We start from the raw sequence: 919,395 nt of genomic DNA on the forward strand, positions 1-919,395 counted from the left end.
TTCCGGTTTGTCGTGGTTGCGAGTATTTCAAAAAATCGGGGGATGCGGCATGTTTCCCGCAGAGCCCCCAAAGACGCAAGGAAAAACGGTTGATCCGTCACGCCCGCTGGGGTGGGAGTGACGGAGTGCTATTACTTGCCCGTGACCTGGCGATACCAGCCACGGTGGTGTTGCTTGGCCCAGCCCCGGGTCACCGTGCCGTACCACATGGCGCGGATGGTGCCCTTGACCCAGATGGCAGCATAGACGTGGACCATGATCAGGCCGATCATCACGGCGCCGGCTGCGGCATGGACGACGGCACCGAGGCGGACGACGGTGATGTCGAGGCCGAACCAGGCGCGCCAGATGGCGAGGCCGGACAGCGTCATCAACAGCATGCACACGGCCAATGCCCAGAACATGACTTTCTGGCCGCCGTTGTACTTGCCCTGTTCCGGCATGTTGTGGTCGTCGCCGTCCACCATGTTCTTGGCCTTGGCCAGCCATTCCTTGTCCGCTGGCGTCATCTTGTTCAGATGCTTGAAGCGGATGAAGATGGCCAGGAAGGACACCGCCATCAGCACCCCGATATAGGGGTGGATGATGCGGGCCCAGGTCGGGCCACCGAACAGCTGGGTGAGCGGGAAGAAAGCCGGATGGAAGAAGGCCAGGCCGGAGAGGGCGAGCAGGATGAAGCTGATGCCCACCACCCAGTGATTGGCCCGTTCCTGCGGCTCGTAACGCTTGAGGTCTTTCGGATCGCGGATCATTTTGCCTCCTCCTTATCTTCCCGTTCGATCTCGTCCTCGATCTCTTTCGAGACCTCGTTCGGACCCTTGGTCACGTAATGGAACAGGCTGCCGAGAGCGACGCCGGCCAGGGCCAGCGTGGCGAGCGGCTTGGCGAAGCCCTTCCACAGCGAGACCAGCGGGCTGATCGATGGGTTGGCCGGTAGGCCGTTGTATAGCCCCGGCTGGTCGGCGTGATGCAGCACATACATGACGTGCGTGCCGCCGACGCCTTCCGGATCGTAAAGGCCAGCCTTGTCGTAACCGCGTTCCTTGAGGTCGGCGATCCGTTTCTCGGCGTAGTCCTTCATGTCCTCCTTGGCGCCGAACTGGATGGCGCCGGTCGGGCAGGCCTTGGCGCAGGCGGGAGCCTGGTTGACGGCCACCCGGTCGGAGCACAGCGTGCACTTGTAGGCCTTGCTGTCCTTCTGCGAAATGCGCGGTACGTTGAACGGGCAGCCCGTCACGCAGTAGCCACAACCGATGCAGTTTTCCTGGTTGAAATCCACAATGCCGTTGCTGTACTGGATGATGGCACCTGGCGAGGGGCAGGCCTTCAGGCAGCCGGGGTCCGAGCAGTGCATGCAGCCGTCCTTGCGGATCAGCCACTCCAGCTTGTTGTTCTGCTCGGTCTCCGTGAAGCGCATGACCGTCCATGCATCGGCCGACAGGTCGACCGGATTGTCGTAGATGCCGACGCAGTTGCCGACGTCGCCGCGGATGTCGTTCCACTCGATGCACGCCGCCGTACAGGCCTTGCAGCCGATACAGGTGGACACGTCGATGAGCTTGGCGATTTCGACGGTCTGCCGCACTTGCGTGGACGGGGTCGTGGTCGCGGAGCGCTGTTTGATGTCTAGCGATTGCAGTGCCATATCAGCTCTCCTTTAAGCTTTCTCGATGTTGACCAGGAACGCCTTGTACTCCGGCGTGTGGGTATTGGCGTCGCCCACGGCCGGGGTCAGGGTGTTGGTCAGGAAACCCGGTTTCGTCCTCCCGGTGAAGCCGGAGTTGAGCGGAATGCCGATGGTGTGCACCTTCTGGCCATCGACGTCGAGTGCCTTGATCCGCTTGGTGACCACCGCCACGGCTTTGATGTAGCCCCGGTTGGAGCGCACCTTGACCTTGTCGCCGGCCACGATGCCCTTTTCCTTGGCCAGTTCCTCACCAATTTCCACGAAATGCTCCGGTTGCAGGATCGCGTTGATCTTGCTGTGCTGCGTCCAGAAGTGGAAATGCTCGGTCAGGCGGTAAGTCGTCGCCACGTACGGGAAGTCCTTGGCCGTGCCGAATACCTCCAGATCGCCCTTGAAGATGCGCGAGACCGGGTTGCTCTTGGCCTTGGCGTTCTTCGGGTGCATCGGGTTGGTTTCGAGCGGCGACTCGAAGGGCTCGTAGTGTTCCGGCAGCGGACCATCGACCACCAGATCGCGGGCGAACAGGCGGGCAACGCCTTCCGGATTCATGATGAAGGGCATGACGCCTTCTTCCGGCTTGGCATCCGGGCGCATGTCGGGCACGTCGTTGCCGCCCCACTTGTCGCCCAGCCACTTGATCACCGTTCGCGACGAATCCCACGGCTTGCCCGAGAGGTCGCACGAGGCGCGGTTGTAGATGATGCGGCGGTTCACCGGCCAGGCGAAGCCCCAGTTCAGCGTCTGGCCGAGGCCGGACGGGTCGCTGCTGTCGCGTCGGGCGGTGAGATTGCCCGCCTGCGACCAGGAGCCGCTGTAGATCCAGTTGCCGCAGGCCGTGCTGCCGTCGTCGCGCAGGAAACCGAAGCTGGCCAGCTGGTCGCCGCCCTTGACCTGGAGCTTGGTGGCATCCTTGGGGTCGTAGAGGTCGCCCAGGGCCTTGCCGGAGATTTCCATCAGCAACTCTTCCGGCGACGGGTCGTCGGCAATGCGGTACGGCCAGGACAACTTGAGCACCGGGTCGGGGAAAGCACCGCCATCCTTGGCGTACATCGCCTTCAGCGTCTGGTAGAGATGCGCCATGATTTCGGCGTCGCTCTTCGAGTCGCCCGGCCCTTCCACGGCCTTCCAGTGCCAGCGCACGACGCGGCCGGAGTTGGTGCAGGTGCCTGCCTCTTCGGCAAAGAAGGCAACCGGCAGGCGGAACACTTCGGTCTGGATGCTTGCCGGGTCGGCCGGGTTAACCTCACCGTGGTTCTTCCAGAATTCGGAGGTTTCCGTGATCAGCGGGTCCATGATGACCAGGTATTTCAGCTTGGCCAGCGCGTCGCCCACCTTCTTCTTGTTGGCGACGGAAGCCAGCGGATTGAAGCCCTGACAGACGAAGCCGGTCATCTTGCCCTGGTACATCCGGTCGAACATGGCGAGCACGTCGTAGGAGACATCCTTCTTCGGCAGCCAGTCGTAGCAGAAGTCGTTTTCCGGCGTCGCTTCCTTGCCGTACCAGGACTTCATCAGGCTGGTCCACCACTTCGGATAATTCTGCCCAAAGTTCATCTGATTCGGCCGCATCGCCTTCGGTGTACGCTTTTCCAGGTAGCTCTTGCGGTCCAGGTCGGAATCCAGCGGCGCACCGAGATAGCCCGGCAAGGCGTCGGAATACAGGCACATGTCGGTAATGCCCTGGACGTTGGAGTGTCCGCGCAATGCGTTGATGCCGCCACCGGCCATGCCCATGTTGCCGAGCAGTTGCTGGATGATTGCCATGCTGCGGATGTTCTGGGTGCCGATCGAATGCTCGGTCCAGCCCAGCGCATACAGGTTGGTCATCGTCTTGTTCGGCGCCGCCGTTTCCGCGATGTACTCGCAGACCTTTAAGAAGGCCTCCTTGGGCGTCCCGGTGATGCGGGCCACCACGTCCGGCGTATAGCGGGCGTAGTGCTTCTTCATGACCTGGAAGACGCAGTTCGGATCTTCCAGGGTCTCATCGACCTTGGCGTAGCCGTCCTTGTCGAACTGGTATTTCCAGGATTCCTTGTCGTAGGTCCGTTTCTCGGCGTTGTAGCCGGAGAACAGGCCATCTTCCAGCGCAAAACGCTCGTCGATCAGGAAACTGGCGTTGGTGTAATGCTTGACGTAGTCGTGATGAATTTTGTCGTTCGACAACAGGTAATTGATGACGCCGCTCAGGAAAGCGATGTCGGAACCCGGACGAATCGGTGCGTAATAGTCAGCGACGGATGCAGTGCGGTTGAAGCGCGGATCGACCACGACCAGCTTGGCCTTGCGCTGCTTCTTCGCCTCGATGACCCACTTGAAGCCGCACGGGTGCGCTTCGGCGGGGTTGCCGCCCATCACGAAAACAAGGTCGGTGTTCTTGATGTCAACCCAATGGTTGGTCATCGCGCCACGCCCAAAACTCGGAGCCAGACTGGCCACCGTGGGAGCGTGTCAAATACGGGCCTGGGTGTCGAAAGCGACGGAGCCGAGGCTGCGCAGAACCTTGTGGGTTATGTAACCGGATTCGTTGCTGGCCGACGAGCTGGCCAGGAAACCAAAGGTGTTCCAGCGATTGACGGTGACGCCGGCCGCATTCTTGGCGATGAAGTTCGCATCGCGGTCGGCCTTCATCAGCTTGGCAATGCGCTCGAAAGCCTCATGCCAGGAAATGCGCTTCCATTCGTTGGTGCCCGGTTCGCGGACCTCGGGGAATTTGACGCGGGTCGGGCTGTTGACCATGTCCATCAGGCCGGCGCCCTTGGGGCACAGGCTGCCGCGGTTGACCGGATCGTCCGGGTCGCCCTCGATATGGATGATCTTGCCCGGCGCGTTCTTGGATTTGTCGCCGGTCGAATAGATGAGCACACCGCAGGACACCGAGCAGTACGGACAGTTATTCCGTGTCTCGGTGGCGCGGGCGAGTTTATAGGCACGTACTTCCGCCTGGGCTGCGGTCGGCGAGAAGCCCATCAATGCGATGGACGATCCACTGAGCCCGGCGGAGCAGACCTTGAAGAACTGCCGCCTGTTCATGTTCATTTAGATTTTTCCTCCTTATGCGACTCCTTGTCGCAACTACAGACAGCAGCAAGGAGCAGGCCAGTTGGCGCAAGTCATTGAACAATGGGGAATCGGTGGCTGGCGATGCTTGAAAAGATGGGACATTTTGTCCGGAAAGCCTGCGGGCGGGACATTTTGTCCCAGCCGAAAAGGGCGGACCCGCGGGCTTTTCGTAGCCTTGGCGGCCGCCTGGGGAAGGGCAGGCCGGCGATACCGGCACAATACCGATGCGGTCGGCGCCAGCCCCAGATACCGGCTTCGCTGCCAACCAACGGACTGAGCCGGTGGTATGCTGGCAGCGCCCGGCCGCCCGCGCCGGGCATTCTGACGTTTGCGCCCATGATCGCCACTCTGCTTGACGCTCTCGCACTCCTCGCCAGCTTCGATCACCGACTGCTCACTATCGTCGGACTTTCGCTATTTGTCAGCCTGAATGCGCTGCTGATCGGTACCTTGCTCGGCCTGCCGCTCGGTGCCTGGCTCGCCATCGCGCGCTTTCCGGGCCGAGGCGGGCTGGTCGTCGCCTTGAATGCCCTGATGGGGCTGCCGTCGGTCGTGGTCGGTGTCATCGTCTATCTATTCCTGTCGCGCAGCGGGCTGCTGGGCGGTTACGGCCTGCTTTTCTCGCCGGCCGCGATGATCGTCGCGCAGAGCGTGCTGGTAACGCCGCTGATCGCCGCCGTCAGCCGCCAGATCATCGAGGACGCCTGGAAGGAGTACGCCCCCGAATTTTCCGTCATCGGCATCAGCCGGCCGCAGGCGGTCACGCTGCTGCTCGCCGACTGCCGTTTCTCGCTGACCGTCGCGACGCTGGCCGGCCTGGGCCGCGCCATGTCGGAGGTGGGGGCGGTGATGATCGTCGGCGGCAACATCGACGGCTACACCCGGGTCATGACCACGGCCATCGCGCTGGAGACGAGCAAGGGCGACCTGGCCCTGTCCATCGCGCTGGGTATCGTGCTGATGAGCATCATCCTCAGCCTCAACGTGATCGGTTACGCGCTGCGCTGCTGGGCCGCCCGGAGGTATAACTGATGTTCCCGCTGCGCATCTCCGGCCTGCGTTTCCAGCCGAACGGCCGGGCCGTGCTCGACGGCCTCGACCTGGAACTGTCGGGCGAGGGCATCAGCGTCATTCTCGGGCCAAACGGTACCGGCAAGACTCTGCTGCTGCGCCTGCTCGCCGGGCTGCTGCCGGCTGATGGCGGGACGGTGACCTGGGGTGATGCCGCGCAGCCGGCCGGGCGGCTGGCGATGGTGTTCCAGCAGCCGATGCTGCTCCGCCTGTCGGTGTTCACCAATGTCGAATTCGCCCTGCGGCCGCAGGCCCTGAATGCTGCCGAGCGGCGGGCGCGTACCGACGAAGTGCTGGCCCGGGTCGGCCTGGCGCATCGGGCCGCGGATTGCGCCCGGCTGCTGTCCGGCGGCGAACGCCAGCGCCTGGCCCTGGCCAGGGCCTGGGCGATGCGGCCGCGCCTGCTGCTGCTCGACGAGCCGACGGCCAGCCTCGATCCTTCTGCGACCGAAGCGGTCGAGCGCATCATCCGCGAAATCCGCACCGATGGGGCCAAGGTGCTGATGACCACCCATAATCTGGGCCAGGCGACCCGCCTGGCCGACGATGTCGTTTTTCTGGCTGATGGCCGCGTCCAGGAGCATGTCGCGGCCCAACGTTTCTTTGCCCGTCCGCAATCCCCCGCGGCCCGGGCCTTCATGCAAGGAGAACTGCCATGGCGTATCGCTTTCGATCGTTGATGCTGGGATCGTTTCTGCTCCTGTTGGGGCCGCTGCTCGGTTCGGCGCAGGCCGAGGAAACGCTGCTCGTCGCGTCGACCACCTCCACCGAACAGTCCGGCCTGTTCGGCTGGATACTGCCCCGATTCGAGCAGGCGACCGGCATCAAGGTCCGCGTCGTGGCGGTCGGCACCGGGCAGGCCTTGGATATCGGCCGGCGCGGCGATGCCGATGCGCTGCTCGTCCATGATCGGCCGGCCGAAGACAAGTTCGTCGCCGAGGGCTACGGCAGTTATCGCAAGGATGTGATGTACAACGATTTCGTCTTCGTCGGGCCGAAGGACGATCCGGCTGGCGTGCGCGGCACCGCCAATGCCGGGGCCGCGCTCAAGGCCATCGCCGGTTCCGGCCAGCCCTTCGTGTCGCGCGGCGACAAGAGCGGCACCCACGCCGCCGAACTGCGCCTGTGGAAGGATGCCGGCATCGACCCGAAGACGCTGGCCGGCTACAAGGAGACCGGCAGCGGCATGGGGCCGACCCTGAACATGGCGGCGGCGACCGGCGGCTATGCCCTGTCCGACCGTGCCACCTGGTATGCCTTCAAGAACCGCAGCGGGCTGGATATCGTCCTGGCCGGCGATCCGGTCCTGTTCAATCCGTATGGCGTCATTCCGGTCAATCCGGCCCGCCATTCCCATGTCAAAAAGGAAGCCGCCGAGCGTTTCGCCCAGTGGCTAACCTCGCCGGCGGGCCAGGAAGCGATTGCCGCTTTCCGCGCCGACGGCCAGCAGGTCTTTTTCCCCAGCGCCAAGAAGTGATGCCATGAGCGATACCACCTCCTGCCAGTCTCCCGCCCTCGACGATCCCAGCCTGTCGGCCGACGAAGCGCGCCAGCGCATGCTGGAAGGCATCACGCCCATTACCCAGGCCGAGAAGGTGCCGGTGCGCAGTGCGCTGGGCCGCATCCTGGCCGCCGACGTCATCGCCCCATACGATGTCCCGGCCCACGACAACTCGGCCATGGACGGCTACGCCATTCGTTACGACAGCCTGGCCGGTGACGCGGAAACCGCGCTGACCGTGGTCGGTTCGGCTTTCGCCGGCAGCGCCTTTTCCGGCCAGGTCGGTGCCGGGCAGGCGGTGCGCATCATGACCGGTGCAGTGCTGCCGGCCGGTGCCGACACGGTCATCGTGCAGGAAGCGACGCGGGTCGAGGGCAACACCGTATTTGTTCCGTCCGGCCAGAAACTGCGGCAGAACACCCGGCGCGCCGGCGAGGACCTGGCGCGCAATTCGGTGGCCCTGGCGGCGGGCAAGCGGATCGGGCCGGCCGAACTGGGGCTGATCGCCTCGCTCGGCATCGCCGAACTGTCGGTGCGCCGCCGGCTGCGCGTCGCCTTCTTCTCGACCGGCGACGAACTGGCTTCCATCGGCTCGCCGCTGGCGCCGGGCCAGGTTTACGACAGCAACCGCTATACGCTGTACGGCCTACTCACCCGGCTGGGCGCCGACATCATCGATCTCGGCGTCGTCCCGGACCGTCCGGAGGCGCTGGAGGCCGCGCTGCGCGAAGCGGCCGGCATGGCCGACGCGATCATCACCACCGGCGGCGTGTCGGTCGGCGAGGCCGATTTCGTCCGCGACATCCTTGCCCGTCTCGGCGAAATCCGTTTCTGGAAGCTGAAGATCAAGCCCGGCCGACCGATGGCCTTCGGCAAGATCGGCAATGCCTGGCTGTTCGGCCTGCCCGGCAACCCGGTCGCGGTGATGGTCAATTACGCCCAGTTCGCGCTCGACGCGCTGCTCCGCCTGTCCGGGGTCGATCCGCTGCCGGAACGGCCGCTGCTGTCGGTGGAGGCGGCCAACGTCATCAAGAAGCAGCCGGGGCGGCGCGAATACCTGCGCGGTGCCGTGGCGCTAGTCGATGGTCGCTGGCAGGTGCGTACCATGTCGCACCAGGGATCGGGCATCCTGCGTTCGATGTCGGAAGCCAACTGCCTGGTCGTGCTGCCCGAAGCCTGCGCCGGCGTTCAGCCGGGCGACAGCGTGCAGGTACAACTGTTCGACGGGCTGTACTGATCCCGGGCTGGTGGCTTAAAACAGGCGACGGTGCCGAACGCGGCCCGGCGCGTGCGCGAGCAGGGTGGAGAAGACGACCAGGGTCCAGAAGGCCGGCAAGGCCATCTGCGGCAAGGCGCTGGCCAATGCGATCAGGCCCAGCTTGACGAGGACGCCGAAGCCGGCGATTTCGCGCAGATGTGCCGGTTTTGACCAGGTGTCGAGGGCCAGCATGGACAAGCCGGAGGCCACGATGACCGTGGCGCCCAGCGGCAGGCTGCCGGCGCCGAGCAGGGCCGCGCCGAAAAGCACGATGCCGACGAGGTGCACGGTGCGCAGGACCACGTTGAGCCAGCGTTTTCCGGGAAAGTCGCGGATAGGGTCGCGAGGGCGGGGCATGAGGGGTTTTCGAGTGGGCGGCGGGCCAATTCTAACCGCGCCGCCGGGCAAACGCTAAGGCCGCCCGCTGCTTCCCGTCGGGATTCCAGCCGAAGACAGGGGCACTGCTGTCGCGTCTGGCGCAGCGTGTTGGAGGGCAGTTCGCCGAACAGAGCGCGGTACTCGTAACCGGAAAGCTTTACCGCCCGGCTTGTAATCTTTGCCAGGCAGTTCGGGTTCGGGCGAGCAGGTTCAGCGCAGGGTGGCCGCCAGGCGGCGTGCTTCGGCGAGATGCTGCTGCAAGGTGGGCAGGGTCTTTTCGGCCCAGGCCCGCACCTCCGGGTCTTTCGCCTCCTTGCTGGCCTTGGTGAAGAGCTTGATGTCCTTTTCGTGGTCCTTGATCCCGACTTCCTTGATGAATTCGCGATCGAAGTCCTTGCCCGACTTCTTGCCCAGCTTGTCGAGGTCACGCTGCATGCCCATCGGCAGTTGTTCGCTGACTTCGATCTGCTTCGAACTGGCCAGCTGCTTCAGTTCGTCGTTGGCCTTGCCGTGTTCCGCCGCCAGCCTTTCGGCAAAGGATTTGACGCCGGGGTCGCTGGCCATCCGGCTCCCGGTTTGTCCCGCCTCGACTTCGAAGACGCCGCCGGCGGCTGCGTTTTTCAGGAAACTGGCATCGCTGTGGCTGAGCTTCTTGTTGGCGGAATCGGTGGCGACCTGAATAAAGTGCTGGCGAGGCGCACCGGTGCCCGTTTCCGCTCCCGGCGTCGGTGCCGGCGGGTTGGCCAGTAGTGCGCCGCCTTCGCTGCTGCCTTTGGGGGGCGGCGGTGGGGTGGCATTGCGGCGGTCGCAGCCGGAAAGGGCTGTCGCGGCGACGGTAACGGCCAAAACGCTGCCCAGAAGAATGGACTGTTGGTTCATGAAAGACTCCTTGTTCCGTGGTTGAAATGGCAGTGCGCAAAGAGCGCAAAACGCCTTTTCGAACCGGGAGCAATCGTCGTTCCGTGCGCCGAACGGCCTGGCGAAGCGTTGGCGGCAGCGCGGCCCTGCGCGCCGACCATGCCGATCAATGCAGCGACTGCCCGGCGTGCTGGCGATACCAGTGGGCGAACGCGTCGGCCGGGAGCGGCTTGCTGAACAGGAAGCCCTGGGCCTGGTCGCAGGCCTGGTCGTCGAGATAGCGCAGCGTTTCGTTGGATTCGATGCCTTCGCCAACGACTTCCAGGTGCAGCGTGCGGGCCAGCGAAATGATGGCGTTGGTGATCACGCGGCTGGTCTGGTCCCGCTCGATGCGGCGGACGAAGGATTGGTCGATCTTCAGCTTGTCGAGGGGCAGGGTGCTGAGGTTGCTCAGGCTGGAATGGCCGGTGCCGAAGTCGTCGAGCGCGATCCTTACGCCAAGGCACTTGATGTCCTCGAGGATTTCGATGGCCTCGTCGACGCTCTCCATCAGCGCGCTTTCGGTGACCTCGATCTCGAAGCAGGCGGGGTCTATCCCCGCCTCGCCGATGATGTGGCCGAGTCGTTCGGCGAAGGCGCGTTGACGGAGCTGCAGCGGCGACACGTTGATGGCGATCTTGACCGGCGGCAAGCCTTGGCTGCGCCAGAGCTTGTGCTGGCGGCATGCCTCGATGGCGACCCATTCGCCCAGTTCGACTATCAGCCCGGACGATTCGGCAATCGGAATGAAGGTGGCCGGGCTGATGTCTTCGGCGTCGTCGCCGGCCATGCGGACCAGTGCCTCGACGCCGATCAGCCGCCCGCTCTTGATGTCGATCACCGGCTGGTAGTGCAGCGCCAAGCCCTGGTTTTTCAGTGCGTGGCGAAGTTTCGCCTCGAGCGAGCGGGCTTCCTCGGCACGCTGGCACAGATCGCTGGTATAGAGTTGATAATTGGCCCGGCCGAATTGCTTGGCCTGATACATGGCGAGATCGGCAGCGTGGATCAGCGCGTCGATTTCGGTGCCGTGCTCCGGGTAATAGGTGATGCCGATCGACGGCGATACCGACAGTTCCAGCGCATCGATCCGGAACGGCTGACCGATGCTGTCGAGTACGTGCTGGGCGACGACGGTGGCGCGATCGGTGCGGTGGTCGAGGTGGGGCAGGATGATGACGAATTCGTCGCCGCCCAGGCGCCCGACCAGGTCCTCCTGCCGCGTGCAGGCGATCAGGCGCATGGCCACCTCCTGCAACAGACGGTCGCCGACTTCGTGTCCGTACAGGTCGTTGACCTGCTTGAAGCGATCCAGGTCGATGAACAGCAAGGCGCCGCGGCCATGGCTACGGCGCGCTGCCGCCAACAGGTGCTGGCCGTACTCGAAGATGAGCGCCCGGTTCGGCAAGCCGGTCAGTGGATCGTGCAGGGCCGCTTCGCGGATGCGCTGCTCGGCCTCCTTGAGGTGGGTGATGTCGAGTTGGGTGCCGATCAGTTTCACCACCTGGCCGGTATCGTCGGTGACCGGCGTGGCGCGGGCGGTGAACCAGCGATAGTGGCCGTCGCGATGGCGCAGCCGATAGTCGATGCTGAATTCCGAACCCGGTTGCCCGATATAGCGGGCTACATAGTCCTTCACACGGTCGATGTCTTCCGGGAACAGCCGCGACGTCGCTTCGTCCGAGCGGTTGTCCAGCTCATCCTCCTGGTACCCCAGCTGCTGCTTCCACATCGGTGATAGATAGACCTGGTCATTGGCCACGTCCCATTCCCAGAATCCCAGCTTGGCGATGTCGACCGCCAATTCGAGGCGGTGCTCGGCATCCCGGTGCGCCTGCGCGACCAGCGTCGCCTCGGTGATGTCCTCGACGACACTGATCGCGAAGGGGCCGGCCTCCGCGTCCTGGACCAGCGATACGGAGGCGCGTGCCCAGATGATTTGCCCGTCCTTTCTGACGTAGCGCTTGTCTACGCTGAAGGTCGATATCTCGCCGGATGCCAGCCTGGCGAACTCGTCGTTGCCGATCAAGCGGTCGTCGGGATGGGTGATCTCGGGACTGCTGCGGGCCAACAACTCGTCGCACCCGTAGCCCATGATCCGGCAAAACGCCGCATTGACCCGCAGAAAGCGGCGTTCCGGCAAGGTGAAATGGGCGATGCCGGCCGCCGCCTGCTCGAACGTGGCGCGCAATTGCGCTTCCGATTCGCGCAGCGCCATCTGCGACTGGTCGCGTTCGGCCAGGGCGCCGAGCAAGAGCAGCCAGCTTCCTCCAAACCCGAGCAGCAGCATCTGTAGCCAGAGCAGCGAACCGAGGGCCTCGTCAGCGGTAATGCCTTTGGTGTAGGCAACCGCCAGACCGCTGACGCCGGCCAATACCAGCAAGGTTTGGCGCGGCGGCAAGCGAAGCATCGCCCACAGTACCGGCGGGAACAGGAAGGTGGTCAGCGGCAGGGCTCGTACGTTCAGCGTGGCCAAGCCATGCGCCGCGATGTTCCAGACATTGACCAGGATCACGGCCAGGACCAGCGCGCCGGCCAACTCGAACGGGCGGTGCGGATACTTCACCGGCGAACGCTCACCGCCCCAGGCGAGGAGCAGCGGCAGCACGATCAATGCCCCCATGAAGTCACCCAGCCACCAGACCAGCCACACCCAGGGGTAACGGTCCCAGGGCAAATAGCCGCCCAAGGTCACGCTGAAAACTCCCACCGTCGCTGCCGGCAAGGGCGCCAGAGCCGCCACCGCCAGAATGGCGGCGGCATCCCGAACCCGCTTTACCTCGCCCTTGACGCCCAGGCGATACAGGACCATGGCGCCCACTATCGCTTCCAGCGTGTTGCCGACGGCGATTCCGGCTGCGACGGGCAGCGGGTTCCCGGCAATGAAATAGTTTGCCGCGCAGGCGCCGACGGCGATGGCGGGCCATAAACGAAGGCCGCCCAGCGTCAACGCGGCGATGGCCAGGCCGGTGGCCGGCCAGACGGGGGAAACGGTGCTGTGTATGAAGGCGACACTGAGCGACATCCCGGCGAGCGCGACATACGCCGCGATCAATCCGGCGAAGCGGAACACGTCCCTGCTCGCCATGTCGAACAATCTGCTGGTGTCCATCAAAAATAATTTGGTGATGCCGGCGCCGAAAAACCCGCCTTGGCAATCAGGGGTTGGAATGGCGGCACTCGGTATAGTTCCGGTCGCGGCAGAGGAAAAGCGGAATGCCGATTGCTGGGCAAGCCGGGCAGAACTTACGGCGGTAAGCCGGACGCTTCATCGATCGGAGAACGAAAATGGTCAGCAAGAACACGGTTTGCCTGTGGTTCGATGGCGGCGCGGTGGACGCCGCGCAGTTCTATGCCGAGACCTTTCCCGACAGCTCGGTGGGAAAGATTTATCGCGCCCCCGGCGACTATCCGGCCGGCCGGCAGGGCGACGTGCTGACGGTCGAGTTTACGGTGATGGGCATCCCGTGCATCGGCCTTAACGGCGGCCCGGCTTTCGCGCAGAGCGAAGCCTTTTCCTTCCAGGTGGCGACCGACGATCAGGCTGAAACCGACCGCTTGTGGAATGCGATTGTCGGCAACGGCGGCCAGGAAAGCGCCTGCGGCTGGTGCAAGGACAGATGGGGCCTATCGTGGCAGATCACGCCGCGCGCCCTCATCGATGCGATTGCCGACCCCGACCCCGCGGCGGCCAAGCGCGCTTTCGACGCCATGATGGAAATGGGCAAGATCGACATCGCGGCGATCGAAGCGGCCCGCCGGGGCCGTGCGCCAAATCAGTGACTCTGGTAAGTCAGATCCTCGAGATACGCTTCAACTGTTTCCATTTCCAGCGGTTTGTGCAGAACCACGATACCGCGGTCGGCCATGCTGCGTATGAGTTGGGGATCGGTGTCGCCGGTGACCAGGAGGGCCGGCAGGTCCGGTTTGACCAGTTTGCGCACGCGGTCGATGACGTCGTAGCCGGTTTCGCCGTCGGCTAGGCGATAGTCGGAGATCACGATATCCGGAACCTGCGCCCCCAACGCCGCACCGAGGACCGGACCGGAGGTTGCGGCGATCACGCGATGCCCGGCGGCTTGCAATCCCAGGGTCAGGGCCTCGCGGACCAGGCCGTTATCCTCGACCAGGGCAATGCACAGGCGCCGTTTTTCCGACGCGGCGGCGGGGTGGCTTGGCGGCGTCAGGGCGGGGCCGGGAGGGAACTCGATGGCGAAGACGGAGCCTAGTCCCGGCGACGAGCGGACGCTGATCTCGAGACCGAGCAGCTGGGCGGTCTTGGCCACGATGGCCAGGCCGAGTCCGCTGCCGCGGTTGCGGGCGCCGCCGTCGAGCTGCCGGAACTCCTCGAAGATTTCGATAATATGCTCCGGGTGGATGCCGACGCCAGAGTCCCTGACTTCCACCCAATGTTTGCCGCCACGGCGGCGGCAGGCGACCAGCACGCCGCCGCTCTGGGTGTAGCGGATGGCGTTGCTGATCAGGTTATCGACGATGCGCTTGAAGAGAACGGGATCGGTGTGCGCGGTCAGCGTGCTGGCGCGGCACTTGTAGCGGAGATTCTTGAGCTGCGCTTCCGGTTCGTGAATGGAGGCAAGGTTGGCAAACAATTCCGACACCGAAAAGGTCGATACATTGGGAACCACCACGCCGGCGTCGAGTTTGCTCAGATCGAGCAGGTCGTTGAGCAGCTCGCTCAAGCTGCCCAGGCAATCGCTCATGTTGGCCAGTATTTTCTGACCCGACGGCAAAACCTCGCCCTTTAGCAGATTGACGTAGATGCCCAGGGCGGAAAGCGGTTGTCGCAAATCATGGCTGGCGGCGGCCAGGAAGCGCGATTTGGCGATGTTCGAGTGTTCGGCTTGCTGGCGGGCTTCCTGGGCCAGATTTTCCGCATCCTTGCGCGCCGTGATGTCGATGAAGGCAGTGACCGCGCCGTCGATGCGCTGATCCGTACCGCGCAAGGGGACTGCGTTGCCCAGGACGTGGCGTGTCCGACCATCCGGATAGACGATATCGAACTCGTAGTCGGCGATTTCCTCGCCCGCAGCGGCCCTTTGCAGCGGCATTTGGTGCGGCGCCAGCTCGACGCCGTCTTTCAGGATCTTGCACCCCCAAACGCGCGCATGGTCGATCGCCGCCGGCGAGACGTTGATGCCGTCTTCCACCCCCAGCCATTGGGCGGCCAGCTTGTTGCCGGTAATCAGCTTGCACTGTGGATCGTGGGCGATCCACACGGCCGTCGGCGCGACGTCGAGCAGGGTGGCCAGTTCGTCGGAGCGCGAGCGTTCGCGATCCCGGCTCTGACGTAGCGCGTCTTCCGTATGCTTGCTGGCGGTGATGTCCCGGGAAAGGACGATGAAGCGCGGCCCCTGGCCGGGCTGCGGCGTTTTTCTGGCGACCGACAACTCGAACCAGGACAGGCCGTGGGGCAGCAGCAGTGTGAGCTGCTTGCCGGTAGAGCGGCCGTATTGGTGCGCTTCGTGCAGCGCCGCCATGACCACGGCCGCCGCCTCGGCCGACATCACGTCCGTAACCCGTCGCCCCAGGAGCCGCTCGGGTGGGGCCGTCAGCAGGTCTTCACGGGGCGCCTGATAGGAATAATAACGGCCGTCCAGGCCCAGTTCGAAGAGGAGGTCCGGTATCGCTTCCAGTATTGCCCCGAGGTTCTGCGGTTCGGTGATCAGATCGTAAGACGAGAAGGGCATATGGCGTGGCAGATGGGCGAGGTCGCCGGTGCGGGGCGGCGGCATCTCATGTCGGGGCAGCGGGCGCACGGGTACGCTTGACCCCGGAGCAGGGCTTCCGCTGATGGTTTTATGTGTTTTTTTGGGAGGTCGACACTACGGAATACGGGCATGGAGCGAAATACCCGAAATACGGTAGTGGAGGCGAAGCAGATTTCCGACGGGAAACCGATTCAGCCCATTGCGCAGGGCAGCCCAGAATCAGCGGGCGGGTGGCGATGCATCATCCGGCCAGCCGAAGCTCCCAGCTTTTGCCGGCTATCGTCCGCGCGGCTTGGCCGGTGCCTTGCGCGGCCCACCGGCGGGGCGGGAACCAGGGCGCGGACCCGGGCGGCGGGCCGGTTTGTCCGGGAAGTCGTCGAAGCCGACCCAGTTGCCGGGGGCGCCCTTGCCGCCAGCGCGGTTCTTCGGCTTTTTGGGCTTGGCCGGAGCAGCGGCCGGGCCGGTCGCCGGCACGCGGTGGGTTGGCTCGAAGCCGGGCTCCTCATCACGGCTCAGGCTGCTCTTGAGCAGGGTTTCGATGGCGCCGAGCAGCGGGGCTTCGTCGGCGCAGACCAGGGAAATCGCTTCGCCGCTGGCACCGGCGCGGCCGGTGCGGCCGATACGGTGGATGTAGTCCTCGGCGACCAGCGGTAGGTCGAAATTGACCACCTGCGGCAGGTCGTCGATATCGAGGCCACGTGCGGCGACGTCGGTGGCGACGAGGATTTCCACTTCCCCGGCCTTGAAGGCTTCGAGCGCCTTCAGGCGGGAGGCCTGCGGACGGTCGCCGTGGATGGTGTCGGCGGAAATCTTCTTGGCTTGCAGGCGGCCGACCAGTTCATCGCAGCCCCTCTTGGTCTTCACGAAAACCAGTACCTGGCCCCAGCCCCGGTCCTTGCGCATGAACAGGAAGAGGTCGGTCTTGCGCTTCTTGTCGCAGGGCACGACCCATTGGGTGACGGTCTTGGCCGCCGTGTTGCGCGGGCTGACCTCGATGGACAGCGGGGCGCGCAGGCGGGTCGTGGCCATGCTGCGGATTTCGTCGGAAAAGGTGGCCGAGAAGAGCAGGGTCTGGCGCTTTTTGGGCAGGGCCTGGAACACGATGTCGAGGTCGTCGGCAAAGCCGAGGTCGAGCATGCGGTCGGCTTCGTCGAGGACCAGGGTCTGCACCTGGCGCAACTTGACGGCATTCTTGGTGAACAGGTCGATCAGCCGGCCCGGCGTGGCGACCAGAATATCGACGCCGCGGCGCAGGCGCATCATCTGCGGATTGATGCTGACCCCGCCATAGGCCGCGTAACAACTGACGGCCAGGTGTTCGCCGTACTGGCGGAAACTGCTCATGACCTGCTCGGCCAGTTCGCGCGTCGGCACCAGCACCAGGGCGCGGATGCTGTTGCTGGCGACGGCTTCCTCGCTTTCGCTCAGGCGTTGGAGCAGGGGCAGGGCGAAGCCAGCCGTTTTGCCGGTGCCGGTTTGCGCCGCCGCCATCAGGTCGCGCCCGGCCAGCACGGCGGGAATGGCCTGCGCCTGGACCGGCGTCGGGTCCTGGTAGCCAAGCGATGCTAGGGCCTGGAGTAGCGGCGCGGAAAGGCCGAGCTGGGAGAAGGTCATGGCGGGCGGGGCGAGGTGCGAAAGGGCGGATTCTAACCCGCCGACCGCCAACTCAATGCTCGAAACGGTAATCGGCAGCGGCCAGCGTCCGCCAGGCGCTGCAGCCGTCGAGTTCGAGCACCTGCGTGTGGAACTTGAGGATGGTCGTGCGGTGGCCGACGCTGATCACGGTGGTCTGCGTGTCGAGCAACTGCTTGTAGAGATTCGTTTCGTTGGTGATGTCCAGCGCGCTGGTTGCTTCGTCGAGGATGGCGAAGCGGGGCTTGGTCAGCAGCAGGCGCGCGAAGGCCAGGCGCTGCTGCTCGCCGACCGACAGCAGTTTCGGCCAGTCCAGTTCGACATCGAGGCCGCCGACGCGGTGGGCGAGGTTGGGCAGGCTGACCCGCTCCAGTGCGGCGAGCAGTTCGTCATCGGATGCCGGCAGGGCGGCATTGGGATAGAGCAGCTGGCTGCGCAGGCTGCCGAGCACCATGTACGGCTGCTGCGGCAGGAACAGCATGTCCTGCGGCGCCGGCCGCCGGATGGTGCCGGTGCCGGCGTACCACAACCCGGCCACGGCGCGCAGCAGCGAGCTTTTGCCGCTGCCGCTCTCGCCGACGATGAGCAGGCTTTCGCCGGGTCTGACGGTTAGCGACAGGTTCTGGATCAGGACGCGCTCGGCGTCGGGGGTGAGCAGGGTCAGGTCGTCGATTTCCAGATGCGGCGCCTCATCCGTATTGATAGTGTCGCCACGGCGCAGGTCTTCACCCGTATCGGCCGGCAGGCATTTGGCCAGCATGTCGAGGCGATCGATGCCGGCGGCGAAGCGGCTCAGGCCTTCGAAATTCTCGATGATCAGCGAAATGGCGCCGAGGACCGCGGCGAAGGCGCCCGCCGCCTGCACGGCGCGGCCGACCTCCATTTCGCCGGACAGCACGTTGTCGGCGATGATGGCGCTGGGAATGACCAGGGTGAGCAGGAAATAGCCCTGCTGGAACAGGTTGAGCCAGAACTGGGCGGTGACCAGCCGTTTGAAATTGCTGAAGGCCGCTCCGAAACGTCGTTTGACCTGGCCGAGTTCCAGTTCCTCGCCACGATAGAAGGCGATCGACTCGGCATTCTCGCGGACGCGGACCAGGCTGAAGCGGAAATCCGCCTCGCGCCGCAACTGGTTGAAATTGAGGTTCATCAGCCGCTGCCCGAAGACGAAAACGACCACGCAGGTGCCCATCGAGGCGTAAAAAACGAGGAAATAGACCAGTTCGTGCGAAATCGACCACAGCACGGTGCTGAAAGCAATCAGCTGCAGGGTCGAACTGACGATGATGAGCAGGAAATACAACGAACGCTGGGTGAAGGTCGAAATGTCCTCGGTCATCCGCTGGTCCGGATTGTCGATGGCGAGGTTGGCGTTGAGTTCGTAGAAACGCCGATTGCCGAAGTAGCGGTCGAGAAAGCGCCCGGTCAGCCAGCGTCGCCAGTAGATGCCCAGCGTGTCGCGGACGAAGAAGTAGAAGGCATAGACTGGAATGGCAAAGGCAAGCAGGCCGAGGCACAGCTTGATCGAATTCCAGAAGCGTTCTTCGTCCTGGGCGGCCAGCGCCGAGGTGAATTCCCCGGTCTGTTCGTTGAAGAGGACGGCGAAATGCGTTTGGCCGAACAACAGGATGACGAGCAGGGCGATCAGGCCCCACGCCCGCCACTTTTCCTCATGCCGCCAGTACGGCGTGGCGAGTGCCCAGAAGCGCTTCCACAGCTGGAGATTGGACGGGGTCATGGGGTGCCGGCGGGTTCGTTGATTCGTCTGGTTCTCGGGAAGGCGCTGGACATGGCGGAACGAACGGCCTCAGCGTACCGCAAGGCAGCCGGAAGCCGGATCATTCATACGGGATGTTTTACACCTCGCCCTGCGGCGGCGCAAGCCGGGGCGGATCACGTCAGCGAGCGATCAGGCGGTCAGGCGAATTTTTTCTGGTGCGCTTCCACGGCCCGCAGGCGGGCCGCCTGTAAGCGGTCCATGACCGCTCCGGACAGTGCTTCACCATCGTCGTGGACCTGGGCCAAGGCATGCGCTTCGAGTGCCTTCAGGCGGGCCATCAGCAGGCGGACGCGGGCCGTTTCGGACGGCGCGATGGCGCTGCTGTCACCGTCATCTTGGTGGTCGGTATCCTTGACCAGCCGGGGACGGCTGTAGAACTGGTGCAGCGCCAGGTCGTCGTAGTCGGAATGGCCTTCGTCATTCTGCTCGGCATTGCGCTCGGTGCCGCGTGCCGGGTTGCCGTCGGCGATCCGCGCCTTCTTGACCAACGCCAGCTGCTGACGTTCGGTGCGCGACAGCAGGGTGGCCGGAATCGCGGCTTTCTTCGCCTGCTTGATCTTCTTGGCGGCGCTGAGCTTGGCCGCCGGATTGAGCGGCGCCAGCAGTTCGGTGACCTGCGCCGGCATCGGGATCGGCGTGATCGTCACATCGGCGTGCGCAGCCGTGGCATCGACGAACGAAACCGTATCCTCGGAGACTGGCTCCGCTGCCTGAACGGTCAACGAGAAGAGCGTAGCGACGGCTACGGCGAACAAACGGCGCACAACGTGAATCCTCAATGAAACTACCCGTATTTTAGCATCTGTCGGTCATTTTCGCCGGCTCCACTTGGGCTGCGGGGTCAGCGACGCTGGAGCACCACACCGCACTCCAGATGGTGGGTATAGGGAAACTGGTCGAATACGGCGGAAGCGGTGATCCGGTGGGTGTCGTTCAGCGCCGCGACGTTGTTGCGCAAGGTTTCCTGGTTGCACGAGATGTACAGGATGCGGTCGAAATTGCGGGCCAGTTCGACCGTGGCGTCGTCGAGGCCGGCGCGCGGCGGGTCGACGAACAGCGTGGCGTGGCGGAAAGCGTCGAGGTCGATGTCCTTTAGGCGCTGGAACTGCTCGCGACCGGTCAGGGCGGCGCTGAATTCCTCGGCCGACATGCGGGCCAGAGCGATATTGTCGATGCCGTTGGCGGCCATGTTGTACTGCGCGGCATGCACCGAGGTCTTGCTGACTTCGGTGGCCAGCACCCGCTCGAACAAGGGGGCCAGGGCCATGGTGAAATTGCCGTTGCCGCAATACAGCTCGACCAGATTGCCGCCGAAACCCGCGGCCTGCTGGCAGGCCCAGGCCAGCATCTGGCGATTCACGCCAGCATTGGGCTGAGTGAAGCTGCCTTCGACCTGCTGATATTTCAGGTGGCGGCCGTTCAATTCGAATTCCTCGAGCAGCCAGTCGCGGTCGATGACGATCTTCTGGCCACGGCTGCGGCCGATCAGCTGTATGCCGAGTTCGGCGGCGAGTGCGCGGGCGGCGCTTTCCCAAGCATCGTCGAGCGGGCGGTGGTAGATCAGCGTGACCATCAACTCACCGCTCAGGGTGGCGAGGAAATTGACCTGGAACAGCCGGCGGCGCAGGGCGTCGCTGGGGATCAGCTGCTCCCGCAGGCGGGGCATCAGGGCGCAGATGGCTTCGGCGGCCGGCGGAAAGGTGGCGAGCCGGATTTTCTGCTTGGGGTCATCCGGGTCCGACATGGTGTAGTCGAGGCTGTCGCCGTCGTGCCAGATGCCGAATTCGGCGCGCATGCGGTAATGGTGCGGCTCTGAAGCGTGCACCGCCGTGCCGCTGACTCCGAATTCGGCAAAGTTCTGTTCGAATCCGGCCAGCTTGGCGGCCAGTTGGGCGGGGTAGTCGGCAATATCGAAGGTGGGCAGCGGCATTTTTCTACGGGCAATGAAGCGGTCGGGCGGCGGATTTTCGGTATCGCCGCACAAAGGAGGGCGAAATATACGCCGGTCTGCCCCCAAACGGGAGATGCCGCTTCAGCGCATGCGTTGCCGCAGCCAAGCGCTGCTCTGGTCGACGGCGATGGACAGGGCGAGCATGGCGATGATGACGGTCGATGCCTGCGCGTAATGGAACAGCGACAGCTCGAAATACAACAGTTGCCCCAGGCCGCCGGCCCCGACGAAACCGAGGATGGCCGCCATGCGGATATTCATCTCCCAGCGGTACAGCGTGTAGGCAATCAGTTGCGGCGCGGCGCCGGGCAGCGTGCCGTAGAGAAAGGCCAGGCCGTTGCCGGCCCCGCTCAGGCGCAGTGCCTGGCCGGGTTGTTGTGGAGCATTGCTCAGTGCTTCGGCGTAGAGCCGGCCGAGGACGCCGGACGTATGCAGGGCCAGCGCCAGCGCCCCGGCAAAGGGGCCGAGACCAACGGCCAGCGCGGTGATTGTCGCCCACACCAGTTCCGGCACCGAGCGCAGGGTGTTGAGCAGGAAGCTGAACGGGGCGCGCGGCTTGGGCAGGGAGAGGAGCAGCCCGGTGCCGGCGGCGAGCAGGGTGCCGACGACGGAAATGGCCAGGGTCTCCCAGACGCCCTTGCCGACGCGGGTCAGCCATTCGGCGGAAAGGTCGGGCGGGAAGAAGCTGGCGGCGAATTCGCCTATGCTGCGCGCCGCATCGGCCGTGAACAGTTCGCCGAAGCCAAGTTCGAGCAGGCCGAAGCTGGCCGTGATGCCGCCGACCAGCGCCAAAGCAACGAGCAGGCTGCGCCAGCCGAAGGGCGAGGGCCGACCGGCCGGCGGGGTGTCGAGGGCGCGGCGTAGCCACCCGGACAGCCCGTCGGCGGAAAAAACCAGTACCATGAAGGCGAGCAGGATGCTGGCCGCTTCGCCGCCGTTGAGCATCTTCATCGCCTGGTCCATCAGCTGGCCGAGGCCGCCGGCCCCGACGAAGCCCATGACCACCGAGGCACGGATGGCGCATTCCCAGCGGTAGACGGTGTACGAGGCCAGTTCCTTGGAGGCTTGCGGCAGCAGGCCGTAGAGGATGGCCAGCGGCCGGCCGGCGCCGGTCTGGCGCAGGGCGCGGGCCGGCGTGGCATCGACCGATTCGAGAATTTCAGCATAGACCTTGGCCAGCATGCCTCCGTAGGTCAGGCCGAGCGCCAGCACGCCGGCCGCCGGGCCGAGGCCGAAGACGCGCACGAAGACGAGGGCCCAGACCAATTCGGGAATGCCGCGCAGGATGGTGAGCAGGCTACGGGTGAGCGGATTGAGCGCCGGCCGGTCGCGGCCGGCGGCGGTCGCCAGATAGGCCAGTGGCACGGCGAGCAGAAAGGCCAGCGCCATGCCCGCCGTCGCGATGGCCAGGGTTTCCAGCGTCGCCTTGCCGAGATAGCCGAGGAATTCGTGGCCGGTTTCGGGCGGCAGGAAGGCGGCCAGGAAATGGCCGATAACCTTCAGGTTGCCCGGATCGAACAAGGCGCCGGGCTTGACTTCGGCGGCCTGGAACAGGGGCCAGAGGATTATCAGCGCGGTCAGAACGCCGAGCAGGCGGCCACGGGCGGCCGGGTCGCTTGTGGCGTGGTTGTCGGCGGTACTCAGCAACATGCGGCGCGCGTCGCCGCGTCGTTGGCGGCCGGTTGCGACAGAAAGTGCGGCTCATGGGCCTGCACCGGCAATTCACCCCCTTCGCTGGCGTAGAGGTCATGCAGCAGGGGCATGCCGACCTGGTCGGCGGGCAGGTCGAAGGCGATGCGCCCGGCCTTGACGCCGACAATGCGCGAGAAATTGCCAAGGGCCAGGTCGACGGCGTGCAAGCTGGCGACCAGCGTGGCGTTGCGTGCTTCGGCGTCGGCGATGAGCAGGCGAATGGTGGCCAGGGCCAGGGCCGGGTCGAGGGCGGAAACCGGCTCGTCGGCAAGGATCAGTTGCGGCTGCTGGTAGAGCACGCGAGCGATGCCGACGCGCTGCAACTGGCCGCCGGACAACTGGTCGCAGCGCACGAACAGCTTGTCGGCCAGGTCGAGGCGGGCCAGCGCAGCACGGGCGCCGGCGATATCGAGCGGATAGAGCAGCGAGGCCAGCGACTTCCAGGCCGGCCACTGGCCCAGCTTGCCGGCCAAGACGGCGGTGACCACGCGCTGCCGGCCGGGCAGCGGCGGCGCTTGATGGATGGTGCCGATGCGTGGGCGTACCCATTTGGCGGCATGGCCGCCTGGTGTCGTACCGCCCAGCGGGCAATCCAGCACTTTGCCCTGGCCTGCAGTTGGCGTCAGCGCCGTGCCGAGCACCGACAGCAGGCTGGTCTTGCCGGCGCCGGACGGGCCGACCAGGGCGATGCGTTCGCCCTGGCTGGCCTGCAGCGAAATGTCGGCCAGCGCCGTAAAACCGTTGGCGTGGGTCAGCCCCACGCCGTCCAGCGTAAAACTCACTTGAGCAGACCGGCCGAATGCGCTGCCTTCTCGATGCCTTCATAGTTCTCCTTCTTGGTCGGGATGAACTTGGAGGCACGTTGCAACTGCATGATCTCGGCGTGTTCCGGGTTCTTCGGGTCGAGCTTGAGGAAGGCGTCGGTCAGCTTCTTGACGACGACCGGGTCGAGGTCGCCGCGCACCGTCCAGTTGTAGTCGAAGTAGGGCGGGGTGGTGGCGAAGACGTGGACCTTGTCGGTATCGACCTTCTTGGCCTCGACCAGCTTGTCCCACACCGAGGCGTTCAGCACGCCGGCATCAGCCTTGCCAGCGGCGACGAAGGCGACGGTGGCGTCATGGGCGCCGGAGAAGGCGACGTTCTTGAAGTCCTTTTCCGGATTGAGGCCGGCCTGCTGCAGGAAAAAGCGCGGCATCAGGCTGCCCGACGTGGACGACGGCGCGCCGAAGGCGAAGGTCTTGCCCTTGAGATCGGCCAGCGACTTGATCGCCGGGTCGGCGGTGACGAATTTGGAGGTGAACTTGGCGTCCTCTTCGCGCTGGACGATGGGGATGGCTGTGCCGTTGGTGCGGATCTTGGCCTGCACGAAGGTGAAGCCGCCCAGCCAGGCGAGGTCGATCTTGCGGGTGGCCAGCGATTCGACGACCGCGGCGTAGTCGGAAACTGGCGTGAAAACGATCTTCATGCCGGTCTGGGCTTCGAGGTACTTGCCGAGCGGGGCAAACTTGCGTTGCAACTCGGTGGGCGCTTCGTCGGGGATGGCCGAGACGCGCAGGACGGCGTCGGAAGCGATGGCGGGGAAGGCGAGGGCCGAGGCGAAGGCGCAGGCCAGCGCCCCCTTCAGCGCCCGGCGGCGCATGCTGGATGGGGTCATGTAAAGCTCCGATTTTTACGACAACCGCCGCCGTGCGGATATCACGGCAGCTTACAAGGCGCCGGGGCGCCACCTGTTACGTGCGGTACGCAGACCGCAAGCCGGCATTTTAGCCGTATTACGGGACAGCAAGATCGAGGCCATCGCTGCCGGGCGGTGCAGCGGCGCTGGATGGCCGTGCGCCGGTCCGGTCGGGGCGGCACGGGTGGGACATTTTGTCCCGGCGCCGACGGACAAAGTGACGCACCTGCCAGACGGCAAGGCATGCGAAAATCGCGGTAAATCAAACGATAAAGAAGCTTGGGGACATGGAAGAAAGCCTGGTCGGCGCCAACGAAGCGCCCTGGTCGCAATATTCGGTACTGGTGGTCGATGACGAGCCGGGCATGCTCAGTTTCCTGCAGCGCGCCTTGAGTACGCGCTGCGGTCTGGTCGATTGCGCCGACAGCGTCGAGGCGGCACGGCCGATGCTGCAGCGCAACCGCTACGACCTGATCGTGCTCGACATCGCGCTGCCCGGTTGCTCGGGCATCGACTGGCTGCACGAGCTGCGCCAGGACGGCTATGCCGGCGACGTGGTGCTGATGACCGCCTACGCCGATCTGGATACCGCCATCGACGCGCTGCGCGCCGGGGCGGCCGATTTTCTGCTCAAGCCCTTTTCGCTGGCCTTGGCCCTGAACGCCATCCAGCGCTGTTTCGAGCGCTCGCAACTGGCCCGTGAAAATTTCGTGCTGCGCCGCGAGGTCAGCACCCATGCCGCCGATATCGATGGCGTGGTCGGCCAGTCCGAGCTGATGCTCAAGGTCTGCGACCGCCTCAAGCGCATCGCGCCGACGCCGGCCACGGTGCTGCTCAGCGGCGAATCGGGCACCGGCAAGGAGGTCGCCGCCCGCGCCCTGCATCGCATGAGCAAGCGTGCCGACGGGCCGTTCGTGCCGGTCAACTGCGCCGCCATATCGGCCGAGCTGATCGAATCCGAACTGTTCGGCCACATCAAGGGCGCCTACACCGGCGCCCAGCAGAGCCGCGAAGGCCTGTTCTACTACGCCCGCGGCGGCACGCTGTTCCTCGACGAGATTTCCGAACTACCGCCTGCCGCCCAAGCCAAGCTGCTGCGCGTGCTGGAAGAACGGCGTATCCGGCCGGTCGGTTCGGAGCAGGAGGTGGCCGTGGACGTGCGCGTCATCGCCGCGACCAACCGCGACCTGAAAACTGAAGTCGCCGCCCAGCGCTTTCGCCAGGATCTCTACTACCGTCTGCAGGTGCTCGAAGTGACCCTGCCGCCATTGCGTGAGCGGCCGGAGGATATCGCGCTGCTGGTCCGCCATTTCATCGGGCTGCTCGCGCCCAGCCTGGGTGTGCCGCCGTTGGCGCTCGATCCCCGTACACTGGCCCGCATGGCCGATTACGACTGGCCGGGCAATGTGCGCGAATTGCGCAACCTGGTCGAACGCTCGCTGATCCTCGGCTGGTTCGATATCGGGCCGGAGCCGGAGGTCGGCAATATCGTCCCGGCGCCGGCCGGCACCGACGAAACGCTGGTCGCCGTCGAGAAGCGGCACATCCTGGCCGTCCTCGCCGCCTGCGACGGCAACAAGTCGGAAGCCAGTCGCCGCCTGGGAATTTCCCGCAAGACCATGGACCGCAAGTGCCAGGCCTGGGGCATGTGATCCTTCCCGCCCGGCGCTCGATCCGCACGCGCCTGCTGTTGCTGGCGCTGATCCCGCTCGGCGTCGTGCTGCCCTTGATCATGGCCGCGCTGGCCTATTGGGGCGGTAATTACTTCGACCGCCTGCTGGTGACCAAGGTGCGCAGCGATCTGGCCGTTGCCCATGGCTATTTCGAGCGGGTGACCGAGGGGGTGGGGCGCTCGGTGGCCAGCCTGGCTGTTTCCGACAAGGTGCTGCGCGCCGTCGGTCGCCATGGCGGGCCGCCGTCGCCCGATGTCGCCAACCTGCTCGGCGCCATGCTGGCCGAGCGCAAGCTCGATTTCCTGCGCTTCCTGGACGTCAATGCCGCCCGCCGGGCTGGCGGACAGTGGCCGGTTGTCGCCTCGGCCCTGGCCGGCAGCGAGCGGACGGAAACCGAGGCTTTTTCCGCCGCGCAACTGGCCGCCATCCGCCCGGAGCTGGCCGCGCAGGCGCGGACGCCTCTCGTCGCCACGCCCAATGCCAAGTCGGACGGGCGCGAGGTCGAGGATGGCGGCATCGTCATCCATACGGCGGCGCCGGTCTTCGATGCCGCCGGCCGCCTGATCGGCGTGCTCGAGGGCGGGGTCCTGCTCAACAAGAACCTCGACTTCATCGACAACATGAATGCCATCGTCTATCCGGACGGCGCCTTGCCCTTCGGCAGCGCCGGGACGGCGACGCTGTTCCTCGGCGACGTGCGGGTGGCGACCAATGTCCGGCTGTTCGGCGAGACGCGGGCCATCGGCACCCGGGTGTCGGCGGCCGTGCATCAAACGGTGCTCGACCAAGGCAAGACCTGGCTCGACCGCGCCTTCGTCGTGCGCGACTGGTACGTTTCGGCCTACGAGCCGCTGCTCGACGGCCGCCAGCAGCGTATCGGCATGCTCTACGTCGGTTTTCTTGAAGAACCTTTCGTCCGTGCCCGCTGGCAGGCCTTTGCCGCGGTGGCCGGTGTCTTCGTGCTGGCCATGCTGCTGGCCGGCGCCTTCGCGGTGCTTTCGGCGCGCCGCGTCTTCAAGCCCATCGAGCGCATGCACGCGACGATGACGGCCATCGAGCAGGGCGATCTCGATGCCCGGGTCGGCAATGTCGAGAGCGAGGACGAGCTGGGGGCCATGGCCGCCCACTTCGACCGCCTGCTCGACCAGTTGCAGGCCCAGGCCGAGTCGCTGAAGCGCTGGGGGGCTTCGCTCGACGCCAAGGTGGCCGAGCGGACGGCCGAACTGGAGCGGGCCGTGGCCGACCTTAAGGCGGCGCAGTCGCAACTGGTGATGAACGAGAAGCTGGCCGCCATCGGCCAGCTAACGGCCGGCGTGGCGCACGAGATCAACAATCCGATCGCCGTCGTCCAGGGCAATCTGGACGTGCTGCGCGACGTGCTCGGCCCGCGCGCCGAACCGGTGGCCAATGAAATCAAGCTGATCCACGAACAGGTCCAGCGCGTCCGGCTGATCGTCGCCAAGCTGCTGCAATTCGCCCGGCCGCAGGATTACGTCGGTTACCTCGAACCGGTCGACACCTCGGTGCTGCTCCTGGACTGCCTTCTGCTGGTGCGCCACCTGCTCACCAAGGGCGATATCGCCATCGAGCAGCATGTCGATTCGACGCGGCGCATCGTCTGCAACAAGAACGAGCTGCAGCAGGTCATCATCAACCTGTTCGTCAATGCCATCCAGGCCATGCCCAAGGGCGGGGTGCTTAAAATTTGCGTCGAGGACTGGGACGAGACCGACATGCCGCTCGGCATTCGCCTGATCGTGACCGATTCCGGGCCGGGCATCAGCGAGGCCGATCTGGCGCAACTCTTCAAACCCTTCTTCACGGCCAAGAAACCGGGGGGCAACGGGCTTGGGCTGTGGGTCAGCCAGGCGCTGGTCGAGCGCTACGGTGGCCGGATCACCGCCCACAGCACGCTCGGCAAGGGCGCCAGCTTCACCGTCTGGCTGAAGCTCGAGCCGCAGGGGCTGTGAGCGCATGCCGGTAGCAATTTTCATGTTGAGGCGGTATAAACCACGCTTCAGCCCATGTTTTTGATGTTCGATTGAAGTTTTCCATGTCCCTTACCTATCGCGTTTGCAAAACCCTCCTGGCGGTCGGCGTCATCCTGCTGACCAGCCTGTTTCCCTTAGCCGCTTCGGCCAACGACCATGGCGGTGGCGGGGCGCCGGAGCCGATGGTGTTCACCTTCAATCTGGGCGACAGGGCCTATGTGCAATTCGGACTGATTTTCGAGACCGGATCGCCTGAAGCGGCGCACGAGCTGGTTGTTTATCGGCCGAAGATCCAGCACGAGATCATCCTGCTGATGTCCGGCAAGGAGGAAGCACATCTGCGGACGCTGGCCGGCAAAAAGGAATTGATCGAGGAGGTCATAGAACTGGCCAACCACATCATCCATGAGGACAGGAAAGATGGCGTCAAGGAAGTGCTGTTCACCAAATTCCTGATTCAATGACGGGATTGTCGCTGCCATGAGCCACGACCAGGGCACCGAAGCAGCCATCGCCGCCGTCGCCCGCCATCTCGCCCGGGCGAAACGGGTGCTATTCATTACCGGGGCCGGCATTTCGGCTGATTCCGGCCTGCCGACTTACCGCGGGGTGGGCGGCCTGTACGACAGCGAGATTACGGCCGAAGGGCTGCGCATCGAGGAGGCGTTGTCCGGCGAGGTATTCGCTGCGCGGCCCGACATAACCTGGAAGTACCTGATCCAGATCGAAGAGGGCTGCCGGGGCGCCCAGCCCAACGCCGCGCACCGGGCCATCGCCGTGCTGCAGGAGCACCTCGAGCGGGTGATGGTGTTTACGCAGAACGTCGATGGCCTGCACCGGGCGGCGGGCAGCCGGGACATCGTCGAGATTCATGGCAATCTGCAGGAACTGGCCTGCACGGTCTGCGCCCATGAAGAGGCGGCCGGCGACATGAGCGGGCGCGAGGTTCCGCCGCGCTGCCCGACCTGCGGCGGGGTCTTGCGGCCGAAAGTGGTGCTCTTTGGCGAAGCACTGCCCGAAGATGAGCTGGATCGCTTCATCGACGCTTTCCAGGGAGGCTTCGACATGGTGTTCAGCATCGGCACCTCGAGCATCTTCCCCTATATCACTCAGCCGGTGGTCTTCGCCGCGAGCAGCGGCATTCCCACCGTCGAAATCAATCCGGCCCGCACCCAGTTGAGCGATATGGTCGATTTTTATCTGCCGCTCGGGGCGGCCGATGCGATGACCCGCATCCTTGGCGAACTGGGGCTGGAAGTGCCTGCCAGCGGCGCGCCGTAAAGGCGGTTGCATAAACGCCACACACTGATTTTGTGCGCTGCACAAAAGGTGTTGACATCCGGATTCGGGTGAATAGAATAAAGTCATGCTGCAGCGCAACATGAAGTGGGCGGCAAATAAATCACCCCAACCCCAGGAGAAATACCATGTTCACCAAACCCGAAGATTTCGCCAAGTCCGGCCTCAATTTCGCCCTGTTCTTCGCCAACACCACCTTTGACGGTGTCGAGCGTCTGGCCCTGCTGAACCTGGCTGCTACCCGTTCGGCTTTCGAAGCCTCGATGTCCAACCTGAACACCCTGCTGGGTGCCAAGGACGTCCCGTCCTTCGTCGCCATCCAGAAGGAACTGGCTGCCCCGTCGCTGGAAAAAGGCATGGAATACTCGCGCAACGTGATCGCCATCGCGTCCGAAACCAAGGACAAGATCGCCAAAGAAGTTGAAAGCAAGGTTGCCGAAACCAACGCCAAGGTCTCCGGCCTGGTCGAAAAGGCCCTGGAATCCGCTCCGGCTGGCTCCGAAGTTGCTGTCGCCGCCGTCAAGTCGGCCATCAAGACCGCCAACGAAGCCTACGAAGGCCTGAACAAGGCTGCCAAGCAGGCTGCCGAAGTGGCTGAAGCCAGCGTTGCCGCTGCCACCAGTGCCACCCTGAAGGCCGCCAACGTCGCCGCTCCGAAGGCTGCCAAGAAGGCTGCCTAAGTCGCGGAGCAGGACGAACAGTCGCAGTTGGTCTGCGGCTAGCAAAAAAAGCCCTTGGCAACGCCAAGGGCTTTTTCTTTGCCCATATTTCGCTAAACCGGGCGCTTGCCCCGGTTTTTACTTGCGCGGCAGCCTGACCGGTTTGCCCTTGCCGCCGCGGTTGCCGCGGCAGACTTCCAGGCGTTCGCCCTTTAGCTTGCCGGCAACGCCGTCGACCACCGGAATGATTTCCTCCAGCGCCGTCTTGCCCGGATTGGCATCGATCAGCTTGAGGCCGCGCCCCTTGGCCAACTGGCGGATTTCCTCGACGGCAAAGACCAGCGCGCGGCCATCCCGGGTGATGCAGGCGATATCGCCTGCAGCGGGAGCGGGCTGGAAAATGGCCGGGGCTTCGCCGTCGCCGAGGGTCAGGAAGCCCTTGCCGGCCTTGCCGCGCGACAGGAAATCCTCGCCCTTGGCGCGGAAACCGTAACCGCCATCGCCGGCGACCAGGTAGAACTTGTCGCTGGAAACCGCCAGGGCCAGGCACAGCTTGCCGCCGTCCTGGAAATCGACCAGCGAGGTGGCCGGTACGCCGTCGCCCTTGCCGCCGGGGATGTCGGCGGCGGGGATGGAGTAGGCGCGGCCGAGATGGTCGAGGATGATCAGCGCATCGACGGTGCGACACGGAATGCAGGCGAGCAGGCTGTCGCCGGAGCGGAAGGTGAGCTGGGTAGGGTCGATGTTGTGGCCCGAGCGTGAGCGCAGCCAGCCGTGTTTCGAGACGATCAGCGTGGTCGGTTCGTCGGGAATCGACAGGCTCTTGGTGTCGGACAGGGTGACCTTGGCATCGGCTTCGATCAGTGTTCGACGGTCGTCGCCGTATTTCTTCGCATCGGCCTCGATTTCGGTGGCGACGCAGGCGCGCAGGGCGTCTTCGGAATCGAGCAGCTTGTTCAGGCCGGCCGCTTCGTCGCGCAGTTTGGCCAATTCCTCGCCGATCTTGATGCCTTCGAGGCGGGCCAACTGGCGCAGGCGGATTTCCAGGATGTCTTCGGCCTGGATGTCGGACAGCTTGAAGTGGGCGATCAGGTCGGCCTTGGGGTCGTCCGATTCACGGATGACCTTGATGACGCGGTCGATGTCGAGCAGGATGGCCTGCCGGCCTTCGAGGATGTGGATGCGCTTTTCGGCGGCGGACAGGCGATGCCGGGTGCGGCGCTCGACGGTGGTCAGCCGGAAGCGGCACCACTCGGCGATGATCGAATACAGCGAGGCCTGGCGCGGCGCACCGGCGACGCCGAGCACGGTGAGGTTGATCGAGGCGTTGGTTTCCAGGCTGGTGTGGGCGAGCAGCAGGCGGACGAGGTCGTCCTGGCCCTGGCGCGACGAGGCCGGTTCGATGACCAGGCGGACATCGTGTTCCTTGCCCGATTCGTCGCGCACGCCGGATTCCGAAATGGCCGACAGGAAGGCGGCCTTGAGGTTGAGCTGTTCCGGCGTGAATACCTTCTTGCCGGCTTTTTCCTTGGCCACTGGATTGGAACAGGCTTCGATTTCCGACATCACCGTGGCGGTGGACACGCCCGGCGGCAGTTCGGTGATGACCAGGCGCCACTGGCCGCGGGCCAACGGTTCGATCTTCCACTTGGCGCGCACGCGCAGGCTACCGCGGCCGCTGCGGTAGGTGGCGGCGATTTCCTCGGCCGACGAAATGATCTGCGCGCCGCCCGGGTAGTCAGGGCCGGGGATCATGGCCAGCACGTCGTCCTCGCTGGTTTCCGGATTGCGGATCAGGTTGACGGCAGCGTTGGCTACTTCGCGCAGGTTGTGGGCCGGGATTTCGGTAGCCATGCCGACCGCGATACCGGACGCGCCATTGAGCAGGCAGAAGGGCAGGCGGGCGGGGAGCAGGCAGGGTTCGTCGTTGACGCCGTCGTAGTTCGGCTTCCAGTCCACCGTGCCTTCATCGAGTTCGGACAGCAGCAGTTCGGCTATGGGCGTCAGGCGGGCTTCGGTGTAACGCATGGCGGCGGCGTTGTCGCCGTCGCGCGAGCCGAAGTTGCCCTGGCCATCGACGATGGGATAGCGCAGGCTCCAGTCCTGCGCCATGCGCACCATGGCGTCGTACACCGACGAGTCGCCGTGCGGGTGGTACTTGCCGATGACGTCGCCGACGACGCGCGCCGATTTGACGTGCTTCGGGCTGCGGTACAGGCCCATGCGGTGCATGGCGTACAGAATGCGGCGCTGCACCGGCTTCTGGCCGTCGGCCACCGAGGGCAGGGCGCGGCCGGTGACGACGCTCATGGCGTATTCGAGGTAACGGCGGGCAGCGTAATCGGCCGGCGGCGGAATGTCGTCGGCCGGGCCGCTGGCGGCCGGCGGCAGTTCGGGCGGCTCGTTGCCGCACAGCACGTCGTCTTCGCCGGCTGGTTCGAGCGGGGCGGCAAGCGGCTCAGCGGGAGAATCGGCAGAGGCGGCAATGGCCGGCGGCGCAGTCTCCGGAGCGGCTGCTGGCTGCTCTTCGGCGTCCGGATTAAAAAGGTCGAATTGGTCGTTCATTACAAGCTTCGGGGTCAATTTTCGGTCGGGTGCGAATTTATCACGACAGCCGCCGGCCGGCGGGATTGCTGCCGTGCTCAGTCGTTACATTTCGGCTGATCGCCGAAGTAGGTGCAGTTGAAGAACTGGCGTTCAGGTTCCAGCCGGATGAGCTTTGCTGCGATGTTCTGCTGGTAGCGCCTGACCATCGCCTCGCCCTGGTCGCCGGCCTGAATGGCAGCGAACAGCAGGTTGATCAGTTCCCCCTCCTTGGCGTTGTAGTCCGTTTCAGAAACCAGGCCCTTCGCGTAGATCATCCAGACCTTCTGCAATTCGATGAAGACCGGCTTGAAATAGGGTCTGCCGCAAGCGCCCCAATCGAGGAAACCGAGCACGCGGTAATAGAACTCGCGGGAAATCTCCCCGGCAATCGCCCGCTTGCCGTTCTTGCGGTTCCATTCCGTGATCTGCTCGGAACAATCGGGATTGCTTTCGATGTACGAGGAGATGATCCGCAACGGGGCTTCGTTGAGCGCTAGGGCCGGCGCGGAAAATGCGTAGAGCCAGACGAGAATCAATGCAAAACTGATAAGGCGGAAGCGGGACAAAGTGGATCGAATATCAGGCAGGATCTCAGTCAAGATTTTGAGCCTAATTTATTGAGATCGAATGACGAGCAAGGAAGGCTCTCATCGTGTCGTCAAGGAGTCCTTTGCGATACAGCAATTGCGTCAGGTCACATCCGCCCGTTCCAAAGAGATTAACTTCCAGTGCCAATGGACCGTCATTGGATAGCGCAATGTCCCACTGCTGAAATCTGAGTTTGGGTAGTGTCAACGCTGCATCGAAAGTGAATTGACAAACTTTTTGCCAGTTCGGTACTGCCAGTGTTGCGAAGTTTACGCCGGTATCGGGGTGTCGCTCGATTTCGACAAGATCCAGACCGGTCCCGTTGATTACACGAGTAACCCGACCTGTGTCATGATCGATGGCAGCAGCCAAATTTCCGGTTTTCCCGCCGTTGTAGTTGTCGTGCGAGTTGTTGCCGGTCGGCAGTTTCCAGAAACAGCGATGCAGTACAGGTCCTTCGTGCTCATCGCATAGTACGATCATGCGCAAGCTTGAGACTGTTTTTCCAATACTGTCGACGAGTCGGGAATCAGCCTGTATGGGCGTTTGAAAGAGATATCCCAGGCGCTCTATGTCATGAAATTGTTTTTCGAACTCGATGACTTGGATTCGTGTGCCTTCGCGCAACAAAATACAGTCATTCATCGCATCGTAGGCATCGGCTAGAAAAGCGCCACGACCGAATCCGCTGGCAGAGGGTTTTGAGAAAAAGGGGTAGTTGTCAGGATTTCTCAGCCAGGCATGAAGTGCAGCAGGACTATTCAAGGCTATTGAACCTGCAAGCGGTCGAGTGCGGCCCGACAAATAAATAGCTTGGGTTTGCGGAACGCGGATACCGGCGTGTTGAAAAAGCGTATACATCAGGACTTTGTCCAGCCCAAGGCAATGCCACGAACGGTCATTGAGCGCGTCGAGCCGGGGTTCAACCTTCCAGCCGACGAACTGCTCCTTATCAATATGGCTCAACATGGGGTCGAAAAGGCGATAGGAATAGTAATCGCCGGGTCCAATTTGTCCCGGGGAACGAGTAAGCCGCACGATCTCGAAAAGCTGGCGAATGGGGGACAGTCCGTGCTTTGTATTTACCCGACGGGCCTGCTGTAGATATTCGGCAAGTCTGTTTAGCAATGGCATTAGTCTTCTCGACAGGCGCGAGTGTCTCTTTCTGTTGGCGCAATGCTGCGATATACCGCGGAACTGGCCAAGGTGGCAATGTTTTCAAGCTGGAGGGTAGAGAGGTGCCGGCAACATTGTCACGCTTTGGTGTCTGACTGGCGTCAGAGCATAGCTCAATGTTCTAGGTGCTGCGGCCCAGAGCCCGATTAATTTGGCTGAAGATCGCCAATCGGATTTTTTCCTGAGGGGCGCGTGAGTGCTGCCTAAGTCCACCCGTTATATGCAGATTGACCGCCAGCGTCGTGCCGAGCAGCAGTGCGGCGCCGACGGTGTGGGCGATGGCGATGGGCAGCGGGAGGGCGGCGAGCACATTGAGGATGCCGAGCCCCAGTTGCAGGATGAGAACGCCCAGCAATGCCTGCCCCCAGCGGCGCAGGCCGGGATGGCGCAACAGTTGCCAGGCCAGGCCGGCGACCAGGCCGGCGACGAGCAGGGCGCCGAGGCGGTGCAGCCAGTGGATGGCGATCAGGGCCTCGCCGGGTAGCGGCTGGCCGGCTGCGGTTTCGCCCAGTTCGCGGAAAAGCGTGAAGGCGTGATGGAAATCCATGGCCGGGGTGCCGCCGTCGAGGCAGTGAGGGAAGGCGGTGCAGGCCAGGGCAGCGTAATTGCTGCTGACCCAGCCGCCGATGGCGATCTGGCCGAAGACGGTGGCCAGCACGAGGCCGGCCAGCCAGCGCAGCCTGATGGGCACGGCGGTAACCGGCAACGGGGAAGGCGCGGCTTGGCGCATGAGCAGCGCCAGCAGCAGAGCCAAGGTGCTCATGCCGCCCAGCAGATGCAGGGTGACGATGACCGGCTTGAGCAGCAGCGTGACGGTCCACATGCCGAGTGCAGCTTGGGCGCAGACCAAGCCGAGCAGCAGCGTCGGCAGTATGGGCGAAGCGGTCTGGCGGGCGGCGCGGCGCCAGGATTGCAGGCACAGTGTCAGAATCAGCAGGCCGAGGCTGCCGGCGGCGTAGCGATGCACCATTTCCTTCCAGGCCTTGCCGGCATGCACTTCACGTACCGGGTAGCTGGCCTGCGCCGCGGCCTGTTCGTCCGGCGTACTCGGCACGCCAAGGTAGTGGCCGTAGCAGCCGGGCCAGTCCGGGCATCCGAGGCCGGCATCGGACAGCCGCACATAGGCGCCGAGGCCGATGACGAACAGGGCGAGCAGGGCGGTGACGGCGAGCAGCTTGCGGTTCATCGTTCAGTTCATCAGCCGGTCGGCGAACAGGGCGGCGAAGAGCAGGGTCAGATAGAGGATGGAATAGCGGAAGCAGGCGCGGGCCTTGGCATCGCTGTAGTTGCGGCAGAGCCCGATGGCGTTGCCGATGAAGACGAGGTCGAGCACGGCGATGGCCGCCAGGTAGAAGCCGCCGCTCATGCCGAGCGACACCGGGATCAGGCTGGCCGCCGAGAGCATCACCGTATAGCCGAGGATCTGCTGGCAGGTGCAGGCCAGGCCGTGGGTCACCGGCAGCATGGGCAGGCCGGAGCGGGCGTAGTCCTCGCGCCGGTAACAGGCCAGCGCCCAGAAGTGCGGCGGCGTCCACAGGAAGATGATCAGGAACAGCACCAGCGGTTCGACCGATACCGACCCGGTCATCGCGGCCCACCCGAGCAACGGCGGCATGGCGCCGGAAGCGCCGCCGATGACGATGTTCATCGGCGTCGCCGGCTTGAGGATCAGCGTGTAGATCACCGTGTAGCCGACGAAGGTGGCCAGGGTCAGCCACAGGGTCAGGTCGTTGATGTAGTGGTGCAGCAGCCACAGGCCGGCGGCGCCGAGCAGGGTGGCCAGCGTGACGGTTTCGCCGGCCGAAATGTCGCCGCGGGCGGTGGCCCGCCAGCGGGTGCGCGCCATGCGCGCATCGACGGTGCGTTCGACCAGGCAATTGAGTGCCGCCGCGGCAAAGGAGACCAGCGCGATGCCGAGCGAGGCGACGAGAAAGCGGAGCAGCGGCGGAAATTCGCGGCTGGCCAGGCACATGCCGATCATGGCGGTGAATACGATCAGGCTGTTCACCCGCGGCTTGCACAGGTGAGAAAAGGCGATCAGGCGCTGGCCGAGGGGCAGACGGGGGGCGGCGATGGCTTGCATGGTGTGTCTCCTAACCGTTCCGGCCTGCCTTGAGCAGGCGTTCGAGATCGCTGCGGATGTCGCGGGGCGGGGCTTCCACGGTGTAATCGAGAACCAGCCGCCCCTGCGGGTCGAGCACATGGATGGCATCAATCCTCGCCCAACTCGCCGGCTTGCGGGCGATCAGCAAGTCGAGTTGCTGCCGGGCCAGCGCGGTCAGCTCAGCCGATGGCTCGTTGTCGACCAGCACCAGCCGGCGGACGCGGTTCATTTCCTTGTACAGCGAAACTTGGACGCGGCGCAGTTCGTCGACGTGGCGCAGGCAATCGGCCGCACAGTCGCGGCCGCCTGCGAGCACCAGCAGCCAGCGCCCTTGCGGATCGACGACCGGTTGCAGCTCGGCCAGCGGCAGGGCCACCGGTGGTACGACCAGGAAGCCGCGGTTGGCGGTGCGCTCCGGCTGCCAGCCGCCGTAGAACAGCCCGCCGGCAACGCTGAAGGGCAGGGCGAACAGGGCGACGACCAGCACCAGCAGGCGCAGCTGACCGGTGGGCGGGGCAGGCGGGACGGGATGGGCGGCCGTATTCATGGCCGGCGGACGAGCAGGAAAAGCCAGATGCCGACACTGGCGATGGCGAAACCGAACCATTGCAAGGCATAGCTGCGATGGCGTTCGATGCGCTCGTCCGGGCGCGGCCAGTCGCGGCCGAAGCCGGCTGGCGCCTGCGGGTCGAGTTGGATGACGATGCCGAGCACCGGGCCAGGCAGTATCCCGCGGAAGCGTTCCAGGTCGAGGTTCTGCCAGACCGCTTCCCAGCCGCTGACCGGCTGCGCGGCGAGGTTGAAGAAGCGCTCCGGCGGCAGGATGGCGATGCCGGTCAGTTCGATTTCGCCGGCCGGTACGGGAGCCGCCGGGCGTTCATGGTGATCGGGCGGCGCCGGCAGCCAGCCGCGGTTGATCAGCACATAGCGGTCGCTGTCGGCGAGGCGCAGCGGGGTCAGCACATGGTAGCCGGCGACCTCCCGGTACAGGCGATTGTCGATCAGGACTTGATGGTCGGCATCGTAGGTGCCGCGCACGATCAAATGCCGGTAGCGCAGGCTGTCGGCGGCGGGCAGGCCGGCCGGCAACGGCGTGGGTGGTGCCAGGCCGCGCTGGTCAAGCTCAACCTGCAGCGCCTGCTTGGCCTCGGCCTTGTTCCATTGCCATAGGCCGAGCGAGACGAAGGCCGGCACTAGCACGGCCAGCAGCAATCCGCCGAACAGCGCAACGCGGCGCCGTGAGCTGACCGGCCGGCTTGTCGCCGCCCCCGGCGCCGGCGCATACTGCCCCTGCGCATTGCCGGAGACGTTCATGGTCAAGCTGCTGGTCGTCGTGTTGTTGTTCGGGATCATCTTCAGCCTGTTTTCCGGGCTTTACTGGCTCTACCGCGAGCGGGGCGCCGGAGAGCGGACGGTACGCATGCTCACCTGGCGCATTGGCTTGTCCATTTGTCTTTTCCTCCTTTTGTTGCTGGCTTTTCGCAGCGGTGTGATTACCGGCTACAGCCAGTAAACGAACACGAAGAGCAGCAGCCACACCACATCGACGAAGTGCCAGTACCAAGCCACGCCCTCGAAGGCGAAATGGCGTTCCGGCGTGAAATCGCCCTTCAGGCAGCGGACCAAAATGACCGTCAGCATCACCGTGCCGAGCGTGACGTGAAAGCCGTGGAAGCCGGTCAGCATGAAGAAGGTCGCGCCATAGGCGCCGGCGCCCATGGTCAGCCCGAGTTCGGTGTAGGCGTGGTGGTATTCGTAGGCCTGCAGGATCAGGAAGCAGCTGCCGAGCAGCACGGTGGCGGCGAGGCCGAGATTGAGCTGGGCGCGCCGGCGTTTGAGCAGCCCCCAGTGCGCCCATGTGACGGTGGCGCCGGAACTTAGCAGTAGCGCAGTATTGATCGCCGGAATGCCCCACGCCCCCATTGGCGTGAAATTCGGTCCCTTCGGCCCGCTGGTCGGCCAGCTGCCGGTGAATTCCGGCCACAGCGAGTAGCCGTGCGCCGCCTCCATGCCGCCCAGCGCCGGCACCGACAGCACGCGGATGTAGAACAGCGCGCCGAAGAAGGCGGCGAAGAACATCACCTCGGTGGCGATGAACCACACCATGCCGTAGCGGAAGGAGCGATCCTCCCAGTCGGTGTAGGCGCCGCTGCGCGATTCGCCGATGACGCGGCCGAACCATCCGAAGAGGACGCTGGTGATAATGCCGAAGCCGGCCAGCATCACCCATTTGCCGAGCGGCGAGGCGTTCAGGTTGAGCAGGAAGCCGAGGGCCAGCGTCAGCATGCCGCAGGACAGGATGAAGGGGTAGAGGCTGGGCGACGGTACGAAATAGTGGCCGTGCGCGGCCGGATGGGCAGACGGTGTGCTCATTTTTCCTCCCGGGGGCGGGTCAGCGTCTGGCGCTGGCCGTCGATGCTGAAGAAAGCGTAGGACAACGTGATCTGCGCGATGTCGGCGTTGATTTCCGGCTTGACGATGAAGGCGAGCGGCATTTCACGCGCTTCGCCGGGGGCCAGCGTCTGTTGCTCGAAACAGAAGCATTCGATCTTTTCGAAATACTGCCCCGCCTGACCGGGCGACACGCTGGGCACGGCCTGGCCGGTGACCGGCTTGTCCGACAGGTTGCGTACCAGGTAGCTGACCTGCTGCATTTCGCCAGGGTGCAGTTCGACGCTGGTCTGCAGCGGGCGCATGTCCCAGGGCAGGCCGGGCATCACCGTGCCGGTGAATTCGACGCGGATCAGCCGGGTGACATCAACGGCGGGGCGGGGCTGGGCGGACGAGGCGACCGGTGCCGACAGGCCGCCGGTGGTGAATCCGCCGGCCGTCCGGCCGTTCAGGCCGGTGGCCCGGCACAGCACGTCGTAGAGCGGGACCAGCGCGAACGCGAAGGCGAAGCCGCAGGCCACCAGCAGGAGCAGCCGGCGGATCAGGCGGCTGCTGTCCGGTGAGGGGTGGCTGACTTGTTCCATGCCTTCAGCGCTTCAGGAAAAAGCCGGCGATGTAGAGGAGCAGCACGGCGCCGCCGATCAGCCAGGCCAGCCGCTTCGACCGGCTGCGCCGACGGGCCAGGTCTTCCGGGGAAAAGGCGTTGTCCATGGCGGCTTCTCAATGGATGACGGGCGGCGTTTCCCAGCTGTGGTGGGGCGGCGGCGAGGGCAACTCCCACTCCAGTCCCTCGGCGCCTTCCCAGGCTCGGGCTTCGGCTTTGGCACCGCCGCGCACGCAAGTCCAGACGTTGTAGGCGAAGATCAGCTGCGACAGGCCGAGGATGAAGGCGCCGACCGTCGAGATGGCGTTGAATTCGGCAAATTGCAGCGCGTAGTCGGGAATGCGCCGCGGCATGCCGGCCAGGCCGAGGAAGAACTGCGGGATGAAAGTCAGGTTGAAGGAAATGACGGTCAGCCAGAAATGCAGCTTGCCCAGCTTTTCGCTGTACATGTGGCCGGTCCACTTGGGCAGCCAGTAATAGACACCGGTGATGACGCCCATGATGCCGCCGGCGAACAGGGCGTAGTGGAAGTGGGCAACGACGAAATAGCTGTGGTGATACTGGGCGTCGGCGGCGACATCGGCGAGCACCAGCCCGGTGAGCCCGGCGATGCCGAAGAGGACGATGAAGCCGACGGCGAACAGCATCGGCGTCTCGAAGGTCATCGCGCCGCGCCACATGGTGGCGATCCAGCAGAAGAACAGCACGGCGAGCGGGATCGAGATCGACATGGTGCTGAACATGAAATAGATCAGCGCCGGGATCGGCATGCCGGAGGTGAAAATGTGGTGCGCCCAGACCACCACCGACAGAATGCCGATGGCGATGAAGCTGTACACCTGCGCCGTGTAGCCGTAGGTCGGCTTGCGCGAGAAAGTCGAAATGACGTGCGGCACCAGCCCCCACACCGGCAGCAGCAGGATATAGACTTCGGGGTGGCCGAAGAACCAGAACAGGTGCTGGAAGAGGATGGGGTCGCCGCCGCCGGCCGCATCGAAGAAATGGGTGCCGAAATGGCGGTCGGTAAGCAACATGGTCACCGCGCCGGCCAGCACCGGCAACGTGGCGATGAGCAGGAAAGCGGTGATCAGCCAGCCCCACGCGAAGAGCGGCAGCTTCATCATGGTCATGCCCGGCGCCCGCATGTTGAAGATGGTGACGATGATGTTGATCGACCCCATGATCGACGAGATGCCGAGGATGTGCACGGCGAGGATGGCGAAATCGACGCCCATGCCGCCCTGCACCGAGAGCGGCGCGTAGAAGGTCCAGCCGGTAGCGATGGCGCCGTCGCCGATGCCGAACAGGGCCAGCGTGAAAGGCAGGGTGAGCAGGATGGCGGCCGGCGGCAGCAGCCAGAAGCCCCAGTTGTTGAGCCGGGGCAGGGCCATGTCCGGAGCGCCGATCATCAGCGGGATCATCCAGTTGGCGAAACCGGTCGCCGCCGGCATCAGCGCGGCGAAGATCATGACCAGGGCGTGCACGCCGATCAGCTGGTTGAAGAACTCCGGCTTCATCAACTGCAGGCCGGGCTGGAACAGTTCGGCGCGCACGGCGAGGATCATCAGGCCGCCGACGAAGAACATGATCAGCGCGAAGGTCAGGTACATCGTGCCGATGTCCTTGTGATTGGTCGTCGTCAGCCAGCGCAGCAGGCCGCTGGGGTGCGGCGCGTCATGTTGTCCGGTTGGATAGGGGATGGCGGTGCTCATGGCTTGCCTCCTTGCTGGCGCAGGGCCTTGATCTGGGCGGGCTGGATCATGTCGCCGCGGTGGTTACCGAAGCTGTTGCGCTCGAAGGTGATCACCGCGGCCAGGTCGGCGTCGGACAGCGTGTTGCGGAAGGCCTGCATGGCCGTCCCCGCCTTGCCGTTCATCACGCGGTCGACATGGCTGTCGGCGGCAATCTTGTCTTCCGCTGACAGCAGCGGGGTATTGACCACCTTGCTACCGGCCAGTGCCGGGAAGGTGGGCGGCAGACCCTGGCCTTCGGGCTGATGGCACATGGCGCACTGCTTTTCATAGACGGTCTTGCCGGCCGCCATCAGTTCGTCCTTGCTCCACGTCCGGTCGGCGCTGCTCGCCGCGGCGGCCATCTTGGCCTTCTGGGCGTCCTGCCAGGCGATGAACTCGGCTTCAGGCACGGCATGGACGACTACCGGCATGAAACCGTGGTCCTTGCCGCACAGTTCGGCGCACTGGCCGCGATAGATGCCGGGCTTTTCGATCTTGACCCAGGTTTCGCGCAGGAACCCGGGCACCGCATCGCGCTTGACGCCAAATTGCGGCACCCACCAGGTGTGGATCACGTCGGTCGAAGTGAGCAGGACGCGCACCTTCTTGCCGACCGGCAGCACGACCGGGTTATCCACTTCGAGCAGGTAATGCTCGCCCTTGGCCTCGGCGTTGTCGATCTGGCTGCGCGGCGTAGCCAGCGTGCTGGTGAACTTGAGGCCGGATTCCGGGTACTCGTACTGCCACTTCCACTGCATGCCGGTGACCTTGAGCACCATGTCGGCCTTGGTCTTGATGTCCTCCATCTCGACGATGGCATTGACCGCCGGGATGCCCATCAGCACGAAATCGATGAAGAGCAGGATGGCGAAGGGCAGGATGACCCAGAACCACTGCAGGCGGCTCGTCGGCGCGGTGTAGGTTGCCGCTTCGTAGCCGGGCCGTTTCCGATGGTAGATCATCGAATAGACCATGATGGCGAAGACCACCACGAACAGGATCGTGATGATCAGCATGAACTCGTTGTGCACCGCCAGCGTTTCGCGGGCGATGGGGGTTACCGGCTCGGGGAAGTTGAAATTGAAGGCCGCTGTCGCCTGGTGGGCCAACAGGGCGCTGGCGGCAGCCAGCAGACTCCCAAAAAGACGCGCTCGACGTGTCTTTGGCACGCTAGGGTTTGTTGCAGGCACACGGATTGACATCCCGCTCCCTCCCCTTGTGAGAATCTGGACACACGATCAGAATCTGCCGCATTGCATAAGTTCAAAAATAATTCATGCACCGCCGTGAATTTTTCACACTACCGTTGATCGCCGTTCTCCTTGCCGGGTGCGGGAAACCGGCCGCGCCGGCATACCAGGCCACCGATTTGACTGGGGCCAGCTTCGGCCGGGACTTCGCCCTAGCCGACACGACCGGGCGGCGACGTGTGCTGGCCGATTTCCGCGGCAAGGTGGTGATCCTCTTCTTCGGCTACGTCTCCTGCCCCGATGTCTGCCCGACCACCCTGAGCAAGCTGGCCGAGGTGATGAAGCTGCTCGGGCCGCAGGCGGCACGCGTCCAGGTGCTGTTCGTCACGGTTGATCCGGAGCGCGATACGGCGGAACGCCTGCACGAATTCGTGCCCTGGTTCCATCCGGATTTCGTGGCCCTGCGCGGCACGCCGGAGGAAACCCGGCAGGTGCTCGCCGAATTCCGCACCACCGCCATCCGGCGCCCGGTCGAGGGCAGCATGGGCTACGTTATCGACCACAGTGCTGCCTGTTACGTCTTCGATCCGGAAGGGCGACTGCGCCTTTACGTCAAGGATGAGCAGAGCGCGGCCGACATCGCGGCTGACCTGCGGCTGCTGATCGGGGCGGGCTGAAAACGGCCTGCCGGCCGGTGGTTCGGCAACAAGCCGGTGGGATGGTCCGAATGGAGCAGGCTGATTTCACCGATTCCGCGTCGTCGGGAAAAGACCATGGGCAGGGCTTTATCGCCGTGCCACGGCCTTTTTCCACTTCACGAAGGAATCGACATGGGTATTTTCAGCAACATTCTGGCCAAACTGGGTTTTGGCGAAGGCGACAAACAGGCTTCGGCCGAAGCGGCCCCGACGCCGCAGCCTGCTCCCGGGGCGGCGGCACCGGCTGGGCCGACGGCGATCAGCACGGTCGATGTAATGGCCCGCATGGAATCGCTGGCCGCAGCCAATCCGGAAAAATTGAACTGGAAGGTATCGATCGTTGATCTGCTCAAGCTGCTTGGTCTCGACAGCAGCCTGGCGGCGCGCAAGGAACTGGCCGGCGAACTGGGTTGTCCGCCTGAGAAGATGGGCGATTCGGCCCAGATGAACATGTGGCTGCACAAGGCCGTGCTGCAGAAACTGGCGGCGAACGGCGGCAACATCCCGGCCGATCTGCTGTAAGGCGCGTCGCCGTTGCTTGTTTCGGCGCCCCTTTGCGGCCCGCCCTTGGCGGGCCTTGTTTTTGGGGAAGTCAGCTCGCCGGAGCGCCGTCGAGCAGGCGTTCGCACTCGGCCAGCATGATCTCGGCCAGTTCGGAATGGTAGTTGGGGTCGAGGGCTTCGGTCATTTCGTGCGCCGTGTGCAGGCCTGCTTCCCGCGACAGTTGGCCGGCGATACGGCGGGCCAGCTCGTCGCTCAGCGCCGACAGTCGGCGGCGCTCGGCCAGCGGCAGGTTGTTCTTGGAGCGGGCCAGCCAGTCGGCGGCCAGCGTGGCACCCTGCGCTTCAGTCAGCCACTGGCCATGTTCGTAGTAGTCGCTCAGCCGTTGTGCCGCCAGCGCGAAAATCAGCGCCACGCGCTGGCCGCGTGGGCTCGGCGGGGTGTCGTCGCGGACGTGCATGGTCAGCCGTAATGGGCGCCGAGCGCCTTGGCGATGAAGTTGCGGCCGACGCGCGGCTTGGGCACCCGGTCGTCGAACCAGCTGCGCACGTCCTGGTCGAGGCAGATGCCGTGCATGTAGTTGTACAGCGCCTTGTTCAGCGCCTTGCCGATGCGGTCGTGGTCGACGCCGGTGGGGTCGATGAAATGCACGTCGTTCTTGGCGAACTGGCCGGGCGGCAGCGGTTGCAGCTTGATGCCGTATTCCTCGGGATTGAGGCCGACCGGCGAATGCACGGTGCACGCGAAGCGGTGGAAAAAGCCGGACTGGATGCAGTTTTCGGCGAACAGCTGGCGGACATATTCCAACGCATCGACCGTGTCCTGCACGGTCTGCGTCGGGAAGCCGTACATCAGGTAGGCATGGACCAGGATGCCGGCATCGGTGAAGGCGCGGGTGACGCGGGCCACCTGGTCGACCGAGACGCCTTTCTTCATCAGCGTCAGCAGACGGTCGGAAGCGACTTCCAGACCGCCGGAGACGGCGATGCAGCCGCTGTCGGCCAGTTGCAGGCAGAGTTCCGGCGTGAAGGATTTTTCGAAGCGGATATTGCCCCACCACGAAATGGCCAGGTTGCGTCGCTGCAGTTCCTCGGCCATGGCGCGCAGGCCCTTGGGCGGGGCGGCCTCGTCGACGAAGTGGAAGCCGGTGTGACCGGTCTCCTCGACGATGCGCTCGATGCGGTCGACCAGCGTCTTGGCGCTGGCTGCGTCGTAGCGGCCGATGTAGTCGAGGCTGATATCGCAGAAGCTGCATTTCTTCCAGTAACAGCCGTGGGCGACGGTCAGCTTGTTCCAGTGGCCGTCCGACCACAGCCGGTGCATGGGGTTGAGCATGTCGAGCAGCGACAGGTAGCGGTCGAGCGGCAGGCCGTCCCAGGTCGGCGTGCCGACTTCCTCGAAAGGCACGTCGAGTTCGCCGCAGTTGAAATAACGGACATTGCCATCGACCCGGGCGAAGGTGCGCACCAGGTTGAGCCGCGGGCGCTTGCCGGCGAGGTGTTCGATCAGGGCGAGCAGCGGTTTCTCGCCGTCGTCGAGCGTGACGTAATCGACATGGTCGAAAACGCGCGGCTCGGCCAGTTCGCGCAGCTCGGTATTGACGTAGCCGCCGCCGAGCACGGTGACGATATCCGGGTGGTGCGCCTTGATCGTCCGCGCGATGCGGAAGGCGGCATAGACGGTGCCGGGGAAGGGCACGGAGAGCAGCACGATGTCCGGCCGGCTGTGTTCAATGGCCTGCAGCGTCAGCTTGTCCAGCGCGGCATCGACCAGGGTCGGCGGGGCGGTCAGCGCCGCGGCCAGCGGGTTGAAGCTGGCCTGGCTCTGGGCCAGCGATTCGCCGTAGCGGACGAACTCGAAGCGGGTGTCGACCGCGTCGCGCAGCACGTCGGCCAGGTCGTTGAGGAATAGCGTGGCCAGGTGCCGCGCCCGGTCCTGCACGCCGAGGGCGCCGAAGGCCCAGGCCAGCGGATCGCCGCCCTCATCGTCGGCGTAGTTGTCGAGCGCCGCGAAGCGCGGCCCCTCGGGCAGGAAGGCGCGCGAACAGATGCGGTGGGCAATCGAGCCGTCGCGTCCCTGGAGCAGGGCGATGGCCGGGCCGACGGCAGCCAGGTAACGGTCGAACTGGTTGAGGAAGCTCTTCAGTGTCGCCGAGCGTTTTTTGGGTGGGATGGCCTCGGCCGCTTCCCTGATCCGCGGCAGCCCGTCCCGGGACAGCAGGTCGAGGACGAGGGCCAGCGCAAGGTCGATCTGCTCGGCATGAAAGCCGCGCTCGCGCAGGAAGCCGGTCAGGTAGGCGGTAGCCGGGTAGGGCGTGTTCAGCTGCGTCATCGGCGGGATGACGCTGAGGATGCGGGGTGTGGCGAGGGTCATGAGGCGGGAGTTTACCCGTCTCCGGCCCGCCGACGGTCAATAAAAGAGGCTGGCCAGGTCGAGGCTGGGCTTGCGGCCTACTTCCGTTCCGTGGCGTTCCAGCCAGCGCCGGGCGTGGGCGCGGCCGATGGCGAACAGGTCTTCGAAGAAGGCGTGGCTGACCGAGAGCTTGCTGTCCGAGGGCATTTCGCCGAGGACGTGTTCGGCGCTGATGGCGTGGAAGCGCAGGCCGGCCAGTCGGCGCTCGAAGCGGGCGATGGGCAACTTGTCGAGCAGCCAGGCGGGCTGGGTCGGCGTGGCGATGTGCTCGTGCAAGTGGGCGAACATGCGCATTTCCCGCAGGAAGGTCGAGTTGAAGGACAGTTCGCGCAAGCGGGTGCGGATGTCCTCGGCCGTTTCCGGCGTTTCGGCGTAGCGCAGCGGGGTGAGCAGGACGAGCAGGATGTCCGGGGTGCGGCAGTCGTAGAACAGCGGAAAGACGGCCGGGTTGGCGCTGTAGCCGCCGTCCCAGTACGGCTCGCCGTCGATCACGATGGTGCGGTGGATGGTCGGCAGGCAGGCGGAGGCGAGAAAAACCTCGGCCGACAGTTCGTGGTTGCCGAACATGCGCAGCTTGCCGGAATTGGCATGGGTGGTGGCGATGAACAGCTTGACCGGGCAGTCACGGCGCAGGCGTTCGAAGTCGAAGCGGGCTGCGAGCAGGTCGCGCAGCGGATTCAGGTCGAAGGGATTGATCTGCTCCGGGCTCAGGTAATTGGTCCATTGCAACATCATCTTCAGTGCTGGCGAGATGGCGCCGGGGGAGCCGCTTGGGGTGGGCAGCGGCGCGAGGTCGGCGATACCGCTCCAGAAGGCGCGCAGGGTTTCGCGGGCGCCTTCACGGCCGCCGGTCATCAGGCCGTGCGCCAGGCAGAGGGCGTTCATCGCCCCGGCGCTGGTGCCGCTGACCCCTTCGAACGTGAAGCGCGGGTCTTCGAGCAGGGCATCGAGCACGCCCCAGGTGAAGGCGCCATGCGCGCCGCCGCCTTGCAGGGCGAGGCTGATCGGGCGGGATTCGGTCGGGTTCGGCATCGTCTTGGCTCACGTGGGTTGGCGCAGTTCGGACATCATGCCATCAGCGCATGACGGGCCGAGGTCCGTCTCAGGTTTCCGAAAAACTGACCAGATCCAGGTCGGCCGCTTCCATGCGCAGCGGAATCAGCGCCTGGTAGGCCCCCGAGTTGTACCATCCGTCGACCGCCGCCTCGTTCGGAAAGCGGATGACAACGGTATCGCTATGCCGGTGTTCGCCGCCGAGCACGGCGAGCCGTTCGCCGCGAAAGACCAGTTCGGCCTGCCAGGGGGCCAGGGTGGCCGGCACCCGGGCACGATACTCGGCCCATTTGGTGGCGTCCTTGACGGTGATGTGTCCGATGACGTAAGCCATGTTCATTCCCAGGTGCTGGACGAATCAGCCAGCTTTTCGAGTGGTTGCAGATCCTTGATGTGGACGGCGATGCCGGTGCCGTGCGGTGCTACGGCGGCCGGGAAGGCTGGCGCCTGCCAGACGCTAGCCTCGACAACGGCATTGGCGCCCAGACTGCGGGCCTTTTCGCCGAGCATGGCCAGCGCCTTGCGGGTGCTGCCGAACCAGCGCGAATAGACTTCGATGCGGCCGAGAATCTCGAAATCTCCCTGCGCCGGCAGGCTGTTGAAGGTGACCAGCGTCTTGTTGTTGAGCATGTGGGCGCTGGGACCGGTCTTGCTGCCGTGCCACGGATTGCCGTAGGTGGCGGTGCGATGGTCGAGCAGTACGGACTGCGCACTGGCTCCCGTACACGAGAGGCCAGCGGCGGCTATGAGGCAGAGGCGAAGGAAAGTGTTACGGAAGGTCGGGGTCACCGAGTGTTCCTGTTGATGCGGTGGCGGATGAGCGAATGATAGGGGATGCGGGGGGCATGTCAAAGCCGTGAAACATTGGGATGGTCCAATGCGTCCCTTCTATCCTTTATCGCGTTCACGATGTATCGATCCGGTCTTTCCCGTTTTGCCATCTTCATTCTGCTGTCTTCGTCTTTGGCGATGATGGGGCCATCCGTTCACGCGCTTGCCCAGCCTGCTGCCCTCGCCAAGGGTGGCGATGCCGGACAGGTCGCCCAGGACATTGCCAGCGCGGGCCGTCTGCGCATGCAATCGCAGCGCCTGGCCAAGCTCTATGTGCAGGCCGGGATGGGGCTCAAATCTGGCGCCGCCAGACAGCAAATCGATGCAACCATAGTCGAGGTTGACGCCGAATTCGGCCGCTTGGCGCGCTATGCCAAAAAAGCGAACATCCAGCGCAACCAGGCGCGCAGTGAAGCGCTATGGCAGGAAATGCGCGTGGCTCTGAAGAAAACTCCGGATGCCGCGGCCAGCGAGCGGGTCAACCAGATCGCCGACGAACTGATGGTACATGCCGGCAAGCTGGCGATGCAGATCGAAGGCGAGAGCGAAACGCCGGTCGGCCGTCTGCTCGACCTGTCCACGCGCCTCAACATGCTGTCGCAGCGCCTGGCCCGCCTCTACCTGCAGGCTTATGCCGGCAACCGGACGCAGGGTGTGCTGGTCGACATCGAGCAGGCCCGCAAGGAATTTGCCGGCGGCCTGCAGGAACTCGACGCCGCCCGCAAAAACTCGTCGGCCAGCCGCGAGGCCATCGGCCTGGCGCGCAACCAGTGGATATTCTTCGACGGCGCGATCAGCGACCTGGGCAAGGGCGGTCGCCGCGAGGATAAATCCGCGCAGAATGTGGCGACCAGCAGCGAACGCATTGCCCAGGTTCTGGATCAGACCAGCCTGCAATACGTCCGGGATTACGCCGACGGACTGCGCAATAGCCGGTAAGGGATAGCGGAAATGCAAAGGGCGGCCAATCGGCCGCCCTTTTTGCATTCACACCCCGTCGATTCAGACCAGGCCGAGGCTTTCTTCGACACCCAGATGCACGTTCATGGCCTGCACGGCGGCGCCGGAGGCACCCTTGCCGAGGTTGTCCAGGCGGGCGACGACCAGCATGCGCTCGTCGTTGCCGAAGACGGCAATGTCCACGCGGTTGGTGTCATTGTTGGCTTCGACGTTGTAGAAACCGCCTTCGGTGGTAGCGGCCAGATCGACCGGCAGGACGTTGATGAAGCGCTCGCCGGCGTAGTAGTCGGCGATGATCTTCTGCACGTCGGCCGTGCTTGCCTTGCGGGAGAACTGCTGCGGCTGCAAGTAGGCGGTGACGGCCAGACCCTTGTAGAAGGGGCCGACGATGGGCTGGAAGATCGGCGCCACGCTCAGGCCGGTGTAGGCCTGCATTTCCGGCAGGTGCTTGTGGGCCAGGGCCAGCGCGTAGGGACGCGGCGCCTTGAGTTGGGTCGGGCTTTCGCTGGCCTTCTGGTAATCGGCAATCATCGACTTGCCGCCGCCGGAATAGCCGGTGATGGAATTGGCGGCGATCTGCGTGGCGGCCGGCAGCAGCCCGGCTTCGACCAGCGGGCGCAGGGCGAGGATGAAGGCGGTGGCGTGGCAGCCCGGGTTGGCGATGCGCTTCGACGCCTTGATCTTGGCGCGCTGGTCCTTGGCCAGTTCCGGCAGGCCGAAGGTCCATGCCGGATTGACCCGGTGCGCGGTCGAGGCGTCGATGACGCAGGTGTTCGGGTTGTCGACCAGCGAAACCGATTCCTTGGCCGCCTCGTCCGGCAGGCACAGGAAAGTCACGTCGGAAGCATTGATCAGGCGCTTGCGCTCGGCCAGATCCTTGCGCTTGTCGGCATCGATCTTGAGGACTTCGACATCGCTGCGCTGGGCGAGGTATTCGTTGATCTGCAGGCCGGTGGTGCCTTCCTGGCCATCGACAAAGACTTTGTAGGTCATGGTGAATCCGCTGTTGGGTCTAAAGGCTGAATTTTGTCAGAAATTTGTGACGCTTTGGAATTGCCGACGGGTCAGTGCGGCAGTTTCTGCTTGATGGCCGGCAGCGCAGCCTGGGCGGCGCGCTCGCCTTCGAGCATGGCATCGTTGCGGGCGGTGAAGTCCCAGGATTTGACGTAAGGCAGCTTCGGCCGGATCACGACGTCGGCTCCCTTCAGTTCGTTGGCGGCGATGGCGCCGCCCATGATGGTCGTCGTCTGCCACATGATGGCGGTCATGCTGTCGATCGGCTGGCCTTCCGGCTTGGATGAAATATCGACGGCGATGACGATATCGGCACCCATGTCGCGCGCGGCCTGGACCGGCACCGGGCTGCTCAGCCCGCCATCGACATAGCTGTGGCCGCGGAACTGCGCCGGCTGGAAGACGCCGGGGACGGCCGCCGAGGCGCGCACCGCCATGCCAGTGTCGCCGGTGCGGAAAACGATGCGCTCGCCGCTGTTGAGGTCGGTGGCGACCGTGGCGAAGGGGCGGTTCAGGCGTTCGATCGGCCGCTTGTTGAGGTGCTGGTTGATGAATTCCTGCAGTGCCTCGCCCTTGAGCAGGCCGCGTCCGCCCAGCGTCCAGTCGGCGAAGATCTTTTCATCCAGTTGCTGGGCAATTTTTTGCATGGCGTAAGCGTCGTAGCCGGCCGCGTAGAGCGAACCGACAACGGCGCCGGCGCTGGTGCCGACCACGTAATCCGGGTAGATACCGTGCGATTCGAGCATCTTGATCACCCCGATATGAGCGAAACCGCGCGCCGCACCGCCGCCGAGGGCGAGGCCGATCTTCGGCTTCTGGATGGTAACGGCAGGGGTTTCCGGCGGTTTGCTGCCGAAGCTGGCGCAGCCGGGCAGGCTGAGCACGCCGGAAATTAGGATGACAATCGACAGGGGGTTACGGAGGGCGGAAATAAACACGATGCGCCAAGCATGAAATGGAGGTACGCGATTCTAGCGTTGCGTGGTTCCGCGGTCCGTAACGATTCGTAGCAGGAACAGCGTTGGCGCCCATGAAAAAAGGCCGGTGGGAATTCCACCGGCCTTTGGCTTTGGGAGCAGTTTCTTGTCAGTTGGCCGGCGGCGGGTTGCCGGCGCCTTGCGGGCCGGGACCGCGCATGCCGCCACGCTGGCCGCGCTTGCCCATGCCCATCATCGTCTGTTCGTCGTAGACCTTCTTCTGTTCCGGCGTCAGCTGGGCGTAGAAGTCCTTCATCGCCGCCACGTGCTTGTTCATGGCTTCCTGGTGCTGCTTTTGCCGTTCGAGCATCCGGTCGGCGCGCTCCGGTGCCGTCAGCTTGGCCATTTCGGCCGGATCGGGACGGTTGGCATTACCGGCAAAGGCATGGGATTCCTGGAACTTGGTCCACGCGCCTTCCTGCTGCGGCGTGAGCTTCAGTGCGTCGTGCAGGCGCTGCTGGTGCTGCTTCATGCGCTCGCCGAAACGGCCGTCGGCCTGTTTGCCGGCCATCGGGCCGTCGCCCATGCAGTCGCCCCGGTGGGCGAAGCTGGGAGCGGAGAGGGCAGCGGCGCTGACGCCAAGCACCAGAGCGGCAACGATACTCATTTTTTTGTTCTGCGACATGTTCGACTCCTTGATCGTGATGGCGGGATATTCCGCGCTGAGATCATTAAAGCGCAAACATGTAATTCAGCTATTTCCGTATGGGCTGAAAGTGTTGCAAGCTGTTTCTGCTCAGACGTCGGCCTCGACCATGCCGCCGTCCTTTTCCATCCATGCCCTGCGGCCGGAGGCTTCGCCCTTGCCCATGAGCAGCGTGAAGGTCTTGTGCATGCGGGTGATGGTGTCGCGGTCGGCCTGGAAGGGCACAAGGCGGCGGGTGTCAGGACACAGCGTGGTTTCCCACAGCTGGTCAGGATTCATCTCGCCGAGGCCCTTGAAGCGGGAAACGGAAATCTTGTTCTCGTTGACGCCTTCCTCGCGCAGCTTGTGCAGGGTCTGCTCCTTTTCGGCTTCGTCCAGGCAATAGACCTTGCGCGTATGGCCGCGCGCTTCGACATCGACACGGAACAGCGGCGGCTGGGCGACGTGGATGTGGCCGCGCTCGACCAGGGCCGGGAAGTGCTTGAGGAATAGCGTGAACAGCAGCACCTGGATGTGCGAGCCGTCCACGTCGGCGTCGGACATGACGATGACGCGGCCGTAGCGCAGGCCGGAGACGTCCACCGTGTCGATCTGGTCGATGCCGTGCGGATCGACGCCGACGGCGACCGAGATGTCATGGACTTCGTTGTTCTTGAACAGTTGGTCGCGATCGACTTCCCAGGTGTTCAGCACCTTGCCGCGCAAAGGCAGCACGGCCTGGGTTTCCTTGTCGCGGCCCTGCTTGGCCGAACCGCCGGCCGAGTCGCCCTCGACCAGGAACAGTTCGTTGCGGCTGATGTCGTCCGATTCGCAATCGGTCAGCTTGCCGGGCAGGGTGGCGATGCCCGACGACTTCTTCTTCTCGACCTTCTGCGTCGATTTCATGCGGTTCTGCGCCGCCTTGACCGCCAGTTCGGCGATTTTCTTGCCGAAGTCGGCATGGCTGTTCAGCCACAGCTCGAAGGGATCGCGCACCATCTGGGCAACCAACTTGTAGGCGTCGCGGCTGGTCAGTTTTTCCTTGGTCTGGCCCTGGAATTGCGGGTCGAGCACCTTGGCCGACAGCAAGTAGGTCATCTTGCCGCATACGTCTTCCTGCGCCAGTTTGACCTTGGCCGGCAGGATGGCGTGGTGCTCGGCGAAAGCTTTCACCGCCTCGAAGACGCCGGATTTCAGGCCGGCTTCATGGGTGCCACCGTCCAGCGTCGGGATCAGGTTGACGTAGCTTTCCGGCTTGCCGCCGCCTTCCTCGAACCAGGCCAGCGCCCAGGTGGCGCCTTCGCCGACCGAGAACCCGTTTTCGACTTCGACGTATTTCTCGCCGACGAAAATCGGCGCCACTGGCGAGCCGACCATCATTTCACTGAGGTAGTCGGCCATGCCGTTCTGGTAGCACCAGGTCTTCTTTTCCTGCCCGTCGATTTCCAGCTCGACCGTGACATTGGGCATCAGCACGGCTTTGGAGCGCAGCAGGTGCTCGAGCTGGCCGAGGTTGACCTTGGGCGAATCGAAATACTTGGCGTCGGGCGAGATGCGCACCGTCGTGCCGGTGGTGCGCGGGCCGACATCGCCGATGCGGGCCAGCGGCTCGGTGACGAAACCGTCGCCGAAGGCGATCTTGTGCACGCCGCCGCCGCGCTTGATCTCGACTTCCAGCCGGGTGGACAGCGCATTGGTCACCGACACGCCGACGCCGTGCAGGCCGCCCGAGAAGCGGTAGGCGTTGCCCGATTCCTTCTTGTTGAACTTGCCGCCGGCGTGCAGCTTGCAGAAAACCAACTCGACCGCCGGCTTGCCTTCTTCCGGGTGGATTTCGACCGGGATGCCGCGGCCGTTGTCGCTCACCTCGATAGTGCCGTCGGCGCGGATGGCAACGGAAATCTTCTTGGCGAAGCCGGCCAGCGCCTCGTCGGCCGCGTTGTCGATGACTTCCTGCACGATGTGGGTCGGGCAGGTCGTCCGGGTGTACATCCCGGGGCGTTCCTTGACGGGTTCGAGATCCTTGAGGACGCGGATGGAAGAGGCGGAGTAGTCGGACATGCTGTTCGGAATCTTGGGTGATAATTGCGGTCAAGCGCAGGCGCGGCGCAGACCGCGATTCTACCTGCCAGCGGCCCCCGCCGTAATCCTCTATCGCCCATTCAGCCAAGGAAACACCCGATGAACGTTGCCCAGATCGCCACCACCCGCCGCACCTGCAAGGCCTTCGACCCCGCCCGCAAGATACCCGACGCCGTGATGGCCGACCTGCGCACCGTGCTGCGTTTCGCTCCGGCCTCGGTCAATTCGCAGCCCTGGCACTTCGTCGTGGCTGGCAGCGACGAAGGCAAGGCAAAGATCGCCGCCACGCTGGCCGGCAACTACGCCTACAACGCCGCCAAGGTCGCCAAGTGCTCGCACGCCGTCATCCTGTGCGCCCGGACCGACCTCGACGACGCCCATTTGGCCGCCGTTCTCGCCCAGGAGGAGCAGGACGGTCGCTTCCCGACGGCGGAGGGCAAGACCATGCAGAGCAATTCGCGCTCCTTCTACGTCAAGAGTCACCACGACAAGCACGATCTGGACGAGTGGGTCGATCGCCAGATCTACATCGCCCTCGGTAACCTGCTGCTGGCCGCCGGCGCGCTGGGGGTCGATGCCTGCCCGATGGAAGGCATTGACGTGCAGGCCGTTGACACCGCGCTAGGCCTGCGCGAGCAGGGGTTGCGCAGCGTCGTGATGGTCGCCCTCGGCTACGGCAGTGACGAGGACTTCAACGCCAAGCTGCCCAAGTCGCGCCTGCCCGAAGCCAGCCTCTTTACCGACATCTGAGCAGCGGCATACGGCCATGGTCCAGCACCATGGCATAATTCCCATTCAGGCAAAGGAGTCCGCCATGAATGAAGAAACCAAACACCAGCCTGCTCCCTATCGCGAACGCGGCAGGGACCGGCGTTCCCGCACCGGCATCGAGCCGCCGCCGTTCATGACCCGCGAGGGTCTGGTCGAGGTAGAGCGGCGCTCGCCCTTCGACCGCCGCGCCACATGGTTGCGCGAGTTTTCCATCGATATCCCGGCTGTTTCCCACTGAACTTGCGCGCGCCGCGGTGGCGCCGCCCTGATTGAGAACGGAGTTCCCAATGGCCGGCGCCAGCCTGCTTGTCCTGATTGACGATATAGCGACGATCCTCGATGACGTCGCGGTGCTGACCAAGGTGGCGGCACAAAAGACGGCCGGCGTGCTCGGCGACGACCTTGCCCTCAATGCCCAGCAGGTGGCCGGCGTGGCAGCCGAACGCGAGCTGCCGGTGGTGTGGGCGGTGGCGGTCGGCTCGCTGAAGAACAAGCTGATCCTGGTTCCCACTGCGCTGGCCATCAGCGCCTTCATCCCGTGGGCGGTAATGCCCCTGCTCATGCTCGGCGGCCTCTACCTATGCCTGGAGGGCGTCGAAAAGCTGGCGCACAAATGGCTGCACAGCGCCGAGGAAGATGCGGCGCACCACGCCGAGGAACTGGCGGCGGTGGCCGATGAAAGCGTCGATCTGGCCGCCTTCGAGGCGGACAAGATCAAGGGGGCCATCCGTACGGACTTCGTGCTGTCGGCCGAAATCATCGTCATTGCGCTGGGCACCGTGGCCGGGCAGCCCTTTGCGTCGCAGGTCGCTGTTCTGGCCGGCATCGGCGTGATCATGACGGTCGGCGTCTATGGCATCGTCGCCGGCATCGTGAAGATGGACGACGTGGGCGCCTGGCTGCTGCAGAAAGGCTCAGGGGCGGCCAAGGTTGTCGGCAAGGGCCTGCTGCTCGCCGCCCCGAAACTGATGCGCCTGCTCACCGTGCTCGGTACGGCGGCAATGTTTCTGGTCGGCGGCAGCATCCTGGTGCACGGTATTCCGCCGCTGCATCACGCCATCGAGCACGGCGCCGCCATGGCCGGGGCATTGAGTGGCGTGGCCGGGATGGTGCTCGATGCCGTAGCCGGCATCGTTGGCGGCGTGCTGGCACTGCTCGGCATGCAGGCATTTGGCGCGGCGCGCAAACTGGTTTCGGGAGGAGCGAAGGCATGAGCAAGGCACTGCGTTTGTCGGAGAAGTGGTTCCGTTTCGGGCTGTGGCTGGTCGCTTTTGTCTTTGCCAGCTTCCTGATCGGGCTGGGCGGAACGGTCGTCGCCAACCTGCCCAAGGTCGAACACCGCTACGAACTGGACGATTTCATCGACAAGCCGGCCGCCGAAAAGCTGCGCACCGAACTGCGCGCGCTGCAGGAGAAACGGCAGGTGGCGCAGGACGCCCACGACCAGGCCCAGCTGAAGGTCAATGCTGCCCGCGCCAATTCAGGGGCGGCGCGCGACACCTTCAACAGCTGGCTGTCCACCCGCCATGCTACCCAGCGTCCGGAACAGGACCGCGAACTGATTGAACGGACTCAGGCGCTGGAGGAATTGAAGATACTCGAGCGCAAGGCGCTGGCCGATGTCGAGCGCCAGCAGCAACACCTCCTCGACGCCCGCCAAGCCGAGGCGAGGGCGCAGCGGGACCTGCACGAACTGGAAAAGGACGCCTCGGAAAAATTGAATGTCGAACTGCGCCACCAGGAACTGCGCGTATTCGGCTACCGCCTGCTGCTCACCCTGCCGCTGCTCGGCGCAGCCGGCTGGCTGTTCGCCAAGAAGCGCCACAGCACCTGGTGGCCCTTCGTCTGGGGTTTCATCTACTTCGCGCTGTTCGCCTTCTTCGTTGAGCTGGTGCCCTACCTGCCGAGCTACGGCGGCTATGTGCGCTACGTGGTCGGCATCGTCATCACGGTGCTGGTCGGCCGCTACGCCATCATCGCCCTGAACCGCTACCTGGAAAAGCAGAAACAGGCCGAGGCCATGCCCGACGTCGAGCGGCGCAAGGAACTCAGCTACGACACCGCGCTGGCCCGCCTGGCCAAGAAGGTCTGCCCCGGTTGCGAACGGCCGGTCGATCTGGCCAATGCGGCCATCGACTACTGTCCGCATTGCGGCATCTGTCTGTTTGATCGCTGCGGCAAGTGCAATGAGCGCAAGAGCGCTTTTGCGCGCTTCTGCCACGCTTGCGGGGCGGCCGGGCAGGGCGAGGGGTGAAGGCGAAGTGCCAGAAGGGGCAGCCTTGCCAAATGTCGGGCATCGAACGATTAACAAAAAACCGTGTTTCGGCGGTTTTTTTCACCAGCTTTCGGCTGAACCGGATAGTCCCCAGACGACTATAGGTACTCAAAAATGGCCCGCACCGCAAGCGGGGTGAAGATAACGCTAGCCTTGTTTAGGACGATTGTTCAATTCAATGGGCCTGCACCGCCAATGAACCGTCCTCGAATCGACGTATTTCGGCCAGCGCCTCAGCCAGGCCCATCTCGCTGTCTTCCAGCAATCTATCAACGAGGTATGCGCTGAGGGCTTTTTGGCCGCTAAGGATATTCATGGTTTCAGCATACAGACGCTCACTTTGCGTCTCCATGATCGTCCGGGTTTCCTCATCCAGATCGCGATTGTCTCCACGGCCGTCTCGCGAAAGCGACCCGAAGTTCAGGCGCGTGTTGCGATACATGCCGACTTCCGCCACGGCGTGGTGAAGAAGCTTGGTAACTCGCGAAATGTCGTTGTGCGCACCATTGGTCACCCCTTCCTCACCGAAGAACAACTCTTCATTGGCCATCCCGCCCAACAGCACGCGGATGTCGTGCTCGATGTCGCCTTTGCTCTTCAGTAGGTTATTGCCTTGCTTGTGGAAGACAAACCCCAAAGCGTTGTTGCGCGGATTGGCCTTCAGGGAAATCTTGATCGTCTTCATATCGGCAAGGATCTGTTCCCAGTCGTCGTTTGTTCGTTTTCGCTCATAAGCCAGATCAACAAGAAAATGCCCCCATTCGTGCACCGCAATGATGCGGCGATCGCGTTCCCTTTCCATGGTCGTATCGGCGTTCACGTTCCCCACCAGAACACGTTCCGCCGCTTGCATCAAGGTGTTTTCATCGATCATGCCGCCGGCCTTCACCGCGAGTATGCCGGCCTGGTTGATGATCGTCTCTAGATCGGCCGGGCTTCTCCCTTCGGTCACTGCCACCAGGTGACGTAGATCCAGGTCTGGCAGCACCTTGTCGGCACGCCCATCCAGATAATGCGTAATGATCGCCAGGCGTTCCTCCCTGTTGGGGTGACGGAAATCCACCTTCATCTGGAAGCGACGCAACATCGCTTCGTCCATCTGCATCGTTTCGCTATTGAAATTGCTCGCCACGATCCAGATGATTTCCGTGTCGTTCAGACTGCGCACGCCGTCCAGGACGGACAACAGCGTGTTGGCGGTGTCGTCGTCGAACTTGCGTCGGCCGCCACGCTTCATGAACAGATCCTGCGCCTCATCCAGAAAAATGATGCATTTTTTACGTCGGCGAGCCATCGCCACGATACGGCCGAGTGTGTTGGCCCCACCGGCAACGAAGCCGGTTTCCAGATTGGCGGCGGAGTGGAACAGGATGGGAAGCTTCAACTCCTTGGCCAGGTAGCTGGCCAGCTTGGTTTTCCCAGTTCCGGCCGGGCCGCTGAACATGACGTTGAAGGGCTTGTCGATCCCATAGTCGGCATATTCGGTGCGACGCTCGTACTGGTCCATGATCTGAAAGACCTCGGCCTTGATGTCGTCCATGCCCACAAGATCATCGATCGAGCCTTGTATCTGCGAAGCCTCGATGAATTTCAATGACTTGAATTGTTCCTTGAATTGGAAGTAAAGAAAGGTCAGCAGTCCTATGGTCAGCGTGCCGGACAAAATCCCGCTGATACTGGCTTTCCAGCCGTCCTTTTCCATTTGCGGACGCGCGTTGGCAAAGTGGAGGTCGAGGCGTTCGAATAACTCCAGATTCGTCGGACTCAAATCGCCCCGCGGAATAAACAGCAGCTTGCTGCCCCAAGGAGCGGAGGCCGCTTTATCGGTGAAAATCCGCGTCTCCAGATCACTGGGGTAAAAGGCATATTGCTTGCCCGCAGACTCCACCAGCGCAATTCGCTCCGATACGTTCCACATCACCGGTTCGTAGACAATGGTGATGCGGTCGATCGTGTGGGTTTCAAGAAATGGCAGGATGGAGCCAACCCCAAACACGACGGGGAGCTTGTCGTTTAGCGGACCAACCACATCGCCGGCTTTCCCCGCCGCCGCCATTGCCGAGATTTCAAGACGGATCGCGGCCTGCTTGCGAACCAGGTAAATGGAATAGATACCACTCGCGACGATGGCGAGGCATATTGCAACTACTGCTAGGCGAGTGAGCCGGGATTGGGCTGCGAACCAGTCGAAAAGGCGGCTCCAAAGTTTCTTCGCTGCGTTATTGAACCTGCCCCACCAATCGAGCGTGGCTCCTGATTTCGCTCTGTCCGACATGCCGATCCTTGGTTATGGCGCATCTGATCCGAAAAGCGTTTGCCAATCCCCGTTTGGATCGGCAAGGGCCACATAGTGGTCCTGGACGGCGCCAAAGCTATATCAAGTGGCTTTGATCGGATTTTGGGCGTTGCGGTTCAGTCCGGGCGCAATCGGAGCGAACTATCGATTGCTATGTGCGCTGCCACACAGAGGCGCCGATTGGGGAAGAGTAAAACAAAGACGCGTGGGGAATTCCCTGTACCGCATATGGAATCTCAACTCTTGGAAAGGGATTTTCGATGAACAATATCGTTTACATCGTCGGCTTGGTGGTGATCGTTATTGCGGTCCTGTCGTATTTTGGCATGCGCTAAATACTAGGGGCGGCCTAGCACTTTGCTTCGGGCTTCTTTGCGGTGGCGGTCGACAGGATGATTGCATCACCCCAGTACGGGTTGTCGATTTGTCTCTTTAGAGAATGACAGAAAAGGGCGAAAGGAAGCTTGCTACATGCGACCAAATCCGCCGCCCATACCGCCACTTGGGCCTTTCATGCCGCCACCCCCCGGCCCTTCGCGACAGGGGTTGCTGCGTTCGCCACCACCCGCACCGCCTAGAGCGGAATAAAGTGCCGGCACGGTGCCGGGCAGCGTCTGATCGGCGGTTTTCTGCTGGCTTTCGTCGAGTGCGCCGTAGAGCTTGCTCGCTGTTTCCTGGATTTCCTCCATTGCGGTCAGGCGGTTGCGGACTGTGTCGACCGTCTCGGCGATCTGCTGCATGGCAGTCTGCTTGCGGTGATAGGCCTGCAGTTTCATCTGGTCGGCCATGAGGGCACTGATTTTTTCGACGTAGGCATCCCACAGGACGGTCTGCCCGGGCGTGAGTTTCAGGGCTTCGGCGGTAAGTTGCAGATGGTTATGGGTTTGCGCCACGACGGTATCGGCGCCACGTCCGCCCATGCCGGCCGCTGGGCCGTCCATGTCGCCGCCACGCCCGCCGCCCGGGCCGCCCCGGGCATCGGGACCGGAGGCGCAGGCGGCGAGAAGCAGGGGGACAAAAACGAGCGAGAGGATTCCGTGTTTCATGGTGGCGGCGGGTAGTGGAGACCGGGTGATTCTGGCGGCCGCCGGCGTTAATCCGGGTTAAGGCCCGGTAAGTGTTTGTATTGCCCGGGGAGCGGATTTGCTAACCTGTGCGCCTGTTCGTCTGTTGCCTGCATCGTGCCCGTTTCCCAAACCCTGAAAACCTCCGGTGTTCCGGTCAAAATCTGGACCGCGGACGTCGACGAGGCGTCGCGCCAGCAGTTGGCCAATATCGCCAGCCTGCCGTTCATCCATCATCACGTGGCGGCGATGCCGGATGTCCATCTCGGCATCGGGGCGACTATTGGTTCGGTGATCGCCACGCACCAGGCCATCGTGCCGGCGGCGGTCGGCGTCGATATCGGCTGCGGCATGGTGGCTTGCCGGCTGTCGATCGGGGCCGGGCAACTGGACGAAAAATCGCTGAAGAAAGTGTTCGAACAGATCAGCCGCGACGTGCCGGTGGGCAAGGCGCAGCATGAAGACGACCGGGCACTGACGATGGCGGCAAGGCCATTCGAGGCGCGCCTGAAGGCAATGACGCACAGCCATCCACAATTGCTGAAGCGGTTCGGCAAGTTCTCGAAATGGGTCAATCAGCTCGGCACCCTGGGCGGCGGCAACCATTTCATCGAGGTCTGTCTCGACGAGGCGAACCAGGTGTGGGTCATGCTGCATTCCGGCAGTCGCGGTATCGGCAATGCGCTGGCCAGCTATTTCATCGAATTGGCCCGTACCGACATGGAGCGCCTGCAGGTGCAGTTGCCGGACCGCGACCTGGCCTATTTTCGGGAAGGCAGCGCGCATTTCGACGATTACGTCGCAGCTGTGCATTGGGCGCAGGAGTATGCCTACGCCAACCGGGAATGCATGATGGACCTCGTGCTGGCCGGCCTCAAACGCCATCTGCCCGATTTCACGGTGACCAGCGAGGTGGTCAATTGCCACCACAACTACGTGGCGCGGGAGCATCACTACGGCGCCGACGTGTGGGTCACCCGCAAGGGGGCGATCCGGGCGCGGGCCGGCGATCTGGGCATCATTCCGGGCAGCATGGGTGCGCGCAGCTACGTGGTGCGCGGCAAGGGCAATGTCGAAAGCTTCGATTCGAGCGCCCACGGTGCCGGCCGCCGGATGAGCCGCAATGCGGCGGCACGCTCCTTCACCGAAGCCGACCTGCGCCGGCAGACCGCCGGCGTCGTCTGCCGCAAGGACAAGGGCGTCATCGACGAGATACCCGGCGCCTACAAGGATATCGACGCGGTGATGGACAACCAGCGCGACCTGACGGAAGTCCTGCACACCCTGAAACAGGTGGTGTGCGTCAAAGGCTGAGCATCGGCGTTCTTAGTGGCGCCGAAACATTTCCTTGGTCAGTGCGTTGAACTGCTCGGCCAGTTCGTGCTGCATAAAATTGGTGCCCAGCGAGCTGGGAATCCAGCTTTCCGGTTCGATTTCGATGTGATATTCGATGCGGGTGCCGTGCTCCAGCGGCTGGATGCGCATTTCGCTCTGCATGCGGCGGGCCGATCCGGCCAGGGAACGCGACAGGATGCGCTGGCCGTCTACTACCTCGATTTGCCGCATGCTTTCGTAGGACATCGAAAACGGCCCGAACTTGACCTTGCCGCGCTGGGCGACCTGATAGCTGTTGCCCTGGTTGGCGACGATGCGGCTCGATTCCAGCCCCGGCATGAATTCCGCCATGTGGTCGAAGTCGGTGAGGACGGCGAGGACGATGGCCGGCGGGGCTGGGGTGCGGACGCGCAGGCTGGCGGTATAGCTGCCGTCCTTGTAGGCAACCGTGACGTCGTCGTCGGTCAGCGCCAGCCCGGGGCGGGCCAGGCCGGCCAGCAGGAGCATCGACAGGACACGCAGGCTGGCCGGCATGGCGGTGGTCAGTGCAGGGCGCGGGCCAGCCGCGGATGGGTGGCGACGTAGTAGTAGAGGGCGGGCAGCACGAACAGCGTCAGCACCGTGGCCGAGATCAGGCCGCCGATGACGACCAGCGCCAGCGGACGCTGGGTTTCCGAGCCGATACCGTGCGACAGCGCCATCGGCAGCAGGCCGAGCATGGCGAGCAGGGCGGTCATCAGCACCGTGCGCAGGCGCGACAGGGCGCCCTGGAAGACCGCCTGGTAGTCGTCGAGCTTCTGCTGCTTCAACTGGTTGATGTAGCTGACCATCACCACGCCGTTGAGCACCGCCTGCCCGAACAGCGCGATGAAGCCAATGGCGGCCGACACCGACAGCGGTATGCCCGAAATGAGCAGGGCGAAAATGCCGCCGATCAGCGCGAAGGGGATGTTGCAGATGATGATCAGCGCGTCCTTGAACGACTCGAAGGCATCGAACAGCAGCAGGAAGATCATCAGGATGGACAGCGGCACGACCAGCATCAGGCGCTTCATGGCGCGTTCCTGGTTCTCGAACTCGCCGGACCAGGTGATCGAGTAGCCTTCCGGCAGCTTGATGTCCTTTGCGTGGTTCTGCATGTCGGCGACGACGCTGCCCATGTCGCGGTCGCGTATGAAGACGCCGATGGCGACGACGCGCTGGCCGGATTCCCGGGCGATGTTCATGGCGCCGCTCGCCATCTTGAAATCGACCAGGGCGGACAGCGGCACCTGCGCGCCGTTCGGCGTCGGTACCAGCACTTCCTTCAGCTTGTCGAGCTGGCGCGACGGCTCGGCCAGGCGGACGACGACGCTGAAATGACGGTCGCCTTCCCACAGTTCGGTCGCCGCCTTGCCGGCCAGCGCCGTTTCGACCACATCCTGCACGTCCATGACGTTCAGGCCGTAGCGGGCGGCGGCGGCGCGGTCGATCTCCAGCCGGTATTGCGGCAGGTCGCCGTCGCGGTCGATGAAGGCGCGGACGACGCCCGGCACGTTGCCGATCTTGTCGAGCAGCTGGTTGGCGTGCAGCTTCAAGGTGGCGGTATCGTCGCCGAACAGCTTGATGACGATCTGGCCGTCGATCTGCGAAATCGATTCGAGAATCTGGTCGCGCACCGGCTGGCTGAAGGTCGGCTCGATGCCCGGCATGTCGTTCAGCTTGTCCTCCATCTCGCGCACCAGTTGATCCTTGGTCATGCCCTTGCGCCATTGGCTGTCGGGTTTCAAGTCGACCAGCATCTCAGTCATGTTGATGTTTTTCGGGTCGGTGCCATCCTCCGGACGGCCCCCCTTGGAAATCACTGCGTTGACCTCGGGGAAGTCGGCGATGATGCGGCGCAGCTTGCGCAGTTCGCCTTTCGCCTCGTCGATGGACACCGAGGTCGGCAGCGTGATGTTGATCCAGATCGAGCCCTCGTTCAGTTCGGGCAGGAACTCGGTGCCCAGCTGCGGCACCAGCGCGGCGGTGATGGCCAGCGCCGCCACGGCGACGGCGAGCACGCGCTTGGCGTGGGCGAGCACCCATTTGAGCGCTGGTTCGTAGCGGTTCATGAACCAGTGCATCAGCTTGGTTTCTTCGTGCGGCACATGCTTCCTGAAGGCGATCTTGGACAGGAAGGGGACCAGCGTCAACGACAGGATCAGCGAAGTGATCAGCGCGGCGACCACCGAGTAGGCCATGGGCGCGAAGATTTTCCCTTCGTGGCGCTGCATGGTGAAGATGGGCAGGTGGGCGACGATGATGATGATCATCGAGAACACCGTCGGCCGGCCGATTTCGACCACGGCCTCCTGGATTGTCCGCGTATGCGGCCGGTGGTCGTCGTCGCGCTTGGCTTCGCCGAGGCGCCGGAAAATGTTCTCGATGACGATCACCGCGCCATCGACGATGATGCCGAAGTCCATCGCCCCCAGCGACAGCAGGTTGGCCGGGATGCCGACCAGCGACAGCCCGGTGAAGGTGCCGAGCAGGGCCAGCGGGATGATCGAGGCGACGATGCCGGCGGCGCGCAGATCGGCGAGGAACATGTAGAGCACCAGCGTGACCAGCACGGCCCCTTCGAGCAGGTTCATGAAGACGGTTTTCAGCGTCTTGCTGATCAGCCACGAGCGGTCGTAGAAGGGCACGATCTGCACGCCATGCGGCAGGCCGCCGTTGTTCAGTGCATCGACCTTGGCCTTCAGCGCGTCGAGGACCATGGACGGGTTTTCATCCTTGCGCAGCAGCACGATGCCGGACACCACGTCGTCCTGGTCGCCGTTGGCATCGCTGATGCCGACGATGCCCTGTTCCGGTACGCGCGATTCGACCACCTCGGCGATGTCGCGGACCAGGATGGGCGTGCCGTTGTTCTCGGCGACGACCACCTGGCCGATATCGGCCGACGACCGGAGGAGGCCGAGCGAGCGGATCAGGAACTGCTGGCGGCCCTGGGCGACGGAGCCCCCGCCGGCGTTGGCGTTGGCCCGCTGCAGGGCGTTGAACAGCTGGCCGAGGGTGATCTTGTAATCGCGCAGCTTGGGCAGGTTGGGGCGCACCTCGTACTGGCGGATCGGCCCGCCGAGCGACACCACGTCGGCGATGCCGGAAACCTGCTTGATCTGGCGGACCACCGTCCAGTCCTGGATGGCGCGGATCTCGCTGGGCTTCAGGCCGGGAGCGTCCAGGCGGTAACGGAAGATTTCGCCGGTGGCGGTGGCCGGCGGTGCCAGTTCCGGTTCGACGCCGGGCGGCAGGTCGAGACCGCGCAGGCGTTCCTGGACCAGTTGCCGGGCCATGAACAGGCTGGGCTTTTCGTCGAAGGTGACGACGATGAAGGACAGGCCGAACTGCGTGTGCGAGAACATGCGGATGGAGTTCGGCACGCCGGAAAGGGCGATTTCGAGCGGAATGGTGACCTGCTTCTCGACTTCTTCCGGGGCGCGGCCGGGGTAGAGCGAGATGACGGTGACCTGGGTGTCGGTCACATCCGGGAAGGCCTCGATCGGCAGGGAACGGAAGGAGGCGGTGCCAATGCCGATGAACAGCACCAGCCCGAGAATGATGAACAGCGGCTGATTGAGCGCGAAATGAACGATGCGCTTGATCATTTGGCCGCCTGTTTTTCAGCGGTATCCGGTTTGGCTTCGGGCTTGAAATACTTGAGCAGGTGCAGGCTGCCTTCGACGACCACCTTGTCGCCTTCCTTGACGCCGGCAGTGAGGTCGATCAGGCCGTCGCGCTCGGCGCCGGCCTCGACCGCCTGGCGGCGATAACGGCCCTGTGCCTCCTCGACAAAGACGTAGCGCTGCTTGCCGTACAGGAAGACGGCGGCGGCCGGGACGCGCAATGCCGCGGTCGGCTCCAGTTCGACCAGGGCATTGACGAACATTTCGCCCTTCAGGCGGCGGTCAGTATTCGGCACTTCGCCGCGAACCTTGATGGTCCGCGTGCTGGGATCGACGAAATCGGCGACGTTGCGAATGACACCCTTGAAGCGTTCGCCCGGGTACTGCTTCGATTCGATCAGCAGCGGCTCGCCTTTCTTCAGCTTGGCCAGGTCGGCTTCGCCGGCATCGACCTGGATCCACAGGCTGGCCGGATCGGTGACGACGAAGAGTGGTGAGCCGGACTGATCGGGGCGGAATTCCTGGCCCGGATTGAGATTGCGCTCGACCACGACGCCGGCTAGCGGGCTGCGCAGGGCATAGGTGCCGTCGCCTTCGCCACCCAGGCCGGCAACGCGGCGGCTGGCCCGTTCGGCTTCGGCCTTTGCGGCGATAGCGGCGGCTTCGGCCTGTTGCCAGTCCTTTTCGGCAACCACGCCGGCTTCGCGCAGCACGCGGTGGCGCTCCAGAGCCTGTGTAGCGACCTGTGCATCGGCGCGCGCCTTGCGGGCATCGGCCAAAGCCTGGCCGTAGTCGGGGGAGCTCAGCACGGCCAGGGACTGGCCGATTTTGACCGGGGCGCCGACATCGACGGCGATGCTTTGCACGCGGCCGCCGACCTGCGGGAAGACGCGCACCGTCTTTTCCTCGTTCCACACCAGGCGGCCGGGCAGGCGCAGCGTGCCGCCCTTGTCCTTTTCGACGGTGGCGAGCTTCAGGAAGGTCGCCTTGTCCGGCTCGGCGAGGACGGCGACGTTGCCGTCAACCTTGATGGCGGCGGCCTTGGGCGGCTCGGGTTCGGCGGAACAGCCAGCCAGCGCCAGCAACAGGGTGAGCAGAAGAGGGTTCAGCTTCATGGGTTTTTCCGGAATTCCGCCTGGACCTGCCAGTCGGACAATGCTTTGGCGTAATCGGCTCGCGCGCTGGCGGCTTCGATCTGGATCTGGCGCAGGGTGCGGCGGGCGTCGAGCAAGTCCATCAGGCCCATGGCGCCCTTGCCGTAGGCGAGTTCGGCCGCCTTGGCGACACGCTCGGCGTCGGCCAGCAGGCCACCTTCGAGGCGCTGCATGCGATCGCGCGAGGCGAGCAGGGCGTTGCGCGCCTGGGCGACCTGGCCGATGGCCAACGCCTGCTGTTGGTCGTATTGCAGGCGGGACGCGTTGTAGTCGGCTTCGGCGCGGCCGATTTCGCCTTCGTATTCGTGCCAGACGAAGAGCGGCACACTGACGCCGATGCCGTAGCTGTTGGTCGGCGCATTCTGCAGGTTGCGTTCGTATTGCACGCCGACCGTGACATCGCGGTTGCGCTTGGCGCGGGCCAGGTCGCGGTCGGCTTCGGCGGCGGCCATGCGTTTCTGGGCGGCGGCGAGGTCGGGGCGCTGGTCGAGCGGGGCGGCGTTGAGGGCAATCGCTTCCAGTTGCGGCCAGTTGTCGGCGGCGACGAGCTGCTCGGCTTCGTTATCGCGGCCGATCAGGTAGGCCAGCATCTGCTGCGCCACCGCGAGATCGGCCTGGGCCTGGCGGGCATCGGCTTCGGCGCGCGCCTGGTCGATCTGCAGGCGGGACACGTCGACCGGCGCCAGATCGCCGGCTTTCAGGCGCAGGCGGCCGGCGGTGGTGCTCTTTTCGTAGAGCGCCGCCGATTCGCGGGCCAGCGCCAGCTTTTCCTGGGCCAGGCGGAGGTTGTAATAGGCTTGGCGCAGGTCGCCCAGTTGCTGGCGGGCCGTGTCGTCGCGGTCGAATTTGGCTGCATCGACGCGGGCTTCGGCGCCCTTGATGCGCAGGTCGCGCTTGCCGCCGCGTTCGACCAGCTGGTCGAGGCGGAACTGGGTGTCCATCTTCTTTTCTTTGAGCGATCCGCCGCCAAAGCCGGATTGCGGGCTGATCGACAGGGCATTGATGGTCAGGTCGGGATTCGGCCGCTGGCCGGCGGTGCGGACGTCGGCACTGGCTCCGGCAACAGCGGTTTCGGCCAGTTTGAGTTCACGGCTGTGCTCGCGCCACAGCGCTTCGGCTTCGTGCAGCGTCAATGAGGCGCCTGTTCCTGCGAAAGCCAGGCCAGGCAGGGATAACAGGAGAATCAGGTGGCGTCGCATCGAGTCAAACCAAAAGTCGGCGTGCTATCGTATGGAGCTTGCCTGACCGATTTCTGACCGACCGATGCGTATCCTGCTCATAGAAGATGATGCCCTGCTGGCCGATGGCCTGGCGCGTACCCTGCGCCATGCCGGCTATATCGTGGACCTGGCTGCCGACGGGCGGACGGCCGACGGCTTGCTGGCCGACGAAAGCTACGACCTGGCCATACTCGACCTCGGCCTGCCCGGGCTGGACGGCAGCGAAGTGCTGCAACGCTTGCGGGCTCGTCGCCAGCAGACGCCGGTGCTCGTGCTGTCGGCCCGCCTGGCGGTCGAGGAGCGGGTGCGCCTGCTCGATCTCGGCGCCGACGACTACGTCGTCAAGCCGGTCAGCCTCGACGAGCTGGAAGCGCGGGTTCGCGCCCTGATCCGGCGCGGCCAGGGCGGCGGGGCGGTGCCCGATGTCATGCTCGGTCGCCTGCGTCTCGATACGGTGGGCAAGCGGGCCTGGCTGGACGACACGGCGCTCGATTTGAATGCCCGGGAATGGGCGGCGATGGAATTCCTCGCTACGCGGGTCAATCGCATCGTCAGCAAGGAGCAGCTGATGCAGGCGCTGTACAGCTGGCAGGACGATATTTCGCCCAATGCCATCGAAAAGCTGATGTCGCGCTTGCGCAGCAAGATCGAGGTGGCTGGGATCACTATCCGCACTGTGCGCGGCCTGGGCTACTACCTCGAAAAGCCGGACGATGCCGGCGCCTAATACCACCAGCCTGCGCTTGATGCTGATAAACCGGCTGTTGCCGGCGATGTTGGCATTGCTGCTGCTGGGTGCGCTGGCCGCTTACGTGGTAGCCCTGCGCGCGGCGACCAAGGCTTACGACCGCGGTCTGCTCGATACCGCCTTCACCATCGCCGAGCAGTTGCGGGTGGTCGACGGCAAGCTGCAGCTGCCGCTGTCGCAGCAGGCGAGGGCCGTTTTGCTGACCGACAAGTTCGACCGCATCTTTTACGCCGTGCACAGTACCGGCGGCGAATTGCTCGACGGCAATCCCGAATTGCCGACCCCGCAATACGAGACCTGGCTTCAGCTCGGGGACGAAGGGCGCTGGTATTACGACGGGGTGCTCGACAACGTGCCGGTTCGCCTCGCTGCCTATCAACGTCGCCTGGGCGAGCAGAGCGTGACGGTCATAGCCGGCGAGACGCTGGTCAAGCGGCAGGAACTGGTGCGCGACATCCTGCTCGGCATGATGCTCCCGGAGATTCTACTGGTCGTCGTGGCGGGAAGCGTAATCTGGTTCGGCGTCCGTTCCGGCTTGCGGCCGCTCGACTACCTGCGGGGTGAACTGGCCGACCGTTCACAGGCCGACCTGCGGCCGGTTACCGCCGACGTGCCGGAGGAAATGCAGCCGGTGGTCACCGAAATCAACGGCCTGTTGCGCCGTCTGGAGCAGGCTTTGTCCAGCCAGCGTAATTTCGTTTCCGACGCGGCGCACCAACTGCGCACGCCGATTGCCGCGCTGCTTGCCCAAGTCGAGGCGGCCCAGCACGAGGCCGGGCGCTCCGAAAATGGCGCCTTGCGCGGCATCCATGCCGCTGCCGGGCGGCTCGGGCACCTGGTAGAACAGTTGCTCGCCTTGGCCCGCGCCGAGCCCAGCCTGGCGCAGACTTCCACGGTGGTGTCGCTGGTCGATCTGGTCCGCAACGTGGCCGAAAGCTGGCTGCCGAAAGCGATCGGCAAGGATATCGACCTCGGTTTCGAGCTGAGCCCGGCGCTGGTCGTCGGCAACGAAGTCCTGCTCCAGGAACTGCTGGCCAATCTGCTCGACAACGCGCTGCGCCATACGCCGGTTGGCGGCATCGTCACCGTGCATTGCCGGTCGGCGGACGGCAAGGCCTGGCTGGGGGTTGAGGACAGCGGGCCGGGTATCCCGGAAAACGAACGGCAGCGCGTTGGCGAGCGCTTCTATCGGCCGGCCGGCCAGATCGGCGATGGTTGTGGCCTCGGCCTGGCTATCGTGCGCGAAATCGCCCGCCAGCATCATGGCGAACTGCATATCGGCACCTCGGAAAAGCTGGGCGGGGCGCTGCTGCAAGTCGAACTACCGGCCCGAACCGTTGGGGCGGCAGGGTAGTAGCTGACCGTTAGCCGAGCAGGGTCACCACGATCTCGCGCTGCTGCCCTTGCGTGCGGTGCTCGAACAGGTAGATGCCCTGCCAGGTGCCGAGCAGCAGCCGGCCCTCGGCGAACGGTACGCTGATCGACACGCCGGTGAGCAGGGAGCGTGCATGGGCGGCCATGTCGTCGTCGCCTTCCATATCGTGGCGATAGGCCGGGTCGCCGTCCGGCGCCCAGCGCTGCATCAGGGTTTCCAGATCGCGGCGTACGTCGGCATCGGCATTCTCGGTAATTGCCAGGCCGCAGCTGGTGTGGCGCACGAAGACGTGGGCGATGCCGCTGCCGGCGGGCGCATTGCGGACCAGGCGTGCGACCTCGTCGGTGATGTCGATGGAACCGCGGCCCTTGGTGACGACGGTCAGGCGGTGCTGGTCGGCCATGGCGTGCTTATTTTTTGTCCTTGAGCAGCGATTGCAGCGTGGCAAACGGGTTGTGCGTTGCGCCACCGCCCCGGCCGGTGCGGGCATCGGTATGGCCGCGGTCGGCCTCGATCTGCTTCTGGTGCTCGTTGTCGTGGCAGTAGAGGCACAACAGTTCCCAGTTGCTGCCGTCGGACGGATTGTTGTCGTGGTTGTGGTCGCGGTGATGGACAGTCAGTTCGCGCAGGTTGGCGTGGGTGAATTCCCGGGCGCAACGACCGCAGATCCACGGGTAGAGCTTGAGCGCCTTTTCCCGGTAGCCCTCGGCGCGCGCGTCGGCAGCCTTGCGGGCATCGAGGACAACCTGGTCGAGGCGGGCGTGGTCTATCTGTTTCATGGCGTTCTCCGTTGATTTCCCGATTCTACGCCGCACGCCATAGAATCCTGCCTTTCTCTACTCCTGCGTTTGAACCATGCCTCGCATCAAGATCGACCTGCCCGAATCCTTCACCTTCTCGACCGAAATCCCCATCTATATCGGCCACATCAACTACGGCCATCATCTCGACAATGCCCAGCTCATTTCGCTGATCTCCGAGGCGCGCGTCCGTTATTTTCGTTCCCTGGGCTATTCGGAACTGGATGTCGAAGGCGTCGGCATCGTCGTCGCCGACGTGGCGGCGCAATACCGCTCGGAAGCCTTCCACGGCGAAACGCTGATCGCCGACATGACCGCCGACGATTTCAACAAGTACGGCTGCGATCTGGTCTGGCGCCTGAGCGACAAGGCCAGCGGCCGCGAAGTGGCGCGCGGCAAGCACGGCATCATCTTCTTCGACTACACGGCCCGCAAGGCTGCCGCCGTGCCGCCGGCCTTCGTCGCCAAGGCCCAGCGCGCGTGATTCCCATCCGCTACGTCGAGCCGGTCTTCCGCCCGCCCAGCGAGGCGGAATCGCTGATCCTGCCGGTCACCGACGGTTGTTCGTGGAACCAGTGCACCTTCTGCGAGATGTACACCGCGCCGCAGAAGAAATTCAAGGCGCGCGACGAGGATGAAGTTCTGGAAAGCATCCGCCTCACCGGGCAACGCTACGGCGACCAGATTCGCCGAGTGTTTCTCGCCGACGGCGATGCGCTGGTTCTGCCCACCCGGCGCCTGCTGACCATCCTCGAAGCGATCCGTACCCACATGCCGGCCGTGCGGCGGATTTCCTCGTACTGCCTGCCGCGCAACCTGCGCAAGAAAAGCCAGCAGGAAATCGACGAACTGGCCGCCGCCGGGCTCAAAATGGTCTATGTCGGCGCCGAATCGGGCGACGATCAGGTGCTCGCCGCGGTTCACAAGGGCGAAACCTTCGATACCACCTGCGAAGCGCTGGACAAGCTGGGCAACGCCGGCATCACCCGCTCGGTGATGATCCTCAACGGCCTGGGCGGCAAGGTGCTGTCGGCCCAGCACGCCGAAAATTCGGCACGTTTGGCCAATGCGACCCAGCCGGAATACCTGGCGACGCTGGTGGTCAGCTTTCCGCAGGGCGAACAACGCCTGCGCGCTGGCTTTCCGGACTGGGAACCGCTCGACCAGCATGAACTGTTCGTCGAGATGGAACGCTTTCTGTCTGGCCTGGACTTGAAGCGCACGGTCTTTCGCAGCGATCACGCCTCGAACTGGCTGGTCCTCAAGGGCACGCTCGGCGCAGACAAGGAACGCCTGCTGCAACAGGTGCGCCAGGCCATCGCCGCCCCCGAAGCGGCCCACCTGCGGCCGGCCTGGGCGCGGGGCCTGTAACGCAATAATGAGGCTGCCGAGCAGGAGTTGCCGTCCCTGGCTGGCCATCGCTTTGTTCAACAGCCGGCGGTTCTGCGCCGGCACGACTTTGGCGACATGAACCGGGGACTGTGCGAATTCCTGGACAGGCTGGTGCAGGAATACGGAAAGTTAATAGCAGCCAGCTGTCGTTGGGTTGGCGTGCCCGGCAGCTAACTGCATCCCGGTTTCGCCATTCCGCCGATTTCCGGCCCGATGTGCACGGGCGGGGTACGCCATTTGCTCCTCTGCCAGGAAATTCCTCTGTGGAGATGGCGATGAAAGCTCTGACTTACCACGGCAGCCGGGACGTACGGGTCGATAATGTGCCCGATCCCGTTTTGCAGGCCGACGACGATATTGTTCTGCGCGTGACTTCCACCGCGATTTGCGGTTCCGACCTGCACTTGTACCGCGGCAAGATCCCGCAGGTGAAAAGCGGCGACATCCTGGGCCACGAATTCATGGGCATCGTCGAAGAGACCGGTACGGCCGTCACGCGGGTGGCGCGCGGCGACCGGGTGGTCGTGCCCTTCGTCATTGCCTGCGGCGATTGCTTCTTCTGCCGCGAGCAGCTCCATGCGGCGTGCGAAACGACCAATCCGGACCGCGGAGCCCTGCTCAACAAGAAGGACCTGCGGCCCGGTGCGGCGATGTTCGGCTACAGCCATCTCTATGGCGGCGTACCCGGCGGACAGGCGGAATACGTCCGTGTGCCCAAGGCCAATGTCGGGCCGCTACGCGTGCCGGACGGCATCGCCGACGAACGGGCCCTGTTCCTGACCGATATCCTGCCGACCGGTTTTCAGGCTGCACGCAACGCCGGCATTCGTCCGGGTTCCAGCGTCGCCATCTTCGGTGCCGGGCCGGTCGGCATGATGTCCGCCGCATGCGCGCGCCTGCTCGGTGCCGAGACAATTTTCATGGTCGATCACCACGATTACCGGCTGGCCTTCGCCGAGGAACGCTACGGCGCGGTGCCCATCAACTTCGACAGGGTCGACGACCCCGCCGCCTACATCGTCTCCAACACCGACAACCGCGGCGTCGATGCCGCGATCGACGCCATCGGCTTCGAGGCCAAGGGCAGCCCGACGGAAACCGTCCTCGCCACCCTCAAACTGGAGGGCAGCAGCGGCTATGCGCTGCGGCAAGCTATCGCCGCCGTCCGTCGCGGCGGCTCTCTCAGCGTGCCCGGGGTCTATGCGGGCTTCATCCATGGCTTTCTGTTCGGCGACATCTTCGAGAAGGGCATCACCATCAAGGCGGGCCAGACGCATGTGCAGGCGCTGCTGCCTGAACTGCTCGAACACGTCGCGGCCGGGCGCCTGCAACCCGAGGAAATCATCACGCACCGTCTGCCGCTCGCCGAGGCGGCCGAAGGCTATCGGCTTTTTGCCGAGAAGCGGGACAACTGTCGCAAGGTCGTCTTGCATACCTGAACCGGCTCGGCGGATGGGAAGCGGTGCTTCAACTCTTTCTCTGGGGCTGATCGCGTTCGTCCCGGATTTCCCGGGTCAGGAAGAAGTTCAGCGCCGTGCGGATCACCGCCACCACGGCCAGTTTCCCGAGTTGGTCCCAGGAAGGCGAAACCGCCGTGGACAGGATGTCGGCGGCTAGTTGGAATTCGAGGGCCATGGCCAGATAACGGGCGAAGGCCAAGCGCACCGGGTTGAAGTCGTCCCGCCGTTTTTCCAGCCAGTGGGCGGCCAGCCCGCGTAGCGCCACGAGCAGGCCGATGAAAATGACCGTCGCGCCCAGTCCCTCGACCAACAGGCGAAGCCATTCGACCCCATGGCGGGCCCATTCTTCGGCGAGGTCAAACATGATTTCTGGGCATATCGGTCGCCAAGCTCACCTCACCGTGGATAGCGCTTGATCAGCCACAGCCCCGCCCGCTGCTGCACAGCGAGGATGGCGATGATGGCAATGGCCAGCCCGAAAAGGACCAGGTTCTTGCCCGAGCCCTGGGCGAGGCAGGCGAAGAGCAAGCGCTGGCGGCTCAATATTTCGACCAGGGCCAAGCCCGCCGGCACGGTCAGGGTGGGCAGCAGCGCCATCAGAGATTCCGCACCCTTGCTGCCGCTACGCCGATTGCCCAGCTCTTGTTTCATCCCGAAAACTCCGCATCGTGCCATGCGGCTAGCGGCAAACGGCATGCCCATGATACAGCGAGGACGGATTGGCCCCCGCCGCGCTCGGCGGCGACAAAGCTACACGACCCGGTAAGTTTTTCCGGGCGGGCGCGATACCTTCCCGCGATTGCCCGTCGGCGCGCCGTACCGACGCCCGGTCTGCCTGGGAATGCGGCTTGCTGAATGATGCCCAGGCGTCGCCCCGGCCTGTCGCGTGGCGAGTGCAGTCAATGCAGAGAGGTTGGACATGGCAAGAAATCTCGCCCGGAAACTGATCGAAAGCCATCTGGTAAGCGGCCGGATGGTGGCCGGCGAGCCGATCGAACTGGCCATCGACCAGACCCTGGCGCAGGACGCCACGGGCACGGTAGTCATGCTGGAATGCGAGGCGCTGGGCATCACCCGCGTCAAAACCCAGTTGTCGGCGCAATACGTGGACCACAACCTGATCGAGGCCGATTTTCGCAATCCCGACGATCACCTGTTCCTGCAAAGCGCCTGCCGCCGCTTCGGCGTCTGGTACAGCCCGGCCGGCAACGGCGTCAGCCATCCGGTGCACATGGAAGCCTTCGGCATCCCGGGCAAAACCCTGCTCGGGGCGGACAGCCATACCTGCGCCGCCGGTTCGCTCGGCATGCTCGCCATCGGCGCCGGCGGTCTGCAGGTGGCCCTGGCCATGGCCGGCGAACCCTTCGCCTTGACCATGCCGGCGATCATGGGTGTCCGTCTGAGCGGTGTCCTGCCGCCCTGGGTCAGCGCCAAGGACGTCATTCTCGAAATGCTGCGCCGCCATTCGGTCAAGGGCGGTGTCGGCCGCATCATCGAATACCACGGCCCCGGCCTGGCCGGCTTGTCGGCCATGGACCGCCACGTCATCGCCAACATGGGCCAGGAACTCGGGGCGACCGCCTCGGTCTTCCCGGCCGATGCGGCGGTCCAGCATTTCCTCGCCCAGCAGGGGCGGGCAGCCGACTTCGTTCCGCTCACCGCCGAGCCCGACGCCGGCTACGACGAAGTCGACGCCATTGACCTGTCGACCCTGGAACCCCTCATCGCCTTGCCGAGCAGCCCGGACAAGGTCGTCCCGGTACGCCAGGTGGCCGGCCGGCCGCTCTATCAGGCCTACATCGGCTCGTCGGCCAACCCGGGGCTGCGCGATTTCGAAGTGCCGGCCCGCATGCTAGCCGGGCGCCGCATCGCGCCGGGCGTCTCCTTCGAGGTCAATCCCACGTCGCGGCAGACGCTGGAAAACCTGATCGCCTCCGGTGCGCTGATGCGGCTCGTCGAGGCAGGCGCCCGTCTGCACCAGACCGGCTGCAACGGCTGCATTGGCATGGGACAGGCGCCGGCCACCGGGCGCATCAGCCTGCGTACCGTTCCCCGCAACTTTCCCGGGCGTTCGGGCACCGAGCCGGATCAGGTCTACCTGTGCAGTCCGGAAACCGCCACCGCCAGCGCCCTGACCGGCGAAATCACCGATCCGCGCGACCTCGACATCCCCGTGCCGCGTTACGAGGAGCCGGTGCGGATCATCATCAACCGCAACCTGCTGCAAGCTCCGACGCAGGGCGGCGAGGCGGTCGAACTGGTGCGCGGCCCCAACATCAAGCCGCTACCCGAGTTCCCGATACCCGGCGAGCACCTGGAAGGGCCGGTGCTGCTCAAGATGGGGGATAACGTCTCTACCGACGAAATCCTGCCGGCCGGTGTCGCCGTGCTGCCGCTGCGCAGCAATATCCCGGAAATCAGCAAGCATGCCTTCCAGCGCATCGATCCTGACTTCTACGAGCGCGCCATCGCCAACCGGCCAGGCGTCGGCTTCGTCATCGGCGGCAGCAATTACGGCCAGGGATCGAGCCGCGAGCATGCCGCCATGGCGCCCGCCTTCCTCGGCGTGCGCTGCGTCATCGCCAAGAGCTTCGCCCGCATCCATCGCCGGAATCTGATCAATTTCGGCATCATCCCGCTGCTTTTCGCCCGGGATGAGGACGCTGCCGCCATCGCGCCCGGCGATGTTCTTCACATCGACGCGCCGCTGAAGCAGTTGGCTTCCGGCCAGGCGGTCTGCCTCGACGATCTGAGCACGCAGGGCCGCTTCCTGCTCCGCCAGGACATCACTGCCGAGGAACTGACCAGCCTGCAGGCCGGCGGGCTGATCAACCGGGTGCGGCAGAAGTTGCTGACCGGCGCCCGGCCTTAGCTGGCTCCTGGCCGCCGGCGATTCTGGGGAAGCGCCGGCGCTCTGCTAGACTCGCTCCCTCCATCAATCTGGATGACAAGCAACGTGATTCCACCCGACCTGGAACGGCAACTGGCTTTCCTCAGGGAAATCGATCGGCTCAAGAGCGTCGTGCGTCTGTCGCCCTTGATCGACCGCTCGCGCCGTGAAAACAGCGCCGAGCATTCGTGGCATCTGGCGATGTACGCGCTGGTGCTCGCCGAGCACGCCGCCGGGTCGGTCGACGTGTTGCGCGTCGTCAAAATGCTGTTGATCCACGACATCGTTGAAATTGATGCGGGCGATGTGCCTTTCCACGTGCCGGCGACGCATGCCGGGCAGGCCGAGCGCGAACGGCTGGCCGCCGAGCGCCTGTTCGGCCTGTTGCCGGAGGCGCAGGCCGCCGAATTCCGCGAACTGTGGTTCGAGTTCGAGGCCGCCGAAAGCGACGACGCGAAATTCGCCAAGGCCCTCGACCGCTTCCAGCCGATGCTGCACAACGCGGCGACCGAAGGCGGCACCTGGGTCGAGTGCGCGGTGACGCTCGAGCAGGTCAAGGCCCGCTGCCGGCCGCCGATCGAAGGTGGCGCCCCGGCCCTGTGGGAGGTCGCCGCCGGGATGGCCGAAGACCATTTTCGCCAGCGCCCGGCGCACGATTGATCCGGCGCCGGCTTGGCCGCACCATCTAGACGGTCTTGCCGACGCGCAGTGCGCTGAAGATGGCCAGGGTCTGCAGGATGGCGATGCCGACCAGCACTTCGCCAAAGCGCCGGCTGTCCATCAGGCCGCCAAAAATCAGCGGGGCGACGGCCAGCCCGAGGTCGAGCCCCGAATAGACGAATCCATAAACCCGCCCGTAAGCGGCCTTGCCGAAGCGGGCGGTGGCCGCCTTGCGTACCAGCAGGTCGCGCGACGGGCCGGCGATGCCGGTGCAGAAGCCGATGCCGGCCATCAGCGGCAGGATCAGCGCGGCCGGCAGCACGGCGCTGGCCAGCAGCACGGCGAGCAGGGCGGCCAGGCCGAGAGCGCCGGCGATCAGCATGTCGTGCTCGCCTTTCTGGGCAAGGAAGCCGCCGAGCACGATGCCGCAGGCACTGCCGACCAGATAGGTGGATAGCGCGAAGGCGGCGGTGGTCAGCGACAGGCCGTACATGGCCTGCAGGATGGGGCTGGCGAAATTCTGGATGGTGCCGAAGGCGGCGGTGATCAGCAGGAAGAACAGGAAGCACAGCCACACTGCCCGCGAAGTCAGGAAGGCGAAGGTCGGGCCGGCGTCTTCACTGGCCTTGTCGGCGTGGTGTTCCGCCGTGTCGGTGATCGCCTCGCGGCGCCAGAAGAGCAGGGCAATGGAAAGCAGGGCGACGAGACTGGCAGCAAGGGCCGCCGTTCGCCAACCGGCCGTGCTGGCGATGCCGGTCATGAAAATCGGCGCCGCCGCCCAGCCCAGATTGCCGGACAGTCCATGCACCGAAAAGGCATGGCCGAGCCGGGGTTGCGAGACATGGCGGTTGAGGACGGTGAAGTCGGCCGGATGGAAGACGCTGTTGCCCAGGCCGGCCAGCGCCGCGGCGATGACCAGCATGGGGAAGCCGTTAGCGAAATGGAGAACGAGGCCGGCCAGCGCGAAACAGCTGATGCCGCCGCCGAGCACGCGGGCCGCGCCGAAGCGGTCGACGAGGAAGCCGGCCATGGCCTGCCCGATGCCCGAGACAATGAAAAAGACGGTCATCGTCACGCCGATGCCGGTGAAGCTCAGCCCAAATTCCGGCATCAGCCACGGAAAGAGCGGCGGCAGCAGCAGGTGGAAGAAGTGCGAAACGCCATGCACGAAGCCGATCAGGCTGATGGTTTCGATATCGTTCCGGGTGACGGGGGGCAGGGTCGCGGTGGTCATGGCGGGTGGCGCTCGATGGGGAAAGCGCAGTGTAGGAAAAACCGCCTTGACCGTATTGCAATAAACGGACAAAAATTATCGCGATGCCGACATCCCTGCCTTACGACCCGGTCCCGCGCCGGGCGCCGACCCTCGCCGAGCCGCTGACGGTCAATCTGCGCCAGCCGCCGCCCGACGTGCATGTGCCCCTCCACAGCCATGACTGGGCGCAACTAGCCTATCCGCTGCGTGGCGCCATCCGCGTCTCGGCCGCCGGCATGAGTTGGCTGACGCCGGCCTTCCGGGCGGTATGGATTCCGCCGGGTATCGAGCACGAGGTTCTGATGCTCGGCCAGGTCGAGTTGCGCACTGTCTATGTGGCACGGGAAGTCGCTCCCTTGCCGCTGGCGGCATGCACGGTAATCGAAGTTTCCGACCTGATGCGCAGCCTGATCGAGGCGCTCAGCCGGGTCGGGCGCGAAGTGCCTCTCGACGCCGAACGACGCGACCTGATGATCCGCCTGCTGCTGGCCGAAATGCGACGCGCGCCGACCCTGTCGCTCGGCCTGCCGCTGCCGCGGGATCGCCGCTTGCAGGCGCTGTGCCATGCCCTGATGGAGAACCCGGCGTCGCCGCTGGCGTTGGGCGAATGGGCGGTCCGTGTCGGCGCCAGCGAGCGCACGCTGGCCCGCCTGTTCCGCGATGAGTTGCAAATGAGTTTCGGCGCCTGGCGCCAGCAACTGCGGCTGGCCGGCGCGCTGGACATGATCGGTCGCGGCCGCCCGCTCGGCGAAGTGGCGGCCGAACTCGGCTATGCCAGCCAGGCGGCCTTCTCGGCCATGTTCAAGCGGGCCTTCGGCGTGCCGCCGGGCCGTTTCATGCAGTCGCGCCGGGGCGGTGGCGATCAGCCTGCGTCCGGCTCCAGGTCGAGCGAAGCCGAGTTGATGCAGTAGCGCAGGCCGGTCGGCGCCGGGCCGTCGGGGAAAACGTGACCGAGATGGGCACCGCAGTCGTGGCAGGTCACTTCGGTACGGATCATGCCGAAGCTGCGATCGGCGTGTTCGTCGATCAACTGCTCATCATTTGGGGTATGGAAACTCGGCCAGCCGCAGCCCGAATCGAATTTTGTTTCGGAACGAAATAGCGGCGCACCGCAACAAACGCAGTGATAGGTGCCGCTCTCGTGGCAATCCCAATACTTGCCGGTGAAGGCGCGTTCCGTGCCTTTCTGGCGGGTGACGTGGAATTGCGTTTCGTCCAGTTGCTGGCGCCATTCGGCGTCGGTTTTTTCGATTTTCGGCATGCTGTTTTCCCGATAGGGTGGCAAGTGAGACTTCCAAACTGGGCTAAAATTCACTGATTGACGAGGATAAATGCAAATGAACACCAACCCTTTGACCGATGCCGATCTCGACCGGCTCGAAGAATTGCTCGAACACGAAGTTTTCAAGGGCGATGCCATGCGCCTGGACGAAGCGCAGGCGGTTATCTGTGCTGTGGTCAGCGCCCCGGAGCCGATTCAGCCCAACGTCTGGCTACCCGAAGTGCTGGGCGAGGGCATGGAGGCGGACGATCCGGCGGTCGGCGAAACCGTCGAACTGCTGATGCGCCTGAATAACGACATCGCCGCTGCGCTGCTCGCCGATGAAACGATCTCGCCCATTCTCTACCCGATCGATGAAAGCTGCGAGGAATACGATTTCGAAGCCTGGGCCGATTCCTACGTGTTCGGCGCCGGCCTGGCCGGCGATTGGTACGAGTTGGCCGGCAAGCACGCCGACGACCTGTCGGAACTGCTCGAACCGATGTTCCTGCTCAACGGCATGCTCAAGGAAGACGCCGAAAAGACCGGCGAACGCTGGTTTACGCCGGCTGAAGAAGCGCGTCTGGTGGCCGATATCCAGGAAAACCTGCCGGTCATCGTGCAGACCCTGTACAACTTCTGGCGCAACAAGCGCGCCGGCGGCAGCACCGTGCAGCGCAACGAGGACAAGGTCGGCCGCAACGACCCGTGCCCTTGCGGCAGCGGCAAGAAATTCAAACAGTGCTGCGGCAGCCCTGAAAAGTTGAATTGATCGCCCGGCAAGCACCACGAAAAAGGCCGTTCGCTCGAACGGCCTTTTTGTTGCCCGACGTCCGTTAGTGGGCGAGCCAGGTCAGGTTTTGGCCACCTTCCAGCCCGGATGCTGGAAATATTGTCCATAAGCCTTCAGGGATTTGAACACCTTATCAGCGCCCTCATGACGCGCCCCCTGGGTTTTGCCGGCCATCATCTCGGCGCCGGCCTGCAGATCGGCAATGACGAGATGCAGCATGGCATCCGCCTTGGGCTCCAACTTGCAGTTTTCCACGATGTCGCCGACGTTCTTGCCGATCGTGGCAGCCAACTCGCGATATTGATCATCGCTGAAGCTGTTTTGGCGGATTTGCGGTTGCGCCTTGGCCATCGCCTGGTTGATGCTGTTCATTCCCTGGCGTAGGGCCTCGTCGGTTGCCCATTTCTTGCCGGCGTTGAGTTGCAGAGGGCTCGACTCCTGGGCGGCGTGGCCGTGGTGATGATGGTCGGCAGCGAGGAGGGGGGAGGCGGCCGCTAGGGCAACAGTGAGCAGCAGAGCAAGAGATCCGGGTTTCATCGCGCGTCCTTTGGTGACATGGAATATTTCCCGACCATGTTAGTCGGGAAATATTAAGCGAAGCTTATGGCCAAAGGTTTGTATCGGGACGGTAGTTCGACGTCTCGTTCTGCCGGCGGCAGGCAGGGCTAGAGCAATTCGGTGTCGGCGTGGCTGTAGGCCGGCGCGCAGCAACACAGGATATGCAGCGGGGCAGTGCCGGTATTTTCTACCCGATGCGGCACCGTGGGCCGAATCAGGATGCTGTCGCCGGCGGCGATCGGGAAGACTTGATCGCCCAGCGTCATCAGGCCGCTGCCTTGCGTGACGTGGTAGATCTCCTCGGTTACGACATGGCGGTGCAGCAGGGTGGCCGTGCCGGGCGGCACCCGGGCCTCGGCCAGGCTCTGGTTGCGCACGGCATGGTGTTGCGGGTGCAGCAGTTCGCGGATTTCCGAACCATCCTTGGTGACATAGGGCGCGACCTCGGCAATCGTACTGCGTTCGCTCACTGCTTGCCCCACGGCTGGATGGGTACCGTCGAAATGGCATTGGCCGGGGCGCCCTCGATGACCCGGCGGCTGATCGCCAGATAGATCAGGACGTTGCGTTTCTGGTCGAGGAAGCGGTGGATCTTGGTTTCCTTGAAGAACAGCGAGGTGTCTTCGCTGAACACCACTTCGTCATCCGGCATTTTGGCCGGCAATACGATGGGGCCGACCTGGCGGCAGGCGATGGAAAACTGCGACGGGTCTTCGGCCAGCCCGAGACTGCCCTTCACGCCCCCGGTCCGCGCTTGGCTGACATGGCAGGTCACGCCGGGAATCTTGGGATCGTCGTAGGCATAGACGCAGATGCGGTGATTGGCGCCAAGCAGCTTCCAGGTCGTGGTGACGCAGTCGATTTCTTCGGCGACGGCCGGCAGGGCAGCCGACAACGCGGCTGTGGCGGCAATGGTGGCCAGGGTTTTGCGGCGGAGGAAAAACATCATGCGGTCTCCCTGCTCAGTTGATCGAGAAAATCTTTGCCCTTACGGCGGCCGTCCGCCAATAGCTTCTGGATGAAGGCCGGGCTACGGTCGAGTTTCGAAGCGTAGTCGAGTTCGAGTTCCAAAGGAATGAAACGGACATCGACATGCTTGAGGTGGGCCGCGCTCAGCCATTTCTTGTGGAGCCAGTCGTTGATCTGGGTGACGAAGAACAATTCCTGTTTCATGGACAGGTTGCCCGCCAATTCGTTGCGGCGGTCGTCGATGTCATCCGAAGTCTTCGGTTCGCTGGCGCGACGATCCGGATTGATCTGAATGACCCAGATTTCGTCCGGCTTGGCATCCCGGCTTTCCTTGCCGGACAGGAAGCCGCGGATGGGCGGGTTCTGTGAAAACAGGCCGTCCCAATAGACGCCCTCGCCGATGTGCACGGCGCGGAACATCTCCGGTATGGCGGCAGAGGCCAGCAGTGCCCCGACTGAAATCGGCGGTTCGCCTTTCCGCGGGTGAGAGTGGAAGACAGTGAAATCCCCTGAGAGCACTTCTACGGCACCGATCATCAGCACCGGTGACTGGGCGGTAATCAGCGACTGTAGCCGGGCAAAGGGGATGTGTTCCTTCAACATGCCGGCCAGGAAATCCTGGCCGGTATTGGGCAATAGGTAGGGGCTGACTTCCGGCAGGCCGAAAAAAGATCGGCTGCGTTGCTGGAAGAGTAGCCACTGATCGCTCCAGAAATCGGCAAACTGCGTCGTGCTCATACGCCCCCAGAACGATTCGAGCAAGGCCTCACCCAACTCGGGGTTGCCTTCGAGCAGCCCGGTCCATGCCAGTGCCGCACACAAGGCGCCGCCCGAAGTGCCGGATAGTCCGTGGATGCGGTAGCGATCCGGCGCCATGCCGCGCAGCAGGGATTGCAGAACACCGGCCGTGAAGGCCGTGTGGCTGCCGCCCCCCTGACAGGCGATGGCAATGCGTTTGGCGGAAGGGTTGATACGGGGTCGGCTGGCGGCGGGCATGGGCAAACGTCGTGGTCGCGGGCCCATTAGTGTGCCACAGCCATGACGTTGGGAATTTTTACAATGCTGTGGAGGACGCTGGCAGCGGCACCGGAATCGCTATGCAAATGCGCCGCTGATCGCGGCCAGCGGTTTCATCCTGGCCACATACTTGGCGAGGATCTTGTAAGTGTCGCGATCGAAGGGCGGCCGGCGGGAATCCAGCAGTTGGTGGACGTCCTGGTCGGATTTCGCCGTCCCCAGGTAGCGCCAGCCGTCGATGACGTGGGCTTCGTCGTCTTCGCGCAGGATGGCCGGGCCGGGGAAGGGCCAGGACACCAGTTTGAGGCCGGTGAGCGCCGCCATCAGACGCATGGTGTGCTTGGCCAGCGGTTCCTTGCCGACGCAGGCGCCCTTGCAGCGCCGGATCTGGTGGCCGAAGCAGGGCTTGCCCGGCTTGATCGGCTGCTGGCCGGTCAGCATGTCGCACAGGTTGTGGCTTTCGACCAACTGGCGCAGCACGGTGTTGGCTTCCTTGCTGTTCTTGAACAGGCCGTAACACGAGGTGGCGAGGCCGAAGTCTAGGTCGTTGGCGAGGACCAGCTGCGGGCGCAGCCAGCCTTCGCCTTCGTCGACCAGCGTCCAGGTGCACACTTCGTCGTTCTTGCGCAGCAGGCGGTTCTGCGTCGGCAGCAGTTCCTTGACCAAAGCCGATTCCGTGAGCAGGGCGCCGATTTCACCGGCGGTGACGATCCAGTCGATGCGCCGCACCTGCTGGACCAGCGCCATTTCCTTCGCCGAACGGAGGTCGCCGGAGAAATGCGCCAGTACGCGCTTGCGGATTTCCTTGGCCTTGCCGACATAGATCGGCAGGTTGTTTTCGCCGTAGAACAGATAAACGCCCGGTCCGTCGGGCAGATCGTCGATGAAGCCGGCATCGAGCTGCGGCGGCAGGCTAGGGCGGGCGTTCTGTTTGCGCAGGGCGGCTTCGATCGCTTCGCTGCTGCGGTCGACGTGGATTTTCTGCCAGAACTGGTGGATCAGTTGCGCGTCGGCCAGCGCGCGGTGGCGGGCTTCGGCGTGCAGGCCGTGGCGCTCGATCAGGCTGTCGAGATTGTGGCGGTGGTGCTCCGGGTAGAGCGCCCGCGACAGCTTGACCGTGCATGTCACGTTGCTCCGGAAATCGATGCCCAGGCGCTTGAATTCGCTTTTCAGGAAGCTGTAGTCGAAGCGCGCGTTGTGCGCGATGAACAGCCGGCCTTCGAGGCGGCGCAAGGTTTCGGCGGCAACGGCTTCGAACGGTGGCGCATCGGCCACCATCTCGTTGGTGATGCCGGTCAGCTGTTCGATGAACGGGGGAATCTGGGTGCCGGGATTGACCAGTTGCTGCCATTCGCGGATGGCACCGTGTTCATCGACTTCGACGATGCCGATTTCGGTGATGCGGTCGTGGCTGGCGGTGGCGCCGGTGGTTTCGAGGTCGACGAAGGCGAGGGCTGGCATCCCGCAATTTTCGCAGATCGGCCGAGCATGGCAACCATTTGATGCGCCGGCTGGAGATTGCGCTGCCCGAGCCGGTTGCGGCGCATGGGCATGCTATAAAGATGGAGTTCCTAACGTCCGGCTGGCCTGGCCAACCGATTCGAGACCCTCCATGATTGAAACCGCTTGCTGGATACTGCGTTGCGACCACCGTCTGCTGATCCTGGCCGGAACGGATGCGCCATCGCCGTTCGTGACCGGCGCGCATCTGGGTTCAGGCCAACCCAGCGATGCCATCGCGGTCGGCGAATGGCAAGGCCGGCCCTGCTACGCCGCCGATGTCGACTGCTTTCCCGAGGTAGGCGGCGCCGAGCCGATGCCCTTGCGCGCCCTGTTCGCCGCGGCCGGTGGCGAAGCCTTCGCGCTGGCCGGGCGCGCCGTACAACTGCTCGACTGGCAGGCGCAGCATCGGTTTTGCGGTCGCTGCGGCACGCCGACTGAAAAAAAGGCGAGCGAGCACGCCATGCAGTGCCCGGCTTGCGGCTTGCTGGTCTATCCGCGCATTTCGCCGGCCATCATGGTGCTGGTGCGCGATGGCGACAAATTGCTGCTGGCGCGCAGCCCGCGTTTCAAGCCGGGGGTGTTCAGCGCGCTGGCCGGCTTTGTCGAGCCGGGCGAGACGCTGGAGCAGTGTGCGGTTCGCGAAGTGCGCGAGGAGGTCGGCATCGAGATCGCCAACCTGCGCTATTTCGCCAGCCAGCCGTGGCCGTTTCCCAATTCGCTGATGGTGGCGTTCTTTGCCGACTACGCCGGCGGGGTCATTACGCCGGACCCCACGGAAATCGAGGCGGCCGACTGGTTCGCACTCGACGCCTTACCGCTGCTGCCGGAGCCGATCAGCATTTCACGGCAGTTGATCGACGCGGCCAGACGGGGCTGATTGCCCCGCCGGCCGGATAGTTGCGACCGCCCCGACGGCGGCCGCAGGGCATTGCTCAGAAAGCGTGGCTGAGCGTCAGGCGGGCATTGCGCGGGGCACCCGGGCTGATGTTGTTGTTGCCGTCGGCCGTCGGGAAATATTCCCGGTTGGTCAGGTTTTCCAGATTGAGGGCCAGTTTCGTCTTGCCACCGGCAAAGGCGTAGTAGAGCGCACCGTCCAGGCGGGTGAAGGCCGGCAGGCTGACGACATTGTCGACGTTGGTGTAGGAAACGCCCTGATGGACGACGCCCAGACCGCCCGCCCAGCCGTTCCCGATGTCATACCGGTTCCACAGCGAGAAGCTGTTCTGCGGCTCGAGCTGCGGGCGATGATTCAGGGTGTTGGCCGCCTGGGTGGCCTTGGTGACGCGCCCATCGAGGTAGGTGAAGCCGCCATAGACCTTCCACTGGGACGTGACGTCGCCTTGCAGGCCGATTTCGACGCCGTCGGTCTGCTGCTGGCCGACCTGGACGAAGCCGCCTTGGCCGTCAGAATTACGCACGTTGTTGCGGTTTAGGCGGAAGAGGGCGGATGACAGGCTGAGGCCGGGCATCAGATCCCAGCGGCCGCCGACTTCGTAATTGATCGCCTTTTCCGGCGCAAAGTCGGCGCTGCTGGCACCGGTTGCAGCGTTGAGAACGGTCAGGCCCAGGGTTTCCGCCGATGGCAGGAAGGAGTAGCTGTAGCTGGCGTAATAGGTCTGGCTCTGGGTCGGCGACCAGATCAGCCCGAGACGCGGGCTCCAGGCATTGTCGGTGCGCGACAGGTCGGTAGCCGGAATGGTCTGGCCAGGGACGCCGGCGGCACGGCGGTCGTCGAAATTGGTCTTGAAATGATCGAAACGCAAGCCGGCCAGCAGCTTCAGGGACTGGGTCAGGGCGATCTGGTCCTGCAGGTAGGCGGCGGCGATATTGGCCGTCACCCGGTTGTTGGCGTCGTTGGCGTTCTGGCGGAACAGCGTGGCCGTGGCGAAGGGATTGGCCGCCGGCACGGTGACGGTCGTCGCCCCGCCGAAGAAGCCGGTGTTGCGCTGGTTGCTGCTGTCCTGGTAGCCCAGTTCGAGGCCGGCCAGCAGGGTGTGCTCGAAGCCGCCGGTGGTGAAGCGGGTGGTCAGGTCGGACTGGTTGAAGACATTGGTGCGCTGGTTGGCGTTGTTGTAGGCAGCCAGGCGCATGTTGCCGACGGCATTGACCGACGACGCATTGGCGTTGTCCGGATAGACGTTCTGGTAGAACTTGTCGTAGTGGGTGACGCGGAAGCTGTTGCGGAACTGGGTGCCGTTGCCGAAATCGTGGTCGACGATGGCGTAGGCGCCGTCGACCGTCGACTTGGCCACGCTCTGATCGGCGTTGCCGTAGAAGCGGTCGACGTTGCCGGGAATGGGGCGGCCATTGCGGGCCGGAACGCCGCGATCGGCCGTCCGGTTGTCCTTGAGGTGTTCGAAGCCCAGCGTCACGGCGGTCTGCGGCGTCAACAGGAAGGTGGCCGTCGGGTTGATGGCGTAGCGGTCCATCTCGACATCGTCGCGGAAGCTGCCGGCGTGTTCGCCCATGACGCTCATGCGCCAAGCCCCGCTGTCGCCGATTTTCTCGCCGATATCGAGGGTGCCGCGCAACTGGTTCTGAGTGCCCAGCGTGACCGCGACTTCGCCGACATGGCCGAATACCGGCTTCTTGGTCACCCGATTGACCACGCCGCCGGCGCCGCCGCGGCCGAAGATCATGCCGCCGGGCCCCTTCAGCACTTCGACCCGCTCCAGGTTGTAGAGATCGCGGAAAACCTGCGCATCGTCGCGCATGCCGTCGACGTAGAAGTCGGCGCTGGTGCTGATGCCGCGCAGCACGACCTGGTCGCGGTTGCCTTCACCCTGGTGGTTGGTGGCGCCGGGAATGTAACGGAAAACATCGGCCAGGCTCTGCATGGCCTGGTCTTTCATCAATTCGGCCGGGACGACGGAAACCGATGCGGGGACTTCCTTGAGCGGGGTGTCGGTCTTCGTGAAGGTGGCCGAACGGGTGGCGCGATAACCGTCGACGGGGCCGTCGGCGCGCTCGGCCTGGGCGGTGACGCGCACGGCCTGGAGGGTTTGCTCCTCGGCGGTGGCCAGCGTCGCGAAAGCAGCCAGCATGACGATGACGGAATACTTGGGAAGGACAGGGCAATGCATTGATGAGGCTCCAGATGAACTTTGGCTGGCTGGGAAAGATCAACCTGGCTTGCCGTAGGAAAATGTCTGGTGCCGTATCTGAACGTTACCAGCTGTTAATAATTGTAAATGCGAATTGTTCGTGTTTGCAACTAAATTTGTTTTGCCTTGTCGAATGGCCGGCTTTGTGCCCTCTTGAAGTCGTGCCTGCGCCATGGCGCGGGCGGGCACCTCGGGTCGCCTTCAAGCGTTTACCGAACTGTTCGGTCTGGCCCGAGCAAGTTTTCTGGGGGGCGCTGTGGTGCCGGCGGGCGCCTAGGCGCAGCGGCTGCCCTGCATGCGGCTAAAGCCCGGTTCGTTGTTGTAGCCGGGGCGGATGCAGATGGTCACGCCCAGCGAGCGGGCGGCCTTGTCGATATCGGGCGGGAAGGGGGAAAACGGCACCGAGCGCGTGACGACTTCCTTGATGAAGGCGACTTCATCGGCCTGGTCGGCGGCATTGAGCACGACGAAGGATTTCAGCGAGCCGTCGGGGTTGAGGCGGAATTGCACGGCGGCGGTCTGCACGCCCCGATGCTTGCGTTCGCTGTTCACGAAACCGGCGCTGCGGTTCAGGCGCCGGACCAGGCCATCGAGGTAGATTTCCAGGCTGAAGGGGTTGGCCGGCGGGCCGTTCGGGCGCAGTTCGAGCAGGGCGTCGCCGGCTGCATCCTGCTGCGCCAGCTGGCGGCCGGCTTCGCGTGCCATGGCCAGCGAGCGTTGCGCCAGAGTGGGTTTCGGCGTTGCCTTGGCCTGATCGGCCAGTTCGTTCAGAAAGCCGTCCATTTCCGCCTTTTGTGCGACGGTCCATTGCGGAGTGCTGCTCGGCGATTTCGGCGCGGTCATCACTCGCGACCGGGGAGCGGTCTTGCTGGGTTTGGTGGTGGCTGGTTTGGGCGCCGCCTCGGCAACGGGTTCGACAGCTTTCTTGCTGGGCGCCAGCCGGGCCTCCAGGCGTGACGGCCCCCCCGAACTATCGCTCGGTTCGTGGTGGGGCGCGAACAGCACCAGCAGGTGGATCGCCAGGGAAACGACGACGGCGAAATTCAGTCCGCGTTGCTCCCGGGATCTCTCGAAATCTTTCATCGCCGGCATTTTATTCGGCCGATAGCATCAGACGGCTGAAAAATTGTCGTTCCGGCTCGTAACAATTTGCAAATCCCGCCGGGTACTGCCGGTCGAGGGCTTTCGATTTGGCACTAGGGGTTATCCGGCAGAAGCAGCTGAAAGCGCCGGGCGCTGTGTCGGGCCTGGTCGCCCATCGCCTGCACGCGTTCCGGCGAAAGGCTCAATTCCTCGGCGAGGATTTCGCCGACCCGTTCGATGCAGGATTCAGCGGCCTTGGCATCGAGAAACAGCGCCCGGGTGCGGCGGGCGAGGATGTCTTCGATGCTGCGTGCCGCCTCGTGACGGATGGCGAAACGGACGCGCGCCTCGCTGTAGGGAAAGGCCGGATGGAGCTGGCGATCGTGGCCCGGCAGTTCGGCCAGCCGCGGCGCGTCGGTGCCGAGCGGATCGTCGCACGGTGTGGACGGGCAACCGTGCAGCTTCAGCGTGCGGGTCATGCTCGGTGCGCGGGGCAGGCCGGCGACCTGCGCGGCGCGGTCGATCACCTGCTCGCCCATCCGCCGGTAGGTCGTCCATTTGCCGCCGGCGACGGTGATCAGGCCGTTTGGGCTGACCATCACGGCATGCTCGCGCGATAGCGCCGAGGTAGTCTGCCGGTCGCTGGCATGCTGGGGATGGATGAGCGGACGCAGGCCGGCAAAGGCGCTGCGGATGTCGGCCCGGCTCGGCTGCTGCGTCAATACGCCGGCCACGGTGCGCAGCAGGAAGTCGACCTCCTCGCCCAGCGGCTGCGGGTCATCGAGCTGGCGCAGGTCGGGGCGCGGCGTGTCGGTGGTGCCGAGCAGCACCTTGCCCTGCCATGGAATGGCGAACATGACGCGGCCGTCTTCGGTCTCCGGAATCATCAGCGCCTGCTGACCGGGCAGAAAACCGGCATCGACAACGAGGTGGATGCCCTGGCTCGGCGTCAGCAGCGGCGCCACGCTCGGCTCGTCCAGTTGGCGTACGTGGTCGGCATGGACGCCGGTGGCGTTGATGACGACGCGAGCCTGGACTTCGAATTCATCGCCGCTTTCGGCATCGCGCAGCACGGCGCCGGCAATCCGGCCATCGCGCTTGAGCAGCCGGGTGACCGCCAGGTAGTTCAGGCAGGTGGCGCCAAGGTCTTTGGCGGTGCGCATCAGCGTGACAGCCAGCCGGGCGTCGTCGAACTGGCCGTCCCAGTAGCGGATGCCGCCGCGCAGGCCGGCCGAACGGAGGCCGGGCAGGGCGGCGATGACTTCCTGCCGGTTCAGGCTGGCCGAGGCGGCCAGTCCATGCCGGCCGGCCAGCAGATCGTAGAGCTTGAGGCCGGTGCCGTAGAGCAGGCGTTCGCCATGCCCCCAGGCAGGGATGACGAAAGCCAGCGGATGCACCAGGTGAGAGGCATTGGCCAGCAGGTAGCTGCGTTCGTGCAGGGCATGGCTGACCAGCGCGAAGTCGCCCTGGCGCAGGTAGCGCACGCCGCCGTGGATCAGCTTGGTGCTGCACGACGAGGTGCCGGACGCGAAATCCCGCGCCTCGACGAGCAGCGTGCGATAGCCCCGGGCGGCGGCATCGACCGCCGCGCCCAGGCCGCTGGCGCCGCCGCCGATGACCAGCACATCCCACGGTTTGCCGTCGCACAGGGCGGCCAGTCGGTCGGCAGATGGTGACGGCATGCCCGTCACTCGGCTCTGGCCCAATGCCGGCTGCGCTCGACGGCGCGTCGCCAGTCGGCAAACGAGGCCGCACGCCGGGCCTCCGGCATGGCCGGTTCGAAGCGCCGCTCGGCCTGCCACAGCGCGCCCAGCTCGGCCTCATCCTGCCAGAAACCGACGGCCAGCCCGGCCAGGTAGGCGGCGCCGAGTGCCGTGGTTTCGGTGACCTGCGGGCGGACCACCGGTACACCGAGCAGGTCGGCCTGGAACTGCATCAGCAAGTCGTTTTTCGCGGCGCCGCCATCGACCCGCAACTGGCTGATCGGCTGCCCGGCATCGCCGGCCATCGCCTGCAAGACCTCGGCGCTCTGGAAGGCGATCGCTTCCAGCGCGGCGCGGGCGAGGTGGGCGCGCGTTGTGCCGCGGCTCATGCCGAAAATGGCGCCGCGGGCGTAGGGGTCCCAGTAGGGGGCGCCGAGACCGGTGTGGGCCGGTACCAGATAGACGCCACCGTTGTCGGGCACGCTGGCGGCCAGTCCTTCTATTTCATTGGCGCTGGCGATCAACCCGAGGCCGTCGCGCAGCCACTGCACGGTGGCGCCGCCCATGAAGACGCTGCCTTCGAGCAGGTAGGTGGTACGGCCACCCCGCTGCCAGCCGACCGTGGTCAGCAACTGGTGGTGCGACGCCATCGGCTGTTCGCCGGTATTCATCAGCAGGAAGCAGCCGGTGCCGTAGGTGTTCTTGGCCATGCCGTGCTCCAGGCAGGCATTGCCGAAGGTGGCGGCCTGCTGGTCGCCGGCTATTCCGGTCAGCGGAATTTCGGCACCCAACCATTCGGCGGCCAGCACGGAAATCGGGCCGCTGCTGTCGACGATGCGCGGCAACAGCGCGGCCGGGATGTCGAGCACGGCGAGCAGTTCGTCGTCCCAGCATCGGCGATGGATGTCGAAGAGCAGGGTGCGCGAGGCGTTGGAAGGGTCGGTGACATGATCGCGGCCACCGGACAACTGCCAGGCCAGCCAGGTGTCGATGGTGCCGAAGGCCAGTTCGCCGCGTTCGGCCCGGGCGCGGACGCCGGGGATATGGTCGAGCAGCCACTTGAGCTTGGTGCCGGAAAAGTAGGCATCGAGGACGAGGCCGGTGCGCTGGCGGAAGCGTTCGGCCTGCCCGGCGGCGCGCAGATCGTCGCACAGGCCGGCGGTGCGCCTGTCCTGCCAGACGATGGCGCGATGCACCGGTTGGCCGCTGGCGCGATCCCACAAGACGGTCGTTTCCCGCTGGTTGGTAATACCGACCGCCGCGATCTGCGCCGCCGCAACCCCCTTGTCGCGCAGCGCGGCGCGGGCGACAGCCAACTGGGCCTGCCAGATTTCCAGGGCATCGTGCTCGACCCAGCCCGGCTGGGGATAGTGCTGGGTGATTTCCTGCTGGGCGATGCCGCGGATATTGCCCTGCCGGTCGAACAGAATGGCGCGGGCGCTGGTCGTGCCCTGGTCGAGGGCGAGGACGAACTGCTCTGGGCTGGCGGTCATGGCGAACTCCGGCAGGCGGTGTGGCTGCAGTATAGCCGGCTGCTCGTAGCAATGCTGTTTGGGCGGCGACGAAAATGCCAGTACCGCCGCGTTCGGTCTCTGCTTGATGCGCTTTTTTGGAATAAATGGCCGGAATCGCGAGCGTCAGCGTCTTTTTGCGGGCGGAAAGGAATTAATCGACATTTCGTTTGCGTTAGTGCGAGCTCCGGGCAATCTATTACCTTAGTATTAGGTCGCGATGAAAAATATATCAGTCCCCGTTCCGGCCCATCTCAACCCCTTCTTCCTGTCGACATTGACCGCCAGCCGGGGAGAGCGGCGCCTGGCCTTTGGCGCAATGCTGCTGTCGCTGCTTGCCTTCGTCGTCATGGCGCCGTTTGCCAAGGAGCAGCTGCCAGCGATATCGGCCTTCATTCCGATCTATCAATCGGCCTTGGTGGTCATCGATCTGATCACGGTCATCCTGTTGCTCAACCAGTACATTTCGTTCAATTCGCGCGCGCTGTTCGTGCTCGGCTGCGGCTACCTGTTCAGCGCGTCGATGACGGTGGTCCATACCCTGACCTTCCCCGGGCTCTTTGCGCCGGGCGGCCTGCTCGGCGCCGGGCCGCAGAGCACGGCCTGGTTGTACATGCTGTGGCATGGCGGATTTCCGCTTTTCATCATCGGCTATGCGCTGATCAAGCGGCTGGACGGCGACATGTCCTCGCTCCAGACTAACGGCCGGCAGGGTAGAGCCCTGGTCCTTGCCTGTTTCTGCGTGTTGAGCGTTGTTACCGGCCTGGCGTTGCTTGCCACAGCCGGACAGGATCTGTTGCCGACCATCATGCAGGGGAACCGCTACACGCCGTCGATGATTTTCGTCATTTCCACCGTCTGGCTGTTCGGGCTTGGGGCGCTGCTCGCGTTGTGGCTGAGCAGGCCGCATTCGGTGCTCGACCTGTGGCTGATGGTGGTGATGACCGCCTGGCTGATCGACGTGGCGCTTTCCGCCATGCTCAATCAGGGGCGTTTCGATCTGGGTTTCTACGCCGGCCGGATCTACGGGCTGCTGGCCGCCAGTTTCGTGCTCCTGGTGCTGCTCGCCGAAAGCGGCATGCTGTACAAGCAACTGGTGCAGCTGACCGCGACGCTGCAACGGCTGACCACGCAGGATGCGCTGACCGGCATTGCCAACCGGCGCGCCTTCGATGGCGGCCTCGATGCCGAATGGCGGCGCGCCCAGCGTAGCGGCCTGCCCTTGTCGTTGATGATGATCGACGTCGATTTCTTCAAGGGTTACAACGACCGCTACGGCCATATTGCGGGCGACAAGTGCCTGCAGGCGGTGGCCGGTGCGCTGCGCCTGGGAATGCCGAGGGCCACCGATCTGGTCGCCCGGTATGGCGGCGAGGAGTTCGTGGTGCTGCTGGCACAGACCGAAGCGACAATGGCGGCCGGACTCGCCGAGCGCCTGCGGCAGGCGATCGAGGCGTTGGCCTTGCCGTCCGCCGCATCGCCATTCGGCTTCGTATCGGTCAGTATCGGCGTGGCCGGGGTCCATTTGAAGCACGCCGGCGAAGCGCGCGATTCCGGCGCCGAGGAGGGCGGCCCGGCACGGTTGGTCGAAGCGGCGGACCGCCAGCTCTACGCCGCCAAGGAAGCCGGACGCAACCGGGTCGAATACACCCGGCCCTGACCGGGTAGACATAAGCCGGGGGGAGAGTTGCCTGGAAGCGCGGGCACGTCCGGACGGCAGGCATCCCCCAGGGGCGCTTCAGCTCTGCAGAACTTTGCAGATCTGCCCGAGGCGCTTCAGGGCGGCGTCGATTTCCGCGGAATACGGCGCACCGCAGTTGAGCCGGATGAAGCCTTCGAAACGATTGGAGTTCGAGAACATCAGCCCGGGCGCGATGAAAATCCCTTCGGCCAGTGCCGCATCGAACAGCGTTCGCGATGACAGGCCATGCGGCAACTCGATCCACAGCGCCAGGCCGCCGTCGGGTTCGGTCAGCCGGGTGCCGTCGGGGAAATAGGTGGCAATGGCTTCGGCGGTCTGGGCGCGCTGGGTTTTCAGGCAGGCGCGCAGCCGCCGCAGATGGCGGTCGTAGGCGCTGGAGGCCATGAAGTCGGCGGCGGCAAGTTGGGCGAGTTCTTCGTTGTTGCGGCTATGGACATACTTCAGCATCTCGATGCGCGATTGCCAGCGGCCGCCGGTCAGCCAGCCCAGCCGCAAGCCGGGGGCCAGCGTTTTGTGCAGCGAGGCGCAATGGATGACATTGCCGCCGCGATCCCAGGCTTTCAGCGCCTTGAGCGGGGTGCCGTCGTTGCTCAAGGCGCTGTACGAGTCGTCCTCGATCAGGGCGATGTCATGCAGTGCGCAGAGTGCCACCAGGCGGGCCTTGTGGCTGTCGGGCATGATGCTGCCGAGCGGATTTTGCAGGTGCGGGACGACGACCAGGGCCTTGATCTTGTCCGTGGTCTGGATTGCCAGTTCCAGCGCTTCGATCGAAATGCCGGTTTGCGGGCTGGTCGGAATTTCCAGGGCACGCAGGCCGAGGGTTTCGAGGACCTGCAACAGCCCGAAAAAGGTCGGCGATTCGACGGCGACGATTTCCCCCGGCTGGGTGGTAGCGCGCAGGGCCAGATTCAGGGCTTCGATGCAACCGTGGGTGACGAGGATGTCCTCCGGGGTGAGCAGCATGCCATTGGCCATGGCGCGTTTGGCGAGCACGCTGCGGAAAGCCGGGTCGCCGTTGTTGTGGGGCGGGCTGACCAGCAGTTCCGGATGGCGGCGCAGCATGCGCGCGGCGGAATTTTTCAACGCTTCGCCAGGATAAAGGGCAGGGGCGCTGCGGGCGCTGGAGAAATTGACCTTGACCGGGCTTTGCCGGCCGCGGGCGATGAATTCGGAAACCCGCGCGTTGATGCCGACGTACCGGGCCGGGTCCGGCGCCTGGCCGGGAACCGGTTCGGCCAGCGGGCGGACGGTTTGCCGGCGCGGCTGGCGGACGAAATTGCCCGAACGTGGCCGGGCTTCCAGCCAGCCGTCGCTTTCGAGATGGTGGCAAAGCTGGAGCGCCGTGGACAGGCTGACCTGGTGCCGGGCCATCAGGCTGCGCATGGACGGAAAGCGGTCTCCGTAGGCCATGGCGCCGGTTTCGATGGCCTCCCGGTAATGGGCGGCCAGACGACGGTAAAGAGGAATCTGGTCCATGGCTCATGTTCTCCCGTTCGTCGTATTTCGCACAGATATAGATTCCCGAAAAACGAACCATAACAGATATCAAAATGGCCAACTGCTGCGGTGCAGATCGATCGTTTCTGTGGCTGTTTCGTGGGGTTGCCGCTCGATACGATTTCCCTGCCTCCCGACGCTCGGGAATGATTGAGGAGAAAGCGACATGGAAGATCGGCGGACGATGAGCCTTGCCTTGGGTGCCGGGCAAAGCCAGCAAATATTGATCGAGGCGGGAAGCACTGTGCTGGTTGTTGCCGGACGGGTGGTACTGCGCAGCACGCTGGGTTGGCTGGCGGAAAACGTGGTGGCTGGTGAGCAGGTGTGCGAAACGGAACAGGCCTGGGTCGCGGAAACGACGGGGTGGATTGAGATTGCGGCCCAGTGCTCGACCAGGCTCGTAGTCATTCCCTCCGACGCCGTCTCCTTGTGGTCGCGGGTCGGGCGCTGCCTGGAGGCGATCTTCGGCGCCGGCGGCGGGCCTTCGCTGCGCAAGGAGCCGTGAGTAGCCGGCTGCTGCCGACCGACGGCCTGACCCCAGCTCAGGTATAATGCCGGCCTCTCCGCCTAACCCCGAAATCACACCCCATGGCCGACATTCTTTGCCTCAAGGGCGACGCCGCCTTTTCCGCCTTCCGCCTGCAACGCCTGCTCGCCCGCCTGACCGCGGCAGTCTCCGACATCGAATCGGTGACCGCTGATTACTGGCATGTCGTTGCGCAGAAGCGCGCGCTGACCGCCGACGAGCGCGCCAAGCTGGCCAAGCTGCTGGAGGAAGTGCCGGCCGGCGCCGACCTGGGCGAACTGTTCCTTGTCGCACCGCGCATCGGCACCATTTCGCCGTGGTCGTCGAAGGCCACCGACATCGCTTTCAACTGCGACCTGGAACCGGCCATCGAGCGCATCGAGCGCGTCGTTGCCTTCCATGTCGTGCTGAAGGGCGGCCGGGTGCTGAGCGCCGACGAGAAGAAGACTGTCGCCGGCCTGCTGCATGACCGCATGACGGAATCCGTGCTGCCTGGCTTCGAAGCAGCCGGCGAACTGTTCCGCCATTTCGCGCCGAAGCCGCTGTCCACCGTCGATGTGCTGGCCGGCGGCCGTGCCGCACTGGCCGAGGCCAATGGTGCGCTGGGCTTGGCGCTGTCGGAAGACGAAATCGACTACCTGCTCGACATCTTCACCAAGGCCGGCCGCAACCCGACCGACGTCGAACTGATGATGTTCGCGCAGGCCAATTCCGAACACTGCCGCCACAAGATCTTCAACGCTTCATGGGTGATCGACGGCCAAGCCAAGGACAAGACGTTGTTCGGCATGATCCGCGAAACCCATGCCGCGAACCCGCAAGGCACGGTGATGGCCTACGCCGACAACGCGTCGATCATCGAAGGCGCCACCATCCAGCGTTTCTACCCGGATGCCGACCGCGGCTACAGCTACAAGGAAGAGCTGACCCACATCCTGACCAAGGTCGAGACGCACAACCACCCGACCGCGATTTCCCCGTTCCCCGGAGCCTCCACCGGCTCGGGCGGCGAAATCCGCGACGAAGGCGCTACCGGCAAGGGCTCCAAGCCGAAGGCCGGCCTGTGCGGCTTCTCGGTCTCCAACCTGAATCTGCCGGATGCTCCGCAGCCGTGGGAAAAGGCCTATGGCCGCCCGTCACGCATCGCTTCGGCGCTCGACATCATGCTTGAAGGCCCGATCGGCGCCGCCGCCTTCAACAACGAATTTGGCCGTCCCAACCTGACCGGCTATTTCCGCACCTACGAGCAGGATGTGGCTGGCACCGTGCGCGGCTACCACAAGCCGATCATGATCGCCGGCGGCCTGGGCAGCATCCAGGCGCAGCAGTCGTTCAAGGAAGAAACCTTCCCGGTCGGCACGAAGTTCGTCCAGTTGGGCGGCCCGGGCATGCTGATCGGCCTCGGCGGTGGTGCTGCCTCGTCGATGACGGCTGGTGTCAATGCCGAAGACCTCGATTTCGCTTCCGTGCAGCGCGGCAATCCGGAAATCCAGCGCCGTGCGCAGGAGGTCATCGACCGCTGCTGGCAGATGGGCGCCGACAACCCGATTCTTTCCGTGCATGACGTCGGCGCCGGCGGCGTCTCCAACGCCCTGCCGGAACTGGCCCACTCGGGCGGCGTCGGCGCTGTGTTCGACCTACGCAAGGTGCCGACCGAGGAGCCGGGCATGTCGCCGGCCGAAATCTGGTCTAACGAATCGCAGGAACGCTACGTGCTGGCCATTCCGGCCGACCGCATCGCCGAATTTCAGGCCATGTGCGAGCGTGAGCGCTGCCCCTTCGCCGTGGTCGGCGAAGCGACTGGCGACGGCCACCTGACCGTCACCGACGCCCATTTCGGCGTCAATCCGGTCGACATGGAAATGGAAGCGCTGCTCGGCAAGCCGCCGCGCATGACCCGCGACGTGACGCACCAGCCGGAAACCTTCGTTTCCTTCGACGCCACGGCCATCGAACTGAAGGATGCCGCCTACCGCCTGATGCGTCTGCCGACCATCGCCGACAAGACCTTCCTGATTTCCATCGGCGACCGTTCGGTCGGCGGCATGACTGCCCGCGACCAGATGGTCGGCCCGTGGCAGGTGCCAGTGGCCGACGTCGCGGTGACCACCATGGGCTACCAGGGCTACCTCGGCGAAGCCTTCGCCATGGGCGAGCGCACCCCGCTTGCCGTGTTCGACGCGCCGGCCTCCGGCCGCATGGCCATCGGCGAAGCGCTGACCAATCTGGCCGCCGCCGATGTCGGTGAGCTGGGTAAGGTCAAGCTGTCGGCCAACTGGATGGCCCCGTGTGGCGTACCGGGCGAGGATGCCCGCCTGTTCGACACCGTCGAAGCGGTTTCCGACCTGTGCAAGGCGATTGGCGTGTCGATCCCGGTCGGCAAGGATTCGCTGTCGATGCGTACCGCCTGGGAAGAGCAGGGCGAGAAGAAGCAGGTGGTGTCGCCGCTGTCGCTGATCGTCACTTCCTTTGCCGCCGTCGACGACGTGCGCAAGACCAAGACCCCGCAATTGGCCATCGACCAGGGCGAAACCGAGCTGCTGCTGCTCGACCTCGGCCAGAACCGCCTGGGCGGCTCGGCGTTGGCCCAGGTCTATAACGCCACCGGCAGCGATGCGCCGGACGTCGACGATCCGGCCAAGCTGAAGGGCCTGTTCGATGCCGTGCAGAAGCTCAACCGCGAAGGCATGCTGCTCGCTTACCACGACCGCTCGGACGGCGGCCTGTTCGTCGCCGCATGCGAAATGGCCTTCGCCAGCCGTCGCGGCGTGTCGCTCGACCTCGACGGCCTGTGCTTCGATGGCGCCGCGCTCGATGTCGACGGTGCCGAGAAGCGCCCGGACCTGCTGGCCGGCCGCGATTTCGAGCACATCGTTCGCGCCCTGTTCAATGAGGAACTCGGCGCACTGATCCAGATCCGCCGTGCCGACCGCGAAAAGGTCACGCCCATTCTGCGTGCCTGCGGCGTGCCTTACCACTTCGTCGGTACGCTCAACGAGTGGGACGAAATCCGCGTCACCCGCAACGCCAAGCGCGTCCTACGCGAAAAGCGTGTCGATCTGCAGCGCGCCTGGTCGGAAACCAGCTACCAGATGCAAGCCATGCGCGACAACCCGAGCTGCGCGCAGCAGGAATTCGATCGCATCCTCGACGTCGCCGATCCGGGCCTGACGCCGAAGCTGACTTTCGATCCGCAGGAAGATTTCACCAAGGTCTATGCCCAGGTCAGTGGCCGTCCGCGCGTCGCCATCCTGCGCGAGCAGGGCGTCAACAGCCATTACGAAATGGCCGCCGCTTTCGACAAGGCCGGCTTTGCGTCGGTCGACGTCCATATGAGCGATATCCTGGCCGGCCGCGTCAGCCTCAAGGATTTCAAGGGCCTGGTTGCCTGCGGCGGCTTCTCCTACGGCGACGTGCTTGGCGCCGGCCTCGGCTGGGCGCGGACCATCCTGATGCACGAAGTCTGCCGCGACGAGTTCGCTGCCTTCTTCAACCGCCCCGACACCTTCGCGTTGGGCGTCTGCAACGGCTGCCAGATGATGAGCGCGCTGAAGTCCATCATCCCGGGCGCCGAGCATTGGCCGGCATTCCGTCGCAACAAGGTCGAGCAGTTCGAGGCCCGTTTCGTGATGACCGAAATCCTGGATTCGCCGTCGATCTTCTTCCGCGGCATGGAGGGTTCGCAAGTGCCCATCGTCGTCTCGCACGGCGAAGGCCGGGCGGTGTTCGACAATGCTGACGATCAGGCCAAGGTGCTGTCGGCCGTGCGCTACGTCGACAACAAGGGCGAGCCGACCGAAGTCTATCCGTACAACCCGAACGGTTCGCCGGGCGGTCTGACGGCGGTGACCACGGCCGACGGCCGCTTCACGATCATGATGCCGCACCCGGAGCGTGTCTTCCGTACCGTGCAGATGTCCTGGCACCCGGAAAACTGGGGCGAGGATTCGCCGTGGATGCGGATGTTCCGCAACGCCCGGCGCTGGGTGGGCTAAGGCCCTCAGTAAGCCCCAACAAAAAAGCAGCCGAGGCTGCTTTTTTGTTGGATATCCGCCACAAAGCGGCGGCAATGGTCGGGTTACTTACTATCGCAGACGGCGCGGGCGTCGTCGAGGTGGGCAATCAGGCGATGCGCGGCTTCGTTGAGGTCGGGCAGGAGCAGGTCGGCCGAATCGCCCAGGCCGTTGTTGCTCAGGTCGATGATTTCGTTGGCCAGGGCATGAAAATGCCGGTCGGCAGCGAGTAGGGCGGCGAGGACGCTTTTGTTGCCTTCGGCGACTTCCCGGCTCAGCGCGAGTTCCAGCGTGCAGCAGCGATGTTCGGACAAGGGCATGTCGGCATAGTCGCCTCCGGCGAAGGCATTCAGGAACTGGCGTCGCCACTGGTTGTGCTGACGGATGGCGTAGTCGATGTCGAGACGCTTCATGCGTCATTTCTCCGGGTAAGTGGGTGGCCAAAAGCGGCAAATGCTTTCGACTGAAGCATGGATTATGCCGCAGCAGCCCGCTTGGGCAAAAGGGGCGGCGTCAAGATTACGCGGCGAACTGCTGGTTCCCGACGAAAACATCGCATTGCTGGCGGTTGAAAAAGACCAGCCGGACCTCCGCGATGCCGGGGTGGAGCGGAATTGCCTCGCTCAAGGTGCGGGAGACGATGGTCGCCGCCTCTTCCGCCGGGTAGCCGTATACCCCGGTCGATATCCCCGGGAGTGCCAGGGTGCGCAGGCCATTCCGGGCGGCCAGTTCGAGCGCGTTGCGATAGCAGGCGGCGAGCAGGGCGGCTTCCTTGCCTGCATGCCGGCCGTAGATCGGTCCCACGGTATGGATGACGTAGCGGGCCGGTAGCAGCCCGCCAGTCGTCATCACGACCTCGCCGGTCGGCAGGCCGTCGGGCCACTCGTGCTGGCGGATTTTCCGGCAAGCGTCCAGTATCGCCGCCCCGCCGCGGCGATGGATCGCCCCATCCACGCCACCGCCGCCGAGTAGGCTGCTGTTGGCGGCATTGACGATGGCGTCGACGGCATGTTCGGTGAGGTCGCCGACGTAGAGGCGGACTCGGCCATCCAGATACTGCGTGACTTCAGGGGGCATCGGGCAGTCCTTGCTTGGGAGTGGTAATCAAGCATGCAAAAAAATCGAACAAATGGCGAGTCCACAAAGAACTAGAAAGCTGTTTCCCTGTCGCCAAAAGTGATTAATCAAATTAATATATAAACATACGCTTATGTCGGCGTGGGATATCAATAATGAGAGGAGAAACCATATGTTGAAGAAGCTGCTGCTGGCCGCCGGAATGGCAAGTCTGGCTGTCGGGGCTGTTGCCGAGGAAAAGGAACTGTTGCGTATCATCGGCGAAGACAAGCAGTTCGTCGTCCAGACCAAGAACGGCCCCTTCGTGATCACCCGCACGATGACGCCCTGCGCCAAGAACAAGGGCTGGTTGCAGCCCTTGATTCCCGTGCCCGGCGTTCATCCGGTGACCGAGATCGAAATGCTGCACGCGATGAACGACAAGGACTCGATGATCGTCGACATGCGTGAGCCGGATGACCGCATCAAGGGGACCATTCCGAACTCCTACCATATCCCCTACACGCTGGTTGCCGGCCGTCTGGATGAACTGGGCTGCGCCAAGAATGCCGGTAAGTGGGATTGCAGCAAGGCGAAGAAAGTCTACGCCTTCTGCAACGGCCCCGTCTGTCCGCAAAGCCCGACGGCCATCACTGCGATGGTTCGCGACGGCTTTCCGGCCGACCGTATCTACTATTACCGCGGCGGCATGCTCGACTGGGATGCGCTCGGCTTCCCTATCGTCAAGGACGAGTTCTAGACTCTACGATGACCGAGAGCAAGGCGGCTGCGGCCGCCTTCTTCATTACATGCTGACTCGTTGCTTGCGGCGCCAGCAGGCGGGAATGCTCAGTGCCGAGACATCCACGTGATTGTCGGCAAAGATAGCCTTGGCGCGTGCCAGGCGAGCGTCTTCTTCGGCGGAGATGCCGGCCAGCAGTTCAAACAGTTTCTGAATGCGTTCCATGATGAGACCTCCGAATATGTCAGGGTTACTGTATGAATAGCCAGTTGTCTGGCGGTGGGTGCATAGTAACTGATAACTGTATGGATGTACAGTATTGCGTTCGATGTATTCGAAGGTAGGCTTCCAGGGTCCAGACCGACAGAACAAAACACCATGCACCGAGACAAGTCACCCTGGTTGCCCGACGCCGGCGCCTTCGTCGCCTATCGCGGGCGGAGCAGCAAATCGGAACGCAATGTGCGGGTCATCGCCGAGGCTTCCGGCGGCCGCATGGTGGTCGAGGCCATCGGCCGGCAGGGCGTCCCGGTCCGGCTGACGGTCAAGCAGGAAAATCTCGTTCCGATGCAGCCCTGCCTGTTTGACTAGGGCGCGTTTGCAGCCAGCAGATCGCCAGCCGGCCGGCGCGTGGCGCAAAGTCCGTTGGCCAGACGACCCGACCAGCCTTTCATGATTCGTCCCGATTCGGGATATTCAAGCCGAATCCGCGCCTGACCGACGCTCTCGATTAGCGTCAGTCGTCCGCTGCCGATCCGGTGGCTTTGCCCGGCGCCCAGGAAAATATCCGCCGGCTCGTTGGCCGTCGTGATCCAGATAGTTCCGCTGGTGCAATGGACGTGCAATCCAGCTGCACCGGTCACTCTCAGAGGCCTGCTTTCAGACAGGCACAGCTCGCCACCCGTCAGATCGATTTTCATCACGCTCTCCATGATTGTTGGATGAACAGTGTAGGCGTGCCGCATTGAGTGATACAGTCACAACAAAGTTAAATTGTGACCAATACAGTTTCGATTTCGTGAAACTGTATTGTCGGTAAAAACACTCTACTGTATTGGTGTGGCATGGCAGATGAACTGTTGCGTTACGAAAAACTGGCCGACGAGCTGGCCGGCATGATCGCCGGCGGCGTGCTGAATTACGGCGATCGCCTGCCGTCGGTGCGCCGGCTCGCCCAGGAGCGGCGCCTGTCGGTGAGTACCGTGGTCCAGGCTATGCGCCAGCTCGAGAATCGTGGGGTGATCGAGGCGCGTCCGCAATCCGGTTTCTATGTGCGGCGAGCTCGCTCGGTGCATGCTGAGCCGCAGTTGCGGTCGACACCCGAAACCCCGATGGCGGTCGATATTTCGCAGCGCCTGGTTCGCGTATTGCAGGCCGGTGCCCGGCCGGGCGTTGCACCGCTGGCTGCCGCGCTGCCGGCTTCCGAACTGTTACCGGTGGCGGCCTTGCACCGGCTCTACGCCGGCGTGGCGCGCCGCCATCCCGGTTTGCTGCGCAGCGGCAGCCACATCAACATGGACGACCCGGCGCTGGTGCGCCAGCTGGTGCGGCGTTCCCTGTCCTGGGGCGGGCCGCTGGCGGCCGACGAGTTCGTCATCACCAATTCGTGCACCGAGGCGCTCGGGCTCTGCCTGCGCGCCGTGACCCGGCCGGGGGATACGGTCGCCGTCGAGTCGCCGGCCTATTACCTGATGCTGCAGTTGCTGGAAACGCTGGGGCTGCGGGCCCTGGAGATCCCCACCGATCCGCGCACCGGCATGTCGGTCGAGGCGCTCGATCTGGCTACACGCAACGGTGGCGTTGCCGCCTGCCTGCTGGTCTCGAACGGTAGCAATCCTTTGGGCTGCGTCATGCCGGACGAGCGCAAGCGGCAGCTAGCCAAGCTGACGGCGGCGCGCGGCGTGGCCGTCATCGAAGACGACATCTATGGCGACCTGCATCTCGGCGACGAGCGGCCCTGGCCGATCAAGGCTTTCGATACGCAGGGCAACGTGATGCTGTGCTCGTCGTTTTCCAAGAGCCTGTCGCCCGCCTTGCGCATCGGGCTCGTCGCCGCAGGCCATCGGCGGCCGGCAATCGCCTTGCAGAAAACCATCACCAGCGGCGCCACGAATCCGATTACCCAGCGCGTGCTGGCCGAATACCTGGAGTCCGGCGCCTACGAGCGCCACCTGCGTACGCTGCGCCGGTGTTACGAAAACCAGGTCGAAGCGATGCGCATGGCGGTCTGCCAACATTTCCCGGCCGGGACGCGCATCGCCCAGCCGCAGGGCGGTTATGTGTTGTGGGTCGAGTTGCCCGAAGGGATCGATACGACAGCGCTCTACGAGCAGGCAATCGCCGAAAACCTGACTTACGTGCCGGGCGACCTGTTTTCTGCCAGTGGCATGTACCGCAATTGCCTGCGCTTGAACTGCGGCAACCCGCACAGCGCGGAAATCGAGGATGCGGTGAGGCGCCTGGGCATCCTGTTTTCCGCCGCCCAAATCAAATAGGGCAGGGCAAACTACGGTATCATTGCCCCTTTTGGGCAAGCCGCTTTTTGCCTTTCTGAACGCATCCGAAGGATTTTTCTGCTCATGTTCGACGCAGTCCGCAACAACAAAAGAATCGTCCAGGCTTTCCTTGCGCTGATCACTCTGCCGTTCGCCTTTTTCGGCGTGGATTCCTACATGCGCAATTCCGGAGCCGGCAATGACGTGGCCGTCATCGGCGACCTGAAAATCACCCAGCAGCAGTTCCAGCAAACCCTGCGTGAGCAGACGGAAAGGCTGCGCACCCAGATGGGCGCCCAGTTCGACCCCAAGATGCTGGACAACCCGGAAGCCCGCAAGGCGATTCTCGATGACCTGATCAATCAGCGCCTGTTGCTGGTCGAGGCCGGCAAGAGCCGCATGTTCGCCGGTGACGAAGCGGTGCGCCAGATGATAGCTTCGGTCGAGGCCTTCAAGGTCGATGGCAAGTTCTCGAATGAACGCTACGAAATGGCGCTGCGCGGCCAGGGCATGACGCCGCAGGGCTTCGAGGCACAGCTGCGCCAGGATCTGACCATGCAGCAACTGGCCGGCGCCCTCGGCCAATCCGGCTTCGTTCCGCGCACGGTCAGCGACCGCCTGCTGGCCCTGCAGACCGAAAAGCGCGAAATCGTCGAGTATCGCCTGAACCTCGACAGCTACCTCGACAAGGTCAAGCTGGCCGACGATGCCGCCAAGAAGTTCTACGACGAAAATAGCCAGCAATTCCAGACGCCGGAAATGCTGAAGGCCGAGTATGTCGTCCTCTCCATGGAAACCATCGGTGCCCAGCTCACCGTCAGCGACGCCGAGGTCAAGGCCGCCTACGACAGCCGTAAGGATCGTTTCCAGCAGCCGGAAGAGCGCCGCGCCAGCCATATCCTGATTGCCTCCGAAAAGCTGGGCAAAGACAAGGCGAAAGCCAAGGCCGAGGAACTGCTCGCCCAGATCCACAAGACGCCGGCCGCTTTCGCCGAACTGGCCAAGAAGAATTCGGACGATCCGGGTTCCGCCTCCAAGGGCGGCGATCTCGGCTTCTTCGGCCGCGGCATGATGGTCAAGCCCTTCGAGGACAGCGCCTTTGCACTCAAGGAGGGTGACATCTCCGGTGTCGTCGAATCCGACTTCGGCTTCCACATCATCAAGCTGACCGGCATCCACGCCGCCAAGGAAAAGCCGCTGGCCGAAGTTCGCGGCGAGATCGAGGCCGAGCTGAAGAAGACCGCCGCTTCGCGCAAGTTTGCCGAAGCCGCTGAAGCCTTCAGCAATACGGTTTACGAGCAGTCCGACAGCCTGGCGCCGGTCGCCGAGAAGTTCAAGCTGACCGTCAAGCAGACCGACTGGCTGGGCCGCCAGGCTAACCCGGCCAATGGTGTGATGGGGAACGAAAAGGTCATCGCCGCCCTGTTCTCCGGTGACTCGATCAAGAACAAGCGCAACACCGAAGCGGTCGAGGTGGCTGCCAATACCCTGGTTGCGGCCCGCATTGCTGATTACAAGCCGACTGCCTTGCAGCCCTTCGATGGCGTCAAGGTTGGTATCGAAACCATGCTGAAGCGCAAGGAAGCCCAGGTGCTGGCGGCCAAGGATGGCGCTGAAAAGCTCGAAGCTCTCAAGAAGGGCGACGACAAGTTGACCTGGGGCGCTGCCAAGACGGTTTCCCGCATCGATTACAAAGCCGTTTCGCCCGTCGAAGCGCAGGCCGTTTTCCGCATCGAAACCGGCAAGCTGCCGGCCTATACCGGCGTCGAACTGCCGGGCAGCGGTTACGCTCTGGTCAAGCTGAACAAGGTCGTGGCCGGCGACAAGATGGACGAGGCGACCCGCAAGGGCATGCTGCAGCAGCTCAATACCATGCTGGCCAAGGAAGAGGTTCAGTCCTACCTGGCGGCCCTGCGTTCGCGCTACAAGGTCGAGATCAACCAGGCCGCGCTGGAAGCCAAGGAAAAGTAAGCGGCTTCGCTGCCAAGGCAAAAAGCGGGCTGCGGCCCGCTTTTTTGTTGTGCAGAATTCCTGTGCCGGGAAAGAAAAACGCCGATCGGTTTCGATCGGCGTTTTGCTGTACAGCGGGCTGTGTGGCTGTGGCTCAGGCCGGCAGCGGGTCCGCGTTGCCCAGGGCGGTGGTGTTCATGCCGCCATCGACGTACATGATTTCGCCGGTGATGCCGCTGGCCAGGTCGGACAGCATGAAGGCGGCGGCATTGCCGACTTCATCGATGGTCACGTTGCGACGCAGCGGGGCATTGTGCGAGTTGTAGGCGAGCAGCTTGCCGAAGTTGCCGATGCCGGAAGCGGCAAGGGTCTTGATCGGACCGGCCGAAATGGCGTTGGCGCGGATACCTTCAGGGCCGAGGCAGAAGGCCAGGTAACGGGTCGCCGCTTCCAGGCTGGCCTTGGCCAGGCCCATGGTGTTGTAGTTCGGCATGGTGCGCTCGGCGCCCAGGTAGGACAGGGCGAGCAGCGAAGCCTTGCGGCCCTGCATCAGCGGGCGGGCACCCTTGGCCAGCGCGGCATAGCTGTAGGACGAAACGTCGTGTGCGATGCGGAAGGCGTCGCGGGAGATGCCGTTCAGGAAATCGCCTTCGATGGCTTCGGTCGGGGCGTAGGCGATGGAGTGGACCAGGCCGTCAAGACCGTCCCAGCGCTTGCCGAGTTCGACGAAGAGGTTGTCGATCTGCTCGTCGCTGCTGACGTCGACCGGAATGGTGATGTCGCTGCCGAATTCGGAGGCAAACTTCTTGATGCGGTCTTCGAAGCGCTCGTTCTGGTAGGTGAAGGCGAGTTGGGCGCCTTCGCGGTGGCAGGCCTTGGCGATGCCGTAGGCGATGGAATGCTTGGACAGCAGTCCGGTAATCAGAATCTTCTTGTCGGCGAGAAAGCCCATGTGTTGTTCTCCCTAGGGGGGTTAAGCCCGAGGATTATAAACCGATAAGCCACAATTCCACGTCATCTTGGACGAGAACTGTGGCGTCTCGGAAGTTGACGATTACATGTTGGGGTAGGTCGGCCCTTCGCCGCCCTGCGGCACGACCCAGTTGATGTTCTGGGTCGGGTCCTTGATGTCGCAGGTCTTGCAGTGGACGCAGTTTTGCGCGTTGATCTGCAGGCGGGGCTGGCCTTCCTCCTGGCCGAGGATTTCATAGACGCCGGCCGGGCAGTAACGCTGTTCCGGTGCATCGTACTTGGCCAGGTTGATCGCGACCGGCACGCTGGCATCCTTCAGTTGCAGATGGCATGGCTGCTCTTCCTCGTGGTTAGTGCTCGACAGGAAGACCGAAGACAGGCGATCGAAGGTGAGCGTGCCATCCGGCTTCGGGTAGTCGATCTTCGGGCATTCGCTGGCCAGCTTCAGCTTGGCGTGATCCGGCGTCTTGTGGTGCAGGGTCCACGGCGCCTTGCCGCCGAAGACGATCTGGTCGATGCCGAACATCAGCGAGCCGAATTTCAGGCCCTTGGACATCCACGGCTTGAAGTTACGTGCTTTGTGAAGTTCATCGTATAACCAGCTGTTTTTAAACAATTCGTGATAGCCGGTCAGTTCGTCGTTCTGGCGTTCTGCGGCCAGCGCTGCGAAGCAGGCCTCGGCGGCCAGCGAACCGGTCTTGATGGCGCAGTGCGAGCCCTTGATGCGCGCCGCGTTGAGGAAGCCGGCGTCGTCGCCGACCAGCACGCCGCCCGGGAAGGTCAGCCTGGGCAACGATTGCAGGCCGCCGGCGGTCAGGGCGCGAGCGCCGTAGGCGATGCGCTTGCCGCCTTCGAGGAACTTGCGGATTTCCGGATGCGTCTTGTAGCGCTGGAATTCCTCGTAGGGCGACAGGTGCGGATTCTCGTAGCCGAGGCCGACGACGAAACCGACGGCGACCTGGTTGTTTTCCAGGTGGTAGAGGAAGCCGCCGCCATAGGTGTCCGGCTGCATCGGCCAGCCGCCGCTATGCACGACCAGGCCGAGCTGGTGCTTGTCGGGCTGGATTTCCCACAGTTCCTTGAGGCCGATGCCATAGGTTTGCGGATCGGAATCCTTGTCGAGCTGGAATTTTGCGATCAGCTGCTTGCCGAGGTGGCCGCGGCAGCCTTCGGCGAAGAAGGTGTATTTGCCGAGCAGTTCCATGCCCGGCTGGAAGTTCGGGCCTTCCGAGCCGTCTTGCAGGCGGCCCATGTCGCCGGTGGCGACGCCCTTGACCGCGCCATTGTCGTCGTACAGCACTTCGGCGCCGGCAAAGCCGGGGTAGATTTCGACCCCCAGCGCCTCGGCCTGTTCGCCCAGCCAGCGGCAGACGTTGCCGAGCGAAATGACGTAGTTGCCCTCGTTGTGGAAGCAGCTGGGCAGGATGCTGTTCGGCACCTGGGTGGCACCGGCTTCGGACAGGATGAAGAAGCGGTCTTCGGAAACCGGGGCGTTGAGCGGGGCACCGTCTTCCTTCCAGTTGGGAAGCAGTTCGCTCAGGGCGCGCGGGTCCATGACGGCGCCGGACAAAATGTGGGCACCAATCTCAGCGCCTTTCTCGATCAGGCAGACGTTCACGTCTGTGCCTTTTTCCGCTGCCAGTTGCTTGAGTCGTATCGCCGAGGCCAGACCGGCCGGGCCGCCGCCCACGATGACGACGTCGAATTCCATGGATTCCCGTTCCATGATGTCTCCTTGAATTATTGTGAGCTTATTTTCAATACGGTACAGTATGGAAAAGTAAAGATCAACAAAAGAGGACGAAGGATACATGGAACATCGCAGGAAGCTCATTCACGTCACCAATATGCCCATTCGCTGGGGCGATATGGACGCCTACGGCCACGTCAATAACACGATCTATTTCCGTTACATGGAACAGGCCCGCGTCGAGTGGATCGAGGACATGCAGGTGGTCGTCCGGCCGGGCGGCGATGGGCCGGTGATCATCAATGCCAGCTGCACCTTCCTAATTCCGATGACCTATCCGGGCACGGTCGAGGTGCGCACCTATGTCGGTTCCATCGGTCGCTCCAGCTTCCAGACCTATGTCGAGATGCGTATCGAAGGCGACGACAAGCTCTATGCCGAAGGCGCCGCCAAGGTGGTGTGGATGAATACCTTGACCGGAAAATCGGTTCCGGTGCCCGATCATATTCGGGCCGCCCTCGAAGCAGAGTAAACTCGCAGCCCATCGCATCCACGAATTCAAAGCGCATGGGCAAACGCAAAATCTGGGAAAAACTGCTGTCGAGCGAACGCCTCGGGGCCGGCAAGGCGCCGGGCACGGCTGAGCGGACGGCGTTCCAGCAGGACTACGACCGCATCGTCTTCACTTCGGCCTTTCGCCGCCTGAAGGACAAGACGCAGGTTTTCCCCCTTTCCAAGAGCGACTACGTCCGCACCCGCCTGACGCACAGCCTGGAAGCAAGCTGCGTCGGCCGTTCGCTGGGCGCCGTGGTCGGCCGCGAGATCATTGCCCGCCACGGTCTGTCCCATGTCGAATCCGGCGATTTCGGCGCCATCGTCGCCGCCGCTTGCCTGGCGCACGACATCGGCAACCCGCCCTTCGGCCATGCTGGCGAGGATGCCATCCGCGAGTGGTTCCGCACTTCCGGCCTGCTCGAACGCCACGATTTCACGCCCGCCCAGAAGGCCGACTTCGAACGCTACGAGGGCAATGCCCAGGGCTTCCGTATTGTCAGCCGCCTGCAGAGCCCGGCCAATCCCGGCGGCCTGCAGCTGACCACCGCCGTGCTGGCGACCTTTACCAAATATCCACGGCCGTCGCATCTCGACTTCCAACTGGACGGCAAGAGCAGCAAGAAGTTCGGTTTCTTCCAGCAGGATGCCGACAACTTCGCCCAGGTGGCGCGCTCGACCGGCCTGGTCGAACGCATTCCGGGCACAGCCTGGCGCCGCCATCCGCTGGCATCGCTGGTCGAAGTGGCGGATGACACCTGTTACCTCATCGTCGATCTCGAAGACGCGGCGCGCCTGGGTTTCGTGCCGTACAAGGATGCCGAATGCCTGCTCGGCGATCTGGCCGGCAATGCCACCAGCAGCGGCCGGCTGTCGCGACTGCACGATCCGAAGGAACGGCTCGAATACCTGCGGGCCAAGGCCATCGGCCGCCTGCTGGAAAGCGCGGCCGCAGTCTTCCTGGAAAACGAGGATGCCATCCTGAGCGGCGAGTTCGACGACGAACTGCTCGCCCGGTCGCCGGTGGGGATTCCCTTGCAGGCGGTGCTCAAGCTGGCCAAGGAAACTATCTACACGGCCCGTCCGGCATTGGAGATCGAGACGGCCGGTTTCGAGGTTCTCGGCGCCTTGCTCGGCCTGTTCACCAATGCCGTCGAGGCGAGGGCGGGAGTGCCGGGAACGCGTTACACGACGCGCGAACGAATGCTCTTGGAGCTGTTGCCCAAGCAGTTCCTCGGTCATGGCGGCGAGCCGGATTCGGACCCCTATGTCCGTCTGCTGCAGGTAGCCGATTTCGTCGCCGGGATGACCGATTCCTACGCCGTCGACATGTTCCGCAAGCTCAAGGGTTTCGATCTGCCGACCTGAAATTTTCCCAGGGGGGCTGCGGCATGAACTGGCGCTCCAGGGCTTCCAGGAAAACGCGGACCTTGGGCAGGCGTACCCGGCTCGGCGTGTAGCAGGCGTAGAGCTGGCGGCCGAAGCCGGTCAGCGGTTCGTAGTCGTCGAGCACGGACTGCAGGCGGCCGCGCCGGATTTCCGGACCGGCCATGTAGGTGGGCAGGATGGCCAGGCCGTGACCGGCGAGAACGGCATCGAAAATGCAATCCAGATTGTTGAAACGAAAGCGGCTGGCGATCGGAATGCTGACCTGGTCGCCATTGGCGCCGAGCAGGTCGACGGTGTTGCTGCTTTCGGCCTGCAGATAGCCGAAGCAGTTGTGCCAGGCCAGTTCGCTCGGGTGCTCCGGCGTGCCGTGCGCGGCGAGGTAGTTCGGGGTGGCGCAGATGACGCGATTCAGCGTGACCAGGCGCCGGGCGACGGCGTCGTCCGGCGGCGCCTTGGTGTGGCGCAGGGCGAGATCGATGTTGTCGTCGAACAGGTCGACCAGCTGGTCGGTCAGGATCAACTCGCATTCCAGTTCGGGGTATTGCGCGGTGATCTGCGGCAGTAGCGGCGCGATGTACCTGCGGCCGAAGGCGACCGAGGCGCTGACCCGGAGCAGGCCGTGCGGCGTGTCGCCGAGGTTGCGCACGGCGATTTCGGTGCTGGCGATGGCCTCCAGAGCGCGCAGGGCGTGCTGATAGAACACTTCGCCGGACGGCGTCAGCGCCAGCTTGCGGGTCGAGCGTTCGAACAGGCGGACGCCGAAATTGCGTTCCAATTCGCCGATCTGCTTGCTGACCTGGGCGCGCGTACAATCCAGCCGGCGCGCCGCACCGGCCATGCTGCTGGTTTCGACCACCCGGACGAAGCTTTCCCAACTGCTCAGCCACTGCATTTGTCAATGATCCGTTGACGAGATGGTGCGCATTATGGGCTATTTTGTGTGCAATCTGGCGACTATAGTTCAGGCTAACAAACTAACAGGTATAACAACATGTTTCGTGCATTGAATCGCCCCGACATTCTCGTCACCGCGCTGGCCGCGGCCGGCATCATGATGATCTCGATGGGCATCCGCCAGTCGCAGGGATTGTTCATCGCGCCGCTCAACGATACGACCGGGCTGGGCATTGCTACCATCAGCTTCGCGTTGGCCATCGGCCAATTCACCTGGGGCGCCATCCAGCCGCTGGCCGGCGCCATCGCCGACCGCCACGGGCCGCGCATCGTGCTGATCATCGGCATCCTGATGCTTTCGCTCGGCTGCGCGCTGACGCCTTACATGGGTTCCGGTTTCGGCCTGGCCGTGTCGCTCGGCCTGTTCTGCGCCATGGGTTCTGGCGCCAGTAGCTTCTCCGTGCTGATCGGTGCGGCGGCGCAGCGCATGCCGCCCGAAGCGCGCGGCGCGGCATCCGGCCTGATCAACGCCGGCGGTTCATTCGGCCAGTTCGTCTTCGCCCCTATCCTACAAAAGCTGATCCAAAGCCTGGGCTGGATCGGTTCGATGTGGGCGATGGCCGCCACCGCGCTGCTCGCCTTGCCGCTGGTCGGCAAGCTGACGAAATCGACGCATGCCATGCATATCCAGGACGACGATGGCGGGGTGCTGAAGGCGCTCGGTACGGCCATGCAGGACCGCAGCTACTTGTTGCTGCACGCCGGCTTCTTCACTTGCGGCTTCCATATTGCCTTCCTCGTCACCCATCTCCCGGGCGAGGTGAATTTGTGCGGCCTGCCGCCGTCCGTCGCCAGCTGGTCGCTGGCCATCATCGGTTTGGCCAACATCTTCGGCAGCCTGTATGCCGGGGCCTGTGTCGCCAAGTACCGCAGCAAGTACGTGCTGGCCGTGATGTACGGTTCGCGGGCGCTGCTCATCGCCTGGTACCTGATGATGCCGCGCACCGAATGGACCTTCTACCTGTTTGCCGCCGGTCTGGGCTTTACCTGGCTGGCTACCGTGCCGCCGACCGCCGCTATCGTCGGCAAGCTGTTCGGCATCCGTTATCTCGCTACGCTGTTCGGCATGACGCTGCTGTCGCACCAGATCGGCGGTTTCCTCGGCGCCTGGCTGGGCGGGCTGGCCATCACGCAATTCGGCGACTTCGGCTGGATGTGGTACGCCGACATGGCGCTGGCCGCTGCGGCCGCCGTGCTCAATCTGCCGATCCGCGAAGCGCCGGTGGCACGGCCGGCCGTGGCCGCCGCCTGATTACTTGAGACGGCCGAGGAAACGTTCGCGCGCCTCGGCCAGCGCGGGCAGGGCGGAGGCGTCGAGCAGTTCGCTGCAGGTCCGGTAAAAGTCGTCGAAGGCGGCGAGTACCTTTTTCTCTTCCACCTTGCGGCGCAGGCCAGGCTTGTCGTCGTCGCGGGTCGGCACGTCGATTGGCTTGAGGACGGCATAGCGGGGAATCATCTGCTGCCCCCCTTCTTCGGAGGAGGCCGTGACCGGGCCGGTCTTCACAAAAATCTTGCCGTGGAATTCGAAACGGTCGCCGATGGCAAGGTGTTGCAGCTTCATGTTGGGGTTTCCAAGATAGAGTGTGTTTTTTTCCTGATAGATGCTTTGACTGAAACCGTGCGATCAGACCATGACGCATCTATCGGGTGATGTGTAGAAAAGCTCATTACAGAATACCCGGGAATTTCCCATGCGGTTTACGAAATAATGCTTCGACCCTCACGGCACGGGCGTTAACCCAGCCATCCAGGCGCACGGAACCACACCTCACGCTTCACTAAGCATGAACAAACCCAAACTAGTTGAGCTGCTCGCCTGCCGCGAATTTCTATATTTTTGGTCTGCCCGGTTATTGGCTACGCTTGCCCAGCAAATGTTGATGGTGGCCGTTGGCTGGCAGATGTATGACATCACCGGTAGTGCCTGGGATCTCGGCTTGGTTGGCTTGTTCCAGTTTCTGCCAGCACTGCTGCTCACGCTTCCGGCCGGCCATCTGATCGACAAGCTAAGACGGGGGCGGATCTTCTCGTTGTGTGTCGTGGTTCAGGGCGCAGTGGCCCTGTTGTTGGGTACGGGAACTGTCTATGGCTTTGTTTCCCGCGAACTGATTCTCGGACTATCCGTTGCCCTGGGGGCATGCCGTGCTTTCCAGATGCCCACGCAGCAGGCATTGGTCCCCATGCTGGTCCCCATCGGCCTGCTTGAGCGTGCAGTGACACTGTCCACCACAGGCCTCCAGGTTGCAATCATCTGTGGGCCCGCGCTCGGCGGTTTTCTCTATGTTGCCGGAGCTCAAATCGTCTACGTCACCTGCGCCGGATTGATGCTCGGTGCTCTTACGCTCATGTTGGGGGTGCATGACAAGTATCAACCCTCAGCCGAGCAAACAACGCTGAAAAGTGTGTTGGCCGGCGCTCATTTTATCTGGACGAAAAAACTGCTCCTGGGAGCGCTATCGCTCGATTTGTTTGCTGTCTTGCTGGGTGGCGCCAGCGCGCTACTCCCGATTTTTGCGCGCGATATCTTGCATACCGGCCCTGAGGGCTTGGGTTTATTGCGTGCGGCTCCCGCAGTTGGCGCTTTGACGATGTCTTTGCTTCTGCTGCGCTGGCCCATACAGCGCCAGGTGGGGCCTTGGATGATGAGTTCGGTGGCGGTTTTCGGTTTGGCCACGGTGGTTTTCGGTTTGTCCGGCTATTTCGGAGTCTCGTTGATTGCGCTCGCGATCACCGGCGCCTTTGACAACGTCAGCGTGGTCATGCGCCAGACTCTGGTGCAACTCGAAACGCCAAACGAGATCCGGGGCCGGGTGTCCGCAGTGAACTCCATCTTCATTGGTGCCTCGAATCAGCTTGGGGAATTCGAATCCGGGGCCACCGCGGCGCTTTTCGGGCCGGTGGCGTCGGTCGTCTTGGGCGGTGTCGGAACTGTGGTCATTGCGATTGCCTGGATGCGCCTGTTTCCCGAGCTGGCAAAACGGGATCGGATGGTAGAGCGGGTTCCGCAGTAAATTTCTCAGTGCTGGAATACAAGGCTGCAAAGCTGAGCCTATTCTCCGCTTGCCAAAAAACGATTACTGTACAAAAATACAGCTAACGAATTTTGCAGGAGCAGACCATGAAGCTCACGCCACGCCAGCAGGAAATTCTCGACTTCATCAAGAACACCGTCGAGGTGCTCGGCGCGCCGCCGACGCGGGCCGAAATCGCCTCCGCCTTCGGTTTTGCCTCGCCCAATGCGGCGGAAGACCACCTCAAGGCGCTCGCCAAGAAGGGCGCCATCAATCTCGAACCGGGCTCGGCCCGCGGCATCCGCCTCGTCGAGCAACTGGGCTTGCCGCTGATCGGCAGCGTGGCGGCGGGTTCGCCCATCCTCGCCGTCGAAAATGTGCAGGGGCGCTACGCCTTCGATGCCGGCATGTTCAACCCGCGTGCCGATTTCCTGCTCAAGGTGCGCGGCCTGTCGATGATCGATGTCGGCATTTACGACGGCGACCTGCTGGCCGTGCACAAGACCAACCAGGCCCGTGACGGCGAAATCGTCGTTGCCCGGATCGACGAGGAAGTAACCGTTAAGCGCCTGCAGCGCAAGAGCGGGTATATCGAACTGATCGCCGAAAACCCGGATTTCGAGCCGATTATCGTCCGTCCCGGCGAAGTCGAATTCGCCATCGAGGGCGTTGCCGTCGGCCTGATTCGCGGGGCGGGTTCCAAACTGTCATGAACGCTGTGCCGTTGCCGGTCGCCTTGGCGGATGTGCTGGCCAGAGGCGATGTCTGGCGCGGCGACACCCTGGCTTCCCTGCCGGAGGCCACCATCCCTAGCGGTCATTCCGAACTCGATGCCGAATTGCCCGGCGGCGGCTGGCCGCGCGGTACGCTGACCGAATTCCTCGTCGAACGGAGTAGCATCGGCGAAATGAGCCTGCTGCTGCCGGCCCTGGCCCGTCTGTCGGGCGCCGGGGACTGGCTGGCCCTGGTGGCGCCGCCGTGGCTGCCGCATGCCCCGGCCTGGGCGGCGGCCGGCGTAGTGCTGGAACGGCTAGTCATCGTACGGGCCGGCCAGGATACGGCCTGGAGTACCGAACAACTGCTCGCCTGCGGCGGTTTCGCCGGTGTGCTGGCCTGGCTGGGCGAAGGGATCGATGCCAAGGCGCTGCGCCGCCTGCAGGTGGCGGCCGAAGGACGTTCGGTGTTTGCCGGTCTGTGGCGTTCGCTGGCTGTGGCCGACACCCCGTCACCGGCTTCCTTGCGGGTGGCGTTGTCTGCCGGTGACGACGCGCTGAGCATCCGCATTCTGAAACGGCGCGGCAGGCCGGCATCGCGGCAGCTTGATCTGCCATTTTCTTCGTCCATTCCCCGTCCCGCGAGGCATTCACGTGCTGTGGCTGGCCCTGCACTTTCCCTGGTTGCCGATCGAGGCATTGCCGCTGCGCCAGCCGCCTAGCGCAGTCGTTGCGCGGGGCAGGGTATTGATCGGCGATGCGGAGGCTGCTGCGGCCGGCATTCGTCCTGGCCAGAAGCTATCGACGGCGCTCGGCCTGCACCCCGGCTTGGCCGTTTTCGAGCGCCATGAGGCACGCGAACGGCAGGCCCTGGAAAGCCTGGCCTGCTGGGCCGGCCGTTTTACGCCGACGGTCAGCCTGGCGCCGCCGAACGAGCTCCTGCTCGAAATCGGCGGTTGCCTGCGCCTGTTCGGCGGCATCGAGCCCATCGTCGCTGCCGTGACGGCAGGTTGTGTCGAGCAAGGCTATGCCCCGGGCTGGGCTGCGGCACCGACCCCGCTGGGCGCGCGCTGGCTGGCGCGGTCGGGTGCGGGAGCGATCCTGGGCGAGTCGGCCGGCCTGCAGGCGGCGCTCGCCGCTTTGCCCTGCCATATTCCCGGTTGGCCGGCCGAGGCCGTGGCGCGACTCGATTCCTTCGGCTTGCGGCGGCTCGGCGATTTGCGCGCCATGCCGGGTGCCGGTTTGCGCCGGCGCATCGGCAATCGGCCGGTGGACGACCTGGCGCGGGCCTGGGGCGATCTGCCCGATCCGCAGCAAGCCTTCATTTTTCCGGAATGCTTTGCCTGCGAACTAGAACTGCCATCCCGCGTCGAGCACGCCGAGGCGTTGCTTTTTTCCGGCCAGCGTTTGTTCTCCGCACTGGCCGGCTGGCTGCATGTGCGGCAACGGCTGGTCAGGCGCTGCACACTGCGCCTGAAGCACGACGACGGTGCGCCCAGCGAGCTGGCCCTCAATTTCGCCGAGCCGGCGGCCGACGAGGGGCGTTTCCTGCGCCTGTTGCGCGAGCGTCTCGGCCGCTTGCAGCTGGCATCGCCGGTCGAGGCGGTGTGCTTGCAGGCCGACGAGGTGGTCGATAAACAAGGGAGCAGTGTCCATCTGTTCGATCGGGCGGCAGACGGTGAAGGCGCCCTGGCTTGCCTCGAACGTCTGCGCGCCCGTCTGGGCGAGCGCGCCGTGCTGGCGCTGGAAGCCGTTGCCGACCACCGGCCGGAATGCGCCAGTTGCGAACGGGATGTCGTGACCGGATCGGACGTTCAGTCACGATCGGCCGTGCCTGCCGGAGTGGCGACCACTCAGGGCAAGCCTGGCACCCCGCATCGCCCTCTATGGCTGTTGCCGACGCCGCTGGCTCTGGTCGAACGGGCCGGCAGCCCGCATTGGCACGGTCCGCTCAAACTGCTCTCGAAGCCCGAGCGACTGGAAAGCGGCTGGTGGGACGAAGGCGAGCAGGGCGCCGCCGGCGATCTGCGGCGCGACTATTTCGTGGCGCGCAATCCGCAGGGCCAGTGGGCGTGGATCTTCCGCGATGCCGAGGGCTGGTGCCTGCACGGCCTCTTCGCCTAATCCGGTGATGCCATGTCCTTGCCTGACTATGCAGAACTGCATTGCCTGTCGAATTTCACCTTCCTGCGCGGCGCATCGCATCCGGATGAACTGATCGAGCAGGCTGCAAGTCTGGGCTATACTGCCCTGGCGCTGACCGACGAATGCTCGCTGGCCGGCGTCGTGCGGGCGCACCAGGCAGCCAAGGCGGCCGGGTTGAAGCTGCTGATCGGCAGCGAGATGACGACCAGCGACGGTTTGAAGCTGGTTTTCCTGGCCAAGAACCGCGAAGGTTACGGCAACCTGTCGGCCCTGATCACGCTGGCCCGACGGCGGGCGGATAAGGGGGGCTACACCCTGCAGCGCCATGATCTCAACGCCGTGTCGCCCAACGGGGCGCTACCCGATTGCCTGGTGCTGTGGGTTCCCGGAGAGAGGGCTTCAGCCGCCGATGGGCAATGGCTGGCCGAGCGTTTTCCCGGCCGGGCCTGGATCGCCGTTGAACTGCATGCCGGCCCGGACGATGCGGCCAAACTGGCCGACCTGCAGGCCCTCAGTGGGGCGTGCCGCCTGCCGCTGGTGGCGGCGGGCGACGTGCACATGCACATCCGCGCCCGGCGGCCGGTGCAGGACGTGCTGACGGCGCTACGCCTGAAAACGACGGTCTTCGCAGCCGGCCATGCGCTGCTTCCCAATGCCGAGCGGCATCTGCGGACGCGGCTGCGCCTATCGCGTCTCTATCCGGCAGAGTTGCTGGCCGAAACCGTGAACATCGCCGATCAGTGCGCGTTTTCGCTGGATGAGCTGCGCTACGAATATCCGGAGGAAATCGTACCGGCCGGCCATACGCCGACTTCTTGGTTGCGCCACGAGACCGAAGCCGGCCTTTTGGGGCGCTATCCGCAGGGCGTTCCCGCCGATGTCCGGCAACGGGTCGAGCACGAACTGGAGCTGATTGCCGAACTCAGGTACGAAGCGTATTTCCTGACGGTGTACGACATCGTCTGCTACGCCCGCAGCGTCGATATCCTGTGCCAGGGGCGTGGCTCGGCGGCCAACTCGACGGTCTGTTACGCCCTCGGCATCACCGAGGTCGATCCGGCCCGGGCGGCCATGCTGTTCGAGCGTTTCATCTCGAAGGAGCGGGGTGAGCCGCCCGACATCGATGTCGATTTCGAACACGAACGCCGCCCCGAGGTCATCGCCTACATCTACGAGAAGTATGGCCGCGAACGGACGGCACTGGCCGCCGCGCTGATCACTTACCGGACCAAGGGGGCCTTGCGTGATGCGGGCAGGGCGCTCGGCTTCGAGGCGGCGCGTATCGATGCGCTGACCGCCTCGTTGGCCTGGTGGGATCGGCGCGAGCAACTGCCTGAACGCTTTGCCGAACAGGGACTTGACCCGGATTCGCCGCGCGTCGGCAAATGGCTGTGGATTGCCGAGCAGTTGCACGGCTTTCCGCGCCATCTGACCCAGCATGTCGGCGGCTTCGTCATGTCGCGCGGCCCGCTGGCCCGGCTAGTGCCGGTCGAGAACACGGCCATGCCGGAGCGCACGGTGATCCAGTGGGACAAGGACGACCTCGACGCGGTCGGTCTGATGAAGGTCGATGTGCTGGCCCTGGGCATGCTGTCGGCGCTGCGGCGCATGCTCGATATGTTAAGTCGTAGCACCGGCCGAACGTGGCGCTTATGGGACATCCCGGCCGAAGACCCGGCAGTCTATGAGATGCTCTGCCACGCCGACAGCATGGGCGTCTTCCAGGTCGAGTCGCGAGCCCAGATGTCCATGCTGCCTCGCCTCAAGCCGCGCCGTTACTATGATCTCGTTGTTGAGGTGGCGCTCGTCCGGCCTGGGCCGATCCAGGGTGATATGGTGCATCCTTACCTGAAGCGGCGGCAGGGCAAGGAGCGCATCGAGAAAATTTCGAATCCCGTCGACGAGGTTCTCAAACGCACCTATGGCGTGCCCATCTTCCAGGAGCAGGTCATGCAGCTGGCCATCGTCGCTGCCGGTTTTACCCCCGGCGAAGCGGATGAGTTGCGCCGGGCCATGGCCGCCTGGCGGCGCAAGGGCAACCTGCAGCGCTACCAGGACAAGCTGCGCGCCGGCATGGCTGCCAACGGCCTGCCGGCTGCATTCGCCGAACGCATCGTGTTGCAGATCCAGGGTTTCGGCGAATATGGCTTTCCCGAATCGCACGCCGCCAGTTTTGCCTTGCTCGTCTATGCCTCGGCCTGGCTCAAGCGCCACCACCCTGCCATCTTCCTGTGCGGTCTACTCAACAGCCAGCCGATGGGTTTCTATGCGCCGTCCCTGCTGATCCAGGATACCCGGCGCCATGGCGTCACCATGCTGCCCCCGGACGTGGCGGCTAGCGACTGGGACTGCACCCTTGAGCAAAATGGTGCGGTGCGCCTTGGCCTGCGCCAGATCAAGGGCTTCGCGCAGGCCGCTGCCGATGGCATTGCGGCAGCCAGGGGCAGCCGGCCGTTTCGCGATGTCGAAGACCTAGCGGTCCGTGCCGGCTTGCAACGCCGCGACCTCGACCTGCTGGCAGCTGCCGATGCCCTGCGCCAGCTTGCCGGCCATCGGCGGCAGGCGGCATGGGCGGCGAGCGTGGAAAAAGCTACGGTGGTGGTGCAGGGCGACCTGTTCGACAGCACTCCCCTGGCCGAGCCGGATATCGCCTTGCCGGCTCCCGGTGCAGGCGAGAATCTCGTCGCCGATTACCGTCATCTCGGCCTGACGCTGCGTCCCCACCCGCTGACCCTGTTGCGCCGCCACTTGACCGAGCGTCGCTTCATTCCGGCGGCCGACCTCAGGCGCTCCGGCCACCGTGCCCTGGTCCGCGCCGCCGGCATCGTCGTCGGCCGCCAGCGGCCGGGCACGGCGACCGGTATCGTTTTCGTGACGCTGGAGGACGAAACCGGCTTGATCAACGTCGTCGTCCATCCGCAACTGGTGGACAAGCAGCGTCGGGAATTGCTGGGCGCCGGCCTGCTCGGAATCTACGGGCAATTGCAGGTGGAGGGCGAGGTCGTACACCTCGTCGCCAAGCGGCTGGTCGATCTTTCCGCCTGGCTCGGCAAGCTGGAAACATCGAGCCGGGACTTCCATTAAGCCGCAGCCTCTTGCAAAATTGCCGGTTTGGCCATTCTTATCCGGATGGTATTTATAAATGCTTGTGATCGTGACAAACCGCACGGTCGAAGAACAGCGGTCGCCCTTACCATGATGCGAAACCCTGCTCCCTCATTCATGCGTATTCGCTGCCCACGATGAATCTCTCCAGATTGTTCCGTACCGTGCCCCCAGGGAATTCAATGGCACAAGACTTGGGCCTGCTTGCCCGCGCTTCGCTGGCCGCCGCCATAGCTGGATGTTTCATGACGCCGGCACTGGCGACCCCGGAAAAAGCCGCCAGTTACTACGAAGACGCGCTGCGCCGCTTCGAAAAGGACGACATGCCGGCCGCGGTCATCCAGTTGAAAAACGCCATCCAGCAGGATCAGAAAATGCTGGCCGCCCACCTGCTGCTCGGCAAGGCCTTGCTCAAGGATGGTGACCTCAAGGGGGCTGAAGCCGCTTTCGAAGAGGCGCTCAAGCAAGGGGTAAATCGGGGCGAAGTCGCCATTCCACTCGGTCAGGTCTTCATGGCCCTCGGGCGTCCCGATGCTGTCATCGACCGCATCCAGCCTTCCGGCCTGTCGCCGGCTCTGCAGGTCGACATCCTGACCCTACGCGGCAATGCCTACCTGGAATCCGGGAAAAACAGCCTGGCTACCCAGAATTTCGATCAGGCGCGCTCCATCGACCCGCGATCCGCAACGCCGCTGATCGCCGAAGTTTCCATGCTACTGGGCATGGGCCGCATCGACCAGGCACGCGAAAAAGCCAACAGGGCGGTCGAACTGGCGCCGAACAATGCTTTCGCCTGGAATGCCAAGGCCTCGGTCCTCCATGCCTCGCTCGATGCGGCGGGCGCCATGGCGGCTTACGACAAGGCGCTGGCACTGACGCCCAAGCATGTCGATGCCCGCATCGCCAGGGCGGCCCTGCTCATCGACCTGAAGCGTGAGGCCGAAGCCCGCAAGGATCTCGATTACCTGCTCGAACAGGCCCCGGACGAACCGCGTGCGGCCTATCTGCGCGCCGTCCTGGCCGGACAAAAAGGCGATACGGTCGCTGTGAACGACGCGCTGAAGGAAGTGACGCGCACCATCGACGCCGTGCCGCCGGCATGGCTGGCACGCCGCGAGCAGTTGCTGATGGCCGGTGCCCTGGCGCATTACGGTCTGGCCAATCATCAAAAAGCTCGCGAATATCTGGATGCGGTCATTGCGCGCAACCCCGGCAACAACGGCGCCAAAAAGCTGCTCGCTTCGATCTATGTCGATGCCAAGGACTATGCGCGAGCGCAGACCTTGCTCGAGTCGCTGCAGAGAGCGTTGCCGGACGACCCTCAGGTGATGTATCTGCTGGGTTCCGTGAACCTGGCACAACGCCGCTATTCCCAGGCCAGCGAGCTGCTCGAAAAGGCGGCGGCCCGCACCGGATCCCCCGAGATCAACCGATCGCTCGGCTTCAGCCAGCTCAGCATGGGCAAGGCCGAACAGGGCCAGGCCAGCCTGGAACGGGCCTTTGCCGCCAACCCGGCCGATGCGCAAGCCGGCATGGCCCTGGCGACGCTCTACATACGCTTAGGCAAGCCGGACAAGGCGCTCAAGACGGCCGAGGGGATGGTCAAGCGCGATCCGGCCAATCTGACCGCGCTCAATTTCCTCGGTGCGCTCAAAGGCGCCAGCGGTGACAAGAACGGGGCAAGGGCGGTCTATGGTGAGGTGCTGGCCAAGGATCCGGATTTCACCCCGTCCGTCCTGAATCTGGCACGCCTGGACATGGCGGACAAGCGCTTCGACGAGGCACGCCGCCGGCTCGATGCAGTTCTGCGCAAACGTAGCGACGATGCCCAGGTTCTGTTCGAATACGGTCAACTCGAGCAGCGCGCCGGCCGACCGGAAGAGGCGATCCGTTATCTGGCCAAGGCCGGCAATGTGCAGCGAACCGACCCTGCGCCCAGCCTGGCGCTGATCGATCTGCACCTGAACTTGCGGCAGAGCGACCAGGCTTTGGCGGTGGCCAAGCAGTTGTCAGGCAAATTCCCGACCAGCCTGCCGGCGCAACTTGCTTTGGCGCGTTCGTTCCTGGCAAGCGGAGACGCCATCAATGCCCGTTCGACCTTGGGCGGGGCGACCCGCCTGGCCGAGTTCGACGCCAAAGCGCAGGCTGCCATCGCCCGCCTGCAACTCGCGGCAAACAATCCCGACGGGGCCTCCTATAGCGTCTATAAGGCTTTGCAGGGAAATCCGGAGGATGTTTCGGCCCTTGCCCTGGCGGTTCAGGTCGAAGCCCGCCGTGGCGATGCAGCCAAGGCCGACGCAGCGCTCAAGACGTTGCTCGCCAAGCACCCGAATGCCCTCGAAACCTTGCGCGTGACTGCCGATCTGGCCATGTCACGCGGTCAATATGCGGCGGCCATCGCCGGGTATCGCAAACTACTGTCCCGCGAGGAAAACACCGGAAACGCACTGGCCTTGGTGCAGGCTCACATAGCAGCCGGCGAGGCGGCCAAGGCCACCTCCGTCCTGGAGGGCTGGGTCAAGGGCCATCCCAAGGACAAACTGGCATCCAAGGCACTGGCCGAGGCCCAGTTCCGCGCCGGCCAACTGGCGGCGGCTCGCCAGACCTATCAGTCCGTGGTCAAGGAGAGTCCTGACGACGCATTGGCGCTCAACAACTACGCGAATCTATTGCAGCAGATGAATGACCCTGCAGCGCAGGAAATGGCCGAGCGCGCCGTGAAGCTGTCGCCGAACAGCGCTATCTACGCCGATACCCTGGGCTGGATTCTGGTCGGCAAAGGGCAGATCGAGCCCGGCCTGCGCTATTTGCGCGAAGCCCGATTGCGCAGCCCGGAGAGCGCGGAAATCCGTTTCCATCTCGCCTATGCGTTGTCCAAGGTCGGGCGCAAGGAAGAGGCGAAAGAGGAGTTGAGCGCAGCGCTCCGGGATTCCGGGCGTCTGGCAAACAATGTCCCTTTGGCCCAGTTGAGGAAGGAACTAGGCCTGTGAAGTCCTTACGAAATACTGTCGGTATTTTTTACACGGTCATGTCGGATTGTTTGAAGAAAATTGCATCACTATGAAACAAAAGGTATTTTTGTTTTGGCCCAGTTGTTGCTTTGTACTGCACAAAGATTTTTCATGGGGAAAAAAATGAAAAACCAACTGAAAGCACTGTCCGGAATCGTTGCCTTGGCACTGGCTGGTCAGGTTTCCGCTGCGACCAACTGGATTCTTGGTTCGAACTACGGCACGATCAGCGGTGGAGTTAGCGTCTCTGCGCTGTCCAACACCGGTGGCACGGACACCTCTGGATCGTCGGCCAATAATGCCGCGACCCAGACTATCCAGTCCGCAACCTGGACCAATACCTATGGCGGCATCTTCAATGCCGATGCATGTGGTTCGGGATCGTATTGCGACGTGAATGAATCGATCAGTCCCGAGCACGCGATTGACAACAATCAGCGTTACGACATGGCGCTGCTCAGCTTCTCGTCCGTGGTCAAGCTGACTCAGCTGACGCTGGGTTGGTGGCAGAACGACTCCGATGTCACGGTGATGGCCTACACCGGTGCCGGCGCCCCCACTTTGATCGGCAAGACCTACAGCCAGCTGGCAGGTTGGACGGTGGTCGGCAACTACTCCAATATCGGACTGAACACCACCAATATCAATGCTGGCGGCTCGTACTCATCCTACTGGCTGATCGGCGCCTACAACCCACTGGTGAGCGGCTCGACCACTGGTTCCATGCTGACCGATAGTTACGACTACGTGAAGTTGGCGTCGGTTTCGGGTTGCGTCCAAGGAGCGACGGGCTGCACCCCGGGCAAGGTGCCGGAACCGGGTTCGCTGGCCCTCATGGGTATCGGCTTGCTGGGCCTGCTGCGTATGCGCAAGGCCGGAAAAATCTGAAGCGACTGCTTTTCTTCGTAAAAATGGCACCTTTCGGTGCCATTTTTTTGCCCACTCGTTTTGTCGAGTTGCCCGCCGCCACTTGCGCGGCAGCAGGGTGAGTGTAGTTTCTTACCGATTGGCAGAAAGCAGCGCCGCCAGCGAATTGACCGACCGCAGATGCTGGCGCGACGCTTCATCGTTGGCTTCGATGACGATCCCGTACTTCTTTTTCAGGCCGAGCACCAGCTCCAACGCGTCGATTGAATCGAGCCCCAGCCCGTCATCGGCAAACAGCGGCATATCGTCGCCAATGTCCGCTGGGGTGATGTCCTCTAGGTTCATCGTCTCGATAATGAAGGCTTTCAGTTCCTGATGTAGTTGGCTCATGGTCAGTTCAGTTTTTTACGGAGTTGCATGCCGGAGAAGCCCAGCAGGGGTTCGTCTCCAGATTCGATGATGCGCAGCGTGTCGCCGCGGCTGGTGCCGAGACCGGCGGTCACGACTTCATGGTCGGATACCGGCGCAAAGCCGATACGTAGTAAAAGGTGGGGTACCTCGGCAAAATGGGCTTCACCAATCAGCAAGCCATTATCCTCCTTGAGTAGTAGGCTGTCCGGCATGGGGCCGTCCATTTTGCCTACTATTTCGTAATTGCCAAGGCTTTTCATGAAGCTGTCCGGGATGCCGGCCGGTTTCAGCTTTTCACCGAATATCATCGACTCGCTGCCCATGCGACCGACGATGATCTGGCGTCCATCGACATTGACCGTCGACAGGTGGATATCTTCGAAGGCACCGACGCGTACCGGCAGCATGCCGAGCACCTTGTACTTGATGGTCAGCAGCCCGTCTTCATGCGGGACCAAGCGGAATTGATGACCGACCGCCTCGACATCGATCTGCCCCGATGCCGTGCTGATTTTGGCGAGGCCAACCATGGAGTCGAAATAACCGTCAAATAGCCGGAGTTCCTCGGCAGTCGGCTTGCGTTCGGCGGCGTGCACCGGTGGCATCGTTTCCTGGCGGATGCCTGTTTTCGCTTCGAGCATCAGACGCAGGGCTTCGGTGGCGATTTTGCTGACGGCGACATGCGAGGTGGCGGAATTGGTGAGTACCACGACACCCATTTTGTGATCCGGCAGGATCGCCATCATGCTGTGCGAGTCCGGCAGGGATCCGCCATGGCTGGCGACCGGCCCGCCGCCCGGGATGTCGATGCCGCTCATCATCCAGCCAAGTCCGACGTATTGGCCGAAGGTCAGCGGGAAATCCTTGTTCTGAATGCGCAGCATTTCGCGTACGGATCCGGCCTCGAGCACCTGGGCTTGCCCCGCCTTGCCATCGGCAAACTGCATTTTCATGAATTGGGCGAGGTCGAGAACGTTGCTCAACAGATTGGCTGCCGGCATGTCACGCATCGAGAAAACCTCGGTTTCCTTGTTGCGATCATAGGCCTTGGCGATCGGACGCTGGGCAAAGCTGGTGTGCGTCATGCCCAGCGGCTGGAAAAAATGGTTTTCCATATAGGCGTCGAACGACTCGCCGCTGACTTTCTGGACGGCAGCACCGAGCAGCGCCATGCCGAGATTGGAATAGGAGAAGACGTAATTGGCCGGGAATGCCTGGTGCTCGTCGCGGATGCCGTCGACCACCGTATCGAAGCGACCAGGGTCGCGCACGAACAGTCCTTGCAGGAAGTTCGACGGCAGTCCCGAATGGTGGCACATGATGTTGCGCGGCGTGATCGGGGCGGAATTCGGAAAGCGGGTCTTGATCGAAAAACCGGGCAGGGCTACCGACAGCGGGCGGTCGATGTCCAGTTTGCCTTGTTCGGCCAGTTGCATCGTAGCGGCGGCAGTGAATACCTTGGCGATGGAGCCGGCGCGATAGACAGTTACCGGGGTTGCCGGAATCCTGTTTTCCAGATCGGCATAGCCGAAGCCCTGTTGCCAAACGAGTTGCTGGTTATCTACCAGCGCGATGCTGATGCCGGTGATCTCGTTCCTGCTCATTTCCTGTTCGATCATCCAGGAGAGATAGGCGCGGGTATGATCGTAATTGCCCTGGGTGATGCTGCCGGCGACCGGTGGGGCGCTGCCACATCCGCACACGAGAAGCAGGATGCCGACAAGTGGCAGAAAAAGGCGGCTGGGCATGGCGAAGTAGGAGGGAGGGCAAACGAAAATTATAAACGGATAAGTCTTTTGTCCTCCGGTAAAATAGCTGACAAATTCACTCGAGTATTTTAGAATTTCCCTCTTTCAATTAGGGAGATCGGGTTTCATGTTCCGGGAACTGCGTGAGGACATCCGTGCGGTATTCGACCGCGATCCAGCGGCTCGCTCGTTCTGGGAGGTTCTGACCTGCTATCCCGGCATTCACGCCCTGATCATGCATCGCCTGGCGCACTGGCTGTGGGGGCATCGCCTGCGCTGGATGGGGCGCTTCACGGCGCATCTCTCGCGCATGCTGACCGGGATCGAAATCCATCCCGGCGCCACCATCGGCCGCCGCTTTTTCGTAGATCACGGCATGGGGGTCGTGATCGGCGAAACGGCCGTGATCGGCGACGATGTGACGCTCTATCACGGTGTCACGCTGGGCGGCACCTCATGGAACAAGGGCAAACGCCACCCGACGCTGGAAAATGGCGTCGTGATCGGTGCTGGCGCCAAGGTGCTGGGCCCGATCATCATCTCTGCCGGCGCCAAGGTCGGCTCCAATGCTGTCGTTACCAAGGCCATTCCGGCTGGGGCTACGGCGGTCGGTAATCCGGCACGCATCCTCGATAACACCGAGCAGGGGCGCCAGCGTCAGGCGCAAGCCGAGAAAATGGGCTTTTCCGCCTATGCCGTAGGGCGCGACCAGGACGATCCACTGGCCAAGGCCATCCACGGCTTGCTCGATCACGCCGCTGAAACCGATCGCCGCCTGGCGTCTCTGGTCAAGGAACTGGAAGCGCAGGGCGTCAAATGCGATAAGGACGTGCAGCAAGCCGATTCCTTCGATCCGCAATACCTGAGCAAAATAGTTGACTGATTTTGTCTGGTTTGTTTATAGTTGACTCGAATACTAGGTTATTAGGAGTTCGGAATGCGTTTGACCACCAAAGGACGTTTCGCCGTTACGGCCATGATGGATCTTGCCTTGCGTGGCGAGGAAGGGCCTGTCGCGCTGGCCAGCATCAGCGAGCGCCAGAAGATTTCGCTATCTTATCTTGAGCAGTTGTTCGGCAAGTTGCGCCGCCACAAGTTGGTCGATAGCGTACGTGGGCCTGGTGGCGGTTACTGCATCGCGCGTCCGCTCGATCAGGTGCCGGTTTCGGAAATCATCCGCGCCGTCGATGAGCAGCTCGATGCAACGCAATGCGGTGGCCGTGAAAACTGCCACGACGAGCATCGGTGCATGACCCACGACCTGTGGACCACGCTGAATACCAAGATGTATGACTATCTGGCTTCGGTTACGCTGGAGCAACTGGTGCAGCGTGAAAAACAGCGCCGCACGCTCGGCACGATCATCCTCGAGGATCAGCGCCGCCTCGGGCCACAGCCGCGCTCGCGAACCGGGCGCGACAAGGTGACCGCAGTCGCCTGAGGTCAATATGTTTCGCCCAGTCTACCTTGATCACAACGCTACCACGCCGCTCGACCCGATTGTGCTGGAAGCGATGTTGCCGTGGCTGGACAGCCAGCATGGCAATGCATCAAGCCGTCACGAGTATGGCCGGCGAGCTCGGCAGGCCATCGACGAGGCGCGGCAGAAGGTGGCGGCGGCGGTCAATGCGCATCCGACCGAAGTCGTTTTCACCAGTGGCGGCAGTGAAGCCAACAACCTGTTTGTCAAAGGTGCCGCGGCCAGTCTCAAGCCTGGCGTTATTGCGGCAAGTGCCATTGAGCACCCGTGCGTGCTCAAGCCGGCGGCCCAACTCGAAAAGCAGGGCTGGCAGGTTCGGTTGCTCGCGGTGGACACCAACGGCCGGGTCGATGCTGCGGATTTTGCGGAAGCGCTGCGGCTCAAGCCCAGACTCCTTTCCGTCATGCTGGCCAATAACGAAACGGGCATCCTGCAGGATGTGGAAGCGCTGGCGGCTGCAGCCAAGAGCGGCGGCGGCTGGTTCCATACCGATGCGGTCCAGGCGCTTGGCAAGCAGGCGATCAATTTTCGTTCCCTCAATGGGGTAGGGGTGCACGCCATGACGCTGTCGGCGCACAAGGCCTCCGGCCCGAAGGGCGCTGCCGCTCTGGTCCTTGATAAGCGCGTCGACGTGCAGCCGCTGATTGCCGGCGGCGGGCATGAGCGCGGCCTGCGTTCGGGTACGGAAAACGTTCCCGCCATCGTCGGATTTGGCGTTGCTGCGGAACTTGCCGCGTTACGCGTTGCCGAATTGCCGGTTCGTTTGCGGGGAATGCAGGCAAAGCTCGAGGCAGGGCTTGTGGCGCTCGGCGCAAGGGTGTTTGCCAAGGATGCGCGACGTCTGCCGAATACCACCTATTTCGCCTTCGATGACATCGACGGCGAAACGCTGGTCGGCAAGCTTGATCGTGAAGGCTTTGCCGTGGCCAGCGGTGCGGCGTGCTCCAGTGCCAATCCGGAGCCATCGCATGTCCTGCGCGCCATGGGCGTGGCGCCGGAAATCGCCCGCGGTGCGGTGCGCATCAGTCTGGGCGCGGCCAATACCGAAACGGAAATTGAACAATTCATCAACGCCTTGCAGGCTACAGTCGGACGCCTGCAAGGACTGACAGCGATAGCTGTCTGAACAACCCGACTTAGCGAGAATGACGATGAAACTCCCCATCTACCTGGATTACTCGGCAACCACCCCGGTCGACCCGCGCGTCGCGGACAAGATGATTCCCTACCTGTGCGAACACTTCGGCAACCCGGCCTCACGTTCGCACAGCTTCGGCTGGGTAGCCGACACGGCGGTTGAGCAGGCGCGTGAGCAGGTTGCAGCCCTGGTCAAGGCCGATCCTAAGGAAATCGTCTGGACCTCCGGCGCCACCGAATCCAATAATCTCGCCATCAAGGGCGCCGCCAATTTCTATGCCGGCACCAAGGGTAAGCACATCATCACGGTCAAGACCGAACACAAGGCCGTGTTGGACACCGTGCGTGAAATGGAGCGCCAGGGTTTCGAAGCGACCTATCTCGACGTCCAGGACAACGGCCTTCTCGACCTCGAAGTGTTCAAGGCGGCCATCCGCCCGGATACCGTGTTGGCCTCGGTGATGTTCGTCAATAACGAAGTCGGCGTCATCCAGCCTATCGCCGAACTGGGCGAAATCTGCCGCGAGAAGGGCATCATTTTCCACGTCGATGCGGCGCAGGCAACCGGCAAGGTTGACATCGACCTGAGCCAGCTCAAGGTCGACCTGATGAGCTTTTCGGCTCACAAGACCTACGGCCCGAAGGGCATCGGTGCCCTGTACGTGCGCCGCAAGCCGCGCGTTCGTCTGGAGGCCCAGATGCATGGCGGTGGCCACGAACGCGGTTTCCGCTCCGGCACGCTGGCCACGCACCAGATCATCGGCATGGGCGAAGCCTTCCGTCTGGCGCGCGAAGAGATGGCTGAAGAAAATCAGCGTATCGGCAAGCTGCGCGACAAGTTGCTCAAGGGCCTGCAGGATATCGAGGCGACCTACGTCAACGGTGACCTGACACATCGCGTGGCGCACAATCTCAATATCAGCTTCGCTTATGTCGAAGGCGAATCGATGATCATGGCGATCAAGGATCTGGCGGTTTCTTCCGGCTCGGCCTGTACCTCGGCCAGCCTGGAGCCTTCCTATGTGCTGCGTGCCCTGGGGCGCGACGACGAGCTGGCCCACAGTTCCATTCGCTTCAGCATCGGCCGCTTCACGACGGAAGAGGAAATTGACTATGCAATCAATTTGTTGCACGCGAAAGTTGGCAAACTGCGCGAACTTTCGCCGCTATGGGAAATGTACAAGGACGGCATCGATCTGAGCACCGTTCAATGGGCCGCCCACTAACAAAATTTCAGGAGAATTAACATGAGCTATAGCGTAAAAGTCATTGATCACTATGAGAATCCGCGTAACGTCGGCTCCTTCGGCAAGGAAGACGACGGGGTCGGCACCGGCATGGTCGGCGCCCCGGCCTGCGGCGACGTCATGAAGCTGCAGATCAAGGTGAACAAGTCGGGCGTGATCGAGGATGCCAAGTTCAAGACCTACGGTTGCGGTTCGGCAATCGCTTCGTCGTCGTTGGTCACCGAATGGGTCAAGGGCAAGACCGTTGATCAGGCCTTGGCCATCAAAAATACCGAAATTGCTGAAGAACTGGCTTTGCCGCCGGTTAAAATTCACTGTTCGATTCTGGCCGAAGATGCCATCAAGGCAGCTGTGGCGGATTACAAGAAAAAGCACGGAGAATAAGCATGGCAGTCACCTTGAGCGACAAGGCGGCAAAGCACGTCGCCAACTTCCTGACCAAACGGGGCAAGGGCATCGGTCTGCGCCTCGGCGTGCGGACCAGCGGCTGTTCCGGCATGGCGTACAAGCTGGAATTTGTCGACGATGTGAACGAAGACGATCTGGTCTTCGAAACGTCTGGCGTCAAGGTCATCATCGATGCCAAGAGCCTGCCTTATCTTGACGGTATGGAACTGGACTATGCCCGCGAAGGCCTGAACGAAGGCTTCAAGTTCAACAATCCGAACGTCAAGGACCAGTGCGGCTGCGGCGAGTCGTTCAACGTCTGATGGATTTCAAGGCTGATCACTTCGTCCTGTTTGGAATCAAGCCGCTCTTCAGGCTGGACCTCACGGACCTGGATTCGCGTTATCGCGACATCCAGGCGCAGGTCCACCCGGACCGCTTCGCGCATGCTGGAGAAGCCGAGCGACGCCTGTCCATGCAATGGGCGACGCATGCCAACGAGGCTTACCAGACCTTGAAAAAGCCCTTGGAGCGGGCCAAATACATGCTCCATCTGGCGGGGCATGATATCCAGGCAGAAAACAACACCGCCATGCCGACCGATTTCCTGATGGAGCAGATGGAATGGCGTGAAGCGGTCATGGAGGCACGCGATGGCGGTGACCACCATGAGTTGGAGCACCTGCACAACCGCTTGCGCGGCGATATCAAGTCCCGCTACGAGGAACTCGGCCAACTGCTCGATGACGGGGGTGATTTTGCCCTGGCAACGGACCGTGTGCGCCGCCTGATGTTCCTGGAAAAACTTTTGCACGAAATCGACGACGCACTGGCGTCGCTGGAAGAATAAAAAATGGCTTTGTTTCAAATCGCCGAACCGGGCGAATCGGCGGCACCGCACGAGCACAAGCTCGCTATCGGGATTGATCTCGGGACCACCAACTCGCTGGTCGCGACCGTACGCAGCGGCATCGCCGTCTGCCTGAACGACGACCAGGGGCGCCCCTTGCTGCCCTCCGTGGTCCGTTACCACGCCGACGGCACGACCGAAGTCGGCTACGACGCCCAAAAGAACCAGGCAGTGGATCCCAAGAACACCATCGTTTCCGTCAAACGCTTCATGGGGCGGGGAACGAAGGACATCGCGCATATCGAATCCATGCCCTACGACTTTGTCGAAGCGCCCGGCATGGTCAGGCTGAAGACGCACGCCGGAATCAAGAGTCCAGTCGAGACCTCGGCCGAGATTCTCAAGGCGCTGAAGGCCCGGGCGGAAGCAGGGCTCGGCGGCGATCTGGTAGGTGCCGTGATTACCGTGCCCGCCTACTTCGACGATGCCCAGCGCCAGGCCACCAAGGATGCCGCTCGGCTGGCCGGTCTCAATGTCCTGCGCCTGCTCAACGAGCCGACCGCCGCCGCCATTGCCTACGGGCTGGACAATGGCGCTGAAGGCGTCTATGCGGTGTATGACCTTGGTGGCGGCACTTTCGACATTTCGATCCTCAAGCTGACCAAGGGCGTGTTTGAAGTCATGTCCACCGGCGGCGATTCCGCGCTGGGCGGCGACGATTTCGATCATCGCATCTATTGCTGGGTCATCGAGCAATCCAAGCCGCAGCCCTTGTCGCCGGAAGATTCGCGCCGCCTGATGATGCGCTGCCGCGAAGCCAAGGAATTCCTGACCAATAATCCGGAAGCGCCGATTTCGCTGCGTCTGGCCGGTGGTGAAATGATTGACGTCAAGCTCGATGTCGCAACCTTCGCCGACATTACGCAAACCCTGATTTCCAAGACAATGCAGCCGGTCAAGAAAGCCCTGCGCGATGCCGGTTTGCGTGCCGAAGACGTCAAGGGGGTCGTCATGGTCGGCGGCGCCACGCGCATGCCGCAAATCCAGAAGGCTGTGGGCGACTTCTTCCGCCAGGAGCCGCTGACCAACCTCGACCCGGACAAGGTCGTCGCGCTAGGTGCCGCGACCCAAGCCAACCTGTTGGCCGGCAACAAGACCGGCAAGGACGATTGGCTGCTGCTCGACGTCATTCCGCTGTCGCTGGGCCTGGAAACGATGGGCGGCCTGACCGAGAAGGTCATTCCGCGCAATGCGACCATTCCGACGGCGCGGGCCCAGGAGTTCACCACCTTCAAGGACGGCCAGACCGCCATGGCCATCCACGTCGTACAAGGCGAGCGCGAAATGGTGTCCGATTGCCGTTCGCTGGCGCGTTTTGAACTGCGCGGCATTCCGCCCATGGTGGCCGGTGCGGCGCGTATCCGCGTCACCTACCAGGTCGATGCCGATGGCCTGCTGTCGGTAACCGCCCGCGAACAGACCACCGGCGTCGAGTCGAGCATCACCGTCAAACCGTCATACGGCCTGTCCGACGATGAAATCGCCGGTATGCTCAAGGATTCGATGGAGCATGCCAAGGATGACGCCATGGCGCGCGCCCTGAAGGAAGCGCAGGTCGAGGCCCAGCGCATGATCGAGGCCACCGAGGCGGCCCTGGCGGAAGACCCGCATCTGCTGAACGAAGCCGAGTTCGCCAAGATCAAGGCCACCATCGCCAAACTGGCCGAAACCATGGCCGGCGACAATCGCCGCCTGATCAATATCGCCATGGACGACCTCGGCTTCGAAACGCAGGTCTTTGCCCATCGCCGCATGGACCAGAGCATCAAGAAAGTGCTGTCCGGCCGCAAGGTCGACGACATCAAGGTTGGAGAAGAGGGAGAAAAGGCATGACGCAAATCATCGTGCTGCCACACGCCGAGCTATGCCCGGATGGTGCCGTGATTGAAGCCGAGCAAGGCAAATCGATCTGTGAAAACCTGCTGGCCAATGACATTGAGCTCGATCACGCCTGTGAAATGTCCTGCGCCTGCACGACCTGCCACGTCATCGTGCGCGAAGGCTTCGGCTCGCTGGAGCCTGCCGAGGACATCGAAGAGGACCTGCTCGACAAGGCCTGGGGCCTGGAACCGAACTCCCGCCTGGGCTGTCAGGCCATCGTCAGCGCTACGCCGCTGACCGTCGAGATTCCCAAGTACAGCATCAACATGGCGAAGGAAGGGCACCGCAAATGAAATGGACGGATATCAACGACATCGCCATCGAACTGACCGATGCCTATCCTGATAAAGACCCGCTGAAGGTCAATTTCGTCGACCTGCGCGACTGGGTGATGGCTTTGCCGGGGTTCAACGACGATCCCAAGCATTGCGGTGAAAAGATACTTGAGGCAATCCAGCAAGCGTGGATTGACGAGGCTTCCTGAATCTTTTGGTAAGTTCGCCGAATTATTCCGCTGGCAAGATGATGTAAAAATGCCCCAGAGAATTTTCTGGGGCATTTTTCTTGGCCTTCCACGGCAGACCGATCAGGGCAAGGTGATGGTCAGCGTCGGGGCTCGCGGGGCCAATTGGACAATGTTCCTGAAGGGCGACAGCGTCTGCTGGACGGTGCTGCCAGCATGCCAATCTAGGCCGACGTAGGCGAGCAGGCCGAAGAGGGCGAGCACGGAAGCGATGACCCAGAGTGGGATATCGCGCTTGATGGCGTTGGAAATACTGTCCGGCGCCGCCCAGTGAGGCGCGAAGGCGGCAGCCTTGCCCTTGATATGGGCGATTTGTTCGCCCAGTTGCTGCGTCAGGTATTTCAGCTTTTCTGGGCCTTCGAGCAGGTAGCGGCCCTTGAAACCGATCAGCAGGCACATGTGGAAGACTTCTAGGGCGTTGATGCGGCCAGCGCCACCATTGCGCGCCGTTTCGAGTTTGTCGAAGAAGTGCTCGCCGGCCAATTGGTCACCGAACAGCAATAGCTGCAGTGGCCGGCGTTCCCAGCTGGTGCGGATGTTCATTTGCGATGACAGCACCGCTTCGTCGATGGCAGCGCAGAAGGCGTATTTGGCATCGAAAATGTCATCGGCATTGAAATTGTTTTTCTTGGCGGCGCGCTCGAACTGATCGAGAAATTTCTGGATATTGCCGGAGAATTCATCGGGGTCCTTGGGGATGCTGCGCTGGCTCAGCAGGATGAGCATGTAGAAGCCGTCGTAGAGCAGGTCGACCAGGCTTTTGGCGGGGCGGTCGGTGGTCGCCTCTTCCGGACGGGTGTTCGGGGCAATCGAGAACAAGCTGGGAGCAGTGGTCATGGCGTGACGGCGATCAGTTCAATGGCAAGATCCCGGTAGCTTTCCGGGGCGTAGATCATGACGGATTGGGCCTTGAGCATGCGCTCGTAAAGCGGACCGTGGGCGTCGAGAGCGAAGTAGCAGGCACCAGGACGAACCGGAATGGCGCCGGGTACCTGCGAGGCATGGGTCAGGCGAACGCCGGACATGGCTGAGAGCACCAGCTTTTCGACATCGTCCGGGGCGCCGAGCTTGATGCGCAAGGGAATCGACTCGATGATTTCGGATTGCGGATGGGCGGCGGTGACCGACAGGTAGAAGGCTGTTTCGCTGTCGATCTTGTCGGAATCCAGATGGCCGGCATAGAAGGACGGCTTCGGCTGGCTCAGGGATATGGCGAAATATCGTGTCGAGATCACCGTGTCGAGCAGGTCGCGCAGGATTTGATCAAGGCGCCAGAAGCCAGGGCCGGGCTGCAGATGGTCGTAGCCAGGTAGGTCGTTCAGCGTGTAGCCCTTGGAAAAGGTCATCAAGCCGCCGGCGAGGCGCAGCAATTCCTGAAACAGCCGTTCCGGCGAGGTGTCTGGATTGCGGAACAGATGGGTCAGCGTCGCGCAGGCACTGCTGGCGGTGTGTAGCAACCAGAAAGAGGCGATGTCGCCCGAGCGGAATTCGATGACGTTCTTGTTCGGCTCGCGATGAAATCCGTAGAGCGCTTCGACCTTGGCCAGCAGGGCATCGATCTGACGGCGTAGCATCATGAAGACGTTCGGCGCGCTGCGCAGACTCAGCGAAGGGGGCATGAAGGCCGGATCGGCTTCGAAGCTGTTGCTGGAAGTCCGACGAATCCTGACGATGGGCATGGTCAGGAATTGATCCCGATTGTCGTTTTCCGATTTCAGGTACGAAATCTGGCTGAGCGTGGCGATGTCCGCTTCGGCAGCATCGGTGTACAGATCTGTGGTGTCGCGAGGTACGACGAGATAGCGTGCCTGTCCGGATTCGGACTGGGTGTTCGCGCAGTTCCCACCGTGCGCGTTAATGTAGTTTAGCGCCAGATAGAAATCGGTTGTTCCGTCATCGCTGACCGCGCTGCCCAGCGCCAGAGGGGCGGGGAGTTGATCGATATCCGGGGCGATAAAGAAGTCGCCATTCGGAAAGACGGCCGAAATACGGTTGAAGCGCAGTATCCCGTTCTTCAGGGAGTCGATATCCAGATCAATGTCGCGCACGCCCCAGGCATAGGGATTGGCCGTCAGTAAGGCCCGTTTGATTTGGTTCTCGGTGTGTGAATCCTGGTGCTGGAAGTGCTGGGGGCGCAGGAAAAGTCCTTCGCCCCAGAGTATTTTTGCGTTGTTCATTGTGAGTATTGGGTTACGAGTTGCATTGCACGCCAACCAGGGAGCGCACGGTTTCCGGACTGATCTCTGTTACCAGCGATCCCTTGCTTGCATTGAAGGAGCAGGCATGTGCGCCGATCGTAATTCCATTGTCAAAAGACAGCTTGTTGTCGAAGGCAAGTTTCCATCTTCCCTGGTATGGGAGACGGAACATGCCGACTACCCCTATCGTTGTCGCATCTCCCGGAACTTTAAGGTTGATGTCATATGACTTTCCGGGTAGTAGAACGATTTCCCGAACCGAGACCAGTTCTTCGCCTAGCGCTTCTTTTTCGGCTTCTGCCGAGGTGATCTGCGGATAGGTCATGGCCTTGAATTTTTCATTGGCCCGCAAGACGTAAAGCTTGGTCACCAACGACAAGGGCTTTCCGGAACTAGCCAGATTAAGCTGGTCGCCGGCAAATATCCTGATGCTCATATCCCGGCTGATCTTGCTCGGATCGACTTCCTTCTTGGTTACCCCGGTTGCCTCGAGAACTGCGCCGACGGCCGAACCGGCCAGTTGCAGTGCCGACGCCTGGGCGCAACCGCCAACAGTAACGGGGATGGTCATCGCCATTGCCAATTTGCGCAACGCCGCCATGCCGAAGTTGTTTTCAATTGTCATGAAATTGATGCGGACAGCACGATTGATCGAGTAGGACGGCTCAATAAAATATGCATTTTGGTTGAAAATACCAGAGGCATTAATGTACTATTTCGGCTTGATATAGGCAAACCCAATGGCATTATTTATGTCGTTTGGCATAGCAAGGAGAAGGAATGTACCCGCTGAAGCATCTGTCGTCGGTGCTCGTTGTAGGCGCTGTTATCACGCTGTCCGGCTGCGCTTCGAAAAACACGCCGATGTCCCAGGAAGAGTTTTCCACGGCCATGGCGCAGTCGAGCGCCAGCGCCGATTCGCTGCTGGAAAAAGGGAATCGTGAGGAAGCAGTAAAGGTTTTGAACGATTTGGCCAAGAAAAATCCCGGACGCAAGGACCCGTGGGTGCGCATGGCCAGAATTCACTTTGATGGCGAGAACTATGCCCAAGCCATCGTGGCCGCCGAAGAAGCCCTGCAGCGCGATAACACCGATCGCACGGCCAAGAGTATCCGGGCGGTTGGTGGTCTCCGCGTAGCCGCCCAGTCCCTGAACGATCTCAAGGGCGACGTCGAATTGAAGGGCGATGCCCGTTCCGATGCGGTTGGCTTGGCCAAGGTCATGCGCGACACGCTGGGTGAGGATGTGCTGGTTCCGCCGGACGACAAAAAGAAAAAGCCGGCTCCCATCGTTGTTCGCCCTAAACCCGCTGCTACGGCGCCTTCTGCGCAGCCTGTTGGGCAGAAACCGTTGGCCCCGGTATCAGCCTCGGCGGGCAATCCGTTTGGTGCGTTGAAGTAATTCGGTTCATGAAAGACGCATGGCTCGCGGTGCATTGCCAGTACGTCGTCGCTCTCAGTCTTTGTTTCGGAGGTTCTTGTGGCTAAAAAGGAAAGTGTTCAGAAGCGCTTGCAGAAGGTTCGTCCGCCGCGCGTTCAATTGACGTATGACGTCGAGATCGGCGATGCCATCGAGGTGAAGGAGCTGCCGTTTGTGGTTGGCGTGCTCGGTGATTTCGCCGCGCAATCCAAGCAGGAGCAGGGCAAGGTCCGTGATCGCAAGTTCGTCAATATCGACATGGACAACTTCGATGACGTGATGGAAGGCATGGCCCCGCGCGCCACCTATCGCGTCAAAAACCGCCTGACGCCGGAAGGCGGCGAGTTGGGGGTCGATATCGAGTTCAGCAAGTTCGAGGACTTCCGTCCCGAATCGGTGGTTCAGCAAGTCGAGCCACTGCGCAAACTCCAGGAAGCGCGTTCCAAGCTGGCCGATCTCCGCAACAAGCTGGCTGGCAATGAAAAGCTGGAAGATTTGCTCAATGACGTGCTGAACAGTACGGAACAGCTGCAGAGCCTCGGCGGCCAGCGCAACGAGGGAGGCCTGCAATGACGCTCCAGGCCGCGATGGCGACCGGCTCGGCCGGCGTTCAGGAAGCAGGGCTACTCGATCAGATCATCGAGGAAAGCCGCGTTGCCCAGTCCGATCAGGAAAAGAACCGGGCACGCGACATTATCAGCGAACTGGTCAGCCAGGTTCTTGATGGCGAAGTCGTCGTTTCCGAAAACCTCGCCGCCTCGCTGGATGCACGGGTTGCCGAGCTGGACCGTCTGATCTCCGAACAGCTCAGCGAGGTCATGCATGCGCCGGAATTCCAGGCCCTGGAAGGCGCCTGGACCGGCCTGCACTACCTGTGCAAGCAGACGTCGACCGGCCAGCAGCTCAAGATCAAGCTGTTCAACGCGGGGAAGCGCGATTTGGTCAAGGACTTCAAGGCGGCCATCGATTTCGACCAGAGCGCCCTGTTCAAGAAGGTGTACGAAGAGGAATTCGGTACATTCGGCGGCGCTCCGTTCGGTACGCTGATCGGCCAGTACGAAATTTCCCGGCAGCCCGAGGATATGTACTTCATCGACCAGATGTCGCATGTCGCCGCTGCCGCCCACGCTCCGTTCATCGCATCCGCCGCGCCGCAACTGTTCGGGCTGGAAACCTATACCGAACTCGGCAAGCCGCGCGACATGGGCAAGGTTTTCGACACGGTCGAGTACGCCAAGTGGAAATCCTTCCGCGAGTCGGAGGATTCGCGTTACGTTGGCCTGGCCCTGCCGCGCTTCCTCGGGCGTCTGCCTTACAACCCGATCGACGGCGAAGTGACCGAAGGTTTCAACTTCGTCGAAGACGTCGATGGCACCGATCACGACAAGTACCTCTGGTGCAACGCGGCCTTCGCTTTCGCCGCCCGGCTGACCAGCGCTTTCGAAAGCTACGGCTGGTGTGCCGCCATCCGCGGCGTCGAGGGCGGCGGCCTGGTCGAGGACCTGCCGACACATACTTTCCGTACTGACGACGGTGAAGTGGCGCTCAAATGCCCGACCGAAGTCGCCATTACCGACCGGCGCGAGAAGGAATTGAGCGATCTCGGTTTCATCCCGCTGGTGCATTGCAAGAACACCGACTACGCGGCGTTCTTCGGTGCCCAGTCGGCCCAGAAAGCCAAGAAGTACGACACCGATTCGGCCAACGCCAACGCGTCGCTCTCCGCCCAACTGCAATACATGTTCGCGGTATCGCGGATCGCCCACTACATGAAGGCGATGATGCGCGACAAGATCGGTAGCTTTGCTTCCGCCTCCAATGTTCAAAGCTATCTGCAGCGCTGGATCGATCAGTACGTGACAGCCGACGACTCGGCGTCGCAGGAAACCAAGGCGCAATTCCCTTTGCGCGAAGCCTCGGTGGAGGTCAGCGAGGTCCCCGGACGCCCCGGCGTCTACCGCGCCGTGTCGTTCATCCGCCCGCATTTCCAGTTGGACGAACTGTCCGTCTCGCTCCGTCTGGTGGCCGAGCTGCCGCAGTCCAGCAAGGGCTAATCGTTTCCCATAACCATTAAGGAGAATCAGCAAGATGAAAGATATTTACGTCGAGTTCAAAGGCAGCGACATCAAGGGCGATTCCCGCGATGCCAAGCACAAGGACACCGTCGAGGTGTACAGCTGGGCGCACACCATGCGCCAGCCGAAATCCGCTACCGCTTCCGCCGCCGGTGGCCATACCGCCGAGCGTGTTGAGCATGGCGAGATGATTTTCACCAAGGACATCGACGGTTCCAGCCCCAAGCTGTACCAGGCTTGCTCCTCGGGCCTGGTGGTGAGCGATGTCATCATCTATTTCTACCGCGCCTTTGGCGGCCAGAACAATACCGGCAATCCTTCGGCAACGCAGAATCGTCACCAGTATCTGAAGATTGAACTGAAGAACGTCATCATCGCCTCGGTTTCCCCGGCGGTCGATGAAGAGGGCATTCCGAAAGAGAGCTTCTCCCTGAAGTACTCCGCCGTGAAGTGGACCTACGACGAACTGAACATCGACGGCACCAAGACCGGCAAGGTCAATATCCAGGGCGCCTGGAACCTAGCGAAGAACACGCCGAACCTCACCTGATCGACACGATCGTGGAGAACACGGCGGAACCGGCGTTCCGCCGTTTTTCATGAACAAGGGTTTCGAGCCTTCCTTTTTCGACAAGCTATTCGACGACCAGCCCGTGGGGGCTGCGCGGCGCCGCTTGTCGCTTGAACAACTGAAGGATTCGGTGGCCCGCGATCTGGAAGCGCTGCTCAATACCCGGATGGCCATGGACGAGGAACTGGCCGGATCTTTTCCGTTGGTGGCGCGTTCGGTCGCCGGTTTCGGCCTGGCCGATTTTGCCGGACTGAGCCTGGCCAATGTCCATCACCGCCGGCAGATATGTTGCTCCATCGAGGGTGCCATTGCAGCCCATGAGCCGCGCCTGCGCGATGTCCGGGTCGATCTCGAACTGCATCGCAAGACGGTGAACGCCCTGTATTTCTCGATCAACGCCGTCCTGGTCGTCCGGCCGGCACAGGAGCCAGTCAGCTTCGACGCCTTGTTGACACCGACCAGCCTGCAATACTCGGTCAGCCGGCATCGGCGCCTGGGAGCCTGATGGAAGATTTGCTGCCGTACTATGAACGGGAACTGGCCTTCATGCGCCAGCATTCGCGCCAGTTTGCCGAGCGCTATCCCAAGCTGGCCGCCCAGTTGCTGCTTTCCGGCGAGGGGTGCGACGACCCGCACGTCGAGCGGATGATCCAGTCGTTCGCCTTGTTGACTGCCCGCGTTTCCAAGAAACTCGAAGACAGTTATCCGCAATTCACCGAGGCGCTGCTCAACGTCCTGTACCCGCATTACCTGCGGCCATTTCCAAGTTGCTCGATTGCGCATTTCGATCACGGCGGCGGCGAACTGACGTCGGTGGCCAGCATTCCGCGGGGCACCGAACTGCAATCGCGGCCGATCAAAGGGGCGGTGTGCAAGTTCAGGACAGCCTGGGATCTTCAACTGGCGCCGGTCTCGCTCGGTGACCTGACCTTCGATCCGATTGCCAGCGCGCCGAGTGACGTTCGTCTGCCGGTCGGTTGCAATGCCTTGCTGTCATTTTCGCTGTCCCTGCGCGGCATGGCGCAGGAAGGGGGCATCGGCAAGCTGGACAAGTTGCGGATCTATATCGATGCCGAAGCTTCCGTCGCTTCGGCGCTGCGCGATGCGCTTTTCCTGCGCAAGCTGAAGGTCTATGCCGTCGGTGCCGATCAGCGCTGGCGCATCGCCCGCGACAAGCTGATCGGCGAAGTCGGCTTCGCGGTCGATGAGGCGCTGATCGATATGCCGGCGACCGCGCATGGCGCCTACCGCTATCTGACCGAGTATTTCTGCTTCCCGGAGAAATTCAATTTCTTCGATATCAATATCGGCGACATTCCCTCGGGACTGCACTGGGAAAGCAAGATCACGCTGCACGTTGCCCTGGGCGATCTGCGGGCCGACAGCGACGCTTCGCGCCTGCTGCAAACGCTGACCGCGCAGAACCTGCGGCTGGGCTGCGTGCCGGTGGTCAACCTGTTTGCCCAGCGCGGCGATCCGATACGCATCAGCAATCGCCAGGTGAGCTACCCAGTGGTGGCCGACGGCCGGCGAGCCTATGCCTACGATGTCTACTCGATCGATGCGGTGCGCCGGGTCCGGCAGACGGCGCAGGGCGAGTCGATTACCGAATTCCGCCCCTTCTTTTCCCTGCGCCATGGCGAAACGCCGGAACGCAACGGCTATTACTGGTATGCCCAGCGGGATCACCTGGTTGCCGAGACCAGCCCTGGCTACGAGACGTCGCTGTCCATCGTCGATGCCGATTTCGATCCGGTGCAGCCGAAAACCGATGTCCTGAGCCTGCAGTTGAGCTGTACCAACCGCGATCTGCCGACCCTGATGTCGGTCGGTCTGCCGTCCGGCGACCTGTTCCTCGAGGGCGGTTCCAGCGTTCGCGCCATCAAGCTGCTGCGCAAGCCCAGCCAGCCCTACCGTTTCGACCACCGGCGGGATGGACAGTGGCGCATCATTTCTCACTTGTCGCTGAATCACCTGTCGCTGACCGCCAGCGGCCTGGCCGCCTTCCAGGAAATGCTGGCCTTGTACGACCTGCCGAGAAGCGCGGCCAGCCGGCGGCAGATCGAGGGATTGCTCGATATCGAGCAATCGGACAAAACGGTCTGGATGTCCGGCGAACCCTTCGCCTGTTTCGTGCGCGGCGTCGAGGTCCGCCTCACGATCGACGAAACCAGCTTTATCGGCAGCGGCCTCGATGTCTTCGTACGCTGCATAGACCGCTTTCTCGGGCTCTATGTCAGCCTGAACAGCTTTATCCAGCTGGTTGTAGTGTCCAGCCGAACCGGAGAGGAACTGATCCGATGCGCACCCCGCAACGGCGACTCGATCCTGCTCTAGTCGAGCACAGCCTGCAGGAACCTGAGCGCTACGAGTTTTTCCAGCTCGTCCGCCTCTACGAGAATGTCTTTCGCCATACCCTGCGCGGGCAGGGCGGCGATGTGATCAATGACCGTATCCGCTTTCGCAACTCGCTGCGCCTGGGCTTCGCACCCAGCCAGGTCGATGCCATTGAGGCGGGCTATCGCCGGGACGATGACGGGCTGGCTACCGGCGAACTCGAACAGGTCGAGGTGACGCCCAGCTTCATGGGCATGCTCGGGCTCAACGGCACCTTGCCGATTCACTATACCGAGCAGGTCATCAACCACGCCCGTTTCAAGCGCGACGAATCGGGGCGGGCTTTTCTCGATCTATTCACCAGCCGGGCTGTCGGCCATTTTTACCGGGCCTGGAAAAAATACCGCCTGCCTATCCTTTACGAGACTGACCGGCAAAACCGCTTTCTGCCTTTGATCCTGTCTCTCGGTGGTCTGGGTTTCGGCGCCCTGCGCGAACGCTTGGGCAGCGGCGCGGGGGCCATTGATGACGAGTCGATTGCCCATTTCACGGGCTTGCTACGCCAGCGGCCGGTGTCAGCCGAAACCCTGCAACGGGTGATCGGCAGTTATTTCCAGGAAACCGTCAGGATCGAGCAATTCGTAGGGCACTGGTACGCCGTGCCGGCCGCACAGCGATCCAGTCTGGGCGGCAAAAACGTCACGCTGGGCGGCAATGCGCTGGTCGGCGAGCGCGTCTGGCAACGCAATTTGCGTATCCGCATCCATATCGGCCCATTGCGTCATGCGCGCTACATGGGCTTTCTGCCCAAAGGCGAACTGGCGGCGGCATTGGAAAAAATCCTCTCGCTGGCCACCGGTGGCCAGTTCGAATACGAAATCCGTCCCATCCTGCGCGCCGAAGATGTCAAGCCGGCGGCCCTGGGCGGGAAAGTCGGCTGCCGCCTGGGCTACGACAGCTTCATGCTGAGCAATCCGGAAAGCCGGGACCGCGCCGATACCGCCTATCTCACCCAATTCATTCATTAACATGACCATCGCAATGAGCACCTCCCTGAAAACCCTGATTAGCAAACTCAACACCACCTGCCGCCAGGCCGCCGAGCGGGCTGCCAGTCTGTGTGTGGCGCGCGGCAACTACGAGATCGATCTCGAACACCTACTGTTGGCGATACTCGAAAATCAGGGGGCTGACCTGCTGGTCATCGCCAAACGCTGCGGTATCAGTCCGACGGGGCTGGAGCGGGAAATGAATCAGGAAATCGATCGCTTCAAGACCGGCAATACGCGGACCCCGGTTTTCTCCAGTCATATCCTCAAACTGCTCGAACAGGCCTGGCTGATCGCATCCCTGGATGCCCGCCTGCCGCGCATCCGTTCCGGCCACCTGCTTCTGGCCTTGTTGACCGAACCGGAGCTGTCGCAGCTTGCTTTGCGGGGTTCGAAGCTGCTGGCCAAGCTTCGCCTCGACGAACTGAAGCACAATTTCGACAAGATGACCGAAGGCTCGGCCGAGGCCGCCGAAGTGGCCGGTCTGGGCGCGGCCGGGGAGGGCGAAGCGGGTGACGATCCTGTGCTTGCCGCTGGCCAGCAGGGCGGCAGGACACCGGCGCTCGATCAATTCACCACTAACCTGACGCAACGCGCGCGTGACGGCAAGGTCGATCCGGTGATCGGTCGGGATGGCGAGATCCGGCAGGTGATCGACATCCTGATGCGCCGCCGCCAGAACAATCCAATCCTCACCGGCGAGGCCGGGGTCGGCAAGACGGCCGTCGTCGAGGGCCTGGCTCTGCGTATCGCCCTGGATGACGTGCCGCCGCCGCTGATCGGCGTTGAACTGCATACGCTGGACATGGGGCTGCTGCAGGCCGGGGCCAGCGTCAAGGGCGAGTTCGAGAACCGGCTGAAGAATGTCATCGACGAGGTGAAAAAAAGCCCGAAGCCCATCATCCTGTTCATCGACGAAGCCCACACCATGATCGGTGCCGGCGGGCAGTCCGGCCAGAACGACGCGGCCAATCTGCTCAAGCCGGCGCTGGCGCGTGGCGAGCTGCGTACTGTCGCGGCGACGACCTGGGCCGAATACAAGAAATACTTCGAAAAAGATGCCGCGTTGGCCCGCCGTTTCCAGGTCGTCAAGGTCGATGAACCGACCGAGCCGCTGGCGGCTGCCATGTTGCGCGGCATGGTGCCGCTGATGGAGAAGCACTTCGGCATTCGCGTTCTCGATGAAGCCGTCACTGAAGCAGTTCGCCTGTCGCACCGCTATATCAGCGGCCGCCAGTTGCCGGACAAGGCGATCAGCGTGCTGGACACGGCCTGCGCCAAGGTGGCCCTCGGGCAAAGTGCCACGCCGGCGCTGATCGATGAAGCCGACAAGCGCCTGCTGCGCGAAAAGGCTGAACTCGCCGCCCTCCAGCGCGAAGCCGCCAGCGGCGCCTGGCACGATGCGCGGATCAAGGAGTTGATGGGGCAGATTGCTTCCATCGAATCCGATCTCGCCATTTTCAAGGCACGCTTCGAAGAAGAGAAAAATCTGGTCAATCGCATCCTGGAGCTGCGCGGCCAACTGGAAAACGGCGAACCGGCCGAAGCCGCGCCGAAAGCGAAGGCCAAGCCCTCCCGGAAGCCGGCCGGGGACTCCACAGGCAACGGCGAACTCGACAAGGCATTGTCCCGCCTGCGTGAGTTGCAGGGCGAGTCGCCGATGGTGCCATTGCAGGTCGATGGCATTGTCGTCGCCGAGATCATCGCGGCGTGGACCGGTATTCCGCTCGGCAAGATGGTCAAGAATGAGATCAGCACCGTCCTGAACCTCAAGCCCTTGCTGAAGGAGCGCGTCATCGGCCAGGACCATGCGCTGGAAGCTGTGGCCCAACGCGTACGGACGGCGCGTGCCAATCTCGAAGATCCGAACAAGCCGAAGGGCGTGTTCCTGTTCGCCGGGCCGTCCGGTGTCGGCAAGACCGAAACGGCGCTGGCGCTGGCCGACATCCTCTACGGCGGCGAGCGCAAACTGGTCACCATCAACATGAGCGAATATCAGGAAGCGCACAGCGTTTCCGGCCTCAAGGGCTCGCCGCCGGGCTATGTCGGCTACGGCGAGGGCGGCGTGCTGACCGAAGCCGTGCGCCGCAATCCGTACAGCGTCGTGCTGCTCGATGAAGTGGAAAAGGCGCATCCGGACGTTCTCGAGCTTTTCTTCCAAGTCTTCGACAAGGGCGTGCTCGACGATGCTGAAGGTCGCGAGATCGACTTCCGCAACACGCTGATCATCCTGACCAGCAACGTGGGCTCCAGCCAGATCATGCAAGCCTGTCTGAACAAGGCGGCCGAGGAGTTGCCGGTTGCCGACGAATTGGCCGATGCGCTGCGCCCGGTGTTGTTCAAATCCTTCAAGCCCGCCTTCCTCGGGCGCATGAAGGTCGTTCCTTACTACCCCATCTCCGACGAGGTACTGGCCAGCATCATCGACCTCAAGTTGAGACGTATCCGTGACCGGGTTGCCGCCAATCACAAGGCCGATTTCTCGTGGGACGACAAACTGGTCGATTCCGTTCTGGCGCGTTGTACCGAGGTGGATTCCGGTGCCCGCAATGTTGATCACATCCTTAACGGCACCTTGCTGCCTGAAATCGCCGAGGCCGTTCTCGGCCGGATGGCAGATGAGTCCGCGGTCGAGCGTATCAAGCTGACTGCCAGCAAAGCCGGCGAATTCAAATACGCCATCAAGTAACCAGCGCCGCGGAGTGCCAACATGTTCAATTTGAGCTACGCCAACTTTGCCAACGCCTATCGGCGCTACGCCGAAACCGATGGAAATAAGCTGGTGGCCGACCTGGGATGCGATGAACAGTCGGCCCGGATTGGCAACGGAGCCCTGCTGACCAGTCTGGCGCTGCTGTCGCTGGGCATTCCGCTGGCCGGATCGCTGCACATTCCTGCCGGGCCGCTGACCGGAGGACGGGCCTTCACCGGTGCCAACCGGTTGGCCGATTGGCTGGGCGAGCGTTTCGCCTCTCCGGAAGTCATCTCCCTCGAGCAAGGCCTTGGTGAAGTCGCCTACCAACTGTTTGGCCGGCGCGGCGTTGCTGCCTTTATCCAGGAGAGCGGACCGCAGGGGGGGCAGATCGGACTGCTTGACGGGCGCAATGCCAATTCCTTGTGCTGTGCGGCGGAGAACAAGCATCCGCTCGAAGTTCGTTTCTGGGAACTCCATTAAAGCGCTGTCCCGGCCCCATTCGATTTCGGCAAAGACCATGAACGCAATTCTCGACATGATTACCGGTGGTGCCGGATGGCGCCAGACGGATCGTCTATTGAACCTGATCACTCCGGCAGGCTCGGAAGCCTTGTTGGCGGAAACCGCCCGTATCGACGAAGCTCTCGGCCCGGTAAGCGAACATGCCGGTTATCGCATCGAACTGACCGTTCTGTCGGTCGACGCCGAACAGTCGCTGACCGCCTTGCTCGGTCAGCCCGCCCGCCTGGACCTGCAGACAGCTGCATCCAGGAGCGTTCGGCGCCCCTTCCATGGCCACATCACCCAAATTACGCGGGAAGGGGCCAACGGCGGATTTGCCCGCTACCGGCTGATCATCGAGCCATGGCTTGCCTTCCTTGGTCACACCCGGGACAACTACCTCTTCCAGGACAAAAGCGTCATCGAGATCGTCGATGAATTACTGGCTGACTGGAAGGGGCAGGGCAAGCTGGTTCCCGAATGGCAATGGCGACTTTCCGACCCGGCGGCCTACCCCAAGCGCGGCATGACGGTGCAATACCGGGAAAGCGACCTGGCCTTTCTGAAACGACTGCTGGCCGAAGAGGGTCTGTTCTGCTGGTTCGAACACCAGGCTGGCGAAGGAGAAACCTTGGGCCGGCATACCCTCGTCATCGCCGACCACAATGGCGCATTTGCCAGTAACAGCCACCCCAGAATTCGCTTCACGCAGGCCGGTGCGACGCTTGCCGAAGACAGTCTCGACCAGTGGCATGGCCTGCGCCAGCTCGATACGGTTGAAACCAACGCCAGCAGCTGGGACTACCGCAGCCTGTCTACCCGCCCGCAAGGGGCTGTCAGCACCATCGATAATGGCGCCCTCCCCAAAACCGCCGCCTGGCACGACCCCGGTCAATACGCCTGGCAAAACAGCGCCCATGGCGAACGCATGCTTGCCAACCAACGCCAGGCCCTCGATGCCCGCATGAAGCAATACACCGGGCAAGGCACCGTGCGCAGCGCCGCCCCTGGTACCACTTTCATCCTGGCCGATCACCCCGAGCACGACCTGGACTTGCCGGAACATCGCAAATTCCTGATTACCGCCGTTACCCACGAAGCTCGCAATAACCTGGCCGAAGTCGTGAATGGGGAAGCCAGTCCGGAGCAGGGCGGAGAACGGCACATCGATCTCTACCGCAACCGGATCGCTGCCATTCGCGCTGCCATCGCCTGGAAACCGGTGATGACTGATGCCCAGGGACGCAACATCCATCCTCGCCCTACGGCGAGCGGGACACTCACCGCCATCGTCGTCGGCGATGGCAGTCCTACCCACACTGACCGCGATGGTCGCGTCCGCGTCCAGTTCCCCTGGCAGCGCGGCGCCGATGCCGGTGCGCGCCACGAACACCCCACCGGATCGGACAATGCCCCGGCCAACCAGAGTGTCGGCGTCTGGGTGCGCGTCATGACCCCGGTTGCCGGCGCCAACTGGGGCGGTCATCTCGTTCCCCGGCCGGGCCAGGAGGTCCTGGTGGCCTTCCAGAACGGCAACATCGACCGCCCGCTTATCGTCGGCACCGCCTACAACGGGAGCGGCCAAACCGATGCCCAGGGCAACGCCATCGGCGGCGGCACCATGCAAGCCTGCGCCAACGCCCCGGCTTTCTTTGCAGGTAAGGATGCAGAACAACACACCCACCACGCCAGTCTCTCCGGCCTGAAGACCCAACAACTCAATACCAGCCGGAGCGGGCAGGGCGGCTATAACCAACTCGCCTTCGACGATACGCCGGGTGAAAGCCGTATCGAACTGGGTACCACCGAATACCAAAGCGCCCTGCAACTCGGCCACCTCAAACAGCAAACCGACAATGCCCGGGAAGCCGACCGCGGTCACGGCGCCGAACTCAAGACCCAAGCCAGTCTGGCGCTACGTACCGGCAACGGACTGCTGCTGAGCGCCGATGCACGCCCGAACGCCAGCGGCACTCACCTCGACAGCCACGAACCCATCGCCCAGACACAAGACGCCCGGAGCCTCACGCAAAGTCTGGCTGAAGTTGCGGCCAAACAGAATGCCGCACTCAAAGGCGATCCGCAGGCCGATAAACTCCCCGTCGTCGAAGCCTGCCAACAGGCCGAAGCGGTCATGAGCGCCACCGCCCGCCAAAGTGCGGGGCAGGGAAGCGGTGGAGACATCAAGGCTACCCTGGGCGGAACCGGCACCGTGCCCGCCTGGTCCGAGCCGCGAATCCAATTCGCCGCTCCAGCCGGCATCGCGCAGCTTACCCCGCAAAACCACATCCTTGCGTCGGGCAAGAACCTCTCCATTTCCACGGGGCACGACACCAACCTGATCAGCCAAGGCAACCACAGCCTTGTAATCAAGGACGGGCTTGCTCTTTTCACGGTCGGAAAAGCTAAGGACAAGAACACACCCAACACCGATACCGGCATCCACCTGCACGCTGCCAGTGGTACGGTAGGCCTGCAAAGCCAAGGCGGCAAAACGATGGCCGCGGCGGACAAGAAAGTCACTTTTGCCAGTATCTCCGGCAAGCTAACTGTCAGCGCCAAACAGAAGATTCTCGCCACAGCACAAGGGGCTTACATCAGGATCGAAGGCGGGAATATCGAGCTGCATGCGCCGAAGAAGGTGGAATTCAAGGCTAGCAACAAAGACTGGACGGGGCCGAAGAGTGCTGCAGCGGAATTGCCGAGTTCACCGGCTGCAAACAAACTGAATTTGGTTCAGAGCGAGGCGACTGAACGTGCAGCCTACAGTCAGCGCGTCAATGTTGCTGGACTAATTGGCGGCGACCCGGAAAGTGGCTCTCTGTATGCAGCAATGCTTTATGAGGCATACAACGAACAGGGGCAAAAAATTGCAGCCGGACAATTGAGCGCAGAAGGCACGACCGGCACCATTTCAACCTCAAAGCCGGAAAAGGTAAAAGTCGTCATCAGTCAGGGCGACTGGCTCTTCTTCCAGGATGTAAACCACCGCTGAGCGACAACCATCCATGAATGCACAGACTGATACGGCCTTGCTTGAATCCGGCGCAACTCAGGAGGAAGGAAAGAGCAGCACGACCGACGGCAGTGCTGACGAACAAAACGCCACCAAACCCACACTAGATATCAATTTCCTTGCTTTGGACGGTTCGCCCATTGCAAAAATGGGTGTTGCCGTGCGCTGGCAAGGCGGTGAACTGCTGGCGCGCACCGATGCCGATGGCGCCATTCCCGCTGTCGAGGCACCTCCCGGGGAAACGCTGAGCGTTGCCGTCCAGCGCTTTGATGGCACCTACAAGAAAATCGGCGAATGCTGCATGCCATCGAATGATGGCGTTTTGACTGCTGTCAGCCCCAACATTGTTGTCGAGACCGCGACCGAGAAGCATGAAGGGAAACCCGGCAACGCGGAGGAAGGCATCCCGAATCCGGAGCAGGGCGACCTGGGCGATCTGTGCGCAGCATCGAAGGAATCAGGGCCAACCGAGACTGCGCAACCAGTCGGCGAAGCGGAAACCAAACGCACGGAAACAGCCAAACCTGCGCCTGTCGACAAAGACAAACCAACCCAACCGCCTAAACCTGCGCCCAAATCCAAAGCACAATCCAGACTGGCTGAGACCAAGACCAAACAGCAAGCTGACAAACCGCCTCAACGTATTTCCGGCAAAGAAGAAGTCAAACCGAAATTGGAAAAAGGGCGTGACGAAAATGGCAACCCGTTAGCCGTGATTACCCAAAAAGCGGTCGACTGGTGGAACAGCTGGCGTATGCCCACATTTAACTTGTGGGGAATGCCTACCTCCTCTGCAACGGGTGGCACCGTGCCGGCTACGCCAGTCAAGGTCGATGCCGAGATGCTGAAGAAGGTCGAGGCATTGCTGGAGTTTGCAAGGGATCAGACGGAGTATCTCTATACTGAAGGGACTGCCGGGGTGCTGGCTTCGATGGGAAAGGGGACGTTTAAGCATGAAAAGAGGGAGAAGAGAGCGAAAGACTCCCTTGGGCTCTGCTACACCTACGTCAAAGTTGCACTGTCCCGAGCCAAGATCATAGACGGCGTGCTGGCCGCGCAGAAAGCCAGCACCATGCAAACGGATGCCGAGCATTACGCCATGCAGCTATCCGCCAGCAAGGCAGGGCCAGCGCTGATCGCCAAGGGGTTTAAGGATGTCACGACGGAGGTGCCCGATGCGCGTTGGGCAGCAGCCGGCGATGTGATCGTCTATGAGTGGTCGGATACGACTTGGGAAATGCGCAAGAAAAAAGACCCGAAAAGCCCGAACCATGGACATATCGACATTCGGGACTATGATTTTTATATTAGTGATTTTATCCCTCTACTCCCCGATCTTCCTGGGCATCCAAGGTGGTTTCGGAAGTGCCCGAAAATTGTTGGCGATCAGTTTTCTGTGCAGGGTGATTTTTATCCAGAATACGTCAATGTCCGCATCTACCGGAAAGTCTTCGATCCCTTGCCGACGCAACGTATGCATGCATTCCTGCGCTGCATTCGCGAATTTGAATGTCAGGCCGAAAAAGATGATAGCAAGCGTTACCAGATGCTGAATGCGCCGCTGCCATCGGGTGAGCGCCGTATTTCCAACTACAAGACGCACCCGTGGAACGGGCAAGGAAAGCCGCTCAAGGGTTCGACGGCGGCGGGGGCGTATCAGATTCTCTCTGGTACGTGGCAAGAGATTTTTGATAAAGGACTGCTCGAGCCGAAGGGGGATCGTTTCAGTCCTACGGTCCAGGACCGGATCGCTGTAATGAAGCTGGAGGATCGGGGCGTATTGCACTTGATACGCACTGGACGCATCAAGGAAGCCTTGGAGTTCAAAGCGCCAAACGGAAGCCTGTCATTGCCGAGTGAGTGGACAAGCCTTCCTGGCGGCAAGGAAAATGCACATCGGCTGACCGGCGATAAAAAGCCTATGGATATGGCGTACTTCCAAACGCTGTTTGAGCAATACCTGAATGAAGAAAAGGCAAAGAAATGAGTTATTTGAAAACCGTTTGTGGCTTGCTGATGCTACTGATGGCGGGCGTTTCTTGGTCGGCGGATGCGCTGACACCGGAGCAGAAAGAGGTTAAGCAGTTTATTGAGACGATGTATTCATATGATCCCGATACGTTCGAATTGGGGCGGTTTTATGAAAATGATGGAGGGGCTTTTCTCCGGAATAAAGCACCAAATAAACGAGGGAAATATCAGCCACCAAGACAATGTGCGCTGCTTAACGAATTCTTTGAACCCATGCTAGTCAGAAAACGAGACATCAAACCTGGATTAGTTGAGTGCACTGCACCAAACCGTTACCCATATTTGGCCGAGGACATCTCATCGGCAATCAGGGTCGAAGACATCCCCGCTCCCTACATCAAACCCTCCGTCGTATCCGGAAACCACGCCAAGGTAGAAGTCTTCCCGGCCGGCAACAAAAAAATCTCAAATCCTCCGAGTTTCGATCTTGGCCGCAACCTCTATTTCCTGACCAAATCCGATAGTGGCTGGCGCATCACCAACGTGATGATTCATACGAAGTGGCCTGACTTGGACGATGGAACCCATCACTGCTACTTCAGCTTCGCCAAGGCGCCAAACGATGAAGAAGCTAAGGAGATCCCGAAGCATTGCAGGCATTGAGAAAAGCAATCTCACCGTATGCTGCTTCTTGCGACCTCATTCCAGCAGATATCCCCAAAGCGCCGCTTTGGATCCGCCGCTGAATTCGCTTCGACGAACTCCTAGATGATTGGAAAGGTCAGGGCAAGCTCGGTACTAACAGCAACGACGCAAAACGTTGTCGACGTATTGCTATATTGATCGAAATAAAAATGGCGGAACCGAAGTTCCGCCATTTTTTTATCCGGACAGTCCAGTATTTACTGAATTAGGCCTTGATAACAGCAGCAATCGCCTTGGCGACGTAGTCCAGGTTCTTGGTGTTCAGTGCAGCCAGACAGATACGGCCGGTGGAAACGGCGTAGATGCCGAATTCCTCGCGCATGACCTCCACTTGGGCAGCGCTTAGGCCGGTGTAGGAGAACATGCCGCGTTGCTGGGCGACGAAGGAGAAGTCCTGGGCGCAGCCGGTGGCCTTGATGGCGTCGACCAGGCCGGTGCGCATGGCGCGGATGCGATCGCGCATGCCGGCCAGTTCGGCTTCCCACTGGGCGCGCAGTTCGGCCGAGGCAAGAACGCCGGCCACCAGGGCGCCGCCGTGGGTCGGTGGGTTGGAGTAGTTGGTGCGGATGACGCGCTTGACTTGCGACAGCACGCGGGCCGATTCGTCCTTGCCGGCGGTGACGATGGACAGGGCACCGACGCGCTCGCCGTACAGCGAGAAGTTCTTGGAGAACGAGCTGGAGGCAAAGAACTGCAGGCCGGAAGCCGAGAAGGCGCGGACGGCGACGGCATCGGCATCGATGCCATCGGCAAAGCCTTGGTAGGCCATGTCGAGGAACGGCACCAGGCCGCGTTCCTGGCAGATGGCGACGACTTCGCCCCACTGAGCATCGTTCAGATCGGCGCCCGTCGGGTTGTGGCAGCAGGCGTGCAGGACGATGATCGAACCGGCATTCAGGCCCTTCAGACAGGCCTTCATGCCGTCGAAGTTGACGCCACGGGTGGCGGCATCGTAGTACGGATAGTTTTCAACGACGAAACCGGCGGATTCGAACAGCGCACGGTGGTTTTCCCAGGACGGGTCGCTGATATAGACTTTGGCATCCGGGTTAAGGCGCTTCAGATAATCAGCACCGATCTTCAGGGCGCCGGTGCCACCGAGAGCCTGTGCGGTGATGACCTGGCCGTTGGCGATCAGGGCGGAATCCTTGCCGAGCAGCAGTTGCTGAACGGCGCTGTTGTAGGCCGGGTTGCCTTCGATCGGCTGGTAACCACGCGGCAGGCCAGCCTTGACGCGGGTTTCCTCGGCAGCCTTGACGGCGGCCAACAGCGGAATCTTGCCGTTGTCGTCGAAATACACGCCAACGCCCAGGTTAACCTTGGTGGTGCGCGCATCGGCATTGAAGGCTTCGTTCAGACCGAGGATAGGATCGCGCGGGGCCATTTCCACCGCAGCGAAGATCGAAGAGGACATAAGGACTCCGTGGAATAATACGAGTGATGATCACGCAGCGTGCTTGCCGCGCGAGAGAAAACCGAAGAATTTTAGCATGACCGAAACCAACACCTCCACGCCGGTTGTTACCTTCGAAAACAGCCCGTATCGATTGCATCAACCGTTCCCTCCGGCCGGCGATCAGCCCGAGGCTATCCGCCTGCTGGTGGAGGGGATCGATGATGGCCTTTCGTTCCAGACCTTGCTCGGTGTTACCGGCTCGGGAAAGACCTACACCATGGCCAACGTCATCGCCCACACCGGGCGTCCGGCCCTGGTGCTGGCGCCGAACAAGACGCTGGCGGCGCAGCTCTACTCCGAGTTCAAGGAATTCTTTCCCGAGAACGCCGTCGAGTATTTCGTTTCGTATTACGACTATTACCAGCCCGAAGCCTATGTTCCGTCGCGCGATCTGTTCATCGAGAAGGACAGTTCGATCAATGACCACATCGAGCAGATGCGCCTGTCGGCGACCAAGAGCCTGATCGAGCGCCGCGACGTGGTGATCGTGGCCACCGTGTCGTGCATCTACGGCATTGGCGACCGTGACGAATACCACAACATGATCCTGACCATGCGCGTGGGGGACAAGCTCGACCAAAGAGCCATCGTCAAGCGCCTGACCGACATGCAGTACGAGCGCAACGAGATGGACTTCCATCGCGGAACCTTCCGGGTGCGCGGCGACATCATCGACGTCTTTCCGGCCGAGCATGCCGAGCACGCGATCCGAATTTCGCTGTTCGACGACGAGATCGATGGATTGCAGTTCTTCGATCCGCTGACCGGGCATCTCCTGCACAAGGCGCTGCGGTTTACGGTGTTTCCCGCATCGCACTACGTAACGCCGCGGGCGACCGTGCTGCGGGCCGTCGAAGCGATCAAGGACGAACTGCGCGAGCGGATCAGGTGGTTTTCTACGAACAACAGGCTGGTCGAAGCCCAGCGCATCGAGCAGCGCACCAAGTTCGACCTCGAAATGCTGGAGCAGATCGGCTTCTGCAAGGGCATCGAAAACTACTCGCGCCATTTCTCAGGGCGCAAGGCCGGGGAAGCGCCACCGACACTGATCGATTACCTGCCGCCGGATGCCTTGATGTTCATCGACGAGTCCCATGTTTCCATCGGGCAAGTCGGCGGCATGTTCAAGGGGGACCGTTCGCGCAAGGAAAACCTGGTCGATTATGGTTTTCGTCTGCCCTCGGCACTCGACAACCGGCCGTTGCAGTTTAACGAATTCGAAGCCCACATGCGGCAGACAGTTTTCGTTTCCGCGACGCCGGCCGACTACGAGCAGCAGCATGCCGGGCAGGTCGTCGAGCAGGTGGTGCGGCCGACCGGGCTGATCGATCCCGAAGTCATCGTCAGGCCGGCATCGACGCAGGTCGACGATTTGCTCGTCGAAATCGGCAAGCGCATCGCGCTCGGGGAGCGCGTTCTGGTCACCACGCTAACCAAGCGCATGGCCGAGGATTTGACGGACTTCCTCGCCGATAACGGCATCAAGGTGCGTTACCTGCATTCGGATATCGATACCGTGGAGCGGGTCGAAATCATCCGCGATCTGCGGCTCGGCGAATTCGATGTGCTGGTCGGCATCAACCTGCTGCGCGAAGGCCTGGATATTCCGGAGGTTTCGCTGGTCGCCATTCTCGATGCTGATAAGGAGGGCTTCTTGCGCTCCGAACGCTCGCTGATCCAGACCATCGGGCGTGCAGCGCGCCATATCCATGGCACAGCCATCCTATATGCTGATAAAGTAACGCAATCCATGCAGCGTGCCATTGCTGAAACAGGGCGCCGGCGGGAAAAGCAGATCGGCTTCAATCTGGAACACGGCATCACGCCGCGCGGGGTATCGAAGAAGATCAAGGACATCATCGACGGTGTGTACGATACTGCCGCAGTCCAGAGCGAGCGAAAAGCTGCCCAGCAGCAGGCGGCCTATGAGGCGATGGATGAAAAGACAGTGGCCAGGGAGATCAAGCGGCTCGAAAAGCAGATGCTGGAGTGCGCGAAAAACCTGGAATTCGAAAAAGCGGCGGCGGCCCGCGACGAATTGTTCCTGCTCAGGGAGCGTGTATTCGGTGCGGCCCGACACGATCCGGACGGAGATGAGAAAAAATGACTTACCGCGTGCTCCTTGTTTGCATGGGTAATATATGTCGCTCTCCGACCGCGGAGGGTGTGCTCAGGTATTTCATAAAAATCAACAATCTGGGAGAAATAGTTGAAGTTGATTCTGCGGGGACCCACGGCTATCACGTCGGTGAAGTACCGGATTCGCGCACCCAGCGTGCTGCATCGGCACGGGGGTATAACCTGTCCCAATTGCGGGCGCGCAAGGTTGCCCGCCAGGACCTCGACTACTTCGATCTGATCCTGGCCATGGACAAGAGCAACTTGGACAACCTGCGGCGCATGGCAACACCGGAGCAGCAGCAACGCATCAGGTTATTCATGGACTACGCCAAGAATTTCGATGATGACGAGGTACCCGATCCCTATTACGGCTTGGGCCACGGCTTTGATCTGGTGCTGGATATGGTCGAGGATGCCTCACTGGGGCTGATCGACGAAATCAAGAAAGAATTGCGGCGAACCTGAGTACGCTTTGAGTAATCAGCCAAAACAAAAGGGGCACCCATCGGTGCCCCTTTTTGCTGACTTGGTTTGTGGCTTACTTGGCCGTTTCAACCATGACCAGCGGCTCGTCGGCGGCCGGAGCGGCCAGCGGGTTCTGCTTGCGCGGACGCCCCAGCTTGACCGGCGGCTCGACTTGCGGAACGGCGATCGGCGTCGAGGTGGTTTGCACCATCACCAGGCCACTTTCAGCCAGAGCCGTCTCGATGTTGACCGGCTCAGCAACGACGATCGGTGCAACCGGTTCGGCCTTGGCGGGCTCGACCACTTCGACGGGAGCAGCCTCAACCACTTGCGTTTCGACGGCGATCACCGGCTCTATAGGAGCTGCAGGGGCAGCAACTTCAGCCGCCGGCTCGACGACGGTTTCAATGACCGGTTGCTCGACAGCAGCCACGGGTTCGACCGTCGGGATGACCACAACAACCGGTTCCTGGCTCACAGCCACCGTTTCGACGACTTCGGCAGACGGTGCGACTTCGGCAACCACTGCGGTTGCAGCGGCTTCGGTCTCGGTACGGCGCTCGCCGCGACCACGTCCACCACGACGACCACGACGACGGCCGCCTTGTTCTTCGCTGCCGTTGGCTTCCGGAGCCTCGCTGGAATTGGCCGGTGCAGCACCTGCCGGAACGTCGGTCGCCACAGCGGCGAGCTTGGTTTCGACGGCCTCCGGCTGCTGGCGTTCGCGGCGTTCCTTGCGCTCGCCGCGCGGGCGACGTTCCTGACGCTCCCCGGCATTGGCTGCCGGTTCTTCCTGAACCGGCTTTTCCGCATTGCGATCATTGCGGTTGCCACGCTCCTTGCGCTCGCCACGCTCGCCGCTACGTTCTTCATCGCGGCGGTTGCCGCTACGTCCGCCACGACGGCCATCACGGTCGCGACGGTTTTCCGAGCGGCCTTCACGCGGCTTCTTGGACGGTTCCGGTGCGGCGACAGGTTCGGCCGGCTGCGGAGCAGGGCGGAACCAGGAGAATATCTTCGAGAACAGACCGGCTTCCTGCTTTGCGACAACGGGAGCTGCGGCGGGAGCCTCAGTTTTTTCAGGGATCATCGGTGCCGGCTGCTCCGGCGAAACGCCCTTAATGGCGGCTTCCTGGCGCGGCTTGGCAGCTTCCTGCTGGGTGGCCTGCTTGATCGCGTCCTCGATCGGCATATCGACCATCTTGTAGGACGGCTCGCGCGAGTCGTCGTGGTTCAGGTCGTCATGGCGCAGACGGGTAATGGTGTGCGCCGGCGTTTCGAGATGGATGTTCGGGATGAGCAGGATGGTGACCTTGTGGCGCATCTCGATGGCCTGGATATCCGGGCGCTTCTCGTTGAGCAAGAAGGTGGCGACATCGACCGGAACCTGGACATGCACGGCGCCGGTGTTTTCCTTCATCGACTCCTCTTCGAGGATGCGCAGGATGTGCAGGGCAGCGGATTCCGTGGAGCGGATGTGGCCGGTACCGGTACAGCGCGGGCAGGGGATGTAGCTGGTTTCGGCCAGGGCCGGGCGCAGGCGCTGACGCGACAGTTCCATCAGGCCGAAACGGCTGATCTTGCCCATCTGAACGCGGGCGCGGTCGAAACGCAGCGCATCGCGCAGGCGATTTTCGACTTCGCGCTGGTTCTTGGAGTTCTCCATGTCGATGAAGTCGATCACGATCAGGCCGCCCAGGTCGCGCAGGCGCAACTGGCGGGCCAGTTCTTCGGCAGCTTCGAGGTTGGTCTTGAACGCGGTTTCCTCGATGTCGGAACCCTTGGTGGCGCGGCCGGAGTTCACGTCGACGGCAACCAGTGCTTCGGTATGGTCGATGACGATGGCGCCGCCGGACGGCAGATTGACCTGGCGGGCGAAGGCAGTCTCGATCTGGTGCTCGATCTGGAAGCGCGAGAACAGCGGCACGTCGTCGCGGTAGCGCTTGACGCGATTGACGTTGCCCGGCATCACCGTGCCCATGAAGGCGCGGGCTTGCTCGTAGACCTCGTCGGTATCGATCAGGATTTCGCCGATGTCCGGCTGGAAGTAGTCGCGGATGGCGCGGATGACCAGGCTGCCTTCGAGGTAGATCAGGAAGGCGCCAGACTGCTGCTGGGCGGCGCCTTCGATGGCGGTCCACAGTTGCAGCAGGTAGTTCAGGTCCCACTGCAGTTCTTCAGCCTGGCGGCCGATGGCGGCGGTGCGGGCGATCAGGCTCATGCCGTTGGGCACTTCGAGTTGATCCATGACTTCGCGCAGTTCGGCGCGCTCGTCACCGTCGACGCGGCGGGAAACGCCGCCGCCGCGCGGATTGTTCGGCATCAGGACCAGATAGCGGCCAGCCAGCGAGACGTAGGTGGTCAGGGCGGCACCCTTGTTACCCCGTTCGTCCTTGTCGACCTGGACGATCAGCTCCTGGCCTTCCTTCAGCGCCTCGTTGATCTTGGCGCGGCCAACTTCGGTGCCCGGCTGGAAATAGGCGCGGGAAACTTCCTTGAACGGCAGGAAGCCGTGGCGATCGGCGCCGTAATCGACGAAGCAGGCTTCGAGGGACGGTTCGATCCGGGTGATGACACCCTTGTAGATGTTGCTTTTGCGTTGTTCCTTGGCGGCAGATTCAATGTCGAGATCAATCAGTTTCTGACCATCGACAATGGCGACACGGAGTTCTTCCGCCTGTGTCGCATTGAAGAGCATGCGTTTCATTATTTTCGGGCTCCAGCGCACAGTGGCGCGCGGCAACGAAACGCCTTGGCAGGCAGCGACTTTTCTTTATCGGGTTGCGTTCATGTAGGTGATGAGGGCAAAGGCGATTCGAAGGTGCTGATCAACAAATGGCCGCGTGTTTTTTATTGAAATGCGCGACCTGAAAATTCCTGCCACAGGCAATCGTGCGTGCTTACCGTGGGCTTATCCATTAACATCACTACTTTTGGTGAGTGAACTTAACCAGTCGTTTTGCGTTGGTCTGGCCTGAGCAGTTGGCGCAGGAAAGACTTGGAAACCTGCCGTTTGGCGGTCGCGCCAATGGCGCGAGGGCGAACGGTCTGACGGTTCAGTATCTCTTGCAAACCGGGACGCAAAACGTGGGCAGTATATTAGAAAAATGAATGGCGTAGGTAACAATTCAGTCGCATATGTCGTGATCGGCGACGAAGAGCAAGGCCAGCGTCTCGACAACTTTCTGATCCGCTGCTGCAAGGGGGTTCCGAAAAGCCACATCTACCGGATTTTGCGTAGTGGCGAAGTTCGGGTGAACAGCAAGCGGGTCGATGCCACCTATCGCTTGCGCGCTGGCGACAATTTACGCATCCCGCCGATCCGGATCGCTGAAAGACCACAGAACGAGGTGGATGAATTGGCGAAGCAGCGCGTCGATTTGCCCATCATCTTCGAAGACGAGGCCATGCTGGTCATCGACAAGCCGGAAGGGGTGGCGGTGCATGGCGGCAGCGGTGTCAGCTTTGGGGTCATCGAAGCCTTGCGCCGCCAACGGCCACAGGCCAAGTTTCTCGAACTGGCGCACCGCCTGGATCGCGAAACTTCTGGCGTGCTGCTGGTCGGCAAGAAGCGTCTTGCGTTAACCGCCTTGCATGACATGTTCCGCGAGCATGGTGCAGGAGCGGACAAGCGCTATCTGGTGTTGATCAAGGGGCGCTGGATGAACAACACCCAGCACGTGAAGTTGCCCTTGCACAAATACCTGACAGAGGGCGGTGAGCGTCGCGTTTCGGTCGATCCACAAGGTAAGGCGTCGCACACGGTCTTCCGCCTATTGGCGCGTTGGCCCGAAGTCAGTTTGCTCGAAGCGCAGTTGAAGACGGGGCGTACCCATCAGATTCGCGTTCATCTGGCCCATTTGGGCTTCCCGATCCTGGGCGACGAGAAATATGGCGATTTCGCCTTGAACAAGGAATTGAAGCGCGATGGCTTGAAACGCATGGCATTGCATGCCTGGCGGATGGCTTTCCGCCACCCGCTCACCGCGTCTCCACTGGAGTGCGTGGCGCCATTGCCAAACGGGATAGGACGCTATATTGCTACGCTCGACGCCAAGCAAAATCGCGAATTCACCGCCGAAAACTACGAACAGATATTGATCGCACCATGAAATACGAACTGGTTGTCTTCGACTGGGATGGCACGCTGCTGGATTCAGCGGGAGCTATCGTTCGCGCCATTCAGGCTTCCTGCCAGGATCTCGGCTTGCCGGTTCCGGAGGATAGTCGTGCCCGGCACGTTATCGGCCTCGGTCTGGTCGATGCGATGCGCCACGCCGTTCCCGACTTGCCGGTGGATCGCTATCAAGCCATGGTCGAACGCTACCGCTTCCACTACCTTTCCGGCGATCATCAGCTGACGCTGTTCGATGGTGTACCGGAAATGCTGGAGCGTCTCAAGGGCGAAGGCCATATCTTGGCGGTGGCCACCGGCAAAAGTCGGGCAGGCCTGGAGCGGGCCCTCGATCATTCGGGACTTCGCCCCATGTTTCAGGCCTCCCGCTGTGCCGACGAGTGTCATTCAAAACCCCATCCCCAGATGCTGGATGAGTTGATGGCGGAATTCGGCGTGACACAGGCGACGACGGTCATGATTGGCGATACGTCGCATGATCTGTTGATGGCCAGCCATGCCGGCGTCGATAGCCTGGCGGTCACCTATGGCGCCCATCCGCACAACCATCTGCTGGAGCACAATCCGGTGGCTTGTCTGCATAACGTTGGCGAACTGGATCGATGGCTGAAGACTTTCGCCTGATCTGCGCCAGTGACGACCTCGCCGATGCCGGCAAGGGGGTTCGCTTTACGGTGGAACGCTACGGCCGCCAGGTTCCGGCATTCGTCATTCGCTATCGCGGGGCGGTTTATGGCTATTTCAACGAATGTGGCCATGTTCCGGCCGAGTTGGACTGGATGCCAGGCGAATTCTTCGACGATTCCAAGCTATACTTGATCTGCTCGATCCATGGCGCGCTTTATGCTCCGGATTCGGGCCGGTGCCTCGGTGGGCGTTGCCAAGGTAAGGGCCTGAAGCCACTGAAAGTCCGAGAGATCGATGGAAAGATTTTGTTAGAGCAAGAAAGATAAACATGGATACCCCCCCCCCCCCTAACAACGACTCCAACTGGGAACGAAAAACCCTGGAGAAGCTGGTTTTTGCCGCCCTTGATGAACAGCGGGCCAAACGGCGCTGGGGGATTGCCTTCAAGATCCTGGGTTTTGCCTATTTGCTGGCGGTATTGATTGCGGTTGTTGACTGGGGTACCGGCGCCGAGCATCAGGAGCGGCATACGGCGATGGTCAATTTGATCGGGACGATCGAAGCCAAGGGCGATGCCAGCGCCGAAAATCTGGTGGCTGCACTCAACAGCGCTTTTGAGGAAAAGAACGCGGCCGGCGTCATTTTGCGCATCAACAGCCCGGGTGGCAGCCCGGTGCAGGCGGGGATCGTCAATGACGAAATCCGTCGTCTGCGCGCAAAGTTCCCGGACAAGCCGCTTTATGCCGTGGTTGAGGACATGTGTGCATCGGGCGGTTATTACGTTGCTGCCGCAGCCGACAACATTTACGTAAACAAAGCCAGCATCGTCGGGTCGATCGGTGTGTTGATGGATGGTTTCGGTTTTACCGGGACGATGGACAAGTTTGGCGTCGAGCGCCGCTTGCTGACCGCCGGTGAAAACAAGGGCTTCCTTGATCCGTTCTCGCCACAGGCACCGCAACACAAGGCGCATGCCCAACTGCTGCTCAACGACATTCACAAGCAATTCATCGATGTCGTCAAAACTGGACGCGGTCAGCGCCTGAAGGAGACGCCGGACATGTTCTCCGGTTTGATGTGGACCGGAGCTCAAAGCATCCAGTTGGGCCTGGCCGATGGCTATGGCAGTGTCGATTCGGTTGCCCGGGAGATCATCAAAGCCGAGAAGATCTTCGACTATTCAGTCAAGGACAATATCGCCGAACGTTTTGCCAAGCGCTTTGGCGCGGGGACTGCGGCGAGCTTCTGGAGAGGTGTGTCGGAAAGCGCACAGAGCGTGCGCCTTTTCTGACTCAAGCCAGCAGCAGGAAAACCGTCGGACGCCGCTCGATATCGGGCGGCGTTCGTTTTTTCCACTGTTGAATACTGAGGGTGTGCACCATTTCGCCCGGCAGGGTAAGGTCGGTGGCCACGGTCAGCCTCGTTCCGGGTTGGCAGCTGGTGAGAATGGCCTCGAACATTGCCCGGTTGCGATAGGGGGTTTCGATGAAAAGCTGCGTCTGACGACGTTTGCGGGATTCGCTTTCAAGGTCGCGCAGGGTTTTGGTGCGCTCGCCTTCCTTGGCGGGCAGGTAGCCCTGAAACGCAAAACGCTGCCCGTTGAGGCCGGAGGCCATCAGTGCAAGCAATAGCGACGACGGCCCGATCAGCGGAACGACACGGACGTTTTCCTGTTGGGCCAAGGCCACCAGATTGGCGCCTGGGTCGGCGACAGCGGGGCAGCCGGCCTCCGAAAGCAGGCCGACATCGTTGCCGGCGAGCAGCGGGGCAAGCAGTTCGCTGAGTGCGTCAGCCTTGGTGTGCTCGTTCAGCTCCGAGAGTTGCAGCTCCTGCAGGGGTTTGTCGGTGCCGGCGGCCTTCAGGAAGGCGCGGGCTGTTTTGGCCTGCTCAACGATGAAATGACTTAGCGGGCGTATCGTCGCCAACACGGCTGGCGTCAACGAATCCTGTGGCGGGGTGGGTCCAAGCGGGACCGGGATAAGGTATAGGGTTCCAGTCATCAGAGTACGGCTACGCCCTGGTGGCGAAGCATGTCGCAGAGGGCGATCAGCGGCAGGCCGACGAGGGCGTTCGGGTCGTCGCCGCGCATGCTGCTGAGCAATGCGATGCCCAGGCCTTCCGATTTGGCCGAGCCGGCGCAGTTGTAGGCCGGTTCGCGACGGAGGTAGTTCTCGATTTCGCTACGACTCAGTTCGCGAAAGGTGACCAGGGTAGGGATACCGCGTACGTCCGCATGTCCGGTCCGTCCGTTGAACAGGCAGAGCCCGGTAAAGAAATTGACGGTTTTGCCGGACAGTTGGTGCAACTGCTCGACGGCGCGCTCGTGATTGCCCGGTTTGCCGTAGATTTTTCCATCGACGGTGGCAACCTGGTCGCTGCCGATGATCAGCGCATCCGGATAGGTGTCGGCGACAGCTCGGGCTTTGGCTTCGGATAGGCGAAGCGAGAGCGCTTCGGGAGATTCCGCAGGGAGGGGGGTTTCGTCCGTCTGCGGATTGGCGACCTCGAAGGGCAACCCAAGGCGGTTCAATAATTCGCGACGGTAGGGCGACGTCGAGGCCAGAATCAGTTTTTGTGACATGAAAGGCTCAATACAACAAAGTCTTGCATCGAACTCTTGAAGCGACACTTTGTTTTGACTTGGAAAGCCAAAAATAATATCATCCAATGTTTAAGTCGCAACAGCTCAAGATTGAAAAGAATTACGGACGCATTCCGGTTTGCCAAAGATGGGCGTGTTCTCGAAGGAACGCTGCCTGTTTCGGCTCTTGAACGCCTGCATGACCTGCTGGCCGTTGTGGAAGGTGAAGTTGCCTTTCGCATCGAAGGTTTCGTGGGCGGGCGAGGGGAGTGCCTGCTGCAACTGGTGGTGACGGGCATTCTCCCGTTAGCCTGCCAGCGCTGCCTGCAGGCCGTGCCTTACGATCTCGATGTCGACAGCTTGCTGGAACTTGTTCCTGAAGGTGCCGAGCTATCGCAAGATGAGTTGGAAGACGACACCCGGGATTTCCTGCCGGTGGCGAAGGAACTGGATGTGGCCGAATTTGTGGAGGATGAAATTCTCCTGGCCCTGCCGGTGGCGCCGCGGCACGAAAAATGTGGTTTGCCTGGTGCGGCCGATGCGGGCGAGCGGATCAATCCGTTTGCAGCGTTGTCCGGGCTTAAAGGCAAGCCGAACTGATTTTTTTGGAGTAACAACATGGCCGTTCAACAGAACAAAAAGTCCCCGTCCAAGCGTGGCATGCATCGCGCTCACGATTTCCTGACCAACCCGCCGCTGGCCGTCGAATCGACCACGGGCGAGGTTCACCTGCGTCACCACATCTCCCCGACCGGTTTCTACCGCGGCAAGAAAGTCCTGAAGGCCAAGGGCGAGTAATCGTTCAATGAAAGGCAGGCGGTTCGTGAAGAGCCGCCTGCCTTTTCTTTTGCCTATATGACAACCCGCATTGCCATCGATTGCATGGGGGGTGACCACGGTCCGTCAGTGACGGTTCCGGCGGCCATTCAATTTCTTGCGGAGCATACGTCTGCCAATCTCGTCCTGGTCGGTCAGGAGGAGGTTTTGCGCCCGTTGCTCGGCACTCATGCCTCTGATTCCCGCATCCGTATCGTCCACGCCTCCGAAGTCGTCGGCATGGACGAGTCGCCGGCCCTCGCGCTGCGCAACAAGAAGGATTCCTCGATGCGGGTCGCCATCAACCAGGTCAAGGCTGGAGAAGCCGATGCCTGCGTGTCCGCCGGCAATACCGGCGCCCTGATGGCCATCTCCCGCTTCGTGCTGAAGATGTTGCCGGGCATCGACCGGCCGGCGATCTGCGCTCCGCTGCCGACCGTCAAAGGCCACACTCACATGCTGGATCTTGGTGCCAATGTCGATTGCGGCCCGGAGCACCTGCTGCAGTTCGGCATCATGGGGGCCATGCTGGTTGCCGCGATGGAGCACAAGGATCAGCCGACCGTCGGCATCCTGAATATCGGCGAAGAAGAGATCAAGGGCAACGAAGTGGTCAAGGCGGCCGCCGAATTGCTGCGCGCATCCGGCCTCAACTTTGTCGGTAACGTCGAAGGCGACGGCATCTACAAGGGCGACGCCGACGTCATCGTCTGCGACGGCTTTGTCGGCAATGTGGCACTGAAGACTTCCGAAGGACTGGCGCAGATGCTGGCTTCCTCGCTGCGCGAGGAATTCAAGCGCAATTGGCTGACCAAGCTGGCGGCGCTTATCGCCATTTCAGTGCTCAACAACTTCAAGCGCCGCTTTGACCATCGCCGCTACAACGGGGCGATCTTGCTCGGCCTGAAGGGTATCTCGGTCAAGAGCCACGGTTCTGCCGACGTACTGGCCTTTGGTAACGCCATTTCCCGCGCCTACGATGCGGCCGAAAACCGTGTCCTTGAGCGCATTTCCAGCCGGATCGCCGAAATGATGCCGGCCGCTGCTGCAGTGGAGAATGTCTGAAATGTATGCACGCCTGATCGGCACCGGCAGTTATCTTCCGGGCAATCCCGTCAGCAACGACGATTTGGCGGCTCGCGGCATCGATACCAACGACGAGTGGATCGTTACGCGCACCGGAATTCGCAGCCGTTATCTCGCCGAGCCGGGCACGACCTCGAGCGAACTGGGGCTGATCGCGGCAAAGCGGGCGCTCGAAATGGCCGGTGTCGCTGCTGCAGAGATCGACCTGATCATCGTCGCCACTTCGACTCCGGATTTCATCTTCCCGAGCACGGCTTGCCTGATCCAGGGCAAGCTGGGCAACAAGGGCGCCGCCGCTTTCGACGTGCAGGCCGTGTGCAGCGGTTTCACCTACGCCCTGGGCATCGCCGAGAAATTCATCCGCTCCGGCAGCCACAAGAAGGCGCTGGTCATTGGCGCCGAGGTGTTTTCCCGCATTCTCGACTGGAATGACCGTGGCACCTGCGTACTGTTCGGCGACGGTGCTGGCGCCGTAGTGCTGGAAGCTTCCGATAAGCCGGGCATCCTGTCGACCGCCATGCACGCCGACGGCAGCCAGTTCGGTATCCTCAACGTGCCGGGGCAGGTGTGTGGCGGCCAGGTAACGGGCGATCCTTTCCTGCGTATGGATGGCCAGGCCGTTTTCAAGTTTGCCGTTCGCGTGCTAGCCGAGATTGCCGAGGAAGTCTGTGCCAACGCCGGCATTCAGACCAACGATGTCGATTGGCTGATTCCGCACCAAGCGAATATTCGCATCATCGAAGCGACCGGCCGGAAACTAGGCGTTGACCGCGAGAAGGTCATCGCCACCGTCGATCGCCACGGCAACACCTCTGCCGCTTCCGTCCCGCTGGCCCTTGACGAGGCCGTGCGCGACGGACGCATCCAGCGCGGCCAGAAGGTTCTGGTCGAGGGTGTTGGCGGCGGTTTCACCTGGGGCGCAGCCCTGCTCGAATTCTGATATCAGGAGACTGAACGATGTCTTTTGCTTTCGTATTTCCCGGCCAGGGCTCGCAGAGCGTTGGCATGATGGCCGCCTACGGCGATGCCGCGGTGGTTCGCTCCACCTTTGATGAAGCATCCAACGCCTTGGGCGACGATCTGTGGCAGATGGTTGCCGAAGGTCCGGCCGAAGCGCTGACCCAGACCGTGAACACCCAGCCGGTCATGCTAACCGCAGGCATCGCCGCTTGGCGCCTGTGGCAGGAAAAGGGCGGCCGGGCGCCGGCCATGGTCGCCGGGCACAGCCTGGGCGAGTATTCGGCCCTGGTTGCCGCCGGCGTCATCGAATTCAAGGATGCGGTGCCGCTGGTTCGTCTGCGTGCCGCGGCCATGCAGGAAGCCGTACCGCTGGGCACTGGTGCTATGGCCGCCGTCCTCGGTCTGGACAACGCCGGTATCGCGGCTGCCTGTGCCGAAGCCGCGCAGGGTGAGATTGTCGAACCGGTCAATTTCAACGCCAATGGGCAAACCGTGATCGCCGGCCACAAGGGCGCCGTTGAGCGCGCCATGGAAGCCTGCAAAGCGCGGGGCGCCAAGATGGCCAAGGCTTTGCCGGTGTCAGCGCCGTTCCACTCGTCGCTGATCCGTCCGGCTGCTGACAAACTGGCTGCCCGTCTGGCTGAATTGACCCTGAAAGCACCGGCTATCCCGGTCATCAACAACGTCGATGTGGCGATCGAGAATGAGCCGGCGCGCATCAAGGATGCCCTGGTTCGTCAGGCCTACAATCCGGTGCGCTGGGTGGAGACCATCCAGTTCATGGCCTCCCTGGGGATCACCACGGTTGCCGAATGCGGCCCGGGCAAGGTGCTGGCCGGCCTGACCAAGCGGTGCGCTGACGGTATTTCGGGTGTTGCGCTGGCTGATGCGGCTTCCATCGAAGCCAATCTCGGTCTGGAGTAATAAATGCTGAATGACAAGATTGCGCTGGTCACCGGCGCCACCCGCGGCATTGGTCGTGCCATCGCGCTGGAATTGGGCAAGCAGGGCGCCACCGTGATCGGTACGGCGACCAGCGAAGACGGTGCCGGAAAAATTTCTGCCTATTTGGCCGAAGCGGGCATCAAGGGGCAGGGTATCGTTCTGAATGTCACCGACGCGACGCAGACCGATGCTGTGCTAACCGACGTCGTAAAGCAATTTGGGGCCATCACCATCCTCGTCAACAATGCCGGGATCACCCGCGACAATCTGACGATGCGCATGGGCGACGATGAGTGGGATGCCGTCATCGACACCAACCTGAAAGCCGTTTTCCGCCTGTCGCGCGGCGTCATGCGCGGTATGATGAAGGCCCGTTTCGGTCGCATCGTCAATATTTCGTCGGTGGTCGGCTATTCCGGCAATGCCGGCCAGGCCAACTACTGTGCAGCGAAAGCCGGCGTGGCCGGCCTGAGCCGCTCTCTAGCCCGTGAACTGGGCAGCCGCAACATCACCGTCAACTGTGTCGCGCCGGGCTATATCGCCACCGACATGACGCACGCCTTGACCGAAGAGCAGAAGGCCGCCATGCTGGCATCCATTCCGCTGGCTCGCGCCGGTACGCCGGAGGATGTCGCCGGCGCCGTTGGTTTCCTGGTTTCTCCCGCCGCCTCGTATGTCACGGGTACCACCGTGCATGTGAATGGCGGTATGTTTATGGATTGATTTCCCGAAGCTCCGGCTTTTGGTAAAATCCCTGTGTTTTTTTTCGTACCCCTGAGGGGAAGGAGTTTTTCGAATGGATAACATCGTAGAGCGCGTCAAGAAGATCGTCGCCGAACAACTGGGCGTGAACGAAGCGGACATCAAGAACGAGTCCTCCTTTGTGGACGATCTGGGCGCTGACTCCCTGGATACCGTCGAGCTGGTCATGGCTCTGGAAGAGGAATTCGAGTGCGAAATTCCGGACGACCAGGCTGAGAAGATCACCACGGTTCAGCAGGCTGTCGATTACATCCTCGCTAACAAGAAGTAAGCCAATTCCGGTTTGAACCAGGCAAGGCCGGCCTCCAAGGCCGGCCTTGCTACATTTGCTTTCGGAGTGCATATCTTGGCACGTCGCAGAGTCGTTATCACTGGCCTGGGTTTGATTTCCCCGGTCGGCAACAGCGTTGAAGAAGGCTGGCAGAACATCATTGCCGGCGTTTCGGGTATCGCTCCCGTCACCCGTTTCGACACTTCCACCTTTCCGGTCCAGTTCGCCGGCGAGGTCAAGAATTTCGATATTACACAGTACATTTCGGCCAAGGATGCCCGGCGCATGGATAGGTTCATCCATTACGGTCTGGCTGCTGGCATCCAGGCCGTGCGCGATGCCGGTTTGGACAAGGAAGGTGCTGCGGACCCCGAGCGCGTCGGTGTCGCCATCGGTTCCGGTATTGGCGGCCTGCCGCTGATCGAGGAAACCAAGGAAGAGTACAACGCGGCCGGCGTACGCAAGGTGTCGCCGTTCTTCGTTCCCGGTTCGATCATCAACATGATCTCCGGCAACCTGTCGATCGAGTTCGGTTTCAAGGGCCCGAATCTGTCCATCGTCACGGCTTGCACGACCGGTACGCACTCGATCGGCGAAGCTTCTCGCATCATCGAGTACGGCGATGCCGACGTGATGGTGGCCGGTGGTGCCGAATCGACCGTGTCCCCGTTGGGTATGGGCGGCTTCTGCGCGGCTCGCGCGCTATCCACCCGCAACGACGATCCGGCAACAGCCAGTCGCCCGTGGGACAAGGATCGTGACGGTTTCGTGCTGGGTGAGGGCGCTGGCGTCTTGGTCCTCGAAGAGTATGAGCACGCCAAGGCCCGTGGCGCCAAGATCTACGCTGAAGTGTCCGGCTACGGCATGAGCGCCGATGCGTATCACATCACGGCACCGAACATGGACGGCCCGCGTCGCTCGATGGTCAATGCACTGAAGAATGCCGGCGTCTCGCCGTCCGACGTGCAGTATGTCAATGCCCACGGCACGTCGACGCCGCTCGGCGACAAGAACGAATCGGATGCTATCAAGGCAGCCTTTGGCGATGCCGCCTACAAGATCGTCGTCAATTCGACCAAGTCGATGACCGGCCACTTGCTGGGTGGTGCCGGCGGTGTCGAGTCGTTGTTCACTGTGCTGGCCATTCACCACCAGATTTCGCCGCCGACCATCAACATCTTCAATCAGGATCCGGAGTGCGATCTGGACTACTGCGCCAACAAGGCACGGCCGATGAAGATCGATGTGGCGCTGAAGAACAACTTCGGCTTCGGCGGGACCAACGGCTCGCTGGTCTTCAAGCGCATCTAAGCAGCTTTTTCCGCAAGGAATCGAACGGTGCAGTTTCCGATCACCATCGGACTGCACCGTTCTCGCATTCTGGATGGCGTTTTGCTGGCGTCCGCAGCGTTGGCGGTTGGCGCCTTTGCGGCATGGCCACAGGCCTTGTTTGTCCGGCTGGCTGGTGTTGCGGCGACAGGGGTGAGTTGCTATTTGGCCTGGCGGCAATTGAAGCCTGATCCATGCTTCATCAAGCTGGATCGGTCAGGCCGTATTTTTGCTTCGCAGGACCTGAATGCCGAATTCAGGAGCATGGATATTTTGTCGGGAGCCAGTGTTCATCCATGGCTGACGGTGGTCCGTTTTCGCGACGAATCTGGCAAGCGCCGTACCGTGCTGGCGACAGCCGATACGATGAATCAGGAAGATTTCAGACGCCTGCGCATGTTCTTGCGCTGGCGTGCCAAATTCAGCGGCTCGGTAAGCGACCCAGGGAGCGACGCCTGAGAACGGTATTCCTGGTCCTTGCCGCCATCTCCGGATAATCACGGGAAAAGTGCAGGCCGCGGCTTTCCTTGCGCTGCATGGCGCAGCGCACGATCAAGTCGGCCGTGACAACCAGATTGCGCAATTCAATCAAGTCGTGGCTGACCCGGAAATTGGCGTAGAACTCGTCGATTTCCCGCATCAACAGACCGATTCGGTGCTTGGCGCGCTTCAGTCGCTTGGTCGTGCGGACAATGCCGACGTAGTCCCACATGAAGCGGCGCAACTCGTCCCAGTTGTGCGAAATGACCACTTCCTCATCGGCGTCGGTAACTCGACTTTCATCCCACAGGGGAAGGGGTGGCGTGGGTGTGGCTTTACTCCCCAGAATGTCGGCGACAGCCGCTTCGGCAAACACCAGGCATTCGAGCAGCGAATTGGAGGCCAGTCGATTGGCGCCGTGGAGACCGGTGCACGAGGCTTCGCCGGCCACATATAAGCCGGCCACATCGGTGCGTCCGTGCAGGTCGCTGACAATGCCGCCGCAGGTATAGTGGGCTGCAGGCACAACCGGGATGGGGTCACAGGTGATGTCGATACCCAGTTCCAGGCATCGGGCATGGATGTTGGGAAAATGGCCGCGGATGAATTCCTCGCCTTTGTGCGATATGTCCAGGAAAACGCAGTCGAGGCCGCGTTTCTTCATTTCGAAGTCGATGGCACGGGCGACGATGTCACGCGGGGCCAGTTCGGCACGGTCGTCATGTTCGGGCATGAAACGGCTGCCGTCTGGCAGTCGCAGCAGGCCGCCTTCACCGCGCACGGCCTCGGAAATCAGGAAGGACTTGGCTTGCGGGTGGTACAGGCAGGTCGGATGGAACTGAATGAATTCCATGTTGGCGACCCGACAACCGGCGCGATAAGCCATGGCGATGCCGTCGCCCGTCGAAGTGTCTGGGTTGGTCGTGTACAGATAAACCTTGCCGGCGCCCCCGGTCGCAATCAGGGTATTGGGCGCGCCGACCGTAATGACTTCGCCGGTCCGGTTGTTCAATACGTAGGCGCCGTAGCAACGTTTATCGGCCTTGCCCAGCTTGTCGCCGGTAATCAGGTCGATCGCAATGTGATCTTCCAGCACGGTAATGTTGGGATTGGCGCGGACTTTTTTAGTCAAGGTGTCCTGCACGGCCAATCCGGTGGCGTCGGCCACGTGTATGACCCGCCGTGCGCTGTGTCCGCCTTCCCGGGTCAGATGATAGCCGGCCTCATCCTTGGTGAAGGGCACTCCTTGTTCGATAAGCCATTCGATCACACGGCGACCGTTTTCGACCACGAAGCGGGTTGCCTTCTCGTCGTTCAGCCAGGCGCCGGCCACCAGGGTGTCGTGGATGTGCGCCTCGATCGAATCCTTGCTGTCGAGCACGGCGGCGATTCCGCCCTGGGCCCAGCCGGAAGCCGAGTCCTCAAGGCTGCGCTTGCTGATCAGGGCAACCCGGCAATGGGGGGCCAGTCTCAGGGCGGCCGATTGTCCGGCGAGCCCACTACCAACGATCAGGACGTCATATTTCTGCACGGCTGTTCTCTATGTAGGAATAGTTTTGCGCGAAATATAGCACGCACCAAGGCTATGATCCCGTTACACATAGTCACAATTAAGGATAAATACCTCTCCTCAGCCTGAAAATCACTGCGTTATACTGCGCCCAATAACATACAAATCACTACCCTCAGGGAAACGAGAACCATGAGTGAGCGCGAAATCGATCAGTTGCTGGTCGAAAGGGCGCAAGGCGGAGATCAGCACGCCTTCGACCAGTTGGTGAGCAAATACCAGCGCAAGCTGGGGCGTTTGCTGTCTCGCTTCATCCGCGATCAAGCCGAAGTCGAGGATGTCTCGCAGGAGGCATTTATCAAGGCGTATCGCGCCTTGCCGTCATTTCGTGGGGAAAGTGCTTTCTATACTTGGCTCTATCGCATCGGCATCAATACGGCCAAAAATTACCTGGTTTCCCAGGGACGACGCGCGCCGACGACGACGGAGTATGACTCCGAGGAGGCCGAGACCTTCGAGGATGCATCGCAACTTCGGGATATCAACACCCCGGAGAGTCTCCTGCTCTCGAAGCAGATTGGGCAAACGGTGAATTCCGCCATGGATTCGTTGCCTGAGGAACTGAGGACTGCCATTGTCTTGCGGGAACTGGAAGGACTCTCCTACGAGGAAATCGCCGAAATCATGAAGTGCCCGATCGGTACGGTCCGTTCCCGAATTTTCCGTGCCCGCGAGGCGGTCGCTGCCAAGTTGCGGCCACTGCTTGATACGGCCCCAGATAAACGTTGGTAACAATGAATGAAGAACTGATTACCATCCGTGGCGTAGTTCGTGCCCTGGATGGCAGCGATGCCCTGGTCGAGGTCGAGCAGGGCGGCTGTGGCCGTTGCCATGAGGAAGGCGGCTGCGGCGGGCAGCAACTGACGCAGATGTTCTGCGGCGGCCCGAAGTCATATCACGCTGAAAACACCATAGGCGCTGGCGTGGGTGATCGCGTGGTGGTCGCCACCGCTCCCGGCAGTGTCCGACGTACGGCCAATCTGGCCTATGGCATCCCGCTTCTGGGTGCCATTGGCGGTGCCTTTATCGGCATGCCGTTGGCTGGCGATGCTGGAGCAGTGATGGGTGCCGTGGCCGGATTGGTCGCTGCCTTCGCCTATATTGGCCTGCGCATGAGCCGCAAGACTGGAACTACCGAAAATCGTCCCTATATAGTTTCTCGTTCCTAGCTAAATCAGGAGGTCGTGTTGACCATGAAACGTTTAGCCAGTCTGTTCTTTCTTTGGTTCTTGACCAGTTTTGCCTTTGCACAGTCCCGGGGGCTGCCGGATTTTTCTGAACTCGCGGAAAAGCAGGGGCCGGCGGTCGTGAATATCAGCACCACCCAGGTCGTACGGGGCCAGGCCCAAATGATGCCGTTCCCATTTGACGAGAACGATCCGGCCTTCGAGTTCTTCAAGCGCTTTGTCCCACGTTCGCCGGGTGGCGGCATTCCCCGCGATTTCGAAAACAAGTCCCTGGGATCCGGTTTCGTTATCAGCGGCGACGGATATATTCTGACCAATGCACATGTCGTCGATGCGGCCGACGAAGTTACTGTCCGCCTGACCGACAAGCGTGAGTTCAAGGCGCGGATCATTGGTGCCGACAAACGAACCGATATCGCGCTGATCAAGATCGAAGCGTCGGGACTGCCGGTTGTCAGGTTGGGTGATCCGGCACAATTGAAGGTCGGAGAATGGGTGGTCGCCATCGGCTCGCCATTCGGCTTCGACAACTCCGTTACGGCGGGCATCGTCTCGGCCAAGGGGCGTTCTCTGCCCCAGGAGAATTACGTTCCGTTCATTCAGACCGACGTCGCGATCAATCCGGGTAATTCGGGCGGTCCCCTGTTCAATATGCGCGGCGAGGTAGTCGGCATAAATTCCCAGATTTACAGCCGAAGCGGTGGCTATATGGGAGTTTCCTTCGCCATTCCAATCGATGTAGCGATGGACATCCAGAACCAGTTGCGCGCATCCGGTAAGGTAAGCCGCGGCCGCCTCGGCGTGGTGATTCAGGAAGTGAGCAGGGAGTTGGCGGATTCGCTCGGCCTGGCCCGTCCCATGGGTGCCGTGGTGAATTCCGTTGAGAAGGGCGGCCCGGCGGAAAAAGCGGGGCTCGAACCAGGCGATGTGATTCTCAAGTTCGATGGCAAGGCGATCAATTCCTCTTCCGATCTGCCGCGTTTTGTCGGTTCGACCCGCCCGGGAACGCGTTCAACCCTCCAGGTTTGGCGCAAAGGTTCGACCCGCGACATTCCGGTAGTCGTCGGTGAAATGCCGGATGAAAAGCAGGCGAGTGCCAAGGTGCAGAAAGGGGCAAAGCCTGCCGAGCAAGCCCCGAACCGCCTGGGGCTGGTGGTGAGTGAACTGTCTGCCGACCAGAAGCGCGAACTGAAAATGAATTCTGGGCTCCTGATCGAGGACGTGCGCGGTATCGGTAGCCGTTCCGATCTGCGCCCCGGTGATGTCATCATTGCCGTGATCAGCAAGGGCGCGACGACCGAAATCAAGACAGTCGAGCAATTCAACAAGCTGCTGAGCCAGTTCGAAAAAGGCAGCAATGTGACCTTGCTCGTCCGGCGCGGCGAGATGCAGACGTTCATCACCATCAAGGGCCTGAATGGGAACAATTGAGCTGACCCTGATGAGCCGGAACTATTGCCACCTCTGTCATGACATGGAGGTGGCGCTGGCGCCGCTGGCCGAAGAATTCGGAGCCTCGGTCACGGTGCTGGACGTCGACGCCAATCCTGTCCTCGAAGCTAGATACGATGAACTGGTGCCGGTCTTGCTACATGGCGAGACGGAACTCTGCCACTACTTTCTGGACGAAGCCAAAACCCGTGAATATTTGGCCGGAATCCGCTAGAATTCAGGGTCTTCTGAAAAGGGAAGGGCGCCGGACAGCGCCCTTTTTTACTGGCAGCAATGGATCACATTAGAAACTTCTCCATCATCGCGCACATCGACCACGGCAAGTCGACGCTGGCCGACCGTATCATCCATTTGTGCGGCGGCTTGTCCGATCGCGAAATGGAAGCGCAGGTGCTCGATTCGATGGATATCGAACGCGAACGCGGCATCACCATCAAGGCGCAGACCGCTGCCCTCAACTACAAGGCGCGCGATGGCAAGGTTTATAACCTGAACCTGATCGACACCCCGGGACACGTGGACTTCTCCTACGAAGTGTCCCGCTCGCTGTCGGCCTGCGAGGGCGCCTTGCTGGTCGTCGATGCGTCGCAGGGCGTCGAAGCCCAGACCGTGGCCAACTGCTATACCGCCATCGAGCTTGATGTCGAAGTTGTGCCGGTCCTGAACAAGATCGACCTGCCATCGGCAGACCCCGACAATGCCCGCCAGGAAATCGAGGACGTCATTGGCATCGATGCCACCGAGGCGGTCTTGGCGTCAGCCAAGACGGGGCTTGGCGTGGCCGATATCCTGGAGGCCGTGGTGAAATGCGTACCACCGCCCAAGGGCGACCCGGAAGCGCCGCTCAAGGCGCTGATCATCGATTCGTGGTTCGACAACTACGTTGGCGTCGTCATGCTGGTGCGCGTCGTCGATGGCGTGATGCGCCCGAAGGACAAGCTCTTTTTCATGGCCACCGAAGCGCAGCAGCTGTGCGAGCAGGTCGGCGTCTTCTCGCCGAAGTCGGTACAGCGCAGTGAGTTGCGCGCCGGCGAGGTGGGCTTCGTCATCTCCGGCATCAAGGAACTGAAGGCGGCCAAGGTTGGCGACACCATTACCACGGTGGACCGCAAGGCCGCCGAGCCATTGCCCGGCTTCAAGGAAATCAAGCCGCAGGTGTTTGCCGGTCTCTATCCGGTCGAATCGAACCAGTACGACTCGCTGCGCGAATCGCTGGAAAAGCTCAAGCTCAACGACGCCTCGCTGCAATATGAGCCCGAAGTGTCCCAGGCTCTGGGTTTTGGCTTCCGTTGCGGCTTCCTGGGGTTGTTGCACATGGAAATCGTGCAGGAGCGCCTGGAGCGTGAATTCGATCAGGACCTGATCACCACGGCCCCGACCGTGGTCTATGAGGTCGTGCAGCGCGACGGCAGTGTCATTCAGGTCGAAAATCCGGCCAAGCTGCCGGAAGTTTCGAAGGTCGAGGAGGTGCGCGAGCCAATCATTACTGCGACGATTTTCGTGCCGCAGGATTACCTCGGCAATGTCATCACGCTGTGCAACCAGAAGCGCGGCAACCAGGTCGACATGCACTACCACGGTCGCCAGGTGAAGCTGGTCTATGAAATGCCGATGGCCGAAGTGGTGATGGATTTCTTCGACAAACTGAAATCCTGCTCCAAGGGCTACGCTTCGCTCGATTACGATTTCAAGGAATACCGCGCGGCCGATGTCGTCAAGCTCGATATCCTGATCAACAGCGAAAAAGTCGATGCCCTGTCGCTGATCGTACACCGCTCCAATTCGCAATACCGTGGCCGTGAACTCGCCTCCAAGATGCGCGAACTGATCCCGCGTCAAATGTATGACGTGGCCATCCAGGCCGCCATCGGGTCGCACATCATCGCGCGCGAGAACGTCAAAGCTATGCGCAAGGATGTGCTGGCCAAGTGTTACGGCGGCGACATCACCCGCAAGAAGAAACTTCTGGAAAAGCAGAAGGCCGGCAAGAAGCGCATGAAGCAAGTGGGTTCCGTGGAAATTCCGCAGGAAGCCTTCCTTGCCGTGCTGCGTGTCGATAACTGAGGATAAGACTCCCGATGAACTTTGCCCTGATCCTGTTTGTGCTGCTGGTGATTACCGGCGTGCTGTATGCGGTCGATATCCTGAAGTTCAGAAAGCTGCGTGCCAAGGACTCCAAGGAGCCGCTGTGGGTGGAGTGGGGCGCCAGTTTCTTTCCAGTCATCCTGATCGTTTTCGTGCTCCGTTCGTTCCTGTTCGAGCCGTTCAAGATTCCGTCCGGCTCGATGATCCCGACCCTGTTGGTGGGCGATTTCATTCTCGTCAATAAGTTCACCTACGGTATTCGCCTGCCGGTCATCAACAAGAAGATCATCGACATCAACTCTCCGCAGCGGGGCGACGTTATGGTCTTCCGCTATCCCGAAGATCCCTCGCTGGACTACATCAAGCGGGTTGTAGGCCTGCCGGGCGATACCGTGGCCTACCAGAACAAGAAACTGACCATCAATGGCGTGGCGGTTCCAACTCAAAAAGTCAGCGATTATCTGCATCATGAGCGCTTGTATTATTCCGAGCAGTTCCAGGAAAAACTGGGGAATGTCGAGCACCACGCCTTGAATGACGCCGATGCACCGGCGTTCATCCCGGATGCAGCCCGCTTTCCGCACCGCGAAAATTGCACTTACAATGCTGCAGGCGTCATTTGCAAGGTGCCTGAAGGCCACTACTTCATGATGGGCGACAATCGCGACAATAGCCGGGATAGCCGTGCCTGGGGATTTGTGCCCGAGGAGAACATTGTCGGTAAGGCCTTCTTTATCTGGCTGAATTTCAGCGATATCGGCCGGATTGGTTCCTTCAAGTAAGGGGAGAAAGATGAAGAAACAACGTGGTGTTGCCCTCTCAGGCTTGTTGTTCTGGAGCATTGTTCTTGTCTTGGGCGCAGTCCTCGGCATGAAGGTGCTGCCGACCTTCATCGAATACAACAAGATATTGAAGGATGCAAAAGCAACGGTTTCCAAGATGGGCCCCGATTCCACTGTTGCCGATGTGCGCCGCACCTTCGACAGGTTTGCTGAAATCGACATGTTGGACTTCCCATCAACGCAGCTGGATGTCACAAAGGATGGTGGTCGGATTGTCATCGAATTCGCCTATGAGAAGCGTATCCCCCTGTTCTGGAACGTCAGCCTGTTGATCGACTACAAGGGTTCGACCGCTGGGTCATAAGGAATGACTGCGCAGTCTGTTGCCAGAAAACTCGGTCACGTCTTTTCCGATGAAGTGCTGCTGGTCACGGCGCTGACCCATCGCAGCTACGGCATACCCAATAACGAGCGGTTGGAATTCCTGGGCGATGGCATTCTGGATTTTGTGATTGCCGCATCGCTGTATCAGCGCTTTCCGAATCTGCCCGAGGGCGATTTGTCGCGTCTTCGGGCGAACATGGTTCGCCAGGAGTCCCTGCATCGGCTGGCGCAGGAACTGAACATCGGCAATGTGTTGCGCCTCGGCGAAGGGGAGCTCAAGAGTGGCGGGGCGCAAAGGCCTTCGATTCTGGCAGACGCTCTGGAGGCCTTGTTCGGGGCGATCTATCTCGATGCCGGTTTTGCCGTTGCGCAACAGATCATCGAAAAGCTCTACGCTCCCTTGCTCGACGAGCTAAAGCCAGGCCAGTTCCAGAAGGATGCCAAGACCCGGTTGCAGGAGTGGTTGCAGGGGCGGAAGAAACCGCTACCGCGCTACCAGTTGCTGGAAACGACCGGTGCGGCACACTTGCAGCGTTTCGAGGTGGCTTGCGAGATCGACAACCCCGCCTTACGTACCATAGGACATGGCTCCAGCCGGCGTATTGCCGAGCAGGTAGCAGCCGAACAGGCTTTGAAAGAACTCCAGGCATGAAAAAAATTCGCTCCGGCTATATCGCCATCGTCGGCCGTCCCAACGTCGGGAAGTCGACCCTGCTCAATCGCCTGGTCGGCGAGAAGATCAGCATCGTCTCGCGCAAGGCGCAAACAACGCGACACCGTATCACCGGCATCCTCACCAACGACGATGCGCAGTTCGTCTTTGTCGATACGCCAGGATTCCAGACCAAGTTTTCCAATGCCCTGAACCGAGCCATGAATCGGGGCGTGACGCAGACGTTGAACGACGTCGATGTCGTGTTGTTCGTGGTCGAAGCCGGGCGCTACGATGCCAAGGACAAATCCGTCGTCCGCCTCCTGCCCAAGGACAGGCCGGTGGTCCTCGTGGTCAACAAGACCGATCAGTTGAAAGACCGTAACGCCTTGCTGCCCTTCCTGGCCACCGTGTCGGCTGATTTCGACTATGCGGCTGTCGTCCCCGTCAGTGCGGCCAAGGGCAAGCAGACCGACGACTTGCTGGCCGAAGCGAGAAAGCACCTGCCCAACGAAGGCCTGATGTTCCCGGAAGACGATCTGACCGACAAGAGCGAACGTTTCCTGGCATCGGAATACATTCGCGAAAAGGTGTTTCGCCTGCTCGGTGATGAACTGCCGTATGCGACGGCTGTAGAAATCGAGCGCTTCGAGGTCGAAGGTGCCTTGCGCCGCATTTATGCGGCGATTGTCGTCGATCGCGAAGGCCACAAGGCTATCGTCATCGGCAAGGGTGGGGAATCGCTCAAGCGCATCGCCAGCGAGGCGCGGCAGGATATGGAACGGCTTTTCGATGGCAAGGTTTACCTTGAAATCTGGGTCAAGGTGAAATCTGGCTGGAACGACGACGAGCGTCTGTTGAAGAGCCTCGGCTACGAATGAACCTGCGCAGCAAGGTCGACGGCCAGCCGGCCTACGTTCTGCACACCTATCCCTTTCGGGAAACCAGTCTGATTGTCGAAGTTTTTTCCCGAGATTTCGGGAGGATGGCCTTGCTCGCCCGCGGTGCCCGTCGGCCTCGTTCCGCCATCCGCGGCCTGCTCATGGCCTTCCAGCCGCTCGAAATAGGCTGGGCGGGCAAGGGCGAGGTGCTGACCCTGATGAAGGCCGAATGGCAGGGCGGACAACCGCTCCTGGCGGGCGAGGCGCTGTTCTGCGGCTATTACCTGAACGAATTGCTGATGCACCTGCTGCCGCGTGAAGACGCCCACGAGCGGCTTTTCGAGCGCTATACGGAAATGCTGGCGCGTCTGGCAGCCGATCCGCAGGGCAGGGTTCGCGAGGCGGATCTGCGCCGGTTCGAGAAGGCACTCCTGCAGGAACTTGGCTACGGCCTGACCCTGAACCACGATAGTGACGGTGCTCCCATCGTTGCGGATGCCCATTACACTTATCGCATGGAGCAGGGACCGGTTCGACTGGAGCATGATGCGGGGGCCTCGCAGGTGGTCAGTGGCAAAACCTTGCTCGATCTCGAAGCCGAGGATTTTTCCGATCAACGCTCACGTCAGGAAGCGAAAGCATTGATGCGGACCTTGATGGCCTATTACCTGGCCGGCAAGGAACTGGAAACACGCAAGATATTCAAGGAGTTGCAAGAGCTATGATCGAACTGGGCGTCAATATCGACCACATCGCCACCATTCGCCAGGCCCGCCGGACTTATGAGCCGGACCCGGTCTGGGGTGCTGTCGAGGCACACCTCGGCGGCGCTGACGGGATCACCGTGCATTTGCGCGAAGACCGCAGGCACATCCAGGATGCTGATGTCCGCCGGCTGCGCGAAGCGACGCAGATCAAGCTGAATCTGGAAATGGCGGCAACCTATGAAATGGTCGATATCGCCTGCGCCCTCAAACCCGAAATGGCCATGCTCGTTCCCGAAGGGCGCCATGAGGTCACAACCGAAGGCGGTCTCGATATCCTGGCGCAGGAAAGTCGTCTCAAGGACGCCATTTCCCGACTCGCCGACGCCGGCATCACGACCAGCGTATTCATCGACGCCGAGCCGGCGCAGATCGAAGCGGCAGCCCGTATTGGAGCCCGTGTCTGCGAGGTTCATACCGGCCCTTATGCCCACGCCTTCCATGACCGCGGGCGCGATGCGGAAGCGGCGGCCGTGCTCGCCGAATTGGACAAGATTCGCCAGGCCGGCGAGGCGATTCGCCATTTGGGCATGCGCTTCAACGCCGGGCACGCCTTGAATTACTACAACGTCCAGCCGGTGGCCAAGCTGGCCGGCATCCGCGAGCTGCATATCGGCCATGCGATTGTCAGCCGTGCCGTGTTCGTCGGCTTGCGCGAAGCGGTGCGGGAAATGAAAGCCTTGATGCGCGAAGCGGCACAGGACGGCGAATGATCTACGGCATCGGCACCGATATAGTCGCCGTCGCCCGCCTGCGTGGCATGTGGGAACGGCACGGTGACAAGGTGCTGGAAAAACTTCTCGCGCCGCAGGAGATGCCGGAATTTGCCAAAGCGGCGGACAAGGGGCGTTTTCTGGCCAAGCGCTTCGCCGCTAAAGAGGCGTTCAGCAAGGCCCTGGGCACGGGGGTACGCCCGCCGGCAACCCTGCCGGCCATTGGCGTTACCCATGACGACTTGGGGAAACCGGTGCTGGATTTCGCTCCCAAGCTGAGCGCGCTGCTTCAGGAAAAGAATCTGAAAGCCCATCTCTCGATTAGCGACGAAGCCGACTATGCCGTCGCCTATGTCATTCTGGAGCAAGCATGAAGCACCTTTCCCTCGGGCCGCTGATGATCGACATCGCCGGTACTGAACTGACTGATCTTGATTGCGAACGTCTGCGCCATCCGCTGGTGGGCGGGATCATCCTGTTCTCCCGCAACTATGCCGATCCGCAGCAGCTGTCCGCACTGACCGCTGCAATACATGCCTTGCGCTCGCCGTCCTTGTTGATCGCGGTCGATCATGAAGGGGGCAGGGTGCAACGCTTCCGCGACGGCTTTACCCGCCTGCCGCCGATGGCGCAGTTGGGTAAGCTATGGGATCGCGATCCGGCCGGTGCCTGTGCGGCTGCCCGGCAAGTCGGCTACGTGCTGGCAGCGGAACTGCGGGCGCGGGGTGTCGATTACTCATTCACGCCGGTTCTCGACCTCGATTACGGCCCATCGCGCGTCATCGGCGACCGCGCTTTTCACCGCCAGCCCGAAGCCGTGATCCAGTTGGCCGAAGCGCTTGGCCAGGGCTTGCGGCAAGCCGGCATGGGCAGTTGCGGCAAGCATTTTCCCGGGCATGGCTACGTCATTCCGGACTCGCATGTCGAACTGCCGGTCGATGATCGGGCTTTCGACGCCATGCAGGAAGACATCGAGCCCTATCGCCGCTTGCCCCTCGACGGGGTCATGGCGGCACATGTGATTTACAACTGTATGGATTGCAATACGGCTGTATTTTCAAACAAATGGATCGATTATTTGAGAAACGACATCAAGTTTGACGGCGTCGTTTTTACCGATGATCTGTCGATGGCTGGCGCCGGCATCGTCGGCGACATGCTGGCGAGGGTCGAAACGGCTTATGCCGCAGGCTGCGACATGCTGCTCGTCTGCAATGCGCCGGATGTCGTGGGGAATGTGCTAGCCAACTGGAAACGCGAAATCGATCTGCGCCGTGGCCAGCGCGTTGAATCCTTGATACCTGTTGAACCGGCACAATCCTGGGAGCAATTGCAGGGTGATCCGGTTTATCGGGCGGCGCTGCAGACCATTGCCGAATTGATGGCCTGAAATGCAATCGGGCAGCCGAAGCTGCCCGATTAGCGCAAGACGGGAACGGCGTATTACTTGACGCGGTTCTTGTATTCGTCGGTGCGGGTGTCGATTTCGATCTTGTCGCCAATGCTGACGAAGGCCGGAACCGGCAGTTCGAAACCGGTAGCCAGCTTGGCCGGCTTCATGACCTTGCCCGAGGTGTCGCCCTTGACGGCGGGTTCGGTGTAAACGACTTCACGCACGACGCTGTTCGGCAGTTCGACGGAAATGGCCTTGCCGTTGTAGAAAACGACTTCGCAAGCCAGGCCGTCTTCCAGGTACTTCAGTGCGTCGGTCATGTTTTCGGCTTCTACTTCGAACTGCTCGTAGTCGGCGTCCATGAAGACATACATCGGATCGGCGAAGTAGGAGTAGGTTACTTCCTTCTTGTCGAGGATGACCACTTCGAACTTGTCGTCGGCCTTGTAAACCGCTTCGGAAGCGGCACCGGACAACAGGTTCTTGAGCTTCATCTTGACCACGGCGGCATTGCGGCCGGACTTGTTGTACTCGCTCTTCTGGACGACGAGCGGGTCGGCACCAACCATGATGACGTTGCCGGAGCGGAGTTCCATTGCGGTTTTCATACGGGATTCTCTACGATCGGAAAAAGATAAACGTTAAATTATACCTTGGCGGCGCAGAAGTTGACGAGGGCCGTTGCCAGATCGTCTTGTGACCCCAGATCCTCGCACCACGCATGATTGGCCTCGGCGATGGCCTGGCGGTGGTCGACGAAATGCTGGAATGCCTGGGCAAGCTCCGGCTCGCCACCGTTCCAGGCGGTGAACATGTCGTTGACGGCCTGCGCCTGCTCGCCGCCCATCCCTGCACAATAGCGATCGAGAAATGCCGATAACTTGACCAGATGGGCGTCTTCATCCTGCTGATAGATTTGCCAAATGAAAGGCTTGGCCGCCCACTGCGCCCGGACAAAGGAATCCTCACCGCGGATGAAATTGATGTCGGATTGCCAGAGCAGGCGGTCGTAATCGTCCAGAGGCAGGAAGGGAATCGGCTCGATCCGCGCCTTGCCATGCTGCCAGGGTCCAGGGCCCGGCAAGTGCTGCATGACTGCGGCCAAGGGCTTGCCGGGCGGCACATGAACGACGGACGGCTGGGCCATGTTCGCCAATGCCGCAAGGAGATCACCCACCGGCGCCGTGTCGTAGCAGAACAGGCTGATCTCAAGGTGATCACGTGGCGGGGTTTGTTTCTGATAGCGTTCTCTGTCCGATAAGAGACCGGCTTCCCGCAACAATCCACCGGCCTTCGTGGTGAATCCGGGAAAAAAGAAATATTTTGTCAGCGGCAGGGTGGGGTGGGGCGAGGCCATGCCGTGGCAATCCTCGGCCCACGACTCGGCAGTCAGGTACTCGAGATTGATCCAGCAGGGCTTGCGGGTAGCCGCCGCCATCGTTCTTAAATAAGAGTTCGGCAATTCGCAGGCGAATGCCTCGATCACCACGTCAGCTGAACGTTCGGCAGCGATGTCTTGAGCCCAGTGCCTGATCTCGACGCCGTGTGCTGACTGCGCACCGAGTGATGGATCGATCGCCGGGCAGAGCGGACGCAGGCTGGCCAGGTCGTCTACCCATAACCGGACATGGCGTCCGTGTTCGGCCACTAATTGCCGGGCGAGACGCCAGCAAATCCCGATATCGCCGTAGTTGTCGATAACCCGGCAAAAGATGTCCCAATGGAGCTGCATGGCCGCCATGCTAACATCCCTGCCATGTCACGATTTGAAGACCCCATCGCCTGCACGGCCTGTCCGCGCCTGGCTGAACACCTTGCCGGCATTCGCCGGCGCGATCCGGAGTGGCACGCCCTGCCGGTTCCCGCCTTTGGTTCGCTCGATGCGCAATTGCTGGTTGTCGGGCTTGGCCCGGGAGAAAAAGGCGCCAATCGCACCGGACGCCCATTTACCGGCGACGTGGCCGGCGAGTTGCTCTATCCGGCACTCCATCGATTTGGATTCGCCAGCCGCCCGGAACCTCTGGGCGCCGATAGCTGGGCCAATCCAGCTATGTCTCTCAGTAATTGCCGTATCACCAACGCGGTGCGCTGCCTGCCGCCAGCCAACAAGCCGACGACAGCCGAGATTCGCCAATGCAATCACTATCTGGGTAAGGAACTGGCTGCCATGCCCAAATTAAAGGCTATCGTTGTGCTGGGCGCCGTCGCTCACCAAGCGCTATTGTGGTCTTATGGCTTGAAGGCCAAGGACTATCCGTTTGGCCACAATGTTCGCCACCAACTGCCTGACGGTCGCACGCTGGTCGCCAGCTACCATTGCAGCGGCTACAACTGGCGCACGGGCCGCCTGACCCGGGAAAGTTTCGAAGCGGTGTTTGCCGGGGTCAAGTCGCTGCTCGCCTGATCTGCCATGAGCTTCGATGCCAAGGCCTTTCTGGCCTCTCTGACCGAATTGCCGGGCGTGTATCGCATGCTCGGCGACGATGGCGCGGTCCTTTACGTCGGCAAGGCGAAAAACCTGAAAAAGCGGGTGTCGTCGTATTTCCGCGAAAACCTGGCTAGTCCGCGCATCGCGCACATGGTCAGCCAGATCGCACGCATCGAGACGACGCCGACGCGCACCGAAGCCGAAGCGTTGTTGCTCGAGAACAACCTGATCAAATCGCTCTCGCCGCGCTACAACATCCTGTTCCGGGACGACAAATCCTATCCTTACATCGTTCTGAGCAAAGGAAAGTATCCGCGCCTGGGCTTCTTTCGCGGCAATCCGGACCGCAAGGCCGACTACTTCGGCCCCTATCCGTCGTCCTGGGCGGTACGCGACAGCATCCAGTTGCTGCAGAAGATGTTTCGCCTGCGGACCTGTGAGGACAGCGTCTTCGCCAACCGTTCGCGACCCTGTCTGCTTTACCAGATCAAGCGCTGCAGCGCTCCGTGCGTCGGCCATATCGACCAGGAAGACTACGCGGCAGACGTTCAGGTAGCGGCCATGTTCCTGCTCGGCAAGCAGCAAGAGGTCACCCGTCGTCTGACCAAGGCCATGGAGGATGCATCCAGCCGCTTGCATTTCGAGCAGGCGGCAGTTTTCCGCGACCAGATCCAGTCTCTGCATCAAGTCCAGGAAAAGCAGTTCGTCTCCAGCAACAAGGGCGAGGACGTCGATATTCTCGTTGCAGTGAAGGAAGCGGGGCAGTTGTGCGTCAATCTGGCCATGATCCGCGGTGGGCGGCATTTGGGGGATCGCCCCTTCTTTCCCAGCAACGCCGGCGATTCGGATGCGGCGGACGCTTCAGCCGCCTTCATTCGCCAGCACTACGCCGCGCATCCGGTGCCGGCGCGCATTCTGGCTTACCCCTTGCCAGCGGAAGAGGAGCGGGGCGAGGGCGAATCCGTCCTGGCCGAACTGGCCGGCCGCCCGGTGTCTCTCCTCGAGTCGCGCACCCTCGCCCAGAAGGCCTGGGTCGAGATGGCTATCCAGAACGCAAGGCTGGCCATCCTGGCCCGGAACCAGGCCAGCGCGCAGCAGGAGGCGCGTCTCGCGGCGCTGCAGGAGGCGCTGCAACTGCCTGAGCCCATCTCGCGCATCGAGTGCTTCGATATCAGCCATACCATGGGCGAGGCCACCGTCGCGTCCTGTGTGGTTTACGAAGGCAATCGCATGAAGAAAAGCGATTACCGGCGCTTCAATATTCGCGACATCCAGGCCGGTGACGACTATGCTGCCATGCGCCAGGCGGTCAGCCGGCGCTACGACAGCATCGCGTCCGGAGAAGGAACGGCACCCGATCTGATCCTGATCGACGGTGGCAAGGGGCAGGTTGCTTCCGCATTTGCGGCGCTCGCCGACCTCGGCCTGACCCACCTGCCGATGATCGGTGTCGCGAAAGGCGAGGAGCGCAAACCCGGGCTGGAAACGCTGATTTTCCCGGACGATCGCGAGCCGCTACAATTGCCGCCGGCACACCCGGCCTTGCATCTGATCCAGGAGGTCCGTGACGAGGCGCACCGCTTCGCGATCACGGGTCACCGCGCTCAGCGCAGCAAGGCCAGAAAGACCTCCAAACTGGAAAGCCTGCCCGGCGTCGGGCCGGCGCGCCGAAAAGCCCTGGTCGCCCGGTTTGGCGGTTTGCCCGGCGTGCTCGCGGCGAGCATCGAACAACTGGCCGAAGTTCCCGGAATCAGCCGGGAGATGGCCGAGAACATCTATTCCGCATTACACTGAAGCATGCCTTTCAATCTGCCCATTCTGCTGACCTGGCTGCGCATCGTAGCGATTCCACTACTGATCGCGGTCTATTACCTGCCTGCCGCATGGGCGACGCCTTATGAGCGCGATCTGGCAGCGACTATCCTTTTTTGCGCTGCGGCACTGACCGACTGGGCCGATGGCTACCTGGCCCGCAAGCTGGACCAGACTTCCGCATTCGGGGCATTTCTCGACCCGGTGGCCGACAAGCTGATGGTTGCCGCTGCGCTCATCGTTCTGGTGCAGTTGGGGAGAACCGATGCCATCGTCGCCATGATCATCATCGGTCGCGAAATAACCATCTCGGCATTGCGCGAGTGGATGGCCAAGATCGGCGCGTCGAAAAGCGTTGCCGTTTCGATGCTGGGCAAGATCAAGACCACCGCCCAGATGCTGGCGCTTCCCATGCTTCTCTACTACGCACCGCTCGCCGGGTTCGACATGAAGGTGATCGGTAACTGGTTGATCTGGATAGCAGCTTTGCTGACCTTGTGGTCGATGGGCTATTACCTGCGGATGGCCTGGCCGGAAATTGCAAAAAGAAGTGCAGAAAAATAGAGGGGGATGTTGACAAATCCCTTGTGTGGCCTATAATGCGCGCTCTGTTTGACGCGGCAGTAGCTCAGTTGGTAGAGCGCAACCTTGCCAAGGTTGAGGTCGAGAGTTCGAGACTCTTCTGCCGCTCCAAGTTTCTTGGGAAAAGCGAAGCTTTTTCCTGCAGTAAGTAGTAACGCAAAGTTTGTTTGTAGGCGGCGCGGTAGCAAAGCGGTTATGCACCGGATTGCAAATCCGTGTAGGTCGGTTCGACTCCGGCCCGCGCCTCCAGAGAATATGCGGCAGTAGCTCAGTTGGTAGAGCGCAACCTTGCCAAGGTTGAGGTCGAGAGTTCGAGACTCTTCTGCCGCTCCAAATTCGAAAAGGGAAAGCGCCGGTCGCTTTCCCTTTTTCGTATCGGGGCGCCAATATTCTGATCGGCACACCGGCCCGGGTGGTGAAATTGGTAGACACAAGAGACTTAAAATCTCTCGGCCTCTGGCTGTACGGGTTCGACCCCCGTCCCGGGCACCATCCTGACGCTTAACGAGATCCCATCGTATCCAGACAGACCACCCAACGGCGGCTTTCCCTATTGGGTATTGGCGTTTTAAGGTGCCTCCGGCTTAAAACATAGACACCTGGAATCACAATCCAGTGCTCAAGCGAATAGGCGGATGGAAAAGGGGCGACCAAGCGACCCTCGCAAAGCACAACGTTCACCATCAACCTACACTGTTCTGCCTGTCACGCCCTGCGGTCGGTGCCATTTCGCGTGCTCTTTCGGCGGTCAGCTCCGTGGGACTCTCTCAAGCCACGGCCGCGCAGAATCAGAGCTGGGACCATGAACAGGATCAACAGAACGATGGCGGAAAGCAAAAGATAGTTACCGAAAATGGTTTCGAGCACCGTTTTCTCCTTTGCGTGATAGCCCGATATTGGACAGGTAGCGACGGTAACGGTTGCATTGCCTTTGGGGCCAAACTTTCCGGGGAGCGCTCTGTTGACCATGCTCCCGCAGCAATGGCATTTCGTTGCGTACAGAGGGCAGGGTGGTATGATCCGCACCCTGATAAATTTGGCGCCAGAGACGATCGAACTGAGAGGGATTGCAGCCACCGCCTGTTCGCCGGCGATTCATTGTTGTTATTCTCGGCCCGGCATTTTGCCAAAGATCGATTCGGGACCTGGATTTCGAGCGTGGCTCGGCATCGTCAGCTTCAACTGAACACACTAACGGCCCCGTATCCTGAGGATGCGGCCACAAACCAACACCCATATGATCATCTACGACCTTAGCTGCGATAACGATCACAAATTCGAAGGCTGGTTTCGCAGCGCCGACGACTTCGATCGCCAGCTTCAAACACGCCTGATTACTTGTCCTCAGTGCGATAGCCACGCTGTCCGCCGCATACCGTCCGCGGTAGCGATTTCGTCGCATGCCACAGGCCACGGCGCGGCCGCCAGCGCGGAATCAGCGGTGGGAAGCAGCACTGCAGTCATGCCGGTCGGTGCCCAGGCCATGGCGCTTTATCGCCAGCTTGTGCAATCCATCGTCGCCAATAGCGAGGACGTTGGCCAATCCTTTGCCGAAGAAGCCAGGAAGATCCACTACAACGAAGCTCCGGAAAGAGCCATACGAGGTCAGGCGACGGCCGATGAATGCGAGGCGCTCAGAGACGAAGGGATTCAAATCCTGAATCTGCCGGCGGCGAAGGAAGAGGATCTGAATTGATCCTCTTTTTTTATTCGCACCAACAAGTTTACATAATACAAAACGTCACTGGACCCAAATCCTTGCCCTGTGCGGCTTGAGAGGGCGGTGATGTCACTAGCATAGTGACAGTTACGCAAAGCGTAATCAGAAAAGAAGCGGCTAGACCGCCTAATCTTTTCATGTAGTTTTCCCAGACCGCACGGCGCTCGTCATCCTTTTCTGACTCGGCCTTTACTGTCGCAATGACAGTATCAAGCGGAATTCCCGTTATTTCGGAAATCTTCAGGCAAGCCCATTCATTCGGGGCTTCTTTCCCAGAGTAGTACGCACTGACGCGAGCCTTGTGTATGCCTAGGACTTTGGCTAGAGCGTAGTCGCTCTCTACGCCAGCGTCATGCTTTGTGCGGTCCAGCAATTCAACAATTTTCATAGTGGTTTCCTCGGTCGGTGGTTGCAGTCTAGTCCGATTTCCGGACTTGACAAGGTACGAAATTCGAACCTATCGTGCGCCCCGTGGTTCGATATTCGGACCACATAACCCAACCGCATGAGGTGTAACGATGTTGAAAGTCTCCGTAGAAACAGAAGTCATTGACCTGAAAACCGGTATCTCTGCCAAGACCGGCAAGCCCTACAACATCCGCGAGCAGGAAGCATGGATGTACGGCTATGGCCGTGACGGTCAGCCTCAGAAGCATCCCCAGAAGATCAAGCTCACCCTGGACGACGAGCAGGAGAAGGGCTACCCGGTAGGCCAGTACATCCTCGACCCGGCCAGCATCTATGTTGATCGCTTTGGCCAAGTCGCCATCCGTGCCCGCCTTCGTGTCCCGGCCGCTGCTGTTCCGGCCCAACCCAAGGCCGCGTAATGATTCCGTCCTTTCAGGATTTGAACTCAGAAGATCAGCGTCACACGTTGGCGTTTTTCTTCGCGTTCGACTCCATGTTTAAAGCCGAAAACGGTGGTGATACAGACGAGGCACATTTTTGGTGCCAAATCTGCGACACCATCAGCGGCAAGTACCCGAAAGTGCTGGAACACGCGCAAACGGTGTGTTCGGTGTTGCTTTCGCGGCTTGAGTCCAAGGCTGCTTGATCATGGCCCCCGTCCTCCTTTCCGCATCGGTTGTGACCGTGGAAACCGTCGAGGCTCCGGGGGCCGCTTTTCAGTCCGGGTCCGTATGTAACACCCGGACTTTGTGCAACGGGTTGCACTTTTGACCATGGCAATGCCCGTCCAACAAACCCCGTATCTGATCGACTGGCTCACGCTGCGCTGTCCTGTCGCTCATCTCGGCCCCCGTCTGGTCGAACGCATCCGGGAATGCTTCAACACCATCCACTGCGTTGATGGGGCCGGGGAGATTGTTTGGTCGAAGCAATCCCTCGATGTTGATGCTCTGCGTTCTGATACCCCCGGCCTCGTCTGGATGGTCCAAAGCGACGGCAAGCACGAATACCTCGCCATCGGTGGCTCACCGGCCAGCATCGAGCACGGGATCAACGTCTTCGGCACCTGCGACATCCGCCATGCCGCCTCCGTCCTCGTCCAGAAGGCGGCGAGGGCATTGAACGCCATCCTGCCCCGCCCGGACCTCTGGCAATGTCGCCGTATCGACATCACCGGCAATTTCGTCCTTCCGGACTTCGCAAGCTGCAAGCAAGCCCTGCGGCAGCTATGCCTCGCGGACGGTGGCCGTCGCAAGGCAACGAACGACAAACGGGGCGGGGATTCCGTCTATTGGAACCCGACCTCGGACCTTGCCAAAGGCAAGGCGTACCACAAGGGGCCGCATCTCGCCCACCTCGCCCGGAAAGGGCTGATCAACATTGGCGAAGACCTGATCGCCCTGGCTGATCGAATCATTCGCCTCGAACACACCCGCGGTGCTCGTTGGTTCCGTCGTCTCGCTGAAGCGGGGCGGCATTGGTATGACCTGACGCTGGCCGATCTGGAAGGCCTCTTTGTTGAATTTTTTGGACGTGTTGTCGATGGTGTGGAGGTGAAGGAAATGGAAAGACATGAACTCGTAGCGCGGATCGCGCAGTGCAGCGATATCACGCAGGGCAGGGCAGAAGCTGCCTTTGCAACCTACCGGAACATTCGGGCCGATGGTTTCGAGGTGACGCGCGACTACATGCCTAAACGGACGTGGTATCTGCACCTCAAATACCTCCGCGCCGCAGGCATCAGCGATGCTGATCTTCAACAAGGCAACGTCGTCCAGTTCCGCCCGGTTCGTATCGTCCTTGCCCAGCCCGTCATGTGCTGGGATGACGTTCGGAGGGCCGCTTGATGTCTGTTCCGCCGGCCTTTATGGATCAACTTAATTCGTCTCCGGTTTCAGACCAGTGCGTTTCTTTAGCCAATGACATTGCTCAGGCAATGCAACAGATTTTTGACCTGGGCGGCTGGAACGCGGTTTTGTGGCTTCTGGTGGGTTTCACGCTGGGTGGTGGTCCGGTTCGCTTTATCGATTGGTTTGTCGATTGGAATACGCGTCGGAGGGCAGCATGACTTGGCAACTCGTCGGTGGGTACGTCGCCACTTTCATCGCCGGTTCGCTCTGTGCCTACATCGTCTATCGCCTCGCGGTCGATGAGCAAAACCGTCAAAAAACCGAATCTGATCAGGAATGGCTGGAGCGTCAGTGGTGAGATTGCTGATCCTTGCTTTGTTCCTGTTGGCGGGAACTGCAAAAGCAGCCACGGTGACGCTTTCGGCAGGCTATACGGCCACGGTATCCGATTTCGGATGTCAGACCGTTGTAGCGGCATTCCTGAGCACCTACGCGGCGTCGTCTGGTGATTGCAGTTATCAGGCGGCGGGTCCGGGCACTGCAATCGTTTTCCGCAACGCATCCGGGACTGCCTTGGGTACGCCGACTGTGAGCACGGTGAGCGGCTGGGTGGTGCCTCCGACTAATGGTGCGCTGCAAACGCAAGTCAATACTCTATCGACCACGGTCTCGGGCATTAACACCCGCGTCACCTCGCTTGAATCGAACGTCTCCGGCCTCGAAACGAATTTCGGCTGGGACTCGGTGGCTTTTGATACGGCGGCCAATGGCGGCTTTCTGGTCTTCGTGACTGGGCTTGCAATCGGCCTTGTGATTTCAGTCGTCCGCAAGATGCGAATCTAGTTTTTACCCGGTCGGTGATGGGGGGCACCTCACCCGGCTTTAACCACTCTCTCGAAAGGAGAAAACCATGCGCAAGATGTACGAAACCCTGCTGAAAAAGAAGAAGCAAGCCAAGGCCGCTGCCGTTGCCGGTCTGTCCGCTATTGGCGCCCAAGCCCATGCGGCACTTTCCACGACCGAAGTCCAAACCGCTCTGACCGGTGCTCAAACCACGGGTGAATCGGTCGGCGGCATGGTCATTGCTGTCGTGGCCGGTCTGGTCGTTGTCGGTGTGATCATCGCCCTCGTCAAGAAGGTGTAATCGTGTGGGCGCCGGTTATCGCGGCGCTCTCGGCACTCACGACGGCGGCGGAAGCCGTTGCCGCTACGGTCATAGCCGTCGTCGTCGTGGTCGAAGGTCTGGATATGATTTTAGGCACGATCCGGAAAATCGGCGGTGGTTCCAAGCACTGAAAGGGCGGCTTCGGTCGCCTTTTCTCATGGGGGTTTTATGTTGTCGATTCTTGTTGCTGTCGGCGTTGTGGTGATCTTCGTGATCGGCATTCGTATTGGGTCGTTGTGATGGGCCGTATTCAACGAAACTTTATTCTTGCGGCGCTGGGTCTTTTGCTCACTGGCGTGTTCACCTGGGCACATGCGGGCAGCTACTGGAAGTATTGGTCGAACACTGCCGGTCGCTATTACAGCGGTACTGACCAGATGGCGGCTTGTTCGGCGTGGGCAGCATCGGACCCGTACGTCTCCTATGGGACGTCTTACCCCAAGACGGCTCAGGGGGTTTCGGGTGGCTACTGCATTTGGAAATCGTCAAATTTTTCCGCCAATCAGTATTACTCCGGTGAAGTCGTAACCTGTACTGATCCGAATGTGCCGAATGAGAACGGTGTTTGTGGCCCGCCGCCTAGCCGTTGCGCTGGCAAAGACCAGTTGCCGCCTACGTTTGCGTGGGTTTCGTTCAACAAGGGCAATAGCCCGTATGGCAGTCGTTGTAACGCGGGCTGCTTGGTCTATCAGACAGGGCCTGTCAGCCATCCGACGATGAATCCTAACGGCGATGCATACGTGGGTGGCACCCATGACCGGCACGAGTTGATGAAAACCCAATACACCGCTACGGAATGCACCGTAGGGCAAGATGGGGCTGTGGCGCCTGAACCGACGGTCGAGCCGAACAAGGCACCGCCGCCAACGCCGAAGAAGCCTAACTGTGATGCGTCCGAAGGTGTGCTGACGACATCGAAAGGCACGGTGGCCTGTGTGCCTGAAGGCACGGTTGAGGCGCGCAAACCAACTGTGCAGAGGGCCGAGAGTAAAGCCACTGCGCCGAATGGCGATGTCACGGTCACTAACAAGACGACGACGACCGACCCGGCGACGGGGGCCAAGGAAACTGTAACCAGCACGACCACCACCACGTTTGGCGGTGGATCGACAACGAAGACCGAATCGACCACCTCTGGGGGCAATGGTCAAAATGGGCTATCGGATGGCGATAACTCCGGTAGTGAGCCGGGCCAGTGCGCCAAGGAACCGAATAGCCCGATGTGTAAGCAGGGCACGGTCAAGGATAAAGGGAAGTTCGACAACGGGCAGGACACCAAGCTCAACGAGGCCAAACAGGCTTTGACTGACAAGTTCAATCAGATCAAAACCGATTTGACTTCGGCGCTCTCGTCTTCGGCTGGTGTCAGTTCCGGTTCGCTTCCCTGTCCTCCGCCTGTGACCGTTCTGGGCAAGCAGATCAGCATCTGCGTCAATAACTACGCGGACAAGCTGTCGCCTATTGGCGCAATCGTCGTTTTCGCTGCTGCCATCATCGCAATCCTTCTCGTGGTGACCGTCTAATGTTCGAATTTCTTCAGTCGATATCGGACTTCTTCCAGACCGGTATCTATACCTTCTTTCAGGATGCTGCGACCTATCTGATTACGACGCTCCTGATCTGGTGGATCAAGGCGAAGATCATGGGCCTTGAGTTCGCGTGGGGCGTCGCTCAGGGCATCCTGCAGGGCTTCCAAGTCTCGCAGAAGATCAGTGCCGCATTCTCGATGCTGCCGGCCGAAGTGCTGGGCACGGTCAATTTCTTCCGCTTCCCGGAAGCCGTCAATCTGATCCTCGCGGGGGGTGCGACGCGCTGGGTCATCAAATTCATTCCGGGGCTGTAAATGCCGATCAAAATTCATCACGGCCCACCGGGCAGCTTCAAGACCGCTGGGGCTATGGCCGACGATTTCATTCGGGAAGCCAAAGAAGGGCGCATTATTGTTACGAACGTGCGCGGCGTCACACGCGATCGTGTACTCGATGTCTTTCCCGATCTCCCCAAAACCTTTGATGTCATCTTTGTCGACGACAAGACGGAGGAGGGGAGGCGACTTTGGGCAACGTGGTTCCATTGGGTTCCCAAGGGAGCCTTTATTTTTGTGGATGAAGTTCAAGACATCTGGCCCAAGCGCTGGCGTGAGTCTGACATTCGAGCTTTGGATTATCCGGGAGGCTTGGAACAGGCAACGATTGATGATCGTCCTTACTGCTGGGAGCAGGCATGGGACAAGCATCGTCACTGGAATTGGGACATCGTGGCGACCTGTCCGGCCTATTCCAAGGTCCGCGACGATATCAAGAGCGTTGCCGATGCGGCCTACAAGCACAAGGACCTCGCCCTGATCGGCTGGACCGGCCGTTACATCGAAGCCATGCACCTGGCTGACGATACCGGCAAGAATCAGAACGACTTCCTTAACGTCCAGAAAAAGAAAGTACCTTCCCATGTCTTCCAGCTCTACGACAGCACCGCAACCGGCCAGCACCGCGTCAACGCCAACGGCTTTAATCTATTCAAGAACCCGCGGGTACTTATCCTTATGGTGGTGCTCGCTGCTGCTCTATATTTTGGCTTTGGGCGAGGCGGGGTGGTTATGTTTTCGGGTGCTGCTAAAAATACTCCGGCACCCGGTGCTAGCGTGGCCGCGCCGAATAATCAAACGGCTTCTGCTTCTGTTGGCCAGCCTGTATCTGCTGTCGATCTTGCTAAAGACGTTCGGCTAGAACCGTTGGTCACGGATGAATCCTTCATCGTGGCCAGCTACAAGATCGGGCCGAAGTGGAAATACGCCGTTTCCTTCAAGGGCGCGCACTTGACCCATAACGACCTGCTCGACATGGGCTATACCATCCAGCCGCTAGGCTCGTGCGCCTTGGAAATCAGCCGTGAAGGCTTCCGGCGTCGCCTGACCTGCGGCCAAGTTGAGAGGCAGCAGGTAGCGATGGGCGAGCGCGAAGCGAGCCAGAGCGCCCCTGCTGCACCCCGTTCCAATCTCGCAGTGAATGGCGAACCGCCTTTCATCGCTGCGCAGCCGAAGAACCCTGCCTAGCAGGGCATCAAGGCGAAGGCGGCGCCGCCGTAGCCATCCCGTAGGGATGCTGTGCCCGTCGCGGGTACAACCGGGGTGCCTGATCCACCTGGACAGGCTTAAACCCCGACCCCCTTCCTTTAGACCATTGCTGCGGTGAAACGGGCAGGGCGCTAGAATTGCATCCTTCATATGTTGAGGTGATAACGATGCGCTCTTCCGCCTTGCTCCTTCTGCTTTCCATGACTGCGTCGGCTTCCATGGCCGATGCCTATCGGTGTATTGAAGGCGGTAAAGTCACTATCTCGAATGTTCCCTGTGTGGCCTCCAAAGTGGTCCGCTCGGACAATCCGTCTCCAGAAGCCATATCAGACGTGATGCGAGAAAATGCCCGTCAGGAAGCCTATTTGGCGCAGCGAGAAAAACAGCATCGTGACGATCAGGCGGCGATGCAACGCCATGCTGCTGAAGTTGCCCGCATGTATCCGCAAACGCCGGAACCGGTCAAACCGTCGTCACCGGGCATCAGCTTTGGCGGATGTGGTCTTGGTGGCTCGTGCCCGACAACGAGTACTAGATCACGGTAAGGGCGTTTCCGGGGCGATAGAATCCTCGCCCCATGGTCAAGCACCCACCGTATTCTGCCGAACTCCGCAATCTCTACTGGATGCTGCGCTACTATCGAGGCCGATCTAGTGCAGCGAGAAGGCGCTATTACCGCTACATCGAGGCAGAAAAAAACCGGCTTTTTTTAGCCGGTTTCGATAAAAAAGAAATCGTGTTGTTATGCCGCTATTTGGCGAACCCAAGGAACATTCACGCTGAAAGTGCATTTTTGGCGTATGCGTCGCAGTACCGCCTTGAGTTGTGATGCGAGTCCATAACTTAACATAATACAAATTATGCGTGTTACTTGCGTATCTCAAAAAGGCTATTTCCGATTTTTAGTGTGCATTCAGATAGCAACAGACTGAGGCCAGCTATGCTGAATGTTCCAGTTCATTCTGAAAGGCAATTTCGTTGCGCAGCGTGTTGTAGCCGGTATTTCCGTTATAGCTGCACTCTCCGTTGCCATTGTCGATGCCGCCCAGCAAGGGACAGGCACCGAACAGTTCGGCGACCCAATCGACGAAAGCGCGCACCTTGGGCGACAGGTGGCGATTCTGCATGTAGGCCACGGAAATCGGCATTGGTGACGGTGCCAGTTCCGGCAGGACTTCAACGAGCTGTCCTGATTCGAGCAGCGGCAGCACCGTGAAACGGGCCGGCTGGATCATGCCGAACCCCTGCTGGGCACAGGCGATGTAGGCGTCCATGTCGTTGACTGAAACCCGGCCCCGCATCGCGAGCGGAATTGACTGACCATCAACGATGAAATCCCAGTCGAAATTGCGGCCGGTGCGGTGCGAGAAATAATGTACGGCGACATGCTGCTGCAGGTCGTCGATGCTGTGCGGCACGCCGTAGCGTTCAAGATAGTCCGGCGAAGCGCAGGTAATCATCTTGATGGCGCCGATCCGTCGGGCAACCAGCGTCGAGTCCTGCAAATCGCCGACGCGGATGACGCAATCGACGGCTTCGCGCACCAGGTCGACCATGCGGTCGCCCATGCCGATGACCAGCTCGACTTCGGGATAACGCGCATGGAACTCACACAGGCGCGGAATCAGGACCAGGCGCCCGATCGGCGACGGAACGTCGATGCGCAGCCGCCCCTTGGGGCCCTTGGCCACGTCGCGAAACGATGACTCCGTTTCCTCGACTTCCCCGAGAATGCGGGCGCAATGCTCGTAGTACGACGCCCCATCCGGCGTCAGGCTGATGCGCCGCGTCGTCCGGTTGAGCAGGCGTACCTGCAGCAGCGCTTCGAGGTTCTGGATGATGGTCGTCACGGTGGCCCGCGGCAGGCCGAGCATGTCGGCAGCACGGGTAAAGCTGTTGGCATCCACAACCCGGGTGAATACCTGCATTGCCTGAAAACGATCCATCGTGCGATCTCCTGATGCCTAAGATTGTTTGCTTGTGTTGAATAGTATTGTCGAAATTAACGGATTTATCCAGCCACAAACAACACCGAGAATAGCCCTATCCCAATTTCCAGCAGGCTACCTGCCCCGGATGCGATGCAAGTCTCTCCCCTGCCCTGCACGCCGCAAGCGCAAAACCTGAGTATTCCCGGCCCGAACGGCCCGCTTAGGTTGCGCCTGTACCGGCCCGCCATGGCCCCAGCCGTGCTGCCGGTCGTGCTGTACTTCCATGGTGGTGGCTTCGTCGGGGGAAGCCTGGATGATGCCGACGCCCCGGCTGCCTTCATCGCCGAGCAGACGTCAGCCCTGGTCGTCGCCGTCGATTACGCCCTGGCGCCAGCGAGGCCTTTCCCGGCAGCCCCTGAGGATGCCCATACCGCCGCATTATGGATCGCTGAACACGCCACCGAACTGGGCGGCGATCAGGCCCGGCTGGCGGTGGCCGGCGACGATGCCGGCGGCAACCTGGCCGCCGCCCTGACCCTGATCGCCCGCGACCGCAACGGCCCGGCCATTGCGGCCCAGGCGCTGGTCGGGCCGATGCTTGACCCGAGCATGACCCGGCTCGGCGATGGGACACGCCTCAACTCCGACCTCAGTGCCGCGACCTGCGCCGACTGCTATCGCCAGTATCTGCCGCAGCCGCGCCAGCGTCTGCACCCCTACGCCTCGCCGCTGGTTTCGGTCCGCCAGGCCGGCCTGCCGCCGGCGCTGATCGTCACCGCCGAATGCGACGTGTTGCACAACGAGGCCGAGAAATACGCCGCCGCACTGATCGCCGCCGGCGTGCCGACCCAGGTCGTGCGCTTCGCCGGCGTCAACCATGGCGAACTGGCCGGCCACCGCCCGGCGCTGGCCGAAATCGCCCATTTCCTGCGCCGCCGCCTGTGGGATGCCGAGGCCCCGGCGCATCCGCTCAATTTGTAGGAATAGGCAAGCATTGGCGACGAACAGGCTGCCGCCCGGAACGCCGTCCCGCTTACCCTGATTCCCGACAAAACCAGAACTCCATCATTCAAAACCCCGAGAGGAAACATCATGCCCCAACGCCAAAAACGCCTCGTCCTTGCCGCAGCACTGGCCGGCCTGTTCAGCATCGGTGGCGGTCTCGCCATCTACCACGGCCAGGCTGGCGCCGCCCCGGCTGCGGCGGCCCCGGCTGCCGCCACGGTCGATGTCGCCGAAGTCGCCCGCCGTGCCGTCACCGAGTGGCAGCAATACTCCGGCCGCCTCGAAGCGGTCGAGCGGGTGGAAATCCACCCGCAGGTTTCCGGCATCCTGACCACCGTGCATTTCAAGGACGGCAGCCTGGTCAAGAAGGGTGAGCTGTTGTTCACCATCGATCCGCGCCCCTTCGCCGCCGAAGTCGCCCGCGCCGAAGCCCAGTTGGCCGCTATGGACGCCCGCGTCGCCTACACCGCCAGCGACCTGGCGCGCGGCGAACGCCTGCTCGCCGAGAACGCCATCGCGCGCCGCGACTTCGACGAAAAGCAGAACGCCGCCCGCGAAGCCAAGGCCAACCTGCAGGCGGCCAAGGCGGCGCTCAATGTCGCCCAGCTCAACCTCGAATACACGCGGATCACGGCGCCGATCTCGGGCCGCGTGTCGCGCGCCGAAGTCACGGTCGGCAACCTGGTCGCGCCCGGCAGCGGCCCCGCCCTCACCTCGCTGGTCTCGGCCGACCGTATCTACGCCGCCTTCGATGTCGACGAGCAGAGCTACCTGAAGGTGGTCAACGGCAGCCAGGGCAAGGCGCTGCCCATCCATCTCGGCCTGGCCGACGACGACGGCTACTCGCTGGAAGGCCGGCTGAGTTCGGTGGACAACCGACTGGACAGCACCTCTGGCACCATCCGCCTGCGTGCCCTGGTCGACAACCCGGACGGCAAGCTGGTCCCCGGCCTCTACGCCCGCATCCGGCTCGGTGCCGCCAGCCAGCGCGGCGCCCTGCTAGTCGATGAAAAGGCGGTCGGCACCGACCAGGCCAAGCGCTTCGTGCTGGTCGTCGGCGAAGGCAACCAGACCGCCTACCGCGAGGTGCAGTTGGGCAGCGTGCAGGACGGCCTGCGCGTCGTCGAAAGCGGCTTGAAGGCCGGCGAACGCATCGTGGTCAACGGCCTGCAGCGCGTGCGCCCCGGCGACCCGGTCAATCCCAACCTCGTGCCGATGGGCGGTGCCGCGCCGGCCGCGGCCAAGAGCTAAGGACTTCCCGCCATGAACATTTCCAAATTCTTCATCGACCGGCCGATCTTTGCCGGCGTGCTCTCCATCCTGCTGCTGCTCGCCGGCGTGCTGGCGCTGTTCCAGCTGCCGATCTCGGAGTACCCGGAAGTCGTGCCGCCTTCGGTGGTGGTGCGCGCCCAGTATCCCGGCGCCAACCCCAAGGTGATCGCCGAAACGGTGGCCTCGCCGCTCGAAGAGTCGATCAACGGTGTCGAGAACATGCTCTACATGCAGTCGCAGGCCAATAGCGACGGCAACCTGACGGTGACGGTCAATTTTAAGCTCGGCGTCGATCCCGACAAGGCGCAGCAACTGGTCCAGAACCGTGTTGCGCAGGCCCTGCCCCGGCTGCCCGAGGACGTCCAGCGCCTCGGCGTGACGACCATCAAGAGCTCGCCGACGCTGACCATGGTGGTGCACCTGATCTCGCCGGACGACCGCTACGACATGACCTACCTGCGCAATTACGCGGTGCTCAACGTCAAGGACCGCCTGGCCCGCATCCAGGGCGTCGGCGAAGTCGGCCTGTTCGGTTCCGGCAACTACGCCATGCGCGTCTGGCTCGATCCACAGAAAGTCGCCCAGCGCGGCCTGACCGCTGCCGAGGTGGTGCGCGCCATCCGCGAACAGAACGTGCAGGTTGCGGCCGGCGTTATCGGCGCTTCGCCGAGCGGGCCGGACGTGCCGCTGCAACTCAACGTCAATGCCCAGGGCCGCCTGCAAAGCGAAGCCGAGTTCGGCGAAATCGTGCTCAAGACCTCGCCGGACGGTGCCGTCACGCGCCTCGCCGACGTCGCCCGCATCGAGCTGGCCGCCGCCGAATACGGCTTGCGTTCGCTGCTCGACAACAAGCCGGCGGTGGCCATCCCCATTTTCCAGGCGCCGGGCGCCAACGCCCTCAACGTCTCATCGCAGGTCCGCGCCGCGATGGCCGAACTGGCCAAGGAATTCCCGGCCTCGGTCGAATACCGCATCGTCTATGACCCGACCCAGTTCGTCCGGGCCAGCATCAAGGCCGTCGTCGTCACGCTGCTCGAAGCCATCGCCCTGGTCGTGCTGGTCGTCATCGTTTTCCTGCAGACCTGGCGCGCCTCGATCATCCCGCTGCTCGCCGTGCCGGTCTCCATCGTCGGCACCTTCTCGCTGATGCTCGGCTTCGGCTATTCGATCAACGCCCTGTCGCTGTTCGGCATGGTGCTGGCGATCGGCATCGTGGTCGATGACGCGATCGTCGTTGTCGAAAACGTCGAGCGCAACATCGAAGCCGGCCTGACGCCGCGCGAAGCCACCTACCGGGCGATGCGCGAGGTCAGCGGGCCGATCATCGCCATCGCCCTGACCCTGGTCGCCGTCTTCGTACCGCTCGCTTTCATGACCGGCCTGACCGGGCAGTTCTACAAGCAGTTCGCGATGACCATCGCCATCTCGACGGTGATCTCGGCCTTCAACTCGCTGACCCTGTCGCCGGCGCTGGCCGCCATGCTGCTCAAGAGCCACGGCAGCGAGCCGGACTGGCTGACCCGCCAGATGAACCGCACCCTCGGTGGTTTCTTCGCCCTCTTCAACCGCTTCTTCGGCCGTGCCTCCGAAAACTACGGCCGCGGCGTGAGCGGCGTGCTCGGCCGCAAGGCCTCGGCGATGGGCGTCTATGCCGTGCTGCTCGGGCTCACCGTCGGCATCTCCTACCTGGTGCCCGGCGGCTTCGTGCCGGCCCAGGACAAGCAGTACCTGATCAGCTTCACGCAACTGCCGAACGGCGCCTCGCTCGACCGCACCGAGGCGGTGATCCGCAAGATGGGCGAGATCGCCCTCGCCCAGCCCGGCGTCGAAAGCGCCGTCGCCTTCCCCGGCCTGTCGATCAACGGCTTCACCAACAGTTCGAGCGCCGGCATCGTCTTCGCGACGCTCAAGCCCTTCGATGAACGGAAGAGCCCGGAACTCTCGGCCGGCGCCATCGCCGGGGCGCTGAACCAGAAGTATTCGGCCATCCAGGAAGCCTTCATCGCCGTCTTCCCGCCGCCGCCGGTCATGGGCCTTGGCACCGTGGGCGGTTTCAAGATGCAGATCGAAGATCGCGGCGCCGTCGGCTATGCCGAACTCAACGCCGCGGCCAATGCCTTCATGGCGGCGGCCGCCAAGACGCCGGAACTGGGGCCGATGTTCTCCAGCTACCAGATCAACGTGCCGCAGCTCGACGTCGATCTCGACCGCGTCAAGGCCAAGCAGCAGGGGGTTTCGGTGACCGACGTCTTCGACACCATGCAGATCTACCTCGGCTCTCTCTACGTGAACGACTTCAACCGCTTTGGCCGCACCTACCAGGTCCGCGCCCAGGCTGACGCGCCGTTCCGCGCCCATCCAGAGGACATCCTGCAACTGAAGACGCGCAACAACCAGGGCGAGATGGTGCCGCTCTCCTCCTTGGTCAAGGTGCGCTCCACCTTCGGCCCGGAAATGGTCGTCCGTTACAACGGCTACACCGCGGCCGACATCAACGGCGGCCCGGCCCCCGGCTATTCCTCGGCCCAGGCCGAGGCGGCCGCCGAACGCATCGCGGCGGAAACCCTGCCGCGCGGCGTGCGCTTCGAATGGACCGACCTGACCTACCAGAAGATCCTGGCTGGCAACGCCGGCATCTGGGTCTTCCCGATCAGCCTGCTGCTCGTCTTCCTGGTGCTCGCTGCCCAATACGAAAGCCTGACCCTGCCGCTGGCGGTGATCATGATCGTGCCGATGAGCATCCTGGCCGCCTTGACCGGCGTCTGGCTGACCGGCGGCGACAACAACATCTTCACCCAGATCGGGCTCATGGTGCTGGTCGGGCTGGCTTGCAAGAACGCCATCCTGATCGTCGAGTTCGCCCGCGAGCTTGAGTTGCAAGGCGCGACGCCGCTCCAGGCGGCGATCGACGCCAGCCGGCTACGCCTACGCCCGATCCTGATGACTTCCATCGCCTTCATCATGGGCGTCATCCCGCTCGTCACCTCGACCGGCGCCGGTGCCGAAATGCGCCACGCCATGGGCATCGCCGTCTTTTTCGGCATGCTCGGCGTGACCTTCTTCGGGCTGTTCCTGACCCCGGTTTTCTACGTGCTGCTACGCACGCTGGACAAGCGCCACAAGCTGCATTCGGCCAGCCATCACGAAGCGCCAATTGCGCCAGCCCATACCGCCCCCCAGAGCGCGGCCTGAGCCGCAGGAGAAATGAACATGGACTACTTGCTCCCCTACTATCCCGGCGCCACCGTCGCGGCGGAATCTCTCAATGGCCCGGCCCGCCGGACGGGCACCGCCAGACTCATCCCGCTGCTTGCCGCCCTGCTCACCCTGGCCGGCTGCTCGCTGGCCCCGACCTACCAACCGCCGACGGTGGACACCCCGGCCGCCTTCAAGGAGGCGACCGCCACCGGCCCGTGGAAGACGGCCGAGCCGGCCGAGAACATCCCGCGCGGCGAATGGTGGAAGGCCTTCGCCGACCCGACGCTGGATGACCTCGAAACCCGGGCCGCTGCCGCCAACCAGGACCTCAAGGCCGGCGCCGCCCGCCTGGCCCAGGCTAGGGCGCTGCAGCAGAACGCCCGCTCGGCGCTCTTTCCGCAGATCGGCATTGGCGCCGGGCCGACCCGGCAAAGACCGTCGCCGGCCTCGCAAGGCCTGGCCGCCGATGCCGATACCAGCATCTCGACCCTGTGGCGGGCGCAAGGTACCGTCGCCTACGAGGCCGACCTGTTCGGTCGGGTGAGCAGTGGCGTCGATGCCGCCAAGGCCACGACCGAGCAGCGCGAAGCCCTCTTCCGTTCGCTGCAACTGGCCATCCAGGCCGACGTCGCCCAGGCCTATTTCTCGCTGCGCGAACTCGACGCCCTGGCTGCGATGTACGCCGAGACGGTGACCCTGCGCGAGCAAAGCACCAAGCTCTTCCAGCGCCGCTTCGACGAAGGCGACATCAGCGAGCTGGAACTGGCCACCTCGCGCACCGAACTCGCCTCGGCCCGTTCCGAGGCGCTCGGCATCGCCCGCCAGCGCGCCGTCGCCGAACACAGCCTGGCCATCCTGCTCGGCCAGGCACCGGCCTCATTTGCGCTGGCACCGCGCCCGCTCGACCGGGTAACGCTGCGAGTGCCGGCCGGCTTGCCCTCGGCCCTGCTCGAACGCCGCCCCGACATCGCCGCCGCCGAACGCGCCATGGCCGCCGCCAATGCCCGAATCGGTACGGCGCGTGCCGCCTTCTTCCCGCGCCTGAGCCTGACCGGGGCACTGGGTTACGAGTCGGCCGAGCTGGGCGACCTGTTCAAATGGAGCAGCCGCGCCTTCGTCATGGGGCCGCTGGTCGGCACCCTGCTCTCGCTACCGATCTTCGACGGCGGCGCCCGCCAGGCCGGGGTCGATCAGGCCCATGCCGCCTACGCCGAAGAGGCCGCCAACTACCAGCAGACGGTGCTCAAGGCGTTCAAGGAAGTCGAGGACAACCTCGCCCACCTGCGCCTGCTTGGCGACCAGACCCAGGCCCAGGACGACGCCGTGCAGTCGGCCCGGCGCGCCGCCAAACTCTCGCAGATCCAGTACCGAGAGGGTTCGGTCAGCCACCTCAACGTCATCGACGCCGACCGCAGCGTGTTGCAGCAGCAACGGGTGGCCGTCCAGCTCGATGCCGAGCGGGCGCGCGCCACCGTGAACCTGATCCGGGCCATCGGCGGCGGCTGGGAGCCCGCCACTACGCTGTGAATTTGAACGGCTGGCGGGCCGATATGCTCGCCGGCCGTTCAATCTGATGACCGTGGTGCCGATTGCCAGAATGGATCTGTATTCATAACAATTAAGACCCGCTGTATCTGTTACCCGCCGGCAACTCGGAGAACAATGCACCATCAATCAGATGGAGCAGTCATGAGTTCATTAGCACTTCCCTTGCCCGAAGAACGGCCATCCACGGATAGCCGCTTCCGTATTCCCGGCAACAAAGGTATCTGGGTCGGCATCACCTGCGAGTTCGTCGAGTTCCTCGTACTTTTCGCGGTTTATTTCGTGGCCCGCGCCCATTTCCCCGAATCCTTCGAGGCGGGGAGCGAAAGGCTGTCGCGGGTCGCGGGGACGGTGATTACCCTGCTGATGGTAACGAGCAGCTTTTTCATCGCCTGTTCCGTGGTGGCGATCCGCGCCAACAAACGCAAACAGTCCATTTACTGGCTGATTGCCGGCCTGGTCGTGGCGCTCGGCTACCCGGTCGCCAAGTATTTCGAGATCCAATGGAATCTGGGTCACGGCATCAATGGCGAGTCCGGGATTTTCTTCACGGTCTATTACTACCTGACCTTCAACCATCTGGTGCATGCCACCTGGGGCATTCTCGGAATTCTCTGGGTCCTCGCCCGTCACCTGGCCGGCGGCTATTCGCCTGAGGACTATGCCGGTCTGGAGGCGCTCGCCAGCTACTGGCACGCCACCGACATCATCTGGCTCGTCATCTTTCCGTTCTTCTACGTTCTGGTGTAATCATGAATCAGCCCGACACCCTGCCCTCGTCCTCCTATCGGCCACTGCTCAAGACCTGGCTGGCCCTCGTTGGCCTAACCCTGCTTAGCGTCATGCTCAGCCAGCGCTTGCACGGCGCGGCCTGGCTGCAGTTGCTGGTTGCCGCCATCGTCTGGCTCAAGGGCGAGCTGATTGCCCGGCATTTCGTCGAAACCCGCATTGCCCACCCCTTTATCCGCCGCGTGACGCACGCCTTCATCGCCTTTACCCCGGTTGCCCTGGTGCTGACGGCGTTCTTCGGTAGCGAATTCGCCCGCCTGGCGTCGATCTGAGATCGCCTGGCGATTACCGATCAGGGGCAGCCTGGGCTGCCCCGCCCTCACCGGGTCAGGGTATTCGGCTGCCAGGCATAGTCGCGAAAGGCGGCCAAGGCTTCGCGCAGATCTTGGTCTTGGCGCAATTCGAAGGCGTTGAATCCGCAGTGATTCAGGAAGTAGAGCTGATCGCGCAAAATGTCGCCAACTGCGCGTAATTGGCCGGTAAACCCATAGCGGCTGCGCAACAGTCGACCGACGGAATAGCCTCTGCCATCGGCGAAGCTGGGAAAGCGGATGGCGACCAGAGCGAGTTGCTCCAGATAGGGCAACACCGTTTCCGGTGCATCGTCCGGCCCGATCAGAACCCCCAGGCGTGCGCCGGAGGCCAGCAAGCGCTCGGCATGCTCGACATAGGTTGGCAGCGGCAGGATTCGTCCTTTTGCCGTGGCAGGCAGGTCAATGAGCGCGGCATCCGCTTCGTCCCAGGCTAGCCAGGCGTCCTCGACAATCCGCCCGTCTTCAATGATTTGCTTCATGCGTGCTCCCGTAGACGGCGATCTTGAATGGGCCGAGGCCAACGCGTTCGACGGTGTCGATGAACAGCTCGTCCTCGTTGCGCAGCCGGACATAGGTCTCAAGCAGTGTCTCTATCGTTGCCGGGATATCCGCCGCGGCGAATGAAGGGCCGATCACCCGGCCGATGTTCGAACGGTTCCCCTCACGCCCTCCGAGCGTGATCTGGTACCACTCCTCGTTGTTCTTATCGACGCCGAGAATGCCGATGTGGCCGATGTGGTGATGGCCGCAGGCATTCACGCAACCGGAGATATTGAGTTCCAGCGGCCCCAGGTCGAAGAGATAGTCGAGCCGGTCGAAGCGTTCCTGTATGGCCTTGGCGACGGGAATCGATTTGGCGTTGGCCAGCGAGCAGAAATCGCCGCCCGGGCAGCACACAACATCGGTCAGCAAGCCGGCGTTGGCCGTCGCCAAACCATGGGCGCTGGCGATGACCCACAGCTTGAACAGGTCGTTGTGGGCGACATGCGGCAGGATCAGGTTCTGTTCGTGCGTGACCCGGATTTCCCCGGCGCTGAAACGCTCGGCCAGGTCGGCAACGACATCCATTTGGTCGGCTGTGGCATCGCCGGGCGGCACGCCGGTCTTCTTGAGCGTCAGCGTAACGATCCGGTAGCCGGCCTCGCGATGCAAGGCTACGTTGCGCTCCACCCAGCGCAAATAGGCCCGGTTGTGGCGCAGGGCTTCGAGACTGGCCGGGTCGTGCGGCAAGCGGTCTGCGTAGCGAGGACCGGCAAAGAAAGCCTCCATGGTGCCAAAGCCTGCCGGCGAAATAGTATTGGGGCCATTCCGGGAATAGGCCCACTCGCTTTCCACCTCGCGGGAAAAGCCTTCCAGCGTCAGGTCCTTGACCAGTATCTTGATGCGGGCCTTGTATTTGTTGTCGCGCCGACCGTAGCGGTTGTAGACGCGCAGGATGGCCTCGAAATAGTTGAGCAATTCGGCGCGCGGCAAAAAGGCCTTGAGGCATTGCCCGACCATCGGCGTCCGGCCCAGGCCGCCGCCGACATGAATCTCGAATCCCGGCTGGCCATCGGCATCGAGCCGGGCCAGTGCGCCGATGTCGTGAAAGCGGACCGCGGCGCGATCCTCCTCACCGCCGGCAATGGCGATCTTGAACTTGCGGGGCAGGAACAGGAACTCCGGCGCCAGCGTCGACCACTGGCGGACGATTTCGCAATACGGCCGCGGATCGAAAATCTCGTCGTCGGCGACGCCGGCAAACTGGTCGGTGGTGATGTTGCGTATGCAATTGCCGGAGGTCTGGATGGCATGCATCTGCACCTTGGCCAGCTCGGCCAGGATGTCCGGCACCTCGGCCAGGCGTACCCAGTTGAACTGGATGTTGCAACGGGTGGTGAAATGCCCGTAGCCACGGTCCCAGGTGCGGGCGATGCGGGCCAGCGCCCGCAACTGGTGGCTGGCCAGCGTGCCGTAGGGAATGGCAACGCGCAGCATCGGCGACTGGCGCTGGACGTACAGCCCGTTCTGCAGGCGCAGGGGGCGAAAGTCGTCCTCGCTGAGGCTGCCGTTCAGGAAGCGCCGGGTCTGGTCGCGGAAGACGGAAACCCGGTCATCCACCAGGCGTTGATCGATTTCGTTATAGCGATACATGGCGGGAATCAGTTGGGGAGTTGCGGCAAGGCGAAGCTGCTTTTCTCGACGACCTGGACGGCCGGGTCATCGCTGGCTACGATCACGAAATCCATGGGCCGGATACCCGACAGACCGCTGTCGGCAGGCGCCGCCACCGTCAGGGAAATCGGGCGAATGCTGCCCGGATCGGCGGCAAAGCTGTCCTGGCCGACGATCCGGGCGCCGGGAATGCCGCTTACCCGAATGACGAATTGACGTGGCACTTCGGACAGGTTCATCAGCTTGAGGGTGTAGGCGTTTTCGATCAGCCCTTCCGAGCTTTCCCGCAGCAAGGCGCCGCGGTCGCGCAGCACGTCGACCAGCAGCAGCGACCGCTGGCTCAAGGTCCACCCACCCAGGCCGCAGAAAACCAGCAGCAGTGCGGCATAAACCCCGACCCGCGGCCGGGCGAACCATGGCTGCTGCTTCTCCGGCGCCGCCAGTTCGTTCTCGGAGGCAAAGCGGATCAGCCCGCGCGCCACGCCGATCTTGTCCATGACCTGGTCGCAGGCGTCGATGCACAGTCCGCAATTGATGCACTGATACTGCAAGCCATCACGGATGTCGATGCCGGTCGGGCAGACCTGGACGCAAATCCCGCAATCGATGCAATCCCCGGTTTTCCCGGTCTGGCGCCGGTTGCTGCGCGCTTCGCCGCGTGTGCGGTCATAGGCCACGTTGCGCGTCGCCGGGTCGAACATCACTCCCTGGAAGCGGGAATACGGGCACATGTGCTGGCACACCGCCTCGCGCGCCAGGCCGGCCTGGACATAGGTGAAGGCGGCGTAGAAGATGAGCCAGAAGGCCTCCCACGGCCCGGTTCGCAGGCCGGCGATGGTCGGCAGCAATTCACGGATCGGGGTGAAGTATCCGACGAAGCTGATCGCGGTCCAGCCTGCCACCAGCGCCCAGATGCCGTGCTTCGCCGTCTTGATCAGCAACTTCCTGGCGCTGAGCGGACTGCCATCCAGCCGCAGACGGGCCAGATGATCGCCTTCGACGCGTGCCTCGATCCAGGTGAAGATGCTCGTATAGACCGTCTGCGGGCAGGCAAAGCCGCAAAACAGGCGTCCGGCGAGCGCGGTGACCAGGAACAGCGCCGTCGCCGCAATGATCAGCACGAAGGCCAGCAACAGGGCATCCTGCGGCCAGAGTACCAGGCCAAACAGATAGAGCTTTTCGTGCGCAATATCGAACAGGACCGCCTGGCGGACCGTCCCTTCGCTTTCCCAGTTCAACCAGCACAAGCCATAGAAGATGGTCTGGGTGAACCACACCATGCCCCAGCGCAGGCTGTTGAACCGCCCATCTACCGCCTTGGCGTGAATCTTTCCCTTCTTCCGATAGAGTTCCAGCTTCGCTTCGCGTACCTTGCTGACTGCCCCGCCCATGTCGATATCCTTGCTGTCTGAATGGGCATCAGTAAATCACCAAGGGCTGGCCGATAACAGTTGCAGGGCATCACATTTTCAATAGGCACAGATACCACCTTCAGCCTCTCAGCAGAGGCTGGCGACCAGCTGCCCTAGCGTCGCGATGGCCTGCTGCACGGCTTCGGTCTGCGGATGGCCGAAATTGAGCCGGATGCAGTTGCCGAACTCCTTCTTGGCCGAAAAGATCGGCCCCGGCGCCAGGCTGATTCCCTGGTCCAAGGCCATGCGGTGCAGCCTGAGCGCATCGACCGACTCGGGCAACTCCAGCCAGACGAAATAGCCGCCGGCCGGCCGGGCCAGCCGGGTGTCGCGCGGGAAGTGGCGCTCCACCGCCTCGATCAACAGCGACTCCTGGACGGACAATTGCTGCCGCAAGCGCCGCAGGTGGTGATCGTAGCCGCCGTGCTTGAGGTATTCGGCCACCGCGATCTGGACTGGAACCGTCGTCGCCAACGTGGTGGACAGCTTGAGACGAACGATCTTTTCGGCATAGCGCCCGGCGGCCACCCAGCCCAGGCGATACCCCGGCGCCAGGCACTTGGAGAAGGACGAAATGTGCATGACATGATCGGCTCGGGCCGCCGCTTTGCTGCACAGCGGCGGCTGCGGATCGAAATAAAGCTCGTTGTAGACGTCGTCCTCGATCAGCGGAACATCGTGGCGAGCCAGCAAGTCGATCAGGTATTTCTTTCTGTCCTCGCTTACCAGGCTGCCGGTCGGATTACCGAAATTGAGCATGAGCAGGCAGGCCTTGATCGGATGATGGCGCAGGGCATCCTCCAAGGCCTCGATGCTGATCCCCTCGCGCGGATGCGACGGGATTTCGATCACCTTGAGGCCGAGCCGCTCGCTCGCCTGCAGCCCGGCGTAGAAAGTCGGCGACTCGATGGCGATCAGGTCGCCCGGTTGCGTCACCGCCTGCAGGCACAGATTGATCCCCTCCATCGCACCTGAGGTGACGACGATTTCGTCGGTGGCGACCGTTGCGCCCCGCGACAGGTAGCGCAGGGCGATCTGGCGCCGCAATTCCTCGTTGCCCGGCGGCAGGTCGGTCACCGTCGACAGCGGATCGAAGCGCCGCGCCGCCTGGCCGAGAAAGCGCCCGAGCTTGTCGAGCGGGAACAGGAAGGGACTCGGGAAGCTGGAGCCGAGGGGGACGACGGCCGGGTCCTTGACGCTGTTCAGTATCTGGAAAATGAAGTCACTGACCTGCAGCTCAGTGGAATTGCCGACCGGATGGCTCATTTCCGGCTCGTTCAGGCGCTGGCCGAGCCGCGCCCGGACGAAATAGCCGGACTTCGGCCTGGCTTCGATCAGGCCCCGGCTTTCGAGCAGGTAATACGCCTGCGTCACGGTAACCGGACTGATCGAATGGGTCCGGCACACCTGCCGCACCGACGGCAGGCGATCGCCCGGCCGCAAAACCCCGTCACCGATCAGCTTTTCCGTTTCGTAGGCCAGACGCTGATAACGCACCATGCTGCACCGCTCCCCCAATGACCCTTCACAATTTGGCGCCATGATGCATCAAAGAGCGGCGGACGGAATTGATTCATCCTCATTGAAGCGGAGCCAAGCCACTTTTCTGGTTGTCGGTGAAAGCGTGATGGGCCTTCCGGACGCCTCCAACGGCGAGCCCCAGCTCGCCGCGCTCACGGCCACTTGTCGGTTTTTGCTTCCCGCGGCCGGACCACGGCCTCCTGGTACAGGAAGGCATCGCGGATATGCTCGCGCAGATGATCGTCATCCCACGGTTTGTGCAGAAACTTGTAGATGGCACCTTCGTTGACTGCCCGCGTCACCGATTCGAGATCGGTATAGCCGGACAACACGATGCGTACGGTATCCGGATGCAGATCCTTGACCCGGCTGAGGAAATCGGTGCCCGTCATGTTGGGCATGCGCTGGTCGGCCAGAATGACCTGGACCGGATGAGTGGCCAGCAATTCCAGGCCCTCCAGACCACTCCCGGCCGACAGGATTCGATACCCCTCGCGGCGCAACAGTCTGGTCAGCGACGAGATGACGCCCGGGTCGTCGTCGACCAGCAACAGTGTCCGTCCCTCTTTTTCCTCCAGCGTCCTGGCATAGGGCAGACATTTTCCGTCCTGCAACAGGCCCAGAAACTGGTCGGCCGGCAGCGGCTTGGCGAAGAAATATCCCTGCATCTGATCGCAGTCTTTCGACTTCAGGTAGCCCAGTTGCGCTTCGGTTTCCACCCCTTCCGCCACGACGCTCAGGCGCATGCGATGGGCCAGATCGATGATCGACACGGCGATCATCGCCGCTTCCGGCTCGACGACGATATTGCGTACGAAGGACTGATCGATCTTCAGCGTATCGATCGGGAAACGGCTCAGATAGGCAAAGCCGGAATAGCCGGTACCGAAGTCATCGAGCGACAGCTTGACGCCGATCTGCTTCAGCCGGTGCAGGATGGCGATTGTCCGCTCGGGGTCCTCCATCAGCATGCTTTCGGTGACTTCCAGTTCCAGGCATTGGGCCGGTATGCCGTGCCGATGCAAGGCATCGGAGACCACGCCATGAAAATCCCCGGCGAAGAACTGCCGCGCCGACACATTGACTGCCAGACACAGATCGCCCCATCCCGCGTCCCGCCAACTCCGCAGCTGACGACAGGCTTCGTCAATCACCCAGGCGCCCAGGGAAACGATCAGCCCCGACTTTTCGGCCAAGGGAATGAAGTTGGCCGGGCTTTCCAACGTGCCGTTCTCCCGGCGCCAACGGATCAAGGCTTCCGCGCCGCAAACCAGCCCGTTGCGCAGGTCGACTTTGGCTTGATAATGCAACACGAACTCGCCCCGCTCCAGTGCCCGGCGCACCGCCCTTTCCAGATCAAGCAGTGCCAAGGCCCGGGCATTCATGTCGGCCGTATAGAAGCAGAAACAGTTACGCCCCTGCTCCTTGGCTTGGTACATGGCCGTATCGGCATTGCGCAGCAATTCGGTGGCGCTCACGCTGTCTTCCGGATAGACGCTGATGCCGATACTGGCGCTGACATAAGCTTCGTTGTCCCCGTCCAGCGGGAAAGGCGGGGTCAGCACAGCCAGCAAATCCCGTGCGATGCCGGCAGCCTCCTCCGGCAGGCCGATGGGTTCGAGCACTACCAGAAACTCGTCGCCACCGAAACGGCCCAGCGTATCGTCATCCTTGACGCGCGACTGCAAACGATGGGCCACATCGACGAGAAGCTGATCGCCAATCCGGTGGCCCAGGCTGTCATTGACCGTCTTGAAGCGATCCAGGTCGATGAACAGCAAGGCCAGCCGATTGCCGTGCCGCGATGCCCTTTCCAGGGCGTGATCGAGGCGGGATTGCAGCAGCAGGCGGTTGGGCAGCCCGGTCAGCGGATCGTAGTGGGCCAGCCGCGACAATTGCGCTTCGCTGCGCTTGATCTGGCTGATGTCGGAGAAAACGCTGACGTAGTGAGTGGGATCGCCGCGGGCATCGTTGACCGTCGTCAGGGTCATCCAGCATGGGAAAATCTCACCGTTCTTTCGCCGGTTCCAGATTTCGCCCTGCCATTGTCCGGTCTGCAAAAGACTGGCCCACAAGGCCTGGTAGAACTCGGGGCCGTGGCGCCCGGACTGCATCATGCGCGGATTCTCGCCCAGCGCATCCTGTTCGCTGTAACCGGTAATGTCGCTGTAGGCCTTGTTGACCGCCAGGATGTTGGCGTCGAGGTCAGCGATCACCACGCCATCGCGGGTGCTCTCGAAAACGGTAGCCGCCTGGCGCAGTTTTTCCTGATCCCTGCGGCTCTCGGTAATGTCCTCGGCGACGCCGACGTAGCGCTCGGGAAAGCGAGAGGTCGCGGCTACCGGAAAACCGCAGTTGCGGACCCAGCGCACGCTCCCATCGTCCCGCAACAGCCGGTATTCGTGGTCGAACGGCTCGCTGGCCAGTTGTGCGGCTTGAATGGCTTCGCGCACCCTGGGCCGATCTTCCGGATGAATGGCATCGAGGAATGAACGGGGGTTTTGGTAAAGCGACGCGCAGCTGCGCCTCCACAGCGTCTCGTAGGCCGGACTGACGTAGAAGATTTCCGTCCGCGCGAAGTCGACCATCCAGATGACCTCGGTGATGGTCGCAGCGATCAGGCGAAAGCGCTCCTCGCTTTCCTGCAGGGCGCACTCGGCGACACGCCTGGCCTTGCGCTCGGTGCTGTCGCGCAAACTCCTTTCGAGGGCCGGGCACAGCCGGGCCAGGTTGTCTTTGAGGACGAAATCCCAGACCCCGTCCTTGAGCAGTTCGACGGCCGTCTCCTCGCCGATCGATCCGGAAATCAGGATGATCGGGATGTCGGGTAAATGCACCAGACTGCTCAGAATTTCGCGAAATGGAAGCCCGGGCACCTTGTAGTCGGTCAGAACGGCATTCCATTCCTTTTCGCCCAGCGCTTTGGTCAGATCCTCTGCGCTCTCCACTCGGGTAATGTTCGCCGCCACGCCCTGTTGCTGGAGATGGCGCACGACCAGGCGAAAGTCAGCCGGATTGTCCTCGATGTACAGCAGATCAAGCATTTGCCATCTCCGGCGGCGGCTCGTTCATCTGCCACCAGTATCGACCCAGTTGGATCAAGGTATCGGTGTAGCGGTCGAATTCGACCGGCTTGCGCACGAAGCTGTTGGCGCCGTCCCGGTAGCTTCTCAGCCGGTCGCCTTCGTCGTCACTGGAGGTCAGCATGACGATCGGCAACAGGCGGGTGCTGGGGTGGGCGCGCAAGCGCGCCAGCACCTCGAGACCGGATAATTTGGGGAGCCCGATATCCAGCAGCACCGCCACCGGCAGTCCGGTTCCGCGCAGCCGGGCAAAATTGCCTTCCCGGAACAGGTAGTCCAGCGCCTCCTGACCATCGCGGACGACATCGACGGCGATGGCTAGGTCGATCTTGCCTAGGGCCCGCATGGCCAGTTTCTCATCCTGCGCATTGTCTTCAACCAAGAGCAGGGTGTGCGCTGTCATTCCGTGTCGTCCTCGTAGTCTGCTCCCTCGGGTAAGGTAAAGCGAAAACAAGCGCCGCTGCCCGCTGTGGCCGTCGCATCGATCACGCCACCGTGGCGGGAAATGATACGGTGTGCCGTCGCCAGGCCGATGCCGATGCCCGGAAACCGCGTCTGGCTGTGTAGACGCTGAAACGGCTGAAAAAGTTTATCGGCATATTGCATATCGAAGCCGTCGCCATTGTCCGCAACGCAATAACGCGCCTTGCCATCGATGGTTTCGGCAAAAAACCGAATGCGCGGAGCTTGAGCATGGCCGGTGTATTTCCAGGCGTTTCCGAGCAGGTTATGCAATACGACATCGAGCATTCGCGGATCGCCATAGGCCGCCAAGCCGGGGGCCACCTCCCAAACCACCAGGCGGCCGGGTTCGAGATGCGACATCTCCTTGAGTATGCGGGTCGCCATTGCGGATAGATCGACCTTCCTTTTCTGCAGGCCGCCGCGGGTACTGCGTGAAAGTGCCAGTATTCCGTCGATCAGTTCCCCCATGCGGCGCCCGCCCTCGGTGATTTCATGCAGCGAGTCGCGGGCCGCTTCCGGCAGTCCGTCGCCGCAATCTTCTTTCAGGGCTTGCGAAAAACCGAGGATGGCGCGCAGAGGCGCCCGCAAATCGTGCGAAACGGCGTAAGCGAAACTGTCGAGTTCGCGGTTGGCCGCCTGCAGTTCAGCGGTGCGTTCATGCACCCGCTGCTCGAGACCGGCATTCAGCCGGACCACCTCCTCCTCGGCCGCCTTCCTCTGCTCGATGTCTTCCACCACCGAAATGAAATAGTCAGGTAGGCCGCCTTCGTCGCGCACCAGGGAAACACTGAGGTTGATCCAGATGAGCTCCCCGTCCTTGCGCACATAGCGTTTCTCGATCTGGTAACTGTCTATCTCCCCCGCCAGCACCTGCTGAAGCGATGTCAGGTCGGCATCCAGGTCCGGCGGATAGGTGATGTCCTGGAAGGTCGTGGCCAGCAGTTCGTCATGCTCATAGCCGACGATGTCGCACAGTTTCCGGTTGACGCGCAGCCAACGCCCGTCCGGCGCGACATGGGCGATACCGACGGCGGCCTGCTCGAAAGTCGCCCGAAAGCGCTCTTCCAGATGCCGGACGCGGCTGCCGACGCGCGTGCGCTCGCTCAACAGGCCGGCAATACGCGCCTGCAGTTCGTCAACGGAGAATGGCTTGTAGATGTAATCCTGCACACCGTGCCGCAACAGCCGTACGCGCAGGGCATCGTCAGCCTTGGCGGTGAGCATGATGATGGGTGTGTCATCGAGGAAAGGATCCTGGCGAATTGCTGCCACCATCTGATCGCCGCTCATGCCGGGCATCATGACGTCGGACAGGATCAGGTCCGGCCGGATGGCCTTGGCTTGCTCCAGCCCTTCCTGGCCATTGAAGGCGCTGGCTACCCGGTAGCGGGTAGCCAGCGCCGACGCGATGAAGCCATGCATGTCGCGGTTGTCTTCGACCACCAGGATGAGCGGATATTCCTGCCCGAGCGATGGTACCGACGATAGCTTCGGCCTGGCCTCCCCGTCGGCGTATGCTGGAATGGTTTGGTGCTTCCTGCCGACGGCGGGGGCGGCAGCGCTGCCCGACGGCGCCTGCAACGGCAAGCTCACGACAAACTCCGCGCCGCCGCCTTGGGCTTCCACCACCCTGACGCTTCCCCGATGCAGGGACGCGAATTCCCTGACGATGGCCAGCCCGAGGCCGGTTCCCCCATGGCTGCGCGCGGCGCCGCTGTTGACCTGGAGAAAACGCTCGAAAATGGCTTCGCGCATGGCGTCCGGGACGCCGGGACCGTTGTCGCGAACGCGAATGACGGCTTGGTCATCGACGGTTTGCAGCGACAGCGCGACACAGCCGCCGTCGGGAACGAATTTGAAGGCATTCGACAGCAGGTTGAGCACGATACGCTGCAGCTTCTCGTCGTCGGCCTCGATCCGGAGCGACGCCGGAACATCGACGGTAAAACGGATATTGCGGTCAGTGGCGACCGTATCGAAATGGGAACACAGCAAGCGCAACTGGTCGGCGAGGTTCAGTTCGGCATAGTGGACAAGCATTTTTCCCGCTTCGAGCTTGGCGATGTCGAGCAGGTTGTCCACCTGGCGATGGAGGAGCAGCGCATTTCTCCGGATGAGCTGCAGGGCCTGCCTGTCGCCTTCGTCCAGTCCGGGCGATTCAAGGAGCCGGCCGAGCGGCCCCAGAATGAGTGTCAGCGGGGTGCGCAATTCGTGGCTGACATTGGCGAAGAAGCGGGTCTTCAACTCGTCGATTTCCCGCGTTTTGGCGTAGAGCCTGGCCAATTCTTCATTGGCCGTTTTCAATTGGGCACTGGCTTCCGCTACGTCGCGCGAGCGGGCGAACAGCTCGGCCTCCATGCCCACCGCCCGTTCGCGCAGCGATTCGTTCAAGCGGTTTTCTTCGACACCCTGCTGCTTCAGGCGCACGAAGTCGGTCACGTCCTGGACCCGGTGGATGATGTAGGCGAGCTGGCCGTCCGCCCCGATGACCGGGGTATTCAACGGGCTCCAGTAACGCGCCTCGAATCCGCCGCCCTCCTCGTCCGGCTTACGGATGTCGTATTTTTGGAGCGGCATCGCGTCGGGAACGGCCGAGTGCAGCACATGCTGCAGCGAAGCCTGCAGATTGCGCACGCCGGCGGCTTCCGGATCGTCCGGATTATCCGGAAAGACATCGAAAATCCCTCTGCCGAGAATGTCCTCGCGCCGTGTCTTCGTTGCCTGCGCGTAGGCATTGCTGACCGCAACGATGACCAGTTGGCGGTCGAGCACCAGGTACAGCCCCGGCGCCGCTTCGAATAGTGCTTGGTAATCCGGCAACGGAAGTGGTTCTACGGGTGCCACCATGCTGTCATGCTCGCCTCATGCTTGCCCCCAGTGTAGTCCATCCGGAACATGCCGGCCACCTCGAAAAATCCGAACAGCATACTCATGCACCATAACGCCAACCAACTCGGGACAGCTCATTCCTGTGAAGTCACCGTGGCTGTCCGTGGAACAAGATAAATTGAGTGACCGGTAATAGCGAATCGCTTCCCGGCACGTAACTGGAAGCCAGCCGACTATCGCCGCCTGGACGGCCGGCGCTTGCATCCCCTAAAACGCCCAATTATGCCGAAACCAAGCGCAGCACGGTGATCTCGGAGGGCGCCCCGAAGCGTTTAGGCGGTCCCCAGTAACCGGTGCCGCGGCTGGTATAGACCGTCAGCCGCCCCAGCCGGTGCAAGCCGGCGGTAAAGGGCTGCTGCAGGGGCACGAAGAAATTCCACGGCCAGAACTGACCGCCATGGGTGTGGCCGGAAAGCTGGAGGTCGAAGCCGGCCGCCTCGGCGGCGCTCGCCGAACGCGGCTGGTGGGCAAGCAGGATGCGCCGCAGTTCCGGCGGACTGCCGGCCAGCGCGGCGACCGGATCGCTTGCCTGCGCCGTATCGAAGGCGCCGGCCGAGAAATCGGTCACCCCGGCCAGGACAAAGCGGGCACCCCGGTGACTGATCACGACGTGGCTGTTGTGCAAACCGTGCAGGCCGATACGCTCAAACTCGCGCATCCAGGCCGTCGCCCCGGAGTAGTACTCGTGGTTGCCGGTAACGATGTAGCTGCCGTGCCGGCTGCGCAGGCTGCCCAGCGGCGCGGTGTGAGCACGCAACTGCTCGACGCTGCCATCGACCACGTCGCCGGTGATGGCCACCAGATCGGCATCGAGCTGATTGACGCGGTCGACGATCGCTTGGACATAGTCGCCTTTGATGGTCGGCCCGACGTGGATATCGCTGAGCTGGACGATGGTGAATCCCTCCAGATCCTTGGGTAGCCCGGCCAGCGGGACATCGACCCGGACGACGCCGGCAACCCGCCGCGCATTGACGTAGCCGACCAGCGTGAACAGGCTGGCCAGGCCGAGGACGGCGATGGCGGTCGGCCTCGCCAGGGATGGCGCATCGGCGACCAAGCCAGCAATATCGCGCAGCACGGTCAACACCAGCACCGAGGAAAATAGCCCCATTGCCAGACCGCCGAGCCAGCTAAGGCGGTCGGCCAGCGCCTGACGGACGGCAAGGAAGCGCGCCAGCAGGCCAAGTGGCACGAGGACGGTGGACAGGACCAACCCGCCGACGGCCAGAGTCAGGCCGGCCGTACCGAGATCCAGGGCGGGCAGCAGGCGCCAGCCGATGTAGGCATGCAGGCCACCGATCAGCGGCAGGATGCGCCACAGGGCGCGCCGCACGCGGCCCGGCAGGGCGCTGTGGCGGGGGGACGATCGATGCACGGCAGTGCTCATGCGTATGGCTTTCGTTGTGGGCATGGCCCAAGTTCGGGGTCGGCTCGCTAACTATCTGATGCCTTGGCGGCGCGGCGGTTCAATCGGCCGCTTCCGCCCGCAGGCAAACCGGCGGACTGGCGCCATCGCTCAGACGCTGCCGGTAGGTTTGCTTCCGGCGTCGCCGGGATTCTCCTCGGCTTCCGCCTTGGGCGAAGAACAGCACTTGCCCCAGCGGCTGCCGAAGCGCCCCTTGAGCTGCTGGCGCTCCTCCGGCGTCATGCTTTCCCAATGTGCCCGGCGTTCGCGCCAATGGCCGTGGCCGCCACCGCGAAGGCCGCCGAAAAGTATCCGGCTGAGCACCAGTACGCCCAGGGCCTGCCAGTAGCCAATGCGGGAGACGCCGGCAAAAAGGTCAGGCAGCAGGCAGTTCCACAACTGCATGACGACCCAGGTGATGGCGGCGATGCCGGCCACGATGAGCAGGCCGATCTTGATGCAGCGCGCAGTGCAGCCGGATTTGTCGGTAGAGCATTTCAGCATGGTCATTCCTTGTTCAAGATTGTTCGTCGTAAAGAGGGCGGAGGCGGTCGCGCAAATGAAGGATCGCCTGCCGCTTCCAGCCGAGCAGGGTGTTCAACGGGGTGCCGCTTTCGGCGGCCATATCCTTGAAGCTGCGCCCATCGAGTTCATGGGCGATGAATACGTCGCGCGGCCCGGCCGGCAGTTCGTCAAGTGCCGTTGCGATGGCATCCAGCCACAGCCGCCGCAGATGCGCTGCCTCGGGGCCGCCATCGCTGGCCGGCATGGCGTTTTCCAGCCAGTGCACCGCGTCGTCGCCTTCCTCCGGCCCGGCCGGCAAGGGTTCCTCGCGCCGCTTGCGAAAGCGGTCGACGATGCGATTTCGCGCCACCCGAAACAGCCAGGCACCGACCTGCTCGATCGGCTCCGGCAAGCGCCAGGCTTCGACCAGCTCGAAAAAGACATCCTGCAGGATGTCCTCCGCCTCGCCCGGATCGGGCACGCGCTGACGAATGAAGCTGCCCAGCCGCCCGCTTTCACGGGCAACCGTTTCGGTCAGGCGGCGGTTCTGCTCTGCCATCGGGATGGTCCGGTCGTAAGGCGGTGGAAGGGAAAGCGACGTGTCCATGCCTGTGTAGACGAATGGCAGGCGCGGATATTGTGGGGCTGCCAAAAAATAATGGATACCGTTGCGCTCAGCTTTGCAAATTCGGCTTTCACCTGCATTTTCTACCGGCTTCCAGGGCCCAGGCCCAAGGCACCGGGTTTGCTCATCTCCCGGTTGTAACTGTTGATTGGCATGGAGGTTGTATGGGACACAAACCCAGAGTCCGTCCGGGGCTGAGCAGTCCGGACCAGAGCCAGGACGTCGAATTTACCCTCGACCAGCAGGCCGACGAAGGACAGCATGAACGTGAGGAACAGGAGGGTGGCGGTCCGCTAGGTCCGGCCAAGGCCAAACCTGATCGCCAGCAGCGCGATCGCAACGAGGCTCACGAAACACCTGACAGGCGCAAAGGGTAGCGCGGCACGCTCGACCGGCAAACCGGCTGCAGACTATTCAGGACTTCGCCCGGGCCATTGCCAGCCCTGGATTTCCGGCATGTCCTCGCCGTGTTCGAGGATGTGGCGGGTATGCCGCTTGAGCCGGTCATACATCGCCTGCTTGATGCGCGCGGCTTTGGCCTGTAGTTGCGGTACGCGCTTGGCCACGTCGATGACCAGATGGAAGCGGTCCAGGTTGTTGAGCACGACCATGTCGAACGGCGTGGTCGTCGTCCCCTCCTCCGTGTAGCCGCGCACGTGCAGGTTGGGATTGGCCCGGCGGTAGGTCAGCCGATGGATCAGCCACGGGTAGCCGTGGTAGGCGAAGATGATCGGCTTGTCGGCGGTAAACAGCGTGTTAAATTCGGCGTCCGACAGGCCGTGCGGGTGCTCTTCCTGCGGCTGCAGGGTCATCAGGTCGACGACATTGACGTAGCGGATTTTCAGTTCTGGGGCCAGTTGATGCAGGAGGTCGATGGCGGCCAGCATTTCCAGGGTCGGCACATCGCCGGCCGATGCCAGCACGACGTCCGCTTCACCCGGCCGGTCGTTGCAGGCCCACTCCCAGCGGCCGATCCCGACCTCCGCGTGCTTGACCGCGGCATCCATGGCCAGCCATTGCCATTCCGGCTGCTTGCCGGCGACGATGACATTGACCAGGTTGCGACTCTGCAGGCAGCGGTCGGCAACACACAACAGCGTATTGGCATCCGGCGGCAGGTAGACGCGGATGACGTCAGCCTTCTTGTTGACCACGTGGTCGATGAAACCCGGGTCCTGATGCGAAAAGCCGTTGTGGTCCTGCCGCCAGACGTGCGAGGTGAGCAGGATGTTGAGCGAGGCAATTGGCCGCCGCCACGGGATTTCGTCGCACATCTTCAGCCACTTGGCGTGCTGGTTGAACATGGAATCGACGATGTGGATGAAGGCCTCGTAGCAGGAAAACAGGCCATGCCGCCCGCTGAGCAGGTAGCCTTCCAGCCAGCCTTGGCACGCGTGCTCGGAGAGCATTTCCATCACCCGCCCATCCGGCGCCAGATGGTCGTCGTCATCCAGACGCTCGGCCATCCAGCTGCGGTTAGTGGCGTCAAACAAGGCATCCAGCCGGTTGGAGGCGGTTTCGTCCGGCCCGAATACGCGGAAGTTGTCCGGGTTGTGGCGCATCACGTCGCGCAGGAAAGCCCCCAGGGTGCGCGTCGCTTCAGCCGCCGAGCCGCCCGGCGTCGGAACGTCCACGGCATAGTCGCGGAAATCCGGCAGGCGCAGGTCGCGCAGCAAGGCGCCGCCGTTGGCATGCGGATTGGCCCCCATGCGGCGTTCGCCAACGGGTGCCAGCGCTGCGATCCCGGGCCTCAGCCAGCCCGCGTCATCGAACAGTTCGGACGGCCGGTAGGACGCCATCCAGTCGGCCAGAAGTTGCACGTGCTCCGGCCGGTCCATGGCGGCGAGCGGCACCTGGTGCGAGCGCCACGAGCCTTCGCTTTTCTTGCCGTCGACCTTCTGCGGCCCGGTCCACCCCTTGGGTGAACGGAGAATGATCAGCGGCCAGCGCGGGCGTGTCAGCACGTCACCTTCACGCGCCTTGCGCTGGATGGACTGAATATCGGCGACGGCCGTATCGACCGCCGCCGCCATCAGGCAGTGCATGGTTTCCGGGTCTTCGCCCTCGACGAAGATCGGCTGGTAGCCATAGCCAATAAACAGGCTTTCCAGTTCGTCATGGCTGATACGGGCCAGGATGGTCGGATTGGCGATCTTGTAGCCGTTGAGGTGAAGGATGGGCAGTACGGCGCCATCGGTCTGCGGATTCAGGAATTTGTTGGAATGCCAGGCGGTCGCCAGCGGCCCGGTTTCCGCTTCGCCGTCGCCGACGACGCAGCAGGCGATCAGATAGCGGTTGTCGAACACCGCACCATAGGCATGAAACAGCGCATAGCCCAGTTCCCCGCCTTCGTGTATCGACCCCGGCGTATGTGGCGAGGCGTGGCTCGGGACGCCTCCCGGGACGGAAAACTGGCGGAACAGGCGGCGCATGCCCTCTTCGTCCGCCGTAACCTCCGGGTACAACTCGCTGTAGCTGCCTTCGAGCCAGGTATTGGCCACCACGGCCGGACCGCCGTGGCCGGGGCCGGCGATGAAGATCATGTTCAGGTCGTGCTGCCGGATTGCCCGGTTCATATGCACATAGATGAAATTAAGGCCCGGCGTCGTGCCCCAGTGGCCAAGCAGGCGGGGCTTGATGTCCGACCGGCTGAGCGGCGTCTTGAGCAGCGGGTTGTCGCGGAGGTAGATCTGCCCCACCGACAGGTAGTTGGCGGCGCGCCACCAGGCATTCATCCGTTCGAGTTCATCGGCGGTGAGGGGGATACGGCTTACCGGCATTTCCTGATCCTCGCTGTGTCGGCTCAGTCCGGTGTTTTTTCGGTTGCCGGTCGCGGGGCGGTGTCAGGCTCCGCCTGGCCTTCCCGGGCGGCCTCCTTATGCTCCGCTAGCGGCAGGGTGATCGGGGTCCAGTGGCGACAAGCGGTTTCTGTCGCGCCGCGTCGCAGTTTCGGACGATTTTCGATTTCGTCATTCATGTGCGGTCTCCGATGCTGACCAGCCAGATGCTGTCGTACGACTATACACGCTCTTTCAGCGGCGTTCAGTGGGCGGTCCAACATAGATCGCCAGTGTGGTCTGACGAACTGAGAAGTGCGCCCGGAGCGGCCACCATGATGCCATCCACATTGTTCCAAAGGAGAAGTCCCATGTGCCGGCGATCATACCCCTCTTCCCTGCCCAGTCATTTTGTTATAGCACTGGCTGTCGCCACTCCGCCAGGAGACTTGCCATGAAACGCAGCGCATCGGCCGCCTGGACCGGCGGCCTCCGTCAAGGCGCCGGCAATATCTCGACACAAAGCGGCATCCTGAACAGCGCCCAATACGGCTACAAGGAGCGCTTCGAGGAAGGCCCCGGGACCAATCCGGAAGAATTGATCGCCGCCGCCCATGCCGGCTGCTTCTGCATGGCGCTGGCCGCGCAACTGGAAAAGGAAGGCATGGTGCCCGATCGGGTCCAGACCCAGGCCACCGTGACGCTCGACAAAATCGACGGAGCACTCGCCATCACGGCCATCCACCTCGATCTGCTCGCCACCGTTCCCGGCGCCGAGCTGGCCGAAGTGGAAAGAGTTGCCAACGTCGCCAAGCGCGAATGTCCAGTGTCCAAGCTATTCAATGCCCAGATCACGCTGACGGTAAACCTTGAGGCTAACGAAGAGAAGCAACCGGCTCAGTAAATTTTGCAACGACGTTCGCCAACTGACAAATGGAGGAAATCCAATGGCCAACACGAACATCCTGGGGATTGTCGGCAGCCTGCGCCGAAGCTCCTACAACGGCTTCGCCATGAAGGCGGCGCTGGAATTGCTACCCGAAAATGTCGATTTGACCGTTATCGATCTGCACGGCATTCCGGTTTTCAACCAGGACGAGGAAATGTCGCCACCGCCCGCCGTGGTCGAATTCAAGCAAAAGATCCTGGCGGCCGATGCGATTCTTTTCGCCACCCCGGAGTACAACTATTCGGTACCAGGCGGCTTAAAAAACGCCATCGACTGGGCGTCGCGCCCCTATGGCCAAAGTGCCTGGAAGGGCAAGACGGCTGCCATCATGGGTGTTTCCGTCGGCAATTTCGGCACCGCCCGGGCTCAGTACGATCTGCGGAAAATTCTCGTTACACTGGAAATGCCGGCGGTGGTTCAACCAGAAGTCATGATCGGCAATGCCACCGAACGATTCGACGACAACGGCCGTCTTACCGATGAACGAAGCCGGCAAATGATCCAGAAATTACTGAGCACTCTGGTTCAGCTGGAAAAATCGACTCGCCGGGCCAAGGGTGATCCGATCAGTTAGCCGTCAAACTACGCAGCGCGGGGGTGTTGTGGCCGAATATCACTTGCTGACCATCTGGCGCATAAATGCCCCGCTGACCGAGGTTTACAATGCCATCCACGACTCGACGCGCTGGCCGGAGTGGTGGCCGGGGGCGGAAAAAGTGGAACCCATCGCCAGCACCGAGGGCGATGGCGTCAACGGCATCTGCCGCTTTTCGTGGCGAGGCAGACTGCCCTACCTCATCGTCTTCGACATACACGCCACCCGCATCAAGAAACTGGTGGCCATCGAAGGCCGGGCCACCGGCGATCTCGAAGGCGTCGGCCACTGGCGCTTTTCCCGCCGGGGATCGATCAGCATCGTTCGGTTCGAATGGCATGTACGCAGCACCAAGTGGTGGATGAATCTGCTCGCACCGTTGGCCCGTTCGATTTTCATCAGCAACCACGTCCGGCTGATGACCCAGGGCGGCGAAGGATTGGCCGCCCTGCTCCGCTCACCGCTGGTCAGCCAGAAAAGCATAGACCTGATGGCCCAAGACCAACCGCCGGCGCCGGATCACCTGCGCCGGCATCAGGGTGGCCGCATAGATCCGGCTATGGTCCTGATGGCGGGCCTGTTCGCCGGAACGGTGGCCACGCTCGTCCAACTCGCCCTGTGGTGGCTGACCGACGTGCCGTTACTGCCGACGCTGGTGCGCGATGCCCACCTGACCGCCGCCATCGCGATGGGGCCCGGCATTCTGGCATCCCCTTTGGCCACGCAATGGGAAGTCTTGATGGTCGCCACGCTGATCCATTTTGGATTGTCCGTGTTTTACGCCATCGTTCCCGCCCTCATCGCCGGCCGTCTCGGCGCTCTCCCCGCACTTGTGGTCGGAAGCGCGTACGGCCTAGCCATTTATGCCCTCAACCTGCATGGCTTTACGGCTGTCTTTCCGTGGTTCGCCGTGAGCCGCGACTGGCCGACCCTTGCCGCCCATGCCGTATTTGGGCTGGCATTGTTTGGCTGGTGCCTGCTTTCCGGCCGACGGCCTCCGCCGACAGAAATTAGTCGCCGGCAGTAAAGACCTGGCCAGGAAGCCTTATTCGCTGCGTGAGACGAAGCGCAAGTTTGCCGCCGAACCAGAAGCGGCTACCCGAACGTTCCGCGTTTGCCGCGCCCCATCCGTTTCGACGGCAACCTGATAGCTGCCTGCCGGCAGTTTGAGATATAGAAGCGGCCCTTCGGTCACGCCGGAAACCACGGTTTGGCCTCGGCGGCTGATCGTAAAGGGAACCCCGGCCAAATAATTGCCGCGCGGCCCGGTCAGCATCAAACGTACATTGTAGTTCGCCGCCACTTTACGCATTTCCGTCATGGCTTCGTCGCCGATGCCGCCACTAATCCACGGAACCTCGGCCTGTTGACCGCTGACCACATTGCTTTTTGCGGCATCGTCGATTTCGACGGCGGCCGCCGGCCAGCAATGCATGGCGATTAGCAGAGCCATGAGCCAAATTCGGCTAAGGCGCGTTTGTGGCACTGCAAGCATGGACAGTTTCATGTCGAATATCCTTTGCTTATTTTCGCCAGACTCGCACGCCGTCACTGTAGCGGTGATTTCCAACGCATGACGGGATGGACTCGAACGACCTGGCTAACGAACTTGGTGGCACCTCGTACGTCTCTGGGAATACGGGGGAAAACCATCATGGCCACCTTGGCAACTCATGCGCTCAACGCAAGCGCTTATAAATTGACACCGTATTTGGTAACACGTTCCGATTCCGCGGGACAAAGCCAGCCCGCTCGATCGACCAGCGCCAGATCCTTCCGAGGCGTGCGTCCATGGGTAAGCTGGTTATGCCTTCGCGACAAAACCTATTTTGAGCCGCTTGCCGGAACTCTTCGTTAACGCTGACCGACGGCAATCAAGTCCGGCAAGCTGCCGTACACATGAACCGGCACGTTCATCTTCGCCACCGAGGTTTGCAGCGTGACCGCCATGTTGCCGTCCACTTGCCCGTCGCGGCCGGCGACGAACTGGCCGGCGGCGGTGACCATACCGGCGTCCATGCGTACATCCTTCAATGCGATCTGCCGGGGATTGATGCTGATCGTCGAGCGCAGGCGATCGAATTTGGTCACCCCGGCGCGCACCTCGGAAACACCATTGCGCCGGGCCGCTTCGCCCAGATCGACGCCGTATAGCGTACCGCGGGTGATTTCCGTGTTCAGCACGACCTCGGCATTGCGCCACAGCGCTTCCCAATTCGCTGCACTGGAGCGCAGTTTGACGGTACCGCTCATCTCGCCTTCCAGCTTCAGGGATGGGGCAAATGCGGCACCCAGCTTGCGCGTATCTATCCGGCTCAACGTCGCATCACCGGCCATGGCCAAACCGTGCCCCCAGTCGAGCAGCCAGTCGCCGCGCAGAACGCCGCCCAGGAAGGTGGTATCGATGTTCTGAACCAGCAGCTTGTCCTTCTGCAAAATGCCTTTGGCCTGCAAGGAGGCGAATTGCGCCGTCGTGCCGGCTGGCTTCCAGGCCCGCCCCTCGATGTTCAGCGCAATGCCCAGCGGCCCCGGCCTGGCTTCGACCAGCATCGTACGGTCGTCGCTTTCGATCGTTGCCTTGTCCAGTTTTCCATCCGCCTGGAAATCCAGTTGACCGTAGATATCGGGGAATTCGGCCCCTTCGCCGAAAACGAGGCGCGAATGCTCAAAATGCAGCTTGCGGACCAGGGCCACGCCGGACACAGGTCCATCGACCTTGAAAAACGGCATGGCCACCAACTGGCTGGCCATCAACTGCACACCAGTCACGTCGATCCGCGAAATCTGCAGCGGTTTGCCGCCCAGCAAGGCCCACGGCGACGCGATCCTCACTTCCGCGACCCGCCCTTCGCCTGAAGCGCCTATGGACAGGTTACTCAACCTGAAGTGCGGCATTGGCAGCAACGCCATCCCGATAGCGCCGATTTTGACGGGAGCCCCGATGTATTGGCTGGCTGATGTCTCAAAAGCAGGCTTGAAACGGTCATAGGGATACAACAGGGCGATCGCCACGCCCAACAGCATGATCCCGCCCAGACCCAGCGCCAGGTGACGCCGCCGCAAGCGCCAGCGACCGGCATCAGCATTGCCGGCAACATGCTCCGGCACTGTCCGCTGATAAGGCTGCGGCGCCATGGACGGTTTGAAACCGCTTTCACCAGCCCTGCCGCGGGGCGAAAGACTCGGTTTGCCCAAGGACGGAAAACCACTGGCTGCGCCGGCCCTTACCTGGGAATTCGGCGCGCCGGTCTGCGGACCAAAAACCGAAAATTGCGACATCGGCTGCGGCGGCTCGGACTGCTGCCCGGTTTCGGCCCCCTGCCGGCTGTCCTGCCAAACCGGGGTGCCGCCCACTTGCGGGGCAATGTATCCGCCCTCTTCCAGCTCGCGCAGCGCGGCTTCGACCAATCGCGGATTGCCGATCTTGGTAGCCAGTTCGCCGACGCTTACCTTGCCATCGACCTGGACCAGCACCATGCGCAAATTACGCTGCACGACGCGCGTGCTTTGCCGGACCGCTTCATCGCCGGTCGGGGTCTTTGCGTAAACGAGATTGGCATCCATATTTGAATCTTGTTTTTGCTAAAAAAGGCACAAAAGTCTTGACTGACGGGGATTCTACTCCTATAATGCGCACCTCTGTTCCTCGATAGCTCAGTCGGTAGAGCGCCGGACTGTTAATCCGTAGGTCCCTGGTTCGAGCCCAGGTCGAGGAGCCAACCCAATACAGATTTGGGCACTTCGTAAGAGGTGCCCTTTTTTGTTTCTGCGATGGCCGCAGCCAAGGCTGCATTACTGCCAGTCATTACGACCTCCTTGCCGGTCACGCGAATCTCGCTGACAAAGTATCGCAGATACTGTTTGGCAAATCCCGGCTTTCCCTCTTTCAGCTTCATGCGCAAGGCTTGGCAGAACAGATCAATCTGCTTCGGCTTGATCGCCGGCATTTGCTGGCGGCGCTTGTAGCCTGCCATCTGTGTCAGTACTTCCTGCCTTCTCGCCTGAATCCGATGGCTACGCTGTTGCAAGTGAGCATCGAGCGGCAGGATGCCTTTCTCAACCGCTTCGAATAACCGTTCGCTGCGCTGTTCGAGTTCTTTGAGTTCGTCCTGTAGAACGCTGATCCCATCGGCTTCGTTCGCCTTGGCGGTTCTCAGTTGCTTCTGCAGTTGGCTGAGAATTTCTTTCACACGCTCGGGCGTGAACAGCTTGTCGGCCAGCACATCCAGCACCGCGGCATCCATCTTCGGCATCGACACGGCAGGATTGCTACATTGGTTGATGTGCTTGGCGATGCGGGTATTACACTTGTAATAGCGATAGCGCCCACCTTTCCCGGTGGCCGTGGTCATGCCGGAATTGCAGCAGCCGCATTTGATCAGGCCAGTGAGCAAGGTATCGGAACCGATAATGCTTGGTGCCACCTTGTCGAAGCTGCGCGAGGCTTTGCGCTCCTGTACCGCATTGAATTGTTCGGCCTCGATGATCGGCTCTACCTTGAGCAGAATCCACTCCGATTCCGGCTTGGCCCGTTTGGTCTTGTCTTCCATTCGATTGAAATAGAACTCGCCCATATAGGTGCGGTTCGACAGGACTTCATGCACTCGGCTACGCGTCCAGGCTGATGCTCGATGTTTGCGCCCGGATTCGTTCAGATATGTGGCAATCTGTTTGGCCCCCATCGGGCCATCGCCTTTGCCATTCAGATACAACTCGAAGATGCGCTTCACCAAACCCGCCTCGGCCTGATCAATGGCCAATCGCTGTTTGCGCTTACCCTTGTTGCCGAACTTTTCCGCCTCGACTGTCTTGTAGCCGAACGGAGGCCGCGAACCGTTCCAGTAACCTTGCCGAGCGTTCTCCTTCATCGCCCGCAGAGTGTGCTTGCCGTTTTCCTTGCTCTGGTACTCATCGAAGATGGAGAAGATTTTGCGCGCCATTTCGCCGGAAGGGTCATCGCTTGTCTGCTGGGTGATCGAGATCAGCCGCACGCCCACCTTTTTGAGATCGCGCTCATAGAGAGCGAACTCCAAAGCATCACGGAAGAAGCGCGACAGGCTATGCACGATGATGGCTTCGAAAGGTGATGGCTTTTGGGTAGCCTCGGCGATCATCTGCTGGAATACCGGGCGACGGTCATCGGTGGCCGATGCGCCGGGTTCAATGTAGGTTTCAGCCACGGCATAGCCCTGCGCCGCGCACCAGTCCTGCATCTGCCGTATCTGGTCGGGAATGGATAAATCCTTCTCGGCCTGCTTTACCGTGGATACCCGAGCATAAAGGGCGACTGCCATGATCTTCCTCCGTGGATACACCGCCACACCCGGCCTGCAGGGTTATAAGCGAGCAGGATGGCCTGTCAAGGCAGCCTGCGGTGGTGGAACCAGCCTTGACAGGCCATCCCGCCCGCTTTTTTGGTCTGCATGCCGAATGCGGCTCTCTGGTTGCTCAATCGTCCTCGCTATCGTCCAACCGCTGCACCAACAGCAGCAGTTCATCGAATACCGAAGCAATCAAGGCGATTTCCTCATGTGACGGTTTTGGGAGTACAAAGTCGTCGGACAGAATCCGGGGGATCGTGGATTGTTCGCGCACTCATCGTGGCACCTCCTTTCCTGCGGTCTTGGCCTGCCCGTTCCGTTCCTTCATCCTTGCCATTCCTTGAGCTGCTTACGCAACTCGTGTTCCAAATCCTTGCGGTATTTGCTCCCGAATTCGTTCAGAAACTGTTTTCGGAAGCTATTGAATTGCGCCGGTGGTAGTGCTGTTTCTGCGGCGAGCAATAGCTTGTTGATCCGCCGGTTGGTCAGCGTAACGATGATTTGAAGAATCGGCGTTACCACTGTCCTAGCCTCATTTCGTCGTAACGGCGGCGCACATCGTTTTCCCAGGCGAAGTCATCGTGAATCCGGGTGAGCTTCTTCTGCAGGAAGGCGAGGCTTTCCTCGAAGCCGATTTCCGGGGTTTTGCGTTTGATGCCTTGAATCGCGCCGAGCCGCTTGAGATAGCCGTAGATGCTGATTGCCATCCGGGTTTCGCGTTCTTCCAGCAAGGCCAGCGGATCAAGTTCCTTGACGATCCCCAAACCGTCCATCTCGGCGACCCGGCTTTGCAGGTCAGCCCACAGGGGATGAATCGGCCAACGGGAGCGGTTGCTGTCGTCGGTCGGGATGCGTAATGAGGTGTGGTCATTGACCAGCACGCGCAGCAGATCGCCCTGGCGTTCAGTCAGATCGGCGAAGGTCTGGATGCCGAAGGTACGCAGCCACGTTTTACGAATCTGCCACTCGATACGCCAAACATTCTCGGTGCAGCCCCACAGATCGAAGAACCACGTTTTGCTGCTTTTCTCGGTGATCTCATCGACCTTGTTATAGACCCGCAGCACAACATCGCCTTCACCGAAGCCGAAGGTCTGCACTTTTCGGTTTTTGCGGAACTGCTTGTCTTTGGTGGATGAGGTAACGAAGCTGTCCTCATCGAAATCGATGGCGTCGATCTGGTAGTCGAAGGTGAAATCGACTCGTGACAGGCGTTCAGGTTGGAAGGTGGAGAAACCAACCGAAGCGGCCCAAGCCAGAAAGCGCCGATGCAAGGCGAGCGCACCGAATTGCCACAAGGCGAAGCTGCGGAAGGTGACGAAGAAATTGGGTTTGTTGAACTCCCCGAACTGGATGCTGAAACAGTCGTTCTCGATCAGGAAGGGGTAGCCGCTCTTGGTGCCGTTTGCTGCCAGCAGAAATTCCTCGTTGCCGAGCCTGATCGCCAAGGGGCGACGGATTTTGGCTAGGCGGCGGGTTTCTTTCTCGACGGCCAGTTGCTCATAGTTGAGCGAACACTCAGGAAGCGGCGCAAGGTAGTACGCGCACTCGATGGTGTCGTGGCCAGATAGGAGATGACGGCAAGCGGTACTCATGACCGCTTATGCTAAAGAGGGGTAAGGGGTGCGTCAAGCCCCTTCTTTGAAATCGTCCGAGATAATCCTGCGATCTTCAATTTTGATTGCACCGCTAACAGCCTTCCAGAAGTTCCCTAGCTGCTTGGCCCAACCGTAACCAATCGATCTTTCGTGGCTTGGCCCTTCTGCCGGAAAGAATTCACGAAAGTTGATATTGAGGATCTGCTCGTATTTTCGAATGGTTCGCTTATTATGAATCAGTACCAGAACCCGCCATCCGAAGTGATGGCCGATACGCAGTACGCCAAGGGCTGCTTCGAGTTCTGTGAGGTCCCCGGCGTAGCGTGCTATGGCTTCGCGTTCTATTCGAACCAACTCAGCTTCTTGCTCAAGTGTTCGGTTGAATAGACGATCTTTGTTGCGCTGATAGCGCTCGTTATCCACGTTCATGTGATGTCCTGTAGCAAGATCGAGGAATAAATCTTAGCACGCTAAGAGGTACTGATTAACCCCTTTTGTTCTTGCTGATCAAGACACGATGCTTTCGGTGGTGGTGGCTCGCATGCGGCGCCTCGCGTGCGGCGCATGCGGACCACCTCCACCAGCGAAGTCTCGTTGAGGTGGTAATGCAAAGGGGGTATTCTTACGTCCTATCTTTTTCCGTGTATTTTTAGCCCCCCGTGTTACTTGAACGGGGGAAAAGGCCCCCGTTTAATACAAAGCGCCACAACTGAGAACTGATAGTGATCATTCTGCCCGGTCAAGGGAAATCAATCCCTCTTGCTACGTCTAAAGGTAACCCTATTGAGAATGAACAGAATGATGCCGTTACGGCTGAGGACGAGCACTGGGATGGCAAGTTTGCAGCTCGCCATTTATCTGCAAAGCCACGTGGTTCGATGAGCGGGCGCTACAATTGTCACGGACTTGTTTTTGCTTCACGACGAACCCGCATTTTCTCTTACACCGAGCTCACAAAGATACTCTCAGATGACAATTACATTGAAATTGCGATGTCGCAGGTACTTGAAGGGGACATCATTCTGTACTATGAAAATAACGAAGTGGTTCATTCAGGTATAGTGGTAAATCCACCGTGTGCTGCGAACCTCTGGAATCCAATGGTTTTCAGCAAGTGGGGGAGCGGGCGAGAGTTCGTCCATCGAGGAAATGATTGTCCTTACACATTCAACGTGAAATACATTCGTCTAGCATGAACCCGATACAACTAAGTATTCACGAATCTGAACGCATTCTATTTGCAGCTATCACTGCAAATACTCCTTCGTATCTAATGAAGCGGTTGCGTATTGATCCTGCTGTTCAAAAAGCTGCGCAATCGGTGTCCCTTGAAGAACTCACTGCTGCCGCGACGACAATTTTCGGTAATGAAATAAGCTCCAATGACAGCTGCGCTCAGGCATATTTGATTTTTGGCGTTGTTTCATTTCTGCCTCCGAGCAGCAGGCAAAAAGTACTTGAGGTCGTTGATGCACATAAAATAAACTGGGGACCACAACTTCTTGCTGAAATAGCAGCATACGATGTGACTACATCTGTACAGGTGAGGAAAACGGTACAGAAACCCCAACTAATGCCTCAACCAATTCCCTCATCCGGTCGTTTGGCTAACATTAGTCAACATAGTGTTCGCGCGCCAAGCGTCACCAGGGTACTTTTGGCTACTCCAACTATATCTAGTTCAAATAATCAGCTTTCTATTGTGAGCGACTAATGCATCGGACCACTCTTGTTCTTTGTTGTAACAGAATTCTTCATGATGCTCCGACAAATTCAGTGTCGGCAATTGAGATATATGAAGAGTTTTCCGCTCCCGGACTGCCGTTTGTAATTCCAAGCTTTAGTATCCTTTGGGTGGTCGAGCGGGATGCAGCCGATACTCCGACAGTAGATGGACGCGTTCGCATATTACAAGGTGAAGGAAACATACTGGGTGATTTCCCTGCTGACATAGACTTTCAAGGTGCTCTTAGAACACGGAATATGGTTCAAATTGGAGGGCTGATGATCAGCTTGCCAGCTCCACTCACAGTTCAGTTGCTGATGGGTGGCAATGTTGTATCGACAATGACATTCCCTGTCACAGTAAAGGCTAACCTAGTGCCGCAACCGAATTAATTTTGGGGGCGCTGACAAATAGATGATTACTGCCCCCTGTTTCTGGAAGTTCTTGATTGGCGGGGCACTCAGAGTACGAATAAGACTTCCATCCTGTGTCCTCTTTCATCAGCTTGGACGCGCTCTACAGGATGAAGAACTCTACTTGCCAGTTCTCAGATCTATCCGAGTTGGCGAGCCAAAGATTCAAGCAAAAAGCCATCGTTCGCGATGGCTTTTTGCTTTTTAAAGCCGTTCGCAGATCGCAGTCTGCCAGTTATCCATCCGGATTACATCACCTTCGGATAACGGCTTGTATCCAATTGCAATTTTCCGGCCGGAAAAACACCCTTTTCATGAACTGGAAAAACCGGTGGCTTTCGGCATGGCCGCGCCGGTTTTTCCGGCTGACGGCGCGGCGCGCCGCCTCGGCCGAGGGCTTGCCGATAAAAACTGCAAAGTGTGAAGAACTTTTCCTTTTTTGATCTCTCTACTTGCCTAGAGAGATATCGCGAATTGATAATCGGCCTCCAGAGACCATTTGCAACCTGCGGGATAACCGAGCTACGTCCGCCATGCACAACGAAACACTCAGGCCAGAGAATACCCCTGCCGGACTGACCGACTTCAAGCCCACGATCGGTTCGCCCGCGATGGCGCATCGCGATGGCACTCTTCTCGACAAGTATGGGCGGCGTATCACTTACGTGCGCCTGTCCATCACCGACCGCTGCGATTTCCGCTGCACCTACTGCATGGCCGAGGAAATGACCTTCCTGCCGCGCCACGAAGTGATGAGCCTGGAAGAGTGCCTGCGCGTCGCATCCGTTTTTGTCGGCCTGGGCGTCACCAAGTTGCGCATTACCGGCGGCGAGCCGCTGGTGCGCAAGGATGTGATGTGGCTGATCGAGCGCCTGGGCGCCCTGCCCGGCTTGGAAAACCTGGTCCTGACCACCAACGGCTCGCAACTGGATCGCTTCGCCCAGCCCTTGCGGGCAGCCGGCGTAAAGCGCATCAATATCAGTCTGGATACCTTGCGCCCTGATCGTTTCAAGAAGATCACCCGCATCGGCGACCTGAACAAGGTATTGCACGGTATCGAGGCGGCGCGGGTGGCGGGTTTCCAGCGCACCAAACTCAACACCGTCATGATGCGCGACGGGAATGATGACGAATTCGTCGACCTGGTCCGCTTTGCCGTAGCCAATGAACTCGACATTTCCTTCATCGAGGAAATGCCGCTCGGCGACATTCACGGGCGCAACACCACCTTCATCTCGTCCGAAGAAACGCGGACCGTCCTGTCCGAACATTTCGAGCTGATCCCTTCCACGGAAAACTCGGGCGGACCGGCGCGTTACTGGCGGATTCCGGGCAGCGAGTCGCGCATCGGCTTCATCTCCCCGCACAGCCATAATTTCTGCGACACCTGCAACCGGGTGCGGATTACCGCCAAAGGCGAGCTTTACCCCTGCCTTGGTCAGAACGATGCGAGCCAACTGCTCCCCGCCCTCCGTTCCGGCGACGACGATGCGGTGCGCCAGGTCATCGTCGATAGCATGGGCATCAAGCCTTACGGGCATGATTTCACCCATCAGATGAACTCGCCGCAAGTCGTTCGCTTCATGTCGATGACTGGGGGATAGGCCGGCGTGCCGCGTCTTGGTTTTGCCAGGCTCACCCGGTCATCTTCGCTGCAACACCGCCGCTTCGCTTCATCGCCACTGAGTGCAGCACTGACCGCCGGGCTGATCATCGGCCTGTTTGCCGGCTTTGCCGGCTACCTGTACGCGCCGGGAATCATTTCGGCCCTGCTCCTGATTGCCGCCCTGCTCGGTGTTGCCGTTTGTGTGTACCTGGATCGCCGTGCCTTTCAATCCGTGCGCCGCGCCTACGATATGGCGATGCTGGCTGCCCACGATGGATTCTGGGAGTGGAATCCGATTACCAAGGCGTTGCATGTCGGCACCCGCCTACTCGACATCCTGGGCTATCGCGAGGATTTTCTGCCCGATACCGATGCCTGGCTGAAGCTGGTCCACCCCGAAGACGTCGGCGGTTATAACCGTGCCGTCTCTCGCCATCTGAAAGGCGAGACCGAACATTTCTACTGCGAATACCGCGTCCTGGCCAGCGACGGCAATTATCGCTGGATCGCCTCGCGCGGCTTGGCCGTCCGCGACGGTGACGGGCGCGCCTACCAGATGGTCGGCTCGGTCACCGACATCACCGAACGACGCTCGCACCAGGAAGAACTGGAGTTTCTTGCCCAGCATGACAGCCTGACCGGGCTGCCGAATCGCCTGATGTTCGCCGAACATCTGCACGCGGCCATTACCTCGGCGCGCGAGCGGAACACCCGGCTGGCGGTCCTGTTCATCGACCTCGACCGTTTCAAGAACATCAACGACACCCTGGGACATCGCGCCGGCGACCAGTTGCTGCAACTGGTCACCCAGCGCCTGCTCCACGACCTACCGCCCGGTTGTCAGCTGTTCCGCCAGGGCGGGGACGAATTCCTCGTCCTGCTCAACCCGGCCGCGGATGCCGATGCCGCCCTGCGCACCGCAACGCTGCTCAAGGAAGGCCTGACCACGCCGATCAGCGGCGGCGAAAGCGATTTCTTCACCACGGCCAGTATCGGTATCAGCCTGTTTCCCGAAGATGCCAGCGACGGCGAAACCCTCCTCCGCCATGCCGATACGGCAATGTACGAAGCCAAGGCGGCGGGCGGCAATGCCATACGTTCGCATACGCCGGTGATGAACGAGCGCATCACTTTCCGGATGTCGCTGGAAACGAAGCTGCGCCGCGCAGTGGCCAAAAACCAGCTGCAGCTCTATTTCCAGCCCCAGGTCGCGACAGCGAGCGGCAGGCTGACCGGCGCCGAAGCGCTGCTTCGCTGGCACGACGGCGAGAAATTCATTCCGCCCGATCATTTCATTCCCGTCGCCGAGGACAGCGGCCTGATCATCCAGATTGGCGAATGGGTGGTCGAGCGAACCATCGCTCAGATACTCGAATGGCGCGCACTGAATCTGGCCGTTCCGCCCATCGCGATCAACCTGTCGCCCCGCCAGTTCTGGCATTCATCCATTTCGACCTTCATCCTGGAACGGCTGCGGCAAGCCGGCCTGCCTACGTCGGCCATCAAGGCCGAGGTCACCGAATCCGTGCTGCTCGATGCCGAAAATGCCAGCATCGAAGAACTGCGCCGCCTGCATGCCGCCGGCGTCATGATTGCGCTCGACGATTTCGGCACCGGCTATTCGTCGCTTTCCTACCTGCAGCGCCTGCCGATCGGCACGCTGAAGATAGACAAGTCCTTCATCAAGGACTTGGTCCTCGACGAACCCACCTCGAGCAGCGAGCCCATGGTTCGGGCCATCATGGCCATGGCCAAGAGCCTGTCGCTGGAAGTCGTTGCCGAAGGTGTCGAAACGCAGCCTCAGCGCCGCGAACTGGAAGCACTGGGCTGCGACGTGATCCAGGGCTACCTGATCGGCCGGCCGCTACCGGCCGGCGAATTTGCCGAGAAATTCCTGAGCCGCTCGCGGCCCGGCAAGGACCCGGCACCGGCCGATATCGCTTGCCCGATCGCCGATTAACCGGCGCAGCGCAACAAAAAACGAAATCCCCCAACAAAAAAGGCGACCTGATGGATCGCCTTTTTTATTCACCGCCAGGTTCGACGACCTGGCAGCAGCGTCGCACTCGCTTACAGACCACGTACCGCGCGCTTGCGCTCGATTTCGGTCAGGTAACGCTTGCGCAGACGAATCGACTTCGGGGTCAGTTCGACCAGTTCGTCTTCGTCGATGAATTCCACGGCAGATTCCAGGCTGAGCTGGACCGGCGGCACCAGGCGGACGGCTTCGTCGGTACCGGAAGCACGGACGTTGGTCAGCTGCTTGCCCTTGATCGGGTTCACGACGAGGTCGTTTTCGCGGCTGTGGATACCGATGATCATGCCTTCGTACAGCTTCTCGCCCGGGCTGACGAACATGCGACCGCGGTCCTGCAGCTTCCACAGCGCGTAGGCGACGGCTTCGCCGTTGTCCTGGGAGATCAGCACGCCGTTGCGACGCTCGGCGACATTGCCTTCCTTGACCGGGGCGTAGTCGTCGAAAACGTGGCTCATCAGGCCGTTGCCACGCGTTAGGTTCATGAATTCGCCCTGGAAGCCGATCAGGCCACGGGCCGGAATGCGGTACTCGATACGGACGCGACCGCGACCGTCCGGCACCATGTCCTGCAACTCGCCCTTGCGCAGGCCGAGGCTTTCCATGACGCCGCCCTGGGTGTCTTCTTCGACGTCGACGGTCAGCTGCTCGTACGGTTCGCACTCAACGCCGTCGATGATCTTCTTGACGACGCGCGGACGGCCGACGGCCAGCTCGTAGCCCTCGCGGCGCATGTTTTCGAGCAGGATGCCAAGGTGCAGTTCGCCACGGCCGGCCACGTCGAACACGTCGCCGTTCGGGGTGTCATGGACACGCAGCGCCATGTTGGTCAGCAGTTCCTTGTGCAGGCGGTCACGAATCTGGCGGCTGGTGACGAACTTGCCTTCGGTGCCGGCCAGCGGGCTGGTGTTGACCATGAACTGCATGGACAGGGTCGGTTCGTCGATCTTCAGCAGCGGCAGGGCTTCCGGCTGGTCCGGATCGGTCACGGTGCAGCCCAGCACGAGGTCTTCGATACCGGTGATCTGGACGATGTCGCCAGCTTGGCCTTCGGCCATTTCCACCTTGTTCAGGCCCTTGTAGCCGAACACCTGGCCGATCTTGGCCTTGATCGGGGAACGGTCGTGTTCGGCGGCCTCTTCCTCGGTACCGAACATGACCATCACGTTCTGACCGGTCTTGACGCGGCCGCGGATGATCTTGCCGACGCCGATGCGGCCGACGTAGGAGGAATAGTCCAGCGCGGAGATCTGCAGCTGCAGCGGGGCCTCGACGTCGGCATCCGGGGCCGGAACATGGCGCAGGATGGTGTCGAACAGCGGCTTCATGTTTTCGCGCGGATGGTCGAGTTCCATCGCCGACCAACCATTCAGGCCGGAAGCGTAAACGATCGGGAAATCGAGTTGCTCGTCGGTAGCGCCCAGCTTGTCGAAGAGGTCGAAAGTCAGGTTGACGGCGTTGTCCGGATCGGCGCCATCGCGGTCTACCTTGTTGACCAGAACGATCGGGCGCAGGCCCTGGGCCAGTGCCTTCTTGGTCACGAAACGGGTCTGCGGCATCGGGCCTTCGGCGGCATCGACCAGGAGCACCACGCCATCGACCATGCCCAGCACGCGCTCGACTTCACCGCCGAAGTCCGCGTGGCCCGGGGTGTCGACGATGTTGATGTGGATGCCTTCGTACTCGACCGCGGTGTTCTTGGACAGGATCGTGATGCCACGTTCCTTTTCCAGGTCGTTAGAATCCATGACGCACTCGACCAGTTGCTGGTGAGCGGCGAAAGTACCGGACTGGCGGAGAAGTTGGTCAACCAGCGTGGTCTTGCCGTGGTCAACGTGGGCGATGATGGCGATGTTGCGAATCGGACGAGCGGACATGGGTGGGAACAGCCTGAAAAATCAAAGGCGTGATTCTACCACCCCATGCTGCGCCGCAGCACGCTCCGGCAAATTTCTTTACTGTTACAGTGATGGATTGCGGCAGACTGCCGGGCAGCAAAGCACGCTAAACTGTGGCCGCAAGACAGCCGAACCGATGCCCACCCTACCCGCCCTGCTCAAGGAAATCCGCCGTTGCCAGTGCTGCGCCGAGCACCTGCCGCTCGGGCCGCATCCTGTTTTGCAGATGGGCTCTAGCGCCCGGATACTGATCGCCGGCCAGGCACCGGGCCGCAAGGTGCATGCCTCGGGTATCCCGTTCGACGATGCCAGCGGCGACCGCCTGCGCGACTGGCTGGGCGTTTCGCGTGACGCCTTCTACGATCCGGCTTGCTTCGCCATCCTGCCGATGGGGTTCTGCTACCCTGGCACCGGCCGCTCCGGCGACCTGCCGCCACGCTCGGAGTGCGCCGCCACTTGGCGGCAGCCCCTGCTGGCCAAACTGGAACGCATCGAACTGACGCTCGTCATCGGCCAATATGCGATGGCCTATCATCTGCCCGGCAAGGAATCGCTGACTGAGGCAGTACGCAACTGGCGGGACACCTGGCCGACCATCCTGCCGCTGCCCCACCCCAGCCCGCGCAACAACCTCTGGCTGAAGCGCAACCCGTGGTTTGCCCAGGAAGTATTGCCCACCCTGCGCCAGCGCGTCGGCGAACTGCTCGCCTGAAACGGTGGCTTAGCCTTCCTTGTTGCGCATGAAATCGGCCGTATTGAAGAAATTGTGCAGCAAGACCTTGCGGATGTCTTCGCTAAGGCCGACATCCTCCATGGCCAGCGCCATGCAGGCGACCCATTGGTCACGCTCCTGAATGCCGATGGCGAAAGGCATATGGCGGCCACGCAGGCGCGGGTGGCCAAATTTTTCGACAAAAAGGTCGGGGCCGCCCATCCAGCCGGACAGGAACATGAACAGCTTGTCGCGCGAACCTTGCAGGTCTTCCGGATGCATGGCGCGCAATTCGGTGAACTGCGGAACGGTGTTCATCAGTTCGTAGAAGCGGTCGCACAGCTTGCCGACGGTCGCTTCGCCGCCGATCTTCTCGTAGGTCGTGGTCGTAGTGTTTTGTTCCATGTTGCTCTCCCTGATATTCAAGGCGTGCGTTTCTTGCGTGGCGCACTGCCCGGTTTGCCAAAACTATTGCCAGCATTGCGCGCGGCGGACCTGGCGCAGGTTCGTTGCGGCGCGGCGCCCGCGCGTAGCGGGCGGCCAGTTGCCGCTGGGCGGGCATTCTGCCCCTCCTTCGCCTGTCGGGACACCATGGCCGCTGCCTTCAGCCCGGTACCGGCCGGTTGCCAGGCCGGAATGAGCTGCTTCTTGCCATTGCCGATCAGGTCGGCACGCCCCATTTTCTTGAGGGCTTCGCGCAGCAAAGGCCAATTTTCCGGATCATGGTAGCGCAGGAATGCCTTGTGCAACTTGCGCTGCGTGCCGCTGCGCACCGAACCGACGACTTCGCTGCCCTCGCGGTGCAGCTTCTTCAGCGGATTGCGCTCGGTGTGGTACATCGTCGTTGCCAGCGCCATCGGCGTCGGTACAAAGGCCTGCACCTGATCGAGGCGGAAGTTGTTCTTCTTCAGCCACAGCGCCAGGTTCAGCATGTCCTCGTCCTGCGTGCCGGGGTGGGCGGCGATGAAGTACGGAATCAGGTACTGCTCCTTGCCGGCCTCGCGCGAGAAGCGTTCGAACAGCTGCTTGAAGCGGTCGTAGGTGCCGATACCGGGCTTCATCATCTTCGACAGCACGCCCTCCTCGGTGTGCTCCGGCGCGATCTTCAGGTAGCCGCCGACGTGGTGGGTGACCAGTTCCTTGATGTACTCGGGCGAGCGCACGGCCAGGTCATAGCGCAGGCCGGAGCCGATGGTGATGCGCTTCACACCCTTGATCGCCCGCGCGCGCCGGTACAGCGAGATCAGCTGCGAGTGGTCGGTGTTCATGTTCTCGCAGATGTCCGGATAGACGCAGGACAGCCGGCGGCAGGCCGATTCGATCTTCTCGTCCTTGCACTTGAGGTGGTACATGTTGGCGGTCGGGCCACCCAGGTCCGAGACGGTACCGGTGAAACCCGGCGTCTTGTCGCGCATTTCCTCGATTTCGCGAATGATCGAATCTTCTGAGCGGCTCTGGATGATGCGCCCCTCGTGCTCCGTAATCGAACAGAAAGTACAGCCGCCGAAGCAGCCGCGCATGATGTTGACCGAGAAGCGGATCATCTCCCAGGCCGGAATCTTGGCCTCGCCGTAGCTCGGATGCGGCCGCCGGGCGTAGGGCGCCTCATAGACGCCGTCGATTTCCTCGGTGCTCAGCGGGAAAGGCGGCGGATTGAGCCAGACGTCGCGCTCGCCGTGCGCTTGGCGCAGGGCACGGGCATTGCCCGGGTTGGATTCGAGGTGGAAAGTGCGCGAGGCATGGGCGTAGAGCACCGGGTCGCTCACCACCTGTTCGTAGGAAGGCAGGCGGACGACGGTATGGGCGCGCTTGTCGCGGCGCACGGCCAGACGCTGCTCGCGCGACAGCAGGCGGATCGGCTGGGCGCCATCGGCGGCGGCCGCAGGCGTCGCGCAGCCGCTAGCCTGCTTGCTGTCTTCCATGGCATAGGGATCGCCATGCTTGACCAGCGGCCCCGGCGTATCGACTTCGGTCGAGTCCATTTCGCCCCATTCTTCGGACGGCAGCCAGCCGGTCGGCACCATGAAGGCGGTACCGCGCAGGTCGCGGATGTCGGCGATCTTCTCGCCCTTGGCCAGGCGGTGCGCAATCTCGACGATGGCCCGTTCGGCGTTGCCGAACACCAGTAGATCGGCCTTGGAATCAGGCAGCACCGACCGGCGCACTTTGTCCGACCAGTAGTCGAAATGGGCGATGCGGCGCAGGCTGGCTTCGATCGAACCGATCACTACCGGCACGCCGGAGAAGGCTTCGCGGCAGCGCTGGGCATAGACGGTGACGGCGCGGTCCGGACGCCTGTTCGGCTCGGCGTTCGGCGTGTAGGCGTCGTCGGAGCGGATCTTGCGGTCAGCCGTGTAGCGGTTGATCATCGAATCCATGTTGCCGGCGGTAACGCCGAAGAACAGGTTCGGTTTGCCAAGCTTTTGGAAGGCAGCCGCCGAATGCCAGTCTGGCTGGCTGATGATGCCGACGCGAAAACCCTGCGCTTCGAGCAGCCGCCCGATCAACGCCATGCCGAAACTCGGGTGGTCGATATAGGCGTCGCCGGTGATCAGGATGATGTCGCAGGAATCCCAGCCCAGGGCGTCCATTTCGCTGCGTGACATGGGCAGGAAAGGCGCCGGCCCGAAACGGTGCGCCCAGAACTTGCGATAGCCAAAAAGCGGGCGCGCCGATTGGCTGTTGATCAACTGATTTGAACTCATACGCTATTTTACCTGAGTGGAACGACGGGCACGGCATACCCGCCGCAGCCAGGCATTCGGACCTCCAGTGCAAATCGGACCGGCTTTCCGAATGTGGCCGGATGCGGCCGCATAGACCACTTTGTAAGCAAAGAGTTCGCGACGCTTCTCGTTGGCTTCCGACACCGCCGGCGTATCAGGCGCCCTGGCGCAGGGCCAGCAAGGGTGGCGTCGCCAGCAGGCGGCGGATGCCCAGCCAACCGATGGCCACCGACAGCACCGCACCGCCCAGGGTCGAAACCGGCAGCAGCCAGAGGCTGTAGTCGAGATCGAGTTGAAAGACCTGTCGGCTGACAATGGTACCGAGCAGCAAGGCGCCCGCGGCTGCGAACATGCCGGCCAGCGCGCCGACGATGGTTAGTTCGACCTGTAGCGCCACGCCCAACTGCCGGCGTTGAGCGCCGAGCGCCCGCATCACCGCCAGTTCGTAACGCCGCTCGTCAAAGGCCGTCAGCAAGGCCGAATAGAGCACGATGGCGCCGGCCAGCAAGGTAAAGATGAAAACGAACTGGACGGCCCCCGCCACCTGCCCGACAACGGTCTGCAGTTGGCGAACCATGGCTTCGACATCGATCAGCGTCAGGTTGGGAAAGCGCTTGACCAGTTCCGAGGCGGCGGCTGCACTGTCGGCCGGCAGATGGAAACTGGTGATGTAGCTGGCTGGCGCGTCGTCGATGACGCCGGGCGGCGCCAGAACGAAAAAATTGACCCGCATCGAATCCCAGTCCAGCTTGCGCAGGTTGGTGACGCGCAGTCTTTTCTCGATACCGGCGACGACGAAGACCAGTTCGTCTCCCATCTTGATGCCCAGGTTTTTGGCCAGCCCGTCCTCGACCGAGGCCAGCCCCTGCCCGGCCTGCTCCGGCGCGAACCATTGCCCGGCGGCGATGCGGTTGCCTTCCGGCATGGCGGCGCGCCAGGACAGGTTGAACTCCCGCTCGATCAGGCGCTGCGCCCGTTCGTCTTCCGGGTAGCTGGCGGCACTGACGGCACGGCCGTCGATCTGCACCAAGCGGGCGCGGACCATCGGCAACAGTTCCGCCGTGATGCCAAGCTTCTGCAATTCATCGGCCAGGGCCGTCCGCTGGTCGGGCTGGATGTTGATGATGAAGCGGTTCGGCGCATTGCTCGGTATCGAATTCTGCCAGGTGGTCAGCAAGTCGCCGCGCACGACGGTGAGCAGGAGCATGGCCATCAGGCCGATCGACAAGGCGACGATCTGGATGGCGCCCGCCCCGGCATGGCGGCTCAAGCTGGCCAGCCCCTGCCGCCAACTGAAACCGGCACCGCCCCGCCAGCGCGACACGGCGGCGATGAACAGCCGGGCGACCAGCCAGAAGCCCGCCAACGCCCCGCCAAAACCGGCGACGGCGAGCAATCCGAGGCGCAGGTCGCCGGCCACGCCGACTATCAGCCCGCACAGCAGCAGCAAGCCGAACAGGTAGCCGCCGAGCAGGAAGGGCCGCGGCGGGCCAAGCTCGCGGCGCAAGACGCGCAAGGTCGGCACGCGGGCCAACTGGAGCAAGGGTGGAAAGGCGAAGCCGAACAGCAGCACGCCGGCGACACCAAACCCCGCCGCCAGCGGCAACCAGCCGGCCGGCGGCAAGTCGAGGCCCAGCAATTCGACCAGCCAGCGCATGAGAACGAAATGGGCGGCAAAGCCGACGATACTGCCGACGATGCCGGCGAGCAGCGCCAGCCACAGGAAAAGCGCCGCGTGGAAACGCAGCAGCCGGCCATGCGTCATGCCCAGGCAGCGCATGACGGCGCAGGCATCGAGATGGCGCTGCATGTAGCGGCGCGCCGCCATGGCCGCGGCCACCGCCGACAGGATCACGGTCAGCAAGGTGGACAGGCCGAGGAAGCGCTCGGCCCGGTCCAGCACGCTGCGTATCTCGGGGCGGGCGTTGGTCGCATCTTCCAGGCGCTCGCCTCGGGCCAGTTGCTTGTCCAGCCATTTCCGGTAGGCCTTGACGTCGCTGTCGTTGCCGGCCAGCAACAGGTTGTAGCGAATGCGGGCGCCGACCTGAACAAGGCCCGTGGCTTCGATATCGTCGAGATTCATCATCAGGCGCGGCGCCAGGCTGAAGAAATTGATCCCGCGGTCCGGCTCACGAGTCAGGACCGCCTCTGCCCGCAGGTTCAGGTTGCCAACCGCGACGCTGCCGCCGGCCGCCAGGTCGAGGGCCGAAGCCAGGCGCTCGTCGGGCCAAACGCTGCCGGGAGTCGGCCCCTTGTCCGTCGTCCGGTCCGCCTCGCCGGGGCGCGCACTGGACCCCAGCTTGCCGCGCAACGGGTAAGTGCTGCTGACGGCCTTGATGTCGGCCAGTTGCGCCTGCCCGGCAGCTATCACCATGCTGGGAAAAAGCATGGTTTCGGCGGCGATCAGGTTGTGGCGCAGCGCTTCGTCGCGATAGCGATCGGGCAGCGGATGATCGGACGTGACGATCAGATCGCCGCCCATCATTTGCTGGGCTTCGCGCTGCAGCCCCTGGCGTACCCGGTCGCCGAAGAAGCCGACCGCGGTCACCGCGGCGACGGCGACCACCAGTGCCGCGAAAAGCAGGCGCAATTCCCCGGAACGCAACTCCCGGCCCAACAGCCGCCAGGAGAAAGCGGCAATCATTCCGGTATCGACCAGCGGGCGCGGAATTCGGCCGGATCGACCGCCCGCCCGTGCAGGTGACCCTGCAACTGCTGGCAACCGAGGCCGGCGAGAAAGCTCGCCTGTTCGGCGGTTTCCACACCTTCGGCTACCACTTCGAAATCCATGCTGCGTGCCAGTTCCATGATGGTCCGGATAATCGCCTCGTCACCTGTATTGCGACCGATACCCTCGACGAAGGAGCGATCGATCTTCAGTTGCTGGACGGGCAGCATCTTCAGGTAGCTCAGCGACGAATAGCCGGTGCCGAAATCGTCGAGGGCCAGGCTGATGCCCAGGTCGCGCAGCTTTTCGAGCAAGGCGCAGGCATCACCGAAAGCCATGACCACCGATTCGGTCAGCTCCAGCTTCAGACAGGTCGGATCCATGCCGGTTTCGTGCAGGATCTGATTGAGCACGTCGATGAACTCGGGTCGTTCCAGTTGCCTGACCGACAAATTGACCGACACTTGCGGCAAGGCGAAGCCGCTCTTCTGCCACTTCATGAACTGGCGGCAGGTTTCGCGCAACACCCAGTTGCCGAGTCCGACGATCAGGCCCGAATCCTCGGCCACCGGAATGAAACGCGTCGGCATGACCTGGCCCAGTTCCGGACTTTCCCAGCGCACCAGCGCCTCGGCGCCGACCAGTTGCCCGCTCCGGGTATCGACTTGCGGCTGCAGGTGCACGCGGAATTCGTCATTTTCCAGCGCCCGCCGCAGCAGGTTTTCCATCTGGATGCGTTCCTGGGCCTGGACGGTCATTTCCGGGGTATAAAAATGGTAATTGCCCCGCCCGAGCGACTTGGCGCGATACATGGCCGAATCGGCATTGCGCATCAGATCGAGCACGCTGTCGCTGCCGCCATCGCCGGGGAACAGGCTGATGCCGACCGAAGCGGTCAGGAACAGTTCGTGGTCGCCGATCTTGAACGGCTGTTCGAAGGCGGCAATGATCTCCCCGGCCAGCACCTCGACTTCGTCCTCCTCGCGCACCGCTTCCATCAGGCAGATGAATTCGTCGCCGCCCAAGCGGGCTAGCATGTCGATCAGGCGCACATGCTCCGACAGGCGCGACGACACCGCGACCAGCAATTCGTCGCCGACGCCGTGACCGAGCGAATCGTTGACCTGCTTGAACTGGTCGAGATCGATGAACAGCACGGCCAGCCGCTCGTCGCGCTTGGCCGTTTCGCGCAGGCTTTCGTCGAGCCGCTCGATGAAGCAGCGGCGGTTGGCGAGCCCGGTCAAGGGATCGTGATAGGCCAGGTAATTGAGTTTGCTTTGCGCCTGCCGGCGCTCGGAAATTTCTTCTTCGAGTTGCTGATTGGTTCGCTTCAGTTCCTCGGTGCGTGCGCCGACCTGCAGTTCCAGCGTGTCGCGGGCCGCCTTGATACGGCCTTCCTGGTCTTCCAGAATGCCCTGCGCCCGGCGCACGACCAGGAACTGCATGAAATACAGTGCCGCGAAGACCAGAACGACGCCGGCCGTCACCCACCACATGCTGCTATTCAACTGGCCGACGAAAGGAGTGACGTTCTGGTACAGCTCGAATACCCCTTCCACCGACTTGTCCTTGCCGAGTATCGGGACATAGCTGGCCAGGATGTCGGCATTGCCTATCGAACCCTCGAGGCTATCGATCGTATCGCGATGATTCAATTCGCTGAGGACGGAACCGTTGATCGCCGCCTTGAATCCGGGATTGCTAAGGCTGTTTTCGCCGATCTGCCTGGCATCGGTCGAAAAGATGACATTGCCGAGCCGGTTGTACACCTTCACCTGAATAACCGAAGTCCCCTTCATCAAGCCGAAGGCGCTTTTCTGAATACTGATCAGGTCATCGGATTGGTCGACGGCACTGGCATTGCGACCGACCGATTCAACGAGCAGGGTCTCCAGCGGATCATGCAGGGAGTTCTGGAAAACCTGCGCCATCGCCACATTGCGGCTTTCGGCCAGGCCCTTCATCTGATGCATCGACAGGGTCTGATACAGCGGGCCGAGAACCCCGGCGGCGAGCACGATCAGAATGAAGCTGACAGTCGAGAAATAGCGTGAGAGATTGAACATATATGATGAATTTATTATTCCGTCAGCTTATTCCATCTCGCGTATCCGCGCCACCGCCTCCTCGACCCGGCGCACGGCGATCACTTCCATGCCGGGAATCGCCTGCTTCGGCCGATTGGCTTCCGGAATCAGGGCGCGGGTGAACCCCAGCTTGGCTGCCTCCTTGAGTCGCTCCTGTCCGCGCGGCGCCGGGCGAATTTCCCCGGCCAAGCCAACTTCACCAAATACAATAAGTTTCGTTGGCAACGCCTTGTTTTTTAATGACGACGCAATCGACAGAAGCACTGCCAAATCGGCCGCAGGCTCGGTGATCTTGACGCCACCGACAGCATTGACAAAGACATCCTGATCGAAGCAGACGATGCCGGCGTGGCGATGCAGCACGGCCAGCAACATGGCCAGGCGTTGCGCCTCGAGACCGACCGTCAGGCGCCGGGGATTGCCGTGGGCGGTATCGACCAGGGCCTGGATTTCGACCAACAGGGGCCGCGTTCCCTCCTGGGTGACCATGACGCAGGAGCCAGGAACGTCCTGACCGTGCTGCGACAGGAACAGCGCCGACGGATTGCTGACCCCCTTCAGCCCGGTTTCGGTCATCGCGAACACGCCGAGTTCATTGACCGCGCCGAAGCGGTTCTTGAAGGCCCGTACCAGACGGAAGCTGGAATGCGTGTCGCCCTCGAAGTACAGCACGGTGTCGACGATGTGTTCGAGCACGCGCGGCCCGGCCAGGGCGCCCTCCTTCGTCACGTGGCCGACCAGAATGACCGTGATGCCGACCTGCTTGGCCAGCCGCGTCAGCTGCGCCGCGCATTCGCGTACCTGGGCCACCGATCCCGGAGCGCTGGAAAGCTGATCCGACCACAGGGTCTGGATCGAGTCGATCACCGCCACCACCGGCCTTTCCGCCTGCAGGGTGGCCAGGATGCGTTCCAGATTGATTTCGGCCATCAGTTGCAGACGCCGGGTGTCGAGCCCCAACCGACGGGCGCGCAACGCGACCTGCTCGCCCGATTCCTCGCCGCTGACATAGAGCACCTTGTGCCCGGTGGAGAGGTGTGCCAGCGCCTGCAACAGCAAGGTGCTCTTGCCGATGCCCGGATCGCCCCCGATCAGCACGACGCCACCGGTCACCAGACCGCCGCCCAGCGCCCGGTCGAATTCGGCGATTCCGGTCGGAATGCGCTCGGCTTCGCGTGCCTCGATTTCCGACAGGTTCTGCAATTTGGCGGCCGGGGCCAGCGATTCGAAACGGCTATTGGTCGGCGCCTTTTCCGCCACCGTCTCGACCAGGGTATTCCAGTCGTTGCAGCCGGGGCACTGCCCCTGCCATTTTGGACTGGTCGCACCGCATTCGGTGCACGTGTAGATGGTCTTTACCTTGGCCATTCAGCGCCCGCCCTCGACGGCAGTATCGTCGAGCACGACGGGCACCCGCGGCGCCACGGCACAGAACAGTTCGTAGGCAATAGTGCCCGCTGCCGCCGCGACCTCGTCGGCTGGAACCTTGCCGGCTAGGCCGTTCCCCCACAGCGTCACCGGCGCGCCGATACCGGCCTCGGGGATATCGGTCAGATCGCAAGCCAGCATATCCATCGAGACCCGCCCGACGGTGCGCGTGCGGCGTCCCAACACGGCAATCGGCGTACCGGTCGGCGCGTGGCGCGGGTAGCCGTCGGCATAGCCGCAGGCCACGACGCCGATGCGCATAGCCCTCTCGGCGGTAAAGGTGCCGCCATAGCCCACCCGCTCGCCGGCCGCTACTTCCTGCACGCCGATGATGGCACTCTCCAGCGTCATGGCCGACTGCAGCCCGAGTTCCTCTGCACTCTGGTCGACAAACGGACTGGCGCCGTAGAGCATGATGCCGGGCCGCACCCAGTCTCCATGCGCGCCGGAATGGCGCAGGATGGCGGCCGAATTGCCGAGGCTGACCGGCCCCTTCCAGTCGCCGGCCATGGCGCGGAAACGCTCCATTTGCCAGTCCACGCCCCGCTCGCCGTCGGCTTCGGCAAAGTGGGTCATCAAGGTGATATCAACCGGCAACTGGCGCAAGGCATCCAGCGCATTGGGCAGGCTTGCCGCCGTAAAGCCCAGGCGGTTCATGCCGGTATTCAGCTTCAGGCAGACCGAGACTGACGCCGCAAACGGGCCGCTGCGCACCAGCAATTCGAGTTGCTCCGGACAATGGATGACCGTGGTCAAGCGATGTTCGACGACGGCCCGCACATCGCGGGCACTGAAGATTCCTTCGAGCAGCAGGATGGGCTGCATCACCCCCGCTTCGCGCAAGGCGACGGCGTTTTCACACTCGAGTACGGCGAAGCCATCGGCCTCGTCGCGCAAGGCATCGATGGCGCGCCATTGTCCGTGGCCATAGGCATTGGCCTTGATGACAGCCCAGGCGCGGGAATTGGGAGCGTGTTGTTTGGCCAGCCGGTAGTTGTTGCGGATCGCCGCCGGTGCGATGCGCACACGGATGGGGCGTGAAGTCTTCATAAACCCATTTCTTTCAACTTGCTCTTGGCAAACTCGATGAAGGTCGCGCTCAAGCGCGACTGGAAGCGGTCTTGCGGGAAGACCAGATAGAGGCTGCGCGTCAGCGGCGGCTTGAGCGGGATGGAAACCAGCTCACCGAGTTGCAACTCCTTCTCGACCACGGCCCGCGACACGATGGCGAAGCCCAGGCCGGTAGACACCACGCCTTTCAGCGCTTCGGGACTGCCCAGCTCCATTTGCATCTTGAGGCTGTCCGGCGCGACGTTGTGGCTACGAAAATAGGCATCGGTGATCTCGCGGGTTCCCGAACCCGGTTCGCGCGAAATGAATTCGAATTCGGAAAGGGCCTTGGGCGTTACCGATTTCATCTCGGCCAACGGGTAATCCGGCGCGCAGATGACCCGCAGTTCGTCTTCGCAGCAGATCTGGCTGGTCAGCCCACCGAGTTTGGCGGGGGCTTCGATCAAACCGATATCGATGGTGTGCTCGGCGACCCGGGTTTCGATGCTTTCCGAATTGGCGACGATCAGCCGGGCCCGGACCTGCGGGTAAAGCGCGTTGAATTCGCCCAGCACCTTCGGCAGCATGAACTCGGCGATGGTGGTACTGGCCCCGACCAGCAGCGGGCCACGCATTTCACCGGTCATTTCGGAAAGCCGGATATCCATCTCGTCGGTCAGCGCGAGGACTCTTTCGGCGTAGGACAACACCAGCTCGCCAGCCGGGGTCAGCGAAATGCTGCCGTGCCGGCGCTCGAACAGGCGCGTGCTGTACTGTTCCTCCAGCTGTTTGATCTGGAAGGTGACGGCCGGCTGGGTCATGAACAAGGCGTCGGCGGCCCGCGTAAAACTCAGGTGTTTGGCTACGGCATGAAACACCTGCAAACGCCGATCAGCCATGATGATTCTCCCGTATGGTGTGCGGACGATATTTCATCACATTCCAACGTCTTTCCGGGCGCCCGGAGCCCACCTCTGATGAAAAAAATGCCCACAGCAGAGCGGCTTTGCGAGTCATCACGGCGTAACCGAGTCGACACACACTCGTCGTTTTCGACGGGGCTGCCGAGGCATGCACAAGACCACAAACCGCGCAAGCCTTGCGCCGAATCCTGAGCGTGGTATAAACCTCGCCCAAAGTTATATAAGAGACAGATATTTCGTGCCGTTAGGCTTCTACATCATCATGGCTGCGCAGTTTTTTTCCGCGCTCGCCGACAACGCCCTGCTCATCGCTGCCATCGCGGCCCTGCGCGAGATGCACGCACCGGCCGAATACGAACCGCTGCTCAAAACCTTCTTCACCGTTTCCTACGTCGTCCTCGCCGCCTTCGTCGGCGCCTTTGCCGACTCGATGCCCAAGGGCCGGGTCATGCTGATCAGCAACACGATCAAGATCATCGGCTGCGCCATGATGTTCGTCGGCTCGCACCCGCTGGCCGCCTATGCCGTCGTCGGCCTCGGCGCCGCCTGCTACTCGCCGGCCAAGTACGGCATCCTGACCGAATACCTGCCGCATCGCCTGCTCGTCGTCGCCAATGGCTGGATCGAAGGCCTGACCGTCGGCGCCATCATCCTCGGCGTCCTGATCGGCGGCATGCTGATACGTCCGGACATTGCCGAACACCTGCTGTCATTCGATTTTCCGCTGTTCGATACCGGCATCGACACCGTCGGCGAAATGGCCTTGTCGGTGGTGGCCCTGCTCTACATCGTGGCCGCCCTGTTCAATATGTACGTTCCCGACACCGGCGTCGACCACAAGCAGCTGAAGAAGAACCCGTGGTACCTGATCCACGAATTCAACCACTGCCTGGCCCTGCTCTGGCGCGACAAGCTCGGCCAGATTTCGCTGGCCGTCACCACGCTGTTCTGGGGCGCCGGGGCGACCCTGCAGTTCATCGTGATCAAGTGGGCCGAGGTGGCACTCGATCTCGGTCTGTCCAAGGCGTCGATGCTGCAGGGGGTCGTTGCCGTCGGTGTTGCCGTCGGCGCCATCGTCGCTGCCAAATTCATCACCCTGCGCAAGTCGGTCCGCGTCATTCCGCTCGGCATCGCCATGGGCCTGATCGTCCTGATTATGAATTTCGTGAGCAGCCTGTGGCTGGCCGTGCCCCTGCTGATCATCATCGGCGGCCTGTCCGGATTCTTCGTGGTGCCGATGAACGCCCTGCTCCAGCACCGCGGCCACATCCTGATGGGCGCCGGGCACTCCATCGCCGTGCAGAATTTCAACGAGAACATCTCCATCCTGATCATGACCGGTTTGTACTACCTGATGATCAAGATGGATCTGTCCATCTACTGGGTGGTCACCCTGTTCGGGCTCTTCGTCAGCGGCCTGATGTACATGATCCGCCTGCGCCATTTCGCCAACCAGGCGATCCAGGACGACGTCCAGCATCTGGATGATTCGGCCCACCACTAAGCCGGTTCGACCGTAAAGGCAGGCGCCACCTGCCTCGCCAGCAACAGACTTAGAACGGCAACTCGGGGGCCGTCTGGTCGCGCAAGGTGCGCCGGGCGAACAGCAGATCCTCCCAGGCTTTGGCCTTGTCCGGCAAATTGCGCAGCAGGTAGGCCGGGTGATAGGTCACCACCACCGGGATTCCGGCATATTCGAAACGCTGGCCGCGCAAGCTGGCCAGCGACTTGTCGTCGTGCAGCACCGCGTGCACCGCGGCCTTGCCCAGCAAGACAATGATCTTCGGCTTGAGGAGCGCAATCTGACGCTCCAGGTAAGGCCAGCAGGCGGCCATTTCCGCCGCTTCCGGCGTGCGGTTGCCGGGCGGCCGGCATTTGACGGCATTGGCAATATAGACCCGGTTGCCGCGCGCGATATCGAGCGCCGCCAGCATGCTATCCAGCAACTTGCCGGCCTGGCCGACGAAAGGCTCGCCGCGAGCATCTTCCTCGGACCCCGGCCCTTCACCGATGAACAGGTAGTCGGGAGCGGTGTCGCCGACGCCGAGCACGGCCAGCTTGCGCTGCTCGCATAACGTGCACAGCCGACACTCCGCAACCCGCTTGGCGAGGGCTGGCCAGTCGAGACTGCCGACATCCGCAGCAGCCGACGGAGGAACTGGGCTTGCAACCCGCACTGGCGCCTCAACCGGCGTTTCGTTCATTACTGGAGCCGCGGCGGCAGCAGCCACTGGCTCCTCATGCCGCACTGCTGCTTCCGCAGCATTGGCAGGCGCGGGGTCGCGCAGCACCCAGATCGGCGAAATCCCCATCTCGACGAGCATCTGCTCACGGCTCAAGCTCATGCCAGTTCCTTGTCAAAAATCAGCGCATCCTCGCGGCCGACCACGGCCGGATAATAGCCCTTGCGCAGGGCGATCTGGTGAAATCCGAAGTGGCGATAAAGCTCGACTGCCCGCTCGTTGGACGGCCGGACTTCGAGGAACAGTTTCCCGGCGCCGCCCAGACGGGCGCATTCCATGGCGTGGCGCAGCAGGCGGGCGCCGTAGCCCTGCCCCTGGTAGCGTTTGCAGACCCCGATATTGAGCAGATGGGCTTCGTCGAGCACCGACATGACGACCGAAAAGCCGATCAAATCGCCGCCCAGGCGCAAAACCCAGACGCTGTAGCCGCTCTCCAGCGAGTCGGCAAAATTGCCGCGCGACCACGGAAAGACCTGCAAGCTAGCTTCCAGCGCAGCCACCGCATCGAGATCGCGCTCGTTCATCGGAAAGAATTCGGCCGGGATGGCCAGGGCGTTCACGCGCGCCCACCTTCGCTCAAACGTTCGGCCACTGTTTTGGCCACCTTGTCGCGCACGTACAGTGGCGCAGCCAGCGCGGCATCGATGCCTTCGCCGCGCCCGGCCTTGCCGGCGGCGATGGCGGCCACGGTTGCTGCCATCGGCAGAATGGCCGCTTCGCCGGACAGGCCGGCGGCCACGATGCGTTCCTGCAGCATCGGGTAGGCCGACAAGCCATTGCCGCAGGCCTGCCAGCCATTATCGGTCGGCAAGACGACGTCGGCGGGCGGCGAAACGCGAATCTCGCCGCGCAGCACATAGCCTGTGCCTTCCTTTTCGTAGCGTCCGGAATAGACCTCGCCCATGCGGGCATCGAGCAAAGCCAGCACGCGATCCGCCCCCTGTTGCGTCGCCATGGTTTCCAGGCTGGTCACCGGGATCAACGGCACATCCGCCGCCACGGCCAGCGCTTGGGCAGCACCGCAGGCGACCCGCAAACCGGTGAAGGCGCCTGGGCCGACACCGAAGGCAATGGCGTCGAGGTCGGCGATTTTCACCCCGCTCTCGGCCAGCAGTTCGCGAACCAGGGGCAGCAGGGTCCCGGAATGGGGGCGTTTTTCCGGACAGACGCGTTCGACCACGCTTCCGTCACGCCATAGTGCGCAGGAGCCGAGTTCGGTGGATGTTTCGAGGGCAAGAATCAGCATAGGCCGGCATTTTACCGGAGCCTCGCCCGGCTAGCGCTTCAATCTCGCCGCCAGCCACGCCCTCCGCCTCCGCCCCGGAATTCGTGATGGTCCTGCAGACCGCGCTGTTCGCGCATGTCGTCGCGCAATCGGCGCCTATCCTCCGGCGGGATGTCGCGCCAGCGCGGCGCCTCGTCGCGGCGGATTTCGCGCTCCTGCTGCCAATGCTCGCGCATCTGCTGGCGCATCTCGCGCCGCTGGTCGGGCGGAAGATCGCGCCAATAAGCTTGCGCCCAGACGCCACCCGCCGAGCCGAAGAGGCTCAGGAGTAACAGCGAACAGGCGGCAATACGTTTCATGGCGGAGAAAAAGCGGTGTTACGGACAGCATCATTGTCCGTCGGGCAGGCAATGCCAAGGGATTCGAAATGTAAGAATATGTTTCCCGGCCGGCCCGTGCAAAAGCTTGTTACCATTTGCCGCGTTCCAGTCATCATCTGCCCTTATCCTTGCCAGCATGAGCGAACAACACCACCACATTCTTGTCGTCGATGACGACGCCCGTTTGCGTGACCTGCTGACCCGCTATCTCGGCGAGCAGGGTTTCGAGGTCAAGGCAGCGGCTGACGGCCAGCAGATGGACAAGCTGCGCGCCCGCGAACATTACCACCTGATCGTCCTCGACCTGATGATGCCGGGCGAGGACGGCCTGTCGATCTGCCGCCGCCTGCGCGGCCAGGGCGACCAGACCCCGATCATCATGCTGACCGCCAAGGGCGATGAGGTCGATCGCATCGTCGGCCTCGAAATGGGCGCCGACGACTACCTGCCCAAGCCCTTCAACCCGCGCGAACTGCTCGCCCGCATCCACGCCGTGCTGCGCCGCCAGGGCAGCAAGCCGCCCGGTGCGCCGGAGGGCGAGGACGAAACCATCCGCTTCAGCAATATCGAAGTCGATCTCGCCGCCCGCACCCTGAAGCGCGGCGACGAACTGCAGCCGCTGACCACCGGCGAATTCGCCGTGCTCAAGGTCCTGCTCCAGCACCCGCGCCAGCCGCTGTCGCGCGACAAGCTGATGACCCTGGCCCGCGGCCGCGAGCAGGGGCCGTTCGACCGTGCCATCGACGTCCAGGTTTCCCGCCTGCGCAAGCTGATCGAAACCGATCCGGCGCAGCCGCGCTACTTGCAGACGGTATGGGGCTTCGGCTATGTCTTTGTGCCGGACGGCGCAGCCCGGGACTGAACCGATGCCGCGTACGCTGCTGGCGCGTACCTTTCTGCTGCTCGCCGTGCTGGTCCTGCTCACCACGGCGGCTTGGCTCAGCCTGTTCCGCTACATGGATGCGGAGCCGCGCGCCCGCGAAACGGCCCAACTGGCGGCTTCGGCCGTCAACCTGATCCGCGCCTCGCTGTTCGCCGCCGCGCCGGAACGACGCTTCGGCCTGTTCGCCGAGTTTTCCAGCCGGGAAGGCATCCGGCTGCTGCCGGCCGAGCCGGAAGACGTCATCGAAGCCATGCCCGACTCGCGCTTCTTCACCCTGCTTCAGCGCGAACTCCATCAGCGGCTGGGCGAACATACGCGCATCGCGGCCAGCGTCGATAACGTTCCGGGTTTCTGGGTCAGCTTCCGCCTGGACGAGGGCGACGACGAGGAATACTGGCTGGTGCTGCCCCGGGAACGGGCGAAGCGCAGCTTCGCCGGCCATTGGCTGGTCTGGGGACTGCTCGCCGTTGCCCTTGCCCTCGCCGTCGCCTGGTATATCGCCTCGCGCATCAGCCGGCCCCTCAAGGCCATGGCGCAATCGGCCGAAACGGTCGGCCGCGGCCAGATTCCGGCACCGCTGCCCGAGGATGGCGCCGACGAACTGAGCCGCCTGGCCTCGGCCTTCAACACCATGGCCGCCGACCTGCAGCGCAACGAGAAGGAGCGCTCGGAGGTGCTGGCCGGCATTTCGCACGATCTGCGCACCCCGCTGACTCGCCTGCGCCTTGAGGCCGAACTCAGTGTCGCCGATGAAAACGCCCGCCAAGCGGTCGTTTCCGACATCGAACAGATGGAAAGCGTGATATCGCAATTCATGGACTACGCCCGGGCTGAATCGGGCGAAGCGCCGGTACCGACCGATCTGCCAGCCCTGCTCGCCGGCGTCGCCGCTCGCCAGGCCAGCGTCGGCCGGCAGATCGCCACCGAACTGGCCCCGCTCGACGAACTGCTGCTGCGCCCCAAGGCCATGGCTCGGGCGGTCACCAATCTGGTCGACAATGCCGCCAAGTATGCCGGCGGCGAAATCAGCCTGAAACTGTCCGCCGACGCAAACGAAATCAGGATCGAGGTCAGCGACCATGGCCCCGGCATTCCGGACAGCGAAGTCGATCGCCTGAAGCGCCCGTTCACCCGCCTCGAGGCGGCCCGCACCAATGCCACCGGCACCGGCCTGGGGCTGGCTATCGTCGAGCGCATCGCCCGGCTGCACAATGGCCATCTCGATCTCCTGGCCAATCCGGGCGGTGGCTTGCTGGTTCGTCTGAGCCTGCCGATCAGGCGCTAAGCACCCGGCAGGCCCTGTCCCCGGCTACCCCAGCGGGTACGCGCCAAGAACCCGATAGCGGTGCTCGGAAGAACTCGGCTCGGACTGGACCAGAACGAAGCGGTCGCAAGGCCACGCCAGGCGCTCCACCACCGGAAGTTGATCCAGCCCCGCCCGGGCCGTGCCGGCCGCCACCTTGCGCAGCAGCGTGACGTGGGGCGTGAATGACCGGCCGGGTGGATCGCCGGGAAAGCCCGCCCCCGCCAGCGCAGCCTGCAAGCGGCGATGTAGGTCGACCAATGCCTCCGGTGCATTGCTGCACCCCGCCCACAACAGTCGGTTATGTTGCCAGTACCCGATCCGGTCGATGCTCATGGCGAAAGCCTCACCTGGGATTCGCCGAGCCCGCGCATCCAGTTCGGGCAGCCGGGTGACGGCCGTTTCCCCGAGGAAGGCCAGGGTCAGATGGATCGTGTCGGCCCGGGTCGGGCGCCCGCCCAAGCCTGTGGCGGCAACACGCGCCACCTCGGCCAGCTGGGCGGCCAGTTCAGGCGGCGGCCACAGGGCGAAAAACAGTCTGGCCGTCGCCGGCCGCTCGGAAGTAATGGTTGGCGTCTCAGCCGACACGTTCAACCAGAACCACGGCCTGCGCCTCGATCGCCTCTTCGCGCCCGAGGTAGCCCAGCCGTTCGTTGGTCTTGCCCTTGATATTCACCGCGTCGACGGCAATGCCGAGATCGGCCGCCACGTTGGCGACCATGGCGGCGGCGTGCGGGGCGAGCTTGGGCTGCTGGGCGATGAGGGTCGCGTCGACATTGACCGGCCGCCAGCCCCTGTCGGCCAGCAGAGCGACCGCACCGCGCAGCAGCACACGGCTATCGGCGCCCTTGTAGCGCGGATCGGTATCGGGGAAATGGCGGCCGATATCGCCCAGCGCCACGGCGCCGAGCAAGGCGTCGGTAATCGCATGGAGCAGCGCATCGGCGTCGGAATGACCGAGCAAACCGGTGACGTGCGGAATATCGACCCCGCCGAGGATCAGCTTGCGGCCCTCGACCAGTTTATGGACGTCGTAGCCCTGTCCGATGCGGAAATTCATTTGCGTGCCCTCAGTATCATCGCCGCCAGGGCGAGGTCGGCCGGGAAGGTTACTTTCAGATTGGTCGCATCGCTGCGCACCAGCTTCGGCCGCAAGCCGGCCGCCTCGACGGCACCGGCTTCGTCGGTGACGTCCTTGCATTGTTCCAGCGCGTCGCAGAGCAGACCGTAGCGGAACATCTGCGGCGTTTGCGCCTGCCACAAGCCGTCGCGCGGCTCGGTAGCCGCCACGCGCTGTTCGGCGTCAGCCCGTTTGAGGGTATCGGCGACCGGCACGGCCAGGATGCCGCCGACCGGGTCGGTGGCCAGGTCGGCGAACAAGGCATCGAGCATGGCCGCCGAAATGCAGGGTCGGGCCGCATCGTGTACCAGAATCCAGTCGTCCTCCGCGGCGACCATGGCCGCCGCCTGCAAACCGTTGGCCACGCTTGCCGCCCGCGTTGCACCGCCGCAGCGTACCGTCTCCAGCTTGGAACCCAGTTCGCTCCAGTCGTAACGCGGCCACCACGGGTCGTCCGGCGCCAGCACGACCCACACTCGTTCGATGTCCGGGCAGGCGACCAGGGCGGCCAGGGTATGAAAAATGAGCGGGCGGCCCTGGAGATCGAGATACTGCTTTGGCTTCTCGGCACCGAAGCGGGAACCGCTGCCGGCAGCGGGAACGATTGCGTAATGGCGTGGCATGGCTTAATTTTACTGAAGAACTCGCATAAAAGAGGAATGGCATGAGCTTCGTCATCCCCGAACTGGTCGAACCGGTCAAGGCTTTCGCCACGGCGCTCGGGATCGGCCTGCTGATCGGCATGGAACGCGAGCGCCGCCCGGATTCAGCCGCCGGCCTGCGTACCTTCTCGCTGGTCGCCATGCTCGGCTGCCTGTTCGCGCTGCTCGACGAGCGTTCCGGCAGTGCCTGGCTGCTGCCGGTGGGTTTGCTGGTCATCGCTGGTGCGATGATCGCGTCGAATTTCTCGTCGCAGCAGGAAGAGCAGTATCGTGGCTTCACCTCGGAGGCTGCCGTCATCATCACCTACGGCCTCGGCGCGGCCGCTTGGCTGGGCTACGGGACGCTGGCTGTCATGGTGGCCATCACCACCACCATACTGCTCTACTTCAAGGCCGAGCTAAAGCAGTTCAGCCAGCGCACGACGCCCAAGGACATCAACTCCATCCTGCAGTTCGCCGTGCTTTCCTTCGTCATCCTGCCCATCCTGCCCAGCGACGACTTCGGCCCCTACAGCGCCATCAACCTGCGCCAGATCTGGTGGATGGTCGTCCTGATCTCCGGCCTGGCCCTGGCCGGCTATCTCGCCCTGCGCATCATCGGTGCCCGTCATGGCGCAGCAGTGCTCGGCATCTTCGGCGGTCTCGCCTCGTCCACGGCAACGACCATGATGTTTTCCCGTCATGCCAGGGAACATGGCGACCTCGTCCGCATGGCGTCCATCGTCATCCTGATCGCCAACGTGATGGTCATGATCCGCCTGTGGCTGGTCGCCGGCGTCGTGGCGCCGCATCTCGCCCGCCCGATCGCCACCGTCTTCGCTTGCGGCATCGTGCCCGGCGTCGCCATGGCCTTGTACAGCTGGAAGATACTGAGCGCTGCGGAAAACCTGCCGCTGCCGGAAGTGAAGAACCCGACCGAACTGAAAACCGCCGTTTCCTTCGGCCTGCTCTACGCCATCGTCCTCCTTGCTTCCGCCTGGCTGCAGGACGTCGCCGGCAACAGCGGCCTCTATATCGTGGCGCTGGTTTCCGGCCTGACCGATGCCGACGCCAGCGTGCTGTCTACCTTGCGCATGTTCAATCTGGACAAGGTGACGAGCGGCGAAGCGGTGTTCGCCATCACGCTGGCGCTACTCGCCAACCTGGCCTTCAAGATCGGCCTGGTGGTCAGCATCGGCGGCGGCAAACTAGCCCGCCACGCCCTGCCCGGCCTGTTCGCCATCGGTGGCGGCATGGCCGCCGGCTTACTGCTCGTCTGAGGAGAGCATCATGATCAAGACGCGTCCCGCCGCCGTTGCCGGCAGTTTCTACCCCGGCGATGCGAAAACGCTGACCGCCACCGTAGACCAGCTGTTGGCCGGCGCCAAACCGGAAACCTTCGTTCATCCCAAGGCCCTGATCGTTCCCCACGCCGGCTACGTCTATTCCGGCGCGACTGCGGCCCGGGCCTACGCCATGCTGACGCCGCGGGCCAGTGAGATTCGCCGGGTCGTACTGCTCGGCCCGACGCACCGGGTAGCCGTCCATGGCCTGGCACTGCCCGAGGCCGAAGCATTCGCCACGCCCCTGGGCACCATCCGTCTCGATGCCCAGGCCATTGCCGGCATTGCCGGGTTGCCGCAGATCGTGTTCAGCGACCCGGCGCATGCCTTCGAGCACTCGCTGGAAGTGCACCTGCCCTTCCTGCAGCGGGTTCTCGACAAATTCACCCTGGTCCCACTGGCGGTCGGCCATGCCACGCCGGAAGCGGTGGCCGAGGTGCTCGACATGCTGTGGGGCGGGCCGGAAACCCTGATCGTGGTCAGCTCGGACCTGTCGCATTTCCTGCCCTATGCCACGGCGCAACAGGTGGACAGCAATACCTGCCGGCACATCCTGCAACGCGACACCCACATCGCCCTCGAACAGGCCTGCGGTGCCTTTCCGATCAACGGCCTGTTGCTGGCGGCCGGCCGTCGCGGCCTGACACCCACCCTGCTCAGTCTGTGCAATTCCGGCGATACGGCCGGCGACCGTAGCCGGGTGGTCGGCTATGCCGCATTCTCGTTCGAGGAAGCCGCCGCCCATGCCTGATCCCGGCCCCAGCCTGCTGACCCTGGCCCGCAATGCCATCGCCGGCCACTTTGGCCTGCCGCCCCGTCCCCTCGACGACACCCCGGAATTGCACGAGAACGGCGCGAGCTTCGTCACCCTCACCCAGCACGGGCGGCTGCGCGGTTGCATCGGCAGTCTCGAAGCGTGGCGCCCCCTGGCTCAGGACGTCCGGGAAAATGCCCTGGCCGCCGCCTTCCACGACCCGCGTTTCGAGCCCTTGAGTGCCGACGAGTGGCCTGCCACCCGCGTCGAGGTCTCCTTGCTGACTCCGGCCGTCGCGCTGTCCTTTAGCGACGAAGCCGACGCCCTGGCCCAATTGCGCCCGGGAGTGGATGGTGTGATCTTTTCCGTCGGCAATCGCCGGTCGACCTTTCTGCCCCAGGTTTGGGAGCAGTTGCCGGATCCTGCGCTGTTCATGGCCCGCCTAAAACAGAAGGCCGGCTTGCCTGTCGAATACTGGAGTCCCAGCGTTCGGCTGGAACGCTACGCCGTCAGGAAATGGAAGGAGAAACAGCCATGAGCCAAGCCAGCACACTACACCCGGGCCGCTGGTGGCATGCATTGCCGGATGGTCGCGTCCAGTGCGACCTGTGCCCGCGCGACTGCCAGTTGCACGAAGGCCAGCGCGGCGCCTGCTTCGTCCGCCAGATGGTCGATGGCGCCATGCAGCTGACCACCTATGGCCGTTCGTCGGGGTTCTGCATCGATCCGGTCGAAAAGAAACCCCTGAATCATTTCTATCCCGGCACCAGCATCCTGTCTTTCGGCACCGCCGGCTGCAACCTGGCCTGCAAGTTCTGCCAGAACTGGGACATTTCGAAATCGAAGGACATGGATCGCCTGATGAACAACGCCACCCCGCAGATGATCGCCGAGGCGGCGAAGCGCTACGGGGCCGATTCGGTGGCCTACACCTACAACGACCCGGTGATTTTCGCCGAGTACGCCATCGACACGGCGCTCGCCTGCCGCGAACAAGGCGTCCGCAATGTCGCCGTGACTGCCGGCTATGTCCATGCCGAACCGGCGCGCGAGTTCTTTGCCGTCATGGACGCCGCAAACGTCGATCTGAAGGCCTTCACCGAGACCTTCTACCACAAGCTGTGCATCGCCCACCTGCAACCGGTCCTCGACACGCTGGCCTATATCCATCACGAAACCGATTGCTGGCTGGAAGTCACCACCCTGCTGATTCCCGGGCAAAACGACAGCCCGGCGGAAATCCGGGAACTGGCTGCCTGGATGGCGAAGGAGCTGGGACCGGATGTGCCGCTGCACTTCTCGGCCTTCCATCCCGACTGGAAAATGAACGACCTGCCGCCGACGCCGGCATCGACGCTGGCCCAGGCCCGCCGCATCGCGCTTGATGCCGGCCTGCACTACGTGTTCACCGGCAACGTCCATGACAGCGAAGGCGGCACAACCTTCTGCCCGAGTTGCAAGGTCGCGCTGATCGTCCGCGACTGGTACGATATCCGCCGTTATGACCTGACTGCCGATGGCCGCTGTCCCCACTGCCAGACCGCCATCGCCGGACGGTTCGGCAATACCCTGGGGCGTGACGGCCATGCCTTTGGCCCCAACCGCATTCCCGTCCGCCTCTCCTGATGATTCGCCATATCGCGCTGCATACCCCGCACGGCTCCTTGCACGGCCAGCTTGAGCGCCCCGAGCATTCCCGCGGCCTGGTCCTGATCGCCCACGCCCACCGGACACCCGATGACGACGCCCTGCTCGCCAGCCTGACAGCGGAAGGCTATGCCGTACTGGCCATGGACCTGCTCACCGCCGACGAACTCCACTTTGTCGATGCAACGCAGAACGTACCGCGCCTGGCGCAGCGCCTACTCGACACCCTTGACCTGATCCGCCACGACGGCGATACGCAGGATCTGCCGCTCGGCATCTACGCCAACGGCGATAGCACGCCGGCGGCCATCCGCTGCGCCGCCCAGCGCGATGCCCAGGTCAAGGCACTGGCTTGCCATGGCGGATTGATCGATCGCGCCGGACTGCAATCGCTGCAGTTGCTGGTTGCGCCGCTGCTGATGATTTTCGAGCACGACGACGCGCTGTCTCCGGCCGCCTATCAGCGCGCCACGGCGTATCTTGGGGGAGTGCACCAGAAAGTCGTGCTCGGGGTGGGGGAACATCCGGTAACCAGTCTCACCGGCTGGTTCGCCCGGCATCTCGTCGCTTAGACGATCGGCCCAGACCCATGGACATTGGCTTTTGGTCGACTATTCTGAAAGAAACAACCCACTTTCAGGGAGACTTCCATGTCCAGCTTTGACTCGCCTCTCGCTCGTTGCGAAGCTGTTCGCGAATGGGTACTGACCGACGAAACGCAAGTGGAATGTGCGCGCGAACATGATTGCCCGCCGGACTTTAACTGTCCGCTATGCGCTTATTTCACGGAACACAGTGGAATAAGCGAGGAGGCCACGCTGGAAATGCTGGCCTCCGATATGCCGAAACACTGAGGCTGCGCCTCAGCCTGCAACGGAGTCCCCGGCACTGCCGCCGGAAACCGGCGATTTCCCCAGGCCCCAGCCGGAATCCATGCACAGGTTGAACATGCGCCGTTCGATATTGATACGACGTTCCGCCATGCCTTGCGGCGGGCCGGCATCATAGTGACGCCGCTGCCCTTCCCGGCGCCGTTCGTTGCTTGGCTTTGCGTCCATTTTTTACCTCTTATATTTTTGTCTGAGCGGTGTAGCCACTGCTCGACCGCCCATAACGACATTATGGGCATGATATCACTGCCCCGCCATGACAAAAATAAGGAGGAAAGCTCTAAATTCGCTCCCATCCGGCGATAACAAGGGGGATATCCGGCAATTGATGGCGAACATTGCTATCACCTGTGCTATATATGGCATTTATTTCATCATAAACGTTCGAATCGAGAACCATGAACACATCCGACGCCACTGTGTACGGCACTGAAGACATCCTCAGAAGCCTTTGCAACTCGGTCACCAAGGTACTTTCGATCGCCACGCAAAGTCAGATTCATTATTCCGGCATGGTTCAACGCATTACCAAGACCTGCCTGAAACCGGACATCGGCTGCTTCGTGCTGTTCGACGGCGGCTTCTCCGGGCTGGTCGTCATCAATTTCTCGGCATCGGCCGCCATGGAACTGTACGAAAGCTACATGTTGCACATGGGGATGGACAAGCTGGGGCTGGCCACCTCGCACACTTCGGACGAAGTCGGCAATGTCATGGGCGAACTGATGAACCAGATCGTCGGCGATTTCACCGGCAAGGTCGCTCGCGAACTGCAGACCCACATTACGCAAAACCAGCCGAAGATGCTGGCCCTCAACAAGCAGGTCATGCTCAGCGTCGACACCAATCTCGACAAACCGGAATCGCGGCGTGTCACCTTCTACACCAGCCGCAACAACATCTTCTATCTCGAACTGGCCATGGACCGCACCGAGTTCATCAAGCTCAACGACTTCGAGACCGGTGAGGCGCCGGATCCGGACGAACTGCTCGCCCAGGTGAATGGCCAACCGAAGGCGGCAGAAGCGGTATCCGCCTCCAGCGAGCACGATGACCTGCTGAATTCGCTCGGCATGTGAGGCCGGGCATGACCGTCACGATTTATCACAACCCGCGCTGCTCGAAGAGCCGCGAAACGCTCGCCCTGTTGCAGGAGCGCGGCATGACACCCAAAGTCGTCGCCTACCTCGAACAACCGCCGTCGCCCGAAGAAATCCGGAATCTGCTGAAGCTGCTTGGCTTTGACGATGCCCGAGCCTTGATGCGCAAGGGCGAAGCGGAATACGCGGAACTCGGCCTCGACAATCCGGCGCTCGGTCAGGATGCGCTGATCGCCGCCATGGTCAGCCATCCCCGCCTGATCGAACGCCCCATCGTGGTCAATGGCCAAAAGGCTGCCCTCGGCCGCCCGCCGGAAAAGGTATTGGCCATTCTTTAAGCGGTGTTTTGGCGTTCAGTCGCCGCTCCGGTTCGGGAATAGTCGCCTCCGAGTGATGCCGTTGCAATGACTCTTGCCGGACATCATTTCGCTAGCAACGTTAGGCTCTTCTCGCAGCAAGGCTTTTGCTCGTGACCAGAGGTGTGAAATATCACCACAGCATTATTTCGCCCGCCGTATAAAATCGTCAGAATTCAAATAAATCCCGTCCGGGAGGGGAATTCCTTGAACAAGAACAGCCTGATTTCGGCCCTCATCGCACTGGCCGTCGTCCTGCCGGCCGACAGCTATGCCAAGGGCCGCATCCGCTCGTCGCATTCGCACGGGTCGTCCGAGTCGCATTCGTCGCATGCCACCGAAAGCCACGCCAGCGAAAGCGGCTCCGGCTTCGTCCGCAGTGCTGTCGCGCGCTCCAACCGCTCGGATGGTAATTCCTCATCGGATGGCGCCTCGGCCAGCCCCGGCACGCCGCTGACCGCCGAAGAAGATGCCAACCTGCGTCGCATCCGCCAGGAAAAGGAAGCGGCCCGTGCCAAGCGTGATGCCGAAGCGCTGGCTGCCCGCAAGCTGCAACAGGCGGCCGATGAAGAAAAGCGCCGCGAATTGGCCGAGCAGGCCGCCATCGCCCGGGCTGAAGAGCAGAAGCGCAAGGACGCCGCGGCCGTAGCCAAGAATCGCGAACTCGCCCTGCTCGAGCGCCAGCAACGCCAGGCCGCCTGGGAAGCGCGCTGCCAGATCAAAGCGGTGATGAGCGACGAGGAAATCGCCACCTGCAAGGAAGTCTGGACCACACCGGCACGCTGACTTCAGCATGGCCTGATCCACCACGCCCTTGCTCAGGGCGTGGCGATCGCCCGATTGTCGGGCCTGCCCACCGGGCAACATCCAGCGGACCACGCTGTCGAAGCGGCTATAATCCAAGGCCCGCAACGCCATCCGTTTCGTAGTGTCCGCTTCTCGCTCCCTGTTGTCTCTCGCCGCGCTGCCCAAGCCCGGCTCGCGCATCGACCTACCCTTCCTGGCCGGTTCTTCGGATGCCCTCGCCCTGGCCGATATGGCCGCCGGCAATCCGGGCAAGCTGCTTGCCGTCGTCACCGCCAATGCCGCCGACGCGCAGCGCCTGCTCGACGAAATCCCGTGGTTCGGCCCGAATCTGCGCGTGCGCTTGCTGCCTGATTGGGAAACGCTGCCCTACGATACCTTCTCGCCGCACCAGGACCTCGTTTCCGAACGCCTGGCCACGCTGTGGGCGGCAACACAGGGCGAACTGGACATCCTGCTCGTACCGGCTTCCACTGCCGTCTATAGGCTGGCGCCGCCGGCCTTTCTCGCCGCCTACACCTTCGCCTTCAAGAAAGGCGAGCGGATCGACGCCGAGAAATTCCGCGCCCAGGTGACCCTGGCCGGCTACGCCCATGTCACGCAGGTGGTCTCGCCCGGCGAATACTCGATCCGTGGCGGCTTGATCGACCTCTTCCCGATGGGCTCGCAGCTGCCTTACCGGCTCGACCTGTTCGACGACGAAATCGAGAGCATCAAGACCTTCGACGTCGATACCCAGCGCACCGTCTATCCGGTGCCAGAAGTGCGCTTGCTGCCAGCGCGCGAATTCCCGATGGACGACAAGGGACGCACGCATTTCCGCCAGGCCTTCCGCGAGACTTTCGAGGGCGATCCGGCCAAGTCGGGCATCTACAAGGACATTTCCCAGGGTATCGCCAGCGCCGGGATCGAGTACTACCTGCCGCTGTTCTTCGATGAAACGGCGACGTTTTTCGACTACCTGCCGACCGACGCAGTGTTCGTCACACACGGCGACGCAGCGGCCGCCATTGCCGCCTTCTGGACCGAAACCCGCTCGCGCTACAACCTGCTGCAGGGCGACAAGGCGCCGCTGCTGGCGCCGGAGCAGCTGTTCCTGACTGACGAAGCCTTCTTCACGGCGGCCAAGTCCTACGGTCGCCTGGTTTTTTCGGCCAAGAATGAAAACCCGGCCTCGACCGCACTGCCGGACATTGCCATCGACCGCCGCGCCGAAGAGCCGCTGGGCAAACTGAAGGCCTACCTCGCCGGCCAGCCGGGCCGCGTGCTTCTGTTGGCCGAATCGGCCGGCCGCCGCGAAACGCTGGCCAGCATGCTCGCCGAGCACGGCCTGAAGCCTGCCGCCAGTGCCGATTTTTCCGCTTTCGCGGCCGGCGATGCACCACTGGCCTTGGGAGTCGGCCCGCTGCACGGCGGTTTCGCCCTGGCCGCAGGTGGACAAAAACTCGCCCTGATCACCGAAACCGAGCTGTACGCCGGGGCGCCGCGCCGCACCCGCCGCGAAGCCGCGCGCAAGGCCAGCTTCGACAACTGGCTGAAGGATCTCACTGAACTGAAGATCGGCGATCCGGTGGTGCATGAAAGCCACGGCATCGGTCGCTACCGCGGTCTGATCCGCATGGACCTCGGCACCGGCGAGCAGGAATTCCTCGAACTGCATTACGCCAACGAAGCCAAGCTGTTCGTGCCGGTGGCGCAACTGCACGTCATCTCGCGCTATTCCGGCGCCGAGCCGGAAGCGGCACCGCTGCACACGCTCGGCTCCGGCCAGTGGGAAAAGGCCAAGCGCAAGGCGGCCGAACAGGCCCGCGACACCGCCGCTGAACTGCTGACGCTGTACGCCGCCCGCGCCGCCCGCCAGGGCCACGCCTTCGATTTCCAGGAAAACGACTACGAAGCCTTCGCCGACGGCTTCGGCTTCGAGGAAACCAACGATCAGGCCCAGGCCATCGCCGCGGTGATCGAGGACATGAAGTCGGGCAAGCCGATGGACCGCCTGGTGTGCGGCGACGTCGGTTTCGGCAAGACCGAGGTCGCCCTGCGCGCCGCCTTCTGCGCGGTGGCCGGCGGCAAGCAGGTGGCCGTGCTGTGTCCGACCACCCTGCTCTGCGAACAGCACTACCAGACCTTCGTCGACCGCTTCGCCGACTGGCCGGTCAAGGTCGCCGAAATCTCCCGCTTCAAGACCGCCAAGGAATCGGCACAGGCGCTGCAGGAACTGGCCGAAGGCAAGATCGACATCATCATCGGCACGCACAAGCTGATCGGCAAGGACGTCAAGTTCAATCGCCTCGGCCTGGTCGTCATCGACGAGGAACACCGCTTCGGCGTGCGCCAGAAGGAAACGCTGAAGGCCATGCGCGCCGAGGTCGATGTGCTGACCCTGACCGCGACGCCGATCCCGCGCACGCTGGCGATGTCGATGGAAGGCCTGCGCGACTTCTCGGTGATCGCCACCGCGCCGCAAAAGCGCCTGGCCATCAAGACCTTCGTTTCCAAGTTCTCCGACGGCATTATCCGCGAAGCCGTGCTGCGCGAGCTGAAGCGCGGCGGCCAGGTTTATTTCCTGCACAACGAGGTCGACACCATCGAGAACATGCGGGAAAAGCTGGAAAAACTGGTCCCCGAGGCACGCATCGTGATCGGCCACGGCCAGATGAACGAGCGCGAACTGGAACGCGTGATGCGCGACTTCACCGGCCAGCGCGCCAACCTGCTGCTGTGCACGACCATCATCGAGACCGGCATCGACAACCCGCACGCCAACACCATTCTGATCAACCGCTCGGAAAAGTTCGGCCTCGCCCAGCTGCACCAGTTGCGCGGCCGCGTCGGCCGTTCGCACCACCAGGCCTACGCCTATCTGCTGGTCCAGGACGAGAAGGCGATGACCAAGCAGGCGAAGCAACGTTTAGAGGCGATCCAGATGTCCGAGGAGCTGGGCGCCGGTTTCTTCCTGGCCATGCACGACCTGGAAATCCGTGGCGCCGGCGAGGTGCTCGGCGACAACCAGTCGGGCGAAATGCAGGAAGTCGGCTTCAATGTCTTCACCGACATGCTGAACCGCGCCGTCGCCCATTTGAAGCAGGGCAAGGCCATCGATACCGTCGACCTGACCCAGCCGCTCGGTATCAGCACCGAAATCAACCTGCGCACCCCGGCCCTGCTGCCCGATGCCTACTGTCCCGACGTCCATGAGCGCCTGACCCTGTACAAGCGTCTGGCCAACTGCGAAAGCGCCGAGGAAATCGACACCCTGCAGGAAGAACTGATCGACCGCTTCGGCGAACTGCCGCTACAGGGCCAGTCGCTGCTCGCCACGCACCGCCTGCGCCTGGTCGCCAAGCCGCTGTGCATCCACAAGCTCGATGCGGCGACGGACCAGATCACCTTGCAGTTCGGTCCCGAATTCGCGAAAAACCCGCCTATCGAGCCGATCAAGATTATTCATTTGATCCAGAACAACCGGAACTATAAATTAGCCGGACAGGATAAAATTTCCCTTTTACGCCACTGCCCGACCTTGACCGACAAAGTACAGGCGGTGAAAGACATGATTCGCGAGCTGACAAAATGACAAAGAATACCGAGAACCTCAACGTAGCCGCCTTCGACGCCATGCCGACGCCGGAGGAAATCCACGCCAAGCTGCCGATTTCGGAAAAGGCCGCGCATACCGTCACCCACGGTCGCAACCTGCTGCGCAAGATTCTCGACCGCAAGGATCCGCGCATCTTCGTCGTCGTCGGCCCCTGCTCCATCCACGACCCGGTCGCCGGCCTCGATTACGCCCGCCGCCTGAAAGCGCTGTCCGACGAAGTCGGCGACGTGCTGCAGATCATCATGCGCGTCTATTTCGAAAAGCCGCGTACCACCGTCGGCTGGAAGGGCTACATCAACGATCCGTTCATGGATGACAGCTTCCGCGTCGATATCGGCATGCAGAAGGCCCGCGAGTTCCTGCTCCAGATCAACGAACTCGGCCTGCCCACCGGCACCGAGGCGCTCGACCCGATTTCGCCGCAATACTACGGGGACCTGATCACGTGGACAGCCATCGGCGCCCGCACCACCGAATCGCAGACCCACCGCGAAATGTCGTCCGGCCTGTCCACCCCGGTCGGCTTCAAGAACGCCACCAACGGCGACCTCAGCGTGGCCGTCAATGCCATCCTGTCCTCATCGCGGCCGCACTCCTTCCTTGGCATCAACGGGGCCGGCACGGTCGCCGTCGTCCGCACCAAGGGCAACTCCTACGGCCATGTCGTGCTGCGCGGCGGCGACGGCCGTCCGAACTACGACACCGTTTCGGTCTCCATCGCCGAACAGGCCATGGTCAAGGCCAAGCTGCCAGCCAACATAGTGGTGGACTGCTCGCACGCCAACAGTTCCAAGAAACCGGAACTGCAGCCGCTGGTCATGGCCGACGTGGTCAACCAGATCCGCGGCGGCAGCAAGTCGCTGGTCGGCGTGATGATCGAATCGAACATCGAAGCCGGCAACCAGCCGATCCCGGCCGATCTCAGCCAGCTGAAGTACGGCTGTTCGGTCACCGACGGCTGCGTCGACTGGGGCACCACCGAAAAGATGATCCGCGACGCCGCCGTCCTGCTGCGCGACGTACTGCCGGAACGCATCTCCTGAGCTGGCCCGAGCAGCCATGAACCCGGCCAAGGTCGTCCGCGAGCGGGTCAAAACCTTGACCGACTTGCCGAACATCGGCCGGGCCATGGCGCAAGACCTGCATCTGCTGGGCATCGACCAGCCGGAGCAACTGAAGGGGCGCGATCCCTACGTGCTGTACCAGGAACTGTCCATCGCCACCGGCCAACGGCAAGACCCCTGCGTACTCGACACCTTCATCTCGATTACCCGCTTCATGGACGGCGGCGAAGCGCTTCCCTGGTGGTCCTACACTGCCGAGCGCAAGGCCGCCATGCAGCAACAACACTGACACTCGCATGAACCTGATCATCCAGGGCGGCGCCCTGCCCACCTTCCTGCTCGAACGTATCGTCGCCGCCACCGGCGCTGCCGCCGTCGAGCCCCGCCCGCCGCAGGTCGTCTGCCTGAAGGGCGCCAGCCGTACGGCCGAATTCGACGCACTGATTCCCCTGATCGAAGCCGAAAAACTCGACTGGGCCTACGCCCAGCCTGGCAAGAAGCTGGCCGACTTCGGCCTGATCTGCTTCGATATGGATTCGACCCTAATCACCATCGAATGCATCGACGAACTGGCCGATTTCGCCGGCAAGAAGGCCGAGGTTTCCGAAGTGACGGAAGCCGCCATGCGCGGCGAGATCGACTACCGCGAAAGCCTGCGCCGCCGCCTGGCCCTGCTCGCCGGGCTGGATGCCCGCGTCCTAGCCCGCGTATTCGGCGAACGCCTGCTCCTCTCGCCCGGTGCCCGCGAGCTGCTCGAAGCCTGCCAGGCCGCCGGCCTGCGCACCGCCATCCTGTCCGGCGGTTTCACCTACTTTACCGAGCGCCTGCGCATCGAACTAGGTTTCGATTTCGCCACTTCCAACGAACTGGAAATCTCCGGCGGCAAGCTGACCGGCAAGGTCGTCGGCGATATCGTCGACGCGGCCGCCAAGGCCCACCACATCGCCCGCCTGACCGACGAGCTCGGCCTCCGCAAGGAACAGGTCATCGCCTGCGGCGACGGCGCCAACGACCTGCTGATGATGGCCCAGGCCGGCCTGTCGGTCGCCTTCCGCGCCAAACCGGCAACCCGCGCCAAGGCCGATGTCGCGATCAATTACGGCGGGCTGGATTCGCTGCTCAATTTGTTCGAGTAGCCTGAGCACGCGAGCGGCTTGCAAACCTGCATGCCCTCCCGCGTATTGACGCAGAACGATGCCTACGACGGCTTGCCACAGCCCTTAAACATTTCTGAGAGCGCATAGTCGGCCAATTGCTCCAATACGACTGAGCGCATCACAAAATATGCCATTACAATATGCCGTTTTCAAATACGGTATACGACAATGGATATTGCATCCCTGACTGCGCCATTGGGATCGGCGCACGGGCCCTGTGGCGAGGATTTGATATTTTCCTCCGAGTTCGATGCCATTCAGGAAGCGCGACGCTTCGATGACCCGTCGATCTCCCAGGGCGAGTGGGTCACCGAGATCAAGGAGGCCGACTGGCCGGGCCTTGTACGGATCGGCGAAAACATCCTGGCCAACCAGTCGAAGGATTTGCGCGTCGCGTGCTGGATGATCGAGGCCCATTGCAAAATCCGCGGTCTTGCCGGATTGGCTGACGGCTACACCCTGTTGGCGCAGCTTTGTGAAACCTTCTGGAACGATATCCACCCGCAACCGGACAATGGCGACATCGAGCAACGGGTCGGCGTGCTCGACTGGCTGGCCAAGCAAACCCCCCGCCTGCTGCGCGAGGTGCCGCTGACGCGATCCGGCAAGGGAAATTTCTCGCTGATCGATCTCGAATCCGCCCGTGCCACGGCCAAACAGATCGAACGCAACCGCGGGCAGGCCGACGAAATCGCCCGCCACGCCCATGTCTCGCTGGAACGCTTCGAAGACGCAGCGAAGGACACCGCCAAGACCTATTTCGCCGACAGCCTCCACGATGCCGAGCGGGCCAGAAATGCCATCAAGGCCGTGCAGGCATCGCTCGATACGCGCATGGGCGAGCTATCGCCGGCTTTCGGAGCGACTTTCGATACGCTGGAAGACGTTAGCCATTTCTTCCAGCGCCACGCCGGACCGGCTGCCAACCGGGCGCAACAACCGGCGGACGAGCAATCATCAACCTCCCCAGCTCTGTCCATCGGCTCCGCGACGGAACGTATAGAACCGACCTTCGGGGAAGCCATCGACGTCGCCGGCGGCCCGATTCGCTCGCGACAGCAGGCCATCCATCAATTGCAGGAAATCGCCTCGTTTTTCCGGCGGACGGAACCGCACAGCCCAGTCGCCTACCTGGCGGAAAAAGCAGCCAAGTGGGGAACCATGCCCCTGCACGAGTGGCTGCGTACCGTCGTCAAGGATGACAGCGCATTGCTGCGCATGGAAGAGCTGCTCGGCGTCGAAACGGATAGAGCTTAAAGAAAGCCGGACGCATGGCGATGGCGACGTGTATGGCCGCCATCGCCATCCTTTACTGCCCGGCCAGGCGGAACTCAATTCGACGGTTTTTCGCCCGGCCTTCGACGGTATCGTTGGAGGCCACCGGCTGGTCCGGCCCCGAGCCGGCAGCGCTCAGGGACTCGGCGGGAATGCCTTTTTCGATCAGGTAATTGCGCACCGTTCCGGCCCGCGCCAGGCTGAGCGCAACGTTGGCCTGGCGATTCCCCTGGCTGTCGGTGTGGCCGATCAGTTGCACCTTGGGCGTACCGATCTGTTTGATGGCGGCGCCCATTTCATCGAGGATGGCTCGCCCGGTCGGGGTCAGCGTTGCCGCTCCGCTCTCGAACTCCACGACACGATTCGACAAGGTCTTGTCGAGCAGGTTTTGCGCCTCGCCCCCCGCTACGAACAGCCCGTTGTCGATCGAATAGGTCGGATTGAGCGAGGTCGCGATGGTGCTGACCACCTGTTGCCGCAGTGCTTCATTGGTCACATTGCCCTTGATGGCGATCTGCGTGCCGCTAACTTGTAACTGGCCCTTATGGACTTGCTTCAGATTGTGCGTCAGGACCTTGGTCATGTTCTCCGTCCAGTTCGGGGGCGGGACGACGCCGCCGACTTCGAGTCGGTCGACGACATTCTGCGCCCCATACACTTCACGTAACTTGGCGAGGATGGCGGCCCGGGCAGCTTCATCGGGGACGCTGCCGCTGGCGATGACCTTGCCCGGCTCCTCAACCGATTTGGCTGAAGATTGAGCGTTCTGGGCGAATGCGGCCGATTGAAAAATCAGGCAGGCCGTAAGGATAATTGGCAGCTTCATGGTCATTCGCCTAGAAAAACTTCGCGGAAGGTGGTGATGGCCTGTTCGAGGGAGATGTGCGGCTGGGCAAGGTAGGACGACAGCTTAGCCACGCCATAGTCGTCGGTAATGTCACCCTGGTCTTCGATCCATTCTGGATCGATCAGCGGAATGACCCGCTCCGCTGCACTATCGGGCGACAGTGCAGCCACCAGCGTATCCGGCGACGAGCCATTGAAACCGATGATCAGCTTCGGCTGGTCGGCGCGGCGCTCGATGACCACCTGCAATTCGACCATGGTCCGGCGCAAAAAAGCGGTCAGCAGATACACCCACAGCCCGGCCACCAGATTGCGGTTGCGTTCGTCGGCGGGTAGCGGCAGGACGATTTCCTTGTCGATTGAAACGCGGCCCTGCCCGAGCGCGGGCCGCATCAGCAAGCCGATGGCCAGAATGATCCGGCGCACCGCGTCGATGCTGTTGGCACCGATCATGCCGGCTAAGGACTCGAGACTGTTGCGCCGCACGAAATTGCCCAGCGGATCGCTTTGCAACGCCGTTTCGAAATCGTCGGCACAGTTGACCGCATCCAGCTCGGCCAACAGCTCGGTGACTTCCCCGCCCCCGACGCCCGCCTCGGAAATGCGCGCCAAGCTACCGAACGAATGCCCCAGCCCGACCGGCGCGCAACGGAACAGCAAGGCGTCGTCGCGTTCTATCGTCGCAGCGGTGATGAATGGAAAACGGCGTCCAGAGGAATCCAGGCTCGGCCGCAAATGGCCGACCACCGACAACCGGCTGCGCGCGCCGACGAAAGCGAAATCGACCGCACAGGCGTCGTCGTAGGCTGTTTTCCAGCGTGGATCCTCCGACAGGCGCTCCATGCCTTGCGATACCCAGCGGTCGAGCACGGTGATCAGTTGGTGCTGCCCCGCTCCCTTGACGAAATCGCCACGCGACGGAATCTTGCCGAAACAGGTGGCCGGCGAGCTGACAATCGCGGTCATTGCACACCTCCAGCCGGCTTAGCTTGCGCCATATCGCTGGCCTGTGTCGCCACCGGCTCGACGACCGGCTCCTGAGCTTTGCTCGCCTTGCCGAGCGCCACCGTACGCGGCAACACGACGCCAGCCAAGCCGCGCTGACCCGTTGCGCCTTCGCCAGCCTGGACCTGAGCGCTGCTCACCACCTTCAGATCGATACCCACTTCGACCCCGTCGGCCGACCAACTCATGTGGAAGGCTCCATCCGGCAGACGGGTGCGCTTTGCCGAGTTGATCATCTTTTCCAGGCCGAAGCGCCCCGGAATATTGACCACTTCGACGACTTTCCCTTCGAAGGTGGTAGCGACGATCTTGGCGCCAGGCGCGCCCGACGCATTCGGCCAGACAAAGTTGGCCCACTGCGCCACGCCATTGCGGTAGTTCAGCTTCTGCCCGTCGATCTCGATGACGTAACCGGTGGTCCCCGGTGCGGCCTGCGGACGGAGCATGAACGCCGTTTGCGGCTGCCCGCCGCTGCCGCCCACCCCGCCGCCGGCCGAATCGGCCGCCGCCCCGCCTTCGAGGGGCGAGACCCAGCGCGCGAAGTCGCTCATGAATTCCGGTTGCAGGGTAATGCCCAGATCGCCCCAGGTACGCGGCGTGATGGTATTGCCGCGACGGACGACCAAGGCACCCATGGCCGATTCGACGTACTTGGATATCGCGCCTTCCGGGCCGAACATTTGGGCGATCTCGGTAGGCGATGCCTCGATATTCGATTTCGCGACAAATGGGTACTTGATTGCCAGCTTGCGGTTGAACGGCTCATACACCTGGGCATCCCAGGTCTTGTTCAGTTCTTCCGAGGCTGGCTTGATGATGGCCGCGTACGACTGCAACAGGGGCCGAACCAGCAGCGGGCGGAGAACGGCACGCTGGTTGTCCGGCAGGCCGGTCAGCATCTGTTCGTCGACGAAACGCAGGGTCTCGGCCAGTTCCGAGCCGTTGCCGTCGATGGTTTCCCGCATCAACTTGAGCGAACCCGGTCCCGGATCGCCTTGGTTCTTGAGCTGGTTCAGGCGGGTGCGCACTTTGGACAACTGCTTGAGATAGGTGTCAACCAGCGGATCGGCCTTGTCGCGCGGGATGACCAGCCGCCCGAATCCGGCAAACTCCTTGCCGATCGGCCCCATCGGAATTTCGGCCTGTTTGGACGACACGTTGACGTCCAGTTGGACGCGGCTCGGCGCCATCTGCAGCACCGAACGCTTGAACCATTCGATGAATCCCTTTTGTGCGCGCTCCAGGCCGAGATTGGCCAGGGCCGGGTTATCCCAGGCGGTCTGATCGAAAATGACCTTGATCAGTGTGCCGACCGGCGACATCTGGGCGTCGCCCAGGCGGTCCATCGCAGCGATGGCTTCCGGGAAGGTTTCGAACGAAGCCACGCTGACGCCCTGCACGAACTGCTTCCATTCCTCGGCGTAATCGCGCTTGTACATGGCGACCAGGGATTTCTGAATCTGCTCCGGGCTGCCTTCGAGGGTCAGGTCGTCCTTGGTCGAAGTCTGCAGCACCCAGTCGGCGTTGCTCTGCTCGTTGGTGGCGGCGTCCTTGATCGCGTTCTGTACATAGTCGCGCCAGGCCTCGACCGTAAAGGCACCGGAAACGACGTGGCTGCCGGCGACCAGCGCCGCATTGTCCGGACCGACGATGTTGGCCACGGTCAAGGGAGTGAAGCGGGTCGAGGCGCGCGCCTTGATTTCCGCATAGACCCGTTCGGCAGCCGGCATGCCGCGGACCACCTGGCGCAGCTTGTCGCGCACTTCATCGACCAGAACCAGGTTGTTGGCAATGATCGGCCACTCGGGATGGGTGGCATGTTCGAGATGGAAGGTCAGGATACGGCCGGCCGAGCGAATCATCTGCTCGCGCGTCATGGTGCCGCGGTTCGCCTCCAGCCAGCCGCGCCAGAAGCGCGTCACCTGGTCGGACAGGTGCCCGACATCGACATGGTCGCGGCTGGAGAGCATCAGATAGGTCTTCAGGGCGTTGTAGCCGTCCTCGACATCGGCCGGCGAAGCGTCCTTGTACTGCTTGCTGCGCACCGGCTTGGCCGCCGCGGCCCCCTGCGGTTTCAGGCGGTCGCCCTGGGCATTGACCTCGTTGAGGAAGGCTTCGAGGTTTTCCTTGACCGGCAGCAGCATGACGTTATTGACCCCGGCGAAATACTCGTGCCGCAGGCGATCCGCCATCCGCTCGCCCTGATAGAGGCCCAGACCGATGGACAGCGGATGCTCCTCGTTGAACTGCTCGAGCTGCGCCAGGCGGTCCTGGATGATTTCCAGCGCCTCGAGGCGCGACTGCAGGTCGATGCGTCCTTCCTGAATCTTCACCGCCTTGGCAACATCCTGCTCGACATTGGCCAGCAGACTGCGATTGTTGAAGTACGACCAGCTCCAGCCGCCTAAGGCCAGCCCCAGGCAGCACAAGGCACCCAGCACGGCAAACTGGCGCAGGCGGGCCTTCGTCCGGGTCGTATGCTGACGGACGAGGTTGCGGTCCGGGAAGATGACCTTGGAGAACAGTTCCTTGAGGAAATAGCCATGGCTGAGCGCCGTCCGAACCTGGCCGTTGCCGGCGCCTTGCAACGAGAATTTGCGGAGGATGCGGTCGTTGGCGACCGGCTTGATGTCATTCGTCTGGATCGCCGAGGTGATGTAGAAGCCGCGGAAGATGGGCTTGAACTGGAATGGATTGTCTTCGAACAGCGTCGCGATGAAGGCCTTGAGAGCCGGCTTGATCGAGGCGAACTCGGAGGGAAAGGTGAGCAGCCCCGGCGGTGTGTTTTCACCCTGCAGCCGGGACATCTGGGCGACGCTCATGGCGCGCAGCCCGTCGTAGAGTTCGTCGAAATGGCGATCGAAGAGCGCGATCAGCTCGTTGCCGCTGGCCTGCTCATAAGGAATTGTCGCACCCCACACGCGGTCGCGTTCGTTCCAGTCGAGGTCGAGGAAGAATTCATGGAAACCGGGGATCAGGTCGACCTTGGTAAAGAGCACATAAACCGGTGCAAATACCTCGAGTTTCTCGGTCAGCTCCTGCACCCGCTGGCGCAGGCTCTTGGCCAGATTGATCGCAAAAGCGGGCGAGTTGCCCATCAATTCGCCGATGCTGACCGTCACAATGATGCCGTTGATCGGCGCACGCGGCCGGTGCTTTTTCAGCAAGCCGAGGAAGCCGAGCCATTCTTCGCGGTCTTCGTCATGGATCGAATAGCGCCCGGCGGTATCAAGCAGGATACCTTCGCTGGTAAAAAACCAGTCGCAATTACGCGTGCCGCCGATGCCCTTGATGATGGCATCGCCGCCGTCGTCGAACGGGAACTTCAGTCCGGAATTGACGACCGCCGTACTCTTGCCGGCTGCCGGGTTGCCGATGGTCATGTACCACGGCAATTCATACAGTGCTTCCGAACCCGACATCTGTCCGAGCTTGGAGGTCTTGATCGTCTTGACCGCTTCCTGCATGCGCTTCCGGAGCGCCTGGATTTCGGCGCTGGCGCCCGGTCCGCCGCGTTTGGCCGCCGCGTCGGCCTGCTGTTCGAGCATGGAACCGATGGCTTCGCCGGCCTGGCGTGACTTTTGCCGGCGATAGAGCCAGAGACCGCCCCAGATAGCCACGATGACCAGGCTGGCCAGCGCCGCCCAGATCATGGCGACCTTGAGTGTCTTGGCACTCAGGAAAAAGAAGGAAGCAATGGCGGCGATACCAATGAAGGAGAGGAGTCGCGAATCGGTCAGGAAATTGCGGAGTTGATACATCGTGTCTAGACTTCACTCAAGTGCTGCTGGGTTTGATGTCGGGCTGCGCCGGCAGGGGCATGGCGAGAAGCACGGCACGGTCGATGTCGTGCTGGTTGCTGATGCAGAGTACCGGCGCTTCGGTCGCCAGGACCCTGGCCTTGGCGCAAGCCAAGGCGACCAGCCCGCCGATGGGCGACAGATCCCCGGTGGTCGAAGCGACAGCCAGGCAATTCTTGATCGGATCGAGATGGCCAAAGTGCTGACCCAGCCCTTCCAGCGCTTCCGTCAGATGGTTGGCGCGGTGATCGGTATCCAGGACGGCAGTCTTGATCGCGGCATCCTCGATGCCGGTCACATCCAGCAACCCGGTCACCAGCTGCTCGATCAGCTTGCCGCTGATCCGCCCGCCTGCATCGACCGGCTTGTCGCGGGGCGCCGCGCTGATCCGGCCGACCGCTACGGATTCGGCCAGCTCCAGCCGCTCGGCAGTCGCTTGGCTGGCCAGCAGCAAGGCCACCCCGCCCTCCCCAGGAATCCGGCGCTGTTGATGCTGCGCCGAGAATAGCCGGTTGGCCGCGGCCCATTGCTCGACGCTCTGCTCATCGACGACCGACGCCGCCCCCAGCAGCAAGGTCAGTTCACCGCGCGACGGATCGCGGCCCGCGCGAAGGATGATGTCGTCCAGGACCCGCAAGGCATCCACTTCGCCGGCAACCGGAACCGCGGCAATGTCCAGTCTGTTCTTGTCCGGGTCAGGCCAGAAGCTCGCCTGCAGCCAGGCCTTCATGGCTTGCAGATCCATGCCCTGCCATGCCGCCGGTACGATCCAGACAACGCGCAGACCGACCGACTCTCCGGCCTGTTCGAGGATGTTCCGCAGCCGGTCGCCACTCGCCTCGATGACACGTTCGAGTAAGGAAAAGGAACGCATGATCTGCTCGCGGCCCGCCCAGTCACGCAATGGCCCGTTCTCTTCCGAGATCCGCTCGATCATCGCATCGACTTCCAGTTCCGGCACTTCGGCCGCGAAGACCGGGAAACCCGCTTCGTCGGCCAAACGCGCGCTGGGCTCGGGGCGCTTGCCATCTTCGACAGCGGCCAGCGTGCCATCCGCCGAACCACCGCCAGCGGTGAGCACGAACCCGTCGATCAAGGCTATCGTGAAGGCACGTTCAGCGGCGGTCGTCTGGGCTGATGCAATGGCCAGCGGATCGTCATCGCGCAATGCCGCTGCGGCAGGCGGCGCTGCCTCGGCGGGCGCCTTCAGATGATCGATGAATCCTCGCAGCAGCAGAAAGCCCCCCACCAGTGCCAGCGGCAAGGCGGCCAGATATAGCCCGAGGTCGAGCCTGCTCGGCTCATAGTCGTTCGACTGCCACCACCCCAGCACCAGTGCCCAGACCAGCGCGAAAGTCAGCAGGCTGCCCCCGACCACCTTGAATAGCGTAGGCCACATATTTCTGCTGCCGTCGCTCAGTCCGTGGTCAGCGACTGGCTGGCGATCAAGGTCGCGCCACAAGCCGTCTTGTCGCCATGGCGTGCCGCCGGGCGGCCGTCGATCAATGCCGTGGCATCGCCGGTGACGATGGTCGTCACATTGCCGTGGCCTTTTTTGGGACAAGTCACCTTGTCGCCCACCCTGGCTACGCCTTTGCCGTCGCAATCACTAGTCTCGGAAGCCGAAACGACAACGCCGCCATGGTCGGTCTTGTCACCCAGCACAATAAAGGGTCTACTCATCAAACGCTCCTCGAATCACGCCAATGGCTGCACAAAATTGGGTTCATTGGGCGGCAGCCCGTCCCAGCACGCCGGCACGCCGCAACTCAACGTGGCCGTAGTCCTGCATCTTCCAGCCGCCCCCCCAGGTCAGGCCGACCTGCTGGGCTATTTCGCCATAGAGCTGATAGCCCCGCATGGCCCACGGGTCACGCTCGGAAATGACCAGTTTCCCGTCACGGAAAAATGCTGAATCCGCCGCCAGGCCATACTGGTGGTAGCTCATGTTGGCGCCAGCCTGGGTGACGTGCGAGCCTTGTTCGTACAAGCGGGCCTGCCGTTCCGGACTACGATAGCCCTCGATCAGGACCATGTCGTAGCCGTGACGCTCATTCATCAGCTTGAACACGACCAGCAGGCGCTGCTTGAAATCCTGGTCCAGAAAACTCCAGTTCCGGCTGGCATGAACCACGTCCGGCCGCACCTGCTCCACTTCGCTGGTCGTGAATACTTCTGGCGGCAAAGGCGGAGGCGGAATCAGCTGCTCGCCGTCCAGCAGCACGGAGATTTGCCGGTCGACAAGGCGCGTATCGTTAGAAAAATCGAAGATCGCCGGCGTATGAATGCTTAGTGCAATGAGCGTCGGCGCAACCACCAGCAGCAATGCACCACCAGCCAGCAGCGGATTGGCCGAGAGGAAGCGCCCGCCGCCCTCGAGCGATTGCTTGATCGAGCGGATGAAGAGATGAAAGCCGGAGGAAACCCTGACGCCGATACGCAGTAGCGGCAGCACGCCGGTGGTAAACGCCCCTGACAAAGCGGCGGCCACGCGCTCGCGGCAGCCCGGAAAGACGACCAGCAGAACGCCGAACACAACGATCAGGAAGTATGCAAAAACCGCAGCCGCGACCACGCAGAACTCTCATAAACAGCCTAACTCCGCAACGGCGACCGCCCGCAGAACACGGCATTAATCATTTGTACTATTTTAATACGAATGAATTTTTTTATGAACTTATCGCGGTATGTTTATAATTCTTTTATTAATTTGACAATACGTCAACATTAAGCTGTTTTGCATATTTTGAGCACCGATACCCAAGGACTACGATGAGCATCCTGCAAGACCTGGACCCCCAATACGCAAAAATACATGCGCAGCCATCATCAAACAGGAAAACCGCCATTCTGGCCGGTACCGCCCTGTTCGTACTCGGAAGTGGCTACTGGGCCATGACGCAACTCCTACCCCCCTCTTCATCGGTGGACCAAACCCCCACGAGCTACACGAGCCCGGCCGCGCCGATCTCGGATGAAACGCAGAAAAATGCCGCCTCGATGCCACCAACCCTTGTCAAACCGAAAACCCTGTACCCGATGACAAAAGTGGCTTCGGCGAGCCTCAGCGCAACGATTCGCAACGACACGGAGAACATGACCAGCGCAGCGCAGCGCCCCCCAGCGTCACCCCCTACCAACTTAGCGGAAAATACTCCAGGAAGTCTGGCTAATACCGAGTATCGGAGACCTACTCAGCCTGCTGCCAGCCACGCCAAGACGGCATCAGCTCATCGGACGGCGAAGTCCGAGCTCAGGAACACCGCCACACCAAGAGCAGCCAAAAGCGAGAAAAATCAGTCTTCCGGCGGAAAACGGACGAACGAGCGGGATATCGACATCATCACAGCAATCGTCCGCTAGAGGCACCGCTCCCCTGACCAAGCACAGGGTGATACTCAGCGAAAAATGAGATGCCCTGAATGCGGCAAAAGCCATCACCCCTCAAATCACGAGGATGCGCAATGGCGGCAAAGCGCGGAGAGCGCCTTATCGGACCTCGATCGTAACTGAGCGACCGGACATGGCGCCGGCCTTGCGGAGCATGGCGGCGATATCGGTATTATTGGTCTTCATGGCGATATCCAATGCCGTCTCGCCAGTGTCCAGCTTGAGATTGCTATCGGCCTTTCGGTCGATAAGCAATTTGACGACATCGGCATGGCCGCTGCGTGCCGCCGCAATCAAAGGGGTTGTGCCATTCTCGCTCGGCGCATTGATATCAGCGCCGGCTTCGATCAGGCGTTTTGCAATAGCGAGATGCCCACTGAAGGCAGCATAGGCCAACGGGGTCCAGCCGCTCATATTCACCGCGGCGCCTGCCTTGATCAGCGCATCGACCACCGGCAGATACCCCCGGAAAGCAGCTAGGCGCAAGGCAGTATCGCCGGCCGAATTGCGTGCGTTGAGCTTGGCCCGCTGCGCGATCAGGTAAGTAACCAGATCAGCATGACCATCACGGGCAGCCAGCATCAGCAAGGTGTTGCCATCGATATCGGTGGTATCGACCGAAGCCCCTTTGCGTACCAACTCCGAAATGGTACCCGTATCGCCCATTTTTGCCCCGTTGATCAAATCATCATAGGTCGCGGCACCGACCAGGAGCGGAAAGGACAGGACCAGCAAGGCGCTCAGCAGGGTTTTCTTCATTTTGATCAGCGTAGGGCAGGTATTTTGAACAGGCGGCGGAAATTGTCGGTCGTCGCCAGGGCCACGTCTTCGAAAGTCAGCGAACGCAAACGGGCGATTTCTTCGGCGACGTGACGTACGTAGGCCGGTTCGTTCTGTTTCCCGCGGTAGGGCACCGGTGCAAGGTAAGGTGCATCGGTTTCGACCAGCATGCGGTCAAGCGGACATTTTTGCGCCACCTCTTTGACGATCAGCGCGTTCTTGAAGGTGACGATACCGGAAAAAGACAGGTAGAAACCGAGATCGAGAGCCTGGGTGGCAACCTCCCAGTTCTCGGTGAAGCAATGCATGACCCCACCGACCGCATCAGCCCCCTCATCTTTGAGCAGCCGCAAGGTATCGACTGCCGACTCGCGGGTATGCACCACCAGGGGCTTTCCGCAGGCCTTGGCAGCCCGGATATGGGTGCGGAAACGCTCCCGCTGCCACTCCGGCTTGTCCTTCTGCCAGTAGTAATCGAGACCGGTTTCGCCGATGGCGATCACTTTCGGGTGGGTGGCCAGTTCGACGAGGCGCGCCTGAGTCGGCTCATCAACATCGGTGTATTCCGGATGCACGCCCACCGTGGCATACAAATTCGGCTGCGCGTCGGCGAGCGCGAGAACCTTGGGAAAATCCTCAAGATTGACGCCAATGCAGACTGCCAGATCAACCTGGTTTTCCTGCATGCGCTGCAAAACCTCCGGCAGGCGGCCAACCAGGTCGGGAAAATCGAGGTGGCAGTGGGAATCGACCAGCATGGCAGTCGATCAGAGCGTGTGCGTGGGACGCGCCGATTGCATGACACCGCCGAGCAAGCCCTCGATCTTGCGCCGCGCTTCCTGGCCGCTTTCGTCGTTGTTGAAGTGGACGCCGATGCCCTGGGCACGACCGTTCTGTGCACCGGCCGGCGTCACCCAGACGACCGTACCGGCAATCGGCAACTTGGCGGGATCATCCATCAACGACAGCAGCATGAACACCTCGTCGCCGATTTTGTAGCCCCGGGTCGTGGGAATGAAGATACCGCCGGATTTCAAATGCGGCATGAACGCCGCATAAAGAGCAGACTTGGAATTGATGTTCAGCGAGAGAACGCTTGGGCGCTGGGGAGCGGGTTTTGCTTCACTCATCGTTGATTGGCGAACAGGGCTCGATAGTCCATCAGGAGGCTTTCCAGAAAGAGGCGTGCATTCAGCGGCTGCTCTGCTTCCTGGCGGCGGGTAATTGCCGCACGATACGACTGTATCAGGCGCGCAGGCGGAATCATATCAGCCAGCCCTGAAATTGTGGCTTGCTGCGGCAGAAAATAACGCACCGGCAAGCCATTCCGGGCCAAGGTCAGATCGACCAGCCATTTCTGCAAGGCTTCGACCACCTGCTTCAACGACAACTTGCCTTTGCTGTCCTTGACCGCCTTTTCCAGTTCGGTCGCCGTCGCCAACGGATCGACTGAGCGGCCAGCCCCCAGTCGATTGGCCAGCAACTCCAGCCAGGCGCTCTGCCCGGATTGCGCCAAGTCCAGAGCCAAGCCGGGAGAACCACCGGCCAAGGCCAGCCAACGTTCCGGCTGGGTCAAACCCTGGTCGGCCAATACCTGGGCTGCCAGCCCGACCGACGGCACCGGAACCGGCACAATCTGGCAGCGGCTACGGATCGTTGGCAGCAAGCGCATAGGCTCACTTGAAACCATTAAAAACAATGTACCTGGCGACGGTTCTTCAAGTGTTTTAAGAAGCGAGTTCGCCGTGCTGCGGTTCATTGCCTCGGTCGGATTCACCACGACGATGCGTAGCCCGCCGCGGTGCGTACCCACATTGAAAAAGTCGTCCAGCCCGCGCACCTGATCGATCGTGATTTGTTGGCTCGGCTTTTTCTTTCCATCCTCGACTTTAATGTCGCTACTCAAGGCTTCCGGTTGCAACAAGCGGAAATCCGGGTGATTTCCCTGCTCGAACCAATTGCAGGCCAGGCATTTGCCGCATGCCAAGCCATCGGCTTGCGGTGATTCGCACAGCAGGCTCGCGGCAAAATGGCGGGCAAGGTCGAATTTCCCCAAGCCTTTCTGGCCGACCAGCAACAGGGAATGCGGCAAGCGCTCCCGTCGCCCCTGGAGGGCCGTCCAGACCTTTTCGTGAAGATCTATTACATTCATAAACAAATAGTTGAAATTATTTGCTCAAGTTGTTTACGAATATCATCGATGGGCCTATTGGCGTCGATAACCCGGAATCGTGCCGGGCTGGCGTGAGCACGTTCGAGATACGCCTGGCGCACTCGCTCATGGAAATCGGCCCGCTCCTGCTCGAACTTGTCCAGCACGCGATTAGCCAGAACGATGCGCTCCCGCGCGACATCCAGCGGCAGATCGAACAACAGGGTGAGATCCGGCTGCAGATGCCCATGCACCCAGTGTTCGAGTGCCAGGAATTTGGCGCGGTCGAGGCCGCGCCCACCGCCCTGATAGGCGTAGGTCGCATCGCTGAAGCGGTCGCAGACCACCCATTCGCCCCGCGCCAGAGCCGGCTCGATCAGGCGGGCCAAGTGCTCGCGCCGCGCTGCGAACATCAGCAGCGTTTCCGTTTCCAGATGCATCGGTTCGTTGAGCAGCAACTCGCGCAGCTTTTCGCCCAATTCCGTACCGCCCGGCTCACGCGTCACGTGGACCGTCAGACCGCGCTGACGCAAAGCCCCAGCGATCCATTCGACATGGCTGCTCTTTCCCGCCCCGTCGATGCCCTCGAAAGTGATGAATTTACCTTTCACTTCCCACCTCTCTGATATTTGTTGACTGCCCGATTGTGCTCGTCGAGCGTCCTGGAAAATTCGCTGCTGCCGTCGCCGCGAGCGACGAAATAAACTGCGTCGCTGGCTGCCGGATTCAACGCCGCCTTCAGCGATGCCTGGCCCGGCATGGCGATCGGCGTCGGCGGCAGGCCGAGTCGCGTATAAGTATTGTACGGAGTGTCGCTGAGCAGATCCCGCTTGCGCAGATTGCCGTCGAATCTTTCACCCAGCCCGTAGATGACGGTCGGGTCGGTCTGCAGCAGCATGCCCAAACGCAGTCGATTAATGAACACGGCGGCCACCAGCTGGCGATCGGCTTCGCGTCCAGTTTCCTTTTCGATGATCGACGCCATGATCAGCGCTTCTTCCGGCGACTTGTACGGTAAGCCGGCAGTCCGCTGCGACCACTCGACATCCAGCTTGCGCTGCATGGCCCGATAAGCGCGCGCCAGCAGATCCAGATCGCTGGACTGCTTGTCGAACAGGTAGGTATCCGGAAAGAGGTGGCCTTCGAGCGAGGACACGCTGAGACCTAGTTGCTGGATGATCTCGGCCTCGCTCCACCCCAGCGCATCATGCCTAAGGTCAGGGTGGCCGTTGAGGCGCGCCCGCCATTGGCGAAAGGTCCAACCTTCGACCAGCGTCAGTTCCCCTTGCGTGACCTTGCCCTTAAGCAGCTTGTCGAGCAACTGGCGCGGCGTCGCACCTTCATTCAGGGCATAGCTGCCTGCCTTGATCGCCGTATCGGCCCGATTGGCGCGTGCCAGCAAGGAAAGCAAGGTCGGCTCGACATTGACGCCCGCTTCCCGCATCTGGGTGATCGCCGAACGCAGGCTGCTGCCGGCGGCAATGCGAAAATCGAGTGGCGAACTGCGCAGGGCAAGCGGCTGGTTAGCCCACCACCACAGACCGCCAAAAGCGATGACGGCCAGCAACAGGGCGGCGAGAAAAGTCTTGATCAATAAGCGCACGGGAACTCGTTGGCGGCAAGCAGGTCTTGCCCGTGTGGAACGAGCACGTTATAACGAGCGATATAATATCCGAAACCCCCTCTGGAGCCCCCATGAATCCCCAATGGCGCAGCTTTCTCGAATCCGCCCAAGGTCATTTCGACGGCAATTCGACCGAACTTCTCAACTTCGGCGATGCCGCCGGTGAATTGCAGGCCGCCCGGCAACAAACCGTTGTCGTTCCGCTGACTCACCTGGCCCTCATCGAAGCGACCGGCGAAGATGCCAAGGCTTTCCTGCACAGCCAATTCACCAGCGACATCAACCACCTGGGCGCAAACCAGGTTCAGCATGCTGGATGGTGCACTGCCAAGGGGCGCATGCAGGCCAGCTTCCTTGCCTGGCGCCAGAATGAACGCTATCTGCTGGCCCTGTCGGCCGACCTGCAGGAAGCCAGCCAGAAGCGTCTGCAGATGTTCGTATTGCGCTCCAAGGTCAGGCTGGCGACCCTGACCGACAGCACTATCATGCTCGGCTTGGCCGGGCCGCAAGCCGAAGAAGCTCTGGCCGAATCCGGCCTGCCCTGCCCCGCGAGCCCGATGATCACCGACCAGCAGGGCGAGATCACCGTCATGCGCCTGGACGGCACCCGGTTCGCTGTCCTCGCCCCGGCATCGGCCGGGGAAGCGCTATGGCAGAAAGTGGTCGGCAAGGCCCGCCCGGCAGGCACCGCGGCATGGCGTTGGCTCGACATCCAGGCGGCCTACCCACTGGTCACCCTGGCCACCAAGGAAGAATTCGTTCCGCAGATGGCCGATTTCGAAAAGATCGGCGGCGTCAGCTTCCACAAAGGCTGCTACCCGGGCCAGGAAGTGGTCGCCCGGACCCAGTACCTCGGCAAGGTCAAGCGCCACCTGTTCCGGCTGACCAGCCAGCAGGCGCTCAAGGCGGGCGATGTCCTGCATTCGCCGGACAATCCGGACCAGTCGTGCGGCATGGTCATGACCGCCGCCCCGTCTCCCGCCGGTGGCTACGAAGCCCTCGCTGTCGTGCAGTCGAACTTTTCGGCCAATGTCCGCCTGGGTTCGCTCGACGGACCGCCAGTCCAGGCCGCCGCAGTCAATCCGTAAACCGGGCGATGTGCCTGATCGTCGTCGGCTGGCGGGTTCATCCGGACTACCCGCTGGTCGTCGCTGCCAACCGCGACGAGTTCTATGCCCGCCCGAGCACCGCGATAGGCCGCTGGGCGGATGCCCCCCATGTCATTGGCGGGCTGGATCTCGAAGCCGGCGGCACGTGGCTGGGGATCACCGATAGTGGACGCTTTGCCGCAGTGACCAACGTCCGTGAGTCGGGTGCCGCCAAGGGTGCCCTTTCGCGTGGCGCCCTGACCCGCAATTTTCTGACGTCTAGGCTGTCGGCCGGCGAATACGCCGCGCAACTCGACTACGCGCAGTACTCCGGTTTCAATCTGCTGCTGGCCGATGGCGCAGCGCTGACCTACTGCACCAACCGCGACGGTACGCCACGCTCCCTAGCACCCGGCGTCTACGGCTTATCCAACCATCTGCTCGACAGTCCGTGGCCCAAACTGCTGGCCGCACGCCTGCGCTTTTCCGCGGCATTGCCCCGATTGCCCGACACCAGGGCGTTTTTCGACTTGTTGGCCGACCGGGAAATCGTCCCCGACGCAGAGTTGCCGAGCACCGGCGTCAGCCTGGAATGGGAACGGCTGCTATCGGCTATCTTCGTCAAATCCGAGTCCTACGGCACGCGGGCCTCGACCGTTGCCTGGCTGCGGCGCGATGGCGAAGTGACGATGCATGAGAAAAGCTTCGGCCCCGGTGGCCAGGCGCTTCAATCCTCGGCGATCTCGACCGCCGAATAACAGGGAACTAGCTCGAACAATTCGAGGATGTCGGCATTGCGCATGCGGATGCAGCCGTGTGAGCCGGGAAGGCCCATATCGACGGAATCCGGACTGCCGTGAATATAGATGTAGCGGCGCATAGTATCGACACAGCCCAGGCGATTCTGCCCTGGCTCGCAGCCGGACAGCCACAGAATACGGGTCAGTATCCAGTCGCGGCCGGGGAACTGCTCACCCAAGGCCGGCGTCCAGATTTCGCCGGTCGGCCGGCGTCGGACAAATACCGTATTTTCCGGCTGTCCTGCGCCTATCTTGGCCCGGATGATGTGCGCTCCTCGTGGCGTCTGGAAACTGCCGAAAACTTCACCCACACCAGCCAGCGCTGTCGATACCGGATATTCGCGCAGCAACTTGCCGGACTCGTCGAGCACCCGCATCGACTGACGGGCAACGGATACATGGAGTTTCATTGCGTTTTCTTGCGTCGGCTGGCAAAAAACGATGACAACAGCGTGCTGCACTCTGCAGCCAGCACCCCGCCCTCGACTGTAGCGTGATGATTCAGCCGTTCGACCCCGAACAGATCGACGACGCTGCCATGCACCCCGGTTTTCGGGTCGCGGGCACCGTAGATGACCCGGCTGATCCGCGAATGCATGATGGCACCAGCGCACATGGCACACGGTTCCAACGTGACGAACAACTCACAGCCGGGCAGACGATAGTTGCCCAGATTGCGCGCTGCATCGCGCAGGGCGGCAATCTCGGCATGGGCCGTCGGATCGTTCTCGCCAATTGGGGTGTTGAAGCCGCGACCGATAATGATGCCTTCGCGAACCACAACGGCGCCCACCGGAACCTCGCCCAGGCATTCCGCGGCGTGTGCCAGGGAAAGCGCTTCGCGCATGAAAAATTCGTCGTTCATCGTCTCAGCATCGCCGGATCGTATTGGGTGGGCGCCAAAGCGATTGGCACCATGGGTTTATAGAGCACTTTCCTTGCCGTTTCGGCGGTCAGCGACATGCATTCCGAACCGCCGCCACGGTAGGTGCGCCCCGCCGAGGTGATGCCAATCAGCAGTCCTTTTTCATCGAACAGCGGACCGCCGGAAACCCCGGGGCGGCAATAGTTGGAAGTCGTCACGATCTCCATGCCGAGCGGATACTCCCGGCGGATCAGCTTCCCGGACGACCAGGTCAGCCCCTCATTGCCGGGAAAACTCACCGTATAGGTGGCAGCCCCGATATCGAGTGATTCGGAACGCCCCCACTCGGCCAGATAGGCGGGTGCCCCCGGCGCATTGAGCAGGCAGACATCCTCGTCATCTTCAAGTTTCGAATACTTGTCGACCTTGGCCCGCTCGTGGGTAGCGCTGTTGATGACCACCAGTCCGCTCATGGCGTTCCCGGCGACTACGTGGCAGTTGGTCAGTATTTTATCCGGCGCCACCATGACGCCCGACCCTCTGTTTCGCCCGCCGACAACCAAATACGTGGTCCATGACAAGTATTCGGCATCGAATCCGACTTTTTTGGCCGGCCGCGTGAAACGCACCGCGGCAACTGCGGGACCTTGCACCACCACAATCTGTTCTTGCGGTTTGCCTACCTGCACCGCAGCCGGGGCGGGCTGTGCCGGCTCTGTGTCGACGGCCGCGGCGGGGGCGGCCACTTGAGATTCCGCGACTGAAACGGCCGTTGGCACCGTGGCAGGCTTGGGTTTTGGCTGCGTTGAGTAGTAGTAGCCGAGCAATGCGACAGCCAAGCTGACCAAGCCCAGCCACTTGAAGCCACTACCGCCTGCCGCACGATCCTGTTGCGAAGCCGCAGCGTTCGACTGAAACACCAGCAATTGCCGGTCATGCACCGCCCTGCGCTGTGGATCGCTCAAGGCTACGAAGGCCTCGCTAATGGCCTTCTGGTAATCGGCATTGCCGGCGAACTCAGCCAGCAAATGCCGATAAGCCGCCTCGATTTCCTCGCTTGACGCCTGGGCCGATGCAAGCCCCAGGATCTGGTAGTAGCTTTTCATGCCAATTCCGCCGGAAATGCGCTATGGACACAGAAATTTCAGGGCCTGCCGCCGCTTACTCCCACTCGATGGTGGCCGGCGGTTTGCCCGATACATCGTACACGACCCGGTTCAGACCGCGCACTTCGTTGATGATCCGGTTCGACACCCGGCCGAGCAGTTCGTACGGGAGGTGCGCCCAGTGCGCTGTCATGAAGTCGCTGGTAACCACGGCGCGCAGGGCGACGACGTTCTCGTAGGTGCGACCGTCGCCCATCACGCCGACGCTCTTGACCGGCAGGAAGACGGCGAAAGCCTGGCTGGTCAGGTCGTACCAACTCTTGCCGACGTCAGCCGCGGCACAGGCGCCGGATGCCACATCGCGCTCGGTGGCGTGCGTGGCGCGCAGTTCGTCGATGAAAATGGCGTCGGCGCGCTGCAGCAGGGTGGCGGCTTCGCGCTTGACCTCGCCGAGGATGCGCACACCCAGCCCGGGGCCCGGGAACGGGTGGCGATAGACCATTTCGCGCGGCAGGCCCAGCGCGACGCCCAATTCGCGGACTTCATCCTTGAACAGCTCGCGCAAGGGTTCCAGCAGCTTGAGATGCATGTCTTCGGGCAGGCCGCCGACGTTGTGGTGGCTCTTGATGGTGTGGGCGCCCTTCTTGCCCTTGCCGGCCGATTCGATGACGTCCGGATAGATCGTGCCCTGGGCTAGCCACTTGGCAGCGGAGAGCTTCTTCGACTCGGCCTGGAAGACCTCGACGAATTCCTTGCCGATGATCTTGCGCTTCTGCTCCGGGTCGCTGACGCCGGCCAGTTTGCCCATGAAGGCATCGACGGCATCGACGCGAATGACCTTGACGCCGAGGTTGCGGGCGAACATTTCCATGACCATGTCGCCTTCGTTCAGGCGCAGCAGGCCGTGATCGACGAAAACGCAGGTCAGCTGGTCGCCGATCGCCTTGTGGATCAGCGCCGCGGCAACGCTCGAATCGACGCCGCCGGACAGGCCGAGAATGACTTCCTCGTCGCCGACCTGGCGCTGGATCGCATCCACCGCCTCGGCGATGTAATCGCCCATGACCCAGTCGGTACCGCAGCCGCAGATGCCGTGCACGAAGCGCTCAAGGATCGCCCGGCCCTGTTGGGTGTGGGTGACTTCGGGATGGAACTGCACCGCGTAGAACTTGCGGCTCTCGTCAGCCATCGCGGCAATCGGGCAGGAGGCAGTTGACGCCATCTTGACGAAGCCAGCCGGCAGTTCCATGACCGAATCGCCGTGGCTCATCCAGACCTTCAGCATGCCGTGGCCTTCCGGGCTGTAGAAGTCGGCGATGTCGTTCAGCAGCGCTGTATGGCCGTGGGCGCGGACTTCCGAGTAACCGAATTCACGGGCCTTGCCGGCCGCCTCGGCGGTCATCACCTGGCCGCCCAGCTGCTGGGCCATGGTCTGCATGCCGTAGCAGATGCCGAGCACCGGGATGCCCAACTCGAAGACGACGTTCGGGGCGCGCGGCGTGTCACCCTCAGTCACCGAGCTCGGGCCACCGGAGAGGATGATGCCCTTGGCGCCATAGTTGCGGATGAAGTCTTCAGAAACATCGTAGGGATGGATTTCGCAGAAGACCTTGGCTTCACGCACGCGGCGGGCGATCAGCTGGGTGACTTGGGAGCCAAAATCGAGAATGAGGATTTTTTGATGGGACATTTTCAGTGCCTTGAATGAACAAGGGCGGCTCCATGAGCCGCCCTGAGGACCATGAAGACGATCAGTCGAGGTGGTAGTTCGGGGCTTCCTTGGTGATCTGCACGTCATGGACGTGCGATTCGCGGATGCCGGCCGAGGTGATTTCGACGAAACAGGCGTTGTCGTGCATATGGGCGATGGTCGGGCTGCCGAGGTAACCCATCGACGAACGCAGGCCGCCCATCAGTTGGTGGATCACGGCGAGCACGGAACCCTTGTAGGGAACGCGGCCTTCGATGCCTTCCGGCACGAACTTATCGACGTTGGCGGTGGCTTCCTGGAAGTAGCGATCGGAGGAACCGGCCTGCATGGCGCCGAGCGAACCCATGCCGCGGTACGACTTGTAGGAACGGCCCTGGAACAGTTCGACCTCGCCCGGTGCTTCCTCGGTGCCGGCGAACAGGCCGCCGAGCATGACCGTATTGGCGCCGGCGGCGATCGCCTTGGCGATGTCGCCGGAATAGCGGATGCCGCCGTCGGCGATCATCGGCACGCCGGTGCCCTTCAGCGACTCGGAAACATTCTGGATAGCGGTGATCTGCGGCACACCGACGCCGGCAACGATCCGCGTCGTGCAGATGGAACCGGGGCCGATGCCGACCTTGACGCCGTCGGCGCCCATATCGACGAGCGCCCGCGCTGCATCGGCGGTGGCGATGTTGCCGCCGATCACTTCAATGTGCGGGAAATTCTTCTTGACCCAATTCACCCGGTCGAGCACGCCCTGCGAGTGGCCGTGCGCGGTATCGACGACGATCACGTCGACGCCGGCTTCGGCCAGCAACTCGACGCGCTCCTCGGTACCGGCGCCGACACCGACGGCAGCGCCGGCGCGCAGGCGGCCGGTGGCGTCCTTGTTGGCCAGAGGATGTTCGGTGGACTTCAGGATGTCCTTGACGGTGATCAGGCCGCGCAGGTGGAATTCGTCGTCGATGACCAGCACGCGCTCCAGACGGTGGGTGCGGATCAGTTCCTTGGCATCCTCAACGCTGGCGCCTTCCTTGACCGTGACCAGGCGCTTGCGCGGCGTCATGATGGCCTTGACCGGCTGGTCGAGATTGGTTTCGAAACGCAGGTCGCGGTTGGTGACGATACCCACCACCTTGCCAGCCTTATCGATCACCGGCAGACCGGAAATCCGGTACTGACGGGTGATTTCTAGCACATCGCGCACCGTCATCAGCGGCGAAACGGTAATCGGATCCTTCAGGATGCCGGACTCGAAACGCTTGACCTTGGCCACTTCGGCGGCTTGAGCCTTGGCGGTCAGGTTCTTGTGGACGATACCGATCCCGCCTTCCTGGGCCAGCGCGATGGCGAGGCGCCCTTCCGTCACGGTATCCATGGCGGCGGACAACAGCGGCAGGTTCAGGGTAATGTTGCGGGTCAGCTTCGTGGCAAGGCTGACATCGCGCGGGAGGACTTGAGAATGTGCGGGGACGAGCAGGACGTCGTCGAAGGTGAGGGCTTTTTGCAGCAGTCGCATGGCCTTTAATCCAAGGTCACAAAATCGTATTATACAGAAAAGACAAGGAAACCCCGATGACCTCGAAATCAATCCTCGTATTGGTAGCTGCCGCAGCCACCTCCGTCGCAGCAATCAACGCGGCTTATGCTGAAACTTACCAATGGAAAGACAGCACGGGGCAAACCGTGATTTCCGACACCCCCCCCCCGTCCAACGCAAAAAGCCGCCGGGCGATTGGTGCACCTCAGCCCTCCGTAGTCAGCGAAAAGCCGGCTGAGAAACCAGCTGATGACGCCAAGGCGCCGGAGAGTCCGAAAACGACGGCCGAGAAAGACTTGGAATTCAAGAGGCGCCAGCAGGAAGCCAAGGACAAGGCTGATAAGCAGGCAAAGGAAGCTGCAGCCGACGCCGAGAAGAAAGATAATTGCGAACGAGCCAAGCGCAATCTGACAGCCTTGGAAAACAACCAGCCCATGGTCACGCTGGATGACAAGGGTCAGCGCAAATTCATGGATACGACGCAGCGCGAGCAGGAACTCGAGCGCGCCCGACGCTTTATCGCCGAGTCCTGCAAATAGGAAGGAACTTGCTGGCTCTCAGCCCTCGGAGGCGTCGGTTTCCCCGGCACCTTTTTTCATGACCTTGCCTTCCGCTGCGCGTTGCTTGCGGACCTCCTTCGGATCGGCGATCAAGGGTCGATAGATTTCGATTCGATCCTTGTCACGCAGCACGGCGTCGAGCTTGGACAATTTGTTCCAGATTCCGAATTTGTTCTTCTTGATGTCGATTTCCGGATACTTGCCGAGCAAGCCGGAAGCTTCCAGCCCCTGCTGTAAGGTCGCCCCTTCGGGAACGGCGACGCGAACAAGCTCCTGCTTGGTGCCCATGGCATAGCAGACTTCGACATTCAATTTTTCAACCATGAGTGGCTCCATAAACCTGGCCTGCCCGACGCACGAAAGCATCGACAAACGTATTTGCGATATGACTGAACACCGGGCCGATAACCTTTTCGAACAGCTTGCTGGAGAATTCGTAGTGCAGCTTGAATTCGATCTTGCAGGCGTTTTCAGCCAGCGGCTTGAAGTGCCACGCTCCCTCCAGCCGGCGAAACGGGCCGTCAACCAGACGAATGTTCATCAGGCGCGGGAATTCCTTGTCGTTTTCGGTGGTAAACGATGATTTCACGGCGTGGTAATTGATATGCAAGGTGGCCACAGTCCGGGCCGCATCGCGGAATTTGACCTCGGTATGGCTGCACCAGGGGAGAAATGCCGGGTAATCCTCGCAACGATCCACCAGTTCGAACATGCGTTCGGCCGATTGCTCGATCAAGACTGTCTTTTCAACCAGAGCCATGCGGTGGCAGTGTTCCTGAATCCTGTAGAATCGCAATTTTAATGGATCGCCAGGCAGCATGAGCATTACGGTCAATAAAAAAGCCTTCCACGACTACTTCGTCGAAGAAAAATACGAGGCGGGCATCGTCCTGGAGGGCTGGGAAGTCAAGGCCATTCGCGCCGGCCGGATGAACATCAAGGAATCCTACGTCATCATCAAGGGTGCCGAACTGTTCCTGATCGGCATGCACATCACGCCGCTGACCACCGCCTCGACGCACAACAAGCACGACCCGACACGCACGCGCAAACTCCTGTTGCACGGCAACGAAATCAGCAAGCTGATCGGCAAGGTCGAACGTGCCGGTTATGCCTTGGTTCCGCTGGATCTGCATTTCCTGCGCGGACGGATCAAGCTCGAAATAGGTCTGGCCAAGGGCAAAAAGCAGCACGACAAACGTGCCGCTGCGCTGGAAAAGGATTCCAAGCGCGAAGCCCAGCGCGCCATGAAGGAACACCAGCGATAAACCGCAATCAGTAGACTTGCATCAATAACCCGCCGAGCCAGATGAAGCATGATGTTCCTAAACGGCAAAACCAAAGCTCGGCCATGAAAAAAATTCGCATTATCCTCGCCGACGACCAGCTTCTGATTCGTGCAGGCATTCGCGCCCTTGTCGAAACGCTTCCCGACTACGAGCTTGTTGCCGAATGTGCCGATGGGCACGAAGCAATTGCCGCATCGCGGCAATACCAGCCGGACGTCATCCTGCTTGACATCGCAATGCCCGGCCCGTCGGGAATTGAAGTGGCGAATGCGGTTCGCCGACTCGATGGCGACATCCGGATTTTGATGCTGTCCAGCATCGATCGTCGGGAAATTATCGACCAGGCGATCAATGCGGGAGCGAATGGTTATCTGCTGAAGGATTTCGTGCTGAGTGAATTGCATGAAGCACTGCAGGCGATCCTAAGCGGCCAGCGCTACCTTTCGCCACGCATTCGCGATACCGAAATCGCCACCACAAGCAACGGTGGGGGGGACGGCAAAACGCATCTGACCGCGCGCCAACTGGAGGTTCTACGCCTCGTCGCCTCGGGCAAGACGACCAAGGAAATCGCCCGCGATCTCGGTATCAGTCCGAAAACAGTCGAATTCCATCGCAGTTGCCTGATGCAACGGATCGGCGCCCACGACGTAACCGGGCTGACCCGCTTTGCCGTCCAAAACGGCGTGCTGTGCTGAGCTGACTTGACCGGCCTAGCCGTGCCGGCCGGCTAAAAAAACCTTCATTTCCGAAGCCATGCAATGCATGCAGGCGATCAGCGACTCCGCCATCAGCTTCCAGTCGCTGAGAACATCGCTTGATGGCGCCTTGTCCATGTGGTCACGCACCGATTCTTCGAAGGCCTTGGCCAGATCGACGCAGCGATGGCCAGAAAATAACACGCAGCTGCTCCGGATATTGTGCAGCGCATCGAGGAGCGCCACACTGTCACCAGCCTCCAGCGCCAGATTAAGGCGTTCCGACAGCGCCGGATAGTTCTCCAGAAACAAGCCAACCAAGCGCATAGTGGTCGCTTCGTTTCGGCCGAGATTGACCATCAGGTAGTCGAGGTTGCAAAAGCCGCTATCCTGCTGCGTGAAACCAAGATCCGACATGAACAGCCCCTAAGCTTTTTGTATTGTTTGGTCATAGCTTATGAGCAAGGAGGTGCCTTGGTGAACTGGGCGTTACCCTAGTCCCGCGAGGGTTACAGCCTGCCTATCCAGAAAAAGCGCGCAGAAAAACAAAAAGCCCGAAAGCAACACTGCTTTTCGGGCTTGATGATATGACTGGCGGAGTGGACGGGACTCGAACCCGCGACCCCCGGCGTGACAGGCCGGTATTCTAACCGACTGAACTACCACTCCGCGTCGGGCTTCACCGCCGGTCAGCGATGAGCGGGGCGAATAATAGCACGGCCCCATGGTTGCGGGCGAAATACAACGACTACAATTCACATTTTTCGCCACCAGCCCGACGACATGACCGATACCGGCTCGCTCAACCTTCAGTGGTCACAAGCCATGATTGCCGGTTTTGTCGCGGCGGGCATCACCGATGCCGTCATTTCGCCCGGTTCGCGCTCCACCCCGCTGGCCCTGGCGATGCTGCGCCAGCCGCGCTTGCGCTGCCATGTCGCCATTGACGAGCGAAGCGCAGCATTTTTCGGCCTCGGCATCGCCAAGGCACAACGGCGCCCTGCCCTGCTGCTGGCCACCTCGGGAACGGCGCCCGCCAACTGGTTGCCGGCCATCATCGAAGCCAGCCACAGCGGCGTCCCGCTGATCGCCATTTCGGCAGATCGACCGCCGGAACTGCAGGCCTGCGGCGCCAATCAGACGGTCAACCAATCCGCCATGTTCGCGCCACACATGCGCGCCAGTCACGCCTTGGGGGCGCCGCACCCGGGCTTCGACCCCGGCTATCTGCACCGCCTGGCGGCTCAGATTCATGAACAGGCAAGCTGGCCCTACCCCGGCCCGGTCCATATCAACCAGCCCTTCCGCGAACCGTTGTTGCCTGTCGCGCCGGCGGTCGGCGACGACATTCCAGCACGCTTGCAGGCGGCGCACGCCAGACCACAGCCCGATGCCCAGCAGATCGCCGAACTGGCCAAGCACCTTTCAGGCCGTCCCGGCGTCATGGTCTGTGGCGAGATGCCGGCAAATCCCGGCCAGAATGCTGCCCTGGCCGAGTTGGCCAGCCGGCTGGCCTGCCCGATCCTTGCCGAGCCGCTGTCCGGCCTGCGCTTCGGACCGCACGACCGATCGCATGTCTGCGTCGGCTACAACCGCTGGCTGGATGCTGGCGCAGCGCATGCCTTCCTCAAGCCGGAATGGATACTTCGTTTCGGCGCCTTTCCGGCAACCCGAAATCTGCAAAACTACGTGTCAGGCAATGCCGCGATGCACATCGTGGTCGATCCGTGGCCAAGGTGGATCGATCCGTCGCGTCAGATCACCCATCTGCTGCGCGCCGACCCGACGGCATTCTGCCAAGACTTGCTGCGTAAAAAGCTGGAACCGGCAGCCGACGGCTGGCTGGCTGCTTTCTCCGCACAGGAGAAGCGGGCGATGCAAGATCGCGAGCCGGATCACATCGCTGCCGTGCTGGATGCGTTGCCCGCCGAAACCGCCCTGTTCATCGGCAACTCGCTGGCTATCCGACAACTGGATTCCCTCTCCGGTCATGCCGATAAGACGCTCCACCTCTACGCCAACCGCGGCGCCAGCGGAATCGACGGCAACATCTCGACGGCGGCCGGCATCGCCAGTGCGAAAGGCCGCACGGTCGCCCTGATCGGAGACCTGACCTGCCAGCACGACATCGGTGGCCTGGCCCTGACCCGCGGTCTCGATATCGTGATCGTCACCGTCAACAATGGCGGCGGCGGCATATTCGATTATCTGCCGCAGCACAGCCTGCCGGAATTCATCAAGGGCTGGCGCACCCCGCAGGAGGTCGATTTCGAGCATGCCGCCTTAGCTTTCGGATTGAGCTACCAGTGTGCGCAGTCCACCAGCGGACTGCATAGCGCGCTAGGCCATGCCTTGAGCAGCGGCGGAGCGCACCTGATCGAATTGAAGCAGCTGTGACCAGCTTCGCCCGCCAGGCAAGCAGGTAAAATTCGCCCCCATGACCCCGACCACACCTCACGACCCCAGCCACGCCTCGCCGCTGGGCAAGGCCACCGAATACCAGAGCCACTACGCGCCGGAATTGCTCTATCCCATTCCGCGGCAGTTGAAGCGTAGCGAAATCGGTATCGTCGACGCCGCCCTGCCCTTTGTCGGCGAAGACTGGTGGAACGCCTACGAACTGTCGTGGCTGAATCCCAAAGGCAAACCCGTGGTTGCGGTAGGCAGCTTCCGCGTACCGGCGGACAGCCCGAACCTGATCGAATCGAAGTCCTTCAAGCTCTACCTCAACTCGTTCAACCAGACCAGCTTTCCGACCACGGAAGCGGTCTCGGCCACCATGGCGCGCGATCTGTCGGCCGCTACCGGACGGCCGGTCGATGTTTCACTGCAGCCGTTATCGACAAGGCCTGCCGCAACCATCGGCATCCCGGAAGGCATCCTGATCGACGATCTGGACGTCGCCTGCGACCGCTACCAGCCGGCTCCCGAACTGCTGGCCACCATGCCCGACGAAGTGGTAGAGGAAACGCTGTACTCGCACCTACTGAAATCCAATTGCCTGGTCACCGGCCAACCGGACTGGGCGATGGTCGTCATCCGCTATCGGGGCCAGCCGATCGACCGTGCCGGCCTGTTGCGCTACATCGTCTCCTTCCGCAACCACAACGAATTCCACGAACAGTGCGTCGAGCGGATATTTACCGATCTGCAGGCCCGCTGCCAGCCGCAGGCGCTCGCCGTACACGCCCGCTACACCCGGCGTGGCGGACTGGACATCAATCCCTTCCGCAGCACCGGCGACAACCCCGCACCCGACAACACCCGCGAAATCCGGCAGTAACCCATACTCCAAGAACATGGCAAAAGAAGCAAAAACAGAGCAGCCCAAGCACACCCCCATGATGGTTCAATACCTGGCTCTCAAGGCCGGGCATCCGAACACCCTGTTGTTTTACCGGATGGGCGATTTTTACGAGCTGTTCTATGAAGATGCCGAAAAGGCGGCCCGCCTGCTCGACATCACGCTGACCACGCGCGGCCAGTCGGCCGGCGTGCCGATCAAGATGTGCGGCGTGCCCTTCCACTCCCTGGAGCCCTACCTCGCCCGCCTGGTCAAGCTGGGCGAATCGGCGGTCATCTGCGAGCAGATCGGCGACCCGGCCACCAGCAAGGGGCCGGTCGAACGTGCCGTGGCGCGCATCGTGACGCCCGGCACGCTGACCGACGCGGCGCTTATCGACGACAAACAGGACCTCTGGCTGCTCGCCGTCGCCACGCACCGCAATACCGCCGGCATCGCCCGTCTGAACCTGGCGAGCGGTGAATTCATCCTGATCGAAGTCGCTGTCGAGCAGATTCCGGCCACCCTGGAGCGCATCCGGCCGGCCGAGATTCTCTACCCGGAAAGCTGGACCCCGAATTTCGGCATCGACGCGGCGCGTACCCGCCAGCCGGACTGGTATTTCGACTACGACTCGGCCCGCCGCCTGCTCTGCGACCAGTTTGAAGTCGCCTCGCTGGCCGGCTTCGGGGCCGAGGGTCTGAAACCGGCCATCGCCGCCGCCGGCGCCCTGCTGCAATACGCCCAGGCCACGCAATCGGGCAAGCTGCCCCATCTGCGCGGCCTGACAGTGGAACTGGAAGGCGCCTTTCTCGGCCTTGACCTGGCCACCCGGCGCAATCTGGAACTGACCGAAACCCTGCGCGGCCAGCCGTCGCCCACCCTGTTCTCGCTGCTCGACAATTGCGTGACCAGCATGGGCTCCCGCCTGCTGCGCCACATCCTGCATCACCCGCTGCGCGAACGCGGCATTCCCGCCTTGCGCCACGGCGCCGTCGAAGGTCTGCTCGAGGATTACGGCCGTCTGGCCGGCGAAGTGCGCAAAGCCCTGCGCGGCATTGCCGATATCGAGCGCATCGCCGGCCGCATCGCGCTACGCAACGCCCGCCCGCGCGACCTCGCCAGCCTGCGCGAATCGCTGGCCCGCCTGCCGGAATTGCGCGCGCCGCTAATGGAGCAACCGGCGCCGCTGATCGCCCAGCTTTTTTCCGAACTGCAGACGCCGGAAGGCGCCCTCGAACTGCTGGTCCGCGCCATCGCCGCCGAACCCGGCGCCCAGGTGCGGGACGGCGGCGTCATCGCCCCGGGCTACGACCCCGACCTCGACGAACTCCGCTCGCTGAACGACAACTGCGGCGCCTTCCTGGTCGACATGGAAGTCCGCGAGCGCGAACGGACCGGCATTGCCAGCCTCAAGGTCGAGTTCAACAAGGTGCATGGCTTCTACATCGAAGTCACCCATGCCAACGTCGATAAGATTCCCGATGACTACCGCCGCCGGCAGACGTTGAAGAACGCCGAGCGCTACATCACGCCGGAACTGAAAGCCTTCGAGGACAAGGCGCTGTCCGCCCAGGAACGCTCGCTGGCCCGCGAAAAGCTGCTCTACGAGGCCATCCTGGACGCCCTGCTGCCGGTTGTCCCGACCCTGCAAACCATCGCCCGTGCCGTCGCCCAGCTCGACCTACTGGCCGGTTTCGCCGAATCGGCCTTGAAGCGCAACTGGTGCAAGCCGGAATTCGCGGCCGACACCCAGCTTAGCATCGTCAATGGCCGCCACCCGGTCGTCGAGGGCGAACTGGCCAACCAGGCGGAAACCTTCATCGCCAACGACTGCCTGCTCGCCGAAAACCGCCGCCTGCTGCTGATCACCGGCCCCAACATGGGCGGTAAATCGACCTACATGCGCCAGGTGGCGCTGATCGCCCTGCTCGCCCACATCGGCAGCTACGTGCCGGCCGAATCCTGCGTGCTCGGCCCGCTGGACCGCATCTTCACCCGCATCGGCGCTTCCGACGACCTCGCCTCCGGCCGTTCGACCTTCATGGTCGAAATGACCGAAGCGGCAGCCATCCTGCACCATGCGACGAATCAAAGCCTGGTCCTGATGGACGAAATCGGCCGCGGCACCTCGACCTTCGACGGCATGGCGCTGGCCTTCGCCATCCTGCGCCATCTGGTCGAGAAGAACCGTAGCCTGACGCTGTTCGCCACGCACTACTTCGAGCTGACCCGCCTGTCGCACGAATATTCAGAACTGGCCAACGTGCACCTCGGCGCTGTCGAGCACAACGACCGCATCGTCTTCATGCATGCCGTCGAGGAAGGCCCGGCCAACCAGAGCTACGGTATCCAGGTCGCCGCGCTGGCCGGCATTCCGTCCGCCGTCGTGCGCGCCGCCCGCAAGCAGCTGCGGGAGTTCGAGCAGCGTGCCACCGTCGATCCGCTGCAACCGGACCTCTTCGCCCAGGGCGAGCCGGAACCGCTCGAACCCGAACCGCATCCGGTCATCGACCGGCTGGCTGCCATCGATCCGGACAGCCTGACGCCACGCGAGGCACTCGATGCGCTGTATGCGCTGAAAGGCTTGCTGCGGTGAGATTGGCTTGGAGCAAGGCTGCAATCGGTAGCCTCATTGCTCTCCTGCTGTCCTTGGGCACGCCGGCCGTTGCCGAAACCTGGCGTTTCGCCCTGATCGGCGATACGCCCTATTCCGAGCGTGAGCGAGCCGAAGTGCCGAAAATGATGGCCGCCATCGCCGACCATCCGGTGGCCTTCATCGCCCACATCGGCGATTTCAAGAAAGGTTCGGAGCGCTGCGACAATGCCCTGTTCGAAGACCGCCGACAGCTCTTCGCCAGTAGCCGCGTCCCATTCGTTTATATCCCGGGCGACAACGAATGGACCGATTGTGACCGCCTGAGCAATGGCGCCTATGATCCGCAGGAACGTCTAGCCAAACTGCGAGCCCTGTTCTGGCAGAAAGATGAGTCTCTCGGCAAGCACAGCATGCCCGTGGAGCGCCAGCCCGGCTCCTATCCGGAGCATGCCCGCTTCTCGGTCGGCCCCGTGCTGTTCGTCACGCTCAATCTGCCGGGCGGCAACAACAACTGGGGCATGACCAGCGATCCGCGGCCGGAATTCCTGGCCCGCAACCCGGTCGTCCAGGCCTGGCTGAAGGACAGTTTCGCCGTGGCCCGTCGCGACAAAAAATCAGCCATCGTCCTGCTTTTCCAGGCCAACCCGAGTTTCACGCACTATGGCCAGGGCTTTCCGCATCGGGGCTATCGGGAGTTTCTCGATACCCTGCGCGAGGAAACCCTGAATTTTTCCGGGCAGGTCGTTGCCGTGCATGGCGACACCCATATCAGCCGTGTAGACCAGCCGCTGCGTGACTGCAGCGGTCGTCCGATCCAGAACTTCGTCCGGGTCGAGACTTTCGGCTACCCGATCATGGGCTGGACGGAAGGCATTATCGATAGCGACGCGACGAATCCGCTGCGTTTCATAACCCACCCCTGGCCCCCAGCGTCCCAGCCATAAAAAAACCCGCCGCAGCGGGTTTTTTCTCGCCTGTGCAACGAACGGATCAGTGGCAGGTTTCGCCGTCGTCGTCCGGATTGTGCACGTGGCCGTGTTCGACCTCTTCTTCGCTGGCCGGGCGAATCGCCGTCACCGTGCAGGTGAACACCAGGGCCATGCCTGCCAGCGGGTGATTGCCGTCAAGAACGACCTTGTCGTCGGCAATATCGGTCACCCGATAAATCACGAAATCATCTTCGCCACCATCTTCCGGACCGCCTTCGAATTGCATGCCGACCTGGAGTTCCTTCGGGAAATCCTTGCGCGGCTCGATCTGGACCATCTCGGCGTCGTATTCGCCAAAGGCCTCGTCCGGCTGCAGCTTGATCTGCACCGACTCGCCGATCTTCTTGCCCTGCAGCGCTTCCTCGATCTTCGGGAAAATATCGTCGTAGCCGCCATGCAGGTAAACCAGCGGCTCGCGGCCCTCGTCGACCACCTCCCCATCCGGGTCCTTGACGTGGTAGTCGAGCGTGATGACGGTATTCTTGGCAACCTGCATGTTCATACTTTGGAATTCCTAATATTGATGGGCTTTCCCGGCAATTTTTCGGTCAAAGGCAAATTTCTGCCTCATTCCGAATCGGCGCGAGAAGAACAATTCTATCACCCCGCCCCAAGGCTCATGAATTCAGCTCTTTGACCAAGCGCAGAATCTCAAGGGCGTGCCCCTTGTAATTGACGTTGTAGAGCGCATGACGAATGGTCCCCATGCCGTCGATGATAAAGGTCGAACGGCAGACGCCGAATTTCTTGTGACCGTCCACCTCTTTGGACTGCCAGACGCCGTACTGCTTGCAGACGACCCCTTCGGTATCCGACAGCAACTCGATACCGATACCTTCCTTGTCGCGGAATTCCGCATGTTTCAGGCAGTCGTCGCGGCTGATGCCCAAGAGCACGCAGTTATGACGCAGAAACTCGTCTTCGTGATCCGAGAAGTCGGTGACCTCTTTGGTGCAACACGGCGTGCCGTCCTTCGGATAGAAGAAAATCACGATGTGTTTACCCTGGTACCGGGCCAGATCAATCGTCTCCATGTCGGCATCCGGCAATGAAAACACCGGGGCTTTTTCGCCAACCTTTAGCAGCATATTGTTCTCCTTGAACGCTCTGCGCGGGGGACTGCTTGGAGCGATTCTAGCGGAGGGAAATACGGGTGACTACATCGTCCGGCCGAGTTTGGAGATTTATTTTCCGGGAACTTTTTCCGGGATCTGGACGAAGGTTTCGTCCTGTTTGACCATGCCCAATTCGAAGCGGGCACGTTCCTCGATGGCGTCGTAACCTTGTTTCAGGTCGCGAACTTCAGCATCGAGACCCGCATTCCGGATTTCCAGTTTGCGGGTGACTTCCTTTTGCTGCTGCAACTGACGGTCGTATTCCCACACCTTCAGCCAGCCCCCCTTACCCACCCATAGGGGGTACTGGAGCAGGCCGATGGCTGCGAGGAGGCCGACCGTCAGCCAACGCATGCGCGATTAACGCAGGTTGTAGAAGGTTTCGCGGCCCGGGTAGGAAGCGGTATCGCCCAGGTCTTCCTCGATGCGGATCAGCTGGTTGTACTTGGCGATACGGTCTGAACGCGACAGGGAACCGGTCTTGATCTGGCCGGCGTTCAGGCCGACGGCGATGTCGGCGATGGTGCTGTCTTCGGTTTCACCGGAGCGATGCGAGATCACGGCGGTGTATCCGGCGCGCTTGGCCATTTCGACGGCAGCGAAGGTTTCGGACAGGGTGCCGATCTGGTTGATCTTGATCAGGATCGAATTGCCGATGCCCTTCTTGATGCCTTCCTTGAAGATCTTGGTATTGGTAACGAAGACGTCGTCGCCGACGATCTGCACCTTGTCGCCCAGGCGATCGGTCAGCAGCTTCCAGCCGTCCCAGTCGGCTTCGGACATGCCGTCTTCGATGGACACGATCGGGAACTGGTCAGCCAGATTGGCCAGGTAATCGACGAACTGGGCGGAAGTCAGCTCCAGGCCTTCGCCGGAGAGCTTGTACTTGCCGTCCTTGTAGAACTCGGAAGCGGCGCAGTCGAGCGCCAGCAGGACGTCCTGGCCCGGCACGTAACCGGCCATTTCGATGGCTTCCATGATGATCTGCAGGGCTTCGGCGTGGCTGCCCAGGTTCGGGGCAAAACCGCCTTCGTCGCCGACGGCAGTCGAGTGGCCCTTCTTGTTGAGCAGTTTCTTCAGTGCATGGAAGATTTCAGCGCCGCAACGGATGGCTTCGCGAATGTTGGCAGCACCAACCGGCATGACCATGAATTCCTGGATATCCAGGCTGTTGTTGGCGTGCTCGCCACCGTTGATGATGTTCATCATCGGCACCGGCATCTGCATCGGGCTCATACCACCGAAGTAGCGGTAGAGCGGCAGACCGGATTCTTCGGCAGCAGCCTTGGCGACGGCCATCGAGACGGCCAGGATGGCATTGGCGCCGAGACGCGACTTGTTGTCGGTACCGTCGAGGTCGATCATGGTCTGATCAATGAAGGCCTGTTCCTGCGCATCAAGGCCGATGATGGCTTCGGAGATCTCGGTGTTGATGTTCTCGACAGCCTGCATCACGCCCTTGCCGAGGTAACGGCTGGCATCGCCGTCACGCAGTTCGATGGCTTCGCGAGTGCCGGTGGAGGCACCAGACGGCACGGCAGCACGGCCCATGACGCCGGATTCGAGCAGAACGTCGGCTTCGACAGTGGGATTGCCGCGGGAATCCAGAATCTCGCGGGCAACAACATCAACGATAGAACTCATATTTCTTCCTTATTTTCAGAAGGTTGAAAGAACAAATTAAACCTGATTATCAACACCGGAAATGACTAGCATGTTCATTTCGGCAATATGTTCGCGGACCTTGCGGGCCGCCTGATACTCGGCCGAATCGTAGAAGCGCTTGGCCTGCGCAACCGATTCGAACTCGACGACGATCATCCGCTCTGGCGGCGACCATTTGCCTTCGAGAATTTCCGAAGCGCCGCCCCGGACCAGGAAACGACCGCCGTATTGTTCGACGGCGGCGGTAGACAGCTGGCGATATCGGGCAATGGCGTCGGCGTCATGCACCTTGACCTCGGCCACGACATAGCCCTTGGCCGACATTACTTCAGTTCCTCGAAGCCGGCCGACTTGACCGCCTTGTCGAGCGCCACCAGTGTGGCGAGAAGGGCTTCCATACGATCGAGCGGCCAACTGTTCGGACCATCCGACCATGCCTTTTCGGGACAGGGATGGGTTTCCATGAACAGCCCTGAAATGCCGACCGCCACCGCTGCCCGCGCCAGCACCGGCACGAATTCGCGCTGGCCGCCGGAAACGGTCCCCTGCCCGCCCGGCAACTGCACCGAGTGGGTGGCGTCAAAAACTACCGGGCAATCCGTTTCACGCATGATCGCCAGGCTGCGCATGTCGGAAACGAGATTGTTATAGCCGAAGGACGCACCGCGTTCGCAGACCAGGATGTTGTCGGCGCCGTTGTTCACTTCGCGCGCCTTGGCGACAACGTTTTTCATGTCGCCCGGCGCCAGGAACTGGCCCTTCTTGATATTGACCGGCTTGCCGCAGGAGGCCACGGCGTGGATGAAATCGGTCTGCCGGCACAGGAAGGCCGGGGTCTGCAGCACATCGACCACCGCCGCCACGGGAGCGATCTGGTCGATGTCATGGACATCGGTCAGCACGGGCACGCCGATCTGGCGCTGCACTTCCGAGAAGATACGCAGGCCTTCGTCGAGCCCGAGACCTCGGACAGACGTACCGGAACTGCGATTGGCCTTGTCGTAAGACGCCTTGAAGATGTAGTTGATACCCAGTCGGGCACAAACTTCCTTCATATACCCCGCCACATCCAGGCAAAGCTGCTCGGATTCAGCGGTACAGGGCCCGGCAATCAGGAAAAAAGGCTGGTCAAGACCAGCCTCGAAACCGCAAAGTTTCATTATTTCTTGCCCTGTTTATTGGCCAGCGCTGCCTTCACGTAGGACGTAAACAGCGGGTGACCTTGACGCGGGTTGGAGGTGAATTCCGGGTGGAACTGACAGGCGACGAACCAGGGATGGACTTCCGCCGGCAGTTCGACCATTTCGCACAGATCGGTACCCGGTGCACGACCGGAAACCTTCAGGCCCTTCTCTTCGAGCTGGGCGAGCAGCGTGTTGTTGACTTCGTAACGATGGCGATGGCGCTCGGTAATTTCCGGCGCACCGTAAATTTGGCGGGCCAGCGAGCCTTCGGCCAGCTTGCAGACCTGCGCACCGAGGCGCATTGTGCCGCCGATATCGGAATCCTCGCTGCGCTTCTCGACCTTGCCGGAAGCGTCGAGCCACTCGGTGATCAGGCCGATCACCGGATACGGCGTGTCCTGAACGAACTCGGTGGAGTGCGCGGTTTCCATGCCGGCCACATCGCGGGCGAATTCGACCACGGCCAGCTGCATGCCGAGACAAATGCCGAGATAGGGAACCTTGTTCTCACGGGCATAGCGAATCGCGGCAATCTTGCCTTCCGTGCCACGGCGGCCGAAACCGCCCGGAACGAGGATGGCATCCAGGTCTTCGAGGACGCCAGTGCCGTTCTTCTCGATGTCTTCGGAATCGAGATAGACGATATTCACTTCGCTACGGGTATGGATGCCTGCATGCTTGATCGCTTCGATCAGCGACTTGTACGACTCGGTCAGATCGACGTACTTGCCGACGAAGGCGATCTTCACCTGGTGCAGCGGGTGCTCCAGGGCGACGATCAGGTTTTCCCAGACAGTCAGGTCGGCCGCCTTGGCCAGGATATTCAGCTTGTGGCAGACGATCTCGTCGAGCATCTGTTCGTGCAGCATGCCCGGAATCTTGTAGATCGAATCGGCGTCAAGGCACTCGATGACGGCTTCCGGCATGACGTTGCAGAACAGCGCGATCTTGCGGCGTTCCTCTTCCGGCATGGAACGGTCGGCACGGCAGAGCAGGATGTCCGGCTGGATACCGATCTCGCGCAACTCCTTGACGGAGTGCTGGGTCGGCTTGGTTTTCAGTTCGCCGGCGGTAGGGATGTAGGGCAGCAGCGTCAGGTGCATGTAGCAGACGTTGTTGCGGCCTTCCTGGATGCCCATCTGGCGGATGGCTTCAAGGAAGGGCAGCGACTCGATGTCGCCGACCGTGCCGCCGACTTCGACGATGGCCACGTCGGCGCCTTCGGCACCGGCTTTGATCTTGGTCTTGATCTCGTCGGTGATGTGCGGAATGACCTGCACGGTCTTGCCGAGGTACTCGCCGCGACGCTCTTTCTTGAGCACGGTGTCGTAGACCTGGCCGGTCGTGAAGTTGTTGCGCTTGGTCATCTTGGCGCTGGTGAAGCGCTCGTAGTGGCCAAGGTCAAGATCGGTCTCGGCGCCGTCTTCGGTGACGAAAACCTCTCCGTGCTGGAAAGGACTCATCGTGCCGGGGTCGACGTTGATGTACGGGTCGAGCTTGAGGTGGGTAACTTTGATGCCGCGGGATTCCAGAATGGCCCCGAGCGACGCGGCGGCGATGCCTTTGCCCAAAGAGGACACGACACCACCTGTAACGAAAACGTATTTGGTCATGGAAAGACAGGCTGCGGGAAAGCAGAATGATAGCCGATAAGCTCCAAAATCCCCAAGCGCGTCGACTTTGCACGGCATTCATATCGAATAGCAGACAACCGACAATGCGCCCCTCCCCTTTGTTAGAATTCCCGCTGAATCCACCGCCAGAAGCCCACTTGAAGCACGTTCTCGTCGTCAATTATTCGCAAACCGGCCAGCTTTCCGACATCGCTGCCCAACTCATCGGTCCGCTGCGCGATGCCGGCCATCAGGTGCATCTGGAAACACTGGTTCCGGCCAAGCCTTACCCGTTTCCATGGCCGATTGTCGATTTTGTCGACGCCATGCCCGAATGCGTGCAACTCGATGCACCGCCGCTCAAACCGCTGACGATTCCTGCCGAAACCGACTTCGATCTGGTCATCCTGTGCTACCAGGTCTGGTTTCTGTCGCCGGCCCTGCCGATGACCGCCTTCCTGCACAGCGAGACGGGAAAACACCTGATCCGCGACAAGCCGGTCGTAACCCTGGTCTCCTGCCGCAACATGTGGCTGTCGGCCCAGGAAACCATGCAGAAATTGATCGCCCAGGCCGGCGGCAAGCTGTGCGACCACCTGGCCTTTACCGATCGCGGTCATCCGCTGGCCACCTTCATCACGACCCCGCGCTGGGTGCTGACTGGCAAGCGCGACCGCTTTTTCGGCATGCCACCAGCCGGCGTAGCACCGGAGGAAATCCGCGGCGCCAGCCGTTTCGGCCGCGCCCTGGCTGACGCCTTGGACCGGGATGCCGAAAGATCAGGCCAGCCCATGCTCGCCGGCTTGCGCGCCGTTACCGTCAATCCCCGGCTGGCGATCAGCGAACGCGCAGGCCGACGGGCCTTCGGCATCTGGTCGCGCCTGATCCGCTGCTTTGGCAAACGCGGCAGCTGGCAGCGCCGTCCGGCCCTGCTGGTGTTCTCCATTTATCTGATTGTGATGGTTTTGACGGTCGTTCCAACAAGCCTATTGTTACAATGGTTACTTTCCCCGCTGCTGAAATCGCGCCTGGAGGGGCTGCGCGCTCAGCTGGAACTGCCGAGCGGGTCCCAGGAATTCAATCTAGAAAAATATGACCAGTCGCGATAGTGCCTACATCACCGGCACATCTTCCTTTCTGCCCAATGCGCCGGTAGCCAACGACGATATCGAACAGGTGCTCGGCATGATCGGCGGCAAGCCGTCGCGTGCCCGACGCATCGTGCTGCGCAACAACGGCATCCGGACGCGCCACTACGCCATCGACCCGACGAGCGGCGTGGCCACCCACACCAACGCGCAACTCACCGCCGAGGCCGTGCGCGGCCTGGCCGACGAGCATTTCTCGCCGTCGACGATGGATTGCCTGGTCACCGGCACCTCCCGCCCCGACCAGCTGATGCCCAACCACGGCGTCATGGTGCATGGCGAACTGGCCACCCCGCCCTGCGAAGTGGTGTCGACTGCCGGTATCTGTGTGTCCGGCATCACCGCGCTCAAGTACGCCTGGATGGCCGTGCTCTCGGGCCAGGCACGCAATGCCGTAGCTACCGGCTCCGAACTCGCCTCGTTGGGCTTGCACGCGCGCAACTTCGAAGCCGAATCGGCGCACCGCGTCGCCCAGCTGGAAACCAACCCGGAAATCGCCTTCGAAAAGGACTTCCTGCGCTGGATGCTCTCCGATGGCGCCGGTGCCTTCCTGCTCCAGCCGCAGCCGCGTTCCACTGGGCTTTCGCTGCGTATCGACTGGATCGACATCCTGTCGCAGGCCGATTCCATGGAAGCCTGCATGTACGCCGGGGCCGAAAAGCTGGCCGACGGCACGCTGAAAGGCTGGCAACAGTATTCGCCGGAAGACTGGAACAGCCGCTCGATCTTCACGGTCAAGCAGGATGTTCGGCTACTCAACGAAGCGGTCGCCTACCAGACCATCGGCAAGTCGCTCGAACAGGCCAAGACCCAGCGCCACCTCTCGGCCGAGGCCATCGACTGGTTCCTGCCACACATGTCCTCCGAGTATTTCCGCCAGCCGATGGCCGACTGCATGGCCGCGTCTGGTGTCAGCATCCCGCAGGAACGCTGGTTCACCAACCTGCACAGCAAGGGCAATACCGGCTCGGCGTCGATCTACATCATGGTCGATGAACTGCTGAAAAGCGGCCGCCTGGAAAACGGCGACACCCTGCTCTGCTTCGTTCCGGAAAGCGGTCGCTTCACCGGTTCGCTGATGCACCTGACGGCTGTCGACCATGCTGGATAGCGAAGTCCCGCAGGAAGGCAACAGCACGCTGGGCGGCCACCGCAAGGCGATGTACGCGCGCGGCGCCGACGGCAAGCTGCATATCGTCCAGTCGGCAGGCTGGGAGGTTGAGGAAATCGTCACCAAGCAGGCCGTCAACGACCTGCTGCGCCTGACCGAAGACGCCCGCCAGCGCGTGCTGGCCGGTCAGACCTCGCCGCTCGAATACCACATGTATCGGGTGCGTATGGACGTGCCGCTGCTGGCGCAAGCCAGCGGCATCTGGCAATGGCGCATCCGCCGTCATTTCCGGCCGGCTGTCTTCGCCGGCCTGTCTGCTGCGCTACTGGCCACCTACGCCGACGCCATGGGCATCAGCGTCGAACAACTGAAAAAGGCCGACTGATGGACTTCCAGCACAGCCAGGCTTCCCACTGCGAAAGCGGCGTCATGTCGGCGATGCTGCGCCATCACGGGCTACCGCTCTCGGAGCCGATGACTTTCGGCCTGTCCTCGGCGCTTTCCTTCGCCTACCTGCCGATCATCAAGATCAACGGCCTGCCGCTGGTCGCCTACCGGATGCCGCCCAAGGCCATCATCAAGGGCCTGCAGAAGCCGCTCGGCCTTAAGATGCGCTTCGAGACCTTCGGCAGCCAGACCGCCGGCGTCGCCCGCCTGAACGAACTGCTCGACCAGGGCAAGCTGGTCGGCCTGCAGACCTCGGTCTTCTGGCTGCCCTACCTGCCGGAAGACCTGCGTTTCCACTTCAACGCCCACAACGTGCTGGCCTTCGGCCGCGAAGCCTCCGGCGACTATCTGCTGTCCGACCCGGTGGCCGAAACGACCGTCACCTGCCCGGCAGCCGACCTGCAACGCGCCCGTTTCGCCAAGGGCGCGCTGGCACCAAAGGGCCTGCTCTACTACCCAATCGGCACGCCGCAGACGCCCGACTGGCAGAAGGTGCTGCCGGCCGCCATCAAGAAGACGACGCGCATCATGCTCGATGCCCCGTTGCCGATCATCGGCGTGCGCGGCATCCGCTGGCTGGCCAAGGCCATTGAAAAACTCGATGCCGGCAACGGTGCCGCCCATAGCAAGCTGTTCATCGGCCAGGTGGTGCGCATGCAGGAGGAAATCGGCACCGGCGGAGGCGGCTTCCGCTTCATCTACGCCAGTTTCCTGCAGGAGGCGGCCGATCTGCTCAATCGCCCGGCACTGGGCGAACTGGCCGAGCAGTTGATCGACATCGGCGACGAATGGCGGGAATTCGCGCTGGCCACGGCGCGCATGATCCGCGACCGCGACCCGCTGCAACCGCCGAAGCTGGCCGCCAAGCTGCGCGCCATCGCCGACCGCGAGCAGGCCTTTTTCCGCGACTTGCGCAGCGCCGCCTGATGCTGCATATCGATGACGTTTCGTTTCGCTACCGCGGTGCCGAAACGGCGGCGCTCGACGGCATCGCCCTAGACATCCCGGCCGGTGGCGTCTACGGCCTGCTCGGCCCGAACGGCGCCGGCAAGACGACGCTGATCTCCATCCTGGCCGGCCTGCAATCGGCCAGCAGCGGGCAGATCACGCTCAACGGCCGCCCCCTGGCCGCAGCCCGGGCCGCCGACCCGCGGGCCATCGCGCTGGTGCCGCAGGATTACGCCTTCTATCCGATGCTCACCGTCACCGAAAACCTGCGCTTCTTCGGCGGTGTGCTCGGACTGAGCAAAGCAGAGCTGCGAACCCAGATCGATGCAGCCGTCGCCTTCGCCCGCCTCGAACAGGTGGTCGGCAAACCGGCCGAACAATTGTCCGGCGGCCTGCGCCGACGGCTGAACCTGGCCATCGGCCTACTCGGCCGGCCGCAACTGCTGCTCCTCGACGAGCCAACCGTCGGCGTCGATCCGCAATCCCGCCACTTCCTGCTCGATTCCATCGCCGGCCTGCCGGCCACCGGCACCACCGTCATCTACACCAGTCACTACATGGAAGAGGTCGAAGCCATCTGCGAACGCGTCGCCATCGTCGACCACGGCAAGGTGCTGGCCGAAGGCGCACTGGAAGCGCTGCTGCGCTGCGACGAATCGGTCGTCGAACTGGAATTGAATGCCGAACTGCCGCCTGACCTGGCCAGCCGCCATGAAGCCGTCGGTGAAGGGGCGATGAAATACCGGCTGAAGCTCACGTCGGCCGCCGATCTGCCGCGCCTGCTCGACAATCTGGCCACCGCCGGCTGCGCCGTGCAGCAACTGAAAGTCGGCCGCGAAAACCTCGAACACCTCTTCATGCGCCTGACCAAGCGCTCGCTAAGGGACTGAGCCATGAGCCGACTGAGCGCACTGTGGCAAAAGGAAACCCTGGCCCTGCTCCGCGATCGGCACGGCCTGGCTGCCCTATTCGTCATGCCGATCATCTTCATCCTGGTCATGACCATGGCGCTGCACGACGCCTTCATGCCGGGGGCGGCCATCGACGTCGGCTACGCTATCGTCGATCTCGACGGCAGCCCGCATTCGCAGTCGCTGATCCAGCGCCTGAACAAGGCCGGCAGTTTCCGGCACGTGGCCAATGTCGCCAATCCCGACGACGCTCGGCAGGCCATCCGCGACGGCCGCTATGCACTGGTCCTGATGCTGCCCAAGGGCTTCGGCGAGCGCCTGCTCGCCCCGGCTGGCGCCGACGGCCAGCCGACCGAGCCGCTCAGCCTGTTCGTCGATCCGACCCTGAACCCGGCGCTGCAACTGGCCTTCCGCACCCAGACCAATGCCGCGCTCGGCACCTTGCGCGCCGATGAACTGACGCGCAAGGCCGGCAAGCTGTTCGGCCTGCCGATGGCGGCCAATGCTCCCGACCGCGAATGGCCGGACGAGATCGTCAGCGTCGCCGTGCAGAACGACCGCAGCATACGCCCGCCCTCGTCCGTGCAGCAGAATGTCCCGGCCTGGCTGGTCTTCGCCATGTTCTTCGTGATCATCCCGATTTCCGCCATCCTGATCATCGAGCGCCAGCAGGGCACGCTGCAGCGTCTGGCCGCCATCGGCCTGCCGTTCCGCCTGGTGCTGCTCGGCAAGCTGCTGCCCTTCTTCATCGTCAACCAGGTCCAGTCCGTGCTGATGGTCGGTGTCGGCATGTTCATCGTGCCGATCTTTGGCGGCGAAGCGCTGGTCATGCCGCAGGGCATCGGCCTGCTCCACTGGTGGCTGGTTTCGATGGCGGTCAGCCTGGCGGCCGTCGCCTATGCGCTGCTCGTCGCCAGTCTGGCCAAGACGACCCAGCAGGCGACCATCATCGGCGGCGTCGGCAACATTTTGATGGGTGCCGTCGGCGGCATCATGGTGCCCAAGTTCATGATGCCAGCCGCCATGCAGACGCTGGCCGAATTCTCCCCCATGGCCTGGGGCCTGCAGGGCTTTCACACGGTCATGCTGCGCCATGGCGGGTTCGCCGCCATCCTGCCCGCCCTCCTCCAACTGCTTGCCTTCGCCGCCGCCGCCCTGGCCGCCGCCGTCTGGCTCAACCACCGCCAATCCGCATGAGTGCCGAACTCCGCCTTGCCCTAAAAGCCCTGATCGTCGAAGCCTGCGACAAGGATTGCGACCCGGCCAGCATCACCGACGACGAAGTGCTGTTCGGCCCGGAGGCCCCGCTGCAGCTCGATTCCCTCGATGCCCTGCAGGTCTCGATGGCGATCAAGAAGCAATACGGCCTGCGCCTGCCGGACAGCAAGGAAACCCGGCGCATCCTGTCGAACGTCGCCAATCTGGCCGACCACCTGGAAGGCTGGCTGGCCAGCCGGGGCTGAGTCCGGACATGTCGCGCCCCGTCCATATCGTCGCCAGCGGCCTGCTCTGCGCCCGCGGCGACTCGCCGGCCGCCGTCCGCGACGCTTTGTGGATGGGCGAATGCAGTGCCGGCCAGCACACTCTGGGCGAACGGCGCTTTCCCTATTACGCCCTGCCGGTGGAAGAGCCCGACTGGTCCTTGCGCGCTGAACGCGCGGTGCGCCAGGTCAGCGCACAACTCGGGCCATACGCCCCGGCCACGCCGCTGTTCGTCGCCTCGTCGTCCTTCCAGATCGGCCTCTTCGAACAGCAAGGAGCGCCGTTCGACATGCCCGTCGGCAGCGCCTCGTTCAGCCGCCAGATCGCCGACTGGATGGCCCTGAAGGGCCCACGTGCCAGCTTCTCGAATGCCTGCGTCTCCGGCTTTTCGGCCATCGATGCGGCCAGTACGCTGATCGCCGCCGGGTTGATCGACGAGGCCATCGTCGTCGGCATCGAACTGGCCAACGACAGTACGCTGGCCGGCTTTGGCGCCATGGAACTGCTTTCCCGCTCGCTGTGCCGCCCCTTCGACGCCCGCCGCGACGGCCTTGTGCTGGGCGAGGCCGTCGCCGCCATCAAGCTGTCCGCCTCCCCTGGGCCGTGGACAATCGGCGGACTGGCCACCGGTCTGGATGCCTACTCGACCACCGGCCCTGACCCGGACGGTGGGCCGATTGCCGGCGTGATGCGCGCTTGCCTGCATGCTGCCAACGCCACCCCGGCCGACGTCGACCTGATCAAACTGCAGGCCGCTGGCTCCCCGGGCAGCGATCTGGCCGAAGCCAATGCCCTGCGCCAGGTTTTCGGCGCCAGCATGCCGCCCCTGCTCTCCTTGAAGCCGGCCCTCGGCCACACGCTGGGGGCCAGCGGCATCGCCGAACTGGCCGCCCTGCTTGCCGGCCTCGACGCCGGACAAATTCCGGCCACCGCCAACTACCGCGACAGCGATGCCGAAATCGGACTCGCTCCGGTGACCGTTCGCCGCCAGGCCACCGTCCGTCGCGCCCTGCTCAACCTGATCGGTTTCGGCGGCGGCCTGGCCAGCCTGGTCGTGGAGCGCAGTTGATGGCTTTCCTCAACGCCCTCGTCACCCAGGAATTCGCGCCGGATGCCCTCGCGGCCGAAGTCCGGACGGCAGTCGGCAAACCGCTACGCCGTGCCGCCGCCCTGACCCAGCTCGCCTTGATCGGTGCCTGTGCCTGCCTGACCACCGAACAGCGCCGGCTACCGACCATCCTGCTCTGGCAATCGACCAGCGGCCCGCGCCAGGAAACCCTCGCACTGCTCGATGAGGTCTGCCTCGGCGGCGGCGAACCGATGCCCTACGACTTCCTGGCCACCCAACCGGCGCTCGCCGCCGCGCAGATCCAGCCCTTCCTGCCCGGCCTGCAGTCGGCCATGCACCTCCCGCTGGATAGCGCGGACTCGGCCAACTGGAGCCTGCTGCTCGCCCTGGCCGGCCGATGGCTGGATCAGGGACGCTGCGCCAAGGTACTGTGCGCCCAGCTCGACCACTGGAGCGATGCGGCTTCCGGGCAATGGCTGGCACTCGGCACGCTGCCGCTTGAAAACACGCTGGCTCGCTTCCAGATAGGCGAAGTAGCCGGCACCGCCAGCCAGCCCGACACACCTGATATTCCTAGCCGGCTGAGTGAATGGCTGACTGCCGGCGAAACGCCCGGCTTTTCCCTGCGTTCCGCCACCAACCCGCGACTGGCGGTAGAATTCGCCCGACTTTAACCATTTCAGGCCCTCATCATGTCCGAGTTTGCATTTGACGTTTCCATCGAAGAGTTCGAAGCCAAAGTCCTGATCCCGGCCGAGACCGTGCCGGTCGTCGTCGATTTCTGGGCGCCGTGGTGCGAGCCGTGCAAGGTCCTGAAGCCGCTGCTGGAAAAGCTGGCCGAGGAGTACAAGGGCCGCTTCATCCTGGCCAAGGTCAATTCCGACGAAAACCCGGAACTGGCGCAGCATTTCGGCGTGCGCAGCATTCCGTCGGTCAAGGTGCTGTTCCAGGGCCAGCTGGTCGATGAATTCAACGGCGCCCTGCCGGAAAAACAAATCCGCGAATTCCTCGACCGCATTGCCCTGCCGGCCGGGCCGGAACAGGTCAACCTGCGCGAGCAGGCCGCTGCCCTGGTCGCCGAGGGCAAGCTGGAAGAAGCGCTCGCCGCGCTGGTCCAAGCCAGCCAGGCCAACCCGCAGGACCAGGCCATCCAGCTCGACGCCGTCGATGTGCTGATGCAACTCGGCCGCAACGACGAAGCCAAGCAACTGCTGGCCGGCGAATACGCCAACGAGCCGGATCGCGCCAATGCCCTGCGCGCCCGCCTGGCGCTGCTCGACGGCGCTGCCGACACCGCACCGCTCGAAGCCAAGCTGGAAGCCAATCCGGACGACCACGCCACCCGCCTCGAACTGTCCAAGGCTTACGCCGCGCAAAGCCGCTTCCGCGAGGCGCTCGACGCCGCGCTCGAAGTGGTTCGCCGCGACCGTTTCTTCAACGAGGGCGCCGGCCGCAAGGCCGTTCTGGCCCTGTTCGAAGCGCTATCTGGCGAGCAATACGACGACCTCGTCCGCGAATTCCGTCGCAAGATGTCCGCAGCCTTGAACTAAATGCTTTAGCGAAGGTATCGGCCATGCAGCTGTTCTACACCGATGTCTTCGTCCTGCCCCTGCCGGCCGGCCATCGTTTCCCGATGGAAAAATATTCCCGGCTCCGCGCCGCCCTGCTGGCCAGCGGCGAGTTCGGCGAATCCGATTTCCACCTGCCGCACGCCGCCAGCGATGAGGAACTGGGCCGCGCCCACGAGCCGGCCTACATCGCGGCAGTATCCGCCGGCACGCTGTCGTCGGCCGCCCAGAAGGCCATCGGCTTTCCGTGGAGCCCGGGCATGGTCGAACGCTCGCGGCGCTCGGCCGGCGCCACCATCGGCGCTTGCCGCGCCGCGCTCAACGACGGCGTGGCGGCCAATCTGGCGGGCGGCACCCATCACGCCTTTCGCGATCGCGGCGAGGGTTTCTGCGTATTCAACGATGCCGCGGTCGCCGCTCGTGCCATGCAGGCCGAGGGGCGCGCCCGGCGCATCCTGATCGTCGATTGCGACGTCCATCAGGGCAACGGCACGGCCAGCATCCTGCGTGGCGACGACAGTACCTTCACCTTCTCGATCCACGGCGCCCGCAACTTCCCATTCGACAAGGAAGAAAGCGATCTCGACATCGAATTGCCGGATGGCTGCACCGACGCGGCCTACCTGCTCCGCCTTGACGAGGGTTTGGATACCGCCTTCGACCTGTCCCGGCCCGACCTGGTGATTTATCTGGCCGGGGCCGATCCTTACCATGACGACCGTCTGGGCCGCCTGGGCCTGAGCTTTGCCGGACTGGCCGAACGTGATCGCCACGTCTTCGCCCATTGCAAGATCCGCAATGTCCCGGTCGCCATCGCCATGGCGGGCGGATACGCCCGTCAGATCGACGACACAGTGCATATCCACAGCACGACGATACGCCTCGCCAAAGCCTTGCTGGGCGGTTAAAGTACGGTTTGAAGACTTGGCTCGACGCCCTGCACGGCAAAAACAGCCAAACTTGGTGAATTCATGCCGGAGCCATTGAGAAGAATGTTCGGATTGCCCAACTGGCGCTCACTGCAAACCCGTATCGCGGCCGGCATGTTGGTTGTCGTCCTCGGCATCCTGTGGGTGGCGGAATATTCCCTCAGCCAGTCCTTGCGCCGCGACATGGAAGCGGCCATTTCGGCCCAGCAATATTCCACGGTATCGCTGATCGCCAAGGAAATCGACCGCTCCATCGTCGAGCGCCTGAGCATTGCCGAATCCCTGGCTGAGAGCCTGACCAGCGGCGTTCTCGCCTTCCCGGCCGCCACCCAGCGGCTGATCGAGGAACGCAAGATTCCCGGCCGCATCTTCAACTGGGGAATCATCGTCACCGACAGCACCGGCACGGCCATCGCCAGCGTGCCTACCGATCTGCACCGAACCGGCACCAACTACAAGGAATACGATTTCATCGCCAAGGCGCTGAGCACCGGGGATGTCCAGCTACCCGACCCGGTCATCAGCCCGAACAGCGGCTTGCCGGTATTCACCATGGTCGTTCCCATCATTGACGACAACCAGCACACCATCGGTCTGGTCATCGGTGTCACCAATCTCGCCCAATCCAATTTCCTCGACGAAATCGGTCTCGCCAAATACGGCAATACCGGTGACTTTCTGGTTACCGCCCCGGTTGGTCGCCTCTACGTCGCCTCGTCGGACAAGCGGCGCGTCATGAAATCCGGGCCGGCGCGCGGCGTTAATCCGGTGTATGACCGCTATATCGATGGCTACGAAGGATCGGGCATCGCCAAAAGCTCGCGCGGCGTAGTCGAAATGTCCTCCAGCCGGCGCATCCCGACGACCGGCTGGCTGATGCAGTCGGTCCTCCCGGTCGACGAAGCCTTCGCCCCGATCGAGGCCATGGAGCGCCATCTGATCGTTGTCTCGCTGGTCCTGACCCTGGTCGCCACGCTGATCAGCTGGTGGTGGCTGCATCTGCAACTGCGTCCGCTGTCCGAGGCCTCGACCCTGCTGCGCAACATGCGCGAGGGGGTGATTCCGCGGCAGGCGCTGCCCGTCGTCCGCCCGGATGAAATCGGCCTGCTCACCGAAGCCTTCAACGGCCTGCAGGCCACCATCATCGACGAAGAGTCACGCGCGGCCGAACATACCGCCAACCGGCGCTTGCGCCACATCGTCTCCTTCGTTCCCGGCATGCTTTTCCAGTATCGCCTGCATGCCGATGGGCGCAGCGATTTTCCTTTTGTCAGCGAAGGCATCCGGGAAATTTACGGCATTGCTCCGGAAGAAGCCGAAGGGAACGCCAGCCTGCTGCTCGATACGATGCATGCCGACGACCGCGAGGCCTTCCTGGCCAGCCGGAACGAATCGGCCAGGACGCTGGAGCCGTGGAACGCCGACTACCGGATCGTTCTACCGGACGGCCAAAGCCGATGGCTGATGATCACCGCCCAACCGGAGCGGGTCGGGGCCGGTGAAACCTTCTGGCACGGCTTCATTACCGACATTTCCGAACGCAAGGCAATGGCCGCCGAACTGGAGCAGTATCGCGACCATCTGGAGCATCTGGTCGAGATCAGAACCGCCGACCTCGAGGCCGCCCGCGCCGAGGCCGAGCGCCTGGCCGGCGTCAAGAGCGAATTCCTGGCCAACATGAGCCATGAAATCCGTACCCCGCTACATGGCATGCTCGGCCTGGCCCATATCGGCAAACGGAATACCGACGACGACAGCAAGGCGCACCGAACATTCGACAAGATTCTCCATTCCGGCAACCTGCTCCTCGGCATCATCAATGACATCCTCGACTTCTCGAAAATGGAAGCCGGGATGCTGAAAATCGAATCGGCGCCGGTCGATCTGGCGGCCGTTCTCTCGGAATCGCTGGAATTGATGCAGGAACGGGCGGATGCCAAGAAACTGCCCCTTGCCCTGATCACGGCCGACGATCTGCCCCCCACCTGCCGCAGCGACGCGCTTCGCCTGCGCCAGATCCTGCTCAACCTGCTGTCCAATGCCGTCAAGTTCACCGAACAGGGCTCGGTGAGCCTAGAAGCAAAGTTCGCCGGACAACAACTGGTCTTTCGCGTCATCGACACCGGTATCGGCATCCCCGCAGAACAGCGGGACAGCATTTTCCACCCGTTCGAGCAAGGCGACAGTTCGACCACTCGACGCTTCGGCGGCACCGGCCTGGGCCTGGCCATCACCGCACGGCTGGTCGAACTGATGGGCGGCAGCATTTCCGTGGACAGCACACCCGGCCAGGGCAGTTGCTTCGAAGTCAGACTGCCCTACGTTGCAGTTTCCCCGTCCGTCGCAACGTTGTCCCATGACGACAGTGGCCAGCAGCACCAGACATTGACCGAAATCCACCAATGAAAGCCGATAGCGCCCAAACCGCCATGACGTCCCTGCCCCTGTATCGGAACGACAGCTTGCGCCGTATCGAATTGCGCCACGCCGCCGATGGCCTGATGCAGCGCGCCGGCGTCGCCGCAGCGGATTGGGCAGCCCTGCTGGCCGGTGAAAAGAACCAGCCCGTCCTGATCCTGGCCGGCCCCGGCAACAATGGCGGCGATGCCTTTGAAGTGGCTCGCCTGCTGCACGAACGCTTTTTCGACGTCTGTGTGGTTTTTCCCGGTGCTCCGGACAAACTGCCTCCCGATGCAACCACTGCCTACCAGCGCCTTATCGCGGCCGGTGCTCAAACCGTCCCGAGCGTTCCGGAGGAACACCCCTGGTCGCTGATCGTCGATGGCCTGTTCGGCATCGGCCTAACCCGGCCGCCGGAAGGCGGCTATGCGGCGATGATCGCCACCGCCAATCGCCTTGCCGAGCGCGATACCTGTCCGCTGCTCGCACTAGACTGCCCGTCCGGCCTCAATGCGGAAACGGGAACTGCCCATTCGCCAACCATCAACGCGACGCACACCATCAGCTTCATCGGCGCCAAGCCGGGTCTGTACACCGCCGACGGCCCCGACTGCTGCGGCGAAATCCGGATCAGCCCGCTCGACCTCGACATCGCCACGAAAACCGAGGCAGACGGCCATCTGATCAGCCTCGACGACTTTTCAGGCCGCCTGAACGCCCGGCGCCAGAACACCCACAAGGGCAGCTTCGGCAACGCCGGCATCCTGGGCGGTGCCAAGTCGATGGTCGGTGCCGCCTTGCTGGCTGGGCGTGCGGCATTGAAGCTGGGTGCCGGCCGCGTCTATCTCGGCATGCTCGACCCGGAAGCCCCGTCGGTCGACTTGCTACAACCCGAACTGATGGTGCGCCGTGCCGACAGCCTGCTGCAAACCGATCTGCAGGCCCTGGCCTGCGGTCCCGGCCTCGGCCGCTCCGCCGAGGCCGCCCGCCTGCTCGAGCAAGCGCTCAAGGCCCCGGTGCAACTGGTGCTCGACGCCGACGCCCTCAATCTGCTGGCTGAAGATGGCCGGCTGGAGGGCAACCTATACAACCGTTTCGCCCCGGCCATCCTGACCCCGCACCCGGCCGAGGCCGCACGCCTGCTCAATTGCTCGGTGCGCGACGTGCAGAACGACCGGATCAAGGCCGCCTGCGAACTGGCCGAGCGCTATCGCAGCCACGTGGCCCTCAAAGGCTGCGGCACGGTGATCGCCACCGCCGACGGTCGCTGGTGCATCAACACCACCGGCAACCCGGGCATGGCGACGGCGGGTACCGGAGACGTCCTGAGCGGCCTGATCGTCGCCCTGCTCGCTCAGGACTGGCCGCCGGAAACTGCCCTGATGGCTGGCGTCCATCTTCACGGTGCAGCGGCTGATCGGCTGGTTGCCGGCGGCATCGGCCCGGTCGGCATGACGGCAGGGGAAATCATCGACGCCGCCCGCCGCTGCTTCAATGCCTGGGTCGGCGATCGCGCCACACTGTAGAATGCTTGCCTCCACTGCAGCCTGCCTTCTGAAATGACCATCGAATTCGATTACCCGCTTGCCGCTGAAATTTCCCGCAACGTTGAAGCAGCCCTGACCGAGGATGTCGGGGCCGGCGACCTGACCGCCAGCCTGGTTCCCGGTGAACGCCAGGTCAAGGCCACCGTGATTTCCCGTGAAGCGGGCGTGCTGTGCGGCACGGCCTGGTTCGACGAATGCGTGCGCCGCTGCGACCCGACGGCGACGGTCACCTGGCATGGCAGCGACGGCGACCGCATCGCCCCAAACCAGCTGCTGTGCGAAATCGACGGCAACGGCCGCGCCCTGCTCACCGCCGAGCGCAGCGCGCTGAATTTCCTGCAACTGCTCTCCGCCGTGGCCAGCAAGGCGCGCATCTACGCCGACGCCATCGCCGGCACCAAGGCGCAGGTGGTGGACACCCGCAAGACCCTGCCCGGCCTGCGCATTGCCCAGAAGTACGCCGTCCGCGCCGGCGGCGGCGGCAACCACCGTCTGGCGCTGTGGGATGCCATCCTGATCAAGGAAAACCATATCCACGCCGCCGGCGGCATCGCCCAAGCCATGACGGCCGCCAAAGATGTCGCCGGGCAAGCGCAGGAACGCTGCAAATTCATCCAGATCGAAGTCGAGAGCCTGGATGAGTTGAACCAGGCGCTGACCGCTGGCGCCACGATGATCCTGCTCGACAACTTCAGCCTGGACATGATGCGCGAAGCTTCACGCATCAATGCCGGCCGCGCCATCCTCGAAGCGTCCGGCAATGTCACGCTGGAGACCATACGCGGCATCGCCGAAACCGGCGTAGATCGGATCTCCGTCGGCGCACTGACCAAGGACGTGAAGGCACTCGATCTGTCGATGCGCTTCATCGGCTAGGCTTTTCCGGCATTTGTCGCCATAATTGCCCGGCATACGGTCAATTACAAAAACTCGGGGAAATCCAAATGCTCTTCGCGCTGTTCTACGTCGTCGCGATTACGATTCTGATCCTGCACTTCACGGGTTTCCTCGCCCGCCACAATCTTGAATGGCTGGTCCTGGTCCTGGCCGTGGCCGTCTTCCCCGCCGTCATTTACCTGTAGCCTGACGCAAAAACGGCCGATCAAAACTGATCGGCCGCTGCATCCCTACGTGGTCCAGACTCAGAGGTGGTCGACCACGAACTGCTTGATAGCTGTGACATCCGGTGCCATCACGACCACGCGTTGCGGCAGGTTCTCGATACCCTTCAGGTCGGCCGGACGCACCGGTTCGGTTCCCAGCGCTTCACGGATGGTTTCCTCGAACTTGGCCGGCTGTGCGGTTTCCAGCACGACCATCGGCACACCCGGCAAACGGTTTTCCAGCGCCACCTTCAGGCCATCGGCAGTATGGGTGTCGAGCATCACGTTGTAGCGTCCCTGGGCGAAGCGGATGGTCTTGATACGGTCGTTGTGCGTGCTCTTGCCCGACACGAAGGCGAATTGCGGCATCTTCGCCCAATGCGCCGTGGCCGACAGGTCGAAAGCTTCGCCCTTGTCGACCTTGGCCCACAGCTCGCGCACGACGGCCGGATCGCGGCCGACCAGATCGAAGACGAAACGCTCGAAATTGGACGCCTTGGAGATATCCATCGACGGGCTGGACGTCACGCTGGTTTCGACCGAGGTCCGCGGACGATAGACGCCAGTACGGAAGAACTCATCGAGCACGTCGTTCTCGTTGGTGGCCAGCACCAGGCGGGCGATCGGCAGGCCCATCTGGCGAGCGATGTGGCCGGCGCAGATATTGCCGAAGTTACCGGACGGCACAGTGAACGCCACCTGCTCGTCGTTGCTTTGGGTCGCCAGGAAGTAGCCCTGGAAGTAATAGACGATCTGCGCCGCGACACGAGCCCAGTTGATCGAATTGACCGCGCCGATCTTGTTCTTGGCCTTGAAAGCGGCGTCGTTGGAAACCGCCTTCACGATGTCCTGCGCGTCGTCGAACATGCCGGTCACGGCAATGTTGAAGATATTTTCATCCTGCAGCGAATACATCTGGGCGCGCTGGAAGGCGCTCATCTTGCCGTCCGGCGACAGCATGAAGACCTTGACGTTGTGCTTGCCGCGCATGGCGTACTCGGCCGCCGACCCGGTATCGCCCGAGGTGGCGCCGAGAATGTTGATCGCCTCGCCGCGCTTGTCGAGCACGTATTCGAACAGGTTGCCGAGCAACTGCATGGCCATGTCCTTGAAGGCCAGGGTCGGGCCATTGGACAGTTCCTGCGTGTACAGGCCATCTTCCAGCTTGGTCAGCGGCGTGATCTGGGCGGCGTCGCCACCGTTGCGGGTATGACAATAAACCTGCGCGGTGTAGGTCTTGGCGACCAGCGCCTTCAGATCGACCGCCGGAATGTCGGTAATGAACTTGGACAGGATTTCGTAGGCCAGGTCGGCATACGACAGCTGGCGCCAGGCATCGAGTTCGGCACGGGTGATTTGCGGGTAGATTTCCGGCAGGTAAAGGCCGCCATCCGGGGCCAGGCCGCCGAGAAGGATGTCGCAGAAAGCCTGGGGCGCGGCGTTGCCGCGAGTCGAGATATAGCGCATGGCGAAAACCTGAAGAGCGAAAACCGCGATTTTACCGCGTTGGACGCTGCACGCGCACGGCTTGCGCCAGCGCAATGACAAAGAGAGCCAATCCGGCCATGACCATGCCGCCCCCCAGCAGTGGCCTACCCGCCAGCAGGGCGAATGCCGCACCGACGAAAAGACCGCCGCGCACCGCCCCGGTCACGGCCAGCTTTTGCCGCATCGAGAGCCGTTCCGGGGTAACCGGCCCCGGCCAGCGCCAGACCGGCAGCAACTGACTCAGCGCCCCGGTCACCAGCGGCAGCAGGAAGCCGGCGCCCCAGGCGAGCAGCGACGGGCGCGTCGGCAACATGCCGGCCCCGTGCAGCAAGCCGGCGACCAGCGCCACCAACAAGCCGAGCACTGCGCACAACAACGAAGCGGCTGCACCATCACGCAGCAGGGGCGTGATCCCGAAGCGCCGCACCCATTGCCCGACCAGACCCAGCGTGGCGACCAGGACCAGGGCAGCGCCCGGCGCCGCGAACGGCCAAGCGATGACTGCGCCGGTGGCTATGAGCAGCGCGCCCGAAGCCACCAGCCACAAACGGCGCCGCAACCAGCTGGCCGCCTCCGGATCCGGCTTGCCGAGTGCCGTCGGCAACAGCACCGGCAAGGTACCCAGTGCCGCGAGACCAACCAGGCCGAGCGTATTGAGATGCAGGTGAAACACCCGCAAGGCGCGCCAATAGGAAGGCCAGAAGGGTATGAGCAGGATGCTGCCCAAGGCGAGGATCAGGCAGCCGATAGCCACGCCGTACCAGCGCCAGCCGGGATGCGGACTACCCAGCGTCTTCCTGACCCGGGAGGCGATCCAGTTGAGCAAGATGCCAGCGGCGAGCAGATCGCAGACCGCTGCGAAATAAACCATCCCGTAGGGAAGCCAGCCCTGCATGCCGCTGACGGCGACCAGGCCGACGCTCTGCGCCACGGTGGGCAGACGGGCCATGCGCAGACCGATGTCGCCGGTTCGGGTGAGTACCGGCACAAAATGCATCATTGCCGCAAAAATCAAGGGCACGATGCCGACGGCAAACACCAGATGCGCTACCGCCAGTGGCGAACCCCAGCCGCTCAACGCCAGCGCTGCGCTGGCAATCAATGCAAGGAGGCTGAGGCTCGCTGTGGTGATCAACTCAGCCGACGACTTTGAAGTCGATCACGATGGCGCCCGGCTCGCGCTGCTGGTACTCGATGCTCAGGTGCTGGCCGTAGCGCTGTTGCAATTGGGCGAGCAGCGGCAGCGGGTCATGGTCATTGCAGAAACGCATGGTTTCGCCCGGCATCAGGGCATCCAGGGCGCCGAAGATGGCGGCGTGGCGAAAACGCTTGGCGATGCCGCGGGCGTCGAACGGATAGAGCGCTTCGGCGGTCGGGTGGTCGCAGGAATGGACGGGGCGAATGGTTTGCATACAATCTCCGGGAAAGGAATCGAACAACAAGGAAGCCTCATTGTGCGACGATGTTTCGTCCGTTTCCTTGATGCATCTCGGCAAGCCCCTACAAAAACGGGGGCCAAGGCCCCCGTCGAAAAACCATTCCAAACAGCTATTTACTGCAGTTCTTCCAGGCGAATACGCTTGACCTTGCCCTTCTGCGCCGACAGGCCTTCGATCTTGGCAATCGCCGCATCGGCAGCGCTTTCCTTGCAGACGTGGGTCAGGATGATGATGTCGGTTTCGCCCTCGCCCTCTTCCGGCTCGCGTTGCAGCAGCGCATCGATGGAGATGCCCTGATCGGCCAGGATGCGGGTGATGTCGGCCAGCACGCCCGGCTTGTCCTCGACACGCAGACGCAGGTAGTAACCGGTCTCGACCTCACTCATCGGCAGGACCGGCAGGCTGGACATGGCATCCGGCTGGAAAGCCAGGTGCGGCACGCGATGTTCGGCATCGGCGGTGGCCAGGCGGGTGACGTCGACCAGGTCGGCGATGACGGCCGATGCCGTCGGCTCGGCGCCGGCGCCCTTGCCGTAGTACAGCGTAGCGCCAACGGCATCGCCCTTGACGACGACGGCGTTCATGGCGCCTTCGACGTTGGCGATCAGGCGCTTGGCCGGAATCAGGGTCGGATGCACGCGCAGTTCGATGCCCTTCTCGCGACGCTTGGCGATGCCGAGCAGCTTGATGCGGTAGCCGAGCTGTTCAGCGTACTTGATGTCGGAAGCTTCCAGCTTGGTGATGCCTTCGACGTAAGCCTTGTCGAACTGGACCGGGATACCGTAGGCGATGGAAGCGATCAGCGTGGCCTTGTGCGCGGCATCGACGCCTTCGATGTCGAAGGTGGGATCGGCTTCGGCGTAGCCCAGACGCTGGGCTTCCTTCAGCACGTCGTCGAAGGACAGGCCCTTGTCGCGCATTTCAGACAGGATGAAATTGGTCGTGCCGTTGATGATGCCGGCCGCCCATTCGATGCGGTTGGCGGTCAGGCCTTCGCGCAGCGCCTTGATGATCGGAATGCCACCGGCCACGGCAGCTTCAAAGGCGACCATGACGCCCTTCTGCTGGGCGGCGGTGAAGATTTCCGTTCCATGCACGGCGAGCAGCGCCTTGTTGGCGGTGACGACATGCTTGCCGTTGGCGATGGACAGCATGACCACTTCCTTGGCCACACCGTAGCCGCCGATCAGCTCGACGATGATGTCGATTTCCGGATCGTTGACCAGCGAGAAGGCATCGTCAGTGACGCGAGCCATACCACCGGTCACCTGCTTGGCCAGTTCCACATTCTTGTCGGCCACGGCCGTAATGCGAATCGGGCGGCCAGCGCGACGGGTGATTTCTTCCGCGTTGCGATTCAGAACGGTCCAGGTGCCACCGCCGACGGTGCCGATGCCGATAAGGCCAACATTGATAGGTTTCATTTTTAGGATCGAGTTGCTTAGGATTTAGGATCGAGTGGTCGAAAGTCGGGGGCGGCCTTTTGCTAACAGCTCAAGCCCCTAACCGCTAATAGCTAGTTGGTGCCGTGACGCTTGCGATAGTTTTCGAGGAAGCGGGCGATACGGGCAATGGCCTCGCGCAGATCGTCCTCGTGCGGCAGGAAAACCAGGCGGAAGTGATCCGGATGCGGCCAGTTGAAGCCCGTGCCCTGAACCAGCAGCACCTTTTCCTCCTGCAGCAGTTCGGAAATGAATTGCTGGTCGTTCTTGATCGGGTAAATCTTCGGATCAAGTTTCGGGAACATGTACAGCGCCGCCTTCGGCTTGACGCAGGAGACGCCCGGGATAGCCGTGATCAGCTCGTGCGCGATATCGCGCTGGCGACGCAGGCGACCGCCGTCCTTGATCAGGTCATCGATGCTCTGGTAACCGCCCAGCGCGGTCTGGATGCCGTGCTGACCCGGCGCATTGGCACACAGGCGCATCGAGGCCAGCATATCGAGGCCCTCGATGTAGTCCTTGGCGTGGCGCTTGTCGCCGGAAACCACCATCCAGCCGGCCCGGTAGCCGCAGGAGCGGTAATTCTTCGACAGGCCGTTGAAGGTGATCATCAGCACGTCTTCGGCCAGCGAGGCGATCGACGTGTGCTTGGCACCCTCGTACAGCACCTTGTCGTACACCTCGTCGGCGTAGATGGTCAGGTGATGCTGGCGGGCGATATCGATGATTTCGCACAGCAGGTCGTCCGGATACAGCGCGCCGGTCGGATTGTTCGGGTTGATCAGCACGATCGCTTTGGTATGGGCGTTGATCTTGCTGCGGATATCGTCGAGATCCGGCAACCAGCCCTTGCTTTCGTCGCACAGGTAATGCTTCGGCGTGCCGCCGGACAGGCTGATCGCCGCCGTCCACAGCGGATAATCCGGCGCTGGCACCAGGACTTCGTCACCGGCATCGAGCAGGGCGTTCATCGCCATGACGATCAGTTCGGAAACGCCGTTGCCGACATAGATGTCGTCCAGCGTCACGCCCTTGATGCCCTTTTGCTGGGTGTAGTGCATGATCGCCTTGCGCGCCGCGAAGATGCCCTTCGAATCCGTGTAACCAGCCGCATTGGGCAGGTTGCGGATCATATCCTGCTGGATTTCTTCGGGCGAATCGAAACCGAACGCGGCCAGGTTGCCGATGTTCAGCTTGATGATCTTGTGGCCCTCTTCCTCCATCTGCTTGGCTTTCTGCAGCACGGGGCCGCGGATGTCGTAGCAGACGTTGGCGAGTTTGGCGGATTTCTTGACGTGTTTCATGCGATGGTTCCGGCGGGCGGCGTATAGGCCATTAAGGCCAAAGGTATAATCCTACCTTTTCATATGGTGCACCGCAATTTAGGCGGTATTTCAGGAAGGATCACGCCGTGAAACTCCACACCTCCAACACCGCCGACCTCAATCTTTTCACCGCCTACGGTGATGATTTCGTTGCCGTCAATCAGGAAAAATACTTCAGCAACCTGATCCTGCAGCCCGAATCGATCATTCAGGAGTGGACCGCAGCCACGGTTGCAACGCTGACAGAAGCTGACATGGAAAAACTGACCGGACTCGGCACCGAGATCATCCTGCTCGGCACCGGCGGCCGCCTGCGCTTCCCCTCAGGCACCCTGCTCCGTCCTTTCGCCAATGCCGGTATCGGCCTCGACGTTATGGACTTGGCAGCCGCCTGCCGCACCTACAACATTCTGGCTGCCGAGGGCCGCAAGGTTGCCGCGGCCCTGCTCTTCGATTGATCAGCTGCGCCCGTAGGTATCCTCGAAGCGCACGATGTCGTCTTCGCCCAGATAGCTGCCGGACTGCACCTCTATCATTTCCAGCGGCACGATTCCGGGATTTTCCAGGCGGTGCCTGGTTCCGAGCGGAATGTAAGTCGACTGGTTTTCCGTAACAAGGAAAGTCTCGTCACCCTTCGTGACTTTGGCCGTTCCGGTCACCACGATCCAGTGCTCGGCGCGATGGTGATGCATCTGCAGCGACAGCGACGCCCCGGGCTTCACACAAATGCGTTTGACCTGGAAACGCTCGCCCGCATCGACGCCGTCGTACCAACCCCAGGGGCGATGCACCTTGCGGTGCCACTGCGCAACCGAGCGCTTTTCCGCCTTCAGGCGATCGACAATCTTTTTAACGTCCTGCGTCGCATCGTGGCGCGCCACCAGCACTGCATCGTTGGTTTCGACCACGACCACATCGCTCAAGCCGATACAGGTCACTAGGCGGCTTTCCGAAACAGCCAGCGTATTGCGGCAAGACTCGAGCAGGACATCGCCCCGAGTCGCATTGCCCGCCTCGCACTTGGGCAGCACCTTCCACAAGGCATCCCAGGCGCCCACATCGGACCAACCCGCCGACAAGGGAATGACTGCAGACTTGGGCAAACCGTCCTGCCCTGTCGACAGACGTTCCATGACCGCATAGTCGATCGAATCCGAAGGGCATTTCTCGAACTCGGCGCGATCAATGCGGACAAAGTCTCCATCCTGACTGACCGCCGCCAATGCCTTCGTGCAGGCGGCGAGGATATCCGGCCGGCACAGCGTCAGTGCTGACAGCCAGGTCGATGCCTTCATCACGAAAATACCGCTATTCCACAGGTAATCGCCGGCATCCAGATAAGCTTGCGCCGTATCCCGGTCCGGCTTCTCGACAAAACGCGCGAGGGAATAGGCGGCATCGTCAGGCGCAATCCGCTCTCCGCGCTGGATGTAGCCATATCCGGTTTCCGGACAATCCGGCGTAATACCGAAGGTGACCGCCAGCCCCTGCTCGGCAAGCCCGACCGCACGCGTCACGGCACCGCGGAACACCTCACCCTCAAGAATCACATGGTCAGCCGGCATGACCACCAGAACGGGATCATCGCCACCCCGCTGCGCCCACAGCGCCGCCAATGTCAGCGCCGGTGCTGTATTGCGTCCGAAGGGCTCGAGCAAAATCTGGCCTCGCTTGCCCAATAAACGCAACTGCTCGGCCACGGCAAAGCGATGCTCTTCGTTACAGACCAGGAATGGGTCAGCCAAATCCGCAATACCATCGAGGCGAGCGACCGTTTCCTGGAGCATCGTGTTGTCGCCGACCAAGGGCAACAGTTGCTTCGGGTATTTTTCGCGGGACAGCGGCCACAAGCGCGTACCGGAGCCACCTGAAAGAACAACCGGTGTAATTTTATTGATCATTTAATTCAATGCATTACAATTAAAATTTAATCCATTTTTTTAAGATATTCTTTGGTAAATATCTTGTCCGGAAGGTCACGTAATTTCATTTCGCTATACTCAAGCACAGATTTTTCACCCGGACGCAGTGCATCTTCCATAACCAACCTTGTAGGACGCACCCGCCCTGCTAAAGTCTGAAAATTTTCATAGCTGCACTTTTTCATCAGGCGATTGGACAGCGAATAAAATTCGGCCTTCAAAGGCCATCCGGATTTTTCGTTCACCCAGTACATGACGCGCTGATATGTCACGCTACGATCGATTGCATTCAGCTCAAGTACCAAGTACTTTTCATTTCCGACAGTTTCGGTTCTTAGGACTTTCGGATTGTAGTCACCGGCAAAATTCGCCCGCGCCAGATCGCCATTCGCCACCTGCCCCGTCAGGCGCTGCGCCAGAGAAATTCTGACAGGCTGGGAAACCTCAGGCATAAACACCCAAAGGTCTCGTCCCTTCATTAAAATTATTTGCCCCCGCTCGGATGCGGGTTCGGTAATCATAACCACCGCGTTGTCATTTCCCTTGGACAGTACGCGATATTTTCGAACATCAGAATCTTTGTCCGGACGCGTAGAGTTTATTACAACGTCAACTTGAAAACCTTCAGCCGGGAACCGAACCTTGTCTGCCTTTTCAACTATACTGCGACCGAGAGCTTCGTCCGCGTTAGTTTGGGTATTTTCCTCAGCAAACGCAGCTGCCCCAAGGACTGAAAAACAGATATACGCTGCCCAAGCAAAGACGTTTTTGCCCTTCCGAATACAGCCAGTAATCATCATGAGATTTCTCCCGCACTATTTCGATACTATCGCAGACGGCGGCAAACAATCATGAGCGTCGTCCGCATCGAACACGTCTATAAAGACTATCAGCTTGGCGAACAGACTGTCCAAGCATTACATGATATTACATGGTCAATTGATGCCGGAGTCTTCCTCGCTATATCCGGCCCTTCAGGAAGTGGCAAGACCACGTTGCTCAACCTGATCGGATGCATTGATAAACCAACGCGCGGCAAGATATTCATAAACGAAGATGATGTTTCGGAGAAGTCAGCTAACGAACTAGCTGATTTGCGCGCACGATCAATCGGCTTTGTCTTTCAAACCTTCAATCTTCTCCCGGTTCTATCAGCTGCTGAAAACGTAGAATATCCTCTACTACGGCGTGCAGACATCTCCCCTGACGAACGAAAGGCACGCGTCAACTACTTCCTGGATATTGTAGGACTGGGAAAATTTGCAAACCACCGCCCAAACCAGTTGAGCGGCGGCCAAAGGCAACGCGTAGCCATTGCGCGGGCGCTGGCCATAAAGCCAAGTATCGTGCTCGCTGACGAGCCTACTGCCAATCTGGACAAAGCGACCGGTCGCGAAATCCTCAGCCTAATGAAGCAGATAAACCGTCGACTGAAGACAACCTTCATATTTTCGACACACGACCAGAAGGTCATCGACCGCGCCGACCGCCTTGTCCAGATGGAAGATGGTTACATCACTGCCTTTGGGGTACGCAACGAAACAGACAAAAGCTGGAATCTAGCTCGTGTTCGCACCCTGCCGGAATCAGAAAACGAATAAACCCACCCACAAAAACAAGAACCCTGCGAATAGACATCATATGATCCCCCGCCTTACCACTATTGCAGCATGCTGCATTGCGCTTGGCGCCACAGCAGCAGAAGATGATCTACTAGGCCGCGATGCACTGTTCGGCGACGACATTCCAAAAGCAGAACGTACATCGCCACAACGCGGTTCAGGAATCAAGGGCTTCATTCAATTCGAGGCAGCCCGCACAACTGCAGACCCGGATCACTGGTCGAAACTTCGCGCACGCACCGAACTAGGCAACTCAGGCAAACTGAATGACAGCCTCAAATGGAAATTGGGTGTCAGGCTTGACTATGACTTCGTTTATGGCATCAACGACTTCTACTCACCTGAGGTCGTCAGAAACCAGCGACATAACGTAGACCTGCGTGAAAACTACGTCGACTACAGCACCGGCAATCTTGATTTTCGTATTGGCAAGCAACATGTCGTCTGGGGCGAAATGGTCGGGCTCTTCTTCGCAGACGTTGTTTCAGCCCGTGATATGCGTGAATTCATCCTGCCGGAATTCGACCAGATGCGAATTCCGCAGTGGGCAGTGCGCGCAGAATATTTCGGAGATGACATCCACGCCGAACTGTTATGGGTTCCGGTCGCCAGCTACGACAATGTCGGCAAACCCGGCGCAGAGTTCTATCCTTATCAGCCCGTTCCGCCTGGCTTTAACACCCGCTATCTTGCAGAAATGCGCCCTGAGCGCGATGCAGACAACATGAATTATGGGCTGCGCCTATCGACCCTGAAGAACGGATGGGATATCTCGGGTTTTTACTATAGAAGCAGCGATGTCGGACAGACCTTCTATCGGCAGTTCGAAGCACCTACCAACACTTTCGTATACCAAGCCAGACATGACCGTATCCATCAAACAGGCGGCACGATCTCCAAGGACCTCGGCGATATCGTATTCAAGGCGGAAGGCGTATACACGTCAGGACGCAGTTTCACCACATTGAATTTTGCCGATAGCGATGGCGTGGTCAGACAGAACACATTCGATTGGGCTGCAGGCCTGGACTTCACACTGCCAGCCGATACCCGATTGAATGCCCAAGTATTTCAACGCCAGTTCTTCAGCTACGACCCGAACAATGTCTCAGATAAGCGGGAGAACGGCTATAGCCTGCTGCTCAACAAGAAGTTTTTTAATGACTGGGAGGCGCAAGCCCTGTTTATTTCCAGCCTCAACCGCACCGACTGGCTTTTCCGCCCACGTCTGACTTGGAACTTTCAGCGTAACTGGCGCGTACTTCTAGGTGCTGACATCTTCAATGGCCCCCCGCAAGGGATGTTCGGTCGTTACGACCAACAGGACCGAGTTTATTCGGAAGTACGTTACAGCTTCTAATGGTGCGGCTTGGGGTTCGGTAACGTTACCTAATTAAAGCCACCAACAAAGCATCGCACGCCACCGCAAGCCATCCTAACCCAGGCGCACAGTCTCATTGAGCACATTTTTAACCACTGATTTCTTTATTAAGAGATTTCAGCTCAGTTTGGCAGATTACAAACAAAAAAGAGGGAGCATAACGCTCCCTCTTTTTAATTCAGCTCGCAGCTAAGCCCGTTTAGGCTTGCTTGGCGCGACGACGGCTAGAGAGCCCCAGACCCAGCAGAGCGCCCCCCATCAGGAGCAGCATCGACGGCTCAGGGATATCGAAGCGCAGGCTACCGTCATGGTTGGTGCTAACCTGATAGATCGTGTTGCCATTAGCATCGACACCTGCAACAGAGAACTGACTGAGGGTCACGTTGGTGTCTTGGCTGGCGACCCAAGTCACTTTGAGCGGTGACGGGTTGCAAGTAGCCAGCGCCTGGAAACCGGTAGCACCACCACAATTGATGCCATTGGCAGCATGAATGAGGTTATTGAAGCCCCCATCAACACCGGTAAAGTCGGGGATGCCGAATAGAACGGTACCGACGCCAGTCGCGCCACCGCCACCGATCAACAGGTTCATGAAGTTATTGAAATTGCTGCCATCAGTGGTCAGCAGCATCTTGATCAGACCACCAGCCGCATACGACAGCAGAGGGATATCGCCATTGAGACCACCGACCACGCCAAGCAGGTTTTCACCCCTGAAGCTGATCATCCAGTCATTTCCATAACCGTTGTTGGAGGCGGTACCAAAAGCTTGCCCTGGCGTAAAGCCAGTTGCAAAGTTATTGACTAGCTCATTGGTACCAAACAGGCCAATACTCGTCGAAACCAAGTCGCCCGCATCGATACCGTTACCATCAACGTCCGTAATAAAGGTCGTCGACTGATAGGTATAAAGAATCTCGTTCTTGATACCAGTACTCGTCGAGTTGACCTTCCCCGTCTGATTTAAGCCAGTGAAATTTGCACCCACATCCAGATAAATCTGGGAAGCGGAAGCGGCTGTTGCAGCGCTCACTGCAAGAGCAGCACAAAGCGCCTTAAGTTTAAAAGTGTTTTTCATTTTGCTCTCCAGTAAGGACTGAATCCGTTTAAACGCCAGGCAAAACCATTTGCCACGCAAGAGCTTAAGCAGGCACCATGCCAGAATGGCAAGCAACTGAAAAACAAAGGAAATATTTTTTAACGCCTCGCCCCGTGTAAAGTTTTCCGACATTCCAAATGCAAATAAATAGTGCACTCTAGACGAACCCTCTAGGCATTCTTTCTCAGCAGACTGCGGATATATCGAAACATCAGTTGCTGGATTGGATTTTTGTTCCCGAACGGACGCCAAGTCTTGACCAGACGATTTTGATAGGCATCGAAATGCAACCCCCTTGGCGCGTAGCGCACACCCCCTCTACCTAACAACACCTTCAAAGCAGCAGAACAGGCCACCCCCGCAGCCAGTTCAATGCCCATCGCGGTGGACGGCACCTTGCGTTTGAACAGATTGACTGATGTCCTATTAAGCAAATAGTGCCGCTGCAACATGGAGGGAGAAACACCGACGATGAATTTGAGGATCTGATCCTCGAACTCATATCCTTCCAAAGCGAAATACTCTTCAAAACTCATACCGTCCGGACTAAAAACGAGCAAAGCGGTACCTAGCCCCATTGGAGCAGCGGTAATCGCCGGAATACCTTTCTCATGGCATCGCGCAAAAACCTTGCGACGAATGTCCAGCGAGAAGATATCCAAGCTATCCATATAGAGATCCACTCCATCAAGGAAATGATCGACGTTCTCGGTATTCAAACCGGTTGGCAACAGCCGAAGATCACAATCGGGATTGATACCCCGCACCTGCTCTGCCATGACATCAAGTTTGGGCAGTCCAATAGTGGATGCCAGCGCCCCCGCCTGTCGATTCAGATTCGGCCAATCAAAAGTATCCAGATCGGTGATTGAAAATGCGCCTATCCCTAGACGGGCAAGCGTCAACAAGTGACTCCCCCCCACCCCACCAAGGCCACCAACTGCTACACGGCAATTGCGAAGCCTACCCTGCTCATCATCGGTTACCCATCCAATATTTCGCGAGAACGCCACATCGTACGAAAACCGAGAACTATCAGTCATGGAACCCCCTTGATTAATTGTTGGACAGTAACCCCTCCTGTCACTGATCTTCCGAACAGCGAACGGGGATAGCTATCGATTGTCAGAGCCCATGCCTTAACGCATCGACAATCGATAGCCTCGAAGCCCGGTGAGCTGGCAAGATAGACGCTAATACAGTAGCCAACCAACCGATCAGTCCAGCAAGCAAGACCGACGGAGGATCGACACGAATATAAGCCGTATAGCCGAGATTCGCGTTGGGAGGCGGAGGCATGGGAATACCGATTGCCGAGATACCCCAAGCCGCAGAGACCCCTAACAACATACCAAGAATAGCTCCACACCCTCCCACCAGAACCCCTTCCGTCATGATCTGATTGAATATTGAGGATGGGCGCCCCCCAATTGCCATAACAGTTCCGAACTCTCGAGTTCGCTCAAATAGTGTCATGTTTATGGTATTGGCCACAGACAGGAGAACCATCATGAGAATAATCAGGCGGAGAACGCCGAATTGACGATCATAAAGATCGATTGTTTTTGAGTAAAAGTCCGACAGATCGTGCCACAGCGTGACCTCGCTACCGTTGCCGCCAAGCTTTTTTCTAACTTTCTCGGCAACCAATCCACTCTCCGAAGTTTGATTCAGCACCATAACCAGCTTATGCACAGCCTCAGTAGCCATGAGTTCCCTAGCAGCCGGCAATGTAATCCTTACAGCACGAGCATCGAAATCTTTCGAAAAAGTCTGAAAAACGCCGACGATTTCGAAATCCAATGTATTGATCGCCCCTTCAGCCAGACTGACCACCAACGCGATACGATCACCTGGCTCAACATTGAGCGACTTGGCCACTCCCTGGCCGACAACCATGCCAAACTTATCTTTGTCACTTAAGGCACGCCCGCTGATGTAGCGCACATAAATTCCGGTTAATGCACTTTCGAAATCTGCCTCAACGCCTTCTCCGATCACACCCAAGTCGCGCTTGCCGTTGTTCAGCGTCCCCGTGAAATTAATTCTGGACAACACAGAAGACACTCCAGGAAATTCCAGTAATTGAGATCGAATTTTCTCCGGATTCTCGATCAAGTATTTGTCTGGAGAGCGCAGTCCGCCGTTTTGAAAGCCTTGACGAGTAACCTGGATATGCCCTGTCTGCCCATGGATGATGGCCTCTCCCAGCTGTATGAAGATATCCTGAACAAAACCGCCAACAATGATCAGGCCAGCAACCCCTAGCCCAATTGCCAACAAATTCGCTATAGCTCTCGCTCGTTGTCGAAAGACGTTTCGCAGAGCAAAGAGCAGATTTTCAAGGAAGCGGGATTTCATTGGTTATACCGAAGCGCGTCAACTATATTGAGACGGCTCGCCCGGAAGGCAGGCAGGATACTGGCAATCAGCGTCGTTATAACCGCCAACGTGACTGATTCGACGGCAATTTCCGGAGTGAACAATACGGCGCCCGTAAAACCATGTGCCATACCCGGCGCAGGTGGCATAGGAATACCAATGGCCGAAATACCTTGTGCAGCCAGCCATCCGACCGAAATTCCGATCAAGCCCCCTAACAAGCCGATCAAGATCCCTTCAACAATGAAAAAGCGCATGACAACACTGCGCTTCTGCCCCAAAGCGAGTACGGTACCAATTTCTGTCGTCCGCTCCAGCACGCTCATGGTTTGGGTGTTCGAAATGGAAAGCACGATGATCAACCCAATAATGACCTTCACAACCTGAATCTGGCTGGTAAAAAGTGTGACGGTCTTATTGTAGAAATCAGCCAAGGCAGACCATGGGACCAACTGATATGCATTGGCCGGAAGGATCACCTTCAGTTGCTCGATTACCTTTTGCGTCAGCAGATGACTATCCAGCAGCATGACCCAAGCGGTCGCCCCTTCGACTCGCATCAAGGTTCGCGCCCGCTGAATCGGCAAGCGGAGAGCATGATCATCAAACTCCTTTGACGTCGTATTGAAGACACCAACTACTTCAGTTTCAACAGCGCCTGCTCCACCTTGCTCCGTTGTCACCAAGAGAACGATTTTGTCCCCGACTTTAGCCCCCAGACTTTGAGCCAATCCCTCTCCTAGAATAACGGCTGCCTCATTGTCGTCTTTCAGATCCCTACCGTCATCGATATTGATGCGCGCACTGATAGGCCTCTCCCCCGCAGGAGAAACGCCTTCGCCAATGAAGGATACGGTGGCATCACCAAGGCTTGCCAAACCACTGAATGCCAACCTGGGGGTAACGCTAACAACTCCCTTTAGTCCAGCCAATTTGGGAAACAGCTCCCGTCCATCGCCAAGCAGAAACCGGTACGGGTCGGCTACCCCTTTTTCAAAATAATCCGGCCTGACAATTTGCACATGGCCCAGTTGAGATCGGACTGTTGAATCCCGCATGTCAACAAAGATCCAAGCAATAAAACCACTGGCCAACGAGAAGGCCACGATCCCACTCGCCACAGTCAGTATCGAGACTGCAGTCCGTTGCCGATTGCGCGCCAAGTTCCGCCATGCAATCACGAGATCAGAAAAAAACTGCCTCAATTGCTCTCCTGTCTCTGCAAAGACCACATTTACCTAGCCTCTCAGTGGAGACCCCCGAACCATATCGACAATGGTATATCCGGCCGCACACTTTCACCAGTTTGCTGATCAACGACGTTCCAAATTAAGTACTTTACGAGGAGAGATTCCTGCACCTTTCCTAACCCCATTGCGGGAAACCGAGGCATCGCGTGAACTCTTTAACGCTACTTTCCCGATGTTTCCGTTATGATTATGCCGAATTGATTGAGTAGAGCAGGAACAGCCTGCGATCTGATTAAAAGGGGACTACCAATGTCTGCGATTCGTTCTACCTTGTTTTCTGGATGCAAATTTCTGGCTGCTTTTGCTGTAGCGCTCTCTTTCCTCGGCTGCTCCGGCCTTCCTCCCGCTCCAAAAGTAGCTTCTTCTTCCGAGTACAGCTACAAAATTGGCCCCGGCGATAGTCTCAATATTGTTGTCTGGCGAAATCCGGAACTCTCAATGACCGTTCCTGTTCGCCCTGACGGCAAGATATCTTCCCCGCTAATTGATGATCTTGACGCCATGGGGAAAGACTCAACATCGTTGGCGCGTGACATTGAGAAAGAATTGTCAAAATTCATTCGTGACCCCGTCGTCACAGTCATTGTCACGACGTTCGTTGGACCATACAGCGAGCAGATTCGTGTAGTCGGCGCGGCCGCAAAACCGCAGATTCTTGCCTACAAGCAAAAAATGACGATTCTTGATGTCATGATCGCTGTCGGCGGCATTACCGACTTTGCTGATGGAAACCGCGCGTCCATCCTTCGTACATCCGAAAACAACACCCAGTACAACGTTCGCCTGAAAGATCTGATCAAGAACGGAGATGTTTCTGCCAACGTGGAAATGAAGCCAGGTGACGTTGTCGTCATTCCCCAAAGCTGGTTCTAATCAATCCTTGAACAACTCTGCCGCTACCGCTGAATAGCAGTAGCGGCCTTTTGCATGAGCTGATAGATGGAAGAAATCGTTAGGCAGGCACTCACCACCCTGCGTGCCACCTGGAAGCATCGACATTTGGGGATGATTGTTGCCTGGGTTGTCGGCGCCCTCGCGGCAGGGGTGATTTTGCGCATTCCCAATCAGTACGAAGCCTCTGCCCGAATCTACGTCGACACCCAGTCGATATTGCGCCCACTGATGTCCGGCCTGGCTGTTCAACCGAACATTGAGCAACAGATCATGATGCTTAGCCGTACGCTGATCAGCCGGCCCAACATTGAAAAGCTGATCCGGATGGCCGACCTTGACTTGGACATCAAAAACAAGGCACAGCAGGAAGTTCTGATTGAGGACTTAACAAGCTCACTCAAGATCGTCGGCGTAGGACGCGACAACCTCTATACCATCTCCTACCGTGACCCTGATTCAGCCAAGGCACAACGTGTGGTTCAGGCGCTGGTGTCCATTTTCATTGAATCGAGCCTGGGGGATAAGCGCCAAGATACCGACTCGGCCAGAAAATTTCTTGAAGAACAAATTCGAAACTACGAGAAAAAACTCGAGGATGCAGAAAATCGTCTGAAAGAGTTCAAACTGAGAAACATCGATCTCGCGGCAGCAGAAGGAAAAAGCGGCATCGACCGCCTTGGGGATCTGACGACACAACTAAGCAATGCAAGACTTCAATTGCGCGAAGCTGAACAGTCACGCGACGCGCTGCGTCGGCAAATTGCCGGGGAAGAGCCTGTGTTGCTCCCGGACTCAGTCGGCGGAGACTCGAGTATTTCGCTCCCTGAAATCGATGGGCGAATTGATACACAGAAGAGAAATCTTGACAGCCTCCTCCAGCGATACACCGAACAACACCCTGACGTAGTTGGGGCTCGGCGACTCATCAAGGATCTCGAAGAACAAAAGCGCCAGGAGATTGTGGCACGCAAGAAATATGCTGCGGCTAATCCCGGGAGTTCAGTCAGCAACAACCCGGTATTCCAGCAATTGAAAGTCTCTCTGGCCGAAGCCGAAGCAAGTACAGCATCGCTTCGCGCTCGTGTCAGTGAATATGAGGAGCGCTACAAGCGCACAACCTCGCTTATGAAAACCCAACCCCAGCTGGAGGCTGAATTAGCCCAACTGAACCGCGACTATGAATTAGACAAGCGAAACTATGAGCAACTGGTTTCCCGCCGTGACTCTGCAGAGTTGTCCGGCGACTTGGACACCGCTGGCTCCATGGCTGACTTCCGTCTGATTGACCCACCGCGATCCTCTTCAAAACCTGTCGCCCCCAATAGGCTCATGCTTCTTCCTATAGGACTCCTGGTCGCCTTGGCCGGAGGACTGTTTGTAGCATTCGCTGCGAGTCAGATACGCCCGGTCTTTTTTGATAGCAAAGCCCTTCGCGACGTCACTGATCTCCCGGTCATCGGAACAGTTTCTCTAATTTCAAACGAAGCACGTCGCCAAAAGGAGCGTTCGAGCCTTCGCCGCTTCTATATCGCCACGGCAGGCCTGGTTTCAGCTTATGGTCTGGGAATTGGGATTTTAGTTTTCCTGTCCCGGCAAGCCACTTGAGGTAAACCAATGAGTCTTATTGAACAAGCGGCTAAGCGCCTTGAGCAACTCCGGCAGGCAGGAGTCGACCTCCCCGAAGAACCGGCTGTAGCGCGATCTGCCGAGCTTAAACAGCGGAAGGAGCCGGTTTTTCACGACGAAACATCCAAGGTTCAACAACCAGCACCTCTGCCTTCCATTCAAGCGCAGGAGAGAAAGTTAACCACCAGTAATCAGAATCAAGTTTCGCTGAATCTGGAAACAATTCAGGCAGCGGGAATGCTAACGCCTAATGCCGCCCGTAGTCAGCTCGCCGATGAATTCCGCGTGATCAAGCGTCCGCTTATCTCCAACGCGATGGGCAAAGGAACATCGCCTATTGCAAACGGCAATTTGATTATGGTTACAAGCGCCCTACCGGGCGAGGGAAAGAGTTTTTCTGCAGTCAATCTCGCGATCAGCATGGCCATGGAACTCGACAATACGGTAATGCTTGTCGACGCTGACGTTGCACGCCCGTCTGTATTGAATATGCTTGGCCTTCCCGCGGCCAAAGGTTTGCTTGATGTGCTTGAGGAAAATTCTCTGGATATCTCAGGGGTTTTGTTGAAGACAAACATCGAAAAACTTTCCATCCTTCCCAGTGGGACTCCACATGCGCGGGCAACAGAACTTCTGGCCAGCGATACCATGATTCGCCTGCTAGACGACATGGCACGCCGCTATAGTGATCGTATTATTGTCTTTGATTCTCCGCCGCTGCTGCTGACAACTGAAGCGCGCGTCCTGGCGACACATATGGGCCAAGTCGTCATGGTTGTGAATGCAGAGAATACTGCGCAGGCTGCAGTGAAGCAGGCCATTACAACCATCGAATCCTGTCCGGTAAAAATGATGGTTCTTAATCAGGTCCGCGTACAAAAGTCTGACGGCTATGGATATGGCTACGGGTATGGCTATGGGTATGGAAATGAAAAAAAATAAGCCTCTAAAGCTCTTGAATAAAAGCCATCTAGCCATTGCATGCTTTTCTGTATATTCACTTACAGTGTGGTCACAACAAGCAATAACCGGATCTGCACTTTCAACCACACCTGTTGCAGGTGACAACACACCTCAGTCACAAACTGGACAGCCCTCGGCTCTGTCCCTTGATAATGCAGAGGGAGAAAAAGCCCGTGCGTTTGTCATCAAGCCTCGTATCAGGCTTGGAGAAACCTGGAGCGACAATGTCGACGTCGGCCGCTCGCAAAATCGCAAAACCAGCGGTCTGATTACCGAGATAGCCCCCGGCATACACGTCGATGCCCGCACCGCTCGCCTACAAGCATATTTCGACTATTCCTTGATTGGCCTGTACTACACCGAACCTTCAGGCTATAGCCGCACTCAGAACGCACTCAACACCTTCGGCACCCTAGAAGCCATATCGAACTGGTTCTATCTGGATTTCAGCGCAGTCATCGCCCAGCAAGCGATTTCCGCTTTTGGTACTCAAACCGGATCTACCTCGTATCAAAACAGCAACAGCACGGAAACGGGCACCTACCGGCTTTCCCCCTATATTCGCGGACGCTTGGGAAACGACGTCAATTATTTGTTACGTTACAACTGGTCTACAACCCAGGCCAGTGCCAACAATGTATCTGATATCGATCTGTCGGAATGGTCTGGCCAGTTAAGTGGCGGTACGGCCTTCAAGAACCTACGCTGGTCCGTCGATGCCAGCCAGCAAACGGCTGAGTACAGCCTCGGGCGCAAGACTGAGGCCGAGCGTCTCTACGCAACGGCCACGTATCAAATTGTTCCGCAATTCCGCGTTTCGCTCAGTGGTGGCCAGGAATCTAACAACTACGCATCGACCGATCAGATATCCCACAATACATCAGGCTACGGATTCGACTGGAACCCGACAGAAAGAACCCAGTTCTCGGTTTTCAAGGAGCGGCGCTTCTTCGGGAACGGTCACCGCATCAATTTTAGCCACCGATTTCCTCTTACCACGATCACTTACACCGACACCCGAGACGTCTCGGTACTGCCAAATCAATTTTCGAGCGTAGGGGTTGGCACCATATATGACCTTGTCTATCAGACCGCGCTGATACAAGTTGCCAAAGATCCGAGTTTTAACGGAAACCCTGTGCTAATTGCACAGGAAGCTGCTTCGCGAACGAATTTACTGCTTTTGGCGTATGGAATACCGGCTAACACACAGGTCACGAGCAGCTTCCTGAGTTCGCGTGCAACCGTTCAACGTCGTCAGCAATTGTCCTTTGTCATGCAGGGGGCACGCAATATCTTGACCCTGATGGTCAATCGGAATGAAAACCAGAGCATTCTGGCAACACAGGCGGTCAATGATGACTTTTTTGCAAACAATATGACGGGTATTCGACAAACTGGGTTCAGCATCAATCTGGCCCACCGTCTAAGTGAACAGTCCTCATTGAATGTACTGGCAACCCGCCAAAATAGTGACTCACTGGGCAATAACACACTACGGACTTCAATTACGACGTACCAAGCAAACCTCATTTCCAAAGTGGGCTCCAAAACCTCAGCGACCGTTGGTGTCCGGAGAACAGAATTCGATAGCCCGTCTAACCCGTACGTCGAAAATGCTGTTCTGGGCAGCATTTCAATTACCTATTGATTTTGTATGTACGAATCTTTTTTTAGCTTGACGAACAAGCCTTTTCAGCTGAATCCCGACCCAAATTTCTATTTTGGTAGCAAGCAACATCGTCGTGCCCAAGCCTATCTTGAGTACGGCATGCATCAGAACGAGGGGTTCATTGTCATAACCGGAGAGGTAGGTGCCGGTAAAACTACCATAGTGCGCGGATTGCTTGAAAATCTTGACGCTGACAAGGTCGTTGCTGCACAGCTGGTTAGCACCCAACTCGACGCAGATGACACACTTCGCCTGGTTGGCGCGGCTTTTGGGCTGCGGACAAAAGATGTCGCCAAATCCGATGTTTTGATGTCACTTGAAGCTTTTCTGATCAGCATGGCGACGAAAGGCAAGCGTTGCCTCCTTGTAGTCGACGAAGCGCAAAACCTGACTGCCCGTGCTGTCGAAGAATTACGCATGCTGTCCAATTTTCAGTATGGAAACCAAGCGCTGCTACAAAGCTTCTTAATTGGTCAGCCGGAGTTTCGTCAGATATTGCAAAGTCCACACATGATGCAGTTCCGCCAACGCGTCATCGCTGCTTGCCATATCGGCCCACTGGACGTTACTGAAACCCAGGCGTATATCGAACATCGCTTGCGACTTGCAGGCGCTAAAGAGAACACGCCTGCCATATCAGCCTCCGCGTTTGAGGCGATATTCAAGGCCAGCAGTGGCATTCCCAGGCGCATTAACTCCGTATGCGATCGTTTGCTGCTCTTCGGTTACCTCAATCAGCAACGAAGTTTTGATGCTTCCGATGTCGAAGAAGTTGCTCGCGAGATATTTGAGGAAACCATCGGGGGAGAGACCGTTATTCCATCCCAAGGAAATACCAGCCTATTGGCAAGCAGTGGGTTTTCCAACGAGAGTTCCCGCACAAGCAACCAATCACCAGCACAGTTACTGGCTGTCCTCAATGCAGAGCATGTTGCCGAGCGCCTTGCACGGCTGGAACAAAGTCTGTTGCAACTAGAAAGAATAAATAGCGCTACCTTGAGCTTGATGGAAAAAATGTTTGAAAAGTCCTCCATTCACGCTGCTGTACCAAGTAATGAAAAGGTTGAGATTTGACATGTGGCCAATTGAACTCGGGCCGGTAATTTGTGTGGTTGGAGCACGCCCCAATTTCATGAAAATGGCTCCAATCCTGCGCGCGCTGGCAGAGCATCAACCAGCGATTCCGGCTATTCTGGTGCACACCGGTCAGCACTACGACCGCGAAATGAATGACCGTTTGTTCGAGGATCTTCGGCTCCCTCAGCCGGATATCAACCTCGGTGTCGGATCCGGATCGCATGCCGTGCAAACAGCGGAAGTCATGAAACGCTTCGAACCCGTGCTGGATGATAGAAAACCCTCGTGTGTTCTGGTTGTCGGGGACGTTAACTCCACTTTGGCATGTACCCTTGTCGGAGTCAAAAAAGGAATCCCTGTCGTTCATGTGGAAGCGGGCTTACGCAGTTACGATCGCGCAATGCCAGAGGAAATCAATCGAGTATTGACAGATCAGGTAGCAGACCTTCTCTATACGACTGAACGTCGCGCTACCTCCAATCTGCAACGTGAAGGCATTAGCGAAGAACGCATCCGCTTCTGCGGCAATGTGATGATTGATTCTTTATTGGCCAATCGACAGTATGCGCGGTCGCCTGCTGATACGTTGGCAGCTGCAGGTGTCGATTCAGCAATAATTTCGGAGAAAAGCGGCTATGGCGTCGTTACGATGCATCGCCCATCGAACGTAGACCATCCTGAGACTCTCGAAAGTCTGTTGACCGTTCTGCGAGAAATATCCTCCGATCTACCGCTAATCTTTGCCCTGCATCCAAGAACCAAGAGCAATATCGATCGTTTCGGCCTTGGCCACCTGATTGATAACAACCGGATGCTCATCCTGCCACCGCAAGGATATCTTGAGATGCTCGGACTACTCTCCCGGGCACGCATCGTTCTGACAGACTCCGGCGGCTTGCAGGAAGAAACAACTGCATTGGGCGTTCCCTGCCTGACCATGCGAGAAAATACTGAACGGCCGATTACCGTCGAACAAGGCACCAACACCATGGTCGGGCGCAATACCGTACTGATCCTCAGCGAAGCAAGAAAGATACTCGCCGGTAACGGGAAATCCGGCTTGGTTCCTGAACTCTGGGATGGGCAAGCTGCCAAGCGCATTGCTTCAGATCTGTTCGCCTGGCTTGCAGAGCGTCAACATAGCCGGTAATTGCGCCAATGGCCATGAAGGAAACCACAGCTCCCTGCAATGCGCTGACAATCGATGTTGAAGATTATTTTCAAGTCTCGGCATTCGCTCCACACATTCCCCGTACTGAATGGACAATTCGCGAATGCCGGGTTGAACGCAATATCGACGTCATCCTCAGGATGCTTGATGACCATGAAACCAAAGCAACTTTCTTCACGCTAGGCTGGATTGCAGAGCGCTACCCTGATGTTGTCAGGCACATTGTCGACAATGGCCACGAGTTGGCTAGTCATGGTTATGGTCATGAGCGCGCGAGCGACCAGACGCCAGAAAGTTTCTATGCCGACATCAATGTCGCCAAACTGATTCTTGAAGACCTGTCAGGGCAAGAGGTCAAAGGCTACCGCGCACCCAGCTTTTCCATCGGGGAGAGAAATCTCTGGGCGTTCGAATGCCTCGAAAAAGCAGGTTACCGATACAGTTCGAGCATCTATCCGATCCATCATGATCACTACGGAATGCCCAACGCGCCGCGCCAAGCACACACAATTGGCGGCCTGACAGAAATACCGGCGACCACCCTACGTTTTCTGAATCGAAATTGGCCGGCAAGTGGCGGTGGCTATTTCCGCTTGATGCCCTACAGCCTTTCACACTGGATGATCAGCCACATAAATCGCGTCGATCAGATGTCTGCTGTATTCTATTTTCATCCTTGGGAAATCGATGTCGATCAGCCCAAAATTCCCGGAATCGGCATAAAAACCCGCTTCCGTCACTATGTAAACATTCATCGGATGGAATATCGCTTGCGCCGCCTTCTGGCCGACTTCAAATGGGGTCGGATGGACCAACTTTTTCTGCGGCGGGACTAAGGGAATATGCAAGTCAAACTATTGGACCCCGATGCCGAGGAATCCATCGCTCGATGGAACGAATTCGTTTACTCCTCGGCTGATGCAAGCTTTTTTCATCGAGCTGAATGGCAAACCATCATTCGCAGCGTTTTCCGCCACCCAACTTATTTTCTCTACGCTGAAAACAATGGCGACATAGTCGGCATATTGCCGCTTGCCCATGTCAACAGCTACCTGTTTGGTAATTCATTGGTTTCATTGCCATTTGCTGTCTATGGCGGCGTAGCATCTGCGCAGCCCGAAGCAATCGCCATCCTGGAACAAGAGGCACAGCTACTAGCTCGCAGATTGAACGTCGACCATCTGGAATTTCGCAATATCGCGCCAAGGCACACCGATTGGCCAACCCAGGACTTGTACGTCACCTTTCGGAAAGAGATATTGCCTAACGTTGATTCAAACATGCAGGCTATTCCGCGCAAGCAACGCGCCATGGTTCGAAAAGGTATCAATAATGGACTGAAAAGCACTGTCGACAACAACACTGATCGTTTTTTCAAGCTTTTTGCCGACAATGTTCACCGCCATGGTACCCCCGCATTGCCAAAGCGCTATTTCGATACCTTACTCGAGATTTTTGGCAAGGATTGCGAAGTGCTGACCGTCACAACTCCAGATGGTTTGCCGTTGAGCAGTGTGCTGTCGTTTTATTTCCGTGACGAAGTACTCCCTTACTATGCAGGAGATGATGAGGCTGCCCGACAGTTTGCTGCCAACGATTTCAAATACTGGGAATTGATGCGCCAAAGCTGCGAGCGCGGCCTAAAAGTATTTGATTACGGACGCAGCAAGAAGGGAACCGGGCCATATTCATTCAAGAAGAACTGGGGGTTTGAACCAGAACCTCTTCATTACGAATACTGCTTGTACAAACGTGCCAGCATTCCCCAGAACAATCCGTCAAATGCGAAATACAAGCTGTTTATCGAGGCTTGGCGTCGGCTACCGATCGGAATTGCCAACTCGCTTGGCCCACTGATTGTCAGAAATCTGGGCTAGGTTACGACTTGCATCGGCTCAGGTTGAGCCAGCACGGACTTTCAAAAAACAGTGGCATTTCCGCCTACCCGGGGAACTGGAAAGCCTTAGCCTCCTACCGTTAAGAAACTGAGCATGTCACCTGCCAACAACAATTGGAAAGCCATAGCACCAATCCTTCTCGGCGCTCTAGGACTGATCGGCTATTTTTATTGGGACACGTTCAGTGAAATGACGGGGACATGGTGGAGGTCCCAAACATATACCCACGGGTTCGTCGTCCCCATCATCAGTGCATGGCTAATTTGGCAAAAACGCGCCCTCTTTTCCCGTATGGCCCCGGCTCCTGCGTTTTGGCCGGTTTTGATCGTTGCAGCTTTTACGTTCATTTGGCTAATTGGTGAGCTTACGGCAATCAACGCGCTGACACAGTTTTCGCTGATTGCCATTGTTGTCTTTTCTGCCTTGGCTATATTGGGCTCAGCTATTAGCAAAGAACTGGCATTTCCACTGGGATTTCTATTTTTTGCCGTTCCAATAGGTGACTTTTTGTTGCCCAATTTGATGGAGTGGACTGCGGATTTCACTGTATCAGCTCTCCGCCTCAGCAACATACCTGTCTACCGGGAGGGGCAGAGTTTTGTTATTCCCAGTGGTCACTGGTCTGTCGTAGAGGCCTGCAGCGGCATTCGCTACATGATCGCTTCAGTAACCGTCGGTACGCTCTACGCTTACCTTACTTACACATCTCTACGACGTCGGTTAACGTTTGTCCTGATTTCGTTCCTCGTCCCACTGATTGCAAACTGGCTGCGCGCATATCTGATCGTAATGCTTGGACATCTGTCGGGGAATAAGCTGGCAGTTGGTGTCGACCATCTGATTTATGGTTGGATTTTCTTTGGTGTGGTAATTGCAATCATGTTTGCAATCGGAATGCGCTGGTCGGAACCTCTGCCCATCTACACATCAGACAGCGCCCTCCCATCAAAAGCTACCTTTGAATACCGGCACCTTTGGCTTGTGGTGATTGTCTTGGCAATAACCATTATTGGCGGACCTGTTGCCGAAAATGCTCTACGCCGCTCAAGTAACAATACAGATCTGACTATCACCAGCCCAGCAGAGGCTGGAGGATGGCTATTGAGTCAATCACCCACTGGCTGGAAGCCACGTTTTGTCAATCCATCTAGTGAATATCAAGCTGCTTTTAATAAAGGCGACCAAACCGTTGGGGTCTATGTTGCCTACTATCGAAACCAGAATTACGGACACAAACTGGTCGCTTCGACCAACGTTTTAGTAATGTCCGACGACCCAGACTGGCAAAACGTTACGGCAGGCAAAACAAACGTCGAATTTGACAACGTAAATCAGGAAGTAAGAACTGCTGAACTACTCAACCGGAGTACCGGAAACGTTGAACGTTACGTCGCCTGGCGTTGGTATCGAATCAATGGACAAATAACTGCCAGCGATATCAAGGCAAAATTGCTTACCGCCCTGTCGATATTATCCGGACGCGGTGATGATGGCGCCGCCATAGTCCTGTATGCACCAAAATCGGAGTCGTCACAAAGCCTGCCAATCTTTGCACGGGATGCAATTCCCCAGATTCACCGTGCCCTGGACGAGATTGCGGGAAAATGAGTGACCGCCCTCTGATCGCTCATGTGGTCTTTCGCTTCGATACCGGAGGCTTGGAAAATGGTGTCGTAAACTTGATCAATTGCATGCCGAAAGACGCTTATCGCCATACGGTTATCGCATTGACTGAAATTACGGATTTCCGAAAGCGCATCGTACGCGACGACGTCGATTTTTTTGCTCTGAACAAACCCCCCGGTCACGCCTTTCAGATATATCCAGCGCTTTTCCGCTTGTTCAGGAAGATCCGACCGGCCATTGTCCACACTCGTAATTTGGGAGCGCTGGAAGCAACTCTTCCGGCATGGGTGGCTGGAGTTCCTGTGTGCGTCCATGGTGAGCATGGCCGCGATGTCGAAGACATGCACGGGACCAACAAAAAATACCAGTGGATTCGGCGCATTTACAGCCCGTTCGTGAAGCATTACATAGCCCTATCCAAAGACCTGGAGCACTATCTGACCTATCCAGTTGGTATAGCGGCAAAACGTGTGACTCAGATCTACAACGGCGTAGACGCCTCTCGTTTCCACCCCTCCCCTAATCGCCGGGACATTGTCGGAAGCCCGTTCAACCATCCTGAATTCTGGATCATTGGCACTGCAGGCCGAATGCAGACAATCAAGGACCAGACCACCTTGGCAAAGGCCTTTGTCATGGCAATGGAACAAGCCCCCTCGCTACGTTCGCGCCTGCGCCTCATCATGGTTGGCGATGGTCCTTTGAGACAGCGCGCATTCAGCATACTGGACGCAGCAGGTCTGAGCGATTGCGCCTGGCTTCCTGGGGAGCGAACAGACATTCCCGACATCATGCGGGGACTCAATTGTTTTGTACTACCATCGCTGGGCGAAGGCGTGTCAAATACCATTCTGGAAGCCATGGCAAGCGGCTTGCCAGTAATCGCAACCGCCGTTGGTGGCAATAAGGAATTGGTCATCGAAGACCAGACCGGCCATCTCGTTCCCCCTGCTGATCCTGCCGCACTCGCCAAAGCAATCGTCGAAACGGCAAACGCTTCCGAAAATGCTGAAATCATGGGAGATAATGCGCGGAGCATGGTCGAAAAGCACTACAGCCTTTCTGCCATGGTCAGAAATTACCAACAGATTTACGACCGCCTACTTTTCCAACGGACTCGCCAACTGGCCAGTCGATAGAGAACAATACCCAATGTGTGGAATCACCGGAATATTCGATACTCGCGGCCAACGCACTGTTGATCGTGTCGTCCTTCACCGGATGAATGAATCCCAATTTCACCGCGGCCCCGATGAGGGCGGACTTCATATTGAACCCGGCGTTGGTCTTGGGCACCGTCGTCTCTCCATCATCGACCTGACAACCGGTCAACAACCTCTTTATAACGAAGATCAGAGTGTCTGCGTTGTATTCAACGGCGAAATTTATAACTATCAGGAATTAATTCCCGAGCTGCAGGCTCTCGGACACATCTTCCATACCCGCAGCGATACCGAAGTCATCGTCCATGCCTGGGAAGCGTGGGGCGAACAATGTGTAGAACGCTTTCGCGGCATGTTTGCCTTTGCGCTCTGGGACCGCAACCGGGAAACCCTGTTTCTCGCTCGTGATCGCTTGGGTGTCAAACCGCTGTTCTATGCACTGTTGGACGATGGAACATTCCTCTTCGGTTCAGAACTAAAATCTCTGCTGGCGCATGGGGGATTAAAGCGCGACATCGATCCTTGTGCGGTAGAAGAATATTTCGCCCTCGGCTATGTCGCCGAACCTCGCTCGATATTCAAGCAAGCGAAGAAGCTTTCTCCCGCACACTCCCTGTTGCTACGCCGTGGACAGCCTATGGCCGCCCCGCGCGAATATTGGGATGTCCGTTTCACCCTCGACAACCGTACTAACGAGACTGATGCCAGTGAGGAATTAAGGCTTCGCCTGGAGGAGTCGATCCGTCTACGCATGATTTCCGAAGTCCCGCTCGGCGCCTTTCTCTCGGGCGGAGTCGATTCGAGCGCCGTGGTTGCGATGATGGCCGGCCTAACCGAAGCGCCGGTCAATACCTGTTCAATCGGCTTTTCCGATCCCGCATTCAACGAATCGGAGTTCGCCAAAATGGTAGCCAACCGCTACCACACCAATCACCACCTCGACATGGTCGAGAGTGACGATTTCGATCTAATCGATACCCTCGCCCGGCTTTACGACGAACCCTACGCCGACAGTTCGGCCATTCCGACCTACCGGGTCTGTCAATTGGCGCGCAAGCACGTCACTGTTGCGCTTTCCGGCGATGGCGGCGACGAGAGCTTTGGCGGCTATCGTCGCTATCGGCTGCACATGATGGAAGAGCGAATGCGTTCGGCACTCCCGCTTAAATTGCGTCGTCCGATATTCGGCACCCTGGGAAAGATCTACCCAAAAGCCGATTGGGCTCCACGTTTTTTCCGGGCCAAGACAACGTTTGAAGGAATGGCGCATACATCCGTCGAAGGTTATTTCCATTCGGTATCCATTCTCCGGGCGCCGATGCGCAAGCAACTATATAGCGCATCGTTCAAGGATTCGTTGGGCGGCTACGACGCTATGGAGGTATTCAAATACCACGCTGCGCGCAGTGGAACGGACGATCCGCTGGCACTGATCCAGTACCTTGACCTCAAGACCTATCTGGTTGGCGACATTAATACCAAGGTGGACCGTGCCAGCATGGCCCACTCACTGGAAGTACGCGAACCGCTGATGGATCATACCCTCGTCGAATGGCTGGCCAGCCTTCCCTCCTCGATTAAGATTCGCGGCCAGGAGGGCAAATATCTGCTCAAGAAAGCCATGGAACCCCGATTACCGGATGACGTCCTGTATCGGCCGAAGATGGGTTTTGCAGTACCGTTGGCACGCTGGTTCCGCGGCCCCCTCAAGAACCGGGTCCGGGAAGCCTTGCTGGGCAGCACGCTGGCCGATACCGGCATGTTTAATCGGGACTACCTCGAACATCTCATCTCCGCGCACGACAGCGGTGCGCGGGATTATTCCAGCCCGATATGGACCCTTCTGATGTTCGAAGCCTTTCTACGGAACGTTCTGCACACCCCTACCCCTGAATCGCCGAAGGTTGCCCATTAATGAATATTTCGGCCAAATCGGTTGGAAATGGACGCCCACTGCGCGTCTTGCATGTGTTGGACCACTCGATCCCGTTGCACAGCGGTTATGCATTCCGCTCGCTCGCCCTTCTCACTGAACAACGCAAGCTTGGTTGGGAAACGCTACACCTAACAACGCCGAAACAAGGCAACACCGAAATGCAGGAAGAAGAAGTCGACGGCTGGCTATTCCACCGCACCCAACCGACCCCCGAGATGAGTGGAGTCCGCGGCTATTTCCGTCAGATGTCCGCTACACGGACAAGCATAGAACGGTTGATCGAGCGCTACAGCCCCGACATCATTCACCCGCACTCCCCTGTCCTCAACGCGATACCGGCCATCACTGCCGGGCGCAAGCGAGGAATTCCCGTCGTTTATGAAATGCGTGCATCCTGGGAAGATGCGGCCGTCGACCACGGCACTACGGTGGAAGGAAGTCTGCGCTATCGCCTTTCCCGTGCCCTGGAAAGCTGGGCGCTACGCAAGGCCGATGGCATTACCACCATTTGCGCCGGGTTACGCGAGGACATTCTTTCACGGGGAGGCATCCCTTCCGAAAAAGTGACGGTCATCCCGAATGCGGTGAACGTCGAATCGTTCGCCTACGCCCCAGCAGCAGAACCAGAACTACGCCTGCGACTGGGACTTGAAAACTGCACCGTCCTCGGTTTTGCCGGATCGTTTTATGGCTACGAAGGCCTCGACCTGCTGCTTGATGCAGCCAAGCAACTGCTCCCGCGTTACCCCGATCTAAAAGTACTTCTGGTTGGCGGTGGACCGCAGGAAAAAGCACTCAAGGAACAAGCCCAACGACTCGCGCTAGGTGATCGGGTCGTTTTTACCGGGCGGGTTCCACATGCTGACGTTCAACGCTACTACGGACAGATCGACTTGTTGTGCTATCCACGCAAATCCATGCGACTGACCGATCTGGTAACCCCCTTGAAACCACTGGAAGCCATGGCCCAAGGCAAGTTACTGATCGCCTCCGATGTCGGTGGGCACAGGGAACTCGTTCGCGACGGCGAAACCGGCATCCTCTTCCAAGCTGGAAACGCAGTTGCCTTGGCCTCGGCCATCGACCGCATGCTGGGCAACCGGGATCAATGGGAAAGCATCCGTCGGGCGGGCCGGCGTTTCGTCGAAAGCGAGCGCACTTGGGCGCGCAGCGCAGAAAACTACCGCACGGTCTACAGTCGTGTATTGTCGCCAGCCCGACTTGCCACGCTCGACCTCGTCATCCAGGACTGATCCCGAAAAATCATGTGCGGCATCTACGGCATCATTCACCTTGACGGAACGGCAGCCGACCCGGCGCTGATGGAGCGCATGGGTAATATCACCCGGCATCGCGGGCCAGACGATCACGGATGGCATGCCGACGGCAACTGCGTCATTGGCATGCGCCGCCTATCGATCATCGACCTGGCCGGCGGCCACCAGCCGCTCACCAACGAGGATGAGAGCCTGTGGCTAGTTTGCAACGGTGAAATCTACAATTTCCGTGAATTGCGCGAGGAACTCATCACAGCCGGGCACCGCTTCCGCACCGGTTCCGACTGCGAGGTCCTCCTACATGCCTACGAGGCCTGGGGTGATGAGTTCCCCCTGCGTCTCAACGGCATGTACAACTTTGCCCTGTGGGATGCCAAGCGGCGCCGGCTGCTGATCGGTCGCGACCGCATCGGCGTCAAACCGCTCTACTGGCGCCAGGATGGACAGCGCCTTGCTTTCGCGACCGAAGCCAAGGCCTTGCTCGAACTGCCCGGCGTGACAGCCGAGGTCGACCGCGTAGCGTTGGCCAGCTACCTGAATCTCGGCTACGTCTCCGCACCGAGGTCGATGTTTGCCGGCATCAGCAAACTGCCCGTCGCCAGCATGATGCGCATCGAGGATGGCACGGCCCATATCGGACGCTACTGGTCTCTTCCGGAAAAGGTCGAAACCGGCGTATCGGAAAACGAATGGTTGGAGCGCATCGCTACGGGTATCGAGCGCTCGGTCCGCATGCAGATGGTGTCTGACGTACCCATCGGCGCATTTCTTTCCGGCGGTATCGACTCATCAGCCGTGGTGGCGTGCATGGCTACAGCCACCAGCCAGCCGGTCAAGACCTATGCCATCGGTTTTGGCGGCTCAGCCGCTGACAATTTCTATAATGAATTACCCTACGCCAAGCGGGTCGCCGAATTGTTCGGCAGCGAACACCACGAAATTGTCGTCAAACCCGATGTAGTTGCCCTTTTGCCGCGCCTGTTATGGCACATGGACGAGCCGATCGCCGACACCGCCTTCATTACCACCTACCTGGTCAGCGAATTCGCCCGCAAAGACGTCACTGTCATTCTCTCCGGTGTCGGCGGCGATGAATTGTTCGGCGGCTACCGTCGCTACCTTGGCAACCACTACGCCGAACGCTTTTCTCGGCTTCCCCGCTTGCTGCAAGGGGCTGCCAAACAGATCGGCCGCATTTTGCCGGCCGACCGCCACTCCAAGTGGCTCAATATTGCACGTCTGGCAAAGGGTTTCCTGGCCACGGCTGAACTCTCCTTCGAGGACCGCTACCGTGCCTACCTGCAGATCATGGATCGCTCGCTGGCCTCTCAGTTGATGCCCGGCATTCAATCATCCTCGTGGGACCCGCTGCTCGACGCCTTCGCGGGCAGCCATCAGGACGACCCCTGCAATCACATGCTGGCAGTCGACATGGCTTCACAACTGCCGGATGACCTGTTGATGCTGACCGACAAGATGAGTATGACGGTTTCGCTCGAATGCCGCGTCCCGCTGCTCGACCACGAGTTGCTGGAAATGGCCGCCACCATGCCGGAAAGCGTGAAGATCAAGGGCGGCGTGCTCAAGGCGGCGATGAAGAAGGCCTTGGCCGGCCATCTGCCGCCCGACATCCTCCATCGCAAGAAGCGCGGCTTCGGGACGCCGATGGGCGCCTGGCTGAAGGGCGAACTGGGGCGCGTGCTCGACCGCATCCTGTCGCCGGAATCGATCGGTCGTCGCGGCCTGTTCGATCCGCTGGTGGTCAGCCGGCTGATCGCCGACCACCGCGCCAATCGCCAGGACTATACCGATGCCTTGATCGCCCTGATCAACTTCGAAGTCTGGGCAAGAATCTATCTCGATCATCGCAGCCACGACGACGTCACTGTCGAGTTGCAGGGAATGCTTGCATGAAAATCCTCTACGTTTGCCATCGTTTCCCCTTTCCGCCCAAGCGTGGCGGGAAGATTCGTCCGTTCAACATGATTCGCCATTTTTCCGCCCAGGGGCATCAGGTGACGGTGTGTTCGCTCTCCCGCTCGGCGAGCGAGGCGATCGAAGGCGATGGCATCGCCGCGCACTGCCACCGCTACGAAATGGCATCGGTGAAGAATCCGATCCAGGTCATCCGCATGGTTGCCCGCCTGCCGCTGCTGACCCCGTCGTCAATGGGATTCTTCTATTCGCCATCGCTCAAGCAACGGATCAATGCGCTGCTGGCAAAGGAAAAGTACGACCTGATCTTCGTCCATTGCTCCTCGGTTGCCCAGTACGTCGAGGACGTCCAGGGTATTCCGAAAATTCTCGATTTCGGCGACATGGATTCGCAAAAATGGCTGGAATACGCCAACTACAAGCCATTTCCGCTGTCTCTTGGCTACCGCCTCGAAGGCACCAAGATGGAAATGGCCGAGAAGCGCCTGGCCGGGAAGTTCGACCTGTGTACGGCAACAACCCGCGCCGAATGGGAAACCCTGGAGTCTTACGGGGCAGCCCGTAACACCGACTGGTTCCCGAACGGCGTCGATGCCAACTTCTTCAAGCCGGATGGCGACGGATACGATACCGACACGTTATCCTTCATCGGACGGATGGATTACTACCCCAACCAGGAGTGCATGTTCGACTTCTGTCGCAACACCCTGCCGTTGATCCAGGCTAGGCGTCCGAGCGCCAAGCTGCTTATCGTCGGCGCCGATCCTAGCCCGGCAGTCCGCAAACTGGGCGAACTGCCCGGCGTCACCGTGACCGGCTCAGTGCCCGACGTCAGGCCATACATCCTGCGCTCGGCCGCTATGGTGGCCCCGCTGAACATCGCCCGCGGCACCCAGAACAAGATTCTCGAAGCAATGGCCATGGGCGTTCCCGTCGTTACCGGCCCAGCCGGTGCCGGGGGCGTCGATGCAGAACACGGCGAGCATTTCCTCGTCGGCAGCAACCCGGCCGAGTATGCCGATGCCTGCCTGCGATTTATGCAGGATGCCGGCACCCGGGCTCGCTTTTCCAGCGCCGGCCGCGAGAGGATGCTGAGTAATCATGATTGGGAAGCTTCCATGCGCCGCCTCGACGGTATCGTCGGCCGCCTGCTTGCCCACTGAACAGCGAACTACAATATCAATTCACTTATAGAGGTATCACGATGAAAATCAGTATCTTCGGTCTGGGTTATGTCGGGGCGGTCTCCCTGGCCTGTCTCGCTCGCGACGGTCACGAAGTCATTGGTGTCGATGTCGACCAGACCAAGCTCGATCTCATCAGCAGCGGCAAGACCCCGGTCGTCGAAGAAGGCATGGTTGATCTGGTCCAGCGTGTGGCTGCCTCCGGCCTCGTCAAGGTAACCCAAAATTCCGCCTACGCCATCGCCAATACCGACATTTCTTTGGTTTGCGTCGGCACTCCATCGGCCAACAACGGTAGCCAGGACCAGAGCGCCATGCTGCGTCTCGCCCAGCAGGCCGGCGAAGCCATGCGCCAGAAATCCTCGCCGCATATCTTCGTCTTCCGTTCCACGCTGGTGCCGGGCACCGTGGAGGACGTCATCCGCCCGATCATCGAGGACGTTTCCGGCAAGAAGGAAGGCGTCGATTTCCACTGCTGCTTCCAGCCAGAATTCCTGCGCGAAGGCAGTTCGATCCGCGACTACGACAAGCCCCCCTTCACCGTCGTCGGCTGCAACCACGAGTATCCGGCCGAGCGCCTGCGCGCCCTGTTCGGCCACCTGCCCTGCGAGTTCTACCAGACCAGCGTACGCTCGGCCGAAATGGTCAAATATTGCTGCAACAACTTCCATGCGCTGAAGATCACCTTCGCCAACGAAACTGCCCGCCTGTGCGAGGCGCTCGGGGTCAATCCCTTCGAGGTCATGGATTTGGTCTGTCGTGACAAGCAGCTCAACATCTCGCCGGTATACCTCAAGCCGGGTTACGCCTTCGGTGGCTCCTGCCTGCCCAAGGATTTACGCGCTACGGTCTACCTGGCCAAGCAGGGTGATATCGAACTGCCGATGCACGCCGGTATCCTGGCATCGAACAAGATTCACGTCGAACACGCCATCCAGAAAGTCCTGAACACGGGTTCACGCAAGGTAGGTTTCGTCGGTCTGTCCTTCAAGACTGGAACCGATGACCTGCGTGAGTCCCCGCTGGTAACACTAGCCGAGCAATTGATCGGCAAGGGCGTTCAGTTGCGCGTCTACGATCCCGAAGTTCACCTATCGCGGCTACTCGGTGCCAATCGTCGCTTCATCGAACAGCATGTTCCGCACATCGGCGAACTGATGCGCCCCGACCTTGCCGAAGTCGCCGCTGAATGCGATGTCCTGGTCGTTGGCTTGGCGACCAAGAAAATTTTTGCCGCGCTGGAACAGCATGTCACGGATAAGCACTACGTCCTCGACCTAGTTGGACTGCCTAACAAGGATGCCCTTAAAGGTCGCGTGGAGGGGCTTTGCTGGTAACAGCAGCCGGTCGCCGGAAATGGCTCGGGCGCCTGCTGGCGCTCGACCTTTCCGTGTTGCTCGTGCTGGGCCTATGGCTCATCGCACAAGCGATACCGAGTACAGAAGCAGTACGTCTGCGCAACGCCCTCACCTATGGGGGCACCATCGAGGCAGCCGACCTAAGGTGGGCTCCCGGCAACGCACCGCCCAGCTTCCTGTTTCAGGGAAAGCAGCTTCCGCCTGCCCTGGCCGAGGCAGTAAGCCAACTCGATTTCTCGCAAGTCTCCGACAACTGGACACGCAGCCAAGTCGTTGCCCGTCACCTGCAGGGCTACATCAAAGACAAAGGACCGGTCATGGCCGGTCTGGAACAAACCTACCGCAAGGTCGTCACCGAAGGCGAAGGCTACTGTGGCGACTATGCCCGCCTGTTCTCGGCCATGGCCCAAGCTGCAGGGATTCCCGTGCGGCAATGGAGTTTTTCGTTCGATGGTTACGGTGGCCATGGCCATATTTTCAATGAAGTCTGGGATGAGCACTCCAGACGATGGCTCGCCATTGACGTTTACAACAACTATCTCTACGTCGATGCACAAAGCGGGAACCCGCTTTCAGCACTGGAATTCAGGGCTGCACTTCGTGGCGAACGCTCGCCTGCCGTATTGCGTCTGCTCGCCCCGGGCATACGTCCTGGCTTTGAAATACCGGAAAAAGCTACGGACTATTATCGACGCGGTGCCAACGAGTGGTATCTCCAGTGGGGCAGCGACGTTGTCGGCACCGATCAAAATCCCTGGGTCAAATCGACGGATAAGCTGTCCCGGCACCTGGGCCAGCTCATGGCCATCGTTGCTGGCGTACAGCCGACTCTGCGCATCATTGCAACCCCGGAGAGCGCCGACAAAATCGCCGCGCTTGAGCGTCTGCACAAGCAACTCATCGTCGCCTTGCCTACATTCGCCATGCTACTGCTAGTAGCGCTTGCGCTAGGCATTGCCTGGCGCAAGGCGAGCGCTGAGAAAGCGGAATCCGCGTCGGATGACAGCAGCGCACTTCGCATTGCCATCGTCGGCCCACTCCCGCCCCCCTCCGGCGGCATGGCGAATCAATGCCGACAACTCGTCCGGCTGCTTCGTGATGAAGGCTTGATTGTCGAACTGGTACAAACCAATGCCGCATACCAACCCTCCTGGGTCGGCGGCGTCCCGGTCCTGCGTGCCTTCTTTCGCCTGATTCCTTATCTCTTGGCTCTCTGGCGCGCGAGTACGAGAAATCAGCTGTTTCACATATTCGCCAATTCCGGCTGGGCCTGGCACCTCTTCGCCGCCCCCGCCGTTGCGATGGCCCATCTCCGCGGCATTCCGGTCATCGTCAATTATCGGGGCGGCAATGCCGATCCCTTTTTGGCCAGCGCGCCGGGCTACGTTCTACGCATGCTGCGTGGAGTTTCCGCTGTCGTCACCCCGTCGGGTTTCCTACGCGACGTTTTCGCCAAGTACGGCATCTCCGCCACCATCATCTCCAACATCATCGATCTGACTCGCTTCAAGCGGCGCAAGCCCGGCATTGAAAACAATGCACCTCACCTCATCGTCGCCCGAAATTTCGAGGAAATCTACGACATCCCGATGGCCATTCGCGCTTTTTCTAGCGTTTGCAAACGCTTCCCAGAAGCTCGCATGACCCTGGCCGGCACTGGGCCGGAGCGCAACGCCTGCGAACGGCTGGCAACCGATCTGGGCATCCGCGATCGCATCCATTTCGCGGGCCGTATCGATAATGACCGGATACCCGAGCTTTACGCCAATGCCGATATTGCGATAAATCCCAGCACCGTCGACAACATGCCGATCTCCATCCTGGAAGCCTACGCGAGCGGCGTCCCAGTGGTTACGACCGATGTCGGTGGCATCCCCTATATTGCCGAGCATGAAAAAACGGCACTTCTGGTCCCGGCAAGGAACCCCGATGCGATGGCCAATGCCATCCTGCTCCTGCTGGACACCCCGGCCCTTGCCGAAACCCTTATCGCCAATGGGCTTCACGAGGCCGAAACCTATGCCTGGCCCGTCGTCCGGGAATGCTGGACCGGACTCTATCGGCAGTTACTCACCCGCCAGCTGTCTGCCGCCAAGGAAATGGCATGAGCCTCTATACCCAACTCTGTTCACGGATCATCTTCCCTCTCCACGAGCAGTTCAAGCACCATGACTCGGTGGCAGTACGGCAGCGGCTCGAAGAACAGCAGTGGCAACCACGAACCGAGTTGGAGACATGGCGTATCTCCCGTCTACGGGATTTCCTGGCACGTGTCGACAAACACGTTCCCTATTACCGCGATCTCTTTGCCCGCATCGGCTTCAAACCGGAAACGCTGTCATCCGTGGATGACCTTCACGCACTCCCGCTGACTGACAAGGCGATGATGCGCGCCGCCGGCGACGCATTGAAAGCAGAGAACGCACAAAACCTATCGCGCTACAACACTGGCGGCTCTTCCGGCGAACCGTTGATTTTCTACATCGGCAAAGACCGCAAGAGCCACGACGTCGGCGCCAAGTGGCGTGTGACGCGCTGGTGGGGCGTTGACATCGGAGATCCTGAAATTGTCGTCTGGGGCAGCCCGATCGAACTGGGCGCACAAGACCGGGTACGGATGGCTCGAGACAAATTGTTGCGGACCGAATTGTTGCCTGCCTTCGAAATGTCGAAAACCAATCTCGACCGTTTTGTCGAGACGATACGAAGCCGTCGTCCAGCCATGTTATTCGGCTATCCCTCCTCGCTTTCGATGATCGCCAAGCATGCCGAAACCAATGGTGTCAGGCTAGACAACATCGGCATCAAGGCCGCTTTCGTCACCAGCGAGCGTCTCTACGACGAACAGCGCGCGACAATTCAGAAAATATTCGGATGCCCAGTGGCCAATGGCTACGGTGCGCGGGATGCCGGCTTTCTCGCTCATGAATGCCCGCAAGGTGGAATGCACTTGCAGGCCGAGGACATCATTGTCGAAATTGTGGACAGCGAAGGGAATCCGCTTCCCCACGGCCAATCTGGGGAGATCGTGGTCACCCATACGGCCAGCCACGAATTTCCTTTCATTCGTTATCGGACAGGGGATATCGGCGTACTCTCCGACGACACCTGCAAATGCGGACGTACCCTCCCCCTGCTCAAGGAAATCCAGGGACGAACCACTGATTTCATCGTCGCTGCGAACGGGACGGTCATGCATGGCCTCTCGCTCATCTACACAGCCCGCGATCTACCCGGTATGCAACAGTTCAAGATCGTTCAGCACAGCCTGGAGCACACCGAGGTATTGCTCGTCACTCAGCCGCCATTCGGCCCGGATTCTGAAGAGCGCCTTATTCGGGACTACAAGGCGCGGCTGGGGCAGAACGTACGCGTTACCCTCACCCACGTTACTGAAATCCCCCGCGAAAAATCCGGCAAGTACCGGTATGTGGTCAGCCACGTCAAAAGCGCCGCCGCGCAAGCATCTCAAAGTTAAGCGAAGACCATGCGTGACATATTCATAACGGCGATCATCTGCGGGCTAATCCCCTTCATCCTGAAAAACCCCAGAATTGGTGCCTACTCCTGGGCCTGGCTGGCGATGATGATTCCCCACCGCCTGGCCTATGGCTTCGCCCGAACCCTTCCGTTTTCCCAAGTCGTAGGCATCGCTACACTCATCGGTTTCCTATTCTCCAAGGAAAAAAAGCCCTTTCCACTCTCAACGATTACCGTTATTTATCTGTCTTTCCTCGGTTGGATGACCATGACTTCATTCTTCGCCGTCGACACCCCTGAAGCTATTTGGGCGCGCTGGGAATATGTAATGAAAATTCACCTCTTCCTGATGCTGACCCTGATGCTGCTCCGTGGCAGGCAACAGATTGAGCAATTAATCTGGGTGATCACGCTGTCAATTGGTTTTTACGGACTCAAAGGCGGACTATTCACACTGCAAACAGGCGGTGGAGGGCGAGTTTGGGGGCCACCAGGTGGTGTTATTTCGGGTAATAACGAACTCGGCGTTGCGCTGGTCATGCTCGTCCCATTCATGTACTACCTCTTCCAGACTTCGACACGCCGCTACATCCGAAACGGAATGCTATTTCTCATTGCGGCAACCTTCCTTGGTATTCTGGGAACCCAGTCACGAGGTGCATTGCTTGCCCTTGTCTGCATGGCTTTTTTTGTTGCAATCAAGGGAAAACGGCCGATCATAACCACGTCGATCATAGGTGGATTACTGATTACGGCCATCGCCTTCATGCCAGACTCCTGGAACAGCCGAATGAACACTATCGAGTCGTATGATCTCGATGCCTCTGCGATGTCAAGGGTTTACACCTGGAAAACCATCTGGAATTTGGCGATTGATCGCCCGCTTGTCGGCGCAGGGTTCAATACAGACATTCCAATCATCTTCGCAACCTACGCACCATTTGACATGGAAAAATTCGACTTCCAAGGTACGGTTTACGTCGCCCATAGCATCTATTTCCAAGCACTAGGGGAACATGGTTTTCCCGGTTTAATCCTATATGTGTTGATCGGTATCCTAGCGTGGCGTAAGGCAGGAAAACTGGCTGCCAAGGCCCAACGACACCCTGATTATGCAGAATGGATTCCCCTGCTTATGAGAATGACTCAAGCCAGTCTTGCTGGATTTGCCGCAGGAGGGGCATTCCTATCGTTGGTACATTTCGACCTCCCCTACTACATTGTTGCTTTCGTCGTTCTAGTTGACGCTACGCTGAAGGAGGATGTCGATAAAACAACTGCTCTAACGCGGGAAAATGAATAAATTAATCTAACCCCTAAGAAATCATCACACACGGAAGGTGCCTAATCATGACAGTTCTCGCTGAACGGTTGCTTGAAAAGTACTACCGGAACTCACCTCATCCATACAGAATATTCGAAGAGCGTATTGCAACGCTCGTTAATCAAAAATCAACTCTTCTAGATGCAGGATGTGGAAGAACGCTCCCTGTTCTTCGGAAATATGCAGGAAAAGCCTCACGCTTAATTGGCGTTGAATTGGTTGATTTTACCGATGTTCCCGAAGGGATCGAAACTTACAACGCTGATTTATCCCAAATTCCCCTGGCTGACGGCAGCGTCGACATCATCATGTCACGAAGTGTGTTTGAGCACCTAGTCAATCCGGAGAGTGTATACCGTGAATTTGCTAGGGTTCTTCGACCGGGCGGTCTGGTTATTTTCCTCACGGCGAATATGTGGGACTACGGAACCCTAGTTGCAAAGCTGATACCAAATCGGTATCACGCAAGCATTGTAAAGCATACAGAAGGCAGAGCAGAGGAAGATACATTTCCTACAGCATACCGCACGAATACCAGAAATGATGTGGAACGCCTTGCACAACAAACTGGATTAACAGTAAGAAAGTTCGAATATCTAAATCAATACCCCAATTACTTGATGTTTAATGGGGCGTTCTTTTTCGTGGGAATGTGCTTTGAACGAGTAACTAGCCGGTTCAATTTTTTGCGCTTTCTCCGAGGGTGGATACTAGTCACATTGCAAAAATAAAACGAAAACACACTTCTTCAGCCATACAAAAAATGACCACCCTTACATCTCTTTTAACACGTGCAGCATTTTCAGGATCCACAATACTGACATCCTCTCGACTGTCCATTTTAATATTCCACCGTGTTTTATCTCAGCCGGATCCGCTTTTTCCAGGAGAGTTCGACAAAGCGCGCTTCGACGTACTCATGTCATTCGTTGCTAGAACTTTCAACGTTATCACGTTGGGTGAAGCTGCAAAGAGGCTCAGTCAAAACAATCTCCCCCCCCGAACACTTGTCATTACATTCGATGATGGTTATGCAGATAACGCGGAAGTAGCTTTTCCAATACTTAACAAATACGATATCCCGGCGACCTATTTTGTATCATCAGGCTTTCTCAATGGGGGCCGTATGTGGAACGACACCGTCATTGAATGTATCCGACATACCGAATTTGATGAAATTGATCTTAGTAAGCTAGGCCTCGGTGTATGTAGTTTAATCAGCACGGAAGCGCGTAGCAAAACAATTAGCCTGATACTAGGAAAAATTAAATACCATAATCTTTCAGAACGCGAAGATGCTTTGGGCCATCTGGAATACTTGACAGGGAATAACATACTGCCAACAAACTTAATGATGAGTTCAGATCAGGTTTCCAAAATGCATCGCAATGGAATAGAAATAGGAGGGCACACAACAAACCATCCTATTCTCTCAAAATTAAACTTAAAAGACGCTGAAAATGAAATCGCAGGGGACCGGGATAGACTAGAAGGAATAATTGGTTCGTCAATTCGAGTTTTTGCTTATCCCAATGGCAAACCTAATCATGATTACACCGTCGAGCATGCTCGACTAATTGAGAAAATGGGGTTTCAATGTGCCGTGACAACCGCAAAAGGTGCCGCTAAAACGGGGGCTGATCTGTTTCAACTGCCACGCCACACTCCTTGGGGAACATTTCTACCCGTATGGTCTGCGCGACTATTAATGAACCAATTGCAAGCACGCTTCGATGTGGCATCACCGCTATTATCTTACCCCACCAACTGAGACTCACAAAACAGAAATAATAAATCAGTGTTTCTCTAGAGAAGAATTACTTTCTGGGCCTAATATCATTGGCCCAATGTACTTCCTAGCCACCACAACGTTATCCACAAAAAGGTGTTGATCATGCGGCGAAGGATCAATTCCTCCATGATATATGTTAATCCAGACATCCTCGATATGCAGACGATCAATGCTCCGATAACGGAGGTTGGCTCTTTCCATTATCAAGCGCCCATCCAGCCAAATCTGTAAAACACCATCAGAAGCGTTTGGTGAATTAAGTTTCACTCGCTGCTCAATGCAGTACCAACGATTTTTCGCCAACAATGCACTTGGCCATGGCCAATACTCTCCATATTGACTACCCATTCCTGCATGATATGCATAGGTGCCGAGCTGAGTCAGGCCACGCATGGGGTGATCCCCTTCAAAAATTCGTAAAAAACCGCCACGCATAGACCAACCGTTAGTGCCATCAGAACGGCGTCCTCCCCAACCGGCGGTATTGTAGGTGCCAGCCATACCCGGCATCTTCCCTCCGTCGAGTGTGGGATTCCAGTCATCCGCAAAACGGAGGTAGTAACGAAAATACAAGTCGTCTGGCTCCTTACCGAGAACATTGGTTTTGAACCTTACATCCGATCCATAGTTGCTGCCCTTCTTGAGATTGATACGCAGTGCGGGCCCCGAAAGCGGAACAAAGCGCAGACTGGGTGAGTCTCTGACGATATCTATTTCGCCACTTGCATTGGCCCATTTTGATTTCCACATTAAGCCCTCATCAAAACCAGATGCAAACACGACATCCGGATGCTTCTCAATACCGCGATCATTCTCAAAAGCTGCGGCAATACCTTGGCGCGGTGCGTTGGCAGGAAATGCAGGAAGCACTGTATTAAACACACCGATACGCAGCGTGCTGGGCTGCCCCTTGGCATTGGTCATCAATAAGCGGGCGCGTGCCAGCTTGCGCCCTTCTAAATATTGCGGTAATTCGAATTCGAGCAGAGCATTTTCCTGTCCACTGATTACTAGCGGATCAATCCGCCCAATGGCGCGGTAGGTCGAACAGTTGAGGTGGGTGTCGGCAATTGGCTTCCTGTTCTCCCGCGTTCCATCCGCATATTCCAGCACCAATATCGGCCAATTTGTCGGGGTGCGATTTTCACGACTGTTAAACACTGCATAGCCAGTGCCCCCTACGGCTCTCAGGAAAAACGCGCCCCGCGCCTGATTTTTGGCAGCCCATTTACGAACTAAGTTTGTTACTTCCCAGACTGCACCGATCGCCGTGACCGACGCAACATCGAATGCCTCGTCGCCATACATTTTCCCGTTGGCATCCAGCCAGTCGCCCAAAGAGCGCTGCCACGGAAGAATATCTGCCAGAAAATGCGAGCATGTGGCGCCACCTTCGCCTTCATACAAGCGCAGACGGTCTGCAGGCTCATTCGATGCCCCGCCTCCCGCCGCCACAGACAATTCGGCTGCAAGGCAAATCAGCAATCCTCCAATCAAATGGCCAATCCGAGCCGCAAATGTCATAGGTTTATGCAGGAACTCACAACCCAGACCAGATATTGCTGATGCTGAATTGCTCATTCAGCCTCCTTCTTCCAAGGCCCAAACGGGAGCCGGGCCAACAGAAGTCTCAACTCATATGAATATGGGTGATCGGTTAACCACATGCACGCCAATGTCGCCAGCAATGCCATACCGCCGCCAGTGCCCAAATGGATGATCTGCCAGTTTGAGACTGCTTCGCCAAGCGCCAGGCCGACCAGCGCCCCTACGGCAGCTGTCGCCGTGATCCCACAAGCCGGAAACAGCGCTTTTGCGACATCGCGCCAGTGAAGAGGTATTGAACTGGAAAGGAAGTGAAATGCCAGCCCCACATTCAGCAGACTGGCAACCACGATGCCGTAGCAAATAGCCGTCAGTCCGAAAGGTGCCGCCCCCAGCATGATCAGAATACGGAGAACCTGCATGCTGACCTGCAACAAGCTACTTTTCTTCACTTGCGACAGGGCCAGCAAAACCTCCGTTGACATAAGCATGACGAGATCCACCGCCATGGCCACACAAAGGACGCGCATCAACGGTACGGCAGCATCCCATTGATCGCCGTAAAGTACGCGAATGGCGGGCAATGCAAGGCATGCACAAATGGCATAGAACGGCCAACCGATAGAGGTTGTCATCAGGACCGTTTTCAACAGCCCCTCGCTGACATTCCCTCCTTCACGGCGCGTGGCCGAGAAGAACGGCAAGGCAACACCATGTACAGCTGACATGACAGTTCGTGCGAACATTTCCAGCAATCCATTGGCGCGACTGAAAAAGCCGACATCGCCCATGCTCGCGGTGCGTCCAATGATCAGGTCGGGTGCGCTGCGGCCAAGTTGGCCAAAAATGTAGATGCCACTGGCAAAACCGCCGAACGCCAGCACTCCCCTAACCTCCTTGAGGCCTGGCCAGCGCGGAAGTTCGGCCGGACGCATGGCAAAGCTCATGGCCACGGTAATCACCACTCCCAGCAAGGAAGAGTAGGCAAGGCTCATGTAGCTCAGTCCGGCAAAGCCCATCACAACGGAAGCCAGTGATGACGACACACCGGCGACGATGGAAATTTTGAAACCAGGGGCAAAATCCATCTGCCGCCTGAAATAGGCCATGGTTACCGCCCCAAAGGGAATAAGCAGGAAATTACACGCCAGAACCCGCATGACACTGCCGACGCCTGCCTCGGCATAAAACTCTTGGGCGAAGAAACTTCCGCCAAACATCCCCGCTGCCATCAACCACGAAATGGAGATATTGATGGTCAGGGCCGCACGAATCTTGTCGCACGTCAGATTTGTTTCCTGAATCAGATACTCGGCAACTCCGAAATCGCGGACAACCGAGGCCAGCGCAGAAAGCGCCGCAGCCACCGAAAATATGCCCACTTCATCTGGCTTCAGGATTCGGGCCAGAACCATTGAGGTTATCAGCTGCAGGACCATCAAAAAATAGTTCTGACCTAAAGAATAGAAGATTGATTTCCTGACCGAGCCCACGCTGACATCCTACTTATTGTTGCCCTTAGCGCCACTGCGCCTAGGTGGGCGAGGCGCTATGCTATCATGCCAAATGCACATCCAAGCCGGTACCCGAAGACCTTCAACATACTGGCATGCCTGATCAGGCGCATCACGAAGTGGCGCTGGAGCCAACAACTTATCGCACTAGCCCGGAGCTCACTCGTGGGATTTACCACAGATTAATTGCAGAAGACCACCCAGAATACTTGCCTGTCACAACAACACTTACTCCGGCACAAAGAGAATAAATCATGAAGGATCAACTTTCCGGTGATATTTTGCTCGACCGTCTCTTCGGCGCATCCGAAGACTCCGCTGCACTGGAAGCCTTTTCTCTACGTGGCGGTTCGGTGTCAAGGCGTGAATCCTGCATCTGCGCCCTCATCGGTTCCCCACGCCCGGAACGCAATATCGAACAATCCCAGGCAGGGCTTTCTCCAGCCGATCTGGTTCTGCAACTCTGGGCGAAGTATGGGCCCCAAACCCCAGCCCATCTGCGTGGCGGGTTCGCAGTCGCGATTGTCGATCGCACGCGAAAATCTATCTTTCTGGCAGTCGACCGCTTTGCCATGCAGACCCTTTGCTACAGCTTTGACGGAAACCGATTGAGCTTTTCCGACCGTGCGGACTGCGTTGCCGGTCGCGGCAACGAATTGGACTCGCAGGCCATATTCGACTTCCTGTTTTTCCACATGATTCCGGCCCCGCGGACCATCTTCCGCCAGGTACAACGATTGCCAGCCGCCCATAGCCTTCTCGTGGACGCAAACGGAATACAGGAAAAACGCTACTGGGCCTTACAGTTCGAGGAAACGACGCGGCACGCTTTCCCTGCCGCGAAAGAAACTTTCCTTGAGTTGATCCGCAAATCGGTGGCCGAGGAGATCGAGGGACACGATCAGGTCGGAGCATTTCTTTCGGGTGGGACGGATAGTTCAACGGTCGCCGGAATGCTCTGCAAGATCCAGGGCAAACCGGCCAAGACCTACTCGATTGGTTTTGAAGCCGAGGGCTACGACGAAATGGAGTACGCCCGCCTTGCCGCCAGACACTTCGGCTGCGAGCACCATGAGTATTACGTAACCCCCGACGATCTGTTAGCCAGCATTCCTGCTGTGGCACAGCATCACGACCAGCCGTTCGGCAACTCTTCAGCCCTACCGTCCTATTACTGCGCCAAGATGGCACGCCAAGACGGCTGCACCAAAATTCTGGCAGGCGATGGTGGCGACGAGCTCTTCGGTGGCAATTCGCGCTACGCCATGCAGCGCATATTCAATCTCTACAGCGCCTTGCCGGGCGGACTCCGGTCATTGATCGAGCCTGCCTGCGGCGACGAGAGTGTGTTGCGCAAGATCCCTGGCCTCCGTCAAGCTGTTGGATACGTCAGGCATTCGCGCAATCCGATGCCGGATAGACTGCAGAGCTTCAACCTGGTGATGCGCCTGGACCCGGCCAACATACTTTCTGCAGACTTCCTGAGATCCGTCGAACTGGATGAGCCCTTGCGGCATATGCGATCAACCTGGCAGCAGTGCGAGGCTGACAGCTTGATAAACCGTATGCTCGCCTACGATTGGCGCTATACGCTGGCTGACAGTGATTTGCCAAAGGTACGCGGGGCTACTGCCATGGCGGGGATCGAAGTCGGATACCCGTTGCTCGAAAACTGTTTCACCGATTTTTCGATGAAACTTGATCCGGAATGGAAACTAAAGCGCCTGAAGTTGCGGTGGTTTTTCAAGGAGGCCTTACGCGGCTTCCTCCCCGATGAAATTTTGACCAAGAAAAAACATGGCTTCGGCTTGCCCTATGGGCCGTGGATGGCCCGCACGCCAGCACTGCACAAACTCGCCCACGAGAGCCTTCATGCCCTTGCCGGACGCGGGATCATTCAGGAACAATTCGTCGATACAATGTTGGAGCGGCATTTACCAGAACATCCTGGATACTACGGTGAAATGGTATGGATACTACTTATGCTAGAGCAATGGATTAAAGGACAAGACTCCCTCCGCATTAGTTGAGTACTCGAAATTCAAGCTGAGACACAGATCGATGAAGAAAGCTATTTTTGCGTGCATATTTTCTGCGGGGACTCTTATCGTGCAAACCGCATATGCTTTCCCCGCAACAGATACCGAAATGGCACTGGTGCCCAACTATTGCAGAGACACACAGGGATTCGGCTACGGCGATGCGACCTCCAATCCGTCTCCACGATCCGGACACTGGGTCTCATTAATGGGGAAGACATTTTGGGCCATGCACCACTACTGCCGGGGACTGATCAAGCGCAACCGTGCCATGAAGTCAGGCATCAGCCACGAAGAGCGACAGCACCTCCTCAAAAGTGCAATCGACGAATATGAATACGTTTTAAACAATAACAAAGATGCCGAATTCATTTTGCTCCCAGAGATTTATACTCGGATTGGCGAGGCAAGCATCCTTATTTCAAATCCTTCTGCTGCAGAACAGGCTTTTGCTCACGCCCGCCAGATCAAGGCGGACTACTGGCCAGCCTATTCGCACTGGGCCGAATACCTGATTCAAAAGGGGAAACGAACTGAGGCAAAACAATTGGTCAAGAGCGGCTTGGAACAGACCCCTAATGCCAAGGTATTAATTGACCAATACCGCCTTCTAGGCGGCAAACCCTCTGAAATTATCCCAGTAGTGAAAAAACCCGCTATTGAAGACAATGCCGACGAAATGACAACTGCTCCGAAGCGAGACAGCAGTCCAGAGAATCCTACTAGCAAGAGTGATGCGGCATCCAAACAAGATCAGCAATCCAGCCTCGAAAAGCAATAGCCTAATGACCTTTGCGTACTGATTGACACCAGCGAACGCCAATCCGCTTGCCAGGAGCCTAACGCGATAGCATGGGAAGCAGCCAGTCAGACCACGCACGGTAGCCCTCACCATTGAGGTGAATACCATCAAAGCCATAGGCGGCATTTAGCGCTCCTGACCTATCCGCTAACACTATCGCTGGATTACCGAACTCCGCATTGACCTCAGAAATACGTTGGCTCAGATTTCGATTCACACACTCGATATTTGCCTGGAAACCGTGGGGGTTGTCCGCAAGCCGATTTCCTACAGGCGGTGGGCCTAGCACGATCAAGTGCGCTTGAGGTGATGCACTTTTCAATGTCTTGGCAAGATTGAGCGTTTGCTGTACTACCTCGTCACATCCCAAGCCAGCCAGTAGGTCGTTGGTGCCTCCCCAGAGAACAACAGCTGACGGAGCGTGGCGCGATACTTCTGAAGCTCGCTTGGCCATGTCCGAGACACGATCGCCTGCAATCCCTCTATTTAATGCTTGCGGGCCGAACAGTTCCTGTGTCAGCGCATAATCAGTGAGTGAATCGCCAAGGAACACCCAGCCGCCGGTATGTTCAGGCGTTTTCTGGAATGCATCCACACGCCCCCGATAGATAGCTGTCTGTGAAAAACGCTCTGGCTGTGCGGACCTGGAGAACCCCGCTAACCAATGCCAGCCACCTTTGTAGATCACGATTGCAGCAGCGCCGCATATCAATGCCGCATTCAGCGCCAATGAAAGGATTAGCCAGCGGCGCGTGCTTTTGCTTGCCGGTACCATACCCGTATCTTCGACATTGCAGGCCTCTCGACACAATATGTCGCCAGCGAGGCCAATATCAAGCTCACTGCGATTGCCAGAAGAATGGAGATGTTTACGCCAATCCCAGCCTCACGTAGAGAAAGAATAACGCTCCAGCCAATATTTTCATGCAGGAGATATAGCGTATAAGAAATGGCCCCTAGCCAAACGATAAAGGGGTTGGCCAATAGCCTGAGCCTACCGTTTGCCGCCCCCCACACCAAACCGCCAAAAACTATTGCCATACCAGCGATTCCAGGCGATTCGACGATCGCGAGCACACTGACGGCAGCACTTGCCGCCGACCAATCAAGCCAAGAGTTCTTTTCTTTGGAGTGAAAAGTAACTCGGTAAATAGCCATGCCGATGGCAAACCACGCGATCTGGCCGATGATCAAATAACGGTAGATGATCCAAGGGAGCGAGATACCGAAAAATTGCAACGCAACGAAATAGATAACGCGAATCGCCAGCAAGGCAAATAGAACGCCATGCACATAGCGCAAGCGCGATGTCATCATCAGCACGAACATGCCGGCATAAAACAGGAGCTCCACCTCCAGTGTCCAATACACGCCGTCCACATGAGGTATACGAAAAGCCATCCCATGAAACATCAATCCATTCAGCAAGGCCGTCCTGAAATCGGCCAAATGGCCAGGAAGACCAAGCCAGTGAGTAATCGTAAAAGTTAACGCGATCGCAACCCAGTAGGCCGGGTATAGCCTGCTGAATCGGCTTACCACGAAATCCATGGGCGCCTTGGAACGCTCAATGGTCATGAAGATTACAAATCCGCTGATGATGAAGAATAGATTGACACCGTAGTGCCCCAGCGGAAACGACAACAGCGGCGGCGATTCATGCCCGAACAATTTGTCGAATTGGGTGGTGAAGTGAAAGAGCACGACTGCCATGGCAGCAATGCCACGCAGTGCGTCAAGTCCGTCGAGACGTGGCCGTACGGTCGGAGTGGATGATTGCCCGACAACCACTTCCTGATCGGCGCGCACCTCCCTGCTCCCACCAGCCGTCATGCCACAGCCCCCTCAGGCGTCTTGGAGCGGAAACGGTTCGCCAAGGATTTGATGACCCGTGCTCCTACTTCCCGAGTTAGGCGCCATAGCCCGTATAGCGTCTTCGGATTGTAGGCAACAATCCCCCAGCGCTCACGCCGATGGGTCATCCAAGTCTGCTTGTATGGATCATCTCCGATGTAGTAATCGACCTCGCTGACACCATCCCGGTCAATCACATGTTCCATCAGATGAGCCGTCAGCAACGTGCCTGGGGAATACGCGGCATGCGCCTCGTCATACCCAACCTTGTAAATACCGGCCTTGCCATGATTCACCACCCAGATTTGTGCAGCAATCGGCTTGCCGCCGAGCCAGGCGACCCCCAACCGGAGACGCCCCGTAGCAGCCAGCATCCGCACAAGTCCGGGCACGAACGCCTCATGCGGCTCGGCCACTTTCCAGCTTGCCGAATAAACGGCGTTGTAGGCCGCGATGCCATCCTCCAGACGATCACTGGCGACAATGACCTCCAACGCACCCCCATCGGCGATCAGTTTCTTGCCGAGACGACGAATGGTATTTCGCATCTTCGGCTTGCGAGACTCAAAATAATCCTGATAGTTGCCTTTCACAGGCAAGTACCAGTTTCCAAAGCAGAAGTAGCCAAACGTTACCCATCCCGCAGCCTGCAAAGCGTTTCGCAGGATGATGCTGGCCGGGTCGGAAGGATTAAGCGGTGCAAAGCGCAACTCGGATAGCGCCGGGCAGTCAGTACGCAAGCGGTCGATTATCTGGCGCAAATCCCTGACACGAGCACCTTCGATCAAAACGGGCTGGAAGAGGGTTGTGTAATATGTTTCGAATCCCTTGGCACTTTTCCCGCCATGACTGTCCGGTAGCAGCATTGGCAGAGCCGCACGAGGCCTGCCATCTACGCTGCCGACGTAACACGTTGGTGTATAACCATCCACAGAAACCGTGGCCGCGAGATTGGCAAACCAGGGCTGGCCCAAATCGAATGCATGCTTCTCCGCTGACGAGAAAAGAGCCACAACCGCCTCGGGCAGATCAATACTCGGATATTCAAAACGAGCGACGTCTCTCTCCGCATGATCCTGTTCATCCACCACGGCCGACCGATAAGCAAGCTTGGCAAGCTGGCGAACTATGGAAAGTGCGCCATTCCGGTAGATTGTTTGATGGACGATCGTTCGACTATGGGTAGCCCAGTCATGCTGGTCTGCCGTCGCGTTTGTGTAGAACTCCAGGATGCCACCTGGAATCCTCCGGTACGCATCGGCAATCACTTCATACAGCAGTAACCTGCCCGGAGCGAACTGGGCCATTTCCTTGTTGTAGGCAGTCTTGAGGATGATGAACATCCGATCATCAAGAATGACCAGACGCGAAGCTGCCAGGCGTTCGTTGATCCACAACTCGTAAACGATTGCGTTTCCGGTGCGCGCAAAATCCGTCAGAACATCGGTATAAAACCGTCCCTGCAGATTGTCTGGCAATACGGCCGTACCTTCGAGACCTTTCCAGCTATCCGCCTCAAGTTGCCCATAGCGTGTAACTGCAGCGGCCATCTCGCCCGGTGTGTCTATCTGTACCAGAATGGCACCGCAATCGCCTTGCGCCAGACGATTCTTGTAGCGACGGATGTTCTTGGCAAGGTTTTTCGGGCGGCTATTCCAATATTCCTCGAAAGTCCCCGACAAATCGATACTGATTGTCGTCGTATGACTAATTGCCTGGTTCCGGGGCGCTAGGCCATCCACTACATTGGAATATGTAATATCCTGACCAAGAAAATCGATTTGCAGTGGTATCCCAGAAAGGGCGTCGAAAATACTTCCTAAAGATTCACGCGAACCGACCATGACAGGAGAAATCTGGGCTTGCGATGGAAAGAAGGTCTCCCAACGCCCCCACGCCGCTGGCCGGAGAAGGCACATTTCCAACTCGCCAGCAGCATTTTTCTGCTGCATAAGTCTCTCGTTACCCTGCCCAAAGTGTTTTAGGAGGTTCCCGACAAATCGGCTATCAAACAGGAGATGTCCGCGAAACAATCGCTGGTTACATGCATCCCAGGCAACTCCGTGCTCGCCGAGTTGATTATTCAGTGACAACGATTGCCAAACATGTGCGTTCATCTCAGGCGTTTTAGGACTTGTTCCAGCGTTTCCAACATCCATGTTATTTCCTGGCCCCCGATATCCTGGTGGCATGGCAGATGGAGCAAGTGCAAACGATAATCCGTAGCAATGGCACAGCCCGAAATCCCCATGCTATCCCATCGCCATATCGGAAGACCCTGGTTTTTCAGGCCATAGAAGTCAGGGAGCGGTCTGTCCAGATACAAAGGAAACATATAAGGCACCACGCCATCCGGCAAGTCCGAATACAAAGGCCTGCATCCAGGCAACGCGTCCACACCAGCAAGCCATTTCGAGAAATTTTCGCGGCGCTGACGCGCTATACGGTCGGCACTCGAATGCCGAACTATCCAGTGAGAAAGCCTGTATCCACGTAGCGAAGTCGACGCTGGATCATACGCTGAAGAGATGCCCCGCCCATCCTCCCATGAATGGTCGCCATCTTTCTCGATAATTTCCGCCAGCGGCGACTTCGTGCCTAACAGTGCATGTTTCCTTACTCGTGCTCGCGTTAGCAAACGGACTGCCGACGAAACCTCATCAAACAGTCCTCTGCCAATCAGCTCTCGCGTTAACTCGACCCCATTCCCAATCAACACCCCCCCGTCCATGGTCGGACAGAACTTGTAGGGGCTGGCAACGACAAAGGTGCCTAGGGCCCCCGTCTTCATGTCAACGCGCGAGCGAATGAAGGCATGCGAGCAATCCTCGATCAACACAATTTCATGCTTGTTGCACAACGCCTTCAATCGATCCAATGATTGAGGAAAGCCGAAATAGTGGGTGGCAAGGAGTGCTCGTATCGGAAGTTTGCTCTCGAGAATCAGGGCCTCAATCGCCGGAATATCCGGGCTCAGTTCCGCATTCAGTGGGTACAAACGGATTTCGCTTTGCAACGACAGCGCCGGGTCCAGCATCGTTCGGCAATGATAAGCCGGTATGAGCACGTAACCACCCGGACCGACGTTTGATAGGCGAAATGCCTCAAGAAGGGCGTAGCGTCCCCAACTAAAAAATTGGTAGTTTTTCGAATCTGTAACCGGCGTGTATTCGCCCTGACCGAAATCTCCACTACCAATATCCAGTCGAGTAGGGAGTATCGGCACTTGCGGCGACGGAAATTGAAAACGTTGCGGATTGAACACCCGGTAACCTGACTCCGATAGCCAAGTCATGCAGGCACCTCCATTTTCTGGAGCCAAGCGATGGTCTCCATTTCGACTACTCGCCGCCACTCCACACTTGCAAAAGTATGGTTGGCTTCTGCCACATGACACTGCGTTACGTTGGGACGCATCAAAGCCGACGACATGGTAACGGAAGCCTTGGCGTATTCACTAAACTCCTTGGCGGTGTAGTCGTCGCCGCTCAAAATAAGCAGGATGGGACTCCCCTCTGACGCAAGCACCAATCCCATCTGCTCCTGAAAACTGGGGATTCGCCCTTGAGCAGATTTATCACTTTTCTTGCGCAGCGACAGCAGGCTATCCATTAAGCCTTTCAGTGCACCAACGATAACCAATTGTCCGGACAAGAGCTTTTTCCAGAACGCCAGCTCCAGTAGGCGCTTTCTGTAATAGTGCTTGATCTGGGTTCTCGCCAGCGTCACCTCGGAGCGCACCCACGGGTTTAATAGGCAAAACCCTGCCAGACGATCATCGCCATGCTGATATCGGTACATCAGGCTGGCCGAGGCGGCATCACAAAGCCCCCATAGAACGATCTTTCGAATGTGCGGATACCGGGCGATGAAGGCGTCGATTGCCATCTCGATATCCTCCCCGACTTGTTCAAAATTTCGGAGTTCGCCTGTGCTGTCGCCCATTCCTCGAAAGTCGAAGCGCATAGCAGGATAGCCCGCAGCGGCCAAACTACGGGCCAGTAGCAAAAACTGCCGATGGCTACCCACGCGGTATTGAGGGCCACCAACAACGATCAAGACACCGATTTTTTGTGATACCTCAGGCGCACAGACCATGGCAAGCAAGGATTCGCCGCCACAGCGAAATACGAAAGCATCGTCCACGACTTTCATGCGGCAAGTCCGATCGATGCCTGCGTTGCGTCGATCAAGGTTGGAGCATCCTCTATCTCTGCGGTTTGCCAGAATGCCGGACCGGGTACAACCAGCGCGTCGACGGCGGCTCCGGCCGCTTTCCACTGCTCGATAAAGGGTAGCGACGCTGGCGCCAGCGAAGCCTCCTCACGCGACGAAACCTCCAGCCAGATTACCTTCCCTACCGGACCTTTCGGCATCAACTCAGCCTTCCGCAACCCGTCAACAAGCTGCGGAGATACTGTATAACCGGCGATTTCCACGTTTTGCCCGGACTCCAGACTCCGCTTCATGGTCTCTGTGATTTCCTTACCACCGCCAGTAGCAATCTCGCCAGCCAGTTTCAAACGCATGAACTGCTGCCAATGTTGCTTGCCGCCAACCACCGGCTGCCAGAAAACAAAATTAGCCTTTTCCTGCAATCGCTCGGAAAAACTCGCGGCCAGCAGACAACCGGAGCGCAGGCCCCATAGATAAAGCGGTGCGTCTGTTTGCTGTCTCAGCCAGCGATAGCCCAGCATCCCATCGTTCAGCCACGCTTCCCACGTCGCGTCGGCAAAATCACCATCGCTGTCGCCACAACCGCTCAAGTCGATTTGCAGGACGGCATACCCCGCTTTCGACAGCGATCTTGCCTGAAGCGCCGCCATCCGCCGCGACTTGTTCATCTCCTCAGCGAAGGGGTGAAAATAGAGAACAGCGCCAAGCGGCCTGGATTCTGGTGCATGAAAAATACAGAACCGCTGCCCGCTTTCGCCTTGCAGGAAGAAAGGATACAAGTGTCTGTCTTTCAGCCAGCCACCTTTCTCTCGACGAAATCGATCAGCGATCCGACACTAGCGAACGTGCTTCCCTCAATATCATCATCGTCGACGGAAAAACCGAATCTTTCTTCAAATCCCGTGATCAGTGCCACTACCGCCATCGAATCCAACTCCGGAATTGCGCCCAGCAGTGGGGTATCTCTGGTAAATGCGGCAGAACGACCGTTCAAACTGAGTATTTCGTCCAGTAGGGACAACACTTCTTTCTGGATATTCAAAACCATGCTCCTTCAGCGGCAGATTCGGGTTGCCGAATTATAGGCGGAGAATGCCCCCATGACTGTGAGATACTCCACGTCGTCATAAGCCATTCCATGACAAGCTTGTTACCCATGAGAGACTCCACACTTTTACACGAACTCATTTCGCGCTCGGCAGAACGCAGCGAATCTTCAGTTGCCGTAACGTACGGAAAATACTCCCTAAGTTATGGCGAACTACAGAAAGCTGTCGAAGGATTCGCCAGCGGCTTGATCAGCTTGGGACTAGCGCGGGGTGAGCGTGTCGCCATCTACCTTGAGAAACGTTTCGAGACGGTCATCGCAAGTTTTGGGGCACCTGCTGCGGGAGGAGTCTTCGTCCCGCTAAACCCGCTGCTCAAGCCCGAGCAGGTCGGGTATATCCTACGCGATTGCACTGTCAGAGTGCTGGTCACCTCGCCGGAACGGCTGGCATTACTCAACGATACGCTGCCGGATTGCCATGATCTGCGCCATATCGTAGTCCTGGACTCAATAGACGAGACAGTGCCGCTTCCCGGACTGACATTATCGCGCTGGCCCGACCTCCTTCGAGCTCCACCAGTTTCTGGGCATCGTGTGATCGATACCGACATGCTCGGCATCCTCTACACTTCGGGCAGCACAGGGAAACCCAAAGGCGTGGTGCTCTCTCACCGGAACATGGTCGCAGGTGCAAAGAGCGTTTCTAGTTATCTGAAAAACCACTCAACCGACACACTACTGGCCGCCCTCCCACTTTCATTCGATGCGGGCTTCAGCCAATTGACCACCGCATTCCACGTTGGCGCCCGCGTTGTTCTGCTCAACTACCTGCTGCCGCGTGACGTGCTCAAGACAATCGAGCGAGAGAAAGTTACTGGCCTGACGGCAGTACCACCGCTCTACATCCAGTTAACTCAATTGGAATGGCCGGAATCAATTACCAATCATCTTCGGTATTTTGCCAATACTGGCGGCAGAATGCCGCGCGAGACGCTCAACGCATTGCGTCACTATTTGCCCAAAACACAACCCTTTCTGATGTATGGATTAACTGAAGCATTCCGGTCAACATTTCTTCCTCCAGAGGAAGTTGACCGTCGTCCAGACTCGATCGGCAAGGCAATTCCGAATGCCGAGATCCTGGTTTTGCGAGAAGACGGGACTCCTTGCGGACCAAACGAACCGGGAGAACTTGTCCACCGGGGTGCGCTGGTTGGAATGGGCTACTGGAACGATCAGGAAAAAACTGCAGAGCGTTATAAGCCGTTACCGATACACGCCCCTGGGCGAGAAGCAGGATTGGTTTTGCCGGAAATTGCCGTATTTTCTGGTGACACAGTGCGGATGGACGAAGAAGGCTATATGTACTTTATCGGCCGCCGAGATGAAATGATTAAGACCTCAGGTTATCGCGTCAGCCCAACCGAAGTCGAGGAGATCCTCTATGCAACTAAACTGGTCGGCGAATGTGTAGCCTTCGGCGTTGATGACGACCGTCTTGGCCAAGCCATTCAAGTGATTGCCACCCCTCCAGCAGATGCCTCTCTTGATGTCGCGACATTACTTGTGGAGTGCCGCGCAAAAATGCCTGCGTATATGGTGCCAGCGGGAATTGAGGTGCATGAAGGCCCATTGCCACGCAACCCCAATGGCAAAATTGATAGAAAGACCCTGGCAACTGCCTGGATCGAACAAAAAAACCAGAACACTAGCAGCTAGCCCAGGACCATCGATGACGATCCACAATAATGCAACGCCCATCCATGCTGCCATGGCGCAGTTTTCCAATGACGGAGATCAACTGCTAATCGGTGGCATGCCGATTTCGCAGCTCACCGAACGAGTCGGACAAACTCCCTACTATGCCTATGATCGCAAACTGATTCGGTCGCGGGTTGGCGATCTACGTGCTGTACTACCAAAAAATGTGAAGCTGCACTACGCCATGAAGGCCAACCCAATGCCCGCGCTTGTTGCTTTCATGGCTGGGCTAGTCGATGGTATCGATGTTGCATCTGCTGGTGAACTCAAGGTTGCCCTTGACGCAGGCACATCGCCACAGGAAATTAGCTTTGCCGGCCCAGGGAAACGGCACTCTGAACTTCGCCAAGCAGTGGCATCGGGTATCTTGATTAATATTGAATCATTTCGAGAAGTCGACGCCCTCGCCGAAATTTCGCGAGAATTGGCCTTGCCGGCCCGCGTTGCAGTCCGAGTCAACCCCGATTTTGAGCTAAAGGGTTCCGGCATGAAAATGGGGGGCGGCCCGAAACAATTTGGTGTTGACGCTGAAGCCGTTCCCGAATTGCTTGAACGCATCGCCAAACAACAATTGATGTTCGAGGGCTTCCATCTATTCGCCGGTTCCCAGAATCTGAAAGCCGAAGCTATATGTGAAGCGCAGGATAAGTCCTATCAACTGGCACTTAAACTATCGTCTTCCATACGAATGCCGGTACGATTTCTAAATCTAGGCGGTGGATTCGGAATCCCCTATTTCCCCGGAGAACAACGATTGGACCTGGCACCAATCGGCAAGAACCTGAGTCGATTGGTCGAACGGGCCAAAGACGATTTCCCGGAGGCATCACTGGTCATTGAACTTGGACGCTATCTTGTTGGAGAGGCCGGCGTTTACGTTACCCGAGTAGTGGATCGCAAGATTTCGCGCGGCCAAATCTTCCTGATCGTAGATGGCGGGCTACACCACCACCTCTCCGCATCAGGAAACTTCGGACAGGTGATCCGTAAAAACTACCCTGTCGCAATTGGCACTCAAATGAATGCCAACACCACGGAAATGACAAGCGTCGTTGGTCCTCTATGTACCCCTCTGGACATCCTAGCCGACCGCATGCATCTGGCACAAGCCACTCAAGGGGATCTTGTTGTCATTTTCCAGTCGGGTGCTTATGGTGCTAGCGCGAGCCCACAGCGTTTTCTTGGCCATCCTGACGTCGTTGAAGTACTAGTTTAGCCAAGATAATCGCGATCGCGAATTAATGCTGGACTTTATCAAGCCAACGACGTTCGGTCTCAGCAACACACTTCCTATGCTCACTTCCTATGCTCGCAATAAACAAGTGCCAAACTTCGATAGCAGCATAGGTGGAAACAATGGTTTTGTATGAAGACAGTGAACCGCACAATTCTTGGCAAGAGGCTGACCGCCCACCGAACACATGACGTCATCCTAAATAGTTTGCAGTAAAAAGCGAATTATTTCTATAATTTACAGTGTTTTTCACCATTAGAAGATGTTTTCACCGATCTCAAAAATACTTTTTCGAGATTGGTAGCCAACGTGAAATAGTGCCTGTTTAATCTATGCCAAAATCACTAGAGTAGCAAAGCAGACAGGTGATTCGATGGGCATTGCCTAGCAATAAGGGCTATTCAAAAAGCGGGATGGAGTTCGATCATCATGATCAGGATGTTTAACCATTGGGTCTCATGGCGAAGCGTGGCAGGGGCGCTGTTTGATTTTTCTTTTTTGATTGTCAGCTTGTTCATCACCCTGATGTGGATCAACAGCGGGCTTCCCGTGAACCTTGCTCAGGTTCTCATTTTTTCCGCACTGTTTGCCGTAGTGATGCTTGCAATCAATATCCTGCTCGGTTTCTACCAGCGTACAACAACACGCTCTTTTGTCGATAAGAGAGCCCGAGCAATGCTGTCTTTATACTTGGCCATTCCTGTCGCTTATGGCCTTTATGCCTTATTACCAATCACCTCGGTAAACCGCGACCTTATGCAGCTTTCTGCGATGTCAGCTGTCTTCGGCATGCTGGTCACCAGGGTAAGCGCAGCTTATTCGCCCACCGCCAATATTCTTCGGCGACGTATCTTGGTTTTCGGAACCGGCCTACAAGCAATAGCTGTAAAACATGCCTTGGAACACTCTGATCCGTCAGCCGAGATCATTGGTTTTTATCCCGGCGCAAATGAAGATCAGCCTCAAGTTACGCCGCACATGATCCTGAGTCGTGCTCAGCCCTTGACCGATACTGCCCGCAATCTGAAAGTCGATGAGATTGTGGTAGCGCTCAGCGAACGCCGCGGAGGCTCAATGCCGTTGCGGGAATTACTCGATTGCAAGTTGCAAGGCATACGGGTTCTTGATCTCGCCAGCCATTTCGAGCAGACGCTAGGACAAATTCGTCTTGATTCCCTCTATGCCGGCTGGCTCATTTTTGGGGACGGATTTCGGCAGGGCTTTATTCGCACCCTGGTAAAGCGGCTGTTTGACATCGTTTGCGCCAGCATCCTCATCGCCCTCGCTCTACCTGTAATGGCAATAGCTAGCGTATTGATCGTTGTCGAAGATGGCTTTCCACTCCTTTACCGCCAGGAGCGCGTTGGCTTGGGTGGTCGCTTGTTCAACGTGATTAAATTTCGCAGCATGCGCCGTGATGCGGAGAAGGATGGCAAACCTATATGGGCCCAGGCAAAAGACAGTCGTGTCACCCGTATTGGCCAAATCATCAGAAAACTCCGGATCGACGAATTGCCACAACTGTTCAGTGTTCTTAAAGGTGACATGAGTTTGGTTGGCCCCCGCCCTGAGCGCCCATTCTTCGTCGATCAACTGACAAAGGAGATTCCTTTCTATGCTGTCCGCCATAGTGTCAAACCGGGTGTAACAGGTTGGGCGCAAGTACGTTATCACTATGGATCTACCGTTGAAGACTCAGCCGAAAAGCTGCAGTACGACCTTTACTACGTCAAAAACCATACGCTATTCCTCGACATCGTCATTCTTTTCGAAACCGTTGGCGTAGTGCTTACAGGTAAAGGTGCTCAATAAGACTTGAGCCCCTTAAAAACAGATCCAGCTCATGGACGCCACCGACACTTCACTGATCACCTGGAGCTTTGGTCTTGCCGCCCTTGGCTACGTGACCCTTACAGGCCATTTTTTCTCTTTTGGTAAAGACTGGCGGTCTAGCACCCGAGCTCGGCGCATTGTTATCGCAGCAATGCTTTCCGCGCTCTGGGCTGTCTTTACCTTGTTTGCGATGCGGAGTGGCAAATATTTGCCGACAATTACCTCATCACTGCTGGACGTATGTCGCTACGGAGTTTGGTATTCCTTCTTATTGGCGATACTGTCGCCGCAAATTGGCGAAAATCAAACCAAACCCGTAGTAGCGCCTTGGCTTCCTCATTTGTGCCGGCTACTGATTGGCACGGGCCTAGTGCTACAAATCGCCCTCCTCGGTGACTGGCTCAAATCTGACGATTGGCAACGCGCCCTGGTTTTTCAAGGTCTGGCCGAAGCAGTCGCCGGACTCATACTTGTCGAACAGTTATTTCGTACTGTCGCCGAGGATTCACGTTGGAATATAAAGCCTCTTTGCCTGGCCTTGTTGTTCCAGTTCGGCTTTGACGTCTACCTATTTTCTGATGGAATGATGTTCAATCATCTCGATGGTGACGCCATCACCGTCCGTGGTTTTGTTCATGCCACCACGATCCCCTTGCTAATGTTATCCACCGAACGCAGCAAAGACTGGACATCGAAAATCCGCATTTCTCAAAAAGCGGCTTTTCACTCCATCACCCTGCTTGCCTCAGGGGTTTATCTATTATTTATGGCCGGCGTTGGCTACTACGTTCGCTACTTCGGTGGTGAATGGGGCCGAGCATTGCAGCTGGCCCTTGTTTTTGCGGCGACGCTTGGGTTGTGCATTCTGCTCGTATCAGGCTCGATGCGCGCGAAGATAAAGGTTCTAGTTGGAAAACATTTCTTCCACTATCGATACGACTATCGGGAAGAATGGCTTCGTTTCACGCAAACCCTGACCACTCAAGACTCTCCACAATCAATGGGAGAGCAGGTCATCCGAGGTTTGGCGAACATGGTTGAAAGTCCTGCTGGTGCGCTATGGCTCCGTGAGGCGGGTAGAGAAACCTATAGTCAGACGGCACGTTGGAATCTTCCTGAGAGCCCTGGGCTTGAGCACTCAGACTCCCAACTATGCAAATTTCTGCTCGATAGCGGCTGGGTTATAAACCTTGAAGAATACCGTTGCTATCCGGGCCGCTACAGTGGTCTGGACATTCCGGACTGGCTGTCTGGCCTTCCAAATGCTTGGCTGATTGTTCCTCTGATGGTCAGCCACGAAATGCAGGGGTTCGTCATCCTGGCAAGCTCCAGAACGCCTATCAATGTTAACTGGGAAGTAAATGATCTCCTGCGCACTGCAGGCTGTCAGGCCGCCAGCTTCCTTGCCAAGATGCAGGCCACTGAAGCGTTGCTTGAGGTTCGCAAGTTTGATGCGTTCAACAAAATGTCAGCATTCGTTGTGCACGATCTAAAGAATATCGTAACCCAGCTCGCATTAATGCTGAAGAATGCCGAACGTCATCGTGACAATCCAGAATTTCAGCAGGACATGTTGATGACTGTGGACCATGCCGTTGAACGGATGCGCCAATTGATGCTTCAATTGCGCGAAGGCGCCAAGCCACCTGGCGGCATGTGCGGAGTTAATCTTGCCGACATCGTTCAGCGCATACAAAAGGACAAGATGAATCAGGGACGTCCGATCCAGGTTAACCTTAAAGAAGGTCTCATTGCCCGTGGCCATGATGAGCGCCTGGAAAGAGTACTTGGACACCTAGTCCAAAATGCCTTGGATGCATCAGCTCAGGATAGCCCTGTATGGGTTGATATTGAACGCAGGAACGACAAGGCTGCGATAGAAGTTGGGGATACGGGGCACGGGATGTCGAAAGAATTTATCCGAGACCGACTTTTCAAACCCTTCCAGAGTACAAAAGAAGCCGGAATGGGCATTGGTGCCTACGAAAGTGCGCAATACATTCGCGAATTGGGAGGAGAAATGCTTGTAGACAGCGAACCGGGCAAAGGGACCCGCATCACAGTAATCCTTCCGCTATTTGTAATACGTACTGAATCCGATCTCATAGAAAGAGAAGTTGCGTGACTACTGAACGGCCCCGCCCCCTGCTCATTGTTGAGGATGACCTCGCATTGCAAAAGCAACTGCGTTGGTCTTTCGACCAGTTTGAAACACTGACAGCTGCTGATCGCGAAAGTGCTTTGGCTCAAATCCACCGCCACGCTCCACCGGTAGTAACCATGGATTTAGGTTTGCCACCCGATGCCGACTCAGTGTCAGAAGGCTTTCGTCTACTCGAACAAATTTTAGCGGCTGCCCCGGATACCAAGGTGATCGTCCTGACGGGTCAAAACGACCATGCTAATGCCCTTCGCGCCATAGCACTGGGCGCCTATGACTTTTTTGCCAAGCCATTCGAGCCCGAATTGCTCGCCCTGACTATCGACCGAGCCTTTCGGCTACACGATCTGCAGCAGGAAAACCGTCGCCTTCAAGCGGTTCAGCACCCGACGGCACTGAGCGGTCTGCTGACTCGTGATGCCAATATGCAACGCGTCTGTCGGACTATCGAAAAAGTAGCCAACAGCAACGCCACGGTCCTGCTGCTTGGTGAGAGCGGCACGGGCAAGGAACTGTTAGCTCGCGGATTGCATGAATCATCGCCGCGAGTGAAGGAACGCTTCGTCGCTATCAACTGCGCTGCCATCCCGGAAAACCTGCTGGAAAGCGAGCTATTCGGATATGAAAAGGGTGCCTTTACTGGCGCCGCGAAAACCACCCCAGGGAAAATCGAAACGGCGAACGGTGGCACGCTGATGCTTGATGAAATTGGCGATTTACCACTGCCGCTGCAGGCCAAATTGCTGAGATTTCTTCAAGAACGTGTTGTCGAGCGTCTTGGCGGACGTCAGGAAATTGCAGTCGATGTGCGTATCGTATGCGCGACACATCAGAATCTAAAATCCCAAATCAGCGATGGTCGTTTCCGCGAAGACCTGTATTACCGTCTAGCCGAGATCGTTGTACCCATTCCGCCGCTACGTGAGCGCACCGGCGACGCCACCCTGCTGGCACATGCCTTTGTTCATAAATTCGCTGAAGAACAAAAGCGCGGCAGTATGACGCTGGGAGAGGACGCGGTCCGTTCCATCGAAAACCATCGCTGGCCTGGCAATGTCCGTGAATTGGAAAATTGCTTGAAACGTGCTGTGATCATGGCAGACGGATCACGAATTACCCGCGATGACATCGGGCTTGGTGGCAATGACGAAGGAGAGACTGAATTCATCGATTTGCGCAAAGTGCGAGATGATGCAGAACGCCATGCAATCGTCACAGCCCTTGGTCGCGCTAATAATAATCTGATGAAAACAGCCGAAATACTCGGTATTAGCCGCCCCACACTTTACGACCTGATGCATCGACTCGGCTTGAAATCACAAAATTCCTGAAAAGAGACACATAATGAAAACGTCGCGCCAAAATTTGCCTATTAAATTATCGGCACTGTTGCTCGCGCTCATGCTTGGAGCCTGCGGAGGAGAATCCACAGATGGCCTGATTGCGTCAAGTAAGGAATATCTGGCAAAAAAAGATACGAAAGCAGCGGTCATCCAGCTAAAAAATGCACTTCAGCAAAACCCGAAGCTGGCTGAAGCTCGTTTTTTACTGGGCGCTGCGCTTTCGGAAAGTGGTGACCAGGCCGGTGCAGAGCTTGAGCTGCGAAAAGCCCTTGAGCTCAAGCATCCAGCTGATGCCGTCATTCCTTTACTTGCCCGTACCATGCTGAACCTTGGCCAAGCCAAGAAACTGGTGGACGAATTTGGAAATACCACGCTGACCAATGGTGAATCTCAAGCTGCACTGAAAACATCCCTCAGCGCTGCGTATGCCAATCTTGGCAAACCTGACGAAGCCAAAAAACTGCTTGCCGAAGCGCTCCTTGCATACCCGGATTACGAACCCGCACGCCTTGCGGATATTCGTGAAACCATTGCGCAGCAGGACATTCAGGGGGCAAAAGGCAAAATCGACGCACTAGTTGCACAACATCCGACAAGTGCTGAAGCGATTTTCATGAGGGGAACCCTGCTTGCCATGGAGGGGGACTCAACTGCAGCCCTTGCCCAATATCGCAAATCCATCGAGGTAAAACCCAACTTCCTCCCAGCGCACACAGCGATCATTTTTTCATTGCTTCAAAGCGAAAAAATGGACGATGCAGCAAAGCAACTGGATGCGCTGAAAAAAATAGCCCCGAAAAGTCCTCAGGCCTATTTTCTTGATGCACAGCTAAATTACCAGCGCAAGGAGTACAAAGTCGCGCGAGAGTCTGCTCAACAACTCCTGCGCTTTGCGCCAAACAATCCCAACAACCTGCAAATTGCAGGCGCCATCGAGTATCAGCTTGGCTCCTACCTTCAAGCTGAGACATATTTGACGAAGGCCCTACAATCATCCCCCAAGCTGGTTCTCGCAAGACGCATTCTGGTCGCCAATTATCTACATGCAGGTCAACCGGCCAAGGCCTTGGAAGTGTTGCAGCCCGTTCTTGGCGATATCGACAAGGATTCAGCATTCCTGACGTTAGCGGGTCAAGCTTACCTACAGAATGGGGATGCCCCGAAGGCAGCTGCCTATTTCACCAAAGCGAGCAAGCTGGACCCCGAAAATGCAACGAAAAAAACCTCGGTTGCTGTTGCGCATCTGGCCCAAGGCAATACCGAAAGCGGATTCCAGGAACTTCAGCAAATTTCTGCGGAAGACAAAGGCATTACTGCCGACTTGGCATTGATTACGGCTCACCTAAAAAACAACAATTTAGACAAAGCGCTGCAAGCTATCGACATTTTGGAAAAGAAGCAACCCGACAACCCTGCAACATACAATCTACGGGCTCGTACCCTGTTGGCCAAGAAAGACATGGCAGGTGCCCGCAAGAATTTTGAGAAAGCCCTTGCGATCAACTCTACATTTTTCCCGGCAGCTGCCAGCCTTGCCGCCTTGGACTTGGCTGACAAGAAATCGGCTGACGCTCAAAAGCGCTTTGAAACAGTACTCTCAGCAGATCCCAAGAACGTGCAAGCCCTGCTCGCTTTGGCTGAACTGAAGGTGGCGACTGGAGGAAAGGCCGACGAGGTAACGACTTTGATCGGAAAAGCCGTAAGCGCAGCTCCAACCGATGTCGCACCGCGATTAGCATTGGTTCAAAATCACCTTAAAAACCAGGATCCTAAAAAAGCCCTTACTGCTGCCAACGACGCAGTAGCAACACTGCCAGACAAGCCGGAAATACTCGAAGCTCTAGGTCGTGTCCAACAGATGTCAGGCGACCTCAATCAGGCATCAATTACCTTTGGAAAAATGGCATCTTTGCAGCCGGCAGCACCGACTCCCTTGCTGCGACTGGCTGAAGTCCAATTTGCCAACAAGAAAAACGATGAGGGAGTCAAATCTCTGAAAAAAGCCCTTGAGATAAAACCTGATCTACTTGATGCTCAACGAGGCCTTATTCTTGCAGCAATGGAAAACAAAAACCCAAATGAAGCCTTGAATATTGCCAAAACTGTCCAAAAACAACGGCCAAAAGAAGCTGCAGGTTACCTCCTTGAAGGAGCAATTCATACTGCCAACCAAGCCTTCAGCCAAGCCATCGAAATCTACCGGACTGGCCTCAAAGTGACCTCGTCTCCGGACATTGCGATAAAACTCCATGGCGCCCTGATTAACGCTGGAAACAAGCCCGAAGCCGAAAAACATGCCGCCACATGGCTAAAAGAACATCCGAAAGATATCGGGTTCCGGATGTATATGGGCGACTTTGCTTCGTCCACCAAAAATTTCAGTCTGGCGGCGTCACATTACCAAAGCGCTCTTGCACTTCAGCCAAACAATGCACTAATTCTCAACAATCTGGCTTGGGTTAGTGCTCAGAATAAATCTCCCAAAGCTCTGGAATATGCCGAAAAAGCCAACGAATTAGCGCCTAATCAACCGGCCTTCATGGATACTTTGGCCATGATATTTGCCGAAAAGGGTGAAACAACAAAAGCAATTGATCTGCTCCGAAAAGCGATGGTTAGCGCACCGCAAGCGGCAGCGATCCAACTGAACCTAGCCAAGGTTCTGATCACTAGTGGCAAAAAAGACGATGCGCGCAAAGAGTTGGACGCCTTGACAAAGCTCGGCGACAAATTCCCGGGCCAGACTGAGGTCGCTCAGTTGTTGAAGTCCCTCTAAAATTCAATTTCAACCCATTTTTGATAGATACAGGAATAAAGATGACAATTATTGCAGTTGTAGGCTTGGGTTACGTTGGTTTGCCGCTCGCCGTCGAGTTTGGCAAAAAATATAAAACAATCGGCTTTGATCTTTCCTCGGAAAAGGTTGAAAGCTACAAGAAGTTTTATGACCCAACGGGTGAAGTCAGCACAGATGATCTCAAAGCCGCTACGCAACTGACTGTCACAACAGACCCCAGCAGTCTGCGTGAAGCTGATTTTGTCGTTGTCGCCGTACCGACCCCGGTCGATGATGCGCATCAGCCCGACTTCAGCCCGCTTGTCGGCTCCTCCACCTCCGTCGGCAGAAACCTGAAGCAAGGCGCGATTGTGGTGTATGAATCGACCGTCTACCCTGGCGCGACAGAAGAGGTGTGCATCCCCATCCTGGAAAAAGAGTCCGGCAAGACGTGGAAAAAGGATTTCTTCGTCGGCTACTCGCCCGAACGGATCAATCCGGGCGACAAGGAACGCACTGTCACCAAGATCGTCAAGGTCGTCTCTGGAGACACGCCGGAAACCCTGGCCAAGGTTCAGGAGATTTACGGCAGCGTGATCACGGCTGGCGTCTACCCGGCCTCCAACATCAAGGTGGCCGAAGCCGCCAAGGTTATCGAGAACACCCAGCGCGACCTGAATATCGCACTGATGAACGAATTGGCCATCATTTTCGACAAGATCGGCATCGACACGCTGGAGGTGCTGCAAGCTGCCGGTACCAAGTGGAACTTCCTGCCCTTCCGTCCGGGTCTGGTCGGCGGCCATTGCATCGGTGTCGACCCGTACTACCTGACGCACAAGGCTCAACAGCTGGGCTATCACCCGGAAGTCATTCTGGCGGGTCGTCGCATCAATGACGGAATGGGGAAATTCATTGCCGAAAAGACCATCAAGCAGATGGTTTGCAATGGTCATCCGGTCAAGGATAAGCCGATCATTGTTCTGGGCCTGACCTTCAAGGAAGATTGCCCCGATCTGCGTAATTCACGCGTCATCGACGTCATCCAGGAACTCGAGTCCTATGGCGCCAAAGTCTATGTTCATGATCCTGTTGCCGAAGCCAAGGAAGCTCGTCACGAATATGGTGTCGACCTGGTTTCCTGGGAAAATCTGCCCAAGGCAGCAGCCATTGTCATGGCAGTCAGCCATCGCGAATTCAAAACACGGCCAACTTCGGATTTCTTGTCTAAACTGGAAACCGATGGCGTGATTACCGACGTGAAGAGCATGCTTGACCCTGCCGACTTTTCCGAAACCGGAATTTCGGTCTGGCGTTTGTAAGGGGCAACAGATGAGGCACTCAAGACACCGATTATTGTTTCCCGTCGGATGGGTATTGGGTGCCTCTATCGTTCTGGTCAGTTCGGTTGCAATTGCCGAGGACAAAACCCAGAAAGACAGGGCAGTTGCATTGCGTCACGAAGGCCGTACCTTCGAGTACGGCGAGAACGGCTTTAAGAAAGATCCGGAAAAAGCCGTTGAACTGTACTGTGAAGCGGCTCGACTGGGCGATGTCGAAGCCCAATACAACCTGGGCTGGATGCTTGCCAACGGGCGTGGCGTTCCCAAGGATGAAGCAACTGCTGCATATTTCTTTACCATGGCGGCAAAACAGGGCGATGCCCTGTCGATTCGCATGCTGCGCCAAGTCGGCGAGCCGGTCAGCAAAGTGCCGACCTGCCTGCTCGATACCGACGAAGGCCATGACATCGTAGACAACGCTCTACCGCAACATCAGAAAGTATTAGGGCTCGTCCAGCAACTCGCCCCTCAGTATGGCGTTTCGCCTCGCTTGGCAATGGCCATCATTCGCGCCGAATCCAACTTCAATCCAACAGCCGTATCGCCCAAAAACGCCCAGGGACTCATGCAACTGATTCCCGAAACAGCCGAACGGTTCAACGTCAAAAAACCCTTTGATCCCGAACAGAATATTCGGGGCGGTTTGGCCTACCTGCGCTGGCTGCTGGCATATTTCCAAGGCAACATCGCCCTGGTCGCTGCTGGATATAACGCGGGAGAAGGTGCAGTGAATCGGTATGCCGGTGTTCCGCCTTACGCCGAGACACAGGGCTATGTGAAACGCATCCGCGATATATTCCGCCGTGATGACCACCCGTATGATGCAACGGTAACTACCCCCTCACCTGAACTACCTCGAATCATTGCTTCGAAGCGGTCAATGTGAAACGCACCTACAAGCTGATCGCTCATATCGGCCTCCTCTTGGGCGTTTTTTGGTGTTCCAACGGAAATGCAGATCTGCCGAATATGATCGAAAAGATCAAACCGGCCATCGTCGCCATCGGCACATTCCACAAGACACAAAGTCCTCCATTTTCATTTCGTGGGACCGGCTTCGTTATCGCCAACGGGAACAAAATAGCCACAAATGCTCACGTGTTGCCGGAAGCCGGACCTCCGGAGGCACCGGAGCTAGCGGTGTTAATACGCTCTTCAACAGGAGAAGGTTCCATTCGACGAGCGAAATTGCTCAGCAAGGATGTCGATCATGACCTTGCGATTCTTTACGTCGATGGCCCTCCATTGCCAGCACTCAGCATCGGGAATTCGACCGGAGTTCGCGAAGGTCAGGAAATAGCATTTATCGGATTTCCGATCGGTGGCGTGCTTGGTTTCTCGCCGGTCACCCATCGCGGTATTATCTCGGCGCTAACGCCAATCGCCATACCCGGAGCGAATTCCAATCAAATCAATGAAAAACTAATCAAACAAATTCGCAAAGGAACATTCAACGTATTTCAGCTTGATGCCACTGCTTACCCTGGCAACAGTGGAAGCCCTGTTTTCAATACTGAATCCGGCGAGGTCATTGGCGTCATCAACATGGTATTCGTAAAAGGTACCAAGGAAGCCGTCCTAAGCAATCCATCCGGAATTTCCTATGCCATCCCCGCGAACTATCTCACGGAACTTCTCCGCTGAATCCGGCATAATCCGTCGGAAATGACATGGTCAATCACCTGATAGTCAATCCTAGTTAGAAATGTCGGCTTTCTTTACACTGATGCCATTCAGCCCAGACTTTATGAGCGACAATATAGCCAACCACATGAATACAATAGACTATTCATTTTGGCTCATTTCTTGCATATAACAAGCAAACTATCTTTCCCGCATCGGAGTTCCTGCCATGTCGTTAAATAACAATGATCCCGTGAAGCCAGTCGAGACGACTCCTGGTTCCCCGCTCACGACTGAAGAGATCGGCACGACAGAGTCCATGAATGCTGGGCGGCGCAAGATTGCACGACTTGGCGTTGGCGCTCCGTTGGTATTGACGCTGGCCAGCCGCTCGGTACTGGCCAACCAATGTCTCTCGAATATGCTCTCGGGCAACCTTTCAGACCCGACGCGCGACAGCATTTGCCAGAAAGGCTGGAGTCCTGGCGGCTGGGGCCAACCCGGGGGCATGATCGGTAGCTATACAACCCTCGGCGCATGGCAAGCCATCGGCTACAACTATGGCACCTTGAAGCCCAATTGCAGCGCAAGCCAAGTTTCCTGCTACACCGGCGGCACCAAGATGTCCGGCCTCCCCTCATGGCTGAACAAGGATGGCGTAGCTGGGTCCACACGTGTCGTTGATGTTCTGCTCAACAATAGTGCCTACAACGTTACCCGCCATTTGATCTGTGCCTACTTCAACGCAAAACTGGGGGAACTCGGCGGCTCGTTCCACTATGTCATGACGGTAGCCCAACTTCAGCAGTTGGCTTCTGGTGCCTTGCTTCCGCCGGGAGGTATGTCGATCAGCGCCTTCCTGGACAGCACCTGGGCTTAAATACCGTATCGATCTGTCAATTTCACACGTGGCCCATACGCGGGATATCGAAGTCAGACGGATACAAGAGCAGTTTGCAACTCGCCGACTTAGTGAAGAGATTGCGCTGTTCAATATCAAGTCGGGCAAAACCCACCTACTGGACGCATCACTGGTAGCCGTATTTGACTTACTGGGCGACATACCCAAAACGAAAGCATCTTTAATTGCAGAGGCAACGCCTCTGGCCAGCCTTTATCAGGACGATATCGAAAATTTTATTGACCATGCCCTGCACGAATTGCAGGATATCGGTTTAATCGACGTCGCAGAAACACCTTGAAACTTGGCTCGCTGAAAACCGAAGAAATTCGGTATCGCCTGAAAAATGGTGGATTACGCTTATCCCTTGCTGGTTTCGAGTTGGTCGTTCACTCTTCGCTACCGGAGGTTGCAAACGGGATATCCCTCCTCTATTCGGAATACCCGCTAGGCACTGAGGACGGCTTTACCGATTTTCAAATAGCCCTCGACCCACCTTCCCCCTTGCGGCGATGGTTTCGTCCACAGGTGAATTTCACCATGGGCGATCACACCCCGTTCAAACCGTTACCACTTGGCCAGGCATTCGCCATGTTCGAATGGGGCCTAAACTGGGTAATTGCCAACCACTGCCATCAATTTGCCGTAGTGCACTCGGCGGTCGTCGAAAAAAATGGCAAGGGAATCATTTTTCCAGGCACCCCCGGCAGCGGAAAAAGTACGCTCTGCGCAGCGTTGACCTGCCGCGGATGGCGTCTGCTTTCCGACGAAATGGCCCTGATATCCCTGAGAACAGGACAGATACACCCGTTTCCCCGGCCTATCGGCCTGAAGAATGTGTCGATCGATATCATCCGTGATTTCGGTGAAAACCTGCTTTTTGGCAAAACGGTTCATGACACTGCCAAGGGCGACGTGGCCCACCTCTGCCCACCCGCGGAAAGCGTTGCGGCCGCGCGTATAACCGCAACTCCGTTTGCCGTGGTATTTCCGCGTTACCAGCAAGGGGCAGAACTTGAATTTAGGCCGGTGAGCAAAGGGCAGGCTATGCTGCAACTCGCCGAGAACTGCTTCAACTACCCCGTCCTAGGCGTGGACGGGTTTAACTGTCTGACCGACATCGCCGATCGTGCCCTAGGCCACACCCTGAGCTACTCGCGGTTACCCGAGGCAATTGCAGCGCTGGATAGACTCGTCGAAGATACGCAATAGATGACTCCCGACCATCCACTGATCCACCTCTTGCGCGCCCCCACGGAGGCCACAAAGACGCTTTCCCTACGCGAATGGAGCATTGCCATCAGCGCCGCCCGCGAAGGTCATCTGCTTGGGCGCCTGGGGCATCTGCTCGGCGCCCCGGAAGTCTCTGCAATGCTTCCCGAACAGGTCAGGAACCATACCGAAAGCGCCAATCGTGTGGCTGCCAGCCAGCACCGGAATGTGCGATGGGAAATTGAAGAAATCCACCGCGCCCTGAATGGCAAAAATATTCCATTTGCCATACTCAAGGGAGGTGCCTACATTGCCATGGGCTACGATGCCGCCCGGGGAAGAACCCTCTCTGATATCGACATCATGGTTCCGCACGCCAGAATCGTCGAAGCCGAACGTGCGCTTATCGACAATGGCTGGTTTCCGGGCAAACTCAATCCTTACGACCAACGCTACTATCGCACCTGGATGCATGAACTGCCTCCGCTGCGACACCTGGAGCGCGGCACGACGCTGGATGTCCATCATACGATCATTCCGCCAACAGCGGCCGTAAAGCCTGACGTTAACCAGCTCTGGGCAGAAGCCAAGCCTTTAGCCCCTTACCGCGACGTATTCGTGCTCTGCCCGGAAGACATGGTTTTGCATAGCGCCACTCATCTTTTTCACGATGGCGAAATGGAACATGGGCTACGCGACTTGATCGACATGGACAGCCTGATCGGCGAGTTCGCCCGACAAGCGGATTTCTGGCCGAAGCTGAACCAGCGAGCTGTGCTTCTCGACCTCACTCGCCCCCTGTACTACGCCCTGCAGTGCCGCCAGCATTTTCTTGGAGTTGCTGCCCCCGAGGAAATACTACGTTCGATTGGCGCCCGGCAAGAGTTCGGAGGTCCATCGACGCAGTGGATACTTGGCCAACTTATCACGGCCATTGGCGCCATTCTGCACGAACGCCCAACACTCGGTATCCAGTTCGCCAAATTCATGGTTTTCGTGCGATCTCACTACCTGCGCATGCCGATGCACCTTCTGGCCCCGCACCTGCTTAGAAAGATGCTGGTTCCCAAACAGGAATAAGGCACGCCGGCTGTAGCTAGCGAATTCAGAACGGATGCTTGGCGTGCCCGGAGGGACTCGAACCCCCGACCTGCTGCTTAGAAGGCAGCTGCTCTATCCAGTTGAGCTACGGGCACTTGAGGGTGATGCAAGAGGAATTGGTCGGGGCGGTGGGATTCGAACTCACGACCCTCTGCTCCCAAAGCAGATGCGCTACCAGACTGCGCTACGCCCCGACACGAGAGAGCGCATTCTACCACCCCCCGGAAACACGCGCTAGATCAAGGAACTATCTTTCGACAACAAACAAATCTTGCCTCACGGCTGCCTTCATGATATTTAATCGTTTTTTCGTCATCAGGCGCACAAGGCATAAGAACATGGCAGAAGAACTGCTCCACAAGCACTTCACTCCCTACCAACCCAAGGCTGGTGAGGATTACATGAGCAACAAGCAACTGGCTCACTTCCGCAAGATTCTTGAAGCAGTCAAAAAAGAATTGAGCGAGGACATCGACCGCACCGTCCATACGATGCAGGATGAAGCCACCGTTTTCGCTGACCCCAACGATCGTGCCAGCCAGGAAACCGACATGGCCATCGAATTGCGCAACCGTGACCGCGAGCGCAAGCTGATCAAGAAAATCGATGAAACCCTGGGCCGTATCGACAGCGGCGACTATGGCTTCTGCGACAAGTGTGGCGTCGAAATCGGCATCAAGCGCCTGGAAGCTCGCCCGACGGCAACCCTGTGCATCGATTGCAAGACCCTGGACGAACTGAAGGAAAAACAGATGGCCAAATAGGCCGTTCATACCTTCCAAGACTGCAGCAAGCAATCGAGCAGCCAAAAACAAAGGGCACCTTACGGTGCCCTTTGTGCTTTCGGGGATTACTCCGTCGTTACTGCTGTTGTTGCTGCACAGCAGCCTCGGGAGCAGCAGCCTGCGGAGCGGCAGTGCCCTCTTCGGCAGCAGCAGCCTTCATCGACAGCTTGACGCGGCCGCGATCATCGGTCTCCAGAACCTTGACACGCACGACCTGGCCTTCCTTGACGTAGTCTTCAACCTTGTTGACACGCTCCTGAGCGATCTGGGAGATGTGCAGCAGGCCGTCCTTGCCCGGCAGGACCTGAACGATGGCACCGAAGTCGAGAATCTTCAGCACAGTGCCTTCGTAGATCTTGCCGATCTCGACTTCTGCCGTGATGGCATCGATACGGGCGCGTGCCGCAGCGGCAGCATCACCGGAAGTGGCAGCGATGGTGATCGTGCCGTCGTCCTGGATATCGATCGTGGTACCGGTTTCTTCGGTCAGCGCACGGATAACGGCGCCGCCCTTGCCGATCACGTCACGGATCTTTTCCGGATTGATCTTGAAGGTGTACAGACGCGGGGCGTAAGCCGACATTTCCTGACGCGGACCGGCAGCCGATTCCTGCATCAGGCCTAGGATATGCAGACGGGCGTCCTTGGCCTGAGCCAGTGCGACCTGCATGATTTCCTTGGTGATGCCCTGGATCTTGATGTCCATCTGCAGCGCGGTAATACCGGTCGTCGAACCGGCAACCTTGAAGTCCATGTCGCCGAGGTGATCTTCGTCACCCAGGATGTCGGTCAGCACGGCGAAGCGGTTGCCGTCCTTGATCAGACCCATGGCGATACCGGCAACGTGGGCCTTGAGCGGCACGCCGGCGTCGAGCAGGGCCAGACAGCCGCCACAGACGGAAGCCATCGACGAGGAGCCGTTGGATTCGGTGATTTCGGAGACCAGACGCATCGAGTACGAGAAATCTTCCGGCTTCGGCAGCACGGCCAGCAGGGCGCGCTTGGCCAGACGGCCGTGACCGATTTCGCGACGCTTCGGGGTGCCGACACGACCGCATTCGCCGGTGGCGTACGGGGGCATGTTGTAGTGCAGCATGAAGCGGTCGCGGTATTCACCGGCCAGCGCATCGATGATCTGCTCGTCGCGGTTGGTACCCAGCGTGGCGACAGCCAGCGCCTGGGTTTCGCCGCGGGTGAACAAGGCGGAACCGTGGGTGCGCGGCAGGACGCCGGAACGCATGGTGATCGGACGGACGGTGCGGGTATCGCGACCATCGATACGCGGAGCACCGCTCAGGATCCGGCCACGGACGATACCGGCTTCGAGTTCGAAGAACAGGTTACCGACAGTGTTTTCGTCCGGAGCGCCTTCTTCGCCGGTGCACAGGGCAGCGACGGCTTCGGCACGGATTTCCTTGACGGCCTGGCTGCGGGTCTGCTTGACGGTGATGTTGTAGGCCTCTTCCAGCTTGGCGCCGCAGACTTCCTGCAGGCGGGCAACCAGGGCTTCGTCCTTGGCCGGAGCTTGCCAGTCCCATTCCGGCTTGCCGGCTTCCTCGACCAGTTCGTTGATGGCGTTGATCGCCTTCTGCATTTCGGTGTGGCCGAAGACAACGGCGCCGAGCATGATCTCTTCGGACAGTTCCTGGGCTTCGGATTCGACCATCAGCACGGCAGCTTCGGTACCGGCAACGACGAGGTCGAGCTGAGTTTCCTTGAGCTGGCTCAGGGTCGGGCACAGCACGTACTGGCCGTTGATGTAGCCGACGCGGGCGGCACCGATCGGGCCGTTGAACGGCACGCCGGAGATGGCCAGGGCAGCGGAGGCACCGAGCAGGGCCGGGATATCGGAATCGACTTCCGGATTCAGCGACATGACGGTAGCGACGACCTGTACTTCATTGTAGAAACCGTCCGGGAACAGCGGGCGGATCGGGCGGTCGATCAGGCGCGAGGTCAGGGTTTCCTTTTCGGAAGGACGGCCTTCACGCTTGAAGAAGCCGCCGGGAATACGGCCGGCAGCATAAACTTTTTCCTGGTAATCGACGGTCAGCGGGAAGAAATCCTGGCCCGGCTTGGCACTCTTGGCCGCCACAACGGAAACCAGAACCACGGTTTCTTCCATGGAAACGAGGACGGCACCGCCAGCCTGGCGGGCGATTTCGCCGGTTTCGATGGTGACCTGATGGTCGCCATAGGCGAAGGTCTTTTTCACGACATTAAACATAAATTCCTTTCACTCTCATCACATTAGACAACAATAACAACAACTTACAACACAACAAAAGAACAACGGTACGGCAAAAAACAAAAGAGCGGCCGGGAAACTCCGGGCCGCTCTTCCTTGCTTCGGGTGCGCCTTACTTGCGCAGGCCGAGCTTGGTAATCAGGGTACGGTAACGCTCGACGTCCTTGCCCTTCAGGTAGTCCAGCAGCTTGCGACGCTGGGAAACCAAGCGCAGCAGACCACGACGGGAGTGGTGATCCTTGGTGTGCTCCTTGAAGTGCGGCTGCAGATCGTTGATGCGGGCGGTCAGCAGGGCAACCTGGACTTCCGGGGAACCGGTGTCGCCCTTGGCTTGAGCGAATTCGGCGACGATGGACGCCTTGTTTGCAGTAGTCATTGCCATTTCAAACTCTCTTTCATTGTTACGACGCAGCCCCAGTTTGATAGAGCCAGCGCCAGTTGGAAAATTCCATCGACGATGGAAAGCGTTCGATTATATCAGCTTAGCTGGCGAGCTGCACCAGCCTTTTCGGCCACAGCAAGCCACCATGCCCGGGCTCGCCAACGCCGATCAGTCGCTCCTCGGCATAGACGCGTATCTTTCCTGCCATCCCCGCCGATAATGCCACCGGGTTGCCGTGCTGGAAGCGGTTCGCCTCGACGCCCTCGAGCGTAACCATCGGCAAAGACTGCAATAGTGCATCGACCGGCAGCAGCCACTGGCCACGCCCCGCTTCGTCGATTTCGGTCAATTCAGCCAGCGTCACGGCCCTGTCTAAGGTCAGATCGCCGACCACGGTACGCCGCAAGGCGGTCAAATGCGCCCCACAACCGAGCGCCTGGCCGATATCGGCGGCCAGCACGCGGATATAGGTACCCTTGCTGCAAGCCACCCGCAAGGTCAGCGCATCACCGGAGAAAGACAGGCATTCGATGGCATGGATGGTCACCGCCCTCGCCTCGCGCTCGACCTCGATACCTTGGCGGGCCAGTTCGTAGAGCGGACGACCGTCCCGCTTCAGCGCCGAATGCATGGGCGGAATCTGCTGAATAGCGCCGGTAAATCGCGGCAGCACATCCGCGATGCGAGCCGCATCGACGTTCACTTCGGCCGTCGCGGTGATTGCCCCTTCGGCATCGCCGGAATCGGTCGTCACACCCAGCTTGAGCACCGCTTCGTAGGCCTTGTCGGCATCGAGCAGGTCGGCGGAAAACTTGGTCGCCTCGCCGAAGCACAAGGGCAGCAGCCCGGTGGCCAGCGGATCGAGGGTACCGGTATGCCCCCCTTTGGCGGCGGAAAAGAGCCGACGCGCCTTTTGCAGCGCATCGTTCGAGGTCATGCCTATCGGTTTGTCGAGCAAAAGCACGCCATCAACCTGTTTCCAGGTTTTTTTGACCTTGGGCTGCATGGGAGACTTATTCTTCGGGCGTCTGATCGGACAGCGCGTTGGCCTGGTCGATCAGTTGCGACAAACTGGAGCCGCGCTCCAGCGAATTGTCGTAAACGAAATGCAGTTCCGGCAGCGTGTGAATATGGATGCGACGCCCCAATTCACGGCGCAGGAAGCCGGATGCCCGCTTCAGGCCACGCTCGATTTCGTCGAGATGGTCTGCGTTGAGCGTGGTGAAGAACACCTTGGCGTGCGCGTAGTCCGGCGTCAGCTCGACATCGGTCAAGCTGATCATGCCGACACGCGGATCCTTCAGTTCGGTACGAATCAGATCAGCCAGGTCGCGGCGCACCTGCTCCGCGACCCGGTCACTACGTAGAAATCCTCTGGGAGACTGCTTTTTCATTACAGCGTGCGTGCCACTTCCTGGATTTCGTAGACTTCAAGCTGATCGCCTTCCTGGATGTCGTTGTTGCCACGGAGCGACAGACCGCACTCGAAGTTGGAACGGACTTCCTTGACGTCATCCTTGAAGCGCTTGAGGGAGTCGAGCTCGCCATCCCACTGCACAACGTTGTTGCGCAGCAGACGGACGCGGGAATTGCGCTTGACGATACCTTCCAGCACGTAACAGCCGGCAATGGCGCCAACCTTGGAGACGTGGAAGACCTGGCGGATTTCGACCATACCGGTGATCTGCTCGCGCTTTTCCGGCGACAGCATGCCGGACAGAGCGGCCTTGACTTCATCGACTGCGTCGTAAATCACGTTGTAGTAACGGATATCGACGCCGAAGTTCTCGGCCAGCTTGCGGGAACCCGCATCGGCACGGATGTTGAAGCCGATAATGACCGCACCGGAAGCCTGTGCCAGGTTGACGTCGGATTCGCTGATTGCGCCGACACCACCGTGGATGACGTTGACCCGGACTTCCTCGTTCGACAGCTTGGCCAGGGTCTGCACCAATGCTTCCTGGGAACCCTGCACGTCGGCCTTGACGATGAGCGGCAGAGTCTTGACCTCGCCCTCTTCCATCTGCTGGAACATATTTTCCAGCTTGGCCGCCTGTTGCTTGGCCAGCTTGACGTCGCGGAACTTGCCCTGACGGAAGAGCGCAATTTCGCGCGCCTTCTTTTCGTCGGTCAGCACGATGGCCTCTTCGCCAGCGGCCGGCACATCGGACAGACCGAGAATTTCGACCGGAATGGACGGACCCGCTTCGTTAATCGGCTTGCCGTTCTCGTCGAGCATGGCGCGAACACGACCGAAGACCTGGCCGGCCAGCACGATGTCGCCGCGCTTCAAGGTACCGGACTGGACCAGCATGGTCGCCACGGCACCGCGCCCCTTGTCGAGGCGAGCTTCGATGATCAGACCCTTGGCCGGCGCATCCTTCTGCGCGGTCAGTTCCAGCACTTCGGCCTGCAGCAGCAACTGCTCGAGCAGGTCGTCGATGCCAGTACCCTTCTTGGCCGAAACCGGGACGAAGGGCGAATCGCCGCCGTACTCTTCCGGAATGACGCCTTCGGCGACCAGTTCCTGCTTGACGCGGTCCGGGTTGGCATCCGGCTTGTCGATCTTGTTGACCGCCACGACCAGCGGCACACCGGCCGCCTTGGCGTGGTGGATCGCTTCCTTGGTCTGCGGCATCACGCCGTCATCGGCTGCGACGACCAGAATGACGATGTCGGTGGCCTTGGCACCGCGCGCCCGCATGGCCGTGAAGGCCTCGTGACCCGGGGTGTCGAGGAAGGTGACCATGCCACGGTCGGTTTCGACGTGGTAGGCACCGATGTGCTGGGTAATGCCGCCGGCTTCGCCGGCCGCAACCTTGGCGCGACGGATGTAGTCGAGCAGCGAGGTCTTGCCGTGGTCGACGTGGCCCATGACGGTAACCACCGGAGCGCGCGGCTCCAACGGAATGTCCTTGTGCTCGGCGCTTTCCTCGAGGAAGGCGTCCGGATCGTCCAGCTTGGCGGCAACCGCCTTATGGCCCATTTCCTCGACCACGATCATGGCCGTTTCCTGGTCCAGAACCTGGTTGATGGTAACCATCGAACCCATCTTCATCATCGCCTTGATGACTTCCGTCGCCTTCACGGCCATCTTGTGGGCCAGGTCGGAAACGGAGATGGTTTCGGGAATATGCACTTCGCGGGTGATCGGTTCGGTCGGCGCCTGGAAGCTGCCCTGACCGTCGTCGGACTTGTGCGACTTCTTGTGGCCGTGGCGATTGTCCTTCCAACCGCCGGCGCCATCGGAGCCGCGGGTCTTGATGCCACCCTTTTTCTTGCCGTCATCGGCGGCACGACCGCCCTTGTTGTCACCCTTCTTGACGCCGGTTTCCGGCTTCTTGTGCAGGGTGCCCTTTTCGCCTTCACCGGCCTTGGCTTGGGTAGCTGCCTGCTGTTTGGCCAATTCGGCTGCCTTGGCAGCGGCCGCAGCCACTTCAGCCTGTTGACGCATCTGCGCCAACTGGACTTCGCGGGCTTGCTTTTCACGCAACTCGCGTTCCTGAATTTCACGCAGACGGCTGGAACGCGCTGCAGACTCCTCGCGAGCCTTCAGCTCCTTCTCGCCAATGATGGCGGCACGGCTAAGCACCGGTGCAGCCGGCTTTTCAGCTACGGGCTCCGGCACCGCTTCAACCACCACCTCCGGAACGACTTCCGGCTCCGGCACGACCTCGACGACCGGCTCCGGCACGACTTCGACCACCGGTTCCGGCACGACTTCGACCACCGGCTCGGGAATGACTTCGACTTCCGGCACTTCCGGCTCGACGGATTGGTTCAGCGTTTCCAGTTCGGCTTCCGGCGCATGTTCGCCGACATCGCGCTTGACCAGGACACGCTTCTTGCGCACCTCGACCTGAACGGTACGGGCGCGCCCATGGGCATCGGTGGCCTTGATTTCGGACGTTTGCTTGCGGGTCAGGGTGATCTTGGTCTGCGACTCGTCGCCATGCGAACGGCGCAGATAGTCGAGCAGCCGAGCCTTGTCCTGATCGGTCAGCGTTTCGCTGGACCCTTCCTTGCTGACGCCGGCCTTGCTCAATTGCTCGAGCAGGGCCGCGACCGGCATTTTGAGTTCAACGGCAAATTGTGAAACTGTTGTTGCGGACATACTTTGCTACCTCCCGCTCACTCGAACCAGTGAGCCCGTGCCTTCAGAATGAGTTCCTTGGCACGCTCGTCGTCAATGCCGGTCATTTCCGTCAATTCATCAACCGCCAATTCCGCGAGATCGTCGCGGGTCTTGACGTCATGTTCGGCCAGTTTGGCGGCCAGTTCCTTGCTCATCCCTTCGAGACCGATCAGGTCTTCGGAGACGTTCTCCAGCTTTTCTTCCGTGGCGATGGCTTCGGTGAGCAGGACGTTACGGGCGCGATTGCGCAGCTCGTTGACGATTTCCTCGTCCAGCCCGTCGATTTCCAGCATTTCGGCCAGCGGCACATAGGCCACTTCTTCCAGCGTCGAGAAGCCTTCGTCTATCAGCAGGTCGGCGAGTTCCTCGTCGATATCCAGCTTTTCCATGAATACCACGCGGGTCACGGCGTGCTCGGCTTCGGACTTCTTGGCCGACTCGTCCTGGGTCATCAGGTTGATGGTCCATTGCGTCAGCTCGGAAGCCAGACGAACGTTCTGGCCGCTGCGGCCAATGGCGATGGCGAGGTTGTCCTCGTCGACGACCACGTCCATGGCATGCTTTTCCTCATCGACCACGATGGAGGAGACTTCGGCCGGCGACAGCGCGCCGATGACGAATTGCGCCGGGTCGGCCGACCACAGCACGATGTCGATGTTCTCGCCGCCGATCTCGTTGCGCACGGCGGTGACGCGCGAACCGCGCAGGCCGACGCAGGTACCGATCGGATCGACGCGCGGATCGTTGGACTTGACGGCGATCTTGGCGCGCAGGCCGGGGTCGCGGGCACAAGCCTTCAGTTCCATCAGGCCATCGGAAATTTCCGGCACTTCCAGATCGAACAGCTTGATGACGAATTCCGGTGCGGTGCGCGACAGGATGATCTGCGGGCCGCGGGCATTGCGGTCGATGCGCAGCAGATAGGCCTTGACGCGATCGCCGATGCGCAGGTTTTCCTTGGGGATCATCTGGTCGCGCGGCAGCAGGGCTTCGATCTTGCCAGCCTCGATGATCGCGTTGCCGCGCTCCATGCGCTTGATGGTGCCGGAAACGATGTGCTCGCCGCGGCTCAGGAAGTCGGACAGGATCTGCTCGCGCTCGGCGTCGCGAATCTTCTGCAGAATGACCTGCTTGGCGGCCTGGGCACCGATACGACCGAAGTCGATGGGCTCCAGCGGCTCCTCGAGGAAATCGCCGGCTTCGACGTCCGGATCGCCCTTCTGCGCTTCGGACAGCGGAACCTGCAGGTATTCGTTGACATACTCGTTGTCGGCGACAACTTGCCAGCGACGGAAGGAGTCGTAGTTACCGGTATTGCGGTCGATCGAGACGCGCACTTCGGCCTCGTCATGGATACGCTTTTTCGTCGCGGAAGCCAGCGCCAGCTCAAGGGCACCGAATACGATTTCCTTGGCGACGTTCTTTTCGCGGGCCAGTGCATCGACCAGCAGCAACATTTCACGGCTCATGGGCTAAAACCTCCTAGTCCTTCAGTCGAATCGGGGCACCAGACGTGCCTTCTCGATATTGGTAAATTCCAGTTCCACTTCATCTTTTTCAAGGCGCAAGCCAACCTTGCCGTCCTTGTGGCCCAGCAGTTCGCCCTGGAAGTTGCGGCGCCCGTTATGCGGGATGCGCAGCTTGATCTGGATATCCTGCCCGGCGAAACGCTCGAAATCGGCCGCCTTCTTGACGACGCGATCCATGCCCGGCGAGGAAATCTCGAGGCGGTCGAAATCGATGTTTTCGACTTCGAAAACACGCGTCAGTTGATTCGACACCTTGGCGCAATCCTCGACATCAATGCCGTTTTCCTTGCCCGGTGCATCGATGAACACACGAATCGTGCGGCCGCGCGGCGACAGCTCGACATCGACGAGTTCATAACCCAGACCAACAACGGTCGTTTCCAGCAGCGTGTTTAAATCCATGGCCACAAATAAAAAATGGGCGAAACGCCCACCTTGAAAACAAAGATGCCCGCCAAAAACAGCGGGAGGAACAAACCCGTGAATTATAACGAGTTTATTCCCCCCAGTAAATCAATTTAGGTGCTCTCCGGCTCCTTTTGCGGGGCTGGAGCGGTCTTTGCCATCTCGCGCATCAAGCCTTTGACCTCATCCTCGGTCAACTCATACGTACGACCGCGTTTCAATTGCGGCGGCAGGATGAATGGGCCGTAGCGCACACGAATGAGGCGGCTGACCGTACAACCGACCGCTTCGAACATGCGGCGGACCTCGCGATTGCGTCCTTCGAACAGTGACACGCGATACCACTTGTTGGCCCCTTCGCCGCCGGCATCGACCAGGCTGGCGAAATTTGCCATACCGTCCTCCAACTGTACGCCGGCGAGGAGTTCCTTCTGGGCCTCCATGGTCAATTCACCCAGCACCCGGACTGCGTATTCGCGCACTAGCTCGGAACTAGGATGCATCAGTTTGTTGGCCAGCTCCCCGGAAGTCGTGAACAGCAGCAAGCCGGAAGTATTGAAGTCGAGGCGACCGACATTGATCCAGCGCCCGCCGCGCATGCGAGGCAAGGCAGCGAATACCGACGGCCGACCATCCGGGTCGTCGCGCGACACGATCTCGCCTTCCGGCTTGTGGTACATCAGGACGCGCGGCGGCCGCGAGCTGCCGGTGAAGCGGATATTGATCAGGCGACCGCCGACCTTGACCTTGTCGGTCGGCACCACGGACTGGCCGATCGTCGCCACCACACCATTGACGCTGACTCGGCCAGCGGCAATCCATTCTTCCATTTCGCGCCGCGAACCGACGCCGGCTTCAGCCAGCACCTTCTGCAAGCGCACCGGCTTGGCTTCGGCGAGCGGCCGTCCGTCGCGGGCAATCTGGCCGCGCTGGGCACGGCCACCGGTATTGGGAGCCGGCTTGCGACGTGGCGCGGGTTTCGCGGCCGGGACATCGCCCGACTGCGGCTCACCCCGGGCAGCGCGACCACGCGGTGGCGCATCGGTGCGGCGACCAGACTCATGCTGACCGCGCTCGGCTACCCCCTCAGGCTTGTCCGACGATTGACGAAATGGTGTGCGTTTATTTTTCATTGTTCCAGCTCCAGTGTCTGGCTGATTTGTTCAAGCGGCGGCAGTTCGCTGACGCTTCTGAGACCGAGATCATCGAGAAATTGCTTGGTCGTGGCAAACAGGGCAGGCCGGCCCGGCGTTTCGCGATGGCCGACGACATCGATCCAGCCGCGTTCCTCCAGGGTCTTGATCACGTTGGCATTGACCGCGACGCCGCGGATTTCCTCGATGTCGCCCCGGGTCACCGGTTGACGATAGGCGATGATGGCCAGGGTTTCCAGCACGGCCCGCGAGTATTTTGGCGGCCGCTCCGGGTTGAGGCGTTCGATGTAGGGCAGATATTCGGCCCGCGTCCGAAAACGCCAGCCGGAGGCGAGCTGGATCAGTTCGACCGGGCGCTCGCCCCATTCCTCGCGCAACTCGTCGAGCAACTTGCGCAGGGTATCGGACGATAGTTCCTCGTCGAACATCTTCTTCATGTCGTTGGGCGTCATCGGCTCGCGCGCGGCAAGCAAGGCCGCTTCAAGTACCCGCTTGACCAGGCTCGGTTCCATCGCCCTCCTCCATGATCGCTTCCGGCTCACCCGAACTGATGTTGATATAGATCGGCGCAAAGGCCTCGGTCTGCGTGATGCGGATCATCTTCTCGCGCCCGAGTTCGAGCATCGCCAGGAAATGCACGACCAGGCCGGGCGCGCCCATTTCGGGATCGAACAAGGTCTCGAAACGGACGAAGCCGCCCTGTTCCTGCAGCGTACGCAGGATGATGCCCATGTGCTCGCGCACCGACAATTCTTCACGGCCGATCTTGTGGTGCTTCTTCAAGCCCGCCTGGCGCACGATGGACATCCAGGCATCCTTGAGATCGGCGACCGAAACCTCGGGCAGACGAACCAGCAGCGACTTTTCGACCAGCGTTTCGACCCAGAAGAATTCCCGCTCGGCCTGCGGCATTTCGTTCAGCTTCTGGCCGGCGAGTTTCATCTGCTCGTATTCCATCAGGCGACGCACCAGCTCGGCACGCGGATCTTCCGCCGTATCGCCATCGGCCGCCTTGGGCCGGGGCAACAGCATGCGCGACTTGATCTCGATGAGCAGCGCCGCCATTACCAGGTAATCGGCCGCCAGTTCCAGGTTCTGCGCCCGCATGGCTTCGACGTAATCGAGGTATTGCCGGGTCAGCGGTGCCATCGGTATATCGAGGATATCGACGTTGGCGCGGCGGATCATGTACAGCAGCAGATCGAGCGGCCCCTCGAAGGCATCGAGCATGATGGCCAGGGCATCGGGCGGAATGTACAGGTCGAGCGGCAACTGCTCCATCGCCTGGCCGTAAATCCGCGCCACCGGCTCGAACAGCTCGGTTTGCGCTGCTGGCTCGACCTCCAGCACGTCCATCACGTCACCCGCTGCCGTCATCTCAGGAGGCCGCAGCGCGGCCCTTTCCCTTGTAGTGCAGATGCAGGTTGCGGAAATAGATCACCAGGCCCAGCGCTTGTCCGAAGGTGAACACCGGGTCATTGCGATGAATGGCATAGACGGTCAGCACCAGCCCGCCGCCAATGCTGAAATACCAGAAGGCAACCGGCACCACGACCTGCTTGGCCTTTTCGCTCGACCACCACTGGACAACGAAGCGCATCATGAACAGTCCCTGGCCGCCAAAACCGATGGCGATCCAGATCAGGGACTCCCAGTCCAGTCCGAACATCAGTGGTATTCCAGCCCCATCGCCTCGCGCACGTCGCGCATGGTCTCCCGCGCCAGCTCGCGAGCCTTTTCGCAGCCGTCGGCGATGATGTTCTTGACCAGCGTCGGGTCGTCCAGATACATCTGTGCCCTTTCGCGCATCGGCACCTGTTCCTTGAGTATGCCGTCGATGACCGGCTGCTTGCACTCGATGCAGCCGATACCGGCGGTCCGGCAGCCCTGCTGCACCCACTCCTTGCAGGCTTCGTTGGAATAGACCTGATGCAGTTGCCAGACCGGGCACTTGGTCGGCTCGCCCGGGTCGTGGCGACGAACGCGCGCCGGGTCGGTCGGCATGCTCTTGACCTTCTTGGCCACCGACTCTTCCGATTCGCGCATGGTGATGGTGTTGTGGTACGACTTGGACATCTTCTGCCCGTCGAGGCCCGGCATCTTGGATTCCTCGGTCAGCAGGTAGCCCGGCTCGACCAGGATCATCTTGCCGGATCCTTCGAGGTAGCCGAACAGACGCTCACGGTCGAGCGCCGAGAGGTGCTGGATTTCGTTCAACAGCGCCTTGCCTTGCTCCAGCGCTTCCTTGTCGCCATTCTGGACAAAACCGGTACGCAGTTCCTCGTACAGGCGTGCCTTCTTGCTGCCCAGCTTCTTGACCGCCTCGCGGGCCTTGTCCTCGAAGCCCGGCTCGCGGCCGTACATGTGGTTGAAGCGGCGGGCCAGTTCGCGGGTGAATTCGACGTGCGGAATCTGGTCCTCGCCGACCGGCACCTTGTCGGCGCGGTAGATCAGGATGTCGGCGCTCATCAGCAGCGGATAGCCGAGGAAGCCGTAGGTGGTCAGGTCCTTGCCAGCCAGCTTCTCCTGCTGGTCCTTGTAGGTCGGCACGCGCTCCAGCCAGCCGAGCGGCGTCATCATCGACATCAGCAGGTGCAGCTCGGCGTGTTCCGGCACCTTGGACTGGATGAACAGCGTCGCCTGGTTGGGATCGACGCCGGCGGCCAGCCAGTCGATGACCATGTCCATCGACGACCTTTCGATGCCTTGCGGGTTGTCGTATTGCGTCGTCAGGGCATGCCAGTCGGCAACGAAGAACAGGCAGGGATACTCGTGCTGGAGCTTGACCCAGTTCTTGAGAACCCCGTGATAGTGGCCGAGATGCAGGGCGCCGGTCGGGCGCATGCCGGAGAGAACACGTTCAGCGTACATAGTCGATTAGTAGAGACCAAAAATGAGTTCGATAAGCCGCGCCGACACCATGACCAGCGGGTTCATGACGGCGCCGAGAATACCGGTGAACAACAAGAGCAGCAAAATCGGGAAGCCCCAGCGTTCGAGCTGGGCGAATTTCCAGGCCAGCGCATGCGGCAGCAGGCTGACGGCAATCCGTCCGCCATCAAGCGGCGGCAGCGGCAGCAGGTTGAGCACCATCAGCACACAATTGACCATGATGCCGACCTTGCTCATTTCCGACAGCGGCAGGGTGAATTCGTTGGAGGGCATCAACCACGCCAGCTTGAGCATCGAAGCCCAGCACAGGGCCATGAACAGGTTGGCACCGGGGCCGGCGGCCGCAACCCAGAACATGTCCTTCTTGGGATGGCGCAGGCGGCTGAAATCGACCGGGACCGGCTTGGCATAGCCGAACAGGAAGGTGCCGCCGGAAAAGAGCAGGATGGCAATCGGGATGATGATGGTGCCGACCAGATCGATATGGCGCAGGGGATTCAGGCTGATCCGCCCCATCTGCCAGGCGGTCGGATCGCCGAAATGACGCGCCGCATAGCCGTGCGCCGCCTCGTGCAGCGTGATCGCGAAGATCACCGGCAACGCCGAAATGGCCAGGGTCTGGATCAGGCTCGCCAGCATGCGTTCAATCGAGCCCGAACAGTGCCAGCGAACCGCGCCCGGCACGAATCAATTCGGGGGCCGAGCCAGTCAGGTCGATGACCGTCGTTGGTTCGGTGCCGCAAGGCCCGCCATCGAGGATCAGCTCCAACTGCTCGTCGAGCCGGTCCTGGATTTCCCAGCCTTCGGTCAATGGAAATTCGTCGCCCGGCAGTTGCAGGGTCGTGGTCAGCAGCGGCTCGCCCAGCTCTTCGAGCAGGGCCAGCGCCACCGGATGATCCGGGATACGCAGGCCGATGGTCTTGCGCTTCGGGTGCATGACCCGGCGCGGCAACTCCTTGCTGCCTTCGAGGATGAAGGTATAGCTGCCCGGGGTGGCCGCCTTGAGCAGGCGGTACTGGGCGTTGTCGACGCGGGCGTAGGTGGCGATTTCCGACAGGTCGCGCACCATCAGGGTCAGGTGATGGCGATCGTCGACCTGACGGATCAGGCGAATGCGATCCAGCGCCTCCTTGTCGCCAAGATGGCAACCGAGGGCATAACAGGAGTCGGTCGGTAAGGCGACAAGCGCCCCCTGGCGGATGAACTCCGCCGCCTGCACCAGCAAGCGCTGCTGCGGCGACTCGGGGTGAATCTGGACGATACGCGCCATGCTCAGACCACCAGACGCCAGACCGGCTTCAGGTCTTCCGGCAATTGCGGCAGCTTGCCGAGATCGACATAGCTCTCTTCCGGCCCGTGGAAATCCGAGCCGCGCGAGGCATGGAATTCGTAATGCCGGGCCAAGCGGGCGAAATGCAGCACATGGTCGGGCGAATGGCTGCCGCAGGTCACCTCGATGCCGCAGCCGCCGGCATCCTTGAAATCATCGAGGAAACGGCGCATGTCGGCACCAGACATCTTGTAGCGGCCCGGATGCGCGACGACAGCGACACCGCCAGCACCATTGATCCATTGGACGGCGGTTTCCAGGGTTACCCACTGGTGATCGACGTAACCCGGCTTGCCCGGCGTCAGGTAATGCTGAAAAACCCCCGGCACGTCGCGGGCGATGCCGATCGACACCAGATAACGAGCAAAGTGGGCGCGCGAGATCAGGTTCGGGTTGGTGACGAAGCACAATGCGCCTTCATAGACGCCCGGAATGCCGATGGCGGCCAGCGCATCGCCCATGCGTTGGGCGCGTTCGACCCGGCCCTGCCGCAAATCGTGCAGACCGTTGACCAGATCGGGATTGGCCGCATCGAAACCGAGGCCGACGATATGAATCGGGGTACCGCGCCATTCGATGGAAATCTCGACACCATTGACGAAACGCATGCCGACTTCCTCGGCGGTGGCCCTAGCCTCGGCCAGACCGCCCATATCGTCATGGTCGGTCAGTGCCCATAGATCGACGCCATTCGCCGCCGCCCGGCGGGCGACCACCTGGGGCGGCAACAAACCGTCGGAAACAATGGAATGGCAGTGGAAGTCGAAATTGGCAGGCGTCACGGGCAAGCTTTTGAAAGCAAACGACGAGTTTATCATGAAGGGAGCACCGCCCGATCTCCCTTGTGCGGCGCAGCATGTTGATCAGACAGCCGCATCCCGCTATAGTGCCTCCCGTTCAGTGGGAGAGAGTAGTTCGATCTGCCGCCGAAGGCGCAATTTCACCCGAAAACGCTCAGGCAAAAGGACCACAGAACCGGGGACCGTCGGTCCGTTTTGCAGTGAATTCGAGACGCGAAGACAAGCCGCAGACAGTGCGATCAGCACGGCAAGGCGCAGTCGACAAAGTATCGAGTTCAATGCAAAGCGGACCACCCGAAACTCTGGAGAGCGGCGTTAACAGCGCCCACCGATGGGGCAAATCTCTCAGGTATCGAGGACAGAGGGGTGAAACGCAAGATTCGTTCTTTCGTTTCACCCCTTTTCCGTTTCTAGAACTGGCGTTAAGTAACGCCTGTAAAGGATTGATATGCTGAAGAAAACGGTTTTGAATTCTGCCCACCGCGCAATCAACGCCCGGATGGTCGATTTCGGCGGCTGGGACATGCCGGTCAATTACGGTTCGCAGATCGAGGAGCACCACGCGGTGCGTAACGACTGCGGCATGTTCGACGTCTCGCACATGTGCCCGGTCGATGTGGTTGGCGCCGATTGCCGGCCCTTCCTGTCGCGCCTCGTCGCCAATGACGTGGCCAAGCTGCAGGTTTCCGGCAAGGCCCTCTACTCGGCCATGCTCAACGAGGCCGGCGGCGTCATCGACGACCTGATCATCTATTTCCTGACCGACACCCGTTTCCGCATCGTCGTCAACGCCGGCACCGCCGACAAGGATCTGGCCTGGATGCAGGCCAAGGCGGCCGAATGGAAGATGGACGTCACCATCACCCAGCGCCGCGACGGCGACAACAACCTCGGCATCATCGCCGTGCAGGGACCGAATGCCCGCGCCAAGGTGTGGCAGGTTCTGCCGCAGGCCAAGGCGGCCACCGAAGGCCTGAAAGCCTTCTTCGCCGCCGAGGTCGATCAGTATTTCATTGCCAGCACCGGCTACACCGGCGAAGACGGCTACGAAATCATGGTGCCGGCAGGTGAAGCCGAAAGCCTGTGGAACAAGCTGAAGGATGCCGGCGTCGCCCCCTGCGGCCTCGGTGCCCGCGACACGCTGCGCCTGGAAGCCGGCATGAACCTATACGGCCAGGACATGGACGAAACGGTTTCCCCGCTCGACGCCGGCCTGGCATGGACTGTGGCCATGAAGGACGAGCGCGACTTCGTCGGCCGCCCCGCCTTGGCAGCCAACGGCCAGCAGAAGCAGTTCCTCGGCCTGATCCTGCTCGACAAGGGCGTGCTGCGTGGCCACCAGAAAGTCATGACGCCGCATGGCGATGGCGAAATCACCTCCGGCAGCTTCTCGCCGACCCTGCAGCAATCCATCGCCCTCGCCCGCCTGCCGATGGGCGTGGCGATCGGCGATGAAGTCGAAGTCGATATCCGCGGCAAGGCCCTCAAGGCCAAGGTCGTCAAACCCGTATTCGCCCGCAACGGCAAAGCAGTCATCTAATTCAACCCATTCAGGAGAAAACCATGTCGAACGTTCCCGCCAACCTCAAGTACGCCAGCTCCCACGAATGGGCTCAACTCAATGCTGACGGCACCGTCACCATCGGTATTACCGACCACGCCCAGGAAGCCCTCGGCGACCTCGTTTTCGTCGAACTGCCGGAAGTCGGTGCCCATTACGCAGCCGAAAAGGAAATCGCCGTCGTCGAATCGGTCAAGGCCGCTGCCGACGTGTACGCCCCGATCGCCGGCACCGTTACCGAAGTGAACCAGGCTGCCGCCGACGCGCCGGAATCGGTGAACCAGGACGCCTATGCCGCCTGGCTGTTCAAGATGACCCCGGACAACGCCGCCGACCTCGACAAGCTGCTCGACGCCGCCGCTTACCAGGCCGTTGCCGACGCCGCCTAAGCAAGGACCGCCCATGCCGCTCAATCAACCGCTCTCCGCGCTGGAACAGCACGACGAGTTCATCGGCCGCCACATCGGCCCCTGCGCCACCGAGATGGCCGCCATGCTGGCTGCCATCGGCGCCGACAGCCTAGATCAGCTGATCGACCAGACCGTACCGGCCGCCATCCGCCTGCCGGCCGACCTGCCGCTGCCGGCCCCGCGTCGCGAGCACGAAGCGCTGGCCGACCTCAAGGCGATGGCCAGCAAGAACGTGGTCAACAAGTCCTGCATCGGCATGGGCTACTACGACACGCTGACGCCCAAGGTCATCCTGCGCAACGTGATGGAAAACCCGGGCTGGTACACCGCCTACACGCCGTACCAGGCTGAAATCGCCCAGGGCCGCCTGGAAGCGCTGATGAACTTCCAGCAGATGGTCGTCGACCTGACCGGCCTGGAAATCGCCAACGCCTCGCTGCTCGACGAAGCCACTGCCGCCGCCGAAGCAATGACCATGGCGCGCCGCGTTTCCAAGTCGAAATCGAATCGCTTCCTGGTCGATGCCGCCTGCTTCCCGCAGACCATCGACGTGGTCAAGACCCGTGCCGCCTACTTCGGCTTCGAACTGGTCATTGCGACTGTCGATGCCGCCAAGGACGAGGAATTCTTCGGCGCCCTGCTCCAGTACCCGAACGACAACGGCGAAGTCCGCGACCTGACCGACGCTATCGGCGGCCTGAAGGCCAAGGGGGCGACCGTTGCCGTCGCCACCGACCTGATGGCGCTGGTCCTGCTCAAGTCGCCGGGCGCCATGGGCGCCGACATCGCGCTGGGCTCCAGCCAACGTTTCGGCATCCCGATGGGCTTCGGCGGCCCGCACGCCGCCTTCTTCGCCACCCGCGAAGCCTTTGTCCGCTCGATGCCGGGCCGCATCATTGGCGTCTCCAAGGACGCCCGCGGCAACACCGCCTACCGCATGACGCTGCAGACGCGCGAACAGCACATCCGCCGCGAGAAGGCCAATTCCAACATCTGTACCTCGCAGGTGCTGCTTGCCAACATGGCCGGCATGTATGCTGTCTATCACGGTTCCGAGGGTCTGCGCCTGATCGCCGGCCGCATCCACCGGCTGACCGCCATCCTCGCCGCCGGGCTCAAGGGTGCCGGTGTCAATCTGCTCACCCAGCAGTTCTACGACACCGTGCAAGTCGATCTCGGCGACCGTGCCGAAGCGGTCTACAACGCAGCGCTGGCCGCCGGCTACAACCTGCGCCGCGTCGCGGCCGGCGTGCTCGGCATTTCCTTCGACGAAACGACGACCCGCGACGACGTGGCCACCCTGTTCAAGCTGATCGCCCAGTCCGCGCTAGACATGGACGCGGTGGACGCCCAGGTTGCCGCTGCCGACGTCACGCTGCCGGACGTGCTGATCCGCACCGACGCCGTGCTGCAGCACCCGGTGTTCAACACGCACCACACCGAACACGAGATGCTGCGCTACCTGAAGTCGCTGCAGAACAAGGATCTGGCGCTCGACCACTCGATGATCTCGCTCGGCTCATGCACCATGAAGCTGAATGCGACCAGCGAGATGATCCCGGTCACCTGGCCGGAATTCGGCGGCTTGCACCCATTCGCTCCGCGCGATCAGGCGACTGGCTACCTGGAAATGATCGCCGGCCTGACCGAGTGGCTGAAGACGGTCACCGGCTTCGACGCCATCTGCATGCAGCCGAACTCAGGCGCCCAGGGCGAATACGCCGGCCTGGTCGCCATCGACCGCTACCATGCCAGCCGGGGCGAGGAACACCGCAACGTCTGCCTGATTCCCAAATCGGCGCATGGCACCAACCCGGCCACCGCCCAGATGGCCAACATGAAGGTGGTCGTCGTCGATTGTGACGACAACGGCAACGTGGACGTCGCCGATCTGAAGGCCAAGGCCGAGGCGCACGCCAACGACCTGGCCTGCCTGATGATCACCTACCCGTCGACGCACGGCGTGTTCGAGGAAGCGGTGCGCGACATCTGCGCCATCGTGCATCAGTACGGCGGCCAGGTGTACATGGACGGCGCCAACCTCAACGCCCAGGTCGGCCTGACCTCGCCCGGCTTCATCGGCGCCGACGTCAGCCACATGAACCTGCACAAGACCTTCGCCATCCCGCACGGCGGCGGCGGACCGGGCATGGGCCCGATCGGCCTCAAGGCCCATCTGGCACCGTTCATGGCCGACCACGTTGTTCAGCCGACGGGCGACGCCGACCGCGTCAATGCCGGCCAGGGTGCGGTTTCCGCCGCCCCGTTCGGCTCTGCCTCTATCCTGACCATTTCCTGGATGTACCTGGCCATGCTCGGCGGCGCCGGCGTCAAGAAGGCGACCCAGGTTGCCATCCTGAATGCCAACTACGTCGCGCAGAAGCTGCACGATCACTACCCGGTACTCTACGTCGGCAAGAACGGCCGCGTGGCGCACGAGTGCATCCTCGACATCCGTCCGATCAAGGCCGCCACCGGCATCGCCGAGATCGACATCGCCAAGCGTCTGATGGACTACGGTTTCCATGCCCCAACGGTGTCCTTCCCGGTCGCCGGCACGATCATGGTCGAGCCGACGGAATCCGAGTCGAAGGCCGAGCTGGACCGCTTCATCGCTGCCTTGATCAGCATTCGCGAAGAAATCCGCCAGATCGAGAACGGCGTATGGACAGCCGACAACAATCCGCTGAAGAATGCCCCGCATTCTCAGGCCGATGTCATGGACGACGAGTGGAAGCATCCGTACAGCCGCCAGCAGGCCGTTTTCCCGCTATCGTGGGTGGCTGCCAACAAGTTCTGGCCAAGCGTCAATCGCATCGACGATGTGTATGGCGACCGTAACCTGAACTGCGCCTGCCCACCGATGGAAGCGTACGCAGACTAAACAGTAGGCTGCTCAAGAGAAAACGGCCTCGCAATGAGGCCGTTTTCTTTACAAAAAAGGCAAGACCAGGATTTTTACTGTGTGGCCAACTCCTGCCTATCGGCCATACTGGCTCGGCATTTCACCCTGGAAGTATCCAGCACCCCTATCGTTCAAGCCTTCGTTCCTGATTGGGCCTTGGGCGCCATGCCCCGTTTTTCCAGATTCCCACCAAACATATTGAGTGGGGTTTTCGCCAGATAGGTATCGTGTTTCGGCCACACCCTCCATCCTATCGCCAGCTTTCGGCCCCATCGCACCGCGTTCGCTTCTAACAGACTCTTCCCCTGCATTACCATACACGGTAGGCGTTTCGCCAATTCCATAGGAACTCCAACCAGGGCCCATCTTGCCTTGTTCATCGGCCAGCGTAGAAAGCGGCGCTAATGCGCTCACCGCCACACATACGCAAAAACCCGATTTGAGTAGAAAACTGTATTTCATGATTTTCTCCTTTGATCGATTCGCTCGCTTTCCGTGGCTGGAATCCGAAGATTCAATCTGGAAGCTTGCGTTCCATCTGGATCGTTACGATTGCCAAGCATCGCTTCGAACCACAACTGCCATCTATATTTCCTTTATGGATTTCCAGACTGCAGGGAGTCGTATCTGTCGGTTGATACGATAAACGTATCGACCATATGTCATGAAATAGGTTCGCTCATATTTCCGGCATCGCGCTTTAACCGGTTCGCTTTTCGGTGCCAAGAGCAATTCGTCGGCAACACAGCACAACGCTTTTTTCGCCGGACTCTCCACCCACCATTTTCGACCTTCACGCTGAGTCCCATTTTTTGCCATTGATCGAGAATCAAAGAAGCACTCAGGGTAAGATTGTTAGCCTTACCGTAACGTTCTGACGATTCAAGCGACTTGCGCAAAGAATTGTCTTTGAACTGCGCAGTGTCGATTACCGAACATAGGAATGCCCTAACGCCATGTATTTATCCAAAGGCGGTCATGTGGATTTAATTGTCCGGAACATAGCCTAAGCCGATTGATGACCGTTGATCTCTCCGCCATCGCCAAATGGCCCAACGTTCCCGCCTGTTACGACTGGCTGTCGCTCGACCGGCGGGGCAATTGGCGCTTGCAGGGAGAACGTGTCACCCACCGTGGCCTGATCGACTTCATGAACCGACAGTATGGTTCTGATGAGGCGGGCCGCTGGTTCGTGCAGAACGGCCCGCAACGGGTTTTCGTCACTCTGGTCAGAACACCGTGGGTATTTCGGCGCGAGGGTGACGGATTCGTCAGCCACACCGGGCAGCCCGCCGATGCGGTGCAAGGCATCTACCTCGACGAAGAAGGCAGCATCGTGCTGGAGACCGCTCTCGGCATCGGCATGCTCGATGACCGCGAGTTGGCCGGTTTCCTCGCCGAATGCCGTGATCAGGATGGCCGGTCGGCCAGCGAAGCAGCCCTTATCGAGCTAATGACCACTGGCGCAGGCACTATTTTCTGGCACACCCATCGCCTGCAGTCGATCGCTTCAAGCGATCTCCCTATGCGCTTCGGCTTCGATCCGGCACCGAAACCCTGAGACGCTCAATTGGCCACTCAGTTGGCTATATAGGCGGCCCGCCAGTCGGCAATTTCGGGCATCGCCTCAGTGGCATCGTCGAGCAAGGCTGCATTGGCCTGCAACAGCAGCTTGCGCTGTTTGGCATTCAGTTTGCGGGGAAATTGCGGTACCAGTTCGACCAGCATGTCTCCCGCCTTATGCTTGCCCCGCCCCGGGTAACCCTTGCCCGGCAGGCACACATGGCGGCGCTCGACGACACCTGCCTCCAGCGCATACCCGAAAATGCCACCCGGGGACGGCAACTCGATTTCAGCCCCGGCCATCATCGCCAGCGCGCTGACCGGCATAGAGAATTGCAGGTCGCGGCCGCTCAGTTGGTAGAGCGGGTGCGAGCGGATGATCAGCGTCAGATACAGGTCGCCCGCCTGCCGTTCGTCATCCCCCGGCTCACCCTGCCCGACCAGGCGCAGTTCGTCGCCCGGCAGCATACCCGACGGGATGGTGATCTCCAGGTTGACGTCGTCGGCATCCCGACCGCTGCCGCCGCAATCGGGGCAGATGCGTTCGGTGAACAAGCCACGCCCGCCGCAGGCTGTGCAGCGCACCAGGGTGCGATTGGCATCATGGACGCGGCCGCTACCGTGGCAGTCATCGCAGAAACGGGTCCGCGACATGCCCGCCTCGCCGCTGCCATCGCAGGTTATACAAGGCTTGCCGCGCGAATAGTGAATCGCCTTGCGACACCCGACCGCCCCCTCTTCGAGGCTAACCTCAATATTCAGGCGAATATCCGCCGCCTTCTCCACGCTCGGCTCCGGCTCGCTCTCTGGCGCCTCTTCGGCACGGTAATCTTCGTCAACGACCTCGGGGTCGTCGGCGGTCGTTAGCTGCTCGTATGCTGCATTGATTTCCTTGAAACGCTCCGTCGCCAGCGGATCGGTATTGCGATCGGGATGCCAACGCATGGCCAGCCGGCGATAGGCGCGCTTCCAGTCGGCCGGATCGGAATCCCGGGCAACGCCGAGTACAAGAAAGGGATCAAATTCCATTACCGAAAAACTCACGGCTGAATCCCGATTCGCTCAGAGCGATCACAATATCGCTTACTCCGCATCTCGGAAGCCAGAACCGGCAGCATCCTTGGCTGACAGCAAAGGATTGCCATTGATGGGCCACTCGATAGCCAGATCGGGGTCATTCCAGGCGATGCAGCGCTCATGTTCCGGCGCATAGTAATCCGTGGTCTTGTAGAGAAATTCCGCCGTATCGGAAAGCACGACAAATCCATGGGCCAATCCAGCAGGGATCCATAGCTGTGTCTTGTTTTCCGCCGAGAGAATTTTGCCGACCCACTGGCCGTAGGTTTTTGAACCCTTGCGAATATCGACCGCCACATCAAAAACCTCGCCCTGTACAACCCGGACCAGCTTTCCCTGTGAGTGTTGGACTTGATAATGCAAGCCACGCAAGACATTTCGGGCTGATTTGGAGTGGTTATCCTGGACGAAATCGACGTTCATTCCAGTCGCTTCGCGAAAGGCACGCAGGTTGAAGCTTTCAAAGAAGAATCCCCGATCGTCACCGAAGACCCGAGGTTCGATGCTCAGGACATCTGGAATCTGGGTAGATGTGACCTTCATCAGAATACCTTCTCTCTGAGCACGCTCATCAGGTATTGGCCATACGGATTCTTCAGCATCGGCTGCGCCAGTTTTTCCAGTTGCCCGGCATCAAGCCAAGCCTTACGATAGGCTATCTCTTCCGGACAGGCCACTTTCAGGCCCTGACGTTTCTCGATGGTGGCGATGAACTGGCTGGCATCCAGTAGGCTTTCATGCGTACCGGTATCGAGCCAGGCGTGGCCGCGGCCCATGACTTGGACATTCAATTGCTGGCGTTCCAGATAGATGCGGTTTACATCCGTGATCTCCAGTTCGCCACGAGGCGACGGCTTGAGATCGCGAGCAATGTCGAGCACCTGGTTATCGTAGAAATAGAGGCCGGTAACCGCGTAATTGGATTTAGGCAGCTTGGGCTTCTCTTCCAGGCTGATCGCCTGCCCGGCGCCATCGAACTCAACTACCCCATAACGTTCGGGGTCATGCACGTGATAAGCGAAGACTGTTGCCCCACTTTGTTGGGCATCGGCAGCGCGCAGGTCGTTGGCAAACTCATGGCCGTAGAAAATATTGTCGCCAAGCACCAGGGCACTATCGCCATTACCGACAAATTGACGGCCAATGATGAATGCCTGGGCCAAGCCATCCGGGCTGGGCTGGATTGCATATTGCAGATTGAGACCCCACTGGCTGCCATCGCCAAGCAATTGCTGAAAGCGCGGGGTGTCCTGCGGTGTGGAAATAATCAGAATGTCGCGAATACCGGCCAGCATCAGCGTGGTCAACGGATAGTAGATCATCGGCTTGTCGTGGATCGGCAGCAGCTGTTTGGAAACCGCCAAGGTGACCGGGTAGAGGCGGGAGCCAGAACCACCGGCCAGAATGATGCCTTTACGCATGATGTGTCCTTAAATCAGAGAATCTGTTGCAAAACATGGTCCAACCCACTTTGCCACACAGGCAGTTCCAGCCCAAAGGTCTGGCGGAGACGATGGGTGTCGAGGCGGGAATTGCTGGGCCGGGAAGCTGGCAATGGGTAATCGGCAGTCGTAATCGGTAGAACCTGGTCGGCAGTCAATTTGAGTGACTTGCCTGCAGACAAGGCTGCGCGCACGACGGTCTGAGCGTATTCATGCCACGAGGTATAGCCCCCAGCCACCAGGTGATACAGTCCAAATGGAAAACCTGCCCCGCCCTCACGCTTGTAGCATCCCAATACCTGTGCCGTCACGTCGGCCAGCAGCGCTGCTGAGGTCGGAGCACCGAACTGGTCGGCCACGACTTTCAGGCCGTCACGCTCGGCGGCAAGACGTAGCATGGTCTTCGCAAAATTGCCACCATGCGCGCCAAACACCCAACTGGTTCGGAAAATAAGGTGATCCGCTCCGCTCGCTTGCAGCGCCTGCTCGCCAGCCAGTTTGGTCTTTCCGTACACACTTTGCGGATTGGGCACATCATTTTCGGAATACGCCCCGTCCTTGACGCCATCGAAAACATAATCTGTCGAGTAATGAACGACCAGAGCCCCTCGCCGAGCCGCTTCATCGCCGAATACCCCTGGAGCGCCCCCATTGATCGCCAGGGCCAGTTCCCGCTCCGACTCGGCTCTATCCACTGCTGTATACGCCGCCGGGTTCACGATAACGTTTGGCTGCACTCTTGCAAGCAACTGGCGAATGGCATCCGGATTCGCCAAATCACAATCGTGCTGGTCTACCGCAATCACTTCTCCCAAGGGCGCCAGCGCACGTTGTAGCTCAAAACCGACCTGACCATTCTTTCCGGTAAGGAGAATCCGCATGCTCACGCCCCGTACTGCTTGTCTAGCCATTCGCGGTAAGCGCCGCTCGTCACGTTGGCCACCCAGTCCTGGTTATCCAGATACCAACGAACTGTCTTGCGAATGCCGGTCTCGAAAGTTTCAGCCGGCTTCCAGCCCAGTTCGCGTTCAATCTTGGTCGCATCGATGGCATAGCGGCGGTCGTGGCCCGGTCGATCTTTCACGTACGTGATCTGCTCGCTGTACGGTTTGCCATCTCCGCGCGGACTGAGTTCGTCGAGGATGGCACAGAGGGTGTGCACGACCTCCAGGTTAGGCTTTTCATTCCAGCCACCCACGTTATAAGTCTCGCCCAGACGGCCGGCTTCCAATACCTGCCGGATGGCGCTGCAGTGGTCCTTGACGTACAGCCAATCGCGAATCTGCTGGCCGTCGCCGTAGATAGGGAGCGGTTTTCCGGCCAGCGCGTTGTGGATGACTAGCGGAATCAACTTTTCCGGAAAATGATACGGACCGTAGTTGTTCGAACAGTTGGTCGTCAGCACCGGCAGGCCATAGGTATGGTGATAGGCGCGCACCAGATGATCGCTCGCCGCCTTGCTGGCTGAATAAGGGCTATTCGGCTCATAGCGGTTAGTTTCGCTGAAAGCGGGATCATCCTTTTCCAGCGAGCCGTATACCTCGTCGGTCGACACATGCAGAAAGCGAAAACCCGTCTTTTCCTCGTCTTCCATCCCGCCCCAGTAGGCCCGTACCGCCTCGAGCAGGCGAAAAGTGCCGACAATATTGGTCTGAATGAAGTCCTCCGGGCCGTGGATACTGCGATCCACGTGTGACTCCGCTGCAAAATTCACCACTGCACGCGGCTTGTGCTTTGCGAACAGGCCTGCAACCAGACCGAAATCAGCGATATCGCCCTTGACGAAAATATGGCGCACATCGCCTTCAAGCGATACCAGGTTCTCCAGATTGCCCGCATAGGTCAAAGCATCCAGATTAACGACTGTTTCATCGGACTGAGCCAGCCAATCAAGAACGAAATTGCTGCCGATGAAGCCGGCTGCGCCAGTTACGAGAATCATGACTTCCTCTCTGTCGTACGACAAAACAATAGCGTGAATCCAGTTGCGATCACCAAACCGCTATTATCCGGCACCCGCGCGCCCTATATAAGCGTGATATGAAAAAACACCGACCCTAAAACGAGCTTGCAGGACAATTACTCCCCAGTTCTTTCCAATATCAGCCTGCGCAATTCCGAAACTTCGACCTCCAAGGCAGCAATACGCGTCTGCAGTTCGGCGATTTCCGATCCGGATACCGCAACTGACTTTCCAGCGGCGACAACAGAGTCGACCGTCGACTGCCCGCTCAACAAATGCATCCAGCGATTCTCGCGGGCGCCTGGCAGGCGCGGCAACTCGACCACCAAAGCACCACAATTCCTACCAGCCAGCTCCTCCAAGAAAGCCTCGACCGACGAGATATCGGCAAAACGATGCAGGCGCTCGCAATTCAGCCGCAGTTCGCCGGCGGTCTGTGGCCCGCGCAGCATCAGTACGGTGAGCAGGGCGGAGGCCTGGGTCGGCACGCCAAGCATCTTTTCGACTTGATGCTCGAAGCGGCTGACCCGGCTGCCGCTGACCTCGCGCACCAGACCATGGTCTTTCAGGGTGTCGAGCGCCACCAGAATTTCGGCCTCGCTGGTCTCCATCACCGGGTTGCGGCTGGTTTTCTGGTTGCAGCCGGCTTGCAGCGCATTGACCGATAATGGATAGGTATCGGGAACGGTGCGCTGCTTTTCGACCAGCGTTCCGAGTATGCGGGTTTCCAGCAGCGAGAGTTCGGGCAGCGAATCGATCATGGTTTTTCCTGTGGGGGAGAGACGATGGCAGCGGGCCGGGCCTGGCGGGAAGAATCCTGCAACCAGGCATGGTAAATCCGCAAGGCGACATGGGCATCGTTGGCGGCGTACAGCATCTGGCGCTCATCCAACCGCCGACTTGCCCAGTTGCTGGTGCCCACCCTTTTCGACTTGATCAGTTTCTCGCTGAAATAATGCGCCACAGCGACCTTGGCCCCCACCGTTCCGCGATGCCCGGGGCCGCGCAGCACCTCGCCGAGGTCGAGCACATTGTTCAGTTCGATATCCAGACGCGAGCGCAAGGCACTGCGGTCGTTGCCTAGGCCGAAGCCGGCCTTGATGACATTCCGGGCGGCCAGTATCTGCCGCAAGGCCGCATGATTCGCCTCGAACGAAACGGGAAACAGGTACACCCGTTCGTCGGTGGCCAGTTGCACCAGATGCGGCCCGGTCGAAACCTCGCCCTTGCGAAAGGTCGGCTTCGATTCCGTGTCGAAACCAAGAACCGGCGAAGCCAGCAGGGTCGCCTGCGCTGCCGCGACCTTGTCAACGCTATCGACCAGGATGATATCGGCCAACGATACCCCTTGAAAAACCGGGAGTTCACTGTCGGCAATCTGGCGGCGATTGAAGGTCACGTCACTCATCGTGCCGTACTCCGCCACGATCGTTCGACGTCAATCCATGCATCCCTGTATCCTTCCCGTTTTCGACAGACGCCAGTGTATGGGATCACACCGCCGCCCCGGATTATTTGCCCGCCTTGCGGCCCGATTTTTTCGCCCGCCGACACTGCTCGACGATTACGATCGCGCCCGGAACCTCATCGCCGCCATCGACCGGGGCGGTATTCCGCTCAATGCCGCCAAGGTCAATGCCATCGCTCGCAACCTCGGGCTGGAGGTATCGACCAAGGCGCCGCCCGAGCGAACCGTCGAACGTATCCGGCAGGCCCTGAGCCGCGCTCCCAGCCATGAAAAGTAGCGCCTGGTTCCTGTACATGATCGAATGTACGGACGGCAGCCTCTATACCGGCATCACCGTCGATGTCGAAGCGCGCTACGCAGCCCACTGCAGCGGCAGTGGCGCCCGCTACACCCGATCCCATCCGCCCGCTCGTTTGCTCGGTTTCGAGATTCACCCCGACCGCTCGTCGGCATCGAAGGCCGAATACCGGATCAAGCGCCTCAGCACCGCAGAAAAGCGGAAATACGCAGCCACCCTGCGGGGCACTTCCCAACCTTGAAAACAAAAAAGCGTCCCGGAGGACGCTTGTTTGCTGTTGCAGCACTGGCGGAGACGGAGGGATTCGAACCCTCGATGCAGTTTTTGGCCGCATGCTCCCTTAGCAGGGGAGTGCCTTCGACCTCTCGGCCACGTCTCCAGTCCCGCTACAACGAGGCGCGGATGATATAGGCTCCGCGCCCTTTGGTCAAACCTTACTGATCGAGACCGAAGGTGCGGTGCAGAACGCGCACGGCCAGTTCCAGATACTTTTCGTCGAGAACGACAGAAATCTTAATCTCGGAGGTCGAGATCATCTGGATGTTGATGCCTTCATCAGCCAGGGCCTTGAACATCTTGGAAGCGACGCCCGGGTGGGAACGCATGCCGACGCCGACGGCCGAGACCTTGCAGATCTTGTTGTCGCCAGTGATTTCACGGGCACCCAGCGTGGCCTTGACGGTTTCAAGGATAGCCTGGGCCTTGGCGAAATCGCCGCGATTGACGGTGAAGGAGAAATCGGTCGTGCCGTCATGGCCGACGTTCTGGATGATCATGTCGACGTCGATATTGGCGTCGGCGATGGCACCGAGAATTTGATAGGCAATGCCCGGGGTATCCGGAACGCCGAGCATGGTCAGCTTGGCTTCGTCGCGATTGAAGGCGATACCGGAGATGATCGGTTGTTCCATGTTCTTGTCTTCCTCAACAGTGATCAGCGTGCCTTCCCCTTCGTCCTGGAAGCTGGAAAGAACGCGCAGTTTGACCTTGTACTTGCCGGCGAATTCGACCGAGCGGATCTGCAGCACCTTGGAACCGAGGCTGGCCATTTCCAGCATTTCCTCGAAGGTGATGGTATCGAGCTTCTTGGCTTCCGGCACGACGCGCGGATCGGTCGTGTAGACGCCATCGACGTCGGTGTAGATCTGGCACTCGTCGGCCTTCAGCGCGGCCGCCAGGGCAACGCCCGAGGTGTCGGAACCGCCACGGCCGAGCGTGGTGATGTTGCCGTTGGCATCGACGCCCTGGAAGCCGGCGACGACCACGACCTTGCCGGCATCGAGGTCGGCACGCATGTTGGATTCGTCGATCGACAGGATGCGCGCCTTGGTGAAGGTGCTGTCAGTCAGCACTTTGACCTGGCCGCCGGTGTAGCTACGGGCCGGGACGCCGATGGCCTTCAGCGCCATCGACAGCAGGCCGATGGTGACCTGTTCGCCGGTGGAGCAGATTTGATCCAGTTCGCGCGGATCGGGGTTGGCCTGAATTTCCTTGGCCAGTGCGATCAGCTTGTTGGTTTCGCCGCTCATTGCGGAAACGACCACCACGACCTGGTGGCCCTGCGCGTGGAACTTGGCAACGCGCTTGGCAACGTTCTTGATGCGCTCGGGGTTACCGACCGACGTGCCGCCGTATTTTTGAACAATCAACGCCATGGATTTATCCGGTTAAACGTTGCAACATGAAAAAGAGGCTGGATTTTAACCCAGCCCGGCTTTTTCCTAAAGGAATAAGGCTTACAGATCGGCCAGCGAACGCAGGTGTACCCCGACGCTGCGGGCCAGCGAGGTCATCACATAACCGCCTTCCAGGATCGAGACGATACGCTTGTCGCACATTTCGGCGGCCAGCTTCTTCAGATGATCGGTCGCCCAGGCATAGTCCTTCTCGAGCAGCTTGAGGCCGCCCATGTCATCCTCGTAGTGGGCGTCGAAGCCGGCGGAAATGAGGATGATTTGCGGCTTGAATTCCTTGAGGCGCGGCGTCCATACCTGCAGCACGGCATCGCGGAATTCCTCGCCGCCGCTGCCGGCAGCCAGCGGCACGTTGCACATGTTGGCGGCCGGCTTGTCGGTTCCGCTGTACGGGTAGAAGGGATGCTGGAAGATGCTGCACATCAGCACACGTTCGTCACCGGCAAAGCAGTCCTCGGTACCGTTGCCGTGGTGCACATCGAAGTCGATGATGGCGACGCGCTCCAGGCCATGCGCCTTGATGGCATGCATGGCGGCAACTGCGATGTTGTTGAAGAAACAGAAGCCCATCGGGGTGGCCTTCTCGCAGTGGTGACCGGGCGGGCGTACCGAGCAGAAAGCGTTCTCGATTTCGCCTTTCATGACCAGATCGACGGCCAGGCAACCGGCACCGGCCGAACGCAGCGCCGCCTGCCAGGTATGCGGATTCATTGCGGTATCGGGATCGAGATGAACCACGCCCATTTCGGGCGCCGCCCGCTTGATGCGTTCGAGATGAGAAGCGGGATGGACGCGCAGCAATTGTTCGAAGGTCGCCAGTGGCGCGTCGTAATAGACGAAATAGGCGTCGATGCCTTGAGCAATGAGATGGTCGTTGATGGCGGTGAGACGTTGCGGGCATTCCGGATGGTGCGAACCCATATCGTGCAACTGGCAGTCGCGATGGGTGATGAAGGCAGTGGTCGTCACTTGTTCTCTCTCTACGAACCGGCGCTCGAAGCGGCGCACGTCGAAATGCCATTATCGTCCCAATTTATCGGGGGCTTCAAGCATTAGAATCTGTTAACACCGCAACGGCAGACATGGACGATGCTAAAAACCAAACCTTCGCTTCATTCCGGACCGCCCCGGCCATTCGAGCAGATTCTGCAACACGCCGGACAGATCATTTTCGGCAAGAGCACGGAAATCCGGTTGGCCCTGACCTGCCTGCTCGCCAACGGCCACTTGCTGATCGAAGACTTGCCCGGCATGGGCAAGACGACGCTGGCCCATGCGCTGGCTCGCCTGCTCGGCCTGCAGTTCTCGCGCATCCAGTTCACCAGCGATCTGCTGCCGGCCGACATAACCGGCGTTTCGATCTTCGAGCGCGACACGAGCGAATTCCGCTTCCTGCCCGGCCCTGTTTTCGCGCAGCTTGTGCTGGCCGACGAAATCAACCGCGCCACGCCCAAAACGCAAAGCGCCCTGCTTGAAGCCATGGAGGAAGGACAGGTCACGGCCGAAGGGCAGACCCGCCCGCTGCCGCATCCCTTCTTCGTCATCGCCACGCAGAATCCGGCGCACCAGATCGGTACCTTCCCGCTACCCGAATCGCAACTCGACCGTTTCTTAATGCGCATCGAACTGGGCTACCCGGACCGCATGGCCGAACGCGCCTTGCTGGCAACCGGCAGTCAACGCAACCCGGCCAACGAACTGCCGTGCCTGTTGTCACCGCAAGACCTGCCTGCCATCCAGCACGAAGTCGCCGCCGTGCACACTGCCGCCCCGCTCATCGATTATGTACAGGCGTTGCTCGAAGCCACCCGGCACGATCCGGCCTTCCAGCACGGGCTGTCGCCGCGCGCCGGCCTCGCCCTGCTCTCGGCGGCCCGCGCCTGGGCATGGCTCGACGGGCGCAACATGGTCGTTCCGGACGACGTGCAAGCCGTCCTGCCGGCCGTCGCCCGCCATCGCCTGCGTACCGCCCAGCAAGGCAGCAATGCGCAGATCGAGGACATCACCCGCCTGATCCGCAGCGTCGCCATCCCCTGAGCCGTGCGCCTCATTGCCCGTTTCAAGCAATACCTATTTCGCTGGCGCAGCGATGGAACGGCGCCGCTCCGCCTGGGCCAGCGCCGCATTTTCATCGTGCCCTCGCGCGGCGGGCTGCTCTTTGCGCTGGCCCTGGTCGTCATGCTGCTCGGCGCCATCAATTACAACCTGGCGCTCGGCCACGCCCTGGTCTTCCTGCTCGCAGGGCTCGGCATCGCCGGCATGATCCACACCTTCCGCAACCTGTTCGGCCTCGTCATCACGCCTGGACACTGCGAGCCGGTCTTTGCCGGGCAAACCGCCTTCTTTCCGCTCGCCCTCGACAACGACCGCCGCGCACCGCGCCTTGCGCTCGAACTGGCCGCCCAAGCCGGGCTCCCGGTCGAAACCGCCATCGACAGCCTGGATCAGACGCGAATCCGCGTACCGCTGCAGGCCGGCCAACGCGGCTGGCTGCCATTGCCACGCGTCCGCCTGTCGACCCGTTATCCGCTCGGCCTGTTCACCGCCTGGGCCTACCTGCAGCCCGAGATGCGCTGCCTGGTCTATCCGCAGCCGATAGCGGCCCCCTTGCCGGTGACCACGCCCGCTCACAACAACAGCATGCGACACGGTGAAGGTGGCCAGGAAGACTTTGCCGGCTTCCGCACCAGGCAACCCGCCGACTCCCTGCGCCACGTCGCCTGGAAGGCCAGTGCCCGAAATGGCGGAGAAGGCCCATTGCTGGTCAAGGAATTCGCCGGCGGGGCCGAGAGCGAATTGATCGTCGACTGGCAGTTGACCGACCCGGCGCTCCCGACCGACAGCCGCCTGGGCGTGCTGACCGGCTGGATCCTGGCCGCCGAGGCGGAGCGCACGCGCTACGGCCTGCGCCTGCCCGGCCTGGCCCTCCCCCCGGCCAGCGGTGACCTGCACCGCCGGCGCTGCCTCGAAGCACTTGCCCTGTTTCAGCCATGAGCACTCCTGCCCGCCAGGCCCTCGACCGGCACGCGACGCCCTGGCTATTTGTCTGCGCCCTGGCCACCACCGCACCGCACGTCGCGCATCAGGGGTACTGGCTGAGCGCCTTGGCCGGGCTGCTGATGCTGTGGGCGTTCCACCTGTGGCGGAAAGACGAACGCCTGCCCAGCCGCTGGATTCTGCTCCTGCTGGTGGTCGCTGCCTGTAGCGGCATCCTGATCGAATTCCGCACCCTATTCGGTCGGGACGCCGGGGTCGCCATGCTGGTTGTATTCATGGCGATGAAACTGCTCGAACTGAAATCGCGGCGCGACGCCATGGTCGTCGTCGTCCTCGGTTATTTCCTCCTCCTCACCCACTACCTCTATTCGCAAAGCATTCCGACCGGCCTCTGGCTGCTGTTCGCGCTGTGGCTGGTCACCGCCACCCTGGTTCGCCTGCATGGTGGGCCGGCAAGTACGACCAAGGCGACTTTGCGTTATGCCGCCGGCCTTTGCCTGCAGGCCATCCCTTTCATGCTGGTGCTCTATCTTCTGTTCCCCCGGATATCCGGCCCGCTGTGGGGCTTGCCCTCGGATGCCCACGCCGGCAAGACCGGCCTGTCGGACACCATGTCGCCCGGCAGCATTTCGAGCCTGGTGCAGAGCGCCGAAATCGCCTTCCGGGCACGGTTCGCCGAAGCGGCGCCACCCAAGCACAAGCTCTACTGGCGCGGCCCGGTCATGGAGGAGTTCGATGGCACGATCTGGCGCCCACCGATCAGCCGGAACACGGCGACCACCGTGGAAAGCCTGTCGTCCCCCGTCCGCTATGAACTGACCCTGGAGCCGCACAACCAACACTGGATACTGGCCCTGGACGCCCCCGTCCAGTTGCCGGAAGGCCTGACGCTGAACAGCACCCTGGCGACCGTGCAACGTCTGCCGGTCACCGAACGGCAGCGTTTCCAGCTGGCCGCCAGCCTCGACTACCGCTACAACGCCAGCGAAGATCCCCGCATCCTCCGCCGCAACCTGACGCTGCCACGCAACGCCAACCCCGAAGCGCACGCCCTCGCCCAACGCTGGCGGGACAGCGACAGCCGCCCGCGGGCCATTATCGGCAAGGCGCTGGCGCTGTTCGCTGCCGAATTCACCTACACCCTGCAACCGCCGCTACTCGGCGACAACGGCATCGACGAATTCCTGTTCAGGAGCAAGCGCGGTTTCTGCGAACACTACGCTGGCGCCTTCGTGTTCCTGATGCGGGCCGCCGGCATTCCCGCCCGCGTCGTCAGCGGCTATCAGGGCGGCGAATTCAACCCGCTCGACGCTTACCTCGTGGTCAGGCAATCCGACGCCCACGCCTGGGCCGAGGTCTGGCTCGACGGCCAGGGCTGGGTGCGCGTCGATCCGACCGCTGCCGTCTCGCCGGCCCGCATCGAAACCGGCATCGCCGACGCGCTACCCTTCGGTGAACCGCTACCCGCCCTCGTGCAATGGCGCGCTGACTGGCTGCGCACCCTGCGCTACCGCTGGGAGGCAGTCAATAACGCGTGGAACCAGCATATCCTCGGCTACGATCCGCAACGGCAGCGCGAGTTACTCTCTCGCCTTGGCCTCCCAGATACCGACTGGCGCAGCCTGGCGACGCTGCTCGGCATCGCGTGCAGCCTGCTCGTCGCGACCATGATGGCGTGGACGCTGTATCAACGACCACGTACCGACCCCGCCCTGCAACTTTGGCAAAAAGCGCTGCTCCAACTGGCGCGAAGACAGGTAGACTGCGCGCCCTGGGAAACGCCGACGGCATTGGCGCAGCGGGTGCGGGAACAATGCCCGGACCTCGCTGAATCCTTCCAGAACGTCGTCGACGCCTATCTGCAGGCGCGCTACGGCAAATCCAATAACGACCTGAGCTCCCTGCGCGAAGCCGTCGCGCAACTGAGATGATGAACGCGATCCCCAAGAACGCCCTTGCTGCACTCCTCCTTGCCTGCATCACCGGCCTCGGCCACGCGGCCACGCCGCCCGCCAGCTTTGCCGACGACCCGGCGGTAATCGACTTCGCCCGCGACCTGGAGCAGCGCCACGGTTTCAATGCCGACACCCTGCTCGGCCAGTTCGCCCAGACCCGGCCCAATGCCAAGGTTCTGCAACTGATCAAGCCGCCGACCTCGCCCCTGCAACGTTCATGGGAACGCTATCGGCCGCGCTTCCTGAACGACCGCCGCATCGACGGCGGCGTGCGCTTCTGGCAGGAAAACGAGGGAGCCCTGGTCAAGGCCAGCGCCCTGTATGGCGTGCCGCCGGAAATCATCGTCGCCATCATCGGCGTCGAAACGGAATATGGCCGCAATACCGGCGGCTTCCGCGTGCTCGAAGCGCTCGCCACGCTCGCCTTCAAATACCCGCAGCGCGCCGAATTTTTCCGCACCGAACTGGAGCAGTTCCTGCTCCTTTCCCGCGAGAACGGCCTCGACCCGCTCACCGTCAAGGGTTCCTTCGCCGGCGCCATCGGTATCCCGCAATTCATGCCGGGCAGCCAACGACGCTATGCCGTCGACTTCGATGGCGACCAGCGCGTCGATCTCGGCAACAGCGTCGACGACGCCATCGGCAGCGTCGGCCGTTTTCTCGAGCAGCACGGCTGGCAGGCCGGGCAAGCCATTGCCGTGCCGGCGGCAACTAACGGCGAGCTAGACCCGACGCTGCTCCAGACCGGCCTCCGCCCCAGCCTGAAGGTTGCCGACCTCGCCAGCAAAGGTGTGCGGGCCGACACCGACCCGCAAGGCACGGTGGCGCTGATCGATCTGGTATCGCCGGGCAAGGACACCGAATACTGGCTTGGTTTCGAGAACTTCTATGTAATTACCCGCTACAACCGCTCGAGCTTCTACGCGATGTCGGTTTTCCAGCTCGGCGAAGAAATCCGCAACCGGCTGTGTGTCCAGCTGCCGGCTACAACAGAGAGTCGCGGGAGATATTGCCGCGCTTGATGATCTTGCGCAGACGATCCAATCCTTCGATCTGGATCTGGCGGACCCGTTCGCGGGTCAGCCCGAGGTCGGTGGCAATGGCGTCCAGCGTTGCCACGTCCGCTCCGTTGAGGCCGTAGCGGCGTTCGATCACCGAGCGCTGGCGCTCCGACAGCTGCTCCAACCAGTCATCGACCAGCGAACCGATTTCGCTTTCCTGCAACAGGGATTCCGGGTCGGCCCCGCTGTCGTCGGCGATGACCTCGCCGATGGTGTGATTGGGATCGATTTCCAGCGGTGCATCGAGCGACGCGATGTGTTCGTTGAGCGACAGGATGCGCCGGACGTCGTCGACCGGCCGGTCGATCAGCGCGGCGATGCGCTCCACCGTCGAGTCGCGCTTGTCAGCCGATTCCAGGTGCCGCATGGCGCGCAGCACGACATTGATTTCCTTGACGATATGAACCGGCAGCCGGATGGTGCGCGACTGGTTCATGATGCCGCGCTCGATATTCTGGCGTATCCACCAGGTGGCATAGGTCGAAAACCGGAAGCCGCGCTCCGGATCGAACTTTTCCAGCGCATGAATCAGTCCGAGATTGCCTTCCTCAACCAGATCGAGCAAGGGAATGCCGCGGTTCAGGTAATGCTTGGCGATATTCACGACCAGCCGCAGATTGTGCTCGATCATGCGCTGGCGGGCGGCAAAATCGCCCTGGCGCACTAGGCGCGAGGTTGCCAGCTCCTCTTCCGGCGTCAGCAGCGGCTTGGCGCCGATTTCGGTCAGGTAAAGCTGGGTGACGTCCTCAAGCAACTCGAATTCCGGCGCCACGACCTCCGGTTCCGGCGGCAGCAGGGATTCATCGGGCTGCCCCTCGAAATCGTCCTCCATGCTGTCGCCGCTGGTGCTCATCGTTTCGGTAAATACCCGGAGGGATCGACCGGCTTGCCTTGCCGGCGAATTTCAAAGTGCAGCTTGACCGATTCGGCATCGGTATTACCCATTTCCGCGATCTTCTGACCACGGCTGACCTGCTGCCCTTCCTTGACCAGTATCTTGCGGTTGTGGGCATAAGCCGACAGGAAGGTGGTGTTGTGCTTGACGATCACCAGCTCGCCAAAGCCGCGCAGGCCGCTCCCGGCATAGACGACCTTGCCATCCCCGGCGGCCAGGACCGGGTCGCCCGCCTTGCCGGCGAAATCCAGCCCCTTGTTGCCGGAGTCGCTGTACGGCACGGTCACCTTGGCCGTACTCGGCCACATCCAGGCCACATCGTCCGGACCAGCAGCGACCGCCGGTGCAGCGGGCGGAGTCGGTGCCTCGGGCTTCGCTTCCGGCTTGGCTTCGACTGGCTTGACCGGCTCGGCCTGCTTATTCAGTCGGGCATAGGCTTCATCCGAATACGGCTCCTTGCCCACCCGCGGTTCGCGCTTCACGCTGCCGGAACTGGCGGGCGGCATACCTGCCGGCTGGTCGAGCGAACGCGTCTCGACACCGGAACCCGTCGCAATCGGCTTGCTAACCGCACCATCTACCGGCTCGGCCGCACCCGGCGGAATCACCCGCAAAACCTGCCCCTCCTTGATGGCCGACGGATTGGCGATATTGTTCCAGGCCGCGATATCGCGGTGATCCTGGCCGTTATCCAGGGCAATGCGATACAAGGTATCGCCGCGCTTGACGGTGTAATAGCCCGGGCCGACCGGCTGTGCTGCAGCGGTCGAACGCGGCGTAGCCGTACCTGCCCGATCCACGGTCGGCGCCGGTTGCTGGGAGAGACAGCCCGCCAGCAACGCAGCCGGGAAGAGTACAGCGACGAGACGAATCATTGTGTTCCTGACAGTAGCGGGACAAAGCGTACGGCGTCGAGCCGGGTTTCGACATATCCCTGCGCCGTATGTTCGATGAAACTAAGATACTGCTCTCCAGCCCCTACTGGCAAGACCAGACGGCCGCCGGGTGCCAGTTGCTGCAGCAAGGCCGGCGGCACCTGCGTACCGGCGGCGGCAACGATGATGCTGTCGAACGGTCCCGCCTCCGGCAATCCGAACTGCCCATCGGCATGTTTCAGTCGGACGTTGAATTGCTGCAAGGTCCGCATGTTGGCCTTGGCCTTTTCCAGCAGCGGCCCCAGACGTTCGACGGCATACACCTCGTTGGTCAGCTGCGCCAGAACGGCGGCCTGGTAGCCGCAGCCGGCACCGATTTCCAGCGTCTTGCCCAAGGTTTTCCGGCCATTGAGCAACAGTTCGATCATGCGGGCGACGACATACGGCTGCGAAATCGTCTGCCCCATGCCGAGCGGCAGGGCGGTGTCCTCGTAGGCCCGCGAAGCCAGAGCTTCCTCGACGAAGACATGACGCGGCACCGCCGCCATGGCTTTGAGGACCGCCTCGTTGCGTATGCCTTTTTCGCGCAGCCGTTCGATCATGCGCGCCCGGGTACGCTGCGAAGTCATGCCAATGCCGTGCAACACCGTGTGACTCACTCCATCCACTTGATAATGGCAGGCACCTGCGCCGAATGCGTCAGATCGATCTGCAGCGGCGTGATCGACACGCAGCCCCGCTCGACGGCATTGAAGTCCGTTCCCGGCCCGGCATCGGCTGCTGCGCCGGCTGCCCCGATCCAATAAAGCGTTTCGTTGCGTGGCGACACCGTCTTGACGACCGGCTCCGCCTTGTGGCGCCGCCCGAGACGCGTCACTTCGGTTCCCTGCAATTCGGAATAGGGAATATCGGGAACATTCACATTGAGTAAGACCGGGACTTTCATCGGTTGCCGAATAAAGCGCTCGACCAATTGCCGCGCCACCAATCCGGCCGACGCGAAATTCCTGCCTTCGAAACTGGTCAGCGAAATGGCAATCGACGGAATACCCAGCAAATACCCTTCGGTTGCAGCAGCCACGGTCCCGGAATAAATCGTATCGTCCCCCATGTTGGCACCATTATTTATTCCGGAAACGATAATATCCGGCAAGCTGCCCAGCATCCCGGTAACTGCCAAATGGACGCAATCGGTAGGCGTGCCGTTCACAAAATGAAACCCGTTCGCCGCCTTTTTCAAATGCAGCGGCCGGTCCAGGGTCAGCGAATTGCTGGCGCCACTGCGATTCTGTTCCGGAGCAACGACAACCAACTCGCCCAGGTCGCCCAAGGTATCGGCCAGAGCACTGAGCCCTGGCGCGAAATAACCGTCATCGTTACTCAGCAGAATACGCATAAATCAAACCAACAGGCTTTCCAGAGTTTTACCATCGCCCAACCACGCCTCGACCCATTTGGGTTTACGACCGCGACCGGTCCATTCCAGTTCGGCATTTTCGGGATGGCGATATTTGACTTTGACCTTGTTACCCGAAGGGACTTTTACCTTCGCTTCCTTGGCCAACAATTCCTCAATGGCATAACCGCGGGATTTGGCGAATGCGCGCAGTTCATTCAGGACATTAACTTTTTCCTGGGCTTCACGGCGTTTAATTTCGGCCGGAATCTGTTGCTGCAAATCGCGCAACTGGGAAACGTTCAAATTAGACAAATCCATGATTACCTCCTTAATTAAACTGTAGCGATAATTTAATTTGTCCCAATATATTTTTCAACGCTATAAATTAAAAAACCGGCCAAGGCCGGTTAATTAATTTGGTCGGGGCGGCGGGATTCGAACTCGCGACCCCTTGCACCCCATGCAAGTGCGCTACCAGGCTGCGCTACGCCCCGACACGAGCCCTGCATTATATCTGAAACTCAGCCGTTTTCACAGCTGCAACATATCAATAATGGATTTCAATTCACCGCGCAGGCCACCCGGCATCTTCGCAGCTTCCGGAACATCGACCGCAGCCACTTCGACCGCACCGCCTTCGTCCAGCCTGTTGCGGGCACCACTGATCGTAAAGCCCTGATTGTAAAGAAGCTCGCGAATCCGGCGCACCAGCAGCACTTCATGATGCTGGTAATAGCGACGGTTACCCCGCCGCTTGACCGGCTTCAGCTGGTTGAATTCCTGCTCCCAATAGCGCAGCACATGAGGTTTGACGCCGCACAACTCGCTGACCTCACCGATCGTGAAGTAGCGTTTGGCGGGGATCGGCGGCAATTCATCGCCGCCCGCAGTTTTATGCCGCGGTTCCATCGAAGGCTAATTCAACATCCGATTTGAGTTTCTGGCTGGCATGGAAGGTCACGACACGACGTGCCGTAATGGGGATTTCCTGGCCGGTCTTGGGGTTGCGCCCCGGGCGTTGCGGCTTGTCGCGCAATTGAAAATTGCCGAAACCGGACAGCTTGACGCCATCCCCGGTTTCCAGCGCATTACGGATTTCTTCGAAGAAAGCCTCAACCATGTCCTTGGCCTCCCGCTTGTTGAGGCCCACTTTTTCAAACAACAGGTCGGCGAGTTCGGCTTTTGTCAGCGTCATCGTTATTGTTCCGTCAGGCACGCAGTTGAGCACCGAATGCCTGTTCGAAACAGGACACCAGCTGCTGCATTGCAGCATCAACTTCCGAATCTTGCAAAGTGCGTTGAGTATCTTGCATAACTATACGGAAAGCAAGACTTTTTTTGTTTTCCGGGACCCCCTTGCCGACGTACACATCGAACAATTGGATGTCCTGAACAAGCCCAGAAATTTGACCTTTCAGTCCGTCGATCAGGGTCTGCAAGGAGACGTTTTGATCAACGACAATAGCGAGGTCGCGTACCACCTGCGGGAATTTGGAGACTTCGGCATAAGCCGGCACTCGGACCGATTTCATAGCCGAAAAGTCGAGTTCGAATAGCACCGGAGCCTGCGGCAGATCGTATTTCTGCACCCATTCCGGATGGAGCTCGCCAATGCACCCGATTTCCTGACCATCCAGAAGGATGCGAGCCGCGCGACCCGGATGCAGCGCCGGATGAGCCAGCTTTTCGAAACGCAGGGCAGCCGGCGCCAGAAGCGCTTCGAGATCGCCCTTAACGTCGTAAAAATCGACCTTGCGTGAACCTGCGCCCCAGCCTTCCGGCAGCGCACCACCGAAAGCCAGGCCCGCGAGTTTCCACGGTTGGTGGAAGCCGGTAGCCGGATGCGCCGCGGCATCACGATGGAAAGTACGTCCAACCTCGAACAAACGGACACGGCTCTGCTTGCGCTTCAGGTTGGTGACCAGGTTGGAAATCAGGCCACCAAACAGGTTGGAGCGCATGACGGCCATCTGACTGGCAATCGGATTGGCCAGGCGAATCAGGTCGGCCTCGTCGGTTCTCGCCGCGAAATCAGCCTCCCAGGCCTCTTCGACAAAAGCGTAGTTCACCACTTCCTGATAGCCGCGATCAGCCAGCATCTGGCGGACGCGGTAGGCCGGGCGCTGCGCCTCGGGCTGCACCATCATTTCCATGCGGCCGCGCGGTGCCGGCGACGGGATGTTGTCGTAGCCGTAGAGACGGGCAATTTCCTCGATCAGGTCTTCCTCGATTTCCATGTCGAAACGCCAGGACGGCGGCGTCACCAGGAAATCGTCGCCCTGCTGCACGAAGGAAAGGGCCAGTCCCTTGAACAGGCCGGCAATGCGCTCGGCGCCCAGCGCCAGGCCGAGGACCTTCTCGGCACGCGCCGTACGCAGGCGAACCGGCGTTCTGGCCGGCAATTCGGCCTTGGCTTCGACCACTGGACCAGCTTGGCCGCCGCAGATTTCGAGAATCAATTGCGTGGCGCGCTCGATGGCGGCACGCGTGCCGCCGAAATCGACACCGCGCTCGAAGCGGTGCGAGGCGTCCGAAGCGAAACCGTAGCGACGGGCGCGGCCGGCAATCGCCTTCGGGGCAAAGAAGGCTGACTCCAGGAAGAGTTCGGTCGTCTCGAGGGTGATGCCGCTCTCCTCGCCTCCCATGATCCCGGCCATGGCCAGGGGCTTGGCTTCATCGGCAATCATCAGCACATCGGCATCGACGGCGATGGTCTGCTCGTTGAGCAGCAGTAGCTTTTCTTCCGGCTTGGCCATGCGGGCATGCACGGCACCTTCCAGGCGTGTGTTGTCGAAAGCATGCAGCGGTTGGCCGAGTTCGAGCATCACGTAATTGGTGATATCGACCAGCGCGGAAATGGCACGGATGCCGCTGCGCTCCAGACGGCGCTTCATCCATTCGGGGGTCGGCGCCTTGGCGTCCACGTTCTTGACGATACGTCCGTAGTACAGCGGACAAGCGGCCTGAGCATCGAGCACGACGGCGCGCGTATCGGCAATGCTGGCCGGCACTGCAGCGACTTGCGGCAGCGACGTGGCTGCACCGGTAATGGCGCCGACTTCGCGGGCGATGCCCTGCAAGGACAGGCAGTCGGCACGGTTCGGCGTCAGCTTGATTTCGAAGACGTTGTCGTCGAGTTCCAGATACTGGCGGATGCTCTGCCCAACCGGCGCGTCAGCCGGCAGGATCAGCAGGCCGGACGCCTCTTCGGCGATGCCGAGTTCCTTGGCCGAGCACAGCATGCCCGAGGATTCAATGCCGCGCACCTTGGCGATCTTGATCGTGAAATCGCCGGGCAGTTGGGCGCCGGGCAGCGCGCACGGCACCTTGAGGCCGACGGCGACGTTAGGGGCACCGCAAACGATGGTCGTCGGCGTACCGCTGCCGGTATCGACCTGGCAGACATTCAGGCGGTCGGCGTCGGGATGCTTGACGACTTCCAGCACGTGCGCGACGACGACGCTGTCGAAGGCCGGGGCGACCGGATCGAGTTCCTCGACTTCGAGGCCGGCCATGGTCAGCAGATGGGAGAGTTCCTCGCTCGTCAGCTTGGGATCGACGAGGGTACGCAACCAGGATTCGGAGAATTTCATGGGCTTGTCTCGAAAAGTGGATCAGGCGAACTGGCGCAGGAAACGCAGATCGCCTTCGAAGAACAGGCGGAGGTCATTGACGCCATACCGCAGCATGGTCAGGCGGTCCGGACCGAAGCCGAAGGCGAAGCCGGTGTATTTTTCCGGATCGATGCCGGCAATGCGCAGCACGTTGGGATGCACCATGCCGCAGCCGGCGATCTCCAGCCAGCGGCCCTTCAGCGCGCCACTCATGAAGGCGACGTCGATTTCGGCCGACGGCTCGGTGAACGGGAAGAAGGACGGGCGGAAACGCACCGTCAGGTCGTCGGTCTCGAAGAAGCTCTTCAGGAAATCGGCGATGACGCCCTTCAAGTCGGCAAAGGAGACATTCTCGCCGACCCACAGGCCTTCGACCTGGTGGAACATCGGCGAATGGGTGGCATCGGAGTCGACGCGATAGACGCGGCCCGGCGCGATGATGCGAATCTCGGGCATCGTTTCCAGCTGACCGAACTTGGCGACGTGGGCCTGCATGTAGCGGGCCTGGATCGGGCTGGTGTGGGTACGCAGCAGCACCTTGTCGGCCAGCGTGCCGTCCGGGTTCTGCAGGTAGAAGGTGTCGTGCATCGAACGGGCCGGGTGATCCTCGGGCGTGTTCAAGGCGGTGAAATTGTGGAAATCCTCTTCGATTTCCGGGCCATCGGCGACTTCGAAGCCGATCGAGGCGAACAGCGATTCGATGCGCTCCAGTGTGCGCGTCACCGGATGCAGGCCGCCACGCGCTTCGGCGCGTCCGGGCAGCGTGACATCCAGCGCCTCTTCGGCCAGGCGCGCTTCCAGCGCAGCCTTGCGGATGGCTTCGCGGCGCTCGTTGAGCGCGGTCTCGACAGCGGTCTTGGCGATGTTGATCGCTGCGCCGGCGGTTTTCTTCTCCTCGGGCGGCAACTTGCCCAGGCCCTTCAGGAGTTCGGTAATCTGGCCGCTCTTGCCAAGGAAACGGGCCTTGACCTGCTCCAGCGCGTCCGGGTCGGAAATGGCAGCGAAAGCGGACTTGGCTTCGCTAACGATCTGATCGAGATTGTCCATGGACTGGTTCCAACAAAACTACCGACAACAATACGAATAAATAAAAAAGGAGGCTTGCGCCTCCTTTTTCTTCAAGAGCTTAAGCTCAGGCGCCGAGCTTGGCCTTGGCCTGGGCGGCCAGGGCGGCAAATGCCGGCTGATCGAAGACAGCCAGGTCGGCCAGGACCTTGCGGTCGACTTCGATGTTGGCCTTCTTCAGGCCGCTCATGAAGGTGCTGTACTTCATGCCCAGCTCGCGAGCGGCGGCATTGATACGAGCGATCCACAGGGAACGGAACTGACGCTTCCGTTGACGACGGTCACGGTACTGGTATTGACCAGCCTTCATCACCGCCTGTTTGGCGATACGGTATACGTTCTTGCGACGACCGCGGTAACCCTTGGCCTGATCGAGAACCTTCTTGTGACGGGCGCGAGCCGTTACACCACGTTTAACTCGGGACATGTGCTATCTCCTTACGCGTAGGGCATCATGGCGCGGACAGAAGCTGCGTCGCGCTCGTGAACAGCAGTAGCACCGCGCAGGTGACGCTTCACTTTGGTGGTCTTCTTGGTCAGGATGTGACGCTTGAAGGCTTGGCCGCGCTTGATGGAACCACCTGCGCGGATCGAGAAACGCTTTTTGGCGCTGCTCTTGGTCTTCATCTTGGGCATTTGAATGCTCCTTAATGTCATGCCGTCAGGTGGTTCCCGGCGGGAACGCTTGTACTACCCGAAAGCACTTGTTTTACCGCGGCGAACCGCGGGTACTGCCTTGTTACTTCTTCTTGGCCGGTCCGATGATCATGATCATCTGACGGCCTTCCATCTTCGGCATCTGCTCGACGGCACCAACGGCCTCGAGATCTGCCTTGATTCGTTCCAGCTGGCGCATACCGAATTCCTGGTGCGCCATTTCGCGGCCCCGGAAGCGCAGGGTCACCTTGACCTTGTCGCCTTCTTCCAGGAAGCGCGTCATGTTCCGAAGCTTGATCTGATAGTCGTTCTCGTCGGTACCCGGGCGCAGTTTGACTTCCTTGACCTGCACCTGCTTCTGCTTCAGCTTCGCTTCGTGAGCGCGCTTCTGCTCCTGGTACTTGAACTTGCCGTAATCCATGATGCGGCAGACAGGCGGCTTTGCCGTCGGCGCGATCTCGACCAGGTCAACCCCGGCTTCCTCTGCCATCTGCAACGCAGCGCGGATATTCACAATCCCTAGCTGCTCACCTTCAACACCCTGGAGACGAATCTCCGGCACCGTGATCTCATCGTTTAAACGATGGGCCTTGTTCTGAGCGATGGTAAAACCCCCGAAATATCAATAATTAAGCCGTGCCACTACGCGCCGCGACTTCTCCTTGGAGTCGCTCGATCAGTGCCTCGACAGTCATCTGTCCGAGATCCTGACCACCGCGTGTACGCACGGCCACTAGTCCGTCCGCCTTTTCCTTATCGCCTACAACAAGCTGATAAGGCAGCCGGTTCAAGCTATGTTCGCGAATTTTATAGGTAATTTTCTCGTTACGCAAATCCGCCTCGGCCCTGAAGCCAGCCTGATGCAGCTTTTGCGCAACATCGGCGGCGTAATCGGCCTGCTTTTCGGAGATATTCAGCACCACAGCCTGCACCGGTGCCAGCCACAGCGGCAAGGCTCCGGCGAAGTTTTCGATCAGGATGCCGATGAAGCGCTCGAGCGAACCCAGGATGGCACGGTGCAGCATGACCGGCACCTTGCGTTCGTCGTTGCCGGCGACGTACTCGGCGCCGAGGCGGCCCGGCATCGAGAAGTCGACCTGGATGGTGCCGCACTGCCAGGTCCGGCCGATGGCGTCCTTGATGTGGAATTCGATCTTCGGACCATAGAAGGCGCCCTCACCCGGCAACTCCGTCCATTCCAGACCGGAAGCGTGCAAGCCTTGACGCAGCGCACCCTCGGCCTTGTCCCAGACCTCGTCGGAACCGACGCGGCTATCTGGACGCAGCGCCAGCTTGACGGCGACATCGGTGAAGCCGAAATCGGCATAGACCTTCTTGACCAGCGCATTGAAGGCGGTCACTTCGGATTCGATCTGGTCTTCGGTACAGAAAATGTGTCCGTCGTCCTGGACGAAGCCGCGCACGCGCATCAGGCCGTGCAGCGCGCCGGTCGGCTCGTTGCGATGGCAGGAACCGAATTCGCCGTAGCGCAGCGGCAGTTCGCGGTAGGAACGCAGGTCAGAATTGAAGACCTGGACGTGGCCCGGGCAGTTCATCGGCTTCACCGCGTAGTCGCGGTTTTCCGAAGCCGTCGTGAACATGTTGTCCTTGTAGTGCTCCCAGTGACCCGACTTTTCCCACAGCGACTTGTCGAGAATCTGCGGGCAGCGCACTTCCTGATAGCCGTTGTTGCGATAGACGGCGCGCATGTATTGCTCGATTTCCTGCCACACCGCCCAGCCCTTGGGGTGCCAGAAAACCAGGCCCGGCGCCTCTTCCTGCATGTGGAACAGGTCGTATTGCTTGCCCAGGCGGCGATGGTCGCGCTTTTCGGCCTCTTCAAGCATGTGCAGATAGGCGTCGAGGTCTTCCTTCTTGGCCCAGGCGGTGCCGTAGATGCGCTGCAGCTGCTCGTTGCGATGGTCGCCGCGCCAGTAGGCGCCGGCCACCTTCATCAGCTTGAAGACCTTGAGCTTGGCCGTGGTCGGCACGTGCGGGCCGCGGCAGAGGTCGATGAAATCGCCTTCGCGATAGAGCGACACCTGCTGATCAGCCGGAATGGCTTCGATCAGCTCAGCCTTGTATTTCTCACCCAGCCCCAGGAAGAACTTGACCGCATCGTCGCGCGCCCAGACTTCGCGACTGACCGGGATATCTTTCTTGGCCAGTTCAGCCATGCGCTTTTCGATGGCGACCAGATCTTCCGGCGTAAACGGGCGCTTGTAGGCGAAGTCGTAATAGAAGCCGTTTTCGATGACCGGGCCGATGGTGACCTGGGCTTCCGGGAACAACTCCTTGACCGCGTAGGCCAACAGGTGGGCCGTCGAGTGACGGATCACCTCGAGACCGTCGGCATCGCGGTCGGTAATAATGGCCAGATCGACATTCTTGTCGATCAAATAAGAAGTATCGACCAGAACGCCATCGACCTTGCCGGCCAGCGCGGCGCGGGCCAGACCGGCGCCGATACTGGCGGCGACTTCGGCAACGGTCACTGCTTGCTCGTAGGAGCGGATGGAACCATCAGGCAGTTTGATATCGGGCATGGCGGATTCTCTGGAAAAAATCTGGACGAAAAAAAAGTGCGGGGCGAGCCGCACTTTTTTTGCTTACGAAGCTGACTCGATTACGGTTTCTGAACTTCGATGCAAGTTCGGAACAGCATTTTCAGCCTCATCAGGAATTTGGTAGGCGGTATTGGAATCGAACCAACGACCTCCACGATGTCAACGTGGCGCTCTAACCAACTGAGCTAACCGCCTGAAGAAGGCCGCATTATAGACCGTTCTTCGCCCTTGTCAACAGGCTTTCGCGATTTTTATTGAAGCGCAGTAAACTTCGTATCAAACATAGTGGAGAGAAAAATGAGCAACGCCTGGATCGTCCTCGGCATTTGCGTCATTGTCGTCCTGGGTGCCGCCCTGCCCCTGATTCGACAACGCGACCAAACGCCCCCGCCGCCGCCCAAGGAAACCCTGCGCAACTGGCGCAACGAGAAATAAGGAAGAAACGTGGAATCGCGCATCACCGAACTGGAAATAAAGATCAGCTACACCGAGGATCTGGTCGAGGAACTCAACCGCACGGTTTTCCGCCAGCAACAACAGATCGACCTGCTGGCCACGGAACTGCGCAACCTGCGCGACCAGATGCACAACGCGCAGCCACTGGAAGGACGCAGCCTGCGCGACGAAATCCCCCCGCACTACTGAGCATGGCAGCTCCGGTCACGATCATCTTCCACGCCGACTGCCTGGATGGCTTCGGTGCAGCCTATGCCGCCTGGCAACACTACGGGAACGCGGCCACCTACCGCCCGATGCATCATGGCGAGCGGTGGAACATGGCCGACATTGCCGGGCACGACGTATTCGTTCTCGACTTTTCGTTTCCGCCGGACACGCTGGAGCAGATGGCCGGGATCGCCAAATCGGTCACGCAGATCGATCACCACGCGTCAGCACTGAAGGATTGGGCTAGCCACCTGCAGGACGACGCCGCCGCCCGCCGCTTCGAACACCCGCAACTTCCCCTGCAGGTTCGCTTCGACCTCGACAAGTCCGGCGCCCGCCTGGCCTGGGAATATTTTCATCCGGACAAGCCGGTTCCGCTCACCCTCCGCCATATCGAAGACCAGGACATGTGGCGCTTCGCCCTGCCCGATACACGCGCCTTCTGCCGGGCACTACGGCTGATGCCCTTCGATTTCGAGACATGGCACCGACTGGTTGTCGAAACCGCTGACCCGTCATCGCCCCGCCACATCGAAACCGTCGTTCAGGGCACCGCCATCGAGACGTTCTTCCAGCGCGAAGTCGAGCGACTGGCACAAGGCAGCCTCCGCATGCCGGCCCGGCTACGCGGTGAGCCGGTCGATGCCCTGCAAGCGCTGCGCCACGGACAACCCATCGTCACGGCCGGCGATCTCGCCTGGCTCGCCCTGCCCGGCCTTGCAGTCAACGCCAACGCCCTGTTCGCCTCGGAGCTGGGCAATCTACTGGCCGAACAAAGCGGCAGCTTCGGCATAGTCTGGCAACTAGCCGCTGACGGCGAGGTCAAGGTTTCCCTGCGTTCGCAAGGCAAACACCTCGACGTCTCGGTCATCGCCGCACGCTACGGCGGTGGCGGCCATCCGAATGCCGCCGGCTTCCGCCTGCCGGCCGAGCAGTTTTTCAGCGAAGCGCTTAACATACCAACAGCATGAAATAATCTCTAGCCAGAAAAGCAAAAAGCCATCTTAAAAGATGGCTTTTTGCTTGAAACTATTAGCTCGCACCTCAAAAAGTTCTAAGAACTGAAAAGTTGAGCACTCCAACCTGCAGGGCACGCCCCGAGCGAATAAGCAGGGACTGGCAAACAATTTTCTGTATTGCTTAGAAACCCGGCTCACCGCAATTGTTAAGCAAGATAACCAATAGCTTTTCCATAGTTGTATAGTTTAGTCAAAACATAATTAGCAATCTCTGCACGACCCGTCTTTTTTCTCCACATCATTTCTAAGCGAATTGATCCCTCGGCAGTGGATAAAACTATGTCTGTACGCCTACTTAACCCAACACCAAAATCATCTTCTACTTTGTAGTCGGTACAGAGACCTAATACCTTCAAGCACTCAGCAATAGCTCGATTTAGCGCCACATCATTACTCGCCGCGATCGTAGTTAACTTTTCAAAAGCAATTATCGAGTTCGGGCCAATTTTACCCCCTACTTTTCTTGCTCTGATTGGGTTATTTTTAAATGAATTGAATAAATTCGTTTCGGAAACTCGGTCTGCAACGTCCTTTTCTGGAGTAGCAGACATCCCTGCCGCCTTCATTGTATTCTTTAACGGTTCATCAGCGAATGTTCGGACAGAAGCAAGGGCGGCAAGCACAGGGAAATGCAAAATTCGCGCATCAAAATAGCTTCCAAGCATTCCCAATTTCTCTGGATACTGCTTGAGGTCTTGTACGATATTTGCATTCGTTACGGATAACATACGGTCTATATCGGCCGAATACATTGTCCCTCGAGTAATTCCGTCTATATCACCATCAGGATCATTGCCCGCCAATACGACCACCCACACACGGCATTTTTCTTTTTTTGCCAGCCTGCTAATTTCACGCTGGTTAGCAAGCAAATCCTTTCGTATTTTGGCGAGAAATAATCCAATGGTATTGGACTCAGCCAGCAGCTCTTCAGCGCGAACAGAGGAAATACCGAGATCATGAATATTCTCCCCTTGGTTTAGGAGTGAAATCGTATTATTGGCAATCTCAATATATTTCTCTTTGAGTGGACCAGAAAACCTATAAATAGGATCGCCCAACCCAACAAGGGACTCAGCCCCAAGCTCAGAAGCAAGACTAGAGAGTCGTTCAGCAAGATCATCGCGGTTGACGGGCCACGCGATTAACGTTTTCTCGCCGTTTGTTGTTCTAATAAACGAATTAATTGCGTGAATATCTTTCTCAAGCAGCTCGTTTGAAATATCAGTCAAGGCCTCTCTGCCTTCAAGAACAATGATGCGCAGGCCGGCACCAGTGGCTTTCAGCGAGCCCAATACGCGCCCAACATCCTCATCTTTCGTTACCGTTTTTGTTTCAACGCCATCCCGAAACAGTCCAACAGTATGTATAAAGGTTGATTTCCCTGTACCTGAATCCCCCCTCAAAATAAGAAATGCTCCACGCGAAGAACTTATCATCTCTCCATGCAACTCATCTATATGCTCAAGAGAATCATCGACCGCCGAAATGATCTCTGTCATGTGACCCGTAGCCACTCTCTTCAGCATGTCATATCGATCTGGGAGACTTAATCCGTGTGGTGTATTCATTTTTTCTCGTTAAGAATGAGGTACCCCGTCCAAATGACACGAGGGCTATAGATACATCGAAAAATACAGAACAAGAGAATATACGATTTGCATTTTCACCTCAACGAAACATTGCTGTGATAGAGATGGCAGCGCCGCAGCTCGCAAGGCACAAAATGAGGTTGTGAGGATTAGCAGTAATGCAGCCTTGGCTACGGCCATCGCAGAAACAAAAAAGGGCACCTCTTACGAAGTGCCCAAATCTGTATTGGGTTGGCTCCTCGACCTGGGCTCGAACCAGGGACCTACGGATTAACAGTCCGGCGCTCTACCGACTGAGCTATCGAGGAATCGGTACTGTCGGCAATTGCTGACGACAGGGCGCGCATTATATACAAAACTTCGGAGAAGGCGCAATGGCAAGCTTCTCCAAACAGCATTACCGGAAATTCAGTCCTCGTCGGCGACCACTGGCGCCGCCTTGGCCAAGGCCTCGGCACGCTGGGCGCGCAGGCTTGGGGTTTCCAGGCTGATTCGTCCCAGCGTGCCGCTGCGGTAGTCGGTGAGCAGGATGCCGGAGGCCTTTTCGAGGTCGAGTTCGCCGCCTCGCCCCTTGATGATGCAGCCGCGTTTCTTGGCCACGCCTTCGAGGACAGCAACGGCGTCCATGTCGTCCGTGGCGAATCCGTAGCGGGCCTTGAGCAGGGCCGGGTATTGGTCGAGCAGGAAGCCGGCGAGCCAGGTGGCGACGTCTTCGCCGATGTAGGCATTGACGCCGACAGCGTGGCTGGCGGCGAGCATCAGGCCGTCGATGGGGTGGTCGATCTTCGGCCACAGCATGCCGGGGGTGTCGTACAGGGTCAGACGGTTGCTGATGTCGATGCGCTGCTGGCTCTTGGTCACCGCCGGCTGGTCGCCGACCGCCGCCACCTTCTTCTTGACCAGCGCGTTCATCAGAGTCGATTTGCCGACGTTGGGGATGCCCATGATCATCAGGCGCAGCGGCTTGACGGCGTCGTTGCGGTGCGGCGCCAGCTTCTGGGCCAAGGCGGGAATCCGCGCCACGTCGCCGGGTTTCTTGCAGGAGATGGCGACAGCCTTGACGTTGGGCTGGGCGTCGAAATAGGCCAGCCAGGCCTTGGTCGCTTCCGGATCGGCCAGGTCGGCCTTGTTGAGCAGCTTCAGACAGGGGCGCTGACGGAAGTTGCGCAGCTCGTGGATCATCGGGTTGCTGCTCGCCTGCGGCAGGCGGGCGTCGAGCACCTCGACCACGACATCGGCCACGGCCAGCGTTTCGCCGGCCTTTTTGCGGGCCGAGGTCATGTGCCCCGGATACCATTGGATGGACATGCTTGTTCCTTGGTTTATCCGCCGGTCACCGGCGGGAAGAAGGCGATTTCGTCGCCATCCTTGATTGCAGCGTCAAGCTTCGCCATGTCCTGATTGACGGCGCAGCGCAGGTTCTTGGCGCTGCCCAGCGCATCGCGCCCATGGCCGACCAGCCAGTCGCGCAGGCTGCCGACGGTGGCGATATCGGCCGGCAGATCGACGCTTTCGCCCGGCACGCCCAGTTTTTCCTTGAGGCCGGCGAAGTAGAGAATTTTCACGCTCATGCCAGCAACTCCGCGAAGGAGGCGAAGCGCAGGGTGTCGCCGACGGCGATGGTCTGGCCCGGCGGATTGAAGACGACGCCGTCGCTCCAGCACAGCGAGGGCACGGCCGCCGCCCCCTGGTTGCGGAACAGCTCGACGGCGCCCTGCTCGTCGATGCGGGCGCGCAGGAATTCGAGGCGGGCGGGGTCCGGCTTGCTCCATACCGACGCGGACGGCAGGTTCAGGACGCGCGGCATCACGCTGGACAAGCCTTGCAGGCGCAGCAGGAAGGGCCGGACGACCATCAGGCAGGTGACGAAGGCCGACACCGGGTTGCCGGGCAGGCCGATGAACCAGGCGTGGCCGCCCTCCTTGCGGATTTCGCCGAAGGCGAGCGGCTTGCCCGGCTTGATGGCGATCTTCCACATATCGAGCTTGCCTTCGGCCTCGACCGCCGGCTTGACGTGATCTTCCTCGCCGACGGAAACACCGCCGCTGGTGATGACCAGATCGTTGTCGGCCGCGGCGCGGCGCATGGCGTCGCGGGTGGCTTCCAGGTTATCGGCGACGGCACCGAGATCGCGCACTTCGCAACCCAGCCCTTCGAGCAGGGTGCGCAGCGCGTAGCGGTTGGAGTTGTAGATGGCGCCCGGCGGCAGAGGCTCGCCGGGCTGCACCAGTTCGTCGCCGGTGAAGAAGACGCCGACGCGCACGCGGCGGTAGACGGGCAGTTCCGGCAGGCCGGCGGAAGCGGCCAGGGCGATTTCCTGCGGCCTCAGTTTGATGCCGGCGGGCAGTATTTCGCTGCCGATGGCGATGTCTTCGCCCGCCCGGCGGACGTTTTGGCCGACCTGCGGCACTTGATTGACGACCACCCCGCCCTCGCCTTGCTCGCAGTATTCCTGCATGATCACGGCGTCGGCGCCTTCCGGAATCGGCGCGCCAGTGAAGATGCGGGCTATGGTTCCCGGCTTAAGTTCTGCACCGACCGTGCCGGCCGGAATACGCTGGCTGACCGGCAGGCAAACACCGGCGGCGGTGATGTCAGCCGTGCGCACGGCATAACCATCCATGGCAGAGTTGTCGAGCGGCGGCACGGCGACCGTCGAATGCTGGGCCACGGCCAGCACCCGGCCGGCAGCGGCCATCAGGGGCACACGGCGGATTTCCTCGACCGGCTGCGCGGCAGCCAGCAGTTTTTCCAGGGCTTGTTCGAAACTCAGCATGGGCGTTCCTGCAATTGCATGGTTTTGACGACGAAATCGGCAATGGCGACGAAATCGTTGAGCGGCAGCTTGGGCAGATCGGTGGCGATGTCGGCATCGGTGGCAACGGCCACGATGTCGGTGCGCTCGGGGAACAGCGGCGGCTTGCCGTTTTCCGGCCGATAGACTTCCAGCTTGGGCACCGGTTCCTGTTTGAAGCCTTCGATCAGCACAAGATCGCATGGCGACAGGTGGCCGAGCAGTTCATCGAGGGTCGGCTCGGGTTCCTCGCGCCGCTCGTGCATCAGCGCCCAGCGGTCGCCACAGGACAGCAGCACTTCAGTCGCCCCCGCCTCGCGGTGGCGCCAGGAATCCTTGCCCGGACGGTCGATGTCGAAGCCGTGGTGGGCATGCTTGATCACCGAGACCTTGAGGCCGCGTGCGGTCAGCTGTGGGATCAGTTTTTCCAGCAGGGTCGTCTTGCCGGAACCGGAATAGCCGGCGATACCAAATACTTTCATGGCGGAATTTTACTCGCTCAGGCAATGAACACCGGGGCGAATCCGCCGCCCGGCGTCCGGAAATTGGTGGTTTGCCCTTGGTAGAGGCGCCCGGCCACCAGCTGGATATGGCCGTTGTACACGTAACAGCGGATGTCGGCCTTCATCGTCGTCTCGCCGTCGCCGAGCGGCACGGCGTGCTCGGACGGCAACGCGATTTCCTGGGCGATGTAGCCGCCGTGCAGGATTTCCTCGAAGACCCGCTTGGTCAGCTTGTCGCCGCGATAGGCGGCGCGGCTGCCGAAGCCGGCTGGCGGCTTGAAGAACCAGCGCTTGCGCTCGGCCCAGAAGGCCTCGCCCTGCTCGGGCGTTACAGCCACGGTTTGCGGAATGCCGGCGAGCAGGATGTTTCGCGTTGTTTCATCAACGCCCAGCGCTTGCAGCGCCGCATCGTCGGACAGCTGCATCAGATTACGCTTGTCGGCATACAGGGCGTGGGCACGCGGATGCGGCGTCAGCACGACGCCGCCCTGCTCGAACACGGTGCGAATGGCGGCGTTTTCCGTGGCATCGAGGGCGAAATCGGTCAGGCGGTTGTAGATCAGGTCGACGGGTTGGCCGGCGTGGCACAGGCCGTCGCCGTCACGCGCCAGTTCGGACGGATCGCACACCACGGCGGCGATGCCGTGCTGCTCGAACAGCTCTTTGAACAGGATGAATTCCGGCGCCAGGAACTGTTCGGCCGGCATGTCGTCGACGATGGCGATACGACGCAAAGGGGCGTCGCCGCGTGCCAGGCGCCATTCCTCGCGGAACATGGCGACGAACTCATCGCGGATGCGCGCCCCTTCGGCCGCCTTGCCGTGAGCCGCCAACAGGTAGGCGTTGAGCAGGCCGCCGCCGGCGTTGGTGTTGATTTCGATCAGCTTGGGGCCGCTGTCGGTCAGGTGGAAGTCATAGCCCATGAAGACGCTGCGCGCCGCGACCGGCAGGCGGGCGATTTCCGGCGCCTGGGCCAGCGCATGGGCCTGGAAGGCGGGCAGCGCGATGACCGACTCGATGGCGGCGATGAGGTCGGCCATCGCCTGCATCGCAGCGGAGTCGATGGTGATGGCCGCCGCCGAGAACAGTTGCGGCTGGCGTTCGCGAAGTTGATCGAAAGTGGTTTTCATCGATTGGCGAAAAAGTCGAGGACGACCTGCAGTTCGCGGGTCCGCTTCATTGGGGGCAGACTTTGCCAGACCTTGCGGCCATACGGCTTTGATATGAGTCGGGGGTCGCAGATCATCAGCACGCCCTTGTCGTTCTCGTCGCGGATCAGGCGGCCGGCCCCCTGCTTGACGTTGATCACGGCGCGCGGCAACTGGTATTCGATGAAGGCATTGCGGCCTTCGCGCTTCATCTGTTCGATACGCGCCGAGAGGACCGGATCGTCGGGCGGGGCGAAGGGAATCTTGTCGATGACGACCAGCGACAAGGCTTCGCCGCGCACATCGACGCCTTCCCAGAAGCTCTGGCTACCGACCAGGATGGCATTGCCGTGACTGCGGAAGCGCTGCAGCAGGTCATTTTTGCTGCCCTCGCCCTGGACCAGCAGCGGGATGTCGAGGCCCTCGTCCTCGATCTTGGCCTTGAGCAGTTCGTGGGTACGGCGCATGGCGCGCAGGCTGGTGCACAGGAAGAAGGCGCCGCCGTTGGCCGCCTTGACCGCCGGCCAGGCGGCGTCGACCACGGCCTCGGTGTAGTTCCAGGCGTTCGGGTCGGGCATGCCGAGCGGCACGTAGAGCACGGCCTGCTCGCCGTAGTCGAAGGGGCTGTGCCAGCAGGCGGAATCCGGGTCGCCGAGGCCGAGTTCGGCGCAGTAGTGGTGGAACTTGCCCTGCACGGCCAAAGTGGCGGAGGTGAAGATCCAGGCGCGCGGATGGCCGCCCATCTGCTTGCGGAAGATGTCGGCGACCTTGAGCGGCGTCGAGTTCAGTTGCAGCGACTGGGTGAAGGCCTCGCCCCAGCGCACATAGCCTAGATCGGCCAGGTTCTGCCACTGGGCGAGGCGTTGTTGCAGTTCCAGCGCGCGTTGCCAGCACTTTTCGATGCCTTCGGCCCGTTGGGCCTGGGTTTCGAGGATGGCGGCGTACTTGGCCACCTCTTCGTCGAGCAGTTTCAACGCCGGGGCGAATTCCGGTCGCTCCTGCAACTGGTCGTAGGAGAAGCGCCCGGCATCGACACCGACCGACAGGCGCAGGTCGCGCGCCGCTTTTTCCATGGCCTTGGCGCCGCTCTGGATATCGAGGCAATCGCGGGCGCTGGTCAGCCCCTCGGCCTTGGCGTCGCGCGCCAGATCGACGACCTGGGCGGTCGATACGCTGTCGCCGAAGAACAGGGTCGCCACTTCCGGCAACTGGTGCGCTTCGTCGAAGATGACCGTGTTGCAGGCCGGGAGCAGTTCGGCCATGCCTTCGTCGCGCAGCATCACGTCGGCGAAGAACAGGTGGTGATTGACCACCACCAGGTCGGCCGCCATCGCCTCCTTGCGCGCCTGCATGACGAAGCATTCCTTGTAGTCCGGGCAATCCTGGCCCAGGCAGTTGTCGCGCGTCGAGGTGGCGTGGTTCCACACCGGCGAGTTTTCGTTGACCTCGATGCACTCGGCCTTGTCGCCGGTCTGCGTGGTCTTGGCGAAGACCGAGATGCGGCGGGCATCCGCGGCATCCTCGCGGGTCAGGAAACGGCCGTCGGCCAGCGCCCGGTTCAGGTGATACGGACAGACGTAATTGGCGCGCCCCTTGAGCAAGGCGATCTTGACCGGCGCCTTCAGCACGTCGCGAACCATCGGCAGGTCCTTGTTGAACAACTGATCCTGCAGGGTCTTGGTGCCGGTGGACACGATCACCTTGCCGTTCGACTGCAGCGCCGGCATCAGGTAGGCGAAGGTCTTGCCCGTGCCGGTGCCCGCCTCGGCGATGAAGACCGAGTTGCCATGAATGGCGGCGGCGATGCGCTCGGCCATGTCGACCTGCTGCTGGCGGATGCGGTAGCCGCCAATGGCGCGGGCGAGCGGCCCGTCGGGCGAGAATATTTCGGGGAGGGAGGACAAGGAAAAAGACCGGAAAAAACAGGCGCAATTCTACCAGATGGCCCTCCCTCGAATGTTCCGCCCGTGTTGCCTGTGGGACTGTGAAGCGACGCCCCATTCCGGATTTCCGAAATGGTTGTGCGACACTGGCTATCTCATCGTCCCGCCATGACCGCCACAGCTTTGGATCAAACCGCTCTCCTCCTTGTCGTAACCGGCGCCCTGTGCCATGCGAGCTGGAACCTGTTGGCAAAAAAGGCAGCTGGCGGCTTGCCATTCGTCTGGCTATTCGGCCTGGTCAGCACCGTCCTGGCCGTGCCGTTCGGCATCTACGCGTGGATTGAAAATGCAGTGCCGCTTACGGCAGTTGCCTGGCTGGCGATTGCGGGAAGTGCGCTGATGCACCTGGTGTACTCGCTGGTCCTGCAACAAGGCTACCGGAAGAGCGACTTTTCGGTGGTCTATCCGTTGGCCAGGGGAACCGGACCGCTCTTTTCGGTATCGGGCGCAATTCTCGTCTTGGGCGAAATGCCGAACGTGGCTGGCTGGATCGGCATTCTGGCTCTTTTGGCAGGCATCTTCCTGATTTCCGGCATCCATCGTGTGCACAAAGCCACGACGCCACACGCCAAGGCAGGACTGCTGTGGGGGTCGCTGACCGGACTGTGCATTGCCGCTTATACCCTGCTCGATGGATGGGCCATCAAGGCCCTTGGCTTGTCGCCGCTGCTTTTCTACGTGCTGTGCCTCTGGCTGCGGACCTTGATGCTGACGCCACAGGCCCTGCGCGACGTCTCTGCGCTGCGTGCCGAATGGGGGCGTAACCGCAAAGCCATCGTGGCAGTGGGCATCCTCTCCCCAATGGCTTATCTGCTAGTGCTCTTCGCCATCAAGGCGGCCCCTCTCAGCTATATCGCTCCGCTGCGCGAGCTGTCAATGCTGATCGGGGTATACCTCGGCACCCGGGTGCTCCGCGAGGCGCTCCTTCCTTCGCGCCTGATCGGCACGCTCAGCATGATCATCGGCGTCGTTCTGCTCGCGCTGTTCAGCACCTCGTGATCCTGGATCGACCTGCCATGCGGATTACCTGGTCGCAAACGCGATCTAGTGTTTGTCATCAACTCTATTCGGGAAACAGCCGCCTCCCTGACTTTTGACGATATAGGCGCACCACTTCTCGTGAATGCGTTTCCAGTCGACGACCTCTAAACGCTCTTCGCCAGGCGACGCACCGTTGCCGACATGGCGATCGTCCCCTGGCCGGCAAAGGCTTCGAGGTTGGCCTCGATATCCTCGGGGCTGTACAGGTAATTGACCATCAGGCCGAAAGACTGCCGGAAGCCCTTGGCCGAACTGTCGCCGAGGTAGTTCAGGCGCTCCACCCGGGCACCGTTGCCGAGATGGAAGCGCGATACCGGATCGGAGGGCGGACCGTTTTCGCCGCCGCCCTGTTTGGCGCTGGCCAGGTAGCGGGCGGCCAGGCGGTTGAGCGGATCGCGCAGGGCACGGACCAGTTTCTTGTTGGTCGCCCAGGCGCCGGTGGACAATTCGTCGAGCGGTAATTCGACGCCGGCCCCGGCCAGCACGTCCGGATTCTTGCGCACCCACGTCGCCAGGCCGGGCATGGGTGACAGCGTGGCGAAATGGGCCAGTTTGGAGAAATCCCGCTTCAGGTCGTCGATGACGCGCTTGAGCAGGAAATTGCCGAAGGACACGCCACGCAGCCCGACCTGGGTATTGGAGATGGAATAGAAGATCGCCGTATCGGCCTTGCGGTTGTCGAACACCGGCGCGCTCTCGTCAAGCAGTGCTTGCACGTTGTCGGCGAGATGATCGGTCAGCGCCACCTCGACGAAGATCAGTGGCTCGGCCGGCATGCGCGGGTGGAAGAAGGCGTACAGTCGGCGGTCGGAATCGAGGCGATTCTTCAGGTCGGTCCATGAGCGGATTTCGTGCACCGCCTCGTATTCGATCAGCTTTTCGAGCAAGGCGGCCGGCGAATTCCAGGTGATGCGCTGCAATTCGAGAAAGCCGACATCGAACCATGCCGATAGGCGCGACTCCAGTTCACGATCGAGCACCGCCAGTTCCTTGTCGTTTTCCAGGTAGCGCAGCAGATCGGCGCGCAGATCGACGAGAAATTTGACACCCTGCGGCATGGCATTGAACTGGGTCAGGATGCGGATGCGCGACGAACGCATGGCACCGCGCAAGGCGGCTTCCGCCTTCCACTGATCAGGCGTGCCGACCGCCTTCTGGTACTCCTTGTGCGCGGTCGCCACTTTCGCCGGATCGGGGCCGAACTCGAGGGCGATCAGTTTCAGGAAGCGTTGCCGTCCCTCGTCATTGAGGTGCAAGTAGGTTTCCGCCAGGCGGGCCGCCCGGCTGCGCGCCGACACCTCGCCGCCCTGCCCTTCGGCACAGTCACGCAACTGCGAGCGCAATTGCTCGACACCCCGCGCGGTCAGCGCAATACGTTCGCCGCTGCCGCCCATCAAGGAACGTAGTTTATCGACCAGGTTTCCGGCAACCATGATTCACCTCCATGGCCACATTCTGCCCGAAGGCGGCCGCAAATGCTGCGTCCGGCAGGCGATGGGCCTCGTCTGGATGGCTCAGCCGTGAAGAGGGATATCCAACCGACCATCGGGCATGATAAAACGTGCGTCTGCCTCATTTTCGGAGTGTTCCATGTCCCACCGACCTCACAATCTTTATCGGTATGGGTGGTTGCTCGTGGCTGCCGTCGCCCTGCCTTTGCAGGCGGCGCCGCCAGCCGGCCATCCGACGCCGGCCCAGGCCCGCGACATGCTCATGCCCGACAAGCCGCCCAGCGCCGCCGAGATGCCGAATGAAGGCAAGGTCCTCGACGTCATCCACGCCAACGAATTCACCTATGTCCAAGTCGCAAAAACTGGCAGCAAGGAAAAGGTCTGGATCGCCATCCAGAAGACCGAACTCAAGGTCGGCAGCCGGGTACGTTACGAAGATGGCGCGACCATGACTAATTTCTACAGCAAGTTGCTGAAACGCACCTTTCCCAGCGTGATGTTCGTCGACAACCTCGCCGTTACCACTCAACCCTGACCACTACTCACTTCCGACCCATGATCAAACTCCAGCACACCATCGCCATCGGCTCCCTCGTCGCCCTCACCGCCTGCTCAGCACTGGCCGGCCAGACCGAACACAGCCCGAGCGGCCTGATCTACGAATCGCTGAAGGACGGCAGCGGCGAACAGCCGACCGCCCAGTCCACCGTCCAGGTCCATTACCGGGGTACGCTGGCCAATGGCAGCGAATTCGACAGTTCCTACAAACGCGGCCAGCCGGCCACTTTCCCGCTCAACCGCGTCATTCCCTGCTGGACCGAAGGCGTCGCCAAAATGCGCGAAGGCGGCAAGGCCAAGCTGACCTGCCCGCCGGAAATCGCCTACGGCAGCCGTGGGGCCGGCGGAGCCGTGCCGCCCAATGCAACGCTGACTTTTGAAGTCGAACTGCTCAGGGTGATGCGCTAAGCAAGACACCGCCCTCATGAAAATGCCCAGTGCGGGCCATCTAACTGCTAAAACACCCAAGCAAAGAGATGAGTTCAACAATAAAAGGCCGAGAAACTCCGGCCTTTACACTTATCCCTTTTGGCAGGGTTGCTCATCGTCAGACACGTCCACCAGCTTCGCACTCCGCATCGATTGGGGCCGTAGTTGCCGACCGGCGCATGTCTCAATGTGTCACCCCTCATTAGACTTCAGACGAAGCGCAGCACTCGGAATGTCACACACGCTCTAGGCGCAAATGCTCGCTCCCGGAACATGAGCAAATCATCGACACCAAGATCGGCAAGCCAGTCAGAGGCGGCCACTTTGTTCACAAGCCCCCCCCAATTCAGTGTCGACTATTCTTACACCTATTACATCTATTCTTTAAACATTGAGACACAACAGCCTAATTAATATAATTTTTTAAAAAATGGCACACCAATTGCTTTTAAGCGTCGCCAAATAACAATTAGGGGAATTCAAATGTCTCGGTCATCCTTCGTAAAAACATTCATTACCACCGCCCTTCTGGCTAGTGCGTTTTCTGCAAACGCCGCTTTGTTAACGGACACCAACAGCGTCTTTGGCTCGTTTGACGCCTCATTCGGCACCAGGATTCTCAACCTGGGATCTGGTGGCTTAGTATCGGATGTGAATATTTCGATCACTTTTGCAAAGTGTGATGACCCATCGATCGGCATCAATGGGATCGCATGTATCGGTACCGGTAGTTCATTCAATCGCGAAATCGTTTTCCGACTGACCAACCCGTTTGGCACCACTGTCAATCTCGTCAATCAAGACACGTACAGCGGCTCTACTCCGGGTACCGGCCGTCAGACCGTCACATTTGACAACGAAGCGGCAAACATTATCGGTGGCAGCAGCGTAGTTAGCGGTACTTTCCGCCCCGAGGGTGACCTCAGCGTATTTGACGGCCTGGATGCTGCTGGTGACTGGACATTGTATATCGAAGACACTGTCAGTGCAGACCGCCTGGATTTCTTCTCAGCCACACTGAACGTCACCACCCGCGATGGCGGCGACGTCCCAGAGCCAGGCTCCTTGGCACTTCTAGGCCTGGGCATTGCCGGCCTGGGCTTGAGCAAAAAGCGGCGTCAGTCGTAACAAGAAAGCCAGATATGAAAAAGGCCGGGCTTCTCCGGCCTTTTTCATTTTCGCTTCAAAATATATCACCACCCTGCCAAACCGCCCCGGGAATGGTGATCAATCCCTTTCTCTCATCACAGACGTTCCTGGTGTTTCACCTGCGGCGTCCGGAATTGGTGAAATCAACAACGCTCACTAATCCACCAACCACCCGACCGATACCTAGCGTCTTTTTTTCTTGCCACCGCCGACCGCGGCCGCAGCAGGCGCAATCTGATCCTGACTGGCAAAAAAATGGGCAACGGCCTCCAGCTCGTCCCGGCTCAGGCCTTTGAATGCGTCGTCCTGCAGGAAGCCGAATTTTCGTTTTCCGCTGACGAACAAATCGATCTGGTGGATCATGTGCTGCAGGTTCTGGGCTGCCATGAGCGGTGCGTCCTTGTCCGCCTCCCGGCCATTGTCGCCGTGGCAATCGTTGCATCGATTGCGAAATATGATCTCCCCTTGCGCCACCTTGTCCGGGTTCGTTTCCTGCGCTGGCCGCGTAACCTTGATCGCGTGGTAGTACTGGGCGATGGCGGCCAGTTCGCTTTCCGTCAGCGAGGCCGGAACGTGGTTCTCAACCGCGGTCGGCAAACGCCCTTTCTGCATCTTTTTCATTTGCGCGAGCAGGTAACTGTCGAGTTGCCCGTTCAAGTGCGGCATCGCCGGTTTGGTCGCGATTCCATCCAGGCCGTGACAACGCGCGCAGTCGTTCCGCACGATCGACGGCGCATCCTGTGCTATGACGCTCGCCCCGGCAAAAAGCATCAGGCAAGCAAACCAACGCTGGTTTTTCATTTATCCCTCTCCTTGGATAACGTTGATGGGCAGGCGGAATGATAGCGATAATGTGCAAAACCGCACCAGACAAGGATTCGACCATGCCCAAACCAAAAATATTCGTCAAATCGTTCATCGCTTCTACGATCCTCGTTTTCTCGGCAGCCGCCTGGTCGGAAGTTGCCCGCTATGAGGAGCCGATCCGTTATCGCCGCGCCGTGATGACCATGGTCAAGCGGCACTATGAACAAGTATCGGCGATGGCCAAAGGCAAGATACCGATGAACCGCGATGAATTGAATCGCCACGCCGGCTACCTGGAAATGCTATCGCGCGCGAGCATCGACGGTTTCGTTGCCGGCTCGCACGAAGGCGACACCAAGGCGAAACCGGAAATCTGGCAGGATTGGCCGCGTTTTCGCGCCCAGGTCGAAAAATTCCAGGCCGATGCAACCCGCCTGAAGGAAGTAGCCAAAACGGGCAACCCGGAGGCCCTGAAGACTGCCGTTGCCGACATGACACGAACCTGCAAGAACTGCCACGACGACTACAAGCAGTCGGGGCTGGAACGTTAAGCCTCGCCAGGAGCGAAGCGAACCCCAAAAAGAAACAGGCCGGGAGCGAACTCCCGGCCTGTTGCATTTCAGCATTACCAGCCGAGCGCGCCCCGCAGGGCGCGATCATGCATGGCGGTGCTTAGCCCTTCTTGTGCGTCGCCAGACGGGTCCATGTATCGACCACGGTGTCCGGGTTCAGGGAGATCGACGAGATACCTTGATCCATCAGCCATTCGGCCAGATCCGGGTGGTCGGACGGGCCTTGGCCGCAGATGCCGATGTACTTGCCGGCCTTGTTGGCAGCGGAAATGGCCATGGCGAGCAGCATCTTGACGGCCGGGTCGCGTTCGTCGAAGAGGTTGGCAACCAGGCCGGAGTCGCGGTCGAGGCCGAGGGCGAGCTGGGTCAGGTCGTTGGAGCCGATCGAGAAGCCGTCGAAGATTTTCAGGAAATCGTCGGCCAACAGGGCGTTGGACGGGATTTCGCACATCATGATCAGCTTCAGGTCGTTTTCGCCCTGCTTCAGGCCATGGTCGGCCAGCAGATCGACAACGGCCTTGCCTTCACTGACGGTACGGACGAAGGGCACCATCAGCTGGACGTTGGTCAGGCCCATCTCTTCGCGGACACGCTTCATGGCGCGGCATTCCATTTCGAAGCAGTCTTCGAAGGTGTGCGCGATGTAGCGGGAAGCGCCGCGGAAGCCGAGCATCGGGTTTTCTTCTTCCGGCTCGTACAGCTCGCCGCCAAGCAGCTTGCGGTATTCGTTGGACTTGAAGTCGGACAGGCGGACGATGACCGGATTCGGCCAGAAAGCGGCAGCGATGGTGGACACGCCTTCGACCAGCTTTTCGACGAAGAAGTCCTTCGGCGAAGCGTAGCCGCGGGCGCGGCGCTTGATTTCCTCGCGCTTAGAAGCCGGCAGGCGCTCGACGTCGAGGATGGCCTTCGGGTGGATGCCGATGACGTTGTTGATGATGAACTCGACGCGGGCCAGACCGACGCCGGCGTTCGGCAGCTGGGCGAATTCGAAGGCCAGTTCCGGGTTGCCGACGTTCATCATGACCTTGACCGGGACGTCCGGCATGGCCGAGATGTCGCGGGTGGTGATTTCGTAGTCGAGGCTGCCGCGGTACACGTGGCCGGTATCGCCTTCGGTGCAGGAGACGGTGACCACTTCGCCTTCGGTCAGCGTTTCGGTGGCGTCGCCGCAACCGACGATGGCCGGGATGCCCAGTTCGCGGGCGATGATCGCGGCGTGGCAGGTGCGGCCGCCACGGTTGGTGACGATGGCGGAAGCGCGCTTCATGACCGGTTCCCAGTTCGGGTCGGTCATGTCGGCGACGAGCACGTCACCCGGCTTGACCTGGTCCATCTCCTTAGGGTCCTTGACGACGCGGACCGGGCCGACGCCGATCTTCTGGCCGATGGCGCGGCCGGAGGCGAGGACCTTGGAGAAGGACTTCAGCTTGAACTTTTCCTGCTTGCCGGCGGCAGCTTGCGACTGCACGGTTTCCGGACGGGCCTGCAGGATGTACAGCTTGCCGTCGACACCGTCCTTGCCCCATTCGATGTCCATCGGACGACCGTAGTGCTTTTCGATGATCTGGGCGTAACGGGCCAGCTCCATGACTTCTTCGTCATTGATCGAGAACTGGTGACGCAGGGACTCTTCGACGTCCTCAGTGATGGTGGACTTGCCGGCGACCTTTTCGGCGGCGAAAGTCATCTTGATCATCTTGGAACCGAGGTTGCGGCGGACGACGGCCTTCTTGCCGGCTTCGAGCATCGGCTTGTGCACGTAGAACTCGTCCGGATTGACGGCGCCCTGCACGACGGTTTCGCCCAGGCCATAGCTGGAGGTGACGAAGACGGCATCACGGAAACCGGATTCGGTGTCGAGGGTGAACATCACGCCGGCGGCACCCTTGTCGGAGCGAACCATGCGCTGGATACCGGCGGACAGGGCGACGTCGGCGTGCACGAAGCCCTTGTGGACGCGGTAGGAAATGGCACGGTCGTTGTACAGGGAAGCGAACACTTCCTTGATCGCGTGCATGATGTTTTCCAGGCCGACGATGTTCAGGAAGGTTTCCTGCTGGCCGGCGAAGGAAGCGTCCGGCAGGTCTTCGGCGGTGGCCGAGGAGCGCACGGCGAAGGACATGTCGGCGGTCGAATCGGCAACCAGGCGCTGATACTGCTCGGTGACGGCGATGGTCAGGTCCATCGGGAACGGGGTGTCGATGATCCACTGGCGAATCTCGGCGCCGGCCTTGACCAGGGCGTTCACATCGTCGACGTCGAGGGCGTCGAGGACGGCGTTGATCTTGGCATCGAGGCCGGACTGGGCGAGGAAGACGCGGTAGGCGTGGGCGGTGGTGGCGAAGCCGCCGGGAACGCGGACGCCGGTGTCAGCCAGTTGGCTGATCATTTCGCCGAGCGACGAGTTCTTGCCGCCGACCTGGTCGACGTCGGTCATGCGCAGTTTTTCGAAGGGGATGACAAGCTGTTCCATGGGGAGGGGTCCTTTCGGGGATCGAATCGAAAAATCAGGAAGTTGAGAAATCGGTACTCAGCCGGCGCTCGGCCGTCTCGCGACGGGCGACGGAGCGCAGCGTCTGGGCCAGCGTCTCGCGGACGAAATCGATATGCGTTTCGGCGGCGGAACGGGCAGCCTGCGGCTTGCTCTCGCGCACCGCCTTGTAGATCGCCTCGTGCTGGGCCTTGAGCAAACGGCTGGCAGCGGGCACGGCCTTCAGTTCGCCGAGGTTGAGGCGGATGTTGTCGTGCATCAGGTGCAGCAAGGCGCTGGACAGGTGGCCGATCAGCACGTTGTGTGCGGCATCGCCAATGGCCTGGTGGAAGGCGATGTCGGCTTCCGAGCGCTTGTTGGCGTCGTCGGATTCGAAGGCATCCATCAGGGCGGCAAAGGTCTGTTCCAGGAGTTGCAGGTCGGCAGCGGTCGCCCGTTCGGCGGCCCACTCGGCGGCCTGGCCTTCAAGCATGCGGCGGAACTCGAGCATGTCCTCGCGCAAATTGGGGTGCTTGACCATCATGTCCTGCCAGGGATCGGAGAAGCTCGTGTCCAGGACATCGGTCACATAGGTGCCGCCGCCCTGGCGGCTGGTCACCATGCCCTTGGAGGCCAGCTTCTGGATCGCTTCGCGCAGGCTGGGACGGGAGACGCCGAGGTCGACCGCCAGTTCACGTTCCGGCGGCAGGCGATCGCCGGGCTTCAGCGAGCCTTCGAGGATGCGTCGCTCCAGCGTGGCAGCGATGGCATCGGAAATACGCGGAACCTGCACCTTGTTTGGCATTGGTAAGACCACATTGATTGGTAAGACCAACACATTCTAAACATCGGTTTGAGAAAGTGCAAGCATAGGGATTTCCCTATCCCGGATTGACTAAGTCACGGTATTCACGCAAAATTTCGTCCATACGAATTATTGGTCTGACCATTTGACCGATAAATAATTTGAACGGAGACAAGATGCACAGCCAATCTGCATACCCTACCGACGTCTATTTTTTTGCGACCTGCGTCGTAGACCAGTTCTTCCCCGGTGCCGGCATGGATGCCATCACGCTGCTCGAACGCCAGGGCATCCGCGTGCATTTCCCGGAAGAGCAAACCTGCTGCGGCCAGCCGGCCTATAGCAGCGGCTTCCCCGCCGAAGCGCGCAAGGTGGCGGCACTCCAGCTCACCCTGTTCCCGAACGACTGGCCGGTCGTCGTGCCGTCCGGTTCGTGCGCCGGCATGATGAAGCACCACTACCCCAAGCTGTTCGCCGACGATCCGACCCGCAAGGCGGCTGCTGAAAAGCTTTCCGCCCGCGTTTATGAATTGACCCAGTTCCTGGTCGACGTCCTCGACTTCAAGCCGGAAGACCTGGGCAGCGACAGTACCGTCGTGCTGCATACCTCCTGCTCCGCGCGCCGCGAAATGGGCGTGCACGTCACCGGCAAAAAACTGCTCAATAGCCTGGCCAAGGTCAAGATCGCCCAGCAGGACCACGAATCCGAATGCTGCGGCTTCGGTGGCACCTTCTCGGTCAAGCAACCGGAAATCTCCGGCGCCATGGTCGAAGACAAGGTCAAGGCCCTGAAGGCGACCGGCGCCGAGCGCGTGGTCAGCGCCGATTGCGGCTGCCTGATGAACATCCTCGGCCACGCCGCCTGGAAGGACCAGCAGGAAGGTCGCACGACCCCCAGCCTGCCCGGCGAACACATCGCCACCTTCCTGTTACGCCGCACCGCGAAGGAGTCCGCACGATGAGCGCCCGCGACCGTATCCTGGCCAAATTGAAAGCCAACGCGCCGGCGTCGGCCGGCGATCTGCCCGATGTCGCCGCCTGGTACGCCACGCATCGCAGCGTCGAGAGCGCTACCGACAAGGCCAAGCGTTTCCGCCATTTCATCGAACTGGCCCACGCCGAGGTCTATGCCGTGTCGCGCGGCGGCTGGCTGCAGAAACTGTACGAAGTGCTCAGCGCCAAGCAGATCGGCAAGCTGCTGGTCGCTCCGGCAACCGCGCACGGCGCGCGTGCCCAGGCCGAATTGCCGGCCCTCGGCATCGCCTGCCCGGCATACGAGCAGCCCATCGAAAGCTGGAAGCCGGCGATGTTCAACGAAACCCCGGCCAGCTTTACTGCTGCCCGTGGCGCCATCGCCGAAACCGGCACCCTGATCCTGTGGCCGGATGCAGACGAACCGCGCCTGATGTCGCTGGTGCCGCCGGTGCACATTGTGCTGCTCGACGCCGCCAACATCTACAACACTTTTTACGAAGCCATGCAGACGGAAGGCTGGAAGGATGGCCTGCCGACCAATTCGCTGCTCATTTCCGGCCCCTCGAAGACCGCCGACATCCAGCAGACGCTGGCCTACGGCGCGCACGGCCCGAAGGAACTGATCGTGCTGATGATCGGAGACGAACAATGAACGCCCCGCAGACCCCGCACGCCCTGCATTTCATGCCGTCAGAGGGCTTCCGCGCCCGCGCCAAGGATGTCGTGGAAAACCCCTTCCTGCGCCAGAGCTTCCGCGGCGCCATGGACTTCCTGATGAGTAAGCGCGCCGCCCAGTTCCCCGATCCGGAGGAACTGGAAAGCCTGCGCAGCCTCGGCGAACGCGTCCGCCAGTACAACCTGGCCAAGCTGCCAGAACTGCTCGTCCAACTCGAAACCAACCTGACGAAGAACGGCATCCAGGTGCACTGGGCCGAAACGCCGGAAGAAGCCAACGCCATCATCCTCGGCATCTGCCAGAAGCACTCGGCCAAGCTGATGGTCAAGGGCAAGTCCATGGTCAGCGAGGAAATCGAACTGAACCATGCGGCCGAAGCCGCCGGCATCGGTGCGCTGGAGTCGGACATGGGCGAATACATCGTCCAGCTGGCCGGCGAAAAGCCGTCGCACATCATCATGCCGGCCATTCACAAGACCAAGGAACAGATCGCCAAGCTGTTCCACGACAAGGTGCCGGGCGTCGATTACACCGACAACGTCGATGCACTGATCCAGATCGGCCGCAACGTGCTGCGCGAGAAATTCGAGATCGCCGACATCGGCCTGTCCGGCGTCAATTTCGCCGTCGCCGAAACCGGCACGCTATGCCTGGTCGAGAACGAAGGCAACGGCCGCATGTGCACCACGGCGCCGCCGGTGCACATCGCCATCACCGGTATCGAGAAGATCGTCGAGAAGCTTGAGCACGTACCGCCGCTCTACTCGCTGCTCACCCGCTCGGCCACCGGCCAGAACATCTCGACCTACTTCAACATGATCTCGTCGCCGCGCAAGCCGGGCGAGAAAGACGGCCCGGGCGAAGTGCACCTGGTGCTGCTCGACAACGGCCGCAGCCAGGCCTATGCCGACGAACAGCTGCGCAAGACGCTGCAGTGCATCCGCTGCGGCGCCTGCATGAACCACTGCCCGGTCTACACCCGCATCGGCGGCCACGCCTACGGCACGACCTACCCGGGGCCGATCGGCAAGATCATTTCGCCGCACATGCTCGGCCTCGAAGCGACGGCCAACATGGCCACCGCCTCGTCGCTGTGCGGCGCCTGCGGCGAAGTGTGCCCGGTGAAGATCCCCATTCCCGAACTGCTCGTCCGCCTCCGCGAAGAGTCCTTCACCGCCCCGCACGCCAATCCGGCGATGCGCGGCCAGGGTGCCGGCTACAACGCAAAGATCTCGGCCGTCTGGCGTGCCTGGGGCGCGATCTACGGCTCGCCCGCGCTGTATCGCACCGCCTCCTGGCTGGCCAGCCGTTTCCGTTGGCTGATGCCGCGCAAGCAGGCCGGCTGGACATCGGTCCGCACCCCGTTGCAGCCCGCTCCGAAGCGTCTGCGCGACATGATCAAGGAACGCAACTAATCCCTCTTGCCCGGAGGCCGCCCAGCGGCTTCCGGGATTTTTTTACCGCGCTCAATTCGCTCGTCCACAGCAGTCCTCTATCAGACAGAAGACAATGAATTCACTAATCCGGAATCTTCAAGAAAACCTGCCCGCCCGCCAGGTGATCACCGACGATCTGCGCCGTCTCGCCTACGGCACCGACGCCAGCTTCTATCGCCTGATCCCGCAGGTCGTCGCCGTCATCGAAAACGAGGACGAGGCGCGCGCCGTCCTCGCCGCTGCCCGCCAGAACCAGACGCCGGTCACCTTCCGCGCCGCCGGCACCAGCCTCTCCGGCCAGGCGCTGTCGGACGGCGTGCTGGCCCTGATCGGCGAAGGCTTCGCCACCTTCGAGCTGGCCGACGACGCCAGCCAGGTGCGCGTCGGCCCGGGCATGGTTGGCGGCGAAGTCAATCGCCGGCTCGCCCCGCTCGGCAAGAAGATCGGCCCCGACCCGGCGTCGATCGGTGCCTGCAAGATCGGCGGCATTGCCGCCAACAACGCTTCCGGCATGTGCTGCGGCACGTCGCAGAACAGCTACAAGACCCTGGCCGGCCTGCGCGTCATGTTCGCCGACGGCACCCTGCTCGATAGCGAAGACCCGGCCAGCGTCGCCGCCTTCAAGCAGTCGCATGCCGCCCTGCTCGGCGAACTCGACCGGATCGGCAAGGAAACGCGGGCCAATCCGACACTGGCCAACCGCATCCGCCACAAATTCAAGATCAAGAACACGACCGGCTACAGCCTCAACGCCCTGGTCGATTTCGAAGACCCGATCGACATCCTCGCCCATCTGATGATCGGCTCCGAGGGCACCCTCGGCTTCATGACCCGCATCACCTACCAGACGGTGGTCGAAGACCCGTGCAAGGCCTCGGCCCTGGTCTTCTTCCCGGATATCCGCTCGGCCTGCGAGGCCGTCGTCCGCCTCAAGCCGCAGCCGGTCGCCGCCGTCGAACTGCTCGACCGCCCGGCCATCCATTCCGTCGAGAACAAGCCCGGCCTGCCGACCATCATGCGCGAACTGGGCGAAGAAGCCGCTGCCCTGCTCATCGAAGTCCGTTCGCCGACCCCGGAAGGGCTGCAGGAAAAGATCACCACCGTGGTCGCCGCGATGGACGGCATCGCCACCGTCGAGCCGGTCCAGTTCTCGACCGACCCGGCCACCTGCGACATGTACTGGAAGGTGCGCAAGGGCACCTTCCCGGCCGTCGGCGCCATGCGCCGCACCGGCACCACGGTACTGATCGAGGACGTCGCCTTCCCGATCGAGTCGCTGGCCGACGCCACCCTCGACCTGCAAGCGCTCCTGCGCCACCACGGCTACCACGAGGGCATCATTTTCGGCCACGCGCTGGAAGGCAACCTGCACTTCGTAATCACCCAGGACTTCGGCGACAAGGCCGAGATCGACCGCTACGCCCGCTTCATGGACGACCTGTGCAAGCTGGTGGTCGACAAATACGACGGCTCGCTGAAGGCCGAGCACGGCACCGGCCGCAACATGGCGCCGTTCGTCGAAATGGAATGGGGCAAGGAAGCGACCGACCTGATGCGCCGCATCAAGGCCCTGTTCGACCCGGAAGGCCGCCTCAACCCCGGCGTCATCATCAACGACAACCCGCACGCCCACCTCGAGAACCTGAAGCCGATGCCTGCCGCCGAGGACGTGGTCGACCGCTGCATCGAATGCGGCTTCTGCGAACCGCTGTGCCCGTCGCACCGGCTGACCCTAAGCCCGCGCCAGCGCATCACCAGCGTGCGCGAACTGGCCCGTCGTGCCGCTGCCGGCGAACATGCCGAGTCCTTGAGCGAAGCCTATGCCTACATGGGCCTCGACACCTGCGCGGCCTGCGGCATGTGCTCGACGGCCTGCCCGGTCGGCATCGACACCGGCGACCTGACCCGCCGCCTGCGCGGCCGCCAGCTTGGCGACACCGCCCGCAGCCTGTACCAGTGGAGCGGCGAGAATTTCGGCACCTTCGCCGGCCTCGGCCGCACCGGCCTCACCATCGGCCATGCCGTTTCCGGCGTCCTCGGCGACAAGTTCGTCAGCCGGGTGACCGGCGGCGCGTGGCGCAAGGCCATGCCGCCGGCGGCCAAAGCGCCCGTCCAGCGGTCTTCCAAGGGCGATCCGGTGGTCTATTTCCCGACCTGCGGCGGCCGCATCTTCGGCCCGGCCGACGCCAACGACAAACAGCTCGGCGACGTCGTCCAGGAAGTGCTGATCCGTGCCGGCTACGCGCCCATCCTGCCCGAAGGCTTCACCCAGCTGTGCTGCGGCCAGACGCTGGCGAGCAAGGGCATGGCCGAGGAAGCCGAGGACATGTCGAACGCCCTGGAAGCCGCGCTGATGAAGGCCTCCGACAACGGCCGCATTCCGGTCATCATGGATGCCAGCGCCTGTTCGACGCGAATGCAGAAGCACCTCGCCGGCCGCATCAAGCTCTACGACTTCCACGAGTTCGCCCACGACGCCCTGCTGCCGCGCCTGATGATCACCAAGCAGGCCGGCCCGGTCGCCCTGCACGTCAATTGCAGCGTCAAGCGCACCGGCGCCGACGGCAAGCTGCGCGCCTTGCTCAAGGCCTGCGTCGACGAAATCGTCGAACCGTCCAGCACCACCTGCTGCGGCTTCGGCGGCGACCGCGGCTTCGCCGTGCCGGAACTGAACCAGCACGCCCTGCGCCACATTCACAATGAGCTGCCGGCCAACTGCGCCTGCGGCGTTTCCACCAACCGCACTTGCGAAATCGGGTTGACCGCCGAAACCGGCCGCACGTACCGCTCGATCGCCTATCTGCTCGAGGCCTGCTCGCGCAAGGAGGACGCCATGACCTGCTGAGGAGGGGGAGACAAAAGAAAATCCGGCCATGAGCTGCGAACTCAAGGCCGGGCATAAGCAGTGACACGCTCTGTGGCCGCCGGAATCGGTAAAAACTGACGGCTATCTGACTATTTTTTGTTATGAGGGTAATTCTATGACTTGGCAAATGAATGTCGACCCGCTCGGCAACATTGGCTTGTCCGCGCTGGTCGCGGCGATTCCAATCTTCTTCCTGTTCTGGGCGCTGGCCATCAAGCGCATGAAGGGCCAGTACGCGGCCCTCGGCGGTACCGGCCTGGCCATCGCCATCGCCATCGGCGTCTACAAGATGCCGGCCGACCTGGCTGGCCTGGCCACGCTGTACGGCGGCGCCTTCGGCCTGTTCCCGGTGTGCTGGATCGTCATCACCGCGCTGTTCATCTACAACATGTCGGTGAAGACCGGCCAGTTCGAAGTCATCAAGAATTCGCTGGCTTCCATCTCCGATGACCGCCGCCTGCAGGCGCTGCTGATCGCCTTCTCGTTCGGTGCCTTCATCGAGGGTGCTGCCGGTTTCGGCACGCCGGTGGCGATCACCGCCGCGATGCTCGCCGGTCTCGGCTTCAACCCGCTGTACGCTGCCTGTATCTGCCTGCTCGCCAACACGGCGCCGGTGGCCTGGGGCGCGATCGGCATCCCCATCGTCGTCGGTGGCCAGGTTGCCGGCATTCCGGACGTCGCCCTGTCCCAGATGGTCGGCCGCACCCTGCCGCTGATCTCCATCTTCATCCCGCTCTACCTGGTCATCGTCATGGCCGGCTGGAAGAAGGGCTGGGAAGTGTGGCCCGCCTGCTTCGTCAGCGGCGGCTCTTTCGCCATCGCCCAGTACTTCTCGGCCAACTCGCCGATCACCGCCCCGCTGCTGCCGGACATCATCGCTTCCCTGTCCTCCATCGTGTGCACCGTGGTCTTCCTGAAGTTCTGGCATCCGAAGGAAAGCTGGCACTTTGCCGATGAGCCGAAGAGCATGGGCAAGCAGGAACTGCGTTACACCGGCGGCCAGATCTTCCGCGCCTGGGCACCGTTCCTGATCCTGTCGCTGTTCGTCTGCGCCTGGGGTATCAAGCCGGTCAACCAGGCCCTGAACCAGGTCACCGAAATGGTGTTCAACTTCAAGATCCCGGTCTCCGGTCTCGACAAGCTGGTCATCGACCAGGCCGGCAAGCCGAAGGCTGCCGTGTACAACTTCAACGTGCTGTCCGCTGCCGGCACCGCGATCCTGTTCGCCTGGTTCTTCTCCATCGTCGTCATGGGCGCTTCGCTGAAGACCGCCGCCGGCGTCGCCAAGGACACGCTGACCACGCTGAAGTGGCCGATCGTCACCATCGCCACCATTCTCGGCTTCGCCTACATCATGAACTTCTCGGGCATGGCCATCACCCTCGGCTACGCTTTCGCCGAAACCGGCGTCATGTTCCCGTTCTTCGCCGCCTTCCTCGGCTGGCTCGGCGTCTTCATGACCGGTTCCGACACCTCGACCAACGCGCTGTTCGGCAAGCTGCAAGCCGTCACCGCCGAGAAGATCGGCATCGACCCGGTGATCACCATGTCGGCCAACACCTGCGGCGGCGTCTGCGGCAAGATGATCTCGCCGCAATCGATCGCCGTTGCCACCGGCGCCACCGGCCTGGTCGGCAAGGAATCGGACATCTTCCGCTTCACGTTCAAGCACTCGCTGGCCCTGACCTTCATCGTCGGCGTGCTGCACATGCTGTGGTCGTACGTCTTCCCGGGCATCGTGCCGGCCTACGTCAAGCCGGTCGCCGCCGCTGCTGCCGCCGTTGCTGCCGGTGCCAAGGCCGCGATCAATCCGGACGGCCTGATGTGGCTGGGCGTCTTCGTCGGCATCATCACCTGCGTCACGCTGCTGGCCCGTGCCATCGGCGCCAACCTCGAAGCTCCTGTCGAGGGGCATGACGAGGTTCATTTCCACTAAGCGGAAATGTCGGTTCGGGGCGGGTCCGCCCCGAACCTCCCCTGAGGATTTCCCTAACTGCGTCGAAGGTAGCGTCTTGCTACCTTTACGCCGTTAAACATCATTCACAGGAGCACGCCATGTACCAGAACATTTTGGTCGCCATCGACGATAGCGAAACTTCGCGTTGCGCACTGGCAGAAGCAAAGCACATCGCCAGGACCAGTCAGGCGAAACTTTATATCGTCCATGTGGTCGATGAAGTTCTCCTCAGCATGCACGGCCATGCGATGCTCGATATGGGTGGCGCCGATGTGGCTGTCACCAATCTTCGTCGCGCCGGGCAGGCACTGCTCGACAATGCACTGCAGGATGTCGGCGGGATGGAAGTAGAAGCTGTCCTGCTGGAAGCGCAAAAACGCCGCGTCTCCGAAACCATTGCCGACAAGGCCAAGGAACTCGCGGTCGATCTGATCGTCATCGGCCGTCATGGCCAGCGCGGCCTCGCCACGCTGCTCCTTGGCTCGGTCGCCGAACAACTGGCTAAAATCTCCAACGCCTCCGTACTTCTCGTCAGGAAACACTAATGCATCACAACACGCTCGACACCCAAAAGGAAGAACCGCTCCGCAATGACATCCGCCTGCTCGGTCGCATTCTGGGCGACACCGTCCGGGAACAGGAAGGCGAAACGGTTTTTGACATTGTCGAGCGTGTCCGCCAGACCGCGGTGCGCTTCGCCCGCGACAACGATCCCGCGGCCCGCGCCGAACTGGCCGCCCTGCTCGACCCGCTGCCGCGCGAGACCACGCAAGCCGTCGTCCGCGCCTTCAGCTACTTCCTGCAACTGGCCAACATCGCCGAGGACGAGCACCACATCCGCCGCCGCCGCGCCCACGACTTCGCCGGCTCGCCGCCGCGTGAAGGCAGCCTGGTGCACGCCCTCGACGCCCTGGCCGGTGCCGACGTGTCGCCCGACACCATCGCCGACTTCTTCGCCCACGCCCTGGTCGCCCCGGTGCTCACTGCCCACCCGACCGAAGTGCAGCGCCAGAGCCTGATCCGCAACCATCGCGACGTCGCCCGCCTGCTCGACCAGCGCGAGCGCCTGCAGATGACGCCGGACGAGGAGGCCGACAACGACCTCGCCCTGGCCAACTCCATCCTCACCCTGTGGCAGTCGCGCATGCTGCGCCCGGTCCGGCTCAAGGTCATCGACGAGGTGAAGAACGGCATCACCTACTTCAAGGAAACCTTCTTCACCGAATTGCCGCGCCTCTACATCCAGGCCACCCAGCAGTTGCAGAAGCGCTATCCGGAGAAGATCTGGGCCCTGCCGCCCTTCTTCCGCGTCGGTTCCTGGATCGGCGGCGACCGTGACGGCAACCCCTTCGTCACCGCCGAAATCCTGCGCGAGGCGCTGCGCCTGCAATCGGCCGCCACGCTCAACCACTACCTGGAAGAAGTGCATGAGCTGGGCGGCGAGCTGCCGCTCTCCGACCTGCTGATCAAGGTCACGCCCGAACTGCTCGCCCTCGCCGAGCACTCGACCGACCATTCGCCGCAACGCGTGGATGAGCCGTATCGTCGTGCCCTGTCCGGGATCTATGCCCGCCTGGCCGCCACTGCCCGCTTCCTGGATGGCATCGAGCCGGTCCGCCACGAAATCGGCAGCGCCGAACCCTACGCCACGCCGGATGCCCTGCGCAACGACCTCAAGGTGCTGACCAATTCCTTGAAACTCAACGGCAGCGCCGCGCTGGCCGGCGGCCGCCTGCGCCGCCTGCGCCGCGCCGTGCAGGTCTTCGGCTTCCATCTGGCCCCGATCGATCTGCGCCAGAATTCCGACGTGCACGCCCGCTCGGTGGCCGAACTGCTGGCCAAGGCCGGCCGTTGCCCGGACTACGAGGCGCTGCCCGAAGCCCAGCGCATCCAGCTGCTGATCGAGGAAATCGCCACGCCGCGCCCGCTCTACTCGCCGTACATCGACTACAGCGAGGAAACCTGCGGCGAACTGAACATCTTCTTCGCCGCCCACGACCTGCGCGGCAAGTACGGCGCCGCCGCGCTACCCAACTGCATCATCTCGAAGACCGACGGCGTCTCCGACCTGCTCGAACTGGCGCTGCTGCTCAAGGAATCCGGCCTGCTGCTGCCCGGCGAGAAGCCGCGCCTCGACGTCAACATCATCCCGCTGTTCGAGACCATCGAGGACTTGCAGAAGAGCGCCGTCACCATGAACGGCATCTTCCAGCTGCCGGCCTACCGCGAACTGATTGCCGGCCGCGGCAACGAGCACGAAGTCATGCTCGGCTACTCCGATTCCAACAAGGATGGCGGCTTCCTGACCTCGGGCTGGGAACTGTACAAGGCCGAGATCGAGCTGACCCGCGTCTTCCAGCAGCACGGCGTCCGCCTGCGGCTGTTCCACGGTCGCGGCGGCTCGGTCGGCCGCGGCGGCGGCCCGTCCTATCACGCCATCCTGGCCCAGCCGGCCGGCGCCGTGTCCGGCCAGATCCGCCTGACCGAACAGGGCGAAGTGATCTCGACCAAGTACGGCAACCCGGACACCGGCCGCCGCAACCTGGAAGTCCTGCTCGCCGCCACGCTGGAGGCCAGCCTGACCGACCACGAGAACCAGATCGAACCGGCCCAGCCTTTCCATGCCGTGATGGACGAACTGTCGCAACGCGCCTTCAACGCCTATCGCGGCCTGGTCTACGAAACGCCGGGCTTCACCACCTATTTCCGGCAATCGACCGTCGTTTCCGAAATCGCCTCGCTCAACATCGGCAGCCGCCCGGCGTCGCGCAAGGCCTCAGATCGCATCGAAGACCTGCGCGCCATTCCCTGGGTGTTCTCCTGGGCACAGTGCCGCCTGATGCTTCCCGGCTGGTACGGTTTCGGCTCGGCGGTCGACGGCTACCTGGCCAACAACCCGGATGGCCTGGCTACCCTGCGCCGCATGCTCAAATCCTGGCCTTTCTTCCGCACGCTGCTCTCCAACATGGACATGGTGCTGGCCAAAACCGATCTCGCCATCGCCTCGCGCTATGCCGAACTGGTCAGCGACGCCGACCTGCGCGAGCGCATCTTCAGCCGCATCACGGCGGAATGGGAACTGACCCGCAAGCACCTGCTGGCCATCGAGGAACAGGACGAACTGCTTGCCGACAATGCCATGCTGCGCAATTCGCTCAAGCTGCGCGCCCCGTACATGGACCCGCTGAATCACCTGCAAGTCGAGCTGCTCAAGCGGCACCGGGCCGGTGACACCGACGAGCGCGTCGCCCGCGGAATCCACCTGGCCATCAACGGCATCGCTTCGGGTTTGAGGAACAGCGGTTAAAATCGACGGATGCCCATGACACTCAAACGCACCGTGTTCTTCGTCTCGGACGGCACCGGCCTGACCGTGGAAGCCCTCGGCCACAGCCTGCTGACCCAGTTCGAAGACGTCGAATTCAAGCAGATCCGCATCCCCTTCCTCGACAATATCGAAAAGGCACAGGAGGCAGTCGCCCGCATCAACCACCAAGGCGAAACCGACGGCATGCGCCCCATCGTGTTCACCACGCTGGTCAATCCGGAACTGGCAGAGATTGTCCATCAGGCTGATGCCTTCTGCCTTTCGTACTTCGAGACGTTCCTCGCGCCGCTGGAAGGCGAGCTCGGCCGGAAATCCAACCACACGGTCGGCCGCTCGCACGGGTCGGCCGAAAGCTCCGAGTACAAGAACCGCATCGAGTCGATCAACTACACGCTAGCCCACGACGACGGCATCACCGACCGCGACCTGGAAGAAGCCGACGTCATCCTGGTTGCCGTCTCGCGCTGCGGCAAGACGCCGACCTCGCTCTACCTGGCCATGCAGTTCGGTCTGAAGGCAGCCAACTTCCCGCTCATCCCGGAAGACTTCGACCGCGGCCGCCTGCCCGGCACGCTGGAAAAGCATCGCAGCAAGCTGTTCGGCCTGACCATCCAGCCCGAACGCCTGGCGCAAATCCGCGAGGAACGCCGTGCCGGCAGCCGCTATGCCTCACTGGCCAACTGCCGCTTCGAAGTCGCCGAAGCCGAGAAGATGATGCGCCGCGAAGGCATCCGCTGGCTCGACTCTTCCACCAAATCGATCGAGGAAATCTCGACGACCATCCTGCAGGAACTCAAATTGCGGTAATCCGCATTACCGGAAAAAACAAACGGCGCATGCAATATGCGCCGTTTGTTTTTGTGTTTCCGGAACGGACATCGCCCTTTACCCCTCTGCCGGCAAGGCGATTGACTGTTGCCCGCCCGCTCCCCGACCTTGCTCATGACTTGCTGCGCAATTCCTTTTCCGCCCACAGGGCCTGCGCAAAGGCTTTCCACGCCGGACCGCCATGGCTTTCGATGCCCTGGTCGGCGCTCTTGGTCATGGTCTTCAGCATCAGGCCGGCCAGCCCGAACAGATCGACTTTCGCCATCAGCTTGTAATCGACAGGTGCCGTCGCGGCGATGCTCACATCCCGGGAAAGGTGATCCAGTGCTTCTTTCGCCAACATCCGGAGCGCCGCTTGATCGGACCAGTCGATACCGAGAACGACACCTTTGCGGATCATTTCGGCTTCGATTTCCGAGCTGTCCTGCGCGTAGTGGTCAAAACCGGCCATAAGCTCTCCTGAAGGTCAAAGCGGTGCTTCGCTCAGCGCCAGTCGCGCCGCTCACGCTCGTGGTCACGATGTTCGTGGCGCTCACGGTTTTCTTCCCAGCGGCCGCCCTGCAGTTGCCAGCGATCGCCACGCTGTTCCCAGCGATGGGGAGTCCAGTTATATCCCGGCCGCGGAGCGTCCCAATGGCCGGGAACCCATTCGTGGCGATTGCCGGTCCAGTTCCAGAATCCACCAATCCAGACCTGGCCAACTACGGGCGGTGCCCCATAGTATTCAACCCGCGGTGGCGGCGGAGCAACGATGACCGGTTCGGCATAGTAGGGACGATGGGCCACTGGCGCCGGCGCCACGACGCATCCCGACAGCCCCAGCACAACCAGCATCACACACAGGGAAACTTTGATTTTCATGTTCGATCCTCTTTCCTGACACTAATGCAATTCTTCTTTGAACTGGCGATACAAAAAGAAAAACCCCACAAGGAACTAGTCATCGTGGGGCAAAGAAAGTTCTAGAAGAGACAAACTCAATTGCAAGTTTGCGTTATCAGATTATCCGCAGCTACCTGTCATTTTCCTGACGAAGAGCACGCAAAATTGGACTTTCGTCGCCGGCAAAATGACTTGGTATGATGCCCCATGCTGTCGAAAAGTATTTTTCTGCTCCTGTCACTGCTGCCTGCCCTGGCATTGGCCGATGCCTCGCGCCCGGGCACTGCCGAAGGCGTTGATGCTGCCAGCGAGGCGTGGTCCTTCAAACTGACGCCCTCCTATTACGCGACAACCCATCAACCTGCCGCCAGCGACATCAACCTGCGCGCCAACAACGGCCCGCATGCGCTCTGGCTCGGCTATTACCGGCGCGATTCGGAATTCGAGCAGACGCGGACCGGCTACGAATTCACTTTCGAAACCGACTACGCCAAGCTCGTCCCGTCGCTGCAACTGGCCACCCACGGCTTCGCCGGAGCCGCGGTCAATCTGGAAATCGGCACCACGGTCTACGCCTTGCTCGGCTATGGCCGGACCAACGCCCGGGATTACTACAACCTGAATTTCGACCCCAACGATTCCGTCGTTTATGGTGTCGGTGCCCGGCTGATTCCGGGCACCAATCTATCGCTCTATACGGTCAAGGACAATCGACTGCATACCGAGCAAGTGGTCAACCACCTGGTCGCCCGTACGCAATTGGCCGAAAAGCAGCGCCTCACGCTCGATTTGTCCGAGAAACACGGGCGGGAAAGTGCCGACGACCCCAAGGTTTCCGGCCACGGCCTGTCGGTCACCTACGACTATCGGGACGCGTTTCTTCGCCTGGCACGAGACCACAAGGTGAATTTCTCGACCGAGAACCAGTCCCGCTTGTCGCTCGGGCTGCGCTTCTAGAGAAACGGACGAACGCGGCAACGCCGGATTAGGCCAGCCGCCGGCGCACTGCCTCGAACAGGCAAACCGCCGCCGCGGCGGCGACATTCAGCGACTCGACGCTACCCGGCATCGGAATCCGAATGCGCAGCGTGGCTGCCTCGATCAATTCGCGGCGCACCCCCAGCCCTTCGGCGCCAAACACCCAGGCCACCGGACCCGACCACCGGGCATCAAAGAGGGAAGTGGCGCCATCGAGGCAGGTAACTGCCGTCGTACCCTTGTATTCTGCCATCACGGCCGGCAGATCGACATCTTCGTGGATGCTCAGCGCAAAATGCGCGCCCTGCCCGGCACGCAGCACTTTCGGCGACCAGGCTGCGGCACAGGCGGGCGACAGCAGGGCCTGGCGAATGCCTGCTGCCGCAGCCGTGCGCAGCAAGGTGCCGAGATTGCCCGGGTCCTGGACTCCATCGAGCAGAATGGCATCCTGATCGAGGTGCAGGCTCTGGCTGGCGTCCGGCATCGGGGCGACGGCCAGCAGGCCGCTCGGCGTATCGACTAGGCCGAGATCGCGCATCAGGGCATCGGCAAGGATCACCGTTTCCCGCCCGGCCACGTAATCGGCCACTTCGCCACCGGCCAAGGCCGATTCGGCCACGACCAGCGTTTCCAGGCGGCCGAAAGCCGCTTCGAAAGACTGGACGAGATGCACCCCGTCAAGCAGTGTCTGCCCCGCCTTGCGCCGCTCGCGGCCTGATTCCGCAAGCTTCTTGAGCTGCTTGAAGAAGGCGTTGTCGCGCGACTGGATCAGTTTCATAGCAGGGACAGCTGCCGGGCGACCGGGGCGAAGCTGGTGCGATGCACGGGCGAGGCGCCATGCTCGTCGAGGGCGGCGAAATGGGCGGCGGTAGGATAGCCCATGTGGCGGTCGAAGCCATATTGCGGATATTGCTCGTGCAGGACCAGCATGCCGGCATCGCGCACCGTCTTGGCCAGGATGGATGCCGCTGCGATCGAAGCGATCTTGCCGTCGCCCTGGACTACGGCCTCGGCCGGAATGTCGAGGCGTGGGCAACGGTTGCCATCGACCAGCGCACTCTCCGGACGAACCGACAGGCCGGCCACCGCGCGCTGCATAGCCAGCATCGTGGCGTGCAAGATGTTGAGGCGGTCGATTTCCTCGACCGTCGCCTCGGCCACGCACCAGGCCAGCGCGTTTTCGCGGATCGCCACGGCCAGTGCGTCGCGCTTCTTTTCGCTCAGCTTCTTGGAATCGTTCAAGCCGGCGATGGGGCGCGCCGGATCGAGAATGACTGCCGCTGCCACCACCGGCCCGGCCAGCGGGCCGCGCCCGGCCTCGTCGATACCGCAGACGAGGCCTACCGGGACGATCAGTTCAGGCATTCGATAACGGCCCGCGCCGCCTTGTCGGCCGTGTTCTGGCGCAACTGCAGGTGGATATCGGTAAATGCCTCCTCGACCGCCTCGGCGTTTTCCTTGTCTGCATAGAGCTTGACCAGCGCTTCGGCCAGATTCTCCGGCGTCGCCTCTTCCTGCAGGATCTCCGGTACGACGAAGCGGCCGGCCAGAACATTGGGCAGGCCGACGTAGGGCAGATAGGCCATGCGCTTCATCAGCCAGTACGAGAACTTGGCGATCTTGTAGGTGATGACCATCGGTCGCTTGATCAGCGCCGCTTCCAGGGTCGCCGTACCGCTGGCAACCAGCGATACATCGGCCGCGCCGAGGGCATCCTGGGCGTGGCCGAAGAGCAGGCGGAACGGCACGTCGCCGGCCTGCTGGCGATAGATGGCGGCTTCGAACTGCAGCCGGGTTTCGCGCGTCGCCAAGGGCACGACAAAGATGGCTTGCGGCAGATGATGCTCGCGAATGAGCTTGGCCGCCTGAACGAAGGTATCGGCCATCATTTCCAGTTCGCCGCGGCGGCTGCCCGGCAACATGGCAAAGATCGGATAGTCCTTGGGCAGCGACAGCTTTTCGCGGACGGCAGTCTTGCTGGTTTCCAGCGGAATGATATCGGCCAGCGGATGACCGACGTAGGTCACCGGAATCCGCTCCTTTTCGTAGAGCGGCGGCTCCATCGGGAACAGGGCCAGCACGCGATTCACGGCGCGGGCGATTTTCTTGATGCGCCCGCCACGCCAGGCCCAGATCGACGGACTGACGTAATGGATGGTACGGATGCCGGCTGCCTTGAGGTCGGTTTCCAGCCCCAGATTGAAATCCGGCGCATCGACGCCGATGAAGATGTCCGGCCGCAGTTCGAGCAGGCGCTTCTTCAACTGGCGGCGAATGCCGGCGATTTCCCGGTAATGCTTCAGGGCATCCCAATACCCCATGACCGACAGCTTTTCCATCGGCCACCAGGTATCGAAGCCCTGCGCCTGCATTTTCGGCCCGCCGATGCCATAGAAAACGGCATCGGGCAGATGCGCCTTCAGGGCGGCGATCAGGTGGCTGGCCAGGAGATCCCCGGAGGCCTCTCCCGCCACCACGGCGATACGGACGGCGTTACCCATGTCAGCGAATGATGCCGCGCTTCGAGACCTCGAGGAAATCGACGAAACGCTGGACATCCGGCTGCGTCTTGGCGTCTTCGACCAGCTTGGCCTTCGCCTCTTCGAGCAGCAGCCCGGATTTGTACAGGGTGCGGTAGGCGCGCTTCAGCGAGGTGATCGCCTCGGCGTTGAAACCGCGTCGCTTAAGGCCTTCGACGTTGATGCCATAAGGTTGTGCGGTGTTGCCGGCAGCCATCAGATAAGGTGGCACATCCTGCAGGATGACGGTACTGACCGCCGTCATGACGTGCGCTCCGATGCGGCAGAACTGGTGCACCCCGGTAAAACCACCGAGAATCGCCCAGTCGTCGACCACGACGTGGCCGGCCAGCGAGGCATTGTTGGCGAAGGTCACCTTGTTGCCGACGTCGCAGTCATGGGCGATATGGACGTAGGCCATGATCCAGTTGTCGTCGCCAATCGAGGTGACGCCCCGGTCCTGAACGGTACCCAGATTGAAGGTACAGAATTCGCGGATGGTGTTGCGGTCGCCGATTTCCAGGCGTGTCGGCTCGCCGGCGTATTTCTTGTCCTGCGGCACTTCGCCGAGCGAGCAGAACTGGAAGATGCGGTTGTCGCGACCGATCCGGGTATGGCCGCGAATCACGGTATGCGGACCGATGACCGTGTTGTCGCCGATCTCGACATGCGGGCCGATGATCGAATACGGTCCGATCTCGACGTTGGCACCGATCCGGGCGCCCGGATCGACAATGGCAGTCGGATGGATCATGTTACAGATCCCGCTTGGCGCACATCAGACGCGCTTCGGCCGCAAGTTGGCCATCGACACGGGCTTCGCCCTTGAATTTCCAGACGCCGCGCATCTGGCGCTCGATTTCGACATGCAGATGCAGCTGGTCGCCCGGCATTACCGGACGCTTGAAGCGGGCATCGTCGATGCCGGCAAAATAGAACACATCGCTCTGCGTCGGCTTCTTGTCTTCAGTCTTGAACGACAGGATGCCCGCCGCCTGGGCCAGCGCTTCCATGATCAGGACGCCAGGCATGACCGGATGATGCGGAAAATGGCCGACGAAAAAGGGTTCGTTAATGGTGACGTTCTTGTAGGCATGAATGGACTTGCCCGGCACGACTTCCACCACGCGATCGATCAGCAGGAAGGGGTAACGATGCGGCAAGTACTCAAGAATTTCATGGATATCCATTTATCAACCCTCTATCTCTTTTTGTTTAAGTGCTTTTTCCAACTCGGCAACGCGGTCCGCCAGCTTCGACAAGCGGCGAATATGCGATGCGTTGCGCATCCAGTGCTCGTAGGTATCGAGCGGAAAGACGCTGGCGTATACGCCGTTCGGTTCGACGATACTGCGCATAACCGTGCTGGCCCCGGAAATGGTCGTATTCGGCGCCAGCGACAGATGGCCGCTGATCATGGTCGCCCCGCCCAGGATGCAATGCTCGCCAAGGGTCGTACTACCCGCCACCCCGGCGCATCCGGCAATTACCGAATAGGGACCGATATTACAGTTGTGGCCAATCATGACAAGATTATCTATTTTGCAGCCGTCGCCGATGACCGTATCGTCCATCGCCCCACGGTCGATCGTCGTATTGGCACCGATTTCAACGTCATCGCCAACCACCACTGCGCCAACCTGGGGAATCTTGACCCATTCCTTGCCATCAGGAGCAAAACCGAAACCGTCAGCCCCCAGGACTACCCCGGAATGGACAATCGCCCGCTTGCCGACCCGGCAACCGTGGTAGATAGTCACATTCGGATAAAGGAGGCTATCGTCCCCGACCACCACCCCATCACCCAGCACGCAACCCGCCTGGATGGTGACGTTCTCGCCCAGCACAACATTCTTGCCGATGCAGGCATGGGGCCCGATGGATGCCGAGGCAGGGACCGGAGACTCGCACACCGCTGAAGGATGCACCCCGGGATTGGCCTTCATCGCCTGATTGAGCAGCGCCGCGAGGCGAGCGTAATAGGCATAGGGGTTCGCGGTAACGATCCGCGCTCCGGCAAACCCTTCCGCAAACTCCGGCGAAACGATGACCGCCGACGCCCGGGTGGTCTGCAATTGATTGCGGTATTTGCGATTGGCGAGAAAAGCGATCTGCCCTTCGCCGGCCGATGCCAGCGTCGCCACCTGCCCGATGCGAATTTGCCCATCTCCAAGCACATCGCCGCCCAACTGGGCGGCGATCTCGGCAAGCGTGAACGAGATTCCGTTCAAGCCCATTACTTGGCTTCCGACAGGGCCTTGATGACGCGCTCCGTGATGTCCAGACGCGGGCTGACCCAGACCACGTCCTGCAGGATCAGGTCGAACTTGTCGGCCTCGGCGATCTGCTTGATGGCCTTGTTGGCCTTCTCGATCACCGCAGCATTTTCTTCGTTCTGGCGCAGGTTCAGATCTTCGCGGAACTCGCGCTGGCGGCGCTGGAATTCACGCGACAGTTCGCCGAATTCCTTTTCCTTCGAACGGCGTTCGCTTTCGGCCATGGTCACCGAATTCTTTTCCAGGTTTTCCTGCAAGCCCTGCAGTTGCTTGGCCATGCGCTGCAGGTCCTGATCGCGCTTGGCAAATTCGCCTTCCAGCTTCTTGGCAGCCTTCTGTGCAGCCGGTGCATCGCGGAAGATACGCTGCGTGTTCACATAACCCACTTTAAGTTCGGCGGCGTAGGCGCCCGTCACGACCAATACAGACATCAGGGATGCCAGGACAACGGATTTAACTTTCAACTTGATACTCCTGAATTAGAACGTAGTGCCCATCTGGAACTGGAAGGCTTCAACCTTGTCGGTATCCTTCTTGTTCAGCGGTTTGCCAATACTGAATTTCAACGGCCCGACCGGCGAAATCCAGGCAGCGGAAAGCCCGGTCGAATAACGCAGATCTGCCAAATCCACCTTTTCATCGCTGCCGTACACCTGCCCTGCGTCAAAGAACCAGCCCATGCGGAAGGACTTGTCCATACCCGGCAGAGTCCACAGCAACTCGGCATTACCGACTACACGGCGATTGCCGCCCAGGCGATACTGGATATTCGTCGCCGGATCCGTATAAATCGGGCCCAATGACGAAGCCTTGTAGCCACGAACCGATGTTACACCACCCGCATAGTAATTCTTGAAGAAGGGCAAACCGGACTTGCCATAGCCGTTCGCCATGCCGTATTCGCCATTCAGCATCAGCGTGAACTTGGAATTCAACGGCACAAAGTGCTGCAGCTGATAGCTGGCCCGGTAGTAAGTCAAGTCTCCGCCCGGCACCGCCACTTCCAGGGATGCGCGCTGATAGGTACCCTTGGTCGGGAAGAAATAGCTGTCCTTGCCGTCGCTGGCCCAGCTCAAGGTGACCGGCACCGAGATGTTGGTATCGCCAAAGCGGCTTACGTAATCCTTGTAGTACTGCGGCGTCTGGTCGTAGGTAGTGATGCTGGTCGAATCCAGACCGATCCCCATCCCGATCGATTCTTTCTCGCCGATCGGGAAGCCGAAACGAATCGCCCCACCTGTCGAAGACGAAGAATAATAGGCCAGGGTCGTCGAGGTGGTATTGAAGGTCCGATGATAGACGTCAAAGCCCTGGCTTATCCCGTCCTGTGTGAAGTAGGGATTGGTATAGGAGAAGACATACGTGCGGTAGGTCTTGGCGGAATTGACCTGGATCGAGACGTTGTTGCCGCTGCCCATGAAGTTGTTCTGGGAGATGGCGCCCGACAGGATGATCTTGTCGGTGCTCGACGTACCGACACCGAGCATCAGGCTGCCGGTCGGCTTTTCGGTGACATTGACGTTGACGTCCAACTGATCGGAGGTTCCCGGAACAGCGGGCGTTTCCACCGCCACCTCACCGAAGAAGCCAAGTTTGTCGACGCGCTGCTTCGACGCCGTGACCTTGTCGGCGTCGTACCAGCCGCCTTCCATCTGGCGCATTTCCCGACGGATGACTTCATCACGCGTCTTGGTGTTGCCCGTGATATTGATGCGACGGACATAAACTCGCTTGCCCGGATCGACGAAAATCGTGAAAGCGACCTGGCGCTTGTCCTTGTCGATTTCCGGAGCGGCGTTGACGTTGGCGAAGGCATAGCCTTCCTTGCCCAGACGATCACTGATCGCCTTGGTCGTATCATTCAGCTTTTCACGGGAAAAGACGTCGCCCGGCTTGACCAGGACGAGCTTCTTCAGTTCATCTTCCGGCAGCGAAAAATCTCCGGCGACCTTGACCGATGAAACCTGATAGCGGTCACCCTCGGTGATGTTCGCCGTAATGTAGACGTCCTGCTTGTCCGGCGAGATGGAAACCTGAGTCGACTCGACGGCGAACTCCAGGTAACCCTGATTCATATAGAAGGACTTCAGCTTCTCAAGGTCGGCCGACAGTTTCTGGCGCGAATACTGGTCGTTCTTGGTATACCAGGTCAGCAATCCCGGCGTGGTCAGCTCGAACAGGCCGAGCAATTCCTTCTCGCGGAAAGCCTTGGCGCCGATGATGTTGATCTGCTTGATCTTGGCCGCAGCACCCTCTTCGATATTGAAGTTGATGCCGACCCGGTTGCGCTCCAGCGGCGTGACGGTCGTCGTGATGTTCGCTGCGTACTTGCCGCGCGTCAGGTACTGCCGTTTCAACTCCTGTTCGGCTTTTTCCAGCAGCGCCCGGTCGAAGATCCGCCCTTCAGCAATACCGGTTTCCTTGAGCGCCTTGATAATGACGTCCTTGTCGAACTCTTTCAGCCCGACAAAGTTGATGGTCGCCACGGCCGGTCGTTCCTGGACGACGACGACCATGACATCCTTTTCGACCTCGACGCGGACGTCCTTGAAGAAGCCGGTAGCGAACAGCGCCTTGATGGATTGCGCCGCCTTTTCGTCATTCAGCGTTTCGCCGACCTTGACCGGCAGATAGCCGAAGACGGTACCCGCCTCAGTACGCTGGATCCCCTCTACCCGGATGTCCTTGACCGTAAAGGGTTCGAATGCCAGCACCGGCGCAGCGAACACGCTGGCAATCATGACGGACAACAGGGTTTTCTTCATTATTCAGCTGGTGAGCAGGCGGGAAATATCGTTAAAAAAAGCGAAAGCCATCAAGGCGACAAGAATGGCCATGCCAATCTGCTGGCCGATTTCCATGGCACGCTCGGAAAGCGGCTTGCGCCTGACGACTTCGATAATATGATACAACAAATGCCCACCGTCCAGAACCGGGATGGGAAGTAGATTCAGAACCCCAAGACTGATGCTGACCAGCGCCATGAAGCGCAGGTAGTAATCGAGCCCCAAGCGGGCCGACTTGCCGGCGTAATCGGCGATCGTCACCGGGCCGGAAAGGGTCTTCCAGGACACTTCGCCAACCACCATCTTGGCCATCATCACCACGCTGAACACCGATTTATCCCAGGTTTCAGTCACGGCCAGGCGAGCCGATTCGAAAATGCCGTGCCGTACGAAAATTCGGAGTTCGCGCCGCGCCCCACCCGTATCCACGCCTACACCGATCTTGCCGACGGTACGCCCGCGTTCGCTGGACGCTTCGGGAACGACGTCAATTATCAAGGTTTCATCCCAACGGCGTATTTCAAGGCGCAACGACTTTCCCGCCGATTCGCGAATTCGCGCGACGAAGTCGGTCCACAGTGCGATCGGCTTGCCATCGATACCAACAACCAGGTCGCCCACTTGCAGCCCGGCCCGGGCACCGGGACCACCGGCTATCACCTCGCCAAGGTAAGGCGGGGTCTCTGGCCGGAAGAAACGAATACCCAGGCGTTCCAGCGCATCACCTTCCCAACCCTGCTCACTTACCGCCCGCAGATCGAGCTGGCGAAACGAAATATTGCCCTGTTCATCGGCCACCTCAAGCACAACGCTGTCGCGCTCGGCGGCTTTTTGCAGGAGCATCCAGCGCAGATCGTTCCAGGTCGCCACCGGCTCCCCATCGACGAGACGAACCTGTTCGCCATTGTGGACGGCGGAAATCGCGGCCGGCGACCCTTCGGGCGGCGTGCCGAGCACCGGCAGCAGTTCATTGCTGCCGTGCATGAAGACGACCCAGTAAAGAAGGATCGCCAGGACGAAATTGGCCACAGGCCCGGCGGCCACAATCAGGCTACGCTTGAGTACGCCCTGACGATTGAAGGCCCGATGCACTTCGGCTGCCGGCACCGCCCCTTCCCGTTCGTCGAGCATTTTGACGTAGCCGCCCAGTGGAAACACGCTGACCGCCCACTCGGTACAGTCCCGACCGAGTTGCTTCTGCCAGAGGACGCGGCCGAAGCCGACCGAAAAGCGCAGCACCTTGACCCCGCACCAGCGCGCGACCAGGTAATGCCCCAATTCATGGAAAATGATCAGAACACCGAGGACGACGGCGAAGGCCGCCAGATAGAACGGCAGGTCGTTCACGCGAAACTGCGTTCCCGGATCAGTTGCGCCGCGAGGTGGCGCGCTTCGGTATCGGCCCCCAGCACATCGCTCAAACTACCTTCCGGACCGGCGCTCAGCGACTGCAGCACCTGCTCGTTCAGGCGCGCAATGCCGAGGAAAGGCAGCTGGCCTTCGAGGAATGCCGCCACCGCCACCTCGTTGGCCGCATTGAGGATGGCCGGAGCGGTCCCGCCCGCATGCAGCACGTCGTAAGCGAGCTGCAGGCAACGGAAGCGTTCGAAATCAGGCTCAAAGAAATCGAGCCGGGCAATCTTGAACAGATCGAGCGGTTCCACCCCCGCGGCAATACGTTCCGGCCAGGCCATGGCAAAGGCGATCGGCGTGCGCATATCGGGCTTGCCGAGCTGCGCCAGCACGGAGCCATCGGCGTACTGAACGGCGGAATGGATGACACTTTGCGGATGCACGACGACCTGGATCATCTCCGGCGGCGCATCGAACAGCCAGCGCGCCTCGATCACCTCCAGACCCTTGTTCATCATGGTCGCCGAATCGACCGATATCTTGCGCCCCATGACCCAGTTGGGATGGGCACAGGCCTGTTCCGGCGTGACATGCTCGAGGTCGCCCAAGGCAACCGTGCGGAACGGACCGCCGGATGCAGTCAGCAGGATTTTCTGAACGCCGCAGGCCGGCAGGCCGCGTGCAAAATCGGCCGGCAGCGACTGGAATATCGCATTGTGCTCGCTATCGACCGGTAGCAGCGTAGCGCCATGCTCACGCACCGCATGCATGAATAGTTCGCCGGCCATGACCAGGACTTCCTTGTTGGCGAGCATGACCCGCTTGCCGGCCCGCGCTGCAGCCAGTGTCGGCTCCAGCCCGGCGGCACCGACAATCGCCGCCATCACGGCATCGGCTTCGGAACATGACGACAGTTCGACCAAGGCCTCGACGCCATGGCGAACCTCAGTCGACAAACCTGCTACGCGACAGCGCTCGGCCAGTTGCGCTGCCAAAGCTGCATCGCGCACCACGGCGAAGCGCGGCCTGAATTCGAGACACTGTTCAAAAAGCTTGTTGATCTGGCTATGCGCGCACAGGGCGAACGCCTGGTAGTGATCCGGATGCCGACGAATGACGTCGAGCGTGCTGACCCCGATCGAGCCGGTCGAGCCGAGAACGGTAATGTTCTGCCGGATCATGCCGAACGCTGGATCAAGAGCAGGAAGAAGGCGACCACCGGCAGCGTGGAGGTCAGGCTGTCGATACGGTCGAGGACGCCGCCATGCCCGGGCAGGATATTGCTGCTGTCCTTGATACCGGCCTTGCGCTTGAGCAGCGACTCAAAAAGATCGCCGATGATGCTGACGCCGGTGACGACGAAAAGCGCCATCACCCATAGGGGCATGGGCAGCAAGCCGATGTCGAACAGGTGGCGCACCACCAGGCCATAGATCGCCACGCCGACCCCGGCGCCGATCGCGCCTTCCCAGGTCTTCCCCGGGCTGATGGTCGGCGCCAGCTTGTGCTTACCGAAGGCCCGACCGGAAAAATAGGCAGCAATATCGGCCATCCAGACGACGGCGAAAATCCCCAGCAGGGCCCCGGCGCCCAAGGCACGCAGCTGGACCATGGCCAGCCAAGTCGGGATCAGGACGACCGCACCGACCGCCAGGCCGCCCACACCGCCAATGGCCCACTTGCCCCGCAACCAGAAGGGCATGACGATCAGCCAGAAAGCGGCGGAAAGCCCATAGGCGGCCACCACCCACGGCTGGCCCAGGCGGAATTCGAGGGCGGACGGATCAATGATCGAAAGGGCGGCACACAGCAGGCCGCCAACCAGCCCCAGAGCAAGTCTAGGCGTGGCCGACCAACCCAGCAGGGCGCCCCATTCCCAGGCGGCAATGCCGATGAAGGCGGCAACCAGAAACGCCCAAGCCGATTGCGGCAACCAGAACAGGCACGGCAGCAACAGGGAAACCAGCACCAGCGCCGTGATGACTCGCGTCTTAAGCATTCGGCTTCACCAGTTGTTCACTGGTCCGGCCGAAACGGCGTTCTCGCTGCTGAAAGGAGGCAATGGCCTTGCCGAACTCGACGGCATCGAAGTCCGGCCACAGGGTCGGCGTGAAGTACAGTTCGGTATAGGCCAGCTGCCAGAGCAGGAAATTGCTGATGCGCTCTTCGCCGCCGGTCCGGATGAACAAATCCGGCTCGGGCGCAAAGTGCATCGACAAATAGGGATCGAGATCGGCCTCCTGCCAGCCGTTGCGCTTGTCAGGCTGGGCCGCCAGCATCTGATTGACCGCCTGCATGATGTCCCAACGGCCACCGTAATTGGCAGCGATGGTCAAATCCAGTCGGGTGTTGCCCGCGGTCTGTTCCTGGGCCTTGGCGATCAGTTCCTGCAGGCGCGGCTCGAAGCGGCCGAGATCACCGATTACGCGCAAACGGACGCCGTTACGGTCGAGCTTTTCAACCTCTTGCTCGAGCGCCTTGACGAAAAGCTGCATCAACAGCGTCACTTCTTCCTGCGGACGCCGCCAGTTCTCGGAGGAAAAGGCGAACAGGGTCAGGTACTGGATGCCCTGTTCTAGACACGAACGGACCATCTCGCGGACCAGTTCGACGCCTTTGACATGCCCCGCGACGCGCGGCAGAAAGCGCTTTTTCGCCCAGCGTCCATTGCCGTCCATGATGACGGCGACGTGCTGAGGCACAGCAGCCGCCGCCGGAACATCGCGCGTCGAACTCTTAAAGAAGGCCATGCCGCCGGCTATCTAGTCGGAGACCGCTTAAACCTGCATCAGCTCAGCCTCTTTCGTGGCGAGCATCTTGTCGACTTCAACGATGAACTTGTCGGTCAGCTTCTGGATATCGTCCTGGGCCTTGCGCTCGTCGTCTTCTGGGATTTCCCCCTTTTTCAGCGCATCCTTGAGATGGGTATTGGCATCGCGACGCAGGTTGCGAATGGCGACCTTGGCCCCCTCGCCTTCATGCTTGACGACCTTGATCATTTCCTTGCGGCGCTCTTCGGTCAAGGCCGGCATCGGCACGCGGATCAGCTCGCCCTGCGAGGCCGGATTGAGACCGAGGTCGGAATCGCGAATCGCCTTCTCGACCTTCTGCGCCATGTTCTTTTCCCACGGCTGAACACCGATGGTACGGGCATCGACCAGGGTAATGTTGGCGACCTGATTCACCGGCACCATAGAACCGTAGTAGTCGACCTGTACATGATCGAGCAGGCCGGTGTGAGCACGGCCGGTACGGACCTTGAGGAGGTCGTTCTTCAACGCCTCCAGCGTTTTCTGCATCTTGCCTTCTGCGTTTTTCTTGAGTTCTGCAATCATCTCTCTCTCCTCAGCAATAGACCAGCGTACCTTCGTCTTCACCGCAGACCACGCGCTTCAGCGCGCCGGTCTTGAAGATCGAGAACACGTTGATCGGCAGTTTCTGGTCGCGGCACAGGGCAAAGGCCGTCGCGTCCATGACCGCGAGATTCCTGGAGATCGCCTCGTTGAAGCTGATCTTGTCGTAGCGCGTCGCCAAAGGATCCTTCTTGGGATCGGCCGTGTAGATGCCGTCGACCTTGGTCGCCTTGAGCACGATTTCGGCACCGATTTCCGAACCGCGCAGTGCTGCAGCAGTATCGGTGGTGAAGAAGGGGTTGCCGGTACCGGCACCGAAGATCACGATCTTGCCTTCTTCCAGATAGCGGATGGCCTTGCCGCGAATGTACGGCTCGATCACCTGCTCGATATTAAGGGCCGACTGCACACGGGCATTCAGGCCGCATTGGCGCATCGCGTCGGACAGCGCCATGGCATTCATCACCGTGGCCAGCATGCCCATGTAATCCGCAGTAGCTCTATCCATCCCGGTAGACGTACCCGCCATGCCACGGAAGATATTGCCACCACCGATCACGACGCCGATTTCCACACCCATGTCGGCGACCGCCTTGATCTCTCCGCAAATACCCGCGATGGTCTGCGGATTGATGCCGTAGGCGTCGTTGCCCATCAGGGCCTCGCCGGAAAGTTTCAGGAGGATGCGCTTGTATTTGGGTGTAGTCATCGGCTTTCCTTTCAATTACTTCTTGGCAGCGGCAGCAGCGGCCTGGGCAGCAACTTCGGCAGCGAAGTCGTCAACCTTCTTCTCGATGCCTTCACCGACCATGTACAGCGTGAAGCCGGCAACGGATGCGCCCTTGGCCTTCAGCAGCTGTTCGATGGTTTGCTTGCCGTCTTCAGCCTTGACGAAGACCTGGCCGAGCAGGGTCACGTCCTTCAGATACTTCTGGACGGTACCTTCGGCGATTTTTTCCAGCATGGCTTCCGGCTTGCCGGCTTCGCGGGCCTTTTCGATGGCGACGCGACGCTCGGTGTCGAGCAGTTCGGCAGAAACGCCGGAGGCATCCAGGGACTTCGGCTTGGAAGCGGCGATGTGCATGGCCAGATCCTTACCCAGTTGCTCGTCGCCACCGACCACGTCGACCACGACGCCGACCTTGGCGCCACCGTGGATATAGGGAACCAGCTTGCCCTTGGCTTCGAAGCGGGCGAAGCGACGGATGGACATGTTCTCGCCGATCTTGCCGACCAGAGCCGAACGGGTGGACTCGACAGTGCCGTCGCCCATCGGCAGGGCCGACAGAGCGGCCACGTCAGCCGGATTCTGGTTGGCGACCAGGGCAGCGGAACCATTGGCCAGCGCGATGAATTCGTCGTTCTTGGCGACGAAGTCGGTTTCGCTGTTGACTTCGATGATCGCGCCGGTCTTGCCGTCGGCAGCGATGCTGACTGCGACGATACCTTCGGCAGCGATACGGGCAGCAGCCTTGGAGGCCTTGTTACCCAGCTTGACGCGAAGAATCTCTTCCGCCTTGGCCATGTCGCCGTCGGCTTCGGTCAGCGCCTTCTTGCATTCCATCATCGGTGCGTCGGTCTTGCCGCGCAGCTCTGCAACCATACCTGCGGTAATTGCCGCCATATTTTTTCTCCTGAGCTTATAAAACTGGCGGAGCTTGAAGCTCCGCCGTTACATCTTTATTTATTCAGCAGCTTCTTCGACTTCGACGAACTCGTCGTCACCGCCGGCCGCCACTATGTCGGCAACCACCTGGCTGCGACCTTCGAGGATGGAATCGGCGACACCGCGAGCGTAGAGCTGAATGGCGCGTGAAGAGTCGTCGTTACCCGGGATGACGTAAGAAACGCCTTCCGGAGAGTGGTTGGTATCGACCACGCCGATGACCGGGATACCCAGCTTTTCGGCTTCGGTGATGGCGATCTTGTGATAGCCGACGTCGACGACGAAGATGGCGTCCGGCAGGCCGCCCATATCCTTGATGCCGCCGATGGACTTCTGCAGCTTTTCCAGTTCGCGACGGAAGGTCAGCGCTTCCTTCTTCGGCATGCGCTCGAGTTCGCCTGCTTCAACAGCCAGCTCCATGTCCTTCAGACGCTTGATGGAGGTCTTGACGGTCTTGAAGTTGGTCAGCATGCCGCCCAGCCAGCGCTGGTCGACATACGGAGCACCGGCGCGCAGCGCTTCTTCACCGATGATTTCGCGAGCTTGGCGCTTGGTACCGACGAACAGGATGGTGCCGCGATTGGAGGCCAGCTTCTTCACGAAAGCCATGGCTTCGTTGTACTTGACCAGGGTCTTTTCGAGGTTGACGATGTGAATCTTGTTGCGGGCACCGAAGATGTACGGGGCCATCTTGGGGGACCAGAAACGGGTCTGGTGGCCGAAGTGGACACCGGCTTCCAGCATTTCGCGCATGGTAACGGACATAGCAATTTCCTTTTAAGGGTTGAACCTCCACCCGCCGGAAACGCCCGTCATTCTTGAGTTTTGACGGACACCCTTAATCGGCGGATGTGTGGATTTTGGTTGCCTGCACCATGCAGACAACCGTTTCTCTCAGTCGAAACGACCGAGAAAAACCTGCGGATTATAGCAGCAGAACGGCGAAGCAAAAAGCCTCAATAACCATTTTGCTTCAAGGCCAGCAACTGCAGCATGCGCTCCAGATAGGGCTGCCAGTCAGGCATTTGCAGCCCGAAATCCTTTTCCAGCCGTCGGCAGTCGAGCCGGGAATTCATCGGACGCCGCGCCGGAGTCGGATAGTCGGCAGTGGCGATGGCCGCGATGGCTTCCGGCTTCAAACGCAGATCGAAGCCCGGCGCCTGACCGGCCAGCGCAACGATGGTGCGGGCAAATTCACACCAGCTCACCGGCCGGGCCGCCGCCAGGTGATACAGGCGGCTCTCCCCCTCTTCCAGGGCGGCACCGTGGTGCAGCATGGCCAGCCCGACGCCGGTGACCGTCGCCAGCATGGCGGCCGGGGTCGGCGAACCGATCTGGTCGTCGACCACGCCCAGGCTCTCTTTCTCGCGCGCCAGACGGAGGATGGTTTTGACGAAATTATTGCCGCGCGCACCGAATACCCAGCTGGTGCGGAAAATCACCGATTTTCCACCTGCGGCACGTATCGCCTCCTCACCTTCCAGCTTGGTGCGCCCATAAACACTGAGCGGCGCGGTCGGATCGCCCTCGACATAGGGCTCAGCCTTGGCGCCGTCAAAAACATAGTCGGTCGAATAATGCAGCAGCAAAGCGCCCAGACGCGCCGCCTCCTCGGCCAGCACACCCGGTGCCACGGCATTGATCCGACGCGCCAGATCCGGCTCGGACTCGGCCTTGTCTACCGCGGTGTACGCCGCTGCATTGACGATGATGGCGGGGCGCAACTCGCGAACGACGGAACGAATACGCTCCAAGTCGGCCAAATCACACTGCGCACGCCCGCAGGCGATGACCTCACCATGCGGCGCCAGGGAACGTTGCAACTGCCAGCCGAGCTGGCCGTCCTTACCGAGCAGGAGAATCCTCATCGCGATCCCGACAGGCTGAAAAGCTGCACAGTATGCCATTTCCGCGGGCTTGGGCTTTGCGAAACCAGCCCCATCATTTATCCTTCTTTTTCTCTAACGTACTGAAAAAAAGCCATGAGCATCACCATCAAGACCCCGGACGAAATCGAAAAAATGCGCGTAGCCGGGCGTCTGGCCGGAGAGGTTCTCGATTACATCGAACCCTACGTCAAGGCCGGCATCACCACTGACGAACTCGACAAGCTGTGCCACGACTACATGGTCGATGTGCAGGGCTGCATCCCCGCCCCGCTCAACTATGCCCCGTCTGGCTATGATCCTTACCCGAAGTCCATCTGCACCTCGGTCAACCAACAGGTCTGCCACGGCGTGCCCGGCGAGCGCATCCTGAAAAACGGCGACATCATCAATCTCGATATCACGACCATCAAGGACGGCTACCACGGCGACACCAGCCGCATGTTCGTGGTCGGCGAAGGCTCGATCCAAGCCAAGCGGCTATGCGAGATCACCTTCGAATGCATGTGGCTGGGCATTTCGGTGGTCCGCCCCGGCGCCTACCTCGGCGATATTGGCGCCATCATCCAGAAGCATGCGGAGAAGAACGGCTACTCGGTCGTTCGTGAATTCTGCGGCCACGGCATCGGCAAGAAATTCCACGAAGACCCGCAGGTGCTGCACTACGGCAAGGCCGGCACCGGCCCCAAACTGGAACCGGGCATGATCTTCACCATCGAGCCGATGATCAATGCCGGCAAGGCGGCGATCCGCGAAATGGCCGACGGCTGGACCATCGTCACCAAGGACCGCAGTCTGTCAGCCCAGTGGGAACACACCATCCTGATCACCGAGACCGGCCACGAAGTGCTGACGATGTCGGCCGGTTGCCGCGCCAAGCCTGACTGGATCGTCTGATGGCCTGCGACGTCGCCGCCCTGCGGGCCGAGGTCAAAGCCAACCAGCTGCAACTTCAGCAGAACTACGAACTCAACCACGACGCCGGCGCCCTGCTTCGCGAACGCTGTGCGCACGTCGACGTGGTTCTCGAAAAACTGTGGCAATCGTTCGACTTTCCGGCCTCGCTGACGCTGGCCGCCGTCGGCGGCTACGGGCGCGGCGCGCTGTTCCCGGCTTCGGACATCGACTTGCTGATCCTCTTGCCACAGGAAGCGAGCAAGGCAACGCAGGAAAAACTGGAGCGCCTGGTCGGCCATTTCTGGGACATCGGCCTCGAAATCGGCCACAGCGTGCGCACCGTCCAGGAATGCCTGGATGAAGCGGCGCGCGACATCACGGTCCAGACGGCCCTCCTCGAAGCCCGCCTGCTGACCGGCAATGCCAAGCTGTTCGCCACGTTCCAGAAGCGCCTGCACGGCAATCTGGATCCGCTGGTCTTCTTCGAAGCCAAGCGGCTCGAGCAACAGGAACGTTACCTGCGCTACAACGAAACGCCCTACAGCCTGGAACCGAACTGCAAGGAATCGCCGGGCGGCCTGCGCGACCTGCAGGTGATTTTCTGGATGACCAAGGCGGCCGGACTGGGTTCCAGCTGGCAGGAACTGCACGAGAACGGCATCATCACCCAGGAAGGGGCGCGGCTGACCGAAACCTGCGAAGAGTACCTGACCCACCTGCGCATCCGGCTGCACTTCATGCTGGGGCGGCGCGAAGATCGCCTGCTCTTCGATTACCAGAACAATCTGGCCGAACGCTTTGGCTTCGCCAATAACGAAGCGAAGCGCGCTTCCGAGCAACTGATGCAGGTCTATTACCGCCATGCCAAAACGGTGACAGTCCTCAACACGCTGATCGTGCAGAACATCGGCGCGGCGCTGACGCCGGAAACCGACCTGATCCCGCAACCGCTCGACGACAATTTCCAGATCATCGGCAACCTGCTCGATATCCGCGACGAGAAACTGTTCGAGCGCAATCCGGCGGCCATCCTCGACAGTTTCCTGGCCATGCAGGAATGCCACGAGCTGTCCGGCATGACGACCCGCACGCTGCGCGCCCTGTGGCGGTCGCGCGACCTGATCACACCGGAATTCCGCGCCAATCCTGAAAACCGGGCGGCCTTCCTGAAATTGCTGCAAAGCGAGAGGGGCATCGTGCACGAGTTCCGGCGCATGAACCAGCTCGACATCCTGGGCAATTACCTGCCCAATTTCGGGCGCATCGTCGGCCAGATGCAGCATGACCTGTTCCACGTCTACACCGTGGATCAGCACATCCTGCAGGTGCTGCGCAATATCCGCCGGTTCACGATGAGCGAATTCGCCCACGAATATCCGATGTGCTCGCGCATCATCAGCGAACTCGAGCGCCCCTGGCTGCTCTATGTCGCCGCCCTCTTCCACGATATCGCCAAGGGCCGCGGCGGCGACCATTCCGAACTGGGCACGGCCGATGCCCGCGATTTCTGCGTCGATCACGGACTGAGCGAGGAAGACACCGAACTGGTCGTCTGGCTGGTCAAGAACCATCTGGTCATGTCGCAAGTGGCGCAGAAGGAAGACCTCACCGATCCCGACGTGATCGCCCGTTTCGTCCGCCTGGTCGGCGACATGCGCCATCTGCAGGCGCTGTACCTACTCACCCATGCCGATATCCGCGGCACCAGCCCGAAGGTGTGGAACCACTGGAAAGGCAAGCTGCTCGCCGATCTGTATTACCAGGCCCAGCACCACATCACGCAAGGCAAAGCGCCGGAAGCGCATGGCGTCATCGCCGACCGGCAAGCCGAAGCGATGCGCCTGCTGCGCTTCTTCGCCCTGTCCGACACGGTGCACGAGCGGCTGTGGAAACAGCTCGACACCGTCTATTTCCTGCGCCACTCGGCCGAGGAAATCGCCTGGCACACGCGTTCGCTGCATTACCGGATCTTCAACAACCAGCCGGTCGTCCGCGCCCGCCCCTACCAGGAAGGCCTGGGTTTGCAGGTGATGGTCTATACACAGGACCAGCCCGACCTGTTCGCCCGCATCGTCGGCTTTTTCGCCCGTGCCGGCTACAGCATCGTCGACGCCAAGATTCACACCACGGCGCACGGTTACGCGCTGGACAGCTTCGTCGTGCTTGACGTCGAGAATCGCGAAAACGAGCGCGAGATGATTCCCTATGTCGAACACGAACTGGAGCAGCGCCTGCTGCACCAGTCGCCGCCGGACATTCCGTCGTCAGGCCGGCTGTCCCGTCAGGTCAAGCATTTCCCGATCAAGCCGGACGTCAGCATCCACGCCGACGAAAAGGGAACGCATTTCATCCTGTCGCTGGTGGCGGCCGACCGACCGGGCCTGCTATACACGGTCGCCAACACGCTGGCCGAGCATGGCGCCAACCTGCAAACCGCCAAGATCACCACCCTCGGCGAGCGCGCCGAGGACGTTTTCCTGATCAGCGGCGGCGACCTGCGCGACAGCCACAACCGCATCCGGCTCGAAACCGAACTGATGGATCGGCTGAAAATTGCCTAGTCATTAGCCGCTAGCAACTAATGACTAACGACTAAGCGCTAAACCGACATGCCGATCGGCGGGCAGTTGTCCTGGTAGCCGACCAGCCGTTCGATAATGGTCCGGACGCGGCCCATGGCCTCGTGCAGGACATGCTCGAGGCTTTCGAAGTGGATGCCATTCACGCTGTCGCCCCGGCCGGCGGCATGGTTGGCGACGACGTTGATCGCCGCGTAAGGCAAGCCGAGTTCCCGGGCCAGCACGGCTTCCGGCATCCCGGTCATACCCACGACGTCCGCCCCGTCCCGCTCCAGGCGATTAACTTCGGCCGCCGTTTCGAGACGCGGGCCCTGGGTAGCGGCATAGACAGCATCGACCTTGATGTCGACGCTCAGTTGCTGGCCGGCTTCGAGAATCCGGCGACGCAATTCGGCGTCGTAGGGCTCGGTGAAGTCAACGTGATGCACCGGCGTGCCGTTGCCGTCGAAGAAGGTCGAATTGCGCCCCCAGGTGTAGTCGAGGATCTGGTGCGGCAACACGATATCGCCCGGCTGCAGGTCGCCGCGGATGCCGCCGACCGAGGCCACCGAAATCACGCCGGTCACTTTGTGGTGATGCAAGGCCCATAGATTGGCCCGGTAATTGACCTTGTGCGGCGGAATTGTATGACCGTAACCATGGCGCGGCAGGAAAACCGCCGGCTGGCCGCAGATCTGGCCGAAGACCAGGGCGCCCGAAGCTTCGCCGTACGGGGTGCGCACAACTTCGCGATGCGAAACGTCGAGATTGGATAGGGTAGTCAGACCGCTACCCCCGATGATTGCCAACATTTTATTTCTTCCTTTCCGCCAGCAGCGAAGCCAGCGTCGGCACCACGCCTTTCAGCGATGGATGCGATTTGCGGAGATGCCCCATGGTAGCGGCAGCGTCCTCAATCTTGCGGTACAGCGCGTGGCGCCGCTCGCCTGCAAAGGGCAGGCCCAGCAAGGTTTTGTCGTTGTGGTAGCGGACCAGCGTATCGCGCCCGATATCCTTGGCCTGCCACGGGATGACGGTCCGGTCCACCAGATGCAGACATTGCACCGTCGGCAATTCGGCCGCCAGTTCGGCGACCAGCCGGTGCATCTTTTCGCGGTAGGCGGCCACCGCCTGCTGGCCGGCCTCGCTGGGCTTCGCTCCTGTCACTTCGGCTGGCGCTCCCATCAGCCAGCAAACGACCGTATCGGGCTGGAAGCTGGCGATGGCTGCCCTCTGCTCATCGCTCAAGGCCGACAAGTCGGCCTGCATCAACGCGAGGTCGCCGGCCGGGCAGCGTTCCCGCGTCACGGCCAGACATTCCGGCAGGGAATCGACAGCCAGCACGGCCAGCCCCTTGCCGATCAAAGCCGCCGACGAGAACCCGAGCCCGCTGCCGATTTCCAGCACCCGCTGGCCGGGCACCAGCGAGGCCATCCAGTCGTAATCGCCGCGTCGCACATAAGCCTTGCCCTCGGCTTCCCAATAGGCCATGAATTCGGCGACGCTCTGACCGCTCACGCCTCGTCCTTCATGGCGTAGACGGCCGGCAGATTACGCCAAACACCGCCGGCATCCATGCCGAAACCGAAAACGAAGCGATCGGGGACGGTCAGCCCGACAAAGTCGGCGGCGATCGGTTTGTGCTTGCCGTTAATCTTGTCGGCGAACACCGCCGTCAGGACTTCCGCTGCCCCCATGCGTGTCAGGCTCTCCTTGACGGCGGCGAGCGTGACGCCCTCGTCAAGGATGTCATCGACCACCAGCACGGAACGCCCCCTGACCGAGGTCCACGGTGCCGTGCGCCAGGAAATCTTGCCACCCTGCGTTTCCGGGCCGTAGCGCGTGGCATGCAGGTAATCGAAATCGAGCGGGAAGCCGAGCTTGGTCATCAGCTGGCCGCAGAAAACGATGCCGCCGGTCATCACGCACAACACCAGCGGGTACTTGTCGGCCAGCCGTGCGCAGATCGCTGCGGCGACCTCGTCCACCGCCCGCTGGACCGTCGATTCGTCATGGATGACTTCAGCGTTATCCAGCATCGCCCGGGCTTTAAGCAGATCCATTCAGCGCTCCATGTTCTTCAGATAGGCATCGAAAGCCGGGCCGACTTCGGGATGGCGCTGGCCGAAGACCACCGTCGCCTGCAGATAGCCGAGCTTGGAACCGCAATCGTAACGCGTGCCGTCGTAGCGATAGGCCAGCACCTGCTCCTCGTTGAGCAGCGCGGCGATGCCGTCGGTCAACTGGATTTCGCCCCCGGCGCCGGGCTGGATGTTTTCCAGGTAATGGAAGATGCGCGGGGTCAGGATGTAGCGGCCGACCACGGCCAGCGTGGACGGTGCCTCCTCGGGCTTCGGCTTTTCGACAATGGCGTTGATCTGCTCGACGCGTTCGGCCACCGGGCGGGCATCGACGATGCCGTAGCTCTTGGTGTCGGCGCGCGGCACGTCCTGCACCCCAAGCACCGAACAACGGTAGTAATCGTAGGTGTCGGTCATCTGCTTCATGACCGCCGGCTTGCCGTCGAGCAGGTCGTCGGCCAGGATCACCGCGAACGGCTCGTCGCCGATCACCGGCTTGGCGCACAGCACGGCGTGACCGAGGCCCAGCGCCTCGGCCTGGCGGATGTAGATGCAGTTGATGTTCTTCGGGATCATGTTGCGCACGAAATCGAGCATCTCGTTCTTGCCGCGCGCTTCCAGTTCGCTTTCCAGCTCGTAGGCCTTGTCGAAATGATCCTCGATCGCCCGCTTGGAACGGCCGGTGACGAACACCATGTCGGTGATGCCGGCGGCAACCGCCTCTTCGACGGCATACTGAATCAAGGGCTTATCGACGATGGGCAGCATTTCCTTCGGACTGGCCTTGGTCGCCGGCAGGAAACGGGTTCCCATGCCAGCGACCGGAAAAACCGCTTTTCTAACTTTTTTCACGTTCTTTCCTTTCAAAAGCGGTTTTCGGCGCAGGCTAACCCGGCGCAGACGGCGTTAAGCGAAGCGTCAGCGTAGCGGCCGAAGCCAAATGCTGCTTTTCTGACTTTTTTCATCCTTCGACTCCCTTCTCGAGCAATTTCATCAATCCTGCTTCGTCGATCACCGTGACGCCCAGTTCCTGCGCTTTTTCCAGCTTGGAACCCGCCTCTTCGCCAGCGACCACGAAATCCGTTTTCTTCGATACCGAACCGGCCACCTTGCCACCAGCCGCTTCAATCATGGCTTTCGCCTCGTCGCGCTTCAAGGTTGGTAGCGTACCGGTCAGCACCAGCGTCTTGCCAGCAAGGACCTGTGGTCCGGCTTGCTCAGGCAGTCCCTCTTCCCAAGTCACCCCGGCCTGCCGCAGGCCGTCGATCACCTCGCGGTTATGGGCCTCGGCAAAGAAGGCGGCAATGCTCTGGGCGACGATGGGGCCGACATCCGGAACCAGCTGCAGGGCGGCGACATCGGCCGCCAGCAAGGCATCCAGCCCGCCGAAGTGCTTGGCCAGATCGCGGGCGGTCGCCTCACCGACATTGCGGATGCCGAGCGCAAAAATGAAGCGGGCCATGGTCGTCTGACGGCTGTGGGCGATGGCGGCAACCAGGTTCTGGGCCGATTTTTCGCCCATGCGCTCCAGATTGGCCAGTTGCTCGACCGTCAGTTGATAAAGGTCGGCCGGCGTATGCACTAGCCCCGCCTCGACCAACTGATCGACCAGTTTATCGCCCAGGCCTTCGATATCCATCGCCCGGCGTGCCGCAAAATGCCATAGCGCCTGCTTGCGCTGGGCCGGACAGTACAGGCCTCCGGTACAGCGGGCAATTGCCTCATCCTCGCCCTTGACTACCGCCGACCCACACTCCGGGCAAACCCTGGGTAACTCGAATGGCGGGTGCAATGGCTCGCCGCCAAAAAGCTCGCGGGTCGGTCGCTTGTCGGCAACGATGGCGACGACCTCCGGAATCACATCGCCGGCCCGCCGCACGATCACCGTGTCGCCGACGCGCACATCCTTGCGCCGCACCTCGTCTTCGTTATGCAGCGTGGCATTGGTCACCGTCACGCCGCCGACGAACACCGGCTTCAGCCGGGCGACCGGCGTGATCGCGCCGGTGCGGCCGACCTGGACGTCGATGCCGAGCACCTCAGTCAAGGCCTCCTCGGCCGGGAACTTGTGGGCGATGGCAAAGCGCGGTGCGCGCGACACGAAGCCGAGCCGATCCTGCCAGTCGAGGCGATTGACCTTGTAGACGACGCCATCGATGTCGTAGGGCAGCGCCGGGCGCTTCTCGCCGATCTCGGCAAAGTAGGCCAGCAGACCACGTGCCCCCTGCACCACCCGGCGCTCGGCGGCAACCGGAAAGCCCCAGGCGGCCAGCTTGTCCATCAGTTCGCCGTGCGTGCGGACCGCCAGATCGTTGGCCCCGGCCCCGACGCCATAAGCGAAAAAGGACAAGGGGCGGCCGGCGGTGATGCGCGAATCGAGCTGGCGCAGGCTGCCCGCCGCCCCGTTGCGCGGGTTCACCAGCTCCTTGTCGCCGCGCTCTCGCAACCGGGCATTCAGCCTGGCGAAATCGGCCTTGAACATCAGCACTTCGCCGCGTATCTCGATCAGCGCCGGCCAACCGTCGCCCTGCAGGCGCAGCGGAATGTCGCGCAAGGTACGGAGGTTGGGCGTCACTTCCTCGCCGGTGATGCCGTCGCCGCGAGTGGCGCCACGGGTGAAGACACCGTTTTCATAGGTCAGGCTGATCGCCAGGCCGTCGAATTTTGGTTCGACCGCATAGTCGATGGCAGAGATGGTTTCGAGCCCGTCGCGCACCCGTTTGTCGAAGGCTTCGACCTCGGCCGGTTCGAAGGCGTTGTTCAAGGACAGCATCGGCACGCCATGGACACGCGACGGGAATTCCTTGAGCGGCGGCGCTCCGACGCGCTGCGTCGGCGAATCCGGCGTCAGCAGTTCGGGATATTGCCGTTCGAGGTCCTGCAGTTCGCGGAATAGCCGGTCGTACTCGGCATCCGGAATAGTCGGTGCATCGAGGACGTAATAGGCGCGATTGTGCCGCTCCAGTTCGGCGCGCAGCCAGGCTGCACGCTCGGCTGCCACCAACGGTGCCGCCATCAGGAGAACAGCCGCAGCGCCTGGGCCGAGCCTGCTGCCAGCCCGAAGCTGGCCATCGTCGCCTGCGGCTTGCCGATGAATTCGCGGCGGATGTGCTCCAGCTGCGTATCAGAGAGCGGCTGGCGGTTGTCATCGACCAGCGCTCCCTGCAGGGTATCGGCAAAGCGCTTGGCGACTTCGCTCATCTGCATGAAGACGCGCTCGCCGTGATCGACGCGCGGCACGTCGAGCAGGAAGGTCAGGCCGTGCGTCGTCACCGTACGCAGGCTATCAGCCGAGAACGGCGTGCTTTCGAAATTCTGCAGGCTGAACTGGGCACGACCGGCATCGTCGTAGCGGGTAAACAAGCCGTCGATGCCGAGCACCATGCCGGCCGCTTCGGACAGGGCGCGAATCTTGGTGCCCGGGAAAGCCGAACTGCGGCTGACCAGGTTCAAACCGATTTCCAGATCGACCGCCGCACAGAAACGGTCGATTTCGGCCGCCTGATCGAGTACCCGCGACGGCGGCATGTCGGCCACCGCCATCAATTCGTCGGCCAGCGCCTGCATGGCATTGGCGAAGATGACCAGATCGCCTTCGGAGACCGGGCCGAGACGATTAACCAGTTGCAGGCCGACGCGCAGGCGGCGCACATCCAGATCGACATCCGGCGACAGGCGCTGCCACTCGCGGGCTTTCTCGTTGTAGCCGACCCACAGCACCGGCTTGTTCAGGCGATGCAGGGTCGAACGCTGGGAATGCAGTATCTGGATCGACGAAACCGGCTCGACCAGTTCCATGGCGACGATGTATTCGAGGCGCGGATCGAGCAATTCGGCGGGAACGTCCCCGGCCTCGACCTCATGCATCGGCTCTGCCGGCTCCGGGCTCGCCACCGGCGGCGAGGCAACGGGCTCAGCGACTGCCTTGGCAACCGGTTCGACGACCGGTGCAGGCTCCGGCACCACCGGCTCTTCTGCCTCCAGCATCGGCACGTCGGCGACAGCTTCGCTCGGCGTCGGATCGGAAAATACCGGTTCCAGACGCTCGACCGGCTCGGGCGCTTCGAAGCGGATTTCCGGCTCGCTACGCTCGACCGGCGCCACGGCGGCAACCTCGGCCTTGGCCTCCTTGGCGAGCAGCACGTCTTCATGCTGCGGCTTCATGACCGCCTCGGCAATCTTGCGCTGACGAATCTCCTGCCACTTGTTGTAACCGAACACGCCGACCACCGCCGCCGCGCCCAGCCCGATCAAACCCATCTGCAATTCGGTCATCTCAATCTCTTCCCGGGAGCGCCCTAGTGGTCTGCTTCGTAATTGGCGGAACAAATGAAAGTGCTGGATTTGTGTTCCTGGCTAGGCGCGAACCGCAGCGATAGCCGACGCTATCGCGAGGATGCGCAACAACGCCAGGGACGCAAAGACAAGCTTTCATGTTTCGTTAATTGCGAAGCTGACCACTAAGCAGCATCCCTCATCTTCAAGGCTTCTTCGATATCCACTTCCACCACGCGCGACACGCCGGATTCCTGCATGGTGACGCCGACCAGCTGCTCGGCCATTTCCATCGCGATTTTATTATGGGAAATGAACAGGAATTGCGTTGCACCTGACATTTTCTTGACCATGCCGCAGAAGCGCTCGGTATTGGTGTCATCAAGCGGCGCATCGACCTCGTCGAGCAGGCAGAATGGCGCCGGGTTGAGCTGGAACATGGAGAAGACCAGTGCAATCGCAGTCAGCGCCTTTTCGCCGCCGGATAGCAGGTGGATGGTCGAATTCTTCTTGCCCGGCGGCTGGGCGATGACCTGCACGCCGGCATCGAGGATTTCCTCGCCGGTCATCACCAGTTCTGCCCGGCCGCCGCCGAACAATTCCGGGAAAAGCTGGCCGAAATGGCCATTGACCGTATCGAAAGTGCTTTGCAGCAGGTCGCGGGTTTCGCGGTCAATGCGGCGGATGGCGTTTTCCAGCGTTTCCATCGCTTCATTGAGGTCGGCCGCCTGCATGTCGAGGTAGCCCTTGCGCTCGGTGGCTGTTTCCAGCTCCTGCAAGGCGGCCATGTTGACTGCGCCCAGTTCGGCGATGGCGTTGGAGAGGCGGGTGATTTCGCCTTGCAGCGCCGGCGCCCGTACTGCATTAGCCCCCGCCGCGAGTTCCGACTGCAGCGCTGCTTCGTCGGCCCCGGCTTCGAGCAGCTGCAGCGCGAACTGCTCGGTGTTGAGCGCCGCTGCCTGCTCCTTCAGTTTCAGGTCGCCGATCCGCGCGCGCAGCGGTTCCAGGCCCTGTTCGATCTTCAGGCGCTGTTCTTCCAGGGCGCGCAGGGCGCTGGTCGCGTTTTCCAGCGCGTCGCGCTTTTCGGCAAGCAGCTTTTCGGCGGCCTGCCTGGCCTCGAGGGCTATCTGCAACTGGCCTTCCATGACATCCGGCGGCGCTGCCTCGACCTGTTCGGCACACTGAGCCCTATCCTTCTCGATGCGGGTCAATTCACGCTGGGCCATGGCCTGCTGCGCGAAAACGTCCTGCAACTTGCCGTCGGCCTCGCGCAGCGAGAACTGGGCTTCGCGCAGGGCGCGGTCGAGGTCGGCGTTGCGCTCGCGTTCGGCGCGCACGGCGCGTTCGCACTCGTCGAGCCGCGACTGGGCGCCGGACACCAGCACGCGGATGCGGCTCAAACCGTCGCGGATTTCCTCGATGCGCTCGTCGGCCGCCATTTCGCGCTCACGTTCGCCCTCTTCTTCTTCGGCCAGCTCCGCCAACTGCTCGGCGATGCGCTCCTTCTGTTCCCGGTAGCGCTCGATGGCCTGCGTCATCTTCAGCACGTCCATCTGCACGGCATGCACGCGCTGCTGGCGATCCGTCACGTATTGCCGGATCTCGCCCATTTCTTCCTGCTTGTCTTCGAACTGCTCGTCGAACATCGCCAGTTGCTCGCGCAGGCTGGAGGCCTGCTCCTCGGCCTGAGCGATGCCTTCGGCCAGCGTCTCGATTTCGCGCTGGCGTTCGAGCAAGCCGTGTTCGCCCTGGTCGGGGGCAAAGAAGGTGACGCTGCCACGCGTCAGCAGATCGCCGCTGCGGGTCACGATCTGGTCGCCGGCCGGCAAGTCGGACTGCAAGGCCAGGGCGTCAGCCAGCGAATCTGCCGTTTGCACGCCGGACAACCAGTCGGACAACGCGGCGCGAATAGCCGGGTTATCGCTGCGAATACGCGCCGCCAGGCTGGATTCGGGCGGATTGTCAGCTGCACTGGCGCTCGCGGACGACAACATTACCGACAGGCGGGATTCCGGCCGGTCGTGCAGCCAGGCATCGAGCTTGGCCGGATCGTCGCAGGCAATGGCGCTGAGCCGTTCGCGCAACACCGCTTCGACCGCATCTTCCCAACCGGCCTCGACGTGGATGTGCTGCCATAGCGGCGGCGCGCTCTCCAGACCGTGACGGCGCAGCCATTCCGGCAGCTTGCCGCTCTGCTGCGTGCGTGCCTGCATCTGCTCGAGCGCCGCCCGGCGCGCCTGACCGGCCGCCAACTCGCGCTCAATGCGCTGCACCTCGGCCTGCGCCTCGCGCCGACGGGCCTCCAGTTGCGGCATTTCCTGCTGCAACTGTTGCAGATGATCCTGGTCGCCGGCCAGCTCCTCGCGCAGCAGCGCCAGTTCCTCTTCCTTCTCGGCCAACTCCAGCTCGTCCGGCGCCTCGCCGAAAGTTTCCTCGCGCAGACGTTCGCGGCGCTGGACCACGGCCTGCAGAGAACGTTGGGCATGCGACTTGTTGGTCAGTTCGACTTCCAGCTTCTGTTCGCCGTTGGTGCTCCGCGTTTTCAGGCGCTGCAATTCTTCCAGCGCCTGGGCATGATCCTCTTCGACCTGCGGCGCGATGTTCATCTGCTGATGTAGACGCTCTTCAGCCTCATCGACGCGCAAGCGGGTAATTTCCTGCGCCTCTTCCCAGCGCTGGCGATCCTCGGCCAGCTTTTCGGCGGTCTGCCCCCAGTGCTTCAGCTCGTCCTCGAGTTGTGTCAGGCGCGCTTCGAGCTGGCTGCGCGATTCGCGGCGATGGCGGATTTCCGCCTCCAGGCGCGCCACTTCGGCGTTGGCCGTGTACATCTCGCTCTGCGCGTTGTGCAGGGCATCGCCAGCGGTGAAATGGGCTTCCCGGGTTTCCTCGGCGCGCGCTTCGGTTTCGCGCAGCGCGGCACTCTGCGCCTCAAGATCGGTGGTCGCCCGCTCGACTTCCAGCGCCAGGCGCTGGCGCTCGGCTTCGGCTTCGCGCTTCCTGAGCAACCAGAGCAGTTGCTGGCGCTGGACGAGCTGCTGGTTGAGCGTCTGGTAGCGCCGCGCCACTTCGGCCTGCGCTTCGAGGCGACCGATCTGGTGGCCCAGTTCCTCGCGGATATCCTCGACGCGCAGCAGGTTTTCCCGGGTATCTTCCAGGCGGCCTTGCGTTTCCTTGCGCCGCTCCTTGTAGCGGGTGACACCGGCCGCTTCTTCGAGGAAGACGCGCAGGTCGTCCGGCTTGGCCTCGATGATGCGCGAGATCATGCCCTGGCCGATGATGGCGTAGGCGCGCGGCCCGAGGCCGGTACCGAGGAAGAGATCGGTGATGTCCTTGCGGCGGACCTTCAGGTTGTTGATGAAGTAATCCGACTGCCCGGTCCGCGTCAGCACGCGCTTGACCGACAGCTCGGCATACTGCGACCACTGCCCCAGCGCCCGGCCCAGCGAGTTGTCGAAAATCAGCTCGACCGAGGCCCGCGACACCGGCTTGCGGTTGGTCGAGCCGTTGAAGATGACGTCCTGCATCGACTCGCCGCGCAGTTCCGAGGCCTTGGACTCGCCCAGCACCCAGCGCACGGCATCCATAATGTTGGATTTGCCGCAGCCATTGGGACCGACGACCCCCACCAGTTGCCCGGGCAGGGCAACCGCTGTCGGATCGACGAAGGATTTGAAACCGGCGAGTTTGAGTTTGGTCAGGCGCATAGTCTATTCCGCTCGGTACACCATGCCGCACCGTAGCGGGGCCGTATGATAGCATCCATGGCATCAGGGCCTTTCAACGCGTGCAAGGCCACCCTACCGAGGGCAGGAACATGAACTCCGATGATCTTTTCCTGAAGCGTGCCGTCGAACTGGCGCGCATCGGCAGCGAAGCGGGCGAAGGCGGCCCGTTTGGCGCCGTCATCGTTCGCGACGGCAAGATCATCGCCGAAGGCTGGAACCGCGTACTAGCCAGCCACGACCCCACCGCCCACGCCGAAATGGGCGCCATCCGCACTGCCTGCACCCAGTTCGGTCACTTCCACTTACCCGGCTGCACGCTCTATGCCTCCAGCGAACCGTGCCCGATGTGCCTGTCGGCGGCCTATTGGGCGCGCATCGAGCGCATCGTCTTTGCCAACCGCCGGACCGAAGCAGCGGCCATCGGTTTCTGCGACGACGAGTTGTATTGCGAACTGAACCGGCATTTCACCGAGCGCAGCATCGTCATGGAGCACCGCCCGCTGCCTGGCGCCGAGGCCCCTTTGCGGGAATGGGCGAGCAGCCCGTCGCACGTCGCATACTGACATCCTCCCATGCTTCCCGGAACCATTCCCCATCGCGCCGAAACACTCCAGGTCCTGCGCCTGATCGGCAGCGAACCGATCCTGATGCTGACCGGCGACGACGAAGGCTACGGCTCAAGGTGGACGCTCAGCGGTCAACAGGTGCAACCGGCCATTGCCCGTTACCTGATGGAATCCGGATTCGTTGCCGAAATCGGACAGACCGAGTTCGGCGCCCGCAAGCTGGCCCTGACCGCGAGCGGCAACCAGTTTCGGGAAAAGGGGCTGTCGTGGTGGTCAGGCCTGAGCCTGATCCAGAAAATACGGGTCACCCTGTTCGGCTAGGCCTGCCGGCCGCGCCACCACTAGCCAACGCAATCAGAAGGCGCTTCGTTGCTCTGGAAACTGCCGCTCCGGAAACATTTCGCTAAAGCGCTGCCCCTGATTGGCACAGGGGACTTGCCGCAAATACAGCCCGAGGTTTTTGTCCTCTTCGCGGATATGACGCTCGAACCAGCAGCCGATGTAGCGAATCACGCCAAAAACATTGATTCCCGGACGCTCCATGTCATTCAGCACATTGCGGATGCTGTGCAGCATCGTGGCGTGTTTTTCGCCATGGCGGTGAAAGTCCAACCCTGCCTCGCGCGCCAGCCGCTCTTCCGTCCGGCAATGATCAAGCAGCGCATTAAACAGGGCTTCGGCTTCGTCAGCCGGAACAGCGTTGTGTTCGAGACACGACGCCTTGAAAATTTCGAGCTGTTCGAAAAGGCGAGCATGCTGCTCATCGATTTCCGGAATATCGACCACCAGCGTACTCGGCAGGTAAGAAAAAGATGAATTCCGCATACCCCTCCCAAACTCTCGAAAGCCTTGGTGCACAGTAAAAGCGACCAATTCTCCTTTTAATCTAGACCAATGCAACGGTTTTAACAATACGCAATTCGGCCAATGGACTCAGAGCTTGCGCTCGACACGAAAGAGCAAGCGATTGCCCCGCTCGTCCTCGGCACTACCCAGGAAAGACCGGCACGAAATCGCCGTCCACCGCGCGGCCATCACCCGCCCATCGCTACAGCGCACAATGCCCTTGCCGGATTCGCCTTCACAGCTCACCGGCACGGGCGACGAGTCCGGCGCAGCCATCTCGCCGTCACAGCGCAAGCGCCCTTCCTGGTCGGCCAGCACGAAGCGGCCACCGCCGGCCGTATTGCCGGGAAAAGCCTTGCCGCGCAGTTCGCCCGGCACGTCGCTGAGGGTGCCGCGAGCGTAATAGCCGAAGGCGCAGGCGACCGACAGGAGCGGCAGAACAAGCAGGGAGAGGGCAAGGCGTCGGTCCATGAGGCAGGCAAGTGTTTTTCGGCGATAATCGTCGTTTTACACCCATTCGACGTCCGACGTGAATCCGCACCTCGCCCAACTCCAGCCCTACCCCTTCGAAAAGCTGCGCGCCCTGTTCGCCGGCGTCACCCCGAATTCGCAATACAAGGAAATCAAGCTCTCCATCGGCGAACCGCAACATCCGACGCCGGCCTTCATCATCGACGCGCTGGCCAACGGCCTAAAGGGACTGGCTAATTATCCGACGACGCAGGGCATCCCGGCCCTGCGCCAGGCGATCGCGGCGTGGTGCCAGCGGCGCTACGGGCTCGAGCTGAATCCGGAAACCGAAATCCTGCCGGTCAATGGCTCGCGCGAAGCTCTTTTTTCCTTCGCCCAAACGGTGATCGACCCGAGCAAAGGGAAGGCCCCCATCGTCGTCAGCCCCAACCCGTTCTACCAGATCTACGAGGGCGCCGCTTACCTGTCCGGAGCCGTACCGCGCTTCCTGAACAACCTGCCGGAAAACGGCTTCGCTTTCGACTACTCAGCCCTGTCCGACGAAGAATGGTCGCGTGTCCAGCTGTTCTACGTCTGCTCGCCGGGCAATCCGACCGGCAAGGTGTTGTCGCTGGACGACTGGAAAACCCTGTTCGCCCTGTCGGACAAGTACGGTTTCGTCATTGCCTCCGACGAATGCTATTCGGAAATCTATTTCGACGAAGCCAATCCGCCGATCGGCGGCCTGCAGGCGGCCAAGCTGCTCGGCCGCTCGAACGAGCGCCTGGTCATGTTCTCCAGCCTGTCCAAGCGCTCCAACGTACCGGGCATGCGCTCCGGTTTCGTCGCCGGCGATGCGGCCATCCTGAAGAAATACCTGCTGTTCCGCACCTACCAGGGCTGCGCCATGTCGCCGCCGGTGCAAACCGCTTCCATCGCCGCCTGGAACGACGAGGCGCATGTCCTCGACAACCGCCACCAATACCGCGAGAAATTCGCCGCCTGCACGCCGCTGATGGCCGAGGTGCTGGGCACCGGCATGCCGGACGCCAGCTTCTACCTGTGGGCGAAGACTTCCATCCCGGATACCGAGTTCGCCCGCGGTCTGCTCGAACACTATAATGTGGTGGTTCTGCCCGGCAGTTTCCTCGCCCGCGAAGCTCAGGGTGTCAATCCGGGCGCCAATTTCATCCGCATCGCGCTGGTCGCCTCGCTCGCCGAGTGCCTCGAAGCCACCAAGCGCATCCGTCATTTCGCACAACAACTGTAACCAAGAGAGAACACACATGAGCCATCCTTTGCAAGCCACCATCGACGAACTCTGGGAAAAGCGCACCGAGTTGACCACCCAGTCCACCGACGCCATCAAGGTGATCGAGTCGGTCATCGGCGATCTGGACAGCGGCAAGCTGCGTATCGCCGAAAAGATCAACGGCGAGTGGTCGGTCAACCAGTGGGCCAAGAAGGCCGTCCTGCTCTCCTTCCGCACCCGCGACAACCGCGTCCAGGAAGCCGGCGACGTCCGTTTCTTCGACAAGGTCGACACCAAGTTCCAGGGATGGACCGAAGAGCAGTTCAAGGCCGGCGGTTTCCGCGTCGTGCCGGGCGCCTTCGCCCGCAAGGGTGCTTTCATCGCCAAGAACGCGGTGCTCATGCCATCCTTCGTCAACATCGGCGCCTACGTCGATGAAGGCACCATGGTCGACGCCTGGGCCACCGTCGGCTCCTGCGCCCAGATCGGCAAGAACGTGCACCTGTCCGGCGGCGTCGGCATTGGCGGCGTGCTGGAACCGATCCAGGCCGGCCCGGTCATCATCGAAGACAACTGCTTCATCGGCGCTCGCTCGGAAGTGGTCGAAGGCGTCGTTGTCGGCGAAAACTCGGTGATCTCGATGGGCGTCTATATCGGCCAGAGCACCCCGATCTACGACCGCGAAACCGGCGAAATCACCTACGGCAAGATCCCCCCGGGCTCCGTCGTGATCTCCGGCAACCTGCCCAAGGATGGCGGCAAGTACAGCCTCTATGCTGCTATCATCGTCAAGAAGGTGGACGCGCAAACCCGCTCGAAGACCAGCATCAACGAGCTGCTGCGCGCCTAAGTCACGTCACCACGAAGGTCTTGCGATGATCCTCGACAAACTGTTCCAGCTGATGGCCGAAAAGCAGGCCTCGGATATCTTCATTTCCGCAGGCGCGCCGATCCACATCAAGATCCAGGGCAACACGATCCCGGTCAACCAGCAAATCATGCTGCCGGACATGATCGAGAAGATCGCCTACGAACTGATGTCGCCGGACCAGATCAAGACCTTCGAAGCCAGCTGGGAGATGAACCTCTCCTTCGGCGTACCCAACGTCGGCAACTTCCGCGTCAATATCTTCCGCCAACGCGGCTCGATCAGCATCGTCGTCCGCTTCATCCTCGGCAACATTCCCGCACTGGACGAACTCGGCCTGCCCAACATCCTGGGCGAGCTGATCATGGAAAAACGCGGCCTGATCCTCATCGTCGGCGCCACCGGCTCGGGCAAGTCGACCACCCTCGCCTCGATGCTCGACCACCGCAACGCCAACCGCGCCGGCCACATCCTGACCGTCGAGGACCCGATCGAATTCCTGTTCAAGCACAAGAAATCGATCGTCAATCAGCGCGAAATCGGCATGGACACGCTGGACTGGCAGGCGGCGCTGAAAAACGCCATGCGCCAGGCCCCGGACTGCATCCTGATCGGCGAAATCCGCGACAAGGAAACCATGCAGGCGGCCATCGCCTACGCGCAGACCGGCCACCTGTGCCTCGCCACGCTGCATGCCAACAACTCGTACCACGCGCTGAACCGCATCATCAGCTTTTTCCCGCTGGAAAACCGCCCGGCGCTTTTCCTCGACCTGTCCGTCGCCTTGCGCGCGGTCATTTCGCAACGCCTGGTCAAGAAGCCGGACGGCAAGCGCATCCCGACCGCTGAAATCATGCTCAACACCCGCCATATCAGCGAGCTGATCGAGCGCGGCGAAGTCCAGGGCATCAAGGACGCCATGGAACAGACCCTGGCCCCGGGATCGCAGACCTTCGAGCAGGATCTGTTCAACCTCTACAGCGCCGGCACCATCACCATCGACGAAGCCCTGGCCAACGCCGATTCGCCGACCAACCTATCCTGGCTGATCAACAATTCCGAATTCGGCAGCAGCAACGGCAAGGACGACAAGAAGTCCGACGTCGCCCTCGAATTCGACAGCACCAACGAAGGCGGCGCCTCCTTCAAGGAATTCACGCTCAGCCTGGCTGATCACGACGAAGAAAACACCTGATGTCCGACCCCACTTTTGAACTGGCGAGAGACCTCATCGCCTGTCACTCCGTCACGCCCGAAGACGGCGGCTGCATGGAAATCATCGGCGCCCGCCTGAAACCGCTCGGCTTCACCCTCGAGTACATCAACCGCAACGGCGTCACCAACCTGTGGGCGCGCCGCGGCACAACCGCGCCGCTGTTCGTCTTCGCCGGCCACACCGATGTCGTGCCGACCGGCCCGCTGGACAAATGGACCTCGCCGCCCTTCGCTCCGGAAATCCGCGACGGCATGCTCTACGGGCGTGGCACGGCCGACATGAAGTCCTCGCTGGCCGCCTCGGTCACCGCCGTCGAAGCCTTTCTCGCCGCCCACCCGGACTATCCCTGCTCGCTCGGCTTCCTGCTCACCTCCGACGAAGAAGGCGATGCCACCGATGGCACCGTTGCCGTCGTCGACGTCCTGAAGGCGCGCGGCGAAAGCATCGACTTCTGCATCATCGGCGAACCGACATCAGTCGATACGCTGGGCGACATGATCAAGAACGGCCGCCGCGGCTCGCTGTCTGGCGTGCTGACGGTCAAAGGCATCCAGTGCCACATCGCCTACCCGGAAAAGGGCCGCAACCCGATCCACGAAGCCGCGCCGGCGCTGGCCGAACTGGCCGCCACCGAGTGGGACCGGGGCAACGAGTACTACCAGCCGACCACCTGGCAGATTTCCAACATCCATGGCGGCACCGGCGCCACCAACGTCGTGCCCGGCAGCGTCGAGGTCAAGTTCAATTTCCGCTTCTCGACGGCGAGCACGCCCGAGGGCCTGCAAACCCGTCTGTGCTCCATCCTGGACAAGCACAAGCTGGATTACGACATCAAATGGACGCTCGGCGCCCGCCCCTTCCTGACCGGTCGCGGACCGTTGGCCGACGCCGCCTCTGCCGCCATCCGCGAGGTCTGCGGCATCGACACCGAACTGTCGACCACCGGCGGCACCTCCGACGGCCGCTTCATCGCCGACATCTGCAAACAGATGCTGGAAATCGGTCCGGTCAATGCGACCAGCCACAAGATCGACGAATGCATCGCGGTCGATTCCTTCCCCCAGCTGTCGGCCATCTACCACCGCATTCTTGAGCAGTTGCTAGTCGTCAGTCACTAGCCCGCTGACAACCATAACCAGCACACCATCCATGACTACCGCCGCCAAGAGCGAACTTTTTACCGTTCGCGACTACATTCGCTATGCCGTCAGCCGCTTCAACGGCGCCGGTCTGTTTTTCGGCCATGGCAACGACAATGCCTGGGACGAAGCCGTCTATCTGACGCTGCACACGCTGCATCTGCCGCTCGACCGCCTCGAACCTTTCCTCGATGCCCGCCTGCTGCCGCATGAGCGTGAGCAGCTGCTCGACATCTACACCCGCCGCTGCCAAGACCGCCTGCCCGCCGCCTACCTGACGCACGAAGCCTGGCTCGGCGAGCACCGCTTCTACGTCGATGATCGCGTCATCGTACCGCGCTCCTTTATCGCCGAACTGCTCGACGAGCAGCTGACCCCGTGGATCGACGATCCGTGGGCCGTCGAATCCGCCCTCGACCTGTGCACCGGTTCCGGCTGCCTGGCCATCCTGACCGCCCTCGCCTTCCCCAATGCCGACGTCGCCGCCGTCGACCTGTCGCCCGATGCCATCGCCGTCGCCGAGCGCAATGTCGCCGACTATGGGCTCTGCGACCGCGTCGAACTGATCCAGTCCGACGCCTTCAAGAACCTGGACGGCCGCAAGTTCGACCTGATCATCTCCAACCCGCCCTACGTCAATGCCGAGTCCGTTGCCGCCCTGCCGCCGGAATACCTGCACGAGCCCGAACTGGCCCTCGGCTCGGGCGAGGACGGCCTCGACTTCACCCGCATCATCCTGCGCGAAGCGAAAAAGCACCTGACCGACAACGGCATCCTCATCGTCGAAATCGGCCACAACCGCGACGCGCTGGAAGCGGCCTACCCCGCCCTACCCTTCACCTGGCTCGACACTGCCGCCGGCGACGAATACGTCTTCCTGCTCCACGCCGCCGACCTGCCTGAGTAAATTCGCAGCTTGAGCAAGCTGTACGAACTGCCCAGCCCGTTCGAAGTCGAGACGGGCATGGTGCTGCTGCACGAACCGCCCTGGGCGCGCGCCGGCGAACTGCGCGCCCAACTGCTCGACGAAAGCTATCCCAAGCCTTTCGTCATCGACGATGGCAAGTCCCGGTTCCTGTATTTCAACGTCCGCCTGATGCAGAGCGAAATGTCACTCAAGGCGCCGAACGACCTGGCCATCCGCTACACGCAGAAAATGATGGCCTTCCTGCTCTTCCAACCGCGCCCGAAACGCATTGCGCTGATCGGCCTGGGTGGCGGCTCGCTGGTCAAGTTCTGCTATCACCGGATGCCCGGCACGCACATGACCGCCGTCGAACTCGACCCCGAGGTGATCGCCTTTCGCGACACCTTCCTGGTGCCGCCGGACAACGAGCGTTTGCAAATCATCAACGGCGACGGCGCCGAATTTCTCGAAACCACCGACAAGGGCCTCGACGTCCTGCTCGTCGATGCCTTCGACAAGACCGGTTTCGCACCCAGTCTGGCCAATCGCGAATTTTTCGATAACGCCTACGCCAAACTGGCCGGCAACGGCGTGCTGGTCATCAATCTGGCCGGCGAGAAGGAAAGCTACGCCGGACTGATTGGCGAAGTCATGCACGTTTTCGACGACCAAGTCATCGTCATCTCGGTGCCGGACGACGGCAACCACGTGCTTTACGCCTTCAAGGAAAGCTACTTCGAGCCGCGCTGGCGCTGGTTGCACAACTACGCCAAGGAACTGCGCGCCAAGTTCAGCCTGGACTTCCCGGCCTTTGTGCAAAAAATGGAACGCTCGAGCAAACTCGGCCTCGCCCGCCGCGAAGCCATCCGCCGGCGCTGATCGCCTATTTCGCCTCGTCGCCCTGCGCACTGCGCTGGGCCGCCTGTTTGCTCACCGCTTCAAGGTCACGCTGCATCTTGTCCACGGTGGCGCGCCCCTGCTCCAGCTCCTGCTTTTTCAGGGCGGCCGACGTCGCGGCCGTACTGGCCGTCTCCACTCCACAAGCGGCGAGCATGCCCAGCACCAACAGCATTGCCACACTTTTCATGACCACTCCCTTCAGCGCAATTCGGCCAGAATAGCCGTCAGCAGTTGCCAGCAGCGGGCCACCGAAGCAATGTCGACCCGCTCCCCCGGCGCATGGGCGCCGCGTATGGTCGGACCGAAGGAAACGATGTCCAGGCCGGGATACTTGGCGCCGATGATGCCGCATTCCAGTCCGGCATGAATCACCTGCACGGCCGAATCGGCACCGAATTCACTTTTATAGACCGCCTGGCAGGTTTTCAGCAAGGCTGACGCCGGATTGGGCGCCCAGCCGGGATAGTAGCCCTCGGTGCTTGCCGCTGTGCCGCTCAGCGCCCACAAACTGACGATTTCGTCGGCCAATGCCGTGCTGCCGCTATCAAGCAGCGAGCGCACCATGAAGTTGCACGAACCGCTGGCCGGTAGCAGATCGACCATGCCGAGATTGTTCGAGGTCTCGACCACGCCCGGCACGTGCCGGCTCATGCGCCGGACGCCGTGCGGCGCCGCCTGCAGGGTGGCTAGCCAGACCGCCTGCTCTTCGCGCGCCAATACTGCGCTCACCGCATCGGGCGAAACCGCCAGCGCCACCCCATCATCGACGCCCTGCAACTCGCTGCGCAACAGAGCCTGCAGCTCCGCCACCTCGGCCGCCAGCCGCTCACCCATGCCTGCCGGCAGCACAAAAGACGCCACAGCCTCGCGCGGCAGGGCATTGCGGGCCGTTCCGCCCTTCAGCGCCGCCAGACGCAACGGGAAATCCTGTTCCAGTTGGTGCAGCACGCGCACCAGCAATTTAATGGCATTGCCGCGCTCCTCATGGATCTCAACACCCGAATGGCCGCCGCGCAAGCCGTGCAGCGCGATCTGCCAGCCTTGATGGCCGTCGGGCACGGTCCCCAGTCGACCCGGGCGCTCGACATTGACGTCCAGCCCGCCCGCACAGCCGAGATAAAACTCACCCCAGTCCTCGGTATCCAGATTCAACATCAGCCGGCCGTGCAGCACTCCCGGCGCCAGGCCGCGCGCGCCGCCCATGCCGGCTTCCTCATCGACCGTCAGCAAGGCTTCGAGCGGGCCGTGCGCGATGTCCTCGCTATCGAGAACGGCCAGGATCAACGCAACGCCGATCCCGTTATCGGCGCCCAGCGTGGTTTTGTCGGCGACCAGCCAGCCGCCGTCCCGCGTCGGAACAATCGGATCGCGCAGGAAATCGTGTTTGCTGTCGCCATTCTTCTGGCACACCATGTCGAGATGCGCCTGCAGCACGACGCCGGGCGATTGCTCCCGTCCCGCCGTGGTCGGCTTGCGGATGAGCAGGTTGCCCGCCGCATCGACTTCCGCCGCCAATCCGCGCCCACCGGCCCAGGCCAGCAATTCGTCGCGCAGCGCCGCTTCATGCTTGGAAGCCCGGGGAATGCGGCACAGCGTGGCGAAATGTGCCCAGACGGCCGCTGGTTGAAGGCCGGAGAACACCGGGTGTGCAGTAGAGGACTGAGGCATCGCCAAACTCCAAAGAGAAAACCCCCGAGAGTCTTTCGACTTTCGGGGGTTTAAATCTGGGGCGACATACCGGGATCGAACCGGTGACACCTGGAATCACAATCCAGTGCTCTACCGACTGAGCTAATGCCGCCGTCGAAGAAGGCGCGCATTGTACGACGCCCCTTTGCTTCTGTCTACAGGCTTTTGTAGAAATTGCACGATTGTCCCGGATTGGTTCAGTCATCCCGGCAGCGAACCTTGCGTGATATTATTACCGGCTTAATTTTTTCTCGGCTCCGGTCACAAGGAATACTCATGGAAGCAACCACTGCACAAGCTAACGAACTCGAACGCCGCGTCGATCTCTCCATCGCCATCGCCGATGTCGAGAAGGAAATGGAACAACGCCTGAAGCGCATGGGCAAGAACATGAAGATGCCTGGCTTCCGCCCGGGCAAGGTGCCGTTCAACATCGTCAAGCAGCAGTATGGCGACCAGGCCCGCCACGAAGTGCTGTCCGAGGAACTGGACCGCGTCTTCGGTGAAACCGTTACCGCCCAGAAGACTCGCGTTGCCGGCTATCCGCGTATCGAGCCCAAGACCAGCGAAAGCACCACCCACCTCGAATTCACCGCCATTTTCGAGACCTACCCGGAATTCGCCCCGGGCGACCTGTCGGCCTCCGAAATCGAGCGCCCGACCCTCGAAGTCGGCGCCGGTGAAGTCGACAAGACCCTCGACATCCTGCTCAAGCAACGCGTTTCCTACGTCGACGCCGACCGCGCCGCCGCCAAGGAAGACCGCGTCGTCATCGATTTCCTCGGCAAGAAGGACGGCGTGCCGTTCCAGGGCGGCCAGGCCAACGACTACCCGTTCGTCCTCGGCCAGGGCATGATGCTGCCCGACTTCGAAAATGCCGTCGAAGGCTCCAAGGTCGGTGAAACCAAGACTTTCGACCTGACCTTCCCGGCCGACTACCACGCCAAGGATCTGGCTGGCCAGACGGTCCAGTTCGACATCACCGTCAAGCAGGTGCAGGCTCCGAAGCTGCCGGAAGTCGACGCCGAATTCGCCAAGGGCATGGGCATCGCCGACGGCGACGTCGCCAAGATGCGTACCGAGATCGAATCCAACCTGAAGCGCGAAGTGAAACGTCGCATCGAAGGCAAGGTCAAAGACCAGGTTATGGAAGCCCTGCTCGCCGCCAACCCGATCACCGTGCCGGTCGCCCTCGTCGACATGGAAATCCAGCGCCTGATGCAGGCTGCCCGCCAGGACATGGAACAGCGCGGCATGAAGGTCAAGGATATGCCGATCCAGCCGGAATGGTTCGCCGACCAGGCCAAGCGCCGCGTCACCCTTGGCCTGATCCTTGCTGAGGTGGTGAAGACGGAAAAGCTTCAAGCAACCCCGGAACAGGTTCGTGCGATGGTCGAGGAAACCGCTGCCTCCTACGAACAGCCGGAAGAAGTCATCCGCTGGTATTACGCGCAACCGCAGCGCCTGCAGGAGGTCGAAGGTGTGGCCATCGAAAACAACGTGGTCGCCTGGGTACTGAGCAAAGCCAAGGTTACCGACAAGGCTGCCGTTTTTGATGAACTGATGGGCCAAAAGCAGTAATCTAGACCTTGTCGCAAAAGCGACAAACGTCTTGAATGTAACTAACAGGCAACACACAAGGGCTGACATGAATATCGACAACGCAAGCAACTGGGATCCGCAGGCTCTGGGCCTCGTCCCGATGGTGGTGGAACAGAGCGGACGCGGCGAACGCGCGTACGACATCTATTCGCGCCTGTTGAAAGAGCGGGTGATCTTTCTTGTCGGCCCGGTGAACGACGCCAGCGCCAACCTGGTTGTCGCCCAGCTTCTGTTCCTCGAAGCGGAAAATCCGGACAAGGACATCTACTTCTACATCAACTCGCCGGGCGGCTCGGTGACGGCGGGCATGTCGATCTACGACACCATGCAGTTCATCAAGCCGGACGTGTCGACGCTGTGCATCGGCCAGGCCGCCTCGATGGGCGCCTTCCTGCTCTGCGCCGGCGCCAAGGGCAAGCGTTTCGCCCTGCCCAACTCGCGCGTGATGATTCACCAGCCGCTGGGTGGTTTCCAGGGCCAGGCCTCGGATATCGCCATTCACGCCAAGGAAATCCTGTCCATCAAGGACAAGCTGAACCGCATCATGGCCGAGCACACCGGCCAGCCGCTGGAACGCATCGAAAAGGATACCGACCGCGACAACTTCCTTTCTGCGGTCGAAGCTGCAGAATACGGTTTGATCGACAAGGTGCTCACCCGCCGCGATGCGGCTTGACCGGAGAAATACAGATGTCTAAAGGCGGCCAGGAAAAACTGCTCTATTGCTCCTTCTGCGGCAAGAGCCAGCACGAAGTCAAAAAGCTCATCGCCGGCCCGTCGGTGTTCATCTGTGACGAGTGCATCGCGCTGTGCAATGACATCATCCGCGATGAACTGCCGGAAGAAGCGGCCAAGGCCGGTCGCTCCGACCTGCCGACGCCGCGCGAGATCAGCTCCATCCTCGACCAGTACGTCATCGGCCAGGAAGTCGCCAAGCGCATCCTGTCCGTTGCCGTCTACAACCACTACAAGCGCCTGCGCCATACGGCGCGCAATGCCGACGACGTCGAGCTGTCGAAGAGCAACATCCTGCTCATCGGCCCGACCGGCTCCGGCAAGACCCTGCTCGCCCAGACGCTGGCCCGCCTGCTTAACGTACCCTTCGTGATGGCCGATGCCACCACGCTGACTGAAGCCGGCTACGTCGGCGAAGACGTCGAGAACATCATCCAGAAGCTGCTGCAGAAGTGCGACTACGATGTCGAAAAGGCGCAGCAGGGCATCGTCTATATCGACGAAATCGACAAGATTTCGCGCAAGTCCGACAACCCGTCGATTACCCGCGACGTTTCCGGTGAAGGCGTACAGCAGGCCCTGCTCAAGCTGATCGAAGGCACCACCGCCTCGATCCCGCCACAGGGCGGCCGCAAGCACCCGAACCAGGACTTCGTCCAGGTCGACACCACCAACATCCTGTTCATCTGCGGCGGCGCCTTCGCCGGCCTGGAGAAGGTCATCCAGAACCGCTCTGAAAAGGGTGGCATCGGCTTCGGCGCCGAGGTGAAGAGCAAGGACGACGGCAAGGCCGTCGGCAAGATCCTGCTCGACGCCGAACCGGAAGACCTCATCAAGTTCGGCCTGATCCCCGAACTGATCGGCCGCCTGCCGGTCGTCGCCACCCTGCAGGAGCTGGAAGAGTCCGCACTCGTCCAGATCCTCACCGAACCGAAGAACGCGCTGGTCAAGCAGTACCAGAAACTGTTCGCGATGGAAGATGTCGAACTCGAAGTTCGTCCGACCGCACTGTCGGCCATTGCCAAGAAAGCACTGGAACGCAAGACGGGCGCCCGCGGTCTGCGCTCGATCATCGAACACGCCCTGCTCGACACCATGTACGAACTCCCGGGGATGGAGAATGTCGAAAAGGTCGTTATCGACGAAAACATGATCAACGGCGAGACATCGCCCCTGCTCATTTACGCTGACCAGCCTAAGGTTTCCGGCTCGAACTGAGCCGGAGGCTCTTGAAAACCGGTTTCCCCATCCCCATCTTGGGGAGACATACCTATTTAAAGGCATCTAATGTCGAACCCCAACACCCTCCCGGAAACCGTCGAACTGCCGCTGCTGCCGTTGCGCGATGTCGTCGTCTTCCCGCATATGGTCATCCCGCTGTTCGTTGGGCGCCCGAAATCCATCAAGGCGCTCGAGATGGCCATGGAAGCCGGCAAGAACATCCTGCTGCTGGCCCAGAAATCGGCCGCCAAGGATGAGCCGGAGCCCGACGACCTGTATCGCATCGGCTGTATGGCCAGCATCCTGCAGATGCTCAAGCTGCCCGACGGCACCGTCAAGGTGCTGGTCGAAGGGACGCAGCGCGCCCACGTCGAAGCCATCGACGTGCAGGCTTCTGTCTTCATGGCCACCGCCACCCCGCTGGCCCAGCCAGGCGTCGAGGATCACGAGATCGAGGCCATGCGCCGCGCCGTGGTTGCCCAGTTCGACCAGTTCGTCAAGCTGAACAAGAAGATTCCGCCGGAGGTCCTGTCCTCCATCGCCGGTATCGAGGACGCCGGCCGCCTGGCCGACACCATCGCCGCCCACCTGCCGCTCAAGCTCGAGCAGAAGCAGGAAGTGCTGGAGATGGAAAGCATCCGTGACCGTATCGATCGCCTGCTCTCCCAGCTCGAAGCCGAAATCGACATCCTGCAGGTCGAAAAGCGCATCCGTGGTCGCGTCAAGCGCCAGATGGAAAAGAGCCAGCGCGAGTATTACCTGAACGAACAGGTCAAGGCCATCCAGAAGGAACTCGGCGAAGGCGAGGAAGGTGCCGACCTCGAGGAACTGGACAAGAAGATCACCGCTGCCGGCATGAGCAAGGAAGGCCTGGCCAAGGCGCAGAGCGAGCTGAAGAAGCTGCGCCTGATGTCGCCGATGTCGGCCGAAGCCACCGTCGTGCGCAATTTCATCGAAACGCTGATCGGCCTGCCGTGGCGCAAGAAGACGCGCATCAGCAAGGATCTGCGTGCCGCCGAAAAGATTCTCGACCAGGATCACTACGGCCTGGACAAGGTCAAGGAACGCATCGTCGAATACCTCGCCGTGCAACAGCGCGTCGAGAAGGTCAAGGCGCCGATCCTGTGCCTGGTCGGCCCCCCGGGTGTCGGCAAGACCTCGCTCGGCCAATCCATCGCCAAGGCGACGAACCGTAAGTTCGTCCGCATGGCTCTGGGCGGCGTCCGTGACGAAGCCGAAATCCGCGGCCACCGCCGCACCTACATCGGTTCGATGCCGGGCAAGATCCTGCAGAGTCTGACCAAGATCGGCGTGCGCAATCCACTGTTCCTGCTCGACGAAGTGGACAAGCTCGGCCAGGATTTCCGCGGCGACCCGTCGTCGGCACTGCTCGAAGTGCTCGATCCGGAACAGAACAACACCTTCCAGGATCACTACGCCGAAGTCGATTTCGACCTGTCCGACGTCATGTTCGTGGCCACGGCCAATACGCTGAACATCCCGGCCCCGCTGCTCGACCGCATGGAAGTGATCCGCCTGTCCGGCTATACCGAGGACGAGAAGGTCAATATCGCCATGCGCTATCTGCTGCCCAAGCAGTTGAAGAACAATGGCGTCAAGAAAACCGAGGCTGCGGTGGCCGAAAGCGCCATCCGCGACATCGTCCGCTACTACACCCGGGAAGCCGGCGTGCGGGCGCTGGAACGCGAAATTTCCAAGATCTGCCGCAAGATCGTCAAGACCCTGGTCCTGAAGAAACGCGACTCGAAGATTGCCGTCAATGCCAAGAATCTGGACAAGTTCCTGGGCGTTCGTCGCTACACCTTCGGCATGGCCGAAAAGGAAAACCAGGTCGGCCAGGTCACCGGTCTGGCGTGGACCGAGGTCGGCGGCGAACTGCTGACCATCGAATGTGCCAACATGCCGGGCAAGGGCAACATCATCCGCACCGGCTCGCTGGGCGACGTGATGAAGGAATCGGTCGAAGCCGCGCGCTCCGTCGTACGTGCCCGTTCGCGCCGTTTGGGCATCAAGGACGAGACTTTCGAGAAGACCGACATCCACATCCACGTGCCGGAAGGTGCCACGCCGAAGGACGGCCCGTCAGCCGGCATCGCGATGACCACGGCACTGGTGTCGTCCTACACCAACATCCCGGTTCGCTGCGATGTCTGCATGACGGGCGAGATCACCCTGCGCGGCGAGGTGCTGGCTATCGGCGGCCTCAAGGAAAAGCTGCTGGCGGCCGTTCGTGGCGGCGTGAAGATGGCCCTGATCCCGGAAGAGAACGTCAAGGACCTCACCGAGATTCCGGACAACATCAAGAACAAGATCGAGATTGTCCCCGTCAAGTGGATCGACCAAGTACTGGAACGGGCGCTGGAACGTAAGCCGGAAGCCCTTCCCACCGAGGGCGACGCCAATTCCGGCGTGCAGGCCGCGACCGACGCCGCGGCGACCTCGACCGTCGTTACTCATTGATTTTGAAGGAAAGGATGCCGGTGGCCTATGCACCGGCATCTTTCGCCCCCCTTCAAACCCCGGGCAGCGGCTGAGAATCCGCTTGACACAAGGATTTCGCGAGAGATATAAATCCGTCCTCGCAAAGTTTTCACCACTCCAAATCCTACCTTATAGGGGACTTTCAAATGAACAAATCTGAACTGATCGACGCCATCGCCGCCCAAGCTGACATCTCCAAGGCTGCCGCTGGCCGCGCTCTGGACGCCGCTGTTGAATCCATCACCGGCGCCCTGAAGAAGGGTGACTCGGTCAGCCTGATCGGCTTTGGCACCTTCTACGTCGGCGAGCGCGCTGCCCGCACCGGCCGCAACCCGCGCACCGGCAAGACCCTGGAAATCAAGGCTGCCAAGTCGCCGAAGTTCCGTGCTGGCAAGGGCCTGAAGGACGCCTGCAACTAATATCGGTCGGCGCAAGCTTTTGCGCCACTGAACAGGGTGCTTAGCTCAGTTGGTAGAGCGTCGCCCTTACAAGGCGAATGTCGGCGGTTCGACCCCGTCAGCACCCACCAGACATAGCCTGAAAACCCTGCCCCCTCGGCAGGGTTTTTTATTTCCAGCACGGCTCCCCATGCGCCTTCTCAGGGGAAAAATGCCACCACCCTTGCCTGGGTAAAACCCTTGGGGCACTGCCCATAAATGCCGTTTTGTTGAATAATGTTGTCATGAACGCAATGACAGAACACGGCAACGATCCGGACAAGAAAGGCGAGGCTCTCAAGGCCCAACGGTTTCAAATGCTGGAGGATATCGCCCGGGAACTCTCCGGCGAAGTCGTCTTTCCCACCTATTTCGATGCGGTTCTGCGCCTGCGCAAGGCCTTGCAGGACCCGGAACTGAGCATTGATCGGCTTTCCCGGGTCATTGCGACCGAACCACTGATTTCAGCCAAGTTGCTGCACTTGGCCAACTCGGTGGCCTTCAACCCGGGCGGCAACCAAATACTTGACCTCAAGTCGGCCATCATGCGGCTCGGCTTGAACGTAGTGCATACCACCGCCCTGTCGATCGTGATGACGCAATTGATGCGGGCCAAGGGCATGGCGGAGTTCGCCGAGATCACCCATTCGCTATGGGAACACTCGATCCAGACCTCGGCCGCCGCTTATGTCCTGGCCAAGGACACCGGCCGCCTTAACCGTGACGAGGCGATGCTGGCTGGGCTGGTCCACGACCTGGGCGCCTTCTACATGCTGTATCGGGCGACGCAGTACGACGAACTACGCCACCGCCCCGACACCATCAAGCACCTTATCATTCAGTGGCACGAAAGCATCGGGGTTTCCCTGCTCGATGCCCTGGGTCTGCCGGTGGAAATCGTCGAAGCGACGATCGATCACGACCATCTGCGGAACAACCCAACCACCCTCCGCAGCCTGCCGGAAGTCGTCTACGCCGCCAATATGCTCAGCGGCGGCCATATCGAGTGGCTGATGCAGGACCAGCCCTCCATCGCGGTCGAAATAGCCGCCCTCGAAACGCAGTACGGGCACTTGCGCGCTGATATCGAGGCACTAGCCGCCGAACTGCGAGGCAGCTTCGCGTAAAGCCGGTCAGTTCTTGCGGCCGTGCCCGGTTTTGGCCTGGGTCGACGCCAGGATTCCACGCAGGATATTGATCTCATCCCGTTCCAGACGAACTCGCCCGAACAAGCGGCGTAATTTGGGCAGCAAGCGCCCCGGCTGTTCCGGATTGAAGAAACCGGTATCGGTCATCACCCGCTCGAGATGGGTGTAGAGCCCCTCCACCTCGTCGTTGGTGGCGGCCGGTGAGGCGAACGGCGTCGTAAGTTGCGCCGTCGGCGGCAGGCCGGCAAAGGCGGCCATGCGGCACTCGTAGCACAGGACCTGCACGGCCGAGCCCAGGTTCAGCGAACTGAAATCCGGGTTGGTCGGTATCGTCACCGCCGCCTGGCAATGCAGGATTTCCTCGTTGCTCAGGCCGACCGTTTCGTTGCCGAACACCAGGGCCACCTCGCCTTCCGCGGCTTCGGCCAGCAGGCGCGCCACGGTTTCGCGGGGCGCCCCCAGCACCGGCCCGATGTCGCGCTGGCGGGCCGATAGCGCAACGGCAAACGAGGCCCCGGCCAGCGCTTCGCCCAAGCTGCGCACCACCGTGGCATTGGCCAGCACATCCACAGCCCCGGTCGCCCGCGTATCGGCCTCCGGATCGGGAAACTGCTTGGGCTCGACCAGATAGAGCCGGGACAAGCCCATGGTCTTCATCGCCCGCGCCGCAGCGCCGATGTTGCCAGGGTGGCTCGGCCGGCAAAGCACGACTCTGATACGGGAAAGCAGGAGTTCCGGGTTCATGGTGTAAAATTCGTTCTTTCAAAATATTTCGGGTGGCCTTGGCCGCCCGTTAGCTCTTTAAGCCCATGCATCCAGCTCTGAATATCGCCATCAAGGCGGCGCGCCGCGCCGGCCAGATCATCAACCGTGCCTCCAACGACATCGACCTGCTCAAGGTTGCGTCGAAGCAGCCGAACGATTTCGTTACCGAGGTCGACAAGGCCGCCGAGAAAGCCATCATCGAAACCCTGCAGGAGGCTTATCCGGGCTACGGCATTCTAGCAGAGGAGTCCGGCGTCACTGCCGGCAAGGGCGCGCAGGACGAGTACCAGTGGATCATCGATCCGCTCGATGGCACCACCAACTTCATCCACGGCATGCCGCAATACGCCGTCTCCATCGCCCTCGCCAAAGCGGGCATCGTCGAGCAGGCCGTCGTTTTCGACCCCAACCGCAATGAACTGTTCACCGCCAGCAAGGGCGCCGGCGCCTTCCTGAACGAGCGCCGCATCCGCGTTTCCCGCCGCACCCGGCTGGGCGAAGCGCTGCTCGGCACCGGCTTCCCCTACCGCGAATTCGACAAGATCGACCTCTACCTGGCGATCTTCAAGGAACTGGCCGAGAAGACCGCCGGCCAGCGCCGTCCGGGTGCTGCCTCGCTCGACCTGGCCTATGTCGCCTGCGGCCGTTACGACGGCTTCTGGGAATTCGGCCTGTCGCCGTGGGACATGGCGGCCGGTGCGCTGCTCATTTCCGAAGCCGGCGGCCTGGTCAGCGACCTGCGCGGCGATGCGAACTACCTGGAAACCGGCAACGTCATCGCCGGCACGCCGAAGGTCTTCGCACCGCTGCTCAAACTGGTCGAAGGGCATTTGCCGGAGTCGGTCCGCGGCTGACCAAACGCCGCACAGAAAACAAAAAAGCGCCTGCGGGCGCTTTTTTCATGCGGTCTCTCGGCGTGCCGTGACGCAGGCAGACGCCGGTCTCGCTTCGGCCATATCGAGTCAGCCGTCGTCGTCTTCCTCGTCCCCCGCCTGCAACCACCACAGCAAATCACTGCCCTGTAGAGGCGTGGGAACCATCTGATTCCGCTGCCACCGGAAAACCGGCCCGTAAGGTACGTAGCGGGCCATGACTTCGCCTCTCGACGTAACTCCGAAGAAAGGCCAGCCGGATTTGATGCAGTCCCGGATTTGGTTATCGGTCATCTCTTTCTCCCTGGCTAGCCACCATATTACGCTCAGCGGAACAGCGGACTACGTATCGTGTCGAATTATCTTCATTTCTGCAGTCCAGTCTGGATGTCGCGAGTTTGCGCAAGGAGACAACCATGGGTACTCAAACCGATCAAACCGACCAAGCGCCGATGACGGCCGCCCCGCAAGAGGAACACAGGTGGCTGCAGCAGCTTGTCGGCGACTGGACCAGCGAGGCGCAGATGGCGGTGGCGCCCGGACCTGCCGAGACGTGCAAGGGTACCGAAACGGTGCGCAGCCTGGGCGGCCTGTGGATCGTGGCGGAGGGACAGGGCGAGATGCCGGGCGGCGGCAGCGCGACCATGCTGATGACCCTAGGCTACGACCCGGCGAAAAAACGCTACGTCGGCACCTGGGTCGGCTCGATGATGACTCATATGTGGCTGTACGACGGTGAACTGGATGCCGGCAAAACGGTCTTGACCCTCAATTCCGAGGGACCTGACATGTCGCCCGGTGCAGCCCCCGGCAAGCTGGCCCGCTACAAGGACGTCATCGAGATGAAAACTCACGACCACCGAGTCCTGACCTCCCATTGCCTGAGCGACAACGGCCAGTGGGAACTGTTCATGACGGCCAACTACCGGCGCACGCGCTAGGGAACGTCGGCGGCTGTCCCGCGGTCCATACGGTATCCGGGAGGCAATCATGGCCGTGCAACTCAATCACCTCATCGTCCTGGCGCGCAACCAGGCGGAATCGGCGGCATTCTTCACCGAAATACTCGGGCTGGCCGCAGCCACCCGCTTCGGTCCCTTCCTCGTCGTGCAGACGGCAAACGGCGTCAGCCTCGACATTGATGAAGTCGAGGAGGAGATCAGGTCGCTGCATTACGCCTTCCTGGTCAGCGAGGCCGAGTTCGACCAAATTTTCGGCCGCATCCGGGAGCGGAACCTTGACTACTGGGCCGATCCGGGCCGACACCGACCCGGTGAGATCAACCATCACGATGGCGGCCGCGGCGTCTATTTTCCTGACCCGAACGGCCATCTCCTCGAGATCATCACCCGGCCTTATGGCAGCGGCGGATAGGCCGGGACGCGTTGGTTCTATTGGCGGCTAGATGATGGACTCCGTATTCCTTCGCCTAGCCGCCGATGCCGTGCTGATCCTCCATCTGAGCTTTGCCCTGTTCGTTGCTTGTGGCGGGCTGCTGGTATGGCGCTCCCCTCGCCTGGCCTGGCTGCATGTACCGGCCTTCCTGTGGGGAGCGGCGGTCGAATTGGGCGCCCTGAGCTGCCCGGTGACCCGACTGGAAAACCAGTTCCTGCAAGCCAGCGGCGGTACGGGTTATGACGGGGATTTCGTCGCGCATTACCTGCTGCCGGTCCTCTACCCCACCGGACTGACGCGGGATGACCAGATCGGACTGGGCGTAGCAATAGTGGCGGTCAATGGCTTGCTGTATGGCATCCGGCTGTATCACTCGCGACAGGCTCCTCGCCACGGTCAGATCAGGCGCAGTACGGAAACAGGAACTGCTCAAAATCTCTGAAGGAGTATCCATGCTGTGCGCCCTACCACTCTTGTCGCCATTGTCTGCGCCTTTTCTCAAGGAGCGTTTGCCATGAATCTCGAACTTTCGTCCCCGGCTTTTTCCCAGCAGGGCGCCATTCCCAGCCGGCATACCTGCGAGGGAAGCGATACGTCGCCCGCCCTCGCCTGGAGCGGCGTGCCCGCTGCCGCGAAAAGTCTGGTGCTGATTGTGGATGATCCCGACGCCCCCGACCCGGCAGCCCCCAAGACCACCTGGGTACATTGGCTGCTCTACAACTTGCCGGCAACGGCGGGCGGGCTGCCCGCCGCCGTCGCGGCCACAGCGCTGCCACCGGGAACGCTGGAGGGCAGCAACGACTGGAAGCGGACGGGCTACGGCGGCCCTTGCCCGCCGATCGGCCGCCACCGCTACTTCCATAAGCTCTACGCGCTGGACACTGTGCTGCCGGACCTGCGCCACCCTAGCAAGGCGCAGTTGGAAACCGCCATGCGCGGCCACGTGCTGGCTACGGCCGAACTGGTCGGTACCTACCAGAAGATGCGCTGATCGGCTGCGCTTCATGTCAGGCGCCATCGATGGCGCCTGACGGCATCAATGCTCAATCAGCCCCGTTCTGCGATTTCAGGGCGGCCTTGATTGCGTCCTCGCCGAGGTCGGGGCATACCTTCTCGATGAAGGCGTGGGCGTAGCTGCGCAGATAGGTGCCGCGGCGGACGGCGATGCGTGTCGTGTTGGCCGGGAACAGGTCGGGCACCGGGATCAGCGCCAGGTTGCGGTCCTGCTCCTTGTCGTAGGCCACCGACGCGACGATGCCGACGCCCAGCCCCAGGCCGACATAAGTCTTGATCACATCGGCATCGATGGCCGACAGCACGATATCCGGGACGATACCGGCATCGGCGAAGCCCTTGTCGACATGCGCCCGCCCGGTGAAGCCCTCGTGATAGGTGATGATCGGGTACTCTGAGAGGGCGTCGAGGGTGACTTTTTCGAGGGCCAGCAGAGGATGCCCTTCCGGCACGATCACGGCGTGATGCCAGGAATAGAACGGGAAGGAGGCCAGTTCGGGAACGCTGTCCAGCGACTCGGTGGCGATGCCGACGTCGGCCTGGCCGTTTTCCACCAATTCGGCGATTTCGCGCGGACTGCCCTGGAGCAGCGTCAGATGGACCTTCGGGTAATCCGATTTGAACCACTTGATGATCTTGGGCAGGGCATAGCGCGCCTGCGTATGCGTGGTCGCCACGACGAAATGCCCGGTCTCGCGGCTGGCGAACTGGTCGGCAATGCGGCGCAGATTGTGGGTGTCGAGCAGGATGCGCTCGACCACCTCGACCAACTCCTTGCCCGGCTCGGTCAGGCCGAGCAGGCGCTTGCCGCGGCGCACGAAAACCTCGATGCCCAGTTCGTCCTCGAGATCCTTGATGTGCTTGCTGACGCCGGGTTGCGAGGTATAGAGCGCATTGGCCACCTCGGTCAGATTGAAGTCCTGGCGGACGGTCTCGCGGATGATGCGCAGTTGCTGGAAATTCATGCTCTTCTCCCTGGCGCGGCCGTCAGGCGGCCAGCTTTTCGTTGTTGTTGAAGACCCGGATATGGCGCGGCCGCACCGACACCTCGTCGCCTTCGCGCAGGCCGAGCACGGCCAGGCTGTCGCGGAGGATGGACACTTCGAGCAGTTCGCCGTTGTGGCGCGTCAGTTCGACCTGGGCCAGCGGGCCGATGGCGATGACGCGCTGGATTCTGGCCGGCAGGCCGCTGCCCGGCGCATTGGCCGGCAGCAGATCGAATTCGTGCGGGCGGACGAAGCCGATCGCCGCGTCCGTCGCATCGTGTTCGCCACCCACCTGCAGGGCATGTTCGCCGACATGCAGGTGGCCGTCCTCGACGCGGCCGTGGAACAGGTTCACCGAGCCCAGGAAGCTGGCCACGAACGGGGTGGCCGGATGGTCATAGACTTCGTGCGGCGCGCCGATCTGCTCGACCTGGCCCTTGTTCATCAGCACGACGCGGTCGGAAACCTCCAGCGCCTCTTCCTGGTCGTGGGTGACGAAAACGCTGGTGACGTGGATTTCGTCGTGCAGCTGGCGCAGCCAGCGGCGCAGTTCCTTGCGCACCTTGGCGTCGAGCGCACCGAACGGCTCGTCGAGCAGCAGCACCTTGGGTTCGACCGCCAAGGCCCGAGCCAGGGCGATGCGCTGCCGCTGGCCGCCGGACAATTGCGACGGAAAACGGTCGGCCAGCCAACCGAGCTGGACCAGTTCAAGCAGCCGCGTCACGCGTTTGCGGATTTCCGCCTCGCTCGGCCGGAACTTGCGCGGCTTGACCCGCAGGCCGAAGGCGACGTTGTCGAACACCGTCATGTGGCGGAACAGTGCGTAGTGCTGAAAAACGAAGCCCACTTCGCGTTCGCGGACGTGGCGGTCGGAGGCATCGTCACCTTCGAGCAGGATCTGCCCCTGGTCGACCGATTCCAGGCCGGCGATGATGCGCAGCAGGGTGGTCTTGCCGCAGCCCGAGGGACCGAGCAGCGCCACGAGCTCGCCGGACGGGATGTCGATGGACACGTTGTCCAGGGCGTGGAAGGCACCGAAGTGCTTGCTGATGTTGCGGACGGCGATACTCATGAAACGGTCTCCTGAAACGCTTCGCTGCAGCCGTGCAGCGTTGATGAGACCAGTTTATTCAAGCATCCTTATGTCCAGAAATAATAAATTCTTAAATACAAATTCAAATTAAGAATATAAAGCTCATCGGTTTCGCTCGTCACGACGCCTGTCGCCGGCCGGCTGGGCCACAACCTCGTAGCCGTGGGTGCGCAACAGACGCAGCGCCTGTTCGATGGTCTGCCGGGTCCGGCGCGGCAAGGGGCCGGCCGGCAGCGGTAGCGGTGGCGGTTTCAGCTCGAAGCCGTAATGGCTCAGCCAGGCCGTGATGGCAGCCAGCCCCTTGCTGCCGATGCCGTCGGCCTGCTGCAGGCGCTTGTAGCCGAGCAGCGCCACTTCCTCGGGAAGGAAATCGTGGCGGTCGAATATTTTCCGCAGGGCGTTGCGCTGCAGGGTCGGCAGAAGATTCATGGCCTCTGCGGCAAAGCGCGAGGCGCGCTGCCTTTCGCCAGTGCAACAAGGGGATTCCGGCAGATTGCCGTTCATGTCATCAGGCATGGACTATCGGGTTCGAGAGCGCAGTGATCGGTTATCGACGGAACAAGCTTAGTCAGCCGCCCCGCCCCTGCAAACGACGAAATAGGCATATCGATATGCGCTATCCGGAATGACCGCCGGCCAGCCAAGGCATTCAGCTTCTTAGCTTATGCATAAAAATTCCTTGGGCCGGATACCCTGCTCCGGCAGGCTCGGATCGTGCAGAATCCACCTGTGCCGTGGCGCCGGCCAATTCGACGCCGCGGCTTTTTCATGGAAGCCCGAGAGATGTCCGGCAAAACCTTCGTCGACGCCAACTACCGTTTCATTGCCGCCTACCAGGAAGTCAATTCGCGCATCGTCCAGCGCCAGCAGGCCCTGGCCCTCTTCGTCACGCTAACGGCGACCCTGCTTGCCGGCCTGCTCGCCCTGCACCCCGGCGCCAGCGGCAATCAACTGCCGGTCGAATGGCTGGTCTTCGGCTTTCCCGTCACCAGCCTGTGCCTGGCTTTCCTCAACTACAAGGCGGAGCGCGCCATCACCAATTTGCGTTCCTTCCTGTCGGCGCTGGAAAAACTCGATGCCGCGCACGAGCGTCTGCCCAGCTACAACACCGATCCGCGCTGGGCACACGGCGTGAACAAGGTGCGCCGCTTTCACGACATCGCCGCCGCCATCCTGGCCAGCGGCGCCAACGGCATCGGCATAGGCGTCGTGCTGCAGCTCTACCCCGAGCGTCTTGCCGACAAGCCCTTTGTGCTCTCCCTGCTGATCGGCGGCGCCGTCGTGTCGGTACTGGCGCTGCTCATCATCCCGCGCTGGAGCTACCGGCCGAACGAAGTGCCCTCGGTTCAACCCGGCGTTTAGCCGAAAACGCCGGCCGGCAAAGGCGAATCGTCAATCTTCCGAAACCAGGTCCGGAAAGAGGACACTGGTAAAGCCGAAGCGGGAAAAATCGCGAATACGTGACGGGAACAGCCGTCCGATCAGATGGTCGCATTCGTGCTGGACGACCCGGGCATGGAAACCTTCGACCGTGCGGTCGATCGGCTGCCCTTCCGGATCGAAGCCCTGGTAGCGGATATGCTGGAAACGCGGCACTTCGCCGCGCAGGCCGGGCACCGACAGGCAGCCCTCCCAGCCGGCGACCTCCTCATCGCCCAACGGAGTGATGGTCGGGTTGATCAACACGGTCAGCGGCACCGCATCGGCATCGGGATAACGTTCGCTCTTCTCGAAACCAAAAATGACCACCTGCAGCCCGACGCCGATCTGCGGCGCCGCCAGGCCGACGCCGCCGGCCGCCCGCATCGAGTCGAGCATGTCGGTGATCAGGGCGCGCAATTCCGGCGTGGCGAACGCGGTGATCGGTTCGGCCACCTGGAAGAGCAGCGGTTCGCCCATGCGCAGGATCGGTCTGGCAGCCATCTTTTTTCCTCTCAGTTTCAATCCGGGGCAATGACACCACAAGATCGGCGGCACGACAAACCATGCATTGCGGCATAAGCACATAAGAACATCGTCGTTCCCGCGCCCTCGGCGAGTCCCGACAATGCAGCGATCGATTTCATGAGGATACCCGTCATGGCCACCACCCTGATCGTCCCCGGGCTGCGCAACAGCGGCCCGACCCACTGGCAAACCTGGTTCGAGACACAGCGTGCCGGCAGCCGCCGCGTCGAGCAGGACGACTGGGAAAAGCCCTGCCTGGCCGAGTGGGCCGGCCGCGTCCGTGAACAGATCGATACCGTGGATGGCGCCCTGTGGATCGTCGCCCATAGTTTCGGCTGCCTGGCTTCGGTCGCTGCCGGGCTGCTGCGCCCGGACCGCATCTGCGGCGCGCTACTGGTCGCCCCTGCCGACCCGGCGCGCTTCGGCGAGCCGACCGCTTCGCTCGAGGCGCAACTCCCCTTCCCCAGCCTGGTCGTCGCCAGCAGCAACGACCCGTGGGTCAAAACCAGCGTCGCCGAGGGCTGGGCCCTGCAATGGGGCAGCGAGTTCGTGAACATCGGCGCGGCCGGCCACATCAATGTCGATTCGGGGCACGGCCCGTGGCCGCAAGGGCTGCTTCTATTTGAGCAATTGCAGGCCATCGCGGCTATAGATGAAAAGTTGATAAGCATCGAATAATTCCGTCGTTACCGTCCGCCACACCGCTCCCTAGACTGCGCATATCAACTTTTTCGACAGGACACCACCATGCGCAAGATCGGACTTTTCGCCGCCCTGACCCTCGCCTGCGGCCTGGGCAGCGCCGTCGCCCAGACCACGCTGCTCAACGTCTCCTACGACCCGACCCGCGAGCTGTACAAGGATTTCAACGCCGCCTTCGCCAAGAGCTGGCAAGGCAAGACCGGCCAGAGCGTGCAGGTGCGCCAGTCGCACGGCGGTTCCGGCAAGCAGGCGCGCTCGGTGGCCGACGGCCTGGAAGCCGATGTCGTGACGCTGGCGCTGGGCTACGACATCGACGCCCTGGCCGAGAAGAAGCTGATCCCGGCCGACTGGCAGAAACGCTTCCCGAACAATTCCTCGCCCTATACCTCGACCATCGTCTTCCTGGTGCGCAAGGGCAACCCGAAGGGCATCAAGGATTGGGGCGACCTCGCCAAGCCGGGGATCACCGTCATCACGCCGAACCCGAAGACCTCGGGCGGCGCCCGCTGGAACTACTTGGCGGCCTGGGCCTGGGCGCTGAAGCAGCCTGGCGGCAACGAGCAGAAGGCCAAGGAACTGGTCACCGCCATCTTCAAAAATGTGCCCGTCCTCGATTCGGGCGCCCGCGGCTCGACCACGACCTTCGTCGAACGCGGCCTGGGCGACGTGCTGATCGCTTGGGAAAACGAAGCCATCCTGGCGGTCAACGAACTGGGCAAGGACAAGTTCGAAATCGTCGCCCCCAGCCTGTCCATCCTGGCCGAACCGCCGGTGGCGGTGGTGGACAAGGTGGTCGAGAAGCGCGGCACGCGGCTGACCGCGCAGGCTTACCTGGACTACCTGTATTCCGAGGAAGGGCAGCAGATTGCCGCCAAGCACTATTACCGGCCGACCAACGCCAAGGTCGCAGCCCAGCACGCCAAGCTGTTCCCGAAGCTGAAGCTGGTGACCATCGACGACACCTTCGGCGGCTGGCAGAAGGCGCAGAAGACCCACTTCGCCGACGGCGGGACGTTCGACCAGATCTACCTGAAGAAATGATCGGCGCCTGACAGGACACGGATAGCAGACCGCCCGGCTATCCAGGCGGTCGCTTATCCTCCCCGACGCCGGCCAAGCGGGATGTAACAAGCGCATCGAGGCGCTATAAGTACATAAGTATTACGTCGTTCCGTGCCGCTTCCCGCCTGAGAATATCCGGCGCCAGGACAAGCTTAGCCGGGGATTTATGGGTTATACGGTTTTATCCCCGTAATCTGTGGATAAGCTTGTGGGTTGGGTATTGGCAAACTGGGCAACGCATTGAGCGAGCAGGGATTTCCATGCACTGCACAAAGTTTGGGCAGACGGGCCGCCAGCGAGAACTGACCATCTGGCGGCCTCCATATTTGAATTGCGCCAGCCTGCAACGCGCCGTCGAATGGCGGGCAATCCGGCCGGCCTGCCGTTCGCCGCTAATTCACCGCCGTTGGCGACTCGAGAACCAGTTTTCCATCCTTGACAGGTATCGTCTTGCCCGGGTCATGGTCCATGCGAACCCGCCCTTCCTTGCCGTCAAGGCGATAGCTCACATCGTAGCCGGCCAGTTTGTCGGAGGTTTCATAGACGGTTCGGCAGCGATGTTCGACCGTCGCGACCGTATCCCGATCCTGCATACCCTTCTGCACGGTATTGCCGGCATACCCGCCAGCCGCCGCACCGGCTACCGTCGCCAGCGTATTGCCTTTACCCCGGCCGATCTGGTTGCCTACCACGCCGCCGAGAACGCCACCGATCACCGTGCCGGCAATCCGGTGCTCGTCCTGTACCGGTGCCTTCCTCTGGACTTGGACATCCCGGCAATCCTCACGGGGCACCCTGACCTTCTCCTTGATTTCCTCGACTGCCAGGACTTCGGCAGATTTAGGCTTAGACAGCATCTTGTAGCCGGTAACGCCACTGGCGCTGATCGCCACCATCGCCACCGCTCCGATGGCGACCCCCTTGACCATTGATTTATCCATTTTCATTTCTTTCAGGCACTTGATTAGCATTTTTGATTAGCATTTTTTGCTGCGATAACGACGAAAAACCGTTACCACGCCAAAATCAACGCAAAACAGATGCCACGAAAGCGAGTTATCGACAAATCAGATACTTGCAAATCAAATCGAAGTTACTAAGCCAGTATTCCGTCGTCAAATGACGACAGATAATCCGTCTTATCCGAAAGAGGATTGTTTCAACACGGAATTTCGTGTCGCCAAATCACGAACATCCGCTCAGTGAAAAAATCGAGCACCGTATGGTTGGGAAAGGGTGTCGAAGCGATAGGTCATGGCGGAGTGGAAAGCGCTATCCATGAGACTGTGATGCCGCCCAGCCCGTCGGGGAGCGGCAAATCAGCTTTTCTTCCTGGCAGACATCAAGATAGTGCGAAATATCTAATACGACCAATACCAAAGCCCAATTCTTGAGCAGTGTATAAAATTCTCTTATGAGACAAGGCCGTAGGAAACCTGCCAAGCCGCTACCCCCAGGCTTATCCACAGCATTTGGGGATAAACGCTCCCTACCGTTTTGCAGGCGTAAAAAAGCCGACGTCGCCGTCGGCTTTTGATCGGGGCTTCCGATCAAGCTGCGATGCGCCCCTTCAGAACCGGCGACCGAGCGTCGAATGCGCCGCCGTCATCCGCGGCGATGGCGGCCGCCGCTGTTTTCCGGGCTCTACGAAAGGGCATATCGAAATAGCCAGAAATGCTTTCCCAAGGGCTATCGTTTTCCGCACAATCGATGCACCCGCCGGATTTAACCGATAACTTGCCAGGGCGGGCGACAAGTACTGGCTAAAGCGTCGCTCGCTCCAACCTCCCCGGGAGCCGGCCACGCCGGACCTACAGGGGAGAAGGAGCAAGCCATGGTTCTCACCCTCGAATTGCCGGTCCGCCCGGCCATCCCCGCCATCTTCGCCACTTACGAGCAGCGCTTCGGCGCCCTGCCCTACTGGCTGGACGAACTTCATAGCCTTGACGCGCAGGCCCTGCTGCGCCTGGCGCTGCGCCGCGGCGCTCCGCTGGCCCCGGCTGATTTGCCTTACTGATGGGAAAGCACTCCGCACGGAGCGGAGTGCCCAGCGCTAAACAGCAAGACAGGCCAGCCCGGCGCTCAACTGCCCCAGGCTGCGCTTGCTGAAGACGACCGGCACCGCCATGTCGTCAGCCGCCCGCCGTATCTTGCGCGCCAGGCCATGATTGATCTGATCGACGACAACGACCACCACCTTGGTATCCACCGGAATGGCCCGATGGCATTCGCCCGGTTTGCGCCCGCTCCAGTGGTGCACCGGCGCATAGCCCTGCCTAGCCAGGGAGTCGCGAAAGGAATCGACCCGATCTCCACCTACGATCAAAGCAGCCACGATGCACCTCCATACGGTTCGCTGACCATGCCAATCTAGCCAAGCGTCGGCGCCGACTGAACGAAGGAACTGTTCGGAGCTCATCAAGCCGCGGGATATATGCTTCTAGCCTTTCCCGGAAGCCGCCCAACCGTGGACCTGCAAGACCAAGCAGTTGAACCGGGCGGAAATCGATTCCCTGCTCGCCAAGCCGGAACAAGTCGTGGTTCTCGATGTCCGACGTCCCGATGAACTGATTTCCAAAGGCAGCTTCCCGGCTTTCCTGAGCATCCAGACCACCGACGTCGAAAAATACCTTGCCTACCTTCCGAAGGATCGCATCATCGTCACCGTGTCCAACCGGGCTCACCGCGCCGGTACCGGCGGCGACCTGCTGTCGGGCAAGGGCTACCAGGTGGCCCGGGCGGCCGGCTCGCTCGACTACGAAGACCAAGGCGGCAAGATCGCCCGCATCCAGCCGCTGTAACCGAAGACCGCTGCCAACTGATAGTGGCAAGCGCCAAGACCGGCTTGGCTGCGCGCTTGTGCAGCCAGGCCGGCTGTACTGAGCGGGCCAAATTTGTCACAGTGCACACCCGACTGATGGCCCACCGCACCCTGGCACACGACGGATGGACCGCCCCTGGAGAATCGTCTTGTTGAAAAAACTCTGCTGCATCGTCCTTTGCATCGCCCTCAGTGCGCAGGCTGCCGACCTTGCCCCGCAACCGCAGCACCAGCGCGCCATCCGCGTCAGCACCGCGCTGCTCGGGCATTACCACTACAAGCCGACGCCTGTTGACGATCAGCTGTCGGCGGCCATCTTCGAGCGCTACCTGAAGAGCCTGGACGGCGACAAGTACTATTTCGTGCAGGCCGACATCGACCAGTTGAACGGATACCGCACCCGGCTCGACGACGCGATCAACGACGAAGACCTGCAGCCGGCCTTTGCCATTTTCAATCTGTACACCCGGCGGGTCGAAGAACGCTTCGTCTATGCCCGCGAGTTGCTGAAAACCGGCGGTTTCCGCTTTGACCAGAACGAGCGCTTCGCCTTCGACCGCGACAAAGCGTCATGGGCGCCGTCGGAGGATGCGTTGCGCCAGGTCTGGCAACTGCGCGTCAAAAACGACTGGCTGCGCCTGAAGCTGGCCGGCAAGGCCGACAGCGAAATCGCCACCATGCTCGACAAGCGCTACGAGCAATCGATCCGCCGCGTCAAGCGCCTGAAGAGCGACGACGCCTTCCAGGCCTTCATGAACGCCTACACGATGGCCATCGAACCGCACACCTCCTACCTCGGGCCGCGCGCCTCGGCCGATTTCGACATTTCGATGCGCCTGTCCCTGTTCGGGATCGGCGCCGTGCTGCAGGAACGCGACGACTACACGGTTATCCGCGAAGTCACGCCGGGCGGGCCGGCCGCGCTGTCCGGCCAGCTCAAGGCCGGCGACCGCATTGTGGCCGTCGCCCAGGGCGAGGGGCCTTTCGTCGATGTCGTCGGCTCCCGTCTCGACGAAACGGTGGCGCTGATCCGCGGCCCGGCCGACAGTGTGGTGCGCCTCGACATCCTGCCCGGGGACGCCGGCCCGGATGCCCGGCATCGGCAGATTTCGCTGGTCAGGAAAAAAGTCGATCTGGCCCAGCAGGCGGCCAAGAAGTCCATCCTCGACGTCAGCGATGGCAATGACCTGCGGCGGATCGGCGTCATCACCCTGCCCACCTTCTACAGCGATTTCGAAGGCGAGCGCCAGGGCGACCGCAATGCGCGCAGCGCGACCCGCGACGTCGAACGCCTGCTCGGCGAACTGGGCAAGGAGAAGGTCGACGGCGTCGTTCTCGACCTGCGCCATAACGGCGGCGGTTCGCTGAAGGAAGCCATCGCGCTGACCGGGCTGTTCATCGACACCGGCCCGGTGGTCATGGAGCGCAATGCCCAGGGCCGGGTTTTCGTCGATGGCGACAGCAATCCGGGAACCGCCTGGGATGGTCCACTCGGCGTGCTGATCGACGGCGAGTCGGCCTCGGCTTCGGAAATTTTCGCCGCCGCCATCCAGGACTACGGCCGCGGCATCGTCATCGGCGAACAGAGCTACGGCAAGGGCACCGTGCAGACCGTGCTCAATCTCGACCAGGCGGTCGGCGACGACAAAGCCAATCTCGGCGAATTGCGCCTGACCATCGCCCAGTTCTTCCGCGTCAACGGCGGCACGACGCAGCTGCGCGGTGTGCAGCCGGACATCGCCTTCCCGGCCACCAGCGACCCGACGCTGACCGGCGAGGCCAGCAACGACAACGCGCTGCCGTGGACGCGCATCCGCGCCGCCGCCTATGACCGGGTTGCCGACCTCGGCGACATTATTCCCCAACTCCAGGCCCGGCACGCCGCCTGGGCGGCCAATGATCCGGACTTCAAGAAGCTCGCCGAGGTGGCCACCGAACTGCAGCGCCTGCGCCAGCTGAAAAGCCTGTCCTTGAACGAGACCGAGCGACGCCGGGAGACCGAGGCCCAGGAAAAGCGCTTCGCCGGAATCGCCCGCGTCGACGACGGACTGCTCGACAGCGAACGCGATCCGGAACGGGAAAAAGCTGACGAAAAAGCGGCCGACAAGGTGAAGGATATCCGCCTGCGGGGCGCCGCCCACATCGTCGCCGACGAGGTCAACCTGCTGCGAGAAAACGCCAGGCCAGCCGTTCAGCAGCGGGCCAGCCAGGCAGCGTTGAGCCACTGAGGCGCGCGGTCAGCCGCTGTTGGCCGGCCCAACAGCGGCTGACCGCGGCGCAGCAGCCGGTGGCCCCCGGCTTGCGGCCATCTTCCCGGGGCGCTGGCGAAAACTCTTCTGCCACAAGCATTTCCGGGGCCATCACCGATTTCGGCACTGTGGCACACCTCCTGCAACGGAGTGGTTTCAAACCACATTCAGGAGGAATCCATGCGTCGCCCGACTTTCCCGACTCTCGGCATCACGGCCACCCTGCTGGCCGCCGCTTTTTCCGCCCACACTACATCCTCAACCTGTACGACAACATCCAACGCCTGAAGCTGGACGTCGACAAGATCGCCGCCCTGCACGGCCTGCGCGTCGTCACCCTGAACGACCTGCAGGCGGCCATTGGGCTGGCCAATTATGCGACGGCGAAATAGCACGCGACAGCGCGTCCCCACAGCGGAGCCCTGCCGGCTCCGCTTTTTTATTCATCCTGCAACCGATTTCCCGGCCGTAACACTTCGCTACACAACCAACTCAGACAGCAAGATTGTTCCGCCTACACTGGCAACCATGGTGCACTGCACAACCAAATTGGAGCCCCCCATGGAATACCAACGCATATACACGGACCTGCGTACCGCAAAACTGAGCTTCGCCGACTTCATGGATTTCGTCGGCCAGATCTACGAGCTGGGCGTCGAGAAGGGTTCGGTCACCGTCGCCGGCGACGATACTGCGGCCTGCTTCGCCGCCGCCCCACTCGGCGAGCAGTATGAATACAGAGCCCGCCAGTAATAAATGCTTACATCTCGGTACTGAACGTCGGACGGTCAGGAGCTAGGCTGAGGGCATGAACAAATCGATGGTATATCCCATGAACAAATCGATAGTGCTTCTCATCAGTGCCTTCCTGCTTGGCGGTATGGCTCACGCTGAGGAAGGCGTCGTCGACAAGACCAAGGCTGCCGTCGAACACGGTGCCGAAGCCACGGCGCATGCCGTGAAGAAAGGCGTGACCGCTGCCGGCAATGGCATCAAGCGCGGCGCCGAAGCGACCCGCCACGGCATCGAAACGGGTGTCCACGCCGCAGAACGCGGCGTGAAAAAGGGCGCCGAAGCAACCGGGCGCGTCATGCACAAGGTAGCCGAAAAGGTTTCCCCGTCGAGCGGATCGTCCGATGAGCACGGCAACTCGTCGAACGGCGAGAACAAATCCGAAGACTGAACGCTCCCCAGAGCACCGCCCCTCTACGGACTGCCGGCCGCTTCCGGCCGACTTTGCATCCGGCAATTAACGTGCTGGCTTGCCGGCCAGCTTCTGCACCGTTTCCAACGCCTTGTCGACATTCGCCTTCGGGTTCAGGCCGCCGATCACGCCGGCCACCTTGCCGTCGGGCGTCACGACGAAGGTGGTGCGCTCGGCCAAGCCGTGGTCGATATCCTCGCCCCGCGTGTCCTTGCCCCCGGTTGGTACGGCGCGGACATTGAGGCCGTAGGACTTGGCAATGCTGCCGCTGGCGTCGGAGGCGACCGGCAGCTTGCCGGCGCAGTAGTCCGGATCAGCCGAGAAGCTCTTCAGACGGGCAATGCTGTCTAGCGACACGCCGACCACCGAGGCGCCGGCCGCGGCAAATTGCTCGCTCTTCTCAGCAAAGGTATGTGCCTGGATATTGCAGCCGCTGGTATAGGCCGACGGGTAGAAATAGACCACGACCGGGCCTTTTTTAAGGGCTTCCTGTAGCGAGAAGGAGAAAGCCTTGCCATCCAGCGCTGCCGAGGCGACGAACTGCGGTGCTGCCTCGCCTTCGTTCAGGGCGGCCTGTGCGCCATGGGTGAGCAAGCCGGCGAACAGCGCAGCCAGCAGATGAGGGGTAAAACGTGGCTTCATGATCTGTCGTCCCAAAAGGTTATGGTGCGTATCGGTCACGGTTGGCCTAACAGATAGGCAGAAACCTGCTCTATATCTGACTCAGTCAGTTGGCGGGCGATTTGGTTCATGATGCCGCCCGCGCCGTTCTTGCACTCGTCGCGCTTCCACTCATTGAGTTGCTTGTTCACGTAGCGCTGACGCCGCCCTTTCTCGACGCGCTCGCCGCTGGTCTTGTGCCAGGCTTCATCGCTCGGCAGGCAAAAGGCCTGCAACCGCAGGGTTGCCAGCCTTTTTCTTTCAGCACGCCGAGGCGTCAAGTCCACAGTTGGTTTAGTTGGCGCTCCTGGCGGCGACCGGCTCGGCCGCTTCGCCTTCCGATCGGTTCTCTCCAATCAGTTGCATTTTCTCAGCAATCGACTGCACCACTTCTTCGGTAGCAACGATTGCGCCCACTGCGCCGGCAATTCCCCTGCTTTTGCCGTAATGCAACATGTGCCCCTCCCCGGGCAGCAAGTGCAGGCGACTCTGTTCAATTTGGTGATGAAGACGTGCGGCTTGCTGGTCGGCTTTGACATATTTGTCGTCCTCTCCGGCGAAAATTTCCACCGGCACGGAAATCTCCCTGTAATGCCGCGACATGGCGATGGCGGCCGGAATCATGAATATGCCATCTTCGGCGCTGGCCTTCAGTTGCCAGGGCCGTAAAGTCAGCGGTGGCGGCACATGCTGGAGGAAACCCGGCTCGACGACTTTGGGCGAAAAAATCCGGCGCAGCATGAGCGGAAGCAACATCTTGCCGAGCAAGGGCGACACGGTATACCGCATGACATCGCCGATGACCGGAATGGCCGGTGGCGAGAACAACCATGCGTCGAGGCGGAAGGTCGGGAAGTAATACCCGGAAATCAGCACCAGCCCGCGGACCCATTCGGGTGCCTCAAGGGCAAGCGCCAGGGCGACCTGGGTGCCGAAGGAATGGCCCAGGACGATGGGTTCCTGCACACCCAGTTCAGCACAAGCGCGCCGCATCAGAGTGGCTTGGGCCTTGGGCGTCCATAGGCGATCGCGCGGGCGCGCGCTGTAGCCGAAGCCTGGCCGGTCGATGGCAATGACCCGATAGCGGGAAGCCAGCTGTTCGACCAGGCCGCAACCCACGAAGTCCATGGCCTGAGCGCCATTTCCGTGCAGCAGCAGGACGGCCGGGCCGGTGCCGTGCTCGATGTAGTGCAGTCGCACCCCATCGATTTGGACAAATTTTCCAGCAGGCGGAAATTTCTGCTCAGCCTTCTTTGCCCTGCGCCGCACCCATAAAGCCGTGAGAGAGAGCGCTGCCGCTAGCAAAAGGCCGGCTTTAACGCGCGTATCGGGAGATGTGTTTTCCATGGCATGTACCTCGTAGCGAATTGGCGCCCGCCCCGAATGGGCAGGCATTACCGAATTGGCAATCGAGATGCCTGTTCGCTGACGCTACGAGGCCATGCACGGAATTTCAACGCCCTTTCACTTCAGAACACGTCGCCTGTATGACCACGGGCGGCCACAAGCAGCAATGATTTGAACATCGTCCATGAAATCGACTCAAACCGCTGCCATATCCGACAAGAATCTTGCGGAAAATTAAGGTGCCTGATTAAACAAGAGGTTACTTTCCGCAGATACCGATTTTTTGATAGCTGAGCGAGGGCATGTTCACTTACCAGATTGACTACTTAGAGGTGGAACGGGTCTTGAGGACGACGGTGCGAGGACACTATGACCTGGCTGCCCACGTTCAGCTTTGCGAGGCCGCAAATTCCGTAGCCGCACAACATGGCGTAAATCGAATTCTGGCGGATTTCCGTGAAGCCGAATTAGCGATTGGGCTTACCGAGCTTAATGACGTGCAAAAGCGCGGGTTGAAAGGCGACTATCGTATTGCGTTTGTTTACGACCCATCCCACAGTTCCGCCGAGCACTTCGAACTGTTCGAGAAGATAGCCTGGATGGCCGGATTCGAACGCCGGTTGTTTATCGCCCCTGAGCTTGCCATGGCTTGGCTCACTTGCTACGGGCTGGTTTCCGAATAAAACTGTTGCTCAAATAATGGCATGTCAGTTCCGCGAAGGCTGCATCTGGCCGTTCGGGTGAATTGGCTTGGCCGCCCGCAAGTTGCTTTGATTTTTTCGCGAGGATGTCTACGGCAGCTTCCCTGCCAACCTATCCAAGCGACGCTATCGGCCACCGGCTGCCGGCCGTAATCGCTACTCCAAAGCCGCCATTGGCTCCGAGAGACAAATGCTGGGTAGGCCAAGCCATCATCTGAGCCAACGTCAGCGGCCGAGCGCCCAGCGGCGCCGAACTTGTAGCGGCGCGCCGGCTCCACTGCAGAGCCGGCACGCCGATTACTTCCGCTAGGCTGCGGCCGATTCCGTTCGCAGTGCCGGAACGGCTTGCCTGTCCCCCGCCGCCGGCCGGATCTTGAACCAGATCGCGTACATGGCCGGCAGGAACACCAGGGTCAGAACCGTCCCGGCGAAGGTCCCGCCGATCAGGGTATAGGCCAGCGTTCCCCAGAACACCGACTGGGTGAGCGGGATGAAGGCCAGGATGGCGGCGAGCGCGGTCAGGATGACCGGGCGGGCGCGTTGCACGGTGGCCTCGACGACGGCATCGAAGGGTGCCAATCCATCCTTCTCGTTGCCACGAATCTGGCCGATCAGGATCAGCGTGTTGCGCATCAGGATGCCGGACAGCGCAATCAATCCAACGAGCGCGTTGATGCCGAACGGCTGCTGGAAGATCAACAGCGTGGGCACGACGCCGATCAGGCCGAGCGGCGCGGTGGCGAACACCATGGTCATCGCCGAGATCGAGCGGACCTGGAAGATGATGGTGATCAAGGTCAGGGCGATCATGATGGGGAGTAGCGGCGCCAGGGCGCGATTGGCCTTGCCGGATTCCTCGATGGAGCCCGCCTGCTCGATCCGGTAACCGGGCGGCAACTGGGCGATGATCGGCTGCAGATCCTTCAGCACGGCGGCGGAGACGTCCGGCGGCTGCAAGCCCTCGGCGATATCGCCGCGCACGGTGATCGTCGGCGTCCGGTCGCGACGGCGCAGGATGGGGTCTTCCATACGGACCTCAACCTTGCCGACCTGCGCCAGCGGAATCTTCTGACCGGTAGCACCGACCAACGTGAAGTCGCCAATCCTGGCCGGATCAAGCCGGGTATTGCCGGCCGAACGGGCCGTGACCTGGACCGAACGGATGTCTTCGCGCACCTCCGTGATCGGGATGCCGCTCAACAGGAACTGCAACTGCTGGGCCACGTCGCTGGAGGAGAGGCCAAGGCTCTGCAGCCGGTCCTGGTCGAGCGCAAGATGCAGCGTCGGTACACGCTCGCCCCAGTCGGTATTGACCGTTCGCATCTGGGCCGAGGCCTGCATGACGCCACGCACCTGCGCCGAGATGTCGCGCAGCTTGTCCGGGTCCGGCCCCATGACGCGGAAGGCCACGGGGAATGGCGAAGGCGGACCGAAAACAATCTGGGTCACGCGCACCCGCGCTTCGGGCGCCAGTCCGTCGGCCACCGCCTGGCGCAGCCTGAACTTGAGGGCTTCCCTCTCCTTTTCGTTCCCCGTGAGAATGACAATTTTGGCGAACGACGGGTCGGGCAGTTCGGGCGACATCGCCAGGAAGAAACGCGGTGCGCCCTGGCCGATATAAGCTGTGACGACCCTGGCCTCCTGTTGCTGCGCCAGCCAGGCTTCGACCTTCGCCGTCGCGGCACTGGTTTGCTCGATTGAGGTGCCATAAGGCATCTGCACCTCAACCAGCACTTCTGGCCGGTCGGAGGTCGGGAAAAACTGCTTGTTGACCACGCCCATGCCCATGATTGCGACGACGAAGGCGCCGATCACGCCCGCCGCGACCAGCCACTTGCGGCGGATCACCGAGCCGAGCAGGCGGCGGAAGCGCTCGTAGTTCGGCGTGGCGTAGATCGCTCCGTGCCCGCCGGCGTGCTTCTCAAAGTGCGGCAGCAACTTCACCCCCAGATAGGGCGTGAAAACGACGGCAACGATCCACGAGGCGATCAAGGCAATGCCGACAATCCAGAACATGTTGCTGGTGTACTCGCCAGCCGTCGACTTCGCGAAGCCGTTCGGCATGAAGCCGATTGCCGTAACCAAGGTACCGGCCAGCATCGGGGCGGCGGTGTGGCTCCAGGCATAGGCCGCGGCGCGGATGCGGTCGTAGCCTTCCTCCATCTTCACGACCATCATCTCGATGGCGATGATCGCGTCGTCGACCAGCAGCCCAAGGGCCAGGATCAACGAGCCCAGCGTGATCCGGTCGAAATTCTTGCCGGTCGCCGCCATGATGATGAAGACGACAGCCAGGGTCAGGGGAACTGCGGCGGCGACGACGATGCCGGCGCGCCAGCCCATGCTCAGGAAGCCGACCAGTACCACTACGCCGAGGGCAACCATGAACTTGACCATGAACTCGCCGACGGCGGAATGGATATTGACCGCCTGGTCCGTAACCTTGGACAGGCTCATGCCAAGCGGCATCTCGGCGTTGATCGCCGCGGCTTCCGCCTCCAGCGCCTTGCCCAGATCGAGGCCGTTCCAGCCCTCGCGCATGACCACGCCAAGCAGCAAGGTCGGTTCGCCGTTGTTGCGGATCAGGAAGCTGGCCGGGTCTTCGTAGCCGCGCTTGACCTCAGCGATATCGCCGAGCTTCAGGGTCCGGCCGTGCGCCGCGACCGGGGTGTTGCGGATCGCTTCCAGATCGTCGATGGCGCCGTCCAGGCGGATGAAGACCTGCGGGCCCTTGGCTTCGATCGAACCGGCCGGCGTCATGACGTTGCGTCCGTTCAGCGCGGCGAAGAGGTCGCGCGGCGAGACGCCCAGGGTTGCCAGGCGGTCATGGGAGAACTCGACAAAGATCCTTTCGGCCTGCTCGCCGATGATGTTGACCTTCTTGACCCCCGCGACATGCAGCAGGCGCTGGCGCATGCTCTCCGCATCGCGCACCAGTTGCCGATGCGGCTCGCCCTTGGCTTTCAAGGCATAGAGCGCAAAAGTCACGTCGGCGTATTCATCGTTGGCCATCGGGCCGATGACGCCGCGCGGCAGCTTGGCGGCCTCGTCACCGAGTTTCTTGCGCGCCTGATAGAACTGCTCGGGCACCTCGGCGGGCGGCGTGCTGTCGATCAGGAACACCGTCGAGAAGGCCAGGCCCGGTCGCGTAAAGGTCTCGGTCCGGTCATACCAGCGCAGTTCCTGCATGCGCTTTTCCAGCGGCTCGGCGACCAGTTCTTCCATTTCCTTGGCGGTCGCGCCGGGCCAGGCGGTAACGACGGTCATCTGCTTGATGGTAAAAGCGGGGTCTTCGGCTCGCCCCAGCGTCAGAAAGGCCACGATGCCGGCGATGAAGATCGCCAGCATCAGGAACAGAGTCACCGAGCGCTCGCGGACAGCGAGGGCGGAAAGGTTGAAGGTGCTCATTTCCGTTCCCCACTCTTGTCGGCGGGCGCGGCCTCGCCGTCAGCCAGCCGGACGAGATCGCCTTCGTGCAGCAACTGCGCGCCGAGCACGACGACACGATCGCCCGCCGCGAGACCACTGGCGACGGCAGCCGTTTCGCTGCCGAGGCCGGCCACCTGCACGGCGCGCCAGGTCACCCGCGGCTCCTTCCCTGCAAGCAGCCAGACGCCGGGCCCTTTGCCGGGGTCGTATAGCGCACCGAGCGGCACCTGCAGCGCCGGGGTGGCGCGGTCGGACGGGAGCTGGATGGCAACGGTCGAGCCCAGCGGCGCGTCGGCCAGGCGGCCTTCCAGCACGTAGCGCGCCTCGAAAGTCCGGGTCAGCGGATTGGCGGCATCCGACAATTGGCGCAGTTTCGCGGCACCGGTGAGTCCGCTGCCATACAAGGCCGCGTGTGCCGCCGATCCGACCGCCGGGAGTAGTGTTTCGGGGAGTTCTATGAGTGCTTCGCGGCGTCCGGCATGCGCTACCCGGACCACCACCTGGCCGGCACCAACGACCTGGCCCGGCTCGGCCAGGGTCTCCACCACGACGCCGTCGGCGTCGGCAAGCAGCACCGTGTAGCCGGTTTCGTTGCGCGCCACGTCGGCTTGGGCCTGGGCGGCATTGAGTTCCGCCCGCGCCGACTCGGCGGCAGCTTTGATCTTGTCGTAGGCCGAGGCCGACACCGCCCCCGCGGCGACCAGATCGCGGTATCTCGCCTCGTCCTCAGCGGTTTGGCGGGCGCGCGCCATGGCGGCGGTGACGGCCTCGTCGTGGGCACGCGTGGCCAGCCGCAAATCGGTGGGGTCGATGCGCATCAGCGGCTGGCCGCGTTTAACGGTCTGTCCGGTATTGACCAGGCGTTCCACAATCTTGCCGGGAACGCGGAAGCCCTGGTCGCTCTGCACCCGCGCCGCGACGATGCCGGTGAATGAACGCTCGGCTTGGCCGGCGGTGGCCACCGCAGCCACCCGCACGAGGGGAGGCGCTGTCCGCGGATCGTTTGACGAAGTGGCGTTGTTGCATGCAGCCAGGGCCAAGGGCAACAGACCGACAACGGCGAGGAAAGGAATATTACGGTGCTGAAGCATGGCGACCTCCAGGAATGCGAAGGCCTCCATCTTCAATCTAGTGACCATTATTGTCAATGGTCACTTTTCATCCGGGTGACGCTTTAGGGCGCCAGACTACGCAACACCAGGTTCGACAGCTGGGTTGGCGCCTCCTCGACGAGGTCGAGGTTGTATTGCAGCAGGAGCGGATTCGCATAGGGCTGCATGACGAGATAGATCGCATGAACCGTCTCGTCCAACGGCGTCTTGCGCTCGAATTCGCCCCTCTCCCGCCCTTCGCGGACGATCTCCATCAGGGTCTGCCGAATGCGCTTTCCATAGGCAAGAGCAGACGGCCATCCCTCGCCGGCGGAATGCGCGGCAATGTCGTACAGCTTGCGATCGTTGAAGAACAGCTCCACGCTCGTCGCTACCAGGGCCTTGAATAGACGCCGGAATTTTTCCGTCGGCGTGGTGGCGCTGGCAACCGCTTCATCGACCGCCGCGACGATCTTGCTCAGGGTCTGGGCGCAGATGGCTTCGCCGATCGCCTGCTTGGAGTCGAAGAATTTGTAGATATAGGCCTTGGAAAAGCCGATCGCCTTGGCCAGGTCGGAGACTGTGGTCTTGTCGTAGCCGTAGTGGCTGAAGTGCTCGCCGGCCGCCTCGACGATCTGCTCGCGAACGCTGTGGTCGGCGGGGCCGCGCGCCTGTGGGGTGGAAGATTCGATTTCGCTCATGGGGAAAACAATAGCGCGTCGGCGGCCGCTTGACAACCAGTGACCATTTTGGGTTATAGTCACATCAACAATCCAATCCCGAAGGACTTCCATGTTCTCCCGCTCCCTCGCCCTGCTTCTGAGTGCCGGCATCCTGACGGGCTGCGCCGTCGGTCCCGACTACCGGTCGCCTGAAATCGCGCTGTCGTCTTCCTTCCTCGGGCAGGAGGGGATCGATCGCCGATCCGCTGAGCACCAGGCCGATCTCACCGTCTGGTGGGCCGCCTTCGATGATCCCCTGCTGACCCGCTTCATTTCGCTGGCGCTCGAACAGAACCTGGACATCGCGCAAGCGGCGGCCCGGGTCGCACAGTCGCGGGCAGCATTGCGCTACGCCGATGCGGCGCTGCTGCCAGCGGGCAACGTCAGTGCCAGCGCGGCGCACGCCTACCAGTCGGTCGAGACCCCGCTCGGGCAGGTGCTCAACGCCAACCCCGGCTTCGACCGCTACGGCAGTCTGTACGAGGCCAATCTTGGCGCCAGTTGGGAGATCGATGTGTTCGGCGGCCTGCGGCGCGGACAGGAGGCGGCACGCGCTGCCTACGAGGCATCTGAAGCAGGCGTGGTAGCAACACGGCTGGCCGTCGCCGCGCAGACGGCCGATGTGTACGTTACGGTCCGCGGCCTGCAGGCGCGCCTCGCGATCGCCCGGCAGCAAGCGGATACCCGCCGCCAGTTGCTCGCCATGGTCAAGCTCCAGTACGAGAAGGGAATCGCCGCCGAACTGCAGATGAACCAGGCCGACGGCTCGCTGACCCAGGCCGAGGCGCAGATCCCCGTCCTCGAAGCCGGTCTTGGTTCGGCAATGAACGCGCTGGACGTGCTGCTCGGCGTGCAGCCGGGAACCTACCGCGCAGAACTGGCCACGGTATCGCCGATTCCCGTCGCACCGGGCCTGGCGGCAAGCGGCACCCCAGCCGACATGATTCGGCGCCGGCCGGACCTCATCGCCGCCGAGCGGCGCCTGGCGGCGGCTAATGCGCGCATCGGCGTGGGGGTTTCGGAGTACTACCCCAAGTTTTCGCTCGCTGGCCTGCTCGGCAGCGCCACCGCGATAGGGAGCGGCAACCTGTTCACTGGGGGGGCCAGCCAGGCCCAGGGCGTTCTCGGACTGCGCTGGCGCCTGTTCGATTTCGGCCGCGTCGACGCACAGATCGCCGCCGCGCGCGGCCAGGAGGCGGAAGCCCTGGCAGTCTACCGGCTGGCCGTGCTGCGGGCGGCCGAGGATGTCGAAAACGCCTTTTCCGCCCTGGTCAAACGCGAGGCTCAGGTCGGCATCCTGACGCGCGGTGAAACCTCGCTCGCCCGGGCCCGCGCCAACTCGTTTGCAGCCTACCAGGGCGGCGTCGTCAGTCTGATCGAGGTGCTCGATGCAGACAGCAACCTGCTGCAGGTGCGCGACGGCAAGGCCCAGGCGCAAACCGAAGCGGCGCGTGCCGCCATTGCCTCCTTCCGGGCGCTGGGCGGCGGCTGGGATGCCCCCCAAGCAAGCAGTGACCGCCTCTCCGGCAAACTCTCCACCAACAACCACAGGTAAGCAAAATGACAACAACAGAGAATTCATGGGTACTCGTCACGGGCGCATCGAGCGGCTTCGGCGAGGAGTTCGCCCGCCAATATGCCGCGCAAGGCCACTCGCTGGTCCTGGTGGCGCGCCGGCTGGACCGGCTGCAAGCACTCGCCGAGACACTACGCCGGCAGTACAGCATCGACGTCGTAGTCGAGCCAGCCGATCTCTCGGATATTGCGGCAGTCACCCGATTGCATCGGCACCTCCGGGAGCGAGGCATCGCCATCGACATCCTGATCAACAACGCCGGCCATGGACTGCAAGGCCCCTTCGTCGATAGCCCGCTGGACGCAACCCTGGCCATGGTACAGCTCGATGTCGCGAGCCTGACCGCGGTCACCCACGTCTTTGCCCAGGACATGCGGGCGCGCGGGCGCGGGAATATTCTGCTGGTCGCCAGCCTGTTGGCCTATCAGGGCGTGCAGAACTTCGCCGTCTATGCCGCCGCCAAGGCCTACGTCTTGCGTCTGGGTGAAGCGCTGCATCGCGAACTCAAACGCGATGGCATCACCGTGACGACGCTGTGCCCCGGCATGTCGGACACCGGCTTCGCCGCCGCAGCGCAGCAAAAGCTCACGCCGGCGCTGAAGCAGTTGATGATGCAGCCGGCCCCCGTCGTGCGCGCCGGCATCCGCGCCTTGCAGGCCGGCCGCATCGGCGTCGTGGCCGGCTGGGCGAACAAGGCCCTGGTGATCCTGACCTGGGCGACCCCGCGTTGGCTGCACCAGGCCTTCATGTCGCATGTAATGAACGGATAAGCACTCCGCTCAAACGCTCACCAAAGAAACAACAGCAAGGAGTTGCCCCATGACAGCACCAACCGACGCGATGAACCCCGAAGACACGCTTGCCCGTTGGCGGGCCGAGGAAGCAGCCGTGCGCGCCCGCTTCCAGACGGCGCCCGGCGTGGCCACACCCGCCCAAATCGCCGGGCGCAGCGGACTGCAGGTCTTCCAGGCGCTTCTTGCCGGGGAAATTCCGCCCCCGCCGATGGCGGTCACGCTCGATTTCACGCTACTTGGTATCGAGCCCGGATTCGCGGTATTCCAGGGACAACCCCGCTTCAAGCACTACAACCCGATGGGCACGGTACACGGCGGCTGGTTCGCTACGCTGCTCGACAGCGCCATGGGCTGCGCCGTGCATTCCACGCTGCCAGCGGGCAAGGCATACACCACCCTGGAACTGAAGCTCAACATTGTCCGCGCCCTCACTGAAGCTGTGCCGCTGGTGCGCGCCGAAGGCCGGCTGGTCCACGGCGGCCGCCAGGTGGCGACCGCGGAAGGCCGGTTGATCGGACCGGACGGCAAGCTTTATGCCCATGCGAGCACCAGTTGCCTGATCTTTGACCTGGCTTCATAGAGCGGAACGCTCGGCGACATCGGAATGCTCCTGAAAGGGAAATTTGCTGGCCGCCGATGCAGGAATCCCCGGATGCGGTTGATCGAAAAACCGGCCCACCTGCTGCCCGAGCAACACTCGCCGCCGGCCGCTGCTGCCGACGCAGCAACCCATCGCATCTGCCACGACTGGCGCGCTGGCACAAAAAACCCGCCATCCGAAGACGGCGGGTTGCAAGGAGAAGAGAGATAAAGAGCGGTAGCCGACGCAAGGCAGCTACGGAATCAATTTACCGGCCGATCCGGGCCGGGAAAACGAAGTTGTTCGTATAAGCAAAGCAGGCTTGGTCGCTTAAGGATATGCCCCCAAACAACGCCCCTACCCCTCGCCAACCTCCTTCGCCGCCTGTGCTGCCCGCCATTCGACGAAGGTCTTGATAACCAGCGTCAGCAGCGCCAGGATGGCCAGCAGCGAAGCCACGGCGAAAGCGGCGGCGAACTTGTATTCGCTGTAGATGATTTCGATATGCAGCGGCATGGTGTTGGTTTCACCGCGGATGTGGCCGGAAACCACGGACACCGCGCCGAACTCGCCCATCGCCCGGGCATTGCACAGGATGACGCCGTAGATCAGCCCCCATTTGACGTTGGGCAGGGTCACGTACCAGAAGGTGCGCCAGCCCGAGGCGCCGAGCACCGTCGCCGCCTCCTCCTCGTCCCTGCCCTGCGCTTCCATCAGCGGGATCAGTTCGCGGGCGACGAAGGGAAAGGTCACGAAGATGGTCGCCAGCACGATGCCGGGAACGGCGAAGACGATCTTCATGTCGTGTTCGAGGAACCACGGGCCGATCCAGCCATTGCGCCCGAACACCAGGATGTAGACCAAGCCCGCCACCACCGGCGAAACCGAGAATGGCAGATCGATCAGGGTGATCAGGAAGGATTTCCCGGGGAACTGGAACTTGGCGATGGCCCAGGCCGCGGCGATGCCGAACACCAGGTTGAGCGGCACGGCGATGGCGGCGGCGAGCAGGGTCAGCTTGATCGAACTCTGCGCATCCGGCTCGACCAGGGCCACCAGGTAGGCATCCCAGCCCTTGCGCAGGGCTTCGTAGAATACCGTGAGCAACGGCAGCAGCAGGAAGAGGACGAAGAAGCTCAGTGAGATGCCGATGATGGTCCATTTGACCCAAGCCGATTCGCGGGTGGCGGGGTTGCTTTCGTAGCGGTCGGCCAGGGCCGAGCCGATATGCAGGGTGGTCGCGGCAGCCATTATTGGGCCTTTCCGGTGCGCTTGGCCGTCCATGCCTGGAGGCTGTTGATGGTGATGAGCAGGATGAAGGACAGAAGCAGCATCACGGTGGCAATGGCGGTCGCGCCGCGGTAGTCGTATTGCTCGAGCTTGGTGATGATCATCAGCGGCGTGATCTCGGACACCATCGGCATGTTGCCGGCGATGAAGATGACCGAGCCGTACTCGCCCACCGCCCGGGCGAAGGCCAGCGCGAAGCCGGTCAGCAGCGCGGGATAAAGGGTCGGAAAAATGACCTGGCGGATGGTCTGCCAGCGATTGGCCCCCAGGCTGGTCGATGCTTCCTCGATTTCGAATTCCAGGTCTTCCAGCACGGGCTGCACGGTACGCACCACGAAGGGCAAGCCGATGAAGACCAGCGCCAGCAACACGCCGACCGGCGTGAAGGCCACCTTCAAACCAAAGGACTCGACGATGCGGCCGATCCAGCCGTTGCCCGCCCACAGTGCGGTCAGCGCAATGCCGGCCACCGCCGTCGGCAAGGCGAAGGGCAGGTCGACCAGCGAATCGACGATTTTCTTGCCGGGAAAGTTGTAGCGCACCAGGCTCCAGGCGAGCAGCATGCCGAACACGGTGTTGATCGCCGCGGCGGCCAGCGAGGCGCCGAAACTCAAGTGGTAGGAGGCCACGACGCGGGGCGACGAGACCGCCGTCCAGAACTGCGCCAGGCTCAGTTCGGCCGTCTTGATGAACACCGCGGCCAGCGGGATCAACACGATCAGCGACAGCCAGGTCAGGGTGTAGCCCAGGGACAGGTTGAAGCCGGGCAAAGCTTGGCGCGAACTCATGGCCTCACCTCGCCGGGGAAGGACAAAACAAGCGATACGGGATGCATGAAAACTCCAGAACACGGTCGATAGCGGCAAGCTTAGGGACAGCCGTCAGCATCCCTAACCAATTTATTTGTCTTTGCTTATGCCAATCCCTGCATAGGGAAAAACCGGCAAAACAAAGCCCCGGCCGGGCATGGCCACGACCGGGGCCTGGCGGACGGCCGGCAGGCCGCCCGCAGTGAATCCACGCCGGCTTACTTCACGTAGATCTGGTCGAACACCCCGCCATCGGCGAAATGCGCCTTCTGCGCCGCCGTCCAGCCGCCGAATTCCTTGTCGATGGTCAGCAGCTTGACGTTGGCGAACTGCTTGGAATACTTGGCGGCCACCTTCTTGTCGGTCGGCCGGTAGAAGTTGCGCGCGGCGATTTCCTGGCCTTCCGGCGAATATAGGTAGTTCAGGTACTCGGTGGCGACCTTGCGGGTGCCCTTCTTGTCGGCCACCTTGTCGACCACCGCCACCGGCGGCTCGGCCAGGATGGAGACGGACGGGGTGACGATTTCGAACTTGTCCGGACCGAGTTCCTTCAGCGACAGGTAGGCCTCGTTTTCCCAGGCGATCAGGACATCGCCAATGCCGCGCTCGACGAAGGTGGTTGTCGCGCCGCGGGCGCCGGAATCGAGCACCTTGACGTTGCCGTACAGCTTCTTGACGAAGTCCTTGGCGCTGGCATCGCTGCCGCCCTTCAGGTTCTTGGCGTAGGCCCAGGCGGCCAGGTAATTCCAGCGGGCGCCGCCCGAGGTCTTCGGGTTCGGCGTGATGACTTCGACGCCTGGCTTGGTCAGGTCAGCCCAGTCCTTGATGCCTTTCGGGTTGCCCTTGCGCACCAGCAGGACGATGGTCGAGGTGTAGGGCGAGGCGTTCAGCGGCAGCTTCTTCTGCCAGTCCTTGCTGGCCAGGCCGGCATCGGCGACTTCGTCGATATCGTAGGCCAGCGCCAGCGTCACCACGTCAGCGTCCAGCCCGTCGATCACGGCCCGCGCCTGCTTGCCGGAACCTCCATGCGAGGCCTTGATGTTGACGGTTTCGCCGGTCTTGCCCTTCCAGTACTTGGCAAAGGCGCCGTTGAAATCCTGATAGAGCTCGCGCGTCGGGTCGTAGGAGACGTTGAGCAGATTGACATCGGCGAAGGCCTGGCCACCCAAGGCAAGGCCCAGTGCAATGGCGATCAGGCTACGGCGGGTATGGTTGAAGCGCATTTTGCTGAAATCCTGTTGAGTTATGGAGCCGCCAATTTACGAAACGGCCACCACCAGGAAAACGACGTAAATCTTATGTTCTTATGCAGCGCAAGGCTTATAAAGTTCGAAGCAAAGCCGCCGCGGCAAGCCAACCCGAGAAAACGGCATAAGCTTCCCAAGCCTTTTATAACGCCCGCCCCCCGGCGAGAAATGACTATCCCGGCATGCCCATATTCCGCTCACGATATTGGGTTCGACGAAATCTTTCCCGCTGAAGCCGCCCAGAAAGCACAAAGCCCGTGCATTTTTGGCACGGGCTTCTTGAATCTTCACTCTTGGCACGCATGGCCAGGATATTCGGCATGTCGCCGTTTTGGTATTACTTGGCCTTCAGGTCAAACTGCGGCGGACTTTCAACCATGTTGCCTCCAGTCGTGTTGTCTGACATTTGTTTCCGACCCATTCCGGCCGGAACGCAATTCCAGAATACGCCTTTTGACGGGAATGTCCACTGCTCAGTTTCGCCTAGCCCCCTGCCCTCGATCTGGCGGGAAAATCACCTAGAACTGTGTAGCGGCAACGGCTACAGCTGGGGCGGATAACACGGCCGGGAGCACATGTTTCCGTGCTCCAATGCTTCCTGAAACGTTAGCCGTCACATCCGGAAAATCCCCGCATCCGGCTTCGCGCGCCCGGCCCACAGTTCGCAGGATTGGCGCACAACCTCCTCTAGGGCGCCTTCGTTGGTAAAGCTCATGCGTATCTCGCTGGCCCCGTTGCGCGCCTGCAAAACCTCGGTACGCAGCAGATTGAGCGCTTCGGTTGCCCCGAGATCGTAGGCATGGACCTCGATGGCGGCCATGGTCCGGATGATGTCGTCGCCGATGTTGCGCTGCTCGGCGGAACCCGGAACGACCAGCGTGCCGTCGTAGCCGAAGCGGCAGGCCTGGAAGCGGTTGAAGGTGTAAACCAGATAATCGTCCTCGTGCGGCTCGATCGGCTTCTCTTCGAGCAGATAGCGGGCCAGCGCTTGGGCATAGGCAGCAATCTGCGCCGCACGCTCGACGGTCCGCGGCGTATCCATCACGCGCAACTCGATAGTGCCGAACTCAGGTTTGGGCCGGATATCCCAGTAGAAGTCCTTCATGCTCTTGACCACGCCGGTGGCGATCATCTTGCGGTAGTAGGCGTTGAATTCATCCCAGCTCAAGACGAAGGGCGCCCGGCCGCTGAGCGGGAAGGCAAAGACCGAATTGAGGCGCGCCGATTGGAATCCGGTGTCGATACCCTGTACGAAGGGCGACGCCGCGGACAGCGCGATGAGGTGGGGAATGTAGCGGTTGAAGGCGTGCAGTAACCAGAGCGCCCGGTCCGGGCAGGCGCAGCCGATGTGCACATGCTGGCCGAATATGGTGAATTGCTTGGCCAAATAACCGTAGAGCTGCGACAGCAGGTGGAAGCGAGGCGCGTCGAATATAGCCTGCTTGCCCCAGTGCTGGAAGGGATGCGTGCCGCCCCCGGAAAGCAGGATACCCAGGCGGTCGGCCTGATGGACCAGTTCGTTGCGGATGCTGCGCAACTGGCTCAAGGCGTCCTTGTAGTCGCGGCAGATGTCGGTCGACAACTCGATCATCGAGTCCGTGATTTCCGGCTTGACGTCGCCGGGATGCTGGCGGCCGGTCATTTCGCGCAGCAGGTCCGGGGCGGCGCCGATGAGGTTGTAATCCTGGCCGCCGACAATCTGCAATTCCAGCTCGATACCGAGGGTCAGCGCTTCCGATTTTGAAAACTCGGGCAGTTCGTTTTCGTGCTCGTTATTCACGACGTTCTCCGCTCCATTTGAGGCAAAGCGCCACGATGACCGGCCCCGCCAGCTCCATGATCGCAGCCGCACTCATCGCCACGGGCATCAGGGTTCCTTGCAGGTGGGGGTAAAGCTGGCCGAGGTCGGAAGCGGCGACCATGATCGGCCCGGCGGCCGGCGACAAGGCGATGCCGAGCAACAGGCCCTGGCGCCAGCTGACGCCGGCCGGCCGCGCGAAGAGCAAGACGCCGCACAGCTTGGCCAGACTGCGTGCCGCAATCAGCAGCAGCGCCAGCACGCCGCCGGTCAGCAAGTCCTCGACCCTGATCTGGATGCCGACCACCAGGAACAAGAGGACCACCAGAACCCCGCCGACCGACCCGAAATGCTCGGGAAACACCCAGGCACGGCCGTCGCCATTGCGCAGCACGATACCTGCGAAGAGCATGCAAAGCGTGACCGGCAGGCGCAAGGCCTCGATCAGGCCGATGGTCATCAGGACCAGGCTCAACAGGATGATCGAGGCGTATTCGTCGCGCAGGGTCAGCCAGTGACGCAAACGACTGACGGCAGCGGCGAGCAGCATGCCGACCAGCAGGCCGGCGCCGAGCAGATACAGCGGATGCGAAATGGCCAGCACCCAGTCGCCCCGGTAATGCTGGTGCAGCCCGCCCAGCGCCAGATGAACCGCGACGACCGAATAGACGGTGTTCAATGCGGTCAGCACGAGCAGGCGGGTACTGACCTGCCCCTGCGCATTGCTCTCGGCGACGACCCGCATGATGACGGCCGGCGAGGTCGACATGCCGATGGCCGCCAGCAGGATGGCCGGTTCCAGCGCAATGCCCAGATAGCGGCCAATAGCGAACACGGCCCCGAAAGCGGCCAGCGATTCGCACAGGCTGGTTACCAGCAGCCAGCGATTGTGGCGCAACCAGCGCAGATCGACCCGGCTCCCCAGTTCGAAGAGCAGGATGGCGAGCGCCACATTGAGTCCCCAGCGCAGCCATTCATCATGCTCCGCTACCAGGCGATCGCCGGCAAAGGCGGCGACCAGCATGCCGACCAGCGGGTAAGCCGTAATCCGCGGCAGCCCGAGGTAACGGCGCACCCATTCGCCGGCCAGGGCAGCGCACACCACGGCAAGGGCGATCCACAGCGGCGGGCTGAGCAGGAGGGGCCACGAAGGCAAGAAAAAGGCAAGCGGCTCACTTATGGAGTGCATATGGAACCCATCCCGATTCGTTCCCGTCTACTCGCAGGGAAGTATTCCTACCCAGACACTGTAGCCATCCGGGCGAGAGGATTGTCATGAAACGCACCCTCAAAATCGGGCTGTCGGCCCGCCTGTCATATCCGAAACCAGGCGCCAGAGGACTGGAAAGCAAAACCCTCCAGTACCTGGAACAATCGGTCGCCCAATGGATCATGGCGCGTGACGTAGTGGTCTTCATGGTTCCCTCCATTACCCAGGACGGAATGCTTGATCGCAGCGCGGTTCGCCTGCGTGACTATGCACAACACCTCGACGGCCTGGTCTTGCAGGGCGGCGCCGACGTCAATCCGATGGCCTACGGAGAAACACCTATACGTCCTGAATGGAGCGGCGATCGGATCAGGGATATGTATGAGATGGAATTACTGCATGAGTTCCTCGAAAGTCGAAAACCGGTCTTCGGGATCTGCCGCGGCGCCCAACTGATCAACGTGGCGATGGGCGGCTCGCTCTACCAGGACATCGAGACCCAGATCCCCGGTCCCACTCAGCATGTCGCTGACGCGTACGATCAGCACACCCACAGCATCGCCCTCGAACCCGGGGGCACACTGGAAAAGCTGCTGGGGAGCGAGTCTCCCCGCAAAGTGATCTCCATCCACCACCAGGGAATCCGCACCCTGGGGCGCGAGCTGGCGGTAGAGGCACGCGCCGATGGCGATGGCATGATCGAGGCCATTCGCGGGACGGGGCGGAGTTTCCTGCTCGGCCTGCAATGGCATCCGGAATTTCGCCGCCCCAGCGACGAGGATGTGCTGGACTGCCTGCCGTTGCTCGAAGCTTTTTTGGACGCAGCTCGTTCGGGGCACTGGCTCTAGCCGCCGAGTCGCTCTGTAAAACCAGTGAAAAAAACCGGGGGAACCATTGCCCACTATCCTACGTCCCAAGTGAAAGCGACTTACAGGAACCATGGAAGCGATGATGGATTTGTTTTTCTCTGAATACGCCGAGACCCTGCTGGTGATTGCCTTGCTGGTCCTGTTCGGCTTTGCGTTATTCATGGCGCTTTCACTTGATCCCCGAGTCAGAAACAATGCCCGCCCTGATCGCCGCAAGACCCGCCGGCCGGGAGGCGACCGGAGAGCGAGCCGGGCTTACTGACGAGTCCTTTTCCGCCTGGTGTTCCGCGCGGCTAGCGCCATCAATGCCAAGCGGGCCGCACCTCACTTGCGCGGCGCATGCAGTTTCGTAGTACCCCACCGTTTTTCCAGAGCCCCTGTTGCCGCGGCCTTCAATAATTTCTGAAAGCTGGGGCATTCGGCGTGGCTTGGCGCCGGGCAAGCCGCCGCATGGCGGAGTCCGCTGCTCATCGCCTTCAGGCGTTTAATCAACGCATCTATCTCGTCGGCCTTGGCCGCCAGCAACTGGCGGTCGATATTGGGCGGGCCATACGGCGACAGCATGGAGCGGATTTCGTCGAGCGACAGCCCGGCGGCCTGGCCCAGGGCAATCAAGGCCAGTTGATCGAGCACATTGGCTGCGTAACGGCGCCGCTCGCCCTTCTCGTGAAGCGAAGTGATGAGCCCCTTTTGTTCGTAATAGCGCAACGCCGACGAAGGTATCCCGGTCTGTTTGCTGACTTCGGAAATATCCATCTCCACACCTCTTGACTTGAAGTTGACTTCAACTTCTACAGTGCACTCCAGGGTCTCGTTCGTCAACTTTCAAGGAGTGCGTCATGACGGCAACACAAGAACTATTGCGGATCGTCCTCATCGGCTGCGGAGCCACGCTGATCATGGACCTCTGGCTGATGTTCCTGAAGCGGATCGGGGTGCAGACCTTGAATTTCGCATTCATCGGCCGCTGGGTCGGGCATTTGTTCCGTGGCCGGATCGCGCACGCATCGATCGGCAAGGCATCGCCCATCGCGCATGAAGCCCTGCTGGGCTGGCTCACGCATTACGCCGTGGGGATCGCCTTCGCCTTCCTGCTGACCGGCGTTGCCGGTGTCGCCTGGATGCAGGCCCCCTCTCCCGGTATTGCCCTGCTGACCGGCATCGGCACCGTTGGCTTTCCGCTGCTGGTCATGCAACCGGCCATGGGCCTCGGGGTGGCGGCCGCCAAGACGCCGACCCCGTTCCGGAACTGCATCAGGAGTCTGCTCAATCACAGCGTTTTTGGCTATGGCCTGTTCATTTCAGCCTGCGTCATTGAATGGACTGCTCGCTGAAAGCGTATTGCCCAGCCCAGAAATTCCAATTTTTCCGGAGTCAGTGAAATGAAAAAACTAGCCGTCATCTACCACAGCGCCCATGGCCACACCGAGCACATCGCCCGGCATGTCGCCGAAGGGGCCGGCAGCGTGCCCGATACCGCCGTTCATGTCGTCAAGGCCGAGGAATTGACGTCGATGCCAAACGATCTGCTGGCCTTCGATGGTTTCCTCTTCGGGTCGCCCACTTACCTGGGCGGTGTATCCGGGCCCTTCAAGAACTTCATGGATGCGACCGGCGGGCTGTGGCGCACGCAGCAACTCAAGGGCAAGCTGGCTGCCGGCTTTACCGTTTCATCGCTGCCCGCCGGTGACAAGCAGTCGACCTTGATCTCCCTGTTCACCTTCTGCATGCAGCACGGCATGCTGTGGGTCGGCAATCCCATCCTTCCCGAGCAGCATCGTGGCATTCCCTATGACGAAGCGGCCAACCGCCTCGGTTCCTGGTCCGGACTGATGGCCCAAGCCGGACACGCGGCAGCCGCCGATGCCTTTGTGGCCGGCGACATCAAGACGGCCAGGATGTTTGGCCGGAACTTTGCCGAGACCTCACGCCGCATCTGTTGCTGAAGCGGGAAACGGGGCCGATCGGGAAGCCAAGCGGCCGGCAGTGCAGCGCGCTGGGGCAGCCCTACATCCACCAGGGGTCGGCCCCGGTATCTTCATCGTCATCCGTTTCGATCCCTTCTTCTTCACGTTCATCGTGAACGGGGTGATCCGGCTTATGCGGATGATGGAAAGGAGGGTCTTTCGGATTGGGGGTATCGGGCTCTATGGGCTGGCGGCCCGGTGAAATCGGCATGAACGTTCCTTGCTGCAATGATATTCAATTCCATTGGGCAGATATCCGCTGGCAAGGTTGCAACTCATTGAAGGTGTGGTTCAACGGAGGAAGCGATCGTTGGCCCGTTGCAGACAGCAAGCGGTATCTGCGCCGGCCATCTGCAAATGCGTTTCGCCACGGTATAGTTGCAGCCCGCTACCCTTCCGAGCCTTAGCCATGTTCGCCGTACTCGTCGCTCTCCTTATTCTTGCCGCCGGCGTGGCGGCCATCTATCTGCTGCTGAAGAACATGAGCGAAGACGGCGTCGACATTGCTGCACCGGGCAGTTGCCAGGGCGGTCGCTGCGGGCCGAGCTGTTCTTCGTCGGTCGAGGAAGCCGAAGAAGCTCTGCTGCAAGTTGCGGATGTGGGTGAACAGGGCAAAGCGAGTTCCTGAACGGCCGCGTTCGGCTAACAGTGGAAATTCCCCGAGCAGCAAATTAGGCCTGAAATAGGCAACCGGACCGCCGCTGGACTTTGCACCATATTTCGACAATACTCGAATCATGGAAACACTAAACGCCGCCGAACTTCTCGCCGCACTGGGCCATGAATCCCGCCTGGCCATCTTCCGCCTGCTGGTCGAAGCCGGCCCGGACGGCATCAATGCCAGCGCCATTGGCGAGCAACTGGGCATGGCGCCGGCCACGCTCTCCTTCCATCTCGCCCATCTCAGCCGGGTCGGCCTGATTACGGGAGAACGCGAGAGCCGCTTCATCCATTACTCGGCCAACTACGCCACGATGGATGACCTCATCGCCTTCCTGACCAGCAATTGCTGCCAGGGCAATGCCTGTCTCCCCAAGACCGCGTGCTGCGCGACCACCGAGAAGCGCCGCGCCAAAGCCGAAGAGAAATCCTGATGCCGAATCTCAAGACCGTGCTGGTGCTGTGCACTGGGAACTCCTGCCGCTCCCAGATGGGCGAAGCCATCCTGAACCATGACCTGGCCGGCCTCGTGCGCGGCATCTCCGCCGGCACCAACCCGCAACCCAAAGTCGCTGACGGCGCCATCGAGGCCCTGAAACTGGCCGGCCTGCCCACCGCGAGCCTGCATCCCAAGACCGTCGAAGCGGTGATGAATGACGATATCGACCTGGTGGTCAGCGTCTGCGACAACGCCAGGGAAATCTGCCCCATCTTCCCGCGCCCCGTAAAGCGCCTTCACGTCGGCTTCCACGACCCGCATGGCGAGCCGCTGGACAGCTTCGTTGCCGTCCGCGACGACATCCGTGCCCGCCTGGTGCCGGCCGTCCGTGAAGCCCTGGGACTGTAAGGAGCCGCGGTGTCTGTCCAGTGCGAACTGACCGTCAAAGCCGCCGCCGGCGCTCCAATGAGTGTCTTCGAGCGTTTCCTGACGGTCTGGGTCTTTCTGTGCATCGTCGCCGGCATCGCGGCCGGGCAGATGGCGCCGGGCTTGTTCCAGGCCGTCGGCCGGCTCGAAGTCGCCCAGGTCAATCTGCCGGTCGGCCTGCTCATCTGGGTGATGATCATCCCGATGCTGGTCAAGGTCGATTTCGGGGCTTTGCACGAAGTGAAGCAGCATGTTCGCGGCATCGGTGTCACGCTGTTCGTGAATTGGCTGGTCAAGCCGTTTTCAATGGCCTTCCTCGGCTGGCTGTTCATCCGCAACCTGTTCGCGCCGATGCTACCAGCTGAGCAGCTGGACAGCTATATCGCCGGCCTCATCCTGCTGGCGGCCGCACCTTGCACCGCCATGGTCTTCGTCTGGAGCCGGCTATCCAACGGCGACCCGCTGTTCACGCTGTCGCAGGTGGCGCTGAACGACACCATCATGGTCTTCACCTTCGCACCGATGGTCGCCTTCCTGCTCGGCATCTCGTCGATTTCCGTGCCGTGGGACACCTTGCTGACCTCGGTCGTCCTCTACATCGTGATTCCGGTGGCGCTGGCCCAACTCTGGCGCAAGTCGCTGCTGGCCCAGAGTCAGGCAGCTTTCGATGCCGCCATGACGAAGATTGGCCCGTGGTCTATTGCGGCATTGCTGGCTACGCTGGTCCTGCTCTTCGCCTTCCAGGGCGAAGCCATCATCCGGCAGCCGCTGGTCATCGGCCTGCTGGCGGTGCCTATCCTGATCCAGGTGTTCTTCAATTCAGCCCTGGCCTACTGGCTGAACAAGATGGTTGGCGAAAAGCACAATGTCGCCTGCCCGTCTGCCCTGATTGGCGCATCCAACTTCTTCGAACTGGCCGTGGCGGCCGCCATCGGCCTGTTCGGGTTCGAGTCGGGCGCGGCGCTGGCGACGGTCGTCGGCGTCCTCATCGAAGTGCCGGTCATGCTGCTGGTCGTGCGAGTGGTGAATGCCTCCAAGGATTGGTACGAGGCATAAACCGTCCTGCTCTGAGCCCAAACACTTCCTCTGTTTGGGCTCGTGAGTACTTATTCGCCGAATGAGAAAGCCCGTTCGGTCGTAAGATTCGCCTACCCCACAAAGCCCCAAGGACGCATGGAAACTCACATCACCGATATAGCGCACGTAATCCAGCTCTCCGTTGCGCCGGTATTCCTGCTCACCGCGATCTCGACCTTGATCGGCGCCATGAACACCCGGCTGGGTCGAATCATTGACCGGCGCCGCGTGGTGATGGAGAGCCATGCAGACAAAGAAATGACAGCGCTAGATGCCGAAGAGCTTCTGTTATTGGCAAGGCGCCGCCACCTGATTTACCTGGCAATCCTGTTCGCCGTCATGGCTGCACTCCTCGTTTGCTTTGTTGTGGCCGGAGCTTTCCTCGGGGCACTGATGTCCTCCGATCTCACCAGGCTGGTTGCCGCTTTATTTATTCTGGCGATGGGGTCGATGATTGCAGCGCTTTCCCTGTTTCTGCGGGAAATTTACCTCGCCGTCAGTGCGGGTTCGCGATAACGCCCAACGCTTGATACGCCCTTTCTTGAAAGGGCGTTCCAACTAACGATATCTGAGGCAGCACGGTGCCAGTTACCAGCCACTAATTACGGTCAATGGCTGCTTTCGTCGCCAGCAAAGGACAGCACCGTCCGTCTCTTGTGCGTCATGGGTGGCCCCTTACAGATCAGCCAAGCTTTTGGCTGTAGGCCATCATGGCGAGAGGAATTCGCTCCAAAGACATGACCTGCTCGGCCCCCCCCAGCTTGATCGCTTCCTTGGGCATGCCGAAAACGACAGAGCTGGCTTCATCCTGGGCAATCGTGCTGGCGCCGGCGCTGCGCATTTCCTTGAGGCCGCGCGCGCCGTCATCGCCCATTCCGGTCATGATGATGCCGAGGGCGTTCTTGCCCGCGTACTTGGCCGTCGAGCGGAAAAGCACGTCAACCGATGGACGATGCCGATTGACCAGGGGGCCGCTAACGATCTCGACGACATATTGAGCGCCGCTGCGCTTGAGCATCATGTGCTTGCCGCCGGGCGCGATGAGAGCCCGTCCGGGAAAGACGCGGTCGCCGTTCTGGGCCTCGCGCACCTCGATCTGGCACAGGCCGTTAAGGCGCTGGGCGAACATGGCCGTGAATTTCTCCGGCATGTGCTGGACGATGACGATCCCCAGGCAGGTGGCCGGCAGTTGAGTGAGGACGCTTTCCAAAGCCTGGGTTCCGCCGGTGGAGGTACCGATAGCGATCACCTGGTCGGTCGTCCGCGCCATGGCGCTCGGCGCGCCGCTGGGCAGAATGGCGTCGGCCGACAACTTGGGCGCGATTTTTTCCCTGGCACTGCGCCCCAAAGCCCGGAGATTGGCGCCGGCAGCGGTGCGCACGGCCGAGACGATGTCGCTCGAGGCATCTTCGAGGAAGGATTTGAGGCCGATCTTCGGTTTGGTGATGATGCTGACCGCGCCAGCCGCCAGCGCATCGAACGCGGCTTGGGTGCCCTCCTCCGCCAAGGAGGAACAGATGACTGTCGGCGTCGGACGTTCGGCCATGACTTTCCGGAGGAAGGAAATGCCGTCCATGCGCGGCATTTCGATATCGACCACGAGTACATCGGGCCACAGGGACTTCATCTTGTCCATTGCGAAAACCGGGTCGGAGGCGGTTCCAATCACCTCGATGGCTGGATCCCTGGCGAGAGCGGCGGAAACGACCTGCCGCACCAGCGCCGAGTCGTCGACAACCATCACTTTTATTTTTTTCTCGATCATCTCGATTTTCTTTGCTCCGAGGCTCGACTAAGGTTTGTAGTAAATGGTCGGCCGCAGCTGACGCAGGCGATCCTCGATTCCATTCAGCGTCTCGGAATGCCCGACAATCAGGAACCCGCCCTTTTTCAGTCTGGGCAGCAGATTGCTCAAGACGTTTCGCTTGGTTTCGGGGTTGAAATAAATCAGCACATTGCGGATGAAGATGACATCGAAATCGCCGATCCCGGCATCGATTGGGTGGATCAGATTGATACGCTCGAAGCTGACCCGCTGGGCGATTGCCGGCGAGATGATGAATGTGCCGTCCTGCGAGCGCACCCCCCTGAGGCAGTACTTGCTCAGCAAGGACCGGGGGATGTCTTTTGACCGCTCGACGGGATATTGGCCTGCCATGGCCTTTTCCAGGACCTGGCTGCTGACGTCCGACCCGAAAACTTCCCATGGCAGATTGCCCAGATGTTCGGCCAGAAGCATGGCAATGGTGTAAGCCTCTTCACCGCTCGAACTTGCCGCACTCCACACCCGGAAATTCCCCGTCCCTTCGCGCCGGGCGAGAATTTCGTTGCACAGGAAGTCAAAATGCTTGGGTTCCCGGAAAAAATAGGTCTCGTTGGTCGTGACCAGATCGATCATCGTCTGCATTTCGCCGGGGTGCTGCGTTCCCACCAGCAGCCGATAATATTCGCCAAACGAATCGAGATTGAAATGGCGCAAGCGACGCTGCAAACGGCCGACCAACAGGACCTGTTTGGAATCGGCCAGGCTGATGCCCGCCCGAGCGTGAATCAGCGCCTGAAACAGCGCGAATTCTTCGTCGGTGATGCCAGGTTCCATGGAATGGCGTGAGCTTGCTGGATTTGAAATTTTTCTATGCGTCCGCAGTGCCCTGGCGGGGGCTTATCGATCAGTCAAAGAGGTTGTGGTCGTCTGGATTGATTTGTCGCTGCCCGTCATCTAGGAACGGAACTCGTCCCCAGCCTGGGCAATCAGCCCGGCAAGGGATACCACGGAACGAAGATTGGTTTTTTCCAGAACGTTCTTGCGGTGGTATTCGACGGTTCGCGGACTGATGGAAAGTCGCTTGCCGATTTCCTTCGCCGACAGGCCTTCGACCAGCAGATGCGAGATTTCCAGTTCGCGGGGAGAGAGCAATTTCAACTTGCCGTCGATATCCTCGCTGGCACTGGCTTCCTCCTGGCGCTGCCGATTCATGGCGAATGCATTGTTCACCGCATCCAGCAGGTCGTCCTGGGCGAAAGGTTTCTGCAGGAACTCGATGGCACCGTGCTTCATGGCGCGGACGGCAATCGGAATATCGCTGTGCCCCGAAATGAAAATGATGGGGATTTCCAGTTTGGCGGTATTGAGGAAGTCCTGCAGTTCCAGCCCCCCCATGCCCGGCATGCGGACATCCAGGATCAGGCAGCCATTGTTGATGCCCCCCTGGTTCGCCGCAAGAAAATCGGCAGCGCTGGAATACGTCCTGTACGGGAGATCGACCGACATGATCAGCAAGCCAATGGACTCCAGGACCACGGGATCATCGTCGACTATATGCACCACAGCTTCTGCAAGCATCGGCCTCCCGCTCATTGGTTTTCTCCTTGTTGGCCAGAACCCGGATGAGCTTGGTAGACAGTGGATTGCGTCATTTGCTTCATTTATTTGTATTTTTTCAAGCCATTTTCATAAGCCATTACCATCGGCCGGTTTGATGGGCAGCGTGAATTCAAAAACACTGCCCTGCTGGTCGCCTGGCATCGCCCATATCTTCCCGCCGCTGGCTTCGACAATACTGCGGCATATGCCGAGCCCTACCCCGGTGCCATCAGCCTTTGTGGTGTAGAAGGTCGGGAGTTTGTCCAGTTCGAACCCGTCGGGCAAGCCGATGCCGAAATCGCGGATCGACACTTTCACGAAGCCACTTCCGCCATCACCGGTTTCGATCTGAATCTCCGGCAAAGGCGTGCCGCCCATGGCCTCTTCGGCATTGCGCAACAGATTCATCAGTACCTGCTCGACGAGAATCCGATCCGCCCATACCGATGCCACGGTTTGGTCGAGCCGGAGTGAGAATTCGACCGGGCGGGTGCGGCTGCGAATGTTCGCCAAGGCTATGACTTCGCGAACGGCCTCGTTGATATCGAGTTCGGCCGGTTTGGCTTCGCGCTTGCGCATGAACTCGCGCATGGTCTGAATGATGGAGCCGGCGCGCAGCGCTTGCTCCGCAGTCTTGCTCAACGCCTGCTCCAATACCTCCGGCTTGGCTTTGCCGTTCCGCAACAAATTCGCACAAGCTTGATTGAAATTTGCGATAGCGGCCAGTGGCTGGTTGAGTTCATGCGCCAGTGCCGACGCCATCTCCCCCATATTGACGAGGCGCCCGATACGCGAAAAATCGGCCAGCTTTTCTTCCTGCATCAGGCGTTGCCAGACACGGACGGTCATGTCCATGGCCACTCCCAGAATCTGCTGTGGCCTTCCGCTCTCGGTCCGCGCGATGACCACCTCGCGACAGGCAATGTGGCGTGGATTTCCGTCCTTCGTTTTAATGCGGCACTCATACTCGATCACCTCGCCGTCGCGAGCATCAGGCCACTGTGCGGCCACGGAACGGATAGCCGCGACATCCTCGGGTTCGGCAAGCGCCTGCATCAAATACGAATTGAGCGACAGAATCTCCTCGGGCGTATATCCCGTCGCCGCCTGGACAGCCTGATTGACATAGACCGTACCGCAGGAATCCAGATCGTGGATATAGATGATCAGGGGCACCAGATCCATCAGTCGTGCCAGCTTGGTCTGGGATGCCAGTAGCTCCAATTGCGCCCGTTTTCGCAAGGTGATATCGCGCACAACGCTGACTGTGTTCCATCCGTCCTGTATCCGGCAATGAGAGAGCGACACCTCGACCGGGAAAGTCTGGCCGCCTTTCCGCCTGGCAATCAATGGTTCGCTCAGGGCGGCGGAAATTTGCTTTCCTGCCGAAGGAATATCCATCGGGTCACCAACGCTCAGCGTCTGCTCTTCAAGGGCATAGCCGATCAGCGCATAGGCCTGCTGCCCCAGAGCCTCGTCCGCCGAATAGCCGAAAATCCGCTCCGCCGATGAATTCCAGAAGGATATCTGCCCCTGGGCATCGGTCAGGACGATGGCGTCTGCCGCCGCTTCGGTGATCGCCCGCAAACGGGCCTCGCTGTCGCGCAGGCGTGCCTCGGCATTACGGCGTTTATCTTCTCTCTCAAGGCTTTCCAGCCCGAAGGAAATCACCGTGGCCATTTCCTTGAGAACGGCGACCAGCGGTTCTTCGAATTCCTCTGGCTCATGGCAATACACGGTCAAAATGGCGACAACATTGCCTTCCACCTGCAGCGGAAAAACAGCGGAGGGAAGGATGGAATGCCCACCTGCAGAACCACGCCCTTCGCCCCCCGCCTGCTCTGCCAATGTGCTGCTGGACGCTATCAACGTAGGCTGGTTGCTGTCAGGATCGAGGATGGCAATGGATGCTGCAGCGAATCCGCTGTACTCGGTGACGATACTGCACACTTCTTTCAGCAGCGAATCGCGATCGTAACGGAAGGCGACGGCCTGATTGGTCTTGCTGAGAGCCATGTAGAGGGCGCTCATCCGTCGCAAGCGCGCTTCCAGGATGGTGCGTTGCTCGATTTCGCGATTCAGCTGCAGGTTGGATTCGAGCAGTTCCAGCGAACGCCTGCCCAAGCCCTCGTAAAGCTGATTGGCCGTATTGACCAGAACATGGGGTTGCGACGATGTCTTTGGCGCAGACGTACTCTCCACGGACTGGTCGAGGACTTCCCGCGCCATCTCCATATCCATCTGGGTGATGTGGTGTATCAACCACTCAACCAGGAAAGACAACAGATGGTCGACCATCAGGTCGGGGCTGGTCTCAATGAGTTGGGTGACACGGCCCAGATGTTTGAAGAAGCCTTTGTGGGCAGCCAGGTGCGCTTTCTGATGGTCCGGGCTTACATGGTTGCGCGCCATCAACACTTCTTCGGTGTGAAAGTGGTAGCGGGCGTAATGCTGCAACTGCTGCAGCACGGTTTCTAGTTCGAGCGGAGTGCAGCTGTTGCTGTGTAGAGCAAGCAGCGTATTGATGATGTCGATGAGCCGTTCGTGCTGATCGTCGACGTCGGTCACGCCGGTTGCAAACTCCGTACTCCACTCGAAAAGGTGGCTCATCTCACTCCCTGCCCAGTCATTTATTCACGACCAATCGTAACTCAGGTCGCTTGGCGGGCGTTCCCTCCTGTTTTGCAATAATGAATTCGGCCAGCCGGCGGTCGGTATGGTTGATATGGTGACTAAGCCAGTCGCGAAGAAAATTCATGGTTTCCAGCGTCACTTCAAGCTGTTTGTGCTTCGCCTTCTCGCCCAGCTCGGATACGGTTCTCTTCAGCTCGGCATGCTCATGAAAATGTGCCGCCGCATTCGGAAATCCATTTTCGAGCATCAGGTTTTCTTCAGTGTCGAAATGCCAAATCGTATAGTTGGCCAGGTCGACAAACAGCTGATTGAGGACTTCGCGTCCCCGTTGCGCCTTCATCGCCAGATAGAGCAGATTGGCGAGGGCAATCAGCTGTTCGTGCTGGTTGTCGATCAAGGGCAGACCAACCTTCAGCTGGTCGCCCCATACGATGAGGGGATTCATGGCAGCCTTCCCCGATCACGCTGCAGCAGGGAGCTCCATGGCACCCAGGCTGGCGGCGATGGAAACCTCCTCGGCCGACAGGACGCGATTGACATCGAGGATGACCACGAACTTGCCGGCCACCTTGCCCATGCCCTGGATGAAGTCGATGCGGATTCGGCTGCCGAACTCCGGTGCCGGCTCGATATCGCCTTCGGGGATTTCCAGCACCTCGGACACCGCATCCACCACCACCCCCATCTCCTGCCGGCCCTTCGCGGACAGCACCTCGACGATGACGATGCAGGTACGCCGGGTGATCTCCCGGGACTGGCGGCCGAAACGCACCGCCAGATCCACCACGGGGACTACCGCCCCCCGCAGGTTGATGACCCCCCGAATGAACGGGGGAGTCATCGGCACCTCGGTAACCTGCCCATATTCGATGATTTCCCGAATGGCCAGGATACCGAGTGCGAACATGTCGTCACCGAGCGTGAAGGTGAGGTACTGGTGCTGCTCGCCGGCCGACTGGGCCGGTTCGCCACCGGCCTTGGCCACGGCAGACGGCGTAGCCGTTTTCTTGTCCGTTTCCTGCATGGCCGTTCCTCCTAGAACTTGACGAAATCGGCGTGGCTAAGCGCCAGATTGCCATTGACGGCCGCCACCGGGCGGGCTGCACCGCGACCACCCGAAGCCGCTTTGGCCTTGATGGGTGACGGGTGGGACATCTGGCTGTCCTGGTCCACCGTGAAGAAGGACATCAGTTGCTGAAGGTTTTCGGCCTGATTCGACATTTCCTCGGAAGTGGCGGCAAGCTGTTCAGAAGCGGCGGCATTCCCCTGGGTCAGCTGGCTCAGCTGCCCCATGGCGGTGTTGATCTGCTCCACACCGGCCGACTGTTCTTCCGAACCGGCAGTGATTTCCTGCACCAGATCGGCGGTCTGCTTCGTGGTCGGGACGATCTCGTCGAGGAGCTTGCCCGCCTTCTCGGCCAGGCCGACGCTATTGACCGCCAGTTGCCCGATTTCCTGGGCTGCGACCTGGCTGCGTTCGGCCAGCTTGCGTACCTCGGCTGCCACGACAGCGAAGCCCTTGCCATGCTCGCCGGCGCGGGCCGCCTCGATGGCCGCGTTCAGCGCCAGGAGGTTGGTCTGGTAGGCGATGTCGTCGATGATGCCAATGCGCTTGGCGATCTGCTTCATTGCGGTAACCGTCTCGGTCACTGCTTGTCCGCCTTCGGCAGCCTTCTGGGTACCTTCGGCCGAACGCGAATCGGCGACCTTGGAATTCTCGGTGTTTTGCTTGATGGAAGCCGAGATTTGCTCGATGGACGCCGAAGTTTCCTCGACACTCGCCGCCTGCTCGCTCGAAGACTGCGACAGCGATTGCGCGGTGGAGGAGACCTGCGTGCTGGCGCTGGCCAGGGTCTCGGCGGCCTTGCTGACGTTGGCAATGGTCTGCGCCAGCTTCTCGACCGTAGCATTGACCGTATCGCAAAGGCTCTTGAATTGGCCCTGGTATTCGGACGTGATGCTGTTGGACAGATCGCCGCGTTCGGCAGCGGACATCACGCGGCTGATGTCGTCGATGCTCTGGGCCAGCTTGCTGCGGGTAGCATTGACCGTATCGCAAAGTGCTTTCAACTGACCGCGGTAATTCACGTTGATCGACTGGGTCAGGTCGCCACGTTCCATGGCGTTCATCACCCGGGTAATTTCAGTGACGGGACCGACCATGGCGTCCATGACGTTATTCAGCCCATCGACGATCTTGCGAAAATCGCCCTGATGCTTGTCGGCGTCGGCACGCACTTCCAGCCGGCCATCGACAGCTGCCTGAGCCAGCGAATTGGCATCGACGATGAGCGCCTTGATGTTGGCACGGAGCTTTTCCATCGTGTCGTTGATGAAGCGCTTCTTGCCCGGAAACTGTTCCAACGGAGCGTCCAGGTCGCCTTCGCCGAAGGCCTTGGCGCAGGCCATGGCTTTCTTCTTGACCGCAATGTGGCCGAAGACCATCCCGTTGACCCCCTGTGCCATAGCCTTGTAGGCACCCTGGAAGCGCGATTCGTCAATCTGCACATCGATCTCGCCTTTGTCATGCTCGGCGGACATGTGGTTCATGTTGTCGATCAGTGCCTGAATCGTATCCCGCATGTGCTTCATGGCGGTCATCAGACTGGAGGTGTCCCCGATCTTGAGTTCGATGTTTGCGGAAAGATCACCGGCTGCGATCTGCTTGGCGATCTCCGCCGCACGATCTGGCTCACCGCCGAGTTGTTTCAAGAGGTTGCGAGTGATTACAAAACCGATCCCTCCGATGGTAGCGATGGCAAGCAGCGCAACGGCGATGGCCATAATTGTGGACGTCGACTTGGCCGCAATGGCGTCCTTGGCTCCATGCTCGGCCAACACCGCGTTGTAATCGCGAAGTTCCCCAAGTGTCTCGCTGACCTTGGCGATCATCACCTGGTTGGCAAGCAGGAAATCACGAGCCTGATCGGAACGATCGTTACGGGAAAGTGCCAGCCCTTTGTCGGTCAGGGTGTAGTAATCCCGAAGCGATGAGCGGATGCTGGCTATGATGCTTCGTTCCTTGTCATCGGCAATGTTTTCTTTTTCGTACTTGGTCAAACCCTCGTCCAATTTCTGGCGGGAGGCGTTAATTTTCTGGTCTAGTTCCGCCATCGCTGCACGGTCGGTCAAGGCTACGTGTTGCCAGACCTGCGCCCGCAGGTTGCCGAAAGTTGTGCTGATTTCGCCCATGGCTTCGAGGCTGGGCACGATATTGGTGTTAACGAAGTTCCCAACATCGTAGACCCGGCTCAGCTGATAGTGAGCGGATCCGGCGAGAACGAGGATGCCGAGCAAGGCTGAAAGCACCAGCAAGCCCATCTTTTTGGCTATCGTCATTTGTGATACCCCCTTTTGGAGTCTTGATTGCGTTAAGCGGAAAGTGAATAAGTAGGTGTGGAATTGACACGGCCGTCCTGGCGCACCACTCGGCGCACGAGGCCCGGCACATCGAGGATCAGCGCCACCTGGCCGGTGCCGAGGATGGTGAAGCCGCTCATGCCTTCCAGACCGGCGAAAACGTTGCCGAGTGGCCGGATTACCGTCTGGAACTCGCCCAGCAGGTTATCCACCACCAAACCGGCGCGATGCCCAGCGTACTGAACGACCACCACGTTCTCGCGCTTGGCCGGTTGCAGCAGGAAATCCAGTCCCGGGGCAATCTCGCGCGGTGCGGAGGTGTCCTCGAAATCGCATGAATCCACATCGTCCGACCTTGTCGATGCGACCGGATCTTGAATGTCGAAGAGTGTCTTCAGGCGTATGAAAGGAAGCACCTCGCCACGCAGGTTGAGATGGTCGCGTCCAGCCGCCGATTCCTCGGAGCCCAATTCGACGCATTCGACGACCATGTCGAGGGGCACGACGAAGGACGAATTGCCGACCGCGACCAGGAAGCCGTCGATGATGGCCAGCGTCAGCGGCAAGCGAATCTGCATGGTCGTCCCCTCCCCCGCCTGGCTGAAGATATCGACCGTGCCGCGCAGTGCAGTGATGTTCCTCCGCACTACGTCCATGCCGACGCCCCGCCCGGAGAGGTTGTTGACCTGTTCGGCGGTGGATAGCCCGGCTTCGAATATGAGGTTGTAGACCTCATTGTCCGAAAGCACCTGTTCCGGCTTCACCAGCCCGTTATCGATCGCCTTCTTCAGGATGCGGTCGCGGTCGAGGCCGCCGCCGTCGTCCGATACCTCGATGACGATATTCCCCGAGTCGTGATAGGCGTTGAGCTTGACCGTGCCGTGTTCGGGCTTGCCACGGGCAAGGCGGACCTCCACCGGCTCGATGCCATGATCCATGGAGTTGCGGACCAGGTGAGTCAGCGGGTCGCCGATCCGCTCGACCACGGTTTTGTCCAGTTCAGTTTCGGCACCGTTGATTTCCAGGCGGATATCCTTGCCGAGTTCGCGGGAAACATCGCGTACCACGCGCTGGAACTTGTTGAAGGTGGCGCCGATGGGAACCATGCGCAGTTGCAGCGCCGAATCGCGGATTTCCTCAACCAGCCGGGAGAGCAGCGATGCCGCTTCCATCAGTTCCGAAATCCGCTGGCGCTGGGCGGTAACGCCGATGCCGGCAGTCGCAATGATCAGTTCGCCGATCAAATTGATGTGCTGGTCGAGCTTTTCGGCATTGACCCGGATGAGCCCGGCCTCGTTCGCCTTGTGCTCCTTGACCTGCTTCTGCTTGTTAAGGGCCGCCTCCACCACTTGCGGGCGGACCATCTGCTGCTCCACGAGCACCTCGCCAATGGGTTTGGCCGGCGGTGCCGCAGCCGCCTGCTCGCGTAAGGCCTCATCGAGTTCGGGGCCGGTCAGCGTGCCGCACTGGACGAGAATTTCGCCTAGACGCATGTCGTCCTGCGGCATTTCGTCGATCAGCTTGCGATAAGCGGAAATCTTGCTGTGCGGCGGCAGGATACGGATCCGCGCATCGTCCCGGACGAATTCGAAAGCGCCTTCGATCGTGCTCTTGTCGGCGTCGGAATGAAAACTGAGTTCGTAGCCTAGGTACGAGGCTTCCGGATCCAGGTTCGGCAACGCAGGAACCGTATCAGCCAAGGTGACGATGCGGTCGATGCGCCCGAAGGTGCCCAGATAGCGGATGAAGGCCAGCGGATCCATGCCGTTTCGGAGTACGTCCGGACCGAAACGCAGGGACAGGTGCCAGTTGTCGGTGCTGGCGCCGTCGTCTGCTAAATCGACGACCTCGTTTTGGTCCGCCGAATCGGTTTTCGCTTCTGCCGGGCTAGCTACCTCTTCCAGATAGCTACGTAGCTGCTTACCCAGCTCCTGGCTGGAGCGATGGATTTCCTCGTCCGGTTCACGGCTTTCGGCAATGCAGTCGAGGAGCGCGCCCAAGTGGTCACGAACCCCGAGAAACAGGGCCACCAGTTGCGAATCGATCGCCAGCTTGCCGCTGCGCACGCGATCCAGCACGCTTTCCGCCACATGCGTGAATTGCACCACGTGGTCGAGCCCGAAAAGCCCGGCCGATCCCTTGATGGTATGGGCAGCCCGGAAAATGGCGGCAATCAGATCGGCATCGCCGGGCGATTGCTCCACTTGCAGGAGTGCTTCTTCCATCAGCTCCAGCAGTTCGCGGCCTTCGATGATGAAGGTCTGGAGAGCGTCGTCCATATTCATGAGGTTTCTCGTCAGTTCTGCGCAGGCGCGATCGGGTCAGCGAAAAGCCCCGCGGCATCGCAAAGGTCCATGGTGTTGAGCACGGCCGGGCTGTGGTCGATAAAGCGCAGAGTCTTTCCCTGCGCAGCGGCTTCCCGTTTCGCCGCCACCATCAGTTGCAGGCCGGCACTGTCCATTTCGCTCACCGCGGAGAGATCGACTTCGACTTCCTGGCCCTTATTGAAAGCCTCCAGCAATTGAGCCTTGATGGCCTGGGCAGCGAAGATGGTGAAATCCCCTTCGATGGCGATCTTGCAAACCGAACTCATGGCCGCTCCTTAAGGCAAGACCAGCTTGGAAACGGCGGCCAGCATCTGGGCCGGCTGGAAAGGCTTCACCACCCAGGCCTTGGCACCGGCCATCTGGCCTTCGGATTTCTTGGCATCGCCGGATTCGGTGGTCAGCATGATCACCGGCGTGAATTTGTACGCGGGCAGCTGCTTGGCGGCCTTCAGGAAGGTGATGCCATCCATGTTGGGCATGTTCACATCGCTAATGATGAGGTGCAGCTTTCTGCCATCCAGCTTCCCCAGCGCGTCCTTGCCGTCGCAGGCTTCCAGGACGTCGTAACCGGCGCCTTTCAGGGCGATACCGACGACTTGCCGCAGCGATGCAGAGTCGTCCACGATCATGATGCTTTTGGCCATCGATCAACCTCTCAGAAAAAAGTGATGTCTGAAACCACAGGTGCCGACGTATTGGCGCCGCGGTGGGTTTCGTGTTGTTCCAGGGTGGTGTAGCGGCTTTCCATTTCCAGTAGCCAGGAGTTCACGTCCATGGGTTCGGGCACATTGCCGCTGGCACTGGCGGCGTCGCTTTCCTCGATCCGGCTTTGCAGACGCTCGATGTCGCCAACGACTTGTCCGAGGATTTGGCAAACCCGGTCCTGGAATTGCAGATCGACGAGCACCTGGGTCACTTCGTTACCGACGCCTTCACTCTCGGTTTCAAGGTTTGCCGCTGCCTGTACAAGGTGATCGGTCGCCGCGTTGAAATTACTCAACACCGTGGCAATCGCTTCCCGCGACATCGATACCGCCTGATCGTCTTCCTTGGCCGATTTGCAGGCCGCCACCATGGCCGTTTCCATGGCCTTGACCACCGCTTCCACAGTCGAACTGATCCGCTTCCCGGTATCCCCAGACAAGGTGGAGAGCTTTCTAACCTCATCCGCCACCACGGCGAATCCGCGTCCGGCCTCGCCGGCGCGGGCCGCCTCGATTGCAGCGTTGAGAGCAAGCAGATTGGTCTGGCCGGCAATATCCGCGACCTTCGCGGCCATGTCCTTCAGTTGGTCGGTCGAGCGGGCGAGCGTGCTGATTTCCGCAAGCAATTCTTCCTTGGTCACCACCATCCGTTCCAAGGCCGCAACGACGGAAGCCAGCGCTACTTCGGAACGGGCTATGACACCGACCACACCGTCTTGCTCGTCGCCCATGCCCGAAGCAGTTTCCCGGGATGCCGCCAGTGCGGCCTGAATTTGGAGCGACATCGCGGAAAAGCGCGCCGCCAGGTCGTTGATGGCCGTTTCGGTCTGGCTGCGCGCCAGGCTGGTGTGGCGAGCCCAACGAATCGGAACGCTGCGGCAAAGATTTTCGAGGCTTTCCAGATAAGCCATCGTCTTGGTGCTGGCTTGGGCTTGTTCAAGCGCCGTCACCGTCAGTTCCAACCGGCCCTCCATGGCTCGCAGGGTGCGGGTGAACAAAATGGCCAGCGTCGCGCAGCCGATGGCGATGACTACCGAAGCCCCCAGTCGGCCAGACCAGGCGTCAGGAGCCAGCCAAAGAGAAGCCAGCGAGAGGATAACGACTGCGCCACACATGCCCCATGGCGCCAGGCTTGAAGATTTGCCGTTCATATCGATTGACGCTCCGTTCTTGCCAACTGGGCGACCCAGGCGGAAAGCGACTGCCCCATGGCGTCAAACCCTGCCGACTTGTCCAAAAACATGTCTGCGCCGGCACGTAGCGCCTGGCTGCCATGGACGTTGGCGTAGTAGCTGAGCACTACGATCCTGGCCTTGGGATTGACGCTGCGAATTGTATGAATCAGTTCCATACCGTTCCCATCGGGCAGCAGCACGTCGAGCACCGCAAGATCGGGGGAGAAGCTGCGGCAAATTTGCTTTGCGTCGGCTATCAGTTCGGCAACCCTGACTTCCTGGACCTCAGGTAATCGGTCCAGCAAAGATCTCAGGGCAGTCAGCGCAACGCTCGCATCCTCAAGCACTAGTGCCTTCATGGCTATCAGTGATAATTTTGATAGGCGAAGGTTACGCATCGGGCATGGCGGCGAATACTCGTAAAATTACGAGGCGCAACAACATTCGGGGTCTGCGGCGAGCCCACAAGCGACATCACGCGGGGAGCAGGTGCGCTTCGTGGGGTCCGATCTGGCGGATCAAGGTGCCAGCTAGCGCGTACGCATTGGGGATTAGCATTTCCCCACCTCACCGCTCAATCGAAAACGATGGCAATGGGTGAGCAGCCCCTCCACTGAACATGAAGACGGTTCTTTAATTGGAATTATTTCGTGTCAAGACTTGACTTATCCCCACAGGTTACGATTGGTTACAAAGGCCAAAATGGACTTGACAGCGGCAATCTTTCAAAAGTGATAACCGCGAGAAACCGCACCAAATCAGGGGTATAGCGCATTGCCCTTTATTGCGGCACCGTAATGCAAACCCTTACCGGCCTTGGACTTAACCGGGATTTACATAGGTTGCCCACAGAGTTATCCACAGATTCTGTGGGTAACTACAAATACCGTTATGGCTCATGGATTTAGTATGGCTAGTTAAGCAATGGCGCAAGCAGAACCCGCTAACTACCGATGGCAGATGCCTGCCACCCAATCGAAGCGCGCCTGAACCCCACAGTGGACCTCTGCGGAGCTTTTTTTATTTTTCGATTCAATACCTTGGGGTGCCTCTCGCGAGCACAGGTCATGCCCGGAATATCGCCAGAGCGGAGGAGCACTGTCAGGCACCACCGGTGACTGTCTGGCGATTGTGTGGCGTCACTTTAAGTAAGGCCAACCCTTGCCAGCGCTCCATATCGCCCACCAACGCTTAGGATGATTCCATAACCCATTGGCGAGACAACAGATAGTGCTAACCCAAGCACGTGTCTATAGTTGGTGTTTGGATGGGGGCAATAAAAAAGCGCCCCTAAAGGCGCTTTTTTACGTGTGTCCTGGCGGAGAGGGCGGGATTCGAACCCGCGGTGGGCTATTAACCCACACACGCTTTCCAGGCGTGCGACTTAAACCGCTCATCCACCTCTCCGGGAAGCCGTGCATTCTAGCAGAATCGCCCGAATGGTCAAATAAACTTTCGTACAAAAGCGAGTCCGAGCCAGAGCAGGAGCAGGATTGCGAAGTAAGCGACGCTGATCGTCCGGCCACTCGCCCCCGGCAGCAGGAATTCGACAATTTTGCGCGGTGGGCGGGTGATCAGGTCGAATAGCTGATAGATCGGATTATTCGCCCTGCCCCGCCCGGCCAGGACATAAAGCATCCCCTGCCCGAGCAAGCACATCCCAAGCATTTCGATGATCGCGCGCAAGGCGCTGATCAGGAATACGAGCATGGGGGCTATTGGTCTTCGAGGCCGAATTCGGCGTCGATCTTCTTCATCTGCCGGTTGTACCACCAGATGATCAGCAAGAAGATGACCAAGCCGCCCTGCGCCGCCATGTAGAAACCGAGGGGGAAACCGAGGATGACGATCTGGTTGATGTCGCGGGCGAACCAGGTCGAACCGAAAGTCACCGCTAGCCAGAACACGAGCAGGCTGAAGGTCAGGCGCCGGGTCTTGCGCCAGTAGGACTCGGGATTCCGCTTCATGGCATACCTCCGTTCGTTATGCGAATCCGGTAGAGAAACTCGGCTGTTCCCGGCTCCGGCTTGGTCATCAGTGATACGGCAACGATGGTGACGAAGCCGGCGATCACGCCGAACAGCCCGGCTGAGGTAGCCTGGACATGGAACCACGGCTCCATGTTGAAGCCGCTGATTCCCAGCCATGGAATGCTGTCGAATTCGACGCGCAGGATGTAATACAGCGACAGCAGCATGCCGACGAGCATGCCGGCCAAGGCGCCGATCCGGGTCGCCCTTTGCCAGAAGATGCCGAGAACCAGTGCCGGAAAGAAGGCCGAACCGGCAATGGAGAAGGCCCAGGCCACCATGGACAGGATGGTGCCCGGTTTTTGCGCGGCGACGGTGGCGGCCAGCACGGCCACCACCAGCAGCATCGATTTCGAAATGACCAGCCTGAACTGGGTCGAGGCATTGGGCCGGATGATCCGGTAATAGACATCGTGCGACAGTGCGCTGGTAATGGTCAGCAGCAGGCCGTCGGCGGTGGACAGTGCCGCAGCGAGGCCGCCGGCCGCCACCAGGCCGGAGACGACGTAGGGCATGCCGGCGATTTCCGGCGTGGCGAGCACGATTACGTCCGGATTGAGCGACAGTTCGGCGAGCTGCAGTATCCCGTCGAGGTTGATGTCCTCGATGCTGACCAGCCCGACCTTGGCCCAGGCGGTCACCCAGCCCGGCAGCTTGGCGATGGGAATTTCGGCCAGGTTGGACAAGACCTCGTGCTTGGCGAACACGGCATAGGCCGGCGCGGTGATGTAGAGCAGCAGGATGAACAACAGTGACCAGAAGACCGATTCCCGCGCCTCATGGACCGTCGGGGTCGTGTAGTAGCGTACCAGGACGTGCGGCAAGGCAGCGGTACCGACGGTCAGGCAGAAAATCAGGGCCAGGAAGTTGATCCGCTGGACATTTCGCTCCTCCTCGCTGTCGCCCGGGAAAGCCTCGGCGTGGTGGATGGGCTGCCGGCTGCGCTCGACGGCCGAGAACATCGCTGTTTCCCAGCGCGCCTTGGCCTGTTCCGGGTCATGCGGCAGGTCCCGCCGCTGGCGTTCGAGGGCAACGATGTCGCGCATCTGCACATCGCTGGCTTTGAGCTGGTTGATCTGCGACGACAGTTGCTCGCGCTCAAGGTTGAGCGACTGCGGCAGCTGCATGATCTTCTGGGCATAGACATCGGCACGCCGCTGGAACATCTGGCGCACTTCAACCTCGGCCGGTGCGTCGAAAATGCGATCCTCCAGCTCGGTGACCTTCTGCAGCACCTCGCCATAGACCAGCTGCGGCACTGGGTTGCCGGTGACGTTGTAGGACAGGATGGCGACCGGCGTCACGTAGGCGACGATCAGGATCAGGTACTGCGCAACCTGGGTCCACGTCACGGCCCGCATGCCGCCCAGGAAGGAGCACACCAGAATGCCGGCCAGGCCGACGAACACGCCGATTTCGAACTGCAGGCTGACGAAACGGCTGGTGATGACGCCGACGCCGTAGATCTGCGCCACGACATAAACGAAGGAAGCGAGTATCGCCGCCCCGACGGCGACCAGGCGGATGGCATTGCCGCCATAGCGCACGCCGAGGAAATCCGGGATGGTGTATTGGTCGCAGCGCCGCAAATAAGGCGCCAGCAACAGGGCGACCAGCACGAAGCCGCCGGTCCAGCCGATGACGTAGGCCAGGCCCTGGAAACCGGACAGGTAGAGCGTCCCGGCCAGGCCGATGAACGAGGCGGCGCTCATCCAGTCGGCCCCGGTCGCCATGCCGTTGAAGAAGGCCGGCACGCGGCGGCCGGCCACGTAGTACTCGGAGACGTCGGAGGTCCGGCTGACGATGCCGATGGCGGCATACATCGCGATGGTGAAGATCAGGAAGGAATAGCCGATCCAGCGCGGCGGCATGCCGTGCTGCTCAAGAACCGCCAGGGCGCCGATAAAGACCAGGAAACCACCCGTGTAATACAGGTAGTAGCGTTGCAGGCGGGTCAGCGACCTCAGCATCCCGGAATGCTAGTGGGTGCGGCGCAGGAAACTGCTGGCCCGCGACTCGTCGACCAGCTGGCTGGCCGTCTCGACCTGCTTGCTGACAGCGCGCACCAGCAGCATCTGGAAAATCCGGCCGAGCAGCAGGGTATTGGCCATCGCGTCGCGCCTTCCCTCGCCTTCGCCCAGGCCGAAAATCTCCAGCCAGTGGTCGAGCGGCATCACCGTATGGCACTTGTCGTCGAACATCGCTGGCATCAGCCAGGCCATATCGACCCATTGCGGCTGGAAGTCCAGCCCCAGGCGCTCCTTGAAGGCGCGCTGCAGGAAGCCGCCGACGTAGGGAACATGGTAGGTGACCAGCGGCGCCTTGGCCGCGAACAGCAGAAAAGCCATCAACTGCCGGTCGACGGCGGCCCCTTCGCCATCCAGGGTCGAGAAATCGACATAGAAGGTGTCGTCGGGCTGGATCGCCCCCTGCCAGACGCCGCTGGCGGCAATGCCGAGCAACTGGTCCTTCTCCGGATTGAGGCCGCTGCTGACGATGTCGATGACGATGTAGCGGGTGTGGTAATGCAGGTCGCCCAGCGATGGCGTGGCGCTGCCCCGCCAGGCTTCGAGCGAGGCCCTGACATCGTCGGGCAGGCTGGCCGGCGCCCCGCCCCGAAACAGGAATTTCCTGAGGCTGAGCATGATCAGTTCACCTGGTAATCGAGCTTGAGACGGGTCTGGAGCTTGCGGGCCTGGCGGAAGGATTCCTTCAGGATGCGGCGATCAAGCTCATTCAGGGTTTCCGGATCGATCAGGTTGTCGCCCTGCGTCCCCGGTTCGCCTTCCAGGTACTGGTGCTGCAGGCGCAGCAGCTGGATGAAGTTGAGCGCGTCGAGCACTGCGTTGATCTCGTCGCTGCGGATGTTCAGGCGCTGCGAGGCAAGGCGCAGGCGTTGGATCGAGTTGGTGTTGTGCACGCCGCTGGCCATGGCGTAGATGCGCGCCACATCGACAAAAATGCGCGAGCCATATTTCTTCAGATCGATCTTGCCCGGATGGTCGGGTTCGAGGTCGGTCAGGAAGTCGCGGATCTTGCCCAGCGGTGGTTCGACATCGAGCGCATTCTTGGCCATGGCGCGCAGGAACATCGGATTCGATGCAGTCAGCCCGAGCAGGTGCTTGCGCATCGCCTCGGCGAGGTCGGCCTTGCCGTACAGCGGGCGGAAGTCGAAGAAAATTGTCGCATTGAGCAAGGCATCGGGATGCGGCGTGCGGATCCAGGCGCTGAACTGATCCTTCCACTCGTCCAGGGTCAGGCACCACTGCGGGTTGCTGGCCATGATGTTGCCCTTGCACAGCGGGAAGCCGCAGCGGTCGAGGCCATTGTTCACATCCAGGGCATAGGCCAGGAAGCGCTTTTTCAGCTCATCCACTGAAGCCCCTTCCGGCGGTACGAAGACGATGCCGTTATCCTGGTCGGTGCTGAAGGTCTGCTCGTCGCGCCCTTCCGACCCGAAAGCCAGCCAGGCCCACTCGATGCCGTCGAAATTGTGTTTTTCCAGATTGAGCTGGATGACGCGGCGGGTCAGCGCATCGTTCAGCGCCGAAATGAACTGCGTCAGCTGTTCCGAGCCGACCCCCTGAGCGAGCATGTTGAAGGCCAGCTGGCGGACATCGGCGGCGGAATGCTGCAGCGCCTCGACATTGAGCGCCCCATCGATGGCCTGGCGGATCTGGCGCAGGCCGACCCGCTGCAGCGAGAACAGGTCGCGCTCGGATACCACGCCGGTCAGGCGCCCTTCGGCGTCAGTGACCAGCACGTGCCGGATGCCGTTGTTGGCCATGGCGAACATGGCATCGTAGGCGGTGGCATGTTCTTCCAGCATGAACGGATTGGCCGTCATTGCCTCGCCGACCGGCGTGCTCAGCGGCAGCTCGGCGAGAACGACGCGGTCGAGCAGGTCGGTACGGGTGAACACGCCGACCGGTTTGCCATCCTCGCCGGCGATGACCAGCGAGCCGACACCGGCGTGCGACATGGTTTCCAGCGCCACGCGCAGGGTCGTATCCGGCGTCACGGTGACCGGCGAACGCGAGCCGATACCGGCCAGCGGCGAATTCAGCGTCTGCTGCTCGCTGGCGCGCTGGGCGAACTGCAACTGCAGTTGGCGGCGCGACTGGTCGAGCAGGCTGGCGATGTACTTGGTACAGAACAGGTTGAATTCCGGGCTGGAGGACATCAAGGCCAGGAAATCCTCGGCCGGCAACTGGTAGCAGAAGGTATCCTCGACCGCGGAATAGACATTGGTCGACGGCCGCCCCGCGGTCACGGCACCGATCGGAAAGCCCTCCCCGGCACCCAGGCTGAGGATGGAATATTCGGTGACCGTCACTTCGCCGGCCTGGCGGGCCTGGACCTTGCCTGATTCGATCAGGTAGAAGAAACGGACGTTGCCGGCATTGGGCCCGATGATCTCGCTGCCCGCCTGGTAGAAGGCGATCTGCGCCTTTTCGGCAAAACGCTGCAGTGCCGCCGGCTGCATCTTGTTGAACGGCGCATGATTGCGAAGAAACGCGATGGTGTTTCCGGCCATGCGGGTGCGCCCTTTTTCACGCAGCGTCATTTCCACTTGGCCAACGACCATTTCCTGCCCTGTTTGCTGTTGCGTAGTCACGACAACCTCATTTTCTTCAGAGTGCATAGTTTAACTTGAGACGTTGTTGCAGGCGTTTGGCCTGCTTGAGCGCTTCGCGCAATATGGCTTGATCCATGTCGTTCAAGGCGGCCGGCTTCAGAGTCGAACCGGCTTCGGTTCCCGCGGCCGCTGCCGCAATTTGCTGGCTCAGGCGTAAGCGCAGGATGTGGGAAAAGGCGGCTTCCAGACTGGCGATTTCCAGGTCCGGCAAACCGACCGCATGCCCGGCCTGGCGTAGACGCTGGGCGGTATTGACGCTGGGCGTGCCGGTGGTCAGCGCGAAGATGCGTGCCGCATCGACGAAGATCCGGCTGCCGAATTTCTTGAGATCGACTTCGCCCTCGTTGTTCACGGCGACCTCGCCGCGAAAGCTCAAGGGCGCCTCGGCGTGCAGCGCATTCGCCGCCATCAGGTGCTGGAAGGCCGGGGTACTGGTGGTCAGCGCCAGCAGCAGGGTACGCAGTTTCTCGCCCAGCGCGAGATCCCCATGCAGCGGGCGCAGGTCGAAGAAGATGCTGGCATTGAGCAGGCCTTCCGGCTCGGGACGGCGCACCCATTCGATGAACTGCTCCCGCCATTCGTCGAGCGACAGGCACCACGTCGGGTTGCCGGCCATGATCTTGCCGGAGCACAGGGCGAAGCCGCAGTCGGCCAGGCGCTGGTTCGCTTCCTGGGCGAAAGGCAGGAACAGCGCCCGCAAGGCATCGGCCTCCTGTTCGCTGCTGGCGTGGAAGAGCAGGCCGTTGTCCTGGTCAGTGACAAAGGTTTGTTCATGCCGCCCCTCGGAGCCGAGGGCCAGCCAGCACCACGCCACCTGCGGCAGGCGATGGCGGCGCGAGGTCAGGTCGACGATGCGTGTCGTCAGGCGGTCGTTGAACAGTGAAACCAGGCGGGTCGCCGCCACGCCATCCATACCGTCGGCCAGCGCCGTGCGCAGGTGGGCATGGACCGCTTGAGCCAGGGCCGGCGCCTGGTCGAGGCTGGGCAGCACATCGATCGCTGCCGCGAGATCGATTTGCTGGCGGCACAGCAGCAGGGGATCGGTATCCACGGCGCTCAGTATTTGATCCGGGCGAAATAGGTTTTCTCGGCCGCTTCCAGCGCCTGGCGCACGGTAACGATGCCCTTGTCCTCGAGCAGCTTGACCAGTTTCAGGAATACTTCGCCGGTCGCCAGCGCATCCTCGAGGGCGTTATGGCGAGCGCCGATAGTGATGCCGAGGCGTTCCAGGATCACGTCCAGCTTGTGCGATTCCTGGTTGGGATGCACCACGGCCGACAGCAGCAGGGTATCGAGCACCGGCTGCGTGAAGCGGATGCCGGTGCGCTCTTCCTTGAGTTGCAGGAAGCGCATGTCGAAGGCGGCGTTGTGGGCAATCAGCACCGTGTCTTCGCAGAATTCATGGAAAGCCGGCAGCACGATGTCGATATTGGGCTGGCCGCGTACCATGTCCTCGGTGATGCCGTGGATGGGGATGGATTCCGGCTTGAGCGGAATTTCCGGATCGACGATCTGGTTGAAGGTTTCCTGGCGCAGCAGACGGTTATTGACGATACGGGCGGCGCCGACCTGGATGATCTCGTCGCCGTTGGACGGCTCGAGGCCGGTCGTTTCGGTATCGAACACCGTGTAGGTCAGCTCGGACAGTTTGCGGTCGAGGTCGATGGACTTGTCTTCGAACTTGAACAGGTCGAAGTCGTAGTATTCCGGGCGGCCGGTGACATGGCGTTCCTCGATCACCTGCTCGGCTTCCGGGATGGCCACCGGCAGCACGAAGCGGAAGAAGGCCCGGTGCGCCGCCTTCTCGCGCTCGTACCAGATTTCGCCGCCATGACGGTCGACGACGTCGCGCAGGGTCAGCGGCGAACTTTCGTTGCCGATCTGCATCGACTCCATTTCCCACGTATAGAAGGTTTCCGACGACATGGCCGGACCGGCCCAGATCAGGTCGAGGTAGGCCAGCTTGCCGTTGGAGGTCAGCCGGAAGCGCAACTCGCGCGGTTCGTAGTGATCCTGCAGCTTGGAAGCAAGGGAACCTAAGGCGAAGACCAGCGAAAAGCTGTCCGCCTTGATCCACAGGTTGTCGTCCATTTCCTCGGTCTTGGTCGCCAGCTTGAGCTTGTCGTCAATGCGGCGCTGGGCGGCGGCAATGATGTCGATGCCGAGCACGTCTTCGAGCGGCCAGCGCGTCTTGATGGCATCGGAAAACTGGTTCATGGTCTGGTCGATGACTTGGCTGCGCTTGGCCACTTCGTCGTCGATGACACGCAGGAAACGCTCGCGCAGTTCCGGTTCCATGTCCGGATAATCGAGCAGATTGGCCACCGCCGCCCGGATGTTGCCTATGGACGAACGGCTGCCCTGGGTCAGCGTGTGCAGCGCCTGGTCGCGACGCTCCTCTTCCTCGATGCTGCGCGTGATGTTCTCGACGGTCAGCACATAGCCCGACATCTTGGCGTCGCGTGCCTCGCCAGCCCCGCCGAGGACCGGCACCATCTGGACGCGCAGCAACTGGCCACCGCGCGTGGTGGTGATGAAATTGGCAATCGGCGTCTTGCCGTTGGCCAGACGCTGGTCGATCACCTCGCGCGAATGCTCGACCTGGCTCTTCTCCAGGATGGAGAAAATCGAACGCCCCAGCCCGATCAACGCCCCGCCGGCCACTGAAGTCGGCCCTTGGGAGAGGGCCTTGAACTGCAGGCGGGCGCGGTTGTTGTAGAGCAGGATGCGGCCATCCAGATTGCAGACGACCACCGCCTGCGCCAGTTCCGACATCAGCGCGGCCAGCCGGTTCTTTTCCTCCTCGACCGAGGCCTTGGCGCGAGCAATCTGGGAATCGACGTCGTCCATCAGCGCATCGCGCTGCTGCGCCAGGTCATTGGCAGCCTGGGCCAGCTGCTGCACTTCGGGCGGCCCTTCCGGCGCGACGCGGAAATTGCGGTTGGCCCCAAGCATCAGGCGCAAGGTTTCGGCCATGCGCAACAGGCCTTCGACGTATTGCTTGAACAGCTTGTGCAGCACCATCACGCCGATCACGAAGCCGAAAAGGGTCATCATCGTGCCGACCGGCAGGCGCGAAACCAACAATGCGGTCAGCATGTCGCGCTCGGCGTCCTTCATGTCCAGCCAGACGAGCAAGGAGGTGACGACGAAAGGCCCGGTCATGAGCAGACCGAGAACGACCACGGCGAGAATGAAACGATGTTTTGCCTTCATGGCAGGCATCCGTTGGTTATCGTTATAGGCGGCTTCCAGCGGCCAGCCGGAACGCTTCGGAAATCAGGCCGTGCCGAGCATGCCCTTGACCTTGGCCACCAGGTCCTTGGTCGAGAACGGCTTGGTCACATAGGCATCGGCGCCAATGGCGAGCCCCTTCGCCACCTCGGTCTCCCGCCCCTTGGCGGTGAGCATGACGACCACCAGCCCGGCCTTGGCCGGATCGGCGCGCAAGGCTTCGCAGACTTCGAAGCCGGACTTCTTCGGCATCATGACGTCGAGCAGGACGAGATCGGGCCGAAAGCTGTCGACCTTGGCCAGCGCCTCTTCGCCATCGACGGCGACGGCAACCTCGAAACCTTCCTTTTTCATCAGGAACTCGAGCGAGATGACGATGTTGGGTTCGTCATCGACGATGAGGATTTTTTTGGTCATGCGTTTAGTCTCCCTTGTTATTCCTCCGATGCCGGCAACGGCACCGTGAAAATGAAATTGGCGCCCTCGCCCGGGCGGCTTTCAACCCAAAGCTTACCACCGAAGTATTCGATGATCTGCCGGCTGATCGGCAGTCCCAGACCGGTTCCCTGGGGTTTGTCGGTCAGCGTGTTTCCACCCTGACGGAATTTTTCGAAAATGACATCGCATTCCTCGGCCGTCAGGCCGGGACCGTTATCGCTCACTTCGACCCGCACCATGCGGCCGGCGACACCGACCCGGACATGCACCCGGCCGCTGTCGGCCGGAACGAACTTGACGGCATTGGACAGCAGGTTGATCAGCACCTGGGTCAGGCGGTCACTGTCGGCCACCACCACCGGGCCGCTGGCCGGGATATCGCTGTCCAGCGCGACGCCCTTGTCGCGGAATAACTGCTCGAGCGAAGCGATCGTCTCGCGGGCAATGGCGCCGAGATCGACTGCCCCGGAGAACCACTCGGCCCGTCCGGACTCCAGTTTGGCCATGTCGAGAATCTGGTTGATCAGGCGGGTCAGGCGCTCCGTTTCATTGACGATGATGCCGAGGAAACGCTTGCGGTTGGGCAGGTCGATGCGCGGGTCCTCGTGCAGCATTTCCGACAGCGCCCGGATCGAGGTCAGCGGCGTGCGCAGTTCGTGCGTCACCGTCGAAATGAAGTCGTCCTTCATGCGGTCCACTTCGCGCAAACGCTCGTTCGCTTCGCGTAAGTCGTTGGTCGCTGCCTCCAGCTCGTGCTGCTTGGCCTCCAGTTCCCGGCTGTAGGCCCGGACCTGGGTGGCCTCATCGAGAATGTCGAGCACCTCTTCCAGACCGAGGTCCTCTTCCTCGGCCACCGAGGCGACCATCACCCGGGCGCTGGCCGAACCGATGGCCCCGGCTAGCTGCGCCTCGGCAAAATGCACGAATTCGGCATCGGCAGACAGCCGGCGCCAGTCGTCCACGCCCTTGCCCCGGGCGTAGAGCGCCAGTTGCTGCTGCGCCCGGCCGGCCCCGAGGAAACGCTCGAGCAGGCGGACCACGGCGTCCAACGACGCCTTGCCTCGCCACAGCCGGGCTTCGGCATTCCGCCGATCGAAGCGGAAGGCATCGACAAAGCGCTCGGCTTGGCTGGCCTCGACGGCATCCGGTCGGGAATTCAGGGAAACGGCGATGTAGCAGCCGACATTGGCCAGCATGCTCCACCACAGGCAATGCGAAATCTCGTCCAACCCGCCCAACCCGAACAACGTCTGCGCCTTCAGCCAGGCGATGCCGAACAGCCCCTGGTCGACGAAGCTACTGGAAATCCACCCCGACTTGGCGAACGAAGGCAGCAACAGGGTGTACAACCAGACGACGAAGCCGGCCGACAGGCCAGCCACCGCACCGGCCAGCGTGCCGTGCTTCCAGTACATGCCGCCGAACATGGCCGGCGCGAACTGGGCGACAGCGGCAAACGAAATCAACCCGATGCCGACCAGCGCGTAGGCTTCCCCGGCGGCCCGAAAATAGATGTAGCCGAGCAGCACGATCACGGCTATCGCGACCCGCCGGATGCCGATCAGCAGCCCGGACAGGTCCTGATGATGCCGGGCCTGCAGCCAGGCCGAGCGCAGCAGCCAAGGCATGACCAGATCGTTGCAGACCATGGTCGACAGCGCGATGGTCTCGACGATGACCATGCCGGTGGCGGCCGACAGCCCGCCGATGAAAGCGAGCAGCGCCAGCGATTCGGCGCCGCGCGCCAGTGGCAGGGTGAGCACGAAGGTATCGGGGTTGATGCCCTGCCCGCCGAAATGCAGCAAGCCGCCGATCGCCAGCGGCAGGACGAAGATATTGATCAGCAGCAGGTAAAGCGGAAACAGCCAGACGGCACGTTTGACGTGGGATTCGTCCACATTCTCGACGACGATAATCTGGAACTGGCGCGGCAGAAAAACGATGGCCAGGCCGGACAGCACGATCAGTGTCGTCCACGTTCCAGCCCGCGACGAATCGGGCTGCAGCAGGCGCCCGAGATCGGCCGTCTCCGTGGCACGCTGGAACAACTCGCCGAGGCCGCCGTACATGCCGTAGGTGACGAAGAGGCCGACCGCCATGAAGGCGAGCAGCTTAACCACCGATTCGAACGCAACCGCCGCCACCATGCCCTCGTGGCGTTCGGTGGCATCGAGATGGCGGGTCCCGAACAGGATGGCGAAAATAGCCAAGATGGCGGCGATCAGCAGGGTTGAATCCAGCCCCAGCCAGACGCCGCTGCGCCCGGAAGGCGCCAGCAGGACATCGACACTGGCGGCCATGGCCTTGAGTTGCAGGGCGATGTAGGGCACCACGCCGATCACTGCGATGATGGTCACCATCCCGGCCAGCAACTGGCTCTTGCCGTAACGCGAGGCGATGAAGTCGGCGATCGACGTGATGCGCTGCGCCTTGCTGATGCGGATCATCTTGACGATGACGCTGACGAACAGCAGCATCAAGGTCGGCCCGAGGTAGATGGTCAGGAAGGACAAGCCGCCCGAGGTCGCCCGGCCGACGCTGCCGTAGAAGGTCCACGAGGTGCAGTAGACGGCCAACGACAGCGCGTAAACGTTGGCCGAGATGATCGACTTGCCGGCATCCGCCCGAGCATCGCCAAAACGGGCGACCGCGAACAGCAGGCCGAGATAGGCCACCGACAACAGCGCGATGAGCCAGCCGGAAAGCACCACTTACTTGCCCCGCCCTTCGGCAACCCAGGCAGCCAAGCCGATGAGCCCAGCCCACACGCCGAAAAGATACAGATAGCTGGCCGGAATACCATCCAAGCTGCCACCGGGCAGGCTGAGCAGAGGATAGGTCAGCAACGGAATGCCGAGCAGGCCGAGGGCGGCCAATCGCTGGCGAGTCGGGCTTGCCCGTTTCATGTACCGTCCCCCCCAAATAAAAACGGCTGGCACGCCAAGCGTGCCAGCCGTTCGGGAATGCAGTCTGGTGCGACCACACGGGAGGCCGCCTTATGGGCGACCATTGTCTCCTCCTTGCCCCTTGTTCTGTCAGGATGACGTGGCAAGGCCATCATCCCTGTTGATCGTGTCAGGCGGGCAGCCAAAAGATTGCCCGCAGGCGACCGGGTTTCACCGTAGGCAAAACCCGGCACGTTCGCCTTAGCCCTTCAGCTGTTCCAGAATGGCCGGGTTTTCCAGGGTCGAGGTGTCTTGCGTGAGTTCCTCACCCTTGGCCAGGCCGCGCAGCAGACGACGCATGATCTTGCCGGAACGGGTCTTCGGCAGGTTGTCGCCGAAGCGGATGTCCTTCGGCTTGGCGATCGGACCAATCTCCTTGCCAACCCAGTCGGACAGTTCCTTGATGATCTTCTTGGCAGCTTCCGGATCGGTCGGACGAGCGCCCTTCAGAACCACGAAGGCGACAATGGCTTCACCGGTCAGGTCGTCCGGACGGCCGACAACGGCAGCCTCGGCAACCAGCGGGTTGGCGACCAGAGCCGATTCGATTTCCATGGTGCCCATGCGGTGACCGGAAACGTTCAGCACGTCGTCGATACGGCCGGTGATGGTGAAGTAACCGGTGTCCGCATCACGGATAGCGCCGTCGCCAGCCAGGTAGTACTTGCCCTGGAAGTCGGCCGGATAGTAGGACTTAACGAAACGGTCCGGATCGCCCCAGATGGTGCGGATCATGGACGGCCACGGCTTCTTGCAGACCAGGATACCGCCCTGGCCCCACGGCAGATCGGCACCGGTCTCATCGACCACGGCGAACTGGATACCCGGGAACGGCAGGGTGCAGGAACCCGGAACCAGCGGGGTGGCGCCCGGCAGCGGGGTGATCATGTGGCCGCCGGTTTCCGTCTGCCAGAAGGTGTCGACGATCGGGCAGCGACCGCCGCCGACGTTGTCGTAGTACCACTGCCAGGCAGCCGGGTTGATCGGCTCGCCGACCGAACCGAGGATGCGCAGCGACGACAGGTCGTAGCTCTTCGGATGCACGGCGGCATTGCTGTCGGCAGCCTTGATCAGCGAACGGATCGCGGTCGGGGCGGTGTAGAAGATGGTGGCCTTGTGGTCCTGGATCATCTTCCAGAAACGGCCGGCATCCGGATAGGTCGGCACGCCTTCGAAGACGATTTCGGTGGCGCCGCAAGCCAGCGGGCCGTAGGTGATGTAGGTGTGACCGGTAACCCAGCCGATGTCGGCCGTACACCAGAAGGTATCCGTCGGCTTGATGTCGAAGGTCCACTTCATGGTCATGATGGCGTGCAGCAGGTAGCCGCCGGTGGAGTGCTGGACACCCTTCGGCTTGCCGGTGGAACCCGAGGTGTAGAGCAGGAACAGCGGGTGTTCGGCTTCGACCCATTCCGGTTCGCAGGTTTCCGGCTGGTTGGCCAGACCGTCATGCAGCCACTCGTCGCGGCCGGCAACCATATTGACGTCGCCGCCGGTGCGCTTGAAGACGATGACGTTCTTGACGGATTCGCAGCCGCCCATGGAGAAGGCTTCGTCGGCGATCGGCTTGAGCGGGATGGCCTTGCCACCGCGGAACTGGCCGTCGGAGGTGATCAGCATGACAGCGCCGGCGTCGTTGATACGATCGCGCAGCGACTGGGCCGAGAAACCGCCGAAAACGATGGAGTGCGGGGCGCCGATACGGGCACACGCCTGCATGGCGACGATGCCTTCGATGGTCATCGGCAGGTAGATGACGACGCGGTCGCCCTTCTTGACGCCCTTGGAACGCAGCAGGTTGGCCATCTTGCAGACCTTGGCCAGCAGTTCCTTGTAGGTGACCTTGGTCACTTCGCCGTTGTCGGCTTCGAAGATGATGGCAACCTTGTCGCCCAGACCGGCTTCGACGTTGCGGTCGAGGCAGTTGTAGGAAACGTTCAGCTTGCCGTCGGCAAACCACTTGAAGAACGGAGCATTGGATTCATCAAGCGTCTGGGTGAAGGGGGTCTTCCAGGTGATGAATTCGCGGGCACGCTTGGCCCAGAAACCTTCGTAGTCGGCTTCTGCTTCCGCGCACAGCGCCCTGTAGGCGTCCATCCCCGAAACCGCCGCGTTCTTGACGATTTCGTCAGACGGATAAATTAGCTGCACGGACTCATTCGACATATTTTTCTCCTCTGCGGTACTTCGCAAAATTATGTAGAAACAACCTATCGGATCCCGGGTTTGTCCCGGGATGTTTTAAAGCCGCGCAAGCCGGAGAACCCTGATCCCCCCAGCCAGCGTTTAAACGGCATTAGAACGGGATAATCTTACAACGGACTTACGAACGCACGCTGCGGCGCAACAATAGCGCAACAATTTATGACAGGTGCCGGCTACGGCAGCACAGGCGTGCCGCGTGGTAAACTTGCCGTCCCCCTTAACAGCCCCCTTGACGATGAGTTCGCCAATCAAATTTCTCGAATCGTTCATCTTCGCCAGCCGCTGGATCCAGGCTCCGCTCTACCTCGGCCTGATCGTCGCCCAGGTCGTTTACTGCTGGCTGTTCATGGTGGAATTGAGCCACCTGGTGCACAACGCCTTCGACGCCGCCCACCTCAGCGAGACTGACGTCATGCTGGTCGTCCTCGGCCTGATCGACGTGGTGATGATCGCCAACCTGCTGATCATGGTCATCGTCGGCGGCTACGAAACCTTCGTCTCGCGCCTCGACCTCGACGATCACCCGGACCAGCCGGAATGGCTGTCCCACGTCAATGCCGGCGTCCTCAAGATCAAGCTGTCGACCGCCATCATCGGCATTTCGTCGATCCACCTGCTGAAGAGCTTCATCAACGCCGCGAACCTGTCCGAGCACACGCTGATGTGGCAGGTCGTCATCCACGTCGTATTCCTTTTCTCCGCCCTGGCCATGGCGCTTGTCGACAAGACCATGACCCAGACCCTTGCCCTTCAACACCAGAAAAACCACTGACCCGGAGTTGCGCATGACCGCCATCAAACAGGAAGACCTGATCCAGTCCGTCGCCGATGCCTTCCAGTACATCAGCTACTACCACCCGCTGGATTACATCAAGGCGCTGGGTGAAGCCTACGAGCGCGAGGAAAGCCCCGCCGCCAAGGATGCCATCGCCCAGATCCTGACCAACTCCCGCATGGCCGCCGAAGGCCATCGCCCGATCTGCCAGGACACCGGCATCGGCATGGTCTTCATCAAGGTCGGCATGCAGGTCAGCTGGCCGGATGCGACGATGAGCATCCAGGAAATGATTAACGAGGGCGTCCGTCGTGCCTACGCCAACCCGGACAATCCGCTGCGCGCCTCGGTGCTGGCCGACCCGGCCGGTGCCCGCAAGAACACCAAGGACAACACCCCGGCCGTCGTGCACTTCGAGATCGTCGAAGGCCATCACGTCGAAGTGATCTGTGCGGCCAAGGGCGGCGGCTCGGAAGCCAAGTCCAAGTTCGCCATGCTCAACCCGTCCGACGACCTGGTCGACTGGGTGCTGAAGAAGATCCCGGAAATGGGCGCCGGCTGGTGCCCGCCGGGCATTATCGGCATCGGCATCGGCGGCACGCCGGAAAAGGCCATGCTGCTGGCCAAGGAATCGATCATGGCGCCGGTGGACATCCATGAACTGAAGGCCCGCGGCGCCAAGACCCGCGCCGAGGAACTGCGCCTCGAATTGTACGAAAAGGTCAATGCGCTGGGCGTCGGTGCCCAGGGCTTGGGTGGCCTGACCACCGTGCTCGACGTCAAGGTGCTCGACTACCCCTGCCACGCCGCCAACCTGCCGGTCGCCCTGGTGCCGAACTGCGCCGCGACCCGCCACTGCCATTTCCACCTTGACGGTTCCGGCCCGGCCAAGATCGAGCCGCCGAAGCTGGAAGACTGGCCGGCCGTGACCTGGACGCCCGACCTCAAGGCCGCCACCCGCGTCGACCTGAACACCCTGACCAAGGAAGAAGTCGCCGCCTGGAAGCCGGGCCAGAAGCTGCTCCTCAACGGCAAGATGCTGACCGGCCGCGATGCCGCCCACAAGCGCATCGCTGACATGCTGGCCAAGGGCGAGAAGCTGCCGGTGGACTTCACCAACCGCGTCATCTACTACGTCGGCCCGGTCGATCCGGTGCGTGACGAAGTCGTCGGCCCGGCCGGCCCGACCACCGCCACCCGCATGGACAAGTTCACCCGCATGATGCTGGAACAGACCGGCCTGATCTCCATGGTCGGCAAGTCCGAGCGCGGCCCTACCGCCATCGCGGCGATCAAGGACAACAAGTCGGCCTACCTGATGGCCGTCGGCGGCGCCGCCTACCTGGTGGCCAAGGCCATCAAGTCGGCCAAGGTCGTCGGTTTCGCCGACCTGGGCATGGAAGCCATCTACGAGTTCGACGTCGAGAACATGCCGGTCACCGTGGCCGTCGACTCGGCCGGTACCTCGGTGCACAACACAGGCCCGAAGGAATGGCAGGTCAAGATCGGCAAGATTCCTGTCGCCGCCTGATCAGCCACACCCAATCGAAAAAACCCGGCTCCGGCCGGGTTTTTTATTTGTGCAGCGCACCATTTTCTCCGCTGCCACAAATGAAAACGCCCGATGAAATTCATCGGGCGTTTCTGTTTGGCCGTTGTCGCCGGCCTGAATCCTGACGCAGCGAAAGCTTATTCGCCGAAGAAATTCACGTCGTACGGATACGACTTCTGCGGAACCTTGGAAGCGGCGTTGCGGGCCGACGTATCGACGTCCTGCTTCTTGTCCCACCACAGGGCGCGGCCGGCCTTCTGGTCTTCCACCCATTGCGGATTATTTTCGAGCTGCTCGTTCATCCAAGTCTGGTGATCGGACACGTAGCTGGTATTGACGTCACCCATTTCGCGGCATTCCTCAAGCTAAACAAGACAATCCCGCGATTCTATCACGCCGTTGGCCGGATCATGGATACAGTCCGCGCGTTGCACGTGCTTCGAGCACCCGGCTGCAGCCGATGACGAAAGCCGCCGAGCGCAGCGACATCCCGCGCTGCTCGGCTAGTTGCCAGATGGCGTTGAAGGCCTCGGCCATGATCCGTTCGAGCCGGGCATTGATTTCCTCCTCGCTCCAGAAGAAGCTGGAAAAGTCCTGCACCCATTCGAAATAGCTGACAGTGACGCCGCCAGCGTTGGCCAGGACATCCGGAACGACGGTGATGCCCCGCTCGGCGAGGATGGCATCGGCCTCGGGCGTGGTCGGACCGTTCGCCCCTTCGACCACGATACGGGCCAGAACCTGCTCGGCGTTGAAGCGGTTGATCTGCGACTCCAGCGCAGCCGGCACCATGAATTCGCACGGAACGCCCCAGAAGGCCGTATTGTCGATGAACTCGCCGCACGGGGCGCTGAGCAGCGTGCCGTTCGCCTGCTGATACGCCTTGAGTGCCGCAACATCGAGGCCCGCCGCGTTGTAGATCGTGCCGCTGACATCCTGAATTGCGACAATGCGGGCGCCGGCCTGGGCGAACATCCGGGCACTGGCCTCGCCGACATTGCCGAAGCCCTGCACGGCGACTCGGGCACCTTCGAGCGGAATCTGCAGCTTGCGGGCCGCCTCGCGCGCCGTCACGAATACCCCTCGCCCGGTGGCATCCTGGCGCCCCAGCGAGCCGCCCAACGAAATCGGCTTGCCGGTGACCACGCCGGTCACCGTACGCCCCTCACCCATCGAGTAGGTGTCCATCATCCAGGCCATGGTCTGGGCATTGGTGTTCATGTCCGGCGCCGGAATATCCTTGTCCGGACCGATCATCGAACTGATCTCGCTGGTGTAGCGCCGGGTCAGGCCTTCGAGTTCCGATAGCGACAGCTGGCGCGGATCGACGCGGATACCGCCCTTGGCGCCGCCGAACGGCACATTGACCACGGCGTTCTTGATGGTCATCCAGCCGGCCAGCGCCATGACTTCGGACAGCGTCACGTCCTGATGGAAACGGACCCCACCCTTGCCCGGGCCGCGCGAGGTGTTGTGATGCACCCGGTAGCCCTCGAAATGCTCGACCTCCCCGTTGTCGCGGCGAATCGGCACATCGACGATCATCGAACGCTTGGGCCGGCGCAAGGTTTCGATCCACGGCCACAGGGATTTGTCGAGGAAGGGTGCAACCTGCTCCACCTGCTGCAGGTAGATGTGCCATGGCCCCAGGTTTTCACTGGAGATATAGGAAGGCAGTTGCGGTGCGTTCACGTTCATGTCGATGTCTCCATGTCCGAGTTTCCTGCAGTGTCGCGCATCCGGTCGTTCATTACTAGCGCCGAATCGCGGCTTGGCGGTATGCTCGCGGCACAACAACCGACTGGAGACACTCCGTGACCGCTCTGCTGCCACACCCCGATCCCGATGGCCTGCTCGAATACTCCGTGGTCTATACCGACCGCGCGCTGAACCACATGTCGCAGCGCTTCCAGGGCGTCATGAAGGACATTTCGCGCCTGTTGAAGCAGGTCTACAACGCCCGTTCGGCCATCGTCGTACCGGGCAGCGGCAGCTTCGGCATGGAGGCAGTGGCCCGCCAGTTCGCCACGGACCAGAAGGTGCTGGTCATCCGCAACGGCTGGTTCAGCTTCCGCTGGACGCAGATTTTCGACATGGGAAAGATTCCTTCCGAAGCCGTCGTGCTCAAGGCACGCCAGACCGGCAGCGGCGCCCAGGCCCCATTCGCCCCGGCGCCCATCGAGGAAGTCGTCGCCGCCATTCGCCAGCACAAGCCGGCCGTCGTGTTTGCGCCGCACGTCGAAACGGCCTCCGGCATGATCCTGTCCGACAGCTACATCAAGGCAGTCGGCGCCGCAGTGCGCGAAGTGGGTGGCCTGTTCGTGCTCGACTGCGTGGCATCCGGCACGGTCTGGGTGGACATGCAGGCCTGCGAGGTCGACGTCCTGATCAGCGCGCCGCAGAAAGGCTGGAGCGCATCGCCGTGCTGCGCCCTGGTCACCCTCGGCGAGCGCGCCCGAACCCGCATCGACGAAACGACCAGCAGCAGCTTCGCCTGCGACCTGAAGAAATGGCTGCAGATCATGGAGGCCTTCGAAAACGGGGGCCACGCCTACCACGCCACCATGCCGACCGACGCCCTGGCTGCCCTGCGCGACGTGATGCTGGAAACCGAGGCCTACGGCTTCGACAAGGTGTGCCGGGAACAACAGGAACTCGGCCGCCGCATCCGCGAACTGCTCGAAGCGCGCGGCTTCCCCAGCGTGGCGGCGGAAGGCTTCAAGGCGCCCGGCGTGGTGGTCAGCTACACCACCGACCCCGATATCCAGTCCGGCAAGAAATTCCTCGCCACCGGGCTGCAGACCGCGGCCGGCGTGCCGCTGCAATGCGACGAAGGTCCGGAATTCCGGACCTTCCGCGTCGGCCTGTTCGGCCTGGAAAAGCTGCACAACCCCGAGCGCACGGTGGCCAACCTGGCGAAGGCGCTCGACGCGATCCAGGCTTGACCTTCAGCCCGCCTCGTCCAGCTTAGCCGGACAGGCGGGCCAACCCTCTCATTTCTTCCACTTCGCCCACGGGTCTTCCTGGGCGCCGGCCGGCGCTCGGGGGCGCCCGGCGTCACGCTGGCCGTAGCCGGCGCGCTGCCCACCGCCCGCCTCCCGCTCGGCGGCCTTCTTCGCCCGCTTTTCGCGCAGCCGCTGGGCATCCTCCAGACTCAACTCAGCCGGCCGACCGGGCACCTGATCACTTGGAATAATGCGATCCCGCGGCGGCTTTTCGAATTCCTCATCGGAAGCACGAGGCAGGCTCTTGAACTGGTAAAGATAGAACGCTTCGACCTTTTCGCGCGCCCAGTCGGTTTTCTTGAGAAACTTGATACTGGCGTCAATGCTCGGGTTTCGGCTGAAGCACTGGATGTTCAGATAGGCGTAGAGAACCTCGTAGCCATAATGCTCGACGATCTGCTTCAGCAAATCCTTCAGGCTCAGGCCGTGCAGCGGGTTGTTTTGGTAATCGATTTCAGTAGTCATGACAGGTCCCGAAGGCCCGGATAAAGACAATATTGTACCCGCAGCCCTACCCGGCGCCCGCCCGCCATGGCCGCCCTACGCCGACTTGGCCGGCTTCATCTCCCCGGCCTCGACGGCGAACGACAACCAATTTTCCGGCGGCGGCAGCGGACAGGTGGCAAAGGCCGTAAAGGCACAGGGCGGATTGAAAGCGAAGTTGAAATCCAGCCGAATCCGCCCATCCTGAGCCGGTTTGGCCTTGAGGAAGCGCCCGGCGCCATAGGTGTCCCGGCCGCTCGTCCGGTCGCGGAAGACGAAGAACACCTCGCGTTCGCTGACACTCATCGGCAGCAATTCGACCGGCTCTCCCGCTACTGCGAAAACAGCTTTGTGCGTCACCGACACCAGTTTGAGGTCGTCCGTCACGTTTGGCACTTCCATCACCACCGGCGGCTCCAGCGCCTCCCAGGCCGCGTCGATAGCCCACGCCGGGTCGTAGTCGAAATACGCCAGGCCAGCAAACGGCTGCGTCTTCGCCCATTCCCGATCGCGCAGCCGCACCGCCAGTCGGCCATCGCGCTCGACCACGAAGAAAGCCAACGGTGCACAATCCACCGTCGTCGGCGCGCCATCGCGGTCAGTCACCAACTCCAGCGCCTCACCTTTCACCGGCTGCCAACGCAGCGAATCGCCCGCCCACAGCAGTTCGCCCAGATGCGCCGCCCCGCCCGGCAGGCGAACAACGCAATCCTCGCCGCTACCCACCCGGTTTGAACCCGGCTCCAGCCAGTGCAGGCCGATCAATCCGATCCAGCTATCCGGCCCGGAAAGCTCTACCTCCCGCGCATTCCGCCACCGATGCCACGCCTGCTGCTTACCGCTATCCATTCCTGCTCTTCCTTCCATCCGCTCAAACAGCATGCTGTATGATTAAGTCGTCAGCATTGTCCGGTTTGCATCGCCTATCATGCCCAAAATATTCAACTGCTCATCCGTTTCGGTTGTGCCATGCTGATCTCTGGTGTTCTGTGATCCCGCACATTGAACACTCGCTAGAATATTCGACGTTTTTGTCGTTTACGACCAGTAGCCATGAACATCGACTCTGAAGCAATGCAAACTGAGTTTCTGAACATTTGGGAGTCGAAGGTAGCCAGCTTTCCCCAAGCAACCTTGTTCGACTTGGACAAATATCTGAAAGGGTCATTCAGCGTCGCGAACTCCCAGGCTAGTGAGCTAATTCCAAAACACCTGTTCTTGCTCAGCTTAGCCACATCATGCCTGCTCCTGCTTACACGATTCGTCGGTGAGCGAAAGATGAGCACGCGGAGCGCCGCGTTCATTTCACAACTTCATAGGTCCGTTAACTGCTTAATAGCCATTCGCCTGCTCTTGACGAGTGGCCTTGAGGAAACCTGCCGCCCGATAACGAGAAACTACCTGGAGATACTCGACATTTCTGTAGCTTGCCTCGGAGACCACGAGTTTGCTATTCAGCTCTTTGGCGACGATGGCGTTGATTTCGATTCCCTATGGAAAAGTAGCATCGGATTTGGAAAGGTGTACCAGTACATCAGAAAGGCTTTCCAGCTGGCAGGTCTTTCCGACGATGAAGCAGCCGAACATATCCAGTATCGAAAAGCACAAAAGACACTTTTATCATCGTCTGTCCACGGCGATGATGCAGGAGCATTCCGGAGTATGGTTATCCCTTTGCTCGGTTATCCCGACATGCTATCTATGGAGCCTCATGGCGTAGTTAGCGTTCATACAGCTAACCACGTAGCAGCAGTTATTAGCGAGACGTTCAAACATATATCGCTAGTTCTAAAAATCCTGATCTCCAAGAGCGCGCCGGCTGAATTCGATTTGCCGCGTGAAGGAGTGAATATGCACACGTTTTTTGCTCACTTTTTCTCATTTCAGGAAATCTATTTTCAGCATGAGCTTCCTGACGGCGATGACATTATTGCTTCCGATTTTTCTACCATTCATAGCTAACCCGGCGGTACGGGGAATACTGAACCTTAGCCGCATCGATATCTATTCACACAATGTGATGACTCTTTAATGCAGACGCAAACACTGCAAGATGGGGCTGAATCATTCAAAGTCTCAGTATTTGAAGCCGCAAGAAATTCTCCAGTCGTGCTTTTCGCAGTGGGCGCTGGCGGTCAACCGGAACGTCACGCCACTCTTTTGGCCGCCTTGGCGGAATCCGGTTACACAGTCATTGCGCCACATTTCGAACGACTCGCTTCCCCAGTTCCAAGCGAGGCGGATTTGACTCTCCGGGCGAGGCGCTTGTCTCTCGCGCTCGATGCCTTTGTTCCGCCCGGCACAATGGTATCGGGCGTGGGCCACTCCATTGGTGCTGCTACCCTTCTCGCTCTGGCGGGAGGACAGATGTGGTTGGGGCCCGGTCGGCGCGTCAATATCACACCGGATGGCCGTTTAACCCGCCTTGCGCTACTGGCACCACCTACCGGGTTCTTCCAGGCTCCGGGGGCGCTTGTTGCGGTGCGGCTTCCGATTCTGGCCTGGGTTGGTTCCGAGGATGGCATTACGCCACCCGCGCAAACCAAATGGCTGGCTGATGCCATGCGCGATCGGCAAACGGTGGATGTTCGCATCACTTCCGGTGCCGGTCATTTCTCATTCATGGATCTGCCGCCGCCGCACAGCACGGAACCGCTGCCTGACAAGCAAGCGTTTCTTCGCGAGTATTCAAGCGAAGTTTGCAAGTTCGTGGTAGCCGCCTGACCGCCACGCCGCAGTGGTGTGCAGCCGGACGCAGCCCGGGTTCCACGGATGCCCCGCAGTCCGCTATCATTTCCGGGTAATGGAAAGAAACAACTACGGCCGGCACGTTGTCAGCCAAGCAATCCCCTAGGAGAGTCATATGAAAAGAATACTGATCACCACCCTGCTCGCGGCCGCCCCGCTGCTGGCCATTGCGGCTGATATCAACGTCAATCTCGGCAATGTCCGTATCGATGCGCCGGGGGTGAGCGTCACCTTCGGTACCCGCGATACCCGTGGCTATTACTGGGATGGTTACGAGTACCGCGATCCGGATTATTGGCGGCGCCATGACGGCCACCGGGGGGAGCGCTACTACACCGGCCGCCGCGACAACGGTGTGCCGCACCAGGACGGCGGCCACTGCCCGCCGGGGCAGGCCAAGAAGGGACGCTGCTGATCAAGCAGCCCCAACCAATAAAAAGGGCGATGCTGCGGCATCGCCCTTTTTGATTTCGGCAGGGAGCGCGCTCAGCCCTTGCTGAAACGCATGATGCCGTTTTCGCAGCTGACGTTGATCGTGTCCTTGGCACCGAAGCGGCCTTCCAGGATGGCCTTGGCCAGCGGATTCTCGATCTGCTGCTGGATGGCCCGCTTGAGCGGCCGGGCGCCGAAGACCGGGTCGAAACCGGCCTGCGCCAGTTCGGCCAGCGCGCTGTCGTCGACGACGATGCCCATCTCGAGCTGGGCCAAGCGTTTTTCCAGATAGCCAAGCTGGATTTTCGCGATGCCGGCGATGTGCTTTTCGTCGAGGGCATGGAAGACCACCACTTCGTCGATGCGGTTGATGAACTCCGGCCGGAAATAGGTCTTCACCTCGGCCATCACCGCCACCTTGATCACGCCGTAGTCGTCACCGGCCATCTGCTGGATCATCTGGCTGCCGAGATTGGAAGTCATGACGACAACCGTGTTCTTGAAATCCACGGTACGCCCCTGGCCGTCGGTCATCCGCCCGTCGTCGAGCACCTGCAGCAGCACGTTGAAGACGTCCGGGTGGGCCTTTTCGACCTCGTCGAGCAGGATCACGCTGTACGGCTTGCGGCGCACCGCCTCGGTCAGGTAGCCGCCCTCCTCGTAGCCGACGTAGCCCGGCGGCGCGCCGATCAGGCGGGCGACCGAGTGCTTCTCCATGAACTCGCTCATGTCGATGCGGATCAGGTGCTCCTCGGAGTCGAACATGAACTCCGCCAGCGCCTTGCACAACTCGGTCTTGCCGACGCCGGTCGGGCCGAGGAAGAGGAAAGAGCCGTAGGGGCGGTTGGGATCGGCCAAGCCGGCGCGCGAACGTCGGATGGCGTCGCCGACCAGGCGCACGGCTTCGTCCTGGCCAACGACGCGCTTGTGCAGCCGTTCTTCCATGTGCAACAGCTTGTCGCGCTCGCCCTGCATCATCTTGCTGACCGGGATGCCGGTGGCGCGGCTGACCACCTCAGCGATTTCTTCGGCACCGACCTGGGTGCGCAGCAGCTTGTTCTTCGGCGCCTCGCCGTCGCCCGCAGCTTCGGCCGTCTTCAACTGGGCCTCCAACTGCGGCAGCTTGCCGTATTGCAGCTCGGCGACCTTGTCGAGCTTCCCTTCACGCTGCAGGCGAGCAATGTCGGCCTTCAGGTGGTCGATCTCTTCCTTGATCTGCGCCGAACCGAGCACGGCAGACTTCTCGGCCTTCCAGATTTCCTCGAGGTCGGAATATTCCTTGGTCAGCTTCGCGATTTCATCTTCGATCAGGCCCAGGCGCTTGATCGAAGCCTCGTCCTTCTCCTTCTTGACCGCCTCGCGCTCGATCTTCAACTGGATGATGCGGCGGTCGAGCTTGTCCATGGATTCCGGCTTGGAGTCGATTTCCATCTTGATCCGCGCCGCCGCCTCGTCGATCAGGTCGATCGCCTTGTCGGGCAGGAAGCGGTCGGTGATGTAGCGGTGGCTCAATTCGGCGGCAGCGACGATGGCCGGGTCGGTGATGTCGACACCGTGGTGCAGTTCGTATTTCTCCTGCAAGCCACGCAGGATGGCAATGGTGCTTTCGACGCTCGGTTCCTCGACCAGCACCTTCTGGAAACGGCGCTCCAGCGCGGCATCCTTCTCGATGTACTTGCGGTATTCGTCCAGCGTCGTCGCGCCGATGCAGTGCAGCTCGCCGCGCGCCAGGGCAGGTTTGAGCATGTTGCCAGCGTCGATGGCACCTTCAGCCTTGCCGGCGCCGACCATAGTGTGAAGTTCGTCGATGAACAGGATGATCTGGCCTTCGTCCTGCGCCACTTCCTTCAACACCGCCTTCAACCGTTCCTCGAACTCGCCGCGGTACTTGGCGCCGGCGAGCAGGCCGGCCATGTCGAGGACCAGCACCTTCTTGCCCTTCAGGGTTTCCGGCACTTCCTCGTTGACGATGCGCTGGGCCAGGCCTTCGACGATGGCCGTCTTGCCGACGCCCGGCTCGCCGATCAGTACCGGGTTGTTCTTGGTGCGCCGCTGCAGGATCTGGATGGCGCGGCGGATTTCGTCGTCGCGGCCGATCACCGGGTCGAGCTTGCCCTGGGCGGCTCGTTCGGTCAGGTCGATGCAGTATTTCTTCAGGGCTTCGCGCTGGCCTTCGGCCTCTTGCGAATCGACGCCCTGCCCGCCGCGCACGGCCATGATCGCCGCCTCGACCGACTTGCGGCTCAGGCCATGCTGCTTGGAAAGGCGCCCGGTTTCGTTCTTGTCGTCGCACAGGGCGAGCAGGAACATTTCACTGGCGATGAACTGGTCGCCGCGCTTTTGCGCTTCCTTGTCGGTCAGATTGAGCAGATTGCCGAGATCACGGCCGACCGAGACGTCGCCGCCATGGCCTTCGACTTTGGGCAAGCGGGTCAGGGCCTGCTCGAGGTCACGCTTGAGTCCGGGCACATTGACGCCGGCCCGGGAAAGCAGCGAACTGGTGCCACCATCGTCCTGCTGCAACAGGGCAAGCAGCAAATGCTGCGGTTCGATAAACTGCTGGTCGCCGCCGATGGCCAGACTCTGGGCGTCGGCCAGAGCTTGCTGGAATTTGGTGGTGAATTTGTCCAGGCGCATGAAAGCTCCCCAAATAAGAAATTACTGATACCCGACAGATAGGGACCGTTTTGGAAATTTCAACCGCAAACGTGAGGAATTCACGTCCAGACTCGTCCGGCAGCGCCAAAAAACCCTACAGCTTGTGTAAAATTCATTAATAGTGTTTTTGGCAATTTCGCCAAAAAATGTAAGACGAAGGAGAAAACAAGATGCCGCATTCGGGAATGACTCTCAGGGGCAAATTGTTGGCCATGACTGTCGCCACGATCCTGGCTTTGGTCGCATTGTTTGCGGTGGTGCTGCTCAATTCCCGCAACGAATTGCTCAACGACCGGAAGGAAAAGGTCCGCAACCTGGTCGAAACCGCCCACACGCAAATCGCCTACTACGAACAACAGGTCAAGGCCGGCAAGCTGGAACTCGCCGCCGCCCAGCAGCTGGCCATGGATGCCCTGCGCAACGCCCGTTACGACGGCAAGGAATATTTCTGGATCAACGACTATCACCCGAAGATGGTGATGCACCCGATCAAGCCGGAACTGCAGGGCGAGGACCTGACCAACAACAAGGACGCCAGCGGCAAGCAGCATTTCGTCGAGTTCGTGAATGTGGTCAAGCGCGACGGGGCGGGTTTCGTCGATTACCTGTGGAGCAAGCCGGGGCTGGATGCCCCGCTGCCCAAGCTGTCCTACGTCAAGGGTTTTGAACCCTGGGGCTGGATCATCGGCACCGGCATCTACATCGACGACGTCGACGCCAAGTTCCGCGAGCAGGCTATCCGCCTGGCGCTGTGGGGCCTGGGTATCGGCGGCTTTATCGCCATTTCGCTGATGCTGCTGTCGCGCAACATCGTCCGAACCCTGGGCGGCGATCCCAGCGTCGCCTCGGCCATCACCAAGCGCATCGCCTCGGGTGACCTGGCGACGCCAGTCGAGCGCGCTGCCGGCAACGACGACAGCCTGCTCGCCAATATCGCGTCCATGCAGGAAACGCTGCGCAACATGATTTCGAACATTGTCAGCAACGCCTCGCAAGTTGCCGACGCGGCGGACCGCCTGCTCGTCGCCTCGGAAGAGGTCGCCCAGAGCGCCAGCCAGCAAAGCGACGCGGCTTCGTCGATGGCTGCCTCGGTCGAGCAAATGGCGGTCAGCATCGACCAGGTCAAGGAAAACGCTTCCGAAGCCCACGGCATTTCGCGCGAGGCGGGAGCGCTGTCCGAGGACGGTGCCGCGGTCATCCACAATGCGGCCCACGAGATGCGCAAGATTTCAGACGCCGTCCAGTCGTCGTCACAGATCGTCGAGGAACTGGGTCGCCAGTCCGACCACATCACCTCCATCGTCAATACCATCAAGGACATTGCCGACCAGACCAACCTGCTCGCCCTCAATGCCGCCATCGAGGCGGCCCGTGCCGGCGAACAGGGACGCGGCTTTGCCGTAGTCGCCGACGAGGTACGCAAGCTGGCCGAGCGGACCAGCCTGTCGACCACCGAAATCACCGACATGGTCGTCAAGATCCAGACCGGTACCCGCAACGCCGTCAGCAGCATGCAGGCCGGCGTCGAACAGGTGGGCAGCGGGGTCGAACTGGCCAATCGGGCCGGCGACTCGATCAATCAGATCCGCGACGGCGCCCTGCGCGTCACCGATGTGGTCAACGGCATTTCCGACTCCATCGCCGAGCAGAGCATCGCCAGCAACGACATCGCCCAGAAGCTGGAAACCATTGCCCAGATGTCCGAAGAGAGTGCGATCGCCGTCCGCCACACGGCCGACGCCGCCCGCCACCTGCAATCGCTGTCGGTGTCGCTGCACCAGACCGTCGAGCGCTTCAGGACCTGAGAACCGGCTGGAAACGACAAGGGGAGCCGCGGCTCCCCTTTTTCATTTCTGTTCTGTCAGCGTTTTGCTATTTCTGCCAGCGGGCTGCCGCGCTGTCGTCGGCGTCGCGGGCATCGACCCAGCGGCCGCCGTCGGGCGTCACTTCCTTTTTCCAGAACGGGGCGCGCGTCTTCAGGTAGTCCATGATGAATTCGCAGGCGGCAAACGCTTCGCCGCGATGGGCGCTGGTCACGCCGACCAGCACGATCTGGTCGCAGGGCTTGAGGGGCCCGACGCGATGTATGACCAAGGCGTCGTAGATATCCCAACGGCCCTTCGCCTCGGCGACGATCTCCTCAAGCGCCCTCTCGGTCATGCCGGGATAGTGCTCGAGCGTCATTTCCGAAATGGAAGCGCCATCGTTCAGGTCGCGGACCAGGCCGAGAAAGCTGGCCAGCGCGCCGACCCGGGCATCGCCGGCACGCAGCGCGGCCAGTTCGGCACCGATATCGAAATTCGCTTCCTGAACCCGGATCGTCATGGTCAAGCCTCTCTCAGGCCACTTCGCGCGCTTCGAGGAAGCGCAGGTTGGGATACTTTTCTTTGACCATGTTCAGGTACACATTGTTCGGCGCCAGGTAGACCGGATCGTCGGCCCCGTCGAGCGCAACGTTGGCGCTGTAGCGGTCGGACAACTGGCGCAGTTCGGCCGCATCGCCGGTGATCCAGCGCGCCGTCGAGCAGTTGTAGCTTTCGAAGATCACCTGCACGCCGTATTCGTGCTCCAGGCGGTGGGCAACGACATCGAACTGCAGCGCGCCGACCGCGCCGAGAATCATGTCGGAGCCGGAAATTGGGCGGAACAGTTGGGTCGCCCCCTCTTCGGCCAGCTGCTGCAAGCCCTTCTGCAGTTGCTTGATCTTCAGCGGATTGCCGATGCGCGCCAGACGGAACATTTCCGGCGCGAAGGACGGAATGCCGGTGAAGCGCAGGTCCTCGCCCTCGGTGAAGGTTTCGCCGAGGCGGATGGTGCCGTGGTTGGGGATGCCGATGATGTCGCCGGACCAGGCTTCGTCGGCCGTCGACCGGTCGCGCGCCATGAAGGTGATGGCGTTGTTGATCGACAGCGTCTTGCCAGTGGCCACCTGCTTGACCTTCATGCCGCGGTCGAAGCGGCCGGAACACACGCGCAGGAAGGCGATGCGGTCGCGGTGCTTGGGGTCCATGTTGGCCTGGATCTTGAACACGAAACCGGAGAACTTGCCCTCGTTCGGATCGACCTTGCGCGTCACGGCGGGGCGGGCGACGGGCGGCGGGGAGAGATCGACTACGGCGTCGAGCAGGCTCTGCACGCCGAAGTTGTTGACCGCCGAACCGAAGAAGACCGGCGACTGCTGGCCGGACAGGTAAGCCTCGGCGTCGAAGGCATGCGAGGCGCCGCGCACCAGTTCAATGTCGGTGCGCAATTCTTCGGCCTGGGTGCCGATCAGCTCGTCGAGGCGCGGGTTGTCGAGGCCCTGGATGATCTCGGCCGTGCCCTTCTCGGCCTGTGGATCGAAAAAGGCGATGGTGTCGTCGTAGAGGTGATAGACGCCGCGGAAACGCTTGCCCATGCCGATCGGCCAGGTCATCGGCGCGCACTGGATGCCGAGCACCGACTCGATTTCGTCGAGCAGGTCGATCGGTTCTTTGCCTTCACGGTCGAGCTTGTTGATGAAGGTCAGGATCGGCGTGTCGCGCATGCGACAGACGTTGAGCAGCTTGATGGTCTGCGCCTCGACGCCGTTGACCGAATCGATGACCATGGTCGCCGAATCGACGGCGGTCAGCGTGCGGTAGGTGTCTTCCGAGAAGTCCTCGTGGCCCGGGGTGTCGAGCAGGTTGATCATGCATTCGCGGTAGGGGAACTGCATGACCGACGAGGTCACCGAGATGCCGCGCTGCTTTTCCAGCTCCATCCAGTCCGAGGTCGCGTGGCGCGAGGCCTTGCGGGCGCGCACTTCGCCGGCGACCTGGATGGCGCCGCCGAACCACAGCAGCTTTTCGGTCAGCGTGGTTTTACCCGCGTCGGGGTGGGAAATGATGGCAAACGTACGGCGGCGGGAGATTTCTTGGTCGAGAGCGGACACGGCAGGCAGAAGGGATACGGGAAACCGCGCATTATACTCCGGCCGGCATCCCCTCTCAGACCGGCATCACGTCGCGATACAGGGCACGGCTAGCGTAGGCCAGCCACGGCAGCGTAACTGGCAGTAATGGCAGGAGCAGGACGCTGGCGATGGTGAGCCCAGCGAGCAGCAGCCCCCACAGCAGGGCCGGCACGAAGTTGCCGAGCACCATCTTGACGCTGCTCACCACCGCCTCGACCAGGCCGGCCCGGCGCTCACAGAGCAGGGGCACGGCAAATGAAGAAACCGTGTACAGCAGAAACGCGACGAAGGCACCGGACACGGCCGACCACAGCACGAAACGCGACACGCCATCGCCAGCCGGCATGGCGGCGGCGAGCCAGACCGGCGTATCGCCGACCATGTAGGCGTAAAGAATGGCCGCATCGGTGACGAAGATCATGAACAGCAGGCCGCAGACCAGGGCCAGGGCCCACAATGCCCGGCTGGCCCGGGCAAAGCCGGCAGCCACCGCCGCCATGCCGACCGCGCCGCCCGCCTCGTAGGCTGCGGCAATGCCGAAGAAACCGGCCAGGATGGCCGGCCCGACCAGCATGAAGGCGCCGGCGGCAGCCAACACGAAAGGCGCCCAGCCGCGGGCGAGCAGGCCGCCGATGATGGCGACGCCGCCGAGCACGAAAACCGCCGAGTAGGCTATGCTCACCCCGCGCGTGGCGTTGGCCAGCCGCCAGCCGTCGCCGAGGGCGCGTTGCATGCTGGCTAGGGACAGGGGACGAGCGTTCATCGGGACTCCGGGCAAGATGGGGCAATCCGGAATGGACGACCGCCGACAGGCCGAGCCTACCGGAGCCTAGACCGATGCCGCCCTAACGCAGATCAAATTTGTGTGGTGGTCTTGTCCGGGGGTCAGACGGCGACCAGCGTCTGCCGGCCGTACCACTCTTCGCCGGCCGGCACGACCACCGGCTGTTCGGCCACCGCCTCGACGCAGAGCATGTGCCGCCAGCCGTCGGCCGGCATGTCGGCCATGGTCGCGCATTTATCGACCCACGGGTTCCACACCACCACGTCGTGAAAACCCTGGCTCTGAGTGGCCAGGCTGAGATTACCGGCCTGCAGCAGTTGCGGCCGGCGCACCTGGCGATAGACGCGGTCCATTTCGGCTTCGACGGCAATATGCGTACCGGTATCGCGGATGACGACATCGCCGTTGGCGGCATCACGATAATCGTGGCCATACAGCCCTTCCAGCGTCACGTCCTCGACCTGGACGACGCGCAGATAGGTATGCAGGGCACCGGTGAAGGCGAATTCGGCGCCGCCGGTATTGGTCACGCTCAATTCGAGGTCGAGACGGTCGGCTTCCAGCATCACCGTCAGTTCGAGGTGGAAGCTGTGCGGCCATAGGGTGCGAGTGGCCTCGTCATCGGACAATTCCAACGTAGCCAGTGCGTAGTCATCGCCGCAGCGCTGCGCGCCAGCCTGCCAGGTGCGGGTGCGAACAAAACCATGCTTGGGCAGATCACCCAGCTCGGCGAACTGCGGCCAGCAGACCGGAATACCGCCGCGGATGGCGACGCTGCCGTCGAAAACGGCTTTGTCCGACAGGAAAAGCCGCTCGCGGCCGTCTGGCGTGATCCAGGACAGTACCTGCCCGCCCAGCTTGCTGACCACGGCGCTGGCCCCGCGCGGGCCATTCAGGCGCAACGCAGCAATACCGTGGAATTCGATTTCTTCAATGGAGGGTTTCATGGGCACTCGGAACGACGTAAAGATGGGGGCGGATATATAGCATCTCGACGCGATGGCCGAGCAGGGTAACGCTGCCAAAACAGCGATTATTTCCGGTATCGCTGTATTCGAAGGCAAAAACACGCTGCAGGCGGAGTACGCCATCGTCATCGCGAAGCAGCTTCAAGGATTGCCCGACAACGGTTTCGTCGAGAAACTGCAAGCCCTCTTCGCCACAGGCGTTACGCGCGGCCTGCACCCCGATTTCGCGTGCCTTGAGGCTATCCAGCCAGAACCACACGCCTCCTGACAGCGCGCCGAGAAGTAACAATTCATACCAATTCATCGCATCAGTATACGAAATGCGGAAATTCTCCACAGAAAATTAATCGGATTTACCCGATAATCCGCATGTCAATTTTTACCCATACACCATGGACTCCCCGCTGCAATTACTTCGCGAGTTGCTGCCGTTCGGCCCGAGCAGTGCCGAACAGAAAAGTGCTGCGGCAGTCCGGGGCCTGCTCGATACGGTAGCCGGCCTGACATCGCAGGAAACCGTGGCCAAGCTGGCCGCTCACGTCCTCCCCGCCATCGGACAGCAGCCCAATCTGCAGCTGCGCTTCAAACAGCTTGAGGATATCCGGCAGGAAGCCGAGCACGCCCTGCCGACGCTGGAGCAGGACATCACCCAGGCCGTCCTGCCCCTGCCCACCGCCGTGACGACGGCGGCATTGCATGCCGACAATCTGCTCAAGGGCATGTCCGTCGCCTATGCCGGCATCGCCCGCAGCCTCAACAAAGGGCAGATCGAGAGCGGCATGAGCCATGTCTACCATCGCTGCATCCAGCGCGCGATGGCCATGGTTGCCCGGCGCCAGCTGCTGGCCTACCGCGCCTACGCCGCCCCTTCGGCTACTTCGTGGCAGACGCTGCACGATCTCCATCGCCTGGTGCGCGGACCGCTGATCGCGCCCCTGAATGGCGAAACCGCGCCGATCGAGCATGAATATCTCGGCGCCCTGCTCTTCGCCTATCTTGAGCCGAGCAAGCTGCCGCGCACTGAACTCGAAGTAATCAATACCTGCTCGCGGCAACTGGCGGCCTATGCCTTCATCTGCGACTTCCCGGCCGATGTCGGCACCATCCGCCACCCTGATTCGTGCTTCCTCGTCCGGCCCGACGAAGGCACGGCGGGCTACCCGTTGTCGCGCCTGCCGTCGAACGTATCGACTTTCGGCAGCCTGCTCATCGATTGTTCGCAGGTCCTGGCAGCCCTCGACCGCAACATTACGCGACGTCCGGGCAAGCTGGTCGAGCCCGACCTGGACGCCCCCCCCGCCATACTGCAATCCCTGCGCGTGGCTATCGGCGGCAGGAGCGCCCGGCGCTTCAGCCGCACGCATTTCCGGCCGCGCGGCGACCTCGTTTCGGGCTTCGGCTCGGTAATCAGCTTTCTCGACGGCAATACCTTTTCGCGCCGCGCCGTGGATGCCGCCAACCGCTACGACAGCCGCGGCTTAAGTGCTAGCGAATGGGTTCTGATCGACGAAAGCCCGGATGGTTTTCGCCTGCGCTACATCAACGGGGAAAAGAAACAGCTGGGCGCCGGCGACATCGTGGCCTTGCAGCCGCGCGAGTCGAGCAAGATCCACGTCTGCCTCGTGCGCCGCATTTCAGCCAGCCAGGTCCGGCTCGAAATCGGCCTGCAGTTGATGTCGCCGCAAGTGAGCGTGGTCGACGTGGCGATCGGGGACTCTGTGGAAAGCCGGGCCATTTTCCTGCACAGCCTGCCAGCCTACGGTAAGCACGCCGGATTGATCACGCAGCCGGGGCATCACAGTTCGGGCCAGAAAGTCCGCATCAACCTGCCGGGACGTTCCCTGCACCGCAAGCTCGGCACCTGCATGGAAGCCAACGGCGGGCTGGAATTCTTCACCCTCGAACAGTTGCCCGACTAGTTGCCGACCGCGAGGCGAAGCGATGCGGTTGCCGCTTGCCTCGGGGGATGGCTACACTGCACAATCCGCGCCTTGCCCTGCCGTCCACGGGCATGAACCCTACCGATACAGGCCCCCTTTCCCGATGCTCAGCTACCGCCATGCCTTTCACGCCGGCAACCACGCCGATGTGCTGAAACACCTCATCCTGGTTCAGATCGCCGAATACATGGGCGAAAAGCCGGCACCGTTCTGGGTCATCGACACCCATGCCGGGGCCGGGCGCTATGCGCTGGAATCGCCGCACGCCACCAAACTCGGCGAATACAAGGATGGCATCGGCCGCCTATGGGACGCCAAGGGCCTGCCGCCGGCCGTCACCGACTATGTCGACCTCGTCCGCCAACTCAATCCTGACGACCAGCTCAAGCACTACCCTGGCTCGCCGTGGCTGGCCCGCCAGTTGCTGCGCGACAGCGACCGGCTGCGTGTCTTTGAAATGCACACGACCGACATCAAGCTGCTGCAGGAATGCTTCAAGGGCAGCGGCCGCGCGGTCACCGTCTCCGAAGGCGACGGCTTTGTCGGCCTGAAGGCCCTACTGCCGCCCCCACCGCGGCGCGCCCTGGTGCTGATCGACCCCTCCTACGAAACCAAGGGCGATTACGCCGCCGTGGTCAAAGGCTTGCAGGAAGCGCTCAAGCGCTTCCCGACCGGCACCTACGCGGTGTGGTATCCGATGCTCGCCAAGCTCGAATCGCGCCAGTTGCCGGGGCGCCTGAAAGCGCTCGGCGCCAAGAACTGGCTGCATGCGACCCTGGAGGTCAAAGCGCCGGCCAAGGACGGTTTCGGCATGAACGGCAGCGGCATGTTCATCATCAATCCGCCGTGGACGCTGGAAAAGAAGCTGCACGAAACCCTGCCCCGCCTGACCGAATTACTGGCCCAGGGCGAGGGGGCCAAATTCGTGCTGGAAAGCGAGTCGGTCTGAACGCTTCGGGCGCTACCTAGCTGAATTCGGTGTACTTGGCCCGCGAACCGTAGGCCTTGTCGACCGGGTATTTGCTTTCGTTCTTGCGCAGCTTGTCGTAGGCCGCCGCGGTGAGGTCGATGCCGGCCTTGTCGGCGACCAGCAGCAGGAGCAGCAGGATGTCGGCGCATTCGTCGCGCAGGGCTTCGGCTGCTTTAGGTTCGCCGGGCAGCGCATCGATTTCGGCATCGGTCTTCCATTGCGTCAGTTCGAGCAGTTCGGCCGCTTCCAGATTGAGCGAGACGATCAGATTGCGCAGGGAATGGAACTGGCGCCAGTCGCGCGCATCGCGAAAGGCCTGCACGGCGGCGGTGAGGGCCGAAATATCGCTCATTTCCCGGTTCCTTTATTCGAAGCGGCGATGATGCCAGCCGTCGGCGCCACCGACAACGCCGCTAGTGGTTTGCTTCGTAATTGGCGGAACAAATGAAAGTGCGGGATTTGTGTTCCTGGCTAGGCGCGAACCACAGCGATAGCTGACGCTATCGCGAGGATGAGCAACAACGCCAGGGGCACAAAGACAAGCTTTCATGTTTCGATAATTACGAAGCAGACCACTAAAATGTGGGCATTACCGATTCAAACCACCGCCATGAAACTCCCCTCCCTGAACGCGCAAATCGTCATCGGCTGCCTGCTCGGCCTGGCCGCCGGCGGCTGGCTGTCCACGCTGGGTTCGGCGCCGGTGGTCGGCGACGTGCTCTATGGCGCGAAGATGGTCGGCAACCTTTTCCTCGACCTGCTGCGCATGGTCCTGGTGCCGCTGGTTTTCGCCTCCATCGTGACCGGCGTGGCCAATTTGCGCGCCCACGACCAGATGCATCGGGTGTGGACGGCGACGCTGGGCTTCTTCATGCTGACCATGATCATCGCCATCGTCATCGGCTTCGGTACGGCCCACATCTTCCGCCCGGGTGAAGGCCTGCACCTGGAGATGTTCGCCGAGGCCACCCGCGGCTACCAGGCCCGGCAGATGACCTTGCCCGACTATATCGCCCAGTTCATGCGCGGCCTGTTCCAGAATCCGTTCAAGGCGCTGGCCCAGGGCGACATCCTGGCCATCGTGATCATCGCGCTGTTCCTCGGCATTGCGCTGGTCATCGGCGGCGAACGCTACCGCAATATCCGCAACCTGATGACCGAACTGCAGGAACTCTGCCTGATGGTCGTCGGCTGGATCATGCGCCTGGCACCGCTCGGCCTGGCCGCCCTGCTGCTGCAACTGGTCGCCACGCAGGACAGCGCCCTGCTCGCCAGCCTCGGCCACTTCATCGTCGTGATCATCGGCTCGACACTGTTCCATGGCGTGATCGTGCTGCCCTTCCTGCTCTGGCTGATCACCGGCGTTTCGCCGCTGCGCTTTTTCAGGGGCGCGCGCGAGGCGCTGCTCACCGCCTTCGTCACCAGCTCGAGCAACGCCACGCTGCCGGTCACGCTGCGCTGCACGGAACAGCATCTGCACGTCAAGAAGGACATCGTCAGTTTCGTCGTGCCGCTCGGGGCGACCGTGAACATGGACGGAACGGCGCTCTACGAGGCGGCCGCCGCGCTGTTCGTCGCCCGCCTGGCCGGTATCGAACTCGACATCGCCAGCCAGCTGATCGTCTTTTTCGTTGCCATGCTAGGCGCCATCGGGGCACCCGGCATACCCAGCGTCGGCATGCTGTCGATGGTGCTGGTACTCGAATCGGTTGGCCTGCCGACCGAAGCCATCGCCATCCTGCTCCCCATCGACCGCATACTCGACACCGTGCGTACGGCGGTCAACGTCGAAGGCGACATGGTCGGCAGCCTGGTGGTGCAAAAACTGGCCGGCGGCGCCCGGGAAGGCTGATCTTCAGCGCGCGGGGACTTCGATGCCCTTGCGATGCAGCCAAGCCCTGTCGAGTTCCCAACGCACCTGGCTAATCCCGGGCTGGGCAAGCACGATATTCCTGGCTTCGTCCTGGACTTGGCCGAGCAGACGCTCGACGGCAATGAAGGCCGGGTTATTCGCATCCTTGACGTTGATATCCGGATACAGCACACCCAGCATGCGGAAGGCGGGCACGTCGAAATTGCGCGGCGTGGCCATCACCGCCGTATCTCCTTCGACGCGCAATACGTGGAATTGGTAGGGATAGTCCCGTAATTTAGGACTGGCTTGAGCCTCAAGTGCCCCATTCAGTTCGCGGGTGCGCGGATCCGGGCGCTGAATGGCCCAGTCAAGCGCCGCCAACAGCACGACCACGATTACCACCCATTGCCACAGCTTGATGGCGCGGAAATTCATGCCAACTCCTTTTCGTTCAGTTTGCCCCGCAGTGCATCCCCGACGGACTCTCAGCGTAACATTAGCGCCTTGTCTTGGTCGATGGACGAGATGACCTGACCTCACAATACAGGAGACCACATGCCCCTCTTCAAACTCGGCGACAAGCAGCCGCAACTCGGCGCCAACGCCTGGGTTGCCCCCAATGCCACGGTGATCGGCGACATCCGCCTCGGCGCCAACAGCTCGATCTGGTGGAACGCCACCCTGCGCGGCGACAACGACCCGATCCACATCGGCGACAACACCAACATCCAGGATGGCTCGGTGCTGCATACCGACGAAGGCGTACCGATGCACATCGGCAACGACGTTACCGTCGGCCACCTGGTCATGCTGCACGGCTGCACGGTGGGCGACGGCAGCCTGATCGGCATCGGCTCGGTGATCCTCAACCGCGCGGTGATCGGCAAGGGCTGCATCGTCGGCGCCAATACGCTGATTCCGGAAGGCAAGGTCTTCCCGGACCGTTCGCTGATCGTCGGCTCGCCCGGCAAGGTGGTACGCGAACTGAGCGACGAGGATGTCGGCCGCCTGAAGCAATCGGCCCAGCATTACGTCGACAATGCCGCCCGCTACCGGGACGCGCTTGAGGCGCTCTAATGGCGCCGTGCGGCTTTCCGTCGCCCTGTCGCTGCTCGCCCTCGCCGCGCCGGGCTGGGCGGCCGACCTGTGCGCCGACCTGCCCAAGCCTTCGGTCACCATCAAGCGGCTGGAGGCACCGATCACGCTCAACACCACCTACGGCTACCGGTCGCTGACCAATCTGGGTTCCGCTCAGGCGCGGCCCGGCCAGCAGGTGCTCGGACTGACGCGGGGCAACGCCATGGCCCGTTTCGCGTCCAATACGCCAGTGGTGGTCGACGCCCGTGGACGCTGGGAATGCGCCAGTCCGCAGATCGTACTAACCTACGGCTTCAGCCCGCTGACCGTCTATGTCGCCCGCGAATTTCCGCCCGGCAGCTGTGCCCACAAGGAAATCCACGACCACGAAATGCGCCATGTACAAACCTACCAGGCTCATCTGGCCGATATCGAAAAAACCCTGACCGATGCCCTGAACGCCCGTTTCGCCACCGGAACCGTCTGGCGCGGCCCGGCCGGTCAGGCCGCCGACCGCCTGCAAAGCGAACTGAACGAGCGCTGGCTACCCTACGTACAACGCGAAATCGGGAAAGTCGATGCGGCGCAGGCCCGGATCGACACCGTCGAGGAATACACGCGGGTCACCAATGCCTGCGATGGCCAGATCGCCAAGCGGCTGCAGCAACGAAACTGAGGGCGAAAAAAAGCCACGCTCCATTCGAGCGTGGCTTTTGATCGTTTCGGAAATCGCCGGCTTTAAACGGTGCTCGCCAGATTGGACAGCAAGATGTTCTGGCTTACGGTTTCCATGATCTTCTGCAAACCGACCCGAGCCTTGGTATTGATCACCAGAGGGGCGCGCAAGCTGGGCATGATGGCTGCCTTGCCGCCCTCCTCCTTCTTGAACAGCACCTGCATGACCGTAACTTCGTCTGCCGCCGGCGATTGCAGGAGCGCCATCTCGACATCGTTCAGCTCCAACTCGTAGGTAAAGCCGAGGGCGGCCGGATCAACGATGAGCAAGGCCAGAGCCGAGTCATCCAGCGACTGCAAGGTATAGCTGTTCGGCTGTGCATTGCCTTCGTCATGCACCAGCATGAAGCGCTTGCTCTGTTCGAAACCGACCAACCCGTTGGGAAAGGTGATGACCTTTTCCGGATCGACTTCCACGGCACCGTACAAATAGGTTTCCACTTTCATGTCTTTCTCCTCCATTCGATTGGAATAGTGTTGGCCAGCATCCTACACGAACTGGCGGCGGTTGTATTTTCCGCCCGGATTGCGCATAGTTCACCCCCCTTTTTTGCTGCACTGCCGCACCCATGCTCGCACCCATCGAACACCGCATCGCCCTTGAACTGAACGTACGCCCGGCCCAGGTCAACGCCGCCATCGCCCTGCTCGACGAAGGCGCCACCGTGCCCTTCATCGCCCGCTACCGCAAGGAAGTCACCGGCGGCCTGGACGATACCCAGCTGCGGACACTGGAGGAGCGCCTCGGCTACCTGCGCGAACTGGAAGACCGCCGTGCCGCCATCCTGGCCAGCATCGACGAACAGGGCAAGCTGACGCCGGAATTGAAGGCCGAGATCGATGACGCCGAAACGAAGCAGCGCCTGGAAGACCTCTACCTGCCGTACAAGCAGAAGCGCCGTACCAAGGCCCAGATCGCCCGCGAAGCCGGCATCGAGCCGCTCGCCCTCGGCCTGCTGGAAAACCCGGAACTAGCGCCGGAAGACGAAGCCGAAAAGTACCTCAACGCCGAGGCCGGCTTTGCTGACACCAAGGCGGTGCTCGACGGCGCCCGCCAGATCCTGATGGAAAAATTCGCCGAGGATGCCGACCTGCTGCGCGGCCTGCGCGAATACCTCAACGAACATGGCCACGTCCGCTCGCAGGTCGTCGAAGGCAAGGAAACCGAGGGCGCCAAGTTCCGCGACTGGTTCGACTTCGCCGAGCCGATTGCCAACATGCCCTCGCACCGCGCCCTGGCCCTGCTGCGTGGTCGCAACGAGGGCGTGCTCGGCGTCACGCTGGTGCTCGACTCGGAACTCGACGAAGAGAACATCAAGCCCGGCCCCAATCCCTGCGAGCAGCGAATCGCCGCCCGCTACGGCATCAAGCACCAGAACCGCCCGGCCGACAAGTGGCTGCAAGACACCGTGCGCTGGACCTGGAAGGTCAAGGTCTATACCCATCTCGAACTCGAACTGATGAACGAGTTGCGCGAACGGGCCGAGGAAGAAGCCATCCGCATCTTCGGCAAGAACCTCAAGGACCTGCTGCTCGCCGCCCCGGCCGGCCAGCACGTGACCATGGGCGTCGACCCCGGCATCCGCACCGGATGCAAGATCGCCGTCGTCGACGCCACCGGCAAGCTGCTCGACACCGCCACTATCTACCCGCACGAGCCGCGCAACGACTGGGCCGGCTCCATCTCGACCATCGCTCGCCTGGCCTCCACGCATGGCGTGTCGCTGGTCGCCATCGGCAACGGCACGGCCAGCCGCGAAACCGACAAGCTGGTGCTGGACGTTATGAAGAAGTACCCGGAAGCCCGCCTGACCAAGATCGTCGTCTCGGAAGCCGGCGCCTCGGTCTATTCTGCCTCCGAACTGGCGGCCAAGGAATTCCCCGACCTCGACGTATCGATCCGCGGTGCGGTGTCGATCGCCCGTCGCCTGCAGGACCCGCTGGCCGAACTGGTCAAGATCGAGCCGAAATCGATCGGCGTCGGCCAATACCAGCATGACGTGTCGCAGACCAAGCTGGCGCGCAACCTCGACGCCGTGGTCGAGGACTGCGTGAATGCCGTCGGCGTCGATGTGAATACCGCCTCGGTACCGCTGCTCACCCGCATTTCCGGCCTCAATGCCGGGCTGGCCGCCAATATCGTCGGCTACCGTGACGCCAACGGGGCCTTCCGCTCGCGCGACGACCTGAAGAAGGTGCCGCGCCTCGGCGACAAGACTTTCGAACAGGCCGCCGGCTTCCTGCGCGTGCCGAACGGCGACAACCCGCTCGACGCCTCGTCGGTGCACCCGGAAGCCTACCCGCTGGTCGAGAAGATCATTGTCGACCTGAAGAAGCCGATCAAGGAAATCATGGGCGACGGCCGTCTGCTCAAGAGCCTGAACGCCAGCAAGTTTACCGACGACCGCTTCGGCCTGCCGACCGTGCAGGACATTTTCAAGGAACTGGAAAAGCCCGGCCGCGACCCGCGCCCGGAATTCAAGACGGCGACCTTCGCCGACGGCGTCGAAAAGGTCAGCGACCTGCGTCCCGGCATGATTCTCGAAGGCGTCGTCACCAACGTCGCCGCCTTCGGCGCCTTCGTCGATATCGGCGTCCATCAGGATGGCCTGGTGCACGTCTCGGCGCTGTCCAACACCTTCGTCAAGGACCCGCACGAAGTGGTCAAGGCCGGCCAGGTGGTGAAAGTGAAAGTGCTGGAAGTCGACCTGCAACGCCAGCGCATCGCGCTGACCATGTGCATGGGAGACGAACCGACGCAGGGCAAGCGCCCCGACAATGCACCGGCCAATCGCGGCAACGCGAACCCGCGCCAGCAGCAACGCAGCAGCGGCCCGGCGCCTTCCGGCAACGCGATGGCAGCGGCCTTCGCCAAACTCCGGAAGTAAATGCCGGTAGAAGAAATCGAAAAAAGCGGCTGCAAAGCCGCTTTTTTAAAGCCATTCACCGGAACTCCTCTCCGCTTCCATAGCCTAACGATCACCAGCAAGTTAAGTCGATTAGTCCATGCACTTGGCCAAAACACTCTGCGGAGTGGGCGCGTAGACGATTGCAGGAGTTAGCTTCTGGCAAGGCCCTTGGTTTGGTGTATAGCCCCGAGGGCCTTCTCTTTTTGTCGCCAATAGTTGTTGTTTAGTCAGCAGCGGTATTCCTTGCCAATGCGCTAACGAGCGACACCTGAAATCGACTATGGCTGTGACAGCGCGCCCGTCTGAATCGGTGCCACAAGGCATTGGCACAAAAACTGAGATAATCGCGTCGTTTCGGCATCAACAGCATCAACGGAGAACGTCCATGTCCGCCATCCGCATCTATGGCATCAAGAACTGCGACACCATGAAGAAGGCCATGAACTGGCTGGGCGACAATGGCGTCGATTACGAATTCGTCGATTACAAGAAGGCCGGCGTCGCCGAGGCCAATCTGCCCGACTGGGCGGCCCGCGCCGGTTGGGAAAAGCTCCTCAACACGCGCGGCCTGATGTGGAAAAAGCTGACCGATGACGAACGTGCCGGCGTTGACGAGCAGAAAGCCCTGAAGCTGATGGCCCAGTACCCGGCGCTCATCAAGCGTCCGGTACTCGACACCGGCAGCAAGCTGATGGTCGGTTTCACCCCCGACACTTATGCGGCGCAATTGAAATGAGCGACAGCTTCGTTCGCCGCTTCCTGTTCGAAGGCCTCGACATCCGCGGGGCCGTGGTCCATCTCGGCGATGCCTGGCAGCACATGCAGGCCGACCGCGACTACCAGCCCACCGTGGCGCAGTTGCTGGGCGAAACGGCTGCCGTCACGGCGCTGATCGCCGCCCAGTTGAAACAGCCCGGACGCCTGACCCTGCAATTGCGTGGCGGCGGCCCGATCCAGCTGCTGGTCATGGACTGCAACGAGCAACTGCAGATGCGCGGCATGGCGCGCAGCAATCCGGTCGTTTTGCCGGCGCCAGTGCCGGAATTGCTGGGCGCCCACCAGGGCGGCCAGTTGCTGATGAGCCTCGACCTGCCGACCGCCCGCCAGCCCTACCAGAGCTATGTCCCGCTGCTCGGCGACAGCATCGCCGGCATCTTCGAGCACTATCTGGAGCAATCGGAGCAGCAGCCCTCGCGCCTCTTCGCCACGGCGAGCCCGCGCGCTGCCGCCTGCCTGTTCCTGCAGAAGATGCCGGATGCCGACACCCGCGATCCTGACGGCTGGTCCCGCGTCACCCAGTTGGCAGCGACGGTGAAGACCGCCGAATTGCTGGAACTGGATACCGAAAGCCTGCTCGGCCGCCTCTTCCACGAGGACATCGAGGCCCATGGCATCCGCCTCTACGACCCGCTGCCGGTCGCCTACTACTGTCCGGAAGACTGGGAAAAGGTGCGCGACATGATCCGCAGCATCGGCCGCGCCGATGCCGAATCCATCCTGGCAGAACACGGTGAAATCCTGATCCGCGACGACATCTGCAATCGCGAATACCGCTTCTCGCCGGATGACGTGGCCGCCCTGTTCGCCGCCAGCGAAGGACGAGCGCTCAATTGATGCTCAGCCAGGAGGCGGGTGTACTCGGGCCGCAGGTAGCGCTGCTTTATCGCAATCTGCGTATCGGGCAGATTGTCTCGATTCTGAATGCGGGGCTTCTGGTCTGGATCGGTGCGCCGTATGTCGCCACCGAGTACCTGGCCGCCTGGGCCACTGTCGCCCTGGTCATCGCCGCGCTGCGCCTCGTCGGCGACCGCCGCTATCGGCAGCTCGATGGCGCGCAACGTGACGCCCAGGCTGCTTTCTGGCGGCAGCGGGCGATTATCGGCGCCACCCTCGGCGGCATCGCCTGGGCCGGGGGCACGGTCATGTTCATGACCGCCGGCGATCCAATCTTCAAGCTGTTCACCGCTTTCGTCATGGCCGGCATGGTCGCCGGCGCCGTCCAGGCGGTGGCGGCCGACCTCACCGCTTTCCGCTGCTACGCCTGGCCTGTCATCACCGCAGTCGCTTTCTGCGCTTTCAGCGTCGATAGCCTGGGCATCGCCTTTACGCTGATGAGCCTCATTTTCCTGGTTGCCGTGACGCGCAGCGCCCAGTTCTTCAACCAGGCACTGCACGACTCGATCCGGCTGGAACAGGAACAGGCCCGGCTGGCGCAGCATCTCGCCCATGCGCGTGCAGCGGCGGAGCAATCGCTGCGTGCCAAGACCGAGTTCCTGTCCAACATCAGCCATGAACTGCGCACCCCGATGAACGGCATCATCGGTATTGCCGACATCCTCGCGCTCGATGCCTCGGCGGAACAACAGGAACTGCTCGGCCACCTGCGCCAGTCGTCCGATCTGTTGATGACGCAGATCAACCATCTGATCCGCCTTTCCGAGCTTGAAGCCGGACATGTCAAGCCGAAAGCCGCCCCCTTCATCACCGCCGAACTACTTTCCCGGACGATCTTCGGACACCAGAGCCAGGCTTCGGCTAAAGGCATCGCGCTGGTGCTCGACTCCGACCCTGCCCTGCCTGCCGTCGTGGTTGGCGACAGCGATTGCCTGACTGATGCCCTGCGCCATCTAGTCGCCAATGCGATCAAGTTCACTGAACGCGGCACGGTCAGCGTCGCCTGTCGCCTGCATCGGTACGACGGCGGCACGGCCTGGGTCGAATTCGCCGTCAGCGACACCGGCTCCGGCATTGCACCGGATGCCCTGAAGGCGATCAAAGGGTTGCTGGTCCAAGCCGATGGCTCAAGTATCCGCCGCCATGGCGGTCTTGGCGTCGGGCTGGCGATCGTGCGCCGTCTGGTCGAATTGCTGGGTGGAGAATTGCGCATCGTCAGCACACCCGGCAAAGGCAGCGTGTTCAGCTTCGCCATCCCCTTCGCGCTGCCCGCCGAAGAAAGCCTAGCCGACGCCGCGTAGTCAGGGCCGGCCGATCACAGCACCTTGCCCGGATTCATCAGGCCATGTGGATCGAGCACCTGCTTGATCGAACGCATCAGCGCCATTTCGACCGGGCTCTTGTAGCGCAGGATTTCCTCGCGCTTCAGCTGCCCCAGACCGTGCTCCGCGGAAATCGAGCCGTTGAGGGCATGGACGGCATCATGCACGAGGCGATTAACCTGCGGCTGGCTGGTAAGAAAAGCCGCGTTGTCCAGGGCATCGGGTTTGGACAGGTTGTAATGCAGGTTGCCGTCCCCGACGTGGCCGAAGGCGACGACGCGGATTCCCGGGAAGGCCTGGCTCAGCGCCGCATCGGCGGCGGCCAGGAAATCGGCGATGCGCGACACCGGCACCGCCACGTCGTGCTTGATGCTGATGCCCTCGATCTTCTGGGCTTCGGAAATGTTTTCGCGTAAGGCCCACAGCTTGCCGGCCTGCGCTTCGGAGGCGGCCACCACCCCATCACCCACCTCGCCGGACACCAAGCGTGCAGCCAGCCAGGCCTCGACGGCGGCCGGCTCGGCGTCGGAGAACTCGGCCAGCACGCACCATGGGCTGACCACACCCGGCCGCTGGCTGCCAGGGATGTTCTTGAGGACCAGTTGCAGGGCGTTTTCGGAAACCAGCTCGAAAGCGGTCAATTGGGCGTCGAAGACCGATTTGGCGGCCGTGAGCAGATCGACCGCCGCAGCCGGCGTTGCAACATTCAGCCAGCAGGTCGTCTGCCGCTTCGGCAGCGGAAAGAGCTTGAGCACGGCGGCGGTGATCACGCCGAGCGTTCCTTCGGCGCCGATGAACAGGTGCTTCAGGTCGTAGCCGGTATTGTCCTTGCGCAGACCGCGCAGGCCGTCCCAGACTTCGCCGCTGGGCAGCACGACTTCCAGGCCGAGGGTCAGTTCGCGGGTGTTGCCGTAGCGCAGGACCTGTACGCCGCCGGCATTGGTCGACAGGTTGCCGCCGATCTGGCAAGTGCCTTCCGAAGCCAGCGCCAGCGGAAACAGCCGGTCGACGGCGCACGCCGCTTCCTGCACGGCGGCCAGGGTGCAGCCGGCCTCGACGGTGATGGTGTTGTTGCGGGTATCGACAGCCAGAACGCGATTGAGTCGCCCCAGGCTGAGAACGACTGCGGCGCCCGCCACATCCGGCGTCGCCGCGCCGCACAGGCTGGTGTTGCCGCCCTGCGGCACGATAGCCACACCGGCCTCGGCGCAGGCTTTGACCACGGCCGCCACTTCGGCGGTGCTGCCGGGCCGGACGACGCAGCGCGCCGCCCCGCGGTAACGGCCGCGCCAGTCGGTGACGAAAGGCGCGATATCGGCCGGCTCGCTCAGCACCTGCGCGGCGCCGACGATGCCGACCAGGGTGGATATCAGGTCAGACGATTTCGGCGTAGAGGTCATGGTGGTCGGCATCGATGACCTTGACCTGCAGGAAGTCGCCCGGCTGGGCGTCGAAATGGCCGTCGATGTAGACCAGGCCGTCGATTTCCGGCGCATCGGCCTTGGAACGGGCGATGGTGCCTTCCTCGTCCACCTCGTCTACCAGCACTTCGATGACGGTATCGATCTTGGCGGCCAGCTTCTCGGCCGAAATGTCTTCCTGCACCTGCATCAGCCAGCGGCGACGATCCTCGCGCACCTCTTCCGGCGGCAGGCCTTCGATTTCGTTGGCCTTGGCCCCTTCGACCGGCGAATAGGCGAAGGCGCCGACGCGGTCGAGCTTGGCGTCTTCCAGGAACTGGATCAACTGGTCGAAATCCTCTTCCGTTTCGCCGGGGAAGCCGGTGATGAAGGTCGAACGGATGACAATTTCCGGGCAGATCGAGCGCCACTTGGCGATGCGTTCCAGCGTGTTCTCGGCCGATGCCGGGCGCTTCATGGCCTTGAGGATCTTCGGGCTGGCGTGCTGGAACGGGACATCGAGGTAGGGCAGGATCTTGCCCTCGGCCATCAGCGGAATCACGTCGTCGACCGACGGATACGGATAGACGTAGTGCAGGCGGACCCAGATGCCGAACTGCGCCATGGCTTCGCACAATTCCTTCAGGCGGGTCTTCACCGGCTTGCCGCCCCAGAAGCCGGTGCGGTATTTCAGATCGACGCCGTAGGCCGAGGTGTCCTGCGAGATGACCAGCAATTCCTTGACGCCGGCGCGGGCCAGGTTCTCGGCTTCGGCCAGCACGTCGCCGACCGGCCGCGAGACGAGCGGGCCGCGCAGCGACGGGATGATGCAGAAGGTGCAGCTATGGTTGCAGCCTTCGGAAATCTTCAGGTAGGCGAAGTGGTCCGGCGTCAGACGCACGCCCTGCGGCGGCACCAGGTCGGTGTAGGGGTCGTGCGGCTTGGGCAGGTGCTGATGCACATAGCCCATCACTTCGTCGGCGGCATGCGGGCCGGTGACGGCGAGCACGGACGGGTGCGTCGACTGCACGATGTCGCCCTTGGCGCCCAGGCAGCCGGTGACGATGACCTTGCCGTTTTCGTTGAGCGCTTCGCCGATGGCATCGAGCGATTCCTCGACCGCGGCATCGATGAAGCCGCAGGTATTGACGATCACCAGGTCGGCATCGTCGTAGTTGGGCGACAGGTTGTAGCCCTCGGCGCGCAGCTTGGTCAGGATGCGTTCGGTGTCGCTGCCGGCTTTTGGGCAACCTAGGGAAACAATGCCGACGGTCGGCACTTTGATATCAGTAGTCATGCGATGAAACCTTGTCCGGACTGGCCGGCGAGCAAAACGTCTATTTTACCGGGTGAACGCCAAAACCTTGGCGCAAACGCTCAGGCCGGCAAGCGGGCGATGGCCTTCTTCAAGGCTGCGAAACAGCCGGGATCGATGGCTGTGCCGACGTTTTCGGCCATGATCTCGAGCGTTTTCGGAATCGGCACGGCGCCGCGATAGGGGCGCTCGGCGGTGATGGCGTCGAAGATGTCGGCGGTGGTGATGATGCGGGTTTCGAGGCAGATCTGGTCGGCCGACACGCCGCGTGGATAGCCCTTGCCGTCGAGGCGTTCGTGGTGGGCACCGGCGACGCGCGCCAGTTCGGCGAAGGCGCCGATGCGCGACAGGATGGCTTCGGTATAGGCGGCATGCGCCTGCACCGCCGCCCATTCGTCGGCGTCGAGCTTGCCCGGCTTGTCGAGCACGCTGTTGCTGACGCCCAGCTTGCCGACATCGTGCAGCAAGGCGCCGCGTTTCAGCCAGCGGCGGCGTTCCGGCGACAGGCCCATGGTCTCGGCGATGAGATCGGTGTACAAGGCGACGCGGGCGCTGTGGCCGCTGGTGTAGGGGCTTTTCGAGTCGACCACCTGGCCGAAAGCGGTGGCGATGTCGTCGAGGTAGTCGTCGTCCAGCGCCACGCTGTGCGCCGGCGGCTCCAGGGCCAGCACGGCGCTCGTCACCTCTGGCGAAGCGAGCGTTTTCCAGAACGACTCATCGGCAGCGATGGCATCGAAAATATCGACCAGGATCGGATCGAACCACCCCCCTGCCCGGCCGCGCACTTCGTCCAGCGCCGCCTGCGGGCCACCGGCCGTATGGAAGACATCGACCACCTGGGCGAGCAGCGCAATCCGCGAAAATAGCGGAATCGCCTCGCCAGCCAGCCGCTGCGGCCGGCCCTGCCCGTTGTAGTGCTCATCCAGGCTGTAGATGCCGGCCGACACGCTCTCGGGAAAACGCAGCAGACGAGCGATTTCGGCGCCGCGCTGGCAGCGCGTGGAAATCAGCTCCTGAGCAATCTCGTCACCTTGGCGAACGATGGTCAGGAAACTACGGAAACGCTCGGCCAGCGGCGCTTTTAGCCCGGTGTGGCCGAGCACGAAGCGCAGCACCTGCGGCAGGCTGTCACCGACCGTCTTGTAATCGCGCTTGAAACTGAGGTCATCGGTCGCATACAGCTCGCAGATACGCGCCGCATTGCTGCTGCAGCCGAGGTCCTTGAGCAACAACGTGTAGTAGAGGCTCCACAATGCATCATCGGTGAGGCCGAGGCGACGGCCGATATGCATGCCGATCCAGCAGCAGCGGATGCAATGCCCTTCCGGCTGCCCCTCGGTAATATCCAGCGCATGGCTAAGCGCCGAAATCAGCTCGGAAAGCTGAAGCTGATCTGCGGAAGCTGCGCCTGCAGGGCGTATGAGTCGGTCCACCATGGCTCTGGATGATTCACCAAAATCGATAAAAACTCAATTCCATCGAACAAAAACAAAAAGGCAAACCTGCATGGTTTGCCTTTTTGCTGCTTGGAGCCGATTACGGCGCTCAGATCACCAGCTGCGTCCCCAGTTCGACGACCCGGTTGGTGGGAATCTGGAAGAAATCGCTGGCGCTGGTCGCGTTCTTGGACATCACGGCGAACAGTCGGGCCCGAAGCAGCGTCATCCGCCGGGTCATCGATGGCACGATGGTTTCACGCGACAGGTAGAAAGTGGTTTCCATCAAGTCGAAGCGCTCGCCCTGATGCTTGCACAGTTCAAGCACCGCCGGAATGTCCGGGCTTTCCATGAAGCCGTAGCGGACGATGATGCGCATGAAGCCCTTGCCCATGCGGTGGATATAGATGCGGTCCATGTCGTTGACGTGCGGCGTACCGGCCGTTTGCACGGTAACCAGCACGACGCGCTCATGCAGCACCTGGTTGTGCTTCAGATTGTGCAACAGGGCCGGCGGCACGCCTTCCTTGGAACTGGTCATGAACACCGCCGTGCCATTGACGCGATGTACATCGTCGATGGCGGTAATGAAGTCCTCCATCGGTATGCTCAGCTTGGCCATTTCCTGCGACACCAGGCGACGGCCACGGCGCCAGGTGGTCAGCACGCTGAAGGAAATCAGCCCCATGGCGATCGGGAACCAGCCGCCTTCCGGAATCTTGATGGCATTGGCGGCGAAGAAGGCGATATCGACGGTCAGGAAAAAGCCGGCCACCACGACCACCAGCGGCCAATGCCATTTCCACATCAGCACCATGACGAAGGCGACCAGGATAGTGTCGATCAGCATCGTCCCGGTCACCGCGATACCGTAAGCGGCAGCCAGGTTGGACGAGGACTTGAAGCCGATGACCAGCGCCACGACAGCCAGATAGAGGCTCCAGTTGGTGAAGGGCACATAGATTTGCCCTTCCTCGTGACCCGACGTATGGATGATCTGCATGCGCGGCAGCAGGCCCATCTGCACCGACTGGCGGGCCACCGAGAAGGCGCCGGAAATGACCGCCTGCGACGCGATAACGGTGGCCAGGGTGGCCAGTCCGAGCATGGGGATCAGCGCCCAGTCCGGCGCCAGATGGAAGAAGGGATTCTGGATCGCTTCCGGCTCGGCGAGCAGCAGCGCGCCCTGGCCGAAGTAGTTGAGGACCAGCGCCGGCATGACGAAGCCAAACCAGGCCAGTCGAATCGGGAAACGCCCAAAATGCCCCATGTCGGTATACAGCGCCTCGCCGCCGGTCACCGCCAGCACCACCGAGCCGAGCGCCAGGAAGGCCAGCCAGGGATAGGAGCCGATGAAAACCAGGGCAAACAGCGGGTTCAGCGCTGCCAGCACGCCCGGATTGTGCATGATCTGGAGCACGCCGAGCAGGCCGAGAATGGCGAACCAGCCGGTCATGATCGGCCCGAAGAACAGGCCGACCGAGCCGGTGCCGCGTTTCTGGATGAAGAACAGCCCGGTCAGGATGATCAGCGTGATCGGGATGACGTAGGGCTTGAGGGCCGGCGTCACCAGTTCCATTCCCTCGACAGCGGAAAGCACCGAAATCGCCGGCGTGATCATGCTGTCGCCGTAGAACAGCGCGGCGGCAAAGATGCCGAGCAAGGTGATCACCCAGGCCAGGCGGGGATTCTTGGCCCGGTCGGTGACCAGGGCGAGCAAGGCGAGCGAGCCGCCCTCGCCGCGGTTGTCGGCACGCATGATGATCAGCACGTATTTCAGCGAAACCAGCAGCACGATGGACCAGAACACCATCGACAGGATGCCGAGGATGTTTTCCGGGGTCACCGGTATGGGATGATGGCCGTTGAAGATTTCCTTCAGCGCATAGAGCGGGCTGGTGCCGATATCGCCAAAAACGACGCCGATGGCGCCCAGTGTCAGCGTAGACAGGGCCTGACGTGACTGCATGATTCCCCCAGGGGCGGCTAAGGATGCGCCCGATCATTTTCAAGCTGCCGGCAATCTAGCACGCCGACCTGACTGGAACCAGCCGGCAGGTCAAAACAAAAAGGCGGCTGGCGCCGCCTTGATCAGGAATATCGGTGATTCCTTGCCCGGAATGCTCCGGCCTATTTCAACAAACCGAGCCGCGCCGCCAGCCAGCGCGTCGTCGTCGCCTGCAGCAGGATGGTGAGCAGGATGGCCATGAAGGTCACGGACGAAATCATCGGCCCCAGTTGCAGCAAGGCCTGACCGGTCGCTTGCGTAGCGGCATCGGCGCTGGCCGCCAGATCCCGGCCGCGCGAGGTCAGCGCAGCGCTGAGAAAGCCCGCCAGGGCTGCCGGAATGACGCCGGTTTCCCGCGTCCAGAACATGAACAGCAAGTCTTCCTTGACCCAGCCGGCACGACGGTCTGGCAAGCAGCTGGCCAGCACGGTCGCCGGGCGGGCGATCAGCATGAAGACGGCAACCACGCCCAGGGCCGGCAGCCAGTATTTGCCCAGCACGGCGAAATCGACCTGCGAACCGAGCAGCAGGAAGATGCACATACGCAGCATCAGCGCGGCATGGGCCAGGAAGCTGTGCATTTCGTTCAAGTCGCCATCCGGCACCTCGCAGCCCAGCGCGTCGGCATTACCGAACACCAGGCCGCAGCAGAAAACCGCCATGAAACCGCTGGCCGCCTCGATATGCATGCCGGCCAGTTGCCCCATGGCGACCACGCCGTCGGTAGCGACCAAATAGGAGCCGGCGATCAGCAGCGGCAGCAATACCGGTTCCGAGCCTTTCAGCCAGTCGAAACGCGATACGCCATAGGCCGCGGCATAGGCCAGCGCCGTACCGATCAGCGCCCCGCCGAAAGCCTGCCAGAGCAGCCCGCCGAGCGCACCGCCCCAGGAAAATTCGCCGCTGCTGCCCATGACGATACCGAGCACCGAAAAAGTCAGGATGGCGCCCGTCGCATCGTTGAACGCCGATTCGGTGACCACCGTCTGCTGGACATGGTCGCGAATGGGAACCTGACGGAAGACCGGCACCAGCGTGGCCGGATCGGTGGAGGCGATGACGGCGGCGAGCAGCAACGCGTACAGCCAGTCGAGCCCGAGCAGATAATGCGTGGCAACGGCGGTAATCAGCGCGGTGACCACGACGCCCAGCGTCGCCAGATTGACCACCGAAACGATCACCCGCTTCAGCACCTTGAACTGGATCGACATGCCACCTTCGAACAACAGCGTGGCGGCACCGAAAACCAGCAGCAACTGGTTGATGGTCGAATCCGGATGCACCGAAAAAACGCCGAGAATCGACGGACCGAGAACGATGCCGAGCAGCAGGTAGATCGCGATATCCGGAATTTTGAGCTTCCATGTGGCCCACAAGGCGGCAAGGCCACCGAGCAGCAGGAACATCATGGTTTTCAGGATCAACATGGCGTGAACCACGCCTTCGCTACCTTCCATCGGACATCCCCTCGCTTCTCAGAATGGGCCGAAGAATAGCCGCCGGCCTTTGGAATGTCGATTAGGGAAAATCTCCCCCGGCAATGCGGTCGCGCAGCAGCACCGCTACCGGCGGCCACAAAAAGGCACTACAGCATAAAACCGAGAAAAAACTGCCCGTTTGGAACAGGATTGGTTATAATGCGGCCCCTTTCGCGTCCTTAGCTCAGTTGGTAGAGCGTCGCCCTTACAAGGCGAATGTCGGCGGTTCGACCCCGTCAGGACGCACCAGGTTGCCCATGTGGCTCAGTGGTAGAGCACTCCCTTGGTAAGGGAGAGGTCGGCAGTTCGATCCTGCCCATGGGCACCACTTTTCCCGGTCGTCATGCGACTGTGGACCCGCCTCCGTAATTCCCGTGTGATTTCCCGTGTATTTCGCTGCCGCTCTGGTCGATCAGGCTTTGGCGGCATGCATGCCTTGCTGGCGCAGGGCGGCGAGGAATTCGCTGAAATTGGCTTCACGCACGGAAATCCCGCTCAAGGTGTCGCGCAGGCTGAAAATGCTCATTTCATCCTGGCCGGATTGCGCCTCACCCTTGCCGACAGCGGCGTTGGCGGGCTGCGAACGTAAGTTTTTGAAGTGAGTGGCAGACATGGCGGGGCTCTCTTGTCGGGTTGTTTGTCTAGTGTGATTTCATTCTGCCAAAGCCCGGCAAATCGTCTGTGATCAAATTCACATGGAATCCAATATCCAGGCCATGGCGCCGCGCCGTCCAGTGTTCGCGGCGCTTCGGTATCGCGCCGACCCTGTGTAAACTGCGGGCACCGTTTCTTCAACCCGAAATCCGCATGGATAGCACCGACCTCGCCGCCGTCTGGCTGACCTTGAAACTGGCCACGGTGGTCACGCTGCTGCTGCTCGTCGTCGGCACGCCGATCGCCTGGTGGCTGGCGCGCACCCGCTCCGCCTTCAAGGGCATGGTCGGCGCCGTGGTCGCCCTGCCCCTGGTGCTACCGCCGACGGTGATCGGCTTCTACCTGCTGGTCGTCATGGGTCCGAACGGCCCGCTCGGTCAGCTGACCCAGTCGCTCGGCCTCGGCCTGCTGGCCTTCACCTTTCCCGGCCTGGTCATCGCTTCGGTTTTCTACTCGCTGCCCTTCGTCGTGCAGCCCATCCAGAACGCCTTCGAAGCCATCGGCGACGGCCCGCTCGAAGTGGCCGCCACGCTGCGCGCCAGCCCGTGGGATGCCTTCTGGTCGGTCGCCGTGCCGCTCGCCAAGCCCGGCTTCCTATCCGGCGCCATTCTCGGCTTTGCCCATACCGTGGGCGAGTTCGGTATCGTGTTGATGATAGGTGGCAACATCCCGGACAAGACCCGCGTCGTGTCGGTGCAGATCTACGACCACGTCGAGGCGCTCGAATACGCCCAGGCCCACTGGCTGGCCGGCGGCATGGTGCTGTTCAGCTTCCTGGTGCTGATGGCGCTATACACCTTCAACCCGTCCCGGCGGAGGCCGGCATGAGCGGCGATATCCGCGCCCGCTTCCGTATCGACCGCGGCAGCTTCGCCCTCGATGTCGACCTGAACCTGCCGGGGCGCGGCGTGACCGCGCTGTTCGGCCATTCCGGCTCGGGCAAAACCACCTGCTTGCGCGCCATGGCCGGCCTGGAACGGACGCCCGACGGCTATTTCGCGCTGGGCGACGAGGTCTGGCAGGACGAGGCGCGTGACCTTTTCCTGCCACCGCACCGCCGCGCCCTCGGCGTGGTGTTCCAGGAGGCAGGCCTGTTTCCCCACCGCTCGGTGCGCGGCAACATGGAATACGGCCAGCAGCGGACGGGCGACACCGGCACGCTGGCCTTGTCCGATGTCGCCGACCTGCTCGGCATCCGGCACCTGCTCGACCGTTCACCGCAGCAGCTGTCGGGCGGGGAACGCCAGCGCGTCGCCATCGCCCGCGCCCTGCTCGCTGCCCCCAAGGTGCTGCTAATGGACGAACCGCTGGCAGCGCTCGACCTGAAACGCAAGCTGGAAATCCTGCCCTATCTGGAACGCCTGCACCGTGAACTGGCCATCCCCATCATCTACGTCAGCCACGCGCCGGACGAGGTGGCCCGCCTGGCCGATCATCTGGTGCTGCTCGACAGCGGCAAGGTGGTGGCCAGCGGCCCGCTCAACAACGTGCTCAGCCGCCTCAACCTGCCGGCCGCCTTCGCCGACGACGCCGGGGTGGTCATCGAGGCCGCCGTCGCCGCGCACGAAGCGGACGACCTGACCCGCCTCGAATTCCCGGGCGGCATGATTTTCGTGTCGCGTCGGACGGAAGCGGTCGGCACCTTCCTGCGCTGCCGCATCCACGCCCGCGACATCAGCCTGACCCTGGTGCCGCAGACCCTGTCGAGCATCCTGAACTGCGTGACGGCGACGGTCGTCGACCTGGCGCCGACCGACACGCCGGGCCACGTGCTGGTCCGCTTGGAGGCCGGCGGCGAACCGCTGCTCGCCCGCATCACCCGGCGTTCGGCCGACAAGCTGGAAATTCGTCCGGGACTGGTTCTGCGCGCCCAGATCAAGGCGGTCGCACTGCTCGCCTGAGGTGCCGGTAACGCCCGACGCAAGCGCGGGCGAAATCAGTCAGCCAGTTCGATCTGCCCGCTGACGTTGGTGGTGATGGTGCTTTCCCCCGCCTCGATCGGCGCCGGCGCGGCTTCGGCCGCCATCATCGCAGCGCGGGCACCGCGCAGCAGGGGAACCGGCGTACCGCCGCCCTGGTTGATGTGCATCTGCTTGATCTGCCAGGTCTTGCCCAACTGTTCGCCGACCACCGCCGCGCGGTTCTGGAAGGCACGAATGGCCTCGCGCATGGCCTCATCCTCGGCCTGGCGGCGGGTTTCCGGCGCCGGCATCTGGCTGATGTCGCCCACCGCCAGGCGCATCTGCTGCAGGCGCCCGAGCAGTTCGGACACCGCTCCGAAATCCTTCGATTCGATCAGCACTTCGCTGCGCATGCGCCAGCCGTCGATCTTCCGGGACTGGGTGTAGATCGGATAGGTCGATTGGCTGCCTGTCTTCACCGTCACGCCTTTTTTCTCGCGGATGATCCTCAGGGCCTCGGCGATATTGCCGTTCACCTGGCGCGCCAGATCGGCCGGGTTGCTGCCGCTGGCCTCGCTGTAGACGCTGGCCCGCACCATGTCGTTGGCCGCCGGCCGGCTGGCCTCGGCCGACAGATCGACCAAGGCGCCGGCCTGGGCGGAGGCGGCCAGGCCGGCTGCGAGCAGGGAAAGCAAAGTTTTCTTCATCAAATGTCCTTGTCGCGCAGGCGACCGTAAATGACCAACAGCACGATGGCGACGACCACCGAGGCGATGAAACCGGCGCCCTCGCCGGCCCGGTACCAGCCCATCGCCTGGCCGATCACGCCGGCCAGAAAGGAACCGGCGATCCCGAGCAGGACGGTGGCGATGAAGCCCATGTTGTCCTTGCCCGGATGCAGAAACTTGGCGATGACGCCAATCACGAGTCCAACCAGAATGGTCCACACGATACCCATGGCTATTCCCCTTTTTCTGTCGCATTGACACCGGCCGGCGGACCGCCGAGCCCTTCGCTTACCGCTCGCTGCATTGATGATAGTAACGCTTTGTCATCGCCGCGGTTGTCAGCGCTGCCTAAAGTTTTTTGCGCCTTTGCCGCCTTTGCTCAGACTCAGCCGGCCGCCAGGCGTTCGGCCAGATTGTCCATCAGTACCCTTACCCGGTGCGGTACGTGGCGGTTGCTGGGCAGCATGGCGTAGATGCCGAGTTCGGGCGTCGGGAAATCGGCCAGGATTTCGACCACGCGACCGGTGGCCAGGAAATCGTCGGCGATGAAATCCGGCTGGCAGGTGATGCCCAGGCCCTGCGCCGCCGCTTCGGTCAGCACCTCGCCGTTGTTGGCGTTCAGCCGGCTGCGCACATGGAAATTCTCCAGCTGGCCATCGACGAGGAATTGCCAGGCCAGCGCGCTGCCGGCATTGGTGTAGCCGAGGCAGACGTGGTGGGCGAGTTCGGCCGGGTGGCGTGGCGTGCCATGGCGCGACAGGTAATCCGGCGCGGCGAGGACCAGCATGCGTCCGGACCCGATGCGGCGGGCCACGTCGCCGGCGTCGAGCCGCCGTGTGATGCGGATCGCCAGGTCGATGCCCTCCTCGATCAGATTTATGCGGCGATCGGTGTAGTCCATGTCGAGCATCACTTCCGGGTAGCGCTGGCTGAAATCGAGCAGCAGCGGCGCCAGACGTTTCAGGCCGTAGCTCAGCGGCAGGCTGATGCGGATGCTACCGCGCGGCGTCTGGCGCTCTTCGGCGACGCCCGTTTCGGCGGCCTCGACCAGGTTCAGGATGACCCGGCACTTTTCCAGGTAGGCGGTGCCGGCCGAGGTCAGGGTCAGACGCCGCGTGCTGCGCGCCATCAGCTTGATGCCCAGATGCGCCTCCAGCCCGGCGATCTGCCGCGTCACCACGGAGCGGGCGACGCCGATCTGCTGGGCGGCGGCGGCGAAGCTGCCCAGTTCGGCCACCCGCACGAACAATTGCATTGCGTCGAGACGATCCATTGTTGCTAACTCTGCAATAGTGATTTGCGAATTGTCCTCTATTTCGCACCAAAAAAGGAGCATACAGTGCATCCATCGCCACAGGAGTTGTCACCATGAACCCGACCCAATTAGCCCTCTTCGTCCCGCACGGCGCGCCGACCTTTGCGCTGCGCCCGGGCGCAGCCGGCGCCGCCCTGGTCGAACTGGCGGCCAAGCTGCCCCTGCCGCGCGCCATCGTCATCGTCAGCGCCCACTGGGATACGGCCGTCCCCACCGTCGGCTTCGCCGACCGCCTGGAAACCATCCACGACTTCTGGGGCTTCCCGGAAGAGCTGTACGCCATCCGCTACCCGGCCACCGGCTGCCCGGAGGCCTCCCGCGAAGTGGTCGCCGCGTTGGAAAAGGCCGGCCTACCGTTTGCAGTCGATACGAAACGCGGCCTCGACCACGGCGCCTGGGTGCCGCTGCGCCTGATGTTCCCCGACGCCGAGGTGCCGGTCATTCCGGTTTCGGTGCAGAGCGGCGGCGGCCCGGAACAGGCCTACGCGCTCGGTCGTGCCCTGGCGCCGCTGGCCGACCAGGGTTTCCTGATCGTCGGCTCGGGCAGCATCACGCACAACCTGCGCGACTTCCAGGCGGCCTGGCAAAACGGCGGCCAGACCCCGGCCTATGTCCGCGAATTCGCCGACTGGCTGGCGACACAGACCGCCGCCGGCGACCTGCCGGCCCTGCTCGACTACCGCCGCCAGGCACCGGGCGGCGTGCAGGCTCACCCGAGCGAGGAACATCTGCTGCCCTTCTATGTCGCACTCGGGGCCGGCGGCAAGAATCCGACGGCGCGCCGCTTCCACGCCGGCATCGACGACTACGTCATCGCCATGGACGCCTATGCATTCGAACAAGGAGAACACGCATGAGCTACACCAAAACCGCCAAGGTCCTGCACTGGCTGATGGCCATCCTGCTCTTCGGCCTGCTGGCGCTGGGCTTCTACATGCACGACCTGCCGCTGTCGCCGGACAAGCTGAAGCTCTATTCGTGGCACAAGTGGGCCGGCGTCACCGCCTTCCTGCTGCTCGCCTTCCGCCTGCTGTGGCGCTTCACGCACCACCCGCCGGCCCTGCCCGCCAGCATGCCGAAGATCATGCAGTTCGCCGCCCACGCCGGCCATCTGATGCTCTACGTACTGATGATCGCCATCCCGCTGTCCGGCTGGCTGATGAGTTCGGCCAAGGGTTTCCAGACCGTCTATTTCGGCGTGCTGCCCCTGCCCGACCTGCTCGACAAGAACAAGGAAGTCGGCGACCTGCTGGCCCTGGTGCACAAGAGCCTGAACCTGCTCTTCATCGCCGTGCTCGCCGGCCACATCGGCGCCGCCCTGAAGCACCACTTCATCGACAAGGACGACATCCTGACCCGGATGCTGCCCAAGCACTGACACCCCACACCAAACGGAGAACCGACATGAAAAAAATCATCCTCGCCGTCGCCCTGGCCAGCGCCTTCTCGGCCCAGGCCGCCGAATTCACCCAGGTCCAGCCGGACAAGAGCGCCATCAACTTCGTCTATAAGCAGATGGGCGTCGCCGTCGATGGCAAGTTCAAGAAATTCGCCAGCCAGCTGACTTTCGACCCGGCCAAGCCGACTGCCGCCAAGGCCACTTTCGACGTCGATCTGGCCAGCGTCGACACCGGCGCCGTCGAAGGCGACCAGGAAGTCGCCGGCAAGCCATGGTTCAACACCAAGGCCTTCCCGACCGCCAAGTTCGTTTCCGGCACCGTCAAGCCGCTCGGCGGCAACAAGTACGAAGTCGCCGGCCAGCTCAGCATCAAGGGTAAGACGCAGGATGTGGTCGTCCCCGCCACCTTCACCGCCCAGGGCAATACTGGCGTGTTCGACGGCAGCTTCACCATCCGCCGCGCCGACTTTTCCATCGGCGAAGGCTCCTGGGCCAAGTTCGACATCGTCGCCAACGACGTCCTGATCAAGTTCCGCATCACCGCCACCAGCAAGTAACCCCCCATCCCCACAGGAGAAAACCCCCATGAAGAAGCAAGTCGCCACCCTCGTTCTCGCCCTCGCCGCCGCCGTGCCGGCCTTCGCCGCCCCGGAAACCTTCGTCGCCGACAGCACCCACACCTTCTCGCGCTTCTCGTACAGCCACTTCGGCTTCACGACCCAGCTGTCGCGCTTCAACAAGAACAGCGGCAAGGTCGTCTTCGACAAGGCCGCCAAGACCGGCTCGGTCGACATCACCATCGACACCAAGTCGGTCGACACCGGCTACGACACCTTCAACGAGCACATCCAGGGCGAAGACTTCCTCGACACCGGCAAGTACCCGACCGCCCACTTCAAGTCCACCAAGGTCATCTTCGAAGGCGACAAGCCGGCCAAGATCGAAGGCAACCTGACCCTCAAGGGCGTCACCAAGCCGGTCACCCTGACCGTCACCTCCTTCCTGGCCATGCCGCACCCGATGCTGAAGAAGGACGCCATCGGTGCCAACGCTTATACCGTGGTCAAGCGTTCCGAATTCAACGCCGGCAAGTACGCCCCGCACGTCGGCGACGATGTCCGCATCGACGTGACCCTCGAAGCGATCAAGGATTAAGCGGAACTCCGCTGCACACCGACAACGCCGGCCACTCAGGCCGGCGTTTTTGCTGGTGCATCCAATTCATTCGACCCGCTGGATGATCTTCCAGGCGTACAGCACGCTCGCTTCGCCGAATTCGTGTTCGGTCTCGATATCCCACCAGCGCTGGTTCTCCGGGCCGAAGGGGCCGAGATATTGCCAGTGGCGTTGTTCGCCGCTGCACAGCTCGACCAGATAAACGGCGCCGGGCAGCAGTTCGTCATGTGTTGAATTCACCAGTAGTTCTCACTCGCAAAGTTTCCCGGCTCCCGGCTACGGTCGGGGCGCAGGCCACGCGCTTGCAGGATGCCGCGCACATCGTCCAGCATCTGCGGATTGCCGCAGATCAGTAGCCGCGACCGCTCCCGGTCGATGGGCAAATCGACCTTCCTTTCCAGCGAGCCGTCGGTGAGCAGCGTGGTCAGGCGCTGCCCCAGCACGCCGGGGACCGCCTCCCGGGTGACGACCGGGACATAGTGCAGCTTGGCCTTGGCATCGGCAAACAGTTCGTCCTCGGCCAGCGCGGCGATTTCCTCCTGGTAGGCGAGTTCCTTGGCCTCGCGCACGCTGTAGGCGAGAACGATGTTTTCATATTGCTCCCAGACCTCGGGATCGCGCAGGATGGACAGAAACGGCGCCAAGCCGGTGCCGCTGGCCAGCAGCCACAAATCCTCGCCGCCGACGAAGCGGCTGGTCGTCAGATAGCCGTAGGGCAACTTCTCGACGTAGATCGGCTCATCGACGCCGAGTTCGGCCAGGCGGGTCGAGAAAGCCCCATCCGGAACGAGGACCGAAAAAAATTCCAGGTACTCGTCGTAATTCGCCGACAGCATCGAGTAGGGACGCCAGACGATGTCGCCCGCCACTCCCGCCAGGCCGAGCCGGACGAACTGCCCCGGTTGAAAGCGGAAACTCTTGCTGCGCGTAGTCTGGAACGACAGCAGCTTGTCGCACCAGGTGCGGATCGACAGCACGCGCTCCTGCGTGGCCTTGTCGGTCGGCACGGCCGGGACCGGCGCGACGCCGGGGCTATATGTCGTTGCAAACTTCATCCGAAATCCTCGCATCGGGCGCTCCCCGCCCGGTCGGTTCACTTGCCTGGGGAAAAGGCATTTCTTGTCCATGCCCAGCAAATTCGACCTTGCCGACCGCCGGGAGTTGCGCCGTCCGCCCACGAACGGCGATGGCCACGGCCAGCCGCGTCTTGCGCCGGGAGTGGACACGCAAGCGCGGACAATCTGGCATGCTGTCGTCACCATGCTCGCCACCCTGCGCTCCCTGCCCCGCACCGTCTGGCTGATCGGCCTGATCAGCCTGATCAACGATGCCGCCAGCGACATGCTCTATCCGCTGATCCCGATCTACCTCGCCTCGGTGCTGATGGCCGGCCCCAAGGTGCTGGGGCTGATCGAAGGGGTGGCCGAGGCAACGGCCAGCCTGCTCAAGCTGTTTTCCGGCGTGATCTTCGACCGCACCCGACGCGCCAAGCCGTGGATCGTTTTCGGCTACGCCCTGGCCGGCTTCGTGCGGCCGCTTATTGCCCTGGTCGCCAGTTGGCCGGCCCTGCTCTGCATCCGCTTCGCAGACCGCATCGGCAAGGGCCTGCGCTCGTCGCCGCGCGATGCGCTTTTGGCAGCCAGCGTCCCTGCAACGCAGCGCGGACTGGCTTTCGGCCTGCACCGGGCGATGGACAACGGCGGCGCCATCGTTGGCCCGCTCGTCGCGGCGGCGCTGCTCGCCGGCGGCATGCCGCTGCGCGACGTCTTCCTGTGGTCGCTGGTGCCGGCCCTCCTTTGCCTGCTGCTCGCCCTCGCCCTGCGCGAGCCGGAACACGAAGCAGCCGCCGCCAGCGCCCCCTTCGACTGGCGGCTGGCCGACATGCCGCCGGCCTTCCGCCGCTACCTGGCGGTCGTCGCGCTGTTCACACTGGGCAATTCGTCCAACATGTTCCTTCTGCTGCGGGCACGCGAACTGGGCGTCGGCGAGGCGGAGGTGCCGCTACTGTGGGCCGCGGTGTCGGCCGTCGCCGCGCTGTTCTCGACGCCGCTGTCGGCGCTCTCCGACCGTTTCGGCCGGCTGCGCCTGCTGGTCGGCGGCTACCTGGCCTACGGCGTCTTCTACGTCACCCTCGGCAGCTTGGCGACCGACGGCTTCTGGCTGTACGCCCTGTTCGCCCTCTACGGGCTATTCATGGCCGCCACCGAAGGCGTCGAAAAGGCCCTGGTTGCCGACCTGGCCCCTGCCCAGCGCCGCGGCACGGCCTTCGGCTGGTTCAACCTGACTACCGGCTTGATGCTGCTGCCGGCTTCCGTCGTGTTCGGCTGGCTGTGGCAGGGCGTCGCCAGTTGGCTGGCCTTCCTGTTTTCCGCTTGTTGCGCCTTCAGCGCGGCCTGGCTGCTGAAATACTGGGTGTTCCGGCCGGCGACCGGCGAGACCGGCCGGGAATCCCCGCTAGCGCCGGAATGACGGCCGTTTCGGCCCTTCCTTAAGGGAGCGTTAAGTTTGGGGCGCTAGACTGCGACGGAACCCATTCCGGACCCTGCCATGTCCCCACGCCTGATCCTGTCGCTACTGGCCCTCACCGTAGCCTGCCCGCTCGCCGAAGCCGGCGAAACCCTGTCGCTGCAACCCGCCCAGCTCAAGGCACTGGGTATCGCCACCGGCACCGTCGGCGACGGCGGCGATCTGCGTTCCGGCACGCTGCCGGCCCGCGTCGTGGTGCCCAATACCCAGATGCGCCTGGTCGCCGCGCCGGTCGGCGGCATGATCGACCTGCTCGCGGTGGCCCCCGGCTCGACCGTCAAGCGGGGCCAGGTAGTCGCCCGGCTAGCCAGCCCGCAGGCGCTGGAATTGCAGCGCGATGCGCTGCAGGCTTCCAGCCAGTCGGCGCTGCTGCAACAGAACCTCAAACGCGACGAACAGCTGTTCGCCGAAGGCCTGATCGCCGAATCCCGGCTCCAGGCGACGCGCGCCGCCGCCGCCCAGGCTGGCGCCCAGGCTTCGGAACGCCGACAGGGCCTGGCCCTGGCCGGTATCGTCCCGGGCAAGTTGGGCGGCCCGCTCGCCCTCGTCGCGCCGGTCGACGGCGTGGTGCTCGAACAGTCGGTGCAACTCGGCCAGCGCGTCGAAGCCGCCGCCCCGATCTACCGCATCGCCCAGCTGTCGCCGCTGTGGCTGGAAATCCAGGCGCCGCTAGCCGTTGCCGCCGGGCTGCGCGAAGGCATGGCGGTCAAGCTGGCCGACAGCGAAGTCAGCGGCAAGCTGATCGCCGTCGGCCGCGCCGTCGATGCGGCGAGCCAGACCGTGCTACTCCGTGCCGCCGTGGACAAGGGCGCGGCCAGCCTGACACCCGGCCAGGTCGTCGCCGTGGCCTTACCGACAGGGGCCGGCACTGGACAGCAACTGCCGGCCTCGGCGCTGGCTCGCCATGAGGGCAAGACCTTCGTCTTCGTGCAAACCGCCAGCGGTGAGCAGGCTAGCCAGTTCGAGGCGCGCCCGGTACGTATCCTCGGCCAAGGCGGCGACGGGGTGCTCGTCGACGGCGTCAAGCCGGGCGAACGCATCGCCGTGAAGGGCGTTTCCGGCTTGAAGGCCATGTACACCGGCGTCGGCATTGAGTAAGCAGCCATGCTCGCCGCCCTGATCCGCTTTTCGCTGACCCAGCGCCTGCTCGTCCTGGTCCTCACTGCGCTGTTGATCGGCGCCGGCATCCACGCCCTGCTCGGCCTGCCCATCGACGCCTTTCCCGATGTGTCGACCACCCAGGTCAAGGTCATCCTGAAGGCCCCGGGCATGACGCCGGAGGAAGTCGAAGCCCGCATCGCCGTGCCGGTCGAGCAGGAGATGCTCGGCATCCCGCACCAGCGCCTGCTGCGCTCGGTGTCGAAATACGCGCTGACCGACATCACCATCGATTTCGAGGACGGCACCGACATCTACTGGGCCCGCCAGCAGGTCGGCGAACGCCTGGCCGGGGCGCTGGGCAACCTGCCGCCGGGCGTGGCGGGCGGCATGGCGCCGATCACCACGCCGCTCGGCGAAATGTTCATGTTCACCATCGAGGGCGACCTGCCGCTGGCCGACAAGCGCGCCCTGCTCGACTGGGTGATCCGTCCGCAGTTACGCACCATTCCCGGCGTTGCCGACGTCAACAGCCTGGGCGGCGAGGTGCGCACCTTCGAAGTGGTGCCCAACCCGCAGTTGCTGACCGCCCGCGGCCTGGCGCTAAAGGACCTGCACGCGGTGCTCGAAGCCAACAACCGCAACGACGGGGCCGGGCGCCTGAACGACGGCGAGGAATCCCTGCTCGTCCGCGCCGAAGGGGCCATCGCCAGCCTCGACGACGTGCGCGCCATCGTGCTGCAGGCCCGCGACGGCATGGTCGTCCGCGTCGGCGACGTGGCCGAGGTCCGCTTCGGCGCCCTGACCCGCTACGGCGCAGTGTCGCAGAGCGGCCGCGGCGAGGCGGTCGAAGGCCTGGTGCTTGGCCTGCGCGGGGCCAATGCGCAGGCCGTGGTCGAGGGCGTCAAGGCCCGGCTGGCCGAAATCGCCCCCAGCCTGCCGGCCGGCGTCAGCATCGTCCCCTTCTACGACCGCAGCAATCTGGTCGACCGGGCCGTCGGCAGCGTGTCCACGGCCCTGCTCGAAGCCATCGTGCTGGTCGTGCTCCTCCTCCTCGCCTTCCTCGGCAACCTGCGCGCCGCGCTGGTCGTCGCGCTGATGCTGCCGCTGTCGGCGCTGGCCACCTTCATCCTGATGCGCCTGTCCGGGCTGTCTGCTAACCTGATGAGCCTGGGCGGCCTGGCCATCGCCATCGGCATGCTGGTCGATGCCGCCGTGGTCGTCGTCGAGAACGTCGAAAGCCAGCTGGCGCACGCGCCGGATTCGGCCGCCGCCAAGCTGCCGACCCTGCACCTGGTCTTCCGCGCCGCCCGCGAGGTGGCCGCGCCGGTCGCCTCGGGCATCGTCATCATCATCCTCGTCTTCCTGCCGCTGCTCACGCTGCAGGGGCTGGAAGGCAAGATGTTCGGCCCGGTCGCGCTGACCATCGTCTTCGCGCTGGCCGCCTCGCTGCTGCTGTCGCTGACCGTGGTGCCGGTGCTGGCGGCGGCGCTGATCCGGCGCGGCGTGCATCAGGAGCCGTGGCTGGTGCGCCGGCTGTCGGCCGCCTACGACCGCGTCCTCGCTTCCGCCCTGGCCCACAGCCGGCCCTACCTCGCCGGCGCCGTGCTCGCCCTGGCCGCCGCGGCCGGCGCTTTCTTCCTGCTCGGCAAGAGCTTCATGCCAACCATGGACGAGGGCGACCTGATCATGCAGCTGGAAAAACTGCCGTCCATCGGCCTCGAGCAGACCGTTGCCATCGACAGCACCGTGCAGAAGGCCATCCTGGACAAGGTACCCGAGGTGAAAGCCATCGTCGCCCGCGCCGGATCGGACGAACTGGGCCTCGACCCGATGGGCCTCAACCAGACAGATACCTTCATGGTCCTGCAGCCGCGCTCGACCTGGCGCCACTCCGATCCGGCCTGGCTGGCCGACCAGTTGCGCGCCGTGATGGCCGACTTCCCGGGCATCGGCTACGCCTTCACCCAGCCCATCGACATGCGGGTTTCCGAAATGCTGACCGGCGTGCGCGGCGACCTGGCGATCAAGATATTCGGCCCCGATCTGCCCACCTTGAACCGGCTGGCGGTCGAGGTCGAGAATACGGTCAAGAAGGTGCGCGGCGCCGAGGACACCTTCACGCTGAAAAACGATGGCGTGCAGTACCTGAAAATCGCCGTCGACCGGCTGGCCGCCGGCCGCTTCGGGCTCAACGTCGACGACATCCAGAACGACCTGAAGGCCTTGCTCGAAGGCCGCCAGGTCGGCACTGTGATCGAGCAGGGCCGGCGCACCCCGGTCGTCCTGCGCGGCCCGGAAAGCCTGCGCGGCTCGCCGGCCGATTTCGAGGCCCTGCGCCTGGCCCTGCCCGGTGGCGGCAGCGTGCCGCTGGCCTCGGTGGCGAAGATTGTCCGTATCGACGGCCCGGTCAAGGTGGACCGCGAGAACGCCCAGCGCTACGTGGTCGTCCAGTCCAACGTGCGCGACCGCGATCTGGTCGGCTTCGTCGACGACGCCCGCGCCGCCGTCGCCCGCGACGTCAAGCTGCCGGCCGGCTACCGCCTGGCCTGGGGCGGCCAGTTCGAGAACCAGCAGCGGGCCGCCGCCCGCCTGATGATCGTCGTGCCCATCGCCCTGCTGCTCATCTTCTTCCTGCTCTTCTCGACCTTCCGCTCGGTTCGCCAGGCCTTGCTGGTTCTCTCCAACATCCCGTTCGCCATGATCGGCGGCGTCTTCGGCCTGCTGGTTTCGGGCGAATACCTGTCGGTGCCGGCCTCGGTCGGTTTCATCGCACTGCTCGGCATCGCGGTACTCAACGGCGTGGTGATGGTCAGCTATTTCAACCAGTTGCTGGCCCGCGGCATGAGCGTTGCCGAAGTGGTGGTCGAGGGCGCCAAGCGCCGCCTGCGCCCGGTGATGATGACCGCCAGCATCGCCGCCTTCGGCCTAATGCCCATGCTCTTCGCCAGCGGCCCCGGTTCCGAGGTGCAACGCCCACTGGCCATCGTCGTCATCGGCGGCCTGCTGTCCTCGACCGCCCTGACCCTGATCCTGCTCCCCATCCTGTTCCGCCGCTTCGGCCTCGAACCGGCGGCGGCCCTGAACGGAAAATCCAATGGCTGACGTCCTGCTCACCCTGATCATGCCGGACGACGTCGCCCAGCACGTCGCCGACCTGCTGCTGTCGCGTCCCGACCTCGTCCCCGGCTTCACCGCCAACGCCGCCGAGGGGCATGGCTCGGCCATCCCGCTGGTCGAGGATGCCGACCTGGTGGCCGGCCATGCGCCGCGTACCGTGATCCGCACCGTCGGCCCGGAAGCAGCCAAGCGCGAAGTACTGGCCCTGATCCGGCGCGAGTTGCCGCACGCCAACATCTTTTTCTGGATGACGCCGGTCATCGACTCGGGGCGCCTATGAAGTATTTCGCTCTCATCTTCCTGGCCGGTATCGCCGGCAGCAGCCTAGGCGCCGAGCTGGCCCCCGAGCTGCCGCCGAGCGAGATCGTCGCCCGCGTCCTGCGCGGCAATCCCAACGTCCAGGCAGCGTCCAGCCAGATCCGCGTCGAGGAGGCGAATCGCAGCCGGCTCGAAGCCGGTTCCCACGAATGGTCGGTGCGCCTGGGCGCCCAGCAGCGCCGGGTCAGCCCAGTGAGCGCCAGCGATGAACGCTTCAATGAGTGGAACGCTGCCCTCGAACGCCCGCTGCGCCTGCCGGGCAAGGCGGCGCTCGACGCCGAAATCGGCGCCGCCGGCGTCTCGCTGGCCGAAACCGCCTACGGCGACGCCCTGCACGAATCCGGGCGTGCCCTGCTCAAAGCCTGGTTCGTCTGGCTGAAGGAAAGCGCCGCGGCGACCCAGTGGAATGAGCAACTCACCCTGCTCGACCACCAAGGCAAGTCGGTCGCCCGCCGCCAGCAATTGGGCGACGCGGCGCGCGTCGAAACGATCCAGAGCGAGGCGGCAACAGCGCAGGCCGCGGCCCAGCTCGCGCAGGCCCGGGTCCGCCAGCAGACGGCCGGCGACGACCTCAGCCGCCGCTTTCCCGGCCTGCCCGTCCAGGCACCGAGCGTACTGGGCGAGCCGGTGGCCATCGAGGGCAGCGAGGAAGACTGGATCAACGCCCTGCTCGAACACAGCCACGAATACCAGTTGGCCCGCCAGGAAACCCAGCGCGCCCAGGTTGTCGCCGGCCGCAGCAGCCGCGAGCGCCTGCCCGACCCGACCGTCGGTATCCATGTCTCCCGGGAACGGGCCGGCGAAGAGCGCGTCGTCGGCGCCTATGTCAGCATCCCGCTGCCGGGTACGGCACGCCGGGCGAGCAGCGATGCTGCGCTGGCCCAGGCCGACGTGGCCGGGCGCCGCGAAGCCGCCACCACCCAGAAGATCACCGCCGAAGCTGCCGCCCTGTACCACTCGGCCCGCGCCGCCGTGGCGACCTGGCAGGCCGGACGCGATGCCGCCGAACACCTCGGCCGTGCCGCCGACATGACGGCGCGCGCCTACCAGCTGGGCGAAGGCAGCCTGAACGACCTGTTGACTACCCGCCGCCTGGCCAACGAAGCCCAGCTGAACGCCCGCCTGCTCCAACTCGACGCCCTCGAACTGCGCTACCGCCTGCTGCTCGATGCGCATCGCCTGTGGGACTTCGACTGAGCCATTTAAGCCTGCCTTAAGCCTCGGCTAAGTCACGCTTAAGGCAGGCTTTCTAGACTGTTTTCCATGGACCAACCCCATGGAGAACCGACATGAAAACAATCACCGCCCTGCTCCTGCTGGGCACCAGCCTGCTCGGCCATGCCGAGACGCCCGGCCAGATCGGGCAAACCTACGCCGCGGAAGCAGCAGCCCGACAACCCGGCTTCACGCCCAGCGCCGAACGCGGCAAGAATTTCTTCCACCAGCGCTTCGCCATCAACGACAAGATGCCAGCGTGCAGCAGTTGCCACACCGACAACCCGCTCGCCAGCGGCCAGCATGCCGTCACCGGCAAAACCATACGCCCGCTGGCCGTTGCGACCAATGGCGAGCGTTTCACCGATCCGGCCAAGGTGGAAAAATGGTTTGGCCGCAACTGCAAGGAAGTCGTCGGCCGGGCCTGCAGCGCAGCCGAGAAAGCGGACTTCATCGCTTACTTGAGCGAGGGACGCTGACATGAAAAAGCTGATCCCCGCCCTGCTGCTTGCCATCAGCCTACCGGCACTGGCCGACCGCCTGCCCTTGCCAGCCGACACCCCGGCCAGCTATCGGGCCGAATGCGGCAGTTGCCACCTGCCCTACCCGCCATCCCTGCTCGCTTCCGGCGACTGGCGGCGCCTGCTGTCCGGGCTGGACACCCACTTCGGCAGCGATGCCAGCCTGAATGCCGAGGAACGCCAGGCCATCGCTGCCTTCCTCGCCCGCCATGCCGGCAGCCTCAGCCGCCTCGGCGACGCCGGCAATCCGCCCCGCATTTCCCAAACCGCGCGTTTCGTACGCCACCACCGCGAGGTACCAGCCCGTTTCTGGCGCGATCCGCGCGTCAAGTCGGCAGCCAATTGCGAGGCGTGCCATCGCGGCGCTGCCAACGGTCATTTCGGCGAACACGACATCGCCATTCCTGAACTACGGGAGTAAATCATGAAAAAAATTCTGATCTGGGACTGGCCGGTACGTATTGGCCACTGGCTGATGGTCGGCGGCTTCATCGTCGCCTGGCTGACCGCCGAAAGCGAAAGTTTCCGCCTGATCCATGCCTGGGCCGGCGGCACCGTGCTCGCCGTAGCCGCCTTCCGGTTGCTCTGGGGCGTGGTCGGCTCCCGCTACGCCCGGTTTACCAGTTTCGTCCGCGGCCCGCGTGCCGTCGTCGACTACCTGACCAGCCTGCTGCGCCTGCAGCCAGCTCACCATGCCGGGCACAACCCGGCCGGCGGCTGGGCCATCGTAGCCCTGCTCGGCCTCGGCATCCTGACCGGCATCAGCGGCTGGGCGCACTACAACGAGATCGGCGGTCACTGGCTCGAAGAGGTGCATGAGGGACTGGCCACCGCCATGCTGACCGTGGTCGTCGTGCATCTGGCCGGCGTGTTCTCGGGCAGCCTGCTGCATGGCGAAAACCTGGTCCGCGCCATGCTCACAGGGCGCAAATCCGGCTCACCGGAAGAGGCCATCGCTTCGCCCCGCCCACTCGCTGCCGTCCTGCTGCTCGCCTGGGTAGTCGCCGCCGGCTGGTGGCTGGCAAGCTGATAGAATGTTTGCATGCGTATCCTGCTCGTCGAAGATGATCCCGAACTGGGCGACGGCCTGACCGTCGGCCTGCGCCAGGCCGGCTTCGCAGTCGATTGGCTGCGCGACGGCCACGCTGCCGACCTGGCCCTGCAAAGCGAGAATTTCGACTTCGTCGTGCTCGATCTCGGGCTACCCCGGCTGTCCGGCATGGAAGTGCTGCACCGCGCGCGCAGCCGCGGCTTGGACATGCCCATCCTCATCCTGACCGCGCGCGATGCCACCGGCGACAAGGTGTCCGGCCTCGACGCCGGGGCCGATGACTACCTGGTCAAGCCCATCGATCTCGACGAACTGACCGCCCGCATCCGCGCCCTGACCCGGCGTTCGGCCGGCCGTGCGGCACCGTTGCTGGTGCACGGCGAGCTGGCCGTCGATCCGGCCGCCCACCGCGTCACGCTGGGCGGCCAGGAGGTCGAACTGTCCAGCCGCGAATTCTCGCTGCTCCACCTGCTGCTCGAGAACGCCGGCCGCGTGCTGACCCGCACCCAGCTCGAACAATCGCTGTACGGCTGGCGCGACGAGCCGGACAGCAATGCCCTAGAGGTGCATATCCACCACCTGCGCAAGAAACTGGGCAGCGAACTGATCCGCACCCTGCGCGGCGTCGGCTACACCATCCCGAAATGACCACCGTCTGGTTCTCGCTGCGCCGGCGACTGCTTGGGCTGCTGCTCGGCGGCGTCGCAGCGGCCTGGCTGGTGACCATGATCTTCAGCTACATCGACGCCCATCATGAAGTCGATGAACTGTTCGACGCCCAGATCGCCCAGGCAGCGCAGACCCTGCTCGCGCTGGCCGGCCACGACGGCGGCGAAGGCATCGAGGATCTCGGTGCGGCCGGCCACAAGTATCAGCGCCGCCTGCGTTTCCAGATTTGGCAGGCCGACGGCAAGCTGCTGATGCGCTCCAACAATGCCCCGGAAACGCCGCTCACAACGGCGGCCGGTTTTTCGGAAACGCAAGGCGAAGACGGCCACTGGCGGCATTTCAGCCAGTGGAACGAGGAACGCAGCCTGCAGGTCCAGGTCAGCGAGAACCACCATATCCGCGACGAACTGATCGGCCACATCGCCTGGCGCCTGCTCGTCCCTGCCCTCTTCGGCTTGCCGCTGATCGGCTTGTGGGTCTGGCTCGCCACCCGCCACGGCCTGTCCTCGCTGGACGGCATGGCGCACCAGATCTCCAGCCGCGACCCGCAGCAGTTGCAGGCCATACGCCCGGCCGCCGCGCCGGCTGAAATCCGTCCGCTGATCGAGGCCCTGAATGGCCTCTTCCTGCGCGTCGAACAGACGCTCGAAGCCGAGCGCCGGTTCACCGCCGACGCCGCCCACGAATTGCGCACCCCACTCGCCGCCCTGCAGGCCCAGTTGCAGGTAGCGCAACGGGCGCGCGACGCCGGCGAGCATGACCGCTCGCTGCAGCAGTTGCAGAGCGGACTCACCCGGGCCGCCCGCCTGGTCGACCAGATGCTGCTGCTCGCCCGCCTCGACCCCGAGTCGGGCCTGCCCGACCCGCAGGAGGTGGACCTTGCCGCGCTCGCCGAGTCGGTGTGCGCCGACCTCGGACCGCAGATCCTGGCCCGCAACATCGATTTCGATCTCGAAGCGGTCGCCGGGGCGAAACTCATCGGCCAGGCCGAATGGCTGCGCGTGCTGATCCGCAATCTGGTGGACAACGCCGTGCGCTACACGCCGGAAGGCGGCCAGGTCGTGGTCCGCATCGAACGCCACGACAATGGCCTCAAGTTGTCGGTCAGCGACAGCGGCCCCGGCATTCCGCCGGAAGAGCGCCACGCTGTCCTGCAGCGTTTCCATAGACTGGACCAGGGAGGGCAGCCCGGCAGCGGCCTGGGACTCGCCATCGTTGCGCGAATTGCGGAACTTCATGGCGCCCGGTTGTGTCTAGACACATCGCCTATGACCAAAGGCCTAGATATCGGAGTACAATTTCCCGCGCAACACAGCACACCATGACTTTGGCATCAACCTGAGCAGTCGCTGGTTTCAGGCCAAGCCGGATACAAGGATCGACGTCACATCATCATGAACATGACTGAAACACTGGCTCCGCCCCCCAAGGCGACGGACGACCTGCCGGAAGGTACGCGTCGGATCATCGAAGGTCAGGAAAGGGTGCTGTACGACGGCTACTGGATCAAGACCTATCCGGTGCCGGCCGATACGCTGGAAGCCAAGAAGAAGCTGATCGAGGCGCTGACCCGCCGCCTGTTCAACCACACCGAGCACGGCCTGAATATTCCAGGCACCCGCCTCAACGAAGCGCGCGCCAGCTACGAAAACGAAACCGATACTGCCCGCAAACGGGTCAAGGGCGCCATGCTGGCCGGCGCGCTGTTCAACCGGGCGGCCGACATTTTTCGCAAGCTGGTCGAACTGCAGGCCTGCGGCATCGAAATCCTGAGCACCAACCCGCTGATGCGCGAATGCGGCAAATGCCTGCTCGACGCCATGGAACTGGGCCGGTGCGTGCTGCACCGCAGTGGCGAGGAAGGCATCGACGAACTGTGGGGCGAACCCTTCCGCGCCTTCTCGATCCCGCTCGAGGACTTCTACGAAAGCCGCTACATCAAGATCGGCCGCGTCCTGCGCGACATCGACCGGATTTCGCAGGTCATCATCGACACCTTCAGCGCCATCCCGGCCTTTGCCAATATCGAGGCCCCGGTCCTCGATCTGGCTTCCTCCGCCAAGATCAAGACCGAGACGCTGCGCACCGACGGCGACATCTTCGACGTCTGGGCGCGCATGGTCACCGCCGGCGAACGCTTGACCGACCTCGCGCTGATCAGCGAAACCGGGCAGAACCCGTCGCCGCTGACCTACAACCTGTCCGACGGCCTGCAACTGATCCGCCAGGGCCGAGACCTGATTTTCTACATTTCCCGTGCCCGCACGGCCATGCCGAAGAGCACCCAGGAATACGCCGAACGCTGTGCGGTCTATCTGGCCACCGGCCGGGCACCGCTGGTGCCGATTACGCTGCCGGTGTGATCGGCATTCAGAAAATCTGAAGATAGCGATTGTGGATGTCATCAATCCACAAATAAAAAACGGGGCCTAGGCCCCGTTTTCACATCCGGAAAGCCGCGATCAGGCTTTGTTCTTCCCGCGGCTGGCTATACCCAAACCAAGAATTGCCGCACCCAGCAGGACCAGCGAAGCAGGCTCTGGAACCTGGTTGGTCGGAGTAACCGCATTGGTCAATGCCAGTTCCTCGCCACCGCTATCGATGTCGGCCATGGCCATGTAGAAGTAGAGCGTATCCGTATCCTGATAGTCATACAGGTTGAAGTTCATCGCGTAAGTGAAGAAATCCGGCTTGCCGCTACCGACATCGTTGTCGACGTCAACCGTACAGATATTGCCGGGAAACGCTGCGCACACCACCGGATCAAACCATGATACTGGTTGGGTGCGCAGTGCATGAACCAGAGAATTGGGATCATAGGAATGGTTGGCGATATTATCGAACGCGAAAGTGGCGCCATTCAGGGCAACGCCATTACGCCGTACCTGCATGAAGCCATTCAAATCCAATCCCGGCGCCAATTCGTTCAGGTCGAAGGTAAAAACCGGCGACGTCACGCCGGCGCCCAAGAATGCCTTCAACTGGGCGATGGTCACACTCGCTCCCACCGGCCATTGCCCTGCGTATTGACCGTCGTTTTTCGGCGTCAGATCGGCATCGGGTGCAGACTTGTTGTCATTGGTGCCGATAGTCGGGTCAGGAAAAGTCCCGTTATTGGAATTGTTAAAGCTGAATATCTTGACGATCTGGCCAGAACCGAAGGACGGCAAGCTGCCCCACTCAGACAAACTGGTGTACACCGGATTGTTGTTTGCATCCTTGATACCGGCATACATGGCCAGATTGTTGGCTGAATAGGAAATGAAATCGTCGTGTACGCTACCGACATACAAACGCCCCCCGGTCTCCGGAGAGGTGTAGCACATCAGATTCTCGAACGGCGGGGCATAGCCGCATGAAGTCACACCTGGCAGGGTAAGGGCGAAGGCGCTACTTGCCGACACTGCGGCAACCACGCCGAGCACGCTGCGTACGGCTCTGGAGTTAGTAAAAGCTGATTTCATGATGGACCCCTATTGCTATTGACCTATACCAAGACTGGAGCAACATACATGCCATAAATAAATTTTATTAAAATTTCCCTAACAAAACATAGCCATATATGACTATCGTCATAAATATCACGTTGATAATTGGTGTGGTTTTGACATTCTGTAAATATTCCCGACACCTCCGGCAAGCGCTATCTCGGCTGATTTAGCTAGCTATCCGGCCACGGGAACACTTAAGGGATAAATGGCAGCGCCAGTTCCGCCGTGCGCGGCGCTTGCCCGCAGATGTCGTCGCACATCCGGCGAAACACCTGAACCGACCTGCTCTCGTGCCGCCGGGCATGGCGGACGACATAGAAATGGCGGCGCAGGTCGAATTGCGGGGTCGAAATCTCGACCAGGCTGCCGCGCCGGAAAGCCTCGCGCAGTGCCAGGCGCGACAGGCAGCCGATGCCCAGATTCGATTCGACCGCCCGCTTGATGGCTTCGGTATGTTCCAGTTCCAGGCGCAGGGTGAAGCGCCCCATCTGCGGCGCGACGATCAAGTCGAACTGGCGCCGTGTCCCCGAGCCCGGCTCGCGCAATATCCAGTCCTGAGCAGCCAGCGCGGCTGAATCGACCGCACCCTGCTGAGCCAGCGCATGCGTCGGCGCGCAGAAAACGACCAGTTCGTCTTCCAGCCACGGTTCGATCAGCAGGTCCGGATGGCTGGCCTCGCCTTCGATCAGGCCGATATCGCACTCGAAACGCAGCAGCCGTTCGACGATGGTCCGCGTATTCGCCACCTGCAGGCTGACCTGGGCTTGCGGGTACTGCCGCATGTATTCGGCGATGGCTAGCGTGCCGAGATAGTTGCCGATGGTCAGCGTCGCCCCCACCGTCAACGGGGCGAGCCGGCCGCCGTCGAGCAGGGATTCGATCTCGTGCGCCTGGTCGAGCAGTTGCTCGGCCATCGGCAGCAAGCCCCGCCCGGAGGCGTTGAGATGCAGCGATTTGCCGATGCGGTCGAACAAGGGGCAGTCGAACTGCCGCTCCAGCTCGACCAGCGCATTGCTGGCCGCCGATTGCGACATCGCCAGCCGCTCGGCGGCGCGCGACACATTCTGTTCGCGGGCAATCGCCGAGAAAATTTCGATCTGGCGCAGGCTGAATTTCATATCGATTTCATGAATAACAATTAATCAAATTATCCGTTTATTTGAATCAAAAAAGTAGTCTAGACTCAACTCGTCACCCTTATTTGGGAAAGCCAAACCATGAGTGCCTTCAATACCGAAACCATCCTCTCGGTCCATCACTGGAACGACAATCTGTTCACTTTCCGCACCACGCGCGACCAAGCCCTGCGCTTCGCCAATGGGCAATTCGTGATGATCGGCCTGGAGGTCGAGGGGCGGCCGCTGATGCGCGCCTACAGCGTGGCCAGTGCCAACTATGAGGACCACCTCGAGTTCTTCAGCATCAAGGTCCAGGACGGCCCGCTGACCTCGCGCCTGCAGCACCTGAAGCCGGGCGACTCGCTGCTGGTCAGCCGCAAGCCGACCGGCACCCTGGTCCTGCGCGACCTCAAGCCGGGCAAGCGCCTGTTCCTGTTCGCCACCGGCACCGGCCTCGCCCCGTTCATGAGCCTGATCCACGATCCGGAAACCTACGAGCGCTTCGAGAAGGTGATCCTCATCCACGGCGTGCGGTGGACCAATGAACTGGCCTACCACGACTACATCGAGGAAGACCTCAAGGACCACGAATACCTCGGCGACGACATCCGCGACAAGCTGATCTACTACCCGACGGTGACCCGCGAACCCTTCCGCAACGAGGGGCGGCAGACCGAACTGATCTACTCCGGCAAGCTGTTCGCCGACATCGACCAGCCGCCGCTCGACCCGGCCACCGACCGCGCGATGATCTGCGGCAGCCCGGCCATGCTCAAGGAAGTCTCGGCCATGCTCGACGGCTACGGCTTCCAGGTTTCCGGGCATATCGGCGAAGCCGGCGACTACGTGATCGAACGCGCCTTCGTCGAGCAGTAATAGCGCCTGATCCACGCTCCGCCCCCTTGGCTACCCTCCCGGCCTAGGGGGCGAATTTCTGCGCTAAGCCGCCGGGCGCGACTTGGCGGAATTTTGATCTGGCTCACCGGCCGCCGGTGGCCGGGCAAGTATAATCGCCAGCTTATGAAGCCCGCTGGTTCGAAGCCCATTCCGCTCCATGACCATCTCGCCCGCGCCGCCGCGCACTGGCCGGAGCGGCCTGCGCTGATCGTCGGCGAACGGACATGGACGTTTGCCGACTTGGCCAGCGAAACCGCCGATGGCATGCCTGCCGGCACCGGCCCGGTAGCGAGCAGCGACAGCAGCCTCGAACTGGCCCTGGCCGCCTACCGCTGCAGCGCCCAGCGGCGCCCCTTCTTCCCGCTGCCGCCGGAACGGTTTACCCCTGCGCTGGATGACTGTCCGCCCCATACTGCGCTGATCATCTCGACCAGCGGCAGCGAAGGCCAGCCGCGCGCCGTGCTGCTCGACGCCGCCCAGCTCGATGCTGCGGCAGCCGCGGCTAACGCCAGCCTCGGCCTGGAGGCCGGCGACGTGTGGCTGAACTGCCTGCCGCTCTACCATATCGGCGGCCAGAGCATTCTGTGGCGCTGCGCCCGGGCTGCTGCCGGCGTCCTGCTGCACGACGGCTTTGCTGCCGACAAGGTCGCCCGCGACCTTGTCGCCCGCCCGGTCACCCACATTTCACTGGTCCCGGCCATGCTGGCCCGCCTGCTCGACCTCGGCAGCGCCCCGCCCGCCTCGCTGCGTGCCGTCCTGATCGGCGGCGCCGCCCTCTCCGCCCCGCTTTACGAACGGGCCACGGCGGCTGGCTGGCCGCTCTACGTCAGCTACGGCATGAGTGAAACCGCCGCCCAGGTCGCCACCTTCGCTCCGGACGATGGCCCGTGGCACGAAGGCCTGGTCGGTCACCCCATGCCCGGCCACGAGGTCCGCATCGGCGACGACGGACGCATCCAGATTCGCGGGCCGCAAGTGATGGCCGGCTATCTCGACGCTAGCGGCATCGACGCCGACGGCCGGCTGACCACCGGCGACCTCGGCTGCCTCGACGCCGGCGGTCGCCTGACCGTGCTCGGCCGCGCCGACGACATGCTGATCAGCGGTGGCCGCAACGTCCATCCGCAGGAAATCGAATCCTGCCTGGCCGGCTGTCCCGGCGTTGTCGACGTCGCCGTCACCGGCCTGCCCGACCCGGTATGGGGCGACCTCGTCGTCGCCCTTATCGTCGGCGCCATCGACAACGACTCCTTGCTCGCCCACGCCCGCCGGCACCTGCCCGCCGCCGCGCTGCCCCGTCGCATCCACCGCCTCGACCGCCTGCCTCGCAACGCTGCCGGCAAGCTGGAGCGAGCCGCCCTGCGCCACCTGGCGGCTGGAGCGGCAGCGTGATCACCAGCCTGCTGCGCCAGATCAGCGCGCCAGACACCGCCAAGCAGTTCGCCGCGCTGGCAGCCGGCGCCCCGGCCTCGGCGCCGCTCAGCCTGCGCCTCGATCTTTCCGTCCCGCCGTCCGACTGGTTGCATCTGCTGCCCACCGGTCAGCCCTGGTGGTATCGCGCCCGGCCGGAACATGGCGAATTCCGCCTCGGCATCGGCCACGCCCTGCATGTCGAAAGCGCGGGCAGCAACCGCTTTGCCGCACTGGACGGCGCTTTCGCCGGATTCCGCCGGGATTGGCGGCGCAATGGCCCGGCCCTCGCCTTCTCCGGCTTCGCCTTCGCCGACGACAACGCATCGCCGCTGCCCAACGCCCTGCTCGCCATACCGGCCATCCTGCTCGAATGCCGCGACGGCGCCTGCTCGGTCACCCTGAGCACCCCGGCCGGTCGCCTCGTCCAGGCCCTGGCCGAATGGCCGTCCTGGCTGGCGCACACGGCGCCCAGAGAAATGGCTGACCTGCGCCCCGGCCGCCCCCAGGCGCTGGCCGACCGCGCCTGGATGGCCCGCGTAGTGGCCGCCCTGCGCGACATCGGCAGCGGCCGTCTCGACAAGGTGGTCCTCACCCGCTGCCGCCGGGTCGAGCGCGACACCCCCTTCGCCCCGGCCGCCATCCTCGCCGCCCTCGATGTCCAGCAGCCAGGCAGCGTCGTCTATGCCTACGGCAATGGCCGGCAAACCTTCCTCGGCGCCACGCCCGAGCGCCTGGTGCGCAAGGCCGGGCGTCAGATTCACGTCGATGCGCTGGCCGGCACGGCGTGGCCAGGGTCGCCGGCGCTTGCCGACGACAAGAACCGCCACGAGCAGTCGCTGGTCATCCGCGCCGTGGTCGACGCGCTCGCCCCGTGGTGCGACGGCCTGCCGCAAGTCGGCCAACCCGAGGAACACCCGGCCGGCGTCCTGCGCCACTGGCGCAGCCGCATTTCGGGAATTGGCCACGCCGACGGCAGCCTGTTCGATCTGGTCCGCGCCCTGCACCCGACCCCGGCCGTCGGCGGTTTCCCCAGTGCTGCCGCCCGGGACTGGCTGGCCGCCCACGACGAGCGGCGCCACGGCTGGTACAGCGGCGGTTTCGGCCTGCTGACCGCGGATGGCGACGGCGAATTCTCGGTTGCCTTGCGCTCGGCGCTGCTTGACGGCAATACCGCCGAACTGCAGGCCGGCGCCGGCATCGTCGCCGGTTCCGACCCACAACAGGAACTGGCCGAGACCGAAGCCAAGCTGGGCACCCTGCTCGCTGCGCTGAACCCCGACCGGCAGATCGCTCGCAGCAGTCGCCAAGCCTGAGCGGTGCAGAGAAAAAGACGGTTCAGCTCAGGGCGATGCCGTCGTCACAATTCTGCAAAATACCTCAGCTACAGTGACCCTGCATAACGACTCTCTCCATACTTGGCCCCCACGTGCTGGGGGTTCTTTTTTCACCTGTCATTTTTTGCCCATTGTGCAGGCAGCGTAAGCGCTCCCATGGCGGGGCGTCGCTTGCCCACAGTTACCCACAGGCAATCCACACCTTTATCCACGGATATTGTGCATAACTATTTGGCCGCCAGCCGCCTCAGATGGGTTCCCTCGGCATCGCCGTATGGCCGGCCTCGTCTAGGTTCGGCCATACGGCGCATGATCCGCCGCGCGAGGAACGGCCGGCGCAGCCCCATGCCGGAACGGCGGCCCCGGCGCGGAGGCGAAGCCACGACTACACGCTGAACTGCAGGGTGCTGTCGTGCAAGCGGGTGGCGAGCAGGGCCACCTCCTCGGCCGAGGCCGACGATTCGCCGGCTGCCTTGGCGCCGCGCTCGATCATCTGCGCCATGCGCTCGGTGTTCTGCGCGATGTGTTCGGCGGCGAGGCGCTGTTCGCCCAGCACCTCGACGATCTCGTTGGCGGCCACCGCCGATTGTTCGCAAATCGCCTCGATTTTCTGGATCGCCGCTTCGGTGGCCGAGGCTAGACGGGTGCCCCGCTGCGCCCGCTCGGCGGTCGCCGCGACGGCCTCGCTAGTCTGGCTGGCGGCGGCGCTGAGCCGGGTCACCAGGCCTTCGATCTTGAAGGTCGTCTCCGAGGTGCGATTGGCCAGCTTGCGCACCTCGTCGGCGACCACCGCGAAGCCGCGGCCGGCCTCGCCCGCCCGCGCTGCTTCGATGGCGGCGTTCAGCGACAGCAGGTTGGTCTGTTCGGAAATCTCCTTGATCTCGCGGGCAAAGCGCGAGATTTCCACGGTGTGCTGCTGCAGGTCGCGCATGGAATTGGCCGAGGCGCTGGCCTGCTCCGATATCAGGCCGATTTCGCCAATCGCTTGGTGGATAACCACGCCGCTCTCATTGGCCGTCTGTCGGGTCTTTCTGGCTGCATCCGCAGCGCTCCCGGCGCTTTCCGCCATCGCCGCAATGGCCGTGGTCAGTTCCTGGATAGCCGCCGTGATGGTGGCCGACGCATCACTCTGCATGCTGGTGGTGCTCGCCACCTCGTGCGCCGAGCGGCGCAGGGCCAGGGCGTTGGCGGAGGTCACCGCGGCGCCGGATTTGACGTCGCCGATCAGCACGCGGAGCTTCTCCTGCATCCGTTCGACCGAGGCGACCAGCGAATCGGCGGCGGCCTTACCGGTGTCCATGCGCTGCGTCAGGTCGCCGGCGGCGACGCGCGTGGTGGCCATGACCACCGGCTCCAGTTCGCCGCCCAGACGGCGCAGGATGTGGCGCGACGACCAGGCGGCAAAGGCCAGCGAAATGACGGTGCCGACCACGCCGACCAGCGCAATGGACAAGACATTTTCGCCGTACCGCGCATCGGCCAGATCGGAGGCATTGCGCGCACCATGCGCGGCGGCATCGCTGATCGAAGCGAACAGGCCGCCCAGCGCGGCGACCAGCGGTGCATCGGCATCGCGAATGGCGGCATCGACCATCAGCGCGTATTTCGGCATGCCCGGCTCGTTCTCGGCCAGCACCTGGTCGTAGAGCTGGTTCAGTTCGGTGGCCAGCTTGCGTATCTCGGCAACGCGCTCGCCATCCCGGGCGGCGGCCTGCCTGCCGAGCGCTTCCAAGGCGGAGAGTTGTTGCCAGAACAAATTGCGCCCGGCCAGGAACTCGGCCTTCCCCTTCTCGAATTCGGCGGCCATGAAACTGCGCAGCAGCATGCTGTTCAGGCCGCGCTGCTGGGCCTGCAAGGCGCTCTGCGCACCGCTGACCAACGCCAACGCCTGCGATGTCCCGGCCACCTCGCCGGAGACCTGGCGGATATCGTCACGGAAGCCTGAAAAGGAAAACAGGGCGGTAAGCAGCAACAGCAGGCCGAATCCGGCACCGATACCGACCATCAACAGCATGCGCAGGCGAATGGAAAGCAAATCAAGGGCGACCATGAAAAAATTCACTCAAAATGACAAAAGTAAAATCAGTCTAGCCACTCAATGTTTCATTCTATTTACCGTCCCGCCGGCGCCGGACGGATATCGCCCAGCCCATGCCCGATTACCCCCTTTGTCATTTCGCTGCAACATTAGTGCAACAAAATGATGGGCTTGAAGCCTATACTTCAAGAATCACATGGAGCTTGTGCAATGCCCCACCCCCAACTGAAACCCCGCTTCCTGACCGAAAACTATTTGAACCGGGAACTCGGGCTCCTCGCCTTCAACCGCCGGGTTCTCGCCCAGGCCGAAGACGAGCGCATGCCGCTGCTCGAACGGCTGCGCTTCCTGTGCATCGTCTCCAGCAACCTCGACGAGTTTTTCGAAATCCGCGTCTCCGGCCTGAAGGAGCAGATCCGCGCCAAATCGCCGGTGGTCACCACCGACGGCCGCACGGCGCAGGAAATTTTCCGCCTGGTGTCGGCCGAAGCGCATGCCATGGTCGCCGAGCAATACCAGCACCTGAACGAAGTCATCCTGCCGGCGCTGGCCGAACAAGGCATCCGTTTCCTGCGCCGGTCGAGCTGGAACGAAGCACAGCGCGAGTGGATACGCAATTACTTCATCCGCGAAATGGTGCCGGTCCTCACGCCGATCGGGCTCGACCCGTCGCACCCCTTCCCGCGCGTCCTCAACAAGAGCCTCAATTTCGCCGTCGAACTCGAAGGCAAGGACGCCTTCGGCCGCAGTTCCAATGCCGCCATCGTCCAGGCGCCGCGCGTCCTGCCCCGCGTCATCCGCCTGCCGGAAGAACTGGCCGGCTGCGAGTATGGCTTCGTCTTCCTGTCGTCCATCCTGCACGAGTTTGTCGGCGAACTGTTCACCGGCATGACCGTGCTCGGCTGCTACCAGTTCCGCGCCACGCGCAATTCGGACCTCTTCGTTGATGAGGAAGAAGTCACCAACCTGCGCACCAAGCTGCAGGGCGAACTGCCGCAGCGCCACTTCGGCGCCGCGGTGCGCCTCGAAGTGGCCAACAACTGCTCGGAGGCGATGACAGACTTCCTGCTCGCCCAGTTCGACCTCAAGCCGGCCGACCTCTACCGCGTCAACGGCCCGGTGAACCTCGTTCGTTTGATGCAGGTGCCGGACTGGGTCGACCGTCCGGACATGAAATTCCGCTCCTTCGTGCCGGGCATTCCGAAGGGGGTGGCCAAGGGTGCCAACATCTTCGCCAGCATCCGCCAGAACGATATCCTGCTCCACCACCCCTACCAGTCCTTCGCACCGGTCATCGAATTGCTCAGCCAGGCGGCGCTCGATCCGCAGGTGGTGGCCATCAAGATGACGGTGTACCGCACCGGCACCGACTCGGTGCTGATGGAATCGCTGATCCGCGCCGCGCAGAACGGCAAGGAAGTCACCGTCGTCGTCGAGTTAATGGCGCGTTTCGACGAGGAGGCCAACATCGGCTGGGCGACCAAGCTGGAACAAGTCGGCGCCCATGTCGTGTACGGCGTGGTCGGCTACAAAACGCACGCCAAAGCGCTGCTCATCGTCCGCCGCGAGGAAGGCGGCCTCAAGCGCTACGCCCACCTCGGCACCGGCAACTACCACCCGCGCACTGCCCGCCTCTATACCGACTTCGGCCTGATGACGGCCAACGACGAGATCACCAACGACGTGTCGGAAGTCTTCAAGCAGCTGACCGGCCTGGGCAAGGCGCGCACGTTGAAGCACCTGTGGCAGGCCCCGTTCACACTGCAGCAGAACGTCGTCGCCGGCATCCAGGCCGAAGCGGAAACCGCCAGGGCCGGCGGCAAGGGACGCATCGTCGCCAAGATGAATTCACTGCTCGAACCGGAAGTGATCGATGCCCTTTACCAGGCTTCGCAGGCCGGCGTCGAAATCGACCTCATCGTGCGCGGTGTGTGCGCCCTGCGTCCGGGCGTCAAGGGGCTGTCCGACAATATCCGGGTGCGCTCCATCATCGGCCGCTTCCTCGAACACCACCGCATTTTCTATTTCCTGGCCGGCGGCAAGGAAACGGTCTATCTGTCCAGCGCCGACTGGATGGAACGCAATTTCTTCAAGCGCATCGAGCTGGCCTTCCCCATCCTCGACCCCAAGCTGAAGCGCCGCGTCATCACCGAAGGCCTCAAGTTCTATCTGGCCGACAACCAGCAGGGGTGGGAAATGAACAGCCAGGGCGTCTATCAGCGCCGCCGCTCGCCGCGTAGCAAGCCGCACAATGCCCAGGGCGAACTGATGGTGACGCTGGGCGGTGTCTGAGCTTTCCGGGTCAGCCAAATGCGGAGTGGCGCGTTAAGATAGCCACCCGCATTGACACCCCCCGCCGCCTGATGTTCCGCTCCCGCCTCCTTCGCCTGTCCGCCGTCGCCACCCTGCTCGCCGTGGCCGGCTGCTCCACCGCACCGGCGCCGGTGTACCGGCTGGAGAGCTTCGAGGCCGAGACGCCCTTCCAGTACCACAGCGACCTGCCGCCACTGGTACTGTGCGAATACGGCAAGCGCGCCCTGCTCAGCCAGGCCTACGAAGTCGATGCCTCGGTGCCGAGCAATATCCGCGGCTCCAAGTTCTTCCAGCCGCAGGCCGAGCAGCAAGTACAGCTGCGCATTACGCTGACCTGCATGGGCACCGGCCGCGACACGACCATCTACGCCAACGCACTGCAAACCCGCTACGAATTGAAGGCCGGCGGCAGCAGCACCGGCCTGTCGGTCAGCGGCCTGGGCTCGATCTCGGTCCCCTGGCCGACTGACAAGAACTCCCTGGTCAAGGTCGGCGAGGAAACCATAGCCGATGCCGACTTCTACCGCCGGCTGTTCGTCCTGATCGAAAATCTGGCGGAATAGCGGCACTAACGGCGCGCGGCGCGGCACCGCGTGCTCCCTATCAATAGCCGGAGTGCCGCTGGGTCAGAGCGAAAGCAGGGCCGGCTGAACACATTTCTGGCCAAGCCGGCCGGGCCCTACGCCCGGATACTGGCTTGCCTGACGCTCAGGACTGACGGGAACGATCGTCCGGCGTAAGGAAGAGGCCGACGCCAAGGGCGATCAAGGCCAGCGGCCACCATTTGCGGATCAGAGCGACCAGGTCGAGTTCCAACAGGTCGAGATTGACGCCGAGCGCGATGGCGCCGATGACGATCAGGGCGATGGCGGCGAAGTGGCCTTTCATGCGGACTCTCCGATGATCAGGCGCGGCGGACGCCGACCACGCCTTCGACTTCGTGGATCAGCGTCAGCGTGCGCTGCAACTGCTGCAGGTTGGTGATCTCGACGGTGAAGCTCATGTGCGCCTTGCTCTGCTTGGATTGGGTATTGACGCCGACCACGTTGAGCTTTTCGCGGGTGAAGATTTCCGAAATGTCGCGCAGCAGGCCCTGCCGGTCGTGCGCATCGACCACGATATCGCAGGCGAAGACGCCGGTGGTCTGGATGCCCCAGTCGGTCTCAATGACCCGTTCCGGATGCAGCGCCGCCAAGTTGGCAAAGTTGGGACAATCCATGCGGTGTATGGAAATGCCCTTCCCGCGCGTGATGAAGCCCTGGATTTCATCCGGCGGCGCCGGCTTGCAGCAGCGCGCGAGCTGGGTGAGCAGCTTGTCCACGCCGACGATCAGGATGCCCTGGTTGCCTTCGACCGGCTTGGCGGGCTTGGCCACCACCGCATCGGGCAGCTGCGTTTCGGCGAGCAGGTCGCCGCCCTTGGCCACTGCCTGGAACTGCCGCTGGTTCAGGTCGCCACGAGCCGCCGCAATGTACAGGTCGTCGGCCTTGGCGAAGCCCAGCTTGTGCGCCAGTTCCTCGATATTGGCCCCGGTCTGCCCGGCGCGCTGCAATTCCTTGGCGATCAGCCCCCGGCCTTCGGCCAGCGTTTCTTCCAGCGCCAGGTTGGAGAACCAGGCGCGTACCTTGACCCGGGCACTCTTGGTATGGATGTAGCCGAGCGACGGGTTCAGCCAGTCGCGCGACGGCCCGCCGTGCTTGGCGGTGACGATCTCGACTTCCTGTCCGGTTTCCAGCGCGGTGTTGAGCGGCACCAACTGGCCGCCGACCTTAGCGCCGCGGCAGCGGTGGCCGAGATCGGTATGCACGCGGTAGGCGAAATCGACCGGGGTCGAGCCGGCCGGCAGGTCGACCACCTTGCCCTGCGGCGTGATGACGTAGATCGTCTCGTCGAGCGCCGCCTGCTTGTAGTGCTTGACCCAGTCCGAACTGTCGGCGACTTCGTCCTTCCAGGTCAGCAGCTGGCGCAACCAGGCGATCTTCTCGTCGTAGTTGTCCTCGGCGCTGCGCTTGGTGCCTTCCTTGTAGCGCCAGTGGGCGGCGACGCCGAGTTCGGCGTGCTTGTGCATGTCCCAGGTGCGGATCTGGATTTCCAGGCTGCGCCCGTCCGGGCAGCGCACGGCGGTATGCAGCGAGCGGTAGTAGTTGCCCTTGGGATTCGAGATGTAGTCGTCGAATTCCTTGGGAATCGGCAGCCACAGGTTGTGCACGATGCCGAGCGCGGTATAGCAGTCCTTCAGGTCGTCGACGATGATGCGCAGGGCGCGCACGTCATAGACCTCGGAGAACTCGACGTCCTTCTTCCGCATCTTGTTCCAGATGCTGTAGATGTGTTTCGGCCGGCCGTAGATCTCGGCCCCCATGACGCCCGACGCTTCCAGTTCCTGACGCACCCGGGTCACCGCATCGACGATGAACTGCTCGCGCTCGCTGCGCTTCTCGTCGAGCATCTTGGCGATTTTTTTATAGACGTCGGGATGGATGAAGCGGAAGGACAAGTCCTCCAGTTCCCACTTCAGTTCCCAGACGCCCAGGCGGTTGGCCAGCGGCGAATACAGTTCCAGGGTTTCGCGCGCCACCTGGACGCGCAATTCGTCCGGATTGGCGGCATAGAAGCGCAGGGTCTGCGTCCGGCTGGCCAGGCGCAGCAACACGACGCGGATGTCCTCGACCATGGCGAGCAGCATCTTGCGCAGCACTTCCACCTGCGCCTTCATTTCGGTCGGATTGACCTCGCCGGCTTCGATATTGGTCGCCACGAAGCCCTTGGTAATCGGCCGCAGCTTGTTCAGGCGCGAAATGCCATGCACCAGATGCGCCGCCGGCTTGCCGAAGCGCTCCTCGATACGGGCGATGCCATGCTCGTCATGGGACGGGATGGCAAAGAGCACCGCGGCGATGCGCGATTCGACATCGAGCTTGAGCCCGGCGATGATCACCGCCATGCCCAGCGCATGCGACCAGATGCGCTCGCCGCTGCCCAGAGTACGCTCGCCGTAGGTCTCCCAGGCGTATTCGACGGCACCCTTCAAACGTTCGGCATCAGCCGGGGGAAGCCCCTCGCCCAGAGTGGCGAGGAACTGCTCGAAATCGCTCAGCGCAGCGACGGAATGGACGACGGAAACCATAGGGCGTAATTATAAGACCGATCGCATCGCGCTCCATGCCGACAAGCGCACATTCGCCCCTCGGGTCTTCCCTAGTATTCTGTTGCGCCATTCGCTGACCAGCCAAGCCCGGCTTGGCGCCACGGGCGCTTCAGGCATAATCGGCCGACCATGAAGAAACTGTCGGCAAACCCCTACCTGCTCCTCACCCTGACCGTGCTGTTCTGGTCGGGCAACATGGTGATCGGCCGCGGGGCGCGCGGCGACATTCCGCCGCTCAGTTTCGCCTTCTGGCGCTGGCTGATCGCCTTCGTGCTGATCGTGCCGCTGGCCCTGCCCCACCTCCGGGAACAGTGGCCGTTGCTGAAGAGGGGCTGGAAACCGCTGCTCGTGCTCGGCGTGCTCGGGGTCGGCGGCTACAACACCTTTGCCTACCTGGCCCTGCAGAACACGACGGCGACCAACGCAGCGCTGCTCAATTCCTTCGTCCCCATCGCCACCATCGCCATCTCCTGGGCCTTCCTCGGCAAGCACCTGCGCCGGCCCGAGGCCATCGGCGTCCTCATTTCACTGAGCGGCGCGCTGACCATCGTGTCGCACGGCGATCCTGCCGTGCTCGCCCGCCTCAACCTGAACGTCGGCGACGTCTGGATGCTGGTGGCGGTGCTCGACTGGGCCATCTATACCGTCGCCCTCGCCTGGCGGCCGGCCGGCGTGCATCCCATGCTGATGCTCGGCACGACGGTGGCCATTGGCCTGGCCACGCTGGCCCCGGCCTATGCCTGGGAAATGGCGCAAGGCAAGTTCATCAACGTCCACGCGGGATCGCTGGCCGCCCTCGCCTACGTCGGCATTTTCCCGAGTTTCGTCGGCTACATCTTCTACAACCGCGGTGTCGCCGAAGTCGGCGCCAACAAGGCCAGCCTGTTCATCCACCTGATGCCGGTCTTCGGCACCCTGCTCTCCTTCCTGTTTCTCGGCGAAATTCCGTTCTGGTACCACTACCTGGGTATCGGCTTGATCTTCACCGGCATTTGGCTGACCATGAAGAAATGATCGGTCTGCTCGACAAATTGCGCGGCAGGAAGACGCCCCGGATCCCGGACGATCTGTGGGCGGCCATTGTCACGTCGATCCCCTTTCTCGACGCCCTCGACCACGAGGAACAGCAACGGCTGCGCGACCTGGCCGAAACCTTCCTCGGCAGCAAGGAATTCACCACAGGCGGCGGCCTGCAGCTGACCGACGAAATCTGCGTCTCCATCGCCGCCCAGGGCTGCCTGCCCATCCTCAACCTCGGACTGGGCGCCTACCGCGACTGGGTCGGCATCATCGTCTATCCCGATGAATTCGTCGTCCCCCGCAACCAGGAGGACGAGAACGGCGTGGTGCACGAATACGACGACGTGCTCGCCGGCGAAGCCTGGGAAGGCGGTCCGCTGATCGTTTCGTGGCACGACGTGAAAATGGCCGGCGACGGCTACAACGTGGTGATCCACGAATTCGCCCACAAGCTGGACATGCTGAACGGCGACACCGACGGCGTGCCGAAGCTGCACAGCGGCATCGCCGAGAGCGAGTGGCAGATGGTGTTTTTGGCCGCCTACGACGATTTCTGCCGGCGCGCGGACAGCGGCGAGGAAACCATCATCGATCCCTACGCCAGCGAGTCGCCGGGCGAATTCTTTGCCGTGCTGTCGGAGAGCTTTTTCGAACTGCCGGACGTGGTGGCCGACGAGTACCCGGACCTCTACGCGCTGTTCAAACGCTACTATCGTCAGGATCCGCTGGCCCGCCTGCGCCGGCCGAACACGTAGCCCGAGCGGGCGGATTCCGCCCCAGGCTGTCGAGAACCTTGCGAAACAACACCTCGGGATCGACCGGCTTGGCCACGAAATCGTTCATGCCGGCCTCGAGGCAACGCTCGCGATCGTCGGCGAAGGCATTCGCCGTCATGGCCAGGATCGGTATCTGCTGCCCGTGCGGCAACTGGCGAATGCGCCGGGTGGCTTCCAGGCCGTCCATCACCGGCATCTGCATGTCCATCAGGATCAGGTCGTAAGGCAAGGCATCGACCCGGCGGACGGCTTCTTCGCCATTGCCGACCAGGTCGACGTGCAATCCGGCCTCTTCGAGCAGGAGTTGGGAAATTTCCTGGTTGACCGGCTCGTCTTCGACGAGCAGCGCCCGGGCACCGGCATGGAGACTGCGGATCAGGCTTTCGGCATCGCACTGCGCAGCGTTTTCCGGCGTGTCCTCCGCCGCCGGCCCCCCGTTCGCCAAGCGTGCGGTGAACCAGAAGACGCTGCCCTGCCCGAGCTGGCTGTCGGCCCCGGCATCGCCCCCCATCAGCTGAGCCAGCTGCCGGGTGATGGCGAGACCGAGACCGGTGCCCTTGTACAGGCGGGTCGTCGAACTGTCGGCCTGTTCGAAGGCCTGGAACAGGCGGGCGAGAACTTCCGGCGCGATGCCCGGGCCACTGTCGGCAACCTCGAAACGAAGCACGACGCCGTCGGCATCGCTCTCGACGACGCGTACCCGGATATCGATATGGCCGCGCTCGGTGAATTTGACGGCATTCGAGGCGTAATTGAGCAGGGCCTGGGTAATGCGCGTCGCATCGCCCTGCAGCCGCCCGGGCACGGCAATCAGTTCGGACGAAATGGCGAGCCCCTTGCCGCGGGCCATTTCGCCAACGATGGACGACACGTTGGCGACGATCTGCGCCACGTTGAGCGGCGCCTGTTCGATCCGCAGCTTGCCGGCATCGATTTTCGACAAATCGAGGATGTCGTTGATCAGGGCGAGCAGATGATTGGCCGAATGCTCGATCTTGACCACGCACTCGCGCTGCCGGCCGTCCAGGCCGCTGCGCCGGAGCAGGTGGAGCATGCCGATGATGCCGTTCATCGGGGTACGTATCTCGTGGCTCATGTTGGACAGGAAGGCCGCCTTCGAGCGGGCCGCCTCGTTGGCGGCATCCCTCGAAACGGCCAGTGAGGCGTTGGCTTCCTGCAGCGCCGCCGTTTTGCTGGCCACCAGTTCCTCGAGATGCTCGCGATAGGCTTCCAGCTCGCGCTGCAGTTGCTTCTTCTCGGTCACGTCCTGCTTGATGGCCAGGTAGTCGGTAATCCGGCCGTCGGGCTGGCGCACCGGGGAAATGATTTCCGACTCGATGAAAATCTCGCCATTCTTGCGCCGGTTGGTCAGTTCGCCGACCCACACCCTGCCCGCCCGCAGGGTGGCCCACATCTCGTCATAGACGCCGCGCGGCGTCTGCCCGGCATTGAGCAGGCGCGGATTGCGGCCGATCAACTCGTTCCACTCGTAGCCGCTGCTCGTCATGAAAGCCCGGTTGACGTATTCGATATTGCCGTCGACATCGGTGATGCAGATGCCTTCCGGACTCTGCTCGACGGCCTGGTGCAGCTTGGCCAACTCCTGCTCGGCCGCCTTGCGCTGGGTGATGTCGCGGGTCACCGCGAGGTGCGCCGTGATCCGCCCGTGCGTGTCGCGCATCGGCACGGCGTGGGTTTCCATCCAGCGGCGGAAACCGCCGAGGCCGATGATTTCGAATTCCAGCGTTCCCGATTCGCCGGCGAAGACGCGGCGATTCAAGGCCATGAAGGCCTCCCGGTGCTCCGGGGCAACCAGATCGATCACCGGAAGACCGGCCACCTGCGCCATCGAGTCGGCCCCGATCATCATCAGGCCGGCCTGATTCATCTGCAACAGGGTACCGTCCTCGCCGACCAGCTTGACGCACTCCGGCTCGGTATCGATGATGGTTTTGAGTTCCAGCTCGCGCTGGGCCAGCGTTTCCAGCGCCCGCTTGCGTTCGCTGATATCGCGCGACGAGGCGACAAGGAAGGACTGTCCATCCAGTTCGAGGCCGTGGCAACTGACTTCGACATCGATCAGGTGGCCGGCGCTATGACGATAGCGGGTTTCCAGGCGCAGTGTGGCACCCGGCTGATTGAGGCGGCCCATTTCCTCCTGGATATTGACCCATGAGTGATTGGCGTCGATGGCATCGATCCGGACCTTGCCGATTTCCGCCCGCGCCATGCCTAGCATGTCGAGAAATGCCGGATTGGCGTCGACGACCGTGCCCTCGGCATCGAGCACATGGATGCCGTCGGTCGCGGTATCGACCAGGGCCTGCTTGCGCAGAATGGTGTCCCAGTCCCGGCGCTGGACTTTCTGGTACCACCACAGGCCCAGACAGGCCAGCGCGGCAATGCTGAGATAGACGGAAAGCCAGATCATGGCCCGCTGGCGCCAGCCAGCGAACATGGCATCGGTATTGCGGCCGACGGCAATGACCAACGGAAAATCCATGTCCAGTCCGGGCGGCTGGATGGTGCGCAAGGCCATCAGGCGATCCTCGCCAGTGGCGACGGAGATGCCGGTCAGGACGTTGTCACGGTTGCCGCTGGCCATGTGGTGCGAAAAAAAGGAGCCGGGTACCGCCAGATTCTTGCCGGCCTGCCCCGGACGCAAGGGCGCCATGATGATCTGGATGCCGTTGCCGTGCGTGAGCGACGTCCACATGTCTTCGGTGTACAGCGTACGTTCCAGCAACTGACCGATGAAGGGCATGTCCATGGTGGCCATGGCGACGCCGGCAAAGCGGCCTTCGCCGTCGAGCAGCTTGCGCGAAATGGTAAAAGTGTAGTCGCCGAACACCGTCTGGAACGGCGGCGAGACGATCCGCGTTTCGCCGCTCGACGCTTCGGCGGCGGCGCGGAAATAGTGACGGTGGGCGAAATTCTGGCCGATCAGGTCGGCACGGTTGGAAGACAGGACGCTGCCATCCGGCCCGGTGAGCATCAGGATATCGGTGCCGTGGCCGAGCTTGGCCAGCTGGCTCAACTGCTGGCTGGCCGTCTGCCAGCCGTCGCCCGCGGCCGACCGGCCGGGCGCTCCCTGGATCATGGCCTGCAGCAACTGATCGACGCCGCGTAGCCGCCGCTCGATGATGTCGGCCGAGATCGCCGCGAGATTGGACAGGTGCACGCGCTCTTCCGCGGCCTTGACGCTATGCGAGTCGTGGACGTTGTAGCCCATGACTCCGGCCAGGACGACCAGAAACGCACACAGCAACTTCCACTGGGTGTGGAAGACCCTCATCGCTCGTCTCCTCCCGCCTGATGGCTTTTTTTATGAATTTTGTATCACTATAGCGGAAATCTCGAAATTATTCGGCCGGTTGCACCTGTTTTGTCCCGCGAATCAGGCACCGATTTTCCCAATGAAGGCGGACAGCGCCGCCAATACCGCCGCCTCCTGGTCGCGATGCGGTGAATGGCCGCAGGTGGGCAGCTTGAGCAGTTCGCTGCCCGGCACCTGTTCGGCGATGACATCGATCTGGTGCATCGTCGCGTATTCGTCGTCCTCTCCCTGAATAGCGAGCACCGGGCACTTGATGCGCGGCAGGTAATCCTCGATGTTCCAGTCGCGAAATTCCGGCGACAGCCAGGTATCGTTCCAATCGGCGAAAACCAGGGGCGTCCGCTCATGGTGATAGCGCGCCAATTTCGTCGGCAGATCGGTCGTCGCCCAGGCCGTGCGGGCCTCGCGGATACCGGCCAGCGTCACGTCCTCGACGAATTCGTGCGGCGCCATCACGGCGACGCCGCGCGGCACGTCCGGAAAGGCGCCGGCAAAGATCAGCGCGATGCTGCCGCCGTCGCTGTGGCCGACCAGCACCGGCCGTTCGATGCCGAGTGCCGCCAGGAAGGCTGGCAGCATCTCCTCGCCTTCACGGTGCATGTAGCGGGGCGTGCGCGCTTCCGGGTGGGGTTCCGATCCGCCGTAGCCGGCGCGCGACCAGACGACGACGCGGCAGCCGGTGGCGGCGGCCAGCTTTTCCGGGAAATGCCGCCACATGGCGACGCTGCCCAGCCCCTCGTGCAGCAGCAGGATGGGTGGCCGGTTATCAGTGGTGGCGGGGTAATCGCGATACTCGAGTTTCAGGTCCAGGACGGTAATGTGTTTCATGCGCTCAACAGAAAATCGCGGACGACGCCGATCTGGTCGTCCGACTGGAACATTGGGGCGTGGCCCACGCCGGGAATTTCGGCCAGTTTGGCGCGCGGCCCGCGGCTGCCCATGGTCTGCCAGGTGTCACGCGTCAGCAGGTCGGACTCCGCCCCCCGGATGGCCATGGTCGGACAGGCGATCTGGTCGTAGATCGGCCACAGTTCGATATCCTTGTCGCCGAAGGCGGCCTTGAACGGCTCGGCGATGCGCGGATCGTAACGGAAGGCCCAGCGGCCATCCGGACGCTGCACGACGCTGGTTTCTGTCAGGTGGTACCACTGCGCCTCGGTCAGCGGACCGAAAGGCAGGCTGACGAACTTGACGAAGTCCAGCGCTTCGTCGAAGGTCGCCCAGTCCGGGTCGGTGCCGACATAGGTGGCGATGCGCTGCAAGGAGTCGACGGTGATCAGCGGCCCGACGTCGTTGAGCACCAGCTTGCGGATCGGCGTTCCCTCCTGGGCGGCTAGCGCCATGCCGATCAGCCCGCCCATCGAGGTGCCGACCCAATGCACGCTATCCACGTTGAGGCGGGCGATCAGGGTCACCATGTCGGCGACGTATTGCGGAATGGCATAGCCGGCCGGGTCGCGCAGGCGGCCGCTCAGGCCGCGCCCGACCACGTCGGGGCAGATCACCCGGTAATGCCCGGACATCGCAGTGGCCAGCGCATCGAAATCGCGTCCGTTGCGGGTCAGGCCATGGACGCAGATCAGGACGCGCGGATTGTCGCGGGCGCCCCACTCGGTATAAGCCATCCGGTGCAGGCCCGACGGCCCGATGCATTGCACGGTTTGTTGAGTGAATTGCATGGTCATCTCCTTCCCCGGAAATGTATCACCGGCCATGCCAATAACGGCGATGTTCTTGCCGCCAGGCGGAAATAGCCGGCCGCGACTCATCCAGCAATATGCGTACCGCACCATCGCGGTCGGTCCGCCAGATGCGCGCGCCCATGGCCTCGTAGCGAGCCAGGACTTCCGGCTTGGGATGGCCGAAGCGGTTGCGGTAGCCAACCGGGACAACGACCTCGCCCGCCCCCACCGCGCGTAGGAAAGCCGGCGTCGACGACGTTTTCGAGCCATGGTGCGGGACCAGCATGAGGTCGGTGGCCAGGGCCTCCGGATAGCGAGCGAGCAAGGCGGCCTCGTCGGGCGCCTCGATATCCGAGGTCATGAGCATGCTTTTCCCGCCAGCCTCGACGCGCAGCACGCAGGACAAATGGTTGGGCTTGGCCTCGCCGGCATAGGCCTCAGCGCCCGGATGCAGCATCTCGAAAGCGACGCCGTCCCATATCCACTTTTGGCCGGCGACACAGCGTTCGCCGACCGAGCCGGCGACCGACGAGCGGACCGCGTCCACCATCAGCGCCGACAGGACCGATGCCGTCCCGCCCGAATGGTCGGTGTCGCGATGCGTCACCACCAGCAGGTCGATGCGCGCCAGTCCCTGCGCCCGCAGATAGGGCACCACCACCCGCTGCCCGGCGTCCGACTCGGCGCTGTACAGCGGCCCCGGATCATAGACCAGGGTGTGCTCCCGCGTCCTGATCACGGTCGCCAAGCCCTGCCCGACATCGAGCACGGTAATCCACGCCGTGCCGGGCGGCGGCTTTTCCACCGGCCAGAACAAGGCCGGCACCAGCAGCAGGCCGCCTAGCCAGCGCCCCGGATAGCCGCGCGGCAGCAGGCAGACGGCGACGCCCACCCCGGCCGCCAGCGCCGCCCACAACGGCGGTGCGGGTGTCACTAAACGAGTACGCATTCCGGGCCAGATGGTCAATTGCGTACCGCATTTCGGGTGAAGATCCACAAGCTATTCCCCATTCGCAGGGACGAACCAAGCATATTCGTGCCCCTTGCCGGCAATGAGGCCGAATTCATGCCGTGTGTCGGTCTACTACGTTGCCGCAGATGTGGAAACCCTGTAAGCCTTATTGGACAACTCCTATCGCAACCGGGGCTGATTTCCCAATGTGTTGCACATTCTCTTGCAGGTGGCTGGGTACCTTTCGTCTCCTCAATTCTCGAGGTGATTCAACTCGCCACCCACCGATCCCCCCATAAGCCATCTAGTAGTGTTCCGTTTGACACATTTAGGTAGTCGTTCAACTTCGCGCAATATCTTGTTAGACAGAGACGCTGAGCTAACTGTACATGCGCACACCATTGGTAATCGTTGCGAACCTCTTCCCAGGCATCTGGATAGAAGTTCGCCGTTACGGCTTCTATCAACAAAATTAAATCCATGGGCGGATGCGCCCAGCGGGGCTCTTTAATCGGCATGTCTAACGCACGATCATCGTGTGCATGGCCCCCAAACTGCAGATGGTAGAGTGGCCCATGCTGAATGCTGCCATCAGGTTGCTTGTTAGCTTGATCGAAGTGCCACCTGTGTATTCTTGCAGAATGCTGGTACCGCAACTCCAGCGAGATATCTAGTCTCCGGATAGGCGGTAGCTTTTCAATTGAGTCGTCCACCGAGACACCATCAACCGAAACCACTGGGTTATAAACATCTTGATGTCGATCAGGGCAGCCCTTGAACACCAATCCTTGTTCATGTGCGACGGAAAATGACCATGACTTCTTATCTCCTTGATTTCGCAATGCGCTGTCAAGCTTATACACAGCATCATAAGAGGCCTGATCAAGAACTCCCATACTTATAAGTTTGTCGCATATAAACCTTACGGCCGTTGCCATCTCCTTCGCCGTTGGCACCACGCTATTCCCCTTTAATTTTCCCTTTCCGTACCGCATCTTCGACCGGCTTATCTAAAGCGTCGATTCTCATATCCGTACGATCAATATGCCTATCCTCTTGGATGCAGTTGAAACAAATCCGGCGGCGCTCTACTAGAGGACCACTAAGTTGTTCATGAACGGCTACCGAATGCGCCACGAGAGTGGCGCGCTCGCAGATCGAGCACACATGGGTGATCCGTTCATTGGTTGAATTGCTCCACGCAGACTTTGCGGGCTCAAAAGCGTAGCCGAATTTTTTTGCGAGGATGGCTGTCCGTTCTTGCGCAGTAAAGCTATTCACGACACCGCCCAACCACTCTTCTAGCGCCGTCTCCACGGTTAACCTCCACCACATCGATCTGAACCCACAAAATACCCCGGAGTAGTGCGCACCTAATCGCCGAAGTTCATCGAAAATTAGTGCCTTGCCGGCATCGCCGGCCTTTATTCCACATCGCGCAAGTACCGTTAGCTCGTCAATGAGAATGCCATTTCGGTTGATTAGTCGTTTCAGCAGGAATCTCGCGAAGATGTGCGGAATCTTAGTCGTTGCCGCCAAGTCATGAATTTCCTGATGATTTATTAAGTACTCACGTCGTTGGTCCAGACCAAAAATTTCGAATAGCTTTTCGTTGTATGGCCGCAGTTCAAGCAAGCGGGCATAACCCTCGGTTAACGCATCTAGCTTTCGCTTTTCCTCGTCAGCGTCTTTGCGCGCTGTCTTTTTGATGATGTGATCGAACAGGTCGTGCGCTGTCTTCTCCGGGTGAAAGTACTCCCGGATTTTTTCTTCCGCGGAGTGAAGCACAATGGGGAAATCTTGGTTTCCGTCATCGCTGGCCAAATCTCGTAGATATTGAGCAAGCGTCGAGGCCTTATAGCTAACCAGCAGTTCCTGCATTGCCTGCGCGGCAACAACGTCGCCCTGCAAAAACCTCGCTCGATGTCGAAATCACATGACCCTAGGGAATTGTCGGTCTGGACCTTGCCGGAGTTTCGGGAGGCCTTCGAGGCTTATCTCGATAAGGTCTACGGTGAAATGGAACACTCTGCACTCGGCATGTCGCCGAAGCAAGCAATGGCGATCGGTTTGGCACAGTCAGGGCTGCGTCGGCATACCTTGATCCCCAATACCCACGACCTGTTGATCATGTGCCTGCCGTCCACACCCAAAGGAACGGCCAAGATTGATCCCAGCCGGGGCGTGAAGATCGGCTACATCTTCTACTGGTGCCCGGCCTTCAAGAACCCAAAGCTCGCCGGTAGCGACGTTCCGGTCCGCTACGACCCCGACGACAAGTCGATGGCGATCGCCTGGCTCAAGGACCATTGGGAAACCTGCCAATCCGAATATGCCGACCATTTCCGTGGCCGTACAGAGAAGGAAATCGAACTGATCACGCAGGAAATCACGGCGCAGAACAAGCTTACCGGCAAGCGCCGGACGATCAACGCATCGCTAATCGCCAAGCACTTGAGTAGCACGCACGCCACGGAAAAGGTCCTTCAGCAACGCCTGCGCGATAACGAAACCCATCCTGCCTCCAGACCCAGTCATCCGGCTGCCAAACCGACCCGGTCCGAACTCGACGCCCTGGAAGATTCCTACTGGGCTAGCTTCAAGAACAAGATTTTGGGAGATTGACATGAACAACACGCACATCCACCCTTTCCCGATCGAATTGCTCGACGCCACTATCGAGTCACGCGTCAAATACTTCCGCAACTTCTACATCGATCATCCGAACCTGCAGTGCTGTTATGAGCATGCCATGTCGGCTATCAACAGTGCTTGCGGACCCAAGATCGTACTTGTTACCGGGCCGACAGGCGCTGGAAAGACGACGCTTGCCCGAAAGATCTACAAGGCATTGCAGAATCAATATCGCGACCAGATGGAGAAGGAGCCCGGCACCGTTCCGGTAGCTGGATTCAACGCCATTCCCCCCAACGGAAGTTCGTTCAACTGGAAGGATTTCTATGTTCGTCTGTTGGAAAGGCATGGCGACGTCCTGACCAATCGAAAAATGCTGATTCCACGCCAGCACGATCTCTTCGAAGGCATGTCGGCGCCCCTGCCGATCGAGCGTTCGACCACTGAAGCATTACGCCGTGCAACGGAGAAAACGCTGCAGAACCGTAAAACCAAGGTTCTGATCATCGACGAGGGGCACCACATCCTGATGGTCAACGATCCCAAGCGCCTTGAATTCCAGTTCGAAGCGCTGAAGTCGCTGACCATTGAGTCCAACGTCGTGATCGTCCTCGTCGGCACCTACAAATTGCTGGCCATTCGCGATCAAAGCGGGCAATTAGTGCGTCGCAGCGAAATCGTGCATTTTCCGCGCTATCGCTCTCAAATCGAAGGGGAGCTCGAGAATTTCACCCTGGCGCTCAAAGAATTGATGGGCCAACTGCCACTGCCGCCCCCCCCCATTATCGACAACAAAATGGCTCAGTATTACTTTGCCAAATCCGCGGGCAGCATCGGTATCCTGAAGGATTGGCTTGCGCGCTGCCTGGAGTATGCGCTTATTCGAGGCAAGCGGACTATTACCCGCGAGTTCGCAGAGGAGTTCGCCCTCTCGAACAAAAGCCTGATTACGATCATTGATGAAGCTATCGACGGAGAAATTGCGCTGGAGGATACGAGCTTCGACGCTGTCAGAGCCCTTTTGTATCGCATAGGATCAGGAAAGATATCGGCCCCCTCCAAACAGCCTGCAACGAAGAGGCCAGCAAAGGTCGGGGAACGCAAACCGACTCGGGACAAGACAGGAGACGATCATGGAAAGCGTTGATCTCTCATTCTTACCTGAATTCTCTGGATTCGATAACTTGCCGGATATTCCTCCCAGAAGCCGGTTGTTCTCACTGGAACCAATTGGGATCGGCACGCCAATGTCCGAGGGGCTGAAGTCCTACATCATTCGGCTGGCAGAAGCCTACTCGATCAGTCCTCGCCGATTGATCCGTGAGGAGTTCACCAAATTCGCTCCCGAGCTCGCCAATTACCGGTATTTCGGTCCAACTAAGTATGCAATCGCGATCGATGGGCTCTATCGGTATAGCGAATTATTTGCAAGGTCCGTTGAAAACCTATGCGGGTTACCGGAAGCGAGAAACCTAACGCTACAGCCTCTAAACGCCCTGTTGCCTTTCACAGGGGTCGGCATGTGTGCCCCAAGGTGGTGTTCGAGTTGCTATGCCGAGATGCGCGAATCCCGTCAACAACTATATCAGCCTCTGGCATGGTCACTTGATCTCTACCATGTCTGTCCTAGGCATGAGAAAACCATGGTCGACCGATGCCCGTCATGCAACAAACTCCAGTATTTGATTCCGCGCATCCCAATGATCGGGTATTGCTGCTATTGCGGCACATGGATGGGGAAACCACTCAACAAATCCCCACCAGCAACGTCTTTTGAGTTATGGGTGTCTACGGCAATCGGTGAAATCATCGCTGAACTCTCCAAGCTCGGCAATCTGGCCACTCGCGACCGATTTCTAAGGCAGCTCATGGAGGCCGTCGATTGTTTTGCGGATGGCGGCCGCCGGGAGTTTTGCAGGCGAATAGGACTACCGGACGCAGCTTTTCAAATTTGGATTACCGGTGGTAAGCGGCCATGCCTCGCTCGCTGGTTAGAAATATCCTATGGACTAGGTATCGGCCCTGTCAGATTTCTCGAGGAAAAGTTCGCGTCAGTTTCCGAGACAACTGTTCTTCGCAAACTACCCTACGCACTGACTCCTCGAGCCAGTAGCCCGCAATTGACTGCAGCTGAGCGACATGCAATCGAAGTTGAGTTGACTTCAGTAGCGGAAGCCGGCAGTGGGGCTTTTTCGGTCACTGCGCTAGCCGAAAGGCACGGACTGGCACGCCGCCATTTGCAATCCCTCTGGCCGGATCAGTGCCGAAAAATAAGCGCTGACTTCAAGGAAAATGCAAAAATCCAATGGAACGAAAAACGCGCACAGCAGTGCAGAATTACGAAGGAAACCGTCAATTCATTGCTGGAGCGCGGTCTCTATCCTAGCCAACGTACCATGCAAAATGCTCTGAATCGCTTCGGATTGTCCTTGGTAAATCCGGCCATACGAGATGCCTACAAACAGCAACTATGGGCAAAGCTCTTGGAGAACAATGGCAATTCGTAAAATTTTCGGAGAGGAGACCAACATGAAACGAAAAAGCGGATACCAATCCAAAAAGATCGCTATGACAGTAGTCGCCCCGAATGAACGGATCCGTCGAATGCAGAGCTATCTCGCAAGAACTGAAGAGAAGTTCAAAGAAGTGTTGCAACTGACAACGCACCTTGGTACTGAGGCTAATGGTGTATTGGCTGGCCCAGCCAAGCGCAACAAAAAGCAATTTCTGCCGTTTGACGATGAGTAGTAAACAATGGTCACGCTACTTTTCTTCGACTGTGAATTCACCGATCTGAGCAGTTCCGCATCGTTGATCTCAGCAGGCTTTATTAGCCAATCAGGCGAACAATTTTATGCGGAACTGTCCGACTACCCGGAAGACTCCTGTAATGATTTTGTGAAGGCAGCGGTTCTGCCCTTACTATCGCTGCGCCCGATTTCAACTGCTGACTTCATTTCGTCGCTGACTGATTGGCTCAGCTACCGGGGTGAAGATTTCCTGTTCATCGCCGATTCAGATTGGGATCAGAAGGTACTCGCCAAGACCTTCGCCTCGATTGGCAAATCCATCCCTGACAATTGGTGGTTCCTAAAAACGCCAGACAACTTCACCAATGGCATGCAACGCTGTTTGTTCAATGACGAAATGGCGGCGTTCTTCCTGCGCCATCGTGACCTGAAGCCACACCATGCTCTGGCAGATGCCCAAGCAATTCGCAGTGCGTATTTGCGCGCTGAGTCAGGATATTAGACTGCAGCCTTAAGCACGTACAGGCGACTGTCGTTATTTTTCATCCCAGACAATAGCAATGCCGGTTCCCGCCAAGGGCTGCCGCGAAACATATTCCAAACAGGTTGCAGGATGATCTGCGGCCCGATACTCCAGGTGCGCGCTACATGCGACCACTGTCGGGTCATCGCGTAATTCGAAAGCATGATCGCAATCGATACAGACTGGCTCGGGTTTCTGCATTACCTATTCCCTTTTTCCCAAAGCATATTGAAACAGGCATTTGGCGACTCGCCGGCAATAGTCTACTAAGGCCTACGATCTGCCTGACTCTGATGGCAAGAGGCAACAATTTGGTCTTTAACATCATGCAAACAATGTAACGGATAGCCTTGCTGGCCAGCGTTCACCGCGCTTTAGCGTTGTACGTCGTGACAAGTATGCCTTAAAGGCGAATCGTGCAGACTTAATTCACTCGTGGGCATAGACCAACACAAGCTTGAAGCCTCCAAGGCGAGAAGACAGGAGCCAACGCACATAGAGATAAAGAAAGAAGGCGCCAGATACTAAGCCTGCCATTCCGGCAACCGCGGTGCCAACTGACTTTGGGACGCCCATAATGGCAAAAATAAAACCGATGACGCCACCGATTAATGCGCCAACGATTGTTGAGCCAAGGGTTACGAGTATGCCCCGCCAGAAGAACCCCCAACAGATGTTAGCTTTTGAAGACAAAGGGAGCTCTTTGATTTCCAGTATGTTCATGACAATTGCTGTGCTTTCGAAATAAGAATAGCCGTCTGATAGCGAACGTATCAGAACCGGTTCGGTTCCTCCGCCTCCTTGGCAGACCAATAGGCCAGCAGCAGCCAGCCAATGATGGGGATGAAATAGAGCAATTGCAGCCAGCCGCTTTTGTTGACGTCGTGCAGGCGCCGGCTCCCAACCGCTAGGCTCGGTAACAAGGTGGCGAGTGAAAACAGGCCGGAGAGCTTGCTGCTGACAATCTCGGCCGCAATAGTGGCGAGGATGACGAACAAGCTCCACCACCAGAATTCGGAACGTGAAGCACGGCCGGAAAAGTCCGCGTATTTGGCAAAACACGCCGCAATGGATTCAAAAAATGTCATGGCTTGGTGTCCTGCCATTACTAAAATTGGTTGAGATAGGTGATTACGCCGTTCCCTGCCGTATCGATGGCGCCCATCAACCAGCCTGGGGCACTTTCGTCGAATCCGCCCATTCGCATCGTATCTTCAGCCGACCAGCACGTCAGACTCATTACGGCCAGGATCAATAGCAAAATCTTTCTCAGACAATTCATCATCCCATTCCAACTCGGAAAAATTGAATTGTCTGCTGCGGCCCACGCACCAGGCAATTAGACCAAAGTCATAGAGCAGTCTCCGAAAGAATAGGTCGTTCGATGACTTGAGAAGGGAATGATTGTCAGCAACCATGACAACATGGCATTGCTCCGCTTGATACCTGCCATCAGAATGCCGTCTTCCGAAAAACAACGCGTTGGCATGCGATGCCTGCTAAACGCACAGTGCTTCGATTGGCAACGGACGTCCCAGTAGATATCCCTGCGCCTTATTGACCTTTAACTCTCGCAAGGCTTGGAGTTCGGCGTCAGTTTCGACCCCTTCGGCAACAATTTTGCTGCCCGTCTCCTCGGCAAACCGAATGAGGGCAGCAGCCAAAGCGCGGCACCCCGTGTCGGTATCGATTTTCCGGATCAGGCTCACATCAAGTTTGATCACGTCCGGTTGCAATTTGAGAATGTGACGAAAACTGGCAAACCCGGCGCCAGCATCGTCTACCGCCAATCGTAAGCCCCGTCGCCGCATGGGCTCAAGTATGGCGGCGATCGGGGAATAATCGCTGACGGAGGCATGTTCGGTAACTTCCAAAATCAAGCGCTCGAACGGATATCCTTCCAGAACGGAGGCCACGGAACCCTTCAACAGGGTTTCAGGCGAGACGTTGAGTGAAAGGTAGGCGTCTGGGGGAAGGCGGGCCAGTCCCTGCAATGCCTTCTTAATCACAGCCAATTCCAGTTCTTCCTGAAGGCCGACCACTGCTGCTTCATTGAACCATTGGTCGGGCGTGCGCACCGGTTCGGCCGAAAACCGCGTCAGCGCCTCGTAACCGACGATCTTGTTCTGGGCGACATGGATAATCGGCTGGTAGACCATAGTGAAACGCTCTCCGTCAAGCACAGCTCGAAGGCGAGTGACGAGTTCGTTGCGGACCTCGTCCTCGGACACCTGGCGCTCCAAAAGCTTGCCGGCCACCTCGGCAAAAAGCCGCATCGCCCGGATATCGCGTTCATTAAAGGTGCTATCGGGATAAGTGCTGAAGCAGCAAAACGTGCCGTAGATCTGCCCGTCCGCGAATCGGATTGGGACGCTCAGGTGGGCGCCCACCGGCAATGCTGTCGTTACCGGCAATGTCAGTGCCTCCGGGTTTTGCGTTGCGTCGCAGATTAGCTCAGGCAGACGGCCGTCAGTCACACGCTGGCAATAGCTTTCTTCCAGGGGATCCGAGGCGCCAACGCACAGAGGTACGGCACCCTCTTGAGAATCCACGTAACGAAAGACGCGCCGTCCGTCTTTGAACTCGGAGATAAAAGCCACCTCCATGCCGAGCATGGGTGCGTACCGAGTGCAGCGTTTCCATTACGATTTCATGGGAAGAACGATAGTTGGCGGTCATATCAATCCTTAGTCCATGGCGCGATGCGTCCATCATAGCGCTACGAAAGCGAAAACGCAGCGCTCTATGAAGGGCAAATATCCCAATGCCGATTGATTTGTACTGCCGGATAGCTGAGTGACTGCAGCTACCGAATTCCCTTTCGAATCTCCGCCTGAATAGCTATAACTGGCCGAGAGCACGTATTCACATCCAGCCCGATACCTGCCATCCATAGGGACAGATGGCGAGATTAAACATAGCCGGCCCCCGGATGCGATGAGCTTTCTGCAGATAGATTCGAATGGCCCAGATATTTTTCCGCTCAGCGGCGGTTTATGCCCGGCCAGTTTCCCCTTGTTTCAAGGCTTCCGAGAATGAGCAGACTACCTGCCACACTCCTTGTTGTTGATCGGCGTCTCAGTGTTCTGTCAAACCGGGAACGGCACGTTTCGGGCTGGTTAGGAATACGAGGTCCGGCCTTCGTGTCCGGTGCCGCCTTACGCTGCTGACGATAGCGGCCATTAACCACCGTCAGCGGTTGAACGGCAGATATCGGCACCATTAGCCACTGGCACATCAGTTACCCATTGCGAAGCAGTGATTTGCGCATGCAACCATGCGGGGCCTACCTATAGCGAAGGACTAAGGTAGGCGACCCGTTGTCCAAACAAAGGTCTGTCTGTGTAACCGTACCATATCCCGAATGCCGTACTTTGCCCTACCAATCGACACTGCACACCGGTCACAGCGATGCCATCGCTATAACGAATGACTTGGCATCTGGCAATCTCTCCTTGTTCAGCGAGGGTGGCAAGTGCCACATGTACATCGAAGAGTGCGAGGCCTGTCTGTGCTGAGAGCTCAGTATCAAGCATTTGGCCGTACTTTTTCAAACAATCGAAAACCATTGAGGTATGCATATTAAATTTTCTGCGGGATTAATCTTGGACCAGGTGGCAGGGCGCCAAGATTATCGCGATGATCGAATCCGGTCTGTCGGAATGATCCGTTCGATGTATAGGAATACACCGACTTGGCGATTCACCGCTTTAGACTTTCTTTATATGCGGGAGATGGCAGCTTGGGGATCTTAAAGTCGTCATCCGATCAGTAAACTTAGTGGCCGGAAATATCAGGGCAGGCAGTGAATCACGCCCCCCATGCGTAGCAGAGCTTTGAGCACGGTGCCCATGCCAACGAAACGATCAGAGCGATCTATTTAGCCAGCCTCGGCATGGCGAAACAGTTGGGAATGGAAGCGGTTGCCGAAGGGGTCGAGGACCTGACCGACTGGAATTTCCTATGTGAGACAGGTGGCGATCTGGCTCAGCGTTATTTCATCGCGCGGCCAAGGCCGGCTGTCGATCTAGCGGACTGGATAGCGGCTTGGCAAGCCCCCAATGTGTAGGTTTTGCTCCGACCGGATAACATGACATTCGTCATATCAGTTAGCTGGCCAACAGGCTAAAATCGGACAAAACATCCTCGCATAACGCCATGGTTCTGGATATCGCCCTTTATCTCGTCATCCCGGTCATTCTAGCGATCGCTGCAATTCTCATGCTCGCCGAAACGGTGTGGCGCAGTAAATAGCATGAACAAAAACCTCCTGCTCGGTGCGCCGCATATCGACCATCAACACAGTGAGTTATTCCACTCGTTCCAACGTCTGCTGTCGATTGCCCCTGGCGAGGAGGCGATTGCCGACGCACTCTCCCGCCTGACCAACCTTATCCATGAACACTTCCAGTCAGAAGAAAAGTTTATGGCCGGGATCAATATGCCGGACGTGGAGATGCTCGATCACGTCAAAGCTCACGGTCAGATCATTGAGGACTTGACCGCGATCCATCTTGAAACGATGTTTGGCATGGGAGTGCCGTTCGAAGAGATCGTCAACCGTGCGTCTATCTACGTAAATCAGCACATCATTGAATTTGATCTTGGCCTGAAGGCGTACATCGGGAAGCAATGAAGGAACACGATTCATTCTGGATGACGCCATTGCCTATTGAATCCGCCCATCTTTAGCCGATGAACGTCTGAGATAACTTAGGCAGCTTTTGCTTCGGTTAGGGCAAGGGTGGAACTTGAATCGACGGAATCTTTGAGGCTGCCGCTGGCGTGGAATGTGACAACCCGACAGGCAGAAATGGTCACCCCTTCACCAGTTTTCGGATTGCGTCCAGGGCGCGCGGGTTTGTCGCGCAAGGAGAAGACGCCGAACCCAGCCAATTTGACTTCCTCCCCACGTACAAGGCAGTCGGAAATTTCGTGAAAGAAGGCGTCGACCATCGGGTATGCAGGTTGCTGTCGTTAATCCAAAGATTCGTAATTTCGTGTATTCCTGAATGCACAGCATAAAGAACTGGGACGTCGATGAAGATTCTTTCTTGGAATATTAAGTGGGGCTGTGGATGCGATGGCATTGTTAGCCTTCCACGTATAGCTGGCGTGATTCGCGGCGTGGGCGATTGTGACGTCATCTGTTTGCAGGAGGTCGCCATCAATCACCCCGGCTTGCGCGGCTCCCAAGGAGAAGACCAGGTGGCTCTCTTGCAGGATGCCTTTCCGGGCTACTCCGCTCACTATGGCATTGCCAGCGACCTTCCCAGTGAAACCACCAGCCGGCGGCAATTCGGAAACCTGGTACTTTCCCGGCTACCGGTGATGCAAGTCTTCAGACACTCGCTTCCATTCCCCGCTGAACACGGGGCTCTCGGCATGCCTCGAATCGCCTTGGAAGTAGTCGTTGCTGCCGGCGAAATGCAATTGCGAGTTACCACGGCCCACTTGGAGTACTACTCCCGCGTCCAGCGCAAAGCACAAGTCCGCCAGCTCCGCGCGATTCATATGGAAGCGCTATCGCAAGCCGCAAACAAGAGCGATACCCGCGACCTCGACCCGCCTTTCCAAGGCCCATTTCGCCCAGTGTCGAGCATCTATTGCGGGGACTTCAACTGTGAGCCAGGGGCTGCTGAACTCGCTTATCTGACCGAATCCGCCGGTAACGATGCATCGCGACTGATCGACGCATGGTCCATTGCCAACCCGGACACACCAAATGCATTCACCGTCGGTCTCAATGTGTGCTCATGGCCTGACAGAGCCTATTGCTGCGACTACTTCTTCGTCTCACCAGACCTCCGTGGCTGTGTCAGGCAAGTCACGGTCAATCAAGACACGGATGCGTCCGACCATCAGCCGATTCTTCTCGAGTTAGCAGTAGCAAACTAAATTGATTTGGCAGAATGCACGTTTCGGCAATCGCTGACCCTGGAAATCTCCGAGCAAACCGAGATATAGCTATAGCGCAGTACTGCCCCTGCTCGTACCGTCTTGGCGCGGCTGGGGCAAAATGATCAGACCACGGGTGCCTGCATCGTAGGTGTGAAGGTACGCATCACTCGCCAGCGTATGGTCGGAAGAATCGCCCGACACAGTGGTGCAGACATAGCAGCCGGAGTAACGACCGGCCGCCTGTGGCTACCGCTCCAGCTCCCCGACGGCAGCTTTCGGAAAGACAATGGATACGCGGCCTTCTGCAGGCGCGAAAGGCAGACAACAGCGTAGGAACCATTATTTTTTGCCTGAGCCTAATTGGCTTTTGGAGGTGCATCATGCCTTCAGCTAAGGTAATTTCCTTTCCTGCCCGCCAATTGATCGCTTTCGCCCGGGATTTACTCCAAGCTGCGGATTTGGCATCCATCGTCGAACAGGTGGGGCCCACCATGAAGGAGCTCCTTTCACCGGATAGCGCGTTGATCGTCGCCAAGATCGAGGGAAACGACTTTGCCGCAGCTTTCGGCTGTCGCGGAACGGTGGTTCCTGTTCACGTCGCCCAGGACCTATTTGCTGTCGTTCAAAACACGCCCCGCGATGGGGGTCGAATTATCCTTCCGGATGTTGAATTACCCCGAACAGCTGAAAGAGATGCCGGACTACGCGGAAGCATCCTGTCGATTTCTTTCCCGTTGGAACAACCGTGGGGAACATTGTCGGTGCTGTGGCAGAGCGTGCAGGAGGCTAGCCGACTGGAGGTTTGTGAAGAAATCCTGGGCGCGATGGCCGAATTGACCGGAGCGGCGATGGGCAACATCGTGAACAAGATGATGCTCGAAGAAAAAGCGGCCGCGACCGAGGAAGTGTCCAAGGCCGTCACCGAAGAACTCGTTCAGGAACTGAAACGAAATGAGTTGGAGGTACGTGAAAAGCACCATGTGGCCATTACCGACGTACTGACTGGCTTGCTCAACCGCCGTGGATTCTACGAACGTGCCGAGCAGGGATTGCGGTTGGCCCGAAGACAAGGGATCGAGTGCGCGGTGATTTACGCCGACCTGGACGGCCTGAAGGGCATCAACGATAAATATGGGCACGTCGCGGGGGATGCCTGCTTGCGGGCTGCCGCCCAGGTGTTTCAGGACTCGTTTCGCGAAAGCGATGTCGTAGCGAGGTTGGGAGGCGACGAATTTGCCGCATTTTCCATGGATGCGACGAATACCGAGGTTATCGTTGCACGGTTGGTGCAGAAGGCGAATGAGTCCTACGAACTGGGTGAGTTGACGCATCCCGTGTCATTCAGCATTGGTGTGATCGGGTGCGACCCGGCCAGCGAGCAGCCGCTAGCCGAATTCCTGTCCATGGCCGATCAAGCCATGTACGAGCAGAAGCGGAAAAGGCGGCACAAGCATTAAACACAGGCCGAGAAAGGTGGAGCCAAACAAATGGCCTGTCTTAGCCGTGAACACTGCCGCCTTCATGATTGCCATGCCTGTGGCACTACTGACACCAAGTCTCGCTCCGAACTCATTTCCTTCTTCGTCGCAAGCGGTTCGGGATCGCTTTGCCGGCGTCGCCAGCCCGCCGTCTGCTTACTTTTGCACGCCTCATACCACCGAGCCACGCCAAGGGTGGCCTCTGCCAAGAGGGGCGGTGTTGAGCGAGTGCAAATAGGCACATGGGAAAGGAGATGGCCAATGCCATTCGCTCTGAGCAAACAAGCCGCCGTTGCGTAGTCTCTGCTGGCTACTGGAACAACTGCCCAAGGCGCCTACAGGACTCACACTATCTGGACGGCACGAGCATCGTAATCGGCTGTAGGCAATACTTAGTCATTTCACCCGATTGCCACCTTTATCGGCTCCGAGATACCGCAAACCGCGACGCCCACTTCTTCGGGGCCTTCGCAATTGGCAACGTCAGCGAGCGCCAGGATGCCGACCAAATGCTTGTCTCGATTGACGACGGGCAGGCGATGTAGCTTGATTTCGCCCATATTTCGCGCCACGTCCGAGATTTCGATATCGTCGAAGCAGTACTTGATGTCGGAACTCATCACTTCGCGTACCTTGGTACTGTCTGGCGCCTTGCCTCGGGCGATTGCACGTACCGTGATATCGCGGTCAGTAATCATGCCTACCAGTTTGTCGTTTTCGCTGACGGGCATACAACCGATGTCGCAATCGGCCATGATCCGGGCGACCTCACACAGGCTTTGATTCGGGTTTGCGACTACTACATCGCGGGTCATTGCTTCACTTACGCGCATGGCTGGACTCCTTTCGTACATCAATGCAATTCATGCTGTTCCCCCACAACCAGCAAATCGCATTCCCAACGATGGCAACAGCAGCAGATCGCATTCCATCACCGCTCGCTGGTCAATTGCTGATGCGCATTGATGTGCAAATTCCGCCTGTCCCTGCACTATTTACCGGCTCATCGACAATGGCACGTCCAATTGAGTAAGCGCCGCTGCTTTTTTCGAGAACTGAGAGTTGTTTCCTAGCTAGCGAGTCATGACATTTAGAATACTCCCCTCCATTTTGCACATTCCTGACCCCGGATGACTAAACAACCTGCTGCAAGATATTTCGCGATGGCATGTGCATTGACTTTCGCCACAATTCTCCGGGGCTTACTCCTCCCATCCGAGGACGGACTTCCGTTTCTGACCTATTACCCGACTCTCATCATCGTTGCCATTATCTCGGGCGTTGGACCTAGCCTGGTTTTTATCGGTCTGTCGGCAGCCGCAGGAAATTATTTCTTTCTTCCACCGCATGAGCAGTTGTCGTTTGGTAGTACGGAGTCTATTGCCTGCGCCACCTACGCTCTATTCAGCGGTCTCATTGTGTGGGGAATTTCCGCATACCAGCAGAGAATAGGACGTCAGGCAGCGCTGCTTTCACAGACGACCGACACGCTGACCAAAGCCCAACAGATAGCCCAGCTTGGCAGTTTCGAATGCGACGCGCAAAGCCAGACGATTACCTGGTCCGAGGAGGAATATCGCATCTACGGCCTCGACTCGACAAGCCCCGCGCCGTCCTACCGCGACATGCTGGCCCGGTGTATCCATCGCGACGACGCCGCCCATCTCGACCAAGTTTTCACGCAAGCGATACAAACCTCGTCGGTGTATGAACTCGAGCACCGCATCGTACGTCCCGATGGCAGCATCCGCTGGGTCTATGACCGCGCCCATCCCTATTTCGACGACCGGGGCCAACTGTTACGCTATATCGGCACGACCTTGGATGTCACCGATCGAATCAAGGCCGAAGCAGCGCTCCGCGACTCGGAAGAGCGCTTCCGCGCCCTGCTTACGGCCAGTACAAACGTGGTCTATCGCATGAGTCCCGACTGGTCGGAGGTGCACATACTCAGCGGACAGGAATTCATTCCTGATACCGTGAAGCACAGTCGGAACTGGCTGAACAAGTACATTCCCCCGGAAGATCAGCCTCCGGTACTCATGGCCATCAACAAGGCGATCGAGGACCGGAACATCTTCGAGCTGGAGCATCGTGTGATCCGTGCGGATGGCAGTCTGGGGTGGACTTCATCACGAGCCATTCCGATCCTGGATGATAAAGGGACGATCACCGAGTGGTTCGGCACGGCGACCGATATTACGGTACGCAAGCGGGCTGAGGTCGCTGTGATAGAGGCTGAACGGCAGCAGCGGCACCATCGGGAATTTCTCGAGTGTGTGATTGCCAATGCCGGATCGTGCATCTCAGTGGTAAAGGGCCGTGAACTGCGCTATACCATGACGAATCCCCAATTCTTGCTCACCACGAATACCGAGAATATTGTGGGCCGGACTTACCGCGAGGTATTTCAAGAGGCGGCGGGCACTGGGGCCGAAGCTCGCTTACTGCAGGTGTTGGCGACCGGAGAGCCTTGGCATGTGGAGTCCTATCCAGGGCCCATTCCCGGCAAACCCGATGCGATCTGGCAGGGACGCATTGTTCGCCTGCCAGAAATTGAGGGGGAAGAACCTTGCCTGCTAGCAGTCACTTGGGAAATTTCTGCCATCAAGAAGGTGGAGAATGCATTACGGGATGCTCGTAATGAAGCTCAAAGTGCCAACCTGGCCAAATCACGCTTCCTCGCAGCCGCCAGCCACGATCTGCGTCAGCCCCTTTCGGCGCTCTCGATCTATGCCTCCACCCTCCAGCATCACGTGGGGCCAGATGGACGCGCCATGTTGTCGAATCTGGGAAAGTGTGTCGAAAGCCTGAGTGAACTGCTTTCCGACTTGCTGGATCTCTCGAAGCTGGAAGCGAAGGTAGTGACGGTCAATGTACAGGACTTTGCGCTCGAGGAAATTTTGAAGCCGCTGGCGGCTGCCCATAGTCAAGAGGCAAACCTTAAAGGCCTTCGCCTCCGCTGTCGCGCTACGCCATGCTATGTGCGTTCTGACCCCGTACTGTTGCGCCGGATAATCGCCAACTTCCTGGCTAACGCTGTCCGATACACGGAACGGGGCGGCGTGCTTGTGGGTTGTCGGCGCCACGCAGGCAAACGCTGGCTGGAAGTCTGGGATACCGGCATCGGAATTCCACCAGACAAGATACCGGAAGCCTTCGTTGAGTTCACCCAGTTGGACGACCAGGCCCGAACCCGTGGTAGCGGCCTGGGCCTTGCGATTGTGGCCCGCATGGCCAAATTGTTGGATTTGGAGGTCCGCGTGGCGTCTCGTCCTGGCAAGGGGTCGCTTTTCGCCATCGAGTTGCCTGCTGGGCAAGCGTCAGCAGTCCCCTTAGTATCCGAATACCATCCCATCAACGAGCGTTCACTGTGCATCGCATTAGTCGAGGACAACATGGACGTCCGGGAGGCCCTCGTGCTGGGACTGCAAAATCTTGGGCACCGTGTCCATGCTGCTGCCAGCGGGCCTGCCTTGCTGGAAAAATTGGACAGCGATCTGCCGGACATTGTGATATCCGACTACCGTCTATCTCATGGTGAGACGGGCTTCAATGTCATTGAGCGCGTACGCCAGCTGGCGGGCGACGAACTGCCGGCTCTGCTTATTACCGGGGATACCGATCCAGCCCTTGTCAGCAGTATGACGGCACGCGGCATCGTTGTTCTGCACAAGCCGATTGATCTGGAAACGCTGATGGCCTATGTCGAGGATGCAACGGCGCCCGACATGGCATAGCCAGCGATGGAAGGTGGAATACTAAAGTTGCTCGGAAGTCGCGTTCAGTACCTTCGCTACCTCATTGAGAATTGCGTTGAGTTTTTCCAGGGCGGATACCGGGATTGATACTCCGCAGTAGACCGACTGAGATTTTCCTGACCCAGACGGGCTGCGATTTAGCTCAGGGCCATCCCATCGGATCTACCGGTCTGGATTGGCCTGACAAGCCTTGGTGCATAAACTTGGTGCCGGTCAACACGGTGGCTCAGGCGAACGCAAGAATAAGACGTAGATGCCAAGTTTAAGACGGTTACGAAAACCGTTGCAGCCTTGCCCGCTAGTTCCTTCCGGCGTCGTACTGGGTCAGGCCACAGTGACCTTATCTCGCCCGGTCGTTTTTGCTTCGTAGAGGGCGCTGTCCGCACGCGCTAGCAAGGTCTTCAGATCGTCATCATCGGCTTGGGCTGTGGCAATTCCAATGGATACCGTCAGGTGTACAGGTTCATCTTTCCCGACATCGACCTCAGTGGTGGCCACCGCCTGGCGCAAGCGTTCGGCGACTTGTAGCGCCTGGCTGCTTTCAGTTTCAGGGAGTACTACGGCAAATTCCTCGCCGCCGATTCGGCCAACAATGTCCCAGTCTCGCAAAGCATGGCGACTTATTTCGACCAGCGATTGCAAGGCGACGTCCCCGGCATGGTGGCCGTACGCATCATTGACCTGCTTGAAGTGATCAATGTCCAGCACCCAGAGCGAGAGGGCCTGATGATAGCGTCGACAACGAGCGAATTCAGCCTCGGCCATGGACAGGAAGTGGCTGCGATTAGCGACCTGGGTCAATGGATCGGTTTGCGCCTCATGCTCCAACGTTGTCAACTTAGCTAGCCACTCGGTCGTGTCGAGGCCGACGCCAACCAGATAGATTGCTTCACCGACCTGAAAGCGGCGGGCAGACATGTTGAACAGGCGAACGCCCCGGTCATGGGTAATTAACCGTAGGTCAGCTTGGGCAATTCCTGTCTCGAAGGCTTTTTGCATGGCCTTGGCGGCCAGTTGTCGGTCGTCTTTGTGAATGCTCAGCAAGGTGGGCTGACCTTGCAGTTCGCTATTGCTCAACCCGGTAAGGCGACTCAGATAGCTGTTCCAGCGGAAATAATTGCCATCCAGATCCATGACATAGAACGCGCCAGGAACGCTCTCGATCAGGGCGTCGGAAAAGGCTTTCTCTTGGACAAGGGCCGATTCGGCGTTGCTGCGGTCCGTAATGTCAAAGCAAAAACCCGCCGCGTAGGCAACTCCATCAATCTCGAAGCGACGTGCACTCTTCAGATAGATTCGGACTCCCTTCGTAGGGTTGGGCACGCGGACTTCCATCTGCGCGTGACCAGTCGCAAAGACTGTCAGGAACTTGACTGCCGCCAATTCGCGGTCATCCGGATGAATGGTCGTCAGAATTGAAGCACCACGCAATTGATCGTCACTCAGCCCGGTTTCCGTGCGTAAGCAACTATTCCACTTAATCAGATTGCCATCCTGGTTGATCATGAAGAACGCCCCCGGAGCACTTTCGATTATCGTGTCCGAAATCGTTTTTTCACGGATCAAGTCTTTTTCGAGGGTCGTCTTCTCGGTCTGCTCCAGCCAGAAGCTGGCGACATATATCGCCCCGTCCATCTCGAATCGGCGAGCCGACAACAGATATGTTGATGGGGCGAGATCTGCGCACTTCAAAATGATCTCAGCCTGCACTTGGCCAGTCTCGAATGCCTCTTCGAGTTTCGCCTCGGCGTATTGTTGATTGGCTTCAGGCAACAGGGACAGAAACGAAATACCTTCCAAGTCCGTATCCGACTTTTGGAACAAATCGTTAAGGTCGCTATTCCAGTGAATCAGCCGATATTGTTCATCAATCACCAAGAATACCCCTGGTGCGCTGCCGACTACAGCCGCAAGAAAAGATGCTCTCATCTTTTCCTCATCGGCTTGCTTCTTACGAACAGTAATGTTCTCCAACAAATGCCGTGAATACCAAAATTCACCGGAAGGTCGGTAAGCCGAGAGGTCATGAGTCAGGAAAACATCCCCGTCATCGGTGGTGATTTCCGACTGCATTTCTTGCACTGAACTGGTGAGGGCCTGAACACAATTCTGGAGAGGTGCAGCCACTGTTTTGGGAAACACTTGCCAATAGGGCTGGCCAATGATTTCTTGCATTGGAAGCCGCGCATACCTTGCATATGCCTCGTTGCAGCGCAGGATCCTGAATTGCTGATCGTGGACAAAAACTGGGTCACTAATCTGATCGAAAACAGTCATCCACTCATAAGACGCCAGTTCCCGCCCTTCCGTGCGTGGTTCAACACTGCTTGCCGGAAGCAGAGTTTCCTTGGAACAGGGCCATGCAAGTGAGCTTTTCCCGGTTTTGGCCTGAGACAGTACTTGCTTTTTGTGGCGTTTGATCATGGCAGACACACCTTTGGTTAGGGCGTAGAACCGGCAACCTTCCCTTCTTCTGACAAAAGAGTGCAACCGTACATTGGCGTTAGGCGTCGATAGCGTGAGAGTTGTTCAAACAAGCCGATGAGCCGTTTGGCACGGCTCAGACCGTTGACAATTCAGTAGAAATAGCCTTCACCTATTTCCATGAAATGCTCGACAGTTCGTTGCAGCTGGCTATCCGGCTGCGCTAGATTATTGGAGAACTGCGGGAATAGCGTTTCCAGTCTTTCGGAACCGTGAATTTTAGAATGGCGTAAGGCGCATCCGCCATGGCAACTAATGTAACGAGAACTGCGGCTCCGAATGCCTTATATTGCCTTGTTCTGGTGACCGGCTGCTATTGCCTTCTATATTGGGCTGCTGAATAGCAACTTTAGAATCATTCAACCGGCAGGTAAGGGTTGGGGGCCGTCTCCCAGGCCGGCAAAAGAGCAAACCTCCGTTGCTAAGCTGCCTCGAACGACTGCTGATCGATAAATATCAGCCGCTCACGCGGTGCCGGCTGTACGTCCGCAAAGGCCGAAGAGCGGTAATTTGAGTTCTTTTTTTTGGCAGGCCGGAAGGCATTTGCGTGCCTCTTTCTTTCTCAGGCATAACCGTTCCATTCCGGCATGGTTACCCTCTTAGGGACAGCGGGGGCCACCCAGACCGGCCAGGTGGCGCAATAATCCAGGAACAACATCAGCCAGGCGAGCACCCGATGGGCCAGCGCCAGGATTGGCCACCACGGGATCAGCGCGCCGAGCAAAGCCAGCGGCGTGACGATGAAACTCACCACCGGAATGGCCACGGCATTGGCCAGCGGCGACACCAGCGAAAACTGCTGAAAAACGAGGAGCAGGATGGGCAGCGAAGCGAGCGTCGCCGCCCACTGGACGACACCCCATCCATGCAGCTTGTCCCGCCAGCCTACCGCCTCGCCGACCCGGGCCGAGCCGACATAGAGCAGGGCGCCGACCGCGCCGAACGACAGCCAGAAACCAGCAGCCAGAACTGACCATGGATCCCAAATGAGGACGACCAGCAGCGCCAGAGCCAAGATGCGACTGGCCGCGACGATGCGACCCGACAGCATGGCCGCAGCGGCGACCATCAGCATGTACAGCGTGCGCTGGGCCGGCACGGCAAAGCCGGCGAGCAGTGAATAAATCAGGGCCGCCACTATACCTGCTGCCAGCCCGGCCTTCTGTGCCGGCCAGCGCAGGGCCAGGGCCGGTACCCGGCGCCAGCCGAAGGACACCAGCCAGCCGAGCATAGCCGCCACCATCGTCACATGCAGGCCGGAGATACTGATTTTTTATCTATTAAAACGCTTTTCTTGATGAGTACCGGTTGCTCAGGGAGAAACCGAAGACTCCGAGCTACTCTCAAATTATTCCTTTACTGAGCAAGTAACCAAGCTCCTCAGCGGACCGAAAAACAGTAGCAACCTTGAGACAAACCATTCCAGCAGCCTCCTCGTGATGTAGCATTTCAGCAAAACAAACAGCATTGCACTCCCTTGAGTATCAAACCCCTTCCCTCGTTCGGTCGTGCCGGACGCCCGCGAAAAGTTGAGTTTTCCGATCTGTTTCTCTGGGACTCGGCAATCGAGCTTGAGCTGACCGGCGTTTCCATCTCGGAGCTAATGGGAGAGGACAACCCGGCGATGCTTGCGCTGTACCAGGACACACGGCGCAAGAAGAAGATCAGTCTGGAACGGGCCAAGGCGGTTTTGCCATCAGCAATGGAAAACCTCGGATTTCCTTGGGCTGACGAATTCTCGAAGGCGCTTGATGGCCAGGACTCCCAAGTTGGAAACTTGGGATCATGGCGAAGCTACATTTACGGATGCTCGAAGAAAGGTGACCAATGGCCACCCAAGCTCAATGCCATTGCGCAGCACTATGTAGACGTTGAGGAAGCCCTAAAGGAGCCGACCAAGGCTTGGGTCGAAAATGATCTAGCCAGGTGCGCTGACCTACTCGAAGCTGCCCCAATCATGGTCATGTACTTGTGGCCGGGGGCGGTCGAACGACTGCGCAATGCAGCAACTATCGAACAGCTCACCGGTTTGAGAGCCATGGTGATGATTGAGCTGATGCTGAATTTGATCGCAGCAATTGACGCTCAGGTGACCGTAGATGATCTCTCTGCTAAGCCAGAATTTGACGGTCTGTTCCCCGATCTCTCGGCAGAACAACTAAGTGAGCCAAACGCCCTGTTCTTTGACTGGCTAGCCGATTACACGGGTACTGGTACCAACCTGGCCAGCTTCATCCCTCAGATCAATAAGGCTGCGAAGGACTTCGATATTGGCTCCGCCAAGCGACAGCTTCGGCGCTGGAAAAGCGGTGAGGCCTTCCCTTCACTCGATGTGCTCGATGCGATGTTCCGCAAGCTCTATGGCGACAAGGCCAAGGAGAAGGGAAATCCACGGCGCAAGGACTGGGGCTTGAGCTGGTTTAAAGCTACAGCGACCAGGAGGATCAATTTCATGATGGGGATCATCGGCCCACTGAGTCGGTTCCGTGAGCCGGTATTCCCGTTTGGCTTCGAGACAGTCGAAGACTGGAGAGCAAGCCGCTACCTGCACTGGTACAGGTATTGGCTCCCCCTCCTCAAGCCTGCCGACTGATTACTTCTTGCCGCCCGTAGAACCCTTGCCTGTTCCGCCGCTCTTCGCTGCAATGCTTTGAGCCTTGGCAGCAAAACTGCCAGCCGGAATCTGACCACCGTTGCTCTTGGCGGTGGCGCTGGTGATACGGCTAACGGCGGCTGCATTAAACGGGGTGCCTTGCTTTCTCATGGTGTTGCTCCTTGTTGGTTGTGCCGGTGTTGGCGATACGGATTCTCATACCGCTCCGGGTTCTGCAAGGAGGACAGGGTTTGTCCGTAAACCGTCTGGCTGACCCTGATGCCGATGGGCTATAGTGCTCGTTTTCGCACTTCCTACAGCAACATGGAAACCCTCGACGGACTCGCCATCTCCGGCCCTCTCTATCTGATCAGCGCAACGCAGGCCTGCAACCTTTGCGGCAAAGAAAACACCATTGCAGCCTTGGCCACGAAGGATCTGATTGACCCTGACGAACCTCAGGAAGAAGGCGATGGCTACTTGCTAAGTTACATCGCAGACATGCCTGCCGATATTCTGGATGCAGTCACGAAACGCCACCCCAACTTTGAGATTCGCCACAGCCTGACCGCCGAGAGCGACTATTACATGACGATATGCGAGTGCGGCGGTCACTACGGCGACCATTACGTACAAAAGCAGATTCTCAACCAGGCTTTCCGGGCGCCCGGCGAACTCCAGATCGAAAAGCTGTTCGACACTGGCAACTGGACAATCCCCTGTGGCTACAGCCCGAACTTGGAAGTTGGTAATTTGCTGGATAGCCAAAGGTAAGCAATGAGCAACGCAACGATCGTCTGGGCCAACGACCTCAATGGTGTCGCACGCTATATCTTGGAAGTGCAGACAGGCCTCGACTGCAATTGCGTTTGCCCTGGCTGCGGTGCCCGGCTTGAGGCGGTCAATGCTCAAAACCGGTACTGGAAGAAGCGTCCGCACTTCCGCCACTACCAAGCACCAGAGCTTGATGACTGCGCAGCGAGCGCCGTTCTGACGGCTGCCAAAGAGATCGTTAAAACGATCACCGAACTGAAACTCCCCTCATTTGAGGCTATCCAGGAAGTCGAAACGCCGTCTGTGCCAGAAGATTCGTCTTCGTCTGGTTGCCACGGCAAGGCGGTCATCGAATCCCACTGAACCCGTCATGGGCGAAATTGCCATCGATTTGACGGACGCTGTTCTCCAGACGGCTGACCCCGAAACGCTTCGGGAGCACATCACGCTAACAGGCTCGGCAAGAAGGTGGTGCCATTTTGCCGATGCCCAAGCTCTGGAAAAGCTGGCACTGGCCGATGCAAACGCCCAATGGGAAACGTTCGTAGCGAGGACTCCAGCCCCGCCCCCGGAGAACAAGTTCCAGTCTGTTGTTCGACCAGAACCCAAGCTCTTCCCACCTTCTCAATCGGTAAAGCAACACATCCCAGTCAGTGACATGGCTGGATCCCTTCGATCACTAAATCGTCGTGACAAGGTTGTGCGCTGCCATTGGTGCGCAAGCCCTCCCGATACAAGCAAATGGGGGGCGCTGATCCCAACGTGGAGAGCGATGTTTGGTGATCAGTATTACGACTTACTTGATGCAGCAATGACAGCCCGTGATGCCAATCAGGATGCAACCGACGCACTGACAGCCACAGCCAACACTTACGGCTTCTCTCCTCAGGCTATTGCGGGGCTTTGGTCTGCCGCGCAGATTGCTGTACGTTGAAAAGCCGAAAACTCGACATATCGTTTCTGACAGCTGGTCGCCAAAAGCAGGGCTATATGCAGCAGCATCTACGCAACATCAGCCTGCCATTGCAAGCAACGTTTTCAGACAAAATTCCCGCTACACGAAAGTTTTATTGATACAATTCCCGCCATTGGAAATAACGCGAGGAATTCTTGCATGAGCACCGTATCCGCCACTGAGAACAAAGAGCTCGAAAAGCTCATCGTAGAACATGTCCCACGTGACGCCCTAATGGCTTGTGAGGATGCGTATTACAGCGGGGACTTGAAAGGCCGCCAGCACTCAGCAATTTTCCTCTCTGGCCACAAGCCATCTGCGGCAGGCCAAAACAAGCACTTTTTTATCAACGAATCATTCCATGAAGCTTTGCAGGTACATGGCGCTGATCCAACTCCGCTCCGCGGCACCCGCTTGGTCTTAGGCCGATTCGGCATCTTCAACATCGCCAGACTCAATGTGCCAGGACACAAATGGGTGAACCTGCGGCGTAGCGCCACACGTAAGAAGCTGGCCGAACTGAACACCCACATTGAGAGGAAGTACGTCCAAGGCGATCTGTTTGCAGCCCCTCGCGATGTAGCCCAAGGCACTATCTTTATCGTCGGGGTAATGGATGGTGCAGACGAAAATGGCATTGCTCAGCTGACGCAAGTCTTGGTCGCGCTCCCTGCCCCCAACTTGAAGTCTTGGCTGTATATCAGTGCAATTGCAGACTTCCTCAGCCTCTACGATCAACTCGACGTAGAGGGGCAACCCGATAACGCCGTACCCACACTCAAGGTTCAACCAAAGAAGCAAACTGGCGATGACCAAAGGAATTAATGATCTCCAGCCTGCGCGACTTGAACAAGCGCTTTCAGCACGTGGCCTTACAAAAGGGCAACTTGCAAGCCTTGTCGGTGTAGCAGCATCTACCGTCACGAAATGGTGCAAAGGTGACCAATCTCCAGAATCGGAGACATTTGATCGCTTGGCATCGGTCCTTAACCTGCAACCGGAATGGCTTACCCGCCCCATGCTGCAACCCGTAACTCCACCGCTCTACCGGAGTAACGCGTCAGCACTGAAATCAGCACGAGCCAAGTTAGAAGCGCACACCGAATGGGCACAAGAAACAGCGCTATTACTTAGCGACTACGTGGATTACCCTAAACTGAACCTACCCGAGCGTAACTTCACCGACCCGGAGCAAATCAGTAATGAGGACATTGAGTCGGCGGCCGAAGAGTGCCGAAGAATGTGGCAGTTGGGGAAAGGACCTGTTCAGAATCTAGCTCTCGCGGCAGAAAGCGCCGGGATCATCGTTGTCCGACAGGAAACCGAAGTATCTGTTATCGAAGGTTTGTCGGCGTGGAGCGTCCCTCTACATCGTCCTGTCGTGCTTCTGTCAGCAGACAAGGCCAACGCGTTTCGCAGTCGTTTCGATCTAGCTCACGAGATAGGCCATCTCATACTTCATAAACACATACCAAGAACGGACGAGCGAGATAGATACAATCAAATGGAAAAACAAGCGCACCGATTTGCAGGTGCGCTGTTACTTCCGGCCGAAACTTTCGCAATCGAGGTACGCATTCCGCCTAACCTCGACAACTTGTTAATCTTGAAGCAGCGCTGGGGTGCATCTGTCGCAGCCATGATGATGCGCCTTCACGCACTTGGACTCCTCAGCGATGATGAAAAGCTGGCGCTTTTCAAGCGCCGTTCCGCTCGCTGGGGTTCTAAGGCAGAGCCAGGGGACGACAAGTGGGAGCCAGAAGTACCCCGTCTGCTGCGCCGAACGGTGGAGCTTCTGGTTAGTGAAGGTATCTTGGCAGCGGAGGGAATGCCACGCTATCTCGGCTTATCCCCTCGTGATATCGAAAAACTGTGCCATCTTCGCGAGAACTACTTTGCGACTCCCGCAGAAGTAGTTGAGCTGGCAACCTTGCGTGGAGCACGAGGATCAGATCAGGCAATGCGCGTATCCTCCAACAACCAAGCAGAAGTTGTAGCCTTCTCAAGGTTCAAGAAGTAATTCACCAATCGGCAATGGTGCCTTAAGCATTTGGCCACCCACCATTCAACAAGTCTATTGATTCAAAGAAAGCCCGCCACGTTTGGCGGGCTTTCTTTTTGCCTGTTTCTATTACGAAGCAGGCCGCATGAGTATGCTGCTAATAGAACACTCGGGAGCAAGAGCCATGGACATCCGTTGCCAAGATCTTTACGAAGCAGTTTGGGCCAAGCCTGTTCGAACGCTAGCAAAAGAATGGGGGCTCTCAGATGTTGGTCTCGCAAAGGCATGCCGAAAACATGGCATACCACTCCCGCCGCTGGGGCACTGGTCAAAGATCGCTGTCGGTCGTGGGATGAAGCCCCCTCAGCTCAAAGGCAATTCGGAGAGCATGATTACGATCCAAGGAACACCATCGCTCAAGAAGGCCAAACTGTCGGCCGAAGGAAAAACGAAGCTAAAGCCAGCCTTAGCAACTATTTTTCCCGAACAAACAACGTTGATGTCAAAGCTGGCCAAATGGACCCAGAAAACAGATAAGGCTCTGCACCGAAAACCTGATTCAAGTGGCTTTGTTAGTAGCTGGAAGGAAACATTTCGTGTCTCTGTCTCCGAAGCCCAAGTATCAAGGGCCATCGGGCTTCTCGACAAGATTGAGAAAGCACTAACCGAAGGAGGAATGGCCTGGGACTTTGACAAGAAGGGCCAATATGTTGTCGGAAGGATGTACGGGGAGACGGTCTCCTTTGAGCTAAAGGAGCTTTACAAACGTACCGAACACATCGAGAAGCACCCAACCAGTAGCTGGCTGGATCGGAAGACCTACACCTACCAATTTCTTGGCGACTTAACGTTTCGCATTGATGGATATTACGAGGGAAGAAAGTCCTGGTCTGACGGCAAGACTCAGCGCATTGAAGAAAAGCTACCGGAAATTATCGAAGGGCTGTTAGCAGCGGCAGAATCAATGCGACAACGCACTCTTGAACGTGAGGAACAGTACAAGCGCTGGGAGGAAGAAGCCAGGATACGCGCTGAGAAAGAACGAATCGAACGGGAAGAAAAGGCATTTTTCGATGCCACGCTAAAAGAAGCTCAGGACTGGAATCAAGCCAATCTGATCCGCGACTACGCAACACATCTTCGGAGTCTGATATTGGATAACAAAATCGAACTAACCGAGGCCGGAGAACAGTGGCTTTCCCGCATTGAGAATGCAGCAAGAAAGCACGATCCGGCGTTCAGGCGCCTATCACTATAGTTGCAACAACTTCTAAAAATCGCATTCCAATGCCATCTGCTAGGATTACGCCAATTCAATAAAATCACTTTGCCATGTCCGAAGCCAGCGACGTATTCGCCCAGTCCATCTCCGATGCAGAAAACCTGCTCGCCCACTTCAACGCACTGAACACCCAGCCTCCTCCACCAGAAACAGAGGTCCTGAAACGGGCTGGATTGATCATGGCCATGACCGCATGGGAGACGTATGTCGAGGATCGTGTAATGGAAGCAGCTACAGCACGGCTTCAAGGCTTGCACGACAGCTCCATTGGCAACTTCGTCAAAGGAAAGCTGAATGAAGAAATTAAGCGATTACACAACCCAACCTCCGATAAAACCATCCAACTTTTCCGTGACTACGCCAACGTCGATCTGACCGAAAAATGGAGTTGGAACAACTTCGACCCGAAGACAGTTCGCGAACGGCTGAACCAATACATGAAACTCCGTGGAGATGTAGTTCATCGATCAAGGACGATCACCTCAGGCCCTCCGACTGCGCACCCGGTAACCAAAGAAGACCTGCAAAAAGTTATCCGCTTTCTCAAGGCGCTCGTAGCTACGACAGAAGCCGCCTTAGACAACGCATAGATCAACAGGGAAACATCACAAAATGCTTCGACTATTTGCTGCCCTGCTCTTATTGCTTTCGTCAAATATATGCTTTTCGCAACAACAGGAAATCACCTTCACAGCAGGCGACCAAAAATGGGCCGTAAACTCGACTGCCATTGCGAAAATTCACAAGACAGGCCCATTTCTCAACATCCTGTTCAAAAAACTGACGATGCGCGTCAACCCCGATTACAAATTCGCGCCGCTCAAGGTACTCAGCTACAAAGTCGGCGTTGCCTACAAAAAACCAGACGGCCAATGGGACATTCTGCGCTGGTCAGAACCCACCAAACCCGGAACCTTGATGTCTCCAGGACAAACTCGGCTTATAGAAAACCAGAAAGCAGTCATACCAATTGACGGCATTCCATCGCTAAGTGACAAGTGGCTGGTTATTTGTGTTGAGACGGAGTTAACCAACCACAGCGTCGGCACAAACTACTCGCACGGCTCACCTGGATTGAATTAAAAAAAACCCACCTGATTTCTCAGGCGGGCTTTTCAATCGAGCGACTATGCAGCAAGAGGTATTGCATCGTTTGCCGCTCCCTCTGCAGGTTTCACGGCAGGCAGATCAACAACGTGCGCGGAGCGTTTATTCAGGATTTCCTCCCCAGCGGGAGACATCTTCACACACCAGTAATCCTAGCCATTCGAGCGGGTTTTCGCGAATCCCATCTGCTTCAAACGCTTGCCGAGGACGATATTGTTCTCAGCCTTGACCCCGAAAGCACTCGCCCACGTCGTGTAGAGCTTGTACAGAGCGGCAGGCTGCATGCCCTTTTCGGTACAGCGAACCAGTGCCTCATCGGCGAACATCTTGATCTGGTCGGAATCCTCCCGATACTGATCCGACGCAGCCTTCGATGAAGCCGGAACCACGAAATACTTGCGGTCCCGCAAAGATTTCAACCCACGAACAGCCACGGCAAAAATGCCGTCCAACTCAGCCGAAAGCTTGGCAGGCAGGTTCATATCCATTTCGTCAGCGGTGAAATTACGGTTGAACCGGATCATCACCAAGCGGCGGAAAAACGCATGGGTAACATCGCGCAATTTCGGCAAATGGTTGGTGGCGAGCATGATGCGCGTGGTCGGGATGAAGGCAAACGGGCGCTCGTACTTGCGCTCGGCCTCGACCATGTCACCGCTCACGATCTGCTTAAGCACCCCGTCATCCATCACCGTGTTCTCATTGATCTCGGAACTCATCAGCAGCAGTTTTCCATCCAGTTCGGCCAGCGCACGACGATTACACAAGCGCTGGATCGGTGCGCTGTAGACGTTTTCATGACCGACTAACTCGGCCATCAGCTTCAGCAAAACAGACTTGCCGTTACCGCCATCCCCAACGCAGACGACAAATTTCTCGAAGCTGGTATCAGGAATCAGGCAAAGCCCCATCCATTCACGCATGAACTGGATTTTCTGATCGCGGTCGTCATCATCACGAAACACGTCGCTCAGGAACTTCTCGAAGACCGGTGCTTGTGCGTCCGGGTCCCAATCAACATTGCGGCCAGAGCGCAGATGCATCCTGGGATCGTGCTGAACAAGCTGATACGTCGTCATATCGAGCGCACCGTTTTTGAAGCAGACGAAGTTGTGATTCGGCTTGAAGTCGCTACCCTTCACCACGCAAGTAGTCTTCAGCATAGCGAATAGCTCGCGCACGTATTTGGTTGCAGCGCCAGAACCAAAAAACTCAGTGATCGAACGCAGAATATCGGCCTGTTCATCCTGATCGACCCAGTAGCCGCTCGAATACGCCAAAAATCCGTTGTGCAGATACACGAGGCCGCCCGGATAGTATTTGCTGAGGAATTCCTTAACGGCGTTAGTTGCAGTTTCAGGAACCGGCCAGCCGGTAGCCATTGGTTCGGTGCTGGTTGAGGTAGTGGCGATGATTTCATTGTTTTCCATGATTTGCTCCCTTAGTTAATTGCAATAAATTTTTCGATTTCGATGTTCGGGAACCCTTCCACAAGCAGCGTTTTCAGTTCCGCTGTACGAGGCGTCAATGGCACTGCGTGCTCAATGAATTTCGACCGCACGGCGTTTTTCACTTCACTATCTTTTGTCGGATAACCACGCTCAGTAAGCCAGGCAGCCAACTCGGGATAGGTCATGGTTTTGATCAATCCACAGAGGCCTTGCGTGTAGGCACGCAAGAACAAGCGGCGGAACACATCCGTGATGCCGCCGCTTGTGGGCCTAATTCCAAAACTCCGCCCGCAACCATTGGTCAGGCGATCCCGTACCAGCGCAAACTGGTAGTGATCCTCCCAGTCATTGAAATCACCGAGGGTTTTCAGGCAGTGTTTTTCCCGCCAGCCATCGAATACGGCCCGTGCGCGCTCAAACTCCGCCAAGTCATTCCATGGCACGCTAGTCAGCGAAAGGTGCTCTCCGTCAGCAACAGAAATTTCGAGCGGATCAAGCAAGCGGCGCTTGAAGTCGAACTCAAGGTTCAGCCTCGATTGCCGAGTCAGGCGAACAACATCGGCATCCTTTACCCACTGCTCACGAAATGGCGTGAAAGGCCGAGTAATAGTCATGTCACCGGGGCAGCGATTCATGAACAAATCGACCATGAAATCGTTGTGCAAGGCAGATTCAACCTGCGGCGACACACCAGCTTTTGCGAGAATGAATGGGTCGCTCTCGAACGGGATAGCCGTGAGCTGGCCACGAGTTTTCATGGCAATCAGCTGACGCACACGATGCTTGCGTTCCAACATCTTGCTGCCAGGAGCAACACGCTGACAGAGCGTCTGAAAACGCTTCGCCATCGGCCCATTCAACGCCAACTCGGACTCGTCGGCATCCGTGATGAAACCGTCTGTCGTGGCGCTAATCACATTGCGATGCGGAGGGATTCCAGCAATTTGCTCGCTGAGAACAGCGCGAACGAAGCCCGTCGTATGTGCTGCGATGGCGGCATTCGTCAAAATGGAATGAGGCAGTTCAACACTCTTCATCCCCTGAGAGTCGAAGACCGTCTTTGCCTTCAGGCCTTGCGCTGTTTTCCCGTACAGGCTGTTTCCGAGGAGCTTGGAGTACAGCTCAAAGAGGGAGCCTTTGACGAACGACTTCCGGAGCGAGCGGATGTGCATCACGTACGGCTCGAACAGCCGGTTATCACCCTCACACCACGGGAAAATAACGCCGTGCAGAATGTCGAGCTTGCAGCCGAGATTCAGAGCCACCTCAATCTCTGGTGCTGTGCAATACGACAGCCCCGTCAGGGGATAAACCAGCCCGCCATGTGAGTTCCGCACAGGCATCGAGGGAAACCGAGTGCCCTTCGGAAAGGCGAACCGCACATAGGCAAACCCGAGGACATGACCGACAAAATCCTGTGGGTTGCGGGAGTACCAATACCTGTCGTAGTCGATATGGCGCAGATCAACCATGCCCGTTGTATAGGCTCCAGCCAGATCGAAATCGTTGAAAACGCCGATTGTCGTTGGGCCAAAGGCATAGCACTCATTGCGACCGCCGCTGTAGCAACTGGCAATGAACGGTTCATTGATCGCCCGCATCGGCGAGGGAGATTTCTCGGTTTTCGTTACAACCCGTTCCCTCGTCGAATTCCAGTAGGTGCTGGAGCCCTCAGTTACACCAAACGCCGCATTGAAATCGACTTGGCTATCTTTAAGCGTCTTCGTGAAGATGCGAACTGCCAGGCTGCTAGCAGTCGCAGGTAGCGAACGCTTCCCGGCATGCTTTTCAGCGAAATCGAGCAGGTGCAGATAAAACCGGACAGCGATTTCGGAGTCGCGAAGACCGTATTTTTCGAATGCATGCTTATTGCCCTGCAACAACAGGTCCATCCGTTCCTTGAGATAACCTTCCGGGAGTTCAAGCTTTGGCAAGTCCAGCCAATCACCGATTTGAGCCAGCGATGTACCCATCGCTACGTGGCCGCCAGCATCAACGAAGCGGACCTTCAAGGTGCGGAACACCCCATCACGATCTGTCGCCAAATAGGTTTGGTTGTTCAGCAGGCCATCAAGATCATCCACTTCTGGTTCCAAGAGCACAGAGCTTTTCACCGAAGAAACACGGCCACCGACATTTTCCAGGGCTTGCTTGAACGACACGAGATCGCCAAACGCCTGCAAGTCGATGCGCAGGAAAAAGCCAACCAAAACGACATGGTTCGGCCATTCAAGCACCACGCCACGATCCATCGCCTCCTGGATCAGATCGAAAATGATCTTGCAGAAGTGCGGGCGCTGGCTTTTCTCTGGGCCACTCGGATAGACAACCCGCTGCATCACGCCACACTCACCTACCAGATAAAACTGGAGGCTCAAGATGACGTTGTCGCGCTCTTCATCACCCGGAACGAATTCCGAATCGAAGCCGATATAGACGGTCGGCCCCTGCCCCTTCTGAGGCTTTCCAGGATCAGCAGCAGTATCGTCAAATTGATTGTCAATTAGCTGTTCCCAGCGCTTTAACTTTGCCTCGACATCCTCTTCGATCAAAGGCTCGAAACAATAGGTGTAACATTCCGGTACATATTCCCCTTCCAGCGACTTGCACCAGGTTTCCTGGACAGGAATTTCAGTCATGTTTTGCATTTGATTGCTCCAAAAAAAGGGGTAATGGATCAACCACTACCCCCTAGGATCAGTACTTTTTAAATCCAGCTTACTGTTCGAGAAAACTCCAATCAGGCTGGCTGGTCCCCATCCCAGGCTGCGTGTGTTGAATTAGGATTTGGCGCACCTGTTTTGCCTTTTCAGCGTCCTCGACCCGAATCAATGTGAGAAAGCGGCGCTGACTGTCCAAACAAAGAACGCCCTTACCGGGACTGAGTGAGATTGAGGCGACAGTGCTCATGTCCAGTGCGTCGCCGGTCGGAAGTAAAGTGAGTTTTGCCATGTTAGAAACCTCCAATGGTTGAGTTATGCGGCAGCTTCGAGAGGAGAGGGATCAAACGTCGCGTGTTGATCCGAAAAATCCTGCTCGCTAATTTCTTTGATCGTGAAACTGACTTTGCCCGGAAGCTTCGAATCGAATACGGCATCGCAGGACCAGTACGGATATTGGGAGATGGCCGAGATTGCGCCACAAGCTGCCCGAATCTCTTCACCCCAGGTCTCTTCAGACATTTCCCCCTTATTGATGGTGTAGTTAAGGAATGCGCAAATCGAGACGAGGCACGGCATAACAACCTCATCGCTAATCTCATCCGTGGGCATATCAGGAAAATAGTCGTGAATAAAATCCTTAATTTGATCCATCGTCGGAACTGCTGCCATGAGCCCAGCAATGGCAGAATCCTGAATCCAAGAGGGGTTATTGGCTTCACGTGCTACGAAGATTCCTCCGAAGCGAGTGAATTGATTGGTTTGTTGATGCATTTTGTTTCTCCTAGGTTTATGTGATTGGTATGTCTACTTGCAGAATCCGATCGGGAACTCGTCCCACGTACGACCATCAAGTTCGCGAACAGGCTTTTTGTGGCTCGACCCAACCTGCTTGATGAAAAACGGCAGATCGTTTGCCAGGGAAAAATCGCGAACCTGACGAGCCCAATTGAGGTCGAGGGGGCGGGCACGCTCCGTACCCGTTTCAGAACCGAGTACCACCCAATCCACATCTTCGTAACCGGTCAGGTCAATCGGCCCGAGCATCGGCTCGATCATCACGAAGCGATGGCCTTGAACGCGAAGCAGATGCGGAAGGCGCTCATCGGCCAGCGTTTGGTTTTCGACCGAAACGCCGCAAGCGATGTAGGGTGGAACTCCTTGCGGATAGCGCTGTTCAAGAACATTCGCCATACGCTCGGCACGTTTTGTCCAAATGATGTATTTGGTGTTGTCGGTAGCGCGTTGGAATTTTGCGTGGCAGAAATTCTTTTCCTCACGCTCACGGGCAACTTGATCGACCACGTCGAGAACACGGCAGATGGTTCCGTCAGAAAACTTGTCCCAGAACAGATCGCCGTGCTGAATTACACCGACGATGCCTTTTTTTGGACGCAATTTCGCAGGATCGAAGCGAGCCTCAAGTTCGGTCGGCTCGCCTTCTGTGACGGACTCTGGTAGGTTACCGAGGCGGATTTGCCAGGGCATGATGCCGTCAAGCCACCAGCAATCACGGCAACCAGCGGAATAGCGCTGGCAGCCGATGACCGGATTCCAGTCGGAGGTGAGGATGTCACCGGAGTTGTGTTTTGCCATGTCATATCTCCTTGATACACAGGGGCCTAGGCCCCCACATGGATTAATTGATTAGGCAAAAACCGGAGCGAAGGCCTGTTCGACACGACGCTTGTATTCCTCAGCATCGAGGATTTCCATTTCGGCTCCTTCGACATGGAATACCGGGTGAAGGCGATCAACCTTGGCGCTCCAGTAGTTCGACTCGAGAAGAGCGCAGACCAAATAGACAGGCTTCACGAGCGCATCAAGGGCATCTTGATAGGGCATCTCTTCAACAGCTTGGCAAATGAAATAGAGCATCACGCCCGCTGCGTTGTCCTCGTTGAAATCGGACATGAGCTCATTCACTTTCGCGTCGCCATCCGGCAGAGAACTGATCCACTTTTTGACAACAGCAAAGGCATCAGCCTTTGGCATCGTGACGTTGCCGACATAGCAAGGATCAAGAAGATGACGCTCGCCCGTCGCATCGGTGATTTCGATGAGGCCGCCGAACTCGTTAGTGGTGATAGAGGTAGAGGTGTTGTTAGTGGTGGTCATGGTTCAAGGCTTTCGTAAAGAATTAAAAGGTTTGGTTTTGTCGGCCCGATGTTGCTGAACCGATTGACCGCACTTTATTGATCTTGACGACATGCGCATATTTGCAACACAATTAACACCAATTAATGCGTTGCAATAACCAGGGAACCATGGACAAGCACCAACTGCTGTATGAGTGGGCAAAACGAACCGTCAAAGCCAGTGATTCAGGGGATTTGTCGCATTTGTTCACCAGCACAAATGTCCCGTTCGATCAGTGGATGTCTGAGAACAACAAATTCCTTGAAGACCTGAATGACAAGCTGATTGGATTCAGGATCATCGAAAATGAAGAGGAATACCGAGAATGGTACTTACCGCCCGAGGACTACGATCTCGACCTCTGTGTGTTCATCGATATGAATGTGCCGAAGGATCAACTCCTCAAACAGTTCAGACGGCTACTGAAAGAGCACCATCCAGGAAAAGCTGGAAGACCGAGGCACCGGAGCTATTCTGAATTTGAATGGTGTGAAATATCGGGAAAGACAACTCTCGATACCCTGGAATTGATGTTGAAGGTCTATGACCTGAGAGAAACGACAAGTCTGCGGCTGTGGCAGATCGCCGAAAAGCTGAAGATGAATCCAAGCAAAGCCACCAAGAAGACCGATACCCGTGGCGTCCTTGTAGAGAAGAAAGCGATATTAAGTTCAACGGTTAGCCGCTATTTGCAGTGGGCGAACAAGTTGATGAAAAATCTCGAAGAAGGTAGATTCCCGAAGTACCGATAAACCCCGCCCCGTGTAGGTTTCCCCACGAGCACGCCTTCCGGCGACGAAGACAGATTCCTCAGTAATCTTCTGCCAGCATCACGGTGGTGTAGCTCCTGTCCCATTCCGTGATGACGTAGAAACTCACGGCGTTTATCGTGTAGCTCGAAAACACCCGCCCCTCGGACTGGATAGCCAAATCGTTCAAGGCTTGGTCGGCTTTACATAGATCGCCATCGTCACCACTGGCATGGCGTTCGACGAGTTCGGTCAGATTGACCCCGTGCTGCTGTGCGTAGTTAAGGCAATTCCGTGCAACGACGACTTGGCCTAATGAAAACAGCATGGCTTTTTCTCCTCAGACGTTGGTTGATTTCAACCCTTAGCGTCTGATGGATCGGCACGTTCCGGGCACCGAAATATTTTCTGGCTATGCCGTTGCCCGAACTGTGGATCGGTTGGATGGTGCCCCTGTGGTCAAGAGAAAGGCACCAACGATGTACACGCTAACAACCGATCAGAAGCAACAACTGGTGGAAATCCTAATCGATGATTTCGGAGAAGGAATGGAGTTCGACGACTTCACCGATGCCCTGCTCGGCTTGCTGGATGACATCGCCGGATTCGAGACCGCCCCGCAATCCGTCGTCGACAAACTAACTCAGCAAATTTGGAGGAAATATCATGGATAAGACCGCAGCCACGTCCGAAAATACCACCGCAGCCGCTGCTGCCCAGCCGAAGAAGATCGATCTGGGAAAAGCAGCCATCAAGGAGGCCATTGCCAAGGGCAAGGCCATCATCAAAGAAGGCAAGAGCAAGGCCGATGCCGCGATAGCCATCTTCGAAGCCTTGAAGGATGAAGAAAAGGAAGTGGTGGTCGCCGCCTTCGTCCAGGGTGCGACGCTCACCGAAAAAGGCGCTGTCACCTACTGGTACAACTGCCGTCGCAAAGCAAAGAAAGCCGCCAAACCAGCATGACCCCGTAGGATGTGGCTAAACAACTGAGGGTCATCGTGGATGTGATTCCAAGATCACATCCTTCTTGGGAAAATACTTCGTTACCCTGCGCGGATTCCTCTCTCGAGAAAGCCTCTCGCCTTAGCAGTGATTGATCGGGGATAATCATCGGCTGCGCTGTGGGGGGCCACAGACTATGTATCACACGAGTCTCTCAAATAAAGGGGCTCGGTTCAGTAGGATCGAGGGAACGTCTTGAATTCGTTGCTAAAACACCTCCGTTATGAGTTCGCTACAGCGATAGCGATCCCATCTTCTTCTATCGCATTCGATTCAGACTATGAAAATCGCTGCGAAGCACTCGTAACGTACTTGTCCAAGTATGATCTCTTGCCGCTGCCAGTGCGCGAAAAAGCATTCTTCTCACATGTCAACAAGAAGTTCAAAATCAATGCCCATTACTTAGCCGCGTTCTACGAACGCGGGGCCAAGCTCGGCAAGACGTTTAACTATCATCAGAAGGTCGCCATCCAGGAAATCTTTGACCGGGAGGAACTCTTCGGTTTGAGCCGTCTATTGGATGACTTCAGTATCGATACTGAAGTATGCGAGACGCTGGCCGCTGCCGCCAGATGCTCATGCCGTAATGACACGCTCGAGCATTTGCACCTTGAACTAAAAGCTCCTGCGAAACTTAGACGCGAAGTAGGCGAAAGAGATGTGCGAACTGAGATTCTGAAAGCGCTCTTCGCATCGTTCCTATGGGGAAGTCTTCCTCAGCGAGATATGCATCGATACTTCGATAGCGACTTTAATGAGGAAGGCTATTGTGAGCGATTTTGGGATGAACTTCAGCGCCGCACACCACGGCTCTTTCACCGTGACTCGGCTCTTCATTACATCGTCATTGATGAGACCTGGTGTTCGCACTTCCAAGACTATATATCGCTTCAGGGCGCAGTGTTGCGACAGGTGCGAGAGAGCTATGTATCGTTGAACAATTACGGCTACTTGGCTGTCATGATCAAGTCGGCATTAGTAGGGCGACGCGATCACTCATGGGAACTGGCCGCTGACGTGTCGCTTTTTGCAGAAAAGCACGTCGAAAAAACTCTTGACCGGGGTTACTTTCGATTCGACAAGATACGCTCTACGACAGTAGCGCACATTCCGGACCTCGATTTGGGTGAAGCGCGGTTTGAATTGGTTAACGAGGGATTCACGTATCGGGACTGCTTTGTACTTGAACGGCCGACAGGAGAGGTAAATCAACTTCTGGTCTTTCAGAAGAACCTTCGGGACGAAACAGCCGTTCCTTGCCCTACGTGCAGGTCGAGCCAGATCGAAGGCAACTCTTACCCCAGCCTGGGTGTGAAGAGTTGGGAATGCTGCAATGCGCTTTGCCCAGACCGAAGCAAGTACAACCGCGGAAAGAGGTACTCATTCCGCGGGCTAACAATGCAACAGGCCCTCGACGACGAGAGTAACGACATTCCGGCCACATTCGTTCGCAAGTGGCGGAGGGATGTTGTTGCTATAGAAGATGATTCAGAGGTGTTGGAACATCTCCTACGCCACTATTCAATGTCAGGTGACGGCGTAACGGTACTATCCAGTCGTCCTGAAGTTTTCAAAGCAACGCTCGGGCGACAAGTATCTTCCGATCCGCTCCTAACGAGTCCGAGCAGCGATGATGCCGCGTGGTTTTTTAACGCGGCATTCTTCAAACGATATGGAGTGCCAACCAAAGCAATTGAACCCGTTACTCTAAACAATCTCGGAAACGATGAACTTAACGTCTTCTGTGGCGACTCACGGCAGGTCCTTTTATCAATCGGTGAGGATGTTATCGATGGTGCGGTAACCTCCCCTCCGTACTATAACGCAAGAGAATATTCTCAATGGCCCAACATGTACTGCTACTTGCAGGACATGTTCGAAGTAAACGCGCAGGTTTTCAGGGTGCTAAAGCCTGGAGCCATTTATTACTACAACATATTTGATTACTTCGATAACGAAAATATTGTTGCACAATCGGCCATGGGCCAAAAGCGGCTCATTCTTTCTGGCTATACAGTTGATCTATTTCGAAAAATTGGATTCCAGTGCTTAGGAAATATCGTATGGGATAAAGGGGAAATCGAAGGAAAGCGAGGGTTCAATGCCGGAAATTTCTCACCGTTCTACCAGTCCCCCTTCAACTGCTGGGAACATGTCCTCGTATTCCAAAAGCCTGGAAGCGAGCCTGCCCCATCCAAGACGGGAATACTTCGTGCCAAACCTGTAATCAAAATGGTTCGGGGTAAAAATGTTCATGGACATACCGCCCCATTTCCAGAAGAGATACCACTGCTCTGTATGGAAACGACACCCAAAAACGGACTAATCCTCGATCCATTCGGGGGAAGTCTGACAACGGGACGGGTTGCCGTCGCGTATGGGCGAAGGGCTATCTGCATCGAGCAAAGCCAAGACTATTGTGACCTCGGGCTGAAGCTCTATCACGAAGGTAACAAAATCATGTAATTGCGCTTAGTCTCTACGTCTGAAGTATGAACTCAACAGTAGTTGCCTGATCCGGCACAGCGTCGAATAGTTTCTTTCCTCGAGCAGTTGGACCCAGCGCTGCGCTCTTGGTCCGGGTTCCTTGTACCCAAGAAATCGATGCTGTAGCTTGAGCGTCGATAAGCCATGTTGCCATGATCTTCATCCCACGCGGTGGGAGCTTGTTAATCTGTGCACCATTTCCAGAATCTGAGCCCACAGTGGCGGCCAGGTCCCCTTCAACAGCCACTTCGTCGAGTGTTTCTATGTCATGCAGGATCTCAGACGCTGACGGAGCATCAGGCGCCACATCAACATTAAGCGAGGCTTTATTGCGTTTCGGCGGCGTATACGCAATCGCAAGGCATTCGGCACCTTCATCTGGGAAGTAGTGAGAGAACGGTAGGCTCTCAACGCGAAATCGCATTGCCTGAAACCGGACAATGCCGCCGCCATTCTCGTGGCAAGCAACGACGAGAAGATGCTGCGATGCAAGCGCTCTCTCGAAAATTACTGTTGCAGTGTCCACGTCTGGAACTTCATCAGCATCCCACGACCGCGTGATTCCACCATCAGGCCATTGCAAGATGTTGCACTGCGAAAATTCACCATCAAGGAGGTAGTTTGACGAACCGTTGTGTTGGAGCCAATGGGCCATTGCCCATCCCTCCTGCATCCGGACATCTGCCATTGTCATTCCGTAGATACGGCACATACGGATGAAGTCACTGAGCGTTCGAGGCCTAAAGCTAAACAGAATCCACATTAGAGCTGTCTCAGCAGTCAGATGTGTCTGACCGCCGAATTCATGCGAGGGTCTCTTGATAACATTACAGCGTCGGCAGCGAAGAACCATATTCTCAATGTAGTCCGCGTCCAACGGGTTGTCGTGAGACTCACGTGGAATGTTGTGGTCGGCTTGTAGTTCGAGTCGCGTACCACAGTCCCGGCATTTTCCATCCTGGGTATAGAACCAGTCCATGACTTTTGCCATGACATTACCCTTGCCGTACCTTAATTTGAACCCTTCAGATGAAGCGAGACTCGTCCCTACTTGCGACGGATTCATGTGCCCCAGAGTTAGGGTAGTAATCTGTTTCCATGTGAGTAGCCCATCGGAGATTAGACGCGACAACAACGCCTTCCATTCCTCATCGCTCCACTGCTCATCGTTGAATTTGAACGCTGCCATGTTGCCTTCCATGCTGAGATGGAAGGATTATTTCAGAAATGCGCGCAGGACAATGAAGTATTTTCTCAAGGAGGATGTTTCAACAATAGGCAGACCAGCAGCGCCTGAAGCATAAATACTCTTGTCCAGCGTCGAGACAAGCACGAATACAAGCAAATAGACGACTCAGCCAGCCATACCCTAACTGACTGGCAGTGATGGGAACAGATTGCGTGGAGCCGCAATAACGAGCCTGCCGTGTGAAGCCGGTTAAAGTTTCAGCGATGCCGTGTGGATGGCGTCGATGATGTGTCAGCTTGGGAATTACGCTTGAACTTTTCATCCACGATACGTATTACACCGCCAGCAATGGCAGCGCAGCGAACCCGACAGGAGTTGTGCGAGTTGGTCTAACTCATACGGGGCAGTTCCCCGCCCCCGGTTGCAAGAAAAAAAGACCTGATTTGCGAGTGGTGACGAAGCGAAGCTGAGGAACAACCGCAAATCACGTGCAAAGCACGCAACAATCGAATGGTATCCACCGACAACACCGGCAAGATGCAAGGTTTCGGGATTGTGTTCATTTTTTCCCGCTCAGCGATGGCATTTCCTGCCTGAATTTGATGCCATACATTCGCCTTCGGCGACTGATCGAGATGGGGAATTTCGTCGCGCTTCGCTGCTCCGAATTCACCCACTCGATGGCCTCTTTCCTCACATGTATTTCTCGATGATTGGCGTTGCCCCAGCCCGGTAGGTCATGGATGGTCTCCATGTAGATCACCTGAATTGGACCTAAGTCATGAGCATCGTTAAGCGAGGAAATAGCAAGTACTGGTACATGCAATTCCAGTTCAATGGGCAGACCTATATCCGCTCCACCCGAACCACCAGCAAGAAAACAGCAGAGCAGATGGAGGTCGAATGGAAGGCCCAGCTACATGCACAGCAATATCGAGGTAGAAAGCCACGGATTTTGCTGGCAGATGCATTCCAGCAATACAAGGTATCAAAGAAGGGAATTGCCAGCTACGCCAATTTGCTTGCCCACGAAGCCGTATTGCTCCGCCTGCTCCCGTTGAAGAAGTACATCGACGAAATCACGGCACATGACCTGGAGCGGTTCAAGCAAGCACGCATTAACGAAGGCGTAGGTGCGGAAATTATCAAGTATGGGTTGCTATTGGTTCGTGGCACATGGAAATTCAGCAAGAAATTGGGCTACCAAGTCAGCGAACTTGAATTTCCCACCGTGAAAATTCCGAAGGTGCCATTGCGCTACCTGAGCAGCGAGGAGGAAACACGCCTGCTTAGCGAATTAGCCCCTAACCGGGAAGGCGCCGGCCTGAAACCAAGGGCTGAGCGCAGCGAAGAACTGAAGCGGGTCATGCAGGACGCCTACGACCTCGTGATTTTGCTGCTTGATACCGGCGCTCGGTATAGCGAAATTGCCAATATCGAATGGCAACGCATAGACCTCGCAGAGAAAGCAATTTACCTCTGGCAGTCAAAGGTAGAAAACGAGACGGTTTTGTACATGACCGACCGGGTATTCGACGTGCTTTCTCGCCGGGAAAAAGGAAAGACCGGCCCCTATGTCTTCAGCAATCGGGACGGCGAAGCCCGTGGTTACTGCACCCAGTCAATCCGCAAAGCAATTTTACGGGCTGGATTACAGAGGTGCCGAGTGCATACCCTGCGCCACACCCTCGCCTCTCGCCTTGTCCAGAATGGAATGAGCGTTTACGAAGTGCGCGAAATCCTCGGCCACAGCGACATCAAGACCACCATGCGTTACGCCCACCTTGAATCCCGTCAGGTGACATCAAAGGCGCGTGACGTAATCAACCAACTCAACCAACGCAACGGCTAATCACGGAAATCACCATGCCACTTTTCGAAGTCAGATTCAGCGTCTATCGCCAAAATGAGCCAGGCAAAGCGACCATCGGCAGCAGCCTAACCTCTGGTCTGACGACTACAATCCAAGCCAACAACAGGGGCCAAGCAAGAGCGATGATCGAGGCCCAGTACGGGAAAAACTGCTCGGTGCATGGGATCAGGCCGTTGTAGCAATACGGCCCGCGCCTTAAACGAGTTCCCGATCTCTCATTCGGTATAGCAATTCGACGGGGTGAATCTGATACACCCCTTCGTCAACTCGGATGGTAAAGCGCCGATAGCCAGCAGTCAGTGCGCCCATCTCTGAATTGGCAAGAAAGGTATTCAGGTAGTTCTCGGAGTAGTCCGCTCCGAACTTGGCTTTCAGTTCGGCGACTGAAACGACAATGCCTTTGCCAAAGGTGCCATCGATAACGGCATCCAGTACAACAGTTCTAAGCGACTCATCGGCCATGCTTGTAAACACCTGTCATTGGATAATCCAACGATGATACCAGTGTTGGCTGCATGAACCGGCGAGTCAGCGCATAGTCCCTGTTCCACTGTAGTCAGCATCCTTCGGATTCATCAAACGGGCAACACCATCCGAGGGCACGGATGGACTACTGTGTTTCCGAAACCGTTTTTACTAACTGGATTCCAGTTTTTCCTGATCGGGCGAAGGCCAATCGCCCTGTGTGATAGCGATCATTCGGTAGTACGAGCGGGTGACGAGCTTGTGGAAGTCGCACGCAGTTGCTGCTGCGCCTTCAGCATCTTCAAGCGAGCCTGAGCGGCCTTCGCGACATCAGCTTGACGCTTGGCGTTCTTCTTCAAGCGTTCAGCGTTTCTCTCCATACCCGACAGGTCAAATAGTTCAGCAAGTTTCATGGTTGTCTCCGTTAGATTGTTCAACGGTATTTATCCTGACAACCAAGTGGGGCTGGAAGTCGGCAAGGCGATGAGCGTTGCCGACAGTCATGGGCCAAGAGACAGTCAGCGGCACAAAGCCAAGACTGTTTGCCAGCATTAATGCGGTCAATAAATCTGACAAAGCTGGATCACTTCGAGGACGCCTTTTCGGTGTCCTCTTCTTTTTCAGCCCCTACGACCACGGTGCGAACCTGTATGGGTTTATGACGTACCTCGAAACCGCCACGGAAACCAAGGGTTTAGAAGTCGGACGAGAATACTGGGCAGGCTTCTGTGCCAGGACGCGGCAAATTTCAGCCTCAGTGAAAGTAGAGACGGCATGTAAGCCTTGGCGCTATGGCAAAGCTGTCGTTCAGCCTTCGAGCACAGGGAAGCTTAGCCGATAGGCTAAGCTTCCCATGCAACAAAGGGTTAGTCTTCATCAAGCACCGAAAAGTCGAGATTGATGATGATTTGAGACAGATCGATCTTCTCCTTTTTGCAAAAGCGCTTGATATCTACCCACAGAGGCCATCCAGAAGATGGCGATGCTATCCCAACCATTTGAACACCGAAGTCATTGGTGTCATTGTCATACGTAAATCCATGATCGTCCAAGATGGAAAAGCACTCCCTCAATTCACCCGGCGCGAGGTTAGTGGCCTGCTGCACTTCAGGAACTGAAACCTCCAGAGAGTCTGAGAAGCGTCCCTTCTTTCCTCGATTTACGAGAATTAGGAATAGCCCTCGTGAAGGTATAGGCACCTTCGCAAGCTTGATTGTTACGCGCTTCAATTCTTTCAATGCATCAGCTAGTTCCTCGTCGGAATTTCCCCAGCTGAGCACTTGATCAAGTTTTTTGAGATCCTTCGCAAAGACCGGTTCTGTCAGCGTCGTGTGGTCAGTTACGGTCTGAAGCATAGAGCCGATGACATCAGAAAATAACTTCTCGTGTTCTTCCTTAATTCGCTTCATGCGATCTACAGGGAACTTCAGAACATCGTCCGTTTCTACGTGATGGTCATAACACATGAGAACTAAATTGGACGGGTGTCGCCGCTGCTCGTTTGTTTGATGCTTGTTAAAACGCTCGCCGCCAGGTTCAGCTGCCTCGATGTGGCAAATATGTCCAACAAAGACGCCCTTCGCGTTGAATAAAGCCTTATTGCATCCCGGAAACGCACAGCGATTGCCGGATTTCAAATAAAGCTCCCTCACTGTTTCACGCGTTGGAGCAAGTCTCTTCGGTATCTCGGGCATTGGAGGATCTCATGTGAAGGCTACTGATATAGGCGCGGTATTGCTCGCTAACCCCGGACCGCCATATCGCTTGAAACCAGGATTGTGATTGGCTTGCAGAGAATTGAGAGCAAATGCCATTACCATTGAAAAGTCGAAAAAGCAGCATCCGAATACGTTAGCATAAAGCGGCGCTTTGAGTAGCAGTGAGGCTATGCCTCCTCAGGCTGCGGCACAAGGTAACCGGCTCCATTGGCCGTTAAGAGTGCATTGAGGTTCGTTTCATCGACTATTGCAGCCTTCTTCACATTTTCAATAAAAAGCCCATAGCCATGAGCACCAGGGAGGTCAGCCCCTGTTTCCTTTGGCATTCGAATGATTCGTTCGATATCTTCGGTCGACAGACACGAGAACAGGGGCAACACCGCTTTGCTAAATACCTCGTTAGCTCGATCCCATGAGCGCACTTGGGAAAGAAAATGCATTGCCTGCTCCTTAGCGTGTGTGCGAAGGCCGTGTGAGCTGATAGCCTGAGCCAGCTCATCAAATGTCAGCGTGCTGACACGCTGTTCTACAGCAGGTTTAAGTCCACCGAGCTGGGCTAAGTCCTCAAGTCCGCTCATAACATCACCAGCCGGCCCTTCCTTGATGAAACAAACAACTTTGTCTTTAGATGTTTGTTCCAAAACGGCCCATGCAGATTTCACATAAGTGACAAGGCACGCTGCTCCAGGAAACCGGCTATCCGGGACATCTCGGATAGCCTTATTCAGCTGTTTTCGCAATCTGTCTTCGCTGAGTCCAGGGTACAACTCAAAGGTCGCGTTCACAGCCGCCACAACCTGTCTCTTGTAGAACAATGGATCAGTGTCTGTGAGAAATCCAAATATCAATTGGTCGATGAACCCCCTGACAAGGGCCTCCGTCGCATTCTTAAGGCCGGAGTTTTGCAATTGGGCTAGGGCTTTTTTGTCGTCAGTCGGGAAATATGCAGAACTTACAAGTGCCTTTAATTCGGCGAGAGCCGCCCTACCTTGAACTGGCGGTTGCGCCAGAACATGCACGACAGCATTTCGGATATGAACACGAGCTTGTTCTGCAGAAGGCTGGTAAGGAATGCCGACGCGTTGGAATGACGGATGCGCGCATCTATGTCGGTCTTCTCTCAGCCGCCTGAGATCAATAAACTGGTGGGGATCAAAGAACTGAAGTCGGTCGAGACATGTTTCAAGAATCTCCCTCTCGAATTCGAGAGCGCTTTTGATACCGGAAGGGTTGTTTTGCTCAATCTGCTTTATGTAAGTTTCGTATTTTGCTTCTATAGTTTTCGCGGTCGCGTCACCGGCAACAGCGAGTTCTCTTATCTTGTCGATTAGATCGAAGACGACGGCGATCCACGTACTTACTATTGATGCACGGTAAGCACCTGCTCGATAGCACTGCATCGCCTCAGCGATGTAGTCCTTCGATTGTTCCGAGCGACAGCGAACTGATAGCGCTTCGATATCTGCGAGACTCTCGATCACAGTGACCTTTCTTTGAGATACGGTATTTGGACCGCTTGTGGCTGGTTTTCGCCCGTGATGTTACCCGCATAACAGCCGGTTGTGGCCGACTTGGAACCCCTCATACGTTGGCATTTGATAGATTTAGAAACTTCGGAAGACCTCGGACCGGTGGAATTCCATATAAATTTCATTCTCAGATTTAAGGGCGACCCGCAACTTCGGCTGAATGCCAAGTTTTTCAGGCTCGGACATCTGAGGGGAAACTTTTATCTCCCCATCTTTCTCGAACGTTATGAGTCCAGCATCAAAAGCTCTATCGAGGTTCGGGATAAGCAGTAAGCCATTGAATTTGTCCATTCGCTCAGCATTGGACGAGGCACGCCATGGCTTGATATGCGAAGCGACAAGGAGATTGCAGTCCGTGAAGCCGGTAACTGAACACCCTCCCCACAATCCGATCAGGCGCTGCCTAAACGTACCTTGACCTATCCGGGCTTTGACGAGGCTATTCTTCTCGGTCATAGAAATACTGGGATCGGCAATGATCGTTTCGATATCCGACTCGATATCACTATCGAACCCTTCCGAAAGGTATTCCGCATATTTCAGCAGCGCACTACTATACATGTGATGACCACGCTCGTTGCGTTCGTGGAAAATCGGCAGCTCACGAATCTGCTTCGAGATTGACTCAAACTGAGTCCGACTCCGAATCGCGGTTAAAGGCCCTTCAAGCAGCCCATTGTCCATACCCCACTCTGTCAAAGCTCCTTTAATTGCTCCGTCATACTTGAGCGAGGTAGATGCAGAGAGCCCCTTGTGCAACATCCAGTCTTCAAAAATCATCGCAGAAACGCCTCATCAAATTCGGTGTAACAGTGCGGTACACATACCCCATCCCGTGACCTACACCGGGCCAATCGACACAGACAAGCTTCTCCAGTATCTCCATGGTCTACCAAGTGTGACAAATCGACAACGAGGGATATATGTCAAGTTCCGTACTCTGGGTACCCTGAAAGATCAACAGTTGCCGGAACCCGAATACTGTTGCCCGTAACAGTTTCTGGAGGGACAGTGGCGATAATGGGGATGGGTGCCACATTCCGGAGGCCCGATGTCATTCAAAAGGTCTTGGCCAAGCATCTCACACTGCTCGCACTATTGGCCGGAAACCATTATTTCATGCGGGTTTCAAGGCTATTGGCAAGCCATCCACCATCCCACTACGACCCCACACTGATCCACCGGGCAGTGGTCCCGCAAAGCACAAACACCGTCCGTTTCGACGCTGTCCATGATGGAAGGTAGCGAAACCCGAATTCTCGAATTGGCATGACTTAATCAGCCAAGGCCTCTGAGGGCTTGAAAACCTTGAAGGCCAAGCTCTCGAACAGCATGGGGATATCCCATTCAGTAGGCGGCGGCGATTTCTGGTCGAGGACTTTCCCGGACGACAGAACCGTTCGATGTTCGCCATTGTGGAATTCGAGCATGAGCATCTTGTTCTTCTTGTTGGGCTGAGCGTCGAGCTTGGCACACAACGCCTTGACCGTTTCATCGTCAAACTCGTCCGAAGCGATCAAGTCTCGCCGATAGTTCTCGATTTCTTCCTCGGAATACCACCGGCCACCGGGATAGGTTGCAATCCGCTTGATGACTCGCTTGACAGCTTCGGACAAGCGGATGCGCAGCAGATGCAACTCATCACCCTCCAAGCTTTCAAGTTGCTGTAGCAATGCAACGATCAGGTTTTGCTGGACCGAGGCATCTACCCGCGAATTTGTTAGGCGCAGTATTGTTTCTTCCGATTGTCTCAACTCGTCATTCAATCTGCCGAGCTTGGCTTCATTTGCCGTCATCCGATCAATAATCAACTGGGAAGGCTCAGCCAGTGAGCCGCTTTCCAATACGTCTAGCAAGGTCTGGTTGCGGTTATTCACATCAATGATTTCTTGCTTTATCCGCTCGTGGCGCTGCATCTCGGCATTGAGTTCAATTTCACCACGCCGATCTACACCAAGCACCTGAGAGAGATCGACGGCTTTGCAGAATTTCAACACCAACTGCTCGAAATCGTCGTAAGTCCATTGGATGTAGTTGCACTTGATACCCCGGCGAGCATTGCTACACGCCACGTATTTCCTTTCACTGTGGTTGCCGCTGAGTCGTTTTCTCATGGAGCCACCCATATTCATCGGCCCGCCGCAGTATCCACAGCGCAGCAATCCGGAAAACAGATTGCTCAGTTGTTTGCCCTTGCTAACACCACCGCGAGTACGCCGCGCTTTTCGGGCTGCCGTCACCAGCAACCATTCTTCTTTCGACATGATCGCCGGATAGTAATCCGGTATTTCTTCGAGTTCTGTCTCTTCCCCGTCTCGTTGTTGCTTCAGCTGCAACGCGCCATAAACGGAGACGCTATGCAGTATTTTCTCAACATAGGAGTTTTGCCAGCCATTCGATTTCGTCGAAAAAACCGGCACACCTTCCTTATTGAACATTTTGACGATGGTTGCTCCACCGACGCCATCCATAGACATCTTGAAGATGCGCCGCACAACCTCTACACGCTCAGGGATGAATTCAAAACCCTTTTCGTCAGCAGTCGGCCTCAACCAATACGGACCGCGTTTCGTCAGGCGTTTGTTGGCAATATTTTTCCGCTTGGCATCCCACGAAGACCGGATGCGGTGACTTTTCATCGCGGATTCTTCGTTGGCTCGGCTCATGATCACGATGGACATGATCAGGCTCGACCAATTTTCATTCACCTTTTCGTAGCTATAAACCTGCTCATCAGCCAGTGTGACGACGGTAATTCCAGCTTTCAGGATGCCCATGAATATATGCAGTGCATCCATCACCTTGTCCCGTGACAGTCGATCCAAGCTCTCCACAAGAAGAAAAGACCCTTGAGGAATTCGTTTCTCCTCAACCAATCGCAGGAATTGGCCTAAAGCCCCCTTATTGAGATTGGATCGGTCAAACGCAGACATACCGAGATCGCTCAGGTTCAACTCGGTATCGAGGTCCAAACCATGCTTTGCCGCATACTCCACGGAAAGCTTCGTTTGACGGGCTACTGAATCGCCTCGTTGCTGTTTGACACTTGAAAATCGAATGTAGGAGTAAGCCTTAGGCATGACGGCATAGCCTTGTTTTTATAGCGTGACGTCATTATACGAATGCTTACGTTTTTATAGCTACTAGATCGAGCTTTGATGTCTATTAAAACGTAACTTCAGGCCGAAATACGTTTTAATAGACATTTGATGCTCATCAGATGGGTCGTTCCGGTCCGGCTGAAGGTTGTCCATAAATCCCCCTGAATGGCTTTCTGGTCGCCGACCGTCAGGGCAACGAGGACACCGGCGAACGGGTAGACCGCCTCGGGCAAAATCCGGGCGAACGATTCGCGCACGGCGAGACGCATGCGCTCGATAGCGTAGTCAGGCCGCCACACCATGGCGGCCAGGCGTTGCGGCGGATCAGCGCGGATGTAGCCGGTGGCTCGGATATTTCGTTCAAGCAGCCAGGCTTCGTAGTCGAAAACCCCGGGATTGGCGTTGCCATGCGGCCGCTTCAGGCGGACCGTGAATTGCCAGCGCTCGCCAGGGCGGACGGCCAGCGGTTCGCTGCGTTCGCCATCGCGCCGTCCTTGGTACGACGAAAGCATCAGGCGGGCGGGTACCACGGCGCCGGCCGCAACCCGGACGACATCGAATTCGAAGCGGGTGCCACCGGAAAAGTCCTGCGGCAGGCCGGCGACGACGCCCACCACCTCGACATCGCGCCCCTCCCACTCCGCGCCAAGATGATCGGCGAGGCGGATTTCGGCCCGCCAGGCGGCCCAGGCAAAGCCGATGATGAGGCAGCCGATCCCCGCCAATATCCGTGTCGGCCCGTTCCGCCGCATCAGGCGCGGCAGGACCAGCAACAGGCCGCCCGCCAGCCAGCCGACCCAGGCGGGAAGCTCAGGCTGCATCTGCAAGCACAGAATGCCGGCGGCAAAGGCGAGGATATTCAGTCTCATGCCGACATCATCCCGGAAAGTACGGGCGACGACAAAGGCGCGAAATGAAGATGAACCCGAAGCCCCTGGCTCAACTCTGAACACTAGCCCCGAGCATCTCCCGCTGGGCTTTCCAGGATAATGAAGGCATGCGTCGGACCCTGAAAAAATACCTGCCGGATCACGCGAGCATCCGTGACAACCGCTGGCTGCGGCCGTTCGCCTCGTCGCTGCTGCATCCGCGGCTGTGGCACCTGAACCGCCATTCGGCGGCCGGCGCGGTGGCAGTGGGACTGTTTTGCGGCCTGATTCCCGGGCCGTTCCAGATGCTCGGTGCTGCGGTCTGCGCCCTGGTCTTTCGAGTCAATCTGCCGCTCGCCCTGCTCGTCACGCTGTATACCAACCCCTTCACCATCGTGCCGCTCTATCTGGCCGCCTACCAGATCGGCCGGCTGGCGCTCGGCGAAAGCAACGGCTTCCTGGCACCGCCCGATTTCGATGCGGCGAATTTCATGGAGTGGACCGCCGCCATGCAGCAGTGGATGCTGGCCGTCGCCAAACCGCTCGGCAGCGGATTGGTGCTGCTGGCGATCGGTCTGGCGATTGTCGGTTACTTCGCCACGCGCGCGGCGTGGCGAGTCTGGCTGATCGCCGCCTGGCGGCGGCGCAAGGCGCTCAGGTCCTGAAGCGGGAAGTGGCGCTGGTCAGCGTGTGGGCCAGGTTGCGCAAGGTTTCGGCAGTATCCACGTTGGAAGCCACCGCGACATTGTTTTCCTCGGCCATCTGGGCGATACGTTCGACGCTCTGGGCAATTTCCGTGCTCGCCGCAGCCTGCTCGCGCAAGGCCACGGAAATCTCGGACACCGCCTCCAGCACGTGGCGCGACTGAGACTGCACCTGGCTGATCGCATCGCCGGCCATCTGGGCCTGATGGACCCCCGCCGCGACGCGCTCGACACCTTCCTTCATGCTGGAGACGGCGGTCGAGGTACCGGACTGGATGGCACCGATCATGCCGGAAATCTCCTGGGTGGACTTGGCAGTACGCTCGGCCAGCTTGCGCACCTCGTCGGCGACCACCGCGAAGCCGCGCCCGGACTCACCGGCCCGCGCCGCCTCGATGGCCGCGTTGAGGGCAAGCAGATTGGTCTGGTCGGCAATGTCCTTGATGGTATCGACAATGGCGGAAATCTGCCCCGAGCGTTGGCCCAGCGCCTCGACGGCGGCGGCGGACTGGTTGACGGTCTGGGCGATCGCCTGGATCTCCTCGACCACGCCGAGCACGATGCGCTCGCCTTCGGCCGCCATGTCGTCCGAGCGGCGGGAAGCGTCCTGAGCCTCCTGGGCATTCTTGGCGATATGGTCGATGCCGACCGTTGTCTGCTCGACGGCCGCTGCCATGCTCGACGCTGAGTCGCTCTGCGCCGAACTGCTGGCGGAAATCTGCTGGCTCGACGACGCCACCTGTTCGGAAGCCACGTTGATGCGCTGGACGTCGCCCAGCACGCCGCCCAGCAAGCTACGGAAGGCAGCCGCCATGTCGTTGAAGTCCTTGCCGGCGGCGTGCAGTTCATCGTAACCGTCGTTGTCGAAATGCACCGTCAGGTCACCATCGGCCAGACGGCGAGCGCCCAGGGAAAAGTTGTTGACGCTGTTGATCACCGAGTAATACGTGCCGATGGCCAGATAGCCGACGAGCAGGGCTACGACAACAGCCAGCCCCATCTGGAAATAGAGCAGGCGCTGGGCCTCGGCCGCCCGCTTCTGCAATTGCTGCTCGAACTGCGGAATCAGGTTTTCGTACATGACCTTGTAGCCGAGATCGATGACCTGGGTGGCCTGCTTGAAATAGTCCTCCGACGCGGTGGCGAATTTTTCGCTGAGGATATCGTCGCGCACCAGGGCAAACAGCTGCTGCGAACCGTCGGCAAATTCCTTGGCCGGCCCGGCGAGCGAGCCCTGCAGTTCCGGCGCGAAGCGCATGACCTTGTCGAGATTGACGCCCTGGGCATGCAGGGTGGCCGACATCTGTGCCAGTTGCGAGGCGAGGTCGATGCGCATCTGCGGCGCCAGCTCCTTCTTGGCCAGGACGCCGGTTCCGCGAGCCCGGGTGATGCCCAGCGGTTCGAGCATGGCCGGCATCTTGGTAATGACCGTATCCATGAAATAGTAGGTATCCATCGCCGGATCGAGCGTCAGTTCGTACTCGTCAGCCACTTCGACCATGAGCTGCAGCATCTTGGCAATCATCTGCGAGTGCCGCTTGATGTTGTCCGGCCCTGTCCAGTTCAGGCCCTGCCCACGGATGTCTTCCCAGTCCTGGCGGATCGCCTTCCACAGCGGGGCCTCGCGCAGCTTGGCCGGCAGCGCGGCATCGGTCGCGGCGACGGCATCGACGACTTCCTTTTCCTTGGCCGCGCGCTTGTCCTTCATCGCCTCATTGCCGTTGATCACCCCCGAGGACAGGCCGCGGTGCTGCTGCATGAACTGGGTCGTGCGATTGAGCGGCTTGATGATCTGCAAGCCGTCCAGTTCGTTCTGGGCCGTCTTGATATCCCGGCTCAGCGAGGAAAAGACCGAATAGAGCAACACCAGCATGACCACGGTGATGGCCGCCCCGAGCAACAGGAATTTGCTGCTGTAGCGGAGACGGTTCATCAGCGCTACGGCCGGTGAAAATAGAACTTGCATTTGCCTTCCCCCCACATTGCCCAAACGGACAATTTTATTAAATAGCCCGATTATCAGAAATCGGCCACATGACGTACGCTATCCAGCCAATACGCCGTCATTCAGTTTCAATACCCGGTCCGCCCTTGCCGCCAGTTGCTGATCGTGCGTCACCAGGATCAGACTGGCCTTTTGCAAACGTACCCGATCGATCAACAAGCCAAATACGATTGATGCCGTATGACTATCCAGATTGCCAGTTGGTTCATCGGCCAGCAGGCAGGACGGATTGCTGACCAAGGCCCGGGCAATCGCTGCACGCTGGCGCTCCCCCCCGGAAAGCTCGCCCGGCCGATGTTCCAGCCGATGGCCGAGGCCGACCGCCGATAAAATTTCCGCCGCCTGGGCCAAGGCCGCCGGCCGCGCCTCGCGCCGGATCAGCAAGGGCATGGCGACATTCTCGACCGCCGAGAACTCGGGCAGCAGATGGTGGAACTGATAGACGAAACCGAGATGCCGGTTGCGCCAGTCGCCGCGCTGTACTTCGTTGAGCGACGAGAAATCGCGCCCCATCAGCGCCACATCACCGGCCGACGGCTTGTCCAGTCCGCCCAGCAGGTGCAGCAAGGTGCTTTTGCCGGAGCCCGAGGCGCCGACGATGGCGATGGTCTCGCCCGGCTGCACGGTGAGGTGGATACCGGACAGCACCGGCACTTCCAGACCGCCGCCACGAAACACCTTGCCCAGGCCGCGGGCGATCAGGATAGCTTCACTCATAGCGCAGGGCCTCCGCCGGATTGACGCGCGAGGCCCGCCAACTGGGATACAGCGTCGCCAGCAGGGCGAGGACGAAGGCAATCAGCGTGACGCCCCAGACATCGCCCCACTGCAGGTCGGATGGCAGATCGGAAATGTAATAGACCTCCTTGGACAGGAAATGCACACCGAGCAGGCGTTCGATGAACGGCACAACGACATCGATGTTCAAGGCCAGCGCCACACCGCCGACGACGCCCAGACCAAGACCGATGAAGCCGACCAGCGCTCCCTGGATGACGAAAACTCCCATGATCGACAGCGGCCGGGCGCCCAAGGTGCGCAGGATGGCGATATCCGCCTGCTTGTCGGTCACGGCCATGACCAGTGTCGATACCAGATTGAATGCTGCCACCGCGACAATAAGTGACAAAATGATAAACATCATATTTTTCTCAATTTGCACCGCGCGGAAGAAATTGGCGTGGCTGCGGGTCCAATCCTGCAGGTACGCATCGGCGTCGATGTACTTGACCAGCTCGCGGGCAATGCGCGGCGCCTGGAACAGGTCGTCCACCTTGAGGCGCACGCCGGTTACCCGGTCGTCCATCTGGTACAGCTTCTGCGCATCCTGAAGGTTGATCAGCGCCAGTCCCGAGTCGTATTCGTACATGCCGACTTCGAAGATGCCGACCACCTTGAAGGATTTCAGGCGCGGCACCACGCCGGCCGGCGTCACCGTGCCCTGCGGCGCGATCAGCGTGACCTTGTCGCCGGTGAAGACGCGCAGCGAACGCGCCAGATCGGCGCCGAGCACGACGCCGAACTCGCCCGGCCGCAGATCGTCCAGGCTGCCGCTCTGGATGGTCTTGCGGAAGTCGGCGACCTTGTCCTCCTGGTCGGGCAGGATGCCGCGCACCAGCGTGCCCTTGACACCGCCATCGACGCTGAACATGCCCTGCGACTGCACGAAGGGGGCGCTGGCCCGCACTTCCGGATGTTTCATCGCCTGCTCGGCGATGGCCGGCCAGCCGGTCAGTTCGCCGTTGATGCCGGTGATCTGGATATGCGAGGCGACGCCGAGAATGCGCGTACGCAGCTCCTTCTGGAAGCCGTTCATGACCGACAGAACCACGATCAGCGCGGCGACGCCGAGGCCGATGCCAAGCATCGAAATCAGCGAAATGAAGGAAATGAAATGGTTGCGGCGCTTGGCCCGCGTGTAGCGCAGGCCGATCAACAATTCGTAAGGCAATGCCATGCGGATAACACCGGGCGTGAAAAGTCGCTATGGTACACTTTTTGATTGCCCAACCCCCGTCTGCTCCCCGTGCGCCTCACCCTGCTTGTTCCCGAACTGATCTGGCCCGAACCGAATGACCAACTGACCCTGGGCAAGCTGTCGGCACCGGGTTTCGAATGGCTGGCCGCCCGCGCCACGCTGGAGCGCCAGCCGAAGCAGGCTTTCGAAAACGTCCTCGCCCGCCACTTCGGCGTTGAAGCCGCACCCTTCGGCGCCCTGCGCCTGCTTGGCGAAGCCGCCGGCCAGACGGTCAGCGACGCGGCCCGCGACGGCCACTGGCTGTGCGCCGATCCGGTCCACCTGCGCTTCCACCACGAACGCATCGTGCTGGCCGATGCCGGTGCCTTCGACCTCGATGACGACGAAGCCCACGCCCTGGCCGGCGCTCTGAACGAAATATTCGCCGATGTCGGGCGCTTCCACGTCGCCACCTCGCGCCGCTGGTATCTGCGTCTCAACGAAGCCGTCGAGCATCCGGCCGAAACGCTGTCCACCATGGCCGGGCGACGCATGGATGGCGAACTGTCCGGCAAGGAAACCCGCCTGACCCGCTGGCTCAACGAAGTGCAGATGTTCCTGCACGGCCATCCGATCAACGAAAAACGCCAGGCACAAGGCAAGCCGGCCATTAACAGCCTGTGGCTGTGGGGCAGCGGCGCCCTGCCCACGCTGCAGCCAGCCGCCTGGTCTGCGGTGTCGACCAATAACCCGCTGGCTACCGGGCTGGCCCTGGCTTCGGGCATTCCGGCCGAAGCGCTGCCGTCCAGCCTGGGCGAACTGCTCGACCATGCCACGGGCGACCGCCAGCTGGTCGTTCTCGACGCCCTGCTGCCGCCCGTACTGTACGAGGACGGCGAAGGCTGGAAGAACGCCTGGCAGACCCTGGACCGCGACTGGTTCGCGCCGCTGCAAGGCGCCGCCGGCCGCCGCATCGAAATGCTGACCATCGTCGCCCCGACCATCTACGGGCAACTGACCTGGACCCTGCACGGCAAGGACCGCTGGAAATTCTGGCGCCAGAGCCGCCCGCTGGCCGCCCTGGCCAAGGAACTGGCCGAAGGAGAGACGCCGTGACCCAGATCACCACCCGCAGCGCCGCGCCGCGCGTCGTCTGGCAACTGGAGCAGCAGGGCCTGCACCCGCTGCTCGCCCGCCTTTACGCCTCGCGCGGCATCAAGGACAAGGCCGAACTCGACTACGAGCTGAAATCCCTGATCCCGCCAGCCGCCCTGACCCACGCCGGCGACGCCGCGCAACTGCTGGCCGATGCCATCGAGGCCGAGGCCAAGCTGCTGATCATCGGCGACTACGACTGCGACGGCGCCACCGCCACGGCGGTCGGCATGCGCGCCCTGAAGGCGCTCGGCGCCGATGTCGATTTCCTGCTCCCCGACCGCTTCAAGCTCGGCTACGGCCTGTCGCCAGAAATCGTCGATGTCGCCGCCGAGCAGTCGCCGGACCTGATCATCACCGTCGACAACGGCATCGCCAGCCTGGAGGGCGTCGCCCGTGCCCAGCAGCACGGCATCGCCACGCTGATCACCGACCACCACCTGCCGGGCGACACGCTGCCCGACGCCGAGTGCATCGTGAATCCCAACCAGCCCGGCTGCGACTTCCCGTCCAAGTGCATCGCTGGCGTCGGCGTCATGTTCTACGTCATGCTCGCCCTGCGCGCCGAACTGCGCGAACGCGGCTGGTTTTCACCCAACGGCGGCGAACGCCCGGAACCGAATTTCGCCAACCTGCTCGACCTCGTCGCCCTGGGCACCGTCGCCGACGTGGTCAAGCTCGACCGCAACAACCGCATCTTGGTCAGCCAAGGCCTGAAGCGCATGCGCGCCAGCCAGATGCAGGCCGGCATCGCCGCCCTGTTCAAGGCCGCCGGCCGCGATCCGAAGCGCGCCACCGCCTTCGATCTCGGTTTCCTGCTCGGCCCCCGGCTGAACGCCGCCGGCCGCCTGGCCGACATGCGCCTCGGCGTCGAATGCCTGCTCACCGACGACCCGGCCCGCGCCCTGAACATCGCCCAGCAACTCGACAATTTCAACCGCGAACGCCGCGAAATCGAGGCCGGCATGCAGGAACAGGCCCTGCACCTGCTCGAATCGATGGCCCTCGACGATGCCGCCGCCGGCATCGCGCTGTTCGACGAAGGCTGGCATGAAGGCGTGGTCGGCATCCTCGCCTCGCGCATCAAGGACAAGCTGCATCGTCCGGTGTTCGCCTTCGCACCCGGTGAAGGCGGCATCATCAAGGGTTCCGGCCGTTCCATCCCCGGCCTGCATCTGCGCGATGCACTGGACCTCGTCGCCAAGCGCCAGCCCGGCCTGCTGGTGCGCTTCGGCGGCCATGCCATGGCCGCCGGCGCCACCCTGCGCGAAGGCGATTTCGAACGCTTCAGTCAGACCTTCGCCGAAGTCGCCCGCGAACTGCTCGACCCGGCCGACCTGACCCGCACGCTGGAAACCGACGGCAACCTGGAAGGCGGCTACCTATCACTGGAAGCCGCCCGCCTGCTGGAAAACGAGATCTGGGGCCAGGGCTTTCCGGCCCCGCTGTTCGTCGATGAATTCGATGTCGAACAGCAGCGCATCCTCAAGGAAAAACACCTCAAGCTGCGCCTGCGCAAAGGCAACAGCCGAATCGACGCCATCCAGTTCAATTTCAGCACCCAGCCCGGCGGCCGCACCCGCCTTGCCTACCGGCTGGCGATCAACGAATACATGGGCGTCGAAAGCCCGCAGTTGATGGTCGAGTATCTGGAATAAAACCTGCCCGAAAAATGGCCGACCAAGTAATTGTTTTAATCGAAGTGCGCTGCCCGCTGCGGACTGATGAGATCTTTATTTTCGATTACAGCTTAGGTAGCTTTAATCATGCAGTCGTATTGATTGCCTGACAGCCCGGATTTCGGCCATTGCTGACCTTGGTTCTCCGGTCATAATCGGGCGGCAATGCGCCGGTTACCTACCGTTCAGCCGCTAATGGTGAGCAACCTCCGCTTTCGCCGTCAGCGTAGGACAGGGCCGGTCCCAAGGCGGAACTAGCTTCCGTGGAAGCAGACGTTCACCATTTAAACATGGGCGAATTGTTGGGTGGCGCTATCTTCCTACCTCATATCGCAATTCAACCATGCCAACTCCCATCTGGCGAACTGAAAAAAGACGCAAGGTTGGACTCATGACCCGACGGGGAAAGACTTGCTTGCCTCGGCCCAAGGTAACGGAGCCAATTTGGATGATGAGTTCATCAAGAAGTCCTGCATCATAAAACTGCCCAGCCAAGTCTCCGCCTCCCACAATCCAGATATTCTTTGCCCCGGCTGCAACGCACATCTCTTTGTAAACCGCGCGCACATCGCCTTTTACAAACCTGACGTCTGAACTTTCAATTAGCGGGAGTTGGCGAGTGGCAAAAACCCAGACAGGCTGCTTGTACGGCCAACACGAGCCGGTCTCTGCTGCAACTTTATCGGCATTTCGGACCATCCATTCATAGGTGGACGCCCCCATTGCCAGCGCACCGACCTCAGCAATGAAATTTGGATAACTGGATTCATTCAGGTCTCCCAGCGGAAAAAGCCACTCCAACGAGTCGTCCTCGGTGGCAATAAATCCATCAATACTTGACGCGGTGTAATACTGTGTTTTCATGATTTTGGTTACGTCTCCCAAAAGATTACGACCGCCTGACAGCGGAGTTGAGCTGCGCCACGCCCCGGTTCCTTCATCAAAATTTACTACATGTGCGAGAGTCTTATGAGGCAGACGGGGAGGAAAACCAACTGCCTTCTGTGAAGCGTAATTCTGAGAAACCGGTTATGGCCTACTTCAGACTTATACGGTTTCTTCTAAAGAGCGAGACCGTGCAAATGGCGGCTTCTCAAAATTCGGCTGGCGGCCGACGACACAAAAGCGACATTCATTATTTTGGTAGCTCTGCGGCAAGTTTCTGCGCGGAGCAGTCGTACATGGCTGAAGTGGCAGAGAACTTCTCGGCCTGTACCCTCTTTCTTTGGGGATGTTCTGAGTGACTGCTCTTTACTCAAACATTCGGACACGACCCGCCCTGCTTCTAAGAAAAAAAACCCGCCGGTGGCGGGTTAAATCAGGGAAGCTACTGCGCAGGTCACCCAACGGTATAACCGCCATCCACGACGATTTCCTGGCCATAGATGTTTTTGGCAGCATCCGAAGCCAGGAATACCGAGAGATCGGCGATATCTTCTGGCTGGCCGAAGGTCCCTGGCATGAGCCTCGAAGTGATCTTTTCCGCAACGGCACCGAGTATCTCAGGCGGCAGTCCGACCGTTCCCCACAGCGGAGTCCCTATTGGCCCCGGCGCGATTGAGTTCACACGGATGCCCTGGGGGGCAAGTTCAGCAGCTAAAGTTTGGGACAAGGACTTCAGGGCGGCTTTGCTTGCGCTGTAAATCGCCAACCCAGGGAAGCCTACCTGAGTAAGGAAGGTCGTAATGAACTGAATTGATCCGCCTTTGTGGATATGGGGCATGAACAGGCGGGCAGTTTCCGCCGCGCCGAAGAGGTTGACTGAAAACTGGGTATTGAAGGCTTCGGCAGTGCTTTCCCCAAAAGACACAACACGAGCAATCCCGGCGTTCGGAACGACGATATCGACGCCGCCAAAGGCCTTGAGAGTTTCCTCAACCAAGTGTTGCAGGTCTTCCTGCCGGGTTACGTCGCCAGCCACAGCTTTGACCTGCCCGGGATAGACTGCCTCCAGTTCCTTCAGTGCGGCGAGGTTGCGGGCAAACGCTACGACTTTGGCACCTTCTCCGACATATTTCTCAACGATAGATTTTCCGATCCCGCTACTGGCACCAGTGACTACCGCAACCTTGCCATCAAGCTTCTTCACCATACCTTGCTCCTAAAGATATCCCGGTTCCGAGATTAGAAATAAGAATGGTGGCAATGAAAATAGTTCTCGTTGATGCCTATCAAAAAGTCCTAGTGCTGGCCTGACATCACCAGCCGGAGGCTTGTAAGTCCTTAGCCGAATTGCTGCAGCAATCTTCCAGGCGTCGCAGCTTCCAGATTCGAAAGCAGCTCTTCACTAGCCGTCAAATCGCCAAGTTTGAATGTCCCTTCCTGGCCGAATCACCCCCTTCGTGACCTGACCCGAAACCTGCCGGTCGAGGTTTGGCAGCACAATCTGACTCCCTTCAACAACAAAGGAGTCTGCCATGGAAGCCTCACAACGCCGGGAAGCCTGGAACAGGGAAAAATTGGTCGGCCAGAAGCCTACGCTGAAACCTAACATCTGGGCTATTCGAATCCATCTGTAGAACGCCCATCAGGTCCGGGACTTGGCCATGGAGGCCAAGTATTGCCGCGAGCCATGGTCATCCAGCGCAAAACGCAGCGGCCGGTGCAGTCCGAACTGACCGAGCCGACCCGGACAGGCGTGGCCGCGTGGATCGCGAAGGCCACTCTCAAACCGGAGCAGTATCTCGTTCCCAGTCGCGTGGCTAGCGCCCCGCATGTTTCGACTCGGCAATACGCCAGGAGTGTGCATCAGTGGGTGGCAGCCGCTGGCCTGGACACCAGCACCTACGGGACGCACTCAGTGCACCGAACGAAGGCCACGCTGATTTACAAGCGCACGAAGAACCTGAGAGCAGTCCAGTTGCTGCTCGGCCATACCAAGCTGGAAAGCACCGTGCGATATCTAGGAATCGAAGTCGATGATGCGCTCGAAATTTCTGAGCAGACGGAGATATAGCTCCATGATCAACGGTCGCACGCAACGGATGCGTACTGCCGGCCAACTGCGGACATAACGACTGTGAAAAGTCGACAGGCTCGAACGGCAAGCAACTGATCACTGACCCGCCACCAATCGCTTTATTCATCAGTTTATTGTTCGGCCACTATGGTCATTGGTAGTAGCTGATTGAACGGCAGCAATAAGTTATTTCATCTTCAGGGGTGGCGGCATCTTCCATGCTCGTTAGAGCAAGGACATCTCCCGATAACGCTGCAATGCCAGGCGCGCCAGGTAAGGCGTTATCGTGTTGCTCGCTTGGGCTGAAACGTTGGCTTCCCCGGAGGGCGGCGGCGCCATTGTCGCGAGACTATTTTTGAGATGCACCAGCACCTTGTTGTGCACGTTCGGGTCGCTAAGGTCAATATTCAACTGCCTGGCTAGGCCCGCTAGCCGTTCGTCGGTGAGGAGGCTCGCCAGGCTGCTCCGGATGTCAGGAGCAGCTGGCGGCGGAACGTCAGCCACCATTGCTCTGGTCGCGCTGGAGCAAAATGGCGAGAAGCACTGCGGCGACCATGTCGTTAAAAAACTTCGTGTCGTTGACACCGTTGGCCTGGATGTAATTGTTCAGGGCGTTGACCGCAAGGCTGACGCTTACACTGGGCAGGTTTCCATTCGCCACAGTTGCGAAGGGATTCGGCGTGGTCGCCGACATCGGCGCGCCCATCTGCTGGATTTCCGCAGCCAGTGCCTGCCGTGCTGCGGGCGAAATACTGACTTGCGAACTCGCTGTTGGCGCAGTTGCCTGTGCGCTTGGCGGCGACGCGGGCACGCTGCCGACTGCCGGTGCTGCACTTGCCGCATCCGCGACGCTGCCGACCATTCCCGCGCCGCCAATACCTAGACCTCCCCCTACACCGCCAACTGCTCCGACCATGATCAAGCCTCCTGAGTGAACGCTCACGATTCGGGCAGACGGTATTCGTCTGACAGGGGCGACCGCTTCGTGGGGCTGAGGGTTGGACCGTAGCTGCGGTGCTGTATCGCGGCAGATGGTAATCAGGATGCCGGACAAACATTAAGTGACCTTGAATTTGCCCAGGGCTGATCGGGCAGGCTTTTTCCACCACCTACGGTCACTCGCATGTCGCCAGGAAGCTCAGCAAGGTCGAACAACTCGCTGGGAACTGCATTGGCCAATTTGGTTGTGCACGCCTCCGAGCAAGAGTCAGAGGGTAGATTCATCACCGGCAGCTTGATGACCAGAAAGCTGCCATCTTGATTACAAACATCATCAGGCCGTTGTAGGTCGCGGCCTGCCAGTCGAATATCGAGAAGCAGCCATTGGCGCGGCCTCGCGCTTGAGATGTAACCGTAGAGGACAGAATGCGGCCAATTGCTGCCGGTCACCTTTTTAAATACGAACGGCCGGTTCTAGCGACATACCGGCCATTTGAGCTTTGAAGATACCAATGACGGCTTTGGGCAACCTACTGCTTCGGCACGCGACCACGATAGATATTCATCGTCGCGATTGCCCTACGGCCGATTTCTGAGCGGAGTGGACGTATTTAACTCCGAGGCGAGCTGTCTAAATCGTGAAGTGTTTGCGAATCTGTGCTTCCAGCAGCGCACGAGCATCCGCCTCGGAGGCATGGTGAAGCTTCTCCCGTATTTCGTCGGCAACACGCTCGAATGCAAACATCACACGTGGATCAAAATGGGTTCCAGTATCTTTGCGCAGGATATCGATTACAGCGTCAAAAGGTATGGCAGTCTTATATGGACGCTTCGATGAAAGGGCATCGAATACGTCAGCCAACGCAAATATTCTTGCTGCGAGTGGAATTGAATCTCCCGCCTGCTGCTTTGGATAGCCGCTGCCATCCCACTTTTCATGGTGCCCGGCCACCACTTCATGCGCACCGTCTAGCCATCCCATCCCTTTGACGATTTCTACACCCTGGCCAACATGGGTTCTCATCACGGACATTTCCCAATCATCGAGAGGTCCTGGCTTGAGGAGAATGGCATCAGGTATCGCAATCTTTCCGACGTCGTGCAGAAAGCTACCAGCGATAAGGGCTTGCATGTTGCTTCCGGTAAGCCCCATTTCCTCCCCAATGCGGGCAGCAATCCAGGCGACGCGATAATTATGCGCGCCGGTGTCGGAATCACGTTTTGCAATGGCTCGCCCTAGCGCCGCCATCATCGAAATGTGCGAATCAAGAACCTCGATTGTCTTTTGCGTATTGTCTGCAGATAGTTGGACGACAATAGGGTAGATGGCAGCGCCACAGAGCACCGAGGCCAAGCAGGCAATTAGCGCCATTTTGACTGCTGCAGTATGAATTTCCCTTCTCTGCCAATCGGGAACAATGCGCACCCCCTCGAAGTAGCCTGTGATATCACCATCCTCCACGGTCCGCAGCGGGATAAATACCCGGAGTACCCATTGATGTCGGATCTGGAGACTCTCGTAGGAGGAGCTCATGTATGCCGGTTTAATGTGCTCCGGTAACTGACTTTCGACCTCTATCCCGAGATCCGTGTGCGACTCAGAGAGTTTTTCACCGCTATGGTCATAAAGTTCCGCGATATCAAAAATCCCGCCCGAAAGCGTCGTTACGGCTTTTGCAGCTTTTTCTTTTGCCGCTGGTCCTGTCAATTCAAGCGCTTCCGAGTAACGAAGGATCCGCTTGGATTCCTCCATGGCTAATGAAACCACTTCACCCTCTGCGCTTTCTGTACTAATCAACCATGCAACGGGTGCGACGATGGCCGCCAGCATGAGGCTGACAAAAGCAATTCTTTGAGCAGCCCGCTTGTTGAACAGGTTCATTGCTAATTCTTTCTTTTTGCCGTTTCGCCTACCGTTAGTGCAGCCCCATGAGCAATCGTCTGTTTACTACTAACTTGTGTGCCAAAGGCGTGGCTTAACTCGATAACCGCTCGCCACGCACGAAAAACACCTCTTACTACCGGGGAGCAACCAGGCGATGTACAGCTTCAACAACCCCACCCCGAATATACCGCCCCGAATACACGAAATACTGAAATCATCTTGTAGGTGATGCGAATCAAGTAGCTAGTGTCGATGTCGCGACAAGCAGGAACTTAATGCATTCATCGCTATCAGAATGACACACTATATAAGCAATTGGTTGTATTGATAGCCTCAACAAAGTGGAACAACATGTCCTGCAGCGAACTCGGGGGAGTGGGTTATGGAAATCAATGGTTTATTGAGTACCGGCGGCCTGACCCATAATGAAATGCAGTTATTGCAAACTGCCATTGACAGCCTTGGGGCGTCGGTTTTCGCCAAGGACTTGAATGGCCGCTATACCTTTGTCAATCGGGCATTTTGTGACATGGTGGGGGCAAAGTTAGAAGAGGTCGTTGGTCATCTGCTTGAAGATTTGTTCGACCCCATAACGGCGACTCAACTCAGAGAGGATGATTTACGGGTAATTGCAACCGGCCAAACTGTCGAGCAAAAAGAATATCGCCGCACCAAGGTTGGCGGTGAGAGACATCAATATTTGACAGTTAAAAGGCCGGTGTATGGCCGGTACGGAAATATCATTGGCCTGTCTGGGGTATCGCTTGATGTCACCAGCACGGCGCAGGTGGAGGTGTTGCTGAGTGAATCCCGGCAATTCCTGGACCTTTTACTTAGCAATGTCGATGGTCACTTCTACATCAAGGGACAAGACCGTCGTTATATCTTCGTCAGCCCCAAAGTCGCTGAACTGTTGCAGCGGAGCCCGGAACAGATAATTGGTCATACCGATGCCGAACTTTTGCCGGAGTTGGAGGCTCAACGTGTCAACGCCTTCGATGACATGGTATTTGAGACGGGCGTGCGCAAGGCGGGGGAGGAGTGCTTAGCAGGAAGTCGTGGGGGCTTGCGCTATTTTTGGTCAGTCAAACAATTGTTGCGTAGGGGAAATCAACCCGACTGCCTCATCGGTATGTCGATGGATATTACGGAACTCAAATTGGCGCAACAAGCGGTGGCCAGTTCCGAAACGCGGTTTCGAACTTTGTTTGAGGGTAGCCGGGACGGAGTGCTTTTGCTCGACCAGAAAAAGCATTTCATCGACTGCAATCAAGCCGCGCTTGAACTTCTGGGACTGACCGGCAAGGCTGATTGCCTTGGCCGAACGCCTGTAGATTTCTCTCCCCCGGTCCAGGCGTGCGGAACGCCTTCAGTTGATTTGGCGGCACGCTATATCGACACTATCAACACGGAAGGGAAGCATCGATTTGACTGGCTTATTAAACGCCCACAAGACGGTGCTACGTTAACAGTTGAGGTCAGTGCCAGCATGGTGGACCTGGACGGAGAGACTGTCATCCTGGCCACCGTACGCGACCTGACTGAACGGATGCAATATGAAGTAGCCATTCATCAGCTGGCATATTACGACGCACTGACCGACTTGCCGAACCGGCGTTTATTCTTCGACCACTTGTCAAAGGCACTGGCGTTAAGTCAGCGAAGTGGGCTATTTGGTGCGGTTATCTACCTGGATCTCGACAATTTCAAGCCAGTCAATGACCGCTACGGTCACATTGCGGGTGACTTGCTGCTAAAGGAGGTTGCACGGCGTTTAGCTGAACATGTTCGCGACCAGGATACGGTGGCCCGTCTGGGCGGTGATGAATTTGTGGTCTTGTTGGTCAATGTCGCTCCGACGCAGGACGCAGCATGGCAGCAAGCTAAACGGGTGGCAGAAAGGATTCGTGACGATTTGGCTAAGACCTACTCCTTGACTTTCGATACCGACGAGCAAATCCAGACAACGGTCGAGCATCACTGTTCGGCGAGTCTGGGGATGACACTGTTTCCTCCGTGCGGCGAGTGCGGTGAAACGATACTTCGGCGTGCTGATAACGCGATGTACCAAGCAAAAGCCGCAGGACGCAACCAGATTTATCTCGACGAGGGGTGCGGCCAGACCACGTCTTTAACGTCGTAATCAAAGACCGAACGAACGCGTGCTGTTGAATCAAACAGCATCCGCTACTCATCCGCCGTTCACCCTTGAGAGCTGGATTGGACGCTAATCTATTCGGCTAGTAGGCACTCTCTAACCACCCGGCACAAATTGTCGATGCACAATCATAGCGCTCTGACTAGTTGGAACGGTCAGCCAGTTTTGAAGATAAGTGGATGGCCGCTTTTTCGCGGACTGCAGACGTTTAATGCAAAAGTCTTGAGGGGCAGCTTTGGGTCGCAGGCCGTCAGTTGAGTTTTGAGAAGCGGCCATTGGCGCGGCCTCGCGCTTGAGATGTAACTGCACCAGGCTGAAATCGGCCAATAGCTGTCCTTCGTGCGCATCCCCCTGAAGCGGACATCTATCTTGAGCAAAATGCGATATGGATAGATACTTGGTTGCCAGTCTCCATTTTTGTAAATTGGTTAGAGCACAAAATGCGCGGAAAGCCTTGTGAACACATGCTATTTCGACGTTTTATATGCGTCCTCTCGAATATGCATAGGCGGCCCCATGTGGCCGCCTATTAGCTGTTAGGCAACAACCCAGATGAAACTTCGGTTTTTGCTTCTTATGGTTGCTTCTAGTGTGCTCGGTCTATTTCTCATGTGGATAGGCGTCAATGCCATTCGGCTAGGGGAAATATCCATTCACTTTTCAAAGGACCAACAATCCTACGCCTTCCGTAGTGCAGAAAATGCTGGTGCTTTTTACTTTTGGGTGTTGTTTCACATCGCCGCAGGTGGCCTTTTTTGGCTTTCGGCATTTGCAAGTTATCGGCTGCTTGCTTCCAAGCAAACCAACATCCTCGGCGAGCACATTGCAGCACTTGAACGACGAGCCCCTTCCGGCCTACGTCCCTTGTTGCTTGGTTTTCTAGCTCTTGCAGTAGCAGTACTCATCTATGCCAACACCCCGGCCTAATGCCCCGTCGCCCGAACTTGAAGGTTCCTCAAAGTCTGCTTTCCAAAGTACTGACCGTCGTCTTTGGGTCGGGAGTGTGAGTTCGCCAGTTCGGGAAGCTGACATTCAGGGCGGATTCTCTCCCTGCGGCAGGTAAGGAGCACATTCCAGCCCGACGTACAGCGAGTGGCCTCCGTCCGCTAAGGCCGATTTCCGGCCTCATGCCGGCGGCAATAGGCTGCTCGTCGGCCAAAGCGGACGTTCGTATCCTTCTAATCCAGCGTCCGCAATTAAGCTCTATTCGCTATCAATCGTCGATAGAGATACCCAACAGTTGCAAGAGCGACAGGAACAGGTTCAACAGGTTCAAATACATGCTGACAGCAGCCATGACGTAGTTGTCTTCCTCACCACGCACCAAACGGCTCGTGTCGTACAGGATGAAGCCTGAGAACAACAGCGCAGCGACTGCAGAGACCCCTGCGTGCATTGCCGGGATGAATATCGCTGCAATGCTTGCCAGCAGGACCACAATCAAACCAGCAAACAGGAAGCCCTCCATACGGGTGAAGTCCTTGCCTGTCTTGTGGACGTAAGCGGTCAAAGCTAGCGTCACAACTGTCGTGAGGACAGCGGCGGTCAAAACGGTGCTGCTACCACCAGGCATGTTGATGTAGTGGCTCAACGTCGGACCGAGACCAAGACCGCTCAGACCAGTAAAAGCCATCATCGCAGGTACTGCCGCTGCCGTGTTCCGCTTCTTATGAAGGTAGAACAAAGGCACCAAGCCAAGCAAAGTGAAGAGGATACCGGCCAAAGGACCAAACCCAGCCCACATACTGATACCTGCACCAACGCCAGCTACGCCCGTCGAAAGCGCGAGAAGTTGGTAGGTATTGCGGATGACTCGGTTCGTATCGGGTACGGCGTAGGAGCGATAATCGGTTTTGCTGAGGTCAATAACACGTGCTTCAGTGCTCATAGTGGTTCATAACCTCCTTTAGGTTGTGGCGTTACTGTAGGTGGAGGCGGCATCCCAATAAACCAAGTCAGGCCTGTGCAACTATTCCGTTTTTTCGGAATATTGAATGAACTCGGCGTGCCAAAACCTGAGCTACGATACATCATCGTTTGAACCCTTGGAGGCTAAAGCAGATGAAGAAAGTGCAATCTTCGATTCAACGTGGTGCTGAATACGTCTGTACCAAAATCGGCGACGTCGTCACGGCCATTGAGCAAGTCGCCGTGGTTAAAGGTCTCCCCATGTGGGAAGTCGAGCGCAGGATTGGGGCTGGTATCCGGAGACGCCTCATCGTGTCGGCGCGCTCATTGTTGCCTATTCAGGCAGAGGTCTCCCCCGCTTAACGACAAGGGATTGCAGCGGGCTGAAGTTCGTTCGCCCGCTGCCAAATCGCTTGTTAAGCGGTCAGACTGGCATACCAGGCATCGGTGAGCTCACGAGTAGTCACAGAGCTAAACTCGGAACGACCTTCAAGCCATTGCTTCACTTCATTGCGGTCTTCTTCCGTCGCTGAGCCGCCACCTGCCTTGCAGACGTAACCACAATCAACGCTACCACCATAAATAAGGCCACGAGGCTCGATTGCGCCTTCAATGAAAGCAATCAACAGCTCTTCCTCGGCGTTCCCTACCAGAGGTGCCTTGAGCTCAGTTTCGACATCGAAGCCCAGTTCTTGGAACTCTTCGAGGTGAAGTTTTTTGCGAAGACGGCGGGAGCGAGGGTACTTGGCCATTGGCGTTGCTCGTAGAAATTAAGGAGGCCGGAAGGTATCACACCATGGCCACAATCATCCTTGGCGAAACCGCCCCTGAACTTCCCAATGCCGTGAACAAGAAACTAGATGGTCATTGACCATCCCTGATGCCTGCATGAAGGCATAGCAAATCGTCGGGGCGAGACATTGGGGCGGGGAATCCTGCCCAGTGATGTTGAGCGGGACTGCCGAATGATCCCAGGCTTCGAGTGGCTGATCGAGAAGGATGGTTGGTTTTGGTACGGCGAAGGCAAAGACAACCGTCTGGTGTCGGTGGCCACCAAGATTCTCGCGGCCGCTGGTCAGCGCGTCGACGCTGAGGAGATCCTTGCTGGATTGGTCCGCTCCCGGCGCGGCAACTATGAACCCGATCGGCAGCGTCAGTACCTGATCGAGCCGCCTTTGCTGATCGTCGTCGAGGTCCTGCGCCGAGTGAAAAGGTTGAAGAATATCCAGTACGACGATTTCTTTCTTGAGCCTTCTATTCCAGTCGAAACTGTACTGTCCGATACAGAAGCTGCGGTTTATCGACTCATGATCGCAAACGGAAACATCGTTTCCCGGCACATGCTCAACACTCAGCTTGTCGATGGTGGCCGGGTGAAGTTTATGGCGCTGCAGGTAAGCCTAAACAGCTCCCCGATCTATCGTCAGCTCGATCGGGGCGTCTTTGCCCTACGTGGTGCCCCCTGAGTGCGCCATTCCTGAAGAACGCGCAGGACTCGGTAGGTGGTGATGCCTCAAAGAGCATCCCTGTGAGTGAACGGGACGTAGACGGCTACTACCATGTGGACTGCGAACTCAGCGACAACATAGTGAAGCACCGCTATTGGTCACTTCCAAGCAATTGCGCTCGATTGTTGACCGACGGGCACTACGAGCTGGAGGGATTCAACGAGCCGGTGCTATTTGCTCGCTTTTCGAGCGGCAATAACCGCATCAAACGGTTCCTGTCCAAAATCCTAACGCTGGGCCTAAAGGCTGGCGACAGGTTTGAACTGGCTATCAACCCAGAAGCCCGACGTATGCGCGTTACCAAGATAGATATCCGCTCGGACTTCTTGCTCGAACCGCCGCCGTCAGGCATCTAATTGAGTAGGGAATTTTCTCAAAATTCCCGTTGGCTGACGCGTAGCCATGCGGAGCATGTATAGCGAATGTCGGCTCGGCAGTACCTAGCGGACAGATCAGATTTACGGATCGTCAGTCCGCTTTGGCCGAGTTGTTCGCGTAGGGGGTACGACTAGTTACGGAGTACACCGGTCCCTTGAATGTCTGCAGCCCGGAGCGTGTAACAGGCCGCTCGTGGCCGACAGTACGCATCTATCGCCATGCCCGAAAGCGGCCGCACGCGTTGAATCCAGCGTACGGCCGGATTACAGGGCTAGATCTCGGTTTGTTCCGAAATTTCGAGGGCATCATCGACTTCGATACCTAGGTATCGGACGGTACTCTCCAGCTTGGTATGCCCAAGCAGCAACTGAACCGCCCGCAGGTTCTTGGTTCGCTTGTAGATCAGTGTCGCCTTTGTTCGGCGCATCGAGTGCGTTCCGTAGGCGGATGTGTCCAGGCCAGCGGCCGCCACCCAATGGTGCACGATTCGGGCATATTGCCGGGTGGATACATGCGGGGAGCGAACGACGCGGCTGGGAAAGAGATACTGCTCCGCTTTGAGATTCGCCTTCACAATCCATGCTGCCACCGCCGACCGGGTCGGTTCAGTCAACTCGAACTGCACTGGGCGTTGCGTTTTCCGCTGGATAACCATTGCCCGGGTCAATACTTAGCTACCGTGGGTAACGTCCCGAACCCGCAAATTGACGAGATCGCAGCCACGCAACTTGCTGTCAATTGCCAAGTTGAACATGGCCAGATCTCGAACCTGATGAGCATTCTGCAAAGGGATTCGGATTGCCCAAATATCCTTGGGCTTCAGAGGAGGCTTCTGGCCGACCAACTTACCCTTGTTCCAGGCTTCCCGGTGTTGTGAGGATTCCATGTCAGACTCCTTTGGTGTTGATGGGAATCTGATTGTTCTGCCAAACAGCGAACGTCAGGTTTCAGCGAGACTGTTGGATAGGTGCTTCCGGCCAAGAGCAGTCGGTTGAAGAAATCTCCCGAAGCAGCCATTTAGACCATAAAATTTCTATGTCATCTTTTTTTCAGAGGCAGTGTGGCCAAGTGGAAATCTGAAGGAATACAGAAAATTGCCTTGGCTCTGCATTTGCTTGTGCTGATTGCCCTACTGGCGACTCAACTCCTTGGAATTGCATCCTCAATTGGAACAATAATCCCTCTGCGCCTGACAAAGGGTGAGAGTGTTGAGGTATCGGTTTTTCGGCTATCCCCTACGCCTTTGCACTTTCGCCTGGATTTCAATAAGCAGAAAGGGACGATTCGGCCTGAATTGGGGGGGATTAAGCACACCGACCCAAATGGCGGGAAAATCCGGTTCGATAGCCCGGGCGAAGCGATTAAGATTTTGGCAGCAAGTGAACTAGGTCGTCAGGTGTATGAGATGTTTCCTGGAGGGTATCTCGCTTTCGAGAAGGACGACTCCACCGCAAAACGCATTTTCGAACCGTTTGTCGAAGACGACGACCCTGCTGCATACCCCTGGCCTCCAGCAAACCATCTTCGACCAACATTGCCTGCCGGCTTTTCAACGTTGAAATTCTCTGTGGTTCAGGCGGGAACCATTACCGCAAACGAACAAGTGAAAATTTATATTGCTCCTCCGCTGGATGTGAAAACAGTACAGACATCCGATTACTTGTGGCTGGGTTGGGCCACAATTTTGTTGCCATGGAATTTATTTGCGTTGGCGATGTATGGCTGGTATCTGCTCAAGAAAGCCAGGCGACTAGCATCTAATAAGTGATGCCACCAGCGTCTATCTCTAAGACCCTTGTTGGCTTGCTGCGAAATGCCATGAAAGTCTGCTGTCAGCAAACACCGCCGTCAGCTATGGGCCGCAGGCCGTCAGTTGAGTTTTGAGAAGCGGCCATTGGCGTGGCCTCGCGCTTGAGATGTAACTGCACCAGGCGGGAGTCGGCCAGAAGCGGTCATTGAGGATTTGTCCCGATAGCGGACATCCGAGCCGTCTTCCGGGCGTCCGTATTATTGGAGTTGTTATACGGCCCTGACTTGGGCCACCTCCTTGCCCCACCGGCAATTCCGAAAGCATAATTGCTGCATGTATTTGCATTTCATATACGGACCCAGCGGGTCCGTTTGCTAACTGTTAGGAGTCTCTCTTGTTTGGCCTATTTCGCAAAAGAAAAGAAGAAGCGCAACCGGTTGCTGCAGCGAGCCCGAGCACTGACCACGACAAAGACGTTCTTGAAAGAATTGTTCCTATGATCAAGGTGGTCGAACACCAAGGCACTGGACTGCAACACATTGAGCTCCCCGAGGGCGACTCTCCTATTTCGAACGTCTTCGCGGGTGACCTCATTGTCATGTACGCAGAGGATCTCCCGGACCGCTTCGCATATCTGTCCAAAAAGCGAATGCGTGAGCTTGGCCTGAACATGGATGAACTGCACGCCCTCGCAATTCAAAATCTACCTAACCGAATTCCTGAAATTCAGCTTCATGGCAGCGCTCCGCGATTCATGCTTACCGCAGGCGGAAATTTCGAGGCGACTCTACTTTTGCATCCCACCCTTTGGGATTCTCTTGCTGAGCACTTGCCTGGCACACCGATGGCCGTTGTTCCTTCGCGCGATCTACTCTTCGTCACATGTTTAGAGTGGGAAGAAGGCCCGGCTTTCATGAAAGAAATGGCAGAAAAAGAACTGGAAGATAACCGTTATGCCTTGTCCAAGCTTGTCTTCGTCAGGCACAACAATTCGTGGATTGTCGATAGCTTCCACTCCTAACACTACATTCAACACGGACCCACAACGGCAGCGCTTCGCACCGCCATTGCGGGCCGGTTAATTTCGACGTTGGGCCTAACGGAGACACTACGTGAGCGCAGAAATCGAGCAAGTTTTAGTAGTTCGCAAAGTCAAAGCAGCGTCAATCTACAAATTGCTCCTTTGTGGGCTTCTCATAGCTTTTGTTCCTCTTGGTTTGGTGTTTGGTATCTCAGGCCTTTTCGGTGCTGACACCGTAAAATGGAACAACCAACCCATTCATGGCGTGGCTGCTCTGTTTGTTGGCCCCGCTCTATCCGTGTTCATCGCACTGCTTTTCACAGGCTTCCTGGGCACCCTGACTAGCTTTGGGCTGTGGCTGTTTTCCCGTTTTCGCACAATAAGCATCCGGGTCGTCTTGGCCCAACCTTCCGCTCCAAGGGACGCGCCGCAAGCGGTGCGTCCCTGAGCTAGTACGTTTGAATGTCCGCTTTCCCAAGCAGCCAATTACCGCTTTGGGTCGAAAGTGGATGTAGCAGGTTGCCCCAGAGCCGTCATCGGTATCTTCAAAGCACAAAGGCCGGTCTGTAATCAGAACCGGCCATTTGCATTTAGAAGGCCACTGTCCGCTAGGGCCGAACTACGGCCCAATGCGCTACGGCTGGATTCGGCCGGGCTGCCACACAGCATCGCGAACCGCTGCGTGACATCGGGTCAGTTCAAAATCGACCGCAAATACTCGTCGACCGCAGCATGCTGCATCGGCCGGGCAAAGAAATAGCCCTGGAATTCGTTGCAGCCGCTAATGGCTAGCACGTCCCTTTCCCCCTCGGTTTCGACGCCTTCGGCGACGATGTGCAGGTTCAGGGTCTTGCCCAGAAAAATGATGGCGTGCGGAATCGCCATCGCCTTGCCGCCGCGGTCGCAACCGGAAACGAAGGAGCGGTCGATCTTCAGGGTGTCGATCGGCAGGCGTTGCAGGTAGCTCAATGACGAATAGCCGGTGCCGAAATCATCGACTGCGATGCGCACCCCAAGCGCCTTGATCGACTTGAGCACGCGGATGGTGTGCTCGACGTCGCCCATGATCATGCTCTCGGTGATTTCCAGCTCCAGGCAGTCCGGCGGCAGACCGGACACCGCCAGGGCGTCGGCGATCATGGCCAGCAGGCCGGGCTCCTTCAATTGCCGCGCCGACAGGTTGACCGCGATGCCCAGGGCCTGCCCATCGACCAGCGGCCAGCTCGCCGCGGTCCGGCAGGCGGCATACAGCACCTGCTCGCCGATGGCCAGGATCTGCCCGGTTTCCTCGGCCAGCGGGATAAAACGGTCGGGTGTCACCAGGCCCTGCCCAGCACTGTTCCAGCGCACCAGCGCCTCGAAACCGCGCACCCGCCCCGCCGCGTCGGTCTTCGGCTGATAGACCACGGTCAGTTCGTTGTGCTCGATGGCCCGCTGCAGGGCACTTTCCAGGACAAAGCGATCCTGCACCACCTGGTTGAGGTCGCGGGTGTAGAAATGGTATTGGCCCTTGCCCGTTTTCTTGGCGTGATACATCGCCACATCGGCGACCCGCAGCAAGCCGTCAAGATCCTGCGCATCGTCGGGATAGACGCTGACCCCTATGCTGCAGTTGATGCGCAGGTCATGCCCTTCCAGGGCCAGGGGAGCCTGGATGGTGGCCAGCACCCGGTCGAGCAGGTGCTGGGTATCCTCGCGCGACGTCTGCTCGCCCATGATCAGCACGAATTCGTCGCCGCCGTAGCGGGCGATGGTATCCACACCGCGCAAGGCGTGACGCAGACGGCGGGCGATTTCGATCAGCAGCTCGTCGCCGGCCGCATGGCCGAGGCTGTCGTTGATCACCTTGAAGTTGTCGAGATCGACAAAGGCCAGCGCCACCTTGTTCGCCTGGCGCAGGGCCTGCTGCACGGCCTGATCGAGGCGATCCTGCAACAGGTTGCGATTGGGCAGGCCGGTCAGCGGATCGTGCGTCGCCTGATGCTGCAGCACCGACTGGTATCGACGGCGTTCGGTGATGTCTTCGACCGTGCCCTCGTAATAGAGCAGGGAGCCGTCCGGAGCGCACACGGCATGGGCGTTTTCGGAAATCCAGATGCGGCCGCCGTCGCGGCAAATGACCTCGGATTCGAAATCACTGACCTGGCCGTCGCGCTGGATCAGCCGCTTGAAATCGACCCGCCGCCGCGGGGCGACATAAAGGCCGGTGGCGATGTCGGCCAGGCTGCTGATCAGGGATTCCGGCGTCGGGTACCGGTAGAGCGTGGCCAGCGCCTGGTTGGCCGCCAGGTAGCGCCCGTTCTCGGTGCTCTGGAACATGCCGACCACCGAATTCTCGAAGATGCTGCGATAGCGCAACTCGGTTTCCGCCAGCTGAATCTGGGCCAGGACGCGGTCGGTAATATCCTCCAGATAGCCGTCGAGCACCTGGCGCCCCAGCTCGTCGCGCAGCCCGACGCCGCGCTCCAGGACCCATTTCTCCTCACCGTCGCGACAGACGATGCGGTACTCGATGTGGTAGCGCCCGCCGGTGTCGAGCGCGGCCAGTATGGTTCCCCGCACGGCAGCACGGTCTTCCGGATGGGTCAGCGCTTCGAGCGACCGCTGCCGGTTGCCGACCAGATCCTGGGCGGCATGGCCGGTCAGTTCCCGGCAACCGGGGCTGACCGAGAGCAGGGTCCAGTATTCATCGACCAGACAGCGAAAAAACATGCCTTCCAGGTTCGCAAACACAGTACTCATGGTCGATGCCGCCCGTCTGTCGAATCCGCCCCCATGTTCAGCTCCAAAACCCGCTCGGCCGGCCGAATTCGGCAACAGGCTGAATTTAGGCGCTCTGCAATCGAAGGGCATGTCCATCGTTGGCCTTTCTGTTTCCCGCTGCCGCCAACATGGTGCCGCTCTCGTTTATCCATACAAAAACACTATCGACCGCTGCTGTAGCGATATCGAAATACTCTTGCGCCGCCACGCTGATACCGGAACTCAGCAGCATCCGAGTGCGGATTACGCGGGCCATTTCCTGCACCGCCAAGGCTGCCTTTTCCGCCTTCGGCCCCTGCCCGCCCACCTCGTTGGCCTGATTGAGCAAGGCCTCGGCGCGCGCCACCAGGAACATCAGGCGAACGCGCGCCACAGCCGAACAGCCGCGTTTCGCCGCGACGCTGGTCCCCAGGGCACGGGCCTGCCCCAGACACTCGGTCAGGGCCGGCAGGCGGCTGGCGTAATTGCGTACCAGGCCGCGGGAACAGCGATCGACCAGCAACACCTCGACCCGCGATTCGCCCAAGGCGGCGAGCCACTGCAGCAGTTGATCGATCAGGAAGCTGTGCTGGGCGATGCTTTGTTCGACGGAAAGTCCGGTCAGCTTCTCGCGCAGTTGCCCCCATTGGAACTGGAACAGGGCCAGATCGTTCTGGGTCAGGCACGGATGCGCCCGGGCGCCTTCCTTGCCGGCCACTTCGCGCAAGGACGGAATCAGGCCGTCGATGTCGCGCCCCTTGCCGTCCAGTCGCGTCCGGAAAGCCTGGTCACCGGACAACAGGGCCGAACTCATGCCGCGATGCTGCTGAAAATGGCCGATCAGGGCGAGCAGCGAACGGCAGGCCGCCAGCGTGCTGTCCAGTGATTTGTCGGCATATTCCCAGTGCCGACGGCGATAGAGCATCATCGACACCCCCACAATGACGATGGCCAGCGCCAGCATCGCGTAAATGAGCCAGTTCATTTCAACCTCACTCGTATTGGTATTTTTTTAACGCCCCGGTCAACTGAACGGACAATTCACTGAGGTAACGGGATAGTTCGCTGTTCTCGCGCACCAGATGCTCGTTGGCATCAGCCAGTTGGGCGACCTGCTCGATGTCGCGGGCGATGTTCAGGCCGGCCGCGCTCTGCTCCTGGCTGGCGGCGGCGATATCGCGGATCAGGGCCAGCGTCTGGCCGGCGTTCTCCTCGACCCGGTGCAGGTCGGCCACCGCTTCGCCGGCATCGCTCAGGCTGCGGGCGGCCTGGCTGGTCGTCGCCGTCATGGCCTCGATCATGCTGCCGACGTCGACGCGGACCCCTTCGATGCGCTCGCCAATGTCGCGGGTCGCCTTGCTGGTCCGCTCGGCCAGTTTGCGCACTTCGTCGGCGACCACGGCAAAGCCGCGCCCCTGCTCGCCAGCCCGCGCCGCCTCGATGGCGGCGTTCAGGGCCAACAGATTGGTCTGCGCGGCGATTTCGGCAATCAGTTCGACGATGACATCGATTTCCTGCGAGCGCTGGCCCAGACGGCTGGCGCTATCGGAAGTCGTTTGCACCATCGCCACCAGGCTTTCCAGGCTGCGCGCCAGACCATTGACCCGCTCGACGCCGGTCACTGCCATCTGCCCGGACGCCTCGGCCACCGCGGCCGCCCCCTGGGCGCTGTCGCTGGTCATGCCCAGGCTAACGGTCAGTTGCTCCAGCGTCGCCGAGGACGACAGCGTGATGTCGCGCTGGCGGCGCACGCCATCGTCGCCGCCCCGGGCGTTGACGTTGCTTTCGCCGGCCACGCTGGAAATCTCCTGCGACATCCGGGCGAAGGTCAGGAACAGTCCCGACAAGGAGCGGGCCATGCCGTTCAGGCGTTCGGCCAGCGGCGCCAGCGTCGCGCAGCGCCGGGTATCGAGGCGGCTGACCAGCCGGCCGGCCGCCAGTTCGACGGCAAAGCCGTCGATCAAAGTCAGCGCCGCTTCAAGCCCGCGCTGCATCCCGAAGACCGTCGCCACCGACAGACCGAGCAAGAGCACGGCGGCGACTGCCCACGGCATAGCCTGATCGCTCAGCATGGCGCCGGCCAATGCTGCACCGCCGCCCACCGCCAGCAACCAGCCGGCAAACGAACGACGGCGCAACGAGTTCATGCAGGCGCTCAAGGCGGGTACCGATTCAGTGCTAGTCATATCGGGCAGGCACAAAGTGATGAGATTGCCTGACACTAAGCAACTCCCTTGCCATGATCGAGCAGAAAATAATTCCTCTTTTCAAATCAAGGCAATGAATCAAAAAGCGTGGCATCGATGAAATGCAAAACCGCTTTGCGCCCATTCCGACGCCAGCACCCGGGTGGTGCACCGCACCAAACGAGTGCCGCCATCGCACCGGTCGGCACGCGGTAGCGCACCGGAAACGTGCATCCGGATACTGTGTTGCGCAGCAGCTATAATTGACGTTTTGCCACGCAACGAGAAGAACGTCATGGAAGCAGAACAGCTCAACAGTATCTCCAACAAGCTCGACGATCTGGCGCAGCGCGCCGCCGAGCTTCGGAGGTATCTTTGACTACGATCACAAGCGCGAACGCCTGACGCTCCTGAACAAGGAGATGGAAGATCCCAAGATCTGGGACGATCCGAAATACGCTCAGGAACTGGGCAAGGAAAAGAAATCGCTGGAAGACATCGTGCTCGTCCTCGAAGCCGTGGACAACGGCGTCAATGACGGCCGCGAACTGTTCGCCATGGGCAAGGAAGATGGCGACGACGACACCCTGCTCGCCGTCGAGGCCGACAACGCCGAGCTGGAAGCCAAGCTCGCCGCCCTCGAATTCCGCCGCATGTTCAACAACCCGTCCGACCCGATGCCCTGCTTCCTGGAAATCCAGGCCGGCGCCGGCGGTACGGAAGCTCAGGACTGGGCGTCGATGCTGCTGCGCATGTACCTGAAGTACGGCGAAAAGAAGGGCTTTTCCGTCGAGGTCATGGAAGAATCCGAAGGCGACGTCGCCGGCATCAAGAGCGCCACGGTCAAGTTCTCCGGCGACTACGCCTACGGCACGCTGCGCACCGAAACCGGCATCCACCGCCTGGTCCGCAAATCGCCGTTCGACTCCAACGCCCGCCGCCACACCAGCTTCACGTCGGTTTTCGTCTTCCCGGAAGTCGATGATTCGATCGAAATCGCCATCAACCCGGCCGATGTGCGCACCGACACCTACCGCGCTTCCGGCGCCGGCGGTCAGCACATCAACAAGACCGACTCCGCCGTCCGTCTGACCCACGTCCCCACGGGGATCGTCGTGCAGTGCCAGAACGACCGTTCGCAGCACCGCAACCGCGACGAAGCCTGGCAGATGCTGCGTGCCCGCCTCTACGAGTTCGAACTGCGCAAGCAGCAGGCCGAACAGCAGAAGCTGGAAGACGCCAAGTCCGACATCGGCTGGGGCCACCAGATCCGTTCCTACGTGCTCGACCAGTCGCGCATCAAGGATCTGCGCACCAACCACGAAACCGGCAACACCCAGGCCGTGCTCGACGGCGACCTCGATCCGTTCATCGAGGCCAGCCTGAAGCAAGGCGTTTAACCGGCATCCGCCAGGCGATGAGGCGCCTCTTCGCCTGGCTGGCGGTCATCCTGCTGCTGCCCGTGCTGGCTGCGGCAGCCGCCGTTGTCGCCGCCATCGACGGCAAGCCGCTGGTCGAGCGCAGCGACGCCATTTCGCCCATCGCCGTCGCCCAGGTCCGCCGCCTGCTGGCCAACCACGACCCGCGGCACCAACAAGCCGGCGCCGTCGATTCGGTGGACATCCCGGCCAACCTGATCGACGAAGGCATCAACTATGTCGCCGGGCGTTTCCTGCACGGCCGCGGCGACTTCGCACTGACCGACGGCACCGGTCAGGCCCGCATCACCGTCGTGCTACCCGGCCGCTATTTCCTCAATGTCACCGCCGCGCTGCAGCCGGTGGACGGCAAGCCGGCCATCACCCGCGCCAGCCTCGGCAAGCTGCCCGTTCCGGCGGCCCTCGCCAACTACCTGTTGAGCAAAGCCATCGCCGCCAGCGGCTTCGGGAGCGAGTGGCAACTGGCGCTCGACGCCATCCAGGACATCCAGGTCAATCCCGGCAGCGGCATGGTGACCGTCACCTACCAGTGGGAGCCGCAGATACTCGACCGGGCACGGGCCGTGGCCCTGTCGCCGGACGAAATCCGACATCTGCACGAAGCCCACCAGTCGCTCGCCGCCCTGCTCGCCCACCGCGCCCCCGGATCGCCAATTACGCTGGCCGAGATCCTGCACGCGACCATCCCCGCCGATACCGACCCCGTCGGCCATGGCCGGGCCGCCCTGCTCGTCCTGGCCAGCCAGTTGGCCCGCATCGACCTGGCGGGACTAGTCCCGGCCGCCAAAACCTGGCCGCGCGTGCGCTGGGTCATGATCAGCTTGGGCGGCCGGCATGACCTGGCCCAGCATTTCGTCGTCTCCGCCACCCTCGCCGCCTGGTCTGGCGAACCGGTGGCCGACGCCATCGGCCTGTACAAGGAACTCGACGATGCCCGCCACGGCAGCGGCTTTTCCTTCATCGACCTGACTGCCGACCGGGCCGGTACGCGCTTCGGCGAACTGCTGGTCAAGAAACCGGAGGCCTTGATGACCCGGGTCCGGAGCGGCCTGCAGGATGGACAACTGCTGCCCGTCTTCAGCGACCTGCCAGAAGACCTCCACCAGAAGGAATTCCGGCAGCGCTTCGAAAGCCCGGACAGTCCGCAGTTCAAGGCGCTGAGCCGGGAAATCGAACGCCGCCTGGACAGCCTGCCGCTCTACCAGTGAGCCCGCCCATGCCTGACAACCTGTTTGCCGACCTGCCCGCCCTCGACGCCGCCGACGAGCAATTCACCCGCCTGCTGGCCGAACCGGGGCTAGTCGTCGAGCGCATCGTATCGACCGGCCAGGCCAGCCCACCCGATTTCTGGTACGAGCAGGCGCAAGCCGAATGGATCGTGCTGCTCGCCGGCGAGGCGCTGCTGCGCTTTGCCGACGAGGCCGAAGCGCGCCGCCTGCAGCCCGGCGACTGCCTGGACATCGCTGCCGGCCGCCAGCACCGCGTGGACTGGACGCAACCCGGGACGCACACCATCTGGCTGGCCATCCACCGCGCCGCACCGTAAGCGGCCGGCGGTTTTCCCGGCCGGCGACGCGGCAAGCGCCGCGATTGCGCTTGTCCCAAAGGGGCCAAATCGGCGAAAATTCAGGGTTTTAGCGGTAGCCCGCAGCAAACCCAATTTTCAAGGATTCCCCATGTCCCAAACCGACAACGCCGAACAGCCCGTCCAGCAGGACGAGAACCACATCATCGCCGAGCGCCGTGCCAAGCTCGCCGAGTGGCGCAAGACGGGCCAGGCCTTCCCGAACGACTTCCAGCGCGAGAACACCGCCGCCAAGTTGCACGAAGGCTACGGCGAGAAATCCGCTGAAGAACTGGAAGGCCTGCCGGTCGAGGTCAAGGTCGGCGGCCGCATGATGCTCAAGCGCGTCATGGGCAAGGCTTCCTTCGCCACGCTGCAGGATGTCTCCGGCCGCATCCAGGTTTACGTCGCCCGCGACAAAGTCGGCGAAGACGTCTACGCGGCCTTCAAGGGCTGGGATCTCGGCGACATCCTCGGCGTCGTCGGCACGCTGATGAAGACCCGCACCGGCGAACTGACCATCCAGGCCACCGAAATCCGCCTGCTCACCAAGTCGATCCGTCCGCTGCCCGACAAGTTCCACGGCCTGTCCGACCAGGAGCTGAAGTACCGCCAGCGCTACGTCGACCTGATCATGAACGAGGAAACGCGCTTCACCTTCCGCGCCCGTTCGGCCATCGTCGCGTCGATCCGCAACTACATGACCGGCCACGGCTTCATGGAAGTCGAAACGCCGATGATGCACCCGATCCCCGGCGGCGCCTCGGCCAAGCCCTTCGTCACCCACCACAACGCGCTCGACATGCAACAGTTCCTGCGCATCGCCCCCGAGCTGTACCTGAAGCGCCTGGTGGTCGGCGGTTTCGAGAAGGTTTTCGAAATCAACCGCAACTTCCGCAACGAAGGCCTGAGCCCGCGCCACAACCCCGAATTCACGATGATGGAGTTCTACGAGGCGTATGCGAACTACCACACGCTGATGGACTTCACCGAAGGCCTGCTCCGCCACGCCGCGCGCGAAGCGCTGGGCAAGGAAGTCTTCATCTACCAGGGCCGCGAACTGGACCTGTCCAAGCCCTTCCATCGCCTGACCATCAACCAGGCCATCCAGCGCCAGCATCCGGAATTCTCCGATGCCGAGCTGGCCGACGCCGAATTCCTGAAGGCCAAGATCAAGCACTTCGGCGAGCCGGTCAAGCCGGGCGGCCTGGGCAGCCTGCAACTGCAGCTGTTCGAAGCCTGTGCAGAAGCCCAGTGCTGGGAACCGACCTTCATCATCGACTACCCGGTCGAAGTGTCGCCGCTGGCCCGCGCCTCCGACAGCAATCCGGAAATCACCGAACGCTTCGAACTGTTCATCGTCGGCCGCGAAATCGCCAACGGCTTCTCCGAGCTGAACGACGCCGAAGACCAGGCCGCCCGCTTCCAGGAACAGGCCAAGGCCAAGGACGCCGGCGACGAGGAAGCCATGTACTACGACGCCGATTTCATCCGGGCGCTGGAGTATGGGCTGCCGCCGACCGGTGGCTGCGGGATCGGCATCGATCGCCTGATCATGTTGCTGACGGACAGCCCGGCCATCCGCGACGTCATCCTCTTCCCCTCCATGCGTCCGGAGTAATTCGTGGCTGCGCTTGCCAACTCGGCGTTGCCGGCGGCCTTGCATAGCGCTGCTATGCGGCGGCCACCGGCGCCTTGATTTGGCTGCGCTCGCTCACGCACCGACCTTACGTTGATTTATGCAAGTTCGTCAGCTTCAGATCGCCCACGACGCCCTGCAGGACCGCCTGGTCCTGCGCGTCGCGACGCAGGCTGACGAGGAATTCCGGGTCTGGCTGACCCGGCGCTTCCTGCGCGAACTGTGGCCGCATCTGGCCAAGTTGCTGGCACATTCGAACAGCAGTGCCCCACTGGCTGCCGACATTGAGGCCATGCCGGCACCGGCCAGTTTCGAACAGCCCTTCCAGGACGACAAGGCGACCTATCCGCTCGGTTCGAACCCCTTGCTGACCAGCGAGATCAAGGTCGACACCCTGAGCGACGGCGGCTATCACCTGACGTTCCGCGAAGGCCGCGAGCGCAGTTTCGAACTCGGCCTGACGCCCGACCTGCTGCAAGCCTTCTGCGCCATGCTGCGAGCTGGCGCGGAGCAGGCGCAATGGGGACTGGCGCTCGACTACGCCGCGCCTGACCCGGTGGCACTCCGCCCCGGCCACCCTCACTCGCGACTGCATTAGTGGACGAACTGGCACCTGGCCGTCTGGATTGCGCAGTGGATGGCCCCCCTCTCCCGCCGGCTGGTGGCAGCATCGAACAAGCAAGGCACATCGCGCTTGTCGGCAATACCCTGCCGCAACGCTGGCAAGGGCGCGACCGCTTCGTCGTCCTCGATACCCATTTTGGCACCGGCCTGAATTTCCTGACCCTGTGGCAAGCCTGGCGCGACGACCCGCAACGTTGTCGCCGCCTGCATGTGGTGGCCTTCGAAAAACATCCCTACCCGGCCGCCGATCTGGCGAGTGCTCAGCGCGCCTGGCCCGAATTGGCCGAACTGGCGGCAGCACTGCAGCAACAGTGGCCGGTGCTCGCCCCCGGGATGCATCGCCTGCGGTTCGCGGGCAGCCAGGTCGTGCTGACCCTGGTCTTCGGCGATATCGCCAGCCAGCTGCGGGCGATCGAAGGTGCAGTCGATGCCTACATCCTTGATGACTTCTCGGCGGACGACAAGGCGGAGCTGTGCCGTTCCCTGTCCCGCCTGGCTGCCCCTGGCGCCACGCTGGCTACCCCGGCCGTCGGCGAAGCAGTTGGCGCTGCACTGGCGGCTGCCGAGTTCGACCTGGAGCAGCGCCCCGATGACGCTTACGGCGCACCGATGGTTGTCGGCCGCCTGCGTGCCCGCCGGCCGCTGCGCCATGTTCCGCCGGCCGAGCGCCGCGCCGTCGTGATCGGCGCCGGCATTGCCGGCAGCACGGCAGCGCATGCCCTGGCCGCCGCCGGATGGCAGGTGACGGTGCTCGAACAGGCTGCCGAACCAGCCACCGGTGCTTCGTGCAATCTGGCCGGCGTCCTGCGCCCACTGCCCAGCGCCGACGACAATCGGCTGTCCCGCCTGACCCGGGCCGGCTACCTGGCTACCCGGGCCCTGCTCGCCAGCCTGCCGGATGCCCGCTGGGCGGCCTGCGGCGTCATGCACCTGGGCCGCGAGCCGATCCATGAAGAACAACAGCGGCGAACCGTTGCCCAACTTGGTTTCCCGCCGGAACTGGTGAGCTTCATCGAGGCCGACGAAGCGTCGCAGCGTCTTGGCTGGCCGGTCGCTACCGGCGGCTGGTGGTTCGCCAACGGCGGCTGGGTGCAGCCTTCCTCGGTCTGCCTGGCGGCGCTGGCCAGTTTCCCGGATCGGCTCAGCGTCCGCTTCAATGCCTGTGTAGACCGCCTGGAAAATACCGGCAGCGGCTGGCGGGCGCTCGATGCGGCCGGCCAGGTGCTGGGTGAAGCGCCGGTGCTAGTCATGGCCAGCGGCGCAGCAGCCCCGCGTTTCGAGCAATTCGCCTGGCTGCCGCAACGCGCCGCCCGTGGCCAGGTGACGCACCTGCTGGCCGGCGCCACCCAGCCGCTGCATCATGTGGTTTGCAAGCTCGGCTATGTGATGCCCGATGTCGACGGCCTGCGCCTGATCGGCGCCACGCTGCAGTACGCCGACTCCGATCCGTCGGTCCGGATGGCCGACCACCAGGAAAACCTGGCGCGCCTCAACTTGGGCCTGCCCGGTTTCGCGGCCGACGTCGCCCCCACCACGCTGACCGGCCGCGTCGGTTTCCGGCCGATGTCGCCGGACCGCCTGCCCATCGTCGGCCCGGTTCCCGACCCGGCGGCAACCCGCCCGAACACCCGCCTGCACAATCTGCCCCGCCAGCCAGGCCTGTGGTGCGTGCAGGGTTTCGGTGCGCGCGGCATCGTATGGTCAGCCCTGATGGCCGACCTGCTCGTTTCGCGCCTGGAAGGCGAACCGCTGCCGCTGGAGAACGATCTGGTCGACGCCTGCGACCCCGGCCGTTTCCTCCTCAAGGCGGCACGCCGGCCCCGCGACGAAGCGGACGACGCCGAGTAGCCATAAGCTTAGATGCCGATGTGATTTGGCCTGCATGCCCGGGAATGGGTAATATTCCGCCACTTCTGCAGTTTTTTCCTTCGCCGATAACAAAGAGAGAGACGCACGCATGAAAATCGAAACCATTGCCGTCCATGGCGGCTACTCGCCCGATCCGACCACCAAGGCCGTCGCGGTACCCATCTACCAGACCACCTCCTACGCTTTCGACAGCACGCAGCATGGTGCCGACCTTTTCGACCTGAAGGTGGCAGGCAACATCTACACGCGGATCATGAATCCGACGCAGGACGTGCTGGAAAAACGCGTCGCCGAACTGGAAGGCGGCATTGCCGGCCTGGCACTGGCGTCCGGCATGGCGGCGATCACCTACGCCATCCAGACCATCGCCGAGGCCGGCGACAACATTGTCTCCGCTGCGACCCTCTACGGCGGCACCTACAACCTGTTCGCCCACACCTTCCCGCAATACGGCATCGACGTGCGCTTCGCCGACCACCGCGACCCGGCCTCCTTCGAGCCGCTGATCGACGCCCGCACCAAGGCCATCTACTGCGAATCGGTCGGCAACCCGCTCGGCAACATCACCGACATCGAAAAACTGGCTGAGATCGCCCACCGCCACGGCGTGCCGCTGATCGTCGACAACACCGTACCCTCTCCCTACCTGTGCCGGCCGATCGAGCACGGCGCCGACATCGTCGTCCACGCCCTGACCAAATACATCGGCGGCCACGGCAATTCCATCGGCGGCATCATCGTCGATAGCGGCAAGTTCCCGTGGGCCGAGCACAAGCAGAAATTCAAGCGCCTGAACGAGCCGGACGTTTCCTACCATGGCGTGGTGTATACCGAAGCCCTCGGCCCCGCCGCCTTCATCGGCCGCGCCCGCGTCGTACCGCTGCGCAACATGGGCGCCGCGATCAGTCCATTCAACGCCTTTCTGATCCTGCAGGGCGCCGAAACCCTGGCCCTGCGCATGGACCGCATCTGCACCAATGCCATCAAGGTCGCCCGCTTCCTGAAAGATCATCCGAAGGTGAACTGGGTCAATTACGCCGGACTGGAAGACCACACAGACTACCCGCTGGTCAAGAAGTACATGGGTGGCCGTGCCTCCGGCATCCTGACTTTCGGCGTCAAGGGCGGGCTGCAAGGCGGCGGCAAGTTCCAGGACGCGTTGCAGCTGTTCACCCGGCTGGTCAATATCGGCGACGCCAAGTCGCTGGCCTGCCACCCGGCGTCGACCACGCACCGCCAGCTGTCGCCGGCCGAACTGACCAAGGCCGGCGTGTCCGAAGACATGATCCGGCTGTCGATCGGCATCGAGCACATCGACGACCTGATCGCCGACCTCGACCAGGCATTGAACGCGGCCTGATTGGCGGCAATGCAGCACAAAAACCGGCCTGGCGCCGGTTTTTTTGTGCTCATGTGCGCCATGACGTATGACCAAGGGCGTAATATTCGAAGCCACCCAACGAAATTCCGGGCCGATATGGTTTCGCCAATGCGAAGCCGTCGCCAGCCCACTCGACGCCCCGACGAAAAAATATGACGCCCCCCAGGCAATTACGCCGACTGCTGATTGCGGGTCTGGTCTGCACCAATCTGCTGGTCGTCGCGTTTTGCGTCTATTTCCTGCATCAGAGCCGGCTCCAGTATGAGCTGGCCGCCGAGCGGCTGACCCAGAACATCGCCAACGCGGTCGATCAGAATATTGCCGGCAGCGTCGCCAAGGTCGACCTCGCCCTGCAGGCGGTGGTCGACGAACTGGAACGCCGGCTGGCCGAGCGGAAATTCGACACGGCCGCCCTGAACGCCTTTGTCGCCCGCCAGCAACAGCGGCTCCCGGAAATCGAAGGCCTCCGGGTCGCCGATGCCGACGGCCAGGTCATCGTCGGCAAGGGCGTGGCCAAGGCCGCCTCGCCCAGTTGGGCCGACCGCGACTATTTCGTCCTGCACCGCGAGCACCCAGAGCACGGGCTGCAGGTGACCGCCCCCCTGCTCGGCCGCGTTTCCGGGCAATACATCGTCGCTTTTTCGCGCCGCTACAACCATCCGGACGGCCGCTTCGCCGGCGTCGTCGCGGCGTCGATCGCCGCCAGCCATTTCTCCAAGATGCTGGCCCAGTTCGATCTCGGGCCCGAGGGCTCGGTCGTCTTGCGCAATGCCGGCCTGCAGCTGATTTCCCGATTTCCCGACATTTCCGGGCAGCCGGCCGGCCAGGTCGGCAACACCGTGGTTTCCGCCGCCCTGCGCCAGCTCATCGACAGCGGCCGCCGCCAGGCCACCTACTACACGCCGGCGGCCTCCGATGGCAAGCAGCGCGTGATCACCTACCGCCATCTGGACAAGGTACCGATGATCGTCCTCACCGGCACCGCCAAGGAGGATTACCTGGCGGGATGGCATGGAGAGCTGTACCTGACTTCGGCCGTAGCCTTGGGTTTCGCGCTGCTCTCTATCGTCTCCGGCGGTTTCCTGTCGCAGCAACTGCGCCAGGGCGAGTTGCGCGAACAGGAACTGCGCCGGAGCAGCGAATACCGCCAGCGCCAGCACGCCAGCATGCGCCGCCTGAACGAGATCGCCGCGCTGTCCCACCTGCCCCTGGGCGACCAGCTGAGCCAGGCGCTGAGCGTCGGCGCCCGGCTGTACGGCCTCGAATTCGGCATCGTCAGCCAGGTCAGCGGCGACACCTACCGCATCGTCGCCCAAGTTTCGCCGCCCGGCACGCTGCACGACGGGCAGGAATTCCCCTACGGCGTCACCTTCTGCAACATCACGCTCGACAGCGGCAAGGTCTTTGCCGTCGCCAACATGGGGGCCTCACCGCTGGCCCGCCACCCCTGCTACGAGACCTTCAAGCTGGAGGCCTACATCGGCGCCCCGGTCATGGTCGATGGCCTGCGCTTCGGCACCGTCAATTTCAGTTCGCCGCAGCGCTACGGCCGGGAATTCGACGAAACCGACGAGGAATTCATCGCCCTGCTCGCCCGCTGGGTCGGTTCGGCGCTGGAGCGCGACCGCGCCCAGCAGAGCCTGGCCGCCAGCGAACGCCAATTGCAGACTATCATCGAGACCGAGCCGGAATGCGTGAAGGTCCTCGCTCTGGACTGCAGCGTGCTGCAGATGAATCGGGCCGGCCTGGCCATGATCGAAGCCGACTCGCTGGAGCAGGTCGTCGGCAGCCGGCTGACCGGCATCATCGTGCCGGCGGACAAGGAGGCCTTCAAGCAACTGCACGCCAGGGTGTGCAGCGGCGAATCCGGGTCACTGACTTACGAGATCATCGGCCTGAAGGGGCGACATCGCTGGCTGGACACCCATGCCGTGCCGATGCGCGACAATGGCGGCAACATTACCGGCATGCTGGCGCTGACCCGCGACATCACCGAACGCAAGCAGGCCGAGGCCGAACTGGAACAACATCGGCGCCACCTCGAAGAACTGGTCCACAAGCGCACGACGGCCCTGCTCGAGACCGAGGCGCGGGCCAGCCACATCATCCAGTCCAGCGCCGACGGTCTCTACGGCATCGATGCCGACGGCCTGATCACCTTCATCAATCCGGCTGCCTGCGCCATGCTCGGTTATACGGCCGAACAGGCCATCGGCTGCCCCTACCACGCCCTCTTTCACCACAGCCGACCGGACGGCACGCCCTATCCGAGCGAGGAGTGTCCGAGCCACAACGCCATACGCTACGGCCATACCGTGCGCGTCGATGACGAGGTTTACTGGCACGCCGATGGCCACCCGGTGCCGGTCATGTATTCGACGCACCCCATGGTCCAGGCCGGCAAGACCATAGGTGCCGTCACCAGCTTTGTCGACATGAGTGCCCAGCGGGCGGCGGCTGAGGCACGCGAGCGGGCGCTGCTCGCTGCCGAAAGCCTGGCCCGGGTGCGCAGCGAATTCCTGGCCAACATGAGTCACGAAATCCGCACGCCGCTCAATGGTGTGCTGGGCTTCGCCGATATCGGCTATCGCAACTGCCAGGACAGCGAAAAGGCGCGCACTGCCTTCGCCAAGATTCGCGCCTCGGGGAAACGCCTGCTCGGCGTCATCAACGACGTGCTCGATTTTTCCAAGATCGAGGCCGGCAAGCTGAGCATCGAGCAAACCGAAGTCCATCTCCGGGAAGTCGTCGACCACGCGGTCGAACTGGTACATGACCGGGCCGACAGCAAACACCTGGAACTCCGCGTCGAACTGGCGCCGGATCTGCCCGAACGCTGCCTCAGCGACCCGCTGCGCATGGGGCAGGTCCTGCTCAACCTGCTCTCCAACGCCATCAAGTTCACCGAGCGGGGTGGCGTCACGCTCGCCTTGTCCTGCACGGCCGGGCAACTCCATTTCCGGGTCGCCGACAGCGGTATCGGCATGACCGAAGCCCAGCTCGGTGACCTGTTCAATCCCTTCCAGCAAGCCGATGCCTCGGCCAGCCGCAAGTTCGGCGGTACCGGCCTGGGGCTGGCGATCAGCAAACGCATCGTCGAACTGATGCACGGCACGATCACGGTCAGCAGCCAGCCCGGCATCGGTACCACGGTCGACCTTAGCCTGCCTTACCACCCATGGCCCGGCGCGTACCCGCACTACCCGGCGGAACCGACCACTGCCGGCGCACCGATCCACCGGCCCCTGTCCGGAATTTCCATCCTGGTCGCCGAAGATGAAGAAATCAACCGGATGATTCTCGAAGCCAACCTGAGCGAGGACGGTGCCCGGGTCGTCATGGTGGGCAACGGGCGGGAAGCGGTGGAACGGGTGATCCGCGACGGGCCGGACGCCTACGATCTGGTCCTGATGGATATCCAGATGCCGGAAATGGACGGCTACGAGGCGACGCGGCAGATCAAGGCCCTCGCCCCGCGATTGCCCATCATCGCCCAGACCGCCCATGCCTTCAGCGAAGAACGCGACAAGTGCCTGGCCGCCGGCATGGTCGGGCACCTCGCCAAGCCCATCGACGCGGAAGCATTGGTGCAACTGGTTCGTCAGCACATACCTGCCTCGTCCGTGACCTGAACGGCCGCCGCCCGTAATTCTCTCGGCGCCGCCTATCCGCCCGCCTCGCGGGCCGGGCGGTCTGAAAATCCGCACCTCGCCCGGCGCAGACCAGCCTCCGCCAACCCTCTGTCAGGCTTGCGAAAGCCTGTTTTGGTTACCGTGGGCGCATGCGATTCAGAATACTCATTTTCTGCCTGCTGCCGCTGGTACCGATGTTGGACGCTGTGGCGGCAAGCGAAGCCCAGGCCGCGCAAGCGATTCATCTCCAGGATTTCGACCGCCTGCTCGCCGAGCGCAACCGTTCGTTGATCGCCGCCCGGCGCGCGACCGCAGCCGGCGAAGCGGGCATCGACATCGCCGCCGGACGCCCCAATCCGGTCGTTTCGCTCAGCACCAGTGGTTTCAACAGCCGCCGCATGAGCACCGGCAGCAATCTCGATACCATCCTGCGCATCGACCAGCCCATCGAACGCGGCGGCAAGCGCGACCTGCGCCTCGCCGTTGCCGACTCCCTGCTCCAGGCCAACCGCTCCGACGAATCGGACATGCTGCGCCAGCAACGCCTGCTGGCCATCCAGGCCTATTTCGACCTGAAGGCGGCCGAGGACAAGAGCCGCTTCGCCGACGAATCGGTGCTGATGGCCCGCCAGGTCTTGGCCAAGGCCGAGCTGCGCGTGAAGGCCGGCGACCTGTCGCCTTCCGATGCCGCCCGCATCCGGACCGATACGCTGAAGGCCGAAAGCGATGCCCACCAGGCGGCGGTCGACCTGCGGCGTTCGCGTCTGGCACTGGCCCAGTTGCTGGCCATGGAAAGCGACGCCCCGCACCTGGCCACCACCGACCCGTGGCCGCAACTGCCCTCCCTGCCGACCAGCCGGCCAGAGATCGAGCAGCGCCCGGACATCGTGGCAGCCCGCCTGCGCCTGGAGGCGGCGGAACGCGCCATCGGCCTGGCCAAGGCGCAGCAGGTCCGCGATGTGACCATCGGTGCCCAGCTCGAACGCGCGCCGGACGACCGCACCAACACGACGGTCGGCTTCGGCGTCAGCATTCCGCTGTTCACCGGCTACGACTATCGCGGCGAAATTCGCCGGGCTTACGTCGATCGCGATTCGGCGAGCGACGAACTCGCCCGCCTGCGCGCCACCGCGGCGGCGGAGTTCGAACAGGCCCGCTTCGCAGCTGAACGACTGAGCGAACGCGCCCGCCAGCTGCGGGACGACGGCCTGCCCTCGGCCCGAAAGGCCAGCGACGGCGTCCAGTTCGCCTTCAACCACGGCGCCGCTTCGGTCCTCGACGTGATCGATGCCCGCCGCAGCCTCTACGCCATCGAAACCGACACCGCCAATGCCCTCGCCGATGCCGCCAAATCGCGTGCCGCCTGGGCCGCCGCCCTCAATCGCCCGGATCTGCCATGACCCATATGCTCAAAAACATTCGCGCCCGCCTGGCGCAGCCTACCTTGCGCCGGATCGCGCCGGTCGCCTTCATCGGCCTGCTCACCTTGGGCGGCCTCTCCGCCTGGCACTCCGCGCAATCGAAACCGGCCGCAACGGCCGAAAAAGCCAAGCCGGCGGCCAATCGCCTGAGCCTGTCCGAAAATGCCGGGCAACTGGCCTTCCTCAAGCTCGAAACGGCGGGCACCGCCCCGTTGCCGGCCAGCGAAGCGATGAATGCCCGACTGGCGCTGGCCGAAGACCAGACCGCCCGCATCTTCCCGCCCCTGGCCGGCCGGGTCGTCAGCCTGCAGGCGGCCCTGGGCGACCCCGTCAAGGCCGGTGCCCCGCTGGCCATCCTCGACGCCCCCGACTTTGGCCAGGCCATCGCCGATCTGCGCAAGGCGGAAGCCGATCACAGCCAGAAACAGAAGGCACTCAGCCGGGCCAAGATCCTGTTCGACGGCGAAGTTCTGGCCCGCCGCGACCTCGAATCGAGCGAAGCCGATGCCCATGCCTCGGCTGCCGAAGTCGAACGCGCCCGCTTGCGCCTGGCCAACCTGTCGCCGGCCGGCAGCCGGATCGAAGGACAGCGCCTGGTGCTGCGCGCCCCGCTGGCCGGCATGATCGTGGACCGCCAGGTCAATCCGGGAACCGAGGTGCGCACCGACGCTGCCAACCCGCTGTTCGTCATTTCCGACCTGCGCCGCCTGTGGCTCAATATCGACCTGCCGGAAAAGGCCGCCGCCTTGGCCAAGCCGGGCGAGGCCGTCAATTTCACGCTGGAAGCCTATCCCGGCACCGACTTTTCGGCCCGCGTCGAGCGGGTCGGCGCCATCGTCGATCCGGGCACCCGCCGCATTCCGGTGCGCGCCGTCGTCGACAATGCCGACGGCCGCCTGAAGCCCGAGATGTACGCCCGCGCCACACTGAGCGCGCCGGATGCGGCCAAGGTGATCCGCCTGCCAGTCGGCGCCCTGCTCACCGGCGGGTTGTCGGCCCACCTCTTCGTGCAGGTCGGGCCGCACGAATTCGAGCGGCGTACCGTCGGCATCGCCCGCCAGGATGCCGAATTCGCCTACCTGACGCCGGAGTCGCCGGTGAGGGCCAGCGACGTCGTGGTCATTCGCGGCGCCCTGCTGCTCGCTTCCGAAATGGCGCAGGGGGAATAAGCGGTGCTGCCACGCTTTGCCACCTTCGTCATCCGCCAACGCGCCTTCATCCTGGTCATGGCTGTGGCCCTCGCGGTCATCGGCTTTCGCGCCCTGCAGGACCTGCCGGTAGAAGCCTTCCCCGATGTCCAGGATGTCCAGGTCCAGGTCGTCACCCAATACCCGGGGCAGTCGCCGGAGGAAGTCGAACGTACGGTCAGCATTCCCGTCGAGCGCGAAATGAGCGGCGTGCCGCGCGCCGTGCAGGTCCGCTCGGTGTCGATCACTGGCCTGTCGGTCGTCACCCTGACCTTCTCGGAAGGCACCAACGACTATTTCGCCCGCAACCAGGTGCTGGAAAAACTGCAGAACGTCAGCTTCCCGCCGGGGATACAACCCCAATTGGCGCCCCTGGCCACCGCGGTCGGCGAAATCTATCGCTACGTGCTGCAGGCCCCCGCCGACATGGCGGCGCGGGAAGTGCGCGCCGTGCAGGACTGGATCGTCCGCCCGGCCCTGCGCCGGGTGGCCGGCGTGGCCGACATCAACAGCTTCGGCGGCGCCGTGAAGGAATACCAGGTGCGCGTCGATCCGACCGCCATGGCGCGCTACACGGTGACGCTCGACCAGGTTTCGCAAGCCCTGGCCAACGGCAACCAGAACGCCTCGGGCGGCCTGATGAAGCGCGGCGACGAATCGCTGGTCGTGCGCGCCGTCGGCCTGTTCGCCAATCTCGACGACATCCGTGCCGCGGTGGTCGTGGCCAAGGACGGCAAGACGGTGACGGTAGGCGATGTGGCCGAGGTTTCGGTGGGCGATCGCCCGCTGTCCGGCATTGTCGCCAACGACGATCAGGATTCAGTCGTCGAAGGCATCATCCTGATGACCAAGGGCGGCGATCCGTCCAAGGTGGTGGCGGACGTGCTGGAGCGGGTCGACGAGTTGAACCACGGCCAGTTGCCCAAGGGCGTTTCCATCAAGCCGATCTACCAGCGCACGGAACTGGTCAAGCACACGCTGCATACGGTGACCGAGAACCTGCTGGTCGGCGCCCTGCTGGTCGTCTCGGTGCTGGTCATCTTCCTGCGCGAATGGCGGGCGGCCCTGGTCGTCGCCGCCATCATTCCGCTCACCCTGCTTTTCGCCTTCACGCTGATGGACCTCAAGGGTGTCCCGGCCAACCTGATTTCGCTCGGCACGGTGGACTTCGGCATCATCATCGACAGCGCCGTGGTGCTGGTCGAGGCGCTGATGGTCCGCCTCGCCGTCCATCACCCGAACGCGGCGATCGAATCGGCCATCGGCCGGCGTTTCGACGCCCTGCGCTCGGTCACCTCCAGCCTGACCAAACCCATCCTGTTCTCGAAAGCCATCATCATCCTGGCCTTCCTGCCCATCTTCACCTTCCAGCGTGTCGAAGGCCGTATCTTCACGCCGGTGGCCCTGATCCTGTCCTTTTCGCTGATCGGCGCCGTGCTGTTCACGCTGACCGTGGTGCCATCCCTGCTCTCCGTCGTCCTCACCAAGGCCGACCTGGCCGAGAAGCACATCGACTGGCTGGTCCGCCTGCAACGCGCCTATCGCCGCCTGCTGACCAAGTGCCAGCGTGCGCCGCGCCAGGCCTTCGCCATCGGCGGCCTGATCGCCGCACTGGCCTTCGCGCTGGTCCCGATACTCGGCAGCGAATTCCTGCCACGCCTCGACGAAGGCAACCTGTGGCTAACCATCACCCTGCCGCCCGGCTCGTCGCTCGATCAGAGCAAGGATGTCGAACGCGCGGTGCGCGCCACGCTGCGCACCTATCCGGAAGTGAAGATGCTGGTCACCCAGGTCGGCCGCCCGGACGACGGCACCGACCCCAAGGGCCCCAACAACATCGAGATCCTGGCCGACCTGGCGCCGCGCGGCGACTGGCGTTTCGGCGACAAGGAAGCGCTGGTCGACGACATGTCGAAGAAGCTGAAAAGCATTCCCGGCCTGCCGACCAATTTCTCGCAGGTGATCCAGGACAACGTCGAAGAGGCGCTGTCCGGGGTGAAGGGCGAAATCGCCATCAAGGTTTTCGGCCCCGACCTCGACATCCTGCAGGACAAGGCCGAACAGATCGCTGGTGTGCTGCGCACCATCCAGGGCAGCCGCGACGTGGCGGCGATCCTGCCCAGCGGCCAACCGGAAGTGGCGGTCCTTCCGAACCGCGTCAAGATGGCCCGCCTCGGACTGTCGATGCGCGATCTCGACAATGCGGTGCAGTCCGCGCTCGGCGGCAATGCCGTCGGCGGTTTCTACGAGGGGGAACGCCGCTTCGACCTGGTGCTGCGCTTCGCCGCGCCCTATCGCAATTCGGTCGAGGACGTCGGCGCCGTCCCGGTCGCCCTGCCCAATAACGCCGGGACCGTGCGCATCGCCGATATCGCCACGGTCGAGGTGCGTGAGGGCGCTTCCCGCATTTCTCGCGAAGCCGGCGGCCGCAACGTCTCGGTCAAGGCCAATCTGCAGGGCCGCGACCAGGGCAGTTTCGTCGCCGAGGCCATTGCCCGGGTCGGCCGGGAAGTCCAGCTGCCGGCCGGCTACCGGCTGGTCTGGGGCGGTCAGTTCGAGAACCAGCAGCGCGCGATGAAGCGCCTGGCCGTCATCGTTCCCGCCTCGCTGCTCGGCATCTTCGCGCTGCTCTTCTGGGCCTTCCGCTCGGTCCGCCTGGCCGGCCTGATCCTCGCCATGCTGCCTTTCAACATCGCCGGCGGCTTCTTCGCCCTCGGCCTGGCCGGGCTGCACCTGTCGATTTCGGCCGCGGTCGGCTTCATCGCCGTGGCCGGCATTTCGGTGCAGAACGGCGTGATCATGGTCGAGGAGGTGGTACGCCTGGTCGATAACGGTTCGTCATTGGTCCGGGCGGTGACCGAAGGCGCCGTGTCGCGCCTCCGCCCCATCCTGATGACCGCCCTGATGGCCGGCCTCGGCCTGTTGCCGGCCGCCCTGTCCAGCGCCATCGGCGCCGAGACGCAACGCCCGTTCGCCGTGGTCATCGTCGGCGGCGTGGTCACCGCCACCCTGTTCACGCTCACCCTGCTGCCGCCGCTCGCCTTCTGGGGCCTGCGCCTACGCAAAGCCGAGACGGACGAGGAGTAAAAGACATGGGCTACAACTTTCCTGACAAGGCCGACAGCTTTCAGCGACAAACCGTTGCAATTGACCCGTTGAATGTCACTGTCCTCGCCCGTATCTTGGCCCTGTCTTCTTCAAGGAGCCTGAACACATGAATACGCAGGAACGCGAACAACTCACCACCTTTCTTTCCGGGCTGACCGCCGCGCAAGCCAGCCACAAGGACAGCGAAGCCGAGGCCCTGATCCGCCAGGCCGTCGAACGCCAGCCCGATGCCGCCTACCTGCTGGTGCAGAAAGCCTTTCTGCTCGAACAGGCAGTCGGCAACTCGCAACGCCGTATCGAGCAGTTGCAGGGCGAACTGGAAACCCTGCGCAGCGCCCAGCCGCGCCCGGCTTTTGCCGATACCGGCAGTTGGGGCAATTCCTCGCCCCGAATGCCGGCGATGACACCGGCCGTGCCGGCCGCCCCGGTGCAGCCGGTGATCGCCCCCTCCTGGGGTAATGGCTGGCTGAGCAATGTCGCGACGACGGCGGCCGGGGTCGCTGCCGGTGCCTTCCTGTTCCAGGGCATCGAGCATCTGGTCGGCCATCACGACAGCAACAGCCTGTTCGGCGGCAACTCCCTGTCTAGCCAGCCGAGCGAAACGGTGGTCAACAATTTCTTCGGGTCCGATCGTGCCGCTGTCGATAGCGACGACTTTTCCGGCTTGAGCGACGGCCTCGCCGGCAGTGACGACAGCAGCTGGATCTGAGCAGCCCACCTTTCCCCCTCGGCCTGAACGCACCTCTCACCGGTTCGTTCAGGTCACCGGAAGGCTCCTGCGGGAGCCTTCCACCTTTTTGCTCCCGCCAGAGCCTTCTCCTTTTCAGCCGGGCTGGCGTCGCCGGCCTGCGGTATCATCGTTTCGCCTCCAAGCCCCGTTATTTGCCGCCCCTTTCCATCGCCCCGACAGACTGACCGAAACCATGCGCGTCCTGCTCATCGAAGACGACACCATGCTCGCCGAAAGCATCTGCGAGGGCCTCGAACAGGGTGGTTTCTCCGTCGATCATGTCGGGGCGGCCGAACCCGCCGAATCAGCGCTGGCCTTGACCCATTACGATCTGGCCATCATCGACATCGGCCTGCCGCGCATGAACGGACTGGAACTGATCCGCCGCCTGCGGCAACGGGGCATCCAGGTTCCGGCCCTGATCCTCACCGCCCGCGACGGGCTGGACGACCGCATCCGCGGGCTGGACCTGGGGGCCGACGATTACATGGTCAAACCCTTCCAGTTGCCCGAACTGCTGGCCCGGATGCGCGCCCTGATCCGGCGCAGCCAGTCGGCCGCCTCGTCCGTCTTGTCTGCCGGAGCCATACACCTCGACCTGGCCCGGCGTATCGCCCTGCTCGACGGCAAGGTGCTTGATCTGACCGGCCGCGAATGGGAAATTCTCCAGCAGTTGATGCTGGCCAGCCCGAATGTCGTGGCCAAGCAGAAAATGGCGGAAAGCCTGAGCGAGTGGGAAAACGAAATCAGCGGCAACGCCATCGAAATCTACATTTCGCGGCTGCGCCACAAGCTGCTGGGAAGCGGTGTCGAAATCCGCACCATCCGCGGCATCGGCTATCGTCTCGATGAACTCGCCCCAACCTGATCCGGCGTCCCGGCGCACCCTGCGGCGGCGCCTGCTTTTTCTGCTCCTGCTGCCGCTCAGCGGCCTCCTGGTAGTCAGCCTGGCCATCGACTACAAGGTTGCTTTCAGTCCCGCCGCCGACGCCTACGACCATGCCCTGGCCGACGATGCCGTGGCGTTGGCCGGCCGCGTCCGTTTCCAGGACGGGCGGCTGCAGGTCGACCTGCCGGCCGCCGCTGAGGCCGTGTTGCGGACCGATCGTAGCGACCAGGAATTCCTGTCCATCCGCGGCCCGAACAATGAACTGCTTACCGGCGACACCGACCTGCAGCCCGCCCCTGCGGAAAAGGGACGTAACCCGCTGCTCAGCGAAGCCGTCTTCCGCGACAAGAAGATGCGCAAGGCAACCTATCGTATCGAAACGACGGCCGGCGAGGTGGCCGTCACCGTGGCCGAAACCACGCACAAGCGCCAGCAGACCGGCTCGCAGATTCTGGCTGCGATGATCGTGCCCAACATCCTGCTCATCCTGACCGTCCTGGCACTGGTCTATATCGGGGTCCGCAAGGGCCTGGCCCCGCTCGACCACTTGAGCGAGGCCATCAATCGGCGTGCCCCGCACGATCTGAGCCCGCTGCCCAAAACCGATGTGCCGGGCGAAGCGGAACCCTTGCTCAGGGCCATGGATGGGCTGATCGACGACCTGCATTCGGCCATCACCGCGCAGCAGGCATTCCTGGCCAATGCCGCCCACCAGCTGAAAACACCGCTCGCCAGCCTCATCACCCAGCTCGAACTGCATGTGCAGGAACTGCCGGCCGAACACCGTAAACGTGGCGGCCGCCTGCTCGATGCCGGGCATCGGCTTGCCCACCTGACGCACCAGTTGCTGGCCCTGGCCCGCTCCGGCCCGGAAGCCAACGATACTCACGAACGGCGCGACATCGACCTCGCCGCCTTGCTCGAATCCAACGCCTCGTCCTGGTACGACCTCGCCCTGCGCAGCAACATCGACCTCGGTTTCGAAACCGCCCCGGCGCACATTTCAGGCAGCGAATGGCTGTTGCGCGAAATGCTCGCCAACCTGATCGACAACGCGCTGCAATACACGCCAGCCGGCGGCCGGGTCACGGCGCGCAGCGGCATCGATGGCCAGGGGCTCCCTTACGTCGAGGTCGAGGACAGTGGGCCGGGCATTCCCGAAGCCGAACGTCCCCATATCTTCGAGCGTTTTTACCGGGCTGACGGCGCACCGGGCCAGGGTAGCGGCCTGGGTCTCGCCATCGTCAAGGAAGTCGCCGACCGGCACGCTGCCGCCATTGAAATGCATGACGGCGAAACGGGCTCCGGCCTGCGCATTCGTGTCGTGTTCAACCTTTAGCATCCCCACGTTTTTCGGACAGCCTATATCCATGACTGACAGCAACCCGACGATAGACCGCCGTCCGAAATTCGTCCGGGTGATCATGGCCCGCTCGCGGCTGGCAAGCAGTGCCGCGACCGGCTTGCTGACCGCCTTGCTGATTCCCGAAACGCTGATCCAGCATGGCGTGACTCGCGCCATCATGGGCTGGAACGTCGGAGCCTGCCTCTATCTCGCCCTAGCCGCGCACATCATGTTCTGGTCGTCGCACGAACGCATGCGGGCGCGGGCCAGACAGCAGGACGAAGGCCGTCTGGTGGTCTTGTCGCTGGTCATCGTCGCCGCCCTGATGTCGCTGGGCGCCATTCTGCTCCAGCTCTCGGTGGCCAAAGATCTGCACGGCACAGCCAAACTGCTGCATATCGGGCTGGCCGGCATGACGATACTGACCTCCTGGGCCTTTACGCAGACCATGTTCGCCCTGCATTACGCCCACGATTACTACAGCGCGGACAGCAGGGGCCTGGCCAAGGCCCTCGACTTTCCGGGCGGCCATGCGCCCGATTACGGCGATTTCCTCTATTTCGCCTGCGTCATCGGCACCTCGGGGCAGACCGCGGATGTTGGCTTCACCAGCCGCTCCCTGCGCCGCATCGGCCTGATCCATTGCGTGCTGGCCTTTTTCTTCAACACCACCGTGCTGGCCCTGACCATCAACATCGCTTCGGGTCTGCTGTGAACGCCGGCCGGTGAGCCAATAGCCCGGGCAAGGCCACGCTCGCTCAAGCAGCACCGACGATCGATACTGTCCGCCGGCTGCGCGTTTATTTGGGTTCTACGCTTGTATCTTCCATCGGCGGCAACACCGGCTGCGGAATACTGACCGCATGCAAAACCCCGGCACAGCAACCGAAAAAGGCCACCACCGCGGCCATGCTGGGCGTCCAGGTATCGGCCAGGCCGCGGGTAAACAGAAACCATCCGAATACCCCGATCGCGGGAATCATCATCAGGCCGCACAAGACGGCACACACCATGGCGATCTTGTGCCCGATGTGGCGCGGCTTGCGGATTATTTCTTCGGTCATTCGGCTTCCTCGACTTTCAACCAGATGGAGCGATTATCCCGGGCATCGCTGGTACCCACGCTGAACGCGCCCCCTTGCTGGCCGGCCGCCTGACGGCCGCCGCCTCCGAGTTCTATCCATTCGCCCAAGGTGCCGGAAACCGTCGTTGCCAGACGCTGCGAGCTGACCGCACCACGGCCATAGGCCGGGTCGAAACTCTCGGCCTGCTGGGAAATGTCGAGGGTAACACGCTGGCCGTTGATGCGCGGCGTGGCGTAGAAGCCGCTGCCGATATCGCGGTAAATGACGCCCTCGTTCACCATGGCGCCGCCCGGCCCAACGACCATCTGGCGCATCGGTACGGCCAGCGAGCGGCCGATCTGGATGAAGGCGCGCCCCCCCTCGACCGTCTGGACCATTTGCGCCGCGCTTTCGCCGCGCACGCTCTTCGTATCCCACACCGTCGCGCCGACATTGCTGCGTCGTGTGCTGCCCAGCGTCACCTGGCCGCCCACTTCGCCACCGCGTGCACTGTCCTCGGCCTGGCGATTCTGCGAGATACGGATGATCAAACGGCGGGCCGGCCGATCCATCGCGGCCAGAGCCCGCTTGATCTCGTCGCGGTTGCGCGCCGAGGCTTTCAGGAACAGCTGGTCGTTCATGCCGGTCAGCGTACCACCCGGCTCGACCAGCGGCAGCAAGGCGGGCAGGATTTCATCGACCGTCTTGCTGCGCAGCTGGATGATTTCCATCTGCTGCGCGCCGGCAATACCGAGCCACAGCGCCAACAGGCCGGCTAGCAGCCATTTCAGGGCAGACCTCATCACTCGCTCCTCATTCGGAAGGAATATGTGGCAAGGCCAGGTATTCCTTCGAATTCATCTCGGTTAGACGGCTGACCGTGCGTTTGAATTCACTGGCCTGGGTGCCTTCCGTGTACAACTCCTCGGCCGCGCAGTCGGCGGTCGCGATCAGCTTGACCTTGTGGTCGTAGAAGACATCGACCAGCCAGGTGAAGCGACGGGCTTCCGAAGCCTGGTGCGAGGTCATCCGCGGAATGTGCGAGAGCAGCACCGTGTGATAGCTGCGCGAAATTTCCAGATAGTCGTTCTGCGAACGCGGCCCGCCGCACAGGATCTGGAAATCGAACCAGATCACGCCATGGCCGCGACGCAGCGTGTCGATATTGCGGCCGAGGATTTCGATATGGCCGCCCTTCTTGCCCTCCTCCCCGGCCACCATCTTGAAGTATTCGAGCATCTTCTTCTCGGCTGCAGCATCGGCCGGATGGTGATAGATCTCGACCTGCTCCAGGGCGCGCAGGCGGTAGTCGATGCCGGCTTCGACCTCGAAAACGTCGAGATGCTGTTTGAGCAGGGCGATGGTCGGCAAAAAGGTTTCGCGATGCAGGCCGTTCGGATACAGCATGTCCGGCGGATAGTTGGAAGTCATCACGACGATGACGCCCTTGGCGAACAGGCCCGTCATCAGGCGACCAAGGATCATCGCATCGGCGATGTCGGAGACGTGAAATTCGTCGAAGCAGAGCAGGCGGACTTCCTTGGCCACCTGCTCGGCGATCTTCAGCATGGGGTCCGGCTCGCCCTTGTACTTGTCGAGATCGCGGTGGATCTGCTGCATGAAGGCGTGGAAATGGATGCGCCGCTTGCGGCGGTAAGGCACCGAGTCGTAGAAGCAATCCATCAGGAAGCTCTTGCCGCGCCCGACGCCGCCCCAGAAATACACGCCCTTCGGCGGCTTGGGCGGTGCCAGCAGGCGTTTGAGCGTGCTGCCGCGATCCACCTTAAACGACAGCAGATTGGTGTATAGCGCCTGCAGGGCATTGGCGGCCGCCATCTGGGCGGCGTCGGCGACATAGCCCCGGGAGTCGAGCAAAGCCTTGTAAGCGTCGAGCATGCCCTGAGCGGCGACGTTCAATTTTTTATGCGGCATTGGTGCAAAATTTCTGCGTTGGGAAAGCTCGTATTTTCGCAAATAAAAAAGGCGGGTGCGTAACCGCAACCCGCCTTTATGGACTATTGAAGCGTAATCAGAAGTTCAGCGTCCGCTTGTCGCAAGCCAGCGCGGCTTCATGCACGGTCTCCGACAGGGTCGGGTGAGCGTGGCAAATGCGCGCCAAGTCTTCGGAAGCACCGCCGAATTCCATCGCCACGACGGCTTCGGCGATGATTTCGGAAGCGTTGGCACCGATGATGTGCACGCCGAGGATACGGTCGGTCTTCTTGCAGGCCAGCATCTTGACGAAGCCGGACGGGTCGCCCATGCCCAGCGCGCGGCCATTGGCCAGGAACGGCACCTTGCCCGCCTTGTACTCGACGCCCTCGGCCTTCAGTTGCTGTTCGGTCTTGCCGACCCAGGCAATTTCCGGCGAGGTGTAGATGACGAAGGGAATGGTGTTGAAGTCGCAGTGACCAGCCTGGCCAGCCATCAGTTCGGCAACCATGACGCCTTCTTCATGCGCCTTGTGCGCCAGCATCGGACCACGCACCACATCGCCGATGGCCCACACGCCCGGCAGGTTGGTGGCGCAGTGACCGTCGACTTCGACGAAGCCGCGGGCATCCAGCTTCAGGCCGACGCCTTCGGCATTCAGGCCGTCGGTGTTCGGCACGCGGCCGATGGAGACGATCAGGCGATCGGCATCCAGCTTCTGCTCCTTGCCGTCCTTGTCGGTGTAGGCGATGGACACGGCCTTCTTGGTGGCCTTGATGTCGCCGATCTTGACGCCAACCTGGATGTTCAGGCCCTGCTTGGTGAACAGCTTGAGCGCTTCCTTGGCAACATCAACGTCGGCCACCGACAGGAATTCCGGCATGGCTTCGAGAACGGTCACTTCGGAACCGACGCGACGCCACACCGAACCCATTTCCAGACCGATGACGCCGGCACCGATGATGGCCAGCTTCTTCGGCACGGATTCCTGATTCAGGGCGCCTTCGTTGTCCATGACGATCTTCTGGTCGACCGGCACGTTGGGCAGGTGACGGGCCTTGGAGCCGGTAGCAACGATGACCTGCTTGGCCAGCACTTCCTCAGCGCCGACCTTGACCTTCCAGTAATCGCCTTCCTTGCCGACGAAAGAACCGTGGCCAGCCAGGAAGGTGACCTTGTTCTTCTTCAGCAGCATCTTGATGCCGCCGGTCAGCTGATTGACCACGCCATCCTTGCGTGCCTTCATGGTCGGCACGTCGATGGTGGCCTTGCCAACCTTGATGCCCTGGGCTTCAAAGCTGTGGTTGGCTTCCTCGAACAGGTGCGAGGTGTGCAGCAGCGCCTTGGACGGGATGCAGCCGACGTTCAGGCAGGTGCCGCCAAGACGCGGCTCGCCCTTCGGGTCAGCATAGGGATTGGATTCGGCGCAAGCGGCCGAGAAACCGAGCTGCGAAGCGCGGATGGCAGCGATGTAGCCGCCGGGGCCGCCGCCGATAACGAGCACGTCAAATTGCTTGGACATGTGACAAACCTTTCAGAATTCAGATGTGCAAAAGCGCCAGCGCCCTTGTCGGGACACTGGCGCCGGCAGACGTCGATTAGACGCCGAGCAGCAGGCGGGACGGATCTTCCAGCGCTTCCTTCATGGTCACCAGACCGAGGACGGCTTCGCGGCCGTCGATGATGCGGTGATCGTAGGACATGGCGAGGTAGTTGATCGGACGCACGACGACCTGACCGTTTTCAACGACCGCACGGTCCTTGGTGGCATGGATGCCGAGGATCGCGGATTGCGGCGGGTTGATGATCGGGGTCGACAGCATGGAACCGAAAACGCCGCCGTTGGAGATGGAGAAGGTGCCGCCAGTCAGATCTTCGATCGACAGCTTGCCATCCTTGGCCTTGGCGCCGAATTCGGCGATCTTCTTCTCGATCTCGGCGATGGACATCTGGTCGGCGTTGCGCAGGATGGGCACAACCAGGCCGCGCGGCGAACCGACGGCGATACCGATGTCGATGTAACCGTGGTAGACGATGTCGTTGCCATCAACCGAGGCGTTGAGGACCGGGAACTTCTGCAGGGCGGCGCAAGCGGCCTTGACGAAGAAGCCCATGAAGCCCAGGCGAACGCCGTGTGCCTTCTCGAACTTCTCGGCGTACTGCTTGCGCAGCGCCATGATCGGACCCATGTTCACTTCGTTGAAGGTGGTCAGGATGGCGTTGGTCGATTGCGACTGCAGCAGGCGCTCGGCGACGCGAGCCCGCAGACGGGACATCGGCACGCGCTGTTCGGTGCGCTCACCCAGGGCCACACCGGTGTTCGGGGCAGCGATGCTGACCGCAGCCGGAGCGGCAGCGGCAACCGGGCCGGCCTTCGGCGCAGCAGCAACGGCATCTTCCTTGGTGACGCGGCCACCACGACCCGAACCGGCGACGTCGCCAGCGGCAATGCCCTTTTCGTCGAGGATCTTGCGTGCCGACGGGCTGGCGGTGCCGGCCGGTGCAGCAGCGGCGGCAGCCGGAGCGGCCTTGGCGGCGGGGGCCGCGGCCTTCGGCGCTTCGGCAGCCGGGGCGGCAGCGCCCGCCTTGGCTTCCGTATCGATGCGGGCGATCAGTTCGCCGGAAACGACGGTTTCGCCATCGCCCTTGACGATTTCGACCAGCACGCCAGCGCCTGGCGACGGGACTTCGAGAACGACCTTGTCGGTTTCGATATCGATCAGGATTTCATCGCGCGCAACAGCTTCGCCGATTTTCTTTTTCCAGGAAGCCAGCGTGCCTTCGGCAACGGACTCGGACAACTGGGGGACTTGAACTTCGATAATGCTCATGTGTGACTCCACTCTGTTGTTTTATTAGTACTCGATCTTGCCCAGTGCGGACTCGATCAAAGCCTTGGTTTGCTCGTTGTGCTTGGCCAGATAACCGACCGCCGGCGACGAAGAGGCAGGACGCGAGACCAGCAGCATCTTCTGCTTGGTGCCGAGCTGCGAATCCAGATGGTGACGCGAGGCGATCCAGTACCAGGCGCCCTGGTTGCGCGGCTCTTCCTGACACCAGACGATTTCGGCGGCCTTCGGATACTTGGCCAGTTCCTTTGCCAGGGAGTCCTTCGGGAACGGATAGAGCTGTTCCAGACGAACGATGGCGATGTCCTTGATGCCCTTTTCGCGACGCGCGTTGACCAGGTCGTAATAGACCTTGCCCGAGCAGAGGATCACGCGCTTGACCTTCTTGGCGTCGATCGCATCGACTTCGCCGATGACGCGCTGGAATTCGCCGTTGGCCAGTTCTTCCAGGGAGGAGCTGGCATCCTTGTGGCGCAACAGCGACTTCGGCGACATGACGATCAGCGGCTTGCGCTGCATGCGGACACCCTGACGGCGCAGCATGTGGAAAACCTGGGCAGCCGTGGTCGGCATGCAGACTTCCATGTTCATTTCGGCGCACAGCTGCATGAAGCGTTCCGGACGGGCGGAGGAGTGCTCCGGACCCTGACCTTCGTACCCGTGCGGCAGCAACATGACCAGACCGCAGGCGCGTCCCCACTTGGCTTCACCCGAAGCGATGAACTGGTCGATGACGACCTGGGCACCGTTGGCGAAGTCGCCGAACTGGCCTTCCCAGATGACCAACTCGTACGGGTTGGCGGAAGCGTAGCCGTAGTCGAAGGCGAGAACGGCTTCTTCGGACAGAACCGAGTCGTAGCACTGGAAGCCGGCCTGCTTTTCCTGCAGGTTCTTCAGCGGATGGTAGGTACCGATATCCCAGCTGGTACGGTTCTGGTCGTGGAAGGCGGCATGGCGGTGGAAGAAAGTACCCCGGCCGACGTCTTCACCGGAAATGCGCACGCCGTAGCCGGAAACCAGCAGCGAAGCGTAGGCCAGGTTCTCGGCCATGCCCCAGTCGACCGGCAGCTTGCCTTCGCCCATGGCGGCACGATCTTCGACGATCTTCTTGACGCGCGAATGCAGCGTGAAGCCTTCGGGAACGGTGCTCAGGCGCTGGGCCAGACGTTGCAGTTCCTTCATCGGCACCGTCGTATCGCAGGTTTCGACGTAGTGCTTGGTCAGGAACGGAGTCCAGTCGATGGTGTTCGGATGCTTGTAACCAGCCAGCACCGGGTTGTACAGCAGCTCGCCCTTGTCGAGGTGAGCGCGGTAGTCAGTGATCATCTGGTCCGGACCGTCGGCAGCCAGCACGCCTTCGGCGATCAACTTGTCGCCGTACAGCTTGCGGGTACCCGGATGCTTGCTGATGATCTTGTACATCAGCGGCTGGGTAACCATCGGCTCGTCCTGCTCGTTGTGGCCGAGCTTGCGGTAGCAGATGATGTCGATGACGACATCCTTCTCGAAGGTCTGACGGTACTCGACGGCCAGTTGGGTAACCAGCGCCACGGCTTCCGGATCGTCGCCATTGACGTGGAAGATCGGTGCATCGACCATCTTGAAGATGTCGGTGCAGTAGTGGCCGGAGCGGTAGTCGCGCGGGTCGGAGGTGGTGAAGCCAACCTGGTTGTTGACCACGATGTGCAGCACGCCGCCGACACCGTAACCGCGGGTCTGGGCGAAGTTGAGCATTTCCTGGTTGACGCCCTGGCCGGCTACGGCGGCGTCGCCGTGCACCAGGATCGGCATGACCTTCTGCTTGCTGCCTTCGCCGCGACGAACCTGGCGGGCATAGACGGAACCGGCCACCACCGGGTTGACGATTTCGAGGTGGGACGGGTTGAAGGCCAGCGTCAGGTGGCAGGCGCCGCCCGGGGTGGACACGTCGGACGAGAAGCCCATGTGGTACTTTACGTCGCCGGCCGACAGGTCGCTCTTCTTCTTGCCTTCGAATTCGGCGAAGAGCATGGACGGGGCCTTGCCCAGCGTATTGACCAGCACGTTCAGCCGACCGCGGTGTGCCATGCCGACGACGACTTCGTCGACGCCCAGCTTGCCGCCGGTGCGGATGGCTTCGTCCATCGAGACGATCAGCGATTCGCCGCCTTCCAGCGAGAAGCGCTTCTGGCCGACGTACTTGGTGTGCAGGTAACGCTCGAGGGTTTCAGCAGCAGTCAGGCGCTCGAGAATGCGCTTTTTCTGTTCGGCATTGTAGGTCGGACGCGAACGGATGTTTTCGAGGCGCTCTTGCAGCCAGCGCTTCTCGTCGTAATCCGTCATGTACATGTATTCGACGCCGATGGTACCGCAGTAGGTCTGCTTCAGCGTTTCCAGAATATCGCCGAGCTTGGCGGTGTCCGGCAGGCCCTTCAGCGAACCGACGTTGAAAGTCTGGTTCAGGTCGGCATCGGTAAAGCCATAGAAAGACGGCTCCAACTCGTCGATCTTCGGGCGCGGCAGGCGCTTGAGCGGATCGAGTTCGGCCCAGCGGGTACCGAGCGAGCGGTAGGCCGTGACCAGTTGGCCGACGGCGGATTGCTTCTTGTGCTCGGTGGAAGCGGAAGCCGGTGCGGCCTGGCGGAAACCGCCGTCCTTGGCCAGTTCGGCGAAGGCGGCAATGACCGGCGCGTGGGCGACGTCGCGGGCAACGTAACCCGGCATCTGAGCCAGGCGGTCGAAATAATCGCGCCATTCAGGCGAAACGGAGGTCGGATCGTTCAGATAGTTTTCGTACAGCTCTTCAACGAACGGCGCGTTGCCGCCGAAGAACATGGTGCTGTCGAACAGTTGGTTCATCGTAGTCATAGGCATCCCCACTAGGGTGTTTTTCTTGATTTGTAGCTGCTTTTGTGCGGTGCTACAGGTCTCCGCAGGTAAAAAAAGGGCGGCCACGCGGCCGCCCAATTTTTTCTTTAGCCGCGTTGGGCGAGCGGTACTACATCGCGCTTGGCGGCGCCGATGTACAGCTGACGCGGACGGCCGATCTTGTATTCCGGATCGGTGATCATTTCTTCCCACTGCGTCATCCAGCCGACCGTACGGGCCAGCGCGAAGATACAGGTGAACATTTCGGTCGGGATGCCGATGGCCTTCTGGACGATGCCGGAGTAGAAGTCGACGTTAGGGTACAGCTTCTTCTCAACGAAGTACGGATCTTCCAGGGCGATCTTTTCCAGTTCCATGGCCAACTTGAACAGGCGGTCGTTCTGCAGGCCCAGTTCAGCCAGCACATCGCCGCAGACCTTGCGCATCAGCTTGGCGCGCGGGTCGAAATTCTTGTAGACACGGTGACCGAAGCCCATCAACTTGAAGGAATCGTTCTTGTCCTTGGCGCGATTGATGTACTCGCCAACGCGCGACACATCGCCGATCTCTTCCAGCATCTGCAGGCAGGCTTCGTTCGCACCGCCGTGGGCCGGGCCCCACAGGCAGGCGATACCGGCCGCGATACAGGCAAACGGGTTGGCACCAGAGGAGCCAGCCAGACGCACGGTCGAGGTCGAGGCGTTCTGCTCGTGGTCGGCGTGCAGCGTGAAGATGGTATCCAGGGCATTGACCAGCACCGGGTTCGGCACGTACTTCTCGCACGGATTGCCGAACATCATGCGCATGAAGTTGGCGGTGTAGTCCAGCTCGTTGTCCGGATACATGAACGGGGCGCCGGTGTTGTACTTGTAGGCCATGGCAACGATGGTCGGCAGCTTGGCAACCAGGCGGTTGAAGCTGACGTTGCGGTGCTCGACGTCGGAGAAGTCCATGGCGTCGTGGTAGAAGGCGGACAGGGCGCCAACGACACCGGTCATGACGGCCATCGGGTGGGCATCGCGACGGAAACCGGAGTAGAACTTGGTCAGCTGCTCATGCACCATCGTGTGCTTCTTGATGGTGTTTTCGAAGTCAGTCTTCTGCTTGGCATTCGGCAGTTCGCCGTTCTTCAGCAGATAGGTCACTTCGAGGAAGTTGCAGTTTTCGGCAAGTTGCTCGATCGGGTAGCCGCGGTACAGCAGCTCGCCCTTGTCACCGTCGATGAAGGTGACCTTGGACTTGCAGCTGGCGGTGGAGAGGAAACCGGAGTCGTAGGTAAACAAACCGGTCTTGCCACCGAGCGTGCGAATATCGACGCAGTCGTTGCCGTGCGTCGGAGACATGATCGGGAAATCGACGGGAGCCTGCCCATCGATTGTCAAAGTTGCCTTGCGTTCGGTCGTCATGGTGTCTTCCCTTTACAGGTGTTGATTGTCACTGCACTGCCAAAAAAGCGGTAAACGTTCCAAAGTTAGAACATAAACCTTACTCAACTCTTACGAATCGCCGCCACGATAGGCGCGAAACGAGGATCATCGCACTCGGTCTTGCCGCTGAGCCAGTACCAGAGCTCGTGATCCTCCATATCGGCCAATTCCACGAACACCTGCTGCTGCTCGTCGGTCAGCTTGTCAAACCCGTCATCGAGAAAACGCGTCAGCGTGATGTCGAGTTCGAGAAGCGCACGACGGATACAGCGCCAGCGCAGGCGTTCGTAGTCCGCCCGCTCCATCAGACGGCGCGGCGAACCATCATGTCCTTGATCTTGCCGATGGCCTTGGTCGGGTTCAGACCCTTCGGGCACACGTCAACACAGTTCATGATGGTATGGCAACGGAACAGGCGATACGGGTCCTCGAGATTGTCGAGGCGCTCGTTGGTGGCCTGGTCGCGCGTATCGGCGATGAAACGGTAGGCGGCCAGCAGGCCGGCCGGCCCGACGAACTTGTCCGGGTTCCACCAGAACGACGGGCAGGACGTGGAGCAGCAGGCGCACAGGATGCACTCGTACAGGCCGTTCAGTTCTTCGCGATCTTCCGGCGATTGCAGACGCTCGCGTTCCGGAGCCGGATCGTTGTTGATCAGGTACGGCTTGATCGAGTGGTACTGCTTGAAGAACTGAGTCATATCGACGATCAGGTCGCGAATGACCGGCAGGCCGGGCAGCGGACGCAGCACGATCGGCTGCTTCAGGCTGTCGATGTCGGTCAGACAGGCCAGGCCGTTCTTGCCGTTGATGTTCATGGCGTCGGAACCGCAGACGCCTTCACGGCAGGAGCGACGATAGGAAATCGTGTCGTCCTTGGCCTTCAGTTTGGTCAGCGCGTCCAGCAGCTTGCGGTCGGTCGGTTCGATTTCGACCGAGATATCCTGCATGTACGGCGCGTCATCCTTGTCCGGATCGTAGCGATAGATGCTGAATTGAACCATGCGTTTGCTCATTCTGGACTCCAATTAGTACGAGCGCGTCTTGAGCGCAACAGGCTCGACGGTCAGGGGTTGCATGTTCACCGGCTTGTAGGTGATCGAGTTATCAACCGGCGAGAACAGCGTGTGCTTCAGCCATTCCTTATCGTTGCGGCCATTCGGGAATTCCGCGGTATCCGGCGCGTCGTCGCGGACGTGGGCACCGCGCGATTCCTTGCGGGCTTCGGCGGAGATCATCGTGGCCTTGGCGACTTCGATCAGGTTTTCCATTTCGAGGGCTTCGGTACGGGCCGTGTTCCAGGCCATCGACTTGTCCTTGATCTCGAGCTGGCGAGCGGCCTTTTCGACTTCGAGGATCTTCTCGACGCCCTGCTTCAGCATATCGCCGAAGCGGAACACACCGGCGTGATCCTGCATGGTGCGCTGCATGGCCAGGCGTGTTTCATGCACATTGGCACCGCCCTTGCGGTTGTCGATGGCGGCGATACGGGCCAGCGACTTGTCGGCGGCGTCCTTCGGCAGTTCGCGGTGGGCCTTGCCGGCCTTGAGATCTTCGACAGCGGAGTCACCGGCCGACTTGCCGAAGACCAGCAGGTCGAGCAGCGAGTTGGTGCCGAGGCGGTTGGCGCCGTGCACCGAGGCGCAGGCGCATTCGCCGCCGGCATAGAAGCCCGGAACGACGGCATTCATATCGCCACCTTGCGGCATCACGACGCGGCCAGAGTAGTGGGTCGGAATACCGCCCATCTGGTAGTGACAGGTCGGAACGACCGGCAGCGGCTCCTTCAGGCAGTCGACACCGGCGAACTGCAGGCCGATTTCGTGGATACCCGGCAGGCGCTTCATGATGGTGGCGGGGTCGAGGTGGGTGATGTCGAGCAGGACGTAGTCCTTGTTGACGCCACAGCCGCGGCCTTCCTTGATTTCGGTCGCCATGGCGCGGGAAACCACGTCACGCGACGCCAGATCCTTGGCGTTCGGGGCGTAGCGCTCCATGAAGCGTTCCTTGCTGGAGTTACGCAGGATGCCGCCTTCGCCGCGCACGCCTTCGGTGATCAGCACGCCGGCACCGGCCACGCCGGTCGGGTGGAACTGCCAGAATTCCATGTCTTCGAGCGGGATGCCGGCACGCGCCGCCATGCCCAGGCCGTCGCCGGTGTTGATGAAGGCGTTGGTCGAAGAGTAGAAGATACGGCCGGCACCGCCGGTCGCGAAGATGGTGGCACGGGAGTGGAAGATGACAACCTGGCCGGTTTCCATTTCCATGGCGGTGACGCCGAGGACGTGTCCCTCTTCGTCACGGATCAGGTCGAGAGCCATCCATTCGACGAAGAACTGAGTGTTGGCCTTGACGTTGCGCTGGTACATGGCGTGCAGCATGGCGTGACCGGTACGGTCAGCGGCCGCGCAGGAACGACGCACCGGCTTTTCGCCGAAATTCGACATGTGGCCGCCGAACGGGCGCTGATAGATCTTGCCGTTGTCGGTACGGTCGAACGGCATGCCGTAGTGCTCGAGCTCGACGACCACTTCGTTGGCCTTCTTGCACATGAACTCGATGGCGTCCTGGTCGCCGAGCCAGTCGGAACCCTTGACGGTGTCGTACATGTGCCACGTCCAGTGATCTTCCTCGGAGTTACCCAGGGAAGCGGCCACACCGCCCTGCGCTGCAACGGTGTGCGAGCGGGTCGGAAAAACCTTGGACAGCACGGCCGTCTTCAGGCCGGCTTCGGACAATTGGATCGCGGAACGCAGACCGGCGCCACCGGCACCGACGATGACCGCATCAAACTTCAGAACAGGAATACTCACGCTTACAGCCTCCAGAGAATCGCAGCAGCCCACGCGGTGTAACCCACCAGAGCAGCAATGGTCAGAACGTGCAGGGACAGGCGCAGGCCGGTCGGTTTCACGTAATCCATCCAGATGTCACGCACGCCAATCCAGGCGTGGTAGAACAGGCTGACGAAAAAGAGGAAAGTCAGGAACTTGATGACGCCATTGGCAAAAATACCCTGCCAGGCTTCGAAGGTACCCGGACGCACGACCAGCAGCACTGCGGCGATCAGCACGGAATAGACGGCCATGATGACGGCGGTGGCGCGCTGCGCGATCCAGTCCTTCAGACCGTAGTGGGCACCGACAACGATACGATTGATCACAGCAGAACCCCCCACAGGATCAGGGTCAGCGGGATGCTGACAGCGAAGACGACAGCCGCGGATTGGCGGGCAGCCTCCTTCTCGATACCGACATGCAGGTCGAGCAGCAGGAAACGGATACCGGCGCAGAAGTGGTGAACAAATGCCCACAGCAAACCGGCCAGAATGACCTTGACCGGCAGCATGCCGGCAACTGCCTTGAAGGAGGCAAAGCTTTCAGGAGATCCCAGGCTGGCGCCGAAGAGCCAGAGCATTACCGGGAAGCAGAGGAACAAGCCAACACCGCTGACGCGGTGAAGAATTGAAACCTTGCCAGGCAACGGCAGCCTGATTGTAGTCAAGTCCAAGTTTTTTGGACGTTTCTTGATGGTCATTTCTGCCATGAACGTCATCCCTCGCGTAAAGATGCGGTTATCCGCTTGTACGTGGTTTGAAAAGAACGGTAATTATACATTCAAAACCAAGCCAAAGACGCCACTCCGGGCGCTTTACGACCTAATCCGAAAGCATGATTTCTCTCTCAGCCCAAATCGTTCCGGTAATAATGATGCCGCGTGCAATACAGCCCGCGACGCCACTCCACCGGTTTATTGCCATAGGTGTAAGCCGTCCTCTCAACAAGGAGAAGCGGATCACCCGAACCAACCCCCAACAGCTCCGCACTTTGCGCATCCGCCGCCACCGCCCGCAAATGCTCTTCCGCATTTATCATGCGAACGCCGAAATCGCTTTCGAACAGGCTGTACAGCGAACGGTCACCACCGCGCAGGCGTTCGAGGGTCAAACCATCGAACAGATCGGCCGCCAGATAGATTTCATCGAAAACCACTGGCTCGCCGTCGAAGCGCAACAAACGCTTGACGAGCAGCACGCGATCACCCGCCTTCAAGCCCAGCGCAGCGGCTACCTCAGGTGTCGCAGCGATGGATTCACAGTAGAAGGGATCGCTGACGGTCGGCATTGCCTTGCCGTTATCGGGAACCAGCCGCAAAAAGCGATAAAAGGAACGCGGATCGCTGTGCGTGGCGACAAAAGTCCCCTTGCCCTGGCGACGGACCAGAAGATTCTCGGCCGCCATCTCGTCGATCGCCTTGCGCACGGTGCCTTGACTGACGCTGAAACGCACCGCCAGCTCGCCTTCACTGGGAATGGCATCACCCGGCCCCCACTCGCCCTGCTCGAGACTGCGGATCAGGAAATCCTTGATCTGGCGATAGAGCGGACTGAAGGTCGGCGAAGCGGGGCGGGAAGGACGGGAAGCGTCGCGAGTCATGGGCCGAAATTTCAGCACATTTCGGGCAGACCGTCCACGAAAAGTTGTCTTATATAAGACAGATGATGAATTGACAGGGAAACGCCGAACTTCTAACATCGACAATCTGTTGTTCCGGCTAACCACGCAAGGTCAAAACGAAGCCGGACAAACAAAGACCCGCACAATTTCAACCACGCTTTTCAATACAGGAGCGATTTATGTCCAAAGCCCCCATGCGCGTTGCCGTTACCGGCGCCGCCGGCCAGATCGGTTATAGCCTGCTGTTCCGCATCGCCTCCGGCGAAATGCTCGGCAAAGACCAGCCGGTCATTCTCCAGTTGCTCGACCTGCCGCAGGCTCAGCAAGCCGTCAAGGGCGTCATGATGGAATTGGACGACTGCGCCTTCCCGCTGCTGGCCGGCATGGTTGCCACCGATGATCCGAACGTCGCCTTCAAGGATGCCGACGTCTGCTTGCTGGTTGGCGCCCGCCCCCGTACCAAGGGCATGGAACGTGCCGACCTACTGACCGCCAACGGCGCCATCTTCACCGTTCAGGGCAAGGCCATTGCCGAGAACGCCAAGGAAGACGTCAAGGTTCTGGTCGTCGGCAACCCGTGCAACACCAACGCCTACATCGCTGCTGCTGCCGCCAAGAAGGTTGGCCGCACCAACCCGAACAACTACCACGGCATGCTGCGTCTGGACCACAACCGCGCCCTGTCGCAACTGGCCGAAAAGACCGGCCGCACCGTTTCTTCGTTCAAGAAGCTGGTCGTCTGGGGCAACCACTCGCCCACGATGTATGCTGACTACCGCAACTGCGAATCCAACGGCGACAACGTCAAGGCCCTGGTCAACGATCACGCCTGGAACAACGACGTCTTCCTGCCGACCGTCGGCAAGCGCGGCGCCGCCATCATCGAAGCCCGCGGCCTGTCTTCCGCTGCTTCCGCTGCCAACGCCGCCATCGACCACGTCCGTGACTGGGTCCTCGGCTCCAACGACTGGGTCACCATGGGCGTTCCGTCCGACGGTTCCTACGGCATTCCGGCCGGCATCGTCTTCGGCTTCCCGTGCGAGTGCAAGGGCAATTCCTTCAAGATCATCCAAGGCCTGGAAATCGACGAATACAGCCGCGAGAAGATCAACATCACCCTCAAGGAACTGACCGACGAAGCAGAAGCCGTCAAGGACATGCTGTAAGGCAGTCATTAGCTGCTAGTTATTAGCAGTTAGCAAAATCAGGGGCCGCGGTAAAATACCGCGGCCCTTTTGTTTTTGGCTCAAACCCTACCAACCCGACTCCAACAACCAGCATGCGCCATCCGAAAGCCGTTCTCTTTGCCGGCGAAAAGCCCTTCCCGGTCCTGCCCGCCGTCGATCACTACGCCGGTTCGGAAAAACTGATGCGCAAGGCCCTGCAACTGCAGAACGAACTGGGGCCGATTTTCGACATCACCTGCGACTGCGAAGATGGTGCCCATGCCGGTGCCGAACGCGAGCATGCCGAAATGGCCGCTGCGGTGATCATGAGCGATGACAACCGTTTCCACCGGGTTGGCGCCCGCGTCCACGACGTCACACACCCCCACTGGCAGCAGGACATGGAAATCCTGGTCGGTATCGCCGGCAACCGCCTGCCCTTCATCACTCTGCCCAAGCCGTGCAGCGCCGGGGATGTCCAGGTCCAGATCGAAGCCTTGCGCGAAATCGAGCGCAAGTTCGGCATAGAACGCCGTATTCCGGTGCATGTCCTGATCGAGACGCATGGCGCACTGCGCGAAGTGTGGGAAATCGCCGCCCTGCCCGGGGTCGAAAGCCTCGATTTTGGCCTGATGGATTTCGTTTCCGGCCATCACGGTGCCATTCCCGGCAGCGCGATGAAAAGCCCCGGTCAGTTCGAGCACCCGCTGGTCGCCCGCGCCAAGTGCGAAATCAGCGCCGCCGCATTGGCCTGCGGTGCCGTGCCGTCGCACAACGTGACGACCGAACTGAAGGACATCGAAACCATCCGCAACGATGCACAGCGCGCCCGGCGGGAATTCGGCTATCTGCGCATGTGGAGCATCCACCCCAACCAGATCGTGCCCATCGTTGAAGCCATGCGACCCGATTTTTCCGAGGTACAGGCCGCTGCCGAAATCCTGATCGCCGCCCAGGACAAGGATTGGGGCCCGATCCAGCACGACGGCAAGCTGCACGACCGCGCCTCCTACCGCTACTACTGGGAGTTGCTCGAGCGTGCCCACGTCACGGGCATGACGATTCAGACCGAGGCGAAGAGCCGCTTCTTTGGCTGAGCAACTGCCGATCCTCTATCGCGACGAGTCCATCGTCGTGATCGACAAGCCGCCCGGGCTGCTCGTCCACCGCTCGGAAATCGACCGCCACGAAACCCGCTTCGCCATCCAGATCCTGCGCGACCAGATCGGCCGGCGGGTATGGCCGGCGCACCGGCTCGACCGCGGCACGTCGGGCATCCTGCTCTTCGGCCTGAGCCCGGAGATCGCCGGGCGGCTGGGCCAGCAGTTCGAACAGGGCACTATCGACAAGCGCTATTGGGCGGTTGTCCGCGGCCATCCGCCGACCAGCGGCAGCATCGATCACCCGCTATCGCGGCAGCGTGACGCCTACGAATTCCAGGGCAGCGACAGCAGCACCGAGGCCCAGGCGGCACTGACGCATTTTCGCAAACTGGCGGAAATCGAACTGCCGGTGGCGATCGATCGTTACCCCAGCATCCGTTATGCCTTGCTTGAACTCGAGCCGGTAACCGGACGACGGCACCAGATTCGGCGCCACCTGAAGCACATTTCCCACCCGATCATCGGGGATGCCACGTACGGCAAAGGCCGGCATAACCGTTATTTCGCCGAGGAGCTGGGTTGCGGGCGCCTGTTGCTGGCCTGCACCGGCATGGTATTCGACCACCCGGACAGCGGTGAGCGACTACAAATAAAAGCGCCAGTAGCGGGCGATTTCGCCGCGCTGCTGGCGCGTTTCGGCTGGCCTGGCGGTCAGTAACCGATAGAGGTCTCCAGCTCCTGGAGATGCTTCATTTCGCGCTCCAGATCGACCATATCCTGGCCCAGCGCGTCGCGGGCCGAAACCATGCCGACCGGCGTACCGGCTTTATCGACCACCGGCACGTGGCGGAAGCCGCCCTCGGCCATCATGTACAAGGCGTAGGCCAGCGGCTTGTCGATATTGATGGTCTGCGGGTCGCTCGCCATCACCTTCTCGAGTTGAGTCGAATCCGGATCAAGCCCCGCCGACAGTACCTTGTTCAGGACGTCGCGCTCGGTGAAGATGCCGGCGATCCGGGCATTCTCGACGACCAGCAGGGCGCCGATCTTGTTGTCCGTCATCAGGCGGCAGGCCGCCCGTACGGTCATGTCCTTGGTTGCCGTGACCAGACTTCGGCCATCGAGCAAGTTCCTGATCATTCTTCTGGTCATGATTGTCTCCTTGTCGTCTAAATTTGTAACGCGCTCCCATCATGCAGGATGCAGCGGTAAAAAGATTATCGCGACTTAATGACAATAATTGCAATGGTCACAAAGATGATGACCATGCCGATCAGCTCAATGTTCAATAAAACCTCAACTCATTTCGGCAATTCATACACCACGCGGACGCGGGCATCGGCCTTGGACAACTCGACGAAGCCGATGCCGCCCGGATGGGAGACAACCCACTTGAGGACTTCTTCCGGCGTACCGACCTTGACCGGCGGCTGCAGGCGCCCGGAAAACACCTGCCGGGACCAGTAGGCATTGACTTCCGACAATTCCTTGCCGACCAGCGCGTCGTAGAAACGCGCCCGATCCGGATGCGTATCGACCATGTCCACCGGCTGCGTTTCGACCCCGTTGAAATACTGGCGGCTACGCCCGAAAAAGGCATTGATCACTTCGTTGCGTGTCATCGCGGCCACGCCGCAGCGTGCATTGACGACGACCACCAGCTCGGCACGCACCTCCGCCGCCGGCTGGAGCAGCAGCCAGGAGGTCATGCAGAGCAGGAGCAGGCGACGGATCGGCATGGTCAAAAGATGAAGTCGAAAGTCAGGGAGTAGACATCCATGCTCCCTGACCAACGGCCGGTGGCCGGGTCATTGCGATAGGGGAAGATCGAAGTGGTTTCGCCACGAATACCATCCCACTGTGCCTTAAGCGCCATGTTTCGGGCAAGGTCCCAACGCATGCCGACGATATTCGTCTTCTGGTCGGCGTGCGAATCGGCCATGATTTTGGCCTCAATGGCGTAGCGCCCTGCCTTGTTCCGCTGCTCGGAACGAACCCACGAATAACCGACATACGGCGTTACATCGCCCACCCGGTAGCCGGCCAGGGCGTAACCGCCTTCAGAACTTTCCAGTGCATTGCTGCCTTGTTCGATGCGGTTCAGCATCAACTGTACCTGCAGCGGCCCCTGATCGTAGACCACCCCCAGCGAATAGTAGTCGCTGCGCTTGTTCCTGGTCGCCAGGAAATTTTCTGAAGCGGACGGATCGGGCGAATAGGCCTGCAGAACGCCGGCGAGCGGCAAATCGTTCTTGAAATGGATATTGGCGTAGCTGGCCCTGACCTGCCAGGACGAAAACTGGTATTCGACCGACGCCCCGGTCATCGGGGAGCCCTTGATGTCCCACTGCCGGTCGGCCAGCGGGATCTTGCCATCCGAATTGCCGTAGAAGGCCTTGAAGCGAAGCAGGCTTTCCCCGAGCGACAGCGAATAGGCCGCGTCGCCGCCGTGAATGCTGTAGAACGGCAGATACCAGAAATAATCGCCGGGCGGGCGGACCGTCAGGTAGGAATAGCCGACCCAGCGCGAGTCGGCCAGCATGAAGAATTCGGTCCCTAGACGGCCGAGGCGCAGCGTTACGCTCGGCGCCGGTTCGTAGCGGACATAGGCCCAGGCGATCTCGGGGTTGTACGAACGGTCGTAGCGGTATTTGGCCGTCGCCTGAACGACCGCCGACAGTTGCGGCGTGGCCTGCCATTCGCCCTGCAAGCCGAAAACGCTGTCGTTGCGGCCATCCCAGTGCTTCTTGATGCCGCTGGGCTGCGACAGATCGCGGACGAACTCGAGTTCATCGCTGGTCGTCCGCGCCATGCCCACGGTGCCGAAGCCGTGCAGGCGAAAGCCCGAGTCGCTTTCCGAGGCGGCGGCAAGGGCGGGAAGCGGCAAGGCGGCGCAAACGGCCACGGCAACGCCGAACATCCTTCCCCTTATTTTTCGCTCCACTATCGGCACAGCCCGCGTGACCATCCGTAACCAAAACATCATCGGGCCGAGCGCCCGATTGCGGCCGCCCCAGGGCCGGCCGCACTCCCTAGTCGCTCATGCTTCCGGCAAGGCGATCTTGTTATCGGTGCTGAACTGATAGTCCTTGAAAATGTGCTCGGCTGAAAGAATGCGATAGCTGCCGTCATCGGCACGCAGGGTCGTATCCTTCAGGCGATAGGTCAGCTGGCCGCAGGTCCAGATGTCGAAGTTGCGCATGTGGGTGCACAGGCAGGTCTTGTCCCAGACCTGAACCTTGCGTGCCCCCGGATGCTCGGCAACCTCGCGATTGTAGGAACTGATGTAGGCGCACTTGCCACTGGCGTCGAGCAGATAGCCGTAGGCTTCGCAGTTCGGACGGATGCCATCGCCGATGCCGGGGCTCTTCTTGATCATGCGCATCGGATAGCCGGTCGGCGAAATCTGGTTGACCTCGATATCCTCTTCGCTGGCCTTGAAGTATTCCTGCTTGACGTCGGTCGGCAGGCCGCACTCTTCGGCCACCGTGAAGCGGGTGGCCACCTGGACGGCGGCGGCGCCGTTTTCCAGGAAACCCGTCGCGTCGGAACCGGTGAAGATGCCGCCAGCCGGAATGACCGGAATATCGAGATGCTCATCCTTCAGGTACCGGATGACTTCGGTGACGATGGTCGCCAGGTCGTATTGCGCCCAGTCCATGCCGAAGCCGAGGTGGCCGCCAGCCAGCGGGCCTTCGACGACCACGTAGTCAGGCAGGCGATTGGTGCGCGAGCTTTTCTTCAGGAACAGCTGCAGGGCACGCACCGACGACACGATGATGCCCAGCTTGGCGTCGCGAAAGCGCGGATGATCCTCGATCAGCGCAAAGGAGCCGAGGTGCAGGCCGGCCGCCAGCGTGATACCTTCGATGCCGGCATCGAGCGCGGCGGACATGCGGACCTTGAGCGTCTCCTTGGGCGCGTTCATGGTCAGCTTTTCCATGCAGTTGATGAAGACCAGACCGGTGCCCTGCTTGCGAGCCATGGTGGCTTCGACGTGCAGACGCGTCGCTTCTTCGAGGCGGCCGAGGTCGAACTTGACCGACGACTTGTCCTCGTTCAGTACGTTGTACTTGTAGAGCGCGAGCTTTTCCTTGACGTGCTTGGTTTCATAGCGACGGTCGGAGACCGTGTTGATCATCGCATCCGAAATGTGCCCGACGCCGCCCAAACGGGCTGCTTCCAGGGCCAGATCGGCCGTCGAAATATCAACTCCCATGCCGCCGATCATGATCGGCACGAGCTCATGCTTGCCAAGCCGCAAGCGGAAATCATCCACACGCTTCATCTTTGTCCTTATCGAAACCAGCCGAACAACCCCTCACCTTCGGCCAAGGGTAGGATTTTACGCCATTGTGCGGCGCGATGCGTGACAAGCCCGGTATAAATCAAGTTTGCCGAACCAGAGTGTCGCTAAACTTGTCACTTCGATGCACAACCCGGCCAATGGTTCGCCATGTTTCCACACACTCACCCGCTCTGGCTCGTCGGCTTCCGCCCGTTCTTCATCCTGGCCTGCCTGGCCGGCATGATCCTGCCTGTCGCCTGGGCGCTGATTTTCAGCGGCAGCCTGCCGGCCCCCGCTGCCCCCTTCACCTCCGTGCAGTGGCACGCCCACGAGATGTTCTTCGGTTTCGGCTGGGCCGTGCTCGGCGGCTTCCTGCTCACCTCGACCAAGAACTGGGTCAATATCCGCGGCTACCACGGCCCTGCCCTGATGCTGCTGGCCGGCGCCTGGATCGTCGAACGGCTGGCCATGAGCTTTGGCGGCGGCCTGCCCTTGCCGCTCGCCATGCTGGCCAACAACGCCTTCCTCGGAAGCATCGCCCTCATGCTGCTGTGGACGCTGATCCGCTACCGCAGCCAGGACAGCTATCGCGACAACGCCTTCTTCATGGTCATGCTGCCAGCCTTCCTGTTCGCCAAGTACTTGATGCTCTACGGCAACGACTTCACGGCCGGCTACGGCATGGCCATCGCCCTGTTCCGCCTGGCTTTCCTGGTCATGCTCGAACGCACGCTGACCGGCTTCATGAAGGCCGCCTTCCAGACCCAGATCCTGCGCCAGCCGAAGCTGGACATGCCGATCAAGCTGCTCGGCCTGCTGCTGGTCTTCGAATTTGCCCTGCCCCGCCCGCTGACCGCCGCCCTGTCGCTGGCGCTGGCCGTGCTGCTGCTCATCCGTTTCGCCTTCTGGAAGCCCCAACTGGCCTTCAAGCGCATCGACATCGGCATCATGTACGTCGGTTATCTGGCCATCGTCGGCCAGTTGCTGATCGAGGCCCTCGGCCACGTGATCAATTTCGTATGGATCGGCTCGGTGTCGGTACATCTGTTTACCTTCGGCGCCATGGGTAGCGTCATCCCGGCCATGATCATGCGCATCTCCAAGGGGCATACCGGGCGCAAGGTGGTTTTCGACGGCCTCGACCGCGCCGTGCTCTACATCATGCTCATCGCGCTGGCCGTCCGCGTCGTCGTGCCGCAGTTCGTCCCCGGCGCCTATCTGGCCTGCATCCACGCGGCGGCCACCTGCTGGCTGCTGAGTTTCGGCATCATTGCCTGGCGCTACATCCCGATGCTGATGCAGCCGCGCATCGACGGCAAGGAGCATTGAGCGGCCAGCCATGGGACAATAGCGCCCCGTTTCAAGGAATCGCCGCATGCATCCCCGCAACAAGAATGCCGAAGGTTACGATCTTGCCGCCCTGACGGCCACGTCGGCCGCGTTGGCCAAGCACATCAAGACGACGCCGGCCGGTACGACCAGCATCGACTTCGCCAACCCGGCCGCCGTCAAGATGCTGAACCGGGCGATCCTGATGCACCACTACGGCGTCAAGGGCTGGGACATTCCCGCCGGCTACCTGTGCCCGCCGATTCCCGGCCGGGCCGATTACATCCACAGCGTTGCCGACCTGCTCGCCACCTGCAACCGGAAAACCATCCCGACCGGCCCCGGCGTGCGCGTCCTCGACGTCGGCACTGGCGCCAACCTGGTCTATCCGCTGATCGGCCACGCCGAATACGGCTGGTCCTTCCTCGGTACCGACATCGACGAGGCCGCCCTGGCCAATGCCCAGGCCATCCTCGGCAAGAACCCGGAACTGGTGGCCGATATCGAATTGCGCCATCAGCCGGTGTGGGACAACATCTTCACCGGCCTGCTCCGCTCCGGGGAAAGCTTCGACCTGAGCATCTGCAATCCACCGTTCCACAACTCGCCGGACGAGGTGCTCGCCGTCAGCCAGCGTAAATGGAACAACCTGGGCAAGCCGGGCACCAAGAAGGGCTCGGCCCAGCCTCGCCTCAATTTCGGCGGCGGCGGCACCGAACTGTGGTGCAACGGCGGCGAACGCGCCTTCGTCAAATTGATGATCGAGCAGAGCGCTGGCATTCCCAAGCGGGTGCTGTGGTTCACCAGCCTGGTCTCGAAAGCCGACAACATCGTGCATATCGAAGCCGCACTGAAAAAGGCGAAAGTCGTCGAATCGCGCATCATGCCGATGACACAGGGCCAGAAGCAGAGCCGGCTGGTGGCGTGGACCTTCTGTGCCAACGGCGAGCGCGAAAAGTGGCGGCGCGAGCGCTGGTCGCAGGCTCCCGATCCGACTGCGCCGACCGTCGAACCCGTATAATCGCCGGTTTTCCTAGCCGGGATTCATATCCGTGTCCGACCGTCTCGCCGTTCTGCCCCAATACCTGATTCCCAAGCAGGCCCTGACCGTGCTCGCCGGCAAGCTGGCCTCGGCGCAGGCCGGCAGCCTGACGACGAGCGTCATCCGCTGGTTCGTCGAACGCTACAAGGTCAACATGGCCGAGGCGGCCAACCCGGATATCGCCAGCTACAAGAGCTTCAACGAATTCTTCACCCGTCCGCTCAAGGACGGTGCGCGGCCTTTCGCCGAGGCGGATTTCCTGAGCCCGGTCGATGGCGCGATCAGCCAGTTCGGCCCCATCGCGCGCGACCAGATTTTCCAGGCCAAGGGCCACAGCTATTCGACCACCGCCCTGGTCGGCGGCGACCGCGAACTGGCCGCGCAATTCGAAAATGGCAGTTTCGCGACGCTCTACCTGAGTCCGCGCGACTACCACCGCATCCACATGCCCTGCGACGGCAAGCTGATGCGGATGATCTACGTGCCCGGCGCGCTGTTCTCGGTCAATCCGACCACGGCGCGCGGCGTGCCCGGCCTGTTCGCCCGCAACGAGCGCGTCGTCTGCGTTTTCGAGTCGGCCGGCGGTCCCTTCGTGCTGACCTTGGTCGGCGCCACCATCGTCGGCAGCATGGCCACCGTCTGGCACGGCACGGTCAATCCGCCGCGCCCGGGCGTGGTGCGCGAATGGCGCTACGACAACCAGAACATCGTGTTGAAAAAAGGCGACGAAATGGGCCGCTTTCTGCTCGGTTCGACGGTTGTCATGCTATTCCCGAAGAACACGCTGGCCTTCAACCCGGACTGGGCGCCGGCCGGCGCCATCCGCATGGGCGAGGCCATGGGCCGGCAAGCTGACTGACCAGCACCCTTTCGCTTATTGAAATGCCCCCGGCACAAGAGAACTGGCCGGATGCACCTGGCGAGTACCCGCCGGAAAGATAAACTCGGCGTCGGGCAACAACTCCATGCCCGGTGCCTGACCTGGCGGTCGGACCGCGCCGCGCAATGGCGACAGGTTGGTCAGTTTCAGAGGAACGCCACCATAGTCAACAAGCTCACTGCGACCCACCGACCTGTTGCCGTCAAAGCGACCCTGTGCAGGTCTAGGCATGTCACCCGCGCCAACCGTCAGATTATTGAGCAGCCAGACTTCTGCCGGGACGCCTAGTTTTTCCGTCCACACGCTGACAAAGGTTCCGGCATAGGCATCGTTGATCAGCGTGTTGTGCGCCATGTACAAGGCATTCTCCGGCCAGCGCGCGCCTTCGGCACCATAGGAAACCATGCGTGGATTGTCGGTCCCGGCACTCTGCCCGATAGTGTTACCAATCACGTAGGCGATACCGCCATTAGGGAACTCCAACTCGTAGGAAGCCTTGCCGCCGGCGCCATCGACCAGCATGTTGTAGAGAATGTGGTTCTCCCGGGCGCGGGACTTGACCAGATGGCCGAGGTAACCGTTGGAAAAGCGGCTGCCACGCAGAATGAACTTGCTGATGGTCCCCACATAGAGCAAGTGATGCAGCGATCCTTTGTGTCTCGGAGCATCGCCGAATTCGCTGTCGAGGACTTCCAGCAGTTCGGGAGCACTGGCCGTCAGGATACCCATCTCGTTATCGAAAAAGGCACACCGGCGAACGGTCAGGCTTCCCTTTTCGAAGCGGATGCCGGCGCCGTTGAGATCCGCCACTCTGGCTCCACGGAATTCGATATTCTCGATCCGCACCTTGCCACCGCGTACTACCCATATAGCCTTGTCTTCGGCACTCTTGCCGTCGGCCACCATGATCGGACGCTCGCCACTCCCCCGGATAAGCAGGTTGTTTTGCGTCCAGATTGCCGGCTGCCCGCGATACAGCCCCGGGCGGATTTCGATCACCTCACCGTCACGCGCCAGTTTAGCGGCTTCGGTAACCGAGGCAACTTTCTCACCCGGGCCGACAATCATGGTCGCCGGAACGAGAGCCTGTACGGCGACAGCAGCCTCGGGACGTGCCACCAGACGGCCATCCACGCCTCGGCGAATTTCGCCAAGGTAATCCGGCGACGGCGGCAATTTATCGCTCACTTGCGCCCAGGCAGCATTACCGGACACCAGCCATAGCACCAGACAAGCGAGGGACAGGCGACCTGCGATTGATTGGTGCATAGCGGACTCCTCAGCAGCAATGACAAGCAAATCAGGGGAACGAGCATGAAACGGTGCCGAGATGCATTTGTCAACCGACGCCTACGTGGCAATATTCGTCTTCCGGCCCAAGAGGGGACTCTATCCGGTATCCCCCAACCCTCAGGAGAGTTGAATGACCCGCGCCTCATTCTCAGCACACAACGCCTTGCGCGGCCTGCTCATCGCAGCCGTTCTTGTATTTGCTTCAGGTTTTGCCGTCGCCGAGGCCCCGCAGCAAAAGGTGCAGGTGCCCGGCTACTACCGCCTGATGCTCGGCAATTTCGAAGTCACCGCCCTCTACGACGGCGCCATCGATCTCGATGAGAAGCTGCTGAAAAGCATCACCACCCGCGACATCCAGCACCTGCTCGCTCGCCAGTTCCTGAAAGGCCCCAAGGTGCAGACGGCGGTCAACGCCTATCTCATCAACACCGGCAGCCAATTGATCCTGGTCGACGCCGGCGCCGCCAAGCTGTTCGGGCCTAGCCTCGGCAACATCGTCGACAACCTGAAAGCCGCCGGCTACACGCCGGAACAGGTCGATGCCGTGCTCATCACCCACCTGCACGGCGACCACGTCAATGGCTTGGTCAGCGCCGACGGCCAGCGTGTCTTCGCCCGGGCTGAGGTGTGGTCGGCCAAGGCCGACAACGATTTCTGGCTGAGCGAAAGCGTCGCCGCCCAGGCCCCCAAGGAAGCCCAGGGCTTCTTCAAGATGGCCCGCGACGCCGCCGCCCCCTACCTCGCCGCCGGCAAGTGGAAGACCTTCGACAGCGACCGCGAGTTGCTGGCCGGCGTCACCAGCGTCGACACCCACGGCCATACGCCGGGCCATGCCAGCTACCTGATCCACAGCGACGACCAGCGCCTGCTCATCCTCGGCGACCTGGTGCACAACCATGCGGTGCAGTTCGCCCGTCCGGAAGTCGCCATCGAATTCGACGTCGATCAGAAACAGGCCGTCGCCACCCGCAAGCGCATTTTCCACCGGGCCGCCCAGGAAAAACTGATGGTCGCCGGCATGCACCTGCCCTTCCCTGGCATCGGCCACGTCCGCAAGGAAGCCAAGGGCTACGCCTGGGTGCCGGCCGAATTCGCCCCGCTGTCGAAATAAGGATGACGATGCAAATCTGGGTCGATGCCGACGCCTGCCCGGGCGTCATCAAAGAAATCATCTACCGCGCCGCCGAGCGTCGGCAGATCCAGACCACGCTGGTCGCCAACCAGATGCTGCGCACGCCGCCGTCGAAGTTCATCCGCGCCATCCAGGTGGCGCATGGCTTCGACGTGGCTGACGCGCACATCGTTGCGCAAGTGGCGGCCGGCGACCTCGTCGTCACTGCCGACATCCCGCTGGCGGCGCTGGTCATCGAACGCGGCGCGCACGCTCTCAATCCGCGCGGCGAGATGTACACCACGGCCACCATCCGCGAACGCCTGACCATGCGCAACTTCATGGACGAACTGCGCAGCGCCGGGATCGAGACGGGCGGCCCTTCTGCCTTCAGTCAGGCTGACCGCCAGGCTTTCGCCAACCAGCTCGACCGGTTCCTGGCCCAGATCCCCGTCGCCTGATCCGCCCCGGCCGAAGCTAGGTCGCTCGCCGGACCGGCAGCCGAACGGTGAAGGTGGTTCCCTGGCCGAGTTCGCTCGCCACCTCGATGCGGCCACCGTGTTTTTCGACAATGCCGTAAGTTACTGAAAGCCCCAGGCCTGTCCCCTGCCCGACCGGCTTGGTGGTGAAGAAAGGGTCGAAAATCCGGTCGCGGATTTCCGGCGGCATGCCGCAACCGGTGTCCTGCACGCTGATCGCAACGTGCTCGCCCTCGCGGCGGGTGCGCAGGGTAATGACGCCGCGCCCGGGAATCGCCTGGGCAGCATTGACCAGCAGATTCAGGAAGACCTGGTTCAATTGCGACGGCAGGCATTCGACCATCGGCAGGTCGGCATAGTCGCGCGCCACGTCGGCCTTGTACTTGATTTCGTTCCACACCACATTGAGTGTGCTTTCCAGCCCGGCATGGATATCGACGGCCTGCCATTCCGAATCGCCGGGCCGGGAAAAGTCGCGCAAATCCTGGACGATGCGGCGCACCCGTGCAGTGCCTTCGATCGATTCGCCGATCAGGTCCACCATGTCGTCGCGCAGGAAGGGCAGGTCGATCTCGACCTTGAACGCCGTGATGCGCTCGCGCGAAGCCGACGGCACCTCGTTCTCCACGGCTTCATAGAGATCCAGCAGATACAGTAACTTGGTGATGTATTTGTTCAGCGTGCCCAGGTTCGAATTGACGAAGCCGATCGGATTATTCACCTCGTGCGCGACCCCAGCAGCCAACTGGCCGATCGACGCCAGTTTCTCGGATTGCAGCAGCTGGTTGTGTGCTTCCTCGAGTTTCTTGATAAGGACCCGTTGCTCTTCCCGTTCGTCGGTCAGGTCCCGGTTGATGCGCTCGTTCTCGCGCAGCGCCGCCTCCAGTTCCGCCGTGCGCCGCTGGACCTGCTTCTCGAGCATCACGGCATCCTGGAACAGGCCAAAATTGCTCTGCTTGGTCCCTGCCTCGCGCTCGGCGCGGTTCATCAGGGACTGGACGATCTTGTTCAGGCGAACGATCTCCGCCCGCAGGGCGGCTTCGTCACCGGGGGCCGCGGTCTCAGCCATGGCGCGGCTTCCCGCTGCCGATGGCAATGCCGGTCAAGGTCTGGTTGATATGTACGCCGCCGTACTGCTCACCGTAGGTACTGAAGCCGACTGCGTTATAGCGCCGGAAGACGTCGCCAACCGCTGCCTTCTGGTCTTTCCGGGCAATTTCGAGGTTACGCAGTATGCAGTCGCAGACCAGCGTGCCCTCCAGTTCGCCCAATTCGTCCTCCAGCGTGATGAACGTGGCCTCCAGCTTCTCGAGCAGCCCTTCGCCATGCGCCACGCGCAAGACGACGCCCTCATCGATGGCGCAATAGAAGGTCAGACTGCCGTCCGGATTGGAATGCTGAATCGACCGGACAAAATCGGTCCCGTCGATCATGACCACGACCGGCCAGGTGGCGAAATGGCTGGGCGTCAGTTGTTCCGGCGTCACGCCTATCAGGCGGGCGTACTCGTCCACCGCAGGCAGGCCGTTGATTTCGTGGACGATCCGCTTCGCTGCATCGACTTCGGTGACGACTAGGCGCTCGCTGTCGGCAACAAAATGCTGAGTCCGGATGATATGAAAAGGTAGCCGTGTCGACATCAGGACCAGGACGGCGGCGTCGGTGGCGAAGGCGCCGTCATGGAAAACCCACGTCCGCTCGAACTTGAGGTCATCCCCGGCCGAGCCGCCGATCATCGGGACGGCGCCCAGGCCGTCCTGCAAAGCATGGGTCACCGGTTCTTCGCGCAGGGACAGCCCGTCGATCAGCAGCAACCCAAAGCTATTCCGCGAATACCCTTCGTAGGTCCGCGTTTCGAGCCGCTCGAGCAATCGCTCGGCAAAGTCGCGTCCGGCAGCGATTTCGAAGGCGTGGAGATTATCGATATGCCCAACCTCGGCGACGAAGGCCGAGGCGGAAAAGCTCATCCCGGACAGGCTGTGCTCCTGGTAACCGGCTGGCCCGATTTCGCCCGCCGTGGTGCAGCCGACCACCGTGACCCCGGCAAAGCGGCGGTTCATTTCTTTGGCCAGAGGATCGAGATCGTAGTTGCTGGAACAGAAAAACAGCACCAAGGCCGTCTCCGGCTGGATCACTTGGTTGTGGAACTCCGCGACAGCCTCCGCAGCGCTCTTGGCTACGGAATGCCCGGCACGAATCAGCCCTGCTGCCCCCATTCTGTTCTCCTCATTTACGGTTCAGTCGGCCTGTCAACCAGCCCGAACAAAATCTACAGCAATGACAAAAATAAGCCAACCAACGAGCCTGGAATATCGCCCATGCCAGCGAAGCGCTTGATTTGGCCGAAGTGTATGTAGTTATGCGAAAATCATGCATTCGCCCATCTGCTACTTATTGTGGGGCGACGGCAGCACCTCTAGGCCAGGGCCGGAGCATCTTGATGCGGATCACGAAATGGGTAACTGCGTATCCGAAATAGGAGACAACCGCGGAGTGCTGGTGATGGCCCAGTGGAACGCTGGCGTTGCGTTGAGTATCAACGAAGCCGATGCAGTTCCCTCCAACGCTAAGCATATCTGAGTATGAGGTACATGGCCTTGCTCTTGCAACGCGGTTGCCTCTCCCCACAGACTCGAAGCTCTACAGATAGCGATAGCGGCGAGAGCATTTGCCTACTAGATAAACACCGCAGCAGCCGCTCGAGACCTCAATCAAGACTTTCTTTATTGCAGATAGCGTTGCTTCCAATTCGCTTATAGCCCTTTGATCCAGGAATAGGTATCGGCGTTGCCGAAACGCTTGATGAAACGACAAGCGCTTTCAGTCAGCAATCCATGTCCGTGCAACTGGGCGAGTTCGGTGCTTCCGATATCGTTTAATTCAAGGACGCGCGGACCGCTGTCTGAAAAGGCGAAATCAATGTGCTGGATACGCATCATCGGAATCATCTGGCCAATCATCTGACAGTAGTTGATCACCGCTGACCAGTCTGGGAGTCGAAAACCTGTGAATGGATTGCCCGACACTGGATGTTCACCGAGCAAGTGCGTTTCCGGCCACAACCCCCCGATGACGCGGGAAATGCTGCCGCTGCTCGGGTCGATGTCAGCCAGCAGATTCCCATATTTACCGAGGCTGAAATTGTCGACATGGTTGGGCGGCACAGCAATCTTCCAGATTGCCCTCAGTGGCATTGAGCCCTCGGGCCCGTTGAGGCAGATGACGCGCGCACCACAGATAGCTTTCCAGCCAGTCAGACTTTCGATTGGCTCGGCCAACCGCAATGGTCGCTGGAACAGGTAGCCACACTCCGGACGGTGATAGCGATAATCGACTGTGGTATCTAGACGCTTCAGGAACTCTTCGACGGAAATGCTCCCTCCATCGAGCAGTACCAGCCGGTCCAGTGCCGGCTCGTATCGATCTATATAAGCGCTACCGTAGCCTTGTTGCGAATAGGCCGGCTTGCCAAACAGTGGATAGACACACGGATCACGCAGGAATTCTGCAGCCTCGTCGCGTGTCCGCAGATGCTTGCCAAAGATTCCAGGCAGACGGGCGCATGCCTTGAAGGTAGCTGCCGTCGGGACGACCGGCAGCCCAACGGAGTCGGCAAGCGTCATAAACACTATCTTGTCCCAGGCCGGCAGTACCACGTGGCGAGGATTCAGTGCCAAGCTCACCTGCGCCTGCAGGCGCCAGCCAAGAAAATCCTGAACGCCGCGGCCATTCAGGTAGGCTGCATCGTAAAGCTTGTACCAGTAATAGTCACTTAGGCCACAACGGCCGCCCATTTTGCGCAACGCAAGGATTTCTCGTATCTGCCGCAGAGCGCTCTTGCCGGTCTGCTGTTCGGCCATCCGTTGCCAGTTCTTGAACGTGATCAGGCGCCCCTGAATGGTATTGGCTTGGTTCATGACTTCCCCGCGGTTGCAGTCAATGAATAGTCTCACATCATAATGCATGATGCCGTGTTCTATCTCACGGCAAGGCGTTGAATAGCACTTCGACGAGAGGCCAGCCGGCACGATCCGGCCGGCTAGGGCGCACATGGCGGCGATGCGGCGCTTCAGGGTACGGGCATCCTGCCTTCGGCGATCATCCACTTCATCAGAGTGATATTCGAACGCATGCACTCGACCATCGGCTCCTTGTTCAGAGCGACGGCACAAGCGGCGGCGGAACGCTCGGCGTCGGTATCGGACAGGTCGAAAGCCTGCTCGACCTTGAGAGCCATCGTGTCGAGATCAGCACCAACATGGCGCGCGGAAGCCGAGAAAAATCATCCCGACAGGCTGTGCCCCTAGTAACCGGCCGGCCCGATTTTGCTGCGGTGGTGCAGCCGACAACCATGACAATGGCAAAGCGGCGATTCATTTTCCTCGGCAAGGGAGTGGAGATCGCAGTTGCTGTAGCAGAAAACCAGCACAACCACCGTCTCCGGCTGCGTCACCTCAGCATAGAACCCGAAACGACCTCTTCGGCGCTCTTTGCTACGGAATGCCCGGGACGAATTTGCCCCACTGCGCCCATTCGACTCTCCATCGGCAATAGACACAAAATCTACAGAAATGATAAAAACAAGCCAACAAACATGGCTGTAATGTCGCTCACGCCGACGATCATAGTCAATCCAGGCATCGTGGCAATTGCATGTGCGGCAAAAAGCGAGAAAGTGCTTCGGCAGCTGCATCCAGATTATGGTCACCGTGCCGTAGCCGGTCAATTTAACCATCGCAACATAGCAGATCAAACCAGATCACTCGCCCGTTCAATGCACCGGGTGGGACGCAGAGCCAAAAACTATGGCGCCCCCTTCCGATTGGACTAGGAACCGATCCCTGACGCGTGTGGTCTTTCTATGGAAGTCTCGATTTTGTCGAAATTCGGTTTCCATAAGTACCCGGGACGAAAATCAAAATGTGTTACGCCTTGAACTGCCCACTTCGGCAGTTCCGGACGCGGAGTCGTTAATGTCATATCGGATTTGCAATTCATTTGCCGGATTTCTTGCATTTGTACTGATCATGATGGCCGGTACGGCGGTGGGACAGTCGAGCACGCCTCCCGTTAGTCCGCTGCATATTTCCGATTCAACGACCGACGGTACGACTTGGTTGAAGGTGGTCTCCGGTTTGAACAGTATTGCCTGGCGAAACCCGGGCGGCGACTGGCGCGATCGTAATCTCGTGCTTCAGGGCACCATGCCGTGGGCGAGCGCGACGATCAGCAACTTCGACAGGGAGCAGATTCTTAATTTCGACGTTACCGAACTGGTCCGTCGCCACAAATCCACTGGTAGCGATCAATTACCCAACGCAGGCTGGATCGCCTGGCTGCAGTCTGGCACAGCGCTCGGCTATTTCTACAGCCGCGAGTATGGAGATGTGCTGAAACGGCCAAAACTGAAGGTAACGACGAGTACGGGGACCGTTACGCTCAATGCAGGAGCAGATGCCTGGATGGCTTTGTCGGCGCAGACGCCAGTCAACAACACCGCCACTGCGATGTCGGTCGAGTCCGGATCACGGATCGCGCTCTGGTTCGATCTGTCGGGAGTCAGCGGCAGCATCCTTAGCGCCACGTTGACTCTCACCTCTACCACCACGCAGTACGGGGGAGACACCGGAACGATCGGCATTCAGTCAGTCGACCTCCCGCAAACCTCGCTTCCCGGACCATCAGTCCCGCCCCCTGACACGACTGCGCCTTCCCCTCCAACTGCTGTTTCCGGAGTGGCTGCCTCACCGACGCAGATTAACCTCACATGGAGCCCCTCGACAGATAACGTGGCTGTCACTAGCTATCGAGTGTTCCGCGACGGAGCTCTGGTCGGCGAAACGGCGCTAACAGCCTTTAACGACAACGCACTTGCCGCCGATACAACCTATAACTATCGGGTTTCAGCACTCGACAAGGCTGGCAATATTTCCGCCCAATCAAGTGCTGCAACGATCCGGACACCGACGGCCCCGCCAGTTCCACCAACGCCCGGTCAGCCTCCGATCATTCCAGAAACGGCCTTGCGCGTATCCGATTCGATCTATAGCGGAGCTACTTGGCTATACATGATGGGTGGAAATATTAGCGTTCCATGGAAGCACGCGGGCGGCGATTGGAGCGACGCGGCTCGTGTCCTGCAAGGACCGACCCCGTGGGCAACGTCGACCATTGTCGACAAAGATGTCGAACAGGTATTGGCCTTCAACGTGACAGACTTGGTCCGCCAGCATCAAAGCGCTCTCGCCGGCCGCATTCCGAACCGTGGCTGGATAGTCAAGACCATTTCCGGGCCGGCTATTGGCCAGTATTTCAGCCGTGAATCCGCCGATTCGAACAAGCGTCCAATACTTAGAATACAGACGTCGGTCCAGACTTACACCGTCAGTGCCGGGGCCGATGCCATCCTGTCCACATCGGCGCAGACACCCGGCGGCAATGCCGCAACCATCATGACGGTGGGAACGAACGAGCGGATTGCTCTGTGGTTTGACCTGAGCAAGATCACCGGCACTGTGCAAAGCGCGACCCTGTACATGACGTCGACCACAACGCAGTACGGAGGAGGCTCAGCACTTCTCGGCATATACCCGGTCGACCTCACCGAAACCTTCACACCAATTCCGGTACGAACAGGGATCGGTGCGCTCTTTCCGCGCGACGAAGGCATCGAGCGACATGCCGACATTCTTTTTGTCGAGCGTTTCCCTAATCTGGACATGCATCTTCGCGGCTGGTGGTGGGCTGGCGGCGACCCTACAATCCAGAACAATCGGAGCATCGTCGGTGACACTGATCCCCAGGAACCGAACTATCGCCCGCTTGCTCCGGGTGTAAAAGCCTACAAGATGACGATTCCAGCCGGTGGCTTCGGCGGCGACTTTGGCCGCTGGTCCCTGTGGTCCAATCTTGGTTACGAACCGGAAGAGCTCTACATACGCACGTATGCGCGGATCGGCACAGCCTTCGATTCGATGGGCGGCAAATTTCCCTTCGGTTTCGACGGCACCTATATTCGCCGCAATTACCTCGCCATACCGATCAACGGTTTTTACCAGTACCTCGCTACGAATCCGGCAACGGGCCGCGCCTGGATTCGGCCTGACGCGCCGACCTACGCGGGAAATGGCGGTGATACCTCGAACGGCACCAACGGCTGGAGCGCCCGTGGCGGTTTCATCGCGTCGGATTGCGAGAGCACGACGCCGTGTTCGGGCTGGACGCCGAACCCGCTCATTGCTGCCGGTTACCGGGGACTTCATTACTACAGCTACTGGGCCGACCAGCCAGAGGCCAAGGGATCGATCTTCGACTGGCGTATTGGCCTGCTCGGCATCGTTCCGAAAAACACTTGGTTCGTGATCGACAGCTACGTCAAGCTCAATTCGGTGAATGCCGACGGCAGCGGCAATAAGGACGGCATCTTGCGCACCTGGATCAATGGTCAGCTGGCCTTCGAAAAGACTGACTTCCGCGTGCGGCACTGGCCGGGAAATCCTACCGGAGCACGCAACATCAAGCTCGATTCGGTGTGGCTCAACTTCTACCATGGTGGCCTCCTGGCGGCAGTTTCGCCAATGACCGTCTACTTCTCCAACCTAGTTGTTGCTAAGTCGTTCATCGGCCCCTCCGGCTTCGTCGTGCCATAAATCCAGCCGTCACGCATACCGTTCCCCGATCCCGCAAAAAAGCCCCGGCCGGTTTCCCGACTGGGGCTTTTGGCGAACTACACGCAGTACGCTTCGCTTGTCGCGAATTACATCTTTACGGTCGCCGCGACTTCGACGAAGTCCTGGATCTTGTCGAAGTTCATCTAGAGATAGACTTCGGCCGCCTTGGCGTTCACCAGCTTGATCTGCTCCATATACTCCAGCACCGTGACGATGCGGCCGGCCAGAGCCCGGTTGCGGTCTGGCCGACCGCGACACTTTCATTCCGGGGGGAATGCCCCCCGGCATCGTATTATGTTGGCCCGCCGCTGCCATCCCCGGCGCGCCCTTTCCCATTGCACTTCAAAACGCATTTCAGAGGTTCCCCAGATGCATCCCGTCCAAGCCGAAAACCGGAAACCGACAGCCAGCCCTGCCTGCCCCAGCGCAAGCCGGGCTGACTATGAAGCGCAAGAATTGAGTGCCCGATGAGCGCCCCCGCGATCCCCACCGCTGGCACGTCTTTCGCCGACCTGGCGCTGCCACCGGCCATGCTGGCCACCCTGCAGCAACTCAACTATCTGGCCATGACGCCGATCCAGGCGGCCAGCCTGCCGCTCGCGCTGGCCGGCCACGACCTGATCGCCCAGGCCAAGACCGGCAGCGGCAAGACCGCCGCCTTCGGCCTCACCCTGCTCGCCAAGCTGAATCCGAAACGCTTCGCCGTGCAGGCCATGGTGCTGTGTCCGACGCGCGAACTGGCCGACCAGGTGACGCAGGAAATCCGCCGCCTGGCCCGCTTCGAGGAAAACATCAAGGTGCTACCGCTAGTCGGCGGGGCTGCGCTACGCCACCAAGCGACCAGCCTGGAAAACGGCGTCCATATCGTGGTCGGCACACCCGGGCGCATCATGGACCACATGGAACGCGGCACGCTGAAGCTCAACGACCTGACCACGCTGGTCCTCGACGAAGCCGACCGCATGCTGGACATGGGCTTTCACGACGACATCGCCTACGTCGCCAAGCGCTGCCCGAAGGAGCGCCAGACGCTGTTGTTCTCGGCCACCTACCCGGAAGGCATCGCCCGACTGGCCAGCCAGTTCCTGCACCAGCCGCAGGAAGTCAAACTGCTCGAACAGCACGCCGAAAGCAAAATCCGCCAGCGCTTCTACGAAGTGCAGCCGGACCAGCGCCTGCAGGCAGTGGCCACGCTGCTCAAGCACTATCGCCCGGTGAGCGCGCTGGCGTTCTGCAATACCAAGCAGCAATGCCGCGACCTGTTGAACGTGCTGCGCCACGAAGGCATCCACGCGCTGACCCTGAACGGTGACCTGGAGCAGCGCGAGCGCGACCAGGTGCTGATCCAGTTCGCCAACCGCAGCTGCTCGGTGCTGGTCGCCACCGATGTCGCGGCGCGCGGCCTCGACATCGACCAGCTGGAAGCGGTGATCAATGTCGACGTGACGCCCGACCCGGAAATCCACATCCACCGCATTGGCCGCACCGGCCGCGCCGACCAGGACGGCTGGGCCCTGAGCCTGTGTGGCCCGGGCGACAAGCGCCGCGTGGCGACCATCGCCCAGCAGATGAACTGCCAACTGGAATGGGCCAACCTGGGCGAATTGCGCCACGACAGCGAGGCGCCGCTGGTGCCACCGATGGCCACGCTATTGATGCTCGGCGGGCGCAAGGACAAGATTCGCCCCGGCGACGTGCTCGGCGCGCTGACCGGCGAAGCGGGCACAGAACAGAAATTCACGCGGGAACAGGTTGGCAAGATCACCGTCACCGACCAGAGCACCTACATCGCCATCGCCCGCCCCCTCGCCCGTGACGCGGTACGCAAACTCTCCGCCGGCAAGGTCAAGGGCAAGACGGTGAAAGTGCGGGCGCTGTAGGGTAGGTAATGAACTGAGTTTTATAAATTTGTAGCAATACAAAAAAGCCCCCGCCGGTTTCCCGACGGGGGCTTTTTACTGCGGTCGACGCTTAAAAAGCGTCGATTTTCGCAACTTACATCTCGACCGTAGCCGCGACTTCGACGAAGTCCTGGATCTGATCGAAGTTCATGTAGCGATAGACTTCGGCCGCCTTGGCATTCACCAGCTTGATCTGCTCCATGTACTCTTCCTTGCTCACGATGCGGCCGGCCAGGGCGCACATGGCGGCCAGTTCGGCGGAACCGAGGTACACCTGGGTGTCGATACCGAGGCGGTTCGGGAAGTTGCGGGTGGAGGTGGAGATCGCGGTAGAGCCCTTACGGATCTGTGCCTGGTTGCCCATGCACAGCGAGCAGCCCGGCATTTCCATACGGGCGCCGGACTTGCCGAGGACGCCGTAGTAGCCTTCTTCGGTCAGGATCAGCGCATCCATCTTGGTCGGCGGAGCGATCCACAGGCGGGTCGGGATGTCCGACTTGCCTTCGAGGACCTTGCCGGCGGCACGGAAGTGGCCGATGTTGGTCATGCAGGAGCCGATGAAGACTTCGTCGATCTTGGCGCCGGCGACTTCGGACAGGACCTTGACGTCGTCCGGATCGTTCGGGCAGGCCAGGATCGGCTCGGTGACTTCGGCCAGATCGATTTCGATGACCGCGGCGTACTGGGCGTTGGCGTCAGCCTTGAGCAGCGTGCCGTTGGCGATCCAGTCTTCCATGGCGTTGATGCGGCGCTTCAGGGTGCGGGCATCCTGGTAGCCTTCGGCGATCATCCACTTCATCAGCGTGATGTTCGAACGCATGTACTCGACCATCGGCTCCTTGTTCAGGGCGACGGCACAGGCAGCGGCGGAACGCTCGGCGGCAGCGTCGGACAGCTCGAAAGCCTGTTCGACCTTGAGGTTCGGCAGACCTTCGATTTCCAGGATGCGGCCGGAGAAGACGTTCTTCTTGCCCTTCTTCTCGACGGTCAGCAGACCGGCTTTGATGGCGTACAACGGAATGGCATTGACCAGGTCACGCAGCGTGATGCCCGGTTGCATTTCGCCCTTGAAGCGGACGAGCACCGATTCCGGCATGTCCAGCGGCATGACGCCGGTGGCGGCGGCAAAGGCGACCAGGCCAGAACCGGCCGGGAAGGAGATGCCGATCGGGAAGCGGGTGTGCGAGTCGCCGCCGGTGCCGACGGTATCCGGCAGCAGCAGGCGGTTCAGCCAGGAGTGGATGACGCCGTCGCCCGGACGCAGCGCAACGCCGCCACGGGTGCTGATGAAGGACGGCAGTTCGCGGTGCATCTTGACGTCGACCAGCTTCGGATAGGCGGCGGTGTGGCAGAAGGACTGCATGACCAGGTCGGCGGAGAAGCCGAGGCAGGCCAGATCCTTCAGTTCGTCGCGGGTCATCGGGCCGGTGGTGTCTTGCGAACCGACGGTGGTCATCTTGGGCTCGCAGTAGGTGCCCGGCAGAATGCCGGTCACGCCGCAGGCCTTGCCGACCATCTTCTGGGCCAGCGAGTAGCCCTTGCCGTCGTCGGCCGGGTTCTGCGGCAGGCGGAACAGGGTGGACGGGGCCAGGCCCAGCGCCTCACGCGCCTTGGCGGTCAGGCCGCGGCCGATGATCAGCGGAATACGGCCGCCGGCGCGAACTTCGTCGAGAATGACCAGGGTCTTCAGTTGCGATTCGGCGATCGTCGTACCGTTCTTGGTGGCGGTGACCTTGCCGGAGACGCCGTCGACCTTCAGTTCGATCTCGTCGCCCATGTCCATCTGGCCGGCGTCGATTTCGATCGGCAGAGCGCCGGCATCTTCCATCGTGTTGAAGAAGATCGGGGCGATCTTGGAACCCAGGCAGACGCCGCCGAAACGCTTGTTCGGGACGAACGGGATGTCTTCGCCGGTAAACCACAGCACCGAGTTGGTGGCGGACTTGCGGGAAGAACCGGTACCGACCACGTCACCGACGTAGGCGATCAGGTTGCCCTTGGCAGCCAGCTTCTCCAGTTGCTTGATCGGGCCGCGCGAACCGGCTTCGTCGGCTTCGATACCCGGACGCGGGTTCTTCAGCATGGCCAGCGCGTGCAGCGGGATGTCCGGGCGCGACCAGGCATCCGGCGCCGGCGACAGGTCGTCGGTGTTGGTTTCGCCGGTGACCTTGAAGACGGTCAGCTTCTGCGAAGCCGGGACTTCCGGACGCGAGGTGAACCACTCGGCGTCGGCCCAGGACTGCATGACGGCCTTGGCATTGGCGTTGCCGCCCTTGGCCAGTTCGGCGACGTCGTGGAAGTAATCGAAAACCAGCAGGGTCTTCTTCAGGCCTTCGGCGGCGACGGTGCCGCAGGTACCACAGGCCAGCAGGTCGATCAGCGGCTTGACGTTGTAACCGCCGAGCATGGTGCCGAGCAGTTCGGTAGCTTTTTCCTTGGAAATCAGCGCACAGGCTTCTTCACCCTTGGCGACCTTGGCCAGGAACTCGGCCTTGACCTTGGCAGCGTCGTCCACACCGGCCGGCACGCGGTAGGTGATCAGTTCGACCAGAGCGGCTTCTTCGCCAGCGGGAGGATTCTTCAGCAGGGCCACCAGTTCGGTGGTCTGTTGCTTGGACAGGGGCAGCGGGGGGATACCGAGGGCTGCACGCTCTGCAACGTGGGCGCGATAGGCTTCAAGCACGGCGACTTCCTTTCGTAAAGGGTTGCTCTGGGAAACGAATATTTTACGACAATGGCGGCGGCCGAATGGTTCGGCTTTCAGCGTCCCGAGGCCGGCTCGCAAGTCTTATATATTATATGTTATCTCGCCGCATTTGCCAGAGCCTGATGTGCACTTAAGTAGCAGCTTTGCTCAAAACTTGAGCAAAGCAGACAAAGTCCTTGTGAGACAAAGGATTGCAGCACTTGCCCAGGGCTTATCCACAGACTTACCCCATCAAAACGGGGATAAAGAACGTTTATTCGCCCCTTGGCGACAGGCGTTTGCAGCCTTTCCCGCCACGCTACCGCCCCGGGAAAAACGCTTATTTCTTATGCTTCCCTCTCCTGCGCAGGCGGTAAAGCCCCCTCATCGCGGCCCTGGAGGCAACTTCGACAAATTCGCCGAAATTTGACAAATGCGTGAAATAACTCACGATGAATATGACGAAAGTCGTAGATAGTGCTCCCCTCGTATCAGATGCACCACTTAAGAACCAACAAAACAAGGGGCCTCAGATGAACAGCACACGCATTGCACTTGCCTACGATTACGAGGCAGCCGACACGGAAATCGAAACCCTGCCGGCAGAAAACGAAACCCAAGTTGCCGACCTGATCGTTTCCTACCTGGAACAAATGGGCATCGAATACGTTTTCGGCGTTCCCGGCGGCGCTATCGAGCCGCTTTACAACGCCCTGGCGCGCAGCAGCCGACGCGGCGGCCCGCGCCCCATCGTCGCCCGCCATGAAGCCGGCGCCGCCTTCATGGCCGACGGCTATGCCCGCGAAACCGGCAAGATCGGCGTCTGCTGTGCCACCTCCGGCCCCGGCGCGACCAATCTGATCACCGGCGTCGCCTGCGCCTTCGACAACGGCATCCCGATGCTGGTCATCACCGGCCAGCCGTCGCTCCCCTCCTTCGGTAAGCGTGCCCTGCAGGAATCGGCCTGTACCGGCGTCAACACGCTGGGCATGTTCCGCCACTGCACCCGCTACAACTCGCTGATCTCGCACCCCGAGCAGATCGAGTCGAAACTGATCACCGCCCTGCAACGGGCCGTGCGCGCGCCGCGCGGGCCGGTGCACCTGACCATCCCGCTGGACATCATGAAAAGCCCCAGCCCGGTCAGCAAGCCCTCCTACGACATCGCCGACAAGCTCCGCCCGACCTCACTGCTCGATGCCGACGCCACCGACCAGCTGGTCGACCTGCTCCAGCAGTCGACCAATGTCCGCCTGCTGATCGGCGGCTGGTGCGGCGAAGCCATCGGCTCGATCCTGCAGCTGGCGGTCCTGCGCGACATTCCTTTCGTCACCACCCCCGACGGCAAGGGCCTGGTCAGCCCCTACCATCCGCTGTTCCGGGGCGTTTTCGGCTTTGCCGGCCATCCGTCGGCCAGCGCCCTGCTCAACGACGACAGCGTCGACCTGATCCTCGCCGTCGGCACCAGCATGAACGAATGGACCAGCAGCGGCTGGAGCGACTCCCTGCTCAACAGCAAGCTGGTGCACATCGACGAATCGGCCGAACACCTGGCCCGCTCGCCGATGGCCCGGCTGCACGTGCGCGGCCGCCTGCTCAGCATTTTCGACCGGCTGATCGAACGCAGCCACAAAACGCGCGAAAGCAGCGACTCCGAATACCAGCGCCACCGCAACAGCCGCGAAACGCCGCTGCTCGTCACCAGCAACGAAAGCATGCTGGCCGAACCGGAGAAATACACCAGCATGGCCAGCCCCATCACGCCGCAACGCCTGATGTACGACCTGGGCCGACTGTTTCCGCCGAGCACGCGCTTTCTCGCCGACGCGGGCAACAGCGTCGCGTGGTCCACCCACTATCTGAGCCCGGCCGACCGTCGGATCGGCGAGCGCCGCTTGAGCGGCGGCGGTCGCCGACGCGACAACGGTCGCCGCCAGACCGACGCCGGCTGGCTGCGCCTGACCATGGACTTCGCCCCGATGGGCTGGGCCATCGGCGGCGCCGTCGGCACCGCGGCCGGCAACCCGAACGTGCCGGTGGTCTGCATCACCGGCGACGGCAGCCTGATGATGAACGGCCAGGAAATTTCGGTCGCCGTCGCCGAAGGACTGACCGTAATCTTCGTCATTCTCAACGACCAGGCGCTGGGCATGGTCAAGCACGGCCAGCGCCTGGCCGGCGCCGAGCAGATCGGTTTCCAGCTGCCGACTACCGACTTCGCCGCCATGGCCCGCGCCATGGGCGCCGACGGCTATACGGTCCATTCGCCGGAGGACATGGCCGAACTGGACATCGACGCCATTTGCCGGAAAAAGGGGCCGACCCTGATCGACGTCTATATCGACGGCGAGGAAGTCCCGCCGATGAATCTGCGCATGCAGATTCTGGGTACCGAACTCTAGCCCGCAGATGGCAACTAGACCCCGACAAAATCGCCCGCGCAAAAACGAAAATCCGAATATGCAAACCATAAGCACCAAGATCTGGCACGAAGAGGCTGAACCGGGTAATCCTTTCGCTGCCCGAATCGCCCGCTGCGGGGGCTATGACGTCTACGGCGAAATGCTCGGCCGGGCGCGCTGGAGCGACATGCTGTTCCTGCTGTTTACCGGCCAGGCGCCGAGCGCGGCCCAGACCAAACTGCTCGAATCGCTGGCTGTGGCCCTGGCCAATCCCGGTCCACGCGACGCCAGCGTCCATGCCGCAATGTGCGGCGGCATTGGCGGCTCGACCAGCGCTTCCTGCCTGACGGCAGCCCTTGCGGTCGGCGCCGGACTGAACGGAGGCAGCAGGGAGGTATTCCTGGCCATGGAAAATTGGCAGCAATGCGGTTGCGACCTCGACAAGTGGGCCGGCCGGCTCGCCGAGAAACCTGACGAACTTGCCTCGATCTGGCCGACCGCCGAACACGCCGCCGGCTTCGACCCCCACGCCGTCGAAACCGGCCTGCCAATACGCCAGACCCTAGCCGTGCTGGTGGCATGCAGCCCGGGAGAACGGCTCCCCTGGCTCGCCGCACAGCGCCCGGACCTGGAAGCACTGGCTGGCCACCCACTCGCCATATCGGGAGTGGCCGCAGCAGCCATGGCCGATCTCGGCCTGACGTCCGAACAAGGTGAAATGCTTTACCTGTTGCTCCGCTTGCCCGGCGCTGCGGCCCATGCCCTGGAGCAAAAGCAGATCAGCCACCGGAACTTCCCGTTTTTCACGCTGGAGTTGGCTGAAGAAGCAGGCGGAGAGAAATCATGAACGGACCGGAATATCTTGCGCAAAAGGCCGGCAAACTGCAAACCACCATGGGCGGTTTCTTTCCCGGCAGCCATGTGGTGTTTCGCGGCCAGACGCTGCACGACGGCCTCAAGGACATGGACTGGATGGCCTTGTACCTCTTCGGCATCTGCGGACGTCGTTTCACGCCGGCAGAACTGGAACTGGCCAATGCCTTGTGGACCTACACCAGTTATCCCGATGCCCGCATCTGGAACAACCGGGTCGCCGCGCTTTCCGGCAGCGCGCGCAGCACGGGCAATCTGGGTCTTTCTGCCGCCCTGGCCATTTCCGAAGCCCATATTTATGGCCGCGGCAACGAAGTGCAGGCCATCACCTTCTTCATCGCCACGCAAAAGCGGCTCGCTGCCGGTGGTGGCTTGGCTGATTGCCTGCAAGAAGAAATGAAGGCCCATCGGCGCATTGCCGGCTATGGCCGGCCGCTGGTCAATGCCGACGAGCGCATTGCCCCGATCATGGCCCGGGCTGCTGAACTCGGACTCGACCAAGGCCCGCATATCCGGCTCGCATTCGCCATCGAACGTTTCCTGCTCGACAGCGGCCGTAATCTGCGCATGAATTACGGCGCCGTGGTTTCCGCCTTCGGCGCCGATCTCAGCCTGTCGCCGGAAGAATTTTATCTCTTCATGTTCCCGTCCTTCCTCGCCGGCATGCCGCCCTGTTTCCTGGAAGCCAAGCTTTCCGCCGAAGGGAGTTTGTTCCCGCTACGCTGTGCCGACATTGCCTATGATGGCCCCCCGGCCAAGGCATGGCCATCGGAATTCAGGTAGAGAGAACACTGCCCGTGCCCCCACGATGCGTAACCCGCCGGAACATTATGAACGCAACATATTATAAAAAGGCGCTCGGATTGCCAGCTGCGGGTCTTTCCTCTACATTCCCCGCAACAAAAAAATGAGGGGGAAATCCACAATGGGTTCACTACGCATCCTGGTTGGTTTGCTGGCCGCGAGTTGGGCCGGTGCTTCCACAGCCCAGTCGGCCATGGAAGAAGAAGACCTGGCCTTGGCCTATGGTGACAAGAACTTTGTCAGCATCGCCACCGGCACTCGGCAACTGATCAGGAAAGCTCCATCGACAGCGACCGTCATCACCGCTGAAGACATCGCCAACGTTGGCGCCAAGACACTGACCGAAGTACTTGAAACCGTTCCCGGCCTGCATATTTCCCGCAACACGCTGCAAAACAACTACATGCCTACCTACGGCATGCGCGGCATCCTCACCGGCACCTCACCGCACATTCTGATGCTGGTCAACGGCATTCCGAGAACCAGCGTTTACCTCGGCAACCCGGATCAGACCTTTGTCGAATTGCCGGTCGAAAATATTGCCCGCATCGAAGTCATTCGCGGTCCCGGTTCGGCGGTCTACGGCGCCGATGCATTTGCCGGCACGATCAACATCATCACCAAAACCGCCGAAGATATAGACGGCACCTCGATCGGTGTCCGTGCCGGCTCTTTCAACAGTTGGGACAGCTGGTTCCAGCACGGTGGAAAGATTGGCGGACTGGAGATCGCTTCCTATCTGAAGGTCGGCAGCACGGATGGTTCGCGGCGCAATGTGCGCACCGATCTGGTCGGCAACAGCGGCCCGCTGAACAACGGCTATGAAAGCGTGGATGCCCAAATCGATCTCGGTTACGACAAATTCCGCTGGCGAGCCGGTTATACATTACGCGACGACGTCGGCACCGGTGTCGGCATTGCCGGTGCGCTTGACCCGATCGGGCGAGTTCGCAGCGAGCGCATCGCCAGCGACCTTTCCTGGACCGACGAGAATTTTGCCCGCGACCTCAGCCTGACCCTGCAAGGGTCTTACATGCAACTGGCCACCGAAGTGACCACACCGCTGAGAATCGTCCCGGGCGGCATCTTCCCTGGATTTCCCGACGGCATGATCGGCGCCCCGGACAACTGGGAGCGCCAGGCCCGCCTGTCCGCCACCAGCGTCTATTCGGGATTCGTCAATCATCGGATTCGTTTTGGCTTCGGTCACGACCAACTGGAAATCTACAGGACCAGTGAAACCAAGAATTTCACCCAGATTCCCGTACTCACTCCGCTACCGATGTATTCAGCGAGCGGTGATAACCTGTTCCTCTCACCCCACAAGCGCAAAGTCAGCTACCTCTACGCCCAGGACGAATGGAACTTCGCCCGCGACTGGACCCTGACCGGCGGTCTGCGCCACGACAACTATTCCGATTTCGGCAGCACCACCAATCCGCGCCTGGCCCTGGTCTGGGAGGCCCGCCAGGACCTGACGGCCAAACTGATGTATGGCACGGCGTTCCGCGCCCCTTCCTTCATCGAGCAGTATGCGACGGGGAATCCGGTTGCCCTTGGCAATCCGGCCTTGATGCCCGAAAAAATCAAGACGCTCGAAGCGGCTGTGGCCTGGCAAGTCCGACACGACTTGCTGACCAGTTTGAGCATTTTCCACCATGAAATTTCCGATATCATCAATCAGTCGGGCGTCACGTATCAAAATACCGGCAAGCAAAAAGGCAATGGCGGCGAATTCGAAGTCCTGTGGGATGCTTCAAATGCCCTGCGCCTCACCGGGCACTACGCCTATCAGCGCAATATCGACCAGACGACGCGCCAGGATGCCGGCTACGCGCCGCACCACCATCTCTACACCCGCGCCGACTGGCGCGTGTACTCGGACTGGCGCCTAAGCGGCCAGGTCAATTATGTCGCCGACCGGGAACGGCCTGCCGGCGACACCCGGCCGCAGGTTCCGGACTACACCTCGGTAGACCTGACCTTGCGCACCAGCCCGCAGAAACGCGGATGGGATTTTTCCGGCTCGGTCTTCAACCTGTTCAATGCCGATATCCGCGAGCCGACCAAGGCTGCCTCCGGCATCGTCTACGATCTCCCGATGCCCCGCCGAACCTTCTGGCTTCAGGCTCGTTACAGCCTATAATGCGCCAATGACATTGCGCTTTCTTCGCCTCCTTCTGACTCTCCTGCTGGTCGCCTGCACCGTCCAGGCGGAAGCAGGCGTCACGCGCATCGCCGTGATTTTTGCCGAGGCCGACGATCCCAGCCCGGCCAGTTTTACCGGCATGCTCGGCGGCATGGAAAATACGCCGGGCGTCGAAATCATCCGGCTGACCCTGAGGGATCTCGAAGAGCCCCGCCTCAGCCAGTTGCTGAACAACGCGCAACGTGGCGGCCCTATCCGGCTGGCCGCGGCGGGTGGCAACATCGGGCCCATCGCCGTGTTCTACCCGGATATCGGCGAACCCTATCGCAGCGTTTTTTCCAAGATCATCGAAGGGATAGAGGAAAGCGCCCAGGCCAAGGTCAGCAGTTATGCGGTCGGCAGCAATTTCAACGCCCAGGCGGTTTCCGGCGAATTGAAGCGGCAGGATGTCCGCGTGGTCATCGCGCTGGGCCGCAACGGCCTGAAAGCCGCCAGCGCGCTCGACAAGGAATTCGGCGTCATCGCCGGCGGCGTGGTTTCCGTCCCCGACAGCGAAGTCCGCACCGGGGCCATTCTCAGCCTGGCACCTGATCCAGCCTTGCTGTTCGCACGCCTGAAGGCACTGTCGCCGAAAACCCAGCGCGTCTTCGTCGTCTTCGAACCGCGCCAGAACGCCTGGCTGATAAAGCTCGCCAAAGATGCCGCACGCGGCCAAGGCATCGAACTGGTCGCCCAGGAAGCCGGCGACCTGAAGAGCGCCCTGGCGATCTACCAGAACATCTTCGCGACCGCCGATGCCAAGCGCGACGCCCTTTGGCTGCCGCAAGACAGCGCCACAGTGGACGACTCGCTGGTCCTGCCGCTGGTTCTGCAGGAATCGTGGTCCAAGGGCATCCCGGTATTTTCCAGCAACGTCTCGCATGTCAAGCGCGGCGCCCTGTTTGCCCTTTACCCCAACAACGTTGAACTGGGCCGCAACCTGGCCACTTCCGCCCTCGGCATGGCCAGCGGCAGTCCGGTGGCGCGTGGAGTGCTGCCGCTGCGCGACGTCTTGACCGCATTCAATACGCGGACGGCCAGCCATCTCGGCTTGACCCCGTCAAAGGCCCAGCAACAGGGCTTCGATCTCCTTTTCCCGGAGCAATAAGCCCGCTATGGCTTGGCTGTCTGGTTTGTTGCGGCGCATCAGGAAAATCACCTTCCGCAGCCAGCTGGCCATTCTGTTCGCGGTCGGCGTCCTCTGCGCTTCGCTGCTGGCCGCCCTGATCACATCCTGGCAAGGCAGCCGCCAGCTGTATGACGGCAAGCTGGATGACGGCCTGCGCATCACCCGCAACCTTGCTTCGCAAAGCCGACTGGCCCTGGCTTTCGGCTCGACGGAAAACGTTTCGGAAGCGCTGGGCGCCACCTCGGCCTTCCCCGACGTGACGCGGATCGAAATCCGCCACGCCGACGGTCGCATCCTGCTCGAAAAGGGCAAACCCATCGTCGATGAAGCCTTGCATACACCGCGGCACAATGGGCGCGATCCCTACCTGGACGCCGAAAGCACTGCCGGCTGGCGCTTCGTTGCGCCGGTGTGGTCGGTTTCCGGCCCCGACACCCAGTTCGAAACGACGGAGCGCAAGGACATCCTGCTCGGCTTCGTCATCATCGAACAAAGCAAGGCGACGCTGAAAACGCTGGTGAAGGAGGTTTTCATCATCAATTTCGCGGCCGGGATAGCCTTTGCCGCGCTGTTCGTACTCGCCCTCCGTGTGCTCGCCCGGCGCCTGACCAGGCCGCTGGCCAATCTGTCGGACACCATGGCGCGCGCCGAAAAGGGAGAAGTCGGCCTGCGCGCCGATCCTTCAGGCCCGCAGGACCTGGCCGACATGGCCCACGCCTTCAATAGCATGATGGAGGCCCTGGAACAGCGCGAGCAGGAGTTGCGCACCGCCCGCGACAGCGCCCTGCGCTTCGCCAAGCTGAAGGCCGATTTCGCGGCCATGATCAGCCACGAAATCCGCACGCCGCTGAACGGCGTCATCGGCACCCTCAACATGATGAAGATGAGCCGGATGAATCGCGAACAGCAGGAATTGCTGGGCCTGGCCTGGGACTCGTCGCAATACTTGCTCGAACTGATCAACAACATTCTAGATTTCTCGCGCCTGGAAGCCGGCCGGATGGAAGTCGATGCCTGCGATTTCCAGATGCGGCCGCTGGTCGATGGCGTGATGAACATGTTCCACACGCTGGCCGCCCAGAAGAATATAGCCCTAGCCGATTGCGTGGCGGCCGACGTGCCGCCGACCCTGACCGGCGACCCGGCCCGCATCCGCCAGGTTTTGATCAACCTGCTGGGCAACGCGCTCAAATTCACCGAGCGGGGTTCGGTCACGCTGACCGTCGAGTGCATCGACGAAGGCCGCCAGTTGCGCTTCAGCGTCCGCGATACCGGCATCGGTATCGCCAAGGAATTGCAATCGGTCATTTTCGATTCGTTCACCCAGGCCGACACATCGACGACCCGGCGCTATGGCGGCAGCGGCCTCGGGCTTTCCATCTGCAAGCAAATCGTTCGCCTGCTCGGCGGCGAAATCGGCGTCGACGGGACACCGGGCGAAGGCAGCAATTTCTGGTTCACCACGCCCTGCGTCAGCAGTTCGTCGGTTGCTACGCCAACGCCGCAACCGGACAACGACAAGCCGGTCAACCGCAGCGGCCACATCCTGATCGCCGAGGACAATGCCACCAATCAACTGGTTGCGGCCGGCATGCTGCGCATGCTCGGCTGCACCTACGGCATTGCCAAGAACGGCATCGAAGCCGTCGCCGCTTGGCGTGAGGGCGGCTGGGACCTGATCCTGATGGATTGCTCGATGCCCGAAATGGACGGCTTCCAGGCCACCGAGGCGATCCGCAGCCAGGAAGCGGCCGGCGCCCGCCGCACGCCGATCATCGCCATGACCGCCAATACCCTGCCGGCCGACATCGAGCACTGCAAGGCCGCCGGCATGGACGATCATCTGCCCAAACCGCTGACCCTGGACACGCTAGCTACCCGTCTCGAGCATTGGCTCAACTGGCACGCGGACCTCGTGCCGCCGGCCGACACGGCGGACGCCCCGGCCAACGGCAACGCGCCGCTCGACACCGCGGTCCTCAAACGCCTGCGGGAGATTCTCGGCACTTCGGTCAGCGAGGCCATCCGCCCCTTCCTTGAAGACGTTCCGAACTATCTGGTCGAACTGGAAAACGGCATTGCCGAAGGCAATGCAACGACCCTGCGCAACGTTTCCCATGTCATCAAGGGCGCCGCCAGCAACCTGGGCGCGGTCGCCATGGCCGGCGTCGCCCGCGAGATGGAACTACGGGCCGAGGCCGGCGTGCTGAGCGAAGCGAGCGAACTGCTGCTGCGCCTGCGCACCGAATTCGCCGTCATCGAACCCGCTCTGATGTCCGAGCTGGACGAACCGTCGCCGGCACTGCCGAAACTGCGCGAGGACGCACCAGTCGTGCTGGTTGCCGACGACGACCGCAGCACCCGTTCGGCCCTGCGCCACGCCTTGTACCGCAGCGGCTTCCGGGTCGCCGAGGCGGGCGACGGCAGCGAAGTGCTCGACTGGCTGGAATACAACACCGCCGACGCCATCCTGATGGATGCGCTGATGCCGGTGATGGACGGTTTCGACGCCTGCGCCGCGCTGAAGCGCCATCCCCGCTGGAAGGACATCCCCATCCTGATGATTACCGCCCTCGAGGACCGGCAATCGATCGAGCGCGCCTTCGAAGCCGGCGCCAGCGATTTCATCCCCAAGCCCATCCATCTGTCGGTGGTCAACCAGCGGGTCCGCCGCATCATCGAAGCCACCCGGGCCGAGCGCCACGTCCGCCATCTGGCCTACAACGACACGCTGACCGGCCTGCCCAACCGCCTGCTGTTCATGGACTACCTGACCCGCGCCATCGAGGATGCGGCGGCCAATAACAGCATGCTGGGCATACTGTTCCTCGATCTCGACCGCTTCAAGTTCATCAACGACACCCTCGGTCACGAGGTGGGGGACAAGTTGCTGGCCACCATGGCGCAGCGCCTGAAGGGCTGCGTGCGGACCGACGACTGTGTGGCCCGCCTGGGCGGCGACGAATTCACCGTGCTGCTCGACGCCCTGCCCAATTCCGGCGTTGCCGCCAGCGTCGCCCAGAACATCTGCCGCACGGTGTCGGCACCGCTGGTTATCGATGGCCAGGAAATCGTCGTCACGGCCAGCGTCGGCATCGCGCTCTACCCGCAGGACGGGCCGGACATCAACCGCCTGCTGCGCCATGCCGATACCGCAATGTATCGCGCCAAGAGCAGCGGCAGCGGTTTCTGTTATTACGAAGCGGCGATGGAATCCGCCATCTCCGGCCGGCTCAAGATGGAAAACGACCTGCGGCGGGCGCTGGAACGCGACGAAATCACCGTCTTCTATCAACCGGTGGTCGACACCGGCAGCGGCAAGGTCACCGGCGTCGAGGCGCTGGTCCGCTGGCTGCACCCAGAACGCGGCGTGGTGTCGCCCGCCGATTTCATTCCAATTGCCGAAGAAACCGGACTCATCCTGCCCCTCGGCGAACGGGTCCTGCGCAGCGCCTGCCTGCAGGCCAAGACCTGGCTGGACAACGGCATCGCCGACCTCTACGTGGCGATCAACCTGTCATCCAAGCAACTGGAACAGCCCGACCTGCGCAACATCATTTTCAGCGCCCTGAACGAAAGCGGCCTGCCCGCCACGTCGCTGGTCCTGGAAATCACCGAAAGCGTCATGATGGCGCGCGCCGCCGAAAGCATCGACCTGCTGCGCGAATTGCGCAGCCTGGGCATCCACATCTCGATCGACGATTTCGGCACCGGCTATTCCTCGCTGTCCTACCTGAAGCACCTGCCGGCCAATATCCTGAAAATCGACCGCTCCTTCATCCAGGACATCCCGCAGGACGAAGACGCGGTCGCCATCGTCAAGGGCATCACGGCGCTGGCGCATAGCCTGCGCATGAAAGTCGTCGCCGAGGGCGTCGAAACCGTCGCCCAGCAGGAAGCCATGGCGTCGTTGCACTGCGATTACCTGCAGGGCTACCTGTTCTCCAAACCGCTGCCGGCCGAATTGATCGAGACCCAGCTGCATTCCGCCAAGCGCAAGAAACGCCAGGCCAAGAAGCCGCACTAAGCCCTGCCCATTTTTTAGGCAACCCCAGATTCCCCTTCCGGCTCAGCGACTTGGGCAATCTGTCCCGAGCTTATCCACAGACTTACCCGGCAAAACGGGGATAAAAATTGTTTATTTATCGCCAGCCCGATCTGCACAAATTTTAAGCAAAGGACTCGAATCCCTGTCGGCTCAATGACTTGGCAAAACAGCCCAGAGCTTATCCACAGACTTACCCAGTACAAACGGGGATAAACAACCTTTATTTCACCGGGCAACCCGTGATCATAAGGCTTGGGCCATCAGCGAGGCGTTACCGCCGGCCGCCGTCGTATTCACCGTCAGAACCCGCTCGCACAGCAGGCGGTACAAGGCATAGCCGCCATCGGCCTGCGGCGTCAGCACCGGCACCAGCGCGCCGTCGCCGGCGGCCAGGCGTTGGTGGAGCAAGCGGCCCAGCAAGGGATCGCCGGCGTGCAAGACCGCAGCGCAGAGGCCGACTGCGGCCCATGGCCGGCGAGGCCAGGCGGCACTCCGGGAGACCGGCAAGGTGGTCAGTAAATCGCTGACCGCCACCTGGTAGGTGCACAGCTCCGGGGTGGCATCAGCCGGATCGAGCACAACCGGCGTGTTGCCGGTCGCCAGTACGGCGGCAATCTGGCGCAGCAGGCCGGCTTCGTCGTTGGCCAGACAGAACACCTCGCCGCGCGGCCAAAAATCCAGCCGGTTGCATTCGCCGGTCGGCCCGGGCAAATCGGCCCAACAGCCCAGCGGGGCCAGCCCGGCATAGGCCTCACACAGCTCCAGCAGATCGAGTCGGTCCGCCTGCCGAGCCCAGGCGGCGAAATCGGCCAGGGCGGCCAGCCGGGCATCGGCCGGATCACGGATCAGTCCCAAAGTCACGGGATCCGGATTGCCGGTGGCCAGCAGGCGCGGCAGGTAGAACGGCCCGCCGGCCTTGGGCCCGGTGCCGGACAGGCCTTCGCCACCAAAGGGCTGCACCCCGACAACGGCCCCGACCATGTTGCGGTTGATATAGCGGTTGCCGGCCCGGATGCGCCCGGTCACCGCTGCGATGCTTTCATCGATGCGGCTGTGCATGCCGAAGGTCAGGCCATACCCGGTGGCATTGATGGCATCGACGACAGCCAGCGTGTCGCGGGCGGCGAAGCGCAGGACATGGACGACCGGACCAAATACCTCGCGCTGCAGTCGGTCGACACTATCGATTTCGATCAGCGTCGGCGGCATGAAGCAGCCATGTGCGCAGGCGGGTGGCAGCGCCACCTGATGGACCCGCTGCCCGGCCTGGCGCATGGCGGCGATATGCGCCCGCAACCCGGCCAGCGCCGACTCGTCGATGACCGGCCCGACATCAGTGGCCAGTTCGCCCGGGTCGCCCAGCCGCAATTCGTCCATCGCGGCCTGCAGCATGCCGATCAGGCAGTCGGCGATGTCCTCCTGAACGCACAGCACGCGCAGCGCCGAGCAACGCTGGCCGGCGCTGTCGAAGCCGGAGACGATGACATCCTGCACGGCCTGTTCGATCTGGGCCGACGAATCGACGATCATCGCATTCTGGCCGCCGGTCTCGGCAATCAAGCGGGTTTCCGGCGCATGGACCGGGCGCTGGGCCAGGCTGCGGTTGATGATGCGCGCCACCTCGGTCGATCCGGTGAAGATCACGCCTTGCACACGGTGGTCGCCGGTCAGCCGGGCACCGACAATTTCGCCCGCGCCGGGCAGCAGTTGCAGGGCCGGTGCCGGTATCCCCGCCGCCCGCATCAGGCGCACGGTGTGGGCGGCGATCAGCGGCGTCTGCTCCGCCGGCTTGGCGAGCACCGGCGAACCGGCGGCCAGGGCGGCCACCACTTCGCCGACGAAGATGGCCAGCGGGAAATTCCACGGGCTGATGCACACCACGACGCCCGGCACGCCGGCGGCGGGGGCCAGCGTCTCGATCTGCGCCGCGTAATAGCGGCAGAAGTCGACCGCCTCGCGGATTTCGGCGATGGCGCTGCCCCAGGTCTTGCCGGCTTCCCGGATGCACAGACTGATCAACTCGCTGTGTGCCGCTTCGAAACAGTCGGCACAAGCCCGCAGCAGGCGGGCCCGTTCGCCGGCGCCGACCGCGGCCCAAACTGGGGCGAATGCACTGGCCGAGGCCAGCGCGGCCTCGATTTCGGGCGCCGTGGCGGCATGCACCAGCCCGACCACGTCGTCGCACTGTGCCGGGTTGCCGATGGCCGTGCCGGCATCCCCCTCGCCTTCCCCACCGGCCAGCAGGGGCCTGGCTTTCCAGCCGCGTGTCGCGAGCCGGGCAAGGTCGGCCGTCAGCCGTTCGATGCCCGCATCGTCGCTCAGGTCGATGCCGCTTGAATTGCGCCGCGCCGCCCCGTACAGATCGGCCGGCAAGGGTATGGCCGGATGCGGCGCCCCGCCCCAGCGGTCGACCGCAAGCAGCGGCGAGGCGACCAGTTCGTCGATACTCACCTTCTCGTCGATGACGCGATTGACGAACGACGTATTGGCGCCGTTTTCGAGCAGGCGGCGCACGAGGTAAGGCAGCAGGGTCTCGTGCCGGCCGACCGGGGCATAGATGCGGCAGCGCAGATTGTCGCCCTGGCCGACGACATTGCCGTAGAGCGCCTCGCCCATGCCGTGCAGGCACTGGAATTCGTAATCCGTCACGCCGCGGTCGCCGGCCATGCGTTCGACGCAGGCCAGGGTATGCGCGTTATGGGTGGCGAACTGGGGATAGATCACGTCGGCAACGGCAAGCAGCCGGGCGGCGCAGACCAGGTAGGACAGATCGGTGTGCGCCTTGCGGGTGAAGACCGGATACCCGGCCAGCCCGTCGACCTGGGCGCGCTTGATTTCACTGTCCCAGTAGGCCCCCTTGACCAGGCGGATCATCATGCGGCGCTCGGCCAGGCGGGCGATTTCGGCCAGATGATCGATGACCGGCAGCGCCCGCTTCTGGTAGGCCTGGACGACGACGCCCAGCCCCTCCCAGCCGGCCAGCGCCGGTTCGAAGGCCAGACGCTCGACCAGTTCCAGCGACAGCGAAAGGCGGTCCGCCTCCTCGGCATCGATGTTGAAGCCGATCCGGTAATCTGCAGCGAGCGCCGCCAGTGCCAGCAGCCGCGGATACAGCTCGTCCATCACCCGCTGGCGCTGGGCGCGGCAAAAGCGCGGATGCAGCGCCGACAGCTTGACCGAAATGCCGTCGCCGCCGACCACGCCACGAGGGTTCGCCTGGCCGATGGCGTGGATCGCCGCCGCATAGGCCTCGCCATAGCGTTCAGCATCGCGCGCTGTCAGGGCCGCCTCGCCGAGCATGTCGAAGGAGTGGGTGAAACCGCGGGCAGCATTGCTGCGACTGCGTTCCAGCGCCTGTTCGATGCTCTCGCCCATGACGAACTGCTGGCCGAGCGCGGTCATCGCGAATTCGACGCCGCGCCGGATCAGCGGCTCGCCGCCCCGGGCGATCAGTCGGGACAGGGCGCTGCCCAGCGTATCTTCACGGTGCGTCGCGACCAGGCTGCCGGTGATCATCAAGCCCCAGGCCGCGGCATTAACGAACAGGGAGCCGCTGTGCCCGACATGAGCCCGCCAGTCGCCCCGGCTGATCTTGTCGCGGATCAGGCGATCCATGGTTTCACTGTCCGGAATGCGCAGCAGGGCCTCGGCCAGGCACATCAGCGCAATGCCTTCCTGGCTGGACAGCGAAAATTCGTGCATCAGGTGATCGACGCCGCTGGCGCTCCTGCGCTGGGCGCGGACGGCCTTGACCAGGCCCTCGGCACGCCGGGCGACGGCCGCTTCGCCGACCGACAGCGCCCGGTAGGCTTGCGCCAGGGCGGCGACAACGGCCTGTTCGTCGCTGCGGCAATGCCGGGCGATCTCGGCGCGGTGCGCAGCAAGACGAAGCACGGTATGGCGCTCGGCGGACATGGCTGGCTCTTTCGCAATGGCGGCCGGCATGCCGACCGCGTTCAGGATTGGTACAGGCGCAACAGGGTGCTCTTGCCAAACAGGCTTTCGACCAGGTCGACAGCCAGTTCAGCCGTCATGTTCCGATGATCGAGCGCCGGATTGAGTTCCATGATATCAAGCGAGCCGAGGCGGCCGGTATCGGCAATCATTTCCATGCACAACTGCGCTTCGCGATAGGTCGGTCCGCCACGCACCGTCGTACCGACGCCGGGGGCGATTTCGGGGTCGAGGAAATCGACGTCGAGGCTGACATGCAGGTGAGTGTCCTCATCGACCCCGTCGAGCGCCATTTCCAGCGTGCGCCGCATGCCCACCTCGTCGATGTAGCGCATGTCGAACACTTCGACGCCCTGTTCGAGCAGGAAGCGTTTTTCGCCCTCGTCGACGCTGCGGATGCCAATCAGGCGTATGTCGGCCGGGCTGATCACCGGCGTCCGGCCACCGATGCCGGTCAATTCCGCCGGACCATGCCCGCACAGGCAGGCTACCGGCATGCCGTGGATATTGCCGCTCGGCGTGATGGCCGAGGTGTTGAAATCGGCATGCGCATCGAGCCACAGGATGCGCAGCTTGTGCCCGCGTTCCCGGCAATGGCGGGCGACGGCGCTGATCGAGCCGATGGCCAGGCAATGGTCGCCGCCGACCATCAAGGGCAGGCTCCCCTTTTCCAACTCGGCAAAGATCGCGTCGTGCAGCGTCCGGTTCCACGCCGCCACTTCGTCCAGGTGGCGAAAGCCGTCGACCGGCCCGCGCTGCGGATTCAGCGGCCCGGTCACATTGCCCCAATCGCTGACCGGACAGCCGTAACGGGCGATCGCTTCGACGATGCCGGCGACGCGCAGCGCCTCGGGGCCCATACGGGCACCGATGGCGCTGGCGCCGATATCGGTCGGGACGCCGATGATGCTGACCGGTCGCATGTTCATTCCTTTCTCCAATGCAGCATCAGGCAGCAACGGGAACGCCGCTGTCCTCGGCCGGCGCGGAGGCGCTTCCCCGAACCGCCTGCCCTTCCCCGGCGATCAGGCCAAACAGGTTCTTCGGGTCGGGCAAATCCGGGATCAACGCAATCTCCTCGTCCACACCCAATTCAATAGCCAAATCGCGCATGAAACGCAAGGCCGAATAGTCCTCCAGCGCGAAGCCGACCGAATCGAAAATGGTCACCTCGTCGGCGGCGCTGCGCCCGCCCAGCTGCCCGGTCAGCACTTGCCACAATTCAGTCACGGCAAAGTCCGCCGGCATCTGCTGCAGTTCGCCCTCAATGCGCGTCTGCGCTTCATATTCGACGAAGACCTTGCCCATTTCAAGCACGCCGCGATGCAACTCGGTCTTGCCCGGGCAATCGCCGCCGATGGCGTTGAGGTGCATGCCCGGCTCCACCATGTCCGGCGTCAGGATGGTCGCATTGGTCTTGTCGGCGGTCGCCGTGGTCACGATATCGCAGCCGCGCACGGCCTCCCGCGTGCTGGCGAAATGATGAGCGACCAAGCCCAGACGGATCAGGTTGTGCTGCAGTTTGGCGGTCGCCGCCGGATCGGTGTCGAACAGGTGAAACTCGTCGATGCCGAGCAGGCGGTTGAAGGCCACAGCCTGAAACTCGCTCTGCGCGCCGTTGCCGATCAGCGCCATGCGCCGGCAGTTTGGCCGCGCCAGGGCGCGAGCGGCAACGGCCGACATGGCGGCGGTGCGCAAGGCGGTGGTCAGGGTCAGTTCGCTGACCAGCATCGGCATGCCGCTTTCCACGTCGGCCAGCACGCCGAAGGCCATCACCGTCGACAGGCCGAGGCGGTGATTCTTCGGGTGGCCATTCACGTACTTGAAGGCATACAGGTCGTGATCGGAGATCGGCATCAGCTCGATCACCCCGTCGGCGGAATGGCTGGCCACCCGCGGCGTCTTGTCGAATTCCGGCCAGCGGCGGCAATCCTCCACCAGATAGGTGGCCAGGCGCTCCAGGCAGGCTGCCAAGCCCTGGTGCATGATCATCCGGGCAGCGCGCTCGGCGCTCAGGAAACGGGTACGCAGAGGTCTGTTGGCTGGCATGGTCGGCTCCTTGGTTATCGCAGACTCTTGCAACCATCATCTGTGAAATGCATGCCAGGCAAAATAGCAATCATTGCCTTATTTCGGCAGTTGATTGAACATAGTGACACATAATTTTGGCGATTCGACAAAATGGACACTCTGGACCGGCAACTCATCGGGCTGTTGCGCCAAAACGCCCGTACCAGCGTCGCCACGCTGGCCCACAAGCTGAAGGTGTCGCGCGGCACGGTAACCAACCGGATCGCCAAGCTGGAAAACGAAGGGGTGATCGTCGGCTACACCGTGCAACTGCGCCCCGATTCGCAACCGGCGGAAATCCGCGCCTGGATGAGCATCGTCGTCGCCGGCAACGAGACGCGCTCGGTCATCGCCAGCCTGCTCGGCGAACCCGGCGTCGCGGCGCTGCACGACACCAACGGCCATTGGGATCTGCTGGCCGAACTGCGCGCCGAGAACCTCAACGAATTGTCGGAAATACTGGAAAGAATCCGCCTGATCCGCAGCATTCAGACCTCGGAAACCAGCATCCACCTCGCCACCTATCGTGGCGGCAGTATCTGAGAAGCGGGCGGGATCAGAGCGGCGGCAGGCCGCAGCGCTGGCGTGCCCGGTTGCAGGCCGCGTGTTCGGTATCGAATTCCCGACACGGCGACGGGCGGGCATCGTAGAGGGTGCAGCTCACCGCGACGCCGACCTCGCCGGCCAGCGCGATGCAGCGCGGCGCAGCGGCATCGGTTCCGGCCATGCGCACGATGCTGGCCGTCACCGGCACGGTCAGCTCCTGCGGCACGCCCGCCCCCCAAGCGAAGGCGCCGCCGGCCAGTTCGGCCGGATGGAAATCGACACGAAAACTGGCGCAGCAGGCGCCGCAGCTCTGGCAGACGCTCATCGCAAATCCACCCGGCAGCGCCACAGTTCATGGCCCGAGGCCAGGTATTTCTTTTCGAAGGGCGTGATCGGATCGTCCGTCTGCCACGGCTCGGCGTGTACCGGCTGGCCGCTCAACAAGGTCAGTGCCTGCGCCATTTCCTCGATGTAGATGCGCCAGTTGCTGCGGCATTCCAGCTCGCCGCCCAGCTCCCGCCACACCGGAAAAACGGCATGGCCGTGCCAGCGCCGGGCAAGATGGCCGATTTTGGGCCACGGATTGGGATACAGGTTGTAGTGGCGTGCCAGACGGACGCCGTTCTCGGCCAGCAGGCGCCAGAAATCGATCAGGTCGGCACGCACCAGAAGCGCGTTGGGCGGCAGTTCCATCGGCTTGCCGCGGCCGATGCGGTCGCTCGACTGATCGACCCCGAGGACGAAATGGTCGGGAAAGGACTCGGCGATACGTAAACTGCTCCAGCCAACTCCACAGCCAGCATCGAGAATCAGCGGCGCGGCCGGATTCCAGGCGTCGCGCGCCGCCATGGCCGTCGCAAACGCCTCGCGGTTGTAGTCGAGGATGGGCTTGCGGAACGGGTGGGCCAGATGGCGGCGGACCAGCCCGTCGAGATCGTCGTGCGGACCGGTCTGGGCGCTGCTGATGAAGCGGGAATTTCCTTCCATCAGCCTTCCATCAGGCGGCGAGCGGCAGGATATCGTGCCCGGCATCGAGCACGCCGACCTCGATCAGCAGGCGGTCGATGTCCTCGGCGGCCTTGACCGGACGCAGGCGCTGATAGAGCGCCTCGGCCTGCGGATAGTGGCGACGCAGCAGCATCAGCCACTGCTTGATCCGGCCGCCGGCATGCACCGGCAGGACCCGCTGGCGAACGCCCAGCCAGTAGGCGGCGACCGACGGCAGCAATTCCTCCCAGCCACCGGTTTCCTCGCCGCGCACCTTGCGCGGCAGCAGCGGATCGGCCAGCGCACCGCGGCCGAGCATGATGTCGGCGCAGCCCGATTCCTGCTGGCAGCGGCGGAAATCGTCCACCGTCCACACCTCGCCGTTGGCGATGATCGGGATATTGACCGCCGCCCGCACCCGGTCGATCTGCGCCCAGCGCGCCGGCGGCTTGTAGCCGTCGACCTTGGTCCGGCCATGGACGATCAGTTCGTCGGCGCCGCCGGCTTCGATGGCCTGGGCGCAATCGACGGCCAGGCTGCTATCGGCGATGCCGAGGCGCATCTTGGCGGTGAAGGGAATGTCGGCCGGCACCATCGCCCGCACCGCGCTAACGATGTCGTGCAGCAGTTCCGGCTCGCCGAGCAGGGCCGAACCGCCGCGATGGCGGAAAACCGTCGGTGCCGGGCAGCCGAAATTGATGTCCACGCCGGCCGGCCTATGCTTGACCAGGCGACGGGCGTTGGCCGCCATGAAATGCGGATCGGAGCCGAGCAGCTGGACGCGCATCGGCGTCCCGGCCTCGGTCCGGCTACCGTTGTGCAATTCCGGGCAGGTGCGCAGGAAGGTGCGATTGGGCAGCACGCTTTCGGTGACCCGGATGAATTCGCAGATGCCCCAGTCGTAGCCGCCGACGGCCGTCAGCACGTTCCGCATCAGCGGATCGGCGAGGCCTTCCATCGGGGCGAGAAGAATGCGGGACATCGGCTTACTTTCGGCAAGGGCTTGAAAAGGCAGCGATTATAATCCACCCCATGCTACGTATCGTTTTAGACACCAATGTGGTCCTCGATCTCTTTCACTGGGCCAATACCGACGCCGTGCCGATCATGGCCGCCCTCGAAGCCGGCCGCATCCAGTGCTTCGCCGACCAGCGCACCCTCGACGAACTGCAGCGGGTGCTGACCTACCCGCAACTCAAGCTGACACCGGAAATGATCAGCGAGCGTTACGCCCGCTACAGCAGCCTGGTGCAGATGGTTCCCGACGGCGAAGCGCCGCCCCTGCCGCGCTGCAAGGACAAGGACGACCAGAAATTCCTCGAGCTTGCCGCCCGCTGCAACGCCGACGTGCTGGTCAGCAAGGACAAGGCCCTCCTCAAACTGCGTGGGCGGACGAAACTGTCGTTCCAGATCGTCGGCCCGGCTGCGGCATCGCGGCAACTGGCAGCCGACAGCGGCCCGGACACCGCGCCCGACGATCGCTCAGCCGTGCCGGCACTCGGTTAAACTCGCCCCATCCACCCCATCCTTTGCCGCCTCCCATGAAGCTCTTTTCCGCGCTCCTCGTCGCCACGCTGACCCTCATTACCCCGGCCCACGCCAAGACACCGGGCGAAGTCGATGTCGGCAGCGCCCTGCGCGACCTGCCGATGCAGGGGCTGAACGGGCCGTCCAAGAAGGTTTCGGATTTCAGGGGCAAGCCGCTGATCATCAACGTGTGGGCGAGCTGGTGCGGCCCCTGCCGGGCCGAGATGGGATCGCTCGATCGTCTGGCCAAGCGCTACGGCAAGCAATTCACCGTGATCGGCATTTCCACCGACGACTACCCGGAAAATGCCAAGAGCTTCCTGCAGAAATCCGGCACGGCGTTCCCGATGTTCATCGACGACAAGCCGTGGCCACTGGAAAACATGCTCGGCGCCAACCGCCTGCCGCTGACCGTGCTGATTGATGCCGACGGCAAGGTGCTCGGCAAATATTACGGCGCCCACGAGTGGGACAGCCGCGACGCTGTCGAGACCATCGCCAAGGTGTTGAAGCTCAAGCTGTAGGGCAGGCCTTTACTCAACTCGACGGCGGAAAACCCAGGTGGTCTTATCCGACGCCTCCGGCGCGAAGGCGTAACCGTCGTAATCGAAATTCTGCAGCGCCTCCGGCTGGCGCAGCCGGTTGAGCACCGTATAGCGGGTCATCAGGCCGCGCGCCCGCTTGGCGTAGAAGCTGATGATCTTGTACTTGCCGTTCTTCCAGTCCTCGAATACCGGCTGGATGACCTCGCCCTTAATCTTGCGGCCGACCGCCGCCTTGAAATATTCCTCTGAAGCGAGATTGACCGCCACCGGGCGTTCGGCCGCATCGAGTTCGGCATTGATCTCCTTGAGCAGGGTTTCCCCCCAGAAGGCGTACAGATCCTTGCCCGCCTTGTTGGCGAAGCGGGTGCCCATTTCCAGGCGATAGGGCTGCATCAGGTCGAGCGGCTTCAGCAGACCGTAGAGGCCGGACAGGATGCGCACGCCGCGCTGGGCGAAATCAAGATCGTCGGCCGACAAGGTCCTGGCCGAAAGCCCGTCGTACACATCGCCGTCGAAGGCCAGCACAGCCTGCTTGGCGTTGTCCGGGGTAAAGGGCAGCGACCAGTCGGCATAGCGGTTGAAATTGAGCAGTGCCAGCGGATCGGACAAATCCATCAGCTGGGCGATATCGGCCGGCGCCAGCTTGCGCAGCTGGCGGATCAGGGTTTCCGACTGCTTCAGATAGCTGGGCTGCGTGTGGGTCGCAATGTGCGGCGGGGTCTTGTAATCGAGGGCTTTGGCGGGCGATAGCAGGATCAGCATGGTGGGGGATGGAATTCAGGACGTGTTGTGTGCTGCATTTTAACGGCGGACACCCCTGTCCAACGCGTCCACCACTACAAAACGCCACGCCGATGCCACGAAGATGTCTGGACTCCAGGAAGACTTTGGTACGATGCAGCCGCCCTTGTGCGTCGCGCACATTTCCCGCGCTTCAACGGAGATTGCCTTGCGCAAATTCGCCCCCTTGCTGTTCGTCTTCCTCGCGGCCTGCGCCACGGTCGCCACGCTGCGCCTGGACGACCGCTTCGGCCCGGCCGACCCGGCCCGCTTCGACCGCCTCCTCCCGAGCGCCATACCGGCCCCGGATTACTGGCAGGATGTCCGCCCCATCCTCGACCGCCGCTGCGTCACTTGCCATGCCTGCTACGACGCCCCCTGCCAGCTCAACCTGGCCAGTTACGCCGGCCTGACGCGCGGTGCCAGCACCAGCCAGGTGTTCGCCGATCGCCTGCTCGCCGCCGAACCGACCCGCCTTGGCATCGATGCGCAAAGCAATGAGGAATGGCGGCAAAAGGGTTTCTTTCCGGTGCTGAACGAACGCCAGCCGACACCGCAGGCGAATCGCGAAGCCGGCGTCATGGCTCGCCTGCTGGCGCTCAAGCAGGCCCACCCCGGCCCCGCTGGCGGACCGCTGGACGACAAGGACATCGACTTCGCACTCAACCGCCCGCAGGTATGCACGCCGGCCGAGGGTCTGGACGAATACACCCGCCGCCATCCGACGCGCGGCATGCCCTTCGGCCTGCCGCCGCTCAGCGCTAGCGAACACGCGACACTGACCCGCTGGCTGGAATCCGGCGCCCCCTACCGGCCGGCTGCACCGATGCCAGCCGCTTTGACGCGCCAGATCGCCGACTGGGAAGCCTTCCTCAATGCCGACGATACCAAGAGCCGGCTCACCGCCCGCTACATCTACGAGCACTGGTTCATCGGCCAACTGTGGTTCGCCGAGCAACCCGGCCAGTATTTCGAGCTGGTGCGTAGCCGCACGCCACCGGGACGGCCGATCGACCTGATCGCCACCCGCCGGCCCTACGACGATCCGGGCGTCGATCGCGTCTGGTATCGCCTGCGCCGCCTCGAAGCCACGCCGGCCGCCAAAACCCACATGCCGCTGCAGCTCGACGCCCGGCGCATGGACAGCCTGCATGAATGGTTCCTGAAGCCCGACTACACCGTCAGTCGCCTGCCCTCCTATGAGCCGGAAACTGCCTCCAACCCCTTCGTCACCTTCCGCGACCTGCCGCTGGTCGCCCGTTACCGGCTGATGCTCGACGAAGCGCAATTCACCCTGGCTGGCTTCATGAAGGGCCCGGTTTGCCGTGGCCAGTTCGCGCTCAATTCGATCAACGATCATTTCTGGGTCTACTTCGTGGCGCCCAACGAGGCGAGCGCCGGTTTCATGCAGGCCATCATCGATGCCGCCAGCCCGGTTCTGCGCCTGCCGGCGGAGCGCGAAAGCACGGCCGGCCTGCTCGCCTGGAAGGAATACTCCCGTCTCGAACACGAGTACACCGAGGCGCGCAGCCGCGTCACCGCCCGGCTCAAGCAAACCGACACCCGGCCGACGCTCAACGACATCTGGGACGGCGAAGGCCGCAACCCCAATGCAGCCCTCACCGTCTTCCGCCATTTCGACAGCGCCTCGGTCATCAAGGGCCTGGCCGGCGAGCGGCCGCAAACCGCCTTCCTGATCGGCTACCCGGTGCTCGAACGCATGCACTACCTGCTGGTGGCCGGTTTCGACGTCTATGGCAATGTCGGCCACCAACTGGCGACGCGCCTGTACATGGATTTCCTGCGCATGGAGAGCGAACTGAATTTCCTCGCCCTGCTGCCGATCAAGGATAGACAGCCCGTCCTCGACCACTGGTACCGCGAGCGCAGCAAGCCGCACAACGACCACTTCGCCGACGCCGCCCGCTTCTTCCCCCAAGAAACCGGTATCCACTTTCGCAGCAAGGACACCCTGAACGAGTTGTACGACCTGCTCGGCAAACGCACCGCCAAGGCCCGCGACCGCTCCCGCGAGCTGGAGGCCAGCGGCCTGCCGGCAGCCGATCTCGCCGCCCTGCGCCGGCTGTCCGCCATCCGCGGCCTCGCCGCCTCACGCATGCCGGAAGACAGCCTGCTCGTCTATCAAGCGCCCGCCGGCAAGTCTCAGGTCTTCTCGCTGATCCGCAACAGCGCCCACACCAATGTCGCCGAAATCTTCAGCGAGGCCGACCGCCGCCTGCCCGAGGAGGACACCCTGCTGGCGATGAACGGCATCGTCGGCGCCTACCCGAATGCGATTTTCGCGATCAACCGGGAAAACGCCGGCCGCTTCGCCGACGCCGTCGCCGCCCTGCGCAGCGAGGCCGATCTCGCCCGCCTGACCGACGCTTACGGCATCCGCCGCACCGACCCGCGCTTCTGGCCGACCAGCGATGCCATCCACGACTACTCGCAGGCCAGCCGGCCCATCGAATTCGGCATCCTCGACTACAGCCGGTTGGAGAATCATTAACCGAGAGGGCGACTTCACGCCAACAATATGTGTGAAATCCCATGCAAATAGCCATCGAAGCACGCGCAATCTGGGCGATTGTTATCGAATCTACGCAACCCCCACCGTTATAGCGACTCAGCAGCAAATCAAACTGAACGGCAGCTTCGCAATCCCGCGAACGGGTACTGACGGCGGACCGTTAGCTGTCAGGAAGTGCAACGGCAGCTAACTGAGGCTACGGCCGTCCAGAGCGATTTCCAAACAGGAGCTCCTCGGCCAAAGCAGCCATCCGTTTGAGCGACCCGATTGGGCATTTTTCGCTCCACAACCAGAGGTTGGCCAGCTAGCCTGCCGGACTCAAGCGCTATCATCGCAGGGTGGAAGTTTGGAATACCAGGCTCGCCGCCGGCTTCTGCCGCCAGCACGTCGTCGCAACGGATGAAATCGATGCCTTCGAGGTGCTTCACCTCATGCAAGCGCACTGACCCCGGTGTAGGATTAGCGTAGCGGCCCACAGTTGGACACGGGTGAAGGTCCTGCAAGCGGACGCGATTTTGTGCTTTGGGCACGCGCCAATCGCCGAGACCGGCATCGCCGGCCCCCCTTGGTTAGATGGAGAATGAACCATGAAGAATCTGCTGCTGATGATGATTGCAACTCTATTGCTGGCGAGCTGCGCGATTTATACCCCGGGCGGCGCCGTCGTGGTCGATCCGGATGGTCCGGGCCGGGGCGGCCATTGCCCGCCGGGGCAGGCGAAAAAGGGCAACTGCTGAGCGAGGCTACTTGTCGGCAACATCGGTCATTTGCGCAAAGGCCGATAGGGGAGAGACTGCTTTCCGGGAATTGTAGGAAACGCGTGCTCCCGGCCACAAGCGGCCGGTCAATAGGCTGTACGATTTTAGCTTTTTGGGATTTTCTTGTTTGGACCAAGACCAGACGATGAACCGAATAATTGAATCTTGCTAATCAGTACATGCGTAGATAAGCTCAATGTCATTAATCCGCGCAATGACAAATACGTGGTTTTTGGCGACTAAGAAGCTCTTATCTAAGTTGGGAGGTATATGCAACTTGGCCCTGCCGTAAAAGTGCTTATGGCAATTAATGCGATTGTCTTACTTGTCCCCGCTACCTTATTCTACGTTATCGGAGCTATGGGATGGTTTCTTCTCTTTGTCCCGGCTGCGATCTTGACGCTCGTCGACAGCGTGTGGCACAGCGGATGGCCACAAGGTCCATTGTTTCAAACATCGCAAGGCTTTGGCATGCTGGGCTTTACAGCATCGGAGCGGGGCTTGCTGCCACGTGGATAGCTCTTGCGCTAGCGTATTCTGGTATGCGTTTAAAAGATATTCCAAGACTGCTCTGGGTCGGATTTGTTGCTGGCTGGAGCCTTGCGGCCCCGTTGTTATGGTCTGTGTTGCCAACACCGAACTATCTTCAGGATCGGTTGGGCGATTATTTCTTTGTACGTTCGCTTTTTGGCCTCGGGCCATTAATTTATAGCGCCTTTATCCTGCTCTGGCTCTATTGGAACGGAAAGCAAAAAACTCTCCGAAACCCCGTAGCATGGACTGATATTTGGCAGCTTCGGGCCGGTTCAGGCCTCCTTGTCAATTGAAAACGACGTCCGGTTTGGGTCGGGAGCACCAGTTCGACGGAGTAGAAAGCAGACCTTTGACCCCGATTGGCGATGACTGGCGGCTTACCGCCACGTTGCCGCCTGTTGTCGTAGGCATGTGGCCGGATAGCCGTTCAGGCGGTGCTGGGGGCGCTGGAAGAACTCGGCATGGTGCATCAGAATCAGGATATCTATCGCCTGGCGGCATAACCATGCTCAACGAACACGAAGCGGAACTCCACGTCGACCTTGAAGACCCCACCCGCTGACAAAGGTTGGCTCAAAAAGAATGTCTCCAGCCGAAGCTGTCAGGCGCAGTCTGCTGTAAGACTGGGTGTAGTCCCGAGGGTGAAAACCCTTTGGACTACTTCAGGATTTAATCGTTAGGCCCAGATAGGTTGCACTGGTGTTCAGAAATTTGCTTGTTGCGTGTTCGCTCATTTGTGTCTCCTTGTAGTTTTGTGGTGTGCATACTACGAGCGAATAATTACACAGGCATTACAAGCTATTGGGACTCAGCTCGACGTACCGCCTAGCTTCTTCCATCGAATTGAAACGCATCACTCGATGTTTTGCCAGCCCGCAGTTGTTAAAGGCATCCATCAGTTGGAATACCGCTGGGTGACTTCCTACGAACGCAATTCTGAGTTTCGGATTTCTCTGGACTGAAACACTGGCTCGTGCGGCCATGAACTCAATATCAGACTCTGACAGCTGAGACTGGGTTACAGCCAAAAAGTCATGGATGTTGTAGCGCATTTCATCCAAACGGGAATTGCCTTGGATGGCTACTGCTGACTCGTCCATCTCGGCAGTCGTGATGGTTCCTGCCATTTTGCGAACCAGCCCAAATTCTTCCCAAATAATTTCAACCATGACTACGAGCGAATAGTGTTCCCCACGGTAAAGAGCGCACATTATCCAGTAGGTTCAATGCACCTAGCTCACTGAATTCGTACTAGTACCGCCGTTTCACGATGTCTCTGAAGCAGATGCAAGAGCTCTGCTGAAAGCGCAAATTCGCAAACACGTCACGATTTAGAAAGCTCGCTTCGGAGTTAAATACGTCCGCTCCGCTCAAAAATCTGCCGAGGGCAATCGTGGCGATGAATATCTATCGTAGTCGCATGCGGAAGTAGTAGATTGCCCCAAAGCCGTCATTGGTATCTTCAAAGCTCAAATGGCCGGTATGTGGCTAAAACCGGTAATTTGTATTTAGAAGGCCAACGTCCGATAAGGCCGACCGCCCGTCCGCTGATGTCGAGGTATAGCTGTCGTGAGGCTTCTGGGCGTCGTCATGGACTGCATGTCAATGCATGAACAGCGCAATCAGAATGATGATCGGGATGGGGATGCCGAGAAAATACAATATAAGCGAACGCATGGTGGCCTCTTGAAGTCGGATAGCTGAATTGGATGCTCAGGCGTCACGTTGCCGTCCACCGTAGATGGCTGACAAGCTGGCGATAAAGGCACCGCAGAGCAAGGAGACAAATGTCCACAGTGCAGCGTAGGCCGACGCTTTGCGCGCCTTGTCGGCGGCGTCTTTTGCAGCAACTTCAACTTCGTGCAGCTTGGCCTGCGCGCGTGCGTAGGTGTCGGCCACGCGCTTCTCGGCTTCTTGCTGCGACAACCCCGTGCGTTGGGCAACCAGTTGGCCGACGTACCGGACGTCCTCAGGCAGCAGGGAAGCGGAACGGCCGGCGTTGATGAATATACGGCTCACCTCTGCAGCCTCCTTGGGCGTGGTGCCGTCGGATACTTCGGCAGACATTGCAGCCCCGCTCTGACTAGCAGCCTCACTGCTCCCAATCCGGCGAAACAGGGAGTCGACAAAGTAAGCCATTGGTACGCTGTCCGGTGATCCCGTTTTTTCGGATGTAGCAACCCCTGCGGCAGCCATGGCGGCTGTGTTGGCGGCTCCTCCCGCCACCGTGGCTCCAGCCTGAACACCGCTACTCAGGATCGAGCCAATCACCGAAGTCAGCAGAGCGGCAGTAGCCAGCGAGGCCACGGCCCAAGCGAGAAAACCGTGCGCGGTATCGCGGAAATAGACTTCGTCGGTGTGCGTATTCGTCCATTTTGTTCGCAGTCGACCGGCCAGATATCCCCCCATCGCAGAGGAAAGCAACTGGGTAAGCGTCAGCCATAGAATGGTAGAAACCCCGAACGTCGTTGCGTTGACGCCTTCACTCGACCACGGTGATACCGACGAAAGCCCTAATCCGAGGCCAAGAATCAGCATGATCAACGACAATGAGGCGGCGGCAGCTGCGCCGGCAAGGATAGCCCCCCACGCCACGGCGCTACTCAAGGAATGAAGGGAGTCGGAATAGTCGTCAGCCAGGCCGTATTCATGGGGATCAAGAGGCACTGTTGGATTAATAGCCATGGCAGTCCTTATGTTGTGGGTAAGTGAGATGTGTCATGCCCCATAACAGAGGCCATGATTTACAACGTAAACGTTCGGGAAGGCGGAGTCTGTACGGCAACGCACGTGGAAATCCTTGCTCGAGAAAGGACCAAACAGTGCGGTGCAATGTGGGAAGGCACCAGCCTAATGATCGTTCCTTTTTCCTCACTGCCCGAAAAACCTGGGGGAGTAGCCTGCTGTCGCTCACTGCGCATACCCTCACCGACCGCTGAGACCGAGATACAGAAATGGCCCCTCAGGCAGCATTTAGCTTGCCGATTGCGATCCGACACACTCCAGCCAAGACCGTGCTCTCGGGAACTCCGGCAGAAGGAGGTCATGCCGCCACCTCCATCCGGCCCCAAGACGCGGATTAAGGCGCTCAAGCCGATACGCGGCTGGTAAAATCTGGTTTTTGTATTCTGGATTACCGATGAAACGCACCCGCTTTGGTTCGCGCGACCGACTTTCCCGCGAAGCGGCTGAACTGCAACGCCTGGCTGCCGGCCTTTCCGAATCCGGCGGCAAGCTGGAAGACAGCTACTGGGAAACGCAGCTGGCGGAAGTCGTAGACGGCCTGCTCAAGAACGGTGCCGAAGACGACATCAACACTGCGCTCGACCGGCTGTTCGAAGCCAACCCGCGCGCCCACGACGAACTCGCCGACATGGTCGAGTCGCGCGCCGAAACGCATCGCGTGGGCGCCCAGGGCCAGGAATTCGACATCCAGCTCTTCGCCGCCCCGGTCCTCGCCTGGTCGCGCTTCTCCATCCCCGCCTGCTCGCTGCCCAAGAGCACCCTGCAGGCGCTGGCCGTGCAGCTTGGCGCCCATGTCTTCGGTGGCGACGCCAAGCTGGCGCTGGCCGACTTCCTGTTCAGCCCGGACCAGTTGCCGCGCAGCTTCTGCGACACCTGGCAACTGACCAAGCAGTTAGGCGAAGCCGCGCTGGCCGGCGGCCACCTCGGCATCGACACCAACGGCATGCCGGAAACCAACCGCTTCCTGTCCGACGTGCGCTATCTGGTCGGCACCATCGCCATTCCGCGCGGCAAGCCGCTGTTCCGCTGGAACGAGGCCGACGGCAACAAGGACAACGCACTGAAGGAATGGCTCAAGCAGGGCAGCCCCAACCTCGAACCGCTGCTCACCGGCTGCGCCTGGCAGCCGCTACTGCCCGACGCCTACCACGCCGCCTGCCGCAATGCCGACAAACTGTCGCGCCCCTATTCGGTCAAGGCCTCGGTCGCCTTCCTGCAGACCATGCTCGGCCTGATGCCGGCCGACATCCGCGCCGTCGTCGGCCCCTGCTACGACCGCCGGATGGAGGAATACCGCGTCAGCCTCGGCCCGAAGACCGGCGACGAGGTCTATCACGGCATCGTCTGGCCGCTGCTCGGCGCCGAAGACGAAGCCACCGATGCGGCCGGCGAAATCGAGACCGTGCTGCGCGAAACCGGCGTCAAGGAAGTGCTTTTCCTCGACCACCATTTCCCGATGGAATTCTGCGACGACTGCGGCGCCCCGCTCTTCCCCAACCGCGAAGGCGAACTGGTGCACACCGAGATGCCGGAGCAGCCGGCCACCGGGTCGCAAATCCTGCATTGATGGGCATGTCGTCGAACGAAGACTGGCTGGCGCGCAGCCAGGCTGCCGTCTGGCACCCGTGCACCCAGATGCAGCACCACGCGCAGCCCGGCTCGCCGGCCTACCTGCCGCTGGTGCCGATTGCCCGCGGCCAGGGCGCCTGGCTGCACGACTTCGACGGCAAGCGCTACCTCGACGGCATCAGCTCGTGGTGGACCAACCTGTTCGGCCACGCCAATCCGCGCATCAACGCGTCGCTCAAGGAGCAGTTGGAAACGCTGGAGCACGTGATGCTCGCCGGCTTCACGCACCAGCCGGTGGTCGAGCTGTCCGAACGCCTGTCAGCGCTGACCGGCGGCGCCCTCGGCCACGCCTTCTACGCCTCGGACGGCGCCTCGGCCACCGAGATCGCGCTGAAAATGAGCTTTCACTACTGGCGCAACGTCGGCCGCCCGGAAAAAGCCGAATTCCTGTGCCTGGCCGGCAGCTACCACGGGGAGACGGTCGGCGCCCTGGCCGTCACCGATGTCGCCATTTTCAAGGATGCCTACGCGCCGCTGGTCCGCGCCGCCGCGCATGTGCTGCCCTCGCCCGATTTCCGCCTGGCCGAGCCGGGGGAATCGCCGGCCGACGTCGCCCGCCGCGCCGCTGCGGCCCTCGAAAGCCATCTGGAACAACACGGCGAGCGCATCGCCGCGCTGATCGTCGAACCGCTGGTCCAGGGCGCCGCCGGCATGGCGATGTACGACCCGGAATACCTGCGCCTCGCCCGTCAGTTGTGCGACCGCTACGAAGTGCATCTAATCTGCGACGAAATCGCGGTCGGCTGCGGCCGCACCGGCACTTTTTTCGCCCACGAACAAGCAGAGATTCGCCCCGACCTGATGTGCCTATCGAAGGGTATTTCCGGCGGCTACCTGCCACTCTCCATCGTCCTGTGCAGCGACACGTTCTATGCTGCCTTCCTCGACGACTCGGTAGCCCGCGCCTTCCTGCATTCGCACAGCTACACTGGCAACCCGCTGGCCTGCCGCGCGGCGCTGGCGACGCTGGACATTTTCGAGCAGGACGACGTGATCGCCGTAAATCGTGGCAAGGCGCAGCGCATAGCCGCCGCCCTCGCCCCGCTGGCCGGGCATCCGCAAGTCCGCCACCTGCGCCAGCGCGGCATGATCGCCGCCTTCGACGTCGCCACCGACGACCCGCACTTTTCGCGCAAGTTCTACCGCGCCGCTCTCGACCGCGAAGCGCTGATCCGGCCGATCGGCAACACGGTCTATCTGATGCCGCCGTATATCGTCAGCGACGCCGAGATCGACCACCTGGCCCACGCCATCAATGGCGCCCTGGCGGCAGCCCTGTGAGCCGATGAACCAGGCACCGACCGATTTCTGGAGCAAGCTGCGCGCCGAACTGGCCCACCTGATCACGGTCAACCGCAGTGACCGCCGCTGGCCGATGCCCTTCGCCGCGGCGCTCTCGTCCGGCCTGCCGTTGCTGGTCGGTGCCTGGTTCGGGCATCTCGATTACGGCCTGATCTCGTCGCTCGGCGGCCTGGTCTTTCTCTACCTCCTCGAAACGCCCATGTATCACCGCATGGTGGCCCTGCTCGCCTGCGCCTTCGCGATGGTCGCCAGCTATGCCATCGGCGTCTTCAGCCAGCTTTACGCGCCGGCATCGGTCCCGGCCCTGACCGTCACCACCATCGTGGTGACCATGGCCTGCCGCTACTACAACATGCCGCCACCGGGCAGCTTCTTTTTCGTGTTGGCAGCGTCGGTCGGCGCCCACACGCCGGGCGGTATTCTGGAAGTGCCGCTCAAGGTCGGCCTGCTCGCCATGGGCTGCCTGCTGGCCAGCCTGATCGCCTTCATCTACAGCCTGCTCATGCTGCGCCACCAGGCCCCTAAGCCGATTCCCGCCACCCCCAAACCGACCTTCGATTTCGTGGTCTTCGACTCGGTGGTAATCGGCGTTTTCGTCGGCCTGGCACTGACCCTCGCCCAGATCCTGCAACTGGCCCAACCTTACTGGGTGCCGATCAGTTGCCTGGCGGTGATCCAGGGCATGACCCTGCGCGCCGTGTGGACCAAGCAGATCCATCGCATCGTCGGCACCGGCATCGGCCTGCTGCTGGCCTGGGGCGTTTTGCTGCTGCCGCTCACGCCATGGACGCTGCCGCTGGTGATGATCACCCTGGCCTTCTGCGTCGAAATGCTGGTCGTCCGCCACTACGCACTGGCCGCCATCTTCATCACCCCGCTGACCATCCTGCTGGTCGAAGCCGCCACCCTCGGCCAAACCGCCCCCGCCACACTGATTCACGGCCGTTTCTGGGATACCGTGCTCGGCTGTCTCGTCGGCCTGCTCGGCGGCGTCTGCCTGCACAGCCCGCGTTTCCGCGCCTGCCTCGGCCCGCTCATCCGCCGCCTGATGCCTTCCGGCCTGATCGCCGTCACTCCTTCGCCCTGATCGCACCATGACCGATTCCACCCTCACTGCCCAACTCGCCGGCGAGTTGGCCGACATCGCCACCGCCGGCCTGAGCCGCCGCCGCCGCGTGCTGGATTCCCCGGCCGGACGCCTGGCCACGGTCGACGGCAAGCAGGTGCTCAATTTCGCCAGCAACGACTATCTCGGCCTGGCCGGCAACGGCGAAATCGCCGCCGCGATGGCCGCGGGGGCAACGCAGTGGGGCGCCGGCAGCGGCGCCTCGCACCTGGTCAGCGGCCACCTGACGCCGCACGACCAGCTGGAAAATGAAATCGCCGCCTTCACCGGCTTCCCGCGGGCCCTAACCTTCTCTACCGGCTACCTGGCTAACCTGGCGGTCACGCCGACCCTGGCCAGCCGTGGCGACGCGGTATTCGCCGACAAGCTGAACCACGCTTCGCTGATCGACGCCATGCAACTGGCCAAGGCCAATGGCGCCGATGTCCAGCGCTACCCGCACAACGACGTCGCCGCCCTGGAGCGCCTGCTGGCAGCCAGCACCGCGGCGCGCAAGGTGATCGTCACCGATGCCGTGTTCAGCATGGACGGCGACCTTGCCCCGCTGCCGCTGATCTATGCCCTCGCCGAACACTACGACGCCTGGCTGGTCATCGACGACGCCCACGGCTTCGGCGTCCTCGGCCCGCACGGCGAAGGCAGCCTCGCCCACTTCAACCTGCCGGCATCCGAACGCATCCTGCTCATGGGCACCCTGGGCAAGGCGGCCGGCGTCGGCGGCGCCTTCGTCGCCGGTTCGGCCACCGCCATCGAATACCTGCTGCAGAAAGGGCGCAGCTACATCTTCACCACCGCTGCGCCGCCGGCTGTCGCCTGCGCCCTGTCGAAGAGCCTGCAGATCATCCGCGACGGCGACGCCCTGCGCGCCAACCTGATGGCGCGCATCGGCCAGTTGCGCGACGGCCTCGCCGGCCGCGCCCTGCTGCCGTCGGCCACCGCCATCCAGCCTTACATCGTCGGCGATAACGAAGCCGCCGTCGCGCTCGCCAAAGCCTTGTGGGAGCGCGGCCTGTGGGTGCCCGCCATCCGCCCGCCGACGGTCCCCAAAGGCACGGCCCGCCTGCGCATTTCCGTCTCGGCCGCCCATACCGCCGACGACATCGACCAACTGATCACCGCCCTGAAAGAACTCGCATGAGCGCTCCCTTCGTTTTCCTGCCCGGCTGGTGCGTCGGCCGCACGCCGCTCAAGGCCACCGTCGAAGCGCTCGGCGGCCGCATCATCGACCTGCCCGGCTACGGCGAGTCACCGTTGATCAGCGATTTCGACGCCGCGGTCGACGATATCGCCGCCCGCCTGCAACCGGGCACCGCACTGGCCGGCTGGTCGCTCGGCGCCCAACTGGCGCTGGCCGTCGCCGCCCGCCACCCGGACAAGGTCGGCAAGCTGCTCCTCGTCGCCGGCACGACCTCCTTCGTCCAGCGCGATGGCTGGCCGCACGGCATGCCGCCGGCCATGCTCGCCGAGTTCGCCGCCGGCATCGCCGCCGATGTCGAGGCCATGCTGCCGCGCTTCGTCGGCGGCTTCAACCGGGGCGATGCGCGTGCCAAGGCGGTGACTGTCGAACTGCTCAAGCTGGCCGACCCGCGCCCCTCCGGCGAGGTACTGACGACCGGACTGAACTGGCTGCGTGATGTCGATCTGCGCGTCGACGCCCCGCGGGTCCAGGCTCCGACGCTGCTCATGCACGGCGCCGCCGATCCGCTGATGCCGCTCGCCGCTGCCGAAGCGCTCGCCGCCTTGATCCCCGGCGCCCGGCTTGCCGTCTTCGCCGATTGCGCCCACGCCCCCTTCATTTCCAGCCCGGACGACTTCGTCACCCAGGCCCGCTCTTTCCTGAATGACTAAACCTTCCAAGGCGCGCGTCCGACATTCTTTCGAACGCGCCGCCCCGACCTACGATAGCGCTGCCGCGATACAACGCCGCATCTGCGACCGGCTGCTCGCCACGCTGCCGCCGCTGACGGTCGCCCGGCTGCTCGATGCCGGCTGCGGCACCGGCTACGCCCTGCCGCTGCTGCGCCAACGTTTTCCGCACGCCCACGCTATCGGCCTCGACCTGTCGCCAGCCATGCTGCAGCGGATAGCGGCACCCGGCAGCCGCGTCGCCGGCGATCTCGAAAACCTGCCGCTGGCCGACGCCAGCATCGACCTGTACTGGTCCAGCCTCGCCGTCCAGTGGTGCGAGTTACCGCTCGTCCTGCGCGAAGCCCGTCGCCTGTTACGCCCGGCAGGCGCGCTGGCCTTGGCCAGCCTCGGCCCGGAAACCTTCGGCGAATTACGCCAGGCCTTCGCCGGCGTCGACGAATACCGCCACACCTTGGCCTTCCATAGCGCTGACGAAGTCCGGCACATGGCCGTTGCCGCCGGCTTGGCCGCGGTCGATGTCCAACGCCGGACGGAAATGACCCACTATCCCGACTTCAAATCCCTGCTCCGCGCGGTCAAGGCCATCGGCGCCAATCAGGTCGGCCTCGGCCGGCGTACCAGCCTGATGAGCCGCAGCGCCTTCCAGCGCGCCGAAGCAGCCTACGAAGCGCAGCGCACGAGCGACGGCCTGCCGCTGACCTACGACGTCATCACCCTCCACGCCCGAACATGAGCCCAGCCTATTTCCTGACCGGTACCGATACCGAGATCGGCAAGACTTTCGTTACCTGCGCCCTGCTCCACCGCGCCCGCCGCGACGGGCTGGCCGCGGTCGGACTGAAGCCCATCGCCGCCGGCACCGATGCCGCCGGCCTGAACGAGGATGTCGAAAACATCCGCGCTGCGAGCAGCGTGGCGCTGCCCGCTGCCCTGATCAACCCGTATTGCTTCGCGCCGCCCATCGCGCCGCACATCGCCGCCGCCGAGGCGGGCGTGAGCATCGATTTCGCCACCATCAAGGCAGCCTGCACGACCGCCCGGCAGCAGGCCGACTGGGTCGTCGTCGAAGGCGTGGGCGGGTTTTGCGTGCCGCTCGGCGACCGGCAAGGCAGCGACGATCTGACGGTCGACCTGGGCTTGCCGGTAATCATGGTCGTCGGCATGCGCCTGGGTTGCATCAGCCATGCGCTGCTGACGGCGGAAGCCATCGCCACACGCGGCCTGCATCTGGCCGGCTGGGTCGCCAACCGCATCGATCCGGCCATGTCGCGATTCGAGGAAAACCTGGCGGCGCTACGGGCCAGGCTGGCGGCCCCTCTACTCGGCGTCGTGCCGCATGCCCCGGCCGGTGGCGCTGCCGGTGCTGCCGACTACCTGCGCCTGCCGGGCTAGCCCGCAGCCCTAGGCACCGGCCAGTACAGGAAATCCGGCGGACAGCCTATTTCAGCGCTTGCCGAGCGCCGCCGCCACTTCCTTCAGCCGCAGCTGGATGTTACCGATGGCCCCGGCCAGGCCGGCCAGCGTGCCGCTCTTGGCGGTACTTTCGATGGTCATCGCGTCGCCAGCGCCTTCGTCATCGGAGAAAGTAGCCAGCAGTCCCTTGATGGTGTGCGCCTCACGCTGGACACTTTTCAGGTCTCCGGCGGCAAAGGCCGCGGACAGCGCAGCGCAGTTGTTGTCGACATCGTCGAGAAACATGGCGACCATCATGGTGTAGATTTCCTCGTCGCCGCCCAACCGTTGAAGAATGGCGGCCCGGTCTAGCATGAAATTTCCTGCCATATTCGTTCTCCCTGCCGCACTTTCAGCGCGGCAATTCGCAATCAGATCTGTGGAATTTCTTCGTCGCGAAAACGCTGACGAATGTCCAGTACGTCGTCCCAGCCGGCCAGAAAGGCCTCGATGCATATCGGGTCGAAATGTGTGCCACGGCCGTCTTCAAGGAAGCGGCGGGCATCATCCAGGGACCAGGCCCGCTTGTAGGGGCGCTCCGAAGTCAGGGCGTCGAATACATCGGCCACCGCGACGATGCGCCCAAGCAGCGGAATGTGGCTTCCCTTCAGGCCAAACGGATAGCCCGAGCCATCGTATTTTTCATGGTGCGAGATCGCCACCTCGGCCCCCGCGCGCAGGATCTCGGAACCGCTGTCCTTGAGCAGTTCGTGGCCGAGCCGGGCATGGCCCTTCATCACGTCGAATTCCTCTGGGGTCAGCTTGCCCGGCTTGAGCAGGATGTAGTCGGGAATGCCGATCTTGCCAACATCGTGCATCGGCGCTGCTTCGAGAACCAGCTGCTCCATCGACGGACCGAGGCCGAGTCCGCGGGCGATGATCTGCGAGTAATGGGCCATGCGCTGAATGTGGGCGCCGGTTTCCGGATCACGGAATTCGGCGGCCCGCGACATGCGGAAAATCAGCTCCTTTTCCCGCTCGCGAATTTCGCGCGTCCGGTCGTCCACCAGGGCGGCGAGGTGCTCGGCGCGGTCGGCCAGGAATTTCTGGCCGGTACGCAGCGACAGCATGTTGCGCGCCCGGGCGGAAAATTCGATGCGGTCAATGGGCTTGGTCAGAAAATCGTTCGCCCCGCCGAGCAGGGCTTCGTAACGGATGTCCTTCTGGTCGTTGGCGGTAATCATCAGCACCGGAATCTCGTTCCGGCCATGCAGGGCGCGGAAGGCACTGATGAAGCGCAGGCCGTCCATCTCCGGCATCATGTAATCGACGATGACCAGATCCGGCTCGTGGCTTCGGCACCATTCGAGCGCCGCCAGCGGGTTGTCGTAGAGGACGGGAGTGCATTCGCCAAGCTTGAGGACCAAGGCCTTGATCAGCGTCAGATTGATGTCGCTGTCATCGATGATCAGGACGGTATGCATGGGATTTCCGGCTTGCGGGACGGTGGGTGCCGGCAGTATATAATGCCCCGCCATGAAACTGCTCTTCGACCTTTTCCCCGTCATCCTCTTTTTCGCCGCCTTCAAGTATTCGGAAAAGAATCCCGAGACCGCCGCCAGCTGGGTTGCCACACTGCTCGGCTCGGCGCTCGTCGATGCCAAGCAGGCCCCTATCCTGCTCGCCACCGTCGTCGTCATCGCCGCCACCGTGGCCCAGATCGTGTGGGTGCATTTCCGTCACGGCAAGGTGGACAAGATGCTGTGGATCAGTCTCGGCCTGGTCGTGGTCTTCGGCGGACTGACGCTGGTTTTCCAGAACGAAGTGTTCATCAAGTGGAAGCCGACCATCCTCTACTGGATATTCGCGATCAGCATGGCGTTCAGCTCGCTGGTCCTCAAGAAGAATCCGATGAAGACCATGCTCGGCGAGCAGCTGAGCCTGCCCGAAGCGGTCTGGAACAAGGTCACGCTGTCCTGGATTGCCTTTTTCACCGTCATGGGCGTACTCAACCTTGTCATCGCCTTCAATTTTCCGACCGACACCTGGGTCAATTTCAAACTGTTTGGCGGCATGGGACTGATGCTCGTCTTCGTGCTCGTTCAGGGCATGCTGCTGTCCAAATACATCGAGGAAGAAAAATAATGCTCTACGCCTTTATCGCCGAAGACCGCGCCGGCACCCTGGACCAGCGCCTGTCCGCCCGTCCCGCCCACCTGGAACGCCTGCTGGCCCTGCAGGCCGAAGGCCGCCTGATCATCGCCGGCCCCTGCCCGGCCATCGACTCGCCGGACCCCGGCCCGGCCGGTTTCTCCGGCAGCCTGATCGTCGCCGAATTCCCGTCGCTGGAAGCGGCGCGGGCCTGGGCCGATGCCGACCCCTACATCGCGGCCGGCGTCTACGAAAAGGTCACCGTCAAGCCGTTCAAGAAAGCTTTGCCGGCGTGAGTAGCGACACCGTCGAACTGCTGCGCCAGCGCCTGGCGGTCCTGCAGCCGACCGCGCTGGCCATCCGCGACGATTCGCATCTGCATGCCGGCCATGCCGGCGCCCGCAGCGGGGGTGGCCATTACCATATCGACATTGTCGCCGCAGCCTTTGTGGGCAAAAACACAGTCGCCCGCCATCGCATGATTTATGATGCTGCCGGTGACCTGATGCGTGGCCCGGTCCATGCGCTCAGCATCTGCGCCGAAGTACCCAGCGAAGTATAATTTTCCAGTTGTTCCCTCCACCCAAGGATAGATACATGTTCAAGCTCTCCCGTCTGGCTGCCCTGCTTGTCGCTGGCGCCATTGTTTCCGCCCCGGCCCTCGCCGCCGACAAGGGCAAGGCTTTCGCCACCGTCAACGGCCAGCCGATCTCGCAGTCCGTCTACAACGCCTTCGTCGCCGAGCAGAAAGCCCAGGGTACGCCAGAGTCCCCGGAATTGCAGGGCGCCATCAAAGAAGAACTGGTGCGTCGCGAAATCCTCGCCCAGGAAGCCAAGAAGAAGGGGCTGGACAAGAGTGCGAACATCCAGGGGCAGATGGAATTGGCCAAGCAGGCCGTCCTGATCCGCGCCTACCTGAGCGAGTACGTCAAGGCCAATCCGATCAGCGAAGCCCAATTGAAGGCCGAGTACGACGTGATCAAGAACAACCTGGGCAACACCGAGTACAAGTCCCGCCACGTGCTGGTCGAGAAGGAAGAAGACGCCAAGGCCATCATCGCCAAACTGGACAAGGGTGAAAAGTTCTCCGAGCTGGCCAAGGTTTCGAAGGATCCGGGTTCCAAGGACAAGGGCGGCGATCTGGGCTGGAGTTCCCCAGCCGCCTACGTCAAGCCGTTCGGCGACGCGCTGGTCAAGCTGAAGAAGGGCGAATATACCAAGACGCCGGTGCATTCCGACTTCGGTTACCACGTCATCATGCTCGACGACTCCCGTCCGGCCAATCCGCCGCCTTTCGACCAGGTCAAGCAGCAACTGCAGCAGCGCGCCAGCCAGCAGCAGGTCGAAAATCTGGTCAAGGATCTGCGCAGCAAGGCCAAGGTCGACTAAAGCAGCGCTCCGCATGCGAAAATTGCCACCGGCGTGTGGCCGAAATGCCCACCGACGGTGGGCATTTTCTTTTGGGGGAGCGCATCATGTTCAGTCGCCTGAAAAAACTGCTCGGCAAATCGACCGAGACCACAGTGCCGCCGGCCGCCGGGTCCCCGGCTGAACCCGCCTTCACCGATGCCGCCTTCGTCCGCCGCGAAGCCATTTTCGACCGCGACAACCGCCTGTCCGCCCACCTGTTCCGCATGCAGCAGGCTACCGCCGTCGCTGACCGCGCCGTGGCTGTCCAGCGCGATCTCGACCGGCAACTGTTCGATACGCTGAATGCCAGCACCGAGGCCTGGAACCGGACACCGGCCTTTCTGCCGATCAGCTCGGCCAGTCTCGACCTCACCGCGCTGGAAACGCTTGCCGGCGACAATGTCGTCCTGCTCCTGCAACTGGCCCCGGACGCCGAGGCCGATCAGGTCTGCGAAGCCATCGAACAATTGCGCGAACGCGGTTTCCGGTTTGGCCTGTTCCGCCAGCCACGCCACCCGGCCTACGCCACGGTCATTCAGAAAATCGACTACGCCGCCATCGATGTCGCCGGCAGCGACGCCGGCTCGATCCGCGACTTTTCGGCTGCCGTGCGGGCCGGGATCCGCCCCACGCCGCTGCAGCTACTGGCCTGCAACGTCGAAACCATCGACGATCAACAGTTGTGCTTGCAGTGGCATTTCAACCATTGCCACGGCAAGTTTGCCGAACAGCCGGCTGCCGCGCGGAGCGAACCGAGCGGCGATCCACACAAGACACAGTTGCTCAATCTGTTACGCCTCGTCCAGAGCGAAGCCGAAACGGGCGAAATCGCAGCCGCCATGAAGCTTGACCCGTTGCTCAGCTTCCGCATCCTGCGCTACCTGAATTCGCCCATCCTGGCCCTGACCCGGCAGATCGACTCGCTCGAACAGGCCCTGATGATCCTCGGCCGCCAGCGCCTGACCCGCTGGCTCGCCGTGCTGCTCTTCTCGGTCCGCGAACCGCAGCTCAGCGACTGGCTGCTGGTCGAGAATGCGCTGACCCGCGGCCGGCTGATGGAAATCCTCGCCGAGCAGCGCATGCCCGGCCAACCGCACGACCCGCTGTTCCTCACCGGCATCTTTTCCTGCCTGCACCGGCTGCTGCACCGACCGCTGGCCGACATCCTGCCCACCCTGCCCATCGCCGACGAAATCCGCCAGGCCCTGCTCGAGCGCAGCGGCCCCTACGCCGCACTGCTGGCTGTCGCCGAGGCGGCCGAAGCGGTGGACCAGAGCGGCCTCGCCGCTGCCGCCCAGACGGCCGGGGTCACTGCCGATGCGGTAAATGGCGCCCTGCTCGCGGCGACCGCCTGGGCCAGCGAAGTGACCGAATACTGGGAATAAGCCGGCGACTGCCAAAAAACTTGATGCAGGTTGCGGCGCAAGCCTTATGCACATGGCTAAATTGTGCTCCGATGCCCGCCCGTTTCCTTTTCATCCTCCCGCTGCTACTCAGCCTGGAGGCGTTCGCCGACCAGCCCCTGCAAGCCTGGCTCGACACCGCCCTGCCGGGTAGCGTCTTGCGCCTGCCCGCCGGCACCTATCGCGGCCCGGGGGTTATCGACAAACCCTTGACGGTGGAAGGCAACGGCAAGGTCGTCATCGACGGCGGCGGCCGGGGCACCGTACTGACCATCAAGGCCGACCAGGTGACGGTACGCGGCCTGATCCTGCGCGGCAGCGGCGGTTCGCACGACAGCATCGACGGCGGCATCATGGCCGAGGGCAACCGGCTGCTGATCGAAAACAACGTGCTGGAAGACGTGCTGTTCGGCATTTCACTGCACAAGACCAACGACAGCATCGTGCGCGGCAACCGCATTCGCTCCCGCCCGGTCGATTCAGCCGACCGCGGCGACGGGCTGCGCCTGTGGTACAGCACCGGCAACCGCATCGAGAACAACGACATCGCCCAGATTCGCGACGTCACGGTGAGCAACGCGCCGCGCAACCGCTACACCGGCAATACCATCCGCGACAGCCGCCGCGCCTTCAATTTCCTGTTCGCCCACCGCAGTCTGGTGGAAGGCAACCTGCTGGAAAAGAACTCGACCGGTATTGTCGCCCTGAACTCGGACGGCCTGATCATCCGCAATAACCGCATCGTGCACGCCATGGACGCCTCGGGAGCAGGGGTCGCGCTCAAGGAAACCTCGGCCGCCCTGGTCCAGAACAACGAAATCGTCCATTGCGCCCATGGCATCATGGCCGATTCCCCGATGAATCCGATCAACCGCATCGTCTTCATCAACAACACCATTGCCCACAACATCACCGGCGTCTATTTCTACGGCGCCAAGGGCGGCCACATCGCCATCAACAATACCTTCAAGAGCAACCTGTGGCCGGTCACCATCGTCGGCGACGGCGACCCGATGAACGACATCTGGTGGGGCAACAGCTGGGATACCTACGAAGGCTTCGACCTCGACGGCGATGGCTTCGGCGACCGGCCGCACGAATTGCATGTGTGGGCCGACCGGATCTGGCTGGAAACGCCGAAAGCGGCCTTTTTCCGCAATTCGCCGGTCCTCGAACTGCTGGATTTCCTCGAACGTCTGGCCCCGTTCTCGGCGCCGTCGCTGGTCCTGCGCGATACCGCACCGCGCATGCGCAAACCGTAAATGGCTGCTGGCTGGCGCCCGATCAGCTCAACCAGTCGAGCAGGTCGTCGATCAGATCATCGACCGCCCCCAGCGACAGATTGAAGTAGGCGCAAACCGATTCGGCGGCCTTGGTCCATTCCTCTTCGCCCCGACCGGCGTTGTGCAATCGGGTGACGTGTTCGGCCAGGACGTTGATGGCGATCAGCGCACATGAAACATCGGCCACGCTGCCCGGTTTGCCGAAAACGCCGTAGTCGTGGTGGTAGAGCACCCCCTCGGCGATGAAGTCGGGCAGATGCCAGCGCTTGACCAGGAAGTAGCCGACCACCGCATGATTGGTTCCCAGCCCCTCTTCCTCGATTTCGGTAAAAATCCGCTCCTCGCTGGCATTGGCCTTGGCCAGCACCTCTTTGGTCTGCGGGAAACGCTTCATCAACAGCGGGATACCGCAGTCGTGAAACAGTCCGAAGGTATAGGCCACGTCGGGGCGCACGCAGCGCAGGCGCTTGGCCAGTTCGGCCGACACGCGTGCCGTCAGGGCGGAGCTTTCCCAAAAGCGCTCCATCGTCAGGTCCTGCCCGTCGCTGAGGGCTGCCTTCAGCAGATGGCCGACGACCATGTTGAAGACGCTCCGCATGCCCAGGACATTGATCGCCTGCATCACCGTAGGCAATTTATGGCCGGTCGAAAAAGCCGGTGAATTGGCCACCAGCATGACGTGACCGGACAGGGCGACGTCACTGCTGATCAGCCGGCCGACCTCGCGCTGGTCGGGGACATCCTTCTTCAGCTCAGCATCCAGTTCGAGCAGAACGACCGGACACGGCGGGATATCCACCCCGTTGAGCATGCTGTGCATGCGTTTTTCTTCTGGGATTGCGTTCATGTGCACTCGTCTCGCGGCCGCTGCGGAGCGATCACCCCCTGGTGCGGGCTCCTAGCCTGCCAAAGTCATAATACCAGCACGCCGCCAGCATGGGAAAGCCAGCGGTTACAGTTGATACTCGTCACCGCCGCCCTGCATGGCCATTTCGACGACCCGCTTCGACAGATGTGGCGCGAACAGGGCAATCAGGTCGTAGTCGTAACGCCGCAGATAGGTGGCGCGGCGCAAGGCCAGGCGCGTCGTGTTCGACTCGAACAGGTGGCCGGCGTCGAGCGCCACCAGGCCGGCGTCGCGCTGCGGGTCGACGGCGAGGGCGGAAATGATGCCGAGGCCGAGCCCGAGGCCGACGTAGGTCTTGATCACATCGGCGTCAAGGGCGGTCAGCGCGATGTTCGGTTGCACGCCGATGCGCTCGAAAGCGCGGTTGATGCGCGAACGGCCAGTAAAGGCCGTGTCGTAGGTGATCAGCGGCCAGCGCGCCAGTTCGTTCAGTGACAGAGGCTGCGCCTTGAGAATCGGGTGATTGTCCGGGGCAATGACGCAGTGGCTCCACTGGCGTACCGGCAGGGTGATGAGCTGCGCATACTGGTCGAGTGCCTCGGTGGCAATGCCGATATCCGCCTCGCCGGAGACGACCCATTCGGCAATCTGCGTCGGACTGCCCTGGTGCATTTCGAGCTTGACCGACGGATGCTGGGCGACGAAATCGCGGACAACCACCGGCAGGGCATAGCGCGCCTGAGTGTGAGTAGCGGCGAGTACCAGCCGCCCGCTATCGCCGGTCGCGAATTCGGCGCTGGCCCGCTTGAGGTTCTCGGATTCGCGCAGAATGCGTTCGGCAATGCTCAACACCACCTTGCCCGGCTCGGTGACCCCGGTAAAACGCTTGCCGCTGCGCTCGAAAATGGCGATACCAAGCTCGTCTTCAAGCAGTTTGACCTGCTTCGAAATGCCGGGCTGCGAGGTGTACAGGGTTTCGGCGGCCTCCGAGACGTTGAGCCCTTGACGCTGGATTTCGACGATGTAACGCAGTTGCTGAAGTTTCATGGATGCCTGCCAGTCCAAAGTTGCTCCTTGGGAGCAAAAAGAAGCCGCAATCGCTTAATAACCAAAATTTATAACAATCTAACCCAATATTCTTTTTGATTCAAACCGCCGCTGCTACGATGCTGTCCCATGGATTATCTCTATACCCTTTCAGGCTTCGCAGTGGGCGCCATCGTCGGTCTGACCGGCGTCGGCGGCGGTTCGCTGATGACTCCGCTGCTCGTCCTGCTGTTTGGCGTGCATCCGGCCACCGCGGTCGGCACCGATCTGCTCTATGCAGCGATGACCAAGGCCGGCGGCACGGTGGCGCACGGCCGCAAAGGGCATATCGACTGGGCGATTACCGGCCGCCTGGCCGCCGGCAGCATCCCAGCCGCCGCCATCACCATTTTTGTCCTGTCGCAACTGCCCAAGGGCAGCAACGCCATCGGCGCCATCGTGTCGCATGGCCTCGGCTTCGCGCTGCTGCTGACTTCCATCGCCCTCGTCTTCGGCCGCAAGCTGCGCGACTACGCCAGCAAGCATGAGGAATCCGCGCTCCGTCAGTGCTGCCTGGGTAAAATCACGGTCGTCGTCGGCGCCATCCTCGGCGTGCTGGTGACCATTTCGTCGGTCGGCGCCGGCGCGCTGGGCGTCGCCGCCCTGTTTTTCCTCTACCCAAAACTTTCGCCAGTGAAGATTGTCGGATCGGATGTCGCCCATGCCGTTCCGCTCACCCTGGTCGCCGGCCTGGGTCACTGGATGCTCGGTGGCGTCGACTGGTCTTTGCTTGGTGCCCTGCTACTCGGTTCGCTGCCCGGCATCTGGGTCGGCAGCCATCTTTCAGCCAAGGTGCCGGAGCACATTCTCCGCCGCATCCTGGCCTCCATGCTGGTGCTGATCGGCACCAAGCTGGTTTTTGCTTAAGGACGTTTCATGTACAAATACGATGCCATCGACCGTCAACTGATCAACGAACGCGTTGCCCAGTTCGGCGATCAGGTTCGCCGCTGGAAAGCCGGCGAACTGAGCGATGACGAATTCCGCCCACTGCGCCTCCAGAACGGCCTCTACATCCAGCGCCATGCGCCGATGTTCCGCATCGCCGTGCCGTACGGCATGATGAATTCCGCCCAGCTGCGCACCCTGGCCAAGGTCGCCCGTAAATACGACCGCGGCTATGGTCACTTCACGACTCGCCACAACCTGCAGCTGAACTGGCCCAAGGTCGAAGACGTGCCGGCGATCCTCGCCGAGCTGGCCGAAGTCGAGATGCATGCCATCCAGACCTCCGGCAACTGCCTGCGCAACATCACCACCGACCAGTTCGCCGGCGTCGCCGCCGACGAGATCATCGACCCCCGCCCGCTGGCCGAGATCATGCGCCAGTGGACCACCTTCCATCCGGAATTCGCCTTCCTGCCGCGCAAATTCAAGATCGCCATTTCCGGCACCCAGGAAGACCGTGCCGTGACCTGGTTCCACGACATCGGCCTGCATCTGAAGCAGGTCGACGGCCAGGTCGGCTTCACCGTCATCGTCGGCGGCGGTCTCGGCCGTACGCCGATCCGCGGCGAAATCGTGCGCGACTTCCTGCCCTGGCAGGACATCCTGTCCTACTGCGAAGCCATCCTGCGCGTCTATAACCGCTACGGCCGCCGCGACAACGCCTACAAGGCCCGCATCAAGATCCTCGTCCAGGCGCTCGGCGTCGATGCCTTCCGCGAGCAGGTCGAAGCCGAATGGGCGCACGGCAGGGGCGGTCCGATGACAATCACCCAGGCCGAATACGACCGCGTCGCCGCCCACTTCACCGCCCCGGCCTACGAAACGGTCGGCGCCATCGACCTGCCGGCCGACAAGGCCTTCCAACGCTGGCTGGAACGCAACACCCACGCCCACAAGGCGGCCGGCTACGCGGCCGTCACGCTGTCGCTCAAGCAGCACGGCGTCGCGCCGGGCGACATCACCTCCGACCAGATGGAAGCCGTCGCCGACCTGGCCGACCGCTACAGCTTCGGCGAACTGCGCATCAGCCACGAGCAGAACATCATCCTGGCCGACGTCAAGAAATCGGAGCTTTTCGAAGTCTGGGAAAAAGCCAAAGCCGCCGGCCTGGCGACGCCGAACATCGGCCTGCTGACCGGCATCATCTGCTGCCCGGGCGGCGATTTCTGCGACCTGGCCAATGCCAAGTCCATCCCCATCGCCACCGCCATCCAGGCCCGCTTCGACGACCTGGACTACCTGTTCGACATCGGCGACATCGACCTCAACATCTCCGGTTGCATGAACGCCTGCGGCCATCACCACGTCGGCCACATCGGCGTGCTCGGCGTGGACAAGAACAACGACGAGTTCTACCAGGTCACCCTCGGCGGCCGCCAGGGCAACGACGCCAAGCTCGGCAAAGTCATCGGCCCGTCCTTCTCGGCCAACGAAATGCCGGATGCCGTCGAGAAGATCATCAAGGTCTACCTCGAAAACCGCCATGCCGACGAGCGTTTCCTCGACACCTTCGATCGCATCGGCATCGACCCGTTCAAGAACCGCGTTTACGAAGGTCGTGCCCACGGCAAGGCCAAGAACGCAGAAGTGGAGGCCGCATAATGGCGCAACTGATCAAAAACGGCGCCGCCGCGACCGATAGCTGGAATACCCTGGAACTGACCGAAGGCGAAACGCCGGAAACCGTGGCCCTGCCGGCCGGCGAGGTCATCTTCCCGCTCGCCGTGTGGCAGGCGCGCAAGGCCGAGATCGCCGCCCGGCCGCATATCGGTCTACTGCTGCAATCGGGTGACCGCGTCGAGGACGTGGCCGACGACCTCGCGTCCTTCGCCGTCATCGCCGTTCATTTCCCGAAATTCGTCGATGGCCGCGGCTATTCGACCGCCGCCCTGATTCGCCAGCGCTACGGCTACACCGGCGAACTGCGTGCCGTCGGCGACGTGCTGCATGATCAGCTGTTCTTCATGCGCCGCGTCGGTTTCGACAGCTATGCGCTGAAAGACGGCAAGAACCTGGCCTACGCCCTCGAAGCCGGCTTCACGCCATTCGGCGATGCCTACCAGGGTGCCACCACCCAGCCCCAACCCTATTTCCGCCGTCGCGCCTGAGACCCCGAGATGTCGCCCAGCCTGCTCAATATCACCCCGGAACTGACCGCCAGCGTCGCCACCAAGACCGCCGCCGTCAAGGTGCTGCTCACTGACATCGCCGGCAACTGGTCGCCGGCCGCCTTCGCCAACAGCCTGGGCGCCGAGGACATGGTGCTGACCGACCTCATCGTCAAGGCCAAGCTGCCGATCGAGATCTTCAGCCTGGATACCGGCCGTCTGCCGCTGGAAACCTACGACCTGATCGCCGCGGTGCAAAAGCACTACGACCTGAAGCTGAAGGTCTATTTCCCGCAGGCCGAGGAAGTCGAAAGCTACGTCCGCCAACACGGCATCAACGCCTTCTACGATTCGGTCACCCTGCGCAAGGCCTGCTGTTATGCGCGCAAGGTCGAACCGCTGAAGCGCGCCCTGGCCGGCAAGCGCGCCTGGATCACCGGCCTGCGCGCCCAGCAGGCGGCCACACGTGTCGGCCTGCCCTTCCGCGAATACGATGAAGGCAACGGCCTGGAGAAATTCAATCCGCTGTCCGACTGGACGGAAAAGGAAGTGTGGACCTACATCAAGCAGCACGCCGTGCCGTACAACGCGCTGCACGACAAGTTCTACCCCAGCATCGGCTGCGCCCCCTGTACGCGTGCCATTTCGCCGGGCGAGGACGTGCGCGCCGGCCGTTGGTGGTGGGAAAACCCCGAATCCAAGGAATGTGGACTGCACGTCAAGGCCTGATCGCTGCAACGATCCTCTGCCCGACCGACCAAGCCCGGCTCCATGCCGGGCTTTTCTTTTGTGGGCGGTGATGCGCGCTTGGCGAAACCGATTTACCATGTGTCGCACATGATGCTTTTTCGACCCGGAATACTTGCTATGGATAGAGCAAGGGCCGGTTGAAAAATTACTCACATAACACTTACAGACGCCCAGCACCCATCGATGTCAGGTATCGCGCCCAACGAAAAAAGCCAGCCTCGACGCTGGAAGCTTTATCTTTCTGTTTCCGTCCTTGCCCTTGGCGCCGTCGCCGGTACCGTTGCCTGGATCGAGCTGCAGGAGTCCTCCTTCCAGGCCGACTACTTCGCCCGACTGGCCAAGACCTCGACGTGGACCGTCGAACCGGGTGAAGACAAGAGCATCTGGCTACCGAGCAGCGGCCCCTACGAACAGCGCCTCGGTTATGCCCAGCTCAAGGGCTTCCTGCCCCGCATGGCCAGTGCCGGCTTCACCATTACCGCCCAGGCGCGGCAGTCGCAGGGCTTCCGCGACATCGTCAATCAAGGGCATTTCCCGATTTATCGCGAAAAGTCGCGGGCCGGCCTGACCATTCTCGATCGCCACGACAAGGCGCTCTACGACAGCCAGTATCCGCGGGTGCAATACGCCGATTTCGAGACCACACCTTCCGTGCTGGTCGAAGCCCTGCTCTTCATCGAAAACCGCGACCTGCTCGACCCCAATACCCCGAAACGCAACCCAGCCGTCGACTGGGGCCGGCTGACCCGGGTCGCTGCCGGCCAGGCTATGCGCCAGGTCAATCTGGGCGGCGGACGGGCCGGCGGCAGCACGCTGGCCACGCAGATCGAGAAATTCCGCCATTCCCCCGGCGGCCGCACCCACGACACCGACGACAAGTACCACCAGATGATGTCGGCCGCCCTGCGCGCCTACCAGGACGGCGAGGAAACCCTGGCGGCGCGCCGCCGCATCGTGCTCGACTTCATCAATTCCGTTCCGCTCGGCGGCATTCCCGGCTACGGTGAGGTCAATGGCCTGGGCGATGGCCTGTGGGCCTGGTACGGCCAGGATTTTGCCCGCGTCAATCGTCTGTTGGCCGATCCCAGCGCCGACCTGACCGAACGCGCCCAGGCCTTCAAGCAGGCGCTGTCGCTCTTTGTCGCCCAGCGCCGCCCGTCCGGCCTGCTCGGCGACACCACCGGGCGCCTCAACGCCCTGACCGACAGCTACATCCGTCTGCTCGCCGAAGACAAGCTGATCCCCGCCGATTTGCGCGAAGCCGCCCTCCAGGTGGAAATCCACCCGGCACGCCAGGCACGGCCCGGCGAAGAAGTTTCCTTCGTCGAACGCAAGGCGGTCAATGACATCCGCAGCACGCTCAGCGACCTGCTCGACGTCGAAAACCTCTACGCCCTCGACCGCTACGACCTGACCGTCCATACCACCCTCGACGGCCCCAGCCAGCAGGCGGTGACGCGCATCCTCAACCGCCTCGCCGACCCGGCCTTTCTGGCCTGTGCCGGCCTCAAGGAAACCCGCCTGCTCGACAAGGGCGACCCCAAACAGGTCAATTACAGCCTGACCCTCTACGAGCGCACGCCGAACGCCAACGTGCTGCGCATCCAGGCCGACAACCTCGACCAGCCGCTCGACATCAACGCCGGCACCAAGCTCGATCTCGGCTCCAGCGCCAAGTTCCGCACCCTGGTCTCCTACCTGCTGGTCGTCGCCGACCTGCACAAGCGCTACGGGAGCATGCCGACCGAGGAACTGGCCAAGCTGCCGCGTCATCCGGCCGACCGCCTGAGCAACTGGGTCATCGACACCTTGCGTGCCAAGCCGGAGATGACGCTGGAAGCCCTGCTCGAAGCGGCGATGGAGCGCCGCTACTCGGCCAGCCCCGGCGAAACCTTCTTTACCGGCGGCGGCATCCACCGCTTCAGCAATTTCAAGCACGAAGACGACGGCAAGAACCCCAGCGTGGCCGAGGCGCTCGAACAATCGGTCAATCTGGCCTTTGTCCGCATCATGCATGACGTCGTCCATTACCACGCCTACGAGGCGGTCGATGCCCCGGCGCGCGGGCTGCGCGACAAGACCGACGACGAAACCCGCCAGGCTTTCCTCAACCGCTTCGCCGAACGCGAAGGCCTGGGCTTCCTGCGCACCTACTGGCACAAGTACCGCGACGTGGCGCCGGAAGATCGCCTGGAAGTGCTCAGCGACTCGGTTCCCGCCCGCCCCGTGCCACAGGCCGCCGCCTACCTGAGCGTGCTGCCGAAGAGCGACTTCGCCAGCTTCACCGCCTTCATGCGCAAGCAGCTGGGCGACAAGGCCGGCACCGACGCCGGCCTGCGCAAGCTATTCGACGCCCACGCCACCCGCCAATACAGCCTGGCCGACCAGGGCTACCTGGCCCGCGTGCATCCGCTCGAACTGTGGCTGGTCCGCCACCTGCAGAGCGAGCCGAAAGCGACGCTCAAGGACATCGTGCCGGCCAGCGTCGAAGCCCGCCGCGATGCCTCGAAATGGCTGTTCGCCCCGCGCTTCAAGCATGCCCAGCAGGTGCGCATCGACATCGTCGTCGAAGTCGCCGCCTTCGAGCGCATCGCCGAGGAATGGCGACGCCTGGGTTACCCCTTCGAACATCTGGTGCCCTCGCTGGCCACCTCGATTGGCAGTTCGGCCGACCGGCCGGCCGCACTGGCCGAACTGATGGGCATCGTGGTCAATGACGGCATCCGCCGCCCGACCGTGCGTATCGACGAACTGCACTTCGCGACCAACACCCCGTTCGAGACCCGCCTGCAGCGTCAAACCGAAGCCGGCCAGCGCGTGATGCCGGTCGAGGTCGCCCAGGTCACCCGCCGCGCTCTGCTGCGCGTGGTCAACAGCGGCACGGCGCGCCGCATCAAGGACGCCTACAAGGACAACGAGGAAAAGCCGCTGCTGGTCGGCGGCAAGACAGGCACCGGCGACCACCGCTCCAAGGTCATCGGTGCCGGTGGCGAAGTGCGCAGCGCCAAGGTGATGAACCGGGCGGCGACCTTCGCCTTCTACATCGGCGACCGCTTCTACGGCGTGGTCACCGCCTTCGTTCCCGGCTCGAAGGCGGCCGGTTACGATTTCACGTCGGCGCTGCCGGTGCAGATCATGAAGGAAATGGAACCCGCTCTGCGCCCGCTGATCGCGGACCGCCCCGCCGCGGAAGGCAAGTGCAAGGGCTAAGGCCGCCCCACACTCAGGGAAATCCACACTTTGCTGCAATGCAACACAATGGTAGCCTAGGCACCATAAAATAACGCCGTCCAAGCGAGAAACAGCATGAGTGAAATTGATCTGAAGCGCTTCTTCCTCGAGCAGGTCCGTCTGTTCGAAAACTTCCCGGCCGAAAAGGTCGAGGAAATCGTCATCAAATCGCGGCTGGCCACCTTCGAGGGTAACGAGGCGATCCTCGAAACCGGCGACGAGGGCAAGGTTTTCGGCGTGCTGATCAGCGGCCACGCCGAGATTTCGATGACCGACAACACCGGCACGCGCAGCGTGGTTGGCCAGCTCGAAGCCGGCGACGTGTTCGGCGTGCTGTCGCTGCTCACCGGCGAGCGCGTCACGGCCGATGTGATCGCCGGCAACCGCTGCTTCGCCCTGATGATCCCGCAGGACGTGTTCAACACGCACATCCTGGCCAATCCGAAGGCCGTCGCCTATCTGTCCCGCCTGCTCGCCGAGCGCACCCGCGCCATTTCGCTCGACCAGGCCAATGCCCCGGCCAAATCGGACGACCCCTACGCGCTGTCTCTGCACACCAACCAGCCGGGCAAGGTCGTCGTCCTCAATGTCGGCATCAGCCAGATTCATTTCGGCATCTACGATACCGAGGAAAGCGGCGCCGACGTCCATGGCATCATCGACCACGCCGACCAGCAGGCCACCCACATCACGGTCATGGTCGGCCCGCAGCAGAAGAGCATGGAACACGCCCCGTTCAAGCTCTCCGACCTGTTCACGGTGATGCGTGAAGCCACCGCCCTGCTCGGTCCGGCCTTCACCTTCCACCCCGAGGACGTCACCGCCATCGGCCACCGCGTCGTGCATGGCGGCAACCGCTTCTCCAGCTCGGTGGTCATCACCCCGGCGGTCATCGCCGACATCGAGGAACTGGCCGTCTTCGCGCCGCTGCACAACCCGGCCAACGTGGCCGGCATCCGCGTCGCCCAGAAGCAATTCCCCAATGTGCCGCAGGTCGCCGTTTTCGACACCGCCTTCCACCAGACGCTGGCCCCCTACGCCTACCTGTATGGCCTGCCCTACGAGCTGTACAAGCAGCACGGCATCCGCCGCTACGGCTTCCACGGCACGTCGCACCGCTACGTGTCGCTGAAGTCGGCCGAAGTGCTGAAGCGCCCGTTGGGCGAACTGGAAATCGTCTCCTGCCACCTCGGCATCGGCGCCTCGCTGTGCGCCATCGACCATGGCCGCTCGATCGACACCACCATGGGCATGACGCCGAGCGACGGCCTGATCATGCCCAGCCGCTCGGGCAGCATCGATCCGGCAGTGATGATCCACCTGATGGAACAGCACAACATGTCGCCCGAGCAGCTGTCCACGCTGATCAACAGCGAAAGCGGCCTGAAGGGCATTTCCGGCATCTCGAGCGACATCCGCGACATCGAGGCGGCAGCGGCCGACGGTCACCACCGCGCCCTCCTCGCCCACAAGGCCTACTGCTATCAGGTGCGCAAGAATATCGGCGCCTATGTCGCGGCCATGGGCGGCATCGACGTCCTGGCCTTCACCGGCGATGTCGGCGAAATCAGCGCCACGGTGCGCAGCCTGGCCTGCCAGGGCCTCGAATTCATGGGCATCAAGCTCGACGAGGAAAAGAACCGCAACCTCGGCCGCATCGATGACTACGCGGTGATTTCGACCGACGATTCGCCGGTCACCGTCCTCGTCGTCACCAACGACGACGAACGCCTGGTGGCTTGGGAAACCTTGCGCGCCATCGAGCGCAACGCCCTGTTGCTGGCCGCCAATGCCGAAGATACGCCGATTCCGGTCGAGATTTCCGCCCACCACGTGCATCTGTCGCAAGCCGACGTCGAGGCGCTGTTCGGCCCGGGCCACCAGCTGACGCCGAAGAGCGAGCTGTCGCAGCCCGGCCAGTTCGCCTGCGAGGAGCAGGTCCATCTGGTCGGCCCCAAGGGGCGCATCGCCAAGGTGCGTGTCCTCGGTCCGACCCGTAAGGAAACCCAGGTCGAGATCGCGATGACCGAGCAGTTCAAGCTCGGCATCCAGCCGCCGATCCGCCAGTCCGGCGACCTGGCCGGCACGCCGGGCATCACGCTCGAAGGCCCGTACGGATCAACGACCATCGAGCGCGGCGTGGTCTGCGCCCAGCGTCACATCCACATGACGCCGGAAGACGCCATGCGTTTCCATGTCCGCGACAACTACGTCGTCCGCGTGCGCATCGAAGGTGAACGCCAGCTGATTTTCGGTGACGTCGTCTGCCGCGTCAGCCCGAGCTTCCGCCTGGCCATGCATATCGACACCGACGAAGGCAACGCCGGCAACATCCAGACCGGCATGCTCGGCTACATCGAGGAAATCCAGAGCCGGCACTAGGGCGTGGCGCGGTAAGCGATGGGCTGCGCCGCCCCCTTGCCTTTCAGGTTTGCCCGGGCGCAGTCCCGCCGGCGGCGGTGAACAAACCCCCGTCGGGATGAATCAGTGGCGGGCGCGAGCCAGCCACTTGGCCAGCACGCTGTAGAGCTCCACCGGATCGACCGGCTTCGGGATGAAGTCGTTCATGCCGGCGGCCAGACAACGTGCCCGATCCTCGGCGAAGGCGTTGGCGGTCATCGCCACGATGGGAATATCCCGCCCCTTTTCCATGTCGCGCATGTGCCGGGTCGCCGTCAATCCGTCCATGCCGGGCATCTGCATGTCCATCAGGACCAGGTCGTAATCGCCGCCGACCAGCCGGTCGAGCGCCTCCCGGCCGTCGCTGGCCGTATCGACGCGCAGACCGGTTTCGTCGAGCATGGCGACGGCGATTTCCCGATTGATCGGCTCATCCTCGACCAGCAGCACCCGACCCCCTGGGCAGGTCTGGCGAATACGCTCACAAGCACTATCCACCGTCAGCAAGGCCAGATCCCGCTCCGCTTCGCCGTCGGCTGCCGGATGCTTGGCAAAGTGCGCCGTCAGCCAGAAAGTGCTGCCTTGCCCCTCGACGCTGCGCGCTCCGGCATCGCCGCCCATGAGCAGCGCCAACTTGTGGGTGATGGCCAGGCCCAGGCCGGTACCGCCGAAACGGCGGGTAATCGAGTTGTCGGCTTGTTCGAAGGCCTGGAACAGCCCGGGCAGGCGATCGGCCGGGATGCCGATGCCGGTATCGGTCACCTCGAACAGCACGACCAGGCCGCTCTCATCCTCGCTGGCCCGGCGGGCGGTCAAGCGCACGCTGCCGGTCTCGGTGAATTTGATCGCATTGCTGGTGTAGTTGAGCAGCGCCTGCTGCAGGCGGGTCTGATCGCCCAGCACCGACGGCAGGCCGGCTTCGCAATCGACCACGAAGGCGAGGTGCTTGGCCTCCGCCTTGTCGGACAGCATGGCGGCGACGTTGGCCAATGCCCGATCGACATGCAACGGCTCCTGCTCGAGCGCCACCTTGCCGACATCGATTTTGGACAGGTCGAGGATGGCGTTGATCGTTTCCAGCAGGTGCTCGCCGGCCAGCTCAAGCTGCCTCAGGCGCCCCGACTGTTCCGGCGACAGCTTGCCGCGGCGGATCAGGTAGGACATGCCGGTGATCGCGTTCAGCGGCGTCCGGATTTCATGCGACATGTTGGCGAGGAAGTTGCTCTTCGCCCGGCTGGCCGCTTCCGCGGCGCGGCGCGCCTCTTCCAGCTCGGCCGTGCGCTGGGCGACGATCTCTTCCAGGCGCAGGCGATGGCGGCGCAACTCATCCTCGAAAACAATGCGCTCCGTGATATCGCGGCTGATGCCGAAGATGCCGGCCACGCGGTGCTGGTCATCGAAAAGGGGCCACTTGTTGGTAGACACGTAGCCGCGCGTACCCTCGGCGTCGTAATACGGGTCGATCTTGTTGAGCAGCGGCTTGCCCTCGGCAAAGATCGCCTCTTCCTCTTCCTCGTAGAGGCGGGCGGTATCGGCCGGGAAAACCTCGCTGTCGTGCTTGCCCACCATGTCGCGCCAGTCGGCGTGGCCGGTGATCTCGGCCAGGGTTTGACTGCAGAAGCGGAAGCGGCTTTGCGCATCCTTGAAATAGATGAAGTCGGTTGCCTGGTCGAGAAAGGCCTCGAAATCCCGGTTGAAATCCGCCAGTTCGCGCTGCGCCTGCTTGCGCGCCGTGATGTCGACATGCATGCCGACATAGACGAATTCGCCGCTGTGCTGACCGGGAACGGCAAACAGCGTGGACTCCAGCCAGCGCACCTGGCCGTCCCTGTCATGCGCCGAGCCCTCGTGAGGCCCGATGGCCGCTCCCGTCATCTTGACGCGCCCGATGGCGTCGGCAAAGGACCGGCATTCCGCTTCCGACAGCATGAGCCGATCCAGCGTCTGCCCAACCGCCTCGACGGAAGACCAGCCGAACAGCGTTTCCGAGGCGCGATTCCAGTAGGTCACCCGACCCTCGTCGTCATACCACTGGACCGCCACGTTCGGTGTCGTCTCGAGCGTTGCCGCCAGTCGTTGGCGGGCCGAATCGGCCACGCTCCCCGCCCGCTCCACCCGCCGCAGCATGTGTAGCAGCCAGGCCAGCATGCCGAACATCAACACCCCGAGCAGCGCAAAGCCCACACGCAGCCAGCCGTTGTGCGGCGGCATGGCCGACCAGCCACCGCGTGGCACGGCGCCCAATTGCCACGCCCCCTGCGGCAAGGGAATTTCGACCAGAACCGGCGATTCGCCAAACACCCCTGGGCGGCCGAAAAACACGTCGCCGTCCGCCCCCTTGCCATCGCGCCCGCGGATGGCAATTTCGATGCGTTGATCGGCCGGCAGCAGGCCGCTGCGGGAAAACAGGCTGTCCACGTCGATTACCGCGCTGATCATGCCCCAGAAGCGCTCTTCCTTGCTGCCCGGTTCCGTCAGATAGACGGGAAAGCGGGTAATCAGCCCGACGCCGCCCTGAACCAGCTGCACCGGCCCGGCCACGACAATCTGCCGACTGCTGCGCGCCCGCTCGAAGGCCTCGAACTGGGCCGGCAGATCGTGATAATCCTTGCCTACCGCCTTCTCGTTACCGTGCAGGGGATAGATCAGGCTGATCGTGCTCCCTTTGGCCACCGTGATGTTGCGCAGCAAATGACGCCCGGCGAAGAGCGGCTGGGCGGCCTGTTCGAAACGCGACTGGTCGATTCCTGGCTCCAGGGCGATGACGCTGAACAGGCCGCGCACCAGCTGAATGTCGCTGGTCAGGTTGCTCTCCAGCGCATCCTTGACCTTGTTCAGGCGCACGACCACGTCGGCCTTGAGGGCTGCGGCGTGTCGCTCGGCGTTGATTTGCTCGGTAAGATAGGTGGCCAGCAGCAAGCCGCCGGCAAGCAGGACCATGGCGAGATAGAGTATCCGGCGGCTCACATGGCTCCCTGTCCATGGCGCATTTCGATAAACGATTGTACGCAGGAAGTGCGGGAGTCACCAAATCCCCCATGGCCAACATGGTGATCGGAAAGGCCGCCCCGGAAATGGCAGCCTTTCCGGGCGGATCAGCGGGAGGCGATTACTCCGCAGGCGACACGCTTGCCGGAATTGCCGGCCGGCTGCGACTTGTAGTCGTCGGGATCGGCATGAATGACGATGCTGCGCCCCAGTACGCCCGTCGCCCCACTCAGACTCAGGCCGTCGATTTCAGCCGAGATACTGGCCTCGCCATTGGCGTTGGCGACCAGGTTGGGCATATCGCCGCCGTGATGCTCAGGACTAGCATGATGGCCATGCGCCTTGCCGGCCGGATTGAAATGCCCCTTGGCCGTACTGGCGTCGGGCGCGCTGCAGTCGCCGGCCTCATGGATATGGAAGCCATGCTCGCCCGGCGTCAGGCCGGCCACTTGGGCATCGACCCGCAGACGCCCGTTCGTTTCACTGAAGCTGACCTTGCCGCTCACCGCGCTGCCCGAACGCGCCTGCAGATCGGCGCTGGCCATGGGCCCCGCCGCCGGCGTGGCGCAAGCCCCGAGCAGCACGGCCGACAATGCAGTCAAGGCCAAACCGGCATGTGTTTTTTTCATGTTCTTCTCCTACCTGAATTGAATTGTGTGAACGATAGCCCCTCTCGGGCAATTGAACGGACAGGACAAAAGCATGAACGTTCAAACGGTCATGCAGATTGTTTATAACAAATCGAGATAACAAGATGATCACTGGTTCTTAATTGAGCATTAAGCTCTTGCTACAATGCTGACATTCGACAATCCCAGCGGATTACCCAGCAATGAATCAACGCTCTACCCTCTCCCATCTGGACTGGCTCGAAGCCGAAGCCATCCACATCATGCGTGAAGTGGCCGGTCAGTGTTCCAATCCGGTCCTGCTCTTCTCCGGCGGCAAGGACTCCATCTGCATGCTGCGTATTGCCGAAAAGGCTTTCCGCCCGGGCAAGTTCCCCTTCCCGCTGATGCACATCGACACCGGCCACAACTATCAGGAAGTCGTCGCCTTCCGCGACAAGCGCGCTGCCGAACTAGGCGAGCGCCTGATCGTGCGCTCGGTCGAGGACTCGATGAAGCGCGGCACCGTGGTGCTCAAACACGAAGGCGAATCGCGCAACAAGCACCAGTCGGTGACCCTGCTCGAAGCCATCGAGGAATTCGGCTTCGACTGTTGCATCGGCGGCGCCCGCCGCGACGAGGAAAAGGCCCGCGCCAAGGAACGCATCATGAGCTTCCGCGACGAGTTCGGCCAATGGGACCCGAAGAACCAGCGCCCGGAACTGTGGAACCTGTACAACGCGCGCAGCCACAAGGGCGAGAACATCCGCGCCTTCCCCATCTCCAACTGGACGGAAATGGACGTCTGGCAATACATCGAGCGCGAAGGCCTCGAACTGCCGTCGATCTACTTCGCCCACAAGCGCCCGGTGGTCATCCGCCAGGGCGCCATCGTGCCGGTCAACGTGCCGCTGGTTTCCGGCGAGCTGACCAATGTTGCCAAGCCGGGTGAAGAGATCATCGACCTGCAGGTCCGTTTCCGCACCGTCGGCGACATTTCCTGCACCGCCCCGGTTGAGTCCGATGCCGACGACGTCGCCAAGATCGTTCTCGAAACCGCCACCACCACCATCACCGAGCGCGGCGCTACTCGTCTGGACGACCAGACCAGCGAAGCCTCCATGGAACAACGCAAGAAAGAGGGTTACTTCTGATGTCCGCCCAAGTTGAAGATCACGGCCTGCTGCGCTTTCTGACCTGCGGCAGCGTCGACGACGGCAAGAGCACGCTGATCGGCCGCCTGCTGTTCGACACCAAGACCATCCTCGCCGACACGCTGTCCGCCATCGAACGCACCTCCCAGAAGCGCGGCATGGGCGCTGTCGACCTGTCGCTGCTCACCGACGGCCTGCAGGCCGAGCGCGAACAGGGCATCACCATCGACGTCGCCTACCGCTACTTTTCGACCGGCACGCGCAAGTACATCATCGCCGATGCCCCGGGCCACGAGCAGTACACCCGCAACATGGTCACCGCCGCCTCGACCGCCAACCTGGCCATCATCCTGATCGACGCACGCAAGGGCGTGCTGACCCAGACCCGCCGCCACTCCAAGCTGGCGGCATTGGTCGGCATCCCGCATCTGGTCGTCGCCATCAACAAGATGGACCTCGTCGACTATTCGCAGGAAACCTACGAGAAGATCAAGGCCGACTACCTCGACTTCGCCGCCAAGGTCGGCATCGAAGACATCCGCTTCCTGCCGATGTCGGCACTGAACGGCGACATGATCGTCGACCGCGGCGAATCGCTGAACTGGTACGACGGCCCGACCCTGCTCGACATCCTCGAAGCCGCTCCGGCCGCCCACACCGAGCACACCGAGAAGTTCCGCTTCCCGGTCCAGTACGTCTGCCGCCCGCAGGATTCGGCCAATCCGGACCTGCACGACTACCGCGGCTTCATGGGCCGCGTCGAGTCTGGCGCTATCAAGGTCGGCGACAAGGTCACCGTGCTGCCGAACGGTCTCGAATCGACCGTCAAGGCCGTGCAACTGGGCGGTGTGGACATCGGCACTGCCTTCACCGAGCAGTCGGTCACCCTGCTGCTGGCCGATGAAATCGACACCTCGCGCGGCGACATGATCGTCAAGTCGGACGAGGCACCGGCCGCCGTCAAGGAAATCCGCGCCACCGTCTGCTGGATGTCGGAAACTCCGCTCGACCGCGCCCGCACCTACCTGATCCGCCACACGACGCGCGACTCGAAGGCCAAGCTGACCGGCATCGACCACCGTCTCGACGTCAATACGCTGGAAAAAGTGCCGGCTGACAAGCTGGCGATGAACGACATTGCCGAAGTGAGCTTCAAGCTGGCCCAGCCCCTGTTTGTCGATCCTTACCTGGAAAACCGCGGCACCGGCGCTTTCATCGTCATCGACGAGAGCAACAACAATACGGTCGGCGCCGGGATGATCCTGTAAGGCAGGAATTTCCGGCTCCGCACATCAAAACGCCTCCCGACCGGAGGCGTTTTCATTTTCCGTCGAAAGATTTGCGCACACTGCGCGCCAGTTCGAGCAATGTCGGCTTCGCCTTGAGATTGATGCGCTCGCAATGCTCGAGATTGACATCGAACATCAGGCGCTTGTTTTCCAAGGCCAGCGCAATCCCCACCGACTGCAACGCCCCCCTTTCGGTGACCGTCAGGGTCGGCTGATTGCCTAGTATCGATCTGATTTTCGGCAGATTGACCACCTCGCCGGTCCCGACGTAAAGGATGTCGCACAGGCGGATCGGCGTCGGCGTGTTCAGCCGGGCGATGACCATGCGTTGCCCGTTGACGCGCCGCTCGTCGTAGCCCTGCAGCGCGGCGCCGACCTCATCGTCGCCGAGTACGCAGATGTGGAAATTGGCTCGCTTCGATTCCGGCCACTCGAAGAGATGCGCGAAGTTGTACAGGTAGGCAGCTTTCATGTCGGGCTCGGCCACCACCTGGGCATAGGCTGCCTGGCTGATCCAGAACAAGAACAGAGCGAGAAGGGCGCGCATGGTCGGGCTCACAGATCGTAATTGAGCTGCAGCCAGTAGGTGCGGCCATCCATGCGCAGGCTGTCGATGCCGGTACCCGGGGCCCAGGTAAAGGGCGACACGACTTCGTAATCCCGGTCGAACAGGTTGCGGATGCTGAATGATGCCGACAGGCCATGCCAGTTCCGCTCGCTGGAGAAGGTCAGGTTGGCCAGCGCCACGCCGCCCAGCCGGCGCCGCTCGGCGGTCAGCCGCGAACCGACGTACTGGGCTTCCAGACCGGCCCGCACCCAATCGCCGGGCAATGGCGCGGTAAGCTGAAACTTGCCCAGCACATTGGGCGAATTCACGGCATCCTGGCCATTGGTGTCGGACGAGTTCTGCCAGGCGCCGCTGCTGCGGGCACGCACCCCGTTATCCCAGCGTGCCTCGAATTCGAGCTCCAGGCCGCGCGACAGGCTGTTGCCGACCGGTGCGTAGTGCCCCAGGCCATCGACATACACCTGCTGCTTGCTGCGCCGGTATTCATAGAGCGACCCGGTCAGCCGCATGCGGCGATCCAGATCGTGCTGGACGACGAATTCCTTGGCCGCAACGTACTCGGGTACCGCATCCGAGCCGTAGAACGAGCGATCGTCGGCATTGGGCATGCGGAAAGCTTCACTATAGGAAGCCTTAAGCGTGGTACGGAAATCCGGCTGGTAGATCAGCGCCAGGCGTGGACTCCAGTTGGCTTCGAGATCGTTTGCCTTGTCGTAGCGAGCACCGACATTGATCCGCCAGCGTTCATCGAAACGGTATTCGTCGGCCAGGTAAACGCTGTTCGTGCTGCGCGCGTACGCTTGCTTGACGCTGCCGGCGCTGTTGATGCTCCCATCGGGATAGAAATAGGCACGGCTCAGGTACTGGCTGTAATCATTGCGATATTCCATGCCGAGCATCAGCGAATGGTTGGCAAACCACTTGCCGACGAATTTCTGATCGACGCCCCACCAGTCCGCCCCGTGCTTCCGCTGGGCGAAAGGCGTCGGATCGTCGATGACCCGGTGGCCTTCGTGCGCGTAATGGCCGTAGTAAAAACGCGATGCGGAATACAGATACAGGCCGAGATCCGTTTCGTAACCAGCATTCAGGTAGCTGTTCTCGTCGTCGATGGTAAAAGGCGTGTTGAAGACCGAGTACTGGGTCGCTTTGGTCGGCACCGTTTTGTTGCGGTCGACATAACCGGCTTCGACAGTCAGGCCGTCGTAGGAAAACTTGCCGAAAAAGCGCTTGTTACGCTCGTCGTCGATGCCGTTCGCCCAGCCGTGGTTGGTGATCGGCGTGTCGTAGGCCGGGAAGTAGAGGTTCTGCCCCTGCGAAGTCAGCGCCGAAGCCGAGAGCAGCAGATCGGCACCATTGTCGAAACGCTTGCCGAAGGTCGCGCGTTGCCGGTAGGTGTCGTAGCTGCCCGCTTCGCCGGACAGTTGCAGGGTGTTGAAGTTGCCGCCCTTGCGGGTGACGATGTTGATGATGCCGAGCATGGCATTGTTGCCATAGGTCACCGAACCGGTGCCTGGCACGTATTCGACGCGCTCGACCAAGGCGAGATCAATCAGGCCGGATTCGTCGATATAGGCCTGGTTGAACACGCTGTCCTGCGTCACATAGCCGTCGATGAGGACCATGATGCGGCCGGTATAGTCGCCTGGCGCCCCGAAACCGCGGCCGCCCATGTACTGATAGCGCCGGTCGGAAGTGGTGTACAGGCCCCGCATGCTGCCGATCACGTCGGCGATCGTCCGGTAGCCATAGGCACGGATATCGGCGGCGGTCACGATGGCGACGGCCGACGGCGAATCGCTGATCTGGCGCACCAGTTCCGAGCCGGAAACGACTTCCCGCTGAACCAGTTGATCGAAGGGCACCGCGGCCAGGTCGGCACCGCCGGCGTGCGCCGTCCCCCCCAGCAGTGCGGCGAGGCAGAAGACCCATGGCCGCAGGCGTTTAGTCGATATAGGGACGGGCGAAACAGAAAAGCGCATGGCTGAAATTCGCGGACACCTGCCGACAGCTGCCTGTCGCGCCGCAGGAAATGTCAAAAGGATAGATTCTGCCAGCCTTATTGACTGCCGTTAATCCCAAAAGCGAAAAGAGTCGCAAAATCGTGAATCCCCAGGCAGTTGTAACTGCAATGACGACCTCACGCGACAATGGCAAAATAGCATTTTTCCCGTTTTTCGGTCATTTCCGCACCGAACAGCGCAAATCCCTGCTTTACCCTGCCGCCATCCAGCCCTCGCTCCGGTTTCCCTCGATGAACAAAATCAAAAGATTGCCCCTCGCCCTTGGTCTGGCCGCCGTGATCGGCGGTTTCTGGTACTGGAGCGGCAAAAAGCCATCGGCCACCACCGCGAGCACGGCGAGCACGCCGGTGTCGGTGGTCGTGGCCCGGGCCCAGAGCGGCGAGATGCCGGTATTCCTGAATGTCGTCGGCCGGGCCGAGGCTTACGAAGGTGTCACCATCAAATCGCGGCTGGACGGCCAGATCCTGAGCGTCAATTTCACCGAAGGGCAGGCCGTCAAACAGGGCGACCTGCTGGTCCGGCTCGATCCGGGCGATTTCAACGCCCGCGTGGCGCAGGCCGAAGCGGTGGTGGCCAAGGATCAGGCCCAACTCGCCAAGGCGCAAGCCGACCAAGTCCGCTACCTGGGCCTGAAGGCGCGCGGCTTCGTGTCCGACGAAAAGGTCAATGAAGTGCGCACCACCGAAGTCGCTGCCGCCGCCACCCTGAAGGCTGACCACGCGGCGCTCGAACTGGCCCGTCTGCAACTGTCCTACACCGCCATCCGCGCCCCCTTCTCCGGCGTCGTCGGCGCCCGACTTGTCTTTCCCGGTTCGACCGTCAAGATCAACGACACCGCCCTCGCCGTGGTCAATCGCGTCGATCCGCTCTACGTCAGCTTTGCGGTGCCGGAGCGCCACCTGCAGCGCCTGCGCGACGCGGTCAGCAAGGGGCCGATGAATGTCCAGATCGCCGTGCCCGGCGACAACAGCGCCAGCTTCGCGGGCAAGGCCAGGTTCATCGACAACGCGGTCGATACGACCACCGGCACCATCCAGATGAAGGCGCTGCTCGACAACAAGAGGGGCAAATTGACCCCCGGCCAGTTCCTGAATGTCAGCATGGTGCTCACTACAGTCAGCAATGCCGTCCTGGTGCCCAACGAGGCGATCCAGCAGGGCACCGACGGCAATTTCCTCTACGTCGTGAAGGCCGACAATACGGTCGAAGTCCGCAAGCTCGACATCATCGCCAGCTACCAGGGCAAGACGGCCATCGCCAAGGGCGTCACCATCGACGAAACGGTGGTCACCGACGGCCAGCTGCGCCTGACCCCGGGCGCCACCGTCCAGGCCGGCAACGGCGAAGCCCAGCCGGCGACGTCCGCTGCACCGGCCAAGTAAGGGACACGCATGACCCTGCCCGAACTGTGCATCCGCCGGCCGGTGATGACCACCCTGATGATGGTGGCGCTCCTCATTTTCGGCATCATCGGCTATCGCGCCCTGCCCGTCTCCGAACTGCCGGCGGTTGATTTCCCGACCATCTCGGTCACCGCCAACCTGCCCGGCGCCTCGCCGGAAACCATGGCGGCGGCCGTCGCTACGCCGCTCGAAGGACAGTTCTCGACCATCGCCGGCCTGGATTCCATGACCTCGACCAGCGCCCAGGGCTCGACCACCATCACGCTGCAGTTCGCCCTCGACCGCAACATCGATGCCGCCGCACAGGACGTCCAGTCGTCCATCGCCGCCGCCCTGCGCAAGCTGCCGCCCAACATGCCGACGCCGCCGTCGTTTCGCAAGGTCAATCCGGCCGATTCGCCCATTTTCTACATCGCGATGTCGTCGCCGACCCTGCCCCTGTCGCTGGTCCATGAATACGCCGAAACCCAGCTCGCCCAGCGCTTGTCGACCGTTCCCGGCGTCGCTCAGGTGCAGATCTACGGCTCGCAGAAATTTGCCGTCCGTGTCCAGGCCAACCCGGACCAGCTAGCGGCGCGCGGCGTCGGCATCGACGAACTTCAGCAGGCCATCGCCCAAGGCAACGTCAACCAGCCGGTCGGCCAGCTCGACGGCAGCCGCCAGACCTTCGCGCTGAAGGACAACGGCCAGTTGAACAACGCCGCTGCCTACCGACCACTCATCGTTACCTGGCGTAACGGCGCACCAGTCCGCCTGGAAGACGTGGCGACGCCGATCGACAGCGTCGAGAACACCCGCATCGCCAGCTGGAACGTAGACAAGCGCGCCATCGTGCTCGCCGTCCAGCGCCAGCCGGGCGCCAACACCATCGAGACCGTCGATTCCATCAAGCGCATCCTGCCGTCCTTCCAGGCCAAGCTGCCAGCCGCTGTGACGATGAAGATCCTGTTCGACCGCAGCACCTCGATCCGCCACGCCATCGACGACGTGCAGTTCACGCTGGTGCTGTCCGGTTTCCTGGTCATCCTGGTCATCCTGCTCTTCCTGCGCAACCTGTCGGCCACCGTCATCCCCAGCCTGGCGCTGCCCATCTCGGTGGTCGGCACCTTCGCCATGATGTCGGTCCTCGGCTACAGCCTGGACAACCTGTCGCTGCTCGCCCTGACCCTGTCGGTCGGCTTCGTCGTCGACGACGCCATCGTCATGCTGGAAAACATCGTCCGCCACGTCGAGGCCGGCGAACCGCCCTTCCAGGCAGCGATCAAGGGGGCGAAGGAAATCGGCTTCACGATCATCTCGATGACCATTTCGCTGATCGCCGTGTTCATTCCGGTGCTCTTCATGCAGGGCATAGTCGGCCGCCTGCTGCACGAATTCGCCGTCACCATCTGCGTCGCCATCCTGGTCTCCGGCTTCGTTTCGCTGACCCTGACGCCGATGCTGTGCAGCCGCTACGTCCGGCATGCCGAACCGGCTGCCCACGGCCGCATTTTCCAGTTGTTCGAGCGCTTCTTCGATGCGCTGCTCTCCGGCTACGAAAAAACACTGAAGATCGCCATTAGCCATCCGCGCCTCATCTTGGCCAGTTTCGCCGCCACGCTGCTGCTCACCGGCCTGCTGTTCACCCAGGTGCCCAAGGATTTCATCCCGAGCGGCGATTCCGGGCAGATCATCGCCTTCACCGAAGGCGCGCAGGATGCGTCCTTCGTCTCGATGGTCGCCCATCAGCGCGCCGTCGCCGACATCGTCGCCCAGGATCCGGACATCGCCTCCTTCATGTCCTCGGTCGGCGCCGGCGGCATCCGGCCGACCGCCAATACCGGCACCGTGTTCATGATCCTCAAGCCGGCCAGCGAGCGCAATTCGACGCCCGACCAGATCATCCAGCGCCTGCGCCCCAAGCTCGCCGAGGTGCCGGGCATCAAGGTGTACATGCAGAACCCGCCGGTTATCCGCATCGGCGGCCAGCTCACCGCGGCGCAGTATCAATACACGCTGCAGGACACCGATCTCAACGAGCTGTACCAGTGGACGGCGACGCTGACCGACAAGATCCGCCTGTTGCCCGGCTTCATCGACGTCACCAACAACCTGAACAACCTGAGCCCGGTGGTCGGCGTCGATATCGACCGCGACAAGCTGTCCGCGCTCGGCCTCAGCTTCGGCCAGGTCGAGGACGCGCTGCAGAGCGCCTTCAGCGCCCGCCAGGTATCGACCATCTACGGCTCGACGGCGCAGTATCAAGTCATCCTCGAAGTCGCCCCCGAGTACCAGGCCGATCCGCAGGCCCTGTCGCGCATCTACGTGCGTGGCAACGGCAAGCTGATCCCGCTCGACACCGTCGCCCATTTCAGCCGCAAGACCCAGGCGCTGACCGTCAATCACCAGGGCCAGTTGCCGTCGGTCACCATCTCCTTCAACCTGCTGCCCGGCGTGTCCCTTGGCGATGCGGTCGATCGCATCAAGGCGCTGGAGCGCGACACCCGCGTCCCCGTTTCGCTGACCACCAGCCTGCAGGGCACCGCCCAGGCCTTCCAGTCCTCGCTGCAGGGCCTCGGCGTACTGCTGCTGGTCGCCGTGCTGGTCGTCTATCTGGTCCTCGGCGTGCTCTACGAGAGCTTCATCCACCCGCTGACCATCTTGTCCGGCCTGCCCTCGGCCGGCCTCGGCGCGCTGATCACCCTCTTTCTGTTCAAGGTCGATCTCAGCCTCTACGCCTTTGTCGGCGTCATCATGCTGATCGGCATCGTCAAGAAAAACGCCATCATGATGATCGACTTCGCTCTCGAGCGGCAGCGCAAGGACGGCATGGCGCCGGGTGAGGCCATCTTCCAGGCCAGCCTGATCCGCTTCCGGCCGATCATGATGACGACCATGGCCGCTCTCGTCGGCACCCTGCCCATCGCGCTCGGCATCGGCGCCGGCGCCGAGGTCCGCCAGCCGCTCGGCCTGGCGGTGGTCGGCGGTCTGATGCTGTCACAGGTGCTGACGCTGTACCTGACCCCGGTCGTCTATGTCTATCTCGACCGTTTCACCGACAAGTCCGGCGATCCGGTCGCTATCGAAGCGGCTGCCAATCCGGTCAACTGAGTTGCCTGGTGCAGCGTTTAAGCTATAACGAAACCATGCACCGGATAATTCTCCCCCTTCTGGCCTGCCTGCTGCTCGCCCAGCCGGCCGCCGCCGAAATCTACAAATGCCGCCTGCCCGGCGGCAAGACTGAGATTTCCAATTCGCCCTGCCCCGGCGGCAGCGGCACGATTGCCGTGCGCCCCGACGAATCGGTCCCCGAAGCTAACCGCCAGCAGGCCGAGCGCGACGTCGAACGCATGCGCACCTACGTCGAGAAACGGGAAAATGCCCAGCGTGCCGACGCCGCGGCCGAACGCCAGGCGCAAAGCCAGCGTCCGGTAACCGCCGCCGCGCCGTCGCGCCACTACGGCGACCCGGATGCCTGCCTGCGCGACCTTGCCACGCGGGCGCTGGAAGCGGCACAGCGGGCGCAACTGGAAGCCGAATGCCGCAGCCTGACCAAGCCACCCGAAGCGCAGGTGCCGGTCTATGTGCCGGTCTACGGCGTTCCCGCCCAAATTCATCCACAACCCGTGCCGCGCCACCCCCATCCACATCCGTCTCCGGCAACCGACCAGGCCTTCACCCCGCCGCCGACGATGGTCATCTGCGCCCCGGGCAAACCGTGCAAACGCTAGCCGGGCAAGGATGAAAGCGCCGGTCGTTATCGCTAGCCGGATTACCTGAACTTGCAAGAAACCCCGCAATAATTGCCAGAAAGCCTTCCGAACAGGCATGAATAAGTCATAAAATACTGCCTGTTCAGGGTGTATTTACGTGCCGGCCAACCGGATGCGACGCAATTAAATGGTCGCCGCAGCACAAGGGGACAAGGTGGGAATACTCGATCAAATCAAGGCCCTGTTCGGGCGCCCCGAAGGCACCGAAGCAGCGACGCCGTCGACGGTCGTAGTGACCGGGATCACGACCGAAGCCATGGTCGAGCGCCGCAAGCGGGCCCGCGTCAATGCCCGGGAAGGTACTCGCGTCCTGATCATCGACGACTCGAAGACCATCGTGGCAGCGCTGCGGAAATTCCTACGCTCGGCCGGCTACGAAACTCTCGAAGCCCTTGATGCCGAATCCGGTCTGCAATTGCTGCATGAGCAAAAACCCGACCTGATCTTTCTCGACATCGTCCTGCCCGGAATGAACGGCTTTGCCGCCTTGCGCGCCATCCGCCGTGACCCGGTGACCCGTGACACGCCGGTGATCATGATGAGCGGTAACGAGCAGGCGATGGAACAGTTCTTCGGCACCCGCATCGGGGCCGACGATTTCATGAAAAAACCGTTCTCGCGCTACGAAATTTTCTTCCGCATCGAGCGCCTGCTCGACGAAAACCTCGTTCCCCGCCGCGCCACCGCACACGCCGAAGCGCGCACTGCCGACCTGAGCAGCGCTGGCTGATCAGGTGGCGGCTCCAGGCCCGGGCCGGGAGCCTGAATACATTCACTCAGCTGTTTCGTGCTGGCTGCCGTCCTTGCTCTGGCTGCCAAGGGTCAGTTCTGTGTTCTCGCTGAGCGCGAAGAAAAAGGCTTCCACCGCCTTGGGATCGCCGGACGCGGCAAAGGTGGTGTGGCCGCACTCGCACTGGCCGACCCAGATGGCATCCAGACCGCGCAGGCCGCGCGTGCTGACCGGGTTGATCTGCGTGACGTCGGCGCTGCAATGGTTGCACACCAGCTTTTCCGGGCGTGTGGCCTCGATCTTGGCTTGTGCCGCGGCAACCCGCTGCGCCAGGGAACCCCGTTGTTTGGCCTGTCCCATACCCCACCTCCGCAATTTTCAAAGGCAAGCAGGATACATGAGTTTGCGTCCAGCCGAAGCAGTCGGGCTCACAGGCCCATGTCGGCAAAACGGTGACAGCGCTTGCCGTCTGCCTTGGCCTGGTACATGGCGAGGTCGGCGCAGCGGATGATGCTGTCAGGCGTATTGGCCAGATCGGCGCGCGGGAACAGGCAAATGCCGATGCTCGCGCTGAGCGCGTGGTGCCCCGGTACTTCGGGAATCGGCTGCTCGATCACGGCAATCAGCTTTTCTGCCAGGTGCGCCGCGCTGTCGCAGGAGCCGATGTCCTGGACGAGCAGGAAGAACTCGTCACCGCCGATGCGCGAAATGGTGTCGGTTTCCCGCATCACCGACTCCAGCCGGCGGGCGACGCAGCGCAGGACGATGTCGCCGTGGTCGTGCCCGAGGCGGTCGTTGATATTCTTGAAGCCGTCGAGATCGACAAAAAAGCCGGCATGGCGCGCCGAATCCCGCCGCGACAGCGCCAGCGCCTGCTGGATGCGGTCGTCGAGCAGGTCACGATTGGGCAGGCCGGTCAGCCGGTCGTGCAGCGAACGATTCAGATGCAGCTGCCGTTCGTCGTCGAGCTGGATTTCGCGCAGGAAGAGCTGCCGGCGGTAGTACTCGGACAGGTAGCCGGCGGCGCCGCCGATCAGGTTGGCCGAGATCATGAAAAAGTTCTGGCTGAGCAGGACGGGTTCCGGAAAGGGACGGAAATGGCCGAACAGCACGTTGTAGAGAACCAGGACCAGGACGTTGATCACCAGGGCATGGAGGAAACGCGTTCCAATCAGGTTGTAGGTGTAGAAGGTCGCCAGCATCATCCCCGGGTAATAGTAGGCGCCGCTTTCGACTGGCATATGCCAAAGCATGGCAATCAGCCCGAGGGCGGCCGCCAGGCCGACCAGGGCGAGCGGCAGCTGATTGTATTTTTCAAACAAGGGCAGGTAGGTGAGGGCCAGCACGCCCGCCGGAACGACCAACGCAGCCACCCGTATGACCCAGACCAGCCCGAGTTGATGCAGGGGAACGAACAGGTGGTCGAGCGCCCCGTAGAGAAAGTAGACGAAGCAGCCGACGACGATGGCTGCCCTGCCCTGCAAGCGTAGACGCGGCAAGATATGGCTCACGAACGCCCGCTCCGTGGCGGCGTCGTGAAAACCGAGCGTCAGCAGGTGCATTTTTCTCATTATCGATGCGCCTCGAACTTTCTCTTGTCGGGTGATCCCGCGTTCATGACGGCGAGATTCGCCAAACAGAATAGAGGCTATGACCCGGGGCGCGGCGGCGGGTTTCCCCAATATCGCAAGCTCCGGCGATGTGGCAATATGCCGGAATGCATGCCTTGCCCCATCTTGCCGCCATCGATTGGCTGGCGCTGGTCGTCTTCTTTGCCTGCTGGGCCGGTTATGCCTGGTATTCCGAACACAGCCAGTGGGGCGTCGGCGGGCTGATCCGCACCAGCCAGCACTATCGGCTGTCCTGGGCCTACCGCATGCTGGAACGCGAAGTGCGCGTCGCCGACTCGACCTTGATCGGCAATCTGGTCACCAGCGTCTCCTTCTACGCCAACACCACCATCTACATCATTGCCGGCCTGGTCGCCGCGCTCGGTGCCTCCGACAAGTTGATCAGCTTTACCGCCGACCTGCCATTCGGCAATACCGGCAATCGCGAACTGCTCGAAATCAAGCTGATGCTGGTCCTCGCCAGCTTCGTCTTCGCCTATTTCAAGTTCACCTGGTCCCTGCGCCAGTTCAACCTGCTATCTATCCTGGTCGGCGCCGCCCCTTTTGGCAAAACCGGCGAGCCGGCCATCGACAGCTACGCCCGGCGCGTCGCCGGCGCCAACAACCTGGCCGGCGACGACTTCAACCGGGGCATCCGCGCCTACTATTTCGGCCTCGCCGCCTCCGGCTGGCTGCTCAACTCGGCCGTGCTCGGCCTGTTGTCTATCGTCGTGCTCATCGTGCTGTTCCGGCGCGACTATCGTTCGCCCGCCCTCCACATCCTGCGCGACCAGCCCTGATCAAGTCATGACCCCCCATTTTCCGCTGGCCGGCATCGGCTACGGCCTGCTCGCTTACGTCATCTGGGGCTTCTTCCCGCTCTATTTCCGGCAGCTGGGCCATGTTTCCCCCATGGACATCCTGTCCAACCGCACGCTGTGGGCCTTCGTCTTCGTGGCGCTGCTGCTCACCCTCCGCCGCCGCTGGTCCAGCGTCCGCGGCCTGTTCGCCCAGCCGCGCCATGTCATCCGCCTGAGCGCTGCCGCCCTGCTGCTCGGCAGCAACTGGCTCGGCTTCCTGTGGGCCGTCGATCACCAGCAGGTCGTCGCCGCCAGCCTGGGCTATTTCCTGACCCCGCTGGTCAATGTGCTGCTCGCCCTGCTCGTGCTGAAGGAGCGCCTGAACGGCAAGGAATGGCTGGCCATCGCGCTGGCTGTCGTCGCCGTCGGCAACGAACTGGTGTCGCTCGGCACGCTGCCCTGGATATCGCTGTTCCTGGCCGCCACTTTCGGCTGCTACGGCTTGCTGCGCAAGCAGGTGCCGATCGACGCGATTTCCGGGCTGTGGCTGGAAACCCTGGCCATGCTGCCGATCTGCCTGTTCTACGCGGCCTGGCAAGGCGCCCACGGCCATGCCGTATTCACCGTGGCCGCCGATTCGAGCACGGCACTGCTCATCGGGGCCGGCATCCTGACTGCCCTGCCCCTGATGGCCTTTGCCGCCGCCACGCAGCGCCTTGATCTGGCCACCGTCGGCATGCTGATGTACATCAACCCGACCATGCAGTTCCTGACCGCCGTCTACTTGTTCGGCGAGCCGCTGCAGACCGCCCGCCTGGTCAGCTTTGCCCTGATCTGGATCGGCCTCTTCATCTTCAGCTGGAGCGCCTGGCAGAAATACCGGAAAGCCGGCTGATGTCGCGCCTTCTCCTCTACGCCATCGTTTTCATCGAAGGATTCTGCTCGCTCGGCGCCGAAGTCATCGCCCTGCGCCGGCTACTGCCCCATGTCGGCAGCTCCATCGTGGTCACCGCACCGACCATCGGCTTCTTCCTGCTCGCCCTGGCCCTCGGCTACGCTGCGGGCGCTCAGGTCAGCGCCGACTACCGCCGCATCGTCGCCCGCAACTTTCTGATCTCCGCGATGCTGGCCGGATTGGGCCTGGCCGGCCTGAGCGTGGACTGGATGTTCGCCCATCTGCAACCGGTCCTGATTGCCTACCTGTGCTTCATTGCTGCCATCCTGTGCCCCATCGCCTGGCTGCTCGGCCAGACCGTGCCTATCCTGACCAACCTGATGCAAACGCAGCGCACCGGCGAAGCGAGCGGCATGGCGCTCTACTGGTCAACGCTCGGCTCCTTCCTCGGCTCGCTCACGCTGTCGCTGGTGGTCATGCAATGGCTGGGCGTTTCCGCGGCCGTTGCCGCGTGTGCTTTCGGTTTGCTGATCGGCGTCCTGCTGCTGGCCGGCCGGCAAGCGACAGTGGTGGCGCTCGCGCTGGCCACCGCCGGCCTGGTCGCCGCCATCAACCTCCTGCATGACCTGACGGCCGACACGGCCTACGCCGACTATGTCGTAAACGCCGTCGAAATCGAGGGGCAGCAGGACGCGCGGGCCTTCATGGTCAACAAGTCGCTGGCTTCGCTGATCGATGCCAGCGAACCGCCACATTACACGCGCTACATCGAGCACCTGCGCCGGATATTGCGCGACGACCTTGGCTTCCGCGATCGGGATATCTTGGTCCTTGGCGCCGGCGGTTTCACGCTGTCGCACCGCGAGCCGGCGAACCGCTATACCTACGTCGACATCGATCCCAAAATTCGCGATGTCGCCGAACAGCACTTCCTGCACGACAATGCGCGTGGCGAATTCATCGCCGACGACGCCCGCCGCTTCATCGCCACCACGGAGCGGCGCTTCGATGCCGTGGTCGTCGATGTCTACAGCTCGCACACCTCGATTCCCGGCCACCTGGTCACCCGCGAATTCTGGAGCGGCGCCCGCCGGGTGCTGAAGGCGGACGGTGTCCTGCTCGCCAACCTGATCCTCGACGGCAAGCTGGAGACGCCCTACGCCCGCAACCTGCTGGCGACCATAGAGAGCGTTTTCGGCCGCTGCGCGGTGGATGTGCTGCACAAGGGCAAGCCGCTGGCCAATGTCGAGGTCGCCTGTTTCGCCAGCAGCCAGCCGGCGTCGGTGCAGATCTATCGCGACGAGAAGAACCGCGCCGATCTCGACCGCGCCCGTTCGCGGTAATGCGGTGCGCCGCCGGCCAGCCCCCTGACCGACGGACTATCGCGGCTCAAGCCAGCCGACGTCGCGCCTCGAACAGGCATACGCCGGCCGCCACCGAGACGTTCAGGCTCTCGACGCTGCCGTGCATGGGAATCTTGACCAACTGGTCGCAGTTTTCGCGGGTCAGGCGACGCATGCCTTCGCCTTCCGCCCCCAGCACCCAGGCGGTGGCCTTGGGCCATTCGGCAGCGTAGAGATCGCTCTCCGCCTCGCCAGCCGTGCCGATCACCCAGATGTCGCGCTCCTGCAGTTCGCGCAGCGTCCGCGCCAGATTGGTGACCATCACGTAGGGCACCGTCTCGGCAGCGCCGCAGGCTGTCTTGGCCGCCACGTCGGTCAGGCCGACTGCCCGGTCCTTGGGGGCGATGACGGCATGGACGCCGGCCGCATCGGCAACCCGCAGGCAGGCGCCGAGGTTGCGCGGATCGGTGATGCCGTCGAGCATCAGCAGGAAAGCCGGCTCCTCGAGCGTATCGAGCACGTCGTCGAGATGGGCCACCTTGCGGCCGCCCTCGATGCGCGCCACCACGCCCTGGTGCTTGCCATCCGGCGCCATGCCGTCGAGCCGCTTGCCGTCGGTGGCGATGATGCGGATATCCTGCAATTCGGCGTGCTTGAGCAGGTCGCGGGCACGGGCATCCTGACGCGTCGCATCGACCATGATTTCCTTGATCGAACCCGGATCGTGGCGGAGTTTGGAGATGACGGCGTGGAAACCGTAGATCAGACGGGAGGACATGACTGCTTTCAGAATTCAGGATGGCGGATTCTACCGCGTCGCCAGCCTCGCTCGCTAAACGGCCGGGCTTTGCCGGCCGCCTTTCAACCGTGGTCGATCAGCGCGTCGCTACGGGCCACCCAGCGAGCGAGCAACATATCGTGCAGGGAAATGTGGTTGTTGACCCAGCGCGACAGCAAGGCGTCCAGATCGCGGATGCGCGAAACGATATGCGAGGTGTCCAGCGCCGAAACGATTTCCTGGACCTTGGCGGCGATTTCGGCGTGGTCTTCCATGTGGGCCTCGCACACGTCGCGATCGACCACCTGCATCAGGGAATCGCGCATGATCGCCTCTTCGTTCTTGAAGTGATCGAGGATAAACGCGAAGACGTCGCCGAGCAGGCCGATCAGGCTGCCCTCACAGCGCTCCTGCATCGACTTGGCGCACTCGGCGCAATCCTTGAACGACAGATAATCGCCACAAACCTTGCGCAGGTTGGCAATGGCACCGATCAGAAAGCGGTGCTCGAAGTCGATCAGCTTATGCCCGGTGACCAGTTCCGGCGGCAAAGCCCCCGCTTCCAGCCAATGACCGACGGCATCCGATAACGAATCGACAGAACCGCCTCTCATGTCATGAATCGGCACGCTCCGCAGTTTCGTCATGGCCACCCCGCTATTTGGATAACGCGGTATTTTAATTCGAAACGGATGAAATATGCTCAACGGGATACAGTTTTTGAATATCTAACCGTTAATGACTAATCAGGGCATGCGAGAGCAAGATGCTTAAGGAAAACCAGAAACGTTGGGGCGTCGATCAATGGGCTGCCTACCTGAGCAACCATGATCTCCCTTGCATGCGGCGCTCGAAAACCCGCCTGCTTGAACTGGAAGCCGAGCGCGGGGAAAAATTATCGGCGCGCGACCTTGCCGACATCGCTGCCGCCGATCCTTTCCTGTGCCTTCGCCTGCTCCGGGAGGCCGAAGCGCATCGCGTGCAGCGCCTGGGGCACGAAACCACGACGCCGCTCGCCACGGTCATGCAGTTGGGTAGCGATACCGTCCACCAACTGCTGTTGAATTGCCCGGAAACCGATGAAACGAATGCCGGCCTGGCCGAATGCGAGGCGCGTGCGCACCTGGCCAGCCGCCTGGCGCTGCGCTGGGGAAGCGCGCGCGCCGACGTGTCGCCGGACGAGGTGGCCATGGCTGCCCTGTTATCGGAAATCGGCGAATTGCTGCTCTGGTCCTTTGCCCCCGACCTGCCATTGAACGCCCTCGCCGCGCTGCACTCCGGGCATTCCTCCCGCTCGCTGCAGGCTCAGGTCGATACCTGCGGCTTCCGCTTCAAGGACCTGACCCTGAAATGCGCCACCATATGGCATCTGCCGTCGCTGCTCACGCAATTGATCCGCGGCATCGACAACACCCGGGCCAATTTGTCGCGCCTGTGCATCGACACGGCCCGCCACATCCTGACCGAGGGCGGCAGCAGCCCCGCCCTGCCGTCGGATATCGCCGAAGCCGGGCAGATCATTCCCGGCACCAGCCTGGCGTGGCTCGCCGAGCAACTGCCCGGCCTGGACGAAACGCACATCGCCGGCATCGTTGCCAAGGCGGAAGACCTGCTCAATCCCAGCCATCCGTAGCGACGCGCAAGTCCTGGGTCAGCGCTGTTTGGCGGGCTGCTTGCGCGACGGTTTCGCTGCCACAGCCTTGGTCCGTCCGGCAGTCGGCTTGGCAGCGCCGGCCTTGGCGGACACTTTGGCCGATTTCGCCTTGGCTTTCGGTTTAGCTGCTGGCTTGGCTGCCGGTTTGATTGCCCGTTTTGCCGCTGGTTTGGCGGCAGGTTTGGCCACCGGCTTCACCATCGCCGCCGGTATTTTGGCACTGTCCGCCTTGGGCGCGGCTTTGCGGCCGGCCAGCCGGCGTTCGTCCTGGGCCAGCACGAAATCGATCCGGTTCGATTCAAGATCGGCCCTGACCAGCTTGACGCGCACCCGGTCGCCCAGACGGAAACGCTGGCCGGTCCGTTCGCCCAGCATCTGGTGCTTGATGTTGTCGAACTGGAAATAATCCGACCCCAGTTCGGACACATGCACCAGGCCTTCGATGTAGATCGCGTCGAGCGCCACGAAAATGCCGAAGGCGGTCACCGCCGAGATCGTACCGTCGAACTCCTCGCCGATGCGCTCCTTCATGAAGAAACATTTCAGCCAGTTCTCGACGTCGCGCGTCGCCTCGTCGGCACGGCGCTCGGTGGCCGAACATTGCAGGCCGATATCGTCCCATTCGCGCTCCGGCACGTATTTCTCACCTTCCAGCACGGCCTTGATGGCGCGATGGACCAGCAAGTCGGGATAGCGCCGGATGGGCGAAGTGAAGTGGGTGTAATGGTCGTAGGCAAGGCCGAAGTGACCGACGTTGTCCGGGCTATACATCGCCTGCTTCAGCGAACGCAGCATCACCGTCTGCAGCAGTTGGAAGTCCGGTCTCTGCTTTACCTTCTCGAGCAGGATGCCGTAATCCTTAGCGCGCGGATCGTCACCGCCACCCAGGGCGAGACCGAATTCGCCGAGAAAGGCGCGCAGGTTCTTCAGTTTGTCCTCGGACGGGCCTTCGTGGACGCGATACAGGCAGATCTGCTTGTGCTTCTCGAGGAAAGCCGAGGCACACACGTTGGCGGCCAGCATGCACTCCTCGATGATGCGGTGGGCGTCGTTACGCACGACGGGCACGATGTTCTCGATCTTGCCCTGGTCGTTGAACAGCATCATCGTCTCGGTCGTCTCGAAATCGATGGCGCCGCGCTCGGCCCGTGCCTTGTGCAGCGCGCCGAAAAGCTTGTAGAGATTCTGCACGTGCGGCAGAACGGCCTGATGCGCCTCGGTTTCGGGCTTTTTTTCACCAGACAGCCAGGACCACACCAGGTTGTAGGTCAGTCGGGCATGCGAGCGGAAGACGGCAGGATAAAAACGGTACTTGCCGATCTTGCCCGCCGCGCTGATGTCCATGTCGCACACCATGGCCATCCGCTCGACATCCGGATTCAGCGAACAGATGCCGTTCGACAGCTTTTCCGGCAGCATGGGGATGACCCTGCGCGGGAAATAGACTGAATTGCCGCGCTCCAGCGCCTCACGGTCGAGCGCCATGCCCGGCTTGACGTAATGCGACACGTCGGCGATGGCCACCACCAGCCGCCAGCCGCGCCCCTTCTTTTCACAGAACACGGCATCGTCGAAATCGCGTGCCGTCTCGCCGTCGATGGTGACCAGCGGCAATTCACGCAAATCCTCTCTGCCCTTCAGGTCGGTCTTGCGCACCTTGTCCGGCAGTTTCTTGTTCTCTTCCAGCGCTGCCCGTGAAAATTCGAAGGGCAGGTCATGCTTGCGCAGGGCGATCTCGATCTCCATGCCGGGATCGGCATAGTTGCCGAGCACTTCGATGATCTTGCCGATCGGCTGCGAATACTTGCTCGGCTGCTCGATGATCTCGACCATCACCACCTGCCCGGACAGCGGCTTGTCCTTGGCCTTCTTTTCCGGCGGCACCAGGATGTCCTGTGAAATGCGCTTGTTCTCGGGCACCACGACCACCACGCCATGCTCGACGAAAACCCGGCCGACCACGCGCGTATTCACCCGCTCGGTCACTTCGACGATGCTGCCCTCCGGACGCCCCTTGCGGTCGATGCCGGTGACCCGGACCAGCGCCCGGTCGCCATGCAGCACCTTGCCCATCTGGTGCTGGTCGAGAAAGATGTCGGCACTGCCGTCATCGGGAATCAGGAAGCCGTACCCGTCCGGATGGCCCTGGATCTTGCCCGGCGTCAGGCTGGCCCGCTCGGGCAGGATGTAAGCGCCCTTGCGGTTGCGCATAAGCTGCCCTTCGCGCTCCATGGCCCCCAGGCGGCGCTGGAACATCTCGCGCTCGCTGCCGGCGATATCGAGCAATTCGGTCAGTTCGATGAAACTGAGCGGCCGCCCCTCATCGGCCAGCATTTGCGAAACATACTCGCGCGACGGCAGGGGGAAGTCGTAGCGCGCCGACTCGCGCTCGAAAAATGGATCGGCCCGACGGACCTTGGACAGCTTCTTTCTTGACATTAACGGTATTTCCTCTAGAATGCGCGCTCTTCGCACCTGTGCCCAGGTGGCGGAATTGGTAGACGCACTAGTTTCAGGTACTAGCGGGTAACTCCGTGGGGGTTCGAGTCCCTTCCTGGGCACCAGCGATTTTTGATTGAAGGCTTCGAGCGATCGAAGCCTTTTTTCTTTTCGGCTCCCGCCGAACGGCTGACCGAATTGTCTCACAGCGTCCGCAAAAATCCCGAATGCAATCTCTGTGCGAAAAATGTTTACAGCGGGCGAAAATCATGTAAAATGCGCGCTCTTCGCACCTGTGCCCAGGTGGCGGAATTGGTAGACGCACTAGTTTCAGGTACTAGCGGGTAACTCCGTGGGGGTTCGAGTCCCTTCCTGGGCACCAGCGATTTTGATTGAAGGCTTCGAGCGATCGAAGCCTTTTTTCATTTCTGCGCATGGCATTCCCGTACCCCGCCGACCGCTGTAACAATTGCTAACAGAAGCGTACACAGCATCGGTAATCGCCCCCCTGCCATGACGCGTTATTCGGCTTGTTCCAACGACAATCACGAGCCGAATCATGAAAAAGACTGCCACCCTCTGCCTAGCTGCCGCCCTTGCCATGACCGTCAACACGTCGGCACAGGCCGACTGGGGGCGCCACCGCGGCGATTTCCGCCCGCCGATGCACGAACACCATCACGGCGGCGGCAGTTGGGTAGGCCCGGCTGCCGTGCTGGCCATCGCCGGCCTGGCCATCGGCGCCGCCGCCTACAGCAACGCCTACGCGCAACCGGCGCCGGTCTATAGCGCACCGGTGTACGTCCCTCCTGCCCCGGTTTACAGCGCCCCTCCAGCGCGTAGTGACGTCTGGTACTACTGCGGCTCGTCCGATCAGTACTACCCCTACACCAACGCCTGCCCGGAAGGCTGGCAGGCCGTCCCGGCCCGCTAAAAACAAAACGGGCCCGCCGGGCCCGTTATTCATTGCCTCCGCTGAATGCGGATTACTTGAACGGATGCTGCTTGAGGATGGTCTCGTCGCGCTCCGGACCGGTCGACACGATGGCGATCGGCACTTCGCACAGCTGTTCCAGACGATTCAGGTAGGCCTGAGCATTGACCGGCAGGTCTTCCCAGCGCTTGACGCGGAAGGTGGTGCCCTCCCAGCCCGGCATCGTCTCGTAGATGGGCACGCAACGCGCCACATCATCGGCCCCAATTGGCAGCAGGTCGACCACCTTGTCGCCAAGCTGGTAGCCAGTGCAGATCTTGATTTCCTTCAGACCATCGAGCACGTCCAGCTTGGTGATGCACAGCCCGGTCAGGCCGTTGATGCGGGCCGAACGGCGCAGCAGGGCGGCGTCGAACCAGCCGCAACGGCGCTTGCGCCCGGTCACCGTGCCGAATTCCTTGCCGACGCTGAACATCTGGTGGCCCGGCGTACCTTCGGTGTCGATATCCAGCTCGCTCGGGAACGGACCGCCACCAACGCGGGTGCAGTAGGCCTTGGTGATACCCAGCACGTAATGCAGCATGCCCGGGCCGATACCGGCGCCGGCTGCCGCCTGGCCGGCCACGCAGTTCGACGAGGTGACGAACGGATAGGTGCCGTGGTCGATGTCGAGCAGGGTGCCCTGGGCGCCTTCGAACAGCATGTTCTGACCGGCCTTGTTGGCATCGTAGAGCGCCGCGGAGACGTCAACAACCAGCGGCTTGATGTATTCGGCATCGGCCATCGCCTGGTCGTAGACCATCTGGAAATCGACCGGATCGGCCTTGAAGTACTGGGTCAGCACGAAATTGTGATATTCGAGGACTTCCTTCAGCTTCTCGGCAAAGCGCTCCGGATGGAACAGGTCATAGACGCGCAGGCCGCGGCGGGAAACCTTGTCCTCGTAAGTCGGGCCGATGCCCTTGCCGGTCGTACCGATCTTCTTGTCGGCGCACTTGGCGCCCTCGCGAGCCTTGTCGATGGCCGAATGGTACGGCAGGATGATCGGACATCCCGGGCTGATCTTCAGGCGTGAACGAACGTCGATACCGCCCTTTTCCAGTTCGGCGATTTCGGAAATCAGGTGATGGATGTCGAGCACGACACCGTTGCCGATGTAGCAATCGACGCCGTCACGCACGATGCCGGACGGCACCAGGTTCAGCTTGTAGACGTTTTCGCCGACAACCAGGGTATGGCCGGCATTGTGGCCGCCTTGGAAACGCACGACCCCGCTGGCGTGATCGGTCAGCCAGTCGACGATCTTGCCCTTACCCTCGTCGCCCCACTGGGTGCCCACCACGATGACATTCTTGGCCATTTTTTAGTCCTCTTGTATTGCTTCAATAATCCAGTGTTCGCCGACCAGCGCCAGTTTGCGGTCGCAGAACGGCCCCTCGCAGGCAGTTTCGCCCGGCAAGAGTTCGACGACGATCTCCCCCTGCTCGCGCAGGGTCGCGATATGGGTTGCCAGTCGTACATCCTTGCCGACATGCGGCGCCAGGATGGCGCCGACGCTCTTGCCGGCCGGCACCAGGCGCGCGACTTCGCGCAGGTCCATCGAGAAGCCGGTGGCGGGACGCGCCCGCCCGAACGCCTTGCCGGCACCATCGTAACGCCCGCCGAGGGCGATCGCCGCCGGGTATCCATCGCAGTAGGCGGCGAAAACCACCCCGTTGTGATAGTGGTAACCGCGCAGGTCAGAAAGGTCGATCGAGAACGGCAGCTCCGACGCCCCGGCCAGCAGATGGCGCAAGCCATTCAGCGCTTCGGTAATCGCCGGCAAAGCAGGCAGTTCAGCCGCCGCTCGGTCGAGAACCTCTACGCCACCGTAGAGTTGCGGCAAACGCTGCAGCGCCTCGCGGTACGGCGACGGGACGTCGGCGCAGGCGTCGATCAGGCCCGGCACATCCTTGGCCTGGAGCAGGCTGAGCAGGTTGTCCTCGGCCTCCTGAGGCAAGCCGGCCGCTTCGGCCAGGGCGCGGAAGATACCGACATGCCCGAGATCGATACGGCTGAGCGGCAGCTTGATTTTGTCAAAGGCGCCTGCCATCAAACGCACGACCTCCAGATCGGCCGCGATGCCGGCATAGCCGTAGAGTTCGGCGCCGATCTGCAAGGGCTCGCGACTGGCGGAGATCGTTGCCGGCAAGGTATGCAGCACGCTATCGCAGTAGCACAGGCGGGTGACGCCCTGATGGTTGAGCAGGTGCGCATCGATGCGCGCGGCCTGCGGCGTGATATCGGCACGTACGCCCAGCGTGCGGCCAGTCAATTGATCAATGAGCTTGAAGGTGCGCAGCTTGAGGTCTTGCCCGGCCCCGGTGAGGAGCGATTCAAGGTATTCCAGCATGGGCGGCATGACCAGTTCGAAACCGCGACTGCGGAAGTGGTCAAGCACCGTGCGGCGCAAACGCTCGATGCGGGCCGCCTCGGCGGGCAGTGCATCGGCCAGGTATTCAGGTAACAGCCAGTTCATGAGAAAAGCATCAGAAGGATCAGGCCGATCAGCATCGACGTCAGGCCGACGAAGCGGATCTGCCCATCCGAAAATTGAGTAAGACGGCGAAAGGTTTCACGCCATGCCGCCGGCGCAATGAAAGGCATGGCGCCTTCGAGCACCAGCATCAGCGCGAAGGCGAGGAGCAGCGTAGACGTCATTTGCCCTTGTCGTTGCCACGCCCGGCACTCTTCATGTACTTGAAGAATTCGGAACCCGGTTCGACGACCAGCACGTCGTTCCGGCTCTTGAAGCTGCCGCGATAGGCTTCAAGGCTGCGGTAGAAGGCGTAGAACTCCGCATTCTGGCCAAAAGCCTGGGCATAGGTATTGGTCGCCTTGGCATCGCCCTCGCCCTTGATCTTCTGGGCATCGCGGTAGGCTTCGGCGACGATGATTTCGCGCTGGCGGTCGGCATCGGCACGGATCTTCTCGGCCTCGGCAGAACCTTCGGAACGCAACTCGTTGGCGACCCGCTTGCGCTCGGCTTCCATGCGGCGATAGACCGCTTCGCTGACCTCGGTCGGCAGCTCGACGCGCTTCAGGCGGACGTCGACGATCTGGACGCCGATCTTGCGCGCATCGGCATCGGCCTTTTCGCGCATCTTGTCCATGATCTTCTCACGTTCGCCGGACACCACGTCATGCACCGTCCGCTTGCCGAATTCTTCGCGCAAACCGGCGTTGACCGTCTGGTTCAGACGCGTCTTGGCACGCGACTCGTCGCCGCCCACCGAAATGTAGTACAGCTTGGGATCGACGATGCGCCACTTGATGTAGGAGTCGACCAGCACGTTCTTCTTCTCGGAGGTGATGAAACGCTCCGGTTCGGCATTGTCCAGCGTAATGATGCGCTTCTCAAAATAGCGCACGTTCTGAACCATCGGCACCTTGAAATAGAGGCCCGGTTCAGCAATCGCCCGCTTGACTTCACCGAGCTGGAAAACCACGGCGTACTGGCGTTGATCGACGGTAAACATCGACATCGCCAGAATGACCAGAACGGTCGCGGCCAGCGCGCCCAACAGATTGATGCGCGAGCTCATCAACGGCCCTCCCGATCACGCGAACGCAACGAACCGTCGCGCGAAGTAGACGAATACGAACCACCACCGACCTTAGGCGCATTTTCCATCTGCGGCGGCGCATCGGACGACAGGGGGGCCGATGGGCGGGCCGTCGACGGGGCGACCGACGCTTCCGGTGCCGCCTGGGCGGCGGTGGCGGCAGCGGTAGCCTGCATCAGCTTGTCGAGCGGCAGGTAAAGCAGGTTGCCCTGCCCCTTGGCATCCACGAGAACCTTGCTGGTATTGGCGAAAATCTGCTGCATGGTATCCAGGTACATGCGCTGACGCGTCACTTCCGGCGCCTTGGCGTATTCGGTCACCACCTGCTTGAAGCGCGAGGCATCGCCCTCGGCCGTCGAAATGACGCGCTGCTTGTAACCGTCGGCTTCCTGCAGCAGGCGTGCCGCCGTACCCTTGGCCTTGGGGATCACGTCGTTGGCATAGGCCTGGCCTTCGTTCTTCTGGCGCTCGCGATCCTGGCCGGCCTTGACAGCGTCGTCGAAAGCAGCCTGGACCTGCTCCGGAGGCTGGGCGTTCTGCATGGTGACCTTGGAAATCAGGATGCCGCTTTGGTAGCGATCCAGGATGTCCTGCATCAGCTTGGCCGCCTGGGTGGCGATCTGCTCGCGACCTTCATACAGTACGTAGTCCATCTTGCTCTTGCCGACGATTTCGCGGACTGCGGTTTCGGCGGCGCCCATCACCGCTTCGTCGGTCGACCGGTTGTTGAACAGGTAATCGACCGGATCCTTGAGGACATACTGAACGGCGAACTGGATGTTCACGATGTTTTCGTCATCGGTGAGCATCAGCGCTTCCTTGAGCACCTTGTTGCGCTCGCTACCCCGGTAACCGATTTCGATGGTACGCACGCCGGTCAGGTTGACCAGTTCGTGCGACTGGATCGGATAAGGCAGGCGCCAGCGCAGGCCGGGCTCGGTCGCTTCCTTGAAACTGCCGAACTGAAGGACCAGACCGCGTTGCGAGGCATCGACGATATAGAAGCCGGAAGCCAGCCAGACAATCGCTGCCAAACCGAGCAGCAGCCCGATACCGCCGCCCAGGAAGCGCGGATTGAAATCAATCTGCGGCATGCGCGGACCGTCGCCGCTGCCATTTCCGCCGCCACCGCCGCCGCGCTTGTTACCGAACATGCCATTCAGCCGGCGGTTGAAATCGCGCCAGAGATCTTCCAGATCGGGGGGGCCGTCATTAGGGCGACGCGGGCCGTTGCTGCCCGGTTTGTCACCGTCATCACCACCACGGTTGCCCCACTGCGGGTCATTGAGCGACATGAAAATACCTATGGTCGGAATCATGAATATCGGGGTCAATTAATATAGTCGTTTTGAGCTTCGCGTTCAGCCTGGTCCAACGCTTTCTGTCGGGCCTCGGCCTTGGCGCGCGCATATTCGGCCAACGATTCGCGCAGCAGATCGAGCCCTTCACCTGACCGTGCACTGACACGAACGCGCGCGATATTACCATACTCGTCCGCCTCGACTCCCGGCGAAGCTTCGGTCAGGTCGATCTTGTTCCAGACCACGACCTGCCGAACGCGATCGGCGCCAATTTCCGCCAGCACCTTGTTGACCTCACTCATCTGCTCATCCCGGGCATGACTGGCACTATCGACCACGTGCAACAGGACATCGGCATCGGTCGCGGCTTCCAGTGTCGCATGAAACGCATCGACCAGTGAGTGCGGCAGGTCACGTATAAAACCGACGGTATCGGAAATGACGATATTGCCGGCTCCCGCGATCCACAGTTTGCGCGACGTCGTATCGAGCGTGGCAAACAACTGGTCCGCCGCGTACACGCCGGCATGAGTCAGGGCATTGAACAGCGTGGATTTCCCGGCGTTGGTATAGCCGACCAGGGAGACGCTGAGCACGTCGCCCCGCATCCGGGCCTTGCGCTGCACACCGCGCTGGCGGGTCAGTTTGGCCAGCCTATCCTTCAGCAACTTGACGCGGTTGCCGAGCAGGCGACGGTCAGTTTCCAGCTGCTTTTCACCCGGGCCGCGCATGCCGATACCGCCGCGCTGCCGTTCAAGGTGAGTCCAGCCGCGCACCAGCCGGGTAGACAAATGCTCGAGCTGGGCCAGTTCGACCTGCAACTTGCCCTCGGCACTGGAAGCGCGCAAGGCGAAGATATCGAGGATCAGGCTGGTGCGGTCGATGACCCGGCACTTCAGTGCCCGCTCCAGATTGCGCTGCTGCGCCGGCGATAGATCGTGGTTGAAGATAACCAGATCGGCGTCACCGGCCGCCAGCATGGCACCGATTTCATCGACCTTGCCCTTGCCGGCATAGGTCTTGGGGTCGGGGCTCTGGCGACGCCCGTAAACCTCGGCTACCACGATGCCGCCCGCCGATTCGGCGAGCAGGCGGACTTCTTCCAGTTGATCCTCGAGATCGGGCTGGCCGAAGTCGAGCTGAACGATCACCGCGCGTTCACCGGCGGCGGGTCGTTCAATCATGGGCGTTTCCGGGAGAGAGAAGCGCAACCCCGCCAGAACGGCGGGGCGCTGAACAGGGGCAGATTATTCGGCCGCCTGTTCCTGCTGGAGGTTGACCGGACGGGCCGGCACCACCGTGGAAATGGCGTGCTTGTAAACCATCTGGGTAACCGTGTTCTTGAGAAGAACGACGTATTGGTCGAAAGACTCGACCTGGCCCTGCAGTTTGATGCCGTTCACCAGATAAATAGACACTGGCACATGTTCGCGACGAAGCGCGTTGAGGAAGGGGTCTTGTAACAGTTGCCCTTTGTTGCTCATGGTGTGGACTCCATGGTGGTAGTTGTTATGAGGGTCCTAATGTACCCAAATTCAGGGGGTGATGCCAAAAAATTTGCAGATTATTTCTTGTCTTTGTCGGCAAACGGGTTCTTCGCCGCCACAAACTGGATACGCAACGGCGTTCCCTGCAACTTGAACGCTTCGCGGAAAGTGTGTTCGAGATAACGGCGATAGCTGTCGGTGATATGGTCGACCGCATTGCCGTGCACCACGATGATCGGCGGATTGGAACCGCCCTGGTGGGCGTAGCGCGGCTTCGGCCGGAACATGTTGTGCTTGGCCGGCGCCTGCTTGGCCACGGCATCGATCAGCACGCGCGTCAGGCGCGGCGTGGACATCTTGGCCATGGCTGCCGAATAGGCGGCATCAACCGACTTGAAGAGATTACCCAAGCCGATGTTCTCAAGCGCCGAGACGAAGTGGAACTTGGCGAAATCGAGGAATTTCAGCTTGCGCTGCAGGATCTGGCGGGTCTGTTCGCGGGTGTAGGCATCCAGACCATCCCACTTGTTGACCGCGACGACCAGCGCCCGCCCCGATTGCACGATGAAATCGGCGATGTGCGCATCCTGATCGGAGACGTCAGCCTGGGCATCGACCATCAGGATCACGACATTGGCGCCTTCAATGGACTTCAGCGTCTTGACCACCGAGAACTTCTCGATCGCCTCGAAAACCTTGCCCCGCTTGCGCATGCCGGCGGTATCGACGAGCACGTACTTACGGCCGCCGCGCTCGAAATCGATTTCGATGGAATCGCGGGTGGTGCCCGGCGCATCGAAGGCGATGACGCGCTCTTCGCCGAGCAGGGTGTTGATCAGGGTCGACTTGCCGACGTTCGGGCGGCCGACGATGGCGACGCGTACCGCATCGGAATGCCATTCGTCGTCTTCCGGCTCGGGAAAGCTCTCGAGGGCCATTTCGACCAGCCCGCGCACGCCTTCGCCGTGGGCGGCGGAAATGGCATTCGGTTCACCCAGGCCCAGTTCATGGAAATCGGCCTCGACCATGCCGGCATTCATGCCTTCGGCCTTGTTGACCGCGACGAAGACCGGGCGGTCGATGCGGCGCAGCTTGTTGGCGATTTCCTTGTCGTGCGGCGTCAGGCCGGTACGGCCATCGACTACGAAAATGATGGCGTCGGCTTCGGCGATGGCCTGCTCGGTCTGGCGCGCCATTTCGTGCAGGATGCCCTCCTTGACCAGCGGCTCGAAACCGCCGGTATCGACCACCAGATAAGGCTTCTTGCCCAGCTTGCCGTGGCCGTAGTGACGGTCGCGGGTCAGGCCCGGCAGGTCGGCGACGATGGCGTCGCGCGACTTGGTCAGCCGGTTGAAGAGCGTGGACTTGCCGACATTGGGACGGCCAACCAGGACGAGCGTAGGTTTCATTGCACCTCGAATGCGCTCACTTCGCCACCGGTGGTCTGGACCAGGATGGAGGAACCAAGCATTTGCAGCGGCGCGCGAACCGGCGTGCCATCGGTTTTCTGGCGCGCGGCGAAGCTGCCATCATCGCGGGACAGGAAATGGACGATCCCTTCGCCGTCGGCGACAGCCACCAGGCCGCGGCGGATGGTCGGCGCCGACAGCCGGCGGCCTTTCAGCTTGTCCTGTTTCCATAGGCTGCTGCCGGACAGGCGATCCAGACCATAAACGACACCCTTGTCGTCGGTGATGAACAGATAGCGACCATCGGTGACCAGACCGCTGACCGACGAGATGTCGCGCGACCAGACCATGGCCCCGCCCTGCCCCATGTCGAAGCAGGCGACCCGGCCCTGGAAGGCGACGGCGCAGATCTGGGTGCCATCGACCAGGGGCGCGGCGACGACATCGGCCACGCGATCGAGTTCGGTCGCCCCCTTGGGAGAAGCAACGGCGCCTTCCCAGACCGGCGCACCGTTCTGCAAGGCCAGGGCGACCAGCTTGCCGCCCGGATAGCCGACGAACAGGTAGCGATCGGCGAACACCGGCGAACCGGCACTGCGCACCGACAGCGGCGGCGTCGAGCGCTGGTAGGCCCACTTGCGGCCACCATCGGCAGCATCGAACAGGAAAACCTGGTTGTCGCCGCTCTTCACGGCGACGCCATCATCACCGACCACCGGGGCGGCGAGCACTTCGCTCGACACCTTGGCTTTCCACAAAGCCTTGCCGTCATCGGCCGAGAAAGCGAGGACCTCGCCCTTCGGCGTGCCGACAACCACCAGCTTTCTGTTGGCGCCCACACCGGCCGACAGCGGCTGGCCGGCATCAATTTTCCAGATGGTCTTGCCATCCTCGATCCGGCTGACCGTACCCTTGGCGCTGGCGGCATAAACCGCGCCCTCGACCACGGCCGGGGTAAAGGCATAATCGCCCGCCTTGCCGATACTGGCCGACCAAGCGGCACGCACGTCGGCCGTCGGCTTCAGCGGCGCCAGCACCGGCATCTTGGGAGCCGAGCTGGAGAACGGGTTGATCGCGTCCAGACCATCGGAAATGGTCGCGCAACCAGCCGTCAGCAGGCCGGCGGCGATGAGCAGCAGAAGCAGGCGGCGCGACATCAGGCGGCCTCGCCCAGGCTGTCGAGCTTCTGTTGCAGCAGTTCACGACCGGCCGACGGCTTGTCGGCCGATTTGTCGAGCGCCGACTTGTAGGCGGCGCGGGCGTCGGCCTTCTTGCCCTGAGCGGTCAGCACATCGCCTTTCAGTTCCAGGAAGCGGATGTCGAATGCCGCCGCATGGCTGGACTCGAGCTGCTTCAAGGCTTCGTCGTAGGCCTGCTCGTCGAGCTGCACGGCAGCCAAGCGCAAACGGGCCAGATCGCGGATTTCATTCTTGCCGTTCTCGGCCACCCAGGCGAGTTGGGTCTTGGCGGTTTTCAGGTCGCCGGCGTCGAAGGACTGCTTGGCCGCGACCATGGCGCCCAGCGATGCGTAGGCGGTACGGCCGAACTTCTCGGCCAGTTCACCGGCCGCCGCCTTGACCTTCTGGGCGTCGCCGACGCCGGCAGCCTGCTCGAGCACGCCATAGACCGCCGCCGCCTGGGCCGACTGCCCACCCTGATACCAGTGCCAGCCCTGCCAACCGACGACGCCCAGCGAAGCGGCCATGACCACCCCGGTGACGAGGTTGCCATACATCTTCCACCAGGTTTTCAGGGTATCGATCTGTTCCTGTTCTTCGAGGTCGTAATGCGCCATGCTGCTTATTCCTCTTCGTCCGAATCAATCAGTTGGCCGATGATGGCGTCGGCCAGATCATCGACTTTCAGTTTACGTTGTTCCACGCCTTCTTCGCGCAGGTACTTCAGCTGGGCCTCGCCAGTAGCCGCCTCGTCGTCGCCGATGACCACCGCGAAGGTGGCGCCGCTACCGTCGGCCTTCTTCATTTGCGACTTGAAGGAGCCGCCGCCGCAGTGCAGCAGCACGTCGATACCGTGATCGCGCAAGCCTTCGGCGACGCGGAAAGCCAGCCGGGAAGCCGCCTCGCCTTGATGCACCAGATAAACGTCCGGGGCCGGCGCAGCCGGTTCGCCGCCCGATTCCTTGATCAGCGCGATCAGGCGCTCGACGCCCATGGCGAAACCACAGGCCGGCGTCGACTTGCCACCCAGTTGTTCGACCAGGCCATCGTAACGACCGCCGGCGCAGACCGTGCCCTGGGCGCCGAGCTTGTCGGTGACCCATTCGAAAACGGTCAGGTTGTAGTAGTCCAGGCCGCGCACCAGACGCGGATTGATGACGAAGGGCACGCCGGCGTCGCGCAGCACGCGCTGGACGCCTTCAAAGTGGGCCAGCGACGCTTCGCCGAGATAGTCGATCAGCTTCGGCGCGGCGGCGCACATATCCTGCAAGGCCGGGTTCTTGGTGTCGAGTATGCGCAGCGGGTTGGTGTACAGGCGACGCTTGGCATCCTCGTCGAGGATTTCGGCATGCTCTTCGAAATAGGAAATCAGTGCCGCACGGTGCTGGGCGCGCTCTTCGGGCTGACCGAGGCTGTTGATCTGCAATTCGATGCCATCGAGGCCGAGATCGGCCCACAGACGGGCGCCCATCAGGATCATTTCGGCGTCGATATCCGGCCCGGCGAAGCCGATGGACTCCACGCCGACCTGGTGGAACTGCCGGTAGCGGCCCTTTTGCGGCCGCTCGTGGCGGAACATCTGGCCGATGTAATAGAGACGGCGCGGCACCTGGTTGGCCAGACCGTGCTGGATAACGGCGCGCACGCAACCGGCCGTGCCTTCCGGACGCAGCGTCAGTTGTTCGCCGTTGAGGCTGTCCTCGAAGGAGTACATTTCCTTCTCGACGATGTCGGTGACTTCGCCGATGGCACGCTTGAACAACGGCGTCGGCTCAACGATGGGCATGCGGATCGGACGATAGCCGTAGCCCTTCAGCCACGAACGGATGGTATCTTCGAATACTTCCCAGAATTCGGCTTCATCCGGCAGGATGTCGTTCATCCCGCGCACGGACTGGAGGGTCTGACTCATGCTTGCAGTTTCTTCTTGTAGCTGCGCTGGACGTAGCGCTCGATGATGTCCTTGAATTCGGCGGCGATGTTGTCGCCCTTCAGCGTGACGGTCTTCTGGCCGTCCTCGTAGACCGGCGCCGACGGTGCCTCGCCGGTGCCCGGCAGCGAAATGCCGATATTGGCGTGCTTCGATTCGCCCGGCCCGTTGACGATGCAGCCCATGACAGCCAGCGTCATGTTCTCGGCGCCGTCGTATTGCGCCTTCCATTCCGGCATTTTGGCGCGGACGAAATCCTGCACCTCGCCGGCCAGTTCCTGGAAGAAGGTGCTGGTCGTCCGGCCGCAGCCGGGACAGGCCGCAACCATCGGGGTGAAAGCGCGCAGGCCCATGGTCTGCAGGATTTCCTGGGCGACGATGACTTCCTGCGAACGCGAGCCGCCCGGTTCCGGCGTCAGCGAGACACGGATGGTGTCGCCGATGCCTTCCTGGAGCAGCACGGATAGCGCTGCGGTCGAGGCGACAATGCCCTTGGAGCCCATGCCGGCCTCGGTCAGGCCGAGGTGCAGCGCGTAGTCGGCGCGCTGCGCCAGCTGGCGGTAGATGGCGATCAGGTCCTGCACACTCGACACCTTGCAGGACAGGATGATCTTGTCGCCGGCCAGACCAACTTCCTCGGCCTTGGCGGCCGATTCCAGCGCCGAAGTGACCATCGCATGGCGCATCATCTCGGTCGCATCGAGCGGCTCGGCCCGCTTGCTGTTCTCGTCCATGATGCGGGCCAGCAGCTCCTGATCGAGGCTGCCCCAGTTCACGCCGATGCGTACCGGCTTGTCGTATTTGCAGGCCAGCTCGACCATCTGGGCGAACTGCTCATCCTTCTTCTTGCCGAAACCGACGTTGCCCGGATTGATTCGGTACTTGGCCAGCGCCTCGGCACAAGCCGGATGCTCGGTGAGCAGGCGATGGCCGTTGTAGTGGAAGTCGCCGATCAGCGGCACGTTGCAATTCATCTTGTCGAGATGATCGCGAATCTTCGGCACCGCGGCGGCGGCTTCCAGCGTATTGACCGTGATGCGCACCAGCTCGGAGCCGGCGCGCGCCAGTTCGGCACACTGGATGGCCGTGGCCAGGTAATCGGCGGTATCGGTGTTGGTCATCGACTGGACGACGACCGGCGCGGCACCGCCGATCCTGACGTGCGCGATGGACGTGGCCCGCGTCGGGCGCTTGCTAACTGCAGTCAACGATTACTCCAGAACCAGACGGGCGACATCGCCCTTGGTATGCGGCGCCAGATCGACCGGCTGGCCGCGCCAGAACAGGCGGACCCCCGGCGCGTAACCGATGGTCAGCGACAGCGGCCCCTGGCCGGAAACGGCCTGTTCGGCGCCGCTGGTCAGACGCTGCGAGAAGACGACCTTGTTGTCGCGGTCGCGCACTTCGACCCAGGCGTCCTTATCGACCACAAAGCGGAGTTGCGGCTGCGCCGCGGCCGGTGCGGCATTTTCCGCAGAGGGAGCGGCGGGCGCCGCGGGAGCCGCCGGCGTCTCGGCCGGCACCAACGCCTGCGGATACATGGTCTGCTGTTGGGTCGAGCCCGGCGGGAATACCGGCTCGTTGCCGGCCGGCTGTCCTGCTGCCTGACCTGCGGGCTGTGCATCGGGGGCCGCGGCCGGCTCTGGAGCTTCCTTGCGGGCGACCGAATCGAGCAGCGATTGCACGCTGCTGCGCAAGGCGGACAGATCGGACGGGATCAGGAAATAGACCAGCGCCGCCGCCACGACCAGGCCGGCACCAATCGACATGACTTGGCGGTCGCGCCGCGACGCGCCGGCACTGCTGGAACTCGGCATGGGCGCCGGGCCGCTGTCCTGCTTGCCGAGATTATCGACCGGTTTCTCAAGGACGCTGTCGAGCTGGGCCATCATCGGAGCCGGGTCGAGCTGCAACAGCCGGGCGTAGTTGCGCACGAAACCGCGAATGAAGGTATGGCCGGGCAAGCCGTTCCAGTCGCCGCTTTCCAGCGCTTCGACCTGGCGCGGGCCAAGCTTTAGCGTCTGCGAAATATCAGCGATCTGCAGGCTGCGCGCTTCGCGTGCCTGGCGCAACTGCTCGCCGACCGGCGTTTCGAAAGCGACCGCGGCGTCTGCGTCGCTTACCGGGTCGGGGCTACTAACCTGCTCGTTCATTCAAAATTACCCTTCAGGAACTCCTGATACTCGGCCGAAGACGGATAACGGCTGCGCAGCTGGGAAGCAAAACCGCCTTCCGCCACCTTATTGCCCAGCTTGCGCTCGATGCGCAGGCCCAGCCAGATCGCCTCAGCCGACGGCGGCTCCATCATCTTCAGCGCATCGTTCAGATAGATGCGCGACTCTTCCAGAATATTGCGCTTGTAGAACAGCTTGGCCAATTCCAGGCGGGCCGGCATGGCACCGTCACGCGACATTTGCAGGGCCTTGAGCAGGTAGTTCTGCGCCCCCTCCAGATCGCCCGCCTTCTGGGCACAGGTGCCGGCATTGGTATAAGCGCGGTCCGGCGTCTCGTAGAGCGGGCTCTTCAGGGCGTTGAGGAAGTAGGCGATGGACTGGCGCTCCTTGCCCGTTTCGCACAGGTACCAGCCGTAGTTGTTGTTGACCTCGGGGTCGTTCGGCGCAATGTCCAGCGCCCGGCGGAAGTCGCTTTCCGCCTTGTCGTTTTCCTTGAGCGCCGTGCGCACCAGGCCGCGGATGCTGTACGCCTGGTAGTAGCTGGAATCGGCGTTGAGCGCGATCTGCAGTTCGTCGAGGGCGACGGCGTAGCTACCGGCCTGGAAATACATGGCGCCCAGTTCGGTGTGAATCCGGGCACGGTTGCGCGGATCGGTATTCTTCTGCTCCTGACCGCCGGAACTGTTGTTGATCTGGTATTGCTGCTGCGCCTGCACCGTGGCAGCGCAGCACGCCACCAGGCCGAGGCCCACGGTCAATCGCTTCAGGGATTGCACAGTCACGATCTAGTCTCCACCAGGGGAATCACGCGTCCGGAAGTACGTTTGGTCTTGTCCTTGACCTGCCCGGCCAACTGGCCGCAGGCGGCGTCGATGTCGTCACCGCGCGTCTTGCGCGTCGTGGTGACGATGCCGGCCTGCATCAGGATGTCGGCAAAGCGGCGCACACGCTCCGCGGGCGAACGCTTGAACGGCGAGCCCGGGAAGGGGTTGAACGGAATCAGGTTGAATTTGCACGGCACGTAATTGACCAAGGCCAGCAGTTCGCGGGCATGGCCTTCGGAATCGTTGATGCCGTCGATCATTGTGTATTCGAAGGTGATGAAATCGCGCGGCGCCTTTTCCAGGTAACGCTGGCAGGCGGCCATCAGCTCCTTCAACGGGTATTTCTGGTTGATCGGCACCAGTTCGTCGCGCAGCTTGTCGTTCGGCGCGTGCAGCGACACGGCCAGGGCCACCGGGCATTCCTCGCGCAGGCGGTCCATGACCGGGACCAGCCCCGACGTCGAGACCGTGACGCGGCGGCGCGACAGGCCGTAGGCGTTGTCGTCGAGCATCAGCTTGAGCGCGGCGACGGTATTTTCAAAATTGGCGAGCGGTTCGCCCATGCCCATCATGACGACGTTGGAGATGACGCGCTCGTCACCATGCACGACGCCCAGGGCGTTGTTGGCCTGCCATAGCTGGCCGATAATTTCCGCCACCGTCAGGTTGCGGTTGAAGCCTTGCTTGCCGGTCGAGCAGAAGGCGCAGTCGAGGGCGCAGCCGGCTTGCGTGGAAATGCACAGGGTGCCGCGATCGTCTTCGGGGATGAACACCGTTTCGACGGCATTGCCATTGCCGACATCAATCAGGAACTTGCGCGTGCCGTCCTCCGACAGTTTGTCGGAAACCACGACAGGCGGCGCCACGACCGCCCTCGCCTTGAGCTTTTCACGCAAGCTCTTGGCGATGTCGGTCATGGCATCGAAGTCCGCCACGCCGGAACGATGCATCCAGCGCAAGACCTGCCGGGCGCGGAAGGGCTTTTCGCCCTGCTCGGCAAACCAGGCAGTCAGGCTATCGGCATCGAAATCCAGCAGGTTGACGGTCATCGCTTGCTACTTCAGCTCTGGATTAGCGGCCGGAGTAGGTGTTCATGCCCGGGAAGAAGAAAGCAACTTCCACAGCGGCGGTTTCCGGAGCGTCGGAACCATGAACGGCGTTGGCGTCGATGGATTCGGCGAAATCAGCGCGGATGGTGCCCTTGTCGGCCTTCTTCGGGTCGGTGGCGCCCATCAGTTCGCGGTTCTTGGCGATGGCGTTTTCGCCTTCCAGAGCCTGGATCATAACCGGACCGGAGGTCATGAAGGAGACCAGATCCTTGAAGAAGGGGCGTTCTTTGTGCACGGCGTAGAACTGGCCAGCTTCCTGCTCGGACAGCCAGGTCATGCGGGCAGCGATGACCTTCAGGCCGGCGCCTTCGAAACGGGAGTAGATCTGGCCGATCACGTTCTTCTTGACGGCGTCCGGCTTGATGATGGAAAGGGTGCGTTCGATAGCCATGGGTTTGCTCCGAGAAAGCTAGTCAGTTGAAAAACGGATAATTTTAGCAGACTCGGCGCCCGAGCGCCCGCCTCACCGCCCAGCCTGGTTTTCGACCGCCGCCTTGGTCAGCGGTTCGCGCAGCCAGGCAAAATTGCGCGGCGCGACGTACTGCAGCAACTCCTTGCCGTCGGCATCGACGGTGACGTCGAGCCCCTTGTCGGGATAGAGCAGATGGACGCGCTTGTCCGACACCGCCAGGCGTTCGCCGGGCTGGCCGAAGCGCTGGACCACCGTCATCTCGTCCAGGTTGACCGTCGGGATGATGGCGATGGCACGGATGGGCAGGCTCTCGGCTGCCGCCAGATCGTCCGCGTGCAGCGTGATCTTGCGCGTCGTGCTTTCCATATGCTCGGCCTTGACGGCGCGCTCACGCATGGCGGTAACCTTGGCGGCATCGGCCTCCAGGGTCAGGACGACGCGCGCCAGCACGAAGCCGAGCGGCACCTGGGCGAAATAGGCTTCCAGCGTGCCTTCTTCGTCCGGCCGGGCGATGATGGCGATCTGCACGTCAGCACCGAAGATTCGACGCGCCTCGGCCAGGGTGCTGACGCCCGGCTTCAGAGCGAATACGGTGCTGCCGCCCTGGCCGTCGAGAGTGATCTGCCACGGCAGGTTGGCATTGGGATAGACCCCTTCCTGCTTGCCGGCACCGGGAAACAGGAAGGGCAGCAGCAATGCGGCAAGCACGAAGGCGACAAGATAGAGAGCGAATTTCACGGGGTGGAACATCCTCGAAAACGGCAACCGGGACGGTTGCAGCGAACAATGCGGCGACCGGCGCTGGAGCGCGTTCCGGCGCGGGCATTGTAGTCGAATGTCGCGAGCCGGGCGCCGACTTCCGGCGGCCGGCAGGCTGGGCTCTTCCCGGATGGGCGCTAGGTGCCGCGCACCGGCAGCAGCAGTTCGGTCAGCGTATCACCCAGATAGCGCTCGACCGGCGGAATGGCCGGATCGGGCTGGCAGTCGTCGATACGCAGGCGCTGCATGGCTTCGTACCAGGCGATGTCGAGTGCGGCGCGATCGCCGCTCAGGCGGACGACCCAGGCGCGATGCGCCGGCGTCGTCGCCGTTTCGAGCGCGACGACCTCATCGGCGACCGGGATGCCGATGCGACACGCCGTCGTTCCCTGCTTGACGTTGGTACGCTGAAAGGCCGCCACCGGCTCGCCGGCCGGTGCAATAGCGGCCGCGGCAAGGCGTTGGCGCAAGCGGCCCACGGCACCGTCGACCGCCGTGCGCAGTCCGGAAATCGGCCCTTGCCAGCTTTCGCTCACCTGCCGCGACGCCGGCACGTCGCGCAAACCGAGATACTCGATGCGATAGGCAGCGCCCTGGCCGCCGCGCTCCAGTTGCCCGGCCAGCTTATCCAGACCGTAGCGCAGATCGAGTTCCAGGGCGCCGCGCACGGTAGTCATGAAGGCGCGCAAGGCAAAGGCGACGCGGCCCTTGATGCGCCAGGTAACCAGCGTCCGCCCGTCGCGCTCGGTGAATTCCCAGTGCATCTGCCCGGCGTAGCGGAAGGGTTCGCGCGACACGATGCGCTGCACAATCCGCCGCCCCGGCTCGGCAATCCGCTGCACGATCTCGTAATCGCCGGCCGGCGCCGTCCGCCACGAACAGCGCTGCCCGGCCAACTGCAGCACGATGGCAGGATCATGCTCCAGCCACGGACACCAGCCCGGCCAGGTCGCAAAATCAGCAACCGCCGCATAGACCTCGGCGAGCGGCGCGGCGATTTCTCGGCTGCGCTCGACGCGCAGCCGGCCGCTGTAACGCCCGACGTAGGCCAGGAAGGCGATCAGGATCAGCGCAAGGGCGAACAGCAAAGGCATGGGCATCGGGGAATCCCTGGAGCGAAACGGTGAAAAAAAGCCCGGCCGAAGCCGGGCTGATTCAGGAACGGTGCAGGTTTACATCATCCCCATCGCCTGCGGCAAGACCAGGGTCAGCCACGGCCAGTAGGTAACGATGACCAGGAAGACCACCATGGTTCCCAGCCAGGGCAGCACCGCCTTGGTCAGCTCGGTGATGCCGAGACGCGAGATGCCCGAAGCGACGTACAGGTTCAGGCCAACCGGCGGGTGACAGAGGCCGACTTCCATGTTGACGTCGATCAGGATGCCGAAATGCACCGGATTGATGCCGAGCCGGACCGCCGCCGGGAAGAAGATCGGCGCCATGATCAGGATGATCGACGACGGCTCCATGAAGTTGCCGGCCATCAGCAGCACGATGTTAACCAGGAACAGGAAGCCGTCCTGGCCCAGGTTCTTGTCGAGCAGCCATTCGGCCAGCTGGTTGGGCAGGTTCTCGTTGGCCAGCACGAAGGAGAACAGCACGGCGTTGGTGATGATGTAGAGCAGCATCGCCGACATGTTGGCCGAGTCGCGCAGCACCTTGGGCACGTCCTTCATGCCGAGGTCCTTGTACACGAAGATCGACACCCAGAACGAATACACCGCCGCCATGGCCGCCGCTTCGGTCGCCGTGAAGGCGCCGGAGTAGATGCCGCCGACGATGATGACGACCAGCATCAGGCCCCAGACGCTTTTGCGGAAAGCGACCCAACGGTCCATCCAGCCGGCCCTGGGCAGGCGCGGATAGTCGTTCTTCTTGGCCAGGTACCAGGTCGTGCCGCACAGCATGATGGTGAGCAGGATGCCGGGCAGCAGTCCGGCGACGAACAGCGCACCGATCGAGGTGTTAGTCGAGATGGCGTAGATGACCTTCGGGATCGACGGCAGCATCAGGATGCCGAGCGAACCGGCAGTGATGATGACACCGGCGCCGAAGCGCATCGGGTAGCCGTGGGCGACCATGGCCGGCAGCACGATGGAGCCGATGGCGACCACCGTCGCGACGCTCGAGCCGCAAACCAGCGCGAACATCGCGCAGGCCAGGATGGAAGCCAGTGCCAGACCGCCATGGAAGTGGCCGACCAGCGAGGTGGCGAAGTTGATCATGCGCCGCGCCACACCGCCGTGGGTCAGGAAATTGCCGGCCAGAATGAAGAAGGGCACGGCCATGATTTCCCACTTCTCGATGCCGGTGAACAGCTTGAGGGCCACCGATTCCAGCGGCACGTGCGTCATGGTCAGGATGAAAGTGAGCACGGTCAGGCCGAGCGAGATGGAAATCGGCATCCCGGTCAGCATCAGGGCGATCAGCAGCCCGAAAATGATGGCAGCGTTCATGAGCGATCTCCCTTGTCGTCACGATCGGCTTTTGGTGGATGGTCTTTTTCCCATTCCTTGTCCGACTTGCCCATGCGGGCGTGCTCCATCCCCTCGCCCTCGGCGAACGTCTCACCGACCAGCGGCGGATGCGCCTCGTCCATGCCTTCGACGTGAGCATGATCGTGGTGCGGCAATTCGCCGGTCTTCCAGAACGCCACGCAGACCTGCAGGAAGCGATAGCACATCAGCGACGAGCCGAGCGGGATGGCCGAATAGACCATCCAGGTCGGCCATTCGAGATCGGGCGTGGTCGGGCCTTCGAAGACCTCGCCGGTGTCCATGCCCAGGGCGTGCATGAAGGCGTAGTGGGCGCCGTTTTCCCACACGAAACGGCCGCCCAGAATGCCGATGGAACCGGTGAACAGGGCGCCGGCCAGCAAGCCGAAGATGATGAAGCGGCCCCGTGTCCGCTCGTCCATACGGTTGATCACGACGTCGACGCCGACGTGGATGCCGGTGCGCACGCCGTAGGCGGCGCCGAACTTGGCCATCCAGACGAACATGATGATGCACAACTCCTGCGCCCAACTGAAATTCAGCCCGAGCAGCCAGTCCTGCAGGCCGGGAATCGGCAGGCCGGACATATAGCGGTGGATGACCGACAGGAAAATGAGCAAGGTGGCGCCACCGATGAAGAAGGCGATCAGCCATTCCTCCAAGTGATCGAGAAATTTATTCATTGCAACCCCCTTCGGGTGTTATCCGACGGTACTGCAGGCGCATCCTCCCCTTGCCGGACGCGCCTCCCCGTGCCAAGGATCAGAGGCTGTCCGGACGGAAACCGGTTTCCTTGTAGACGGCCTGAATCGTATCCTTGCCGACCCGCCCTTCCATCTTCTGATGCACCGGCACCATGGCCTTCTTGAAGGCAAGGCGCTCGTCCTTGGTCGGCACGTAGACCGTGGTGCGGCCGCTCTTCTTCACCGCATCGAGCGCGGCGTCGTTTTCGACCTTGGCGATCTGGTTGGCGTAGCGGGTCGACTGTTCCATCGCGTCTTCCAGCTGCTTGCGAATATCGGTCGGCAGGCCATCCCAGAACTTCTTGTTCACGATCACCGCATAGCCCAGGTAGCCATGCTCGGTCAGGGTCAGATGCTTCTGCACTTCATGCATCTTCTGGGTATACAGGTTGGAAATCGGATTCTCGGTGCCATCGACCACGCCCGTCTGCAAGGCCTGATAGACCTCGGAGAAGGCCATCACCTGCGGCATCGCGCCGACCGAGCGCATCTGTTCCTCGAGCACCTTGGACGACTGGATGCGCATCTTCTTGCCCTTCAGGTCAGCCGGCGTCTTGATCGGCGAATTGGCCGAGAAGGACTTGAAGCCGTTGTCCCAGAAAGCCAGGCCGCGGATACCCTTGGGCTCAAGCTTGGCGAGCAGTTGCTTGCCCACGGCGCCATTGGTCACTTTGTGCAGGTCGTCGTAGTTGCCGAAAATGAAGGGCAGGTCGAACACCTCGAATTCCTTGACGCCGAGCGGGCCGAACTTGGCCAGCGACGGAGCCAGCATCTGGACAGCCCCCAACTGCAGTGCCTCCATTTCCTCCTTGTCCTTGTAGAGCGTGGAGTTGGCATAAACCTCGACCTTGACCTTGCCATGTGTCAGTTCGGCCGCTTTCTTGGCAAACATTTCGGCCGCCTTGCCCTTCGGCGTATCGGCCGCCACCACGTGGCTGAATTTGATGACAATGGGTTGCTGGGCATAGGCCCCGAACGAGATGGCACAGGCAAACAGGCCGGCCAGAATATTTGAAATTTTCATGGGTCTCCTCCTAGAAAGGTCGTTTATTACGACTTATTGAAAGTATTACGAAATGGATAATCCGGGCGTATTGTGGAAATCCACAGTGCCGACACCCAAAAACAAAAACCGCCGGACTGGCCGGCGGTTTCTTTATTGCGTTGTGCGCAGGATCAGTTGTGCTCGGTGATCGGCCGCGGCGAATGGGGGATCACCATATCCGGCGCATCGTCCAGAACCAGTTCGGGATTGTCGGCCTCGTCCGGAGTCTCGTTGTTGAGCACAGCGTTCATGCGATCGACGTCGAGGGCCTTGCACCACTTGGCGACGACCAAGGTGGCCACGCTGTTGCCGATGAAGTTGGTCAGCGCACGGGCTTCCGACATGAAGCGGTCGATGCCGAGGATCAGCGCAAGACCTGCCACCGGGACGGTACCGACAGCCGAAAGCGTGGCGGCCAGCACGATGAAGCCGGAACCGGTAACGCCGGCGGCGCCCTTCGAGGTCAGCAGCAGGATGACCAGCAGGGTGATCTGGTGCTGCAGGTCGAGCGGGGTATTGGTGGCCTGGGCGATGAACACGGCAGCCATGGTCAGGTAGATCGAGGTGCCGTCCAGGTTGAACGAGTAGCCGGTCGGCACGACCAGGCCGACCACCGACTTCTGGGCACCGGCATTTTCCATCTTGGCCATCAGGCGCGGCAGGGCCGATTCCGACGACGAGGTACCAAGGACCAGGAACAGCTCTTCCTTGATGTACTTGATCAGCTTGATGATCGAGAAACCGTGGAACTTGGCGATACTGCCGAGCACGACGAGGATGAAGATCACGCAGGTCAGGTAGAAGGCCCCCATCAGGTTGGCCAACTGGACCAGGCTGCCGACGCCATGCTTGCCGATGGTATAGGCCATGGCACCGAAAGCGCCGATCGGGGCAACCTTCATGATTACGCCGACGATACCGAACAGCACGTGCGACAGCTTCTCGATCAGGTCGAACACCGGCTTGCCGCGCTCGCCGAAGGCATGCATGGCGTAACCGAACAGGATGGAGAAGAACAGCACCTGCAGCATGTCGCCCTTGGCAAAGGCGTCCACCACGCTGGTCGGAATGATGTTCATCAGGAAATCCGTCGTCGTCTGCATCTTGCCCGGGCCGACGTACTTGTCGATGCCCTTGGTGTCGAGCGAAGCCGGATCGACGTTCATGCCCGAACCCGGCGCCCAGACGTTGACCACGATCAGGCCGATGATCAGGGCGATGGTGCTGACCACTTCGAAATACAGCACGGCATATCCGCCGGTCTTGCCGACCTTCTTCATGTCTTCCATGCCGGCGATGCCGACGACGATGGTGCAAAAGATGATCGGGGCGATGATCATCTTGATCAACTTGATGAAGGCATCACCGAGCGGTTTCATGTCGGCGCCGGCCGACGGATAGAAGTGCCCCAGCGTCACGCCCAAGGCGATGGCGATCAGGACCTGCACATATAGACTTTTGAATAACGACTTCTTGGCCATGAGTTTGTCTCCGAAATGGCTTATTTAAATTTCACGCGCAGTATTCCCGCTCGCTGCCCTTTCGACCATTGTGGCTATCCGAATTGTGGAAAACCACAATCGGTTCCTCACGAAAAACGTGATGTACCATTTTCGTCATGAAACCATTGATTCCCGCATCGCCAAATAGTTCGCGCCGTATCCGCTGGCTGCTGGCCCTGCCCAAGCTTGGCCTCGTCCTGCTTTTGCTGGCGCTCGTTTCGCTGCTTTGGTTGCTCCATCTCAACGAAGCGGAAGAGGACAAGGCGGCGCTAATCAAGGATGTCCTGTGGCTGGAACAGAGCCTGCAATTCCACCTGAACAGCAACGAGGAACAACTCCAGCAACTGGCCCTCGACATGGGCAATCCGCTCGACCGGCGCAAAACGTTTCGCCTGCGTGCCGAACACATGCTCAAGAACTCGCCCGAAATCGCGCAGATCCTGTGGCTAGACACCAAACGGCAGGTCATCGACGCCTTACCCAACACCACCCCGCCCGACCAGGAAATCGAATCCTTCGGCCCGTCGGCGACGAGCAAGGCCTTCGACGTCGCTGTGCGCCTTGGCAAGCCGCACTACAGCGAGCCCTTCTTTCTCGAAGGCAACCGGGCGCACATCGAGTTGATCATGCCCGTCTACGGGGAAAATCGGCGCATCACGAGCATGCTGGCGCTCCTCATGCCGCTCGACACCCTGCTCGCCAACCAGGTGCCGTGGTGGTTTACCGAAAAATACAAAGTCGAGATCATCGACGACAACGACCTGCTGTACGCCACCAAGACGCGCATCGAAGGCAAAGGAGACCAACGCTACGTAATCCCCTTCGATCCGCCGGGGTCTGGTCTGCTCCTGCGCGTCACCAGCTACCGATCGCCCGACAATTCACTGCAGCGCATCCTGGTCGCCGCCATCGTCCTGCTCGCGGCCGGCGTGTTCTGGAGCCTGTGGCTGGTGCGCGACCTGATGAAGAAGCGCAGCCAGGCCGAAGAAGCCTTGCGTGCCGAACACGCCTTCCGGGCCGCCATGGAGGACTCGTTGACGGTCGGCATGCGCGCCCGCGACCTGGAGGGGCGTGTCATCTACGTCAATCCGGCCTTCTGCAAGATGACCGGCTTCAGCCCGGAAGAACTGGTCGGCGCTACCCCGCCCATGCCGTACTGGGCGCCGGAACAGCTCGAAGAAAGCTATGCCATGCACCAGACCGTACTGGCCGGCGAGGCCCCGGTCGACGGCTTCGAAATGACCTTCATGCGCAAGAACGGTGAGCGCTTCAACGCCCTGGTCTATGAAGCCAAGCTGATCGATGGCAAGGGCAACCACACCGGCTGGATGGCCTCGGTGCTCGACATCACCGAACGCAAGCACGCCGAGGAACTCGCCCGTCAGCAACAGGAGCAACTGCAATTCACGTCTCGCCTGGTCACCATGGGTGAGATGGCGTCGACCCTGGCCCATGAACTGAACCAGCCGCTGGCAGCGATCGCCAGTTACAACACCGGCTGTCTCAACCTGTTCGCCAGCGAGAACGCCAATCCGTCCGAAATCCGCCCGGCGCTCGAAAAAATCGGCCTGCAGGCCCAGCGCGCCGGCAAGATCATTCGCCGCGTCCATGACTTTGTGCGCAAGAGCGAGCCGAAGCGCGCCCCCTGTCAGCTGGGCGAAGTGATCGAGGACTGCCTGGGCTTCGTCGAGGCCGAGGCGCGCAAGCGGCACGTCCATATCGAATCGGACGCCACCCCGCTGCTGCCGGTGCTCGCCGACCGCCTGATGCTGGAACAGGTGCTGCTCAACCTGATCCGCAACGCCATGGAAGCGATGGCCAAAACGGCGGAAGCCGACCGCCTGCTGCGCATCGCCATTGATGTCAGCGGCGACGAATTGCGCATCAGCGTCAGCGACCAGGGCTGCGGCATCGCCCCGGAAGTCCGCGACAAGCTGTTTACGGCATTTTTCACCACCAAGCCGGACGGCATGGGCATCGGCCTGTCCATCTGCCGGTCGATCATCGAGTTCCATCGCGGCCGCCTGTGGGCCGAGGACAACCCCCATTCAGCGACGGGAAGCGGTACGATATTCCACTTCACCCTCCCTATCGAAGCCGCATGAATACTCCCCAAGCCTACCTGGTCGACGACGACGAAGCGATCCGCGATGCCCTTTCCTGGTTGCTCAAGTCGCGCGGACTGCCGAGCACCACCTTCGATTCGGCCGAGAGCTTTCTTGCCGCCTGGAGCAAGGGGATGAGTGGCTGCGTCGTACTCGATATGCGGATGACGGGGATGAGCGGCCTCGACTGCTTCGAGCAGTTGCAGGCCAGGGAATCGACCCTGCCGGTCATTTTCCTGACCGGCCACGGCGACGTGCCGCTGGCCGTCGCCACGCTGAAAAAAGGCGCTTTCGACTTCTTCGAAAAGCCTTTCAACGACAATGAGCTGGTCACCCGCATCGAGGAAGCCATGGCGCTCGACGCCCAGCAGCGCGTCACCAACGCTACCGTCGACTCAGTCAAGGCCCGGCTGTCCTGCCTGACCACCCGCGAACGGCAAATCATGGAACTTGTGCTGGCCGGCAAGTTCAATAAGGTCATTGCCGACGAACTGAACATCAGCATGCGCACCGTCGAAGTCCATCGGGCGAACCTTTTCGACAAGATGCAGGTCAAGACCGCCGTCGAGCTGGCCAACCTGCTCAAAAACGGTAGCTGATGCTTCCCTAAGGTATTTTTTTTCGCTAGCATCACGCCAACTTTCCTGCTGCCATCCCGGCGCAATCAACTCACACCCCATCCCATGAGGAAACCATGAGCGAGCACATCCATTACGTCACCGACGACACCTTTGAAGCCGAAGTGCTGCAATCGCAGCAGCCGGTTCTCGTCGACTACTGGGCAGAATGGTGCGGCCCCTGCAAGATGATCGCTCCCATCCTCGACGAAGTCGCCAACGAATACGCTGGCAAGCTCAAGGTAGCCAAGGTCAACATCGACGACAACCAGGCGACCCCGGCCAAGTACGGCATCCGCGGCATCCCGACCTTGATGATCTTCAAGAACGGCAATATCGAAGCCACCAAGGTTGGCGCACTGTCCAAGTCGCAACTCGCGGCCTTTATTGACAGCAACCTGTAATCTCCGTAGTCTCCCGACCTGAAGGTGCGCCCTGCACCTTCAGGCAGACGCGACAGGCAAGCTGTCCGGCGTCATTCCCCTCCCCCAAGCTTCTGTAATTTGCGCCCTGGCCTCCGGGCACTCGCCCGTTCTTTAACCGGCGCCACATTCCCACATGCAACTTTCCGAACTCAAGACATTACACGTCAGCAAACTGCTGGATATGGCCACCGACCTTGGCATCGAAAATGCCAACCGGATGCGCAAACAGGAGCTGATCTACGCCATCCTCAAGGCAAAGGCCAAGAACGGCGACACCATCTACGGCGACGGCACGCTGGAAGTCCTGCCTGACGGCTACGGCTTCCTCCGCTCGGCCGACACCTCCTATCTGGCCAACCCGGACGACATCTACGTCTCCCCGTCGCAGGTCCGCCGCTTCAACCTGCGCACCGGCGACACGGTCGAGGGTGAAATCCGCACGCCGAAGGACGGCGAACGCTACGTCGCGCTGACCAAGCTCGAGCGCATCAACGGCTTCTCTCCCGAAGCCAACAAGAACAAGATCATGTTCGAGAACCTGACGCCGCTGCACCCGACGCGTCACCTCAAGCTCGAACGTGAGATCAAGTCTGACGAAAACATCACCAGCCGGGTCATCGACATGATCGCTCCGATCGGCTGCGGCCAGCGCGGCCTCTTGGTCGCCCCGCCGAAGACTGGCAAGACCGTGATGCTGCAGAATATCGCCCACGCCATCACCGCCAACCATCCGGAAGTCGTGCTCATCGTGCTGCTGATTGACGAGCGCCCGGAAGAAGTCACCGAAATGACCCGTACCGTCAAGGGCGAGGTCGTCGCCTCGACCTTCGACGAACCGGCCACCCGCCACGTCGCGGTCGCGGAGATGGTCATCGAGAAAGCCAAGCGCCTGGTCGAGCACAAGAAGGATGTAGTCATCCTGCTCGACTCAATCACCCGCCTCGCCCGCGCCTACAACACCGTACAGCCTGCCTCCGGCAAGGTGCTGACCGGCGGCGTCGACGCCAACGCCCTGCAGAAGCCGAAGCGCTTCTTCGGCGCTGCGCGCAACATCGAGGAAGGCGGTTCGCTGACCATCCTCGCCACCGCGCTGATCGATACCGGCTCGCGCATGGACGAAGTGATCTACGAAGAATTCAAGGGCACCGGCAACTCGGAAATCCATCTCGACCGCCGCATGGCCGAAAAGCGCATGTACCCGGCGGTCAACGTCAACCGCTCCGGCACCCGCCGCGAAGAGCTGCTGCTCAAGCCGGACGTCCTGCAGAAGATGTGGGTGCTGCGCAAGCTGTGCTACCCGATGGACGACCTCGAAGCGATGGAATTCCTGCTCGACAAGGTCAAATCGACCAAGGGCAATGCGGAGTTCTTTGACGCCATGCGTCGCGGCTGAGAACTCAAACCGTCGCTCCCAATCAAAGGCATTGCAAGCCCGCGTGTTTTAGAGGATAATCGCGGGCTTCCCAGATCGGCCACATCCGCCGGTCGCTCGCTTAAAGGATAAAAGATGAAAGCCGATACCCACCCGAATTACAAAGAAGTCGCCGTGACCTGCTCTTGCGGCCACACCTTCACGACCAAGTCGACCATGGCCAAGGATGCCTTCCACGTTGAAGTCTGCTCCCTGTGCCACCCGTTCTACACCGGCAAGCAGAAGATCGTCGATACCGCCGGCCGCGTCGAGAAGTTCAACCAGAAGTTCGGCGCCATGCGCGGCAAGGCTGCAGCCTGATCGGCTTGATTTTCGCCGCCTCGAAAGGCAGCCTGTGGGCTGCCTTTTTCATTTCCGGAATACATGCCTGATTTCCTCGCCCTGATCCGTCGCGGCATCCGCCTGCCCCCGTCAGGCTGGATGCTGGCCGGCATGCTGGCCTTCTATGTGCTGGCCGGCCTGTTCGGCCGCGACCCGTGGAAGGGCGAGGACGCCATCCATATCGGCACCGCCTGGCACATGCTGCACTATGGCGACTGGCTGTCGCCCGACCTGGCTGGCCGGCCCTTCCACGAACCGCCGCTTTACTACTGGAGCGCCGCGCTGACCGGCAAGGCCTTCGGCTGGTTCCTGCCGCTGCACGAAGCGATGCGTATCGCCAGCGGCATCTGGGTCACCCTGGCTTTGATGGGGCTCTACTACGCCAGCCGCGAGCTCTACGGCGAGGAATGGGCGGCGGCCAGCCCGATGCTGCTCGCCGGCTGCGCCGGCCTGCTCTTCCATGCCCACGATGCACAGCCCATGCTCATTGCGCTGGCGGCCTATGGCGGCGGCCTCGGCGCCCTCGCCGCCATCGGCCGCAAACCGCGGCTCACCGGTATCTTTTACGGCCTCGCCCTCGCCGCCTGCCTACTCGGCACCGGCATAGCCCCCACCCTGCCGCTGCTCGCCATCGCGCCGGTTGCGTGGTGGCTGTCGCCTGATCGCCCGAAAGCCCTGCACACCCTGCTCATCGGCCTGGCCATCGCAAGCGTGCTGATCATGCCTTGGCCGTTGCTCCTGCTCAACCTGGAACCGGCCCGTTTCCATGCCTGGCTAGCCACCGAACTGGCGCCCTTCACCACCCCGTTTTCGTTTACCGGCCTCGGGCGCTTCATCGGCATGGTGCCCTGGTTCGCCTTTCCGGCCATGCCGCTGGCGGCGTGGACGCTGTGGATACGGCGCAAGGAACTGCAGGTGCCCAACCTGTTGCTGCCGCTAGCCTTTTTTACCATCACGCTACTCCTGCTGGCGTGGGCATTCCGGCCGCGCGAAATTCCCTCCCTGCTCCTGCTGCCGCCGCTCGCCCTGCTCGCCACGCCCGGCGCCTTGGCCTTACGGCGCGGTGCGGCCAGCGCCTTCGACTGGTTCGCGATGTCCACCTTCAGCCTGTTCGCGGTGGTCGTCTGGGTCGGCTGGTCGGCCATGGCGCTGGGCTGGCCGAGCAAGCTTGCCGAACGGGCAGTCATCCTGCGCCCCGGCTTCGTCGGCCAGGTTCACTGGTTCGCCTTGGTCATCGGCCTGACCGCCACCGTCTGGTGGCTATGGCTGATCGTCACCGCCCCGCGTTCGCCCTACCGCAGCCTGACGCACTGGACACTGGGTTTCACCACGCTGTGGCTGCTGGCAACCAGCCTGATCCTGCCTTGGTTCGACTATGGCAAGACCTATCGCCCGGTAGCCCAGGCCATAGCCAGGGCGCTACCCGACAATCACGGCTGCCTGGCCGAGCGCGGCCTGAGCGATACACAACTGGCGTCGATGGCTTATTTCGTCGAGATCGAACCGGTCGCCGAGGACTCGAAGGCAGGCAAGGCCTGCGACTGGCTGCTGGTGGTCGGCGATACGCGCCGCGAACTGGCGGCACCGAGTGGCCAGTGGACCAAGATATGGGAGGGCAACCGCCCGGGCGACCGTAAGGAAAAATTCCGCCTGTACCGCCGCTGAGAGCTGCGCCCGCCGCCTGGCGAGCACAGCCCGGCTGAAACGCTCAGCCCTTCAGGAAATGCTCCCGGTAGTACTTGAGTTCGTCGATGGACTCGTAGATATCGGCCAGCGCCGTGTGCTTGCTTTTTTTCTTGAAACCCTTGTACACCTCCGGCTGCCAGCGCTTGCACAGTTCCTTCAAGGTGCTGACGTCGAGGTTGCGGTAGTGGAAGAAGGCTTCCAGGGTCGGCATGTAGCGGGCCATGAAGCGGCGGTCCTGGCCGATGGAGTTGCCGCACATCGGCGAATGGTTGGCCAGCGAATATTTCTTCAGGAATTCCAGCGCCGCCGCTTCGACCTCAGCCTCATTCATCGTCGATGCCTTGACCTTGTCGATCAGGCCGGAACGGCCGTGGGTTTTCTGATTCCACTCATCCATGGCGGCCAGCGTTGCGTCGGATTGATGCACCACCCAGGACGGCGACTCGGCAACCATTTCGAGATCCGAATTAGTAACCACCATGGCCATCTCAATAATGCGATCGCCATCCGGATTCAAACCCGTCATTTCCATGTCCAGCCAGACGAGGTTGTTTGCATTGCCTGCCATATAATTGCCCGATTCCTTTAAAACCCCGATTTTCGCACAGCTTCGCCGACCTTCGTGACCCAAAACTTCACCCTGACTTTCCTCGCCTTCCTGGCGCTGACCCTGACCATACGCCTGTGGCTGAAGCTGCGCCACATCCGCTTTGTCGCCGCCCATCGCGAGACGCTGCCGCGCGAATTTGCCGAACGGATCACGCTGCCGACGCACCAGAAGGCGGCCGACTACACGGTCGATCGTAGCAAGGCGGCGGTGGTCGGGATCTTTGTCGATGCCGGCCTGCTGCTGGTGCTGACGCTGGGTGGCGGCCTGGCCGCGCTGCACGGTTTCTGGTCGCCGCGCCTCGAAGGCCTGCCCTACGGCCTGGCCATGATTTTCAGCGTGATGTTCATTTCCGGCGTGGTGGACCTGCCGCTTTCGCTGTACAACCAATTCGTCGTCGAGGCCCGCCACGGCTTCAACCGGATGACCCTGGGCCTGTTCTTCGCCGACCTCGTCAAGCAGACGCTGCTCGGTGCCCTGATCGGCGCCCCGGTCATCCTCGCCGTGCTGTGGCTGATGGGCGCCATGGGTGAAGCCTGGTGGCTGTACGTCTGGCTGTTCTGGTCGGCCTTCAACCTGCTGCTGATGTTCGTGTACCCGACGTGGATCGCGCCGTTGTTCAACAAGTTCTCGCCGCTCGAGGAAGGCGAGATGAAAACGCGGGTTGAAGCCTTGCTCACCCGCTGCGGTTTCCGCTCCTCCGGTCTGTTCGTGATGGACGGCTCGAAGCGCTCCAGCCACGGCAACGCCTATTTCACCGGCTTCGGCAACAACAAGCGCATCGTCTTCTTCGACACCCTTCTCACGCGTCTCGATCCGCCCGAAGTCGAGGCCGTACTCGCCCACGAACTCGGCCATTTCCGCAAGAAACATGTACTGAAGCGGATGATCATGATGTTCGCCGGCTCGCTCGCTTTCCTGTGGCTGCTCGGCCAGCTTATCGATGCGCCGTGGTTCTATGCCGGCCTCGGCGTCGACACCCAGAACACCGCGCTAGCTCTGATCCTGTTCTTCCTGGCCATGCCGGTCTTCACTTTCCCGGTGACGCCGCTGATGAGCTGGCTGTCGCGCCGCAACGAATTCGAGGCCGATGCCTATGCCGCCGAACACGCCGCCGCCAGCGACCTCATCCAGGCTCTGGTCAAGCTGTACCGGGACAACGCCTCGACCCTGACCCCCGACCCGCTCCACTCGCTGTTCTACGATTCCCACCCGCCCGCCGCGCAGCGTATCGCGCACCTGCAACTGCAGCCGGGCAAAGCCTGATGGAGGGCCGGGTCATCGCCGCGCACGGCCGGCAATATGTCGTCGAACTGGCCGACGGCAGCTTGCTGCCCTGCTTCCCGCGCGGCAAGAAAAGCGAGATCGCCTGCGGTGACCGCGTGGACCTCAAGCGCACCTCCGATGATCAAGGCGTGGTCGAGGCGATCCAGCCGCGGAGCAGTCTGCTCTATCGCTCCAATGAAATCCGCCAGAAACTGATTGCCGCCAACGTCGACCAGATCGTCATCGTCGTCGCCACCGAGCCCGCCTTTTCCGACGAACTGATCGCCCGCGCCCTGCTCGCCGCCGAAAGCGAGGATATCGCGCCGCTGATCGTACTCAACAAGTGCGACCTGGCCGACAAGCTGCCGGCGGCGCGCGAGCGTCTGGCCATCCTGGCGGCGCTCGGCTACCCGATTCTCGAACTGTCGGCCCGCGACCATGCCGAAGACCTGCGCCCCCATCTGGCCGGCAAGACCAGCGTGCTGGTCGGCCAGTCGGGGATGGGCAAATCGACGCTGGTCAATGCGCTGATCCCGGCCGCCAATGCGGCGACGCGCGAAATCTCGCAGGCCCTCGATTCGGGCAAACACACGACGACGCACGCCACGCTCTACCATCTGGACGACAGCAGCGACCTGATCGATTCCCCCGGCCTACAGGAATTCGGCCTCGGCCATCTCGACCGCCAGGAAATCGAAGTCGCCTTCCGCGAATTCCGCGACCACCTCGGCCAATGCCGCTTCCGCGACTGCCGGCATGACCGCGAGCCGGGCTGCTCCCTGGTCGCCGCCGTGGCGAGCGGCCAAATCGACCCTAACCGCTTCGCCATCTATCACCGCATCGTCGGAACACGCCGCGTGGCCTGATGGTCCGCGCTCCGGGCGTCGGAAAAATACAAAGATGGCAATATTTGTCAGGGACGGAGATAATTCCTACAAAATCGCCACTTTCGGGCGATCTATATCTAGCCTATGGACGCCCGCCAACCGACTATCCTGATCGTCGACGATACGCCGGAGAACCTCAGTGTTCTCGGTGAGTTGTTGCAACCCAGTTTCCGCGTCCGTGCCGCCAACTCCGGGCGACGCGCCTTGCAGATCGCGATGGCGGACCCGACGCCCGACATCATCCTGCTCGATGTCATGATGCCGGACATGGACGGCTATGCCGTTCTGGCCGAACTGAAAGCCACGGAAGCGACGCGCCGGATTCCCGTCATCTTCGTCACCGCCATGGACGGTACGGCCGACGAGGAACGCGGACTGGAACTGGGTGCGGTCGACTACATCACCAAGCCGATCCGCCCGACCATCGTCCTCGCCCGGGTGCGCACCCAACTCGAGCTCAAGGCGGCCCGCGACCTGCTCAGCGACCAGAACGCCTTCCTGGAAAGCGAGGTCACTCGCCGGATGCACGAGAACCAGGTGATCCAGGAAGTCAGCATCCATGCCCTCGCCCGCCTGGCCGAAACCCGGGACCCGGAAACCGGCAAGCACCTGCGCCGCACCCAGGAATACATGCTGACCCTGGCCAACCGTCTGCGCCAGCACCCGCGCTTTGCCGACTATCTCGACCAGCGCACCATCAATGCTCTGGTCCAGTCGGCGCCGCTGCACGACATCGGCAAGGTCGGCATCCCCGACAACATCCTGCTCAAGCCCGGCAAACTGACGCCGGACGAGTGGGAGATCATGAAGACGCACGCCGAACTGGGCAGTAACGCCATCGCCCTGGCCGAGGCCGACGCCGAAACACCGGTCGACTTCCTGGCCGTGGCCAAGCTGATTGCCCGCTCGCATCACGAGAAATGGGACGGCAGCGGATATCCCGACGCCCTGGTCGGCGACGCCATTCCCATCGCCGCCCGCCTGATGGCGCTGGCCGACGTGTTCGACGCCCTGACCTGCAAGCGGGTGTATAAGCCGGCCTTCTCGTTCGACGACGCCTATCGCATCATCGTCGAGGGTAGCGGTGCCCATTTCGATCCGGATGTCGTCGCCGCCTTCGTGGCCGACTACGACAAATTCATCGCCATCGCACAAGCGTACGCCGAATAGGGCGCCGGCCGCCCTCCCGGGATGCCGATAAACCAGCCGACACCGTCATGCACACCATCCCGCCCCTGACCCTCGCCAACATCATGACCTGCGAGGTGCGCAGCCTGCCGCCCGAAGCCAGCCTGCAGACGGCATCGCAGACGATGGCCGACGAGCACATTTCCAGCCTGCTGGTGGTCGCCGACGGCAAGCCGCTGGGCATCCTGACCGAAACCAACATCGTCCGCTCGCTGCACTCCCGCCTGGCCCTCGACATGCCGGTCGCCGCCATCATGTCGCAGCCACTGATCACGGCCCCCGGCGACCTGGACCTGCTCAGTGCCCGCGGCCTGATCGAGGCCAAGGGCATCCGCCATCTGGTCGTCACCGACGGCGGCGGCAACATGATCGGCATCGTCAGCGAAACCGATTTCCGCCTGCACCTGGGCAACGCCGCATTCAGCCATCTGCGCACCCTGGAAGACGTGATGGATCGCAAGATCCCGCATCTACCGCCGGAGGCCCGCCTCGACCAAGCCATCGCCGGCATGGTCGATGACGGTGCCGACTACCTGATCGTCTGCGTCGGCGAAAAACCGGTCGGCATCCTGACCGAGCGCGACATCCCCCGCCTGCTCGTCCGCTTCGGCACGCCGCACGACGTCACACTGGGCGAGGCGATGACCCAGCCGCTGCGCAGCGTACACGTCAGCGCCTCGGTCAATAGCGTGCTGGAGGCGATGACCCGTTTCCACCTGCGCCACATGGTGGTGACCGACGACGCAGGACGCTTCGTCGGCGTCATCAGCCAGCGCCGGCTGTTCGAGCAACTGGCCGTCGAGCGGCTGGAAAATGCGCTGCAGCACGTCCAGCTGGAGCGCGACCACCAGCGCCTGGAAGCCCACCTGCAATTGGCTCTCGACGGGCGCGGCGCGGGCAGTTGGGAATACCAGCACGATACCGACCAGCAGATACTCAGTGACGGGGTTCTGGAAATCCTCGGCTGCACACCGGAAACCGCCCCCCGTTCGCTGCAGGCCTGGCTCGACCTGATCCATCCGGATGACCGCCATGGCGTGGCCGATGCCATCGGCAGCGCGGCGCAAGACCAGAACGAGTCGCAGCCCATCGAATACCGCATCCGTCACACCGCCGGGGCCTGGCGCTGGATCGAGGATCGCCGCTGCATCACCGAACGTCACGCCGACGGCAGTCCGCGCGTCACGGCCGGTGTCATCCACGACATCACCATGCGGGAGAACGACCGGCGGCAGATCAATCGCCAGAACCGGGCCCTGCGCATGATGAGCGGCGTGGCCCAGACCATCGTTCGCCACCACGACCGGCCGGACATGCTGGCCGATGTCTGCAACATCATCGTGGACGCCGGCGGCTACGCCCTGGCCTGGATCGGCGAAGCGCTGCACGACGAACACCGGCAGATCGCCCCGGTCGCCCATTCCGGCACCGACCCGGACTGCCTGGCCTACCTCGATATCACCTGGGCCGATGACGCCAACGGCCAAGGACCGGCCGCTTGCGCCATCCGCACCGGCCAGGCCCGTATCGCCCGCGATAGCGATGCCGATCCGCAGTTGAGCCATTGGCGCGACATTGCCGCGGCGGGCGGCTTCAGTGCCTCCATTGGCCTGCCACTAAGCGTCGAAGGCCGCATTTACGGTAGCCTGAACATCAATGCGGCCGGTTCCGGCGCTTTCGACGACGAGGAGGTCGCCCTGCTCTGCCACTTGGCCGGCGAAATCGAACTCGGCATTGGCATGCTGCGCTCACGCCAGACGCTGGCACACAGCGAGGCGATGCTGCTCCAGGCCCAGCGCCTGGCGCGCATCGGCCACTTCACTTTCGAGGCCGACACCGACACCCTCAACTGCTCGCCCACGCACAACGAAATCCTCGGCGTAGCACCGGCCGAGGTGCTCGACACCCAACGCTGGCTCGCCCTGATCCATCCGGACGACCGGGAGAACGTGGCCGAATACTCGCGCGACCATGTCTTCCGCAAGCGCCAGCCTTTCGATTTCGAATATCGCGTCGTCCGCCGCCACGATGGCGAAGAACGCTGGATCCACACCGTCGGGCAACTGGCGATAGCCGCCAACGGGCGGGTCAAGCGCCTGTTCGGCACCAGCCAGGACGTCACCGAACGTAAGCAGTTCGAGCAGCGCTTGAGCCAGAACGAGGCCGCGTTGAAGGAAGCCCAGGCCATCGCCCATCTCGGCAGCTGGACGCTGGACATCACCAACGACCGGCTGACCTGGAGCGACGAGGTGTACCGCATCTTCGGCCACAGCGACGAAACGCCGCTGCAGCTGGCCGACTTTATCGGGCGCATCCATCCGGAAGACCAGGAGCGCGTCGTCGCCGACTGGACGGCGGCCCTGCGTGGCCGAGATTACGACAGCGAGCACCGCATTGTGATCGGCGAGCGGGTGCGCTGGGTCCGCGAGCGGGCCAACATCCGCTTCGACGAGACCGGACAGGCGGTCTTCGCGGTCGGTACCGTGCAGGACATCACCGAGCGCCACGAAGCCGAGGACCAACTCCGCAAGCTGTCGCTGGCCATCGAGCAGAGTCCGCACAGTATCGTGATTACCAATACCGTGCCCGAGATCGAATACATCAACGATGCCTTCGTCCGCAACACCGGCTATCGCTCCGAGGAAGTGGTCGGACGCAACCCCAGCCTGCTCGGCTCCGGCCTGACCCAGCCCGCCGTCTATCGGGATCTGTGGCAGACGCTGGCCAATGGCAAAGTGTGGCACGGCGAGTTCATCAACCGGCACAAGAATGGCGCGCTGTTCGAGGAAAAGGCGATCATTTCACCGGTACGCCAGCCGGACGGCCGGGTGACCCATTACCTCGGCATCCAGGAAGACATCACCGAGAAGAAGCGCATCCAGACCGAGCTGGAAAACTACCGCCAGCATCTGGAAAAGCTGGTGGACGAACGGACCGAGCAACTGATCCGGGCCAAGGACGAGGCGGAATCGGCCAGCCGGGCGAAAAGCACCTTCTTGGCCAACATGAGCCACGAAATCCGCACCCCGATGAACGCCATCATCGGCCTGACCCACCTCGCCCAGCGCAGCACCACCGATACCGAGCAATTCAAGCGTCTGAGCAAGGTCACCGATGCCGCGCATCACCTGCTGGCCATCATCAACGACATCCTCGACATTTCGAAGATCGAGGCCGACAAGCTGATCCTCGAGCACACCGACTTTTCGCTCGACAAGGTCTGTTCCATCGCCTGCGAATTGGTCACCCCCCGCGCCGAGGCCAAGCACCTGCCCATCCGCTGCGAATTCGATCCGGCCATGCCGCACACGGTGCGCGGCGATCCGATGCGCATCCAGCAGATCCTGCTCAATTTCCTGTCCAACGCCATCAAATTCACCGAAGGCGGCGAAATCATCCTGCGCACCCGCATGCTCGGCCAGAGCGATGGCAGCGTCACCATCTACTGCGAGGTCAGCGACACCGGCATCGGCATCGCGGCCGACAACCTGTCCCGCCTGTTCCAGCCCTTCGAGCAGGGCGACACCTCGACCACCCGCCGTTATGGCGGCACCGGACTCGGGCTGGCCATCAGCCAGCGCCTGGCAGCCGCCATGCACGGCGAAGTCGGCGTCAAGAGTACCGCCGGCTCGGGCAGCACCTTCTGGTTCACCGCCCGCTTGGCGGCAGGCGGCGTCGAACAGCAGCCGGGTAACGGCCAGCTGCCGGCCGCCCACCACCGCCGCGGCGCCCACGTCCTGCTGGCCGAAGACAACGCCATCAATGCCGAAGTGGCCTGCGACCTGCTTGAGGGCGCCGGTCTGAAGGTCGATCTCGCCCAGGACGGCGCCCAGGCTCTCGATATGGCGCGCCGCCAGCATTACGACCTGGTCCTGATGGACATGCAGATGCCGGTCATGGACGGCCTGCGAGCGACCCGGGAAATCCGCCGGCTCCCTGGGTGGGAGAAAATTCCCATCCTGGCCATGACGGCCAATGCTTTCGACGAGGACCGCGAGGTCTGCATGGCGGCCGGCATGAACGATCACCTGGCCAAACCGGTCGCCCCCCATGTCCTCCACGCCACGCTCGCCCGCTGGCTACCCATCCAAAAACCGGTCACCTTGCCCGGCACTCCGCCACCGACCGTGGCGCTGCTCGCCAACATCGAGGGCCTGGACAGCCGTTTCGGCCTGCAGGCCGTACGTGGCAAAGTCGACACCTACCTCCGCCTGCTCGCCAAATTCGCCGAAACCCATGGCGCCGATTTCACCAACCTGCGCCGCACCCTGGCCGAAGGCAACCGCGACGAAGCGCGGCGCATCGCGCATTCGCTGAAGGGCGTCTCGGCCACGCTCGGCGCGGTGCTCATCAACCAGGCGTCGGTCGCCCTCGAACAGGCCATCCGCGACGAACTCGACACCCCCGCCCTGCTGCCGCTGATCGATGCGGCCGAAGACAGCTACCAGGCCCTGCACGAACAATTGGCTACGCTGGGTACGGCCGCCGCCCCACCCACGCCGGTGGCCGACGCGCCCGCCGCCACGGCCCTGCTGGAAAACATCCGGCGCGACCTGCAGCAAGGCGAAATGAGCGTTCAGGAATTGATCCGCCAGCAGGCCGGTACGCTCAAACAGGTTTTCGGCCTGCGCTATCCGCAATTTGAGAACCTGGTGTCGTCCTTCGATTTCGAAGGGGCGCTCGATTTCCTCGACCGCCATGCGCCCGGCGGAAATCCGGGTTGAGATCAGGCTTGTTGCCCATTCCGGCGCCGAGGGAAGCCCAGCGGCCGATGTTC

General features: G+C 61.2%; 862 protein-coding genes, 19 tRNA genes, 4 pseudogenes and 2 riboswitches. Of the genes and pseudogenes, 447 read left to right on the forward strand and 438 right to left on the reverse strand.

Annotated elements, in window-relative coordinates:
- Positions 1–131: 131 nt before the first annotated feature.
- The 3 genes from LZ012_RS10415 to fdnG are packed head-to-tail and all read right to left on the reverse strand — an operon-like array spanning position 132 to position 4,723.
- A complete protein-coding gene (locus LZ012_RS10415; protein ID WP_275710457.1) occupies positions 132–752 on the reverse strand; it encodes a formate dehydrogenase subunit gamma in 621 nt (206 codons plus the stop codon).
- Complete coding sequence (fdxH, locus tag LZ012_RS10420; RefSeq protein WP_275710459.1) at positions 749–1,645, reverse strand: formate dehydrogenase subunit beta; 897 nt, start codon at positions 1,643–1,645, stop codon at positions 749–751. Before fdxH ends, LZ012_RS10415 begins: the two co-directional genes overlap by 4 nt.
- Positions 1,646–1,657: 12 nt before the next feature.
- On the reverse strand, positions 1,658–4,723 hold the full coding sequence (gene fdnG, locus LZ012_RS10425; protein WP_275710461.1) for a formate dehydrogenase-N subunit alpha: 3,066 nt from the start codon (positions 4,721–4,723) through the stop codon (positions 1,658–1,660).
- Between the two features lie 360 nt (positions 4,724–5,083).
- On the opposite strand from fdnG, the gene LZ012_RS10430 reads away from it, so the two are divergent.
- From LZ012_RS10430 to moeA, 4 genes are read left to right on the forward strand one after another with little or no spacing between them, the layout of a single operon-like run.
- Positions 5,084–5,779 carry an ABC transporter permease gene (locus tag LZ012_RS10430; protein ID WP_275710463.1) on the forward strand — a complete coding sequence of 232 codons (696 nt, stop codon included), beginning with the start codon at positions 5,084–5,086 and terminating at the stop codon, positions 5,777–5,779.
- A complete protein-coding gene (locus LZ012_RS10435) occupies positions 5,779–6,498 on the forward strand; it encodes an ATP-binding cassette domain-containing protein (RefSeq protein WP_275710466.1) in 720 nt (239 codons plus the stop codon). Before LZ012_RS10430 ends, LZ012_RS10435 begins: the two co-directional genes overlap by 1 nt.
- Positions 6,474–7,295: an ABC transporter substrate-binding protein gene (locus LZ012_RS10440; protein ID WP_275710468.1), complete on the forward strand. Its 822-nt coding sequence runs from the start codon at positions 6,474–6,476 to the stop codon at positions 7,293–7,295. The genes LZ012_RS10435 and LZ012_RS10440 overlap by 25 nt, the downstream gene beginning before the upstream one ends.
- Before the next feature lie 4 nt (positions 7,296–7,299).
- A complete protein-coding gene (gene moeA / locus LZ012_RS10445; RefSeq protein WP_275710470.1) occupies positions 7,300–8,556 on the forward strand; it encodes a molybdopterin molybdotransferase MoeA in 1,257 nt (418 codons plus the stop codon).
- 15 nt (positions 8,557–8,571) lie between these two features.
- On the opposite strand, the gene LZ012_RS10450 is transcribed toward moeA, so the two are convergent.
- The 3 genes from LZ012_RS10450 to LZ012_RS10460 form a co-directional block, all read right to left on the reverse strand.
- Positions 8,572–8,934: a hypothetical protein gene (locus LZ012_RS10450; protein ID WP_275710472.1), complete on the reverse strand. Its 363-nt coding sequence runs from the start codon at positions 8,932–8,934 to the stop codon at positions 8,572–8,574.
- A 231-nt stretch (positions 8,935–9,165) separates the two neighbouring features.
- The gene (locus LZ012_RS10455) at positions 9,166–9,834 is read right to left on the reverse strand and encodes a DUF4142 domain-containing protein (RefSeq protein ID WP_275710475.1); all 669 of its coding nucleotides are present in this window, start codon (positions 9,832–9,834) and stop codon (positions 9,166–9,168) included.
- A 145-nt stretch (positions 9,835–9,979) separates the two neighbouring features.
- Positions 9,980–12,961 (reverse strand): bifunctional diguanylate cyclase/phosphodiesterase, encoded by a 2,982-nt coding sequence (locus LZ012_RS10460; protein ID WP_275710477.1) that lies wholly within the window; start codon positions 12,959–12,961, stop codon positions 9,980–9,982.
- A gap of 176 nt (positions 12,962–13,137) precedes the next feature.
- Here LZ012_RS10460 and LZ012_RS10465 point away from each other — a divergent pair, with 176 nt between their 5' ends.
- On the forward strand, positions 13,138–13,632 hold the full coding sequence (locus LZ012_RS10465; protein WP_275710479.1) for a VOC family protein: 495 nt from the start codon (positions 13,138–13,140) through the stop codon (positions 13,630–13,632).
- Here the strand turns inward: LZ012_RS10465 and LZ012_RS10470 are convergent.
- The 8 genes from LZ012_RS10470 to LZ012_RS10505 form a co-directional block, all read right to left on the reverse strand.
- Positions 13,626–15,602 carry a PAS domain-containing hybrid sensor histidine kinase/response regulator gene (locus LZ012_RS10470; protein WP_275710482.1) on the reverse strand — a complete coding sequence of 659 codons (1,977 nt, stop codon included), beginning with the start codon at positions 15,600–15,602 and terminating at the stop codon, positions 13,626–13,628. The genes LZ012_RS10465 and LZ012_RS10470 overlap by 7 nt on opposite strands.
- 252 nt (positions 15,603–15,854) lie before the next feature.
- Positions 15,855–17,192 carry a DEAD/DEAH box helicase gene (locus tag LZ012_RS10475; protein ID WP_275710485.1) on the reverse strand — a complete coding sequence of 446 codons (1,338 nt, stop codon included), beginning with the start codon at positions 17,190–17,192 and terminating at the stop codon, positions 15,855–15,857.
- 52 nt (positions 17,193–17,244) lie between these two features.
- Positions 17,245–18,948, reverse strand: coding sequence for an ABC transporter ATP-binding protein/permease (locus LZ012_RS10480; RefSeq protein ID WP_275710487.1), 1,704 nt, complete (start codon positions 18,946–18,948; stop codon positions 17,245–17,247).
- A gap of 179 nt (positions 18,949–19,127) precedes the next feature.
- Entirely contained in the window at positions 19,128–19,754 is a 627-nt protein-coding gene (locus LZ012_RS10485; protein WP_275710489.1) for a hypothetical protein, read from the reverse strand.
- A 77-nt stretch (positions 19,755–19,831) separates the two neighbouring features.
- On the reverse strand, positions 19,832–20,920 hold the full coding sequence (trmA, locus tag LZ012_RS10490; protein ID WP_275710491.1) for a tRNA (uridine(54)-C5)-methyltransferase TrmA: 1,089 nt from the start codon (positions 20,918–20,920) through the stop codon (positions 19,832–19,834).
- A gap of 102 nt (positions 20,921–21,022) precedes the next feature.
- Entirely contained in the window at positions 21,023–22,591 is a 1,569-nt protein-coding gene (gene phnE / locus LZ012_RS10495; protein WP_275710493.1) for a phosphonate ABC transporter, permease protein PhnE, read from the reverse strand.
- Positions 22,582–23,415, reverse strand: coding sequence for a phosphonate ABC transporter ATP-binding protein (locus LZ012_RS10500; protein WP_275710495.1), 834 nt, complete (start codon positions 23,413–23,415; stop codon positions 22,582–22,584). Before LZ012_RS10500 ends, phnE begins: the two co-directional genes overlap by 10 nt.
- Positions 23,412–24,287 carry a putative selenate ABC transporter substrate-binding protein gene (locus LZ012_RS10505; RefSeq protein WP_275710498.1) on the reverse strand — a complete coding sequence of 292 codons (876 nt, stop codon included), beginning with the start codon at positions 24,285–24,287 and terminating at the stop codon, positions 23,412–23,414. The genes LZ012_RS10500 and LZ012_RS10505 overlap by 4 nt, the downstream gene beginning before the upstream one ends.
- 308 nt (positions 24,288–24,595) lie before the next feature.
- Between LZ012_RS10505 and LZ012_RS10510 the strand changes: the two genes are divergently transcribed.
- From LZ012_RS10510 to LZ012_RS10530, 5 genes are all read left to right on the forward strand, one after another.
- Positions 24,596–25,960 (forward strand): sigma-54-dependent transcriptional regulator, encoded by a 1,365-nt coding sequence (locus LZ012_RS10510; protein WP_275710500.1) that lies wholly within the window; start codon positions 24,596–24,598, stop codon positions 25,958–25,960.
- The gene (locus LZ012_RS10515) at positions 25,957–27,951 is read left to right on the forward strand and encodes a sensor histidine kinase (protein WP_275710502.1); all 1,995 of its coding nucleotides are present in this window, start codon (positions 25,957–25,959) and stop codon (positions 27,949–27,951) included. The genes LZ012_RS10510 and LZ012_RS10515 overlap by 4 nt, the downstream gene beginning before the upstream one ends.
- Positions 27,952–28,034: 83 nt before the next feature.
- Positions 28,035–28,436 (forward strand): flagellar basal body-associated FliL family protein, encoded by a 402-nt coding sequence (locus tag LZ012_RS10520; RefSeq protein WP_275710504.1) that lies wholly within the window; start codon positions 28,035–28,037, stop codon positions 28,434–28,436.
- A 16-nt stretch (positions 28,437–28,452) separates the two neighbouring features.
- Complete coding sequence (locus LZ012_RS10525) at positions 28,453–29,253, forward strand: NAD-dependent deacylase (RefSeq protein WP_275710506.1); 801 nt, start codon at positions 28,453–28,455, stop codon at positions 29,251–29,253.
- A gap of 146 nt (positions 29,254–29,399) precedes the next feature.
- Positions 29,400–29,951, forward strand: coding sequence for a phasin family protein (locus LZ012_RS10530; RefSeq protein WP_275710508.1), 552 nt, complete (start codon positions 29,400–29,402; stop codon positions 29,949–29,951).
- 117 nt (positions 29,952–30,068) lie between these two features.
- Here the strand turns inward: LZ012_RS10530 and parC are convergent, their stop codons facing one another.
- From parC to LZ012_RS10565, 7 genes are all read right to left on the reverse strand, one after another.
- Positions 30,069–32,495 carry a DNA topoisomerase IV subunit A gene (gene parC, locus LZ012_RS10535; protein ID WP_275710510.1) on the reverse strand — a complete coding sequence of 809 codons (2,427 nt, stop codon included), beginning with the start codon at positions 32,493–32,495 and terminating at the stop codon, positions 30,069–30,071.
- Between the two features lie 77 nt (positions 32,496–32,572).
- The gene (locus LZ012_RS10540; RefSeq protein ID WP_275710512.1) at positions 32,573–33,115 is read right to left on the reverse strand and encodes a hypothetical protein; all 543 of its coding nucleotides are present in this window, start codon (positions 33,113–33,115) and stop codon (positions 32,573–32,575) included.
- 10 nt (positions 33,116–33,125) lie between these two features.
- On the reverse strand, positions 33,126–34,238 hold the full coding sequence (locus LZ012_RS10545) for a sugar-transfer associated ATP-grasp domain-containing protein (RefSeq protein ID WP_275710514.1): 1,113 nt from the start codon (positions 34,236–34,238) through the stop codon (positions 33,126–33,128).
- Positions 34,239–34,401: 163 nt separating this feature from the next.
- Positions 34,402–35,466: a COX15/CtaA family protein gene (locus LZ012_RS10550; RefSeq protein WP_275710516.1), complete on the reverse strand. Its 1,065-nt coding sequence runs from the start codon at positions 35,464–35,466 to the stop codon at positions 34,402–34,404.
- 3 nt (positions 35,467–35,469) lie between these two features.
- The gene (locus LZ012_RS10555) at positions 35,470–36,363 is read right to left on the reverse strand and encodes a heme o synthase (protein ID WP_275710519.1); all 894 of its coding nucleotides are present in this window, start codon (positions 36,361–36,363) and stop codon (positions 35,470–35,472) included.
- Positions 36,364–36,373: 10 nt separating this feature from the next.
- Positions 36,374–36,931 carry a hypothetical protein gene (locus LZ012_RS10560; RefSeq protein ID WP_275710521.1) on the reverse strand — a complete coding sequence of 186 codons (558 nt, stop codon included), beginning with the start codon at positions 36,929–36,931 and terminating at the stop codon, positions 36,374–36,376.
- A complete protein-coding gene (locus LZ012_RS10565) occupies positions 36,928–37,698 on the reverse strand; it encodes an SURF1 family protein (protein WP_275710523.1) in 771 nt (256 codons plus the stop codon). The genes LZ012_RS10560 and LZ012_RS10565 overlap by 4 nt, the downstream gene beginning before the upstream one ends.
- On the opposite strand from LZ012_RS10565, the gene LZ012_RS10570 reads away from it, so the two are divergent.
- The gene (locus LZ012_RS10570) at positions 37,697–37,897 is read left to right on the forward strand and encodes a twin transmembrane helix small protein (RefSeq protein WP_275710525.1); all 201 of its coding nucleotides are present in this window, start codon (positions 37,697–37,699) and stop codon (positions 37,895–37,897) included. The two genes, LZ012_RS10565 and LZ012_RS10570, sit on opposite strands and share 2 nt — an antisense overlap.
- Here LZ012_RS10570 and LZ012_RS10575 read toward each other — a convergent pair.
- The 5 genes from LZ012_RS10575 to coxB are packed head-to-tail and all read right to left on the reverse strand — an operon-like array spanning position 37,885 to position 42,281.
- Positions 37,885–38,757: a cytochrome c oxidase subunit 3 gene (locus LZ012_RS10575; RefSeq protein WP_275710527.1), complete on the reverse strand. Its 873-nt coding sequence runs from the start codon at positions 38,755–38,757 to the stop codon at positions 37,885–37,887. The genes LZ012_RS10570 and LZ012_RS10575 overlap by 13 nt on opposite strands.
- A complete protein-coding gene (locus tag LZ012_RS10580; protein ID WP_275710529.1) occupies positions 38,754–39,359 on the reverse strand; it encodes a cytochrome c oxidase assembly protein in 606 nt (201 codons plus the stop codon). The genes LZ012_RS10575 and LZ012_RS10580 overlap by 4 nt, the downstream gene beginning before the upstream one ends.
- Before the next feature lie 4 nt (positions 39,360–39,363).
- Positions 39,364–39,486, reverse strand: coding sequence for a hypothetical protein (locus tag LZ012_RS10585; protein WP_275710531.1), 123 nt, complete (start codon positions 39,484–39,486; stop codon positions 39,364–39,366).
- Between the two features lie 9 nt (positions 39,487–39,495).
- The gene (gene ctaD, locus LZ012_RS10590; protein ID WP_275710533.1) at positions 39,496–41,091 is read right to left on the reverse strand and encodes a cytochrome c oxidase subunit I; all 1,596 of its coding nucleotides are present in this window, start codon (positions 41,089–41,091) and stop codon (positions 39,496–39,498) included.
- Positions 41,088–42,281 carry a cytochrome c oxidase subunit II gene (coxB, locus tag LZ012_RS10595; protein ID WP_275710535.1) on the reverse strand — a complete coding sequence of 398 codons (1,194 nt, stop codon included), beginning with the start codon at positions 42,279–42,281 and terminating at the stop codon, positions 41,088–41,090. The genes ctaD and coxB overlap by 4 nt, the downstream gene beginning before the upstream one ends.
- A gap of 107 nt (positions 42,282–42,388) precedes the next feature.
- Here coxB and LZ012_RS10600 point away from each other — a divergent pair, with 107 nt between their 5' ends.
- Both LZ012_RS10600 and LZ012_RS10605 read left to right on the forward strand, forming a co-directional pair.
- Complete coding sequence (locus LZ012_RS10600; protein ID WP_275710538.1) at positions 42,389–42,979, forward strand: SCO family protein; 591 nt, start codon at positions 42,389–42,391, stop codon at positions 42,977–42,979.
- A 153-nt stretch (positions 42,980–43,132) separates the two neighbouring features.
- Positions 43,133–43,522, forward strand: coding sequence for a DUF3597 domain-containing protein (locus LZ012_RS10605; RefSeq protein ID WP_275710540.1), 390 nt, complete (start codon positions 43,133–43,135; stop codon positions 43,520–43,522).
- Between the two features lie 70 nt (positions 43,523–43,592).
- Here LZ012_RS10605 and LZ012_RS10610 read toward each other — a convergent pair whose 3' ends face one another.
- The 5 genes from LZ012_RS10610 to LZ012_RS10630 all read right to left on the reverse strand — a co-directional run bounded on the left by LZ012_RS10610 (position 43,593) and on the right by LZ012_RS10630 (position 47,755).
- Positions 43,593–43,961 carry a hypothetical protein gene (locus LZ012_RS10610; RefSeq protein WP_275710542.1) on the reverse strand — a complete coding sequence of 123 codons (369 nt, stop codon included), beginning with the start codon at positions 43,959–43,961 and terminating at the stop codon, positions 43,593–43,595.
- A gap of 2 nt (positions 43,962–43,963) precedes the next feature.
- Positions 43,964–45,874: a B12-binding domain-containing radical SAM protein gene (locus LZ012_RS10615; protein WP_275710544.1), complete on the reverse strand. Its 1,911-nt coding sequence runs from the start codon at positions 45,872–45,874 to the stop codon at positions 43,964–43,966.
- Positions 45,875–45,910: 36 nt separating this feature from the next.
- Positions 45,911–46,945, reverse strand: coding sequence for a patatin-like phospholipase family protein (locus LZ012_RS10620; RefSeq protein WP_275710546.1), 1,035 nt, complete (start codon positions 46,943–46,945; stop codon positions 45,911–45,913).
- A gap of 70 nt (positions 46,946–47,015) precedes the next feature.
- Positions 47,016–47,306, reverse strand: a complete 291-nt coding sequence (locus tag LZ012_RS10625; RefSeq protein WP_275710548.1) for a DUF1330 domain-containing protein — start codon at positions 47,304–47,306, stop codon at positions 47,016–47,018.
- Positions 47,303–47,755, reverse strand: a complete 453-nt coding sequence (locus LZ012_RS10630) for a YbjQ family protein (protein ID WP_275710550.1) — start codon at positions 47,753–47,755, stop codon at positions 47,303–47,305. Before LZ012_RS10630 ends, LZ012_RS10625 begins: the two co-directional genes overlap by 4 nt.
- 183 nt (positions 47,756–47,938) lie before the next feature.
- Here LZ012_RS10630 and LZ012_RS10635 point away from each other — a divergent pair, with 183 nt between their 5' ends.
- Positions 47,939–48,736 carry a type IV pili methyl-accepting chemotaxis transducer N-terminal domain-containing protein gene (locus LZ012_RS10635; RefSeq protein WP_275710553.1) on the forward strand — a complete coding sequence of 266 codons (798 nt, stop codon included), beginning with the start codon at positions 47,939–47,941 and terminating at the stop codon, positions 48,734–48,736.
- A 63-nt stretch (positions 48,737–48,799) separates the two neighbouring features.
- Here LZ012_RS10635 and argC read toward each other — a convergent pair whose 3' ends face one another.
- From argC to parE, 4 genes are all read right to left on the reverse strand, one after another.
- Entirely contained in the window at positions 48,800–49,750 is a 951-nt protein-coding gene (gene argC / locus LZ012_RS10640) for an N-acetyl-gamma-glutamyl-phosphate reductase (protein WP_275710555.1), read from the reverse strand.
- Positions 49,751–49,821: 71 nt separating this feature from the next.
- Positions 49,822–50,709 (reverse strand): patatin-like phospholipase family protein, encoded by an 888-nt coding sequence (locus LZ012_RS10645; protein ID WP_275710558.1) that lies wholly within the window; start codon positions 50,707–50,709, stop codon positions 49,822–49,824.
- Between the two features lie 148 nt (positions 50,710–50,857).
- Positions 50,858–51,373, reverse strand: a complete 516-nt coding sequence (locus tag LZ012_RS10650) for a Spy/CpxP family protein refolding chaperone (protein ID WP_275710561.1) — start codon at positions 51,371–51,373, stop codon at positions 50,858–50,860.
- A gap of 111 nt (positions 51,374–51,484) precedes the next feature.
- Positions 51,485–53,434 (reverse strand): DNA topoisomerase IV subunit B, encoded by a 1,950-nt coding sequence (gene parE, locus LZ012_RS10655; RefSeq protein ID WP_275710563.1) that lies wholly within the window; start codon positions 53,432–53,434, stop codon positions 51,485–51,487.
- 120 nt (positions 53,435–53,554) lie between these two features.
- On the opposite strand from parE, the gene nfsB reads away from it, so the two are divergent.
- The 4 genes from nfsB to LZ012_RS10675 all read left to right on the forward strand — a co-directional run bounded on the left by nfsB (position 53,555) and on the right by LZ012_RS10675 (position 56,480).
- Positions 53,555–54,205, forward strand: a complete 651-nt coding sequence (gene nfsB / locus LZ012_RS10660; protein ID WP_275710565.1) for an oxygen-insensitive NAD(P)H nitroreductase — start codon at positions 53,555–53,557, stop codon at positions 54,203–54,205.
- A 64-nt stretch (positions 54,206–54,269) separates the two neighbouring features.
- The gene (locus LZ012_RS10665) at positions 54,270–54,464 is read left to right on the forward strand and encodes a hypothetical protein (RefSeq protein WP_275710567.1); all 195 of its coding nucleotides are present in this window, start codon (positions 54,270–54,272) and stop codon (positions 54,462–54,464) included.
- Positions 54,465–54,513: 49 nt separating this feature from the next.
- The gene (locus LZ012_RS10670) at positions 54,514–55,440 is read left to right on the forward strand and encodes a DUF808 domain-containing protein (protein ID WP_275710569.1); all 927 of its coding nucleotides are present in this window, start codon (positions 54,514–54,516) and stop codon (positions 55,438–55,440) included.
- Positions 55,437–56,480: a serine endopeptidase gene (locus LZ012_RS10675; protein ID WP_275710571.1), complete on the forward strand. Its 1,044-nt coding sequence runs from the start codon at positions 55,437–55,439 to the stop codon at positions 56,478–56,480. The genes LZ012_RS10670 and LZ012_RS10675 overlap by 4 nt, the downstream gene beginning before the upstream one ends.
- Before the next feature lie 196 nt (positions 56,481–56,676).
- On the opposite strand, the gene LZ012_RS10680 is transcribed toward LZ012_RS10675, so the two are convergent.
- Both LZ012_RS10680 and LZ012_RS10685 read right to left on the reverse strand, forming a co-directional pair.
- Positions 56,677–58,776, reverse strand: coding sequence for an AAA family ATPase (locus LZ012_RS10680; protein WP_275710573.1), 2,100 nt, complete (start codon positions 58,774–58,776; stop codon positions 56,677–56,679).
- A 488-nt stretch (positions 58,777–59,264) separates the two neighbouring features.
- Positions 59,265–59,843, reverse strand: a complete 579-nt coding sequence (locus LZ012_RS10685; RefSeq protein WP_275710575.1) for a Spy/CpxP family protein refolding chaperone — start codon at positions 59,841–59,843, stop codon at positions 59,265–59,267.
- Between the two features lie 135 nt (positions 59,844–59,978).
- On the opposite strand from LZ012_RS10685, the gene LZ012_RS10690 reads away from it, so the two are divergent.
- Entirely contained in the window at positions 59,979–61,175 is a 1,197-nt protein-coding gene (locus tag LZ012_RS10690) for an RtcB family protein (RefSeq protein ID WP_275710577.1), read from the forward strand.
- Positions 61,176–61,187: 12 nt separating this feature from the next.
- Here the strand turns inward: LZ012_RS10690 and LZ012_RS10695 are convergent, their stop codons facing one another.
- From LZ012_RS10695 to LZ012_RS10710, 4 genes are read right to left on the reverse strand one after another with little or no spacing between them, the layout of a single operon-like run.
- On the reverse strand, positions 61,188–61,730 hold the full coding sequence (locus LZ012_RS10695) for an SRPBCC family protein (protein ID WP_275710579.1): 543 nt from the start codon (positions 61,728–61,730) through the stop codon (positions 61,188–61,190).
- Between the two features lie 8 nt (positions 61,731–61,738).
- Positions 61,739–64,828, reverse strand: a complete 3,090-nt coding sequence (locus tag LZ012_RS10700) for an efflux RND transporter permease subunit (protein ID WP_275710581.1) — start codon at positions 64,826–64,828, stop codon at positions 61,739–61,741.
- Positions 64,825–65,961 (reverse strand): efflux RND transporter periplasmic adaptor subunit, encoded by a 1,137-nt coding sequence (locus LZ012_RS10705; protein ID WP_275710583.1) that lies wholly within the window; start codon positions 65,959–65,961, stop codon positions 64,825–64,827. Before LZ012_RS10705 ends, LZ012_RS10700 begins: the two co-directional genes overlap by 4 nt.
- Positions 65,958–67,133, reverse strand: coding sequence for a TolC family protein (locus LZ012_RS10710; protein ID WP_275710585.1), 1,176 nt, complete (start codon positions 67,131–67,133; stop codon positions 65,958–65,960). Before LZ012_RS10710 ends, LZ012_RS10705 begins: the two co-directional genes overlap by 4 nt.
- Positions 67,134–67,263: 130 nt before the next feature.
- On the opposite strand from LZ012_RS10710, the gene LZ012_RS10715 reads away from it, so the two are divergent.
- Together LZ012_RS10715 and LZ012_RS10720 are read left to right on the forward strand one after the other, a co-directional pair.
- On the forward strand, positions 67,264–67,947 hold the full coding sequence (locus LZ012_RS10715) for a response regulator (RefSeq protein ID WP_275710588.1): 684 nt from the start codon (positions 67,264–67,266) through the stop codon (positions 67,945–67,947).
- Positions 67,934–69,322, forward strand: coding sequence for a sensor histidine kinase (locus tag LZ012_RS10720; RefSeq protein ID WP_275710590.1), 1,389 nt, complete (start codon positions 67,934–67,936; stop codon positions 69,320–69,322). The genes LZ012_RS10715 and LZ012_RS10720 overlap by 14 nt, the downstream gene beginning before the upstream one ends.
- Before the next feature lie 10 nt (positions 69,323–69,332).
- Here the strand turns inward: LZ012_RS10720 and LZ012_RS10725 are convergent, their stop codons facing one another.
- Positions 69,333–69,746: a secondary thiamine-phosphate synthase enzyme YjbQ gene (locus tag LZ012_RS10725; RefSeq protein ID WP_275710593.1), complete on the reverse strand. Its 414-nt coding sequence runs from the start codon at positions 69,744–69,746 to the stop codon at positions 69,333–69,335.
- A 7-nt stretch (positions 69,747–69,753) separates the two neighbouring features.
- Positions 69,754–70,122: a YajD family HNH nuclease gene (locus tag LZ012_RS10730; RefSeq protein ID WP_275710595.1), complete on the reverse strand. Its 369-nt coding sequence runs from the start codon at positions 70,120–70,122 to the stop codon at positions 69,754–69,756.
- Between the two features lie 76 nt (positions 70,123–70,198).
- On the opposite strand from LZ012_RS10730, the gene LZ012_RS10735 reads away from it, so the two are divergent.
- The 3 genes from LZ012_RS10735 (at position 70,199) to LZ012_RS10745 (ending at position 72,974) form a co-directional block, all read left to right on the forward strand.
- Complete coding sequence (locus LZ012_RS10735; RefSeq protein ID WP_275710597.1) at positions 70,199–70,627, forward strand: acyl-CoA thioesterase; 429 nt, start codon at positions 70,199–70,201, stop codon at positions 70,625–70,627.
- Entirely contained in the window at positions 70,624–71,514 is an 891-nt protein-coding gene (locus LZ012_RS10740; protein WP_275710599.1) for a radical SAM protein, read from the forward strand. The genes LZ012_RS10735 and LZ012_RS10740 overlap by 4 nt, the downstream gene beginning before the upstream one ends.
- A gap of 296 nt (positions 71,515–71,810) precedes the next feature.
- The gene (locus LZ012_RS10745; RefSeq protein WP_275710601.1) at positions 71,811–72,974 is read left to right on the forward strand and encodes a zinc-dependent alcohol dehydrogenase; all 1,164 of its coding nucleotides are present in this window, start codon (positions 71,811–71,813) and stop codon (positions 72,972–72,974) included.
- 28 nt (positions 72,975–73,002) lie between these two features.
- Here the strand turns inward: LZ012_RS10745 and LZ012_RS10750 are convergent, their stop codons facing one another.
- Together LZ012_RS10750 and LZ012_RS10755 are read right to left on the reverse strand one after the other, a co-directional pair.
- Positions 73,003–73,359, reverse strand: a complete 357-nt coding sequence (locus LZ012_RS10750) for a DUF1622 domain-containing protein (protein ID WP_275710603.1) — start codon at positions 73,357–73,359, stop codon at positions 73,003–73,005.
- 32 nt (positions 73,360–73,391) lie between these two features.
- Positions 73,392–73,646 (reverse strand): hypothetical protein, encoded by a 255-nt coding sequence (locus LZ012_RS10755; protein WP_275710605.1) that lies wholly within the window; start codon positions 73,644–73,646, stop codon positions 73,392–73,394.
- A 268-nt stretch (positions 73,647–73,914) separates the two neighbouring features.
- On the opposite strand from LZ012_RS10755, the gene LZ012_RS10760 reads away from it, so the two are divergent.
- Together LZ012_RS10760 and LZ012_RS10765 are read left to right on the forward strand one after the other, a co-directional pair.
- Positions 73,915–75,867, forward strand: coding sequence for an aconitate hydratase (locus LZ012_RS10760; protein ID WP_275710607.1), 1,953 nt, complete (start codon positions 73,915–73,917; stop codon positions 75,865–75,867).
- Between the two features lie 84 nt (positions 75,868–75,951).
- A complete protein-coding gene (locus LZ012_RS10765; RefSeq protein ID WP_275710609.1) occupies positions 75,952–76,545 on the forward strand; it encodes an HD domain-containing protein in 594 nt (197 codons plus the stop codon).
- A 25-nt stretch (positions 76,546–76,570) separates the two neighbouring features.
- Here the strand turns inward: LZ012_RS10765 and LZ012_RS10770 are convergent, their stop codons facing one another.
- Positions 76,571–77,779 carry an MFS transporter gene (locus tag LZ012_RS10770; RefSeq protein WP_275710611.1) on the reverse strand — a complete coding sequence of 403 codons (1,209 nt, stop codon included), beginning with the start codon at positions 77,777–77,779 and terminating at the stop codon, positions 76,571–76,573.
- An 83-nt stretch (positions 77,780–77,862) separates the two neighbouring features.
- On the opposite strand from LZ012_RS10770, the gene LZ012_RS10775 reads away from it, so the two are divergent.
- The gene (locus LZ012_RS10775) at positions 77,863–78,711 is read left to right on the forward strand and encodes an AraC family transcriptional regulator (protein WP_275710613.1); all 849 of its coding nucleotides are present in this window, start codon (positions 77,863–77,865) and stop codon (positions 78,709–78,711) included.
- Here the strand turns inward: LZ012_RS10775 and msrB are convergent.
- Positions 78,663–79,061 carry a peptide-methionine (R)-S-oxide reductase MsrB gene (gene msrB / locus LZ012_RS10780; protein WP_275710615.1) on the reverse strand — a complete coding sequence of 133 codons (399 nt, stop codon included), beginning with the start codon at positions 79,059–79,061 and terminating at the stop codon, positions 78,663–78,665. The genes LZ012_RS10775 and msrB overlap by 49 nt on opposite strands.
- Positions 79,062–79,137: 76 nt before the next feature.
- On the opposite strand from msrB, the gene LZ012_RS10785 reads away from it, so the two are divergent.
- Positions 79,138–79,833, forward strand: a complete 696-nt coding sequence (locus tag LZ012_RS10785; RefSeq protein ID WP_275710617.1) for a UPF0149 family protein — start codon at positions 79,138–79,140, stop codon at positions 79,831–79,833.
- Positions 79,834–79,914: 81 nt separating this feature from the next.
- Here the strand turns inward: LZ012_RS10785 and LZ012_RS10790 are convergent, their stop codons facing one another.
- From LZ012_RS10790 to LZ012_RS10810, 5 genes are all read right to left on the reverse strand, one after another.
- Positions 79,915–80,391: a hypothetical protein gene (locus LZ012_RS10790; protein ID WP_275710619.1), complete on the reverse strand. Its 477-nt coding sequence runs from the start codon at positions 80,389–80,391 to the stop codon at positions 79,915–79,917.
- A gap of 128 nt (positions 80,392–80,519) precedes the next feature.
- The gene (locus LZ012_RS10795; RefSeq protein WP_275710621.1) at positions 80,520–80,882 is read right to left on the reverse strand and encodes a cupin domain-containing protein; all 363 of its coding nucleotides are present in this window, start codon (positions 80,880–80,882) and stop codon (positions 80,520–80,522) included.
- Positions 80,879–81,361 (reverse strand): CreA family protein, encoded by a 483-nt coding sequence (locus LZ012_RS10800; protein ID WP_275710622.1) that lies wholly within the window; start codon positions 81,359–81,361, stop codon positions 80,879–80,881. Before LZ012_RS10800 ends, LZ012_RS10795 begins: the two co-directional genes overlap by 4 nt.
- A complete protein-coding gene (locus LZ012_RS10805) occupies positions 81,358–82,377 on the reverse strand; it encodes a patatin-like phospholipase family protein (protein WP_275710624.1) in 1,020 nt (339 codons plus the stop codon). Before LZ012_RS10805 ends, LZ012_RS10800 begins: the two co-directional genes overlap by 4 nt.
- A 99-nt stretch (positions 82,378–82,476) precedes the next feature.
- Complete coding sequence (locus LZ012_RS10810; RefSeq protein WP_275710626.1) at positions 82,477–83,859, reverse strand: 3'-5' exonuclease family protein; 1,383 nt, start codon at positions 83,857–83,859, stop codon at positions 82,477–82,479.
- A gap of 151 nt (positions 83,860–84,010) precedes the next feature.
- Between LZ012_RS10810 and nudC the strand changes: the two genes are divergently transcribed.
- Entirely contained in the window at positions 84,011–84,778 is a 768-nt protein-coding gene (gene nudC / locus LZ012_RS10815; protein WP_275710628.1) for an NAD(+) diphosphatase, read from the forward strand.
- Between the two features lie 55 nt (positions 84,779–84,833).
- Here nudC and LZ012_RS10820 read toward each other — a convergent pair whose 3' ends face one another.
- The 4 genes from LZ012_RS10820 to glpK all read right to left on the reverse strand — a co-directional run bounded on the left by LZ012_RS10820 (position 84,834) and on the right by glpK (position 91,284).
- Positions 84,834–86,984: a TonB-dependent receptor gene (locus LZ012_RS10820; protein ID WP_275710630.1), complete on the reverse strand. Its 2,151-nt coding sequence runs from the start codon at positions 86,982–86,984 to the stop codon at positions 84,834–84,836.
- A gap of 294 nt (positions 86,985–87,278) precedes the next feature.
- Positions 87,279–88,097, reverse strand: a complete 819-nt coding sequence (locus LZ012_RS10825; protein WP_275710632.1) for a hypothetical protein — start codon at positions 88,095–88,097, stop codon at positions 87,279–87,281.
- 104 nt (positions 88,098–88,201) lie between these two features.
- A complete protein-coding gene (locus LZ012_RS10830) occupies positions 88,202–89,770 on the reverse strand; it encodes a glycerol-3-phosphate dehydrogenase/oxidase (RefSeq protein WP_275710634.1) in 1,569 nt (522 codons plus the stop codon).
- A 5-nt stretch (positions 89,771–89,775) separates the two neighbouring features.
- On the reverse strand, positions 89,776–91,284 hold the full coding sequence (gene glpK / locus LZ012_RS10835; protein ID WP_275710636.1) for a glycerol kinase GlpK: 1,509 nt from the start codon (positions 91,282–91,284) through the stop codon (positions 89,776–89,778).
- Between the two features lie 238 nt (positions 91,285–91,522).
- On the opposite strand from glpK, the gene LZ012_RS10840 reads away from it, so the two are divergent.
- Positions 91,523–92,962: a sensor domain-containing diguanylate cyclase gene (locus LZ012_RS10840; RefSeq protein WP_275710638.1), complete on the forward strand. Its 1,440-nt coding sequence runs from the start codon at positions 91,523–91,525 to the stop codon at positions 92,960–92,962.
- 78 nt (positions 92,963–93,040) lie between these two features.
- Here the strand turns inward: LZ012_RS10840 and LZ012_RS10845 are convergent, their stop codons facing one another.
- Positions 93,041–94,480 (reverse strand): aminotransferase-like domain-containing protein, encoded by a 1,440-nt coding sequence (locus LZ012_RS10845; RefSeq protein ID WP_275710640.1) that lies wholly within the window; start codon positions 94,478–94,480, stop codon positions 93,041–93,043.
- 187 nt (positions 94,481–94,667) lie between these two features.
- On the opposite strand from LZ012_RS10845, the gene LZ012_RS10850 reads away from it, so the two are divergent.
- Both LZ012_RS10850 and purL read left to right on the forward strand, forming a co-directional pair.
- Positions 94,668–95,006 carry a hypothetical protein gene (locus LZ012_RS10850; RefSeq protein WP_275710642.1) on the forward strand — a complete coding sequence of 113 codons (339 nt, stop codon included), beginning with the start codon at positions 94,668–94,670 and terminating at the stop codon, positions 95,004–95,006.
- Positions 95,007–95,089: 83 nt separating this feature from the next.
- On the forward strand, positions 95,090–99,022 hold the full coding sequence (gene purL, locus LZ012_RS10855; RefSeq protein ID WP_275710645.1) for a phosphoribosylformylglycinamidine synthase: 3,933 nt from the start codon (positions 95,090–95,092) through the stop codon (positions 99,020–99,022).
- 83 nt (positions 99,023–99,105) lie between these two features.
- Here the strand turns inward: purL and LZ012_RS10860 are convergent, their stop codons facing one another.
- Both LZ012_RS10860 and LZ012_RS10865 read right to left on the reverse strand, forming a co-directional pair.
- Positions 99,106–99,453 (reverse strand): CZB domain-containing protein, encoded by a 348-nt coding sequence (locus tag LZ012_RS10860; RefSeq protein ID WP_275710647.1) that lies wholly within the window; start codon positions 99,451–99,453, stop codon positions 99,106–99,108.
- Positions 99,454–99,559: 106 nt separating this feature from the next.
- Complete coding sequence (locus LZ012_RS10865) at positions 99,560–100,117, reverse strand: O-acetyl-ADP-ribose deacetylase (protein ID WP_275710649.1); 558 nt, start codon at positions 100,115–100,117, stop codon at positions 99,560–99,562.
- 172 nt (positions 100,118–100,289) lie between these two features.
- Between LZ012_RS10865 and LZ012_RS10870 the strand changes: the two genes are divergently transcribed.
- Positions 100,290–100,856, forward strand: coding sequence for a rhodanese-like domain-containing protein (locus LZ012_RS10870; protein ID WP_275710651.1), 567 nt, complete (start codon positions 100,290–100,292; stop codon positions 100,854–100,856).
- A gap of 45 nt (positions 100,857–100,901) precedes the next feature.
- On the opposite strand, the gene LZ012_RS10875 is transcribed toward LZ012_RS10870, so the two are convergent.
- Positions 100,902–101,063, reverse strand: a complete 162-nt coding sequence (locus LZ012_RS10875; RefSeq protein ID WP_275710659.1) for a hypothetical protein — start codon at positions 101,061–101,063, stop codon at positions 100,902–100,904.
- A 153-nt stretch (positions 101,064–101,216) separates the two neighbouring features.
- On the opposite strand from LZ012_RS10875, the gene LZ012_RS10880 reads away from it, so the two are divergent.
- Complete coding sequence (locus LZ012_RS10880; protein ID WP_275710662.1) at positions 101,217–101,429, forward strand: hypothetical protein; 213 nt, start codon at positions 101,217–101,219, stop codon at positions 101,427–101,429.
- Here the strand turns inward: LZ012_RS10880 and LZ012_RS10885 are convergent.
- Positions 101,426–101,758 carry a DUF2917 domain-containing protein gene (locus LZ012_RS10885; protein WP_275710664.1) on the reverse strand — a complete coding sequence of 111 codons (333 nt, stop codon included), beginning with the start codon at positions 101,756–101,758 and terminating at the stop codon, positions 101,426–101,428. The genes LZ012_RS10880 and LZ012_RS10885 overlap by 4 nt on opposite strands.
- Before the next feature lie 144 nt (positions 101,759–101,902).
- On the opposite strand from LZ012_RS10885, the gene LZ012_RS10890 reads away from it, so the two are divergent.
- Both LZ012_RS10890 and LZ012_RS10895 read left to right on the forward strand, forming a co-directional pair.
- The gene (locus tag LZ012_RS10890) at positions 101,903–103,333 is read left to right on the forward strand and encodes an aminotransferase-like domain-containing protein (protein WP_275710666.1); all 1,431 of its coding nucleotides are present in this window, start codon (positions 101,903–101,905) and stop codon (positions 103,331–103,333) included.
- Between the two features lie 84 nt (positions 103,334–103,417).
- Positions 103,418–105,304, forward strand: a complete 1,887-nt coding sequence (locus LZ012_RS10895; RefSeq protein ID WP_275710668.1) for a SurA N-terminal domain-containing protein — start codon at positions 103,418–103,420, stop codon at positions 105,302–105,304.
- 133 nt (positions 105,305–105,437) lie between these two features.
- Here the strand turns inward: LZ012_RS10895 and fabI are convergent, their stop codons facing one another.
- The gene (gene fabI / locus LZ012_RS10900) at positions 105,438–106,235 is read right to left on the reverse strand and encodes an enoyl-ACP reductase FabI (RefSeq protein WP_275710670.1); all 798 of its coding nucleotides are present in this window, start codon (positions 106,233–106,235) and stop codon (positions 105,438–105,440) included.
- 102 nt (positions 106,236–106,337) lie between these two features.
- Positions 106,338–107,981, reverse strand: a complete 1,644-nt coding sequence (locus LZ012_RS10905) for an electron transfer flavoprotein-ubiquinone oxidoreductase (protein WP_275710672.1) — start codon at positions 107,979–107,981, stop codon at positions 106,338–106,340.
- A gap of 85 nt (positions 107,982–108,066) precedes the next feature.
- Between LZ012_RS10905 and LZ012_RS10910 the strand changes: the two genes are divergently transcribed.
- Complete coding sequence (locus tag LZ012_RS10910; protein ID WP_275710674.1) at positions 108,067–108,477, forward strand: acyl-CoA thioesterase; 411 nt, start codon at positions 108,067–108,069, stop codon at positions 108,475–108,477.
- A gap of 35 nt (positions 108,478–108,512) precedes the next feature.
- Positions 108,513–109,865, forward strand: a complete 1,353-nt coding sequence (dgt, locus tag LZ012_RS10915; RefSeq protein WP_275710677.1) for a dGTP triphosphohydrolase — start codon at positions 108,513–108,515, stop codon at positions 109,863–109,865.
- On the opposite strand, the gene LZ012_RS10920 is transcribed toward dgt, so the two are convergent.
- Entirely contained in the window at positions 109,840–110,778 is a 939-nt protein-coding gene (locus tag LZ012_RS10920; RefSeq protein ID WP_275710679.1) for a LysR family transcriptional regulator, read from the reverse strand. The genes dgt and LZ012_RS10920 overlap by 26 nt on opposite strands.
- Before the next feature lie 99 nt (positions 110,779–110,877).
- Between LZ012_RS10920 and LZ012_RS10925 the strand changes: the two genes are divergently transcribed.
- Entirely contained in the window at positions 110,878–112,092 is a 1,215-nt protein-coding gene (locus tag LZ012_RS10925) for an MFS transporter (protein WP_275710681.1), read from the forward strand.
- Here the strand turns inward: LZ012_RS10925 and LZ012_RS10930 are convergent, their stop codons facing one another.
- Positions 112,093–112,401, reverse strand: coding sequence for a hypothetical protein (locus LZ012_RS10930; protein WP_275710683.1), 309 nt, complete (start codon positions 112,399–112,401; stop codon positions 112,093–112,095). It abuts the gene before it with no gap.
- Between the two features lie 223 nt (positions 112,402–112,624).
- On the opposite strand from LZ012_RS10930, the gene LZ012_RS10935 reads away from it, so the two are divergent.
- From LZ012_RS10935 to xdp1, 7 genes are all read left to right on the forward strand, one after another.
- Positions 112,625–113,851, forward strand: a complete 1,227-nt coding sequence (locus tag LZ012_RS10935) for an MFS transporter (protein WP_275710686.1) — start codon at positions 112,625–112,627, stop codon at positions 113,849–113,851.
- Positions 113,852–113,958: 107 nt separating this feature from the next.
- On the forward strand, positions 113,959–114,564 hold the full coding sequence (gene lexA / locus LZ012_RS10940) for a transcriptional repressor LexA (protein ID WP_275710688.1): 606 nt from the start codon (positions 113,959–113,961) through the stop codon (positions 114,562–114,564).
- Entirely contained in the window at positions 114,561–115,286 is a 726-nt protein-coding gene (gene imuA / locus LZ012_RS10945) for a translesion DNA synthesis-associated protein ImuA (RefSeq protein WP_275710690.1), read from the forward strand. The genes lexA and imuA overlap by 4 nt, the downstream gene beginning before the upstream one ends.
- Positions 115,219–116,688, forward strand: a complete 1,470-nt coding sequence (locus tag LZ012_RS10950; RefSeq protein ID WP_275710692.1) for a Y-family DNA polymerase — start codon at positions 115,219–115,221, stop codon at positions 116,686–116,688. The genes imuA and LZ012_RS10950 overlap by 68 nt, the downstream gene beginning before the upstream one ends.
- A 12-nt stretch (positions 116,689–116,700) precedes the next feature.
- Positions 116,701–119,793: an error-prone DNA polymerase gene (locus tag LZ012_RS10955; RefSeq protein ID WP_275710694.1), complete on the forward strand. Its 3,093-nt coding sequence runs from the start codon at positions 116,701–116,703 to the stop codon at positions 119,791–119,793.
- Positions 119,794–119,996: 203 nt separating this feature from the next.
- Positions 119,997–122,804, forward strand: a complete 2,808-nt coding sequence (gene prsT, locus LZ012_RS10960) for an XrtA/PEP-CTERM system TPR-repeat protein PrsT (RefSeq protein WP_275710697.1) — start codon at positions 119,997–119,999, stop codon at positions 122,802–122,804.
- A 144-nt stretch (positions 122,805–122,948) separates the two neighbouring features.
- Positions 122,949–123,713: an exosortase-dependent surface protein XDP1 gene (gene xdp1 / locus LZ012_RS10965; protein ID WP_275710699.1), complete on the forward strand. Its 765-nt coding sequence runs from the start codon at positions 122,949–122,951 to the stop codon at positions 123,711–123,713.
- A gap of 111 nt (positions 123,714–123,824) precedes the next feature.
- Here the strand turns inward: xdp1 and LZ012_RS10970 are convergent, their stop codons facing one another.
- A complete protein-coding gene (locus LZ012_RS10970; RefSeq protein ID WP_275710701.1) occupies positions 123,825–124,082 on the reverse strand; it encodes a phosphopantetheine-binding protein in 258 nt (85 codons plus the stop codon).
- Positions 124,083–124,084: 2 nt separating this feature from the next.
- On the reverse strand, positions 124,085–125,851 hold the full coding sequence (locus LZ012_RS10975; RefSeq protein ID WP_275710702.1) for a serine hydrolase domain-containing protein: 1,767 nt from the start codon (positions 125,849–125,851) through the stop codon (positions 124,085–124,087).
- A 127-nt stretch (positions 125,852–125,978) separates the two neighbouring features.
- On the opposite strand from LZ012_RS10975, the gene cysE reads away from it, so the two are divergent.
- From cysE to iscX, 10 genes are read left to right on the forward strand one after another with little or no spacing between them, the layout of a single operon-like run.
- Positions 125,979–126,734, forward strand: coding sequence for a serine O-acetyltransferase (gene cysE / locus LZ012_RS10980; RefSeq protein ID WP_275710705.1), 756 nt, complete (start codon positions 125,979–125,981; stop codon positions 126,732–126,734).
- 54 nt (positions 126,735–126,788) lie between these two features.
- On the forward strand, positions 126,789–127,292 hold the full coding sequence (gene iscR, locus LZ012_RS10985) for a Fe-S cluster assembly transcriptional regulator IscR (protein ID WP_275710707.1): 504 nt from the start codon (positions 126,789–126,791) through the stop codon (positions 127,290–127,292).
- A gap of 7 nt (positions 127,293–127,299) precedes the next feature.
- A complete protein-coding gene (locus tag LZ012_RS10990; protein ID WP_275710709.1) occupies positions 127,300–128,457 on the forward strand; it encodes a cysteine desulfurase family protein in 1,158 nt (385 codons plus the stop codon).
- Between the two features lie 25 nt (positions 128,458–128,482).
- Entirely contained in the window at positions 128,483–129,694 is a 1,212-nt protein-coding gene (locus tag LZ012_RS10995; RefSeq protein ID WP_275710712.1) for an IscS subfamily cysteine desulfurase, read from the forward strand.
- Between the two features lie 21 nt (positions 129,695–129,715).
- Complete coding sequence (iscU, locus tag LZ012_RS11000; RefSeq protein WP_153149973.1) at positions 129,716–130,099, forward strand: Fe-S cluster assembly scaffold IscU; 384 nt, start codon at positions 129,716–129,718, stop codon at positions 130,097–130,099.
- Between the two features lie 2 nt (positions 130,100–130,101).
- Complete coding sequence (iscA, locus tag LZ012_RS11005; RefSeq protein ID WP_275710715.1) at positions 130,102–130,425, forward strand: iron-sulfur cluster assembly protein IscA; 324 nt, start codon at positions 130,102–130,104, stop codon at positions 130,423–130,425.
- Entirely contained in the window at positions 130,425–130,952 is a 528-nt protein-coding gene (gene hscB, locus LZ012_RS11010) for a Fe-S protein assembly co-chaperone HscB (protein WP_275710717.1), read from the forward strand. The genes iscA and hscB overlap by 1 nt, the downstream gene beginning before the upstream one ends.
- 3 nt (positions 130,953–130,955) lie before the next feature.
- Positions 130,956–132,845, forward strand: a complete 1,890-nt coding sequence (gene hscA, locus LZ012_RS11015; RefSeq protein WP_275710720.1) for a Fe-S protein assembly chaperone HscA — start codon at positions 130,956–130,958, stop codon at positions 132,843–132,845.
- On the forward strand, positions 132,842–133,186 hold the full coding sequence (gene fdx, locus LZ012_RS11020; protein ID WP_275710723.1) for an ISC system 2Fe-2S type ferredoxin: 345 nt from the start codon (positions 132,842–132,844) through the stop codon (positions 133,184–133,186). Before hscA ends, fdx begins: the two co-directional genes overlap by 4 nt.
- Positions 133,183–133,377 (forward strand): Fe-S cluster assembly protein IscX, encoded by a 195-nt coding sequence (gene iscX / locus LZ012_RS11025; RefSeq protein WP_275710725.1) that lies wholly within the window; start codon positions 133,183–133,185, stop codon positions 133,375–133,377. Before fdx ends, iscX begins: the two co-directional genes overlap by 4 nt.
- Before the next feature lie 102 nt (positions 133,378–133,479).
- On the opposite strand, the gene icmH is transcribed toward iscX, so the two are convergent.
- The 3 genes from icmH to tssJ are packed head-to-tail and all read right to left on the reverse strand — an operon-like array spanning position 133,480 to position 136,239.
- Positions 133,480–134,253: a type IVB secretion system protein IcmH/DotU gene (icmH, locus tag LZ012_RS11030; RefSeq protein ID WP_275710727.1), complete on the reverse strand. Its 774-nt coding sequence runs from the start codon at positions 134,251–134,253 to the stop codon at positions 133,480–133,482.
- Positions 134,250–135,593, reverse strand: a complete 1,344-nt coding sequence (gene tssK / locus LZ012_RS11035) for a type VI secretion system baseplate subunit TssK (RefSeq protein WP_275710729.1) — start codon at positions 135,591–135,593, stop codon at positions 134,250–134,252. The genes icmH and tssK overlap by 4 nt, the downstream gene beginning before the upstream one ends.
- Positions 135,594–135,606: 13 nt before the next feature.
- On the reverse strand, positions 135,607–136,239 hold the full coding sequence (tssJ, locus tag LZ012_RS11040; RefSeq protein WP_275710732.1) for a type VI secretion system lipoprotein TssJ: 633 nt from the start codon (positions 136,237–136,239) through the stop codon (positions 135,607–135,609).
- Between the two features lie 155 nt (positions 136,240–136,394).
- Between tssJ and LZ012_RS11045 the strand changes: the two genes are divergently transcribed.
- The 12 genes from LZ012_RS11045 (at position 136,395) to LZ012_RS11100 (ending at position 151,911) form a co-directional block, all read left to right on the forward strand.
- A complete protein-coding gene (locus LZ012_RS11045; protein ID WP_275710734.1) occupies positions 136,395–137,015 on the forward strand; it encodes a tetratricopeptide repeat protein in 621 nt (206 codons plus the stop codon).
- Between the two features lie 78 nt (positions 137,016–137,093).
- On the forward strand, positions 137,094–137,606 hold the full coding sequence (gene tssB / locus LZ012_RS11050) for a type VI secretion system contractile sheath small subunit (protein WP_275710736.1): 513 nt from the start codon (positions 137,094–137,096) through the stop codon (positions 137,604–137,606).
- A complete protein-coding gene (tssC, locus tag LZ012_RS11055) occupies positions 137,603–139,087 on the forward strand; it encodes a type VI secretion system contractile sheath large subunit (RefSeq protein ID WP_275710738.1) in 1,485 nt (494 codons plus the stop codon). Before tssB ends, tssC begins: the two co-directional genes overlap by 4 nt.
- Positions 139,088–139,121: 34 nt before the next feature.
- Positions 139,122–139,658 carry an Hcp family type VI secretion system effector gene (locus LZ012_RS11060; protein WP_275710740.1) on the forward strand — a complete coding sequence of 179 codons (537 nt, stop codon included), beginning with the start codon at positions 139,122–139,124 and terminating at the stop codon, positions 139,656–139,658.
- A 49-nt stretch (positions 139,659–139,707) separates the two neighbouring features.
- Positions 139,708–140,184 carry a type VI secretion system baseplate subunit TssE gene (tssE, locus tag LZ012_RS11065; protein WP_275710743.1) on the forward strand — a complete coding sequence of 159 codons (477 nt, stop codon included), beginning with the start codon at positions 139,708–139,710 and terminating at the stop codon, positions 140,182–140,184.
- Positions 140,184–142,016, forward strand: coding sequence for a type VI secretion system baseplate subunit TssF (gene tssF / locus LZ012_RS11070; protein WP_275710745.1), 1,833 nt, complete (start codon positions 140,184–140,186; stop codon positions 142,014–142,016). The genes tssE and tssF overlap by 1 nt, the downstream gene beginning before the upstream one ends.
- Positions 141,980–143,044: a type VI secretion system baseplate subunit TssG gene (gene tssG / locus LZ012_RS11075; protein ID WP_275710747.1), complete on the forward strand. Its 1,065-nt coding sequence runs from the start codon at positions 141,980–141,982 to the stop codon at positions 143,042–143,044. Before tssF ends, tssG begins: the two co-directional genes overlap by 37 nt.
- Positions 143,045–143,057: 13 nt before the next feature.
- Complete coding sequence (gene tssH / locus LZ012_RS11080) at positions 143,058–145,754, forward strand: type VI secretion system ATPase TssH (RefSeq protein WP_275710749.1); 2,697 nt, start codon at positions 143,058–143,060, stop codon at positions 145,752–145,754.
- Positions 145,755–145,775: 21 nt separating this feature from the next.
- A complete protein-coding gene (locus LZ012_RS11085) occupies positions 145,776–146,240 on the forward strand; it encodes a hypothetical protein (RefSeq protein ID WP_275710751.1) in 465 nt (154 codons plus the stop codon).
- A 37-nt stretch (positions 146,241–146,277) separates the two neighbouring features.
- The gene (locus tag LZ012_RS11090) at positions 146,278–149,256 is read left to right on the forward strand and encodes a type VI secretion system Vgr family protein (RefSeq protein ID WP_275710753.1); all 2,979 of its coding nucleotides are present in this window, start codon (positions 146,278–146,280) and stop codon (positions 149,254–149,256) included.
- Positions 149,257–149,269: 13 nt separating this feature from the next.
- A complete protein-coding gene (locus LZ012_RS11095; RefSeq protein ID WP_275710755.1) occupies positions 149,270–151,264 on the forward strand; it encodes a hypothetical protein in 1,995 nt (664 codons plus the stop codon).
- Entirely contained in the window at positions 151,261–151,911 is a 651-nt protein-coding gene (locus LZ012_RS11100; RefSeq protein ID WP_275710757.1) for a hypothetical protein, read from the forward strand. Before LZ012_RS11095 ends, LZ012_RS11100 begins: the two co-directional genes overlap by 4 nt.
- A gap of 247 nt (positions 151,912–152,158) precedes the next feature.
- Here LZ012_RS11100 and LZ012_RS11105 read toward each other — a convergent pair whose 3' ends face one another.
- The gene (locus tag LZ012_RS11105; RefSeq protein ID WP_275710759.1) at positions 152,159–153,367 is read right to left on the reverse strand and encodes an amino acid aminotransferase; all 1,209 of its coding nucleotides are present in this window, start codon (positions 153,365–153,367) and stop codon (positions 152,159–152,161) included.
- A gap of 76 nt (positions 153,368–153,443) precedes the next feature.
- Here LZ012_RS11105 and uvrB point away from each other — a divergent pair, with 76 nt between their 5' ends.
- Positions 153,444–155,516, forward strand: a complete 2,073-nt coding sequence (gene uvrB, locus LZ012_RS11110) for an excinuclease ABC subunit UvrB (protein WP_275710761.1) — start codon at positions 153,444–153,446, stop codon at positions 155,514–155,516.
- Positions 155,513–155,995: a low molecular weight protein-tyrosine-phosphatase gene (locus tag LZ012_RS11115; protein ID WP_275710763.1), complete on the forward strand. Its 483-nt coding sequence runs from the start codon at positions 155,513–155,515 to the stop codon at positions 155,993–155,995. The genes uvrB and LZ012_RS11115 overlap by 4 nt, the downstream gene beginning before the upstream one ends.
- A gap of 73 nt (positions 155,996–156,068) precedes the next feature.
- On the opposite strand, the gene LZ012_RS11120 is transcribed toward LZ012_RS11115, so the two are convergent.
- Positions 156,069–158,702, reverse strand: a complete 2,634-nt coding sequence (locus tag LZ012_RS11120; RefSeq protein ID WP_275710765.1) for an Rne/Rng family ribonuclease — start codon at positions 158,700–158,702, stop codon at positions 156,069–156,071.
- A gap of 400 nt (positions 158,703–159,102) precedes the next feature.
- Here LZ012_RS11120 and LZ012_RS11125 point away from each other — a divergent pair, with 400 nt between their 5' ends.
- The 4 genes from LZ012_RS11125 to LZ012_RS11140 are packed head-to-tail and all read left to right on the forward strand — an operon-like array spanning position 159,103 to position 162,048.
- On the forward strand, positions 159,103–160,107 hold the full coding sequence (locus LZ012_RS11125; RefSeq protein WP_275710767.1) for an RluA family pseudouridine synthase: 1,005 nt from the start codon (positions 159,103–159,105) through the stop codon (positions 160,105–160,107).
- Positions 160,104–160,754 (forward strand): HAD family hydrolase, encoded by a 651-nt coding sequence (locus tag LZ012_RS11130; protein WP_275710770.1) that lies wholly within the window; start codon positions 160,104–160,106, stop codon positions 160,752–160,754. Before LZ012_RS11125 ends, LZ012_RS11130 begins: the two co-directional genes overlap by 4 nt.
- Entirely contained in the window at positions 160,733–161,083 is a 351-nt protein-coding gene (locus tag LZ012_RS11135; protein WP_275710772.1) for a Rieske (2Fe-2S) protein, read from the forward strand. Before LZ012_RS11130 ends, LZ012_RS11135 begins: the two co-directional genes overlap by 22 nt.
- 2 nt (positions 161,084–161,085) lie before the next feature.
- Positions 161,086–162,048, forward strand: a complete 963-nt coding sequence (locus tag LZ012_RS11140) for a S49 family peptidase (RefSeq protein WP_275710774.1) — start codon at positions 161,086–161,088, stop codon at positions 162,046–162,048.
- 1 nt (position 162,049) lies between these two features.
- On the opposite strand, the gene LZ012_RS11145 is transcribed toward LZ012_RS11140, so the two are convergent.
- Together LZ012_RS11145 and LZ012_RS11150 are read right to left on the reverse strand one after the other, a co-directional pair.
- The gene (locus LZ012_RS11145; RefSeq protein ID WP_275710777.1) at positions 162,050–162,757 is read right to left on the reverse strand and encodes an SAM-dependent methyltransferase; all 708 of its coding nucleotides are present in this window, start codon (positions 162,755–162,757) and stop codon (positions 162,050–162,052) included.
- Positions 162,757–163,338, reverse strand: coding sequence for a Maf family nucleotide pyrophosphatase (locus LZ012_RS11150; RefSeq protein WP_275710779.1), 582 nt, complete (start codon positions 163,336–163,338; stop codon positions 162,757–162,759). The genes LZ012_RS11145 and LZ012_RS11150 overlap by 1 nt, the downstream gene beginning before the upstream one ends.
- Before the next feature lie 36 nt (positions 163,339–163,374).
- On the opposite strand from LZ012_RS11150, the gene LZ012_RS11155 reads away from it, so the two are divergent.
- From LZ012_RS11155 to LZ012_RS11195, 9 genes are all read left to right on the forward strand, one after another.
- Positions 163,375–163,938, forward strand: a complete 564-nt coding sequence (locus LZ012_RS11155) for a YceD family protein (protein ID WP_275710781.1) — start codon at positions 163,375–163,377, stop codon at positions 163,936–163,938.
- 18 nt (positions 163,939–163,956) lie between these two features.
- Complete coding sequence (gene rpmF, locus LZ012_RS11160; protein WP_275710783.1) at positions 163,957–164,136, forward strand: 50S ribosomal protein L32; 180 nt, start codon at positions 163,957–163,959, stop codon at positions 164,134–164,136.
- Positions 164,137–164,193: 57 nt separating this feature from the next.
- Positions 164,194–165,219 (forward strand): phosphate acyltransferase PlsX, encoded by a 1,026-nt coding sequence (plsX, locus tag LZ012_RS11165; protein ID WP_275710785.1) that lies wholly within the window; start codon positions 164,194–164,196, stop codon positions 165,217–165,219.
- Position 165,220: 1 nt separating this feature from the next.
- Positions 165,221–166,180 carry a beta-ketoacyl-ACP synthase III gene (locus LZ012_RS11170; RefSeq protein ID WP_275711758.1) on the forward strand — a complete coding sequence of 320 codons (960 nt, stop codon included), beginning with the start codon at positions 165,221–165,223 and terminating at the stop codon, positions 166,178–166,180.
- Positions 166,181–166,197: 17 nt separating this feature from the next.
- Positions 166,198–167,124 carry an ACP S-malonyltransferase gene (gene fabD / locus LZ012_RS11175; protein WP_275710787.1) on the forward strand — a complete coding sequence of 309 codons (927 nt, stop codon included), beginning with the start codon at positions 166,198–166,200 and terminating at the stop codon, positions 167,122–167,124.
- A 3-nt stretch (positions 167,125–167,127) separates the two neighbouring features.
- Positions 167,128–167,868, forward strand: a complete 741-nt coding sequence (gene fabG, locus LZ012_RS11180) for a 3-oxoacyl-ACP reductase FabG (protein ID WP_275710789.1) — start codon at positions 167,128–167,130, stop codon at positions 167,866–167,868.
- A gap of 73 nt (positions 167,869–167,941) precedes the next feature.
- Positions 167,942–168,178, forward strand: coding sequence for an acyl carrier protein (acpP, locus tag LZ012_RS11185; protein ID WP_027458475.1), 237 nt, complete (start codon positions 167,942–167,944; stop codon positions 168,176–168,178).
- Between the two features lie 75 nt (positions 168,179–168,253).
- Complete coding sequence (fabF, locus tag LZ012_RS11190) at positions 168,254–169,489, forward strand: beta-ketoacyl-ACP synthase II (protein ID WP_275710791.1); 1,236 nt, start codon at positions 168,254–168,256, stop codon at positions 169,487–169,489.
- Positions 169,490–169,516: 27 nt separating this feature from the next.
- Positions 169,517–169,966 (forward strand): protein YgfX, encoded by a 450-nt coding sequence (locus tag LZ012_RS11195; RefSeq protein ID WP_275710793.1) that lies wholly within the window; start codon positions 169,517–169,519, stop codon positions 169,964–169,966.
- On the opposite strand, the gene nadB is transcribed toward LZ012_RS11195, so the two are convergent.
- Positions 169,929–171,518 carry an L-aspartate oxidase gene (gene nadB, locus LZ012_RS11200; protein WP_275710795.1) on the reverse strand — a complete coding sequence of 530 codons (1,590 nt, stop codon included), beginning with the start codon at positions 171,516–171,518 and terminating at the stop codon, positions 169,929–169,931. The genes LZ012_RS11195 and nadB overlap by 38 nt on opposite strands.
- Before the next feature lie 171 nt (positions 171,519–171,689).
- On the opposite strand from nadB, the gene rpoE reads away from it, so the two are divergent.
- The 13 genes from rpoE to nagZ are packed head-to-tail and all read left to right on the forward strand — an operon-like array spanning position 171,690 to position 181,847.
- Positions 171,690–172,289: an RNA polymerase sigma factor RpoE gene (gene rpoE, locus LZ012_RS11205; protein WP_275710797.1), complete on the forward strand. Its 600-nt coding sequence runs from the start codon at positions 171,690–171,692 to the stop codon at positions 172,287–172,289.
- A gap of 2 nt (positions 172,290–172,291) precedes the next feature.
- Entirely contained in the window at positions 172,292–172,726 is a 435-nt protein-coding gene (locus tag LZ012_RS11210; RefSeq protein WP_275710800.1) for a SoxR reducing system RseC family protein, read from the forward strand.
- Between the two features lie 24 nt (positions 172,727–172,750).
- On the forward strand, positions 172,751–174,175 hold the full coding sequence (locus LZ012_RS11215) for a DegQ family serine endoprotease (protein WP_275710802.1): 1,425 nt from the start codon (positions 172,751–172,753) through the stop codon (positions 174,173–174,175).
- 10 nt (positions 174,176–174,185) lie between these two features.
- Entirely contained in the window at positions 174,186–174,410 is a 225-nt protein-coding gene (locus tag LZ012_RS11220; RefSeq protein WP_275710804.1) for a glutaredoxin family protein, read from the forward strand.
- Between the two features lie 59 nt (positions 174,411–174,469).
- Positions 174,470–176,260 (forward strand): translation elongation factor 4, encoded by a 1,791-nt coding sequence (gene lepA / locus LZ012_RS11225; protein WP_275710806.1) that lies wholly within the window; start codon positions 174,470–174,472, stop codon positions 176,258–176,260.
- Between the two features lie 14 nt (positions 176,261–176,274).
- Positions 176,275–177,063, forward strand: coding sequence for a signal peptidase I (gene lepB, locus LZ012_RS11230; protein ID WP_275710808.1), 789 nt, complete (start codon positions 176,275–176,277; stop codon positions 177,061–177,063).
- Positions 177,064–177,073: 10 nt separating this feature from the next.
- On the forward strand, positions 177,074–177,427 hold the full coding sequence (locus tag LZ012_RS11235; protein WP_275710810.1) for a DUF4845 domain-containing protein: 354 nt from the start codon (positions 177,074–177,076) through the stop codon (positions 177,425–177,427).
- A 3-nt stretch (positions 177,428–177,430) separates the two neighbouring features.
- A complete protein-coding gene (gene rnc, locus LZ012_RS11240; RefSeq protein WP_275710812.1) occupies positions 177,431–178,099 on the forward strand; it encodes a ribonuclease III in 669 nt (222 codons plus the stop codon).
- Positions 178,096–178,980 (forward strand): GTPase Era, encoded by an 885-nt coding sequence (era, locus tag LZ012_RS11245; protein WP_275710814.1) that lies wholly within the window; start codon positions 178,096–178,098, stop codon positions 178,978–178,980. The genes rnc and era overlap by 4 nt, the downstream gene beginning before the upstream one ends.
- Positions 178,977–179,705 carry a DNA repair protein RecO gene (gene recO / locus LZ012_RS11250; RefSeq protein WP_275710816.1) on the forward strand — a complete coding sequence of 243 codons (729 nt, stop codon included), beginning with the start codon at positions 178,977–178,979 and terminating at the stop codon, positions 179,703–179,705. Before era ends, recO begins: the two co-directional genes overlap by 4 nt.
- Positions 179,702–180,457, forward strand: coding sequence for a pyridoxine 5'-phosphate synthase (locus LZ012_RS11255; protein WP_275710818.1), 756 nt, complete (start codon positions 179,702–179,704; stop codon positions 180,455–180,457). Before recO ends, LZ012_RS11255 begins: the two co-directional genes overlap by 4 nt.
- Complete coding sequence (gene acpS, locus LZ012_RS11260) at positions 180,454–180,831, forward strand: holo-ACP synthase (RefSeq protein ID WP_275710820.1); 378 nt, start codon at positions 180,454–180,456, stop codon at positions 180,829–180,831. Before LZ012_RS11255 ends, acpS begins: the two co-directional genes overlap by 4 nt.
- Positions 180,828–181,847, forward strand: a complete 1,020-nt coding sequence (gene nagZ, locus LZ012_RS11265) for a beta-N-acetylhexosaminidase (RefSeq protein WP_275710822.1) — start codon at positions 180,828–180,830, stop codon at positions 181,845–181,847. The genes acpS and nagZ overlap by 4 nt, the downstream gene beginning before the upstream one ends.
- Before the next feature lie 53 nt (positions 181,848–181,900).
- Here nagZ and efp read toward each other — a convergent pair whose 3' ends face one another.
- Both efp and earP read right to left on the reverse strand, forming a co-directional pair.
- Positions 181,901–182,458, reverse strand: a complete 558-nt coding sequence (efp, locus tag LZ012_RS11270) for an elongation factor P (protein WP_275710826.1) — start codon at positions 182,456–182,458, stop codon at positions 181,901–181,903.
- A 38-nt stretch (positions 182,459–182,496) separates the two neighbouring features.
- Positions 182,497–183,591: an elongation factor P maturation arginine rhamnosyltransferase EarP gene (gene earP, locus LZ012_RS11275; RefSeq protein ID WP_275710828.1), complete on the reverse strand. Its 1,095-nt coding sequence runs from the start codon at positions 183,589–183,591 to the stop codon at positions 182,497–182,499.
- A gap of 15 nt (positions 183,592–183,606) precedes the next feature.
- Here earP and LZ012_RS11280 point away from each other — a divergent pair, with 15 nt between their 5' ends.
- From LZ012_RS11280 to LZ012_RS11310, 7 genes are all read left to right on the forward strand, one after another.
- Positions 183,607–184,254: a uracil-DNA glycosylase gene (locus LZ012_RS11280; protein WP_275710831.1), complete on the forward strand. Its 648-nt coding sequence runs from the start codon at positions 183,607–183,609 to the stop codon at positions 184,252–184,254.
- Between the two features lie 6 nt (positions 184,255–184,260).
- Positions 184,261–186,072, forward strand: coding sequence for an excinuclease ABC subunit UvrC (gene uvrC / locus LZ012_RS11285; RefSeq protein WP_275710833.1), 1,812 nt, complete (start codon positions 184,261–184,263; stop codon positions 186,070–186,072).
- A gap of 3 nt (positions 186,073–186,075) precedes the next feature.
- Entirely contained in the window at positions 186,076–186,654 is a 579-nt protein-coding gene (gene pgsA / locus LZ012_RS11290) for a CDP-diacylglycerol--glycerol-3-phosphate 3-phosphatidyltransferase (RefSeq protein ID WP_275710836.1), read from the forward strand.
- A gap of 53 nt (positions 186,655–186,707) precedes the next feature.
- Positions 186,708–186,783 (forward strand) — tRNA-Gly (locus LZ012_RS11295).
- Positions 186,784–186,847: 64 nt separating this feature from the next.
- Positions 186,848–186,921 (forward strand) — tRNA-Cys (locus tag LZ012_RS11300).
- Positions 186,922–186,929: 8 nt separating this feature from the next.
- Positions 186,930–187,005: transfer RNA gene (locus tag LZ012_RS11305), tRNA-Gly, on the forward strand.
- A 73-nt stretch (positions 187,006–187,078) separates the two neighbouring features.
- Positions 187,079–187,164, forward strand: a tRNA-Leu gene (locus LZ012_RS11310).
- 213 nt (positions 187,165–187,377) lie between these two features.
- On the opposite strand, the gene LZ012_RS11315 is transcribed toward LZ012_RS11310, so the two are convergent.
- Positions 187,378–187,539, reverse strand: coding sequence for a hypothetical protein (locus tag LZ012_RS11315; RefSeq protein ID WP_275710838.1), 162 nt, complete (start codon positions 187,537–187,539; stop codon positions 187,378–187,380).
- Between the two features lie 370 nt (positions 187,540–187,909).
- Between LZ012_RS11315 and LZ012_RS11320 the strand changes: the two genes are divergently transcribed.
- A complete protein-coding gene (locus LZ012_RS11320; protein ID WP_275710840.1) occupies positions 187,910–188,368 on the forward strand; it encodes a DUF1178 family protein in 459 nt (152 codons plus the stop codon).
- 28 nt (positions 188,369–188,396) lie between these two features.
- On the opposite strand, the gene LZ012_RS11325 is transcribed toward LZ012_RS11320, so the two are convergent.
- Positions 188,397–188,780, reverse strand: coding sequence for a DUF3693 domain-containing protein (locus LZ012_RS11325; RefSeq protein WP_275710842.1), 384 nt, complete (start codon positions 188,778–188,780; stop codon positions 188,397–188,399).
- A gap of 130 nt (positions 188,781–188,910) precedes the next feature.
- On the opposite strand from LZ012_RS11325, the gene LZ012_RS11330 reads away from it, so the two are divergent.
- The 13 genes from LZ012_RS11330 (at position 188,911) to LZ012_RS11390 (ending at position 195,717) form a co-directional block, all read left to right on the forward strand.
- A complete protein-coding gene (locus tag LZ012_RS11330; protein ID WP_275710844.1) occupies positions 188,911–189,219 on the forward strand; it encodes a single-stranded DNA-binding protein in 309 nt (102 codons plus the stop codon).
- Entirely contained in the window at positions 189,219–189,446 is a 228-nt protein-coding gene (locus LZ012_RS11335) for a hypothetical protein (RefSeq protein ID WP_275710846.1), read from the forward strand. Before LZ012_RS11330 ends, LZ012_RS11335 begins: the two co-directional genes overlap by 1 nt.
- Before the next feature lie 127 nt (positions 189,447–189,573).
- Entirely contained in the window at positions 189,574–190,647 is a 1,074-nt protein-coding gene (locus LZ012_RS11340) for a phage/plasmid replication protein, II/X family (protein ID WP_275710848.1), read from the forward strand.
- Positions 190,647–190,868: a hypothetical protein gene (locus LZ012_RS11345; RefSeq protein WP_275710850.1), complete on the forward strand. Its 222-nt coding sequence runs from the start codon at positions 190,647–190,649 to the stop codon at positions 190,866–190,868. The genes LZ012_RS11340 and LZ012_RS11345 overlap by 1 nt, the downstream gene beginning before the upstream one ends.
- On the forward strand, positions 190,865–191,008 hold the full coding sequence (locus LZ012_RS11350) for a hypothetical protein (protein ID WP_275710852.1): 144 nt from the start codon (positions 190,865–190,867) through the stop codon (positions 191,006–191,008). Before LZ012_RS11345 ends, LZ012_RS11350 begins: the two co-directional genes overlap by 4 nt.
- Positions 191,005–191,493, forward strand: coding sequence for a hypothetical protein (locus LZ012_RS11355; RefSeq protein ID WP_275710854.1), 489 nt, complete (start codon positions 191,005–191,007; stop codon positions 191,491–191,493). The genes LZ012_RS11350 and LZ012_RS11355 overlap by 4 nt, the downstream gene beginning before the upstream one ends.
- 67 nt (positions 191,494–191,560) lie before the next feature.
- Positions 191,561–191,794, forward strand: coding sequence for a major capsid protein (locus LZ012_RS11360; RefSeq protein ID WP_275710856.1), 234 nt, complete (start codon positions 191,561–191,563; stop codon positions 191,792–191,794).
- A gap of 2 nt (positions 191,795–191,796) precedes the next feature.
- Complete coding sequence (locus tag LZ012_RS11365) at positions 191,797–191,946, forward strand: hypothetical protein (RefSeq protein WP_275710858.1); 150 nt, start codon at positions 191,797–191,799, stop codon at positions 191,944–191,946.
- 108 nt (positions 191,947–192,054) lie between these two features.
- On the forward strand, positions 192,055–193,338 hold the full coding sequence (locus LZ012_RS11370) for a hypothetical protein (protein ID WP_275710860.1): 1,284 nt from the start codon (positions 192,055–192,057) through the stop codon (positions 193,336–193,338).
- Entirely contained in the window at positions 193,338–193,658 is a 321-nt protein-coding gene (locus LZ012_RS11375) for a DUF2523 family protein (protein WP_275710862.1), read from the forward strand. Before LZ012_RS11370 ends, LZ012_RS11375 begins: the two co-directional genes overlap by 1 nt.
- Positions 193,659–194,867 (forward strand): zonular occludens toxin domain-containing protein, encoded by a 1,209-nt coding sequence (locus LZ012_RS11380; protein WP_275710864.1) that lies wholly within the window; start codon positions 193,659–193,661, stop codon positions 194,865–194,867. It begins immediately after the preceding gene.
- 188 nt (positions 194,868–195,055) lie between these two features.
- Positions 195,056–195,433, forward strand: a complete 378-nt coding sequence (locus LZ012_RS11385) for a hypothetical protein (RefSeq protein ID WP_275710866.1) — start codon at positions 195,056–195,058, stop codon at positions 195,431–195,433.
- Positions 195,434–195,465: 32 nt separating this feature from the next.
- Complete coding sequence (locus LZ012_RS11390; protein ID WP_275710869.1) at positions 195,466–195,717, forward strand: hypothetical protein; 252 nt, start codon at positions 195,466–195,468, stop codon at positions 195,715–195,717.
- A 109-nt stretch (positions 195,718–195,826) separates the two neighbouring features.
- Here the strand turns inward: LZ012_RS11390 and LZ012_RS11395 are convergent, their stop codons facing one another.
- Positions 195,827–196,834 carry a LysR family transcriptional regulator gene (locus tag LZ012_RS11395; RefSeq protein ID WP_275710871.1) on the reverse strand — a complete coding sequence of 336 codons (1,008 nt, stop codon included), beginning with the start codon at positions 196,832–196,834 and terminating at the stop codon, positions 195,827–195,829.
- A 135-nt stretch (positions 196,835–196,969) separates the two neighbouring features.
- Here LZ012_RS11395 and LZ012_RS11400 point away from each other — a divergent pair, with 135 nt between their 5' ends.
- The 6 genes from LZ012_RS11400 to LZ012_RS11425 all read left to right on the forward strand — a co-directional run bounded on the left by LZ012_RS11400 (position 196,970) and on the right by LZ012_RS11425 (position 204,900).
- The gene (locus tag LZ012_RS11400) at positions 196,970–197,800 is read left to right on the forward strand and encodes an alpha/beta hydrolase (protein ID WP_275710873.1); all 831 of its coding nucleotides are present in this window, start codon (positions 196,970–196,972) and stop codon (positions 197,798–197,800) included.
- Between the two features lie 111 nt (positions 197,801–197,911).
- A complete protein-coding gene (locus LZ012_RS11405) occupies positions 197,912–199,075 on the forward strand; it encodes an efflux RND transporter periplasmic adaptor subunit (protein ID WP_275710876.1) in 1,164 nt (387 codons plus the stop codon).
- Positions 199,076–199,087: 12 nt separating this feature from the next.
- The gene (locus LZ012_RS11410; protein WP_275710878.1) at positions 199,088–202,288 is read left to right on the forward strand and encodes an efflux RND transporter permease subunit; all 3,201 of its coding nucleotides are present in this window, start codon (positions 199,088–199,090) and stop codon (positions 202,286–202,288) included.
- Positions 202,289–202,306: 18 nt separating this feature from the next.
- The gene (locus tag LZ012_RS11415) at positions 202,307–203,821 is read left to right on the forward strand and encodes an efflux transporter outer membrane subunit (RefSeq protein WP_275710880.1); all 1,515 of its coding nucleotides are present in this window, start codon (positions 202,307–202,309) and stop codon (positions 203,819–203,821) included.
- Between the two features lie 162 nt (positions 203,822–203,983).
- A complete protein-coding gene (locus tag LZ012_RS11420) occupies positions 203,984–204,589 on the forward strand; it encodes a cytochrome c oxidase subunit 3 family protein (RefSeq protein WP_275710883.1) in 606 nt (201 codons plus the stop codon).
- Between the two features lie 2 nt (positions 204,590–204,591).
- Positions 204,592–204,900 (forward strand): hypothetical protein, encoded by a 309-nt coding sequence (locus LZ012_RS11425; RefSeq protein ID WP_275710885.1) that lies wholly within the window; start codon positions 204,592–204,594, stop codon positions 204,898–204,900.
- 47 nt (positions 204,901–204,947) lie between these two features.
- Here the strand turns inward: LZ012_RS11425 and LZ012_RS11430 are convergent, their stop codons facing one another.
- From LZ012_RS11430 to LZ012_RS11475, 10 genes are all read right to left on the reverse strand, one after another.
- Positions 204,948–205,421, reverse strand: coding sequence for a DUF934 domain-containing protein (locus LZ012_RS11430; protein ID WP_275710887.1), 474 nt, complete (start codon positions 205,419–205,421; stop codon positions 204,948–204,950).
- Positions 205,405–207,075, reverse strand: coding sequence for a nitrite/sulfite reductase (locus tag LZ012_RS11435; RefSeq protein ID WP_275710889.1), 1,671 nt, complete (start codon positions 207,073–207,075; stop codon positions 205,405–205,407). Before LZ012_RS11435 ends, LZ012_RS11430 begins: the two co-directional genes overlap by 17 nt.
- 8 nt (positions 207,076–207,083) lie before the next feature.
- Positions 207,084–208,487, reverse strand: coding sequence for a cytochrome c oxidase accessory protein CcoG (gene ccoG, locus LZ012_RS11440; RefSeq protein WP_275710891.1), 1,404 nt, complete (start codon positions 208,485–208,487; stop codon positions 207,084–207,086).
- 108 nt (positions 208,488–208,595) lie between these two features.
- Complete coding sequence (locus LZ012_RS11445) at positions 208,596–210,008, reverse strand: aminotransferase-like domain-containing protein (RefSeq protein WP_275710894.1); 1,413 nt, start codon at positions 210,006–210,008, stop codon at positions 208,596–208,598.
- Positions 210,009–210,181: 173 nt separating this feature from the next.
- Positions 210,182–213,073, reverse strand: coding sequence for an EAL domain-containing protein (locus tag LZ012_RS11450; RefSeq protein WP_275710896.1), 2,892 nt, complete (start codon positions 213,071–213,073; stop codon positions 210,182–210,184).
- Complete coding sequence (locus LZ012_RS11455; RefSeq protein WP_275710898.1) at positions 213,066–213,515, reverse strand: response regulator; 450 nt, start codon at positions 213,513–213,515, stop codon at positions 213,066–213,068. The genes LZ012_RS11450 and LZ012_RS11455 overlap by 8 nt, the downstream gene beginning before the upstream one ends.
- On the reverse strand, positions 213,512–216,424 hold the full coding sequence (locus tag LZ012_RS11460) for a hybrid sensor histidine kinase/response regulator (RefSeq protein WP_275710901.1): 2,913 nt from the start codon (positions 216,422–216,424) through the stop codon (positions 213,512–213,514). The genes LZ012_RS11455 and LZ012_RS11460 overlap by 4 nt, the downstream gene beginning before the upstream one ends.
- 262 nt (positions 216,425–216,686) lie before the next feature.
- On the reverse strand, positions 216,687–217,880 hold the full coding sequence (locus tag LZ012_RS11465; protein WP_275710903.1) for a metallophosphoesterase: 1,194 nt from the start codon (positions 217,878–217,880) through the stop codon (positions 216,687–216,689).
- Positions 217,881–217,985: 105 nt separating this feature from the next.
- The gene (locus LZ012_RS11470) at positions 217,986–218,378 is read right to left on the reverse strand and encodes a hypothetical protein (RefSeq protein WP_275710905.1); all 393 of its coding nucleotides are present in this window, start codon (positions 218,376–218,378) and stop codon (positions 217,986–217,988) included.
- 13 nt (positions 218,379–218,391) lie between these two features.
- The gene (locus tag LZ012_RS11475; protein ID WP_275710907.1) at positions 218,392–218,937 is read right to left on the reverse strand and encodes an RNA polymerase sigma factor; all 546 of its coding nucleotides are present in this window, start codon (positions 218,935–218,937) and stop codon (positions 218,392–218,394) included.
- A 230-nt stretch (positions 218,938–219,167) separates the two neighbouring features.
- Between LZ012_RS11475 and LZ012_RS11480 the strand changes: the two genes are divergently transcribed.
- Positions 219,168–219,380 (forward strand): hypothetical protein, encoded by a 213-nt coding sequence (locus LZ012_RS11480; RefSeq protein WP_275710909.1) that lies wholly within the window; start codon positions 219,168–219,170, stop codon positions 219,378–219,380.
- 33 nt (positions 219,381–219,413) lie between these two features.
- Here the strand turns inward: LZ012_RS11480 and LZ012_RS11485 are convergent, their stop codons facing one another.
- Both LZ012_RS11485 and LZ012_RS11490 read right to left on the reverse strand, forming a co-directional pair.
- A complete protein-coding gene (locus LZ012_RS11485) occupies positions 219,414–221,783 on the reverse strand; it encodes a phosphoketolase family protein (RefSeq protein WP_275710911.1) in 2,370 nt (789 codons plus the stop codon).
- 23 nt (positions 221,784–221,806) lie between these two features.
- Positions 221,807–221,980: a hypothetical protein gene (locus LZ012_RS11490; protein WP_275710913.1), complete on the reverse strand. Its 174-nt coding sequence runs from the start codon at positions 221,978–221,980 to the stop codon at positions 221,807–221,809.
- A gap of 254 nt (positions 221,981–222,234) precedes the next feature.
- On the opposite strand from LZ012_RS11490, the gene LZ012_RS11495 reads away from it, so the two are divergent.
- From LZ012_RS11495 to LZ012_RS11505, 3 genes are read left to right on the forward strand one after another with little or no spacing between them, the layout of a single operon-like run.
- Positions 222,235–222,684, forward strand: a complete 450-nt coding sequence (locus tag LZ012_RS11495) for an OsmC family protein (RefSeq protein WP_275710915.1) — start codon at positions 222,235–222,237, stop codon at positions 222,682–222,684.
- 43 nt (positions 222,685–222,727) lie between these two features.
- Positions 222,728–223,303 (forward strand): NADPH-dependent FMN reductase, encoded by a 576-nt coding sequence (locus LZ012_RS11500; RefSeq protein ID WP_275711759.1) that lies wholly within the window; start codon positions 222,728–222,730, stop codon positions 223,301–223,303.
- A 28-nt stretch (positions 223,304–223,331) separates the two neighbouring features.
- A complete protein-coding gene (locus LZ012_RS11505; protein WP_275710917.1) occupies positions 223,332–224,351 on the forward strand; it encodes an SRPBCC family protein in 1,020 nt (339 codons plus the stop codon).
- A gap of 18 nt (positions 224,352–224,369) precedes the next feature.
- Here the strand turns inward: LZ012_RS11505 and LZ012_RS11510 are convergent, their stop codons facing one another.
- Both LZ012_RS11510 and LZ012_RS11515 read right to left on the reverse strand, forming a co-directional pair.
- Complete coding sequence (locus LZ012_RS11510; RefSeq protein WP_275710920.1) at positions 224,370–224,831, reverse strand: hypothetical protein; 462 nt, start codon at positions 224,829–224,831, stop codon at positions 224,370–224,372.
- Positions 224,832–225,178: 347 nt separating this feature from the next.
- Positions 225,179–226,732, reverse strand: a complete 1,554-nt coding sequence (locus LZ012_RS11515) for an AsmA-like C-terminal region-containing protein (RefSeq protein WP_275710922.1) — start codon at positions 226,730–226,732, stop codon at positions 225,179–225,181.
- 235 nt (positions 226,733–226,967) lie between these two features.
- Here LZ012_RS11515 and LZ012_RS11520 point away from each other — a divergent pair.
- Both LZ012_RS11520 and LZ012_RS11525 read left to right on the forward strand, forming a co-directional pair.
- Positions 226,968–227,043, forward strand: a tRNA-Asn gene (locus LZ012_RS11520).
- A 186-nt stretch (positions 227,044–227,229) separates the two neighbouring features.
- Positions 227,230–227,397, forward strand: a complete 168-nt coding sequence (locus tag LZ012_RS11525; protein WP_275710924.1) for a hypothetical protein — start codon at positions 227,230–227,232, stop codon at positions 227,395–227,397.
- 204 nt (positions 227,398–227,601) lie between these two features.
- Here LZ012_RS11525 and LZ012_RS19800 read toward each other — a convergent pair.
- From LZ012_RS19800 to LZ012_RS11555, 5 genes and pseudogenes are all read right to left on the reverse strand, one after another.
- Positions 227,602–228,618, reverse strand: a pseudogene (locus LZ012_RS19800) (recombinase family protein); the annotation flags it as partial.
- A 154-nt stretch (positions 228,619–228,772) separates the two neighbouring features.
- Positions 228,773–228,919, reverse strand: a complete 147-nt coding sequence (locus LZ012_RS11540) for a restriction endonuclease subunit S domain-containing protein (protein ID WP_275710930.1) — start codon at positions 228,917–228,919, stop codon at positions 228,773–228,775.
- Positions 228,920–228,969: 50 nt separating this feature from the next.
- A complete protein-coding gene (locus tag LZ012_RS11545) occupies positions 228,970–229,167 on the reverse strand; it encodes a hypothetical protein (protein ID WP_275710932.1) in 198 nt (65 codons plus the stop codon).
- Complete coding sequence (locus LZ012_RS11550) at positions 229,161–230,240, reverse strand: hypothetical protein (RefSeq protein WP_275710934.1); 1,080 nt, start codon at positions 230,238–230,240, stop codon at positions 229,161–229,163. The genes LZ012_RS11545 and LZ012_RS11550 overlap by 7 nt, the downstream gene beginning before the upstream one ends.
- Before the next feature lie 33 nt (positions 230,241–230,273).
- Positions 230,274–230,672 carry a hypothetical protein gene (locus LZ012_RS11555; RefSeq protein WP_275710936.1) on the reverse strand — a complete coding sequence of 133 codons (399 nt, stop codon included), beginning with the start codon at positions 230,670–230,672 and terminating at the stop codon, positions 230,274–230,276.
- A gap of 293 nt (positions 230,673–230,965) precedes the next feature.
- Here LZ012_RS11555 and LZ012_RS11560 point away from each other — a divergent pair, with 293 nt between their 5' ends.
- From LZ012_RS11560 to LZ012_RS11575, 5 genes are all read left to right on the forward strand, one after another.
- A complete protein-coding gene (locus LZ012_RS11560) occupies positions 230,966–231,439 on the forward strand; it encodes a hypothetical protein (protein WP_275710939.1) in 474 nt (157 codons plus the stop codon).
- Complete coding sequence (locus tag LZ012_RS11565) at positions 231,436–231,957, forward strand: hypothetical protein (protein ID WP_275710941.1); 522 nt, start codon at positions 231,436–231,438, stop codon at positions 231,955–231,957. Before LZ012_RS11560 ends, LZ012_RS11565 begins: the two co-directional genes overlap by 4 nt.
- Positions 231,957–232,361, forward strand: a complete 405-nt coding sequence (locus LZ012_RS19805; RefSeq protein ID WP_420839513.1) for a DUF6941 family protein — start codon at positions 231,957–231,959, stop codon at positions 232,359–232,361. Before LZ012_RS11565 ends, LZ012_RS19805 begins: the two co-directional genes overlap by 1 nt.
- A 632-nt stretch (positions 232,362–232,993) precedes the next feature.
- The gene (moaA, locus tag LZ012_RS11570) at positions 232,994–233,986 is read left to right on the forward strand and encodes a GTP 3',8-cyclase MoaA (RefSeq protein WP_275710943.1); all 993 of its coding nucleotides are present in this window, start codon (positions 232,994–232,996) and stop codon (positions 233,984–233,986) included.
- Positions 233,987–233,992: 6 nt separating this feature from the next.
- Positions 233,993–235,948: a putative bifunctional diguanylate cyclase/phosphodiesterase gene (locus LZ012_RS11575; protein WP_275710945.1), complete on the forward strand. Its 1,956-nt coding sequence runs from the start codon at positions 233,993–233,995 to the stop codon at positions 235,946–235,948.
- A gap of 110 nt (positions 235,949–236,058) precedes the next feature.
- Here LZ012_RS11575 and typA read toward each other — a convergent pair whose 3' ends face one another.
- Positions 236,059–237,900 (reverse strand): translational GTPase TypA, encoded by a 1,842-nt coding sequence (gene typA / locus LZ012_RS11580; protein ID WP_275710947.1) that lies wholly within the window; start codon positions 237,898–237,900, stop codon positions 236,059–236,061.
- Between the two features lie 157 nt (positions 237,901–238,057).
- Between typA and LZ012_RS11585 the strand changes: the two genes are divergently transcribed.
- Entirely contained in the window at positions 238,058–238,633 is a 576-nt protein-coding gene (locus LZ012_RS11585; RefSeq protein WP_275710949.1) for a uracil-DNA glycosylase family protein, read from the forward strand.
- A gap of 9 nt (positions 238,634–238,642) precedes the next feature.
- Here the strand turns inward: LZ012_RS11585 and LZ012_RS11590 are convergent, their stop codons facing one another.
- The 7 genes from LZ012_RS11590 to LZ012_RS11620 all read right to left on the reverse strand — a co-directional run bounded on the left by LZ012_RS11590 (position 238,643) and on the right by LZ012_RS11620 (position 249,491).
- Positions 238,643–239,038, reverse strand: a complete 396-nt coding sequence (locus tag LZ012_RS11590; RefSeq protein WP_275710950.1) for a group II truncated hemoglobin — start codon at positions 239,036–239,038, stop codon at positions 238,643–238,645.
- 17 nt (positions 239,039–239,055) lie between these two features.
- Complete coding sequence (locus LZ012_RS11595; RefSeq protein WP_275711760.1) at positions 239,056–241,239, reverse strand: YgiQ family radical SAM protein; 2,184 nt, start codon at positions 241,237–241,239, stop codon at positions 239,056–239,058.
- A gap of 274 nt (positions 241,240–241,513) precedes the next feature.
- A complete protein-coding gene (locus LZ012_RS11600; protein WP_275710953.1) occupies positions 241,514–244,003 on the reverse strand; it encodes an ABC transporter permease in 2,490 nt (829 codons plus the stop codon).
- A complete protein-coding gene (locus tag LZ012_RS11605; RefSeq protein WP_275710955.1) occupies positions 244,000–246,093 on the reverse strand; it encodes a putative bifunctional diguanylate cyclase/phosphodiesterase in 2,094 nt (697 codons plus the stop codon). The genes LZ012_RS11600 and LZ012_RS11605 overlap by 4 nt, the downstream gene beginning before the upstream one ends.
- Before the next feature lie 27 nt (positions 246,094–246,120).
- Positions 246,121–247,482 carry a DNA repair protein RadA gene (gene radA, locus LZ012_RS11610; protein ID WP_275710957.1) on the reverse strand — a complete coding sequence of 454 codons (1,362 nt, stop codon included), beginning with the start codon at positions 247,480–247,482 and terminating at the stop codon, positions 246,121–246,123.
- The gene (gene alr / locus LZ012_RS11615; RefSeq protein WP_275710959.1) at positions 247,483–248,592 is read right to left on the reverse strand and encodes an alanine racemase; all 1,110 of its coding nucleotides are present in this window, start codon (positions 248,590–248,592) and stop codon (positions 247,483–247,485) included.
- Positions 248,589–249,491, reverse strand: a complete 903-nt coding sequence (locus tag LZ012_RS11620; protein ID WP_275710961.1) for a LysR family transcriptional regulator — start codon at positions 249,489–249,491, stop codon at positions 248,589–248,591. The genes alr and LZ012_RS11620 overlap by 4 nt, the downstream gene beginning before the upstream one ends.
- 262 nt (positions 249,492–249,753) lie before the next feature.
- On the opposite strand from LZ012_RS11620, the gene lplT reads away from it, so the two are divergent.
- Entirely contained in the window at positions 249,754–251,019 is a 1,266-nt protein-coding gene (gene lplT, locus LZ012_RS11625; protein WP_275710963.1) for a lysophospholipid transporter LplT, read from the forward strand.
- 49 nt (positions 251,020–251,068) lie between these two features.
- Here lplT and LZ012_RS11630 read toward each other — a convergent pair whose 3' ends face one another.
- From LZ012_RS11630 to LZ012_RS11645, 4 genes are read right to left on the reverse strand one after another with little or no spacing between them, the layout of a single operon-like run.
- Complete coding sequence (locus LZ012_RS11630) at positions 251,069–251,860, reverse strand: uracil-DNA glycosylase (protein WP_275710965.1); 792 nt, start codon at positions 251,858–251,860, stop codon at positions 251,069–251,071.
- Positions 251,857–252,318, reverse strand: coding sequence for a ribosomal protein S18-alanine N-acetyltransferase (gene rimI, locus LZ012_RS11635; protein ID WP_275710967.1), 462 nt, complete (start codon positions 252,316–252,318; stop codon positions 251,857–251,859). The genes LZ012_RS11630 and rimI overlap by 4 nt, the downstream gene beginning before the upstream one ends.
- Positions 252,315–253,004 (reverse strand): tRNA (adenosine(37)-N6)-threonylcarbamoyltransferase complex dimerization subunit type 1 TsaB, encoded by a 690-nt coding sequence (gene tsaB, locus LZ012_RS11640; protein WP_275710969.1) that lies wholly within the window; start codon positions 253,002–253,004, stop codon positions 252,315–252,317. The genes rimI and tsaB overlap by 4 nt, the downstream gene beginning before the upstream one ends.
- A gap of 38 nt (positions 253,005–253,042) precedes the next feature.
- Complete coding sequence (locus LZ012_RS11645; protein ID WP_275710971.1) at positions 253,043–253,342, reverse strand: hypothetical protein; 300 nt, start codon at positions 253,340–253,342, stop codon at positions 253,043–253,045.
- 157 nt (positions 253,343–253,499) lie between these two features.
- Here LZ012_RS11645 and ompR point away from each other — a divergent pair, with 157 nt between their 5' ends.
- The gene (gene ompR / locus LZ012_RS11650) at positions 253,500–254,225 is read left to right on the forward strand and encodes an osmolarity response regulator transcription factor OmpR (protein WP_275710973.1); all 726 of its coding nucleotides are present in this window, start codon (positions 253,500–253,502) and stop codon (positions 254,223–254,225) included.
- Between the two features lie 4 nt (positions 254,226–254,229).
- Positions 254,230–255,531, forward strand: coding sequence for an ATP-binding protein (locus tag LZ012_RS11655; RefSeq protein WP_275710975.1), 1,302 nt, complete (start codon positions 254,230–254,232; stop codon positions 255,529–255,531).
- Positions 255,532–255,555: 24 nt separating this feature from the next.
- Here LZ012_RS11655 and thpR read toward each other — a convergent pair whose 3' ends face one another.
- Genes thpR through ispD form a run of 3 tightly spaced genes read right to left on the reverse strand, consistent with a single transcriptional unit; the run spans position 255,556 to position 257,292 of the window.
- A complete protein-coding gene (thpR, locus tag LZ012_RS11660) occupies positions 255,556–256,137 on the reverse strand; it encodes an RNA 2',3'-cyclic phosphodiesterase (protein WP_275711761.1) in 582 nt (193 codons plus the stop codon).
- A complete protein-coding gene (gene ispF / locus LZ012_RS11665) occupies positions 256,127–256,609 on the reverse strand; it encodes a 2-C-methyl-D-erythritol 2,4-cyclodiphosphate synthase (RefSeq protein ID WP_275710977.1) in 483 nt (160 codons plus the stop codon). Before ispF ends, thpR begins: the two co-directional genes overlap by 11 nt.
- Positions 256,606–257,292: a 2-C-methyl-D-erythritol 4-phosphate cytidylyltransferase gene (gene ispD, locus LZ012_RS11670; protein ID WP_275710979.1), complete on the reverse strand. Its 687-nt coding sequence runs from the start codon at positions 257,290–257,292 to the stop codon at positions 256,606–256,608. The genes ispF and ispD overlap by 4 nt, the downstream gene beginning before the upstream one ends.
- A gap of 41 nt (positions 257,293–257,333) precedes the next feature.
- Between ispD and LZ012_RS11675 the strand changes: the two genes are divergently transcribed.
- From LZ012_RS11675 to LZ012_RS11700, 6 genes are all read left to right on the forward strand, one after another.
- Entirely contained in the window at positions 257,334–258,590 is a 1,257-nt protein-coding gene (locus LZ012_RS11675) for an MgtC/SapB family protein (RefSeq protein ID WP_275710981.1), read from the forward strand.
- A 10-nt stretch (positions 258,591–258,600) separates the two neighbouring features.
- Positions 258,601–259,404 (forward strand): AmmeMemoRadiSam system protein B, encoded by an 804-nt coding sequence (amrB, locus tag LZ012_RS11680; protein WP_275710983.1) that lies wholly within the window; start codon positions 258,601–258,603, stop codon positions 259,402–259,404.
- On the forward strand, positions 259,397–259,945 hold the full coding sequence (gene amrA, locus LZ012_RS11685; protein WP_275710984.1) for an AmmeMemoRadiSam system protein A: 549 nt from the start codon (positions 259,397–259,399) through the stop codon (positions 259,943–259,945). Before amrB ends, amrA begins: the two co-directional genes overlap by 8 nt.
- Positions 259,942–261,033 (forward strand): AmmeMemoRadiSam system radical SAM enzyme, encoded by a 1,092-nt coding sequence (amrS, locus tag LZ012_RS11690; protein ID WP_420839514.1) that lies wholly within the window; start codon positions 259,942–259,944, stop codon positions 261,031–261,033. The genes amrA and amrS overlap by 4 nt, the downstream gene beginning before the upstream one ends.
- Complete coding sequence (locus tag LZ012_RS11695; protein ID WP_275710987.1) at positions 261,033–261,626, forward strand: dienelactone hydrolase family protein; 594 nt, start codon at positions 261,033–261,035, stop codon at positions 261,624–261,626. The genes amrS and LZ012_RS11695 overlap by 1 nt, the downstream gene beginning before the upstream one ends.
- Positions 261,627–261,704: 78 nt before the next feature.
- Positions 261,705–261,908, forward strand: coding sequence for a hypothetical protein (locus tag LZ012_RS11700; protein WP_275710988.1), 204 nt, complete (start codon positions 261,705–261,707; stop codon positions 261,906–261,908).
- A gap of 9 nt (positions 261,909–261,917) precedes the next feature.
- On the opposite strand, the gene LZ012_RS11705 is transcribed toward LZ012_RS11700, so the two are convergent.
- Entirely contained in the window at positions 261,918–262,112 is a 195-nt protein-coding gene (locus tag LZ012_RS11705; RefSeq protein WP_275710989.1) for a hypothetical protein, read from the reverse strand.
- 230 nt (positions 262,113–262,342) lie between these two features.
- Here LZ012_RS11705 and LZ012_RS11710 point away from each other — a divergent pair, with 230 nt between their 5' ends.
- The 8 genes from LZ012_RS11710 to tssA all read left to right on the forward strand — a co-directional run bounded on the left by LZ012_RS11710 (position 262,343) and on the right by tssA (position 271,283).
- Positions 262,343–263,023, forward strand: a complete 681-nt coding sequence (locus LZ012_RS11710) for a DUF3334 family protein (RefSeq protein WP_275710990.1) — start codon at positions 262,343–262,345, stop codon at positions 263,021–263,023.
- Positions 263,024–263,031: 8 nt separating this feature from the next.
- A complete protein-coding gene (gene arsC, locus LZ012_RS11715; protein WP_275710991.1) occupies positions 263,032–263,382 on the forward strand; it encodes an arsenate reductase (glutaredoxin) in 351 nt (116 codons plus the stop codon).
- Positions 263,383–263,607: 225 nt separating this feature from the next.
- Positions 263,608–264,186 (forward strand): hypothetical protein, encoded by a 579-nt coding sequence (locus LZ012_RS11720; protein WP_275710992.1) that lies wholly within the window; start codon positions 263,608–263,610, stop codon positions 264,184–264,186.
- Between the two features lie 142 nt (positions 264,187–264,328).
- Complete coding sequence (gene mfd, locus LZ012_RS11725; RefSeq protein ID WP_275710993.1) at positions 264,329–267,781, forward strand: transcription-repair coupling factor; 3,453 nt, start codon at positions 264,329–264,331, stop codon at positions 267,779–267,781.
- The gene (locus tag LZ012_RS11730; protein ID WP_275710994.1) at positions 267,778–268,848 is read left to right on the forward strand and encodes a 3-deoxy-7-phosphoheptulonate synthase; all 1,071 of its coding nucleotides are present in this window, start codon (positions 267,778–267,780) and stop codon (positions 268,846–268,848) included. Before mfd ends, LZ012_RS11730 begins: the two co-directional genes overlap by 4 nt.
- A gap of 16 nt (positions 268,849–268,864) precedes the next feature.
- Positions 268,865–269,158, forward strand: a complete 294-nt coding sequence (locus LZ012_RS11735; RefSeq protein WP_275710995.1) for a helix-hairpin-helix domain-containing protein — start codon at positions 268,865–268,867, stop codon at positions 269,156–269,158.
- A 7-nt stretch (positions 269,159–269,165) separates the two neighbouring features.
- Positions 269,166–270,005 (forward strand): phosphoserine phosphatase SerB, encoded by an 840-nt coding sequence (gene serB, locus LZ012_RS11740; RefSeq protein WP_275710996.1) that lies wholly within the window; start codon positions 269,166–269,168, stop codon positions 270,003–270,005.
- A 189-nt stretch (positions 270,006–270,194) separates the two neighbouring features.
- Positions 270,195–271,283 carry a type VI secretion system protein TssA gene (gene tssA, locus LZ012_RS11745; protein ID WP_275710997.1) on the forward strand — a complete coding sequence of 363 codons (1,089 nt, stop codon included), beginning with the start codon at positions 270,195–270,197 and terminating at the stop codon, positions 271,281–271,283.
- A gap of 52 nt (positions 271,284–271,335) precedes the next feature.
- Here the strand turns inward: tssA and LZ012_RS11750 are convergent, their stop codons facing one another.
- Genes LZ012_RS11750 through LZ012_RS11775 form a run of 6 tightly spaced genes read right to left on the reverse strand, consistent with a single transcriptional unit; the run spans position 271,336 to position 279,527 of the window.
- The gene (locus tag LZ012_RS11750; RefSeq protein ID WP_275710999.1) at positions 271,336–272,127 is read right to left on the reverse strand and encodes an OmpA family protein; all 792 of its coding nucleotides are present in this window, start codon (positions 272,125–272,127) and stop codon (positions 271,336–271,338) included.
- 2 nt (positions 272,128–272,129) lie between these two features.
- On the reverse strand, positions 272,130–273,113 hold the full coding sequence (tagF, locus tag LZ012_RS11755; RefSeq protein ID WP_275711001.1) for a type VI secretion system-associated protein TagF: 984 nt from the start codon (positions 273,111–273,113) through the stop codon (positions 272,130–272,132).
- Positions 273,110–276,913 (reverse strand): type VI secretion system membrane subunit TssM, encoded by a 3,804-nt coding sequence (gene tssM / locus LZ012_RS11760; protein WP_275711002.1) that lies wholly within the window; start codon positions 276,911–276,913, stop codon positions 273,110–273,112. Before tssM ends, tagF begins: the two co-directional genes overlap by 4 nt.
- Positions 276,914–276,929: 16 nt before the next feature.
- The gene (locus LZ012_RS11765) at positions 276,930–278,351 is read right to left on the reverse strand and encodes a hypothetical protein (protein ID WP_275711003.1); all 1,422 of its coding nucleotides are present in this window, start codon (positions 278,349–278,351) and stop codon (positions 276,930–276,932) included.
- 17 nt (positions 278,352–278,368) lie between these two features.
- Entirely contained in the window at positions 278,369–278,635 is a 267-nt protein-coding gene (locus LZ012_RS11770; protein ID WP_275711004.1) for a PAAR domain-containing protein, read from the reverse strand.
- Between the two features lie 43 nt (positions 278,636–278,678).
- Entirely contained in the window at positions 278,679–279,527 is an 849-nt protein-coding gene (locus tag LZ012_RS11775; protein WP_275711005.1) for a M15 family metallopeptidase, read from the reverse strand.
- A gap of 197 nt (positions 279,528–279,724) precedes the next feature.
- Between LZ012_RS11775 and LZ012_RS11780 the strand changes: the two genes are divergently transcribed.
- A complete protein-coding gene (locus LZ012_RS11780) occupies positions 279,725–280,315 on the forward strand; it encodes a hypothetical protein (RefSeq protein WP_275711006.1) in 591 nt (196 codons plus the stop codon).
- Between the two features lie 126 nt (positions 280,316–280,441).
- On the opposite strand, the gene LZ012_RS11785 is transcribed toward LZ012_RS11780, so the two are convergent.
- From LZ012_RS11785 to mltG, 6 genes are read right to left on the reverse strand one after another with little or no spacing between them, the layout of a single operon-like run.
- Positions 280,442–281,101 carry an ankyrin repeat domain-containing protein gene (locus LZ012_RS11785; protein WP_275711007.1) on the reverse strand — a complete coding sequence of 220 codons (660 nt, stop codon included), beginning with the start codon at positions 281,099–281,101 and terminating at the stop codon, positions 280,442–280,444.
- A 5-nt stretch (positions 281,102–281,106) separates the two neighbouring features.
- The gene (locus LZ012_RS11790; RefSeq protein WP_275711008.1) at positions 281,107–281,880 is read right to left on the reverse strand and encodes a TatD family hydrolase; all 774 of its coding nucleotides are present in this window, start codon (positions 281,878–281,880) and stop codon (positions 281,107–281,109) included.
- 9 nt (positions 281,881–281,889) lie between these two features.
- On the reverse strand, positions 281,890–282,252 hold the full coding sequence (locus tag LZ012_RS11795; protein ID WP_275711009.1) for a PilZ domain-containing protein: 363 nt from the start codon (positions 282,250–282,252) through the stop codon (positions 281,890–281,892).
- Positions 282,249–283,214, reverse strand: coding sequence for a DNA polymerase III subunit delta' (gene holB, locus LZ012_RS11800; RefSeq protein ID WP_275711010.1), 966 nt, complete (start codon positions 283,212–283,214; stop codon positions 282,249–282,251). Before holB ends, LZ012_RS11795 begins: the two co-directional genes overlap by 4 nt.
- 56 nt (positions 283,215–283,270) lie before the next feature.
- Positions 283,271–283,885, reverse strand: coding sequence for a dTMP kinase (gene tmk / locus LZ012_RS11805; protein WP_275711011.1), 615 nt, complete (start codon positions 283,883–283,885; stop codon positions 283,271–283,273).
- Positions 283,882–284,877 (reverse strand): endolytic transglycosylase MltG, encoded by a 996-nt coding sequence (mltG, locus tag LZ012_RS11810; protein ID WP_275711012.1) that lies wholly within the window; start codon positions 284,875–284,877, stop codon positions 283,882–283,884. The genes tmk and mltG overlap by 4 nt, the downstream gene beginning before the upstream one ends.
- 92 nt (positions 284,878–284,969) lie before the next feature.
- On the opposite strand from mltG, the gene ygfZ reads away from it, so the two are divergent.
- Positions 284,970–285,986 (forward strand): CAF17-like 4Fe-4S cluster assembly/insertion protein YgfZ, encoded by a 1,017-nt coding sequence (gene ygfZ / locus LZ012_RS11815; RefSeq protein WP_275711013.1) that lies wholly within the window; start codon positions 284,970–284,972, stop codon positions 285,984–285,986.
- Between the two features lie 8 nt (positions 285,987–285,994).
- Positions 285,995–286,744 (forward strand): NRDE family protein, encoded by a 750-nt coding sequence (locus LZ012_RS11820; RefSeq protein WP_275711014.1) that lies wholly within the window; start codon positions 285,995–285,997, stop codon positions 286,742–286,744.
- On the opposite strand, the gene LZ012_RS11825 is transcribed toward LZ012_RS11820, so the two are convergent.
- The 5 genes from LZ012_RS11825 to guaB all read right to left on the reverse strand — a co-directional run bounded on the left by LZ012_RS11825 (position 286,714) and on the right by guaB (position 291,972).
- On the reverse strand, positions 286,714–287,196 hold the full coding sequence (locus LZ012_RS11825) for a L,D-transpeptidase (RefSeq protein ID WP_275711015.1): 483 nt from the start codon (positions 287,194–287,196) through the stop codon (positions 286,714–286,716). The two genes, LZ012_RS11820 and LZ012_RS11825, sit on opposite strands and share 31 nt — an antisense overlap.
- The gene (gene tadA, locus LZ012_RS11830; protein ID WP_275711016.1) at positions 287,193–287,651 is read right to left on the reverse strand and encodes a tRNA adenosine(34) deaminase TadA; all 459 of its coding nucleotides are present in this window, start codon (positions 287,649–287,651) and stop codon (positions 287,193–287,195) included. Before tadA ends, LZ012_RS11825 begins: the two co-directional genes overlap by 4 nt.
- On the reverse strand, positions 287,648–288,757 hold the full coding sequence (locus tag LZ012_RS11835; protein WP_275711017.1) for a trypsin-like peptidase domain-containing protein: 1,110 nt from the start codon (positions 288,755–288,757) through the stop codon (positions 287,648–287,650). The genes tadA and LZ012_RS11835 overlap by 4 nt, the downstream gene beginning before the upstream one ends.
- Positions 288,758–288,812: 55 nt before the next feature.
- Positions 288,813–290,447: a glutamine-hydrolyzing GMP synthase gene (gene guaA / locus LZ012_RS11840; RefSeq protein WP_275711019.1), complete on the reverse strand. Its 1,635-nt coding sequence runs from the start codon at positions 290,445–290,447 to the stop codon at positions 288,813–288,815.
- 61 nt (positions 290,448–290,508) lie between these two features.
- Positions 290,509–291,972, reverse strand: coding sequence for an IMP dehydrogenase (gene guaB / locus LZ012_RS11845; RefSeq protein WP_275711020.1), 1,464 nt, complete (start codon positions 291,970–291,972; stop codon positions 290,509–290,511).
- Between the two features lie 56 nt (positions 291,973–292,028).
- On the opposite strand from guaB, the gene LZ012_RS11850 reads away from it, so the two are divergent.
- Complete coding sequence (locus tag LZ012_RS11850; protein ID WP_275711021.1) at positions 292,029–292,532, forward strand: DUF4124 domain-containing protein; 504 nt, start codon at positions 292,029–292,031, stop codon at positions 292,530–292,532.
- 18 nt (positions 292,533–292,550) lie between these two features.
- Here the strand turns inward: LZ012_RS11850 and LZ012_RS11855 are convergent, their stop codons facing one another.
- The gene (locus LZ012_RS11855) at positions 292,551–292,877 is read right to left on the reverse strand and encodes an RnfH family protein (protein ID WP_275711022.1); all 327 of its coding nucleotides are present in this window, start codon (positions 292,875–292,877) and stop codon (positions 292,551–292,553) included.
- Entirely contained in the window at positions 292,870–293,313 is a 444-nt protein-coding gene (locus LZ012_RS11860) for a type II toxin-antitoxin system RatA family toxin (RefSeq protein WP_275711762.1), read from the reverse strand. The genes LZ012_RS11855 and LZ012_RS11860 overlap by 8 nt, the downstream gene beginning before the upstream one ends.
- Positions 293,314–293,371: 58 nt before the next feature.
- Here LZ012_RS11860 and smpB point away from each other — a divergent pair, with 58 nt between their 5' ends.
- Positions 293,372–293,821, forward strand: coding sequence for an SsrA-binding protein SmpB (smpB, locus tag LZ012_RS11865; protein ID WP_275711023.1), 450 nt, complete (start codon positions 293,372–293,374; stop codon positions 293,819–293,821).
- 41 nt (positions 293,822–293,862) lie between these two features.
- Positions 293,863–294,540, forward strand: a complete 678-nt coding sequence (locus LZ012_RS11870; protein ID WP_275711025.1) for a response regulator — start codon at positions 293,863–293,865, stop codon at positions 294,538–294,540.
- A 15-nt stretch (positions 294,541–294,555) separates the two neighbouring features.
- Here the strand turns inward: LZ012_RS11870 and LZ012_RS11875 are convergent, their stop codons facing one another.
- Together LZ012_RS11875 and LZ012_RS11880 are read right to left on the reverse strand one after the other, a co-directional pair.
- Positions 294,556–294,957 (reverse strand): Hpt domain-containing protein, encoded by a 402-nt coding sequence (locus LZ012_RS11875; protein WP_275711026.1) that lies wholly within the window; start codon positions 294,955–294,957, stop codon positions 294,556–294,558.
- Positions 294,958–295,132: 175 nt separating this feature from the next.
- Positions 295,133–295,209: transfer RNA gene (locus LZ012_RS11880), tRNA-Asp, on the reverse strand.
- Positions 295,210–295,323: 114 nt separating this feature from the next.
- On the opposite strand from LZ012_RS11880, the gene menD reads away from it, so the two are divergent.
- The 4 genes from menD to LZ012_RS11900 all read left to right on the forward strand — a co-directional run bounded on the left by menD (position 295,324) and on the right by LZ012_RS11900 (position 301,366).
- On the forward strand, positions 295,324–296,937 hold the full coding sequence (gene menD / locus LZ012_RS11885) for a 2-succinyl-5-enolpyruvyl-6-hydroxy-3-cyclohexene-1-carboxylic-acid synthase (RefSeq protein WP_275711027.1): 1,614 nt from the start codon (positions 295,324–295,326) through the stop codon (positions 296,935–296,937).
- Between the two features lie 40 nt (positions 296,938–296,977).
- Entirely contained in the window at positions 296,978–297,823 is an 846-nt protein-coding gene (gene queF / locus LZ012_RS11890; protein WP_275711028.1) for an NADPH-dependent 7-cyano-7-deazaguanine reductase QueF, read from the forward strand.
- Positions 297,824–297,884: 61 nt separating this feature from the next.
- Positions 297,885–300,422 (forward strand): DNA mismatch repair protein MutS, encoded by a 2,538-nt coding sequence (gene mutS / locus LZ012_RS11895; RefSeq protein WP_420839536.1) that lies wholly within the window; start codon positions 297,885–297,887, stop codon positions 300,420–300,422.
- Entirely contained in the window at positions 300,419–301,366 is a 948-nt protein-coding gene (locus tag LZ012_RS11900) for a hypothetical protein (protein ID WP_275711032.1), read from the forward strand. Before mutS ends, LZ012_RS11900 begins: the two co-directional genes overlap by 4 nt.
- Positions 301,367–301,412: 46 nt before the next feature.
- On the opposite strand, the gene LZ012_RS11905 is transcribed toward LZ012_RS11900, so the two are convergent.
- The 7 genes from LZ012_RS11905 to LZ012_RS11935 all read right to left on the reverse strand — a co-directional run bounded on the left by LZ012_RS11905 (position 301,413) and on the right by LZ012_RS11935 (position 306,988).
- On the reverse strand, positions 301,413–301,913 hold the full coding sequence (locus LZ012_RS11905; RefSeq protein ID WP_275711034.1) for an FKBP-type peptidyl-prolyl cis-trans isomerase: 501 nt from the start codon (positions 301,911–301,913) through the stop codon (positions 301,413–301,415).
- A gap of 115 nt (positions 301,914–302,028) precedes the next feature.
- Positions 302,029–302,496, reverse strand: a complete 468-nt coding sequence (locus LZ012_RS11910) for a peroxiredoxin (protein ID WP_275711763.1) — start codon at positions 302,494–302,496, stop codon at positions 302,029–302,031.
- A 99-nt stretch (positions 302,497–302,595) separates the two neighbouring features.
- Entirely contained in the window at positions 302,596–302,880 is a 285-nt protein-coding gene (gene ftsB, locus LZ012_RS11915; protein WP_011288098.1) for a cell division protein FtsB, read from the reverse strand.
- A gap of 6 nt (positions 302,881–302,886) precedes the next feature.
- Positions 302,887–304,170: a phosphopyruvate hydratase gene (eno, locus tag LZ012_RS11920; RefSeq protein ID WP_275711035.1), complete on the reverse strand. Its 1,284-nt coding sequence runs from the start codon at positions 304,168–304,170 to the stop codon at positions 302,887–302,889.
- Positions 304,171–304,206: 36 nt separating this feature from the next.
- Positions 304,207–304,515, reverse strand: a complete 309-nt coding sequence (locus LZ012_RS11925; RefSeq protein ID WP_275711036.1) for a DUF1330 domain-containing protein — start codon at positions 304,513–304,515, stop codon at positions 304,207–304,209.
- Positions 304,515–305,351, reverse strand: coding sequence for a 3-deoxy-8-phosphooctulonate synthase (gene kdsA, locus LZ012_RS11930; protein ID WP_275711037.1), 837 nt, complete (start codon positions 305,349–305,351; stop codon positions 304,515–304,517). Before kdsA ends, LZ012_RS11925 begins: the two co-directional genes overlap by 1 nt.
- On the reverse strand, positions 305,351–306,988 hold the full coding sequence (locus tag LZ012_RS11935) for a CTP synthase (RefSeq protein ID WP_275711038.1): 1,638 nt from the start codon (positions 306,986–306,988) through the stop codon (positions 305,351–305,353). Before LZ012_RS11935 ends, kdsA begins: the two co-directional genes overlap by 1 nt.
- A gap of 158 nt (positions 306,989–307,146) precedes the next feature.
- Between LZ012_RS11935 and LZ012_RS11940 the strand changes: the two genes are divergently transcribed.
- From LZ012_RS11940 to LZ012_RS12010, 15 genes are all read left to right on the forward strand, one after another.
- Complete coding sequence (locus tag LZ012_RS11940; protein ID WP_275711039.1) at positions 307,147–308,097, forward strand: dialkylrecorsinol condensing enzyme; 951 nt, start codon at positions 307,147–307,149, stop codon at positions 308,095–308,097.
- Positions 308,081–309,247: a beta-ketoacyl-ACP synthase III gene (locus tag LZ012_RS11945; RefSeq protein WP_275711040.1), complete on the forward strand. Its 1,167-nt coding sequence runs from the start codon at positions 308,081–308,083 to the stop codon at positions 309,245–309,247. The genes LZ012_RS11940 and LZ012_RS11945 overlap by 17 nt, the downstream gene beginning before the upstream one ends.
- Entirely contained in the window at positions 309,237–309,632 is a 396-nt protein-coding gene (locus tag LZ012_RS11950) for a DarG family dialkylresorcinol biosynthesis protein (RefSeq protein ID WP_275711041.1), read from the forward strand. Before LZ012_RS11945 ends, LZ012_RS11950 begins: the two co-directional genes overlap by 11 nt.
- A complete protein-coding gene (gene darH, locus LZ012_RS11955; RefSeq protein WP_275711043.1) occupies positions 309,632–310,621 on the forward strand; it encodes a BtrH-related acyltransferase DarH in 990 nt (329 codons plus the stop codon). The genes LZ012_RS11950 and darH overlap by 1 nt, the downstream gene beginning before the upstream one ends.
- Positions 310,621–311,532 carry an ABC transporter ATP-binding protein gene (locus LZ012_RS11960; RefSeq protein WP_275711044.1) on the forward strand — a complete coding sequence of 304 codons (912 nt, stop codon included), beginning with the start codon at positions 310,621–310,623 and terminating at the stop codon, positions 311,530–311,532. The genes darH and LZ012_RS11960 overlap by 1 nt, the downstream gene beginning before the upstream one ends.
- Before the next feature lie 3 nt (positions 311,533–311,535).
- Positions 311,536–312,750, forward strand: coding sequence for an ABC transporter permease (locus LZ012_RS11965; RefSeq protein ID WP_275711045.1), 1,215 nt, complete (start codon positions 311,536–311,538; stop codon positions 312,748–312,750).
- Positions 312,747–313,016: a phosphopantetheine-binding protein gene (locus tag LZ012_RS11970; protein ID WP_275711046.1), complete on the forward strand. Its 270-nt coding sequence runs from the start codon at positions 312,747–312,749 to the stop codon at positions 313,014–313,016. The genes LZ012_RS11965 and LZ012_RS11970 overlap by 4 nt, the downstream gene beginning before the upstream one ends.
- 8 nt (positions 313,017–313,024) lie before the next feature.
- Entirely contained in the window at positions 313,025–314,104 is a 1,080-nt protein-coding gene (locus LZ012_RS11975; protein WP_275711047.1) for a beta-ketoacyl synthase N-terminal-like domain-containing protein, read from the forward strand.
- Positions 314,104–314,778: a hypothetical protein gene (locus tag LZ012_RS11980; protein WP_275711048.1), complete on the forward strand. Its 675-nt coding sequence runs from the start codon at positions 314,104–314,106 to the stop codon at positions 314,776–314,778. The genes LZ012_RS11975 and LZ012_RS11980 overlap by 1 nt, the downstream gene beginning before the upstream one ends.
- A gap of 18 nt (positions 314,779–314,796) precedes the next feature.
- Positions 314,797–315,654 carry a tetratricopeptide repeat protein gene (locus LZ012_RS11985; RefSeq protein ID WP_275711049.1) on the forward strand — a complete coding sequence of 286 codons (858 nt, stop codon included), beginning with the start codon at positions 314,797–314,799 and terminating at the stop codon, positions 315,652–315,654.
- A gap of 23 nt (positions 315,655–315,677) precedes the next feature.
- Positions 315,678–316,580, forward strand: a complete 903-nt coding sequence (locus tag LZ012_RS11990; protein WP_275711050.1) for a histone deacetylase family protein — start codon at positions 315,678–315,680, stop codon at positions 316,578–316,580.
- 84 nt (positions 316,581–316,664) lie between these two features.
- Positions 316,665–319,007, forward strand: coding sequence for an ATP-binding protein (locus tag LZ012_RS11995; protein ID WP_275711051.1), 2,343 nt, complete (start codon positions 316,665–316,667; stop codon positions 319,005–319,007).
- Positions 319,008–319,030: 23 nt separating this feature from the next.
- Entirely contained in the window at positions 319,031–320,527 is a 1,497-nt protein-coding gene (locus LZ012_RS12000; protein WP_275711052.1) for an NAD(P)H-hydrate dehydratase, read from the forward strand.
- A 33-nt stretch (positions 320,528–320,560) separates the two neighbouring features.
- Positions 320,561–321,424 carry a carboxylating nicotinate-nucleotide diphosphorylase gene (nadC, locus tag LZ012_RS12005; RefSeq protein ID WP_275711053.1) on the forward strand — a complete coding sequence of 288 codons (864 nt, stop codon included), beginning with the start codon at positions 320,561–320,563 and terminating at the stop codon, positions 321,422–321,424.
- Positions 321,425–321,492: 68 nt separating this feature from the next.
- A complete protein-coding gene (locus LZ012_RS12010) occupies positions 321,493–321,630 on the forward strand; it encodes a hypothetical protein (protein ID WP_275711054.1) in 138 nt (45 codons plus the stop codon).
- Positions 321,631–321,690: 60 nt separating this feature from the next.
- Here the strand turns inward: LZ012_RS12010 and thrC are convergent, their stop codons facing one another.
- The 5 genes from thrC to LZ012_RS12035 all read right to left on the reverse strand — a co-directional run bounded on the left by thrC (position 321,691) and on the right by LZ012_RS12035 (position 327,324).
- The gene (thrC, locus tag LZ012_RS12015; RefSeq protein ID WP_275711055.1) at positions 321,691–323,118 is read right to left on the reverse strand and encodes a threonine synthase; all 1,428 of its coding nucleotides are present in this window, start codon (positions 323,116–323,118) and stop codon (positions 321,691–321,693) included.
- Positions 323,119–323,149: 31 nt separating this feature from the next.
- On the reverse strand, positions 323,150–324,241 hold the full coding sequence (locus LZ012_RS12020; RefSeq protein ID WP_275711056.1) for a hypothetical protein: 1,092 nt from the start codon (positions 324,239–324,241) through the stop codon (positions 323,150–323,152).
- Positions 324,242–324,275: 34 nt separating this feature from the next.
- Positions 324,276–324,551: a DUF2249 domain-containing protein gene (locus LZ012_RS12025; RefSeq protein ID WP_275711057.1), complete on the reverse strand. Its 276-nt coding sequence runs from the start codon at positions 324,549–324,551 to the stop codon at positions 324,276–324,278.
- A gap of 140 nt (positions 324,552–324,691) precedes the next feature.
- A complete protein-coding gene (locus LZ012_RS12030; RefSeq protein WP_275711058.1) occupies positions 324,692–326,002 on the reverse strand; it encodes a homoserine dehydrogenase in 1,311 nt (436 codons plus the stop codon).
- Positions 326,003–326,094: 92 nt separating this feature from the next.
- Positions 326,095–327,324, reverse strand: coding sequence for a pyridoxal phosphate-dependent aminotransferase (locus LZ012_RS12035; RefSeq protein WP_275711059.1), 1,230 nt, complete (start codon positions 327,322–327,324; stop codon positions 326,095–326,097).
- Positions 327,325–327,431: 107 nt separating this feature from the next.
- On the opposite strand from LZ012_RS12035, the gene LZ012_RS12040 reads away from it, so the two are divergent.
- Positions 327,432–327,803, forward strand: a complete 372-nt coding sequence (locus LZ012_RS12040; protein WP_275711060.1) for an Mth938-like domain-containing protein — start codon at positions 327,432–327,434, stop codon at positions 327,801–327,803.
- On the opposite strand, the gene LZ012_RS12045 is transcribed toward LZ012_RS12040, so the two are convergent.
- On the reverse strand, positions 327,804–329,246 hold the full coding sequence (locus LZ012_RS12045) for a mannose-1-phosphate guanylyltransferase/mannose-6-phosphate isomerase (protein WP_275711061.1): 1,443 nt from the start codon (positions 329,244–329,246) through the stop codon (positions 327,804–327,806).
- A gap of 26 nt (positions 329,247–329,272) precedes the next feature.
- Entirely contained in the window at positions 329,273–330,067 is a 795-nt protein-coding gene (locus tag LZ012_RS12050; protein ID WP_275711062.1) for an outer membrane lipoprotein-sorting protein, read from the reverse strand.
- Positions 330,068–330,118: 51 nt separating this feature from the next.
- Here LZ012_RS12050 and LZ012_RS12055 point away from each other — a divergent pair, with 51 nt between their 5' ends.
- Together LZ012_RS12055 and LZ012_RS12060 are read left to right on the forward strand one after the other, a co-directional pair.
- The gene (locus tag LZ012_RS12055) at positions 330,119–330,868 is read left to right on the forward strand and encodes an ABC transporter ATP-binding protein (RefSeq protein WP_275711063.1); all 750 of its coding nucleotides are present in this window, start codon (positions 330,119–330,121) and stop codon (positions 330,866–330,868) included.
- A 40-nt stretch (positions 330,869–330,908) separates the two neighbouring features.
- On the forward strand, positions 330,909–332,249 hold the full coding sequence (locus LZ012_RS12060) for a DUF1302 family protein (RefSeq protein ID WP_275711064.1): 1,341 nt from the start codon (positions 330,909–330,911) through the stop codon (positions 332,247–332,249).
- Positions 332,250–332,469: 220 nt separating this feature from the next.
- On the opposite strand, the gene LZ012_RS12065 is transcribed toward LZ012_RS12060, so the two are convergent.
- The 4 genes from LZ012_RS12065 to LZ012_RS12080 form a co-directional block, all read right to left on the reverse strand.
- The gene (locus LZ012_RS12065) at positions 332,470–333,501 is read right to left on the reverse strand and encodes a PEP-CTERM sorting domain-containing protein (protein ID WP_275711065.1); all 1,032 of its coding nucleotides are present in this window, start codon (positions 333,499–333,501) and stop codon (positions 332,470–332,472) included.
- Between the two features lie 38 nt (positions 333,502–333,539).
- Positions 333,540–334,412 (reverse strand): ThiF family adenylyltransferase, encoded by an 873-nt coding sequence (locus tag LZ012_RS12070; RefSeq protein WP_275711066.1) that lies wholly within the window; start codon positions 334,410–334,412, stop codon positions 333,540–333,542.
- A gap of 82 nt (positions 334,413–334,494) precedes the next feature.
- Positions 334,495–335,730, reverse strand: a complete 1,236-nt coding sequence (locus LZ012_RS12075; protein WP_275711067.1) for an ABC transporter permease — start codon at positions 335,728–335,730, stop codon at positions 334,495–334,497.
- Positions 335,727–336,956: an ABC transporter permease gene (locus LZ012_RS12080; RefSeq protein ID WP_275711068.1), complete on the reverse strand. Its 1,230-nt coding sequence runs from the start codon at positions 336,954–336,956 to the stop codon at positions 335,727–335,729. Before LZ012_RS12080 ends, LZ012_RS12075 begins: the two co-directional genes overlap by 4 nt.
- 294 nt (positions 336,957–337,250) lie before the next feature.
- On the opposite strand from LZ012_RS12080, the gene LZ012_RS12085 reads away from it, so the two are divergent.
- The 20 genes from LZ012_RS12085 (at position 337,251) to LZ012_RS12180 (ending at position 363,356) form a co-directional block, all read left to right on the forward strand.
- Positions 337,251–337,874 carry an XrtA/PEP-CTERM system exopolysaccharide export protein gene (locus LZ012_RS12085; RefSeq protein WP_275711069.1) on the forward strand — a complete coding sequence of 208 codons (624 nt, stop codon included), beginning with the start codon at positions 337,251–337,253 and terminating at the stop codon, positions 337,872–337,874.
- A gap of 66 nt (positions 337,875–337,940) precedes the next feature.
- On the forward strand, positions 337,941–339,500 hold the full coding sequence (locus LZ012_RS12090; RefSeq protein WP_275711070.1) for an XrtA system polysaccharide chain length determinant: 1,560 nt from the start codon (positions 337,941–337,943) through the stop codon (positions 339,498–339,500).
- A gap of 9 nt (positions 339,501–339,509) precedes the next feature.
- Complete coding sequence (locus LZ012_RS12095; protein WP_275711071.1) at positions 339,510–340,463, forward strand: XrtA-associated tyrosine autokinase; 954 nt, start codon at positions 339,510–339,512, stop codon at positions 340,461–340,463.
- A complete protein-coding gene (locus LZ012_RS12100; protein WP_275711072.1) occupies positions 340,444–342,135 on the forward strand; it encodes a TIGR03016 family PEP-CTERM system-associated outer membrane protein in 1,692 nt (563 codons plus the stop codon). The genes LZ012_RS12095 and LZ012_RS12100 overlap by 20 nt, the downstream gene beginning before the upstream one ends.
- A 6-nt stretch (positions 342,136–342,141) precedes the next feature.
- Positions 342,142–343,230 (forward strand): XrtA/PEP-CTERM system-associated ATPase, encoded by a 1,089-nt coding sequence (locus LZ012_RS12105; RefSeq protein ID WP_275711073.1) that lies wholly within the window; start codon positions 342,142–342,144, stop codon positions 343,228–343,230.
- A gap of 1 nt (position 343,231) precedes the next feature.
- The gene (gene wecB, locus LZ012_RS12110) at positions 343,232–344,383 is read left to right on the forward strand and encodes a non-hydrolyzing UDP-N-acetylglucosamine 2-epimerase (protein WP_275711074.1); all 1,152 of its coding nucleotides are present in this window, start codon (positions 343,232–343,234) and stop codon (positions 344,381–344,383) included.
- Between the two features lie 8 nt (positions 344,384–344,391).
- A complete protein-coding gene (locus LZ012_RS12115) occupies positions 344,392–345,240 on the forward strand; it encodes an XrtA system polysaccharide deacetylase (RefSeq protein ID WP_275711075.1) in 849 nt (282 codons plus the stop codon).
- A 6-nt stretch (positions 345,241–345,246) separates the two neighbouring features.
- Entirely contained in the window at positions 345,247–346,281 is a 1,035-nt protein-coding gene (locus LZ012_RS12120) for a FemAB family XrtA/PEP-CTERM system-associated protein (RefSeq protein WP_275711076.1), read from the forward strand.
- Between the two features lie 114 nt (positions 346,282–346,395).
- Positions 346,396–347,910: an exosortase A gene (gene xrtA / locus LZ012_RS12125; RefSeq protein ID WP_275711077.1), complete on the forward strand. Its 1,515-nt coding sequence runs from the start codon at positions 346,396–346,398 to the stop codon at positions 347,908–347,910.
- Complete coding sequence (locus LZ012_RS12130; protein WP_275711078.1) at positions 347,907–349,067, forward strand: TIGR03088 family PEP-CTERM/XrtA system glycosyltransferase; 1,161 nt, start codon at positions 347,907–347,909, stop codon at positions 349,065–349,067. Before xrtA ends, LZ012_RS12130 begins: the two co-directional genes overlap by 4 nt.
- Before the next feature lie 13 nt (positions 349,068–349,080).
- The gene (locus LZ012_RS12135; protein WP_275711079.1) at positions 349,081–351,006 is read left to right on the forward strand and encodes an XrtA/PEP-CTERM system amidotransferase; all 1,926 of its coding nucleotides are present in this window, start codon (positions 349,081–349,083) and stop codon (positions 351,004–351,006) included.
- 38 nt (positions 351,007–351,044) lie between these two features.
- Positions 351,045–352,280, forward strand: coding sequence for a TIGR04063 family PEP-CTERM/XrtA system glycosyltransferase (locus LZ012_RS12140; RefSeq protein ID WP_275711764.1), 1,236 nt, complete (start codon positions 351,045–351,047; stop codon positions 352,278–352,280).
- Positions 352,281–352,292: 12 nt separating this feature from the next.
- Complete coding sequence (gene asnB / locus LZ012_RS12145; protein ID WP_275711080.1) at positions 352,293–354,218, forward strand: asparagine synthase (glutamine-hydrolyzing); 1,926 nt, start codon at positions 352,293–352,295, stop codon at positions 354,216–354,218.
- Positions 354,215–355,402, forward strand: coding sequence for a TIGR03087 family PEP-CTERM/XrtA system glycosyltransferase (locus LZ012_RS12150; protein WP_275711081.1), 1,188 nt, complete (start codon positions 354,215–354,217; stop codon positions 355,400–355,402). The genes asnB and LZ012_RS12150 overlap by 4 nt, the downstream gene beginning before the upstream one ends.
- 41 nt (positions 355,403–355,443) lie before the next feature.
- Positions 355,444–356,760, forward strand: coding sequence for a nucleotide sugar dehydrogenase (locus LZ012_RS12155; protein ID WP_275711082.1), 1,317 nt, complete (start codon positions 355,444–355,446; stop codon positions 356,758–356,760).
- Positions 356,751–358,889, forward strand: a complete 2,139-nt coding sequence (locus LZ012_RS12160; protein WP_275711083.1) for a glycosyltransferase — start codon at positions 356,751–356,753, stop codon at positions 358,887–358,889. The genes LZ012_RS12155 and LZ012_RS12160 overlap by 10 nt, the downstream gene beginning before the upstream one ends.
- Positions 358,886–360,259, forward strand: a complete 1,374-nt coding sequence (locus LZ012_RS12165) for a phenylacetate--CoA ligase family protein (RefSeq protein WP_275711084.1) — start codon at positions 358,886–358,888, stop codon at positions 360,257–360,259. The genes LZ012_RS12160 and LZ012_RS12165 overlap by 4 nt, the downstream gene beginning before the upstream one ends.
- A 9-nt stretch (positions 360,260–360,268) precedes the next feature.
- Positions 360,269–361,564 carry a putative O-glycosylation ligase, exosortase A system-associated gene (locus LZ012_RS12170; RefSeq protein WP_275711085.1) on the forward strand — a complete coding sequence of 432 codons (1,296 nt, stop codon included), beginning with the start codon at positions 360,269–360,271 and terminating at the stop codon, positions 361,562–361,564.
- Between the two features lie 47 nt (positions 361,565–361,611).
- Positions 361,612–362,316 (forward strand): class I SAM-dependent methyltransferase, encoded by a 705-nt coding sequence (locus tag LZ012_RS12175; RefSeq protein ID WP_275711086.1) that lies wholly within the window; start codon positions 361,612–361,614, stop codon positions 362,314–362,316.
- A gap of 32 nt (positions 362,317–362,348) precedes the next feature.
- The gene (locus LZ012_RS12180) at positions 362,349–363,356 is read left to right on the forward strand and encodes a polysaccharide deacetylase family protein (RefSeq protein ID WP_275711087.1); all 1,008 of its coding nucleotides are present in this window, start codon (positions 362,349–362,351) and stop codon (positions 363,354–363,356) included.
- A gap of 24 nt (positions 363,357–363,380) precedes the next feature.
- Here the strand turns inward: LZ012_RS12180 and LZ012_RS12185 are convergent, their stop codons facing one another.
- Positions 363,381–364,958 (reverse strand): polysaccharide lyase, encoded by a 1,578-nt coding sequence (locus LZ012_RS12185; RefSeq protein WP_275711088.1) that lies wholly within the window; start codon positions 364,956–364,958, stop codon positions 363,381–363,383.
- On the reverse strand, positions 364,955–366,415 hold the full coding sequence (locus LZ012_RS12190; protein WP_275711089.1) for a lipopolysaccharide biosynthesis protein: 1,461 nt from the start codon (positions 366,413–366,415) through the stop codon (positions 364,955–364,957). Before LZ012_RS12190 ends, LZ012_RS12185 begins: the two co-directional genes overlap by 4 nt.
- Positions 366,416–366,690: 275 nt before the next feature.
- On the opposite strand from LZ012_RS12190, the gene LZ012_RS12195 reads away from it, so the two are divergent.
- Both LZ012_RS12195 and LZ012_RS12200 read left to right on the forward strand, forming a co-directional pair.
- Complete coding sequence (locus tag LZ012_RS12195) at positions 366,691–368,466, forward strand: asparagine synthetase B family protein (protein ID WP_275711090.1); 1,776 nt, start codon at positions 366,691–366,693, stop codon at positions 368,464–368,466.
- A gap of 31 nt (positions 368,467–368,497) precedes the next feature.
- Positions 368,498–369,256 (forward strand): tetratricopeptide repeat protein, encoded by a 759-nt coding sequence (locus LZ012_RS12200; protein WP_275711091.1) that lies wholly within the window; start codon positions 368,498–368,500, stop codon positions 369,254–369,256.
- Between the two features lie 58 nt (positions 369,257–369,314).
- Here LZ012_RS12200 and LZ012_RS12205 read toward each other — a convergent pair whose 3' ends face one another.
- From LZ012_RS12205 to LZ012_RS12235, 7 genes are read right to left on the reverse strand one after another with little or no spacing between them, the layout of a single operon-like run.
- Entirely contained in the window at positions 369,315–370,052 is a 738-nt protein-coding gene (locus LZ012_RS12205; RefSeq protein ID WP_275711092.1) for a GDSL-type esterase/lipase family protein, read from the reverse strand.
- Positions 370,016–371,086, reverse strand: coding sequence for an acyltransferase family protein (locus LZ012_RS12210; RefSeq protein ID WP_275711093.1), 1,071 nt, complete (start codon positions 371,084–371,086; stop codon positions 370,016–370,018). The genes LZ012_RS12205 and LZ012_RS12210 overlap by 37 nt, the downstream gene beginning before the upstream one ends.
- Before the next feature lie 20 nt (positions 371,087–371,106).
- On the reverse strand, positions 371,107–373,290 hold the full coding sequence (locus LZ012_RS12215) for a GNAT family N-acetyltransferase (RefSeq protein WP_275711094.1): 2,184 nt from the start codon (positions 373,288–373,290) through the stop codon (positions 371,107–371,109).
- On the reverse strand, positions 373,245–374,426 hold the full coding sequence (locus tag LZ012_RS12220) for a DegT/DnrJ/EryC1/StrS family aminotransferase (RefSeq protein WP_275711095.1): 1,182 nt from the start codon (positions 374,424–374,426) through the stop codon (positions 373,245–373,247). The genes LZ012_RS12215 and LZ012_RS12220 overlap by 46 nt, the downstream gene beginning before the upstream one ends.
- On the reverse strand, positions 374,423–375,286 hold the full coding sequence (locus LZ012_RS12225; protein ID WP_275711096.1) for a hydrolase 1, exosortase A system-associated: 864 nt from the start codon (positions 375,284–375,286) through the stop codon (positions 374,423–374,425). The genes LZ012_RS12220 and LZ012_RS12225 overlap by 4 nt, the downstream gene beginning before the upstream one ends.
- The gene (locus tag LZ012_RS12230; RefSeq protein ID WP_275711097.1) at positions 375,283–376,086 is read right to left on the reverse strand and encodes a hydrolase 2, exosortase A system-associated; all 804 of its coding nucleotides are present in this window, start codon (positions 376,084–376,086) and stop codon (positions 375,283–375,285) included. The genes LZ012_RS12225 and LZ012_RS12230 overlap by 4 nt, the downstream gene beginning before the upstream one ends.
- An 11-nt stretch (positions 376,087–376,097) precedes the next feature.
- Positions 376,098–376,349 carry an acyl carrier protein gene (locus LZ012_RS12235; RefSeq protein ID WP_420839516.1) on the reverse strand — a complete coding sequence of 84 codons (252 nt, stop codon included), beginning with the start codon at positions 376,347–376,349 and terminating at the stop codon, positions 376,098–376,100.
- A 114-nt stretch (positions 376,350–376,463) separates the two neighbouring features.
- On the opposite strand from LZ012_RS12235, the gene LZ012_RS12240 reads away from it, so the two are divergent.
- The 13 genes from LZ012_RS12240 (at position 376,464) to LZ012_RS12300 (ending at position 393,622) form a co-directional block, all read left to right on the forward strand.
- Positions 376,464–378,074, forward strand: coding sequence for an acyl-CoA ligase (AMP-forming), exosortase A system-associated (locus LZ012_RS12240; RefSeq protein WP_275711100.1), 1,611 nt, complete (start codon positions 376,464–376,466; stop codon positions 378,072–378,074).
- A 13-nt stretch (positions 378,075–378,087) separates the two neighbouring features.
- Entirely contained in the window at positions 378,088–379,332 is a 1,245-nt protein-coding gene (locus tag LZ012_RS12245) for a pyridoxal-dependent decarboxylase, exosortase A system-associated (RefSeq protein WP_420839517.1), read from the forward strand.
- Between the two features lie 447 nt (positions 379,333–379,779).
- Complete coding sequence (locus tag LZ012_RS12250; protein ID WP_275711101.1) at positions 379,780–381,162, forward strand: TIGR03013 family XrtA/PEP-CTERM system glycosyltransferase; 1,383 nt, start codon at positions 379,780–379,782, stop codon at positions 381,160–381,162.
- 31 nt (positions 381,163–381,193) lie between these two features.
- Positions 381,194–383,308 carry an XrtA/PEP-CTERM system histidine kinase PrsK gene (gene prsK, locus LZ012_RS12255; RefSeq protein WP_275711102.1) on the forward strand — a complete coding sequence of 705 codons (2,115 nt, stop codon included), beginning with the start codon at positions 381,194–381,196 and terminating at the stop codon, positions 383,306–383,308.
- Complete coding sequence (prsR, locus tag LZ012_RS12260; protein ID WP_275711103.1) at positions 383,305–384,675, forward strand: PEP-CTERM-box response regulator transcription factor; 1,371 nt, start codon at positions 383,305–383,307, stop codon at positions 384,673–384,675. Before prsK ends, prsR begins: the two co-directional genes overlap by 4 nt.
- 13 nt (positions 384,676–384,688) lie before the next feature.
- Positions 384,689–387,463 (forward strand): XrtA/PEP-CTERM system TPR-repeat protein PrsT, encoded by a 2,775-nt coding sequence (gene prsT, locus LZ012_RS12265; protein WP_275711104.1) that lies wholly within the window; start codon positions 384,689–384,691, stop codon positions 387,461–387,463.
- Between the two features lie 41 nt (positions 387,464–387,504).
- Positions 387,505–388,785, forward strand: a complete 1,281-nt coding sequence (locus LZ012_RS12270; protein ID WP_275711105.1) for a nucleotide sugar dehydrogenase — start codon at positions 387,505–387,507, stop codon at positions 388,783–388,785.
- A 55-nt stretch (positions 388,786–388,840) separates the two neighbouring features.
- A complete protein-coding gene (locus tag LZ012_RS12275; RefSeq protein WP_275711106.1) occupies positions 388,841–389,692 on the forward strand; it encodes a lytic transglycosylase domain-containing protein in 852 nt (283 codons plus the stop codon).
- Positions 389,689–390,450 carry a S1 family peptidase gene (locus LZ012_RS12280; RefSeq protein WP_275711107.1) on the forward strand — a complete coding sequence of 254 codons (762 nt, stop codon included), beginning with the start codon at positions 389,689–389,691 and terminating at the stop codon, positions 390,448–390,450. Before LZ012_RS12275 ends, LZ012_RS12280 begins: the two co-directional genes overlap by 4 nt.
- Before the next feature lie 208 nt (positions 390,451–390,658).
- Positions 390,659–391,309 carry a hypothetical protein gene (locus LZ012_RS12285; protein ID WP_275711109.1) on the forward strand — a complete coding sequence of 217 codons (651 nt, stop codon included), beginning with the start codon at positions 390,659–390,661 and terminating at the stop codon, positions 391,307–391,309.
- 28 nt (positions 391,310–391,337) lie between these two features.
- Positions 391,338–391,631, forward strand: a complete 294-nt coding sequence (locus LZ012_RS12290) for an HPr-rel-A system PqqD family peptide chaperone (protein ID WP_275711110.1) — start codon at positions 391,338–391,340, stop codon at positions 391,629–391,631.
- Positions 391,628–392,542, forward strand: coding sequence for an HprK-related kinase A (locus LZ012_RS12295; RefSeq protein ID WP_275711111.1), 915 nt, complete (start codon positions 391,628–391,630; stop codon positions 392,540–392,542). The genes LZ012_RS12290 and LZ012_RS12295 overlap by 4 nt, the downstream gene beginning before the upstream one ends.
- Positions 392,543–393,622: a nucleotidyltransferase domain-containing protein gene (locus LZ012_RS12300; protein ID WP_275711112.1), complete on the forward strand. Its 1,080-nt coding sequence runs from the start codon at positions 392,543–392,545 to the stop codon at positions 393,620–393,622.
- Between the two features lie 39 nt (positions 393,623–393,661).
- Here LZ012_RS12300 and LZ012_RS12305 read toward each other — a convergent pair.
- Positions 393,662–393,738, reverse strand: a tRNA-Arg gene (locus LZ012_RS12305).
- A 22-nt stretch (positions 393,739–393,760) separates the two neighbouring features.
- Positions 393,761–393,837, reverse strand: a tRNA-Pro gene (locus tag LZ012_RS12310).
- 144 nt (positions 393,838–393,981) lie between these two features.
- On the opposite strand from LZ012_RS12310, the gene dksA reads away from it, so the two are divergent.
- A complete protein-coding gene (gene dksA / locus LZ012_RS12315; protein ID WP_275711113.1) occupies positions 393,982–394,407 on the forward strand; it encodes an RNA polymerase-binding protein DksA in 426 nt (141 codons plus the stop codon).
- Positions 394,408–394,504: 97 nt separating this feature from the next.
- Here the strand turns inward: dksA and pnp are convergent, their stop codons facing one another.
- The 15 genes from pnp to LZ012_RS12390 form a co-directional block, all read right to left on the reverse strand.
- Positions 394,505–396,655, reverse strand: a complete 2,151-nt coding sequence (pnp, locus tag LZ012_RS12320; RefSeq protein ID WP_275711114.1) for a polyribonucleotide nucleotidyltransferase — start codon at positions 396,653–396,655, stop codon at positions 394,505–394,507.
- 133 nt (positions 396,656–396,788) lie between these two features.
- The gene (gene rpsO, locus LZ012_RS12325) at positions 396,789–397,058 is read right to left on the reverse strand and encodes a 30S ribosomal protein S15 (RefSeq protein ID WP_150429230.1); all 270 of its coding nucleotides are present in this window, start codon (positions 397,056–397,058) and stop codon (positions 396,789–396,791) included.
- Between the two features lie 100 nt (positions 397,059–397,158).
- Positions 397,159–398,064, reverse strand: a complete 906-nt coding sequence (gene truB / locus LZ012_RS12330) for a tRNA pseudouridine(55) synthase TruB (RefSeq protein ID WP_275711115.1) — start codon at positions 398,062–398,064, stop codon at positions 397,159–397,161.
- 7 nt (positions 398,065–398,071) lie between these two features.
- Positions 398,072–398,452, reverse strand: coding sequence for a 30S ribosome-binding factor RbfA (gene rbfA, locus LZ012_RS12335; RefSeq protein WP_275711116.1), 381 nt, complete (start codon positions 398,450–398,452; stop codon positions 398,072–398,074).
- Positions 398,452–401,172, reverse strand: coding sequence for a translation initiation factor IF-2 (infB, locus tag LZ012_RS12340; protein WP_275711117.1), 2,721 nt, complete (start codon positions 401,170–401,172; stop codon positions 398,452–398,454). The genes rbfA and infB overlap by 1 nt, the downstream gene beginning before the upstream one ends.
- 17 nt (positions 401,173–401,189) lie before the next feature.
- Positions 401,190–402,662 (reverse strand): transcription termination factor NusA, encoded by a 1,473-nt coding sequence (gene nusA, locus LZ012_RS12345; protein ID WP_275711118.1) that lies wholly within the window; start codon positions 402,660–402,662, stop codon positions 401,190–401,192.
- 21 nt (positions 402,663–402,683) lie between these two features.
- Positions 402,684–403,124, reverse strand: coding sequence for a ribosome maturation factor RimP (gene rimP, locus LZ012_RS12350; protein WP_275711119.1), 441 nt, complete (start codon positions 403,122–403,124; stop codon positions 402,684–402,686).
- A 116-nt stretch (positions 403,125–403,240) separates the two neighbouring features.
- On the reverse strand, positions 403,241–404,260 hold the full coding sequence (gene rluB, locus LZ012_RS12355) for a 23S rRNA pseudouridine(2605) synthase RluB (RefSeq protein WP_275711120.1): 1,020 nt from the start codon (positions 404,258–404,260) through the stop codon (positions 403,241–403,243).
- A complete protein-coding gene (gene scpB / locus LZ012_RS12360; protein ID WP_275711121.1) occupies positions 404,257–404,793 on the reverse strand; it encodes an SMC-Scp complex subunit ScpB in 537 nt (178 codons plus the stop codon). Before scpB ends, rluB begins: the two co-directional genes overlap by 4 nt.
- Positions 404,762–405,658, reverse strand: a complete 897-nt coding sequence (locus LZ012_RS12365) for a segregation and condensation protein A (protein WP_420839518.1) — start codon at positions 405,656–405,658, stop codon at positions 404,762–404,764. The genes scpB and LZ012_RS12365 overlap by 32 nt, the downstream gene beginning before the upstream one ends.
- A gap of 1 nt (position 405,659) precedes the next feature.
- Positions 405,660–405,950 carry a lipid-A-disaccharide synthase N-terminal domain-containing protein gene (locus tag LZ012_RS12370; RefSeq protein WP_275711122.1) on the reverse strand — a complete coding sequence of 97 codons (291 nt, stop codon included), beginning with the start codon at positions 405,948–405,950 and terminating at the stop codon, positions 405,660–405,662.
- Entirely contained in the window at positions 405,950–407,152 is a 1,203-nt protein-coding gene (locus LZ012_RS12375) for a tryptophan--tRNA ligase (RefSeq protein ID WP_275711123.1), read from the reverse strand. Before LZ012_RS12375 ends, LZ012_RS12370 begins: the two co-directional genes overlap by 1 nt.
- Before the next feature lie 6 nt (positions 407,153–407,158).
- Positions 407,159–407,809 (reverse strand): site-2 protease family protein, encoded by a 651-nt coding sequence (locus LZ012_RS12380; RefSeq protein WP_275711767.1) that lies wholly within the window; start codon positions 407,807–407,809, stop codon positions 407,159–407,161.
- 7 nt (positions 407,810–407,816) lie between these two features.
- A complete protein-coding gene (locus LZ012_RS12385) occupies positions 407,817–408,443 on the reverse strand; it encodes an L-threonylcarbamoyladenylate synthase (protein WP_275711124.1) in 627 nt (208 codons plus the stop codon).
- 2 nt (positions 408,444–408,445) lie between these two features.
- The gene (locus LZ012_RS12390) at positions 408,446–409,285 is read right to left on the reverse strand and encodes a 3',5'-nucleoside bisphosphate phosphatase (RefSeq protein WP_275711125.1); all 840 of its coding nucleotides are present in this window, start codon (positions 409,283–409,285) and stop codon (positions 408,446–408,448) included.
- Positions 409,286–409,394: 109 nt separating this feature from the next.
- Positions 409,395–409,483, forward strand: a riboswitch (glycine riboswitch).
- A 112-nt stretch (positions 409,484–409,595) separates the two neighbouring features.
- A riboswitch (glycine riboswitch) is annotated at positions 409,596–409,675 on the forward strand.
- Positions 409,676–409,751: 76 nt separating this feature from the next.
- Here LZ012_RS12390 and gcvT point away from each other — a divergent pair.
- From gcvT to gcvP, 3 genes are read left to right on the forward strand one after another with little or no spacing between them, the layout of a single operon-like run.
- The gene (gcvT, locus tag LZ012_RS12395; RefSeq protein ID WP_275711126.1) at positions 409,752–410,843 is read left to right on the forward strand and encodes a glycine cleavage system aminomethyltransferase GcvT; all 1,092 of its coding nucleotides are present in this window, start codon (positions 409,752–409,754) and stop codon (positions 410,841–410,843) included.
- Between the two features lie 23 nt (positions 410,844–410,866).
- Complete coding sequence (gene gcvH / locus LZ012_RS12400) at positions 410,867–411,253, forward strand: glycine cleavage system protein GcvH (RefSeq protein ID WP_275711127.1); 387 nt, start codon at positions 410,867–410,869, stop codon at positions 411,251–411,253.
- A gap of 13 nt (positions 411,254–411,266) precedes the next feature.
- Positions 411,267–414,158: an aminomethyl-transferring glycine dehydrogenase gene (gcvP, locus tag LZ012_RS12405; RefSeq protein ID WP_275711128.1), complete on the forward strand. Its 2,892-nt coding sequence runs from the start codon at positions 411,267–411,269 to the stop codon at positions 414,156–414,158.
- Positions 414,159–414,254: 96 nt separating this feature from the next.
- On the opposite strand, the gene LZ012_RS12410 is transcribed toward gcvP, so the two are convergent.
- Positions 414,255–414,641, reverse strand: a complete 387-nt coding sequence (locus LZ012_RS12410; protein ID WP_275711130.1) for a hypothetical protein — start codon at positions 414,639–414,641, stop codon at positions 414,255–414,257.
- A 556-nt stretch (positions 414,642–415,197) separates the two neighbouring features.
- Here LZ012_RS12410 and LZ012_RS12415 point away from each other — a divergent pair.
- A complete protein-coding gene (locus tag LZ012_RS12415; protein ID WP_275711131.1) occupies positions 415,198–415,740 on the forward strand; it encodes a DUF2946 family protein in 543 nt (180 codons plus the stop codon).
- A gap of 17 nt (positions 415,741–415,757) precedes the next feature.
- On the opposite strand, the gene LZ012_RS12420 is transcribed toward LZ012_RS12415, so the two are convergent.
- The 7 genes from LZ012_RS12420 to LZ012_RS12450 form a co-directional block, all read right to left on the reverse strand.
- A complete protein-coding gene (locus LZ012_RS12420; protein ID WP_275711132.1) occupies positions 415,758–416,771 on the reverse strand; it encodes a DnaJ C-terminal domain-containing protein in 1,014 nt (337 codons plus the stop codon).
- A gap of 54 nt (positions 416,772–416,825) precedes the next feature.
- Positions 416,826–417,362 (reverse strand): dTDP-4-dehydrorhamnose 3,5-epimerase, encoded by a 537-nt coding sequence (gene rfbC / locus LZ012_RS12425; RefSeq protein ID WP_275711133.1) that lies wholly within the window; start codon positions 417,360–417,362, stop codon positions 416,826–416,828.
- Positions 417,362–418,240, reverse strand: a complete 879-nt coding sequence (gene rfbA / locus LZ012_RS12430) for a glucose-1-phosphate thymidylyltransferase RfbA (protein WP_275711134.1) — start codon at positions 418,238–418,240, stop codon at positions 417,362–417,364. The genes rfbC and rfbA overlap by 1 nt, the downstream gene beginning before the upstream one ends.
- 14 nt (positions 418,241–418,254) lie before the next feature.
- Positions 418,255–419,142, reverse strand: a complete 888-nt coding sequence (gene rfbD / locus LZ012_RS12435) for a dTDP-4-dehydrorhamnose reductase (protein ID WP_275711135.1) — start codon at positions 419,140–419,142, stop codon at positions 418,255–418,257.
- A 2-nt stretch (positions 419,143–419,144) separates the two neighbouring features.
- On the reverse strand, positions 419,145–420,203 hold the full coding sequence (gene rfbB, locus LZ012_RS12440) for a dTDP-glucose 4,6-dehydratase (RefSeq protein WP_275711136.1): 1,059 nt from the start codon (positions 420,201–420,203) through the stop codon (positions 419,145–419,147).
- A gap of 137 nt (positions 420,204–420,340) precedes the next feature.
- Positions 420,341–420,985, reverse strand: a complete 645-nt coding sequence (locus LZ012_RS12445; RefSeq protein ID WP_275711137.1) for a YceH family protein — start codon at positions 420,983–420,985, stop codon at positions 420,341–420,343.
- Positions 420,982–421,632 (reverse strand): 3'-5' exonuclease, encoded by a 651-nt coding sequence (locus LZ012_RS12450; protein WP_275711138.1) that lies wholly within the window; start codon positions 421,630–421,632, stop codon positions 420,982–420,984. Before LZ012_RS12450 ends, LZ012_RS12445 begins: the two co-directional genes overlap by 4 nt.
- A gap of 79 nt (positions 421,633–421,711) precedes the next feature.
- Here LZ012_RS12450 and LZ012_RS12455 point away from each other — a divergent pair, with 79 nt between their 5' ends.
- Both LZ012_RS12455 and LZ012_RS12460 read left to right on the forward strand, forming a co-directional pair.
- Positions 421,712–421,969 (forward strand): hypothetical protein, encoded by a 258-nt coding sequence (locus LZ012_RS12455; protein ID WP_275711139.1) that lies wholly within the window; start codon positions 421,712–421,714, stop codon positions 421,967–421,969.
- Positions 421,959–422,231: a GIY-YIG nuclease family protein gene (locus tag LZ012_RS12460; protein ID WP_275711140.1), complete on the forward strand. Its 273-nt coding sequence runs from the start codon at positions 421,959–421,961 to the stop codon at positions 422,229–422,231. Before LZ012_RS12455 ends, LZ012_RS12460 begins: the two co-directional genes overlap by 11 nt.
- Positions 422,232–422,276: 45 nt before the next feature.
- Here the strand turns inward: LZ012_RS12460 and LZ012_RS12465 are convergent.
- From LZ012_RS12465 to LZ012_RS12475, 3 genes are all read right to left on the reverse strand, one after another.
- Positions 422,277–422,369: transfer RNA gene (locus LZ012_RS12465), tRNA-Ser, on the reverse strand.
- A 55-nt stretch (positions 422,370–422,424) separates the two neighbouring features.
- Positions 422,425–423,645, reverse strand: a complete 1,221-nt coding sequence (locus LZ012_RS12470) for an aspartate kinase (protein WP_275711141.1) — start codon at positions 423,643–423,645, stop codon at positions 422,425–422,427.
- 81 nt (positions 423,646–423,726) lie between these two features.
- A complete protein-coding gene (locus LZ012_RS12475; protein ID WP_275711142.1) occupies positions 423,727–424,653 on the reverse strand; it encodes a histone deacetylase family protein in 927 nt (308 codons plus the stop codon).
- Positions 424,654–424,773: 120 nt separating this feature from the next.
- Here LZ012_RS12475 and LZ012_RS12480 point away from each other — a divergent pair, with 120 nt between their 5' ends.
- Genes LZ012_RS12480 through mltB form a run of 4 tightly spaced genes read left to right on the forward strand, consistent with a single transcriptional unit; the run spans position 424,774 to position 429,658 of the window.
- Positions 424,774–425,721, forward strand: coding sequence for an AAA family ATPase (locus LZ012_RS12480; protein WP_275711143.1), 948 nt, complete (start codon positions 424,774–424,776; stop codon positions 425,719–425,721).
- 3 nt (positions 425,722–425,724) lie between these two features.
- Positions 425,725–426,678, forward strand: a complete 954-nt coding sequence (locus LZ012_RS12485; protein ID WP_275711144.1) for a DUF58 domain-containing protein — start codon at positions 425,725–425,727, stop codon at positions 426,676–426,678.
- Positions 426,675–428,612: a transglutaminase TgpA family protein gene (locus tag LZ012_RS12490; protein WP_275711145.1), complete on the forward strand. Its 1,938-nt coding sequence runs from the start codon at positions 426,675–426,677 to the stop codon at positions 428,610–428,612. Before LZ012_RS12485 ends, LZ012_RS12490 begins: the two co-directional genes overlap by 4 nt.
- Positions 428,609–429,658, forward strand: a complete 1,050-nt coding sequence (mltB, locus tag LZ012_RS12495; protein ID WP_275711146.1) for a lytic murein transglycosylase B — start codon at positions 428,609–428,611, stop codon at positions 429,656–429,658. Before LZ012_RS12490 ends, mltB begins: the two co-directional genes overlap by 4 nt.
- On the opposite strand, the gene rpoS is transcribed toward mltB, so the two are convergent.
- The 15 genes from rpoS to LZ012_RS12570 all read right to left on the reverse strand — a co-directional run bounded on the left by rpoS (position 429,621) and on the right by LZ012_RS12570 (position 440,964).
- Positions 429,621–430,550 (reverse strand): RNA polymerase sigma factor RpoS, encoded by a 930-nt coding sequence (gene rpoS, locus LZ012_RS12500; protein ID WP_275711147.1) that lies wholly within the window; start codon positions 430,548–430,550, stop codon positions 429,621–429,623. The two genes, mltB and rpoS, sit on opposite strands and share 38 nt — an antisense overlap.
- Positions 430,547–431,467, reverse strand: coding sequence for a peptidoglycan DD-metalloendopeptidase family protein (locus tag LZ012_RS12505; RefSeq protein ID WP_275711148.1), 921 nt, complete (start codon positions 431,465–431,467; stop codon positions 430,547–430,549). Before LZ012_RS12505 ends, rpoS begins: the two co-directional genes overlap by 4 nt.
- Positions 431,464–432,096: a protein-L-isoaspartate(D-aspartate) O-methyltransferase gene (locus LZ012_RS12510; RefSeq protein WP_275711149.1), complete on the reverse strand. Its 633-nt coding sequence runs from the start codon at positions 432,094–432,096 to the stop codon at positions 431,464–431,466. The genes LZ012_RS12505 and LZ012_RS12510 overlap by 4 nt, the downstream gene beginning before the upstream one ends.
- A 26-nt stretch (positions 432,097–432,122) precedes the next feature.
- Positions 432,123–432,863, reverse strand: coding sequence for a 5'/3'-nucleotidase SurE (surE, locus tag LZ012_RS12515; protein WP_275711150.1), 741 nt, complete (start codon positions 432,861–432,863; stop codon positions 432,123–432,125).
- 3 nt (positions 432,864–432,866) lie between these two features.
- A complete protein-coding gene (locus LZ012_RS12520) occupies positions 432,867–433,184 on the reverse strand; it encodes an H-NS histone family protein (RefSeq protein ID WP_275711151.1) in 318 nt (105 codons plus the stop codon).
- A gap of 99 nt (positions 433,185–433,283) precedes the next feature.
- Positions 433,284–433,360: transfer RNA gene (locus tag LZ012_RS12525), tRNA-Pro, on the reverse strand.
- 37 nt (positions 433,361–433,397) lie between these two features.
- Positions 433,398–433,775 carry a MerR family transcriptional regulator gene (locus LZ012_RS12530; RefSeq protein ID WP_275711152.1) on the reverse strand — a complete coding sequence of 126 codons (378 nt, stop codon included), beginning with the start codon at positions 433,773–433,775 and terminating at the stop codon, positions 433,398–433,400.
- Entirely contained in the window at positions 433,759–434,067 is a 309-nt protein-coding gene (locus LZ012_RS12535) for an integration host factor subunit alpha (RefSeq protein WP_223879645.1), read from the reverse strand. Before LZ012_RS12535 ends, LZ012_RS12530 begins: the two co-directional genes overlap by 17 nt.
- Before the next feature lie 7 nt (positions 434,068–434,074).
- Positions 434,075–436,459 carry a phenylalanine--tRNA ligase subunit beta gene (pheT, locus tag LZ012_RS12540; protein WP_275711153.1) on the reverse strand — a complete coding sequence of 795 codons (2,385 nt, stop codon included), beginning with the start codon at positions 436,457–436,459 and terminating at the stop codon, positions 434,075–434,077.
- Positions 436,460–436,480: 21 nt separating this feature from the next.
- Positions 436,481–437,527: a phenylalanine--tRNA ligase subunit alpha gene (pheS, locus tag LZ012_RS12545; protein WP_275711154.1), complete on the reverse strand. Its 1,047-nt coding sequence runs from the start codon at positions 437,525–437,527 to the stop codon at positions 436,481–436,483.
- Positions 437,528–437,612: 85 nt separating this feature from the next.
- A complete protein-coding gene (gene rplT / locus LZ012_RS12550) occupies positions 437,613–437,972 on the reverse strand; it encodes a 50S ribosomal protein L20 (protein WP_275711155.1) in 360 nt (119 codons plus the stop codon).
- 11 nt (positions 437,973–437,983) lie between these two features.
- On the reverse strand, positions 437,984–438,181 hold the full coding sequence (gene rpmI / locus LZ012_RS12555; protein ID WP_011288403.1) for a 50S ribosomal protein L35: 198 nt from the start codon (positions 438,179–438,181) through the stop codon (positions 437,984–437,986).
- A gap of 103 nt (positions 438,182–438,284) precedes the next feature.
- Positions 438,285–438,806 (reverse strand): translation initiation factor IF-3, encoded by a 522-nt coding sequence (gene infC, locus LZ012_RS12560; protein ID WP_275711768.1) that lies wholly within the window; start codon positions 438,804–438,806, stop codon positions 438,285–438,287.
- A gap of 25 nt (positions 438,807–438,831) precedes the next feature.
- Positions 438,832–440,748, reverse strand: coding sequence for a threonine--tRNA ligase (gene thrS, locus LZ012_RS12565; RefSeq protein WP_275711156.1), 1,917 nt, complete (start codon positions 440,746–440,748; stop codon positions 438,832–438,834).
- A 139-nt stretch (positions 440,749–440,887) separates the two neighbouring features.
- Positions 440,888–440,964: transfer RNA gene (locus tag LZ012_RS12570), tRNA-Val, on the reverse strand.
- A gap of 102 nt (positions 440,965–441,066) precedes the next feature.
- Between LZ012_RS12570 and LZ012_RS12575 the strand changes: the two genes are divergently transcribed.
- From LZ012_RS12575 to LZ012_RS12585, 3 genes are read left to right on the forward strand one after another with little or no spacing between them, the layout of a single operon-like run.
- Positions 441,067–441,204, forward strand: coding sequence for a hypothetical protein (locus LZ012_RS12575; protein ID WP_275711157.1), 138 nt, complete (start codon positions 441,067–441,069; stop codon positions 441,202–441,204).
- 9 nt (positions 441,205–441,213) lie between these two features.
- A complete protein-coding gene (locus LZ012_RS12580) occupies positions 441,214–441,414 on the forward strand; it encodes a SlyX family protein (protein ID WP_275711158.1) in 201 nt (66 codons plus the stop codon).
- 2 nt (positions 441,415–441,416) lie between these two features.
- Positions 441,417–442,406: a DHH family phosphoesterase gene (locus LZ012_RS12585; protein ID WP_275711159.1), complete on the forward strand. Its 990-nt coding sequence runs from the start codon at positions 441,417–441,419 to the stop codon at positions 442,404–442,406.
- A 194-nt stretch (positions 442,407–442,600) separates the two neighbouring features.
- On the opposite strand, the gene LZ012_RS12590 is transcribed toward LZ012_RS12585, so the two are convergent.
- The 8 genes from LZ012_RS12590 to LZ012_RS12625 all read right to left on the reverse strand — a co-directional run bounded on the left by LZ012_RS12590 (position 442,601) and on the right by LZ012_RS12625 (position 450,395).
- A complete protein-coding gene (locus tag LZ012_RS12590; RefSeq protein ID WP_275711160.1) occupies positions 442,601–444,025 on the reverse strand; it encodes a hypothetical protein in 1,425 nt (474 codons plus the stop codon).
- A gap of 253 nt (positions 444,026–444,278) precedes the next feature.
- Positions 444,279–444,354: transfer RNA gene (locus tag LZ012_RS12595), tRNA-Asn, on the reverse strand.
- Positions 444,355–444,454: 100 nt separating this feature from the next.
- Entirely contained in the window at positions 444,455–445,354 is a 900-nt protein-coding gene (ylqF, locus tag LZ012_RS12600) for a ribosome biogenesis GTPase YlqF (protein ID WP_275711161.1), read from the reverse strand.
- A gap of 14 nt (positions 445,355–445,368) precedes the next feature.
- Complete coding sequence (gene moaD, locus LZ012_RS12605; RefSeq protein ID WP_275711162.1) at positions 445,369–445,617, reverse strand: molybdopterin converting factor subunit 1; 249 nt, start codon at positions 445,615–445,617, stop codon at positions 445,369–445,371.
- Entirely contained in the window at positions 445,614–446,822 is a 1,209-nt protein-coding gene (locus LZ012_RS12610) for a molybdopterin molybdotransferase MoeA (protein WP_275711163.1), read from the reverse strand. Before LZ012_RS12610 ends, moaD begins: the two co-directional genes overlap by 4 nt.
- Positions 446,816–447,322 carry a molybdopterin-guanine dinucleotide biosynthesis protein B gene (gene mobB, locus LZ012_RS12615; RefSeq protein WP_275711164.1) on the reverse strand — a complete coding sequence of 169 codons (507 nt, stop codon included), beginning with the start codon at positions 447,320–447,322 and terminating at the stop codon, positions 446,816–446,818. The genes LZ012_RS12610 and mobB overlap by 7 nt, the downstream gene beginning before the upstream one ends.
- A gap of 17 nt (positions 447,323–447,339) precedes the next feature.
- On the reverse strand, positions 447,340–448,473 hold the full coding sequence (locus LZ012_RS12620) for an ATP-grasp domain-containing protein (protein ID WP_275711165.1): 1,134 nt from the start codon (positions 448,471–448,473) through the stop codon (positions 447,340–447,342).
- Positions 448,470–450,395, reverse strand: coding sequence for a DNA repair helicase YoaA (locus LZ012_RS12625; protein ID WP_275711166.1), 1,926 nt, complete (start codon positions 450,393–450,395; stop codon positions 448,470–448,472). The genes LZ012_RS12620 and LZ012_RS12625 overlap by 4 nt, the downstream gene beginning before the upstream one ends.
- Before the next feature lie 147 nt (positions 450,396–450,542).
- Here LZ012_RS12625 and LZ012_RS12630 point away from each other — a divergent pair, with 147 nt between their 5' ends.
- Entirely contained in the window at positions 450,543–451,433 is an 891-nt protein-coding gene (locus tag LZ012_RS12630; protein WP_275711167.1) for a DMT family transporter, read from the forward strand.
- Between the two features lie 146 nt (positions 451,434–451,579).
- On the opposite strand, the gene LZ012_RS12635 is transcribed toward LZ012_RS12630, so the two are convergent.
- Positions 451,580–452,869, reverse strand: a complete 1,290-nt coding sequence (locus tag LZ012_RS12635) for a malonyl-CoA decarboxylase (protein ID WP_275711769.1) — start codon at positions 452,867–452,869, stop codon at positions 451,580–451,582.
- Positions 452,870–453,065: 196 nt separating this feature from the next.
- Here LZ012_RS12635 and LZ012_RS12640 point away from each other — a divergent pair, with 196 nt between their 5' ends.
- The 3 genes from LZ012_RS12640 to LZ012_RS12650 all read left to right on the forward strand — a co-directional run bounded on the left by LZ012_RS12640 (position 453,066) and on the right by LZ012_RS12650 (position 455,041).
- Complete coding sequence (locus LZ012_RS12640) at positions 453,066–453,461, forward strand: hypothetical protein (RefSeq protein ID WP_275711168.1); 396 nt, start codon at positions 453,066–453,068, stop codon at positions 453,459–453,461.
- A 20-nt stretch (positions 453,462–453,481) separates the two neighbouring features.
- Positions 453,482–453,892: an FKBP-type peptidyl-prolyl cis-trans isomerase gene (locus LZ012_RS12645; protein WP_275711169.1), complete on the forward strand. Its 411-nt coding sequence runs from the start codon at positions 453,482–453,484 to the stop codon at positions 453,890–453,892.
- A 504-nt stretch (positions 453,893–454,396) separates the two neighbouring features.
- A complete protein-coding gene (locus tag LZ012_RS12650; protein ID WP_275711170.1) occupies positions 454,397–455,041 on the forward strand; it encodes a PEP-CTERM sorting domain-containing protein in 645 nt (214 codons plus the stop codon).
- A gap of 204 nt (positions 455,042–455,245) precedes the next feature.
- On the opposite strand, the gene LZ012_RS12655 is transcribed toward LZ012_RS12650, so the two are convergent.
- On the reverse strand, positions 455,246–455,863 hold the full coding sequence (locus tag LZ012_RS12655; RefSeq protein ID WP_275711171.1) for a c-type cytochrome: 618 nt from the start codon (positions 455,861–455,863) through the stop codon (positions 455,246–455,248).
- Between the two features lie 83 nt (positions 455,864–455,946).
- On the opposite strand from LZ012_RS12655, the gene LZ012_RS12660 reads away from it, so the two are divergent.
- Complete coding sequence (locus LZ012_RS12660) at positions 455,947–456,420, forward strand: c-type cytochrome (RefSeq protein ID WP_275711172.1); 474 nt, start codon at positions 455,947–455,949, stop codon at positions 456,418–456,420.
- A gap of 121 nt (positions 456,421–456,541) precedes the next feature.
- Here LZ012_RS12660 and ppsA read toward each other — a convergent pair whose 3' ends face one another.
- Together ppsA and LZ012_RS12670 are read right to left on the reverse strand one after the other, a co-directional pair.
- On the reverse strand, positions 456,542–458,917 hold the full coding sequence (gene ppsA / locus LZ012_RS12665) for a phosphoenolpyruvate synthase (RefSeq protein ID WP_275711173.1): 2,376 nt from the start codon (positions 458,915–458,917) through the stop codon (positions 456,542–456,544).
- A 34-nt stretch (positions 458,918–458,951) separates the two neighbouring features.
- Positions 458,952–459,719 carry an FCD domain-containing protein gene (locus tag LZ012_RS12670; protein WP_275711174.1) on the reverse strand — a complete coding sequence of 256 codons (768 nt, stop codon included), beginning with the start codon at positions 459,717–459,719 and terminating at the stop codon, positions 458,952–458,954.
- A gap of 176 nt (positions 459,720–459,895) precedes the next feature.
- On the opposite strand from LZ012_RS12670, the gene LZ012_RS12675 reads away from it, so the two are divergent.
- The 8 genes from LZ012_RS12675 (at position 459,896) to ppsR (ending at position 471,764) form a co-directional block, all read left to right on the forward strand.
- Positions 459,896–460,681, forward strand: a complete 786-nt coding sequence (locus LZ012_RS12675; protein ID WP_275711175.1) for a (Fe-S)-binding protein — start codon at positions 459,896–459,898, stop codon at positions 460,679–460,681.
- Complete coding sequence (locus tag LZ012_RS12680) at positions 460,678–461,346, forward strand: LutC/YkgG family protein (protein WP_275711177.1); 669 nt, start codon at positions 460,678–460,680, stop codon at positions 461,344–461,346. The genes LZ012_RS12675 and LZ012_RS12680 overlap by 4 nt, the downstream gene beginning before the upstream one ends.
- Entirely contained in the window at positions 461,343–462,785 is a 1,443-nt protein-coding gene (locus LZ012_RS12685) for a LutB/LldF family L-lactate oxidation iron-sulfur protein (protein ID WP_275711178.1), read from the forward strand. Before LZ012_RS12680 ends, LZ012_RS12685 begins: the two co-directional genes overlap by 4 nt.
- A gap of 94 nt (positions 462,786–462,879) precedes the next feature.
- Positions 462,880–465,651, forward strand: a complete 2,772-nt coding sequence (locus LZ012_RS12690) for an FAD-binding and (Fe-S)-binding domain-containing protein (protein WP_275711179.1) — start codon at positions 462,880–462,882, stop codon at positions 465,649–465,651.
- Between the two features lie 136 nt (positions 465,652–465,787).
- The gene (locus LZ012_RS12695; protein ID WP_275711180.1) at positions 465,788–467,608 is read left to right on the forward strand and encodes an L-lactate permease; all 1,821 of its coding nucleotides are present in this window, start codon (positions 465,788–465,790) and stop codon (positions 467,606–467,608) included.
- Positions 467,609–467,727: 119 nt separating this feature from the next.
- Positions 467,728–468,174, forward strand: coding sequence for a universal stress protein (locus tag LZ012_RS12700; RefSeq protein ID WP_275711181.1), 447 nt, complete (start codon positions 467,728–467,730; stop codon positions 468,172–468,174).
- A complete protein-coding gene (gene ppc / locus LZ012_RS12705) occupies positions 468,174–470,936 on the forward strand; it encodes a phosphoenolpyruvate carboxylase (protein WP_275711182.1) in 2,763 nt (920 codons plus the stop codon). The genes LZ012_RS12700 and ppc overlap by 1 nt, the downstream gene beginning before the upstream one ends.
- Before the next feature lie 9 nt (positions 470,937–470,945).
- Positions 470,946–471,764 (forward strand): posphoenolpyruvate synthetase regulatory kinase/phosphorylase PpsR, encoded by an 819-nt coding sequence (gene ppsR / locus LZ012_RS12710; RefSeq protein WP_275711183.1) that lies wholly within the window; start codon positions 470,946–470,948, stop codon positions 471,762–471,764.
- Positions 471,765–471,897: 133 nt separating this feature from the next.
- Here the strand turns inward: ppsR and LZ012_RS12715 are convergent, their stop codons facing one another.
- Together LZ012_RS12715 and LZ012_RS12720 are read right to left on the reverse strand one after the other, a co-directional pair.
- Positions 471,898–472,236 carry a hypothetical protein gene (locus tag LZ012_RS12715; protein WP_275711184.1) on the reverse strand — a complete coding sequence of 113 codons (339 nt, stop codon included), beginning with the start codon at positions 472,234–472,236 and terminating at the stop codon, positions 471,898–471,900.
- A 32-nt stretch (positions 472,237–472,268) separates the two neighbouring features.
- Complete coding sequence (locus LZ012_RS12720; RefSeq protein ID WP_275711185.1) at positions 472,269–472,646, reverse strand: hypothetical protein; 378 nt, start codon at positions 472,644–472,646, stop codon at positions 472,269–472,271.
- Positions 472,647–472,874: 228 nt separating this feature from the next.
- On the opposite strand from LZ012_RS12720, the gene LZ012_RS12725 reads away from it, so the two are divergent.
- The gene (locus LZ012_RS12725) at positions 472,875–473,624 is read left to right on the forward strand and encodes a hypothetical protein (RefSeq protein WP_275711186.1); all 750 of its coding nucleotides are present in this window, start codon (positions 472,875–472,877) and stop codon (positions 473,622–473,624) included.
- Between the two features lie 28 nt (positions 473,625–473,652).
- Here the strand turns inward: LZ012_RS12725 and LZ012_RS12730 are convergent, their stop codons facing one another.
- The 17 genes from LZ012_RS12730 to rfbD (LZ012_RS12810) all read right to left on the reverse strand — a co-directional run bounded on the left by LZ012_RS12730 (position 473,653) and on the right by rfbD (LZ012_RS12810) (position 489,466).
- The gene (locus LZ012_RS12730; protein WP_275711187.1) at positions 473,653–474,423 is read right to left on the reverse strand and encodes a TrmH family RNA methyltransferase; all 771 of its coding nucleotides are present in this window, start codon (positions 474,421–474,423) and stop codon (positions 473,653–473,655) included.
- Positions 474,420–475,010 (reverse strand): ribonuclease HII, encoded by a 591-nt coding sequence (gene rnhB / locus LZ012_RS12735; protein WP_275711188.1) that lies wholly within the window; start codon positions 475,008–475,010, stop codon positions 474,420–474,422. The genes LZ012_RS12730 and rnhB overlap by 4 nt, the downstream gene beginning before the upstream one ends.
- Positions 474,998–476,146: a lipid-A-disaccharide synthase gene (gene lpxB, locus LZ012_RS12740; RefSeq protein ID WP_275711189.1), complete on the reverse strand. Its 1,149-nt coding sequence runs from the start codon at positions 476,144–476,146 to the stop codon at positions 474,998–475,000. The genes rnhB and lpxB overlap by 13 nt, the downstream gene beginning before the upstream one ends.
- Before the next feature lies 1 nt (position 476,147).
- The gene (gene lpxA, locus LZ012_RS12745; RefSeq protein ID WP_275711190.1) at positions 476,148–476,918 is read right to left on the reverse strand and encodes an acyl-ACP--UDP-N-acetylglucosamine O-acyltransferase; all 771 of its coding nucleotides are present in this window, start codon (positions 476,916–476,918) and stop codon (positions 476,148–476,150) included.
- Between the two features lies 1 nt (position 476,919).
- Positions 476,920–477,354, reverse strand: coding sequence for a 3-hydroxyacyl-ACP dehydratase FabZ (gene fabZ / locus LZ012_RS12750; protein ID WP_275711191.1), 435 nt, complete (start codon positions 477,352–477,354; stop codon positions 476,920–476,922).
- A gap of 3 nt (positions 477,355–477,357) precedes the next feature.
- The gene (lpxD, locus tag LZ012_RS12755; RefSeq protein ID WP_275711192.1) at positions 477,358–478,401 is read right to left on the reverse strand and encodes a UDP-3-O-(3-hydroxymyristoyl)glucosamine N-acyltransferase; all 1,044 of its coding nucleotides are present in this window, start codon (positions 478,399–478,401) and stop codon (positions 477,358–477,360) included.
- Positions 478,401–478,871, reverse strand: coding sequence for an OmpH/Skp family outer membrane protein (locus tag LZ012_RS12760; RefSeq protein ID WP_275711193.1), 471 nt, complete (start codon positions 478,869–478,871; stop codon positions 478,401–478,403). The genes lpxD and LZ012_RS12760 overlap by 1 nt, the downstream gene beginning before the upstream one ends.
- Before the next feature lie 48 nt (positions 478,872–478,919).
- Positions 478,920–481,205 (reverse strand): outer membrane protein assembly factor BamA, encoded by a 2,286-nt coding sequence (gene bamA / locus LZ012_RS12765; protein ID WP_275711194.1) that lies wholly within the window; start codon positions 481,203–481,205, stop codon positions 478,920–478,922.
- Between the two features lie 3 nt (positions 481,206–481,208).
- Positions 481,209–482,573 carry an RIP metalloprotease RseP gene (gene rseP / locus LZ012_RS12770; protein WP_275711195.1) on the reverse strand — a complete coding sequence of 455 codons (1,365 nt, stop codon included), beginning with the start codon at positions 482,571–482,573 and terminating at the stop codon, positions 481,209–481,211.
- Positions 482,570–483,760: a 1-deoxy-D-xylulose-5-phosphate reductoisomerase gene (gene ispC, locus LZ012_RS12775; protein ID WP_275711196.1), complete on the reverse strand. Its 1,191-nt coding sequence runs from the start codon at positions 483,758–483,760 to the stop codon at positions 482,570–482,572. Before ispC ends, rseP begins: the two co-directional genes overlap by 4 nt.
- Complete coding sequence (locus LZ012_RS12780) at positions 483,757–484,578, reverse strand: phosphatidate cytidylyltransferase (protein ID WP_275711197.1); 822 nt, start codon at positions 484,576–484,578, stop codon at positions 483,757–483,759. Before LZ012_RS12780 ends, ispC begins: the two co-directional genes overlap by 4 nt.
- Complete coding sequence (uppS, locus tag LZ012_RS12785; RefSeq protein WP_275711198.1) at positions 484,571–485,329, reverse strand: polyprenyl diphosphate synthase; 759 nt, start codon at positions 485,327–485,329, stop codon at positions 484,571–484,573. The genes LZ012_RS12780 and uppS overlap by 8 nt, the downstream gene beginning before the upstream one ends.
- A gap of 27 nt (positions 485,330–485,356) precedes the next feature.
- The gene (gene frr, locus LZ012_RS12790) at positions 485,357–485,914 is read right to left on the reverse strand and encodes a ribosome recycling factor (RefSeq protein WP_275711199.1); all 558 of its coding nucleotides are present in this window, start codon (positions 485,912–485,914) and stop codon (positions 485,357–485,359) included.
- A 10-nt stretch (positions 485,915–485,924) separates the two neighbouring features.
- Positions 485,925–486,641, reverse strand: coding sequence for a UMP kinase (gene pyrH, locus LZ012_RS12795; RefSeq protein ID WP_275711200.1), 717 nt, complete (start codon positions 486,639–486,641; stop codon positions 485,925–485,927).
- 15 nt (positions 486,642–486,656) lie between these two features.
- Positions 486,657–487,556: a translation elongation factor Ts gene (gene tsf / locus LZ012_RS12800; protein ID WP_275711201.1), complete on the reverse strand. Its 900-nt coding sequence runs from the start codon at positions 487,554–487,556 to the stop codon at positions 486,657–486,659.
- A gap of 60 nt (positions 487,557–487,616) precedes the next feature.
- Positions 487,617–488,363: a 30S ribosomal protein S2 gene (gene rpsB / locus LZ012_RS12805; RefSeq protein ID WP_275711202.1), complete on the reverse strand. Its 747-nt coding sequence runs from the start codon at positions 488,361–488,363 to the stop codon at positions 487,617–487,619.
- 191 nt (positions 488,364–488,554) lie between these two features.
- The gene (gene rfbD, locus LZ012_RS12810; RefSeq protein ID WP_275711203.1) at positions 488,555–489,466 is read right to left on the reverse strand and encodes a dTDP-4-dehydrorhamnose reductase; all 912 of its coding nucleotides are present in this window, start codon (positions 489,464–489,466) and stop codon (positions 488,555–488,557) included.
- Between the two features lie 114 nt (positions 489,467–489,580).
- On the opposite strand from rfbD (LZ012_RS12810), the gene map reads away from it, so the two are divergent.
- Both map and LZ012_RS12820 read left to right on the forward strand, forming a co-directional pair.
- Positions 489,581–490,381, forward strand: a complete 801-nt coding sequence (gene map / locus LZ012_RS12815; protein ID WP_275711204.1) for a type I methionyl aminopeptidase — start codon at positions 489,581–489,583, stop codon at positions 490,379–490,381.
- Complete coding sequence (locus LZ012_RS12820; protein WP_275711205.1) at positions 490,381–492,942, forward strand: [protein-PII] uridylyltransferase; 2,562 nt, start codon at positions 490,381–490,383, stop codon at positions 492,940–492,942. The genes map and LZ012_RS12820 overlap by 1 nt, the downstream gene beginning before the upstream one ends.
- A 38-nt stretch (positions 492,943–492,980) precedes the next feature.
- Here LZ012_RS12820 and LZ012_RS12825 read toward each other — a convergent pair whose 3' ends face one another.
- From LZ012_RS12825 to smc, 7 genes are all read right to left on the reverse strand, one after another.
- A complete protein-coding gene (locus LZ012_RS12825) occupies positions 492,981–493,751 on the reverse strand; it encodes an S-methyl-5'-thioinosine phosphorylase (RefSeq protein WP_275711206.1) in 771 nt (256 codons plus the stop codon).
- 1 nt (position 493,752) lies between these two features.
- Entirely contained in the window at positions 493,753–494,457 is a 705-nt protein-coding gene (locus LZ012_RS12830; protein ID WP_275711207.1) for a class I SAM-dependent methyltransferase, read from the reverse strand.
- Positions 494,454–495,002, reverse strand: a complete 549-nt coding sequence (locus LZ012_RS12835) for a hypoxanthine-guanine phosphoribosyltransferase (protein WP_275711208.1) — start codon at positions 495,000–495,002, stop codon at positions 494,454–494,456. The genes LZ012_RS12830 and LZ012_RS12835 overlap by 4 nt, the downstream gene beginning before the upstream one ends.
- Positions 495,003–495,872, reverse strand: a complete 870-nt coding sequence (gene galU, locus LZ012_RS12840; RefSeq protein WP_275711209.1) for a UTP--glucose-1-phosphate uridylyltransferase GalU — start codon at positions 495,870–495,872, stop codon at positions 495,003–495,005. It lies immediately after the preceding gene.
- Between the two features lie 109 nt (positions 495,873–495,981).
- Positions 495,982–498,036 carry an NAD-dependent DNA ligase LigA gene (gene ligA / locus LZ012_RS12845; protein WP_275711210.1) on the reverse strand — a complete coding sequence of 685 codons (2,055 nt, stop codon included), beginning with the start codon at positions 498,034–498,036 and terminating at the stop codon, positions 495,982–495,984.
- Positions 498,036–499,295 (reverse strand): cell division protein ZipA C-terminal FtsZ-binding domain-containing protein, encoded by a 1,260-nt coding sequence (locus LZ012_RS12850; RefSeq protein WP_275711211.1) that lies wholly within the window; start codon positions 499,293–499,295, stop codon positions 498,036–498,038. The genes ligA and LZ012_RS12850 overlap by 1 nt, the downstream gene beginning before the upstream one ends.
- A gap of 185 nt (positions 499,296–499,480) precedes the next feature.
- Positions 499,481–502,999 carry a chromosome segregation protein SMC gene (gene smc / locus LZ012_RS12855; RefSeq protein WP_275711212.1) on the reverse strand — a complete coding sequence of 1,173 codons (3,519 nt, stop codon included), beginning with the start codon at positions 502,997–502,999 and terminating at the stop codon, positions 499,481–499,483.
- A gap of 110 nt (positions 503,000–503,109) precedes the next feature.
- Between smc and LZ012_RS12860 the strand changes: the two genes are divergently transcribed.
- Both LZ012_RS12860 and LZ012_RS12865 read left to right on the forward strand, forming a co-directional pair.
- Positions 503,110–503,583, forward strand: coding sequence for a nucleoside deaminase (locus tag LZ012_RS12860; RefSeq protein WP_275711213.1), 474 nt, complete (start codon positions 503,110–503,112; stop codon positions 503,581–503,583).
- A gap of 9 nt (positions 503,584–503,592) precedes the next feature.
- On the forward strand, positions 503,593–503,907 hold the full coding sequence (locus LZ012_RS12865) for a hypothetical protein (protein WP_275711214.1): 315 nt from the start codon (positions 503,593–503,595) through the stop codon (positions 503,905–503,907).
- A 33-nt stretch (positions 503,908–503,940) separates the two neighbouring features.
- Here the strand turns inward: LZ012_RS12865 and LZ012_RS12870 are convergent, their stop codons facing one another.
- Positions 503,941–504,372 carry a bacteriohemerythrin gene (locus LZ012_RS12870; RefSeq protein ID WP_275711215.1) on the reverse strand — a complete coding sequence of 144 codons (432 nt, stop codon included), beginning with the start codon at positions 504,370–504,372 and terminating at the stop codon, positions 503,941–503,943.
- Between the two features lie 147 nt (positions 504,373–504,519).
- Positions 504,520–504,903: a hypothetical protein gene (locus LZ012_RS12875; RefSeq protein ID WP_275711216.1), complete on the reverse strand. Its 384-nt coding sequence runs from the start codon at positions 504,901–504,903 to the stop codon at positions 504,520–504,522.
- Between the two features lie 58 nt (positions 504,904–504,961).
- On the opposite strand from LZ012_RS12875, the gene dapC reads away from it, so the two are divergent.
- Genes dapC through LZ012_RS12905 form a run of 6 tightly spaced genes read left to right on the forward strand, consistent with a single transcriptional unit; the run spans position 504,962 to position 511,143 of the window.
- Positions 504,962–506,152, forward strand: a complete 1,191-nt coding sequence (gene dapC, locus LZ012_RS12880; protein WP_275711217.1) for a succinyldiaminopimelate transaminase — start codon at positions 504,962–504,964, stop codon at positions 506,150–506,152.
- A gap of 16 nt (positions 506,153–506,168) precedes the next feature.
- Entirely contained in the window at positions 506,169–506,984 is an 816-nt protein-coding gene (dapD, locus tag LZ012_RS12885; RefSeq protein WP_275711218.1) for a 2,3,4,5-tetrahydropyridine-2,6-dicarboxylate N-succinyltransferase, read from the forward strand.
- 25 nt (positions 506,985–507,009) lie between these two features.
- Positions 507,010–508,197 carry a PilT/PilU family type 4a pilus ATPase gene (locus LZ012_RS12890; protein WP_275711219.1) on the forward strand — a complete coding sequence of 396 codons (1,188 nt, stop codon included), beginning with the start codon at positions 507,010–507,012 and terminating at the stop codon, positions 508,195–508,197.
- Complete coding sequence (gene dapE, locus LZ012_RS12895) at positions 508,197–509,336, forward strand: succinyl-diaminopimelate desuccinylase (RefSeq protein WP_275711220.1); 1,140 nt, start codon at positions 508,197–508,199, stop codon at positions 509,334–509,336. Before LZ012_RS12890 ends, dapE begins: the two co-directional genes overlap by 1 nt.
- Before the next feature lie 31 nt (positions 509,337–509,367).
- Positions 509,368–510,264 carry a 50S ribosomal protein L3 N(5)-glutamine methyltransferase gene (prmB, locus tag LZ012_RS12900; RefSeq protein WP_275711221.1) on the forward strand — a complete coding sequence of 299 codons (897 nt, stop codon included), beginning with the start codon at positions 509,368–509,370 and terminating at the stop codon, positions 510,262–510,264.
- Positions 510,265–510,273: 9 nt separating this feature from the next.
- On the forward strand, positions 510,274–511,143 hold the full coding sequence (locus LZ012_RS12905; protein ID WP_275711222.1) for a fused MFS/spermidine synthase: 870 nt from the start codon (positions 510,274–510,276) through the stop codon (positions 511,141–511,143).
- Positions 511,144–511,147: 4 nt separating this feature from the next.
- Here LZ012_RS12905 and LZ012_RS12910 read toward each other — a convergent pair whose 3' ends face one another.
- The 3 genes from LZ012_RS12910 to LZ012_RS12920 form a co-directional block, all read right to left on the reverse strand.
- Positions 511,148–511,351, reverse strand: a complete 204-nt coding sequence (locus LZ012_RS12910) for a hypothetical protein (protein WP_275711223.1) — start codon at positions 511,349–511,351, stop codon at positions 511,148–511,150.
- Positions 511,352–511,362: 11 nt separating this feature from the next.
- Positions 511,363–512,832 (reverse strand): aminoacyl-histidine dipeptidase, encoded by a 1,470-nt coding sequence (locus LZ012_RS12915; RefSeq protein WP_275711224.1) that lies wholly within the window; start codon positions 512,830–512,832, stop codon positions 511,363–511,365.
- A 57-nt stretch (positions 512,833–512,889) separates the two neighbouring features.
- Positions 512,890–512,965, reverse strand: a tRNA-His gene (locus tag LZ012_RS12920).
- A gap of 164 nt (positions 512,966–513,129) precedes the next feature.
- Here LZ012_RS12920 and tig point away from each other — a divergent pair.
- From tig to LZ012_RS12955, 7 genes are all read left to right on the forward strand, one after another.
- Positions 513,130–514,434 carry a trigger factor gene (gene tig / locus LZ012_RS12925; RefSeq protein WP_275711225.1) on the forward strand — a complete coding sequence of 435 codons (1,305 nt, stop codon included), beginning with the start codon at positions 513,130–513,132 and terminating at the stop codon, positions 514,432–514,434.
- Positions 514,435–514,501: 67 nt separating this feature from the next.
- Complete coding sequence (clpP, locus tag LZ012_RS12930; protein ID WP_275711226.1) at positions 514,502–515,131, forward strand: ATP-dependent Clp endopeptidase proteolytic subunit ClpP; 630 nt, start codon at positions 514,502–514,504, stop codon at positions 515,129–515,131.
- Between the two features lie 14 nt (positions 515,132–515,145).
- Positions 515,146–516,408, forward strand: a complete 1,263-nt coding sequence (gene clpX, locus LZ012_RS12935) for an ATP-dependent Clp protease ATP-binding subunit ClpX (RefSeq protein ID WP_420839521.1) — start codon at positions 515,146–515,148, stop codon at positions 516,406–516,408.
- A 69-nt stretch (positions 516,409–516,477) separates the two neighbouring features.
- Positions 516,478–518,892, forward strand: coding sequence for an endopeptidase La (gene lon / locus LZ012_RS12940; protein ID WP_275711227.1), 2,415 nt, complete (start codon positions 516,478–516,480; stop codon positions 518,890–518,892).
- A gap of 167 nt (positions 518,893–519,059) precedes the next feature.
- Positions 519,060–519,332, forward strand: coding sequence for an HU family DNA-binding protein (locus LZ012_RS12945; protein WP_275711228.1), 273 nt, complete (start codon positions 519,060–519,062; stop codon positions 519,330–519,332).
- A gap of 34 nt (positions 519,333–519,366) precedes the next feature.
- Positions 519,367–519,442: transfer RNA gene (locus LZ012_RS12950), tRNA-Val, on the forward strand.
- A 153-nt stretch (positions 519,443–519,595) separates the two neighbouring features.
- The gene (locus LZ012_RS12955; protein WP_275711229.1) at positions 519,596–520,477 is read left to right on the forward strand and encodes an HDOD domain-containing protein; all 882 of its coding nucleotides are present in this window, start codon (positions 519,596–519,598) and stop codon (positions 520,475–520,477) included.
- A 6-nt stretch (positions 520,478–520,483) separates the two neighbouring features.
- Here LZ012_RS12955 and LZ012_RS12960 read toward each other — a convergent pair whose 3' ends face one another.
- Positions 520,484–521,242 (reverse strand): RNA methyltransferase, encoded by a 759-nt coding sequence (locus LZ012_RS12960; RefSeq protein ID WP_275711230.1) that lies wholly within the window; start codon positions 521,240–521,242, stop codon positions 520,484–520,486.
- A 65-nt stretch (positions 521,243–521,307) separates the two neighbouring features.
- Between LZ012_RS12960 and LZ012_RS12965 the strand changes: the two genes are divergently transcribed.
- Positions 521,308–522,117: an inositol monophosphatase family protein gene (locus tag LZ012_RS12965; RefSeq protein ID WP_275711231.1), complete on the forward strand. Its 810-nt coding sequence runs from the start codon at positions 521,308–521,310 to the stop codon at positions 522,115–522,117.
- A 108-nt stretch (positions 522,118–522,225) separates the two neighbouring features.
- On the opposite strand, the gene LZ012_RS12970 is transcribed toward LZ012_RS12965, so the two are convergent.
- On the reverse strand, positions 522,226–522,429 hold the full coding sequence (locus LZ012_RS12970) for a hypothetical protein (protein WP_275711232.1): 204 nt from the start codon (positions 522,427–522,429) through the stop codon (positions 522,226–522,228).
- A 122-nt stretch (positions 522,430–522,551) separates the two neighbouring features.
- On the opposite strand from LZ012_RS12970, the gene LZ012_RS12975 reads away from it, so the two are divergent.
- The 4 genes from LZ012_RS12975 (at position 522,552) to LZ012_RS12990 (ending at position 524,521) form a co-directional block, all read left to right on the forward strand.
- The gene (locus LZ012_RS12975) at positions 522,552–523,076 is read left to right on the forward strand and encodes a DUF1579 domain-containing protein (protein ID WP_275711233.1); all 525 of its coding nucleotides are present in this window, start codon (positions 522,552–522,554) and stop codon (positions 523,074–523,076) included.
- Positions 523,077–523,125: 49 nt separating this feature from the next.
- Complete coding sequence (locus LZ012_RS12980) at positions 523,126–523,509, forward strand: VOC family protein (RefSeq protein WP_275711234.1); 384 nt, start codon at positions 523,126–523,128, stop codon at positions 523,507–523,509.
- A 31-nt stretch (positions 523,510–523,540) separates the two neighbouring features.
- Positions 523,541–523,972, forward strand: a complete 432-nt coding sequence (locus LZ012_RS12985) for a DUF2784 domain-containing protein (protein ID WP_275711235.1) — start codon at positions 523,541–523,543, stop codon at positions 523,970–523,972.
- A 72-nt stretch (positions 523,973–524,044) separates the two neighbouring features.
- Complete coding sequence (locus LZ012_RS12990) at positions 524,045–524,521, forward strand: YbhB/YbcL family Raf kinase inhibitor-like protein (protein WP_275711236.1); 477 nt, start codon at positions 524,045–524,047, stop codon at positions 524,519–524,521.
- Between the two features lie 52 nt (positions 524,522–524,573).
- Here LZ012_RS12990 and LZ012_RS12995 read toward each other — a convergent pair whose 3' ends face one another.
- From LZ012_RS12995 to LZ012_RS13005, 3 genes are all read right to left on the reverse strand, one after another.
- Positions 524,574–525,509 carry a CysB family HTH-type transcriptional regulator gene (locus LZ012_RS12995; RefSeq protein ID WP_275711237.1) on the reverse strand — a complete coding sequence of 312 codons (936 nt, stop codon included), beginning with the start codon at positions 525,507–525,509 and terminating at the stop codon, positions 524,574–524,576.
- A 22-nt stretch (positions 525,510–525,531) separates the two neighbouring features.
- Complete coding sequence (locus tag LZ012_RS13000; RefSeq protein ID WP_275711238.1) at positions 525,532–526,602, reverse strand: sulfate/molybdate ABC transporter ATP-binding protein; 1,071 nt, start codon at positions 526,600–526,602, stop codon at positions 525,532–525,534.
- A gap of 123 nt (positions 526,603–526,725) precedes the next feature.
- On the reverse strand, positions 526,726–527,052 hold the full coding sequence (locus tag LZ012_RS13005; RefSeq protein ID WP_275711239.1) for a hypothetical protein: 327 nt from the start codon (positions 527,050–527,052) through the stop codon (positions 526,726–526,728).
- Between the two features lie 354 nt (positions 527,053–527,406).
- Here LZ012_RS13005 and LZ012_RS13010 point away from each other — a divergent pair, with 354 nt between their 5' ends.
- The gene (locus LZ012_RS13010; protein WP_275711240.1) at positions 527,407–527,985 is read left to right on the forward strand and encodes a hypothetical protein; all 579 of its coding nucleotides are present in this window, start codon (positions 527,407–527,409) and stop codon (positions 527,983–527,985) included.
- 30 nt (positions 527,986–528,015) lie between these two features.
- Here the strand turns inward: LZ012_RS13010 and def are convergent, their stop codons facing one another.
- Entirely contained in the window at positions 528,016–528,546 is a 531-nt protein-coding gene (def, locus tag LZ012_RS13015; RefSeq protein ID WP_275711241.1) for a peptide deformylase, read from the reverse strand.
- Positions 528,547–528,702: 156 nt separating this feature from the next.
- Here def and LZ012_RS13020 point away from each other — a divergent pair, with 156 nt between their 5' ends.
- Together LZ012_RS13020 and LZ012_RS13025 are read left to right on the forward strand one after the other, a co-directional pair.
- Entirely contained in the window at positions 528,703–529,248 is a 546-nt protein-coding gene (locus tag LZ012_RS13020) for an RBBP9/YdeN family alpha/beta hydrolase (RefSeq protein WP_275711242.1), read from the forward strand.
- Between the two features lie 69 nt (positions 529,249–529,317).
- Positions 529,318–530,313, forward strand: a complete 996-nt coding sequence (locus LZ012_RS13025; RefSeq protein WP_275711243.1) for a sulfate ABC transporter substrate-binding protein — start codon at positions 529,318–529,320, stop codon at positions 530,311–530,313.
- A 413-nt stretch (positions 530,314–530,726) separates the two neighbouring features.
- On the opposite strand, the gene LZ012_RS13030 is transcribed toward LZ012_RS13025, so the two are convergent.
- Positions 530,727–531,275 (reverse strand): glycine zipper 2TM domain-containing protein, encoded by a 549-nt coding sequence (locus LZ012_RS13030; protein ID WP_275711244.1) that lies wholly within the window; start codon positions 531,273–531,275, stop codon positions 530,727–530,729.
- 893 nt (positions 531,276–532,168) lie between these two features.
- Here LZ012_RS13030 and LZ012_RS13035 point away from each other — a divergent pair.
- Positions 532,169–532,351: a hypothetical protein gene (locus tag LZ012_RS13035; protein ID WP_275711245.1), complete on the forward strand. Its 183-nt coding sequence runs from the start codon at positions 532,169–532,171 to the stop codon at positions 532,349–532,351.
- Between the two features lie 36 nt (positions 532,352–532,387).
- Here the strand turns inward: LZ012_RS13035 and LZ012_RS13040 are convergent, their stop codons facing one another.
- Complete coding sequence (locus LZ012_RS13040; RefSeq protein ID WP_275711246.1) at positions 532,388–532,669, reverse strand: DUF2325 domain-containing protein; 282 nt, start codon at positions 532,667–532,669, stop codon at positions 532,388–532,390.
- Between the two features lie 154 nt (positions 532,670–532,823).
- On the opposite strand from LZ012_RS13040, the gene LZ012_RS13045 reads away from it, so the two are divergent.
- The 5 genes from LZ012_RS13045 to LZ012_RS13065 all read left to right on the forward strand — a co-directional run bounded on the left by LZ012_RS13045 (position 532,824) and on the right by LZ012_RS13065 (position 536,587).
- Complete coding sequence (locus tag LZ012_RS13045; RefSeq protein WP_275711247.1) at positions 532,824–533,135, forward strand: rhodanese-like domain-containing protein; 312 nt, start codon at positions 532,824–532,826, stop codon at positions 533,133–533,135.
- 169 nt (positions 533,136–533,304) lie between these two features.
- On the forward strand, positions 533,305–535,383 hold the full coding sequence (locus LZ012_RS13050; RefSeq protein WP_275711248.1) for a carboxy terminal-processing peptidase: 2,079 nt from the start codon (positions 533,305–533,307) through the stop codon (positions 535,381–535,383).
- A gap of 149 nt (positions 535,384–535,532) precedes the next feature.
- Positions 535,533–535,796: a hypothetical protein gene (locus tag LZ012_RS13055; RefSeq protein WP_275711249.1), complete on the forward strand. Its 264-nt coding sequence runs from the start codon at positions 535,533–535,535 to the stop codon at positions 535,794–535,796.
- Positions 535,797–535,965: 169 nt separating this feature from the next.
- The gene (locus tag LZ012_RS13060; RefSeq protein ID WP_275711250.1) at positions 535,966–536,157 is read left to right on the forward strand and encodes a hypothetical protein; all 192 of its coding nucleotides are present in this window, start codon (positions 535,966–535,968) and stop codon (positions 536,155–536,157) included.
- 79 nt (positions 536,158–536,236) lie between these two features.
- Positions 536,237–536,587 (forward strand): hypothetical protein, encoded by a 351-nt coding sequence (locus tag LZ012_RS13065; protein WP_275711251.1) that lies wholly within the window; start codon positions 536,237–536,239, stop codon positions 536,585–536,587.
- Between the two features lie 66 nt (positions 536,588–536,653).
- Here the strand turns inward: LZ012_RS13065 and LZ012_RS13070 are convergent, their stop codons facing one another.
- The 3 genes from LZ012_RS13070 to LZ012_RS13080 are packed head-to-tail and all read right to left on the reverse strand — an operon-like array spanning position 536,654 to position 538,615.
- Entirely contained in the window at positions 536,654–537,250 is a 597-nt protein-coding gene (locus tag LZ012_RS13070) for a peroxiredoxin (protein ID WP_275711252.1), read from the reverse strand.
- A 35-nt stretch (positions 537,251–537,285) separates the two neighbouring features.
- Positions 537,286–537,555: a c-type cytochrome gene (locus LZ012_RS13075; RefSeq protein ID WP_275711253.1), complete on the reverse strand. Its 270-nt coding sequence runs from the start codon at positions 537,553–537,555 to the stop codon at positions 537,286–537,288.
- Between the two features lie 7 nt (positions 537,556–537,562).
- A complete protein-coding gene (locus tag LZ012_RS13080) occupies positions 537,563–538,615 on the reverse strand; it encodes an alpha/beta fold hydrolase (protein ID WP_275711254.1) in 1,053 nt (350 codons plus the stop codon).
- 302 nt (positions 538,616–538,917) lie between these two features.
- Between LZ012_RS13080 and LZ012_RS13085 the strand changes: the two genes are divergently transcribed.
- The gene (locus LZ012_RS13085) at positions 538,918–539,298 is read left to right on the forward strand and encodes a hypothetical protein (protein WP_275711255.1); all 381 of its coding nucleotides are present in this window, start codon (positions 538,918–538,920) and stop codon (positions 539,296–539,298) included.
- Positions 539,299–539,622: 324 nt separating this feature from the next.
- Here LZ012_RS13085 and LZ012_RS13090 read toward each other — a convergent pair whose 3' ends face one another.
- From LZ012_RS13090 to LZ012_RS13100, 3 genes are all read right to left on the reverse strand, one after another.
- Complete coding sequence (locus LZ012_RS13090; RefSeq protein ID WP_275711256.1) at positions 539,623–542,724, reverse strand: efflux RND transporter permease subunit; 3,102 nt, start codon at positions 542,722–542,724, stop codon at positions 539,623–539,625.
- On the reverse strand, positions 542,721–543,836 hold the full coding sequence (locus LZ012_RS13095; RefSeq protein WP_275711257.1) for an efflux RND transporter periplasmic adaptor subunit: 1,116 nt from the start codon (positions 543,834–543,836) through the stop codon (positions 542,721–542,723). The genes LZ012_RS13090 and LZ012_RS13095 overlap by 4 nt, the downstream gene beginning before the upstream one ends.
- An 83-nt stretch (positions 543,837–543,919) precedes the next feature.
- Positions 543,920–544,537 (reverse strand): TetR/AcrR family transcriptional regulator, encoded by a 618-nt coding sequence (locus tag LZ012_RS13100; RefSeq protein ID WP_275711258.1) that lies wholly within the window; start codon positions 544,535–544,537, stop codon positions 543,920–543,922.
- Positions 544,538–544,628: 91 nt separating this feature from the next.
- Here LZ012_RS13100 and LZ012_RS13105 point away from each other — a divergent pair, with 91 nt between their 5' ends.
- From LZ012_RS13105 to LZ012_RS13115, 3 genes are read left to right on the forward strand one after another with little or no spacing between them, the layout of a single operon-like run.
- The gene (locus LZ012_RS13105; protein WP_275711259.1) at positions 544,629–546,113 is read left to right on the forward strand and encodes an efflux transporter outer membrane subunit; all 1,485 of its coding nucleotides are present in this window, start codon (positions 544,629–544,631) and stop codon (positions 546,111–546,113) included.
- 5 nt (positions 546,114–546,118) lie between these two features.
- Positions 546,119–546,904, forward strand: a complete 786-nt coding sequence (locus LZ012_RS13110; RefSeq protein WP_275711260.1) for an SDR family NAD(P)-dependent oxidoreductase — start codon at positions 546,119–546,121, stop codon at positions 546,902–546,904.
- Between the two features lie 49 nt (positions 546,905–546,953).
- Positions 546,954–547,508 carry a PaaI family thioesterase gene (locus LZ012_RS13115; protein ID WP_275711261.1) on the forward strand — a complete coding sequence of 185 codons (555 nt, stop codon included), beginning with the start codon at positions 546,954–546,956 and terminating at the stop codon, positions 547,506–547,508.
- 357 nt (positions 547,509–547,865) lie between these two features.
- On the opposite strand, the gene cysW is transcribed toward LZ012_RS13115, so the two are convergent.
- From cysW to LZ012_RS13140, 5 genes are all read right to left on the reverse strand, one after another.
- Positions 547,866–548,759 (reverse strand): sulfate ABC transporter permease subunit CysW, encoded by an 894-nt coding sequence (gene cysW, locus LZ012_RS13120; protein WP_275711262.1) that lies wholly within the window; start codon positions 548,757–548,759, stop codon positions 547,866–547,868.
- Complete coding sequence (cysT, locus tag LZ012_RS13125; protein ID WP_275711263.1) at positions 548,759–549,586, reverse strand: sulfate ABC transporter permease subunit CysT; 828 nt, start codon at positions 549,584–549,586, stop codon at positions 548,759–548,761. Before cysT ends, cysW begins: the two co-directional genes overlap by 1 nt.
- Before the next feature lie 239 nt (positions 549,587–549,825).
- Positions 549,826–550,830 (reverse strand): sulfate ABC transporter substrate-binding protein, encoded by a 1,005-nt coding sequence (locus LZ012_RS13130; RefSeq protein ID WP_275711264.1) that lies wholly within the window; start codon positions 550,828–550,830, stop codon positions 549,826–549,828.
- Between the two features lie 637 nt (positions 550,831–551,467).
- Complete coding sequence (locus LZ012_RS13135; protein ID WP_275711265.1) at positions 551,468–552,634, reverse strand: YbdK family carboxylate-amine ligase; 1,167 nt, start codon at positions 552,632–552,634, stop codon at positions 551,468–551,470.
- Positions 552,627–553,808 carry a cation:proton antiporter gene (locus LZ012_RS13140; RefSeq protein ID WP_275711266.1) on the reverse strand — a complete coding sequence of 394 codons (1,182 nt, stop codon included), beginning with the start codon at positions 553,806–553,808 and terminating at the stop codon, positions 552,627–552,629. The genes LZ012_RS13135 and LZ012_RS13140 overlap by 8 nt, the downstream gene beginning before the upstream one ends.
- Positions 553,809–553,927: 119 nt before the next feature.
- Between LZ012_RS13140 and LZ012_RS13145 the strand changes: the two genes are divergently transcribed.
- Together LZ012_RS13145 and LZ012_RS13150 are read left to right on the forward strand one after the other, a co-directional pair.
- Positions 553,928–554,710: a gamma-glutamyl-gamma-aminobutyrate hydrolase family protein gene (locus tag LZ012_RS13145; RefSeq protein WP_275711267.1), complete on the forward strand. Its 783-nt coding sequence runs from the start codon at positions 553,928–553,930 to the stop codon at positions 554,708–554,710.
- Positions 554,711–554,801: 91 nt separating this feature from the next.
- Complete coding sequence (locus LZ012_RS13150; protein ID WP_275711268.1) at positions 554,802–554,993, forward strand: hypothetical protein; 192 nt, start codon at positions 554,802–554,804, stop codon at positions 554,991–554,993.
- A gap of 62 nt (positions 554,994–555,055) precedes the next feature.
- Here LZ012_RS13150 and LZ012_RS13155 read toward each other — a convergent pair whose 3' ends face one another.
- Positions 555,056–555,487, reverse strand: coding sequence for a helix-turn-helix domain-containing protein (locus tag LZ012_RS13155; RefSeq protein WP_275711269.1), 432 nt, complete (start codon positions 555,485–555,487; stop codon positions 555,056–555,058).
- An 83-nt stretch (positions 555,488–555,570) separates the two neighbouring features.
- Here LZ012_RS13155 and LZ012_RS13160 point away from each other — a divergent pair, with 83 nt between their 5' ends.
- Entirely contained in the window at positions 555,571–556,065 is a 495-nt protein-coding gene (locus tag LZ012_RS13160) for a DUF2938 domain-containing protein (protein ID WP_275711270.1), read from the forward strand.
- A 48-nt stretch (positions 556,066–556,113) separates the two neighbouring features.
- On the forward strand, positions 556,114–556,677 hold the full coding sequence (locus LZ012_RS13165) for a flavodoxin family protein (protein WP_275711271.1): 564 nt from the start codon (positions 556,114–556,116) through the stop codon (positions 556,675–556,677).
- 61 nt (positions 556,678–556,738) lie between these two features.
- On the opposite strand, the gene LZ012_RS13170 is transcribed toward LZ012_RS13165, so the two are convergent.
- Positions 556,739–556,909, reverse strand: coding sequence for a hypothetical protein (locus LZ012_RS13170; protein ID WP_275711272.1), 171 nt, complete (start codon positions 556,907–556,909; stop codon positions 556,739–556,741).
- Between the two features lie 198 nt (positions 556,910–557,107).
- Here LZ012_RS13170 and LZ012_RS13175 point away from each other — a divergent pair, with 198 nt between their 5' ends.
- The 5 genes from LZ012_RS13175 to LZ012_RS13195 all read left to right on the forward strand — a co-directional run bounded on the left by LZ012_RS13175 (position 557,108) and on the right by LZ012_RS13195 (position 559,816).
- Positions 557,108–557,326 (forward strand): hypothetical protein, encoded by a 219-nt coding sequence (locus LZ012_RS13175; RefSeq protein WP_275711273.1) that lies wholly within the window; start codon positions 557,108–557,110, stop codon positions 557,324–557,326.
- Positions 557,327–557,435: 109 nt separating this feature from the next.
- Positions 557,436–557,792: an ArsR/SmtB family transcription factor gene (locus LZ012_RS13180; protein ID WP_275711274.1), complete on the forward strand. Its 357-nt coding sequence runs from the start codon at positions 557,436–557,438 to the stop codon at positions 557,790–557,792.
- The gene (locus LZ012_RS13185; RefSeq protein WP_275711275.1) at positions 557,792–558,205 is read left to right on the forward strand and encodes an arsenate reductase ArsC; all 414 of its coding nucleotides are present in this window, start codon (positions 557,792–557,794) and stop codon (positions 558,203–558,205) included. Before LZ012_RS13180 ends, LZ012_RS13185 begins: the two co-directional genes overlap by 1 nt.
- A 9-nt stretch (positions 558,206–558,214) precedes the next feature.
- Positions 558,215–559,279: an ACR3 family arsenite efflux transporter gene (arsB, locus tag LZ012_RS13190; protein WP_476728686.1), complete on the forward strand. Its 1,065-nt coding sequence runs from the start codon at positions 558,215–558,217 to the stop codon at positions 559,277–559,279.
- Positions 559,280–559,396: 117 nt separating this feature from the next.
- Complete coding sequence (locus tag LZ012_RS13195; RefSeq protein ID WP_275711276.1) at positions 559,397–559,816, forward strand: DUF2721 domain-containing protein; 420 nt, start codon at positions 559,397–559,399, stop codon at positions 559,814–559,816.
- Between the two features lie 166 nt (positions 559,817–559,982).
- Here the strand turns inward: LZ012_RS13195 and LZ012_RS13200 are convergent, their stop codons facing one another.
- The 24 genes from LZ012_RS13200 to acs form a co-directional block, all read right to left on the reverse strand.
- Positions 559,983–561,062, reverse strand: a complete 1,080-nt coding sequence (locus LZ012_RS13200; protein ID WP_275711773.1) for a protein-glutamate methylesterase/protein-glutamine glutaminase — start codon at positions 561,060–561,062, stop codon at positions 559,983–559,985.
- 30 nt (positions 561,063–561,092) lie between these two features.
- Positions 561,093–561,899 carry a CheR family methyltransferase gene (locus LZ012_RS13205; RefSeq protein ID WP_275711277.1) on the reverse strand — a complete coding sequence of 269 codons (807 nt, stop codon included), beginning with the start codon at positions 561,897–561,899 and terminating at the stop codon, positions 561,093–561,095.
- 120 nt (positions 561,900–562,019) lie between these two features.
- Positions 562,020–562,643: a response regulator transcription factor gene (locus LZ012_RS13210; protein ID WP_275711278.1), complete on the reverse strand. Its 624-nt coding sequence runs from the start codon at positions 562,641–562,643 to the stop codon at positions 562,020–562,022.
- 108 nt (positions 562,644–562,751) lie between these two features.
- Positions 562,752–565,274, reverse strand: coding sequence for a PAS domain S-box protein (locus LZ012_RS13215; protein ID WP_275711279.1), 2,523 nt, complete (start codon positions 565,272–565,274; stop codon positions 562,752–562,754).
- Between the two features lie 16 nt (positions 565,275–565,290).
- Positions 565,291–565,743, reverse strand: coding sequence for a bacteriohemerythrin (locus LZ012_RS13220; RefSeq protein ID WP_275711280.1), 453 nt, complete (start codon positions 565,741–565,743; stop codon positions 565,291–565,293).
- A gap of 15 nt (positions 565,744–565,758) precedes the next feature.
- On the reverse strand, positions 565,759–566,322 hold the full coding sequence (locus tag LZ012_RS13225) for a chemotaxis protein CheW (protein WP_275711281.1): 564 nt from the start codon (positions 566,320–566,322) through the stop codon (positions 565,759–565,761).
- 11 nt (positions 566,323–566,333) lie between these two features.
- Entirely contained in the window at positions 566,334–568,637 is a 2,304-nt protein-coding gene (locus LZ012_RS13230) for a methyl-accepting chemotaxis protein (RefSeq protein WP_275711282.1), read from the reverse strand.
- A 32-nt stretch (positions 568,638–568,669) separates the two neighbouring features.
- A complete protein-coding gene (locus LZ012_RS13235; RefSeq protein ID WP_275711283.1) occupies positions 568,670–570,943 on the reverse strand; it encodes a chemotaxis protein CheA in 2,274 nt (757 codons plus the stop codon).
- Between the two features lie 11 nt (positions 570,944–570,954).
- Positions 570,955–571,251, reverse strand: a complete 297-nt coding sequence (locus LZ012_RS13240) for an STAS domain-containing protein (protein WP_275711284.1) — start codon at positions 571,249–571,251, stop codon at positions 570,955–570,957.
- 9 nt (positions 571,252–571,260) lie between these two features.
- Entirely contained in the window at positions 571,261–571,629 is a 369-nt protein-coding gene (locus LZ012_RS13245; RefSeq protein ID WP_275711285.1) for a response regulator, read from the reverse strand.
- Between the two features lie 11 nt (positions 571,630–571,640).
- Positions 571,641–572,840 (reverse strand): methyl-accepting chemotaxis protein, encoded by a 1,200-nt coding sequence (locus tag LZ012_RS13250; protein ID WP_275711286.1) that lies wholly within the window; start codon positions 572,838–572,840, stop codon positions 571,641–571,643.
- A complete protein-coding gene (locus LZ012_RS13255; protein WP_275711287.1) occupies positions 572,837–573,223 on the reverse strand; it encodes a response regulator in 387 nt (128 codons plus the stop codon). The genes LZ012_RS13250 and LZ012_RS13255 overlap by 4 nt, the downstream gene beginning before the upstream one ends.
- A gap of 957 nt (positions 573,224–574,180) precedes the next feature.
- Positions 574,181–574,271: transfer RNA gene (locus LZ012_RS13260), tRNA-Ser, on the reverse strand.
- 36 nt (positions 574,272–574,307) lie between these two features.
- On the reverse strand, positions 574,308–574,574 hold the full coding sequence (locus LZ012_RS13265; RefSeq protein ID WP_275711288.1) for a hypothetical protein: 267 nt from the start codon (positions 574,572–574,574) through the stop codon (positions 574,308–574,310).
- Between the two features lie 5 nt (positions 574,575–574,579).
- Complete coding sequence (locus tag LZ012_RS13270) at positions 574,580–574,831, reverse strand: DUF4212 domain-containing protein (protein ID WP_275711289.1); 252 nt, start codon at positions 574,829–574,831, stop codon at positions 574,580–574,582.
- Positions 574,828–576,864: a sodium:solute symporter family protein gene (locus LZ012_RS13275; RefSeq protein WP_275711290.1), complete on the reverse strand. Its 2,037-nt coding sequence runs from the start codon at positions 576,862–576,864 to the stop codon at positions 574,828–574,830. The genes LZ012_RS13270 and LZ012_RS13275 overlap by 4 nt, the downstream gene beginning before the upstream one ends.
- 9 nt (positions 576,865–576,873) lie before the next feature.
- The gene (locus tag LZ012_RS13280) at positions 576,874–577,539 is read right to left on the reverse strand and encodes a hypothetical protein (RefSeq protein ID WP_275711291.1); all 666 of its coding nucleotides are present in this window, start codon (positions 577,537–577,539) and stop codon (positions 576,874–576,876) included.
- A 2-nt stretch (positions 577,540–577,541) separates the two neighbouring features.
- Entirely contained in the window at positions 577,542–579,482 is a 1,941-nt protein-coding gene (locus LZ012_RS13285) for a DUF294 nucleotidyltransferase-like domain-containing protein (protein WP_420839537.1), read from the reverse strand.
- Between the two features lie 46 nt (positions 579,483–579,528).
- Positions 579,529–580,584, reverse strand: coding sequence for a DUF294 nucleotidyltransferase-like domain-containing protein (locus tag LZ012_RS13290; RefSeq protein ID WP_275711292.1), 1,056 nt, complete (start codon positions 580,582–580,584; stop codon positions 579,529–579,531).
- A 5-nt stretch (positions 580,585–580,589) separates the two neighbouring features.
- The gene (locus LZ012_RS13295; protein ID WP_275711293.1) at positions 580,590–582,749 is read right to left on the reverse strand and encodes a 3'-5' exonuclease; all 2,160 of its coding nucleotides are present in this window, start codon (positions 582,747–582,749) and stop codon (positions 580,590–580,592) included.
- Positions 582,750–582,812: 63 nt separating this feature from the next.
- Entirely contained in the window at positions 582,813–583,184 is a 372-nt protein-coding gene (locus LZ012_RS13300; protein ID WP_275711294.1) for a response regulator transcription factor, read from the reverse strand.
- Positions 583,185–583,201: 17 nt separating this feature from the next.
- On the reverse strand, positions 583,202–585,913 hold the full coding sequence (locus LZ012_RS13305; protein WP_275711775.1) for an ATP-binding protein: 2,712 nt from the start codon (positions 585,911–585,913) through the stop codon (positions 583,202–583,204).
- 3 nt (positions 585,914–585,916) lie between these two features.
- The gene (locus LZ012_RS13310) at positions 585,917–586,111 is read right to left on the reverse strand and encodes a hypothetical protein (protein ID WP_275711295.1); all 195 of its coding nucleotides are present in this window, start codon (positions 586,109–586,111) and stop codon (positions 585,917–585,919) included.
- Between the two features lie 240 nt (positions 586,112–586,351).
- On the reverse strand, positions 586,352–588,316 hold the full coding sequence (acs, locus tag LZ012_RS13315; protein ID WP_275711296.1) for an acetate--CoA ligase: 1,965 nt from the start codon (positions 588,314–588,316) through the stop codon (positions 586,352–586,354).
- A gap of 274 nt (positions 588,317–588,590) precedes the next feature.
- On the opposite strand from acs, the gene LZ012_RS13320 reads away from it, so the two are divergent.
- Together LZ012_RS13320 and LZ012_RS13325 are read left to right on the forward strand one after the other, a co-directional pair.
- Positions 588,591–589,127, forward strand: a complete 537-nt coding sequence (locus tag LZ012_RS13320) for a TIGR00645 family protein (RefSeq protein WP_275711297.1) — start codon at positions 588,591–588,593, stop codon at positions 589,125–589,127.
- A gap of 13 nt (positions 589,128–589,140) precedes the next feature.
- Positions 589,141–590,661 carry a fumarate hydratase gene (locus LZ012_RS13325; RefSeq protein ID WP_275711298.1) on the forward strand — a complete coding sequence of 507 codons (1,521 nt, stop codon included), beginning with the start codon at positions 589,141–589,143 and terminating at the stop codon, positions 590,659–590,661.
- Positions 590,662–590,819: 158 nt separating this feature from the next.
- Here LZ012_RS13325 and LZ012_RS13330 read toward each other — a convergent pair whose 3' ends face one another.
- Together LZ012_RS13330 and LZ012_RS13335 are read right to left on the reverse strand one after the other, a co-directional pair.
- Positions 590,820–591,029: a DUF3460 family protein gene (locus tag LZ012_RS13330; RefSeq protein ID WP_275711299.1), complete on the reverse strand. Its 210-nt coding sequence runs from the start codon at positions 591,027–591,029 to the stop codon at positions 590,820–590,822.
- A gap of 61 nt (positions 591,030–591,090) precedes the next feature.
- Positions 591,091–592,380 carry a Glu/Leu/Phe/Val family dehydrogenase gene (locus LZ012_RS13335; protein ID WP_275711300.1) on the reverse strand — a complete coding sequence of 430 codons (1,290 nt, stop codon included), beginning with the start codon at positions 592,378–592,380 and terminating at the stop codon, positions 591,091–591,093.
- Positions 592,381–592,496: 116 nt separating this feature from the next.
- Between LZ012_RS13335 and LZ012_RS13340 the strand changes: the two genes are divergently transcribed.
- Positions 592,497–593,627 carry an aminotransferase class V-fold PLP-dependent enzyme gene (locus LZ012_RS13340; protein WP_275711301.1) on the forward strand — a complete coding sequence of 377 codons (1,131 nt, stop codon included), beginning with the start codon at positions 592,497–592,499 and terminating at the stop codon, positions 593,625–593,627.
- A gap of 48 nt (positions 593,628–593,675) precedes the next feature.
- On the opposite strand, the gene LZ012_RS13345 is transcribed toward LZ012_RS13340, so the two are convergent.
- Together LZ012_RS13345 and LZ012_RS13350 are read right to left on the reverse strand one after the other, a co-directional pair.
- A complete protein-coding gene (locus LZ012_RS13345; protein WP_275711302.1) occupies positions 593,676–594,152 on the reverse strand; it encodes a VF530 family protein in 477 nt (158 codons plus the stop codon).
- Positions 594,153–594,227: 75 nt separating this feature from the next.
- The gene (locus tag LZ012_RS13350) at positions 594,228–595,019 is read right to left on the reverse strand and encodes a DUF1684 domain-containing protein (protein WP_275711303.1); all 792 of its coding nucleotides are present in this window, start codon (positions 595,017–595,019) and stop codon (positions 594,228–594,230) included.
- Between the two features lie 204 nt (positions 595,020–595,223).
- Between LZ012_RS13350 and LZ012_RS13355 the strand changes: the two genes are divergently transcribed.
- The 3 genes from LZ012_RS13355 to LZ012_RS13365 all read left to right on the forward strand — a co-directional run bounded on the left by LZ012_RS13355 (position 595,224) and on the right by LZ012_RS13365 (position 597,333).
- Positions 595,224–596,132 (forward strand): hypothetical protein, encoded by a 909-nt coding sequence (locus tag LZ012_RS13355; RefSeq protein ID WP_275711304.1) that lies wholly within the window; start codon positions 595,224–595,226, stop codon positions 596,130–596,132.
- Between the two features lie 303 nt (positions 596,133–596,435).
- The gene (locus tag LZ012_RS13360; protein ID WP_275711305.1) at positions 596,436–596,894 is read left to right on the forward strand and encodes an alpha/beta hydrolase; all 459 of its coding nucleotides are present in this window, start codon (positions 596,436–596,438) and stop codon (positions 596,892–596,894) included.
- A 139-nt stretch (positions 596,895–597,033) separates the two neighbouring features.
- Positions 597,034–597,333: a DUF2502 domain-containing protein gene (locus tag LZ012_RS13365; RefSeq protein WP_275711306.1), complete on the forward strand. Its 300-nt coding sequence runs from the start codon at positions 597,034–597,036 to the stop codon at positions 597,331–597,333.
- 71 nt (positions 597,334–597,404) lie between these two features.
- On the opposite strand, the gene clpB is transcribed toward LZ012_RS13365, so the two are convergent.
- Entirely contained in the window at positions 597,405–599,987 is a 2,583-nt protein-coding gene (gene clpB / locus LZ012_RS13370; RefSeq protein WP_275711307.1) for an ATP-dependent chaperone ClpB, read from the reverse strand.
- 233 nt (positions 599,988–600,220) lie between these two features.
- Between clpB and LZ012_RS13375 the strand changes: the two genes are divergently transcribed.
- Positions 600,221–601,813 carry a methyl-accepting chemotaxis protein gene (locus LZ012_RS13375; protein ID WP_275711308.1) on the forward strand — a complete coding sequence of 531 codons (1,593 nt, stop codon included), beginning with the start codon at positions 600,221–600,223 and terminating at the stop codon, positions 601,811–601,813.
- A 67-nt stretch (positions 601,814–601,880) separates the two neighbouring features.
- Here the strand turns inward: LZ012_RS13375 and moaE are convergent, their stop codons facing one another.
- The 5 genes from moaE to LZ012_RS13400 form a co-directional block, all read right to left on the reverse strand.
- On the reverse strand, positions 601,881–602,333 hold the full coding sequence (moaE, locus tag LZ012_RS13380; RefSeq protein ID WP_275711309.1) for a molybdopterin synthase catalytic subunit MoaE: 453 nt from the start codon (positions 602,331–602,333) through the stop codon (positions 601,881–601,883).
- A 13-nt stretch (positions 602,334–602,346) separates the two neighbouring features.
- Positions 602,347–603,921, reverse strand: coding sequence for a peptide chain release factor 3 (locus LZ012_RS13385; RefSeq protein WP_275711310.1), 1,575 nt, complete (start codon positions 603,919–603,921; stop codon positions 602,347–602,349).
- Positions 603,922–603,976: 55 nt separating this feature from the next.
- Positions 603,977–604,705, reverse strand: coding sequence for a DUF2189 domain-containing protein (locus LZ012_RS13390; RefSeq protein ID WP_275711311.1), 729 nt, complete (start codon positions 604,703–604,705; stop codon positions 603,977–603,979).
- A gap of 122 nt (positions 604,706–604,827) precedes the next feature.
- Entirely contained in the window at positions 604,828–605,673 is an 846-nt protein-coding gene (locus tag LZ012_RS13395) for a D-hexose-6-phosphate mutarotase (protein WP_275711312.1), read from the reverse strand.
- On the reverse strand, positions 605,657–605,998 hold the full coding sequence (locus LZ012_RS13400) for a DUF3301 domain-containing protein (protein WP_275711314.1): 342 nt from the start codon (positions 605,996–605,998) through the stop codon (positions 605,657–605,659). Before LZ012_RS13400 ends, LZ012_RS13395 begins: the two co-directional genes overlap by 17 nt.
- Positions 605,999–606,086: 88 nt before the next feature.
- Here LZ012_RS13400 and LZ012_RS13405 point away from each other — a divergent pair, with 88 nt between their 5' ends.
- On the forward strand, positions 606,087–607,613 hold the full coding sequence (locus LZ012_RS13405) for a hypothetical protein (RefSeq protein WP_275711315.1): 1,527 nt from the start codon (positions 606,087–606,089) through the stop codon (positions 607,611–607,613).
- Positions 607,614–607,737: 124 nt separating this feature from the next.
- Positions 607,738–608,583 carry a 23S rRNA (adenine(2030)-N(6))-methyltransferase RlmJ gene (locus LZ012_RS13410; protein WP_275711317.1) on the forward strand — a complete coding sequence of 282 codons (846 nt, stop codon included), beginning with the start codon at positions 607,738–607,740 and terminating at the stop codon, positions 608,581–608,583.
- 16 nt (positions 608,584–608,599) lie between these two features.
- On the opposite strand, the gene LZ012_RS13415 is transcribed toward LZ012_RS13410, so the two are convergent.
- Positions 608,600–608,956, reverse strand: a complete 357-nt coding sequence (locus tag LZ012_RS13415) for a nucleotide pyrophosphohydrolase (protein WP_275711319.1) — start codon at positions 608,954–608,956, stop codon at positions 608,600–608,602.
- A 258-nt stretch (positions 608,957–609,214) separates the two neighbouring features.
- Here LZ012_RS13415 and LZ012_RS13420 point away from each other — a divergent pair, with 258 nt between their 5' ends.
- Complete coding sequence (locus LZ012_RS13420; protein ID WP_275711320.1) at positions 609,215–610,456, forward strand: dicarboxylate/amino acid:cation symporter; 1,242 nt, start codon at positions 609,215–609,217, stop codon at positions 610,454–610,456.
- A 3-nt stretch (positions 610,457–610,459) separates the two neighbouring features.
- Here LZ012_RS13420 and LZ012_RS13425 read toward each other — a convergent pair whose 3' ends face one another.
- Positions 610,460–610,894 carry a hypothetical protein gene (locus LZ012_RS13425; protein ID WP_275711321.1) on the reverse strand — a complete coding sequence of 145 codons (435 nt, stop codon included), beginning with the start codon at positions 610,892–610,894 and terminating at the stop codon, positions 610,460–610,462.
- Positions 610,895–611,014: 120 nt separating this feature from the next.
- On the opposite strand from LZ012_RS13425, the gene LZ012_RS13430 reads away from it, so the two are divergent.
- Positions 611,015–611,536, forward strand: coding sequence for a gamma carbonic anhydrase family protein (locus tag LZ012_RS13430; protein ID WP_275711322.1), 522 nt, complete (start codon positions 611,015–611,017; stop codon positions 611,534–611,536).
- Positions 611,523–612,212: a hypothetical protein gene (locus tag LZ012_RS13435; protein ID WP_275711323.1), complete on the forward strand. Its 690-nt coding sequence runs from the start codon at positions 611,523–611,525 to the stop codon at positions 612,210–612,212. The genes LZ012_RS13430 and LZ012_RS13435 overlap by 14 nt, the downstream gene beginning before the upstream one ends.
- Before the next feature lie 62 nt (positions 612,213–612,274).
- Here LZ012_RS13435 and fliW read toward each other — a convergent pair whose 3' ends face one another.
- Positions 612,275–612,718: a flagellar assembly protein FliW gene (gene fliW, locus LZ012_RS13440; protein WP_275711324.1), complete on the reverse strand. Its 444-nt coding sequence runs from the start codon at positions 612,716–612,718 to the stop codon at positions 612,275–612,277.
- A 122-nt stretch (positions 612,719–612,840) separates the two neighbouring features.
- Between fliW and LZ012_RS13445 the strand changes: the two genes are divergently transcribed.
- The 4 genes from LZ012_RS13445 to LZ012_RS13460 all read left to right on the forward strand — a co-directional run bounded on the left by LZ012_RS13445 (position 612,841) and on the right by LZ012_RS13460 (position 618,155).
- Positions 612,841–615,159 carry a Tex family protein gene (locus LZ012_RS13445; RefSeq protein WP_275711325.1) on the forward strand — a complete coding sequence of 773 codons (2,319 nt, stop codon included), beginning with the start codon at positions 612,841–612,843 and terminating at the stop codon, positions 615,157–615,159.
- A 406-nt stretch (positions 615,160–615,565) separates the two neighbouring features.
- Positions 615,566–615,916 carry an arsenate reductase gene (locus tag LZ012_RS13450; protein WP_275711326.1) on the forward strand — a complete coding sequence of 117 codons (351 nt, stop codon included), beginning with the start codon at positions 615,566–615,568 and terminating at the stop codon, positions 615,914–615,916.
- Entirely contained in the window at positions 615,913–616,794 is an 882-nt protein-coding gene (gene hslO / locus LZ012_RS13455) for an Hsp33 family molecular chaperone HslO (RefSeq protein ID WP_275711327.1), read from the forward strand. The genes LZ012_RS13450 and hslO overlap by 4 nt, the downstream gene beginning before the upstream one ends.
- Positions 616,794–618,155 carry a sensor histidine kinase gene (locus tag LZ012_RS13460; RefSeq protein ID WP_275711776.1) on the forward strand — a complete coding sequence of 454 codons (1,362 nt, stop codon included), beginning with the start codon at positions 616,794–616,796 and terminating at the stop codon, positions 618,153–618,155. The genes hslO and LZ012_RS13460 overlap by 1 nt, the downstream gene beginning before the upstream one ends.
- A 14-nt stretch (positions 618,156–618,169) precedes the next feature.
- Here LZ012_RS13460 and LZ012_RS13465 read toward each other — a convergent pair whose 3' ends face one another.
- The 5 genes from LZ012_RS13465 to LZ012_RS13485 form a co-directional block, all read right to left on the reverse strand.
- Positions 618,170–619,588, reverse strand: a complete 1,419-nt coding sequence (locus tag LZ012_RS13465) for an FAD-binding oxidoreductase (protein WP_275711328.1) — start codon at positions 619,586–619,588, stop codon at positions 618,170–618,172.
- Positions 619,551–620,873, reverse strand: coding sequence for a 30S ribosomal protein S12 methylthiotransferase RimO (gene rimO, locus LZ012_RS13470; RefSeq protein WP_275711329.1), 1,323 nt, complete (start codon positions 620,871–620,873; stop codon positions 619,551–619,553). Before rimO ends, LZ012_RS13465 begins: the two co-directional genes overlap by 38 nt.
- A gap of 80 nt (positions 620,874–620,953) precedes the next feature.
- Positions 620,954–622,183: an HD-GYP domain-containing protein gene (locus tag LZ012_RS13475; RefSeq protein WP_275711330.1), complete on the reverse strand. Its 1,230-nt coding sequence runs from the start codon at positions 622,181–622,183 to the stop codon at positions 620,954–620,956.
- A 253-nt stretch (positions 622,184–622,436) separates the two neighbouring features.
- Positions 622,437–624,296, reverse strand: coding sequence for a potassium transporter Kup (locus LZ012_RS13480; protein ID WP_275711331.1), 1,860 nt, complete (start codon positions 624,294–624,296; stop codon positions 622,437–622,439).
- Between the two features lie 161 nt (positions 624,297–624,457).
- Entirely contained in the window at positions 624,458–625,792 is a 1,335-nt protein-coding gene (locus LZ012_RS13485; RefSeq protein WP_275711332.1) for a cation:proton antiporter, read from the reverse strand.
- Between the two features lie 194 nt (positions 625,793–625,986).
- Here LZ012_RS13485 and LZ012_RS13490 point away from each other — a divergent pair.
- Together LZ012_RS13490 and LZ012_RS13495 are read left to right on the forward strand one after the other, a co-directional pair.
- A tRNA-Val gene (locus LZ012_RS13490) sits at positions 625,987–626,062 on the forward strand.
- A 4-nt stretch (positions 626,063–626,066) separates the two neighbouring features.
- A tRNA-Thr gene (locus LZ012_RS13495) sits at positions 626,067–626,141 on the forward strand.
- An 84-nt stretch (positions 626,142–626,225) separates the two neighbouring features.
- On the opposite strand, the gene LZ012_RS13500 is transcribed toward LZ012_RS13495, so the two are convergent.
- Entirely contained in the window at positions 626,226–626,426 is a 201-nt protein-coding gene (locus LZ012_RS13500; protein WP_275711333.1) for a hypothetical protein, read from the reverse strand.
- Between the two features lie 194 nt (positions 626,427–626,620).
- Here LZ012_RS13500 and modB point away from each other — a divergent pair, with 194 nt between their 5' ends.
- Positions 626,621–627,295, forward strand: a complete 675-nt coding sequence (gene modB / locus LZ012_RS13505; RefSeq protein ID WP_275711335.1) for a molybdate ABC transporter permease subunit — start codon at positions 626,621–626,623, stop codon at positions 627,293–627,295.
- Positions 627,292–628,368 (forward strand): molybdenum ABC transporter ATP-binding protein, encoded by a 1,077-nt coding sequence (modC, locus tag LZ012_RS13510; RefSeq protein WP_275711336.1) that lies wholly within the window; start codon positions 627,292–627,294, stop codon positions 628,366–628,368. Before modB ends, modC begins: the two co-directional genes overlap by 4 nt.
- A 35-nt stretch (positions 628,369–628,403) precedes the next feature.
- Here modC and LZ012_RS13515 read toward each other — a convergent pair whose 3' ends face one another.
- From LZ012_RS13515 to LZ012_RS13525, 3 genes are all read right to left on the reverse strand, one after another.
- Positions 628,404–629,075, reverse strand: a complete 672-nt coding sequence (locus LZ012_RS13515; RefSeq protein ID WP_275711337.1) for an SIMPL domain-containing protein — start codon at positions 629,073–629,075, stop codon at positions 628,404–628,406.
- Positions 629,075–629,326: a GlsB/YeaQ/YmgE family stress response membrane protein gene (locus LZ012_RS13520; protein WP_275711338.1), complete on the reverse strand. Its 252-nt coding sequence runs from the start codon at positions 629,324–629,326 to the stop codon at positions 629,075–629,077. The genes LZ012_RS13515 and LZ012_RS13520 overlap by 1 nt, the downstream gene beginning before the upstream one ends.
- Before the next feature lie 155 nt (positions 629,327–629,481).
- Positions 629,482–630,369: a LysR family transcriptional regulator gene (locus LZ012_RS13525; RefSeq protein ID WP_275711339.1), complete on the reverse strand. Its 888-nt coding sequence runs from the start codon at positions 630,367–630,369 to the stop codon at positions 629,482–629,484.
- A gap of 95 nt (positions 630,370–630,464) precedes the next feature.
- Here LZ012_RS13525 and LZ012_RS13530 point away from each other — a divergent pair, with 95 nt between their 5' ends.
- The 4 genes from LZ012_RS13530 to LZ012_RS13545 are packed head-to-tail and all read left to right on the forward strand — an operon-like array spanning position 630,465 to position 632,965.
- Positions 630,465–631,268: a DODA-type extradiol aromatic ring-opening family dioxygenase gene (locus LZ012_RS13530; RefSeq protein WP_275711340.1), complete on the forward strand. Its 804-nt coding sequence runs from the start codon at positions 630,465–630,467 to the stop codon at positions 631,266–631,268.
- Positions 631,265–631,789 carry a cytochrome b gene (locus LZ012_RS13535; RefSeq protein WP_275711341.1) on the forward strand — a complete coding sequence of 175 codons (525 nt, stop codon included), beginning with the start codon at positions 631,265–631,267 and terminating at the stop codon, positions 631,787–631,789. The genes LZ012_RS13530 and LZ012_RS13535 overlap by 4 nt, the downstream gene beginning before the upstream one ends.
- Before the next feature lie 26 nt (positions 631,790–631,815).
- On the forward strand, positions 631,816–632,367 hold the full coding sequence (locus LZ012_RS13540) for a YceI family protein (protein ID WP_275711342.1): 552 nt from the start codon (positions 631,816–631,818) through the stop codon (positions 632,365–632,367).
- A 28-nt stretch (positions 632,368–632,395) separates the two neighbouring features.
- Entirely contained in the window at positions 632,396–632,965 is a 570-nt protein-coding gene (locus tag LZ012_RS13545) for a YceI family protein (protein ID WP_275711343.1), read from the forward strand.
- A 66-nt stretch (positions 632,966–633,031) separates the two neighbouring features.
- Here the strand turns inward: LZ012_RS13545 and LZ012_RS13550 are convergent, their stop codons facing one another.
- Complete coding sequence (locus LZ012_RS13550) at positions 633,032–633,226, reverse strand: hypothetical protein (RefSeq protein WP_275711344.1); 195 nt, start codon at positions 633,224–633,226, stop codon at positions 633,032–633,034.
- Entirely contained in the window at positions 633,223–634,041 is an 819-nt protein-coding gene (locus LZ012_RS13555; RefSeq protein ID WP_275711345.1) for a ferredoxin--NADP reductase, read from the reverse strand. The genes LZ012_RS13550 and LZ012_RS13555 overlap by 4 nt, the downstream gene beginning before the upstream one ends.
- Positions 634,042–634,111: 70 nt before the next feature.
- Between LZ012_RS13555 and LZ012_RS13560 the strand changes: the two genes are divergently transcribed.
- The 11 genes from LZ012_RS13560 (at position 634,112) to LZ012_RS13610 (ending at position 645,867) form a co-directional block, all read left to right on the forward strand.
- Positions 634,112–635,455, forward strand: a complete 1,344-nt coding sequence (locus tag LZ012_RS13560; RefSeq protein WP_275711346.1) for an MFS transporter — start codon at positions 634,112–634,114, stop codon at positions 635,453–635,455.
- A 78-nt stretch (positions 635,456–635,533) separates the two neighbouring features.
- The gene (locus tag LZ012_RS13565; RefSeq protein ID WP_275711347.1) at positions 635,534–636,610 is read left to right on the forward strand and encodes an efflux RND transporter periplasmic adaptor subunit; all 1,077 of its coding nucleotides are present in this window, start codon (positions 635,534–635,536) and stop codon (positions 636,608–636,610) included.
- Positions 636,611–636,616: 6 nt separating this feature from the next.
- The gene (locus LZ012_RS13570) at positions 636,617–639,715 is read left to right on the forward strand and encodes an efflux RND transporter permease subunit (RefSeq protein ID WP_275711348.1); all 3,099 of its coding nucleotides are present in this window, start codon (positions 636,617–636,619) and stop codon (positions 639,713–639,715) included.
- A complete protein-coding gene (locus LZ012_RS13575) occupies positions 639,708–640,010 on the forward strand; it encodes a DUF3240 family protein (RefSeq protein WP_275711349.1) in 303 nt (100 codons plus the stop codon). The genes LZ012_RS13570 and LZ012_RS13575 overlap by 8 nt, the downstream gene beginning before the upstream one ends.
- Positions 640,007–641,245 (forward strand): TolC family protein, encoded by a 1,239-nt coding sequence (locus LZ012_RS13580; protein ID WP_275711350.1) that lies wholly within the window; start codon positions 640,007–640,009, stop codon positions 641,243–641,245. Before LZ012_RS13575 ends, LZ012_RS13580 begins: the two co-directional genes overlap by 4 nt.
- A 92-nt stretch (positions 641,246–641,337) precedes the next feature.
- Positions 641,338–641,742 (forward strand): DUF1924 domain-containing protein, encoded by a 405-nt coding sequence (locus LZ012_RS13585; RefSeq protein ID WP_275711351.1) that lies wholly within the window; start codon positions 641,338–641,340, stop codon positions 641,740–641,742.
- A gap of 1 nt (position 641,743) precedes the next feature.
- Positions 641,744–642,205 (forward strand): cytochrome C, encoded by a 462-nt coding sequence (locus LZ012_RS13590; protein WP_275711352.1) that lies wholly within the window; start codon positions 641,744–641,746, stop codon positions 642,203–642,205.
- Positions 642,206–642,208: 3 nt separating this feature from the next.
- Complete coding sequence (locus tag LZ012_RS13595) at positions 642,209–642,814, forward strand: cytochrome b/b6 domain-containing protein (RefSeq protein ID WP_275711353.1); 606 nt, start codon at positions 642,209–642,211, stop codon at positions 642,812–642,814.
- A 12-nt stretch (positions 642,815–642,826) separates the two neighbouring features.
- On the forward strand, positions 642,827–643,483 hold the full coding sequence (locus LZ012_RS13600; RefSeq protein ID WP_275711354.1) for a response regulator: 657 nt from the start codon (positions 642,827–642,829) through the stop codon (positions 643,481–643,483).
- Positions 643,480–644,829: an ATP-binding protein gene (locus LZ012_RS13605; protein WP_275711355.1), complete on the forward strand. Its 1,350-nt coding sequence runs from the start codon at positions 643,480–643,482 to the stop codon at positions 644,827–644,829. The genes LZ012_RS13600 and LZ012_RS13605 overlap by 4 nt, the downstream gene beginning before the upstream one ends.
- A 69-nt stretch (positions 644,830–644,898) precedes the next feature.
- Entirely contained in the window at positions 644,899–645,867 is a 969-nt protein-coding gene (locus tag LZ012_RS13610; protein ID WP_275711356.1) for a hypothetical protein, read from the forward strand.
- A gap of 99 nt (positions 645,868–645,966) precedes the next feature.
- Here the strand turns inward: LZ012_RS13610 and LZ012_RS13615 are convergent, their stop codons facing one another.
- Together LZ012_RS13615 and LZ012_RS13620 are read right to left on the reverse strand one after the other, a co-directional pair.
- The gene (locus tag LZ012_RS13615; protein WP_275711357.1) at positions 645,967–646,968 is read right to left on the reverse strand and encodes a PEP-CTERM sorting domain-containing protein; all 1,002 of its coding nucleotides are present in this window, start codon (positions 646,966–646,968) and stop codon (positions 645,967–645,969) included.
- 221 nt (positions 646,969–647,189) lie between these two features.
- Complete coding sequence (locus tag LZ012_RS13620) at positions 647,190–648,113, reverse strand: LysR family transcriptional regulator (protein ID WP_275711358.1); 924 nt, start codon at positions 648,111–648,113, stop codon at positions 647,190–647,192.
- 99 nt (positions 648,114–648,212) lie between these two features.
- Between LZ012_RS13620 and LZ012_RS13625 the strand changes: the two genes are divergently transcribed.
- The 3 genes from LZ012_RS13625 (at position 648,213) to LZ012_RS13635 (ending at position 651,736) form a co-directional block, all read left to right on the forward strand.
- Complete coding sequence (locus LZ012_RS13625; RefSeq protein ID WP_275711359.1) at positions 648,213–648,989, forward strand: ferredoxin--NADP reductase; 777 nt, start codon at positions 648,213–648,215, stop codon at positions 648,987–648,989.
- 144 nt (positions 648,990–649,133) lie between these two features.
- Positions 649,134–650,402, forward strand: a complete 1,269-nt coding sequence (locus LZ012_RS13630) for a class I adenylate-forming enzyme family protein (protein ID WP_275711360.1) — start codon at positions 649,134–649,136, stop codon at positions 650,400–650,402.
- Positions 650,399–651,736 (forward strand): isochorismate synthase, encoded by a 1,338-nt coding sequence (locus LZ012_RS13635; RefSeq protein WP_275711361.1) that lies wholly within the window; start codon positions 650,399–650,401, stop codon positions 651,734–651,736. The genes LZ012_RS13630 and LZ012_RS13635 overlap by 4 nt, the downstream gene beginning before the upstream one ends.
- A 406-nt stretch (positions 651,737–652,142) precedes the next feature.
- On the opposite strand, the gene LZ012_RS13640 is transcribed toward LZ012_RS13635, so the two are convergent.
- The gene (locus tag LZ012_RS13640; RefSeq protein ID WP_275711362.1) at positions 652,143–653,807 is read right to left on the reverse strand and encodes a methyl-accepting chemotaxis protein; all 1,665 of its coding nucleotides are present in this window, start codon (positions 653,805–653,807) and stop codon (positions 652,143–652,145) included.
- 198 nt (positions 653,808–654,005) lie between these two features.
- Here LZ012_RS13640 and ppk1 point away from each other — a divergent pair, with 198 nt between their 5' ends.
- Both ppk1 and LZ012_RS13650 read left to right on the forward strand, forming a co-directional pair.
- Positions 654,006–656,087: a polyphosphate kinase 1 gene (ppk1, locus tag LZ012_RS13645; protein ID WP_275711363.1), complete on the forward strand. Its 2,082-nt coding sequence runs from the start codon at positions 654,006–654,008 to the stop codon at positions 656,085–656,087.
- A 71-nt stretch (positions 656,088–656,158) separates the two neighbouring features.
- Entirely contained in the window at positions 656,159–656,671 is a 513-nt protein-coding gene (locus tag LZ012_RS13650; RefSeq protein WP_275711364.1) for a DUF2242 domain-containing protein, read from the forward strand.
- 145 nt (positions 656,672–656,816) lie between these two features.
- On the opposite strand, the gene LZ012_RS13655 is transcribed toward LZ012_RS13650, so the two are convergent.
- Positions 656,817–656,996 carry a LiaI-LiaF-like domain-containing protein gene (locus LZ012_RS13655; RefSeq protein WP_275711365.1) on the reverse strand — a complete coding sequence of 60 codons (180 nt, stop codon included), beginning with the start codon at positions 656,994–656,996 and terminating at the stop codon, positions 656,817–656,819.
- 16 nt (positions 656,997–657,012) lie between these two features.
- Complete coding sequence (locus LZ012_RS13660) at positions 657,013–659,235, reverse strand: RelA/SpoT family protein (protein WP_275711366.1); 2,223 nt, start codon at positions 659,233–659,235, stop codon at positions 657,013–657,015.
- A gap of 150 nt (positions 659,236–659,385) precedes the next feature.
- Here LZ012_RS13660 and LZ012_RS13665 point away from each other — a divergent pair, with 150 nt between their 5' ends.
- Complete coding sequence (locus LZ012_RS13665; RefSeq protein ID WP_275711367.1) at positions 659,386–660,270, forward strand: DMT family transporter; 885 nt, start codon at positions 659,386–659,388, stop codon at positions 660,268–660,270.
- Complete coding sequence (locus tag LZ012_RS13670) at positions 660,267–661,031, forward strand: M90 family metallopeptidase (protein ID WP_275711368.1); 765 nt, start codon at positions 660,267–660,269, stop codon at positions 661,029–661,031. Before LZ012_RS13665 ends, LZ012_RS13670 begins: the two co-directional genes overlap by 4 nt.
- Here the strand turns inward: LZ012_RS13670 and LZ012_RS13675 are convergent.
- From LZ012_RS13675 to LZ012_RS13700, 6 genes are all read right to left on the reverse strand, one after another.
- A complete protein-coding gene (locus LZ012_RS13675; protein WP_275711369.1) occupies positions 660,976–664,347 on the reverse strand; it encodes a PAS domain S-box protein in 3,372 nt (1,123 codons plus the stop codon). The two genes, LZ012_RS13670 and LZ012_RS13675, sit on opposite strands and share 56 nt — an antisense overlap.
- A 102-nt stretch (positions 664,348–664,449) precedes the next feature.
- A complete protein-coding gene (locus LZ012_RS13680; RefSeq protein WP_275711370.1) occupies positions 664,450–665,217 on the reverse strand; it encodes an alpha/beta fold hydrolase in 768 nt (255 codons plus the stop codon).
- Positions 665,214–666,068, reverse strand: a complete 855-nt coding sequence (locus LZ012_RS13685; protein ID WP_275711371.1) for an alpha/beta fold hydrolase — start codon at positions 666,066–666,068, stop codon at positions 665,214–665,216. The genes LZ012_RS13680 and LZ012_RS13685 overlap by 4 nt, the downstream gene beginning before the upstream one ends.
- A gap of 25 nt (positions 666,069–666,093) precedes the next feature.
- On the reverse strand, positions 666,094–667,020 hold the full coding sequence (locus LZ012_RS13690; protein ID WP_275711373.1) for a ComEC/Rec2 family competence protein: 927 nt from the start codon (positions 667,018–667,020) through the stop codon (positions 666,094–666,096).
- Positions 667,021–667,292: 272 nt separating this feature from the next.
- On the reverse strand, positions 667,293–667,961 hold the full coding sequence (locus tag LZ012_RS13695) for a hypothetical protein (RefSeq protein WP_275711374.1): 669 nt from the start codon (positions 667,959–667,961) through the stop codon (positions 667,293–667,295).
- Between the two features lie 22 nt (positions 667,962–667,983).
- A complete protein-coding gene (locus LZ012_RS13700) occupies positions 667,984–668,904 on the reverse strand; it encodes a hypothetical protein (protein ID WP_275711375.1) in 921 nt (306 codons plus the stop codon).
- Between LZ012_RS13700 and LZ012_RS13705 the strand changes: the two genes are divergently transcribed.
- The 5 genes from LZ012_RS13705 to LZ012_RS13725 are packed head-to-tail and all read left to right on the forward strand — an operon-like array spanning position 668,860 to position 672,909.
- Complete coding sequence (locus tag LZ012_RS13705) at positions 668,860–669,648, forward strand: Mu transposase C-terminal domain-containing protein (protein WP_275711376.1); 789 nt, start codon at positions 668,860–668,862, stop codon at positions 669,646–669,648. The two genes, LZ012_RS13700 and LZ012_RS13705, sit on opposite strands and share 45 nt — an antisense overlap.
- A 1-nt stretch (position 669,649) precedes the next feature.
- Complete coding sequence (locus LZ012_RS13710; RefSeq protein WP_275711377.1) at positions 669,650–670,804, forward strand: AAA family ATPase; 1,155 nt, start codon at positions 669,650–669,652, stop codon at positions 670,802–670,804.
- A complete protein-coding gene (locus LZ012_RS13715) occupies positions 670,791–672,164 on the forward strand; it encodes a TniQ family protein (protein WP_275711378.1) in 1,374 nt (457 codons plus the stop codon). Before LZ012_RS13710 ends, LZ012_RS13715 begins: the two co-directional genes overlap by 14 nt.
- A gap of 22 nt (positions 672,165–672,186) precedes the next feature.
- The gene (locus LZ012_RS13720) at positions 672,187–672,405 is read left to right on the forward strand and encodes a hypothetical protein (protein WP_275711379.1); all 219 of its coding nucleotides are present in this window, start codon (positions 672,187–672,189) and stop codon (positions 672,403–672,405) included.
- Between the two features lie 6 nt (positions 672,406–672,411).
- Positions 672,412–672,909, forward strand: coding sequence for a 3'-5' exoribonuclease (locus LZ012_RS13725; protein WP_275711380.1), 498 nt, complete (start codon positions 672,412–672,414; stop codon positions 672,907–672,909).
- Between the two features lie 450 nt (positions 672,910–673,359).
- Here the strand turns inward: LZ012_RS13725 and LZ012_RS13730 are convergent, their stop codons facing one another.
- From LZ012_RS13730 to LZ012_RS13745, 4 genes are all read right to left on the reverse strand, one after another.
- Positions 673,360–673,653, reverse strand: coding sequence for a hypothetical protein (locus tag LZ012_RS13730; protein WP_275711381.1), 294 nt, complete (start codon positions 673,651–673,653; stop codon positions 673,360–673,362).
- A gap of 50 nt (positions 673,654–673,703) precedes the next feature.
- Complete coding sequence (locus tag LZ012_RS13735) at positions 673,704–674,018, reverse strand: DUF805 domain-containing protein (protein WP_275711382.1); 315 nt, start codon at positions 674,016–674,018, stop codon at positions 673,704–673,706.
- 126 nt (positions 674,019–674,144) lie between these two features.
- Positions 674,145–674,348 (reverse strand): hypothetical protein, encoded by a 204-nt coding sequence (locus LZ012_RS13740; protein ID WP_275711383.1) that lies wholly within the window; start codon positions 674,346–674,348, stop codon positions 674,145–674,147.
- Positions 674,349–674,429: 81 nt separating this feature from the next.
- Positions 674,430–675,545, reverse strand: a complete 1,116-nt coding sequence (locus tag LZ012_RS13745) for a sensor domain-containing phosphodiesterase (RefSeq protein ID WP_275711384.1) — start codon at positions 675,543–675,545, stop codon at positions 674,430–674,432.
- Positions 675,546–676,774: 1,229 nt separating this feature from the next.
- Here LZ012_RS13745 and LZ012_RS19810 point away from each other — a divergent pair.
- Positions 676,775–676,999, forward strand: a pseudogene (locus tag LZ012_RS19810) (EAL domain-containing protein); the annotation flags it as partial.
- 186 nt (positions 677,000–677,185) lie between these two features.
- Positions 677,186–677,566 (forward strand): bacteriohemerythrin, encoded by a 381-nt coding sequence (locus LZ012_RS13750; RefSeq protein ID WP_275711385.1) that lies wholly within the window; start codon positions 677,186–677,188, stop codon positions 677,564–677,566.
- Positions 677,567–677,643: 77 nt separating this feature from the next.
- Here the strand turns inward: LZ012_RS13750 and LZ012_RS13755 are convergent.
- A pseudogene (locus LZ012_RS13755) lies at positions 677,644–677,904 on the reverse strand (HU family DNA-binding protein); the annotation flags it as partial.
- 66 nt (positions 677,905–677,970) lie between these two features.
- On the opposite strand from LZ012_RS13755, the gene LZ012_RS13760 reads away from it, so the two are divergent.
- Both LZ012_RS13760 and LZ012_RS13765 read left to right on the forward strand, forming a co-directional pair.
- Positions 677,971–678,828 carry an endonuclease/exonuclease/phosphatase family protein gene (locus tag LZ012_RS13760; protein WP_275711386.1) on the forward strand — a complete coding sequence of 286 codons (858 nt, stop codon included), beginning with the start codon at positions 677,971–677,973 and terminating at the stop codon, positions 678,826–678,828.
- Between the two features lie 383 nt (positions 678,829–679,211).
- On the forward strand, positions 679,212–680,288 hold the full coding sequence (locus tag LZ012_RS13765) for a GGDEF domain-containing protein (RefSeq protein WP_275711387.1): 1,077 nt from the start codon (positions 679,212–679,214) through the stop codon (positions 680,286–680,288).
- Between the two features lie 422 nt (positions 680,289–680,710).
- On the opposite strand, the gene LZ012_RS13770 is transcribed toward LZ012_RS13765, so the two are convergent.
- Complete coding sequence (locus tag LZ012_RS13770) at positions 680,711–681,142, reverse strand: CBS domain-containing protein (RefSeq protein WP_275711388.1); 432 nt, start codon at positions 681,140–681,142, stop codon at positions 680,711–680,713.
- A 23-nt stretch (positions 681,143–681,165) separates the two neighbouring features.
- Between LZ012_RS13770 and LZ012_RS13775 the strand changes: the two genes are divergently transcribed.
- Together LZ012_RS13775 and LZ012_RS13780 are read left to right on the forward strand one after the other, a co-directional pair.
- On the forward strand, positions 681,166–681,342 hold the full coding sequence (locus LZ012_RS13775; protein WP_275711389.1) for a hypothetical protein: 177 nt from the start codon (positions 681,166–681,168) through the stop codon (positions 681,340–681,342).
- 97 nt (positions 681,343–681,439) lie between these two features.
- Positions 681,440–684,049, forward strand: coding sequence for a PAS domain-containing protein (locus tag LZ012_RS13780; RefSeq protein WP_275711390.1), 2,610 nt, complete (start codon positions 681,440–681,442; stop codon positions 684,047–684,049).
- A 345-nt stretch (positions 684,050–684,394) separates the two neighbouring features.
- Here the strand turns inward: LZ012_RS13780 and LZ012_RS13785 are convergent, their stop codons facing one another.
- The gene (locus LZ012_RS13785; protein WP_275711391.1) at positions 684,395–686,494 is read right to left on the reverse strand and encodes a sensor domain-containing diguanylate cyclase; all 2,100 of its coding nucleotides are present in this window, start codon (positions 686,492–686,494) and stop codon (positions 684,395–684,397) included.
- Between the two features lie 622 nt (positions 686,495–687,116).
- Positions 687,117–687,824 (reverse strand): ComEC/Rec2 family competence protein, encoded by a 708-nt coding sequence (locus LZ012_RS13790; protein ID WP_338033167.1) that lies wholly within the window; start codon positions 687,822–687,824, stop codon positions 687,117–687,119.
- Between the two features lie 207 nt (positions 687,825–688,031).
- Here LZ012_RS13790 and LZ012_RS13795 point away from each other — a divergent pair, with 207 nt between their 5' ends.
- Positions 688,032–689,147: a hypothetical protein gene (locus LZ012_RS13795; protein ID WP_275711392.1), complete on the forward strand. Its 1,116-nt coding sequence runs from the start codon at positions 688,032–688,034 to the stop codon at positions 689,145–689,147.
- Here LZ012_RS13795 and LZ012_RS13800 read toward each other — a convergent pair whose 3' ends face one another.
- Positions 689,148–689,318: a hypothetical protein gene (locus LZ012_RS13800; protein ID WP_275711393.1), complete on the reverse strand. Its 171-nt coding sequence runs from the start codon at positions 689,316–689,318 to the stop codon at positions 689,148–689,150.
- 153 nt (positions 689,319–689,471) lie between these two features.
- Between LZ012_RS13800 and LZ012_RS13805 the strand changes: the two genes are divergently transcribed.
- From LZ012_RS13805 to LZ012_RS13840, 8 genes are all read left to right on the forward strand, one after another.
- Entirely contained in the window at positions 689,472–689,921 is a 450-nt protein-coding gene (locus LZ012_RS13805) for a hypothetical protein (protein WP_275711394.1), read from the forward strand.
- A gap of 3 nt (positions 689,922–689,924) precedes the next feature.
- Entirely contained in the window at positions 689,925–690,284 is a 360-nt protein-coding gene (locus LZ012_RS13810; RefSeq protein WP_275711395.1) for a hypothetical protein, read from the forward strand.
- Positions 690,285–690,291: 7 nt separating this feature from the next.
- On the forward strand, positions 690,292–690,855 hold the full coding sequence (locus LZ012_RS13815) for a hypothetical protein (protein ID WP_275711396.1): 564 nt from the start codon (positions 690,292–690,294) through the stop codon (positions 690,853–690,855).
- A 180-nt stretch (positions 690,856–691,035) separates the two neighbouring features.
- Positions 691,036–691,701 carry a hypothetical protein gene (locus tag LZ012_RS13820; protein ID WP_275711397.1) on the forward strand — a complete coding sequence of 222 codons (666 nt, stop codon included), beginning with the start codon at positions 691,036–691,038 and terminating at the stop codon, positions 691,699–691,701.
- Positions 691,685–692,896 carry an XRE family transcriptional regulator gene (locus LZ012_RS13825; RefSeq protein WP_275711398.1) on the forward strand — a complete coding sequence of 404 codons (1,212 nt, stop codon included), beginning with the start codon at positions 691,685–691,687 and terminating at the stop codon, positions 692,894–692,896. Before LZ012_RS13820 ends, LZ012_RS13825 begins: the two co-directional genes overlap by 17 nt.
- A 166-nt stretch (positions 692,897–693,062) precedes the next feature.
- Positions 693,063–694,136, forward strand: coding sequence for a hypothetical protein (locus LZ012_RS13830; protein ID WP_275711399.1), 1,074 nt, complete (start codon positions 693,063–693,065; stop codon positions 694,134–694,136).
- 74 nt (positions 694,137–694,210) lie between these two features.
- Positions 694,211–694,750 (forward strand): HEPN domain-containing protein, encoded by a 540-nt coding sequence (locus LZ012_RS13835; RefSeq protein WP_275711400.1) that lies wholly within the window; start codon positions 694,211–694,213, stop codon positions 694,748–694,750.
- Between the two features lie 22 nt (positions 694,751–694,772).
- Positions 694,773–695,243, forward strand: a complete 471-nt coding sequence (locus LZ012_RS13840; RefSeq protein WP_275711401.1) for a hypothetical protein — start codon at positions 694,773–694,775, stop codon at positions 695,241–695,243.
- A gap of 176 nt (positions 695,244–695,419) precedes the next feature.
- Here LZ012_RS13840 and LZ012_RS13845 read toward each other — a convergent pair whose 3' ends face one another.
- The 6 genes from LZ012_RS13845 to LZ012_RS13870 form a co-directional block, all read right to left on the reverse strand.
- The gene (locus tag LZ012_RS13845; RefSeq protein ID WP_275711402.1) at positions 695,420–696,697 is read right to left on the reverse strand and encodes a DNA primase family protein; all 1,278 of its coding nucleotides are present in this window, start codon (positions 696,695–696,697) and stop codon (positions 695,420–695,422) included.
- 11 nt (positions 696,698–696,708) lie between these two features.
- Positions 696,709–699,366 carry a DNA polymerase gene (locus tag LZ012_RS13850; protein WP_275711404.1) on the reverse strand — a complete coding sequence of 886 codons (2,658 nt, stop codon included), beginning with the start codon at positions 699,364–699,366 and terminating at the stop codon, positions 696,709–696,711.
- Positions 699,367–699,436: 70 nt separating this feature from the next.
- The gene (locus tag LZ012_RS13855) at positions 699,437–699,670 is read right to left on the reverse strand and encodes a hypothetical protein (protein WP_275711405.1); all 234 of its coding nucleotides are present in this window, start codon (positions 699,668–699,670) and stop codon (positions 699,437–699,439) included.
- Positions 699,671–699,693: 23 nt separating this feature from the next.
- The gene (locus LZ012_RS13860; RefSeq protein ID WP_275711406.1) at positions 699,694–700,152 is read right to left on the reverse strand and encodes a hypothetical protein; all 459 of its coding nucleotides are present in this window, start codon (positions 700,150–700,152) and stop codon (positions 699,694–699,696) included.
- Between the two features lie 33 nt (positions 700,153–700,185).
- Complete coding sequence (locus LZ012_RS13865; RefSeq protein WP_275711407.1) at positions 700,186–700,974, reverse strand: DUF5131 family protein; 789 nt, start codon at positions 700,972–700,974, stop codon at positions 700,186–700,188.
- A gap of 51 nt (positions 700,975–701,025) precedes the next feature.
- Positions 701,026–701,496, reverse strand: a complete 471-nt coding sequence (locus LZ012_RS13870; protein ID WP_275711408.1) for a hypothetical protein — start codon at positions 701,494–701,496, stop codon at positions 701,026–701,028.
- Positions 701,497–701,645: 149 nt separating this feature from the next.
- On the opposite strand from LZ012_RS13870, the gene LZ012_RS13875 reads away from it, so the two are divergent.
- Positions 701,646–702,269 carry a hypothetical protein gene (locus LZ012_RS13875; RefSeq protein WP_275711409.1) on the forward strand — a complete coding sequence of 208 codons (624 nt, stop codon included), beginning with the start codon at positions 701,646–701,648 and terminating at the stop codon, positions 702,267–702,269.
- A gap of 58 nt (positions 702,270–702,327) precedes the next feature.
- Here LZ012_RS13875 and LZ012_RS13880 read toward each other — a convergent pair whose 3' ends face one another.
- Entirely contained in the window at positions 702,328–702,594 is a 267-nt protein-coding gene (locus LZ012_RS13880) for a hypothetical protein (protein WP_275711410.1), read from the reverse strand.
- Between the two features lie 46 nt (positions 702,595–702,640).
- Between LZ012_RS13880 and LZ012_RS13885 the strand changes: the two genes are divergently transcribed.
- The 3 genes from LZ012_RS13885 (at position 702,641) to LZ012_RS13895 (ending at position 705,734) form a co-directional block, all read left to right on the forward strand.
- Positions 702,641–702,940, forward strand: a complete 300-nt coding sequence (locus tag LZ012_RS13885; protein ID WP_275711411.1) for a hypothetical protein — start codon at positions 702,641–702,643, stop codon at positions 702,938–702,940.
- Positions 702,933–703,229 (forward strand): hypothetical protein, encoded by a 297-nt coding sequence (locus LZ012_RS13890; protein WP_275711412.1) that lies wholly within the window; start codon positions 702,933–702,935, stop codon positions 703,227–703,229. The genes LZ012_RS13885 and LZ012_RS13890 overlap by 8 nt, the downstream gene beginning before the upstream one ends.
- Before the next feature lie 234 nt (positions 703,230–703,463).
- Positions 703,464–705,734: a DNA-methyltransferase gene (locus tag LZ012_RS13895; protein ID WP_275711413.1), complete on the forward strand. Its 2,271-nt coding sequence runs from the start codon at positions 703,464–703,466 to the stop codon at positions 705,732–705,734.
- Between the two features lie 13 nt (positions 705,735–705,747).
- Here LZ012_RS13895 and LZ012_RS13900 read toward each other — a convergent pair whose 3' ends face one another.
- Complete coding sequence (locus LZ012_RS13900) at positions 705,748–706,944, reverse strand: HNH endonuclease (protein WP_275711414.1); 1,197 nt, start codon at positions 706,942–706,944, stop codon at positions 705,748–705,750.
- 559 nt (positions 706,945–707,503) lie between these two features.
- Complete coding sequence (locus tag LZ012_RS13905; protein ID WP_275711415.1) at positions 707,504–707,698, reverse strand: hypothetical protein; 195 nt, start codon at positions 707,696–707,698, stop codon at positions 707,504–707,506.
- A 27-nt stretch (positions 707,699–707,725) separates the two neighbouring features.
- Between LZ012_RS13905 and LZ012_RS13910 the strand changes: the two genes are divergently transcribed.
- Complete coding sequence (locus LZ012_RS13910; protein ID WP_275711416.1) at positions 707,726–708,796, forward strand: tyrosine-type recombinase/integrase; 1,071 nt, start codon at positions 707,726–707,728, stop codon at positions 708,794–708,796.
- 216 nt (positions 708,797–709,012) lie between these two features.
- Here the strand turns inward: LZ012_RS13910 and LZ012_RS13915 are convergent, their stop codons facing one another.
- The 7 genes from LZ012_RS13915 to LZ012_RS13945 form a co-directional block, all read right to left on the reverse strand.
- Positions 709,013–709,279 (reverse strand): hypothetical protein, encoded by a 267-nt coding sequence (locus LZ012_RS13915; protein ID WP_275711417.1) that lies wholly within the window; start codon positions 709,277–709,279, stop codon positions 709,013–709,015.
- A 233-nt stretch (positions 709,280–709,512) separates the two neighbouring features.
- Entirely contained in the window at positions 709,513–709,695 is a 183-nt protein-coding gene (locus LZ012_RS13920) for a hypothetical protein (RefSeq protein WP_275711418.1), read from the reverse strand.
- A 453-nt stretch (positions 709,696–710,148) separates the two neighbouring features.
- Positions 710,149–710,976 carry a hypothetical protein gene (locus LZ012_RS13925; protein ID WP_275711419.1) on the reverse strand — a complete coding sequence of 276 codons (828 nt, stop codon included), beginning with the start codon at positions 710,974–710,976 and terminating at the stop codon, positions 710,149–710,151.
- A 191-nt stretch (positions 710,977–711,167) separates the two neighbouring features.
- A complete protein-coding gene (locus tag LZ012_RS13930; RefSeq protein ID WP_275711420.1) occupies positions 711,168–712,481 on the reverse strand; it encodes a hypothetical protein in 1,314 nt (437 codons plus the stop codon).
- A 123-nt stretch (positions 712,482–712,604) separates the two neighbouring features.
- Entirely contained in the window at positions 712,605–713,309 is a 705-nt protein-coding gene (locus tag LZ012_RS13935; protein WP_275711421.1) for an HNH endonuclease, read from the reverse strand.
- A 494-nt stretch (positions 713,310–713,803) separates the two neighbouring features.
- Positions 713,804–715,609, reverse strand: a complete 1,806-nt coding sequence (locus LZ012_RS13940) for a recombinase family protein (RefSeq protein ID WP_275711422.1) — start codon at positions 715,607–715,609, stop codon at positions 713,804–713,806.
- Positions 715,610–715,707: 98 nt separating this feature from the next.
- Complete coding sequence (locus tag LZ012_RS13945) at positions 715,708–716,499, reverse strand: ComEC/Rec2 family competence protein (RefSeq protein ID WP_275711423.1); 792 nt, start codon at positions 716,497–716,499, stop codon at positions 715,708–715,710.
- A gap of 128 nt (positions 716,500–716,627) precedes the next feature.
- Here LZ012_RS13945 and LZ012_RS13950 point away from each other — a divergent pair, with 128 nt between their 5' ends.
- Positions 716,628–717,164 (forward strand): DUF2062 domain-containing protein, encoded by a 537-nt coding sequence (locus tag LZ012_RS13950; protein WP_275711424.1) that lies wholly within the window; start codon positions 716,628–716,630, stop codon positions 717,162–717,164.
- On the opposite strand, the gene LZ012_RS13955 is transcribed toward LZ012_RS13950, so the two are convergent.
- From LZ012_RS13955 to LZ012_RS13965, 3 genes are all read right to left on the reverse strand, one after another.
- A complete protein-coding gene (locus LZ012_RS13955; RefSeq protein WP_275711425.1) occupies positions 717,154–719,136 on the reverse strand; it encodes a methyl-accepting chemotaxis protein in 1,983 nt (660 codons plus the stop codon). The genes LZ012_RS13950 and LZ012_RS13955 overlap by 11 nt on opposite strands.
- A gap of 111 nt (positions 719,137–719,247) precedes the next feature.
- Positions 719,248–719,925 carry an ABC transporter ATP-binding protein gene (locus LZ012_RS13960; protein WP_275711426.1) on the reverse strand — a complete coding sequence of 226 codons (678 nt, stop codon included), beginning with the start codon at positions 719,923–719,925 and terminating at the stop codon, positions 719,248–719,250.
- Positions 719,918–721,165 carry a lipoprotein-releasing ABC transporter permease subunit gene (locus LZ012_RS13965; RefSeq protein ID WP_420839526.1) on the reverse strand — a complete coding sequence of 416 codons (1,248 nt, stop codon included), beginning with the start codon at positions 721,163–721,165 and terminating at the stop codon, positions 719,918–719,920. Before LZ012_RS13965 ends, LZ012_RS13960 begins: the two co-directional genes overlap by 8 nt.
- 45 nt (positions 721,166–721,210) lie before the next feature.
- Here LZ012_RS13965 and LZ012_RS13970 point away from each other — a divergent pair, with 45 nt between their 5' ends.
- Both LZ012_RS13970 and recJ read left to right on the forward strand, forming a co-directional pair.
- Positions 721,211–722,281 (forward strand): hypothetical protein, encoded by a 1,071-nt coding sequence (locus tag LZ012_RS13970; protein WP_275711427.1) that lies wholly within the window; start codon positions 721,211–721,213, stop codon positions 722,279–722,281.
- Positions 722,278–723,978 carry a single-stranded-DNA-specific exonuclease RecJ gene (recJ, locus tag LZ012_RS13975; protein WP_275711428.1) on the forward strand — a complete coding sequence of 567 codons (1,701 nt, stop codon included), beginning with the start codon at positions 722,278–722,280 and terminating at the stop codon, positions 723,976–723,978. The genes LZ012_RS13970 and recJ overlap by 4 nt, the downstream gene beginning before the upstream one ends.
- A gap of 333 nt (positions 723,979–724,311) precedes the next feature.
- Here the strand turns inward: recJ and LZ012_RS13980 are convergent, their stop codons facing one another.
- Both LZ012_RS13980 and LZ012_RS13985 read right to left on the reverse strand, forming a co-directional pair.
- Positions 724,312–724,863, reverse strand: a complete 552-nt coding sequence (locus LZ012_RS13980; protein ID WP_275711429.1) for a dihydrofolate reductase family protein — start codon at positions 724,861–724,863, stop codon at positions 724,312–724,314.
- A gap of 475 nt (positions 724,864–725,338) precedes the next feature.
- On the reverse strand, positions 725,339–726,091 hold the full coding sequence (locus LZ012_RS13985) for an SDR family NAD(P)-dependent oxidoreductase (RefSeq protein ID WP_275711430.1): 753 nt from the start codon (positions 726,089–726,091) through the stop codon (positions 725,339–725,341).
- Positions 726,092–726,571: 480 nt separating this feature from the next.
- Between LZ012_RS13985 and LZ012_RS13990 the strand changes: the two genes are divergently transcribed.
- Positions 726,572–726,955, forward strand: a complete 384-nt coding sequence (locus LZ012_RS13990) for a tyrosine-type recombinase/integrase (RefSeq protein WP_275711431.1) — start codon at positions 726,572–726,574, stop codon at positions 726,953–726,955.
- A gap of 228 nt (positions 726,956–727,183) precedes the next feature.
- Here the strand turns inward: LZ012_RS13990 and LZ012_RS13995 are convergent, their stop codons facing one another.
- The 3 genes from LZ012_RS13995 to LZ012_RS14005 all read right to left on the reverse strand — a co-directional run bounded on the left by LZ012_RS13995 (position 727,184) and on the right by LZ012_RS14005 (position 729,779).
- On the reverse strand, positions 727,184–727,465 hold the full coding sequence (locus LZ012_RS13995; protein WP_275711432.1) for a hypothetical protein: 282 nt from the start codon (positions 727,463–727,465) through the stop codon (positions 727,184–727,186).
- Complete coding sequence (locus LZ012_RS14000; RefSeq protein WP_275711433.1) at positions 727,455–727,874, reverse strand: hypothetical protein; 420 nt, start codon at positions 727,872–727,874, stop codon at positions 727,455–727,457. The genes LZ012_RS13995 and LZ012_RS14000 overlap by 11 nt, the downstream gene beginning before the upstream one ends.
- Positions 727,875–728,528: 654 nt before the next feature.
- Entirely contained in the window at positions 728,529–729,779 is a 1,251-nt protein-coding gene (locus LZ012_RS14005) for an HD-GYP domain-containing protein (protein WP_275711434.1), read from the reverse strand.
- A gap of 385 nt (positions 729,780–730,164) precedes the next feature.
- Here LZ012_RS14005 and LZ012_RS14010 point away from each other — a divergent pair, with 385 nt between their 5' ends.
- Entirely contained in the window at positions 730,165–731,925 is a 1,761-nt protein-coding gene (locus LZ012_RS14010; RefSeq protein WP_275711435.1) for a sensor domain-containing protein, read from the forward strand.
- Positions 731,926–732,492: 567 nt separating this feature from the next.
- Positions 732,493–732,867 (forward strand): hypothetical protein, encoded by a 375-nt coding sequence (locus LZ012_RS14015; RefSeq protein ID WP_275711436.1) that lies wholly within the window; start codon positions 732,493–732,495, stop codon positions 732,865–732,867.
- Between the two features lie 286 nt (positions 732,868–733,153).
- Here LZ012_RS14015 and LZ012_RS14020 read toward each other — a convergent pair whose 3' ends face one another.
- Entirely contained in the window at positions 733,154–733,828 is a 675-nt protein-coding gene (locus LZ012_RS14020; protein WP_275711437.1) for a Bax inhibitor-1 family protein, read from the reverse strand.
- A gap of 173 nt (positions 733,829–734,001) precedes the next feature.
- On the opposite strand from LZ012_RS14020, the gene LZ012_RS14025 reads away from it, so the two are divergent.
- Entirely contained in the window at positions 734,002–734,211 is a 210-nt protein-coding gene (locus LZ012_RS14025) for a hypothetical protein (RefSeq protein ID WP_275711438.1), read from the forward strand.
- Between the two features lie 53 nt (positions 734,212–734,264).
- Here LZ012_RS14025 and LZ012_RS14030 read toward each other — a convergent pair whose 3' ends face one another.
- Positions 734,265–734,600, reverse strand: coding sequence for a YggL 50S ribosome-binding family protein (locus LZ012_RS14030; RefSeq protein WP_275711440.1), 336 nt, complete (start codon positions 734,598–734,600; stop codon positions 734,265–734,267).
- 54 nt (positions 734,601–734,654) lie between these two features.
- Positions 734,655–734,927 (reverse strand): DNA-3-methyladenine glycosylase I, encoded by a 273-nt coding sequence (locus tag LZ012_RS14035; RefSeq protein WP_275711779.1) that lies wholly within the window; start codon positions 734,925–734,927, stop codon positions 734,655–734,657.
- Between LZ012_RS14035 and LZ012_RS14040 the strand changes: the two genes are divergently transcribed.
- Entirely contained in the window at positions 734,814–735,314 is a 501-nt protein-coding gene (locus tag LZ012_RS14040; RefSeq protein WP_275711788.1) for a hypothetical protein, read from the forward strand. The genes LZ012_RS14035 and LZ012_RS14040 overlap by 114 nt on opposite strands.
- A gap of 62 nt (positions 735,315–735,376) precedes the next feature.
- A complete protein-coding gene (locus LZ012_RS14045; RefSeq protein WP_275711442.1) occupies positions 735,377–735,712 on the forward strand; it encodes a hypothetical protein in 336 nt (111 codons plus the stop codon).
- Positions 735,713–736,005: 293 nt separating this feature from the next.
- Here LZ012_RS14045 and LZ012_RS14050 read toward each other — a convergent pair whose 3' ends face one another.
- Complete coding sequence (locus tag LZ012_RS14050) at positions 736,006–736,347, reverse strand: tyrosine-type recombinase/integrase (RefSeq protein ID WP_420839527.1); 342 nt, start codon at positions 736,345–736,347, stop codon at positions 736,006–736,008.
- 57 nt (positions 736,348–736,404) lie between these two features.
- Entirely contained in the window at positions 736,405–736,620 is a 216-nt protein-coding gene (locus LZ012_RS14055) for a site-specific integrase (RefSeq protein ID WP_275711444.1), read from the reverse strand.
- A 213-nt stretch (positions 736,621–736,833) separates the two neighbouring features.
- Here LZ012_RS14055 and LZ012_RS14060 point away from each other — a divergent pair, with 213 nt between their 5' ends.
- From LZ012_RS14060 to LZ012_RS14070, 3 genes are all read left to right on the forward strand, one after another.
- A complete protein-coding gene (locus tag LZ012_RS14060; RefSeq protein ID WP_275711445.1) occupies positions 736,834–737,502 on the forward strand; it encodes a hypothetical protein in 669 nt (222 codons plus the stop codon).
- Positions 737,503–737,878: 376 nt separating this feature from the next.
- Entirely contained in the window at positions 737,879–738,505 is a 627-nt protein-coding gene (locus LZ012_RS14065; protein ID WP_275711446.1) for a DUF1444 domain-containing protein, read from the forward strand.
- A gap of 91 nt (positions 738,506–738,596) precedes the next feature.
- Positions 738,597–738,953, forward strand: a complete 357-nt coding sequence (locus tag LZ012_RS14070) for a hypothetical protein (RefSeq protein ID WP_275711447.1) — start codon at positions 738,597–738,599, stop codon at positions 738,951–738,953.
- 245 nt (positions 738,954–739,198) lie between these two features.
- Here LZ012_RS14070 and LZ012_RS14075 read toward each other — a convergent pair whose 3' ends face one another.
- From LZ012_RS14075 to LZ012_RS14085, 3 genes are all read right to left on the reverse strand, one after another.
- Complete coding sequence (locus tag LZ012_RS14075) at positions 739,199–741,247, reverse strand: putative bifunctional diguanylate cyclase/phosphodiesterase (protein WP_275711448.1); 2,049 nt, start codon at positions 741,245–741,247, stop codon at positions 739,199–739,201.
- Positions 741,248–741,332: 85 nt separating this feature from the next.
- A complete protein-coding gene (locus LZ012_RS14080; RefSeq protein WP_275711449.1) occupies positions 741,333–742,232 on the reverse strand; it encodes a nitrate- and nitrite sensing domain-containing protein in 900 nt (299 codons plus the stop codon).
- A gap of 7 nt (positions 742,233–742,239) precedes the next feature.
- Positions 742,240–743,394 (reverse strand): methyl-accepting chemotaxis protein, encoded by a 1,155-nt coding sequence (locus LZ012_RS14085; protein WP_275711450.1) that lies wholly within the window; start codon positions 743,392–743,394, stop codon positions 742,240–742,242.
- A 334-nt stretch (positions 743,395–743,728) separates the two neighbouring features.
- Here LZ012_RS14085 and prfB point away from each other — a divergent pair.
- The 16 genes from prfB to LZ012_RS14165 all read left to right on the forward strand — a co-directional run bounded on the left by prfB (position 743,729) and on the right by LZ012_RS14165 (position 764,976).
- A protein-coding gene (gene prfB / locus LZ012_RS14090; RefSeq protein WP_275711451.1) for a peptide chain release factor 2 occupies positions 743,729–744,833 on the forward strand; the annotation gives its coding sequence in 2 pieces (ribosomal slippage) (positions 743,729–743,809 and positions 743,811–744,833; 1,104 coding nt in all).
- Between the two features lie 17 nt (positions 744,834–744,850).
- A complete protein-coding gene (locus LZ012_RS14095) occupies positions 744,851–746,080 on the forward strand; it encodes a YfiM family lipoprotein (RefSeq protein ID WP_275711452.1) in 1,230 nt (409 codons plus the stop codon).
- A gap of 8 nt (positions 746,081–746,088) precedes the next feature.
- On the forward strand, positions 746,089–746,418 hold the full coding sequence (locus LZ012_RS14100) for a cupin domain-containing protein (RefSeq protein WP_275711453.1): 330 nt from the start codon (positions 746,089–746,091) through the stop codon (positions 746,416–746,418).
- Between the two features lie 130 nt (positions 746,419–746,548).
- A complete protein-coding gene (lysS, locus tag LZ012_RS14105; RefSeq protein WP_275711454.1) occupies positions 746,549–748,057 on the forward strand; it encodes a lysine--tRNA ligase in 1,509 nt (502 codons plus the stop codon).
- Positions 748,058–748,175: 118 nt separating this feature from the next.
- Complete coding sequence (locus tag LZ012_RS14110) at positions 748,176–748,673, forward strand: hypothetical protein (protein WP_275711455.1); 498 nt, start codon at positions 748,176–748,178, stop codon at positions 748,671–748,673.
- Positions 748,674–748,708: 35 nt separating this feature from the next.
- Positions 748,709–750,547, forward strand: coding sequence for a bifunctional tRNA (5-methylaminomethyl-2-thiouridine)(34)-methyltransferase MnmC2/FAD-dependent 5-carboxymethylaminomethyl-2-thiouridine(34) oxidoreductase MnmC1 (gene mnmC / locus LZ012_RS14115; RefSeq protein WP_275711456.1), 1,839 nt, complete (start codon positions 748,709–748,711; stop codon positions 750,545–750,547).
- Between the two features lie 109 nt (positions 750,548–750,656).
- The gene (locus LZ012_RS14120; protein WP_275711457.1) at positions 750,657–751,928 is read left to right on the forward strand and encodes a bifunctional O-acetylhomoserine aminocarboxypropyltransferase/cysteine synthase; all 1,272 of its coding nucleotides are present in this window, start codon (positions 750,657–750,659) and stop codon (positions 751,926–751,928) included.
- 173 nt (positions 751,929–752,101) lie between these two features.
- The gene (locus LZ012_RS14125; RefSeq protein ID WP_275711458.1) at positions 752,102–755,581 is read left to right on the forward strand and encodes an ATP-binding protein; all 3,480 of its coding nucleotides are present in this window, start codon (positions 752,102–752,104) and stop codon (positions 755,579–755,581) included.
- 149 nt (positions 755,582–755,730) lie between these two features.
- Positions 755,731–756,981 carry a TolC family protein gene (locus LZ012_RS14130; protein WP_275711459.1) on the forward strand — a complete coding sequence of 417 codons (1,251 nt, stop codon included), beginning with the start codon at positions 755,731–755,733 and terminating at the stop codon, positions 756,979–756,981.
- Positions 756,978–758,171: an efflux RND transporter periplasmic adaptor subunit gene (locus tag LZ012_RS14135; protein WP_275711460.1), complete on the forward strand. Its 1,194-nt coding sequence runs from the start codon at positions 756,978–756,980 to the stop codon at positions 758,169–758,171. The genes LZ012_RS14130 and LZ012_RS14135 overlap by 4 nt, the downstream gene beginning before the upstream one ends.
- A gap of 3 nt (positions 758,172–758,174) precedes the next feature.
- Positions 758,175–761,276, forward strand: coding sequence for an efflux RND transporter permease subunit (locus tag LZ012_RS14140; RefSeq protein WP_275711461.1), 3,102 nt, complete (start codon positions 758,175–758,177; stop codon positions 761,274–761,276).
- A 5-nt stretch (positions 761,277–761,281) separates the two neighbouring features.
- The gene (locus LZ012_RS14145; protein WP_275711462.1) at positions 761,282–761,407 is read left to right on the forward strand and encodes a hypothetical protein; all 126 of its coding nucleotides are present in this window, start codon (positions 761,282–761,284) and stop codon (positions 761,405–761,407) included.
- Positions 761,404–762,006: a DUF2076 domain-containing protein gene (locus LZ012_RS14150; protein WP_275711463.1), complete on the forward strand. Its 603-nt coding sequence runs from the start codon at positions 761,404–761,406 to the stop codon at positions 762,004–762,006. The genes LZ012_RS14145 and LZ012_RS14150 overlap by 4 nt, the downstream gene beginning before the upstream one ends.
- A 214-nt stretch (positions 762,007–762,220) precedes the next feature.
- The gene (locus tag LZ012_RS14155) at positions 762,221–762,895 is read left to right on the forward strand and encodes a response regulator (protein ID WP_275711464.1); all 675 of its coding nucleotides are present in this window, start codon (positions 762,221–762,223) and stop codon (positions 762,893–762,895) included.
- Positions 762,876–764,255, forward strand: a complete 1,380-nt coding sequence (locus LZ012_RS14160) for a sensor histidine kinase (RefSeq protein ID WP_275711465.1) — start codon at positions 762,876–762,878, stop codon at positions 764,253–764,255. Before LZ012_RS14155 ends, LZ012_RS14160 begins: the two co-directional genes overlap by 20 nt.
- 31 nt (positions 764,256–764,286) lie before the next feature.
- Positions 764,287–764,976 carry a DUF1345 domain-containing protein gene (locus LZ012_RS14165; RefSeq protein ID WP_275711466.1) on the forward strand — a complete coding sequence of 230 codons (690 nt, stop codon included), beginning with the start codon at positions 764,287–764,289 and terminating at the stop codon, positions 764,974–764,976.
- An 85-nt stretch (positions 764,977–765,061) separates the two neighbouring features.
- On the opposite strand, the gene LZ012_RS14170 is transcribed toward LZ012_RS14165, so the two are convergent.
- The 13 genes from LZ012_RS14170 to LZ012_RS14230 all read right to left on the reverse strand — a co-directional run bounded on the left by LZ012_RS14170 (position 765,062) and on the right by LZ012_RS14230 (position 778,815).
- A complete protein-coding gene (locus tag LZ012_RS14170; protein ID WP_275711467.1) occupies positions 765,062–765,325 on the reverse strand; it encodes a hypothetical protein in 264 nt (87 codons plus the stop codon).
- Complete coding sequence (locus LZ012_RS14175; protein ID WP_275711468.1) at positions 765,322–766,128, reverse strand: hypothetical protein; 807 nt, start codon at positions 766,126–766,128, stop codon at positions 765,322–765,324. Before LZ012_RS14175 ends, LZ012_RS14170 begins: the two co-directional genes overlap by 4 nt.
- A gap of 10 nt (positions 766,129–766,138) precedes the next feature.
- The gene (gene zapE, locus LZ012_RS14180; protein WP_275711469.1) at positions 766,139–767,257 is read right to left on the reverse strand and encodes a cell division protein ZapE; all 1,119 of its coding nucleotides are present in this window, start codon (positions 767,255–767,257) and stop codon (positions 766,139–766,141) included.
- A gap of 97 nt (positions 767,258–767,354) precedes the next feature.
- Complete coding sequence (gene lpdA / locus LZ012_RS14185) at positions 767,355–768,779, reverse strand: dihydrolipoyl dehydrogenase (RefSeq protein WP_275711470.1); 1,425 nt, start codon at positions 768,777–768,779, stop codon at positions 767,355–767,357.
- A 76-nt stretch (positions 768,780–768,855) separates the two neighbouring features.
- Positions 768,856–770,088 (reverse strand): 2-oxoglutarate dehydrogenase complex dihydrolipoyllysine-residue succinyltransferase, encoded by a 1,233-nt coding sequence (gene odhB, locus LZ012_RS14190; RefSeq protein ID WP_275711471.1) that lies wholly within the window; start codon positions 770,086–770,088, stop codon positions 768,856–768,858.
- Positions 770,089–770,112: 24 nt separating this feature from the next.
- Entirely contained in the window at positions 770,113–772,953 is a 2,841-nt protein-coding gene (locus LZ012_RS14195; protein ID WP_275711472.1) for a 2-oxoglutarate dehydrogenase E1 component, read from the reverse strand.
- Between the two features lie 107 nt (positions 772,954–773,060).
- Positions 773,061–774,359, reverse strand: coding sequence for a citrate synthase (gltA, locus tag LZ012_RS14200; RefSeq protein ID WP_275711473.1), 1,299 nt, complete (start codon positions 774,357–774,359; stop codon positions 773,061–773,063).
- A gap of 83 nt (positions 774,360–774,442) precedes the next feature.
- The gene (locus tag LZ012_RS14205) at positions 774,443–774,685 is read right to left on the reverse strand and encodes an FAD assembly factor SdhE (protein ID WP_275711474.1); all 243 of its coding nucleotides are present in this window, start codon (positions 774,683–774,685) and stop codon (positions 774,443–774,445) included.
- On the reverse strand, positions 774,685–775,395 hold the full coding sequence (locus tag LZ012_RS14210) for a succinate dehydrogenase iron-sulfur subunit (RefSeq protein ID WP_275711475.1): 711 nt from the start codon (positions 775,393–775,395) through the stop codon (positions 774,685–774,687). The genes LZ012_RS14205 and LZ012_RS14210 overlap by 1 nt, the downstream gene beginning before the upstream one ends.
- Positions 775,396–775,407: 12 nt before the next feature.
- On the reverse strand, positions 775,408–777,192 hold the full coding sequence (gene sdhA, locus LZ012_RS14215; protein WP_275711476.1) for a succinate dehydrogenase flavoprotein subunit: 1,785 nt from the start codon (positions 777,190–777,192) through the stop codon (positions 775,408–775,410).
- A gap of 2 nt (positions 777,193–777,194) precedes the next feature.
- Positions 777,195–777,542 carry a succinate dehydrogenase, hydrophobic membrane anchor protein gene (sdhD, locus tag LZ012_RS14220; RefSeq protein WP_150427861.1) on the reverse strand — a complete coding sequence of 116 codons (348 nt, stop codon included), beginning with the start codon at positions 777,540–777,542 and terminating at the stop codon, positions 777,195–777,197.
- On the reverse strand, positions 777,539–777,925 hold the full coding sequence (gene sdhC / locus LZ012_RS14225; RefSeq protein WP_275711477.1) for a succinate dehydrogenase, cytochrome b556 subunit: 387 nt from the start codon (positions 777,923–777,925) through the stop codon (positions 777,539–777,541). Before sdhC ends, sdhD begins: the two co-directional genes overlap by 4 nt.
- Positions 777,926–778,062: 137 nt before the next feature.
- The gene (locus LZ012_RS14230) at positions 778,063–778,815 is read right to left on the reverse strand and encodes a GntR family transcriptional regulator (protein WP_275711478.1); all 753 of its coding nucleotides are present in this window, start codon (positions 778,813–778,815) and stop codon (positions 778,063–778,065) included.
- A 200-nt stretch (positions 778,816–779,015) separates the two neighbouring features.
- On the opposite strand from LZ012_RS14230, the gene LZ012_RS14235 reads away from it, so the two are divergent.
- From LZ012_RS14235 to LZ012_RS14245, 3 genes are all read left to right on the forward strand, one after another.
- Entirely contained in the window at positions 779,016–780,002 is a 987-nt protein-coding gene (locus tag LZ012_RS14235; RefSeq protein ID WP_275711479.1) for a malate dehydrogenase, read from the forward strand.
- Between the two features lie 113 nt (positions 780,003–780,115).
- Complete coding sequence (locus LZ012_RS14240) at positions 780,116–781,099, forward strand: HpcH/HpaI aldolase/citrate lyase family protein (RefSeq protein ID WP_275711480.1); 984 nt, start codon at positions 780,116–780,118, stop codon at positions 781,097–781,099.
- Positions 781,092–781,823 carry a tRNA pseudouridine(65) synthase TruC gene (locus LZ012_RS14245; RefSeq protein ID WP_275711481.1) on the forward strand — a complete coding sequence of 244 codons (732 nt, stop codon included), beginning with the start codon at positions 781,092–781,094 and terminating at the stop codon, positions 781,821–781,823. The genes LZ012_RS14240 and LZ012_RS14245 overlap by 8 nt, the downstream gene beginning before the upstream one ends.
- Here the strand turns inward: LZ012_RS14245 and LZ012_RS14250 are convergent.
- The 4 genes from LZ012_RS14250 to LZ012_RS14265 all read right to left on the reverse strand — a co-directional run bounded on the left by LZ012_RS14250 (position 781,817) and on the right by LZ012_RS14265 (position 785,393).
- Positions 781,817–782,257 carry a CBS domain-containing protein gene (locus LZ012_RS14250; protein ID WP_275711482.1) on the reverse strand — a complete coding sequence of 147 codons (441 nt, stop codon included), beginning with the start codon at positions 782,255–782,257 and terminating at the stop codon, positions 781,817–781,819. The two genes, LZ012_RS14245 and LZ012_RS14250, sit on opposite strands and share 7 nt — an antisense overlap.
- A gap of 149 nt (positions 782,258–782,406) precedes the next feature.
- A complete protein-coding gene (locus LZ012_RS14255) occupies positions 782,407–782,844 on the reverse strand; it encodes a hypothetical protein (protein ID WP_275711483.1) in 438 nt (145 codons plus the stop codon).
- A gap of 2 nt (positions 782,845–782,846) precedes the next feature.
- Positions 782,847–784,025, reverse strand: coding sequence for a porin (locus LZ012_RS14260; RefSeq protein WP_275711484.1), 1,179 nt, complete (start codon positions 784,023–784,025; stop codon positions 782,847–782,849).
- Between the two features lie 120 nt (positions 784,026–784,145).
- Complete coding sequence (locus tag LZ012_RS14265; RefSeq protein ID WP_275711485.1) at positions 784,146–785,393, reverse strand: nitronate monooxygenase; 1,248 nt, start codon at positions 785,391–785,393, stop codon at positions 784,146–784,148.
- Positions 785,394–785,561: 168 nt separating this feature from the next.
- Between LZ012_RS14265 and LZ012_RS14270 the strand changes: the two genes are divergently transcribed.
- From LZ012_RS14270 to asd, 3 genes are read left to right on the forward strand one after another with little or no spacing between them, the layout of a single operon-like run.
- On the forward strand, positions 785,562–786,722 hold the full coding sequence (locus LZ012_RS14270) for an NnrS family protein (RefSeq protein ID WP_275711487.1): 1,161 nt from the start codon (positions 785,562–785,564) through the stop codon (positions 786,720–786,722).
- 46 nt (positions 786,723–786,768) lie between these two features.
- Positions 786,769–787,743, forward strand: a complete 975-nt coding sequence (gene rlmF / locus LZ012_RS14275) for a 23S rRNA (adenine(1618)-N(6))-methyltransferase RlmF (RefSeq protein WP_275711488.1) — start codon at positions 786,769–786,771, stop codon at positions 787,741–787,743.
- Positions 787,744–787,774: 31 nt separating this feature from the next.
- On the forward strand, positions 787,775–788,623 hold the full coding sequence (asd, locus tag LZ012_RS14280) for an archaetidylserine decarboxylase (RefSeq protein ID WP_275711489.1): 849 nt from the start codon (positions 787,775–787,777) through the stop codon (positions 788,621–788,623).
- A 15-nt stretch (positions 788,624–788,638) separates the two neighbouring features.
- On the opposite strand, the gene LZ012_RS14285 is transcribed toward asd, so the two are convergent.
- Complete coding sequence (locus LZ012_RS14285; RefSeq protein ID WP_275711490.1) at positions 788,639–789,913, reverse strand: right-handed parallel beta-helix repeat-containing protein; 1,275 nt, start codon at positions 789,911–789,913, stop codon at positions 788,639–788,641.
- A 154-nt stretch (positions 789,914–790,067) separates the two neighbouring features.
- Here LZ012_RS14285 and LZ012_RS14290 point away from each other — a divergent pair, with 154 nt between their 5' ends.
- Both LZ012_RS14290 and LZ012_RS14295 read left to right on the forward strand, forming a co-directional pair.
- Positions 790,068–791,048: an MBL fold metallo-hydrolase gene (locus tag LZ012_RS14290; RefSeq protein ID WP_275711491.1), complete on the forward strand. Its 981-nt coding sequence runs from the start codon at positions 790,068–790,070 to the stop codon at positions 791,046–791,048.
- An 8-nt stretch (positions 791,049–791,056) separates the two neighbouring features.
- On the forward strand, positions 791,057–791,509 hold the full coding sequence (locus LZ012_RS14295; protein WP_275711780.1) for a YaiI/YqxD family protein: 453 nt from the start codon (positions 791,057–791,059) through the stop codon (positions 791,507–791,509).
- Between the two features lie 16 nt (positions 791,510–791,525).
- Here the strand turns inward: LZ012_RS14295 and LZ012_RS14300 are convergent, their stop codons facing one another.
- The 4 genes and pseudogenes from LZ012_RS14300 to LZ012_RS14315 all read right to left on the reverse strand — a co-directional run.
- A complete protein-coding gene (locus LZ012_RS14300; protein WP_275711492.1) occupies positions 791,526–792,596 on the reverse strand; it encodes an ATP-binding protein in 1,071 nt (356 codons plus the stop codon).
- On the reverse strand, positions 792,589–793,743 hold the full coding sequence (nosP, locus tag LZ012_RS14305) for a nitric oxide-sensing protein NosP (RefSeq protein ID WP_275711493.1): 1,155 nt from the start codon (positions 793,741–793,743) through the stop codon (positions 792,589–792,591). The genes LZ012_RS14300 and nosP overlap by 8 nt, the downstream gene beginning before the upstream one ends.
- 537 nt (positions 793,744–794,280) lie before the next feature.
- On the reverse strand, positions 794,281–795,444 hold the full coding sequence (locus tag LZ012_RS14310; protein WP_275711494.1) for a sugar-transfer associated ATP-grasp domain-containing protein: 1,164 nt from the start codon (positions 795,442–795,444) through the stop codon (positions 794,281–794,283).
- A 132-nt stretch (positions 795,445–795,576) separates the two neighbouring features.
- Positions 795,577–795,758: pseudogene (locus tag LZ012_RS14315) on the reverse strand (hypothetical protein); the annotation flags it as partial.
- A 27-nt stretch (positions 795,759–795,785) separates the two neighbouring features.
- On the opposite strand from LZ012_RS14315, the gene LZ012_RS14320 reads away from it, so the two are divergent.
- From LZ012_RS14320 to dbpA, 3 genes are all read left to right on the forward strand, one after another.
- Entirely contained in the window at positions 795,786–796,358 is a 573-nt protein-coding gene (locus LZ012_RS14320) for a hypothetical protein (RefSeq protein WP_275711496.1), read from the forward strand.
- Between the two features lie 142 nt (positions 796,359–796,500).
- Positions 796,501–799,176, forward strand: coding sequence for a disaggregatase related repeat-containing protein (locus LZ012_RS14325; RefSeq protein WP_275711497.1), 2,676 nt, complete (start codon positions 796,501–796,503; stop codon positions 799,174–799,176).
- A 488-nt stretch (positions 799,177–799,664) separates the two neighbouring features.
- Positions 799,665–801,077, forward strand: a complete 1,413-nt coding sequence (gene dbpA / locus LZ012_RS14330) for an ATP-dependent RNA helicase DbpA (RefSeq protein ID WP_275711498.1) — start codon at positions 799,665–799,667, stop codon at positions 801,075–801,077.
- A gap of 115 nt (positions 801,078–801,192) precedes the next feature.
- Here dbpA and acnB read toward each other — a convergent pair whose 3' ends face one another.
- Positions 801,193–803,781, reverse strand: a complete 2,589-nt coding sequence (gene acnB, locus LZ012_RS14335; protein ID WP_275711499.1) for a bifunctional aconitate hydratase 2/2-methylisocitrate dehydratase — start codon at positions 803,779–803,781, stop codon at positions 801,193–801,195.
- A 536-nt stretch (positions 803,782–804,317) separates the two neighbouring features.
- Between acnB and LZ012_RS14340 the strand changes: the two genes are divergently transcribed.
- The 6 genes from LZ012_RS14340 (at position 804,318) to LZ012_RS14365 (ending at position 815,207) form a co-directional block, all read left to right on the forward strand.
- Positions 804,318–806,186: a thiamine pyrophosphate-binding protein gene (locus LZ012_RS14340; RefSeq protein ID WP_275711500.1), complete on the forward strand. Its 1,869-nt coding sequence runs from the start codon at positions 804,318–804,320 to the stop codon at positions 806,184–806,186.
- Positions 806,187–806,244: 58 nt separating this feature from the next.
- Positions 806,245–807,033, forward strand: a complete 789-nt coding sequence (locus LZ012_RS14345; protein WP_275711501.1) for a citrate synthase family protein — start codon at positions 806,245–806,247, stop codon at positions 807,031–807,033.
- On the forward strand, positions 807,030–807,842 hold the full coding sequence (locus LZ012_RS14350; protein WP_275711502.1) for a citrate synthase family protein: 813 nt from the start codon (positions 807,030–807,032) through the stop codon (positions 807,840–807,842). The genes LZ012_RS14345 and LZ012_RS14350 overlap by 4 nt, the downstream gene beginning before the upstream one ends.
- A 142-nt stretch (positions 807,843–807,984) precedes the next feature.
- Positions 807,985–810,009 carry a TonB-dependent receptor plug domain-containing protein gene (locus LZ012_RS14355; protein WP_275711503.1) on the forward strand — a complete coding sequence of 675 codons (2,025 nt, stop codon included), beginning with the start codon at positions 807,985–807,987 and terminating at the stop codon, positions 810,007–810,009.
- A 7-nt stretch (positions 810,010–810,016) separates the two neighbouring features.
- Positions 810,017–811,159, forward strand: a complete 1,143-nt coding sequence (locus LZ012_RS14360) for an ABC transporter substrate binding protein (protein ID WP_275711505.1) — start codon at positions 810,017–810,019, stop codon at positions 811,157–811,159.
- A gap of 7 nt (positions 811,160–811,166) precedes the next feature.
- Positions 811,167–815,207: an EAL domain-containing protein gene (locus LZ012_RS14365; protein WP_275711507.1), complete on the forward strand. Its 4,041-nt coding sequence runs from the start codon at positions 811,167–811,169 to the stop codon at positions 815,205–815,207.
- A 264-nt stretch (positions 815,208–815,471) separates the two neighbouring features.
- On the opposite strand, the gene putA is transcribed toward LZ012_RS14365, so the two are convergent.
- From putA to LZ012_RS14380, 3 genes are read right to left on the reverse strand one after another with little or no spacing between them, the layout of a single operon-like run.
- Positions 815,472–819,143, reverse strand: a complete 3,672-nt coding sequence (gene putA / locus LZ012_RS14370) for a bifunctional proline dehydrogenase/L-glutamate gamma-semialdehyde dehydrogenase PutA (RefSeq protein WP_275711509.1) — start codon at positions 819,141–819,143, stop codon at positions 815,472–815,474.
- A gap of 41 nt (positions 819,144–819,184) precedes the next feature.
- Positions 819,185–820,111, reverse strand: a complete 927-nt coding sequence (rocF, locus tag LZ012_RS14375; RefSeq protein ID WP_275711510.1) for an arginase — start codon at positions 820,109–820,111, stop codon at positions 819,185–819,187.
- A gap of 19 nt (positions 820,112–820,130) precedes the next feature.
- Positions 820,131–821,231 (reverse strand): ornithine cyclodeaminase, encoded by a 1,101-nt coding sequence (locus LZ012_RS14380; protein WP_275711511.1) that lies wholly within the window; start codon positions 821,229–821,231, stop codon positions 820,131–820,133.
- A 132-nt stretch (positions 821,232–821,363) separates the two neighbouring features.
- Between LZ012_RS14380 and LZ012_RS14385 the strand changes: the two genes are divergently transcribed.
- Positions 821,364–821,795, forward strand: coding sequence for an Lrp/AsnC family transcriptional regulator (locus tag LZ012_RS14385; RefSeq protein WP_275711512.1), 432 nt, complete (start codon positions 821,364–821,366; stop codon positions 821,793–821,795).
- A 13-nt stretch (positions 821,796–821,808) separates the two neighbouring features.
- On the opposite strand, the gene LZ012_RS14390 is transcribed toward LZ012_RS14385, so the two are convergent.
- The 3 genes from LZ012_RS14390 to LZ012_RS14400 are packed head-to-tail and all read right to left on the reverse strand — an operon-like array spanning position 821,809 to position 823,767.
- Positions 821,809–822,123, reverse strand: coding sequence for a YkgJ family cysteine cluster protein (locus LZ012_RS14390; RefSeq protein ID WP_275711513.1), 315 nt, complete (start codon positions 822,121–822,123; stop codon positions 821,809–821,811).
- Positions 822,120–822,788 (reverse strand): tRNA (guanine(46)-N(7))-methyltransferase TrmB, encoded by a 669-nt coding sequence (trmB, locus tag LZ012_RS14395; protein WP_275711781.1) that lies wholly within the window; start codon positions 822,786–822,788, stop codon positions 822,120–822,122. The genes LZ012_RS14390 and trmB overlap by 4 nt, the downstream gene beginning before the upstream one ends.
- 7 nt (positions 822,789–822,795) lie before the next feature.
- Positions 822,796–823,767, reverse strand: coding sequence for a tRNA dihydrouridine synthase (locus LZ012_RS14400; RefSeq protein ID WP_275711514.1), 972 nt, complete (start codon positions 823,765–823,767; stop codon positions 822,796–822,798).
- A gap of 50 nt (positions 823,768–823,817) precedes the next feature.
- On the opposite strand from LZ012_RS14400, the gene LZ012_RS14405 reads away from it, so the two are divergent.
- Together LZ012_RS14405 and LZ012_RS14410 are read left to right on the forward strand one after the other, a co-directional pair.
- A complete protein-coding gene (locus LZ012_RS14405) occupies positions 823,818–824,291 on the forward strand; it encodes a putative toxin-antitoxin system toxin component, PIN family (protein ID WP_275711515.1) in 474 nt (157 codons plus the stop codon).
- A 35-nt stretch (positions 824,292–824,326) separates the two neighbouring features.
- Positions 824,327–824,836, forward strand: a complete 510-nt coding sequence (locus LZ012_RS14410) for a TlpA family protein disulfide reductase (RefSeq protein ID WP_275711516.1) — start codon at positions 824,327–824,329, stop codon at positions 824,834–824,836.
- 9 nt (positions 824,837–824,845) lie between these two features.
- Here LZ012_RS14410 and yaaA read toward each other — a convergent pair whose 3' ends face one another.
- Positions 824,846–825,619 (reverse strand): peroxide stress protein YaaA, encoded by a 774-nt coding sequence (gene yaaA, locus LZ012_RS14415; RefSeq protein ID WP_275711517.1) that lies wholly within the window; start codon positions 825,617–825,619, stop codon positions 824,846–824,848.
- Between the two features lie 187 nt (positions 825,620–825,806).
- Here yaaA and LZ012_RS14420 point away from each other — a divergent pair, with 187 nt between their 5' ends.
- From LZ012_RS14420 to LZ012_RS14430, 3 genes are all read left to right on the forward strand, one after another.
- Positions 825,807–828,149, forward strand: a complete 2,343-nt coding sequence (locus tag LZ012_RS14420; protein ID WP_275711518.1) for a fatty acid cis/trans isomerase — start codon at positions 825,807–825,809, stop codon at positions 828,147–828,149.
- A 608-nt stretch (positions 828,150–828,757) separates the two neighbouring features.
- Positions 828,758–828,907: a hypothetical protein gene (locus LZ012_RS14425; protein WP_275711519.1), complete on the forward strand. Its 150-nt coding sequence runs from the start codon at positions 828,758–828,760 to the stop codon at positions 828,905–828,907.
- Positions 828,908–829,293: 386 nt separating this feature from the next.
- Positions 829,294–829,755, forward strand: a complete 462-nt coding sequence (locus LZ012_RS14430) for a hypothetical protein (protein ID WP_275711520.1) — start codon at positions 829,294–829,296, stop codon at positions 829,753–829,755.
- A gap of 498 nt (positions 829,756–830,253) precedes the next feature.
- On the opposite strand, the gene LZ012_RS14435 is transcribed toward LZ012_RS14430, so the two are convergent.
- Positions 830,254–830,631, reverse strand: coding sequence for a hypothetical protein (locus LZ012_RS14435; protein WP_275711521.1), 378 nt, complete (start codon positions 830,629–830,631; stop codon positions 830,254–830,256).
- Between the two features lie 544 nt (positions 830,632–831,175).
- The gene (locus LZ012_RS14440; protein ID WP_275711522.1) at positions 831,176–832,147 is read right to left on the reverse strand and encodes a hypothetical protein; all 972 of its coding nucleotides are present in this window, start codon (positions 832,145–832,147) and stop codon (positions 831,176–831,178) included.
- Between the two features lie 454 nt (positions 832,148–832,601).
- Between LZ012_RS14440 and LZ012_RS14445 the strand changes: the two genes are divergently transcribed.
- The 7 genes from LZ012_RS14445 to bioD are packed head-to-tail and all read left to right on the forward strand — an operon-like array spanning position 832,602 to position 839,525.
- Entirely contained in the window at positions 832,602–833,774 is a 1,173-nt protein-coding gene (locus tag LZ012_RS14445) for a DUF2863 family protein (RefSeq protein WP_275711523.1), read from the forward strand.
- Positions 833,774–835,117 carry an adenosylmethionine--8-amino-7-oxononanoate transaminase gene (bioA, locus tag LZ012_RS14450; RefSeq protein WP_275711525.1) on the forward strand — a complete coding sequence of 448 codons (1,344 nt, stop codon included), beginning with the start codon at positions 833,774–833,776 and terminating at the stop codon, positions 835,115–835,117. Before LZ012_RS14445 ends, bioA begins: the two co-directional genes overlap by 1 nt.
- Before the next feature lie 4 nt (positions 835,118–835,121).
- Entirely contained in the window at positions 835,122–836,225 is a 1,104-nt protein-coding gene (locus LZ012_RS14455; RefSeq protein WP_275711526.1) for an FUSC family protein, read from the forward strand.
- A 7-nt stretch (positions 836,226–836,232) separates the two neighbouring features.
- Positions 836,233–837,402, forward strand: coding sequence for an 8-amino-7-oxononanoate synthase (gene bioF, locus LZ012_RS14460; protein ID WP_275711527.1), 1,170 nt, complete (start codon positions 836,233–836,235; stop codon positions 837,400–837,402).
- Entirely contained in the window at positions 837,399–838,112 is a 714-nt protein-coding gene (locus LZ012_RS14465; protein ID WP_275711529.1) for an alpha/beta fold hydrolase, read from the forward strand. Before bioF ends, LZ012_RS14465 begins: the two co-directional genes overlap by 4 nt.
- Positions 838,105–838,866, forward strand: a complete 762-nt coding sequence (gene bioC / locus LZ012_RS14470; RefSeq protein WP_275711531.1) for a malonyl-ACP O-methyltransferase BioC — start codon at positions 838,105–838,107, stop codon at positions 838,864–838,866. Before LZ012_RS14465 ends, bioC begins: the two co-directional genes overlap by 8 nt.
- Positions 838,863–839,525 (forward strand): dethiobiotin synthase, encoded by a 663-nt coding sequence (gene bioD / locus LZ012_RS14475; protein ID WP_275711532.1) that lies wholly within the window; start codon positions 838,863–838,865, stop codon positions 839,523–839,525. Before bioC ends, bioD begins: the two co-directional genes overlap by 4 nt.
- A 51-nt stretch (positions 839,526–839,576) precedes the next feature.
- Here the strand turns inward: bioD and LZ012_RS14480 are convergent, their stop codons facing one another.
- Both LZ012_RS14480 and LZ012_RS14485 read right to left on the reverse strand, forming a co-directional pair.
- The gene (locus LZ012_RS14480; RefSeq protein WP_275711533.1) at positions 839,577–839,900 is read right to left on the reverse strand and encodes an Hpt domain-containing protein; all 324 of its coding nucleotides are present in this window, start codon (positions 839,898–839,900) and stop codon (positions 839,577–839,579) included.
- Between the two features lie 56 nt (positions 839,901–839,956).
- Positions 839,957–841,009, reverse strand: a complete 1,053-nt coding sequence (locus tag LZ012_RS14485; RefSeq protein ID WP_275711534.1) for an HD domain-containing phosphohydrolase — start codon at positions 841,007–841,009, stop codon at positions 839,957–839,959.
- Between the two features lie 52 nt (positions 841,010–841,061).
- Between LZ012_RS14485 and LZ012_RS14490 the strand changes: the two genes are divergently transcribed.
- From LZ012_RS14490 to nosD, 6 genes are all read left to right on the forward strand, one after another.
- Complete coding sequence (locus tag LZ012_RS14490; RefSeq protein WP_275711535.1) at positions 841,062–841,670, forward strand: septation protein A; 609 nt, start codon at positions 841,062–841,064, stop codon at positions 841,668–841,670.
- Positions 841,670–841,972, forward strand: coding sequence for a YciI family protein (locus LZ012_RS14495; protein ID WP_275711536.1), 303 nt, complete (start codon positions 841,670–841,672; stop codon positions 841,970–841,972). Before LZ012_RS14490 ends, LZ012_RS14495 begins: the two co-directional genes overlap by 1 nt.
- A complete protein-coding gene (locus LZ012_RS14500; RefSeq protein ID WP_275711537.1) occupies positions 841,969–842,238 on the forward strand; it encodes a BolA family protein in 270 nt (89 codons plus the stop codon). The genes LZ012_RS14495 and LZ012_RS14500 overlap by 4 nt, the downstream gene beginning before the upstream one ends.
- 35 nt (positions 842,239–842,273) lie before the next feature.
- Positions 842,274–843,065: a peptidylprolyl isomerase gene (locus tag LZ012_RS14505; protein ID WP_275711538.1), complete on the forward strand. Its 792-nt coding sequence runs from the start codon at positions 842,274–842,276 to the stop codon at positions 843,063–843,065.
- 86 nt (positions 843,066–843,151) lie between these two features.
- A complete protein-coding gene (locus tag LZ012_RS14510; protein WP_275711539.1) occupies positions 843,152–844,471 on the forward strand; it encodes an EAL and HDOD domain-containing protein in 1,320 nt (439 codons plus the stop codon).
- A 71-nt stretch (positions 844,472–844,542) separates the two neighbouring features.
- A complete protein-coding gene (gene nosD, locus LZ012_RS14515) occupies positions 844,543–845,751 on the forward strand; it encodes a nitrous oxide reductase family maturation protein NosD (protein WP_275711540.1) in 1,209 nt (402 codons plus the stop codon).
- A gap of 22 nt (positions 845,752–845,773) precedes the next feature.
- Here the strand turns inward: nosD and LZ012_RS14520 are convergent, their stop codons facing one another.
- Both LZ012_RS14520 and LZ012_RS14525 read right to left on the reverse strand, forming a co-directional pair.
- Positions 845,774–846,619, reverse strand: a complete 846-nt coding sequence (locus LZ012_RS14520) for an HDOD domain-containing protein (protein WP_275711541.1) — start codon at positions 846,617–846,619, stop codon at positions 845,774–845,776.
- A gap of 105 nt (positions 846,620–846,724) precedes the next feature.
- The gene (locus LZ012_RS14525; protein ID WP_275711542.1) at positions 846,725–847,666 is read right to left on the reverse strand and encodes a CysB family HTH-type transcriptional regulator; all 942 of its coding nucleotides are present in this window, start codon (positions 847,664–847,666) and stop codon (positions 846,725–846,727) included.
- A gap of 129 nt (positions 847,667–847,795) precedes the next feature.
- Here LZ012_RS14525 and LZ012_RS14530 point away from each other — a divergent pair, with 129 nt between their 5' ends.
- The 6 genes from LZ012_RS14530 to LZ012_RS14555 all read left to right on the forward strand — a co-directional run bounded on the left by LZ012_RS14530 (position 847,796) and on the right by LZ012_RS14555 (position 857,124).
- Positions 847,796–848,572, forward strand: coding sequence for a sulfite exporter TauE/SafE family protein (locus tag LZ012_RS14530; RefSeq protein WP_275711543.1), 777 nt, complete (start codon positions 847,796–847,798; stop codon positions 848,570–848,572).
- 9 nt (positions 848,573–848,581) lie between these two features.
- On the forward strand, positions 848,582–850,255 hold the full coding sequence (locus LZ012_RS14535; protein ID WP_275711544.1) for a nitrite/sulfite reductase: 1,674 nt from the start codon (positions 848,582–848,584) through the stop codon (positions 850,253–850,255).
- A complete protein-coding gene (locus LZ012_RS14540; protein WP_275711545.1) occupies positions 850,255–850,761 on the forward strand; it encodes a DUF934 domain-containing protein in 507 nt (168 codons plus the stop codon). The genes LZ012_RS14535 and LZ012_RS14540 overlap by 1 nt, the downstream gene beginning before the upstream one ends.
- Positions 850,762–850,770: 9 nt before the next feature.
- The gene (locus LZ012_RS14545; protein WP_275711546.1) at positions 850,771–851,490 is read left to right on the forward strand and encodes a phosphoadenylyl-sulfate reductase; all 720 of its coding nucleotides are present in this window, start codon (positions 850,771–850,773) and stop codon (positions 851,488–851,490) included.
- 204 nt (positions 851,491–851,694) lie between these two features.
- Positions 851,695–854,721: a transglycosylase domain-containing protein gene (locus tag LZ012_RS14550; RefSeq protein ID WP_275711547.1), complete on the forward strand. Its 3,027-nt coding sequence runs from the start codon at positions 851,695–851,697 to the stop codon at positions 854,719–854,721.
- Positions 854,722–854,817: 96 nt separating this feature from the next.
- A complete protein-coding gene (locus LZ012_RS14555) occupies positions 854,818–857,124 on the forward strand; it encodes an acetate/propionate family kinase (protein ID WP_275711548.1) in 2,307 nt (768 codons plus the stop codon).
- 102 nt (positions 857,125–857,226) lie between these two features.
- Here the strand turns inward: LZ012_RS14555 and LZ012_RS14560 are convergent, their stop codons facing one another.
- Complete coding sequence (locus LZ012_RS14560) at positions 857,227–860,109, reverse strand: response regulator (protein WP_275711549.1); 2,883 nt, start codon at positions 860,107–860,109, stop codon at positions 857,227–857,229.
- A gap of 128 nt (positions 860,110–860,237) precedes the next feature.
- Positions 860,238–860,759, reverse strand: a complete 522-nt coding sequence (locus LZ012_RS14565) for a superoxide dismutase family protein (RefSeq protein ID WP_275711550.1) — start codon at positions 860,757–860,759, stop codon at positions 860,238–860,240.
- A gap of 203 nt (positions 860,760–860,962) precedes the next feature.
- On the opposite strand from LZ012_RS14565, the gene cysD reads away from it, so the two are divergent.
- Both cysD and cysN read left to right on the forward strand, forming a co-directional pair.
- Positions 860,963–861,892 carry a sulfate adenylyltransferase subunit CysD gene (cysD, locus tag LZ012_RS14570; protein WP_275711551.1) on the forward strand — a complete coding sequence of 310 codons (930 nt, stop codon included), beginning with the start codon at positions 860,963–860,965 and terminating at the stop codon, positions 861,890–861,892.
- Positions 861,892–863,160: a sulfate adenylyltransferase subunit CysN gene (gene cysN / locus LZ012_RS14575; RefSeq protein WP_275711552.1), complete on the forward strand. Its 1,269-nt coding sequence runs from the start codon at positions 861,892–861,894 to the stop codon at positions 863,158–863,160. The genes cysD and cysN overlap by 1 nt, the downstream gene beginning before the upstream one ends.
- Positions 863,161–863,212: 52 nt before the next feature.
- On the opposite strand, the gene LZ012_RS14580 is transcribed toward cysN, so the two are convergent.
- Positions 863,213–863,728, reverse strand: a complete 516-nt coding sequence (locus LZ012_RS14580) for a YfiR family protein (protein ID WP_275711553.1) — start codon at positions 863,726–863,728, stop codon at positions 863,213–863,215.
- A gap of 8 nt (positions 863,729–863,736) precedes the next feature.
- The gene (locus tag LZ012_RS14585; RefSeq protein WP_275711555.1) at positions 863,737–865,731 is read right to left on the reverse strand and encodes a TonB-dependent receptor plug domain-containing protein; all 1,995 of its coding nucleotides are present in this window, start codon (positions 865,729–865,731) and stop codon (positions 863,737–863,739) included.
- A gap of 272 nt (positions 865,732–866,003) precedes the next feature.
- On the opposite strand from LZ012_RS14585, the gene LZ012_RS14590 reads away from it, so the two are divergent.
- The 4 genes from LZ012_RS14590 to LZ012_RS14605 all read left to right on the forward strand — a co-directional run bounded on the left by LZ012_RS14590 (position 866,004) and on the right by LZ012_RS14605 (position 871,658).
- Complete coding sequence (locus tag LZ012_RS14590; RefSeq protein WP_275711556.1) at positions 866,004–867,155, forward strand: efflux RND transporter periplasmic adaptor subunit; 1,152 nt, start codon at positions 866,004–866,006, stop codon at positions 867,153–867,155.
- A gap of 9 nt (positions 867,156–867,164) precedes the next feature.
- On the forward strand, positions 867,165–870,266 hold the full coding sequence (locus LZ012_RS14595; protein WP_275711557.1) for an efflux RND transporter permease subunit: 3,102 nt from the start codon (positions 867,165–867,167) through the stop codon (positions 870,264–870,266).
- Between the two features lie 8 nt (positions 870,267–870,274).
- Positions 870,275–870,886, forward strand: a complete 612-nt coding sequence (locus LZ012_RS14600) for a DUF4124 domain-containing protein (RefSeq protein WP_275711558.1) — start codon at positions 870,275–870,277, stop codon at positions 870,884–870,886.
- Positions 870,887–871,055: 169 nt separating this feature from the next.
- Positions 871,056–871,658 (forward strand): response regulator, encoded by a 603-nt coding sequence (locus tag LZ012_RS14605; protein WP_275711559.1) that lies wholly within the window; start codon positions 871,056–871,058, stop codon positions 871,656–871,658.
- Between the two features lie 42 nt (positions 871,659–871,700).
- Here the strand turns inward: LZ012_RS14605 and LZ012_RS14610 are convergent, their stop codons facing one another.
- Both LZ012_RS14610 and LZ012_RS14615 read right to left on the reverse strand, forming a co-directional pair.
- Entirely contained in the window at positions 871,701–872,018 is a 318-nt protein-coding gene (locus LZ012_RS14610; protein ID WP_275711560.1) for a hypothetical protein, read from the reverse strand.
- 68 nt (positions 872,019–872,086) lie between these two features.
- Positions 872,087–873,169 (reverse strand): GGDEF domain-containing protein, encoded by a 1,083-nt coding sequence (locus LZ012_RS14615; protein ID WP_275711561.1) that lies wholly within the window; start codon positions 873,167–873,169, stop codon positions 872,087–872,089.
- 206 nt (positions 873,170–873,375) lie between these two features.
- Here LZ012_RS14615 and LZ012_RS14620 point away from each other — a divergent pair, with 206 nt between their 5' ends.
- Genes LZ012_RS14620 through LZ012_RS14630 form a run of 3 tightly spaced genes read left to right on the forward strand, consistent with a single transcriptional unit; the run spans position 873,376 to position 876,306 of the window.
- Positions 873,376–874,068, forward strand: coding sequence for a DUF599 domain-containing protein (locus LZ012_RS14620; RefSeq protein WP_275711562.1), 693 nt, complete (start codon positions 873,376–873,378; stop codon positions 874,066–874,068).
- Between the two features lie 7 nt (positions 874,069–874,075).
- Positions 874,076–874,963, forward strand: a complete 888-nt coding sequence (rarD, locus tag LZ012_RS14625) for an EamA family transporter RarD (RefSeq protein WP_275711563.1) — start codon at positions 874,076–874,078, stop codon at positions 874,961–874,963.
- Positions 874,963–876,306: a fused MFS/spermidine synthase gene (locus LZ012_RS14630; RefSeq protein WP_275711564.1), complete on the forward strand. Its 1,344-nt coding sequence runs from the start codon at positions 874,963–874,965 to the stop codon at positions 876,304–876,306. The genes rarD and LZ012_RS14630 overlap by 1 nt, the downstream gene beginning before the upstream one ends.
- 46 nt (positions 876,307–876,352) lie before the next feature.
- On the opposite strand, the gene rlmB is transcribed toward LZ012_RS14630, so the two are convergent.
- Both rlmB and LZ012_RS14640 read right to left on the reverse strand, forming a co-directional pair.
- Entirely contained in the window at positions 876,353–877,084 is a 732-nt protein-coding gene (gene rlmB / locus LZ012_RS14635; RefSeq protein WP_275711565.1) for a 23S rRNA (guanosine(2251)-2'-O)-methyltransferase RlmB, read from the reverse strand.
- Between the two features lie 83 nt (positions 877,085–877,167).
- Positions 877,168–877,698, reverse strand: coding sequence for a bacteriohemerythrin (locus LZ012_RS14640; RefSeq protein ID WP_275711566.1), 531 nt, complete (start codon positions 877,696–877,698; stop codon positions 877,168–877,170).
- A 152-nt stretch (positions 877,699–877,850) separates the two neighbouring features.
- Here LZ012_RS14640 and LZ012_RS14645 point away from each other — a divergent pair, with 152 nt between their 5' ends.
- The gene (locus LZ012_RS14645) at positions 877,851–878,717 is read left to right on the forward strand and encodes an HDOD domain-containing protein (RefSeq protein ID WP_275711567.1); all 867 of its coding nucleotides are present in this window, start codon (positions 877,851–877,853) and stop codon (positions 878,715–878,717) included.
- A gap of 18 nt (positions 878,718–878,735) precedes the next feature.
- On the opposite strand, the gene rnr is transcribed toward LZ012_RS14645, so the two are convergent.
- Positions 878,736–881,177 carry a ribonuclease R gene (gene rnr / locus LZ012_RS14650; RefSeq protein WP_275711568.1) on the reverse strand — a complete coding sequence of 814 codons (2,442 nt, stop codon included), beginning with the start codon at positions 881,175–881,177 and terminating at the stop codon, positions 878,736–878,738.
- A gap of 40 nt (positions 881,178–881,217) precedes the next feature.
- Between rnr and LZ012_RS14655 the strand changes: the two genes are divergently transcribed.
- The 3 genes from LZ012_RS14655 to LZ012_RS14665 all read left to right on the forward strand — a co-directional run bounded on the left by LZ012_RS14655 (position 881,218) and on the right by LZ012_RS14665 (position 882,111).
- Positions 881,218–881,302 (forward strand) — tRNA-Leu (locus LZ012_RS14655).
- A gap of 172 nt (positions 881,303–881,474) precedes the next feature.
- Positions 881,475–881,559 (forward strand) — tRNA-Leu (locus LZ012_RS14660).
- 177 nt (positions 881,560–881,736) lie between these two features.
- Positions 881,737–882,111 carry a hypothetical protein gene (locus tag LZ012_RS14665; RefSeq protein ID WP_275711569.1) on the forward strand — a complete coding sequence of 125 codons (375 nt, stop codon included), beginning with the start codon at positions 881,737–881,739 and terminating at the stop codon, positions 882,109–882,111.
- A gap of 52 nt (positions 882,112–882,163) precedes the next feature.
- Here the strand turns inward: LZ012_RS14665 and LZ012_RS14670 are convergent, their stop codons facing one another.
- The 22 genes from LZ012_RS14670 to LZ012_RS14775 all read right to left on the reverse strand — a co-directional run bounded on the left by LZ012_RS14670 (position 882,164) and on the right by LZ012_RS14775 (position 904,063).
- Positions 882,164–883,471 (reverse strand): adenylosuccinate synthase, encoded by a 1,308-nt coding sequence (locus tag LZ012_RS14670; RefSeq protein WP_275711570.1) that lies wholly within the window; start codon positions 883,469–883,471, stop codon positions 882,164–882,166.
- 3 nt (positions 883,472–883,474) lie between these two features.
- Positions 883,475–884,629 carry an ATP phosphoribosyltransferase regulatory subunit gene (locus tag LZ012_RS14675; protein ID WP_275711571.1) on the reverse strand — a complete coding sequence of 385 codons (1,155 nt, stop codon included), beginning with the start codon at positions 884,627–884,629 and terminating at the stop codon, positions 883,475–883,477.
- Positions 884,626–884,811, reverse strand: coding sequence for a DUF2065 domain-containing protein (locus LZ012_RS14680; RefSeq protein WP_275711572.1), 186 nt, complete (start codon positions 884,809–884,811; stop codon positions 884,626–884,628). The genes LZ012_RS14675 and LZ012_RS14680 overlap by 4 nt, the downstream gene beginning before the upstream one ends.
- Complete coding sequence (gene hflC / locus LZ012_RS14685; RefSeq protein ID WP_275711573.1) at positions 884,808–885,695, reverse strand: protease modulator HflC; 888 nt, start codon at positions 885,693–885,695, stop codon at positions 884,808–884,810. Before hflC ends, LZ012_RS14680 begins: the two co-directional genes overlap by 4 nt.
- Positions 885,695–887,011 (reverse strand): FtsH protease activity modulator HflK, encoded by a 1,317-nt coding sequence (gene hflK / locus LZ012_RS14690; protein WP_275711574.1) that lies wholly within the window; start codon positions 887,009–887,011, stop codon positions 885,695–885,697. The genes hflC and hflK overlap by 1 nt, the downstream gene beginning before the upstream one ends.
- Before the next feature lie 35 nt (positions 887,012–887,046).
- Positions 887,047–888,201: a GTPase HflX gene (hflX, locus tag LZ012_RS14695; protein ID WP_275711575.1), complete on the reverse strand. Its 1,155-nt coding sequence runs from the start codon at positions 888,199–888,201 to the stop codon at positions 887,047–887,049.
- A 63-nt stretch (positions 888,202–888,264) separates the two neighbouring features.
- Positions 888,265–888,501: an RNA chaperone Hfq gene (gene hfq, locus LZ012_RS14700; protein WP_011288708.1), complete on the reverse strand. Its 237-nt coding sequence runs from the start codon at positions 888,499–888,501 to the stop codon at positions 888,265–888,267.
- 80 nt (positions 888,502–888,581) lie between these two features.
- Entirely contained in the window at positions 888,582–889,913 is a 1,332-nt protein-coding gene (gene der / locus LZ012_RS14705) for a ribosome biogenesis GTPase Der (RefSeq protein ID WP_275711576.1), read from the reverse strand.
- Entirely contained in the window at positions 889,910–891,070 is a 1,161-nt protein-coding gene (bamB, locus tag LZ012_RS14710; protein ID WP_275711577.1) for an outer membrane protein assembly factor BamB, read from the reverse strand. The genes der and bamB overlap by 4 nt, the downstream gene beginning before the upstream one ends.
- Positions 891,070–891,708, reverse strand: coding sequence for a YfgM family protein (locus tag LZ012_RS14715; RefSeq protein WP_275711578.1), 639 nt, complete (start codon positions 891,706–891,708; stop codon positions 891,070–891,072). The genes bamB and LZ012_RS14715 overlap by 1 nt, the downstream gene beginning before the upstream one ends.
- 5 nt (positions 891,709–891,713) lie before the next feature.
- Positions 891,714–893,003 (reverse strand): histidine--tRNA ligase, encoded by a 1,290-nt coding sequence (gene hisS / locus LZ012_RS14720; RefSeq protein WP_275711579.1) that lies wholly within the window; start codon positions 893,001–893,003, stop codon positions 891,714–891,716.
- Positions 893,000–894,229, reverse strand: coding sequence for a flavodoxin-dependent (E)-4-hydroxy-3-methylbut-2-enyl-diphosphate synthase (gene ispG, locus LZ012_RS14725; RefSeq protein WP_275711580.1), 1,230 nt, complete (start codon positions 894,227–894,229; stop codon positions 893,000–893,002). Before ispG ends, hisS begins: the two co-directional genes overlap by 4 nt.
- Before the next feature lie 3 nt (positions 894,230–894,232).
- The gene (locus tag LZ012_RS14730; RefSeq protein ID WP_275711581.1) at positions 894,233–895,174 is read right to left on the reverse strand and encodes a helix-turn-helix domain-containing protein; all 942 of its coding nucleotides are present in this window, start codon (positions 895,172–895,174) and stop codon (positions 894,233–894,235) included.
- Positions 895,171–895,977: a type IV pilus biogenesis/stability protein PilW gene (pilW, locus tag LZ012_RS14735; protein ID WP_275711583.1), complete on the reverse strand. Its 807-nt coding sequence runs from the start codon at positions 895,975–895,977 to the stop codon at positions 895,171–895,173. The genes LZ012_RS14730 and pilW overlap by 4 nt, the downstream gene beginning before the upstream one ends.
- The gene (rlmN, locus tag LZ012_RS14740; RefSeq protein WP_275711584.1) at positions 895,974–897,068 is read right to left on the reverse strand and encodes a dual-specificity RNA methyltransferase RlmN; all 1,095 of its coding nucleotides are present in this window, start codon (positions 897,066–897,068) and stop codon (positions 895,974–895,976) included. Before rlmN ends, pilW begins: the two co-directional genes overlap by 4 nt.
- Before the next feature lie 22 nt (positions 897,069–897,090).
- Positions 897,091–897,519: a nucleoside-diphosphate kinase gene (gene ndk / locus LZ012_RS14745; protein WP_150427722.1), complete on the reverse strand. Its 429-nt coding sequence runs from the start codon at positions 897,517–897,519 to the stop codon at positions 897,091–897,093.
- A 72-nt stretch (positions 897,520–897,591) separates the two neighbouring features.
- Positions 897,592–898,278, reverse strand: a complete 687-nt coding sequence (locus tag LZ012_RS14750) for a hypothetical protein (RefSeq protein ID WP_275711585.1) — start codon at positions 898,276–898,278, stop codon at positions 897,592–897,594.
- 158 nt (positions 898,279–898,436) lie between these two features.
- Entirely contained in the window at positions 898,437–899,399 is a 963-nt protein-coding gene (locus LZ012_RS14755) for an SRPBCC family protein (protein WP_275711586.1), read from the reverse strand.
- 72 nt (positions 899,400–899,471) lie between these two features.
- Positions 899,472–900,755, reverse strand: coding sequence for a TRAP transporter large permease (locus LZ012_RS14760; protein ID WP_275711587.1), 1,284 nt, complete (start codon positions 900,753–900,755; stop codon positions 899,472–899,474).
- Positions 900,752–901,477, reverse strand: coding sequence for a TRAP transporter small permease (locus tag LZ012_RS14765; RefSeq protein WP_275711588.1), 726 nt, complete (start codon positions 901,475–901,477; stop codon positions 900,752–900,754). Before LZ012_RS14765 ends, LZ012_RS14760 begins: the two co-directional genes overlap by 4 nt.
- Positions 901,478–901,556: 79 nt before the next feature.
- Positions 901,557–902,561, reverse strand: coding sequence for a TRAP transporter substrate-binding protein (locus LZ012_RS14770; protein WP_275711589.1), 1,005 nt, complete (start codon positions 902,559–902,561; stop codon positions 901,557–901,559).
- Between the two features lie 152 nt (positions 902,562–902,713).
- Entirely contained in the window at positions 902,714–904,063 is a 1,350-nt protein-coding gene (locus LZ012_RS14775; RefSeq protein WP_275711590.1) for a dicarboxylate/amino acid:cation symporter, read from the reverse strand.
- Positions 904,064–904,200: 137 nt separating this feature from the next.
- Here LZ012_RS14775 and LZ012_RS14780 point away from each other — a divergent pair, with 137 nt between their 5' ends.
- The 6 genes from LZ012_RS14780 (at position 904,201) to LZ012_RS14805 (ending at position 910,649) form a co-directional block, all read left to right on the forward strand.
- Positions 904,201–906,189 (forward strand): PAS domain-containing sensor histidine kinase, encoded by a 1,989-nt coding sequence (locus LZ012_RS14780; protein ID WP_275711591.1) that lies wholly within the window; start codon positions 904,201–904,203, stop codon positions 906,187–906,189.
- Positions 906,186–906,788: a response regulator transcription factor gene (locus LZ012_RS14785; RefSeq protein ID WP_275711592.1), complete on the forward strand. Its 603-nt coding sequence runs from the start codon at positions 906,186–906,188 to the stop codon at positions 906,786–906,788. Before LZ012_RS14780 ends, LZ012_RS14785 begins: the two co-directional genes overlap by 4 nt.
- A 95-nt stretch (positions 906,789–906,883) precedes the next feature.
- Complete coding sequence (gene trxA / locus LZ012_RS14790) at positions 906,884–907,210, forward strand: thioredoxin TrxA (RefSeq protein ID WP_117608276.1); 327 nt, start codon at positions 906,884–906,886, stop codon at positions 907,208–907,210.
- Between the two features lie 154 nt (positions 907,211–907,364).
- On the forward strand, positions 907,365–908,624 hold the full coding sequence (rho, locus tag LZ012_RS14795; protein ID WP_275711593.1) for a transcription termination factor Rho: 1,260 nt from the start codon (positions 907,365–907,367) through the stop codon (positions 908,622–908,624).
- Between the two features lie 114 nt (positions 908,625–908,738).
- The gene (rpmE, locus tag LZ012_RS14800; protein ID WP_275711594.1) at positions 908,739–908,963 is read left to right on the forward strand and encodes a 50S ribosomal protein L31; all 225 of its coding nucleotides are present in this window, start codon (positions 908,739–908,741) and stop codon (positions 908,961–908,963) included.
- 63 nt (positions 908,964–909,026) lie between these two features.
- On the forward strand, positions 909,027–910,649 hold the full coding sequence (locus LZ012_RS14805; protein WP_275711595.1) for an ArnT family glycosyltransferase: 1,623 nt from the start codon (positions 909,027–909,029) through the stop codon (positions 910,647–910,649).
- 43 nt (positions 910,650–910,692) lie between these two features.
- On the opposite strand, the gene orn is transcribed toward LZ012_RS14805, so the two are convergent.
- Positions 910,693–911,238, reverse strand: a complete 546-nt coding sequence (orn, locus tag LZ012_RS14810) for an oligoribonuclease (RefSeq protein WP_275711596.1) — start codon at positions 911,236–911,238, stop codon at positions 910,693–910,695.
- Positions 911,239–911,292: 54 nt separating this feature from the next.
- On the opposite strand from orn, the gene LZ012_RS14815 reads away from it, so the two are divergent.
- The 4 genes from LZ012_RS14815 to LZ012_RS14830 all read left to right on the forward strand — a co-directional run bounded on the left by LZ012_RS14815 (position 911,293) and on the right by LZ012_RS14830 (position 919,342).
- Positions 911,293–912,543, forward strand: coding sequence for a M48 family metallopeptidase (locus LZ012_RS14815; RefSeq protein ID WP_275711597.1), 1,251 nt, complete (start codon positions 911,293–911,295; stop codon positions 912,541–912,543).
- A complete protein-coding gene (gene rsgA / locus LZ012_RS14820) occupies positions 912,543–913,409 on the forward strand; it encodes a ribosome small subunit-dependent GTPase A (RefSeq protein ID WP_275711598.1) in 867 nt (288 codons plus the stop codon). The genes LZ012_RS14815 and rsgA overlap by 1 nt, the downstream gene beginning before the upstream one ends.
- 105 nt (positions 913,410–913,514) lie before the next feature.
- Positions 913,515–914,600, forward strand: a complete 1,086-nt coding sequence (locus LZ012_RS14825; RefSeq protein WP_275711599.1) for a response regulator — start codon at positions 913,515–913,517, stop codon at positions 914,598–914,600.
- Between the two features lie 47 nt (positions 914,601–914,647).
- Entirely contained in the window at positions 914,648–919,342 is a 4,695-nt protein-coding gene (locus LZ012_RS14830) for a PAS domain-containing protein (RefSeq protein ID WP_275711600.1), read from the forward strand.
- The last annotated feature ends 53 nt before the right edge of the window (positions 919,343–919,395 follow it).

The organism is Dechloromonas hankyongensis, from assembly GCF_022012295.1.
In the GTDB taxonomy this organism is placed as follows: domain Bacteria; phylum Pseudomonadota; class Gammaproteobacteria; order Burkholderiales; family Rhodocyclaceae; genus Azonexus; species Azonexus hankyongensis.

Coding starts and splice junctions, on each gene's coding strand:
- mltB (WP_275711146.1), top strand. CDS start 428,609: ATGATGAACGCGATCCCCAAGAACGCCCTTGCTGCACTCCTCCTTGCC.
- LZ012_RS10550 (WP_275710516.1), bottom strand. CDS start 35,466: ATGAACCGCAAGCTGCTCGCCGTCACCGCCCTGCTCGCCCTGTTCGTC.
- LZ012_RS12420 (WP_275711132.1), bottom strand. CDS start 416,771: ATGGAATTTGATCCCTTTCTTGTACTCGGCGTTGCCCGGGATTCCGAT.
- msrB (WP_275710615.1), bottom strand. CDS start 79,061: ATGCCGAAAATCGAAAAAACCGACGCCGAATGGCGCCAGCAACTGGAC.
- hflX (WP_275711575.1), bottom strand. CDS start 888,201: ATGATTGAACGACCCGCCGCCGGTGAACGCGCGGTGATCGTTCAGCTC.
- LZ012_RS11600 (WP_275710953.1), bottom strand. CDS start 244,003: ATGATTGCCGCTTTCTCCTGGCGGCTGTTGGGCCGGGAGTTGCGTTCC.
- LZ012_RS11390 (WP_275710869.1), top strand. CDS start 195,466: ATGGTCAAGCACCCACCGTATTCTGCCGAACTCCGCAATCTCTACTGG.
- LZ012_RS13905 (WP_275711415.1), bottom strand. CDS start 707,698: ATGGAGACCATCCATGACCTACCGGGCTGGGGCAACGCCAATCATCGA.
- LZ012_RS10820 (WP_275710630.1), bottom strand. CDS start 86,984: ATGCATTGCCCTGTCCTTCCCAAGTATTCCGTCATCGTCATGCTGGCT.
- LZ012_RS14355 (WP_275711503.1), top strand. CDS start 807,985: ATGGGTTCACTACGCATCCTGGTTGGTTTGCTGGCCGCGAGTTGGGCC.
- LZ012_RS13280 (WP_275711291.1), bottom strand. CDS start 577,539: ATGCTCAGCCTCAGGAAATTCCTGTTTCGGGGCGGGGCGCCGGCCAGC.
- parC (WP_275710510.1), bottom strand. CDS start 32,495: ATGAACGACCAATTCGACCTTTTTAATCCGGACGCCGAAGAGCAGCCA.
- LZ012_RS10840 (WP_275710638.1), top strand. CDS start 91,523: ATGAAAAATATATCAGTCCCCGTTCCGGCCCATCTCAACCCCTTCTTC.
- LZ012_RS14365 (WP_275711507.1), top strand. CDS start 811,167: ATGGCTTGGCTGTCTGGTTTGTTGCGGCGCATCAGGAAAATCACCTTC.
- tig (WP_275711225.1), top strand. CDS start 513,130: ATGGAAGCAACCACTGCACAAGCTAACGAACTCGAACGCCGCGTCGAT.
- LZ012_RS13295 (WP_275711293.1), bottom strand. CDS start 582,749: ATGAAGGCAAAACATCGTTTCATTCTCGCCGTGGTCGTTCTCGGTCTG.
- uvrC (WP_275710833.1), top strand. CDS start 184,261: ATGAGCTTCGATGCCAAGGCCTTTCTGGCCTCTCTGACCGAATTGCCG.
- mutS (WP_420839536.1), top strand. CDS start 297,885: ATGGTTCAATACCTGGCTCTCAAGGCCGGGCATCCGAACACCCTGTTG.
- fdx (WP_275710723.1), top strand. CDS start 132,842: ATGACGCAAATCATCGTGCTGCCACACGCCGAGCTATGCCCGGATGGT.
- LZ012_RS14010 (WP_275711435.1), top strand. CDS start 730,165: ATGGAAATCAATGGTTTATTGAGTACCGGCGGCCTGACCCATAATGAA.
- LZ012_RS10790 (WP_275710619.1), bottom strand. CDS start 80,391: ATGAAACCCGGATCTCTTGCTCTGCTGCTCACTGTTGCCCTAGCGGCC.
- LZ012_RS14520 (WP_275711541.1), bottom strand. CDS start 846,619: ATGAACGCAATCCCAGAAGAAAAACGCATGCACAGCATGCTCAACGGG.
- rpsB (WP_275711202.1), bottom strand. CDS start 488,363: ATGTCCGTTACCATGCGCGAAATGCTGGAAGCCGGTGTCCACTTCGGC.
- LZ012_RS10955 (WP_275710694.1), top strand. CDS start 116,701: ATGTCCTTGCCTGACTATGCAGAACTGCATTGCCTGTCGAATTTCACC.
- LZ012_RS12050 (WP_275711062.1), bottom strand. CDS start 330,067: ATGATGATTACTGGCTGTATTCGGAAGGGCAAAAACGTCTTTGCTTGG.
- LZ012_RS12670 (WP_275711174.1), bottom strand. CDS start 459,719: ATGCCAAACAAGGTGCAGGTTCCGCGTATTTCCGATGCCATCGCTGCC.
- LZ012_RS12995 (WP_275711237.1), bottom strand. CDS start 525,509: ATGAATTTCCAGCAACTGCGCATCATCCGCGAGACCGTCCGCCAGGAC.
- LZ012_RS13900 (WP_275711414.1), bottom strand. CDS start 706,944: ATGGCAGCGTTCAAATTCAACGATGAGCAGTGGAGCGATGAGGAATGG.
- LZ012_RS13580 (WP_275711350.1), top strand. CDS start 640,007: ATGAAGTATTTCGCTCTCATCTTCCTGGCCGGTATCGCCGGCAGCAGC.
- LZ012_RS11605 (WP_275710955.1), bottom strand. CDS start 246,093: ATGTTCAATCTCTCACGCTATTTCTCGACTGTCAGCTTCATTCTGATC.
- LZ012_RS12045 (WP_275711061.1), bottom strand. CDS start 329,246: ATGATCAATAAAATTACACCGGTTGTTCTTTCAGGTGGCTCCGGTACG.
- LZ012_RS11425 (WP_275710885.1), top strand. CDS start 204,592: ATGAATCAGCCCGACACCCTGCCCTCGTCCTCCTATCGGCCACTGCTC.
- LZ012_RS11875 (WP_275711026.1), bottom strand. CDS start 294,957: ATGTCGGATCTTGGTTTCACGCAGCAGGATAGCGGCTTTTGCAACCTC.
- LZ012_RS10430 (WP_275710463.1), top strand. CDS start 5,084: ATGATCGCCACTCTGCTTGACGCTCTCGCACTCCTCGCCAGCTTCGAT.
- LZ012_RS13425 (WP_275711321.1), bottom strand. CDS start 610,894: ATGAATTTCCGCGCCATCAAGCTGTGGCAATGGGTGGTAATCGTGGTC.
- LZ012_RS13775 (WP_275711389.1), top strand. CDS start 681,166: ATGCAATTCATGCTGTTCCCCCACAACCAGCAAATCGCATTCCCAACG.
- LZ012_RS10975 (WP_275710702.1), bottom strand. CDS start 125,851: ATGCCCAGCCGCCTTTTTCTGCCACTTGTCGGCATCCTGCTTCTCGTG.
- LZ012_RS14380 (WP_275711511.1), bottom strand. CDS start 821,231: ATGCCAGCCAACAGACCTCTGCGTACCCGTTTCCTGAGCGCCGAGCGC.
- menD (WP_275711027.1), top strand. CDS start 295,324: ATGACCGATACCGGCTCGCTCAACCTTCAGTGGTCACAAGCCATGATT.
- LZ012_RS11975 (WP_275711047.1), top strand. CDS start 313,025: ATGTCGCGCCCCGTCCATATCGTCGCCAGCGGCCTGCTCTGCGCCCGC.
- LZ012_RS12085 (WP_275711069.1), top strand. CDS start 337,251: ATGTCTGCGATTCGTTCTACCTTGTTTTCTGGATGCAAATTTCTGGCT.
- LZ012_RS11350 (WP_275710852.1), top strand. CDS start 190,865: ATGACTTGGCAACTCGTCGGTGGGTACGTCGCCACTTTCATCGCCGGT.
- tagF (WP_275711001.1), bottom strand. CDS start 273,113: ATGACCGCGATTGTCAGCTCGCCGGCCACCTGTTTCGGCAAGATTCCG.
- LZ012_RS14825 (WP_275711599.1), top strand. CDS start 913,515: ATGGACGCCCGCCAACCGACTATCCTGATCGTCGACGATACGCCGGAG.
- smpB (WP_275711023.1), top strand. CDS start 293,372: ATGAGCATTACGGTCAATAAAAAAGCCTTCCACGACTACTTCGTCGAA.
- LZ012_RS13700 (WP_275711375.1), bottom strand. CDS start 668,904: ATGCAGGAACTGCTGGTTAGCTATAAGGCCTCGACGCTTGCTCAATAT.
- LZ012_RS13515 (WP_275711337.1), bottom strand. CDS start 629,075: ATGAAGAAAACTTTGCTTTCCCTGCTCGCAGCCGGCCTGGCCGCCTCC.
- LZ012_RS14805 (WP_275711595.1), top strand. CDS start 909,027: ATGCCTGATTTCCTCGCCCTGATCCGTCGCGGCATCCGCCTGCCCCCG.
- tssA (WP_275710997.1), top strand. CDS start 270,195: ATGGATATTGCATCCCTGACTGCGCCATTGGGATCGGCGCACGGGCCC.
- LZ012_RS12195 (WP_275711090.1), top strand. CDS start 366,691: ATGAAGGATCAACTTTCCGGTGATATTTTGCTCGACCGTCTCTTCGGC.
- LZ012_RS14760 (WP_275711587.1), bottom strand. CDS start 900,755: ATGAACGCTGCCATCATTTTCGGGCTGCTGATCGCCCTGATGCTGACC.
- LZ012_RS12365 (WP_420839518.1), bottom strand. CDS start 405,658: ATGACGGCAGCGGGTGACGTGATGGACGTGCTGGAGGTCGAGCCAGCA.
- LZ012_RS13130 (WP_275711264.1), bottom strand. CDS start 550,830: ATGCGCTTCAACCATACCCGCCGTAGCCTGATCGCCATTGCACTGGGC.
- LZ012_RS14265 (WP_275711485.1), bottom strand. CDS start 785,393: ATGAAGCGTGTGGATGATTTCCGCTTGCGGCTTGGCAAGCATGAGCTC.
- LZ012_RS14340 (WP_275711500.1), top strand. CDS start 804,318: ATGAACAGCACACGCATTGCACTTGCCTACGATTACGAGGCAGCCGAC.
- LZ012_RS13680 (WP_275711370.1), bottom strand. CDS start 665,217: ATGAAACACATTACCGTCCTGGACCTGAAACTCGAGTATCGCGATTAC.
- LZ012_RS13585 (WP_275711351.1), top strand. CDS start 641,338: ATGAAAACAATCACCGCCCTGCTCCTGCTGGGCACCAGCCTGCTCGGC.
- LZ012_RS10635 (WP_275710553.1), top strand. CDS start 47,939: ATGGGGCCATCCGTTCACGCGCTTGCCCAGCCTGCTGCCCTCGCCAAG.
- rpoS (WP_275711147.1), bottom strand. CDS start 430,550: ATGAGCACCAGCGGCGACAGCATGGAGGACGATTTCGAGGGGCAGCCC.
- LZ012_RS12975 (WP_275711233.1), top strand. CDS start 522,552: ATGGGTACTCAAACCGATCAAACCGACCAAGCGCCGATGACGGCCGCC.
- dapD (WP_275711218.1), top strand. CDS start 506,169: ATGAGCCATCCTTTGCAAGCCACCATCGACGAACTCTGGGAAAAGCGC.
- LZ012_RS14755 (WP_275711586.1), bottom strand. CDS start 899,399: ATGCCCATGCCTTTGCTGTTCGCCCTTGCGCTGATCCTGATCGCCTTC.
- nudC (WP_275710628.1), top strand. CDS start 84,011: ATGATTGAAACCGCTTGCTGGATACTGCGTTGCGACCACCGTCTGCTG.
- LZ012_RS14785 (WP_275711592.1), top strand. CDS start 906,186: ATGAATACTCCCCAAGCCTACCTGGTCGACGACGACGAAGCGATCCGC.
- LZ012_RS14260 (WP_275711484.1), bottom strand. CDS start 784,025: ATGTTCGGCGTTGCCGTGGCCGTTTGCGCCGCCTTGCCGCTTCCCGCC.
- acs (WP_275711296.1), bottom strand. CDS start 588,316: ATGTCGAATGAGTCCGTGCAGCTAATTTATCCGTCTGACGAAATCGTC.
- LZ012_RS14590 (WP_275711556.1), top strand. CDS start 866,004: ATGAACAAAATCAAAAGATTGCCCCTCGCCCTTGGTCTGGCCGCCGTG.
- LZ012_RS13860 (WP_275711406.1), bottom strand. CDS start 700,152: ATGCATCAACAAACCAATCAATTCACTCGCTTCGGAGGAATCTTCGTA.
- LZ012_RS10830 (WP_275710634.1), bottom strand. CDS start 89,770: ATGCCGTCACCATCTGCCGACCGACTGGCCGCCCTGTGCGACGGCAAA.
- LZ012_RS13005 (WP_275711239.1), bottom strand. CDS start 527,052: ATGAATCTTCTGCCGACCCTGCAGCGCAACGCCCTGCGGAAAATATTC.
- LZ012_RS12675 (WP_275711175.1), top strand. CDS start 459,896: ATGCACAGCCAATCTGCATACCCTACCGACGTCTATTTTTTTGCGACC.
- LZ012_RS12860 (WP_275711213.1), top strand. CDS start 503,110: ATGAACTCCGATGATCTTTTCCTGAAGCGTGCCGTCGAACTGGCGCGC.
- def (WP_275711241.1), bottom strand. CDS start 528,546: ATGGCTGCCAGACCGATCCTGCGCATGGGCGAACCGCTGCTCTTCCAG.
- LZ012_RS13185 (WP_275711275.1), top strand. CDS start 557,792: ATGCCGAATCTCAAGACCGTGCTGGTGCTGTGCACTGGGAACTCCTGC.
- LZ012_RS10600 (WP_275710538.1), top strand. CDS start 42,389: ATGCACCGCCGTGAATTTTTCACACTACCGTTGATCGCCGTTCTCCTT.
- LZ012_RS14830 (WP_275711600.1), top strand. CDS start 914,648: ATGCACACCATCCCGCCCCTGACCCTCGCCAACATCATGACCTGCGAG.
- LZ012_RS12620 (WP_275711165.1), bottom strand. CDS start 448,473: ATGAAAACCACTTTCGATCAACTTCGCGAACGCCAGCCGCAACTGTTC.
- LZ012_RS14080 (WP_275711449.1), bottom strand. CDS start 742,232: ATGAACTGGCTCATTTACGCGATGCTGGCGCTGGCCATCGTCATTGTG.
- LZ012_RS12720 (WP_275711185.1), bottom strand. CDS start 472,646: ATGAAAATCAAAGTTTCCCTGTGTGTGATGCTGGTTGTGCTGGGGCTG.
- hisS (WP_275711579.1), bottom strand. CDS start 893,003: ATGAGTCAGACCCTCCAGTCCGTGCGCGGGATGAACGACATCCTGCCG.
- asnB (WP_275711080.1), top strand. CDS start 352,293: ATGTGCGGCATCTACGGCATCATTCACCTTGACGGAACGGCAGCCGAC.
- LZ012_RS12955 (WP_275711229.1), top strand. CDS start 519,596: ATGAACGCAATGACAGAACACGGCAACGATCCGGACAAGAAAGGCGAG.
- LZ012_RS13785 (WP_275711391.1), bottom strand. CDS start 686,494: ATGATCAAACGCCACAAAAAGCAAGTACTGTCTCAGGCCAAAACCGGG.
- LZ012_RS13830 (WP_275711399.1), top strand. CDS start 693,063: ATGGACATCCGTTGCCAAGATCTTTACGAAGCAGTTTGGGCCAAGCCT.
- LZ012_RS12300 (WP_275711112.1), top strand. CDS start 392,543: ATGACTCCCGACCATCCACTGATCCACCTCTTGCGCGCCCCCACGGAG.
- LZ012_RS11620 (WP_275710961.1), bottom strand. CDS start 249,491: ATGGCTGATCGGCGTTTGCAGGTGTTTCATGCCGTAGCCAAACACCTG.
- LZ012_RS13475 (WP_275711330.1), bottom strand. CDS start 622,183: ATGCATATCGGCCGTCGCCTCGGCCTCACCGATGATGCATTGTGGAGC.
- LZ012_RS14550 (WP_275711547.1), top strand. CDS start 851,695: ATGTCAGGTATCGCGCCCAACGAAAAAAGCCAGCCTCGACGCTGGAAG.
- LZ012_RS13555 (WP_275711345.1), bottom strand. CDS start 634,041: ATGAAGTTTGCAACGACATATAGCCCCGGCGTCGCGCCGGTCCCGGCC.
- LZ012_RS12180 (WP_275711087.1), top strand. CDS start 362,349: ATGACCACCCTTACATCTCTTTTAACACGTGCAGCATTTTCAGGATCC.
- LZ012_RS11960 (WP_275711044.1), top strand. CDS start 310,621: ATGCTGCATATCGATGACGTTTCGTTTCGCTACCGCGGTGCCGAAACG.
- LZ012_RS13770 (WP_275711388.1), bottom strand. CDS start 681,142: ATGCGCGTAAGTGAAGCAATGACCCGCGATGTAGTAGTCGCAAACCCG.
- acpP (WP_027458475.1), top strand. CDS start 167,942: ATGGATAACATCGTAGAGCGCGTCAAGAAGATCGTCGCCGAACAACTG.
- rarD (WP_275711563.1), top strand. CDS start 874,076: ATGACCCCCCATTTTCCGCTGGCCGGCATCGGCTACGGCCTGCTCGCT.
- LZ012_RS11445 (WP_275710894.1), bottom strand. CDS start 210,008: ATGGTGCGTTATCAGCGTCTGGCCTACGAAACGGAAAAGCTGATCGGT.
- LZ012_RS13095 (WP_275711257.1), bottom strand. CDS start 543,836: ATGCTTCAGCACCGTAATATTCCTTTCCTCGCCGTTGTCGGTCTGTTG.
- mobB (WP_275711164.1), bottom strand. CDS start 447,322: ATGAAAGTATTTGGTATCGCCGGCTATTCCGGTTCCGGCAAGACGACC.
- LZ012_RS14195 (WP_275711472.1), bottom strand. CDS start 772,953: ATGACTACGATGAACCAACTGTTCGACAGCACCATGTTCTTCGGCGGC.
- LZ012_RS14285 (WP_275711490.1), bottom strand. CDS start 789,913: ATGCACCAATCAATCGCAGGTCGCCTGTCCCTCGCTTGTCTGGTGCTA.
- LZ012_RS13195 (WP_275711276.1), top strand. CDS start 559,397: ATGGAAACTCACATCACCGATATAGCGCACGTAATCCAGCTCTCCGTT.
- LZ012_RS12730 (WP_275711187.1), bottom strand. CDS start 474,423: ATGAAACTGATCCAGTCGCGCGACAACGCCTTCTTCAAGCAGCTCAAG.
- LZ012_RS13270 (WP_275711289.1), bottom strand. CDS start 574,831: ATGAAGCGGAATCCCGAGTCCTACTGGCGCAAGACCCGGCGCCTGACC.
- LZ012_RS12065 (WP_275711065.1), bottom strand. CDS start 333,501: ATGTCGGAAAACTTTACACGGGGCGAGGCGTTAAAAAATATTTCCTTT.
- LZ012_RS12890 (WP_275711219.1), top strand. CDS start 507,010: ATGATCCTCGACAAACTGTTCCAGCTGATGGCCGAAAAGCAGGCCTCG.
- LZ012_RS10470 (WP_275710482.1), bottom strand. CDS start 15,602: ATGCCGCCGCCCCGCACCGGCGACCTCGCCCATCTGCCACGCCATATG.
- LZ012_RS12135 (WP_275711079.1), top strand. CDS start 349,081: ATGTGTGGAATCACCGGAATATTCGATACTCGCGGCCAACGCACTGTT.
- LZ012_RS10675 (WP_275710571.1), top strand. CDS start 55,437: ATGAGCAAGGCACTGCGTTTGTCGGAGAAGTGGTTCCGTTTCGGGCTG.
- bioF (WP_275711527.1), top strand. CDS start 836,233: ATGACCGATTCCACCCTCACTGCCCAACTCGCCGGCGAGTTGGCCGAC.
- LZ012_RS13665 (WP_275711367.1), top strand. CDS start 659,386: ATGAAGAAACTGTCGGCAAACCCCTACCTGCTCCTCACCCTGACCGTG.
- LZ012_RS12385 (WP_275711124.1), bottom strand. CDS start 408,443: ATGGCGCGTATCGTCCAGATTCACCCCGAGTCGCCGCAGCAGCGCTTG.
- infB (WP_275711117.1), bottom strand. CDS start 401,172: ATGTCCGCAACAACAGTTTCACAATTTGCCGTTGAACTCAAAATGCCG.
- LZ012_RS12100 (WP_275711072.1), top strand. CDS start 340,444: ATGGAAATGAAAAAAAATAAGCCTCTAAAGCTCTTGAATAAAAGCCAT.
- LZ012_RS12590 (WP_275711160.1), bottom strand. CDS start 444,025: ATGAATACACCACACGGATTAAGTCTCCCAGATCGATATGACATGCTG.
- rluB (WP_275711120.1), bottom strand. CDS start 404,260: ATGAAAAATAAACGCACACCATTTCGTCAATCGTCGGACAAGCCTGAG.
- LZ012_RS13300 (WP_275711294.1), bottom strand. CDS start 583,184: ATGACCAAAAAAATCCTCATCGTCGATGACGAACCCAACATCGTCATC.
- amrA (WP_275710984.1), top strand. CDS start 259,397: ATGCCTGATCCCGGCCCCAGCCTGCTGACCCTGGCCCGCAATGCCATC.
- tssC (WP_275710738.1), top strand. CDS start 137,603: ATGACGCTCCAGGCCGCGATGGCGACCGGCTCGGCCGGCGTTCAGGAA.
- rpsO (WP_150429230.1), bottom strand. CDS start 397,058: ATGGCAATGACTACTGCAAACAAGGCGTCCATCGTCGCCGAATTCGCT.
- LZ012_RS12410 (WP_275711130.1), bottom strand. CDS start 414,641: ATGAAATACAGTTTTCTACTCAAATCGGGTTTTTGCGTATGTGTGGCG.
- LZ012_RS12035 (WP_275711059.1), bottom strand. CDS start 327,324: ATGAAACACGTCAAGAAATCCGCCAAACTCGCCAACGTCTGCTACGAC.
- rnhB (WP_275711188.1), bottom strand. CDS start 475,010: ATGCCTGAACTGATCGTCCCGGTAGGCCTCGTCTGCGGTATCGACGAG.
- LZ012_RS11630 (WP_275710965.1), bottom strand. CDS start 251,860: ATGAGCTTGAGCCGTGAGCAGATGCTCGTCGAGATGGGGATTTCGCCG.
- iscR (WP_275710707.1), top strand. CDS start 126,789: ATGCGTTTGACCACCAAAGGACGTTTCGCCGTTACGGCCATGATGGAT.
- LZ012_RS14160 (WP_275711465.1), top strand. CDS start 762,876: ATGAACTCGCCCCAACCTGATCCGGCGTCCCGGCGCACCCTGCGGCGG.
- bioA (WP_275711525.1), top strand. CDS start 833,774: ATGGGCATGTCGTCGAACGAAGACTGGCTGGCGCGCAGCCAGGCTGCC.
- rlmF (WP_275711488.1), top strand. CDS start 786,769: ATGCATCCCCGCAACAAGAATGCCGAAGGTTACGATCTTGCCGCCCTG.
- LZ012_RS13115 (WP_275711261.1), top strand. CDS start 546,954: ATGACAGCACCAACCGACGCGATGAACCCCGAAGACACGCTTGCCCGT.
- ndk (WP_150427722.1), bottom strand. CDS start 897,519: ATGGCTATCGAACGCACCCTTTCCATCATCAAGCCGGACGCCGTCAAG.
- LZ012_RS12000 (WP_275711052.1), top strand. CDS start 319,031: ATGACGTCCCTGCCCCTGTATCGGAACGACAGCTTGCGCCGTATCGAA.
- LZ012_RS10650 (WP_275710561.1), bottom strand. CDS start 51,373: ATGTCGCAGAACAAAAAAATGAGTATCGTTGCCGCTCTGGTGCTTGGC.
- LZ012_RS11700 (WP_275710988.1), top strand. CDS start 261,705: ATGTCCAGCTTTGACTCGCCTCTCGCTCGTTGCGAAGCTGTTCGCGAA.
- lpxD (WP_275711192.1), bottom strand. CDS start 478,401: ATGGGCTTGAACGGAATCTCGTTCACGCTTGCCGAGATCGCCGCCCAG.
- glpK (WP_275710636.1), bottom strand. CDS start 91,284: ATGACCGCCAGCCCAGAGCAGTTCGTCCTCGCCCTCGACCAGGGCACG.
- LZ012_RS12200 (WP_275711091.1), top strand. CDS start 368,498: ATGAAGAAAGCTATTTTTGCGTGCATATTTTCTGCGGGGACTCTTATC.
- LZ012_RS13855 (WP_275711405.1), bottom strand. CDS start 699,670: ATGGCAAAACTCACTTTACTTCCGACCGGCGACGCACTGGACATGAGC.
- LZ012_RS13080 (WP_275711254.1), bottom strand. CDS start 538,615: ATGGAAAACACATCTCCCGATACGCGCGTTAAAGCCGGCCTTTTGCTA.
- LZ012_RS11320 (WP_275710840.1), top strand. CDS start 187,910: ATGATCATCTACGACCTTAGCTGCGATAACGATCACAAATTCGAAGGC.
- LZ012_RS11595 (WP_275711760.1), bottom strand. CDS start 241,239: ATGTCACGCAGCGAAATGGACGCCCTGGGCTGGGATTCCTGCGACATC.
- LZ012_RS14465 (WP_275711529.1), top strand. CDS start 837,399: ATGAGCGCTCCCTTCGTTTTCCTGCCCGGCTGGTGCGTCGGCCGCACG.
- LZ012_RS10435 (WP_275710466.1), top strand. CDS start 5,779: ATGTTCCCGCTGCGCATCTCCGGCCTGCGTTTCCAGCCGAACGGCCGG.
- LZ012_RS11450 (WP_275710896.1), bottom strand. CDS start 213,073: ATGCTTGATCTGCTGTACATCGAGGACAATCCGGCTGACTTTCGCCTG.
- LZ012_RS13565 (WP_275711347.1), top strand. CDS start 635,534: ATGTCCCCACGCCTGATCCTGTCGCTACTGGCCCTCACCGTAGCCTGC.
- LZ012_RS14545 (WP_275711546.1), top strand. CDS start 850,771: ATGTCGCCCAGCCTGCTCAATATCACCCCGGAACTGACCGCCAGCGTC.
- LZ012_RS11370 (WP_275710860.1), top strand. CDS start 192,055: ATGGGCCGTATTCAACGAAACTTTATTCTTGCGGCGCTGGGTCTTTTG.
- LZ012_RS13145 (WP_275711267.1), top strand. CDS start 553,928: ATGAAACGCACCCTCAAAATCGGGCTGTCGGCCCGCCTGTCATATCCG.
- LZ012_RS12650 (WP_275711170.1), top strand. CDS start 454,397: ATGTCTCGGTCATCCTTCGTAAAAACATTCATTACCACCGCCCTTCTG.
- cysN (WP_275711552.1), top strand. CDS start 861,892: ATGTCCGCCCAAGTTGAAGATCACGGCCTGCTGCGCTTTCTGACCTGC.
- LZ012_RS14495 (WP_275711536.1), top strand. CDS start 841,670: ATGCTCTACGCCTTTATCGCCGAAGACCGCGCCGGCACCCTGGACCAG.
- plsX (WP_275710785.1), top strand. CDS start 164,194: ATGACAACCCGCATTGCCATCGATTGCATGGGGGGTGACCACGGTCCG.
- LZ012_RS12150 (WP_275711081.1), top strand. CDS start 354,215: ATGAAAATCCTCTACGTTTGCCATCGTTTCCCCTTTCCGCCCAAGCGT.
- LZ012_RS11980 (WP_275711048.1), top strand. CDS start 314,104: ATGGCTTTCCTCAACGCCCTCGTCACCCAGGAATTCGCGCCGGATGCC.
- LZ012_RS14175 (WP_275711468.1), bottom strand. CDS start 766,128: ATGAGGTCTGCCCTGAAATGGCTGCTAGCCGGCCTGTTGGCGCTGTGG.
- LZ012_RS12660 (WP_275711172.1), top strand. CDS start 455,947: ATGCCCAAACCAAAAATATTCGTCAAATCGTTCATCGCTTCTACGATC.
- earP (WP_275710828.1), bottom strand. CDS start 183,591: ATGGCGGCCATGCAGCTCCATTGGGACATCTTTTGCCGGGTTATCGAC.
- LZ012_RS13400 (WP_275711314.1), bottom strand. CDS start 605,998: ATGAATTGGTATGAATTGTTACTTCTCGGCGCGCTGTCAGGAGGCGTG.
- LZ012_RS14485 (WP_275711534.1), bottom strand. CDS start 841,009: ATGCATACCGTCCTGATCATCGATGACAGCGACATCAATCTGACGCTG.
- LZ012_RS10670 (WP_275710569.1), top strand. CDS start 54,514: ATGGCCGGCGCCAGCCTGCTTGTCCTGATTGACGATATAGCGACGATC.
- bioD (WP_275711532.1), top strand. CDS start 838,863: ATGAGCCCAGCCTATTTCCTGACCGGTACCGATACCGAGATCGGCAAG.
- hslO (WP_275711327.1), top strand. CDS start 615,913: ATGAGCGACAGCTTCGTTCGCCGCTTCCTGTTCGAAGGCCTCGACATC.
- LZ012_RS12875 (WP_275711216.1), bottom strand. CDS start 504,903: ATGGACCGACGCCTTGCCCTCTCCCTGCTTGTTCTGCCGCTCCTGTCG.
- LZ012_RS13655 (WP_275711365.1), bottom strand. CDS start 656,996: ATGAAAGGCCACTTCGCCGCCATCGCCCTGATCGTCATCGGCGCCATC.
- LZ012_RS12170 (WP_275711085.1), top strand. CDS start 360,269: ATGCGTGACATATTCATAACGGCGATCATCTGCGGGCTAATCCCCTTC.
- LZ012_RS11465 (WP_275710903.1), bottom strand. CDS start 217,880: ATGCCCACAACGAAAGCCATACGCATGAGCACTGCCGTGCATCGATCG.
- LZ012_RS13450 (WP_275711326.1), top strand. CDS start 615,566: ATGTCCGCCATCCGCATCTATGGCATCAAGAACTGCGACACCATGAAG.
- LZ012_RS10455 (WP_275710475.1), bottom strand. CDS start 9,834: ATGAACCAACAGTCCATTCTTCTGGGCAGCGTTTTGGCCGTTACCGTC.
- LZ012_RS11780 (WP_275711006.1), top strand. CDS start 279,725: ATGAGCATCCTGCAAGACCTGGACCCCCAATACGCAAAAATACATGCG.
- recO (WP_275710816.1), top strand. CDS start 178,977: ATGAACCTGCGCAGCAAGGTCGACGGCCAGCCGGCCTACGTTCTGCAC.
- LZ012_RS13180 (WP_275711274.1), top strand. CDS start 557,436: ATGGAAACACTAAACGCCGCCGAACTTCTCGCCGCACTGGGCCATGAA.
- LZ012_RS12075 (WP_275711067.1), bottom strand. CDS start 335,730: ATGAAATCCCGCTTCCTTGAAAATCTGCTCTTTGCTCTGCGAAACGTC.
- LZ012_RS14235 (WP_275711479.1), top strand. CDS start 779,016: ATGTCCAAAGCCCCCATGCGCGTTGCCGTTACCGGCGCCGCCGGCCAG.
- LZ012_RS11785 (WP_275711007.1), bottom strand. CDS start 281,101: ATGAAGAAAACCCTGCTGAGCGCCTTGCTGGTCCTGTCCTTTCCGCTC.
- LZ012_RS10465 (WP_275710479.1), top strand. CDS start 13,138: ATGGTCAGCAAGAACACGGTTTGCCTGTGGTTCGATGGCGGCGCGGTG.
- LZ012_RS13445 (WP_275711325.1), top strand. CDS start 612,841: ATGCTCGCACCCATCGAACACCGCATCGCCCTTGAACTGAACGTACGC.
- rnc (WP_275710812.1), top strand. CDS start 177,431: ATGACTGCGCAGTCTGTTGCCAGAAAACTCGGTCACGTCTTTTCCGAT.
- LZ012_RS11060 (WP_275710740.1), top strand. CDS start 139,122: ATGAAAGATATTTACGTCGAGTTCAAAGGCAGCGACATCAAGGGCGAT.
- LZ012_RS10510 (WP_275710500.1), top strand. CDS start 24,596: ATGGAAGAAAGCCTGGTCGGCGCCAACGAAGCGCCCTGGTCGCAATAT.
- ftsB (WP_011288098.1), bottom strand. CDS start 302,880: ATGCGTTGGCTGACGGTCGGCCTCCTCGCAGCCATCGGCCTGCTCCAG.
- LZ012_RS10785 (WP_275710617.1), top strand. CDS start 79,138: ATGAACACCAACCCTTTGACCGATGCCGATCTCGACCGGCTCGAAGAA.
- LZ012_RS13575 (WP_275711349.1), top strand. CDS start 639,708: ATGGCTGACGTCCTGCTCACCCTGATCATGCCGGACGACGTCGCCCAG.
- LZ012_RS11850 (WP_275711021.1), top strand. CDS start 292,029: ATGACCTCGAAATCAATCCTCGTATTGGTAGCTGCCGCAGCCACCTCC.
- LZ012_RS13415 (WP_275711319.1), bottom strand. CDS start 608,956: ATGAGCGATATTTCGGCCCTCACCGCCGCCGTGCAGGCCTTTCGCGAT.
- LZ012_RS13955 (WP_275711425.1), bottom strand. CDS start 719,136: ATGAACCGTCTCCGCTACAGCAGCAAATTCCTGTTGCTCGGGGCGGCC.
- LZ012_RS11585 (WP_275710949.1), top strand. CDS start 238,058: ATGCCCACCCTACCCGCCCTGCTCAAGGAAATCCGCCGTTGCCAGTGC.
- kdsA (WP_275711037.1), bottom strand. CDS start 305,351: ATGAAACTTTGCGGTTTCGAGGCTGGTCTTGACCAGCCTTTTTTCCTG.
- LZ012_RS13750 (WP_275711385.1), top strand. CDS start 677,186: ATGAACAAAAACCTCCTGCTCGGTGCGCCGCATATCGACCATCAACAC.
- LZ012_RS11750 (WP_275710999.1), bottom strand. CDS start 272,127: ATGAAGCTGCCAATTATCCTTACGGCCTGCCTGATTTTTCAATCGGCC.
- LZ012_RS14730 (WP_275711581.1), bottom strand. CDS start 895,174: ATGAACGAGCAGGTTAGTAGCCCCGACCCGGTAAGCGACGCAGACGCC.
- purL (WP_275710645.1), top strand. CDS start 95,090: ATGGCCGACATTCTTTGCCTCAAGGGCGACGCCGCCTTTTCCGCCTTC.
- LZ012_RS13760 (WP_275711386.1), top strand. CDS start 677,971: ATGAAGATTCTTTCTTGGAATATTAAGTGGGGCTGTGGATGCGATGGC.
- pnp (WP_275711114.1), bottom strand. CDS start 396,655: ATGTTTAATGTCGTGAAAAAGACCTTCGCCTATGGCGACCATCAGGTC.
- lysS (WP_275711454.1), top strand. CDS start 746,549: ATGTCCCAAACCGACAACGCCGAACAGCCCGTCCAGCAGGACGAGAAC.
- LZ012_RS14110 (WP_275711455.1), top strand. CDS start 748,176: ATGCAAGTTCGTCAGCTTCAGATCGCCCACGACGCCCTGCAGGACCGC.
- alr (WP_275710959.1), bottom strand. CDS start 248,592: ATGAAGACTTCACGCCCCATCCGTGTGCGCATCGCACCGGCGGCGATC.
- LZ012_RS13595 (WP_275711353.1), top strand. CDS start 642,209: ATGAAAAAAATTCTGATCTGGGACTGGCCGGTACGTATTGGCCACTGG.
- fliW (WP_275711324.1), bottom strand. CDS start 612,718: ATGAAAGTGGAAACCTATTTGTACGGTGCCGTGGAAGTCGATCCGGAA.
- frr (WP_275711199.1), bottom strand. CDS start 485,914: ATGATTGCAGAACTCAAGAAAAACGCAGAAGGCAAGATGCAGAAAACG.
- efp (WP_275710826.1), bottom strand. CDS start 182,458: ATGAAAACCGCAATGGAACTCCGCTCCGGCAACGTCATCATGGTTGGT.
- rfbD (WP_275711135.1), bottom strand. CDS start 419,142: ATGCGGATTCTCCTTACCGGAAAGAATGGTCAGGTCGGTTTTGAGCTA.
- LZ012_RS12960 (WP_275711230.1), bottom strand. CDS start 521,242: ATGAACCCGGAACTCCTGCTTTCCCGTATCAGAGTCGTGCTTTGCCGG.
- pyrH (WP_275711200.1), bottom strand. CDS start 486,641: ATGACTACACCCAAATACAAGCGCATCCTCCTGAAACTTTCCGGCGAG.
- LZ012_RS11345 (WP_275710850.1), top strand. CDS start 190,647: ATGTCTGTTCCGCCGGCCTTTATGGATCAACTTAATTCGTCTCCGGTT.
- LZ012_RS11460 (WP_275710901.1), bottom strand. CDS start 216,424: ATGGTGGCACCCGTAGAACCACTTCCGTTGCCGGATTACCAAGCACTA.
- LZ012_RS12505 (WP_275711148.1), bottom strand. CDS start 431,467: ATGATTCGTCTCGTCGCTGTACTCTTCCCGGCTGCGTTGCTGGCGGGC.
- LZ012_RS13105 (WP_275711259.1), top strand. CDS start 544,629: ATGTTCTCCCGCTCCCTCGCCCTGCTTCTGAGTGCCGGCATCCTGACG.
- LZ012_RS13570 (WP_275711348.1), top strand. CDS start 636,617: ATGCTCGCCGCCCTGATCCGCTTTTCGCTGACCCAGCGCCTGCTCGTC.
- LZ012_RS12695 (WP_275711180.1), top strand. CDS start 465,788: ATGACTTGGCAAATGAATGTCGACCCGCTCGGCAACATTGGCTTGTCC.
- hflK (WP_275711574.1), bottom strand. CDS start 887,011: ATGTCGCTCAATGACCCGCAGTGGGGCAACCGTGGTGGTGATGACGGT.
- rpoE (WP_275710797.1), top strand. CDS start 171,690: ATGAGTGAGCGCGAAATCGATCAGTTGCTGGTCGAAAGGGCGCAAGGC.
- LZ012_RS14125 (WP_275711458.1), top strand. CDS start 752,102: ATGACGCCCCCCAGGCAATTACGCCGACTGCTGATTGCGGGTCTGGTC.
- LZ012_RS13670 (WP_275711368.1), top strand. CDS start 660,267: ATGATCGGTCTGCTCGACAAATTGCGCGGCAGGAAGACGCCCCGGATC.
- LZ012_RS10880 (WP_275710662.1), top strand. CDS start 101,217: ATGCACCGAGACAAGTCACCCTGGTTGCCCGACGCCGGCGCCTTCGTC.
- LZ012_RS13880 (WP_275711410.1), bottom strand. CDS start 702,594: ATGCTGTTTTCATTAGGCCAAGTCGTCGTTGCACGGAATTGCCTTAAC.
- tsf (WP_275711201.1), bottom strand. CDS start 487,556: ATGGCGGCAATTACCGCAGGTATGGTTGCAGAGCTGCGCGGCAAGACC.
- LZ012_RS11655 (WP_275710975.1), top strand. CDS start 254,230: ATGCCGCGTACGCTGCTGGCGCGTACCTTTCTGCTGCTCGCCGTGCTG.
- LZ012_RS14290 (WP_275711491.1), top strand. CDS start 790,068: ATGACCCGCGCCTCATTCTCAGCACACAACGCCTTGCGCGGCCTGCTC.
- modB (WP_275711335.1), top strand. CDS start 626,621: ATGGATAGCACCGACCTCGCCGCCGTCTGGCTGACCTTGAAACTGGCC.
- LZ012_RS10810 (WP_275710626.1), bottom strand. CDS start 83,859: ATGCCAGCCCTCGCCTTCGTCGACCTCGAAACCACCGGCGCCACCGCC.
- LZ012_RS11340 (WP_275710848.1), top strand. CDS start 189,574: ATGGCAATGCCCGTCCAACAAACCCCGTATCTGATCGACTGGCTCACG.
- LZ012_RS10575 (WP_275710527.1), bottom strand. CDS start 38,757: ATGAGCACACCGTCTGCCCATCCGGCCGCGCACGGCCACTATTTCGTA.
- prsT (WP_275710697.1), top strand. CDS start 119,997: ATGGCACAAGACTTGGGCCTGCTTGCCCGCGCTTCGCTGGCCGCCGCC.
- ppsA (WP_275711173.1), bottom strand. CDS start 458,917: ATGGAACAGCTTGTCATCCCCTTCGAAAAACTGCGCATGACCGACGTC.
- hscB (WP_275710717.1), top strand. CDS start 130,425: ATGGATTTCAAGGCTGATCACTTCGTCCTGTTTGGAATCAAGCCGCTC.
- LZ012_RS14320 (WP_275711496.1), top strand. CDS start 795,786: ATGGCGCGCGGAAGCCGAGAAAAATCATCCCGACAGGCTGTGCCCCTA.
- LZ012_RS13925 (WP_275711419.1), bottom strand. CDS start 710,976: ATGCCCGAGATACCGAAGAGACTTGCTCCAACGCGTGAAACAGTGAGG.
- LZ012_RS13535 (WP_275711341.1), top strand. CDS start 631,265: ATGAGCTACACCAAAACCGCCAAGGTCCTGCACTGGCTGATGGCCATC.
- LZ012_RS12165 (WP_275711084.1), top strand. CDS start 358,886: ATGAGCCTCTATACCCAACTCTGTTCACGGATCATCTTCCCTCTCCAC.
- LZ012_RS11280 (WP_275710831.1), top strand. CDS start 183,607: ATGTCACGATTTGAAGACCCCATCGCCTGCACGGCCTGTCCGCGCCTG.
- LZ012_RS10860 (WP_275710647.1), bottom strand. CDS start 99,453: ATGAAGCGTCTCGACATCGACTACGCCATCCGTCAGCACAACCAGTGG.
- LZ012_RS13255 (WP_275711287.1), bottom strand. CDS start 573,223: ATGAAGGCACTAGTGCTTGAGGATGCGAGCGTTGCGCTGACTGCCCTG.
- LZ012_RS11095 (WP_275710755.1), top strand. CDS start 149,270: ATGAATGCACAGACTGATACGGCCTTGCTTGAATCCGGCGCAACTCAG.
- LZ012_RS11735 (WP_275710995.1), top strand. CDS start 268,865: ATGAACCCGGCCAAGGTCGTCCGCGAGCGGGTCAAAACCTTGACCGAC.
- LZ012_RS11120 (WP_275710765.1), bottom strand. CDS start 158,702: ATGAAACGCATGCTCTTCAATGCGACACAGGCGGAAGAACTCCGTGTC.
- LZ012_RS12520 (WP_275711151.1), bottom strand. CDS start 433,184: ATGGATTTGTCTAATTTGAACGTTTCCCAGTTGCGCGATTTGCAGCAA.
- LZ012_RS10760 (WP_275710607.1), top strand. CDS start 73,915: ATGGCAAGAAATCTCGCCCGGAAACTGATCGAAAGCCATCTGGTAAGC.
- LZ012_RS10805 (WP_275710624.1), bottom strand. CDS start 82,377: ATGCCCGCCGCCAGCCGACCCCGTATCAACCCTTCCGCCAAACGCATT.
- lepA (WP_275710806.1), top strand. CDS start 174,470: ATGGATCACATTAGAAACTTCTCCATCATCGCGCACATCGACCACGGC.
- rfbC (WP_275711133.1), bottom strand. CDS start 417,362: ATGAAGGTCACATCTACCCAGATTCCAGATGTCCTGAGCATCGAACCT.
- LZ012_RS11135 (WP_275710772.1), top strand. CDS start 160,733: ATGGCTGAAGACTTTCGCCTGATCTGCGCCAGTGACGACCTCGCCGAT.
- LZ012_RS13000 (WP_275711238.1), bottom strand. CDS start 526,602: ATGAGTATCGCCGTCCGCAACATCAGCAAGCACTTCGGTGCCTTCCAC.
- LZ012_RS13950 (WP_275711424.1), top strand. CDS start 716,628: ATGCGTCGGACCCTGAAAAAATACCTGCCGGATCACGCGAGCATCCGT.
- tssF (WP_275710745.1), top strand. CDS start 140,184: ATGGAAGATTTGCTGCCGTACTATGAACGGGAACTGGCCTTCATGCGC.
- dbpA (WP_275711498.1), top strand. CDS start 799,665: ATGAGCGCCCCCGCGATCCCCACCGCTGGCACGTCTTTCGCCGACCTG.
- LZ012_RS13215 (WP_275711279.1), bottom strand. CDS start 565,274: ATGAGCCACCTTTTCGAGTGGAGTACGGAGTTTGCAACCGGCGTGACC.
- pheS (WP_275711154.1), bottom strand. CDS start 437,527: ATGGACAATCTCGATCAGATCGTTAGCGAAGCCAAGTCCGCTTTCGCT.
- LZ012_RS14000 (WP_275711433.1), bottom strand. CDS start 727,874: ATGGTCGGAGCAGTTGGCGGTGTAGGGGGAGGTCTAGGTATTGGCGGC.
- LZ012_RS14055 (WP_275711444.1), bottom strand. CDS start 736,620: ATGGAATCCTCACAACACCGGGAAGCCTGGAACAAGGGTAAGTTGGTC.
- LZ012_RS12700 (WP_275711181.1), top strand. CDS start 467,728: ATGTACCAGAACATTTTGGTCGCCATCGACGATAGCGAAACTTCGCGT.
- LZ012_RS11860 (WP_275711762.1), bottom strand. CDS start 293,313: ATGGCTCTGGTTGAAAAGACAGTCTTGATCGAGCAATCGGCCGAACGC.
- LZ012_RS13025 (WP_275711243.1), top strand. CDS start 529,318: ATGCGCAAGATCGGACTTTTCGCCGCCCTGACCCTCGCCTGCGGCCTG.
- fabD (WP_275710787.1), top strand. CDS start 166,198: ATGTCTTTTGCTTTCGTATTTCCCGGCCAGGGCTCGCAGAGCGTTGGC.
- bamA (WP_275711194.1), bottom strand. CDS start 481,205: ATGAAGAAAACCCTGTTGTCCGTCATGATTGCCAGCGTGTTCGCTGCG.
- LZ012_RS12120 (WP_275711076.1), top strand. CDS start 345,247: ATGCAAGTCAAACTATTGGACCCCGATGCCGAGGAATCCATCGCTCGA.
- LZ012_RS14255 (WP_275711483.1), bottom strand. CDS start 782,844: ATGCCGATCCGTCGCCTGCTCCTGCTCTGCATGACCTCCTGGCTGCTG.
- LZ012_RS14345 (WP_275711501.1), top strand. CDS start 806,245: ATGCAAACCATAAGCACCAAGATCTGGCACGAAGAGGCTGAACCGGGT.
- LZ012_RS10770 (WP_275710611.1), bottom strand. CDS start 77,779: ATGACCACCGCGACCCTGCCCCCCGTCACCCGGAACGATATCGAAACC.
- LZ012_RS13980 (WP_275711429.1), bottom strand. CDS start 724,863: ATGAAAACACAGTATTACACCGCGTCAAGTATTGATGGATTTATTGCC.
- LZ012_RS12915 (WP_275711224.1), bottom strand. CDS start 512,832: ATGCCTCAGTCCTCTACTGCACACCCGGTGTTCTCCGGCCTTCAACCA.
- LZ012_RS12270 (WP_275711105.1), top strand. CDS start 387,505: ATGACAATTATTGCAGTTGTAGGCTTGGGTTACGTTGGTTTGCCGCTC.
- LZ012_RS12865 (WP_275711214.1), top strand. CDS start 503,593: ATGCTTCCCGGAACCATTCCCCATCGCGCCGAAACACTCCAGGTCCTG.
- LZ012_RS11675 (WP_275710981.1), top strand. CDS start 257,334: ATGAGCTTCGTCATCCCCGAACTGGTCGAACCGGTCAAGGCTTTCGCC.
- moaA (WP_275710943.1), top strand. CDS start 232,994: ATGGCGCATCGCGATGGCACTCTTCTCGACAAGTATGGGCGGCGTATC.
- LZ012_RS11970 (WP_275711046.1), top strand. CDS start 312,747: ATGAGTGCCGAACTCCGCCTTGCCCTAAAAGCCCTGATCGTCGAAGCC.
- LZ012_RS11125 (WP_275710767.1), top strand. CDS start 159,103: ATGAATGGCGTAGGTAACAATTCAGTCGCATATGTCGTGATCGGCGAC.
- LZ012_RS10505 (WP_275710498.1), bottom strand. CDS start 24,287: ATGACCCCATCCAGCATGCGCCGCCGGGCGCTGAAGGGGGCGCTGGCC.
- lpxB (WP_275711189.1), bottom strand. CDS start 476,146: ATGGGTAACGCCGTCCGTATCGCCGTGGTGGCGGGAGAGGCCTCCGGG.
- ppsR (WP_275711183.1), top strand. CDS start 470,946: ATGCCCATGACACTCAAACGCACCGTGTTCTTCGTCTCGGACGGCACC.
- LZ012_RS12460 (WP_275711140.1), top strand. CDS start 421,959: ATGAAAAGTAGCGCCTGGTTCCTGTACATGATCGAATGTACGGACGGC.
- LZ012_RS12205 (WP_275711092.1), bottom strand. CDS start 370,052: ATGGTACCGGCAAGCAAAAGCACGCGCCGCTGGCTAATCCTTTCATTG.
- rplT (WP_275711155.1), bottom strand. CDS start 437,972: ATGTCCCGAGTTAAACGTGGTGTAACGGCTCGCGCCCGTCACAAGAAG.
- gcvT (WP_275711126.1), top strand. CDS start 409,752: ATGCTGAAGAAAACGGTTTTGAATTCTGCCCACCGCGCAATCAACGCC.
- nusA (WP_275711118.1), bottom strand. CDS start 402,662: ATGAGCCGTGAAATGTTGCTGCTGGTCGATGCACTGGCCCGCGAAAAG.
- LZ012_RS11235 (WP_275710810.1), top strand. CDS start 177,074: ATGAAGAAACAACGTGGTGTTGCCCTCTCAGGCTTGTTGTTCTGGAGC.
- LZ012_RS13990 (WP_275711431.1), top strand. CDS start 726,572: ATGGTCATCCAGCGCAAAACGCAGCGGCCGGTGCAGTCCGAACTGACC.
- ppc (WP_275711182.1), top strand. CDS start 468,174: ATGCATCACAACACGCTCGACACCCAAAAGGAAGAACCGCTCCGCAAT.
- LZ012_RS11105 (WP_275710759.1), bottom strand. CDS start 153,367: ATGTCCTCTTCGATCTTCGCTGCGGTGGAAATGGCCCCGCGCGATCCT.
- LZ012_RS12070 (WP_275711066.1), bottom strand. CDS start 334,412: ATGACTGATAGTTCTCGGTTTTCGTACGATGTGGCGTTCTCGCGAAAT.
- LZ012_RS14595 (WP_275711557.1), top strand. CDS start 867,165: ATGACCCTGCCCGAACTGTGCATCCGCCGGCCGGTGATGACCACCCTG.
- LZ012_RS14430 (WP_275711520.1), top strand. CDS start 829,294: ATGGTTTCTTCTCTTTGTCCCGGCTGCGATCTTGACGCTCGTCGACAG.
- ppk1 (WP_275711363.1), top strand. CDS start 654,006: ATGCCCCACCCCCAACTGAAACCCCGCTTCCTGACCGAAAACTATTTG.
- LZ012_RS13960 (WP_275711426.1), bottom strand. CDS start 719,925: ATGAGTGAAGCTATCCTGATCGCCCGCGGCCTGGGCAAGGTGTTTCGT.
- LZ012_RS13165 (WP_275711271.1), top strand. CDS start 556,114: ATGAAAAAACTAGCCGTCATCTACCACAGCGCCCATGGCCACACCGAG.
- LZ012_RS10895 (WP_275710668.1), top strand. CDS start 103,418: ATGTTCGACGCAGTCCGCAACAACAAAAGAATCGTCCAGGCTTTCCTT.
- LZ012_RS11995 (WP_275711051.1), top strand. CDS start 316,665: ATGTTCGGATTGCCCAACTGGCGCTCACTGCAAACCCGTATCGCGGCC.
- LZ012_RS13090 (WP_275711256.1), bottom strand. CDS start 542,724: ATGAGCACCTTCAACCTTTCCGCCCTCGCTGTCCGCGAGCGCTCGGTG.
- LZ012_RS13395 (WP_275711312.1), bottom strand. CDS start 605,673: ATGAAACCCTCCATTGAAGAAATCGAATTCCACGGTATTGCTGCGTTG.
- LZ012_RS13625 (WP_275711359.1), top strand. CDS start 648,213: ATGAGTGCCTTCAATACCGAAACCATCCTCTCGGTCCATCACTGGAAC.
- LZ012_RS13175 (WP_275711273.1), top strand. CDS start 557,108: ATGTTCGCCGTACTCGTCGCTCTCCTTATTCTTGCCGCCGGCGTGGCG.
- LZ012_RS10625 (WP_275710548.1), bottom strand. CDS start 47,306: ATGAACATGGCTTACGTCATCGGACACATCACCGTCAAGGACGCCACC.
- LZ012_RS11470 (WP_275710905.1), bottom strand. CDS start 218,378: ATGCTGAAATGCTCTACCGACAAATCCGGCTGCACTGCGCGCTGCATC.
- LZ012_RS11215 (WP_275710802.1), top strand. CDS start 172,751: ATGAAACGTTTAGCCAGTCTGTTCTTTCTTTGGTTCTTGACCAGTTTT.
- LZ012_RS13810 (WP_275711395.1), top strand. CDS start 689,925: ATGAGCAACGCAACGATCGTCTGGGCCAACGACCTCAATGGTGTCGCA.
- LZ012_RS11495 (WP_275710915.1), top strand. CDS start 222,235: ATGAAACGCAGCGCATCGGCCGCCTGGACCGGCGGCCTCCGTCAAGGC.
- LZ012_RS14565 (WP_275711550.1), bottom strand. CDS start 860,759: ATGAAAAAAACACATGCCGGTTTGGCCTTGACTGCATTGTCGGCCGTG.
- LZ012_RS13845 (WP_275711402.1), bottom strand. CDS start 696,697: ATGGAAAACAATGAAATCATCGCCACTACCTCAACCAGCACCGAACCA.
- LZ012_RS12220 (WP_275711095.1), bottom strand. CDS start 374,426: ATGACTTGGCTATCGGAGTCAGGTTACCGGGTGTTCAATCCGCAACGT.
- clpP (WP_275711226.1), top strand. CDS start 514,502: ATGAATATCGACAACGCAAGCAACTGGGATCCGCAGGCTCTGGGCCTC.
- hfq (WP_011288708.1), bottom strand. CDS start 888,501: ATGAGCAACAAAGGGCAACTGTTACAAGACCCCTTCCTCAACGCGCTT.
- LZ012_RS14580 (WP_275711553.1), bottom strand. CDS start 863,728: ATGCGCGCCCTTCTCGCTCTGTTCTTGTTCTGGATCAGCCAGGCAGCC.
- tssH (WP_275710749.1), top strand. CDS start 143,058: ATGAGCACCTCCCTGAAAACCCTGATTAGCAAACTCAACACCACCTGC.
- LZ012_RS12760 (WP_275711193.1), bottom strand. CDS start 478,871: ATGTCTGTATTGGTCGTGACGGGCGCCTACGCCGCCGAACTTAAAGTG.
- rpmE (WP_275711594.1), top strand. CDS start 908,739: ATGAAAGCCGATACCCACCCGAATTACAAAGAAGTCGCCGTGACCTGC.
- lepB (WP_275710808.1), top strand. CDS start 176,275: ATGAACTTTGCCCTGATCCTGTTTGTGCTGCTGGTGATTACCGGCGTG.
- LZ012_RS11475 (WP_275710907.1), bottom strand. CDS start 218,937: ATGGCAGAGCAGAACCGCCGCCTGACCGAAACGGTTGCCCGTGAAAGC.
- cysE (WP_275710705.1), top strand. CDS start 125,979: ATGTTCCGGGAACTGCGTGAGGACATCCGTGCGGTATTCGACCGCGAT.
- LZ012_RS11140 (WP_275710774.1), top strand. CDS start 161,086: ATGGATACCCCCCCCCCCCCTAACAACGACTCCAACTGGGAACGAAAA.
- wecB (WP_275711074.1), top strand. CDS start 343,232: ATGTGGCCAATTGAACTCGGGCCGGTAATTTGTGTGGTTGGAGCACGC.
- moaE (WP_275711309.1), bottom strand. CDS start 602,333: ATGACGATCCGGGTTCAGGAAGCGAATTTCGATATCGGTGCCGAACTG.
- LZ012_RS10800 (WP_275710622.1), bottom strand. CDS start 81,361: ATGATGTTTTTCCTCCGCCGCAAAACCCTGGCCACCATTGCCGCCACA.
- LZ012_RS12970 (WP_275711232.1), bottom strand. CDS start 522,429: ATGACCGATAACCAAATCCGGGACTGCATCAAATCCGGCTGGCCTTTC.
- hscA (WP_275710720.1), top strand. CDS start 130,956: ATGGCTTTGTTTCAAATCGCCGAACCGGGCGAATCGGCGGCACCGCAC.
- LZ012_RS14410 (WP_275711516.1), top strand. CDS start 824,327: ATGAAGCTCTTTTCCGCGCTCCTCGTCGCCACGCTGACCCTCATTACC.
- LZ012_RS14325 (WP_275711497.1), top strand. CDS start 796,501: ATGTCATATCGGATTTGCAATTCATTTGCCGGATTTCTTGCATTTGTA.
- LZ012_RS11360 (WP_275710856.1), top strand. CDS start 191,561: ATGCGCAAGATGTACGAAACCCTGCTGAAAAAGAAGAAGCAAGCCAAG.
- eno (WP_275711035.1), bottom strand. CDS start 304,170: ATGAGTTCTATCGTTGATGTTGTTGCCCGCGAGATTCTGGATTCCCGC.
- LZ012_RS14210 (WP_275711475.1), bottom strand. CDS start 775,395: ATGAGCAAACGCATGGTTCAATTCAGCATCTATCGCTACGATCCGGAC.
- LZ012_RS14605 (WP_275711559.1), top strand. CDS start 871,056: ATGGTCGCCGCAGCACAAGGGGACAAGGTGGGAATACTCGATCAAATC.
- LZ012_RS10570 (WP_275710525.1), top strand. CDS start 37,697: ATGGTCAAGCTGCTGGTCGTCGTGTTGTTGTTCGGGATCATCTTCAGC.
- LZ012_RS13725 (WP_275711380.1), top strand. CDS start 672,412: ATGGTCACGCTACTTTTCTTCGACTGTGAATTCACCGATCTGAGCAGT.
- iscU (WP_153149973.1), top strand. CDS start 129,716: ATGAGCTATAGCGTAAAAGTCATTGATCACTATGAGAATCCGCGTAAC.
- LZ012_RS11130 (WP_275710770.1), top strand. CDS start 160,104: ATGAAATACGAACTGGTTGTCTTCGACTGGGATGGCACGCTGCTGGAT.
- map (WP_275711204.1), top strand. CDS start 489,581: ATGAGCATCACCATCAAGACCCCGGACGAAATCGAAAAAATGCGCGTA.
- clpX (WP_420839521.1), top strand. CDS start 515,146: ATGTCTAAAGGCGGCCAGGAAAAACTGCTCTATTGCTCCTTCTGCGGC.
- LZ012_RS10580 (WP_275710529.1), bottom strand. CDS start 39,359: ATGGAACAAGTCAGCCACCCCTCACCGGACAGCAGCCGCCTGATCCGC.
- LZ012_RS11330 (WP_275710844.1), top strand. CDS start 188,911: ATGTTGAAAGTCTCCGTAGAAACAGAAGTCATTGACCTGAAAACCGGT.
- truB (WP_275711115.1), bottom strand. CDS start 398,064: ATGCAGCCCAAGGTCAAAAAAACCTGGAAACAGGTTGATGGCGTGCTT.
- surE (WP_275711150.1), bottom strand. CDS start 432,863: ATGCGTATTCTGCTGAGTAACGATGACGGTTATTTCGCGCCAGGGCTC.
- LZ012_RS10775 (WP_275710613.1), top strand. CDS start 77,863: ATGCCGACATCCCTGCCTTACGACCCGGTCCCGCGCCGGGCGCCGACC.
- LZ012_RS12910 (WP_275711223.1), bottom strand. CDS start 511,351: ATGAAAAGTGTGGCAATGCTGTTGGTGCTGGGCATGCTCGCCGCTTGT.
- LZ012_RS13150 (WP_275711268.1), top strand. CDS start 554,802: ATGGAAGCGATGATGGATTTGTTTTTCTCTGAATACGCCGAGACCCTG.
- prsT (WP_275711104.1), top strand. CDS start 384,689: ATGAAAACGTCGCGCCAAAATTTGCCTATTAAATTATCGGCACTGTTG.
- LZ012_RS14780 (WP_275711591.1), top strand. CDS start 904,201: ATGAAACCATTGATTCCCGCATCGCCAAATAGTTCGCGCCGTATCCGC.
- rfbB (WP_275711136.1), bottom strand. CDS start 420,203: ATGATTCTCGTAACTGGCGCAGCCGGCTTCATCGGCAGCAATTTCGTT.
- LZ012_RS13835 (WP_275711400.1), top strand. CDS start 694,211: ATGTCCGAAGCCAGCGACGTATTCGCCCAGTCCATCTCCGATGCAGAA.
- LZ012_RS13110 (WP_275711260.1), top strand. CDS start 546,119: ATGACAACAACAGAGAATTCATGGGTACTCGTCACGGGCGCATCGAGC.
- LZ012_RS12155 (WP_275711082.1), top strand. CDS start 355,444: ATGAAAATCAGTATCTTCGGTCTGGGTTATGTCGGGGCGGTCTCCCTG.
- LZ012_RS13720 (WP_275711379.1), top strand. CDS start 672,187: ATGAAACGAAAAAGCGGATACCAATCCAAAAAGATCGCTATGACAGTA.
- LZ012_RS12215 (WP_275711094.1), bottom strand. CDS start 373,290: ATGGATGTTGGAAACGCTGGAACAAGTCCTAAAACGCCTGAGATGAAC.
- rimO (WP_275711329.1), bottom strand. CDS start 620,873: ATGACTACTGATATCAAAGTGCCGACCGTCGGCATTGTTTCCCTAGGT.
- LZ012_RS13715 (WP_275711378.1), top strand. CDS start 670,791: ATGGAAAGCGTTGATCTCTCATTCTTACCTGAATTCTCTGGATTCGAT.
- LZ012_RS11090 (WP_275710753.1), top strand. CDS start 146,278: ATGAACGCAATTCTCGACATGATTACCGGTGGTGCCGGATGGCGCCAG.
- LZ012_RS11730 (WP_275710994.1), top strand. CDS start 267,778: ATGACAAAGAATACCGAGAACCTCAACGTAGCCGCCTTCGACGCCATG.
- LZ012_RS13430 (WP_275711322.1), top strand. CDS start 611,015: ATGCCCCTCTTCAAACTCGGCGACAAGCAGCCGCAACTCGGCGCCAAC.
- LZ012_RS12945 (WP_275711228.1), top strand. CDS start 519,060: ATGAACAAATCTGAACTGATCGACGCCATCGCCGCCCAAGCTGACATC.
- amrB (WP_275710983.1), top strand. CDS start 258,601: ATGATCAAGACGCGTCCCGCCGCCGTTGCCGGCAGTTTCTACCCCGGC.
- LZ012_RS10555 (WP_275710519.1), bottom strand. CDS start 36,363: ATGCAAGCCATCGCCGCCCCCCGTCTGCCCCTCGGCCAGCGCCTGATC.
- LZ012_RS12585 (WP_275711159.1), top strand. CDS start 441,417: ATGGCAGCTCCGGTCACGATCATCTTCCACGCCGACTGCCTGGATGGC.
- LZ012_RS10870 (WP_275710651.1), top strand. CDS start 100,290: ATGTTGAAGAAGCTGCTGCTGGCCGCCGGAATGGCAAGTCTGGCTGTC.
- LZ012_RS12245 (WP_420839517.1), top strand. CDS start 378,088: ATGACGATCCACAATAATGCAACGCCCATCCATGCTGCCATGGCGCAG.
- dgt (WP_275710677.1), top strand. CDS start 108,513: ATGGGCAAACGCAAAATCTGGGAAAAACTGCTGTCGAGCGAACGCCTC.
- LZ012_RS13285 (WP_420839537.1), bottom strand. CDS start 579,482: ATGGTCGTTGGCCAAGTGGAAATGACGCTGCGTGAAAAAGGGCGCACC.
- LZ012_RS14505 (WP_275711538.1), top strand. CDS start 842,274: ATGTTCAAGCTCTCCCGTCTGGCTGCCCTGCTTGTCGCTGGCGCCATT.
- LZ012_RS13500 (WP_275711333.1), bottom strand. CDS start 626,426: ATGTCTGCCACTCACTTCAAAAACTTACGTTCGCAGCCCGCCAACGCC.
- LZ012_RS13465 (WP_275711328.1), bottom strand. CDS start 619,588: ATGCCGACCACCATGACCTCTACGCCGAAATCGTCTGACCTGATATCC.
- LZ012_RS11435 (WP_275710889.1), bottom strand. CDS start 207,075: ATGTATCGCTATAACGAAATCGATCAACGCCTGGTGGATGACCGGGTT.
- LZ012_RS12965 (WP_275711231.1), top strand. CDS start 521,308: ATGCATCCAGCTCTGAATATCGCCATCAAGGCGGCGCGCCGCGCCGGC.
- LZ012_RS12640 (WP_275711168.1), top strand. CDS start 453,066: ATGTCCCACCGACCTCACAATCTTTATCGGTATGGGTGGTTGCTCGTG.
- LZ012_RS11325 (WP_275710842.1), bottom strand. CDS start 188,780: ATGAAAATTGTTGAATTGCTGGACCGCACAAAGCATGACGCTGGCGTA.
- LZ012_RS14130 (WP_275711459.1), top strand. CDS start 755,731: ATGCGATTCAGAATACTCATTTTCTGCCTGCTGCCGCTGGTACCGATG.
- LZ012_RS14040 (WP_275711788.1), top strand. CDS start 734,814: ATGATCCCAGGCTTCGAGTGGCTGATCGAGAAGGATGGTTGGTTTTGG.
- LZ012_RS10825 (WP_275710632.1), bottom strand. CDS start 88,097: ATGCCGGCGATGAAAGATTTCGAGAGATCCCGGGAGCAACGCGGACTG.
- LZ012_RS12820 (WP_275711205.1), top strand. CDS start 490,381: ATGGCCTGCGACGTCGCCGCCCTGCGGGCCGAGGTCAAAGCCAACCAG.
- uppS (WP_275711198.1), bottom strand. CDS start 485,329: ATGGCCTTCTTTAAGAGTTCGACGCGCGATGTTCCGGCGGCGGCTGCT.
- LZ012_RS10480 (WP_275710487.1), bottom strand. CDS start 18,948: ATGACCCCGTCCAATCTCCAGCTGTGGAAGCGCTTCTGGGCACTCGCC.
- LZ012_RS11565 (WP_275710941.1), top strand. CDS start 231,436: ATGAACCCGATACAACTAAGTATTCACGAATCTGAACGCATTCTATTT.
- lpdA (WP_275711470.1), bottom strand. CDS start 768,779: ATGTCCAAGCAATTTGACGTGCTCGTTATCGGCGGCGGCCCCGGCGGC.
- LZ012_RS13920 (WP_275711418.1), bottom strand. CDS start 709,695: ATGAAACTTGCTGAACTATTTGACCTGTCGGGTATGGAGAGAAACGCT.
- LZ012_RS11825 (WP_275711015.1), bottom strand. CDS start 287,196: ATGAAACTCCATGTATCCGTTGCCCGTCAGTCGATGCGGGTGCTCGAC.
- LZ012_RS12490 (WP_275711145.1), top strand. CDS start 426,675: ATGAGCACTCCTGCCCGCCAGGCCCTCGACCGGCACGCGACGCCCTGG.
- LZ012_RS12130 (WP_275711078.1), top strand. CDS start 347,907: ATGAGTGACCGCCCTCTGATCGCTCATGTGGTCTTTCGCTTCGATACC.
- LZ012_RS12780 (WP_275711197.1), bottom strand. CDS start 484,578: ATGCTTAAGACGCGAGTCATCACGGCGCTGGTGCTGGTTTCCCTGTTG.
- LZ012_RS13765 (WP_275711387.1), top strand. CDS start 679,212: ATGCCTTCAGCTAAGGTAATTTCCTTTCCTGCCCGCCAATTGATCGCT.
- LZ012_RS10875 (WP_275710659.1), bottom strand. CDS start 101,063: ATGGAACGCATTCAGAAACTGTTTGAACTGCTGGCCGGCATCTCCGCC.
- LZ012_RS11765 (WP_275711003.1), bottom strand. CDS start 278,351: ATGTGGCCTACGCTATTCAAGGTGGTCGGGGGCAGCCTGCTGACTTTC.
- LZ012_RS13945 (WP_275711423.1), bottom strand. CDS start 716,499: ATGAGACTGAATATCCTCGCCTTTGCCGCCGGCATTCTGTGCTTGCAG.
- LZ012_RS14425 (WP_275711519.1), top strand. CDS start 828,758: ATGAAGAATCTGCTGCTGATGATGATTGCAACTCTATTGCTGGCGAGC.
- guaA (WP_275711019.1), bottom strand. CDS start 290,447: ATGTCCCATCAAAAAATCCTCATTCTCGATTTTGGCTCCCAAGTCACC.
- arsC (WP_275710991.1), top strand. CDS start 263,032: ATGACCGTCACGATTTATCACAACCCGCGCTGCTCGAAGAGCCGCGAA.
- LZ012_RS10850 (WP_275710642.1), top strand. CDS start 94,668: ATGGAAGATCGGCGGACGATGAGCCTTGCCTTGGGTGCCGGGCAAAGC.
- moeA (WP_275710470.1), top strand. CDS start 7,300: ATGAGCGATACCACCTCCTGCCAGTCTCCCGCCCTCGACGATCCCAGC.
- LZ012_RS10605 (WP_275710540.1), top strand. CDS start 43,133: ATGGGTATTTTCAGCAACATTCTGGCCAAACTGGGTTTTGGCGAAGGC.
- LZ012_RS14620 (WP_275711562.1), top strand. CDS start 873,376: ATGCATGCCTTGCCCCATCTTGCCGCCATCGATTGGCTGGCGCTGGTC.
- putA (WP_275711509.1), bottom strand. CDS start 819,143: ATGTCCGCCGAGCGCCATACCGTGCTTCGTCTTGCTGCGCACCGCGCC.
- odhB (WP_275711471.1), bottom strand. CDS start 770,088: ATGAGCATTATCGAAGTTCAAGTCCCCCAGTTGTCCGAGTCCGTTGCC.
- iscX (WP_275710725.1), top strand. CDS start 133,183: ATGAAATGGACGGATATCAACGACATCGCCATCGAACTGACCGATGCC.
- LZ012_RS13840 (WP_275711401.1), top strand. CDS start 694,773: ATGCTTCGACTATTTGCTGCCCTGCTCTTATTGCTTTCGTCAAATATA.
- LZ012_RS11150 (WP_275710779.1), bottom strand. CDS start 163,338: ATGTCACAAAAACTGATTCTGGCCTCGACGTCGCCCTACCGTCGCGAA.
- LZ012_RS13890 (WP_275711412.1), top strand. CDS start 702,933: ATGGATAAGACCGCAGCCACGTCCGAAAATACCACCGCAGCCGCTGCT.
- LZ012_RS14300 (WP_275711492.1), bottom strand. CDS start 792,596: ATGGCTGAGACCGCGGCCCCCGGTGACGAAGCCGCCCTGCGGGCGGAG.
- yaaA (WP_275711517.1), bottom strand. CDS start 825,619: ATGCTGATCCTGCTATCGCCCGCCAAAGCCCTCGATTACAAGACCCCG.
- nosD (WP_275711540.1), top strand. CDS start 844,543: ATGCCCGCCCGTTTCCTTTTCATCCTCCCGCTGCTACTCAGCCTGGAG.
- LZ012_RS11400 (WP_275710873.1), top strand. CDS start 196,970: ATGCAAGTCTCTCCCCTGCCCTGCACGCCGCAAGCGCAAAACCTGAGT.
- rlmB (WP_275711565.1), bottom strand. CDS start 877,084: ATGTCCTCCCGTCTGATCTACGGTTTCCACGCCGTCATCTCCAAACTC.
- LZ012_RS11950 (WP_275711041.1), top strand. CDS start 309,237: ATGCTGGATAGCGAAGTCCCGCAGGAAGGCAACAGCACGCTGGGCGGC.
- rfbD (WP_275711203.1), bottom strand. CDS start 489,466: ATGAGGATTCTCCTGCTCGGTAAGGACGGCCAGCTCGGCTGGCAGTTG.
- LZ012_RS11500 (WP_275711759.1), top strand. CDS start 222,728: ATGGCCAACACGAACATCCTGGGGATTGTCGGCAGCCTGCGCCGAAGC.
- LZ012_RS13460 (WP_275711776.1), top strand. CDS start 616,794: ATGCTCAGCCAGGAGGCGGGTGTACTCGGGCCGCAGGTAGCGCTGCTT.
- LZ012_RS10585 (WP_275710531.1), bottom strand. CDS start 39,486: ATGGACAACGCCTTTTCCCCGGAAGACCTGGCCCGTCGGCGCAGCCGG.
- zapE (WP_275711469.1), bottom strand. CDS start 767,257: ATGCCGCATAAAAAATTGAACGTCGCCGCTCAGGGCATGCTCGACGCT.
- LZ012_RS11115 (WP_275710763.1), top strand. CDS start 155,513: ATGACTTACCGCGTGCTCCTTGTTTGCATGGGTAATATATGTCGCTCT.
- LZ012_RS13710 (WP_275711377.1), top strand. CDS start 669,650: ATGAACAACACGCACATCCACCCTTTCCCGATCGAATTGCTCGACGCC.
- LZ012_RS12095 (WP_275711071.1), top strand. CDS start 339,510: ATGAGTCTTATTGAACAAGCGGCTAAGCGCCTTGAGCAACTCCGGCAG.
- LZ012_RS13250 (WP_275711286.1), bottom strand. CDS start 572,840: ATGAACGGCAAATCTTCAAGCCTGGCGCCATGGGGCATGTGTGGCGCA.
- LZ012_RS11485 (WP_275710911.1), bottom strand. CDS start 221,783: ATGCCGGTAAGCCGTATCCCCCTCACCGCCGATGAACTCGAACGGATG.
- LZ012_RS13335 (WP_275711300.1), bottom strand. CDS start 592,380: ATGAACGTGAACGCACCGCAACTGCCTTCCTATATCTCCAGTGAAAAC.
- LZ012_RS12825 (WP_275711206.1), bottom strand. CDS start 493,751: ATGTTGGCAATCATCGGGGGTAGCGGTCTGACTACCCTATCCAATCTC.
- LZ012_RS13520 (WP_275711338.1), bottom strand. CDS start 629,326: ATGGGTATCGTGTGGACCATTCTGGTTGGACTCGTGATTGGCGTCATC.
- amrS (WP_420839514.1), top strand. CDS start 259,942: ATGAGCCAAGCCAGCACACTACACCCGGGCCGCTGGTGGCATGCATTG.
- LZ012_RS10890 (WP_275710666.1), top strand. CDS start 101,903: ATGGCAGATGAACTGTTGCGTTACGAAAAACTGGCCGACGAGCTGGCC.
- LZ012_RS11210 (WP_275710800.1), top strand. CDS start 172,292: ATGAATGAAGAACTGATTACCATCCGTGGCGTAGTTCGTGCCCTGGAT.
- modC (WP_275711336.1), top strand. CDS start 627,292: ATGAGCGGCGATATCCGCGCCCGCTTCCGTATCGACCGCGGCAGCTTC.
- cysD (WP_275711551.1), top strand. CDS start 860,963: ATGAATCAACGCTCTACCCTCTCCCATCTGGACTGGCTCGAAGCCGAA.
- LZ012_RS13730 (WP_275711381.1), bottom strand. CDS start 673,653: ATGAACATACTGGAAATCAAAGAGCTCCCTTTGTCTTCAAAAGCTAAC.
- LZ012_RS12060 (WP_275711064.1), top strand. CDS start 330,909: ATGATCCCCCGCCTTACCACTATTGCAGCATGCTGCATTGCGCTTGGC.
- cysT (WP_275711263.1), bottom strand. CDS start 549,586: ATGAGTTCGCGCCAAGCTTTGCCCGGCTTCAACCTGTCCCTGGGCTAC.
- LZ012_RS13615 (WP_275711357.1), bottom strand. CDS start 646,968: ATGAAATCAGCTTTTACTAACTCCAGAGCCGTACGCAGCGTGCTCGGC.
- xdp1 (WP_275710699.1), top strand. CDS start 122,949: ATGAAAAACCAACTGAAAGCACTGTCCGGAATCGTTGCCTTGGCACTG.
- LZ012_RS13675 (WP_275711369.1), bottom strand. CDS start 664,347: ATGAGGGTCTTCCACACCCAGTGGAAGTTGCTGTGTGCGTTTCTGGTC.
- LZ012_RS14445 (WP_275711523.1), top strand. CDS start 832,602: ATGAAACGCACCCGCTTTGGTTCGCGCGACCGACTTTCCCGCGAAGCG.
- LZ012_RS10910 (WP_275710674.1), top strand. CDS start 108,067: ATGGAACATCGCAGGAAGCTCATTCACGTCACCAATATGCCCATTCGC.
- bioC (WP_275711531.1), top strand. CDS start 838,105: ATGACTAAACCTTCCAAGGCGCGCGTCCGACATTCTTTCGAACGCGCC.
- ccoG (WP_275710891.1), bottom strand. CDS start 208,487: ATGGGCGGGGCAGTCAGCAAGGTACGCGAAGCGAAGCTGGAACTCTAT.
- LZ012_RS11855 (WP_275711022.1), bottom strand. CDS start 292,877: ATGGTTGAAAAATTGAATGTCGAAGTCTGCTATGCCATGGGCACCAAG.
- LZ012_RS11985 (WP_275711049.1), top strand. CDS start 314,797: ATGTCCGAGTTTGCATTTGACGTTTCCATCGAAGAGTTCGAAGCCAAA.
- rsgA (WP_275711598.1), top strand. CDS start 912,543: ATGGAGGGCCGGGTCATCGCCGCGCACGGCCGGCAATATGTCGTCGAA.
- LZ012_RS13160 (WP_275711270.1), top strand. CDS start 555,571: ATGACGGCAACACAAGAACTATTGCGGATCGTCCTCATCGGCTGCGGA.
- LZ012_RS10440 (WP_275710468.1), top strand. CDS start 6,474: ATGGCGTATCGCTTTCGATCGTTGATGCTGGGATCGTTTCTGCTCCTG.
- LZ012_RS13410 (WP_275711317.1), top strand. CDS start 607,738: ATGCTCAGCTACCGCCATGCCTTTCACGCCGGCAACCACGCCGATGTG.
- LZ012_RS14765 (WP_275711588.1), bottom strand. CDS start 901,477: ATGAATAAATTTCTCGATCACTTGGAGGAATGGCTGATCGCCTTCTTC.
- LZ012_RS10545 (WP_275710514.1), bottom strand. CDS start 34,238: ATGCCATTGCTAAACAGACTTGCCGAATATCTACAGCAGGCCCGTCGG.
- LZ012_RS14640 (WP_275711566.1), bottom strand. CDS start 877,698: ATGAGAGGCGGTTCTGTCGATTCGTTATCGGATGCCGTCGGTCATTGG.
- nadC (WP_275711053.1), top strand. CDS start 320,561: ATGACCATCGAATTCGATTACCCGCTTGCCGCTGAAATTTCCCGCAAC.
- pgsA (WP_275710836.1), top strand. CDS start 186,076: ATGCCTTTCAATCTGCCCATTCTGCTGACCTGGCTGCGCATCGTAGCG.
- LZ012_RS13345 (WP_275711302.1), bottom strand. CDS start 594,152: ATGACTACTGAAATCGATTACCAAAACAACCCGCTGCACGGCCTGAGC.
- LZ012_RS14770 (WP_275711589.1), bottom strand. CDS start 902,561: ATGAAAATTTCAAATATTCTGGCCGGCCTGTTTGCCTGTGCCATCTCG.
- LZ012_RS14020 (WP_275711437.1), bottom strand. CDS start 733,828: ATGAGCACTGAAGCACGTGTTATTGACCTCAGCAAAACCGATTATCGC.
- LZ012_RS14490 (WP_275711535.1), top strand. CDS start 841,062: ATGAAACTGCTCTTCGACCTTTTCCCCGTCATCCTCTTTTTCGCCGCC.
- LZ012_RS13630 (WP_275711360.1), top strand. CDS start 649,134: ATGAAGCCCGCTGGTTCGAAGCCCATTCCGCTCCATGACCATCTCGCC.
- LZ012_RS12850 (WP_275711211.1), bottom strand. CDS start 499,295: ATGACCGAATTGCAGATGGGTTTGATCGGGCTGGGCGCGGCGGCGGTG.
- LZ012_RS12445 (WP_275711137.1), bottom strand. CDS start 420,985: ATGATCGATTCGCTGCCCGAACTCTCGCTGCTGGAAACCCGCATACTC.
- ligA (WP_275711210.1), bottom strand. CDS start 498,036: ATGGCGGCACCGTTGGTGGCAGCCGAGCGTGCAGCCTGGCTGCGCGCC.
- LZ012_RS10530 (WP_275710508.1), top strand. CDS start 29,400: ATGTTCACCAAACCCGAAGATTTCGCCAAGTCCGGCCTCAATTTCGCC.
- LZ012_RS10520 (WP_275710504.1), top strand. CDS start 28,035: ATGTCCCTTACCTATCGCGTTTGCAAAACCCTCCTGGCGGTCGGCGTC.
- argC (WP_275710555.1), bottom strand. CDS start 49,750: ATGACCTACAAAGTCTTTGTCGATGGCCAGGAAGGCACCACCGGCCTG.
- LZ012_RS12115 (WP_275711075.1), top strand. CDS start 344,392: ATGGCCATGAAGGAAACCACAGCTCCCTGCAATGCGCTGACAATCGAT.
- LZ012_RS10970 (WP_275710701.1), bottom strand. CDS start 124,082: ATGAGCCAACTACATCAGGAACTGAAAGCCTTCATTATCGAGACGATG.
- prsK (WP_275711102.1), top strand. CDS start 381,194: ATGGACGCCACCGACACTTCACTGATCACCTGGAGCTTTGGTCTTGCC.
- LZ012_RS14270 (WP_275711487.1), top strand. CDS start 785,562: ATGTTTCCACACACTCACCCGCTCTGGCTCGTCGGCTTCCGCCCGTTC.
- LZ012_RS12025 (WP_275711057.1), bottom strand. CDS start 324,551: ATGCAAACCATTCGCCCCGTCCATTCCTGCGACCACCCGACCGCCGAA.
- LZ012_RS14440 (WP_275711522.1), bottom strand. CDS start 832,147: ATGGCTATTAATCCAACAGTGCCTCTTGATCCCCATGAATACGGCCTG.
- LZ012_RS14165 (WP_275711466.1), top strand. CDS start 764,287: ATGACTGACAGCAACCCGACGATAGACCGCCGTCCGAAATTCGTCCGG.
- LZ012_RS13650 (WP_275711364.1), top strand. CDS start 656,159: ATGTTCCGCTCCCGCCTCCTTCGCCTGTCCGCCGTCGCCACCCTGCTC.
- LZ012_RS13020 (WP_275711242.1), top strand. CDS start 528,703: ATGGCCACCACCCTGATCGTCCCCGGGCTGCGCAACAGCGGCCCGACC.
- tadA (WP_275711016.1), bottom strand. CDS start 287,651: ATGAACGACGAATTTTTCATGCGCGAAGCGCTTTCCCTGGCACACGCC.
- rnr (WP_275711568.1), bottom strand. CDS start 881,177: ATGTCAAGAAAGAAGCTGTCCAAGGTCCGTCGGGCCGATCCATTTTTC.
- LZ012_RS10685 (WP_275710575.1), bottom strand. CDS start 59,843: ATGAAACACGGAATCCTCTCGCTCGTTTTTGTCCCCCTGCTTCTCGCC.
- LZ012_RS13910 (WP_275711416.1), top strand. CDS start 707,726: ATGAGCATCGTTAAGCGAGGAAATAGCAAGTACTGGTACATGCAATTC.
- LZ012_RS12455 (WP_275711139.1), top strand. CDS start 421,712: ATGGGATCACACCGCCGCCCCGGATTATTTGCCCGCCTTGCGGCCCGA.
- nfsB (WP_275710565.1), top strand. CDS start 53,555: ATGAACGTTGCCCAGATCGCCACCACCCGCCGCACCTGCAAGGCCTTC.
- LZ012_RS12225 (WP_275711096.1), bottom strand. CDS start 375,286: ATGAAAGTCGTGGACGATGCTTTCGTATTTCGCTGTGGCGGCGAATCC.
- bamB (WP_275711577.1), bottom strand. CDS start 891,070: ATGTCGCGCCGCCTGCTTCTGCTGCTCATCGCCGCCGGCCTGCTGACG.
- LZ012_RS13560 (WP_275711346.1), top strand. CDS start 634,112: ATGCCCAGCAAATTCGACCTTGCCGACCGCCGGGAGTTGCGCCGTCCG.
- LZ012_RS10920 (WP_275710679.1), bottom strand. CDS start 110,778: ATGCAGTGGCTGAGCAGTTGGGAAAGCTTCGTCCGGGTGGTCGAAACC.
- LZ012_RS13870 (WP_275711408.1), bottom strand. CDS start 701,496: ATGACCACCACTAACAACACCTCTACCTCTATCACCACTAACGAGTTC.
- LZ012_RS11870 (WP_275711025.1), top strand. CDS start 293,863: ATGAAGCATGATGTTCCTAAACGGCAAAACCAAAGCTCGGCCATGAAA.
- LZ012_RS11770 (WP_275711004.1), bottom strand. CDS start 278,635: ATGAGTAGACCCTTTATTGTGCTGGGTGACAAGACCGACCATGGCGGC.
- LZ012_RS13265 (WP_275711288.1), bottom strand. CDS start 574,574: ATGCTCGTATTCCTGATCAGCGCCTTGCGCGCGATCATCGAAATGCTT.
- LZ012_RS11695 (WP_275710987.1), top strand. CDS start 261,033: ATGATTCGCCATATCGCGCTGCATACCCCGCACGGCTCCTTGCACGGC.
- LZ012_RS14630 (WP_275711564.1), top strand. CDS start 874,963: ATGTCGCGCCTTCTCCTCTACGCCATCGTTTTCATCGAAGGATTCTGC.
- LZ012_RS13985 (WP_275711430.1), bottom strand. CDS start 726,091: ATGGTGAAGAAGCTTGATGGCAAGGTTGCGGTAGTCACTGGTGCCAGT.
- LZ012_RS10700 (WP_275710581.1), bottom strand. CDS start 64,828: ATGATCAAGCGCATCGTTCATTTCGCGCTCAATCAGCCGCTGTTCATC.
- LZ012_RS10865 (WP_275710649.1), bottom strand. CDS start 100,117: ATGCCCCCTGAAGTCACGCAGTATCTGGATGGCCGAGTCCGCCTCTAC.
- LZ012_RS13745 (WP_275711384.1), bottom strand. CDS start 675,545: ATGCTCGGCATGGAGGTGGCTTTTATCTCCGAGTTCAAAGACGGACGG.
- LZ012_RS12655 (WP_275711171.1), bottom strand. CDS start 455,863: ATGAAAAACCAGCGTTGGTTTGCTTGCCTGATGCTTTTTGCCGGGGCG.
- LZ012_RS14360 (WP_275711505.1), top strand. CDS start 810,017: ATGACATTGCGCTTTCTTCGCCTCCTTCTGACTCTCCTGCTGGTCGCC.
- guaB (WP_275711020.1), bottom strand. CDS start 291,972: ATGCGACTGCTGCAAAAAGCCCTCACCTTCGACGACGTCCTGCTCGTC.
- LZ012_RS12470 (WP_275711141.1), bottom strand. CDS start 423,645: ATGGCGTTGATTGTTCAAAAATACGGCGGCACGTCGGTCGGTAACCCC.
- LZ012_RS14665 (WP_275711569.1), top strand. CDS start 881,737: ATGAAAAAGACTGCCACCCTCTGCCTAGCTGCCGCCCTTGCCATGACC.
- tsaB (WP_275710969.1), bottom strand. CDS start 253,004: ATGCTGATTCTTGCCCTCGAAACATCCACCGAACTCGGCTCCTGCGCA.
- LZ012_RS12510 (WP_275711149.1), bottom strand. CDS start 432,096: ATGACTTCGCAGCGTACCCGGGCGCGCATGATCGAACGGCTGCGCGAA.
- tssM (WP_275711002.1), bottom strand. CDS start 276,913: ATGTATCAACTCCGCAATTTCCTGACCGATTCGCGACTCCTCTCCTTC.
- LZ012_RS12375 (WP_275711123.1), bottom strand. CDS start 407,152: ATGTACGCTGAACGTGTTCTCTCCGGCATGCGCCCGACCGGCGCCCTG.
- LZ012_RS14390 (WP_275711513.1), bottom strand. CDS start 822,123: ATGAGCGTCTGCCAGAGCTGCGGCGCCTGCTGCGCCAGTTTTCGTGTC.
- gcvP (WP_275711128.1), top strand. CDS start 411,267: ATGCCGCTCAATCAACCGCTCTCCGCGCTGGAACAGCACGACGAGTTC.
- LZ012_RS11380 (WP_275710864.1), top strand. CDS start 193,659: ATGCCGATCAAAATTCATCACGGCCCACCGGGCAGCTTCAAGACCGCT.
- LZ012_RS10990 (WP_275710709.1), top strand. CDS start 127,300: ATGTTTCGCCCAGTCTACCTTGATCACAACGCTACCACGCCGCTCGAC.
- LZ012_RS14455 (WP_275711526.1), top strand. CDS start 835,122: ATGAACCAGGCACCGACCGATTTCTGGAGCAAGCTGCGCGCCGAACTG.
- scpB (WP_275711121.1), bottom strand. CDS start 404,793: ATGGAACCGAGCCTGGTCAAGCGGGTACTTGAAGCGGCCTTGCTTGCC.
- LZ012_RS12480 (WP_275711143.1), top strand. CDS start 424,774: ATGCTAAAAACCAAACCTTCGCTTCATTCCGGACCGCCCCGGCCATTC.
- LZ012_RS13060 (WP_275711250.1), top strand. CDS start 535,966: ATGGAATACCAACGCATATACACGGACCTGCGTACCGCAAAACTGAGC.
- LZ012_RS10925 (WP_275710681.1), top strand. CDS start 110,878: ATGTTTCGTGCATTGAATCGCCCCGACATTCTCGTCACCGCGCTGGCC.
- LZ012_RS11480 (WP_275710909.1), top strand. CDS start 219,168: ATGGGACACAAACCCAGAGTCCGTCCGGGGCTGAGCAGTCCGGACCAG.
- LZ012_RS13245 (WP_275711285.1), bottom strand. CDS start 571,629: ATGGCCAAAAGCATCATGATCGTGGACGACTCTGCATCGCTGCGGCAA.
- LZ012_RS14075 (WP_275711448.1), bottom strand. CDS start 741,247: ATGAGTACTGTGTTTGCGAACCTGGAAGGCATGTTTTTTCGCTGTCTG.
- LZ012_RS11555 (WP_275710936.1), bottom strand. CDS start 230,672: ATGAACGTGGATAACGAGCGCTATCAGCGCAACAAAGATCGTCTATTC.
- LZ012_RS10730 (WP_275710595.1), bottom strand. CDS start 70,122: ATGAAACAGATAGACCACGCCCGCCTCGACCAGGTTGTCCTCGATGCC.
- LZ012_RS11925 (WP_275711036.1), bottom strand. CDS start 304,515: ATGTCGGCCAAGGGCTATGTCGTGGCCGAGGTCAAGGTGCATGACGCC.
- lon (WP_275711227.1), top strand. CDS start 516,478: ATGTCGAACCCCAACACCCTCCCGGAAACCGTCGAACTGCCGCTGCTG.
- LZ012_RS13030 (WP_275711244.1), bottom strand. CDS start 531,275: ATGGATAAATCAATGGTCAAGGGGGTCGCCATCGGAGCGGTGGCGATG.
- LZ012_RS14405 (WP_275711515.1), top strand. CDS start 823,818: ATGCTACGTATCGTTTTAGACACCAATGTGGTCCTCGATCTCTTTCAC.
- rpmF (WP_275710783.1), top strand. CDS start 163,957: ATGGCCGTTCAACAGAACAAAAAGTCCCCGTCCAAGCGTGGCATGCAT.
- LZ012_RS11220 (WP_275710804.1), top strand. CDS start 174,186: ATGAGCCGGAACTATTGCCACCTCTGTCATGACATGGAGGTGGCGCTG.
- LZ012_RS10845 (WP_275710640.1), bottom strand. CDS start 94,480: ATGGACCAGATTCCTCTTTACCGTCGTCTGGCCGCCCATTACCGGGAG.
- LZ012_RS14205 (WP_275711474.1), bottom strand. CDS start 774,685: ATGGAGCGGGCGGACTACGAACGCCTGCGCTGGCGCTGTATCCGTCGT.
- ctaD (WP_275710533.1), bottom strand. CDS start 41,091: ATGAGCACCGCCATCCCCTATCCAACCGGACAACATGACGCGCCGCAC.
- LZ012_RS14555 (WP_275711548.1), top strand. CDS start 854,818: ATGAGTGAAATTGATCTGAAGCGCTTCTTCCTCGAGCAGGTCCGTCTG.
- LZ012_RS13330 (WP_275711299.1), bottom strand. CDS start 591,029: ATGGGTGACGTCAATACCAGCTACGTGTCCGATCACCAGACTTGGATG.
- LZ012_RS14350 (WP_275711502.1), top strand. CDS start 807,030: ATGAACGGACCGGAATATCTTGCGCAAAAGGCCGGCAAACTGCAAACC.
- LZ012_RS14150 (WP_275711463.1), top strand. CDS start 761,404: ATGAATACGCAGGAACGCGAACAACTCACCACCTTTCTTTCCGGGCTG.
- fabG (WP_275710789.1), top strand. CDS start 167,128: ATGCTGAATGACAAGATTGCGCTGGTCACCGGCGCCACCCGCGGCATT.
- LZ012_RS13365 (WP_275711306.1), top strand. CDS start 597,034: ATGAAAAGAATACTGATCACCACCCTGCTCGCGGCCGCCCCGCTGCTG.
- LZ012_RS14385 (WP_275711512.1), top strand. CDS start 821,364: ATGGACACTCTGGACCGGCAACTCATCGGGCTGTTGCGCCAAAACGCC.
- LZ012_RS13100 (WP_275711258.1), bottom strand. CDS start 544,537: ATGAGCGAAATCGAATCTTCCACCCCACAGGCGCGCGGCCCCGCCGAC.
- LZ012_RS12685 (WP_275711178.1), top strand. CDS start 461,343: ATGAACGCCCCGCAGACCCCGCACGCCCTGCATTTCATGCCGTCAGAG.
- LZ012_RS12530 (WP_275711152.1), bottom strand. CDS start 433,775: ATGGAACCGCGGCATAAAACTGCGGGCGGCGATGAATTGCCGCCGATC.
- LZ012_RS12985 (WP_275711235.1), top strand. CDS start 523,541: ATGATGGACTCCGTATTCCTTCGCCTAGCCGCCGATGCCGTGCTGATC.
- darH (WP_275711043.1), top strand. CDS start 309,632: ATGGACTTCCAGCACAGCCAGGCTTCCCACTGCGAAAGCGGCGTCATG.
- lpxA (WP_275711190.1), bottom strand. CDS start 476,918: ATGATCCATCCGACTGCCATTGTCGATCCGGGCGCCCGGATCGGTGCC.
- LZ012_RS14610 (WP_275711560.1), bottom strand. CDS start 872,018: ATGGGACAGGCCAAACAACGGGGTTCCCTGGCGCAGCGGGTTGCCGCG.
- LZ012_RS10735 (WP_275710597.1), top strand. CDS start 70,199: ATGCCTCGCATCAAGATCGACCTGCCCGAATCCTTCACCTTCTCGACC.
- LZ012_RS13805 (WP_275711394.1), top strand. CDS start 689,472: ATGGAAACCCTCGACGGACTCGCCATCTCCGGCCCTCTCTATCTGATC.
- LZ012_RS14400 (WP_275711514.1), bottom strand. CDS start 823,767: ATGTCCCGCATTCTTCTCGCCCCGATGGAAGGCCTCGCCGATCCGCTG.
- LZ012_RS13525 (WP_275711339.1), bottom strand. CDS start 630,369: ATGGATCGTCTCGACGCAATGCAATTGTTCGTGCGGGTGGCCGAACTG.
- LZ012_RS10725 (WP_275710593.1), bottom strand. CDS start 69,746: ATGGCCGACCAGCACCGCCTGACCGTCGTCACCAAGGGCCGCGGTTCC.
- LZ012_RS13230 (WP_275711282.1), bottom strand. CDS start 568,637: ATGACGATAGCCAAAAAGATGGGCTTGCTGGTGCTTTCAGCCTTGCTC.
- LZ012_RS11410 (WP_275710878.1), top strand. CDS start 199,088: ATGAACATTTCCAAATTCTTCATCGACCGGCCGATCTTTGCCGGCGTG.
- LZ012_RS14230 (WP_275711478.1), bottom strand. CDS start 778,815: ATGACTCGCGACGCTTCCCGTCCTTCCCGCCCCGCTTCGCCGACCTTC.
- LZ012_RS13390 (WP_275711311.1), bottom strand. CDS start 604,705: ATGAACGCTCGTCCCCTGTCCCTAGCCAGCATGCAACGCGCCCTCGGC.
- LZ012_RS13875 (WP_275711409.1), top strand. CDS start 701,646: ATGGACAAGCACCAACTGCTGTATGAGTGGGCAAAACGAACCGTCAAA.
- LZ012_RS14170 (WP_275711467.1), bottom strand. CDS start 765,325: ATGACCGAAGAAATAATCCGCAAGCCGCGCCACATCGGGCACAAGATC.
- LZ012_RS10935 (WP_275710686.1), top strand. CDS start 112,625: ATGAACAAACCCAAACTAGTTGAGCTGCTCGCCTGCCGCGAATTTCTA.
- LZ012_RS14675 (WP_275711571.1), bottom strand. CDS start 884,629: ATGAACTGGCTGTTACCTGAATACCTGGCCGATGCACTGCCCGCCGAG.
- LZ012_RS11375 (WP_275710862.1), top strand. CDS start 193,338: ATGTTCGAATTTCTTCAGTCGATATCGGACTTCTTCCAGACCGGTATC.
- LZ012_RS13010 (WP_275711240.1), top strand. CDS start 527,407: ATGTCCGGCAAAACCTTCGTCGACGCCAACTACCGTTTCATTGCCGCC.
- LZ012_RS13685 (WP_275711371.1), bottom strand. CDS start 666,068: ATGCAATTCACTCAACAAACCGTGCAATGCATCGGGCCGTCGGGCCTG.
- LZ012_RS11100 (WP_275710757.1), top strand. CDS start 151,261: ATGAGTTATTTGAAAACCGTTTGTGGCTTGCTGATGCTACTGATGGCG.
- LZ012_RS14480 (WP_275711533.1), bottom strand. CDS start 839,900: ATGCTAGACCGGGCCGCCATTCTTCAACGGTTGGGCGGCGACGAGGAA.
- ispC (WP_275711196.1), bottom strand. CDS start 483,760: ATGATCCGGCAGAACATTACCGTTCTCGGCTCGACCGGCTCGATCGGG.
- LZ012_RS14510 (WP_275711539.1), top strand. CDS start 843,152: ATGTTCAGTCGCCTGAAAAAACTGCTCGGCAAATCGACCGAGACCACA.
- LZ012_RS13350 (WP_275711303.1), bottom strand. CDS start 595,019: ATGGATAGCGGTAAGCAGCAGGCGTGGCATCGGTGGCGGAATGCGCGG.
- LZ012_RS11085 (WP_275710751.1), top strand. CDS start 145,776: ATGTTCAATTTGAGCTACGCCAACTTTGCCAACGCCTATCGGCGCTAC.
- LZ012_RS12680 (WP_275711177.1), top strand. CDS start 460,678: ATGAGCGCCCGCGACCGTATCCTGGCCAAATTGAAAGCCAACGCGCCG.
- LZ012_RS10745 (WP_275710601.1), top strand. CDS start 71,811: ATGAAAGCTCTGACTTACCACGGCAGCCGGGACGTACGGGTCGATAAT.
- LZ012_RS12285 (WP_275711109.1), top strand. CDS start 390,659: ATGTCGTTAAATAACAATGATCCCGTGAAGCCAGTCGAGACGACTCCT.
- LZ012_RS13690 (WP_275711373.1), bottom strand. CDS start 667,020: ATGCGTACTCGTTTAGTGACACCCGCACCGCCGTTGTGGGCGGCGCTG.
- LZ012_RS13800 (WP_275711393.1), bottom strand. CDS start 689,318: ATGAGAAAGCAAGGCACCCCGTTTAATGCAGCCGCCGTTAGCCGTATC.
- LZ012_RS11455 (WP_275710898.1), bottom strand. CDS start 213,515: ATGACAGCGCACACCCTGCTCTTGGTTGAAGACAATGCGCAGGATGAG.
- LZ012_RS14435 (WP_275711521.1), bottom strand. CDS start 830,631: ATGGTTGAAATTATTTGGGAAGAATTTGGGCTGGTTCGCAAAATGGCA.
- LZ012_RS11710 (WP_275710990.1), top strand. CDS start 262,343: ATGAACACATCCGACGCCACTGTGTACGGCACTGAAGACATCCTCAGA.
- fdxH (WP_275710459.1), bottom strand. CDS start 1,645: ATGGCACTGCAATCGCTAGACATCAAACAGCGCTCCGCGACCACGACC.
- ispF (WP_275710977.1), bottom strand. CDS start 256,609: ATGAATTTCCGCATCGGACAGGGCTACGACGTCCATAAACTGGTCGAG.
- cysW (WP_275711262.1), bottom strand. CDS start 548,759: ATGGCTGCCGCGACCACCCTGCATATCGGCTCGGCCCTGGCCGACCGC.
- LZ012_RS10615 (WP_275710544.1), bottom strand. CDS start 45,874: ATGACCCTCGCCACACCCCGCATCCTCAGCGTCATCCCGCCGATGACG.
- rbfA (WP_275711116.1), bottom strand. CDS start 398,452: ATGAAAAAGCAGTCTCCCAGAGGATTTCTACGTAGTGACCGGGTCGCG.
- LZ012_RS14680 (WP_275711572.1), bottom strand. CDS start 884,811: ATGACGTCTACGCTGCTCCTCGCCTTCGCGCTGATGCTGGTGCTCGAA.
- LZ012_RS12250 (WP_275711101.1), top strand. CDS start 379,780: ATGATCAGGATGTTTAACCATTGGGTCTCATGGCGAAGCGTGGCAGGG.
- LZ012_RS13225 (WP_275711281.1), bottom strand. CDS start 566,322: ATGCAGGAAACGGACAAGAAAACGGCTACGCCGTCTGCCGTGGCCAAG.
- LZ012_RS10995 (WP_275710712.1), top strand. CDS start 128,483: ATGAAACTCCCCATCTACCTGGATTACTCGGCAACCACCCCGGTCGAC.
- LZ012_RS11255 (WP_275710818.1), top strand. CDS start 179,702: ATGATCGAACTGGGCGTCAATATCGACCACATCGCCACCATTCGCCAG.
- radA (WP_275710957.1), bottom strand. CDS start 247,482: ATGGCCAAGGTAAAGACCATCTACACGTGCACCGAATGCGGTGCGACC.
- LZ012_RS12645 (WP_275711169.1), top strand. CDS start 453,482: ATGATCAAACTCCAGCACACCATCGCCATCGGCTCCCTCGTCGCCCTC.
- LZ012_RS12635 (WP_275711769.1), bottom strand. CDS start 452,869: ATGGGCGGCAGCGGCGAACGTATTGCGCTGACCGCGCGGGGTGTCGAG.
- LZ012_RS12370 (WP_275711122.1), bottom strand. CDS start 405,950: ATGTTCGGACTGGACTGGGAGTCCCTGATCTGGATCGCCATCGGTTTT.
- LZ012_RS14530 (WP_275711543.1), top strand. CDS start 847,796: ATGGATTATCTCTATACCCTTTCAGGCTTCGCAGTGGGCGCCATCGTC.
- LZ012_RS12835 (WP_275711208.1), bottom strand. CDS start 495,002: ATGGATCTGCTTAAAGCCCGGGCGATGCTGGATAACGCTGAAGTCATC.
- LZ012_RS10475 (WP_275710485.1), bottom strand. CDS start 17,192: ATGACCTTCTCCCAGCTCGGCCTTTCCGCGCCGCTACTCCAGGCCCTA.
- LZ012_RS11415 (WP_275710880.1), top strand. CDS start 202,307: ATGGACTACTTGCTCCCCTACTATCCCGGCGCCACCGTCGCGGCGGAA.
- LZ012_RS11820 (WP_275711014.1), top strand. CDS start 285,995: ATGTGCCTGATCGTCGTCGGCTGGCGGGTTCATCCGGACTACCCGCTG.
- LZ012_RS12175 (WP_275711086.1), top strand. CDS start 361,612: ATGACAGTTCTCGCTGAACGGTTGCTTGAAAAGTACTACCGGAACTCA.
- LZ012_RS12030 (WP_275711058.1), bottom strand. CDS start 326,002: ATGAAACCTATCAATGTTGGCCTTATCGGCATCGGCACCGTCGGCGGT.
- rimP (WP_275711119.1), bottom strand. CDS start 403,124: ATGGATTTAAACACGCTGCTGGAAACGACCGTTGTTGGTCTGGGTTAT.
- LZ012_RS13825 (WP_275711398.1), top strand. CDS start 691,685: ATGACCAAAGGAATTAATGATCTCCAGCCTGCGCGACTTGAACAAGCG.
- LZ012_RS13035 (WP_275711245.1), top strand. CDS start 532,169: ATGGTTCTCACCCTCGAATTGCCGGTCCGCCCGGCCATCCCCGCCATC.
- LZ012_RS12630 (WP_275711167.1), top strand. CDS start 450,543: ATGACCGCCACAGCTTTGGATCAAACCGCTCTCCTCCTTGTCGTAACC.
- LZ012_RS12690 (WP_275711179.1), top strand. CDS start 462,880: ATGAATTCACTAATCCGGAATCTTCAAGAAAACCTGCCCGCCCGCCAG.
- rpmI (WP_011288403.1), bottom strand. CDS start 438,181: ATGCCCAAGATGAAGACCAAGAGCAGCGCCAAAAAGCGTTTCTCGATC.
- sdhC (WP_275711477.1), bottom strand. CDS start 777,925: ATGGCAGAAATGACCATCAAGAAACGTCCAAAAAACTTGGACTTGACT.
- LZ012_RS10715 (WP_275710588.1), top strand. CDS start 67,264: ATGCGTATCCTGCTCATAGAAGATGATGCCCTGCTGGCCGATGGCCTG.
- LZ012_RS14135 (WP_275711460.1), top strand. CDS start 756,978: ATGACCCATATGCTCAAAAACATTCGCGCCCGCCTGGCGCAGCCTACC.
- LZ012_RS14015 (WP_275711436.1), top strand. CDS start 732,493: ATGAAACTTCGGTTTTTGCTTCTTATGGTTGCTTCTAGTGTGCTCGGT.
- LZ012_RS13480 (WP_275711331.1), bottom strand. CDS start 624,296: ATGCAGTCACGTCAGGCCCTGTCTACGCTGACACTGGGCGCCATCGGC.
- LZ012_RS11705 (WP_275710989.1), bottom strand. CDS start 262,112: ATGGACGCAAAGCCAAGCAACGAACGGCGCCGGGAAGGGCAGCGGCGT.
- LZ012_RS13485 (WP_275711332.1), bottom strand. CDS start 625,792: ATGGAAGGTAGCGAAGGCGTGGTTCACGCCATGTTGATCCTGAAAACC.
- LZ012_RS11990 (WP_275711050.1), top strand. CDS start 315,678: ATGCAGCTGTTCTACACCGATGTCTTCGTCCTGCCCCTGCCGGCCGGC.
- LZ012_RS10885 (WP_275710664.1), bottom strand. CDS start 101,758: ATGAAAATCGATCTGACGGGTGGCGAGCTGTGCCTGTCTGAAAGCAGG.
- LZ012_RS11905 (WP_275711034.1), bottom strand. CDS start 301,913: ATGAACATGCAGGTTGCCAAGAATACCGTCATCACGCTCGACTACCAC.
- LZ012_RS10680 (WP_275710573.1), bottom strand. CDS start 58,776: ATGTCGGACAGAGCGAAATCAGGAGCCACGCTCGATTGGTGGGGCAGG.
- LZ012_RS13740 (WP_275711383.1), bottom strand. CDS start 674,348: ATGGTTGCTGACAATCATTCCCTTCTCAAGTCATCGAACGACCTATTC.
- LZ012_RS13820 (WP_275711397.1), top strand. CDS start 691,036: ATGAGCACCGTATCCGCCACTGAGAACAAAGAGCTCGAAAAGCTCATC.
- LZ012_RS12715 (WP_275711184.1), bottom strand. CDS start 472,236: ATGGCCGGTTTTGACCACTACGCGCAGGACAGCTCGGAAATCGAAGCC.
- LZ012_RS13235 (WP_275711283.1), bottom strand. CDS start 570,943: ATGAATATGGACGACGCTCTCCAGACCTTCATCATCGAAGGCCGCGAA.
- acpS (WP_275710820.1), top strand. CDS start 180,454: ATGATCTACGGCATCGGCACCGATATAGTCGCCGTCGCCCGCCTGCGT.
- LZ012_RS11835 (WP_275711017.1), bottom strand. CDS start 288,757: ATGAAAAGCTACTACCAGATCCTGGGGCTTGCATCGGCCCAGGCGTCA.
- LZ012_RS12575 (WP_275711157.1), top strand. CDS start 441,067: ATGAGCAACGCCTGGATCGTCCTCGGCATTTGCGTCATTGTCGTCCTG.
- xrtA (WP_275711077.1), top strand. CDS start 346,396: ATGTCACCTGCCAACAACAATTGGAAAGCCATAGCACCAATCCTTCTC.
- LZ012_RS12450 (WP_275711138.1), bottom strand. CDS start 421,632: ATGAGTGACGTGACCTTCAATCGCCGCCAGATTGCCGACAGTGAACTC.
- ispD (WP_275710979.1), bottom strand. CDS start 257,292: ATGCCACGCCATTACGCAATCGTTCCCGCTGCCGGCAGCGGTTCCCGC.
- iscA (WP_275710715.1), top strand. CDS start 130,102: ATGGCAGTCACCTTGAGCGACAAGGCGGCAAAGCACGTCGCCAACTTC.
- LZ012_RS13530 (WP_275711340.1), top strand. CDS start 630,465: ATGAACCCGACCCAATTAGCCCTCTTCGTCCCGCACGGCGCGCCGACC.
- LZ012_RS11965 (WP_275711045.1), top strand. CDS start 311,536: ATGAGCCGACTGAGCGCACTGTGGCAAAAGGAAACCCTGGCCCTGCTC.
- LZ012_RS14295 (WP_275711780.1), top strand. CDS start 791,057: ATGCAAATCTGGGTCGATGCCGACGCCTGCCCGGGCGTCATCAAAGAA.
- LZ012_RS13310 (WP_275711295.1), bottom strand. CDS start 586,111: ATGAAACGGGCAAGCCCGACTCGCCAGCGATTGGCCGCCCTCGGCCTG.
- trmA (WP_275710491.1), bottom strand. CDS start 20,920: ATGCCGCTGCCCACCTTCGATATTGCCGACTACCCCGCCCAACTGGCC.
- LZ012_RS13590 (WP_275711352.1), top strand. CDS start 641,744: ATGAAAAAGCTGATCCCCGCCCTGCTGCTTGCCATCAGCCTACCGGCA.
- LZ012_RS11385 (WP_275710866.1), top strand. CDS start 195,056: ATGCGCTCTTCCGCCTTGCTCCTTCTGCTTTCCATGACTGCGTCGGCT.
- LZ012_RS12010 (WP_275711054.1), top strand. CDS start 321,493: ATGCTCTTCGCGCTGTTCTACGTCGTCGCGATTACGATTCTGATCCTG.
- LZ012_RS12610 (WP_275711163.1), bottom strand. CDS start 446,822: ATGCTGAGTTTCGAACAAGCCCTGGAAAAACTGCTGGCTGCCGCGCAG.
- LZ012_RS14085 (WP_275711450.1), bottom strand. CDS start 743,394: ATGAACTCGTTGCGCCGTCGTTCGTTTGCCGGCTGGTTGCTGGCGGTG.
- LZ012_RS13850 (WP_275711404.1), bottom strand. CDS start 699,366: ATGCAAAACATGACTGAAATTCCTGTCCAGGAAACCTGGTGCAAGTCG.
- LZ012_RS13620 (WP_275711358.1), bottom strand. CDS start 648,113: ATGAAATTCAGCCTGCGCCAGATCGAAATTTTCTCGGCGATTGCCCGC.
- LZ012_RS14775 (WP_275711590.1), bottom strand. CDS start 904,063: ATGGCCAAGAAGTCGTTATTCAAAAGTCTATATGTGCAGGTCCTGATC.
- hflC (WP_275711573.1), bottom strand. CDS start 885,695: ATGAGCTCGCGCATCAATCTGTTGGGCGCGCTGGCCGCGACCGTTCTG.
- LZ012_RS11045 (WP_275710734.1), top strand. CDS start 136,395: ATGTACCCGCTGAAGCATCTGTCGTCGGTGCTCGTTGTAGGCGCTGTT.
- LZ012_RS13070 (WP_275711252.1), bottom strand. CDS start 537,250: ATGAAGCCACGTTTTACCCCTCATCTGCTGGCTGCGCTGTTCGCCGGC.
- tssK (WP_275710729.1), bottom strand. CDS start 135,593: ATGAACAACGCAAAAATACTCTGGGGCGAAGGACTTTTCCTGCGCCCC.
- imuA (WP_275710690.1), top strand. CDS start 114,561: ATGAACGCTGTGCCGTTGCCGGTCGCCTTGGCGGATGTGCTGGCCAGA.
- LZ012_RS14585 (WP_275711555.1), bottom strand. CDS start 865,731: ATGCGCTTTTCTGTTTCGCCCGTCCCTATATCGACTAAACGCCTGCGG.
- ompR (WP_275710973.1), top strand. CDS start 253,500: ATGAGCGAACAACACCACCACATTCTTGTCGTCGATGACGACGCCCGT.
- LZ012_RS13735 (WP_275711382.1), bottom strand. CDS start 674,018: ATGACATTTTTTGAATCCATTGCGGCGTGTTTTGCCAAATACGCGGAC.
- LZ012_RS13780 (WP_275711390.1), top strand. CDS start 681,440: ATGACTAAACAACCTGCTGCAAGATATTTCGCGATGGCATGTGCATTG.
- LZ012_RS13640 (WP_275711362.1), bottom strand. CDS start 653,807: ATGGTCGCCCTTGATTTGCTTTCCATTCGCCTGCGCATGCTGTTGATG.
- tssJ (WP_275710732.1), bottom strand. CDS start 136,239: ATGACAATTGAAAACAACTTCGGCATGGCGGCGTTGCGCAAATTGGCA.
- LZ012_RS13915 (WP_275711417.1), bottom strand. CDS start 709,279: ATGGCCGATGAGTCGCTTAGAACTGTTGTACTGGATGCCGTTATCGAT.
- LZ012_RS12990 (WP_275711236.1), top strand. CDS start 524,045: ATGAATCTCGAACTTTCGTCCCCGGCTTTTTCCCAGCAGGGCGCCATT.
- LZ012_RS11395 (WP_275710871.1), bottom strand. CDS start 196,834: ATGGATCGTTTTCAGGCAATGCAGGTATTCACCCGGGTTGTGGATGCC.
- LZ012_RS11935 (WP_275711038.1), bottom strand. CDS start 306,988: ATGACCAAATACGTTTTCGTTACAGGTGGTGTCGTGTCCTCTTTGGGC.
- LZ012_RS14145 (WP_275711462.1), top strand. CDS start 761,282: ATGGGCTACAACTTTCCTGACAAGGCCGACAGCTTTCAGCGACAAACC.
- LZ012_RS14025 (WP_275711438.1), top strand. CDS start 734,002: ATGAAGAAAGTGCAATCTTCGATTCAACGTGGTGCTGAATACGTCTGT.
- LZ012_RS10930 (WP_275710683.1), bottom strand. CDS start 112,401: ATGAAGCTGCAACACCTTGCCATCGGCGACCGTTTCGAATTCCACGGC.
- LZ012_RS12415 (WP_275711131.1), top strand. CDS start 415,198: ATGACCGTTGATCTCTCCGCCATCGCCAAATGGCCCAACGTTCCCGCC.
- LZ012_RS10720 (WP_275710590.1), top strand. CDS start 67,934: ATGCCGGCGCCTAATACCACCAGCCTGCGCTTGATGCTGATAAACCGG.
- LZ012_RS13355 (WP_275711304.1), top strand. CDS start 595,224: ATGAACATCGACTCTGAAGCAATGCAAACTGAGTTTCTGAACATTTGG.
- LZ012_RS10620 (WP_275710546.1), bottom strand. CDS start 46,945: ATGCCGAACCCGACCGAATCCCGCCCGATCAGCCTCGCCCTGCAAGGC.
- LZ012_RS13995 (WP_275711432.1), bottom strand. CDS start 727,465: ATGGTGGCTGACGTTCCGCCGCCAGCTGCTCCTGACATCCGGAGCAGC.
- LZ012_RS10450 (WP_275710472.1), bottom strand. CDS start 8,934: ATGCCCCGCCCTCGCGACCCTATCCGCGACTTTCCCGGAAAACGCTGG.
- dksA (WP_275711113.1), top strand. CDS start 393,982: ATGGCAGAAGAACTGCTCCACAAGCACTTCACTCCCTACCAACCCAAG.
- ygfZ (WP_275711013.1), top strand. CDS start 284,970: ATGAATCCCCAATGGCGCAGCTTTCTCGAATCCGCCCAAGGTCATTTC.
- clpB (WP_275711307.1), bottom strand. CDS start 599,987: ATGCGCCTGGACAAATTCACCACCAAATTCCAGCAAGCTCTGGCCGAC.
- nosP (WP_275711493.1), bottom strand. CDS start 793,743: ATGGGGGCAGCAGGGCTGATTCGTGCCGGGCATTCCGTAGCCAAGAGC.
- LZ012_RS10665 (WP_275710567.1), top strand. CDS start 54,270: ATGAATGAAGAAACCAAACACCAGCCTGCTCCCTATCGCGAACGCGGC.
- rho (WP_275711593.1), top strand. CDS start 907,365: ATGCAACTTTCCGAACTCAAGACATTACACGTCAGCAAACTGCTGGAT.
- serB (WP_275710996.1), top strand. CDS start 269,166: ATGAACCTGATCATCCAGGGCGGCGCCCTGCCCACCTTCCTGCTCGAA.
- fabZ (WP_275711191.1), bottom strand. CDS start 477,354: ATGGATATCCATGAAATTCTTGAGTACTTGCCGCATCGTTACCCCTTC.
- LZ012_RS14005 (WP_275711434.1), bottom strand. CDS start 729,779: ATGAACCTGTTCAACAAGCGGGCTGCTCAAAGAATTGCTTTTGTCAGC.
- LZ012_RS11145 (WP_275710777.1), bottom strand. CDS start 162,757: ATGACTGGAACCCTATACCTTATCCCGGTCCCGCTTGGACCCACCCCG.
- LZ012_RS10610 (WP_275710542.1), bottom strand. CDS start 43,961: ATGCACGTCCGCGACGACACCCCGCCGAGCCCACGCGGCCAGCGCGTG.
- LZ012_RS13540 (WP_275711342.1), top strand. CDS start 631,816: ATGAAAAAAATCATCCTCGCCGTCGCCCTGGCCAGCGCCTTCTCGGCC.
- prmB (WP_275711221.1), top strand. CDS start 509,368: ATGACTACCGCCGCCAAGAGCGAACTTTTTACCGTTCGCGACTACATT.
- LZ012_RS13375 (WP_275711308.1), top strand. CDS start 600,221: ATGACTGTCGCCACGATCCTGGCTTTGGTCGCATTGTTTGCGGTGGTG.
- LZ012_RS13965 (WP_420839526.1), bottom strand. CDS start 721,165: ATGGCATTGCCTTACGAATTGTTGATCGGCCTGCGCTACACGCGGGCC.
- LZ012_RS10905 (WP_275710672.1), bottom strand. CDS start 107,981: ATGGAACGGGAATCCATGGAATTCGACGTCGTCATCGTGGGCGGCGGC.
- LZ012_RS11405 (WP_275710876.1), top strand. CDS start 197,912: ATGCCCCAACGCCAAAAACGCCTCGTCCTTGCCGCAGCACTGGCCGGC.
- LZ012_RS11590 (WP_275710950.1), bottom strand. CDS start 239,038: ATGGAACAAAACACTACGACCACGACCTACGAGAAGATCGGCGGCGAA.
- LZ012_RS13545 (WP_275711343.1), top strand. CDS start 632,396: ATGAAGAAGCAAGTCGCCACCCTCGTTCTCGCCCTCGCCGCCGCCGTG.
- rlmN (WP_275711584.1), bottom strand. CDS start 897,068: ATGACCGTCAACCTGCTGGATTTCGATGCCGATAGCCTGACTGCCTGG.
- LZ012_RS13695 (WP_275711374.1), bottom strand. CDS start 667,961: ATGGCAACGGCCGTAAGGTTTATATGCGACAAACTTATAAGTATGGGA.
- LZ012_RS14540 (WP_275711545.1), top strand. CDS start 850,255: ATGGCGCAACTGATCAAAAACGGCGCCGCCGCGACCGATAGCTGGAAT.
- LZ012_RS12980 (WP_275711234.1), top strand. CDS start 523,126: ATGGCCGTGCAACTCAATCACCTCATCGTCCTGGCGCGCAACCAGGCG.
- LZ012_RS12725 (WP_275711186.1), top strand. CDS start 472,875: ATGCTGTCGAAAAGTATTTTTCTGCTCCTGTCACTGCTGCCTGCCCTG.
- moaD (WP_275711162.1), bottom strand. CDS start 445,617: ATGAGCGTGAAAATTCTCTACTTCGCCGGCCTCAAGGAAAAACTGGGC.
- tssE (WP_275710743.1), top strand. CDS start 139,708: ATGAACAAGGGTTTCGAGCCTTCCTTTTTCGACAAGCTATTCGACGAC.
- uvrB (WP_275710761.1), top strand. CDS start 153,444: ATGACCGAAACCAACACCTCCACGCCGGTTGTTACCTTCGAAAACAGC.
- gcvH (WP_275711127.1), top strand. CDS start 410,867: ATGTCGAACGTTCCCGCCAACCTCAAGTACGCCAGCTCCCACGAATGG.
- LZ012_RS10415 (WP_275710457.1), bottom strand. CDS start 752: ATGATCCGCGATCCGAAAGACCTCAAGCGTTACGAGCCGCAGGAACGG.
- rfbA (WP_275711134.1), bottom strand. CDS start 418,240: ATGCGTAAAGGCATCATTCTGGCCGGTGGTTCTGGCTCCCGCCTCTAC.
- smc (WP_275711212.1), bottom strand. CDS start 502,999: ATGCGCCTGACCAAACTCAAACTCGCCGGTTTCAAATCCTTCGTCGAT.
- LZ012_RS13210 (WP_275711278.1), bottom strand. CDS start 562,643: ATGCTTGCAGAAGCTGTGGTGCATATAGTCGACGATGATCCCGTGGTC.
- LZ012_RS13865 (WP_275711407.1), bottom strand. CDS start 700,974: ATGGCAAAACACAACTCCGGTGACATCCTCACCTCCGACTGGAATCCG.
- LZ012_RS10565 (WP_275710523.1), bottom strand. CDS start 37,698: ATGAACGTCTCCGGCAATGCGCAGGGGCAGTATGCGCCGGCGCCGGGG.
- LZ012_RS14535 (WP_275711544.1), top strand. CDS start 848,582: ATGTACAAATACGATGCCATCGACCGTCAACTGATCAACGAACGCGTT.
- LZ012_RS13940 (WP_275711422.1), bottom strand. CDS start 715,609: ATGCCTAAGGCTTACTCCTACATTCGATTTTCAAGTGTCAAACAGCAA.
- LZ012_RS10755 (WP_275710605.1), bottom strand. CDS start 73,646: ATGAAACAAGAGCTGGGCAATCGGCGTAGCGGCAGCAAGGGTGCGGAA.
- LZ012_RS11645 (WP_275710971.1), bottom strand. CDS start 253,342: ATGAAACGTATTGCCGCCTGTTCGCTGTTACTCCTGAGCCTCTTCGGC.
- LZ012_RS11420 (WP_275710883.1), top strand. CDS start 203,984: ATGAGTTCATTAGCACTTCCCTTGCCCGAAGAACGGCCATCCACGGAT.
- LZ012_RS12055 (WP_275711063.1), top strand. CDS start 330,119: ATGAGCGTCGTCCGCATCGAACACGTCTATAAAGACTATCAGCTTGGC.
- LZ012_RS10460 (WP_275710477.1), bottom strand. CDS start 12,961: ATGGACACCAGCAGATTGTTCGACATGGCGAGCAGGGACGTGTTCCGC.
- LZ012_RS11490 (WP_275710913.1), bottom strand. CDS start 221,980: ATGAATGACGAAATCGAAAATCGTCCGAAACTGCGACGCGGCGCGACA.
- orn (WP_275711596.1), bottom strand. CDS start 911,238: ATGGCAGGCAATGCAAACAACCTCGTCTGGCTGGACATGGAAATGACG.
- LZ012_RS13610 (WP_275711356.1), top strand. CDS start 644,899: ATGAACATGACTGAAACACTGGCTCCGCCCCCCAAGGCGACGGACGAC.
- LZ012_RS11510 (WP_275710920.1), bottom strand. CDS start 224,831: ATGAAACTGTCCATGCTTGCAGTGCCACAAACGCGCCTTAGCCGAATT.
- pheT (WP_275711153.1), bottom strand. CDS start 436,459: ATGAAATTCTCCGAATCCTGGTTGCGTACCCTCGTCGATCCCAAGCTG.
- LZ012_RS13815 (WP_275711396.1), top strand. CDS start 690,292: ATGGGCGAAATTGCCATCGATTTGACGGACGCTGTTCTCCAGACGGCT.
- LZ012_RS13600 (WP_275711354.1), top strand. CDS start 642,827: ATGCGTATCCTGCTCGTCGAAGATGATCCCGAACTGGGCGACGGCCTG.
- der (WP_275711576.1), bottom strand. CDS start 889,913: ATGAAACCTACGCTCGTCCTGGTTGGCCGTCCCAATGTCGGCAAGTCC.
- LZ012_RS11550 (WP_275710934.1), bottom strand. CDS start 230,240: ATGAGTACCGCTTGCCGTCATCTCCTATCTGGCCACGACACCATCGAG.
- LZ012_RS13405 (WP_275711315.1), top strand. CDS start 606,087: ATGGACTCCCCGCTGCAATTACTTCGCGAGTTGCTGCCGTTCGGCCCG.
- parE (WP_275710563.1), bottom strand. CDS start 53,434: ATGTCCGACTACTCCGCCTCTTCCATCCGCGTCCTCAAGGATCTCGAA.
- LZ012_RS10695 (WP_275710579.1), bottom strand. CDS start 61,730: ATGCCGGCCAGCCTGCGTGTCCTGTCGATGCTCCTGCTGGCCGGCCTG.
- LZ012_RS14670 (WP_275711570.1), bottom strand. CDS start 883,471: ATGGCCAAGAATGTCATCGTGGTGGGCACCCAGTGGGGCGACGAGGGT.
- LZ012_RS14645 (WP_275711567.1), top strand. CDS start 877,851: ATGCTTAAGGAAAACCAGAAACGTTGGGGCGTCGATCAATGGGCTGCC.
- LZ012_RS14240 (WP_275711480.1), top strand. CDS start 780,116: ATGCGCCATCCGAAAGCCGTTCTCTTTGCCGGCGAAAAGCCCTTCCCG.
- LZ012_RS13935 (WP_275711421.1), bottom strand. CDS start 713,309: ATGATTTTTGAAGACTGGATGTTGCACAAGGGGCTCTCTGCATCTACC.
- LZ012_RS14100 (WP_275711453.1), top strand. CDS start 746,089: ATGCCTGACAACCTGTTTGCCGACCTGCCCGCCCTCGACGCCGCCGAC.
- LZ012_RS12105 (WP_275711073.1), top strand. CDS start 342,142: ATGTACGAATCTTTTTTTAGCTTGACGAACAAGCCTTTTCAGCTGAAT.
- era (WP_275710814.1), top strand. CDS start 178,096: ATGAAAAAAATTCGCTCCGGCTATATCGCCATCGTCGGCCGTCCCAAC.
- icmH (WP_275710727.1), bottom strand. CDS start 134,253: ATGACCACTGCTCCCAGCTTGTTCTCGATTGCCCCGAACACCCGTCCG.
- LZ012_RS13220 (WP_275711280.1), bottom strand. CDS start 565,743: ATGAATCCCCTCATCGTATGGGGCGACCAGCTGAAGGTTGGTCTGCCC.
- LZ012_RS13155 (WP_275711269.1), bottom strand. CDS start 555,487: ATGGATATTTCCGAAGTCAGCAAACAGACCGGGATACCTTCGTCGGCG.
- LZ012_RS12090 (WP_275711070.1), top strand. CDS start 337,941: ATGGAAGAAATCGTTAGGCAGGCACTCACCACCCTGCGTGCCACCTGG.
- fabI (WP_275710670.1), bottom strand. CDS start 106,235: ATGGGCTTTCTCGCCGACAAGAAGATTCTGATTACCGGACTGCTGTCC.
- LZ012_RS10750 (WP_275710603.1), bottom strand. CDS start 73,359: ATGTTTGACCTCGCCGAAGAATGGGCCCGCCATGGGGTCGAATGGCTT.
- LZ012_RS14715 (WP_275711578.1), bottom strand. CDS start 891,708: ATGGCGCATTACGACCTCGAAGAACAGGAACAGATCGATACCCTGAAA.
- trxA (WP_117608276.1), top strand. CDS start 906,884: ATGAGCGAGCACATCCATTACGTCACCGACGACACCTTTGAAGCCGAA.
- LZ012_RS10705 (WP_275710583.1), bottom strand. CDS start 65,961: ATGAAGCTGAACCCTCTTCTGCTCACCCTGTTGCTGGCGCTGGCTGGC.
- LZ012_RS13325 (WP_275711298.1), top strand. CDS start 589,141: ATGACCGCCATCAAACAGGAAGACCTGATCCAGTCCGTCGCCGATGCC.
- LZ012_RS14310 (WP_275711494.1), bottom strand. CDS start 795,444: ATGAACCAAGCCAATACCATTCAGGGGCGCCTGATCACGTTCAAGAAC.
- LZ012_RS14250 (WP_275711482.1), bottom strand. CDS start 782,257: ATGACCAGAAGAATGATCAGGAACTTGCTCGATGGCCGAAGTCTGGTC.
- LZ012_RS13420 (WP_275711320.1), top strand. CDS start 609,215: ATGAAACTCCCCTCCCTGAACGCGCAAATCGTCATCGGCTGCCTGCTC.
- rocF (WP_275711510.1), bottom strand. CDS start 820,111: ATGAACATGCGACCGGTCAGCATCATCGGCGTCCCGACCGATATCGGC.
- LZ012_RS12185 (WP_275711088.1), bottom strand. CDS start 364,958: ATGAGCAATTCAGCATCAGCAATATCTGGTCTGGGTTGTGAGTTCCTG.
- ylqF (WP_275711161.1), bottom strand. CDS start 445,354: ATGTCCATCCAATGGTATCCGGGGCACATGACCTCGGCCCGCAAAAAG.
- LZ012_RS14525 (WP_275711542.1), bottom strand. CDS start 847,666: ATGAAACTTCAGCAACTGCGTTACATCGTCGAAATCCAGCGTCAAGGG.
- LZ012_RS13885 (WP_275711411.1), top strand. CDS start 702,641: ATGGATCGGCACGTTCCGGGCACCGAAATATTTTCTGGCTATGCCGTT.
- LZ012_RS10560 (WP_275710521.1), bottom strand. CDS start 36,931: ATGAATACGGCCGCCCATCCCGTCCCGCCTGCCCCGCCCACCGGTCAG.
- LZ012_RS13205 (WP_275711277.1), bottom strand. CDS start 561,899: ATGGAACCTGGCATCACCGACGAAGAATTCGCGCTGTTTCAGGCGCTG.
- LZ012_RS13170 (WP_275711272.1), bottom strand. CDS start 556,909: ATGCCGATTTCACCGGGCCGCCAGCCCATAGAGCCCGATACCCCCAAT.
- LZ012_RS13320 (WP_275711297.1), top strand. CDS start 588,591: ATGAGTTCGCCAATCAAATTTCTCGAATCGTTCATCTTCGCCAGCCGC.
- LZ012_RS13085 (WP_275711255.1), top strand. CDS start 538,918: ATGTTCACTTACCAGATTGACTACTTAGAGGTGGAACGGGTCTTGAGG.
- queF (WP_275711028.1), top strand. CDS start 296,978: ATGACCCCGACCACACCTCACGACCCCAGCCACGCCTCGCCGCTGGGC.
- LZ012_RS19805 (WP_420839513.1), top strand. CDS start 231,957: ATGCATCGGACCACTCTTGTTCTTTGTTGTAACAGAATTCTTCATGAT.
- LZ012_RS14095 (WP_275711452.1), top strand. CDS start 744,851: ATGAGGCGCCTCTTCGCCTGGCTGGCGGTCATCCTGCTGCTGCCCGTG.
- gltA (WP_275711473.1), bottom strand. CDS start 774,359: ATGACGACCGAACGCAAGGCAACTTTGACAATCGATGGGCAGGCTCCC.
- LZ012_RS11335 (WP_275710846.1), top strand. CDS start 189,219: ATGATTCCGTCCTTTCAGGATTTGAACTCAGAAGATCAGCGTCACACG.
- nagZ (WP_275710822.1), top strand. CDS start 180,828: ATGAAGCACCTTTCCCTCGGGCCGCTGATGATCGACATCGCCGGTACT.
- tssG (WP_275710747.1), top strand. CDS start 141,980: ATGCGCACCCCGCAACGGCGACTCGATCCTGCTCTAGTCGAGCACAGC.
- LZ012_RS10525 (WP_275710506.1), top strand. CDS start 28,453: ATGAGCCACGACCAGGGCACCGAAGCAGCCATCGCCGCCGTCGCCCGC.
- LZ012_RS14030 (WP_275711440.1), bottom strand. CDS start 734,600: ATGGCCAAGTACCCTCGCTCCCGCCGTCTTCGCAAAAAACTTCACCTC.
- thrS (WP_275711156.1), bottom strand. CDS start 440,748: ATGCCCGATATCAAACTGCCTGATGGTTCCATCCGCTCCTACGAGCAA.
- LZ012_RS11430 (WP_275710887.1), bottom strand. CDS start 205,421: ATGAAGCAAATCATTGAAGACGGGCGGATTGTCGAGGACGCCTGGCTA.
- LZ012_RS11945 (WP_275711040.1), top strand. CDS start 308,081: ATGACCAGTCGCGATAGTGCCTACATCACCGGCACATCTTCCTTTCTG.
- dapE (WP_275711220.1), top strand. CDS start 508,197: ATGTCCGACCCCACTTTTGAACTGGCGAGAGACCTCATCGCCTGTCAC.
- LZ012_RS13065 (WP_275711251.1), top strand. CDS start 536,237: ATGAACAAATCGATAGTGCTTCTCATCAGTGCCTTCCTGCTTGGCGGT.
- typA (WP_275710947.1), bottom strand. CDS start 237,900: ATGTCCGCTCGTCCGATTCGCAACATCGCCATCATCGCCCACGTTGAC.
- LZ012_RS14120 (WP_275711457.1), top strand. CDS start 750,657: ATGAAAATCGAAACCATTGCCGTCCATGGCGGCTACTCGCCCGATCCG.
- LZ012_RS11790 (WP_275711008.1), bottom strand. CDS start 281,880: ATGCTGGTCGATTCCCACTGCCACCTCGATTTTCCCGACCTGGTTGGC.
- LZ012_RS13605 (WP_275711355.1), top strand. CDS start 643,480: ATGACCACCGTCTGGTTCTCGCTGCGCCGGCGACTGCTTGGGCTGCTG.
- phnE (WP_275710493.1), bottom strand. CDS start 22,591: ATGTTGCTGAGTACCGCCGACAACCACGCCACAAGCGACCCGGCCGCC.
- LZ012_RS13660 (WP_275711366.1), bottom strand. CDS start 659,235: ATGGTTTCCGTCGTCCATTCCGTCGCTGCGCTGAGCGATTTCGAGCAG.
- LZ012_RS13275 (WP_275711290.1), bottom strand. CDS start 576,864: ATGCTGAGGTCGCTGACCCGCCTGCAACGCTACTACCTGTATTACACG.
- LZ012_RS12240 (WP_275711100.1), top strand. CDS start 376,464: ATGAGAGACTCCACACTTTTACACGAACTCATTTCGCGCTCGGCAGAA.
- LZ012_RS11170 (WP_275711758.1), top strand. CDS start 165,221: ATGTATGCACGCCTGATCGGCACCGGCAGTTATCTTCCGGGCAATCCC.
- thrC (WP_275711055.1), bottom strand. CDS start 323,118: ATGCGCTATATCTCGACTCGCGGCAACGCCGCGCCCCAGGCTTTCTGC.
- LZ012_RS14155 (WP_275711464.1), top strand. CDS start 762,221: ATGCGCGTCCTGCTCATCGAAGACGACACCATGCTCGCCGAAAGCATC.
- LZ012_RS11795 (WP_275711009.1), bottom strand. CDS start 282,252: ATGAGTGAAGCAAAACCCGCTCCCCAGCGCCCAAGCGTTCTCTCGCTG.
- LZ012_RS13240 (WP_275711284.1), bottom strand. CDS start 571,251: ATGAGTTCGGTTTGCAAGATCGCCATCGAAGGGGATTTCACCATCTTC.
- lexA (WP_275710688.1), top strand. CDS start 113,959: ATGAAGCTCACGCCACGCCAGCAGGAAATTCTCGACTTCATCAAGAAC.